Genomic DNA, 922,746 nt, shown 5'->3' with positions numbered 1-922,746 from the left:
CGCATCTACGGCTTTCCGGAACACCCATCGGTGGCAATGACCTTTTCATCGCGGCCCATGCTTTGGCACTCGACCTCACGCTCGTTACTGCCAATGTCGGGGAGTTTTCTCGCGTGCCTAATCTGCGGATCGAGAACTGGCTCGATTGACCTGATCGCCCCGCGTGCCTAGAAAGCCACAACCACGGGGCAGCGCCATGTCGTTCAATACTTTCGGACATCTCTTCCGTTTTACCACCTGGGGCGAGAGCCATGGGCCGGCTTTGGGCGTGGTGGTGGATGGGTGCCCGCCGGGCATTGTGCTGACGCCGGAAATGATCCAGCGCGATCTTGATCGGCGGAAACCTGGTCAGTCCAAATTCACCACGCAGCGGCGCGAGGCCGATGAGGTCAAAATTCTCTCGGGCGTGTTCGAGGACGAGCGCACCGATGGATCGCGCACCACCGGCACGCCGATTTCGTTGATGATCGAGAATACCGATCAGCGCTCCAAGGATTATGCTGAGATCCGGGACAAATACCGTCCCGGCCATGCCGACTATACCTATGACCAGAAATACGGCATTCGCGACTATCGCGGCGGCGGCCGCACCTCGGCGCGCGAGACTGCGGCGCGGGTGGCGGCGGGTGCCGTCGCCCGGCAAGTGCTGGCGGGGATTTCCATTCGTGCGAGCCTGGTGCAGATCGGGCCACATAAGATCGACTACAACAATTTCGATTGGGGCCAGGTCGACCAGAACCCGTTCTTCTGCGCCGATGCCAAGGCGGCGGAAATGTGGGCCGACTATCTCGATGGTATCCGCAAGGAAGGCAATTCGGTGGGTGCCGTGATCGAGGTGGTGGCGGAAAATGTGCCGGCCGGCTGGGGGGCGCCCATCTATGGCAAGCTCAGCGCCGATCTGGCCTCGGCCATGATGAGCATCAATGCGGTCAAGGCGGTGGAAATCGGCGCTGGCTTCGAAGCGGCGAGCCTCACCGGTATCGAGAATGCCGACCAGATGCGGAGCGGGGAGAACAGGCCCTATTTCCTCTCCAACAATGCCGGTGGGATTTTGGGTGGGATTTCCAATGGGGACCCGATCGTCTGCCGCTTTGCGGTGAAGCCGACATCCTCGATCATCACGCCGCGCCAGACGGTAACGACCGCCAATGAGGACACCGATATCGTGACCAAGGGCCGGCACGACCCGTGTGTGGGGATACGCGCGGTGCCGGTGGGGGAGGCGATGATGGCGCTGGTGCTGGCCGATCACTACCTGCGGCACAGAGGGCAGACGGGGCGCGAGGGCGCGGTGGGGTTCCAGCGGAACTAAGAGTGCAGCTTGGTTTTGTTTGCACCGTCGCCGCTCACCCACGATCGCTTCCCTCGGACTTGATCCGAGGGCCACTCGCCGCTTGTGCCGGGTTGGGAAAGGCCCTCGGGTAAAGCCCGAGGGAAGCACCAGTGGGTGGGTGGTATTGAGGTCGTGCCCCTTAGCGGCCGCGCCCGAACACCAGCACCGTTTCCACATTCCCATCGCCGCCTGAAATGGGTGACGTCACCGAGTGCCGGTGTTGGAAGCCCTGGGCTTGCATAAAGGCAATGACCTCGGTTAGCGCCTCGGCAATGGCCGGCTCGCTGGTGACGATGCCGCCCTTGCCGACATTGACGCGGCCGACTTCGAATTGCGGTTTGAACAGGATCACGGCATCGGCGTTTGGGGTGCAGAGGGCGAGCGGGGCTTGGAGCACTTTGATCACCGAGACGAAGCTGACATCGGAGACCAGCAGGTCGATGGGCTCGGGGATCATTTCCACTGTCAGGTCGCGGGCATTGACACCCTCCATGCTGACCACGCGGTCGCTGCCCTTGAGGCGCTCATGCAATTGGGCATGGCCGACATCGACGGCGTAGATGCGGCGAGCGCCGCGCTCCATCAGGACCTGGGTAAAGCCGCCCGTGGATGAACCCACATCGAGGCAGGTCTTGCCGGTGACCGCAATGCCGCCGGCGTCGAGCCCGGCGACCAGCTTGAGGGCGGCGCGTGACACATAATTGGCGGCCGGATCGCTGAGGGCGAGCTTGTCGTCGCGACCAACCATCTGGTTCTGCTTGACGGCGGTGATGCCATTAATGGTCACCGTGCCGCGCAAAATGGCGTCGCGCGCCCGGGCACGGCTCGGCACCAGCCCGCGCTGTTCGAGGGCCAGGTCGAGCCGGATGCGCTCGCTCATCCCTCGACCAGCCGCTTGACCTTGGCCAGGGCCGTATCGCCCGCCTCTTCATAGGCGACCGTGCCGTCGAACTTGCCATCGGCATCGATCAGAAAGGTGAGGGCGGTGTGATTGACCAGATAGTAATCGTCCGTTGCTTCGGCCTTTTCCGAAAAGACGCCGAAGGCGGCCTTGACCGCTTCGGTCTGCGCCTGATCGCCGACAAGGCCAATGATGGAGGGATCGAACCCTTCGACATAGCCTTTAACGGCATCAAGCGTATCGCGCTCGGGATCGACCGTGACGAAGATGATGCGCAGCTGCTCGGGCGTGAGGCCGAGCTGGGCGCGCCAGGCAGTGGTTTCGGCCAGCGTCGTGGGGCAGACATCCGGGCAGAAAGTATAGCCGAAGAAGATGAGGCTCGGCGTGCCCTTGAGATCGTTCTGCGTGAACGTGCCGCCCGCCGTGGAGGCCAGGGCAAATTGCTGGCCGGTGAAATCGAGCGGCAGCGGCCGCGCTGGTGGCCGGAAGACGTAAAGCGCGGTGGCGCCCAGCGCCACGATGGCGACCAGGCCCCATAGCACGATGCGGAAATTGCGAAGGGACTTGCCGGTCATGGCGCGACGCCTCAGGCGTCCAGCGGCTCGGTGCCGGTGGGGCGGCCGTCGCGGGAGAGAGTGATCTTTTCGATACGGGCTTCTGCCGTCCGCAACAGGGTTTCGCAATGGGCCTTGAGGGCCTCGCCACGCTCGTAGATGGCGATGGATTCGGCCAGCGGCGCCCGGCCCGATTCCAGCTTGCCGACGATTTCCTCGAGCTGGGCCAAAGCGGCCTCAAAGCTCAGTGTCTTCACATCGTCATTGGTGGTTTCGGCCATATCGGGCTCCTTCAGTCTTCCAGGCGGCCAACGGCGCCGTCCATCAGCATGGCGACATGGTGCGACGCACCGCCCGCCAGCCCCTTGAGGTCATAGCCACCTTCGAGCAGCGATACAATGCGGTTGCCGCAGCAGCGCTCGGCCACATCCATCAATTTTCCGGTGAGCCAGCTGAAGTCCGAGGATTCCCAATTGAGCTGGGCCAGCGGATCGAGGCGATGAGCGTCAAAGCCCGCCGAAAGCAGCAGCAGGTCAGGCGAAAAATCGATCAAGGCGGGGATGATGCGGGTGAGATAGGCGTCGCGCATGGCCGCGCCATCCGAATTGGCGTCGAGCGGCACATTGACGATATTGCCGACGCCGGTTTCGCGCGGATGGCCGGTGCCGGGATAGAGCGGCATCTGGTGACTGGAGGCGTAGAAGACCGTGGGGTCGGCTTTGAAAATGTCCTGCGTGCCATTGCCGTGATGCACGTCGAAATCAACGATGGCGATGCGCTCGGCGCCATATTTGCGCTGGGCTTCGCGGGCGGTAATGGCGACGGTGTTGACCAGGCAAAAGCCCATGGGTCGGTCGATTTCGGCATGGTGGCCGGGTGGGCGGATGGCGCAAAAGGCATTGTCGGCTTCGCCCAATAGCACCGCATCCAGCGCCAGCAATGCGCCGCCAATGCCGGTGGCGACAGCGTCGAGCGAACGGGCGGAAATGAAGGTGTCAGGGTCGAGCTGGCCGATGCCCTCGGCGGGGCGGGCGGCACGCAATTGCGGCAGGTAGCGGCTGTCATGGACCAGCTCGGCCAGCATCAGATCGCCGGTTGGGGCATTGCGGCGGACCAGGGCGTCAAAGCGCGAGCGGGCCAGGGCTTCCTCGACCGCGATGATGCGGTCGGCCCGCTCGGCATGGCCTTGCGGGGTGACATGATCGGCAAAATCTGGCTGGCTGACGAGAAGCGTGGTCACGCGGGGCTCCGGTTTCCCTCCACTTCGTCTTGACGTGGTGGGGCGTCATTGTCAAACAACGGCCATGACGATGAATGGTGAATTAGCATTTCCTGAACCGAAAACGGTAGATGAGGCCGCTTCCATCCTGCGGGCGGGCGGGCTTTGCGCTTTTCCCACCGAAACGGTCTATGGGCTGGGCGCCGACGCGACCAATGCCGATGCGGTGCTGTCGATCTACGAGACCAAGGGAAGACCACGCTTCAATCCGCTGATCATCCATTGCGCCGATCTGGCCATGGCCGAGACGCTGGCGGTGTTTTCACCGGCGGCGCGCAAGGTCGCGGCTTTGTGGCCGGGGCCGCTGACGCTGGTCTTGCCGGCGCGGCCGGGCAATGGGCTGGCCGATGTGGCGACAGCCGGGCTCGATACGGTGGCAATTCGCATTCCCGATCATCCGGTGGCGCTGGAATTGCTGCGCGCGGTGGGGCGGCCGCTGGCGGCGCCTTCGGCCAATCCATCTGGACGGTTGTCGCCGACCACGGCCTATCAGGTGCGGCTCGGCTTTGCCGGGCGCGTGCCAGTGCTCGATGGCGGGCCATGCCGGGCGGGGGTGGAATCGACCATTATCCGGGTCGAGGGCGACCGGCTGATCCAGCTGCGATCCGGCGCCATGGCGCGTGCGGATATCGAGCTTGCATTGGGAGCGGTGGTGGAGCTGGCGGAAAAGGATGCGGCGATTGCAGCGCCCGGCATGCTGCTCAGCCACTATGCGCCCGAGGCGCTGATGCGGCTCGATACAGAACCGCGGGACGGAGAGGCCTATCTGGCCTTTGGTGCGGCGGCGGCGTTTGAGGGGCCGGTGCGAAACCTGTCGCCGTCGGGGGATTTGAAGGAAGCGGCGCGGAACCTCTTCGCCATGCTGCATGAGCTGGATGCCGAGGGGCGCAAGGTGATCGCGGTGGCGCCGATCCCTGATGAGGGGCTGGGCGAGGCGATCAATGATCGGCTGCAAAGGGCGGCGGCGCCACGGGGGTAGGCGCCGCGCTTCTCTTCCTTTCCCTCTCTCCCCAAGGGGCGAGGGAAAGGCTCCGTGGGTGGGGCGGAGCTAGTTGTCCCGCACCTTATAGGGCTTCTGATCGCGCATGAACCGGGCCAGGGCTTCGAGGTCGGCGTCCCCGCCTGGGGGCAAGACCACCTTGAGGTTCACATAGAGGTCGCCGCCGCCATAAAGGCCCTTGCCCTTGAGGCGCAAGGATTTGCCGGTGTCGACGCCGGGGGGCAGGGTGAGTTCCACCGAGCCGTCGAGCGTGGGCACGCGCACCTTGGTGCCCAGCACGGCTTCGTAGAGTGTGATCGGGACATCGGTGCGCAGGTCGGCCCCGTCGCGGCGGAACTGCTTGGATTTTTCAAAGCGCACGGTGACCAGGGCATCGCCCGGCTCGCCGAAGGGGGAGGGACTGCCCTGGCCCTTGAGGCGGATCTGCTGGCCTTCCTCCACCTTTTCGGGAAGCTTGACCGACAGCACCTTGCCCGAAGGCATGCGCACGGGGATCGAAGCGGCCTTGTGGGCATCCTCGAGCGACACGGCAGCGGTGACGACAATATCCTCGCCCTTGGCCTGTCCGCGCCCGCCGCCCGCGGCAGCGCCGGCAAACGGATCCCATTGCGCGCCACCGGCCGGGCCGCGGCCCGCACTGCCGCGCGGCTGGCCGCCAAAGCCGCTCATGAATTCCTTGAGAATGTCCTCGGCCGAAAACCCGCCCTGACCGGGGCGGCCACCGCGCGCGGCGCCGGAATTGAAGCCGGCAAATTTCGGATTGCCATCGGCATCGATCTCGCCGCGGTCGAACTGGCCGCGCTTTTCCGCGTCGGTCAACAGGTCATAGGCATTGGTCGCCTCGGCAAATTTGCCGTGCGTCGAGGTATCATCGGGATTTTGGTCGGGGTGATACTTCTTGGCGAGCTTGCGATAGGCGGACTTGATGTCCTTCTCGCTCGCCGAACGTGGCACCCCAAGCACGGTATAGGGATCGCGCATCTGGTCCATTCAATGAGTCTGGCGTTGCTTCGCCAAGGTTTCCCGTCCTATATGGCCACGGCCCCGCGCCTTGTCCAGTTTTTGGGTGTGTTCACATGTTGCAAACCCTCACCGAACGCCTGTTCGATGACGGCGACCGCGCCGATCTCGACCCCTATGCCGTGTTCGAGGAATGGTACGCCCTGGCCCAGGAGGCCGAGCCGAACGATCCCCATGCCATGGCGCTGGCGACGGTGGACGAGGAGGGCATGCCCGATGCCCGCATGGTGCTGCTCAATGCCCGTGATTCGCGCGGCTTCTGCTTTTTCACCAATTTCGAGAGCGACAAGGGCCGCCAATTGCTGGCCCATCGCAAGGCCGCCTTGCTGATGCACTGGAAGTCACTGCGCCGGCAGGTGCGGATTCGCGGGCTTGTGGAATTGGTGGCGCCCGAAGAGGCCGATGCCTACCATGCTTCGCGTGCCAGAGGCAGCCAGATCGCCTCTGCGGCCTCCGAACAATCGCGGCCGCTGGCCAGCCGGGCCGAGCTGATTGCTCGGGTGGATGCGCTGACGGCCCAAGTGGGCGAGGGGCCGGTGATGCGGCCAGCCCATTGGTCGGGCTTCCGGGTCCTGCCGCAGGTCTTCGAATTCTGGAAAGACGGGCAATTCCGGCTGCATGACCGGGTCAGATTCACCCGCGAAGGCGCACGCTGGGTGAGCACACGGCTTTATCCTTAGGGTTTTGATTTGCATTGATCTCGCCGCGGGGCCTCCCTCCCCTTGAGGGGAGGGCCGGGGTGGGGGTCGTCTTGGCTCCTGCGCGAAATCGCGCCGACCCCCTCCCTCGATCCCTCCCCTCAAGGGGGAGGGAAGGAATAGAGCCGGTGGATTCGCTCAATGTCCCGACCACCACGATGTCATCCCCGCGAAAGCGGGGAGAAAAATCTTCAAACTCCTGCAAGACCTTGCCGTTACCATGCGCGGCGAACTGAACTGACGGCGGCACGTTGCGCATACTGATCCGGACATCGAGATGGGCCATCTGGGCGCGCCGGCTGGGCACGCTGGCCCTGCCGCTGGTGGTCATCCCCGTGCTGCTGCATCGCGAGCGCTTCATCACCAGCGATGTGTTCCTGGTAGCGGTGGTGCTAGCAGGGCTGGTGGCGGCCATTGCCTTTTTCGCCTCGCTGATCGCGCTGGGCCGGCTCTGGCACACCGGCGATCATGGCTGGGGCAAGGCGCTGGCCGGCCTGGCGCTGAGCCTTTTGTGCCTCGCCCCCTTTGGCTGGTATGGCAGCCTCATGCTGCGCTATCCCCCCGCCACCGACATGGCGACCACCACCCGCGGTGCGCTGCCGCTGGTGTTTGAGCCGGGAACGGCGGCCATGCCCGCTCCCAAACTGCTCACATCGGCGCAAATGGCCGCGATTTTCCCCAATGTGCAGACGCGAACCTATCCCCTGGTTCCCGAACAGACTTTCGCCCTTGTCGAACGCATGGTCGCCGAGCGCGGCTGGGATGTGCGCCTGCGGCGCGAACCGGTGGGCGATGCCCCAGGCCGCATCAATGCCCAGGCGATGACATTGCCGGGCTGGCGTGAGGAAGCTGTGCTGCGGGTGACGGCGACGGAGGAGGGCTCCGCCGTCGATATGCGTTCGGCCTCGCTCAATGCGCTGCATGATTTCGGATCGAATGGGCAGAGGATCGAGGAATTTCTCATCGCGCTGGACGATGCGGTGACGGTGCTGCTGCGGGATAATCCGACGCTCGAGCCGGAGGGCGAGGCGGAGGCGGTGACGCCTGTGCCGGTGCCGGCGAATTAGGGCGCGCTTTCGCGGGAACGACACCGTGGGCAATGGGCGCTTGTGGCAGAGCGCTGGATTTTGTGCCGCTTCCCTCGGGCTTGACCGTGGGTCTTTCTCGGCCCGGCACAAGCGGCGAGCGGCCCTCGGGTCAAGCCCGAGGGAGGCGATTTTGGTGGGTGGGGGATTGGGGCTTCTTCCATATCTGGTGGTGTTCCGGGCGCACTGTGAGATCTGCTGGCCTAGCGGAGGGTTGCCAACTGCGTCCCGGACCATCCTCGCCGCACCTGCAACAACCCCTGCGCCTCGAGATATTCCACATGCGCCGTGATGGTCATGGCCGCAGCGCGGCGGACGGCGAGGGGCTGGGTGGGATAGATGGCCTTGACCACTGCGCCAATGCTGCGGGCCCCGGCCTTGACGGCGGCAACGACCTGTTCGTTCCGCCATTGCCGGTGTGCCAGGAGGCTCTTGGCATAGGCGGGGCCGTCGGCAATGGGGCCGCCATGGGCAGGGATATAGTGCCGGTAGGGTAGGGCAATGACCTTTTCCAGCGACGCAAGGTAATCGGCCATGGAGCCGTCGGGCACGCTGACCAGGGTGGAATTCCAGCCCATGATGTGATCGCCGGTGAGCAGGGTGTCGCCCGCCAGCCCGAACGCCAGGTGATTGGCGCAATGGCCGGGCGTGGCATGGACCGTGAGCGCGAGGTCGCCGGCGGGAACGGTTTCGCCATCCATGAGAGTACGATCGGGCACCAGATCCCAATCGCCCGATTTCCGAATCGGATTGCGCTCGAAGCGGCGCAGCGGGCGCGACAGCCGGTGGGGGCCGCCGAACCAGAGGGGCGCCTGCAGGAGCGACGCCATACGCCGGGCCAGGGCGCTATGGTCGCGATGGGTATGGGTAAGGATGATGGCATCCACCGGCCGCCCGGCAAGGGCTGCTGTGAGCGCGGCGACATGGGCTTCGTCTTCCGGCCCCGGATCGATCAGCGCCAGCCGGTGATGGCCGGCGAGAAAACTATTGGTGCCGGTAAAGGTATAGGGGCTGGCATTGGGCGCAGTGACCCGCACCAGCCCCGGCGCCACGCCGACCGGTGTGCCGATCTGGGGGGCAAAGCTTGTGTCATAGGCCGGGGCGGGGGCAGGTGTGGTCATTGCGCTGGCTTTGCCGAGAGATTAAGAAGTCAGGACTGATGCGCGTCCCGGGGATGGGATGGCGCCCGATTAGAAGCATGGAAGGTATGAAATGGCCGTGACTTTGACCACGCCCAACACGCTGCTCGGCGTGTTCCAGCCCAAGGGCGACGCTGCCAAACTGGTGTCCACTATGGCGACCGTCGTGCTCGGCACGCTGCTGCTGACCATTTGCGCCAAGATCAACGTGCCGGTCTGGCCCGTGCCGGTAACGCTGCAGAGCTTTGCCGTTGCCGCCTTGGCCGCCGCTTTCGGCGCCCGGATCGGTGTTGCCACCGTGGCGCTTTACCTGGTTGAAGGCGCGCTCGGCCTGCCGGTCTTCGCGCTTGGCGGGGGCCTGGCCTATCTCGTCGGCCCTACCAGCGGGTTCCTGTTCGGTTTCCTCGCCATGGCCGCCATTATCGGCTTTGCCGCCGATCGCGGCGCTTCGGGCAAGCCCCTGACCCTGTTTGCCGCCATGCTGGCCGGCGGCGCGGTGATGTTCGCGCTGGGCTTTGCCTGGCTGCTCGCCATGTCCGGCCAGGCCGGCTGGATCGACCAGGCCAATGTGGTGAGCTCGGCCTTTGCCAAGGCCGTGCAGCCCTTCATCATCTGGGATGTGCTCAAGATGGCGCTCGCCGCCCTCACCGTCACCGGCATCTGGGGCCTGTTCGCCGCCAAGCGCTGAGCGGCGCCACATCATTATGCCCAAGGCCGGTCCCCAGGGGCCGGCCTTTTTGTTTGCGCCGAAGCGATTGCGGCGCAACGCGGCAGGGCCCAGGCGCGTTGATCGGGCCGGGAGGGGATCATGTCCAATCATTATGTCGTCGCCGAACAGGACCGCGCCTGGCACTATAGCTTCAAGGGGGCGCTGGTGGGACCATACACATCCAAGGAACTTGCCATCGCGGCCGCCGTCAAACAGGCCCAGGCCTCGGGCAGCGCCGATATCGAGGTGGTCGTGCGCGACGCCGATATGCGTTCGGAAACGGTCTGGCGCTCGGAATGACGCGGGAAAGAAAAAGCCCAGCCTCCTGAGAGGCCGGGCTTGATTGGTCGGAGTAGAGTGATTCGAACACTCGACCCCCTGCTCCCGAAGCAGGTGCGCTACCAGGCTGCGCTATACTCCGTCAGAAATCACGACGATCGGGTCTGCGGTGCGGGTTTCCCCCGGCGCCATGTCGCGATTGGGCGCTTTATAGCGATGCTTCCCGCCGCATACAAGCGCCTCGACACGCGTTTTTCACCACCCTTCCAGCCATGTTGCGAAGCGCAACCAAACCGTGTACGAACCGCGCCAAGTTGGGGTGTCGCCAAGTGGTAAGGCACCGGTTTTTGGTACCGGCATTCCTAGGTTCGAATCCTAGCACCCCAGCCAGATTGCTCCTCATTGTCCGCACCGCGAATACCTGCGACGCTTGCGCGTTAAGACTGCGACGCTGATCTCGTAGCCAACACGTTTCGCACCCAAACGCTTGTGCGTTTAGACCTCGACGAATTGTCCGGTGGGTCTTACGGCATCCCTGGCCAATGGTCAGCGATCCAGCTCGCTATGGCCCCGATATCGGTTGGTTCGGTCGTATCCACCGCAAATGCCGGTCCTCGTCCGAGCGGCTCGGCGCGGGCGGCCAGTTCCGCCAATTCTGGCAAATAAGCCGCCCCCGGATGTCCCGGCAGGCGGTCCCCGAGCCGGCTGGCATAGCGCTCCACGATCACGTTCGCCGGCGCCTGGCACCAGATCTCCAGCGTCTCGCCAATGCCTGCCATGGTGAGGTGGCTCTCCAGCAATTCAGGCGGCTGGAAGCCGAACCAGGCATCCACGATCACCGTCGTTCCCGCCGGCGCATCGGCTACCAGTGACCAGATCGCCTTGTAGCTTGCCTTGCCCAGCGTGCGGTTGAAACCTCGGTCTACTCCCTCGATGACCTCAAGAAACGGGTTCTTGATCGTATCAAGCGTCAGTAGCGGCCAGCCTGTCTGCGCCGACAAGGCTCGTGCCACCCGGCTTTTGCCGCTGGCCGGCACGCCATTGACCAGCACGGCACGTTTGCGGCCCCGCGCGGCAAAGCGGTCCATGGCGCAGCGCGCGGCTCCAATCACACCGGCATCGTCGCCCAATTGGGCGGCGACGACCGGGCTCTGATACCAGCAATTCTCGGCGGGAATCCCCGCCAGTGCCGCAACGGCCTTGCCGCCCATGCCGCCGCCCAATAGCACCAGGTCGGGATCAAGCGTTGCCACCAGCCCATCAATGGCCCGGCGCAATGGCCCCGCCCATGCTGTCAGCACCGCCGCTGCCTGCATATCGCCCTGCTCGCGGCGTTCGAGCAAGGCGTCGGCATCGGTGCCCGCCGGCAGACCAGCCTCGCGGACATGCCGGCCAAAGGCGGTACCCGAACTCAGTGTTTCGACGCAGCCTCGTCGTCCGCAGGCGCATACCAGCCCATCGGGTGTGACCACGACATGGCCGAATTGCCCGGCCGTGCTGCGGCCACGCAGCAAATGCCCATGGTCCAGTGCTGCCCCGCCAATCCCGGTGCCGATGGTCAGCATGACCAGGTTCTGCTTGCCCTGTCCGGCGCCAAAGGCTGCTTCACCGAGCAGGGCCATGCTGCAATCATTTTCCAGCACCACGAATTGTCCGGTCGCCTCGCGCAGCAATTGGGCGAAGGGCAGCCCGGCGAGATCGACATAGCCGCCCGAGAACACCGTTCCCGTGCTGCCATCGACTCGCCCGGGCACGCCGACACCGATGCCGGCAATGCCTTGGGCCATCACCTGGCCAATGAGGTCGATCGTGGTCGCCAGCACCTGTTCGGGATTGGCCGAACTCGCTGCCCGGGCGCTGACCAATATCTGTCCGCTGTCGCTGACCCGGGCGGCACGTATATGCGTGCCCCCGATATCCACGCCAATTGCCGTCTGCCCCATGGCACGCTCCAAACGCTCAGGCGACCCGCGTTTCGTGGGCGCTGTAACGCGCAATCACCGCCTGGATTTCGCGCAGGCGCGGCACGGCAATGGTTTCGAGCCGCTGCTTGGTCACGGTCCGATCAAGTGAGATACAATCCTTCCACAGGGAGCGGCCCGCAATCACCCCCGAGGCGCCATTGTGCATGGCGATTTCGACCTGTTGCAAGAAGGTTGCGTGATCCACGCCCGCCGACAGGATTGCCCATGGCACTTCCCCGCAGAGCCGGGTTACCTCGGCGCAGGATTCCGGCGTGCCTGGATAGGGAAGCTTGAGCACCTTGGAGCCCGCGTCCAGGCAAAGCTGCGTGCCGCCCTGGATCAACCCGGGAATCTTGGCCGCATAGGCCTCCTTGCTTTCGCCTTCCAGCGCGTAGGTCAGAAATTCCACCACCAGCAGCAGGTCTTCGCTGGCAAAGTCCGCAATCACCTGCTGCAGCGTCGCCATGTTCTGCGTGTTGGCGGCGGGCGTATCCGAACGCAGATAGATCATGATCTTCCCGCCCGTACCGCCCAATTCGCGCACCCGGCGCGCCGTGATGCCATCGACCATCTTTGAAATCCGGTAGCCTTCGGGCGAGACATCCCATCCTGAAGCATCAAGCCCGATCAGTAGCGCCGTATCGCGCTGCAATACACCCTCATCCACCACTTGCGGCACCGCGCAGATCGGGTCCACCAGTACGCAGGAGGCCTGGCTGGCGAGATAGCGCGTGATATCGGCCTTGGTATCGCCCAGTACCTCATTGCTGATCCCTGCCTGTTCTTCCGGCGTGGCTGCCAGCAGCGTGCGCATGCCCCCGCGCTGATCGCAGGCGATCACCATCATTGCACCGTCTTGTCCACAAATCTGGTGGTAGCCGCGTCTTTCGGCGGTGGTCATGCGTGCCATGTCGAATATGCTCCTCGTGAATTGCGACAAAGAGGCTCCGGTCACGCAAAACGGTGTTTTGCGCGGCAATTGCCTAACAGCGGGGTTTGGGCGATAAGGATTATCGTTGCCGACGATGTAACACATTGCTGAAAGGAATTTCAAGCTGTCTTCGCAGTCCGGGGATGCAGGCGTTTCCCGCTCCATGATGCATGCGGTCGCCAAGCTGCATTACGAGAGCGACATGAGCCAGGTGGACATCGCCAAGCGCATGGGCGTGTCGACGGCCACAATTTCACGCCTGCTGCAGCGCGCCCGCGCCGAAGGCATTGTGCGCATCGAAATCCGCGACATCGTCGCCCCCGAAGCCCTGCGTGACCGGCTGATTGCCGGGTTGGGCCTCAAGCGCGCCGCCGTTATCGACGCCCCCGCCGCCGGCGTGCTCGAAGCCCTGGCCACCCCTCTGGGTGATCTCCTCAAGGAGACGGGCCTGGGCGCCGGCTCGGTGCTGGCCATCGGCTGGGGCAGGGCGGTCAGCGCCGTCATGCAGGCCGGGCTCCCCCCCTTGCCGGGCATCATCACTGTGCCCGCGACGGGCGGCATGCAGCAGCACGCCCCCCATTTCCAGGTCAACGAATTCGTCCGCCTCGCCGCCGGGCACATGGGCGGCACGCCCCATTTCATCCACGCGCCCTATCTGCCCTCGGCCGAAACCCGCGCCGCCTTCCTCGCCGATCCCGCCATCGCCGACAGCGTTGCCCTGTGGGACCGCATCGATGCCGCCATTGTCGGCGTCGGCCTGCCGCACGCCGTCAACGCCCCCGAAGCCAGTGCCGCCACCCCCAGCGAACAATCGCTGAGCAATGCGGTGGGCGACGTGATCCGCCATTATTTCGACCGCGACGGCAAACTGATCCAGTGGGAAGGCGAAACCCGCATGATCGCCGCCTCCCCCGCCCAGCTCCGCGCCGCTCCCCTGGTCATCGGCGTCGCCGCCGGCGAAAACAAAGTCGGTGCCATTATCGGCGCCGCCAAAGCCGGCTTCATCAGCGCCCTGGTCACCGACGCCAGAACCGCCGAAGCCATCCTGGACACGCTGGGCTAAGCCCAAGCTCGCTTCGGGCAGCACTCCCAGCCCGCCCCACCCACAATGTCATCCCGGCGCAGGGCCGGGATCCATGCTGAAGGGCCCTCCCCACCATCCAGCGTGCGGATCATGCACAGCATGGATTCCGGCCTTTGCCGGAATGACACCGTGAACGTGGCGGCACTCAGCCACTCATCTCCAAATCTTTCTCCGCGTAAAAATTGATATTTGCGCGCACAAAACCTGTTGACATCGCGGCCCCGTCATGGAGTTCTACCCAAGCGGATATCCCCAACAATCGGAACCGCACGAGGAGAAACGCGGGCTCACCCCGCCGGAGGTTTACCGATCGCCCAGTCCGCATGACCGGCGTCGCATTGCGACGGGTCTTGACGGCTGCAATATGTGAAGTAAATTGCAGAAGAAAATTTCACTTGACGATTTCAGGACGTCGGGATGAGATATGTTAACTGGGCAAACAAATCCGTTTGGCCAGTCGAATGACTGTCAACGAACAGCTCAATGAGGGAGGAAAACCATGGAGCGTCGTTCTATTCTCAAGGCCGTGGCTGCAGCCGCACTGGCCACCACGATCGGCCTTGCCGCCAGCCCGTCCTTTGCCCAGGACAAGAAATTCACGATTGCCTTGATCCCGGGCCTGACCACTGACGGCTTCTACATCACCATGCGCAAGGGGGCCCAGGCCGCCGCTGATGCGCTCGGCGTGGAACTGGTGTTCCAGGGCGCGCCCGAGTTCAATCCGGTTGTGCAGGTGCCTGTGCTCGACGCCATCATTGCCCGTGCGCCGGATGCCATCCTGATCGCCCCCACCGATACCACTCAGCTTGTCGAACCGCTGCGCAAGGCCAACGAAGCCGGTATCCCCGTGATCACCGTCGATACGTTCATCGGCTCGGGTGTCTACCAGACCGGGGCGGGCGACGCGGATTTCCCGCTCTCCTACATCGCTTCCGACAATATTCTGGGCGGCCGCATCGCTGCCCGCGCCTTGGCCAATGCCATCGGCGGAGAGGGCAAGGTCTTCGTTTCCAACGTTAATCCGGGCATTTCCACCACGGACCAGCGCGAAGAAGGCTTCAAGCTGGAAATGAGCGAGAACTTCCCCAATATCGAAGTGCTCGAAACCCAGTTCAACAAGAACGATGCCAATAACGCGGCCAGCCAATTGCAGGCCGTTTTCGCCCGTAATGCCGATCTCAAGGGCGTGTTCGGGGCCAATCTGTTCTCCGCCCTCGGCTCTGCCAATGGCGTCCAGCAGGCCGGCCAGAGCGGCACCATCAAGGTTGTGGCGTTCGATGCTCCCGTCAGCATCGTTGACAATATCAATTCTGGTCTCGTCGACGTGGCCATCGCCCAACACCCCGCCGAAATCGGTTATTACGGCGTGGTCTCGGCCTTTGCCCACCTGACGGGCCAGTCGATCCCGGTTTCGATCGGCACCGGCTTTACCATCATGGACAAGGCCAATATCGCCGATCCTGAAATCGCCAAGTACCTCTACAACGAGTAAGCGCCGCCTGGGTGGCCCTGTGGCATTTGCCGCGGGGCCACCTGCCTCTACGCCCAGTCCGCGAGGGTTCCGCCCCGCGTCGACGCCGGATCAGGTGACACCATGACCGCTTCAGCTCCGCAGGCCCAGCCTGCTTCCACCCATATAGCCCCGCAAGCCGATCATGCCGGAAGCGCGCTCAATTGGATGCAGCGCATCGCCAATCTGCGCGCCTGGCTCTTCCTCGCCGCGCTGATCGTCGGCTTTGAAATTTGGGCCCGCATCGGTTTTGGCGGCACCTTCATCCTCAATCCGTTCAACGTGCAGTCCATCGCCATCTTCGCGGTCGCCCCGCTCCTGCTCGCCACCGGGCAGACCTTCGTCATCATCTCGGGCGGCATCGATCTGTCGCTGGGCTTTATCATGGGGCTGGCCGCGGTCGTCGCCGCCCATGCCATCAATTGGGCCACGCCCGGCATGGGCTTCCCGCTGGCCGTTCTGTTCGGCAGTCTTGTCGCCATTCTGGTCGCGGGCCTTCCAGGCGTCGTCAATGGATTACTGGTTTCCCGCCTGCGCGTGCCGCCTTTCATCGGCACATTGGGCATGTTCGGCGTGGCGCGCGGCGTCGCTTTCCTGCTGGCCGGCGGCACGACGGTTCCCGTGCGCAACGAATTCTTCGCCGCGATCGGCAATGGCCGCTTCTTTAACGTGCCCTATATCGTCATCATCGCTGCCGTCTTCGTCATTGCCATGCATTACGTGTTGAGCCAGACCCGTTTCGGCCAGCACAATTATGCCATCGGCGCCAATCCCCAGGCCGCCCGTCGCGCCGGCATCGACATCAAGTGGCACTTGCTGCGGCTCTACATCCTGTCCGCCATGTGCGCGGGCCTAGCCGGCGTGGTCTATTCCGCCCGCTTCAGCGCCGGCGCTGCGCAGGCCGGCGAACCCCTGCTGCTCGATTGCGTGGCCGCCGTGGTCATTGGTGGCGCCAGCCTGTTCGGCGGCTCGGGCACCATCTTTGGCACCGTGGCCGGCGCGCTGGTCATCGCAGTCATTCAATACGGTCTGGTTTTCGTCAATGTCGAACCGTTCTGGCAATTCATCAGCGTCGGCGTCGTCATCATCATCTCGGTCCTGATCGACCAGGCGCAACGCCGCTTCACCGGAGGGCGCATCGATGAATAATGCAGCCGAACCCCTGCTCGACGTTCGCAACCTCTCGAAAAACTTCGCCGCCGTGCAGGCCCTCAAGGACTTTTCCATGGTAGTCCGTCCCGGCGAAGTCGTGGCCCTGGCCGGCGACAATGGCGCGGGTAAAACCACGCTGATCAAGGCCATCTCCGGCGTCTACAAGCCATCCTCGGGCGAAATCCGCCTGCGCGGCGAGCCCGTCAGCTTCGCCACCCCGCAAGAGGCGCGCGACAAGGGCATCGAGACCATCTACCAGGACCTGGCTTTGGCCGATAATCTCTCCATCGGCGCCAATATCTTCCTGGGCCGCGAACCCATGCGCAAAGCCTTCGGCTTCCTGCCCGTGCTCGACCGCAAGAAAATGGCCGAGGCCGCCAAATCCACCATGGCCCTGCTCGATTTCCATGTGAACCGCATGGAAGCCCCGGTCAGCAACTTCTCCGGCGGCCAGCGCCAGGCCGTCGCCATCGGCCGCGCCGTCTATTGGGACGCCCAGATCCTCATCATGGACGAACCCACCGCCGCCCTCGGCGTGCCCGAACAGCGCAAGGTCATCTCCCTTATCCACCAGCTCAAGGCCCAGGGCCGGGGCGTGATCTTCATCTCCCACAACCTGCAAGACATTTTTGCGGTGTCCGACCGCATCGTCGTGCTTCGGCGTGGCGTCCAGGCGGGCGAACGCAGAATCTCGGAAACCACCCATGACGAAGTGGTCAAACTCATGGTCGGCGGCTAGTTACGATAGCTCCCTTCTCCCCTTGTGGGAGAGGGTGGATCGGCCGCTGAGCCGAGACGGGTGAGGGGTTGTTTTCGCACATGCGAAAGCCGCCTAAGCCGACCCCCGCAACACCAATTCCGCATTCAACAAAATATGCTGCCCCTGCATGCGCGGATCATCAAACACCCGCGAACTATCCAGCTTCGACAACAGCAGAGTAATCGCCAGCCGCCCCATTTCCGTGGTGTTCTGCGACACCGTGGTCAGCGGCGGCCAGATATATTCGCTCAGCGGCTGGTCATCATGCCCCGCCACCCGCAAATCGCTATCCGGCCCGATCCCGACCTTGAGCCCCGCCTGGTTTGCCGCCGCCAGCACGCCAAATGCCACCCGGTCATTGCCGCACAACACCGTCTTGCTGGGAAACCCGCCCGCTGCCAGCACCTTATTGGTCTGCTCGAACGCATAGCGCTCAAATTCCCAGCTTTCGGAATGCTCCACGGGGATCAGCAGGGGCTCCAGCCCCCGCCGCTCCATCGTGGCGATATAGGCCGCCCGGCGCTCCACTGTATTGCTGTTCACCGCCGGCATATCGAAATAGCCCGGCCTATCGCCCGAGCGCGTCAGATAATCGGTAATCAGCGCCATGCTCTGCGCATTATTGGTGCCGACAAACGCCTCCTCGGCGTCAAATGGTGCGTCGATAAATACGATGGGAATATTGCGCGCCAGCGCCCGCACCTTGTCGTGATGCGCGCTATGCCCGCCCACCGGCGCCATGATTACCCCCGCCACATTGAGCGAGGTCAGCGTCTCGATCGCCTCGGCCTCCAGCTCCGCCCGCCCGTCCGAGCTGAACACAAACGGCAAATACCCCGCCGCCGTCGCCTCCGCCTCAATGCGCCGCCGCAGCCCCATGTAAAACGGATCAAGCGAGCTCGGAAACACCAGCCCGATAATCTTGGACCGCCGCCGGTTCAGATTGACCGCAAAAAGATTGGGCCGGAACCCGGTCTCGGCCAGCCCCGCATCAATCTTCTCGCGCACCTTGACGCGCACCGAACTGGGGTCCTGAAAATACTTGGAAACCGTCGGCCGCGACAGCCCCACCGCCTTGGCAAACTCTTCCATCGTCCGGATTCGCTTGCGCGTCATAGCCAATCGTTCCTCTGCCTTGTCCCCTCCTTGCTGCCACCGGCAACCCGCCATGTCAAATCTTGTTTGACGCGCGGAAAACCACAATTTTTACAGGAAAAATTTGAAGGCAGGGCGCAATGCCTCCCACCCACGAAGCCCAACCCTCGCCCCTTGAGGGAGAGGGACAGTAATTTCTTCGTCTAGAAGAAATTACAGGGTGAGGGGTTGCGATCTCCTCGCCACCACAAAGCCCAGTTCCATCGCCTCCCTCCCCCTTGAGGGGAGGGCCGGGGTGGGGGTCGTTGGGGCTCATGCGCGAAACTAGCCGACCCCCTCCCTCATTCCCTCCCCTCAAGGGGGAGGGAGACAAAAGAGCCTCGGCCTCAGTGCTTGCGCCCCCTAAGTCCTTAAATCCAAATTCGACAGATCAAACTCCTCATGATGCGCCAGAGCCGCCGCCCCAATGGCACATTCAAACGCCCCAATCCGCGACACCGTCAGCAGCGGCAGGCTCATCCCCGGCACCATGCGCCGCCCCAGTGGCCCCGCCACCCGCTCCACCACCGCATCCAGCACCGGTAGCATGGCCCCGCCCAGCACCACCTCATCGGGGTCGAAAATATTGGTGATATCGACCAGCCCCTCAGTCAAATGCCCCGCCAGCGTCGTCACCGCCCGCTCGGCATCCGGGTCACCCACGGCCAGCCCCGCCGCCACCTGCGCCGGCAAGTGCGGATCGGTCGCCGCCTCATCGACATCCCTGTTGGTCGCATAGCGTTGCAGCGCCCGCAGGTTCACAAACGTCTCCATGCACCCGCGCTGCCCGCAACTGCACAGCGGCCCATCCGCCGCAATTCGCAAATGGCCAAACTCCGTCCCCAGCCCATTGCCCCCGCGCAGCAGCTTGTCGTCAATGATCACCGCGCCGCCGCAACCCGTCCCGATCTTGAGGTAAACCACCACACCCCGATGCGGCCGCGGGTCCAAATAAATATGCCCGAACGCGGCCGCATTGGCATTGTTCTCGACATGGCAGGGCAGATCGATGTCAGCCGCAATCAGCGCCCCCAGATTGACATCCTTCCACCCCAAAATCGGCAGATTGATCACATGCCCATCCCGCCGCACCAGCCCCGGCACGGTCACCCCCATCGCCCGGATAGAGTCGCGATAGAGCGTCAGGCTCGCCAGCTTGTCCGCCACCAGCCCCACCACCTGGTCCGGCGCCAGCCCCCGGTCAAACGACATTTCGTCCGTCTCGGCCACGCCCGCCGCCAGGTCGAGCAGAGCAAAACGCAGCACGCCCACCCCGATCTCTACGCCAAAGAAGTAAGCCCCCTTGGGCTCCAGCGCGATATCGATCCCCGGCCGCCCCACATCGCGCCGCTCGGGACTGTCCTCGCGCGCCCTCTCGCTGACCATGCCGCGCGCCAGCAGGTCATCGATCATCCCGGTGATCGAGGCCCGCGTTAGCGATAGCCGCCGCGCCAGCTCCGCCCGCGACACCGGCCCGCTGACCCGCAAAATCCCCAGCAGCCGCCGCTCATTAATGTGCCGCACCAGCGACTGATTGGCCATATTTCCCGGTTTCCGTGACGGCGTAAAAACTCATCAAGCTCTAGCGGCGCCATGTTGACAGCACAACTCCGCCGCTATTATGTTTGCTAAGTTAACAAATTATCGAACCGCCCGGCAATGGCGTATTCGACCAGCGGCGGGAGCGAATTGAATGCCCAAAAAGCAGGAGCGGACGCTGCGTGTTGGCGTGCTGGGCTGCGGCGCCATCGCCCAGGCCGCCCATTTCGAAAGCTGCACCAAGGCCGCAAACGCCGATCTCTACGCCATCTGCGACGTGGCCGATGATCTGCGCAATCGCATGGCCGCCACCCACGCCCCGCAAAAAAGCTTTGCTGATTACGATGCCATGCTGGCCGATCCCGACCTTGAAGCCGTGATCATCGCCACCTCCGACGCCTTCCACGTCCCCGCCGCCCTGCGCGCGCTTGAGGCCGGCAAGCACGTGCTCTGCGAAAAGCCCCTCGCCACCTCCATCGAGGAGGCCGAAAGCCTGCGCGCCGCCGTCGCCATCTCCGGCAAACGCCTCCAGGTCGGCCACATGAAACGGTTCGACGCGGGCCTGGAGGCCGCCAAATCCTTCATCGACACCGGCATGGGCCAGCTCGTCGCCCTCAAGGCCTGGTATTGCGACAGCACCCACCGCTATCCCATGACCGACGCCGTCCAGCCCCTGATCATCGCCAGCGCCGCCGCCCGCAAACCGGCCGAAAACCCCAAAGCCGATCTCGACCGCTATTACATGCTCGCCCATGGCAGCCATCTGGTCGATACCGCCCGCTATTTCGCCGGCGAAATTACCGCGGTCCAGGCGCGCCTCGCCAACCGCGCCGGCATGCGCTGCTGGTTCATGGATGTTGAATTCGCCAATGGCACGCTGGGCCATCTCGATCTCACCGTCGCCGTCCGCATGGACTGGCACGAGGGCTTCCAGATCTATGGCGAAAATGGCTCCATTCTCGGCAAGACCTATAATCCCTGGTATTACAAAACCAGCGAGGTCGACATTTTCGACGAAGCCAAAGGCGCCAGCTCGCGCGTGCTCGGCGCCGATGGCCATTTCTACCGCCGCCAGCTCGAAGCCTTTGCCGATACCATCCTGACCGGGGCCCCCCAGACCGGCGCCGATATCGAAGATGGCATCGCCTCGGTCCGCGCCATGGTGGCCATCGCCCACTCGGTCAAGTCGGGCCAGCCCGTCCGCCTCGCCGACGTCGCGGGAGCCCTCTGATGCGCCTGGGCATCTTCGCCAAAACCTTCCCCGGCGCCGATCCCATGACGGTTCTGGCCCAGGCCAAAGCCGCCGGCTTTGCCTCCGTGCAATACAACATGGCCTGCTCAGGCCTCCCATCGATGCCCGACGCCATCACTCCGGCGCAGGCCCAAGCCGTCCACCACGCCGCCGGGCAAACCGGCCTCGCCATAGCCGCCGTCTCGGGCACCTACAATATGATCCATCCCGATCCCGCCATCCGCGCCACCGGCCTAGCCCGCCTCGAAACCCTCGCCGCCGCCAGCGCCGCCATGGGCACCAGCCTCATCACCCTCTGTACCGGCACCCGAGACCCCCACGACCAATGGCGCCGCCATCCCGATAACGCCACCCCCGAAGCCTGGCGCGACCTCCTCACCGAAGTGGCCAAAGCCGCCACCATTGCCGAGCGCCACAATATCCGCCTCGGCATCGAGCCCGAACTCGCCAATGTCGTGGACTCAGCCGTCCGCGCCCGCCAAGTGCTCGACGCCATCGCCAGCCCCTCCCTCGCCATCGTGCTCGACCCGGCCAACCTGTTCGAACACGCAACCCTGCCCGAACAGCGCGACATCGTCGCCCACGCCGTCGATCTCCTGGCCGACCGCATCGTCATGGGCCACGCCAAAGACCGTACTGTCGACGGTGCCTTCACCACAGCCGGCACCGGCGTCCTCGACTACCGCCACTATATTGCCCGCCTCCGCGCCATCGGCTTTTCCGGCGACCTGATTACCCACGGCCTTGAGGCCCGTGAGGCTCCCGCCGTCGCCGCCTTCCTGCGACAAGCCCTGTCATGAGGCGCCAGACTCTCGTCCGCGACGGCGTCTCCCTCGGCTGGTACGACAGCGGCGGCTCCGGCACGCCCATCCTCTTCCAACACGGCCTCTGCGGCGACATCAACCAGACCCGCGAAGCCGTCCCCGCCAGCCTCCGCCTCATCACCCTCGAATGCCGCGCCCACGGCGCCTCCGAAACCGGCCTGCTAAACAACCTCTCCATCGCCACTTTCGCCGCTGACATCGCCGCCCTCATCACCGAACTCGGCCTCGGCCCCATCATTCTGGGCGGCATTTCCATGGGCGCCGCCCTCGCCACACGCCTCGCCGTCTACCGCCCCGATCTGGTGCATGCCCTGGCTCTGGTCCGCCCCGCCTGGCTCGCCGCCGCTGCCCCACCCAATATGCAGCCCAATGCCGAGGTCGGTGCGCTGCTCGCTCAAATGCCTGTAGACGCCGCCCGCGCCGCCTTCCGCGCCAGCCCCACCTACGGTCATCTCGCCAAAACCGCGCCCGACAATCTCGCCTCGCTCATGGGCTTCTTCCAGCGTACCCCCATCACCACCACTGCCGCTTTGCTGCAAGCCATCGCCGCCGACGGCCCCGGCATCACCGAACCCGATCTGGCGGCCCTCACCATCCCAACCCTGGTCATCGGCACCCAACACGACGCCATCCACCCCTGGTCCATGGCAAAGCGCCTCGCCGCCCTCATTCCCGGCGCCAAGCTGCTCGAAGCCACACCCAAATCCATCGACAAACCCGGCTACCTGGCCGACCTTCACACCGCGCTTGCCGCCTTCTCCGAGGAAATCTGAAATGCCCAGCCCCACCTGGCTTGCCGATCTGCCGCGCCACCGGCTCCTCGCCGAATATTCCATGTGGTCGGCCGATCTCATCCGCCTGGCCGATGATCTCAGTCGCATCGAGCCCCATGCCGATCTGCTCCATATCGACGTGGCCGACGGCCATTTCGCCCCCGCGCTGCTGTTCTTCCCCGATCTCGTCGCCCGCATGCGCAGCGCCACCACACGGCCCATCCATGTCCACCTCATGGTGGCCGACGCCATCCTGCTCGAGCAGATCACCCAATTCGCCGATGCCAGCGCCGACCTCATCAGCATCCATGTCGAAAATGCCGCCATTGCCGACGCGGCCCTCTCCCTCCTCGCCAGCCGCAATGTGGCCAGTGGCATGGTCGCCCGCATCGAAACCCCGGTCGCCAAACTGGCGCCCTATCTCGACCGCCTCGATTTCCTCACCCTGCTCGGCACCGCCATCGGCGTAAAAGGACAGGGGCTCGACCCCACAGCGGGCGACCGTCTGCAGGAGGCAAAAGCCCTGATCGCCAACTCAGGCCGCAACATCATCCTCGCCGCCGATGGCGGCATCCGCGACACCACCGTCCCCCTGTTGCGTGCCGCCGGCGCACAAACTGTCGTCATGGGCTCCCTGGCCTTCGGCGCCCCAGACCTTGCCGCCCGCATGGCCTGGCTGCACGCGCTCTAGCCATGAGCAAAGCCCGCGCCATCGGCATCGATATCGGCGGCACCAGCCTGCGCGCGGCCCTGGTCGACAGCTCCGGCCACATCCTCGCCCGCGAAGAAACCGCCACCCTGGCGCAAGCCGGCCCCCAGGCCGTCGTCCAGCAGATCGCTGACCTCGTCGCCAAAATCGCCCCCGACCGCACTGGAATTACCGGTGCCGGCATCTCCTCACCCGGCCCCATCGACACCGAACGCGGCCTCGCCCTCGGCGTGCCAACCCTGGCCGGTTGGTCCGATATCCCCATCGCCAGCATGATCCAGACCGCGCTGAACCTGCCTGTCCGCCTCGAAAACGACGCCATAGCCGCCGCCATCGGCGAATGGAAATTCGGCGCCGGGCAGGGCCTCTCCCACCTGGTCTATGTCACCATCAGCACCGGCATTGGCGGCGGCGTCATTGCCGATGGCAAAGTGCTGCGCGGCCGCATGGGCATGGCCGGCCATATCGGCCACATGACCATCGAGCGCGATGGCGCCCCCTGCGCCTGCGGCAATCGCGGCTGCTGGGAAGCCTACGCCTCCGGCACCGCCTTCGCCCGCCGCATCTCCCCCCATTTCCCCAACCCAAAATCCGCTTTCGCCGCCGCCCCCTCGGGCGATCCTCGCGCCCTCCAGCTGGTCACCGAACAAGCCGATTGGCTCGGCATCGGCATCGCCAACCTGCTCCACCTCTTCAGCCCCCAAACCGTGATCCTCGGCGGCGGCATCGCCAACGGCTTTCCGCTGCTGCTCCCGGGTATCACCCACCGCGTCCAGGCCAACGCCATGCCGGCATTTCGTGATGTCCCGATAGTTCCCGCGGCGCTGGGCGAGAACGCAGGTCTGATCGGCGCTGCGGCAATGGTGATGTGAGGGCGGGCACCATCCCGCCCCAACCACCAGCCCGGCACCTCCCCCTCGACGGGGGAGGTTGGGAGGGGGTGTTGCGAGCCCCGATCCATCCCCACCTCACAAAATCTTTACGCAAGCAAACATATATATTGACGGGCCGAAGCAATCTCCCCTACCGTCACTGCACCCAGAAGCGCAGCAACGCGCCGGGCAGGGAGAACCACATGAGCCAAAATCTCGCCGGCAAAATCGTGCTGGTGACCGGCGCCAGCTCCGGCATCGGCCGGGCCCTGGCGCTTTCCGTCGCCGAAGCCGGCGCCAGCGTCGCCCTGGTCGGCCGCTCGGCCGATCGCCTGCAACTGGTCGCCAACCTTATCGGCCCCACCGCCCTCGTGCTCCCCGCCGACCTTGCCGACCCCGCCGCTGTCGAAACCGTCGCCGCCAAAACCCTCGCCCATTTTGGCCGCGTCGATATCCTGCTCGCCAATGCCGGCCTCTACATTCCCGGCGATGTGGCCGATGGCGATGCCGACGCCTGGGATGAGCTCGTGCAGGTCAATGTCAGCAGCGTCTTCCGCCTGATCCGCGCCGTGCTGCCCGGCATGATCGCCCGCCGCTCTGGCGATATTGTCGTCACCAGCTCGATTTCCGGCCATCAGGCCATCCAGTGGGAGCCGGTTTATTCCGCTTCCAAACACGCCATTCAGTCCTTTGTCCATGGCCTGCGCCGCCAGGTCGCGCCTGACAATGTGCGGGTCGGCGCCGTCGCTCCCGGCGTCGTGCTCAACGAACTCTGGGGCTATGACGATCCCACTGAGATCGACGCCAAGGTCGCTGCCCATGAAGGCCTGCGCTCGCAGGATGTCGCCGACGCCGTCCTCTTCATGCTGACCCGCCCGCCCCATGTCACCATCCGCGATCTGGTCATCCTGCCGCAAAATCAGGATATCTGATGCCGGCCTATGACTACCTCATCGTCGGAGCCGGTGCCGCCGGTTGCGTGCTCGCCAACCGGCTCTCCGCCGACCCCAATGTCCGCGTCGCCCTGGTCGAGGCCGGCCCCGACCGCAATTCCCGCAAAGCCATCATCCGCATGCCGCTGGCCATGGTCACCTTCATGGCCCCCGCTTTGGCCTTTCTCGGCGGCCCCAAATTCATGTCCTGGTTCACCACCGATCCCGAACCGGGCCTGCAGGGCCGCCAGATCGCCCTGCCGCGCGGCAAGGGCAGCGGCGGCAGCACCAATGTCAACGGTCAGATCTATATCCGCGGCCAGCGCGAGGATTTCGACCACTGGCGCGACCTGGGCAATCCCGGCTGGTCCTATGACGATCTATTGCCCTATTTCCGCAGGCTCGAACGCTTCGAACCAGATCCCGCCAGCCCGGTCGATCCCGCCTTCCACGGCAGTGACGGCCCCCTCACCATCGCCCCGCTCCGCAGCGTCAACCCAATGGCCCGCGTCTATCTCGCCGCCGCCGCGCAAGCCGGCATCCCCCTCAATCCCGATTTCAACGGCGCCACCCAGGCCGGCGCCGGCCTCTACACTTTCACCCAGCGCCATGGCGAGCGCGTCACCGCCGAAGGCGCCTATCTCGACCCCGTCCGCCACCGCCCCAATCTGCACATCCTGAGCGAGCGAACCGTCACCAAAGTCCTGTTCGACGGCAAACGCGCCACCGGCATCGCCTATGACAGCGCCACGGGGCAGGGCACCATTGCCGCCCACGAAGTCATCCTCTCCGCCGGCTCCTTCGTCTCGCCCCACCTGCTCCTGCTCTCGGGCATTGGCGACACCGCCCAGCTGCAACGCTACGGCATCACGCCGGTCCAACACCTCCCCGGCGTCGGCGAAAACCTGCAGGACCATCTCGACGTCACCCTGGAATACCGCGCCAAATCCACCGCGCCCTACGGCATCTCCTGGCGCGCCCTCCCGCGCAATGTCCTCCACGTCCTCGATTGGCTCTTCCGCCGCCGCGGCCTCTTCGCCTCCACCACGGGGGAGGGCGGCGCTTTCCTCTCGACCACGCCCGGCCAGGCCCGCCCCGATATCCAGCTCTTTTTCTGCACCGCCGTCGGCAACACGCAAAACGCCGGCGGCTTCACCGGCCATGGCTTTCTCATGCATGTCTGCCAGCTCCGTCCCGGCAGCATCGGCCGCGTCGGCCTCACCAGCGCCGATCCCCACGCCAAGCCCTCAATCCTCTACAATTTCCTGCGCCATGACGGCGCCATGGACACGCTCCGCGCCGGCATCCGCCTCGCCCGCAACATCATTGCCCAGTCCCCTTTCGCCCCGCATCTGGACCGCGAAGTCGATCCCGGCCCCAACGCGCAAAGCGACGGCGCCCTCGACGCCTTCATCCGCCGCAGCGTCGGCACGCTGTTCCACCCCGTGGGCACCTGCGCCATGGGCACCGGCCCCGACGCCGTAGTCGACCCAACGACCCTCCGCGTCCACGGCGTCGCCGGCCTGCGCGTCGTCGACGCCTCCATCATGCCCACAATCGTCTCCGGCAACACGGTCGCCGCCACCTATTGCATCGCCGAAAAGGCCGCCGACCTCATCATAAAGGACCCAAGCAATGGCTGATTTCACCGGCAAGGCCGCCCTGGTCACCGGCACAACCGGCATTGGCCGCGCCATCGCCCTCAAACTCGCCGCCGAGGGCGCACAAGTCATGGCTCTGGGCATCGACACAGCCGGCAATGCCGAACTCGCCACCCACCCGCAAATCGCCACGCGCCTGACCGATGTCTCCGTCCCCGAACAGGTCGAAGCCGCCATCGCCGAAACCGTCGCCCGCTTCGGCCATATCGACGTCATCATCAATTCAGCAGCCGTTCATCCATACGGCGATTGTGTGGCAACGAGCCCCCAAACCTTCGCCCAATGCCTCGCCGTCAATGTCGGCTCCATCCACCTCACCGCCCATTTCGGCGTGCCCCATCTGCGCCGCCAAGGGGGCGGGAGTATCGTGAATATCTCCAGCGTTCAGGGCCATGCCAGCCAGAATAACGTTGCCGCCTATGCCGCCTCCAAAGGCGCCATCCACGCCCTGACCCGCGCCATGGCGCTCGATTTCGCCGCCGACAATATTCGCGTCAATTCGGTCAGCCCCGGCTCGGTCCGCACGCCCATTCTCGAGCGCGCCGCGCGTCACAGTGATGGTCAGGATGTTGATATTGCAGCAGCTTTCGCCCGCTTCGGCGCCGCCCATCCGCTCGGTCGCATTGGCGAGCCCGAGGAAGTGGCCGAGCTGGTCGCCTTCCTCGCCTCCCCCCGCGCCGCCTTCATCACCGGCGCCGACCACCGCATCGACGGCGGCCTCACCGCGGGGATTGCCGTGCGCTGATCACAATATCCCGGTGGCGCGCGAATAAAGATCCGTTTGCTGCCGGACCGCCAGCAGCAACAGCGAACGGGCGTCGGTTTTCTGGCCGTTCGCCGCGGCGGCCGCATGCAATGTGCCCAGAAACTGGCTGATCAGCGGCATGGGAATGTCCCGATCACCCAGCGCCGCCATCAGCCGCTCCACCGCCGCAACGGCATCGGGATGCGGCCAATAATAGCGGATGCGGTCCGAATAGCTGAAATGGCGCTGCATATGCAGGGCAGCGGCATCGCCATGGTAATATTTCTGCCAATGCTGCGGCTCGCGCAGCATCAGCGCTTCCATCGCCAGCGCGACAGTCTCGCTCGGCTCCAACAGACCCAGCGCAACAGCAACCTGATCCAGCCCATAAATCGCCTCGCGCAGAACAAAAGTCAGCGCCGGACCCACTTTGAGAATGTTGAACCCATCGGCCACCAGACCCGCCAGCGCAGCCTCCGGCTGGTAATCCGTCGAATGCGCCTCGAAAACGAATTGCGGCACCTGACCCAGCACCGCGCTCAATGCCTGCGCTTTGGCTGGTTCATAGACGATCACATCTTCATTGCCGAACTCGACGCCCGGCTGTACCACGACCCCGACAACGCGGGCAAAGGCATCATCCAGCCCACGCGCCGCGAAGGCCCGCCGATGCACTTCGATCGTAGCCAGCGCCGCTGCCGGCATCGTGACCTGCAAATGGTCCAGCGCTTCGAGCGCCCCACCCGGAACCGGCACTTCCGTGCCAATAATATAGACCGGCTTGTCGCCTCCAGCGGGCAGGGCGCCTTCTGCCGCCTGCGCCAGAAATGCCGCGCGTTCGGCTGTTGTCGCATCCGGCAGCGCGACAGGCTCGCCCTGGCAGCCCATGCTGGTATCGAGATGCAGCTTCGTAAAGCCAGCGGCCACAAAAGCGGTGATCATCACCCGCGACTTTTCCATGGCCTCATCGGCTGGCAAATGCTTCCAGGGATTGGGGCCAAGATGGTCCCCGCCCAGGATCAGCTTGGCGGTGTCGAACCCCACCTTGGCGGCAATGGCTTCCACGAACTTGCGGAAATCCAGCGGGGTCATCCCGGTATAGCCGCCATCCTGATTGACCTGATTGCAGGTGGCCTCGATCAGCACAACATGCCGGTTCTCCCGGCCCGCAATCAGCGCGCTCTCGATCACCAGGGGATGCGCCGAACAGATCGAGACAATGCCCACCCGTTTGCCGGCGCGGTGTTGTTTTGGCAGGTCCAGCAGCAGGGCGGTGCTCATGCCGACACCTGCTGGGCCAGAAATGCATCAAGCTCGGCCCGCGTGGACGTTCCCTCCATCGGCCCCTTGCGGCCCACCGCCAAAGCACCGGCACCATTGGCCCGGCGCAGGTTGGTTTCGGCATCCAATCCTGCCAACCAGCCGGCCAGGAATGTCGCGCCAAAAGCGTCTCCCGCCCCGGTCGGATCGATCTCCTCGACCACAAAGGCCGGCACGAACAAATCCTGCTCGCCATCCAGATAGCGCGCTCCCGCCGCGCCCTGCTTGAGCACGATGGCCCGAACGCCACGCGCCAGAATATCCTTGGCGGCCGCGTCTTCGCTGGTCTCCTGGGAAAACAGCAACACCTCAGCCCCGCTCGGCATGAACAGATCGGTCTGCGCCAGCACCGTGTCCAGCGCCGCGCGCAGCCCCGCAAAATCCAGCATTTCCTTGCGGATATTGGGGTCGAACGACACGCTGCCGCCCCGCGCCTTGACCTGCTCAAGCGCGAACAACACCGCCTCGATAATCCCCGGCGACACCAGCGACGAGCCCATGACGTGCAAATGCCCGGCCGATGCGATCACGGCTCGCGCCTCGTCGGTCAGCCCGATATGCCCATTGGCGCTATGCTTGATGTTGAACACGAAATCGCGCTGCCCATCCGTGCGATAGCGCACGAAAGCGCTGCCGGTCACCGCATCCTCATGCACCCGGATCGCCGAGACATCCACGCCGTCCTGCCGTAGCCGCTCGATATTGAGCCAACCGAAATCATCATTGCCCACGCAACTGACCATGGCGCAGGGTTGGCCCTGCTTGGCGATCTGGTCGATGAAAATGGCCGGCGCGCCCGAGGGATAAGGCCCCACCAGTTCAATGGCCTCACGAAAACCGTTGCCCGGCGCGACGGCCATGATCTCGACGACGATCTCGCCAATGGTAACAACTTTGGTCACAGCGTCTGCTGCCTTTCAGGAAAGAGGGGCTCAGGTGCCGGTCGCGCCGGCGACGCCCTGTTCGCCGGGGTGAAGGACTTTTTCGTCAACCGAAAGCATGCGCTGATGCATCAACAGGGCGCTGCCCAGCGCCGGGCCTTCCAGCCCCAGCGCGGAAACCTGCACCTGCGGCAGCGGGAAGCCCTCGATGAATTCGCGCTGCATGGCATCGGTAACATCGGCTGCCGCCCATTTGAAAATCGGTGCCACACTGCCACCCAGCACGATAGAGGTTGGGTTAAGCACGCTGGTCACCTGCGTCAGGCCCAAAGCCAGCTTCTGCCCCCAATCCTCGACGGTCTTGAGGGCGAGCGGATCGCCCGCCTGCAATGCCGCCAGCAAATGGTCGATATCGGCCGCAGGATCGGCGCCATGCCATTGATAGCGCGCCAATACCGCTTCCTTGCCCACAAAGCTTTCGAGATGCCCCGGCCGCGTCCGGCCCCGGTAAAAGCCTTCCCCGCCCAGCACGATCTGGCCAAATTCGCCGGCCAGCCCGCTACTGCCGCGAAACAGCTTGCCGCCAATGACAATGCCGCCGCCGACACCGCTTTCGATCAGCAAAAAGGCGATGGTCTCGGTTTTCACCGAGGCATTCACATAGGTCTCGGCTATGCCAAAGGCATTGGCGTCATTCTCCACCGCCACCGGAAAGTCGTCGCCCAGCCGCTCAATCAGCAGCTTGCGCAAAGGCAGGTTGCGCCAGCCCAGCAACAGCGCGTTGATGACCAGCCCATCGCGATCGAGCAGGGCCGGCAGCGATACGCACAGCCCCCGGATCGACTGTCGATCGGCGACGCCCAGAATCACCTTCTGGATCAGCCCAACCGCAGCATCGATCCCCTCCAGCGGCTCGCGCTCGGCGGTGGGGAAGGCAATGCTTTCGCGCTGCAGCAGATTGGCCGCCAGATCGATCGCCACCACGGTAATGCGGTCCACCCCGATTTCGGCGCCGATGAACGTGCCGCCTGCCGGGTTGAGTTCGATATTGATGCCCGGCCGCCCGGTACGCACTTCCGGGCCGCGTTCCATTTCCGGCCGCTCCACCACCAGCGCGTCGGCCCGCAGATTGGCGATGATATTGCCCGTCGTCGAGCGGTTGAGGCCAAGGGCGCGCGCCAGATCGGCCCGGCTCATGCCGCCGCCGCGGAACAGCACATTGAGGGCCCGCAATTCATTGAGATATCGGATGGATTGAGGGGTCGCCATGACTTACCGCCGCTGCCGGACATTAAACTCTATTACTAGCCGGACTTCTCATCCTGCACAGACCTGTCCATGGGGACTGAACAGCTAATTGCGAAGTGCGGGGGCAGCCGAGGCCGTCCCCGCTCCCGGGAGGGAAAGCGATTACTTGGCTTCGCGCAGGGCGAGCAGGGCTTCCACATTCTCAGCAGTCACCGGCACCCATGGCACCGAATACTGCGTGCCCTTGCCATTGTCCCAGGCCAGCGTGCCGCCATTGACGTCCCACACCGCAGCCTTTGGCGCATAGCCTTCGCCTTCGGCCGCGGCCAGCGCCAGATCGATTGCACCCTGTGCCTGCGCATCGGCATCCTGCAGGGTCGACATCATCTCCCCGCGCTGCACGGCGAGCAGGGCATCGGTCACCCCATCAACGCCGGCAACCGGCACATTGGCGGGGTCGAGGCCATAGGCCTTAACCGCTTCGAGCGAGCCGATGGCCATTTCGTCATTCTCGGCGATGATGCCCTGAATGTCCCCGCCATGCGAAGTCAGCCAGTTCTCCACCAGCGTCAGCGATTCAGCACGCGACCAATTGGCGGTGCGTGTCTCGATGACCTTGACGTCGGGATAGGCGGCGAGCGCCTTCTGGATGCCTTCGAGGCGCTGCACCTGGGCCGATTGCCCGATCATGCCTTCCACGATCACCACATTGCCCTTGCCGCCCATGCGGTCGACGACCGACTTGGCCAGGATTTCGCCCGCTGCCACGTCGTTGGAGCTGATATAGGCGGTGTAAAGGCTGGTATCGCTGATCAGCGTGTTCGAACCGATCACCGGCACCCCGGCATCCCTCGCGCGCTGCACTGGATCATTGCCGGCATTGATATCGACCGGCACGAAGATGATCGCGTCATATTTCTCATTGATCGCGGTATCGAACTGGTTGGACTGGTTAAGCGGGTCCATCCGGCCATCCAGAATGGTCAGCTCGACACTACCGTCCTTGACCAGCGGATGCGCATTGGCCGCATTGGCCCACAGCACGTTGAATTCGGTATCCAGGCTCTGCACCACCGCAGCAATGCGGTAGTCGGCGGCATAGGCCGTGCCCATGCTCAGGGCCAGGGCGCTGGCGCCGGTCAATGCGGCCAGCATGAGACGGCGATTAAGAGTGACTGCCATGGGTTCCTCCCGTTAATGGCGTGACTATTCGCTCGGCCCGTTCGGGCCGGGAATTCTTAGGATTGGGAATTGCGGGATCGGTCGATCAGCACGGCAGCGACAATGATCGCGCCCTTGACGATCTGCTGGTAATACGAAGACACCCCCATCAGATCGAGACCATTGCCGATCACCCCGATGATGAGCACGCCAATCAGCGTGAACACGACCGAGCCGACCCCACCGACCAGGCTCGTGCCCCCGATAACCACCGCCGCGATGGCATCGAGTTCATAGCCGAGGCCCGCCTGGGGCAGGGCGGAGGTGGTGCGGGCGGTCAGGATCGCCCCGGCAAAACCGGCCAATGCACCCATGATCAGATAGGCCGAGAACACCACCGTTCGGGTGGGAATGCCGCTGGTGCGGGCGCTGCGCACATTGCCGCCCACGGCATAGATCCAGCGGCCATAAACGGTGAAGCGCAGCACGATCCAGGCAAGCAGGAACACGATGGCAAAGGCGATCACCGGCACCGGGATCGGGCCGACAAAGCCCTGACCCAGCCAACGGAATTCCGCGCTCAGGTTCGGCACCGGCCGCCCATCGCTGATCAGCAGCGTCGCGCCGCGCGCCATCGAGAGCATGCCCAGCGACGCCACAAAGGCTGTGACCTTGAACCGCGCAATCAGCACGCCATTGACCGCGCCGAACGCTGCCCCGACACCCACGGCGGCCAACAGGGCCAGCGCCGGATTGGACGGATCGGCCCCCGTCACCAGCATGCCCGCCACAATGCCGGCAAAAGCCAGCACCGATCCAATCGACAGATCGATGCCGCCGGTCAGGATGACGAAGGTCATGCCCACCGCCAGGATGCCGTTGATCGACACCTGCCGCAGCACATTGGTGATATTGCCGGTCGACAGGAAATTTTGATGCGCGAAAGACAGCACCACAAACAGGATGATGAAGGCCAGCAGAATGCCGTAGCGCGACAGCAGCCGTCCGGCCATGGCGCGTCGGCTATCGGTGGAAGTGGGGGACAATTCAACAGTCATGGCTGGGTCCTGCGATCAGCTGGCGAGATGGACAAGGGCTTCCTGGGTCGCGTCGGCAGCGAACATTTCGCCGGCGATGCGACCGCGACGGAAGACGATGATCCGGTCTGCATTGGCTAGGATTTCTGGGATTTCCGAGGAGATCATCAGCACCGCGTTGCCGCGGGCCGCAAATTCGGAAAGGAAGCTATAGATCTCGCGCTTGGCGCCTTCGTCGATGCCGCGCGTCGGTTCATCGCAGATCAGGATAACCGGGTCGGTTTCCACACACCGCGCGAACACCACTTTCTGCTGATTGCCGCCGCTCAAATTCTGCACCGCCAGGTCCTTGGAAGCGGTGCGAATGCGGAAGCGGGCGATCTGGTCGGTGACGGTCTTGAACTCGCGGCTGCGGCTCATGAAACCGAAGCGCGAAAACCGATGCAGCGCCGCCATCACGATATTTTCGCTGACCGAGGCCGAGAGCACCAGGCCCGTGCCCTTGCGATCCTCGGTGATCATGGCAATGCCGCCACGCAGCGCATCGGATGGTGCCTTGATCGTCAGCGCGCTGCCGCGCACCTTGACCGAACCGCTATCCTTGGGCGCATTGCCATAAAGCGCATTGGCAAATTCGCTGCGCCCGGCCCCCATCAGCCCATAAAGCCCCAGGATTTCGCCCTTGGCGACGCTGAGGGAAATGTCCTCGAACTGGCCCTTGCGCGAATAATCGCTGGCCTCGAGCAGGAGTTCACTGCGCTCGCGGGCCGGGCGGGGCTCCTGGTCGCGCAGGTCACGACCCACGATCAGCCCGATCAGCCGCTGGCGGTCGATATTGGCGAGCGGCCCGGACTCGATATAGCGGCCATCGCGGAACACGGTATATTCGTCGGCAATGGCAAAAATGTCGGTCAGCCGGTGCGACACATAGATAATGCCCACGCCCTGCGCCTGCAGCGAGCGGATCGCCTCAAACAGCGTGCCGGCTTCCTTCTCACCAATGGCCGAAGTCGGCTCATCCATGATCAGAATCTGGCTTTCCCGGCTGATCGCCTTGGCGATTTCAACCAATTGCATCTTGGCAACCGACAGGTCACGCATAATGGCATTGGCGTCGATATTGAAATTGAGCCGCGCAAACAATGCCGTGGCATCGGCCACCATCTTGGCCGTGTCGGTGAACCAGCCACCCCGGCGCGGTTCGCGGCCGAGATAGATATTCTCGGCCACGGTCATGTCGAGCACGGGGCTGAGTTCCTGGGTGATGATGGCAATGCCATCCTCAAGCGCCTCGGCGGCCGAAGCGTAATGCACCACGCGCCCTTCGCGCATGACGGTGCCGCTGTCAGGCCGCAACAGGCCCATCAGGATATTGAGAAAGGTCGATTTGCCCGCGCCATTGCCGCCGCATAGCGCATGCACACTGCCGCGCTTGAGCTTGATGCGGCCATCGAGCAGGGCCGGCACGCCAGAAAACGCCTTGGCAATATCGGTGGCGGCCAGCAGCACATCGGCTTCCACGGCATAGCCATGGGCGCTCAAATCCTGTGCCGGCACGGTGCCGGTGGTTATAGGTGTAGCCAATTGCTCCTCCGAACCGGCCAGTCGCGCTGGCTCTAATATGTTCGTTGTGACACCAAACATATTTGCTGCCGGGCAGTGAGTCAACACGTGCCCGGCAGCAAATAACACTCAGGCGGTGCGGCCGATCTCGGCCTTGCGCAGCGCTTCGTCATAACGGGATTCGATAAAGACCTTGGCGAGGCGGGCGACTTCCACATTGTCGACCCAGGTGTCTCGCCAGATGCCGCAGGTGATCGACAGGTCCTCATCCACCACCTTGGTGGAGAAGGATTCAAAGGTCACGTAGTCGTCGTAACCGATGGCGACGAGGGCGTCGAAAATTGCCGGGAAGTCGATCGTGCCGGTGCCGAGATAGCCGCGATAATTCTCGCCAACATGGAAATAGCCCAGCTTCTTGCCAGCCAGCTTGATAGCGGCGGCCGGGTTGTTTTCCTCGATATTCATGTGGAACGTATCGAGATGCAGGAACACATTGTCCGAGCCGGTGGCCTCGATATAGGCCAGGCCCTGCGCTGTCGTGTTGAGCAGATTGCTCTCGAACCGGTTGACGATCTCCAGATTCATCGAAACGCCGGAAGCCTTGGCCTTTTCGGCCACGCGCGCCATGGCGGCGACACTATTGTCCCAGCCCTTCTTGGTCGGCATCGAGCGGTATTTGTTGTGCGCTGAGAAGATGATGCCGCCCAGCTTTTCGCCGCCCAGGTCGCGCGTCACGGCGACGGCATCATTGAGTGCCGCTTCGCCGCGCTTGACGCTGTCCAGGTCTTCGCTGGAAATGTCGCTATCGGCCGGCAGGCCCATGGTGACCACGACTTTCAGATTATAGTCGCGCAGGCGCTGAGCGAGCCAGGCCACGTCAAACTTGGAGGGGTCGAGGCGGGGGAATTCGATCAGCCCATAGCCCAGGCGATGGGACTTTTCCATCGCGCCTTCAAGCTCTTGCTGGGTGGTGCCGCCCGTCCAGACGAACGAGTGAATGCCAAGCGTTTTCATGTCGTGATCCTGTGGTCTGACAATTCGAGTATTCTTGTTGAGAGTGTTCTGGGGCCTTGCCGGCCAGGATCGTGTCTCTCCTCCCACGATCTTTTGTTTGCATTAGCAGCAAACAAACTTGCCGGCAAGTCCAACCCCATATAGCTTCCGCATCAATCAACGGGCCGGAGTCCTGCTCACGGCCGCTCAGACGCGGGAGGAATAGCGTGAGCCAGTTCAATTTTTCCGATGCCTTTGACCTCACCGGCAAGGTCGTGGTGATCACCGGCGCCGCCGGCGGCATTGGCCAGGCCATGGTGGAAGCCTTCGCCGAACGTGGCGCGCTCTTGGCCCTGGTGGATCGTGCCGACCAGCATGTAGTAACCGCCGAAAAGCTGGGCGCGCCACACCGCGCCTGGACTTTTGATATTGCCGACGCCGCTGCCATCGAGCGCTTCGCCGCCGAATGCACCGCCCATTTCGGCCGTATCGATATCCTGATCAACAATGCCGGCATCGGCATTCTAGCGCCGGCCGAAGACTTGCCCATTGAAGCATGGGACCTGACCATGGCGATCAACCTGCGTGCGCCATTCCTTTTCGCCAAAGCCTGCGCCCCCACCATGCTCAAAGCCGGCTGGGGCCGCGTCATCACCATCGCCTCCCAGGCCGGAATAGTGGGCATTGCCGAACACGTCGCCTATAGCGCCAGCAAGGCCGGCCTCATCGGCATGACCAATTGCCTGGCGCTGGAATGGGGCCCACGCGGCATCACCGCCAATTGCATCTCGCCCACAGTGGTCGAAACCGAATTGGCCAAGGTCGGTTGGTCCGGTGAAAAGGGCGAAAAGGCCCGCGCCGAAATCCCCACCCGTCGTTTTGCTCAACCTGCCGAAGTGGCGCTCGCCGCGCTCTATCTCGCCAGCGACGCCGCCGAAATGGTCAACGGCGCCAATCTGATGATCGATGGCGGCTACACCATCCGCTGATCCAACATGCCAGGGAGGACAATCATGGCACAATCAATCAATGGCAAAGTCGCCATTGTCACCGGCGCCAGCTCGGGCATTGGCCGCGCCGCCGCCCGCATGCTGGCCGGGCAGGGGGCGCGCCTCGCCCTCGTTGCCCGCTCGGCCGATAAGCTGCAGGCGCTCAAGGATGAATTGGGTGGCGAGACCATCGTCGTCCCCGCCGATCTGACCCAGCCGGCCCATGTCGACGCCATGGTCCAGACCGCCTTGGACCGCTTCGGTCAGGTCGATATTCTGTTCGCCAATGCCGGCAGCTATGTCACCGGCGACGTCGCTCAGGGCGATCCCGATGTGTGGGACAATGTGTTGAGCGTCAACGTCAATTCCATCTTCCGCGCCGTCCGGGCCGTGCTGCCCGGCATGATCGAGCGGCGGAGCGGCGATATCGTGGTCACCAGCTCCATTTCGGGGCATCAGGCCATTCATTGGGAGCCGGTCTATAGCGCCAGCAAACACGCTGTGCAGTCCTTCGTTCACGGCGTGCGCCGCCAGATTGCCCCCCATAATGTGCGCATCGGCGCGCTGGCGCCCGGCATCGTGCTCAACGAACTCTGGGGCCTGACTGACGAGGCGGAGATCGAACGCCGCGTTGCCGCCCATGCCGGGTTGCAGTGCGAGGACGTCGCCGACGCGCTGCTGTTCATGCTGACGCGCCCGGCCAATGCCACCGTGCGAGATCTGGTACTCCTGCCGCAAAACCAGGACATCTGATCGACGTAGGCACTTTCGACTGCGCATTTACTGGCGTGTCCGCGGCTACGGGCGGACCCGTCGAACATATGAAGCGGCGCCGGCGGCTCGTCCGCTTCCCGCGCTGGAGCGCGTCGCCCCGCCGGACCGGTCACGAGGACGCGGATGTGCTCGCTGTCGGCCCGGCTGACGCTGAGCGTCCGGTCGGGCGTCAGCTGGACAAAATCGCAGCGAACGGACCCAGAAAGGTGACAGCCCCAATGCTGTCGGGCTGGTAGCGGGCGAGAGCCAGCCGGACAAAGAGAGAACTGGTCGGGCTGATCTATGGCGACATCGACATGCCAGAGTTGCCGCTCCTCATTGTACTGCGGTTTGTAGTCAACTTTCCTTACTATCAATCTTAACTTGACAATTTTAGGAAGGTTTTGTTTTAACCGCAGAACGTGAAGTTTATGCCGCCGCGGTGGGCCACCGGGTTCGGAATGGCGCTTTGCCTGAGCGAGGTTGATTGCAGTGCCATGGCGGTAGGTGTTTCCAGTACGCGCGACGATCTGATCGGGGTCTATCTGGCGCATTGGCGGAGTCTTTGCGATCGCCTCAGCTACCACACAAAATCGCCTGATATTGCCGAGGAGGCGCTGCAGGAGACCTGGATACGCCTGGATGCCCTGCCCGATGACAAGCAGCGTCTTCCCATCCGCGACCGGCAGGCGTTCATCCTTCGGGTGGCCAGCAATATAGCGGTCGATCTCTTTCGCCGCGAACGCCGCCATGGCGCCCGAGCCATAAGCGATGAGGCGGTGCTTGCTGCTATCGCCGATGCCACCCCTGGACCCGAGACCATTGCCATTGATCGCGATCATCTTCGGCAACTGGTCATAGCGCTCGCTACACTTCCTCCCAAGGCCAGGTATGCGTTGCTGCTGAACCGTTGCGAGGGTCTCTCGCATGGTGAGATCGCCAAACGCCTTGGAGTCTCCCAAAGCATGGTCGCCAAATATCTGGCACAGGCACTACGACATTGCCGCGATCACTTCCGGCACATCGGGAGTGAAAATTGATGTGCGGATGCGGTGCAAGATCGCCGTCCTCGGTTCGTCTTCTATAGATGAGGCTGTCTCATCCGCCTCGTTCGGATGCAGAGACCATCGTCGGCAGATGAGGAGCGCAGGAAGCCATGCGACGACAAAGCGAAGGCAGCGCGAATTCCGAGCGGGCACTCAGCGACGAGGCCATCGATTGGATCGTCAAGCTGCAATCCGGCCACGCTACGGCGGACGATGCCCGGGCCTTTCGCGACTGGCGGGGTCGCAGCCTTGCCCATGAGGCGGCCGCCCAGAAGGCGGAAGCGATCTGGTATGGAGTGGGCGTTGCCGGCGAACCGGCGCAGCAGGCCGAGCGCCGCAAGCGAGTCACCCGGCGCGCTGTTCTGGGCGGCGGCGCGGCGCTCGTGGCCGGCGCGGCTGTTATGTCTTCGGGAGTGTTCCGCTCGTTTCTCGCCGACTATGCTACTGGCAGCGGCGAGCAGCGCACCATCACACTGGCCGACGGCTCGACCGTGCAACTCAATGCTTCTTCTGCCTTTTCGGTTGAACTCAAGCCGGAGAGGCGAACCATCACATTGCATGAGGGACAGGCCACATTTGCCGTGGCCGCCGACGCCGAGAGGCCCTTTATTGTCCGGGCCGCGGGTGGCGAAGCGCGCGTTCTGGGCACTCAATTCGATGTCGATATTCGAGACGGCAAGGTCTTTGTGACTGTGATCGAGGGACGCGTCGCGGTGGCCGATACGCGGCAGGGCCAGGCCGAACTCGGCGCCAACGAGCAGGCCATCTATGGGGCGGCCGCGCCGCTCTCCACCCTCGCCGTCAATGCCGAACAGGTCACGGCCTGGCGGCGGGGCAGGCTGGTGTTCGAGAACCGCCGGCTGGACAGCGTTATTGCGGAGATCGCCCGGCAGGGGAGCGGCACCGTGCTTATCCTCAATCCTGAAATTGCCGCACTCGAAACGCCATCGCCCGAACCTTGCCGGTGAAGATCACCGCATGCCGTTCGTGACCATCATCCGCTGATGAAGCGCTTGGTGCATATTCCACGCATTTCAACAAGCGGACAAAAAATATCAACTTTTTTCGCAAAGCCGCTGCAAGAATCGTCCGCGTGTTTCGTCCTCGGAATATGGGGTGTTGAACGGCGCAGTATGAACGCGCTGCAACGCCCAGGTATTGCACGGGGCATAGTTGGATGGCGGACATATTGGGCAGAGCACGGCGGGGCGTCGGTGCTCGAGGCATAATCAGAGCTCTGCTCATGACGACAGCAGTCGGCATGGCGGTGAGCGTGCTGGGGCCGGTTGGGCCCGCTTGGGCTCAGGCCCAGGCTGATGCGGCGACCTATTCCGTTCCGGCAGGCAGCCTCGCGCGGGCCCTGAACTTCTTTGCCGACCAGGCGGGCCTCACCTTGCTCTACCCTTCGGCCGTCACCGCCGGGCGTTCGACAGCGGGCCTGTCGGGTTCATTCGGGCAGCAGGAAGCGCTCCGGCGCCTTCTCTCCGGCACCGGGCTTTCATATCGTTTTACCGGTCCCGGCACCGTGACCATCGAGGACGCGTCAGCGGCCGATGCCGAATTCGTCTTTGATGACGGCACCATTCTCCTCGAAACCGTCAAGGTCGCTGCCTGGGGGCGGGCTGCAGCCAACGGTTCAGGCTTCCGGGGTACGCCCGATTGGGTCTACGAGGCGCCATCCAGCATCAGCGTGATCAGCCGCGATGCCATCGCTTCGGCCAATGTCCGCGACACGCGCGACCTGCTGAGCAATGTTGCCGGCGCCTATGCCAATTCATCCAATGCAACCTACCCCTCGATTTCCCCAAACCTGCGCGGTCTGCAGGATATGGGGCGCGTGGTGGTTTCCATTGATGGGGCCAGGCAAAATGCTTCTCAGACCGTCGCGGCGGGCAGTGAAACCTATCAGGGCGGATCAAGCCACGCTTACGTGGACAGCGCCTTCATACGGTCGGTGGAAGTCAGCAAGAATACCGCCGCCGACGGCGCAAGCGGCGGGGCGCTGGGCGGTGCGGTCACCTTCCGTACGGTGGGCGCCGACGACCTGATCGAGGACGGCGGGACATGGGGTCTCGAGCTCAATGTCACCACCGGCAGCAATAGCCATGATTTCCAGGGCTCCATACTGGGAGCGGCCAGGCTGACCGATACGCCTTTCTCCATAACTGCCGGCCTGAGCGGGCTCAACCTGGGCGAATATCGTTTGGGTCAGAACGGCACTGTCGTCTGGAACGGGGCAGACACTGATCAGACCAATCTTATGGGCCGGGAAAACTGGTCAAGCCTGCTCAAGGTCGAGGGCGATTTCGAGGATGTCGAGGTGGCGTTGACCTGGACGCACCAGGAGAAGAATTTTGCCTATGCCGTTGGTGGCCCGGGCGCCCAGCAGACAATGCAGGCAACCACCGACACGCTGACGGCGAGCCTGGGATGGGACCCGGCCGACAATGAGCTCATCGATCTCAACACGCGTCTCTGGCTCAACAATACGCTTACCAACCAATTGCGCCACCAACGGACCAATGAACTCGGCACCATTCTGGCGCCCGACACCTTTGTCGATGGAAACCTTTTGAGTTTCGGCGCGAGCATCGACAATACCAGCCGTTTCGAAACGCCGCTGGGTCCCTTGAGCGTCAATTACGGTGCAGAGGTCTTCCGGGACAATGGAACGGTGGAGGCCAACAGCACCTCGATCACAGCCAACCCCAGTTGGGCCAGCAACTATACCGCCTTCAGCCCTGCCGGTATCCGCGACATGGCGAGCGTTTATGCCAATGCCACGATAGAGCCTGCGGACTGGGTCAAACTCACGGGCGGCCTGCGCTACGACTGGCACCGGTTGCAAGGGACGCCGACCTATTATTCGCAGACGACCGAAACGGTTGGCACGCCTTCGCGCCAGGCGGGCGCAGTGACGACATATCGCGCCTGGGCCCTGGCTCACAATCAGGCCGTATATAACCAATGGAACAATCGCTGCCTGGGCATCACAATCACCAATCCGGTTCAGATTGCGGCGGCTTGCGCGCGGCTCAACCTGACGGGTGAAATCATCAATGGCGTTTGGTACGCAACGGGCGCCTGGATACAGGGCAACCAAACGACCCGGGTAATCTATCCCGCCACGACCCTCGATATCGATCGCTCTGCCGGCGCCCTTTTGCCATCGGCGACCATCGAGCTCACGCCGCTGGACTGGTTCCGCCCCTATATCAGCTATGGCCATAGCATGCGTCCGCCCACCATCTCGGAAGCCTTCTTCGCCGGCGGTTCGCCGGGAGACGGCGCCCCGGGCATTGGCTATGCACCCTATGAGGGCCTGCTGCCGGAAACGGCGCGAACCTGGGAGATCGGGGCGAATCTCGCCTTTGATGGCCTGTTGCTGGAGGACGATACGCTCCGGTTCAAACTGGCGGCGTTCGATCGAACCATCGACAATTATATCGTGGTCGGACAGCACTATCCGGCAAATGCCTCCAAGCAATATATCGGCTTCATGAACCTGCTGGATCAAACGCGCATGCAGGGCGTCGAGATCGAAGGAAATTACGATGCGCGCCAGTTCTGGATCGGCGGTTCGGCCACCTGGCTGCAGACCGAATGGGGCCAGCAGGTCGCCGTGACCGGCGCTGGTGCCGACGTCACCGATGGCAAGGTATTCATGTGGGCCGGCGATGTGCCGCCGAAATTCAAAGTGACGCTCGATGGCGGCGTACGCCTGCTGGACGAAACGCTGACATTGGGCGCGACGGTGACCCATGTCACGCCGACCCTCACCCATGAACAGAGCTTCAGCGAAGACGGCGCCTACCTGACGGACGCCTATACCTCGGTTGATCTCTACGGTGCCTACGCGCTCAACGAGAATGCCACGATACGGCTTGGCATCGCCAATGCCTTCGACGTCAACTACGTCCCCGCCGGCAGCCGCTATCCCGCTCCCGGCCGCACCGTCACCCTTTCGCTCAATGCCAAATTCTAAGGAAGAAAACATGAACGAGGTCGCTGATCCCCAACGCCCTGTGGTTGAGGAACCGCGGGGTCTGTGGTCCCGCCTGAAGAGCGAAACGCGAGCTACGCATGAAAAGCTGGATGGCCGCATCATGGCGGGCCGACCGTTCGAGAGCCGGATTCACTATGGTCTGTTCCTGCTGGTCCAGCATGATTTCCATTCCATTGTCAGTCCACTCTATGGCCATGCCGATCTGGCCGGGATGCTGCCCGACCTCAGGAGCCGCGACCGCCTGCCTACGATCGAGCAGGATCTTCGCGATCTCGGCTTGGCCGTGCCGAACCGCCTCCGCTCGCCACGCGATTATCTGCTGGATATTCCCGGTTCTCTGGGTTGGCTCTATGTGGCGGAAGGCTCAAACCTTGGTGCCGCATTTCTCCTCAAGGCGGCCCGGCAGCTCGACCTGTCGGAGACATTTGGTGCACGGCATCTGGCCGCGGCGCCGGAGGGACGAGGGCTGTATTGGAAGACCTTTACCAGTGCCCTCGATGCCATCGAGCTGTCCGCAGTGGATGAAAGGCGAGTGATTGGCGGCGCCAATGACGCATTTATGCGAGTTCTCGGTTTCGTGGAGCGGCGGTTCTTCGACGCGACAGCGGACTGAGGGGCAGGGGCCGGCAAGCCAGCCATGGGTCCTCCACGGTCAGCCAGCCGGTCCCGCTATTGGCGATCCTCAGACCCTTACAAAGGAACTGCTTTCCGTAAAAAGGGAATAGCGATCGACCACCTGCCGCTTGGCTGCGGATCCCGGGGCAAGATGAGTTCGACGTCATCGCACTTTGATCTGGTCTGCCAGGTATGGATGGCAGATGTCGCAGGATGTCGATTGCCACCAATATAAGTGCCCATAATTACCGGCAGAAAAGCGGGTCGCACTCTTAGGCTGAGAATGTGCCGCTGCGTTCCATTCTTACACTGAAATTCGCCGCGGTCTTAAAAGGGAAACGGTCGGAATAGCGCCATCAGGCGTCGTAGTCTTACGTGGTGCGGACATCATGTCTGCAGTCCGCACCGCGAATAACTGCGACTGGAAATGGCTCATACACGTAACAATGCCGATCGCCTCTCTGCGACGCCGAACTGGTCGTTTGTAAGGCTCAAACCGGACGTCGGCTTTCGGGCGATCGATGAGGCACCCCGAAATGACCGAAAAGGGGCGCTCTGCCGGCAGATGTTAGTGGGCACCAAATGTCACAACACTGATGCCCACGAAACCATGCCCGACTAATCCGGCGCGTCCAGTATGGGGCCGGCGGGGGCGTAGTTGAACACTTCGAGGCGCATGACGCTTTCGCCGGGTTTGCTGGCGAGGATGGTGAGGCTTGCTGGGCCAACGGGGATAATGCGGCGCGGCGAAAGATCGAGCAGGGTCTGCAGCAGGGCGCGGATGACGCCGCCATGGCAGATCACCAGCAGGCGGTCGGCAGACTGGGCCGCCTCTTGCGTGGCGCGGGCGGTGCGAATGCAAAAATCAGCCCAGTTCTCGCCGCCGGGCGGGGCAAAGGTGCCGGCACGCCAGCCGAGATAGGCTTCGGGCTGATCGGCGGCGATGCGGGCGATCTCCAAGCCGGTCCAGTCGCCCACATCGACCTCGCGCAGGTCCGGTTCGCGCCTGGCGTCGGGAAAGCCGAGAAGTTCTGCCGTCTGGCGAGCGCGGCGCAGATCGGAGGTGATCGCCAGGTCGGGCGCCAGCTGTTCGATAATGGGCGCCAGCATACGAGCCTGCGCGTCGCCTTTTTCAGAGAGTCCGATATCGGCCTGGCCCTGCAGTCGGCGGACGGCATTCCATTCCGATTCACCATGGCGAACCAGCAGCAAGCGCTTCATGACAACCGCTCCCCGTTCGCGCCAAACAGCGCGGCGGGCGCGGCCGGCAGGATGAAATGAACGGTGTCACCGACGCCAAAACGCGGCGCGGCGTCGACGACGGCAGTGATGCGCAGGTTGTCGCGCGTGCCGGTCAACATGGTGCGGCCAGCTACCAGACTGGCTTCGGCAAAATCGAAGGCCAGGCCGCCATCGACCGGCGTGGCGCTGACCAACAGATCCTCGGGCCGATACATGGCCGAGGCTTCGATGGGCAGGTTCGCCGCCTGCGGCGGCGATAGCGCAGACACCGGAACGAGGTTGGCCGGCGGCGTGCCGACGAAGGTGGCGACGAAAGCGGTGTTAGGGGTCTGCACCAGTTCCTCAGGTGTGCCGAATTGCTCCACCTTGCCATGGTTGAGCACAGCGACATGGCTGGCCATGGTCATGGCCTCCACCTGGTCATGCGTCACATAGACAGATGTGGCACCGGTGGCGCGATGGACGCGGAGCAGCTCGGTGCGCATTTCTACGCGCAGCTTGGCATCGAGATTGGAGAGCGGCTCATCGAAGAGCAGGATGGATGGACGCGGCGCGATCATGCGCGCAATGGCGACACGCTGCTGCTGCCCGCCGGAAATCTCGTTGGGATAGCGCCCGGCCAAGTGCTCGATGCCAAGCATGCGCAGCACGTCGGCCACCCGCGCCTGGCGGTCGGGCTTGGCCATGCCGGCGACCTTGAGCGGCCAGTCGACATTGCCGGTCACTGTCATGTGCGGCCACAGCGCATAGGACTGGAAGACCAATCCGGTGTCGCGCTGCGCCGGGTCGATCGTCCAGCCGCGATTGCCGTCCGAAACGATTCTGTCGCCGAACGAGACGGTGCCGCCATTGGGTTGCTCGAGCCCGGCCAGCATGCGCAGCATGGTGGACTTGCCGCAGCCGGATGGGCCCACCAGGACCAGGAAGGCGCCCTGCGGCACGCTGAAGGATATGTCGTCGACAGCGTTGAAGGCGCCGAAGGATTTCACGAGGTTTTCGATGCGGATCATGGGGGTGACTTACGATTTGAGCCAGGGCTGCGACTTGGCCTGCAAGTGATTGGCCAGCAGGGTCGCGGCAATCGAGATCACCAGGATCACGACGGTTATGGCATTGGCGAACTGGGTGAAGCCTTCGGAGGCATAGCGATAGGCAAGGACCGACAGCACCGGCATGGTCGGGGTGAACAGCAGGACCACGAGCGAGAGGTCGCGCATGATCTTGACGAAGACAATCAGCCCTCCGGCGGCCAGGCCCCGGCTGGTCAGTGGCACGGTGATGGCGGTGAGGCGGCGGAGAAATCCCGCCCCGGTCATGCGGGCGCTTTCGTCGAGATCGCCGGAGACCTGCTGGATGACGGCGCGGCCGGTCTGAACGGAAAAGGGCAGGAGATAGGCCGTGCCGGCGATCAGCAGCAGGGCGAACGTGCCGTAGAGCGCCGGGAAGGGGCCGATCGGCGCGCCGAAGAGAGCAATATAGGCCGCGCCGAAGGCGATGCCGGGCACCAGCAGGGGCAGGAAGCTGACCTGGTTGATGATGCCGGCCAGCGGCCCCTTGCCGTCGCGGGCGAGAACGAAGGCGACGATCAGGCCGATCAGCGTCGTGGTGATGGCTACGGCGACACCCAGGCTCATGGTCAGGCCGGTGGCCGAGACGATGAAGGGATTGGAGAAAATTCCGGCCTGTCCCTGGGCGATGGCGGGATTGGATGCGCCGGCCCAATAGTGCAGCGTCCAGCTGGAAAAGAGTGCGGACGAAGACGGGGCGAGCGAGGAGGCGACGAGGATGACAACCGGCACGATGGTCGTGACCAGGCAGATGAGGGTCGCGAGGGCGAAGAGCGGCAGGCGCGCATTGCCCAGGCCGAAGCGCTTGGCACGGCCGCCCTTGCCGGTAATGGTGGCATAGGAGCGGCGCCCCGAAATCACTTTGTTGCCCAACCAGAGGAAGAGAGCGGATACCGCGATCAGCAGGATGGCGATGACATAGCCACGTGCAGTCTGCCCGACTTCGATGAGACCATAGAGCCGGGTCGCCAAGGTCTGCATGCGTACGGGCAGGCCCAACAGGGCGGGCGCGGCAAAATTGGAAACGGCGCCGGCAAAGGTGAGGGACGCACCGGCGACGACGGCGGGGAGCGCCACGGGCAGAACGATGCCCATGAGAATACGGCCGCGCTTGGCGCCGGCCATCTGCGCGGGCTCCACCAGGTCCGAATTGACCGTGGCCAGCGCCGCGGCAATCACCGTGAAGGCCAGCGAATAATAGTGAGCGATCAGCACGATCAGCGTCGGCACCATGCCCCAGGCCAGCCAGTCGGGAATGGTCAGACCGAGGCCTTCAAGAAAGCCGGTTTGCCCGCCGACGCGCGAATTGCGGAACAGCGAACCCCAGGCCAGCGAGGTGGCGAAGCTGGGGATCATGAATGGCAGGGTGGCCATCAGCCCGATGGTGCGGCGGAAGGGCACGTCGGTCATCACCACCAGCCAGGCGAGGAAGCCACCCAGCAGCACGCAGCCACAGGCGACACCCACGCCCAGGATCAGCGTATTGCCGAGGGGGACCCAGAGCAGGTTGCGCGCCAGCCTGCCGGACGTGACGTCGCTCCATGCTACGATGGCACCGGGCGACAGCGTTTCGAACAGGATGCGCAAGAGGGGCGCGGCGACGAGCACGCCCAATATGGCCAGGACGACCAGCTTGAGCACCAGCTTTCCCTCGATGCGGAGGGGCCGCGCGGAACTGCGTGTGGAAACGAGAGACATGGATGTAAACCGCCGGATTGGCTCCCGGCGGCAATGCCGGGAGCCGTTGCAGGGACTATTGCAGGGAAAGCACGAGGTCGCCCACTTCCTGGCGCAGGTTGGACGTCGCGACCGGATCGATCGACCAGGCGTTGAACTGATCGAGCGGCACCGCATCGGGGTGGCTGACGATATCGCTGCGGGTGGCGTAGTCGCCCGCGACATAGAAGGGCTTGAAACCTTCACCGCCCGTTTCGCTGTCGTCACCCATCAGGAAGTCGATGGCCAGACGCGCAGCGGCCGGGTGGGTCGCGGTGGCCGATACGGCCAGAACGGCTGGGAAGATGATGCCATTGGACGGCACGACATCGTTGGCGACCTGCAGGGCCCAACCCTCGTCTTCATTGTCGCGGCGGTCGGAATAGGAGGTGAAGCCCACCGGCGGATTGGCCTGGCCCAGGGCGCCGACGGCGGCGTTCACGTCGTCGGTCGAGGAGACGAGGATGAGGTCGTTTTCGAAGAGGTCGACAATGAATTGCTGACCGGCATTTTCCACCCCGTCATCGAGGGTGATGGCTTGGCCGAACTGGGCTTCATAGGCACTGGCCATTTCATCGGAGCGCAGCACGATCTCCGTCATCAGGTCGAGATAGTCGCCGCGCTGCAGCGGATCGACCATGATCACGCGACCAGTCCAGTCTTCGCTGGTCAGCTCCCAGAGATTGCTGACCGGCGCGCCATCGGGATTGGCTTCCTCGTTATACATCAGCACCTTGGTGGAGAGGCGCTGGGCCAGAAGCGGCTCGCGTTCATTGGCGTCGAGCAGGGGGACGACGCGAGGCGGAACATAGGGCGTGACCAGACCCGGACCCAGAAGTTCGGCGAAGACGACGGGCGCGTCCGAGATATAGACGACGTCGGCGCTGGCAATGCCGGCCGCCGCTTCGGCCTTGAGCCGGGTGATCTGCTCGGTTGAGCTCATGTCGTGGCTGACCATGTCGATGCCGGGATAGGCCGCTTCGAAGGCGGCTTCCACTGCCGCGATGCGGCTGGTGAAGGCGTAAACCGTGACGGTGCCCTCTTCCTGGGCGAGCGGCAGTAGTTCCTCGGCTGTCATGGCATCGAGCGCTGGATCGTATTGCGCGTAGGCTGGCGCGGCCAAGGCCAGCAAGGTGGTCGAAAGCAGCAAAGTCTTTTTGTCCATCATTTCCTCCTCAGGAATGGCGCTGCATGCGCCCTATGGATGCACATGTGCTTGCATTATATTTGCAACATGCATGTGAACTTGCAGAGATTGGGCGTGCAAAATTCCTCCCTTGCATGCCCTTTAGTCGAAGGCGTCGATGAGCTGGCCCAGGGTTTCGAGATATTGCAGCGAAGCCTTGGGGTCTTCCTTGGCCATGGTCAGCACCAGCGCATTGCAGATCGCCATAGGAATAGTGAGGGTCTGGAACGCATCCTGCGAGCCCGTGCGGGGGGCAAACAACAGATGATCCCCCGCAGGCACCAGCGACGGGCCGACGCTGCCGGAGATGACCACCGACGTCGCGTTCACGGCGCGGGCGTGATTGAGCAGGGCAGCGTAATGGGTGGGCTGGCGGCGAAAGGCGAAGGCGACGATGGCATCATCGCCGTTCATGCCCAGCACTTGTTCGGCGAGGTCGCGGCCCTCGCCGGCAAGCATGATGGTGTCGCGACCCATGCGCCGCAGGCGGCGGTCGATCAGTACGGCCAATGCCTCGGCATTGCCGCGGGCGAAGACGTAGATACGACGCGCCCTGAGCAGGGGTTGGGCGGCCGACAACAGCTTTGCATCATCGACATAGCGCTGCAGTCCGGCTAACGCCTCGATCTCGCGACTGACCAGATCGGTGATCAGTCCGGCTTCGCTGGTTTGCTGAAGTGTATTGCGCACGCGGGTGGCCGGATCGGTGCGGACGATAAATTCTTCCTGGATCGCGGCGCGGAATCCGGCATAGTTAGGGTAACCAAGCTTTTTGGCGAGGCGTGAGGCCGTTGCTTCATGTACGCCGATGCGTTGAGCCAGCCCGCTCGCCGTGCCCAGCGCTATGTCGCGCGGGCTGGCGATCACCTGCTTGATCAGCAATTGCTCGGCCGGTGTAAGCGTCTCGGCCGCTTCCTTGACGCGCTCCAGAACTGACATGCGCCCCTCCACTATCAGCACCATAAGGTGATGCATGAAAACTTGCAAGAAATAAAATTTGTGCAAGTTATCATGCAAAAAGATGTCAAAGGTGAGCAAGACGGACCGGCAGCCTCGGAAGGTGCAAAGCTCACCGCACCTTCAGCTCAATATGCCGAAAGTCTCTGCCGACCCAAACAGCCGACACAATCGCCAACCTGGTCGTTCCCTTAATAGACCTAGGTGACGTCGTAAACTTCGGTCGCCGGCATTGCCAATAGCCGTTCGGCCATCTCCTGCTTGAGGTAGGTCAGCCGGACATCTTCCTCCGCCGTGCGGTCAGTTTTGCGGCCAAGCGCGATGAACTCGTCACGCACGAGGCCGGGCCGGATCTGCAGGCGGACGGTGGTGCCTCGGTAACTCAACACAAACACATAGCGAGCGAGCGTTTCGCCGCGTTCCGGGCGCTCCAGCGCAGCATCCACCACATATCGGCTCTCCGTCAGCGAGCGGGTGACCATCTCGAAGGCGTCGCGCGCGCCCGGGCCGCGGAAGGCGGTGCGTATCTCGATTTCCCGGCGCTCGGGCGGTTCACCATCGGCCAATAGCGGCAGCGCGCGCTCCAGCACCTTGAAGCCGTGGGCGACGCCGCCGGGAAAGCCGAAGCCGTGATAGGCGAGCAGATCGGCGAAACTGTAGAGGAGGTCCTGCCCAGCTTCGCGGACATGCAGTCTGGTGGCCATGGTCAATCCTTGCGGTCCAGGGCTTCCCGCATCCAAGGCAGGAAGCCATCGAGAAATCGTGTGGTGGCCGGCATGAAATGGCTGCCGTGATGAAAGAAGGGGTCGAGGCTCGTGATCACCATACGGCCGGCGGTGGTCACCTCGTCGACATAGAGAATGGGCTTGCCGCTCTCGTTGACCGCCAGCACTTCGGCGCCCGCCGGCACATCGAACCAGCCATGCAGGTGCCAGGTGAGGTCGCGCTGCGCGAGCCGTTCGAACAGAGCATGGCCGGGTGCGGCGATGCGCACGCCGAGATCGGCGCCTGGCGTGAGCCACCACCAGAAATTGGTCGGCTGCGGCGTGAAGCTGATACCGGGAAGGAAGAGTTGCGACTCGCTCTCGCCGGTGGTGACGATAGTGCCGCCCTGATCAAGATAGGCGCGCAACCGGGCCTGATGCTGAACCATCCGGTCGGCCGGCGTGCGGCAGGGGATGAGGACCACGGCATGGTCTTCCAGCCGCACCGAGGCGAGGTCCTCGGGACGAACCAGTTGGTCGAAATGCTGCGCGTAACGGGGGCTCTCGAAGCTCTCGATGTGGTAATAGGCGCCGGGATGGATGGCCAGAATGCTCATGGCAGCTCGCCCCGGCACCAGGCAATGATCCGCCGGGTCAACAGAGCGCCATCGCCGCTCTCGCCACCCATGCCACCGAGATCGTTGCCGGCATGGGAGAACATTCGCCCGCCGGCTGGCAGAGCCCAGTCCCAATCGATGGGCACCAAGTTTGGGCCAATGCCGTTGACCGCTTGCGCGCCGTCGGGCAGTGGGTTATGGCCGCGGCCATAAAAGCCCGCGACCCCCTTGTTTTCCTCAAGCGAGCGCTGCTCGATGCCGACAAAGATCGGATGCTCGAAGAGACGCGTCATCGCGAGGTCGGCGCGCCGGGGCTGGTGCAGGGGCACATAGCGACCGAGCCCTTCGACGAATTCGCGCAGGATATGACCGTTGAAGAACCAGCGGCCGCCACGATCCAGCAAGGCCTGCAGGGCGGGCTGGTGCTGCAGCAGGCCGATCTGATCGAGATGGGTCGTGGTGAGGAGGCCCGTCGCGGCGGCGAAATGCCCGGCGGTCAGCTCGCGTTCGCGGACAACCAGCACACCGGGATCGGCGGCGTAGCCCTGTGGCGCCGCGCCATAGTGCGAGTGGATCAGCAGGACGGTCATGCGGCACGCATTCCGGCAAAGGCAGGCAGCACGGCCCGGTGCGCCGACCCGTCAGCACCAAGCAGCTGCACCAGCCGCATCGGCACGCCATAGAGCCTTTCGAGATGGTCCGGGACCACAGTCTCGCTTACCGGTCCGAACAACGCCGGTCCATCGGGCATCATCAGGAGGGCGTCGTCCGCCGCCGCGAGCGCGTGATTGGGATCATGCGTGGTGAAGATGATGGCGCGGTCGCGCGGCCTGCGGAGCTCGTCCAGCAATGCCAGCAGCCGCTGCTGGTTGTGCAGATCGAGCGCCGAGCCCGGCTCGTCCAGCACCAGCACATCCGATCCGGTCGCCAGCGCTCGGGCCAGCAGCACGAGTTGGCGCTCACCTCCGGACAGGCGGTCGAAGCGCTCCCCGGCGAAGCGCGCGGCACCGACCCGATCGAGCGCGGCGCGGGCTTTCGCCATGTCGGTTGGCCTTGGTTGGCCGAATAGGCCGAGACCAGCGGCGCGGCCCATGACCACGACGTCGAGCACGCCATAGCTTTGGTTACTTGAGGCATATTGCGGCACGTATCCAACGATAGCTGGTGCTGTGCGAGTGCCGCCATGCAATGGCTGGAAGCCCAGCATGGCGCGTAGCGCCGTGGTCTTGCCACGACCATTGGGCCCGAGAATGGCAATGCTGCGGCCCTTGGGCGCGGCAAAGCTGAGCCCGTCGAGGACGGTCCGCGCACCGAAGCGCACCGTGGCGTTGGTGAGACCGATCATTTTGCTTCCCTTTCGCGGTAGTGCCGGCGCAGCAGAGCCGCGAAGACCGGGGCGCCGACGATGGCCGTCAGCACGCCGAGCGGAATTTCGGCGGCGGTGACAGTGCGGGCGAGCGTATCAATGGTGACCATGAAGGCAGCGCCGAGCACAGCCGTCGCCGGCAGCAGCCGGCGGTGGTCGTAGCCTACAATGAGACGCGCGGCATGAGGGATGACGAGCCCGACCCACCCCACAATACCGGAGACTGCTACTTGGCAGCCCACGATCAGCGCCACCAGCGCGAAGACCAGCCAGCGTTCCAGATCGGGATGCGCGCCGAGGCTCCTGGCTTCGCTGTCATCGAGCGACAGCACGTTAAGCCGGAAGCGTAGCGCCCAGAGCAGGCCCATGCCGGCCAATAGGCCTGGCGCCGACACCAGCACGCGGTCCCAGGTGGCGGTGGCGAACGAGCCCATCAGCCAATAGACGATGGCGGGCAGCGAACTGTTGGGATCGGCGATAAACTGCAGCAGAGAAACGAAGGCGGAAAATAGCGAGCCGATGACCATGCCGGAGAGGATGACGGTGATGATCTCGGTACGGCCATCAATACGGGCCAAGAGGCCCACCAGGATCAGGGCCAAGAAGCCGGCGACGAATACCGCCAGCAGCAGCGGCACTCCCCAAATGCCCATGGTGATCGCCAACGCCCCGCCAAAGGCGGCGCCCTGCGAAATGCCCAGCACTTCGGGCGATACCAGCGGATTGCGGAACACGCCCTGCAGCGCGACACCGGCCGTCGCGAGCGCGGCCCCCGACATGGCGGCGATGATGACCCGCGGGGCCCGGACCAGCAGCACTATGCGCTCGTCCATGGTCTCGACCACGCGGCCGGGCTGCATGATGGCCGTGCCGAGGATTTCGAGGGCGCGCAGCGCCGATACCGAATAGCGACCGACGCAAAGGCTGACCACGATGCTGATAGCAAGGGCCGCCAGAAACAGGGTGAAGGCCAGCGCCGTCCGGGTCCAGCGGCGGGAGGCCACGCCCCCCGCTTCCTCAGCAAGCGCTGTCACGATCAGTTGACCGCGAACTGGTCGTAGCCGAGGCCGGTACCCTGCTGGGCCGTCCAGATGATGCCGTCGATGTCCTCGTCGGTCAGCTCGTAATTGTAGAGCGTCTTGTAGGCCGCGGTCATTTCGGCGCGCAGGTCGTAGTTGAACAGGTCCGGATGCAGCAGCTCGGCCAGCCACATCCAGGTCAGCGGCGATTCCTGGCTCGGCGGATCCCAGCGATAGCCACCCAGCGGCATCTTGTAGACGCGGCGATTCTGCGCCGCTTTGGTGAGCGAGAGGATCGGATCATCGTAGACCCAGCTCACGTCCAGTTCCGGCTCGAAGCTGTTGAGCAGGATGACTTCGGGGTCCCACTGGGCAATCTGCTCGCGGTTGATCGAGACGCTGCCATCCAGCTCGGCTGCGGCGTTCTTGCCGCCGGCCAGCTCGATATACCAGGAACTGTACTGGCCCTTGTTGCCGGCCGCCGTGATGTCGGAGAGCGAACGGCCGAGATAGAGCACGCTGGGGCGATCGGCTTCGGCGATGCCGGCCGTCTTGGCGGCGATCTCCTGCTGCACGCGGTCGCGCCAGGCGACCAGTGCGTCGATGCGCTCGGGCTTGCCGATCGCCGTGGCCACCATGGTCATGTATTCGCGGGTCAGCTCTTCGGTGCCATACTTGATCAGCAGCGTGGTGAGACCGGCATTGACCAGCGGATCGACGATCTCGGGACCGCGGCCGCCCCACTGGATGACGAGGTCCGGATTGACCTCGGCCAGCGCCTCGACATTGGGCACGAAGTCGGTACCGGTGACGGCATCGGAAATATTGAGGGCGTCGGGGAAGATCTTGCCCAGAATGCCCTCGCGGATGGCCGTCAGCGACAGCGGATTGAGCCCGACCAGCGTGTCGGCACCACCGCTGAGCGCGATGACACCGGATGCCATCGGCATCGGGATGGTAACCACTCGTTCGGCAGGCGCGGTTAGCACGACCTGGCGGTTTTCATGATCGGTAACGACGATGTCCTCGGCGAACACCGGAATTACCGCCGGGCTCATGGCCAGGACACAGGCTATGGCGGCGGGAATGAGGGGGACGCGGGGCCGTTGCGACTTCATCTGAATGCTCTCCAATTGTCCGCCGGTGGTGACAGCGACCAAAAATATGATTAGCGTTGTCACCTTATGTGGCCGGAGATGTCAATGAAATTCAATGCAGTTTAGAAATAGTCTAAACTATTGATCGCCTTGTTCGTTGGCCAAACGTCGAACTCTGCGACACGGCAACTCAATGCGCTTTGCGATCTGCTTCCTCCTTTTCGGCCGCCGCCCCGGTCTCGAAGGGAATGGCAGCTTTCAGGAGTTCGACCGATCCATGCCAGATCAAAAGCGGGGTCAGGCCGACGATCCTGCATTCGATGGCGAACCATCGCGGTGCGCCCTAGAAGGCCGAGGACAGGACCTGGGCCGTGGCCATGCTCAATGGTCCCGGGCGGCAGATGTCCTGGGCGGCCTTGAAACGGCAGTAAGCGTTGATCGCGCGGATCGTCTGCCGGTTGAGCCGGCCATTGACCCGGGTGTTCAGGTATCCAAGGTCTCTGAGGCGCACCTGGACCAGGGCGACGAAGGCATTGGGGTTCACGGCAAGCAGCCGGACGACCAGCGACCGGCGGTCCCGCAGTGACAGTTCGGCGAGCTGGCCGATGGCTTTTTCCGAATCGGCGAACCCGGACGGGGCGGCGTCGAGCAGCAGCGTCTGGTAGAGATAGGAGCCGCGATCCAGCCGGTCCTTTGCCGATTGCAGCACTTGGAGAGCCATCTGCTCGCGGCGGCGCAGCAAGGACTTTCCGTTCCTCTGCAATCCGTCGCGATAGATGGCGACCAGATCCAGCGCGGCGGCCGGATTGCCTGCAGCGGCAGCTGCTGTAAGGATTGCCAAGCCCCGTTCGATGTCGGCGTCGACCCCTTGGCCGAAGAGATAGCTCCCGGCAATCGCCGTCACGGCATATTGGTTGCCCTGCGCGCCGGCCCGCTGCACCAGCTCCATGCCTTCGGCGCTGGAACCCAAGGCGTCGAAATCGCGATCGAGATAGCCCAGGCCCAAAGCGTATAGGCCGAAGCTCTCCCCGGCATTGGCCGCCATGCGGTAATAGCCGACGGCGCGTTCGGCGTCGCGCCTGATGTAATAGCCGTCGCGGAACAGCTCGCCCAGCCGCAGATAAGCATCGGTTCGCCCTCCCGCGGCAGCTGTTTCATAGGCCTCTACGGCCCCGGCCACGTCGATCTGGCCAACGTCTCCGGCAAGCAGGAGATCGCCCAGCGCCATGGCGGCATCGCCATTGCCATTGGCAGCTCCGATGCGCAGCGTGGCCAGGCCGGACGCCACGTCCTGGGTAACGCCCTGTCCGCCAGCCAGCATTTCCGCGACGGCCAGTTTGGCCGAGGCACTGTCCTTGGCGGCAGCGGCCGCGTAGTAATCGAAGGATTTTGGCAAATCGACCGGGACAATGTCGCCGGAGCGGAAGACGTCGCCCAGGCTGACCATAGCGGCAACGCTGCCGCCATGGGCGGCCTGCTGATAGGCGGCAATAGCACCATCGGCATCGACATAGCCCAGGGTGCCGCCGGAAAGCAGGTCGCCGAGCAAGGTCTGAGCATTGATATTGCCCGCGCCGGCAAGGACGCGGATCAGCCGCAATCCTTGGGAGGTGTCCCGGGGGCCACCTAGCCCGGCGACCAGCATCTGTCCAAGCCGGAGCTTGGCCGTGTCGCTGCCAGCATGAGCCGACTGCTCGTAATGCAGCCGCGCGCGCACTAGGTCGACGGCAACGCCCTCGCCCTGCTCGAACACTTCCGCCAGTCGCAATTGGGCATCGGCGCGCCGGAGCAAGTCTTCGTCCGTATTGCCGCTGACGGCCGGGTTCGGCTGCGCCACAATCGGCGCCGCCAGCAGCAGGCCGAACGCCAACAGGCCGATCGCCAGCAGAGCTTTCACCGGCCGGCCTCCGGCAACGAAGGCGTCGGCCCCGCCGCCGCGGCCTCCAGATAATAGGCGACGGCCCGCTGTCCGTCCCGCGCCACGATCTTTCCGTCCCGGTAGAGATCGCCCAGACGCAGCAGCGCATCCTTCCGCCCCAGGGTTGCGGCCTGTTCATAGGCAGCCACGGCAGTGGCTCCGTCAGGCTCCACCGCGCCAGCCAGCAGATCGCCCAGGAGCAGATAGCCCGAAGCGTTACCGCCCATGGCGATCTGGCGCACCAGTGCGGTGCCGCCGGCAAAATCCTTCGGCGCCCCCTCGCCCCGGGCCAACATTTCCCCCACTCGAAGCTGAGCGGTCTGACTGCCTGCGGCCATGGCACCGCGATAGAATTCGAGAGCCTTTGCAGGTTCGGCGGCGACGAGCTGTCCATTGCTCATCAGGTCGCCCAGGCGCAGCAAGGCGACCGGATCGCCCAGATCGCCGGCATGCTCGAGGGCAGCGATCGCCGCGGGCACGTCGATTGGCCCGGCGGCCGCGTCGAGCTGGATATCGGCTAGCGTGAGATAGGCGCGCACATTTCCCGCCGCGGCAACCTCTCCAAGCAGGTGCAGGCCACGCGCCCGGTCCTGAGCAACGCCCTGGCCGCGCGCCATCATTTCTCCGAGCCGCAGCTTGGCACTGTCGCTGCCGGCATCCATGGCGCGCTGGTAGTGCTGAAAGGCCAGCGCGAAATCCACCGGCAAGGCAGTACCCGCCTGGCCGCTATAGATGTCGCCAAGTAGGGTGAAGGCGTCGACATTATTGTCTTGGGCGGCGGCGTTGATGAGCTGCAGACCGCGCGGGATATCGGTGGAGATGCCCTCGCCCCGGATCAGCAGTTCGCCAAAGCGCAACGTGCCGGCAAGATTGCCCGCATCCATGGCGCGCCGATAGTAACCGAGCGCCCGCGCCGGATCTTTGGCTATGCCGTTGCCGTTGCGAAACAGATCGCCCAGCCGCACCCACGCATCCGAACGCCCCAGATCCCCAGCCTGTTCATAATTGGCAATGGCGGCAGCTGCATCCGTCGCCCCCAGCCGGCCATCAACCAGCAGGTCGCCGAGCACGATCAATCCATTGGGATTGCCCGCATGCGCCACTTCCTGCACCAGCGCCAGACCGGTCACGACATCCCGGTCCGCCCCCGACCCGGTGATGAGCATTTCCCCGATCCGCAACTTGCCCGTGTCGCTGCCCGAGCTTGCCGCCTGCCAGTAATAGTCGAATGCTGCGGGCAGGTTCTGCGGCACCACATCGCCGTCACTATAGAGGTCGCCCAGCCGCAGCAGCGCATCGGCCTGCCCAACCGAGAGTGCCTCGGTATAAATTTCGGCCGCCGCTTGGCCATTGGCCTCGGCCCTGCCATTTTCACGAATGAAGCCATTGGCCGGCAGCACGGCCGTGATCGCCGAGGGATCGGCGGAACCAGCCATGCGCATATAATAGCCCAATGCGCGCTGCCCGTCGGCGGCGGTGATTTCGCCATCCCGATAAAGATCGCCCAATTGCAGCAGGGCAGTGCCGATTGAACCGGACAATTGCAGGCGTTCGACCATTTCAACGTCTTGCGGAGATAGCGGGGGAAGTTCGGCGGCCGATGCGGTGGCGTGGGCGGCCATCAAGGCGAAATAGGTGAGGGCGGCGCGGATCAGGGAGAGCCGCTGTGCGTTCAGGCCGGGGCTCATGACACCCCCCGCCGCCATGCGGGCCCGACGGCGGGCCGGATTGCACGATCGACGCGCCGGATCCAGCGCCAGCCGGAGGATACCAGCCGATCCACGGGTGGCGCCACCGGCAGGCCATGCCCCTCCAGCAGGGTGGCTAGGCCAGCATCACTGACATCCTCGGTCATGATGATGCGGGACAGCGCGAAACGATTCTCGCTGGTGGCGCTCAGCGCATGCCGCACGCGGCAGGCAGTATTGAACCCAGCCGCCGCCACCAGGCCGCGGATGGCCGGGCTGGCATAGCCATGCGGATAGGCGAAGGCTCTGATCGGATGCGCTAGTGCCCCCTCCAGCACGGCTTTGCTCTCGAAAATTTCCTGCCTGGCCAGCGCAGGGGGCAGGATATCGAGCTGAGGATGGCTCATGGTATGGGCGCCGATCTCAATGCCGCGCGCCGCCAGGTCGCGCAACGTGGCCCAATCCAGCATGGGGCGCTGGCCCTCGCCCAATGGTTCGAGCCAGTCGGCGGTTTTCCCGACCCGGCCAGCGACCACGAAAAGGGTTGCCTTGTAGCCAAAATGCTCAAGGACGGGCAGCGCATTGCAGGCGAAATCGCCGAGACCGTCGTCGAAGGTAATGGCGATGCTGCGCGGGGGCAGCGGGCGATGACGCGCCAGGCACTCAGCCAGCTCTTGCATCGTCAATGGCCAATAACGACCGGCGGCAAGCACCGCCATCTGGCGTCTAAACCGCTCTGGCGACACGACCCAGCGCCGATAGGGCGCGGCGCCCAGATTGTCGATGCTGTGATACATCAGGATCGGCACCGGGCTCATGGCTGGCCGCCAATGATGTGGGAGGGACCGGCAGTGGGCGCGGGAGGCGATGCAATTTCCCTGTTGTAGCGGCGCAAGGAAGAGCGGCTGCGGAAATAGGCCCTTACCCCCGCCAGCATGCCCAGCCGTTCCCGCCACTGCAGATCGCGGGGATAGTCCGGTGGAAGTCGGCTGTTCTTGCCGGAATGGGGGCTGAGCAGATGGGTGGCGGCCTGGGGCAGGGCGCGCGCGAAATGCAGCACAGCCGGGGGATCGTCCACCAGGGTCTTGGTGAGATAGGCACCCAGCCCCACCCCATAGCCATAGGCCTGGTTGCGCATGCCCTGATCGTCGCGCCGGTGATGATGCCAGACAATGGCGCCCGGCTCGTAGACCAGCCGGAAGCCGGCTTTCACCACGGAGGAGAAGGCCGCCAGATCGTCGCCGCCCTTAGCGAGCGTTCCCGCGCCCAGGGCCGAGTCGAAGCCACCAATGCGCTCGAGCGCCGTGCGGCTGAACGCCATATTGGCGCCAGAGCCGAACGACCCGGCCGCATAGGGGAAGAGAATATCCCGCGGCCGGTTTTCCGCCAGGTCGAAACAGCGGCGTGCGAAGCCCTTGCCAAAACCGCCATGCCGCTCGGTCCAATACTGGGCCCTTGTGTCGAGTTCGGCGGGCAGGATCAGTCCGGTGACACAACCGACCTGCGTGTCCCGGGCGAAATTGGCGGCAATGGCACCAAGCCACTGCGGGTCCACGATTACATCGTCATCGGTGAAGGCGACGATCGGGGCGGTGAGATCGGCCAGGCCGCGATTATGGGCATGGCCAAGGCCGGGGCGGCTTTCCAGCAGGTAATTGACCCGACCGCCCGGTCCGTAGCGCCGGGCGATCAGGTCTCTTGTGGTGCTGGTCGAGGGCGCGTTGTCCACCACCACAATTTCATAACCGGGGTAATTCTGAACCAGCAGGGAATCCAGACATCGCGACAATGCGTCGGTTCGATTGCGAGTGGCGATAATGACCCTGGCGAAGGGCAAGGTTTCGATCGCGCCGGTCGAAGCCGGCGCCGCAGCATGAGTGCCGGTAGCAAACAGCGTTCCGGCGCGCTCGGCTGTGATCGTCTCGCCATAAAGCGGGAATTCCACGACATCGACCGGACGGCCCTGGTCTCGAACCAGTGCGAAGACGCCGCCCAATGGCGTCCCATCAGCGTCAACGGCATCAATGGCCGGCACCGGTCGGGACAGTTCCACATCCATGATCCGGATTGGCAGAAAGTCAGCCGGCGTCGGCGGGCTGCCGGTGCGGCGTCGGTGCGCGGCCATATAGCTGCCTGAGACCAGGGCAAGGCCGGTCAGGATCGTCCAGGCTCGCCTCGGTCCCGAGGGGTCACGACGCAGAACCAGGTCGGCCAGGCCGCGCAGCACACCCCTGGGCAGGACTTGAGTCACATAGGCTCGTTCGCTGGAGAGCCCGTCCTCTGTTCCGGCCTTGTCCACGACCAGGGCCTTGGAACGCCCCTCGGCGCGGCAGCGGGTATGAAAATAGGCCCGACTGGTTCGTGCTTCCGCCAGGATATGCGATACCCGCGCTTCCGGATCATGGAGAATACGCGAGCGTGGAAAGGCTTGGCGCGCGCGAATGCACAATTCGGTTTCCTCGCAGCCCGCCGCATCATTGCCGGCCCTGCCCAGATCGACCGAGAACCCCCCGATCCGCGCGAAGATCGCTCGCCGAAACGACATGTTGCAGCCAATCAGATTGCGGATATCGCCGAGCACGGCGGGCTGACCGCGATAGCTGCAGCCGACCACCCAGTCGAACTCCTCAGCAAACCAGGTCGGCCGCCCCCGGGGCCAAATCGGCACGATATGCCCACCGACGGCCATGACATGAGGGTCGGCATAATGGCGGCAGAGCCGCTTCAGCCAGTCGGGATCGGCCAGGGCATCGTCGTCGATAAAGGCTACGACCTCGCCTTGCGCCGCTGCTATGCCGGTATTGCGCGCATCGGAAAGTCCCTGCTGCCCGCTATTGGCCAGGACGCGGATATCGGGGAACTGGGCGGCTATCGTCGCCAGCAGACTGTCATTGTGATCGATGACGGCAATAATCTCGCAGGGCTGTGCCGATTGGGCTCGCAGCGAGTCCAGCGCGGCCCGCAACATGCCGGCGCGCCCACTGGAGTGGGAACAGACAATGGCGGAAACGGCGACAGGCTCGGACATGAGAGCACCGCCTATTCGGACGCTCCGAAGCGTCGCCGCGCCAGCCCGACATCACCCATGCCATGGCTCGATCGCGCCGCTGCTTGCGGCGCAGGCTCGGACACGCCAAGGCTCATGATCTTGGAGAGCACCCGCCAGCCATCGGGAATGCTGCGCAAATTGCTTTTGCCGTGCACGCGGCGATGTTCCCGGCTGGCAACCTCGATAACTTTCAATTTGGCGCGCAGCGCCTGCACATTCATGCTGGTTTCGATTTCGAAACCGTCATCCTTCTCGATGGACATGTTTTGCAGCACATCGCGCCAGAAGGCATTGTAACCGTAGCACAGGTCGGTGAACTGCCCGCCGAAGCGCATGGTTACGAGCTTGACGAAGCCCCAATTGCCGAAGCGGCGATACCATTCCATATCATCGGTACCGCCGCCCTGCAGAAACCGGGACCCCTTGACGAAGTCCGCGCCCGATAGCAACGCCCCCACAAAGGCCGGGATTTCGGCCGGATCGGTGGACCCATCGGCATCGAGCATAACGATAATGTCGCCCTTGGCGGCGGCAAACCCGCAGCGCAACGCTGCGCCCTTGCCGGGCCTGTCCTGATTGACCACGATGATGTCGGGTACAAGGCGACGGGCGACATCGACCGTCGCATCACGCGAATTACCATCGACCAGGACGATTTCACCCACCCAGGATGGGATGCGCGGCAAGACATAAGGCAGGTTCTGCTCTTCATTCATGGCCGGGATTACGACGCTGACACTGGGTGTTCCACCGGGTGATAAGAAATTTCTTCCCGTTCGGCTGGCTTCCTCCCTGCCCATCCCGATGGCAGATGCACCAAATGGTATTGCGCTCATGCGTAACCAACCCCCTCCAGCGGCGACGATTACCCGAATAAATGAAAAAATTATCCGCGTGAAAATCTCGCAGAAACTTGCTTCATACCCAGAATGATCATCGATAATTCAAAGATTAATATTTGTCTTGCCGCCAACTATCGTGTCAGTATTTCTGACAATCTCTTTTTCTATTTGAATTGATTATCTTATTAACTAAGTCTTAATCTTTGGCACTGGCCTTGTAAAGTCACTCTAAAATGAGGGTGGTAATTGCATAAAATTTCTAAATCAATGCAAAGGCATAACGATATTTTAACTGCCATCATAATGTCATCAATTCCTGCTCTACTTTCCAATCGCGAGTAATATTCCGACCTAGCAGGCAGCGCTCTGGCCGACTGCAATGCTCCAGTTCTCGTAAGACGATTGCCGGTTCCATTTGGGATCACATCGGATTGAGACTGCCGGGCTAGCAATGAGTTGTCAGGAAGTTCAGCATATCGTCGATATCACCTGAACCTTTGCTGTCCGGCCGAGGTCCTGGTTGTGGCTCGGCTGCATGGAGAACTCGATGAGGGCACGTCTGGACGATACGGCACTTGCCGAGTGGCAAAGGCTGATGGCGGAGTGGGATGAGGTCAGCCGCGAACTGGACGGGGCCCGCAAAGCATCGGCCGGCTCTGGCCCAAACGATGCGGAGTTGAGCAGGCTGACAGCCAGATTGCAGGTCTTGCAGGGCAGTATCGACGCCCTGATCAAGCAGACCCAGTCCGTTCGCGATCCACAGCGCCGGGATTTGCTGGTCGCCACCATTCAGCGTGGGCTGGCAGCCGAGGATCAGGCCGGCGACGACAAGCCGACGGCCCCCAGCCGGATTACCGCACGTTCGAAATAGCTGCGCCGCGGCAATTCTATCATAGCGCCCATTCAGGCAAAGGCGGCGAAGGTGAGCGCACGCTGGATGACCAGGACCAGGGCGCCGATCAGCACCATCGCGATGGCGGCATCAAGCAGTCGCATGCTCCTTGACTGAGGGGAACTACCCATCGCGCCGACTACCTGGCGGTAGCCAAGGGCCAGCAATGCGGCCGACAGCAGCACCACGCCCAAGAGCTTGCTATGCTCCAGCGTTGCCGGGTTGGCGCGGGCCCTGATACTGACCGCGAGGGGGACGCGGCCATCAATGGCCGGTAGGACCTCGATCCGGCTCTGGCGAATAAATGGCAGTCCGGCCAGGGCCGTGTCCAGCGCTTCGAGCGCTGCCGGACTATAGGGCTCACCAGGCGAAAACGGCACCAGGGCGTTCAGCATTGCCGGATCGAGCGCGCCACCGCTATCGAAGGTCACCGTGCCCAATTCGGCGGGCGCACCCAGCGTCAAGCGGATCGTCAGGGCGACCGTTTCGCTGGGATCGGTGACAAGATCGGCAATCTCGGCCTCGGCCGTGGCGAAGGCAGCGGAGCGGGCCCGCCAGACCATGTCGGTTGTCAGCTGGGAAACGATATTCTCGCGCGCGGGCGCCCCGACAGTGCCAGCGATCAGGTCATGGATACCTGCCTGCAAGGTGGCGGGCGCGGCACCATCCAGGCCAGTAACCTGGATCGAACCGATGCGGTAAAGAGGCCCGGCGTGAATGTCGAGATCGAGCACGTCGCTGCCCTGCTCGTCCGAGCGGCGCACGATGTCAACGCTACCGTCGAGGTAGCCAAGGGCACGAACCAGCTCGGTCAACCGCCTCGTCTCGCGATCCATGGCAGCCTCATCGGCCGTCAATGCCGGCAGGTTCAACGACATAAGCAGCGCGGCCCGCAATCCGAGCGTGACCGCGGCCGGCATATCGATACGCGGCTCCGCCCAGGCCTGCGGCGCCAGCAGGCCAAACCAGATCAGGACAAGAGCGAGACGGGCCAGCATCCCTAATTGTCCCTGAAGCCGATGACCCGCTTCACCATGGCGCGCAGCCCGGCATCCAGGCGAGTTATCGGCAGTTTCTCGATGATGTATTCCGCATAGGCATAGGGGGCGGCGCCGAACCGGGCCTTGAACAGGGCCAGCGATGAGGACGTGCCGCTTTCCCCCATATGGTAGTAGCGGCAGCCGGCATTGGCAGCGTGCTCGATGGCGAGTTTCTGAATCAGGTCATTGGCGCCCGTGGAGCCGACGAGAGCGCGATCCATGGCGCCGCGTGCGTCGTTGACGTTGTGCTGTTGCAGTACGAAAATCGCAGCAGCCGGTCTGCCATCGACCCAGGCGGCCCAGATGCGGCAGTCCTCGCCAAGCTTGTCGATAATGGTCTGGAACTTCTCGATCGGATCACGCATGCCCCCGCGCAGCCGCGTCAGAAGGCGCGGCTCATTCTGCTTGGCCGCCCAGCGATCGAAGGAGCGTTGCAGCAATTCATAAAAGACCGGCAGCAAGGCTCCGGCACTGTCGCTTTGCGTGACGACACCGAGCTTTTCGGCCTTGCGCACCGCATTGCGTGTATTGCCGCTGAACCGCTTGGTCCATACATGCTCAAAGCCTCCCTCCAGATCGAGCACATGGGCCAGGCGGGGAACGGCGAGAACCGTATTGGGCTTTGCCGCCGCCCAGAGTTCGCCATCACGCGGATTGGGCCGGATCTTGATCCGCTGATAGGGCAGATCCCGCAGATCGGCAAAGATGGCGCTGAGCTCCTCGACATGAGGCGCGGCCGAGCCGATCAGACCGCCAATGCCCCAGGCGGGCGGCAACGAAGACGCCGTGTTGAGAACGGACGCCAGGCCGCTGCGCGCCACCAGCGGCATCACATAGTGACGGCCGTCCCCAAAATCATAGAAGCGGCTGACATCCCGATACCCTCCCATTGCGCAGATGCTGTCGAGCCAGGCGGGAGACTGATAGGGCATGGCTTCGGGGTCGGCATGCATGAGACGCAACCACATTTCGCGTGGCGCCGGACTCAGAACGCTTGCTCGCTGGTCACCCAAAGGACGCTCCCCCAACTCGCCTGAATGCCATTGGCCCATGATGGGCGTCGCTGACATCTCGTTACGCAAGTCTTCGCCCGTGCTGCAGCCGCGATCAAATACTACATCCAGGCCAGGGCATCATCAACGTAGTATGGTCGAAAAGCCATCGACAATACTTGATCTAAATCAGAATAAGCAGCACTTGAAACGCCACAAAGAGCAGAGCATGCTTGTTCGGCGGCCTAAATTCATAATGACGGCGCAAATTTTGCTTTGATTTATAAGTCAATCCTGCGCTGAATAACGATGACTTCTACATCCGCTGCGCGTGGGGCTGCGGCACATCTGGGAAAGTTAGCCGTGCGGATTGCTTCAGGTTTTTCCATCAAGTCGCACCGACCGGCCAGCAGGGGCCTCGGATGCCTGGGTCGATCTCTGCTGGCCACCGTGATGCTGCCCTTGATCGACGCGGGCGCCGGAGCAGCAGAGGGTCCCATCGGGGCGGCCGGCGACTGGATCCCCATCTTCAGTGAAAACTTCAACGAGCCGACCCTGTCCGATACACGCTGGACCACATGCTATTGGTGGGACGACGATGGCTGCACCAATCTGGGCAATAACGAGCTGCAGTGGTATGTTCCGCAAAATGTGACGGTCGAGAACGGGCATCTGGTGCTGACGGCGCGGCCGGGCGAAGTCACCGGCTTCAAGGGCCGCAGGTTTCCCTACACATCCGGCATGGTGACCTCGGGGCGCATGTATGAGGAACGCGCGCTCCGCGACCGCTTCAGCTTCACCTATGGCTTTGTCGAGGTACGAGCCAGGCCACCTGTCGGTCAGGGGCTTTGGGCCGCTATCTGGATGCTTCCCTCCGATCATACCTCCCGGCCCGAAATCGACATCATGGAGGTTCTCGGCCATCGGCCCGACGTGCTGGAAATGCACTACCATTTCGGCGACGAGGACAGTGCCGGCAGTGAGGCCGAGATAGAGGGCCTTTCCGGGCAATGGCAGACCTATGGGGTGGATTGGGGCCCGGAAGCGATCATCTGGTATCTCAACGGCATCGAGCAGTGGCGTTACGAGGACGCCGCGAGCATTTCCGATGTGCCGATGTATCTGCTGCTCAACCTTGCCGTGGGGGGAGACTGGCCAGGCGCGCCCGACTCCACCACCAAGTTTCCCGCGCGCTTCCTGATCGACTCCGTCAGCGTCTGGCAGCGCGGCCGGCAATGACCGCCAATTCCTCCGACCTGCCGTTTCGACCCTCCCGGATGCGGCGCCGGAGCGGTCTGACCATGCTGTCATTTCCCTCGCCGCTGGTGCGCAATGGCTATGCGCTGATCGCCAGCGCGGCGGTCACTTCCGCGCTCGGCATCGTTTTCTGGGTCATTGCCGCGCGGGTCTATAGCGAAGAACAGGTCGGCATAGGCGGCGTGCTGATCTCGGTGCTGCTGACGCTGAGCAGCATAGCCCAGCTCAATTTCGCCAATTCACTGAACCGGTTCGTTCCGGCCGCCGGCACGCGAGCCGGCAATCTCATCCTGTTCGCCTATGGCGCCGCCGCCGCGGCCTCGATCGTCGTGGCGCTCGGATTCCTGGTGGCGATCGACCTGCTGGTGCCGGAACTGCATTTCCTCACCAATAGTCCGCTGCTTGCGGCGTGCTTTATCGTTGCTGTGGCGGTCTGGACCATCTTTGCGCTGCAGGACAGCGCGTTGGCCGGATTGCGGCGCTCGATCTGGGTGACCATCGAGAATTCGCTCTATGCCGTGGTCAAGATCATCCTGCTGATAGTATTTGCCGGCATCTCGGTGGCCGGCCTCAGCATTTTTGCGGCCTGGACCGTACCGCTGCTGTTGTTTGTTGGTCTGGTCAATTACCTGATCTTCTGGAAATTCCTACCCGAGCACGGGCAGGCAGCTGGCAATATCGACCTCAGCATGCGGACCATGGTCCGGTTTTTCGGTTGGGATTACCTGGGCGGGTTGATGACGACCGTGGCCATGGGGGTGGCCCCGGTCCTGGTGCTCTCCCATCTCGGGCCCGAGGCCAATGCCAGCTATCACCTATGCTGGCTGATCATCTATTCGCTCTACCTGATCGGGCGATCGATGGGCATTTCACTCCTGGCGGAGAGCACGGTCGATCTCCGGCGCCTGCCGACGCTGGCCGCCGACGCCTTCATCCATACCATGCTGCCGCTGGGTGGCTCGGCCATCGCCATCGCCATTGCCGCGCCGCTGCTGCTGCAGGCTTTCGGTCCCAGCTATGCCAGGGATGGGGCGGGATTGCTGCAGGTGCTGGCCCTTTCCACCATACCTTGGGGCCTGGTGACCATTTTTCTGGCCATTGCCCGCGCCTATGGCTGGATGCGGACCATCGCCGTCGTGCAATTGGCGACGATGATCCTGGTATTGGGATTGGGGAGCCTGTTGTTGCAGCCCCTGGGCGTGCTGGGCATGGGCCTGGCCTGGTTGGCCGCGCATAGCTTGGTATTGACAGCGATTGCCGCCGTTCTGATCAAGCGAAACGGGCTCGAGGGCGTGCTGGGATGGTCCCTGGCAGCAGCTTCTTCTCTGGCGCGTATCCTGACCGGTTTTGCCGGATCGAGAACGGCGGCGCCACTGGACCCGGCGCTGGCGCCAGATCTTGCCATTGCGTTGCGGGCAACCGGTCAGTCGGATGCTGCCCATTGGCGGGTGGCCGGGCGCATTCCTTCGCAAAGCGGGATGACGGTGCTGGCGCTGCTCGATACGACCGCGAGCGATAAACCCAATCCGGTGGCCATCCTCAAGGTGGCCAAGGGGCCTGAGCAAACCGCCTCGCTGAAGCGAAGCCTGGTTCGATCGACGGCAATCGCGGACGATCCGGGATTGGCCATGCTGCCTTTCGTCATTCCCAAGGTATTGGCGACGCACCGGACCGAAGCGGCCCTGCTGGTCATCGAACAGGCCATTGCCGGAATTGACGGGCGCCAGGTGCTGCGCAACGACAAGCAGCGCCCGATGGCGCTGGCCGCCGCGGCGGGCGCCATTGCTGCGCTGCACAACGCCACGGCAACGCCCCGGCAGATCGACACGGCCTGGCTCGATCGCTGGATCGCCCGTCCGCTTGGGCGGCTGCGGGCCAGTCCGACACTATTGCTGGCCCGACCGGCACGGGACCGGGCCCTGCACGTCCTGGCGCAGGAGCAGCAGGCATTCTGGCTTGGCACGCGACAGCAGGTGGGCATGTGCCATGGCGATTACAGCCCTGGCAACCTGCTGTTCTCCCCGCCGCAGCCGAACAAGGCCACGACGGTCGCGGGTCTGGTGGATTGGGATCGTGCTTGCAATGACGCTCCGGCGGGGTTGGATCAATGTCATCTGGCGCTGACCTGCCGGATGCTGGTCCATGACGCAGAACTGGGCGCGGTGGTGCGCGAGCTGCTGGCCAATCCACGCCTGGACGAGGACGAGCAGAGCTGGATTGGGGCCGGGCAGGATTGTGGCTGGAGCATGGATGCCGCCGCTATCCGCGCGATGGTCGTCCTGGCTTGGCTGAACCACGTGGCGGCCAACCTGGACAAGTCCGGCCATTATGCCGGCAGCCGGCTCTGGCTGGCCTATAATATCGACTGGGTGCTGCGGGCCTTCGCGGAGGAGTAGGTGACGGCAAACACAGGCGTTGAAATCAGCAGCGCGAGCATGGGCGTGCAAGCGCGCCTGCTCGATTTCGCCTGCCTCATTGGAGCCTTCGTACTCTGGATTTATGGTCTTAACGACATCGACGTCGCGGCGATGACCGATCTCGGCTTGGCCTCGATATTGCCCGCGACGCTGTGGGCCGCCGGCAGCCTCGCCATACTGGGCTTTGCCCTCAGCCTGAGACCCGCCACGCTGGGCGGGCCCTTGCCATTCATGCATCTGGCCATGCTGATCCTGGTGCTGCATGCAACGCCCGCCATAGCCTATGAGACGTTGCGCTATTCCTGGGCATGGAAGCATCTGGGCATTGTCGATTTCATCCAGCGCCATGGCGCGGTCGATCCCGATGCAGCGTTTCTCTCGGCCTACCACAATTGGCCGGGCTTCTTCGCCCTCAGCGCCATGGCTGCAAACCTGTTCAAGCTCAATTCGGTGGCCCTGGCCGAAATCGTCCGTTTCTTTCCGGTTGTGCTCAACCTGGTCCTTATCGCGCTGCTGCCGCTGGTCTATCGCCGGCTGACTATGGACCGCCGCCTGATCTGGACCGCAACCGCCATCTTCGTCGTCGGCAATTGGGTCGGCCAGGATTACTTCTCCCCACAGGGCACGGTCTACGCTTGCTATCTCGGCATGCTGGCCCTGTGCCTGGGGCCCTTGTCCATGCCGTTTCATCCAGCCGGCACCGGCCTGCTTGGCCGGTTCCGGACCTGGGTGCCGCGCGGCGAGCCGGCGTCAATGCCAACAGGCAAATGGACCCGCCTGCTTGCATCGTTAGGCGTCCTGCTGCTCATTCTGGCTATCGTCGTCACCCACCAATTGATGCCATTGCTGGTTATCCTGGCACTCGCCGCGCTGGCCGTGCTGGGTCGGCTCAGCTTCGGCTTTCTGCTCTTTGCGATAGCGGCCGAAACCCTGTGGCTCTTCTATTTTGCCGACGTCTATGTCTCGGCCGTCTTTCGTGATCTGGTCGCCGATTTCGGCCAGCTCAATTCCGAGATCGTCGGCAAGATGGTCGATTTTTCCGTTGCCAGTCCGGGCCAGCGCCTGGTCTCGCTGGCGTCACGCGGCCTGACCGGCGCCATCGGGGTTCTGGCCATATCCGGCGGCCTGAGGCGCCTATGGCATGGTCATCGGGACGCAACGGCTATCGCGCTGACACTGGTGCCGTTCCTGCTGCTGATCGCGACCAGCTATGGCGGGGAGATCGTGTTCCGCCTCTATTACTATTCCCTGCCGTTTCTGGCCTTCTTTGCCGGCGCGCTGTTCTTCCCGATTGCCAGCAGCCGGACCGGCCTGCCAGCCCTGTTGTTGGCCGGCCTGCTCATGCTGCTGGCTACCGGCTTTATCCTCGCCAACAACGGCAAGGACCGGCAGTATCATTTCACGCCTCAGGAAGTCGCGGCAGCGAGCTGGCTGTATGAGGCCGCGCCCGATGGTGCCCTGATTATCGAAGGCGCGCGCAATTACCCGTCCCAGTTCATGAATTACGAACGCTTTACCTTTGTGCCACTGGCAGAGGAGGAGCCGGAGGACGTTGCGGCATTGCTCGCGGACCCAGCCGCCGTGCTCGGCCGCTGGCTGCAGCAATGGCCCACAAGCGGCTTCATCATCCTGACCCACAGCCAGAAGGCCTATCTCGACGATGTGGGCGTCATGCCGGTCGGTACTCTCGATACCATCAAGGTTTCGCTATTGTCATCGGCCAGGTTCAGGCTGGTCTACGCCAATGACGACTCCAGCATTTTCACGCTCAATCCGGCATTGACGGAGCCCGGCAATCGTTAGCCTGGCCAATCGTTCCTGAAGCCATTCGATCCGCTTCGAGGGATACGCGATGCGTTGTTATGCCGATCGAGTCGGTGAGGCGGCACCCTGCCTGTTCCTAGGCATTAACACCGGAAACAGCCGGCGCTGGACGGCGACTTCTGAATGGCAGAAATGGGGAGCGTTGCTGACTGACGCTTAGGGGCGTAGAGCGGAGTGGCCAGCATTAACGGGCGGAGATGAAAGGCGGGCCAGTTGCCGTCGCCCGGGGCGGGGTGGAAGCTTGCACCACGACCAGCGCATCCGGGTGTCACTCTTGCGACGAAGCCGCCGCCGTCGCCATTAGCTGGTCCAGCCTAGGACAATCTTGCCGTCAAAGGCAGCTTTTGGGATTTCGAAGGTTGGATGCCGATGACAGAAATCGGGTGGGTAGCAGGCAGACCGCTTTCGAGCAGGATTGGAAGATTGCGGGCGTTTTCGCCTGATAACGCTAGGGCCGGATCTACCGGCGTATACATTTGCCTTTGAAGCGCCTGCGGCCACAACGGCCGCAGGCGAGAATTTATCACATGCAATCAGCGATGTATTCGTACTGATCGGCCAGTTCCGGCTGGTCCGCGGTGATCGCCACGATCTCGGTCATCGTGACCGCCTCGACGGTCTCGCCGGCAATCAGCTTGGCGGCCACTTCCATCGCCACTTCGCCTTCGAGCTTGGGGTTCTGGGCGATCAGCGCCTGGATTTCTCCATTCTTGAGGGCAGCGACTTCGGCGCTGGCGGCATCATAGGCAACCATCTTGACCTGACCAACGGCACCGGCCTGACGGAGGCCGGTAATCGCGCCGATCGCGCCCTGGTCATTGGTGCTGAATATCCCCGCCAAATCCGGGTGGGCGGAAAGCGACGAGGTGACGATTTCAGCGGCCCGTTGCGGGTCGTTGGACTGATATTGCGCACCCAGATAGGTGATGTTGGGGTATTTCTCGGCTAGGGCCTTTTCGAAACCGGCGGCACGCGCGTCCTGGGCGAGCGACCCCGGAGGCTGGGTGATGACCAGGACTTTCCCGGTCTCGCCGATCAGTGCCGCCAACTGATCGGCGGCCAGCGCACCGCCTGCTTCATTGTCGGTCAGGATCTGGGTTTGCAGGAAGCTCGTATCGGCCAGTGTCTGGTCGACCGTGATGACCTTGGCGCCGCGATCGGAGAGCTCGCGCATGGGCGGCAACAGGGCCTGCATGTCCGTCGGCACGATGGCGGCGACTTGCGGTCCCGCCGCCGTAACGGCATTGACCACCGGAATCTGCGCATCTGCGGCGAATTGATCCGCCGCCGAGACCGTCAGGGACAAGCCCAGTTCTTCGGCCTTGGCCTGCGCGCCGCATTGCATGGCCTGATAGAAGGGGCTGCCGCTGGAGCCCAGCACCAGTGCTACCGTGCCTTTGTCTTGCGCCGTCACGCCGAGCGCGGAACTAGCCAGCAAGGCGGAGGCCAGAGCGGCGGTTTTGATGATCGTGTTCATGATGGTTCCCTTTATTCCCCTGTTCGTTCCCTTCGGCAGTGCCAGGCACTAGCCGCGTTTGCGGAGCCGTCGCTTGAGTTGGTCGATCCAGACGGCAAGGATCAGCACGGCACCCATGGCGACAGTCTGCCAGAATGGCGGAATGCCCAGGATGACGAACCCGTTGAGAAGGATGATCGGAATGAAGACTCCGACCACGGTGCCAAAGACCGTGCCCGCACCACCAAATAGGCTCGTGCCGCCCAACACGACTGCGGATATGGTGGCGAGATTGTCCATGGCGTGGCCGTTGATCGTGGTGGTGGAAAAGCGCGCATTGGCCATGACCGCGGCAATGCCGGCCATCAGGCCGGAAATCGCATAGACCTGGATCAGCCGTGCTGTGGTGGGAATGCCCGAGCGCCGGCTGGCTTCGGCGTTCGAGCCGACCGCAAAGACATGAAGTCCGAAGCGCGTCAGATGCAGCACTATGCCGGCAACGATCACCGTGACGACGGCAATGACGACCAGCATTGGGATGCCCAGGACCCGCCCCGAACCGATCTGCGTCACCAGTAGTTCCGGCATGGCGCGAACATCGACGCCGCCCGACAGAATCTGCGCGCCACCCAGAGCCATGCCCATGGTGCCGAGCGTGACGATCAGCGGCTGGATGCGGGTGACCGCGATGAGAAAGCCGTTGAGCACGCCCCAGGCGGCGCCGGTCAGCAGGGCCGCCGCGGTCCCTATGGCGATGACATCCCAGCCGGCGGCAGTCGTGCCATAGGTGGTCCCATCGGCGCCGGAAAGCACCAGCATCAGCTTGGCCGAGACGACGGAAGCGAAGACCAGTACCGAACCGACGGAAAGATCGATGCCGGATGTGATGATCGCATAGGTCTGCCCGGTTGCCAGAACGAGCAGGATGGCGGCATTGATCGCCAGTTGCTGGACATTGTAAGCCGAGCCGAACTGCTGTGGTCGCAGGATCAGGAAGACGGCGATGAGCGCGATGAGAAGAAAGAATATCCAGCCGCCCGTGACCAGCCGCAGCATGCGCTCTTCTGTCGTTTCAACCGGCACTATGGCCGTTTCGTTGCTCATGGGCTGGACTCCCTGGCCTGTCCGCTGGTCATGGCGCGAACGAGGTCATCGACACTGGATTGACTGGATTTGAGGTCGGCTACGGTCTGGCCGAGCCGCAGCACCTGGATGCGATCGGCCACCTCAAGTACCTGCGGCATGTTGTGGCTGATGAGCACGACCGAAGTACCGGCATCGCGTACGCGCTGGCAGAGTTCGAGCACCCGCTGCGTCTGGACGACACCGAGCGCGGCCGTCGGCTCGTCGAGAATGACGAGCTTGCGCGCCCACATGGCGGCCCGCGCGATGGCGACGGACTGGCGCTGCCCTCCGGAAAGCGAAGCGATTGACACCCGCTGCGACTTCAATTGCACGCCGAGCCGGGCGAATTGCTGCACCGCCTGCGCCTGCATCGCCTTGCGATCGACAAAGCCCAATCGTCCGAGCAGGCCTGGCCGGATGAGTTCTCGGCCGAGAAAGAGGTTTTCGGCCGGCGTCAGGTCCGGCGCCAGCGCCAGATCCTGGTAGACCGTGGCGATGCCATGCATCTGCGCATCGAGCGGCGACATCAGTCGCACCTCTTCGCCCTCGACCTTGATCGTTCCGCCATCGGGCCGGTCGGCGCCGGACAAGATCTTGACCAGGGTGGACTTGCCCGCCCCATTGTCACCGATCAACGCCACGATCTCGCCGGGATAGACCTTGAAGTCCGCTCCCCTCAGCGCCTGCACGTGGCCGAAGGTGCGACTTATGCCGGCAGCTTCGAGCAGGGGCTGGCTCATGCCTCCAGACCCAGGCCGATATTGTTGGAGAAGGCAAAGAACTCGTTATAGCGGGCCGCGACCAGGTTGGACCAATGGTTGAAGGCATCCATGGTCTGCGGGAAGGTCCAGATTTCGACTTCCTGGAAATCGTGCTGGCCACGAATGTGGAACCGCCCCTGGGTGGCGCCACCCGCGGCCTCGGCCTGTTCGCGAATGGCGCTCCAGTTTTGCTGCAGGGCAGTCTGTTCGGGCTCGCTCAGCAGATACCAATGCGGACGCGGACGGGAATAATGGATCCAGATGGAATTGCTCATGTCAGTGCCTCGGCGCGATGAGTTCGGCGAGCGGCGTCAGCCGGCCCACGATGTGTCGGGAAGTGGTGAACTTGAAATCGGCGACGTCTTCATGGCCGCGAATGGCGGAGTCGGCGACGTCGGGATGGCCAATTTCCCAGGCACCGAGATGGTGCCAGTGATGCGACCAGTCCATGCGATGGCGGCCGGCAATATTGACCTTGTGCGCGAGGTCTCCCTTGAAGGCGATGTCGCATTCAAAGTCGTATTCGGTACGCTCGGCCGGCGTGGCCTCACACCACTGATCGTTCCATTCCCAGAGCGCGAGGAACACCCAACCATGATTGGTGATGGCGCCTTCGCCCATGACGGGGGCGAATTCCTTGACGCCCATCAGCCATTCGGTGCGGAAAAGACGTGCCCAGCCGGCGCGTTCGAGCCGCACGGTGCCCGTGATGGCCGCCTCGAGGTTCGGCGCCTCGAAGACACCGGCAATGTCATGCTCATGGGTAAAGCCGGTATCGAGGCCAACGGGGCTATTGCCGGCTGTAGGATCGAAAACCTTGCGCAGGGCCAGCGTCCAGCCTTCGGCGGCGAGTTCGGCCAAGACGGCAAGGATCGCCTGACGATGGGTTTCGGTATAGATGCCGGGCAGTTCGTCCTGGCGATAGCCGACGAACATGACCGAGGCCTCAGGACTGCCGTTGTCGGCAGCGGACGAAAAGACGTCCGTGTCTCCGGTAAGGCTCGTCATTACCGCACCTTTTCCATGGCGGTCATCAGCGCTTCGACGCGGGCCGGATCGACCGGGTTCCACCAGCGCGACTCGACCTTGAGCCACTGTCCAATAATGGCGCCGTCGGCGACCTCCATCAGTGCTGGCACCTGTTCGGGCGAGAGACCCGAGCCGACGATGACCGGAAGATTGGTGCCGGCGCGAACCTCGTTGACCTCGGCCGGCTGCGTCGGAGAACCCGTGCGCGTGCCCGTGGCGATCAACACGTCGGCGTCGAACCATTCGGCATCTGTGGCCTGTTCGGAAATGGAGCGGTCGGCGGTGATGGCATGAGCGCCAAACTTGACATGCACGTCGGCGAAGATGGAGACATCCTTAGCCCCGATCTGCGCCCGGTAGCGCATAGCTTCGGCCGCAGGGCCATTGAGCAGGCCTTCATTGGCGATATAAGCATTGACCCACTGGTTGACGCGGACCCATTTGGCGCCGACGGCCTTGGCAACCGCCAGGCCGGGAATCGCACCATTGGCGACGCAGGTGATGCCGATCGGTGCATTCACCGCCCCCCTGACCTCTTGGCAGACCGCCGTCAGCGCTGCCACGGTCTCGAAGCCGATATGCTCGGGCCGCGAGAAGGGCATGTCGCTAGCATTTTCGATCATGATGCCGTCGATGCCGCCATCTGCAAGCGTGCGTGCATCAGTGATGGCGGCCGCGATGATCGAGGACATCGCCTCGCCTTCATAACGCGGCGCACCCGGCAGAGCCCTTAGATGGACGACACCGATGATCGGCTTGGGCTTGTTGAAATGAGCCGCAAGCGCATTGGGCTTGGTGGGCATTACGATGGGGGCAGTCATGCGACCTCTTCTGTTCTGATAGAAAAATTCTGGATGTCTCGCGGCGTGGGGTAACCGGTCTGCGCGCCGATGTGGCCGCAGGAGAAGGTGGCGGCGTTGACAGCTCGACCCAGCGCCGTTTCGAGCGACAGGCCAGCGGCGCGACCCGCGAGGAACCAGCCGGCGAGGCAATCACCGGCTCCGGTCGTATCGACGATCTGCAGGCCTTCCGGTGGTCGAGCAGCGATCGCGGCGCCGGGCGAGTGATACTCGGCGCCAAGCGGCCCGCGGCTACGGATGATGGCCCTTACGCCCAGCGCCAAAAGCTGCGTCAGAGCATCAGCACCGATGGCGTCTGCGGCTCGGTCATTGACAAAAACTAGCTCCGCGCCGGCCAAGACATCGACCAATTCGCCGATGCCGTTGCGGAATGTCGCCGGCTCGAGATCGATCGACCAAGTCATGCCCTCCGCGCGGGCGTGCGCCACCAGGGCATGCGCCGCAGGGCCGAAACAAGCAGTATGGAGATGGTCGAGCCCGGCTAGGTTGAGCGCCTCGATCACCCGTTCGCCGGGAAAAATAGACACGCCGGGATACAGCAGCAGGCGCTTTTCGCCGTGCGGCTCGAGGATGGTCACAACTCGGCACAATCCACCGGCAATCCGATGGGGACGGAAATCCAGCCCCGCATAATCGAGTTGATCGCCGATCGCTTCGGAAGCCGGATCGTCACCCACCTGAACGGCAAGCACCGCCTGCCCACCCGCCTTGGCAAAGGCAACCGCAGTATTGGTCACGACCCCGCCGACACCTTCGGACGCAGCGGAGCAATGAACCTTCTCATCCGGCGCCGGAACGTGCGACGCTGACAGGCTTAGGTCGAGACTAATATCGCCGACAAACAGGCAGGCTTTCATGCGGACCCCTCCCATGAATGAACATTTGGTACAATGTCATTACATTTAACGTCAACACCTTCTTTCAAATGAGATGCAAGAAATTCTCTGTTGCACAAAATCTGCTCGCTGTGCCTACAAGATCTGTGCGAAACATGGGCACGGTGGTCATACGGCGCTTGTTTCCCGGCGACATTATGCGTAGAGAAACATTGTCATGACATTGTAGAGGGCCATGATGGCTTGGCACGAAGCGAGCTTGGTTGAGGACGGGACGCCAAAATGGCTTCAGGTTGTCGGTATTCTGCGCCGCGGCCTGGAAAGCGGTGAATTCTCGCCGGGCGAAACCATGCCCACCGAAGCCCAGCTCAACAGCGCCTTCGGCATCAGCCGCACCACCGCACGGGCTGCACTGAACAAGCTGGTGCAGGAAGGTGTGCTCCTCCGCCGATCAGGCGTCGGCTCGGTCGTTCTCGGCCCAAAGGTCGACCAGCCCGTCAGCCAGATTCGCGGCTTCACCGAAGACATGCTGCTCCGCGGCCTCCGACCTTCATTTGAGGTGGTGACCGCCGACTGGGGTCGCGCGTCGGGTGAAGCCACCCATGCCCTGGGCCTGCCGTCGTCTGACACGCCATTCATGGTCGAGCGCTTGCTCAAGGCCAATGACCGCCTGATTGGGCATTCCGTATCCTGGGTCCGCCCCGACATTTTTGGGGCGATAACGCCCCCCAGCGCCGAATACCTTGTCTCTGCCTCGCTTTATGCCTGGCTGCGCGAGAATTTGGCCGTCACCATTTCCGGCGGCGTCGAATATATCGAGGCCCAAGCCGCCTCGGTGGACGTCGCGCAGCAACTCGACGTCGCGCCCGGCTCCGCCGTCCTCGTCGTCACCCGTGTCGCCCGGACAAGCGAAAGCCTGCCGATCGAGTTCGCGGTCGTCACCTATCGTTCCGACCGGTACAGATTCCGCGTCGAGCTCTAGGCCAAACCGCGCAAAGCCCCCGAGATCGATATTCTGTTTCTTGCGCCCCCGACGCGATAGGGCAGACCCGCGTTAGTGTAGGCATTGAGCGCGTCCTCGATATTAGTGAGGTCGGGTATGAAGCCGCTTTGGGCATTAACCTCTGTGCAACCCTGATTACCGGCCAAGAGTTCGCCCGGCGGCACATCGCCGCCGGCGGAGGCGGCGCGATCGTTAACGTCACCTTCATAGTTGGGCATCGCGGCTTTCAGGGCCGTTGCTGTTGGCATCGCGCGTCCATTCGCTCCCGGGCTGCGTGAACTATACGCTGTCGGTACGACCTTGGCATCGGTATGCGAGCTTTCATCTTGGCTGGGCTGGCGTGCTAGACCGGCGATCTGCGACAACTCACTGGGGCCGCGGCAGACGAGTTCCATACACGTTTCCCCACTGTAAAACTCAAGCTCCTAGTGCATTTTAAGGGGGGTAGGGCACGGCTACAAACTACAGTTTTCGGTGCCCAGCGGGAAGGACGGTACTAATCGCTTCGAAGGGGATGCCGATCTCTTGGGCGATTGTCTTGACAGCCGTTCATTCGGCTGTGCCAAAACCATGCCTGTAACTGACATCAATGGCGAGGGCAGGGCGCTTCCACCATGACGGCGGACACGAGTCTATGCCGCCGAACACCGCCAACGACACGCAGCATCTAGGCCACGTCACCTGATCGTGGATAGTCAGCTATTGGCAAAGATAGAGAAGAAACGGACGAGATGTCCTAGAAACGGCCGCCCGATTTCTGCGACAAGTTTACCGCTATTCATGCAAGACAGGAGAGAGCCCGATAGATCTCCTGCTCGTCAAACAGAGTGAGTGGCGATGCCGGACCCGGCAACAGCGCCGAGCCCCCACCCGAGATGAGGGCAATGACCAGATCGTCTTCGGTCAATCCCTTCAGGTGCGCTAGGATGCGCCCGGCAGCGGCCAGACCGGCCTGATCCGGTATAGGATGGCTAGCCTCCGATATTTCGATTCGGTGGCAGGACACGGCATTGCCGTGGGAGGTCACAACATGGCCTGATAGAGGGCCGAGCCACTTCAACGCCTGCGCCATGCGAGCGGATGCCTTGCCGCTCGATCAGAACCGTTCGGCCCTTAGGCACGGGCGGCAGGTGGTCGGGCATCGCAACGATGGGCGGACACGCTGCAGCGTTGAAGGCTGGGGCCAGCATGGCAGCCGCTTTGTTTTGAGTCATCACGTATAGCGGATGCGCGGGTCGAGCCAGGCCAGCAACAGATCGGACAGCAGGGTTCCGATCACCGTCAACACGCTCAACATCAGGATGAAACTGCCCGCCAGATACATGTCCTGGCTGATTAACGCTTGCAGCAGCAATGGTCCGGTCATGGGCAGATTGAGCACGACCGCGGTAATTGTCGCGCCCGACACCAGCGTTGGCAGCACCCAGCCGACCGTCGAGATGAAGGGGTTAAGCGCGATGCGGACGGGGTATTTGAGCAGGAGCCGGTTTTCAGAAAGACCGTAGGCCCGGGCCGTCGTGACATAGGGTTTGGACAGTTCATCAAGCAGGTTGGCGCGCAGGATACGGATAAGGGCCGCCGTGCCGCTGGTGCCCAGTACGATGGTGGGGATGATAAGATGCTGGCCCAGATTTATCAGCTTGCCCCAGCTCCAGGCTGCATTCTCGTATTCGGGCGAGTAAAGGCCGCCAATGCCCGTACCGAAATAGCGGAAGGAGATGTACATGAGCACAAGGGCGAAAAGAAAATTGGGAATAGCCAGACCCAGCACGCCGATGAGCGTGGCGAGATAGTCGCCCACCGTATTCTTGCGCACCGCGGTATAGATGCCGATTGGCAAGGAAATGGCCCAGATGAACAGCAGGGTTACCAGTGCCAGAAGGAAGGTCAGTCCGAGCCGGTTCCACAGCAGATCGGCAACCGGGCGGCGCCATTCGAGCGAATAGCCGAAGTCACCGGCAAAGACGATGTTGGATATCCATTTCCAATATTGCACATGCAGCGGATCATCGAGTCCGTACCGGGCTCGCAGGGCCGCCATTTCCGCCGGATCAACCGTCGTGCCCTGAAGATTGAGCTGGGCCACCATAGCCGTGACATAATCGCCAGGCGGCAATTGGATGATGATGAATGTCATCACCGAAATCGCGGCGACGGTAACCAGCATGTAGAAGAAGCGCCGGGTGATGAAGGCGGCCATGATCCAAACTCCGATAGAAAGCCGCCCGGCCTTGGGCCGGGCGACAGCAGGGCGGATTATTCAGAGGCGTAGTAGAATTGTTCCGGATTGGCAGCGCCAGGATGGGCATATTCGGAACTGGCAAGTAGCACGCCGGGGAAGTTGGCCATCAGGCGGTTGACGATGCCGTAGTCCGAAATCGGTTGCATGACGCCAATCGTGTAGAATTCGTCCTTGGCGATCGCCATCAACTCCTGCATCAGCGATAGGCGCGTCGGCGCATCAATGGTGGCAAAGACCTGCTGGTAGAGTTCCATCTGGCGCTTGGCCGCATCGGAAGGCTCTTCCGGATTTTGGTCATTGGTGAACCATTGCCCCCAGGTGGTTGCGTAGAAGGCAGCCCAAGATGAGGGGAAATAATATTTGGGGTCGAACAGGGAGTCAGCGCCGCCCGAAGCGGACCACACTGCCGCATCGTGATCATTGGACTCGACACGCTGGTTGAGGGCGGTCGTGTCGGACGTATTAATCAGCAGGTCCACTCCGATCTGCCGCCAATAGCCCTTGATCAATTCGGCACTGTCGATCCAGGGTTGACGGATCACCGAAATATCGATGGTGAACTGCAGGGGCCGGCCGTCCGACATCAGGCGGATGCCATTGCCATCCTTTTCTGTCAGACCCATGCCATCGAGCAGTTCATTGGCCTTGACGATGTCGAAATCAGTGAATTGGGTAGCCATCTCCTCGTCGAAGAGTGGCGATTCCGGGCGCTCGACCGTCTGATAGGGTAGGCCCTGACCCAGCCAGACCAGCTCGATAACTTCCTCGCGATTCACCGCCACGGAGAGAGCTTCGCGGAAGGTCTTGTTGGTGAAAAGCTCGCGAATGACCGGGTCCTTATGGGTCATATTGAGCGAAATGATCATCAGATTGGCGCGGTTGGGCAGCACTTCGTAGAATTCGTAGCGGCCCTTTTCCTGATTGTCGAAAAAGGTGCCACGATTTTCCGGCGTGGCGACGAAGCCGACATAGGAGTCGAGCATGTCGAAATCGCCATTGGCCGCCTTGAGCGTGGTGACCTGCGGATCGGTGATGATGTCGACGGTTACCCGATCGAAATAGGGCAGCTGGTTACCCTCGGTATCGACCTTGAAGTAATAGGGATTGCGCTCTGCAATCACCTGCGCGCCGCTGCCCTGTCCGATGCCTTGAGTGATGATCCAGGGATGGAGCCGCGGCATTTCCGGATTGCGCCACATATCGGCCTTGGCGTGGAAATCCTGTACCCAGGTGCTGCCCGCCGCGTCTTTGTTGAAGTCTGGGTGGAACTGCGACAGATAGTGCTTGGGATAGGCGAAGGGCTGGTTTTGCTCGGCATCATTGGCCGGCGTCGCCATATATTGCAGCAGCAGGCCATTGGGGCCGCCGAAGATGAATTTGACCGTGGTGTCGTCGACCTTTTCGACCACGAGCGGGGTATCGTTACGCACCGACCACGTCGGCTTGGCCGGAAAGAGCGAAGTGTTCGAATAGACATTCTCGTACCAGAACATCACATCATCAGCTGTAAAGGGTTCGCCGTCGCTCCATTTATGGCCTTCGCGCAAGTGAAAGACATATTCCGAGCCGTCGTCGTTGATCTCGACGTCTTCGGCGACGTTCATGATGACATCGGGAACGATATCTTCCTGGTCGGTATCGGGCTGCCAGGTAATCGAACGCACGAGGTTTTCGTAGCCGATGGTGCGGGCCAGTGTGCCGATGTCGCTCGGTGCATTCATCACCATGCGCCAGGTGCCGCCATATTGGCCGACATTTTCAAACGGCGTTACAACCATGGGATTGGCCGGCAGGCGTTCTTCAACAGGCGGCAGGTCACCGCTGGCGACGCGCTCCGCCAACATGGGCGCCTCGCCATAGTCCTGGGCCAGAGCTGCTGCCGAAGACATGAGCAGGGCCGTCAGGGTCAGCACAGGCAGTACCGATCTCGTAAAGTGCATGATTTCCTCCTCCAAGGGTTGGCACCGGCTTTCCCTCTGGCCGGTGCGATCAAGGCCGGCGGCGAACCGCCGGCCTTCTCGCTATTTGCTGGTGATCTGAATGGCTTCGAAGGCGTCCACCGGCGGCAGGATGTACCAGAGATAGCCCTGGTCGTCGGCCGGCCCTTCCGGCTCGATGGTCTTTCCCGCAACAAGGGCTTGGGCGGCGCCCTCAACATCGCGAATGCCAAGCCGCAGGCCGTGCAACGCCGGCGCCTCTTCGTAGAGGTTGTTGCGCTGGCCGCCATAGTTGACGAGATGAACCAATGTCCTGCCGGTTTCCTTCTGGCTCTGGATCGTTACTTCCAGCGAGCCCCGGCCCTCGACCTTGACGGGCGCCGGCGCGATGTGACGCTGGATCAAATCGACCAGAAAGGTGCGCGTATGCTGCAGGCTGTCGCGATAATAGAGTGCCTCGGCATGCCAGGGCACATAGATCGCCTTGCCCTTGCCATGGCTGCCGATAATGGCGCCCGGCATGTCGCTCTCATAGTCGGGGAAGCAGAGTTCGGGCGGGCCAAAGCGCTGCGGCGGCAGGAGTTTCAGCACCGTCTCGACACCGCCCACCGGCTCGGCGACGTAATAGCTATGATCAAGCATCAGGAGCTTGACGTCATCGCCAATCGGGAGCTCGCCCGGCGCGACGCGGAAATAGGCGCCCTTCATGTTGTGTCGCACCATGGGACGGTCGGTGATGGGCAGGCTTTCCAGCGCCGGCTTTTCGCGCATGGCGCCCTTGTGGTCGTACAGACTGGTTTCAGCAGTCGCCAGCAGCACGCCGCCCGCCTTGACCCAGGCATCGATAACCTTGGCCTCGGCCTCGGACATGCAGGTGACATTGGGCAGGACCAGTGCCTCATACTGTGCCAGCACCTCGGCGCCACCCGGGCGGGCAATTACCTCATCGACGACGAGATCGAAGGGAATGCGTGCCTCCGACAGCGCGCGATAGGCACCACGGAACGAAGCTTCAGCCAGATGGCCGCTGGCCGGGCGCTTGGAATAGCCGCCGGCGCCGTGGCCCGGCACGACGGCATGGGAGTGATAAAGCGCAACCTTGGAGGCCGGTGTCAGGCCGACATAGTGCCGCTCGTTATCCTTGTGCCAGTGGAACAGTTTCGAGGTATCGGCAAAGGCCGACTTGTCGTCCTGGTCCATCACCCCGAGCAGATAGAAGTCCAGCGTGGCGCCGCTGGCCAATTGCTGAGCTGCGCGAACCAGTTGATAGGGCCCCGATTCCGAGACAAACCGCCAGGCAAAATCGATGAAATTGGCCGAGGTCGAAGAAACAGTCTTGCCCTGGCCATAGGCCTGGCCCCAACGCGCCTGTTCGCCCGCCTGATAGGGCCATTCCGGCTGCGGACGATCAACGCCGCGTTGCGTTTCCATGCGGATGAGATCGCTGTCGCCGCGATGGCCAGTCATCGCAACCTTGGGCGCTACTTGCTTGATGTGCTTGTAGACGCGCGACCGCAATTCGAGCGAGGTGCGATCCTTGAATTCGAGATAGTCGGCATAGGAGGGATCGGAGAAATCCTCCTTGAGCGGCAGTGGCTTGCCATACATGTCGTGGAAACGGCGGCGGCAATTATTGCAGGTGCAGGTGCCGAAGTAATGGCCCGAATAGGTGAAGTTGGTGTAGCCGAACATGTTGAAGAACACGCCGTCCACGTCATATTTGCTCAGTGACTCGCTGATAATGTCGAGTGAGTAATCCTGATACCAGCCGCCATTCACGCAGGCCTGGTAAGTGCCGTTATATTCGAGCGCCTCACCCTTGGCATTATGCACGAACCATTCCGGATGCGCCTCGTAGCCCAGCCGCGTAGCCTTGGACATGTCGTAACGGCCGACCAGCGCAATGCCCTCGGAATGGGCCGCCTCGATGGCGTCGCCCAGCGCATCGCCCTTCATATGCGGATTGATAGCCTGCAACGCCAGCTTGGTCGGATAGAAGGCATAAATGCCGCCGATATTGTAGAGCAGCACATCGGCGCCGAAATCCTTGACCTCTTTTGCCAGTGCCTTCTGGTCATAGAGCGCGTCGGTCTGGCGCAGATTGGTCTGCACCATTCGATACGGCCGCTTCCACCAGTTCTTGGTGTTCGTTGCAGCCGCCGAGCCCGGTTCTTGATCATGCAGCATCGGCAATAACTCCCTTGAGATCCAGTTTTTCGGCGTAATGGCAGGCGACCATGCTGGCACCGACAAAGCGCAATTGCGGATCGTCAGAGCGGCACAGGTCGGTGGCGTGGGGGCATCTGGGATGGAAGGCGCAGCCGGCCGGGCGATTGGCCGGATCGGCGACTTCACCCTTGAGCCGGGTGGCGCGGTGCGCCTTCGCCCGACGTGGATCGGGTCTCGGCACGGCGCCCAAAAGCGCGGCGGTATAGGGATGGCGCGGTTGGGAGAACAGCGGCTCGGTGTCACTCAGTTCAACGACGCGACCGGCATACATCACGGCGACGCGGTCCGAGATATATTCAACGACGCTGAGGTCATGGCTGATGAAGACATACGTCAGCGCGAATTCTTCCTGCAGGTCCTGCATCAGGTTGAGGGTCTGGGCCTGGATGGAGACGTCGAGCGCCGAGACGCATTCATCGGCAACCACGAGGCGCGGATGGACCGCCAGAGCGCGAGCGATGCCGATGCGCTGCCGTTCGCCACCCGAAAAGGCATAGGGAAAGCGATTCATATATTCAGGACGCAGGCCCACTTTGCGCAACATGGTGGCAACGCGGCTCTCAACCTCCCGCTCGTCGGTCACCCCGAAATTGCGCATCGATTCCCCGATAATATCGATGACGCGCCGCCGCGCATTGAGCGAGGCAAAGGGATCCTGAAAGATCATGCGGATATCGGAGCGATAAGGACGCAGCTCGGTTTCGCTCAGATGGGCGATATCGGCGCCCTGCTGGTTCTTGCCGAAATATTGGACACTGCCATGGGTTGGTTCGAGCACGCGGACCAGGGCCTGGCCGAATGTCGTCTTGCCGCAACCGCTCTCGCCCACAATGCTCAGGGTTTCCCCGGCGCGAATGTCGAGGCTGATCCCGTCCACGGCGCGCACATGGCCGACGGTACGCTTGAGAATGCCGCGCTTGATGGGAAAGTGGACCTTCACATTCTCGGCCCGCATCAACAGATCTGCGGGTCTGGTTTCAGCGCTGGCGATCTGGGCGTTCATGCGGTCACCTCAGCAAGGGTTCTGGTCACGGCAGGGTCGCGCATGTGGCAGGCCACGAAATGACTGGGCGTTAGTTCCAGCGTCGTCGGATCGACCCGGTCGCAGATACCGGCTCGTGCCTCGCCGCAGCGTGTATTGAAAGGACAGCCACTGGGGCGGTTGAGCGGATGAGGAACCATGCCTTCAATGGCATGGAGACGCTGCCCGCGGGCTCGCCGCGCGCCAAGCTTGGGAATGGAAGACAGCAAGGCCAGCGTATAGGGATGCTGTGGATTGTAGAAAATCTCGTCGACCGAGCCGCGCTCGACCACGCGGCCGAGATAGACCACTGCGACTTCATCGGCGATCTCCGCCACCACGCCCAGATCGTGGGTAATGAAGACCATGCCCATGCCGAGTTCCTTCTGCAGGTCGGCAATGAGCTCGAGAATATTGGCCTGGGTGGTGACATCCAAGGCTGTGGTCGGCTCGTCGGCGATCAGCAGCGCCGGCTCGCAAGCCAAAGCCATGGCGATCATGACGCGCTGCCGCATGCCGCCGCTCAATTCGAACGGATAATTGTTCAACCGCGCGCGGGGATTGGGGATGCCGACCTTGTCGAGGGCATTCACCGCCCGTTCGATCGCCGCCTTCTGGCCGATCCTGTGGTGCAACAGCACCTTTTCCACCAACTGGTCGCCGACGCTGTGAATGGGCGACAGCGAGTTCATCGGCTCCTGGAAGATCATCGCGATGTCGCGGCCACGAATCGCGCGGATCGGCTTGCCTTTGGGATCGAGCTTGGCGATGTCGACCGTTTCATTGCCCGGACGGGTGAACAGAATCTGCCCGTCGGTAACGCGGCCCGGCGGGGCCACGATCTGCAGGATGGAGCGTGCCAGCATGGACTTGCCGGAACCGCTTTCGCCCACGATGCACAGCGTCTTGCCGGAATGAGCCTCGATATCGACGCCGTCAACCGCGCGGATCAGACCCTCCCGCAGCTTGAACTGCACCTTGAGGTCACGAATGGTGAGCAAGGGGTGTTGGGTCATGAATAGGGATCCGCTGCATCGCGCAACCCGTCGCCGAGGAAGTTCAGGGCGAGGACGGTGATGATGACAAGGAGGCCGGGAGTGAGCAGCCAGGGCGCTTCGGCCAGCGAGCGAACGTTCTGCGCTTCCTGCAGCAATACGCCCCAGCTAACGGCCGGTGGCCGCAGTCCGATGCCGAGGAAGGACAGCGACGTTTCGGCAATAATCATGGCCGGGATAGCCAAGGTCACCGAAGCGATGATGTGCGAGATGAAGCCCGGGACGAGATGGCGGTTGATGATCGTCATCTGGCTCGTGCCATCGAGGCGTGCTGCCACCACGAATGGCTCGTTGCGCCAGGACATGAATCGGCCGCGAACCTCACGCGCCAGCGATGTCCAGCCGATCAGCGAAATGATCATGGTTATGATCAGATAGACCGTTATCGGCGACCAGGTGACGGGAATGGCCGCAGCGAGCCCCATCCAGAGCGGAATGGTGGGCACGGACATGATGAATTCGATGACGCGCTGGATGAAATTGTCGACCCATCCGCCGAAATAGCCCGATATGCCTCCGAGGATGACGCCAAGCACCAGGCTGATGGCCACGCCGATCAGTCCGATCGAGGTGGAGATGCGCGTGCCGTAGACCACACGGCTCAGCACGTCGCGCCCAAGGCGATCCGACCCCAGCAGATAGAAGGGCTGGGTCGGGTCCACCGGGCCGATCAGATGGATATTGGCGGGGATGATATTGAACAGCTTGTAGGCATCGCCCTGGACGAACAGGCCCACCGGGATACGGATATCTTCATCGAGTGCAAAAACGCGGCGGAACGTATTGGGGTCACGCTCCGACGAGAAACCGTTCACATGCATGCCGAATTGGATCTGGCCGGCGGCGTCCGTATGCCAGAACTTGAGCGGTTGGGGCGCCAACATCGTATAGGCCGAGTCGTAATAGTCGGGGCTGCGCGGGGCCACGAACTCGCAGAAAATGCCGACCAAATAGATCAACGCAATCACGACCAGGCTCGTTACGGCCAGCTTGTGCTCGGTGAATTTCATCCAGATGAGCTGACGCTGCGTGGCCATGCCGAGGGGTTCAACGACCTCGTCCTTGCCCATTACGGTGTCTTCGGCCGCGGTCGTCATGGCGTTGCTAGACGGCGCGAATTGCATACCAAAACGGGTAAAGCACGACGCTTCACTGGCACATCCTCCCTCGTTGCCGACGCTATCTTTACGTCTTTTGTTTGCAACAATTTAGCCAAACAATGGGCACGGTATCGCCAGAACGTCAAGCGCGTTTTTCGACCTTTAAGAGCAACGGGATCCCAAGGATTCGCAAGAATCCTTCATAACATGTTGATATTTCATACTCGATGCCGTGCAAACCAAGCATCCCGGTCGCAATAAAATCCATGAAAGTTTAGTATCGATCTGGAATTTACATTGACAGGTATTGCAAAAAACACATAACAAAACAAAAACAAGAACAAACACGCGGCAGAGAGGAGCGTGCGCCAGCACGGATCATGTCTCGCGTCACCATTCAGACCATCGCCGATCATCTCGGCATTTCTAAATTTGCCGTTTCTCGTGCACTCACCGGAAAGACCGGCGTCAGCGAATCGACGAGGTTACTGGTCCACAACGCGGCAGCAGAACTGGGCTATGACCAGAAGCGTCGCAGCCCGGAGACGGGCAAAACGATCGAAGTGATCTTTAAGGATCGCACCGTCGCCAGCCGCGAGCTCTGGATTGATGTCCAGCACGGTGTCGATAGCGAGGTCGTGCTCAACGGCCACACCATGGCCGTGCGTTGGACAGACGACCCAACCATTCTCAAGCGTCTCGAGCAGAATGCTGCTGGCTTCGTGCTGATTGGTCCGCAGCGCCCCGAAATGTTCGAAGCCATCGACAAGAGCCCCGTGCCCGCGGTGGTGGTCAATCACGTGGTCCCGCCTCTTTTGGGCATTGACCAGATCAGCGCCACCGACGTGGAAGCCGGCGTCTATGTGGCGCGCTACCTCGCCGATCTCGGCCATCGCCGCGTGGTCTATGCCCATGGCCGCATGGGGTATCCCGGCCGTTTCGCGCGGCTGCGCGGTTTTTCCGAAGCGATCAGCGCCATCGAAGGCATGGAATTGCGCGAAATCTCGTTTGCCGACGACCAGGCTGCCGATGACCTGCGCGACTGCCTGCTCAGCATGGTGCGCGCTGGTTTCGAACCCACGGCCTTTTTCTGCGGCAGTGACGGCGTGGCGGTGACCGTGGTTTCCGAATTGATGCGGCTCGGGCTTAGGGTGCCAGAGGACGTCTCAGTGATTGGCCACGCCGATTACAGCATTGCCACCCAGATCTCCCCGCAACTGACCACTGTCCATATGCCACACCGCCAGATGGGGGTTGCGGCAGTGCGCTTGTTGCTTGGGCGCGCCTCAAAGAGCCCGGATCTCGATGGATTGCCGCCGCAGCGGGTCAGTCTAGTTCCGCGTCTCGTCGAGCGCCAGTCGTCTGGCCCGGCGGCGACGCGCTCCTGGCGGGCAAGGCTGCGGAACCTCACCACAATTGCAGGGGAGTGATCATGACGAACCTTTCCATCGTCGTGACGAATGATGTCGATGCCGCGCGCCTGCCCGAAATTGCCGCGGCACTGCCGGGCGCGACTGTCTCGCGTGCATCCAACACGTCCGAATTCAGCGCGCTGCTAGCCGGGGCCGACATTGTAGGCGGCTCGATACCTGGCGATATGCTGGAGAGTGCAAAGCAGCTCAAATGGCTGCATTCCTGGGCTGCTGGTCCCGACAGCCAGCTTTATCCCGCCTTCATCAGCCACCCGGCCCTGCTCACCTCATCGGCGGGCAATGGCGCCATTCCGCTGGCCGAGCACGCCATGATGCTCATGCTGATGCTCAATCGTCAGGCCCTGAAATGGGTCGAAGCGCAACGCGAACGCCGGTGGGTCCGCCATACTCATGGCGAGCTCAACGGTTTGACGCTGGGGATCATCGGTGCCGGCCATTCCGGCACCGACCTGGCACTCAAGGCCAAGGCCTTCCATATGCGTGTGCTAGGTCTTCGTCGCCGCAGCCTGCCGGCGAGCAATTTCGACGTCTTCTTCGCGCCCGGCCAATTGCATAGCTTCCTCTCGCAATGCGATTTCGTTGTCATCACGGCTCCCCTCACCCCCGAAACGCAGGGGCTGATCGATGCGGCGGCGCTCCGCGTCATGAAACCCAGCGCCCATATCATCTGCTTTTCTCGTGGCGGCATCATTGACGACGCGGCCCTGATCACCGCGCTTGGGGAGGGCTGGATTGCCGGAGCCGGGCTCGATGCGCATGGCATCGAGCCACTGCCGCCACATTCTCCGTTCTGGACGCTGCCCAATACTATCATCACCCCGCATAACGGGGCCACGACCGAAGCCACGAAGGAACGCGGCTTCCAGATATTTCTCGATAACCTTCGGCGCTATGCCTCGGGCGCGCCCCTCATCAATCTCGTCGACAAGCACGCGGGTTACTGAACCACCAGGAGAGTATCCATGATCGGATTTATTGGGCTGGGCGTCATGGGACGTCCTATGGCGCAGCACCTGATCGGCACGGGCCATCAGGTGCACCTGCATCGGGTCAAGCCGGCCAGCCAGTTTCTTGTCGATCAGGGCGGCATTGCCGCCGATAGCGCGCGGGAGGTCGCCGAGAAGTCCGATATCGTCATCCTCATGTTGCCCGACACGCCCGATGTCGAGCAGGTGCTGTTCGGCAGCAACGGGGTGGCGGAGGGCCTCTCCGCTGGCAAGCTCGTGATCGACATGAGCTCGATTTCCCCCGTCGCCACCAAGCGCTTTGCCGAAAGGCTGCGCAACAAGGGCGTAAGCTATCTCGATGCGCCGGTTTCAGGCGGAGAATTGGGCGCCAGGAATGCTGCGCTCACCATCATGGTTGGTGGCAGCGAGGCCGATTTTGCCCGTGCGTTGCCGGTCCTTGAAAAGATGGGCAAAGCCATTACCCATGTCGGCGGCAATGGCGACGGACAGACGGCCAAGGTTGCCAATCAGATTATTGTGGGCCTCACCATCAACGCAGTGGCAGAAGCCCTGCTCTTTGCCCGCAAGGCAGGCGCTGACGTGGCCAAGGTTCGCGCAGCGTTGATGGGCGGCTTTGCCTCTTCGCGCATTCTGGAAGTGCATGGCCAGCGCATGATTGAGGAGACCTTCGATCCAGGCTTCCGGATTCGCCTCCATCGCAAGGACCTGTCGCTGGCGGCCGACGCTGCCAAGTCGATGGATCTGGCATTGCCGGCCACCGCCCTCACTCAGCAATTGATGAGCGCCGCGATCGGCATAGGGCTTGGGGATAAAGACCACTCCGCCTTAATCGAGGCCCTTGCCCACCTTTCCGGCGCGCAGGACTAGCGTATACATCTGCCTTGAGGTCAACCTTGGGGTATCAATGGCGCGTGTCACGATACAGTCGATCGCAGACCAGTTGGGATTGTCCAAGTTCGCGGTTTCACGTGCTTTAAGCGGTCATTCGGGCGTCAGCGACGCGACACGCGCTGCAGTCGTCGAGATGGCGGCAAGGCTTGGCTATATCGCGCGCAACAAGGCATCCACCCAGACCAAGATCGAAATCATCTATCACGCCCCCGAGATCATGCATCGCGAGCTCTGGATCGAGGTGCAAGCAGGCGCGCAAGCCCGCGCCCCGACCGATAACGTTTCGACCACCGTGCGCCTGACCAACGACCCTGCGGCGGTGGAGCAACTGGCCTCGTCCGCCGACGGCTTCCTGCTCATCGGCCCCCACGAGGACAGTATGCTGGACGCTATCCGGGAATCCGGGCTCCCCTGTGTCCGCATCGGCGGGCCCCTGCCTCCGCTGGATGTCATGGATCATGTCGGCGGCGTCGATGAGGAGGGCGCTGCCGCCGTTGCGCGCCACCTGCTCGATCTGGGTCACCGCCACTTCGTCTATGTGCACGGGCAGGCCGGCTACCCTGGCCGCGTCCTGCGCTTCGAGAGCTTTCGGAGCCAGCTGGCCGAAGTCAGTGGCACCAAAATTCACGAATTGGTCTTACCCCAGGACAACGCGCCGACCGACTTTTCAGGCGCCCTAAGCCGACTGCATCAAGAGGGCTTCCGGCCCACCGGCTACTTCTGTGGCAATGACTATGTCGCGGTGACGGTATTGACCGAACTGATGCGCCTGGGCATTCGCGTGCCCGAGGAGGCCTCTGTTGTCGGCTATGGCGGCTACGCCATTGCCAGCCACACCTCGCCCATGCTGACCACGGTCGAGGTCCCCTATCGCCAAATCGGCAGAATGGCGATGTCGCTGCTTTTATCACGCATCGGCACGGACGGTGCTGTCAATAACCTACCGCCGCAACGGGTCGGCCTCGTTCCTCAGCTCGTCGTAAACGGGACAACAGCGCCCAAACGCGCCTAGCGCTCATGCAAAATTCGAGTGCCAAGAGCCCATGGCCTGGTTCTCTGAAGGACGGTTTTGTCAGCGACCACTCGCATCCGCTTTGGTCAGTGCATGCAGATTGCACAATGACCGGGATGGGGTATCAGCAGTCGTACGGTGTGACCCGCTGGCCGAGCGATAGCTACCCTGTTCTTGATCCCCGGAGACGGCCAGTCCAGAGCCGTCCTCCGGCAACGCATGGCTAGAAACGGCTGTAATGGAGTTTTCTCCCGAGCGAGGATCGCTTGCTGACACCTTAGTCCTACGCATCTCGCTGCAGATTTTGAACTCAGACTTGTGCCTCCGCGAGTAACCAGGCGACGAATTGGCCGACCGCCGGACGATCAGCGCCCCCTGGAAGAGTCACTACGTAATACGCAAACTCGGCAGGCCACGGTCGTTCAATCGCTATAGCGAGGCGCCCCGCAGCGACCTCTTCTCGTGCATAAATATCTCGGATAAGCGCGATGCCTTGCCCCGTCTCCGCCGCTCGAACGAGAAGGAAGTCGCTATCAAACGACGGTCCGCGTTCAACCCTATCATCGCCGTCCACCCCCTGCGCTTGCAACCACAGCCGCCAGTCGGAGCGATTGGCGTCCTGCAATAACGGAAACGCCAGGCAATCGGCGGGCTCCCTGATTTCCGGGCCATTTGCCAACAAAGCGGGGCTGGCTACCGGAATGAGCTCCGGCGCCATCAGCTGAACCGCTTCCAGCCCGGGATAGTCTCCAAGCCCGTGTCGGACGGCTACATCGACGCGCTCTCGACGCAGATCTGCAAGCGTGGACGACGCCTCTACGCGGACCTCAATATGAGCGTGCGAGCTGGTGAAACGACCTAGCCGCGGCACCAGCCAGGAGGCTGCGAACGACGGCTCGGTGCAGACAGTGATCGCCTGTGTCGCATTATTGGCTTCCAGAATGTCCAGGCCGGCTTCAATTTGATCGAAAGCTCGCAAGATACCTGCATGTACCTTGGCTCCCGCATTCGTCAGTTCAACGCCATAGCGGTTTCGCAAAAACAACGATGTGCCTGCACGCTGTTCCAGTAAGCGCAACTGCTGGCTCACTGCACCTGAGGTGACACCCATAGTCGCCGCCGCACGCTTGATGCTGCCATGGCGCCCGATCTCCGCGAATGCCCGTAATGCCAGAAGCGGAAGAACGCGACCCATGGGCCCTCAATCAAGAACGTAGAATTTCTGAATATCACATACGCCCAAAACTAGGCGTAATTGGTCAGATTTTCAATCTGTTCTTGCTATTATGGTGCGCTCGTCGCGATCAAACAAGGTTAGATGCGTCGATAAGAATTTAGCTGAACTAACGACTGGCGGAGTTTTTATCGTTTCACTCGCCGCGGTCAGGGCTGCATGTTGCGGCCGCCGCCGACGCCGATCCTTGTATGGGCGCCTGGCCTAACGGCTTCGGGATCGCATTCCGCGGAACGGGCCACATAAGGAAATTTTCATGACTGGTGCGACTTCCTGCCTCCAGGACACGACGCCACTTTCGGGGCGGTCGTCCGATGCCTTTTCGAGCCATCCGGGATATGGACGGATGTTTGGGCAAGGCCGACTGACCATAGGCATATTCTTGCCGCTGCGCTTCTATGAGGGCGACATGACGGTCCTGCAAGGACAGGCCGATCTGGTTTCCGACATCGATCGGCGAGGGTTTGCGGCAGTTTGGGTCCGTGATGTGCCTCTGTTTGATCCCAATTTTGGCGACGCTGGGCAAATCTTTGACCCGTTCAGCTACCTGTCCTACCTCGCTGCCCGTACGGAGAAAGTAGCGCTGGCCACGGGAAGCGCGATATTCTCGCTGCGGCATCCGATCGACCTCGCCAAGGCAGCTACAACGATCGACCATCTGTCTGGTGGACGCCTCGTCCTCGGCATTGCTTCCGGCGATCGGCCCGTCGAATTCCCGGCCTATGGTCTGGACATGGACGAACGAGGAGAGCGGTTTGCCGAGACGGTGGCATATTTTCGGCAGCTCACCGCACCAGGGCATTCCGTCATCAATTCTCGCCTCGGCACCATTTCGGGTGCCCACTTCCTGCCCAAACCCGCAGCGGGGCCCATCCCGCTTATCGTGACGGGTTCCAGCCGACAGTCTTCAGATTGGATCGCAAAGCATGCCGACGGCTGGCTGACCTATCCGCAACAGGCTCACACGCCCGAAGGACCAAAGCGGCTTGCCCAGATCATCCGCGCCTGGCGCAACCAGATACCCGACAACGGGTTTCGTCCGCACATGACCAATGAATGGCTTGATCTCGTCGATGATTCAAGCTTTCCCAGAACGCCGCTTCGCGGGGGCTTTGTCCTTCAGACCGGCCGAAAGGGACTGATCGATCTTCTTAGCGAGTGGCGTGATGCCGGTGTAAATCATGCGGCACTTGGAATTCAGTTTTCAGCCAGACCTGCGGCCGAGATCATCCAGGAACTTGCCGAGGAGGTGTTGCCGCATTTTCCGTCGCTGGAGGGCCCCAGGCCACTTGAGGTGGTATGGTGACATCAGACGAAGTGGCAACCCCGGCCAATAAAACGATCAAGTCGCTGTTCGCCCTTGTCCCGACGGCGGTAGCGGTCGTTACCGTTGGCAGCGGGACCCAAAGATATGGCGCTACTATAGGCACGCTCGGCGCTCTTTCGCTAAACCCTCCATTGCTGATGTTTGCCTTGAAACAAGATGCTGGGCTTGTCGGGCGGCTGAAAGTCGGAGCCCAAATCGGAATCAACGTGCTTGGCGTCGAACAGGAGGACGTGGCTCTCCGGTTCGCGACGCCCGGTATCGATCGTTTCGCCACGACTCGCTGGTGTGAAGAGCGCGCGCTGCCTCGTCTCGATAGTGCAATGGCCTGGGCCACAGGCAGTGTGCGCGATCAATTGCCGCTGGGCGATCACGTGCTGATCACCGCCATTGTTGGCCACACCGAAACCGAAATCGGGTTGCCATTGATCTACTGGCAGCGCCACTTCACGTCGCTGGTGACGGAGGTATGTCGACATGAATGAGCATTTGCGCGCGGGCCATATCCACACGCCGCTTGGCCTAATGATCGCCATCGTTAATGCTGCCGGAGGCATGGTCAGGCTCGATTTCGAAGATGATTACAGGATCGATCGAGAAGAGATGAACGCTCGTACAGCACGCGATGACGATGCGGTTGCCGAGATAGCCATACAGATCGGGGAGTACTTCGCCGGCGAACGGCGTGTTTTCTCTCTACCCCTTGCGCCTCCGGGAAGCGCCTTCCTCCATAGGGCCTGGGCGGCACTTGTCCAGGTGCCGTTCGGAACAACAGTCACCTATGGCACGCTTGCGAAGCGACTAGACCGACCGACCTCCGCCCGCGCTATAGGGCGGGCCAATGCGATCAATCCACTTTCGATAATTGTTCCGTGCCACCGCGTCATCGGCGCAAACGGTGACCTGACCGGCTATGGCGGCGGCATTGCGCGCAAGGAAGCGCTGCTGCGTATCGAGGGCAGTTTTGTGCAAGGCCGGACATTCTCAGACGGCCCTAAATAGGCAATGGTCGCATGCCAGCCTCACAAGCCACTATCCACCCGCATGCCGGCGGCTATATCGAGTTCGCCGACGAGATTGCAAAGCTGGTGGAGGATATTCCCGCCGATGTCGCCGGACTTTGCCTCGATACCGGCCATACGGCCTATTCGGGAATGGACCCCGTCGAGACCCTGCGGCGTTATGCCGGCCGGCTGGATTATATCCATTTCAAGGATATCGATCCTGCTGTCTATGACCGGACCATGCAGCAGCGCATCCGCTTCTTCGATGCATGCGGGCAGGGGGTCATGTGCCCCATAGGGCGCGGCAATATCGACTATCCCGCGATCCGCGATCTGCTGATCGAAATCGGTTATGCCGGCTACATCACCATCGAGCAGGAGCGAGATCCGCGCAACGGAGCAAGCGTACTGACCGATCTCAGCGCCAGCCGACAATATCTGACCGGCCTAGAGTTTGCCGGACCAGGTTAAGCGTCAAGGCGGCTTGGCTGGCGCCTCGCTAGAACTGGACCCGGCCGCCAAGCGCCTCGGCGCGGCGGCGCATGTTGTTGAGTCCGTGGCCGGACCCGATTTCTTCGTCACCGGCGGCGTCATTACCGATGGTGATGCGGCACCATTGGCATCGGATTGTCCCTGAATGCGGATCGTTCTGGCCGTGCCATGCTTGATTGCGTTGGTTACCGCCTATCAACTATTGCCCGGGCGATCCCAGAATAAGATTTTTGCAAACCATCCCGGCTACGGGCTGCGCTCCACGTTGGCGAATTAGTTTGCCGTGGACGTTGACATTCCCATCAGGACAGACGTATCAATTCACTAACTAATATCTCAGTTGGCTAATTGATATGTCTCCTACGAGTGAATTTCCATCGCTGCCTCTGCCAGAACTGGTGCGTTCGGACGAGCTTCCTTCGGCTGGAAACATGGCCAATCGCATCTATGGCTTGCTCCGCAAGCTCATCGTCGAAGTGCGGCTTCTGCCAGGCAGAGCCTTGTCGGAAAAAGAGATCGCGGCGCTGCTCCAGGTCAGCAAGACGCCCGTGCGTGAAGCCATCATCCGGCTCTCGGAAGAAGGGTTCGTGACCGTAGTGCCGCAGGGCGGAACCTATGTGGCGACCATTGATGTGCAGCGGTACATGGAAGCTTGCTTCATCCGCTTCAAGCTCGAAGAGGGTGCGGTTGTCGAGGCCACCAAGCGTCATAGCTTTGAAGATATTGCCCGACTCAAAACCTGTCTTGCCGAACAGCGTATCGCCGCCGAGGACGAGGCCTTCACCGACTTCTTCCTGCTCGACGAGGAATTCCACCGCACCATTTTCGCCGCTGCGCGGCTGCCCGGCGCCTGGGGCGTGGTCAACCAGGCCAAGGGCGAAATGGACCGCATGCGCCATCTCAAGCGCGTCTTTGCCGTGCGCCGCACCGAACAGGTGATCGGTGAGCACGAGGCCATCGTTGCGGCGATCGAGTCAGGGGATGTGGAGGCGGCAAGGGAGGCCGTCGCCAAGCATCTGGGTTCGCTCGAATCCAAGATCGCCGAGCTCTCCAAGAACCCGAAAATCTGGGCCTATATCGAACAGATCAATACCCGCGTCCCCAAGAAACGCGCTCCGCGAGCGTCGAGGACAGTCGCCGAATAGCGGCTGTCCCTTTGTCTCCAAGGCCCTGAGGAGGAGCCTTTTCATGTCCGCAGTCGAGATCAGTGACGTCGTCAAGCGCTACGGCGCGCTGGAGGTGGTGCATGGCATCAACCTCTCCATCCAGCCTAAGGAATTCGTGGTGCTGGTCGGCCCATCCGGCTGCGGCAAGTCGACCACCTTGCGCATGGTGGCGGGCCTTGAGGATATATCCGGCGGCACGGTTTCCATCGGCGGACGCGAGGTCAACAAGGTCGCGCCCAAGGATCGCGACGTGGCCATGGTATTTCAGAACTATGCGCTCTATCCCCATCTCGACGTGGCCGAAAACATTGCCTTCGGCCTGCGCGTGCGGCGCGAAAAGAAAGAAGTGGTCAATCGAGCGGTAACCGAAGCAGCCCAGATTTTGGGGCTGACCGACTATCTCAAGCGCAAGCCGGCCGATCTTTCCGGCGGCCAACGCCAGCGCGTTGCTATGGGCCGCGCCATTGTGCGCAAGCCCAAGGTCTTCCTGTTCGACGAGCCGCTATCCAACCTTGATGCCAAGCTGCGCACCCATATGCGCGCCGAGATCAAGCGGCTGCACCGGCGCATGGAAGCCACCAGCATCTATGTGACGCATGATCAGGTCGAAGCCATGACGCTGGCCGATCGCATAGTCATCATGAATAACGGCCATATCGAGCAGGTCGGCTCGCCCATGGAAGTGTTTCTCGAACCGGCCAATACCTTCGTTGCCGGCTTTATCGGCTCCCCACCGATGAACCTGATCGATGCCACCATATCGGTGGCCGATGGCAAGACGCGTGGCGTGATCGCCGGTGGTGCCGGCCAGAGCCTTGCCATTCCCGAGGCCTTTGCCCGCCATGCCCGCGATGGTCAGTCCGTCAAGCTCGGCATCCGACCAGAGGCCATGCTGGTCGATGTCGCGGGGGCGGCCGAAGCCATCGATTGCGCCATCGATCTGGTTGAGCCGCTGGGTGCCGAAGCGCTGCTGCATGGCCGGGTCGATGACCATCCCTTCATCGCCAAGGCCGAGACGCTATCGGCCGTGCATGACCTGTCCGATGTCCGGCGGCTGGGGATCGATACGTCCCGCATGCATGTGTTTGACGCAGAAACCGGCCGTACCCTCAAGACCGTGGCGTGAGGGCAGGGCGATGGACAAAGGCTTCCGCCAATATCTGCGCACGCTGGGCGAAGACCTGAGGCGCGACTGGCAGCTTTATCTGCTGCTAGCGCCCATGGTCATCTGGTTCGCGCTGTTTTTGTACAAACCCATGCATGGGCTGCAGATCGCCTTCAAGGATTTCTCTATCTTCCGCGGCATTGATGCCAGCCCCTGGGTCGGCTTCGCCCATTTCCAGGAGCTGTTCAACAATGGCCTGTTCATTCGCTCCTTCTTCAACACCATCATCATCTCTTCGCTCGGCCTGATCTTTGCCTTTCCGGTGCCGATCATCCTGGCGCTGATGTTCAATGAAGTGCAAAGCGCGGTGGCGCGGCGCTGGGCGCAGACCGTGGTCTATCTGCCCCACTTCATCTCGGTGGTGATCGTTGCCGGTATCGTCATCAATTTCCTGTCGCCTTCGACCGGCGTCATCAACATCTTCCTAAAATGGATGGGGCTCGAACCCATCTATTTCCTGACCCAGCCCGAATGGTTTCGGCCCGTCTTCATCGGCTCGAGCATCTGGAAGGAAGCGGGCTTTGAATCCATCGTCTATCTGGCGGCCATCGCCGGCGTGAGCCCGACGCTTTACGAAAGCGCCCGGGTCGACGGCGCCTCGCGCTGGCAGATGATGTGGCGCATCACGCTGCCCTGCATCCTGCCCACCATCATCATCATGCTGATCATCCGCATCGGCAATCTGGTCGAGGTGGGCTTTGAATACATCATCCTGCTCTACCAGCCCTCGACCTACGAAACGGCCGACGTGGTCTCCACCTTCATCTACCGCACCGGCCTGCAGGGCACCCAATACGACCTTGCAACGGCTGCGGGCCTCTTCAACGCCGTCATCGCCTTCGTCCTCGTCTACTCGGCCAACCGGATCAGCCGGAAGGTCTCATCGACTTCGCTGTGGTGAGGAGAAGCTAAATGACAGCCTTCAATCTCTATTCGCGCGGCGACAAGATCTTTGGCTGGGCCAATGCGGTCCTGCTGACCCTGTTCGTGCTCTCAACGCTTTATCCCTTCATCTACATCCTGGCGGTGTCGGTATCCTCGGGCGCCGCGGTGACCTCGGGCAAGGTGACGCTCTTCCCGGTGCAGTTGACGCTGGCCGCCTATGAGCGGGTGCTGTCGGACAAGATGTTCTGGGTCGCCTATGGCAATACCTTCATCTACACCTTCGGCGGGACCTTGATGAGCCTCGCCATCATGATCCCGGGCGCTTACGCGCTCTCCCGCAAGCGCCTGCGCGGCCGCACCTTCTTCAATATCGCCATTGCTTTCACGCTCTGGTTCAACGCCGGCATGATCCCCTTCTTCCTCAATATGCGGGATCTGGGGCTGCTCGACAGCCGCTTTGGCATCATCATCGGCTTTGCCTGCAACGCCTTCAACGTCATCCTGCTGCGCAACTTCTTCGAAGCGGTGCCCAAGTCGTTCGAGGAAGCGGCCAAGATGGATGGCGCCAGCGAAATCCAGCTGCTGTGGAAGGTGTTCATTCCCCTCTCCAAGCCGGCCATCGTGACCGTGGCGCTGTTCTGCATCGTCTCGCGCTGGAACGGCTATTTCTGGGCCATGGTGCTGCTGCGCGGCGAAGAGAAAATCCCGCTGCAAGTCTATCTCAAGCGCGTCATCGTCGACCTCAATTCCAACGACGAATTCGCCTCGAGCCTGCTCAACGCACAGTACTCATTTGAGACGGTGACGGCCGCCATCATGGTCGCCTCGATCATCCCCGTTCTCATCATCTACCCATACGCCCAGCGCTATTTCACCAAAGGCATCCTGCTGGGCGGGGTCAAAGAATAATCGCTGCACCACAAGGGAGGAAACCTGTGAAAGCATTTCTGAAAGGCGTGTCGAGCATTGCGATCGCGACGGCCCTGACCATGCCAAATATGGCATGGGCCCAGGAGGCGCCCAAGATCACCGAGGAGCCGCTCGAGCTCACCATCCACTTCCACTTCCGCGACAAATACGTCTACACGCAAGACTGGCCGGTGGAGCAGAAGGCGGCCGAACTCACCAATATCCACGTGCGCAATGTGGCCTCGCTGGCGACGACCAGTAGCCGCGATGCGTTCAACCTGCTGATCGCTTCCGGCAATCTGCCTGACATTGTGGGCGGCGACGCCTCGGGCGGGCTCAAGGATGATTTCATCCGCTACGGACTCGAAGGCGCTTTCGTGCCGCTCAACGACCTGATCGAAGAGCACGCGCCAAACCTCAAGGCGTTCTTCGATAGCCATCCCGAAATCAAGGCATCGATCTCGGGGCCTGACGGCAATCTCTATTACATTCCCTATGTGCCCGACGGGAAATTCTCGCGCGGCTGGTTCATCCGCCAGGATTGGCTCGACAAGCTCGGTCTCGAACAGCCGGAAACGCCCGAGGAAGTCTATGAAGTCCTCAAGGCCTTCCGCGACCAGGACCCCAATGGCAATGGCCAGAAGGACGAAGTTCCATACTTTGCCCGCGACGTGGTGGATGCGGTCCGCCTGATCAACCTGTGGGATGCCCGTGTCTCGGGCTCCGAACGCTACGGCGATTTTGCCACCTATGATGGCAAGGTACGTCACCCTTGGGCCGAGGAAAACTACAAGACCGGCATTTCCAACATCGCCCAGTGGTACAAGGAAGGGCTGATCGACAAGGAAATCTTCACTCGGGGCTCCCGCTCGCGCGAATTCCTGCTCGGCAACAATCTGGGCGGCATGATGCATGACTGGTTCGCCAGCACTGCCACCTATAATGACGCTCTGCGCCCCACCATTGAGGGCTTCAACTTCGTTCCCATGCTGCCGCCCAAGACCGTATCGGGCGACCGCTTCGAGGATGCGCGCCGCCAGCAGGTGCAGCCCGCCGGCTGGGCCATTTCGGTCACCAATGAACATCCGGTCGAAACCATCAAATATTTCGACTTCTGGTTTTCCGAACAGGGCCGGATCATGTCCAACTTCGGCGTCGAAGGGCTGACCTACGACATAGTCGACGGCAAGCCGCAGTTCAAAGAAGAACTGCTGACCAATGGCGAGCCGGTCAATGCCCAGCTTTGGGCCGTGGGTGCGCAAGTCCCGCGCGGCTATTGGATGGACTATGAATATGAGCGGCAATGGACCAACGAGATCGCACTCGACGGCATCGCCATGTACGAGGAGTGCAACTGCCTCAAGGATGAATTCCTGGGCGTCGCGCTCAATGCCGAGGAAAAGGCGATCTATGATCGCTACTGGCCCAGCTTGCTCACCTACATGACCGAAATGCAGCAGACCTGGGTGCTGGGCGCCCAGGACATCAATACCGGCTGGGACGCCTACAGGCAGCGCCTGACCGATATGGGTTACGATCAGGTCATTGAGGTCATGCAGGCCGCCTATGACCGCCAATACGGCGCCGCGCAATAGCGGCTCCGTCCTCCCGGGTGGCGGTCTCCCTGCCGCCACCCTCCCTTTCCAGTTCTAGGAGTTCGGCAGGCGATGCGTCCTTCTGCCCCGGCCAATCTGCGCAAATCCGTTCTCGATGAACCCCGGCCGGGTTCGTTGACCATCACCTATATGCCCGATGCCGATCGGCCGCCGACGGAGAACCCGCCGCGCTTTTCCTGGCTGCCCGATATCGACGATGGCGCGCGCTATGTGCTGCGCGTGTCGGACGATGCGGATTTTCCCGATGGCCGCACCAGCCTCCATGCCGATCTGGCCTGGAACTTCTTCACTCCAGAGGCGCCTATGGCGCCGGGTCGCTATTTCTGGAGCTACGCCATCTGGGACGAAACGGCCGGCGCAGCGGGGTCGGACTGGAGCCGCACCCGCAGTTTCGATCTGGCCGAGGGCCTGCCGGAAACGCCGGTGCCTTCGCTGGCCGACCGCCGCGCCGCGAGCGATATGCGCCACCCTCGATTGTGGATGAACCCCGACCAATTGGAGATCTTCTCGGTTGCCGTCAAAGCCGATGCCACACATGCGGGCTGGGACCAGTTCTACGAAAAGTCAGTCGCGCCCTGGATCGATCGGCCGATCATTGCCGAACCAAAGCCCTATCCCAACAATATCCGCGTCGCGACGCTGTGGCGGCAGATGTATATCGACTGCCAGGAAATCATCTACGCCATCCGCCATCTTGCCGTCGCCGGCAAGGTGCTGGGCCGCACCGACCTGCTGGACCGCTCGCGCGACTGGCTGCTGGCTGTGGCGGACTGGGACCCGGCTGGGGCGACGGCGCGATCCTATAATGACGAGGCCGCGTTTCGCGTCGTGGTGGCCCTGGCCTGGGGCTACGACTGGCTCCACGATCACCTGACCGAGGACGAGCGGGCAAAGGTGCGTGCGGTGCTGCTGGCGCGCACCGGCGAAGTGGCCAACCACGTGATCTCCCATGCGCGCATCCAGGTCTTTCCTTATGACAGCCACGCCGTGCGTTCGCTTTCGGCGGTTTTGACACCGGCCTGTATTGCGCTGGACGGGGAGAGTGCGGAGGCGACCGGCTGGCTCGACTATACTGTCGATTTCCTGGCCACGCTCTATTCGCCCTGGGCGGGCACCGATGGTGGCTGGGCGGAAGGCCCGCATTACTGGATGACCGGGATCGCCTATTTCATCGAGGCGGCCAACCTGATCCGCTCCTATCTCGATTTCGATCTCTACGCCCGTCCGTTCTTCCAGAACACTGGCGCCTTCCCGCTTTACACCAAGGCGCCCGGCACCCGCCGTGCCTCCTTTGGCGATGACTCGACGCTGGGTGATCTGCCCGGCCTCAAGGTGGGCTACAATGTGCGCCAGTTCGCCGGGGTCACTGGCAATGGCCATTATCAATGGTATTTCGAACGCCTCAAATCCGATGCCGCCGGCACCGAAATGGCCTTCTACAATTACGGTTGGTGGGACCTCAATTTCGACGATCTCATGTACCGGCAGGCTTTCCCCGCGGTCGAGGCACAGGCGCCCGCCGATCTGCCGGCGGTCAAATGGTTCAAGGATATCGGCTGGGTCGCCATCCAGCAGCATATGGACGATCCCGCCCGCCAAATGCAATTCGTCTTCAAATCCAGCGCCTATGGCTCGCTGAGCCATAGTCACGGCGACCAGAATGCCTTCCTGCTCTATGCCTATGGCGAGGACCTGGCCATCCAGTCCGGCCACTATGTGGCGTTCAATTCCAGCATGCATCGCGACTGGCGCCGCCAGACCCGCTCCAAGAATGCCATCCTGATTAACGGCAAGGGGCAATATGCCGAAAAGGACAAGGCGCTGGCCCGTCGTGCGGCCGGACGCGTGGTCTCGGTCGAGGAACAGCCGGGGCATGTGACCATGCTGGGCGATGCGACGGCGGCCTATCAGGTGGCCAATCCGCTGGTCGAAAAGGCTGAGCGCGAGATACATTTCGTCAATGGCAGCTATTTCGTCATTGTTGATCGGGTCGATGCCGCCGAACCGGTGACGCTGGATTGGCTGTGCCACACCACCAACGCGCCCGATGCCGGCCGCACCAGCTTCCGCTATCACGGCCAGCGGGCCGGCTTTTATGGGCAATTCGTGTTCTCGTTGGGCGGTGCGCCCACCATCACGGCGGTGCATGGCTTCCCCGAAATCGACCCCGCCGATACCGAAGGGCTCGAGCAGCACCACCACATCCGGGCTAGCATTCCGGCCTCCCGTCACCACACGCTGGTCACTCTGCTGGTGCCCTATAGTCTGGACGCGCCCAAGCGCATCTTCAGCTTTATCGACGACCAGGGCTTTTCCACCGACATCTATTTCACCGATGTCGATGACCAGCGTTTCAAGCTTTCCCTTCCCAAGAAATTCTAGAGCGGAGTTTTCCATGCAGCGCTTTTCCAACAAGACCGTCCTGGTGGCCGGCGCCGGACGCGATATCGGCCGCGCCTGCGCCCTGCGCTTTGCCCAGGAAGGCGCCAATGTGGTACTGACCTATAATGGCGCCGAGGAAGGCGCTCGCTCGGCCGTGGCCGAGATCGAAAAGCTGGGCGGCAAGGCGCTCGCCATCAAGGCGGACCTGACGCAGAAAGCGGCGGTCGACGCTGCGGTGGCCGCAGCCAGTGACCGCTTCGGCGCCATCCATGGCCTCGTCCATGTTGCCGGCGGCCTTGTGGCGCGCAAGACCATGGCCGAGATGGACGAGAGCTTCTGGAACCAGGTGATGGACCTCAACATCACCTCGCTCTTTCTCATCGCCCAGGCGGTGCTGCCCAAAATGACCGAAGGGGGCGCCATCGTCACCTTCTCCTCGCAGGCAGGCCGCGACGGCGGCGGACCGGGCGCCATTGCTTACGCCACCTCCAAGGGCGCGGTGATGACCTTCACCCGTGGCCTTGCCAAGGAGGCCGGCCCCCGCATTCGTGTCAATGCTGTCTGCCCCGGCATGATCGCCACGGCCTTCCATGACACCTTCACCAAGCCCGAAGTGCGGGAAAAGGTGGCGGGTGCCGCTCTGCTCAAGCGCGAGGGCACTTCGGAGGATGTGGCAGGGCTGGTCGCGTTCCTCGCCTCTGACGACGCGGCCTATATCACGGGCGCCTGTTACGACATCAATGGCGGCGTGCTGTTTTCCTGAGGCAGTCATGGCCATCTCCATCCCCCGCGCCGGACGAATTGCCATTCTGGGCACTTCGCTCGTGCAGCAGAACCACAATGGCAGCGATACGCATATCGCCACCTCGGCGCGCGGCTGGATGAGCTGGGCCGAAGTGCTCTCGCATGGCCGCTTGGCCTGCCCGATCCATCACGATCCGGCGGTAGTGCCCGGCTGGGAACCCAGCAACAGGCCCGGCGTCAGCCGGTTTCTCTCCGGGCTCAATTTCGGCGTCTCCGGCCAGAAGGCCATTGAGATCGAACGGCGCGTGGCCCGATTGCTCAGAGAGGATTTCGACCTGATCGTCGTCGATGCCGGCACCAATGACATGATGGTCGAGACCAAGGAAACTATCGCCGAAATCCGCACCTGTATTGCGACGGCACTGCTTGAGGCAGGCAAGACGGTTATTCTCTTGCCCATTCTGGCGCGCGGCACGCAGAAATGGCCTTCAGGCGGGGCCGAGCGTGCCAAGGCGCACTGGATCAACCAGATGAGCCTCGATTTCGCTGCCCGCCATGCCAATTGCCATGTCTTCGACTGGAATTCGCCCTGGGTGAATACTGCCGACCCCGATGGCGCTCCCCATGTTGGGTTCTCCAATGACGGCACGCATTTCTCCGTCACTGGTGGCTTCGCAGTGGGCAAGGCGCTGGCGGCCTATCTCGAAGCCCTCGTGCCCAATGCCGTGTCCCGGCTCGTTTCCCCCGATGACCGGTTCGACGCCATCAACAATCCCCTTGGCAACCTCACGAGGGCAGGGGGACGTATAGTCGAGGCGGTGGGAACGTCCACACATGTTCTGGCGGACGACGTTGCCTATCCCGGCGCGGGTACCTGGGTCACGGCGAGCTGCACAATCGCCGTACCGGCCCATGAAGGCATTCTCGGCCTGTCCCTGGTGCTGACCGACCGAGAGGAGGGGGGATTGCAGTCGATCGCCCTGGCGCCGTTCACCTCCGACGATGGCCAGATGTGGCCCTATCCGGCTCAGGCGTGGAACGGCCTGTTGCGCACGCCGCCGATCCGCCTGCGGCCTGGAGGTAGTGGACCCGCGCTTGCCCTTGAAATTGTGCTTGCCGCAGGCGCAGCGCCCCTGCGGCTTGATATTGGCGGCGATATTCGCCCAGTTCTCAATCCGGTGCGTTCCTGATGGCCGCAAAACCCAAGCTCCTGGTGGCCATGCGTCACGAATTGCCAGCCGGTTTCTTTGGGTCGGAGGAGTGGGCGCGCCTTGCCGCGGTTACCGATATCGTGTCGCGCGAAGCCTTTACCGATTTCGATGGCGCAGCAGGCGCGGCCGCCCTGCGCGATGCCGACATCCTGCTGGCGGCCTGGGGCGTGCCACCCCTGAATCGGGAGAGGCTCGACCGCGCGCCCAATCTCAAGCTGGTTGCCTATGCCGCCGCCTCGGTGCGCATCGTTGCTCCACCGCCCTTTTGGCGCCGGGGTATCCTCATCACCTCGGCGGTGTCGGCTATGGCCGTCCCTGTAGCCGAGTTCACCTTTGCCGCCATCGTCATGTGCGGCAAGGATGTGTTCCGCATCCGTGATGTTCACCGCCAGCAGCGGGGCATGGGCGGCTTCGGTACCCGCATTAGCATGGACCTCTCCCATCTTGGCAATTTCCGTCGCCGCATCGGCATTGTAGGAGCATCCCGTATCGGGCGGCTGACTATCGATATGCTGGTGTGCGCCAATTTCGCCGTCGCCGTCTATGACCCATTTCTCAGCGCCGCCGAAGCCGCGGCTATGGGCGCGGCCAAGATGGAGCTACACGATCTGCTGGCCTGGTCCGATACCGTGTCGCTGCACGCGCCGGTCTTGCCCGAGACGCGGCATATGATCGGGGCGCGGGAATTGGCGCTGATGGCCGACAATGCCGTGCTGATCAATACCGCGCGCGGCTGGCTGATCGATCACGATGCGCTGCTCGCCGAGGTCCAGACCGGACGCCTGCGCGTGCTGATCGATACGCCCGATCCTGAACCGTTGCCGCCCGAAAGTCCATTCTATGACCTGCCCAATGTGGTGCTGACCCCTCACATTGCCGGCGCCCAGGGCAATGAATTGCGCCGGTTGGCCGACCTGGCGATCACCGAGATTGAGCGTTTCGTCGCAGGCGAGGCGCCACTGTTCCCCGTCACCGAAGCCGAACTGGATCGCATCGCATGAGCGCCTTGCTGCATTGTTTCTCGACCCTGGGATGCCCCGATCTCTCCGTCCGCCAGGCGGCTGAACTGGCGCGGAACCATGGCATCGGCGCCATCGAAGTGCGCGTTATCTCCGGTTCGCTCGAAGTGCCGCAGGCGCTGGAGAATGAATTTGGTTCTCCGGAAGGCCTGGCCGATTGGCTCGGGGAAGCTCCCGTGCATATCGCAGCCCTGGGAACGTCGGCGCGTTTGTTTGACGAAACGGGGCTCGATGAGCTGGAGGCCTTCCTGCCCTGGGCGGAGGCGGCGCGGGTTCCCTATCTGCGGGTCTTCGACGGCGGCGAAACCCTGTCGGACGCCGACTATGGGGCCGCCCGCGAGCGGCTTGCCAAATGGCAGGCCGAGCGGCAGCGGCGCGGGCTTGTGACCGATGTGATGATCGAGACGCATGATGCACTGGCGCATCCTGGCCAATTAGCCGAGTTCGTGAAGCGCCTGCCGTCTGCCTCCATTCTCTGGGATGCCCATCACACCTGGGCCAAGGGCGGAGCTGATCCCGTCGTGACCTGGCGGGAGATTGCCCCCCATGTCGCGCATGTCCACGTCAAGGACAGCGCGCTGCGCGGCGATGGCCGCCATTATGTGCTGCCGGGGCAGGGGGAGTTCCCCATGTCGCAATTGTTGCCGCTGCTGCGGGCGGCAGGGCCGATTCCGATCAGCCTCGAATGGGAACGCCATTGGCACAATGAACTGCCCCCGCTCGACGAGGCCCTGCGGGCCGCCGGGCCGTGGTGGTGATTAGGAACGCAAAACCCATGCACATCGCTGAAGTCCGTCTCACGCCCGTCGCCATCCCCGACAAGCCCTTGCTCAACTGCAAGGGGGTACATCAGCCCTATGCCTTGCGCACCATTATCGAACTGATCTGCAATGACGGCACGGTCGGGCTTGGCGAGAGCTATGGCAGTATCAAAGCCTTGGCCGGTCTGCGCCAGGCCGCGCCGGCGCTAGTGGGGCTCGATCCGTTTCACCTGCATGACCTGCATGCCCGCGTGCTGGCCGCCATTCCCGAGGGCGGAGGCATTAATGCCAAATCGGCCGTGGCGGATCACAAGGTAACCGATGTGGTTACCTCGGCCTTTGAAGTGCCCTGCATGGATATCCAGGGCAAGCTGCTCGGACGGCCGGTATCGGACCTGCTCGGCGGTGCCGTGCGGGATCGGGTATCATTCAGTGCCTACCTCTTTTTCAAGTTTGCTGGCCATATCGGACAGCCCGCCGATGAGTGGGGCGAGGTGCTGACCCCCGACCAGATGGTGGAAGAGGCGCGGCGTTTCGTTGCCCTGCATGGCTTCAAATCGCTCAAGCTCAAGGGGGGAGTGCTGCATCCCGATCTCGAAATCGAGACCATGCTAAAGCTACGCGAGGCATTCCCAGACCATCCCTTGCGCATTGATCCCAATGGTGGCTGGACCGTGGAAACGGCCAAATATATCGCGAGCCGGCTCGAAGGCGTGCTCGAATATCTCGAGGACCCGGTCATCGGCATGGATGCCATGGCCGAGGTCGCCGCCGCCACGTCGATCCCGCTGGCGACCAATATGATCGTGCTCGAATTCGACCAGATCGCCGAGGCCTATCGCAAGCGGGCGGTCAAGATCGTGCTGTCGGATCACCATTATTGGGGTGGCATGCGGGCAGCGACCCATTTGGGCAGGCTCTGCCAGGCTTTGGAGCTGGGCGTTTCGATGCATTCCAATTCCCATTTGGGGATTACATTGACCGCTATGGCTCATGTAGCAGCGGCGACGCCAAATCTCAGCTACGACTGCGATACACATTACCCTTGGACCGGTATCGATGTGCTTGAAGGCGATGTGTTTGCGTTCCGCGATGGCGCGCTGGCTGTGCCCAAAGGACCGGGGCTGGGTGTCGTCCTTGATCAGGCAAAAGTTGCAAAGCTGGCCGGGCTTTACGAGGCGGGCGCCGAGCGCGACGATACCGCTTACATGAAAAAATTCGACCCCCACTATGAGCGCCGTGTACCACGCTGGTAGCTGCAAGCAAGGAAACCCAATGACCGATTTCTCCGAAGCGACCCGCGAAAAACTGCGCGGCGTTAGCGCAGCGACCCTTTGCACCGCCCTGTTTAAGCGCGGCCTGCGCAACCAGTTCATCCAGGATGTGCGCCCGGTAGGCAGCGTTGGACGCACCATGGTTGGGCCCGCCTTCACCCTGCGTTACATTCCCGCGCGCGAAGACCTCAATGCGCTCGAAGTGTTTCGCGATCGCGCGCACCCACAACGACAGGCCATTGAGCAATGTCCGGCCGGCTCGGTCATGGTGATGGATAGTCGCAAGGATGCTCGTGCCGCTTCGGCCGGGTCGATTCTCGTTACGCGACTGATGCAGCGTGGTGTTGAGGGCGTGGTGACCGACGGTGGCTTTCGGGACAGCCCAGAGATCGGCACTCTGGATTTTCCAGCCTACCATCACCGTCCGTCGGCGCCCACGAATTTGACGCTGCATCAGGCGCTCGACATCGACGTGCCCATCGGGTGTGGCGATGTGGCCGTATGGCCGGGTGATATTTTGGTGGGCGATGGTGAGGGCGTCGTGGTCATTCCGCGCGCGATTGCTGACGAAATCGCCGACGAGGCGGTGGCCATGACCTCATACGAAGAATTTGTTCTGGAGCGGGTCCAGGGCGGTGCCTCAATCTTGGGACTCTATCCGATGACTGACGAGGATCATCAGAAGAGCTTCGAGATTTGGCGCGCGAACAAGGCCTCAGGCATAGTGTAACGGGCGCATTGCTGATCGGAGGCGATCGACCACATTCCAGACGTCAGTGTGCCTAACGCGGCCCCAAGGGCGGGGTAGCGGGGCGATCGTCTATAATCATGGCAAGAGCGCGCAGGCCGGTGCGAAGGGCGGACTCGGGCATGTTCGCATAGCTGAGGAGCAAGGTGCTCTGGTCGGGCACGGCACCGATATAGTGCTCGCGCATAAAGCTCACACCGATGTCACGCTTGTTGGCGCTTTCCATAATGGCGGCTTCGTCGAGGAGGCGAGGAAAGCGGGCGGTGACGTGCAGGCCGGCCGAGATGCCGCCGATTTCGACCTCGGGCAGTTCCGTGCTGAGGAGGGCAAGGAGCGCCTCGCGCCGATCCCGGTAGAGCGCCCGCATTTTGCGCAGGTGGCGATCATAGTCGCCAGTTCGGATGAAATGGGCGAGCGCAAACTGGTCGATGCGCCCGCGGCCATAGTCGATCTGCCGCACTTCGTCTTCAAGCATGAGCAGCAGATCGGGTGGCGCTACCATCCAGCCCAGACGCAGCGCCGGGGCCAGTGTCTTGCTCGCGGTGCCGGCATAGATGACGTGATCGGGTGCAAGGCCTTGCAGCGCGCCGACCGGAGAGCGGTCGTACCGGAACTCGGCATCGTAGTCGTCCTCGATCGCGACGGCGTCTTTATCCCGCAACCAGCCCGCGAGTGCCAGGCGGCGAGCACCACTCATCACCCCGCCAGTAGGATACTGATGCGCAGGCGTCAGTAGCACGGTCTGCGCCTTGCTCCTTGCGAGCGCAGCAATATCCATGCCGTTTTCGTCCACGGGAATGGGGACAAGTTTCAATCCGGCCGCAAGCCAAACAGCACGGTCGGTGTAACCGGGCTCCTCGACTGCCAGGTGCGTTACTCCACGCCGCCTCAACGCCCGGGCCAGAAAACTGCGGGCCTGTTCGAAGCCGCCGGTGATGAGTATCTGGCGGGGATCGGCGCTGACGCCGCGCACCCGTCCGAGATAGTCCGCCAAGACCTGACGCAGGGGCAGTACACCGAAGCGCTGCCCGTAGCCGAAGTCACCGGGCACCATCGCCTTGAGGGCCGCCTCGACCGCTTTGAGCCAGCGCGTGGCGGGGAAGGACGAGAGGTCGGGTTTACCTGGCCGGAAGTCGTAGCGGAAGGTGGCGGTTGAAATGGTCTCGGGCGGCAGCTCTCTAGCCGGGGCCTGCGCGGCGGATTCGGCTACGCGCGGCGCCGCGCCTTGCCGCAGAGCGATATAGCCTTCGGCCGCGAGTTGCGCATAGGCCTCCATCACCAATGGCCGGGAAATTTCGAGATCGCGCGCAAGATCACGGGTGGACGGTATTTCGCTGCCGGCGCGCAACATACCCCGTTGGATGGCTTCGCGCAGTTGCCGTTCGACCTGCATCTGCAGGGAGTCCGGACCGCTGCGATCCACGGTCAGGAGCAGTTCGGCTTTTCGACTGGACAAGTATTTTACCCGGAACTGGTCATTAAATTACTGACCAGTCTGCCATAGCTTTGTCCTTGTCGCTAGGACGTTCCTATCCGATCTGATCTCAGGAGAAGCAAATGACCATCACTGATTTCGCTGCCGGTCGTATCGTTCAAATCCCTTTTGCGGATGGCTTCCGCGTTGTCGCCCGGTGGATATCCGCTCGTCGAGCCGCGCGCGCTAAAAGGGCCGCGCTCTGCAGCTTGTTGTTTGCGCCAGACCATCGCCTGCGTGATCTGGGGATTAGTCGAGATGAGCTGATCGAAGCAATCGAAGGTCGTCGCAAATAGCCGGCGACGGCTACTGTAAAAGGTGATGGCCGGCGGACCATGGCGTCGTCGCGAGGTCGCCAGAAACGCATAAAATGCTGACGGAGATGAAAAAGATGAACGCTCCCGCCTCAATCACCATTACGCCAATTCTCGTTGCCAACCTGCATGTCGAGGGCGAGCTAATGCCGGTTTACGTGCACGTCATTGACCATCCCGATGCGCGCATATTGGTCGACACCGGCATGACGGAACTGCACCCGGCGGTGGTAGCGGCTTTCGATCCCCAACTTTATCCGCTGAACAAGCAGGGCTTGGATCTTACCGGCATCGACATCATCATCAACACGCACCTGCATGCCGACCATTGCGGCGGCAACCACCTGTTCCCTGACAAGCCAATCTATGTCCAGCGCCGGGAGCTCGACGACGCCCATAGCAACGAGGACGAGTATCCCATTCGCGAGTGGGTTGATGCGCCCGGCGTTCGGTATGTGCCGGTCGATGGCGAATTCGAGCTGCTTCCGGGGATCCGGCTCGTCCCCGCCCCGGGCCACACAGCCGGCATGCAGGTAGTCGTCATCGAGACTGCCGGTCGCCCGATCGTCGTTGGCGGCGACGTGGCGGTTTGGTTCGGCGAACTTGACGAGCCCCACACCGAAGGCCAATTGAGGGTGCGGGCGCTCGACCCCGAACTGGTCTGGCTCGCCCACGAGCACGAGCCGTGGCGACCCTGAGGGACGACAGGTAATCCAGCGGGGGCGTCTGCAGACGGACCGTCTGTCTGTCGCAGATCAGAGGCTGGCCAGAATAAATTCCGGTGTCACGATACTTTGCGTGTCCCGCGGAACGCCCGTTTCTATGAAAATCGATGTCACGCCGGCGCGCTGGCCGGCCAGGATGTCGGTATCGAGTTTGTCGCCGATCATGATGACGTCGGCCGCGCGGACATCCATTCGAGAGAGGGCGGCGCGGATGATGGCCGGGTTCGGCTTACCCATGAAAATGGGGTGGGCGCCCGAGGCGGCGGCGATGGATTGGGTCAGGGCGCCAGCACCCGGCTCGTAGCCATCCGCGACCGGGCGGATCAGGTCGGGATTGGTGCCGATCAGGTCGGCGCCGTCGAGAATATTGCGCAGGGCGGCCTTCATCATCGCATAGTCAAAACTGCGGTCCAGAGCGACGAGAACGGCGGCAGCGTCCTTTTCGACCAGGGTGAAGCCACATTCGCTTACCCGCATCTTGAATGCATCCGTCCCAATGACATAGAGGCCGCTGCCCGGCTCATACTTGTCTCGCGCGAAATCCAGCGTCACATCGCCCGATGTCACCACCTGATCATCGGCGCAGGCAATGCCCAACCGCCGGATCTTTTCGGCAAAGGCGGGCGCGCTCTTCTCGGCATTATTGGTGACAAAGCAATAGGGAATGCCCGAGGCCTGCCAGCGATTGAACCGGTCGACAGCGCCTGGCACCGCCTCCTCGCCGCGATAGACTACGCCATCGAGGTCGGAGAGCACTGCCGAAAAACCGATCTCGTCGATCGAAGCAAGGCGGTGTGTCGTGATAGTCATTCGCCCTTGGCTCCGAGATTGGGATCGAGCATGTCGCGCAGCCAATCGCCGACCAGGCTGATGGCAAGCGTGGTGAGGAAAATCACTACGCCTGCCGGAATGCCCATCCACCAGGCGATGGTCAAGTAGTTCCGGCCCTCGCCCAGCATCAGCCCAAGGCTGGTTCCAGGCGGCTGGACACCGAGCCCGAGGAAGGAGAGCGAGGTTTCGAGCAGGATGATTTCGGGGAAGTTGAGGGTAATCTGCACCATGATGACGCCCAGCATATTGGGCAGGACATGGCGGATATAGACCTTGGCCGGGTGCACGCCCAGCGTCGTTATGGCGAAGGCATAGCCCTGGCCATTGGTTGAGAGCACCAGTCCGCGGGCGATGCGGGCATAGCCATCCCAGCCGAAAAGGCCGATCAGAACGATCAGCAGTACGAAATTATTGCCGAAGAAGGCCAGCACGGCGAGGGCGACGATCAAAAAGGGCACCGAGGCCTGAAAGTCCACCATCATCATGATGATGTCATCGACCCAGCCGCGAAAATGGGCGGCAATAATGCCGAGCGCCGTCCCGATGGTCGCCCCGATCACCGTCGCCATGATGGCGATCAGAATACTGGTGCGCATGGCATAGATGACGCGGCTGAAGACATCGCGGCCCAGATCGTCTGTACCGAACAGGTTTTCGACCGGACCACCCGCCAAAGACGGTGGCTTGAGACGCTTGAGCAGGCTCTGCTCGGCGAAACCAAATGGGGCCAGATACTCGGCAAAAAGCGCCGCTATGACGACCACGGCAAGCCAAGTGAGGCAAAGGCCGATGACCAGGGGCGGACGCGATTTCCAGATGCGGGTCAGCCAGCTATGGCGGCGCAGCGCCGGTTCGTGCGCGGGAAGATCGACGCTGCTCATGCCGTGGCTTTCTTGTTGTGCACCTCGATGCGCGGGTCGAGCCAGCCATAGGTGAGATCGACGATCAGATTGACCACGACCATGGTGAGGGCAATCAGCAGCACCACAGCCTGGACAACAGCGAGATCGCGTTGATTGACCGAATTGACGAACAGCATGCCGACGCCCGGCCAGGCAAAGACTGTTTCGATGGTGACAGCGCCGCCGATCAGGCCGCCAATGCGCATGCCGACGACGGTGACAATCGGGATGGCGGCATTGGGCAGGGCGTGACGCAACACGCGTCGATCATGTGGAATACCCTTGGCCTTTGCCGTGCGCATGAACTGCTGGTGCAAGACGTCGAGCATCGAAGAGCGGGTGAAGCGGGCGACGGTTGCCGCTGTTGCGGTAGCCAGGGTCAGAGCCGGCATGATCAGGTGCCAGAAGCTGCCGGTGCCGGAGCTTGGCAGCCAGCGCAGCGTCATGGAGAAGACGAGAATAAGGATGATGCCGAGAAAGAAGTTCGGCACGCTCTGGCCGAAAATTGTGAAGGACATGGCGGCATGGTCGGCCCATTGGCCGCGATGGAGTGCGGCCATTATGCCGACGGGAATGCCGATCAGCAGGGTGATCAGGAGGGCGGCAATGCCAAGCTGCAGCGTCACTGGAACGCGCTCCATCACCACCTGCAGAGCAGGCCGCCCATCGCGAAAACTATCGCCGAAATCGCCCTGAATAATGGCCGAGAGATAGGTGACATATTGCTCGAGATAGGAACCATCGAGCCCCCAGCGTCTGCGGAAGGCGGCAAGGGCTTCGGGCGAGGCTTCATCCGAAAGCATCATTTGCGCCGGATCGCCAGAGGCCCTCAGAACGATGAAGACGAAGGTCACTGCCAGGAGCAGCGTCATCGCACCGCGAAAGAGCTTTGTGAGGACGAATTGCGGGTTCACTTGCCCCAGGCTCCGGTACCTTCGGTCCAGCCGTAATCGACGATGGTTTTGCCTTCGATGACCCATTGGCGCAGATACTGCTCATGCCCGTGCCGTTCGGCGCTGAGCGTGCGGGTTTCGACGGCCGGCATTCTGCCGAAGCGGGGATCGTCGCCGACAAGCGCCTCGACCAGGGGGCGGCCTTCACTGCCCTCGGTCGTGAGGCCCATCGTGGTCAGGACGGTTGGGATAATGTCGGGCAACCAGCAGGGCACGTCCGACTGGAATGCCCTACGATAGGCGGGGCCCTGCGCGGCAAGGACGGTTGAGAGCTCGCCACGATTGAGCCCGCCATGCATGCCGCCGCCAGGGGTGATCCAGGCTGCAAAGATGCAGCCATCGACATCGGGGCCCCAGGTGTCGTTGCAATTGGTGGCGCTCAGGGTGAAGCCGACATCGGCACCACGGGCATGGTCATTGCGCACCGATGACCAAGGTAAGGCGCCAGGAATGGCCTCGCCTTCAGCATCCGAGGCAAAGACAAGACCACAGAAATCCTGCTGCACCAGCCAGTCGACGACCTCGGCCTTGCGGGCGTTGGAGGCGTCATCGAGGTAGATGCCGCTGAATGAGCCGATCGAGGCACGGCCGAATTCGGCCGGAATGATGTCAAGCGTTTCAAGCTGGGCATGGCCGGTGATCTGGCCATGATCGGACATGACGACGATATTTTCCGGACCATTGCCAGCATGCCACCAGGCCATGATTCGGCCGAAATTCTCGTCCGCCATGCGCTGGGCCAACTCGGTTTCTACGCCGAGCACGCCGAACTTGTGCGAGCTGGTATCAGGCTCGTTCATCCAGAAAATGCAGAAATCCGGCTTGTGGCGGGGATAGATCACATCCATCAGTGCCGTTGTCGCATAGGTGACGCGAGCACTATTGGGCGCATCCGCCGGCGGAATCTCGCCAAGCTGCGCCACCACCGCCTCATGCACATCCGGCGTCGAGACCGGCATTCCATGAACGGAAAAGACCGGCTGACCAAGAACATGGGCGCTGGAATTCATCATGCGCGAGGCGCCTCTGGTGGCGGTGCTGACCACGGCCATGGTGCGGCCAGCCCTGGCCATGCGCTCGCCCATGGTCTGACAATCGAGCAATTGGCCGGCTTGGGCGGCCAGTTCCAGGTCTTCCCATTCCGAAGTGCGGAAGAGCTCGTTCGGGCGAACGGCATGGATGAACTGATTGGCGACGACGCCATGGGCGCCGGGTGGGGAACCGGTCATGGTGGAGGTCACGGCCACCCGCGTCTCGCTCGGAAAGATCGAGCGCGAATTGAGAAAATTGCAGCCCTCGGCCATGAAACGGAAGAGGTTGGGCATAAGCTCGGCGCTGACGCGGTCACGGCGCAGCCCGTCAAAGGTCAGAAGAAGGGTCGAGCCGGTGGTCATAGCAGGTTCTCCAGGGCGATCCTGGTCATGGCCACGTCATTGACGAGGACGCCATTCACGCCGGATTTCACAAATGCTTCAAGATTTTGCCGCGAGGTGTCGCCGCCTCCATAGGTCGTGCCGCGGCCGCCCGCGGTGACCCAGACCTCGGCGCCCAGAGCATGGAGCATGGCAACGCGGTCGGAGGTGACATCGCGTTCCCAGAGACGGATGATGCCGGAGCCGGCACCGAAAAATGCCTCGGCCTCGTCGGGCGCGGGAATGAAGCCCAATATGCCAACTTGCCCTTTTGCCGCGAAGAAGTGGACAGCATCGAGCGTATGGCAGCCGGCGATCACAAGAGGACGCTGGGAGGCCGGAACGGTCTCGACGATGGCTTCCCAGATGGCTTCCAGCGCGGGTGGCGTCTCATCCTTTATGTCGAGCAGCACATGCTGATTGGCTTCGGCATGCTGGAGCACTTTCGCCAGCATGACGATGCGATTGCCCGCTTCGTTCCGGAGGTCGAGCAGTTCGTTTAGCATCAGATCCTCGGGGCGCTCGGGACGACCGAACAGGCGCTTCAGATCGGGATCATGAGCGCAGATGCAGAAGCCGTCCCGCGACAGCCGCACATCGGCCTCGATGGCAAAGGCACCATTGGTGTAGGCGGCCGACCAGCCTTCGGGTGTGTTTTCGGGGAAGCTGGCGCTGTCGCCGCGATGAGCGATGATCTTCATGACTGGACCGGGTGTTCGGGTTGAGCTGCGGCGGCGCCGCGGCCGCCAAAGGCCTTCATGTCGCGCTGGCGACGCTGGCGCGGACTGTCGGCCGGAATGGCGGCGAGGAGACGGCGGGTATAGTCGTGCCGGGGATTGTCGAAAAGCGTTGTGCTGTCGCCAATTTCGAGCAGTTTCCCGGCATGCATTACGCCCACACGATGGCTGATATGCCGGACGACCGAGAGGTCGTGCGAGATGAACATCAGCGAGAGATTGAGCTTCTCGCGCAGTTCCAGCAGCATGTTGATGATCTGGGCCTGCACCGAGACATCGAGCGCGCTCACCGCTTCATCGCACACGACCAGACGCGGATTGAGCACGAGTGCGCGCGCGATGACGGCGCGTTGCAACTGACCGCCTGAAAGCTGGTGCGGCAAGCGTTTGCCCATCGTGCCTAACCCCACCATGGCCAGCATGGCCTGGGTGCGATCGTCGGCTTCTGAGGGCGCAAGCTGTTCGTGGGTGGTCAGGGCCTCGCGTACCTGAGCATGGATGGACCAACGCGGATCAACCACGGCCGCTGGGTTTTGGAACACGACTTGCACATGGCGGCGCTGGCGGCGCCACTGGGGTGTGCCGACCCCGGCATAGTGTTCATCCCAGAAGGTCACCGCGCCGCTTGTGGGCGTCTCGATGCCTGCGATCATGCGACCGAGCGTGGACTTGCCGCTGCCGCTTTCCCCGACAATGCCGAGTGTCTCGCCCGGGGCAATGGTCAGGCTGACGCCATCGACGGCACGGAATGCATCCGCCTTGCCGCAGAGGCGGCGGCCCGAGGAATAGGCCCGGACGAGATTGGTGGCGACGATGCCTTTAGGGGCCTCGCTCATGCCGGAACCGCATTGTGGAGGCCGGAGAAATGGCAGGCCACGGCGCGCTGGCCATAATGGACCAGTTGTGGGTCGGTGGCGCATTTGTCGCTCGCCATAGGGCAACGCGGCGCAAAATTGCAGCCGACCGGCCGTGCCGATGGCGCCGGCACGGTGCCGCCAATGGCGTCAAGCGGCGTGCCCGGCTGGCGACCAAAGCCGATGCGACTGGCCATCAGGGCGCGAGTGTAGGGATGACGTGGGTCCTCGAAGAGGTCATCGACCGGCGCTGCCTCGACAATCCGGCCGGCATACATGACCGCGACGGTATCGGCGATTTCGGCAACGACCCCGAGGTCATGCGTGACCAGCACAATGCCGAGACCCAGTTCGACCTGCAGGTCGCGCAACAGGCGCAGGATTTGCGCCTGAATGGTGACGTCAAGCGCAGTGGTCGGCTCGTCGGCGATGAGCAGGCGCGGCTTGCAGGCCAGGGCCATCGCGATCATGACGCGTTGGCACATGCCGCCGGAAAGCTGGTGCGGGTAATACTCCTTGTTGCGTGCGATATTGGGAATACCCACCTGGTCGAGCAGTTCGACCACGCGCCTGTCGACGGCGTTGCCGCGCATGTCGGTATGCTCGACAATGGCCTCCGCGATCTGGGCGCCAACGCGCTGCACCGGATTGAGCGAGACCATGGGATTTTGGAAAATCATCGCGACGTCGCGGCCGCGCAGGCCGTTGAGTACATTTTCAGGCGCGCCGGTTGTCTCGGTGCCGAACAGTCTGATCGAGCCGCGGATGGAGAGATTGTCCTCGAGCAGGCCCAGCATGGACATGCAGGTAAGGCTCTTGCCGCAGCCACTTTCCCCCACCAGGCACAGCGTCTCCCCCGGCTTTACCGACAGGCTGACATCTTCCACGAGCGCATGGCGCCCCGCATGAACGCTGACGTGCGAGACTTCGAGGATCGGCGCTGCTTTTGCAGCAGGAAGCGGCAAGGAGGCGGCAGTATTGCCGCCTCCCAAGGCGTTGGAGAGCGTCACCATCAGTTGTTGAAGCTGAGGTTATAGGGACGCAAATCCATGTAGTAGAAGGTGTAAGGCTGCCAATTGATGTCCTTGGATACGCCATAGGTTTCGAGCGGTTGGTAGAGAATGGTGCCCGGGGCGTCCTTCTCCCACAGTTCCAGCATTTCGAACGCTGCCGGCTGCCGGGTTTCGAGATCGACCGTACTTTCGATGATGCGGCCCAGTTCGTTGAAGCGTTCGAGGTTTTCCGTGCCGGCCCAGTTGCCGGCGCCACGCTGCGGGCCACCGAAGGGACCCCACAGATTCCACAGCCCGCCGACCGGGTCGGGATAGCGCGTGGAATTGGACCAGGTGCGGACCTGAAGGGTTGCCATGTCGAGGCCAGAAAGGCTTTCAACGACATTGAGCTCGACATTAAGGCCCACGGCCTTCCACATCTCGACAATGGCCTGCGCGGCCGGCAGCGCGTTGAGATAGTAGTTCGGCTGGGTCGTGTACTTGATCAGGCCGCCATCATAGCCGGCTTCGGCGAGCAGTTCCTTAGCCCGTTCGGGATTGTATTCGAGACCCTTGTGGTCCGGATTATACATGTCGCCGAATTCGGGGTATTGATGGCCATTGGGCACTACGGCCTGCCCGCCCCAGAGTGCTTCGTTGAGCAGCTGGCGATCGATCGCGAGGTTCATCGCCTGGCGGATGCGCGCATCCTTGATGACAGGGTCCTGAGTGCCATAGGCCAGCACGTGGGAATTGGCGAGGACGACCGAGCGGGTTTCGATGTCGTCATAGCCATTGATCTGCGGGATCTGGTCAGGCGCCACATTGGTGATGATGTCGAACTCGCCCGATACCAGGCCGGCGACGCGGGTCGAGGGCTCGGGAATTTCGCGGAAGGTGACGGTGGCGGCAGTTGGCGTGCCGCCGAAATAGTCGTCAAAGGCGACGAGACGAATGGATTCGTCTGCCTTGTACTCGTCCAGCATGAAGGGGCCGGTACCCACTGGGAACATGGGAATGCCACCATCGGTGGCCGCCTTGGCTTCCCAGTCGGCCTTGTTGACGATCCAGGAGGCCCAGGACGACAGGCGATGTTCGAGCAGCGGATCGGGCGCCTTGGTCACGAACTGAACGGTGTGCTCGTCGATCGCCTTGACCTCGGCGAGGACCGAGAAATAGGCCGGACCTTCGGTGAGGACGGCATTTTCACCGCTCAAGCGCTCGGGCGAGAATGTGAACACCACGTCTTCCGCGGTGAGGGGCGCGCCATTGTGGAAAGTGACGTCATCACGCAACTTGACCTCGAGGGTGAGTTCGTCGACGCGCTTCCATTCGGTAGCAAGGCCCGGCACCAGAACGGAGCCGCCGCCGCCTTCGGACGACAGGAAATCGCGACGGATCAGCGTGTCGAAGACGCTGTAGTTGACGCGTGTGCCAACATTGGAGAGTTCCTTGCCGGGTTCAAGCGTTGCCGGCAGATCGGCCACGCCAACCACAAGGTCGGGACGGTCCTGAGCCATGGCGAGCGGCGAAGTCGCTGCGAGCAAAACCGCAGTGGTCGCACCCAAAAGGGTCATGTTGAGGAAAGACGAAATAGTCATTGAACGGCCCCCGCTGAAACTGGAATGGCGGGCTAGCTAAGACACGCGTCTGACAGCTGGACGACAGCTACATGTCAGTTTGACTAAGAAAGGAGCCCTAGGTCGTCCCGCGACTAGGGACACAGATGGTTATCGTGGGCCTGCGCCGGCCGAGAGTGGCGCCTGTCCCATCAGGACCGATTGCACCAATCGGTGCAATCCAAAACCTGCCGTCACCGTGCAGTGAACGCACGGTGACGGTCGGCGGGCAGCGTCGTTGCTGATCGGCGAGGCTTCGTTTTAGTTTCCCAGTGCGCGCTGCAGGAAATCGCGAACCGTCTGCTGGAATTTGGGAGCTTCCTCGACCTGGGGGGCGTGGCCCGAATTTTCGAAGATGACGAGCTCGGAGCCCGGGATGAGGCGATGGATGGTTTCGGACGCGGCGACCGGGGTGATCCAGTCGTGGCGGCCTACCGTGATCAGGGTGGGAACCTTGATGCCCGGCAGATGCGGCTTGAGGTCGTAATTTTCCTGGTTCACCGCGAAGGCGAAATTGTGCGTCGCATAGTGATAGGGCGTGTTGGCGACGCGCGCATGCACCTTGTCCATGTCGAGGTCATGATCGTAGAGCGGCAGGATATGCGCCCAGGCAGCCTTGAGGTCTTCATTGTCGCGGGTGGTGCCGGCCATGATGCGGTTGAAGAGGTCGAGATCGACTTCGATACGCGGCGAAGCGAGGGCATTGGCACGCGAGAGTTCGCGATGCGCATTATCCGCCGAGGTATCGCGCAGCACCATGGCGAGCACGCGGTCGGGATAGCGGATGGCATATTCCATCGAGATGAAACCGCCATAGGACCCGCCGGCCATAATGATCTTTTCGGCGCCGATCCACTCGCGAATGGCGTCGACATCGGCTGCCCATTGTTCGTGGGTGAAGGGCGCCTTGTCCTCCGAGGCGCCGCTGCCGCGGGCGTCGAACACGACGACGCGATATTCGTCCGAGAAGGGACCGAATGAGCCCTTGGGTTCGGCATGGCTGCCCAGGCCCGGCGCGCCATGATGAACGATCATCACCGGCTTGCTCGTATCCTCGCCGCCCAGCACTTCAATGTTCAGGCGTGCGCCGTTGATGGTGACGTCCATTCCAGTCTCCTCTCTCTAGATTACCCGATGATGCATTCGTCGATGGTGCGCGGATGGCTGGTCAGCCGCTCCGGCCCCGCCTCGGTGATCAGCACCGTGTCCGAAATGCGATAGCCGCCATGGCCGGGAATATAGAGGCCCGGCTCGGACGAGACGATCATGCCCGACTGCAGGGGGCTGTCGTCGCCATCGGCGATCCAGGGCGGCTCATGCAGCCAGATGCCGATGCCATGGCCCTGGCGGTGGCGCAGATATTGCGCCATGCCGGCCTCGCGAATGACATCGAGACAGATGCGATTGGCTTCCGAACAGGGGCGGCCGGCGATCAGCGCATCGGTACCAATGGCCTGGGCGCGGGTGGCGACTTCGAAATAGCGGCGCTGCTCGTCCGTGGGCTGACCCATGACGAAGGTGCGTTCGCTTTCGGCAAAGCGGCCGCCGACGGCGCAGCCCAGCGAGAGGATGAAGGTTTCGCCGGGCTTGACGCGTTCGGCCGAGGGCAGGCCATGGGGCAGGGCGGCATTCTTGCCGGTATAGACCAGGCCCCCAGCCAGCATCTGGCCGACCACGACGTCCTCGTGTTCGGCATACATGGTGGAGACGCCAAAGCCTGTAACATGCCTTGCAAGCTCGGCCTCGCTCGGCAGCGGCGCGCCGGCATCCATGGCGTCGCGGATAAGCTTCAGACCCGCGCCAACCATGGCGTCGGAGATGCGGGCGGCTTCCCGGTGAAGGATGATCTCTTCAGGAAACTTGATGAGCCGCGCATCCTCGACAATTTCGGACATGACCCAGCTGGCATTGGGCGCGAATTGTTCGAACTTTTTGACGCGCCCGGCGGGGGTTGCCGGTGTATAGGCGATGCGGCCGGTGGGGTTGAGCTTCGACAGCAGGATCGAGAAGGCGTCCTCGATGCCGGGATATTCGGGATAGACGACGAAATCGGCGGCGGTGTTCTGCTTTTCGGCGTGGTCGGCTTCGAGCGCCGGAACGAGCAGGATGCAGTCCTTGGCCGTCAGCCAGATCGCGGCGGGCCGCTCATTGGGGAAGTGGAAAAAGCCGCTGAGATAGGCGACGTGGTGATGGTCGTCCACGAGCAGGCCGTCAAACCCCTGGGCCGCCATGCGGGCGCGCAGCCCATCCTGAATGCGCGCATAGGTGTCGCGCGAAAGGCGTTGCTTCACGGCTCAGTTCTCCCGGGTTTTTGGATTGCGGGCGTCGTTATAGGCGATCGACACGAGCGTCGAAGAGACGACCAGAAGAAGAATGGCCAGCGAAGGGAAGAGCGTGCACCACCAGGCTACGGTGAGCGCGCCGGAGCGCTGGGCATTGAACAAGATCTTGCCCCAGGACCAGCTTTCCGGATCGCCAAGGCCGAGGAAGGAAAGGCCGGCTTCGGACATCACCGCGCGCGAGGCGGTGAGCACCACCGAGACCACGATGATCGGCGCCACGGCGGGCAGCAGGTGCCGCCTCATAATCCAGAAATGCGAGCCGCCAATGGTGCGGGCCGCATCGACATAGGGCAGGCGGGTCACCGACAGCGCCTGCGAGCGGACGATGCGGGTCACTTCGGGCCAGGAAAAGAGCGCGATGACGACGACGAGTGTCGTGACCGAAGGGCCGACCAGCGCCGCAACGAGGATCATCAGCGGCAACACCGGCAGGGCGAGGGACACATCGACCAGCATCGAGATCGGCGCATCGAGCCTTTTGGCATAGGCGGCGAGAATGCCCAGCGCCACGCCGATAAGGATGGCGAGGAAGGACGAGGCAAAGCCGATGATCATGCTGATGCGCGTGCCCCAGATCACCTGCGCCAGCACGTCGCGGCCCAGATCATCGGTGCCGAAGGGATGGGCGCCCGAAGGCGGCATCAGGATTTCGATGCCGTAACCACTGGGAAATTCGGCCAGCAGCGGCGCCAGGATCGCGACGAGCACCATGAGCAGGATGACTGCGGCCGGGCCCATGCCCAGCGGATTGCGCCGGAAGGCGCGCCAGGTGCGCTGGGCGGGCTTGAGATCGGCGGGTGCGAGCGCCGGCGCGGTAGCCGGTGCAGTTTCGGTTGGGGAATGGATCATAGTCATCAGGCACGCACCCGCGGGTCGAGCAGCCCGTAGGCGACGTCGGTGACAAGATTGGCGATCACCACCGTGGCCGCCAGCAGCACGAAGGCGCCCTGCAGCACGGGGAAATCGAGCTGGCCGACGGCTTCATAAATTGCGCGGCCGACGCCGGGATAGGCATAGATGGTTTCGGTGAGCACGGCGCCGCCAACCAGGAACCCGATCTGCAGGCCAATGAGCGTGGTGGTGGGCAGGAGCGCATTTCGCAGGGCGTGCTTCCAGACCACCTTGTTTTCGCGCGTGCCCTTGGCGCGCGCGAGGTCGCAATATTCTTCGCCCAAGGCTTCAATGAGCGTGGCGCGCAGCGTCAGCACATAGGAGGCGAGCTGCGCCAGAACCAGCGTGAAGCAGGGCAGGATCAGGTGGTGCAGGACCGAGAGATAATAGGAAAAACCCGTCAGGCCGGATTTGACGGCCCCGCCTATGGGGAACCAGCCCAGCATCAGGCCCAGGGTATAAAGCAGCAAAATTCCGAGCGAGGGCACGAAGAGCGATTGCCCGACAACGCCGGCAATCTGGACCACCTGGTCGACCCAGCCGCGGGCACGGGTTGCCGCCAGCACGCCAAGCGGCACGCCGAGGATCACCGTGAGCAGCAGGGCCGACCCGGTCAGCAGGAGCGTCCATGGAAGACGCTCCATCAGAACTTGGCTCACCGGCTGGCTGCGCAGGAACGAGACGCCCAGATTGCCTTGAACTAGCTCGCGCAGATAGGCGAAGTACTGGACCAGCAGGGGCCGGTCCAGGCCGAACTGCTGCAACTGGGTCTGGCGGATTTCCTCCGTCATGCCCGGTGCGGCGACAGCCAGCACCGGGTCACCCGGCAGGAGCCGGACGAGGAAGAAGGTAACCGTCACGGCGAACCAGAAGGTCACCAATCCACGTGCCAGTCGTTGCAGAAAATAGCCGGTGAGATGCACGTTATCAGGTCTCTATGGTCAGTTCTTGGGCTTGACCGAAGCCAGCGACAGCGGATTGACCAGCGAGAGCAGGTCGGAGGGCTGCACCACGAAACCGTCCCACTTGTCGCTGTTATAGGCGAACTGGAAGGTCTGGTAGTAGAGCACGTTGTCGTAGACCTTGTCCTGGATCAGCTTGGCAGCGGCCTGCACCGGCACCTTCACAGCTTCAGGGGTGGTAGCGGCCTGGGCTTCGTCGATTAGCTTTTCGAGGTCCGGATCGGAGATCGAGGCATAGTTGATGAAGCCGCCGGTGCGGTAGGCCAGGCCCAGATACGCCGCTGGTTCTTCCATCACCGCCCAGTTGCCGGCATAGATGTCGAAATCCTTCTCGCGGCCGCGCGCCAGATAGGTGTTGCGCTCAAGCCCGGTCAGATTGATCTTGATGCCGGCCTTGGTAGCGCCGTCCTTCATGATCTGCGCCCAATTGGCGATATCGGCGGCGCTCTGCTCGTAGAGCAGGGAGAATTCGAGGCCGTCAAAGAACCCGTCCCCATTGGCGTCGCTATAGCCGGCATCGGTCAGGATCTGCCGGGAAAGCTCCGGATCGAAGCTATATTCCTTGGCTTCCGGATCGGCCCAATAGCTGAGAACCGGCGAGATGGCCGAGGAATTGGTCGAATTGGCCAGGCCCTGCATGGCGATGGCGCGGATGGCCTCGTAGTCCACGGCATGGGACAGCGCCTGGCGCACTTCGAGCTTGGACAGCTCTGCGTCGGTCATGTTGTAGAGCACATGCGACCAGCCCAGGGACGGCGCCTGGGCGATGGTAATGCCCGGCTGGCCCTGCAGCGTGCGGGCGATCGGCGCCGGCAGCGAATTGGCAATGAGATCAAGGTCGCCGGCACGCAGCGCCAGGGCCTGGGCATTCACATCGGGGAAGACGCGGAATTCGACTTCGTCGACGCTGGCCTTGCCCGCTTCAACCAGCGGGTAATTGTCCACGGCGGTCAGCAGATAATTCTGGCCGGCATTGACTTCGGTGAGAGCGAAGGGACCGGCGCTGACCCAATCCTTGTCATTGGCGAAGGCGGCGACCTGGCCGATTTCGGGGAAGGCGTGCTTGGGCACGATCGGCATCCAGAAGCCGATATTGGTTAGGAACGTGCCGTCCGGACGGCTCAGCGTGAATTCGACGCGGGTCGGCGAGACGGCCTTGGCGCTGACGAAGGAGGGAATGAGACCTGCCGTGACGCCGATCTTTTCGGTGGTGACCGCGGTGACCGTGAAGACGATGTCATCGGCCGTGAAGGGCGTGCCGTCGTTCCAGGTCATGTCGCCGCGAATATCCATCCAGGCGGTCAGGCCGTCCTCGGAATAGCCCCATGCAGTGGCGACATAGGGGTCCTTGGAGCCCTTGTCCGTCATCTGCATCAGGCGCGGATACATGAGGTTCGTGACCCAGGTATCGGAGCGGCTATTGCCGACCAGCGGGTTGAAATTGACGACGTCGGCGGTGGTGCCGATGACGATGCGGCTGGTGGCATCCTGCGCGCTGGCGGGGCTCAGGCTGGCCATCCCCATGGCCATAACGACGCCGCCCATCAGGACGGAACGACGGGTCAAAGCATTCCTAACATTGCGGATCATCATGGTCTCGCGGTTGAATTGGCACCCAAGTGTTGCGATGCGGCCGAAGCCGTGTCAAGGATTGTCGTACAATTCTTGAGCGAGGTAGTGTCACTGATGACGAAACAGGCAGACGAGCGCCCAGTGCTGTCGGTGTCAGGGCTTGATGTCAGCTTCCGCACCATGCGTGGCGACGTGAAAGCCGTTAGCGATGTTTCATTCGATCTCAAGCGCGGCGAAGTGCTGGCGCTGGTAGGGGAATCCGGCTCGGGAAAATCGGTTTCTACGCGCGCCGTCATGGGTATCGTCCGCGGCAATGCGACGATCAATGCCAAGCGCATGGAGCTGGCGGGGCATGACCTGCTGACCATCGACGAAGAGGCCAAGCGCAAGCTGCGCGGCCGCGTGATCAGCCTGGTTTTCCAGGACGCGCTCTCGGCGCTCAATCCCGTGCTCTCCATCGGCGACCAGCTCGGAGAGCTCTATCGCACCCATCTCAACGTGTCGCGCAGGGAGGCCCGCAAGCGCTCGATCGAGCTGCTGCGCTCGGTGCATATCGCCTCGGCCGATAAGCGAATCGATGACTATCCGCACCAGTTTTCCGGCGGCATGCGGCAGCGCATTCTCATCGCCTCGGCCATCGCTCTCAAGCCCGAAGTGCTGATCGCAGACGAGCCGACCACGGCGCTCGACGTGACCGTTCAGGCCCAGATTCTGGACCTTTTGGACGAGCTGCGGGATGAGCTGGGCATGGCCATCCTGCTCATCACCCATGACCTTGGCGTCGTGGCGCGCATGGCCGAGCGGGTCGCCGTGATGTATGCCGGGCGCCTCGTCGAAACCGGCAGCGTCGACGATATTTTCCGTGCGCCGGCCCATCCCTATACGGCCGCGCTGATGGCTTCGGCGCCGCGGATCGAGACGGTGGAAAAGCTTGAGCCGATCAAGGGTTCACCCCCCAATCTGATTGCGCCGCCACCCGGTTGCGCCTTCAATCCACGCTGCACCCATTTGGGCGAATTGTGCACAAAAGTCCGCCCGAAACTGATCGCCGATCTCCCGGGGCGTAGCCGCGCCTGTCACTATCCGCTCGTGGAGACCGCCCATGTCGCCTGAACCGATCCTTGAGGCTCGCGGGCTGTCCAAAACCTTTCGCGCCGGCGGCGCCGTGTTCGGCAAGCCGTTTCATGCGGTCAAGGACGTGAGCCTGGCCGTCACGCCGGGCGAGACGTTGGCAGTGGTGGGGGAATCTGGTTGCGGCAAGTCCACGCTGGCGCGCATGCTGGTGGGACTGGAAACGCCGGACGAGGGCGAAATCCTTTTCCGTGGCGCTCCGATCCGGCGTGATCGCACCCTGCGCCGGCAGGTGCAGATGGTGTTTCAGGATCCCTATCTGTCGCTCAATCCGCGCCGCACCGTGCTCGATATCGTGGCCGAGCCGCTCGACGTTCACGGCCTGGCCAAGGGCCCGGCGCGGACCGCACGTGTCGAAGAATTGCTGAGGGCGGTCGGTCTTGATCCGGCCTCGGCGAGCCGTTTTCCACATGAATTTTCAGGCGGCCAGCGGCAGCGCATCGGGATTGCCCGGGCCCTTGCGGCCGAACCCTCGGTTCTGGTCTGCGACGAGCCGGTTTCGGCGCTCGACGTATCGGTGCAGGCGCAGGTGGTTAACCTATTGATCGACCTGCAGAAACGGCTGGGCATTGCCATTATTTTCATCGCCCACGACCTTGCTGTGGTGCGGGCCATCTCGCATCGGGTCATGGTGATGTATCTCGGCCGGGCGGTCGAGGAGGGCGGCGCCGATCAGGTTCTGGTAACGCCCAACCATCCCTATACCGTTGCGCTGCGCGGCTCGGCCCTGGAGCCCGATCCGGCGCGGGCACGGCTGGCGCGGGGCAAGGCGACGCGGGGCGAGCCCCCCAACCCGGTCAATCCCCCGCCCGGCTGCCGTTTTAACCCGCGCTGCCCGCGGGTGACGGAGGAATGCCGCAAGGACGAACCGCAGATGAAGCGGCATGCGGACGCCGCCGGCATCAGCGGTGTGGCCTGTTATCATCCGGTGCTGGAGAGCGCCTGATCTGCTAACAGACTGTTAGCATCGAGCGCGTCAAACAGCGTTTTTCGTTACCCTTCCGCCAACGAGAAGGGTAACGGGAGCCGGGTCAGGACAATTATGCCCGCCCCAGCCGGTCCAGCAGTGCCGCGCCGGTGCGGATGCCCTTGAGGAACAGGTCGATTTCCATGTTCTCGTTGGGCGCGTGGTTGGCCTCGTCCGCATTGGCGTAGGGCATGACGAAAGCCGGCACGCCGAGCACCTTAGTGAAGACATAGTCGGGCAGGCTCCCGCCGGCCGATGGATAGACCAACGGCGTCTCATTGCGAGCCTCGACAATGGCTTCCTGAATGAGCTTGCCCCACGGGTCGTCGAGCGGCGTGCGCGAGGGCAGCATCGAGCCGTAGGTGATTACTTCCACCTCGGGCGCATGCTTGGCGACATGCGCCCTGACGCAGGCATAGACATGCTCGGCCGTCATCGCCTCAACCAGACGGATGTCGCATTTGGCGACGGCCTCGCAGGGCAGCACCGATTTGGTGCCCGGCCCGCCATAGCCGCCATGCAGCCCATTGATGGTCAGGGTCGGATGGAACATCAGCCGGTCCCAGAACGGACGGTCGGCCGGCTCATCGAGGCGCTTGAGGCCCATTTCGGTCATATAGGCCGGCAGATCGAGCGGCAGCGCCTTGGTGGCGGCAATGTCAGCTTCGGTGGGCGCAATGATCTGGTCGTGCAGCCCTTCGATGGTGATACGCCCGTCCGGCGTCTTCATGGTCGAAAGCAGGTGCACCAGTGTCCATATGGCATTGGGCATCACCCCGCCATAATTGCCCGAATGAGCATCGCGGGCGGCAGTGCGGACGCGTAGCTCGAACGAGGTCATGCCGCGCACACCATAGGTCAGCGTGGCGCGGCCTGACTCGTGCAGGGGCCCATCGGCGGTCACGACGACGTCGGCCTTCAGCCGATCCTTGTGATCCCTCACGAAATCGGCGATCTGCGGCGAGCCGATTTCCTCCTCGCCTTCGAGGAGGAAAATGACATTGCAGGGCAGGGTGCCATGCACTTTCAGATGCGCCTCGATGGCCATGATCTGCGCGAAATGCTGCCCCTTGTTGTCACCCACGCCACGGGCATAGATGCGCCCATTGCGGATGGTCGGCTCGAAGGGTGGGCTTTCCCACAAGTCCAGCGGATCGGGCGGCTGCACGTCATAATGACCGTAGAGCAACACGGTGGGTTTGTTGGGATCAACCATGTAGCGGGCGAGCACGAAGGGATGGCCCTTGGTCGGTATCGCCTCCACTTCCATGCCCAGCTCACCCAGCATCTTTACGAGAAGTTCTGACACTTCCCTGATGCCAATATTGTGGGCGCTGATCGAGGGATTGCGCACATAGTCGATGAGGCGGGCGATATAGTCCTTGTGCCGGGCCTCGATATGCTCGAAGACCGGCGCCAGCGTGGGAGACGTCATGCCTGCTCCTTGGTCAACAAGATGCCGCCCGAGGCGTGCACCCGGCCCTGCCAGCCGGCCGGCACGAAAGTGGTGGTATCGAGCTGGGTGAGAATGAGGGGGCCGGCAAAACCTGCGCCCGCGCCCAGCTTGGCGCGATCGATCACCGGAACCTGCTGGCTCTTGCCGTCGATGCTGACGGCGGTGTGTTCGTCCGGCGCCGGCGTTTCGCCGGGCGCGAGATCGACAGCCGGCGGCACGGCGGCAAGGCCGGTTGCATGGACACGCAGGGTGACGAGCTCGATCGGTGCGCCGAGATTGAACCCATAAAGCGCCTTGTGCGCAGCCTGGAAATTGGCTTCCGCTTGCGCCCTGTCATCCACATAGGCAACGGCGATTTCGCCGCCTTGCCCGGCATAGCGCATCAGCCCCACGCGTTCGATGACGCGCATGTCGGTGGCAACTCCTTCCTCATCGAGCCAGCCGGTCGCCTGCTCTTCGAGTTCGGCGATGATCGGCTCGGTCGTCGCGGGATCCATCGCACCCGGAATGGCCATGGCGCGCGAAAATTCCGATTTGAGATCGGCCGCGAGCAGGCCGTCGGCGCAAAGCACGCCCGGGGCAGGGGTGATCAGCACGCTGCGAATGCCGAGGAGATCGGCCAAAGCACAGCCATGCAGCGGGCCCGCGCCGCCAAAGGGCACGAGCGTGAAGTTGCGCGGGTCGTGGCCGCGTTCCACCGAAACCACGCGCATGGCGCCAACCATGTGATTGTCGACAATGGCGAGAATGCCGCGGGCGGCAGTTTCGATATCGAGGCCGAGCGGGGCCGCAATGCTCATGACCGCATTGCGGGCCGCTTCGATATCGAGAACCATGCGGCCCCCAAGCAGGCGCGCCGGCAATTGGCCGAGTGCGACATGGGCGTCGGTCACGGTCGGCTCAGTGCCGCCATTGCCATAGCAGGCCGGACCCGGACGGGCGCCGGCGCTTTCGGGGCCGACCGTCAAGCCGCCATCCTTGATGCGGGCGAGCGAACCGCCGCCGGCCCCAATGGTGATCATGTCGACCATGGGCAGGGCCAGCGGCCATTCGCCCACGGCGCCATGCTGGGTAAGGCCGATCTGGCCGCCCTTGATGAGACAGATATCGGCCGAGGTCCCGCCGATATCGACGGTGATAATGTCGTCAATGCCGCAAGCCGCCGCCGCAGCGCGCGCGCCGACAACGCCGGCAGCAGGGCCGGAGAGGGCGGTCAGCGCTGGGGCGACACGAATTTTGGGCGCACCGGCAACGCCGCCGTTCGACTGCATCAGCATCAGCGGCGGAGTAGCGCCTTCCTCGTCGAGGCGCTGTTCGAGCTTGGCGACATAGGAGGTGACGCCGGGCATGACGGTGGCGTTGAGCACGGTCGTCAGGCTGCGCTCATATTCGCGCACCACCGGCAGCACGTCGCTGGATACGGTGATGGCGAGATCGGGCAATTCTTCGCGCAGGATTTCGGCGACGCGCCGTTCATGCGCCGGATTGGCATAGGCGTGGATGAGACAGATGGCGACAGCCTCGACAGCCATGCCGCGAATCTGGGCGGCTGCGGCGCGAACGCTCGCTTCATCAAGCGTTTCGAGCACGCCGCCGCCGGCAGCAATACGCTCGTCCACTTCCACGATGCGGCTGGCCGGAACCGGCGGCACCGGCTTGACCCAGGTATAGAGATTGGCCTTGCGCGGAATGTCCTGGCGGCCGATGGCCAGCACATGGCGGAAGCCGCGCGTGGTGACGAGTGCAGTGCGCGCGCCCTTGCCTTCAAGGATCATATTGGTGGCAACGGTCGTGCCATGCAGCACCTGATCGAGATCGGTCGCCGAAGCGCCGGCCTGCTGCAGCGCCAGGCGAATGCCGTTGAGAAAAGCCTCCGACGGATCGGAGGGAATCGACGGCGTCTTGGCGCGCCAGGAGCGGCCGGTGCCATCGACCAGGGCGACGTCGGTAAAAGTGCCACCGATATCCACGGCAACGGCGAGATTGGTAGGGTTTTTGTCCAAGGCCATATCAGGCGAGCTCATCGAGATAGGTATTGCGGTGGAAGGGTTTGGTGGCCGGTCGGTCGGCGCGCAGCCCGGCCGTGGCTTCGATATCGAGCTGGTCGTTGGCGATCACCACGCCATAGAAGGTCTTGGCCGCTTCCGCCGAAACAAAGCCGCCGCGAACGTCTTCGAGCACGCTTTCGGCCGGACGGTCATAGGGATGCCCCATGCCACCACCGCCACCGGTGCGAATGCGCAGGATATCGCCCTTCTTGAGGGCCGTGCCATCCGAGAGCGGCGGAATCTGGCGCTCCTCAGGCGTGCCCGGATTGACGACAATGGAGCCGCCACCACCGGACATGCCGCCGGCATAGCCCCAGGGCGGGTTCTTGACGCCATCGATGCGGATAGCAAGCAGGGCCTCATCGGCGAGGATTTCATATTCGCGGATAATGCCGGTGCCGCCACGCCAGCGGCCGGGACCGCCGCTGTCCGGCACGACACCATATTGGCGCAGCCGGATCGGATAGCCGCCTTCGAGGAATTCGACGGGATAGTTCTCCTGCGCCACGAAATAGACCGCGTCGATGCCATCGGCAAAGTCGCGGGCGCCGTAGCCAACCCCGATACCATCGGCCAGCAGGAACGGCTTTGGCGTTCCGGTTTCCTTGCCGAAAGTGCCGCGCATAATGGTGACGACATAGGCCGAATGAGCCGCCGGAGCGCCGCCCTTGCCGCGATTGACCAGGCCATTGAGCACGGCGAGCATCCGCATCATGGTGAGGCCACGCATGCCGAGCGGCGCCGGGAAGCGCGGCTGCACGATCGAGCCTTCGCGCAGCCGCACTTCGTCAATGGCCAGTGGACCACCGGCATTGACCACCTGCGAGGGGTCGCCGCCGAGGAAATAGAGCCCCAGCGCCATGCCGGGCACGCCCTTGTTCATGATCAGGTTGACCGGGCCGGGCGCCTGATCGTCGCTTTCGGTCGCGTCGAAGATAAAGCGGTCTTCGCCGTTGGCCCCTTTTTCGCGGGTGATGGCAAAGCGCAGGCTGAACGGGCCATTGCCGTGCCCGTCGCTGTCGATCTGGTCGGAAAACTTGTAGGTGCCATAGTCGAAGGTCTCGGCGAGCCGACGGCGCACCAGGGTGCGGGTACGGTCGAGCAATTGGGCGAGCGCGTCCGAGACAGTATCGGCGCCGTGGCGGGCGACCACCTCGGCAACGCGGGTAACGCCGAGCTTGACCGAGGCCATCAGCGCCGACATGTCGCCTTCGCTCTGGGCCGGGAAGCGCGAATTGCGGTGGAAGATGGCCAGCGCCGTTTCGTTGACCACGCCGGCATCGACCAGCTTGGTCGGCGGGATGATGATGCCTTCCTGATAGATGGAGGTGGCATCGGGGCTGATCGAGCCGGGGTGCAGGCCACCGATATCGGCGAAGTGCGCCCAGCTCATCACGAAGGCGCAGAGCCGGTCGCCATGGAACACCGGCGCCAGCAGCACCTGATCGTTCGAATGCGTCACCGCGCCCTTGGAGCCATAGCAGTCATTATACCAGTAGAGATCGCCCGGCTTCATGGTCTCGCGCGGGAAATGCTCGAAGACCGGCGAGGTAAGGTCGCCAAAGATCGGCACCATCGACCCCACCGCCATCACGCCACGCTCATCAAACAGGGCGGTATAAAAATCCTTCTTTTCGCGGATGAAGGCCGAGATGGCGGTGCGCTCGATCAGGGCTTCCATTTCGCGCTGGGTCGCCATGATCGCCCCGCGGATGATTTCCAGCGTCACCGGATCGCAAATGGGGGCAGTGTCCGGCGCCAATGCCGGCATGGCGGATGAGAGCGGTGTCATCAAAAGCCTTCCAGAGAGAAAAGAAATGAAAATATCGGGAGGTCAGGCGCGCGCGGCGTTACTCATCCCGGTCCATATGGCGGAGCACGGCGTCGGCGGAGCGGCGCACATAGATCCGGGTTGCGCGCTCGGCGGCGGCGACATCGCGGGCGGTAATGCCGGCGATGATGGCGCGCACACCCTCCATGCCGGTTTCGAGCTGGCCAGGCTCGTCCATGGCATAGATGCGGAGCATGTTGACGCGCGAGCGGAGCTGATCGAGCATTTCGGCCGCGATCTGGTTGTCCGCCACATCGGTCATGAAGCGCAGGAATTTCGACATGGTCTCGGCCATGCCGACCTTGTCGCGCTTGGAGCCGGCCTCAAGCAGCCGGCGGCCGAAATCCTGGGCTGCGGCAATGTCCTCATCCGTGGCGCAGGCCAGAAAACTGCGCACGGTGATGGCTTCGAGCTCGGTGCGAATTTCGTAGATTTCGTGGACATGCTTGCGCGTCAGCCGCGCGACGCGAAGCCCGCTATGGGGAATCACATTGACCAGCTTTTCGGCTTCGAGCCGGCGCGCGACTTCGCGCACCACCGTGCGGCTGATGCCGAAGGCCTCGCATAGCTCGCGCTCGGTCAGGCGCGTATCCGGCGCAATGCGCCCCTCCATGATGGCGGTGCGAACGGCGTCAAAAACCCGGTCGCGCGCGAGTTGCCGGGTTTGCGTGCTTTCTTCCGTCAGCTCATCGGCCATGTGCGATGCATCAACCTGAAAGATCTTGCGCAAGTCGCTCATTCGTGTCGGTCGCCCCACGGGAAAATGGATGGGTCATCCAGCATTTGGCCGTCATGGTCAAATCGGTGCGACGGCGTGTTGCGGCGACTGTAACGAGGCTGTTTCGCAAAGCCTAGCGGAAAATTGTCGTACAATCTGGATTGTCGTACAATTTATCTTGGGGCATCGTGGGACTGTCACATCGCACAAAGAGGGTTCAGCATGCTCGACACGGCCATCAAAAACGCCATCGCCCAGGTCAATGCCGACGCGGCATGGCCGCTGGTGGAGGCCTTTTCCACCATGCCGCGCTGGAAGCCGGAAGACGTCGAAGCCTCGGCCCATGACATCGCCCGGCGTCTAGGAGAGTTGGGCGTGCCGGTCGAAATGCTCGAAGCCTCGCTCTATCTCTCCATTCCATATGAGGCATCGGTCGAGGCCAATGGCAAGACCTATGCCTCCAAGCCTCCGGCCTATTCTCTGAGCTGCCCCCAGGGCATGTCCGGCGTTCTGCATCACGTGCCGGGCGCGCTATCGGCAAGTGTTTCGAGCTTTTACGAGAAGAACCGGGACGAGGCTGCGGCAGCCGTGGAGCGCATTCGCGGCAAGATCGTGCTGACCGACGGGTTTGCCTCGCCCAATAAAGTGCTCGAATTCCAGGAAAAGGGCGCCATCGGCGTCATCGCGGTCAATCCGGGCGTCGACCGGCATTGGGGCATCTGCTCGTCGGTCTGGGGCACGCCCGATCTCGACGGCCTGCCGCGCAAGCCGGTGATCCCCGTTGCGGTCGTCAACAATCCCGACGGCCAGGAACTGATCGCGCTGGCCAAGGCTGGAGGCAGCGTCACCATCAAGACCCGCCTCGAAGAAGGTTGGTTCAAGTCCTTGGTGCCGGTGGTCAATGTGCCCGGCGCAGTCGAGCCGGAAAAGTTCGTTCTGCTCGCCGGTCACTATGACAGCTGGGACGTTGGCGTTGGCGACAACGCGACCGGCGACGCCGCCATGCTCGAGATTGCCCGCGTGCTTTGGCACAACCGCGCCGATCTCCGCCGCTCGGTGCGCATCGCCTGGTGGCCGGGCCATTCCACCGGCCGCTATGCCGGTTCGGCCTGGTATGCCGATGCCTTCGCGCTCGATCTGGACGAAAATTGCGTCGCGCAGGTCAATTGCGACAGCCCCGGCTGCCGCTGGGCCGATGTCTACGAGAATGTCGCCTGCATGAGCGAGGCGACGAGCCTTTGCACCGACGTCATTCGCCAGGTGGCCGATCTGCCCTTCGAAGGCGAGCGCCCGCTACGCGCCGGCGACTACTCCTTCAACAATATCGGGCTTTCGAGCTTCTTCATGCTGTCCTCGACCATGACGGTCGAGAAGCGCAAGGAGATGAACTATTACACTGTCGGCGGCTGCGGCGGAAACATCGCCTGGCACACCGAAAACGACCTCATGGACATTGCCGATCGCGATATCCTCATTCGCGACATCAAGGTGTACCTCGCCGGTGTCATGGCCGTCGCCAATGCACTTGTCCTGCCCTTCGACTGGCGCGCGACGGCTAAGGAGTTCACGGCCACGCTGCAGAAATATCAGAAGGCCGCGGGCGAAAATGCTGCACTGCTCAACCCGGTCGCTCTCGAACTGGCCGGTCTCAGCGCTTCGCTTGACGCCTTCTATGCTGCCATTGCGGCCGGCACGGTGACCGAAGCACGAGCCAACTCCGCTATCCAACAGCTCGCGCGCATCCTGGTGCCGCTCAACTACACGCGCGGCCCGCGCTTTACACATGACCCGGCTCTGCCGGTGCCAGCTCTTCCAGCCATTTCGGTGGCAAGCGAGCTTAATACCTATGGGCCGGACACGGTTGGCTTTGCCCGCACGCAACTGATACGTGGCACCAACCGTACCGCCGCGGCCCTGCGCCAAGCCGCTCGGCTTCTCACACCCTGACGAAGGCTTGTCTGGCGGCTTCCCGCTCAGTGAAGCCGCCGGCAGTTCGTTCATACGGAGGCCTTTAAGCCTCGATCCTTCACCGCCGTAGCCGCAGTGGCCGGACTAACTGGGCGCTTACTGCGCTGCCACCCTGGCGAGCATCGGCACCAGGTTTTTCAGGACAAACCGGATGGCAAGCGGCGATCCGGCCGAAAAGGCCTGCGTCAGCGTATCCGACGGATCAAGCAGGATCGCTCTTCCCGAACGCACGACATCGAGTCCTGCGATCAAGGGATCGGACTGCAGCTGGTCGAGCGAAGTGTGGATCGGAAACATGACTAGGATATCGGCCTCAAGCAGGTCGGTCCGTTCTGACGAAAGCGCAACATAAAAGCCTGAAGCGGGCAGGTCGGACAGCGCGGGCAAGGGCGCAAAGCCAAATGCTGCTAGCAAGTCCATGCGGGCATCACCCGGGACATAGGCACCATACCCATCACCAAACTTGGTGCCTACAACAAGTCGTTTGCCAGAAAATTCCGGATGGGCTTTGCGAACGCCTGCGATCTCACCCTCCAATTCCGCAACCAGGGCTTCGCCCTCGCTGGATTTGTTCAGCGCCCGGGCGACCTGACGCACTTGGTCTTGCCAGGAAATGTTGAAAGCCGCAGTTAGCGTTTCGGCAAACACCGTCGGCGCAATCTGTGACAGCAAGCTGTACTGATCCGCATCGCCCGCCGAGCGCACATTCAGGATCAAGTCAGGTGCCAGTGCGGCGATCTGCTCGATGCTCGGCGCCGCTCGATCGAGAAGCAACGGTTCCTTGCCCTCGAACAGCCCGACGGCCCATGCGCCAACGCCGGGCGTGCCAAAGTCCTGCCAGTCGATCACGGCAATGGGTTTTACCCCAAGCTGCAAAGCAATCTCTGCATCCGACCAGCCCAAGGCGACGACGCGTTGTGGATCGTCCGGTACGGCGACGGTACCGAACATGGTTTCGATATCCTCGGCCGCCTGTAGGGCCGTTGATCCACAGGCCATAAGAAACAAGACGACAGCAACAATGCTGGATAGTCGAGACATGAACCCACTCGCCAACGATAGCGCCATATGCTCTTTGTTCATGGTTGGCTGTGCTAGTCTACCAGCTCTTGTGGATGCTTAGTGTCGCCGTCCGGCCCGCGCCATAGCCACAGGAGGTGGGGGAGAGGCAGCTCGCCACATAGGAGGTGTCGAAAAGGTTCGAGACCTTGAGCGCCACCCCCCAGTCGTCCCTTTCGTAGCGGAGTGCCGCATCCACCACGGCCGCGGCGGGCACTTCGAGCGCATTGGCCTCGTCAGCCCAGGAAGCGCCCAGATAACGAATGCCCGCGCCAATGCTGACACCCTGTAGCATGCCTTCAGGAATGGTGTAGTCGACCCAGAGCGACGCGGTGAGTTTTGGAATCTGGACCGGCGTATTGCCCACCGGCACGGTGCCGGTTGCCGTGGTCACTTCGGCATCAAGATAGGTTAGGCCGCCCAGGATCTTGAAATCGCCGGCATTGATCTGTGCTTCCAGCTCGGCTCCCTTGATGTTGACCTCGCCAATGGCCGCCCGCACGGCTGGCGCGCTTCCCGGCACGGTACCCACCACATTGCCGCGAGTGATATTGAAGAACGAGGCCGTGACCAGACCATCGAAGAAGTCCGGTTCGTATTTAACGCCGACCTCCCATTGCCTACCGGTTTCGGCATCAAACAGGCCCCCATTGTCGTCAACCTCCAGGCTCGGATTGAATGAGGTGGCATAGCTGACATAGGGGGTGAAGCCGTTGTCAAATTCATAGCCGAGCCCGATACGACCTGTGAACGCCCCCTGGCTCGATGTCGACAGGCCGCCAGCCGGCATCTGGTTGTCGAGCTGGGTCTCAACCCAGTCGTAGCGTCCATTCAGCGTGGCGATCAGCGGGCCAAAGCTGATCTGATCCTGCGCATAAATGCCGGTCTGCTGCATTGCGATAGTATCGTCGCGATATGTGCTCAGGGCCGGAAGTGGCACGCCATAAACAGGGTTGAGAACGTCGATCGGCGAGGCGAATGAGAAACCAAGCTCCTGATCGATAAAGTAGTTCTTGTAGTCCAGACCGAGCAGCACGTCGTGGCTCAGCGGGCCGGTGTCGAAAGTCCCTTCGATCCGCGTGTCGGCATTGAAGCTGCGCACATCGGTGTCGTGGCCGAAGCCGAAACGGCTCAGTTCCGTCGGGCCGGCCCAGCCGCCGGCATAGAGATATTCCTCATTGAGCGACACCGTCGCGTAGCGCAGGTTCTGCTTGATGGTCCAATCGCCGTTGAGATCGTGCTCAAGCTCGTAACCGATGGTCGCCTGACGCCGATCATAGAGGTCCTGCCCCGGATCGCCATAATTGAAGTCCCGGGGAATGCGGCCCACGCCCGGACGATCGATGGCAGTGCCTTCATAGGGCAGAAAACCGGTGCTGGTATGGTCGAGATCCATCCGCATGTAACTGCCGTAAAGCGTGATGCTGGTAGCGTCCGTGGGTTCAAACATCACGCTGCCGGCAAGCACACCACGCAGGTTGTCGGCGTCCTTGGTCTCCCAGCCGCCGCCCGAGACCTTGCCGGTCAAGCGGTAGCTGGCATTACCCTGTTCATTGACATCGCCGATATCGAAGCCGGCATAGGCATTACCGAAATTGTTGATCCCGGTTTCGGTATAGCGCAGCCGCTCCCCGGTGGGCCGCTTGCTGACCATGTTGACGATGCCGCCGACATTGGCGCCGCCATAAAGCGCCGAAGCGGGCCCCTTTAATACCTCGACCCGGTCGAGCAGAAACGGGTCGTTGAGGAAAGTGCCGAAGCCGGTCTGGTAAAGTGGCAATCCATCGAGGAACATGCCGGTCTGTTCGGCCTGAAAACCCCGAATGAAGTACCAGTCAGTGTCTGCATCGGTGCCATAGGTGCCGGCGTTGACGCCGGCCGTGTACCGCAGCGTCTCATCCAGTTTGGCAGTGCCGGGGAGCGCATCGAGCTGTTCACGGTCGACAACCGAAACTGATTGGGGGATGCGCGCCACCGCTATGGCGAGCTTGGAGCCGGAAGAGGTGGTAAGTCCAGCGCCGCCGGCGCCGGCGGCCTCGACAGTTATGGTGTCCAGCAGAAGCAACTGATCCTGGCCAAGGGCAAGTCCACCAGTTGAAACCAAACTGGTCGTTGCCAGAAGCAGGGTGGTGATGGCGCGACGCGGCATCGTGGTCATGTACGGAGCCCCCAGAAGACGACCCGCGTCGCAATCCGGACACGAGCATAAACGTTTAGCAAATAGATGAGTGTTCTACTCACCTATTCGCGACCTGGTTTGTCTTTCCTTTGGGCGAATTGAATGTTTTTACGGCCTTCTTCACAGGGCTTGGGCGCGCAGCCAGGCTGCCGGCGTAACGCCAACGAACTGTTTGAAAACACGTGTCATATGCGCCTGGTCAGCAAAGCCTGTGGCATGCGCAACGTGAATTAGGCTGGCGTCTGGTTGCAGCAATCGGGCTTTCACGCGCTCGAGACGAACTTTCATCTGCCACTGATGGGGCGCTACACCGGTGGAAGCCTTGAAGGCCGAGCTGAAATAGGACTGCGACAGGCCTGCCAGTTCGGCCAGTTCCTGGAGCTTGATGACGCGCAGGCAATTGTCCTCGATATAGTCGAGCGCATGACGCAGCGATCGCGCCGCCAATTGTCCGTGTCGACGTTCGCTGCCCGGACGTACCTGGAACAGCTCGATGAAAAGCGCCAGCGCCAGGCTGTCACCATAAAGATCATGCAGGCTGGGATTGAGGCATTCGGCCGCGAGCAGCCGACACAGGGTCAATACACGCTCATCCTCGAACATCAGGCGCGGCAAGACGAGCCGTTCGGCATCGAGGTCGCCAGCGAACCGGCTAATCAGGGCCGGCATGTCGAAATGCAGGTCAAGGTGACGAAGGCTGATGTCGCGTTCCACATGCGACCACGTGCGCAGGCCCGCGGGAATGAAGCTGAGCCGGGCCGGCCCAGCCATGGTCGGCGAGCCATGGGGCCTGCTATTGATGGTGATCGCAGCTTCTTGAGTTTCTGCCAGGACCACGAAGAGACGAGGATGCTGCGATACATAGACACCAGCCGCCCCGGAACGGGCTTCGACGCTCCACACATCGGCCAGTATGCCGTCCCAGGACCGGTACTTCAGGTCACCAACAACGGAAAAACCGTCGGTTATGGCATTCATGTTTGGAAGGAACATTCAGCCCAGCCGAAAGCATGCATTTTAATATGACTTATTTACTCCTATTTTTTGATCAAATCAATCGGCCATCCCGCCAATGCAGTCGGTCCGGGAGCGATGCCAGTCAGTCCTCAGGACCGCTGGGCAAGTTCGATAATATTGCCATCGGGATCGAGGACGAACGCAACGCGGTTCAGGATCTCTTGGTTCAAGGCGTCGCGAGGCGGTTCGATCACCGGCACTCCAGCATCCACCAATTTCTGAAACGCGATATCGATATTCTCAAAGGCAAATGTCAGGTGCCGGACACCTGCCTCCGTGTTGGGAAGGCGTCTGACGGGCGTGGTGACGCTTGGGCTCGGGCATATCAGCTCGAGCTGGGCATTGCCGGCATCAAGGAACGCCAGTTCACCGCCGCCCCGCGGTGCCGCCTTACGGAGGATCAGGCGCAGGCCCAGCAGGTCGCAATAGAAGGCGATGCTCCTATCGAGATCGCTGGCGGCCATGCCGACATGTTCAAAGCCCTGCAGCATGTCCAATCCTCCAAACGATCGTCATTCCGTGACGATACGGCCGCGTTCATCGGCCTCGAGCAATTCATTGGTGACATTCCGGATATGCCTCGCCATCGCCTTGTAGGCGGCGTCGGGATGGCGCATGCGCAGCGCGGAGACGATGGCGTGGTGATCGCCGATCCATAGTGGGCGAACGCTCTCGGCATGGATGTGCTCATGCAGCTTCTTCCACATCAGGGACTCGTCGCGTTGTGCCCAAAGTGCCTCAATCATCGAAACGATGATGGCATTGTTGGTCATCCTAGCAATGGTCATGTGGAAGTCCCTATCGCCCTTCTCCTGCAGCAGAACCACTTCGGTCTCCTGCTCCATCTGGGCGATGCACTCTTCCAGCACCAAGATGTCGTAATTGGTGGCCCGCTCGGCAGCCAGGGCCGCCGCGCTCGATTCTATGGCCAGGCGCGCCTCCAGCAATTCGAACGGTCCCGGTCCGATATCGCGTTCGGCAACATCGAAGCTCACCTGCGACGGCCTGTTGGCCAGCACGATGATTCCGGCCCGGCCACGCACCTCGACGATGCCGCGCATTTCCAGAGCTATCACAGCTTCGCGGACAACCGGGCGGCTGACCGACAGCTCGTCGGCCAGTTCGCGCTCGGACGGCATGCGCCAGGACTTATCGGTTGCGTTCTGCTCGATCAGCTTGGCGATCTGGCGGGCTACGACCTGGTAAAGCCGTTGATTGCCCTGCAGCCGAGGATGGGTCTTGTCCTTTTGCATATGTGTCCTCTCAGCTCGGGCGCTGCCGGTCACGGCAACCAGGAGCCATAGAGCGGATGCGCTGGCGTGATTGGCAATGCCGAAGGCTGGCCCGTCCTTTGGGAATGATACGCGGCTGTCACCAAAGCAAGCGAATTGCGCGCATCCTCCAGCGTTACCGGTGGCTCGCCATTGGTCATGACCGCCGCGTGGAACAGCTGGAACTGCCGCGTATAGCCATCTTCCTCCACCTGGTATCCGGCCAGCGCAGTGTCGATCTTGGCTTGATGCTCGGGTGTGCCGGCAATGAATGTCCAGGGATCGCGGCCCATCGTATAAGGTTCCAAAATGCTCTCGGCCACCATCTCGCTGAAGCAGAAACGCAGGCGCGAGATTTCCTTGCGCGACCCCAGTGTCATCGACAGGGCGGCAAGCGAGCCATTGGCCATCTTGACCGACAGCGTCATCGTGTCCTCGACCTCGATCTTGTTAACCAGCGTGGCGCCATGGGCGAAGATCTCGGCGCAGGCGCCATGCACATAGTTGAGCATGTCATGGGCGTGGATGGCGTGGCCAAGCAGGCCGCCGCCCAGCTCGCTGGCCCATTTGCCGCGCCAAGGGACATCGTAATAGGCCGGCCCACGCCACCAATGGGTCTCGACCGTGGTGAGGAACGGCCGCCCGGTAAGCCCCAGTTCGATCAGTCGCTTGAGCTTTTGCAGCCCCGTGCCATAGCGATACTGGAAGATGGGCATGAACTTGCGATCAGTCTTGGCGACGAGATCGCTCATCGCATCGACATCGGCGATGGAGCCGAAGAGCGGCTTCTCGCAAATGACGTGCTTTCCCGCTTCTATGGCGCGCTTGGAGAGGGCGAAGTGGGAATCGGGGGGCGTGCAGACGTCAATGACATCCAGGTCGTCCCGCGCGAACAGCGTTTCGACATCCTTGGTGTATTCGCCAACGCCATATTCGGCCACCGCCTCGCGGCCGCGGTCCTCGTCGAGGGAGCAGAGTACGGGGACCTCGAACAGGTCCTTGTTCCAGTTGTAGCCGGCAAGATGGCGCTGGGCGATGCCTGCACCGATCAGGCCGACGCGCAGTTTCCGAGTCATGGGGTATTTCCTTGGTGCTGGGAGGAGATGTTCACGGCCTTGTCCTGAGCATCGAGGGACAATCGGCAGACTTCATAGACATGCTGTTGCGGCATCGCTGTCGCGGTGCGATCACGGACATCGGCTAAGAAGCTGGTGAAATAGTCGAGTTCCTCGTTCGAACAATCGATGTGCTGGACGCCCTGCTTGTTGACCAGGAAGAGGTGATCCTTGCCGTCGCGGCCAGCAATGTCGACATATTTGCGCAGCTCGATATAGCCCTCTGTGCCCAATATAGTGAGGCGGCCATCGCCCCAGGTCGGTAGGCCGTCGGGCGTGAACCAATCGACGCGGATATAGCCGGAGGCCTTGTCGCTGCGCAGCAGCAGATCGCCGAAATCCTCGAATTCCGGGGCCTGAGGATTGGCAAAATTGGCCACCTGCGCGGCGACGACATTGGCGCTGGCGGAGCCGGTATAGAACAGGAACTGATCGATCTGGTGTGAGGCGATGTCGACGATGATGCCGCCGAACGCGTCATGCTGCCAGAACCAGTCGGGCCGGGAATTGCCGAGCCGATGGGGCCCGGTGCCCAGAGTTTGGATGACCGTGCCGATCGCGCCTTCGGCCACCAGCTTGCCGGCCTTCACGGCCGAGCGGACGCAGTGTCGCTCGCTGAAGCATATCGAAAAGATGCGGCCGGTTTCTGCCACTGTCCGTTGCACCGCCGCTAATTGGGCGTTCGTGGTGACCCCGGGTTTGTCGACTATCACGTCCTTGCCGGCCCGCATGGCCGATATCGCCAGGTCGGCTCGATCCCGTGGAATGGCGGCGATGCAGATCACGTCGATGTCGGGATCGGCAAACAGCGTCTCGCGATCGATCTGGGGGACGTCCGGATAGGTCCGGGCAAAGTTCTCCACCAGGCCCGGAATCGAGGTCCTGGGGCAATAGCCGACAAATTCGGCACCGGCTCGTATCAGGCCCTTGGCATGATCGAAGATATGTCCGTGGTCGATGCCAACGACCGCAAATCTCACCATTTTGGCAATTCCTCCAGAGACGAAACAGGCGCTGGGACGCGCATGAATTGGTCAAACCAGACAGGCATTTGTTTTTGATGTCAAGGATGATGGCTGACCAAAAATTCCAAAAAATTGCTAAGGATAGATCAGCAAACATTGAGTTTTATGCGAAATGGCCATCGCTTCATATTTTTGGTAAGACCAGAAGGCTTGACAATCTGGTCTTACCAAAACAAGTTTGACGTCTGGCGGCTGTTTCAACGCAGCGCATTCCTGGAGGAGGAATTGGAATTGAAACGCACTATATTGAGGACCACGACCGCGTTGGCTTTAGTGCTTGCGGCTGCGCCGGTTACCACTGCCTACGCGCAACAGATCACCGTATGGGCCGGTGATACCGGAACCGGCGGCAAGATTTTTGCCGAGATGGGCAAGGCCTTCGAGGCCGAGAATCCCGGCGTTACCGTCGTTGTGGAGGAGGTGAGCTACCAGACATTGGTGGAGAGCCTGCCCGTACAGCTCGAGGCGGGTGAGGGGCCCGACATTGCCATTATCACCGATCTGGGCGGGTTGAGCCGCTTCTATCAGGACATCACGCCCTATGTCGACGCGGCCTATTTCGAACAGGAATGGGGACAGACCCTGCAATGGTTACGCGGCGGCGACGCTCAGAGCACGGCCATCTACGGCATGCCGACAACGCTCACGGTCAACGGCGCCTATGTGAACCTGACCCTGTTCGAACAGGCCGGCGTGCCGGTCCCGGCGGAAGGCGCTACCTGGCAGGAATGGGCCGAGGCAACCCGGCAGGTGGCCGCGGCCACCAACACCGAGTTTGCCATGGAAATGGATCGGTCGGGGCATCGCTTTGCCAGCCTTGCCATCAGCTATGGCGCGCAACTGGTCGACAGCGAGGGGCGTCCGGTGGTCGATGACGGCCTGCGTGCGGCCATCGAGCAATTCGTCGCCTGGCACCAGGACGGAACCATGCCGATGGACCTTTGGGGTGCAGTCGGCGGAGCGACCCATCGCGAGCTCTTTTCCGACTTCCTCAATGCCAATACCGTTCTCTATTTCGGCGGCTCCTGGACCCTGGCCCAAATGGATAGCGAAGTCGGCGATCTGTTCGATTGGGCCGTCGTTCCCGCCCCCTGCGGCCCGTCGTCCTGCACCGTCATGCCAGGCGGCGGTGCGATGACCGTTTTCTCCCATACGCAGAATGCGGAGATCGCCGGCAAGCTGATCAACTACTATGCCCAGCCCGCCAATCTCGACCACTATATCTCGACCGAAGTCGAAATTCCGTCCGCGGCATCGCAGATTGCCAATGGCGTGGAATATCCATCGGCCTCTGCCCGCACCTCCGAAGCGCTGGCTACCTTCATCAACCAGATTCCCAAGATGGATGCCGCAGCCTATCGGTTCCAGGGCTGGCGCTACCAGCGGGCGATGATGAACGCGCTGACCACCCGCATCAGCCAGGTGCTCAACAACGAGTTGACGGTCGATGCCGCGATGGAACGCATCGAAGAAGACGTCAACCTCGCCATTCAGGCGGCCGGCGGCCAGTCCTGACGCCAGTGGTCGCCCCGATCCATGCGGGGCGACCTTATCCAGCCAATGCAAGGAACAGTCTGATGAGCGCAAGGGTTCAACTCGCCTCAATTGCCGGCGTGATCCTGTCGCTGCCCGCGCGCCTGGTCGAACCGGCAATGTCCGGCATCCAGCGCGGGCTGGGTATCAAGCGGATGCCTTGGGTCTTTCTGCTGCCCAACCTGGTTGCCGTCGTCCTTTTTGCGCTGCTGCCCGTATTCATCAACGTCTTTTATTCGATGAGCGGCAGCGACCGGCTGTTCCCCTGGGATCGGCCCTTTGTCGGCGGAGCCAATTATCAGAGCTTGCTGGATTGCACTAACTATCTCGACCCCTCCACCTGCTCGCGCGACCTGTTCTGGCGCGCATTGGGCAATACGCTTGTCTTCGTACCGGTGCAGGTGATCTGCATGATCGCCATCGCCCTGCTGACGGCTATCTGTCTGAACCGCGACATTGTCGGTCGCGGCTTCTTCCGCGGCATTTTCTTTTTTCCCGTCATGCTGTCGCCGGTCGTGGTGGCGCTGACCTGGCAGTGGATTTTGCAGCGCAATGGAGCGCTGAACGGACTGATCTCGGCTGCCGGCCTGACGCCGGTCAACTGGCTAGTCTTTCCCAACACGGCCTTCTTCTGGTCGGTCTTCGTGACGGTCTGGGCCCATATGGGCTTTTACACGATCATCCTTCTGGCGGGACTGCAGGCTATCCCGCGTGACGTCTACGAAGCCGCAAAGATGGATAGCGCAACGCCATGGCGCGTGTTTACGCGGATTACCCTGCCTCTGCTCAAGCCCGTCATGTTGGTGGTCTTTATCCTGGCGGTCATCCGCTCGGTGCAGACCTTTGACGAACTCTACGTGCTAACCGGCGGCGGACCAGGCTCGGCAACCATGCTCATGGTTCAGTACATTTACGAAGTCGGCTTCGCCAGCCAGCCGCGAAACTTCGGTCTGGCCTCCGCCGCCTCGCTATTCCTCGGGCTCGCCCTGCTGATTTTCACCGGTATTCAGATGCGCATTTCGCGAGGGGGCAACAATGACTGATCTCAGCGCGCCGAAATCGGCCTTGTCGATCCGCGAATTCGCCACGCTCAGGCGCGGGCGCAAGAAATCGGACTGGACCGATTGGCTGACCTATCTCTACCTTTTCCTCGGGCTGGTAGTGATGTTCACCCCGGTTCTCTGGGTCGCCATATCCTCGTTCAAGACGCCGGCCAACCTGACCGAGTTTCCACCGACGATTCTGCCCTACGCGGCCCAGACCGTCACGGTGGAGGGCTATGATGAGCCTCTGCCCCTGTTCGAGGTAGTGGGCGAGGACGGCGAGACCCGTCAATTGGCGCAATTGCGTCGCGTCGGCATCCAGGCACAGATGATCGATCCCGCTAACCCCGAAGAGCGGATCGTCGTGCCGGTGGGGGATGCGACACCCGTCAGACAATTATACTTTGCCACGGAGAACTACACGAACCTGCTGACCAGTTCCGGCGGCCAGATCTGGCGCTATCTGTTCAACAGCCTCTTCATTACGGCCGTCGCCACCGCCATCACCCTGGTGATGAATTCCATGGCGGCCTTCGCCCTCTCCAAATACCGCTTTCGTGGATCGGGTATTGCCCTGGTGTCGATCCTGGCGACCCTGATGATCCCGGCAACGGTGGTTCTGGTTCCTACCTACATGATCGTCGCCCAGCTCGGCCTGGTCGGCAATCTCTGGGGTGTCATCCTGCCCACCGTCGCCACGCCGACCGGCGTCTTCCTGCTGCGGCAATATATGCTGACCATTCCCGACGAGTTGATTGAGGCTGCCCGTATGGACCATGCCAGCGAATGGCGCATCTTCTGGCGCATCATCCTGCCTTTGTCTTCGCCGGCCCTTGCTGTGGTGGCCATCTTCTCGATCCTGTCGCGGTGGAACGACTTCCTGTTGCCGCTGGTCGTGTTGACCCGGCGCGAATCCTACACCTTGCAACTGGCCCTGGCGTCGTTCCAGACCGAATACGGCGTGCGCTACGAAATCCTGCTGGCCATGACGACGCTGACGGCACTGCCGCTCGCCTTCGCCTTCATCTTCCTGCAGCGCTACATCACCAGCGGCATCGCTTCGACCGGCATCAAGTAAGGACCATATCGATGGCCAATCTCACGCTTCAAAATGTCAAGAAATCCTTCGGTGCGGTCGAAGTCATTCCCGGCGTTGATCTCGAGATAACGGATGGCGAGTTCGTCGTTTTCGTTGGCCCCTCGGGCTGCGGAAAATCGACCCTGCTGCGCCTGATCGCCGGCCTGGAAGATGTCTCGGACGGCGATATTCGCATCAACGATACCAGCGTCGTGAATGTGCCCGCCGCCGACAGGGGCGTGGCCATGGTGTTTCAGTCCTATGCGCTCTATCCGCATATGACGGTGCGGGAGAATCTCAGTTTCGGGCTCGAGAACATCCGCATGGAGAAGGCCGAGATCAACCGGCGCGTCTCCGACGCCGCGCGCCTACTGCAGATCGAACAATTGCTGGAGCGGCAGCCCAAGCAGCTTTCGGGTGGGCAGCGCCAGCGTGTCGCCATTGGCCGGGCCATTACCCGCGACCCCAAGATATTCCTGTTCGACGAACCGCTATCTAATCTCGATGCGGAACTGCGCGTCCTGATGCGCGTCGAGATCACCAAGCTGCATGAGCGCCTGGGCAATACAATGATCTATGTGACGCACGACCAAATCGAGGCCATGACAATGGCCGATAAGATTGTCGTGCTGCGCAAGGGCGTGATCGAGCAGGTCGGCGCGCCCCTCGACCTCTACAACCAGCCGCGCAATCTGTTCGTTGCCGGCTTCATTGGCTCGCCGCGCATGAATTTCGTGACGGGTCAGGTGTCCGAGACTGCGGCGGGACAACTCTTATTTGCGGCGCCAGGCCTGCCGCCGCTGCAGCTCCCCGGCGCACTGGCCCAGCCATTGGCCGCGGCGGAAACGACACTGGGCATCCGGCCCGAGGACTTCACTGTCTCGCGCAATGCTGATTCTGGTTGGCCTGTCACGGTCGGCGTCGCTGAACAATATGGCGCCAATAGCTACCTGCACTGTACCTTGCCGGGCGATGTGCCGATCCTGGTGCATGAGCCCGGCCAGAGCCTCGCCAAGCGAGGCGATGTGCTTTATCTCGCCCCGCGCGAGAACCATTGGCATCTGTTCGATGCCGGTGGAGCGGCGCTGGCGCGGCGGCAAGCATGATTGAAACCTGGCGCTGGTTCGGTCCTACCGACGTCACAACCATTTCAGACATCATGCAGACGGGCGCCGGTGCGATCGTCTCTGCCCTGCATCACGTTCCTGATGGCGCGGTATGGTCGCCCCATGAAATCACAAAACGCCAGGTCCAGATCGGTACGACGACCGATGGCCGCGCTTCGGGCCTTGCCTGGCTTGTCGTCGAAAGCCTGCCGGTCTCGGAGGATATCAAGCAACAGACTGGAAAATGGCGCGAGCATATCGCCAACTATAAGCTCAGCCTGGAGAACCTGGCGGCAGCCGGCATTTTCACGGTCTGCTACAACTTCATGCCGGTGATTGACTGGACCCGCACGGACCTGGCCTGGCGTCTGGGGCATGGCGGGACCTGCATGCGCTTCGATGCGATCGATTTTGCTGCTTTCGATATTCACCTGTTGCAACGTAAAGGTGCTGCCGAGAGCGTTACACCCTTTGTCGCTGATGCCGCGACAGCGCGGTTCGTCGGGATGAGCGGTACCGACAAGGGACAATTGGCGGCCAGCGTGCTGGCGGGACTGCCCGGCGCCGCCGACAGATTGTCCATCGACACTGTGCGCGAGCACCTGTCGCGCTATGGTAGTATATCGGGTGAGCGGTTGCGTCGGCATCTGTTCGATTTTCTGGAAGAGGTCGTCCCGGTCGCCGCCAGGCTCGGCATTCGCCTGTGCTGTCACCCGGACGATCCGCCCTTTCCCCTGATGGGCCTACCACGGATCATGTCGACCGAAGTCGATTATCGCGCCATGCTCGAACATCTGCCCGATGCCGCGAACGGCATGACCCTGTGTTCTGGTGCCCTGGGTGCGCGGCCCGACAACGACCTTCCCGGCATTATGCGGCGCCTGGGCGATCGCGTGCATTTCCTGCACCTGCGCAATGTCCGCCTGGAAGGGGAGGCTGTCGGGTGTTCATTCCATGAAAGCGAGCATCTGGACGGCAGTGTCGACATGGTCGAACTCATCAGGGCCATTGTCGCCGAAGAAGCGCGCCGCAAGGCGGTTGGGCGTTCCGACTGGGTGATCCCCATGCGGCCCGACCATGGCCAGGACATTCTCGACGATCTGCGTCGGGGTGGACAGCCAGGCTACCCACTGATCGGCCGACTAAAGGGGTTGGCGGAACTGAGAGGGGTAGCGCGCGCCTTTGCGCAAGTCGGGCAATAGGGACGTTGTCGCTGCTAAGGCGTGCCGATCTAAGGCTCTCGCTCCGGTGCTTTGATGCGCTGGGAAGCGAACCGGGGCGCAGTTAATCCTTAAGGACCCGATCAAGTTCGACTGATGAAGCGCGGATACCCGTCGCAGTATGACAAGCTGGCGAGGCGGGGGCTTCGGCAATTTCATGCCCAAAGGAAAAGCCTCAGTCGGTCCATCAAACGGGCGTGTTCCAAAACGGAATGCATCTTTAGAAATACCATCCGCAACCTGAGAGGAATGATAGCCTACTAATTTAATAGATATTATTGAGTTGTTCGTTGGTCGGCGTAGGCTTTTTCCAGTTCGGGGTTGCTGTTGCAACCCGCTGGAAAGGGACATCACGTGTCATTGGTTACGCAGGTCGGCATGAAATTTGGTCAATTCCTGGTGGCGGGGGCCTTGCTGGCCTCCGTCTCGACAATCGCCGTCATGGCGCAAGAAGCTCCGGTACAGGGCGGTACGCTGGTCTATCTGGAGCAGCAGCCCCATACCAATCTCTATCCGCCGGCCGGGGGCTTCTATCCCAATAGCGGCATTCTCAATCAGATCACCGACAAGCTGACCTGGCAGAACCCGGAAACGCTCGAGATCGAGCCCTGGATTGCCGAAAGTTGGGAAATTAATGCCGATGCTACGCAATATACATTCAAGCTGCGTCAGGGCGTGACGTTCTCCGACGGTACACCGCTCGATGCGGAGGCCGTCGCCAAGAATTTCGACGTCTTCGGCCTGGGGGATAAGGAACTTGGCTATCCGATAGCCGAAGCAATCAACAATTATGACCACAGCGAGGTCGTCGATCCGCAGACAGTCAAGTTCTTCTTCAAGGCGCCGGCGCCCGGTTTCCTGCAGGCGACCTCGGTGATCGGTTCCGGTCTCGTTGCGACAAGCGTGCTGGCGCAGCCCTATAACGAATTGGGCGATGCGACCAAGATCATCGGGTCGGGCGCCTTCGTCGTCGAAAGCGAAGTGCTCGGGCAAAGCCTCAATCTCAAGGCGCGTGAGGACTATGCCTGGGGTCCGGTCAATCTTGAACATCAGGGGCGCGCCTATCTCGACGCCATCCAGTATATCGTAACTCCCGAGGACAGCGTGCGCATCGGCGCGTTGCTGGCCGGGCAGGCCGATTTCATCCGCCAGATTCAGGCCTATGATGAACCGCAGGTCGAGGCCCAGGGCTATCTGATCCATTCGGCCTCGACGCGCGGCGTCAACAACAATGCTGTTTTCCGCCCGGAAAATCCGCTGGTCTCGGACCTGCGGGTGCGCCAGGCGCTGACGGCGGCGACCAATACGGATGAGATTGTGCAGACGATCTATTCTGCCCACTATCCCAAGGCCAGTTCGGTGATCGCCGCGACCGCCTTGGGTTACGTCGATCTGCATGACAAACTTGCTTTCGACCAGGATCGCGCCAAGGCGATGCTGGACGAGGCCGGCTGGGTCCAAGGCGCTGATGGCATTCGCGAAAAGGACGGACAGAAGCTCGAACTCAGCGTTTATGAATCGCTGCCGCAGCCGCAGAGTCGCGCCATGTTCCAGCTCCTGAGTCAGCAATGGGCGCAGGTCGGCGTCAAGCTCAACGTCTTGGCCGGCGATGCCGGTAGTGCAGCGGTCGACCGCCTCGATCCGCTCAAGACCCCGGTCGTGTCAGCGATGGTCGGTCGCGCGGACCCGGATGTGATCAAATCCAACTTCTACCCAACCAACCGCGATGCGCTGTTGCAGAAGGGTGGGCTTAATGCTGCGGCGACCTGGGAGGATCCGGCGCTCAACGAACTGCTGCTCGCAATCGCCTCTGAACCCGACAACGCCAAGCGGCTGGAACTGACGGGCGAGGCACAGGTCTATCTGCTCGACCAGGCCTATGTGATCCCGATCTTCGAGGAGCCACAGGTGTTTGCCGGTGCGCCCTATGTCAACGGCATCAGCTTCGACGCCGTGGCGCGGCCAAGTTTCTACAATACTTGGCTGGCCCCGCGCTGACCTGATCTGCGGCGTCCCGCTGTGGCGGGGCGCTGTTTCCCTTTGGTTGGAGGCATTTGATGACCAGGGCAGTTGCGAACCGGATCGGGCAGGCGCTCATCGTCCTGCTGCTTGCCTTCACCGCCTCTTTCCTGCTGCTGCAGGCGCTGCCGGGTGACGCGATCCTGATCAAATACCAGAATCCGGAAATGGGGCTCAGTCCCGAGCAGATTGCGGAAATCCGCATTCTCTACGGCGCCGATGCACCCCTCTGGGCGCAGTATGGCAATACGATCTGGAACTTCCTGCAAGGGAGCTTCGGCTATTCGGTGCAGGCCGGTGTTCCGGTCAATACTCTGCTTGCCACCAATCTGCCGCCAACGTTGCGCCTGGCAGCGCTCGGATTGCTTGTTGCAGTCGTGCTTGCCTTTTGCCTCGCCTTTGCTGCAACGCTGGCGCCATTCCGCTGGTTGCGCAATCTGCTGGCGACGCTTCCCGCGCTGATGATCTCCGTTCCGGTCTTCTGGCTGGGCATCATGCTGATCCAGATATTCTCCTTCCGGCTTCGGCTGGTGCCAATCATCAACCCCAACGAATTTCAGGCGCTAATCCTGCCGGTGCTGACCCTGGCGCTGCCGATCGCGGCGCCGCTGGCGCAGATCCTGATCCGCAGTCTCGACGAGGTCGAGGCACAGCCCTTCGTTTCGGTTGCCCGGGCCAAGGGCGCAACGCGCAGGGGCGTGTTGTGGCGCCATGTGCTGCGCAATGCCTTGCTGCCGGTGCTAACCATCGCCGGCCTGCTGTTTGGCGAGCTTTTGGCGGGCGCCGTGGTGACCGAGACCGTGTTCGGCATTAACGGACTGGGGCGCATCACCGAACAGGCGGTGAGCAATCAGGATACGGCCGTCTTGCAAGCCATCGTCATCCTCGCCGCGCTTGGCTTCGTCATCATCAATCTGGCGGTCGATCTGATTGCGCCGCTGATTGATCCACGGCTCAATCGCAAGCTGGGGGCAGACGCATGACCACGCTCGATCTTTTCACCACGCGTCCGCAGGCCGGCTGGCTCCGCCGTATCGACGTGACCCTGGTCCTGTCCTGGCTCGTGATCGTCATTGCGGTTGCTTGGGCCGTGGCGCCGGGTCTTTTCACCCAGCACAGCGGCACTATTGGCACCGCTGGAAACCAGTTGCGCGCGCCCGATGCCGCCAATTGGTTCGGTACCGACGAAATCGGCCGGGATGTGCTGGCGCGCATCATCTATGGCGCGGTCAATTCATTGTCCGGCGCCATCGTCGCCGTGACCGTCGGCCTTGTCGGCGGCACGGCTCTCGGGCTGATTGCCGGCTCGACCGGGGGCAGGATTGATGCCGTCATCATGCGGCTGGTCGATGTGCTGCTCTCTGTACCGGGCCTGCTGCTGCAGCTCTCGATCATCATCATTCTGGGCTTTGGCACCGTCAATGTCGCGGCAGCCGTGGGCGTGACGACGGTAGCAGGCTTTGCAAGACTGATGCGCTCCGAGGTTATCCGCGTGCGCCGGGCCGATTATGTCGAGGCCGCGTTCGGAAGTGGCGGGCGCTTCGCTGCCGTGCTGTGGCGGCATGTCTTGCCCAATTCGCTGGGCACGGTCATTGCCTTTGCCGCCCTGCAATTTGGCAGCGCCATCCTCGCCATCTCGACTCTGGGCTTTCTCGGCTATGGCGCGCCGCCACCGACGCCCGAATGGGGCCTGCTGATCTCCGAAGGCCGCAAATATCTCACGACCGCCTGGTGGCTCACCACTTTCCCCGGCCTGGCGGTGATCTTGATCGTGCTTGCCGCCAATCGCATCAGTCAATCACTACAGAGATCGTCATGAACATGCTCGCCTTTCCTCAGCCTGCGCCACACGTGCTCGAAGTACAGGGATTGACCATTTCCTATGGGTTGCCGGAAGGCTGGCGACAGGTGGTCAATGCAGTTTCCTTCTCTGTCGGTGCCGGCGAAGTCGTCGCCCTTGTCGGCGAGTCCGGTTCGGGCAAAACCACGACCGCGCAGGCCGTGATCGGCCTCCTACCGGACAATGGCCGGATCGACGGCGGCAGCATTCGCCTCAACGGGGCCGAGATCAGCACTTGGGCGCCGCGCCGCTTCGATGCTATTCGCGGCAAGGTGGTGAGCCTCATCCCGCAGGACCCCGGCACCTCGCTCAATCCGGTGCAGACCATCGGCCGCCAGGTTGAAGAAATCCTCGTCCTGCACGGTTGGCGCGACCGCAAGGTGCGCCGTCAGCGTGTGCTTGAGCTGCTGACCCGCGTCGGCCTCAGCGAGCCTGAGTTGCGCTATGATCAATATCCGCACGAACTGTCCGGTGGCATGAAACAGCGTGTGCTGATCGCCATTGCGGTTGCGCTCAAGCCGGGGTTGATCATCGCAGACGAGCCGACCAGCGCGCTGGACGTCACGGTTCAGCACCGCATTCTTGATCTCATCGACGAATTGCGCGCTGAATCCGGGACGTCGGTCCTGCTGGTGACCCATGACCTGGGCGTCGCCGCCGATCGGGCTGATCGCGTCGTGGTCTTGCGTCGCGGTGAAGTCCAGGAGCAGGGAGCCACTCGGGCCTTGCTCGCGGCGCCTTCAAGCGCCTATGCGAAACAATTGCTGGCCGATGCGCCGTCATTGGCTCCCGCCGCCTTTCGCTCTGCGCCGGGCGCAGGTGATCCAGTGGTGGTCGTTGACACCCTGCGCCAGGAGTTCCGCGTCGGCGCCCGGCAGCTCGTGGCCGTGAAGGACGTATCCTTTGCCATCGCGCCCGGCACGACCCATGCCCTGGTTGGAGAATCCGGCTCGGGCAAGACGACTACGGCGCGCGCCCTTGTCGGGCTGCAGCAGCCATCATCGGGATCGATCCGCATCGAGGGCAGGGAGGTGACCACTCTCTCCGGCGATGCGCGCCGCCAGTTCCGCCGCCATGTGCAACTGGTCTACCAGAACCCCTTTGCTTCCCTCGATCCGCGCCAGTCCATCGTCGATATTGTCGGCGAGCCCTTGCGCAATTTCGATATTGTGTCGCGCCAGGAGCGCAATCAGCGCGCCGCCGCCATGATCGATAAGGTTGGACTGCCGGGCGATGTGCTGTCACGCCCGCCTCGGGCCTTGTCCGGAGGACAGCGCCAGCGCGTTGCCATCGCCCGCGCGCTCATCCTTGAGCCCCGCTTTCTCGTCCTCGACGAAGCCGTGTCGGCACTCGACGTCACGGTCCAGGCGCAGATCCTCAAACTCCTGAATGACCTTCAGGAGCAACTTGGGCTGACATATCTTTTTGTCACCCACGACCTCTCCGTCGTCCGCCAGATCGCCCATACGGTGACCGTGATGCAGGCGGGCAGGGCGGTTGAGACAGGCCCGGTCTCGCAGGTTTTCACGCAACCGCAAACCGACTATACGCGCGCCCTGCTCGCGGCCATTCCCGGCCGTGAGCTGCGGCGTGCTCGACACCAGTCTCTCGACTTTGCCGGAGCCGCCGAATGACCAAACAAAAACGCCTGGGTTTCTTCACCCGTCTGCTCGATGACGTATCGCCGCCCGAGCGCTATCGTCTTGCCGCCGACCAGATCATTCATGCCGAAAAGCTCGGCTTCGATACGGCCTGGGTAGCGCAACACCACTTTCATCGCGATGAGGGTGGCCTGCCGTCGCCGCTGCTCTTTTTGAGCCATGTTGCCGTTCGGACCCGGTCCATTCGCCTGGGAACCGGCATCGTCACCCTGCCGCTCGAATTGCCGCTGCGCGTAGCCGAGGACGCCGTGGTTCTGGACCTTCTGAGCGAGGGGCGGCTGGAACTGGGTATCGGCAGCGGCGGCACGGCGGAAGCCTTCGTCGCCTTCGGCCTCGACAGCGCCCAACGCGGCCCGATCAATGCCGCCAACCTCTCCCAGCTCCGCAAGGCCCTGTCGGGTGAAGATGTTGGTGGCGGCAACCGGCTTTACCCGGACGGCAGGGCGCTGCTCAACCGCATCTGGCAAGCGACCTTTTCAGTGGAAGGCGGCATCCGTGCCGGCCAGGCGGGCGATGGCCTCATGCTCTCCCGCACGCAGCCGCGACCAAAGCACAATCCTGACGCCACGCTGGCCGACCTGCAAAATCCCATCATCGACGCCTATCTCGAAAATCTGCCAGCGGGTGTCGAGCCGCGTATTCTGGCATCGCGCACGCTTTTCGTCGCCGATGAGCAGTCCACGGCGCTCGAATGGACCGATCAGGGGCTTCGCCCTTTCGGCGCCCATCTCGCAGCGGCCGGCGCTATTCCCCCCGCGACCAGTCTGTCCGAACTCATCCGTCTCACCGACACCCATCTCGGTGCGCCGCAAGCCGTCATCGATAGCCTGTCGCAGGATGCCGTTCTTGATAGGGTGACCGACATTTCCTTCCAGGTGCATTCGGTTGATCCGCCGCACGACCTAATCCTGCGTTCGCTCGAACTTGCCGCGAACCATGTTGCGCCGGCTCTGGGCTGGCGCAGCAAACCCGCTATCGCCATTGCCAGCTGAACGAGGAGTTCTGTCATGTCTTCCGACCTTATCGACCAGGTCCTGTCAATCACGCCGGGTTCGCATCTCGACCAATTGCGTCGCCATCGCGAAGTGGCCCGCGACAATATCCAAAAGGCCTATGAGGCGCTGTTCACGCCGCACGATGCCAGCCAGGTCACTGCGCTCGAACGCTTTGCCATTGCCAGCTTCGTAACCGGCCTGCACGGACAGATCGTCCTTGCCGACCATTATGCCCAGGCGCTCTCCGACAGCGAGGGCGGAATTGCCATCGCGGCCCTCATCAATGACGAAATCGAGCGCGGCACAACCGAGGGACCCTATGGGGTTTATCTGGCCGGTCCCCTCTCGGCCGAGAACAAGGTGGGCCCGCTCTACAGCGTTGCGCCAGCCAATCGCAGCCACATTGGCAACAAGCTGAGCGCGGCGCTTGAACATGCTCATCTGCTGGTTTTCCGCCCGCGCGACGCCAGCAAGGCTGCGCTGCAAGCGCTGGTCGATGCCGGCTGGAGCACGCCTGCCGTAGTCACCATTTCACAGCTTGTGGCCTATCTGGCCTTCCAGGTCCGCATCGTCGAGGGACTGAGCACGCTTGCGGCGACGGTGGCCACTACGCCTGGCCTGCCCAAAGTCACTCCAGCATCCGCAATCGCCTGAGGATTTCACCATGACCTCCATACCCAATGTCTTCACGCAGGACGAACTCGGCTGGACGCCCTGGCTCGAGCCACTGGCGGAAAGCGAACTGACCGAGCGCCACTGGACCGGTCTCGTCGACGCCTCGCGTTCCAAATCACCCTATTTCATGCTGCTGGCGCATGATCCCGAAGTACTGGAGGCTCGCACCAAGGCCGACAAGGACATTTTCTACAACCCCAACGGCGGCTTGCCGCGGGCCGAACGCGAGCTCTCTGCCACGGCAACCTCGCGGCATAATGGCTGTATCTTCTGCGCCTCGGTGCATTCCCGTTTCGCCTCAACCCATTCCAAGCGTCGCGACGACGTTCAGCGCCTGCTAGACGAGGGGATTGGCGCTGATCTGGGTGAGCGCTGGAATGCGGTCAAGGATGCGGCCGTAGCGCTTACCGACACGCCGATCAGCTTTGGCCCCGATAATATAGCCAAGTTGCGCGCAGCCGGGCTCGATGACTTTGAAATCACCGACGTCATCTCAGCCTCGGCCTTCTTCAACTGGGCCAACCGGCTGATGCTTTCCCTTGGCGAGCCATTGCCGGCCAACGCGGCCTAGCCACAGATTTCGCGCGAGAGGCTCGCATTGCATGCGAGCCTCTCAGCTAGCTCAGAAGCCGATTCCGTACCACTCAAACCGCCGCATCTGCACGGTTCTCGCTGGCGGGACCGCTAGCCTGCCTAAAATTGCCCCGCCGTCGCAACGCCTAGCTCAACGAAGCCGCAAGAACTTGCTGGGCTTCCTGATAAATCCACGAGCTGTCTTCAGTGGGCGCGGCTTCGATGCCGATCAGTCCTTTGTATCCCGCTTTGTGAAGCCATCTGAGTTCTTTCACCCAGTCGACCTCGCCGGTGCCAAATTGATGCCGGCCGGGAACATCCGCTGCTTGGACATGGCCAACAAGGTCCATATTTCCCTCGATCGCCCAACCTAAGGGCTCACTATTGAGGATGGCGTGGTACCGGTCATAGAGGAAGCGGACATCGCGTCGCCCGAGACGGCGTAACAAATCGAGGGCCGTTCGGCTGTCCTGCACAAGCGCGTTTGGACCTTCGAACTGGCGGTTGACCACTTCGAGGAGGAGCTCAAGGCCCGATCCGCTGACCGCGTCTGTCGCCGCGCCCAGGGCCTCAAGCAAGGCATCGTGCTGGGCGGCTACATCAAGGCCAGCGACGCGGTCGCCTGCAAGCACCACGAGCTTGGGCGTTCCCAGGTCAACTGCGGCAGAGGCCGCGCGTTGTACGCGCTCTACGAAGGCAAGGCGGGACCCGGCATCGCCGAGCTGGCATTTGTCCTGCCAATGTTCGACGCATAATGTATGGAGCTCGGTGCCGGTTTCGCTCAATGCCTCGCGCATTTCGGCGAGAGGCTTGGTCCACCAATCCCATATTTCGACCGCAGTGAAGCCGCTGGCGGCCGCCGCACGCACGCGGTCGGGAAAACTCCGGCCGCCTTCGGCAAAGGCCATCTCGATGCAGATGCTGAAATCGATCATGGCCTGTATTTCGAAACAACCGCTACGCCCTCGCGCAAGGCGGCAAGCGGATCGGGTGCCATGTCGAGTTCGATCAGGGCGATGTCGCGGCCCGACGTGCGATCCATGGCAGCGGCCCAACCGGCCCAGTCGACAATCCCCTTGCCGAAATCGGTCATGTAGCGCTGCTGCTGGTCGAAAATCGTGGAGTCGATGACGAGGTGCCGATCAATGGGTCCAAGGGCATCTTTCCAATGCGCCAGGGCAATGCGCTGGTCGTAGCGCTGCGCCGTGCGCACGGGATCGCCGCCGCCCAGAGCGATGTGGCAGGAGTCGGGGCAAAGCCAGACGTAGCGGGGGTCGGTTATGGCCATGAAGAGGTCAATGTCGCGCTCGTACCAAAGCGTGCTGTTGGATTCGGTGTGCAGGGCCAGTTTGACGTCCTGGCGGCTGATCGCCTCGCCTACGGCATGGGCGATATCGGCCATGCGCTCCATGTAGCGGAGATCGACGAAGACTGGCGGGCGCTCCCCAAAGGTCTTGCGCATGGGAAGACCCGCGACCAGGAGGCTAGCCCCCAGTTCGCCGAGAAAATCTGCGCGACGTTCGGCATCGACGACGATCGCTTGGATGTCGGCCGGGCCGTCCCATTTTGGGCCGTCGGCGACGAAGGCGCTGACGACGGTAGCCCCCTCTGCATCCAGCGCCGCCTTGAACGCCTTGGCTGTACCGTAGGCGGCAAGCGCACTTTCGATGCTCCCCGGCCCGAAGGTCAGCTCCAGCCCGGTCACGCCGGTTTCGCCAAGAGTGTGCAGCACCTTTTCCCAGAATTGGCGGGGGTGGGCGCCTGCCCAGGCCTGTACTTCCTCGAACGTCCTAAGGTCCCAGAATGCCGGGTGATAGAAGGTGATGATGTCGGTCGCGACGGTGAATGCCATTGGAGAAAATCCTTGCTGAAAGTGCGGGCGCCTTTTTGAGCGCTTCTATTTGATGCCGGTACCGGCAATGCCTTGGACGAAGTATTTCTGAAGGAAGAGAAAGAGGATGAGGACCGGGAGCAGCACCACAATGGCGCCGGCGAGCAGGAGGCCGTAGTCAGTCGACTTAGCCCCTTGCGATGCAACGGCGAGGCCGACCGGCAGGGTGTAGGTGTCTTGGTTCTGCGCCACGATCAACGGCCAGAGGAAGTAGTTCCAGGAGTTGAGGAAGGTGATGATCGCGACCGTAGCGATCGCCGGGCCAACAAGGGGCAGGAAGATTTTGAAGAAGATGACGAATTCGCCGGCACCGTCGAGCCGTGCTGCCTCAAGCAATTCGTCGGGAACGGAATCGGCGAACTGGCGCATGATGAAGACGCCAATGGGCATGACCGCGATGGGCAGCACCACGGCGGTCAGCGAGTTGACCAGCCCCATCTGCACAATGATGAAAAACTGCGGCACGAAAAGCGCGATATAGGGCACCATCATCGCCGCCAGCACGCAGCCGAATACCAGCTTGTGGCCGGGAAATTCGAGCTTGGCCAGCGCATAGCCCGCCATGGTGGCAAAGAGCACATTGGTGACGACGGTGGCACCCGACACGATCAGTGAATTGACCATGTAGCGACCGAACATGCGCTCCGTGAACAGCGTGACGAAATTGCTGACATTGGCAAAGCTATGCGGCAGCCAGGCTCCAGGCGCGGACATGATCTCTGCCTGAGATTTGAAAGCGCCGAACAGGACCCAGACGAACGGTAGCAGGGCGATGACGGCGCCGGTGGTGAGCAGACCATAGAGGGTGGCAGTGACGACGGGATGTGACTTGCTCATCAGCGGGCCCTCAACAGGCGCAGTTGCAGGACGCCCAGAATGACGACGATAGCCAACATGACGTAGGAACCGGCCATAGCCGGGGCGATATTGCCTTGGCCGAACTGCTCGTAAACCCAGAGGGCAACGGACTTGGTGGAGCTGAGCGGTCCCCCCTTGGTCAAAAGATAGGGCTCATCGAAGATATTCATGAACGATACAGTCATCAGGACCGTCACGAGCAGCGTTGCCGGCTTGAGCAATGGCAGGGTCATGGCAGTGAACCGGCGCCAGGCGGAGGCACCATCGATCTTGGCGGCTTCATAGACATCGACGGGTATCGACTGCAGGCCAGCCAGAAACAACACCATGCAGGTGCCGACATTGCGCCACACGGCCAGCATGATGACAGTGGGCATCGCCATCTTCGGGTCACCCAGCCAATTCGGGCCGGCCGCGCCCACTGACGTGAGGAAAGAATTGACCGGGCCACTCAGGGTGAAGGCGTATTGCCAGATCACTGCCGCTGCCACGATGTTGGTAATGACGGGAAGGTAGAACGCGGCTCGGTAGGTGGCGCGCAGCTTGGTGATGCCGTTGTTCAGCCCAATAGCTAGCACCAGGCCGATCGCCATGGTGAGAGGCACGCCGATGACGACAAACAGCGCCGTGGTCCAAATCGACTTGAGAAAGCCCGCATTGGTCAGCACACGGGCAAAAGTCCGGAACGAGACGAAATCGACGTCGAGCGGACGCCTGATATCGGCAACGCCGATATCAGTGAAGCTGTAGATCAGTGCCAGGAGGGCAGGCACTGCGGTAAAAACGATGAAGATCGTCAGGAAGGGGGCGATGAACAACCAGGCCGTGGTTGCTCGCCAACGGCTGGGCTGTTGCATCCAGGAGGCGATGCGGGACACGGCAGTGCTCCAGGCTCGAGAGATGGCTGTCGATTGGCCCCGGAAGCAATGCACCGGGGCCGCGAGGAACATCAGTTGCCCAGGCCTGCGCCCTCTGCAAAGCTCTGCACATCGTTGAGTACGTCCTGAGCGCTGGCCTGGCCACGCGCGACCAGTTCCATCTGCTGGCCGAGATAGGTGCCGACCTGAGGCCAGGTGGAGACCTGCGGAATGTCCACGGCGGTCTGCAGCGCTTTCCGTTCCGCGTCGAGCAGCGGGTTGGAGGCTATTGCCGGATCGTCCCAAGCTGCCTTGACGGCAGGAAGGCTGCCAAAGGCCTTGTACCAGGCGATCTGCGTTTCGGGCTGGGTCAGGTAACGCACCAATTTCCAGGCGGCGTCGGCATTCTTGGCGTCCTTGAGCACGGCGAGGCTGCCAGAGCCGAGGGCCGAGAAGCTGCCTGCAGGGCCGGCAGGAACCTCGGCCGTAGCCAGGTGGGTTTTAACCCAGTCGGCACCATTGGCCTGGGCCAGCCACTGCTCCAGCCAGGGACCGTTGTCCTTGGCGGCAATCTGGCCCGATGTGAACCACGGCACTGTATCCAGGAACTTCGGGCCATCGGGCGAAGCATAGCCTTCCGAGATCAATGAGCCCCAATAGTCGAGCGCTGCGATATTCTCGGGGGTGTTGATCGTCCAGGCGGTGTTGTCGGCATTGACGAAACTGCCGCCATTCTGATGCACGAACTCATTGAGACCCTGGGCATTGTAGATGTCGTAGCCGACGTCAAGCGAGATCGGCCATTCGACTCCCTGCGCCTTCATCGCGGCGGCAAAGGTCTTCAGCTCTTCCCAGGTCTTGGGTGCTTCGACACCGGCCTTTTCGGCCAAGTCCTTGCGGTACTGAAAGATGGTCGCGTAGGCGTCCCACGGTACGCCATAGGCCACGCCATTCTTGACGTTGGTATTGTAAGTATTGGTGAAGAAATCGTCAGGGTCGACGAACCCATCGGGCACTTCTGCAAAAGCGCCTGAGGCCATCAGGGCGGACTGGCTTTGTGAATAGAGCCGGACGAGATCTGGCACTGTGCCCGCCGCAATGGCAGTGAGCAGTTTAGTGTCGAACTGGTCCGACGGGATCTGGGTGACCTGAACATCGAGTTCGGGGTTGGCAGCTTCGAAATCGGCGAGAAAGGCCGGCAGCTTCTCGCCTTCGGCCCCGCCGATCCAGACCTGCAGCGTTCCCATGGCGGGGGCATCATCGATCGCATTCTGGGCGACGGAAACCTGCGTCGTGAGTGTGGTTGCAGCCAGCAGGGCGGCCGCGTGAACGAAATGCTTCATGGCGATTGGTGCTCCGGAAATGACCCGTGAATGACGACATTCCTGGCCTGTCCGAACGCGGCTTCCCTCCAGCACCGGCTAGACCATTTCAGCTTGGCAATCGATTGCCAACACGGTATTCATGGCATATGCCGATTTGGTGCGCAAGAGTGGTTGTTGCCTCCATTTTAAGCTATGCCGCGGCGCGAGCGTATTGTGCGGTCTGGGAGGAAGCGCTTTGTCGAAAACCGAAGAACGTACGGCCGGTCCGTCCATTGCCGACGTTGCCCGGGAAGCCGGGGTTGCGACCTCAACCGTGAGTCGTGCACTGACCAAGCCTGGACGGATCGCCGAGCCCACAAGGCTCAAGGTGGAAGCTGCGGCGCGCAAGCTTGGCTACACAGTCAACCAGACGGCGAGAAACCTGCGGGTAGGGCAAACGCGCACCGTGATGATCGTGCTTCCCGAGGCGCTGTATATGGGTGCCTCCCAGACGGTTCTCGAGGGCCTGGACTCCGTTGCCCGAACTCTGACGGAACGGGGCTATCACCTGCTGATTGCCAACGTTTCGCGCGATGCCTCTACGGACGAGCACATCGTCACCACAGCCTTTGGCGGCACCATCTGCGGGATAATCCTGATGGCAACCCTGCCGCCCAAGAGCGCCGAGTTCGGCCTATCCGATGCCGGCCTGCCGATCGTTTCACTGCATTTCGACCAGAGTGCGCAAGGCATTCCAAGTGTGATCAGCAACGACCGGGCCGCAATTTCCGAGGCCGTTACTGTCCTGATCGACATGGGGCATCGGCGCTTCGTCTATATCGGCGGGCGCGCTGACAATTATCATGAAATTCAGCGCGTAAATGGTGTGTCCAGCACGCTTGCATCAGCGGGCTTGCAGGCGGAGGCTCTGCATGTATTGCGCGGCGATTTCAACTTTCGTGGCGGCGTTCGGGCGGCGCTGGATTACCTTCAGGTGCCCGTGGAGCAGCGCGCAACCGCTGTCGTCTGCGCCAACGATGACACCGCGATCGGCTTCATCAAGACAGTCCTGGATGCCGGGCTCGACGTGCCGGGAGACGTTTCCGTAATCGGCTTCGACGGCGCTCCTGTCGGTGCCTTCATGGTGCCAAGTCTGTCGACAATTCAGCAATCCACCACCGAACTCGGCCAGTATGCTGCTGATCTCCTCATCCGCATGGTGGAGGGTGAGAGCATTGCCCAAGATGAACGCATCGAGGTGCAGTGCCAATTGACCTTGCGCCAGAGCGTCAGAGAAATCTCCGCATGAGGCGGCCAGCACATCCAACCGACGCCAGGTCCCGCGGGCAACGGCGTCTGATACTGCCAACACGATAATCCATAGACGTCGCGCGGCGACGCTGTCTCAATTTCTTCCAACCAGTGGAGCAACCATGCCGGAAACACTTTATGACGCCCTGATCGTCGGATCAGGCGCATCCGGTATGTTCGCGGCCCAGGAACTCACCGCCCAGGGGTTGCAGGTGGTGCAACTCGAAGCGGGTCCGGAAATCGGTGTCGGCGATTTCAATCCTTCTTCGGTGCGCCGGCAGAGCGACATCAATCTCTGGCAACGCGCCAAGGCCTTTGTCGGTGGGCAGGGTATCCAGGCGCGGGCTGCTTTCTTCGATGCGCGCCAGCGCCATCTGTTCGTCAATGACCGCCAGCTCCCCTATACGACGCCGGCGGATGCGCCATTCGTCTGGATCCGCAGCCGCCAGGCAGGCGGACGCACCCATGTCTTCGGCCGTGTCTTGCTGCGTTGGACCGATGACGACTTCAAGAGTCACAGCCGCACCGGTCGTGGCGTCGATTGGCCGATCGGCTATGACGATCTCGTGCCGTACTACGAAGAGGTAGAGCGCGAACTGGCGCTCTATGGCGAAAAGGACGATGTTCCCACGCTGCCCGACAGCATTTATGGCCATCGCGCCGAGATGACGGCTGCCGAAAGGACATTCAAGAGCGACGTCGAGAATACATGGCCCGAACGCAGGGTGGTGACCTGGCGCTATATCGGGCCCGAACCCAGTCGCGTCCTGCGGCCGCTCCGCGAGGCCATCGCCAGCCGCCGCCTCGACATTCGCTACAACAGCATCGTCAGCAAGATACTGACCAACGAGCACGGGACCCGCGCGACGGGGGTAGAGGTCATCGATCGCATCACCCGGCAAAAGACCCGTGTCCATGCGCGCTCAGTCATCCTCTGTGCTTCGCCGATCGAGAGTATCCGCCTGATGCTCAACTCCGCATCGCCCCAGCATCCCGATGGATTGGGCAATAGTTCGGGTACGCTGGGACGCTATTTCGTCGACCAACTGCCCTGCGTGGTTGCCGGCAGGTATTCAAAGGCCAAGGGCTGGGGGTCGGCGGACAAAGCACCAGCGGACCCTTTCTATGGGCCCTCCGGTGGCATCTATATCCCCCGATACATCGCGCCGGACGGCAGTTCGGCCGGTAGCGACTTCGCCTTCCAGGGCAGTATCGGACGCTATGACACGCCGGCCGATGCCGACGCACGCTTCAGTTTCTTCGGCTACGGCGCCATGGATGCAGTACGCGATAACCGCATTACCCTCGATTCCGGCCGCCGCGATGCCTGGGGCATCCCGGTCCCGCATATCCGCTGCAAGATCGGACCACATGACCGACAGACGCTCAAGGACCAGATTCTGGCAATCGTCGAGACGATCGAGGGCGCGGGCGGGAAGATCGACTATGTCGGCTCGCCCCTGGGTCTCGAAGAAAAGGGGCGCGGCGCCTACCCGGACGCCGATCCGATTAGCCGCATGATTTTCCGCAGGATGTTCCCCCGTACCATGGTCATGGGCGCGGCCATCCACGAAGCCGGCGGCGCGCGAATGGGTAGTGAGGCCAAGACATCGGTCCTCAACGCCTGGAATCAAAGCTGGGATCTCCCCAACCTCCTCGTCACCGATGCCAGCGCTTTCGCAGGCAGCGGCGTTTCGGGGACGACGCTCACGATCATGGCGATGACAGTGCGGGCGTGTCGGCATTTGGCCGCAGAACTTCGCGGCAATGCCCTTTGATGTCGCCGCGGAAGAACGATAGCGTTCTGATCATAAAAACGAACTTGATGTTCGAATAATGAACATTTACATCGGACTTATCAGCCGAGTGCCGGCAGCCGTTGTGGAGTTCAGGTGATGAAAAAGCTGCTCAATTCGCCGAGCACGTATGTTGACGATGTCCTGGCCGGACTTGTGGCGGCAAATCCAGGCATGGTGCTGGATGGCGATAGTAAGCGTGTCATCCGCCGTGCTTCCGGCGCGGGGGCGGGCAAGGTCGGCATTGTCTCGGGCGGGGGCTCGGGGCATTTGCCGCTGTTCACCGGTTATGTCGGGGACGGGCTCCTGACCACCTGTTCCATCGGCAATGTCTTTGAGGGCCCCAACCTGGCGTCCTGCATGGAAGCCATCAAGCTGGCGGATGGCGGGGCGGGGGTATTGTTGCTGTTCGGCAATTACGGCGGCGACAAGATGAATTTCGCTATGGCCAGCGAGATGCTGGAGGATGAGGGTGTCGTAGCCCGCACCGTATTGGGAACGGACGATATTGCCAGCGCCGGACCAGATGAAGCCGCAAAGCGCCGGGGCGTTGCCGGCCTGATCTATGCCTACAAGATAGCCGGTGCAGCGGCCGAAGCAGGACGGAATCTCGATGAGGTGGCGCGGATTGCACAGAAGGCTGTCGACCATACGCGCACGATCGGGGTGGCCCTGAACTCCTGCCAGGTACCGGGCGCGGCGGCGCCCAATTTCCGGATCGCTGATGACGAGATCGAGATGGGCATGGGCATCCACGGCGAGCCCGGCATCTGGCGCGGCAAACTCAAGACGGCGGCCGAACTCGTCGAGGAAATGCTCAACCGCCTGCTGGCCGAGTTGCCCGAGACTGGTGGCAAACGTGTCTCCATCCTCGTTAACGGGCTGGGGGCCACTCCCCTGGACGAGCTGTTCATCCTCTATGCCGAGGCTGAGAAGCGGCTGAACGCTGCGGGCCTTACCATAGTGCAGCCGCTGGTGGGCAATTACGTCACATCGATGGAAATGGCGGGGACGTCGATCAGTCTCATCGCGCTTGACGACGAACTGCAATCCCTGCTGGCCGCGCCGGCATCCTGCCCCTTCTGGAAGGTTTGACCATGACTCTCACCAGCAGCATTCTGCGCAACACGGTCAGCCGCATCGTGGCTGTCCTACCGAGCCTGGAACAGGAACTCAACGAAGCCGACAGCAAATTGGGCGACGGCGATACCGGCGGCATGTTGGCACGTGTCGTTGCAGCCATTGATCAGGCGGGGCCGGACGATGGCGCTGATGTGGGGGTAACGCTGACCGGCTATGCGAAAGCGACGGTGGGTGCCACCGGCTCCAGCCTGGGCACGCTGATTGCGACAGCGCTGATGACGGCATCGCGCCAGACCAAGGGGCGCAGCGAAGTGCCATGGGTGGAGCTGGGCACTATCCTGGGCGATGCGCGCGATGCCATGTCGGCTCGTGGGGGTGCCAATCTGGGCGACAAGACCGTGTTGGACGCGCTCGATGCAGTCGCCAAATCCATTGCCGGATATGATCAGCCGACACTTATCCACGCCGCAGCGCTGACGGCAGCAAAGGCCACACTTGAGGAATATCGCGATCGCCCCAATAAGATGGGTCGGGCGCGCATGTTCGCCGATGCGTCCAAAGGGCTGGACGATCCGGGCATGCTGGCCATGGTACGGGTGATCGAAGCAATCGGGAGTTAAAGCGTGGCGCCGGAAACGAAAAGCATTGTGGAAACGGCGCGAACCGAAGCCACGGGGCAGATGCTGTCCTACTTCAAGATGATGGCCGTGCTGGAGTGCTTTTCGCGCAGCGACAAGGCGCTGACGGTGCTGCAGATTTCCAAACGCATCGACTTGCCGCGCACCACGGTTCACCGCCTCGTCAGCACGCTTCGGACATTGGGCCTGTTGGAACAGGACCGGGATCGCGAACGCTATCGCCTCGGGCTCAAGCTATTCGAGCTGGGCAATACCGTGCTGGCCAATATGGATGTGCAGCGCGAGGCGGCCGAAAGCATAGCTACGCTATCCAACAAGACTGGGCTATCGGTGCATCTGGGCGTGTTTGACGGCCATGGCATCATCATGGTCAGCCGGCACGATTCGCGCGGCCTCAACAATGTCATAACGCTCGAAAGCGCGGCCGCTCATTGCAGCGCTACCGGCAAGGCTGTGTTGGCGCATCAGAGCGAGACCGTGGTCGATCGTGTCGTCAGCCAGGGGCTCCCCGCCTTTACCTCTCACTCCATAACCGACCCCGAAGTCCTGCGGGACGAGCTGCGCAAGACCTTGGCCCGCGGCTATTCGATCGACGACATGGAATATGAAGAATGGCGCCGCTGCGTAGCCGCGCCGATCTGGAATGCCAGCGGCAAGATCTTCGCGGCCATCAGCGTCACTGGCGACAAAGCCCGTTTCGACGACAAGACTATCCCGGAATTCGCGGGCCTGGTGAAGCAGCAGGCCAAGCTGATCTCGACGCGATTGGGAGGCGATCCTGACCGTCTCGGGTGACGCATCGGCGTCGATGAATTGATCCTTAGCGGCTCTTGACCGTGAACATTATGTCCATTAATCAGACATTATGTCCGGTTATGAGGAAACTATGGCTTCCGAACAGTTCTTTGGCGTTATTCCGCCCACCACCACGCCCTTCAATGCGGATGGCGAAATCCAATATGATCAATTGCAGGCCCAGATTGACTGGATGGTCAAGTCTGGCGTGCATGGCGTCTGTGTCGGTGGTTCCTCCGCCGAGGGCCACACCCTGGATGCCGACGAGCTGCAAAAGCTGCTCGAGACTGCGCAGGAAGCCCTGGCCGGCCGCGTACCGCTAATCGCGGGCATCATCATCAATTCGACCCGCCAGGCCGTGCAGCGCTCCAAGCGTGCGCGGGAGGCCGGTTCGGTCGCACTGCAGGTGACCCCGCCGCATTATGTGTTCCGTCCCTCTGACGACGCCCTTGTCGACCACTTCCGCGCCATTGCGGAAGAAAGCGGCCTTCCGGTCCTGATCTACAATGTGGTGCCCTGGTGCTATCTGCCGCCGGCCCTGCTCAAGCGCATCATGAACGAAGTGCCCGGCGTCATCGGCGTCAAGCAATCCAATGGCGATCTCAAGCTGACGGCCGACCTGCTGCTCGACCTGCCCAAGGACAAGTTGGTCTTCACGGCGGTCGATGCACTGCTCTATCCCAGTTTCGCCCTGGGCGTGCATGGCACGATTGCCGCCAACCCGGCCGCGGCACCCAAGGCAGTGGTCAAGCTCTGGGACCTGGTCAAGGCCGGCAAGCATGACGAGGCCAAGCAATTGCATGCGGGGCTCCTGCGCTTCTGGAATGCGCTGCTGACCGACAACCTGCCGGCCAATATCAAATATGCCCAATCGCTGCAGGGCGTGCCGTTCGCCTATCCGCGCGCACCGATGCAAGCGCCCGACGATGCCCGCAAGGCGCTGATCGCCGAAGCGCTCAAGGCTATTCCGCACTGAGCCGAAATTACTGTCGTGCTCCCGCCCCCGGGCGGGGCACGACATATAACAAAGTCAAATAAGGGAGGATCCTTTGAACAAACTCTTCGCTACCACCTTTGCCGCAGCAGCTCTGCTTAGTTCTGTGACGCTGCCGGTTCTGGCCCAGGAATGGCCCGAACGCCCCACGCAGCTCATTGTCGTGGCCGGTGCCGGCGGCGGCTCGGACTATACGTTCCGGCTGCTGGCCGCAGAACTTGAGGCCGCTCTCGGCCAGCCCTTCCCGGTGGTCAACCTGGCCCAGGCTTCGGGTATTGTGGGCTACACCACCTATACGAGCTCGCCGCCGGACGGCTATACGCTGGGGCAGCTTTCGCCGATCGCGCAGTTCACCCTGCTTGGCCAGGCCAATTTCCAGCCGGAGAGCTTCACCGCGATTGCCCAGTTCAATGCCGACCCATCGGCAATTCATGTTTCGGCCGACTCCGAATACCAGGATCTTCGAGCGCTGATCGCAGCCATCAAGGCCGATCCCGGCAGCTTCAACATCTCCTGCGGCGGCACCTGCAATGCCAGTTGGGACATCCCCTTCGTCTCCATGCTCTTGGGTGAGGGCGTCGACGTAACCAAGCTCAACCTGATCCCGGCCCAGGGATCGGCCGCGGCGCTGCAGGAGCTGGCCTCCGGCGGCATCGACATTGTGCTCTGCTCCATCCCTGAAACCACCGCCCTCAAGGAAGCTGGCGTCGTCAAGACACTGGCGGTGATGAGCGCGGATCGCGTCAGCATCGATGAAGCCATTCCCACGGTCGAGGAAGCGATCGGCACCGCCTATGTGGGCGGCACCTGGCGCGGTATCGCCGGTCCGGCCGGCATGGATCCGGCCCTGGTGGCCAAGATCGAGGCCGCCGTCGCGGCGGCAGTGGAGCAGGAGCGCTTCGTGACCGGCATGCAGGATCGTGGTTTCGGCATTGCCTATCTCAATCACGCCGATTTCACAGCCTTCCTGGGCGAGCATTTCGCCGAGACGGAAAAGGTGCTGAACGCGCTGTCCGGCAAATAGGCGGCCAGCGGGATTGCGAAGCTGGCAGTCCCGCCGCCTTATGGATGCCGGCGACCTCCTCCCCGCCGGCATCCACCCTGCTTGGATGAGACCGAGAGACAGGCATGACTGACAGAATGATCGGGCTCGGCTTTGCCGCCCTGGGTTTGGCCATATTGGTGCTGGCCCTGCAACTCCCCCAACCGCTGGCCGCCACACGCATCGCCTATGGGCCGGGATTCTTTCCCGCTATCCTGGGCAGCGTTATCGCGCTGGCGGGCTGCGCCATGCTGTTTATCAAACCCGACGACGCGGGCGATGAGGACGACGCAGCCGAGGCCATCGGCGTTACCCAGTTAACGCGACCCGCTATCGTTGTGGCCGCAGCGCTTGCCTATATCTTCTTCTCCCAGCAACTGGGCTTCCTGATCCTGGCTCCCATCATCCTCACAGGCTTGTTGCTCATGGGCCGGGTCCCGTTGCTGCAATCGCTGCTGATCGGTGTTCCGGGAGCGATCATCATCTATGCGCTGTTTGCCAAGCTGCTGCTGGTGCCGCTGCCGCTGGGTCTGCTGACTCCCCTGGGAGCCTATCTATGATCGAAAATATCGCTGCGGGCCTGAGCCTGCTTCTCGACCCCTATGTATTGCTGGTCATGCTGCTGAGCGCGGCCTTCGGCCTGTTCATGGGTGCATTGCCGGGCCTTACCGCAACTATGGCCGTCGCCCTGCTGGTACCGGTGACTTTCTATATGGACCCCGTGCCGGCCGTCGCCGCCATGGTTACGGCCTCGGCCATGGCGATGTTTTCCGGCGACATACCCTCGGTTCTGCTGCGCATGCCCGGAACCCCCGCTTCGGCGGCCTATACCAATGATGCCTTTGCCCTGACCAAGAAAGGCCAGGCTCATGTCGCCATGGGCATATGCCTGCTCACATCGGCCATTGGTGGCCTTTTCGGTGCGCTGATCCTGGCAACGCTTGCTCCGCCGTTGGCCATGGTGGCGCTCAAATTCTCGTCTTACGAATATTTCTGGCTTTGCCTGCTCGGCCTGACCACGGCCGGCTTCATGATCCAGACCTCGCGGGTCAAGGGCGTCATCTCCCTGGCCCTGGGCCTCTTTGTCGCCACCATCGGCATCGATCCGGTGAGCGGAGTGCCACGCTTCACCTTCGGTAGCACCGCCCTGATCGGCGGCCTGTCGCTGGTGCCAGTGATGATCGGCCTCTTCGCTTTCGCCGAAATCTTCCGCTTCTATGCCAAGCGGGTTCAGCCGATGAAGCTCGAACAGGCCGAGATCAAGGGCGTCTTCGAAGGGCAGGGCAAAATTTTGTGGCAGGAGCGCAAGGCCATTGCCCAGGGCAATATCCTGGGCACCGTGCTGGGCATTCTGCCCGGAGCCGGCGCCGATATCGCTGCCTGGATTTCCTATTCGCTGGCCAAGAAATTCTCCCGCCATCCCGAGGAATTTGGTCGTGGCTCCAAGGAAGGCCTGGCGGCGGCGGGCGCCGCCAACAATGCCGCTGTCTCGGGCGGCTTCATCCCCTCGCTGGTCTTCGGGATTCCAGGCGATGCCATCGCCGCCATCATCATCGGCGTGCTGTTCATGAAGGGCGTCAATCCCGGCCCCACCATTTTCCTGAACAACCCGGCCGTAGTCTACGCCATTTTTGGCATCTTCTTCCTTGCCAACCTGCTGATGATCCCGCTGGGTTGGGTGGCGATCCGCCTCAGCCGACTAATGCTGTCGGTCCGGCTCAATATCCTGATGCCGATCATCTTCATCTTCTGCCTGATCGGCGCCTTTGCCATGGAAAACAGCATCAATGCCGTCGGCGTGGCGCTGGCCTTCGGCGTGATCGGGGTGGCCATGGAAGCCAAGCGGATTCCTCTGGCTCCCTTCGTTCTCGGCATCGTGCTCGGCCCCTTGCTGGAGCAGAACTTCCTGACCTCGATGATGAAATCGAACGGCAATCTATTGGCCTTTTTCGACCGCCCGATTGCCGGGGGCCTCGCCGCTTTGACCATTCTGATCTGGGTATGGCCAATATTGGCAATTGCCCTAAAGCGCCGCAAGCCTCAGGAGGGCGCTGCCCAGCCTTAATACTGGTCTCATCTCGCCGTCTCCGTCGGCCGGGCATTGTAGCGGCCGTCTGGTACGGCGCGCCAAGTGCTGCTCTCGGAGGACAGCGCGATGATCTCTGGCCCTGGTCATCTAGCAGCGGAAGGCGTAACTGGCGCTACAAGGCCGTTTAAGCCAGTGCGCGCAGTGCTTCCACGATCAATCGATGGTCGTCCGCATCGGGCAGGCCACTTACGGTGGCCGTGCCGATCAGCGTTCCGCCCCGCAGAATAAGCGGAACGCCGCCGCCGCTGGCGACGTAGGATTCCTTCGGCAGACGAAAACGGTCGTTGAAGTCGTATTTGCCGGCCTCCGCCTCCAGGCGGATTGCCAATGAACTTTTGTGGAAACGATGGGCAACAGCACGTTTCCGAGCCGTCCAGTCTAGGTTGTCGATCGTCGCGCCTGCCAGCAAGGTGGTGAATACCGGCGATAGCCCGTGGCTCACCTCTATCGCGACCGGCGCCCTTTCAGCGCTGGCCCGTTCTCGAATGGCCTGGCCGAGAGCCCAGACAAAGTCATAGTCGAACCTGTCGAGAAGCAGCTCTTCCTGCTCGGCGGCCAGGCGTTCCAACGTGTAGGTCATCAGGAAATCCAGTCAAGAAACGTCGTCGATGGGATAGGCAACAAACGCAAAGCGCGTGCTGTCAGGGGACCAACTATTGACGTTGATCGTGCCTTGTCCACCAAAGAGGCGGGCAACGCTTTTGGCTTCCAACCAACGCTCGCCCACGACCAACCTCAACTCCACCCACAGATCGGGCGGGTGGCCGCTTGTACCAGGTGGGTAGGCCAGGTAGACGGCTTTCAGGCCATCTGGTGAAAGGTGGGGGAACCAGTCGACGGTTTCGTTATCGGTCAGACGTCCGATCTCTGACCCATCGGGCCGCATGCGTGCGATTTGAGCGTGACCGGAGAAGGTTTCAGTGTTGAAGTACAGCCACTGACCGTCGGGACTGTACTCCGGGCCGTCCGCTGGCGCGCCGCCCGATGTGATCTGTCGAAACCCATGACCGTCCGTGCCGATGGTGCAGATTTCCGCTGATATGAACGTCATCTTGTCGCCGGAGATCTTCGCCTCGACGCCCACAAAGGCGAGTTGCCGGCCATCCGGCGAAACGCCGTGCAGGAAATGCAGTAGGTTGGCCGGGCCTTCCTTGCCGGAGACCTTTACCGCCGCGCCGCCGGCTAATGGGGCTCGATAGATCTGCCAGTCGTCATAAGTCGAAACGAATATGTGTTCGCCATCGGGGTCGAGCACGTGATCGTTGTTCATTCTGGGGAGACCTGTTAGCGGGATGGCCTCCAATTTGGGGGCGGCCAACGGCAGGCGCCATAAGTCACCGTTCCCATTGAGGATCAGGGCATCGCCCTGAAGACTCCAGTTTGGCGCCTCCAGGAGCAGGTCGCTGGTTTCGAACAATAACTGGTTTTCACCGGTTGCCGTATCATGGACCCAGACCTGACAGATTTGATTTTCGGCCAGCTTGCGCAACGGAACACTCATGGCAGGATACGCCCACGTGTCTGGATGAGGCTCTGATCGAGAAGCTTCATCACACTCAAAGTCAGCTCGTGCGGGACCAACGTGCTTGCCTTGCGACCATGACGAAGACAATTGGCTGCCTCTTCGATTTCCCACCGGTATCGCTGTTCGCTTGCGGGCTCAGCGAGCTCCTCAAGTTCGCCGCCACGCGAACTAAACAGGGCGCGACCAGGGTTAAAGAGGTTGTCCGTCACAGCAAGCCAACCTTCGTCGCCGACAAGGCGGAACGTTGAAATATCGGCGCCGTCGGCTCCAGGGACGAAGCCTCCTGACATCACCGCATGACCATCAATGTTGCTGAGATGGATTGCCGAAGCGCTATCGACACCTCGCTCGGTCAGTCGACCCGAGGCGGTCACCTTGGGGTCGGCGAGCAGGTTCGGAGCAAGCCCGGCCAGGATGTTCATGGGGTAGACCATACACTCCAGCGTGAAGCTGCCACCCAGTTCAGGGTCGGAGACGCGGGAGTTCTTCGGCCCGCCCATTGGGCCGATCGAGGCGGCGAAGGCGCGTGGCGTACCGATGTCTCCCGCCTGAACACGGCCAGCAAGCCTGCGAAAAAGCGGATTGCAGAGGGTCCACATGGCGTCCATGACGAAGAGGCCACGCTGGTTTGCTAGGGCGATGATGTCTGCTGCTTCTGCCGCATTCATCGCGAAGGGCTTCTCCACCATCAAAGGCTTGCCACCCTCGAGCATAAGACGAGCATGCTGGTGATGATGGCTATGAGGCGTGGCGATATAGACGATGTCCACCTCGGGATCGGCCGCCATGGCGGCATAATCGCCATGGGCCCTTGCTATGCCGTGTTTTTCGGCGAAGGACTGCGCGCGACCGAGATCGCGCGAAGCGACGGCAACACATTTTGAGCCAGGTGTACGGGCCAGATCCTCGGCGAACAGGCCGGCGATCCAGCCTGGCCCGATAATGCCCCAGCGGATGTCAGAAGACGGTGCCATCCTTAGAGTTCCTTGATGCGGATATTCCGCCAACGGCAGGCCGCCGTCCGGCCCCAGCGGCCCTCGCCGAGGTTCTTGTCATTGTCATGCACTTCGAAGGCGATATGCCCCTTTGGCCCGAGGAAGTCGGCCACGTCATCCGCGTTGTAATTGGGGTATTGCATTGCAGCGAAGTCGATCGAGGCGATGAGCAGGTCGTTGATCCAGACCGATGCCTTGGGCTTTGCGCCGACGAAAAGAATGCGGAAAGCGTTCCAGTCATTGAACTTCCAGGTGGCGAGGAATTCCTCGACGCTGCAATGCTCGGTCAGCAGGTCGCGCTTGGCCTGGGTGAACTTCTCGATGGAAGTCGCCGGATCGTCTTCCTGCAGGCCAATTGGCGTACCATTGGCATCGGTTTTGACGTCCAGCGCGAACGGAACCGCGTGAAAACCACTGATGCCATTGCCGTAAAAGCCGCCGATAGAGCCGGACTTGCGGTGATCCAGCAGAACCTGAAAGCCATGGAAGGTGTCCGGCTTCTTGCGCAGCATGATGCCGGTATCGGCCGGCCAGTCGGGATTGGCGTCGAAGCGCAGCTCGAAGTCGCCATACGTCTTTTCGGTCAGCAGATAGCCGCCCCAGCCGTTCCCGGGGCTGTCCTGGCGTCCGACAATGGCGTTGTCTTCAACGGTCCAGACGGCTTCATGCTTTGCCGCCTCTTCATTGTAGTTGTCGGCGATGACGCCCGGAAACGCTTCCTGGATCGTCGGACCGCCTGGCCAGATCTGACCATAGGTGCGGGGCGTGGAGAACCAGCCGTCCAGTGTCTTCCCGTCAAAAAGCGAAACGAAGCCAGGCTCATCAGCGTGAGTCATTTTCAATATCCTGTTGAGGTTGGTTGAAGTTAGAAAATCAGAGGCGTTTTCCAGAGCCCGCGTCGAACAGCGAGACCAGCGCAGCGTCGATCTCGAATTCGATGCTGGTGGCCTCGTCGAGGCCCTGTAAAGAATCCACCCGGATGGCTAGCGGGTCGTCGCCGAGGCGGCCCGACAGCAGCGTCTCTGCACCCATGGGCTCGACCGATGATATCTGGGTGGCGGCGCGGAAGGGGGCAGCGCCAGTCAGCCGCGTCCCAACATGCTCCGGGCGAATACCCAGCACTGCCTCGATCGGTTCGACAGGCTCGGTGGCAAACTCGTAACCGGTCAAGGGAAGATCAAAGCCATTGCCGGCGAAGTGCAGGGCCTTCCTGCTGGACCTCACTTCCCCATCGTAGAAATTCATCCCGGGCGAACCGATGAAGCCGGCAACGAAGCGGTTCTGCGGGTGGCGATAGATTTCCTTAGGCGTGCCGAACTGGCGGATTGCACCGCCTTCCATGACGGCAATACGGTCGGCCAGTGTCAGCGCTTCGATCTGGTCATGGGTGACGAAAATCATGGTCGCACCGAGCTGCTTGTGCAGCCTCTTCAGTTCGGCGCGGAGTTCGGTCCTCAGTTTGGCATCCAGGTTTGACAGCGGCTCGTCGAAGAGGAAGACGCTGGCTTGCCGAACAAGGGCGCGCCCAATGGCGACTCGCTGGCGCTGGCCACCTGAAAGCTGCCTCGGCTTGCGGTCGAGCAGGTGGGTGAGTTGGAGGACATCGGCCGCGTCGGCCACGCGCTTTTCAATGGTGGCCTTGTCGCCGCCGGTCATGCGCAGGCCGAACGACAGGTTCCCGCGCACCGTCATCTGCGGATAGAGCGCGTAGGACTGGAACACCATGCCGATGTCGCGATCCTTGGGCTCGTGCCAGGTGACATTCTCGTCGCCGATCCAGATCTGCCCGCCGCTGGCGTCCCTGAGGCCGGCAATCACGCTGAGCAAGGTCGACTTGCCGCATCCAGAGGCACCGAGCAGAACGATGAATTCGCCAGGCTCAATCTCGAGATTGAGGTCGCGAATGACATTTACCGCGCCATAGGAGACGTTGAGGTTGCGAACGGACACGCCTTTTGTGCGGCCACCATTGGTTACTTTCGACATGATCTAACCCTTTAATGCGCCGTCTGAGATTCCGCGGACGAACCAGCGTCCCGAGACGAAATAGACGAGGAGCGGGATGGCGGCGGACAACATGGTGGCCGCCATATTCACGTTGTATTCCTTCTCGCCGAACTGGCTGGTCACGATGGAACTGAGAAGAACGGTCATGGGCTGGTTCTCTCGTCCGGCGAATATCAAGCCGAACAGGTAGTCGTTCCAGGCGCCGGTGAACTGCAGGATCACCCCCACAATGATGATCGGGGTCGAAATGGGGACCAGCACGAAGAGGAAGATTGACCAGAAGCCTCCACCGTCGATCCGGGCGGCACTGAACATTTCTTCGGGCACCGCCGCAAAGAAGTTGCGGAACAGCAGGGTCATGATCGGCAAGGTAAAGCCGGTATGGATCAGGATGATGCCCGGCAGGGTTCCGAACAGGCCAGTTGCCGTCATCATGCGCACAAGCGGGAAGATGAAGACCTGGATCGGCACGAAGGTACTGACCAGCAGCAGGGTAAAGACCAGATTGGCACCCTTGAAGCGCCAGAAGGACAGCGCGTATCCATTGATGGCGCCCAGGATCAGCGGGAACAGCGTTCCCGGGATAGCAATCTTGAACGAGTTGATCAGGCCCGGCCGCATGCCCTCGCAGACGCGACCGGTGCAGGCGCCTGACCATGCCTTGACCCATGCCTCGAAGGTCAGGGTCTGTGGCAGGGCGAAAATGTTGCCGGTGCGTATCTCGGCCATCGGCTTGAGAGATGTAACAATCATCACATACACGGGCAGCAGGAAGAAAAGCGCGGTGAGGATCAGGAAAACGTAGAGGGCGATCCTCGACGGCGACACGCGACCTGGCTTGCGGCCCTCGGGAATTATGGTGGTGCTGGTCATCTGTGTGTTCCTCCAGCGATGCGCTTCCGGCTGAAGTGGACAACCACGAAGGGCAATCCGACGAGCAGGCAAATCGCCAGCAGCATCACGGTGGCAGCCGCGGTCGCCTGACCGAGATTGGAGCGCTGGAAAAGCATATCCATGACGTATTTCGCGGGGACTTCCGTAGCGGTGCCTGGACCGCCACCGGTCATGACAACCACCAGGTCGTAGATCTTTATGGCTGTGAGGGAGAGCAGGACGGCCGCAGTGGCGATCATCGGCCGGATCATGGCCGGGATCACGTGGACATAAACCTTCCACCTGGCGACGCCGTCGATACGCGTTGCGTTCCAGATGTCCTGGTCAATGCCGCGCAGCCCAGCGAGCATGATCACCATGCCCAGGCCCGTAGCCTGCCAGACGCCGGCGCCGACGAGGGCGTAAATGGCGGTGTCCTGGCGCGTCAGAAAGTCAAACCGAAAGCCGGCAATGCCCCAACTGCGTACCGCTGCCTGAACACCATAAGTGGGGTCGAGAACCCACTGCCAGACAATGCCAGTGACGACGAAGCTCAGAGATGCCGACATCAGGAAGATGGTCCGAAATCCATCTTCGAAACGGATGTTCTGATCCAGCAGCACCGCAAGCAGGTAGCCCAGCGTGAGACAGCCGCTGATAAAAAGCAGGCCGAACACGGCAACATTGACGACCGATGCCTGCCAAAGATTGGATGCAAACAGGCGAAAATACTGGTCCATGCCGACAAAATCATTTGAAGGCAGCAATTTTGAAGCGGTGAAGGACGTCCAGATCGTCCAGACGAGACCGAAGCAGAGGACGACGACAACAAAGAAGATTGTCGGCGTCATCGCCAAAACAGCAGGCAATCTGCGTAAACGTACGGGTAAGGCCATGACATGTTCCATCAAGGCGCGGCGTTTCCGCCATGCTGAGATCGAGGGTCGGCGGGCCGGGAGGAGCCCGCCGACGTGAACTAGGGGGAGGCGCTAGTTCGTTGACTGGAAAGTGCTCAGCACGTCCGCGATCAGACTGTCTGGCGATGCGGAATCGTCGCTCCAATACTGGCCGATTGCGTCCTGCAGACCGGTTCGGCGGTCAGGCGACATGACGTAGGACAGGCCGGGGAGCCGCTTGGCCGGGTCTTGCAATACGGCCATCGCCTTTTGGGTGCAGGCGTCCATGGTGCTTACGTCCGTATCCAAGGTGGACGGCATAGAACCCTTGGCGATATTGAACGCAACCTGGGTGTCCTGTTCCAGCATGGTCTGCGCCAGAAGCAGTTGGCCCGCGCGTTCTGCGTCGTCTTTGGGGAAAAGGAACATGTCGCCGGTCAGGATGATGGCATCGTTCTGCGGACCGAGCATGCAGCCATACTCGACATCGGCGGTCTGGCCGGCTGCGGTGAACTCACCCTTTGCCCAATCGCCCATGACCATCATCGCGGCTTGGCCAGTCGCCACCATGTTGACGGCCACATTCCACTGACGACCGGGGCTGCCGTCATCGTCATAGTCACGCAGGCGTCCAAAGATTTCTGCAGCCTGCTTGAACCCGTCTGAATTCAGGGCCGCCTCATAATCATCTGTCTGCATCTGCAGGTAGACATCCGGCGCGACGCCAGCGAGAACCTTGTAGAACAAGATTGCCAACTGCCAATCCTGACCGCCGACGGCCAGGGGGATGATGCCGGCCTCTTTGATCTTGTCCAGATCGGCGAACAGCTCATCATAAGACTGCGGTTCTTCGATACCCAGATCGGCGAACACCTGCTTATTGTACCAGAGCCAGACTTCCGACTGGGCGTTAATCGGCGCCCCATAGACATGGCCGTCGCGTGTAATCGAATCCCAGACGAAATCTGCCAGGCGCTCTTTCCAATTGTTATCGGCGGCAACCTGATCGATGTCAGCCATAAGGCCGGCGGCATAGAGCTCATCCAGGTCGGTCGACTGCATCTTTGCGGCCCCCATTGGGTCACCAGCCACGATGCGCGTGATGCCTGGGGCATTGGAGTCTCCAGGCACAGCAAAGTCGATCCATTTGCCGCCCTTTGCCTCGAAGGCCGTGGCGATGGCATTGAGCGCCGCCGATTCACCACCGGAAACCCAGTTTGTGTAAACCTCGACGCTCAGGTCCTGAGCATGGACGGATGTCGACAAAAGCAAGGCAGTCAGCCCACACAAAGTGGACTTGGCAAAAATACGCATTCCCTTTTCCTCCTCAAGGAATGGAAGTAGCGGCAAGCTCGCCGCGGCTGGCTGACTTTTCTTGTGATGCTCCAGTCCTCTTTGGTACATCACCAGCCACTTTTTGCGGTAAGGCTACGCCATATATATGTAGTAACGTTACTACATCTCCTTTGCAAGAGCATTCTTGTGGTCTATTGAGCCAAGGAGGGTCTGTTCAGGCGGGCAGGGAGCGAAAATGAGTCGGACCGGAAAAACGACGCTGGCGGATATCGCAACCAAAACGGGATACGGGACGAATACCGTTTCCCTGGCACTGCGAGGCAGCACGCGTATTTCCCAGGAAGCGCGCGACATCATCGCGAAGGCGGCGGCGGATCTCGACTACGTGCCCAATAATTCTGCCAAGTCTTTGGTGCTGAAAAAGAGCCACACCGTGGGGATGTTGGTGGAGTACCTGACCAATCCCCAACCCACGGCGGTGGCCACCGAGCTGCAGCGGGAGATGTCCGAGCGCGGCTACGGCGTTCTGTTCGCCACGAGCAGCACGCCCGAGCAGGAGACTGCAGCCATAGAGATGTTCCGCCGGCATGGCGTTGACGGCCTGCTCATCTATCCAGTCGATCACACAAGCATCGAGCATCTCCGCAAGCTCAGAGCCCGGAATTTTCCGGTGGTCATGCTGGTCGGCATGCGTGACACGGGTCTTGACGCCGTTGGGGTGGATGAATTTCAGGCCTCATACGATGCCACGACCCACCTGATTGCACTCGGTCACACCAAAATAGGGGCGCTGGGTCCGCTGGTGGACAAGCCGCTGAAAATCGATGGCTTCAGGCATGCGCACCGCGTGCATGGACTGCCGCTGGACGAGCGGCAGATTGTCGAACCTGTAGGTTTCAGCATGGGGGCGGGCTATGATGGAATGCGCGAACTGGTGGCCCGCGAATTCGGGCTGACGGCCCTGTTTGCCAGTTCGGACATGTACGGTCTGGGGGCTATGCGTTGGGCCAAGGACAATGGCGTTTCGGTTCCCGAACAACTCTCGATCGTCGGCTACGACAATATCGAGTTCGGCGAGTTTTCGCATACCTCGCTCACCAGCGTTCGCAACGACGGCGCCACTCTGGCGAAGGCAGCAGTTGAACGACTGATGCAGTTGATTGATTGCGATGCAAAGCTGCCGGCGCCGACCTTGAACCTGCTTCCTGGCGAGCTCATCATCAGAGAAAGCTCAGCCCGACCAGGCGCCCGTTCGTGGGTGAACACTGACCAGGCACAAGCCAACAGAGCGCAAATTTCAGCGAAGAAATAGAGACGTGGTTTTGGCAAATTGTCTGTTACGCGAAGCCTCTGACCGCCGGTGGAGCGCGTGGCAGCGCGCCTGATATCCGGCCGGCCAGCGCGGTTCTGGCCAGATCACGTCCTGTTTTTCAGCCATGCATGGTATCGTTCGACAGTTTCCGAATTGGGGGGATAGACCCCGAAAGTGGATTTTCCAGACTCGATTTCGAGCTTCAGGAATTCTTCCTGTTGGTCCATGGCAACCGCTTCGTCGGCAATTTCGTCGGCCCATTTGCGGGGGATGACGATGACGGCTTCGGCGTCGCCAAAGATAACGTCGTCGGGATAGACGGCGACGCCCCCGCAGGCGATAGGCTGGTTCATGTCCGACGCATGGTGTGCGACAAGATTGGCAGGCGCAGCGGCGCCGGTGCAGAAAGTGGGTAGGCCGAGCGCCGCTATGTCCATCGAGTCACGAACGCCGCCATCGAGAACAACCCCCTCCACCTTCCGGTAGATCAGGCGGCGCATCAGGACGGCACCGATGCCGGCAATGTCAGGCATGTTTCGGCAGTCCAGAACGAGCACATGGCCGGCCTCGATCGTGTCGATCGCCTTGCGCTGGAAATTGTCGGGGCTCGAGCTGTATTCCGAACCATCGATGTCCTCGCGTGCCGGAATATAACGCACCGTCAGGGCCGGGCCGACCATTGGCGGCTGGTCGTTGCGCAAAGGCCGGACGCCACGAACAGCAGTGTTGCGTAGGCCGCGCTTGAGCAGCAGCGTGCTCAAGGTCGCCGAATTGGTGGTTTTCAGCTTGGCGATGGTTTCGGCGCTCAGAGTCGTCATGCGCTCCTCCTGTGGTTGCCCGCGACATAACAGGGAAGCGCATTAAAGTTCAATAGTGGATTTATAGTTCCTTATTTGGAATTTGTGGTGCCGCCGATTAATCGCGTCAGCGTCGTGGCGGCCTCTGTCACTTCTTTGCGGATGGCGCGCTTCCGGTCGGGCGTGGCATCGCCGATGAAGGGCGAGCTCACGCAGGCGACCAGGCTGCCGGTTGCATCGAAAACGGGTGCGGCCAGCGCCCGTAGGCCGTGACTCGATTCTTGGTTGTCCTCGGCATAGCCTTCATCTCGGATGCGCCGCAATTCGTCGTTCAGGGCGTCCGGATCGGTGATTGTGTGCGGTGTGCGGGCCACCAGGCCTCTGCTGGCGTAATCGGCGACGGCCTCTGGCGGCGCATAGGCAAGGGCCAGCTTGCCTGCGGCGCCGACGTGTTTTGGTGAGCGGCTTCCGACGCGGATGGTCAAGGCATATTCGGCTGGACTAGTCGTGGCGAGGATGGTCAGCATTTCATCGCCTTCCGGCGCCGATAGCTTGAACGATTCGCGAACGCTATCGCTTGCCGATTGCAGGAGTGGCCGTGCTGCTTCCACCAGCGTCGCGCGATCGGCGCTGGGAGAGATGCGGCGGGCCAACTCAATGAAGCGCGGTCCAAGTTCGTAGGTTGCGCTGCCATTTGCCTTGGCGACAAGCCCATGTGCCGCCAGTGAATTGAGAATGCGATAGACCGTCGATCGGGCTGTCCCAAGTTGTTCCACGAGTTCCCCGAGCGATATGCCGTCCTTGGCTTCCGCAATTGCGCTGAGGAGGTGGGCGGTCTTCTCAACGACTGGCGATCCGTGACGAAGTTCATTCATGAAACTAAAATGCCCTATTTGGAACTAAGATTGACATTGTGTTTCCGATATGGTGTGTGTGCCGTAAACCGATGTCGCATTTGAAACTAATCCATCCGCGATCCTCGGTATAGGGAGGATATTCATGCTGCATTCCACGACGCTCCACCGGAGCGCGCTTGTTTTGCTGCTGGGCACGGCGCTGATCGCGCCAGCTTTTGCGCAATCAGACTCTATCACCATTGTTGTCACCGATGAGCCCAAGTCGCTCGACCCGTGTGATACCGACCTCTCCAACAATGCGCGTATTCTGCGCAACAATGTCACCGAGACACTGGTCAATCTCGACCCGGCCAATGGCGAAGTCGTACCAAGCCTGGCTACGGAATGGCGGCAGGTCGATGAATTGACCTGGGAATTCAAGCTGCGCGAAGGCGTAACCTTCCACGACGGCACCCCCTTTGATGCCGCGGCCGTCGCCGCTGCGCTGACCCGCGCCGGCAATGCCGATCTCGCCTGCGAAGTGGGCCTTGCAACGCTCAGCGGCAATGTCTTTACTCCCGAAGTCGTCGATGCCCAGACCATTCGCATCAAGACTGGGACCGTCGAGCCCATCCTGCCCAACAAGCTGTCGACACTCGATATTGGTGCGCCTTCGACGCCAGCCGATGCCAAGACACGCGAACCGATCGGCACCGGACCCTACAGCTTGGCTGCCTGGAATGCCGGGCAGAATGTGCAGCTGGTTTCCTATGACGGCTACTGGGGCGACAAGCCGGCAATTGCCAACGCGACAATCACCTGGCGCGCTGAATCAGCCGTACGCGCGGCCATGGTCGATACGGGCGAGGCCCAGATCGCCTATGAAATTGCGCCACAGGATGCGACCAGCGCAAACGATCACGCCTTCCCCAATGCCGAAACCTCGCTGCTGCGCATTGACCAGTCCATTGCCCCGCTCGACGACAAGCGGGTCCGCGAGGCCCTGAACCTGGCCATCGATCGCGACGGGCTGATCGGCACCATCTTCCATCAGGATGCGCAAAAGGCCATGCAGGTCGTGCTGCCGTCGGTGTTCGGCTACAATCCCGATATCGCGGTTTGGCCCTACGATCCGGACAAAGCCCGTTCGCTACTTGAGGAGGCGCGCGCCGCCGGTACAGCCGTCGATACCGAGATCGTGCTCTACGGCCGTATTGGCATCTATCCCAACTCGTCCGAAAGCATGGAAGCCATCCAGGCCATGTTGCTCGATGTGGGCTTCAATGTTCGCCTGGAGATGATGGAAACCACGCCCTGGCTGGAAAAACTGATCGGGCCCTTCCCGGCAGATCGTCCGCCTTCCGCGCTGCAAACCCAGATCGACAATACCGAGGGTGATGCCGTCTTCACCCTGCCCAACCGTTTCACCTCGGGCGGCAATACGTCCACCATTGCCGATCCGGCCCTCGACAAGCTGATCGCGGATGCCTCGGCCGCCACCGGTGACGAGCGCCAATCCCTGTTCCGGCAGGCCTTCAATTATATCGCGGTGGACGCCATCAATATCGTGCCGCTCTTCCATATGGTGACCATTGCCCGCGTCTCGCCCGACCTCAATTATGTGCCCGACGTGCAGGCCGGCAACGAGATCAAGCTGGCCACGATGAGCTACAAGTAATCGTCTCCCAATGGGTTCGCCGGCCGCAAGGGCGGCGGGCCCGTTATGAAACTGCAAGGCCATGGCCCCCATTTTCCTGCTCAGGCGCACCACGCTCGCCGCACTCGCCCTTCTAGCGCTCATGACGGCGACCTTCTTTCTGGTTCGCCTCACCGGTGATCCCGTCGATCTCTATCTGCCGGTCGACGCCTCCCGGGCCGCTCGCGACGCTATGCGCGCTCAGCTTGGTCTCGATCGCCCCGTTGTCGCGCAGTTCTTCGAGTTTTTCGTCAATCTGCTGCGGCTCGATTTCGGCGCTTCGCTCTGGCACAACCGCCCGGCAATGGCTGTCGTGCTCGAGGCGCTGCCCAAGACACTGGCGCTCGGCGCCATCGCCCTGGCTTTGGCCTTTGCACTCTCTGTCGTCGTCGGTGTCATCGCCGCTGCCCGGCCCGGTAGTGCCGTCGATCGCTTCATTAACGTGGTCAGTCAGGCTGCCGCCAGCGTGCCCGACTTCTGGCTGGGCCTGATGTGCGTGCTGGTCTTCGCCGTCAATCTGCGCCTGCTGCCGACATCGGGTTTCGGTGGGCCGGCCTATTGGGTCCTGCCGGTCGTCTGTCTCATGGCGCGTCCCTTCGGCATGCTGGTGCAAATCATCCGCGGCTCGATGATCGAGGCGCTCAATGCCAGCTATGTGCGCACGGCGCGGGCTAAGGGCGCCATGGAGGGCAGGGTGGGTTTCGTCCATGCCCTGCGCAACGCCCTCCTACCGGCTGTCACGGTAACCGGCGATCTTGCCGCCCAGTTTGCCGGTGGCGGTGGCGTCGTGGAAGTCGTGTTCGGCTTCCCCGGCGTTGGCAAGCTCCTGATCGACGGCATCCTGCGGCGCGATTTTGCCATCGTGCAAAGTTCGATCTTCGCCGTGGCCGTGGTCATCTTCCTCATCAATATCCTGGTTGACATGCTCTATGCCGCCATTGATCCGCGGGTGAAGGTGGAATGACCGACGTATCCACGACGATGCCGCGCAAAACCGCTCGTCTCGCCTGGCTGACCCGAGCGCTGATCGCCGATCCGATGGCGCTTTGCTCGGTCATCTGGTTGATCCTCGTGTTGCTGCTGATAATCGCCAATACCAGCGGCATTTTCGCCGGCGCGCGCATCGATCTCAAAGCGCGCAACCTGCCGCCTTTCGACCTGTCCTTTGACTGGCGCCTCTGGTTCGGCGCCGATGCCCTGGGCCGGCCGCTCATGGCGCGATTAGCCGAGGCGGCGCTGACTTCCATCGGCATTGCTCTGGTCACCGTGCTGCTCAGCGTCATCCTGGGCACCGTGCTGGGTCTCGTTGCGGGGTATTTTGGTGGCCTCATCGGTGCGGCCATCATGCGCGCTTCCGATATCATCATGGGGTTTCCGACCCTGCTCGTGGCTTTGGTAGGGCTCTACCTATTCGGCCCCAGCGTCACCAACCTGGTCATCGTCCTCGCCATCACCCGCATGCCCTCCTACATCCGCGTCGCCCGCGCCGAGACGCTCGAAGTGCGCGAGCGCCTGTTTGTCGACGCAGCGCGCGTCTTTGGTGGCGGCCCATTCTGGATTATCCGCAACCACATCCTGCCCATCGTCGCCCCTACCATGCTGACCTTGGCCTCGGTCAATGTGGCCATGGTCATGTTGTTTGAATCCGGCCTCTCCTATCTCGGCCTCGGCGTGCAGCCGCCCGCCGTCAGTTGGGGCCTGATGATCGCCCAGGGCCAGGGCTATCTGTCCTCGGCCTGGTGGCTGGGCTTCTTTCCGGGGCTTGCCGTCATGCTCACTACCATGAGCTTCAATCTCCTGGCCAACTGGTTCCGCATCGTCAACGATCCCAGCCAACATTGGCGCCTGGTGCGGAGGAAGCGCCAATGAGCCTCCTCGACATTCAAGACCTCGCCGTCAGCTTCGAGACTGCTTCCGGCCGTATTCAGGCGCTGAGCGGGGTGTCCTTTTCGCTCGAGCGCGGCGAAGTGCTGGCGCTGCTGGGCGAAAGCGGCTCGGGCAAATCGGTCACCGCCTCGGCGATCATGGATCTGGTGCCCAATCCACCTGGCTCGGTGGATGGCGGTTCGATCAGCTTTGATGGCACCGATCTGCTATCGCTGACGGCGCCCCGGCGCCGTGCGATCTGCGGCGAGCGTATTGCCCTGATCTTCCAGGATGCACTGGCCGCACTAAATCCGGTTTATACCGTTGGCTGGCAAATCGGCGAGATGTTCCGCATCCATCGCAAGACCGCTGGCGGCGACATCGAGGCGGCCGTGGTGGACCTCCTCAATGCGGTTGGCATTCCCGACGCCGTGCGGCGTGCCCGGCAGTATCCGCACGAATTCTCAGGTGGCATGCGCCAGCGCATCATGATCGCCATGGCCGTGGCGCTGGAGCCCGATATCATCATCGCCGACGAGCCGACTACTGCGCTAGATGTCACCATTCAGGCCCAGATCGTCGATCTGCTCGATACGATCCGCAAGCGCAGCGGAGCCGGGATGATCTTCATTACGCACGACCTGGGTGTCGTGGCAGAATTGGCTGACCGCGTTGCCGTCATGTATGCCGGACGCATCGTCGAGCAAGCCTCGGTCTTCGAACTCTTCGCCGATCCGCGCCACCCCTACAGCATCGGCTTGCTCGCCTCCCAACCGCGCGTCGACGTGGAAACGGCCGACCTCGTCCCCATCCCTGGCTCCGCACCCAATCCGGCCGCCTTGCCCTCAGGTTGTGCCTTCCGCACCCGTTGTCCGCGTGCGCAGCAAGTCTGCGCCGATATCGTGCCCACGCTTGAGGGCGCCGGACCCGGCCGGCTGGTCGCCTGCCATTTTCCCGGACCTGCCACATGACCGCTCCCCTGCTCGATGTCAGAGATCTCAGCAAGCATTTCGGCGCGGGCAATACGCCTGTTCGCGCCGTGGATGGCGTCAGTTTTTCCATTGCCCAGGGCGAGACGCTGGGTCTGGTCGGCGAGAGCGGCTGTGGCAAGACCAGCCTTGTGCGCACCCTGCTGCGCCTCAACGCGGCGACCTCCGGCCATGCCATGCTCGATGGGATCGACATCGCCACCGCCAGGGGCGCTGAGTTGCGCACCATGCGGCGCAAAATGCAGGTCGTATTCCAGGATCCCTATCAATCGCTCAATCCGCGCATGCGGGTCGATCGGTTGCTTTCCGAGCCCTGGGCGCTGCATCGCGACGTTCTGCCCAGGGCCGAATGGTCGTCCGAGATCGCGCGGCTGCTGGAAGCCGTGGGCCTGCGCCCTGAGCATGCTTTGCGTTATCCCGGAGAATTCTCGGGCGGGCAGCGCCAGCGGCTCGGAATTGCCCGGGCACTGGCCCTAAATCCCTCGCTGCTGATCTGCGACGAGCCGGTTTCGGCGCTCGACGTTTCGGTGCAGGCGCAGGTTATCAATCTGCTCGCCCGCCTGCGCCGCGAACGCAATCTGGCCATGCTCTTCGTGGCGCATGACCTGGCCGTGGTGCGGCACGTGTCCGACCGAGTCATGGTCATGTATCTAGGCCGCATCATCGAGACAGGTCCGACCAAAACCATCTTCTCGACGCCTCGCCATCCTTATACCCAGGCGCTGCTCTCGGCAGTGCCGACGCCCGATCCGACCCAGCGCGGCAAGCGCAACCGCATCGTGCTGCAAGGGGACCTGCCGAGCCCTTCCAATCCGCCGAGCGGCTGCCGCTTCCGCACACGCTGCTGGAAAGCCACAGAACACTGCGCAAGGGAGGCCCCCGCCTTGATGGCGCGGGGACCCGATCCGGCTCTCCTGACCGCCTGCCATCACGCGAGCGGGTAACACTGGCGGGGCGCCGCAATCCGGTTTCCCTTCTTTGAGGAGGTAGATTGGGCTCTCGCAGCTTGACCTCAATCTGAATGTCGATTGAGCCTAGGCCGGAAGGACGACCACTTTCGTGTTGACCGGCGTCTGATTATAGAGATGGACCATGTCCTGGGTGAGCAGGCCGATACAGCCGCTTGAAATGCCTTTCCCGATCGTCTCGGGCATGATCGTGCTGTAGATGGTATAGAGCGTATAGACGCCGTTCTGATAGAGATAGAGCGTCCGCGCGCCGAGCGGATTGTTCAGCCCCGGCGGCATGCCGCCGGCATAGGGGGCGGCTTCTGGCTGCCGCAGGATCATCTCCTTGGGCGGCGTCCAGACCGGCCATTCGGCCTTGCGCCCGATATAGGCATCGCCGCTCCACAGGAATCCGGCGCGGCCGACATTGGCGCCATAACGGGTGGCATATCCGCCACCTTCGATGCGGTAAACATAGTAGTGGCGGGGGTCGATGATGATCGTGCCGACTGCTTCATCGGAATCGTAGCGCACTGTGCGGCGAAGATATTTCGGATTGATCTTGCTGATATTGACCGCGGGGATCGGGAAACGCTCATTGGGGAGCGGCCCATAGACCCGCTCTGCCTCGGCAAGGCTCATGCCGCCGGAGGTTGCGCAACCGGCAAGTCCGACCGCGCCGAGTGCAGCCGCCGAACCGGCTAGGAACGATCGGCGGTTCATCAGTCTGGGCCGAGCTTCTGCACTCATCCTGCCGGCCCCGATAGCACCATCGTTTATGATCATGATTGAGAATCCCCCAGACCGGAACGCACTAACGTCCTGCCAAGCAGAGATTGGTCTTACCGGGCCCGATTGGCAAGCTCGGCGTGGATTGTGATGGCAGTCCGCCTGGAGGCCCCGGCGATAGCCTCAGCCGGCTGGGCCCAGGCGATGGCCTTCGGCATCGAAATAATGGGCCTGCTCGGCGGAGATCGACAAGGTCACCGCTTCGCCATTGGCGATCTTGGAATTGCCCGCGCCCTGCACGAGCACAACCTGTCCATTACCCAGCCGAACATAGATGAACACTTCGCTTCCCAGATATTCCACCAGGGTTACCGTCCCCTGCAGCGCAAGATCGCCCCCCGCGCCAAGGATGAACTGCTCGGGCCGTACCCCGATGCTGACCCGGCTGTTCGCGGTGATGCCGGCCGGCATCTGCAGATCACCCAGGCCCTCGAGCGAGGCGGTGCTCCCCTTGGCCACCGCTTCGAGCATGTTCATCTTGGGCGAGCCGATAAAGGTCGCGACGAACGTGTTGCGGGGGAAATTGTAGAGCTCGTAAGGCGTCCCGACCTGCTCGATATGCCCCTTGCTCAGCACGACGATGCGCGTTGCCATGGTCATGGCTTCAGTCTGGTCATGTGTAACATAGATCATCGTCGTGCCGAGGCGCTGATAGAGCCCGGCCAGTTCCACGCGCATCTGCACGCGCAATTCGGCATCGAGGTTGGAGAGCGGCTCATCGAAGAGGAAAAGCTGCGGCTCTCTCACGATGGCGCGGCCGATTGCAACGCGCTGCTTCTGTCCACCCGAAAGCTGGCGCGGCTTGCGCTCAAGCAGCGGCTCGATCTGCAGGATGCGCGCAGCCTCGGCGACACGGCGTTCGATCTCGGCCTTGTCCATCTTGAGGTTGGAGAGGCCGAAAGCAAGGTTCTTGCGCACGCTCATATGCGGATAGAGCGCATAGGACTGGAAGACCATCGAGAGATTGCGCTGTGACGCGCCGAGATCGTTGACCACGCGGTCGCCGATGGAAATGGTGCCGTCATCAATGTCTTCAAGCCCGGCAATCATGCGCAGCAATGTGGATTTGCCGCAGCCCGACGGGCCCACCAGGACCATGAATTCGCCGGACTTGATCTCGAGGTCGATGCCGTGAATGACCGGCACCTTGCCGTAGTTTTTCTTGACCTGGCTAAGCGTTACAGAGGCCATTTGTTTCTCCTAATGTGCCGGGCCAATCACTTCATGCCGCTCATGGCGATGCCACGAATGATGAAGCGCTGGAAAATGACGAAGAAAATGATGATGGGCAGGATGGAGAGCACCGACATAGCGAACATCTGGCCATATTCGGAAACACTGTCCTGACTGAGGAACATGCGCAGCGCCAAGGGCACTGTGTAATCCTTGATATCGTTGAGATAGACGAGCGGCCCCAGGAAATCCTCCCAGGTCCAGATGAAGGAGAAGATCGCGGCTGTCGTCATCGCGGGCAACGAGAGCGGGAGGATGATCGCCCAATAGATCTTGAAGGGCGAACAGCCATCGATCATCGCGGCCTCGTCCAGTTCGCGCGGCAATTGGCGGAAGAACTGGATCATCAGGAAGATGAAAAAGGCGTCCGATGCGAGGAAACGCGGCACGACCAGCGGCAGATAGGTGTTGACCCAGCCCAGTTGCAGGAAGGTCAGATACTGCGGGATGAGCACGACGTGATAGGGGATCATCAGCGTCATCATCATCAGCGCGAACCAGATAGTCTTGCCGGAAAATTCGAGCCGGGCGAAGGCATAGGCGGCAAAGGAGCACGAGAGCACATTGCCGATGACGCTCAGCACCGTGATGATGCTCGAATTCCAGAAGAAGTTGGTGAAGCTCACGGGCAGGGCGTTCCAGCCCCTCGTGTAATTGTTCCATTGCGGATCGCTCGGGATCAGCGAGAGTTGGCCGAAAATCTCGTTATTGGGCTTGAGCGAACTCGCGATCATCCAGAGCAGCGGGTAGATCATCACGAAACAGGCCGCGATGAGGAAAATGTGCTTGAGGATGGCGGCGCGCCGGTTGCGGCGCGTTTTTTCTGCACGCATCTGCGCGGCGAGAGCGACGGGCGCAGCCAGTTGAGCGGAAGTGGCGTCGGTCATGTCAGCCCCTCTCGTTTTCGTAGTGGACCCAATATTTTGAGGTCCAGAAGGCGATGGCCGTGAACACGGCGATGATGATCAGCAGCACCCAGCCCAGCGCCGAGGCATAGCCCATGCGGAAATAGGAGAAAGCTTCACTGAACAGATAGACCGTGAAGAACAGCAGGCTATCGAGTGGCGCTCCGGTGCCGCCAGAGATGATGAAGGCGCCGGAGAAGGACTTGAAGGCCTCGATCATCTGCAGCACCAGATTGAAGAAGATCACGGGCGCCAGCATGGGCACGGTAATGGCGAAGAATTTGCGCGCCGGGGTTGCAGCGTCGATTTCGGCGGCCTCGTAGAGATCCTGCGGAATGGCGCGGAGCCCTGCCAGGAAAATCAGCATGGGCGAGCCGAACTGCCAGACGGCCAGGACCACCAGCGTATAGAGCGAATAGCTCGGGTCGCTCAACCAATAGGGCCCCTGAATGCCGAAAACCCTGAGCGCCGAATTGATTACTCCGTCGGCATTGAACAATTGCCGCCAAAGGATGGCCACGGCGATCGAACCGCCCAGAATCGAGGGCAGGTAAAACAGCGCGCGATACCAGCCCACAGCGCGGATGCCCTTGTCGAGCACCATGGCAACGATCAGTGCGAAGATCAGCTTGGCCGGCACGGAGAGAAAAACGAAGAGGAATGTCACCTTGAGCGACTGCCAGAAGCGGTAGTCGAACTCGAACATGTATTGATAGTTTTCGAGGCCGATCCATTCAGGCGCGCGCACCGTGTCGTAGTCGGTAAATGAGAGGTAGAGCGATGCCAGGATCGGGAAAATCGAGAGCAGGAAGAAGCCGATCAGCCAGGGCGTGAGGAATACATAGCCCGGCATGCTGCGGCGAAGCCTGGATTGGAACGACATCGCGATCATCCTTTAAAACAAGCATCTGCCCGCCGGGACGCCCGGCGGGCCATGGTTTGGCCTTAGCGGCTACGGCGGCGAATGCCTTCGGCCTCGCGGGCGATCTGGCTGGCGACATCCTGCACGGAACCCTGATCGAGCAGGACGGCCACGGCTACGCGTTCGAACATGGCCTCGATTTCCTGCGCGCCATTGGGCGGCGGGGGCAGCAAGTCCATGGTCTTGCCCTGGATGCCGTCAAAGAAGGCGACCGAGGTGGCCTCGATTTCGGTCAGCTTGGGCTGCAAAGCGGCCCGGACGTCCGAATTGGCCGGAATGCCGCGCTCGAGGCCGAGCACTGCCGTCATATCGGGATCATTGACGAAGGCGCTCATATAGCCGACGGCCGCCTCGGCATCGACGGTGTCGCGGCTGAGGCAGATGAACTGGCTCGGCTGGATGATCGAGCCGGGGATCATCTCTGGTGTATTGGGGAACATGGCGGCGCCGAGCTTGTCCTGGATGAGGTTTTGCACGCCCACCAATTGATTGCTCCAGGCGTAGGACATCGCAGTTTGTCCAGTGACGATGCCCCAGTTGGAGATTTCGGCATTGACCAGGCCAGCCGAGACCTGACCTGGAGGCAGCGAGCCTTCCGTGCGCATATCAGTCCAGATCGCGAAATAATCGGCGATGATTTCCGGCGAAGCGCCGAAATTGCCTTCATCGGTGAAGAGACGTTCGCCGCGCTGGTGCACGTAGTCCGAAAACAGCTGGTAATCGGCCGTGCCGTCATCAGAACCGAAAACGCCGGTTGCGGCCTTTACTTCGGCGGCAATGCGCTTGAGATCATCATACGTCCAGCCGAATGGATCGAATTCAATGCCGGCTTCCTGGAAGAGCCGCGTATTGTAGATCGAGACATGCGAATTGGCGCCGATGGAGAGTGCGTAGAGCTTGCCATCGACGCGGCCAGCTGAAATGGCGCTTTCGTCCATTTTCGAAATGTCGAGGGCGCCGCCAATATAGTCGTCGAGCGGCAGGATAGCGCCGCGATCGATATACTCAAACATCACGCCATAACCCATCTGGATGGCATCGGCCATGTTGCGGCCGGCAATTTGGGTCGTGAGGCGCGTGAAATAATCCGCTGAGCCGAGCGTTTCGCCGGTAACCACAATGCCCGGATTCTTCTCGTTGAAGATGCGGATGACTTCGAATGTGCGCTTGTCCCGCTCGGGATTGCCCCACCAGAAATGGCGGATATTGCGATCCTGAGCAAAAGCGCTCTGACCCAGTGCCGGGAACAGGGCTGTGGACCCGGCAGCGGCAGCCGCTGCGCTGAGAAACCGACGTCTATTCAAGCTCATTCCAATCTCCCTTGAGCTACGTACCTCAGATCGGTGCATTTGGTGCACCCGCCAGTGCCGCTTGCGCTGCGGCAAACTTGCCATTCGCTAGAAGCTGGGTGGCACCAGCCCCGGAGCGCTCGAAACTCTAAAAACGCCGTTCTGCAAAGTCAGAACTTCGTTTGCAGCCGCCCGGAAGGGCAGGCCGCCGGATGATGTATTGACGACTCCGGTGACCGGCTCGACACTCATGCCGATCAAGGATGTGACCTGGCCATCTCGCGTCGTGATCAGCCGCACGCCCTTGGGTGCGTCATAAAGCTGTTCGCCGTTGCGATAGGCCGTCGACCGCTCGCTGGTATTGACCAGCTCGAAGAGATTTCCGTCGATGCGCCGGCTATAGGCCGTTTCGTGGGCGTCGTCGCGGTGATCGATCTGGTAGGGCACAAGGCCGGTAAACCACAGCGTGCCATCTGGACGGGGCAGGATGCCGCAAAGACGCTCGACGAAATCAAGCATGCAGAGGATCGAGGGCGAATAGGTCTCGGTAAATCCGTCTCGGCCCGTAGAGGGATGCACGGTCTGCGAAAATCGGGTGGAACGGCTCAGCGACGACAGGATGGGGTAAAAGACCCAGGTCAACTCAACGTGACGACCGTGATGCTCGAAGGCATGTGGAGCCCTGATCAGCGACAGGAAATTGCTCGGTCCGCACCAGCTGTTGTAATCGAAGGCTGGATCGAACCGCGGGTCATCCAGCGCCAGCGATGTGAACGGATACTTGGCGAAAAACTTGCGCGTGTTGAGCAGATAGCGCTGCAGCGCTTCGGCGAAAAAGGCGTCATCGCCCACTTCACAGGCGAGCACCCGCAACAGCACGTCCGACTGAACTTTGACCAGGCGCCCATTGCGGTCGCGATCGTAAAAGAAGCCATCCTCCGCGTCGTAGCATTGCTCAAAGAGAGCCTTGAGGCTGGTTTCGGCCTTTTCACGCCAGGGCGTGCCATCCTCGCCGAGCTCCTCGGCTATCCGCGCCAGGTAGAAGCGCTGGCAGATGATGTTCGCGGTCAGGTCGGGGGCGATCAGGGGCAGGATGGGATTGTCGGCACGATAGGCAGTTGGGTCATTGCCGGCCGGTGAATCCGGGACATGCCAGAAGCGGGCGGAAAGATCATGGCCGGTATCGAAGGCGCAGAAGGCCTCTACGGCGCCGCTGCCGCGCGTGTCCCGATATTGCGCGATCCAGGCGTCATAGGCCGACATGGCGCGATACATGCGCGTCAGGAAATCCCGATCCTCCCCATTGAGTGCATAGTGGTTCCAGACGCATCGCGCCAACGGGGTGACGAGCTGAATCTGCGAGAAAACCGGTCCGTCGGCCGTTACCTTATAGGGGAGCAGGCCATCTTCGCGCTGGAACTCCGCGAATGAAGCATAGGTCGATTGGCTGACCGACGGAATGAAGCGCGATAGTAGTTCGGCATTGATCGTGCCGGTGCTTTCCAGCCAGCAGCCAAAATAGATGCCGCCTTCCTGTAGGATGGGCGATAGACCTGCCATCGGCTTGATACAGGCAAAAAGCTCACTCGTCGCATCATAGTAGCGCTTCTGCAATGCCCTGTTCGACGTCACAAAAGCCACGCCAGAGGCCGCGAATTCCTGCGTGACGGTCGCGATCTCGGGACGTGCGGAAGCACCGGATAAAATGTCCGGCATTTTGATCCCGCGCAGCTCATCGAGAAGCGTTTCCGCCATCATCCCCACCGGCATTCTTGTATGGTAGATGCATTAAGGGACGTACCTCAGAACTGTCAACACACCGTTTGCTGCAGGATCGTCACACGGCTCCAGCGCGGTGCAGGCCGGCCTTATCTCTAGCCGCCTTCGTTAAGCACCGAAAAGGCCCGGCGGAGCCGGACCTTTGCTGCGCCGCCGACGATCTATTGTGCCGGTGCATCGAGGAAGGCGATGGCTGCTTCGCCAGGTCGTGTATCGGCGAAGATAGTGTAGTGGGTGGCGTTGGGGATGATGGCCAGGCGGTTGGCATTCATGCCCGAGCCGTCCCATAGCGCGTCCTGCAAACCGCCTCCGAGCAGTTCGAAAAAGCTGGCGACGTGGCTGGTGCGTACGGCGTCCCAATCGGCGAACATGAGAAGTGTCGGCGCTTTGATCTGCTTGACCTCGGCGGACCAATCGTAGTCGTTCATCATCATCGCCGTGACCTTCTCGATCAGGACCGGGAAATTGTTCACATCGGGCGCGACAGCCGCGTAAGATTCATAGAGCGGGGTCCCTTTCATGCCTTCGGCCATGTCCGGTGTCATCGAGCGCATGCCCTGCTGGTTATAGTCGTGCCAGCCCGCCCAGGCGTAGGGAGCGGAGACGACGATCAGCTTGTCCACCAGGCCCGGATGCTGGATCGCTACCCGCAGGGCAGTCCCCGCGCCGAGCGAATATCCCATAAGGTCCGCTTTCTCGAAGCCAAGATATTGGATAACGCCGGCGACGTCGTCAGCCATGGCTTCATAGCTCATCGGGCGGTCGAAGGGCAGGGTATGTCCATGCCCCTGCAGGTCGATGGCGATGACCTGATGGCCCTCGGCCAGCAGGGCGACATTGGGACCGAACATGTCGATATTGGCCAATCCGCCATGCAGCAGGACGAGGGGGTCACCCTCACCATAGATGGCGTAATAAACTTCGACGCCGTTGACGGGGGCGTAACCGGATTTCGAGGGGGCGGGCAACATGGTGGCTCCTTGTGCAGCTTGGTCGGATTGTTGGGCGAGCGCAGGCAGCGCCATGAGCGGGGCCAGCGCGGCGGTCAGCGATAGGAAGGTGCGTCTCAGCATTGGGATCTCCTCTTCTTTGCTTTGACGACGAGCGAGCGGGAGGGAAATCGACGCATCCGAAAAAAAATGCCGGTTCCCACTCCTGAATGATCGCTGCTAGTCCAGCGTGAGCGGGTGACAGATCGTGCGTGTTGAGCTAGCGTTCCGGCATGCCAAACCCCTCCTATGCCGCGCTGAAGGTCCGCTTTGCCTGATCCCCGCCTGACCCTGGCCCGCGACGGAATCGCCGCCCGGTCGCTCGAAGGGATCGTTCCGGCTGATCGCTATATCGATACGACCATGCGCCAGACGGTCTTGCCCACGGCCGCCCTGCGCCGTGCGCCATCGGCTGGTGCTGAACAGCTTGATCAATTGCTGTTCGGTGAACTTTTCGAAGTGCTGGACGAGGCGGATGGCTGGGCTTTCGGACAGGCAGTGCGTGACCGCTATGTCGGCTATGTCGAAGCCGGCGCCCTAGGTTCACCGTCCGCGCCGTCGACCCATCGCGTGCGGGCGCTCCGCACCTATGCCTTCAGTGCGCCCAGCATAAAGGCCCCGACAGCCGGGCTCTATTCGATGAACGCGGTGATTGCCGCCGGGGAGCAAGAGGGCCGTTTCGTGAAGACGGTGGCAGGCTGGTTTGTGCAGGAACATCTCGCGCCGATCGACCAAGCGGAGCCAGACTATGTGGCGGTCGCCGAGCAATTCGTCGGCACGCCCTATCAATGGGGTGGGCGCGAGAGCCTGGGGCTCGATTGTTCCGGGCTGGTGCAGCAGGCGCTTTACGCCAGCGGCCGGGCCTGTCCGCGTGATAGCGACCAGCAGGCGGCCATGGGCGCGCCGATCGAAGCGCTGCGCCGCGGCGACCTCGTCTTCTGGCGTGGCCATGTGGCGGTAATGATCAACGAGGCCGACATCATCCACGCCAATAGCTGGCACATGGCGGTGGCCATAGAGCCCTTGGCTGAAGCAGTCGCGCGCATCAAGCGTCTTGGCGGCGGCGAACCCACAGGTTTTCGACGGCTTTGATCCGAGGACGCGCCGTAGCGCGCCCCCTTTGCGTTAGCGCGGACTATTGCGCAACCGGTTCGAGCGCCAGCAGCTGGATCAGGCGGCCCGGATTGGCATTGGAAATCACCGGCGAAACGATGGGATTTTCTGCACTGGCCCAGCCGGTGAAGCGCTTGGTGCTGTACTGGTAGAAGGAAGGGCTATTGTAAACCGGGATAACCGGCATGGCCTCCGCCACCTTGAGCTGGATCGCATCCATGATCGACTTCTGCTCGGCGGGGTCTTTCACCTGGGTATATTTGTTGAGCATTTCGACCACTTTAGGATCGGTCCAACGTTGGGCCGAGGTACGGCTCTTGCCGAAGTCGGCGGGGTTGAACGAGCGAATATAGGGAAAGTATGGATTGGCCGCTGATCCTATCGCATTGAGCGACATCGAGTATTTCGCGCCGATCAGATCGGAGGCCCAGACCGATTCCTCGGGCGTGCTCATCTTCACGTCGAGGCCGGCCTCTTTCAACGTCTCGATGGCGATCTGAGTGGCGTCGATCCAGTCGGTCCAGCCATTGGGGATTTCGATATCGATGCTGATTGGTGTGCCGTCGGGATTGTCGCGGAAACCGTCGCCATTCTTATCGACATAGCCCGACGTTTCGAGCAGAGCCACGCCGGCGTCGAGGTCGAACTTGCCATATTGGCCGAACTGGGTGGCGACTTCAGGATTGCCGAAGGCCTTATAGAATTCGCCCAGCATGGAGGGATCTTCGTTGATCACCGGATAGCCATAGCCGGCAATGTCGATAATGGTCTGCCGGTCGATCAGCATGCTGACCGCGCGGCGGAAATTCACGTCGTTGAAGGCCTTTTTGTTGTTTTCGTCGGGGCTTTCGAGGTTGAGCGTAAAGGCGACCAGGCTCGAGGGCAGGAACCAGTATTTATTGTGTTCGGGGTCCTTGGCGACGAAAGTATTGTCGATGTCCGGAATAAAGCTGGTCGCCCAATCGAGCGTGCCGTCGGCCAATGCCGCCAGCACCTGCGGATTGTCGGCCAACTGGGGCAGCCGCATGCAATCGACCTTGAGGCTTTCCGCGTCCCAATAATTGGGATTGCGGCACTGCTCATAGACCTGGGGGGTGAAGCGGCTGATCTCGGTGAGGGGGCCCGAGCCGACCGGGGTCTCATTGGCGAAAGTGACCGGATCGGCGACATCCTTCCAGATGTGCTCGGGCACGATCGGCATGGCCACGATGGTTGTGGCGATCAGCGAGTTGGGCTGCACGAGGTTAAAGCGGACGGTGTGTTCGTCGACCTTTTCCACCGACTCCATTAGCGGCGCCACCGAGTTGAAATCGAGCGCCGGGAACTTCTTGAGATAGTCGTAGGTGAACACCACGTCGTCGACGGTGAGGGGTTCCCCATCGGACCATTTGAGCCCGTCACGCAGTATGAAGGTGATCGATTTGAGGTCATCCGCCAGCTCGAAGCTCTCCGCCAGGCGATATTCCCACTTGTTGCCCGCCAGCCGGTTGAAGACCGCCAGCGGCTCGTAAATGAAATCCTTGGTCGTTGCGCGGGCAGAGGTCTGATTGAACGGATTGAAATTGCGGACCCAGGTTGTGGTCTGCTCGGAGCTGGCTGTCAGCACCGTCTGCGCGCTGGCCGGCGCCGCCATCGCCAGAACCATAGCGGAGGCCGCCAGGATCATCTTATTCTTCAGCACTGCTTTTCTCCTCCATCTAAGCATCGCTGAGGCGATGCCACTCTCTCGAAGATTTGCGCGACTTGGACGTCTAGACAAGAGCGAGACGGTCTCAATCGGCACTCAAAACGGCCGCGCATGCCTTGGGCAGGTCGTCCAGCGTCAGGGGCGCCGCCGGTGGGCTGGTGCTTGGCTGATAGGGGGCGTCGGTGAACCAATAGTCCAATTCCGCGCCGCACCCGTCGCCAGCCGGTACCGGGTCCTGGTCGACGCAAGACGAGGCGCCTGCCGGACAGGCCAGCCTGACATGGATATGGTCGTCATGACCGTACCACGGGCGGATGTTTCGCAGAAAGCTACGGTCCCGCCACCTGATCTCGCAAAGCGCCCGCTTTATGCCCGGCGCGACGAAGATACGCGCAACACCCGGCAGTTGTGCGGCGCGATAGATCAGCAGCCGCTCGGCTTCGCCGAAACGTGCCGGGTCGACATCGCGCGTACCCTTCCTGAGCACCGAAACCGCGGACAGGTTTTCACGCTCGCCAGCGCTGAGCGTGTAGTTTGGCATCGGCTGCAGCCAGAGATCGACATCAAGGCCGATCTGATGGGAAGCATGTCCGCTTTTCGCTGGACCGCCGCGTGGCTGTCCCATATCGCCCACCAGCAGGCCCGGCCAACCATCCTGCGCCACTAAGCGGGCAAGCGCCTCTATATAGTGCACAAGCTCGGGCGTGCCCCAGCGGCGGTCGCGTGACAGCCGCATGGCCTGCCAACCCGGCCCATCCGTCGGCAATTGCACCGCCCCGGCAATACAGCCCCGGGCATAGCCGCCGATCGGCATCGAAGGCCCGGCGGTCGGGCGGTCCACTGCATCAAAAAGGTCACGCGCCGGCTGCTGCGCAAAGCCGGCCGGGGCCAGCAGGAGCAAGGTAATGAATGTGAAACCCAGCAAGCGAAGAAGCATTATTAGTACCTCGGGGACGGGAATCAGAATGTCATTATAGCCCCGAACTTGTCACAGCGCTGATCACGCTCGCCCTCGCGTTATCGCCGGGCCGGTGTTGCGAATGGGGCCGATTCTGCAATCGGCCATGTCGAAAAAATATGATCGGCCATACCCTTGATAAGCGCATCGCGTGTTCCTAGTTACTGACTACTTGGTCAATAACCCCCTCGCATAGCGCCATGGCACGTCCCAGAACAATCGATCTCGACAGGATCCTCGATGCCGGGGAGCGCGTTGTCATGCGCGATGGCGCATCAAATCTTACCCTCGATGCCGTAGCCGCTGAGGCTGGGATCAGCAAGGGCAGCGTGCTCTATGATTGCAAGAATAAGCATGCCCTGATCAAGGCGATCATCGAACGCAAGATTTCCAACGAAGACAAGAAAATCGACGAAGCCGTCGCTGCTCTGGACGGACAGAAAAACACCGAGATCCGCGGACGCATCGTCGTTGCCGCCGACTGGCTTAAGGAAGAAGCCGAGCCGGTGGCGCTGCAATTGTGTTCAGCGCTTGCCCAGGACGAGGATCTGCAGGGGCTGATCCGGACGAGCTGCGATCGCACGCTGTCTAGAGTTGCCGAAACTTCAGAAAATCCAGGTGCCGCGCTGGTTGCCATGCTCGCGCTTGAGGGGCTGCGCTCTCTCCATCTGATGGGCTTTCACAAGTGGTCGCCGGCGGAATTTGCGGACCTGCTTGCCGAAATCGAACGTGTTGCAACCACGCAGGGTGACGTCACCGCGCCAGACTAAACCCAATCTTTCAAATCTCTCGTTCCGGCTGTCCCACCGCTGCAAGGCGGTTCTGGGTAGGCCCTTCTTTGTCCGTAAAATCTGCTCTGCCCAAAGTTTGGATATCACCATGAATGCAATTAGCTCCCTGGCCAAGGTTGCGACTGTGATCGGCCTGCTCGCTTTCGTTGCGGCCTGCACCGAGTCAAATAGCGCCCCCCAGACCCCCGGCGCGCCGCCACCCATGCCGGTCAGTTTCGTCGAAGTCGCGCCCGAGCAATTGGCCATTACCAACCAATTGCCGGGCCGGATTGCGCCCACGCGCATTGCCCAGGTGCGTCCGCGCGTCTCCGGCATCGTGGTTGAACGCGTCTTTGAGCAGGGCAGTTTCGTCAACGAAGGCGACGTGCTCTATCGCATCGATCCCGTGCCGTTCCAGCTGAAGGTAGAGAGCGCCCAGGCCAGCTACGAGCGTGCCATGGCCGTGCAGTTGCAGGCCAGCCAGCAGGCTACGCGCGCCCTGGCTTCACAGGAGCGCAATATCGGCACCGCTCAGAATGCGGATGCGGCGGAAGCCGCGCTAGCCTCGGCCAATGCCGATGTCGCGCTGGCCGAAGTGGCGGTTGCCGAAGCCAAACTTAATCTCGAATATGCCGAGGTAAAGGCGCCGATTTCGGGCCGGATCGGCGGCGCGCTGATCACCGAAGGCGCGCTCGTCAGCGCCGGTAGCGGAGAGAACCTGGCGATCATCCAGCAGCTCGACCCGGTCTATGCCGACTTCACCCAGCCCTCCAATGAAATGCTGCGGCTGCGCAAGGCCCTGGAAGACGGCCGCCTGGCGAGTCTAGCGCCCGGCGAAGCCAGCGTGACGCTGCTGATGGACGATGACACTACCTATGCCCATGCCGGCCGGTTGCTGTTTTCGGGCGCGGCGGTCGATGCCGGCACCGGACAGGTGACGCTGCGCGCTGAGATTCCCAATCCCGATGATGATCTGCTGCCGGGCATGTATGTGCGCGTGCTGCTTGATCAAGGCGTGGAAAAGGGTGCCTTCGCCGTGCCTCAGCAAGCCATCCAGCGCGATGCGGGCGGCCAGTCCCAGCTCTATGTGATTGGCGCGGACAATGTCGTGGAATTGCGCACCGTCACCATCGGCCGTTCCATTGGGTCGCGTTCAGTGGTCGAAAGCGGCCTCAATAGCGGCGACCGCGTTGTGGTCGAAGGCGTGCAGAAAATCCGTCCGGGTTCGCCCGTTGCCCCTGAACCCTGGACCCCGCCGGCAACGACCGCTGCGGCCCCGGCCACTGAAACTCCTGCAAGCTAAGGTCCTTCTCGCATGGCACAATTCTTCATCGGGCGGCCCATTTTTGCATGGGTCGTCGCCATCTTCATCATGCTTGCGGGTCTTATCGCACTGCCGCAGCTGCCGATTGCCCAATACCCCAATGTGGCGCCGCCGCAGGTCACGATCAGCGCTCTCTATCCGGGCGCTTCGCCCGAGGACATGTATCAAAGCGTGACCCGGCCTATCGAGGAGGAAATGAATGGCGTGGAAGGTGCCATGTATTTCGAATCCACCTCGGATTCCTCGGGTTCGGTGACGGTGACGGTCACCTTCGAGCCAGGCACAGAATCGAGCCAGGCCGCCAATGATGTGCAGAATGCCGTCCGCCGGGTCGAAGCGCGTCTGCCTCAGATCGTCACGCAACAGGGCATCCAGGTGCAGGAGGCCGGCAGCGGCTTTCTGATGATGGTGGGCCTCGTCTCCACCGACGGCTCGCTCGACGTGGTGGGGCTGGGCGATTATCTCAGCCGCAACGTGCTGGGCGAAATCCGTCGCGTTGAAGGCGTCGGCCGGGCGCAACTGTTCGCCTCCCAGCGCGCCATGCGTGTCTGGGTTGATCCCGACAAGATGACCAGCCTCAATCTCAGCACGCAGGAAGTGACGGCCGCCATCCAGGCCCAGAACGCCCAGGTTACGGCAGGACGGATCGGCGCACAGCCAAATCCGATCGGCCAGCAGGTGTCCGCAACCGTTCTGGTCACCGGGCAATTGCGCACGCCCGAAGAATTTGGCGCGATTGTGCTGCGCGCCAATTCCGATGGCTCCTCGGTTCGCCTGCGCGATGTTGCGCGGATCGAAGTTGGGTCCGAGACCTATAATTTCGCGACCCGCATCGATGGCAAGCCAGCGGCGGCCTTGGCCGTGCAATTGTCCCCGTCGGGCAATGCCCTGGCGACTTCGGAAGGGGTTCGCCATCGCATGGAGGAATTGGCGGAGTTTTTCCCGCCAGGGGTTGAATATGTCGTCCCCTACGACACCTCGCCCTTTGTCGAGGTCTCGATCGAAAAGGTGCTGCACACCCTGATCGAGGCCATCGGCCTCGTTTTTGTCGTGATGTTCGTCTTCCTGCAGAATTTCCGCTACACGTTGATCCCGACCCTGGTGGTGCCGGTGGCCCTGTTGGGCACTGTCGGCGTCATGCTGGTGACTGGCTTTTCAATCAACGTGCTGACCATGTTCGCCATGGTGCTGGCGATCGGCATTCTGGTGGATGACGCGATCGTGGTCGTGGAGAATGTCGAGCGCATCATGGCCGAAGAGGGCCTGTCGCCCAAGGATGCGACGCGCAAGGCCATGAAGCAGATTACTGGCGCCATTATCGGCATTACGCTGGTGCTGGCCGCCGTGTTCGTTCCCATGGCTTTCTTTCCCGGCGCGGTCGGGGTGATCTATCAGCAATTCAGCATCACCATGGTGGTGTCGATCCTGATCTCGGGCTTCCTGGCCCTGTCGCTGACGCCGGCCCTGTGCGCCACCTTCCTCAAGCCCATAAAGCCGGGCCATCACGAGAAAAAGGGGCCATTCGGCTGGTTCAATCGCGGGCTGAAAAGCACGACCAATAGCTATTCCAAGGGTGTGGGCTGGCTGGTTAACCGGGCAGGCCGCTTCATGGTGGTCTATCTGGCTCTGCTGGTCGGGCTGGGCTGGGGGCTTATGCAGCTTCCCTCCGACTTCCTGCCCAATGAAGATCAGGGTTTTGTCATCGTCGACATGCAGGCGCCGACGGACGCCAGCAGCAATCGTGCCCGCGAAGTCTCCAATCAGGTGGAGGATATTTTCCGCCAGGAAGAGGCTGTCGAGAGCATGATCGTCGTCAATGGCTTCAGTTTCTCTGGCGCCGGTGACAATGCGGGCCTGGCCTTCATCACTTTCAAGGACTGGAAAGATCGCAACGCCAACAATTCCGCGCAGGCTATTGCCGGCCGGGCCAATGGCGCCCTGTTCCAGCTCAAGGACGCCATTTCCTTTGCGCTGTCGCCTCCGGCTATCCAGGGCCTGGGCACGTCGAACGGCTTCTCCTTCCGGCTGCAGGATCGCGGCGGACTAGGGCAGGCGGCGCTCATGGCGGGCAGCGATCAATTGATGGCCGCGGCGGCGCAAAGCCCCGTTCTGGCAGGTCTGCGCATCGAAGGCATGCCGGCGGCGGCCCAGGTCAATCTCGTGATCGACCGCGAAAAGGCCAATACGCTGGGGGTGAGCTTTGCGGCGATCAATGCGACGATCTCGTCTAATCTGGGCTCGTCCTATGCCAATGACTTCCCCAATGCCGGCCGCATGCAGCGGGTTACCGTGCAGGCCGATCAGGACCAGCGCATGCAAGTCGAAGATCTGCTCAAGCTCAATGTTGCCAATAGTTCGGGCAGCATGGTGCCGTTGTCGTCCTTTGCGACGGCGGAGTGGCAGCGCGGCTCCTCCCAGGTGGTTGGCTATAACGGCTATCCGGCCGTCCGCATCGGTGGCTCGGCAGCTCCTGGCTATTCCTCGGGCGATGCTATCGCCGAAATGGAACGCCTGGTGGGCGAGTTGCCCAATGGCTTTGGCTATGAATGGACCGGCCAGTCGCTGGAAGAAATCCAGTCGGGTTCGCAGGCACCGATGCTGGTTGGGCTGATCGTCATCTTCGTATTCCTGCTTTTGGCAGCGCTTTACGAAAGCTGGTCGATCCCGCTCTCGGTCATGCTCGTCGTGCCCTTGGGCGTCCTGGGATCGGTGATCGCGGTTTACATGCGCGACATGCCCAACGACGTCTATTTCAAGGTCGGGCTGATCACGATCATCGGCTTGTCGGCGAAAAACGCCATCCTGATCATCGAGTTCGCCAAGGATCTGCTGGCACAGGGCGTGCCCTTGCTGCAGGCGACGATCGAAGCCGCCAAGCTGCGGTTCCGGCCCATTCTGATGACGTCACTGGCCTTTACCCTGGGCGTGGTGCCGCTGGCCATCGCCACTGGCGCCAGCGCCGCCAGCCAGAACGCTATCGGTACTGCGGTGATGGGCGGCATGATCTCGGCAACCGTGCTCAGCGTCTTGTTCGTCCCGATCTTCTTCGTCTTCGTGATGCGGATTTTCGGCGGCGGCAAAAAGAAGGACGCTGCAAAGATAGATGAAACGGCAGCGCTGCCCGCTCCGGCGGAGTGAGGCTGGCATCGGCAAATGCGGGGGCGGTGGAAGCCGTTCCCGCATTACCCCTCCAACGCAACGGGGAAGGAGAGCGCTTTGACCGTTGAACAATTGTGCCTGTCGATCCTCTATGAGGGCGATGCGACCGGCTACGATATCCGCCGGCAATTCAGCCAGGGCGAAGCCGCATTATTTGCCGATGCCAGTATCGGGGCGATCTATCCGGCTCTGGCCAAGCTGAAGGCCAAGGGCCTCGTTGCCTTCGTGATCCAGGAACAGGTCGGCAAGCCCAGCCGCAAGATTTATCGCATCACCGAGGCCGGGCGGGAGAGCTTCGTCGCCGCCTTGCGTGAGCCTTTGGCCAGGGACAAATTCCAGAGCTCGTTTCTGCATTTCCTACGGTTTGCCCATTTGGCGCCGCGCGACATCGTCGCGGCCCATATCGAGGCGCGCCAGCAGCATCTTGATGACGAAGTTGGGCGGCTTGAGGCTATGTTGTCCGAGCGTGCCAGTAGCCCTCAAGGCCGCTGGCCGCTCGAATACGCGTTGGCTATGACCGAGGCCATGCGCGATGGCCTCGATACGGTCGTTCGCAAGATTTGCGCAGACCGAAGCTGCTAGACCAAGAGCGCCAAAGGCGCGGTTATAGGCTATCGCCCTACTGTGCCTTGCCTTCGGACAGGGCCTTTACGCGGTCAAAGAAGGCGCGCTTGTCGGCGGTATTGATACCCCAGTTGATCGGCAGCGTCTGATACCCGCTGAGGTCCTCGAACCGTGCCTCACGGTCTTGCAACTGCCAGTCCACCTTGCCGTGCCTCATGCCGCAGCCATAGCCTTGGTCGTAATAGCCCCATGACACGCCGAGCTCCGCCGACACGTCGAGGTTTTCGACGAAGGTGGAGTCTTCATTGCAAAGCACCGGCTTGCCCTGAACGCGAGGGTCGGCGAGGAAGATTTCGAGTTCCCGGCGCCAGGCATCGGGCTCGCTGTTATTGCCATGCGGCATCAGGAAATCGACGGCATCATAAAACTTGCCATCGGGTAGATGATTGATCTCGGGCATGGGGAAGGTGCTGGTGCCGATCAGGAGCCCGGAACCCGAGACGTCGCGGATATGGTTGATCATCCTGTGCACGCCACCGGTGGCCAGCAGCCCATCGCCGATCTGGATTTCGTTCTTCACGTCGAGCATGACGTTCTTGTAGCCCTTGGTCAGTAGCCACTCGGTCGCATTGGTGGCGGCGGCAAACATGGCCGCGTCGTCCTCGAAACGCTTTTCCTGGCCGAAGTAGAAATAATTGACGATGACCACCATGCCCGCGGCATCGGCCGTGTCGATCACCTTTTCGAGGCGCGCGAAATAGTCCGTGCGCAGCGTGCCGTCGGCATTGAAGGCTGTGTTGTCGACATTGGGGAAGCTTTCCTTGGTATAAACCGAGCCGCCGCCCTGCAGGCCCACCGTGACCGCAAGCAGGCCATGTCTGCGATAGATCGGCAACATGGCGCAGAACTCGGCCGTATTGCGATCGGCATCCCAGACCCCCGTATCGGGATAGGCCCATTTGGCGCGCGTTTCGGGATTACGGTCGTCGAAGATTGCCTGAATCATGCGGGAATTGAACATCAGCCCTTCCAGCGATTGCCCGCGGAAGGAGGCGCCCTGATAGGTCTTCTGCCCATTGATGGTGAAGGCCTTGTTGTCCAGCCCAAGCGTGGTGGTCATGATGCTTCCTTTCCTTGCGCCGTTTGGCAGCGTCATTTTATCATTTAGTGCATTCATTATTGAATGCGAATTATTGGTCAAGTTGGACTTTATTCCAAGGTTGTCGGGAATTGCATCTGCCGCTTTTATGGGCTTCGACGCGGGCGGCCTCTTCTAGGCATATGCCGGATGACAGGATAATTCTCGACGTTGCATCTATCAAACAAATGCATTAATGCATACATTAAATCCGTTCATGAGGAGGTGTTATGGATAGCGCTACGAAAACTGTCGTGTCGATCGAGGGCAGCAGGTTTCTCATCAACGGCACGCCGACCCATCAGGGCAAAAGCTGGAAGGGCCACTCAATTGAAGGCCAATTGTTCAATTCCCGCATGGTGCAGGCGCTGGCCGACGACGAGAACCCTGCTACGCGCGGCGTCTGGATGTATCCCGACATGGGTGAGTTCAGCGCCCAGCGCAACAATGACGAATTCCTCGCCGCCCTCAAGGACTACAAGGCGCATGGGCTCGACGCCGTCGGTATCAACCTGCAATGCGGCAGCCCGCAAGGCTATAGCTTCGTGCAGCCCTGGATTTTGACTGCCTTCGAAGCAGACGGTTCGCTGAAACAACCCTGGCTGGATCGCCTCGACAAGGTCATCACCGAGTGTGACCGGCTAGGCATGGTGGTGATCCTTGGTCTGTTCTACTGGAAGCAGACCCGCATTTTCCGCGATGAGCAGGCCGTCAAGGCCGCTGTGACCAATATTGTCGATTGGCTGGCCGGGCGTGGCGCGCGCAATGTGCTGCTCGAGATCGGCAATGAAGTCGATCTGCCCTATTACCAACCCATCATCCATGTCGACCGCTGTCACGAACTGGTGCAATTGGCGCAGCAGCATGCTGAAGGCCGGTTCGATACGCCCAATGGCCGCATCCTGGTCTCCACCAGTATCTGCAAGCCCGAGCCGGTGACCGACGCGCTGATGGGCTGCATCGATTACCTGCTGTTCCACGGTAATGTTGCTCATCACCCCGACAGCATCCGCCTGCTGTCGCGGCTCAACCGGTCGCGGGAGGCATTCCGCGACATGCCGGTGATGATCAACGAAGACGACCATTTCGACTTCGATCAGCCCGACAACAATTTTGCGGCGGCCATCGGCGAAAATGTCTCCTGGGGCTATTTCGACTACCGCATGAACCGGGAGGGCTATGAGGAAGGCTTCCAGTCCCTACCGGTCGATTGGTCGATCAGCACCGCCCGCAAGAAGGGCTTTTTCACTATGCTTAAGCAAGTGACCGGCGCATGACCACTCATTCTCAAGCTTCGGGCTATGTGATTGTCGTCGACCTTCTGGTCGACGACAATGCCTTGTCCCAATTCATGCCGCTAATGCTGGCCAATGCCGCAGCCTCGCTTGCTCAGGAACCGGGCTGCCGCCGGTTCGACATTTGCGTCGACCTGCACAACCCGGCGCAAGTTCTGCTCTACGAGATCTATGATGATGCCGCGGCCTTCGACATCCATTTGGCCTCCGCGCATTTCCTGTCTTTCGACGAGGCCACCCGCCCGATGGTCAAAAGCAAGACCGTGCGCCGGCTTGAGCTCATAGCTGGCTAAGGCCAAGCCGCTCCAGCAATTCGACCAGCATGGTGCCGGCGCGCCGCCGATGATCCTCGTGGATCTGGCGCGCCGCTGCCGGATCGCCGCTGGCAATTGCATCGACCAAAGCGGCATGCTCGGCCACCGAATTGGTCGGGGTCGGGCGCAGCTTGAGGGTCAGCATGCGGGCGCGATGGGCCTGGTCCCAGAGCTGGCCTACCATCTGGATCAGCCGGGTATTGCCGCTCATCTGCACCAGTTGGGAATGAAAGCGCTCGTCAGCCTCGGCCCAGGCGGCCAGGTCTCCGGCCTCTAGCGCCTTGCCCATATCGGTCACCGCGCCGCGCAGCGCATTGAGTGGGCGTGCCGACAGGCCGCGCCGGGCAACGGCCTCAGCCGCCGTGCCTTCCAGCGCGGTGAGCACTTCATAGATATCGGCCATGTCGCGTGCCGAAACCGGCAGCACCCGCATGCCGTGACGCGGGCGGATTTCCACCATGCCGTCCTGGCGCAGCCGGACCATGGCCTCGCGCACCGGTGTACGGCTCATGTCGAGACGTTCGGCCGCTTCCTGCTCAAGCATCTGCGCGCCGGCCGGTAGCGTGCCATCGAGAATGAGCTTCTTGAGGCGGCTATAGGCAATATCGGCCTGGTTCATGCGCTCGCTGACGCTCTCCGGCTCAACTGAGGACAATTCGTCTTCCTTGGTTGTGGGAGGCATAAATGGCTTCCTCGATGCGAAGATTGGTCAAGTAATCCCGCGCCGTATTGACGGGTGTGGTTCCCCCTTGGATGGCCGCCACGGCAGCAGCCTGGGTGCGATAGACGCAGTCGCCACCGAAATCGTTGTCGGTCCAGGCGTAGTCAATGCGGCTCGATGTTAACGCACCATGGTCACGTAGCCGGATTTCTCCATTGCCGTCGAGACTGATACTGCCGTTTTCCGCCTCGATCAGCATTTCGCCCATGGTCAGCCGCTTGTTGGTGGCGGCATGGTCTGACAGGCGGTTGGCGTCGAGGGTCGCCAATGTGCCATTGCTCATTTCCAGCGTTACCAAGGCCGCATCCTCTCCCCGGATGGCGGAATTGAGGCGCCGCAGGCGGGCGGAGACCGCCTCGACTTCGCCGAACAGCGATCTGAAGACGTCAACCAGATGAATGCCGGTTTCATGGATCAGCAGGCGCTCCATGTCGCGGAAATAGGGTTGCCGGTCGAGATAGGCATCCGGTCCTTGGCCATCACCGGGGCGCAGGCGGAATGTTGCGTTATAGATTTGCCCGAGCCGGCCGCTGGCAAGGACCTGCGCCAGCTGCTCGTACCAGGGCTGAAAGCGGAAGTTTTCATGCACGATCAAAGGCGTTTCATGGCGCTCGGCCAGCGCAGTGGCTGCCTCGGCCGCCCCCAGAGCCCCGCAGAACGGCTTCTGGCAGATCATCGCAATCCCGCGTTCGGCTGCGGCGCGAATGGCGTCGGGGTGACCGGCTGGCGGCACGATGATATCGAGCAGGTCTGGGCGCTCGACATCGAGCATGGTTGCGAGATCGCCATAGATACGGACTTGCGGAAACCCGGCCGCGACCTTTTGCGCCGCCGCTGCATTTCGATCGCAAATGCCCACCAGCTCAACCTCGGCAATCCGTGCCCAGGCGCGATAATGGAACTGGCTGAAATAGCCAGCGCCCAGGGTGCAAAGCCGCAATCGTGGCGTCATGCCGCCGCTGCCTCCGCCGTTTCGAGTGCCGCCAGAACTGCGGCGGTAATGGCCGCAGTGCCGTCCTTGCCGCCGACTTCATAGGGGCGGATGCCATTCTTGAAGGCGGCATCGACGGCGTTGCGGACCAGCTGGCCGGCCTTGATGGCGGCCTGGTTATTGTGTTTGTCGCCCAGCCATTCCAGCATCATGGCGCCGGAAAGGAAAGTGGCGGTGGGATTGGCCATGCCCTTGCCGGCAATATCAGGGGCCGAGCCGTGGCAGGGCTGGAACACGGCATGGTCCTTGCCGATATCGGCCGAGGGCGCAAAGCCCATGCCGCCCACCAGCGCGGCCGCCAGATCGGAGAGGATGTCCCCGAACATGTTCTCAGTGACCATGACGTCGAAATCCCAGGGGCGGCGCACCAGGTTCAGCGCGGTGGCATCGACATAGGCGTGGTTGACCTCGATGTCGCTGTTGAGTGCATGGCGCTCATCGAAGAGCTTGCGGAAGAAGGCCATGCTGGCGAACACATTGGCTTTGTCCACACAGGTCAGGATGCCCTTGCCCCCGCGCGCCTTGCGCTTGCGGGTATAGTCGAATGAGAAGTCGAATAGGGGTTCGCAGACTTCCCGGGTGATGACCATAGTGTCGCGGGCTTCTCGGTCATCCACCACCTTGCCTTCGTCCCGCAGCGCGAACAGGCCCTCGATGGACTCACGGATGATGACAAAGTCGAGCGCTTCGGCGCGCGGATCGGCCAGAACCGGGCTGATGCCGGGAATGAGGCGAGCCGGTCGGATACCGGCGAATAGGCCCAGCTCGGTGCGCAGGTCGAGTTGAGGAGCGATTTCGGTGCCGTCGGGATAGCGCACTTCCGGCCAGCCCATGGCGCCGAGCAGGATGGCATCGGCCGCGCGACAACCATCCAGCGTGGTGCCGGGCAGGGCATTGCCGCTGCGCAGATATTCATGTGCTCCAGCGGGGAGATCCTGGCATTCCAGCGCAAAGCCGCCGGTCTTGGCGCCCGCGGCGTTCAACACCTCGAGACACGGGGTCACGACTTCCGGGCCAATACCATCGCCCGGCAATACGGCGATCTTGAAGATTGATTGAGTCATGCGATGTCCAGTGTTTCGAGAAGAGGGGAAATATCCAGGTCATAGTGCAGGGGTTTGAGACCCGGCACAGACGTATCGAATTGGAAGAGGCCGTCGCCAAGCAGGCAGCCGAGATGGGCCCGGCGCAGGCCGGGGCCGCCAAAGGCCAGCGAGGAGATGTTCCGCAAAGTCTTGGCCGGTTGGCCATCGAGATGGGGGCGACCCATGGTATTGGTCCCATAGGCGGCCTCTGCCCAGTCGAGATGGGCCTGATCGCTATCCTCGACGATGACCTCGGCTCGCGAACCATCGGGCGCGACCCGGATCACGCGATTGGAGACGATGCTGGTAATCCATAAATGCCCTTCGGCGTCGAGCACGACGCCATCGGGATAGTCGCCTGGCCCGAAGCGCCAGATGACAGTCGGTTCCGATAGCGAGGCGTCGGCGGCAATCGCGTAGCGTGTCAGCCTGCGGGCGAAAGTTTCGTTGACATAGAGATGTTGGCCATCGGCGGAGAAGGCCAATTCATTGGCATAGCCCAGCCCATCGGCGACAATGCGGGCGCCGTTTTTGTCCTGTACGGCGATGAAGCCGCTGCTTGCTGTGGCGCGATAGTCTTCCGAACGCGGTGACTTGCGGGTGGAGACGGTCAGCCAAAGGCGGCCGGTCGCGTCGCGGATCGGGAAATTGCTCGGGGGCAGCGGCGTGCCGTCGATCGCCAATAGCGCCGGATCGACCGATCCGTCTGGATGCAGCCGGAACGCACCGCCGTCCTCGGCTCCCAGATGCGCGATGATGAACGAGCCACCGGCCTCAAGGGCAATGCCATTGGGGCGCAGGTTGAGCGAGGTGTCGGCAACCGCAATACGATGCACTACCCCAGTCGGCGTAACCACGGCTATGCCGCCGTTGCCGTGCCAATCCGAACAGAACAGCAGGCCGGAACTGTGGGTCAGCACGGATTCGGGGCGGACAAGTCCGCTGCCTATCGCACTCAGCTGCGTATCACGGGGAAGTCTCAATGGCATGATCACCTCAATAACGTATACATAAAACTACACTTTGATATGAGCAAGTCAGAAAATTGTGGCGAAATATCTCCCGAAGTTCAGGGCTTTGCGAGTCCTGATCTCTGACAAACCTCGGGTTTTCTGCGGAGTTTTCCAAGAATCGCCATCATATTGACGTGGACATTAATGCATGCATTATAAGCAGGCAGAGCGCCGAGGCGTCGATCTCCGTTGGGAGGCGATTGCACCTGACAGCCTATCATGGCCGGCGCCATGACCCTGGGAGGGAACATATGGAATTCGCATTAAACGCCACTGCGCGCCGAAAGGCATTGCGCGGCGCCATGGCTGGCCTTTCGGTCGCCGCTCTCATGTCCGCCAACGTGCTGGGCGCCAATGCCCAGGACATCACATTCTGGGCGCAGCCTCAGGGCGACCTGCTGGCCTATCAGGATCTGTTCGACAACCTGACGTCGCAGTTCCGCGATCAGACCGGCATCAATGTCTCGGTAGAAGTCATCAACTGGTCCGTTGCCTTCAACACCTGGCTGACGGTCGCCCAGGGTGGTGCCGCGCCCGATTGTGCAGACATGTATTGGCTGCACGCTTTCGTGGGTATTGGCGGCGGCAAATATGGACCGCGCCCGTTGACCGACTATCTCGATCAATGGCCCACGCTTGACCAGGATTTCTACGAAGGGGCGTTGACCGACGTCCGCTTCAACAATGAATTCTACGGCATTCCATGGCGCGTCGACATTCGCCCACTGATCTACCGCACCGACTTGCTGGCCGAAGCCGGCATCGATCATCCGCCTCAGACATGGGACGAAATCGTCGAGGACGGCCTCAAGCTGACCCAGCGCGATGCAAACGGCAATGTCTCGCGCTGGGGTTTTGCGCCGGGCACCAACAATGCCGCTCAGGTCATGTTGCCCTATTACTGGCAGGCCGGCGGGCAGATCATGTCCGATGATGGCAAGACCGCCACGATTGACAATGAGGCCATGCGGACTGCGCTGAAGTTCCTGCAGGATCTGGTGCATGTGCACAAGATCGCCTCCCCGGAAATGTTCGAATCCAGCAACGACGCGGTCGCCAATTTCACGGGTGGTCAGGTCGCCATGATCGGCAGCATGGGCTCAGGCATTGGCGAGCAGCTTGCGCGGGACTACCCGGAAATGGAAGGCAAGTGGGACTTCGCTATCAATCCTGAAGGTCCGGAGAACCGCGATTCCTATTCGGGTGGCGGCTATTGGGGTGTTTTGCAAGGCAGCCAGAATGTCGAGGCTTGCGTGGAATGGATCAAATTCCTCTCCACTCCCGAAAACATGCAGGTGATCAGCGAGACGACCGGCACAGCCAGCCCCCGCCGCGCGGTGATGGAATCGCCATACTGGACCGACGCGGACTGGAAGAAACAAGTCGCCGAAACGTTGAACTACGGTCACACCTCCCAGCACCCGACTTCGGTTTGGACGGCACTTGCCTCGCCCGAGCCCGGGGCGGTGCTCTATGACCTGGTCTACAACACGGTGATCATTGGCAACGACATCGACGCTGAGATTGTCCAGGCGCAGACGCGCTTGCAGGCCGAGCTCGATCGCGCCAACGCCAGGTAAGTCCTCCCGGACCGGCCGGGAGGTACGCCTCCCGGTCAATTTTCACACGACGAACGGTGCGCTGTGACCCGACAAAAATATCTGTTTTGCTATCTTATGGTCGCTCCGGCGATTTTGATCACGCTCGCCCTTGGCGTCTATCCGATGATCTATTCGCTGTGGATGAGCTTCGTCGAATATGACCTGCTGCGCATCCAGCAGTTCGGCACGCCATTTGTCGGCCTCGAAAACTACGCCGCCGTCTTTGCCGATCCGCGCTTCCTGCAGACCCTATCGAGCACCATCATTTTCACCGCGCTTTCGGTAACCGGTGTTCTGGCTTTCGGCCTGATCCTCTCGCAATTGCTCAATGCCAGCTATCGCGGTCGCACCGCGATGCGCATGCTGGTCTGCGTACCTTGGTTCGTGCCACCGGCTGTGGCCTCGGCAATTTGGATGTGGCTGCTGAACACTGAGCGTAGCCCAATCACTCAGATGCTGCAGGGCATGGGCCTTATCGACGGCAATATCCGCTATCTCACCGATCCGACCACCTGGGGACCGTTCAGCATTCCCATGCTCTCCATCGTTGCTGTTCGCGTCTGGAACGGGCTGCCCTTTGCCGTGATCTTTCTGCTCGCAGCCTTGCAATCGATTCCGCGCAGCCTCTACGAAGCCGCCGAGGTCGATGGCGCCTCGATGCTGCAGAAATTCTGGTACGTGACCCTGCCCATGTTGCGGCCGATGCTGGCGATCTTGGCGACCCTGTTGATCATCGGTGGCTTTGGCTCATTCGAAATCAACTACATCATGACCGGCGGCGGGCCGCAGAACCTCACCAATGTCATGGCCGTCTATTCCTACCAGCAAGCCTATTCTTTCTTCCGCTTTGATCTCGCCTCGACGGCCAGCGGTGTCATCCTCATCCTGACCGGGTTCATTTCGGTCTTCTACCTGCGCTCCCAATTCAAGAAGGTGGCATGATGACCATTGCCGCATCCGCCCCCGCGCCGCGCGCTCGCTTCGGCGCCATGCGCCGCTTGGCCAATATGAGCCCCACCGATTTGGTGACGCGCATCCTGATCCTGGCCGTCACCGCACTATTGCTGGCCTACATCCTGATGCCGGTTTTCTGGATGGTCAAAAGCTCCTTCCAGAGCAGCGCGGAAGTGCGCGCCATGCCACCGGTCTGGCTGCCATCGGAATGGACGCTCCAACCCTATTTCAACGCCAACCGGCTCATTCCGCTCTGGCGCTACGTTGCCAACTCGATGTTCGTGTCGGTCAGCGCAGCGGTGCTCTCCACCATCATCGCGTGTTCCGCCGCCTATGTGCTGGCGCGTTTCCGCTTCCCTGGCGCCAACATTATCCTCGCGCTGATCCTGCTGACAAACCTGATCCCCGCCATCACGCGGGTCTTTCCGATCTATTTTTTCGTGCAGGATCTCGGATTGCTCAACAGCTATGTCGGCCTGATCCTGGCCTATGTCGGCTTCTCTCTGCCCTTCGCGGTATTGATGTTGCGCGGCTATTTCGAAGGGGCCGCTCCGCCCGAACTCGAGGAAGCCGCATTGATCGATGGTTGCAGCCATTTCGGGGCCTTCTGGCGCGTCATCCTGCCAGTCTGTCTGCCGGGCATTGCAGCAGTCTCCATCTTTACCTTCATCAATGCCTGGAACGACTTCATGTGGGCGAGCCTCCTGCTCAATCAAGGTGACCTCAAGACGATCCAGGTGGGCATCGGCGACTTCGCCTCGGAAGGCGGCAGCCCCCAATATATCAACGCCTTCATGGCCGCCTGCGTCGTGGCGACGCTGCCTGCCTTGGGTGTTTTCATCATCGTGCAGCGCTGGCTGGTGGGTGGACTTACGGCTGGTTCGGTCAAGAGCTGACCTCATTTCAAAGGAGCAGGACGCCATGGCATCCATCCAGATCAATCAGGCCAGCAAGGCCTATGGCGCGGTCAACGTATTGCACGGCGTGTCGCTCGACATTACGGATGGCGAATTCGTCATCCTGGTCGGCCCCTCCGGCTGCGGCAAGTCTACCCTGCTGCGCATGATCGCCGGCCTAGAGAGCATTTCGGGCGGCGACATCGTCATTGGCGGCAAGGTGGTCAACGACCTGCCGCCCAAGGCACGCGACATCGCCATGGTGTTCCAGTCCTATGCGCTCTATCCGCATATGAGCGTGGCCGACAATATGGGTTTTTCGCTCAAGCTGGCGCGCACGCCCAAGGCCGAGATCGAGGCCAAGGTGAAAGCGGCGGCCGAAATCCTGGGCCTCATGCCGCTGCTCGATCGCAAGCCTGCGCAGCTCTCCGGCGGCCAGCGTCAGCGCGTGGCCATGGGCCGCGCCATTGTGCGCGATCCCTCCGTATTTCTCTTCGACGAGCCGCTCAGCAACCTTGATGCGCAACTTCGCGTGCAGATGCGGGCGGAGATCAAGGCGCTGCACCAGCGTCTCAAGACCACCACCGTCTATGTGACCCATGACCAGGTCGAAGCCATGACCATGGCGGACAGGATCGTGGTCATGAGTGCCGGCAATGTCGAACAGATGGGCTCACCGCTCGATTTGTTCGATCGCCCCGCCAACATTTTCGTCGCGCGCTTCATCGGCTCGCCCTCGATGAATATGGTCGACGGCCACCTCGAAACCATCGATGGCAAGCCGGTATTCGTCGCCGGCGATCTGCGGGTCGCTGTCAATTCCGGCATTGCGGCGGTCGGGCAGGCGGTCGTGCTGGGTATCCGTCCTGAACATGTCAATCTCGGCGCCCAGCCTGGGCAGAACCAGCTCGAGGTCGAAGTCATCGTCGTCGAGCCGACCGGAACGGAAACGCTCCTCAATGTCGCGCATGGCGCGCTTTCCATGCTCGCCGTGTTCAAACAGCGCCTCGATCTCGGGCCGGGCGACCGGATCACCTTGTCGATCGATCCGAATCTCGTTCATCTCTTCGACAAGACGACCGGAAAACGGCTCTAGGAGGCGTCGACGCATGAAGCTTGGTGCCATAGCCGACGACCTCACCGGGGCCACCGACCTTTCCCTCATTCTCTCCCGCGCGGGTTTCTCGGTCCTCCAGGTCGTCGGCGTTCCCGATGCTGCCGACTTCGGATCGGCCGATGCCGTTGTGGTGTCGCTGAAATCGCGAACCGCATCAGTCGAGGATGCCGTCAACCAATCCGTGGCTGCCGCCAGCGCCTTGCGGGCGGCCGGCGCACAGCAACTCTACTTCAAATACTGCTCCACTTTTGATTCCACCGATCAGGGCAATATCGGCCCGGTGACCGATGCTCTGCTCGATCTTCTTGGCGTAAGCGGCACCATTGCCTGCCCGGCCTTTCCGGCCAATGGCCGCACCGTCTATCAGGGGCATCTGTTCGTCGGCGACCGCCTGCTGTCGGAAAGCTCAATGCGCGACCATCCGCTGACTCCGATGCGCGACCCAGACCTTGTTCGTGTGCTCGGCCGCCAGTCCAATCGCCCGGTTTCGCTGATCCCGATTGCCAACGTTCGCGCCGACGGCCTGAGCGACCGGTTCAATGAATTCGACGGTATCGCCATTGTCGATGCCGTCGATGACGGCGATCTCCTGCGGATCGGCAAGGCCGCGGCCAATCTTAAATTGGTGACGGGTGGCTCGGGGGCCGCCATGGGGCTTCCTGCCAATTTTGGTGCCGTGGCGGGTAATACGCCCTCTCTCACCTGGCCCTCAGGCAAGGCCGTGGTGTTGGTGGGGTCATGTTCGAAAGCCACTTTGGGGCAGGTAGACCATTACAAAGCGCTTGGCGCGCCGGCGCTGGCCATCGATCCGTCCAGTATCAGCTCAGGCGCGGTCACGATCGAGGATGCCGAGGCCTTCGTGGTGCAGAGCCCAGTCGGCCTGCCGCCGCTCATCTATTCCAGCGCAACGCCTGAATCGGTGGCAGCGCAGCAGCGTCAGCTGGGCCAAATGGCGGCCGGCGAGATCGTCGAGCGCTTCCATGCCGCGTTGGCGGGTCGTCTGCTAGCGCATGGCTTCAATCGGTTTATCGTGGCGGGTGGTGAAACCTCCGGTGCCGTTGTCGGAGGGTTGGGTGTCAATGCCCTGCAAATAGGTCCGGAAATTGATCCGGGCGTGCCCTGGACGCGCGCGGTCACCAGTCAGGGGCCATTGGCATTGGCCCTCAAATCTGGGAATTTCGGTACGGTCGACTTCTTCTCCAAGGCATGGAAGCTGCTGGTATGACCGCCATTTTGACGCAACAGATGCACGTGCGGGATGAGATCTGCAACGTTGGCAAATCATTGTTCGATCGCGGCCTCGCTCCCGGTTCATCGGGCAATTTGAGCGTGAGGCTCGATGACGGCACGCTGCTGGTCACGCCGACCAATTCCTGTCTGGGGGAGCTCGATCCGGAACAATTGACCCATATCACCGCGGAGGGCGTTGTCCTGTCCGGTCCCGTTCCCACCAAGGAAGCGGGCCTGCATCAATGCATCTATTGCCAGCGTGAGTCTGCCGGCGCAATCGTGCATCTGCATTCCACCCATTCCGTGGCCGTCAGCATATTGCCGGACCTACCGCCCGAAGATCTCTTGCCGCCCCTGACCGCCTATTATGTCATGCGTGTCGGTAAGCTGCCGCTGGTGCCTTATTATCCGCCCGGCGATCCCGCCCTGTTCGCTGTGGTTGAAGCCAAGGCCAAGTCATACCACGCCATGCTGCTGTCCAATCACGGCCCGGTCGTTGCCGGCAAGTCCTTGAAGGACGCCCAATATGCCACCGAAGAGCTGGAGGAAACTGCCAAGCTCTATCTGCTGCTGAGCGACAGAAATCCCCGCGTGCTGACGCCCGGGCAAGTCGATCACCTCAGGAACCGCTAATCCTCGACTGACAACCGCGCGCGACCCTTGGGACCGAAGAGGGCGATGAGCAGGAGGCTGAGCAGCAACGTAATTGCTATGGTGGCAAAGGTCGTGAGCGGGCCGGCTGCTTGCAGGGTGGGCAGCAGGGCCAATGGCGCAATGGCCGAGCCGACGCGGTTCATCGACCAGGCAATTGCCGTGGCCGAGGCGCGAATGCCCGTCGGGAAGATTTCGGCGGCATAGATTGAGAGCACGGGACCATAGATGGCGGCAAGGAAGCTGAAAGCCGCGATGGCGCCCACCAGCAGCTCATACGAAGTGTTCAGGGCAATGACGAGGCCGGCAGCGATCAACCCGGCGCTGACCAAGGTCAACGCCATGCGGCGGTCGATCCGGTCGACGACGACGGCCGCCAACAGAGCCCCGGCCGCAGCGCCAAAACCACCGAAACCGATGGAGAGCAGCGACCGATCGAGCGCATAGCCCTTGGCGATCATCAGCGCTCCCACGATGAGCGGGAAGCCGACCGTAGCCCATGGCCGGAACAGATAGATCGTGGCGATGAGTACAAGCCGTGGCCAATAGCGGCCAAATTCCCGGCGTGGTGCCGGGCCGGTTGATGGGTTTGGGACCGCCGATAACGAGGGGGCAGGGGGTGGGGACTGCCCCGCCGACCGCGCAAAGCGCCCATAGGCGCGCTCGGCCGCCAAATGCTGTCCGCGTGCGGCAAGATTGCGCGGCGATTCAGGAACCAGCCAGAAAGCGGCGCAGATTCCCAGCGACATGACGCCGCCCACATGCAGGGCCCAGCGCCAGCCTTCGATGTCGAGTGGCCGCCAGGGCGTGAGCCACCACACCAGCAGAGCGACGAGCGGCCAGCCGAGCAGTCCCAGGGATACAGCAGCCATATCGAGCGGCGCGCGCCAGCGCGGCGGCAGGATATCGGCGAGATAGGCATGCATCAGGGGCGGATAGGCGCCTAAGGCCATGCCCGAGAGAAAGCGGAAAACGATGAGCCAGGTGCCCTCGCTGCTGAGCGCCGCCCCGAAAGACGGCAGCGCGACAAGGGCCATCGATATCTGCAGGGCAGTGCGGCGGCCATGCCGGTCGGAAAGCCAACCAAGCAATGGCGCTCCGATGGCGCCGCCAATGAAAACCGAAGCCAGCAGCCAGGCCAATTGGCCCGTATCGAGCGGACTGCCGGGAACCGAGAACACCGCCGAGAGCACACTGCCCAACGAAAGTTCGGCAGTATCGACAAAAAGGCCAATGCCGCAGAGGGCCGCCACCGCCAGATGCAGACGGCTCAGCGGCAGGCTATCGAGCCGGGCGGAAATATCCTGCGCATTGGTCACGGGCGGTCAACTCCGGGACGGTCGGCAGCGCCAAACAGGATCGAACCCAGAATGTTCCGGTATCGCGCCGGCAAGTCCTCAGCCTTGACCGGCGGCAGCGATTGATTGGAGCCGCGTGCGCCATCGGCCAGCGCCTGGGCGAGGTCTGCGGGGCGGGTTTCCGGCCGCAGGGTCAATAGACCCGCTTGTTCCATCTCGACCAGCAGATCGGCCAGCCGCGCCTGAAACGCGATAGCCGCCTCCACCATCATGCCACGCGCCCGGCGGAAGGCCTGGTCGTTGATTTCCACGGCATGGGGAGAAGCCGAGAGCTTCCGCCGGTTCATCGCATAGCGGGCATCCATGACACGGGTCAGAGTTTCGACGGGATCGTCCCGCCGCGCGAGCCCCTGCTGCGCCACTTCAAACGCGGCCGCCATGGCAATGCGCGTGTCGACCTCCAGCACGAAGCGGAACGCTTCCTCCTTGTCGGCGAAATGATGATAAAGCGCGCGCCGCGTCAGCCCGCAGGCTTTTGCAAGGCCGATCATCGTCATCTGCTCATAGCCGAAGTCGAGAAAGGCCTGGCGAAGCGGATCGGCCAATTTTTCGCGAGCAGCTGAGATTCGTGTTTGTTCCATATTGCACATATATGTGAAATGTGTGTAATACGCCTTAAATTTTCACCAGCCGGAAGTGATGGCCGGTGACAAGGCATAGCCGGGGGGCAAATGAATGAAAACGACTGATCGCTGCACCAGTTAAAAGAGCAGCTTCCCACCATTTCCTGCCCCCTCCAGCGGGCCACGATTTCGAGAGCGCGGGCACTGTCGCCTGCGTCCCTCGCACCGTCTAGACGGCGCGCCGACCGTCTGGCCAAGCCCCCGCCGCCGCACACGTTGCGTGAGGCGGGGGCAAGTGCCGCCCTGACGGCGAAAACATGCTCGATGACCGGGCTAGTGGCGGTCGGTCACGTAGTTTTCGGCGCGATCGCCGACGCCGCTGGCTCTATCGACATGCCAGCCTGGCCTCCCTCCCAGTCTGACTGCAGCGTAGATCAGGTTTCGCGATATCCAGCCGACCCCTCGGTTTTCCATGCCTTCGCGCATGATGGTATCGGCCTCGAGCCGCGTATAAGGCTCGGAGCGGGTGATGGAAGCGGGGTGTTTCTTCCATTTGCCGGTGCCGCCAGTGGCATAGAGAAAATCGTGGATGATGGCAGCTTTTACCCAAGGGCCATCCGGCGGAATCAATGTCCAGGCCCAGCGGGGCACTGAGGCCAGATCGGTCACAAAGCCGGCTGGTACGGTAATGGCATGTTGCCTGTCCCCCGGCCTGTAGGACAGCGGGCGCTGCAACCCCCACAGACTCCTGCCTTCCTTGATGGAGGGGGCAATCTTGTTGTCGAGCAGAACCAGCACCAGCTTGCCGCTGAACCGGTCGCGCCGGGTGTCATCGTTCATCGGTGCCGCTCCACTGCCCATCCTCTCGACCCCAATTCAAGCAGATTCCGGTGAAGCTTGTACCAGCCTGCGCGCAACACATTTGCTCCGAAATTGCGCCGGCACCGTCACTCGCATGTCATTCTTGGTCGGTAGAGCATGACTCATTCGAATGAGTGAGTGGCCATGCGCAATCAAGGTAAGTCCTGGGAAGAGGTGCGAGACCGGATCAGCCAGGAGATTACCTCCGAACTGTTGGCCGCCGATACGCGATTGCCGTCCGAGCCTGAAATGTGCGTGCTCTACAATACCCGCAGGCATTCTCTGCGCCGGGCGCTGGCTGCGTTGGTGGCCGAAGGCAAGCTGCGGGTAGAACAGGGGCGTGGCACCTTCGTCGAGCGCGCGCCGCTGCTCAACTATGTCATCGGCTCGCGCACGCGCTTTCGTGAAAATCTCATGGCCCAGGGCCTGACCGCTTCGGGCCAAGCCCTGACGGAAATGAAAATACCGGCCAGCGCACGTGTTGCAGCGGCCCTGCAGGTGCCTGTCAGCGCGCCGGTCTATGCCATTTCGCGCCGTGGCTTTGCCAATGATCTGCCCATCAGCGTTGGCTGGTCCTATCACGATGCCGAACGCTTCCCCGAAATGCTCGAGCGCCGCCGGGCCGGCATTTCGGTCACCGAGGTCTATCGCTTTTACGGCATTGCCGATTACCGGCGGCTGCGTACCACCGTCTTCACGCGCATCGCCACCGAAAGCGAGGCGGGTCTGCTCATGCTGCGGCCGGGACACTCGGTGATGATCGTGCAGAAAATCGACGTGGACCTTGAGGGCCGGCATATCGGCTTTTCCGAAGCCGTCTGGGCCGGCGACCGCGTGCAATTCACCTTCGAGAACGATCAGCCGGTGCCAGTGCCGGTCGAAAGGACAGACGATGTTTAACGAAGCCAGCAGCGGCGGGTCGGACCATGCCGCAATTCTCAATATCCTGGCGCGCGCTCGGCCGGAACGCCTCAAGGCCTTTGCCGAGACGTTGCTGGACGGCGCGGATGGGGGCATCAATGTCATCGCCAACCGCACGGGCCTCGTCATGGTGCCGATGCGCGACACCGTAGAAAATGTCGATTTCCATCTCGGCGAGGTGCTGGTCAGCGAGGCGCATATCGCCGATGGGGCAGGCCATGTCGGCTATGGCATGATCACCGGCCGCGACCTCGAACGCGCCATGGCCATGGCCGTCATCGACCTGTGCCTTGCCGCCGGCGGGCATGACCGGGCGATTGCCGATTTCCTCGCCGACGAAAAGCATCACCTGCAAGCGGAAGACGAATTGCGCATGCGGCAGGTGGAAGCCACGCGCGTCGAAATGGAGACCTTCTGATGTTGACCATTGCTTCGCCCGATGCCGCCGAACTGCGTTGCAACGCCACGTTTGAAGCGCTGATGTGGTCCATGGCCCGGCCAGGTGAGATCCGAACCCTGCCGGAGCCCGGTCTTGCTGGCCTTATCGAGACCTTGGTCGATATCGAATGCGCGGTCTTTGCCGATGACGCAATACTGACGGAGAGCGCAGCACGGACCGGCGCGCTGATCGTCCGGGATGCCGCAGATGCCGACCATGTCTTTCTCGATAACCTTGAAGGCTTCGAAACGCTGCTGCCGCGTCTGCGCCGGGGCAACGCACTCTATCCCGACGATGGCGCGACGCTCGCCGGCAATGTGGCCCATGGGCGTGGCCATCGCCTGCGTTTGACCGGGCCGGGCATCGATGGCTCGCGCGAGGTGGCATTGGGGATTGCCCCAGCATTCTGGGATTTGCGCACCCAGCTCTGCATGTATCCCGAAGGGTTCGACCTGCTGCTGGTGGATGGCCCCTCCGTTATCGGCATTCCGCGCTCGACCAAGGTGGAGGTTCTCTAATGGCTTATGTTGCAACGCGTGGTGGCGAAAAGGCCATCGAGCAGGCCGAGCGTCTGTTCCGCCAGGATCTGGGTACGATCGATGCTGCCCGCGTCGAGACCATCCGCAGGACCATGCCCTATCTGATAGACCGGGTCATGGGCGAGGCCTCGCTTTATGACGAGGAACTTGCCGCCCTTGCTTTGGCCCAGACGGGCGGAGAGCTTTCCGAAGCTGTGCTCGTATTGCGGGCCTGGCGCACGACCCAACCACGGATTGCCGTAGCCCGGCCTGTGCAGCAGGCCGAACTGCTGACGCAAAGGCGGATTTCGGCAGCTTTCAAGGACATTCCGGGTGGCCAGATCCTTGGGCCGACACTGGATTATTCGCATCGCGTGCTGGCGACCGACGTGCTCGAAGGCACCCCGTTCGCTCCACCGGCCGTGGACATGGCCGATCATGCGGCGCCGCAGCGGCAACCCCCGCTGGCCGATTGGCAGCGCCAGCAGGGGTTGGTGGCTCCGGCCAATGCTTCCGATGTTGCGGCCGAGGACATTCCCGACCTGACGCGCGAACCTCTGTTATTTCCCGCCTCGCGGGCACACCGGCTGCAAAGCCTGGCGCGTGCCGAAACGGGCGGTGTTCTGGCGCTCGGCTATGCCGCCATGCGCGGCTACGGCAATGCTCACCCCACGGTCAACGAGCTGCGTCTTGCCCAAGCCGAGGTTGTGGTGCGTCATCCGCGCGGAACCGAATTCTCCGCGGGGCGGGTCCGCGTCAGCCAGGCCGAAGTGACGTCCAGCATGAAGGGCGGTTACCTCGAATTAGGTTACGCAGCAACCTTCGGCTGGAACGAGGTCAAGGTGATCGCAGCGGCGACACTTGATCTCAATTCAGCGGCAGCGCCGGTCGGCTCGGCGATGCATGAAGAATTCTATCTCTATCACACCGAGAGCGTTGAGGCCTCCGGCTTCTGCATTCACTTCAAGTTGCCGCATTACGTCACATTCCAGTCCGTGCTCGATGCCATGCGCGACGCCAAGGCAAAAGCCGCCGCGGCGACCCCAGCCGCCCCCCAGATGGAGCCCGCAGAATGACCCTTGCCGCCCTCACCAAACCCTGGGCCGCCACCAGCTATGGCTTTCTCGATGCCTCGGCCAAGCGTGAACTGCGCCGCAAGATGCTCAAGGCCATCGCCGTGCCCGGCTGCCAGATGCCCTATGCCAGCCGCGAAGTGCCCATGGCCCGCGGCTGGGGCACGGGGGGCTTGCAGGTCACCCTGACCCTGGTCAACCCGGCATCCAACATCAAGGTCATCGACCAGGGTTCCGATGACGGGGTCAACGCGGCCTCCATCCGGCGCTTCATCAGCCGGGTTTCCGGCGCGTCGGAGACTACGGATACCCTTGCCGCCTCCATCGTGCAGTCGCGCCATCGCGTGCCCGAGGAGACACTGCGCGACGACCAGATACTGGTGCTGCAGGTGCCCAATCCCGAGCCGCTGCGTGGCGTTGAACCCAACATCTCGATTGCCCGCCAGATGCATGCCGACGCCGACTACGGCAAACTCTGGTTGACGCTCTACGAGCAGATCGTACGCAAGGGCCGGATCATGCAGGGCGCGGCCTATCCCAGCATGGTCAATGGCCGTCATGTCATGACACCATCACCAATTCCCCGCTGGGATGTGCCCAAGCTCAACATGGCTAGGCATCTGACATTCCTGTCGGCCGGCCGCGAAAAACGCCTCTTCGCCGTGCCCCCCTTTACTCGGGTCGAGCCGCTGGTGTTCTCCGACCGGCCCTATCGCGTCGAGGATCATGCGGAGCTGGTCTGCCAGCGATCGGGCGTTGCGGGCTATTTCATGAACGAGCTGCCGATAGAAGGCGGTGGATCGGCCTTCGAAGTGTCCGATAGCAGCCTGGGGATCAAAGCCATCCAGCAGGCCCAGGGCGAGCCGGCGATGATCGGTCCCACCTGGTACCGCAATGGGGAGTTCTCCGCATGAATCTCGAGGTTACGCCAATTGCGCTGGAGCGCACTGCCCCACGCCTGATGCAATCCGAACCGCTGCTCACCATGCGCGCCATTTCCAAGCGCTATGGCGACGTGCGCGCTCTGCATAATGTCGATGCCGCCGTCTATCCCGGCGAAGTCATGGGCATTGTGGGCGAAAGCGGCTCGGGAAAGTCCACCCTGCTGCGCATGATGAATTTGGAAGACACGCCTGAAAACGGCGATTACCACTTGCGCCTGCCGCAGCGTGCCGATGGCAATCTGTTCGACCTGAGCCGTTATGAAAGGCGCATGCTCTGCGCCCGGCACATCGGCATCGTCTACCAGAACCCTCATCTTGGCCTGCTGATGCGGCATAGTTCCAGCGGCAATGTCGCCGAGCGCCTGCTGATTGCCGGCGAGCGCAGCTTCGATGTGCTGCGCGGCAAGGCGCGCGAGGCTCTGGATGCCTCCGAATTCCCGCTGGCCCGCATGGATGCCCGGCCGATCGAATTGTCCGGCGGTATGCAACAGCGCGTGCAACTGGCCAAGGCCATCGCGCTCGAGCCGGCCCTGTTGCTGCTCGATGAGCCGACAACGGGCCTCGATGTCAGCGTGCAGGCGCTGGTACTCGATACGCTCAAGCGCCTGCAACGGGATCGCAAGATCACCATGGTCTTGGTCAGCCACGACCTGGGCGTCATCCGCACGATGGCGGACCGTGTCATGGTGATGCGGCATGGCGAGGTGGTGGAGCAGGGCCTGGCCGACCAGGTGTTCCAGGATCCCCAGCACCCCTATACCCAGCAACTCGTTCACGCCAAACTCTAGAGGGTCCCATGACGGCTTCATCCCCCCTGCTGCGTGTCGAGCGCCTGACCAAGACTTTCCGCATGTACCACCTCGATAGCATGCTGCATGCCTTCGAAGATGTGAGCTTCGACCTGCATGAAGGCGAGTTCCTGCTGCTGCGCGGCCATAACGGCGCGGGTAAATCGACGCTTCTGCGCACCATCTGGCGTTCTTACCTGCCGGTGGGCGGGCATGTCTGGTATCGCTCCAGCCATGGCGACATCGATCTGGCCACTGCCGCTGACGTCGATATCGCCCTGCTGCGACGGCAGGAAATCGGCTTCGTCACCCAGTTCCTTAATGCCCGGCCCCGCGTCGCAGCGCAGGATATCGTGGCCGAGCCGCTGCGCCTTGCCGGCCACGACCCGGCCGAAGCTCTGGACCAGGCGCGCCACTGGCTCGACCAGTTCGGCGTGCGTCCCGAGCTGTGGCGGGCCTATCCCAGCACGTTTTCGGGCGGCGAGCAGCAGAAGGTCAATCTAGCCCGCGCGCTCATCCTGCCGCAGCGGTTGCTCTTGCTCGACGAGCCGACAGCCTCGCTTGACGCCGGAGCCCGCGCCGCGCTTATCCGTCGGCTGAGCGATCTCAAGGCGCAAGGCGTCGCCATTATCGGTGTCTTCCACCATCCTGGCGACGTGGCCGAGCTGATCGACCGTGAAATCAACCTCAACACCAGTGTCGTTTCCGACCAAAGCGAGCAAGAAGATTATGTGGCTCTCTGATTTTCGTATTGTCCTCTCCGACCGGGTGATCGACCGCGGCGCGCTGCGTATCGAAGATGGCCTGATCGCCGAAATCAGCGAGACACCGGTCGATGGCGCTGCCGTAAATGGCCATGGTCTCATCCTGATGCCAGGCATGATCGACATGCATGGCGACATGATCGAGCGCGAGATCGAGCCGCGTCCCGGCGTCCGCATGCCCATGGAAATGGGCCTGCGCGATCTCGACATGAAGCTGGCAACCAGCGGCATCACCACCGCCTATGCCTCGCTCTCCTTCGCGCCCGGCTCTACCTATGGCCACATGCGCTCCTACGATTTCACCAGCGAAATGATCCGCGCCGTTGTCGCAGCCCGGCCGAACCTGCTGATCGACCACCGCGTGCATGCCCGCTTCGAAGTGACCTTCCCGGCAGCCCTGTCCGTGGTCAAGGAACTGGTCGGCGAAGGCTCTGTCGATCTGGTTTCCCTCTGCGACCACACCCCCGGGCAGGGGCAATATCGCGACCTCGAATTGCAGGCCGCCAACATTTCCAAGAATAAGGGCGTTTCGCTCGAAGTCGCGGCCGAACAATTGCAGCAGCGCATCCGCGACCGCCAGGCAACGGCCGGCGACATGACCGCAACCTTGCGTGCCATCACCCAATATTGCGCTTTGCACGGCGTGCCGGTGGCGAGTCACGACGACGACACCATCGAAAAGGTCGAGCTGATGGACCAGCTCGGCGCCAATATCAGCGAATTTCCGGTGACGCTCGAAGCAGCGCAGGAAGCGCATAGACGCGGCATGCTCAATGCCATGGGCGCCCCCAATGCGCTGCGCGGCCAGTCCTATTCGGGCAATCTGTCAGCTCGTGCGGCGCATGAGGCCGGCGTGCTCGACCTGCTCGCCGCCGATTACCACCCCTCGGCCATGCTGCCGGCCGTTCTGGTTTTGGCCAAGACCGATCCCGATGGCCTGGCGGGCGCCGCGCGCCTCACCTCGCTCAATCCGGCTCGCGCGCTCGGCCTTGAAGATCGCGGCGAAATTCGCGCCGGCCTTCGGGCCGATCTGCTGGTTGCCAGCGATACCGGCGTCGGCCGCGTTCACGCAACGCTGTCGCGCGGCCGTCCTGTCCATTCCGACGGCAGCCTAGCTTTTCCAGGCATTGCGACGCGTCACGAGCATGTCATTCGAATGAGTTAATGCTGTCACTGAGACGCGCTAGTTTCAGACCACGGCAAGAACGCAGGGTGGAGATATGCTCGAACTCAGAAAAGTCACCAAGCGCTTCGGCGATACGATCGCCGTCAACGCCGTGTCGCTCGATTTTCTCCCTGGCCAGATGGTGGGCGTGATCGGCCGGTCAGGTGCCGGCAAGTCGACCCTGCTCCGGCTGATCAACCGCCTCGCCAGTGTCGGCGAAGGCAGGATCGTCTATGGCGATACCGATGTCGGTGCGCTCGATGGCAAGGCACTGCGGGCCTGGCGGGCGCGATGCGCCATGATTTTCCAGCAGTTCAACCTGGTCAATCGGCTCGACGTCCTGACCAATGTCATGATCGGCCGCATCGGCACTGCCGCTACGCTGCCCGTCATGTTCAAGCGCTTTTCGTCTGCCGACCGGGCCAATGCCGCCCTGGCGCTCGACCGTCTCGACCTGCTCTCGCAGGCCCTGCAGCGGGCCGATACCCTGTCTGGCGGCCAGCAGCAGCGCGTGGCCATTGCCCGGGCCCTCATGCAAAAGCCGAGCCTGATCCTAGCCGACGAGCCGATCGCCTCACTCGACCCCCGCAATGCCCGCCTGGTGATGGACGCGCTGCGCACCATCAACAAGCAGGACAAGATAACCGTCATCTGCAATCTGCACACACTTGATGCCGCACGTGCCTATTGCGACCGCATTGTTGGCATGGCGCAAGGACGCGTCGTCTTCGACGGCACGCCCAATCAACTGACCAGCTCTGTTATCCAGCAAATCTACGGTGACGACACGGATATGGCCGTGGACGAGTCCCTGACCTCGACCATGGCCGCGACAAACCCGGCGCCTGCCGGTGAACGACAGATGGAGGTGGCGCACTAGGACCGACCGACATTCGGCTCAGCATCAGTTGAATGTCGGTTGGCCCTGGGCGTCGCCTCTCCAACCCCTCGGAGCTACATCAATGTTTACTTTCGTGCGCCGCAGTGCTGCGGCCGTACTGCTTTCGGCCGCCCTCGTTTCCCCCGTTCTGGCGCAGGATTGGCGCGAGCAATACCCCGAACTCACCATCGGTATTTCCTCAAGCGAGAATGAAACCGACGCCATCGCCCGCACCCAGCCCTATGCCGACTATCTCAGCCGTGAGCTGGGAGTCCCGGTCAATATCGTGCGCGGCACCGACTATGCGGCCGTGGTTGAGGCCATGCGGTCCGGCCATGTTCAGATCGCTTCGGTTGGTCCAGCTGCCTATGCGCTGGCTCGCAAGATCATGGGCGAGGGGATCGCACCAGTCGCCGTGACGCTCGATGGCGAAGGCAATCTGGGCTATTATTCGGTGATCGCCGTGCGCGCCGACAGCGAATACAAGACCATCGAGGATCTGAAAGGCAAATCCTTCGCCTTTGCCGATCCCAATTCGACCTCGGGCTATGCCGTTCCCTCCTATTATCTCGCCACTGCCATGGGCACCAGTGCCGACGAATATTTCAGCGAAGTGGCCTTTTCGGGCGGCCACGAGCAGAGTGTCATGGCGCTCGTCAACGGCACGTTCGAGGCCGTTGCCACCTCCTGGCGCAACGAAACATCCGGCACGATCCAGACCATGGAAACCAAGGGTCTGATCCCGAAGGGGGCCGTTCGCGTCGTCTGGACCTCGCCGGTTATCCCCAACACGCCGGTTATGATGCTGACCAGCCTGCCGCAGGAATTGCAGGACGAATTCAAGGCCGCCCTCATGGCTTTCCCCGAAAAGGACCCGGAAGGCTTCGATGCCTATCAGCGCGGCAGCTCGAGTGGCTATGTCGAAGCCAAGCACGAAGACTATCTCGATGTGATCGCCATCACTGAATTCAACGCCGAAGAGCGTCGCCGCAACGCCAACTGACTCGACCCTTTTGACCGGTACGCCCAAGCGTGCCGGTCTTGTCATTTTGGGAGGGCTCATGTCCGTACTCACCCCCGCAGGCGGCCTACGTGCCTCTACGACCCAGCAGGAAAGGCTGCTTTCATTTGAAGGCCGCTATCGCCGGGAGCAATCGACCCGTCTGTTCTGGACGCTGGGCTATGCACTCCTGTTTTTCGCTGCTCTCCTGGCCTCCATCAATGCCAGCGATTTCAGCCTGCCCGGCCTTGTCAAGGGCTTGCCCATGGCGTGGAACTATATCGCAGGGACCCTCCCCAAACTGTCTATTGCGACCTTCGGGGCCGATATGGCCGATTGGTATTGGGGGCTGAATTACTGGCTGCGGCTTTTGCTCGAAACCATCCTGATGGGCTTCGCCGGCACTGTCCTGGGCGGTCTCCTGGCCCTGGCGCTGTGCTTTCCCGCGTCACGCAATCTCGTTGCAAACGGTAGTGTCTATTTCATCGCGCGGCGCACGCTCGAATTCTGCCGCACTGTGCCCGAGCTGGTCTTTGCGCTGATCTTTGTCTTCGCCTTCGGGCTAGGCCCCTTTGCTGGTGTTTTGGCCATTGCCGTGCACACCGCCGGATCGCTCGGCAAGCTCTTTGCCGAGGTCAACGAAAACGTCGATCCGCGACCCATCGAGGGCGTCCGCGCTGCCGGTGGAAACTGGCCCATGGTCATGCGTCTCGCCGTCGTGCCGCAGGCCCTGCCGAATTATGCCAGCTATCTGCTGCTGCGCTTCGAGATCAATGTTCGTGGTGCTTCGGCACTGGGCATTGTGGGGGCCGGCGGCATCGGGCAGGACCTCTACGTCGCCATCCGCCAATTCGAATATACCGATATCTCCGCCATCATGCTGCTATTGATCGCCACCACCTCGGTCATCGACATCCTGTGTGAATTCATCCGTCATCGCCTGATCGGCCACGACCTGACCGGGAGCGCTTGACCATGACCGTCGCCCTTCACGCCGACATTGCCCGGCTCAAGCGTTCCAATCCGGAAATCTTCGCCCGCCCGCTGCTGGCCAGGCTGCGCGACTGGAGCCTGTGGCTGGTTTTTCTCGGGCTGGTCGCCTTCGCCCTATGGTGGATCGACGCTTCACCTATGCGCATTTTCAACGGCCTGTCCAAGCTCGGCATGCTGGTCGGCCTGATGATCCCGCCCTGGCCCGGTGACGGCTTTTGGGACTATTGTCGGGCGATGCTCGAAACCATCGCCATGGCATTCCTCGGCACCGTCATCGCCGCGGTGATTGCCGTGCCGCTCGGTTTTCTTGGTGCCAAGAACATCGTGCCGAACTGGCTGTTCCATTTTACCTTGCGCCGCTTCTTTGATGCCTTTCGTGGCATTGACGGACTGGTCTGGGCGCTGATTTTCGTTTCCGCAGTGGGCCTGGGCCCCTTCGCGGGCGTGCTCGCCATCGCCGTGGGCGACGTCATGGTTTTGGGCAAGCTCTTCGCCGAAGCCATCGAAAATGTCGACAAGAAGCCGGTCGATGGTGTGCGGGCGTCAGGCGGCGGCGGACTGCATGTCGTCCGTCTGGGCGTGCTGCCGCAGGTCTTTCCGGTGATGATGAGCCACGTGCTCTATTTCTTCGAATCCAATGTCCGCTCCGCCACTATTCTGGGCATTGTGGGCGCCGGCGGCATCGGCCTGCAATTGTCCGACCGTATCCGCATCAATAATTGGCAGCAGGCAGCTTTCATCATTCTGATGATCCTGGTGACAGTCGCCATAATCGACGCGATCTCGCGCCGCATCCGCGCCAGGTTGGTCTGACGATGCGGGCTGCCGGCCAGGCCCCGGCAGCCCCAAGCATCAACTGCTGCTGCGAGCCAGGATTGCCGCCGCGTCGGCCACGAATGCCTGTGCCGCCTCCTCGGGAGACCGCATGCCGAAGGCGATTTCCTGCGAGATATTGCCGAGCGCCTTGCTGACTTCACCAGCGGCTGGAGGCGGGGAGGGTGGCAGCGGGCCAACCAGCTCGCCAAGCGAGGCGACAAAATCAAGTGCGGCGCGGCTTTCAGGGGTCAGCTCATCGGCCACGGCGTCACGGGCTGTCTGGGTGCAGGGCACTCCGCGCTCGACCCCCAGCAGTTTTGCTGCAGCCGGGTCGTTGACGAAATAGGAAATGAAAGCTGCGGCTTGCTCCGCATTTTGCGACGTGCCGCTGACCGAGAAGAATTGCGAAGGCTTACGGTAATGTCCCCCGGCGCCACCGCCGATCAAGGGATAGCTGGCCAGGCCGAGTCTGTCGGGGCTGATGCCCTGATAGACCACCAATTCGTTGGAATGGATCGGCGTCGTAGCCGCCTTGTTGGTGATGATCATGCTCGCTTCTGCCGAAGCCGTGCTGAGCGCCTGGTCTTCGGCCGAAACGATCACGCCGGCATCCCGCAGATCGGCCCAGAGACGGAACCACTCGGCCAATGCGGTCTCATCGAAGCCGATCATGCCTTCTGCCGTAAAGAGGGCGCTGCCATTCTGACGAAGCCAGTTTTCCAGCATGACATCGCTGCCCGATGAATCGGAAAGCACCTTGATGCCATTGCGCAGATTGGCGCTGGCAAAGGCCTCGCCCATGACGCGGTAGTCGTCATAAGTGGTGGTGAGATCGGGTGGCGCTATGCCGACCTCTTCAAAAACCGTCGCATTGTAGATCATCGCGGCCGAATTGCTGCCCAGCGAAATGCCATAGAGCTTGCCATTGACGCGCCCGCCCGCGATCTGGTCGGCATCGAAATCGTCCAGCTGCAGTACATTGCCGATGAAATCGTCCAGCGGTGCGATGGCGCCGCGCGAGGCATATTCAACGATATAGCGGTAATCCATCTGCAAGATATCCGGCGCGGCGCCGCCTGAAACCTGCGTGGCCAGGCGCGTCCAATAATCGTCCCAGGCAATGAATTCGCCATCGATCTCCGCACCACTCTCTTCGGTGAACTTGTCGACGACGGCATAGGTCCGGTTGGCACGGTCCTGTCCGCCCCAAAAGGCCAGGCGCAGCGAAGCCTGTTGTGCGAAGGCGGACGACAGGCCGAGCCCGCTGGATGCGGCAAGCATAGAGCTGCCCAGCAGAAACTGGCGGCGGGGAATGCGAAACATGATGTGAACCTCCCTTGAATCGCGGGCGGCGCTCTCTGCGGCGCCTTCTTCAAGATCAGATTGACATGCAGCAGCGCACAAGAAAAATACGAAAACAGGTGCGTTAGATAGATGATATCTATCACTGGAGGAACCATGGACAAGCTGTTGCGACAGTTCATTGCGATTGCCGAAACCGGCAGCATTCGGGCGGCAACGGCGGTGCTCAACATCACCCAGCCGACATTGACCGTGAACATGCGCAAGCTCGAGGGAGACCTGAATGCGCGGCTATTCGTGCGTTCGGCGCGTGGTGTCAGGCTGACGCCCTATGGCGAAGTGATCTACGAAAACGCCCGGCTGATGCAGCGGCTGGACGACAATATGCGCAAGTCGGTGGACGAGATGCGCGTTCGCAGCGAGCGCGGCATCAGCATTGGCAGCGGCTATTCGTGGTGGACGATATTCGTGCGCGACATGCTGTTGCGCTATCAGCAGCAAAACCCCAAGGCGCCGGTACAGGTGAGCCTGGGAGATCAGCTCCGGTGCCTCGACCAGTTGCTGTCGGGCGACATCTCGCTGTTCGTCTCGCACGAAATCCGCGGATTGAGCGGCGGTATCGGGGCACAGTTCATCCGGCTCAGCCAAGTTTATAACGGCGTTTTCGTCCGTGCCGGGCATCCGCTGCTGGGAGCGGTGCGCACGCCGGCGGAAATCGAGGCCTACCCGGTGGTGACCAGTTCACTGGCCGAAAGCCGGCAGCAGCGGTTTTTCGACGAGAACTGGCGGCGGTTGCGCGGGGAGGCGCCGTTCGGGCGCGAAAGCTATATTTTCGGGTCGAATTCGATTTCGGCCTGCCTCGATTACCTGCGCAGCACCGATGCTTTCCTGCGCATCTCCAATGTCATCGCACCCTATTTTGCCGAGCAGGGCGTCATGGAAGTGCAGCAGGCTGGAACACCGGCCATGATTCCCATGGGCATCTATGTGCTGGCCGAGCGGCGCGGCGAAAAACGCCTCGAAAACGTGCTGGAATGGCTGATCGCAGCTTGCCGCGAGACCCTGCCTCCTCCCCGCGATTAGCGCTATCAGGCACATTGTCGATGGAGGATCGTCCGGCGCTGTGGTCTAGTGCCCGGCACAGCGTCGTGACAAATCATATCCAGGGAGCGCGGCAGTGAGCGACAAGGAACCCCGCTATCAGGCCTATAATCACCCTGCCGGTGGCTGGGGTGCAGCTGCCGCGACGGCCAAGGTGCTGATGGAGCAGAGCGTCATCACCAAGGGGTCGCGGGCGCTGTTGGCCATGAACCAGCCTGGTGGCTTCAAATGCCCGAGCTGCGCCTACCCCGATCCCGAATGCAAGAAGACGCTGGAATTCTGTGAAAACGGCGCCAAGGCCCTGGCCCATGAGGCGACCAAGTTCCGGGTGACCCGCGAATTCTTCCAACAGCACACTGTGTCCGAGCTTATGGCGCAGTCCGATTACTGGCTCGAAATGCAGGGTCGCCTCACCGAACCCATGCGCTATGACGCGGCGACCGACCGCTATGTGCCGTGCTCCTGGGACGACGCCTTTGCACTAATCGGTGACCATTTGCGGGCGCTGGATAGTCCCCACGAGGCCGAATTTTACACCTCTGGCCGCACGCCCAACGAGGCCGCCTTTCTCTATTCGATCTTTGTCCGCGAGTTCGGCACCAACAATTTCCCCGATTGCTCGAACATGTGCCACGAGCCCACTAGCCGCGGCCTGCCACCGTCGATCGGCGTCGGCAAGGGTACGGTGGTGATCGAGGATTTCGAACATGCCGAGGCGATCTTCATCATCGGCCAGAACACCGGCACCAATTCGCCCCGGATGATGACCAATCTGGTCGAAGCGCGGAAGCGGGGTGTGCCCATCGTTGCGGTCAATCCCATGCCCGAGCGGGCACTGATCCGCTTCACCGAGCCGCAGGATGTGGTGCAGATGGCCACGTTCGGCTCGACGCCGATTGCCAGCGAATTTGTCCATATCAGGATCGGCGGCGATCTGGCCCTGCTCAAGGGCATCATGAAGGTGATGTTCGAGCGCGAGGCGCTGGGCGAAAGCGTCATCGACCGCGATTTCATTGCCGAACACACCATCGGCATCGATGCATTGCGCGACGACGTGATGAGTCAGGATTGGGCGGATATCGTTGCGATCTCGGGTATTGCCGAAGATCAGATCCGGCGCTGCGCCGAGATCTATATCCGCTCCAGGGCGACAATGATCTGCTACGGCATGGGCGTCACCCAGCACCAATATGGCTCGCGGATGGTCCAGCAGATCGCCAACCTCTTGTTGCTGCGGGGCAATTTTGGCAAGCCGGGTGCGGGTATCGCTCCCATTCGCGGGCATTCGAACGTGCAGGGAGACCGCACCGTCGGCATCGATGAAAAGCCCAGCCAGCTTTATCTCGATCGCGTGCGCGACGTCTTCGGCTTCGAGCCACCGCGCGAGCACGGCCATCATACGGTCGAATCCGTCGAGGCGATGAAGAATGGAGCGGCCAAGGTTTTTATCGGCCTGGGCGGCAATTTCGTCCGCGCGGTTCCCGATACCGAACAGGCCTATGCGGCCATGCGCAAACTGGCGCTGACGGTGGGCATCGCTACCAAGCTCAATCGAGGCCATCTGGTGCATGGGCGTGATGCGCTCATTCTTCCCGTGGTCGCCCGGTCCGAGCAGATCCACACCAAGGCCGGCGAACAATTCGTCACCATCGAGGACGCCATGTCGAACGTTACCGCCTCGCGCGGCGTGCTCGAACCGGCCGCTCCCGACTTGTTGCCCGAGGTGGAGATCGTCTGCCGCATGGCCCTGGCAACCCTGCCGGCAAGCAAGGTCGATTGGGCCAGCTATATCGACGATTACGATGCCATTCGCGACAAGATCGCCGAGGTCTATCCGCAAATCTATGAGGGCTTTTCTGAGCGGATCAAGGATCGCAAGGGCTTCCATCTCGATATTCCACCGCGCCGGCGGGTGTGGCCCACATCCAATGGCAAGGCCAATTTCCTGGTTTTCGAGGGACTGCATGTCGATGCGCAGGTCGATGACACGGCAATGCTGCGTCTGGCCACGGTGCGGTCGCATGACCAGTTCAACACCACCATCTACAGCAATAATGATCGCTATCGCGGCGTCTACAATGACCGCATGGTGCTGTTCATGAATGTGGACGACCGCAAGGCGAGGGGCCTCGAGCCGGGACAGAAAATCACCCTTGAGACCATTGCCGGCGACGGCATCGAGCGACGTGTCCAAGACCTGACTGTGCTGGATTATCCCATGCCGCGCGGGGCCGTTGCCGGTTACTATCCCGAACTTAATCCGCTGCTGCCACTCGATTATTACGACCGGATCAGCGGAACGCCGGCGGCCAAGTCGGTGCCGGTTCGGGTGGTGCAGGGCGCGGCCTGATGCCTACGGTGATCTCAGCGCCGCCGGCGGTGGAGACCATGCTCGATCGGCTGGGCCTTGGTCTTGGCCGGCAGGCTGACGCGCAGATTGCGCGCAGCGTGCCGGTTGAGGCGCCGATCGCCATCGAGATCGGCGGCATCGGCTATGCGGTGATGATGGCGACGCCATCCGATCTTGTCGATTATGCCATGGGCTTTGCCCTGAGCGAGGGCCTGGCTGCCGGGCCCGGAGATATTCTCGATATCCAGACCCATCCCGTGGAGGGCGGCTGGGTCGTCCGTTTGCAATTGCCGCCTGGCGGGCGTGACAAGGCTATCGCACGGGCACGGGTCCGCGTGACCGAGAGCAGTTGCGGTCTCTGCGGCATTGACAATATCGCCCAGGTGCTGCGGCCCTTACCACCGGTTACGGCGCAGATAACGGTGGAGCGGGACGCCATATCCCAGGCCCTTGCCGATCTTCCGAACCACCAGCCCTTGAGCCAGCAAACCGGGGCGGTGCATGCGGCCGCCTTTTGCAGTCCGGCCGGCGAAATCGTCATGGTTCGCGAGGATGTCGGCCGCCACAATGCGCTGGATAAGCTCGTCGGCGCCATGGCGCGGACCGGGCTCGACCCCGCCACGGGTTTCTTCCTGCTCACGGCCCGCTGCAGTTATGAGCTGGTCGAAAAGACCGTCAGGGCCGGCTGCCCCATGCTGGTTACGATCTCGGCGCCCACCACGCTCGCCGCCGAGCGTGCAACAAAGGCCGGGCTGACGCTGGTTACGCTCGCCCGCGCCGACGCTGCGCTCGTTGTCAGTGGGCTGGAAAATATCGCGGCTGACGACTGAGAGCCGCCGGCCACGATTTGTCATGACCGCGCCGGACGGTCGACACCGCCCCGCCTGAAAATGCCCCGGACGCGGGTCGAAATTGCCGGAATGGACATGAGCACGATCACCACGATGATCGCGCAGATGACCGCACTGATCGGACGGGTGAAGAACGGGCTGGGATCACCATTGGTCAGCGCCAGCCCGCGCCGCAGATTAAGATCGAGCAGATCGCCTAGAACGATCCCGAGCACCAGTGGGGCCATGGGATATTTCATTTCGCGCAGCAGGAATCCAACGACGCCGAATACCAGCATGACATAGACGTCGAACATGCGCTGGGTGATGGCGAAGGACCCCACCACGCACAGGATATAGATCACCGCCATCAGCCGCTCGCGCGGCACCGCCAGCACTTTGATGAAGAGCTTGGTCAGCGACAGCCCGAAAATCAGGTTGGCCAGGGTCGCAAGCAGCAGCATGGCGACGACCTGGTAGAGGAACGGCGCGTTTTCCACCATCAGCATGGGGCCAGGCCGGATACCATGGATGAGCATGGCGGCAATAAGTACCGCTGCAGCCGCCGAGCCCGGCAAGGCCAGGGTGAGGGTCGGGATCATGGCCGCCGAAACCACGGCATTGTCACCTGTTTCTGCGGCGATGAGGCCTTCCTGGCTGCCCTTGCCGAATTCCTCCGGATGCTTGGATGCCCGCTTGGCCGCCGCATAGGACGACCAGGAGCCGACATCCTCGCCCACGCCCGGAATAATGCCGATAAACGTACCGATGATCCCCGAGCGGATAATGGTCCGCCAATATTGGAAAATTTCTCGCAGGGACGGCACCACCCTATCATTGACCGGTACCACCTGGGCGATGGCCCTGCGCTTCATGGCCGAGAGGATTTCCGCCAGGCCAAAAGCGCCAACCATTGCCGGAATGAGATCGATACCGCCCCCAAGTGCTGTGATGCCGAAGGTGAAGCGTTGATGGGCGTGCAGCGTTTCCATGCCAATCATGGCCACGAGCAGTCCCAGAATGCCGGCGATATAGCCCTTGAGCGGGGTGTCGCTGCCCGTCATTTGCCCCGAAATGACAACGCCGAACAGCGCCAGCCAGAAAAACTCGTAGGAGCCGAATTTGAGGGCCGCCTCGGACAGTACCGGCGCGATAATGGCCAGAAAGAAAATGCCGACCATGGTCCCCAGCGTCGAGGAGGTTGTCGCCAGTCCCATGGCCAGGCCTGCCTTGCCCTGCCGGGCCAGCGGATAGCCATCGAGCGACGCGGCCGCATTGGCGGGCGTGCCGGGAATATTGAGCAGGATCGCCGTGCGGCTGCCGCCATAGATGGCGCCGAGATAGACGCACATCAGCGTCAGGATCGCCTGGTCGGGCGCCATTTTGTAGGTGAGGGTCACCAGCAGCGCGACGCCCATGGTCGCGGTGAGTCCGGGCAGGATGCCGATGGTAACGCCCAATAGGGTCGCCCAGACAACGTTGAACAATGACCAGGGGGTGAGAAAATGCGCAATGCCTTGGCCCAGGAGCACCAGTCCTTCCATTTGGTTCTCCTAAGGTAGACGCACGAGGAAGATACGTTCGAAGACGAGATAAATCCCGCCGCCTCCGACGATTGCGATGGCGAGGGCCCAGAGCGCGCTCTTGAGCGGTTCGACCGGCCCGTTACTCAGCCAGGTCTCAAAGACCATGATGAAGGCGAAGATGAACAGCATGGCGGCCGCCCAGAAGGGGATGAGGCCGACCAGCACGAGCGTATGGATCAGCGCCAATGCCAGGATCACGCCGACACGCAAGGCCTCGCGCGTCCTGAACAGGCCGATTAGCCCCTGCCAGCCGCCGGGCGCATCGATCCGCCATGATCGCAGCGCCAGAAGCCCGCCACAAAAGGCCAGGCCGATGCCCAGGAAAAACGGAACCAGGCCGGGGATTGTCGACGGATGTATGCGGCGGGCTTCGAGCCGCGGCATGGTCCAGGAAAGATAGATAACAACCAACCCAAGCCCGACCAGAACCAGGGCGGTCAAAAGGTCAGCGCGCGCGCGCACGCCTTCGTCTCTAGCGTCAGAATTGTCCTGCATGCTTCGTCCTTGAAGACCGGGACGGATGAGCCGCCCGGCGATCACACGGATGACGGACCCCGCCTTGCGGCGGGGCCCAGATCCTTATGACTTGCCGACCTCGGTGCGGGTCTCGCAGTCGATGCCGATGGTGGAAGGATCCTGCACGGCCTCGCCACGCTCGACCGAGGAGCAGGCTTCCAGGATAACCACAGGCATGGCCTTTTCGCGCGCATCTGCACCATAGGACGGGGCAAACACCGCGCCAAAGGTCTCGGCATAGGTCTTGAGCGCTTCCGCGTTCATCACCTTCTCGGCCCAGACTTTGTCGACTGCGGCCACCACGTCATCCGGCACGCCGCGCGGGATGAAGATGCCAAAATAATCCGGCGCGAGCTCCATTTCCGGCAGCCATTGCGTGATCGGCGGGATTGGGTCTACGCCCTCAAGCACCAGCGGTTCGGCCGAGAGCACGGCAAGCGCGCGCAGGCGGCCACCACGGATCAGTTCAGTCTGTTCCACGGCAAGCTGGGTGGTCACCATGGCCTCGCCGGAAGCCGTGGCGATGGCCGCGGGGCCGCCGCCATCATAGGTGATCATGTTGTAGTCGAACGTGCCGGCATCCGAGAGCGCCGCGATCGCCGTGCCACCCGACGAGGTAATGCCGGCCGTGGCCACGGTGATTTCGTTGCCGCGCGTCTTCAGCGCTTCCAGCAATTGTCCGAAATCCTGGAATTCGCTGTCCGCCGGCACACTCACCACCGGCACATTGGCGACTGAAAGATAGATATGCCAGTCGTCGATATCAGTGCCTTCCAAAAGCCCCGTCACCGAATAGGTGGCATTGTTGGCAATGGCATTGGCTGTCCAGGTATAGCCGTCCTTGGCGGCATTGAGCACCTCCTGAGTGCCGATGGCGCCGGACGCCCCCGGCTGGTTGACCACTACCACATCGACGCCGAGTGCTTCGGCGAGAATGGGCGCGGTGACCCGTGTCACCTGGTCGGTCGAGCCGCCGGCGCCCCAAGGCACGATCAGATTGATCGGCCGGTCAGGCTGCCATTCCTGACCGATAGAGCCTGCCGTGCCGCCCAGCAGCACAACCATGCTGCCGGCCAGAATCCGCCACGATGCAAGATACATCCTTCCCTCCCAATATTGCTTTTTCGGGCCATATCCTCCCAGGCCCTTGCAACTAGACTGTGCCGCGACGGCAAAGCTGTCAACAGGTAAGTAACCATTTGGTGCAGAACAGATGGCACTGGCATGGGCAGGCAGGAGGCATCGATCTTGCCAGGCAGATACCAAGTCGACAAAGCAAAGAAACTGTTCGGTTAATCCGTTCGCCCCTATAGAGTGCAAGCGGCGCTTGGGAGATGCTTGGCGAATGGATATTTCGAACTATCTGGTGATGGGCCTGGCGCTGGCCGCTGGCGCCGTCGTCAAAGGGGCCACCGGCGCGGGCCTACCGCTGATTGCTCTGCCGGTGCTGACGACGTTTTTTGGACTCCAGCATGCCGTGGGGCTGATGGTCATTCCCTTGATCGTCACCAATGCCTGGCAGGTCTGGCGCTTTCGCGGTGAGGCGCGGTCGGAGCGCATGGCCTTCCTGCCGTGGTTTCTCGTGGCCGGAATTGTGGGCATCTGCCTGGGGGTCTGGCTATTGGCGACGCTGCCCGAACGCCTGCTTGTCCTGACCCTCGGCCTGATCCTCATCGCCTATGTGCTGCTGCGGCTGTTCAAGCCGCATTTTTCGCTGTCGGCGAGCGCCGCCAAGCGCTTCGGCCCGCTGGCCGGCGCAGGCGGCGGCATCCTGCAAGGGGCAACCGGCATTTCAGCGCCCATAGGGGTTACATTCATCCATTCCATGAGCATGGAGCGCGATGCGCATGTCTTTGCGGTTTCGACGATGTTCCTCGTCTACGCCGTAACGCAACTTCCCTCGATGTGGCTGGCCGGCCTGATGCGGGGAGAATGGTTGCTGCAAGGCGTGCTTGCGCTGGTGCCGATCCTCATTTTCATGCCCCTTGGCCAGGCGATTGCCGGCAAGCTCAGCCGGCGCGCCTTCGACCGGCTGATCCTGACCTTCCTCGGGCTCGTCGGGCTGAAAATGGTGGCCGGTCTCTAACCCCGGGGCCGGTTCGGCCTCCACTACCGCCAGCCCAGTTCCGGCGCGACCTGGGTCAGGATCGCCTCGATGACATGGGCATTATATTGCACACCCAGCTGGTTCGGCACGGTCAGCAGCAGCGTATCGGCTTCGGCAATGGCCTCGTCCGCTGCCAGTTCCTTGATCAGCACATCGGGTTCAGCTGCATAGCCGCGGCCGAAGACGGCGCGCTTTTCCGGCTCGATATAGCCGAACTGGTCTTCCTCCCGGCCGCCGCCGAAATAGGCCCGGTCCATGTCATTGACCAGCGCGAAGATGGAGCGGCTCACCGAAACGCGCGGCTCGAACGCATGACCGGCCTCTTTCCAGGCCGCGCGATAGGCGCGGATCTGTTCGGCCTGCTGGATGTGAAAGGGCTTGCCGCTCTCATCGAATTTGAGGGTCGAGCTTTGCAGGTTCATGCCCAGTTGCGCCGCCCAGACGGCGGTGGCGTCGGTCGCCGCACCCCACCAGATGCGCCGGCGCAGGCCTTCCGAATGGGGTTCGAGGCGCAGCAGGCCGGGCGGATTGGGGAACATGGGGCGCGGATTAGGCTCGGCAAAGCCCTCGCCTGCCAGCACGTCGAGAAAGACTTCGGCATGGCCCCGCGCCATATCGGCATCGGTCTGGCCCTCGGCGGGAATATAGCCGAAATGGCGCCAGCCATCGATCACCTGTTCGGGCGAGCCCCGGCTGATGCCCAATTGCAGGCGGCCGCCGGCGATCAGATCGGCCGCGCCGGCATCTTCGGCCATGTAGAGGGGATTTTCGTAGCGCATGTCGATGACGGCGGTGCCGATCTCGATGCGTTTCGTGCGGGCGCCGATAGCGGCCAGCAGCGGGAAGGGCGAGCCCAGTTGGCGGGCAAAGTGATGCACGCGGAAATAGGCGCCATCGGCTCCCAATTCCTCGGCAGCAACCGCCAAGTCGATCGATTGGAGCAATGCATCGCCCGCCGTGCGGGTGCCGGACTGCGGCGAGGGCGACCAATGGCCGAAGGAAAGAAAACCGATCTTTTTCATGGGGTACAACACGATGAGGTTGAGCGTCACCTCTTGTGTCACGCCACCCCTATCCGTGCAATCGGGGCAGCTGACGGGGCAGGGAACCTGGCCCCGCCCCGATACTGGAAAGATCAGTCCGGCATGGGTTCGAAACGGCGGCCCGAAATGTGGGTAATGACCGCATAGGTCAGCGCTCCCAGCCCATAATAGGACGCAGCCGAAGTCTCTTCGCGCGGCATGATGATCATCTGGTTGCTCCGGCAGGCATGCAGGAATTCGCAGAAGCCTGGCACGACCTCCTCGAGATGACCGATCGCATCGGCCGGCGTTTCCAGCGTGTCGGTGCGGTAGGTGACGAAGACGAAATCGGCATCAAGCTCGGCTAGCGCTTCGGCGCTCAACCGCTCGAAATCGCCCTCCGGAATAGCGTCCACACGCTCGGGGAAGACAAAGCCGGCATCGCGGAGCACCTTGCCCAGCGCGCTATAGGTGTGCCAGACCGCAATCTGCCCATCCACACCCTGGATCACATTGACCGAGATGTTCTGGGTATCGATCAGGCGCTTGATCTGGGCGATCTGGCCTTCATAGCGCGTCTTGAGAATCGCCAGCCGATCCTGCGTGCCGGTAATGTCGGCGATCGCGTCATACATGCCGAAATCGCCGCGGATCGTGTCATCGAGCACCACCGCGGGGGCGATGGTCGCCACCTGGTCGAGATTGCCATAGTTCCAGTTGGGATTGACCAGGATGAGATCGGGCTCCAGCGCCGCGATTGCTTCCACATCCACCGGCGAATTGCCGACAAAGACGATTTCGGAATTGTCGAAATCGACCCCGGTCAAGACCGCGCTGGAGCGGATGAATGGCTTGCCTTCCGCCGTTGTGCGGCCCTGGCTGCCGATGGGTTCTACGCCCAGCTCGATCAGCGGAATGGTCAGCGACAGATCGTGCAGCGACACGATGCGCTGCGGATGGGTGGGAATCTCCACTACGCGCCCGGCATCGTCGGTAAAGCTGCGGGTTTCCTGGGCAAGGGCGGCTTGGGTCAGCGTTGCGGCAAGGGCCAGCCCCGCCAATAACAGACGAATACTCATGGGAAAATCCTCTCTTATGGGGACATCTGCTTGAGCGGTGTTGAAGTCAGCGTAACCAGCACGGCCTCGGCCATCAGGCCCAGAGCGGTATAGGAGCGGGCCACCGCATCCTCCCGCGGCAGCAGCACGAGCTGGTCATTGCTGCAGGCGAAGAGAAATTCGCAGAAGCCGGGCGCGATCGTGTTCAATTCATCCATCACCACGTCCGGCCCGTCATCGCGCGCCAGGTCATAGGTCACGAACATCACGTCGGCGTCGAAGGCCTGCAATTGCTCGCCCGAGAACAGTTCGCGTTCGCTGCCCTCGATGGCTTCGATGATCTCGGGGAAGGTGACCCCGGCGTCGCGCAGCACCTTGCCGAGCACGCCATAGGTGTTCCAGGCCGCGATCTGTCCGTTCTGCGTCAGGATGATCGAGGCGGTGATGTCCTTGCCATCGATCAGCTTGCGGATCTGGGCGATCTGGCCTTCGTAGCGAGCCTTGAGCGTGGTGAGGCGGTCCTGGGTGCCGGTCAGCTCGGCAATGTCCTCGAAGGTCGCCAGCTCGCCGCGCATATTGTCCTCGACAACCACGGTGGGGGCGATCTTTTCCAATTGCTCGACCGGAACCTCCTGGAAGGTCGAGGTCAGGATGAGGTCGGGTTCGAGGGCAGCGATGGCCTCGAGATCGGCCGGCGAACCGCCGACATAGGCAATGTTGGAATTCTCGAAGGTTGCGCCCGTCAGCGTGGCCGCGCCGCGCATATAGGTCTGGCCATCGGCGCCGGGACGACCGAAGCTGCCGACCGGGATGACGCCCAGTTCGATCAGTGGCACGGTCAACGAGCTATCATGCAACGATACGATGCGGAGCGGGTGTACCGGCACCTCGACTATGCGGCCGGCATCGTCGGTAAAGCTCCGGGTCTCCTGTGCCAGGGCGGGGAGGGTGAGGCCAGCCAATAGGGCGGCCGCGATCAGCAGTTTGGCAGTCATTGCATACTCCAGATAGTCGTCAGCGCGCCGAAACGACCTCAAGGGCCCGCCAGCGCGGCGTCAATTCAGGTTCTTCTTCGCTCAGCGCCGTGCAGCGCCCGCTGACCGGGATGATCTCGGTGCGCATATGCACGTCATAGCGCTGGCCACCGATCCGCAGCGGCGCCACGAAATCGAGGCCATCGGCAGGCTCGGGCCATTCCACCGCTTCCATCTGCACAGCCGCGCCCGCGCTGTGGCTGGCGGACCAGACCATGGCCGCGTGCTGGGCCACCTGCGCGGCTTCGGGCAGGCCGGCCTGGCCGCGATAGGCGGGCAGGTAGATATCCCCGCGCCGGATGGTGGCGAGAAATTCCGGCACCTGTTCAGGCGTCAGCCGCGCATAGCGCCGCTGCACCGGCAGCAACACCAGCGATGCGGCAAAACGGCAACCGCCGACATGGGTGGCCTGCAAAATCTGGATTTCCGCCGGATCGGCCGCCGCCACCAGCGCCTTGTAGGTGGCAAAGCCAAAGCGCGCGCAGCAGGCGTCGCGCCGGCTATCGGTGCAGCAGAGCAGGATCGGGCGCGGATCGGGGCGGCCGGCCAGCGGCTCACCTGCCGTAACCCGTTCAATGGCGGCTGCCAGCTCGTCTTCGCCGTCGAAGTCGGCCACCATGCCATTTGCCTGCAGCATGGGCAGCGTGTCGGTTTCCCCGACCCGGTCCACCAGGGCAACGTGGATGCCCTGCTTCATCGCGCCTTGAATGGCGCGGGACAGAGCCGGGCCCATATCGGCCGATTCAAAGCGCGGCACCCGCCACTTTCCGCGCGGCCAGCGCACGAAAATGAAGCGCTCGGCCATATTGCCCGTGCCCGCCAGCGGTTCGCCGCGTTCGAGGCACACGTCGCGGCAGAAAAGATGCTTGCTCATTGCTGGCCTTCGTCGAACGGCGTGAAGGGGCGCCCGGCGACATGGCCCTCCACCAGCTCCAGTGCCAGATCCAGCCCGGCCATGGTGGTGCCGAATGTCGGGCCCGGCAACAGTACGAACTGGCCGTTTTGGCACGCCGTGAGCGCCAGGCACCAGCCGGGCGCGAATTTCTCATACGCTGCCAGCACAGTCGCCGGCGTGGCGTCGGGCTGCTGACGATAGAAGCCAAAAACAAAGTCGGCATCGAGGTCCTGTATCAGCTCGGGACTGAACGTGACCTCATTGGTGGGCAGCGCGGCAATGGGCGCGGTTTCCTTGAAGCCCAGATCGCGCACGACCTGGGTGATGGCGCCGAGATTGCCACCATGGCGGTAGACCCACAATTCCTCGGCAGCGGGGAACATGAAGGTCAGCGTGACCGAAACCTCTTCGGAATTGCCGATATAGCCGCGAGTGCGCGCGATATTGTCGCGATAGCGTTGCAGCCGGGCTTCGAAATTGCCCGTCTTGCCCGAAACATCGGCCAGCGCCCGGATGGTTTCGATCAGGCCCAGCTCGGCATTGTTGATGATCAGCGTGGGAGCCACGCTCTGCAACTGCTCGGCCACGGCCGGATCGGTGTAAGGGCCGCCAATGATCAGGTCAGGCTCGAGCGCGGCAATGGCCTCGACATCCAGCCCGTTGAACCCGCCGACATAGCCCATGCCGGTATTGGCATAATCGATTCCCAGCGTGTCCATGCCGCCCCGCAGGAAGTGATTGCCTTCTGCATCGGTGCGTCCGGCACTGCCCACGACCGGAGCGCCGAGTTCATAAAGCGGCAGGGCCACGATCTGGTCGTTGAGCGCCACAATGCGTTGTGGCGCCACCGGAATGTCGAATGTGCCGTTGGCGGCGGTGTAGGACCGCGTTTCCTGCGCGGAAACGGCGGTAAGAAGTCCGGCAAACAGGACCAGTGCAACAAAGGGCAGGCGAAAGGTCATTCCATGGCTCCAGATCTGTTAGTTCAGGTCACCTTCGACCTCTGTTGCCGGGTCGCCATCGGCGGCGGCCTCGAGCATGGGCACAAGGCTCTCGATAGTGACCGGGATCGAGAGCAACGTTGTGCGGGCGAAGGCAGCCACTTGCTCGTCGGTCAGGAAGATTTCGCCACCCGTCGCGTGCGCCTTGAGAAAGGGGCGAGTGGGGTAGTCGAGCGCATTCTGCAGGCCTGCCGTCATGCCGTACCAGACGATGACGTCGGCATCGATCGGTTCGATTATTTCGGGCGAAAAGCGGATCGAGAAGGTTTCCTGGGTGACCTCATCGAGCGCCTGAGGCGTGGCAAAGCCCAGGGCAGCCATGACCTTGGCGCGCACATCCAGTTTGTTGAAGGCGCTGAATTCACCGTCATAGACACCGCCAACAACAGCCGTTTTACCCACCCATTCGGGGTGGCTGGCGCGGACATCGGCCAGTTTTGCATTGATTGCCTCGATCTGGCGGATGGCTTCGGCTTCCTCGCCCACCGCGCGGGCCGCCAGTAGGGCACGTTGGTCCCAGGGCAAGGCGTAATTGCCCACGCCAGCCGGAACGGCCACCACCGGCGCAATAAGGCTGAGCTTGGCATACATGGCTTCATCGATGCCGGAAGCCAGGGCGATGATGACGTCCGGATTCTCTCTGGCGATCAGCTCGACGTCGAGGTCCCCACTCAGCACCACCGGCTCGCTTTTGAGATAGGGCCGCGCCCAGGGACCTGCGGTAAATGGGAAATTGTCGCGCCAGTCCCGCACGATGACCGGCTGGATGCCAACAGCCAACAGGTTGCCAATACCGCCATGATCGATGCTTGCGACACGCTGGGGCTTGGCAGGGATGACCGTCGTGCCGAATGTATGCTCGATGGTCAGGGGAAACTCCTGCGCCAGCGCCGGAGAAATTGCAGACAGCAAGGCCATGGCGATCACGCCAGAAGCGCGGGCCAGCAGGCCGGCAGAACGCAAATGACGCATCACAATCTCCGTGATCAATGTGTGGTTGTTGCGCGGCTGCGCAGCAGCAGCGCGATGAAGATCGGTACGCCGATCAATGCGGTGAGCAGGCCGGCAGGAATCTGGATGGGGGCAAAGGCTGCGCGCCCGACAAGATCGGCTCCCGACACGAGGAGAGCGCCAATCATCGCCGTCAGCACCAGGTGCAGGCCAATCCCCGCAGGAGCCAGGCGCTGGGCGGCATGGGGGGCAATCAACCCGACAAAGCCCAGCGGTCCCACCACCGAGGTGGCAACGGCCGCCAGCGCGACCGCTATGAGCAATTGCACATTGCGTACCAACCGCACTGGCGCGCCCAACCCAACGGCGGTTGCTTCGCCAAAGCGCAACGCGCTCATCGTGCGGCTGATGCCCAGCAATGCCGCCATCAGAACCGCAAGCGCGGCGGACAAGGTCCAGACATCGTTCCAGCTCGCCGCATTGATCGAGCCTGACAGCCAGGCCAGCGCCGCCATGGCCCGGTCGATCTGGCCATAGGTCATCATCGTCGAGGTGATCGAGGAGATGAAGGCCGACAAGCCAATGCCGACCAGGATGAAGCGGATCGTATTGCCGCCCTGGCGGGTGCGGGACAGCCCTTGCACGGCCAGGGCGACGAGGATCGCCCCGAAAAATGCCGCCCAGGGACGCAAGGCTCCCGACTGGTCGGGCATTAGGACGGTGAGGGTAACCACGGCCAGCGCCGCGCCCTGGCTAACACCCACCAGTGAGGGATCGGCCAGGCCGTTCCGCGTCGCATTCTGCAGTGCCGCGCCCGATAGCGCCATCATGGCCCCGACCAGCGCGGAGGTGAGGATGCGCGGGAAGCGGAACTCCCAAACCACATTGTCGATGGCCCGGCTGATAGTGATGCCGCGCAGCGTCTCCATCAATTCGCCCAGCGCCACGCCATAGCTGCCGGTGGCCAGGCTCAGCGCACTAACCACAAGCAGTGCGACCCCCAACAGCACCAGCGCAACCAATGCCCGCACCGGCAGCTTGAGCGCGACCCATTCTCGCGGATCGCGCAGCACCCAATGGCGGGGCGAAGCCAGTTCCGATCTCACCGCATCCTCCGCCGTACCAGATGCACGAAAAGCGGAGCGCCGATCATCGCGGTGATAATGCCGGTCGAAATCTCGCGCGGCGGAATGGCAATGCGCGCCGCGATATCGACCGAGAGCAGGTAGATCGCCCCGGCCAGCGCCGCATAGGGCACTACCCAGCGATAGTCCGAGCCCACATAGAGCCGCACCACATGAGGAATGACCAGGCCAATAAAGCCTAGCGGCCCGGCCAGCGCCACAGAACATGCCGTCAGCACCACCACCACCGCCAGCAATTGCAGCTTGAGCATGCCGGTGCGCACGCCCAGCCCCTGGGCAACCTCGTCGCCCATGGCCAATAGCGTTACCCGTGGCGCCAGCGCTATGCCTGCGGCCAGCGCTACGGCCAGCCAGGGCCCCACATACCAGAGCAGATTGATGTCGCGCCCAGCCAATCCGCCCGTCAGCCAGACGCGTAGATTGTCGAACGTATCCTGATCGAGCAGGTGCGCGATGGAGATGAGCGCCCCCAGAAACGCACTCACCGCAGCCCCGGATAGCGTGAGGCTCAGCGGCGTTGCACCGCCCGGCACATAGCGGGCAATGACATAGACCACCAGCGCCGCTCCCAGCGCGCCGACCATGGCGATCCAGGGGATCAGCGCCATGGCCGTAATCCCCAATAGGCTGCTGGCCATGACCACGGTAAAGGAAGCACCCGCAGTGAGGCCGAGCAGGGCCGGATCGGCCAGCGGATTGCGCGTCACCCCCTGCATCAGCGCACCCGCCAGCGCCAGACTCGCGCCAACCACCACGGCGATGACAGCTCGTGGCAGCCGCAGGTTGCGGACGATCACGTGGTCGAAGTTCTTGGCGTCAAAGACGGTGATTGCATCCACCACCGTACCGAGCGCCAGCGGCTTTGCCCCCACCGCGATATGCAGCAGGAACATCAAGACCAGCAGACCAAGCAGGATCGGCGCGCCCGACACTGCCCGTATGGGATGGCGCGCAGGTGCCGCGGCGGCGTCGCTCATTGTGCCGCCACTTTCGCCTGGCTCTGCCGCTTGGCGCCAAACGGCACGCAGACCAGCCTGCCGCTGGTCGGGTCGCGCAACACGCTTGCCTCCAGCCCAAACACGTCGCGTAGCCGTTCGGCCGTGAAGATATCGTCCGGCGCCCCGGCACAGACGATCCGGCCTTCTTTCATCATCACCAGATAGTCGGCATAGGCGGCCGCCAGGCTCAATTCATGCAGCACGATGACCAGCGTCCGGCCGCGCTCATGCGCCAATCCGGTCAGCAGGTCCATGAGATCGACCTGCACCTTGAGATCGAGAAAGGTAGTGGGCTCGTCGAGCAGGATCAGCTCGGTTTCCTGTGCTAGCACCATGGCGACCCAGCAGCGCTGCCGCTGTCCACCGGAAAGTGTATCGACGGCGCGCTCGGCAAAGTCGGTAATGCCGGCGGTCTTCATCGCGCCGTTCACCGCGTCCTCATCGGCCTGCGACCATTGCCGCAGCAGCGATTGATGGGGAAACCGCCCCTGCGCCACCAATTCGCGCACCGTCAGCCCCTCGGGCGCACTGGGGCCCTGCGGCAGCAGGCCCAGCTTGGCGGCGACCGCGCGCGTATTGAGCTGGTGAATGTCCTTGCCGTCGAGCAGGACCTGGCCCTTCGACGGCGAAAGGATGCGTGCCAGCGTCTTGAGCAGGGTGGATTTGCCGCAGCCATTGGGGCCGATCAGCACGGTCACTTCGCCGCTTGGCACTTCGAGCGCGATATCCTGCAGGATATCGGTCCCGGCATAGCCCGCCCGCAGATCCAGCCCTGTCAGCCGCGTTGCGCGCCCGCCGTCCTGATCCGGCACCGGCCGCTCCAATCCTGATCACCCAAGTCAGTATTTGGCCTTAACAAAGCTGATTTTTTAAATCAAGTAACATGGCGACAACCGGCCGACAGGCTCGACTTTGCCACGCCCCTCGTTCATCATCGCCGGACATTACTCTCCCTCGGCGATCCTCCCATGTCCCTCACCCGTTCTCGCTTCCGCGACCTTGTCGGTCTGGCTGAACCTGCCGTTGCGGCTAGGGCCGTGACTGTCGAAGCGCACCCCGATTACATCATCGAGCATCTGACGCTTGAATTGGATGGCGTGCTGGTGCGGGGCATCCTCACCCGGCCTGTCGAGACCGGCAAAGCCCGGCCAGCCATTCTCTATGGCCACTCCCATGGTGGACGCTACGATATCGGCGCCGAGGAGCTCCTGGTGGGGCGCGAATATCTGGTTGATCCGCTGGGTCCGGTCTTCGCCAGAGCGGGCTATGTGACGCTCGCCATCGACATGCCCGTCTTCGGCAAACGCGCCAATGTCAGTGAGAGCTTCGCTGCCAAGGCCTTGCTTTGGCAAGGAAAATCGCTGTTTGGTCAGATGGTGTCCGATCATTCGGCGGCGCTGACCTATCTGGCGAGCCGTCCCGATGTCGATGCGAACCGGATCGGCGCTTTCGGCATTTCCATGGGCTGCATGCTCAGCTACTGGCTGGCCGCTCTGGATGAGCGGATTGCGGCGGTGACCCATCTCTGCTGCTTCGCCGATTTCCGGACCATGATCGAGCTCGGCGCCCATGACGGGCATGGCATCTACCTCACCGTGCCGGGCCTGTTGGCGGAAACCGATGCCGGCGCGATCGCCGGGCTGATTGCGCCGCGCCCGCAACTGGTCTGCATCGGCGAGGCCGACAAGCTCACGCCGTCTCTCTCGGTGGAGCGGGCCTGGCGGGAGCTGCAGCCCCATTACGCCGCTGTCCCGGACCGCCTGCAACTGGTGAGCGAGCCAGGTATCGGCCACGCCGAGACCCCCCGCATGCGGGCCGCCGCGCTGGCATTTTTCGCTGAATATCTAGGCGCTTAGGCCGTTGGAGGTTGCGATAGCTCGCGCCCGGCCCGTTTCAATAGGACAAGTACCTGTTCCATATCGGGCGTGCCCTGCTTGTCGAGCCGCTGGGTATAGGGGCAGGTGAGGGCGGCGATGACTTTGCCGAGCGGGCCGAAAATTGGGATCGAGATATTGTGGACCCCGGAAACCTGGGCGCTCGGCATCATTTCATAACCTTGTCGCCGGACGGTATCGAGCCGCTGGGCAATGTCGGATGGCAGCTTCGCCGGATGGCCCGGGTCCTGTTCCTGGAGCATCAGCAATTGCTCCTGGGGTGTCGCAAAGGCCAGGAAAACATGGCCTGAGCCGGTATTGAGCAACCCGATCCGGCTGCCGACTCGAACCGAAACATTCCAATAGCCGGGGCTGTCGACCTGGGCCACCGCGACCAGGATATTGCGGTCGCGGATGACCAGATGGGCGGCCTGCTCGGCCCGGAGCGCGAAGCCGCGCAGTGCCGGATTTGCCTGGCTGATCAGGCGCTGCAGCGGCGGGCGGGCATGGGCGAGTTCGAAGAGCCTGAGCGTCAGTTCGTACCGGTCTTCCTGGGTGCGGCGCACGTAGTTGCGGCGGACCAGCCGGTCGAGCATGCGGTAGATTTCATTGGGCGAACGGGCCAGCGCCTTGGCGATCTCGGCCTGGCTGAGACCGTCGGCGGTGGCCGCCAGGAGCTCGATGATGTCGAGGCCCTTGTCGAGTGCGGGGGCCCGGTATCGCTCCTGTTCGTCGGCCTCTTGGTCCATCCCATTCTCACTTTTCCGGTTAGCACATGCCGTCGATTGGTTAGCAGACTGTGCACGTCTGCAGCAGCACGCGTGAACGAAGCGCCTTGCGTCAAATCTTCATTTGTGAATAGATTGTTCGTATATGACGATAAGTCAATCGCGAGGAGGACCTCCGGCACTTCTATTGCGCTCTGCGCAATCGGACAGCCGAGGACGCGAATGGGTGGACAATGGGTGCATTGATTGAGCTGATCGGCATCGGCAAGTCGTTCCCCGGCGTCCGGGCGCTGCACAATGTCAATTTCGATCTGCAGGCGGGGGAAGTGCATGCCCTGATGGGCGAGAATGGCGCGGGCAAATCGACGCTGATGAAAATCCTCTCGGGGGTCTATCGGCGCGATGCGGGAGAAATCCGGCTCGATGGCAAGCCGGTCGAGATTGCCAGCCCCCGCCAGGCGCAGGAAATGGGCATTGGCATCATCCATCAGGAACTGGCGCTGATGCGCGACCTGACGGCGGCGCAGAATATCTTCATCGGTCGCGAACCGCGCCGGCTGGGCGGATTGTTGCTCGATGAAGGCGCACTCAACCGGGCCGCCCAGGCGATTTTCGACTCCATGAATCTAAAGCTCGCGCCGACTGTACCGGTGGGCAGCCTGACAGTGGCCAAGCAGCAGATGGTCGAAATCGCCAAGGCGCTGAGCTACCGCTCGCGCGTGCTGATCATGGATGAGCCGACGGCGGCGCTCAACGACATTGAGATCGCCGAACTTTTCGTCATCATCAACCGGCTCAAAGCCGAAGGCGTGGGCATCGTTTATATCTCCCACAAGATGGACGAGATCAAACGCATCTCCGACCGGGTGACGGTGATGCGCGATGGCGAATATGTCGGCACCGTGCCGGCCGCGACCACCTCGATGGAAACCATCATCTCCATGATGGTGGGACGCACCCTGACCAGTGAAGCGCTCACCGTGCCCAATACCTCGACAGCCCCCGTGGCGCTGGAGGTGCGCAATCTCAATCGCGGTCGGGACATCCGCGATGTGAGCTTTTCGGTGCGCAAGGGCGAGATATTGGGACTGGCCGGACTGATGGGGGCAGGGCGGACCGAAGTGGCGCGCGCCATCTTCGGCGCCGATCCGCGCGACAGCGGGGAAATCTGGGTCAATGGCAAGCGGGCCGGGATATCGACGCCCGGCGATGCGGTGCATGCCGGCATTGGCTATCTCTCGGAAGACCGCAAGCATTTCGGCCTCGCGACGACAATGAATGTGCGTGACAATATCGCGCTGGCAAGCATCGCCCGGTTCACCCGGCCAGGCGGCCTGCTCGACGATGGCGCCATGCATCAGATGGCCCAGCGCTACATCGGGCAATTGGCGATCAAGACGCCATCCGACATGCAGGAGGCGCGGCTGCTGTCAGGCGGCAACCAGCAGAAGGTCGTGATCGCCAAATGGCTGCTGCGCGATTGCGATATCCTGATCTTCGACGAGCCGACGCGCGGCATCGATGTCGGCGCCAAGTCGGAAATCTATAAGCTGCTCAACGCCCTTGCCGCCGAAGGCAAGGCCATTATCGTGATTTCGTCCGAACTGCCCGAAGTCCTGCGGCTCAGCCACCGCATCGCGGTGATGTGCGAGGGGCGGTTGACCGGAACGCTCCCCGGTGGCGCATCCCAGGAAGACATCATGCGGCTGGCGACCCAGCGGCAGAGTACGGTGGCGGAGGTGGCTCATGCGGGGTGATGGTTTTCTTCACCTCTCCGCCTCGCGGAGCAAGTTTCGCTCAGGACTCACACCACCCACGGTGTCATTCCGGCGCAGGCCGGAATCCATGTCCGCATGTTCCTACGACCACTGGCGTTGGGGGATGCTTCTCAGCATGGATCCCGGCCTGCGCCGGGATGACACCGTGTTCTTGGATGCATCCCGAGTAGACACCGCCCCCTTGCATGACGCCGCCTGGGCACAAACCCTCGACTTCAGCCCTCCCTCCCCCTTGAGGGGAGGGCCGGGGAGGGGGTGGTTTTGTGGGCTACTGAACGACCCCCACCCTCAATCCCTCCCCTCAAGGGGGAGGGAGGCGAAGGCCGAGGGCTTTGTTGAATGGTTTTTGTGAGGAAAGACCGGCATGACTGACACAGCACTTCCGGCCAAGAGGGGCATCCGTATTTCCGGCGCCTTTCATCGGCTGCTGGCTTTTTCCGGGCTCATCGCGCTGGTCGTGGTGTTTTCCCTGGCCTCGCCCAATTTCATGCAGACCCAGAATGTGCTCGCCATATTGCAGGCGACCTCGGTCAATGGCGTGCTGGCGATTGCCGCGACGCTGGTGATTATCACCGGCGGCATCGATCTGTCGGTGGGAACGCTGATGACCTTCTGCGCTGTTATTGCCGGGGTCGTGCTCACCTATCTGGGGCTGCCCCTGCCGCTGGGCGTGCTCGGCGCCATTCTTGCGGGCACTTGCAGCGGGCTGGTTTCGGGCACCATCATCGCCAAGCTCAAGGTGCCGCCCTTCATCGCGACCCTGGGCATGATGCTGATCCTCAAGGGCCTGTCGCTCGTCATTTCGGGTACCAAGCCGATCTATTTCAACGATACGCCCGGCTTCACCCAGATTGCCCAGGGATCGCTTGTGGGAGCCGTCATTCCGGCCATTCCTGTGCCCAATGGCGTCCTGATCCTGTTCCTGGTTGCCGGTCTTGCCGCCTTCGTGCTCGGCAAGACTGCACTGGGCCGCTACACCTTCGCGCTTGGCTCCAATGAAGAGGCGGTGCGGCTCTCCGGCGTCAATATCGATCGCTGGAAGATTGCCGTCTATGCCACGGCCGGGGGCATTTGCGGGGTGGCGGGCCTGCTGATCGCGAGCCGCCTCAATTCGGCCCAGCCAGCCCTGGGCCAGGGCTATGAGCTTGATGCCATTGCAGCGGTGGTGATCGGCGGCACGTCGCTGTCAGGCGGACGTGGCACCGTTGTGGGGACGCTGATTGGCGCTTTGATCATCTCTGTGCTGGCCAATGGCCTGCGCATTCTTTCGGTCCCCCAGGAATGGCAGACGGTGGTCACCGGCTGCATCATCATCCTGGCCGTCTATGCCGATATACTGCGGCGCCGTACACTCTAGCGCCGACCGACTGCGCCGCTTTCAGGCGGCGCCAAGACCAAGCAGGCGACAAGCCTCGAATGACAAAAGTCAAACCTTCCGGGAGGAAACATGTTCAACCGCCGTACCTTTATCGGGGCCATCAGCGCCCTTGCTCTCCTCAGCGCCAGCGCACCCGCCTTCGCCCAGGAAAGCTATGATATCGCCCTGATCTCCAAGGGCTTCCAGCACCAGTTCTGGCAGGCCGTGAAGGCCGGTGCCGACAAGGCTGCCGCCGAATTCGGCGCCACCGTGACCTTTGAAGGCCCGGAAACCGAAAGCCAGGTCGACCGCCAGATGGACATGCTCGCCGCGGCCCTGTCGCGCAAGCCCGACGCCATTGGCTTTGCCGCGCTCGACAGCCAGGCCGCGACCCCGCTGCTGCAGCAGGCCAAGGATGCCGGCATTCCGGTCATCGCCTTCGACTCCGGCGTCGAGAGCGACATTCCGTTGACCACGGCAACCACTGACAACGTCGCCGCGGCCGCTTTGGCCGCCGACAAGATGGCCGAACTGATCGGCGGCGAAGGCAAGGTTGCCGTCGTGGCCCATGACCAGACCAGCCGTACCGGCATCGACCGCGTCGACGGCTTCGTCAACCGCATCAAGGAAGCCTATCCCAAGATCGAGGTCGTCTCGGTGCAATATGGCGGTGGCGACCAGTTGCAGTCGACTGAGATCACCAAGTCGATCCTGCTGGCCAATCCCGACCTCAAGGGCATTTTCGGCGCCAATGAAGGCTCGGCGATCGGCGTGGTGAACGGCAAGACGGAGCTGGGCAGCGCTATCGTCGTCATCGGCTTCGATAGCGGCGCGGCCCAGAAGGGCTTCATCGAGAGCGGCGCGATGGCCGGCGCCATCACCCAGAACCCGGTTGGCATTGGCTACGAAACCGTCAAGGCGGCCATCTCAGCGCTCAAGGGCGAAACCCTGCCGCCTGTTATCGACACCGGGTTCTATTATTACGACAAGGCGACCATGGCTAATCCCGAGATCGCCGCAGTGCTTTATGACTGAAGATAGACCACGGGTATGGCGGTGAACTCGCCATACCCACCGGCTTGCTGGTGATGGGTAGTGTTTACTCTGGACGTATTCAAGAATGCGGTGTCATCCCGGCGCAGGCCGGGATCCATGCTGTGAAGTATCCACCCACGCCGGTGGTCGTGGCCACATGCGGACATGGATTCCGGCCTGCGCCGGAATGACACCGTGGGTGGTTTGAATCCTGAGTGAACACCCCTCCCTTGGTGACGACTGATAGTTTTAGGATAGAAAATTCATGGCCGATCTGACCGGAAAAATCGTACTCATCACCGCCGCCGCGCAAGGCATTGGCCGCGCTTCGGTCGAAGCCTTTATCAAGGCCGGTGCCAAGGTGATCGCCACCGATATCAATGCCGGCAAGCTTGCCGAACTCGACGGGCTACCAGGCGTGACCACGCGGGTGCTCGACGTGCTTTCCAACGATGCGGTCAAGGCCGCAGTCGCCGAGATCGGCCATATCGACGTGCTGTTCAACTGCGCCGGCGTGGTCCATTCCGGCGCGGTGCTCGAAATGAGCGATGGGGATCTCGACTTCGCGCTCGATCTCAATGTGCGGGCGCAAATCCGCACCATAAGGGCGGTGCTGCCGCAAATGCTGGAGCGCCGGGATGGCGCCATCATCAACATGGCGACGGTTGCCTCCTCGGTAAAGGGCGTGCCCAACCGCGCCGCCTATTCCATTTCCAAGGCCGCTGTGGTGGGGCTCACCAAATCGGTCGCCGCAGATTATGTGACCAGCAATATCCGCATCAACGCCATCTGCCCCGGCACGGTGGACAGCCCATCCCTGCATGAGCGCTGGCAAGCCACCGGCGACTTCGAGGCGGCCAGAAAGGCCTTCATCGCCCGCCAGCCCATCGGCCGCATCGCCCGGCCCGAGGAAGTGGCAGACCTCGCCGTTTATCTCGCCGGGGCGACTTATACGACGGGGCAGGTGCATGTCATCGACGGTGGCTGGACGGGGTGAGGTTTTAGCGGGGTCTTTGCGCCTCCCTCGCCTGCCATGGGCGTTCTTTGCGTCGTTCCGCCGACCTTCGCATCGGCTTTGCTCGCTCTGCCCGATCCAGCTTGCTATCGTAAAACGACGATGAAGCAGCCGCTTCGGCACTATTGCAGAGAGCCCCATGACCAAACTCACGCTGATCAGCTTTCCGACCTGCCCTTATGTCCAGCGCGCGGTGATTGCGCTCAAGGAGAAGAAGGTCGATTTCGACGTCGTCTATATCGATCTGGCCAATAAGCCCGATTGGTTCCTGGCCATTTCCCCGCTCGGCAAGGTGCCGGTGCTCAAGGTCGAGCGTGACGGGCATGAGCCGGCTATCGTGTTCGAAAGCGCGGTTATCCTCGAATATCTGGAAGAGACCGCGCCCGGCACAAAGCTCCATCCCGAGGATGCGCTGGAGCGGGCGCAGCACCGTTCCTGGATCGAATTCGGCTCGCAGGTGCTGGGCGATCTCTGGCGCATCAGCACCGCCAAGGACAATGCCGAGCTCGATGCCGCCCGGCAGTCCCTGACGGCCAAGCTCACCCGGCTCGAGACTATCGTGGTTGGGCCCTTCTTTGCCGGGGAACGCTTCAGCGCCGTCGATGCGGTCTTTGCCCCGGCTTTCCGGCAGATCGACGCGCTGGAAACCGCCGTCGATGCCGGGCTGACCAGGGACCTGCCCAGGATTTCCGCCTGGCGGCAGGCCCTTGCCGCGCGGCCCAGCGTGCGCGAGGCCGCGCCCGCCGATTTTGCCGATCTCTACCTCAAGCGCCTGCGCAACAACGACGCCCATATCCTCAAGCTGGCTGCCTAGAAGAGATAGTGGATATGAAGCTTGCCGCTATGCGGTGAGGGTTCGATATGACAGCGAATGCCGAAGACCTCAGCCAAAAGGTCTTCGGTCAGCACCTCTTCCGGCGTGCCCATGGCAACGAGCTTGCCCTTGTTCATCACGGCCAGCCGGTCGCAGAACATGGCGGCGTGGTTGAGATCGTGCAGCGCCACGATGCTGGTGACCGGCAGGCTGGCGACGAGTTTCAGTATCTCGATCTGGTGCTGGATATCGAGGTGGTTGGTCGGCTCATCCAGGATGATCTCGCTGGGCGCCTGCGCCAGGGCGCGCGCGATATGCACGCGCTGGCGTTCGCCCCCCGATAGCGTCTGCCAGAATTGGCCGCGCCGCTCGGTAAGGCCCACGCGCCCCAGCGCCGTCTCGACCGCCACATCATCGGCCGCCGTCCAGGGCGACAGCGCCGAGCGATGCGGCGTGCGGCCCAGCCGCACCACATCGAGCACGGTGACATTGGCATCGGTATTGGCATGTTGCTCGACCAGCGCGACCCGGCGGGCGAGAGCGCGGCGGCCGATGCGGCTCAGCTCGGCGCCATCCAGGGTCACCTGCCCTTCATGGGCACGCCGCAGCCCGGCCAATAACCGCAACAGCGAGGATTTTCCCGAGCCATTGGGGCCTAGCAGGCCCAGCATCTTGCCCGGCTCGGCCGCGAGGGAAACGCCATCGACGATGACCGTCTTGCCGGCTTTCCAGGTGAGGTTTTCCGCCCTGATCGTCATGCCGTCCGCCGCGCCCGATAGAGAATGACCGAAAAGAACGGCACGCCGATCAGCGCCGTGACCACCCCGATGGGCAGCACCTGCTGGGGCAGGATGACCCGCGAAACGATATCGGCCAGTACCATGAAAATGGCGCCCACCGCGACACAGGCCGGCAGCAGCCGCATATGCAGTGGCCCCACGATGAACCGCGCTGCATGGGGCACCACCAGGCCCACAAAGCCGATGGAGCCGACCATGCTGACAATGGTGGCCGTCATCAGCGCGGTGGTAGCAAAAAGGATGATGCGCACCCGGCCCACCGAAATGCCCAGCGAAGAGGCCGCGTCATCGCCGAAGGCAAAGGCGTCGAGCGCGCGGGCATAGTAGAGGCAGATGCCGAAGCCCAGAATGACCATGACCAGCACGAGCTGGAATTCGGGCCAGCGCACGCCGCCAAAACTGCCCAATAGCCAGAACATCACATCGCGCGCCTGCTGCGCATTGGCCGAGGTGCTGACAATGTAGGAGGTGAGCGCGTTGAACAATTGCGAGGCCGCAACGCCGGCAAGGATGGTGCGGTCGGCCCCGCCGCGCGCGCCGCTGGCCAGCAGTACCACGAAGAGAAAGGCGGCGAGCGAACCGGCAAAGGCGCCCATCGATAGGGTAATGGTCCCAGCGCCCAGCCCCAGCACGATAATGGAAACGGCGCCGGTGGAGGCGCCGGCCGAAACGCCCAGCACATAGGGCTCGGCCAGCGGATTGCGCAGCAGCGATTGCAGGATCGCGCCGCATAAGGCGAGGCCTGCGCCGCAGCAGGCGGCCACCAGGGCGCGGCTCAGGCGATAGTCCCAGATGACGCTTTCGTGGATCCGGTCGAGCGGCACGGCCGTCCAGCCGAGGCGATTGGTGATGGCAAAATAGGTGGTGTCGAGCGGGATCGGCAATTCGCCAATGCCCACGCCGGCGCCGATGGCCAGGGCCAGCAGCACCAGTGAAAACACAGCGAGCAGGCCGAGACCGGCCTGCCCCCCAAATTTGCGGCTGATAAAGCTCACTTGATCAGACCGAATGCCTCAAGCTGGTCGGCCAATTGCTCGGCGCCATAAATGGTGCGGATGGTCGGGTTCATGGCCTGGCCGTCCATGACTGCGATATGGCCCTTCTGCACGGCTTCAAGCTGGCTGACCACCGGATCGGTGGTGAGGAAGGCGCGCTTGGCTTCCGGCTTGTCGAGTTCCCAGCGGTCGCGGTCGAGGCTGGCAATGACCAATACGGTCGGATTGGCCGCCATGATGCCTTCCCAGCTCACGGTGGGCCATTCGGCATCGGTGGTGATGGCATTGTGCCCGCCCAGGAGGTCGGCGATGAAGCCCGAAGCGCCATTCCTGCCGCCGAGATAGGCATCGTCGGCCGGGGAGGGGCTGGAGAACCAGAACACGAAGGACGGGTCGGTATCGGTGCCGGCCACGCGGGCGCGGAGCGCGGCTTCACGCGCCTTGAACTGGGCGATCACGTCCTGCCCGCGATCGGCCACGTCGAAGATCTGCGAAAGCTCATCGATCTCCTGATAGAGCAGGTCCATGTTCCACAAGGTATCGCGGCTGCCATGCACATCGGCCACGTCATTGCGCGTGGTGCAGACGCCGGGCGATACATAGGTGGGAATATCCAGCGCCTGGAAATCCTCGCGCGTGGCGATGGTGCTGTTGGGGCCCAGCAGGTTCAGCAATTGCGCCGCCACGAAATCGGGGCGCTCGGCCAGGATCGCCTCAAGGCTCGGGGTTTCCACGGTCAGGAGCTTGACCTTCTCATTGGCCTCTGCCAGCTCGGGCAGCACCTTTGAGGGCCAGAATGCCGTGCCGGCAACGCTGTCTTCCAGGCCCAGCAGCAACATGATCTCGGCGCTGTTCTGCCCCAGGGCCACCGCACGCTCGGGAGCTTTCTGGAAGGTCACCTCGACCCCGCAATTCTCGATGGTAAGCGGGTAGCTGGTCGGCGCGGCAAAAGCCGGTGTCGACAGCAGGCCGAGGGACACCAGGCCAAGCGCAACAAAATTCCGCGTCCGGCCGGAGAGCAGGGGAGCAAGCATGAAATATCCTATTGGCAGCAACCTGCGCGGAGGCAGCAGGCCGCGCCATGTATCAGGTGGTGCCGGGAGAAAACAAGAGTGTGGGGATCATATTTTTGGCAGTTTGGTTGCGGCCCTTGCCCAATTCTGTCCCGCTCACAGTGTCATTCCGGCGCAGGCCGGAATCCAGGTCCGTGGTCAGTCGCGCGCATCCAGTGCCGGGATGGTCTTCAGCATGGATTCCGGCCGGCGCCGGAATGACATCGCGTTTGGGATGGCTATCAGGCTCCCGCAAACTCCATGCGCTCCCTCGGCAGGAGTGTTTGCCTGCAACTCGATCCCCCGCGATGCCAGCAATTGCACTATCTCCACGCGCCACCGTTCTCCCTCGGGCTCGACCCGAGGGTCGCTCGTCGCTTGTGCCGAGTCGAGAAAGGCCCTCGGGTCAGGCCCGAGGGAGAACGGTGGGTGGGGTGGGCGGTGCGCGACGAACCAAGCTGTGCCCTTCTGAAGGAGCCGCGAGTTTGCAGTCTGCGCCTCCCTCCCCTCAAGGAGGAGGACTGGATCGTGGCTAGCTGTCCGAGCGCCTTAAGCCTTGCGCTCCAGCATCTGCCTGAACGCCCAATAGGTATCCTTCGGCAGCCGATCCCGCGTTACCGGGTCCATGCCGACAATCCCGAATTTGGGCGTAAACCCTTCGGCCCATTCGAAATTGTCGATCAATGTCCAGGCGATATACCCCCGCAGGTCGACACCCTGCTTCTGCGCCTCGACCATTGCTGCAAAGTGCCTGTCGAAAAACGCCGTGCGCTTGGCCTCGTCGGTTTCCGAAATGCCGTTCTCGGTCACATAGATCGGCAGGCCCGGATAGCGCTGGGACGTCCGCACGAGGAACTCGGTCAGCGCCTCGGGAATGATCTCCCAGCCGACATTGGACTTTTCCAGCGGCCCGCGCGCCTGGGTGAAGGGGAAGACCGGCACGCTCGGATCGGCCTTGTAGAGGAAGCGCGTGTAATAATTGATGCCGATCCAGTCGAGCGGCTGGTTCAGTGTCGCCATGTCGTCACGCCAATTGCTGGGCAGGTGTGGCTCGAGAATATCGGTGACCTTTTCCGGATAGCTGCCCTTGAGCACGCCATCGAGGAAGAACTGGTTGAAGATGGCGTCGCCCAGCGCTGCCGCCTCGATATCCTCGGGCGCGTCGCTGGCCGGGTCGCACTTTTCCATGTTCACGACAATGCCGAGCTGGTTGTTGGTGCCCACCTCGCGCATCGCCTTGATGCCCAGGCCATGTGCCAGCAGCACATGATGCATGGCGCGAGCCGTGGCGCGCACATCGCGATAGCCAGGAGCATGGGCGCCCAGGAAGTGGCTCAGAACGGTGATGCACCAGGGCTCGTTGAAGGTGGCTATGCTGGCCAGCCGGTCGCCGAACTTTTCCGCCGCAATGGCGGCGTAGTCGGCAAAGGCCTTGGTGGTGTCGCGGTTCATCCAGCCGCCACGATCCTGCAGGGCACTGGGCAGATCCCAGTGATAGAGCGTGGCGAGCGGCTTGATATTGCGCTCCAGCATGCCATCGATCAGCCGGTCGTAGAAATCAAAGCCCGCCGGATTGAGGGCGCCGGTGCCTTCGGGGATGAGGCGCGACCAGGAGAACGAGAAGCGATAGGCGTCAAAGCCCCCGTCGCGGATCAGGTCGAGGTCTTCCGCCCAGCGATTGTAATGGTCGCAAGCAATATTGCCATTGTCGGCATTGCGCGTATTGCCCGGTGTATTGGCGAATGTATCCCAGATGGAAGGGCCGCGGCCGTCGATCTGCCCACCCTCGATCTGGTGCGCGGCCATGGCGACGCCAAAGATAAAATCGGGCCCGAAATCGGCGCGCTTATGTGAAAACATGCTGGTTTTTCCTCGGCCGGTCGTCGGCGGTCAGGTGTGGGACGGCAATGCGCCGATAGGGCAGGCGCTCAATAGTATGACATACTATGAATTTGCTGTCTGTCCAGTCCCTAGCGCTTGAGGCGGCGATAGCGCCGCTGGCTGTTCAGCAAATGCTCGCGCATGGCGGCGCGGGCGACTTCCGGATCCTGGTCGGCAATGGCCTCAAGGATTCGCTCATGCTCGGCCAGCACGCCTTGCAGGTAGTTCTCGTCATTGGCGCCGGGCAGGGTGGGGAACTGTCCGCGCGGAATCGAGCGCTTGCCGAAGCGGGTGAGCGTGTCGATGAAATAGGGATTGTTGGTGGCCTCGGCTATGGCGACATGGAAGTCGAAATCGGCATCGATCGTCTCGGCGCCCACCGCGATCCTGTCGGTCATGTCCTGATTGGCGGCGCGAATGGCCTGCTCCTGCTGCGCCGAGCGGCGATAGGCGGCAATGGCTGCTGCCTCGGTCTCTACGGCAATGCGAAACTCAAGAATTTCAAGCGTTTGCGGTATGCTCTGGATTTCGTTGGGCGTCAGCACGATGGCCGGCGTGCTCGACGTATCGGCGACAAAAATGCCCTTGCCCTGGATTGGGGTGACCAGCCCCGCCGCCCGCAATTCGGTAATGGCCTCGCGCACCACGGTGCGGCTCACGGAGAATTGCGCCTCCATCTGCGGCTCGGTCGGCAATTGCGCGCCAATAGGCAGGGCACCGGATTCGATCTGCTGGCGCAGGCTATCCACCAGGGTCTGCGCCATGCGCGGCCGCCGCGGTGCAACTGGTCTGTCCATGCCAATTTCCCCCATTGCTGTTGAGGCCTTTTAGCACACCCTATTGCCATTTCGCGCAAAAGCCATAATCATAATACGAGATACAACCGACATATTATGTTGGCGTGGTATCCATGGAGGAATTCAATGAAGCATTTTTGTTCCCGCCTCGCGGCGGGCGTGGCGCTGGCCGTGATGGTCGCCACGGCCCCGGTGGCCTTTGCCGCGACGCCAAACGACCAATTGGTCATCGGCACCTCGCTGGCCCAGGTCCTCTCGCTCGACCCGCAGCAGGGCACCGAGGTCAAGACCCAGGAAATCCTGGCCAATACCTATGACCGGCTGGTCTTTTCCGACCAGGCCGATGGCAACACTATCAAATCGCAGCTGGCCGAAAGCTGGGATATCGACGACACCGGCATCACCTTCCACCTGCGCGACGCCAAATTCGCCTCGGGCAATCCGGTAACGGCCAATGACGTGGTGTTCTCCCTGGTGCGGCTGATGAAGCTCGACCAGTCCTCGGCCACCAATTTCAAGACCGCCGGCTATTCGGCCGACAATATCGAATCCATGGTCTCGGCCGTCGACGAGAAGACCTTCCGGATCACCTTCACCGACCAGGTAATCCCCGAAGCGCTGCTCTATCGCCTCGCCATGGGTGTCTCCAGCGTCGTCGACAGCGTCGAAGTGCAAAAGCACGTCAACAATGGCGACTACGGCAATGAATGGCTGCGCACCAATACGGCCGGTTCGGGTCCCTATGTGCTGCGCCGCTGGACGCCCAATGACATCGTCATGCTCGAAGTCAACGACCAGTTCTGGGGCGAGGCTCCGGCTATCCGCCGCGTGCTGATGCGCCATGTGCCCGAAAGCCAGGCGGCCCGCCTGATGCTCGAGCGTGGCGACATCGACATCGCCAATGCGCTGACCGCCTCGGACGTCCGTACCTTCGAAAACAAGGACGGCTTCGTCATCGACCAGGTCAAGACCGGCGGCTATTACGTGCTGGCGATGAATGCCGGTAAGGAACCGCTGTCCAATCCGCTGGTACGTGAAGCCATTGCCTATGGGATCGACTATAAGGGCATTGCCGATACGATCCTGGGTTCCTATGGCCGCGTGCGCAATGTGCCCGTGCCGGAAGACTGGGTCGGGGCCATCCCCAATCCCGATTGGTCGCTGCAGCCCGAAAGGGCCAAGGCATTGCTGGCTGAAGCCGGTTATCCCAATGGCTTCTCGCTGACGCTCAAGACCATTTCGCAGACCCCGCGCGTCGACATGGCCACCGCCATTCAGGCCAGCCTGGCCGAAATCGGCATCACCGTCAGCATCCAGCAGGGCAATGGCGCCGATATCGTCGCCGCTCACCGGGCGCGTGACTTTGATCTGCTGATCCCCCAAACCGGCTCCTTCATGCCGACCGCCTTGGGCTCGCTGGATAATTTCGCGTCCAATCCGGACAATTCGCTCGAAGCCAACAATGCCGGCAATTTCGTCTGGCGTTCGGCCTGGGACATTCCCGAGCTCAACGCTTTGCGCGTCGAGGCCAATAGCGAACGCGACGATGCCAAGCGCCTGCAGCTGATCACCCAGATCCAGGAATTGTTCATCGAGCAGAAGCCGGCCGTGCTGCCCATGTTCGAACGGTTCGAACCGATCGTGGTCAATGCCCGCGTGCAGGGCTATGTCGGCCATCCCTGGTCGCTGACCCGGGTGGAAGGCGTCAGCAAGACCGACGCGAAGTGATTTTTGGCTGATGAAGTGATGCGGGCCGCCCCGTGGGGCGGCCCGTTTGTTTTGGATTTCAGAACGAACTGAACAACGCCTTCTGCGCGATCTTCAGTGCACCGATGGCATCGTGCTTTTCCTGCGCGGCCTTGAGGGCGTCGATGTCGAGGATGTTGAGGCCCCGATCGGCGGCCTTGAGGAAGTCGATGGCATGATCGGCCGTCGCCACACTGTCCTCGCGGAACGGGAACTGGTCGAGCTGCCAGACGCCTTCCCACTTGTTCTTGCGCAGGGTGTAGAAGAATTCGAAGAGCTCGATCGGGTGCAGGCTCCCCGCCACCAGGTCGTCGTCCCAGGAGCGGTAATTGTCGTTCACATCCATGCCGAAGAGCCGTCCGTAATCGATGGCGAGCTGGGCGGAATCGGCCGGTGACTCGCCGCCGAACAGGGCGTGGCCGAAATCGAGCAGGATGCCGACATTGGGCAGGCCGATCTTTTCGATGCCGAGCAGCGTGCGGGACAGCGAGTCAAAGCTCATATGCACGCGCGGTTCGCGCGGCTTGTATTCGATGACGAATTTGAGATCCGGGTTTTCGCTGGCCAGCTGGCCGACGCCGTCGAGCGAATGCTTCCACAGCGCGCCATGATCGACCTGGAAGGGATAGTCCCAACCGTCCTGGCCGGGCCAGAGCTTGACATAGTCGGCGCCGAAATAGCGCACCTGTTCGGCCGCATCGGTGATCAGCTCATGGGCGCGGCGGCGCACGCCGGGATCGGGATTGGTGAAGGAGCCCTTGGAGAATTCGCGGGTATAGATTTCCGGGGTAATGCCGATGACCCCGAGCTTGTTGCGGTCAAGCGCCGCCTTGATCTGTTCCTTGGTGAAATCGCCGCCGAAATAGGGGTAGTTGATATCCACCACCGAGAGGTCCTTGACCTGCCCGGCCAGGTCGATGGCCTCGATCACGCTGCGCGGCGGGCCATAGCCGTCGGTGGCGTAGCGGTCGACATAGGTGGCGAAGTGCCAGATGCCGGCTCCGAAACGGAGTGTGCTCATGAATGTGCTCCCTTGCTTTATTGTGTCAGCGTTTGGCGGATGGCCGCGTGCCATTTGTTGAGCTGGCCGCGCCGCCTGGCCTCGTCCATCTGCGGCGTGAAGCGCTTGCCGGCATCGGTCATGCTGGCAGCAATGCCCAGGCCCTCGAAAGCCAGCGCCGCCGCGCCCAGGGCGCTCACTTCCGGGGCAGTGCTGGCGGTGACGGGGCGGGCGATTAGATCGGCCTGAAACTGCATCAAAAGGGCGTTCTGCGAAGCCCCGCCATCGGCGCGCAATTCGCTGAGATCGGTGCCCAAATCCTGCTGCATCGCGGCAAAGACATCGGCGACCTGAAAGGCGATGGCCTCGATGGCAGCACGGGCCAGATGGCGCGGCTCGGTGCCCAATGAGAGGCCGGTAATGGTGCCGCGGGCATCGGCGCGCCAATGCGGTGCGCCAAGCCCAACCAGCGCCGGCACGAAAGCGACACCATTGCTGTCTTCGGCGGCAAGGGCCGATAGGGCTGCGACGTCGCCCACACCAAGTAATTGCGCCATGAAGGCGGCAGCCTGTCCCGAGACGGAGATATTGCCCTCAAGCGCATGCGCAACGCCGGCGGCGGTGCTCCAGGCAATGGTGCCCGAAAGGCCGTGGGCGGAGCGCACCCGGCGGGGCGTCAGCGTCATCAGCGAGGTGCCGGTGCCATAGGTGGCCTTCACCGTGCCGGGCGTTCGCACGCCATGTCCGAACAGCGCCGCGTGGGAATCCCCGATCATGGCGCGGATCGGCACGCCCGGGGGCAGGGCGGTGACATCGGCCGCTACCCGCCCGAACTCGCTATCGGATGCCCGCACCTGCGGCAGCAGGGAGAGCGGTATGTCGAACAGTCCGGCCAATTCTTCATCCCAGCGCAGGGCGGCGGTGTCGAATAGCTGGGTGCGGGAGGCGTTCGAATGGTCGGAAGCGTGCACGGAGCCGCCGGTCAATTGCCAGAGCAGCCAGCTATCCACCGTGCCCGCGCGCAATTCGCCGCGCTCCGCCCGCCGGCGGGCGCCGGGCATGGCATCAAGCAGCCAGGCAATCTTGCCGGCGGGGAAAAGCGGATCGAGCGCCAGGCCGGTGCGCTCTTCGATCAGTTCGGCATGACCCTTTGAGCGCAGGGCCTCGCATTTGGCGGCCGAGCGGCGGCATTGCCAGATGATGCAGGGGCCGATGGGCTCGCCCGTCGCCGCATCCCACACCACGATGGATTCGCGCTGGTTGGAAATGGCGAGGCCGGCAATGCCATCCGCGCCGCCGTGCTTGGCGACGACATCGGCAATGACCTGTTGCACGCCCTCGATCAGGGTGGTGGCCGATTGCTCGGCCCAGCCCGGCTGGGGATAGGTCACCAGATTGGGCACCGAGGCCCGCTGCAATACGCGCCCCGTCGCATCGACCAGCAGCGCCTTGGTGTTGGTCGTGCCCTGGTCGATGGCCAGGATAAGGTCGGCACTCATCGCTTGCGCGCGACGGTCTGCCGGACGGCGTCGGCAATGCCGGCAGCGGTGAGCCCGAAATGCTCCATGAGCCACTCGGCCGAGCCGGTGGGCACAAAGCCGGGAAAGCCCATGATCCGCATCGGCACCGGCTCATGGGCGGTAACCACTTCGGCAACCGCCCCGCCAAGCCCGCCACGCACGGAATGCTCTTCCACCGTGACGATGGCTCCGGTATCGGCGGCGGCGAGAATGGCCGCCTCATCCAGCGGATTGACCGTCGCCATATTGATCACCCGCACCCCGATCCCCTCGCCGGCAAGCGCCTTGGCCGCCGCTATGGCACGATGAACCATGGTGCCATTGGCAATGATAGCGGCATCGTCGCCCTCGGCGAGAATTTCCGCCTTGCCGATCTCGAAAACCGGGTTGGATCGCTCCAGCGCCGGCACCGGCATGCGGCTGACGCGCACGAAGACCGGGCCATCCATGGCCGCGGCAGCGCGGACGGCCTGTTCGGTCTGCCAGGGATCGGCCGGAACGATCAGGGTGAGATTGTTGAAAAGGCGCAGCCAGGCCAGGTCTTCGATGGAATGGTGCGTCGGCCCCAACTCGCCATAGGCGACCCCGCTCGATTGCCCGATCAGCTTCACATTCACATTGGAATAGGCGATGTCGGCCTTGACCTGTTCCAGCGCCCGCCCGGTGATAAAGCACGAGGCCGCCGAAACAAACGGCACCTTGCCACCATTGGCCAGCCCTGCGCCCACGGCGACCAGCGTCTGCTCGGCAATGCCGACATTGACCATGCGGTCGGGGAATTTGGTGCGAAAGCCATTGAGCTTGGACGAGCCAACGCTGTCGCTGACTACGGTGACGATACGCGGATCGGCCTCGGCCAATGCCTCGATGGTGGCCGCAAAGCTGTCACGGCAATCAAAAAAACCGCTTTTGGCGGGGGCAGCTGCACTCATCAGACCAGTTCCGCCATGGCTTGCTCGAATTGCTCTTTATTGGGCACGCCATGGTGCCAGGCCACATTGTCATGCATGAAGCTGACGCCCTTGCCCTTGAACGTATTGGCAATCACGCAAAGCGGCTTGCCGCGTCCCTTGGGGCTGGCGCTGAGCAGACCCAGCAATTGCGCATAGTCATGCCCGTCCACCATCTCGACATGCCAGCCAAAGGCCCGCCATTTATCGTCCAGCGGATCGAGCGAAGCCGTGTCCTCGGTCCGCGCTCCTTGCTGCAGGCGATTGCGGTCGATGATCAGCGTCAGGTTCTCAAGTTTGCGATGACCGGCGGTCAGTGCCGCTTCCCAATTGCTGCCCTCCTGCAATTCGCCATCACCTGTCAAAACGAATGTGCGGCTGTCATTGCCGTCAATCTGTCCGGCAATGGCAATGCCGGTGGCAACCGGAAGGCCATGCCCGAGCGGGCCGGTATTGGTTTCGATTCCTGGCAGATAATTGCGATTGGGATGTCCGTTGAGCTTGCTCAGCGGCTCCATATAGCTCTTGAGATCGGCTTCGGGAAAATAGCCGGCAGCGGCCAGAACGGAATAGAAAGCCCCGGTGCAATGCCCCTTGCTCATGACGAAACGGTCGCGGGTGGGATCGTTGGGGCGCTTGGGATCATAGCGCAGCACGCCGAAATAGAGCGTTGCCAGGATATCGGCGGCGCTGAAATCACCGCCCGGATGTCCCTGCTGCGCCTCATACACCATCTGGAAGCTGCGGCGGCGGATCCACAGCGCCTTGCTGCGGATCAGTGAAAGAACGTCGTTCTGAAGCATATGCGCGGGCAATGACAATCTGGCCTCCCAGCCAATCGGCGCGGAACCGGCCGGCGCATTGCGCTCCGGCGGGAAGCGCCGTTCCGGCAGCGTGGTCTCCCCTTGCGGACGAGGCGTGCTGCCTGTGCCGTCTCCTTGTTTGTCAAATAGCTACAAGGCATTTTTCTTTCGTGCAATAGCGAAAATTTGCGAATTATGCGTTTTGCTATTGATGGTGGGCGGATAGCGCAATTCCTGAGGTGGTTTTACGCCGAATGCGCGTAACAATGCGCAAATGACCATTGACAGTCTGCGCCTTTCACTCATATTCGTTAGAAATCGCAAGCAAAACAAAATATCTGACGAAGATGCGATGCGCATCACGGGTATGCGCGTGGATGGAGGAGGGGTGCCCGTCACGGCTATCCCCGCGAAATCCGGGAACAACCCGGAACGCCGGCCAAGGCTGCCAAAGGCACGGGCCGTCATGAGGAGGAATGACAATGGTACGGCTTAGCCGATTTCTGCTGGCGCCCGTATTGGGCGCTTTGTTGACCACGACCGCCTTCGCACAGGGCGCCATGACCGATGTGGGCACGCCCCGCAGCGAGACCCTGATCGTGCAGACCTTTGATGGTCGCGCCGCCAATGCGTCGGCGCAGAATCCGATGAATTCCTATGCCATCTGGCGCGGTTTCCGCGAACTGGGCTGGAGCTGGCTGTGGGAAATGGATACGGCCACCGGCCAATCCTATCCCGAGCTGGCCGCCGGCCCCGTCGAAGTGCTCAATGACGACCACACCCAATTCCGCGTCAAGCTGCGCGAGGGCGTCTATTGGAGCGACGGCGTCGAGTTCACCGCTGCCGACGTGATCTATTCGCTCGATACCTATGTGAAATATCGCAGCCAGCTCGGCCGCGTGGCGGTGATCGCCAATTTCGTCAAGAGCTGGAAGCAGATCGACGATTATACGTTCGAAGTCGAAACCACCCGTCCGTCCTACGATTTCCAGACGGTGATGGGCGTTTATACCTGGGGCAGCCAGTTCGTCATCGTCCCCAAGCACGTCTATGAACCGCTGGGCGACCAGGTGGTGACTTTCCAGAACACCAATGCGGTGACCCTGGGACCCTACAAGATCAAGGAATTCGACCCCAACGGCTCCTGGCAGCTGTGGGAATTGCGTGAAGACTGGGAGCGCTCCGGCTGGGGCAATCTGGGCACGCCCAAGCCCAAATATGTGCTCTACAAAGACTTTGGCGCCGAAGAGACGCGCGCACTGGCTTTCGTCCAGAACCAGTATGACGTCGACACCTTCATGAGCCCGGATTCGATCCAGGCCGCCAAGGCGCGCAATCCCAGTGTGGAAAGCTTCTCGCCGACCTTCCCCTATCATGACATGAACGATGCCTGCTCCTATGGCGTCTATATCAACCTGCAGCGGGCGCCATACGACAAGCCGGAAGTGCGCTGGGCCCTTGCCCTGGCGCTCAATATGCAGCAGGTCGGCATTTCCTCGATGAGCGGCCAGTTCAAGGCCGGCGCATTGCCACTGGCCGATACGCCGATCACCAATCCGCTCTATTATGCGCCGCTCCAATCCTGGCTCGAAGAGCTGACGCTGGCCGACGGCTACAAGCCCTACAATACCAATTTCGCCGCCGAACTGAACGAAACGCTGGCCGCCCAGGGCGTGGATGCCTCGCAACTGCCGACGGGCGATGCCGTCGAACAGGGCTTCGGCATGGGCTGGTGGAAGCATGACCCCGCCGAAGCGGCCAAGCTGCTGGAATCGGTGGGCATGAAGAAAGGCGCCGACGGCTTCTTCGCCCTCGAGGACGGCTCGCCTTGGGTGATCGAATTCGTCATCCCCGGCGACTGGAACAAGGTTATTCAGCGCATCGGCTTCTCGATTGCCGATAGTTGGCGCCAGGCCGGATTCAACATCAATACCCGCCAGGTGGACAATGGCGAATGGACCACGGTCCAGAATACCAATGCCCGCAACGAGCTGATGATCAACTGGGGCCAGTCCTGCACCTATAACGTGAACTGGCAGAATTCCTGGCGCCAGTTTGACCCGAGCTATGTGCTGCCGGCGGACTCCACCGACTCGCTCAACGGCAACATCATGCGTGTCACCGACCAGCGGATTTTCGACCTCGTGGCCAATAGCGCCCAGCTGCCGATCGAGGATCCGAAATTCCTCGAGAATGGCCAGGGCATCGCAAAATTGCTGACCGAAGACATGCAGATGATCAATCTCATGAACATTCCGACCACGATCCCGACCAACAAGACCTATTGGACCAACTTCCCCAAGCAGGACAATTTCTACGCTGCGCCCTACACTTGGTGGAGTTCCTTCAAGAAGACGATCGTGTCTATCGAACCGACCGGCCAGCAATAGGCGGCTCGGTCCCTGCGCGAGGCGGTTCTCCCGGCCGCCTCGCCACCCTTCCTCTTGAGGTTTGACCTATGGGTGTCTTGAGCTTCGTGGCCAAACGCATCGGCCTCTATCTGGCTGTTCTGTTCATTGGCCTGACGATTACCTTCATGCTGCCGCGCCTGATGCCGATCAATCCGGTGGATGGCTATATCGGGCAGATCCAGAGCCGCGCCAATGGTACGCTCACGCCCGAGGCGATTGCCGAAATGCGGGTCAACCTCGAGCAGCTCTACGGCCTCAAGGGCGATATTTTCACCCAGTATCTGTCCTATCTGAAGCGTGTGGTGATCGACTTCGATTTCGGCCCCTCCTTCACCTATTACCCGACCGAAGTCTCGACCATGATCGTGGCGGCGCTGCCCTGGACGCTGGGACTGCTGCTCACCGCGACGGTTATCGCCTGGCTCATGGGCAATATGGTGGGACTGGTCGCCGGCTACTTCCACAAGCAGAAAGCCGCCTCGATCCTCGAATTTCTCGGCATCCTGCTTTACCCGATCCCCTATTATATCCTGGCCGTGTCGGTACTGCTGATCCTGGCCTATATCTTCCCAATTTTCCCGCTCTCGCCGACCTTCCCGGTGGGGCAGATGACCTGGCCCAAAGTGGGCATGATCATCTACAATTCCCTGCTACCGGCCATTACGCTGGTGCTGGCGGGCTTTGGCTGGAACATCCTCTCCATGAAGGCCCTGGCGGTGGCGACCACCGAAGAGCCCTATGTGGTCTATGCGCGGCTCAAGGGTGCTTCCAACTGGACGCGGATGACGCGCTATGTGTTCCGCAATGCGCTCTTGCCGCAGGTGACCGCCCTGGCCCTGTCGCTGGGCATGGTGTTCAACGGCGCGCTGCTGACCGAGATCATTTTCTCCTATCCCGGCATTGGCCTGATCATGCGCACGGCCGCGACCGGCGGCGATTATAACGTGCTCTACGGGGCGATCACGCTCTCGATCCTGGCCGTCGCCACGGCCGGTCTCGTCATCGACCTCATCTATCCCCTTCTCGACCCGCGGATCCGCACCAAATGAGTATCGATACCAACAATGCCGATCCGGTGGCGCTGGTTGTCGCGCCGCCCGTTGCAGGCAGGCCCGGCCGCCGGAAAGGGGGGCTGCTCTGGCTTCTCAATGGACGCCTGGCCGTGGGCCTTCTCATCCTCGTCGTCATGGGGCTCGGCAGCTTCATCCTGCCATTCTTCGCGCCGGCCGACCCTTCCGTTCAGGCCACCTATATGCGCAACCTGCCCATGTCATCAGTCCATTGGCTGGGCACCAACGCGCTGGGGCAGGATATTTTCTGGTTCCTGGTCTTTGCCGTGCGCAATTCACTGATGCTCGGCATTCTCGTCGCCGTCGGGGTGACCATCGTCGCCACCATTGTCGGCCTCAGCGCCGGCTATATCGGCGGCGCCTTCGAGCGCGTGGTGATGCTGTTCGTCGACACCTTCATCACCATTCCGCTGCTGCCCATCCTGATCATCCTGGGCGCGCTGATCCGAGGGAATACCTCGTTCTTCACGGTCGGGCTGATCATCATCATCTTCGGCTGGGCCTGGGACGCGCGCACGGTACGGGCCATGGCCCTGTCGCTGCGGGAACGCGAATTCATCAACATGGCACGGTTTTCGGGCGCCAATACCTTCGACATCCTGGCCAAGGAAATTTTCCCCTATGTGTCGGCCTATATCCTTGTCGGCTTCATCAATACCGTGCTCTTCGCGGTCAATACCGAAGCCACGCTGGCGGTGATCGGGCTCTCCAAGGTCGAGGTGCCGACACTGGGCTCCATCATCTTCTGGGCCCTGAGCTACAACGCGCTCTTTACCGGGCAATATCCCTGGATCGTGGCCCCCATCGTCGCGACGATCACTTTGTTCCTCGGCCTGTTCCTGACCTCGACCGGCTTCAACCAGGCATTTGCCAGCAAGCGGGGTGTTGCATGATCCGCCTCAACGATCTCAAGATCAGCTATCGCATCGGCAACCGGACCATCGATGCCGTCGATGGAGTGACGCTGACGATTCCCGACAATTGCGTTGTCGGCATTGCCGGGGAATCCGGGTCTGGCAAATCGACGCTGATGAAGGCCATCTATGGCGATATTCAATCGCCCATGTATCTGTCGCGCGGCAGTATCGACTATGGCCTCAAGGGCGCCGACGGCAAGCCGCTGACCACGGAGAATGTGCGCAAGGAATGGTTCAAATCCATTTCCTACGTGCCGCAGAGCTCGATGAACTCGCTCAACCCGGTGATCCGCATCCGCGACCAGTTCATCGACTTCCCCGGGACCGACAGCAACAAGAAGCGCGTGCTGGAGCGGGCGCGGGCCTATATCGGCAAACTCGGACTGCCGCCCGAGGCCATGGATTCCTACCCCCATCAGCTCTCGGGCGGCATGCGCCAGCGCGTCATGATCGCGCTCGCCACTTTTTTCCAGCCCGAGCTGATCATTGCCGACGAGCCGACCACCGCGCTCGATGTGGTGGTGCAGAAGGAAATCCTGATGCTGCTGATGGAATTGCAGGAGCAGATGGGCAACACCATCCTGGTGGTCTCCCACGACATGGGCGTGCACTACCAGGTCACCCACAAGATGATGATCATGTATGCAGGCCGGGTGGTGGAATATGGCGATACCGAAAGCGTCTTCGCCGATCCCCAGCACGCCTATACCAAGATGCTGATCGATAGCCTGCCCACCATTGGTGACGACAGCCTGCGCGGCGTGATGGCAAGTGCCGCCGGAGCCGGCGGGGACCGCGCCTATCGGGTGGAGCCGGTATTGGTGGAGGTCAAGCCCAACCATTTCGTCGCGCAGCCCCAGAACGCGGGAGCCGCCGCATGACACTCATCCTCAAGACCGAAGGGCTGAACAAGACCTATCGCCTGGGTGGCTTCGGCCGGGCACGGCAGGTTCAGGCGCTGAACGATGTCAATATCACGGTCGAGAGCGACCGCCCGGTTGTGATCGCCATTGTCGGTGAATCGGGCAGTGGCAAGACCACGCTCGCCAAGACCCTGCTGCGGCTCGAGACCCCCACATCGGGCCGGGCCATCGTCTATGACAGCGTGGTGGCCGGCGCGGGTGCGACCCCTTCCAAGAAGGAATTTCTGGGCCTGGTACAGCCTATTTTCCAGAATCCCTTCGAAGCCTTCAGCCGCTACCGTCCGGTCGATGCCTATCTCAACGAAACGGCGCGGCGCGTGGCGGGGCTGGACGAAAGCCAGGCCGAGACGGCGGTGGCCGATGCCCTGCATAATGTGGGGCTGGATTACGGGGAAATCCGCGGCAAATACACCAACCAGTTCTCAGGCGGGGAGCTGCAGCGCATCTCGGTGGCGCGGGCCCTCATTCCCCAGCCCAGGCTGATCGTGGCCGACGAGCCGGTGAGCATGATCGACGCCTCACGCCGGATGATCATCATCAACCTGTTCAAGCGCTTGCGCGACGAGCAGGGGCGCAGCTTCCTCTACATCACCCATGACCTGGCCACGGCCTATTACATCTCCGACTATGTGGCCGTGATGAACAAGGGGGAGGTGGTCGAATTCGGCAAGGCCCGCGAGGTCATGTCCAATCCCCAGCACGCCTATACCCGCCTGCTGCTCGATTCCATTCCCACCACCAAGAGCCGCTGGCGTCCACGCCCTGCGGCCGCCTGACCAGTTTCATCGCCGGCGCGGTGAGCGCCATTCATTTCGACGACGGGAACGACAAATGACCAATACTGCTACCGCCAACGGCGCCGCGTCGCTGTGGGCCACCTATGAACTCGCCCTTTCCGGCCCATCGGAGGGCAATCCATATAGGGATGTCGAGTTGCGGGCTGTTTTCCACCAGGGCGAAAGGCAGGTGCGGGTAACCGGCTTTTATGACGGCGAGGGCAGCTACAAGATCCGCTTCCTGCCCGACAGCACTGGCGCCTGGAGCTATCAAACCAGCAGCAACAGCCCTGCGCTCGATGGCGTCAGCGGCAATTTTGACGTTGCTCCGGCGGCACAGGGCCATCACGGCCCGGTTCGCGTCTCCAATCGCCACCATTTCCGCTATGCCGATGGCACCCGCTACACCAATATCGGCACCACCGCCTATGTGTGGAACCTGCAAGGCGACGCGCTGGAAGAAGAGACCCTGGCGACCCTCGCCGAAGCGCCCTTCACCAAGATCCGCATGTGCGTCTTCCCCAAGCATTATCGCTACAACGAGAACGAGCCCGAACGTTACCCCTTCCCGCTACGCAAGCAGGGAACCAGCCAATGGACCGGCAGCTTCCGTGGCGATTACGGCTGGGACTTCGATTTCGAGCGCTTCGAGCCGGACTATTTCCGGCACCTGGAGCAGCGCATCAACCAATTGGCCGAAATCGGCGTCGAGGCCGATCTCATCATCTTCCATCCCTATGACCGCTGGGGTTTTTCGCGCATGACCCCGGCGCAGGATGATTTCTATCTGAAATATCTCACCGCCCGGCTGTCGGCGCTGCCCAATGTGTGGTGGTCCATGGCCAATGAATATGACCTCATGCCCAGCAAAACCCTGGCCGATTGGGATCGCTTCATCCACATCGTCTCGGACAATGATCCCTATGGTCACCTGCTGAGCGTGCATAATTGCTTCGCCTTCTACGACCATCACCACCCCCGCATCACCCATTCGTCCATCCAGCGCTCTACCGCCGCCATGTCGGCGCTGTGGCGCGAGAAATATGGCAAGCCGGTCTCCATCGACGAGTGCTGCTATGAGGGTACGATTGCCGAGCTCTGGGGCAATATTTCTGGCCCCAAAATGGTGCGCCGCTTCTGGGAAGGCGTGGTCAATGGCGGCTATGTCACCCATGGCGAAACCTTCGGCAACGACACCGACACCATCTGGTGGGCCAAGGGCGGCAAGCTGACCGGGGAAAGCGTCGCCCGCATCGCCTTCCTCCGCCGCATCATGGAGGAGGGGCCCGATGAAGGGCTCGATCCGGTCAAATCGACCGGCGCCTACCGCCTCATGCTGGGCGGCGGGCAGGACAATGTCGTGATGCAGCAATTGTTCGCCCCGCCGCCGGGTGAGGAAGATTGGCCGCGCGTGCAGAACTGGTTTGCCACCGCCGGCCAGCTGCATCGCTATTATCTGAGCTATTTCGGGGAGAGCCAGCCCAGCGAAGTGACCGTCGCGGTGCCGCCCGGCGAGCGCTATAGCGCAGCACTTATCGACACCTGGGACATGACCGAAACCCCGCTCGCCGAAAGCGTCGGACGTGGCGACCTGCTGCATTTCGCGCCCAAGTCATACCAGGCCCTGCTGCTGCGGCGCATCGACGGCTGACCACGCCGGCACTGGCGCTATGACGGACGCCCCACCTTCACGGGTGGGGCGTCAGGATGTGCGCCCGGTGGGGAAGGTTACGCAGCAGCCTTGCCACCGGGGTAGGCCGAATCCCGCTAAGCACCGGCACGTTCAAAGGGAATTGCTGTGGCTCCGGCTTGGCGCCGGGCTGGAGCGCCGCCACGCGGATGCCACTTTCCCCTGCTGTCAAGGTGTATCAGCCATGCGTGGCAGGCGCCCCTCACCTGCCTCCGGCGCGGGTAGGAAGGTGTCTGGCCGCCTGCTAGCCTCCATCAAGTAAAACGTGCCCATGCCGTCCTCCCCACTGCGAAGCGTTCGAGGAACATGATGCCCACCCTGAGTAATGGTAGCGAACTGACTATCTTGGAGGGAGGCGAGCCGCATGTGGCCTACTCCTTCACCTTGACCGATACTGAAGGCAATGTATCGGACCCTATCGGAGCCTTGCCGGACTACTTCTTTGGCTGGGTAACGGTGGAATCTGTCGATGTATTCGATGGCTTCTTTGCCATCACCGGTTTTACCCATGACGGCAAGTACGGGATATTCTCCAATCTCGATACTTACATCTTCGACAATGACGGCAATTTCATTCGCACTGTACATGCCGAAGCGGCCAGTCAGTCGCTCGAAGTCGTTTCCGTCACGGCCGATTCTCCCGATGATTTCGTGGTGACCTACAAGGCCGCCACCATGTATTTCGGCGGCGAGAATACCCAATATGGCGAGCACCAGATCATCGTCGAAAATGGCGTGCAGCAGCCCGATACCTTCGTCAATTCAGCGCCGGTCCTCGCCGATCTCAACCTGGTGCTGACGCCGGGCCAGTCCCTGCTCGATATCGAGTTTCCGGCCAGCGATGTCGATTACGATCTCCTGACCTTCACCATTGTCGACGGGCCCGACCACGGCACGATCGAGCTCGATACGCGGTATGACGGCAATCACTATCCCTTCCCGGAAAGCGAATTCCTGGGCAGCGTTCACTACCACTCGTCTTTCCTCAACGGTAATCTCTTCGACTATTTCGTCGAGGACGGCTTTGTCGGCACCGATACATTCACCGTCATGGCAACCGACGGGCAGGGCAATAGCAACCTGGCAACGGTGACCATTTCGGTCGGCGCGCCCGCGGAAGGGCCGGAATATATCGCGCTGGGCGACGGCATCGACATCCTGCGCTACTTCAACAGCGATCATGCCGTGCTGGTGGCCTCCAAGGGCGGCAACGACGATCTGTCGGGCGGCCGCTTCGACGATAGCCTCAATGGCGGTGCGGGCAATGACCTGCTGCATGGCGAACTCGGCCGCGACAAGCTTACGGGCGGGCAGGGCGTTGACCGCATGCAGGGCGGCGCGGGCAATGACACGTTCATCTTCAATCCCGGCGATTTCGCCGATCCGGCCGACTATAATGGCCGCATGGACCACATCATCGATTTCCACGGCGCCGGCCACTCCGGTCCGGGCGAACAGGATTTCATCAGCCTTTTCGGTTTCGGGGAAAATGCGACGCTGACCTTCGATCACTATGCCAATGACGATCAGACCCTGCAGATCTACCAGGTGACCGACCCCGACAATCCAGACGGCGGCGGGCTCATCATGGTGCAGATGGCCGATGGCACCGCCCAGATCGGGCAGGGTGACTATCACTTCTTCTAGGCTTTGCCGGGAAGAGGCCAATGCCGCCATCGCCAGCACTAGCGCAGCAATCGTCCGGGCCCGCGGGCCCGGTCCCATCGCTCCCGGGGCCGATATTGGCACTGGGTGCGATCAGCCTCGTTTCCAACCTGCTGATGCTGACCGGCCCGCTTTTCATGCTGCAGGTCTATGACCGCGTGCTGGCCAGCCGCTCGGTGCCCACGCTATTGGTGCTGACCGGGCTGGTTTGCGGGCTGTTCGCTTTCTATGCCTTTCTCGATGCCTTGCGCAGCCGCATGGCGCACCGTTTGGCCAATGTTTTCGACGCGCATATTGCCGGCCGGCTTTTTGCGGCGGCGGTCCAGTTCCGCCTCATCGCCGATGCGCCCAGGACTGCCGATCCGCTGCGCGATGGCGATGTGCTGCGGCAATTCCTCGCCGGGACGGCGCCGCTGGCCTTGCTCGATCTGCCCTGGGTTCCGGTCTATCTCGCGGTGGTCTTCCTCTTTCACTATTGGCTGGGTTGGCTGGCCGTGGCCGGGTGCCTGATCATCACGGTCCTCATGATCATCAATGAGAGCCTGGCTCGCCGGCCGACCCAGCAGGCCAACGCCGCCCAATTGCTGCGCCAGCGGCAGGCCGAAAACATCCGCGTCAACGCCGAGACCGTCATTGCCATGGGCATGCTCGATGACCTGCGCAACCGCTGGACGGCGCAGACCGGACGGATGCTGTCGGCGCTGCGCACCGGCAGCGACCGCGCCGCTTTCTTTTCCGCTTCGACCAAGGGCCTGCGCTTTCTGCTCCAGTCCATCGTCCTGGCGCTGGGCGCCTATCTCGTCATTCGCGGGGAAATGACGGCGGGGTTGATGATCGCAGCCTCCGTCGTGACGGCACGGGCGCTGGCGCCGGTCGAGCAGATCGTCGGCCAGTGGCGCAGCTTTGTCGGTGCCCGGCAGGCCTGGTCGCGCATCAGCAAGGTGCTTGCGGTCAAGGGCGCGGCGCCGCGCGACGTTCGCCTGCCATTGCCCACGCGGCTTCTCGCGGTCAAAGGCCTGGCTGCCGCGCCGCAGGGGCAGAGGATGCCGGTCATTTCGGGGATTCAATTCGATCTCGCGGCCGGAGATGGCCTGGCCATTCTGGGGCAATCGGGATCGGGCAAATCCTCGCTGGCACGGGCTCTGGTCGGCGTCTGGCCAAGTCTGGCCGGGGATATCCGCTTCGATGGCGCCATACTTGCGCATCACACGCCCGACCAGATCGGCTCGATGATCGGCTATCTGCCGCAGCGGGTCGAGCTTTTCGATGGCACCGTCGCCGACAATATTTCCCGCTTCCGGCCAAACCCGCCCAGCGAGGCTATCATCGCGGCGGCAAAAGCGGCGGGCGTGCATGATCTGATCAGCGCCTTGCCCGATGGCTATAACAGCCAGGTGGGCGAGCAGGGCGACCTGCTTTCCGCCGGCCAGCGCCAGCGCATTGGCCTCGCCCGCGCTCTTTATGGCGAGCCCTTTCTCATCATCCTCGACGAGCCCAATTCCAATCTCGATGCCGAGGGCGATGCCGCCCTGACCGACGCCATCCACAAGGCGCGCGATCGCGGCTCGGTGGTTATCGTCATTGCCCACCGGCCTAGTGCCATCGCGGCGGTCGACAAGGTGCTCTATATGCGCAACGGCCGGCAGATGGCCTATGGCCCCAAGAACGAAACCCTGCAGCAGATCACCCAGACCGGCGCCAATGTCCGTCCCATCAAGGCGCCCAGCGCATGACGGCCGAACTGGCTGAGCAGCCCTCCGACCTTGCCAGCCTCAAACGGCATGGCTGGGTGGGCCTGGTGGCGGTGATCGGCCTGTTTGGCGGATTGATCGCCTGGTCCGCCGTGACCGAGATTTCCGGAGCCATCATCGCGCCGGGTACGCTGGTGGTTCAGGATAGCGCCAAGCGGGTGCAGCATGCCGAGGGCGGTATCGTCACCCAATTGCTGGTGCGTGACGAAGACCATGTGGTGCAGGGCCAGGTGCTGGCCACACTGGATCAGACGGCAATAGCTGCGGCGCTGGCCATTTCCGAAGCGCAATTGCGCGAGGCCTATGCCAAGGAAGCGCGGCTGATCGCCGAGATCGAGGGGCGCGATACGGTAACGCTCTCCGGCGCCGCGCTTGAACTGTTCGACATGGCGCAGTTGCAACCGCTCGTGGCGCTGGAGCAGCAGGTGCTGGTGGCGCGGCAGGCGACCAAGGCGGGCCGCATTGCCCAGTTGCGCGAACAGATCGTCCAACTCGAACGCCAGGGCGAAGGCTTCGATCTGCAGAAGCAGGCCATCGAGCGGCGGATCGCGGTGATCGAGCTCGAAATCGCCGATTTCGATGACCTTTATGACAAACGCCTGATCGCAGCGAGCCGGGGCACCAGTCTCGACAAGGAAATTGCGACCGCTCAGGGCGAATTGGGCCGGGTCGTGGCCTCCATCGCCGAAACCAATGCCGTGGCGGCCGAGCGCGCCCTCCAGATCGAGCAGATCGGGGACGAATACCTGACCACGGCCCTCGCCGAATTGCAGGAAGCGCGGCGCGTGATCGCCGAAGCCGGTCAGCGGCGTATCGCCGACCGGGACCGGCTGACCCGCACGGAAATCCGTGCGCCGCAAACCGGCGTGGTCCATGAATCGGTGCTGCACACGGTGGGGGGTGTCGCTGCCGCCGGCGAGACGCTCATGCTCATCGTGCCCTCGGATGAACCATTGATCGTCAATGTGCGCATCGAGCCGGTCGATATCGACAAGGTGGCGGTGGGGCAGGAGGCCGTGCTGCGGTTCTCGGGGCTCAACCCGCGCACGACGCCGGAACTGTTTGCCACCGTGGCGCGTGTTGCCCCTGACCTGACCAAGGACCCGGCGACCGGCCAGCAATATTACGATGCCCGGATCGCCATATCAGACGAGGAATTGGCGCGGCTGCCCGACGGCGTCGTGCTGATCCCCGGCATGCCGGTGGAGTCCTTCGTGCAGACGGGCGACCGGACCATGCTCTCCTACATTCTCCATCCCGTCGAAGAGCAATTGAACCGGGCGCTCAAGGAAGATTAAGGCAGCGTGTCGAAATCGCCATTGCTCGCGCGTCATAGTGGTATAGCCATCCGGAGAATGACGATGCCAAAGCTCGACAAATCCTTCGACGTGACGATTGAGAAAAGCCCGGCCAAGGGCGGCTGGAACTATGTGGTTTGGCCCGGTTCTGCAGAATTCTTTGGCACCAGAGGCCTGGTGAAAGTTCGGGCGACTGCCGATGGCGTGCCCTTTCAAAGTTCGTTCATGGCCCTCGGCGATGGCAGACACAAGCTGCCTCTCAAGACGGACCTGCTCAAGGCGACCGGGAAGCAGGCTGGCGACAGCATTACGATCACGCTTGCCGAACGGCTGAACTAAGCCCCGCCCGGTCGCGGTTCCCAGCCGGTCAGGGCTAGTTCCCAATCGGGGAACCAGGTCAGCAGGAGAATCTGGATCTGCCGGTCCCAGCCCAGGAAAATGGCGAGGCCCGTCAGCACCAGAATGACGCCCAGCACCTGCTGGATGCGCGCGGCATTGGCCTGGAACCAGCCCAGCCGATGCACCAGCTGCCGGCCACCCAGCATGATAGCGGCCATGGGCAGGGCCGTGCCCAGCGAGAAGGCGAGAGTAACCGCGACAGCGCCGGCATTGACTTGTTGGTTGAGCGCCAGCGTGATGACCGAGGCCATGATAGGCCCGACGCAGGGGCTCCAGGCCAGGCCAAGGCCCGCGCCCACTGCCAGCCCGCCACCGAAGCCGGACGACGGGCCGCCAGCCGGAGCCCTATTGGCGAGTGCCCCAGCCAGCCGCTCGAACCCCAGATGCAATTGTGGAATGGCCAGCACCAGCCCAAGCAGGATCAGCACGCTGCCCGCCAGCACCCGGTTGAGATCAGGCGGCACGCCCAGCGCGCGCACGAGAAAGCTCAATGCCAATGTGGCGGCGGTGAAGGTGCCGATAAAGCCGATGATCAGCCCGATCGGCCGCGCCTTGCCCTCCTGGGTCGCCGTGCCGAGAATGACCGGCAGCAGCGGCAGCACGCAGGGCGAGAGCACGGTGATGACACCGGCCAGAAAGGCAAAGCCGACGGTAACGAACATCTAGCTTTGGCTATTGGCGTTGAGGCCGTCGACCCCGCCGCTATTCCAGGATTTGACGCCATTGCCGGCATCATCGAGCAGAACGAACGTGTCCTGATAGGTCACCCCGAACTTGCCCTTGAGCGCGGTCTCCTTGTCGTAGTCGGCAATCACCAAAGTCAGGTCCGGATTGACCTCGGCCCAGCGCGCATTGAGCTCGGCCACGGTGGCCCGGCAATTGGGGCACCAAGTGGCGTAGAAGAACACCACCGTCTTGCCCTCGGCGGCCAGGGCATTGACCTGCGCCTCGCTCTGGAAATCGAGTACGGTGGCGCGGACTGCCGCCTGTTCGGTGGCAGGCGCATCCTGGCCAAGGCTGACCACTGGAGTCAGCGTCAGCAAGACAGCGATGACGAGGGAAACGAAACGGTACATGGCGGGCTCTAAACGTTTGGTGCTCCACACTATCGCCGCTCGGCCCTTGCTGCCCAGCGCGCTGGAAGAATAATCCTTCGATCTAAACCCGACCTGTTAGATAGATTTTTTATTTGGCCCCGTGGCTTTGGATCGGCGCGGGGCCGCATTGGCGGAAGAGACGTGGCACTATGAGTGCCAAATCCAAAAACGACCGTGCAAAGGAATGTCGTATGCGTATCAATCTTGCTGGCGCCGCCCTGGCCGCCGCGCTGCTGCTGACGGGCGCCGCCCATGCCGAGCGCCTCACCGACAAGCCGCTGGTGGACGCCGCCTGGCTGACCGAGCATCTGGGCAATGAAAGCCTGGTCATTCTCGATATCCGCGATGTCGCCGAAAATGTCGATCCCTATGCCGCCGGCCACGTGCCTGGCTCGGTTGCTGCCCGCTATTCGGATGGCGGCTGGCGCGTAACGGTCAACAATGTTCCCGGCATGCTGCCGCCCACCGAGCAGATCCAGGCCACCATTGCCGGGCTCGGCGTCAATGAGGACAGCCAGGTCGTGATCGTCCCCGCCGGCACCAATGCTTCCGAATTCGGCGGCGCTACCCGTGTCTACTGGACCTTCAAGGTGCTCGGCCATGATGCCGTGACAATTCTGGACGGTGGTTACGCCGCCTGGACCAAGGCCAATGGCGCTGTTTCCACCGATGCGGTTACCCCCGTTGCCGGCGACTTCAAGGCCGAGTTCCGTCCCGAATTGCTGGCCGGCGTTGCCGAAGTCACCGCCGCCATCGAAAGCGATGCCAATCTGATCGACGCGCGCAGCGTCGCCCAGTTCATCGGCCAGGAAAAGACCAATACCGTCCAGACGCTCGGCCATATCCCGACCGCCGTGAACATCAATTTCGACAAGTTCTACGACGCCCAGAACGCGTCTTTCGCCAGCCCCGAAACGATCAAGCAACTGGCTGAAGCGGCCGGCGTCGCCAACCAGTCCGACTTCATCGCCTTCTGCAATACCGGCCATCTGGCCTCCATTGCCTGGTTCGGCCTGTCGGAAGTTGAGGGGCTCAAGAACGTGCGGCTCTATGATGGCTCGATGGCCGAGTGGACTGCCGATCCGAGCCGCCCGGTCGTCACCAACTGACGAATTTTCCAATAGCTTTATAAGCTTGCCCGGGCCATGGTCCGGGCAAGTCATTTTATTTTGGGGCAATTATGACAGACGCAACGGCGGGATCGATCCGCCCTCCCGCAATTCCTTTTGATCGTGGCCCGGTCTGGTTCGCCAGCCTTGCTTTGGCCATTGGCACACTCGCCATCTGGCAGCTTGTCGATCTGCGCCAGGCCGCCCTGTTCCTGATTGGCAGCCTGCTCGGCCTCACGCTTTATCACGCCTCTTTCGGCTTTACCGGCGGCTGGCGACGGCTGGTGGTGGAAAAGCGCGGTCACGCCATGCGCGCGCAGATGCTGATGATCGGCGTTGCGGCATTGGCCTTCATTCCGCTGCTCACGCTGGGCAATCCCTTCGGCCAGCCGCTGGCCGGCGCTACGGCTCCGGTCGGGGTCTCGGTGCTGTTCGGCGCGGCCCTGTTCGGGCTGGGCATGCAGCTGGGCGGCGGTTGCGGTTCGGGCACGCTATTCACCGTTGGCGGCGGCAGTGCCCGCATGCTGGTGACTTTGGCCTTTTTCATCGTCGGCGCCCTGCTGGGCACGGCCCATCTGCCGTTCTGGCTTACCCAGCCCTCGCTGCCCGCCATCAGCCTTGGCGCCAGCCTCGGCGTGCCGCTGGCTCTGTTCGTCACCGTGCTTGGCCTCGGTGCCGTGGCTTTTGTCACCGTGCTCATCGAGCGCCGCGCCCATGGCAGCCTCGAGGTTATCAAGGCTCCGGCCAATCGCGGCTGGTCGCGCCTGCTGCGGGGGCCTTGGCCGCTGATCGGCGCGGGCCTGGCGCTGGCCGGGCTCAACGTGCTGACTCTGCTGGTCGCCGGCCACCCCTGGTCGATCACCTACGGCTTTGGTCTCTGGGGCGCCAAGATCGCCCAGGCGGTCGGTATCCCGGTCGCAAGCTGGGAGTTCTGGACCTGGCCCGCACAGGCCGAAGCGCTGCGCTCCAGCGTGCTTGAAGACAGCACTTCGGTAATGGATTTCGGGCTCATCCTGGGCGCTGCCCTTGCCGCGGGCCTTGCCGGCAAATTCGCCCCCAAGGCCGCTCTGCCCTTCCTGTCGCTGCTCGCAGCGGCCATTGGCGGCGTGCTGATGGGCTATGGCGCGCGTCTCTCCTTCGGCTGCAATATCGGCGCGCTGTTCAGCGGCATTGCCTCAGGCAGCGTGCATGGCTGGCTGTGGTTCGCCGCCGCTTTCGTCGGCAGCTTCGGCGGCATCGCCCTGCGCCCCCTCTTCGGTCTCGACGGATTCAAAGCCAAATGAGCGCACGCAATACCCTGCTGTTTGGCGCGGCCGCTCTCGTGGCCACCGCCGCTGTCGCCGCCGATCATGTCGCGTCGAGCAATCGCGCGCCTGCCCCGGTCCCGGCCGCCAGTGCCGCGGCCAATCCCTGCGCCGCGGGTAACCCCTGCGCGGCTGGAAATCCCTGTGCTGCGGGCAATCCTTGCGCCGCGGCCGCTCCGGTGGCCGCCAACCCGTGTGCAGCCGCAGCGCCCTGCGCCGCTGCTGCGCCTTGTGCGGCGGGTAATCCCTGCGCTGCGGGTGCTCCTGCCGCTGCGGGCAATCCTTGTGCGGCCGGCGCACCGGCGCCGGTTGCGGCCCCTTGTGCCGCCGCGGCGCCCTGTGCGGCTGCTAATCCCTGCGCCGCTGGGGCGCAGTAAGGAGGCGGGATGGACGAGCAACGCGAACGGGCCGCGCAGGAGGCCGCTTTCTGCGAGCGCCTGCTGGCCAAGTCCGGCGAAAACGTGTTGCGCGAGACCTTGCGCGACGCCGCCTCGGTGGAGGCCTGGGCGCATTACCCGCCCGGCGATGTGTTCGATCCCGAAAGCGGCGGGCAATGGTATTATCACTGCCATATCCCCGCTGCTGACGGCACAGAGCATGGCCATTATCATTGCTTTGTCCGTCCGGAGGGGCCCAACGGCCCGGTGCACCACCTGATCGCCATCGGCGTCGACGCCTTTGGCAAACTGCACCGCCTGTTCACCGTCAACCAATGGGTGGTCGGCGACACCTGGCTTCCAGCCGAACCCAGCATCGCCCTCCTGCCGCGCTTCGATATGCAGCTGGTCAAGCCGTCCTACCTGGTCAATCGCTGGCTCACCGCCATCGTGACGCAATACCAGCCCGAAATCGAAGCGCTCATCCGCGAGCGCGATAAGGTTTTGGCTGAGCGGGCAGGGGAGGGGGATGCGGAGGCCATCCGCCAGGACCGCACGCTGGAAGTGACCTCATCCTTGTTGATCGCCTAGCTTCGGCCGACCTGGCCAACCGAATTCCGTACGATCAGTTCGCTGCGCAGCAGCACCTGCTTGCGCTCGACGCTTTTGCCTTCGAGCAGCGCCAACAGCAGGTCCATGGCTTCCTCGCCAATCTTGAGGCGCGGCTGCTTCATCGTGGTCAGCGAGGGGGAGACGAAGCTGGCAAAGGTGATGTCGTCAAAACCCATCACCGAAAACTGGCGCGGCAATTCATAGCGGCGGGCCGTGAGCGCGATGATGACACCCAGGGCCGTGGCGTCATTGACGCACAAAAACGCCGTGGGGAGCACATCGCGGACGAACATATGCTCGGTAGCCGCACGGCCGCTTTCGGTCGTGCCGTCGCCATCGAGGATCAGCCGTGGGTCGATGGCTATGCCATGCCCCTCGAGCGCCGCGCGATAGCCCTGCTCGCGCAGCACATTGACTGCCTTGCTGGTCGAATGGCCGATAAAGGCGATGCGGCGGTGCCCCTGCGAGATCAGATGCTCGGCGGCGACACGCGAGCCCTCGAAATTATCCACTCCGACAAAGGGCACGTCGCTATTGGATACCGGCTCATTGACCGCCACCATGGGCGGCAGGCGGGACTCGCCGCCTTCGCTGCCAAAGCCATAGGGCAGGTGGCCGGTGAACAGGATCAAGCCATCGGCCTGGTTGGAGCTGATGAAGCGCAGATAATCGGTTTCGCGCGCCGGATCGTTCTGCGTATTGCCGATCAGCACGCCATAGCCGCGCTTGCTGGCCTCAGTCTCGAGCCCCACCAGGATATTGGAAAAGTTCGGGTCGCCCACATCGGGCGCCAGAATCAGGATCATGTTGGAGCGGCGCATGCGCAGCGAACGCGCCATGGCATTGGTGGTGTAGCCGGTTTGGGCAATGGCCTGGGTGACGCGGCGGCGGGTCTCGTCGGCGACCTTGGTAGGCTCGTTGATGGCCCGGCTGACCGTGGCGATGGACACGCCGGCAATCGCCGCAACGTCTTCTATCGTGGCCAGCTTCTGGTGCTGCAATTGGCGCTCCGCCCCGCGCGATCCGGCTCGGCGTCCCGCTTTTGCTGCCTTTAGCAGAAGGCGCGGGTTCCGCCATATCCATCCGGCAACGCTTATACACTTTTCCCTTTGTGTAAACCTTTACATCAAACATGAAAACCTTTACATCATTGCTCATGGACGAAGAGCGGGACTGAACCCGACGCGTTCCGCAGGGGGAGATGTCACGATGACCAGTGCCGCAGGCACGCCAGCCATCCTGTCAGCGCACAGGATCAGCAAGTCGTTCGGCGAAATCCCGGTGCTGTTCAGCGTCGATTTCGACATCAAGCCGGGCGAAGTGCACGCCATTATCGGTGAAAACGGCGCCGGCAAATCCACCCTTATCAAGATACTCTCGGGCATCGAACAGCCCACCTCCGGCACCATCAGCTATGACGGGCAGACCGTAACCCTGCCGCCCAATGGCGAGGCCGAGGCGATGGGTATCGTGCTCATCCACCAGGAACTCAACCTGGCCGAGCACCTCACCGTGGCGGATTCGATCTTCCTGGGCCGCGAGCTCAAGAAATTCGGTTTTCTCGACCTGGCCGAGATGCGCAGGCGCGCGTCCGACGTGATGGAGCGCCTGCATGTGCATGTCGATCCCGATGCGCGCATCAATACGCTCTCGGTGGCCGACAAGCAGATGGTGGAAATCGCCAAGGCCATCAGCCGCGATGCACGTGTGCTGATCATGGACGAGCCGACCGCCGTGCTCTCGGTGGGCGAGACGCAGACCCTGTTCGAGCAGATCCGCCGGCTGACCGCGCGGGGCGTGGCGGTGATTTTCATCTCCCACAAGCTCGACGAGATCATGGAACTGGCCCAGCGCGTCACCGTGCTGCGCGACGGGCAATTGATCGCCACCGTCAGCACCGAAGCGCTGACGCCCGATTCCATCGCCCAGATGATGGTGGGCCGCGAGCTTTCCAATCTTTACCCGCCCAAGCACGAGCCCGATGTCGATGCGCCGGTGGTGCTCTCGGTGCGCGGGCTCAAGGCGCCGGGCGTCAAGGATATCTCCTTCGATCTGCGCAAGGGCGAGATTTTGGGCTTTGCCGGACTGATCGGCTCGGGCCGCACCGCCGTGGCCGAAGCCATTGTCGGGCTCAATCACAAGACCGAGGGCGAGGTTACGGTCGAGGGCAGGGGCGCCAATTTCGCCCATGTGGGGCAGTCGGTCGATGCCGGCGTTGCCTATATGACCAAGGACCGCAAGGGCCGGGGCCTGCTGCTCAATGTGGGCCTGCAGCCCAACCTGACCCTGCTGACGCTCAAAAAACACCTCAAGGGCATTTTCCTCGACGGCAACAGCGAGGCCAAGGCGCTGGAGCGCGCGGTGCGCCGCTTCGATATTCGCGCGCGCGATGCTTCGGTGCGGGTCGGCCAGCTATCCGGCGGCAACCAGCAAAAGCTGATGCTGGGCAAGACCATGGAAAGCGAGCCCGACATCATCATCATGGATGAGCCGACGCGCGGCATCGATGTCGGCACCAAGCAACAAATCTATCACATCATCGCGGCGCTGGCCGCCGAGGGTAAATCCATCATCGTCATCTCCTCGGAGATGCAGGAGGTGATCGGGCTCAGCCATCGCGTGCTGGTGATGCGTGAAGGCCGCCTGGCGGGCAAGCTCGAAGGCGCCGAAATCGTGGAAGCAGAAATCATGCGGTACGCCGCAGGCATCAAGCAGGGTGGGGACGATGAGCGTATCAACGCATGAGGCAGCCAAGCCGAACAGAGGCTTCCGCATCGATCTCAAGACAGCCGGACCGCTGCTGGCGCTGATCCTGCTGGTGATCCTGGGCTATTCGCTGAACCCGGCCTTCCTCAACGAAGGCAATGTCACCAATATCCTGACCCGCTCGGCCTTTATCGGCATTATCGCTGTGGGCGCGACCTTCGTCATCACGGCAGGCGGCATCGACCTGTCCGTGGGCTCGATGGCAGCCTTTATCGCCGGCGTCATGATCATCGTCATGAACTGGACCGTGGGCTCGATGGGCGCCTCGATCTGGACCGTGCTGATCGGCATCGGCTGTTCGCTGATCCTGGGCATCGGGGCTGGTTTCATCAACGGCTTCCTCACCACCAAGGCCAAGATCGAAGCCTTCATCGTCACACTCGGCACCATGGGCATCTATCGCTCGCTGGTGACCTATTTCGCCGATGGCGGCACGCTGTCGCTGGCCTCGGGCGCCCGCGATATCTACCGCCCGGTCTATTACGATAGCCTGCTGCGCATTCCCTATCCGGTCTGGGTCTTCATTTTCGTTGCCATTATCGGCTGGGTGCTGATGAACCGCACCGCCTTCGGCCGCTATTGCATGGCCATTGGCAGCAACGAACATGTGGCGCGCTATTCCGCCATCAAGGTCGACCGCGTCCGCACCGCCACCTTTGTGTTGCAGGGGCTCTGCGTATCGCTGGCCACCATCATCTATGTGCCGCGCCTGGGCTCGGCCTCGGCGGCCACCGGCGTGCTCTGGGAACTGGAAGCCATCGCGGCCGTGATCATCGGCGGCACCATGCTCAAGGGCGGCTTCGGGCGGGTCGGCGGCACCGTCATCGGCGCGCTGATCCTCACCGCCATCGGCAATATTCTCAATCTCACCGAGATCATCTCCAACTACCTCAATGGGGCAGTGCAGGGCGTGATCATCGTGGCGGCGGTCTATCTGCAGCGCGGCTCGCTCCGCGCCGGGCGGAAGAAGGCGGACTGACCGCGCAACAAGCAATTCCACGCCTTTGCAAGGGGCGGGATCACCGGCGCCATTTTGCGGTGCCAAACATTGGTAGGGAGGACTTTTAGATATGTCTTTAAAGGCAATCGCACTGGGCCTATTGGCCACCAGCGCCCTGGCCGGATCGGCTGTGGCGCAGGACCAGATCAAGATCGGCGTTTCCATTCCGGCGGCTACCCACGGTTTCATGGGTGGGTTGAACTGGCATGCCGCCGAAGCGGAAAAGCGCCTGGAAGCCGCTAATCCCAATATCGACATCATCATCGTGACTGCCGACGGCCCGGCCGATCAGGCCAGCGACCTGGAAGACCTCGTTTCGGTTCACCAGATCCAGGCCCTGGTGGTGCTGCCCTTCGAATCCGAGCCGCTGACCGAGCCGGTCCGCGCCGTTGCCGATACCGGTGCCTTCATCACCGTGGTCGACCGCGGCCTGACCGACCCGTCCATCCAGGACGTCTATGTTTCGGGCAACAACACCGAAATGGGTGAAGTGTCGGCCGAATACATGATGACCCGCCTGGGTGAGGGCGACAACATCGTCATCCTGCGCGGTATTCCTACCGTGCTCGATACCGAACGCTTCGACGCCTTCATGGCCAAGATCGAAGGCTCGGGCATCAATGTGCTCGACAACAAGTTCGCCAACTGGAACCGCGATGACGGCTTTGAAGTGATGCAGGACTTCCTGTCCCGCTTCCCCGACATCGATGGTGTCTGGGCCCAGGACGACGACATCACCCTGGGCGTGGTCGAGGCCATCAAGCAGGCTGGCCGCGAAAGCGAAATGTTCGTGGTCGGCGGCGCCGGCATGAAGGAAATCGTCAAGGGCGTGATGGATGGTGATCCGCTCGTGCCGGTCGACGTGCTCTATCCGCCGGCCCAGATCGCCACGGCCATGGACGTGACGGTCAACCACTTCATCTCCAATGGCCCAGTGACCGGCAGCTACATCTTGGGCTCCCCGCTGATCACCCAGGAAAACGCCGAGCAGTTCTACTTCCCGGACAGCCCGTTCTAAGGGCGTTTGAATTGGCAAGGGGCGCTCAATGCGCCCCTTGTTTTTGTTGGATGGGCGAGGATCAGCCAACCCACCGCCGCCTCCCTCGGGCTTGACCCGAGGGCCTTCCTCAACCCGGCATGAGCGGCGAGCGACCCTCGGGTCAAGCCCGAGGGAGGCGATTGTGTTGGTGGAACGATTGTGGGTGGACAGCACCTTAAGCGCCGCACTTTTCACCACCACGATGTCATTCCGGCGCAGGCCGGAATCCATGCTGCGGGCTCTCCACGTATCCGATGCCGCTGATGGCCTTCAGCATGGATCCCGGCCTTCGCCGGGATGACACAGTGAAAAATTGCCGGTCCGAAGCGTGGCCATTCGCTTCACTTCTGCGGCAAATAATCATTGCTGTAATATGGCCCAAAATCCGGCCGTTCCGCGACCACCGCGCCATCGGCATCGCGCAAAATTCCCGCTGTGAACAGATAGTCCCCGATCGCATCCATCTTGGCCGGGTCGATCGTGCCGATCACCCCATCCGCCGTTTGCAGATAATGCCCGTCGATCAGGGCTTGCAGTGATGCGCGGATCAGCGTGCGGTCGAGCATGCCTTCATTGGCCTCCAACAGGATATCGGTCGCTTCATCGGGATGCTCGACGGCAAAGGCGTAACCGCGCTGGGTTGCTGCCATGAAGGCGGCGGCCGTCTCCGGGTTCGCATCGAGATAGGTCTGGCTTGAGCCGATAAAGGTCGTGTGTTCGTCCGGCACGCCGAAATCGGCATAGACGAAGGCGCGTTGTGCCACGTTTTCCAACTCGGCCTTGACCCCTTCCCAGGTGTAAACCTCCAGCGTGAAATCCACCGCGCCATTGGCCAGCGCCTCATAGGCAGAGGTGCCCAGCGTCACAGTCTCAAACTCGCCCTTGCCGCCATCATGGCGAATGATGGTGCCGATCAGCGCATTCTCCCAGGCACTCCCGAAGCCGCCATAGGTGAGGCCATCCAGATCCTTGGGGCTCTGGATATCGGTGCGGTCGGCATTGAACACCACCCGACCGGTCTCGGTCTGCACCACCGCATAGGTGGCAACCAAGTCGGCCCCGGCCGTGCGCTGCGTCATCAGCGAGATCGTGCCCAGAATGCCGAAATCGGCCACGTGATTGGCAACCAGCGCTCCGGCCGAGGTGTCGCTATAGGGCAGGATATCCACATCCAGGCCGGCCTCGGCATAAAAGCCCTTCGCCTCAGCGACATAGAGCCCGATGTGATTGGTATTGGGAGTCCAATCGAGCGCGATGCTGACTTTTTGTGCCTGCGCCATGGTGGGCATGGCGGCAAGGCCCGCCACAAAAGCGGCGGCGAAAAAACTGCGTCGGGAAAGCATGGTCACGTCCTTTGATCCAACTGAGGATTGAGCAGGGTTTCTAGAATGTCGGCCTCGATGGCGCTGGCTTGGGGCGAGGCCAGGTCGCGCCGGGGGCGGGGCAAGGGCACGATGATTTCGCGCAGTACCCGGGCTGGGCGCTCGGTCAGCACATAGATGCGGTCGGACAGGAACACGGCCTCGCGCACATCGTGGGTGATCAGCAGGGCGGTCCAGCTATGGTGTTCCCACATGCCTTCGAGCCAGCGCTGCATGCCGCTGCGGGTGAGGGCATCGAGGGCGCCAAATGGCTCGTCGAGCAGCAGCATGGCGCGGTTCTGTACCACCGTGCGCAGCAAGGCCGCCCGCTGCCGCATGCCGCCCGACAATTGCGCCGGGTAATGCTGCTCGAACCCATCGAGCCCGAATTCGGCAAAGAGCGGCGCCACGCGTTTCCGGGCGGCCTCGCGCGCCATGCCCTGCACTTCAAGGCCAAGCGTCGTATTGTCCACGATCCGCCGCCACGGCATCAGCGCATCGCGCTGCGGCATGAAGGCAAAGGGCCGCGTCTGGTCCGCCAGCGGCTTGCCGTCAAAGCGGATATCGCCGCCATCGGCCTGCAACCCGCCGGTCAGCAGCTTGAAAATCGTGGATTTCCCGGCTCCCGAAGGCCCCAGAATGGAGACGAACTCGCCCGCCCGCACCGATAGCGAAATATCGGCCAGCACATCGAGCTTGCCAAAGCTCCGGCGCACCTGGCTTAACTGCAGCCGGACGCCCCTCATGGCTTGCGCTCCGCGGCCAGCCGTTCCCAGGGCATGGCCAGCCGCTGGATCAACACGGTCGTGCCAAACAACACCAGCGTCAGCGTCGCACTGACCAACACGGCCGCCAGCACCAGATCGGGGCGGAAATTGTTCTTGGCATTGAGGATATAGATGCCCAAGCCTTTGGCCGCTCCGGCATATTCGGCAAAGATCGCACCCACCACCGCATAGGTGATGGAGATGCGCAGCCCGGCGAAGAAATAGGGCAGGGAGGAGGGCAGCCGCGCCAAGAGGAAGATGCGGAGCGGCGACGCCCCCATCGAGGCCAGCAGCGCCTCGATATCCTCGTCTGTCGCCGCGTAGCCCTGCACCAGCGCCACCAGCATCGGAAAAAAGGTGACCAGCGCTACCAGCATGATCTTGGGCGTGAGGCCAAACCCGAACCACAGCACGATCAGCGGCGCGATGGCCACGAGCGGCAGCGTCTGGCTGATGATGAACACTGGAAACAGCGCCCGCCGCAGCGGCTTGAAAAAGTCGATCAACACCGAGAAGAAGAATGCCGCCGCCAGCGAACAGGCAAAGCCCAATAGGGTTGCGCTGATGGTCGGCAGTGTATTCTCGAACAGTGCCGGCCAATTCTGCACCGCCTGCACGACAACCCGTGACGGCGCTGGCAAGGTCGTCGGCGAGATGCCGGAAAACCGGGCATAAACTTCCCAGGCGAGGATCAGCCCTCCGACGGATAGCAAGGCCGGCCCGATTTTGCCGAGGGTGGACGCGAAGACGCGTGATGACTGTGTGGACATGGAGGGATTCCGGGAGGTTTCTCGGCGCCCCAGTAGACCTCATCCTGAGCTTGTCGAAGGACGAGGTCGTGGCACCATCTCGGGCACGACCTCGTGGTTCGACAAGCTCACCATGAGGTCTACTGCGCGTGAGCTAGCGAACCGTCGGGCTATTCGCCGATACAGTCAGGTCGATGGTGACGTGCCCCTCGGGCGGGCCGAACCGGCAGAGCGCCGCCTGCACCGTGGCGAATACCGCTCCGGCGTCGCCGCCCAGCTTGGTGCAGAAATTCTTGGCGCGATCGAAGGTGCCGGACTGCCTGAGGAAGTCGATACAGCCGTAAATTTCGTCCATGTGATCGTTTGTATCCATCACATAGAGCGAGAATTGCGCCGCGCTAGCCATATCGGTCACCGGCGCCGACTGCACGGCCTGCAGCGCCATTTGCTTGCGCTGCTCCAGCGGCAGGACAGGCCCGCCATATTCGGTGGTGTAGCAGACGGCGTCATCGGGTTCGCCCGGGCAACCGCGCGAAATCGTGGCATGCAGCACGCAGTGCTTGCCGCTTTTCGCCGCCGCGACGAACAGGTCGCGCATGGCCGGAAACAGCACTTCGGGTGCACCGACCAAAAGGGTGGAGATATCGTCAGTCTCCACCTGCAGCCGGTCGCGATAGGGATCGAGCGCGCTCAACGCGCCAACAATGACACCGACGAAATCGTCGGTCATAGGATAAATGGAAATCTGTGCGCCAGAATACATGTGCCCGCCTCGCTCCGCTGGTATTACCCAGATCAGCTACTAGGGTTTGCAGGCTTGCCGCCCGCGTCTCAGCCCCGGCTATACGGAGCACCCCTGTGGATGGGCGCAATCAATCAGCTTGCGATGCCAATGGCAAGCGTCTTGTGCAGAACTTTTCCTCTACCCGATAAAGTGCCGCAATAGCCCCGCCGCGGCGACGCCGATGATCACTGTGGGCAGCATGGAGAGCCGCGTCGCGGCCACCAGCGTAATGGCGATGGCGATCAGGTCGGCCGGATTATTGGCGACAAAGCTGGGCGCAATCACCGAGATCAGCACGCAGCCCGGCGCCGCCTCCATGACGGCGGTGGCGCGTGGGCTCAGCGTGCGATTGCGCAACACCAGATAGCCACCGATTCTGGTGCAATAGGTCGCGGCCGCCATCAGCACGATGGTCAGGACGGTCAACGGATCGATCATGCCTCGTCTCCCGTCAGCACATAGGCCGCGATCAGCCCGGACAGGGCGCCGGCTGCCACATACCAGGCCCCCGGCACGAACAGATAGGTGAGGGCGGCGACCACCAGGCTCACTAGCCAGGGCCGTGCCGCGGCAAAGCCCTTCCACATGCCCCGCATCAACACCAGGAACACGGCGGGAAACGCCATGTCGAACCCATAGGCCTCGACATCGCCCATGATCGGTCCAAGGGCCGCGCCCAGCGTGGTGAAGGCCACCCAGGCCACATAGAACACCAGAGCCGTACCCAGATAATAGGGCAGGCTGAATGCCGGATGCAGGCCCCGCTTAGCACGGGCCTTGGCATCCGCAATGCCCAGCGCCCAGCTTTCATCGGTCATGGCGAACAGCGCGGGCAGCGCCTTGCGCTTGGGCAGATGCCGCAGATAGGGCGCGATGGCCGCTCCCATCAGCAGATGCCGGCTATTGACCAGGAAGGTGATGGCGACGATCAGCGCGATGTGGGGCGGGGAGGTCCAGAGCTGGATGGCGGCGAATTCCGATCCGCCGGCAAAGTTGAGCCCCGTCATCAGAGGCAGCTCGATAACACTGAGCCCCTTTTGCGATGCCTGCGCACCCAGCACCAGCGCATAGGGAATGATCCCCAGCAGCACGGGAACGCAGCTCTTCATCCCGCGCACCAGTTCCGAACCCAACGGCGATTGCTCGCCGCTCGCCTCGCCTTCCATGGCAGTCATGTCATTATCCATCACTTCGCAATCGCGTTCTTCTATTCCAGTTTTGGCGCAATCGGGTTGCGAAGAGAGCGCAGTTTTCTCAATTCATGGCGCATGGTACCGTAAAAATCCAATTTCGTGGAATCCAATGCCATGCAACTCGATGACATCGACCGCAAGATACTGCGCGCCCTGCAGCGCGATGGCCGTATGCAGAATATCGAACTGGCCAAGGAAGTAGGTCTATCACCCTCGCCCTGCCTGCGCCGTGTGCGGCTTCTGGAACAGGCCGGCATCATTGACCGATATGTGGCCGTGCTCAACCCCGCCAAGATCGGCAAGCGCCTGACGCTCTTCGCCCGCGTCTGGCTCAAGGCACAGGACGAGGAAACGATCGAGCATTTCGTCGAGGAGGTGCTAAAGCTCCCCCAGGTGCTCGAATGCTATCTGATGCTGGGCGATTGCGACGTGCTGGTGCGCATCGTCGCCGAAGACATTGACGACTATCGCCGCTTCCAGTCCGAACATCTGAGCCGCATCAGGGGCCTGCAAAACGTCAAGACCGATGTACCCAGCCAGGTGGTCAAGCAGACGTCGGAACTGCCGGTTTAGGTGAGGGGCAGGGCCTGCCGGTTCTTGCACGCAGCAAGTTTCCCCCACCCACGGCGTCATTCCCGCGCAGGCGGGAATCCACTCTTCAAACTGTGACGAAGAGAAAGAATGGATTCCCGCCTGCGCGGGAATGACGTTGTGGATGACCACAAAAACGAAAAAACCGAAGCCGAAGCCCCGGTTCTTCCATGTCGTGCCGATGGAGGTCAGTGCACGATGAGCGGCCGCGGTGCATCGCGGCCGTTTGGCTTAGAAGCGGTAGTTCACGCCGAGCGTAACGGCATGATTGGTCAGATCGTCGGTGCGGGCGATGCCGGCAACCGTGCTGTCCACGTCGAAATAGCGGGTCTGCAGATATTCGGCGCGCACGCTGAAATTATTGCCCAGGTTCTGTTCGACACCGGCGCCGAAGACCACGCCACCATAGGTGTCGGTGCCCGACGTGGTGGTGCCGCTCGGCTCCAGTTCGGCCAGCGAAGCACCGGCCGTGCCGTAGATCAGGGTATCGCCCAGCGCCACGCCGGCGCGGCCCTTGGCGGCCAGCGACCAGTTCTGCGTCAGCCCGGCATCGGGGGTGAGTTCGTAGCGCAGTTCATCACTGAGCGTACCCGAGACTTCGGCGCCCACCACGAACTGGCCGAACTGCTGCAGGTAGCCGGCCTGCACGCCGCCCGAGAACGACGTGTTGTCGAAGTCGTCGGCGCTCATCATGCCGCCATGCGCACCGGCATAAAAGCCGCTCCAGTTGTCGGTGGCTACGGCCAGCCCGGCATCGGAATAGGAAATCGCGGCGGGGGCGGGCGTATAGAGGTCGGCGGCCTGTGCGGCGGAAACCGAAGCGACGGCGACGGTGCCCGTCAGCAGGGCGGCGAGGGTGTAGCGAAGGGACACTTGGTCATACTCCTGAAAACAACGCATTGCGGCCATTCTTGGCGGCCTCGGCATGAGGCGGCTCGACCGCTTTGCCTGAAGCGAGAATGTGCCCCCAAGCTTGCGTGGGCCTTACAGGGCTGGAACCGGTTCCGATTTTTTTGCCGCCTGTCGTAAAACCGGCAGGGAGATGATGATGCAGGCCCCGCCCGAGGGCGCATCGGCAATGGTGATATGCCCGTGATGCCGCCGCACAATGGCCTCCACCAGATTGAGGCCGAGCCCCGCGCCATGTGCCGCTGGCTTGACGCGATAGAAGGGCTCGAACACCCGGTCGCGCTCGCTGATGGGAATGCCCGGACCATCGTCGCTGACCGAGATCGTGCCGTCGCGGCCCACATCGACGGTGATTTCACCCTTCTTGCCGCCATAGGCTATGGCGTTCTGGATGACATTGGTCAGCGCCCGGCTGAGGCTGCTGCTGTCGCCATCGACCATCACCGGGTCATCGGGCGCGTTCAGCGACAATTCGTAGCCCGCTGCGATGGCCAGCGGCGCGAGGTCTCCCACCACATTGCCTGCCATGTCGCCAAGCTCGAGCGGCTCGAAATGGCTGTCGCCCAGATCCATCCGCTGCAGGTCGAGCAATTGTCCGGCAAGACTCGCCAGACGCGCGGCGTCCACCAGCAATTGCGCCTGTTCGGGGAAGGGCTCGGCCATCTCGATCCGGGTTTGCAGAATGGCGATGGGTGTGCGCAACTCATGAGCAGAGTCGGCCAGGAAGCGTTCACGCTTAGCGTAGGAATCGTCGAGCCGCGCCAGCCCGTCATTGACCGCCTTGACCAGGGGCTGCACCTCGTCGGGCAGTCCATCGGTGGAAAGCCGCGTGCCGCGCGCATTGATGTCGATCAACTTGGCCTGGTCCGCCACGGCGCTGAGGCCGCGCATTTCCCGCCGCACGATCCTGGGAATGGTGATGGCGCTGGCCAGCCCCAGAACGAAGACAATAGCGAGCGCCAGGATGCCCGAAACGCGCTTGATAATGCCGGCCACGCCCACAGTGGGGCCGCCGCCGGTCATCACGCGGACTGTGCCGACCGGAGATTGCTCGGTACGCACCAGCAGCGAGCCATAGCTGGGGTCGGTGGTTCGCACTTCCACCGATTCCAGCAGCCAGAGTTCGTCTTCGATCTGCCGGTACATCGGGGGCACTTCGCCCAGGGTGGCCGAGGCACCCGACTGGTTGCGCACGTAAAGCCACATACTGGGATAGTCGCGGCGCACCGCCTCGAGTTCGGGCGTCGCGACAAAATTGATCTGCTTGTCCTCCACATCCACCAGGCTATGGGCAAAAACCATCGTCGCCCTCGGGTCGAGCGGCTGGGCGTCGCCCAGGAAATCGACGACCGGCGCCACGACCGTGGGGAAGACCCCCAGACCGAAAAACAGTGCGAGGGTGATCAGCTGCACGCGGATCATGCGGCGTGTCAGCTTGCGGGCGAGGGAAGTGCGGGTGGGTTTCACGTCAGTTTCAGCAGATAGCCGACCCCGCGCACGGGGTGGATGATGACCGAGGCACCCGCATCCGCAAGCTTGCGGCGCAGGCGCGAGATATGGGCTTCGAGCGAATTGGACTGGATTTCGTCATCCGAGCCATAGACTTCTTCTTCGAGCAGATTACGGCGTACCGTACGCCCGGCGCGGCGCATCAGGCTTTCGAGCACCAGATATTCACGCCGCGGCAGGTCCAGCCGCTCGCCATGCACAAAGACTTCGCCCTGGTTGAGGTCGAAAGCCAGATTGCCCAGGCTCAGCGGCTTTGATGCCACCTGGCTGGGCCGCCGCAAAATGGCGCGCAGCCGCGCCACCAATTCGCTGACCACGAAGGGCTTGGGCAGATAGTCGTCCGCCCCGAGGTTGAGGCCTTCCACCCGGTCGTCGGCCGAGCCGCGGGCGGAAAGCACGACGATGGGCACATTAGGGCGCTTCTTGCGCAGGAAGGCGATCAGCGAGGCGCCGTCGCCATCGCCCAATTGCCGGTCCAGGATCACCAGGTCATGCGCCACCATTTCAATGGCTTCGCGAGCAATTTCAATCGAAGGGGCATGATCGGTGACAAAATCATGCTTCTCGAGCGCGCTGCGCAGTAGAGCCGCCATATCGGGCTCATCTTCCACCAGCAATATTCGCATGCAGACTAGCCTCCTGGCTCCTGTGACAGTCGATTGTCCGCGATAACCCTTGCCGCAACCTTGCGGTCCCAGCCCTGCACTATTTGCAGGCCAATCCTGCATTTCATGCTTCCGCTATCAGCGCAATGTTGACGCAATCTTGTCGGGTGACAAGCGGCACGTTGCTGTGGCTTGCCGTCGGCGTCGTGCCGGAAAATGGTTCTGCGTGGGCGGGCCCAGCGACACCCAGTTTTCCCCTTAATCAGGCCGGAGCAGTGCCGTGAACGTCCATGTGGAACGCCCCGACAATAGTATCAAACCCGAATGGGCGCTGACCCGGCGCGAGCGCAAGCGTCAGGCGCTGATCGATGCCGGTCTTGCCCCCCGCAAGTTTCCCTGGTTCTGGGCGCTGGCCATTGTCATCGTCGGCGCTGGCGCGGCCTATATATTGGTGCCGCAGCTGACCGCGACGGAAGCCTCGACCCCGGCCCCGGTCGTTGCCGCGCCCGACCCGGTCAAGCTGGTCCTCAGCGCCGATGTCACGACGCTGGCCCCCCAGACCATTACCGAAACGCTCAAGGCCACCGGCTCGCTCGCGCCACGCCGCACCATTGCGCTGTCATCGCAGGTCAATGGCACGGTGGATGATGTGCGGTTCCGCGTCGGCGATAGCGTTAGAGCTGGTGATGTGCTGGTGCAGGTCGATATCGAAACGCTTAACATCCAGCTCCAGCAGCAAAAGAGCACTGCCGAGGCCACGCGCGCCCAGCTCGCCCAGGCCGAGGCCCAGGTCGAACGCACCGAGCGCCTCAATACCCGCGGGCTGGTTGCATCAGCCAATCTCGATAGCGAGCGCGCCAATGTGGACGCGCTCCGCTCCAATCTCAAGGCGCTCGAATCCCAGGTTGCCGCCGCCGAAATCGGCCTGCGCAACGCCACGGTCATCGCGCCCTTCGATGGCGTCGTGGCAGCCCGTTCGGTCGAGCCGGGGCAGGTGACCTCGCCAGGCGCCGCGCTCATGCAGATTGTCGATCTCTCGGTCATGGAAATGACCGCCTATGTTCCCGTCAGCGCCAGCCCCAATCTGCGCCCGGGCCAGGCCGTGACCCTGACGGTCGAAGGTCTGCCCGGCCGCCAGTTCAGCGGCAGCGTCGCCGGCATCAGCCCCGTCGCCACCGAGGGCACGCGCACCGTTCCCGTATTGGTCACAGTCGACAATCCCGGCGGCGAATTGCGCGGGGGCATGTTCGCCACCGGCCAGATCGTCACTGCCGAGGTCGAAAACACCCTTGCCGTGCCGCCGGCGGCCATCCGTGAGGATGCCGAAGGCCAGTTCGTGCTCAAGATCGTCGATGGCGATCTGGTCCGCCAGGCTGTCGAACCCTCGCGCAGCTGGCGCGCTGCCCGTGTCACCGAACTGGCCTCGGGCCTTGCCGTAGGCGACACCTTCGTCTCCGGCCGGCTCGACGACCTGCGTGCCGGCATGCAGGTTCGCGTGGTGGAGAACTAATCGATGTTCCTCACTCGCATCAGCGTCAATCATCCCGTCTTTGCCACCATGATCATGGTGGCAATCATGGTGTTCGGTATCTACTCCTATCAGCGCCTGCCCATCGAGCAATTGCCCGATGTGGACCTTCCCGTCGTCGCCGTGCTGGTCAGCTATCCTGGCGCCTCCGCTGAATCGGTCGAAAACGACATCATCAAGCCGATCGAAGATTCGGTGAACACCATCAGCGGCATCGACTCCCTGCAGTCGACGGCCCGGCAGAACCAGGCCCTCGTCGTCATCATGTTCGACATGGGCGTGAACTCGGTCGAAGCCTTGCAGGAAGTGCGCGACAAGATGGCCTCCGTCGAGGCCGATCTGCCGCAGAATTCCGACAAGCCGCAAATCCTGCGCTTCGACCCGGCCGCCATGCCGGTCGTGTCGCTGGCCGTGCGCTCCGACACCATGTCGCCCACCGATCTGACCAAGCTGGCCGATGACGTGGTGGTTGAACGCTTGCGCAATATCCAGGGCGTGGGCAGCGTGACGCTGGTCGGTGGCGTTCCCACCCAGATCGATGTGCAGGTCGACCCTGACCGCCTGGATGCCTTTGGCGTGTCCATGAGCGATGTGATGAATGCCATCGCCCAGAACAACCGCGATCTGCCCGCCGGCAGCATCACCGAGGGCTCGGTTGCCCGCTCGATCCAGATCGAGGGCAAGATCAGCAATATCGACGATTTCGACAATATCATTGTCGCCCGCACGGGCGGCCAGCCTGTGCGCCTGGGCGACGTGGCCACAATTCGCTCCGGCGCCGCCGAGGACGAAAGCCTGGCCTTCATCAATGGCGAGCGCGCGCTCTCCATCGATATTCTGAAGGTCCAAGGCGCCAACACGGTTGGCGTGGCCCACGATATTCACAAGACGCTCGAGCTGCTCGAACAGAACGAGCTGCCTCCTGGCGTTCACCTCGATGTGGTGCGCGACAATTCCGTCTCGGTGGAACAGTCCTTCCACACGGTCCAGTCGATGATCATGGAAGGCGCGCTGCTTGCCGTGCTGATCGTGTTCGTCTTCCTCAATTCCTGGCGCTCCACCGTCATCACCGCCCTGACGCTGCCCATCTCCATCATCGGTACCATGGTCGTGCTCTACATGCTGGGCTTCACGCTCAACATGATGACGCTGATGGCGCTGTCCCTGTCGGTGGGTATCCTCATCGACGACGCCATCGTGGTGCGTGAAAACATCATGCGGCACCTGCATATGGGCAAGGGCCACTTCCAGGCGGCGGTCGATGGCACCAACGAGATCGGCCTCGCCGTGCTCGCCTCCACCCTCTCCATCGTCGCTGTGTTCCTGCCGGTGGCCTTCATGGAAGGCATGATCGGCAAGTTCTTCCTGCAATTCGGCGTCACCGTCTCGGTCGCCGTGATGATCTCGCTGTTCGTTGCCTTCACGCTCGACCCCATGATGAGCAGCGTCTGGTATGACCCCGCTTCCGAGCCGGGCGCCAAGCGCGGTCCGATCGGCCGGGTGATCGCCAAGTTCGACGATTTCTTCTCCTGGCTCAGCGAGCGCTACCGCAGCCTGCTGCGCTGGGTGCTGCGCCACCGCATCACCACGCTTGCCACCGCAGTCGTGCTGTTCTTTTCGAGCTTCCTGCTATTGCCCATGGTCGGCATTGAATTCGTGCCGCCGGACGATACCAGCGAATTCACCGTCGAGGTGGAAACCCCGCAAGGCTCCTCGCTCGCCTATACCGGCGACAAGGTTCGCCAGATCGAGGCGCTGCTGCGGGAAATGCCCGAGGTCGAGCGAACCTATGCCACTATCAATGCGGGACAGAGCGCCACCGGCGAAAATTCGGCCAGTATCCTGGTTTCCATGGTGCCGCCCGGCCAACGCGACCGCATGCCTCACGAAATGACCGGGCCGGCCCGCGAAGTGCTGGCTCAGGTTCCAGGCATTACCAGCGTCGTTGGCGTCGCCAGCGGCATGGGCGGTGGCGTCTCCAAGCCCGTCCAGGTCACTCTTTATGGCGATAGCTTCGCCACTCTGGGCCGGCTGGCGGACGAGTTCAGCACCAAGCTCGCCGGTATTACGGGGCTGGCCGATATTGAAAGCTCCCTGCAGGACGCTCAGCCGGTAGTCGGTATCCGCGTCAATCAGGATCTTGCCAGCGAAGTGGGCGTATCCCTCCAGCAGATCGGCGCCGTTCTCCAGCCCATGCTGAGCGGGGAAGAAGTCAGCGAATGGACCTCTCCGGAAGAGGACACCTATAAGCTGATCGTCCGCCTGCCGCCGCAGGAGCGCGATCAGGTTGAAGCGCTCTATAACCTGCCCATTACCCGCAATGGGACCTCCGTCGTGCGGCTGGGCGACATTGCCGATGTGGCCATGTCGACCGGCCCGGGCGAGATCTCCCGCAAGGACCTGACCCGCCAGATCACCATCGATGCCAATATTTCGGGCGTCACCATCGGCGATGTCATGCCCGCCATCCAGCAGGCCATGAACGAGATGGAGCTGCCACCCGGCTACCGCATCTCCATGGGCGGCGATGCCGAGCAATTGGGCGATACCGCGGCTTCCGCCGGTGCGGCCTTGTTGCTGGCGGTGATCTTCATCTACCTGGTGCTGGCCAGCCAGTTCGGCAGCTTCCTGCAGCCGGTGGCCATCATGATGTCGCTGCCTCTCTCGCTGGTCGGCGTTATCCTGGGCCTGCTGGTCGGCGGCTCCACCCTCAATATGATGAGCATGATCGGCTTCATCATGTTGATGGGCCTGGTGGTGAAAAATGCCATCCTGCTGGTCGATAATGCCAACCAGCATGTCAAGCAGGGATGGAACCTCTACGACGCCCTGGTCGAGGCCGGCGGCACTCGCTTCCGCCCCATCATCATGACCACCCTGGCCATGGTGTTCGGCATGCTGCCGCTGGCGCTCAGCATCCATGAGGGCAGCGGGCAGAACGCCCCCATGGCCCATGCCGTGATCGGCGGCTTGATCAGTTCGACCCTGCTGACGCTGGTCGTGGTGCCGGTGATCCTGACCTATACCGATAGCCTGGCACGCTTCACCAAGCGCCTGATGCCCGGCAAGCCCGCCCATCATGGCGAAGGCCACGAGACCACTGATAGCTCGCCCGCCAAAGCCTGATGGCCACCCCGGCAGGCGTGCAGCCCAACCCTCCGGCTGCACGCCTGTTGCTTATCCGCAAAACGGCAAGGACTGCGCCATGACCGCCAGCCCGGCACTGCCCCTGTCCACCAGCGAGAGCTTGTGGACCGTGGGGCGCCTCGTTCATTCTCTCGAAACCGAACTCAACGCGCTCTTCCAGTCGTTCAATCTCTCCTTCAACCGCGCGCAGGTCCTCGTCCTGCTGCTCGATGCGCCGCATCTGCTCAGCCAGGCCAGGCTGACCGGTGCCCTGGGCGTCGAGCACGCCAGCGGAGTCAAAATTCTCAACGGCATGGAGGCCCGGGGCCTGATCTTCCGGGTAGTCGACCGCAACGACCGGCGCGCGCGCCTCATCGGCCTCACCGATGACGGCTTTGCTGTCGCCCAGGACGTCGCCCAACACGCCGAACGCCTCTGCGCCAGGCTGTTCAACGCTCCCTACCGCCAGAACATGCAGGCCAGCTATCAATTCGTCCGCCAGCTTTCCGCCACGCTAAGCCGCGCTGGCTGAGGTGCGGTGCCCTGATGGCCCACGGCCCGCACCGCGAAAATAGGCGCAAACGTCGCCTACCTCCTTGCTCTCCTCCCCGCAGCGCCTCCCTCGGGCTTGACCCGAGGGCCACTCTCAAAGCAGCAGAAGCGGCGAGCGATCCTCGGGTCAGGCCCGAGGAAAGCGATTGTGGTTGGGCAGCATCTGAGAAGTGCACCGATACCCTCCCGCCGAGTCATGCAAGCTGATTTGCCCACCGCTGCCCGATTGTGGCAGCAATGTGCAAACCCTTGCGCCAGGCAATCATTACAATGCGTCCATGTTCAAAAAACATAAGCAAAATCAATAAACTAAGTACGCATAGAAAAATTTCGTTTTCCCGCTTTCCGCAAGCTTGGGGCAAGCTTGCAGACCTAGCTTGGCGTCACCTTCAAGAAAGGAAGACCCCAAATGAAAACCATTACTTTTGCTATTCTCGCTACTGCTGCTGCTGCCTTTGCGCTGCCTGCCAACGCTGCCAGCCTGACCCAGGGCGACGACCTGTTCGGCCACTCCAAGTTCAACATCGAGCGCACGCTTGCCGAACGCGGCATCGACGCGACCGGTCTTGAGGCCTGGGGCCAGTCGATCCGCGCCACCGTCACCAACCCCGATGGCACGCAGACGACGCAGTTCTTCGACAAGGACACTTTCCAGCCGGTTCGTTCCAGCGGCCTGAGCACTTCGCAGAGCACTGGCACCGGCGATACCTATGCTCGCGGCGATTTCGGCTCCAGCAACAACACGATCATCAGCCAGTAAAACGTTACGCAACTGGGGGCGGCCAATCACTGCCCCCGAGTTGCTCTAGATCGAGCGGATCATCCCGCCATCGATCCTGACGCGTGAGCCGGTCACATAGCTGGCCCGCTCGCTCACCAGAAAAACCACCACATCGGCGAGTTCCTCCGGGCGTCCATAACGGCCCGTGGGAATGCTTGCTTTTGAGGCCTGGCGCACCGCGTCTATGTCTATCCCTTGCCGTTTTGCCGCCGCCGCGTCGAGTTCATCGACGCGGTCGGTATGGATACGGCCCTGCACCACAACATTGACAGTGATCCCGGACGCCGCGACTTCGCTCGCCAGCGTCTTGGACCACCCCACCAATGCCTGCCGCAGCGCGTTGGATATCGCCAGCCGCGCAATCGGCGCCTCCACCCCTGACGATGTCAGCGTCACAATGCGCCCCCAGCCGCGCCCGGTCATAGCGGGCAGCAACGCCTGATTGAGCGCAATGATATTGCCCACCATGGCCTCAAACGCCGCATTCCACGCCGATAGCGGCACCGTGCTGGCCTCGCCGGGCGCCGGCCCGCCCGAATTGTTGATGATGATATCGACGCCGCCCTCGGCAACCAGCGCCGCACTCAGCGCCGCCACCGAAGCCCCATCCGCCAGATCAAGCCGCCGACCCACAATCGAGCCATTCAGCGCCTTGTCGACCTGCCCATCGAGCGCCGTCACCAGCTTCACGCTGCGCGCCGCCCCGATCACCCGCACGCCTTCATTGGCCAGCCCCAGTGCAATCGCCGCGCCCAGCCCCTTGCTCGCACCCAGTACCAGCGCGCGCTTACCTTCCAGCCCCAGCTTCACGCCCCAATCTCCTTGAGGCGGATCGCTTGCCGCGCCAGCAAGCGTTCGACATCGGCAATATCGGCCGCCGACAATACCGGCCGCGGCTTGCGCAGCGCGCCCGATTTGATCGCCCCCCGCTTGGCCAGCACATATTTGCGCGCCGCCAGCCCGATCCCCTGCTGCTGCTCGTAACGCGCCAGCGGCAGGTAGGCGTCAAAAATGTCATGCGCCCGCTCGACCTTGCCGTCGGCAAAGGCATTGACCACGCCCACCATCATTTCGGGAAAGCAGAACCCGGTCATCGCCCCATCCGCGCCACGCGACATTTCCTCGGGCAGGAACAGCCCGCCATTGCCGCAGAGAATAGAAATCCGCCGCGTCTCGCCCTTGGCACTCCCGGCCCGCAGCGCCGAAATCTTGGACAGGCCCGGCCAATCCTCATGCTTGAGCATCACGCAATTGGGCACTTCGCGCACAATGCGTTCGATCACCTTGGGTGCGATGGTGACATTGGTGGTCAGCGGATAATCCTGCAGCACGAACGGGATTTCCCCCAGCGCCTCGCCCACCGATTGGTAAAACGCAAAGCTCTGATCATCCGTCTTGGTCGTCCAGGGCGGCGCGACCATCACGCCCGCCGCACCCTGATCCATCACCTTTTCGGCCAGCTCCGTCATCGGCGCCAGACCCGGCGCCGAAACCCCCACCACTACCGGCAGGCGACCATTCAGCCGCTTGAGCATCCGCTCTACCACAAGGCTCGATTCCGCTGAGGTCAGCTTGGGCGCTTCCCCCAATTGCCCCAGCACCGTAATCCCGCTGACCCCGGCCGCCTCGTAGAAATCGACCATGGAATCCACGCTGTCGAGGTCTAACGCCCCCTCATCGGTAAACGGGGTAACGGCAATGACGTAAACGCCCTTTGCCTCTTCGGTGAGCTTGGCCATGGGGACCTCCAGAAAGTGCCGCGGTCAGCGGCTGAAAAACAGGGAATTGGGCGTATCGACGAAAATCTGCTGCCGCAATTGCGGGTCGGGGAGCCAGTGTTCATAGGCTGACAGCAAATCGCCATCGTCCGGCATCCCATCCCACAATTCAGTATGCGGCCAATCACTGCCCCAGAGCAGCCGGTGCGGATGCGAGGCCGTAAGCGCCGTAATAGCAGCCCCCACATCGGCATAATCAGCCCGCGCTGTCAGCCGATAGGGCGCCGAAATCTTGGTACAGATATTGGGCCGGTCGAGCAGCCGCCGCAACGCATCCAGCCGTTCGCCCGTATCCGCCTCACCAAACCGGATAAACGCCAGATGGTCCAGCACCAGCGGAACCTCGCCATGCTCGAGCGCCGCCACATCAGCCAATTGCTCCGCCCGCACCTGAAATTGCACCGACCAACCCAGCGGCCCGACCTTGCCGAGTAATTCCGCTACGGCCTCCAGCGCCACTCCAGCCTTATTGCGCGTATTGATCCGAATGCCGCGCACCCCGCCCGCATCCAGCTCACGCAATGCCCCGGCAGAAATATCCGGCGCCACCACGGCGACCCCGCGCAAACGCCCGGGATCACGCGCAATCGCCCGCAGCATCACCCCATTATCGAGCCCATAAACGCTAGGCTGCACCAGCACCCCGCGCGCAATCCCCGCCGCCTCGGCATAAGGCTGCCAATCGGCAATAGTCAGTATCTGCGGCGTATAGCTGCGCGGCGACGCCAGCGGTGCTCCGGCCTCAAACACATGAAAATGGCTATCGCAAGCGCCCACCGGCAAGCGGGGCAGGGCGCCCAATGGCTTGGGCGGCAGACAAAGCGGCGCGTCACTCACGGCAACGGCCCAGCCTGCAGAAAATCAAAATCGGCCCCTTCATCGGCCTGCATCACATGCTCATGATAGAGCCGGTCATAGCCCCGCCGTGCCGTCTCTGCCGGCGGCGGCAGCGCCACCATGCGCCGCTCGAATTCGGCCGGCGCAATATCGAGATTCAGCACCCGCCCCGGCACATCCAGCGTAATGCGATCTCCATTCTGCACGATCGCCAGTGGCCCACCAGCAGCCGCCTCCGGCGAAATATGCAGGATCACCGTGCCAAAGGCCGTGCCGCTCATCCGCGCATCGGAAATCCGCACCATATCCTTCACGCCCTGCCGCGCGAGCTTGCGCGGAATGGGCAGATACCCCGCCTCCGGCATGCCCGGCGCCCCCTTGGGCCCGGCATTGCGCAACACCAGCACATCATCCGCCGCCACATCGAGGTCGTCGCTGTCAATGCGGTTGGCCAGGTCCTCGACCGAGTCAAACACCACCGCCCGCCCACTATGCTGCATCAGCGCCTTGGACGCCGCCGATTGTTTGATAACAGCCCCGCGCGGCGCCAGATTCCCCTTGAGCACGGCCAGCGTGCCAATCGGCTTCAGCGGCGCCGCCATGCTGCGGATAATGGTCTGCCCCGGCTCATCCACCACCGCATCGATCACCTCGCCAATACTGGCGCCATGGATCGTCGGCGCATTCAGATCAAGCTCGCCCCGAATTTCCTTGAGCAAGGCCGGCACGCCGCCAGCCTTATGAAACTGCTCCATATAATGTTGCCCCGACGGCTGCAGATCGACCAGCAGCGGCACCCGCCGCCCCAGCTCATCCAGCAGCGCCATATCCAACGGAATCCCCAGCCGCCCGCAAATCGCGGCCAGATGCACCACCGCATTGGTCGACCCGCCCATCGCCTGCAAAGCCACCAGCCCATTGCGGATCGCCGCTGGCGTCAACAGCTCCTTGACCGTCGGCCCGCCTTCTGAAGCCAGCTTCGCCGCCAGGCTCCCCGTCGCCTCTGACAGCCGCACCCGCTCCGCCTCGGTCGCCGGTGCCGAACCCGCCCGTGGCAAGCACAGCCCCATTACCTCGGTCAGATTGGCCATGGTGCTGGCCGTGCCCATCACCGTGCAGGTGCCCACCGAACTGACCAGCCGGTTGTTCACCTCGCCAATCTCGGCCTCGTCGATCTCCCCGGCCCGGAACCGCCCCCAAAACCGGCGGCAATCCGTACACGCCCCCAGCCGCTCACCCTTGTGGTGGCCCGTCGCCATCGGCCCGGTCGGCAAAAACACCGCCGGAATATCGCTGCTCGCCGCCGCCATGATCTGCGCCGGCAGCGTCTTGTCGCAGCCCCCGATCAGAATGACGCTGTCCATGGGCTGGGCGCGGATCATCTCCTCGGTTTCCATCGCCATCAGATTGCGCAGATACATCGAGGTCGGCGAGGCAAAGCTTTCGTGGATCGAGATGGTCGGAAACACCATGGGCAGTGCCCCGCCCAGCATCACCCCGCGCTTGGCCGCCTCGATCAGTTGCGGCACATTGCCGTGGCACGGATTGTAGTCCGAATAGGTATTGGCAATGCCCACGATGGGCCGGTCCAACGCGTCGTCGGAATAGCCCATGGCCTTGATGAATGCCTTGCGCAGGAACAGGGAAAAGCCCTGGTCGCCATAGCTGGTCAATTTCCGACGAAGGCCGTTCGACACGCGATACTCCCGTTCCGGCTGCTGTTTTGCCGTCTGCCTGCAAGCTAGTGGCTTCACAAGGATTGTCAATAAAGAAGCGCTGCGCTAAATCCACAATCGCGCCATATAGCCGAAATTTCTCACTTCCTTCGGGCGGTGCATTTCACTATTATTGATAAATCAGTTTAAGGGCCTGGGCATATGCAGAAGCGGCGAGTGGGCATGATTGGTGCCGGTTGGGTCAGTGCCTATCACTTGCCAGCCTGGCAAAAACGCAGCGCCCAGGCTGAAATCGTCGCCATAGCCGACCCCTCCACCTCCGCCGCCCAAGCGCGCGCCGAGGCCTTCGACATCCCCGCCATCTATGCTGATGCCGCTTCCATGCTGGCGCACGAAAATCTCGACATTGTCGATATCTGCGCCCCGCGCGAAGCCCATGCCGACCTGGTCCGCCTCGCCGCCCAAGCCGGGGTGGCAATAATCTGCCAAAAACCCCTGGCCACCGACTTTGCCGCCGCGTCGGCCCTCGTTGCCGGTGTCGCAAACACCACATTGATGGTGCACGAAAACTGGCGCTTCCGCGCCTGGTATCGCCGCCTGCGTGATTGGCTCGATGCCGGTGTGGCCGGCGATATCCGCCAGGTCAGTCTCGAATTCCTCTCCAGCGGCATGATCGCCGGCCCCGATGGCCAGCGCCCCGCTCTGGTCCGCCAGCCCTTCTTCCGCACCCAGCAGCGGCTCCTCGTCATGGAAGTGCTGATCCACCACCTCGACACGCTCCGCTTCCTCCTTGGCGAAATGGATGTCATCGCCGCCCGCCTCGAGCGCAGCAATGCCGACATAACGGCCGAAGACATTGCCGCCATCACCCTGCGCCGCCGCAGCGACGGCCTGCTGATCCACGTCACCGGCAACCTCGCCGTCCACGGCGCCCCACCCGCCCCACGCGACCACCTGCGCATGTTCGGCACAAGTGGCACGATCGAACTCGACGGCACCCAGCTTACCGCCCTTGGCGAGCACCCTCACACCGAGCAATTCGACGCCGACGCTGTCTATCAAGGCTCCTATGATGCCGCGATCGCCCATTTCCTCGATTGCCTCAACGCCAAAAAGCCCTTCGAAACCGCCCCCGCCGACAATATGGAAACCCTGCGCCTCGTCGAAGCCATTTACGCACTGGCACAGTTCGACCCGGCGCAAGAACCGCGATAGAATGTTCGGATCAGCCAGGAGCAGCCCTTGGATAGCTTGACCGAAACCGGTGCCGAAGAGCACGACGATCTCTCCATCGCCCGCGCGCTGGAAGAAGACATCATTTTCGGCCGCCTCGCGCCCGGCACGCGGCTCACCGAGGACATGCTGCTGGCGCGCTTTGCCGTCACCCGCCATTTCGCCCGCCAGGCGCTGGTGCAGCTTGAATCCATGGGCATCGTGGTGCGCGAGCGCAATCGCGGCGCCACTGTCCGCTCGCTCACCGCCAGCCAAGTCAAGGAAATCTACGCCGTCCGCGAATTGCTGCAGCGTCAGGCCGCGCTCTGGATTCCCCTACCGGCCCCCGATAGCCTCATTGCCGAACTCAACGCCATCCACGAAGAACACGGCCGTCACATCGAAGCCGGCTTCCTGCGCGGCGTGCACGAAACCAATGACCGTTTCCACCTCACCCTGTTCGGCGCCTGCGGCAATGCGCATCTGGTGCAATCCATCGAACTCTACATGCGCCTCAGCCTCCCCGTCCGGGCCAATTCCATGGCCAACACGGCGTCCCTGCGGGTGTCTCACGAACACCACCGCCTGATGATCGACATGCTCAAGGGCACGGATAATTGGGTGCTGGCGCAGCTCTGTGTGGATCACCTGCAGCCGAGCAAGGCGCGGTATCTGGATCGCGTAGGGTAGGGGATACCCCCTCCTAACCTCCCCCTGATAGGGGGAGGGACCGCCTTGTGGCCCAAACTCGATCCAGTTCAAAGAGTGGAGATATCCCTCCCCCTATCAGGGGGAGGCTAGGAGGGGGTACTCCGATCCCTCAGTCATCACCCCAAAACAAAAACGAGCGCGCCCGGGAGGAAGGGCGCGCTCTTTGCCGCATTACCAGTCGAGACGAAGCAGGGAGACACCTTGCCGCGGCAGAGTAGTACGGAGTTCAATTTTCCCATCAGTCACAGCAACACTTGCCTTATCCTCGATCTGCGCCAGCTTCCCAGCCGCCTCAAGCTTGGCATAGTCAGCCCCCTGCGGGTTCTCGGGCTTGCCCATCGCCTTCCAAACGCCAAATGCATTGGAATGGCTCTCATCCATCCGGAAATGTTTCAGGCTCGCCGGCTTGCTGCCCCAGCCCTCAATGGCAATGGAAACCTCGGCATCCGGCCCCGCGATATCATCATCATGATAATGCCAGACCAGCACGCTCACGCCCTTGTCGTCGCGCGTCGCCACGATATTGACGTCCGGCGCCTCGCGCACGCCATGCTGCATGATCTCGCCAATGTCGCGGCGATGCGTGCTGGCGGTTTCCAGCCATTCCCCGCCCAATTTGCCCAGCATGCGGAACCCGTTGAGCACCGCCTTGTCGACGCCATTGGTGGCCAAGTCCCGGAACCCGTCAAACCACGGCTGCTGGTCGAACATGAAGGCCCAGGTCACGGCGCCCTCGATCTCGATATTGGCGCGCTGGCTCAATTCATAGGTCCGTATCATGCTCTCCACCACATAGACGCCATAGAGCGGTCCATTGCGATAGCCGTTCTGCGGATGCACGCGCGCCGAACAGGCCGCGCACCCTTCGGGATCGGATTCCCCGATGATCACCGGCAAATGCGTCAGTGACGGAAATTCATTGATGATCGCCAGATTGGCCTCGATATCGCGCAGATGCTTATGCAACCCCATCCGCACATGATCCTGCCAGATCACGGGATTGCCCTTGGCGTGAAAGGCGATGAAGTCGATCGGCGAATTATTGTCCACCACATGCTTGAGGAAGGCCCGCAGAAAGGTCTGCGCCTTGGGGTTGGAAAAGGCCCCGCATGTATGTGGTCCGCCCACCCGTGCATCGGGCAGCACCTTCTTCACCGCCCGCGCACTCACATCATACATGGCGCAGAATTCGGGGATTGTGCCCTTCCAATAGATGCCGTCCGGCTCGTTCCACACTTCCCAGGGCCAGGCGCTCACCGTCTCCTTGCCATAGCGATCGGCCAGATGCTGCGCCCAGGCCTCGATCAGCGCGCCCCATTTCTTGAGGTCATTGGGCGGCATCGCCCAACCCGTCAGGATGGTGGCGTATTTGTCGGCGGGCTGCCAGCTATGCTGATAGGGCCCCGTATCGTCCGACAGCGCCTCGGGCGTAAACCCGATCTGCACCAGCGGTGTATTGCCCGCCTCGGCATAGGCGTCGAAAATCTGGTCCATAATGGTCCAGTCATAGACGGGATTGCCGTTCGCATCTTCGGTATAGGCATTGGTCGAGCCCCATTTGAGTGCCGCCACCCCATCGCCCGAAGTCAGCAGGTTATGCGTGCGGATATGCGGCGATACCGGGCTCAGTTCCGTCAGTTCCGCCAGCAGCTTCTTGCCATGCTCGGTATAGGTGTAGTTCGGCTCGTCATAGCCGAACCAGGCCCATAGCGGCTTATATGCCCCCGTCGGGCGGTCGGCGCGAACACTCGTCTTCACATCGATAGGCTGGCTCATCTGTCTTCCTCAGGAGGCGGGCGCGCAGGGTTGCGCTGGGGCGGGTGGTGACGTCAGTCAACCTAAGTCAGTCAGCCGCTTTGTCAATAATAAGATACATGGATTATCGCCAATCCACCCGCGGTCACGCAAAAATCCGCGCAAAATATCGAATTATTGAAACTAGCGGTTGTGGTCCGCGCAAAAATTGTCGATAAAGACGCCGCAACGACGAAATCCGCGAGGAGAGGTTCAGCGTCTTTCAAGACGCGGCGCGGACAGACGGAGCGATGGGGCTGAGCCCTAACGATCACGGGAATTCATCGCGTCAGACGCGCTTAGGGAGGAGACCTATGAGCTTGTTCAAGAAAATCGCCATTGCCGCAGTGGCGTCCATGCTGGCGCTGCCGGCACTGGCGCAGGATTTCATCGCCGGCATTCCCCGCAATGAGGCGCTGATTGTGCAGGGCCCCACCGCGCAGAACGCCGATTGGTTCAATATCTGGGCCCCCGGCGGCGGCTCCAACGTCAACGGATTGCAACAGCTGACCACCGATACCTTGTGGTTCATCAATCCCGAGGGCGGCGTCGATGCCTGGCAAAACGCACTTGCCGCCGAGCCACCCATCTATAATGACGACTTCACCGAAATGACGGTGAAGCTGCGCGAGGGCATTTTCTGGAGCGACGGCGTCGAATTCACTGCCGATGACCTGGTCTATACCGTCCAGACCCAGATCGATCACCCCGGCATGGGCTGGAGCGCGCCCTTCTCCATCAATGTGGAGAGCATGGAGCAGCCCGACCGCAACACGGTCATCTTCAAGCTCAAGGCGCCCAATTCGCGCTTCCACACGCTCTTTACCGTGCGCTGGAATGCCGCCTGGATCATGCCCAAGCACGTCTTCGAAAAGGTCGAGGACCCGCTGGCCTTCAACAACAATCCGCCGATCTCGCTCAGCGCCTATGTGCTGCACAATTACGACAAGGCGGGCAATTGGGCGATCTGGAAGCTGCGCGACGATTGGCAGCGCACCTCCATCGGCATGGATTGGGGCCAGCCCGAGGTCAAATATGTGGTCTATGCCGCTTCGGGCAATCCCGAAGCTCGTGTGATAGCCCAGCGCAATCACAATCTCGATGTGATCAATGACATCGCGCCCGAAGGCATGTTCTCCATCATGCGCGATGCGCCGGGCACGGCCGCCTGGCTGCCCGGCTTCCCTTATGCCCATCCCGATCCGACGCTGCCTTCGGTGCTGTTCAATCTGCAGAAGGAGCCCTTCAACAACAAGGATGTGCGCTGGGCCCTGGCTTTGCTCATCGACATTCGCGCCGTGGCGCTCGGCGCCTATCGCGGCGCGGCCAATCTGTCGGCACTTGCCGTGCCGCCCACCGGCTCGGCTCCCGACGATTATTTCGTGCCCATGCAGGATTGGCTGACCAATTTCGAGCTCAACACCGGCTCGCGCACCATCAAGCCCTATGATTCGAGCCTGGCCGGCCAGCTGGCCAATATGGTGCGTGGCCAATGGCCCGATATTCCCACCGACGAGGCCCCGCTGGAACGCATGTTCGGCTTTGGCTGGTGGAAGCAGGATGTTCAGGCCGCCACCGAATTGCTGCAAAAGGCCGGCTTCACCAAAAATGGCAACCAATGGCTCAAGCCCGACGGCACCCCGTTCGAAATCCGCGTCCAGGTCGAAGGCGATGCCATCCCGACCCTGGCCCGCGCCGGCACGGTGATTGCCCAGCAATGGAGCCAGGCCGGCATCAAGGCCACGGTCGATGTCGCCGGCCCCACGCATGGCCAGCGCATGGGCACCGGCGATTTCGAAACTGCCATCTTCTGGACCGTCGAAACCTGGGGCGGCCATCCCGATCTCAGCTTCTTCCTCGATAGCTACCGGTCCGACTTCATCAAGCCGCTGGGCGAAATCCAGCCCCCGCGCAATCTGCAGCGCTGGCAGGATCCGCGCCTCGACGAGATCATCGACAAGAACCGTTCGCTGGCCTTCGACTCGCCGGAAGTAAAGGCCCTCGGCATCGATTTCCTCAAGCTCGCCGTCGAGGAAATGCCGATGATCCCGCTGATGGCCTACAACAAGTTCGCTCCCTTCGACACGACCTATTGGACCAATTATCCCTCCGCCGCCAACCCCTACGCGGCCTCGGGCCCCAACTGGTCCAACCTGCGCTACATGGTGGTGAGCCTCAAGGCCAACCCGAACGCACCGAAGCCGTAAGGGCAGGGGACCGGCTGGTCATCCCGCCGGTCCCCCAACGTCCACAACGTCATTCCCGCGCAGGCGGGAATCCACTCCGGCGATAGCGCGCCGGAGCACAGGAAAGCTGGATTCCCGCCTGCGCGGGAATGACGCCGGGAAAGAGCGCGGTAGATCGTGAACCACCAGCCCCATCCCCTCGCCCCTCCGGGGAGAGGGTCAGGGTGAGGGGACCACACCAGGGAAGGGCACCAATATGGGTTTCATAGTCACTGCCATGGGACGCAAACGGATATGAACGGCTACCTCACCTATGTCGCCAAGCGCTTCGGACAATTCCTGTTCGTGGTCTTCACCGGCGTCACCCTGGCCTTCCTCATCGCCCATTTCTCCCCGGTCGATCCGATCGAACAGACCGTGTCGCTGCTGACCAATTTCGGCTCCACCGATCCGCGCACCGTCGAAATCCTGCGCCAATCCCTGCGCGAGCTCTATGGCACCGATGGTTCCCTGCTCGATCAATACCTGACCTTCTGGGGCCGCGTGATCCGGGGCGATTTCGGCCCCTCGCTCTCGGCCTTCCCCACCCCGGTCATGACCATTATCAGCCGCGCTCTACCCTGGACGGTGGGTCTGCTCACCCTCGCCACCATCATCTCATGGATCATCGGCAACACGCTTGGTGCCATTGCCGGCTATTTCCGCAACAATCGCACCATGAAAGTGGTCGGCGTGCTGGTCATGGCCATGCAGCCCATCCCCACCTACATAACCGGCCTCACCCTGGTCATCGTCTTCGGCTTCCTCTGGCCCATCCTGCCCATCAGCGGCGGCGCCCAGCTCAATCTCGACCCGGCCATGACCTGGACCTATATCCAGTCCGTCATCACCCACGGCACCCTGCCGGCGCTGACCCTGGTGCTGGTCGGCATGGGCGGCTGGTTCATCGCCATGCGTTCGCTGGTCTCCAACATCGTCACCGATGATTATGTGGTCTATGCCGAACTGGGTGGCGTGCCCTCGCGCACCATCTTTTCCCAATATGTCGCCCGCAACGCCATGCTGCCCCAGGTCACGGGCCTGGCACTGAGCCTCGGCAATGTGTTCGGCGGCGCCGTCATCGTCGAATTCATCTTCAACTATCCCGGCATCGGCAAGCTGATGGTCGCGGGCATTTATGCCGGCGATTACAGCCTCGTGCTGGGGGTGACCACCATTTCCATCATCGCCGTGGCCGCCGCCGTATTCCTGATCGACATTCTCTACCCCCTGATCGACCCCCGCGTGAAATTGGGATAGCGCCGATGTTCAAAGTCCTCTTCGATCTGCTGCGCTACAATCGCGAGTTCCTCTTGGGAACCCTGCTGATCCTGATCATCCTCGCGCTGATCGCCTGCTCCTTCTTCGCCCCCTATGGCGAAAACGACATCTATGTGGTGATCCCCGACATGCCCCCCTCGGCCGAATACTGGCTGGGCACCAATTCCCGCGGCCAGGAAATTTTCTGGCAACTCGCCATCTCCATGCGCAACACCCTGATGTTCGGCATAGTCGTCGCCGCCATCAGTCGCGTCATCGCCATCGTCGTCGGCCTCGTCTCGGGCTATATCGGCGGCCGCACCGACCAGATCATCATGGCCATCAACGACACGCTGGGCGCGCTCCCCAACATCCCAATCCTGCTGTTGCTGGTCTTCGTGCTGCGCGACCAGATGACCTGGCCAGTCCTGGCGCTCACCGCGGCTCTGCTCGGCTGGACCCATGATAGCCGCCTGATCCGCTCGGTCGCCCTGTCCCTGCGCACCCGCGAATTCACCCGCCACGCCGCCTTTTCCGGCATGCGCACCGGCCAGATCCTGTTCCGCGAACATCTGCCCTATGTCATGCCCATCGTCTTCTTCACCACCATGAACAACCTCATCTGGGCCATTGGCCTCGAGGTCACGCTCTCCATCCTGGGCTTTTCCGACATCAACCGCCCCACCATTGGCGGCATGATCTATTGGGCCAATGCCCACTCCGCCATGGTCGCCGGCATCTGGTGGTGGATCGCCGTGCCGATGATCTTCGTGGTCATCCTGTTCCTCGGCCTGTTCCTGCTCGCCATGTCCGTCAACGAATATATCGACCCCCGCAGCCGCCTCGCGCGCATGGGAGCCTGAGCCATGACTGAAACTCTCCTCGCTGAACGACCCGCTGTGACCAATCGAGACGTCCTCACCATCAAGGACCTCAAGGCCTATTACATCAACGAGCATTTCGGCGTCCGCCGCGAAGTCCGCGCCGTAGATGGCATCGATCTCACCGTCCGCCGCAACGAGGTCTATGGCATTGCCGGGGAATCCTCCTCGGGCAAGACCTCGCTGATCAAGACCCTGGCCGGCGCCATTCGTCCGCCCATGCGCGTGGTCGAGGGGACAGTCAAATTCGATTTCGGCGGCAAGCATATCGATGTCTATGCCGAGCCCGCCAAGATGCAGGCCGCCCGCTGGCAACATCTGAGCTACATCATGCAGGGCTCGATGAGCGTGCTGAACCCGGTCCGCCGCATCAAGCGTGCCTTCAACAATTTCGCCTATCGCCACATGGGCCTCGACTCCGCCGCCTTCCGCCACCGCGTCGAAAGCCACCTCCAGCGCCTCGGCCTTGATCCCAGCGTCCTCGAAGCCTTCCCCCACCAGCTGTCCGGCGGCATGCGCCAACGCGTCACCATCGCCCTGGCCACCGTCTGCGAACCCGAATTCATCATCGCCGACGAACCCACCACTGCCCTCGACGTGCTGGTGCAGCAAGACGTGCTCGGCCTGATCAAGGAAGTGCAGGGGCGCCTGGGCTCATCAGTAGTCTTTGTCACCCACGACATGTCCGTCCACGCCGCCATCACCGACCGCCTCGCCATCATGTATGCGGGCCGCCTGGCGGAGGAGGGGCCCACCCAGGCCCTGTTCGACAATCCGCAACACCCCTACACCGCCCACCTCATCGCCAGCCTCCCCCGCATTGGCGATATTTCCACCCGCAAGAGCCTGGCCGGCAAGCCGCCCAGCCTCGCCAATCCACCATCTGGCTGCCGCTTCCATCCGCGCTGCCCCATCGCCATCGATCGCTGTTCCAAGGAGGTGCCGCAAATGCTGCCCAGCACCACTGGCGGCCGCGTCGCCTGTTTCCGGGCCGGGGAGATATCGGTGCAATGAGCCACAACCTGCTCGAACTCGACCACGTCACCAAGCGCTATGGCGTAGGCGGCCTCTTCTCCCGCCAGTCCATCACCGCCGTCAACGATGTCAGCTTCTCGCTGGCCAGTGACACGCCGGAAATCTTCGCCATTGTCGGCGAATCCGGCAGCGGCAAATCCACCATGGCCAAGATGATCCTGGGCAATGAAGTGCCCGATGGCGGGCGCCTGGTCTTCGACGGCACCGATATCGGCACCATCCGCACCCGCGCCCAGCGCGAGGCCTTCATGACGCGGGTGCAGCCGGTGTTCCAGAACCCCTTCGAGGCGTTCAACCCGCTCACCCATGTCGATACCTATCTCTACGCCACCGCCCGCCGCTTCACCGGCGCCGACACCAGGGCGCAACAGGAGATCAAAGCCGACGAAGCCCTGCAACGCGTCGGCCTGTCCCTTGCCGAACTCAAGGGCCGCTTCTCCCACGAACTCTCCGGCGGCCAACTCCAACGCGTCGCCGTCGCCCGCGCCCTGATCCCATCCCCCAAACTGATCGTCGCCGACGAACCCGTCTCCATGGTCGACGCCAGCCTGCGCATGTCCATCGTCAACCTCTTCCGCGCCCTCCGCGACGATCTGAAGGTGTCGATCATCTACATCACCCATGACCTGGCGACGGCCTATTACATCTCCGACCGCGTCATCATCATGCAAAAAGGCGAAGTCATCGAAGCCGGCAACGCCCGGGCCGTGCTGGATAACCCGACACATCCCTATTCCATCGCGCTGAAAAACGCCGTGCTGCCGCCAGACCCAAAAACGGCCGCTGCAGCGATCCGGCAGAGACGAGCGTTGGTCGAGGGCGTGTAGTCTTCGGCCACATCCTCCTCAGATCAAGAGCCCCGATCTGCTTCCCTCCCCCTTGAGGGGAGGGATTGAGGGTGGGGGTGTCGAGCCATCCACCAGCATAGAGTTTCATGGAGGCCGCGACACCCCCACCCTAGCCCTCCCCTCAAGGGGGAGGGAACCGGATCGCGGCCCTCACGCCCCCTGCAGCTGATCCACCGCCGTAATAATCCCGCGCAGTTCCGCCAGCCCCTTGAGCCGACCGATCAGCGAATAGCCCGGATTGGTCTTCTTGTGGATGTCGTCGGCCAGCAGATGCCCATGGTCGGGCCGCATCGGAATAACCGTATCGGCCCGTCCGCTCGCCTCCCGCCGCCGCTCCTCGGCCCGCAAAATGCTGATCATATCGACCATGTTGACATCGCCGCCCAGATGCTCGGCCTCGTTGAACGAGCGGTCCGGCTCGACGCTGACATTGCGCAAATGCACGAAATTGATCCGGCTGGCGAATTCGCGCGCCATGCCCACCACGTCATTATCGGCCCGCGATCCCAGCGATCCCGCACAGAACGATAGCCCATTGGCAGTGCTATCCACCGCCCCCAGCACCGAGCGCATATCCGCTGCCGTCGAAACCACGCGCGGCAGCCCGAACAGCGAAAACGGCGGATCATCGGGGTGAATGCCCAGCCGCACGCCTTCCTCCTCCGCCACCGGCACGACTTCCTTGAGGAATTCCACGAGGTTGGACCGCATGTCATCGGCGCTGACATCGTCGAATTCAGCAATCCTCCGGCGGATGCCCTCGCGGTCATAGCTGTCCTCGCCGCCCGGCAGGCCGGCAATGATATTGGTCTCGAGCGTCGCAATGGCGCTCTCGCTCATTCCGGCCAGCTTGGCCTGCGCCGCCGCCAGCAGCTCGGGCGCATAATCGCCCTCGGCCCCGGCGCGCTTCAGCACGAAGGCGTCATAGGCGACGAACTCGGCCATGTCGAAACGCAGCGCCAGCCCCGTGGTGGGCATGACATAGCGCAGGTCAGTGCGCGTCCAGTCCACCACCGGCATGAAATTGTAGCAGACCACCGGCACTCCGGCGCGCCCGAGATTGGCCAGGCTCACCTTCCAATTGTCGATATAGTCGCGATACGGCCCCCGGCGCAGCTTGATCGAGGTGTGGATCGGAATCGATTCGCAGACCGACCAGACCAGCCCTGCTGCTTCCACCACGGCCTTGCGTTCGGCAATATCGGCAGGCGTCCAGGCCCGGCCATCGTAAATGTGATGCAGAGCCGTGACGATGCCGCTCGCCCCCGCCTGCCGCACCTGATCGAGCGTCACCGGGTCATTAGGTCCAAACCACCGCCAAGACTGAAGCACGCATTCCTCCTAGATAAGCAATACTAACATGTTAGCCGTCCTAGCCCGCGCCGCCAAGAATAATCGGGCTTTTGCCCGCCTATGCACTCGATGTCGCTGACTTTTTGGACTGTCGCGGATACCGCACTTGCCGTGCGCACAGCCAGAACAGGCATCGGCCGGACCGGGGCATTTGTCGCAATCTTGGCGCAAGCCAGACGTGGCACTTCTGCGTCAGTCGCGGCAAAACTCGATAACCGCCCGGCCGGCAAGACTAGCGAAATGGCAATTTTGCGACATATTATTGGCAGCGCAGCCATTTCTGGTGCGTCGGTAAGGGCAGAATGGCACGGCAGACCACTATCGAAACCAGCGCGACCGGCGGATCACTGATCCGTTGTTCCGGCGATTGGACGTCGGCCACCGCCCGGTCCCTGGAACGTGAGCTGGCCGATCTGGCGCTGCCCGGAGCAGAAACCGCTCCTGTTCAGCTTGATCTCGATGGCATTGGCCGGCTCGATACAGTGGGCGCGTGGCTGCTGGGCAATTTCCGTCATCGGCTGGGTGACGGCCGTGTCGAATTTGTCGGGGGCACCGAACAGCATAAACACCTGCTCGACCGCATAGGTGATAACCCGCTCGAACAGGTCGCACCCCCCAGCCATCCCAATTTCCTGGTCTATCCGTTCGACCAGCTTGGCCGCGCGCTCATCGGCGCGGGACAGGATATTTTCGACGCCAATGTCGTGCAGGGCCGCATCATCACGGCCTTTGCGCGCACCCTTTCTTTCCAGGCGCCGCTGCGTTTCCCCAGCTTTGTCAATCAGTTCGAGCAGATCGTTCTGCGCGCCATCCCGATTGTGGCGCTGATTTCGCTGGTCGTCGGAGCCATCATCACCCAGCAGACCATTCTGCAGCTGCGCAATTTCGGCGCCGTGATTCTGGTTGTCGATCTGGCCGCCATCCTGATGTTCCGCGAAATCGGCGTCCTGCTCGCCGCCATCATGGTGGCCGGCCGGTCCGGCTCCGCCATCACCGCCGAAATCGGCTCCATGCGCATGCGCGAGGAATTCGATGCCCTTCAGGTCATGGGTGTCGATCCCTATCAGGCGCTCCTGCTGCCCCGCGTCGTGGCGCTCGTTGTCGGGCTGCCCCTGCTGGCCTTTATCGGCGCCATGTCCGGCCTGGTTGGCGCGGCCATCGTCTCGCTGGTCTATGGCGACATTCCCTTCGATATTTTCATCGGTCGCCTGCAGGATGCGATGAGCATCAAAAGCGTGATCGTGGGCATGGTCAAGGCGCCGTTCATGGCGTTTCTCGTGGGGCTTATTGCCTCGATCGAGGGGCTCAAGGTCGAAGGCTCGTCCGAATCGCTGGGCCGCCGCACCACCTCATCGGTGGTGAAGTCGATCTTCATCGTCATCGTCGCGGACGGCCTCTTTGCGGTGTTCTTCGCCGCGGTGGGGATTTAGCCCATGGCGGAAACCACCTCCCCACCCGTATTGAGCGTGCACGATCTCAAGGTCGAGATTGGCGGCCGCAAGATCATCAACGGCATGAGCTTTGAGGCCCATCGCGGGGAAATCCTGGGGCTGATCGGCCCCTCGGGTTCGGGCAAGTCCGTCACCATGCGCGCCATTGTCCGCCTCCTGCCCAGCACCGGCGAGATCCGCATTCTGGGTCGCAACTATGCTGAACTCGACCGCGAGGAACGCGTCGCCACCCAGCGCAACTGGGGCATTCTGTTCCAGCAGGGGGCGCTCTTCTCCTCGTTGAGTGTTCTGGAAAACATCGAATTTCCTATGCGAGAGCACCTGCATCTGTCCTCCACGCTGCGCCGCGACATCGCCCGCATCAAGCTCGACCTGGTTGGCCTGCCGGCCAAGGCCGCCCAGCTTTATCCCTCCGAGCTTTCCGGCGGCATGATCAAGCGGGCTGCCCTGGCGCGCGCCCTGGCGCTCGATCCGCAGATTCTGTTCCTCGACGAGCCCACTGCCGGGCTCGACCCTATCGGGGCCGGCAAGTTCGATGAACTCATCGTTACTCTGCGCGACACGCTGGATTTGACGGTGCTTATGGTAACACACGATCTCGACAGCCTGGCGACCGCCTGCGACCGTATCGTGGCGCTGGCGGATGGCAAATTGCTGCTGGCGGGCACGATGGCAGAAATGCGGGCGAGCACGCATCCTTGGCTTCGCGACTATTTCCACGGGCCTCGTGCCCACGGCCTTGAAGGTTAGCCTATGGAAAACAATGCCAATTACGCAGTCGTTGGAGTGCTGGCTACCGCGGTGGTCGCGGCGCTCTTTGCCTTCGTTTACTGGTTTGCGGCGCCCACGGCCAATATCGCCCAAAAGCCCTATGACATCGTCTTCACTGGCACTGTCAGCGGTATAGCCCGCGGCACCGACGTTCTCTTCAACGGCATCCGCATCGGCCAGGTCTCGACCGTCCAGCTCGATCCCGAGGATTCCAACCGCGTCGTGGCCCGCGTCGAAGTCGACGCCACCGCCCCCGTCCGCGCCGATACCAAGGTCATGACTGGCTTTCAGGGGCTGACCGGCGGCGGTTCGGTGCAATTGACCGGCGGCACTCCGGGCGCCGGCGAGCCGCCCATCGGCCCCGGCCGCTCGGCGCCCACCCTTTATGCCCAAGTGTCGGATTTCCAGTCGATCATTGATGGCCTCTCCTCCTCGGTCAATGGCGCCTCAACCGCCGTTGCTCGCATCAATACCCTGCTCGATGACAATGACGACAAGATCAACACCACCCTCGCCAATATCGAGAGCTTCAGCACTGCCCTGGCCGCCAATTCCGATGGTGTGCAGGCGGCCCTTGCCAGCATTGCCGATGCCGGCAAGCAGATCGGCCCCATGGCCGACGAGATCGGCTCGCTCTCGGTCAAGGTGAGCGCCCTGGTCGACGCCGTCCCGCCTGAGGACGTGACTAAGGTGGTGGCCAATATCACCACCTTCTCCGATAGCCTGGCGCGCAATTCCGATCAGATCGACAAGTTCTTCGCCAGCACTTCGGTGCTCTCGGACAATCTTACCCAGCTGACCGAAGGCCTGCACAGCGCCGTCACCGTCATCGATCAGGTTGCGGCCGAGGTCGATCCAGCCATTGTCGGCCGCGTCATCGCCAATATCGATCAGTTCGCCACCTCGCTTGGCAACAATTCGGAAAATGTCGATACCATCGTCGCCAATGTGACCGCGGTTTCCGACTCGCTGACCCGTTCGGTTGAAAAGGTCGATTCCATCCTGGCCCAGGTCGATGCGTCCGTATCGAGCGTGGAAGGGCAGGGGCTGTTCAACGATCTGGCGGAGGCCGCCCAATCGGTGCGCGACCTGGCCGATCAGCTCAACGCCAATACGGCGCGCATCGCTGCGGGATTGAACGATTTCACCTCCCGCGGGTTGTCCGAATATACTGCGCTTGCCGTCGATGCCCGTGGCACGCTCGCGCGGCTTGACCGGGTGGTGCGCAACCTGGAAAACAATCCGCAAGGACTCATCTTTGGGGGAGAGACCGTTCGTGAATACACCAAGCAATAAGGGCCGCAGATGAGCCTCGCACGACGTTCGTTCATGGTTGGTGGGGCTTCGGTCCTGGCCCTGGGTCTGGCTGGCTGTTTTGGCGTTCGCGCCCCGGTCACCTACGATCTGGGCAGTGTGGATGGCCTCAACACCCGCCGCCGCTCGTCCCGCGTGGTGGTCATTACCGTGCCCAAGACAGTGCAGACCTATGATTCCCAGCGCGTCGTCGTCCGCGATGCCGGCAATGTGCTGAGCTATCTGCCCGAAGCACAATTGTCCGATACCTTGCCGCGCCTGGTGCAGACCCGGCTGCTGCAAACCTTCGAAGCCAGCAATTTCCCCAATGTCGGCCGCCCTGACGATCAGCTGCGTGTCGATGTGACGCTGGCGACAGAATTGCGCGCTTTCGAGATCGATGTGGGCAAGGGTGGCCAAGCCACTGTCACCATCAATGCCAAATTGGTCGATGAGCAGCGCGGCGCCATTTTCGCCAGCCAGGTCTTCTCTGCCTCCCGTCCCGGTGTGGTCGAGCCCGCAGTCGCCGCCATCGCTGCCCTTGATGGCGCCCTGGCCGATGTCATGGGCCAGATTCTGGTCTGGACCGCCCGCAACGCGTAAACCCTTGGCATAGACCGGTCAGAGCACGCGTCTCTGCCGGTCCCCTGGAACTCCGCCACACCGGCCACGTTGTTATTGCGTGAACAGCGCAAGCAAAGGATGGCCGGGTCAGGTTGCTGAAACACCGGTCCCATCCAGTCGGATGGCACCCATGACCGAATCAGCGACCGATCTCAGCCCGGTCCACCTCTTCCCGCCCGCCACAGCCCTGTGGACGCTGGAGCGCGGCATTTCGCCCATTATCGGCACGGCCATCCACAATGGTCATCATGTCCGCCCCGAGGCGCTCGATCGCATGGCGCTCGACGAGGCCGGTCGCCTGCGCGAGGAAGACCCGTTCACGGCCTACGCCATTCTCGATGTGCCCAACCAGATCGTCTTCCACCGCTCCCGCTTTGAAATCGATCTCAACCGGGCCCGCGATGGCTCGGTTTACCTGCGGCCCGAGCAATCCTGGGGGCTGCAGGTCTGGCAGGAGCCGCCATCGCCGGCCATCATCGCGCGCTCCCTGCGCATTCATGACGCCTATTATGCCATGCTGCGCCAGACCCTGGCCGGCATCGAGGCCGACCATGGCCAGTTCGTCTTGCTCGACGTCCACAGCTACAATCATCGCCGCGCCGGCCCGGACGACCCCCCCACCGATCCCGACCAAGCCCCCGACATCAATATCGGCACCTTTTCCATGGATCGCGAGCGCTGGGGACACATTCTCGATCCCCTCATGGAAATTCTGGGCAGCCTGCGCTTCCGCGGTCGCTTCATGGACGTCCGCGAGAATGTGGCTTTCGAGGGGAAGGGCGAACAGACCCGTTTCGTCCACCAGAATTTCCCGCTGACCGGCTGCGCCATTGCCATCGAATTCAAGAAATTCTTCATGGACGAATGGACCGGGGAACCCGACCTTGAAGCGCTCGACGCCATACGTGCCACCATCGCCGCCGCCATCCCCATGCTCGAAACCGCGCTGGAGGCGGGGCGATGAGTGCCAAGCCGGCCGGCCTGCGGGAAAAGGTCAGTGCCGCGCTGGACGCCGGCACGCCTATTCGCCTCGATCTCGGCAATGGTAGCCGGCTCCATATCGATCGGCCCATGCCTTTTCTCTGCGTCCACCTCGCGCGCCGCAGCCAGCCGGCCGCCCGTGACATCGCCATGGCCAATGCCGCCTATCTCATCGTGCGCAATCTCGGCGAAGCGGTCACGGTCATCCGTCTTGTGGGCGAACAGATGCAGGCCCGCTTTGGCGCCTTCCTGCTGCTCGATGTCGGCGAATTGGCGCGCGATCAGCTCGCCAAGGACTCCCCCTATCTACCGCCATTCGAGCTGGGGCTGTCGGCACCCGATGACGCGGTGGCGCAGGCGGCGCTTTCGGCTTTTGTCGGCTCGGTCGAGGCCGTGACCAATAAATTCCGCGTGCCGCGCATCGCCAAGCATGCTTTGGCCGGCGATCCCCATGCCAGTCTCGCCCGCCGGGTGCCCATGTTCCCCACGCTCACCGTGCGCTTCGCGCCCATCTACCGCGTCTCCGGCTCCAAGACCTTCTATCCCGCTCTCCGCGAACGGGTCGTCGCCAATATCTTCGATGCAGGCCTGCAGGCCGCGGCCAGCTTTGCCGCCGCCACCACCAAATTGGCCTTGCCCAGCCACCGCGCCCTTGGCCGGCAGGTTTTCATCGATGCCGTTGGCCGGGCAGATAAAGCAATGGACGAGGTGGCCCAATCCTTCGATTTCCTGCTCGCCGTGACGCCCATCAATGCCGAGGCCGCCTGGGCGCAGTTCAAGGAAGGCGGCTATCACCGGGCACCCAATTTCCTCTATCGCCCCCTGGCCATAGCGCCCGACAGGCAGAAAAAGGCGCTGTTTTCGATAGCGCTCGACCATTTTGAAGACCCGGTCCTGACCCAGCTCTATCGCGAAAAGCAGCAGGAGCTCGATCTGCAACTCTCCCTGCTCGCTGCCCGCGAAACACGGCGCTTCGTCGAGCTTGGCCGTGCGCTTTACGGCTCGGTCGAACCGCCACTCCTGGCCATGGCGCAATCCATTCTCGATACCACCGCCAAGCGGGCGGGCCGCAAAGACACCGAGCCCGATACCGCCGACCATGCCTTTGTCGAACGCAAGGCGCAGGCGATGATCGCCACCTATGCCAGCCAATACGACGCCTTCGCCGCCACCATCGAGTTGCGCGACGACCTGCCGGCTGGCCTCATGGTCACCAATGGGCGCCTGCTGATTTCGCGCAGCACCACCATGGCGCGCCAACGCGTCGAGGCCCTGCTCAGCCATGAAGTGGGCGTCCATCTGCTCACCTATTACAACGGCTCCGCCCAGGGCCTGCGCCTGTTCCGCTCGGGCCTTGCCGGCTACGAAGGCGCCCAGGAAGGGCTGGCCGTACTGGCCGAATATTTGGCCGGCGGCATGACCGTCGCCCGGCTGCGCCTGATCGCCGCGCGCGTCCTGGCCTGTGCCGCCATGCTCGATGGCGCGACTTTCCAGGACAATTTCCGCCTCCTGACCAAGGATCTCGGCTTTCCCCTCCAGGCCGCCTTCAATCTGGCCCTGCGCGTCCATCGCGGCGGGGGCCTCGCCAAGGACGCCATCTATCTGCGCGGCCTGCTCGAAATCCTCAAGCACCTCGAAGGCGGCGGCGCGCTCGAGCCGTTCTGGATGGGCAAGATCGCCGCCACCCATTTTGCCGTCATGCAGGAACTCAATACCCGTGGCCTGCTCAAGGGGCCGCGGCTCATTCCCGAATTCCTGTCCATCAAGGGCGCCGAAGAACGTCTGGCCAAAGCCCGTTCCGGCCTCGCCCCCATCGATCTCATCGCGCGCTAGGAGAACTCATGCGTATCGCTTTTTTCGTCAATTCCATTGCCGGCGAAACCGCCAATTACACCACCACCGTTCTGGCATTGACCGCCCTCAATCGAGGCCACGATATCTGCTATGTCACCCCCGGCGATTTCGTGCTGCGGCCTGACGATAGCCTGATGGTCCGCGCGCTCACCCTGCCATCGGCCAGCTACAAGAAAGCCGAAACCCTGCACAAGGACCTGCAGGGCGACAAGACCAGCGTCCAAACCATCGATGTCAGCGAGATCGATATCCTGATGCTGCGCAACGATCCCTCCCAGGATGCCGCCGAGCGACCCTGGGCTGCCAATACCGGCACCATTTTCGGCCGCCTGGCCGCTGCGAGGGGTGTTATCGTTCTCAACGATCCCGATGGCCTCGCCATGGCGCAGAACAAGCTCTACTTCCAGGATTTCCCCGCCTCGGTCCGGCCCGCTACCCTCATCTCCAAAAGCATCGAGGAGATCAGGACCTTTATCGACGGCCAGAAAAAGGGCGCCATCGTCAAGCCGCTACAGGGTTCGGGCGGCAAGAACGTCTTCAAGATCGGCTCCCCCAAGGATGCCAATCTCAATCAGATTTTCGAGGCTGTGAGCGGGGAGGGCTATCTGATCGCCCAGGACTTCATCCCCGAGGCCTCCGAAGGCGATGTCCGCTTTTTCCTGATGAACGGCCGGCCCCTGCTGCGCGATGGCAAATATGCCGCCTTCCGCCGCGTCCCCGCCAAGGGCGAAATCCGCTCCAACGTTCATGTCGGCGGCGGACCCGAGCCCGTCGACATGACCGATGCAATGCTCGCCATAGCCGAAACCGTCCGCCCCAAGCTGGTCGCGGACGGCATGTTCCTGGTCGGCCTCGATATCGTCGGCGACAAGATTCTGGAGATCAACGTCTTCACCCCGGGCGGCCTCAACAACCTCTCCGAAATGTACGACACCAATTTCTGCGACAGCGTCATCGCCGCACTCGAGGCCAAGCTTGCCATCCGCCAGGCCTATGGCCACGCCATCATCAATCGCGCATTGGCAACGCTTTAGAGCATCGTGCGGAAAAGTGGGCTAGAGCGACGCTTTGCGTTCGTCAGAACGCCCGTTGCTCTGGTTATTTCCAATGCGCGGCCAGCGTCGTGGGCGTGTGCATATTGCCATAGAGATAAGCCCAGAATTCCGCACGGCGCTCCACCGGCACGGTCTTCCACACCGCATGCACCGCCACATCGCCGCACCAATAGGCGTAGACGAATGGCGCCCGCAGATTATGCCCGAGAAAGGCCAGCCGCGACCGCGCCGTCACCTTCTCCTGGAAACCGCCCGCGGCAATCACCGGCACGATCTCGTCCAGGCTCTTGCCCTGGCTATGCATCATCCAGGCCGCATTGCAGCGCAGCGCCCCCCGCAACCGCTGCAGCGCCACGCCCAGCTCATCCTCCGGTCCCTCGATCCAGTCGAGGAAGAACATGCCATTGTCGGCAATGCCCTCGAACAGCGCGCTGCTGGCCGAGCTGGTCACCACCTGGGCGCCATCGAGCGGCATCTTGCCTTCGGCCACATAGCGCTCCCGCAGCGCCAGATGCACCAGGTGCCCCGGGAAAACTTCATGCGTCGCCAGGTGCTTGAGGGCGAACCGTGTATAGGGAAAGTCGAGGTTCATCAGCACCTTGCGGGCCGGATAGTCGCAATAGGCCGAGAATGGCGCCGCCGTCACGCCCTCCGGCTCCATCCATTCGTCGGTCATCGGATACATGGTCGTGCTGACCTTGTGCCGCGCTTCCAGCGTCAGCGCCCGCATTGTATCGAGTACGTCATCGGCCGGAACCCGCACCTGGGCTTCCCACCGCGCCAGATCGTCCGCCAAGGCGCCGCCGGCAAAGCCCATCTCATCGAGCTTTTCGCGGATGATCGCGCGATAGCCGTCCAGCACATCGTCGCCAACCAATTGCGTATCCACGCGAATCTGTCGCCGCACGCGGTCGGCGAATGATATCTCCTTTTCAGCGAAGGTCGTCACCAGCGCGAGCAGCGAATCCACCATCTCACCCAGATAATCCCGGCGCAGCGCGCTTTCCGCTTCCCCGGCAAGCCGCCCGCGCAGGGCGAGCAGAGCTTCGGTCGCCTCGTCATAATCCCGCAACTGGCGCGGCTCCACAGCGGCGACTGCCACCGGGATCAGTCCTTCGCGATCCAGAAAGCCGTCGCTGCGGGGCGTGCTGCGATAAAGCTGGTCGATACCGGCGGTGAGCTCGGCCAGTTCCTTGCCAAGGTTCATGGTTGTGTCCTCACTGATGTCCGGCAACGGGCTTGGGATGATAGGGCGCTTCCATCAGCGCCACGTCTTCCGCGCTGAGTTCGATGGCCAGCGCCGCCACCGCATCGTCGAATTGATGCAGCTTGGAAATGCCCACGATCGGCGCCGAAATGCCGGGCCGGCTGGCCACCCAGGCATAGGCGATCTGTGCCGGCGGCCGGCCATGGCGCTCGGCCACCTGCCGCACTGCGGCCACCACCGCGTCATCCTGCTCCCGCGACCGGTCGTAGAGCGCCGCCGCGGTCTTGTCGGTCTGCGCCCGTGTCGTCGCATCCCCGGCACGCCCCGCCAGACGGCCGCGCGCCAGGGGGCTCCAGGGGATCACGCCGATCCCCTCGGCGCGGCAGAGCGGCAGCATTTCGCGCTCTTCCTCCCGGTAGATCAGGTTGTAATGCGGCTGCATCGATACGAAAGGCGCCCAGCCATTGGCGCGCTGCAGCCCCAGCGCCTTCATAAATTGCCAGGCATGCATCGAGGAGGCGCCGAGATAGCGCACCTTGCCGGCGCGGACCACGTCGTTGAGCGCATCCAGCGTTTCTTCCAGCGGCGTTTCATAGTCGAAGCGGTGCAATTGGTAGAGGTCGATATAGTCGGTCCCGAGCCGCTTGAGGCTCCCGTCCACTGCCTCGAAAATATGCTTGCGCGACAGGCCCCGGTCATTGGGGTCTCCGCTCATCGGATTATAGAGCTTGGTCGCCAGCACCAGCTTGTGGCGCGGCACCGGCGCCAGGATGCGCCCCACCACTTCTTCGCTCGCCCCCAGCGAATACATATCCGCCAGGTCGAAGAAGTTGATGCCCAGCTCGAGCGCCCGCTCCACGATCGGACGCGAGGCAGCTTCGTCAAGCACCCACGGCGCCCAGTTTGGCGACCCGAAAGTCATGCATCCCAGAGCCAGCCGCGAAATTTTGAGGCCGGTTCGACCAAGGTTGATATAGTCCATTAGCACACCTTCTCTGGGCCGTTTGGCGGCCGCTGCTCCCGTTTTGCCCTTGGGTTTGTCTGTTTTAGTCAGATATTCCCAGAACTTTCGGGGCTTCCACGTATATTTCTGCACACATTTTTGGCGAATGCAAACTGTGTACAAAAAATTCTCATTCCCTATTGCACTCAGAAAATCCGGTGTTACGGTTGGCGTGTACTGAACTGGTAGCACACATGTTCCCCATTGACGCATCCAGCATTGATAAGTCGCTGCCCGTTCCGGTCGGCACGCAGTTGCATGGCTTGCTGAGCTACACGCTGGCCTTTGGTGACATGGTCTATGGCACCAAGCTCCCTTCGGTGCGCCAGTTGGCCGCCGAGCTGGGTATTGCGCCCATGACCGTCAGCCAGGTCTACCAACAGTTGCGCGACGCCGGCCTTATCGAGATGCGTCAGGGCCTTGGCGCCTTTACCGCGCGCGATCCGCGCCTGGCGGTTGATGATCGGCAGCCGATCAATGCCCTGCGCGGCGATATCGAAGCCATTGTCAGCCGCGCCGAGGCACTGGGCGTCTCCACCATGGAACTGGTGTCGATGATCAATGCGCAGGCCCAGTTGCGCCGCCCTTCGGTCGGGCTGTCCATGGTGTTTGTCTGCATTTTCGAAGGCCCCGGCCGCGACTATGTCGAGCAGATCAGGCCGGTTCTGGCCGCCAATGACAGTGTGCAGCTGGTGACGCTCGAAAGCCTGCGCCAGCCCGGCGCCGAGGTGGATGCCTGCCGCGCCGCCGACCTCGTCATCACTTTTGTCCATCGCGAGGCCGAAGTGCGCACGCTGATCGAGACCGATAATGTGCTGGGCCTGCGCCTCATCCCTTCGCAGCGTACGCGGCAGAACCTGGCCGGGCTCGATCCCCGCAGCCGCGTCGCCGCCGTGACCCACTTTCAGGAATACATCGCCATCATGCGCCCCAGTGTGCGCGAATTTGCCCCGCACGTCTCCGATATCCGGGTCACCTGGTCGTCCTCGCCCGATCTCCAGGAGATCATCGCCGGCTGTGACGCGGTGATCTACGCCTCCGGCGCCGACCATGTCGCCGATCTCGTGCGCCCCAATGTGCGCTGTTTCGAATATCGCCACGCACCCGATCCGGGGGCGCTGGAAAATACGCTCGCGCCGCATCTCGCTTTGTTGCGACAGCGGCGGATCGCCCGGGAACCGGAACCCGAGGCTGCTGCCATCGAGGGAATGGCGCCAGCCTGACTGCCGGCCTCCGACACTTCATGCAAAGGGAACACCAGGGAATGAAAAGCTTTCTTTTGACCACCAGCGCCATCGTGGCGCTGAGCTTCATGCCGGCTCACATGGTCATGGCGCAGGACGCCCAGACCGTCGTCGTCGGCACCGATGTCGACGCCGGCACGCTCGATCCGCGCCTCACCCGCGACACCACGGCTTCGCGCACCGCCGACCTGATCTATGCCGGTCTCGTCCACATCACCCCGGCGCTGGAACCCGTACCAGACCTGGCCGAAAGCTGGGAAAATCCCGATCCGCAGACCTTCATCTTCAAGCTGCGTCCGGACCTCAAATTCTCCGACGGCAGCCCGCTGACTGCTGACGACGTGGTGTTCACCTACACCACCCTGATCGATCCCGATTTCAACGCCCCCGCACGCGCACTCTATACCCCGATCACGGCCGTCGAAGCCGTCGATCCGCTCACCGTCAAGTTCACGCTCAGCGCGCCCTATGCGCCGCTCCTGAGCTATCTCGACGTCGGCATCGTGCCCAAGGCCCTGGTCGAAGGCGGCACCGATATCGCGCTCAATCCTATTGGCGCTGGTCCGATGAAGCTGGTGTCATGGAACCGCGGCAGCGAAATCGCGCTCGAAGCCAATGCCAATTACTGGCGCGGCGCTCCCGAGATCGAAAACGTCACCATCAAGATCATCGGCGACAATTCGGCCCGCGCCCAGGCTTTCGAAGCCGGTGACCTCGACGTCATCCAGTCCCCGCTCTCCCCGCAGGATATCGAGCGCCTCAAGGGAGATGACCGCTTCGGCAATGTCATCACCGCTGGTCTCGGCGTGAACTATCTCAACTTCAACACCAAGGACCCGCTGCTGTCCGACCCCAAGATGCGCCAGGCATTTGCCATGCTGGTGGATCAGGACACGATCGTGAACGACATCTACCAGGGCGTCGATCAGGTCGCGCACTCGATCATCCTGCCCTCGTCCTGGGCCTATTCCGACACCATTTCCCAGCCGACCTTCAATATCGAAGGCGCCATTGCCCTGTTCAACGAACTGGGCTGGACCGACAGCAATGGCGATGGCGTGCTCGACAAGGACGGCAAGGACCTCGCCGTGACCCTGGCGACCCACAGCGAAGACCCCAATCGCGTGCAGACCGTGGAATATATGCAGGCCATTTTTGAATCGGCCGGCGTCAAGGCGACGGCGCAGATTTCCGATTGGCCATCCTTCTCGACCAATTACGTGCAGAAGAGCATGCACCAGATCGCGCTGCTCGGCTGGCTCAATATCGTCGATCCCGATCGCCTGATGTTCGCCCAGCTCACCACGGGTGGCTCGACCAATTGGGGCGGCTATTCCAACCCCGAGGTCGATACCCTCCTGCAGAACGGCCGCTCGACCCTCGACCAGGCCCAGCGCGCCAAGGATTACCAGGCCGCAGCCACCATCCTGGCCCAGGATCTGCCCTATTACATCGTCTCGGCTCAGGGCTACCAGATGTTCTATTCCAAGGACATTCCGGTGACCGTGCAGGCCACCCCGCGCGGCAATCTGCGTGGTCTCATCGGCTTCACCGATTGATTTCCTGACAACTGCGGCCGGTATCTGCCCGATACCGGCCGGCTTTTTTCCAAATTCATGAGACGATAGATGGCGTTCCACCAGGTCCTCGGACACGACTATTATGCCAAGGTTCATGCCGATATCCGCACGCGGATGGCTGCGGCCGGCATCGATCTGCTGCTGCTCGATTCCAACGATGACGTAATCTACACGACCGGCTTTTCGCATTACACCACCGAGCGCCCGGTGGTCTTCGCGATCAGCCATGACGGCGCCTGGCTGCTGCTGCCCAAGCTCGAAGAGAGCCACGCGGCGCACCAGAACATCGCGGCCGAACCCATCATCTATTTCGAATTCCCCGGCATTGACCGCCCCTTCGACGTGCTCGGTCGCGCCTTCCCTGACATGACTGGCGTCGTTGCCTATAGCCACGCCATTTCGCTCGCTCGCGTCAGCCAGATCGAGGCTGCTTTCCCCAATGCCGCCCGGGTCGTGCCCTGCAATATCGTCCAGCAGATGCGGCTGATCAAATATCCCGAGGAGATCGTGCTGCACCGCGAGGCTGCGCGGATTTCCGACGAGATGGTCGTCGCCGGCGTCGGCCTCATCGCCGAGGCCATGGCATCGGGTGGCACGCTGCCCAGCGAAATCGAGATCGAATCCTTCGTCTCCCGCCACGCCATGAAGATCATGCATGAGGAACATGCCGATCTCATGCTGGTGCAGGGGCTCGCCAGTGGCCTCGTCTATTCCGGCGCCCGCTCGGCCTTCCCCCATGGCATGCCCACCGGCAATCCGGTCAAGCGAGGCGAAAGCATCATCCTCTCGCTCGGCTGCCGCGTCGGTGGTCGTGCCGCCGAGAGCGAACGCACCCTGTTCATCGGCGAACCCAGCAAGATCCAGCTCGAACATTACGCCGTGGCCTACGAAGCCCAGCGCATGGCCACCGCCGCGCTGATCGCCGGGCACACCTGCGCCTCCGCTGATAATCTGGCCCTCGCCTTCATTCGCGATAGCGGCATGACCGACTATCTGCTGCACCGCGTCGGCCATGGCATGGGCGTCATGTTCCATGAATCGCCATGGGTCGAAGCAGGAGACGAGACGATCCTTGAACCCGGCATGATCACCTCGAGCGAACCGGCAATCTTCGTGCCCGGCTTTGCCGGCTACCGCATTGCCGACACCGTGCTGATCGCCGCCGAGGGGCCCGACAGCATGACCCACTATCCCCGCAAGATCGACGACGTCGTCATCGGCTGATCCGCCTTGCTTTTCTCGAACATAAAGGAGCCGACGCAATGATCGCCTATATAGTCCGCCGGCTACTGCTGCTCATCCCCATGGCCATCGGCATGGTCGTGGTGACCTTCGGCCTGCTTTTGCTCATCCCCGGCGACCCCGCAGCGGTCCTGCTTGGGCAGGACGCGACGCCCGAAGCCATCGCCAATCTGCGCAATTCGCTCGGCCTCAACGATCCCTGGTATATCCGCCTCTGGGACTATTTCGCCGCGCTCCTGCACGGCGATATGGGCCGCTCGATTTTCCAGAACCAGCCCGTGGCCGAAATCATCGCAGGCCGTCTCGGCGCCACCATTGAGCTGGCCGTCGTATCGCTGATCCTCGCCACGCTGATCGGGCTGACACTCGGCGTGCTGGCCGCAATCCGCCAAGGCTCGTTCATCGATACGGCAACGATGCTCTTCGCCCAGCTCGGCGTCTCCATGCCGGTCTATTGGCTGGGCCTGTTGCTCATGTTGCTGTTCGCCGTGCAACTGGGCTGGCTCCCCGCCATCGGCCGCGGCGTGCCGCTGCATGAAGCCCTGTTCGCCGCCGTCACCGGCCGCCCCCAGGTGCTGTGGGATTCGATCAGCCATATCGCCCTGCCGGCACTGGCTTTGGCCGCCAATTCTGCCGCCATCATCTCCCGGCTGGTGCGCGCCTCCATGCTCGAAGTGCTGCGCGAGGATTTCGTGCGCACCGCCTATGCCAAGGGCCTGCGCCGGGGCAGGGTGGTCATCCGCCACGCCCTGCGCAATGCCTTGCTGCCCGTGCTCAGCGTCATCGGCCTGCGCTTCGGCGCTCTGCTCGGCGGCGCGGTGCTGACCGAATCCATCTTTGCCTGGCCGGGCCTGGGCCAGCTCACCATCGCGGCCATTTCGCAACGCGACCTGCCGCTCATTCAGGGCATCGTTCTGACCTTCGCCATCGTCTTCGCGCTGGTCAATCTGGTGGTCGACCTCCTCTATGCCGCGGTCGATCCGCGCATCCGCCTCGGGTGACCTCCATGCGATTGCCAAAAGCCTTTCAGAATACCTCGCTCATGGTGGGCGCGGTGATTTCCCTCGCCATCATCCTCTGCGCCATTTTCGCGCCCTATGTCGCCACCCATGGCGTCGAGCAGATGGACATGCGCAACCGCTTTGCCCTGCCCACTGCCGGGCACTTGCTGGGCACCGACAATTTCGGCCGCGACCTCTGGTCCCGCCTGGTCTTCGGCGCCCGCATCTCGCTGACCATCGCCATTGTCTCGGTGGTCTGCTCAGCCTTTATCGGCACGGTTGTCGGCCTCGTCGCCGGCTATTTCGGCGGCTGGGTCGATCAGCTCCTGATGCGCATCACCGATATTTTCCTTGGCTTCCCCGCCATCGTCCTGGCGCTGGCCATCGTCGCCGTACTCGGGCCCGGCGTGCTCAACGTGTCCTTCGCCATCATCGTCGTCGCCTGGACCGAATATGCCCGCGTCGTCCGCTCGACGACCCTCGTCCTGCGCGAACAAAACTACGTGCAAGCCGCCCGTGCGCTGGGCGCCAGCCCCATCCGCATCATCTTCAAGGAAGTGCTGCCCAATGCGCTGGGCCCGATCATCGTGCTCGCGTCCCTGGGCCTGGGCACCGCCATCATCTCGGAATCCGCCCTGAGCTTTCTCGGCTTCGGCCTGCCGCCGCCCACCCCAACCTGGGGCTGGACGCTCTCCTACGGCACCAAATTCATGCGTGACGCGCCGTGGCTCTCCATCGTTTCGGGCGCGACCATCATGGTCACCGTGCTCGGTTTCAATCTCCTGGGCGATGGGCTCAGGGACGTTCTCGATCCTCGCCAGCTCTCGCGCGGCGGGGCCAAGACCAAGTAACTAAAGGAATAATCGAATGGTAAAGTCCATCAACCAGCTTCGTCCCAAGTTCACCACCAATGCCGATGGCAGCGATGCCGTATTGTTCGTGCATGAATTGGTGGGCGAAGAAGATGGCCCCACCATCGGCATCTCGGCCTCGATCCATGGCAATGAGAATACCGGCTCGCAGGCCATCCTCGAACTCTTCCACATCCTCAAGACCATGCCGCTCAGGGGCCGTATCCTGCTGCTGCCGGTCGCCAATCCCTCGGCCTTCGCGGTCAATGAGCGCTTTGCCACCATCGACAAGGTCGATCTCAATCGCCAATTCCCCGGCAGCCCCAAGGGCACCTATAGCCAGCAGCTCGCCTATGCGCTGACCGAGCATTATTTCAACGTCATTGACGTCCATATCGACCTGCATAGCGGCACCGACCGCCCCACCGTCGACTATGTCTATATCTGGAACGACGAACAGCTCTCGCGCGCCTTCGGCTCCAAGCTCCTCTACCGCCCGGTCGAGAACAAGCAGGGCACCGTCTTCGGCGGCACCACCAAATCGGTCACCCTCGACAAGCGCAACATTCCGGTCTCGGTCATCGAGCTGGGCGGCGGCATTCTCGACCAGACCCCCTATATCAAGCGCACCGTCGATGGCGTGCTCAACATGCTGCGCACCAAGGGCGTCATTCCCGGCACGCCGTGGGAAAATCCCAAGCAGATCGTGGTCAACGAACTGGCCGGCATCCGTCCCAGCCAGGGCGGCTGGCTCGAGCCGCTCTGCCCCGCCAATGGCGAGGTCATCAAATCAGGCCAGCTGCTCGGCCGCGTCGTCAGCCCCTATAATTTCGAAGTGCTCGAAGAGATCCCCACCCCGTTCGCCAACGGCGTGATGATCATGCAGCACCTCACCCGCAACCTCGTCCAATCAGGCGATTACGGCTTCATGGTCGGCAATCTCGAAGGCGCCACCGACTGATATTGGCATTGCGGCGCGCCGCACTGTCTTAGGCAAGGAAACGACAACGATGAGTGTCCTCCCACACGCTTCCCCGGCGCCAGTGCTCCAAGTCACCGATCTCGACATCGAGATTCGTGGCGCCAATGGATCATTCGCTGTCGTTTCCGACATGAACCTTTCGGTGCGGGCAGGGGAAACCCTGTGCATCGTGGGGGAAAGCGGCTGCGGCAAATCGATGACTGCCCTCGCCTTGCTGCGCCTATTGCCGGAGGCGGCCCAGGTCGCCTCCGGCAAGATTTTGATCGATGGCGTCGACTTCCTCGCCATGAACCAGCGCCAGGTCGAAGATTTTCGTGGCGAGCAGATCGCCATGATCTTCCAGGAGCCGCTGACCGCGCTCAATCCCGTGCTCAAGATCGGCGAACAGATTGCCGAAGCCGTGCGCCAGCACCGCAAATGCAGCCACAAGCAGGCTCGTGCCCGCGCCATCGAAGCCCTGCAACTGGTGCAAATGCCCGATCCCGAACGCCGGGCGGGCCAATACCCGCATGAGCTGTCCGGCGGCATGCGCCAGCGCGCCATGATCGCTTTGGCGCTCTCCTGCGACCCCAAGATCATCATTGCCGACGAGCCGACCACCGCGCTCGACGTGACCATCCAGGCCCAGATTCTGGGCCTGATCTCCGATCTGCAAAAGCGCCTCGGCACTGCGCAAATCCTCATCACCCACGATCTGGGCGTGGTGTCGGAAGTCGCCGACCGGGTCATCGTCATGTATGCCGGCCGCAAGGTCGAAGAAGCCAGCATCTACGATCTCTTCGACCGTCCCTTCCACCCCTATACAATCGGGCTAATGGGCGCCGTGCCGCGCGCCGGCGCGTCGAGCGAAGCCGGTGATCGCTTGGCCGATATCTCAGGCACGGTGCCGCCCCTTTGGGACCTGCCCAAGGGCTGCGCCTTTGCCCCGCGCTGCCCCAATGCCTCGGCGCGCTGCCTCACCGAGCGCCCGCCATTCGAAGAAAAACGCCCCGGTCACTGGGCCGCCTGCTGGGAGCACGACGATGCAGCCTGATCAGACCCCCTTGCTCAGCGTCGACAATCTGCAAGTCCATTTCCCCATACGGGCAGGCGTCTTGCAGCGCCAGGTCGGCGCGGTCAAAGCCGTCGATGGCGTCAGCTTCACCCTGGCGCGCGGTGAGACGCTCAGCCTTGTGGGCGAAAGCGGCTGCGGCAAATCCACCACTGGCCTCGCGCTCATGGGTCTCGTCAAACCAACCGGCGGGCAGGTCAATTTCGACGGCCAGGAAATCCGCAGCTTCAATCGCGCCGCGCTCAAATCCTATCGCCGCCGCATGCAGATCGTGTTTCAGGACCCGTTCTCCTCGCTCAATCCGCGCCAGCGCGTCCGCGATATCATCCGCGCCCCCCTCGACATCCACAATATCGGCACCAAGGCCGAACGCACGGACCGCGTTGCCGAACTCATGCAGCGCGTCGGCCTGCGCCCCGACCAGGCCGACAATTTCGCCCATCAATTCTCCGGCGGCCAGCGCCAGCGCATCGGCATCGCCCGGGCTCTGGCGCTCAATCCCGACGTCATCGTCTGCGATGAGCCGGTTTCGGCGCTCGACGTATCGGTGCAGGCGCAAATCCTCAACCTGTTGAGCGATTTGCAGCGCGATCTGGGCGTCTCCTATCTGGCCGTCTCGCATGATCTGGGCGTGGTGGAATACATCTCCCACCGTGTCGCCGTGATGTATCTGGGCCGCATTGTCGAGATCGCCCCCAAGACCACAATCTTCGTCAATCCGACTCATCCCTATACCGAGCTGTTGATGCGCTCGGCGCCCTCGCACGATCCGCGCAAGCGCCACCAATTCAGCGCCACCAATGACGATATCCCCAGCGCCACCCGCAAACCCTCCGGCTGCGCCTTCCACACCCGCTGCCCGCTGGCAACCGAAGTGTGCAAGACCGTCGATCCCGAGTTGACGGCCCGCGACGAAGGCCGTTTCGTCGCCTGCCACCACAAATAATTGTCCAAGGACCGGTCATGACCAATAGCTATCTTTTCACCGGCGGCCGCGTCCTCGATGCGGAGCAGGGCGTGTTGCGCGACGGCCTCGACGTGCTGGTGACAGGCAACCGCATCGCCGCCGTCGGCACCAGCCTCACGGCTCCGTCCAACACCACCGAAATCGCGCTGGGCGGCCGCACCATCATGCCAGGCCTGATCGATTGCCACGTCCATGTCGTGGCCGAAACGCTCGACCTTTGGGCCAATATGACAGCCCCATCCTCGCTCGCGGCCCTCCGCGCGGCCCGCGTGATGAACGAGGCCTTGCAGCGCGGTTTCACCACCCTGCGCGATCTCGGCGGCGCCGATTATGGGCTGGTCCGCGCGGTCAATGAAGGCCTGATCCCCGGCCCCCGTCTCGTCATCTGCGGCAAGGGCCTGACCACCACTGGCGGCCACGCCGATCTGCGCGCGCGCACCGACGACCGGCCCGGCATTTTCTCGGACCGGCTGGGCTCGATGGGTCTCATCGTTGACGGCGTCGACAATGTCCGCGCCGCCTGCCGCACCATGATCAAAGAGGGCGCCAATTTCATCAAGGTCATGGCCAATGGCGGCGTGTCCTCCCCCAATGACCCGATCCATTCCATCCAATATTCCCGCGAGGAAATCCTCGCCATGGTGGAAGAGGCCGACAATGCCGGCCTCTATGTCTCGGCCCATGTCTACACCGACAAGGCCATCCTCCGCTGCGTCGAGTTGGGCGTCCATTCGCTCGAACATTGCAACCTGATCGAACCCGAAACCGCCAAGCTCGCCGCCGAAAAAGGCTGCATCGCCGTGCCCACTTTGGTCGCCTACGATGCCCTTGCGCTGGAAGGCGAAGCCCTCGGTCTCGGCGCCACCGAATTCGCCAAGATCGAGGTGGTCCGCAGCGGCGGCCTGCGCTCCCTAGAAGTCATGCGCGACGCCGGCCTCCCCATGGCCTTCGGCTCCGACCTTCTCGGTCAGCTCCGCAAATATCACTGCATGGAATTCGAAATCCTCGCCAAGGTGCTCACCCCAGCCGAAATCATCCGCTCCGCCACCATCATCGGCGCAAAACTCTGCCGCCTCGAAGGCGAAGCCGGCATCATCGCCCCCGGCGCCTCCGCCGACCTGCTGGTCATCAACGGCAACCCCCTCAGCGACATCGGGCTCCTCCAAGGCGACGGCGCCCACATGTCCGCCATCATGTCCCGCGGCACCTTCGCCAAGAACCACCTGAACTAGCCCCTTCACCTCTCCCTCTGGGGGAGAGGTCGGCCCAAAGGGCCGGGTGAGGGGGCCTTCCCACCCACCGGGTCCACCCTACCCACAATGTCATTCCGGCGCAGGCCGGAATCCATGCAGAAGGCCATCCCCACGTTGGATGTGCGCGGACGCATGAATTCCACCCTCCACAGAAACCACATCTGCTAGTTTTGAGACTTCCCTAGGAGTCGCCCATGCTCTTCGGACTATTCATCCTGCTGGCCTGCCAACTCGCTGGCGAAATCATCGCGCGAGGCCTGGGTCTACCCATTCCCGGCCCGGTCATCGGCATAGTCCTGCTCTTCGCCCTGCTCGCCCTCCAGGGCTGGCGCAAGGGCGCCGCATCCGCCGAAACCGGCCCGGTCGCAAAATCCGCCGACGGCCTCCTCGCCAATCTCGGCCTGGTCTTCATCCCTGCCGGCGTCGGCATCTCCCAGCATTACCAGCTGATCTTCGACAATGGCCTGGCCCTGGTCGCGGCTCTCGTCGTCTCGACCGTGCTGACGCTGATGGTCGCCGTCGGTGTCTTCCGCCTCGTCAGCCGCCTCCTGCCCGGCGAGGAACCCCAGCCATGACCGCGACGCCCCCCTTCGATCTCTGGGTCTACCTCGCCACCAGCCCCTTGCTCTGGCTGACCCTCACCATAGGCACTTTCCTCGCCGCCCAATGGGTCGCCAAGCGCAGCGGCTTCCACCCCGTGGTCAATCCGGTGCTGATCACCATTGTCGTCATGGTGCTGATCCTGCGCCTGACCGGCACCAGCTACGACACCTATTTCGACGGCGCCCAGTTTATCCATTTCCTGCTCGGACCCGCCACGGTGGCGCTGGCCGTCCCGCTCTATCGCAGCCGCCATCTGGTCAAGGCCAAGGCCCTGCCGATCCTGGCCTCCCTCGCCATCGGCGCGCCCTTTGCCATGCTCTCGGCCACCGGCATCGCCGTCCTGCTCGGCGCCGCTCCCGCCATTGTCCTGGCCCTGGCCCCCAAATCGGTCACCGCCGGCATTGCCGTGGGCATAGCCAACCAGATTGGCGGCGAACCCGCGCTCACCGCCGTATTGGTCATCGCCACCGGCATATTGGGCGCGGTGATCGTCACCCCGCTGATGAACGCCCTGAAAATCAAGGACTACGCCGCCCGCGGCTTCGCTGCCGGCCTCACCTCCCACGGCATCGGCACGGCCCGGGCCTTCCAGGTCAATTCGGTCGCCGGCGCTTTCGCCGGCCTCGCCATGGCCCTCAATGGCCTGGCCACGGCCTTCCTCGCGCCCCTGATTTTCGGGCTCTTCACCTAATCGGCGAGTGAACTCACCAATGTCCGCTCGCGCCGGAAGTCCGAGGCCGATTGCCCCGTGACCTTGCGGAACGACTGGCTGAAGGCGCTGAGCGAGCCGAAGCCGCTCTCCATCGCTACGTCCAGAATGGTCAGGTCATCTTCCATCAGCAGCGATTGCGCATAGCTCAGCCGCAGCAGGGTGATATATTCGTTGAGCGTCATCCCCGTCGATTTCTTGAACACGCTCATCGCATATTTGGGATGGATTTCGACAAACGAGGCCACGTCGGCCGAGCCGATATCGTCGCGGAAATTCTCGGTGATATAGGCACAGATATCGATGACATTGCGGAAGGAATGAGGGTCCAGCGGCTCGCCCGCCGTGGCGCCGCCCCCCTCCGCATCGACAAGCCGATAAGGCTCGAAATTGATGCGGTTGATCCGCAGCAGCAATTCGTCGATCGCATGCTCCCGCCGCAGCGGATCGTCTCCGCGCATATAGGCCGTCAGCCGCCGGAAGGTCTCGGCATCGGCATGCCCCTCCTGATGGGTCACCACCGTCGCGCCCCGCGTCAGCCGGTGCATCAGGTCGGCCGAAAGCCGCAGGCGGAAGAAGTGCACCAGCGGCAGATGGATGGCGACGAACTCGGTGCCTGGCTCCACACGGATGGCCTGGTGCGGCTGTCCGCCCCAGAAAATGCAGAGATCGCCTTCCACCAGGTCCACCGTGTGGCCGGCCATGCGATAGGTCATGTCACCCGAATAGAGATAGTTGACCTCCACCTGCGCGTGCCAATGCGGAAAGGGCATGTCGCAGGATGTATTAAGGCCCGCCACCAGGCTTGTCGGCACGCGCTCAAGCTCGTGTGACATCTGCGTCCAGGGCCTTTTCTGCTGCGTCTTACCATTCCACAATTGTTCATTCCCATCCAAAGAGACGGCGCCGCTTCGACCTTCTAGGTTATGGACAGCCTGAAACGAGCGCAAACAAAAAGCTGAGGCGGCAAGGGATTGTGACCCCCTTCCGCCAGCCGCCCTGCGCCGCTCCGGCCCGCACCGAACAAGACATGGGGACCGCCCGCCGGCGGCCGCCACGGAGGAGAGATTCATGAGCATTCCAACCGGCGCTCGCGCCGCGCGCAATCTGCTGGCCGCCAGCTTTGCCACCCTGCTGCTGGTGGCCCCGGCCATCTCGCAGGACAAGGTCGAACTGACCTATTGGAACTGGGCGCCCCATATCGACGAAGTCGTCGCCATCTGGAACGAGCAGAACCCCGATATCCACGTCACCGTCAGCCGCGCCGCGGCCGCCGGCGAGATCGTGCAAAAGCTTTCCGCTGCCCACACGGCCGGCAATCCGCCCGATGTGACCAATGTCACCTATCAGGATCTGCCGGCCCTGGTCGTCAATGGCCTCGTCGCCGACATGACCGCTGAAATGGCTCCCAATAAGGGCCAGATCGCACCGGTCGCCTGGAACCTGGTGACCTTTGGCGACACCACCTGGGCCACACCCCAGGGCACCTCGCCCATGATGCTGTTCTACCGCAAGGACCTGCTGGCCGAGCTGGGCATTGAGCCGCCCAAGACCTGGGAAGCTTTTGCCGAGGCCGCCAAGGCCGTGCGTGCTGCCGACTCCACCAAATATCTCACCCATTTTGCATCCAGCGATCCCGGCACTTTTGCCGCCCTGACCCATCAGGTCGGCGCGCAATGGTGGGCGCTGAATGGCGATCAATGGACGGTCGATATCAATAGCGAGCCGGCCAAGCAGGTCGCCCAATATTGGCAGGATCTGGTGGCCGAAGATGCCGTTGCATCCATGCAGACCTTCTCGCCCGAATGGGGTGCGGCAATCGCCAATGGCACTTTGCTCGGCTTTATCAGCGCCGTCTGGGCGCCTCCGCTGATCGAAAACCTGGCGCCCGATACCAAGGGCCAATGGGGCGTCGTGCCGCTGCCGCGCTGGAGCGAAGGCACCGGGGCCGAATTGGCCGGCGGCGTCACCGGTGGCAGCGCCACGGCTGTTTCCGCGCTCAGCAAGCATCCCGAAGAGGCCAAGAAATTCGCCATCTGGATCACCAATAACGAAGAAGCGCTCTCAGCCTATGTGCGGCTCATGAATATCTGGCCGGCCCGGCTGGAAGCGCGCAAGCTGCCCCAATTGCAGGAAGCGCCGACCTTCATTCCCGATGCCGCCAATTTCTACCAGATGGCCGCCGAAATCGACGCCGACACCCCCTCCATTTCCTGGGGCCCCAATGTCAGCATGGCCTTCGACGTCTACCGCAATGCCATGGGCGACGCGGTGCAGAACAAATCCGGCTTCGCCGAAGTCCTCGATGCCGTACAGAAAGCCGCCTTCGACGACATGACCAACCAGGGCTACACCGTGGCTGAAGGGCAATAGCTCCAGAGAGCCCCAATCCTGTCCCCTCCCCATCAAGGGAGGGAGACGAAAGAACCGCGAGCCCGTCGCCTGCGCCTCCCTCCCCTTGATGGGGAGGGATTGAGGGTGGGGTGACGGGAGCCACAAAGGCCCTGATGTTCGCGGCTCTCAACCTACTTGAACCCATTGATCCACAGCGCAGCAGACCTGATGACGGCAACAAACACATCCACCAAGAAGCGGTTTCGCGCCGTTCATCCTTTCGTCCCCTGGCTCTTCGTCGGGCCCGCTGTCCTGCTGTCCATCGCAACCATCGTCGCCCCCTTCATCTACGCCGTCATCATGAGTCTGCGTGGGGTCAAGGTTGCCGGTGGCGGCTTGGGGCGGCGCGAAGAGGTCTTTGTCGGCTTCGCCAATTACATCAACGCCGCCTTCAATGCCGAGCTCTGGACCGGCTTTGGCCGCATGCTCATTGTGGGCGTCATCACCATTCCCATCACGCTTGGTCTGGCTTTGCTCTTCGCATTGCTGCTCGATACGCCGCGCGTGCGTCTCGCCCGGTTCTCCCGCATCGCGATTTTCCTGCCCTATGCCGTGCCCGGCGTTATCGCCTCGCTGATGTGGGGCTTCATCTATCTGCCCGGCGTCAGCCCCATTCGCGAGCTTGCCGCCAGCCTGGGCCTGGCCCAGCCCGATTTCTTCACCCGCGACAGCATTTTCTGGTCCATCGCCAATATCAACATCTGGGGCGGTGTCGGCTTCAACATGGTCATCCTCTATACCGCCCTGCGCGGCATCAGCAGCGAGCTTTATGACGCCGCCCGTGTCGACGGCTGCACCGAACTGCAGATCGCCTGGAACATCAAATTGCCCCTGCTGCTCCCCGCCATCGTGCTGACTGCCCTGTTCTCGCTGATCGGCACCATCCAGCTCTTTTCCGAACCGACGACGCTTTCCCCGCTCACCGACGCGCTGTCGAGCACATGGGTACCCATGATGCTGGTCTATCGCGACACCTTCGTTGCCCAGAACCTCTATGGCGGCGCAGCCACCTCCATGCTGGTCGCGGTACTGACCATCGCCGCTTCGGTGCTTCTGTTCTGGATCACCCGGCGCCGCAGCGCGGGAGGCTTGGCATGACCGTTTCGACGCTTTCCATGCCCGCTTCGCAAACGCGGGCCCGCCATCGCCGCAGGATTGCCTGGGTCCCCACCATCATCCTGTTCATCGGGGCGCTGTATTGCCTGCTGCCGCTCTATTGGCTGGTGGCGGCGTCGAGCAAGTTGCCGGGCGAACTCTTCACCCTGCCATCCTTCGTGCCGGGCTTCAGCGGCGGCATCGTCGACAATGTCGTGGCGCTCTCCAACTATCGCAGCGGCCGCTATTGGCTCTGGACCTTCAATTCCTTCCTCTATGCGGGGGGAGGGGCCGCGCTCTCGACCATCGTTTCAGCGGCGGCCGGCTATGGCCTGGCCAAATACAATTTCGCCGGCAAAAACATCGTCTTCGCCTTCCTGCTGGGCGCCGTACTGATCCCCGGCGTGGTGCTCGCCGTGCCGCAATATCTGCTCATGAGCAAGGTCGGCCTGGCCGGCACCTATTGGGCCGTGCTCATCCCCTCCATCGTCTCCCCGCTCGGCATCTATCTCTGCCGTATCTATGCCGCTGCGGTCATTCACGACGAGCTATTGGAGGCTGGCCGGGTCGATGGCGCCAGCGAAGTGCGCATTTTCTTCTCCATTGGTCTCGCCCCCATGATCCCGGGCCTGATCACGGTGTTCCTGCTGCAATTCGTCGGCATCTGGAACAATTTCCTGCTGCCCTTCCTGATGCTGTCCGACGAACGCCTCTTCCCGCTGACCGTGGGGCTCTACACCATGCTCAATGCGGGCACCGAACAGCCGGGCATGTACACCTTCATCATCACCGGCGCCTTCCTCTCCATTCTTCCGCTCGTGGCTCTCTTCCTGCTGTTGCAGCGCTATTGGCGGCTCGATCTCATCTCCGGCTCCGTCAAGGGCTGACGCATAAGGACTTCTAAGATGACGACTAAAGACCTCATTCCCAACGGCGCCTGGCCGGTCATGCTGACCCCGTTCAACACCGATCGCTCCATCGATTGGGCCGGTGTGGACGCCCTCGTCGACTATTACGCAACCGCCAAAGTCGCGGGCATTTTCACCGTCTGCCTCTCGAGCGAAATCTACCAGATGAGCCCGGAAGAACGGGTGGAGCTGGCGACCCGCGTCGTCAAACGTGCCGATGGCCGCGTGCCGGTGATCGCCTCCGCCGTCGCCGGCTCGGCCCCCACCGAACAGGCCGATGCCGTCAAGGCCATTGCCGATACCGGTGTCACCGCCGTTGTGCTGCTGCCCTGCCTCATCGCCGATGAAGGCGAGAGCAATGCGGTCTGGCGTGGCCGCGTCGAGCAGGTTCTGGCCCAGACCGGCAATATCCCGCTGGGCTTCTACGAATGCCCGCGCCCCTATAAGCGCGGCGTTTCGCCCGACGATCTGGGCTGGGCCGCCAGCACCGGCCGCGTGCTCTTCCACAAGGATACCTGCCACAATCTCGATCTGATGCAGCAGAAGCTCGCCGCCATAGCCGGCACGGGCCTCAAATTCTTCAACACCCAGATGGGCACGCTGATCGATACGCTCGAAGCGGGCGGGCACGGCTTTTCCAGCTATGCCGCCAATCTCTATCCCGAGCTGGTGCAATGGGTGTCGGTCAATTTCGATAAAGACCGCGCCACCGCCCTCAAGGTCCAGCAATTGCTGGCCATTGCCGAGCACTCGATCAATTCGAAATACCCCGCTTCGGCCAAATATTTCGTCAGCCAGAATGCCGGCGTCGATATCGCCACCACTTGCCGCTCCATCTATGACAGCATGAGCCGGCACGACCAGCTCCCGCTTCTCGCGCTCATTGATTACGTCAAGAGCCTGGACCTGCCGGTCGATATCGTCTCGATGAGGGCGTCCTGATGGCCTCCGTTACGCTCAGCGGCCTCAAGAAAAGCTTTGGCGGCGTCACCGTCATCCATGGGCTCGATCTGGCCATTGCCGACGGCGCCTTCGTCGCCCTGGTGGGGCCCTCCGGCTGCGGCAAGTCCACCCTGCTGCGTATGATTGCCGGGCTTGAGGAAGTCAGCGAAGGCGAAATCGCCTTCGATGGCGCGGCCGTCGATCACCTCAGCCCCCGCGACCGCAATATCGCGATGGTCTTCCAGTCCTACGCGCTCTACCCGCACATGACTGTGGCGCAGAACATGGCCTTCAACCTCAAAATCGCCGGCGTCCCTGCCGCCGAACGCGAAAAGCGGGTAGCCGAAGCCGCGCGGCTGCTCGAAATCACCGAACTGCTGCAACGCCGCCCGGCCCAGCTTTCCGGCGGCCAGCGCCAGCGCGTCGCCATGGGCCGCGCCGTGGTCCGCGATCCTGCGGTGTTCCTCTTCGATGAACCGCTCTCCAACCTCGATGCCAAGCTACGCGTGCAGATGCGCACCGAGATCAAGGGCCTCCACGCCAAGATCAAGCGCACCTCCATCTATGTGACCCACGACCAGGTCGAGGCCATGACGCTGGCCGATACCGTCGTCGTGCTCAACAAGGGCCGCATCGAGCAGGCCGGCGCGCCCATGGACCTTTATCGCACCCCCGCCAATCTCTTCGTTGCCGGCTTCATCGGCTCGCCGGCCATGAATTTCATCACCGCCGAAATCGTTGCGGGGGCAGGGGGCCCCGAAGCCCGCTTGCCCAATGGCGACACGCTCAAGCTCGATCCTGCCGCTGCTGTATCCCCCGGCGATCAGGTCACCCTGGGCCTGCGCCCGGAAAACTTCATCCCCGGCAATGGCGACAACCCGCTGCACGGCACCGTCCGCCTCGTCGAACGCACCGGCGCGCAGACGCATCTGGTTGTGGACATGGCCGGCGGGGACCTGACGGCCATCATCGATGGCGGTATCGATATCGAGCCGGGCATGGCCTTCACTGCCTCGGTCGCGCCTGCCCTGATCCACGTTTTCGACCCGGCCACCGGCGCCCGCCGCTGAACTGAACCCTATTCCAGACTGGATATTCCATGACTTACAGCGCCGCTTCCGGCCGTTACGAAACCATGCATTATCGCCATGCCGGCCGCTTGGGGCTCAAGCTTCCCGCCATCAGCCTGGGCCTCTGGCAGAATTTCGGCGGCACGCGCGACTATCCCTCCGCCTTCGAAATTCTGGGCGCCGCCTTCGATGCCGGCATCACCCACTTCGATCTCGCCAACAATTACGGTCCCCCTCCCGGTTCGGCCGAGGAACTGTTCGGCCAGGTCATGGCTCGCGACTTCCGCCCCTATCGCGATGAAATCCTGGTCTCCACCAAGGCCGGCTATCACATGTGGGAAGGCCCCTATGGCGAATGGGGGAGCCGGAAGAACCTCATCGCCAGTTGCGATCAGAGCCTCAAACGCCTCGGCCTCGACTATGTCGATATCTTCTATTCCCACCGCTTCGATCCCAATACCCCGCTCGAGGAAACCATGGGCGCGCTCGCCCATCTCGTCGCCCAGGGCAAGGCGCTCTATGTCGGCATTTCCAATTATCCGGTCGAGGAAACCCGCCAGGCCCACGCCATCCTCAAGGCGCTCGGCGTCCCCTGCGTGCTGCATCAGCCCAGCTATTCCATGCTCAACCGCTGGATCGAGAACGACAGCACCATCGATGCCTGCGGCGAGCTGGGCATCGGCATGATCGCCTTTTCGCCCCTCGCCCAGGGCATCCTTTCCGGCAAATACAATACCGGCGACACCGAAGGCGCTCGCGGCACCTCCAACAATCCCTTCCTCAAGGCCGCCAATATCCGCCCCGAAACCCTCGAGGCAGTCGGCAAGCTCGCCACCATCGCCAAGGCTCGCGGCCAGACCCTGCCGCAACTGGCGCTGGCCTGGGTGCTGCGCCGCAAGGAAATGACCTCGGCGCTGATCGGCGTGCGTACTCTGGCCCAGCTGCACGACAATCTCGGCGCCCTCCACAACCTCGATTTCTCCCCCGAGGAACTGGCCGCTATCGATGCGGCGACGGCTCCCGGCATGATGGATGGCAAGCCGCGCTGGAAGTGATTGCCCCAGGCGCCCTGTTGTGGGGCGCCATTTTCACTTCCAGGAGTGGACGCGACCGATCTGGAATGGCAGAAAGCTATTCCCACCTGGCGCGATGGCTTGCGCCGTCTCGTCACATCAAGAGCAATCGGGTCGCAAAGCTGCCCACTGGGAGAAATGTCTATGACCGGGAACGGTTTTCTTGTCCTTGTCGTCCTGGTCATATTGGCCGCTGGTGCCTTTTGGTTCCTGCGCCGGCGCGGCAGCGGCATCAACCTGCCCGCCGCCATGGGCACCAATCCGACCATTCCTGCTGCCGTGTCGCAGGGCAGTTTTCCCACGCTGAAAACCCCGCTCGCCATGGGCTGGCAGCCTGGCCAGCAGCCAGGCGTGGCCAAAGGCCTCAAGGTCACCGCCTTTGCCACCAAGCTGGTCCACCCCCGCTGGATTTACGTGCTGCCCAATGGCGACGTGCTGATCGCCGAATCCGCCTCCCTGCCGCAAAAGATCAAGGGCGTGGTCGACTGGTTCCGCAATCGCGTCATGCGCCGGGTCGGTGCGCTTGAAATCAACGCCAACCGCATCACGCTGCTGCGCGATGCCGATGGCGATGGCGTGCCCGAAACCCGCGAGATCTTTCTTGAGGGGCTGAGCCAGCCTTTCGGCATGGCCCTGGTCGGCGACACCTTCTATGTCGGCAACACCGATGGCGTCGTCGCCTTTCCCTATGTGGCCGGCGAAACCCGCATCACCGCGCCGGGCCGCAAGCTGCTTGATCTCAAGCCCGGCGGCCACTGGACGCGGAGCCTCCTCGCCAGCCCCGATGGTACCAAGCTGTTCATCGGTGTCGGCTCGATGAGCAACATTGCCGAGAACGGCATGGCGGAAGAACAGGACCGGGCCGCGATCCACGAGCTGGACCTCGTCACCGGCAAAAGCCGCATCTTCGCCTCGGGTCTGCGCAATCCGGTGGGTCTGGCCTTCGAGCCCACCACTGGCGCATTGCATACCGTGGTCAATGAACGCGATGGCATTGGTGATGAAACCCCGCCCGATTACCTGACCTCGGTCAAGGATGGCGGCTTTTATGGCTGGCCCTATTGCTATTGGGGCCAGACCATCGATGACCGCGTGCCACAGGATGCGGCCCTGGTCGCCACCGCGCTCCAGCCCGATTATGCCCTGGGCGGCCACACCGCCTCCCTGGGCCTCTGCTGGGTTCCCGCCGGCACCTTGCCGGGCATTCCCGAAGGCATGGCCGTGGGCCAGCATGGCTCTTGGAACCGTAGCATCCTGAGCGGCTACAAGGTCATCCTCGTGCCCTTCGTCGATGGCCGCCCCACCGGCGCTCCGGTTGAGCTGCTCAGCGGCTTCCTCGCCCCCGACGAAAAGACCTCCTACGGTCGCCCCGTCGGCGTCACCCTGGCCGCCGATGGCAGCCTGCTGGTCGCAGATGACGTCGGCGACGTCATCTGGCGCGTGACCGGCGCCTGAAGGGCAGGGGGAAACCCCTGCAGCGACCACTCACAATCGCCTCCCTCGGACTCGCCCCGAGGGGTGGCACGCGCAGGCGGTGAATGATCCTCGGGTCAAGCCCGGGGAAAGCGATGGTGGTGACCAGCCAGTGCCCACCATCCACGCCTGAACCCCCATTCCACCCGCGGTGTCATTCCCGCGCAGGCGGGAATCCATTCTTCCTCACCAGGCCCTCCCCATTCCCGATGTCATCCCGGCGCAGGCCGGGATCCATGCTGAAGGCCATCCCCGCAATCCAGTACCAGGATTCCGGCCTGCACCAGACATTGTGGTTGATTGCGCGTTCCGCGGCACCATCCGATCCAGCCATCGAAACACTGCCCCTCGCCCACCCACCGTCGCCTCCCTCGGGCTCGACCCGAGGGCCTCTCTCAACCCGGCACAGGCGGTGAATGATCCTCGGGTCAAGCCCGGGGGAAGCGATGGTGCTGACCAGCCAATGTGCCCACCATCCACACCTGAACCCCATTCCACTCACGGTGTCATTCCCGCGCAGGCGGGAATCCATTCTTCCCCACCAAGCTCTCCTCACCACGATCGCCTCCCTCGGGCTCGACCCGAGGGCCTTTCTCAACCCGGCGCAATCGCCCGTCGTGCAGCGGTTCCGCACCCCCTCCGGCCCACCGCGCCGAACCCGGCAGGTTTCGGACATTTTTGTGACGCAAATTATTTTTTGCTTGCGAAGCCAAATTAACATGCCTGCGCCGCACGTCGGAAAAACATGAGTGATCAAAACTCGAATATCAAATGTGATATCGTTAGTTGATAGAGCAAGAAACGGTCTGCTGTTTTTGCTTTATACTGCGAAGTATTGGCAAATTTGACACAGGGAGACTGTCTCCCTATGGTCCGGCCATCACATAAATCCAGGAGACGACCTGATGATATTGAAATCCGGTGGCATTGCCGCCGCGATCGTGCTTGCCTTTTTGTCTGCGGCCAGCATCCCCGCCATCGCCCAGGATAGCTCAGAATCCGCCTGCGGCACCGGCCGCACCATCGATATAGCCGAGATGACCTGGCCCTCCGCGGCCGCCTTGGCCCACATTCACGCCAAAATTCTCGAAGCCGGTTTTGATTGCGATGTCGCCATCGTCACTGGCGATACGGTCCCCACCACCAGCTCCATGGTGACGCGCGGCTCGCCCGCCATCGCGCCCGAGCTATGGACCAGCACCGTGCAGGACCAGTGGGATGGCGCTCTGGCCGATGGCTCGGTGGTCAAACTCGGCGAAGCCATCACCGATGGCACGATCGAGGGTTGGTTCATCCCGCGCTACACGCAGGAAGCCCATCCCGAGATCGTCAGCGCCGAGACCGCGATTGCCAATCCCTCCGTCTTCCCCGACCCCGAGGAGTCCAGCCAGGGCCGTCTCTATTCCTGCCCGCCGGGCTGGGGCTGTGAGCTGGCGACGACTGCCCTGTTCGACGCCTATGACATGGATGGCGCCTGGAACCTGTTCTCGCCCGGTTCGGGCGGCGCACTGGATGCCTCCATCGCCCGTGCTTTCACGCGCGAAGAGCCGATCCTGTTTTACTACTGGGGTCCCACGGCAATTCTCGGCAAGTTCGACGCCGTCGCGCTCGACATGGGCGAGAGCAAGCCAGAGGTCTATGCCTGCAACACCGATCCCAATTGCAACGAGCCGGCCGGCATCACCGCCTATCCGTCTTCGCCGGCAATCGTGGGCGCGGCTGCCTGGATTGGTGAAGAAGCGCCCAATGTGGCCGAGTACTTCTCCAAGGTTGGCCTGACCAACGCCGAAATCAGCGAATTGCTGGTCTATGGCGACGAGAACCAGGCCGATGCAGCGGCTACCGCAGAGAATTTCCTCAAGACCAAGGAAGATCTCTGGAGCAGCTGGGTCCCGCCCGAAGTGGCCGAAAAGGTCAAGGCGAGCCTCTAATCCTATCGTTGCCTCACAGCGATGAACCGAGCGGCCGGATTGCGATCCGGCCGTTTTCCGCGTGATCCCCAAGCGTGCCTCTCCGGCGCCCTTCGGGATCGTGCTGAACAAATTTGCCCCTTTCGGGCCAGAAGAAAGTGACAAACCTTGTTTCCGCAACTGATTGATACCCGGCCCTTGCGCCGCGCCATCGATGATGGCCTCAACTGGGTCGTGCGCAATTGGGGCGATGGCTTCGAAACCGCCGCCTATCCCTTGCTCATGCTGCTCAAGGCCATCGAAGACCTGCTGATTGCCACGCCCTGGTGGCTGATTGTCGGTCTGCTGACTGCCATTGCCTGGCTCGCCTCGCGCCGCTGGCAATTGCCGCTTATCGTCCTGGTTTCTCTGCTGTTTATCGGCGTCATGGAGCTTTGGAACGATGCCATGACCACCATGGCCCTCATGCTCGCCGCCACCATCACCGCTATCGTAATCTCCATTCCGGTGGGCGTATCCATGTCGCGTTCCCCGCGCGTGCGGCAGGTCATCACCCCGGTATTGGATCTGATGCAGACGCTGCCCAGCTTCGTCTATCTCATCCCCACCGTGATGATTTTCGGCCCCGGCAAGATTCCGGCGCTGATCGCCACCATCGTCTATGCCGCCCCGCCCCTGGTGCGGCTGACCGATCTGGGCCTGCGCTCGGTCGATCCGGCGGTGATGGAAGCCAGCCGCGCTTTCGGTACCAATCCGAGGCAGCGTCTGTTCGGCGTGCAGATTCCGCTGGCACTCCCCACGATCCTGGCCGGCATCAACCAGACCACCATGATGGCGCTATCCATGGTTGTCATCGCTTCGATGATCGGGGCAGGGGGGCTTGGCTATCAGGTGCTGCAGGGCATTGGCCGGCTTGAGGTCAGCCGCGGTCTCTTTGCCGGCCTGGGCATTGTCGCCCTCGCCATCGTCTTCGATCGCATCACCCAATCTTTCGGCAAACAGCTTCAGGGCCGCATCGGCCTGGCGGAGGCCCGGTAAATGAACGCCATGACATCTATTTCGCAAAGCGACACCGCGACCGATCTCGCCATTGCCATGCGCGGGGTCACCAAGATCTTCGGCAGCGACCCCCAGGCTGCTTTGGCCCTGCTGAAAGCCGGCAAGTCCAAAGCCGAGGTGCAGGCCGAGACCAATCATGTCGTCGGACTGGACAATGTCTCGCTCGATATCGAGCGTGGCCAGATTTTTGTGGTCATGGGCCTGTCCGGTTCGGGCAAGTCCACGCTCATTCGCCATGTGAACCGCCTGATTGAACCAACTGCTGGCGAAATCGTCGTGGAGGGTAACAGTGTGCTAACATTGAGCCACGATGCGCTACGCAATTACCGCCGTACCAAAGTGGCCATGGTGTTCCAGAAATTCGGCCTGCTGCCGCATCGCTCGGTTATCGACAACGTCGCCTATGGCCTGGAAGTCCGGGGCGTTGGCCGCAAGGAGCGGCTGGCCGAGGCCACCAAATGGATCGAGATTGTCGGGCTCTCCGGCTACGAAAACAGCCGTCCCCGCCAGCTCTCCGGCGGCCAGCAACAACGCGTCGGCCTGGCCCGCGCACTGGCCATGGATACCGATATCATATTGATGGATGAGGCTTTTTCCGCGCTCGACCCGCTGATCCGCTCGGGCATGCAGGACCAGTTGATCGAGCTGCAAAAGAGCCTCAACAAGACGATCCTGTTCATCACCCACGACTTCGACGAGGCCCTCAAGATCGGCAATCGCATTGCCGTTCTCAAAGACGGCGCCGTGCAACAGGTTGGAAAACCTGAAGAAATCGTGCTCAAGCCCGCCAACACCCATATCGAGGAATTCGTGCGCGAGGTGAACAAGGCCCGCGCCATCCATGTCCGCTCGATCATGACCAAAGGCCCCGGCGAACCCTGCTCCATCCTGGTCTCGGAAGATGCGCGGTGCGAAGAGGTCCTGCCGCTGTTTGCCGAACATGAATGGGTCGGGGTCAAGGACGAAAACGGGGCTCAGATCGGCAGTGTCACCGCCAAGCAGGTCATCAAGGCGCTGGCCCGGCATAGCCCTTCCTGACACGAGGCCGCAATGATGGCCGGGTTCTGAGCGCATTAAGAATGCCCTGCGGCGGGTCGTTTGATCCGTCGCAGGCATAAAGATGACAAATGCACTCGACTTTGTTGCCGAAAACGGGCAATGGGTGACCAAGCGGCAGCGCAGGATGCTGCCGCCGAAGTCGAGAGGGTCCCATGCCGCACAATTCCGAAAAGCAAGATCCCGCCTTTGCCGCCATCCGCGCGGCGCTGATGGCATCCTATTCCGGCACGCTGGCATCGACTCGTCTGTCTCCGCTCGATGCGCTGGAATATCTGGCGGCCGCGATCGGTTCGATCTACCGCGAAGTGGCCGACGCCCATCTCGATCCCGATGGGTGCCCCTGCGGGTGGGAACCTTGCGATGTGCTCGATATAGTTGCGCTACAGCAGGCAATCGCGGCAAATGCCTCTATTGCCGATGAGGCGGACCCGTTCGACTTGCGCACATTGGCGCCGGCCGGCCACGGCTGAACCGCCGGACTGAATTGAACTGATCTATGCTGGCTCGCTTTTTCTCCTACTATGCCCCCTATAAGGGGTTGTTCGCACTGGATTTCGGCTGCGCCATCGTCGCCGGCCTGCTCGAACTGGCCTTCCCCATGGCGGTGGCCTATTTCATCGACCAATTGCTGCCCCGCTCCGAATTCGGCTTCATCCTGATTGCCGGGGCCGCGCTGCTGGCCATCTATGTTTTCAATGCCGTGCTCATGGGCGTGGTCAATTATTTCGGCCATATGCTTGGAATCAGCATCGAAACCGATATGCGCCGCCAGGTGTTCGACCACCTGCAAAAGCTCAGCTTCCGCTTCTTCGACAACAACAAGACCGGCCACCTGATCACGCATGTGACCAAGGACCTCGAAGATGTGGGCGAGGTGGCCCATCACGGCCCGGAAGACGTATTTATCGCCGTCATGACCTTCATTGGCGCCTTCGCCCTGATGTTCACGGTCAACTGGAAGCTGGCGCTGATCACGACGCTGATCGTGCCGGTCATGACCTGGCTGGTAAGCCGTTATGGCGCCAAGATGACCCAGAACTGGCGGACGTTGTTCCGGCAGGTCGGCGAATTCAATACCCGCATCGAGGACTCGATTGGCGGTATTCGCGTGGTCAAGGCCTTCGCCAATGAACCGCACGAGGCCAATCTCTTCGCTGGCAACAACAACAACTACCGCAAGACCAAATTGCAGGCCTATGCCTACATGACGGCCAGCATCACCATCACCTATCTCAGCACGCGGCTGGTGCAGCTTGTCGTCATGCTGGTCGGCGCCTGGCTCGTGGTGCAAGGTGATTTGAGCAATGGCGGCTTTGTCAGCTTCCTGCTGCTGGTCAATGTGTTCATGCGCCCGGTCGACAAGATCACCGGCGTGTTGGAAAGCTATCCCAAGGGCATTGCCGGCTTCCGCCGCTTCACGACGCTCATCGACACCGAACCCGATATTGCCGACCGGCCCAATGCCAAGACCGTGCGTCATTTGAAGGGCGATATTGTCTTTGCCGATGCCGGATTTTCCTATGAGGAAGGCCGCATGGTGCTCAGCGGGCTCAACCTCACGATCAAGGCGGGCGAAACCGTCGCCGTGGTCGGCCCTTCCGGCGCGGGAAAGACGACGCTTTGTTCGCTCCTGCCACGCTTCTATGAGCTGGACAGCGGCTCGATCAGCATCGATGGCACCGATATCCGCGATATGACGCAGGCATCGCTGCGCAGCCAGATCGGCATCGTGCAGCAGGACGTGTTCCTCTTTGGCGGCACGATCCGCGAGAACATCGCCTATGGGCAATTGGGGGCCTCGGACGAGGCGATCATGGCGGCGGCCCGCAATGCCCGCTTCGACAAGGTGATCGAAAAGCTCTCCGATGGGCTCGATACGGTGGTCGGTGAGCGCGGCGTCAAGCTTTCGGGCGGCCAGAAGCAGCGTGTCGCCATCGCACGGATTTTCCTCAAGAACCCGCCGATTCTGATTCTGGATGAGGCGACCTCCGCCCTAGATACGGCAACGGAAGTGGCGATCCAGCAATCCCTGGCCGAATTGTCCAAGGGACGCACAACGCTGGTGATCGCGCACCGCCTGGCAACGATCCAGCATGCCGATCGGATCGTGGTGATGGACGAGACCGGCATTGTCGAGCAGGGCGGGCATAAGGAACTTCTCGAGCGGCAGGGCGCCTATGCGCGGCTGCACAATGCGCAGTTCGGGTTTCTGCCGACGGAATAAGAGGCCGGGCCGTGATGCCGTCCCGGAGGATTGTGGGACGGCGGGATTGGAGTACCCCCTCCTAGCCTCCCCTGATAGGGGGAGGGATCTCTCCACTCTTGGGGCTGGATCGAGTTTTACCACCAGACTATCCCTCCCCTATCAGGGGGAGGCTAGGAGGGGGTACTCCGATGTCGTTTGCATCGACGTAGTTAGGTCAGTTCAAGCCTTGCTGGGAATGCGGGCAATGACCTTGATTTCAAAGTCAAACCCGGCCAGCCAGTTGACGCCAAGCGCAGTCCAGTTCGGGTAGGGCGTCTGCGCAAATATCTCGTTTTTGATCGCCGTGATGGTCTCGAACTGGGTTTCCGGATCGGTGTGAAAGGTGGTTACGTCCACGATATCGTCGAAGGTGCAGCCCGCCGCGGCCAACGTGGCCTCGAGGTTGGCGAAGGCAAGCCGGACCTGGGCGGCGAAATCGGGTTCCGGGGTACCGTCTTCACGGCTGCCCACCTGGCCCGAAACAAACAGAAGATCGCCTGAACGGATCGCTGCGGAATAGCCGTGAGCCTCGTAAAGCGCGTGGCGCTTTGCCGGGAAGATGGCGGTGCGCTGGGTCATGTCTAGGACCTTTCTATTTTTTCTTGCCCGCCGGACAGCCGACGGAGCCTCGCAACGGCGTAAGCTCAGATACGCCGCGTATGCGTAGGTAGTGCATACGCGGCGTATGTCAAATAAAATACGCTGCGTATGTGAGGCTGCCTGATCTGCTCACCCATCGAAACAGAGGTCCCGGCATATGTTGGAGCGGTGGCGTGGCAGGGAAATTGGCCGCCGAATTGGGCTGCCAAAGCCAAATATTAAAGAAATATCAATGGCCAAAACGCCCATGACTCCGGGCGATAGCGCACCTATGCACCTGGCGGCTGGCGGCTACGCGGCGGCACTGCCCTAAACCTGCCCCAAACATTACTGATATCACGAGAACGCGAGCGGCAATGGCCGTCAACGGATCGTTAACGGTTCACGCGTGCAGCCGGGAGCCATGCTCTCATTGCATGGCGCCTATGCGTCAACTTTTCCGTCTATCCGGCGTTCGAAATTAGCCGGAAACCATGCGAATACAACACCGAACGGGTAGTCTTTTTTGAAGCGTCACACCAATAGCTTGCCGAATCGCCGCGACGTCCTCTTCGGGATCGGCGCGCTCGCCCTGTTGTCGACCACGGCACTCAGCACGAAATCCTTCGCGCAGGCTGAATTGCCGGACGAATTCGCTTTCGATTTCGACTCCTTCAGCGCCCGCATGAAGGATCAGGCGGCAACGCCCTATAAGGCAGTGACCTACGAATTGCCCGAAGGGCTGAAGGGGCTCGACTATGACGCCCATATGCGCATCCAGTTCCGGCCCGACCACGGCGTGTGGGCCGCAGATAAGCTGGGCTATCAGGTGCAGGCCTTCCATATGGGCTGGTTGTTCAAGGAGCCGGTAAAGCTCTACGAACTGGTTGACGGACAGGCCAAGCTCGTGACCTTCACGGCAGCCGATTTCGATTATCATGACGCCGAAACCGAAGCCCGCGTGGCCACCGTGGGCGAGTTCCCCGGTGTCGCAGGCATTCGGCTCAACTATCCGCTCAATATCGCCGACAAGTATGACGAGCTCGCGACATTCCTGGGCGCCAGCTATTTCCGCGCGCTCGGCCGCAACAATGTCTATGGGCAGAGCGCCCGTGGCATCGTGCTCAATTCCTGGCTCGATGTGCCCGAAGAGTTCCCGCGCTTTTCAGAATTTTACGTCGAGAAACCCGCCTCGGCCGACGTGCCGATGACGCTTTACGCCGCCATGGAAGGCCCCAGCGTGACGGGCGCCTATCGTTTCGTGATCTCGCCGCCCCATGGCGAGCAGCAGGAAACCATCATGGAAGTCACGGCGCGCCTCAATTTCCGCAGCGACATCAAGGAATTGGGCGTGGCCCCGCTGACCTCGATGTTCCTGTTCGGCGATGCCAATCGCGGCAGCTTCGACGATTACCGGCCCCAGGTGCATGACACCAATGGCCTGCTGATCGAGCGGGAGACCGGGGAAATCATGTGGCGTGCGCTCAACAACGCGACGACGCTGGGCAATTCCTATCTCTGGGAGAGCAATCCCAAGGCCTATGGCCTCTATCAGCGCGGCCGGGACTTTGAAACCTATCAGGATGCCGGCGCCCATTACGAGCGCCGCCCTTCGCTGCGCGTGGAGCCCACCAATAATTGGGGGCAGGGCCATGTGCGGTTGATCGAAATTCCCGCCCGCTTCGAAGCGGATGACAATATCGGCGCCTTTTGGGTGCCCGAAGCCCCTGTAAAAGCAGGGGATGAACGGGAATTTGGTTATCGTCTTGTCTGGGGTGACCTTAATCCCGACAAGAATTCCAGTTTGGCTTATGTGGCCGAGACGCGTGCAGGGCAGGGTGGTGTATCCGGGGTGGAGAACGCCGCCAACCTGCGCAAATTCGTCGTCGACTTTGTCGGCGGTGAATTGTCGGGCCTTTCAGCTGAAACGCCGCCAGATGTGGTGGCAACGGTCGCGGGTGGCGTAGCGCAACATACTGCGCTCTCGCGCATTGATGCCAATGGTGCCTGGCGTCTGGTCTTCGATGTGGAGACCGACGGCACGCCATTGGAACTGAGGGCCTATCTGGTGGGGCTAGGCCGTCAACTTACTGAAACCTGGCTCTATCAGTGGAGACCCACGGCATGAAGCACTCTAGCGACTTCCCCTATGCCATCGCCCTACCCGATGCACCCCTCGCAATGCCCAAGCAGCGGCTTGAGCGGCAGAAGTCCATCATGGACGTCCTGCGTGACGCCTTTCTGGTCTTGTCCTGGCGCTGACGCGCCAGCCCGTTTGTCTGCAATTCTTACTGATTGAGACCAATGACCCGGCCGAACTTGATACGGTCCCTGACGCTGCTTGTAGCCGTCGCGCTCAGCGCAGCCGGGGGATACCTCTTTCTCCGCTTTACCGGAGAAGGGGGCCTGACGACGCTCGACGTCGTGCGCGCCATCCTCGTCACCTTCACCAGCTTCTGGCTGGTGTGGGGCGCGGCGGCCGCCGTGCTGGGCGTGTGTGTTCCGGCGCGCCTGCCGGCATTTGATCCCAAGGCCAAGCCCGAGGGGCTGACCGCCATTCTCGTGCCGATCTATAACGAGGACCCCGTCGCGACATTTTCGCGCATCGCCGCGATGAACCGGAGCCTGGTGGCGCTGGACATCGCCGACCGGTTCCATATCGCGGTGCTTTCGGACACGACCGTACTCGAAACGGCGGCCCAGGAAGTGGTGTGGTTCGAGCAGCTGCTGCGTGAGCCGATGAGCACAGGCCGCATCTTTTACCGCCGCCGCGAAAAGAATACCGGCCGCAAGGCCGGCAATATCGAAGATTTCATCGCCCGCTCGGGCGGCGCCTATGATTATGCGCTGATCCTGGATGCGGACAGCCTGATGGAAGGCGACACCATTGGCGAAATGGCACGCCGCATGGACGAGGACGCCAATCTCGGCTTGTTGCAGACCGTGCCGCAGGTGATCAATGCGGCGACGGTATTCGGCCGCTCCATGCAGTTTTCCGCCTGCTATCTGTCGCCCACCTTTGCTCGCGGCGCTTCGCTGATGCAGGGCAATGAAGGCCCCTATTGGGGGCACAATGCCATTGTGCGCGTCTCGGCTTTCGCAGCGTCCTGCGGGCTGCCCGTGCTGTCGGGCAAGCCCCCTTATGGCGGCCATATCCTGAGCCACGACTATGTCGAGGCCGCGCTGCTGTCGCGCGCCGGCTGGACCGTCAAGGTCGATCCAGAACTGGGTGGGTCCTTTGAAGAAGGGCCGGAAAACCTGATCGAATATGCCAAGCGCGACCGTCGCTGGTGCCAGGGCAATTTGCAGCATCGTCGGCTGATCGCGGCGCCGGGCCTCAAATTCTGGAGCCGGTTCACCTTCGTTCAGGGCATCATGGCCTATATGGCTTCGCCCCTGTGGCTGCTGCTGCTGTTTACCAGCGTCATGGCGGCGCTGTTCCCCGACCAGAGCGCGGCCTTTGCCGGGTTCGATGCCGAGCATCCCGTGCCGATCTGGGCGCTGGGGCTGGCCGTGGCGGCGGTGCTCGTCGCGCCCAAGCTGATGATCCTGGTGCGGGGCGCCATCGATGGCCGCAATGCCCGCTTTGGCGGCACCCATGTCGTGCTGCTTTCGATCATCACCGAGATCGCGTTTTCAACCGTGCTGGCACCGGTCATGCTGATGCTGCAGAGCCGGGCGGTGATGCAGGTGCTGCTGGGGCTCGATGGCGGCTGGCCGCCGACGCGCCGCGGGCAGAACTGGATCAGCATTCAGGACGCCTTCCAGGCCAGCTGGTGGATCGTGCTGACCGGCGCTGTGGCGCTGGGCTCCACGGCGATCTTTGCGCCATCGGTGGCTTTGTGGCTGGCTCCCGCCGCCCTGCCGGCCATCTTTGCGCCGGTGCTGATCTCGATGAGCTCGCACCCATCGCACGCCAAGCGGCCGCTCTATTTCCGCACCGATAGCGAAATAGCGCCGACGCCGGTCATGGCTGAACACCAGGCCATCATGGCGAGCTGGACCATCCAGGGTAATCCGAGCGACATCGTGGTCGCCAGGTCGGCCGAACATGTCGCTGCCTGAAGCCGTTCCCTTCCGCGCCGCCGGGCTCCTTGGGCCCAATTGGGTGCGGGCGATCTGGGCGCCCATTGCGGGCGACCAGGCCACGGCGCCGCAGACCGGGCGCGACGAGCGGCTGGACATGTTCCGCGGCATCGCCCTGCTGATGATCTTCATCAACCACGTGCCGGGCACGTTCTATGAAGGGCTGACCAGCCGCAATTTCGGCTTTTCCGATGCGGCCGAAGCCTTCGTCTTCATGTCCGGCATGGCCTCGGGCCTGGCCTATTCCAACCGCTTCCGCACAGGCTCGCTCTGGGCCGGGATCGCCAAGGTCTGGGCGCGGGCGCGCCAGCTTTATTTCGTGCACATCACCATCACCGTGCTGAGTCTGGCCATTTTCGCGGCGGCCGCCAAATGGCTGGGCCTGGGCGAATTGCTGGCCAAGAACAATATCGGCCCGCTGTTCCGCGAACCGCTGGGCACCATGGTCGGCATTCCGCTGCTGACCCATCAGCTGGGATATCTCAATATCCTGCCGCTCTATATGACGTTGCTGCTGGTGACGCCCCTGCTGATCTTTGCGGGTCTCCGTCAGCCTATTCTGGTGGCGGTGGCCTCGCTGACGCTCTGGGTTCTGGCCGGGCACTACCGACTCAACTTCCCCAATTTCCCCAATGAAGGCGGCTGGTTCTTCAACCCCTTCTCCTGGCAGTTGCTCTTTGTCATCGGGCTGCTGTCGGGCGTGGCGATGAAAGTGGGCAAAAGGTTCATTCCCTACCATCCGGCTTTGTTCGGTCTGGGTGCGGCAGTCCTGGTCTTCACCCTGATCTGGATGAAAGTGCCCCCGATCGGCAAGGCGATGAACGGCACCATGGGCTGGCTGGGCAGCATGGGCGCGCCCTTCTACCTGATCTGGTTCGACAAGACCTTCCTCAGCCTGCCGCGGCTGCTGCATGCGCTGGCACTGTTCTATGTGCTGGGGCATCTGCCGGTGATGCGCACGATTGCCCAATCCCGGTTCGCGGCGCCGTTCCGCCTGATGGGTCGGCAGGGATTGGCCGTATTCGCTGCGGGTACGGTGCTCAGCATGGTCTTGCAGGTGGTCAAGGCGCCATTGGCTGCCCATCCGCTCTGGGACGGGCTGCTGCTTGGCGGCGGCCTGCTGTTCCTGGTGGGTCTGGCCTGGGTGCTGACCAAGACAGCGGAAGTGTCGCGGGCGAAGGCGGCTTGAGAGAGTCTTTGTTGGGGGATACCCCCTCCTAACCTCCCCCTGATAGGGGGAGGGACCGTCTTGTGGTTAGAACTCGATCCAGTTCCCAAGAGTGGAGAGATCCCGCCCCCTATCAGGGGGAGGTTAGGAGGGGGTACGGAGAGCCCCAATCCCCCGCTTACAACCCATCCCGCCCGCGAAACCGGCGCTGATAATCGGCATCATAGAGCGCGCTTTCACGGAAGCCCTCCACACCCAATGTCCGCCCGACAAAGATGATGGCCGTGCGCTCGACCGGATCGGCGGCGAACGCAGCCTCGATTGTGCCCAGCGTGCCGGTAATGATCTTTTCATTGGGCCAGCTTGCATGCGCGACAATGGCGACAGGGCAATCCTTGCCGTAAAGCGGGGTCAGCTCGGCCACGACACGATCCAGCGCATGGATAGCCAGGTGGATGGCGAGCGTGGCGCCGCTGGCGCCGAAGGCTGCCAGAGTTTCGTCGGCCGGCATGGGTGAGGCGCGGCCGGATATGCGGGTGAGGACCAGGCTTTGCGCCTCGGCAGGGATGGTGAGCTCCCGGCCGAGCGCGGCGGCAGCGGCGGCGAATGCCGGAACGCCAGGGGTCAGCGTATAGGGAATGTTGAGGCGGTCGAGGCGGCGCATCTGTTCGACGACGGCGCTCCACATGGACAGGTCGCCGGAATGCAGGCGCGCGACGTCATGGCCATTAGTGTGGGCGGTTTTGTATTCGGCTTCGATTTCATCAAGCGAGAGCGGGGCGGTGTCGACGAGACGCGTGCCGGGGGCGCACCAGGCCAGCATTTCGGGCGGCACGATGGAGCCGGCATAGAGGCAGACCGGGCAGCGCGCGAGCAAGTCGCGGCCGCGCACGGTGATGAGATCAGCCGCGCCGGGACCGGCGCCGATGAAGTGGATGGTCATGGGGACACCTGGTTCAGCGCAAGCGGAGAGAACCCCTCACCCTGATTTTCTGCTGAACGCAGAAAATCTGTCCCTCTCCCACAAGGGGCGAGGGAGAGCTCAGTGTTTGGGGCGATCCCCCTGCCTTCCTTCTCCCCTCGTGGGAGAAGGTGCCCCGAAGGGGCGGATGAGGGGGCCTTCATCCCTTCACCCACGCCCATTGCGTGATCGGCATGGCGGGGCGCCAGGCTGTCATGCTGCCAACTGGACTGGGGCGGGCGATGTCGATGCGGGTGAGGCTGCCGCCGAGGTCGGCGTGGCGGGCGAGGAGCACGGCTTCCATTTCGAGCGTTACGGCATTGGCGACGAGGCGCCCGCCGGGGCGGAGGGCTGTTATGGCCGCGTCGAGCACACCGGGGTCGGAGCCGCCGCCGCCGATGAAGATGGCGTGGGGGGATTCGAGGCCGGCGAGGGCCTGGGGGGCGGTGCCTTCTGCCAATTGCAGATCGGGGACGCCGAAATTGGCGGCATTGCTCCTGATGCGTCCGGCCCGCTCCGTATCGGCCTCGATGGCGATGGCTTTCATCGACGGGTCGGCCAGCAGCCATTCCACGGCGATCGAGCCCGAACCGGCGCCGATGTCCCAGAGCAATTCTCCACGCCGGGGGGCGAGAGCCGAAAGGGTGAGGGCGCGGACCTCCCGCTTGGTGATCTGCCCGTCATGCTCGAACAGGGCGTCGTCCAATCCCGGCGTGAGCGGCAGGATGCGGGCGCCGGGCAGAGGGACGACTGTGACCGCGCAGACATTGAGCGGGTCGATGTCATCGAGGCCAAAATTCATCGCGACCTGGGACCGAATGCGCTCACGCGGCCCGCCCAATGCCTCGAGCACGGTGACAATGGAAATGCCGAAGCCGGCCTCGGTCAGCAGTTTTGCCAGCGCCGCGGGGCCATGCTCATCCGAGGTCAGGGCGAGGATGCGGGCGGCGGGATGGAGATGGGGACGGATGAGATCGAGCGGGCGTCCGTGGAGGGACAGGCTCGTCACCTCGGGGATGGACCAGCCCAGCCGCGCCGCCGCAAGGCTGAAAGAGGAGGGGTGCGGATAGACAACCATTTGGTCGGCATTGATATGCCGGGAGAGGGTTGAGCCCACGCCGTAGTGAAACGGATCGCCCGAGGCCAGCACGCAGACTGCACGTCCCCGTTCGGCCAACACCGCCTCGATGGCCGCCGAAAAGGGGCTGGGCCAGGGGCGAGCCTCGCCGGCGATCGCGGCAGATGCCAGCTCGAGATGGCGGGCACCGCCGAAGACGATCTCGGCCCGGGCTATGGCATCGCGGGCCGGTTGGCCGAGGCCGCCAAGCCCGTCCTCGCCAATGCCGACAACCGACAGCCAGCTCATTGCGGGCCTCCGGTGGCGCGCGGCGAATAGACGATCGGAGCCCGGCCCGGCCGCTCGATGATGCGGGTTTCGGGGGAGCCGATAATGACGCAGGTGGCCATATCGGCCTGTTCCGCCTTGGCCTCGGCCAGCGTGACGACGGCAATGGCCTCGTCATTGCGCCCGGCGGCGCGGCCGAAAATCACCGGCGTCGACCAGGGCAATACTTCGCGCAGAATGGCAAAGGCCGTACCCAGCTGCCAGGGGCGCGCCTTGCTGATGGGATTGTAGAGCGCGATGACGAGACCCGCGCCCGCCACTGCCCGCAAGCGCTGCTCGATGACGGTCCAGGGCTTGAGATTGTCCGACAGCGAAATGGCGCAGAAATCGTGGCCCAGCGGCGCGCCAGCCTTGGCGGCCACGGCCAGCATGGCGGTAACGCCGGGAACGATGTCGAGATCGAGATTGCGCCAGGAGGGCGGGCCTTCCTCGATGGCTTCGCAGACCGCGGCCGCCATGGCGAAAACACCGGGATCGCCACCAGAGACGACGCAGACCACATTGCCGGCGGCCGCCGCCTTGAGCGCGGCCTTGGCGCGGCTCAGTTCTTCCCGGTTGTCCGAAGCGATGCGGTGCTGATCGGAGCGCAGCTCAAGCCGGTCGAGATAGGGGCCATAGCCGAAGAACTGCGTGGCGGCGGCAATAGCGGCGTGAGCCTCGGGCGTGGTCTGGGCGGGATTGCCGGGGCCGGTACCGACAATGGTGATGCGGCCGCTCATGGGCGGCTGCTCCAGCCGGGCACCAGCACCAGGGCGAAATAGGGGGCGGCATTGTCGGCCTTGTCGATCAGCTTGACGCTATGGCCATTGGCCATGGTGCCGCGCTCGACATAGACGGCGTCGTCCAGCTTGCCGGCGGTTTCGATGGCGCGGCGGATTTTGGGCAGGTTGCGGCCCACCTTCATGATGACGGCGGCATCGGCTTCGACCAGGCGCCGGCTCAACTCGACCTCGTCCAGTGTGCCGGGCAGCACCGAAAGCACGTCATCGCCCTGCACCAAAGGCAGGCCGGCGCTGGACCAGCAGCCCGACATGGCGGTGATGCCGGGAATGACCTCGGTATCGTAGCGGTGGGCGAGGCGGACATGCAGATGCATATAGGAGCCATAGAACAGCGGATCGCCCTCGCTGAGCACGGCGACATTGCGGCCGGCATCGAGATGGGCGGCGATGCGCTCGGCCGCTTCCGCATAAAAGCCATTGGTCGCCGCCTTATAGTCGGCGTGGCGGCGATCGATCTCGGTGGTCACCGGATAGGCGAGCATTTCCTCGGCCTGGCCAGGGCGGATATGCTCGGCGACGATGGCGCGGGCATTGCTGGCATTGCCGGCCTTGGCGAAATAGGCAACCACATCGGCCGCCGCGATGGCCCGCGCGGCCTTGATCGTGAGCAATTCCGGATCGCCTGGGCCGGTGCCGACGCCAATCAGTTTGCCGCTCATATGCCGGACCTCGCCAAAGCGTTGAGCGCCGCCGATGTCATGGCCGAACCGCCCAGCCGTCCGCGCACGATGGCATAGGGCACGCCATAGGAATTCTCGGCCAGGGCCGCCTTGGATTCAGCGGCACCGACAAAGCCGACGGGCATGCCCAGAATGGCGGCAGGCCTGGGGGCGCCGTCGCGCAGCAATTCGAGCAGGTGGAACAGGGCGGTGGGGGCATTGCCGATGGCAACGACCGACCCGGCAAGGCGGGGGAGCCAGAGCTGGAGCGCAGCGGCCGAACGCGTGGTGCCGAGCTGGGCAGCGAGATCAGGCGTTTGCGGGTCGCGCAGGGTGCAGATGACGTCGTTCTGCGCGGGAAGGCGGGCAGCGGTGACGCCGCGGGCGACCATTTCGGCGTCGCAGAAGATCGGCGCACCCCGGGCCAGGGCAGCACGGGCGGCAACGGCAAAGCCCGGGCCGAATTCGAAATGCTGCGCCGCCTCGACCATGCCCGCGGCATGGATCATGCGGATGGCGATATCGGCCTCGTCGGGCGCGAAAGCCGACAGGTCCGCCTCGGCCCGGATGATGGCGAAGGACTGGGCGTAAATGGCCTCGCCATCCCTGATATAGTCGTAGTCGGTCATGCTCATTCCTGCCGGAACAGTCCGGCGATTGTCGAGGCGCCCAGGCGGGTGAGGCACGCGGCGGTGGTTTCGCCGGGCAGGCGCTGCCGCGTGAGGCGGGTCAAAGCCGATTCCATCCGGGCCGAGGCAATCTCGGCCAGCGGCATATCGCCCGCCAGCCCGTTCAGCACAAGGGCGCAATTATCCTCCGCGCCCACCAGCGTCAGTGCTGCGGCACGCGGATGGGCGCAGCCCTTGGCACAGCCCGAGACGTGCAACGTGATCGAGCCATCGAGGAGATCCCGGTGATGTTCGGACAGCCCAGCGGCAAGACTGCGGGCGGCGAGGTGGCCGGACGCGCAGCCTTCGCTGCCGATGCAGGCGCTGACGGCCCCGCGCGGGTCGGTCGGGGCCGTGATGAAGCCGAGATTGGCAGCAGCCTCGATCCAGGCAGCCAGCATGGCCGGATCGGCAGCCAGCGCAAGGAGGGCGTGATGGGGGGCAAGGCGCAGATCGGTGATGCCAAGGACCAGGGCAGACCGGGCCAGCGCGATGAGGCTATCGCTGTCGATGGACCCGAAGGGCAGGGCGATACCGGCGGCAAAGCCTTGGTCGAGGGTGAATTCGCCGATGGCGCTGGTGGCCGGGCGTGGCGAGGGAGAGGCAGTGCCCGTGAGGTGGGCGGCCACGGCCTGGCGAAGCACTTCGGGCGGCAGATCGCGGCCACGTGCCGCTTCGCCATGCGCGGCGATCAAGGTCAGGATTGCCTCGGCGGCCGCGGCAGCGCTGGCCGTGGCGACGCTGCCGACAGGTGTGTTGGCGACGGACAGCTGCCAATGATCCGGGCTGATGGCGGAGAAGCGAATATCGGCGCCCAGTGCAACCAGATCGATCTGGCCGCCACCATCGACTATGACGGTCACCTTGGGGCCGAGGCCGGCAACAGAGCGGGCGCGGATGGCGCTGGCGAGCGGGCGCGGGTCGGCCCGCTCGAGCGGGTCGATGCCGGCAAGGGGGGGCGTTTCCACGACCAGGCCGCGCTCGATGGGTACGATGGTTTCGATCGCCTCGGCAAAACGCGGCGCGGTCTGATGGGTAAGGCCCCGCGCCTGGAGATTGCCGCGGGCGGTGATCTCAAGCTGGCCATTGCCATATCGGGCGGCGGTCTCGGCGATGGCCTGCAAGCGGCGGGGCGTCAGGTGATCGCCCGGGATGCGGAGACGGGCGAGCAGGCCATCGCCGGTCTGCATCGGCTCGTCCAGGCTCGGACACGCACCGCGCCGCAGCGCCGGGGGCGCTGTGGTCAGGGCGGCAGTGGAATGGGCCTGGGGCACGTCGGGCTCGCGCATGGTGGAAGGGTGATCATTATACGATCCGGGGCGGCGGGACAAAGGGTCGTGGGTTTTATGGGGATACCCCTCCTAGCCTCCCCCTGATAGGGGGAGGGACCGCCTTGTGGTTGGAACTGGATCTCACTCCAAGAGTGGAGACCTCCCTCCCCCTGTCAGGGGGAGGCTAGGAGGGGGAACTCCGATGCCCCAACCATCACCCCTCCCGCTTGCGCAGGAGATACGTGTCCATGATCCAGCCATGCCGGGCACGGGCGGCCTTGCGGGTCTCGACAATCCTGTCCCGCATCTCCGGCAGAGGACCCTCGATCAGGATTTCATCAGGCGTGCCGAGATAGGCGCCCCAGAAGATATCGAGGTCGGGATCATCGAGCGTGGCAAAGGCGGTCTGGCCGTCCAGCATGACGATGGTATCGCTGCGCACCCCATCTTCGCCCAGGCGCCGCCCCGTGGTGACATGAACGGGCTCGCCAATGCGGTTGAGCGCAATGCCATGGGCCGCGGTAAGGGCCTGGATTGCAGTGATGCCGGGGATGATCTCGACCTTATGGGCAGGGCCGTGGAGCCGGCCGATGATGCGGATCGTGCTGTCGTAAAGGCTGGGATCGCCCCAGACGAGGAAGGCGCAGACACCGTTTTCCGGGACTTCTGCATCGATCAGCCGGGCGAATATGGCGGCGAGGGCATCATGCCAGTCATGCACGCCCGCGCCATAATCAGGATTGGCCGCATCGCGGCGGGGCACGCCATATTCGACGCGCCGGCTGGCCGGATTGTTGACATAGCGATCACAGATGTCGCGGCGCAGACCGGCAAGGTCGGCCTTGCCCGCGCCCTTGTCGGGAATGAACAGCACGTCGGCACGGTTAAGCGCATTTATGGCCTGAACCGTCAGGTGCTCCGGATTGCCCGCGCCAATGCCCACGATCAGGATTGTTTTCATGACCCGCTCCTTTGCCCGCAGATGACGCATCCGGCCGGGCGTTGACAAGTCCTATCGCAAGGTATATTCAACTAATTAGTATTATACAAAATGGTTGAATATAGCCATGGATAGCCTGAGTATCACCCTATCGGCGCTTGCCGACCCGACCCGGCGGGCCATCCTTGCCCGGCTGATGCTAGGCGAAGCCAGCGTCAACGAACTGGCCGAGCCGTTCGACATGACGCTGGCCGCCGTCTCCAAGCACATCAAGGTGCTGGAAGGGGCCGGACTGATCAGCCGGAGCAAGCAGGCGCAATGGCGGCCCTGCAGGCTGGAAGCCGGCCCGATGCGGGATGTGGCGGGATTGGTCGAGAGCTACCGCCGCTTCTGGGAGCAAAATCTCGACCAGCTCGACGCCTATCTCACCAAGCTGCAGACGCCGGAAAGCGGCACCAGAAACTGAACCAAGAGGAGACAGCCATGAATGCCCCCGTAACGCCCAACCCGTTCAAGACGGAACTGCCCGAAGACCAGCCGGTCATCATCATGACCCGCACCTTCAACGCCCCACTCGATCTGCTTTGGACGGTGTGGACGCAGCCCGAGCATGTTGCCTATTGGTTCGGGCCCCGCGAAGACAATGAAATCATCGAATATGATGTCCGCAAGGGCGGTAAATGGCGGCTCATCTCGTCCATGAGCGATGGCACGAAGATCGTGTTCTTCGGCACCTATCTCGATGTCGTGCCCAAGACGCTGATCAAGAACACCTTCGTCGTGGAGGGGCAATACGAGGAAGACGAACGCTTCTATGAGGAGCATCGCTTCGAGGAGCGGGACGGCAAGGTCTTTTACCGCTCGATCGCCTATCTCGACAGCTTCGAGACCCGCCAGGGCGTCATCGACAGCGGCATGGAATGGGGCGCCAATGCCTCGATGGTGAAGGTGGACGAGATTCTGGAGCGGCTGAAGCGGGGGTGAGGGGTGACCGAATCTGCACCCTCCCATTCGTGGGGCACAAACTAAAGACCCTCGGTTCTTTCCCTCCCTCCCCCTTGAGGGGAGGGCCGGGGTGGGGGTCGCTGTAGCACTTGCGCTAAAGCTCGCCGACCCCCACCCTCATTCCCTCCCCTCAAGGGGGAGGGAGGCGAAGGAGCCGAGGGAATGGCTTGGTGATGGCGAGAGTGTCGCCTATGTAGCGATGACACGAAGTCCGGCTGCACCCTACGTCCGTGTCTCCGGCTCCTCGGCCGCCAGTAAATCCCCTAATCGATCAAGCCGCCGGACCCAGCTGGTCCGGCGGTCGTTGATCCATTTCTCGGCTAGGCTCAGTGCTTCCGGCTCGATCTGGCAGGTGCGGACGCGGCCGATCTTTTGCGAGCTGACCAGGCCACTGGCCTCCAGCGCCTGCAGATGCTGCACGACGGCCGGCAGGGACATGTCGAACGGCTTGGCCAGTTCGCTGACCGATGCGGGGCCGCGGCTGAGACGGTCGACCATGGCGCGCCGGGTCGGGTCCGCCAGGGCCTGGAACATCAGATCAAGATTCGGCTGTTGGTTAAGCATGAAGTTAAGTAACAAATTTGCGGGCGGTCTGTCAATGCGAACGCATGGGCTTGACCTTCCCATTGGGTAAAGCCGCAGAACCATGCCATCCAATATGAGGAGACTTCCGATGAAATCCCTGCTGCTTGTTTCCGCCCTGCTGCTGGGCGTTGCCACGCCTGCCCTGGCGCAGGACCATTCCGGCCATGGCGCCATGGCCGCCGGCGACAGCCCGGCAACCGAGGCCTATAAGGCCGCCAATATGGAAATGCACGGCCAGATGGAGATCGACTATTCCGGCGACGCCGACGTGGATTTTATCCGCGGCATGATCCCGCACCATCAGGGAGCCGTGGCCATGGCCAAGATCGTGCTGGAATACGGGACTGATCCCGAAGTCAAGAAACTGGCCGAGGATGTCATCGCCGCGCAGGAGAGCGAGATCGCCTGGATGGAGGAGTGGCTGAAGAAGCGCGGGGAATAGGCGCGCGCCGGCCCCGGATATCGGGGCTCTCAACACCCCCTCCCAACCTCCCCATGATGGGGGAGGTGCTGGGCTGGTGGGTCTGGAAGCACGGTGCTCACCTCAACCACAGTGTCATTCCCGCGAAAGCGGGAACCTCTGTTTTTGGATGGTTCGGTAAGGAAACGAAGGTACCCGCTTTCGCGGGGATGACATTGCGTTTTAGGTGGGATTTCGCCACGTCCACTGAGCGGCACCTCCCCCTTGATGGGGGAGGTTGGGAGGGGGTGGAGCCAAGAGCTCGGTACGTGGGCCCCCCAACGAGGGGAGACCGTCGTTCTTAAACCGCTTCGGGCGTATATCCGGCCTCGCGGATGGCTTCTTCCCCCGCGCTCCGGTCGCCGGTGAATTCGACCCTATGGGTGACCAGATCGACCGAGATGGTGGCGCCGGGCAGGGCATCTTCCAGCGCCTTGCGCACGGTGCCGACGCAATGGCCGCAGGTCATGTCGTTGACGGCAAAGATGGTCTTTTCGCTCATGGTCAGTGTCCTTTACTTGCAGGTGTTCCAGCCAGATCGTCCAGGATCGGGCAATTGGGGCGGTTGTCGCCGGAGCAGCAATGGGCCAGGTGCTTGAGGGTTTTGACCATGGATTGCAGCTCGGTGATCTTGGTCTCCAGCGCCCCGATATGGGCGGTGGCGATATCTTTGACCTCGGCGCTGGCGCGGGTTTTGTCCTGCCAGAGCCCGAGGAGCGTGGCCGTCTCTTCCACCGAAAAGCCCAGCGTGCGGGCGCGTTTGACGAAGCGCAGCGTGTGCACTTCGTCAGCGCCATAGACGCGGTAATTGCTTTCGGTCCGCAGCGGCGGGCTGATCAGGCCGATGGATTCGTAATAGCGGATCATCTTGGCCGAAACGCCCGAGGCGCTGCTGGCTTGCCCGATATTCATGCGATTTCTCCTAGTTTGGCGGGCGGCACGCCGCGCAGGCGCTGGGCATTGCCGACCACGAAGACGCTGGACAGCGCCATGGCGCCAGCCCCGATCATCGGGGACAGCAGGATGCCGAAGCTCGGATAGAGCACGCCGGCAGCCACCGGGATCAGCAGCACATTGTAGCCAAAGGCCCAGAACAGGTTTTCCCAGATGTTCTTCATCGTCGCGCGGCTGACCGTGAGGGCATTGAGCACGCCCTTGAGGTCGCCCCCGAGCAGGACCACGTCGGCGCTCTCGATGGCGGCATCCGTGCCGGTGCCGACTGCAATGCCGACATCGGCTTCGGCCAAGGCCGGAGCGTCGTTGATGCCGTCGCCGACATAGGCGATTTTGCCGAGCTGGCGCAGCGACTTGATGGCGGCGACCTTGTCGGCGGGCAGCACTTCGGCGCGGACTTCGTCTATGCCCAGCTGGCGGGCAATGGCTTCGGCCGTGCGCTTGTTGTCGCCCGAGATCATTGCGGTCTTGACGCCCATGGCGTGCAGCGCGGCGATGACGGCCTTGCTGGTCGGCTTGATGGTGTCGGCAACCACGATGGCGGCTGCCAGCTTGTCATCCACGGCGGCAAAGACGGGCGTCTTGCCTTCATCGGCGAGCTTGTCGATGGCCTCGGTGAAGTCCGAGAAGTCGAGATGGCTGAGGTGCCGCTGCGACCCGATGGTGACGAGCCGCCCATCGACGCGGGCGCGGACGCCATTGCCGGCAATCGCCTCGAACTCGGTGACCGCGCCCAGGGCGAGGCCCTGCTTTTCGGCGGCCGCGACGATAGCTTCGGCAATTGGGTGCTCCGACTTGGCCTCGACCGCCGCAACCAAAGCCAGCACGTCGTCATGCTCGAAGTCGTCATCGAGAATGAGATCGGTCAGCTGGGGCTTGCCCTGGGTCAGGGTGCCGGTCTTGTCGAAGGCCACCACAGCGACGTCGCGCAGCTGCTGCAGGGCTTCACTCTTGCGGAACAGCACACCCAGCTCGGCAGCGCGGCCGGTGCCCACCATGATCGAGGTGGGCGTGGCCAGGCCCATGGCACAGGGGCAGGCGATGATCATGACGGCAACGGCATTGACCAGGCCGAACACATAGGTCGGGGTGGGGCCCCAGATGGTCCAGACCACAAAAGTCAGCACGGCCAGCGCGATGACGGCGGGGACGAACCACATGGTGATCTGATCGACCACCTGCTGGATCGGCAGCTTGCCGCCCTGGGCTTCCTCGACCATGCGGATGATCTGGGCGAGCATGGTATCGCCGCCGACCTTGGTGGCGCGGAAGCTGAAACTGCCATTGGTATTGAGCGTGCCGCCGATGACGCTGGCGCCCACGGTCTTGGACACGGGCAGGGGTTCGCCCGAGATCATGGATTCGTCGATATTGCTCTGGCCCTCGACGATCTCGCCATCCACGGCGATCTTCTCGCCGGGGCGGACGACGATAATGTCGCCGGCTTTGACTTGCTCGATGGGCAGCTCGATCAGCGTGCCGTCGCGCTGCACGCGGGCGGTCTTGGCCTGTTCGCGCACCAGACGCTGAATGGCCTCACCGGTGCGGCCCTTGGCGAGGGCTTCGAGCCACCGGCCGACCAGGATCAGCGTGACGATGACGGCGGCGGCTTCGTAATAGACATATTGCGTCTGCGCGGGCAGCACATGCGGGGCAAAGGTGACGACGACCGAATAGAGATAGGCCGCGCCGGCGCCCAGGGCGACCAGCGAATTCATCTCGGGCGCCCCGCGCAGCAAGGCCGGAATGCCGATCTTGAAGAAGCGCCAGCCGGGCACGAACAGCACGATGGACGTGACGACGAAATAGGCGATGTAGAGCGCCTGCTGCGGCACGATGCTGAGTAGCCACATATGCATGGGCATATAGAGATGGCTGCCCATTTCGAGCACGAAGAGCGGCAGGGTGAGCACACCGGCAATGGCCACGTCGCGGCGCAGCACGGCGGCGTCCTCGTCATGATGCTGGTGGCCGGCGTGATTGTGGTGATCGTGATGCTCGGGCGTCGGGCTGCCCTTGTAGCCGGCCTTGGCGATAGCCGCGACCAGGGCCTCGGTGTGACCCGGCCCGTTGAGCTGCACCGTGGCGCGCTCGGTGGCCAGGTTGACCGAAGCTGAGGCCACGGAAGGGACCTTGAGCAGCGCCTTCTCGACGCGGGCGACGCAGGACGCGCAGGTCATGCCTTCGATATCGATGGAAATGGGCTTGGTGTGGACGTGTTCGTTCATGGCTTTGTACCTCGTCCCACAGCATATAAGGGTTCCCATCATGGGAAGGTCAAGGGGACAATTTTCGGCTTTTTGGCTTTGGCTATTTTTGCGCAAGTGCGGCAGGATGGCGCTGTGACCTTTGCGCAGCTTATCCCTTTACTTTCAGCATACTATATCGGGGCCAACAGGAGGCGTTGCCATGCAGACCGCCCAGACGAATAGTGTCGAACCCGCCGCAATCCCCATCCTTTGCCGCAATTGCCAGTCGCGGCGCCTGGGCATGTGCGCCGCCTTGAACGCCGAACAATTGGCGCGGCTGTCGCGCCATTCCCGGCATGTCCACCACCATGCCGGCGATCAATTGATGGCCGATGCCATGCCGATCAGCAGCTATGGCAATCTGCTGCGTGGCGTGGTCAAGCTCTCCAAAGTGCTTGAAGACGGCCGCCAGCAGGTGGTGGGGCTGCAATTTGCGCCGGACCTGATGGGGCGGCTCTTCGCCAATGAAAGCCGGGTGACGGCGGAGGCCGCGTCTGATGTCGATCTCTGCGTCGTCTCGAAATCGGCGATGGAATCGGTGCTGCGCGATAGCCCCGAGCTCGAACACCGCATCATGCTGCAGACCCTGCGCGAGCTGGACGAGGCGCGCGACTGGATGGTGACCCTGGGCAGGAAGACTGCCGCCGAGAAGGTCGCCAGCTTCCTCTATCTGATCGCGAGCCACGCCGATCCTGATCAGGACGAGCCTGTGACCAGCTTCGACCTGCCCTTGAGCCGGGCCGATATCGGGGATTTCCTTGGCCTCACCATCGAGACGGTGAGCCGGCAGATGAGCAAGCTCAAGGTTGACGGCGTGATCGGGATCGAGAATTACCGGCATGTAATGGTGCCGGACCTGGCGCGGCTGCGGGTAAGGTGTGGGTAGGGGACACGCCGAGGGATCGGAGTACCCCCTCCTAACCTCCCCCTGACAGGGGGAGGGATAGCCTGGTGGCTAAAACTCGATCCAGCTTCAAGAGTGGAGAGATTCCTCCCCCTATCAGGGGGAGGTTAGGAGGGGGTACTCCGGCCTCCCCGCTACGCTCCCAACACCCCATTCCTGATCGTCACCACACGATCCACTGTCCCCTCGGGGAGAGCCGCATGGGTGACCAGAATAGTCGTGCGGCCCGCCAGGGCGGTTTTGAGCGTGCCGAAGAAGGCGAGCTCCGCGTCACGATCGAGGCCTGTTGTGGGCTCGTCCAGCAGGACAATCGGGGCTTTGCTGAGCAGGGTGCGGGCGAGGCAGAGGCGGCGGCCCTGGCCGGCGGAGACGGTCTTGCCGGTTTCGCCCAATAGCGTATCGAGGCCGCGGGGCAGGCTGCGCACGAAATCGGCAATGCCGGCGGCGGTGAGGGCTGCCCACAGATCTGGCTCGCCGGCATCGGCGCGGCCAATCAGCAGATTGGCGCGGATCGTGTCGTGGAAAACCGGGCTATCCTGGCCCAACAGGGCGATATGGGCATGCAAATCGGCCTGGCGCAGGTCAGCCAGAGGAACGCCGCCCAGGGTGATGCGGCCCGATTGCGGATCGGCGAGGCGCAGCAGCAGTTTGAGGAGGCTCGATTTGCCGCCACCGCTGGGGCCGACAATGGCGATATGCTCACCGGGCGCAACGGTCAGTGTGACATTGCTGAGGGCAGGGGCTCCGGTGCCATAGCAGAAAGTGACATCGTCGATGGCAATGGCTGCATCGGGCGGGACCGGCTGCGGCTGGGCCGGATCGGCGACGGTGACCGGTGTTTCGGCCAGGGCCATCAGCCGTTCGGCGGCGGCCATGGCGGTGCTGAGCTTGCCCACGCTGCGCACGATGGCGTTGGAGGCCTCAAAGCTCCCCAATACGGCGAGCAACAAGCCGACCAGTACCGGCGCATCGATGCTCCCGCCGCCAAAATGATCGAGGCCGATCCACAGCACGCCGACCAGCGCCAGGGCGGCGAGTCCCTGCACGCTCGCCGCGGCTATGGCGGTAAGGGTCGCCAATTGACCACGCGCGGTCGCGAGGGCCTCGGCCTTGGCGGAAAAATTGGCCTGGCTGCTGCCGAGCAGGCCCAGGGCGAGGGCATCGGCATGCCCGGCAATACCGTCCAGCGCCACGAGACGCGCATCGGCGGCGCGGGCGACGACTTGGCCGCCGGCGCTGCGGCTGCGCAGGACCAATAGAGCGGGCACGACGAGCACGGCGAGGGCAAAACAGGCGCCATAGACCCAGGCGGCGGCTGGGAGCAGGAAGGCCAGGATGGCGGTCACTGTCGTGCCGATGACCAGGGCCGCCGTGACCGGACCGATGGCGACGAGGAAGGCGGTATCGAGCGCATCGACATCCGCCGTCAGTCGGCTGACCAGGTCGCCATGGCGCAGGTTGCGATCGGCCAGCGGCAGGCGGGGAAAGAGCCGGGCAAAGAGCCAGCCGCGAATATCGGCCAGCAGGCGCAAGGTGGCATCATGCCCGGTGAGACGCTCGCCATAGCGCGCCAGAATACGAATGAAGGAAAAGCCGCGCACCAGCGCCGAGGGGGCGAAAAGGTTGAAGGCCAGGCCCGCGCTGGTCAGCGCCGCAGCGGTGATGAACCAGCCGGAAGTGCCCAGCAGAGCAACACCGGCGGCCAGCGTCACCAGCGACAGGACGAGGGCTAGCAGCAGGCCGCGGGCCTGCCGGGCAAAGAGACCGCGAAAGGCGAGAAGCGCTCTCATGCCACGCTCCGCTTGCCGGCGGCAGGAAGCGGGGTCGCCAGCAGGGCGCCCCCGGCAATGCGATAGGCCTTGCCCATGCGGGCGGCGACATCAAGCGAATGGGTGGCCACGATCAGGGTGCGACCCTCTGCATATCGCAACAGGTTGTCGAGCACTGCCTGTTCGAGTTCGCCATCGAGATGGGCTGTGGGTTCGTCGAGCAGGATCAGACCGGCATCGCGCAGGAAGATGCGCGCCAGCGCCACACGCTGAGCCTGGCCGCCCGACAGCCCGACGCCATCTTCGCCCAGCAAGGTGTCGAGCCCATCGGGCAGGGCGTCGGCAAAGGGCAGGACATGCGCCAGCTCTGCCGCGCGGGTGATTTCCGCTGGCGTGGCGCCGGGGCGGGCCAGGGCGATATTTTCGGCCATGCTGGCATGGATGATGCGCGGCTTCTGGCCAAGCAGGGTGACGCGGCCGCGCAGGTCGCCTTCGGCCCAATCGGCCAGTTCGATATGATCGAGACTTGCCGAGCCTTCATGCGGTCGCAGACGAGCCATTGCCTCGATCAGCGTGGATTTGCCGATGCCGCTCGGCCCCAGAATGGCGACATGCTCGCCCGGCGCGACATGCAGCGCCGTATTGGCGAGAATGGCGCGGCTGCGGTCGGGCGTGCGAATGGTGAAATCGGTAAGCGCCACGGCAATAGCCGCCACGCCCGGCATGGGCGGCGCATCGCTGAGTGGGGCAATGGCGGCGGGAAGGGCGCCGAGCTGCGCCTCGATTTCCCCGATCGCCGCCTTGGCGCTGGCGCGATCATGATAGTGCGCGGCCAGCAGGCGCAGGGGATTATAGACCTCCGGCGCCATCAGCAGCAGGAAGAGGCCGAGCTGCAGGCTGAGCGGCTCGAGGCGCAATTGCAGATAGCCGATATAGGTGAGGCCCACATAAAGCGCGATGCCGGCAACGCCGAGCGCCGCGAAAAATTCCAGCACGGCCGAGGAGAGGAAGGCGATGCGCAGCACGCGCAGGGTACGCCGCCGCAATTCGTCGCTGGCGGCGACAATGCCCGAGGTTTCCGCTTCGGCGCGGCCGAAAAGCTTGAGCGTGAGCAGGCCGCGCAGCCGGTCGGCAAAGCGGCCATTGAGCTGGCTGAGCGCGCGGGCTTGCCGGGTCGTCGCGACCTGGGCGCCCCAGCCGACCAGCGCCATGAACAGCGGGATCAGCGGCGCGGTGACGAGAAACAATAGCCCCGCCAGCCAGTCGAGCGGCAGGATGATGGCGCCAAAGGCCAGCGGCAATAGCGTTGCCTGGATCATGGCCGGTATATAGCGGGCAAAATAACCATCCAGCGCCTCGGTCTGATCGATGATCGCCGAGGCGGCTGCGCCCGATGCGGGCTGGTCTGGTGCGCGGGGCGGCCGGGCGAGCAACTGGGCGAACAGCGCCTGGCGCAGTTGCAGCTTGATGGCCTCGGCCGCGCTGACGCCGGCCCGTTCGCCCAGCGCCCCAAGAATGGCGCGGGCGATCAAGAGTGCCAGGACAAGACCAATGGCCGGAGTTACGGCGGCGAGGGGTTGGCCCTGCTGGATGGTCTGGCCGAGAATGTCGGCCAGTAGCCAGGTCTGCCAGACCAGCAGGGCGCCGGCCACGAGCGGCGCCGCGATCGCCAGGCCAATCCAGGGGCCGCCATGACGGGTGAGGGCGGAGAGTGCCTTTCCGTTCAGGCGATCCTTGGTGGTCATATAGTCCTCGGCATATTCCAAGTGCGTTCCACCCGACTCGGTCTGTTGCGGCAGGTGAAAAAGCTCCTGTCCGAACAACACTAGCGCGGCGGCGTCCGCAACCCTTGATCTGAATCAAGGCGGCTTGCCCAAAGGATCGGCAAAAGAGTGTCAGGACGGCCGCGAATCGGCGGCTGGGCTTAGTAAACAGGGGCATTCGCGCCATGATCGACATGACGGTTGTCGAACTCTCGCGGTGGCAATTTGCCGCCACCGCCATGTACCATTTTCTCTTCGTACCGCTGACACTGGGGCTCTCTTTCATGATGGCCATCATGGAGAGCGTCTATGTGATGACCGGGCGCGATATCTGGCGCAAGGCGACCCTGTTCTGGGGCACGCTGTTCGGCGTCAACTTCGCCATGGGCGTGGCCACCGGCATCGTCATGGAATTCCAGTTCGGCATGAACTGGAGCTATTACAGCCATTATGTCGGCGACGTCTTCGGTGCGCCCCTGGCCATCGAAGGGCTGATGGCCTTCTTCCTCGAAGCCACCTTTATCGGCCTTTTCTTCTTCGGCTGGGACCGGCTGAGCAAGGTGGGGCACCTGGCCGTGACCTGGCTGACGGCCCTCGGCGCCAATTTCTCGGCTCTGTGGATCCTCATCGCCAATGGCTGGATGCAGAACCCGGTCGGCGCCAAGTTCAACCCGGACACCATGCGCATGGAAGTCACCGACTTCATGGCGGTGATCTTCAATCCCGTGGCGCAGGCCAAATTCGTGCATACGGTCAGCGCCGGCTACCTGCTCGGCGCCGTCTTCATCTTCGCCATTTCCTGCCTTTTCCTGCTCAAGGGCAAGCATGTGGAGCTGGCCCGGCGCTCCATGGTGGTCGCGGCCAGCTTCGGTCTCGCCTCGGCCCTGTCCGTGGTGGTGCTGGGCGACGAGAGCGGCTATGTCGCGACCGAACAGCAGAAGATGAAGATCGCCGCCATGGAGGCGATGTATCACACCGAGCCCGCCCCCGCAGCGCTGACGCTGTTCGCCATCCCCAGCGATGTCCCCGGCGAACCAGCCTTTGAAGTGCGCCTGCCCTGGGTGCTGGGCATCATCACCACGCGCTCCCTCGATATGGAATTGCCCGGCATCACCGAGCTGGTCGAACACGCCGCCACCCGCATTCAATCCGGCATGATCGCCTATGGCGCCCTGCAGGACATCAGGGCCGATGGCAGCAATGCCCAGGCCCGCGCCCTCTTCGAGCAACACTGGGCCGATCTCGGCTATGGCCTGCTGCTCAAGAAATACCGGACCGACATCGAGAACGCGACCGGCGAGGAAATCGCGCTGGCCTCCTTCGATACCGTGCCCGACGTCTGGCCGCTATTCTGGAGCTTCCGCCTCATGGTGGGCGTGGGCTTCTTCTTCATCGCCTTCTTCGCGGTCTGGTTCTACCGCGCCTCGCGCGGCTGGCTCGATACCAATCGGCCCATGCTGTGGATTGGCCTCGCCACGCTGCCGCTGCCCTGGCTCGCCATCGAGGCCGGCTGGTTCATCGCCGAATATGGCCGCCAGCCCTGGGTGGTCGAAGGCGTGCTGCCCACCTTCTACGCGGCATCGGGCCTCGGCTTCTGGGATCTGGTGATCTCGCTCAGCTTCTTCGTCGCGCTCTATACAGTGCTGCTGATCATCATGGTCATCCTGATGGTCAAGATCATCAAGGCCGGCCCGCAGGACAAGCTCTTCGCCACCGGACCCACTGACGACGAGGATTTCGTCATCGCCGCGCTCCCGGCCACTCCCGCCAATAAGGAACTTGGATCATGAGCACCATTCCGCTCGATTATGAAACCCTGCGCCTCGTCTGGTGGCTGCTGCTGGGCGTCTTGCTGATCGGCTTTGCCGTGATGGGCGGGCGCGATCTTGGCGTGGGGGCGCTGCTGCCCTTTGCCGCCCGCACCGATGAAGAGCGCCGCGTGCTGCTCAATCTGGTCGGCCCGACATGGGAGGGCAATCAGGTGTGGCTGGTACTGGGCGGCGGGGCCATCTTTGCCGCCTTCCCGCCGCTCTATGCGGTGAGTTTTTCCGGCTTCTACCTCGCCATGATCGTGATCCTGCTGGCCCTGATCCTGCGGCCGGTGGGCTTCAAGTTTCGCGGCAAGATTAAGGACAGGCGCTGGCGCGCGGCCTGGGATTGGGCGCTGTTCATCGGCGGCTTCGTGCCCTCGCTGATTTTCGGCGTGGCGGTGGGCAATGTGCTGCTCGGTGCGCCCTTCCACCTCGATGACACGATGCGCGCCTTCTATACCGGCAATTTCTTCCTGCTGCTCATGCCCTTTGCCCTGCTCTGCGGGCTGGTGAGCCTGGGCATGATCGTGACCCAAGGCGCCACGGTGATTGCCGGACGAACCGCCGGACCCTTGGCCGAACGGGCGCGGATCTATGGCACGATTGCCGCTGTGGCGACGATTGCCCTCTTCGCGCTGGGCGGCGTGTGGATCGCATTGGGCATTGATGGCTATGCCATAACCAGCGTGGTCGACCCCAACGCCGCCATCAACCCTTTGGCCAAGAGCGTCGCCCTGACACGAGGCGGGTGGCTGGCCAATTACGGCCTCTATCCCTGGATGATCGCGGCGCCGGTGCTGGGCTTTGCCGGCATGATCGGCGCCGTGCTGGCGCTACAGGCGCGCTGGCGGCTGCCGGCATTGCTGGCATCGAGCCTGGGCATTTTCGGCATCATCTCGACAGCGGGCCTGTCGCTGTTCCCGTTCCTCTTGCCATCCTCGACATTGCCCGAGGCGAGCCTGACGCTCTGGGATGCCTCGTCCAGCCATCTGACCCTCTTCATCATGCTGCTGGTGACCTGCTTCTTCCTGCCCATCATCGTCCTCTACACCGGCTGGGTGTTCCGGGTGATGCGCGGCACGGTGAGCACGGAAAGCCTCGAAAAGAACCCCAACGCCTATTAGGAGACGAGCATGTGGTATTTTTCCTGGATACTGGGCGTGGGTCTCGCCTGTTCTTTCGCCATTCTCAATGCCATGTGGTTTGAAATGCGCGAGGACCGGCGCATTGCCCATGAGGCTGGTGAGAGTACTGCCCGGCACTGACTGCATGGCTTGTTTTGGCGTGGTTACCGAAAGGTCAATATGGGCGTCTTCTTGGAGGCGCCCATATTACATTGTAATATCAATGGATTGCGCTGGCATGGCTGTGGATTGCTCGGCATTTGCCTAAAATTCAACCTGACGTCAATATGAATGATCTGCCCATTTTGTTTGCACTGAGTGCATAACGGATGTGCACAGAGTCCATCTTCTAATCACGACCTGCTGGGCATAGATAAGGGTCATCAAAACGAAGGGGAACCGAAATGAACATCCGCCAGAAAATCGCACAGTTTGCTCAGTACCAGCGCACCCTGCGCGAGCTGAACGCTCTCGACAACCGCCAGCTCAATGACCTGGGCATCACCAAGGGCGACATCAAGAACATCGCTCGCGGCACCTACGGCAACTAAGCCGAACCTGCCGAAACAGACTTGAGATGAAGGCGTCCAACCGGGCGCCTTTTGTCTTTTCTGGGGTAGGTTTACTCGGCCCGCCTGGGACCAATCGACATTCAGGTTTTGCGATCGATTTCGGGAGCCCCAATCTGCCAGCCTCCCCCTTGAAGGGGTCTCGGACGCATTCAAGAATGCGGTGTCATCCCGGGGGCCGGAATAGCATTGTGGTTGGTTGACTGCTCCGCGCTCAAAATACCCCAATCCCTCCTCCCCACCGCATCTCCCTCGGGCTCGACCCGAGGGCCACTCTCAATACGGCACAAGCGGCGAATGGTCCTCGGGTCAAGCCCGAGGAAGGCGGCGGTGGTTGGAGAGATTTTGTGGCCTGAAGGGGCGCACCATAGGGGGCAAGTACGGGGCACGACCTCGTTCACCATGAGGTCTCAGAAAATCAGCGGATTAAGTCCGCCGCTTTCCCGCCCAGCGCCGCAACCAGATCATCCGGCTTCATGCGGATTTGCAGGCCCCTTTGCCCGCCATTGAGGAAGATCTCGTCTTCCAGCGTCGCCAATTCCTCGACTGCTGTAGGCACCGGCTTTTTCTGACCGAACGGGCTGATGCCGCCCACCTTATAGCCCGTCAGGCGTTCCGCGTCGGCGGGCTTCATCATATGGGCCGATTTGCCGCCAAAGGCCGCGGCAAGCTTTTTCATGTTCACTTCTTCGTCCGAGGGCACAACCACGCAGACGGGCTTGCCATCGACTTCGGCCATCAGGGTCTTGAGGACGATGGAAGGGGCAACGCCCATGGCCTCGGCCGCCTGCAAACCGACGCGGTCGGCGTCGGGATTGTAGTCATAGGTGGCGGTGGTGAAGGCGATGCCGGCCTTGGTAAGGGCGAGCGTTGCAGGCGTGGTCTTGGACATGGGTGGAAACTAGTGAAATTCCATCGCGACGCGCAAGCCGAAAGAACTTATCCCCGCCCCCAAAACCCCATGCCATCATGCCCCTATTCCCGCCAGTTACGCGGTCCCGACGCAGGGCCGGGTGGGGAGACCGTGGGAGAGGGGCGCTTCTCCATTGGGGTTGGAAACTCGGCAGCCGGACCTGCAAGAATGGTACCGCCTGAACCGGACCTCATGCAAAAGCGGATCGTAACGGGCGGCCATTGGTCCACTCTTTAGTCTTCGGAAGGCCCAATGGCCGCCCGTTACCGTATAACCGCGACGCCACATCAGGCCGGGCGGCGTTTCGGCGCGCCCTGTCGCAACACGGGTTGGCCGTCACCGCTTCCGCTCGGCGAGGTGAAGGCGATGCCTTGGACATAGGAGATTTTAGGCGATGGCGACGGGGTGGCAAAGGGGCTGTGGTTGTTGGGGGATTGGAGTACCCCCTCCCAGCCTCCCCCTGATAGGGGGAGGGACCGCCCCTGTGGTTGGGACTCTATCGCGTTCCGAGCGCTGAGAGATTCCTCCCCCTATCAGGGGGAGGCTGGGAGGGGGTATCCCCTGGAAAAACTACCGCCCCCGGCACGAGATATTCTCCTCCACCAGACCAATATCCCGCCGCAGATGGGCGGAGGAATTGATCAGGTCGATCGTGGCCTGGCGGCGGCGCCTGGTGAGGCGCGGCAGGGACCAATGGGGCAGACGGAAAACATTTATTACGGGCTTTGTCAGGGCGATCATGGCTATAACCATCCTTATGGGGATGGCTCCGGTCTTGGTTTCCATGGCTTTAATTTGGCTAGTAACACAGGCGATTTCCAACTAAAGCTCGATCTGGGTGCATAAGGAGATTTGATCCATGAGCACATTGCCACCGCTCACCGCGATCCGCGCTTTCGAGGCCGTTGCCCGCCATTTGAGCTTCACCCGCGCCGCGGGCGAGCTGGGCATGACACAAGCGGCGGTGAGCTATCAGATCAAGATTTTGGAGGAGCGCGTCGGCACGCCGCTCTTCCTGCGCAAGCCCCGGCAGATCATGCTGACCGAGGCCGGGGCGCGGCTGGCGCCAGAGGTGAGCGCGGCGTTTGATATGCTGCGCAATGCCTTTGTCAGCACGCATAACCGGGTCGAAGGCACGCTCAGCATTTCCTCGGTGCCCACTTTTGCCAGCCATTTCCTGGTGCAGAATCTGGGCTCGTTTCAGGTGGAGCATCCCGAACTGGCGGTACGGCTGGAAAGCGCGCCGCGCGTGATTGATTTTGCCTCTGAAGAGTTCGATGTGGCCATCCGGGGCGGCAAGACTGTCGCGCCGGGATTGATCGGGCATAAGCTGCTGATGGCCGATTTTGCGCCCATGCTGAGCCCCAAACTGGCCGAGAGCATTGGCGGCATAAAGCAGCCTGCGGACCTGCTGAAACTGCCTATGGTGGATGCCGATGATCCATGGTTCAGCATCTGGTTCGAACAGGCGGGTGTGCCCGATTACTCGTTCGAGAAACGGCCGATCAGCCGGCTGGGGGCGCAGAATCTGGAGGCGGCGGCAGCGATTGCCGGACGGGGCGTGGCCATGTTGACCCCGGCTTTCTATACCGACGACATTGCGGCCGGGCGGTTGATGCAGCCGTTTGATCTATTGGCCAGCGATGGGCATGCCTATCATCTGGTTTATCCAGAAGCGCGGCGAAACTCTCCTAAAATAAAGGCTTTTCGGGATTGGCTGCTGCCCTTGACGGCGTTTATGCGGGAGTGAAAAAGGCCCGGCATTGCTGCCGGGCCTCTGCTGCTTTCAGTGCGTGATGCCTTAGACGATGCCGCCCGAGCCGCCTTCAACCGCCGGGCGGATTTCGGCAACTTTGGCGCGGTAGCCGGCGGCGCGGTAGGTGCCGAGCAGATCGATGGCGCCGCCTTTTTCGAGCCGGGCCATGGCCAGGATGGGCTCCACATCAGTGCGGTAGGCGAGGCGCAGGGCCTGAGTGGCGGCGAGGGCGTCGTTGGATTGCTGGGCATCCTTGAGGCCCTTGCGGTCCACCAGCAGGGCCTGCGCATAGGCGCGCTGCACGTCCGAAGCCGACAGCATCAGCGACTCTATCGGATCGGTCACATTGTGCGATTGATCGAGCATGTGCGCGGGATGGAAATCCTTGTAGCGCGCTTCGGCATCGACCAGCTCGTTGAAGACGAGGAACAGGCGGTAGGGATCGATGGCGCCGGCGTCGAGGTCGTCGTCGCCATATTTGCTGTCATTGAAATGGAAGCCACCGAGCTTGCCGAACTGGGCCAGGCGGGAGACGATCATCTCGATATTCACGTTTGGCGCGTGGTGGCCGAGGTCGACCAGGCAGAACGCCTTCTCGCCCAGCTCCTTGGCGATGATGTAATTGGTGCCCCAATCCTGCACGACCGTCGAATAGAAGGCCGGCTCATACATCTTGTGTTCGGTATAAATGCGCCAGTCATCGGGCAGTTCGGCATAGACCGCCTTCATCGAGTCCAGGTAATGCTCGAACTGGGTGGCGAAATTGGTCTGGCCGGGGAAGTTCGAGCCATCGCCGATCCACACCGTCAGGGCCTTGGAGCCGATGGTCTTGCCGATTTCGATGCATTCAAGATTGTGCTCGATGGCCTGGTTACGAGTGCCGGCATCGGTGGATGAGAGCGAGCCGAACTTGTAGGACTGCAGCTGGCCCCTTGCGTCCGAGAAGGTGTTCGAATTCATCGCGTCAAAGCCCAGGCTGAAACGCGACGCGGCTTGCTTGAGACGATTGGGATCAGCCTTGTCCCACGGGATATGCAGCGAAACCGTGCTGGTGGCCTGGGTCAGCTGGGCGATAACAGCGCAATCCTCGATCTTGTCGAAAATGTCGCGCGGCTCGCCCAGTCCGGGGAAGCGGGCAAAGCGGGTGCCACCGGTGCCGACACCCCAGGAGGGAACGGCCACGTTGAATTCGGCAACCTTGGCCTTGATGGAGTCGATATCAATGCCGCGCCGGTCGAGCCGCTCGCCCAGGCTTTCGTAGTCGGCATGCAGATCATCCACGCGATCGGCGTTTTCTGCCTCGATGATGGATGGGTCGATGATGTGATCGGTCATATGTGTGCCTCCCTACGCGACCCCCACCCTCGGTCCCTCCCCTCAAGGGGGAGGGATGCAATGGGGCCGCTAACTCAGTGTGCTGTGTTGGCGCTCCCTCCCCCTTGAGGGGAGGGCCGGGGTGGGGGTCTTAGGCCCCACCCGCTGAACTTACCGCGTGAACGACTGGGCGTTGCCCGCGTCGACATTGATGATGTTGCCGGTGGACTTGGCCGAGGCGTCCGAGGCGAAGAAGTAGATGGCTTCGGCAATGTCCTCGGGGAACACGGAGCGCTTGAGCAAGGAGCGCTCGCGATACATGTCCTCAAGGCCCTCCTTGTCGGTCTTGTAGGTCGAAGCGCGCTGCTCGAGCCATTCGCCGGCCCAGATTTTGGAGCCGCGCAGCACGGCGTCTGGATTGACGGTGTTGACGCGGATCTGCTCGGCCGCGCCTTCAAGGGCCAGGCACCGGGCGAGGTGGATTTCAGCAGCCTTGGCGGTGCAATAGGCCGAAGCGTTGGGGGAAGCGGCCAGACCGTTCTTGGAGGCGACGAACACCACATTGCCGCCGATCTTCTGCTTGCGGAACAGGCGGAAGGCTTCGCGGCTCACCAGGAAATAGCCCGTGGACAGGATGTCCATGTTCTTGTTCCAGAGTTCGAGCGTGGTCTCTTCGATGGGGGCCGAGGAGGCCAGACCGGCATTGGAGACCAGAATGTCGAGGCCACCGAATTCGACTACGGCATGGGCAAAGCCTGAAATGACGGCTTCTTCCTTGGTGACGTTGACGATGACGGGGCGAACGAAATCAGCGCCGAATGCCTTGCCCAGCTCTTCGGTGGCATTGGCCAGCGCAGTCTCGTCGATATCGGCGAGAACGACGCAGGCGCCTTCGCGCAGCAGGCGGATGGCCGTGGCCTTGCCAATGCCGCCGGCGCCGCCGGTGACCAAAGCGATCTGGCCGGCTAGGGACTTCGGCTTGGGCATGCGGGCCAGCTTGGCCTCCTCAAGCAGCCAATATTCGATGTCGAAGGCTTCCTGCTCGGGCAGGCCGACATAGGTGGACACGGTCGAGGCGCCGCGCATCACATTGATGGCGTTGACATAGAACTCGCCGGAAATGCGGGCGGTGGCCTTGTCCTTGGCGAAGGTGAACATGCCCACGCCCGGCATCAGGTAAACCACGGCATTCGGGTCGCGCACGGCGGGCGAATTGTCGTGTTTGCAGCGGTCGTAATAGGCCTGGTAATCGACGCGATAGGCGGCGATGTCCTCAGGAATCTTGGCGATCACGGCATCCACATCGGGATTGGCCGGATCGAATTCGATCACCAGCGGACGGATTTTGGTGCGCAGGAAATGGTCGGGGCAGGAGGTGCCCAGAGCGGCAAGTGGGCGCAGGTTGTTGGAATTGACGAATTCCAGCACGGCATCGCTGTCGTCGAAATGGCCCAGCTTGTGGCTGTCTTCCGAGATGAGGCCGCGAATTTTCGGCATCAGCTTGGCGGCGATGGCGCGGCGGTCAGCGGCGGGCAGAGATTTGACGGCTTCGCCACCAAAAATGGTCTTGCCTTCGGTCTGCTGCTCGAACCATTCGATGGCTTGGTTGATGATGCCGATCGTGGTTTCGTAGCATTCCTTGGGCGTATCGCCCCAGGTGAACAGGCCATGCGATTCAAGGATCAGGCCCTTGGCATTGGGGTTTTCTTCGCAGAATTTTCCGAGCCACAGACCCAGCTCGAAGCCGGGCTTTTTCCAAGGCAGCCAGCCGATGGTGTCGCCGAAAATTTGGCTTGTCAGTTCCTTGGAATTCTTGGATGCCGCAATGGCAATGATCGCGTCCGGGTGCATGTGATCGACAAAGGGGCGGTTCACATAGGCGTGCAACGGGGTGTCGATCGAAGCAGCGCGCGGGTTCAAATTGAACGTGGCGTGGGGGAGATAGCCCACCATTTCGTCTTCATGTTCGAGGCCGCGATAGAGGCCCTTCAGGGCCCGCAGTTTGTCCATATAGAGGGTCGAAAAGCCATCGAGCTTGATCGAGGCGCTATCGCCGCCCGAACCTTTGACCCACAGAACTTCAACGTCCTGACCGGTCAGCGGGTCCTTCTGGAAAATCTTGGAGGAGGTATTGCCGCCGCCGTAATTGGTGACGCGCTTGTCCGATCCGAGCAGATTGGAGCGGTAAACAAGGCGCTCGGGCTCGCTCATCGAGGCGGCCTTGGCGTCATCCCAAAGGTTCGCAAGGCGCTTGGGCGCGGTGGTGGACATGATACTCCTCCCAGAGAGTTGGATAGTGGAAAGTTGGCCGGACATGGCCATAGTTCTCGTCAAGCTGTCAATCAGAAACAATCATCAGCGATCAGATTTCGTTGATACTGATCGGTGATGGCAAAATCATGATTGACACTGATTGGTTTTGATGAAACTCAAAGACCCAGGGAGAAGTCATTTGCACGAAACCGAACGCCACAGGGTCATTCTGGCCGCCGTTCAGGCCCGGCCGGTCGCGACCGTCACCGAACTGGTGGATATGACCGGCACCTCGGAAGCGACAATCCGCCGGGACATTGCGGCGCTGCATGTGCAAGGCCAGCTGCGCCGGGTGCGCGGCGGGGCCGAAGCGGTCAATCCGCCTGAACAGGGCGGGCTGATGGGCCGGCCCTTCTCGGTGAACGAAACGATCAACATGACCGCCAAGCGCGCCATAGCCCGCGCTGCGACCGAGCTGTGCAAGGATGGCGAGCCGATCATCATCAATGGCGGCACCACGACCTACCAGATGGTGCATCACCTGACGGCGCGGCGGCTGAGCGTGTTCACCAATAGCTTCGTCATTGCCGAATTCCTGATCCAGAATTCCCGCAATTCCGTGGTTATTCCCGGTGGCACCATCTATCGCGAGCAGAATGTCATCCTGTCGCCCTTTGGCGGCGTGGTGGCCTCGCATTTTTACGCCAAGCGCATGTTTATCGGCTGCCAGGGCATCGGCCAGCATGGCCTGATGGAAGCCGATCCGATGATCGTTCAATCCGAACTGGGCCTGATCGGCCAGGCGGATGAGCTGATCGTGCTGGCTGATTCATCCAAGTTTTCGGGCAGATCGAGCCTCATTCTGTGTGGGCTCGACCGAATAGCCACTGTCATCACCGACAGCGGCATCCGCGACGCAGATCGCCAAATGCTGGAAACGGCAGGCGTGCGGCTCATCGTCGTGGAAACCAGTGCTGAGGCTGGCCGTCAATCGACGGTGGCCTGAGCCAGATCGTAAGACCAAACGTCCCAGGGAGGGAATAAAATGAAACTGCTAAAAGTACTGGCTGCGACGACTGCTGTTGCTGTGCTGCTCGCCAGCCCCGCTTTCGCCCAGACCCGCATCGCGCTGGTCGTCAAATCGCTGGGCAACGGCTTCTTCGACGCCGCCAATAAGGGCGCACAGGAAGCGGCCACCGAACTGGGCGATATCGAGGTCATCTATACCGGCCCGACCGCTGCAACCGCCGAAGCCCAGATCGAAGTCGTCAACTCGCTGATCGCCCAGCAGGTCGACGCCATCGCCATCTCGGCCAATGACCCGGACGCTCTGGTGCCGGCTCTGCAGCGCGCCATGCAGCGCGGCATCAAGGTGATCTCGTTTGACTCTGGCGTTGCCGAAGCCGGCCGCCAGATCCACCTCAACCCGTCCGACACCAATCTGATCGGCGAAACCATCATCAAGCTAGCGGCGGACTATCTGCCTGAAGGTGGCGACGTGGCGATCCTGTCGGCCGCCTCGACCGCGACCAACCAGAATGCCTGGATCGAAGCCGCCAAGGCCGTGCTGCCCGAGAAGTTCCCCAATATCAATCTGGTGGCAACCGTCTATGGCGACGATGACTCGGTGAAATCGACCGACGAAGCCAAGGGCCTGATCGCATCCTACCCCAACCTCAAGGCCATCATTGCCCCGACCACGGTCGGCGTTGTGGCTGCCGCCCAGGTGGTGACCGACCAGAACCTGATCGGCAAGATCAATGTAACCGGCCTGGCTCTGCCAAGCGAGTTCAAGCAGTTCATCGACAATGGCGCGAGCCAGGCTGTGGCTTTGTGGAACCCGATCGATCTGGGTTACTCGGCCATTTATCTCGCCAATGACCTGATCAAGGGCGAAGAAGCCAAGCCAGGCGCCGTGTTCTCGATCGGTCGTGTTGGCGAAGTGACCCTGGACGACACCAACTCGGCCGCCATGGCCGCGCCGTTCGAGTTCAACAAGGCCAATATCGAAGAGTTTTCGAAGATCTATTGATCTGACTTCACCTCTCCCCCGTGGGGGAGAGGTCGACGTGAAACGTCGGGTGAGGGGGCCTTTCCGCTCAAGCAGGAAGGCCCCCTCACCCCAACCCTCTCCCCCAAAGGGAGAGGGAGCCAGATCAGAGCGCGTGGCTAGCTCAAGCGCTACGCGAAGGAATAGCAATGACCGACCCCATCCTCACTCTCGCCGGTATCACCAAGACGTTTCCCGGCGTGCGGGCGCTGCATAATGTATCGCTGGAGCTGTATCCCGGCCAGGTGACCGCGCTGATCGGCGAAAACGGGGCGGGCAAGTCGACGCTGGTCAAGATCATGACCGGGATTTATCAGCCCGACGAAGGCCAGATCACGGTATCCGGCAAGGCGCTGAGCCTGCCCACCGCGCATTCGGCTTTCGAAGCGGGCGTCACGGCGATCCATCAGGAAACCGTGCTGTTTGACGAGCTGACGGTGGCTGAAAACATCTATCTCGGCCATGCCCCGCGCAACCGCTTCGGCATGATCGACTGGAAGACCATGCGCGCTGAATCGCGCAAGACCCTGGACTCCATGGCCGCCGGGATCGACCCCGATATCAAGCTCAAGGAATTGGGTATCGCCAAAAAACATCTGGTCGCGGTGGCGCGGGCGCTGTCCATTGATGCGCAGGTCGTGATCATGGATGAGCCGACTGCGGCGCTGAGCCAGAAGGAGATCGAAGAGCTTTACGTGCTGATCGATCTGCTCAAGCAGGATGGCAAGGCGATCCTGTTCATCTCGCACAAATTCGATGAAATCTACCGCATTGCCGACCGCTTCACCGTGTTCCGCGATGGCGAGCAGGTGGGCAAGGGGCTGATCAAGGACACCAAGCAGAGCGATATCGTCAAGCTGATGGTGGGCCGCTCGGTCGATCACATTTTCCCCGAGCGCAAGGCCGAGATTGGTCCTGTGGTACTTGAGGCCAAGGGGCTGAGCCACCCGACCGAATTTGCCGATATTTCCTTTGCCGTGCGCAAGGGCGAAATTCTGGGCTTTTACGGGCTGGTGGGCGCGGGGCGCAGCGAAGTGATGCAGGCGGTGTTCGGCATGACGCGGCCTTCGCATGGCGCGCTGGTGCTGGATGGGGCGGTGATCAATCCGAAATCGCCGGCCGATGCGGTGGAGGCGGGTATTGTCTATGTGCCCGAGGAACGCGGCAAGCAGGGTGTGATTACGGGCGAACCGATTTTCATGAATGTCTCGCTGCCCTCGCTGCAAAAGACCTCGAAATCGGGCTTTTTGCGCATGGCCGAGGAATTCAAGCTGGCGCGGACCTATACCGAGCGGCTCGACCTGCGGGCGTCCTCGCTGAGCCAGAACGTATCGACCCTGTCGGGCGGCAATCAGCAGAAAGTGGTGATCGCCAAATGGCTGGCGACGCTCCCCAAGGTGATCATTCTGGATGAGCCCACCAAGGGTATCGATATCGGCTCCAAGGCCGCGGTGCATGGCTTTATGGCTGAGCTGGTGGCGCAGGGGCTGAGCGTGATCATGGTGTCGTCCGAACTGCCCGAAGTGATGGGCATGAGCGACCGGATCGTGGTGATGCGCGAAGGGCGGATCGTGGACACATTGGACAATAAGGGGCTGGCCCCCGAAACGCTGGTGCGCCTGGCCGCCGGTATCGCCGAGGAAGCCGCAGCATGAAGTCGCTCGCCAAACATCGTGAAATCTGGCTGGGCCTGGCCATTATCGCCGTCATCATCCTGGTGACGCTGCGCTTCCCGCGCTTTTCCCAGCCGGGGAACCTGCTGACCATTTTCAACGACACATCGATCCTGATGATGCTGGCGCTCGGCCAGATGGCGGTGATCCTGACGCGGTCGATTGATCTGTCCATGGCGGCCAATCTGGCGCTGACCGGGATGATCGCGGCCATGCTGAACGCGGCCTATCCGGCCATTCCCATTCCGCTGATCATGGCGCTCTGCGTGGTGATCGGGGGCCTGCTGGGTGCGTTCAATGGCGTGCTGGTGTGGAAGCTCAATATTCCGCCCATCGTGGTGACGCTGGGCACGCTGACCATTTTCCGTGGGCTGGTGTTCGTGATTTCGGGCGGCGCCTGGGTCAATGCGGCACAGATGAGCCCGGACTTTATCGGGCTGCAGCGGGCCGTGGTGCTGGGGCTGCCGGTGTTGAGTTGGATCGCCATTGTGGTCGCTATCCTGTTTTTCCTGCTGATGACGCGCACGCCGCTGGGGCGCTCGCTCTATGCCATCGGGGTTAATCCGACGGCCTCGGTCTATACCGGCATCAATGTCGGGCTGACCAAATTCATGGCTTTCGTGCTGGCGGGGGCGGTGTCGGGCCTGTGCGGTTATCTCTGGATTTCGCGCTATGTGATCGCTTCGGTGCAGGTGGCGAGCGGGTATGAGCTGACCATTGTGGCGGCCTGCGTGATCGGGGGCATTTCGATTGCCGGCGGTATCGGCACGGTGGCCGGGGCGCTGCTCGGGGCCTTATTCCTGGGCGTGATCAACAATGCGCTGCCGGTGATCAATATTTCCCCGTTCTGGCAGATGGCCATTTCCGGCACAGCGATCCTGCTGGCGGTGATCCTCAATGCGCGGGGCGAACGGCGCAAGGGCCGCGTGATTTTGAAGACGGCGGAGGTCGCCCATGTCTGACGTAAAAGCCGGGCGTCAACTGCCCAATCGGCTGGATAATCCGCTGAAGTCGACGCTGTTGAGCTGGGAGAGCCTGCTGGTTCTCGTGGCGGTGGCAATCTTCATCTTCAATTCTTACTCCTCGCCCTATTTCCTCAACGAGTGGAGCCTGAGCGACCTGACGTTCAACTTCACCGAGAAGGCGCTGATTGCGCTGGCCATGGCGCTGTTGATCATTTCGGGGGAGATCGATCTGTCGGTGGCGGCGATCATCGCGCTGGCCTCCACCATGATGGGGCTGGCGCTGCAATATGGTGCCGATACGTCGGTGCTGGTGGCGGTTGGCGTGGGCGTGGGGCTGCTCTGCGGGGCGTTTAACGGCTTTCTGGTGACGGGGCTGAAACTGCCCTCCATCGTGGTCACGATCGGCACGATGAGCCTGTTCCGCGGCATTTCCTACATCATCCTGGGCGACAAGAGCTTCGGCAATTATCCGGCCAGCTTTGGCTGGTTCGGGCAGGGCTATGTGTGGTGGGTGATCTCGTTTGAACTGGTGCTGTTCCTGGTGTTTGCGGTGATCTATTTCGTGCTGTTGCACCGCACCAATTTCGGTCGGCGGGTGTTCGCCATCGGCAATAATGATGTCGCGGCGCAATTCTCCGGCGTGCGGGTCGATCGTATCAAGTTCATCCTGTTTTGCCTGACGGGGCTGATGAGCGGTATTGCTGCTGTGCTGCTGACGGCGCGACTGGGCTCGACGCGGCCCTCGATTGCGCAGGGGTTCGAGCTTGAGGCGATTACCATGGTGGTGCTGGGCGGGGTGTCGATCCTGGGCGGGGCGGGCTCGATTGTCGGCGTCGTGTTGGCGGCGCTGATCATGGGGCTGGTGACCTTTGGGCTCGGGCTGCTCAATGTGCCGGGGATCGTCATGTCGATCTTTATCGGCGGGCTGCTGATCACGGTGATCGCGCTGCCCATCCTGTTCAGAATGTGGAGGCAGCGCGCATGATTGCGGATGGCGGCTACGAAAAGCATGCGTTCAAGATGCAGCTCAATCCCGGCATGGCGGCGGAGTACAAGAAGCGCCATGACGAGATTTTTCCCGAACTGGTCGAACTGCTGCACGCGGCGGGGGTGAAGGACTATTCGATCCATCTGGACGAAGAGACCAATATCCTGTTCGGCGTGCTGTGGCGGCGGGTGGACCATACGATGGGTGATCTGCCGGGCACCGAGGTGATGAAGCGGTGGTGGGCTCATATGGCCGATGTGATGGCGACCAATGAGAAGAATGAGCCGCTGTCGGTGGATCTCGTGCCGATGTTTTGGATGAAGTAGGGGCTCCTATTCCCCACCCACCGCGTCCGCGGAAAACACCTGGCAACGCTGCGTGAGCCCTACTGGGAACTCTTCGCCAGATAGGCAGCCAGGCGCTCGAGCCGCACTACCCAGAGGCGTTTGCGGGCTTCCAGGATCTGCATCAAGAGACGGGCCATGGTGATCACTCCGGTTAAGTGATCACTTTAGTATTGGCTCTGCCCTGTCACAATGCTTAATTGATCACTTAACAGTGTGCGCCTTTCGCACGCTGCGGGCCATGAGCCAGACCACCAGCACCACGAAGGGCGCGGCGATGGAGAGGGTCATGACTTTGTTGAAGTGGAACTCCTCCAGGGGGCCGGCCAGCATGTAGCTGAGGATGCCCAGCAGGTAATAGCTGATGGCGATGGTGGAGAGGCCCTCCACCGTCCGTTGCAAGTAGAACTGGCTGCGGGCGGTTTGGGCGATATTGTCGAGCACGGCATTGTTCTGCTGCTGCATGTCGACGCCGATGCGGACATTGAGCAGGCTGATGGCGCGCTCGATCTTGCTCGACATCACCGCCAGCCGCTTTTCCATAGCGGCAAGGGTGGAGAGGCCCGGATCGACGCGATTGCCAATATAATGGGTGAGGCTGGAGCCAAAAGCGGTCGAGCTTTCGCGCAGGCCGGCCAGGCGCGTGCGCAGGATATCGCCATAGGCGTGGCAAGCGGCAAAGCGATAGCCCAGCCGTTCGGAAAGCTGGCCGGAACGAACCGAAAGGGCGTCGAGCGCGATCAGCGCGGTCTGGACGGTTTCCGAGGTGGTGGCTTCGGACAGGCTTTCCATCAATTCGGTCAGCTCGATCTCGGTGGCGCGCAAAGCGGGGGAGACTTCGCGGGCCAACGGCAGGCCGAGCAGGGCCATGGTGCGGTAGGTTTCGACCTCGAGCAGGCGGCGGATGATGATCGAGCGGCGCAGGACCGACAAGCCCCCGGCGGCAAACTCGAAGCGGGTGAACTTGTCGGCATCGGGCACGAAATCGGTCGCCACCTGGGCCTTGCCGCTTTCGACATCCGCGACGCACAGGCTGGGCAGCGAGAAGGCGGGGAGCAGGGCTTCGGGCACGGTCTTGCCGGCGATGACGTCGATGCGGGTGGCCCCGATCAAAAGACCATCCTCCATGGCGGAAAGGCCGAGGTCATCAGGATAATTCTGCTTGTCCTTGAGGGCGCTGCGCCAGGTGATGGTGACGAATTCGGTATGAAATTCCCAGGTGACGTGGCGCTCAGCGGTATCGAAACTGTGCTGGCGGCTGCTGGGGCCGGGCACGGCGACGCCGGCATCGCGGCAGAATTGCTCGAAGCGATGAAACACGCGCATCATGGCGCCGGCTTCGGAGGGCATGACGAAGACCAGCCGCCGAATGCGGCACTCCGCTTCGATGATCTCGACGGGGCGGGCATGCACCTCGTCCATGATGGCAGTGCGGTAGGGGTGGTCGGTCAATTGAGTCTGCACGGTAATAGGCTCCAATCTAGCGATGAGTATCGCGTTGAGCGCTATTGGCAATGAGACTTTCGGGCGCGGCTCGCGCGATGGTGGAGAGGATCGCCTGGGCAATTGTGGCATTGCCGCGCGGCCAGCACAGCTGGAAGGCCATGTCGTAACGGGCGGGCAGGGGCACTTGCGTCAGATCGCCGCGAATGCGGGCGACGGAGGCCTGCGGCAGCACGGAGACGAAGCCGTGATGGAGCACCAGATTGAGAATGACCGGGATCGAGTCGATTTCGATCAGGCGCATGGCGTTGCGCTCGGTATCGCTCAGATGGTCGTCGAGCACGCGATTGATGCGGTGGCGCAACCCGCTGCGGGCGCTGGGCACGGCCAGTGGGCTCGATAGGAGCGCGTCGGCAATTGTGCCGGCGGGCTGGGAGCTGACCACGGCCAGGGGCGTAGTGCTGACAATGCGCCCGTCGAGATCGGCCGGGAGGTGGTCGATATCGAGAAAGGCGGCATCGAACAGGCCCTTCTTGAGGCCGGCCAACAGGTCCTCGGCCGTGGTGGAGCTGACAAAGAGCGGCGCGCGGGGATGCTCATCGAGCCAGCGGGCGGCCAGATTGGCAAGGATGCGGGCGATCTCGCTTTCATAGCCGAGAGGGATGATCGAACCCAACCGGGCGGTGGCGGCGGTTTTGCGGAAGCGTTCTTCGGCGGCGCGGGAGATGTTGCGCCAGGTGGCCAGTAAATGCTCGGCGGTGGCGGCCAGGGTCGCGCCTTGCTCGGTGACGGAGGAGCCGGCGCTGCTGCGCGCCAGGAGCGATACGCCGAGCAAGGCTTCGAGATGGGTGACCTGGCGCGTCAATTGCGGCTGGCCCATGCCCAAAGCGCGGGCGGCGCGGCGGATGCTGCCCTGTGCCACGACTTGTCCGAACCGCTCCAGCGCTTCGAATTTGATGGCGCGATCGGGGGTGATCTGCCGGGCCAGTTGCGCGGCATCGGCGATTTGGGGCTCCAGCCGAATGGCTTCGAGACTGGCGACGAGGCCCGAGCCGGCCTTTTCCACCAGTCGCACCGAGATTTCGGCCTCGACCCGGGCGATGGCTGCGGCAATGGTGGAGGTGGGGCGGTTCAACAGGCGTGCGGCCCCGCGCAGGCTGCGCGTGCGCAGAACCAGGTCCATGGCGATCAGGCTTGCCGTATCCATATGCTCACCATCTAAGCAGGCCCGGTCCATGCTTAGAAAAACCGCATAGCCTGTTCAGCATTTGGGATATCCCATCCCTGGGCGCGATCCAATAGCGTGTTGATTATGAACGATCTGGCAATGACCATGCAGGCCCATCCCATCACCCTCAGCGGCAAGCCGCTGAGCTTTGCCGATATTGCCCGGATCGGGACGCGCAAGGCGCGGCTCGTGGCCGATCCCGAGGCGCTGGTGCGGGTGGCGCAGGCGCGCGAAGTGGTCGAGGAGGCCATTGCTGCGGGGCAGCCGGTTTATGGCTCGACCACCGGCGTTGGGGCCATGAAGGATGTCGAGTGGACGCCTGACCAGCTCGACACATTCAATATGGGGCTGGTGCGGGCGCATCACTTCGGCACGGGCGATGCCTTTTCCAGCGAGATTGTGCGCACGGCCATGGCCATTCGCGTCAATATGGCGCTGACCGGACGGGTGGGCTGCACCACCGATCTGGTGGAGGCCTATCTGGCTCTGCTCTCGGCCGATGTGGTGCCAGTGGTGCGGCGGACGGGATCGATCGGCTGCGCCGATATCGGGCTGATGGGGCAGATCGGGGCGGTTCTGACCGGGGCGGGCGAGGCCATGTTCGATGGTCGCCGCCAGCCGGCGGAAACCGCACTGACGGCAGCGGGGCTCAAGCCGTTTCGCCTCGCGCCAAGGGATAGCTTGGCCTCGATTTCGACCAATGCGGTGGGTTATGCGGCGGCTGCCGCGGCGATCCGCGATGCGGCGGCAGCGGTGCGGGTGATGCTGGCGACGGGGCTGACCACGGCGGGGGCGCTGGGCGCCTCGCGAGACCCTTGGAAGGCAGTGGCCCATGTCGGCACCGAACGCGAGGCGGGGATTGGCGCCTGGCTCTATTTCAACGCCAAGGGCTGGGACTGGCCCAATGCCACCCATATTCAGGACCCGCTCAGCCTGCGCATGATGAGCCAAGTATTTGCCACGGGCTACGAAACGCTGGTGGCGGCGGGCAAGATATTGTTGGCGGCGACCGGGCGCACGGATGACAATCCGGTGGTGGCGGGCGGGCAGGTGTTGACTTCGGGCGGCTCGCTGCCGCTCGATGTCACGGTGTTTTTGCAGACCGCGCAGCTGGGCCTGGCCCATATTGCGCGCAACTCGTTCAACCGCTGCGTGCTGCTGGGCAATGGCCAGCGGCGTGATCTGCCGGTGAACCTGGTGCAACCGGGCGCCATTGCCACCGGGTTCGGACCGATCATCAAGCTGGCGGGCGAGCTGTTTGCACGCGTGCTGACCATGACCAATCCGATCTCAGCCAATTCCATGGTGGTGGCCGGCGGAATTGAAGACGAAGCGACATTCCTGCCGCTCGTCGTCGAGCGGCTGGAGCGGCAGGTGCTGGCTTTGCGGCGGCTGGCGGCGCTTGAGGCCATGCTGGCGGCGCAGGCCATGGACATTTCGGGCGACACTCCCGGCAATGTTCCGGGCATCATCTACTCACTGGTGCGCCGGCATGCTGACACATATTGGCAGGATCGCCCGCTATCGGCCGAGGTCGAGGCCATCGAAGACGCTTTGGCCTCTGACGAGTTGATGAACGAACTAATTTCTCACTCGGCGATTATGGAGTTGGACGAGTTTTTCGCACTGGGGCCCATCGCCTAGCAATTGCGGCCTCGCTCAATTCGAACAAGACGTTAGGTTAGGGACAGCCGGGCCAGTGGCCCGGAGAAAACGGAGAAACCAATGCGCCTCAAATCCACGCTTCTCAGCGCCGTCGCTGCGCTGGCCATTTCGGTGACCGCAGCCAATGCCCAGGTCGTCGTTTCCTCCAAGATCGACACCGAGGGCGGGGTGCTCGGCAACATCATCAAGCAGGTGCTTGAAGCCAACGACATTCCGGTCACCGACCGCATCCAGCTCGGCGGCACGCCCATCGTGCGCGAGGCGATCATTGCCGGGGAAATCGACATCTATCCCGAATATACCGGCAATGCGGCCTTCTTCTTCGACAAGGCCGATGACCCGCTCTGGAACAATGCCGAAAGCGCCTACGCCGAGGCAGCCAAGCTTGATTACGACGCCAACAAGATCGTCTGGCTGACGCCTTCGCCGGCCAACAATACCTGGGCCGTGGCCCTGCGGGCCGACGTGGCCGACGCCAATAAGCTGGTGACATTCAGCGAATTTGGCGCCTGGGTTGCGGGCGGTGGCGAGGTGAAACTGGCGGCATCGGCCGAGTTCGTGAACTCGCCGGCAGCTTTGCCGAAGTTCCAGGAAGTCTATGGCTTTACGCTGAAGCCCGATCAGTTGGTGACGCTGTCGGGTGGTGATACGGCCGCGACCATTGCTGCTGCCGCGCAACAGACCAATGGCGTCAATGCCGCCATGGTCTATGGCACCGATGGCGGCATTGCACCTTCGGGCCTGAAAGTGCTTGAGGACGACAAGGGCGTGCAGCCGGTTTACCAGCCCGCTCCGATCATCCGTGAGGTCGTGCTGCAGGAGCATCCCGAAATCGAAGAGCTGCTGAAGCCGGTCTTCGCTGGCCTGACGCTCGAAGTGCTGCAGGAACTCAATGGCCGCGTGCAGGTGGGCGGCGAGGCGGCAGCTGCCGTCGCGACCGACTACCTGACCAAGGGTGGCTTTCTGGATTGATGACTGATGGGGTGGGGCTCTCGTTGCTCCCACCCCTAACCCCTCCCCACAAGGGGCGGGAGACTGATCGTGTCTCGCTATCATCCAGCCTATCGCCATGCTCGGTGGCGTTCCCTCCCCCTTGTGGGGAGGGCTAGGGTGGGGTCTCTCCACATCGCGCAGAGTTGGAGCCAGCATGAGCATCGCCGAAACATCTTCGATAGCGACGCGCCCCGCCTGGTTGGCGCTCGACAAGCTGGGCGTACTGATTGCCTTGATTGCAGCGGCGGGGGCGGCTTTGCCTTTTGCCTTGTTCCGGGCCAATCGCATTGTGCTGGGCGAACCGCGCTCGCTGCTGGATGCGCTGCCGGCACTGCCATCGGGCGTGCTGATTGGTGTGCTGCTGGCCGGTTTCATTGTTGCGCTGCTGCGCTTTCCGACGCTGGTCAAATTGATCGCCGGATTTGTCGTGCTCGGCGTGCTCGCCATTCTGATCGGCTGGTCGGGAAGCTATCTGACGCCGCCGGATAATACCTTTGCGCGCGTGTCGCCGGGGGCCGGGTTCTGGCTGCTGGTGTTTGCCTTTGCGCTGATGGTGGCCGATGCGCTGACGCGGTTGCGGTTCAAGCCATGGGTGCGGCTGGCGATCCTGTTCGTGGTCGCTGTCGCCATTGGCGCGCTGCTGTGGAGCGGGGCGTGGAACGACCTCTCCATGCTCAAGGAATATGCCACCCGGGCGCCCGCCTTCTGGGCCGAGGCGCGCACGCATCTGGGGCTGGCCTTTGGTTCGGTGGCGATTGCCACCATCGTGGGCGTGCCGCTCGGCGTGCTTTGCTACAAGGTCAAGCCGCTGCGGGCGGCGGTACTCAATGTGCTCAATATTGTGCAGACCATTCCATCCATCGCCCTGTTCGGGCTGCTGATTGCGCCGCTGGCCTGGGTGGCGGCCAATATTCCGGGCGCTTCGGCTATCGGGATTTCGGGCATTGGCGTGGCGCCGGCCATGGTGGCGCTGTTTGCCTATTCGCTGCTGCCTATCGTCTCCAACACGGTGGTGGGGCTGCAAAGCGTGTCGCCCGCAGCGGTCGATGCGGCCAAGGGCATGGGGATGACCGGGTCGCAACGCATGTTTTCGGTGGAATTGCCGCTGGCCTTTCCGGTGATCCTGACCGGCATCCGCATCGTGCTGGTGCAGAATATTGGGCTGGCCACCATTGCCGCGCTGATCGGGGGCGGGGGCTTTGGCGTCTTCGTGTTCCAGGGCATCGGGCAGACAGCGATGGACCTGGTGCTGCTGGGGGCCGTGCCGACGGTGGCTTTGGCTTTTGCTGCGGCGGTGGTGCTCGACGCCTTGGTGGAAATGACGAGCCGTGGGAGACGCAGCGCATGATCGAAATCGACGATATCACCAAGGTCTATGGCGAAACGGCGGTGGTCGATCGGGTCACCATGACGATTGATCCCAGAAGTATCTGCGTCATTGTGGGCACGTCCGGCTCGGGCAAGACCACGCTGATGCGGATGATCAACAAGCTGGTGACGCAGACCTCGGGGTCCATTCGCATCGATGGCGAGGATATCAGCACGGTGCCGGCCTATGAGCTGCGGCGGCGGATTGGCTATGCCATTCAGGGGCATGGGCTGTTTCCGCACCGCAGTGTGGGGCAGAATGTGGCGACCGTGCCCAAGCTCTTGGGCTGGGACAAGCAGAAGATCGCCGCGCGGGTCGATGAATTGCTGAGCCTGTTTCAGCTCGATCCGGCCCAGTTTCGCGACCGGCTGCCCAATGAGCTTTCGGGCGGACAGCAGCAGCGCGTCGGCGTGGCGCGAGCGCTGGCGGCCGAGCCCAATATCCTGCTGATGGACGAGCCCTATGGCGCGCTCGATCCGGTGATCCGCGCGAAGGCGCAGGAGGATTTGCTGGCCATTCAGCGCAAGTTTGGCACCACCATCGTGCTGGTGACCCATGACATGGAAGAGGCGATCCATCTGGGCGACAAGATTGCCGTGATGGACAAGGGCAAGCTGCTGCAATTTGCCAAGCCCGCCGAAATCATCGCCAATCCCGCAACGCCCTTCGTGGCGGAACTGATCGGCACCAGCGAGCGGCCATTCCGGCTGCTGTCGCTGGCCAAGGTGGCCGATCATATCGAGGCGGGGGAAGCCGCTGGCGAGCCGGTGGATGCCGGGGCCTCGCTGCGCGACGCCTATGCCGAATTGCTATGGTCGGGTCGGCCCTCTCTGCCAGTGCGGCGCGATGGGCAGATTGTGGGGCAGGTAACGCTGGCGCAATTGGCCAAGCTGGCGGCGCGACCGCAATGAAAATCGGGCTGATCATCAGGTTCATCGCGCTGCTGGTGCTGGTCGTGTTCCTCGTCCGGCCGGAGACTTTTACCGGGTTTTTCGGGCTGTTCACCAAGAACAACCAGCCTTCCATCTACAATCAGGGCAGCCTGCTTGATCTGACCTTGAACCACCTCGCGATTGTGGCGGCGGCGACGCTGGCTTCGACCATCGTGGCGGTGGGGCTGGCCATTGTGGTGACGCGGCCGTTTGGCGCGGAGTTTTTGCCGCTGTCGCGCTCGCTGGCCAATATCGGGCAGACCTTTCCGCCCGTGGCCGTGCTGGCGCTGGCCGTGCCCATGCTGGGCTTTGGCACGGCGCCGACACTGGTGGCACTGTTTCTTTATGGGCTGCTGCCGATTTTCGAGAATACGCTGACCGGGCTGACCAATTTGCCGCCCGCGGTGACCGACGCGGCCAAAGGCGTGGGCATGACGGGGTGGCAGCGGCTGATCAAGGTCGAGCTGCCGCTGGCGCTGCCGGTGATCCTGGCGGGGATACGGCTTTCGACGGTGATTTCGCTGGCGACGGCGACGATTGGCTCGACCGTGGCGGCGCGCACGCTGGGCGAGGTGATCATTGCGGGGCTGCTGTCGAACAATACCGCGTTCGTGCTGCAGGGCGGGCTGATTGTGGGCGTGCTGGCGGTGCTGATTTACGACGCGCTCTCGGCGCTGGAGCGGGTGTTGATGGCGCGCACTGGGCAATTGGGGAGGGCGGCGGCGTGAAGACTGTGCACTGCCTTCCTTCTCCCCTTGAGGGAGAAGGTGCCCCGAAGGGGCGGATGAGGGGTCCGCGATCCCTCAATGCGCCCAGTTTGTGGAGGCAACCCCTCACCCGTCTGGCGCTGCGCGCCATCCACCCTCTCCCTCAAGGGGAGAGGGGAGGCCCGGTGAGCTTGGAACAATAGAGGCAAAAAATGTCCGATTTCGATCTCGTTTTGTCCGGCACAGTGGTGCTGCCATCCACCATTATCGAGAATGGCTATGTGGCCGTGCGCGATGGCAAAATCGTGCATGTGGGAGAGGGCGTGGCGCCGTCGGCGCATGAGCGGCATGAGCTGGGCAAGGCGCTTATACTGCCCGGGGCGATCGATGCGCAGACCCATTCGCTGAGCCAGAAGGACCAGGAAGATTTCATCTGGTCGACGCGCTCGGCGGCGGCCGGTGGGGTGACCACGATTGTCGACATGCCCTATGACGAGGGCAATCTGGTCAGCTCGGCCGAGGCAGTGCGCAAAAAGGTGGCGCATGCCAGCCCGCAGGCGCGGGTGGATTTTGCGCTTTATGGCACGATCAAGCCGGAAGAGGGCGCGAGCCGGATTTTGGAACAGGTCGAGGCGGGTGTCGCCGCATTCAAGTTTTCGACTTTTGGCACTGATCCCGTGCGGTTTCCGCGTATTCCTCCGGCACTGCTGGAGGAATGCTTTGCCGCCATCGCGCCGACTGGGCTGACGGCGGGCGTGCATAACGAGGATGACGAGGCGGTGCGCGCGGCCATGGCCAAGGTCAAGGCGCTGGGGATCACTGATTATCGCGCCCATGCGCTGAGCCGGCCGCCGCTGACCGAATTGCTGGCCTCGTTGCAGATTTATGAGACGGGGGCGCAGACCGGATGTCCGGCGCATGTGGTGCATTGCTCGCTGGGGCGGGGCTATGAGATTGCGCGCAGCTATCGCGACCAGGGGTTCGACGCGACCATCGAATGCTGCATTCATTATCTGACGCTGGATGAAGAGCATGACGTCGCCCGGCTGGGCGGCAAGGCCAAGATCAATCCGCCGATCCGGCCGCGGGTCGAGGTCGAAAAGCTCTGGGAGCATGTGCGGGCGGGCAATGTCACGCTGGTCTCGACCGATCATGTGAGCTGGTCGGAAAACCGCAAGACCAATCCCGATATGCTGGCCAATGCCTCGGGCGTGCCGGGGCTGGAAGTGATGGTGCCGCTGTTTATCAAGGGCGCGCTGGAGCGCGATATTTCCCTGACCTGGGCGGCCAAGCTGATGGCGGAGAACCCGGCACGGCATTTCCGGCTGGGGAGCAAGGGGGCGCTGACGGCTGGCAAGGATGCCGATATTGCGGTGCTGTTTGACCGGCCCAAGGTCTATGACGCGGCCGAGAGTGGGCACAATGTGGTGGGCTGGTCGCCGTATAACGGGATTGAGCTGCCTTGGACGGTGGGGCTGACCTATCTGCGGGGGCGGCAGGTGTTTGATGGGGTGACGGTGGGTGAGCCTGGGGTTGGGCGGTTTGTTCGGCCAGAGGGGCTTTCGCTGTGATCCCCAATTCCCCCATCCGCGCTGATCGCATTGCGGCCGATATCGATGCCCTCGCCGCCATCACCGAGCCGGATCGCCCTTGGACGCGGCGGGCGTTTACGCCGATGTTTCTGGAGGGACGGGCCTGGCTTGAACACGCCATGCAGGCCGCTGGCGCCGTCAGCCAGATCGACCATGCGGGCAATCTCGTGGGGGTCGTGCCGGGCAGAAACCCGGCACTCGGCAGCATCATGATTGGCAGCCATTCCGATACCGTGCCTGATGGCGGACGGTTTGATGGCATTGCCGGGGTGGTGGTGGCGCTCGAAGTGGCGCGGGCGCTGCGGGATCAGGGTGTGGTGCTCGATCATACGCTTGAAGTGGTGGATTTTCTGGCTGAAGAAGTCTCGATTTTTGGCGTGTCCTGCATTGGCAGCCGGGGCATGAGCGGCACGCGGCCGGCGGAATGGCTGGCGCGGACGCATGATGGGGTGACGCTGGAGCGGGCCATCGCGCAGGTGGGCGGGGTGCCCCATGCGCTGGCGCAGCGCGACGATATCAAGGCGTTTCTGGAACTGCATATCGAGCAGGGGCCGGTGTTGCAGAACGAGCAGCTGGATGTGGGCGTGGTAACAGCCATCGCTGGGATTACGCGGATCGAGATTATCGTCGAGGGGCGGGCGGACCATGCCGGGACGACGCCGATGGCTGCTCGCAAGGATGCGCTGACCACGGCGGCCTGGATTGCGCTGGGTGTTGAGGAATTGGGCAAGGCACTGGCCTCGGGCGAGACGCATTTTGCCGCCACGGTGGGCGAATTCGAAATGACGCCCAATGCGGCCAATGTGGTGCCGGCGCGGGTGCGGATGCTGATCGATGCGCGGGCCGAATTGCGCGACGATATGGAGCGGTTCATTGATGAGCTGGCCAGGGGCGTGGCGGCGATTGCCGACAAGACCGGTGTGAGCGTGCAGGCGCCGCGCATTGTTTCGGACAATCAGCCGACGCCTTGCGATCCTGATTTGCTGATCGTGCTGGATGCTGCCTGCGAAAGCGCGGGCGCGCGGCATCGGCGGATGGCGTCGGGGGCGGGGCATGACACGGCATGGATGGCGCGGATCACCAAGGCGGCGATGATCTTTGTGCCATGCGTGGATGGCCGCAGCCATGCGCCGGATGAATTTGCGACGACGGAAGATATCGCGCTGGGCGCCCAGGTTTTGCTGGATGCCGTGATCGCGCTCGACAAGCAATTGCAGGAGACAGAATAATGGGCCGGATTCTGACCGAAAAAGACGTCGAGGCGGCTGTTAAAGGCGGCTCCGTCTATGCCGCTGGCGGGGGCGGCTGGGCTGATCATGGGCGCATGCTGGGCTATGCGGCGGTGAGCGTCGGCAAGCCCGAACTGGTGAGCATTCACGAACTGGACGCCAATGACTGGGTGGCGACGGCGGCCGCCATTGGCGCGCCGGCTTCCACCACGCCATGGGAAATGCAGGGGGTGGATTACATCAAGGCGGTGTCCATGCTGCAGGATGCGTTGGGGGAAAAGCTCAGCGGGTTGATGATCGGGCAGAATGGCAAATCGTCAACGCTCAATGGCTGGCTGCCTTCGGCAGTACTGGGCACCAAAGTGGTCGATGCGGTGGGCGATGTGCGCGCGCATCCGACCGGGGATATGGGCAGTATCGGGCTGGCCGGATCGCCCGAGCCGATGATCCAGACAGCGGTGGGCGGCAATCGCAGCGAGAACCGCTATATCGAATTGGTGGTGAAGGGCGCGACGGCCAAGGTGTCGCCGATATTGCGCACGGCTTCGGACATGTCGGGCGGGTTTATCGCCTCGTGCCGCAATCCGGTGCGGGCCAGCTATGTCAAGAAACACGCGGCCCTGGGCGGGATTTCGCTGGCGCTGAAACTGGGCGAGGCGATCATTGCGGCCGAGGGCAAGGGCGGGACGGCGGTGATCGACACCATCGCCAAGACCACGGGCGGCACTATTCTGGTCGAGGGCAAGATCATCAAGAAGGCGGTGCTCTACACCAAGGAGGCCTTCGATATCGGCGCGGTGACGCTGTCGTGTGGCTCGGTGCTGCATGTGATGAACGAATATATGGCGGTGGATGGGCGCGACGGCGCGCGCATTGCCACTTTCCCCGATGTGATCACCACGCTCTCCCCCGAGGGCGAACCGCTGAGCGTGGGGCAATTGCAGGAGGGGATGCAGATTTTCGTGCTGCATGTGCCCAAAAAGGTCATTCCGCTGAGTTCGTCCGTGCTCGACCCGACGGTCTATCCCTCGGTTGAGAAGGCGATGGGGATCGAGCTGGCGCGCTATGCGCTTGATGGGGCCAAGGGCTGAGCCATGGCACGCGATTCCGGGCTTGAGGAACTGGTGCGCGAGGATCTGGGCGACCGGCCGGGGCTGAGCGAAAAGCCGATGTTTGGTGGGCTGGTCTGGCTGCTCGATGGCCACATGCTGTGCGGCGCCCGCGATGTGGGGCTGATGGTGCGGCTGGGCAAGGACAATGATGAATGGGCGCTGAAACTGGACGATGTCGCGCCGATGATCATGTCCGGCCGGCAGATGGGCGGCTGGGTGCGGGCGGGGCTCGATACCTGCGCCGATGATGAACTGCGGCGACGGCTGCTTGATGCGGCAGTGGTGTTTGTGCGGACGCTGCCGGCGAAATTGTAATGCCGCCCATGGTGTCATTCCCGCGCAGGCGGGAATCACTGTTGGCGATGCAAAGAAAGTAAACGGAGGTTCCCGCCTGCGCGGGAATGACCCGGTTAAAAACGAGAGTTTTATCCATGCCCACACCCAATCCCCGCCACCCCAATTTCCCCATTCCCGGCGGCCCCGAATTGCGCGCCAAGGGGTGGCGGCAAGAGGCGCTGCTGCGGCTATTGGAGAATGTGCTGAGCGTGGGGGAGAACCCCGATGAGCTGATTGTTTATGCGGCGCTGGGCAAGGCGGCGCGCAATTGGGCGAGCCACAAGGCGATTGTCGAAACATTGCTCAGGATGGATGAGGATCAGACGCTGATCATCCAATCGGGCAAGCCGATTGGGCTGCTCAAAACCCATGCCAAGGCGCCGCTGGTGATCATGGCCAATTGCAACATTGTGGGGCAATGGGCCAAGGCCGAGGTGTTTTACGAGCTGGAAAAGAAGGGGCTGATCTGCTGGGGCGGGCTGACGGCTGGGGCCTGGCAATATATTGGCAGCCAGGGCGTCATCCAGGGCACATATGAGATTTTCATGCGTATTGCCGAGAACCGTTTCGGCGGCGATCTGGCCGGACGGTTCATCCTTACGGCGGGGCTGGGCGGCATGGGCGGGGCGCAGCCGCTAGCCGGGCGCATGGCGGGGGCGGCGATCCTGTGCCTCGATATCGATGCTGAACGGGCCCGCAAGCGCAAGGAGATCGGGTATCTCGAAGAGATTGCGCCGGATTTGGATACGGCGCTGGCGATGATCGACAAGGCGGTGGCGGAGAAGCGGGCGACCTCGATCGGGCTGGTCGGCAATGCGGCCGAGATTTATCCCGAAATCGCACGGCGCGGCATCGTGCCCGATATCGTGACGGACCAGACTTCGGCGCATGATCTGGTCTATGGCTATGTGCCCAAGGGCATGTCGCTCGATGAGGTCAAGCGTCTGCGGGTCGAGGGGCCGGGGCAGCTGATGGCGGCGAGCCGGGCTTCGATTGTCGACCATGTGCGGGCCATGCTGGCGTTTCAGCAGGCGGGGTCCGAAGTGTTCGACAATGGCAATCTGATCCGCACCCATGCCAAGGCTGGTGGGGTGGAGAATGCCTTCGATATCAAGATTTTCACCGAGGCTTATCTGCGACCGCTGTTTGCGCGGGCTATCGGGCCGTTCCGCTGGATGGCGCTGTCGGGTGATCCCGAGGATATCGCCAAGATCGACGACAAGCTGCTGCAGATGTTCCCCGACAATAAGATCGTGACCAATTGGATCGCGCTGGCGCGGAAGCACGTGCCGTTCGAGGGGCTGCCGGCGCGGATCGCCTGGCTGGGGCATGGCGAGCGCACGGCTTTGGCGCGGGCGGTGAACGCCATGGTGACTGATGGCACGCTGGCCGGGCCGGTGGCGTTTAGCCGGGATCATCTCGACGCCGGGGCGATGGCGCATCCCAATATCATGACCGAGCGGATGAAGGATGGTTCGGACGCTATCGCCGATTGGCCACTGCTGGATGCGATGCTGTTGTGCTCGTCCATGGCCGATCTGGTCGTGGTGCATTCGGGCGGGGGCGGGTATGCGGGCTACATGACCTCGGCGGGGGTGACCGTGGTGGCCGATGGTACGCCGGGCGGCGATGAGCGGCTGGAGCATGCGCTGACCAATGACACGGCGCTGGGCGTGATGCGCTATGCCGATGCGGGGTATGAGGAGAGCTTTGCCGAGATTGCGGCCAAGGGGATTGGGCATATTGAGGTGGGGTAGATGCGGGCCAGCTTGAGAGCCAAAGCAATCGCGGTTTGCGATGACAAGATTGCAAAGAAGGGGCCGGGCGTAGGCCTGTCATTCTATGCATTTTTTGCCAATCGGAACGATGATCCGCAACTATTGATGGAGGCGGCCGAGTGGTGGATCAAAACCCACGCTCTGGATCATTTCGGGAAGGCGGTGAAGGTTCGGGAGATGGTCAAGGCGGGGCTTTGATGCTCCGGGGCGTGTGGGGGGTGGGAGGGGCCAGATGCTTGTCCCATCATCGCGCCTTCCTCGGGCTTGACCCGAGGATCACTCGCCGTTCGTGCAGTGCTTGGAATGGCCCTCGGGTCAGGCCCGAGGGAGATGCGGTGGGTGGGGGAGAGCGTGCCCTCCTCAGACCTCGTTCCGCCAGCTGAATTGCGGGGAATAGCCCAACAGCCGCTTGGCTTTTTCGATGCTGAGCAAGGTGCTGTTGGTGGCGATATTGCCCTTCTGCTCCACATTGGGGAAGACTTCGGCCAGCAGTGATATGTTGGAGCGGCTCATCACCGTATCGGCATTGGCGATGATGAAGGCTTCAAAACCAGTGAAGTCGGCCTGGATGGCGCGGCGGACGGCCTGGGCGCCGTCGCGGGCGTCGATATAGCCCCACAGATTCCATTTGCGGCTGCGCGGATCGGCGTCGAATTTGGGGAAGGCCTTGTAGTCCTCCGGGTACATGACATTGGAGAAACGCAGGCCAACCATGCGTAGGGACGGGTCCCAGCGGCAATATTGGGCGGCCATGGTTTCGTCGAGCAGCTTGCCCAGTGAATAGGCGCTTTCCGGGCGCGGGAAGTATTCCTCATCGACCGGGGCATAGGGCGGCGGATTGTCGAAGGGCAGGCCCAGCACGGTTTCGCTTGATGCGAAGACCACATTCTTGATGCCGGCGAGACGACAGGCCTCGAACACATTGTAGCTGGTGGTGACATTGTTGGCGAAGGTGCGAGCATTGGCGGCAAGGCCCGGCGCGGGAATGGCGGCCAGATGCACCACGGCGTCGAACGGGCCCTTGCGCTCGTCGATGCCGCCGAGAATGGCGGCGGCGACTTCGCCGAAATTGGTGAGATCGATGCGAACCGTGGGGCAGATCGGCTCGGAGAGCGCCTGCTGGTCGATATTGAGCACTTCGTAGCCATGCGCCACCAGATCGCGCAGCACGGCGCGGCCTAGTTTGCCGCTGCCGCCGGTTACCAGCACCTTAGTCATTGATCGCTCTCCTCTTGTTGCCGCCAAGTCTGGCATGCCGGACCGGCGCCGCCAAGATGAACACTTTCTGAACGGCTGACTCAGGGAGAGTTCAAGCCGCTGGCGGCATAGTCCCCGACAACAACGCAATTCTGTCGAGGGACGACGAGAAATGAACAGGAATCAGGAGAAGGTTTTGGTCGCCGCGCTCTGCGGCCTGGTGATCACCGCAGCCGGCGCCTTTGCCGTGCAGCCCGCCATGGCCGCCGGCTATCAGGTCGACCAGCTCGCCAAGGTGACCGGCGTTGCTCATTGGGACCAGCTCAATGTGCGCAAGTGGCCCGCCTCCTATTCCCAGAAAGTCGGCGCGTTTGAACCGGGCAGCCATGTCTGGGTCGAGCGCTGCATCGAGGCCAAGGCCGGCGCCGATTGGTGCCTGGTCGACTCGCAATACACAAGCGGCTGGGTGAATTCGAAGTTCCTCACGCCCGTCCATGATTGGGACATCTGATCCCCAACAGTTTCGTGCCTGCCTCCTTCCCATGCTGTGTTGACTTTTCCGGTCCTGCGCTGTTCGTGAAGACAGCCTGGACCGGAGTTTTTTGTGATGGACGCCAATCCTATTCTTGCCGAAACCGTGCGCGGCAACTGGGTCGAGAACCGTTTCCGCGGGGCCTATGCCGTGGTCGATGCCAGCGGCAGAATTATCGCTTCGGCCGGTGATATCGAGCGGGCGATCTTTCCGCGCTCGGCCATCAAGTCCATGCAGGCGCTGCCGATTTTCGCGCGCCATGCCGAAGAAAAATTTCACCATACCGGCGAGGAGCTGGCGCTGGCCTGCGCCTCTCACCATGGCGAGGCCGACCATGTGGCAACGGCCAGCGGGCTGCTGGGCCGAATGGGGCTTTCCGTCGCCGATCTCGAATGCGGGGCCCATGCCCCGACCAATCCGGCGGCGCGCGATGCCTTGCGGGCGGCGGGGGCGGAGCCCAGCGCTTTGCACAATAATTGCTCGGGCAAGCATTCGGGCATGCTGAGCGTGGCTTTGGCCATGGGCGTGCCGACGGCGGGCTATGTCGGGCGCGAGCATGAAGTGCAAAAGGCGGTGCGGGCGGCGGTCGAGGCGGTGATCGGGGAAGAGCTGACCGAGGACAAATGCGGCACGGATGGGTGTTCCATCCCGACGTTTGCCGCGCCGCTGCGGGCCTTTGCATTCGGTTTCGCGCGCATGGCCACGGGGGAAGGGCTGTCGCCTGAACTCGTCCAGGCGGCGCAGCGCCTGTTCGATGCGGCGACGTCCCACCCGCATCTCGTGGCGGGAACCGGGCATGCCGATACGCTGATCATGGCGGCGTTCAGGGGCCGGGTGATGCAGAAAATTGGCGCTGAAGGCGTGCAATGCGGCGCTATTCGCGACAAGGGCTGGGGCTATGCCATCAAATGCGACGATGGCAATGCGGCGGCGTCGCAGGCCATGCTGGCGGGGCTGTTGTTGAAGTTTGCCGAGCCGGATACGGAGCAGCGGGCGGTGTTGGAAAAGTTTGCCCGCCAGACGATCAAGAGTGTGCGTGGCGCCGATGTGGGGGTGTTGCGGACGCTGGTTGACTAGCTCCGCGGCGAACGCCCCACCGTTACGCTATCCACGGTTACATTGGCAAACCGGCCGGCATTGGTGACGAGGTCGGGTTCTACGATGTCGCTCCAGGCCATGCCGACCACGGCGTGGTCGCGGACGTCGGAGATGATGTTGTTGGCGATGTGCACCGCGCCGGCGCCGTCGGCGACGCTGACGGCTATGCCGATATTGCTGGCCTGGATCACGTTGGACGCGATCAGCACATTGCGCAGGAAGGGGCCATTGCCGGCGGCGATGGCAATCCCTGGCACGTTTTGGACCGTATTGCCGGTGATCGCGGCTTCGGCTTCCGCCGCGATGCCATAGGGGCGCGTATCGGGATTGACGACCGATAACGGGGTGATGTTGCGCACGATATTGCCGGTGCAGACTGCGATCTGCCCGCCACTATCGAGATTGGTCATGGAAATGCCGGCGGCGGCGGTATCGACGATATTGTTGGCGATGACCGAGCCGGAAAAGTCGAACTCGGAAAAGATCGCCACCTCGCCCGAGCGCAGGCAGAGATTGCCCGAGACCTGGATATTGTTGGTGGTGTTGAGGCGGATGGCGGAAAAGGCGCAATCGGCAATGTGATTGTCGGACAGGATGACCTCGTCGGCCCGGAACACATTGATGCCATTGCCATTCTGGCCATTGCCGCCGCCGCGCCAGTCGATCTTGGCGATGCGGTTGCCGGTGACGATGGAGCCGTCGGCGCCGGGCTCGCTGCGCCAGACGCGGATGCCGGCATTGCCGCAATCGCTGATGCGATTGCCGGTGACGAGCAGGTTGTGATTGTCAGTGGCGTGGATGGCGGCATCGCCGTGCCGGGCGAAATCGCAATCGGAAACGGTGACACCCGATTCGGCGATGCGCAGGCCTGTGGCGGGACTATTGGTGAAGCTGCAGCGCTCGATGGTGACGGCGAGGGCGCCGGTGATTTCGAGCAGGGCATCGCCCTCAAGCGCGGTGGCATTGCGCGCGTCGAACACGATATTGCGCAGCACCAGATTCGAGATATTGCCAGCCTGGGCGATGCGGCCGCCATTCCAGGAGGCGAGCTGGGTGGCGCCGGGCACGCCTTCGATAGTCAATTGTCCCGGCAATTGCAGATCGCGCACGAAAATACTGCCGGATGGCAGGATCAGTGCAGCGCCCTGTGCGGCGGCGGCATCAAGGGCGGCCTGCATGGCGCGGGTCTGGTCGTCGGGGAAGGCGGGGATGACGCCGAAGTCCTCGGCATGGACGGGAGCTGCCGCATGGGCGGAGGAGGCCATGAACCCTGCGGCGCCGAAGCCGGCCAGTGCCTGGCGGCGATTGAGCAGTGAAAGCTTCGTCATGCGCAGATCCCCCATTCGCCCGGCAAACTACACGAGGGGCTCCAACGGCGCGAAGCGTTTCGGAAGTTATGATTATCAGCCGTTTGGCTTGTCCGCCTGCGGCGCGGGCGGCTATAAGGCTCGGAGAACAAGAAGGGGATGCAGCCATGCTCGTCGACGACAAGATCTATCTCGGACAAAGCACGCATCCCGAATATCTGGCGCTGAAATACGGCAATAGGCACGGGCTGGTGACCGGCGCGACCGGCACCGGCAAGACGGTGACGCTGCAGGTGATGGCCGAGGGCTTTTCGGCGGCGGGCGTTCCGGTGTTTGCCGCCGACATCAAGGGGGACCTGTCGGGCGTGGCCAAGATGGGCAAGGCCCAGGGCTGGCAAACCGAGCGGGCCCAGGTCATCGGCTTTGACGACTATAAGGACGATGTATTCCCGGTGATCTTCTGGGACCTGTTCGGCCGCCAGGGGCACCCGATCCGCGCGACCATATCGGAAATGGGCGCATTGCTGCTCAGCCGCATGCTGGAGCTGAACGATACCCAGGAAGGCGTGCTCAACATCGCCTTCAAGGTAGCCGATGATGAAGGGCTGCTGCTGCTCGACCTCAAGGATTTGCGCGCTTTACTGGTCGACCTGCAGGAGCGGGCCAAGGAAATCTCGACCCGCTATGGCAATGTCTCGACCGCCTCGATCGGCTCGATCCAGCGCGCTCTGCTGGTGCTGGAGCAACAGGGGGCCGAGAACTTCTTTGGCGAACGCGCCCTCGATATCGCCGACCTGATGCGGACCGATCGCGACGGCAAGGGCTTCATTTCGATTCTGGCGGCGGACGAATTGATGCGGGCACCGCGCCTCTACGCGACCTTCCTGCTCTGGATGCTGTCGGAACTGTTCGAGGCGCTGCCCGAAGTGGGCGACCCGAGCAAGCCCAAGCTGGTCTTCTTCTTCGATGAGGCGCATCTGCTGTTTGACGACGCGCCCAAAGTGCTGATCGACAAGGTCGAGCAGGTGGTGCGGCTGGTGCGCTCCAAGGGCGTAGGCGTCTATTTCGTGACGCAGAACCCGGTCGACATTCCCGAGACCGTGCTGGCCCAGCTCTCCAATCGCGTGCAACACGCGCTGCGCGCCTATACCCCGCGCGAGCAGAAGGCGGTGAAAGTGGCGGCCGATACGTTCCGGCCCAACCCCGATTTTTCCACCGCCGAAGTCATCACCCAATTGGGCATTGGCGAGGCACTGGTTTCGGTGCTCGAAGACAAGGGGGTGCCCTCCATGGTCGGGCGCACGCTGATCCGTCCGCCCTCGGCGCAGGTCGGCCCGCTTTTGCCGGAAGAGCGCCGGGCGATCATCGCCAATTCGCCGGTGGCTGGGCTCTACGACACGGTCATCGACCGCGAGTCGGCCTTCGAAGTGCTGGCGGGCAAGGCGCGGGACAAGCAATTGGCCGAAGAGCGCCAGCAGGTGGAGGACGAACGGGCCAAGGTCGAGCGGACCTATCAGGAGCCCAAGGCGCGCCGCGCCTCGACGCGCCAGACACCGGCGGAAGCCGCGATGAACTCGCTGGCGCGCACCGTGGCCAACCGGCTGGGGAACGCGCTGGTGCGCGGCATTCTCGGTGGCCTGAAGCGCGGCCGTTGATGATGAGTGATCTTGCCGCCACTGCGCCGGTTCTGGCGGTTTTTGCCTCTGACAAGGGCCCGGGTGACGCTGAGCGCGCCAGCCTGATGAGCCAGACCGGCACCTATTTTGCCCGGCGCGGTGCACGTATCGTCTGCCTAGTCGAACAGGGGGTGATCCCGGTGCCGCTCATCACCGCGGCGCGGGCGGCCGGAGGCGCGGTGCAATTGATCGCCGATGCCAGTATCGTGCTGCCATCGGCCCTGGCCGGAGTGGCCATGGAGGTGATTGCCGATCGCGCGGAGCGGCTGGCCCGGGTTGCGGGACTGGCCGATGCGCTGGTGGCGCTGCCCGGATCGCTGGCTTCGGTATCGAGCCTCTTCGGGGTGTGGACCGTGGCGCGCGGCAGCGGGCGCAATTGCCCGGTGGTCATGCTCAACCGGCACAAGGCCTATGAGGTGATGCGGGGCTATGCGGCTGATGTGCTGTCGCATGGACTCTCGGGGCACGACAAGGCCGTGCAATTTGCCGATTCCGTTGAGGATTTGTGGAGCCGGGTCAGCCGGCTGGTGGAGCGGTAGTTAGCCGTTCACTTGCCGGATCCCGTGTTCGACGGGCTCACCACGAGGTTGCAACGAGGCGTGATTCAGCCCTCAAGTCCCGGATGCTGTGGTTTGCGGCGGTCAGGGAAGAGGGGGATGACGTTGTCGGTGGAGCGGCGGGTCGGCATGGGGCGGGGGACGACCGTGGCGATGCGGTTGCGCCGGTCGGGGCCGCGATAGCCGCCGAGTACACCGACGACGCTGCGGCTGCGCAGGCGCGCCTGCACCCGCTGCAACAGGTGGCGCGGCGACATCGGCTTGATGATGACCTCGTCGATACCCGCGCTGATGGCCTGGTGGCGCATGGGTGGGGTGATGGTGCGGGTGAGCGCGATAACGGGCACGTCACGCGACACCAGGGTCGTGTTGAGGCGGATGGCCTCGACCATTTCATAGGCCGGGCGGCCCTCGCGATCGAAATCGCAGACCAGCATGTCGACGGGGGCGAGGCGCATATAGGCCAGCAGAGCCGCTTCGCTATCGAACTGGCGGACCTTGAGGCGCGAGTCACCTGCCACCACCATCGTCAACAGCGACGACAGGGCGGTATTGGCGGCGATGATGGCAACAATTTTTGCCGGTTCGGACACGCACTAAACCCCAAAGTTAACAATCCGTTAACACGCAGGAACGCCTTGTGGTAGGGGCCGGTTCCAAAATGGGATAATTCGTAGGGGAAAATGCGACGTGTTCGAGGTGTCCTAATAGCCGTCTGGCGGCAGGCGATATATCTCGGAGTGTGGTCCGCCAGCGGCGCGACACCGCCGCCATTTCGCCATGTTGATTTCGAGGCTGAAGGCATCATCGGAGAGCAACACAATGTACCGCCGAATTGCAGGCTTGCTGTGTGCAGGCATCGCCCTGGTCAGCACCCCGTCCACCGCACAGGACGTCCGCCATCGCGCGATGGAACCTCAAGAAGCAACTATCCAGGCCAAGGCTTTCGAAGAAAGCCTTGTTGCGCTCGGTATACCGACTCGCCTCGACTGCTCATCTGTCATTGAGGTTTTTGCGGACAGCAACGCCGAACAGCGCAGTTTCGGAGCGCTCTGTTCTGTACAGATTGGCGATAAGGCAGCGGCAGACATGATGATTTGCGACGATGCGATGATCGGCACGCTGACGCTCAAAGCATATGGCTTTTCACAGACTGTAGATGAATTGGCGAGCTTCACCGCCGCCAATTGCCAGGGCTGAAAGGCAAGATCTCATGGTTCGACAAGCGAGCCATGAGATCTGTTTGACAGAAGCTTACTTGGCTTCTTCGTAGAGCAGCTCGACATGTTCCCAGTTCACGAGGTTGTCGAACCAGGCTTCGAGGTATTTCGGGCGGGCATTGCGGTAGTCGATGTAATAGGAGTGCTCCCACACGTCGACGCCCAGCAGCGGGTGGCCGCCATGGACCAGCGGGCTTTCGCCATTCGGGGTCTTGGTGACTTCGAGCTTGCCATTCTTAAGCGAGAGCCAGGCCCAGCCCGAGCCAAACTGGGTGGTGCCGGCAGCGATGAAGTCGGAACGGAACTTGTCGAAACCGCCCAGATCTTCGTCGATCTTCTTGGCCAGCGCGCCCGGCAGCTTGTTGCCGCCGCCATTGGGCTTCATCCAGTTCCAGAAATGCACGTGGTTGTAATGCTGGCCGGCATTGTTGAAAAGGCCGGCATTCTTGCCATAGGCCTCCTTGACGATGTCTTCGAGCGCCAGGATCTCGAGGCCCGAACCTTCAAGCAGCTTTTCGCCATTGGTCACATAGGCCTGGTGGTGCTTGTCGTGGTGGAACTCAAGCGTTTCTGCCGACATGTAGGGGCCCAGCGCATCATAGGCATAAGGCAGGGGCGGCAGAGTGAACTTGGTGGACATGAAGGCCTCCGTTTTCTTTTGGGGATTAGACGCTGAGGTAGGTTCGAGAAATTGTATAAGCCGATTATGACGCCACAACAATCAGTTGGCAGGGAAACTGCCTTCCAATCCAACCGCATTCAGCGCAAAAGCATAGCACTCAGCGGTTTCCTTGAGACGATCGAAACGACCAGAAGCGCCGCCATGGCCGGCGCCCATATTGGTCTTGAGGTATAATGGCGCGTCGCCCGTCTTGGTTGCGCGCAGCCTGGCAACCCATTTTGCGGGCTCCCAATAGGTGACGCGCGGATCGGTCAGGCCCGCCAGCGCGAAGATCGGCGGATAATCGTGGGCCGCGACCTGTTCATAGGGCGCATAGGCGGCTATGCGGGCATAATCGGCGGCCGAGGCCAGGGGATTGCCCCATTCGGGCCATTCGGGCGGGGTGAGGGGCAGGGTTTCGTCGAGCATCGTATTGAGCACGTCGACAAACGGCACCTGGGCGAGAATGCCGCCCCAAAGGTCTGGCCGCAGGTTGGCGATGGCACCCATCAGCATGCCGCCGGCCGAGCCGCCCTGGGCAACGATGCGGCCCTTGGACGTATAGCCCTTTTCGATCAGCATTTCGGCCGAGGCGATGAAATCGGTGAAAGTATTGCTCTTGTTCTCGCGGCGGCCGCCGACATACCAGCGATAGCCCTTTTCCATGCCGCCGCGAATATGGGCGGTGGCGTGGATGAAGCCGCGATCGACCAGCGAGAGCGCCGAAATCGAGAAGGATGACGGCATGGACATGCCATAGGCGCCATAGCCATAGAGCAATGCCGGAGCGGAGCCATCGAGCTTGGTGCCCTTGCGATAGAGCACGGTGACGGGCACCTGCTCGCCATCGGGTGCCGTGGCGAAGAGGCGGCGGGTTTCGTAATCGTCGGGATTGTGGCCGGAGGGCACTTCCTGCTCCTTGAGCAGGGTGCGGGTGCCGGTTTCGAGATCCACGTCGAAGGTGCGCGAGGGCGTGGTGGGCGAGGCATAGGTGAGGCGGAACACCGACGTATCGAACTCGTAGCCGACCGACATGCCCAGCGAATAGGCTTCCTCGTCGAATTTGACGGTCTCTTCCTTGCCCGTGCGCAGGTCGCGCACGACGATGCGCGGCAGGCCCTCATGGCGCTCGAGGCGCAGCAAATGATTCTTGATCACGATGGTGTCGAGGATCAGCACGCCCTGTTCGTGGGAGATGAGATCGGTCCAATTTTCGGCGCCGGGATTGTCGACCGGCGCGGTGACGACCTTGAAGTCTTCCGCGCCATCGGCATTGGTGCGGATGTAAAGCAGGCCATCCCGCTCTTCGAGATCATATTCCCGATCCGTGAGGCGCGGGGCAACGAGGCGCGGTTCGCCGCCCAGTTCGGCGTCGATCAGCCAGCATTCGCTGGTCTGGTGATCATGGGCGTCGATGACGATGAATTTGTCGGACTGGGTGCGGCCGACGCCGACGAAAAAGCCGGGATCTTTTTCTTCGAAGATGATGGGGTCGCTGGCCTGTTCGGTGCCGATCGTGTGCAGGCGCACCCGGTAGGGGCGGTGATTGTCGTCATATTCGGTGTAGTAGAGCGCGCTCGAATCATTGGTCCAGACATAAGAGCCGGCGGTCTCAGCGATGGTCTCGGCGCTGTCCACGCCGGTGTCGAGATCGCGGATGACGATGTCATAATATTCCGAACCGGCGCGGTCGGCGGCCCAGGCGAGGTAGCGATGCGAGCGATCATGCTCGGCGCCGGCAAAGCCGAAATAGCCCTCGCCTGCTTCCACATTGCAATCGAGCAGAATGGTTTCTTCGCCGCCATCGCGCGGAGTGCGCACGATCAAGGGATATTGCTTGCCCTCGAGCATGCGCGAATTGTAGGCGAAGGGGCCATCGGGGGAGGCAATGCCGCTGTCATCTTCTTTGATGCGGCCGCGAATTTCCTTGTAGATCACCTCTTGCAGGGCTGCGGTCGGCTTGCCGAATTCGGCTTCGTAATAGCTGTTTTCGGCGTCGAGATAGGCCCGAATCTCGGGGTCCAGAGTCTCGGGCTTCTGCATCACTTCCTGCCAGTTGAGCGCCCGCAGCCAGTGATAGGGGTCATCGCGGCGATCATTGTGGTGGGTCGCGAAGTGAGGCTTCTGGGCGGCGACGGGCGGCGTGATCTTGGTCATTGGCAGGTCCGATTGGAAGGCGGGGCAACGTAGTGCGTTGTGACGTCGGCGGGTAGGGGGGAGATGTAGGGGTGATTGCGGCGAATGCGAGGGGTACCCCCGATCCCGCCTTTCCCCAGAAGTCGGAGCCCGGTGAACCGGTTTAACTTGTGACGTCCCGTCCATTCGCTAAGGTCTGGCTGAACGCGGGCGAACATAGAATCGATAAATGGGGCGGGACTTGGAATTGAACGCGGGCATAGCGCTGGTGGCGATCGCGCCATTTATTGCCGCTCTGCTGGCGCCATTGGTGCATCGCTTTGCGGCTCCCGCCACCGGCTGGTTGCTTGCTTTGGTGCCCGCCGCCATTTTCTTGTTTTTGCTGCAGTTTCTCGGGCCGGTCAGCAATGGCGAGGTCATCGCCACGGCAATCGACTGGGTGCCTGCCTATGGGCTCAAGCTGTCCTTTCTAGTCGATGGGCTGAGCCTGACCTTTGCGCTGACCATTTCGGGCATTGGCGCGCTGATCGTGCTTTATGCGCCGGCCTATCTCAAAGGCCATCACCATCTCGGCCGGTTCATGGGGTTCATGCTGGCCTTCATGGGGGCCATGCTGGGGCTGGTGCTGGCCGATAGTCTTTTGGCGCTGTTTGGTTTCTGGGAGCTGACTTCGGTCACCTCCTTCCTGTTGATCGGGTTTGATCACAGCCGCCAGGCGGCGCGGCGGGCGGCGATCCAGGCGCTGGTGATCACCAATATTGGTGGCATGGCGTTACTGGTCGGGGCCATTCTGGTGCGGCAATTGTCGGGCAGCTGGGAAATCTCGGCGCTGGGGAACCTGACGGGCGAGCCGCTTTATGGCCTGGTGCTGGCCTGTTTCCTCGTCGCTGCCTTTACCAAATCGGCACAGGTGCCGTTCCATTTCTGGCTGCCCAATGCAATGGAGGCGCCGACGCCGGTCTCGGCGTTTTTGCATTCGGCGACCATGGTGCAGGCCGGTGTCTATCTGCTGGCGCGGCTGTCGCCCGCGCTGGGTGGAACGGCGGCCTGGAGCACGATCCTGCTGGTGTTTGGCGGAGCGACGCTGATCTGGGGAGCGCTGGGAGCGCTCAAGCAGACCGATCTCAAGCAGATGCTGGCGCAGACGACCATTGCCTCGCTGGGGCTATTGGTGATGTTGATCGGGCTGGGCAGTGAGACCGCGACAGCGGCGGTGATCGTCTATTTCGTGGCGCATGCCTTTTATAAGGCGGCATTGTTCATGGTGGTGGGGGCCATCGACCATGAGGCGGGCACGCGCGATATCACGGCGCTTGGCGGGTTGGCCGATCGCATGCCGCTGACTTTTATCGGTGCGGCGATGGCGGCCCTGTCCATGTTTGGGCTGCCGTTTACGCTGGGCTTTTTTGCCAAGGAAGAAATCTACGCGGGGCTGAGCGACGGGCCTTGGCAGGATATTTTTGCGCTCGCCGTGCTGGTGGCGGGCAACGCACTGCTTGGCGCTGTAGGCCTGCTGGTAGCGATCAAGCCGTTCCTCGGGGCGGAAGTGACGACGCCCAAAGCGGCGCATGAAGCCCCGATTGCCATGCTGGCCGGACCATTGGTGCTGGGCGCTGCAGGCATCGTGGCGGCGGTGATGACCGATTGGTTTGGCGCTTCCGTGCTGGAGCCGGGGGCGACGGCAATCATGGGCGAGCCGGTAAAAAGCCATCTGACGCTGTTCATTGATCTCAGCAGTATTGCATTCTGGCTTTCGGTTTTGACCTGGGGCCTGGCCGTGCTGGTCTATCAGCAGGCGGCCATGATCCGCACGCTGCTGCGACGCGCAGGGGCCTTGTTATGGACCGCCGATCAGGTGTTCGACGCGGTGATGTTCGGGCTGATCCGCTTTGCCGGGGCGGTGACGCGGGCGCTGCATCACGGGCGGCTGGAGCTTTATCTGGTGACGGTTTTTGCCATGCTGGCGCTGGCTTTGTTCGTGCCGTTGCTGGCTTTGGGCGGGATCGATGCACTATTGCCGCTCTCCGATCTGGGGGATTGGTCAGCGCGACTGGTCTGGCCCGATTTGCAGCCCTATGAATGGGCAGTGGCGCTGCTGGCTGTGATCGGGCTCGGGGCAGTGCTGGTGGCACGCAATCGGCTGGTGGCCATCGTGTCGCTGGGCATTCAGGGAACGGCGGTGGCGCTGATTTTCCTGCTGTTCGGCGCACCCGATCTGGCCTTTACCCAATTCATGGTCGAAGTGCTCTCCGTGGTGATCCTGGCGCTGGTGATGACGCGGCTGCGGCTCGACGAGCACGATCATCGGCCATTCGAGGATCTGGCGCGCGATGGCACTCTGGCTATTGTCTGCGGGGCCGGGGTGAGTCTCGCGCTGATGGTGGTGCTGTCGGGCACGCTCGACACAACGCTCAGCGATTTCTTCACCGCCACCAGCGTGCCCATCGCGCATGGCGCCAATATCGTCAATGTCATCCTGGTCGATTATCGCGGCTTTGATACGCTGGGCGAAATCTCGGTGGTGATGGGCGCTGGTATTGCCATTCTGGCGCTGTTGCGGCGCAGGAAAACCGCGCCGGCCAAGCGGGCAAGGAAAGCGGCATCATGAACACAGTGATTTTCCGCACTATCGCGCCGCTTATCGTCGCCATCATGCTGGTCTTTTCGGTCTATGTCTGCCTGCGCGGCCATAACGAGCCGGGCGGCGGCTTTATCGGCGGGCTGATCGCGGCTTCCGCGCTCGCCATCTGGAGCGTGGCGGCTGGCGTAGAGGCGGCGCGCAAGGCCTTGCGGGTCGATCCGCTGGCATTGGCCGGAGCGGGCGTTTTCGCGGCGGCTTTGTCAGGGCTGGCATCGATCTTCACCAATTCGCCCTTCATGACCAGCATCTGGCTCTATCTCGATCTGGGGGAGGAAACGGTGCCGTTCTCGACGCCCATGGTCTTCGATATCGGGGTCTATTTCGTTGTTTTCGGCACCATTTCCTCGATCGCGCTGGCCCTGCAAAGCGGGGAGGAAAGCTGATGGATCATGCGCTTGCCGTACTCGTTGGCCTGTTCATCGCGCTGGGCGTCTACCTGCTGCTGTCGCGCTCGATTATCCGCATGCTGCTGGGCGTGACCATTTTCGGCAATGGTGTGAACCTGCTGATCTTCACCGCCGGACGGCTGACGCGGGAGGTGGCGCCGATTGTGCCGGAGGGGCTCGATCATCCAGCCGGGCCGATTGCTAATCCGCTGCCGCAGGCGCTGATCCTTACGGCCATCGTCATCGGCTTTGCCATGTTCAGCTTTTTGCTGGTGCTGGCCTATCGCGCCTATCAGGGGCTCGATGCCGACAATACCGACACCATGCGCGTGGCCGAGCCGGAAGACGCGCCACGCCCGCCGCTGAGTTATTGAGATGGACCATTCGCTCTTGCCTCCAGCGATGATCGCGACCCAGACGGCGCTGGCCGATTGGGTGATCGTGCTGCCGCTGGTGCTGGCGCTGCTGGGCGCGGCGCTGCTGCTGATGCTGCGCCATGTGCTGCATCTGCCCGCGCTGGTCGCCGGATTGGTCGTTATCGGCATCATCGCCTGCGAGGCCTCGCTGCTGCTGCGGGTTATGGCCGAGGGGCCACTGAGCATGACCATGGGCAAGTGGCTACCGCCCTTCGGCATCAGCTTCACTGCCGATATTCTGGGGGCCGCCTTTGCGCTGGCGGCGGCTGTGGTGACGCTGATCGTCATCATCTATGCCGAGGGCGAGCGGGGCGAGGAGCAGCGCGGAGACGGTTTTCACGCGCTGGTTCTGCTGTTGCTAGCCGGGGTGACCGGAGCCTTTCTCACCGGGGACCTCTTCAACCTCTATGTCTGGTTCGAGGTGATGCTGATTGCGTCCTTCGGGCTGATCGTCACGGGCGGACGGCCGCTGCAGCTCGATGGTGCGGTGAAATACGGATTCCTCAATTTCCTTGCCACCACGCTGTTCCTGCTATCGCTGGGCTTGACCTATGGCCTGCTCGGCACGCTCAACATGGCCGACATTATCGGCAAGGCGACGACGGCCAATCCTGCTGCGCTGACTGGCATTGCCGCGCTGCTGCTGCTGGCCTTTGGCATGAAGGCGGCGGCGTTTCCGCTCAATGCCTGGCTGCCGGCCTCCTATCACACGCCGCCCGCGGTGATTTCGGCGCTGTTTGCCGGGCTTTTGACCAAGGTGGGCATCTATGCGCTGTTGCGGGCGCTGGTGCAGCTCATGCCCGCCAGCCGGGATATTCTTGAGCCGGCGCTGCTGCTGGTTGCCATTGCGACCCTGCTGATCGCCCCGCTGGGGGCCATTGCCGAAACCAACCTGCGCCGTGCCATTGGCTTTCTGGTGATCGGGGGCATTGGGGGGGTGCTGGCCGGTATCGCGCTGGCGCAGCAGGGCGGGGTCGAGGGCGCGGCGTTCTATGTGTTCCACGCCATCCTGACCATGACCGCACTTTACCTTGTCGCGGGACTGATCGAGCGGCGTACGGGCCAGCGTGACACAAGGCATATGGGCGGATTTTATGCCGCCAGCACGCCACTCTCGATGCTGTTTCTGGTGCTGGTGCTGGCAACGGCCGGCGTGCCGCCCTTTCTCGGCTTCTGGCCCAAGCTATTGCTGCTCGATGCGGGGCTGCAGCAGGCTTTGGCCGGCGACTGGGCGGATGGCGTGCTGGTCCTGGCGCTGCTCGCCAATGCCGTGCTGACGCTGATCGCCGGCTCGCGGCTCTGGGCGCATGTGTTTTGGCGGCAGGGCGCCGAAGGGACCGCAAATGAGCACGAGGCCATAAGCCTGCGCAGCCCCGGCCCGCGCGAGCAGTGGCTGGGCCTGGGCGCCAGCATCGTGCTGACCGCGTTGATCCTGGTGGCTGGGCTATGGCCCAACCTGCTGTTTGAGGGGGCCCGCACCGGCGCGGCCGACCTGGTCGATCCCACGCGCTATATCGCGGCGGTCGGCCTGGCGGAGGCTGCGCCATGAGCCCGGCAGTGATCGTCATCGTCCTGGCGCTCGGCTGGGCCACCATTACCGGCAATTTCTCGGGACTGAACCTGCTATTCGGCGCGGCGATCGGCGCCTTGGCGGTACTGCTGCTGCGCAGCGCTTTCGCGCCGCCCCGCGCCCTGCTCAAATTGCGGCGAATCATCTCGCTGGCGTTGCTGTTCCTCTACGAATTGATGGTCAGCGCCATCCGCGTGGCCATTATCGTGCTGACGCCCGATCTCAAATCTGCGTTACGACCGGCCATTGTCGCGGTGCCGCTGACGGTCAAGTCGGATGCCGAAATCACCCTTCTGGCCAATCTCATCACGCTGACGCCGGGCACGCTCAGCGTCGACGTTTCCGACGACCGCAGCCTGCTCTATGTGCATGTGCTGACGCTATCGACGCGCGAGGCGCTGATCGCCGACATCGCATCGGGCTTCGAGACGAAGGTGAAGGAGGTGTTCGCATGAGTGCGACCGTGCTTTCCATCGCGACCATGATCGCGCTGGTGATCCTGGCCCTGGCGCTGCTGCTGTCGGTGGTCCGGGTGATCATCGGGCCGAGTTTGTCGGACCGGGTGCTGGCGCTGGACCTCTTGACCGTCTCGGCCATGGGTTTCGTTGGCGCCATCGCCATCCGCACCGGACTGACGCTCTATCTCGATATCGCTATCGCCCTGGCATTATTGGGATTTTTGGCAACGGTGGGCTTCGCGCGCTATATCCTGTCGCGCCAATTGCCCCGCGATGCCGGCGCGGAGAACCAGCCATGATCGCCGACCTGATGATCTATCTGGGATGCGCGGCGCTGCTGCTGGGCGCCCTGTTCACGCTATTGGCGGCCATCGGCGTATTGCGCCTGCCCGATCTTTACATGCGCATGCATGCCGCATCCAAGGCCGGAGCCGTGGGTGGGGGGCTGGTCCTGCTCGCGGTGGCGCTGGTCTGCTTCGACGCCGCCGTGGCATTGCGTGCAATAATCGGCATCGGCTTTCTGCTGTTGACCACGCCGGTTTCAGCCCATCTGCTGGCCCGCGCAAGTTATCGCACGGGTTATCATGCGCACAAATTGATGGAAGTGGATGAGCTCAAGTCTAAAAGTGGCCAAACTTTGATGTGACCATTTTACAGCATTGTTACATGCCAATGTTGTGGACGTTGGGTTGCGTACAGCACTAAACGGCACTAGAAATGAACGATGGCAGTGACATAGCTTGTTGCTGTCCAATAAGAACAATGAAAGGTTGAATTATGAGTGACAATACCGGTTCGGCGGCCGGTTTTGAGAGCGATCTGATCGAACTCAGCACCGAGATCGTCTCTGCCTATGTAAGTCATAACGCTGTGAGCCCGACCGATCTGCCCAAGCTGATCGCCGAAGTCCATGGCGCCTTGCGTGCTTTGCAGAACAACGAAGTTCCCGTTGCAGTTGAGGAACTAAAGCCTGCTGTACCCGTCCGCAAGTCTGTTGCGGCCGATTACATTATCTGCCTCGAAGATGGCAAGAAGTTCAAGTCTCTGAAGCGTCATCTTCGTACCCACTACAATCTCTCGCCGGAAGAATACCGCGAGAAGTGGGGTCTGCCGGCCGACTATCCGATGGTTGCCCCGAACTATTCGGCAACCCGCTCGAAGTTGGCCAAGGACAATGGTCTCGGCCGCAAGGCTGCCTAAATAGGTCTTGCCGCACTACACATCAGACGGTTGCCTCGGCAGCATGTGGCCGGCTGAATGGTTTTGGCGGTACTGGTCGGAGTCTTGGAGGTCTCCGACCTCAGACGGCATTTTATTGGCCTCAGGGCGGTAAATGCCGGGACGACCAACAAAGTAAAAAGGGCCGCGCAGCTGATGCGCGGCCCTTTTTGTTGTTTGGGGTTCGGGCGTTTGAGGCTCTCGGTATCCCTCCCGGCGGCGAACGGCCCGACGCAGACCGGGATCATGCTGCCGGACCCGCCAGCCTCAGTCGTCGAAATAGCGTCCGTTCTCCATATCCTCGAGCAACTCCGGGCCGCTGGGTTCCCAGCCGAGGCGCTCTCGGGTCAATTGGCTGGAGGCCCGCGCATCGAGCGAGGCGAAATTGGCCATCCAGCCGAAGTGGGCCGCGGCTTCCTCGCGCGGGATTGAGGTGACCGGCAGACTGAGCCTGCGGCCGATCATGTGGGCAATGTCACGGAACGGGACGCCCTGTTCGGCTACGGCATGGTGGCGCGCACCGGCTTCGCCATGCTCCAGCGCCAGCAAATAGGCCCGGGCAGCGTCGGTGACGTGGACGGCCGGCCAGCAATTGGCGCCATCATCCACATAGCCGGCGACGCCTTTCTGGCGGGCAGTGGCGATCAGCATCGGCACGAAGCCATGATCGCCATCGCCATGAACTGAATTGGGCAGCCGCATGATGCCGACGCGCACATTCTGCTCGACCAGCATCAGCGCGATGCCCTCGGTGGCGCCGCGCAGGGCGCCGTGCCCCGTGGTAGTGGCGGGAGTGTCTTCATTCGACACCTGGCCGGACGGCATGAGGCCGGTGCCCGATGTCACGATAAAGGGGCGGCCGGAGCCGGCCAGCGCGGCGCCCATGGCTTCCACCGCGCGCCGGTCGATGGCGATCGACGCAGCAAAGTTCGAAAAATCGTGGATGAAGCCGGTATGGATGACGGCATCGGCGGACCTGGCGGCCGATGCGAGGGTGTCGAGATCGGTGAGATCGCCCCTGACGACGGCTATGCCCGCCGCTTCGAGAATTGCAGCGGAAGTATCCGAACGGGCCAAGCCCTCTATCTGGTGACCATTGGCGGTCAATTGCCTGACGACTTGCGTGCCGACAAAGCCGGTGGCGCCTGTAACGAAAACGCGCATGGTTTTATTTCTCCTTGCTTGGTGGCAGGAGAGATAGAGTGATGCGGCGCCCGGAAAAGCCGGGACCTTATACTGGTATGGCGACTAACAGGCTGGCGCGATGGACCCGGATAGCAAACTGCTCGGCAGCTTTTTGAAGGAACGGCGGGCGCGGCTCGATCCGGCAGCTTTCGGCTTGCCACTGGCGCGGCGGCGGACACCGGGATTGCGGCGGGAAGAGGTGGCTCAGATCGCCCATGTCAGCGCCACCTGGTACACTTGGCTGGAGCAGGGCAGGGGCGGGGCACCCTCGGCCGATGTGCTGGACCGGCTGGCGCGCGCCTTTGCGCTGACCGAGGACGAGCGCGAGCACATGTTCCTTTTGGCGCAGGAGCGGCCGCCCAAGGTTCGCCCGGCAGGCCGCTCAAGCGTGACCCCGCAATTGCAGCGGGTGCTGGACGCCTTTGGCGACAGTCCGGCCATCATCAAGACGCCCGAATGGACGATTCTTGCCTGGAACCGCGCGGCCACGGCGGTTCTCGCCAATTACGAGGAAATGCCCGAAGGCAGCCGGAACCTGCTCCGCATGATATTTGGCCCGGGCGGCGGTGCGCATTGGCCGGACCGGGAGGATGTGGCGCGCCTCCTGGTGGGTACCGTGCGGCGCGATGTGCTGCGTGCCGGGATGCGGGCGCAGACACAGGCGCTGGTCGATGAGCTGATGGACGAGAGCGCCGAATTCCGCCGGATGTGGTCCGAACAGGATGTCCACACCCATGGCGAGGGACTAAAGCGCATCCTGCACCCCGTCGCCGGGCTGCTCCAGCTCGAATATTCCACTTTTGCCGTCGATGGGCATGCCGACCTGGCGCTGGTGGTTTTCAACCCGGCAACACCGGAGGATCGCGCCAAGGTGCGCAAACTGGTCTCTGGATAGCGCAGGACGCTCGCTTGCCAGGTGGCATAAATTGGTATTAGCATGTCTAGATTGGTATTGTCCGGAGGTGGGGGCATGCCGCCAAACCATCTGACAGCGAGCACGCATGACCGATCTGCTTGTGAACCTCTATTCCAAACGCCTCGGCCAGCTTGCCGAACGCGTGAAGGATGTCGAGGCCACGATAAGGGTCGCGCTGCCGCCTGAGCAGCATATCGTCACCGATTGGGTGAAGACCAATTTCAGCGCCTATTGGGCCAGTGAAGTGGCCGTTGCCATGGCGCATCAGCCGCCCGGTTGCCTGATTGCGACGATTGACGGCGCGCTGGCGGGCTTTGCCTGCTACGACGCAACGGCACGCGGCTTTTTCGGCCCGACCGGCGTGCATGAGACGGCGCGGGGCAAAAAGCTTGGGCTTGCGCTGCTCTATCACAGCCTCATCGCCATGAAGGCGCAGGGCTATGCCTATGCGATCATCGGCTCGGCCGGGCCTATCGATTTTTACGCCAATGCCGTGGGCGCCGTGCCGATCGCGGCGGACAAGGAAGACATTTATCAGGGCCTGTTGCGGATCAAACCCGCGGACGGGGCCTGACATCTTTATGGGAAGACAATAATGGCCAGCACGACACCGCTCGCTCTCTTCGTCGGCATGCCGGGGCTGGAATTGTCCCCCGACGAAATCGCGTTTTTCCGCGAGACCAACCCCTATGGACTGTTCCTGTTCCGGCGCAATCTGGAGAATCCCGAGCAGATCCTGCGGCTGGCGGCGCAATTCCGCGAGGCAGTGGGCCGGGAGGATGCCGCGGTCTTCATCGATCAGGAAGGCGGGCGCGTGCAGCGGCTCAATAACGGCAACTGGCCGCTATTCCGCAGCTTCGGCGCCTTTGGGGCGCTGGCGCAAAAGGACATCGAACTCGGTAGGAAAGCCTTGCGGCTGTCGACCCAGGCCATGGGCGCGATGATGGCCGAACTGACCATCGATAGCGGCTGTACGCCGGTTGTCGATATGGCGCTCAAGGGCACGCATGACGTGATCGGGCAGCGCTCCTTCGGCGCCGATACGGATACTATCGTCACGCTGGGGCGCGAAGTGATCGCGGGCATGCTCGAAACCGGGGAAATCCCGGTGATGAAGCATATTCCCGGCTATGGCCGTGTCACGGTCGATCCGCATTTCACCTGTCCCGTGGTCGATGCCTCGCGCGAAGACCTGATGGGCACCGATTTCGTGCCCTTCATGCAGCTGAGCGATACGCCCTGGGCCATGGTGGCGCATCTGATTTTCACCGCCTTCGACGCCGAGCGTCCGGCTTCGGTTTCCCCCGTAATCTGCGATCTCATCCGCGATGACCTCAATTACGATGGCGTGCTGATCACCGATTGCCTGACCATGGAAGCGCTGAGCGGCACCTGGGCGGAGCGGGTGACCCGCGCGCTCGACGCCGGATATGACATTGCCCTGCATAGCCAGGGCGATCTGGCCGCGAGCCAGGCAGCAGTGCGCGCCGCACGGCCGCTGAGCGAGGCAAGCCTGAAACGCATTGCCGCCGCCAATGCCAAGCGGGGGAATTTGCGTGTCGACGTGAGGGCGTTGCACGCAGAGGTCGAAGACATTTTCGCTGCCAACGGCATCGCCTAGCCGCGCCGCCGTCCAAAATATAACGAAGAGGGATACTCCATGACATTCAAGAGCCAGGCGCTCACGGCGATTGCCGCCGCCATGCTGCTATCGGTGGCGCCGGCTTCGGCGCAGGTGGTGCTGACCGCCAATGCCGAGGCGACCACGACCTGGGTGCGCAATTTCAACCCCTTCGGGCAGACTTCGGCGCGCTATTCCACGCTCGATTTCATCTATGAGCCGTTGGTGATTTTCAACCGGGCCAAGGGCAACGAGCCCGCCTTCCGGCTGGCGGAAAGCTTCGAGCTGGCCGATGATCTGAAGTCGATTACGTTCACGCTGCGCGACGGCCTCAAATGGTCCGATGGCGAGCCGCTGACCTCCGCTGATGTAGCTTTCACCTACGATTATCTCAAGAAATTCCCGGCGCTCGATTTCATCAGCGTCTCGCCGCTGTTCGAGAGCGTCGAAGCGGTGGATGAGCGCACGGTCAAGTTTACCCTGGTGCAGCCCAATTCGCTGATCGCCTACCAGATCGTGCAAATGCCCATCGTGCCCCAGCATATCTGGGCCGATATCGCCGATCCGGTGACCTTCGCTAATGAAAACCCGGTGGGCAGCGGTCCGCTGACCGAAATCGTGCGGTTTACCCCGCAGGTCTATGACCAGTGCCGCAACCCCAATTACTGGGACAATGGCTCGCTCAAGGTCGATTGCATGCGCTGGCCGCAACTGGCAGACAACACGCAGGTGCTGGCGGCCTTGGCGGCGGGTACGCTCGATTGGGCGACCAGTTTCGTGCCTGATATCGACAATACTTTTGTCGCCAAGGACCCTGAGCACAACCATTACTGGTATACGCCTTCGAGCCTGGTCTCGTTCTCAGTCAATCTCGAAACACCCGACGAGAACAATCGCAAGGCTTTTACCGACGTCAATTTCCGGCGCGCACTGAGCATGCTCATCGATCGCGAAGCGATCGTTGACATTGCCGGCTATGGCTATCCGATCGTCAACGACGATCCGGCGATTTTGGGCGAGCTCTACAAGGACTGGGCCAACCCGGCCGTTGCCGAGCAATTCGGCCAGTTCACCAAATTCGACCCCGAGGCGGCCGAGGTACTGCTCGACGAGCATGGCTATCTCGATGCCGATGGCGACGGCCTCCGCGACAATCCGGACGGCACCAAGATCTCCTTCACGCTCGAAGTGCCCAATGGCTGGACCGACTGGATCGATGCGGTACAGATTTCGCTCGAAAGCCTGCAGGGCGCCGGGATCGATGTACGGATGGCCACACCCGAAGCGGCGGTCTGGACCAGCGACCTGATCGACGGCAAATACGGGATGACGATGAACGCCCTGGCGGCCGCCGCATCGCCCTATTTCCCCTATGTCCGCGCCTTCAACCCCGCCGACAAGGGCAAGAGCCGCTTTGTAGCGCAGCGCTGGTTCGACCCCGAATTGATGCCGCTGCTCGACCAGTTCACCCAGACCAAGTCGGCTGATGAGCAGCGCGCGCTGATGGACAAGGCGCAGTTGATCGTTGGGGAAAACCTGCCGATGATCCCGGTCTACAACAGCCCTTCCTTCTACCAGTACAGCACCAAGCGCTTTACCGGCTGGGCCAATGCCGAAAATCCCTTCGTCATCCCGACCGTGACCAACGTCAATCCAGGCCGCCTGTTGCACCTGCTGGCGTTGACGCCGGTTCAATAATCCTCGCAACTGGGCGTGGCCGGTCGGGCCACGCCCATCGTCCTGTGGCCTGAGCCGCATCATCCAGGGATAGATAAATGATCTTCTTGCTGCGGCGCCTCGCTTTCTACCTCGCCGCTTTCATCGTAGCGGCGACCATCAATTTCTTCCTGCCGCGCGTCATGCCCGGCGACCCCATCCAGATGATGTTCGCCAGCGCCGGCTCGGAACTGTCGCTGGAAAATCTCAATGCGCTCAAGCTGACCTTCGGCTTCATCGAAGCTCCGCTCTGGCAGCAATATCTGACCTATCTGCAAAGCGTGTTCACCGGCGATCTGGGGCTCTCGATCAAGTATTTCCCGCTGCCGGTCACCGAATTGCTGGCGCGGGCGCTGGTCTGGACTGTGGGCCTGATGGGGATGGCGACCATTCTGAGCTTTACCTGCGGCACGCTCTTGGGTGCGCTGGCGGCCTGGAAGCGCGGCAGCTGGTTCGACACCATCGTTTCGATGACGGCGATCTTTTCGAGCTCGGTGCCGGCTGTGGTCATCTCGCTCGTCATGCTCTTCGTGTTCGGCTACCAGCTGGGCTGGTTCCCCTTCGGCTATGCCGCCGATCCCATGCTCGATCCGGCTTTCTCGGCGCAATATATCGGCAGCGTCATCCGCCACGGCACGTTGCCCATGCTGACCCTGTTCATCGTGCTGGTGGGCGGCTTTGCCGTGACGATGCGCAACAATATGATCAACCTTTTGGGCGAGGACTATATCGTCATGGGCCGCGCTAAGGGGCTGGCCGATAGCCGGGTCATGCTGTGGTACGCGGCGCGCAATGCCCTGTTGCCAACCTTTTCTAGCCTCGCCATCGCCATCGGCACCGTGCTGGGCGGCTCGCTGGTGACCGAGGTGGTGTTCAACTATCCGGGCCTGGGCAATGTGCTCTATCAGGCCATCCTGGCGCGGGATTACCCCGTGATCCAGGGGCAATTGCTGATCATGACCGGCGCTATGCTGGTTTCCAATTTCATCGTCGATCTGAGCTATGTGCTGCTCGATCCGCGCCTCAAGAAGGCCTGAGCCATGAAACAGCTTTTCTCGGGCCTGCTCGGTAATCGCAAGGCGGTGATCGGCGCGATCATCCTGCTGCTCATCATCGTTGCGGCGCTGGCAGCGCCTCTGCTGACCGAATATGCCCCGTCCGCCCGGGTGGGGCGGCCGCATCAGCCGCCATCGCCCGACCACTGGCTGGGCACGACCCGCGTCGGCCGGGATGTGTTCACCCAGCTTGTCTATGGCGCGCGCACTTCGCTGGCGGTCGGCTTTGGCGCGGGGCTGATGATTACGGTCATCGGCACGATGCTGGGCATCATCGCCGGCTATAAGGGTGGGGTGATCGACGAGATCATCAACTTCTTCACCAATATGGTGCTGGTGGTGCCCAACCTGCCGCTGCTGCTGGTGCTGGCCGCCTTTATCGGCCAGGCGAGCCCCCTGGTGATCGCCATCATCCTGGGGCTGACTTCATGGGCCTGGGGCGTGCGGGTGACGCGGGCGGAAACGCTATCGATCCGGCAGAAGGACTTCGTCAAATCGGCCGAAATGCTGGGTGAACCGTCCTGGCGCATCATGGCGTTTGAAATCTTCCCAAATCTGATTTCCATCGTCGGCATCAATTTCATCGGCAGCGTCATCTTTGCGGTGATTACCGAGGCGACGCTGGAATTTCTCGGGCTGGGCGACCCCAATACGGTGTCCTGGGGCATCATGCTCTACAATGCGCAGAACGCTTCGGCCCTGTCCGTCGGCGCCTGGTGGGACCTGCTCTCCCCCTGTATCGCGCTGGCGCTGCTGGGCCTGGGGCTGGCCTTGATCAACTTTGCCATCGACGAGATCGCCAATCCGCGCCTGCGCACCAGCGGACGGCTGGGGCGCTGGACGGGCCTGGTCCGGGCCGGGGAGGGGCGGCTATGAGCATGCCCGTTCTGTCGGTCAAGAACCTCTCCATCGACTATATCGGGGAGAGCAGCGATTTCCGCGCCGTGGACGATGTGAGCTTCGATATCGCCCCTGGCGAATTCTTCGGCCTGGCCGGGGAATCGGGCTGCGGCAAGAGCACCATCGCCTTTGCCATCAGCCGGTTGCATCGTCCGCCGGCGCTGATCCGCTCGGGGCAGATTTTGCTCGAAGGCCGTGATGTGCTCGATCTCGACAAGGAGCAATTGCGCAAGTTCCGCTGGAGCGAAGTGGCCATGGTGTTCCAGAGCGCCATGAACTCGCTCAATCCGGTGCTGACCATCGAGACACAGTTCTACGATGTGCTCCATACCCATCTCGGCATGAACCGCAAGCAGGCGCGCGAGCGGGCGGCGCAATTACTGAAGCTTGTCGATATCTCGCCCGACCGGCTTAAGTCCTATCCGCATCAATGCTCGGGCGGCATGCGGCAGCGCATCGTCATTGCCATCTGCCTGGCGCTCAATCCCAAGCTGCTGATCATGGATGAGCCCACCACCGCGCTCGACGTGGTGGTGCAGCGCGAAATCCTGCAGCGCATCGACAAGCTGCGGGTGGAGTTCGGGTTCTCCGTGCTGTTCATCACCCACGATCTGGGGCTGATGGTGCAGGTCTGCGACCGGATCGGGGTGATGCTCGAAGGCAAGCTGGTGGAGGTCAATGCGGCGCAGGAGATCTATGCCGCGCCAAAGCACGATTATACTCGCAAGCTCTGGGCCTCGATGCCCCGGCTGCATGGCGAACAGATCAGGCAGGAGACCGCGCCATGACCGAGACCCCTATCCTAGCGCTCGACAATGTCTCCAAGGTCTTCGGCAAGACCGGCAACCCCGTCTATGCCGCCCGCTCAGTGTCCTTTGCCCTCAACGCCGGCCGCACACTGGCCCTGGTGGGCGAATCGGGCAGCGGCAAGACCACCTGCGCCCGCCTGATCATGCGCGAATACCAGCCCGACCAGGGGCAATTGCTGTTCCGCGGCCAGCCCGTGGGCGGTAGCGCCGTTGGGTCGCTTTCCGCCTATCGACGGGCGGTGCAGATGATCTTTCAGGACCCGTTCTCGGCGCTCAATCCGGCCCACACGGTTCAATACCATCTGGAGCGGCCATTGCGGCTGCATCAGAAGGAACTGGATGCGGCGCGGCGCAGGGTCGCCATTGCTGAATTGCTGGAACGGGTCAAGCTCGATCCGGCCATTGTCGCGGCCAAGTTTCCGCATGAATTGTCCGGCGGCCAGCGCCAGCGCATCAGCATTGCCCGGGCTCTGGCCGTGGGGCCGGAAGTCATCGTGGCCGATGAGCCAACGTCCATGCTGGACGTATCGGTGCGGCTTGGCATTTTGAACCTGCTCAACGAGATGAAGCGCTCGCTGGGGCTGGCGCTGCTCTACATCACCCACGATATCGCCACCGCCCGCTATGTGGCCGAGGACATTATCGTGATGTATGCCGGCCAGATCGTGGAATGGGGGCCGACCGAAAGCGTGCTCACCGATCCCCAGCACCCCTATACGCGGCTGCTGCTGTCGGCCGTGCCTGACCCGGATGTGCGGTTCGCGCAGTCCAGCTACAATGCCGAATTGGCCGATGTTGAGAATATCCGGCGGCTGTCCGCCGTGCCGCAGGCCAATGTGCATGAGGTTGGGCCGGGGCATTTTATTCGGCCGATTGCGGGGTAGGGACCTCGATCTGACCTCCCCTTGTGGGGGAGGTGCTGGGCTGGTGGGTGGGCAAAATCGTGCCCTGAACGCGCCAAGCCTCATTCCGCATAAACTTATCCGACTTATCCCCGGCTGGATTTCTTCGTCGCAATGTGTAGGAATAAATTCCTTGATTGCGACGGAGGCCAAAAGTGCAATCCAGTTATTACCCAATCGCGCAGGCAGTGCAAGGCGCACCGGCCGCAGCGCGGCCCTGGGCTTGCGATGATGTTGCGGCGCTGGTGGCGCGCGAAAAGAATGTGCCGATACGGCTGCTTATGCATAGTTCCCGCTGCCGGGCCGCTGCCGCTCGAGCCCGGCAATTGGCCATGTATCTTGCCCATGTCATGCTGGGGCGCAGCCTGAGCGAGGTGGGCCAGGCCTTCGGGCGGGATAGGACAACAGTCTCATATGCCTGCGCCTTGATCGAGGATCTCCGCGAAGACCCTGAATTCGACGCCTTCGTTACCCGGCTTGAGCAAAAGATCGACGATCAGCATGCTCTGCCCCATTGGGAGCCGCGCCATGCCGGCCATTGAACAGCTGGACGATGCGGTATTGTCCCGACTGGCGGCCAGCCGCGAGGCCGACGGCCCTGCATTTCTCGCGCCGCACCATGTCGCCGCAGCAAACCGGCTGGCAAAACTGGTCGAGCGCTCGCGCCTCGGCCCGCGCATCACCATGAGCTACGATGCCACTCGCATCGGCCGCAATGGCGGCAATGGGGTGGGCGAGACCTCCGATTCGGCAGCCGATGCCCGCCAGCGGCTCAACCGGATCGCAGCGGCATTGCCGGCCGATTGTTGGGGTGTGGTGTTCGACGTGTGTGGGTTGGGCAAGGGATTGCAATTGATCGAGACGGAACGGCGTTGGCCCCGTCGTAGCGCCAAGCTGGTGCTACGGATTGGGCTGGAGCAATTGGCGGGGGTTTTGGGGCTGTCGGCCGGTGCTGAAGGGCCGGAGGTGGTGCGGCAGACGGGGTGGCTGGAGGAGCGGTTGCCGTTGATTGCGGAGCAAGAACACTAATCGAACAACGAAGGCCCCGCTGGGGGAGCGGGCATCGAAGAATGGGCGATCGTAGAACCCCTCACCCTGAACATTCTGCTGAACGCAGAATGTTCTGCCCCTCTCCCTCGAGGGGCGAGGGGAAGAAGGAGGCTCAGCGCAGCGCCTTGGCCTCGCCGCGGATGCGATTGACCATGGCGACCAGGCCATTGGAACGCTGGGTGGTGAGGTGCTCGCGCAGGCCCAGCTTGTCGAACAGCGCAATGGCGTCGGTTTCGGCGATTTCTCCGGCGGGGCGGCCCGAATAGAGCGCCAGGAGTACCGCGACCAGACCCTGCACGATCATCGCATCGCTTTCGCCGCGATAGGAGAGGATGGTCTGGCCATCGCGTTCCGCGGTCTGCGCCGCCAGCCATACCTGCGAGACGCAGCCATGCACCTTGTTCTCGGGCGACCGTTCCGCCTCGGTGAGCTTGGGCAGGGCTTGACCCAGCTCGATGATATAGCGGTAGCGATCTTCCCAATCGTCGAGGAACGACAGGTTTTCGGCAATGTCCTGGAAGGCTTGGGGCTCGGTCATGGCCTGTATCTAGTTCATGCCTGCCCGCATTTCCACACCTGCAGACGCAAGAAAAAGCCGCAAGCACGGGCAACGCGCCTGCGATTTGGTCCCAGGAGATGCGAGGCGGCCTTGGAAGAGGGTAAGAGCGCCCTTCTGGACGGCTCTTAACCTGCCCGGTCCGGCCTTGGCCTTGGAAAGGGGACCGGGCTGGCGATCGGCGTCTCATGCATGGGGGTGCCGATCGCGGAACCAGATTGCATGGCGGCAGAGAGCACGGCCTTGCCGCCAAGGCATTGGAGAGTGTCGCACTCGATATTCTGCACCTGCTCGGCGACGACGCGCGTGCCGGTGGCGACAGCCTGATTGGAAAGCGCAGTGGCAGTGTCGGCCAGATCGACGCCGGGCTTGATCACGATATAGGCCAGGGTCAGCCAGAAGATGGATCGCACCAGTAACATTGCCAAAGTCCATATTTGCCGGGGCAATCGCAGCCCTCAGCGGCAAATCTAGGCGGCATTATTTAAACTGTGCTGGGACATTTCGATAAAATTTGAATCAAATCGCGCTCTGCCGGTAAAACCGGGCAACACCTTGTTTACGCTAATCCTCAAAACCCGCCTTCCATTGGCTCCGGCGCCTCGCTCGAGGCGGCGCGCTTAAGGCTGTCTTAGCTCTTGAGCGCGCAGGTTGAGCACAACAAGACCTGAACCCATTCAGGCAGATAAGACGCGTTTCCTGTCTTGTCCCCGTATGCCCCGGCGGCGTCAGAGTGTGAGTAAAAACTGTATGCGTAGCCTGTTCTCTTTCGGCGAAAGCAAAGAGATGAGACTGGCCGTTGCCGGCTCCGGGCATCGGCCCGAAGTGCTGCGCCGCAAGACGCTGGCCAATAATGCACGCTTGGCGATTTTCGCTTCCGCGCTGTTGATGCCCTTCGCAATCTACTGCCTGGTGACCGGCACGCTGCTGCCCTTCATGCTGGCAGCCATGGGCCTTGCCGGCGGCATGGCGACGCTGGCGTTGCACCAGCGCCAATTGTTCGACGAAGCGGCCGCCGGGCAGGTGATCGCCATCATGGCTATGGGGCTGCTGCTGACGCTTGCCGATGCGCGTTTTGCCGATGTCGGCATGGCTGTCGCCTCGATGGGACCGATTCTCGCCTCCCTGATCGCCCGCCGCCCGCTGCGGCGCCAGGCCTGGTGGCTGCTGGCGGCCATTATCGGGCTCGCCGCGCTTGCGACTACGTTCGGCATGCCGGCGATTGCGGTACCCAATGACGTGCTGACGACCACCTCGATCCTGACATTTCTGGGCTGTGTCGGGATTGTCGGGCACACGTCCAACCGCATTAACGCGGCTTATGAAGTGTACGACAAGGCGCAGGTCACCGCTTACCGACACCTGATTGAACATGTGCAGGACGCCGTGATTCGCTTCTCCAGCACCGGTGAAGTGCTGCTCGCCTCGCGCTCGTCCGAGCATCTCTTCGGCTGCCGCCGCTATGAGCTGACCGGCTCCGGGCTGGGCGAGCGCGTCCATGTGCTGGACCGGCCGGCCTATCTCAGCGCCTTTGCCGATGCCAATCTCGCCGGGCGGACCCGCACCATCGAGGTACGCATGCGCCAGGAGGATCCGGCCGGAGCAACGCGGGTGCCGCGCTTCATCTGGGTCGAGATCAGTTTTTCGCCCGTGCTCGAATCGCGGGGCGACGGCGCGCGGTTTGAAGTGGTGGCGCTCTATCGCGATGTGACCGGCCGCAAGGACGACGAGACCGCCATGGCCGAAGCGCGCCGCGCCGCCGAGGAATCCTCGGATGCCAAATCGCGGTTCCTCGCCACGATCGGCCATGAGCTGCGCACGCCGCTCAATGCCGTGGTGGGCTTTTCCGAAATGATGACCTCGGGCATTGGCGGGGAACTGTCCCCGACCCATCGCGAATATGCCGGGCTGATCCACCAGAGCGGCAAGCACTTGCTCGAAGTGGTGCGGATGCTGCTCGACATGTCAAAGATCGAAGCGGGCAAGTTCGAGCTGCAGGCCGAGCCGTTCCAGGTCGAAGGGCTGATCGAGCCATGCTTCAGCATGGTCGAGCAATTGGCCAAGGAACGTGGCGTGACGCTGATCGCCGAAGTGGGCAAGGGCCTGCCAATGCTGGTAGCCGATGAGCGTGCCTGCCGGCAGATCGTGCTCAACCTGTTGTCCAACGCCATCAAGTTCAGCAATCGCGGCGGCACCGTTACGGTGACGCTCAAGCGGCAGGGGCAGAGCCTCAACCTGTCGGTAAGCGACAAGGGCATCGGCATGGCGCCCGAATCGCTGCAGCGGATCGGGGAACCTTTCTTCCAGGCGCAGGACGGGCTCTCACGTCAGTATGAGGGCACGGGGCTGGGACTTTCCATCGTCAAGGGCCTGGTGGACTTGCATGATGGCACGTTGCGGGCCATGTCTGAGATTGGCGCGGGGACAACCGTCACTGTTTTGCTGCCCATAAACGGTCCAGCAATAAAGACGGAGGAAACTGCCATCGTAACGCCCCTCCATAAAGAGCCTGCCGCCGCTCCAATCAATTCATGGCCCGACGAAAAAAGAAAAGCGCAATGACGGCAACGACCCTTTCCCGCCTGCCCCTGCTGGCGGGCAGCGCCGCTGCGGCCTCTCTCGGTCGCGCTGGTAGCTGGGCAATCTCGCGCTATATGCGCGCACCCCTGGCATCCACCGGCCTGCTGGCCATGGTGACGATGACGGCGCTTGCCGCGAGCAACGCGCTCTATTTCCAGACCAGCCGCCACCCGGCGCCGCTTTTTACGCCCACGGCCGTTGTTGCCGATATCGTTCCTACGCCTGTGGAAGCGCCCGCGGCGGCTCCCGCAATTGCACCGACCCCGGTGCGGCAGACGGTTGTTGCAACGCCAGTGACCAATGAGACGACCGGTAGCGTGGCGCCGCTGGCCCAGCCGATTCCGGACGCGCCGGTGGGCAACAAAGATGCCTTCGAAGTACAGAAAAAGCTGACCGAGCTGGGTCTTTTCGACGGTGCGGTAGATGGCTATTACGGGCCCCGGACGGCTCGGGCGATCAGGGCCTTCGAGGAGCGTAATGGCATGGTGCCGACGGGCGCCATGAGCCGGGCAGTGGTCGACGCCATTTTGCGCGCCGATGCAGCTGGCATGGTTCCGGCCGCGCAGCGCCAGGCGGCGGCTCCCGCACCCCAGCCGGTAACGCCACCGGCGCCCGTGCCGCAGGTCGCGGTGCAGGCTGCCCCGGTTCAGCCAGCGGCCCAGCCTGACCGTGTGGTTGCACAATTGCCGCCTCTCTCGCCGATCGACGATGCGGTGGATACGGTGGGCAATGCGGCCGCCCAGACCATCGATTCCATCGTTGCGGCGGTCGATGGCCGCCCTGCACAAACGCAGCCCATTCCGGCCCTGCCGATGATGCCGACCAATCAGCCTATGCCGGCCCCGGTGCAAGTGGCTTCGCTCGAGCCCATGGCGGCGCCCCGGCCCGTCACGGCTGTTCAGCCCCAAGCCGCGCCAGTGCAGGCCGTTGCTCCCGTGCAGCCCGCCAACGACAGCCAGCTGATCAGCCAAATCCAGCGCGGTCTGGCGAGCCTGGGCTTTTATCACGCTCCGATCGACGGCAAGCCGGGCGATGCTACCGCCAAGGCGATCCGTGAATTCGAGAACTTTCACAGCTATCGCGTGACCGGGCAGGTGAACCCCGACCTCGTCGGGCTGCTGCGGGACGCCGGCGCGACCATCTAGTGGCCTCGCTTCGCAGCGATCTGTGGTGCAGCGCCTTCGTGCGCCGCCACAATGATCTGGGCAATATGTGCGTGGTGTCCCGACGGGGCGATCCCATAGCCGGGCAGGTGTTCATCGAGGTTGATCATCTCGATGGCACGGTCAGCCTGTTTACGCCCGCACCCATGGCGGGGCGGGAAGGCAATGACGCGGCGCTGGTGTTTCAGCGGCGGTTCAGGCGTGTGGAGCCGGGCAAGGTGCGGGACCGCATTGCACAGGAAATCGAGTTCGACCCGGACCTCTGGGTGCTCAGCCTTGATCTGCGAGGAGAAGACCCCGGGATCGAGCTGGATGCGGGGTCGCGGATTTAAGGATCAATCACACCGCACGTATTACCCCGCCCGGCGCAGGCCGATGCGGGCGAGGGCTTCGATGGCCTGGTCGACCACCGGATTGTGTGCCGGCGCCAGCGGCGTGCGGCGGCTGGTTTCGGTGAAGGGCTTGTATTCGGGCTTGTTGAGCTCGAGCAGGTTTACTTCGCCGCGCCAGGCACTCATCAGATAGGCCATGGATTGAGGCGCCACATTGCCAAAAAGCGTGGCGAAATCGGCCAGCGCCTGGGAGCGGTCGCTGTCGTGGCTGGTGGCGTGGATCAGGACCTTGAGCCCATCATAGGCCGAGCAGCCAAAGGCGCGCAGGATGACGAAGAGCGAGGCGCCGGTGACGTCATGGGCGATCTGCCCACACCGGACTTCGTCGAGCCCGGTAATCTGGCTGAGCAGGCGAGTGACCTCGGGGCGGCGGTTCTCGGAAAAAAGCTTCATCAGCGCCTTGGTGAGGTCGGCACTGGCTACGGTGAGCTGTTCCAGGGTCTTGCTGATCGGGGCGACCGGGGTGTCGCGGTCGGCAAAGGCCCTGATGACCTTGACCCGGTCATTATCGGAAAGATCGAAGAATGCCGGTGCCAGAAGGGCCGCATCGAAATCGTCGCGCTGGGCCAGCGATTCGGCGACCATGTGATCCATCTGGGCGGAACGGGCGAGGGCGCTGAGATAGGCACCGCGCGGCTGGATGGCGGTATTGGCGGCGAGAGCGCGGTAGACCTTGCGTGAATTGAGCTGGAACAGCTTGGCCAGCACCACATTGGAGAGGTCGGCGCGAGTGGCCACGATTGCGGCGGCAGGGACATCATCGCGAGCGATGATCTCAAGCGCCGTCTGATCGGACAGCGTCGCCGCCGATTGCAGGAAGCTGTTGAGGTCGTCGCCGATATTGTCGACGACAAGGCGTTCGAGCACCGGCGAGAGTACTTCGGCGCGGCCCAGAATGGCGGCGCCCTTGGCCCGGGCATTGGGCGCGGCGGTGGGGAACAGGCGGCTGGCGAGGGCCTCGAACTGTTCCATTTCGGGAGGCGTGGGCTTGCCACGGCGGGTATAGGCGTCACAGGCCGCGATCAGCAGCGTATTGGTCCGGTCGACACCGCCTGTCTCGATAAGCAGCTGAAACGTCTCGTAGGGCTGAAAACCAAGCATATCCGGGGACCATCGACTCGCATTCGCATCACATTCGATGCGCCTTCACTCTTGCCGTCGATTCGTTAGCAGACTGTTAACCTTGACGATCTCTTAATGCGTAGGCGTGAAAAGATTCACGTACGAATGACAGCGCGAGCGGCGTCGCGTGACTGATTGGTCCTATGAGTGCTGCCTTCGGTAGGAACGAAGGGGCAAACCGCTGGAGGCAAGCTTGGGAAAGCTCGTCAAATTCAATCTGCGTGAGAAGGCGCCCGGTACCGCGAAGAGGCAAAGCGGCGGTGCGCAGATATTCATTTTTACCGGGGTGCGTTATGAGCGCGGGACACCGTCTGTGCCTGACAAGCGGCTCGCCCCGTCACGGCCGAAGCGCAAGCGTGGCTGACAGGTTCGGCGCGGTGCTGCGGGCCGCTGGTTTTGTGCTGCTCGCAGGCCCGGTAGCCGGATGCACCGGTGGCGCACGGCCGGTCGGTGATTTCGGCCGGGCCGCGCCCAGCTTTACCCATGATACGGCCATGCCTGCCGTTGGCGGCTGGCTCGCGCGCCAGCGCAAGGAACCCTATTCCGATTTCAACCAGACCGACCAGGAAGACGAGATGCATAACCGCGTCTGGCGCTTCCTCATCGCGGCCCATGCCAAGGACTGGTTCTACGATACGGCGGTGGAGTGGCAGCGCACGCGCATCCTGCCGGAGGTGGACCGCAATTTCACGGTGGACCGTTACTACAACTGGCTCAGGACGACACAATATCAGTCCTCGCGCGTCCGCTATGCGACGGTGGGGCGCCATATCGCGGCCGATATGGATACCGTGCCCGGCACGTTCAAATCGATCTGCGAAGTGGTGGAGGTGGACCGGCAGCGCGGTATTGCCCTGGCCAATCTCAGCGGGCTGGGGCCGGATGAGGCGCGCAACGTGGCCAATCGCAAGGCCGAAAACGATATTCACATCGCCTGGTTCGTGCGGGCGCTGAATTATCGCTACCAGTCCTATAATTATGCGCTCGACCATCTGCTGGTGGAAACGCCCCATGAGCAATCGCTGGCCGTGGACGAGGCGCTGCGGCGCATGTCGGGCTATGTGGACCGGGCCAATCGCCATGATTTCTGTGGCGATGGTGGCAGCGCTGGGCGGCGTAACGATGTTGTCATACCGTCACGTTACGAGACGCAGGTGATCGACCGGGAGGTCGTGCTGCCCAAATAATCCGACCAGGTGGGATCTTCCTTGACTGAAGCAACCAGCGCCCCCAAAGGCACGCCCGGCGAGGTCTTCCTGGCCTTTCTCAAACTTGGCCTGACCTCCTTCGGCGGCCCGATTGCCCATCTTGGCTATTTCCGCGACGAATTGGTGAGCCGCCGGCGCTGGATCGACGAACAGGGCTATGCCGATCTCGTGGCGCTCTGCCAGTTCCTGCCGGGACCAGCCTCCAGCCAGGTCGGTTTCGCACTGGGCCTGTGGCGCGGCGGACCGCTGGGCGCGCTGGCGGCCTGGGCCGCCTTTACATTGCCATCGGCCATATTGCTGGTGGCGCTGGCCCTGGGGGCAGGGGCGCTGGAAGGGCCGGTGGCGCAGGGCGTGCTGCATGGGCTCAAGATCGTGGCAGTTGCCGTGGTGGCGCAGGCCGTATGGGGCATGGCGCGGAGCCTGGCCCCGGACCGGCAGCGTTCGGCAATTGCCGTATTGGGCCTGGCCGTGACGATGTTGCTGGCTGGGGCGCTGGGGCAGGTGGTGGCCATCGCGCTCGGGGTTCTGGCGGGGCTGGTATGGTGTCGCGGCGACCTGGCGGCGACGCATGCCGTATTGTCATTCGGCATCAGCAAGCGATTGGGTGCGGCGCTGCTGGTGGTTTTCGGTGTGCTGCTGTTCGGCCTGCCGCTGCTGGCAAGCGTCGTCGGCGCGCAGGGGCTCAATCTGTTCGACGCATTTTATCGGGCCGGATCGCTGGTTTTTGGCGGCGGGCATGTGGTGTTGCCGTTGCTCGACGCCGAAGTGGTCGGCAATGGCTGGGTGGCCAAGGACCAGTTTCTGATCGGCTATGGCGCGGCGCAGGCCGTGCCGGGGCCATTATTCACCTTTGCCGCGTTTCTGGGGGCAGTGAGCGCACCGGCGCCCAATGGGGTGCTGGGAGCGGCCATTGCGCTGGTGGCGATCTTTCTGCCGGGCTTCCTGCTGCTGGTGGGCACGCTGCCCTTCTGGGATGCGGTGCGGGCCCGGCCTTTGGCACAAGCGGGAATGCGCGGAGCCAATGCCGCCGTGGTGGGGATTTTGGGCGCGGCGCTCTATGACCCGGTATGGGTGAGCGCGATTGTGCGGCCGGTCGATCTGGTGCTGGCGGTGGCGGGCTTCGTGCTGCTGATGGTGTGGAAAGCGCCGCCATGGTCGGTGGTGGTGGCGTTGGCCGTGGCCGGCGGGGTGCTGGGGGCGGTGGGGTATTAGCCGCGCGGTGCGTTCAGCCCAACCCACCATGTCATCCCCGCGAAAGCGGGGACCTCTGTTTCGGGATGTTGGAGAAAGAAAACGGAGGTTCCCGCTTTCGCGGGAATGACATTGAGGGGTGCGTGCCTTGTTCCCTTCACACCCACCGCGCTTCCCTCGGGCTTGACCCGAGGGTCTTTCGCAGCACGGCATGGGTGGCGAGAGGTCCTCGGGTCAAGCCCGAGGAAGGCGACGGTGGGGTGGCGGATGAGAGGATAGTGCCCCGCACTCACGGAGTAATTGGTTCGCCCCGCGTGCCGCAATCCACATTGGCCAGGGCCTCCTCGAACCGGGCGCGCATGGCCTGGTGGGGTGGGGCGAGGCGGACGAGGACGAAGAGTTTGTCGCTGGCTGCCTCGACCACCAGCAGGCCCTCGGCGATGTCGAGCTGCTGCTGGGCCAGGAGCCGCGTCTGGGCCGCGTTGAAAATGCCCAATTCCAGGGTTTGGCCGATGCCGTCGCGATTGGTGGTGGAATAGGTGACGATGCCGGCCTGATTGAAAATGGCGACCGACCAGAAGGCGTCGGGCATGATGCCGCTCATATAGGCCGGACCCTGGCTGAGATCGACCTGGCACACCGCATAGGCAAGGTCCGGATCAAGCCGCAGCGGATTGGGCTGGCCCGGCTCGATCCGGGGCAGCACGACCATGCGATTGTCCGCTTCGAGCGCTTCGATACGGGTCCAGACGGTCTCCTTGGCGAGCATGGGCAGGGTGAGGATCACCAGGATGTGGATGATGCCGCCCAGCACGGCGCCGGCCATGAGCCAGATCAGAGTGCGGATCATGGGCAGCCCTCCCGCTCGATAGCGGGCATGGCATTGGTGCTGCCGTTGAGGCCGGAGAAAACAGTGGTGTCGTAGAGCGTCAAAACCAGGTTGAACGCGCCGGTGCCGGTGAGTTCCAGCCAGTTGCCGGGCATGAGGCTGGTGCCGATATTGAGCTGGATCGAGCCGTCATTGGCCCGCGCCAGACTGTCGGAGCGGATGGCGGCCTGGCCGTCGGAGGCCGCGACATTGACCCCGGCGCTATCGAGGGCGACGAGCGTCCAGAAGGTGGCGAGCGGGGTCGCGCCCGTTATGCGATAGGTGCAGTCGCGGGTCAGCGCCTGGCCGGAATCATCGGCGGTGGCGGTGAATTGGATGCCCTCGCTGAGACCAAGCTGCAAAGCGGCCTCGCGGGCAAGATGGCCGCGGGTATAGGGATTGGGCTGGGCCGAGCCGACATCGGGCCAGGCGCTCCAGGCCCCGATCTGCGCGCCGCCGAACAGGCGTCCATCGGTCAGCGCATACCAGGACAGGCCGAAGCCGATAGCCAGGGCAACGCAAACCATCAGCAGAAGGTGGATGACGAAACGCAATAAGAGCGGGCCTCGATGGCGGGCGGGGGACCTAGGCTATATCAACCACGCCATGGTGGAGAAAGGGTGAATTGCCCCATCCGGCCGCTGCCCCACGCTCTGGACAAACTGCATGTGGCCCTCTAGTTTTTTGATACGGCCAGAGGCGGCCGGCAGCTCGCGTCCGCAAGGACATGGCGAACGCCTCCCACCAGGCTTCCTGGACGTTTCACCGTCAGGCGAAGACGTCGGCAATGCGGGCACTGACCAGAGTTTCGCCGGGACGAAGGAACGATCATGCGCGACTATCGCGATGCCAAAGCCATGGCCAAGGCCATGCGGGACGAACTCGCCAACAATAACGTTACCATCAGCCATAGCCAGGCACTGGAGATCGTGGCGCGCCAGCTTGGGCTGGCCAGCTGGAATATCCTGTCGGCAAAAATCGAGAATGCCGAAAAGCCCGATGCCATCGCCTTCGAGCAGGCCGTGCCCATCGTGCGCATCTTCGATGTGCCCAAGGCGCACGAATTCTATCTCGGCTTTCTTGGCTTCTCGGTGGATTGGGAACATCGCTATGGCGAGCAATTCCCGCTCTATACGCAGATTTCGCGCGGCGGGCTGCGGCTGCATCTGTCCGAACATTCGGGCGACGCCACGCCGGGCGGCAATATGGTGGTCTATATGACGGGGATACGGGCCTTTCACGCCGAGCTCAGCGGCAAGAACTATCGCTATATGAAGCCGGGGCTTGAGGATGAGGGCACGCGGCTCGAAGTGACCGTGATCGATCCGTTCAATAACCGCATCCGGTTTATGGAGCTGAAGGGGTAGGGGTCGACTGCCCCTGCTGAAGACTCACCTCCCTACCGCCGCCTCCCTCGGGCTTGACCCGAGGGTCACTCTCAACACGGCGCAAGTGGCGGATGATCCTCGGGTCAAGCCCGAGGAAGGCGACTGTGTGAGGCGACGTTCGTCCAGCCACAATGTCATTTCCGCGCAGGGCCGCCCTAAAGCCCCGCGCTTGACCCTGGCAGGGCGGCACGGGCTTGGTCGGTGATGGGCGTGGTGGCGCGCAATTCGCCCTGGAACAGGCCGGCCAGGTCGAGCAGTTTGCGGGCGGCGCCGGGCGTCAGGCTGGGTGGGCGTTCGGCGACCGGCTCTTCCGCCTCGGCGGGATCGGCTTCGGCCACGACGGTCTGGGTGGGCACGAAATCGACGCCGAAGACCGGCTTGATATCGATATTGGTATGGGCATAGGCCATGAATTTCTGCCAGGCCATGGCGGGCAGGGTGCCCCCCGTCAGGGTCTTGGTGGGATGGTAGTCGTCATTGCCGAACCAAACGGCGGCCACGTAATTGCCGGTGAAGCCGCAGAACCAGGCATCGCGATAGGACGAGGTCGTGCCCGATTTGCCGACGACGGGAACGCCGGGCACATCGGCGCGGCGGCCGGTGCCGCCGGTGACCACGCCGCGCAGCATGGCATTCATGCCGGCCACCGTGGTTTCGCTGAGCAGGCGCTCGCGGGGCGCATCGATATCGGCCTCGTAGACCAGTTCGCCATTGAGCGTCGACATGCGGGTAATGCCATAGGCCGGGGTCTTGAGCCCGTCATTGGCGAGCACCGCATAGGACGAGGCCATATCGAGCACGGAGACCGAGGCGACGCCCAGCGCCAGCGAGCGGGTAACAGGGTAGTCGGCGCGCAGGCCCATGCGATGGCTGAGCGCGGCGATGGGATCGCGGCCGGTCTTGATCGAGAGGGTCACCGCCACAGTATTGAGCGATTGGGCCAGGGCGCTTTGCAGCGTCACCGTGCCCTTGTAATTGCGGCCGTAATTCTGCGGACACCAGTCGCCGATGCAGACCGGGCGGTCGGTAATGGTATCGGTTGGCTTGAGGCCGAGCTGCTCCATGGCTTCGGCATAGACGAAGACCTTGAAGGCCGAGCCGGGCTGGCGGGTGGAGACGATGGCGCGGTTGAACTGGCTCTTGCCATAATCGGTGCCACCCACCATGGCGCGCACGGCCCCGCCGGTATCGGTGACCACCATGGCGGCCTGCGACACATCATATTGCTCGCCATTTTCGCGCACGGTGGAGGTGACGGCCTCCTCGGCATATTTCTGCAGCGTGGTGTCGATCGTGGTGCGGACGACGAAATTGTTGGAGGCGTGGCGGGTGGTTTCGATGATCTTCTTGGATTCCTCGAACGCCCAATCGAGGAAGTAATTCGGCGAATTGGCATCGGCCGTGCGATCGACCGGGGTGGCTGGATGGCGGCGGGCGGCGGTGACCTGGCCTTCGGTGAGGAAGCCGGCGGCGACCATATTGGAGAGCACGAGATTGGCCCGGCCGCGGGCGGCGGCGAGGTCGACATGGGGGGCATAGCGGGTGGGGGCCTTGAACAGGCCCGAGAGCATGGCCGCTTCGGCCAGGTTAATGTCCTGCACCTTCTTGCCGAAATAGTAGTCGGCCGCGGCCACCACGCCGAAATTGCCGCCGCCCATATAGGCGCGGTCGAAATAGAGCTTGAGGATTTCGTCCTTGGAATAATGCCATTCGAGCCAGACCGCGAGGAAGGCCTCGATGATCTTACGCTCGATGGTGCGTTCCGAGGAAAGGAAGAGGTTCTTGGCCAGCTGCTGGGTGATCGAGGAGCCGCCCTGGGTGGAGGCGTCGCCTGAAGCGTTGCTCATCAGCGCGCGCAGCGTGCCCACCACGTCGATGCCGAAATGATCGTAGAAGCGCCGGTCCTCGGTGGCGAGCGTGGCCTTGACCAGGTAATCGGGCATGTCCTTGAGGGCGACGGAATCGTCCGAACGGATGCCGCGGCGGCCGATCTCGGTGCCGAAACGATCGAGGAAGACGACCGAGTAGTTTTCCGCCTTGTTATACTCGCCCGAAGCGGTGGCGTCGAAGGCGGGCAGGGCCAGCGCCGTCATCAGCACCGCGCCGATGGCGCCGAAGGTAAAGGCATCGGACAAAATTTCGACGAAGAAACGCTTGATACCGCTGACGCGGAACACCGACATGATGTCCTGGTACTTGGTCCAACCGCGGCCCAGCGCCTGCCAGAAGTCGTAAAGCGAGGAATCCAGCCACGCATCGGCCGCCAGGAAGGACGACTTCCTGCGCCGCTTGTCTTTCGTGTAGAACGGATCCTGCACCGCTGAGCGTCCCCTTCTGCCCTGTGGCGGACAATTGTCTGGCCGGCGGGCGGAATGCAACTTAATCGCTGGAATATGATTGCCAATAATGGCGCATAGGAGCGAACCGGCAACAGCGTGCCACAAGTCAGGTTAAGATGGCCTTTTGGGAAGAAAAAACGCTTGAGCAGATGACCGAGGCGGAGTGGGAAGCCCTCTGCGACGGCTGCGGCCGTTGTTGCCTGATCAAGCTTGAGGACGAGGATACCGGCATCCTCATCACCTCCGATGTGCGCTGCCGGCTGCTCGACGGGGATAGCTGCACCTGCACGGACTATCCCGGCCGGCAGGCCAAGGTGCCCGACTGCATCAAGCTGACGCCGCAGAATGTGACCGAGATCAAGTGGATCCCCACCACCTGCGCCTATCGCCGCATCGCTGAGGGCAAGGGCCTGGCCTGGTGGCACCCGCTGGTCTCGGGCGATCCGCAAACGGTGATCGATGTCGGCGTCTCGGTCGCGGGCCGAACCTTCCTCGAAACCGAAGTCGAACCTGACACCTGGGAAGAACACGCGGTGGATTGGCCCGAATGGGAACCGCCGGAGCGGCTTTAAAGTTTTGGCAATACTCGGTTAACCATAAGTATTAACCCCTGGTTAACCATGTTGTGGCCTGATCGCTCCGCTGTTGCAGGGGACAGGGCCGCCATGACCGATGCCGCGATTGCCAAGGATAATTCCGATCATTTCTGGACCCGGGTGCGCCTGGCGCTGGGGGCTTTGCGGCCGGTGCGGCAGGAGCGGGGGCCGGCTTATGGGCAGGCTGCCATAGCGCGCCAGATCGGTGTGCGGCCCAAGCTGGGCGCGCGGATCGAGGAAGAGCTGATCACGGCGTGGGATCGATCGGCGGAGGGGCGGGTCTCGATGAGCCTGCTTGTCATCGAGATCGACCGCTATCGCGAATATTTCAATGCCTATGGCAAGGGCGCGACCGATGATTGCGTGATGACCGTCATGCAGACCATTGCCGATGCGCTGCCCCATGACGACGACACCTGCCTGCGGCTGGGGCGGGCGACCTTCGTGGTGGCCTTGCCGGACGCTCCCGTGCTGATGGCCAAGGCGCTGGCGCAGACGATATTCAAGGCGGTTCGCAGCCAGGGACTGGCGCATAAGGAAAGCCATGCCGGGACGGTGACGGTGAGTATCGGGCTTGCCGTGGTCAATCCGGATGGCGGCTATGACCGCAAGTTCTTCGAGGCGGGCGCCGAGGCGCTGAAAAGGGCGCAGCGCAAGGGCATGGGGCGGCTGGAAATCACCGATCTGCGTCCGGCGCAGGAGCGTAAGCGCGCGGCTTGAGGGCGGGTACCTCTCCAGGCGGATTTTACTCTGGACGCATTCATAAACGCGGTGTCATCCCGGCGCAGGCCGGGATCCATGTTGAAGGCCATCAGCGCCATCCAGTGTGGGGAGAGGGCACAGCATGGATTCCGGCCTGCGCCGGAATGACATCGCGGTGGTGCAGTGTTTAACCGTCCCACTCACCGCGTTTCCCTCGGGCTTGACCCGAGGGCCACTCGCAACATGGCACGAGTGGTGGGAGGTCCTCGGGTCAAGCCCGAGGAAAGCGGCGGTGGGTGGACGCGATCCGCACACATGTCATTGCGGTGAAGAATGGATTCCCGCCTGCGCGGGAATGACGTGGTGGGTGGTCGGGGGACCGCAGCATTCCCGGGGTGGAACGCTGCCCGCGCTTGCGTGGGTGGCCATGACCCTTTAAGAGGGCCGTCCCCTCGCGCTGCCGCTGGCGCACCCCCTCATGACGGACAGCTCCAATGACCATTTCCTGTGGCCTTGATTTCGGCACGTCCAATTCGACCATGGGTTTTGTTGGCGCCGATGGCGTGCCGCGCCTGTTGCCGCTGGAAGATGGCCGGCCCACCATGCCCAGCGTGCTGTTTTTCAGCTTCGAGGATCGTGTCATCTATTTTGGGCGGGCGGCTTTGGCTGAATATGTGGCCGGGGCCGATGGCCGGCTGCTGCGGTCGCTCAAAAGCGTGCTTGGTACGGCCCTGTTCGATGACGGCATAAGGGTTGGCGCGCGGGCCTACCGCTTCGACGACATTCTGGGGATTTTTGTCGCCGGGCTCAAGGCGCGGGGCGAGGCCGAGGCCGGCATGCCGCTGGATGCCGTGGTGGTCGGGCGGCCAGTGCATTTCGTCGATGACGATCCGGAGGCCGATGCCGAGGCGCAGCGACAGCTCGAACTGGCGGTGCGGCGGCAAAACTTTGCCCATGTCGAATTTCAATATGAGCCGATTGCCGCAGCGCTTGATTATGAGCGGCAGGTGACCGATGAACGGCTGGCGCTGATCGTCGACCTGGGGGGCGGCACGTCTGACTTTTCGGTGGTGCGGGTTTCCCCGCTCAGGGCGAAATCGGCGGATCGGGCCGGCGATATTCTCTCTACGGCGGGCGTGCATGTGGGCGGCACCGATTTCGACCGGTTGCTGTCCATGGCCAAGGTCATGCCCGAACTCGGGCTGGGGAGCCAGACCCGAGACGGCAAGCGCTACCTGCCGGTGGCGCCCTATTACGATCTCTCCACCTGGCATCGCATCAACCGGCTCTACACTGCGCAGACACTGCGCGACCTGCGGGGCACGCGCCGGGAAGCGCGGGAGGCCGATAAGGTCGGGATCATGATCGAGCTGATCGAGGACCGGCTGGGCCACCGCCTGGTGGGGGCGGTCGAGGCGGCCAAGATCGAATTGTCCGATGCGGAGGAAACGGCGTTCGGTTTTCCGGTGCGCGAGAGCCAATTGCAAACCACCATGACAATCAAGGATTTGACGGCGGCATTGGAGAATTCGGTGGCGCGTATTGAATCAACGGTTGAAGAGGCATTGCGGCGGGCAGGGGTCGGTGCGGGGGATATCGATAGCCTGATCCTGACGGGTGGTTCGACCCAGGTGCCGGCCATTGCCAGCCGCCTGAGCGCGTTGTTTCCGGCCTCGGACGTGGTGCGGACCGACGTGCTGGGCAGTGTCGGGCTGGGGCTGGCGCTGGATGCGACACGAAAGTTTGGGATGGCTTGAGGGAGGCTCTGGCCGCCTTCAAAACCGCGGTGTCATCCCGGCCTGCGCCGGAATGACATTGTGGGTGGTGTGAGTCTTGGGTGAACGCCCTGGTCAGCCCGCCTCCGCCAAAGAGGCAGGCTGCTTGAGCTGTAGCCCGAGAACCAGCACCGCGCCGATGGCGTAGACCGCGACGACCGAGAGCCAGATGGCGCCGGGCCATTGCGCTCTGACCACGAAATAGAAGCTGGAAAAGCCGAGCGGGGCGGCAATCGAGGCAAGGCTTACGGCCGAGGCCAATACGCCCTGGAACTGGCCCTGCTGGCTTTCATCGACTTGCCTGGTGGCCAGCGATTGCAGCGCCGGCACGCCAATGCCGCCCAGGGCGAAGATGGGCATGATGGCAAAGACCATCCAGGCCTGGTTGGCAAAGGCCATGATTGTGAGGGCGACGCAGACACTGGCAATGCCGGTGAGAATGGCGGCCCGTTCGCCCAAGAGCTTTACGGCCGGACCGGGCAGGAAGGCCTGGGCCAGCGTCTGGCAGAGGCCATAGGCGCCCAGCGAGAGGCCGACCCACAGCCCGTTCCAGCCAAAGGTGTCGCTGCCCCAGAGGGCCCAGCTGGTGCCATAGGCTTCCCCGGACGCGCTGAAGACGAAAAAGATGAAGACGATGGGCAGAAGGCTCTTCATCGACCAAACCCAGCGCAGCGGGCGCAGGGGATTGAGGGCGGCCAGATCGATCTTCTCGTAGGAGGGCGTACGCGACTCGGGCAGCACGAAGAAGGCCAGCAGGAGATTGCAGGTATTGAGCGCCGCCGCGGCGATGAAGGGCAGGCGTAGCCAATAATCGCCCAGGGCACCGCCCAGCACGGGGCCGATGATGAAGCCGATGCCGAACATGGCGTTGAAGAGACCGAAGCGGCGGGCGCGCTTCGCTTCGGGGGTAATGTCGGTGATATAGGCCATGGCCACCGAAATATTGGCGCTGGTGAGGCCAGCAATGGCACGGCCGAGCAGCAGCAGCCAGAGATTGGGCGCAAAGGCGAGGAAGAGGTAGTTGATGGCCGCGCCGGCCAGGGAAATCAGCAGCACGGGACGGCGCCCCAGCCGGTCGCTCAGCGAACCGAGCACCGGCGCGAAGATGAACTGCATGATCGCATAAAGCGCGGTCATGATGCCGATAAAGGGCGCCACGTTTTCGGTGTGGGTCACCTCTGCCAGCAGCGAGGGCAGGATGGGGAAGATGAGGCCGATGCCAACGGCGTCCAGAATGATGGCGGTGAAGATAACAGTGAGTGGTTTGTTCATAGCACGCTCCGGCGCAAGCCTGCGGCGTGAGGCGCCGACAGCTCGCGGTTGTGCCTGACGGGTCAGGCGGGATTGGTTCTGTTTGGAGACGCTGGCCGCCATGCCGGATGGGCATGGTGGCGTGTGCTTGACCGCCTGGACGACAATTCGTCCACCTGTTTACTCACGCCGTTGGCGGATCATGGGAAAGCGGTCGCTTTTCGCGACGGCGGTTTCTTACGCCCCGAATGCGGCGGCAGCAAGCGCTTTTTGACCGGTCAGGTTTGCGCTGACCTATCCAACTTATCCCGCGTCACGCTGGCCCGCTATAGTTCAGGCATGGTCGGAAAAGTGGGGCAACCAAGCCTCAGCCCGGCAGGGCGCCGGCCATGCTGCCTCACGCCATGGCCGAGGCCAGTATCCCGAGCCAGAGCGCGGTCGACAGCAGGTAGATCCGTTCAAACAAGCCAAAAACCCGGCGCAGGGCCGGGATCAGACAGATCACGACGCCACCCAGCGACAATGTGACGGCCCAGCGCAATCCGCTCAGCACCCAGCGCGCCCAATCGGCGACAAGGGGCAGGGCGATGGGGTGCAGGACGTCGATGGCCATATAGGTCAGCGCGAAGCTCGCAATGGCAAAGCCATAGTGCAGCTTTCCGTTGCGCGTCAGCCGCTCGCCCTCGATATCGGTCGGGAAGGCAAGCACGCCGAGCCTGAACGCGGCCATGGCCAACAGGTATAGGCCGCCGCGGACCGGGAATTGCCCGCCTGCCAATATGGCAGCCCCAAGAAGGAGCGCGGCGACAATACCCGCCGACGCATAGGCCGCGAATAGCGACCGGGTCGGCCCGACGCCATAGTCGCTGACGGCGTGCCGGATCGGGCTGTAGCCGCCCCGGACGTGCAGGAGCCCGAAGAGAACCAGCACCGCCAAGTAAAGCAGCGCGGCCAGCAAATACAATATTGCCATGACAAAATCCGCCTCAACGGCCGAACCACAACCGGGTTGACCGCAAGCGACAATACCGGCCAATCGGCGCGCGACAAACGACTATCAGCGGCCATTCGGACCGACTTATCCAACTTATCCTCGCGTCACGGTGGTCAGCTATAGTTCAGGCATGGTCGGAAAAGTGGGTGACGGCGGTGACGCCGGCCCAGCGGGGGCACGGGCGCCATGGCTGACGATGAAGGCGCGGCGCCGAACTGGGCCGCCATCCGTGAGGAATATGAAGCGCGCCGGTTTGTGCCGGCCACGATCTGCAAGCGCTACGGCATCACGCCGGCGCAATTGCGCTATCGGCGGCAGGTCGAGGGTTGGCTCAGTGCCAGCGCCCGGGTAGCGCGGCAGGACGGGCTGGTGGCGCGGATGCTGAAGGTTTTGGACAAGCAGATACGGCGACTGGAGATGGCGGTGAACGAACCGATCGAAAAACAGGCCAATGTGCTCAGCACATCGGTCAAGACACTCGACAAGCTGATCGAGCTGGGCGCGGCGCAGCGCAATGTCGAGCCGGCGACCAAGAAGGACATGACCGACCTGCGCGACAAATTGGCCAAGCGCATTGACCAGTTCAAGAACCGCTGAGACGCTGGCCGAAGTCGCCGCCAAGTCGGACGATGAGGTGGCCGAACACTATTACGATTGGGACCGTTGGGCGCTGGACAAGCAGCGCCCGCCGCAGGGCGACTGGACCACCTGGCTGCTGCTGGGCGGGCGCGGCTCGGGCAAGACGAGGGCCGGGGCCGAATGGGTGCGCGGGCTGGCCGCAAGGCGGATCGGGCCGATTGCCCTGGTGGGCGAAACCATGACCGAGGCCATCTCCATCATGGTGCGGGGCGAGAGCGGCATCCTCAATGTGCATCCCGACGAAGACCGGCCGGTGCTCAAGGGGCAGCGGCTGATCTGGCCGAACGGCATTGAGGCAACCATTCTCTCTGCGTCCGACCCGGACCGGTTCCGGGGGCCGCAATTCGCCGCGGCATGGTGTGACGAGGTAGGCAAATGGCCACGGGCGGAAGAGGCCTGGGACATGCTGCAATTCGGTCTGCGTCTGGGCGAGCGGCCGCAGCAATTGGCAACGACCACGCCCAGGCCGACGCGATTGCTGAAACGCCTGCTCGATGACGCCCATACGGTGGTGACGCGCATGGCGACGGCGGAAAACAAGGCGCATCTGGCGCCGCAGTTTCTCGACGCCATTGTCGGGCGCTATCGCGGCTCGGTGCTGGGGCGGCAGGAGCTGGAGGGCGAGTTGATCGAGGATCGGCCCGACGCGCTGTGGCAACGCGCCATGTTTGCGCCGGTGAGCGGGGTGGTACCCGGGCGGGTGGTGGTGGCGGTCGATCCGCCGGTGACGGGCACGGCGAAATCGGATGCCTGCGGGATTATCGTGGCCGGCCGGGTGGGCGAGGGTGCGGTGGTGCTGGAGGATTGCACGGTCAAGCCGGCGGCGCCCCTGGCCTGGGCGCGGCGGGCGGTGGCGGCGTTTCATGCCCATGGGGCCGATACCATCGTGGTCGAGGTCAATCAGGGCGGGGACCTAGTCCAGTCGGTGATCGAGCAGATCGATGGCAAAGTGCCGGTGCGCGCGGTGCGGGCCAATCGGGGCAAGTGGCTGCGGGCCGAGCCGGTGGCGGCGCTTTATGGCCGCGGGCTGGTGCGGCATGTGGCGGGGCTGACGGCGCTGGAAGACGAAATGTGCAGCTTCGGCCCGGATGGCAAAAGTGATGGCCATTCGCCGGACCGGGTGGATGCGCTTGTGTGGGCGGTGACCGAATTGCTGCTGGAAGAAACGCGGCCGCGGGTGCGGGGGATTTAAGCCCCGACCAGCCCGGAACAAGGACCAAAAACATGCCGAACTGGATCAGCCGCCTGATGGGTGGCGGAGCGAATGCGCCTGCCGAAGCCAAGAATTTTGCCGGGCATACTTTGCTCAGCCTCAGCGCGCTGGGGCCTGCCAATTGGAGCCAGCGGGGCTTTGCGAGCCTGGTCAACCAGGGTTTTGCGAAAAACCCGGTGGTCTATCGCTGTGTGCGGCTGATTGCCGAGGCGGCCAATCGGGTGCCTCTGGTGGTGAGCGAGGATGGCAAGAAACTCGATGAGCATCCGCTGGCCGAATTGCTCAAGCGCCCCAATGGGCGCCAATCGGGCGGGGAAATGCTCGAGGCGGTCTATGCCTATCTGCAGACGGCGGGCAATGCCTATCTGCAGGCGGGGATCGTCGATGGGCAGGTGCGGGGGCTCTTCTGCCTGCGGCCGGACCGGATGAAAGTGGTGGCGGGGGGCGATGGCTGGCCCGTGGCCTACGATTATACGGCCGGCGGGCGAAGCATGCGGCTGCACCAGGACACTGCGCCCGTGCCCTCCGTGCTGCATATGGCGCTGTTTCACCCCATGGATGACCATTATGGCATGGCGCCGCTGGAGGCCGCCCAGACCAGCCTCGATATTCATAATGCCGCTGGCCAATGGAACAAGGCGCTGCTCGACAATGCGGCGAGGCCATCCGGTGCGCTGGTCTATTCGGCGGGCGGCGGGAATTTGACGGAAGATCAGTTCGAACGGCTCAAGAGCGAGCTGGAACAGGGCTTTGCCGGGGCGGCCAATGCCGGGCGGCCCATGGTGCTCGAAGGCGGGCTCGACTGGAAAACCATAGCCCTGACGCCGCGCGACATGGATTTCATCGAGGCCAAGCATGCCGCGGCGCGCGATATCGCACTGGCCTTCGGCGTGCCGCCTATGCTGCTGGGCATTCCGGGCGACAATACCTATGCCAACCTGGCCGAGGCCAACCGCGCGCTGTGGCGGCAAACCCTGGTGCCGCTGGTGGTGCGGGTGGCGGAGGAGCTGAGCAATTGGCTCTCGCCGGCCTTTGGCGGGGCGATTGTCATGCCCGATTTCGACGGGGTGGAAGCCCTGGCGGAGGATCGCGCGGCACTGTGGGAACGCGTGGGTAATGCGGCGTTCCTGAGCGACGCGGAGAAGCGGGCGATGGTGGGGCTTTAGGCGGCACGGGGTTGGCGATGGCCAGCCAGGAGGCCGCGGACGGAGATATCTTCGTCGAGGGTCGGCCAATGGATGCCTTCGCCACGGCCTATAAGGCGCCATTTGGCGCGGTCAGCGTCTGAAGCGTCACGCAGGCGGGGGAACCACTCGAGCGGCACCAACAGCTCGCGACCGTCATCAAGAATGACGCGCAGGACCGTGGCGGTGACAATGACGTCAACGGCCAGCGGTTCTGTCTCAAGCGTCAAAGTGCTCATGCCATGCTTTCAGAAATTCGGTTCGGTGCTCGACCACCAGTCGCCGGACAGAGCCCAGCTCATGGGAGCGCACCCGTTGGGATGATGCCAGTTCTACCGGCTCAAGCCAATACTTGGCGAGTTTGTCGCCGAATTCAACGTGGATATGCGGCGGCTCGTCATTCTCGTTGCTGAAGAAAAAGAACCGGTAGCCGTCGAGGCGAAGGATCGTGGGCATCTGCAACCTCTGCAATCACAGCACTGAAACAGAAAGCCATTCTGAAGTGTCAGAAAAGTTGGACGAAGGATCAGAAAATGGACGAGCTGACCAAAACCGTCGTTGAGCGGGGCGATCTGGCGCATCTGGCGCTGTTTTTGTGGGCGAGCAGTTCGACGGCGATGCTGGTGTGGTGTCTGCGCGAATTGGCCAAGGCCAATCAGCACTTCAACGACTTCGTGCACGAGATCGCCAACCTGAATCGATTGTTCAAGAAGGGAGACTAGCGCCATGGCCAATAAGCAGGATCGCGCGCAGGCGCAGCAGACGTTCCGGCAATTTGCCTGGAACCTGGCGGGCACGCTGACCAGCGCCAAGGCGGGACAGAAACCGGCGTCGCGGCCGGGTAAGCGCTGATGGGGCCGATAGCCATCGATGCCGATGGCCGGTTTTCTGGCTATGCCAGCGTGTTCAACCGGGTCGATGCCGGAGGCGACATCGTCATGCCGGGGGCCTTCGCGGCCTCGCTGCGCAAGCGGGGCGAGCGCATCAGGCTGTTGTTCCAGCATGACCCCAAGGAACCCGTCGGCATCTGGGAGGCCATTGGCGAGAATAGCCACGGGCTGCTCGTGGCCGGGCGGCTGGTGCCCGGCGTCGAACGCGCCGACGCATTGAAGCGCCTGATCGAGAACCGGGCGCTGGATGGGCTCTCCATCGGCTTTCGCACCGTCAAGGCGACGCGCGAACCGGGAACGGGACACCGGCGCCTGCATGAGATCGACCTGTTCGAGATCTCCATCGTGACCTTTCCGATGATGGAGGACGCCCGCATTGCCGGCGCCTCCGGACTTTCGGCTACCGCCGCGATCGTCGCGGCGACGCAAACCATCCGCAACCGATAAGGACATTTCCATGACCAATATGACCGACGGCCTTGAAACCAAGGCCGGCGCGGGGAGCGATATCAGCGCTCTTTTCGCCGAATTCTCTCATGCCTTCGAGGAATTCAAGGCGACCAACAACCAGCGCCTGGGAGAGCTCGAAAAACGCGGCTCGGCCGATGGCTTGCTGGAAGGCAAGCTCGACCGGCTCAACGCTGTGCTCGATGGCCAGAAGGCGGCGATGGATCGCGCGCTGATCGACCGCGCCCGCCCGCTGCTCGATGGCAAGGCGGCTGTGGCCGAGGGCGAATATAAGGACGCCTTCGCCTCCTATGTGAAACGCGGCGAGGAAAAGGCGCTGTCGATCGGCGTCAATGCCGATGGCGGCTATGTGGTGCCCGCCGAGACGGAAACCGAAATTGCGCGGCTGATGACGGCGGTGTCGCCGATCCGCGCCATTGCCGGTATCCGGCAGGTGTCGAGCGCTGTTTATAAACGGCCGATTTCGGTGACCGGCCCGGCCGTGGGCTGGGTGGGTGAAACGGCGGCGCGGCCGGTGACGAACTCGCAGACACTTGCGGAACTGAGCTATCCGACCATGGAACTCTACGCCATGCCGGCGGCGACTTCGGCCTTTCTCGACGATGCGGCGGTGGATGTCGGCCAATGGATTGCCGAGGAGGTGAATGCAGCCTTTGCGGCGCAGGAGACCACGGCTTTCGTGAATGGCGATGGCGTCAACAAGCCCAAGGGGTTTTTGACGGCGACCACTGTGGCGGAAAGCAGCTGGAGCTGGGGCAATCTCGGCTATGTGGCGACGGGGGCGGCCGGCGCTCTGCCAGCCAACAATGCTAGCGACGTTCTGATCGACCTGGTCTATGCGCTCAAGGCCGGCTACCGCCAGAATGCCAGCTGGGTGATGAACCGCAAGGTCCAGGGCGCGCTGCGCAAGCTCAAGGATGCCGACGGCAATTATCTCTGGCAGCCGGCGGCCAGTGCCGATGGCAAAGCGCGGTTCATGGGGTTCGATCTGGTCGAGGCCGAGGACATGCCGAACATGGCGGCCAACTCGCTGTCGGTGGCGTTTGGCGACTTCCGGCGCGGATATCTGATCGTGGATCGCCAGGGGGTGAGCGTGCTGCGCGATCCGTTCAGCAGCAAGCCCTATGTGCTGTTTTATACGACGAAGCGTGTGGGTGGCGGGATTGCGGATTTTGATGCGATCAAGCTGCTCAAATTTGCGGCGAGCTAGGGCCGGACATCGCAGTACCCCCTCCTAACCTCCCCCTGACAGGGGGAGGAACTGCCTGGTGGCTGAAGCGGGAGCGTGCCTCAAACGCGATCTGTCCCTCCCCCTGTCAGGGGGAGGCTAGGAGGGGGGACCCTCACTCCAAACAAAAAGGCAAAAAACATGATTTCCTATCTTCTCGCGGGGCCCGCGCAGGAGCCGATTTCGCTTGGTGAGGCCAAGGCGTTTCTCAAGGTGGATGACACTGCCGAAGATGGCCTGATCGCGACGCTGATCGGGGCGGCGCGGTTGCATGTGGAGGGGGTGACGGGCCGGGCGCTGCTGGCGCAGAGCTGGCGCGTGGTGCTCGATGCCTGGCCGGAGAGCCGGGTGATCAAGCTGCCGGTGAGCCCGTTTATCTCGGTGACTGAAATCAATGCGGTGGATGAGGCGGGGGCGCTGCATGCCATTCCGTTGGCGCAGTTTTTGGGCGAGCCGGACCGGCTGCTTCTGCCGCGCTCGGTGGCGGGCATGCCGCTGCTGCGCGAGCGGCAAGGGATTGAGATCGATTATGTCGCCGGATTCGGGACGGAGCCGGAGGATGTACCGGCCGATATCCGCCAGGCGCTGTTGGTGCTGGTCGGATACTGGTTCGAGCATCGCGACGCGGTGATCGTGGCGGGGTCGGGGGCCGTGGTGCCGTCCGGGTTTGACCGGCTGGTGGCCGGGCACAAGCGGGTGCGGTTATGAATGAGCGCATTCCCCCGATTGGTACGCTGACCGACCGGGTGCAGCTGCGCCGGCGCGAGATGGTGGTCGAGGACGAGGCGGGGCATGGCGTGCTCTATGTGCCGCTGGCCTCAGCCTGGGCGCGGGTGCGGAGCCTGTCGGGACGGCAGGATTCCAGCGCCGACGGGCGTGGCGTGGCGATTTCCCATGTCGTGGTACTGCGGTTTCGCAGTGACATCGGGCCGGGTGACCGGATCGTTTATCGCGGGCGCAATCTCGATGTGGTGGGGGCAGCCGATCTCAATGGGCGGCGGGCCTATCTGAGCTGCACCTGCAGCGAAACCAGTTTTACGGGGTAGGCCATGCATCCGATTGTGGCGCTGCAGGGCGCATTGGTGAGTGCGCTGGGGAGTGATGCTGAACTGGTGGCGATTATCGGGGCCAATGGGGTGTTCGATGCGCCGCCGCGGGGGCGCGCGGCGCCCTATGTGGTGATTGCGCGGCATGATGTGATCCAGCGCGATGGGGACGTTGCGCCGGGGCAGGAGCACCGGATTTTGGTGCATTGCTGGGGCGATCAGCCCAGCCGCAGACGGGCGCTGGCGATTGCCGAGCGGGTGGTGGCGGTGGGGCTCGCCGTTGTTGTTGCGGGGCTGGTGGTGAGCCATGCCGAGCATGTGCGGACCGATACTGTGATTGATCGCGATACCGGGCTGGCGCGGGCGGCGGTGACGCTGCGGTTTTTGAGTGAAGCTGCTGCCTAGCCCCATCAATTCTTGAAAGGACCGAAACATGGCCGCTCAGAGCGGGAAGAATATGTTGCTCAAGCTCGACCAGACGGGGGCGGGGAGCTTTTTGACCGTGGCGGGGCTGCGCACGCGGGCGCTGTCGTTCAATGCCTCGACGGTGGATACGACCGACCAGGAAAGCGCCGGGCGCTGGCGGGAATTGCTGGCGGGGGGCGGGATCAAGCGGGCTTCGGTGTCCGGGGCGGGAGTGTTCAAGGACGCCGCTTCCGATGCGCAGATCAGGGCGCTGTTTTTTGCCGGGACGATCCGGAATTGGCAGTTGATCATTCCCGATTTTGGGACGGTGGCGGGGCCGTTTCAGATCGTGGCGCTGGAGTTCTCGGCCGATCATGCGGGGGAAGTGACGTTCGACCTGGCGCTGGAGAGCGCGGGGGAAGTGACGTTTGTGGTGGTGTGACCGCACATCAAAACCAAAAGGGCAAAAAGACATGGCGATTGCGCAGCGTGGGGAGATTGAGGCGGTTATTGGCGGGGAGCGGCTGACGCTGTGCCTGACGCTGGGGGCGCTGGCCGAATTGGAGGCGCTTTTGCAGGCGGGTGACCTGGTGGGGTTGGCGGAGCGCTTTGCCAATGGCCGGGTTTCGGCGCGGGATCTGACGGCGATCCTGGGGGCGGGGCTGCGGGGCGGAGGCAAAGCAATGAGCGATGACGAGCTGGCGCGGCTGGCTATCGAAGGCGGGGTCAAGGGCGCGGCGGAGATCGCGGTGCGGCTGCTGAAGGCGACGTTTGGAGAGGCGGCGTGACGCCGTTTCCCTGGGAAGCGGCGATGCGGTTCGGGCTGGGTGTGCTGCGGCTGGCGCCGCGCGACTTCTGGGCGATGACGCCGCGCGAACTGGCCTCGGCCTGGGGCGCGGTGATGGGCGACCGCGCCGGGCCGCTGGGGCGGCAGGAACTGGGTGCGATGATGGAGAAATTCCCCGATGGCCGATGAATTATTCCCCGACGGTTTTCGCGATGAACTGACCGATGTGCAGCGGGAGCTGGACCGTATCGAAGACCTCGCCGATGGCGTGGCGCGATCGATCAGCAGTGCTTTTCGCGGCGCGCTGCTGGAGGGCAAGTCGTTCCAATCGATGTTGAGCGATATTGCGCGCAGCTTTGCCGATATCGCGCTCAAGGCGGCGATCAAGCCGCTGGGGGAGCTGGCGGGGGGGCTGATCGAGAACCTGTTCAAGGCAACCAATCCGGTGCTGACGGGCGTGACGCCCTTTGCCAAGGGCGGGGTGATCGCGGCGCCGAGCTATTTTCCGATGAGCACGGGGCTCGGACTGATGGGCGAGGCGGGGCCGGAGGCCATCATGCCTTTGGCGCGCGGACCCGACGGGCGGCTGGGCGTGGCCGGCGGCGGCGGCGCGGTGCATGTGACATTCAATGTGACGGCGAGCGATGCGCGCAGTTTTGCAGCGAGCGAGGCGGAACTGAGCGCGATGCTGCTGCGGGCGGTAAAGCGGGGGACGCGGGGTTCGTGACGCTTGGGCTTCGTGCTGCCGTCCCTCTCCCCTTGAGGGAGAGGGTGCCGAGAGGCGGGTGAGGGGTTGCCGCCGCAAGCATCCAAGCATGGGAGAGCGCAGAACCCCTCACCCTGACCTTCCGCTGAACGCGTCAGGTCTGTCCCTCTCCCTCAAGGGGCGAGGGGAGGCTCGCACTGACATTTGCAATCTAGGAGGCAAAAAGAATGGCCTTTCATCCAATTCGCTTTCCGCTGGATGTGGCGCTCGGTTCACGCGGTGGGCCGGAGCGGCGAACCGATGTGGTGACGCTGGCGGGCGGGGGCGAGCAGCGCAATGGGCGCTGGCAGCATTCGCGGCGGCGTTACAATGCGGGATACGGCGTCAAATCGCGGGCGGATATGCAGGCGGTGCTGGCGTTTTTCGAGGAGCGGCGCGGTCGGCTGCATGGGTTTTTGTGGCGTGATGGGCTCGATCACTCCTCTGGTGGGGCGGTCCCGGGGGTAAGTGATCAGGCCATTGGCGTGGGCGATGGCGTGCGGAAAACCTTTCAGCTGAGCAAGCGCTATGGGGCGAGTTTTGACCCCTATATGCGGCCGATCACGCGGCCGGTGGCGGGAAGTGTGCGCGTGGCAGTGGCCGGCGTCGAGGCGATGAGCGGCTGGAGCGTGGATGTCGGCAATGGCGTGGTGACGTTTGCGGCGGCGCCGGGCGCTGGGGCGGCGGTGACGGCGGGTTTCTTGTTCGATGTGCCGGTGCGGTTCGATACCGATAGGCTCGATATCGAGCTGGCCAGTTTCGATGGGGCCGAGGCGCCGTCCATTCCATTGGTGGAGATCTTGCCATGAGGATTTTGGACGCCGGACTGGCCTCGCATGTGGCGCAGGGGGAGACGACGCTGGCCCATTGCTGGCGGATCCGGCGCAAGGATGGACTGGTGCTGGGATTTACCGACCATGACCGGACGCTGGTATTCGATGGCACGGAGTTTTTGCCCAGCCATGGGCTGGATGGCGGCGAGGTGCCGGCCAGGCTGGGCGGGCAGGTGGAAACCAGCGAAATGCTGGGGGTGATCCATGCCGAGGCGGTCAGCGAGGACGATATTCTGCTTGGCCATTATGACGGGGCGGTGGTGGAAAGCTGGCGGGTTAATTGGACCGATGTGAGCCAAAGGCTGCTGCTGCGGACCGACGCCATTGGCGAGATTGTGCGTGAGGATGGGGTGTTTCGCGCGGAACTGCGGTCGGCGCAGCAGGGGCTCAATGCGACGCGGGGGCGGGTCTATCATGGGCTGTGCGATGCGGAACTGGGGGATGTGCGGTGTGGCGTTGACCTGACGGCGTGGTGGGGCAATGCGACGGTGATTGCTGTGGAGGATGCCTATCGCGTGCGGGTCTCGGGGCTGGGTGGCTTTGCCGATGGCTGGTTTGGCTTTGGCAAGGCGGCGTGGAGCGCGGGGCGGCGCAGCGGGCTGACCGATGGGGTGATGAGCCATGGGCGGGTGGCGGGTGTCGATGTGCTGGGCTTTGCGGTGAAGCTGGGGGATTGGGTGGTGCCGGGCGATACGCTGGTGGTGACGGCGGGGTGTGATCGGCGGTTTGCCACCTGCAAGGCCAAGTTCGCCAATGCAGTCAATTTCCGCGGCTTTCCGCATATTCCGGGCAGCGATTATGTGCTGCGCCATCCGCGCAATGGCGATGCGATGGATGGGCGGGCGGTGGTGAAATGAATTCCGATGCCGTGGTGAGCGCGGCGCGGGACTGGCTGGGCACGCCCTATCGGCATCAGGCGGCGACGCTGGGGGCGGGGTGCGACTGCCTGGGGCTGCTGCGTGGGGTTTGGCGGACGCTGTATGGAGCGGAGCCTGTGGCAGTGCCGCCGTATCGGGCGGATATGCGGGACCCGGCTCATGCTGGGGCGCTGGGGGCGGCGGCGGAGCTGTTGCTGGTGCCGGCCGAAGGGGCGCTTGCGGCGGGGCAGGTGGTGCTGTTTCGGCTGAGCGGGATGGCTGAGGCCAAGCATTGCGGGATTTTGCTGGGGCCGCAGCGGTTTATCCATGCGCAGGAGCGGCTAGGCGTGGTCGAGGCGAATTTGACCGAGGCCTGGGCCCGGCGGGTGAGTGGGCGGTTTTTGTTTCCCGACTAGGGCCCGGCCCACACATCGCGGCCCCCTCACCGTCTCGCCCTGCGGGCGATCCACCGTCTCCCACAAGGGGCGAGGGGGAGCTCTGTGGCTTTCATATACGCTGCCTCCCTTCTCCCCTCGTGCGAGAAGGTGCCCCAAAGGGGCGGATGAGGGGGCCTTCAAACAGGACAGGAACTGAAATGGCAACGCTTGCGCTTTCGCTGGCTGGGCAGTTTGCGGGCGGGCTGGTGGGTGGGCCGTTTGGCGCCACCTTGGGGCGGGCGCTGGGGGCGATGGCGGGGAGTGCCATCGACGGCATGCTGTTTGGCGAGAAGGCCAGTGCGACAGCCAATGATTTGCGGCTGCAGGGTTCGTCCGAGGGCGGGGTGGTGCCGCGGCTTTATGGCTGGAGCCGGCTTTCGGGCAATATCATCTGGGCGCGTGAGCTGGAGCTATTGGGCGATGGCGGCGGGGCCAAGGGGATGGGCCAGCAGCGCGAGGACGAGGTGGGCGCCAGCTTTGCCGTGGCGTTTTGCGAGGGCGAAGTGCAGCGGCTGGGGCGCATCTGGGCCGATGGGCAATTGCTGGATACCGAGGGGCTGACGCTGCGGTTTTATCGCGGCACCGAGGACCAATTGCCCGATGGGTTGATCGAGGCGACGCAGGGCGAGGCGCCGGCCTATCGCGGCATTTGTTATCTCGTGATCGAGCAATTGCCGCTGAGCAAGTTCGGCAATCGCATTCCGCAATTGTCGGTGGAATTGTGCCGGGTCGTAGGAGAGCTGGAGCCCAATATCCGGGCGGTGACGGTGATCCCCGGCGCGACCGAATTTGGCTATGACCCAAGCCCGCGTGTGCAGGTGGTGGGGCCGGGCAAGACCTTGGGAGAGAATACTCATGTCGCCCGGGGTATCAGCAACTGGACTTGCTCGATCGACGAGCTGGTGGCGCTGTGCCCGAACCTGGAACATGTGGCGCTGGTGGTGGCCTGGTTTGGCAGCGATCTGCGGGCGGGCAATTGCGTGGTGGGGCCACGGGTTGAAAGCGCGGCGCGTGATGTGAAGGGGGCGGCGTGGAGCGTGGCAGGGCTGGGGCGGAGCCAGGTGCCGGTGGTGTCGAGGCATGGTGACGGGCCGGCTTATGGCGGCACGCCTTCGGATAGCTCGGTGCTGGCGGCGATTGCCGACCTTAGGGCGCGCGGGCTCAAGGTGACGCTTTATCCGATCATCATGATGGATGTGCCTTCGGGCAATAGCCTGCCTGATCCCTATTCGGGGGTGGCGGGACAGGGGGCCTATCCCTGGCGGGGGCGGATCACTTGTCATCCGGCGCCGGGGCGGGCGGGTTCGCCCGACAAGAGTGCTGTGGCGGCGGCGCAGGTGGCGGCGTTTGTGGCCAATGGCCATCGGCAGATGGTGCTGCACTATGCCGGGATTGCAAAGGCGAGCGGGGCCGATGCACTGCTGATCGGTTCGGAAATGCGTGGGCTGACCACAGTGCGCGCGGCGGGCAATAGCTTTCCGTTTGTCGAGGCGCTGGTGGGGCTGGCGGCGGAGGCGCGGGCCATTGTGGGTTCTGCGACCAAGCTCAGCTATGCGGCCGATTGGAGCGAGTATTCGGGCTATCAGCCGGATGGGGAGAAGTATTTTCATCTCGATCCGCTCTGGGCGAGCCCGCATATCGATGCGGTTGGGATCGACAATTACATGCCGCTGGCCGATTGGCGCGATGGGGCGGGGCATGCGGATGCGGCGTTCTCGGCCAATGGCTATGACCTCGATTATCTCAGGGGCAATATTGCCGGTGGCGAGGGGTTTGACTGGTACTATGCCAGCGATGCCGACCGGGCGGCGGGCGTACGTTCGCCAATCAGTGACGGGACATACGGCGAACCTTGGGTGTGGCGCTTCAAGGATATCCGCAATTGGTGGAGCCAATGGCATCATGATCGGCCGGGTGGCGTACGAAAGGCGACGCCGACGGGTTGGGTGCCGGGTACGAAGCCAATATGGCTCACGGAACTGGGGTGTGGCGCGGTCGATAAGGGGGCCAATCAGCCCAATATTTTTGGAGACGACAAGAGTGCCGAGGGTGGGCGCCCGTATTTTTCGAGTGGGTTGCCCGACCCGTTGATGCAGCGGCAATTTTTGCGGGCGCATCAGGAGCATTGGCGCGATCCGGCCAATAATCCGGCGGGGATGGTTGACGTGTCGCGGGTCTATCTCTGGACCTGGGATGCGCGGCCCTATCCGGCATTTCCGGCACAGGTGGATGTGTGGGCCGATGGCCCCAATCATCGCACCGGGCATTGGCTGACCGGGCGGCTGGGCGGGCTGGCGAGCGATGAATTGGCATCAGCGATTGCGGCTGAGCATGGCGTGGCGCTGACGGCGGAACCGGCGGCGCCCTTTGTGTCGGGCTATGCGCTTGGTACGGCCACGACCGGGCGGGAGGCGCTGGAACCACTGCTTGAGGTGAGCGGGCTGAGCCTGCGCGGCACCGTGGAGGGGCTGCATGCGGGTGTGGCGCGGCGGGTTGAGACCGTGACGCTTGATCCGCTGGAACTGGCGGCCGGGGAGGGGGCGGTGCTCTCGCGCCGGCGCGGCGATGCGGGGGAGGCGCCGGGGCGGCTGGCGCTGAGCTATGTGGATCGGGAGCGCGATTATCTCACCGGCACGGTGACGGCGCTGACCAAGGCCGATGGTCCGCTGGTGGGCGAGGCGGTGGCGCTGGTGCTGGATGGGGCGGCGGCGCGGCTGGCGGCGGAGCGGGTGCTCGATAGCCGGGCGGCGGCGCGGGAGACGCTGGATTTTGCCCTGCCGCCTTCGCTGCTGGCGCTGGAGCCGGGCGATCTGGTGGCCATTGACGGATTGGCCGAGGGGCCGTTTGAGATCGCTGAAATCCGGGATGGGCTGAGCCGGCAAATCAAGGCGCGGACGCTGCCGAACAATACTGCGGTCGCAACGGCTATCGACCGGCAGCTGGCGCCGGGCGGTGGCGAATTTGCCGAAGTGTTGCCGCTGGTCGTGGTGGCGCATCTGCCGCCACTGCCGGACGATCCTGCGCGGTCACGGCTGGTGGTTGGCGGCTATGCGCAGCCATGGCCGGGGCATTTGCGGGTAACCGACGAGGCGACCGGCGCTGTCATTGCCGACCTGACGCGCCGGGCCATGATCGGGGAGACCGTGGCGGCATTCGCGGCGGGGGCGCCCGGCATCTGGGACAATGGCAATGCGGTCGAGCTGAGCCTGGTGACCGGGCATCTGGCCTCCGTGGATGCGCTGGCCGTGCTGGCCGGAAGCAACCGGCTGGCGGTGGAAACCCCGGGTGGTTGGGAAGTCATTGGCTTTGCCGATGTCGAACTGGTCGCGCCCGGCCGGTTCCGGCTCACCCGTCTCCTGCGGGGCCTGGAAGGGACGATCCCGGCGGCGGCTCCGGCCGGGCGGCGGGTGATCGTGCTGGATGGGCGGGCGGCGACGCTGCCGGTCGAGGCGCATCTGCTGGGGGAAGAGCGGACGTTCCGTGTCTATGCCGGCAGCAGCGATGTGAGCGGTACGGCTTGGCCTTTTGCCGCGGCGCCAGCTTCGGCCTTGCCCCTGCCGCCGGTGCATTTGCGGGCCCGGCGGGCGGATGATGGCGGCGTGGTGCTGTCGTGGATCCGGCGCAGCCGGGCCGATGGGGATGGCTGGGGCGCGGTGGAAGCGCCGCTCGAGCATCAGCCCGAAGCCTATCGCATCAGGATTTTGAATGGGTCGGCACTGGTGCGGACATTGGTGAGCACCGCGCCGGCGATGAGCTATGGCGCGGCCGAACAGACTGCCGATTTCGGCGCTCTGCCATCCGGTTTTGGATTCACCGTGGCCCAGATCAGCCCGGTGCTGGGCACAGGACATGCCGCGACAGGAGAGTTCCATGGCTAGGACACGATTCGACATCTGTCTCGACGAGGTGCTGCGGCACGAGGGCGGCTATGTTGACCACCCCAGCGACCCGGGCGGGGCGACCAATATGGGCATCACCCACAAGACGCTGGCGCGGTGGCGCAATATCTCGCCGTGGTGGAAGCTGCCCAAGGCCCAGGTCAAGGCGCTGGGCCGGGCCGAGGCGGCGCGCATCTATCGGGCGAGCTATTGGGATCGCAGCAAGGCAGGAAATATGCCCGCCGGGCTCGATCTGGTGCTGTTCGATTTTGCCGTCAATTCGGGGCCGGACCGGGCCATCCGCACGCTGCAGGCCGAATTGGGCGTGGTGGCGGATGGCCAGGTTGGGCCGCTGACGCTGGCGGCGATTCAGCGGCGAGTCGCGGGCACGAGCGCAGCCGGATTGATTGCTGCCCTTTGTGACCGGCGGCTGGCCTTTCTCAACCGTCTTTCGAGCTTTCCCACCTTCGGCAAAGGCTGGACCAACCGTGTCGCGGCAGTCCGCAAGGCTGCGCTGGCCACGATTGGGGCGGCGACCGCGCCCATTCCTCCTTCTTCAACCTGGAGCACCACAATGGATTTCCTCAACGGCTACAAAACCTATATCGTTGGTTTCATCATGCTGCTGGCAGCTGGTGCGCAATTGCTGGGCGTGGAATTGCCCGCGCTGGATGGCGCTTCGGCCGGTCAGCTGATCATGGAGGCGCTGGCCGTTATCTTCCTGCGCAGGGGATTGAAGGGGGATATCGGCAAGGCGTAATGCCGCAAACTGGACATGATCACCATATTCATGTCCCATTCAGCAACGCCCCCATAGATTGCTCTCATGAAAACCTTGATCATGAAATTGCTGCCTGCCGCCGCGCTCGCCCTGGCCATCGGCTTTGCCGCTACTGGCACGGCCAGTGCCCAGGCCTGCCTGGATAAACGGCAGATTCAGGAGGCGGTCTCGTCTGGCCAGATCATGTCGCTCGACGCCGTTCTGGCCTCTGCGGGGGTGGATTCGAGCGTCGAGGTCCTCAATGTGCAGGTATGTGACCAGGGCGGCAGATTAGTTTATATTATCGGCGTGCTGAGCCGGGACGGACAGGCGCAGAACCTGGTTCTGAGCGCCCAGTAACGGCGCATGCAGGGGGCAATCGATGCGTATTCTCGTTGTCGAAGACGACACCAATCTCAATCGGCAGATCAAGGATGCCTTGACCGAGTCCGGCTATGCGGTCGATGTCGCCTTTGACGGCGAGGAAGGCCATTTCCTCGGCGATACCGAACCTTATGACGCCATCGTCCTCGATATCGGCCTGCCGCGCATGGATGGCCTCAGCGTGCTCGAGGAATGGCGCCGGGCCGGCAAGACCACCCCGGTATTGCTGCTGACCGCGCGTGACCGCTGGAGCGACAAGGTGCAGGGGATCGACGCCGGCGCCGACGATTATGTCGCCAAGCCCTTTCACATGGAAGAAGTGCTGGCCCGCATCCGTGCGCTGGTGCGCCGCGCCGCCGGACTCGCCTCCAACGAAATCGTCGCCGGTTCGGTGCGGCTGGATTCGCGCTCGGGCAAGGTGACGGTCGGTGGCCAGTCGGTGAAACTCACCAGCCATGAACTGCGCCTCCTGAGCTATCTGATGCATCACAAGGGCAAGGTGATCTCGCGGACCGAATTGACCGAGCATCTCTACGATCAGGATTTCGACCGCGACAGCAATACTATCGAGGTGTTTGTCGGCCGCCTGCGCAAGAAGCTGCCGGAAGACTGCATCCAGACGGTAAGGGGCCTGGGCTATCAGATCGCCGAGGATTAATCAGTGCTCGCTGGCCTGATGCGCAAGGGCTCCATTGCGGCATCCCTGTTCTGGTTGTCGGCGGGCTGGCTGGTTCTGGCGCTGGTGGCGACCGGCTTCCTCTTGACGGACCTTTATTCGCGCGCGCTCGATACCTCGCTGTCCCAGACGCTGGAATTCCACGTCGAAAGCCTCACGGGCGCACTGCTCGAGGCGGGCGACCCGGTCAGCCCGGAAATTGCGCTGACCGATCCGCGTTTCGACCGGCCGCGTTCAGGCTGGTACTGGGCCATCCGCGATGCCAATGGCACGCTCTATAATCTCTCGACATCGGTGGTGGGGATCGACCTGCCGGTGGTGACGGGTCCCCCCGATGTGCTGGGCCGCCGGACCGCGGTGATGGACGATGTGTTCGGTACGCGCATGCGCGTGGTGGAACGGGCGGTGACAGTGGCGCCGACCACCTATCAGATCGTGGTCACCGGCAATCTCAGCGAAATTCTCGAACTGGTGGATGATTTCCGCGGTCAGGCCTTCATCGTGCTCGGTGCCGTGGGCGTGATGCTGGCCGTGATGAGCTTTATCGTCGCGCGCTTTGCCATGCGGCCCATTTCGCGGCTGAGCAAGGCCATCGAAAATGTCCGCGAGGGCGAGGCCGGCGAGGTGGCGGGCACCTATCCGCGCGAAATCGCGCCGCTGGCCGAAGAGGTCAACGAATTGCTGCGCTCAAATGCCCAGATCATCGAGCGGGCACGTAACCAGGTAGGCAATCTGGCCCATGGTCTCAAAACGCCCATTGCCGTGCTGCGCAACGAGGCGGGGGCAAAAAAGGGCGTCCTGGCCGATGTGGTGCTGGCCGAAAGCGACAAGATGAGCACCATGGTCGCGACCTATCTGGAGCGCGCCCGGCTGGCGGCGCGTACCTCGGTAGTTGGCAAGCGCGCCGACGCCACCATGATCATGCTGCGGCTGACCCGCGTGATGCATAAGATCCACCCCGACGTGACCGTGGCCTTTCAGCGGCCCGATGCCTCACTGCCCTGGTTCCGCGGCGACGAGGCCGACCTTGAGGAAATGGCGGGCAACCTGCTGGACAATGCCTGCAAATGGTCCAAAGGGCAGGTGGGGGTGCGGCTGGATGCCGAACGCGGCAATACCGGCACTTTGCTGCTGATCCGCATTGACGACAATGGCCCCGGCCTGACCGAGGAAGACGCCCAGAAAGTGTTGCGCCGCGGTGTCAGGCTGGACGAGAAAACGCCCGGCAGCGGGCTGGGACTCGATATCGTCAAGGAACTGGTCGATGTCTATGGCGGCAGTTTGGAGCTGAAACGCTCGGCCTTGGGCGGTCTTCTGGTGGAATTGCGCCTGCCAACGGCCCGGTTGGGCTCAATGGCTAAACCGGTTGCAAGCTGACGCATTTTTGCCGCAATACATTAACATGAGCCACTCACCGACAACGAGAACCAAGATATGAACCGCATCGCTCTTCTCGCTACGCCATTGCTTGCCCTGTCCCTGGCCGCCTGTGCCAGCACGGCACCGTCTGCGCCCATCCAGCAGGCTCCGATCGTGGCGGCCCCGGCGGTTGTCACCCCCAATGTGCCCACCCCGGCCCAGACCACCCAACTGGCCCTGGCGACCACCAGTGTTGCCAATGGGTTCGTCGATGCGGGGGCGCTCTCTGCCATGACCGCCAAGGATTCCGCTGAGGCCAACAGCGCCCAGTTCTATGCGCTGCAGTTCGGCCGCCCGGGCGCACCGCGCCAATGGGCCGGCGACAAGGGCACCACCGGCTCGGTTGCCGTTGGTCCCTATGTTCGCGTCAACAATCTCGATTGCCGCGACTTCACCCACACGGTGAAGGTCAATGGCCAGGACTTCGTCAAGAAGGGCACGGCCTGCCGCGAGCAGAACGGCAACTGGGCCGTGGTGCCTGGCAGCGCCGCCTAATTTTTGGCGCTTCCGGCGGCCGCTGCGAGCGGGTTTTCGTGCCCTCCACAGTGTGAGGCAGGCCCGTCTGACCAACCACGACGTCATTCCCGCGCAGGCGGGAATCCACTCTTTTCCAGCCACTTGGCGAAGGAAGAATGGATTCCCGCCTGCGCGGGAATGACGTCGTGGAGTTGGTGAGTTCTGTTCGAAGGCAAAGCCTGAATTGCCGGGTTGCCCTAACTCGCCCGGGTAAGGATTGTTTACGAAGCCGCGATAGGGTTTGGGGAGATTTGCTTCCCAGACCGACCGCGCGATGTCCCAGACCACCAACCGCCCAGCCGATACTGTCGAGCAGCGCCAATCCATGCGCGCTGGCGCTTCGTCGTCCCAGCCATTTGCCGGGCTGATCGATGCGGTGATCGTGGACGATCCGGTGCCCTTTGCCTTTCCCGGATCGGTTGCCCGCAGTCTGGCGCAGGCCGTCTGGATCTGGGTCAATCGCGATCTCTGCCAGGATATCGATATCAGCGACCTCGAGCAGGTCATGCCCGACGTGCTGGCCCGCATGCGCGAGGCCGTGGACGGCGCCGATGCCGACTACGACAATGGCCGCCGCCTGCGCGCGGCGCTCGGCAATGACGAGGCCCGCGCGGCCCTGCCGGTGATCATGGCGGCGCTGCGCAATCGGGCAGTGCTCGACAAGGCGCAGGCATTCGGCCGCGCCGTCAATACCATTGCCGACGAGGCGGCTTTGGGGACGGCAATCCACTCCATGCCTCTACAGGACCCGCCGCTGGCTGCATTGCTGTTTCATGCCGCTATGGGGCAGGTCGCCAATCCCTCGCGGGTGGTGGGCGCCGTCATCAAGCTATCCGGCAATTCCAATGAAGGCACGGTGGCGCGGGCCGGGTTCGGCCCGGTGATCGACGCCATTCTGGCGCATGCGCAGAACCAGTTGCACTTGCTGCAGCCGAGCGGTCCATTCTCCGATATCGACCTCATGTGCCGTGCGCTGGACCGGTTTCACCGTCTGGTCCGCGCCTTGACCGGCTATGTCGAATTTGCCCGCGGCAGCCGCTGGTCGATGGTGCTGTCGGCCATAACCAAGCAGATTTCCGACCGTATCGAACCGCGCCTCAAGGATGTTGTGCCCGACATCAACCAGGCACTGCGCAAGCCGCGCGAGGGCGCCGACCGGCTGGACAATGACCGGCTGCTGGCCGCGCTCAATGGCGTCTATCTGCTCTCCGCCATCCGGGATAGCCGGGACAGTCTGGCGCTTAATGCCCTGTTTGATCAGGCCTGGAACCAGTCGGGCCAGACGCTGGAAATGCATCTGCAGCGCAATCTCGAATTGCTGCGGCAAAATCCCGACGACAAGATCGTGGGGACGCGGATGGAGGCCGGCATCAAGATGGCCGAAATCCGGTTCAATCCGGAATATGCCGAAACGCTGCGCCGCGCCCGCGCTGCCGCCGAGCGCCGCGGCTAGGCTCATCCCTCAGCCGTATAGGGCGAAACCAGCCGGATTTCGATGGCGCGACCGTGGTCGCGCAGCGAGAGGGTCTGGGGCGGATCGCGGGCAATAAGCGCAATGGCGCCTTGCGCCGTATCGCGCAGGACGACGCCGATTGCCTCGCTTGGGTGGCTTTGTTGCGAAGAGCGGTGGATGAGGCTGCCCGGCTCGAGCCGCCGCGCTTCGGTTGCGGCCACCAGCCACAACCCGGCGTCATCGCCAAAACGGCCCGCCAGAAAAGCCGGCACCAGAGGCAGCTCGCCGGTGTTTTGGATTGGCGCGGGACCGGTGCTGGGCACGGCCATGCCCACCCGTTCTGCCGCGACGATGCCGGCGCTGGCCGCCGGAATGGCGCCCAGTTGCACGCCGGCGGCAATTGCCGCGATATCCAATGGCTGCGGCGTGTCGGCCAGTGACCAGAGCTGCGGCCGTGGCCGCCATAGCGGGCGGCGGGGCCGGGCGGCGATTGCTGGCCGCTCGAGGAGGCGAATGCCGCCATCGAGCATGGCGGGCGCCGCATCGTCGGGCCCGTCCGGGCCGATGGGGCAGGGGGCATCCGCTGTTTCGTGGATCGGGTCGATGACGACCTCATGCACGGGCTTGCGGTCCCGGCCGAGCAACCTGTCCACCGCGTCATCGCCACTGGCGATAGCGGCATGGCGGCTGAGATATCCCGATGCCGCGCCTGCTAGAATGATGCCGCCCGGGCCGTCCAGCGCCTCCAGCCGGCTCGTTGCCGCATTCCATTGGCTGTGTCCTCCTGCCATGTGCCAGAGCGTGAGATCGGGTTGCCAGCCGCCGCAGACGACCAATCGGTCAGCGGCCAGCGGGGTCTCAGGCGTGGTTTGCCGCCCGATGGCAAGATGCGGGGTCAGGGCCATGCCCTGGCCTTTGCGGGCAGTGGCCGAGGCGGGAACCAGGCCGGGCGCCATGGTGATCCCATAGGCCTTGGCAAATTCGATGAAGCGCGATTGCGGCTGGGGGCGGGCATCGAGAATGCGCGTCACCGTCACACCCGCATCGCTGGCCAGCATGGCGAGGCGATAGGCGGCGCTGCTGGCCGTGGCGATCAGCGCCGTCTGACCCGGCCAGATGCCATATCGGTCTGCCAGCTCGAAAGCCTCAAGTGCGCCGGCAACGCCAGGCAGGCGATTGCCGGAGAAAACCGGGAGGCGTTCGACAGCGCCGGTCGCAAGGACGATGCGTGGGGTATGCACGAGCACCACGCGGCCCTCCGGCCCGGTGGCATCGACAATATGAATGCGCACCAGACCAGGCCGCAGCGTGGTCACTTCGGCCCCGAGCCAGATCACGACACCGGCAGCGGCGACGGCCGCCGAGAGGCGCGCAATGCTCTCGTCCGGCGTTTCTTCCCCATCCTGCGTGCCAAAGAGGCGGGAATGGCCGCCCAGGGCCGAGGCGGATTCCGATAGCACGACGGACAGCCCAGCCTTGGCTCCGGCCAGGGCGGCGGCCATTCCCGTCACGCCGCCACCAATGACGAGAAGGTCGCAATGCTGTTCCGCATTCACCGGACTGTCGAGCCAGGGCTGGGCCAGGGCGCCGCCATCGAGCCGCACGCCGAGAGAATGCGCGGGACGCAGCAATCGACCGATGAGGTTGTGGCGCTGGGCCATATCGACAGATGTCAGATAATCCGCACCGTCTGTCGCCGGAACCCTGTGCATGGGCAGTGCGCGCGAGGCGTCTCCGGCCGATCGCGCCGGAAGGATGGGCGGCGCAAAGCGGGTGCCCAGCGCCATCGGCGATTTGGCCCGCAGGCCAATTGTGTCAATGCCGGCCGCAAGAGCGGCGCTCAAGATGCTGTCGCCGGCAAAACCCGAAATGATCCTGCCATCGAGCCGGAATTGCAGCGGCTTGCCGCGGTCGATCAGGCGGCCAGCCAATTGGTGGGGTCCATTGGCCAGGCGATGGGGCTGCGCGGTCATGACAACGCCTCCATGGCCGGGAAATATTCCGCCACGGCCGAGGAGGAGGCTGGGCGATTGACCAGGCGGGCCGAGAGCCATCGATCCTCTTGCGGAGCCGCAATGCCGGCCAGCCAGCGGGCGATTGCGGGCGCAAGGAAGATCCCAACCGCACCGAAGCCCGCCAGGATATCGCAGCCGCTGCCATCGATCCGGCCCACGGCCGGGGCGCCATCGCGCGTGGTGACGATGCCATATTGCGACTGTCCGGCGCGGTGAACCGTCCGCTCACCTCCCAGCAAAGCGCTTACGGCCTCAAGCACACGGTCCATTCGGCCGGGGCCGAAGGCGACAACGCCGCCCTCGGGGCGTTGCCACAAGGTCAGTCCGCTGTCGATTTCCTGCATGACCGGGGCGGCGATCCGTCCGGTCGGTTCGGTGAGAATGGTCGTGCCATATCCCTGGACCAGCAGGTTGGGCCAGCGTTCGGCGGGCAGATGCGACAGTATGGCTGCGTCGTCTGCCAGCACGCATTGCCTGGCCGATATGGCTGCCTGATCCGTGCGGATCACGCCGCTGCCATCATCGCGAATGATGACGTCGCTCTGCGGGCCGCCCAATTGCACCCCCTGCAGCGCCATCCATCGGTCCAACGCCGGTTCGGCTGTGGCCCGGTCGATCAGGATGGCGTCACGGAACAAGACGCCCTCGCGACCCCTCGCCATGGCATCTGGCCGCGGACGTTCGGCGGCGAGGCCGAAACCGCTGGCCATATGCCGGATATGGGCGAGCGCCTGTTGACCTTCACCGCTATCGGCAAACAGCATAGGGTCGAGCCGGGTCCAGCTTTTGCGGCCGGCAATGCGGGTGATGAGCTTTTGCACCTCCGCCCGGCCGGACTGGAGCAGGGCCCAGCTTTCCGGCCTGGTCAGCGGGGCAATCGATAGATCGAGCGCGCGGGGCAGGCGGAAGCCCGATTGGCTTTCGCCCACGAACACCACCGATTTGCCCTGCATGCCGGCCAATAGCCCGGCAATCAGCCGTGCCTGCGGGGTCGCGCCCAATATGGCAAAATCGACGCGGGTTTCGGTCATGCCGGCGAAGGGGCGGGCGTTGTGCGTGCCTGTGGCAATGCGTCCGCCTCAATGATGTGTGTGAGGGTAGCTTTTCGCCGCATTCGGCATATAGATGGCGCGTTCTTGCCGCTGGGCGGCGTCAAGCATTTGGGATCCATGCTTTTCTGGTTTATCGCCATTGCCGTTACCGCCATAGCCTGCGCTGCACTTTTTTACGCGGCGGGTGGACGGACGGTCAATGTGAGCGAGCCGGAATCGGCCGATAGCAACAGCCATTTTCGCCAGGTGCTGGCCGGAATCGATGCTGATCTGGCCGCCGGTAAGCTGGGCGAGGTCGAGGCCAAGGCCGCCAAGAGCGAGCTGGCGCGCGAGATCATCCGGCTCAAGGCGGAAAGCGGCAAGGCCGCTGTTGCGGGCGATCTGGGGCGGACGCCCCTGCTGGTGGGCTTGGCCGGTGTCGCGGTTCTGGCTTTCGCCATTTATGCCGCCTTGGGCCATCCGGACCTGCCGAGCCAGCCGCTGGCTGGCCGCACCGATATTGCGGCCCAATCGCTCAACCTCGATACCGCGGTGTCGCGAATCGAGCAGCAGCTCGCGGCCAATCCCGGCGATGTGCGCGGCTGGGCAGTCATTGCCCCCGCCTACACGGAAATGGGTCGTTTCGCCGATGCGGCCCAGGCCTATCGGCGGGTTATCGAGCTGAGTGGGGTGACACCCAAATTGCAGACCAGCTTGGCCGAAGCGCTGTTGCTGGAGGCCAATGGGGCCGGTTCGGAGGAAGCCATGAGCTTGCTGCGTGCCGCTGCGGATGGCAATCCCGCCGATCCGCTGCCCCGGCTCTATCTTGCGGCCGAGCTGACCCGGACCGGCGACTATGCCGAGGCCGCTCAAGCCTGGCAGAATGCGCTGGCGCTGTCCAAGGGGGGCGAGCCCTGGCTGGCCGCCGCCCAACAGGGACTGGCGGTGGCCCAGAATGACGGTTCCACCGGACCCACTTCCGGCGAATCCGAGATGATTGCCCAAATGGTCGGCGGCCTGGCCGATCGGCTCGCCAGCCAGGGCGGTTCGGTCGAGGAATGGATGCAATTGGTGCGCGCCTATCTCGTTCTCGGCGATAAGGCCAAGGCCCAGGCCGCCTATGACGATGCCGTCGTGGCCTATCCAAAGGCATTCGATCGTGGTGAACTGGATACTATCGCGCTCGACGCCGGACTAACTCTGAAGGGAGCGACCCCATGACCATGCCTGCCGCCATCCGCAAGAAGGGCTGGTCGCGCAAGCAGAAGCGGCTCGCGCTGATCGCCGGGCTTGCCGTGGTCCTCGCCCTGGCGACGACGCTGGTGTTGGTGGCCTTGCGCGACCGGATCGTCTTTTTCTATTCGCCGACCGATGTCGTGGCGCGGGAAGTCGCTGCCGGCCATCCGATCCGCCTGGGTGGGCTGGTCAAGGACGGCTCCTGGACGCGCAGCGGTCAGGACAACACTTTCACCATTACCGATGGTTCAACCGATATCGTCGCGCGCTATGCCGGCATCCTGCCGGACCTGTTCCGCGAGGGGCAGGGCGTGGTCGCCGAAGGCAGCATGACGCCCGAGGGCGGCTTTACCGCGACCAATGTGCTGGCCAAGCACGACGAAAACTACATTCCCAAGGAAGTCGTCGAAGCGCTGAAAGCCCAGGGCGAATGGCGGCCGGAGGGTGGGCAATGATGACGCTCGATACCGAGGCTATGTCCCCATGAGCATCGAACTCGGCCACTTCGCCCTTATCCTCGCCTTTGCCGTCGCCACGGTCTCCACCATTGGCGGCTATATGTTCTGGCGGCGCGGACAGCGGGTTGCGCTGGTGCTGGGCCAGGGCGCAGTGCTGCAATTCGTGCTGGTGGCAGCGGCCTTCGCCGCGCTGATCCAGGCCTTCGTCACCTCCGATTTCAGCCTGGCGCTGGCCGTCAATAATTCGCATTCGCTCAAGCCGTTGATCTTCAAGATCTCCGGCGTCTGGGGTAATCATGAAGGCTCCATGGTGCTCTGGATCCTGATCCTGGTGGCATTTGGCGCCATGGTCGCGACCTTCGGCCGCCGTCTGCCATCCGATCTCATGGCGCTGGTTTTGGCGACGCAGAGCCTGCTTGTTGCGGCCTTTGGCGGGTTCACGCTGTTCACCTCCAATCCCTTTGCCCGCGTCTCGCCGCCTCCGCTTGAGGGGAACGACCTCAATCCGATCCTGCAGGATATCGGCCTCGCCATTCATCCCCCGCTGCTTTACGTCGGCTATGTCGGGTTCTCGATCTGCTTTTCCTTTGCCGTCGCGGCGCTGGTCTCGGGCCGGATCGATCAGGCCTGGGCGCGCTGGGTGCGGCCCTGGACCATGCTGGCCTGGACCTTTCTGACCCTGGGCATCGCCATGGGCTCCTACTGGGCCTATTACGAGCTGGGCTGGGGTGGCTGGTGGTTCTGGGACCCGGTGGAAAATGCCAGCTTCATGCCATGGCTTGCCGGCACCGCGCTGCTGCATTCGGCGCTGGTGATGGAAAAGCGCAATGCGCTCAAGATCTGGACGATCTTTCTGTCCATCATCACCTTTTCCCTGTCGCTGCTCGGCACCTTCCTGGTGCGCTCGGGCATCCTGACCTCGGTTCACACCTTTGCCAGCGACCCGACGCGCGGTCTGGTCATCCTGACGCTGCTGGCGCTGGTTATTGGCGGCGCCTTCTTCCTCTTTGCGCTGCGGGCGTCCTCGCTGCGGCAGGGCGGGCTCTTTGCCCCGGTGAGCCGCGAGGGGGCATTGATCCTCAACAACCTGTTCCTGGCGACTGCGGTCGGCGCCGTGCTGGTCGGCACGCTCTATCCGCTGCTGCTCGATGCCCTGGTGGGAACGACCATTTCGGTGGGCGCACCATTCTTCGACCTGACCTTTGGCGCGCTCATGGCGCCCTTGCTGATCGTCCTGCCCTTTGGCCCTTTCCTCGCCTGGAAGCGGGCCGATGTGATGGCGGCGGCGCAACGGCTGATGGGCGCGGCGGCATTGGCCATCTTCCTCACCATCCTGATTTCGGCGCTGGGCGGCATTTCCATTTCGCTGGCGCCGCTCGGGCTGCTGCTGGGCTTCTGGGTGGCTTTTGGCGCGATCGCCGAACTGGTCGATCGCAGCAAGCTGGGCCGCATTCCGCTCAAGGAAAGCTGGCGGCGTCTCGCCGGGCTGCCGCGCTCGGCATTTTCCACCGCCATCGCCCATTTCGGCATTGGCGTTACCGTGCTCGGCATTGTCGCGACGACTGCCTGGGAAACCGAACTGGTCACCACCCTCAATCCGGGCGAGACGGCGAGCCTCTCCGGCTACACCATCGCATTCGACAGCTTCGGCCAGGTCGCCGGCCAGAACTACGTAGCCGATGAGGGGCATTTCACCATTACCGGGCCCGATGGCGACACGCGCCCCATGGTGGCCGAACGCCGCACCTATGTCGCGACCGGCACGCCCACGACCGAGGCTGCGATTGAAACCTACGGTTTCTCGCAACTCTATCTGCAACTGGGTGAGCCCCTGGACGATACGCATGTGCTGCGCGTCTGGCACAAGCCCTATATCACCCTGATCTGGATCGGGGCGCTGCTGATGGCAGGAGCCGGATTCCTGTCGCTGACCGATCGGCGGATGCGTGTGGGCGTGCCCAAGCGCGCTGCGCAGCCGGCGGCGGAGCCGGCCGAATGATCTGGCTCCGTGCTTTCCTGTTGGGGCTTGCCCTGAGCCTCGCAGCCCCCGCGTTGGCGCTTAGCCCGGCGGAAATCCTGCCCGATCCCGTGCTCGAACAAAGGGCCCGCGATATTTCGGCCGGCCTGCGGTGCCTGGTCTGTCAGAACCAGTCCATCGACGACAGTGATGCCGATCTGGCACGCGATCTGCGTGTTCTCGTGCGTGAACGGCTGGTGGCCGGCGACAGCGATGACCAGGTCCGCCAATACCTGGTCGACCGCTACGGCGAATATGTGCTGCTCAACCCGCGCCTCAACGAGCACACCATCCTGCTCTGGGTCGCCGCACCGCTGCTGCTGGTTGTCGGCCTGACGACGCTGGTGATCGCCGCCCGGCGGCGCAGGAGCACCGGCAGCCTGGATATGGATCAAGACGAGGAGGCCGTGCTGGCCGATCTTCGTGCCGGTGACAAGTCAGCGGACTGAGCATCTTTCGTCGCCGCCGGACTGTGACGAAACCTTGGTAATTCGCCGCCGCATTCCCGCCAGCAACATTGCGAAACCTTAATGTTGGCGCAACATGTTAGAAAGATCGCCTGGCCCATAACCGTCCTCACAAGCTGCTGAGGGCTTGCCGAAGGAGATTGATTTCCATGCGCTCGACTGTTCTCTCACATACCCGCCGTTGGCTTGGGGCTTCGGCTCTGGCGCTGCTGGTGGGCATTGGCGGCGTCAGCACCGCATATGTCCTGACCGGCCAGGCGGCCACCGCCCAGGTTCAGCCGGCAGCGCAGATTGTCGTGCCGCCGACCGCCGTTCCCCAGGCCGGCTTTGCCGACCTTGTCGAAGCGGTAAAGCCCGCCGTGGTCTCCATTCTGGTGGAAGCCGAGGATTCCTCCCGCACCGTGCAGCGCGGTGGTGGCCAGTTCCAGTTCCAATTTCCCGATCTGCCTCCCGATCACCCGTTCCACGATTTCTTCAATCAGTTCGGCAACGGCCAGGGCGGTGGCGGCCAGCAGGGCGCTCCCGAACCCCGCCGTTATATGGCGGCCGGTTCCGGCTTCGTGATTTCCGGTGACGGCTACATCGTCACCAACAATCACGTCGTTGCCGACGCGACCAAGGTAACGGTCGTGTTCGATGACGGTACCGAAAAGGAAGCCCAGATCGTCGGCACCGACGAACGCACCGACATTGCCGTGGTGAAGATCGAGGGCACCGATCTGCCCTTCGTCAAGTTCGATGAGGCCCCGCCGCGCGTTGGCGACTGGGTGGTGGCTATCGGCAACCCGTTCGGTCTTGGCGGCACGGTCACTGCCGGCGTGATCTCGGCGTCCGGCCGCAATATCGGCGGCTCGAACTATGGCGATTTCCTGCAGATCGACGCTGCGGTCAATACCGGTAATTCGGGTGGTCCGGCCTTCAACTCCAAGGGTGAAGTGGTCGGCGTCAATACCGCCATCTATTCGCCCAATGGCGGCAATGTCGGTATCGCCTTTGCCATTCCCGCCGCCACCGTCAAGTCCATCGCCGGCCAGCTGATCGAAAATGGTTCGGTGACACGCGGCTATCTCGGCGTGTCCATCCAGGACGTGACCCGTGACATAGCCGACGGCGTGGGCCTGGCCAATGCCAAGGGCGCCATTGTGCGCGAACCGGCTGCCGATGGCCCGGCCGCTCCGGCTGGCGTCAAGTCCGGTGACATCATCACCGCGGTCGACGGCACCCCGATCGACGATGCGCTCGGCCTCAGCCGCACCATCGCCAACAAGGCTCCCGATTCCACGGTCGAACTGACCATCTGGCGCGAAGGCAAGGAGATCAAGCTTTCGGTGAAGCTCGGCAAGCTCAACGAAGAGGTCGCCGATAACGGCCAGAATGCTCCGACGCCTCCGGCTCCGGTTGCCCCCACGCCATCCAGCGTCGGCATTACCCTGGTGCCGAATTCTGACGGTTCGGGTGGCTTGCTGATCCAGGACATCGATGCGAGCAGCCAGGCTGCTTCCAAGGGCCTCGCCGTTGGTGACTCGATCCTGGAAGTCGACAACAAGCCGGTGTCTTCGGTTCAGGATTTTGAATCGGCACTGGATGCGGTCAAGGCCCGTGGTCTCAATACCGCCCTGGTCAAGGCCAGCCGCGACGGTGAAGCCCGCTTCATCGGCCTGCCGCTCGGCAACTAACCCGGCCGGCCCCGGCATATCGCCGGGGCCGCCTTTCCCCTGCAGGGATGGAGTTCGCGGTGAAAATACTGCTCATCGAGGATGATCGCGAGGCGGCCAGCTATCTTATCCAGGCGCTTGACGAGGCTGGGCACATCACCCACCACGCCGCCGATGGCGAGACCGGCTACGCCATGGCCTCGGGCATGGATTACGACGTGCTGATCGTCGATCGCATGCTGCCCCGCCGTGATGGCCTGTCCATCGTGGAATCCCTCCGCGCGGAGGACGACAAGACCCCTGTCCTCATTCTCTCCGCCCTCGGCGAGGTCGATGACCGTGTTACGGGCCTGCGCGCCGGCGGCGACGACTATCTCACCAAGCCCTATGCCTTTACCGAATTGCTCGCCCGCATCGAGGTGCTGGCGCGCCGCTCCAGCCCGGCGGAAGCCGCCACCAGCTATGAGGTCTCAGGCCTGACACTGGACCGGCTTTCTCGCAAGGTTGAGCGCGACGGCGAGACCATCCTGCTGCAGCCGCGCGAATTCCGCCTGCTCGAATATCTGATGAAGAATGCCGGCAAGGTGGTGACCCGCACCATGCTGCTCGAAAATGTCTGGGATTATCATTTTGACCCCCAGACCAATGTCATCGATGTGCATATGTCGCGCCTGCGCTCCAAGATCGACAAGGGGCATGCCTCCCCGCTGCTGCATACCGTGCGCGGCGCCGGCTACATGATCCGCGAGTAGAGCTTGAACCGCTTTCTCCAACTCTGGCGCACATCGACGGTCAGGCTGACGGCAACGTTCATCCTGATCTTCGTTATCTTTGCCATCCTGCTGCTGGCCTTTACCGGCTGGCAGTCCAGCGTGCAGATCCAGCGCCAGCAGAGCGATGACATCGACCGCGAGGTGCGCCTGTTCCAGCGCATGGATGCCAATCAGAGCATCCGGTCGCTGGCCTTTGCCGTCGAACGGATTTCCCGCCAGCCGGGCCCCGGCGTCTATTATCTGGGCGATGCCTCGGGGCAATACCTGCTCGGCAACATTACCGATGTCCCGGCCGAAGTGCTGATCAATCCGGGCGTTTACAGCTTCCCCTATGAGCGGGCCAATCCGCTTGCCGGCTCCGGTCTGCCCGATATCCGCCCGCCGCGCTCGGGCTATGCGCTGGTGCGCTCGGTGGAGCTGAGCAACGGCCTGCGCCTGGTGGTAGGGCGCGACGTCGTCGAGCGGCGCGGCTATTCCGCCATTATCGTCCAGAGCTTCCTTGTCGGTGTGCTGGGGATCATTCTGTTTTCGCTGATCGCTGGTGGCATCACGGCCCGCCGCGTCCTGCGGCGCATCGATACCATTCGCGATACCTCCACCAAGATCATGTCAGGCAACCTCTCCGAGCGCATCCCGATCACCAAGCGCCAGGACGAGTTCGATGGCCTGGCTACCAATCTCAACGCCATGCTCGACCGCATCGAGCAATTGCTGCAGGGGCTGAAGGAGGTGACCGACAATGTCGCCCACGATCTCAAGACGCCGCTGACGCGCCTGCGCAACCAGGCCGAGTCGGCCCTGCGCGATGGGGCCAGCGATGCCACCCGCCAGGCCGCGCTCGAAACCACCATTGCTGAGAGTGATCGTCTGATCCAGACCTTCAACGCCTTGCTGATGATCGCCCGGGCCGAAGCCGGCGCGCCCTCCGGCGCCTTCAGCGATGTCGATGTCAGCGCCGTCGTGGCCGATGTGGCCGAGCTTTATGGCCCGGTGGCCGAAGACGAGGGCATCGTCATCGAAACCACGATTGCCGAAGCCGTCCATCTGCGCGCCAATCGCGAACTGATCGGGCAGGCCATGGTCAACCTGCTCGAAAACGCGGTGAAATATGCCAAGCCGGAAAGCGGGGAGGGCACCGGCCGCATCACCATCGGCCTGCGCACCGATGCCGGCCGGGTGCTGATCGAGGTCGCCGACAATGGCCCCGGCATTCCCGAGGAAGACCGCAAACGGGTGCTGGAACGCTTCGTACGGCTGGAAAAGAGCCGCTCGGAAGCCGGGTCCGGCCTGGGCCTGTCACTGGTCGATGCAGTCACCCGCCTGCATGGCGGCACTTTCCGGATTGAAGACAACGCACCAGGCGTCCGCGCCGTGATTGATTTGCCGGGCGCTTAGTCCACCACAAATATCTCCCCAAACTCGGTGTCACCCCGGCGCAGGCCGGGGCCCATCTCGAGATCATGCAACAACCGCAAGGTGCATGTATGAATGGAGCGACCAAATCTGGTGGCGTGCGGCCCTATCTCAGGATGGGCCCCGGCCTGCGCCGGGGTGACATCGTGGGTGGGAATGGCATAGCGCATTACTGCCCTTCTTGCTCTGTCCCACCCGCCAAGCTATCCCTCTTGCATGGTCATGTCGCTCCGCTCCCTGCCGCCGATAGCTCATCCTCGTTTTGATGCCTGGCTCGCCGCGCTTCCGGCCGGTCAGCGCGGCATAATCGGCAATGCCGCCAAGACGCTAGGCCCGTTACTTGAATCAGCGCCCTATCTGCTCGATCTGGCGCAGACCAATGCCGATTGGCTGGCGACTGCCCTTTCCGACACCGCCGACGGGGCCTTTGCCGATATCGTGGCCGAGGTGGAAACCGCCGGGCGCGAAGCGCCTTCAGAGGATGCCCTTTCGCCCGTCCTGCGCATCGCCAAGGGTCGCACGGCTCTCCTCGCCGCCGTCGCCGAAACCGGCGGCACCTGGACCACGGCGCAGGCCACCGCCGCCCTGTCCGACCTGGCCGACGTCGCCCTCGACGCCGCGCTCGATTTCCTGATGCGCCAGGCCGCCGACAAGGGCCTTCTGGCCATCCCACGCGAACAGGCGACAGCAGCGCAATCGGGCCTCGCCATCTTCGCCCTGGGCAAGCATGGCGGGCAGGAGCTGAACTATTCCTCCGATATCGACATCGTTGCCTTCTATGACCCGCAAAAGGGCGTGCTGGCCAATCCGGGCGAGGCGACCAAGGTCTATTCGCGCATGATCCAGAAGCTGGTCGGGCTGATGGAGGAGCGGCGCGAGCATGGCTATGTGTTCCGCACCGATCTGCGCCTGCGGCCCGATCCCGGCTCGACGCCCGTCGCCATCTCGTTCGATGCGGCTTTGGCCTATTACGAAAGCCGCGGCCAGAATTGGGAGCGCGCCGCCTGGATCAAGGCCCGGGCCTGCTCCGGCGACAAGCAGGTGGGCGAAGCGTTTCTGAAGGAACTGGCGCCCTATGTCTGGCGCAAGCACCTCGATTTCGCGACCATTGCCGATATCCAGGCCATGAAACGCCAGATCAACATCGCCAAGAATGTCGGCGATATCCGCGTTGAGGGCCACAATGTCAAACTCGGCCGCGGCGGCATCCGCGAGATCGAATTCTTCACCCAGACCCAGCAGCTGATCGCCGGCGGCCGTGACAAGTCGTTGCGCGTCAAGCCCACGGCCCATGCTCTTGCCGCATTGGCCGACGCCAATTGGATTACCCCCAAGGCTTCGACTGAGTTGACCCAGACCTACTGGTATCTGCGCGCGGTGGAAAATCGCCTGCAGATGCTGCGTGATGAGCAGACCCATGTCATGCCCGCCACTGCCGATGAAGTCGCAATCATCGGCCGGCTGATGGGCGAACCGGACCTGATCGCCTTCGAGAACGGCTATCGGGCCGCGCTGGAGCGGGTGGTCGGCTATTATTCCGAACTCTTCACCGAGGGCGAAACGCTGGGCAGTGGTGAAGGCAATCTCGTCTTCACTGGCAGCGATGACGATCCCAGCACGCTCGAAACCCTCACCGCCATGGGCTTTGCCAATCCGCATAAGGCCATAGAGACCGTGCGCAAATGGCATTATGGCAGCTATCCGGCCACCAGGGCCTCTGCCGCCCGCGCGCATCTGACCGAACTGCTGCCGGCCCTGCTGGCCACCTTGGGCAATGCCGGCAATGCGGATGAAGCCCTGGTCCGGTTCGACAATTTCCTGTCGCGCCTGCCCACCGGCGTTCAGCTCTTTGCCCTGCTGCGCAGCCACCCGCATCTGCGAACACTGCTGGTGCAGCTCATGGCGTCGGCGCCCCGCATGGCCGAGGCCGTGATCCACCGTGCTCATGTGATGGACGGGTTGATCGATCCCGCTTTCGCCAATGACGTGACCCATCGTGACGTGCTGGTGGCCAAGGTCGATGCTTTCCTGGCCGAAGCGCGATCCTATGAAGAGATCATCGACCGCGCCCGCATCATCGGGCAGGAGCAGAAATTCCTCATCGCCGCCGGCCTGCTCTCGGGCACGGTCAGCGCCAGCAGGGCAGGTGAGCAGTTCACGGCCCTTGCCGAAACACTGCTCAATCGCCTGTTCGGCAGCGTGAGGACGGAGTTCGAGCGCCGTCACGGCGCCATGCCCGGCGGGCGCGTGGCGCTGCTCGCCTTTGGCAAGATGGCCAGCCGCGAGATGACGGTAACCTCCGATCTCGACTTCATCCTGCTCTACGAGGCTCCAGATGGTGAATCCACCGGCGAAAAGCCGCTGAGCACCAACCATTACTATACCCGCCTGACGCAGCGGCTCGTGGCCGCCATCACCGCGCCCACCGCCGAGGGCGTGCTTTACGAAGCCGATATGCGGCTGCGGCCGTCGGGTAATGCTGGTCCACTGGCCACTGGGCTTGCCGGCTTTCGCGCCTATCACCGCGACAATGCCTGGACCTGGGAACATCTGGCCCTCAGCCGCGCCCGTGTGATCGCGGCCGATGGCGATTTCGGTCATCAGGTCGATGCCGCAGTGGCCGAGGTCATGGCCCAGCCGCGCAACGCCGCCGCCACCATCGCCGATGTCGTGGCCATGCGGGCGCTCATGGCCAAGGAGCGTCCGGCCCGCCATCCCTTCGATCTCAAGCTCGCCAAGGGCGGGCTGGTGGACCTCGAGTTCATCGCCCAGTCTGCTCAATTGGTCGCCGGCTCAACTGTCGCTTTGCCGCAGGCGCTAACGGCGCAGGTGCTGGCGCGGCTGGGACAGGCCGGGCTCGTGCCGCAGGGCATGCGGCTGGCCGAAATCCATGAAGTCTATTCCACCGTATTGCAGGTGATGAGTTCGGCTCTGGTCAGCCCGTTCAAGGAAGAAGCCTGGACGGCCGCTTTCAAGGAATTGCTGGCCGGCCTCACGCACTATCCCGATTTCGGGCGTCTGGAGCTGGACCTGGCGGCGATGCGAGCCGAAGTGCAGGCCGCGGCGGACGCCTGGTACGAGAAGGCAAAAGCTCTCTAGCAAACCCCAGTGACCTCATGGCTAGCTTGTCGAGCCACGATGCCCCGGCGCAGGCTGGGGTGACATTGTGAGTGGGCCTTATGCAGCCACTTCCAGCATCTGGTTCGCTAATTGTGCGGGCAGCGAAATGGCAACCGTCGTGCCAAGAGACGGGCTGGAATCGATAGCCAAACGCCCCCCACTCAGCTCTGCAATGGCGCGAGCAATCGAAATCCCCAGACCCGGACCGACGCCATCGCGGGTAAAGGTCGCGTCGCCCAGCGCGAAGGGCTGCGACAACGAGGCCAGCCGCTCCTCGTCCATTCCGATGCCGGTATCGGTGATTTCGATGACCACGCCATCGGTGGCTGCAAATGCAGCCAGCGTTATCCGCCCGCGCGCCGGGGTGAAGCGGATAGCGTTTTCGACGATATTGCCCACCATGCGCTGCAATCCAAGCCGATCGCCACTGACGATCGCGCCGCAGCCTTGGCGTAGTGCAAAGGTCAGCCCGGCGCGCTGCGCCTGGCCGCGGAAGCGCTGCACCACGCTATCGAGCAGGGCATCGACGGCTACCGGCTCGCTGCGCAATTCCTTGCGGCCGCCTTCGAGCTCGGCCAGATCGAGAATGGTCGCAAACGAGGCCAGCAGGTGTTCACCCGAGCTTTTGATGGAATTGACGTAGTCGGCATAGCGCGCATCGCCCAGCGGCCCATAGGTCTGGTGCCGCATCAGCTCGGCAAAGCCGATAATATGGTTGAGCGGCGTGCGGATATCGTGGCTGAGATGAGCCAGGAAATTGGTCTTGGCATGGCTGGCGGCTTCCGCGCGCAGCTTTTCTTCATGATAGCGGCGGGCCAGGTGGCGTTGTTCCTCGCGGATGGCGGCAAGCAGCGTATCGGTGCGTTTGCGCTCGGTAATGTCGCTGACCAGCGTCATGAAGGCACCATCGTCCAGCGGTCGTTCATCGATCAACAGGCACGAGCCGTCCTCGCCATGCAGTTCGAGCACCCGGCTGTGCTCGTCCTCGCCGATCAGTTTCATATTGCCCCGCGCGATGAGGCGCTTGACGGCATCGTGGTAGCGCACCTGGGCGCCGGTCAGTTGCAGGCGGTCGCGATAGCGGTCATTGCAGACGATCAATTCGCCCAGCCGGGTCCAGCAGGCGACCCCCATGGGTATAGCACCCGCCAGCGTCTGGTAGTTCTGGCGCTGCAGCAGGTCCGGCATGCCGGCGGGCCGCCGCCTGAACGCCACGAGCAGGGTGAGCAGGCCTGCGAGCGCGAAGGCAATGGAACCACGCGTGGCCATGCCGGTCAGGGCCGGCGTTTGCGCCACTTCAAGGGCCAACGTGCCATGCGTGCCTGCGGGCAGCGTCTCGCGGAACAATGCGGGGGTGATCGCGCCGGCCTCGCCCACAAGGCTCGCCTTGGTGACGGTGGCATAGCGCTGCACGGATGTTTCGAGCGCGAGCTGCGCCGTGTCTGGCGCGGCCTCGGCGATATCGGCCACGACCGCCGCGCCGATGATTTTCAGCTCACGCTGCACGTCATCAAGCGTGCGGGCGCAGTCATAGACAAAAAATAGGCTGGCGGCGACCAGTGAGGTTAGAGCGACCGCGGCAGTAATTGGCGAGAGCTTGAAGCGCGTGGCGAGAGAGAAAGGGGCAGCGGCGCGACCCGCGCGACGGTCATTATCGGACTGTACTTGGCCAATGCCGAATCCTTCGGCACCGGCGCCGGATTGCTCCGCCGACCGCATGGAATTCTCCTTTGTTTAGAAGGGGTTCTGCCCAGAACCTGATTTGCCCTTAACAAATCATGAATCAAGCCGGGGTGCCTTGTCCAGACCCCTTAATCGGGGTCTGGACGCGGTTTGGCAAATTCGAGAGTCGTTTGAATCACTTAGCCCTAGAAGAAAAATTCTTCTATTTTTTGTGGGCCTTACTCGGCCAGCATGCGGGCCAGGACATCGGCCGTATTGCGGCTGAGTTTGCCGCCTTCTTGTAGTGCCGAAAGGGCCACACGAGCTGCTTCGCGCCGCTTGGGCTCCAGCATCTGCCAGATGCGGAAACCGGTCAGCACCCGCGCCGCCACCTGTGGGTTGCGCGTATCCACATCGGCGACGAAATCGGTGACGAAACGGAACGCCGCACCATCGGGTCGGGTGAACTGGGCCGGATTGCTCATAACGAAGGAGCCGAGCAGGGCCCGCAGCCGGTTGGGATTGGACTTGGGGAAGTCGGGCGCGGCCAGGATCGCCTTGATGCGGTCCAGCACGCCTTCGTCCTGGGCCAGCGCCGACACCATCAGCCATTTGTCGAAGACCAGCGGATTGGCGGTGAAGCGGGTACGGAAATCGGCCAGCATGGTCGGCGCCTCCACCGTCCAGGCACTGCCCGAAATACTGAGTGCCGCATAGCGGTCGGTCATATTGCTCGCTTCGGCATATTGCTTTGCGGCCAAGGCCGAGGCGCCTGCCGCCTCGCTGCCAACCAGCAGGGCGAGGATGCGATTGCGCAGTGCCCGGCGTCCGGCGCTCGCGGCATCGGGCGCATAGGGCAGGGTGCTCGAAAGGTTCGTATAGGCCACCAGCAAGTCGCGGCCCAACGGACCAAACACCGCCTTGGTCAATGCGTCGCGCACCGCGTGGATACGCGCGGGGTCGACATTCTTGCCGATGGCGCGGCCGATCAACGCCTCGCCGGGAAGGTTCAATGCCAGGGCTTTGAAGGCGTCGTCGAGGTTCTTGTTGGCCAGTGTGTCGGCCATGGCCCGGCTCAGCCCTTCCACGGTCGCATCCGGCCAGGGCGTGCCGGTGGCCGCGCCCACAGCCAGCTCGGTTGCCACGTCCTGCAGCGCCTGCCAGCGGCCATAGGGATCGCTGTCGTGCTGAGCCAGGAACAAGCGATCGGACTGCGTCAGGTTTGTATCGAGATTGACCGGCGCGGAAAACTCGCGCAACAGCGACGGCACCGGCTTGTTGGCAATGCCCTTGAAAGTGATCTCGGCGCTGGCATCGCGCAGTACGATCAGGTCGTCCCGCACCTCCCCGCCGCTTACCTCGCTCCAGCCCATTGGGCTGCCATTGGGGCCGATCAATCCGAACTTGATGGGCAATACCAGTGCCTGCTTGACCGGCTGGCCCGGTGTCGGCAGCGTTTCCTGGCTGAGCTTGAGCGTATAGGTCTGGCTGGCCGCATCATAGCTGTCGGTCACGCTCAGGCGCGGCGTGCCCGCCTGCAGATACCAGGTCTTGAACTGTTCGAGATCAACGTCATTGGCTTCTGCGAAGACCGCCAGGAACGCCTCAATGGTCGTCGCTTCGCCGTCATGGCGCTCGAAGTAAAGGTCCATACCTCGACGGAATCCGGCCTCGCCCAGTAGCGTCGCCAGCATGCGAACGATCTCGGCGCCCTTCTCGTAGACGGTCGGCGTATAGAAGTTATTGATCTCGCGATACTGATCCGGCCGCGCCGGGTGGGCGAGTGGGCCGCCATCCTCGGGGAATTGCGCCGAGCGGAGCGTCACCACATCGGAGATGCGCTTGACGGCGCGGCTGCGCTCGTCGCTGGTGAATTCCTGGTCGCGATAGACCGTCAGCCCTTCCTTGAGGCAGAGCTGGAACCAGTCCCGGCAAGTGATTCTGTTGCCAGTCCAATTGTGGAAATACTCATGCGCGATGACGCGCTCGATATTCTCGTAATCGGCGTCGGTTGCCGTCGCGGGCTGCGCGAAGACCAGCTTGTCGTTGAAGATGTTGAGCCCCTTGTTCTCCATCGCGCCGAAATTGAAATCGGACACGGCAACGATGTTGAAAATGTCGAGGTCATATTCGCGCCCGAAGCGCTTCTCGTCCCAGGCCATGGAGCGTTTGAGGCTGTCCATGGCCCAATGGCACTGGTCTTCCTTGCCATGTTCACAATAGATGGCGAGGTCCACCTTGCGGCCTGACGCCGTGGTGAAACTGTTGGTGATCGAGCCCAGATCGCCTGCTACCAGCGCAAAGAGATAGGCCGGCTTGGGGTAGGGGTCTTCCCAGACCGCGAAGTGCATGCCTTCCCCGGCGTCGCCCTGACCCACCAGATTGCCATTGGCCAACAGCACCGGCGCCAGATCGTGCGGCGCCGTCATGGTGACCTTGAAGGTCGCGAGATTATCCGGCCGGTCGAGATAATAGGTAATACGGCGGAACCCTTCAGGCTCGCATTGCGTGCACCAGGTGCCGCTGGAGCGATAGAGCCCCATCAGCTTGAGATTGCCCTCAGGCTTGAGCGTGACCTCGGTTTCCAGCACAAACCGGCGCAGCGGCGGCTCCACAATGGTGAGGCCATTATCGTCTGCCACATAAGCGGCCAGCGCCAGCGGCGCGCCGTCGATCGCCACCGAGCCGAGCTTGAGCTCGTCGCCATCCAGCACCAGCGGCGTACCCGGAGCGGTCTCGGCGCGCGGCTCGACCGTCAGCTGCGCGCGCACGCGCGTATGGTCGGCCAGGATGCGGAAATCGAGATCCACCGCGGTAATTTTATAGGGGCTCGGCGCATAGTCTTTGAGGTAAATCGTGTGCTCGGTTTCCGTACGCATGCTTGCATCCAGTCAATGACAGTCTGAGAACGATTGTGTCTGCGCCGCTATAGCAGACTCGGCTCATTCGTGTATCCTAACGGGCTCGCGACTGCATCGGTTCTTTCTTTCTCGCCAAGTGGACGGCATGGGGAAGCAGGCGCCACAAGTCGCGGCACGCAGCTCCTCTGGCCAATTGCGGGCGTATCGAGCGCGGTATTCCAAATTTCCCGGTCGGCTTGTGTGCCATCGGCCAGCTATGCCTTGACCTCAACCATGCTTGCGGTCCTAGAGGCGCCGGCCATGAGCGCTCCGCCTGCGGGCCAAAACTGTGGTGGACGAGAATGTTACGTTGGTTTGAGCGGCGTCTGGACGCCTACCCTTCGGCTGAACCGGTGGAGCCTCCCAAGGGGCTCCTCGCGTTCTGCCTGCATTATAGCGACGGGGCCAAGAAGTGGCTGGCCCTGATGGCCCTCGCCGCCGCGGCGGTGGCTATCGGCGAAATCGTCATTTTCGGCTTTATCGGCGACGTGGTGAACTGGCTCGCGGGTGCTAACCCCGAGACCTTCCTTGAGACTGACGGCTGGAAGCTCGCCTTCATGGGCGCGATGATCGTTATCATCCTGCCGATCTTCGCGCTGATCTCAACCCTGACCATGCACCAGACGCTGCTCGGCAATTTCCCGCAGCGCATCCGCTGGATGAGCCATCGCTACCTCATCCGTCAGTCGATGAGCTACTTCCAGGATGAATTTGCCGGCCGCATCGGCGCCAAGCTGATGCAGACCTCGCTCGCCGTGCGCGAAGTGGTCATGAAGCTGCTCGACATGCTGGTCTATGTCGTCGTCTATTTCACCGGCGCGGTGATCCTTGCCGCCTCGGCCGATTGGCGCCTGGCCATCCCCTTCCTGGTCTGGCTGGCCGCCTATGTGTCGATGATGTTCTACTTCATCCCGCGCATGGGCAAGATTTCCCAGGCGCAGGCCGATGCTCGCTCGATGATGACCGGCCGCATCGTCGATAGCTACACCAACATCGCCACGGTCAAGCTGTTCAGCCATTCCAATCGCGAGGAGCGCTACGCCAAGGAGGCGATGGACGAGTTCCTTGACACCGTCTACCGGCAGATGCGGCTCTTCACCGTGCTCAACATGCTGGTGCTCTGGTCCAATGCCTTGCTGCTCTTTGCGGTGGGTGCGACCGGCATCTGGCTCTGGATGCAAGGCGTGATGAGCCCGGGCGCCTTGGCCGTCTCGCTTGGCCTGGTCATGCGTTTCCAGGGCATGAGCCAATGGGTGATGTGGGAAATGTCGGCCCTGTTCGAAAATATCGGCACGGTCAAGGACGGCATCTCGTCCTTCTCGCTTCCACGCGTCGTGGCCGATGCGAAGGGCGCCGAAGCGATCGGCACCGTCAACGGCGATATCAAGTTTGAGGATGTCTCGTTCCACTACGGCAAGAAGTCGGGCGTGATCGACCACCTCAATCTGCATATCCGCCCCGGCGAGAAGATCGGCCTGGTCGGCCGCTCCGGCGCCGGCAAGTCGACCATCGTCAACCTGCTGCTCCGCTTCTACGATCGCGCCGACGGGCATATCTTTGTCGATGGGCATGACATCGCCAAGGTCACCCAGGATAGCCTGCGGGCCAATATCGGCGTGGTGACGCAGGATACCTCTCTGCTGCACCGCTCGGTGCGCGACAACATCGTCTATGGCCGTCCTGATGCGACCGAGGAGATGATGCGTGAGGCCGCCGATCTTGCCGAGGCGACCGGTTTCATTGAGGGGCTGAGCGACCTGCAGGGCCGCAAGGGCTTCGATGCCCATGTCGGCGAGCGCGGCGTCAAGCTCTCAGGCGGCCAGCGGCAGCGTATCGCCATCGCTCGGGTTCTGCTCAAGAATGCGCCGATCCTGGTTCTCGACGAAGCGACGTCTGCCCTCGACAGCGAAGTGGAAGCGGCAATCCAGGGGCAGTTGCAGCTGCTGATGAAGGGCAAGACGGTGATCGCCATCGCTCACCGGCTCTCCACCATCGCCATGATGGACCGGCTGGTGGTTCTCGATAAGGGCGTGGTGGTCGAGCAGGGCACCCATGCCCAGCTGCTGGAGACCGGCGGTATCTATTCGAGCCTCTGGAACCGCCAGTCCGGCGGCTTCATCGATGCCGACCAGCCCGAAGAGGCTGCGCAATAATCCGGCTCGGCCCCGCCACCTGGTGGTGGGGCCGACCTATGCTCCTGCGCCGAACATCCTGTTGCGGCTGGCCTGCCAACCCGGTTGCGGGCTCGATTGCCGTTCGAGCATCATCTCCTGGCTCATCGGCCTGCCAAACAGATAACCCTGCATAACCGAACCGCCCAGGCCCAGCAGGGCTTCAAGCTGTTCCTCCGTTTCGATGCCCTCGAACACGCAGGACACGCCGAGATTGCGGCAGAGGTCGATCGTCGTCTTGATGATCGCCCGGCTGGTCGCGTCGCTGGTCACGACGGCTACGAAGCTGCGGTCGATCTTGATGCGGTCCAGCGGCAGTTTCTGCACATGGGTCAAGCTCGAATGGCCGGTGCCGAAGTCATCCAGCGCGATCCGCGAGCCCAGCGCCAATAGAGCGAGCAACGCGGCATTGGCCTGCTGCATGTCGCCCATCACCGCCGTCTCGGTGATTTCGAAGTCGATCCGGCACGGCGTTCCCGATTGCCCGATCAAGGCGACGATGCCCTCGATGGCCGTCATCGAGCCGATATCGTGAGCGGAAAGATTGACGGAAAGCCGCATTGGCGGGGGCAATTGATCGATCACCGCCAGCGCCTTGCGCACCACTGCCTGCGTGATTTTAGGAACGATGCCGGTTCGCTCGGCCATGGGGATGAAATCGGCCGGCGACACTTCGCCCAGCACAGGGCTGCGCCAGCGGGCGAGTACCTCATAGCCCGTAACCCGGTCGAGCGAGATATCGAATTGCGGCTGGAACAGCACATAGATTTCTGCATCGAGATCGGCGGTATGCAGGGCGTGTTCCATCGCCCGTACCTTGCTGATTTCCTTTTCATGGCGGTCCGAAAAGACCACGGCCGAGCCCCGCGCCTCACGCTTGGCAACGGAGGTCACATAATCGGCGCGATCAAACAGGGTTTCCGCCCGATCATCGGGCTGCGACATGGCCAGGCCGGCTGATGCCGTGACATGCAAACTCACCTCGGCAAAGACAAAAGGGCGGCGGATGGCCTCGCACAGCATCTCGCCCCAGGCGGCGAGATAGGTCTCGGAGCGCGCTTCATCGCCGATCAGGCCAAACTGGTCATTGTCCAGCCTGGCGATGAACCCGCCAAAGGCCCTGGCCCGGCTGGCGACCTCCTGCAGCACCCGGTCGCCCGCAGCATGCCCGAAAATGTCGTTGACCGATTTGAAGCTGTCGAGATCGAGCCGGGCCACGCTCAGCCGTTTGCCCGCCGCCGCGGCCGCTTCGAGCCTTGTCTGCAATTCGCGATGGAAAGAATGCCGGTTGGGTAACCCGGTCAGGCCGTCGAGGCGCGCCAGTCGCTCGTTTGCCTCATGCAGGTTCTGCGCCTCGTCCTGCCGTCGGGCCGTCTCCGAGCGTGAGGCGACAAGGGCGGCGAAATCGCGCGAATTGCCGGCAACCACCACCAACAGGGCGAGCGTGATGAGCAACAGGTTCAGCGCCAGCACGATGAGGACGCCATTGCCACTGAGGATGAAGTATCCAAAGAACGGGACCAGCACGCATAACCCGGACAATGTCGCTGCTGCGCGCAGGTAACTCAGGCAGAACACGCAGCAGATGCTGGTAATGGCCATGTAGAACACGACATGCGCCTGCTCGAAGCCATTGCCGTGCGGAAACAGCGCCAACGCCCATGCGGAGAATCCAGTCGGCAGTAAAATGGCGACATAGGTGGTGCTGTCCAACAGGCTTTGGGCCTGCTCGCTGGTCAGGTCGCGGTGCCGCTTGCTCCACCACATGGCCAGCCGCGCAATGCATCCGACGATCAGCAGGCAGGGTATGCCATAGCGCAACGGGGCGGGGGCGGACGCTTGCGTTACCGCCAGCAGTACACTGTTGATCACGAGGATCGCATAGAGCACAGGGGCTTGGCGAATGAAGGAGCGCGCCTGGGCTAGCACAAGCTCCGGGTTCTTCGGCCGCGGGGCATGGCGCCCGGCCAATCTCTCAAATATCGGCATGGTCTACGAGCCCCCTCGTCAGGGTAGACTACGCAGCCAACCCCTAACATATCGGTAACCCCTGCTGTCCTAGTTGGCGCCTCTGGCAACGTTGCAAAAAACCGCTTTGGCCCATTGGCGATTCGGTGCGAACAGGCTAAAAACCGTTTCCGAAATCGATTGCATAAGCATTTTCGGAAGACGGGTGCTCCACGCGGCGCCCTGGAGGAGACCTCAATGTCAGTATCGGCCTATTCCGCCCTCGCCCTGGGTGGCGCGTTCAATTTGTCTTCGCCAACCAGCGACATTGCCGTTCCAATCACGCTGCCGGGCGATGTGCACACTGCACTGCTGGAAGCCGATATCCTGCCTGACCCCTATTACGGCGAAAACGAAAAAACCGTCATGTGGGTCGGAGAAACAGCCTGGTCCGTAGAGCGCAATTTTACCGCGGCGGCTTCCGATATCGACGGCCATCTGACCCTCACCCTGGCCGAGGTCGATTGCATTGCCACCATCCTGCTCAATGGCGAGGTGGTCGCTAAAACCCAGAATGCCTTCATCCGCAACGACATCGATGTGACCGGCAAGGTCCGCGAGGGTGAAAACATTCTGCGGATCGAATTCGACATCACGCCCGACGTCGCCAAGGCCCGGGCGGACGCCCATCCTTTCCCGATCCCGTTCACCAAGAACTACCAGACCAATGGGCTCAAGGGCATTCACATGAACTTTGTCCGCAAGGCGGCGTGCCATGCGGGCTGGGACTGGGGCATTTGCCTCATGCCCATCGGCGTCTATGGCACGATGAGCCTGCGTAAGTCGCGGCTCGCCCGCCAGGACAGCGTGCAGGTCGACCAGGCCCATGGCAACAAGACTGTCGAACTGTCGATAAAGACTCGCCTTTTTGCCTTCGCTCACGGTGAAGTGGAACTTGAGCATACCATCGATGGTCAGGTGATCACCGACAAGGTGGTGGTCAACAAGGGCGAGAACGTCTTCACGCACAATCTCACCATCCACGATCCCAAACTGTGGTGGCCAGCCGGGCAGGGCGCCCAGCCGCTCTACGAGCTGGTGACCAATCTCGAAGGCGAAAAGACCACCCGCAAGATCGGTTTGCGCAAGCTCGAATGGGTCATCGAGAAGGACGAGATCGACCACACTTTCAAATGCCGCATCAATGGCCGCGACATCACCATGATGGGCGCCAACTGGATTCCGGCCGACGCCATCCCCAGCCGCATCACCCCCGCCGTCATCCGCGACCTGCTCGACAGCGCCAAGGCCGCCAATATGAACATGCTGCGCATCTGGGGCGGCGGCCAATATGAGCCCGACTATTTCTACGAACTCTGCGACGAACTGGGCATTCTGCTCTGGCACGATTTCATGTTCGCCTGCATGAGTTACCCCTCCGATCGCCCATTCCTCGACAATGTCCGCACCGAAATCACCCAGCAAATCCGCCGCCTCTCCCACCACGCCTCTATCGCGCTGTGGTGCGGCGACAATGAAGTGATCGGCTCGCTCGGCTGGTACGAGGAAACCAAGGCCGCGCCCGAACGCTATGTGGCCAATTATGATCGCCTCAATTCCATGCTCGGCAATATTGTCGAGGACGAAGACCCGGCCCGCCGCTTCTGGCCGTCCTCGCCCTCCATGGGTTATCTCGATTTCTCCGATGGCTGGCACGCCGATACCCGCGGCGACACCCATTATTGGGACGTCTGGCACTCGGCCAAGCCTTTCGAGGCCTACCGCACGGTCAATCCGCGCTTCGCTTCCGAATTCGGCTTCCAGTCCTTCACCTCGATGAATGTCATCGCGACCTTCGCCGAGCCCAAGGACCGCAATCCGTCCTCCCCGGTGATGGAAAATCACCAGCGCAACGCTGGCGGCAATGCGCGCATCCTCGAAACCATGACGCGCTATTTCCGCTTTCCGCGGGATTTCGACCAGATGGTGTTCCTCAGCCAGATCCAGCAGGGCCTGGCCATCAAGACCGCCATCGAATATTGGCGCTCCACCAAGCCGCGCTGCATGGGCACGCTCTATTGGCAGATCAACGACATCTGGCCGGTCGCCAGCTGGTCGAGCCTTGATTACGGCGGGCAGTGGAAGCTGCTGCAATATATGGCCAAGCGCTTCTTCCTGCCGGTCAATGTCGTGGCTGTGCCGGTCCATGACGTGGAGCTCAAGAATTCGCGCGGCACGCCCGTCGAGGGTGCGGCGCCCGATCGTATCGTCTTCAAGGGCATCAATGACACGGCGCGCCCGGTCAGCATTTCCCTCGAAATTCGTGCGGTTAGGATCGGTGGCGGCGACCGCGTCGTGTCATCAACCAATTCGGCCATAGGGCCCGATGCGGCAATCGCACTGGCCCAGATCGACTTTGCCGATCTGAAACCCGACGAGTTCCTCTTCTTCTCCTGGCGCGACGCTTCCGGCAATCTATTGGGCGAAAACGACTATTTCCCCAAGCCCTACAAAGCCTACGAGCTTGTCACGCCGACCGTCACCGCAGAATGGTCGGAGCGCGATGGTGCTCCGCTATTGACGTTGCAAACCGACAATCCCGCGCTGTTCGTCACCGCCACTGTCGATCTGCCGGGCTATTTCTCCGACAATGCGCTGACCCTGCTGCCCGGCCGCAAGACCGAGCTCACGTTCACCCCGCGCCATGGCGCTACCGCTTCGCTCGAGGCGCTGTCCGCCAGCCTCAAGCTGCGAACGCTCGCCGACACGTTCTGAAATCCTGCAGCGCCCGGCCGGAACCATCCGGCCGGGCGAATAATCTTTTGTTCTCATTGACATCGCCCGGCCGATCTTCCAACGCTTGAGAGCTGCCGCGCGCTCCCTGCGCCGCCATCTGGACCTGCCATGTCGACGACCATTGCGCCCATCGAGGAGCGCCGCCTGCTGGGTATTGGGCTCGTGCTCTGTGCCTATTTTCTGTTTACCTGCCTCGACAGCTCGGCCAAATGGCTTGGCCTGGTAGGGTTGCCGGCACTGCAGATCATGTTTGCGCGCTATGTGATCCACCTCGGCATCGTTAGCGCCATCAACCTGCCGCGCCAGGGCGCCGATCTCTGGCGCACGCGCAACCTCAAGATCGAAATCCTTCGCTCCGGCGCGCTGATCGGCTCGACGCTGTGCAATTTTACAGCCGTGCGCTATCTGCCACTGACCGTCACGGGCGCGATAACCTTCACCACGCCTCTCATCATCTGCGTGCTGTCGGTGTTTCTCCTGCGCGAGCAGGTCGGCTGGCGCCGCTGGACCGCCATTGTCGTGGGCTTTGTGGGTGTGCTGATCATCGTTCGCCCCGGCAGCGATACCTTCCACCCCGCCACGCTGCTTTCGCTCGCAGGTGCCGTCTCGTATGGGCTCTATGCCCTGCTGACCCGCAAACTGGCGGGCGTCGATTCCGTGGCCACCCAGCAATTCTATGGCGCGGTTCTCCCCACCATTGCCCTGCTGCCCTTCGCCTTTGTGGTCTGGCAATGGCCGGACGGGCTGTTGCAATGGCTGGTTCTCATCGGTACGGGCGTCATCGGCTTCACCAGCCACCAGTTCATCACCATGGCCCACCGCTTTGCTCCGGCCTCTACCCTGGCGCCGTTTGCCTATGTGCAGATCGTCTTCATCGCCATCATCAGCTGGCTGATCTTCCAGCAGCCACCCGATCTCTGGTTCTATCTGGGCGCCCCGGTGGTCATCCTCAGCGGCTTCTACCTCTGGCTGCGCGAACGCCAACTCGCCAAGCCCCTGACCCCGGTGGCCGAGGAGGGCTAAAAGCCATAAAATGCCATATCGAGCGCGGCACTGATCTCGTCGGCATGTCCGACCAGCGAGCCGATTGACGGCCCAAGCTCAGACGTGCGCACCGCAGAGAGATACTGCGTGACCATTACCATCCGCTCGCCATCGACAACGAATGTGGGATTGAGCCGGCGCGCTGGACTTGGTGCCCGATCAGGCGGCATTAGCGGTACCAGCAGCCGCGTATTGAGACCGGACAGCACGCTTGCCTGTACATCAAGATAGGTCTGCCCATCGGTGTCCCGGCAGATATCGAACCGTGCCATCAAAAGACGCGGTACTTGGCGAGCGGAAGCGCATATTTTTCGACATAGTTGTTGGAGCTTTGAATCGCCTCGGCATTCTCAACCTGCCAAAGCCGTTCCTTCTCCGCGCGTACGGCCGTCTCAATGCCCGCCTCCGCCGCCCGCGATATATTGAGCCCCAGCCCCTTGGCCTCGTCCAGCAGCGCCTGGTCGATCGTCACATTGGTTGCCCGCCGAACTGCATGTGCCATGTCTGCCTCCATCGTACGGCATAAAATATGCGCATGTTCATGCGCATACAATGGCTATTCGCCCTTCGGCACCTGCTTTGCCGCGTCGCCTTGCGTGATCAGCCGGGCGCTGCGTTGCCCGCTAAGATAAATCCACAACCAGCTCATCGCCACGAATAGCCGGTTCTTGGTGTCGATCAGAAAATAGATATGGGCCAGCCCCCATGCCCACCAGGCGATCCAGCCCTTGAGCCGGATCCAGCCGAAATCGATCACCGCTGCCCGCTTGCCGATCGTGGCGATATCGCCCGCATGCTTGTAGCGGAACGGTTTGGCGCTGGTGTCGCCAGCCAGCCTTGCCTTGATGACATTGGCCGCATGCCGGCCGCTCTGCTTGGCCGCGTCGCCCACGCCGGGCACCGGCTTGCCATCCGGCATGGTGATGCTGGCCGTATCCCCCACCACGAAAACATCCGGCAGGCCCGGCACGCTCATATCCGGCTCGACGCGCACCCGGCCCGCGCGATCCGGCTCTACACCCAGCCATTTCGCCGCCGGCGAGGCCTGCACACCTGCTGCCCAAATGACGGTTTTGGCCTCGATCCGCTTATCGCCATAGACGACGCCATCGGCGTCGATGCTGGTGACCGCTGCGCCCAGTTCCACCTCGACGCCCAGCCGACGCAGCGCGCCCAGCGTATACTCCGACAGCTCCGGCTTGAAATTGGCCAGCACCTTCTGCCCGCCCTCGATCAGCACCACGCGGGCCTCTTCCGGAGCGATGGCCCGGAAATTGTCCCTGAGGCTGATCTTGGCCAATTCGATAATGGCGCCAGCCAGTTCCACACCCGTCGGACCCGCCCCGATAATGACGAATGTCATCAGCGCCTGCCGGCGAGCCGGATCGCTCTCGCGCTCTGCCGCTTCGAATGCCAGCAAGAGCTTGCGCCGGATGGTCGTGGCGTCTTCCAGCGTCTTGAGGCCCGGCGCGAATTTCTCCCATTCGTCATGGCCGAAATAAGCGTGCCGAGCCCCGGTGGCGAGGATCAGGCTGTCATAGGGAACGGGCGGGCCGCCCTCGATCTGTACTGTCTTTGCCACCGTATCGACGCCAGTGACAGATGCCAGAAGCGTCCGGACATCGCCGCGCTTGCGCAGAATGCTGCGGATTGGCCAGGCGATTTCAGAAGTGCTGAGCGAGGCCGTGGCCACCTGGTACAACAGGGGCTGGAACAGGTGGTGATTGCGCTGGTCGATCAGCGTTACTTCGGCATCGGCTCCTGCCAGCGTCTGGGCCGCCGACAGGCCGCCAAATCCGCCGCCCACGATGACAACCCTGTGCTTGACCCCGCTCATATCGGTTCTCCTGTGCTGCCCTTGGGCCAATCGACATTCGCTCAGGCTGAGCCGAAAATGGTGGTTTTCGAGAACCGGAGCGCAGCGTACGTTTTGGTACGTGAGCACCGGAAGCGCAGAAAACTGCCATTTGCAGGCCAGCATCAGCTGAATGTCGATTGGCCCTTGAGCTAAGCACGTCGGATCCGATCTACAACAGCGCCGATTGCAGGGCTCATGTGCCTAAAGCTTGGACAACCAGCTTTTCGCATAGGCATCAAAGCCGGTGGCAGCGAGCGGCGCCAGCGGCGCGCTTGCCTTGGCAGTGCCCGTCTGCCCCCCGAACAGCATCGCTGCTCCCAGGCTCGTGCCGGTTGCGTCTCCCGATGCGGTCACCGGCACGCCGGCCAATGTCGCCAGCGCGCGCCCAAACAGCCGATTGCGGGCGAGGGGGCCTTCGATAACGATCTCGCGGCCCAGTCCGGATAGCTCGAGGCATTGCCGCGTTACCAGCGCCAGATAGAGCGCTACGACCGCGCTGCGCTCGCCAATGCTCAACCCTGCCGGATCATGCGTCCAGCGCCCCTCATTATGCGGATAGGGGCCGACGCCCGGTGTGAAACTTGGCAGCGCCTGGATGTCTTCGGCGATCACCTTGGCAATATCGGCCTCGGTCGGCTCGACAGCCCCGGGCGCCAGCATGTCGAATTCGCGCCCCCCCATAAAGCGGGCGGTCGGCACCGGCCGACCATGAGCATCCACATTGGCCAGGCTGTCGCGCTCGGAATCCAGCTTGCTCGTATCTCCACCCACCGTCATGGCAATCGCCCAGGTGCCGGTGGAGAGAATCGTGAAAGGCGCCTGCCGCGTGCCCAGATGGGGCACCAGAGACGCATTGGAATCGTGGATGCCGCAGGTAACCGGCGTCGTCGCCGGAAGCCCCGTCGCCTGCACCAGGTCCGGCAGCAGCGTACCGAGAACCGACGCCGCCGGCCGTACTGCGGGGAACAGTTCGCGCCAGCCTTCATTGTTCACCAGTGACGAAAAATCGGCGCGATCCGGCGCCCAAAGATCGGTGTGACACCCCAGCGACGTCACTTCGCTCGCCGCGATGCCGGTCAGCCGCCAGGCATAATATTGCGGGTAGGTCAGAATCCGGGTGACACGTGCGAACTGCTCGGGAAAGGCCCGGCTCTGCCAGAATATCTGCGCCCCCAGATTGAGCCCGTTTGGCAAGCGTGGGGACAAGGTCTCGCTGAAATCGGGGCGTGCCTCGGCATAGCCGGCCACTTCGCCCGGCGCGCCATGCTCATAATCGAGTACGGGCAGGGCGAGTTCCTCGCCCGCCAGCAGCGCCGCAGTTGCCCCATGCGTCGTTATCGAGATGCCGTCAATGCCATGCTCGGCATGGAGCTCGCTCAGGCTCTGCAGGATGAACGCCCAGAGCCGCTCGACGTCGGCGTGCGGATAGAGCCCGTCACGCTTGACCGTGTTCGGCGTGCTGCGCAAGCCGATCTGGCGCGCATCATCGCGGTCGATCAACACCACTTTGGCATTGGTCTTGCCGATATCGATGACGGCGATGGAACGGGGCGTGGTCATGGGCTGGCGCTCGCTGAAATTTGCAGGGGCAATACTGCAATTCCGCAGCGGGCGCCAGCGCTAACATGTTAGTGCAGCCTTGAGTTATTTGACGACTAGAACCGGAATGGTCGAATGTGCCAGGACCTCGGCGGCCTGGCTGCCTAGCAGCAGCCGTCCCAGCCCGCGCCGGCCATGCGACCCCATGACGATAAGGTTGGCCCCCTGGGTTTTGGCGGTCTCCAATATGCCGTCCGCCGTTTGGCTGTCGGGCAGATGCAGCGTTTCAATGGGCTGTCCGGCCGCTGCGGCAGCCTCTTTCGCCGCGCCCAGAATTCGTACCGCGCTTTCTTCCTTGGCGCGGTTCAATTCGTTGATCACCGTCGTCGTGTTGACCTGCATCATTTCTGCGCCGGATGTGATGATCAGCGAAGGATCGGTCACGGTAAGGGCGATAAGCTTGGCTTTGAGCTGCCCTGCCAGCGCCAGCGCGTGGCGAAAGGCCTTGTCGGAAAGTTCCGAGCCATCGATGGCAACGACGATCCGCTGATACATGTCATGCACTCCTGTTGCTTGCTGACTGTCAGCATAACGCTTATCTGCCACAAATCGTTGATCTAGATCAGCCGGGCCGCGACATTGCCCCGCAGGCCAATTGGCTGTATTTGCACGCTGAAGCACCCGATGCAGGTTCTTATGCAACAGACAGACACCGGCGCGCCCGTTCCGCTCGAACTGGCCCGCCGCTTTTCCGTGGCCCCTATGATGGACTGGACGGATCGGCATTGCCGGTTCCTCCATCGCCAACTGTCGCGCCACGCCCTGTTGTTCACCGAAATGGTCACCAGCGCCGCCATCGTGCATGGCGATGCGCCGCGTCATCTGCGCTTCGACCCCGTCGAGCAGCCCGTGGCCCTGCAGCTGGGCGGCTCCGATCCGGCCGAGCTCGCCGCCGCCACGCGCCTTGCCCATGATGCCGGCTATGCCGAGATCAACCTCAATGTCGGCTGCCCGTCCGATCGCGTGCAGTCCGGCCGCTTTGGCGCCTGCCTCATGGCCGAGCCCGACCTGGTGGCCGAATGCGTCCGCGCCATGCGTGACGTCACCGATCGCCCGGTCACGGTCAAGTGCCGCATCGGCATTGATGATCAGGATACCGAGGAAAGTCTCGATCGCTTTGCCGATATCATGGTCGCGGCGGGGGTGGATGCGCTCTATGTCCATGCCCGCAAGGCCTGGCTCAAGGGCCTCAGCCCCAAGGAAAACCGCACCATTCCGCCGCTCGATTATGAGCGCGTGCATCGCCTGCGCACGCGGCTCGCGCCGCTGCCGGTGATGATCAATGGCGGTATCGAGACGCTGGAGACTGCCGAGGCAGAATTGGTCCATATGGATGGGGTCATGCTGGGCCGCGCCGCCTATCACAACCCTATGCTGCTGGCCGAGGTCGATAACCGCTTTTTCGGAGCGCCCACTGCGCCGGTTACGCTTGAGGCCGTGATGCAGGCCATGGCCGATTATGCCCGGCGCGAAGCCGCCAATGGCACCCGCGTCAACAACGTCACCCGCCATATGCTCGGCCTCGCCAATGGCCTGCCCGGCGCCCGCCAGTTCCGTCAAATCCTGAGCGTCGATGCCTGTAAGCCTGGGGCCGATGCCTCGGTCATTCTGCGCGCCTTTGCGGCGGTGGATCGGCCCGTCCTTGCAGTCGCGAGTTAATCCACCAGCTCCAGCGAGTTCTGCGTCACGCTATAGCGGCTGAGCGTTTCCAGGAACGTCATGCCCAATAGGCTGGTTTCCAACGCTGTCGCTTCGGTGACAAAGGCAACGACGTTTCTGCGGACGATACCGCCGACTTCCAGTTGGTCGAGCTTCACCCGCGCTGCCTGGCCCGTGCCATTGGCCGTGGAAACCGGAACGGTAAAGCGCAGGTCGGCCGTGTCGATGCCGGCCTCCCGCGCATCGGCCAACGTCAGCACCACGGCGCTCGCGCCGGTGTCGAAAATCATCGGCGTGGTATGTCCGTTTATGGTTGCGGCGATTTCGAAATGCCCGCCAATCCCGCGTCGGAAGGTTGCCGTGCCGCGTTCGGTGTCCACCAGGGCTACGCCCGGTTGCAATTCGCCCATGACCCGCCCGGCCATGCCGGTCAATTCGTCGCGATAGGCGTAGCTCAGCATGGCGATGCCGAAAATGCCCGCCCACAGCAGGATGCCGTTGAACAGTTCGGAGAACTTGCGCCGCCGCGTGAAGGCGCCCGCCGCAAAGACGATGAGGATGACCACCAGCGGCACCAGCCGCCCGGTCTGCTCCTGGCTAAGGCCGATCAGGGTGCCGGCATCGGCATTGATCATCACGGTGATGGCAGCCACGATCAGGATGGCGATGCCGATAAAGATCATGCCTGCGCCCCATCCTTGGTCATGCGTTCAGTAACCGATAAAGTCATTGCGTGCGGTAATTTCAAGGCCGTCAGCCCCGCGCGAAGACTAAAAGTCCCGTGAGCGCTGCTATTTCGATCAGCGCGGCCAGGGCTCCGATCAGGTCCCCGGTCTGCCCTCCAACGAGCCGATTGCACAGCGCCGTCCAGCCCCAGGCCACGCCCACGGTCAGCACCATTGCCAGCGCAATCCCCGCTATGCTCGACGCCGGTCCGCCCAGCACGAACAGCAGCAAGCCGGCAAAGACAATGCCCACGGTGAAACTGCGCCAGGACAATTGCCCGGCTGTCGCCGAAGCCCCATCGCGCCGGGCGGGAGCCAGGGCAACGGCCACCCATAGCCCAGCCGATCGTCCGACGATCGTTGCGGCCAGCCAGGCGGCGCCCGCAGCCAGCGGGCTGGTCTCGGCCATCGACCCAATGGCCATTACCCGCATGACGAGAAACAGGCAGAGCGCCGCCACCCCATAGGTGCCGTGCCGGCTGTCCTTCATGATTTCCAGCCGCCGCTCAGGGGTATGCCCGCCAAACAGCCCATCGGCCGCGTCGGCCAGCGCATCTTCGGCCATTGCCCCGCTCGCCAGCACCATGGCGCCAACCGCCAAAGCGGCCGCGAAATAGCCCGGCAACCCGACCAGTACGCCGCCGATCAGCAACGCCACCGGGCCGATGCCGATCGCCACGCTGGCCAATGGCAGCGCCATGGCGATCCGGCCGAGATCGGGCCTCTGATGCGGCGAAGCGCCCGTTGGCAACCGCGAGAAGAATCGCAGCGCCATGATGAAATCGTCCTTCAGCCCGATCCCGGCCGACGGTTCTGGCGGCCGGCTGGCGTCGCGCGCCGCGTCATCAATCCTGTCGGAAGGCTCCAGGCTTGGCTCGTCGCCGTTCAATTGCTTTTCATCCCGTTCTGCGCAACAAGTCCGCACTTCCTAGCACCCTCCCGCCGGACCTGCCATGCCCACCCTCAGCCCCGCCTATGCCGATGTCCTCGAACTCCTGACCATCGTTCCCGATGGCGATGAAGCGGCCGTCGCCGCGGTGCGCGCGCGTGATTCCCAGCTCACCAAGCCAGCCGGCTCGCTCGGCCAGCTCGAAACCCTGGTCGAGTTCCTCGCCCGTTGGCAGGGGCGTGCCAAGCCCCGTCTCGACAACCCGATGGTCACCATTTTCGCCGGCAATCACGGCGTCACCGATCAAGGCGTCTCCGCCTTTCCGCGTGAAGTCACCGCCCAGATGGTCGCCAATTTCACCAATGGCGGAGCGGCCATCTCCCAGATTTGCGCCCTGCACGAAATCAACCTGCGTGTCTTCGAACTGGCGCTCGAATTACCCACGGGCGACATCACACAGGAGCCGGCGCTGGACGATCGCATGTGCGCCGCCACCATCGCCTATGGCATGGAAGCCATTGCCGGTAAGCCCGACCTGATCTGCATCGGTGAAATGGGCATCGGCAATACCACCGTCGCCGCCGCCATCTTTGCCGCCCTTTATGGCGGTACCGGCGCCGATTGGGTCGGCCGCGGCACTGGCGTCGACGACGCCGGCCTGACCCGTAAGGCCGACGCTGTGGACCGCGCTTTGGCCCGCCACAAGGACGAACTCGATCATCCCCTGGCCATTCTCGCCCGCCTCGGCGGCCGCGAAATCGCCGCCATGCTCGGCGCCTTGCTCGCCGCCCGGCATCAGAAGGTTCCGGTGATCGTCGACGGCTTCGTTGCTACCTCCGCGGCCGCCATCGCCCATGCGGTCAATCCGGCCGCTATCGATCACTGCCTCTTCGCCCATGTTTCCGCCGAGTCCGGCCATGCCCGCGCCCTCGCAGCCATGGGCCAAAAAGGCCTGCTCGACCTTGGCATGCGCCTGGGGGAGGGGAGCGGCGCGGCTCTCGCCGCCGTCCTCGCCAAAACGGCGCTGCACCTGCACAACAACATGGCGACATTCGAAAGCGCAGCCGTCAGCGGCAGGGAAGGCTGACTGGCACACCTTCAACGGCATCAGATTGCTTTTTGTCCCATGGGGTGGTACATAGCCTCATGAGGCGCGCGCAATGATCGTCAGTTTTCGCGACAGCTGGTTGAGGGCGTTCTTTGTGGACGACGCTCGTTCCGCCAGCATTCCACCGGATCTTGAAAGCCGGTTGTTTCGAAAGCTGCAGATGATTGACGACGCCACAACGGATTTGGACCTGCGCATTCCGCCTAGCAACCATTTCGAGAAGCTGCGTGGCAAGCTCGAAGGTTTGCACTCCATTCGAGTCAACAAGCAATGGCGCCTGGTTTTTGAATGGGATTCAGGGCGCGGGGAAGCAACGGGCATCTATCTGGACGACCATAGCTATAAGTGAGCAAGCGATGCTGACGACCAAACGCAAGCCGGCGACCATTGGCGAAATATTGACCGAGGAATTTCTGGCGCCGATGGGGCTTACCCAGGCGGCCCTGGCCGACGCAATGGGTGTGCCGCGCAAACATGTCAACGAGCTCTGCAACGACCGGCGCACGGTTACTGCGCCGACGGCACTCATTCTCGCCCGGGTTTTCGGCAATAGCCCCGATTTCTGGCTGAACGTCCAGCGTCGCTCCGATTTGTGGAACGCGATGCACGATCCCCACGAGCGCCAGCGCGTCGAACGCGCCCATCCACTCGTCAACGCCGCCTAACCAGCCTCGGAGTAAATCTCCAGCCGGCTGCGTTTCTCCACGACCGGTGCCAGCGCATCCATCACCCGGGCGCGCGGGAAGGTGGCGATCACCTCGGTGCCGAAGCGGAGCTTGGAGAACAGATCGAACCGGCCCTGGTGCAGTTCCATGATCTTCTGCACGATCGGCAGGCCCAGGCCCGCGCCCTGTTCGGCAGTCTTCTGGGCCAGCGAGCCCTGGCCGAACGAGGACAGCACGGTGGCGATTTCGTCCTCGGGAATTCCCGGTCCGTTGTCCTTGACCGACACGAGCTGGCCGCCATCGCCACTGCGCGTCACTACCAGTGTCACCTTGCCATTCGGCGGGGTGAACTTGATGGCGTTGGACAGCAGGTTGAGCACGACCTGCCGGATGGCGCGTTCGTCGCCCCAGAGCTTGGGGAGATTATTGCCCACATTATAGGCCAGCTCGATGCCTTTGGATTTGGCACGCAGCTCCATCATCCGCCGGCAATCTTCAGCGATATCGACCAGCGATACGGCTTCCTCGTTGAGGTCGTACTTGCCCGCTTCGATGCGGCTGAGATCGAGCAATTCGTTGATGAGATTGAGCAGGTGCTGGCCGCTGGCGTGGATGTCGCCCGCATATTCCTTGTACTGTGGCACCTGGTGCGTTCCCAGGAGTTCCGATTTCAACACCTCGGAAAAGCCGATAATGGCGTTGAGCGGCGTGCGCAGCTCGTGGCTCATCGTGGCGAGGAATTGCGACTTGGCGATATTGGCCTGTTCGGCATGGCGGCGCGCTTCGTCCGACATCTGCCGGGCTTCCTCGAGCTCGTTGATGAGCGAGTCTTTCTCAGCCTGATGGGTGATGGTTTCGAGCTCGGAGGCATGCAGCTGCCGCGCCAGGTATACGAAGAAGATTTCGCCGCAAACCGCCACGGCGGCCAGCGTATAGTTGAGCGTGCCACCCACGGCGACAAGGTTCGCCGAAACCGTCAGCGTCACCGGCAGCGTGCTCATCAGCGTTGCGGGCGGCAGGGTATTGGTGGTGACGGCATTGGCTGCCACGCTCACCAGCACCATGGCAAACATGACCGGCGTCAGCGTTTCGGCCGGCGCGACCAGCGTGAACAGCGCCAGCAGTGACCAGGACAGGCCATAGATCATCTCGCCGGCGATGAACGTGGTCGTCCAATTGGTGGCGTTGAATTTTGCCGGATCGCTCCGCCGGAAGCGGCTCGCCACCATCACGACAATCAACAGGCCCAACAAGACAGCAGCCGCCCACAGCGTGGTGAAGACGACGGGGACCCAGAGGCTGGCGACAGTGGAAAGGATGACCACGATGGCGGCCATCGGCAGGGCCGCCGAAATACGCGATTGCGCATAGTCGTGCAGCAGCTCGAAATCATAGGACGCCCGCGTCCCCGAGCTCGACATCAAGCGTTGCCGCGCGTCGAGAACGGTTTTCTGCGCCGTGCGCTTGCCGTCGCGCCCCATTTGCGAGCGGACGTCAGCATCGATGACAGCCGACTGCAGCGGCATGAAACTTTTACTCGTTACTAAATGATGCGAACCAGAAACGCATTCGCTACGCTCACGGCCAAACACTAGCGGTGGCGTAGTTAACGGGTGGTGAAATCCTGAGGTCATATAAACGTTGGATGCGACCCTTTCGCGGGCGCTTTGGAGCCGTGCTGGTGGTTGTTCTGCTCGGCTGCGCAGCGGTGATCGCGGCCTGGCTCGATCCTGCGCCGCCACCAATTGCCGGCAATGCCCGCGCCAGCGATGGCGATAGTTTCCGCCTTGGCGATCAGCGCGTCCGTTTGCTCGGCATCGATGCCCCCGAATATGCTCAGACCTGCGACGACGCCCGGGGCAGGCCATGGTCTTGCGGTCGCTCGGCGCGTGATCGAATGGCCCAATTGCTGGGAGCCGGCAAGGTCGATTGCCGCCCCGAGGATCACGATCAATATGGGCGCCTGCTCGCCGTATGCACGGTCGGGGGCAGGGATATCGCCCAGGTCATGGTCGCCGAGGGGCTGGCCATTTCGTCAGGCCGCTACTGGTCCGACGAACAGGCGGCCCGCCGCGACAGCAAGGGCATATGGGCCGGCGGCTTCGAAACGCCGCGCAGCTGGCGCGACGATCATCCGCGTCCGAGCAGTTTCCTGGGTTGGCTCGGCAGCCTGTTGCCCTGGTAATAAAACATGATCATTACGATCAACTTTAAAAGAGCAAGATTATTGCGTTTGACCGCTGGATGTGGCAGTTAATCTGCCAAATTCAGGGCGGAATAGCGTTGTCCTGGAAATCTCATTTCGCGGGGGCGTTTATGGCATTGGATAAGATCGACCGGAAGATTCTCACGCTTCTGCAAAAGGATGCGACCATGCCGGTGGCTGAAATCGGCCGTAAGGTCGGCCTTTCGACCACGCCTTGCTGGCGCCGCATCCAGAAGATGGAAGAAGATGGCGTCATCCAGCGTCGCGTCGCCGTGCTCGATCCAGCCAAGGTCAATGTCGGCGTTACCGTGTTCGTTTCGGTCAAGACCAACGAGCATAATGAAGGCTGGATGCGCAAATTCGCCGGGGTCATCGACGAATTCCCCGAAGTGGTGGAATTCTACCGCATGAGCGGCGATGTCGATTACCTGATGCGCGTCGTCGTGCCCGATATCGGCGCCTACGACACCTTCTATAAGCGCCTGATTTCCAAGATCAATCTCACCGACGTCAGCTCCGCTTTCGCCATGGGGCAGATCAAGTACACCACCGCTCTGCCGCTCGATTTCGCCATCGTCGTCGACGACGACAAGTAATCCCATGCTCGTTGGCTTTGAACATATCGGCGTCACCTCGTCCGATCTGGATCGCACCATTGCCTTCTATTGCGATCAGCTGGGCCTCAAGCTTTTGCTGCGAAAGCAGCAGGCGCGGGGCGAGATGGCGTTTCTCGACGCGGGCGGCGGCATGCTCGAAGTCTTTGCCCCCAACGCGCACATCACCCGGTCCCGCGATGTGCCGCCTCTCGAAGCCGGCATGCGCCACCTGACGCTGGCCGTTACCGACGTCGATGCCTTGATCGCTCAGCTCGAGGCCGGCGGCACCGAAATCGTCGAATATCCTCGTCCCGCCCACAATACCGAAATGTTCAAGCGCGTCGCCTTCTGCCGCGACCCCGATGGCATTGTCATCGAACTGGCGGAAAGGGCGGAGGGGCGCTGACTGTCTCCTAAGGCAAATTTTTCCGCGGTCTGCCGCCCCTAGCGCCATTGGTCCGGCTGGCGGCAACCTTGGCAGCCGACCGTGACTGCCCGCCTCTGCGCTGCCCATCCATGAATTTCGCCGTGCCGAATATTCCTTGCATCAGCCCCGCAATGGTAAAATCGACATCGCGGCTCTCCCAGTGCAAGCCGGTCTCGCCCGCCAGTTCGACCTCGGCGAGTTCTTCGTCACTTGCCTGCTCTAGGCCCTCAAGCGCGCGTGCCGGCACCATCAAGGCCGCGCCATTGTTGAATTCCACCAGGATGCGACCCGATTTCCTGTCGAAGCGTACGGAGGAGGGGACCGGTGCATGCGCGCGTTCATAGGCGCCGCGTTGCGTCGCCGCTTCATATTGACCGTCGTCGAGTTCAAACTCGGCCATGGATTTCACCCCATTTTTCTAAAAACATCTGCTGGTGATCTCGGACAGCTTGCAATGCACGAGCTAGATCACGCTTGCTCATGCCGCGGTTTGATAAAGCCGTCAGCGTCACGATGTCGATGCGGGCTTCGCCGTCTCCATGGACATGTACATGCGCCGGTTCGTGATCGTCGGTGTAAATGACGAACCGCATGCCAGATAAACGGAGCACCGTAACCATGCTCCAAAATAACCTAAGAACTTGGGTTATTCAAGGGCTGAAAGGTTGGCGGCGGCGGGACCTACCCCCCCGTCACGCTCATATGCCGCGCCACCGCCGGCTCGGGATGGCTGCGGTCCAGCACGAAATCGTGCCCCTCGGGCTTGATCAGCATGGCCTGGTCGAGCGCCGCATCCAGCGCTTCGGCGCCGCCCTCGCGCAGGGCATCGCGCAGGTTCACCTGGTCTTCCTGTCCCAGGCACAGGAACAATTGCCCGGTCGCGGTCAGCCGCACGCGATTGCAGCTTTCGCAAAAATTGTGGCTCATCGGCGTGATGAAACCCAGCATGCCGCCGGTCTCGGCCACGCGCGCATAGCGGGCAGGGCCGCCGGTGCGGTGATCGAGCTTTTCCAGCGTGTAGCGCTGGGCCAGCCGGTCGCGCAGTTCGCGCAACGGCAGATAGCTGTCGACCCGGTCAATGCCCACTTCGCCGAGCGGCATGCCTTCGATCAGTGTCAGACCCATGCCGCGCCCATGCGCCCAGGCCATCATCGGCTCGATCTCGTCATCATTGACGCCGCGCATCGCCACCATGTTGATCTTGATCTTGAGCCCTGCCGCCTGCGCCGCGTCGATCCCGCCCAGCACATCCTCGATCCGCCCGCGCCGGGTGATGGCGGTGAAACGCTCCTTGTCGAGCGTATCGAGCGACACATTGATCCGCTTCATACCAGCATCCACCAGCGCTTCGGCATGCTTGGCCAATTGGCTGCCATTGGTGGTCATGGTCAGCTCGTCCAGCCCATGACCGATATGCCGGCCGAGGCTCCGTACCAATTCGATAATATCACGCCGCACCAGCGGCTCCCCACCGGTCAACCGCAACCGGGTTACGCCACGCGTCACGAAAGCGGTGGCGATGGTCTCGATTTCGGCAAAGCTCAAAATCTCCTTTTTGGGGAGAAACGACATATCCTCGGCCATGCAATAGACGCAGCGGAAATCACACCGATCCGTCACCGAAATCCGGAGGTAGGAAATATTCCGCCCGAAGCGGTCGACGAGGGGGCGGGCCGGTGCTGGAACAGTCGTCATGGCGCAAATCTAGTCGTTTCTTGACGGCTTTCAAAGCCACAAGACAAACAAAAAAGCCGCCTCCACAGAGACGGCTTTTCAAGAATGTCTTGGCTGTTAGTGCTTTACGACGATCAGCGAACCAACTCTGACGCGTTCATAGAGGTCGGTGACGTCCTCGTTGGTCAGCCGGATACAGCCCGAAGAAACGGCCTGGCCGATCGACCAGGGTTCGGACGTGCCATGCACGCGATAAAGCGTTGAACCGATATAGAGCGCGCGGGCGCCCAGCGGATTGTCCGGGCCGCCGGGCATATAGGCCGGCAGATCAGGCACGCGCTTGCGCATCGCCGGCGGCGGCGTCCAGCCCGGCCATTCGGCCTTGCGGGTGATGCGGTGGCTGCCCGACCAGGTGAAGCCGTCGCGCCCCACGCCCACGCCATAGCGGATGGCCTTGCCGCCTTCGAGCACGAAATAGAGGCGGCGCTCGCCGGTCTCGATCACGATCGTACCGGGCTTGTAATTGGTCGCATACTCGATCGTTTCACGCTTGATCGGGCTGCCGCCACGGTTGCGCGTCTTGGCGACGCTCGGCTCTTCCCAGGTATTGGTATCCGCGTTGTACACGCGGGCGGCCATGCTGGGCATGACACTAGTCACCGACAAAAGTATCGACAGCCCGATTGCCGCGGCTGCTCTGAATTTGGACATCTGACGACTGGCCTCTGAAAATAGACGGACGCTCGACTCGCCCATCGGATCAATGACAATTTGCTTACGCGGTTTGCAAAACAGCAGAAAGGGCGCTTGCCCCCTTTCCGCCACACTCCGAACATGTTCACCAAATTGTGTTGCCAGCTGGTTACAGAAACTGCTCACCGTTCCGTGAAGCTGCTTCCATCGGCGCATTGACTTAGCCGCTGACGCCCGGCATTTGGGCGGCAATTGACGAGGAGGAAGGCCTTCATGAGCGACGATCTCAAGCGCCAGGCAGCGGCTATGGCGCTGTCCGGGATAAAGCCCGGCCTGCGCCTGGGCCTGGGCACCGGTTCCACCGCCTGGCATTTCGTGGATCTGCTGGGCGCCAAGGTCGCTGAAGGCTTCGACTGCGTCTGCGTGCCAACTTCCGAGGCAACGGCCAGGCAGGCCGAAGCTCTGGGCATCCCGCTCTCAAATCTGGAAACGCTCAATCGGCTCGATATCACCGTCGATGGCGCCGATGAGATCGATCCGGCGCTCAACCTCATCAAGGGGGGCGGGGGGGCGTTGCTGCGCGAAAAGATCGTCGCCGCCGCTTCCGATGTCATGATCGTGATTGCCGATGGCTCAAAGCTCGTCGACACGCTCGGCAGGTTTCCCCTGCCCATCGAGGTCAATCGCTTCGGCCTTGGTGCCACCCAACGCACAGTCGCCGAGGTCATCGCGGCTCATGGCGCCCAAGGCGGGCTCAAACTGCGGGAAACCAAGGATGGAGCCCCCTTTGTCACCGACGGCGGTCACCTGATCCTCGATGCATTTTTTGGCCGTATTTCCCAGCCAGAAGCGCTGTCGCGGGACCTGCTGGATATTGCCGGGGTCGTGCAGCACGGGCTGTTCATCCAGATGTGCGAGAAGGCTTATGTCGCGATGCCGGATGGCGTAAGAACCATTCAGAGATAAATGGGGTGGAATCGAACAGGATGGATATTTCGATGATGACCGGTATGTTGAAGCGCTCGCGGGCGCTGGTGGCAGTTGCTTTGAGCGCAGGCGTGCTCGCGCTGTCGGTGCCTGCCTTTGCGCAGGAAGTGGCGCCCGAGCAATTGGCGCTGGCCCGCAAATATATCGATCTGACCGATCGTGCTGCTGTTTACGAGATCACGCTGGTACAGACGGCCATGGATACCATGCGCCAGATCGTACAGCAGAATCCGGAGCTGACGGAACAGACCGACGCGGCCATCACCAAGACCCTGGAAGAATACAAGGGCCGCAAGGGCGAGCTGCTCGATCAGTTCGCTCGCGTCTATGCGGTCCGCTTCACCGCCGAAGAATTGCAGCAGATCGTTGCCTTCTATGAATCGCCCACCGGCCAGAAGCTGTCGCAGGTCAACGCCGAGGTGAACACCGATATTCAGCGCGTGCTGACCGTGTTCACCAATACGCTGCAGCAGGAATTCTACGCCAAGGTCCGCGCCGACCTGCGCGCCCAGGGCGTCCAGCTCTAATTGCCGCCCTTTGGCGGCCGAATGGGACCCCGCCTTGTGCGGGGTCTTTTTTTATGCGATGCGCCATCCGATATTCATCGGTATCAGACGATATAGCCAACGGAGCCAGCATGTCCGACACTTACGATCTCGTTGTCATTGGTGCCGGCTCCGGGGGCGTGCGCGCCGCCCGCATGGCCGCCACCTATGGCGCCAAAGTCGCGATCGTCGAGGAGTTCCGCGTTGGCGGCACCTGTGTCATTCGCGGTTGCGTGCCCAAAAAGCTCTATGTCTATGCCAGCCGCTTCAGCGACCTGTTCGATGTGGCGTCCAGCTTCGGCTGGCAGGTCGACGCCTCCTTTGATTGGCCGACCCTTGTCGCCGCCAAGGAAAAGGAAATCACCCGCCTTGAGCACGCCTATACCTCGAACCTGGAAAAACCCGGCGTCGAGATCATCAAGGACCGTGCCTTGGTCAAAGGCCCCAACACGGTCCATCTGGTGCAGGGCAATCGCGACCTGACCGCCAAATACATCCTCGTCGCCACCGGCGCCGCCCCCTTCGTGCCGCCCATTCCCGGCGCCGAACTGGCCATCACGTCCAACGAGGCCTTCGACCTGCCGGCCCTGCCGCACTCCATCCTCATCGAGGGCGGCGGCTATATCGCGGTTGAATTCGCCACCATCTTTGCCGGCCTGGGCGTCGATACCACCATCATCTATCGCGGCGACTGCATCCTGCGCGGCTTCGACGACGACATGCGCCGTGGCCTCGAGGCCGGACTGATCGATCGCGGCATCAAGCTGATCTACCAGACCACCATCAAGTCCCTGTTCAAGCATGGCGACGACATCTCCGCCACTTTCAGCGACGGCGTCACCGCCCCCTATGGCGCGGTGATGTTCGCCACCGGCCGCAATCCCAATGTGCACGGCCTTGGCCTCGAAACCGCCGATGTCAAACTGACCCCGGCCGGCGCCATCGCCGTCGACGCCTATTCGCAGACCTCGTGCCCCTCCATCTACGCGGTGGGCGACGTCACCGGCCGCGCCGCGCTGACACCGGTCGCCATCCGCGAAGGCTGGTATTTCGCCGAGACAGTGTTCAACAACAACAGGCTCGCCGTCGATCACTCTCAGGTCCCGACCGCGGTCTTTGCCGAGCCTGAAATCGGCGTCATCGGCCTCACCGAGGGCGAAGCCGCCACCCATGGCGATATCGACGTTTACGTCGCCCGCTTTCGCCCCATGATCAATACGCTTTCCACGCGCACCGAGCGCATGGTGCTCAAGCTGATCACCGAAAAGGACGGCGGCAAGGTCCTGGGCTGCCACATCCTGGGCCCCGGCGCCGCCGAAATGATCCAGCTCATCGCCATCCCCATGGGCATGACCGCCACCAAAGCCGATTTCGACCGCGCCATCGCGCTTCATCCCTCCGCCGCCGAGGAATTGGTGACCTTCAAGGCGCCCAGCTACACCTATCGCAACGGGCAGAAGGTCGGCGGCTGAACTAACGCCCGGCTTCAGACGCTCGGCCCCGCACCACCTTGATCCCTCCCCATGATGGGGGAGTGTTTACTCGGGGCGCATTCAAGAATGCGGTGTCATTCCGGCGAAGGCCGGAATCCATGTCCGCATGCTCCCGCAACCACGGTGTTACGGATGTTTCACAGCATGGATTCCGGCCTTCGCCGTGGGTGGGACTGGTCCAAAGTAAACACGAGGCAATGAGCGTGGGGTGGGGGCCCCGCCCAACCCCCCAACTTATCCCCCTTATCCCCCTGCCAAACCCCCATGGCATACTCCCCCCATCTTCCGGAATACGGGCGGCGCTGCAGCGACCGGCGTCCGGATGCCAGCCGGGGGAGCGGGGGTCGCGCCTTGCTCCGGGATGCGCAGACGGATCAGCGGGCGGGAGGGCTACGGCCACCTGTTGGGATCGCGATGCTGCCTTCCGACCAAGGCCCGGCACCCCGAGGCAAGTTGCGCCTCATACTTATTTACTCACGAGGCGAATCTGGTCTCGGGGTCCGTCCGTCTATCCGACAACCGCGGCACAGGCGGCGCTTGCGCACGTCCTCATACCAAAGCCCACCCCGAATATCCTTGTCCCGCCCCGCCAGCCTTGGTATTCCGCCCGCAACGATGCATAACCCCGCGTGAGCGAGACCCGACATGACCAATTGGACCCCCAATAGCTGGCGCGACAAGCCCATTTCCCAGGTGCCGGCCTATCCCGACGCCGCCGCATTGGCCGAAGCCGAGCGCCAATTGGGCACTTTCCCGCCGCTGGTCTTTGCTGGCGAGGCGCGCGATCTCAAGTCCAAGCTGGCCTCCGTGGCCCGTGGCGACGCCTTCCTGCTGCAGGGGGGCGATTGCGCCGAGAGCTTTGCCGAGCATGGCGCCGATCACATCCGCGACTTCTTCCGCGTCTTCCTGCAAATGGCCGTCGTGCTGACCCATGGCGCCAGTAAGCCCGTGGTCAAGGTCGGCCGCGTCGCCGGCCAATTCGCCAAGCCGCGTTCCGCCGATACCGAAACCATCGATGGCATCGAACTGCCCAGCTATCGCGGCGATATCATCAATTCCATCGAGTTCACCGAAGGCGCCCGTGTCCCTGATCCCGACCGCATGCTGCAGGCCTATCGCCAGTCGGCCGCCACGCTCAATCTGCTGCGCGCCTTCTCCATGGGCGGCTATGCCGAACTGACCCGCATTCATGAATGGACCGTCGGGTTCATGAAGGGCTCCAATTGGTATCCGCGCTACGAGGAAGTCGCGCGCAAGATCGACGACGCCATTACCTTCATGGCCGCCCTCGGCCTCAACCCGGACAACACACCGGCCCTGCGCCAGACCAGTTTCTTCACCAGCCACGAAGCCCTGCTGCTCGGCTATGAAGAAGCCCTGACCCGCCGCGACTCCATCACCAATGACTGGTACGCCACCTCCGGCCACATGCTGTGGATCGGCGACCGCACTCGCCAGCCCGATGCCGCCCATGTCGAATATTTCGCCGGCATCAAGAACCCCATCGGCATCAAATGCGGCCCTACCCTGAGCAGCGACGATCTATTGCGCCTGCTCGACCGCCTCAACCCCACCGATGAGGCCGGCCGCATTACCCTGATCGCCCGCTTCGGCTCCGACAAGGTCCACGATCATCTGCCGCGCCTGATCGAAACCGTGCAGCGCGCTGGCCGCACTGTCGTCTGGTGCTCCGATCCGATGCATGGCAACACCATCAAGGCTTCGACCGGCTATAAGACCCGCCCCTTCGAGCGCGTCCTGTCAGAAGTAAAGAGCTTCTTCGAAATCCACCGTGACATGGGCACCTATGCCGGCGGCGTGCATATCGAAATGACCGGCGATGATGTCACCGAATGCGTCGGCGGCGTCTCGGCCGTCACCGAAGCCTCCCTCTCGGACCGCTACCACACTTATTGCGACCCCCGCCTCAACGCCAGCCAGGCCCTGGAACTGGCCTTCCTCGTCGCCGAAGAAGTCCACGCCCAAAAGCCTCCCCGCGAAACCCGCATCGCCGGCGAATAGGGCAAGGAAGAACCGTGAGCCCTCAGTCTGCGCCTCCCTCCCCTTGATGGGGAGGGATCGAGGGTGGGGTGATGGGAGCCGCGATATTCCTGTGCCCAATCCCCAATCCGCCATTTAGCGGAACATTAACCCTAATGACCCATAAATTTCCTGAACGGCCCAGAATGGGCCTGCGTTCTGGAGATTGTCATGAAGCGCTCCCTTTCCGGCGCCATCGCGATGCTGGCGCTTGCCGCTGCGGCGCCAACCCTGGCCGCCGACTACCCGATGTTCGGAGCGATGCGCCCCTCCTATGACAATGGCTGGGAGCAGAGCACCGAAAACCCTCTCCGGATGGAAGCGGGCCTGCGCTACTGGTATTCGCTCGGTGAGCAGAGCGCCGAAATCGGCGGCAATTCCTACGATACCAATGATCGCAGCCACATCCTGGAAGGCCATCTCCGGATCGACGACGATTATACCTCGACCTTCCTCAAGGGGCAGGCCGGCTACGCCGTCTACACAACTGGCGATCACAACACCAATGTCGGCGTCCCGTCGCCCTTCGAAGGCGGGCAGATCGGCTATGCCGGTGCCGATTTCGGCTATACCCCGTTCGGCAACGAGACGTTCCGCTTCGGCGCCCTGGTCGGCTACCAGTACAACCGGGAATCTCCTGATCGAAATCGCTATGACGTCCAGAATGTCGACGGTCTCAACCTTCATTCGCTGCGTCTGGGTGTCACCGCTCACGCCGATATCAATGAAATGTTCGATATCGACGCTGAAATCGCCGCCATTCCCTACGCCTACGGCTATGGCGCCAGTGCCGAAATCCCCATGGCGGACACTGTCATTCAGGGTGTTACGGTCAACAGAACCCGCACCGAAACAAGCGGTGCCCTTTATGGCGCGAGCGGCCAGATCATGATCGGCTTTCACCCTACCGAGAACCTGACCATACGGGTCGGGGGCCGCGCCTGGCTGCTCGAGGGGCCGAGCAGTTCACGCCAGAAATGGTGGGAAGCATCCACGCCCGATAGCTATATCTACAGCGACCAGTCGCTGAACGGCTTTTCGCTGTTGCGCTATGGCGCCCTGGCCGAACTGACCGGCCGCTTCTAGAACCTCTCAGACTATCCGCCTATCTCGATCCGCTTGCCCTTGCCGGGGCGAGCGGATAAGTCTTGCCCGCGCCGGTTTGCGCCGCTGCGCCGCACCCATTTCTCCAGCATACGGGCAGCATTATCGTGACAGACCGCCTCAGAATTGCGCTTGCCCAGCTCAATCCCAAGGTTGGCGACATCGCCGGCAATCTGGCGCTCGCCCGCCAGGCCCTGAACGATGCCGTCGCCGCCAAGGCCGACATATTGCTGCTGTCCGAACTCTTCCTCACCAGCTATTTCCCTGACGATCTGCTGTTCAAGCCCAAATTCGTCGACGACGCGATCCGCGCCGCGCGCGAACTGGCCGCCGATACGGCCGGCACCGATACCGTGCTGATCCTGCCCACGGTTTGGCGCGACCAGACCGGCCTGCATAATGCGGTTGTGGTGGCCGAACACGGCCAGATCATCGCCGCGCGCCTCAAGCGCGAATTGCCCAATGACGATGTGTTCTATGAGAAGCGCTATTTCGTGCCCGGCGTCCTGCAGGAGCCGGTAACGATCAAGGGCGTCTCGGTCGGCATCCCCATCTGCGAGGATATCTGGCATCCCTGGGTCTGCGGCCATCTCGTCCAGCGTGGCGCCGAAATCCTGCTTTGCCCCAATGGTTCGCCCTATTGGACCAACAAGCAGCACATCCGCAAGGAACTGGTCCGCGCCCGCGTCGCCGAGGATCGCGTGCCGCTGCTCTATCTCAACCAGGTCGGCGGCCAGGACGAGCTGGTGTTCGACGGCGCTTCCTTTGCCATCGAGCCAGGCGACAAACTGGTCTTCCAGGGCAAGTCCTTCGCCAGCGATTTCATCGTGTCCGACTGGGTTGACGGTGAAGACGGCTGGAGCTGCACCAATGGCCATGTCACCGAACTCACCACCACCGACGAAGCGCCCTGGCTCGCCTGCGTGCTCGGCCTGCGCGACTATGTGCACAAGAACGGCTTCAAGCAGGTCGTGCTCGGCCTTTCGGGCGGCATAGATAGCGCCGTGGTCGCCGCCATGGCGGTCGATGCCTTCGGCGCCGAAAACGTTCACTGCCTCATGCTGCCCTATCGCTACACGTCCGAAGACAGCCTCAAGGACGCCAAGGATTGCGCCACCCGCCTCGGCGTGCGCTATGACATCGTCTCCATCGGCAATCCGGTAGATGACGCGCTGATCGAGCTGGCCCCCATCTTCGACAATCGCCCCGCCGATTTGGCCGAGGAGAACATCCAGTCCCGCATGCGCGGCGTGGTGTTGATGGCCGTTTCCAACAAGCTGGGCTCCATGCTGCTCACCACCGGCAACAAGTCGGAAATGGGCGTGGGCTATGCCACCATCTATGGCGACATGAATGGCGGCTATAACCCGCTCAAGGACATGTTCAAGATGGAGGTTTATCGGCTGGCCGCCTGGCGCAATAGTCACGTCCCCGGCGACTGCCTCGGCCCCTCGGGCGAAGTCATTCCCCAGAACATCATCGCCAAGGCCCCCAGCGCCGAACTGCGTCCCAACCAGACCGATCAGGATAGCCTGCCGCCCTATCCCGTGCTCGACGCCATTCTCACCGCCATGGTCGAAGACGAAAAGTCGATTCCCGAGATCGTTCGCATGGGCTATGACGAGGCGCTGGTGCAGCGCATCGAGCGACTGCTCAACATCGCCGAATACAAGCGCCGCCAGTCTGCTCCCGGTCCCAAGCTCACGCCCAAGGCATTCGGGCTGGGCCGCAAATATCCCATTACCAACGGCTACAAGGACCGGACCATCGGATGACCATAGTGCGCTGGGCGCCATCGCCCACTGGCCGCATTCACCTGGGCAATGCCCGCCCGGCCATGCTCAACTGGTTCTTCGCCAAGCGTCATGGCGGCCGCTACGTGCTGCGCATGGACGATACCGACACGGCCCGCTCCACCCGCGAATTTGCTGATGGCGTCGAGGCGGACTTGGCCTGGCTCGGCATCACGCCAGACCTTTTGGTCCGTCAGTCCGACCGCACCACGCTTTATGACGCCGCCCGCGACCGCCTCATCGCCGCCGGCCGGCTCTATCCCTGCTACGAAACCGAAGACGAACTCGACCGCCGCCGCAAGCGCGCCCGCGCCATGGGCAAGCCGCCGATCTACGATCGCGCCGCGCTGAAGCTGACCGATGCAGACCGCGCCAAGCTCGAAGCCGAGGGCCGCAAGCCCCATTGGCGCTTCAAGCTCGATGGCCGCCCCGTCCAGTTCGAAGACCTCATCAAGGGTCCCCAGACCGTCAACACCGCCTCCATGTCCGATCCGGTCCTGGTGCGCGAAGACGGCTCCTATCTCTACACGCTCCCCTCGGTCGTCGACGACATCGACCTTGCCATCACCCATGTCATCCGCGGCGAAGACCACGTTTCCAATACCGGCACCCAGATCGAAATCTTCGAGGCCCTGGGCGGCCCCGTGCCGATCTTCGGTCATCATAACCTTTTGACCGACGCCGAAGGGCAGGGCTTCTCCAAGCGCCTCGGCTCCCAGTCCCTGTCCGATTTCCGCGCCGAGGGCTACGAGCCCCTGGCCATTGCGATCATGGCCAGCATTACCGGCACCAGCCTGCCCATCGAGCCCTATGCCTCGCTGGACGACATCGCCGCCAGGCTCGATTTCTCCATGATCTCCCATGGCGCCGCCCGTTTCGATCCGGTCGAACTGGACAATCTCAACGCTCGCCTGCTGCACACCATGTCCTACGAGGAAGCGCTACCGCGCCTTTCCAGCCTTGGTCTGGAAGGGGAAGCCATCTGGCTGCTGCTGCGCGATAACCTCGCCAAATTCAGCGACATTATCGAATGGTCCAAGCTGGTTCTTGGCCCGGTCGAACCCGTCATTGCCGATGAAGATCGCGATTTCCTGGCGCTGGCCAAGGCGCTGCTGCCGCCCGAGCCATGGTCGCTCGAAACCTGGGGCGAGTGGACCAACGCGCTCAAGGCGGCCACCGGCCGTAAGGGCAAGCCGCTCTTTCTGCCGCTCCGTCTGGCCCTAACCGGCCGTCACGATGGCCCCGAGCTTAAGAGCCTGCTCCCGCTGGTTGGGCGTAAGGCGTGTCTGGACCGACTACCCTGACGACCTTGTCACCGAACTGCACCAATCGCAGCTGACTGTCGCCTGGCGGCGGTGCCACCACACGGGCCACCGTTTCCCCCGGTCCCGCCGGGCGCGGCCGGGGCAGGGGCACGTCGACCAGGCTGGCCGTCTGTACTGCGGCCGCTGCCAGTACAGGCACCTGGCCCCGCGGGTCGCGTAGCGGCAGGGGGAAGGCCACGCCCTGCACATCGATCATTGCCCGCGACTGGCCATCGGCAGTGGTCGCCGTCGTCAGCGTGCCGTCCGACTGCGGTGCCACCTTGCAGCTGGCGCTCATATCGATGGCATTGCGATATTTGAACGCCGTCGGCAGGTCCGTATAGGCCTGGTTGAACATGTTGCGCATCTGCTCGGGCTCTTGGCCCGGATTGTCGTAATAATAGATTTCGACCTGCTCATTCGGACACATGGCTTTGCATTGCCCCATGTCATTGCCGACATAGTCCGGCAGCGTCGAATAGCTGATCGGCCAGAAATAGCCGTCGCTCAGCCGCACACAGACCGTGCGCACCGTCCGATAGCCCTGATAGCCAAAATCGCCGCCATTCACCACCTGGCCATTGGAAAAGTCGCCTTCCGTGGTGGTGCCGAAAATGCGGTCGAACACGTTCTGGCGTTCATTCGAGAACGTCGCGTTCGAGCCGCCATTGGCGTTGCAGCCAAAGCGCGCCAGTTCCTGCAGGATCGCCTCGCGCTGCTGCGCAACCGCGCCGGCGGAATTGACCGATTGCGACACCGCCGCATAGTCCCGGCGCAGCCGCAACACTTCCCGTGCCACCTGCTGGCATTGCGGGCTAAGCGTTTGCCCGGCCTTGGCCGCGTCATTGCACCCGTCGCGGATGTAGCGGCTTTCCGCGTTCTGCACATCGCGCGCCAATTGGCGTGCGGCCTGCGAATTGCCGTCCCGCTGCTGGAAGTCCCCGTTCCGGTCGAACTGGCGCAACTGCCGCTCCAGTCGTGAACAGGCCGACGATTGAGCGTAGGCGGTGTTCACATCGAGCGCGAATAGCACCGTCGCCAGAATCAGGAGCAACAGCGCCCGAATGCTCATTCCGCCCAAATTCACCATGCCGCCCTACTCGTCCGCGCCGCAACGCACGCATATTATCGGCCTTAAGACATCGCTAGGGCCGGTTGCAACAGTATAGTATCGCGACATCAGCCGAGATAGCGCACCCCGGCCACACAAGCGCGAGAATGCACCGATGAATCTAGCCACGCTGAACAATGGCCGTCCGGATGGTCAGCTCGTGGTCCTTTCGCGTGACCGTCTGCGTTACGTCTCCGCCGGCCGGGTCGCGCCCACCTTGCAAGCTGCGCTTGATGATTGGAGCGTGGCCGCTCCCGGTCTATCGGCTCTCGCCACTCAGCTTGACGCCGGCCAGATCTCCGGCCAGGCCTTCGATGCCACCCGCGCCTTGGCTCCCTTGCCCCGCGCCTATCAGTGGATCGACGGCGCCGCCTATCTCAACCACGCCGAGCGCGCCCGCGCCCTCAAGGGCACGCGCGATGCCGAACTGGCCAACCGTCCGGTTCTCTATCAGGGAGGCTCGGATAGCCTTTCTGCGCCCACGGCCCCCATCGTTACGCCCGAAGCCGATCTGGCGCTCGATTTCGAGGCAGAGGTGGCCGTCATCATCGGCTCCGTGCCCATGCGCGCCACAAGCGAACAGGCTGCCGCCGCCATTCGCCTCGTTACCATCTGCAACGACGTTTCCCTGCGCCGCCTCGTTGCCAATGACCTGCAAAACGGCTTCGGCTTCTTCCACGCCAAGCCATCGACCGCCTTCGCACCCATAGTCACGACGCCGGCGGCGTTGGGCTCGGCATGGCGCGACAATCGCCTGCATCTGCCCGTCCGCTGCGAGGTGAATGGCACGCTCTACGGCCAGCCCAATGCCGGTGCCGGCATGTATTTCGATTTCCCCGCCCTCATCGTCGAGGCGGCACGAACGCGCGCCCTTGCTGCCGGCACCATTATTGGCGGCGGTACCATTTCCGTGCCGCACGAGGAAAGCCTACCCATCAAGCCTAACGGCATCGGTTTCGCCTGCATCGTCGAGGCCCGCAATGTCGAAAAGCTCAAATATGGTCGCGCCCGCACACCCTATCTACAACCAGGCGACACCATCCGCATCGGCGCCATTGGCAGCGATGGCCAATCGGTCTTCGGCGACATCGTGCAAACCGTAGAGCTGCTCTGATCCAAGGAGACCTCACGGTAAGCCCCTACGTTGGAAGCGACCATTCTTTCCCCCTTGACCGCCGCCATCACTACAGCCAATGTCTCCGGCATGACGATCGCTGCGATCCAGATTAACGTCTGCATTATTACCTGCTAACCACTCGTTGGCGGCGCGGTCTTCTTCATCCTGATTTTCTGATACCCGAAGAGCCGTCTGCCAGCGCAACTCCGCATGGCCAGGAAGCCTTTTGATGACCTCGGGAACTCCGCTTTCGCTCTACAATACGCTGACCCGCACCAAGGAACCCTTCGTTCCCCTGGATGCGGAAAATGTGCGCATGTATGTCTGCGGCCCCACGGTCTATGACTTCGCCCATATCGGCAACGCGCGGCCGGTCATCGTTTTTGACCTGCTGTTCCGCCTGCTGCGCCACACCTATGGCGCCGGCAAGGTCACCTATGTCCGCAACATCACGGACGTCGACGACAAGATCAACGCCCGCGCCGCCCGCGATTTCCCCACGCTCCCGCTTAACGAAGCGATCCGCCGCGTCACCGAAAAAACCGGCGATCAATTTGCCGCCGACGTCAAGGCGCTGGGCACGCTCGAGCCCACCTATCAGCCCCGCGCCACCGATTTCGTGCTGCCCCGGCCCGATGGCAAGCCCGACATGGTCTCCCTGATCGAGCGTCTCATCGCCAATGGCCACGCCTATGAGGCCAATGGCGAAGTGCTGTTCGACGTCAAATCCATGCCTGATTACGGCCAGCTCTCCGGCCGCAACCTGGAAGACAATCTCGCCGGTGCCCGCATTGCCGTCGACGCCCACAAGAAGAACCCCGCCGATTTCGTGCTCTGGAAACAATCCAGCGCCGAAGAGCCCGGCTGGGAGAGCCCATGGGGCAGGGGGCGTCCCGGCTGGCATATCGAATGCTCGGCCATGAGCGCGGCCTATCTCGGTGAGGTTTTCGACATTCATGGCGGCGGGCTCGATCTGATCTTCCCGCACCACGAAAACGAAATCGCCCAGTCCCGCTGCGCCCATGGTACGCACGAAATGGCCCGCGTCTGGATGCACAACGGCTTCCTCCAGGTCGAAGGACAAAAAATGTCCAAGAGCCTGGGCAATTTCGTCACCATCAATGACCTGCTCGAAACCGGCACCATGGGCGGCCACGCTTGGCATGGCGATGTGCTGCGCCTGGCCATGCTGATGACCCATTATCGCGAGCCCATCGATTTCTCGGTCAAGCGCCTCGAAGAAGCCGAAACCAAACTCCGCGACTGGCAACGCGCCGCCCGCGGCGCCGAATTGGCCAAAGACGACGCCCCCGACGCCTCGGTCGTCGCCGAACTTGCCGACGACCTCAATTTCCACCGCGCCAGCGTCGTGCTCGACGCCATCGCCAAAAAAGCCAATCGCGACGACGCCCGCGCCAGCCATTGCTTGGCCGCCACTCTCAGCTTCCTCGGCTTCAGCCTCGATAGCCTGCTCACCTCCGACGACGGCTGGGAAGAACCACCCCACATCCTCGCCGCCATCGAAAACCGCCTCGCCGCCCTCAATGCCAAAGACTTCGCCAAAGCCGACACCATCCGCAACGAATTGTCCGAACAAGGCATTTCTCTGATGGACTACAAGGACCCCGAAACGGGCGAGCGGAAGACGAAGTGGGAGAGCAAGAGGTGAAGGCCCCGCCTTCAGCATATGCGGAGGCAACCCCTCACCCGGCCGCTGCGCGGCCACCCTCTCCCTCAAGGGGCGAGGGTGACATCGTGCAGCCGGCAGTCGCTGAGCCCGTCCCAACCACCGGCCAACCCTCTCCCCTTGAGGGAGAGGGTGCCCGAAGGGCGGGTGAGGGGTCTGCGCCCCGTCATGCCAGAGCCGAATGGCGTGGCACAAAGCTGCCCAGGCTGCGTGGCTTTGCCAAAGCCATGCGTCACCAACCGACCGAAGCGGAAGCCAAGTGCTGGGTACTCCTCCGCAACAGGCGGCTCGCGGATTTCAAATTCCGCCGCCAATTGCCCATCGGTGATTTCATTGCGGACTTCGTCTGTCTTGAAAGCCATCTCATCATCGAACTCGACGGCAGCCAACACGCCGAATCCACTTACGACGCCCGTCGCGATGCCTATCTGAAAGCCCAAGGCTTCCGCCTTCTCCGCATCTGGAACAACGATATCCTCGCCCGCCCCGATGCGGTACTTGAGGCTGTCTGGGCTGCCCTTCATCAGGAGCAATTGTCATGACCGCCATCATCGACCATGCCGGCTTTGCTGTATCCGATTTCGCGGCAGCCAAGGCCTTCTACACCGCCGTTTTCGCCCCTCTGGGCATAGTCGTCCTCGCCGATTTCACTCATGAAGGCGAACACCATGCCGGCTTCGGCAAGGATAAACCCGATTTCTGGATCGGCACCGGCAAGCCCGCCCTGTCCGGCATGCACCTGGCCTTCACCGCACAATCCCGCGCCGAGGTAGACGCCTTCCATGCCGCCGCGCTCGCCGCCGGTGGCAAGGACAACGGCGCCCCCGGCCTGCGCGCGCATTACCACCCCAATTACTACGGCGCCTTCGTGTTCGATCTCGATGGCAACAATATCGAAGCGGTCTGTCATGCCCCCAAATAGTCCTCATACCGGCGGCTGCCAGTGCGGCGCCGTCCGCTTCAGCGTCACCCGGTTGGGCCGCCCCTCCATCTGCCATTGCCGTATGTGCCAGAAGGCCTTTGGCAGCTTTTTCGGCCCGCTGGTCACCGCTCATAACGCCGCCTGGACCCGGGGCGAGCCCAAATGGTTCCAAAGCTCCAACGCCGCCCGCCGCGCCTTTTGCGGCGATTGCGGCACGCCCCTGGGCTACGAAACCCGCTTCGGCCTCGAACTCGCCATCGGCGCTTTCGATGACCCCAGCGTCGCTGCCCCGCAAATCCAGGTGAACCTGGCCGACAAGCTCCCCTTCTTCGACGGCCTCACCAGCCTGCCCATCGCCACCCATCAAAGCGATGAATGGCGCGATTTCCTCGCCGGCATCCATTCCAACCAGCATCCCGACCACGACACCGATGATTGGCCACCGAAGAGGGAAGAGCCATGAGTGAAGCCTATCGCCACCAGGTCCGCAGCGGCGGCTGTCAATGCGGCGCCATCCGCTTCCACGCCACCGAACTGCGCGACAATCCCCATGTCTGCTATTGCCGCATGTGCCAGAAAGCCATGGGCAATCTCTTTGCCGCCCTGGTCGGCGTGCGCCACCATCACCTCACCTGGACGCGCGGCAAACCCGCAGAATTCATGAGCTCGGACCCGGCTGCGCGCGGTTTCTGCCGCGATTGCGGCACGCCGCTCTACTATCGCACCATCGGTGGCGAACATCTTTCCATGTCCATCGGCGCCTTCGATGAGCCCCACACAATTCCGGTGCTCTACCAATTCGGCATCGAAGGCCGGCACCCCTCCCTGCTGCATCTCGCTGACATCGAAGAGGTGGGCACCACCGAGGCCAACATGCCCGACGAAGTCGGCCCCATCCGCGATACCAATCACCAGCACCCCGACCACGATACTGAGCGCTGGCCATGAGCACGCCCGTCCTCACCGGCGGCTGCCAATGCGGCGCTGTGCGCTACGCCCTCGATCAGCAGCCGCAGAATGTCCATGTCTGCCACTGCCGCATGTGCCAGAAGGCCGTTGGTGGTCCTTTCGCCATCATCTGTCCTGTCTTCAAAACAGCATTCCGCGTTACGCGCGGCACCATCAGCTACTTCCATAGTTCCGACATTGCCCGGCGCGGTTTCTGCAGCGCCTGCGGCACGCCGTTGATTTTCGAATATCCCGATGCCGAGGATCTCGGTGTTCTGGTGGGAACCCTGGACGAGCCAGACCGCGCCCCGCCGGAAAACCAGTATGGCAATGAAAGCCGCGTCGCCTGGTATGGCGGGCTGACGCAGGTTCCCGGTGATCGGCCGACCTATGCCGACAATCCCGACATGCTCCACCGCATCAGCAGCAGCAATCACCAACACCCCGATCACGACACGCTGGTCTGGCCGGACCCCAGTTGAGTACTAAAATGCCCAAAGAACGCCTCTATATCTTCGACACCACTCTGCGCGACGGCGCCCAGACGGCCGGAATCGAGTTCTCGCTCGAGGACAAGATTTCCATTGCCGGCCTGCTGGAACAATTGGGTGTCGACTATATTGAAGGCGGCTATCCCGGCGCCAACCCGGTCGATACCGAGTTCTTCGAAACCCGTCGCACTAAGAAGGCCAAATTCACCGCCTTCGGCATGACCAAGCGGGCAGGGCGCTCCGCCGCCAATGATCCGGGCATTCAGGCTCTCCTCAATTCGCGCGCCGACGCCACCTGCTTTGTTGCCAAAACCTGGGACCACCAGGTCAAGGTCGCGCTCGAAATCAGCCTCGAAGATAATCTCGAAAACCTGCGCGACACCGTCGCCGCCGCCGTCGTCGCCGGCAAGGAAGCGTTGATCGACTGCGAGCACTTCTTCGACGGCTTCAAGGCCAATCCCGATTACGCGCTCTCCTGCGTCAAGACCGCGCTCGATGCCGGCGCGCGCTGGGTCGTGCTCTGCGACACCAATGGCGGCACCATGCCGTCCGAAATCCGCGACATCGTCGGCAAGGTCCTAGCCGTCGCCCCTGGCGACCACCTGGGCATCCATGCCCATGACGATACCGGCCAGGCCGTCGCCAACACGCTCGCCGCCATCGAGGCCGGCGTGCGCCAAATCCAGGGTACGCTGAACGGCATCGGCGAGCGCTGCGGCAATGCCAACCTCATCACCATCATCCCCACGCTGGTGCTGAAACCCCTCTTTGCCGACCGTTTCGAAACCAATATCGATGCGGCCCGCCTCGAACGGCTGACCCAGATTTCCCGCGCTTTCGACGACCGGCTCAACCGTGCTCCGCAGCGCCAATCCCCCTATGTCGGCGCCTCGGCCTTCGCGACCAAAGCGGGCATCCATGCCTCGGCCCTGCTCAAGGATTTTTCCACCTATGAGCATGTCCCGCCTGAAAGCGTGGGCAATGAGCGCTCCATCATGGTCAGCCAGCAGGCCGGCAAATCCAATCTGCTGACCGCCCTGGCCCGGCACGACATCATCCTAGCCAAGGATGATCCGCGCCTCGAAAAGCTCCTCGCCACCGTCAAGGAGCGCGAAGCCCGCGGCTATTCCTATGATGGCGCCGATGCCTCTTTCGCCGTCCTCGCCCATGAAGTGCTGGGAACGCTGCCCAGCTATTTCACCGTCGAAAACTATCGCGCCAGCGTCGAACGCCGCCACAATGCCCAGGGCGAAGAAATCACTGTCACCGAAGCCGTGGTCAAAATCCGCGTCGCTGGCGAATTGCTGATGTCGGTGGCCGAAGGCAATGGCCCGGTCAACGCGCTCGATCTGGCCATGCGCAAAGACCTCGGCAAATATTCGGCCCGCATCGAGGATCTGGAACTGGTCGACTTCAAGGTCCGTATCCTGGACGGCGGCACGGGCGCGGTCACCCGTGTACTGGTAGAAAGCCGCGATGGCACCGGCGAGCGCTGGTATACGATCGGGGTATCCCCCAACATCATTGATGCAAGCTTTGAAGCTCTATATGAATCCATCACATATAAGCTGTTGAAGACTGAAGCGGCGCAGGGGACAACAGAAAAGGTGGCATAGCTTTGGCGGCCCGGTGGCCCCGTATTGGAGGAAAAACTGGCCGATTCCGCACCGAACCAACCTCTTGCTCTCACCCTTGGTGCAGCGGCGGTTACCCTTGTGGTTGTCATCGGCGTCCTGGCGGGTCCATCTTTAGTCGATTGCTTCAACAGCGAAGGCAATATGGGCCAGTGCCTGCGCGGCAAGATGGCCGATGCCGGCATCCTGTCGCGTCCGGCGACTGCCGTAGCCACCCCGGAACAGACCGCCCTGGCCGAGCCACCTGCCATCACGCCAGCGCCGGAACCCGCCGCCACCGAACCTCAGCCTGAAGCTGCCCCGCCCGCGGCGGAAACTCCCGCTGTTCCGGACGATCTGGTCGGCGCCACGTTCGGCCTTTTGCGGGCCGAGCCTGACGGGTCTGTCGTCATCGCCGGCAGCGGCACACCTGGCAGCGAGGTCGAAGTCTTTGCCGATGGCGAATTGCTGGGCAAGACCATTGTTGAGCCCAGCGGCGATTGGGTTCTGGTCCCCGATGCGCCAATCCCGCCAGGCGGCACCGAGATCACCCTAGGCGAATCCGGCAAGGACGGTCAGGCCGCCGAAGCCTTTGTCGTCGTCATCAATCCTGACAAATCCAGCGAACCCCTGGTGGTTGCCAGCACGCCCGGCGCCGCCAGCCAGGTTCTGCAGGGCCTGACGCCGCCGGCGGGTCAGACGACCGCCGTGGCAGCCGCCGAGCCCGCTCCCGCAGCGGCACCTCCGGCCGCACCTGCTCCCGAAGCGGTTCCTGCATCTGAACCTGCGCCCACGTCCGAGCCTGCACCTGAATCGGCTCCCGAGGCTCCCGCAACCGAGGTTCAGCCTGCCTCGGAGCCGGCAAGCGTGCCCGAACCGGCGCCGGCAGCTCCCGCAGCCGGGGCGCCTGCATCGCCGCCCCCTGCGCCCGAAACCAGCGTCGCTGCCGCCGACCCCGCTCCCACAACACCGCCGCCCGTTGCCGCACCTGCCGACAGCGCACCGCCAACCATTGACGCTATCGAGATCGAGGGTAGCCGCACGTTCTTCGCCGGCGGCGGGCCAGAGGGCGCCACCATGCGCCTCTATGTTGACGATGCCTTTATTGCCGATGCCATCGTCTCCGATGGCCGGTGGCTGGTTGAGGCCGGCAATGTCCTGACCAAGCCGAGCCAGCGCATCCGCATCGATATGCTGCAGCCCGGCAGCGCCGAGGTTGCCGCGCGTGCTGAAGTCGATTTCGTGGTCGATCTCCCCGAAGCCGAGCCGCCCGTTGCAGTCGCCCAGGCCGAGCCAGCAGCAGCGCCGGAGCCACCCGCCGAGCCGGCGCCGGCTCCTCCTGCCGAAGCCGCGCAGCCCGCTCCGGCATCGAGCCAACCCGCTCCAGCGGCTGGTCGTGAACCGGCGCCAAACGCACCTGCCGAACCCGCACCGGTCCCCGCCGAACCAGCGGCGTTACCTGCTGCGACTACTACTGTCCCGTCCGCCGAACCGCAGCCAGCCACCAGCGACGAAGCCGAAATTCCCACCATGGTCGCCACCGCAGTCGGCGACCCGGAAGCCGCCCGCTTCGCCTCCGGCAAGGCCATCATCCGCACCGGCGACAATCTGTGGACCATTGCCCGCCGGGTCTATGGCGCGGGCATCAAATACACCACCATCTACGAAGCCAATAACGGCCAGATCCGCGACCCCGACCGTATCTATCCGGGCCAGGTTTTCGATCTGCCAAGTGCGGCCGACTAGTCAAGTGTGATGGCCCGCGGAAAAGCGGGCCATTGAACTTGCGCCCGCGAACCCCATCTTCTATCGTAAATCGACGATCAAAAAAGCCGAGCCAATGCGCGACGACGATATTGCCACTCTCCTGCGGGCACTGGGCCATCCGGTGCGCCTCAATATCCTGCGCATCCTGGCGACGCAGCAGCAGGGGCAGTGCTGCTGCGCCGATGTGACCGAATCCCTGCCGCTGGCCCAATCCACCGTGTCCCAGCACATCAAGGTGCTGCTCGATGCGGGTCTGATCACCCGCCAGCCGCGGGGCACCCGCAATTGCTACATCGTCCAGCATGACCGCCTGGCCGAGCTGGGCGCCGCTTATTCCGGCATGCTCGCCGGCCTCACCCCCGCCAGCCCCAAACTGGAAGCAGAGCCGGCTTGATGACGACTGACAGCGCAAACAAGAAGCCGTCCGTTAGCGCGGACGAAGGCTCGGTATTTTCCACGGTCAAGAATCTGTGGGGCTATATGTGGCCCGCCGATCGCCCCGACCTGCGCTGGCGCGTGGTCTGGGCCATTGGCGCGCTGCTGCTCAGCAAGGTCGCCACCACCCTTATCCCCTTCGCCTATAAGGGCATTGTCGACAGTCTCGATGGCACCGCGCCCGATAGCGCGCTGGTCATGGGCCTCGCCATCCCCGTTGTGCTGGTGATCGCCTATGTGCTGGGCAATGTGCTCGATGCCGGCTTCCAGCAATTGCGCGACGTGCTGTTCGCCAGCGTCGGCCAGAATGCCGTGCGCAAGCTTGCGCTCCGCACCTTCCATCACCTGCATCGCATGTCGCTGCGCTTTCACCTGGCGCGGCGCACCGGCGGCCTGAGCCGCGTCATCGAGCGTGGCACCAAGGGCATTGAAACCATTGTGCGTTTCACCATGCTCAACATCGCCCCCACCTTGGTCGAATTTATCATCACCGCCGTCATCTTCGTCTGGATGTTCGGGGTCAGCTATCTCGGCGTCCTGGTGGTGATGATCTGGGGCTATCTCTATTTCACCATCAAGGCCTCCAACTGGCGCATCGCGATCCGTCGCGACATGAACGATTCCGATACCGACGCCAACGGCAAGGCCATCGATTCTCTGCTCAATTTCGAGACGGTGAAATACTTCGCCAACGAGAAGATGGAGGCCGAGCGCTACGACGCGTCCATGGCCGGCTATGAGCGCTCCGCCATCCGCATCTGGACCTCGTTGGGTTTCCTCAATTTCGGTCAGGCCGTCATTTTCTATGCCGGCTTCCTCATCATCTCGGTCATGGCCATTACCGGCGTCATGAACCGGACTCTGACCCTGGGCGATTTCGTCCTGCTCAACACCTTCCTCATGCAGGTCTATCGCCCGCTCAATTTCATCGGCTTCGTCTATCGCGAGCTGCGCCAGGGCCTCACCGATATCGAGGAAATGTTCAAGCTGCTCGACCAGAACCCCGAGATCGAGGACAAGCCCGACGCCAAGCCGCTGGTCATTTCCGGCCCCGTCATCCGCTTCGACAACGTTACCTTCCACTACGATCCCGAGCGCCCCATCCTCAAAGGCGTGAGCTTCGAAGTGCCTGCCGGCAAGACCGTCGCCATTGTCGGCCCCACCGGCGCAGGCAAATCCACCATTTCTCGGCTGCTCTACCGCTTCTATGACGTCACCGGCGGCGCCATCACCATCGACGGCCAGGATCTGCGCGACATCACCCAGGAAAGCCTGCGCTCGGCCATCGGCATGGTTCCGCAGGATACCGTGCTGTTCAACGACACCATTGGCTACAATATCCGCTACGGCCGCCCCGACGCCACCGAGGAAGAAGTCCGCGCCGCCGCGGCCATGGCCCAGGTCGGCCCCTTCATCGAGGCGCTGCCCAAGGGTTATGACACCCCGGTCGGCGAACGCGGTCTCAAGCTCTCCGGCGGCGAGAAACAGCGCGTCGCCATTGCCCGCACCATCCTCAAGTCGCCCTCGCTCCTCATCCTCGATGAAGCGACCTCGGCCCTGGACACCAAGACCGAACGCGACATCCAGTCCGCCCTCGACGTGGTCTCCAAGAACCGCACCTCGGTCGTCATCGCCCACCGGCTCTCCACTGTCGTCAATGCCGACGAAATTCTGGTCCTGCGCGACGGCGTCGTGGCCGAGCGCGGTAACCACATCGCCCTGCTGCAAAAGGCTGGCCTCTACGCCCAGATGTGGAACCGCCAGCGCGAAGCCACCGAGGCCGAAGAACAACTCCTGCGCACCGCCAACGACCCCGACGGCTTCGTCAAACGCGGCCTGCCCGCGGCGGAGTAGGGGGCAGGCCTACCAAGCTCTGGGCACACACCCGGAGAGCCCCAATCCGGTACCTCCCCCTTGATGGGGGAGGCTGGGAGGGGGTGTTGAGAGCCCAAATGCAGCAGTCTGCCTCGGCAAGAAGCGCTCGATCTTGCCGCCTCGTCAGGCCTCGCCCATAGTCCGCCCATGCAGGACACGCCCCCAATCTCCATCGTTCCCGCCACACCGGACCAAAAGCCGGTGGTCGCCAACCTGATCCAGCTCTACCTCCACGACATGACCGAGTTCATGCCATTCCCGGTCGAGCCCGATGGCCGCTTCACCTATGATTTTCTCGACCGCTTCTGGCGCTTCCCCTATCTGATCATGACAGGCAACGAGATCGCCGGCTTCGCCCTGGTCATCGACGAATGCCCACTCACCGGCCGCAGCCCCTGCTTCTTCATGGCCGAGTTCTTCGTCCTCAAAGCCTACCGGGGCAGGGGCACCGGCCGCGCCGCGCTCGCCGCGATCCTTGCCCACCACCCCGGCAACTGGCACATCGCCAGCCCCCTCGCCAACACCGCCGCCCTCGCATTCTGGCAAAAAGCCACAGCGCCCCTGAACGCGACCACAAGTGATATCCAGTTCGAAGGCGACACCTGGCGGCTGAATGCATTCACCACGGTAGCCACCAACCCAACCTGACCTCGCCCCTGAGGGAAGAGGTCGGCGCGCAGCGCCGGGTGAGGGGTGTGATGCCGCCGTGTCCGCCATGGCGTAGCGGGTCATCAAGCCTCCGGCGGCTCGTTCTCCGCTTCCCATTTCGCGAGGGCGCGATAGATAGAGCCGTGCCGCTCCATGCTCGTGGCCATGAGCCGTTCCAACTCCGCTCGGGGGACACGCGCAACAGGGCCGGCAAGCGCCGCATACTGCTCCGGCGACAGCAGAACAGCCACGTCCTTGCCATCGCTCTCGATCTGCACCGGGCCATTGGCCGTCGCTTCTATGGCCTTGTCCAAATCGGCCATAGCCTGTTCTGCAGTCAGGCGCATCGTACCGCTCTCGTCAGATAGGTGTCGCCCACACTATAGCTCAAAACAAAAAGGCCCGCATCACTGCGGGCCTTTCCACTCAATCCCTGGCGCCAGATTACTCCGCCGCCTCGGGCCGGCTGACAATGGTCACGCCGTTCTTGTCCTTTTCGACCAGCCCTTCTTCCTTGCTGACGATGTAGCGCTTGGCGCCATCGGCATCGGCGGGGATTTCGACGGCCATACCATCGAACCCGGCCGGCACCGCGGCCTGCCTGCCACCGCCACGCAGTGCATTGATGCCGCGGCCGATCTGGTGGATGACCCAGCCGATCTGGCCTTTCATCACATGCGGGGCTACCACCATCACTGGCACCATCACCAGGGTGAGAGCGGTCGAGACGAAGAGGCCCGACACCAGGGCCGCCGACAGGTGGATGAACCACGAACCGGCAAGACCTCCCACCACGATTTCGCGGCGGATGAAGTCGAACTCGACGTTGAGCGCCATGGGGATAACGCCCAGCGCCGTCACGGTCGCGGTCAGCAACACCGGGCGGACACGCTGGCTGATGGTCAGCAGCATGGCCTTGATCGGCTCCACATGTTCGTCGCGGTTATAGTGGTTATAGGTGTCGATCAGCACGATGCCGTTCTTCACCACGATACCCGCCAGGGCCACGATGCCCAGGCCCGTCATGATGGCCGAGAAGCTCATCCCGGTCACCAGCATGCCGAGCAGCACCCCGCCCAGTGACATGATCACCGTGGTCAGCGTCACCAGCACCTGCCAGAAGCTGTTATATTCCAGCAGCAGGATGAAGAAGATCAGGAACATGGCGGCGCCGAACGCGGTCACGATGAACGCATTGGTGTCGTCAACCTGCTCTGCCGCACCGCCATAGACGATCTTGACGCCAGCCGGGAACTCCTGGGTCTTTTCCCATTCCTGCACCTGCGTAACCTTGGCCGCGGTATCCAGCCCCGGTTCCAGATTGGCCGCCACATTCATCGAATAAAGGCCATTGCGGCGCGAAATATTCGCCACTTTCGGCACCGCCGTGCGGGTGATGAAATTGGAGACCGGAACCAGGCCCTGCGTCGTCACGATGCGCAACGAATCCAGGGCATCGAAGGTGCGTTCGCTTTCCGGCAACCGGACCTTGATGTCGAGTTCGTCGCTGGTCGTGCCATCGTCCGGGCGATAGGTGCCCAGCGTCACGCCGGAGGTCACGAGCTGCACATAGGGGCTGAGCTCGCGCACGCCGATGCCATATTTGGCCGCTTCGACGCGGTCGATGGTCACCTGCCAGTCGATACCGGGGGCAGGGCGGCCGTCTTCCACGTCAATGGCGCCGCCCAGGTCGTTCTCGATATAGTCGCGCAGCTTGGCCACGGTCGGGGCGATGTCGGCATAGACATTGCCTTCGACACGCAGATTGATCGCCTTGCCGGCCGGAGGGCCGTTTTCCTGTGCGGCGATCTGCACTTCAAGACCGGAAATATCGGCCACGCGGTCGCGGATATTCTGGAAGATTTCTTCCGCCTTGACGCGCTCATTGTAGTTGATCAGCTGCAGGTCGAACGCACCAACCGTGTCGGGCGGTGCCGACGCACTCATGCCATCGCCGCCACCGCCAGTATTGGTGAAGCGCATCACCACGTCCTGGATGCCTTGCACCTGCAGGATTTCGGTCTCCACCTCCATCAGCAGGTCGCGGATTTCGGCCGGCGAGTAATTGCCGCGGGTGATCACGTTGACCGTGCCGAATTCGGGCTCGGAAGCCGGGAAGGCCTCGGTGCCGGTCGGGTTCATCATGTAGGCGACGAACATCGCCGCCACCAGCGAGAAGCCGATGCCCAGCGTCAGGATCGGTTGATGCAGCAGATGCTCCATCGCCCGCACATAATAGCCGGTAATGCCGCCCACCTTCTTGGGGTCGAACTTGTCGGCATACATGACGACGTCGGCGGCTTCCTTGTGCTTCTCGTCGATATGGCTCGAAGCGATGAAGGCGCCGATGATCGGCATGAAGATCAGCGCGGACACGAGCGAAGCCACCATCACCACGATCACGATGATCGGCAGGTAGCTCATGAACTTGCCGATAATGCCCGGCCAGAACAGCAGGGGCACGAAGGCGCCCAGCGTGGTGAAAGTGGCCGAAACCACAGGCACGAACATCTTCTTGGCCGCCAGGATGAAGGCTTCCCGCTTGGAAACACCTTCCTGCAGCTTTCGCTCGGCATATTCCACCACCACGATGGGGTCGTCCACCAGCACGCCCACCGCGAGCACCAGCCCGAACATGATCATCATGTTGATGGTCATGCCCAGCATTTGCACCACCAGGAACGCCATCATGAACGAGATCGGGATCGACATGCCGATCATGATGGCTGCGCGCCAGCCCAGGGTCGCCACGCAGGTGATCAGCACCAGCGCCACGGCGGTTAGCACGGCGGCCTCAAGTGAGCGGAACAGATTCTTGGTGGAGTCTGCCTGGTCGATCAGGAACGAGGTCTGCACGCCCTGCGGCCAGTTGCTGGTGAACTCGGCGGTCACTCGGCGCACTTCATCGGAAACGCTGATGACGTTGGTGCCCAGCTTCTTGGAGACGCCCAGGGTAATGGCCGTCTGCCCGTTCACATGGGCATATTGGGTCGCGTCCTCGAAGGTGCGGGTAATGGTCGCCACGTCGCCGAAGGTCACGACGGTATCGCCCGACGCCTTGAGCGGCAGGGTATAGACGTCTTCGACATTCTTGATCAGGCCCGGCACTTCCACGTTGAACGAGCCGCGCCCGGTGTCGAGCGTGCCGCCGGGAACCACCATGTTGTTCTTGGCCAGGGCGTCCAGCAATTGGCTGGCCGTCAGGTCATAGGCTTCGAGACGATTCTGGTCGATGGTGACTTCCATCATCTCGTCGCGCTGGCCCGAGATCGTTACGGTCTGGGCGTCGGCAATGCCTTCCAGCTCGTCCTGCAGGTCCTTGGCCCGCTGCACCAGTTCGCGTTCGGGCACATTGCCATAAACCGCAACATAGATGACCGGGGTATCGGTGAACGAGATTTCGGTAACGACAGGTTCCTTGGCCTCGGTCGGCAGATCGGCGGACACACCCTCAAGCGCCGCGCGGATATCGTTCAGCGCGGTGTCCTTGTCGGCATTGACGTTGAATTCCAGGAACACCGAGGCATGCCCGGTGGTCGCGGTCGAGGTATAGTTCTCGAGATCGTCGATATCCTTGATCCGGTCCTCGATCGGCTTGACGAGCAATTGCTCGGCGTCGCGGGGCGACACGCCGGTCTGGGTTACCGAAACGTAGAAGTAGGGGATGTCGATGGCCGGGAAGCTCTCCTTTGGCAGGGTGAGATAGGCCGACAGACCCGCGCCAAGGAGCAGCACCATGACGGTGAGCACCACGCGCGGCATCCGCAGGATGCGTTCGAGGAAGTTGATCATGAAGCGGCCCCTCCGGCAGCAACGTTGGTAGCGGCCACGGTCTGGCCCTCAGTCACATATTCCTGGCCGACGGTGATCACGTCGACCGACGCGGGCAGTCCCATCACCCAGATACCGTCGCGCGTGTCGCTGACGATCTGCACGGGATAGAACTTGACCTTCTCGTTCTCCACCGTCCGCACGCCCAGAACGCCATCATCGTTGAGCGTCAGGACAGATTGTGGCAGCAGCTGCGCCGGAGCCGAGCCCATGTTGATGGTGGCCTGGGCAGTGATGCCGTCGCGGATGGCGCCTTCGGGATTGGGGAATTCGATTTCCACCGGGAACGAACGGGTCGCGCTATCGGCGGTCGAGGCGATATAGGTCACCTTGCCGTCGGCCGTCTGGCCGGTCACCGTGTTGATCGAGGCGGTAAGATCCGTCTTGGCCAGCGCGATGCGGGCTTCGGGAACCTGGCCCAGGAACCGCATCGGGTCGAGCTGGACAATAGTGGCGCATGCCGCGCCGGTGGCCAGCATCGCGCCTTCCGACACGATCGGGTCCTGCACCACGCCATTCACCTTGGCGACGATCCGCGTGCGGTCGAGTTCGGCATTGGCGTTATCGAGTGCCGCCTGGGCCGAGCTGACATTGGCCTTGGCCGAAGAGAGCGCCACTTCCACTGTCCGCGCCGTATTGGCGGCCGCAAGGCCGCGATTGCGCAGGCTTTCATTGGTGTCATAGTCGAGCTGGGCCTGGTTCAGCCCGGCATTGGCCTGTGCCAGCCCGGCTTCGGCCTGTGCGACGGCGGCGGCGCGGGTGCCCCGGTCAAGCGTGCAGAGCAGGTCGCCGACCTTGACGGTCTGGCCCTTGACGACATTGACCTCGTCGACGATGCCAGCCGTCTCGGCAACGGCCGAAACACTTGCCTTGGCGGCCGTGCGACCGCGCAGCGGCACTTCGATCGACATTGGCTTGGCCACATAAGTGGTCGTGCGAACCGACTGCAGCTGCGTTGCCGCGCCCATTTCGGCTTCATTGCGCTGGGCAATGGTCAGTTCCGGATCAACTGTAGTGGACGGCTCATGGTGCGCCAGTACTCCGGCATCGGCCAATGTCGTCCCAATCGGGCCGTGTTCCTGACCCTCGACGACCGAAACGATGGACCGTTCGCCCTTGCCTGGGCCGTTCCCGCCCATAACCAGTGTACCGGTTGCCAGCCACAGCCCGACCCCAACCAGGATCAGCGCGGCAAGACCGTAGGACATCAATGCACGCATGAGAATTCGCCCCTTCTACTCAGCCGCTTCTTTTTTCGGCTCGGCTCGCGCCATTGTGATCAGTTCGTGCATATGGGAGCGCAGGTGGTTCTCTGCAACCTCCATCATTGCACGTCCATAATTGATTACCCATGTGTCCGCGGCATTGTTGCCATGTTCTCCAAGAAACCCTTCCAGCGTCTCGCGCTTGGTGGTGAATTCTTTGAGAAAACCGGTAACTCGTTCTTCCACCAATTCTTTCGGCAGAAGATGCGCGTAACACGCGAACAGCAGAAACGGGCTGCGGAACATGCTTGGCCCGAGTGGTTCGGACAATTGATGCACAAAAGCGGCCCGTCCCGCTTCGGTAATAGAGTATATTTTTTTCGCTGGTTTGCCGTCCTGAGTCTCAGTACGGCTGGTCACCAGCCCGTCATTTTCGAGCCGGGCGAGTGCCGGATAGATCGAGCCGAAGCTGGCTTCCACGAAATAGGCGCATTCGCCTTCCGTGCATTGCCGTCGAATCTCGTAACCGGTCGCGTCCTCTCGGTAGAGGATGGAAAGGCATAGGGTTCTGACGTTCATGTCGCTGAGAGCTCCGCCGGCGCATATGCCGGATCGATATATGCCGGGGCTATATATGGCTGATGGCAACAGCGCAAGCGTTTGCAGCGCAGAAGTCGCGCCGAACAGTTAAAGCCCTGCCAATGACAGGGCAATCCGGCCGCCCCAATACTTGCCGCTATGCTTGCCGGAACAATAACTTAGTTCGCGCCGGGTAAAGACATGGCCGCCGGACCTTGCGACAATACGTCCAAGCCAGAAACAGCAGCCGACAGCCCCAATTCACCCCTCCCCCTATTAGGGGGAGGCTGGGAGGGGGTACTCCGATGCCCGCGTCTACCCCAAAATCTCACTCATCTCCGCCGCTGCCCGCCGCGCCAGTTCCAGGCTCGACGCCGCCACGAAATACGGATTGAGAAACCCGATATCGTGCTTGCCATAGCGCATGCGCTCGCCATCCAGCGTCACCACTGCGCCGCCCGCCGCCTCAAGCACAGCCTGCCCAGCCGCCGTGTCCCACTCGCAAGTCGGCGTAAACCGCGGATAAAGCTGCGCATCGCCCCGCGCCAGCAGGCAAAATTTCAGCGACGAGCCAACCGACACATCGCTCTCCACCGCAAAGGTCTCGCACAGGCTCGCCAGCGCCGCATGCCCATGCGAGCGGCTTGCCACCACCCGCATCGGCGCTGCCGTCGCCACCGAAATCACCCGCTTGCCCGTGGCAACCCCGCTCGACGTATCACAGGCAAAGGCCCCGCTCGCGTCGCCGACAAAAGTCTCCCCAGTCACCGGCGCCAGCACCACGCCCATGGTCGGCACGCCATGCTCCACCAGCGCGATATTGACCGTGAACTCGCCATTGCGCTTGATGAATTCCTTGGTCCCGTCCAGCGGATCGACCACGAAATAGCGCTCGCCCAGCACGGGGATAATCCCCGCCGCCACGCTTTCCTCGCCCAGCACAGGAATGCCGGTCGGCCGCAGATAGTCCAAAATCACGGCTTCCGCCGCCGCATCCGCCTCGGTCACCGGCGAGCCATCTGATTTGGTCACTGCCGCAATCGGCCGGCTATAGACGTCCAAAATCACCCGCGCCGCCGCAATGGCTGCATTCAGCGACAATTCCGTCAGCGATTGGTCCACCACAGCCGCCATGCTCATCGGCCAATCTCGACATCAAGCCCCAGATCAAGCGGCACCGCCGCCATGGTGATCTGGCTGGTCGAAATGAAATCGACACCCGTCTCGGCAATCGAGCGCACCCGATCCAGCTTCACCCCGCCCGAAGCTTCCAGCTTCGCCCGGCCTTTGTTCAGCGCCACCGCCTGCCGCAGCAGGTCATTGTCCATATTGTCGAGCAACACGATCCGCGCCCCCGCCGCTAGCGCCTCTTCAAGCTCAGCCAGCGTCTGCACTTCGATTTCGATCGCCACCAGATGCCCGGCAAACGCCTCGGCCGCCTTATAGGCCGCCGTCACACTGCCCGCGACTGCGATATGGTTGTCCTTGATCAGGATCGCATCATCCAGGCTATAGCGATGATTGGCCCCGCCACCGCAGCGCACCGCATATTTCTCGAAGGCCCGCAGCCCCGGCGTCGTCTTGCGCGTATCGCAAATCTGCGCATCCGTGCCCGCCACCGCATCGGCATAAATCCGCGTCAGGCTCGCCACCCCACTCAGATGATTGAGGAAATTGAGCGCCACGCGCTCCGCTGACATCACCAGCCGCGCCGGCCCTGTGACACTTGCCACCAGCCCGCCAGCAGTTACCCGATCGCCATCGGAGAGGGCAGGGGTAAATGTCACCCCATCCCCCACCAGCCGAAACGCCGCCGCCGCCAGATCGAGCCCGGCAATCACCCCCGCCTCACGCGCCGACAGGCTCGCAGTCGCCACCGCATCGGGCGCCAGCGTCGCCTGGCTGGTCAAATCCCCCGCCAGCCCCAAATCCTCTTCCAGCGCAGCGGCAACAGCGCGCTCCACCAACAGACGCGGCAAATGGGCAGGCAGTCGAGAGGTCAGGGACATCACAGCGGTCTCATTTCAATGCGCCTGATGTATGCGCAGCGCACAATCCACGCAACACCATACACCCGCCAGCCTTAAGGTGTTGGGATGCGTGAGCCCCAAGCCTCAGTGGAAAACCTTAGCCGTATGATCAGCCTCGATAATCCCCTTGGTCAGGCTCCCATTGGGCGGATAAAGCGGGATCAAACACGCCTGTAGCGCATGATAAATATCCGGCTTGCCCACAAACAGCCGCGAGGTCGGCGTCAAATCTTCCTTGAGCTCGCTCAGCCACCCGCCGCGCGCATGGTCGATCATGTGATTGTCGGCAAAGTCCCAGAGCTTGCGATACCAGATCTGGAAATAATCATCCCGGTCGTAGGAGGTGAGGAACGACGCCGCCCCGATCCCCTCGGCCAGGGGCCACCACAGCTTCTCGCGCATCACTGGCTTATTGTCCCAGTCCAGCGTGTAGAAGAACCCGCCATGGACCTTGTCCCAGCCCAGATCGATCGCCGAACGGAACAGATGCCGCGCCGCATCGGTCAGCCAATGCAGCCGCTTTTCGCCCAGCACCCAGAGCTGGATCAATAGCCGTGCCCATTCCAGCCAATGGCCCGGCGTCGTGCCGGCCGGGCGGAACATCTCATTGCCCAGATAATTCTTGTCGAGCACCCAATTCTCGTCGAAATGCTCGGCCACCCGATAGCCCAGGGAAGCGGCATGCTCGGCAATGATCAGCTTGGCAATCGCCTCGGCCTTGGCCAGATAATCCTTATTGCCCGTCGCCTCGAACGCCGCCATCAGCGCCTCGGTCATATGCATATTGGCGTTCTGCCCGCGATAGGGCAGCAGCTTGGACCAATCCGAAATATATTCGTCCTTCACCGCGCCCCGGCTCGCATCCCAAAAGCGCGTATTGATCACTTCGGTCACGTCAGCCAGCATCTGGTCGGCCAGCGGATGCCCCACGAGCTTTGCGCTTGAGGCCGCCAGCAGCACGAAAGCATGCCCATAAGCTTGCTTGGACCCGTCCTTAACCCCGTCATTATCCAGCGACCACACATAGCCCCCGCGCCGGGAGTCACGATGCTGGTTCCAGATGTACTGCATGCCATGGTCCAGGATTTCCCCCGAGCCCGGCCGCCCGATCAGGCTGCCAATCGCCGCGCAATGCACCATGCGCGTCGTGCTGTGAATCTGGCGCGTCGAATTGGCAGCATCCAGCGGCTTGCCCGTATCATCCAGCTCGAAAAACCCACCCTTGGGATTGAGCGACGCGGCTTCAAAAAAATCGAACAGATTATTGGCCTGCCGCATCAGCCATTGCCGATGAAACGGACGCGTGCTCCACGGGCCCGAATTGCTCTTGGGAAGGGTATATTGCGCGTCGCTCATGCTGGCTCCCGTCCGGCCACATATCGCCGGTTGCTCTTTCGGCGAAGTGTATACGGGCGGAATAAGAACGTTGCAATTTCGATTGCGCCCATCCCGTTGGCATTGCCCAGGATTGTGACGCTGAGCACCGTCGCAACCACCGGCCCTTCACCTCCCCCTTGATGGGGAGGCCGGGGGCACACGCGCCAGATTGCCCATCAGTTCGCCGCGTAATGCCCCTCGACCCGGCTCACTTCCTCCGCCGAGCCCAAAATCACCGGCACCCGCTGATGAATACCGGTCGGCTGCACATCCAAAATTCGTTCCCGCCCGGTCGTCGATTTGCCGCCCGCGGCTTCCACCAACAACGCCATCGGATTGGCTTCATACAACAGCCGCAGCCGCCCGCCCTTGCTCGTGGTCTCGCTATCGAGCGGATAAAGGAAAATCCCGCCCCGCATCAGAATGCGATGGATATCTGCCACCATCGACCCCACCCAGCGCATATTGTAGCGCTTGCCGGCGGCCCCGGTTTCCCCGGCCACGTTCTCGGTGACATAGGCCAGCGTCGCCTTGTCCCAGAACCGCTCCCGCGCCGTATTGATCGCATATTCCCCCGACGCCACCGGCACTTTGACACTCTCCAGCGTCAGCACGAACTGCCCGCTGCCATCCAGCGTAAACACGCTCGTTCCCGTCCCGAAGGTCAGCACCAGGCTCGTCGCCGGCCCATAGGCCGCATAGCCCGCCGCCAGCTGCGCCGAGCCCTTCTGCAACAGATCGGGCTTGGCCGGATCAACGCCCAGCACCGAAAATATCGTGCCCACGGTGACGTTTACATCCAGGTTCGAAGACCCATCCAGTGGATCGGTCGCCACCATGTAACGACCCTGATTCTCCATGTGAACGGCTTCGTCCAGCTCTTCCGATACCAGAATCGAAACATTGGCATTGGCCTGCAAGTGCCTGAGAACAATGTCATTGCTGACGACATCGAGTTCTTTCTGCGCCTCTCCCTGCACATTGGTATGCCCCGCCAGCCCCGTCTGCCCGGCAATCGGCGCCAGCCGCAGCACCGCCCCAATCTCCGCGCTCGCCGCCGCCATCGACGCGACAACGCTGGCCAGTTCCGGCGCCACCTGCTGCGCAGCAAGCCATTGGGCAAGATCAGTGGTCATGGTGTTCTCGTTGCTGGATTTGGTTGGCGTCAGTGTGGTGATGGCAGGGCCAGAGGCAAGGCCGACTTTCGGCTAGGCACGGCCTCTTCCTTCTCCCCTCGTGGGAGAAGATGCCCGAAGGGTCACCGAATTCGCGTTTGCGAATTCGGTTGGGATGAGGGGGCCTTTCTTAGGCATTGCAGCGTGGGATGGCTCAGTACCCCTCACCCTGATCATTCTGCTGAACGCAGAATGATCTGTCCCTCTCCCACAAGGGGAGAGGGTGGGCATTGAGTATCTTTCACCCTTCCCGAGCCAAATCCGCCAGCAACCCCGCAGCCACGCTCAACCGCGACACCGTCAGCGTCCCCTGCGTCAGCTCTGCCACGGCCCCCGCCGTCCGCGCGATGCCGGCCCGTTCCTCGGTCTTCCACCGCGCCAGCCTATCCGTCACCGCGCCACCGGCCACCTTGAGCACGTCGGCCGTGATGTCGCGCTGCGCCCGCATCACATTGGCTAGCGCCCGGTCCAGCGCCATGCGGTCGAACCGGTCGGCCAGCACGATGGCGCGCCCCTGTTCGATCACCGGCCACAGATTGAACGCCCCGAACACCCCAAAGAATGCCGCTGCCCCATCGGCCACCGACACCCCACAGCGCTCGCTCACCAGCACGATATCGCTGGCATAAGAGAGGATCGGCAGCTCGGCCAGGCCCCGCGCGACGCCCTCAGGCACACCCTGGCCCACCAGGCTCGTCACCCGGGCCGCCACGGCCTCGCCCAGCGTTGGGGGCAGGGTGCTGGCCAGCATCGTCCTCAGCACGGCGACACCGGCCTTGTGCCGCGCCACCAGCGCCTCAAGCCCCTCGGTGACATTGGCATTGCGCAGAAACCACAAGGTCTCCTGCCGCAACAGCTCCGCCACCTCGGCATAGAGGCCCAGCTGCACCGCGCCCGGCACTACGCCATCGAGCCCCTCGATCATGGTATTGAGTTCGGTCAACCCATAGACGTCGCGCGTTGCCGCATAAGCCAGCGCCACTTCGCCCGGATTGGCGCTGGTCGAGCCCATCATTTCGCTGACAAAGGCCGGCCCGCCGCGATTGATCATCGCATTGGCCAAGACCGTGGCGATCACTTCACGCTTGAGCCGATGTTGCGCCACCGCATCGGGATAGCTCGTGTGCAGCGTCTCGGGGAAATAGCGATAAAGTTCCCCCGCCAGATAGGCGTCGTCGATATCCCGCCCTTCGAGCAGATCGGCATAGAGCGTCAGCTTGGCATAGGCCAGGATCACCGCCAGTTCCGGCCGGCTCAGCGCCGCCCCTCGTGCATCCAGCGCCGCGTCACTGGGCAAAAATTCCACCGCCCGGTCCAAAAGGCCCCGCGCCTCCAGCTGCTCGATCAACACCCGATGATCCGGCAATTCCGACAGGCCCGCCCGCTCGGCCAGCGAAATCGCTAGCGTCTGCAGATAATTATTGCGCAGGCACAGCCCCGCCACTTCATCGGTCATGCTGGCGAGGAAACTATTGCGCGCTTCCATATCCAGCGTTCCACCTGCCACCAGCGGAGCCACCGCAATCTTGATATTGACCTCAAGATCGCTCGAATTCACCCCTGCCGAATTGTCGATGGCGTCGGTGTTGATCCGCCCGCCCGCCAGCGCATAATCCACGCGCCCGCGCTGCGTCACACCCAGATTGGCGCCTTCCCCGATCACCTTGGCGCGCACTTCGCCCGCCACCACGCGGATCGCGTCATTGGCCCGGTCGCCCACATCGGCATCCGTTTCCTGCGCCCCGCGCACATAGGTGCCAATGCCGCCAAACCACAGCAGATCCACCTGCGCCCTAAGGATCGCCGACATCACCTCCGCCGGCGTCGCATGCGCCGCCTCGATGCCCAACACAGCCCGCGCCTCCGCACTCAGCGGAATGGATTTGAGGCTGCGCGAAAACACCCCGCCGCCCTTGGAAATCAGGCTCTGGTCATAGTCCTGCCAGCTCGAACGGGGCAGGGCGAATAGCCGCTGCCGCTCCGCCAGACTCTTGGCTGCGTCCGGATGCGGATCGATGAAGATATCGCGGTGGTCAAACGCCGCCACCAGCTCGATTGCCGGGCTCAGCAACATGCCATTGCCGAACACGTCCCCGCTCATATCGCCCACGCCGACCACGGTGAAGGGCTCGCGCTGGATATCGCGGTCCATCTCGCGGAAATGCCGCTTCACGGCCTCCCAGCCGCCCCGCGCCGTAATGCCCATTTTCTTGTGGTCATAGCCGGCCGAGCCGCCCGAGGCGAAGGCATCGCCCAGCCAGAAGCCACGGCTGGTCGCAATCGCATTGGCCGTGTCGGAAAAGCTCGCCGTGCCCTTGTCGGCCGCCACCACGAGATAGGGATCGTCCCCATCCCGCCGCACCACATCGCGCGGCGGCACCACGGCACCCTCGACCAGATTGTCCGTCACATCCAGCAGCGCACCGATGAAAATTCTATACGCCGCCACGCCCTCGGCCAGAAACGCCTCGCGCGCCATGCCCGGCGTCAAAAGCTTGGGCACGAAGCCGCCCTTGGCCCCCACCGGCACGATCACCGCGTTCTTGACCTGCTGCGCCTTGACCAGCCCCAGCACTTCGGTGCGGAAATCCTCCGGCCGATCCGACCAGCGCAAGCCCCCGCGCGCAATCGCGCCAAACCGCAGATGCACGCCCTCTACCCGCGGCGAATAGACCGAAATCTCGCGGAACGGCCGCGGCGCGACCATCCCCTCCACCCGCGCGCTGTTGAACTTGATCGCCAGCGCCGGCATGCGATTGCCATCCGCATCACGCTGGAACGCATTGGTTCGCACCGAGGCTTCCATCAGGTTGAGGAAGCGGCGGACGATAGTGTCCTCGTCCAGCGAAGCCATGGCATCGAGCGCCGCGGCGATATCCTCGCGCGCCTGTTCGGCAGCCACTTCGCGTTCATTAGCCCTGGGGTCGTGCAGCGCATTGAACAATGCGATCAGCGCCGTCGCCGCCCCGGCCTGCTTGACCAGCACGTTCGCAATATAGCGCTGCGAATAGGAGATACCGATCTGCCGCACATAGCGCGATAGCGCGCGCAACAGCGCCACGTCATGCCAGGCCAGACTCGTGCGGCTCACCAGCGCATTGAGCTGGTCGCTCTCTGCCTCGCCATGCCACACCGCCAATAGCCCGTCTTCGACCGCCGCGCCCCGCGTCGCCACGTCGAACCCGGCTTCGGTCGGCTCCAGCACCATATCGTGCAGATACCGCTCCACCCCGTCGCGCGGCACGATCGTATAGGTCCGCTCGTCGATTACCCGGAACCCGAAGGCCTCCAGCATCGGCACTCGGTCGCTCAGCGGAATAGCCGTGCCGCGATGATAGAACCGCAACCCGAGCGAGCCATCCGCGCCCGTCCGGCTGCGCAGCTTGATGGCGACGCCGTCGCCCAGCCCCTGCAGCACGGCAATGTCGGTATGAGCATCTTCTGCCGTGTTGCGCGATTGATAGGCCGCCGAAAACGCCCCGCGATAATCACTGATCGAGGCAGGGTTCTCAGCCGTCGCCGCCAGCGTGTCGCCGAAATTGGAGGTCAGCGCATCCACCCGCGCTTCCAATTCGCCACGGCTCGGCTGCGGCGTCGGCCCGGCAATCCGCCCGATAATCACATGCAGCCGGACCAGCTCACCTTCGGGGAAATTCGGATAGAATGCCGAAACCCGCCCGTCATAAACCTGCGCCAGATAGCGCGTGATCCGCGCCCGTGCTTCCCCGTCATAGCGGTCGCGCGGCACGTAAACCAAGATCGAGACGAAATTGTCGAACCGGTCGATACGCGGCAAAACCCGCACCCGCGGCCGGTCGTAGAGAGCCGAAATCGCGCTGGAAAATTCATAAAGCTGGTCCACCCCGATCTGGAACAGCTCATCGCGGGGATAGGAGTCCAGCGCGCTCAGCAGCGCCCGGCCGTCATGCCCCAGCGGATCGAGCCCCGATTTCCGCATCACCTCGGCAATCTTCCGCCTGATGATCGGCACATCGGTATGCGGCATGGCCAGCGCCTGGGCGGTAAACAGCCCCACAACGCGCAATTCGCCCACCGGCTCGCCATTAGCGCCGAACAGCTTCACGCCCACATAATCCAGATGCACCCGCCGATGCACCCGCGAGCGCACATTGGCCTTGGTCACCAGCAGCGGATCGCCCTCGGCCATGAAGGCGGTGTGCTGCGGCGTCGTTTCCACATAGTCCGCGCCGCTGCGCAGCACCCGAACATCGGGGTCGCGCAAAATGCCCAGCCCGCTGCCGGGGACGGGGGCCAGGGCCTCGCCCTCCACGCCATATTGGCGCAGTCCCAGGAAGGTGAAATTGTGCTCGATCAGCCAGTCGATAAAGGCCAGCGCCTCATCGCGCTGCTGTCCCTTGATGCGCTCCAGGTCCTTGGCCGCACGGCGCAGGCGCTCCAGCATGGGCTGCCAGTCGCGCACCGCATGAGCCACATCGGCCATGGTATTCTGGATTTCCGTCACCAGCCCGTCGACATCGGCCACCGGGTCGCTGTGAATATGCAACAGGCTCAGCGAACGCCCATTAGCCTCGGTCACCTCGCCATTGCCCACATGCACCACCGGGTGGGTGAACAGCCGCACGGAACCGCCCGCCGCCCGCACGGCCGCCAGCGCGCTGTCGACGATGAACGGCATGTCCGGGGAAATGATGTCGAGCACGAGCGCTTCGCCCGCCGCTGCCGGCCGCGCCGCCACGATCCGGCTGTTTTCGCCCTCATAGGCCAGCAGGTGCCCATAGGCCTGCCGCAAGACTGATTCGAACGCGTCGGCCGCCTGGGTGCCGAGGTCTTCGCCGTCGGTCGCCAGGATGGCGGCCTTGAAGAAGCGCCCAAATCCCGGCTCGGCGGCCAATAGAAGTGCTGCCCGCTCCAGCATGATCTGCCGGTTGGACCTGTCTTCGTGCGTCACGTTCAATACTCCCAGTCTCGCGCCGTCATTCTAGGCACCCGGGCGCGCGCTGTCTGCCATCCCTTCGCACAATAGCGCGAGCGCGCGATGTGTGGATGACAGCCAATGACGGTACGCATTTTGCCGCCGGCGCCTATCCCGCCACCCACCAGGGGCAGAGGCCCAATGTTGGCAAAAGGTTGCGATGCCTCCACGATCTGGCTAGCCTCCCGCAACGACCCACGCGGGAGCTGAAGCAATGAAACGCCTGACCAGGATTCTCGCCCTCACGGGCCTAGCCGCATCCCTGGTGCTCGGTTTTGCCGTCACCAGCCACGGCCAGGACCGCACCTTGATCAATGTGAGCTACGATCCGACGCGGGAGCTCTACCAGCAGTTCAACCAGGCCTTTATCGCCCATTGGCAGGAAACCAAGGGCGAGACCGTGGCCGTCCAGACCACCCATGGCGGCTCCGGCGCCCAGGCTCGCACCGTCATCGATGGCCTCGAGGCCGATGTGGTCACCCTGGCGCTGGAAAGCGACATCAACGCCATTGCCGATGCCAATCCGGCCCTGATCCCGGAAAACTGGCGCGGCACCTTCGAGAACAACAACGCCCCCTATACCTCGACCATCGTCTTCCTGGTCCGCAAGGGCAATCCCAAGGGCCTCAACGACTGGGGCGACCTGATCAAGGATGGCGTCGAAGTCATCACCCCCAATCCCAAGACCTCGGGCGGCGCCCGCTGGAACCTGCTGGCGGGCTGGGCCTGGGCCAAGGCGCAGCCGGGCGGGAGCGACGAGACCGCCAAGACCTATATCACCGAGCTCTATAAGCATGTCCCGGTGCTCGATACCGGTGCCCGCGGTTCCACCACCACCTTCGTGCAGCGCGGCATTGGCGACGTGCTGCTGGCCTGGGAAAACGAAGCCTATCTCGCCCTTGAAGAACTGGGTCCGGACGCCTTCGACATCGTGACGCCTTCGGTCTCGATCCTGGCCGAACCGCCGGTGGCTCTGGTGGTGGGCAATGCGGAAAAGAAGGGCAATACCGACCTGGCCACGGCCTACCTCGAATATCTCTATTCCGACGAGGGCCAGGCCATTGCTGCGGCCAATTACTACCGCCCGTTCAAGCCCGAGGCTGCCGCTCCCGAGGACATTGCCCGCTTTGGCGAGGTGAACCTGGTCACCATCGAAGACTTCGGCGGCTGGCGCAAAGCCCAACCCGAATTCTTCGGCGATGGCGGCGTCTTCGACCAGATCTATGCACAATAGGCACCGGCGACCGGCGCTCTACCAATAGACCTAACGGCGATCCCGTCGACATCCCACGACGTCATTCCCGCGCAGGCGGGAATCCACTCTTGTTACGAGGTCTGGAAAGAATGGATTCCCGCCTGCGCGGGAATGACACGGTGGATCGAAGCCGTTCCGCAGGGCAAATCGCTCCACTGGAGCGATTTGAGGTGAGAAGGCCATGAGAGCTGCGCTCGAATGGCGCGCCCTCCCAGCCCTAATGCATCGTCACCGGCTCCACCGGCGACCCCGGGCCATCCCCCACCTTCGGCCCCGCCCAGAACACCACATAGAGCAGCTCCACGCCCGCCGCATCGGTGATCTCGATCGACCGCGGCACCCGCGCATCCCCACCGGTGCTCATCGCGCGATCGATGATCGCCCGGCCCAGCTCGGCAGCATTGTGTTCGGCAGCATCGAGATCGCTGAATTCGCTCCCCGAGGTGTCGCGGATCAGTTCGTCATCGGTGCGGTAATGGAAAAAATAGCGGGGCATGACATCTCCCTCGCTGACAAAACGACCAGCAGCGCCCGAGGGTTGCGCCTGCTGGCCAGCAAATCACCTCACCCAGCTTGGCAGTTTCGGCGCCCTCAGTCGAGGGGGCCGATCCCATGATAGCCATGGCGCTGCCACACCAGCGGATTGCAGCTGGTTGTGGTCTCCGCTTCGATAATGGCCCCGGCAAACAGCACATGCGTGCCCGTTTCCATGGCGCCGATGACCTCGCAATCAAACGCCGTCACCGCGCCCAGCAGCATCGGATTGCCTGATGGCCACCGCGACCAGTCGCCCACCCCGAACCGGTCCGCCGGGTCGAGCCTGCCGGCAAAAGCGTCCGCTATCACCGCCTGGTCGTCGGCCAGCAGGGCCAGCGAAAAACCGCCCGTCTTGGCGATGATATCGGCCATGCGGCTGACGATATCGATTGAGATCAGCAGCGCCGGCGGCGTTGCCGAGAGCGAAAATACCGATGTCGCCGTTCGCCCGATCACTTCATCGCCGCGCCGTGCCGTCACCACGCTCACTGTCGAAGCCATTGCCGCCATGGCCGAGCGGAACTCGGCATTGCCGATTGTCGGCCGGCGCGGCGTCCGCAGCACCATGGTATCGGGCAATTCGAAATCGGCCATTGTTGTCGTCACGATCCTTCTCCCGCACGCTCGGAAAAGAGGTCGCGGAGTTTGTTGGGCACCCCTTCCATCGCCTTGGCATTGGCGGGCGGCGTGCCTTTCTCGATTATGTTCGGCCAGAGCCGGGAATATTTGCGGTTGAGCTCGATCCATTCATCCAGTCCGCTTTCGCTGTCGGACTTGATCGCATCGATCGGGCATTCCGGCTCACACACGCCGCAATCTATGCACTCGTCGGAGTTGATGACCAGCATGTTCTCGCCCTCATAGAAGCAATCCACGGGGCAAACCTCCACGCAATCCATATGCTTGCAGGCAATGCAATCTTCGAGAACGACATAGGTCATGGAATAACTCGGAACAGCCCATCGAACCACGAGGTCGTGGCACAATTTCTCCCACGCACCGCGCCTCCCTCGGGCTCGACCCGAGGGCCACTCTCAACACGGCACCAGCGGCGAAAGGCCCTCGGGTCAAGCCCGAGGGAGCATCAGTGGGTAGCAAGCATTGGGAACTCAGCCCAAATTCGCTTCCGCAAACTCATAGTTCGCCAGCTTATCGAGGAAGTTCGTCACGTAGTCCGGACGGCGATTGCGGAAATCGACATAATAGCTGTGCTCCCACACATCGAGCCCCAGCAGCGGCTTGCCTTCCCCGGTCGCCAGCGGATTGGAGCCGTTCGGCGTCTTGGTCACCTTGAGCTTGCCATCGGTGCCGAGCACCAGCCAGGCCCAGCCCGAACCGAATTGGGTGGTCGCCGCGGTCTTGAACGCATCCTTGAAGGCCTCGACCGACCCCAGATCGCTCACGATCTTGGCTTCAAGCTTGCCACCGAGCGTGCCGCCCTTGGGCGACAGGGCATTCCAGAAATGGATATGGTTCCAATGCTGCCCGGCATTGTTGAACACCGGCGCCAAATCCGCCTTGCCATTGGCAAAAGCAATGATCTCTTCCAGCGATTTCCCGGCGAGATCGGCATTCTTCTCAACGAACCCGTTGAGCGCCGTCACATAGGCCTGGTGGTGCTTGTCATGGTGCAGTTCGAGCGTTTCCTGGCTCATGCCGCGTTCGGCAAGGGCGCTATGGGCATAGGGCAGGGCGGGGAGTTCAAAGGCCATTTTCTGGTTCCTCTTTGGTCATGATACCGGCCCCGCTTGCATTTCGGCGCCGGCCCGTTTAATTTCCAAGCAATGACTTTGAAAACCCATTCGCCCGATATGTCAAGCCAGAGCTTGGAAAATACAGCGTGGTCGCCCCGCAGCCCTTCCGAGCGGGTGCTGATGGCGCTGAAAATGCATGGCGCGCTGTCCTCTTCCGCCCTTGGTGGCCTGCTCGGCACATCAGGCGAAGCCGCGCGCCAGCAATTGGTGCGCCTTGCCGAAGAAGGTCTCGTCGTCGCCACCAGCCAGGCCAGCGGGGTAGGGCGCCCCACCCAAAGCTGGTCGCTGACGCCGGCTGCGCAGTCCCGCTTTCCCGATACCCACGCCGCGCTGACCGTCCAACTGCTCGATATCGTCCGCTCCTCGCTGGGCCCCGACGCGCTCGACACCATCATCGCCGCCCGCGAAGCCGAAACCCGCGCCGCCTACGAAACCGTCATCGCCGACCGTCTCACCCTGCGCGACAAGGTCGCCGCCCTGACGGACCTGCGCTCTGCCGAAGGCTATATGGCCGATTGGCGCGAACAGCCCGATGGTTCGCTCTTGCTGGTCGAAAACCACTGCCCCATCTGCGCCGCCGCCACCGCCTGCCAGGGCTTTTGCCGCGCCGAAATCGACGTCTTCCGGGCGGTGTTGGGGCCGGACATCGAGGTCACGCGCGAGGAGCACATCGTCGCCGGCGGCCGCCGCTGCAGCTATTCCATTCGGGACGCCCAATGACATCAGACAATCCCCGTCCGCCCGCCGGCACGCGCCACCAGCGCGTCGGCTGGGAAACGCCCGCCCAGCTCGATGAAGCCATGATTGCCGCCGTGGTCGCCGCTTTCTATGCCGAAGCCCGCCGCGATCCGGTCATCGGCCCGGTATTCAACCGCGTCATTCCGCCGGACCACTGGCCTGCCCACATCGCCACCATTACCGATTTCTGGAGCTCCATGCTGCTCGGCACCGGCCGCTATGCCGGCCGCCCGATGCCCAAGCACCTGGCTATTCCAGAGCTCTCCGACGCCCATTTCATGCGCTGGTTGCGCCTGTTCCGGCAAACCGCCGAAAAGCTGTGCCCGCCCGACATCGCCGCCCTCTTCACCGAGCGCTCCGAACGCATCGGCAACAGCTTCCGCATGAACATCGCCATGCGCCGCGGCGACGACATCACCCGCATGGGCCCGCTTGAGCGCGAAAAACCGAACTGGACCCCGCCGGAGTAGCAGCACCGCGCTCCCAGTCATCAACCCTCGCCCCTTGTGGGAGAGGGACAGTAATTTCTTCGTCCAGAAGAAATTGCAGGGTGAGGGGTACTGCGCCCTCCCATGCTTCAATGCTTGGTGGACCAACCCCTCATCCGCCCTACGGGCACCTTCTCCCGCAAGGGGAGAAGGGAAGTCCCCACAACACCAATATTCCCCTCATCCCGTCATTCCGCCCCTCAAACCAAACCCAAAATCTCCTACACCCCCCGGTCCGCAGAATTATTTTCCCGAGCGCTGCAACCAAAAGCCAACCCTCCACCTTGAGAAACTCGACTGAAACGGTAGTTTCTCCCCCGCCGAACCGCGTTGAGAGGTCGACATGAACCGTGCCACCAAAACCATTGCTGTCCGGATAGCCGCTTGAGCGCCGCTATGTCCTCCTTGCGCCTTCGCAAGCGCAGCGTGATCCCTGGCTTCGGCCTGACGCTCGGCTTCACGCTGAGTTATTTCTCCCTCATCATCCTCATTCCGCTCGTGGCTTTGGGGCTCCGCTCCGCCGGCCTGGGCTTTGATGGGTTCTGGAAAGCGGCCTCCGATCCGCGCGTGCTCGGCTCGCTCCGCGTCAGCTTCGTCACCGCGCTCATCGCCGCAGCCGTCAATGTCGTCTTCGGTACCCTGATCGCCTGGGTCCTGGTACGCTACCGCTTCCCCGGCCGCCGCATATTCGACGCCATCATCGATCTGCCCTTCGCCTTGCCCACCGCCGTCGCCGGCATCGCGCTCACCGCCATCTACGCGCCCAACGGCACCATTGGCGCGCTTTTCGCCCCCCTGGGCATCCGCATCGCCTACACGCCCATCGGCATCGTCATCGCCATGATCTTTATCGGCCTGCCCTTCGTCGTGCGCACTATCCAGCCCATTCTCGAAGAAGTCAGCCACGAGGTCGAGGAAGCCAGCGCCACCCTGGGCGCCAGCCGCTTCCAGACCGTCACCCGCGTCATCCTGCCCAGCCTCGTCCCCGCCATTCTCACCGGCTTTGCGCTCGCCTTCGCCCGCGCCGTTGGCGAATATGGCTCCATCATCTTCATCGCCGGCAACATTCCTTTCGTCTCGGAAATCGCCCCGTTGCTGATCTATATCCGCCTGCAGGAATTCAATTATGTCGGCGCCACCGTCATCGCCTCGGTCATGCTGCTGCTGTCCTTTGCCATGCTGTTCGCCATCAATCTGATCCAGGCTTGGAGCCGCAGGAGGTATGGCTATGGCGACTAAGCTGCGCGCCCGCCGTCACCGCCGCGTCTCGCCCACCAGCGAAAGCCGCCCCGTCCAGTGGACCCTGATCGGCATTTCGCTCCTGTTCATGGGCGTCATTCTGGTGCTGCCGCTTTACGCGGTCTTCCACGAAGCCTTCGCCAAGGGCATCGGCGCCTTTTTCGCCGCCCTCACTGAGCCCGATGCCCAGGCCTCGATCCGCCTGACCCTGCTGGTCGCGGCCATTGCCGTGCCGCTCAATGTCATCTTCGGCCTGGCCGCCTCCTGGGCCATCGCCAAGTTCGAGTTCAAGGGCAAGGCCTTCCTCATCACCCTGATCGACCTGCCATTCTCGGTCTCCCCGGTCATTTCCGGCCTGGTCTATGTGCTGCTTTTCGGGGCAGGGAGCTTCCTCGGCCCCTTCCTCAAGTCCTATGGCATCGAGGTGCTGTTCGCGCTTCCCGGCATCGTGCTGGCCACTATTTTCGTCACCTTCCCCTTCGTCGCCCGCGAACTGATCCCGCTCATGCAGGATCAGGGCACAGGTGACGAAGAAGCCGCGCTCTCGCTGGGCGCCAATGGCTGGCAAACCTTCTGGCGCGTCACCCTGCCCAATATCAAATGGGGCCTGCTCTACGGCGTGTTGCTGTGTAATGCCCGCGCCATGGGCGAATTCGGCGCCGTCGCCGTGGTCTCGGGCAAAATCCGCGGCCAGACCACCACCATGCCGCTGCAGGTGGAAATGCTTTATAACGAATATAACGCCACCGCCGCCTTCGCGCTGGCTTCGCTTTTGGCCCTCCTGGCCCTGGTGACGCTGGTGCTGAAATCGGTCCTGGAATGGCGCTTTGGCGATGAAATCGCCGCCGCCGAACGGTAATTTGGAGAATCTGGGTTTATGGAAGTTCGCGTAGCCAATGTGCGCAAGGAATTCGACCGGTTCCCCGCGCTCAATGACGTGTCGCTCGATATTCGCTCGGGCGAGCTGATCGCGCTGCTCGGTCCTTCCGGCTCCGGCAAGACCACGCTGTTGCGGCTCATCGCGGGCCTCGAAATGCCCACCGCCGGCAAGATTTTCTTCGGCGATACCGACGCTTCGGAAAAGAGCGTGCAGGAGCGCAATATCGGCTTCGTGTTCCAGCACTATGCCCTGTTCCGACACATGACGATCCTGGAAAACATCTCCTTCGGCCTCAAGGTTCGTCCGCGTTCCACCCGCCCGCCGGCCGGTGAAATCCGCCGCCGCGCCCTCGAATTGCTCGATCTGGTCCAGCTCTCCGGTCTCGAAAAGCGCTATCCCAACCAGCTTTCCGGCGGCCAGCGCCAGCGCGTTGCCCTCGCCCGCGCCCTCGCCATCGAACCCGGCGTGCTGCTGCTCGACGAGCCCTTCGGCGCCCTCGACGCCCAGGTCCGCCGCGAATTGCGCAAATGGCTGCGCGAAATCCATGACCGCACCGGCCACACAACCGTTTTCGTCACCCACGATCAGGAAGAAGCCCTCGAGCTGTCCGACCGTCTCTGCGTCATGAGCCAGGGCAAGATCGAACAGGTCGGTTCCCCCGATCAGGTCTATGACCACCCCACTTCGCCCTTCGTTTTCGGCTTTATCGGCGATTCCAGCGAATTGCCCGTCACCATCGAAAATGGCGAAGTCTGGGTCGGTGGCCGCGCCATCGGCATTCCCGCCCATGACACCCCCGCCGGTGCCGCCCGCCTCTATTTCCGCCCCCACGATGTCGATCTGATCGAGGCCGACGCCTCCATGGCCGGCGTCGTCACCACCAGCCGCCGCGTCGGCGGCACCCGCCGCGTCGAACTCGAAGTGGGTGGCGACGGTCACAAGGTCGAAATCGACCTCCCCTTCGACCACCCCGCCGGCGAAAAAACCCGCCTCTCCTTCCGCCCCAAGCGCTGGAAACTGTTTCCAGCGGCGTGAGGAGAGGCACCTTGCTTCCCCTCGCCCCTTGAGGGAGAGGGACAGATCATTCTTCGTCCAGAAGAATGATCAGGGTGAGGGGTTCTGCGCCCTCCCATGCTTTAATATTCGTGGTCGGATCTGATGAGATACCGAGCATCGTGGGGGGAGAAAATCCGCCCAAAACAATCCCATCGCATAAGTAGTTTATGCAGCCTTTCCCGCCTATACTCCTCCCAGAGTGAACTTGCGGGCGATCAGTGCCGGAATCAGTCACCATAACCGACGCCTTTAACCAGGCGACCCGGCTGCTGCGCTCTGGCGATTGTGCCGGAGCCCTCGCTGCTTTCCGCGATATCTACACCGGCGCTGAAGCCAATAATGACACCCCCGTCATGGCCGCCTGCCTCTGCGAAATGGCCTGGAGCTGCTTCAAGCTGGGGCAGGGCGAGGAGGGGCTGGAATGCGCTACCGGCGCCCATTGGCTGTGGGAACGCCTCGATAATCGGCTCGAGCACGCCCGCGCCATGGCCATCGAGGCCCTGCTCTTGCTCGATGTCGGCCTCAGCGACGCCGCCTTCGAATTGGCCATGGAGGCCTTTGCCCTGGCCGAGGCTGTAGCCGACCCCGCCGTCCTCGCCTTCACCCTCAACGCCAAGGGCATTATTCTCTCCCTCTGTCGCGAGGCCGAACTGGGCGCGGCCCTGCTCGAACGGGCGGTCCAGCTCGCCCAGAACGACGACAACCTCACCGCCGAGGCCTATTACCTGCTCAATCTGGGCTTCTGCCACCTCAAGCGGGCCGAAGAATTCCAGGATATGGGCGATTACGCCGATGCCGACCAGCGCCGCGATCTCGCCCTCGTCATCACCGACCGCGCCATCGGCGCCGCCGAGCATGCCGGCGACGACTGGACCCTGCGCTGCGCCCTCGGCAATGCCGCCGAAACCCTCGCCTTGCGCGGCCAGGTCAACCGCGCCATCGCCTATCTCGAACGCTCCGCCACCATCCCCACCGATCCCGGCCCCAGCCTGCGCATTCATTATCTCTACAGCCTGGGCGATGTGCTCTTTCGTGCCGGCAAGCTCCCCGAGGCCCGTGCCGCCTGCACCCAGGCTTACGACTTGGCCGAGGCCTCCAGCCAGATCGACCACCAGGTCAACACCGCCCAAAAGCTCGCCGAAATCCTCGAAGCCATGGGCGACACCAGCGCCGCGCTCGATCTGCAAAAGCGCTTCCACGCCCTCTATGTCCGCCAATCGGGGGAGGGCGCCCGCCGCCTCGCTCGTGTCGAGGAAATCCGCTCCGAAACCGATCGCCTGCGCACCCGCGCTGCCGCCCTTGCCGATCAGGCCCTGTCCGACCCGCTCACCGGCATCGCCAATCGCCGCAGCTTCGATCAGATTCTCAACCGCCTTGCCGGCACGCCCTTTGCGTTGGCCATTGTCGACCTCGATCACTTCAAATCGATCAATGACCGCCATTCCCATCTCGTCGGCGATGCCGTGCTGCAGCGCGTCGCCCGCGAACTCGTCGCCCAGCTTGGCCGCCACGGCCACGCCGCCCGTCTCGGCGGCGAAGAATTCGCCCTGATCTTCCCCGATGCGTCCGATCTCACGGCCGCCGCCTTCTGCGAGGGCGCCCGCACCGCCATCGCCTCCACCGATTGGTCCGATTTGGGCGCCGATCTGGTGGTGACGGTCAGCATTGGCTTGGCTGCCGGCACTGGTATTGAGCCCGCCGCCGAACTCATGCAGCTCGCCGATACTCGTCTCTATGCCGCAAAATCCGCCGGCCGCGATCGTGTTGTCTCCGCCAGTCCGGCTCTGCTATCCAGCGAAACCGCTGGCGATATCCGCCGCCGTGCCTGACTGGACAGACCCATGACCAATGCCCAAGCCTTCCGCGTTTTCGAAGAGCGCCTCGCCCGCTATACCGACCCCGCCGATACCGGCGCCGCCCTTTACGAGCTGGCCCAGGCCATTATCGGGGTCAAACTCTTCACCCTCACCGCCATCAACATGGCCGCCGGCCACGTCCGCCGGGTCTATTCCTCCAACACCGAGGCCTATCCCCTGCTGGGCACCAAGCCCATCGTCCTCGACCCGTGGTTTGAAGCCATGCGCACCGAGCGCCGCATCACGGTCATCAACACCGCCGCCGGCATGGAAGGCCAATTCCCCGACCTCGCCCTCATCCGCTCCCTGGGCCTCAACGCCTCCATCAGCGTCCCCATCATGGCCGGCAACCAACTCCTCGGCACCATCAACGCGCTGGATGCCGAAGGCCATTACACCGACGACAAGGTCACCGCCGCCGCCGACCTGATCGTCCCCGCCACCGCGGTTTTCCGCATCCTGCGCAACCATTTCGAGCTGTAGGCCGGATACCCCCTACCTAACCTCCCCCTGATAGGGGGAGGAATCTCTCCACTCTTGAAGCTGGATCGCGTCCCAACCACCGACCGGTCCCTCCCCCTATCAGGGGGAGGCTAGGAGGGGGTATCCGCTAAAAAGCTCCCTTCACGGCGAAAGTGGCACCATCCCTCCCACCCAGCGGCCTCACCCTCCCCTCGACGGGGAGGGAAGAGAGGGGGTGACGAGAGCCTCCATCCATCCGCTCCATCGTCTCCCTCCCCCTTGTGGGGAGGGGACAGGGGTGGGGGGCTGCGCCAATCATCTGCCCAGAACCCTCCCCACCCACGGCGTCATCCCGGCGAAGGCCGGGATCCATGTCCGTGGTGTCTCGCACCCATCCAGCGCCAGGATAAGCTTCAGCATGGATTCCGGCCTTCGCCGGAATGACACCATCCCCCAAAACCCCACCACCCCACTTGCGGCAAAATTTTTTTGATGCTGGAATACAAATTATCTCAGGGGCTTACACCACCCCCTCCGCACCAAGAGGTCCATACGGGTGCCCAGCTATATCCTCCAGCGCCTGGCCATGATGCTGGTGACCCTCTTCGCCATCGTCACGCTGACCTTTTTCCTGATGCATGCCGTCCCGGGCGGCCCCTTCGTCTCCGAGCGCATGCTGGCCCCCGAAATCCAGGCCGCGCTGGACGCTAAATATGGCCTCGACCAACCCATCTGGGTGCAATACCTCTCCTATCTCAAGGGCATAGCCACTTTCGACCTCGGCCCCTCGTTCAAATATCCCGGCGTCTCGGTCAATACCATGATTGCCGATGGCCTCCCCGTCACCCTGCGCACGGGCCTGCTCGCCGTCATCTGCGTCATTGCCCTGGGCGTCCCCCTCGGCATCATCGCCGCCCTCAATCGCAACAAGTGGCCCGACACCACGGTGATGCTGATCGCCACCATCGGCGTCGCCATCCCCAGCTATGTCATCGCCACCGTCCTGCTCTATGTCTTCGCGCTGCGTCTGGGCTGGGTGCCCACATTCGGGCTCGATGATTGGCGCGGCTATATCCTGCCGGTCTTTGCCCTGTCCGGCTTCTGGATCAGCTTCGTCGCCCGCCTCACCCGCTCGTCCCTGCTCGAAACCTTCGAGCAGGATTATATGACCACCGCCCGCGCCAAGGGCCTCCGCCCCGGCCAGGTCCTGTTCAAACACGGCTTGCGCAATTCCCTGGTTCCGGTCGTCACCGTGCTCGGCCCGGTCGTCGCCAATCTCATCACCGGCAGCTTCGTCATCGAGCAGATTTTCGCGCTCCCCGGCATTGGCCGCCAGTTCGTGCTCTCCATCACCAATCGCGATTACACCGCCATTATGGGCATCACCATTTTCTACGCCGCCGCCCTCATGGTGATGATCCTCATCGTCGATCTGCTCTATGCCGTGCTCGATCCGCGCATCAAGCTGACGGAGGCCTCCGCATGAGCGACATCGCCCCCGCCATGTGGGAAAAGCTCCCCGCCGGCGAAACCGCCGCAATCGCGTCGGCCCCCAGCCTCACCTATTGGCAGGATGCCCGCCGGCGCCTGTGGGCCAATAAGCCCGCCATGGCCGGCATCACCTTCATCATCCTGCTGATCCTCGCCGCCCTGTTCGGCCCGTTTTTCAGCCCCTTCACCTATTACGATCAGAACCTGAAACTGGCGAACATCCCGCCCGCCTTCGACACCTATACCGTCACAGACGGGCAGGGCGCCTCCACCCGCTTCTTCCTCAACGCCAGTAACTTCAACCTCTACGAAGTCGATAGCGGCGGCCATGTCCTGGGCATCCTGCGCGGCGAGCGCAAGGACATGATCAAGAAGGCCCAACCTTTCAAATTCGGCGACCAGACCGTCACCCTCGACTATTCAAAACTCCCCGCCAAACTGGTCCTCCCCGACGGCGCCGAACTGCGTCCCTCCGGCTGGTCGTGGAACATGACCTACCTGTTCGGCACCGACCAACTCGGCCGCGACGTGCTCGTCCGCCAACTATATGGCGCCCGCATTTCCCTCGCCGTCGCCTTCGTCGCCACGCTGGTCAACTTCTTCATCGGCATCTTCTATGGCGGCATTGCCGGCTATATGGGCGGCAAGACCGACGCGGTCATGATGCGCTTCGTCGAAATCATCTCCACCATCCCGCTGACCCTTTACGTCATCCTGCTCATGGTGGTGCTGAATTCCGGCCTCATCTCCATCGTCATCGCCATTGGCTCAGTCTTCTGGGTCGATATGGCCCGCATCGTGCGCGGCCAGATCCTCAGCCTCAAGCAACAGGATTACGTCGCCGCCGCCCGCACCATGGGCGCCAGCACCTCGCGCATCCTCACGCGCCACCTGCTGCCCAACGCCATCGGCCCCATCATCGTCACCCTCACCATGCTGATCCCCTCGGCCATTTTCATCGAGAGCTTCATGAGCTTCATCGGCCTGGGCGTCACCCCGCCGCTCGCCTCCTGGGGCACGCTCACCTCCGAGGCAGTCGAAACCCTGCGCGCTTATCCGCACCAGCTCTTCTTCCCCGCCGCCGCCATTTCCCTCACCATGTTTGCCTTCAATTTCCTGGGCGATGGCCTGCGCGACGCGCTCGACCCACGGTTTCGCAAATGAGCGCCCCCATCCTCTCCGTCCGCGACCTACGCACCAGCTTCTTCGGCCAGCGCGGCGAAGTCCAAGCCGTGCGCGGCGTCAGCTTCGACGTTCACCCCGGCGAAATCCTCGGCATTGTCGGGGAATCCGGCTCCGGCAAATCCATCACCTGCATGTCCATCCTGCGCCTGCTCAAAGCCTCCGGCCGCATCATGGGCGGCGAGGCCCATTTCGACGGCCAGGACCTGATGGCGCTCGATCAAGACGATCTCCGTGACATTCGCGGCAACAAGATCGGCATGATCTTCCAGGACCCGATGACTTCGCTGAACCCCACCCTCACCGTGGGCGAACAGGTCATCGAAACCATCCTGCGCCACCGCAAGGTCACCCGCGCCCAGGCGAGAGCCCGCGCCATCGAACTGTTCGAATTGGTCCGCATCCCCTCCGCCGCCGAACGCCTCAAATCCTACCCGCACGAATTTTCCGGCGGCATGCGCCAACGCGTCATGATCGCCATCGCTTTGAGTTGCGATCCAAAACTGCTCATCGCCGACGAACCCACCACCGCCCTCGACGTCACCATCCAGCGCCAGATTCTGCTGCTGCTCAAAGACCTGCAAAAGCGCCTCGGCATGGCCGTCATCCTCATCACCCACGATCTGGGCGTCATCGCCGAAGTCACCGACCGCATCGTGGTCATGTATGGCGGCCTCGTCATGGAAACCGGCCCCGTCCGCGACCTCTTCGCGACCCCCAAACACCCCTACACGCGTGGCCTCCTCGCCTCCGTCCCCGACCTGCGCGACGACACCCACCGCCGCCTCACCCCCATTCCCGGCTCTCCCCCCGACATGGCCCATCCCCCCGCCGGCTGCCCCTTCACCCCAAGATGCCCCCACGCCATGCACCAATGCGCCGCAGCGCTGCCTCCCCTCTTCGGTGAAGGGCAGGGCGCAAGATGCTGGCTCCACCACCCGGAGGCGCCAAAGGTCACCGGCCTCAACGAGGTGGCGGCATGACCGTTCTTTCGCAGCAGACGAGGCTCTTGCCCTCCCTCCCCCTTGAGGGGAGGGCCGGGGTGGGGGTCCTTGCGGCCCCAGCGCAAAACCCCGCCGACCCCCACCCTAACCCTCCCCTCAAGGGGGAGGGGACGCATGCTGCGGCGGCGGTGATCCACCCATGACCCAACCCCTCGTCTCCATCCGCGCCCTCCACAAACACTTCACCGTGGGCCGCAATCTCTTCGGCCCCAAGCCAATCCTGCGTGCCGTCGACGGCGTTGATCTCGACATCTACCCCGGCGAAACCCTGGGCCTGGTGGGTGAATCCGGCTGCGGAAAATCAACCCTCGCCCGTACCCTGATCCGCCTCTATCAGCCCACTTCCGGCCAGATGCTGTTCGACGGCCAGGACATCGCCACAGCCTCCGAACGCGACCTCACCCCCTTCCGCCGCCGCGTCCAGATGATCTTTCAGGACCCCTATGCCTCCCTCAACGGCCGCATGACCGTCCGCGACCTCATCGCCGAGCCCCTCGAAATCGCTGGCATCGGCACCCCCGAATCCCGCACCGCAAAAGTCCACGACCTGCTCGCCCGCGTGGGCCTGCATGCCGATCACGCCAATCGCTTTGCCCACGAATTCTCCGGCGGCCAGCGCCAGCGCATCGGCATTGCCCGCGCCATCGCGCTCGAGCCCGATCTGGTCATCTGCGACGAACCCATCTCCGCCCTCGACGTCTCCGTGCAGGCGCAGGTGGTCAACATGCTCGAAGACCTGCAGGACCAGCTCGGCCTGACCTATCTCTTCATCACCCATGACCTGTCCATGGTCCGCCACATCTCGGACCGCATCGGCGTCATGTATCTCGGCAAGATCGTCGAGCTGGCCTCCAACACCGATCTCTATCGCCGCCCCAGCCACCCCTACACGCAAGCGCTGCTCGCCTCGATCCCGGTCCCCGATCCAACCGCCACCCGCCCGGCCGATCCCATGCGCGGCGAAATCCCCAGCGCCATGCACCTGCCCAGCGGCTGCCGCTTCCGCACCCGCTGCCCGATAGCGACGGATTTGTGCGCGAGCCAGGAACCGGCCCTCAAAGACCTCGGCGGCGGCCACCTCGCCGCCTGCCACTATGCCGGTGATATCGCGGCGTGATGCATGATCCCGCCATATCCCGCATCTCCCTCGGACTTGATCCGAGGGCCACTATCCGCCTCTACTGCGCTGCGAGGGGCAGCACATTGGCTGGATCGATCACTGAGCTAAAATGGGGCAAAAGCCCCAAAAACAGGAGAGAACGCGAATGACCAAGCATTTCCTGCCGCTGCTGACGGCGGCCTTCCTAGCCTCGACGGCTGGCGCCTTTGCCGCCGGCGAATTGACCTATGTGGTCAACAATGAGAGCGCCAAATACGATCCCGGCACCACCGCCGAAACCTTCGCCGCCCCCATTATCGGCAACACCTTCGAAGGCCTCGTCCGCTTTGATGCCGAGGGCGAAATCGTCCCCGCCCTCGCCGCCAGTTGGGATGTCTCCGAGGATGGCCTGAACTACACCTTCCACCTGCGCGACGCCAAGTGGAGCGACGGCAAGCCCGTCACCGCCGGCGATTTCGAATATGCCTGGAAACGCGTGCTCGATCCCAAGACCGGCGCGATGAACTCCACCATGCTGTTCTCCATCGTTGGTGCCGAGGAAGCCTTCAACGCCCCCACCGAAGTTGCCGGCATCGCCATCTCCGCCACCGACGACAAGACGCTGACCTTCACGCTCAAGGCCCGCGTCCCCTATATGCTGCAACTGCTCACCTATTCGACCTTCTTCCCGGTCCGCGAAGATGTCGTCACCGCCGATCCCGAAGGCTGGACGCGCAAGCCCGATACCTTCATCGGCACCGGCCCCTTCCGCGTCACCGAGTTCAACACCGGCGAATCCGTGGTGTTCGAAAAGAACCCCAATTATTACGACGCCGACGCCGTTTCCCTCGATAAGCTGACCTTCCGCCTGATCCCCGATCCCGCAACGGCCCTCGCCGCCATGGAAGCCGGCCAGGTCGACGGCATCGAAGCCGTTCCCGCCCCCGAAATCCCGCGCCTCTCGGTCGAATCCGACGCCTTCATGGTCGTCCCGGCTTTGGGCACCACCTACGCCTTCTTCAATCCCCACCAGGCCCCGCTCGACAATCTAAAGGTCCGCGAAGCCCTCTCCATGGCCATCGACCGTGAAGATCTGGTCGAATTCGTCCTGCAATCGGCCGATCTGCCCGCCACCGGCCTCGTGCCCCCCGGCATGACCTTTGGCGGCAAGGACTTCACCGAAGGCCGCGATACGTTCGGCCTGGCCCCCACTGCCGAAGTCGATCAGGCCAAGGCGCTGCTGGCCGAAGCCGGCTACCCCAACGGCGAAGGCTTCCCCAAGACGCTGTTCGTCACCTATTCCTCCCCGCCGATCGAAAAGCTCCTCGAAGCCATCCAGCAGATGTGGAAGCAGAACCTCAATATCGACGTAGAAATCCAGGCCACCGAATGGCAGGTTTTCTATCCTGAAGTGCAAAAGGTTCAGTACCAGATCGCCCAGATGGGCTGGGGCGCCGATTATCCGCACCCCATGACCTTCCTCGACAATTTCGTCACGGGCAGCCCGAACAATCTCAACAATTGGTCCAATTCCGACTACGACGCCGCCATCGCCGCGGCCAAGGCCACCGGCGACGAAGCCGAGTCCGTCGCCGACATGCAGAAGGCCGAGGCCATCCTGATGAACGACCACGTCATCCTGCCCCAATACCACCGCTACAATTACATGATGATGAGCCCCAAAGTGACCGGCTTCTGGCGCTCGACGCTCAACGTCCCGTACTTCCGGGATGCGAAGATCGGGGAGTAAGAAGCAAGAATACCCCCACCTAACCTCCCCCTGATAGGGGGAGGAACCGCCCTGGGGCTAAAACTCCATCCCGCCCCAAACGCGGAAAGATCCCTCCCCCTATCAGGGGGAGGCTAGGAGGGGGTACTCCAATCCATCAGTCTGCAAAAACCTCGGGGGAAGGTATATGAGCAGCACAACACCAGCCCGCCGTCTCCGCCTGGACCAAACCCCAGCCGAGCGCCGCTTCTGGGCCATGCTGCACACCTTCCGCCAATCCGGCTGGCATTTCCGCCGCCAAGCCCCCATCGGCCCCTATATCGTCGACTTCGCCTGCAAACGCGCCCGCCTGATCTTCGAGATCGATGGCGACAGCCATTTCTCCGACGCCGGCATCGCCGCCGATCGCATCCGCACCCAATATCTGGAAAGCCGCGGCTATCGCGTGGTCCGCTTCACCAATCATGAGGTGATGACGAGCGGGGATGGGGTGTACATCCTGGTCAGCCAGATTTTGGACAAGGCAGGGGATACCCCCTCCTAGCCTCCCCCTGACAGGGGGAGGGACCGCCTTGTGGTTAGAACTCGATCTAGCCCCAAGAGTGGAGAGATCCCTGCCCCTATCAGGGGGAGGCTAGGAGGGGGTACCCCAACAAAAACTCCCCATCCGCACCTACTCCTCATCCCCCTTAACCGCCTCCATCGACACATGCGTACTCGTATGCGCCACATGGGGCAGCGCCGAAATCTTCTCCCCCAGCACCTCGCGATAATCGGCAATATCCTTGGTCCGCACCTTGAGCAGATAGTCAAAGCTCGACGCGATCATGTGGCATTGCTCCACCTCCTTGATCGCCCGCACCGCCTTGTTGAACGCCGCCAGCGCAGCCGCCCGCGTATCGCTCAGCTTCACCTCGACAAAGGCCACATGCGGCAGCCCCAGCCGCTTGGGGTCGATCACCGCCCGATATCCCAGAATATACCCGGCCTTCTCCAGCCGCCCGATCCGCGCCTGGCACGGCGTCTTGGACAAGTTCACCCGCCGGCTCAGCTCCGCCACGCTGATCCGCCCATCCCGCGCCAACTCGTCCAGTATTTTCCGGTCCGTCTGGTCCAAAGTCTCGTATGTAACGGTTTTCATGGGCGTTTATCCTGTCTTGCGGCCAATCAATAACCTTCCTACGCCGCCAGCGCTACAAAATCAGGCGAAACGTCTATAAAACTCGTGTCATAGAGATGGTCTATCAGTAGACCTCATGGTGCGCCTGTCGAACCACGAGGTCGTGCCCAAGAGCGCCCAAATGACCGACATCGCCGCCGCCCGCCAGTCCCTCCGCGACCGCAACCTCGCCCCCGAGGCCCCCCTGGTCCGCCAGCTCATTGCCGATACCGGCCTCGATGCTGCAGCGCGGCACACCATCTCCGCCCATGCCGAGGCCCTGGTAACCACCGTCCGCACCGGCAATCGCCTCGGCCTGATGGAGAGCTTCCTCGCTGAATATGGCCTCGCCACCGACGAAGGCGTCGCCCTCATGTCGCTGGCCGAAGCCCTGCTGCGCGTGCCCGATGCCGAAACCATCGATGCCCTCATTCACGACAAGGTCGGCGGCTCCAATTGGTCGTCCCATTTCGGCGCCTCCGCCAATCAGCTGGTCAACTTCTCCTCTTGGGCCCTCAGCCTCACCGCCGACGTGCTGGGCGATCCAGAAGTCGGCCCGAAAAACGCCCTGCATCGCGCCATTGCCCGTTTGGGTGAACCCGTCATCCGCACCGCCGTCGGCCAGGCCATGCGCTTGCTCGGCAGCCAATTCGTCTTTGGCCGCACCATTGACGAAGCCATCGTCAACGCCAAAAAGCCCGAATCCATCGGCTACCGCTATTCCTATGACATGCTGGGCGAAGCCGCCCGCACCGGTGCCGACGCCGTTCGTTATTTCGACGCCTATATGTCCGCCATCAAATCCCTGGCGCCCCATTGCACCGCCGCCTCCGTGCGCGACAATCCCGGCATTTCGGTCAAACTCTCCGCGCTCCACCCCCGCTACGAGTTCGCGCAACGCTCCCGCGTCATGACCGAACTTGTTGAAGCGACTCGCCAATTGGCCCTCGCCGCCAAGGCCGCAAACATGGGCTTCAATATCGATGCCGAAGAGGCCGACCGCCTCGATCTCTCCCTCGACATCATCGCCGAAGTCCTCGCCACCCCCGAGCTGGCCGGCTGGGACGGCTTCGGCGTGGTCGTGCAGGCCTATGGCAAGCGCGTCCTGCCGCTGATCGATTGGCTCGACGCCACCGCCACGGCGCTGAACCGCCGCATCATGGTGCGCCTGGTCAAGGGCGCCTATTGGGATGCCGAAATCAAGCGCGCCCAGATCATGGGCCTGCCCGATTACCCGGTCTATACCCGCAAGGCCGCAACCGATATCAGCTACATCGCCGCCGCCAAAAAGCTCTTCACCAAGGCCTCGATCTATCCCCAATTCGCCAGCCACAATGCCCACACGGCCGCCGCCGTGCTGCATCTGGCCGCCGAGGCGGGCAGGGGCCCCGATAGCTACGAATTCCAGCGCCTGCACGGCATGGGCGAACGCCTGCACGAAGTCCTGCGCACCTCCGCCGGCACCCGCACCCGCATCTACGCCCCCGTCGGCGCCCACAAAGACCTGCTCGCCTACCTCGTTCGCCGCCTCCTCGAAAACGGCGCCAACGGCTCCTTCGTCTACCAAATCGCCGACGAAGACATCCCCGCCTCCACCGTGGCCGAAGACCCCATTGGCAAAGCCCTGGCCCTGGGCGACACCATCCCCAACCCCGCCATCCCGGCCCCCCTCGCCATCTTCGCCCCCCGCCGCAACTCCGCCGGCCTAGACCTGACCGACCCCGCCACCTTCCCCGCGATGCAAGCCGCCCGCGAAGCCTTCTTGACGCACCAGTGGCACACCACGCCCCTCATCGCCCCGCAACCACCAGCTAGTCCCTCCCCCTCTCAGGGGGAGGCTAGGAGGGGGTACTCCGATGCAGTAACCCTCACCAACCCCGCCACCCCCACCGACACAATCGGCACCGTCGCCAACGCCACCCCCACCGACGTAACCACCGCCATCACCGCCGCCACCACCTCGCCCTGGCCCCAAACCCCGGCAACCACCCGCGCCAATCTCCTGCGCGCCACCGCCGATCTCTACGAGGCCAACGCCGCCGAATTCTTCGCCCTCCTCGCCCGCGAAGCCGGCAAGTCCTGGGCTGATTCCATCGCCGAACTCCGCGAAGCCGTCGATTTCCTGCGCTATTACGCCGAACAGGCCGAGGCCCAGCCCCTGGCCGCCCCGCGCGGCCCCTTCGCCGCCATCTCGCCGTGGAATTTCCCGCTGGCCATCTTCACCGGCCAGATTGCGGCGGCTCTCGTCGCAGGCAATCCTGTCCTCGCCAAGCCCGCCCCGCAGACCCCGCTCATCGCCCACCGCGCCATCTGTCTGATGCACGAGGCCGGCATTCCGCGTGACGCCATCCAACTCCTCCCCGGCGCTGGCGAAGTGGGCACCGCGCTCACCTCCGACGCCCGCATTGCCGGCGTCGCCTTCACCGGCTCCCTCCCCACCGCCCGCCGTATCGATCGCGCCATGGCGGCAAACCTTGCCCCCGACGCCCCGCTGATCGCCGAAACCGGCGGCCTCAACGCCATGATCGTGGATTCCACCGCGCTGCCCGAACAGGCCGTGCGCGATGTCCTCGCCTCCGCCTTCCAGTCCGCCGGCCAGCGCTGCTCGGCCCTGCGCATCCTCTATGTTCAGGAAGACGTTGCCGACCGCACCATTGAAATGCTCACCGGCGCCATGGACGAACTCACCCTGGGCAATCCCTGGGACCTCGCCAACGATATCGGCCCCGTCATCGACGAAGCCGCCCGCACAAAAATCGAAAACCATGTCGCTGCCTTCACCAAGGCCGGCAAGTTGATTCATCGCTTGAATGCGCCGGGGCAGGGCACTTTCGTTCCCCCCACCGTCCTGCGCGTCACCGGCATCGCGGACATTCCCGAAGAAATCTTCGGCCCGATCCTCCATGTCGCGACCTTCAAGGCCGACGATATCGATGCCGTCATCGCCGCCATCAATGGCTCCGGCTATGGCCTCACCTTCGGCATGCACACCCGCATTTCCTCGCGCGTCCGCGCCGTCTCGGCCCAGGTTCACGCCGGCAATATCTATATCAACCGCAACCAAATCGGCGCCGTCGTCGGCTCCCAGCCCTTTGGCGGCGAGGGCCTGTCCGGCACCGGCCCCAAAGCCGGCGGCCCCCACTATCTGCCGCGCTTCACGAAAGGGTACGCGGATTTGCAATCCGCTGCGCTCCCGCTCCCCGGCCCAACCGGCGAAAGCAACACGCTCACCGTAGCCCCCCGCGGCACACTTCTCTGCCTCGGCCCCAGTGAAGCCGACTACGCCGCCCAGCGCCAGATGGCCGAAGCCACCGGCTGCATCGCCCTTTCCTCCGAACTAGACCTCGACGCCCTGGCCCACGCCACAACCTTCCATTCTATCGCCTATTTCGGCTCCGACCCCAACCTGCACGCGATCCGCATCGCCCTCAGCGCCCGCGACGGCGCCCTCCTGCCGCTGCTCACCTCGGCCGACGACTCCGCCCGCCTGCAACTCGAACGCCACATCTGCATCGACACCACCGCCGCCGGCGGCAATGCCAGCCTGATGGCATCGGCGGGGTAAGGCATACTCGGAGCCAACCCTCTCCCCTTGAGGGAGAGGGACAGACCATTCTGCGTTCAGCAGAATGGTCAGGGTGAGGGGTTCTGCGCCCTCCCATGCTTCGATCCCGCTCCCCCACAATGTCATTCCCGCGAAAGCGGGAACCTCCGTTTTCTTCTCTTCCATCCCGAAACAGAGGTCCCCGCTTTCGCGGGGATGACACCGTGGGTTTGACGGGCACACAGCACAAAAAACGCCCCCGGAGTTCCCTCCCAGGGTGCGAACTTACATCGCGACCAGAAACCTACCCCTTAGCCGCCACCATAGCCGCCAGCTTCGCCGGCACCGCCACATACCGCCGGATCAGCTCCACCCGCTCAGCCGTATAATACCCCGCCACATCCAGCATATTGAGCGTGCCCACCAGCTCCCCGCCCAAAATCACTGGCATGTTGACCACGGATTCACACCCCAGCGACTGGATCAGCGGATAATCCGGAAACACCTCGGCAATCGCCTCGATCGAGTTGGCGATGAAATATTGCCGCGCCTTATGCACCGTGTCGAACCAGTGGTCGTAATGCAGGGGCTTGGTCCCCGAGGTCGGGTAATTCGCCGCGTCGCTGGTATAGACCCGGCGCGACAGCTCGTTTGTCATGTCCACAGTCATGTAGGTGAACAGCTTTGCCCCCACAATCTCCTGCGTCAGCGTCTGCAGCGCCTTGAACGCCTGCTCAGCGCCCTTCGTCTCGGCAATCTCGGCATCAAACCGCGCCACAGCTGCAAAATAGTCAGTCATTCTTTTGGTCCTTGGATCGAAAATTCAACAGGCGAATTACATGCCGCCCCGTCCACCGGGCAGTCCCTCCCCCTATCAGGGGGAGGCTAGGAGGGGGTAACGAGAGCCCCGCTATCCGGCGCCCATCCCCTCATAAACCCTCCCACAAGGGGAGGGCGCAGATCACTCAGCAGCCCGGTTCGCCCCCTCCGTCGCCGCCAGCAATTCCCTGGAATAGGCCTCCACCAGCTGCCCATGCTTGAGCTGCTCCACATCGGCCACTTCCACGATTCCCCCATGCCGCATCACGGCCAGCCGGTCGCACAGAAAGCTCACCACCGGCAGATTGTGCGTCACCAGCAGATAAGTCAGCCCCTGTTCCCGCCGCAGGCGCTTGAGCAGATTCAAAATCTCCGCCTGCACGCTCACATCCAGCGCCGAAGTCGGCTCATCCAGCAGCAACACCTTGGGCTCCAGCATCAGCGCCCGGGCAATCGCCACGCGCTGCCGCTGCCCGCCCGAAAGCTGGTGCGGAAAGCGGAACCGGAAGCGCTGATCCAGCCCCACCGCCTTCAGCATCGCCTCCACGCGTTCGCCCCGATTGCCCAGGCCATGAATGGCCAGCGGCTCGCTTAGCGCCGAGTCGATGGTCTTGCGCGGATGCAGCGATCCATAGGGGTCCTGAAACACCATCTGGCATTGCCGCGCCACCGCGCGATCCACCCCATGGCTGCGCGCCCGCCCCAGCACGGAGATGTCCCCCGTCCAGTCCGGCGCCAGCCCCGCAATGGCCCGCAAAATGGTCGATTTGCCCGACCCGCTCTCGCCCACCAGCGCAAAGCTCTCGCCTTCCGCAATGGTCAGGTTCACCCCATGCACCACCTTGGTGTCGCCATAGGAAATATCGAGATTTTTGAGGTCTATCGCGTTCATGTGCCCGCCCATTGTGTCCGGTCGAGCACCGGCAATTCGTCCCGGCTTTCATTGATGGTCGGCATCGCCGCCAGCAGCCCTCGCGTATAGGGATGCTTGGCATTGGCCAGCTCCCCCGCCGCGCATTCTTCCACCACCACGCCCGAATTCATCACCAGAATCCGGTCGCAATAGCGGCTGACCAGGTTGAGATCATGGCTGATCAGGATCAGCCCCATCCCCTTGCGCGTCACGAGGTCATCGATGATATCGAGCACCTGCGCCTGCACGCTCACATCCAGCGCCGAAGTCGGCTCGTCCGCAATCAGCAGTTCCGGCTCGGGGATCAGCATCATGGCGATCATGATGCGCTGCCCCATGCCGCCCGAAACCTCATGCGGATAAAGCTTGGCCACCCGCTGCGGGTCATTGATCCGCACCGCCTCAAGCATGGAAATGATCCGCGCCTCGATTTCGCGCCGCGGCAGCTTCTGATGCGTCACCAGCGCCTCGGCGATCTGCTCGCCCACCGTCATCACCGGGTTCAGCGAATATTTGGGGTCCTGCATCACCATGGAAATGCGCGCCCCACGCACCGACCGCATCTGCTTTTCGCTCTGCGCGGTCAGGTCGATCCCTTCGAATTCGAGCTTGTCGGCCGTCACCAGCCCCGGCTTGCGGATCAGCTTGAGGATCGCCCGGCCCGTCATCGACTTGCCCGATCCACTCTCCCCCACAATCCCCAGCCGCTCGCGCCCCAGCGCAAACGAAATACCCTTGACCACCTCCACCCGCCCGCGATGGGTGGGGAAGCTGACCCGCAGATTTTCAACCTTCAGGAGCGTGCTCATAAGCCCAACTCCCCAGCGCTTCCGACAACCACCGCATCTCCCTCGGGCTTGACCCGAGGGCCATTCTCAGCCCGGCACGCGCGACGAGCGATCCTCGGGTCAAGCCCGAGGAAGGCGCCGGTGGTTGTGGTGAAGTCATGCGAAAAAACCATCACTTGCCCTCGCTTTTCGGGTCAAGCACATCGCGCAGGCCATCGCCCAGGAAACAGAACCCCAGGCTCACAATGATGATGGCAAAGCCCGGCATGGTCGCCACCCACCATTGATCCAGAATAAACGTACGCCCGCGCGAAATCATCGCGCCCCATTCCGGCAATGGCGGCTGCGCCCCCAGCCCGATAAAGCCCAGGCCCGCCGCAGTCAGGATCACCCCGGCCATATCCAGCGTCACCCGAATGATCATCGAAGAGGTACAGAGCGGCAGAATATGCTGCACGATCACTCGCAGCGGCGACGCGCCCTGCAATTGCACCGCAGCAATGAATTCTGAATGCCTTATCGTCAGCGTCTCCGCCCGCGCAATACGCGCATAGGCCGGCCACGAGGTAATCGCGATGGCGATAATGGCATTATTGATGCCCGGCCCCAGCGCCGCCACGAATGCCAGCGCCAGGATCAGCTTGGGCATGGACAAAAAGATATCCGTGAACCCCATCAGAATGCGATCCACCCAACCCCCGAAATAGCCCGATACCGCCCCTACCAATAGCCCCAGCGGCGCCGAAATCAGCGCCACCAGCCCCACAATAACAAGCGTAATCTGGCTGCCCCAGATCACCCGCGAAAAGATATCGCGGCCCAATTCATCCGTGCCCATCCAGTGCGCTGATGACGGTGCCGCCAGCCGGTTCGCCAAATCCTGCCCGGTGGCAGAGTAGGGGGCCAGCCAAGGCGCAAATATCGCCGTCAGCACCAGCACCAGGATAATCACCCCGCCCACCACCGACAGCGGATTGCGCAGCAACGCCGTAAACACCCTATACGCCCGCCCGGCATTTGCCTGCCAGCGCGAGGAGGGAGAATCTTCAAGCAGCCAGTCACGTGTCGTCATCACCGTGCCCTCGGATCCAGCACCCGGTACAAAACGTCCGAGACCTTGTTGATGAAAATGAACACCGCCCCGATCACCAGCGTTGCGCCGAGCACCGCGTTCATGTCCGCATTGAGCAGCGCCGTGGTTAGGTAATTGCCGATGCCCGGCCAGGAGAACACCGTCTCGATCATCACCGAGCCCTCCAGCAGCGCCGCATAGCTCAGTGCAATCACCGTGATCAGCGGCACCCTGATCGGGTTGAACGCATGCCGCCAGATCACCACCCGCTCCGGCACGCCCTTGACGCGCGCCGTGGTGACGAATTCCTGGCTCAACTGGTCCAGCATGAAGCTGCGCGTCATCCGCGCAATATAGGCCAGGCTAAAGAACCCCAGCACCGAAGCAGGCAGGATCAAGTGATTGACCGCATTCCAGAAAATGTCGATGTCACCTGCGATTAGGCTATCGATCAGTAACAGTCCGGTTGCCGGTGGCACCAGGCCATCGTAGAAAATATCCAGTCGCCCCGGCCCGCCAACCCAGCGCAGCCGCGCGTAAAACAGCGCCAGCCCCACCAGCCCCAGCCAGAAGGCCGGCACCGAATAGCCCAGCAGCCCCACCACGCGGATAATCTGGTCCAACCAACTGCCCTGCCGGCTCGCCGCGATGACGCCGAGCGGCACGCCCATGGCCACCCCGATCAGAATGCCGATCGTCGCCATTTCCAGCGTGGCCGGGAAAAACCGGCTGATATCGGCAATCACCGGCCGCCCGGTCGATACCGACATGCCGAAATTGCCGCTCAGCACATTGCCCACATATTGCACGAACTGCACATAAAGCGGCTGGTCCAGCCCCATGGACACCCGCGCCGCGTCATAAACCGCCTTGCTCGCCCGGTCGCCCACCACAGCCAGCACCGGATCGATCGGGATCACCCGTCCGATGAAGAAGGTGATCGCCAGCAGCCCCAAAAAAGTGAGGAAAATCGTGACGACAAAGCTGGCCACCGCCTGTGCCCGCCGCCCCCAGCGCTTGCCCGCACCAATATCGGGGCTAGGGGAGGGTGGTGCTGTCCCGATCTGCGGCTCCATGCTCAAGCGTCAAATTCCTCCAAGAAAAACAATACAATAGGTCCGCAAGCGGATTCTCTTGCAGACTGTGAAGGGCTTCACATTTCGCTTTCACCATACAGAAAACTTTGCTTATATCAAAAAAATTATGGTGGAGACGGATGGCAGGAACCGCGCTGGCCAAGACTGAAATGGACGGGCACCCCAAGGTGGGCTCGCTCATTCGCGCCCGTCGCCGCCAGCAGCAGCTGACCCTGCAAGAGCTTGGCGCCGCCGCCGAAGTCTCGGTCGGCTATCTGAGCCAAGTCGAGCGCGATCACTCGACGCCTTCCCTGGGCACCCTGGCACAAATCGCCCGTGCCTTGGGCGTCGGCATCGATTATTTCGTCTCCGCCCCCAGCGCCGATAATGCCCTCACCCGCGCCGCCGAGCGCAACCGCTTTTCGGTCGATGGCTCCTCCATCGTCTATGAGCGCTTGGGCGCCGATTTCCCCGGCAATATGCTCTCCAGCTTCATCATGACGGTGCCGCCCGGCTACCGTTCCGAAACCGTGGCGCATGAGGGCGAGGAAATCCTCTATGTGCTCGAAGGCTCCATCACCCAGCGCCTCGAAGGCGAGGAAATGCTGATGAGCGCCGGCGATAGCCTGCATTTTCGCGGCAACCGCCCCCATTCCTGGTCCAACCACACCGACCAGCCCGCGCGCCTGCTCTGGACCGGCACGCTCACCCTCTTCCGCTCGACGGCAAAGCCTTCCCGCCAGCCACCGGCGAAGCCGAAAACCGGCAAATCCAAGCCGGTGAAACAAAAGAAATTGGTCAAATAATAACAGGAGAAACGCTGATGAAACTGCTGACAGCAGCCTTACTTGCTACTGCGCTGACGCTGCCGCTGGCCGGCACCGCTGCCTTCGCTGCCACCCCGGCCGACGCTCTCGTCGTCGCCCAGAATATCGACGATATCGTCGCTATCGATCCGGCCCAGGCCTATGAATTCACCTCGGGCGAACTCAATACCAATCTCTATGATCGCCTCGTGCAATACGACGCCGAGGACACCACCGTTCTGGCGCCGGGCCTGGCCACCGAATGGGTTGCTGACGACGCTGCCAAGACCATCACCTTCACCCTGCGCGATGGCGTCACCTTCTCTTCGGGCAATCCCGTTCGCCCTGAAGACGTGGTGTTCTCCTTCTCCCGCGTTATCAAGCTGAACAAGACCCCGGCCTTCATCCTGGCCCAGCTCGGCTGGACCCCGGAAAACGTGGCCGACATGGTCACCGTGGCCGATGGCAAGCTCGTCGTGAAGTATGACGGCAATTTCTCCTCCGCCTTCGTGCTCAACGTGCTGGCCGCCCGTCCGGCGTCGGTCGTTGATGAAGTCACCGTCATGGCCAATGAGGTCGATGGCGATTTCGGCAATGCCTGGCTCAACACCAATTCGGCCGGTTCCGGCCCCTTCGTGCTGGCCGATTATCGCCCCGCCGAAATCATCCGCCTCACCGCCAATGCCAATTACTTCAAGGGCGCCCCGGCCATGAAGACGGTGATCATCCGTCACGTTGCCGAAGCCGCCACCCAGCAGCTGCTGCTGACCTCGGGTGACGTCGATATCGCCAAGAACCTCACCCCCGACCAGATCGGCAGCCTGCCTGCCGATAGCGTCAAGGTCGAGACCTTCCCCCAGGCGGCCGTCCACTTCCTCTCCTTCAACCAGAAGGACGAAGCTCTGACCCCGCCAGCCGTGTGGGAAGCCGCCCGTTATCTTGTCGATTACGACGGCATGACCCAGTCCTTCCTCAAGGGCCAGATGGAAAAGCACCAGGCCTTCTGGCCCAAGGGCTTCCCCGGCTCCTATGACGAAACGCCCTATGGCCTGGACGTTGAAAAGGCCAAGCAGATCCTGGCCGATGCGGGTGTCGCCACCCCCATCACCGTGACGCTGGACGTGATCAACTCGACTCCGTTCACCGACATTGCCCAATCCCTGCAGGCCAGCTTCGCCGAAGCCGGCATCAATTTCGAAATCCTGCCCGGCACCGGCGCCCAGGTCATCACCAAATACCGTGAACGTACCCACCAGGCCATGCTGCTCTATTGGGGCCCCGATTTCATGGACCCCCATTCCAACGCCAAGGCCTTCGCCTACAACTCGAACAATGCCGACGACGCCTATGCCGCCACCACCACCTGGCGCAACGCCTGGGCGGTCCCCCAGGCCATGAATGACGAAGTCAACGCCGCTCTCGCCGAACCGGACCAGACCAAGCGCAACGAGCTCTATGTCGACCTGCAGAAGCAGGTGCAGGAGACCTCGCCTATCGTCATCATGTTCCAAGCCACCTACCAGGTCGCCATGGGTGCCAATGTCAACGGCTACGTGAACGGCGCCACCTCCGACTTCGTCTACTACCGCCTCGTAACGAAGTAAAAATCCGCAACGGCGCTGCCATGCCGCTTGCCCGGGAGCCGAGCCCCCAAGCCCGGCTCCCAAGTATCCAACCATGATGTCATTCCCGCGAAAGCGGGAACCCTCCGTTTCCTTCTTGAAAATTCAAACAGAGGTCCCCGCTTTCGCTGGGATGACACCGAGGGAGGTACGAGTTCTACACAGTGCCATCAGTCGTCCACCCTCCCCCTTGTGGGCTTCGAACCGTCCCGCAGGGCAAATCGCTCCAGTGGAGCGATTTGAGGAGAGAAGGCCATGAGAGCTATGCTCGAATGGCAAGGAAGCGAGATAGGACTTAGCTTCAGCTAAGTCCGTTGAATCGAGCAGGGTGGGGGTATGCTTCCGCATACTCAACACCCCGGATACCCCCTCCTAGCCTCCCCCTGATAGGGGAGGGATCTCTCCACTCTTGGGACCAAATCGCGTCACAAGCACAGGGCGGTCCCTCCCCCTATCAGGGGGAGGCTAGGAGGGGGTACCCCCACAAAAAACCCAACCAACCGAGCCCAGCATGACCCCCATCCTAACCACCCGCATGGCCAATCTCCGCGCCCGCATGGCCGCCACCAATACCGACCTCGTCGCCATCGGCCCCTCCAGCCACATGCTCTACCTGGCCGATCTCTCCCCCCACGGCGACGAGCGCCCCGTCCTCCTGCTGATCTCGGCCACCTTCGCCGGCTTCCTCATGCCCGCGCTCAATGTCGACAGCGCCCGCCAGCACACCGATCTGCCCTTCTTCCCCTGGACCGACGCCGACGGCCCCAGCGCCGCGCTTGAAGACCTGCTCACCGCCACCGGCATCACCCGCACTGCGCCCTCGATCGTCCTCGACGAAACCATGCGCACCGATTTCGCCCTGCTGCTGCTCGACGCGCTCCCCGGCGCCACCAGACGCTTCACCCAGGACACAGTCGGCTACCTCCGCTCCCGCAAGGACGAGGCCGAATATGTCGCCCTCAAGAAGTCAGCCGTCCTCAACGACGCCGCCATGGCCGCCGGCTTCGCCGCCCTCAAGCCCGGCATCACCGAGCGCGAAATCGCCAGCACTATCCGCGATTTCTACAAGGCCAATGGCGCCATCCCCGAATTCACCAGCGTCTGCTTTGGTCCCAACGGCGCCTTCCCCCATCACCACACCGGGGAAACCCAGCTCAAGGACGGTGACGCTGTCCTCATCGACATTGGCGGCCGCATCTATGGCTACCCCTCCGACATGACCCGCGTCGGCTTCTACGGTTCCGCCCCTGAAGGCTTCGGCCAGATCCACTCCATTCTCGATCACGCCGTCACCGCCGCCATTGCCGCCGCCAAGCCCGGCGTCAAAGCCAGCGAAATCGACAAAGCCGCCCGCGACGTCATCACATCAGCCGGCTACGGCCCTAATTTCCTCCACCGCACCGGCCATGGCCTGGGCATCGATATCCACGAAACGCCCTACATCACCGCCACCAGCGAGACGGTGCTGGAAGAAGGCATGGTCTTTTCCATCGAGCCCGGCATTTACCTGCAAGGCCAATTCGGCCTGCGCCTCGAGGAAATCGTCATCATCCGCAACGGCGCCGCCGAAATCCTCTCCGACATGCCCCGTTCAGCTGTGGCGGCGGGCTAGAAAGAATACCCCCACCTAACCTCCCCCTGAAAAGGGGAGGGAGAGTCTGGTGGGTGAAACGCGATCTAGCTACACACGCCGGCAGATCCCTCCCCCTATCAGGGGGAGGCTAGGAGGGGGTATCCCCACAAAAGAGTCATCTTCGATGCCCCCAATCCTCACCACCGAACGCCTCATCCTGCGCGCCCACACCGCCGCTGACTTCCCCGGTTGCTACACGCTCTGGTCCGATCCAGACGTCACCCGCTTCATCGGCGGCCGCCCCAGCACGCCCGAAGAAGTCTGGTCCCGCATCCTGCGCTATATCGGCCATTGGCAAGTGCTCGATTACGGCTATTTCGTCATCACCGACCGCGAGTCTGGCACCATCATTGGCGAGGTCGGCCTGGCCGACTTCCACCGCGACTGCGACCCGCCGATCGACGCCCCCGAAGCCGGCTGGGTCCTATTGCCCCAGTACCAAGGCCGCGGCCTCGCGCGCGAAGCCCTCACCGCTCTACTCACCTGGGCCGACCAGACCATGCCCCGCACAGTCTGCATGATCGACCCAGACAACGCCCCGTCGCTGAAACTAGCCACCGCGCTCGGCTACACCGAATATGCCCGCCCAACCTATAAGGGCGAACCGACGACTTTGCTGGAGCGGATGGTGCGGAATACCCCCGCCTAACCTCCCGCTGATAGGGGGAGGAATCTCTCCACTCTTGGAACGCGATCGAGTCCCAGCCACAAGGCGGTCCCTCCCCCTATCAGGGGGAGGCTAGGAGGGGGTACTCCGATGCCAAAACCTACGCCAACACCTCCGCACCCACAGGCACATCCCGCTCAAACCCCAACACCCCATCCACCACGCGCAACACCCCCTGATGCACCGCCGTCCGCCGCGCCGCCACATCCGGCGGCCCTGCCGTCTGGCTGGCCTCGTCCCATTCGGGATGGGTGAAATAATACATCACGGCCCGGTCCCCCACGATCACCACATCGGCATGCCGCGCAAACCGCCGGTCCATCGCATCGACACCGGGTTCCCCCGCAACAATGCCCTGCCGCGCCCAGCTCCTGGTGTCATCCGAGCGATACACTGCCTGCCCACGCCACTCGTCCACGATCAGCCAATAATATCCGCCCAGCGCGAACACATTGGGCCCCTCATGCGGCGGCGCATCCGGCGAGCCGGCCAGCACCTGCCCCTCCAGCGTCCAATCGAACATATCCGTGCTCGTCGCGCTCCAGGTGCTCGATCCCTGGCCCTCGTCCTTATACCAAAGCCGCCACAGCCCATCGGGGCTCTTGAATACACAGGCATCGATCACATTGGCGCTCGACAGCGCCAGCGGCCCCACCCGCGTCCAGCTTTCCAGGTCCGGGCTGGTGAAATGAGTAATGGTCCGCGGCACACCCCAATGGTCGGGAATCCCGCTGATATAGCTGAGAAACATGTGATACTGCCCCTCGGCAAAGATCACCTCCGGCGCCCAATGCGTATTGCCGCCCGGCACGTCACCGGGCGCATCCAGCCCCTGAACCGTCCCCCGATACTCCCAGCTCGCCCCATCATCCCGGCTCACCGCCACCCCGATAGGCGAGCCATGGATCCAGGTAAATTTCGGCCCCTCCACCCCCGGCCGCCGATTGGTGTAAAACATCCACCACTCATTCGTGCCCTCCTTGCGGATCACCGTCGGATCAGCCGCGCCATCCTCAATCGGATCGCGGAACACAGGTGCAGACATGTTTTGAACTCCTCAGAAAATATCACGGTGATCCCAGACCGCGCCCCACCCCCGGAGCCCTCCCTCGCCCCTTGAGGGAGAGGGACAGTAATTTCTTCGTTCAGAAGAAATTACAGGGTGAGGGGTTCTGCGCCCGCCCATGCTTCAATGCCTGCTGCGGTAGACCCTTCATCCCAACCGAATTCGCAAACGCGAATTCGGTGACCCTTCGGGCACCTTCTCCCTCAAGGAGAGAAGGGAAAAAGCACCGCCGCCTTTGGCCCACCCACAATGTCATTCCCGCGAAAGCGGGAACCTCCGTTTGCAAGATCGTGGCTCCCACCACCCCCTCCCAGCCTCCCCCATCAAAGGGGGAGGTGCCGCCCTGTGAATGTGGCAACATGTTGCCCAGAACTCGATGTCACCCTCCCCTTGATGGGGAGGGCCAGGGAGGGGTGGCGAGAGCCACGATTTCCGACCCTCACCCACCAACCAGCTGCGCCCTTAGCAGGGGCGTGCCCTACACCCCCTCATAAACCCTTACCGACCGCCCATCCGGCCGATCAACCAATCTACCCGCAACCCCCACCAAGCCATTGGCACGATTCAGCATCTCGCGATCCGTCGCGAGCTTCCCATCCCCAGCATCCTCCGTGCTCAACACACTGGCTTTGAGCAGGCGCGAATAGGGATGCTCCGGGTTATCTAAAACCGTGCGCGCATCGCCCATTTCCACGATCCGCCCGCGCTGCATGATGATGATGCGGTTGGAAATGTAATAGGCCGTCGCCAGGTCGTGGGTGATGTAGATCACCGAGACCTTGAGGTCATCCCGCAGGCTCTTGAGCAGATTGACGATGCTCATGCGCAAGCTCGCATCCACCATCGATACCGGCTCGTCCGCAATCAGCAGCGGCGGATTGGGGATCAGCGCCCGCGCAATAGCCGCGCGCTGCAGCTGCCCGCCGCTCATTTCATGCGGATAGCGCCCCTTCACCTCGGCCAGGCTCAGCCCCACCTTCTGCAGCGCCCCGTCCATCGCCCGGTCCAGCTCCGCGCGATCCCGCAGCTTCAAAAACCGCCTTGCCGTGGATTCCAGATACCGATCGATCCGCTTGAGCGGATTGAACGCCTCGAACGGGTTCTGGAACACCGGCTGCACATTGGCCATGAAATCCAGCCGCTCGGCCTTGCTCACTCTGGAGCTCACCGTCTTGCCACGGAAGCTGATCGTGCCGGTACTCGGCAATTCCAGCCCCAGGATCATCCGTGCCAGCGTCGTCTTGCCCGACCCGCTCTCCCCGATAATGGTGAAAATCTCGGGCTTTTCCACGCTCAGCGCAAAGCTCGCGCTCTCCACGGCATTGACCACCTTGCGCGACAACAGCCCGCCCATGGTGAATTGCTTGGAGACTCCATTGATATCCAGCAGCGTACTCATGCCGTCACCTTATGGTTGGCATGGGGCGCCACCAGCGGCTCCACATCCTTCCACCGCCAGCAGGCCGTGCGATGATCCTTGCCCACCGTTTCCATCGGCGGCACCTCACTCTTGCATTTGTCTATCGCCAAGGGACACCGCGGATGAAACCGGCAGCCGCTCGGCGGCGCGGCCAGGCTCGGCGGCCGCCCTTCCAGTGCCGGCCGCTGCGCCGTATCGCCAATGCGCGGCAGGCTCGCCACCAGATGGGCCGTATAGGGATGCTTGGGCGCGAAGAACATTTCGCGCGTCGGCCCTTCCTCCACCAGCCGCCCGGCATAGATAATGCCCACCCGATCGGCCACATTGGCATGCACGCTCATATCGTGAGTCACGAACACCACCGAGGCGCCCATTTCCTTTTGAATGTCGCGGATCAGGCTGAGCACTTCCTTCTGCACCACCACGTCCAGCGCCGTAGTCGGCTCGTCCGCAATGATGAATTCGGGGTGGCACACCGTCGCCAGCCCAATGGTCACGCGCTGCCGCATGCCGCCACTCAGCTCATGCGGATAGGCCCTGAGCACATCCGGCGACAGCTTCAGCCGGTCCAGATGCCCGATCACCCGCTGCTTGAACGCGTCGCCCGATAGCCCCAGCGGCCGCGCGGCAAAATCCTCGAATGTCTTGCCGATCCGGCGCACTGGGTTCAGCACGCTCATCGAGCCCTGCATGATGTAGCTCAGATGCTTCCAGCGCACCGCCTCGATCTGCTTGTCGCTGGCCGAAGCAACATCGATCTGATGCCCCTTGAAGTCATATTTCACCGTTCCGGCCACCACCTCGAAGGGCGGCCGCATCGCGGCGGCGAGCACCTTGATAAAGCTGGTCTTGCCCGACGAGCTTTCGCCCGCAATGCCATAGACCTCGTTTTTCTTGATGCTCATCGTAATGTCATCGACGGCCCGCACTTCGCGCTGCACGCCGAAATAATTCATCCGGTAATAGGCCTTGAGGCCCTCGACAGTCAGGATGTCTTGGGTCATGCGCTGAACTCTCCACGGGCGCCGGACTTTTCCCTCCCCTTGATGGGGAGGTCAGCTTTTTCGCTGCAAGCGAAAAAGCAGGGGGTGGGGTGGGGCCGGGAGCGCAGTGCACCCCCACCCTCGATCCCTCCCCGCAGGGGGGCGGGAGACGACTGCAACACCCCCCTCATGCCCCCATCCTCCGCAACCGGCTGCGCGGGTCGATATATTCGTTCATGCTCACCGCCAGCAGGAACAGCCCGAGGAAGGTCATCACGATCAGGATGACCGGGATCACGATCCACCACCACACGCCCACCACCATGGCCGAGTGATTATTGGCCCAGTACAGCACCGTGCCCACGGTGGGGTTGTTGATATTGGTGAAGCCGAGCACCGCCAGCGTCACTTCCAGCCCGATCGACCACAGCATATTGGCCATGAAGGTCGAGAACACGATCGGCATCACATAGGGCAGGTGCTCTTCCAGCAGCACCTTGCGCGTGCTCATCCCCGCGAAAATCGCATGCCGGGTGAATTCGCGGTGCTTGAGCCCCAGCGCCACCGAGCGGATCAGCCGCGCATCATAGGGCCAGCCGAAACACGCCATGATCAGCGCCAGGGTGAAGCTGTCCATATTGTTGCGCAGCACGAAATAGAACAGCACCAGCACCGGAAAGATCGGCACCGCCACGAAGATGTCGTTGATGAACATCAGTACCCGGTCGACCCAGCCTCCGACATAGCCCGAGGCCAGCCCCACCGTGATGGAGATGATGCGGCTCAGCACCGCCACGGTAATGCCGAACATGATGCTGTTGCGGAAGGCCGCGCTCAATTGCCAGAACAGGTCCTGCCCGCGCGAATTGGTGCCAAACCAATATTGTGCCGAAGGCGGCTGGTCCGGCATGGTCACATAGATGAGCGAGGTGTCCACCGGTGAGACCAGGCTCAACAGGGCGAAGATCACCACCACGCCCACCAGGATCACCCCGATGGCGAATTCGATATTGTAGCGGATCAGGTCTCGAAAGATTGCGAGCATGGCTGTTACTCCGCCCGCACGCGCGGATCGAGAAGGGGATAGAGCAGATCGACGATGAAGATGGCGATGGCCACGGCCGTCACCGATACGGTCGAAACCGCCAGCACCAGCGAATAGTCGCCGGCATTGACCGCATCGATCAGCAGCGACCCCAGGCCCGGATAGTTGAACACCTGCTCGGTGATCACCGTGCCCGAAAACACCCCGCCCAGGGTCATGGCCAGCGCCGTCAGCTGTGGCACCAGCGCATTGCGCATCACATAGCCGCTGACAATGGTCGAGCGCTTCACGCCTGCCAGCTCGGCATAGGTCACGTAATCCTCGGTGACCACATTGGACACCAGCGCCCGCATGCTCAGGAACCAGCCACCGAACCCGACCAGCACCAGCGACAGCGCGGGCAGGGTGGCATGGTGCAGCACCGAGCCGATAAAGGGCCAGTTCCAGCCCTGCGTCACATTCATCGCAAAGCCGCCCGAAATGGGCAGTACCGGCCAGAGAAAGCCGAAAATGATCAGCATGACGAAGGCGACCACATAATAGGGAATGGGCTGGATACCCACCGCCACGATGCCGAAGGCCTTGAGGAATTTGCTGTTCTGGTAATAGCCCGCCAGGCCCCCCAGAATATTGCCGATTGTGAAGGTGATGAGCGTCGCCAGTGCCAGCAGCGCCACGGTCCAGGGCATGGCCCGCATCACCAGGTCCATGGCCGGGGTTGGAAAGGCCAGCATGGAAGGACCCAGATCTCCCCGGAACAGCCGCAGCCAGAAATTGATATATTGGCTGAGCAGGGGCTCGTTGGCGCCGTAGAGTTCGGTCAGCGCCTCGCGCATTGCCACAATGGCTTCGGGCGCGAAATTGGCCCGCGACGTCATGCGCATCAGCGCAGAGTCGACCGGGCTGATCGGCGACAGATGGGTAACGAAAAACGTCGCAGAAACGCCGAAAAACACCACCGCCAGCAATTGCAGCGCGCGTTTTCCGACAAACCAGAGATAACCGTGCATATAAACTCCTTCACCGACCTCTGGAGCGGCCCGTCTCTTGCCCGTTCGCCGGGTCACCCTCGCCCTTGTGGGGAGGGAAGCGAGATAGGACTTAGCCCTTCGCTAAGTCCGTGATCGAGCAGGGTGGGGGTGTGCTGCCGCAAAGCGGTGCATGTTGCTCCGCCCCCACCCAGCCTCCCCCATCAAGGAGGAGGTGCCGTTCGGTGTTCGTGAAAAGCATCGCAGCTTCCACATTATTCCCCATGCGGCCCGGCCCGTGGGCCGAGCCACTGGGGAGGCTCTTACGCGCCCGCAGGCGTGATCTGGGTGAAGATGTATTTCCCGTTCGACCAATTGGTCACCGGGTTGGCATAGTTCTTCTCGGCATTCGGCCAGCCGGTCCAATGGCGGTTCGATTGGATCGAGAACACGTTGTAGGACATGATCGGGATATTCGGCATCTCTTCGAGATGCAGCTTCACGAAGTCATGGCCATATTCGATGCCCTTGGGATCGTTGAAGTCGATGCCGCGGATTTTCTCGATGATTTCGTCGAGCCGCGGATCTTTCCAGCGCATCCAGTTGCGGGCCGGCTGAACCGCGCCGGGGGCCGCCACATATTCGGAATGGTAGCTATCGAGGAAGAAGCTGAGATCGGGGTGACCGCCCCAGGTTTCCACGGCCCAGCCGATATTGACGTCGAAGTCGCCGATATTGTTGCGGTCGTTGCGGTCCATGGCCATGTCGACGCTGGCCTGCACGCCGAATTGCGACCAGGTCTGGGCGATGATCACGGCGAGCCGGTTGATCACGCCTTCCTGCGGGGCCAGCACGCTGAACGCGAATGGCTGCCCGTTCGGCTGCATCCACTGGTTGCCATTTTTCACAAAACCGGCCGCGGTCAGCAATTCTTCGGCTGCCGCAGCGTCCTGCTTCCACCAGCCATAGCCAAAGGCATTGTTGATGGCTGCGTCGTCGGTCGGCACGGCTTCCCCGAATTGCGGGCGCACCATGTCGGCGATCTGCTTGCCGATGGTTGGGTCATAGGGCTTGATCTTGCGCGTGCCGGTGTCCACCTCGAAATTGACGAGATAGTCCTGCAGCGGCGCATGATAGTCGCGCGGATGGGTGCCGGTCGGCGGGATCGAGATGGCCGAAAGCGTGGCCGCGCCACGATAGCTGGCCATCGACATGGCCCGCGCATCGAGCATCAGCGCCAGGGCCCAGCGCACCCGCTTGTCCTGGAACATTTCCTTTTGCAGGTTGAACATGGCCATGGGCAGCGTCGGATCGGGATGGGCATAGGGGAAGCCCGGGAACCAGCCCTGCGTGGTATTGTCCTGCTGCACGATCGAGAACGTGCCTTCCGGCGACAGATCGTGGATCATGTCGAGATTGCCGTTGCGCATCTCGATCAGGCGATTGTCCGTCGAAATATTGTTCCGGTAGATCACATATTTCGGCTTGGGCTCGCCCACCAGCGCGATCGTGGTCTTGTCCCAGTCGGCGCGCTTTTCCCAGATATACCAGGTGCCGTTCGGATCGAACGAATGCAGCTTGTAGGCGCCCAGGCTGACTGGCGGGTTGTAATCGTGGGTCAGGATGTCTTCGACATTTTCCAGGATATGCTTGGGCATGATCCAGGCGGCGTTCCAGCGCACCGAGAAGACGGCGTGGAACCGCGAATTGGGCGCCTTGAGCTTGAAGACGACGGTATATTTGTCGGGCGCCGAAACCTCGGCAACCTGCGTCGAGAACGAGCCGTTCCATTGGGTGCCGGGCGTTGCCGCCTGTTTCTCTACCGTGAAGATCACGTCATCGGCGGTGAATTCGACGCCGTCGCTCCACAGGATGCCCTGGCGCAGCTTGACCGTCATTTCCGTAAAGTCGGCATTATACTGCCAGGGGCCGTCCGCCAGCGAATTGTAGATGGCGTTTTCGCTCACCTCGGGCACGCCCGCATCCGGGTCGATATACCAGAACGTGTCCATGGCCAGCTGCTGCAGCCCGTTCGACCAGCCGCCGCCGCCGCTGACCCACAGGTTGAACCAGCCGGGGTTACGGATCACCCCTTCCGGATTGTGTACGATCACCGTTTCATTGCGCGGAAAATTATTGAGGTCCGGGGCAGTGCCCTCGGCAGCCTCCTGCCCGAAGGCCAGGCCTTTGCTCGCCAGCAGCAATGCGCCGACGGCCGTGCCCATCATAAAGTGACGTCTATCCATTTCTTTCCTCCCTAGTGGCGCGCCCTCCAGCGCGTCGGCCAAAATGCCTCCAGCATTTCAAACCAGCGCCCTCCAGCGCTTGATGGGCATGCTATCCAACGCCCGGACGTTGTCAACGCACTATCTGATGTAAATCCAAAACCATGATACAAAATACAAAGGGGCGCATCGTTGCCGATGCACCCCTTGATGCTGTCAAAAAGCGCTGTTTCCCGCTGAAGATGCTAACAGTCTGTTAGCCGATCGAGCGGGGGTGGTGAACGCGTTTCCAATCAACCAGGTAACGTGCTGGAAGGAACCGCCTTTTCCACAACGTCATTCCCGCGCAGGCGGGAATCCATTCTTCTCCCCACATGCGAATGATGCCGCGAGGGCAAAAGAAGCGAGCGACCCGGCAGAGTTATCCCCACCGGGTCATTCCGCGAAGCGGTCGCCTCCGTCGGGGAGCCCTCAGATCTTCACCCGCACCATCTGGTACGAATAGGGCGGCAGCTTCACGCTCAGCGTGCCATTGGCAATCTTGGCGCCTTCGCCCTTTTTCGGCGCCACTTCATCCTGCTTCTTGGCCGTGTTGACGGCCTTGAGGTTCGGATGCGTCATCACCTGGTGGTCGATGATCGTGCCATTGCCAAAGCCCTGCAGGCTCACTTCGGTCTCGATGCTTTCGCTCGTGTGCCGGTTGACCAGGAAGAAGCTTAGCGTGCCCTCTTCCTCGTTATGCACGCCCGAAATGTCGACAAACGGGGTGTCCTTGGCATGGGTCGTTTCGTAGCCCGGCGAGTTGGTCACCAGCTGCAACGCCGTGCCACGGCCGAATACCGAGGCAAAGAAGTAGGGGTAATAGATCGTCTGCGCCCAGGCCGGGCCGCCCTTTTCCGTCATGATCGGGGCGATGACGTTCACCAGCTGGGCGATGCAGGCGATCTTCACCACATCCGAGCGGCGGATGAAGGTGTTGAGGATCAGCCCGACCATCAGCACGTCTTCGAAATTGTAGATGTCTTCCAGCAAACCCGGTGCATGCGGCCAGCCGCCATTGCCGTCCAGGATTTCCCGGTCCTTCTTGTTGGAATGGTACCAGACATTCCATTCATCGAAGGAGATATAGACGTCCTTCTTGGACTTCTTCTTGGCCTTTACCTGCTTGATGGTCGAGGCGACCGTGTCGATATAGGTCTCCAGCTTGTGGCTGAGGCCGAGATAGTTCGGGGTGTTGTCCTCGCGATTGGCGAAGTACATGTGCAGGCTGATATGATCGACGTGATCATAGGTGTGCTCGAGCACGATGCGCTCCCAATCGGGATAGCTCTTCATGTCCGAATTGGACGAGCCGCACACGATCAGTTCCAGCGATTTGTCGAACATGCGCATGGCCCGTGCCGTATTGGCGGCCAGCTTGCCATATTCCTCGGCATCCTTGTGGCCGACCTGCCAGGGGCCGTCCATCTCGTTGCCGAGACACCACATTTTGACGTTCCACGGCTCCTTGCGGCCGTTCTTGATGCGCAGGTCGCTCCAATAGGAGCCGCCGGGATGGTTCACATATTCCAGGAAATTGCGCGCATCATCGACGCCGCGCGAACCCAGGTTCACCGCCAGCATCATCTCGGTGCCGACAGTGGCGCACCAGTCGGCAAATTCATGCACGCCAACGGCATTGCTTTCCGAAGTGTGCCAGGCCAGATCCAGCCGCGTAGGGCGATCCTTGCGCGGCCCGATGCCGTCTTCCCAATTATAGGCGGAAACAAAGTTGCCCCCGGGGTAGCGAACCACCGGTACATTGAGGTCTTTGACCAGCTTGGCCACATCCCCGCGCATGCCGTCCTTGTCGGCCGTCGGGTGGTCGGGCTCATAAATGCCCTCATAGATCGCCCGGCCGAGATGTTCCAGAAATGCCCCATAGACACGATCATCAATCTTCGAGACCGTAAAATCCTTATGCGCGATAACGGACGCCTTCACGCTATCCTCCCTTCAATACCGATTTTCTGATTTATATCAGTTGTCTCGTTGTAAACGAGGACAGTCGGATCGCGCAAGGGGCCGGGGAAACAAATTCGGCGGGATAAAATCAGCGCTCGGTCTGCAGCCTCAGGATGATGTCCTGATCGTAATTGCCGAAGCCGCGGCCAAAAATATTGATGCCCCCCGGATGTTTAGCATCGGGCTTCACGGCAATGCGCAGCCGGATTGAGTGGTGGTTGGCCAGGTCCAGGTCCACCAGCGATACCGGGGATATCTTGACGCCGTCGACATAGGTGCCGTCCGGCATGACGCGCCAGCTTTTGAGCTTGCCATATTGGCTGCCCTTCAATTTCCACCAATCGGGCGTATAGACCCCGCGCTTATCCCCGAAGTCTCCCGGCGAGGTCCAGGTGCCGATCTCAGTGCCATTGACCGATAGCGTGATGTCGCTGGGCCAGTCCGCCGAAGTGCCGGGCACTTCCGAGCTCAGCTCCAGCGAGAACTCCATCGCCTCGATGCGATTCTGGCTCAGCTTGGCATTGTTGGGGAATTGATATTCGAGATATCCCCGCGTGAACCAGATCAGTCCGGTCTTCATCCGGTCCGGGTCGAGGAACGTATCGGGCACGTCGAGCAGTCCGATAATGCCTTCGGTCGAGCACAGGCCGCAGGGCGCCGAAACTTCGCAACTGGTATAAAGCCCAAGCGGCATGGCCACTTCAATGCTGTTGGACTTGAGCGGCGTGATGTCTTCCTTGAACATCACCAGGACCTCGTCGAACATTGAATGGCAGATCTTCTGATTGCCCTTCCGCGCCTTCTGCGTCTCGGTTCGGATCAGCCCTGCCGCCTCCAGAACCTGGATATTGGTCGAGATTGTCGACTGTGGCAGACCCAGTTTCTCGGCAATGTCATTGCCGTTCATCGACCCTTCGACATGCAAGAGCTTGAGAATGCGGATGCGGATAGTCGACGCCAGCCCCTTGAGCACCTCGATGCCTTCCTCGGGGTCGACGACCAGAAAATTGCGGCTCATGACGGACTTTCGGCGGAGATAAAGTGAATACCCATAACTATCAGGATCGTTGATACAATCAACTACGATACGCCGAGATGGTATTCTTGCCTTCCGGTCTTCTGAGCAGCCCGAAAACGGCTGCTGTCTGCTGTGGGATAAGATTGATACTTATCCGACCGGTTTCCGCTTCGTCCGTGCGGGCGCATCCGGCTCGGCCAAAAAGAGGTTCGTCAGCGGCACATCGCTTTGCCCATGCTGCTCCAGCAGGCGCGTGGACAGTGCCTGCACCGCCGAAGCATCCCGCTCTTCCAGGGCGCGGATCAATGCGCGGAACTGCTCCGGGTCTGCCGCCTCACCCGCTGCATCGTCCGGCGCGAGTTCCCGCAGCAATCGCTGCAAAAACCGGCAACTGAATGCCAGCAGCGGATTGTCCGAATAGCTTGCCAGGACCGCGTGGAAATCGAGTTCGGCCAGGCGCGGGTCGTCGCCGAAATGGTCGACGATCTCACCGAGCCGGCCATAGCCATCCGCATCGATATGGGGCAGAGCAGTCACCGCCGCCATGGGCTCAAGCGCGGCCCGCATCGCCTGGACATGGGCGGTAGTAAGATTTTTGGCGAACAGGAAATTGGAAAGCAGGCTCATCGCCCGCTCCTCCGACATCCGCTCGATTGCCGCGCCGCCCCCCGGTCCCGTGCGAACGCTGACAAGTCCCTGTACTTCCAACGATTTCAGGGCTTCCCGCACCGTGCTTTTGCCGGCGGAGAATTGCGTCATCAGGTCTTTTTCCTGCGGCAGGCGGTCTCCCGGCCCCAGGCCCTGTTCGACGATCATCTGCTTGATCGCATCGACGATCAGGTCCGTGCGTTTGCGCCGTGCAACCGGCACGGATCGACGTTCGCTGGCAGGTTTCTTGGCTGTTGGCATGGGTCATCGTGCTCGGCTCGGCCCTCATGCGACCGGGGCCGTTTTCCACTGCCACCCAGATATATCACCGCCATCAGCTTCGATACGGATTAGGCCCCGGCACCCGTGCGGCTGCTGAACGAATTGCAAAAATCCACAGCAGCTTTTGATCTTTCTCAGATGTGGTCGATCGGGCTTTTTGGCGTTCCGGTCACCTCAAACCAATTGGTCGGCCGCTCCACAAACCGTTGTACGGCGGGCGGTTCGGGTCCTTCATGGAGGGCTCTCACCTTCTCGCCGATCTCGGCATCGGCCTTGGTCATGCGCAGATTGTGCCGCACATATTCCGTCCATGTCGGCGTCTGGTAGCTTTCGGTCCAGAGATTGGGCTGGCCCAGGTCGCGCAGCAGCGTCCAGTGCCGCGCGCCGTCGCGCCGCCGGATTCGCTTGCGCGCATCCATCACCGCCATGAACGCCGTCAGATTTTCCGGCCGGATTTTGTACGATATCTGGATGAGAATCGGCCCGCTGCGCGGCTGCAATTCCGTCTCGAGATGCGGCTCCTGCCAGCGATTGAGCGGATCGAGGTCGATCATGGTCCTCGGCGGCAGTGGAATCCGCAACCCCAGCAGGGCGCCCGCGAGCATCAAGAGGCTTGCCGCGCCGAAGGCAATCGCCAACCCATAACTCTCGGCCATAAGACCCCAGATCCAGCTGCCCAGCGCCATGCCGCCAAATGTCGCCGTTTGGTAGAGCGACAGCGCTCTTCCCACCACCCAGCGCGGTGAGGATAACTGCACCGACACATTGAACAGCGACAGCGCCAGCACCCAGCTTGCGCCACCCAGCATCAGAGCCGGCGAGGTGATCCATACCGAAGGACTGACGCCGGTAATAAAGGCCGCGATGGCGAAGCTGACAAAGGCGATGCGCACCACCGCCTCGCTGCTGAACCGCATGTGCAGCCGGCCACTGAGCAGGGCGCCACCCACCGCGCCCAGCCCGAAACTGCCCAGCATCAAGCCATAGGTCAGTGGACCGCCCGTTAGCTGCGAAGCCGAAACCACCGGCAACAGAGCCATGACCGAGATTGCGGTAAAGCCGAAGATCGAGCCGCGCAGCAGAATACGCAGCAAATTGGGCGACATGGCCACATAGCGCACGCCAGAGAGCATGGCTGGACCGATACCCTCTCGGGGCAGCCTGCTGGTTTCGGCAGGCGGCTTCCAGCGGATCAATACATAAAGCAGACCCAGATAGCTCAGGGCATTGAGCGCGAAGGCGCCCGCGGCGCCGGCCACCGCGACGATGATGCCGCCAATGGCCGGCCCCACGCTGCGCGAAATGTTGAAGCCGATGGAGTTGAGCGTCACCGCCGCAGGCAATTGTTCACGCGGCACCATGTCTCCCACCGAAGCCTGCCAGGATGGGTTGTTGAGCGCAGTGCCGCAGCCGAGCAGGAAGGTGAAGGCCAGCAGCAGCCAGGGTGAGATCAATCCCAGCAGCGCCCCGGCCATCAAAAGGATCGACACCGCCAGCATGAAACACTGCGCCGCCAGCATGACCTGCCGGCGATTGAAACTGTCGGCGATCGCCCCGCCCAATAGCGAGAACATCATGATTGGCAGTGAGGTGGAGGCTTGCACCAGGGCAACCATGTCCACGCTGTCGGCAATCGAGGTCATCAGCCAGGCTGCGCCGACGCCCTGGATCAGCGCGCCGAAACTCGACGCCAGATTGGCGATCCAGATATTACGAAAGGTTCCATTTTCGAGGGGAACCAGCGGGGAAAGGCGCTCAGCCATGGGCAGGTGGATCAATCATATACATGCTGTCTGATTTAGACCCGCTTCCAGGTCCGCGATCAACCATCAAACAAGGCTGGGCGACAGGAATGATGTCGAGCGTGATGCGGGATAAATTACCAATCATGAATTACAAAATAGAACAACATACTTTCATATGGCAATTAAAGGGTATACAATGCTTCAAAGCTGGCGACAGACGAAAGGTGTGATGTGATGGAAGGGTCCCGTGGGTTTGCTTCTGCGGCAGGCGTGGATCGGGCCTGGGCCTGTCGGGCCATTTCCTTGCTGGAGGCCGAGGGACGCCGCTCAGCCGACACACATCTGATTTCTCTGCCCTTTTCCGGCCTGCCGGAGCAATCCTTCTACTTCAAGGATGAATCCGCTCACCCCACCGGTAGCCTCAAGCACCGGCTGGCGCGCTCGCTGTTCCTCTATGGAATCTGCAACGGCAAGATCACCGAGGGTGTCACGCTGACCGAAGCGTCCTCCGGCTCCACCGCTGTAAGCGAGGCCTATTATGCCCGCCTGCTGGGCCTGAGATTTGTCGCCGTGCTGCCGGCCACGACCAGTCACCGCAAGATCGAGGCGATCACCCAGCAGGGCGGCGAGTGCCATTTGGTGGCCGACCCGGCCACCATTTATGATGAGGCTGCCCGCCTCGCCAGGGAAAGCGGTGGGCATTATCTCGATCAGTTCACCTATGCGGAGCGCGCCACCGATTGGCGGGGCAATAACAATATTGCCGAGTCGATCTTTCGGCAGATGGAATCGGAGCCCCATTGCATTCCCAGTTGGATCGTCATGGGCGCCGGTACCGGCGGGACGTCGGCCACGATCGGCCGCTATATCCGCTATCGCAGTTATCCCACCCAGCTTTGCGTTGCCGATGTGGAGCATTCCGCCTTTTATGAAGGCTGGGTTACGGGTAATCCGGACGCCACCTGCGATTGCCCGACCCGTATCGAGGGGGTAGGGCGCCCGCGCGTGGAAAAGTCCTTCGTCCCCGAAGTTGTCGACGAAATGATCAAGGTGCCCGACGCCGCCTCGCTTGCCGCCATGCGCGTTCTGTCACGGCGCCTGTCGCGTCGGGTCGGCGGCTCCACCGGCACCAATTTCTTTGGCATGTGCTGGGCGGCCGCACGAATGAAAACCGCCGCGGAAGCAGGGTCTCTGGTCACGCTGATCTGCGATAGCGGCGAACGGTATGCCGACACCTATTACAGCGACGATTGGCTGGCCGCCAAGGGCATCGATATTGCTCCCTATGTCGCCATGCTCGAAGACTTTCTCGATGGCGGCGCCTTCGTTTCCAGGCCCGTCTAGCACTGTGTCGCCACGATCTCGCCGCATCGTGGCCACAGAGGCTAACCAATTGTGAGCGCTGGAAAACAAGTTGCCGTGAAGTTCATGAACAGCATGAACAAAACGACATCTTGTTGCCGGAGTTTAACTGGAAAGCGGCAGCGGGAAGGCGCACCCTCTGCGCACTAAACAGAGGAGTTGGAAATGAAGAAATTCGCTGCCGCGTTCATTGCTTTGATGGCCATTGCCGGTGTCGCGGCGCCCACATTTGCGGCCACCACCCAGCAGCATCGTTGCGTGTATCTGGACAAGTCCATGTGCCATAGCTCTGATGGGGATGAGAGCATCAGCTCGACCAAGAATAACTGATCGCACATTCCGGTCTATCCCAGAGCGCCGCCCCACCGGGCGGCGCTCTTGTTTTGCGGTGTCGTGCACACCCAAACCCTCTCCGTTTTTATGGCTCGCTTGACTCTCCGGTGCTCCTAAAGCATGTATGACACCGATGTCATGACATCGGTGTCATAGCCGGGACGACATTGTCGAGGAGCAAGCGGCCCAGAGCCGGGCAGGGAGGATCGCCATGGCGACGATCTACGATGTAGCAAAGGCGGCGGGGGTTTCACCCAAGACGGTCAGCCGCGTTCTGAACGGCGATGCGCCCGTCAACGCCAAAACCGCCGACGCAGTCCGTGCCGCCATCGACCAGCTCGCCTATGTGCCCTCAAATGCCGCGCGCTCCATGCGATCGCAGCGCACGGGCCTCATCGGCATGATCACCGGCGCCATCAGCCTCTCGCCTGGTTTCGAGGCGGCCGGCTTGCCGGACATCTATATCGTGCAGGGCGCCCAGCGCGTTTTCGCCGAGCACGGCCTCACCTTGCTCATCGCCGATACCGGCAACCAGGCCTCGCGCATTCCCGAGCTGACCCAGACCTTTCTCGAACATCGCGTCGAGGGGCTGATCCACGTCGCCGAATTCCACCAGCAGATCCAGTTGCCGCCCAATCCCCGCCAGACTCATGTCGTGCTGGCCAATTGCTTTGACGATCAAGGCACGCCCTCGGTGGTGCCCGATGACGAAGGTGGTCAGTTCGAACTGGTCAAGGGTCTGATCGCCCGCGGCCATCGCCGCATTGCCTATCTGATGCTGCCCGAGCGCATGATCGCCCGTGGCTTGCGCCTTTCCGGATATAGCGCCGCCCACAAGGCCGCGGGCCTCCCCATCGATCCCGCGCTCACCATCACTGGCGCCCTCAGCGACCGCGCCCATGAATTCGATCTGCTCTGGGACGCACTGGATCGCCTGCTTTCCCTGCCAGACCGGCCCACCGCCATTTGCTGCGCCAACGACAAAATGGCCATGCGCGTCTATTCCATTCTGCGGGAACGCGGCCTGTCGGTACCCGGCGACATCTCCATCGTCGGTTACGATGATTATCGCATCATCACCGAACATCTCCATCCCACGCTGACGAGCATCGAGCTCGCCTATGCCGCCATGGGAGCGCGCGCCGCCGGCCGGCTGCTGCGCCTCATTGCCGGTACCACCCAATCCGACGAACCCGTGATTGAACGGGTCGCAGGACCCATCACCTGGCGCAACTCGGTTGCCGATTTGAGCCAGGTAGTTACCCCGTTTCAAATGAGGAGGAACGACCAGTGAAGAAACTCGCAGTTCTGGCCGGCATTCTGGCTATGAGCACCGCCCCCGCCTGGGCGCAGACTGAGCTGAGCCTGTGGTATCACGGCGCCGGCAACCCCACCGAGGGCGAAATCCTGAACACCGTCATCAGCGACTTCAATGCGTCGCAGAGTGATTGGGCCGTCAAGCTCGAGCAATTCCCGCAGGGCGCCTACAACGACACCATCGTTGCTGCTGCCGTTGCCGGCAATCTGCCCGACATCATCGACGTCGATGGCCCCAACATGCCCAATTGGGCCTGGGCCGGCTACATGGCGCCGCTCGAGCTGTCGGAAGGCACGCTGGACGGCTTCCTGCCCGGCACCATCGGCACCTGGCAGGACAAGGTCTATTCGGTCGGCCTTTGGGATGCGGCCGTCGCCATGTTCGCGCGCAAATCCGTGCTCGAGGAAAACGGCATCCGTATCCCCACGCTGGAACAGCCCTGGACCGGCGAAGAATTCAACGCCGCCCTCGAAACCCTCAAGGCCAGCGGCAAATTCGAATATGCGCTCGACCTGGGCATGAATGACCGCGGCGAATGGTATCCCTACGCCTATAGCCCGTTCCTGCAGAGCTTCGGCGGCGACATCATTGACCGCACGACTTACACCACCGCCGAAGGCGCCCTGAACGGCGACGCCGCAATCGCGTTCGGCGAATGGTGGCAGAGCCTCTTCACCAATGGCTATGCTCCCGGCACCTCGCAGGACCCGGCAGATCGTGAAACCGGCTTCATTGACGGCAAATATGCCCTGCAATGGAATGGCAATTGGAATGCCCTCAAGGCTCTCGAAGCCTTTGGTGATGATCTGCTGTTCCTGCCGGCACCCGATTTCGGCAATGGCCCCAAGATCGGTGCTGCCTCCTGGCAGTTTGGTGTCTCGGCCACCAGCGAGCACAAGGATGGCGCCAGCGCCTTCATCGAATTCGCGACCCAGGACAAGTATGTCGCCGCCTTCTCCAATGGTCTGGGCCTGATCCCGGCCACGGCTTCGGCTGCCGAACTCACCGAGAACTACAAGCCGGGCGGTCCGCTTGCCGTGTTCTATGATCTCAGCAAGCAGCAGGGCACTTTGCGCCCCGTGACCCCGGGCTATGTCGTGGAAGCGCTCGAATTCATCAAGCTTGCCGCCGATATCGCCAATGGCGCTGATGTTGCCGATACCCTTGATGCCGCTGTCGATGCCATCGACGCCGACATCCAGCGCAACAACAATTACGGCTTCTAAATCCCTCCCGGCCCATGGACCCGTCATGCGGGCCCATGGGCAAATTCTTTCAAGGTGCCGTCCATGAAGCTCACGCCCAACCGATCCCTGCAGAACCACCCTTTGGCGGGTTGGTCCCTTGCCGGTCCGGCGATCTTTCTGATCACCCTGTTCCTGATCGTACCCTTCATCCTGGCCTTCACGCTGTCCTTCACCAATCAGCGCCTGGTCTCGCCCAACCCGACCGAATGGGTCGGCACGCGCAATTTCGAGCAATTGCTGGGCGTCGGCACGTTGGTTCTGGAGCCGGAAAAGGATGAGACAGGCGCTCTGATCCGCGATGACAAGGGCGAATTGAGCTATCCGCGGGTCCGCGAATTTACCCGCAACAATGCCGAATACCCCCAGCTCAGCGGCAAGCGCGAATGGCTGTCCTGGAATTGGGGCGACTCCAGGGTCTATGTGCTGGCCAGCGACGTCGTCTTCATGAAGGCGCTGGGCAATACCTTCCTTTTCGTGCTGTTCGTTGCGCCCATCCAGGCTGGCATTGCCCTGCTCCTGGCCGTGCTGATCAACCAAAAGCTCAAGGGCATCAATATCTTCCGTGCCATCTACTTCATGCCGGTGGTCGTCTCCATCGTCGTCGTGTCGCTGCTCTGGCGCTTCATCTATTCCGGCCAAAGCGGCCTGCTCAACAATATGCTGGGCTTTCTCAGCTTCGGTGCCTTCAAGCCCGTCGATTGGCTCGGCAATCCCGCCACTGCGCTCTGGTCGATCCTGGCCATGTCGGTCTGGCAAGGCGTCGGCTTTCACATGGTCATCTGGCTGTCGGGCCTACAAACCATCCCCGTTTCGCTCTACGAGGCCGCCGATATCGAAGGCGCCACCCCCTGGCAGAAATTCCGCTATGTCACCTGGCCCGGCCTGCGCAACACGGCTGTGCTGATCCTCATCGTCATCACCATGCAGGCCTTCTCCCTGTTTTCCCAGATCGACGTGATGACTGGCGGTGGCCCGGTGGATTCCACCCAGACCATGGTGTTCCAGGCCGTCGAACGCGGCTATGGCCAGCAGAACATCGCGGGTGGCTCGGCCATCTCGGTCATCTTGTTCCTGATCGTTCTCACCATCTCCATGGCCCAACGCTATCTGACCCGGGAGCGCAATCGATGAGCGCCGTCGTTTCACCCAATAATGGCTTCAAGACTGCGCTGCGCTACCTGCTGCTCATCGTCGTGGCGCTGATCTTCGTGTTCCCCATCGTCTTCATGGTGGTGTCCTCGTTCAAGCCCGCCCAGCAATTGCTGCGCGACACCGCCTCCATTGCCGCCTTCCTGCCGGTGGGCGATCTGTCCTTCGACAATTACGCGGCCGCCTTCCGCCGCGCCCCGGTGGCTCTGTTCATCTTCAATTCGGTCTTCGTCACCGTGGTTACCGTCGCCGGCGCGCTGTTCCTCTGCTCCATGGCGGCCTTTTCCTTTGCCTTCCTCGAGTTCAAGGGCAAAGAAGTGGTGCTGGCCATCCTGATCGCCACCCTGATCGTGCCGTTCGAAACCATCGCCATCCCCATGCTGATGCTGGTCAACAATCTCCCCTGGATCGGCGCCAGCGGGGTGCAATTTGGCTGGCTCAATACCTACCACGTGCAGATCGTGCCATTCCTCGCCGATGCGCTCACCATCTTCCTCTTCGTGCAATATTTCCGCGATCTGCCGCGCGAATTGATCGAGGCGGCCCGTCTCGATGGCGCCACCTGGTTCCAGGTCTATACCCGCGTCATCGTGCCGATTTCCGGCCCGGTCTTTGCCACCGCGGCGATCCTCAAATTCCTCGCCATGTACAATCAATATCTCTGGCCGCTGCTGGTCACCCAGTCCGAGCAGTTCCGCCCCGTCATGGTGGGCCTGCAATACTTCTTCCAGCTCAATATCGCCTGGGGCGAAGTGATGGCCTACCTCTCCATCATCACCCTGCCGGTACTCATCTTTTACCTGGTTCTGCAGCGGGCGTTCATCTCGTCCATCGCCTCGACCGGTATCAAAGGCTAACCCCAACTTCGAAAGACGAAAAATTGGTTCTCGCACTTAAAGACAAATGGATTTGGGACTTCTGGATTTACCGCGACGGGGATGATTACCACGCCTATTTCCTGCAGGCCGACAACACCCTGGCCCATCCCGATCTGCGCCACCGCAATGTGAGCCAGGGTCACGCCGTCTCCAAGGACCTGTCCAACTGGACGCATCTGGGCACCACCTTCAAGCCCGCCGACGCTCCCGCCTGGGATGACTGGACCACCTGGACCGGCTCGACCCTGCGCGACGACAATGGCCTCTGGCACCTGTTCTATACCGGCACCGAGCACCCTGAAGAGGGCATGAAGCAGCGCATCGGCCACGCCACCTCCACCGATGGCCACAACTGGCAGCGCGTCGGCAGCGGCCTTGCGCTCGACATTTCCGGCCCCGATTACGAGGAATATACCCCCGGCCATTGGCATGACCGCGCCTTCCGCGATCCATGGGTCATGAAGAACCCCAATGGCGATGGCTGGATCATGTATATGGTCGCCCGCGTGCCCGGCATTGCCGAACCCAATGCCGGTGGCTCCGTTGGCTTTGCAACCTCGCCCGATCTCAACACCTGGACGCTCCAGCCCCCCGTCTATCGTGGTGGTCTGTTCGGCCAGATGGAAGTGCCCCAGGTCTTCAAGGTCGGCGCCAAGTGGTACATGCTGTTCTGCACCGATGGCACGCACTGGTCCGAGGCCTACAAGAAGCTCAACCCGGAAAAGCCGACCCGCGGCACCCACTACCTTATCGCCGACGATCCGCTCGGCCCCTGGGAAGTGGCGCCCGGCGCCTTCTTTGACGGTCACAATGGCCGCCGCTATGCCGGCAAGATCGTTGAGACCGACAATGGCCTGGTCTTCATGGGCTTCATCCACGACGCCGCCGATGGCACGTTTGTGGGCGAAGTTTCCGACCCGATCCCCGTCCGCGTCGATGCCGATGGCCTGCTGCACACCGAACTCGACAAGGTCGCCCCCGGCGCCAAGGTCTAACCAAACCAATGCCTTGCTTCCTCGCCACAGGGTGGGGAAGCACACTCCCAGGAGATTTCCGATGGCCGGATTGAGCCTCACCAATATCCACAAGAGCTACGGCAAGGTCGACGTGATCAAGGGCGTCGATCTGACGATCGAGCACGGCGAATTCGTCGTCTTTGTCGGCCCCTCCGGCTGTGGCAAATCCACCCTGCTGCGCATGATTGCCGGCCTTGAGGACATCACCGCGGGCGAACTCAAGATCGGCGACCGCGTCGTCAATCAGGTCCAGCCGCGCGACCGCGGCGTCGCCATGGTGTTCCAGTCGTATGCGCTCTATCCGCATATGTCAGTCTACGACAATGTCGGTTTCGGCCTGCTGCTCGCCAAGACGCCCAAGGCCGAGCGCGACGCCAAGATCATGGAAGCCGCCCGCATCCTGCAGATGGAGCACCTGCTCGATCGCAAACCGGCCCAGCTCTCCGGCGGCCAGCGCCAGCGCGTCGCCATCGGCCGCGCCATCGTGCGCAAGCCCGACGTTTTCCTGTTCGACGAACCCCTGAGCAATCTCGACGCCTCGCTGCGCCTCGACATGCGCTCGGAAATCTCCAAGCTCCACAACAGCCTTGGCGCCACCATGATCTACGTGACCCACGATCAGGTCGAGGCCATGACCCTGGCCGACAAGATCGTCGTGCTCAATGGCGGCGTGGTGCAGCAGGTCGGCTCCCCGCTCGAGCTTTACCACAAGCCCGCCAATCTCTTCGTCGCCGGCTTTATCGGCTCCCCCAAGATGAACCTGCTGCCCGTCAAGGTTACCGCGCTCTCCGCCGACACCATGACCCTGGCGTCGGACGCGCTCGAACCCATCACCCTGCCGCGCCGTGACGGCATAGGGCAGGGCGACAGCCTCACCCTCGGCGTCCGCCCCCATCAGCTCCTCAAGGACGGCACCAAACGCATCGCCGGCAAGGTCGATCTGGTCGAACGCCTCGGCAACGAAACCATCATCAGCGCCATCCTGCCCACCGGCGAAACCGTCATCGCAGCCCTGGGCGGCGACATCGCCATCGCGCTGAATGACGATATCGCGCTGAACTTCGACCCCAACGAAATCTGCCTTTTCAACGCGGCAGGCAACGCGGTCTAGCTACAAGGCGTATTTGTCTCCAGTCCCGCCCACCCACGGTGTCATTCCGGCGCAGGCCGGAATCCATGTCCGTGGTGCGCCGCTCACATCCAGCGTGGGGATGGCCTTCAGCATGGATTCCGGCCTGCGCCGGAATGACACCATGCGTACAATAACACAGTGGCCATGCGGCTCCATCGCTTCCCCCGCCTGTGGAGGGACCGAGGGTGGGGTGCCACGTCATCACCACGCCGAATGCCTCAGCCCCCACGCAACCCCATTCCACCAACCTCGTTCACTTTAGAACAATTATAGCCTTGTCTAGTGGATCACTAGATTTTATGAACGGACCGATGGCGGCCATGGGGCTGCCCGACCGAATGGCAGAAGCCGATGCTGACCAAAAAGGGCAAATACGGCCTGAAAGCTCTTTCCGCCCTGGCGGAATTGCCGCCGGGTCAGCTCGCCTTCGTGGGCGAGATTGCCACCGCCAACAATATTCCCAAGAAATTCCTCGACGCGATCCTGGCCGAATTGCGCAATGCCGGCTTCGTCTACAGCCGCAAGGGCAAGACCGGCGGCTATAGCCTTGCCCGCCCGCCCGAGGAGATCAAGATCGGGCACGTCGTGCGCGTGCTCGACGGCCCCCTCGCACCCATCCCCTGCGCCAGCAAAACCCGCTTCCAGCCCTGCGACGACTGCGACATGGCCACCTGCCAGGTCCGCCACCTCATGCTCGAAGTTCGCAATGCCATCGCCGAAGTGCTTGATAATACCAGCCTGACCGAGCTGGGCAATTTGGGCCCCATCGAGACGCTTGCCTCCGAGACCACGGCCTCCGAAACGCGCAGCGCCTGATCAGCGCAACTTATCCTCTGCACGCCCGATTGGATGCATCCTGATGGTGCATCTCAAAAAAACACGTCATTTCTTTCGATTAACATACTTGAGTTACGTTAATAGCCCTCCCATAGTCCTGTCATCGAGCTGTCATGCGGGGCCTGCTTGGACCTCGCCGCTGCTCGACTTGGAGAGGAAAGAGAGGAATTGCTATGACGCGAATGAGCCGGCGAACCTTCGTCGCATCCGTGCCCCCATTGTTGATGGCCACGCAAATACCGGCCTGGGCCGCACCCGCTTCGGATTTGGCTTTGATCGCCAGCCAGAAGGGCGAACCGGCAATCGTCAAGCTCTACCGCCAGCTTGAGCGTCTGACCTCGACCGTTACCTTCATGACCACGGGCGCTCATCCCGATGATGAGCCAAGCGGTCTCCTGGCCGCTTTGCGCCACGTCTATGGCATCCGCCCGGTGCTCTATTGCATTACGCGCGGGGAGGGCGGTCAGAACAGCATCGGCCCCGAACGCGGCTCGGTGCTGGGCGTGCTGCGGACGCGGGAAATGCAGGAAGCATCCCGTTCGCTCGACGCTTCGCTTGCCTTCGGTGGCCGTGGTCACAATGACAGCGTGCATGATTTCGGTTTTTCCAAAGATCCCGATGCCACCATCACGCGCTGGGGCCGCGACCGGGTCATCGAGCGCATGACCTGGGCCTTCCGCCACTACAAGCCCGACGTGGTGATGAACTGCTTCCTCGATGTGCCCGGCCAGCATGGCCAGCATCGCGCGGCAACCGTCGCAACCTTCATCACGGCCGACATTTCCGGCAACGAGACCGAATTCCCCGAGCAGATCGCGGCCGGCCTCAAGCCCTGGAACGTGCCCAAAATCTACCTGCCCGCCTATGGCGGCGGCGGTGGCGTCTATGACGATGAAATTCCGCCTCCGCCAACGACGCTTGTGGTCAAGGCCCCGGCGCGCGACCCGATTTCCGGTGCCACCTTCCCGCAAATGGGCGAATGGTCTCGCTCCTGCCACCTGACACAGGGCATGGGCACCTGGCGTCCTGATCCGCAGACCGAATGGCAGCTCAACCTGTCGCGCGTTGCCGAGGGTGAGGCGCCGAGCCAGGAAAATGATATCCGCGACGGTCTCATCGCCACGGTCGGCCATATTGCCGAACTCGATGGCATGCCCGCCTCGGCTGCCGATGCCCTGCGAAACGCCCAGGGCCTGATCGAGGAAGCGATTGCCGATTACGGCGACCCCAAGACCGTGGTTGCCAAGGTTATCGAAATCGGCGCGGCCATTGATGCGGCGCGTGCTCAGCTTCCCGCCGAGCTGGTCGACACGGTTGCCCATCGCCTCGACCGCAAGGTCAAGGAGATCGACCTGGTTCTGGCCACCGCCGCCGGCATGCATGTCCGCGCCTATACCGACGGGGCCGATCTGCGTCCGGGCCAGGAAGTTCTGGTCAAGACCGATGTCGACGCCCCGGAAGATGTCGTGGTCCAGTCCGTTGCGATTATCGGCCGCGATGGTTTGAGCAGCACGGCTGGGGAAGAGGGCGAATTGGTGACTGCCGCGGGCGATGCGGCGCTGACCAATCCCTTGACCGAGCAATTCGATCCGCTTGGCGGCAATGGCGATGCTTTCGTGCGGCTCACCGCCGAAATTGCCGGACGAACCACCGTGCTCGATATCGATCTGGAAGACGCTTTGCGCGTCATCCCCGCCGCCTCGCTCGAGCTCAAGCCCGACGCCGTGGTGTTCAATACCGAGCGGGACATCGCTCCGGTGGAGATGACCGCGGTCGTCGCCAATGCCACCACGGACGACCTGGCCTTCGATCTGCCGGACGGCTGGTCCATGCAGCCGACCGGCGAAACCGGCCGTGAGGCTGGGACGTTCGAGCTGGCTCCGCCGGCCGATCTGGGGACGACGCGTATTGCCATCGAGCCGGTGCTGCTGGGTGAACCGGCCTATGCCATCAACACCTTCTCCTATCCCCATATCGGTAAATCGGTGGTGCCGACGCTGGTATCGGTGCCGGTGCAGTCGGTTGGCGCGGCGCTGCCGGGCAATACCAAGGTGGGCTATGTCAGCGGTGGCAATGACAATGTGCATATCTGGCTGCGTCGCCTCGGCGTCGAGCTGGTCGAGTTGACCCCTGGCGATATCGAGGCCGGGGCCTATCGCGATCTCGATACGCTGGTTGTCGGCATCTTCGCCTTCGGTAAGCGGCCCGATCTGGTCGCGGCTTTGCCCGGTATCCATGAATGGGTGAACAATGGCGGCCATCTGGTGACGCTCTATCATCGTCCCTCCGATGGCTGGAATCCGGAGACGGTTCCGCCTGCCTTCCTCAAGATCGGTTCGCCCTCGATCCGCTATCGGGTGACCGATGCGAATGCGGAAGTGACCGTGCTGGAAGGGGATCATCCCCTGCTCAACTATCCCAATACCTTGACCGAGGAAGACTGGTCGAACTGGGATAAGGAGCGCGGGCTCTACTTCGCCTCGGAATGGGACGAAGTCTATAAGCCATTGCTTTCCATGAGTGATTCCGGCGAGGAGCCGCTGACTGGTTCTCTGCTTTCGGCCGAGATCGGGCAGGGGCGGCATACCCATACCAGCCTTGTGCTGCATCATCAGCTCGACAAACTGGTGCCCGGCGCCTTCCGCCTGTTGGCCAACCTGATCCAGCCGGCACGCCACTAAATGTCATAGCCGGCCTGCGAGACCTCCCTGCAGGCTGGCCCTCCCGGCAAGGCTCCCGATCTCCGGATCGGGAGCCTTGTCAGTTTAGAACTGGCCGAACCGGGCGAGGCTGAAAGCGGAAAGGTCGATGGCCGGGGCGCCGTCCAGAGCCCATTGCGCCAGGCTTTCGCCGATTGCGGCGGAGTGCTTGAAGCCGTGGCCCGAGCAGGGCGAGGCGACGATAATATTGGCCGATGCCGGATGCCTGTCGATGAGGAAAGCGCTGTCCGGCGTTGCGGTATAGATGCAAGTAGCTGTTTTTATTGGTTTATTTGTTAGGCTCGCCAACCGTCCGGCCAGATGGGTCGCATGCATGCGATGCGAGTCTGACTGCGGCACTATGCGGTCTATGGCATTGGGATCGCTGGCGGCGCCATAAAACTCATCCGCCGTTTTGACGCTGATGCCATCAAGGCTGGGGAAGCCGTAGAAGAAGCCATCTTCCTGCTCGCCATGCGGCCACATGAAAACGGGCGAGCTGCGCCATTCCGCCGGTGCGTCCGGCGCGAGGGCAAACCAGTGCATCACCTGGCGCGTCGGCTTCAGCAGCCTCTCGAACGGCGCGCCCAGCAGCTTGCCGGCCCAGGCGCCGGCGGTGACGATGGCCTGACCGGCGTGGATGGTTTCCCCGCCGACCGAAAGGGTGACACCGGAGCCATCTGGAACAATGGCCTCGACGATCTGTCCCAGCTGCAATTCCGCGCCGTGCCGCTTGGCCATCGCCAGATTGGCCGCCACGCATCGCTCAGGCATCAGATAACCGCCACCGGGCTCATAATAGCCAATCTCGTTCTCCCCGGGGATAAGATTGGGAAAGCGGTGGCCGATCTCGGCGGCGTCGAGAATTTCGTGGGGAATATCATAGCGCTGCGCGGCCGCGATGGAGCGGCGGATAAAGCCCGTGCGGCCGGGCCTTTCGACATTGTCATCGGCCTCGGAGATCACAATGCTCCCGACCTCGAACAGCATGGATTGGCCCGTCTCGGCCTCCAGTTCGCGCCAGATTTCATGCGAGCGCATGGCGAGGGGAACATAGGTTTCGCCTTCGCCTATGCCGCGCCTGGTGATGCGGGTTTCGCCATGGGTGGAACCTTCGGCATGGGGCGGGGCGAAACGATCTATGCCGACGGCTCTTATGCCGCGCTTGGCGAGCTGGTAGAGCGCGGCGCTGCCCATGGCGCCAAGGCCGATAACGGCGACATCAAAGCTTTGATTCATCAGGTTTTTTCGGCCAGGTTGGCGAGGATGCGGAAAGCGCCGGGAACCAGTTTGTCGAGCTGGTGATGGAGAACCAGGCTGGTATGGGTATGCCGGCCCTTGCCGATTTCGGCACTGAGCAGGGCGCCAAGCAAGGGCTTTTCGTCCGAATCATGCATGGAGAACAAGGGCTTATAGGCATCGTCCCACTGGGACGCGAAATAGAGCCCGCGTTCCTTGTCCCAGCCTTCGAAATCCCGCTCGGAGAGGCGGTTCGGCATTAGCATCAGGGGGTGATTTGCTAGCAGACTGTTAACCTCTGCGCGCGGATCGGTGACTCGCCAACGCAGCGAGGGCGAGCCGATAGTCAGAGGCCGGGGCGGCGTTACAGCGGGGTCCCAGCCGTCTGAAGGGCGGTGGTAAAGTGTGAGCAGGTTTCCGCCGTTTTCGACCCAGCGATGCAGGCGCTGCGTGGCGCGCGCCAGGTCCGGCCGGGTGCCGAAGGCGAAAATACCGACGACAATGGTGTCGTAGCCGGAAAGATCGCCTTCAAGGGCGGTGGCGTCCAGCTCGGTGACGTCGGCGCCCATGCGCGACAACCAGAGACCGACCCGGTCGCTGCCGCCGCCAATATAGCCGATGCGGGCGCGGGGGAGGACAAGGTCGAGCGCGAGAACGTCGAGCGCCTGCGGCCGGACGAAATGCGTGCGGCCGATATGGGGGTAGGCAATGGGCGTGAGGCTATAGGCCGGAGCACCATCGACCGTGACGGGCATGGTGACGCGGCCCGAGGCGAGGCCGCTATCGGTGCGAAGGGTGAAACCCTTGCCGCTTCTGGCGATATCGAGATGCGGCGCCGAGGTGATGGTCACTGCCGCTTCAGGTGCATCGGAGTGAATGGCGATGGCATATTCGGCAGGTGCGGCGGGCAGGGGGATGATGACGGCATCCGGCGTGAGGCCTATGGCATGGCCCGGGACGATCTGCACCGGCTCCTCGGTGTCGATCAGGATTCTCGCGCTGCCAGGCGTCAGTTCGAGCTGCACAGCGCCATTGCCGCCCAGGCTCGAATAACCCGGTAGATAGGCATTGGCGATGGGCGCGTCTTTTGCCACCGAGAGCGGGAAGGTCGTGACCGGTCCGTCGCGACGGGGCGAATCGGCGGTGAGGTAGGGGGCCAATATCGGCCGAATGCCGGCCTCGCCATTGCCCTGCCAGACCTTGAGCTGCCCCGTGCCACCGGGGACGAGGTTGGCGGGCTCAACCCAGGCGAGGACATCGAGCCCGCTGGCGGCGATCAGGGCCGCATCGATCTCTGCCAGCTTGCGGGCAAGGCGATGGCCGAACAGGGCGGCTTCCGGGACTGTGAGGGCCGCCTGGGCTGCCAATAGCTCGGTCTTGGCAATGTTCAGCGCCTTGGTGACCAGGGACCCGTTCGGGAAGGCGGAGATGGCGTCGGCTATAGCCGCCTCGGCCGCCCGGAGTGGGGCGGATGCCGAGCTGGCGACGAGCGCGGCAATCTCGGTGAGATTGGCCGGCAGGTTGGCGCGGATATCGGTTTCGCTGCCGCCGCCCAGCTTGAGATGGAGCGGCCATTCCGTCTTTGGCTGGGCATGCCAATGACCCATATTCTGGCTGGCGTGATACCAGCGGGAGAATTCGCCCAGCGTATCGTAGCTCGCGCCCGTCGCCGCATCGGCGCCCTGGGCTGTGACGGTCACTGTCGCCGGGGGCGGCGGAACCTCGTCGTCATAAGTGTCGCCGCCACCCGACCAGGCCGGGAGGTAATATTTGGCGATGCTCCAGGGCGTGAGCCCCTGGGCGAAATGCTCGGGATAGGCCGTGGGGTCCTCTGCCAGGGCGATTGCCGTCTCGGCGGCTTCGGTCATGGCGCGGTGATGGCCATGCTGGCCGGGCACGTCGAGAAAGGTCGGGATGACGATATCGGGCCGTTCCTGCCGATAGGCCCGGACCAGGCGCTCGATAATGCGCTCCTTGCCCCAGCGCGAGAGCGTGTCCGGGCCGCTTTTGGAAAAGCCGAAATCGTGTACGGCATCATTGGGGCCGTGGCCGAGCCAGACTATGTCGGCATCCAGCTCGCGAGCCGCTTCTTCCATTTCGCGCGAGCGCAACACGCCCAGCGCGCCGGTGCGCTCGGGACCCAGCGTGTTCTGGCCGCCTTCGCCGCGCGTCGAGCAGGCAATGATGGCGCGCATGCCCATGCCGAACCGCATCAGCGCCAGCATGCCGCTTTGCTCGTCATCGGGATGGGCGCCGGTATTCATCACCGTCAGCGTCGAGGTCAGCCGGCTGAGGGCACGGTGAAGGCCGACAAGGGCGGGACGGGATTTGCGGCGGGCGAGACGGTCGCGGGCGGTCAGCATGGGAGGCCTGGCTGGGTTTGGACGGGATGCGGCACCTCCCCCTTTAGGGAGGAAGTATTTGCTCTGGACGCTTTCAAAAATGCGGTGTCATCCCGGCGAAGGCCGGGATCCAAGCTGAAGACCATCAGCGCCATCCCGTGTGGGGATAGGGCACAGCATGGATTCCGGCCTTCGCCGGAATGACACCGTGGGTGATTTGAGGACCGAGCGAACATTTCACCACAAGCGGGAGGGGGCGCGGTTGGTGGGAAGAAATGCCACCTCACACCGCCGCAGCCGGGCCGGTGGCGGTGCTGAGATGGGGGGAAACGGTGTCGAGCAGGGGCAGGGCGGCCGCGCCAAGGGCGGCGGTCAATTGGCCGGTCTGGCCGCGCAGGACGCGGGGCGTTGTACGCTTCTGCCGCGTGGCGACGGAAACGGGCAGGGGATCGAGCGCCGAGATCACCGCATCGAGCACGGAATCGGGCAGGCCGCCGCCAAAGATGATGGTTTCGGGATCGAAGATGTTTTCGAGCATGCCCACGGTGGGCGCGAGATAATCGGCCGCGCTGGCAATCCAGCCCATCAGATGGGGATTGTTGTCGTCATGCAGGGCCTGGATGTCGTCGACATTGGCGGCATAGATGCCCGCTAGCGCCAATTGCTCACGCAGGGCATAGACGGAGACGAAGCGTTCCAGCGCGCCGGCCGCGCCATAGCTGGTCTTGCCCTTGCGGGGTACCAGCCCGACATGGCCGATTTCGCCCGCATTGCCGAAAGCGCCGCGCAGCGGCCGCCCATCCTGGATCACGCCCAGGCCGAGGCCGACGCCGAAATAGAGATAGCAGAAATTCCCGCTCTGCCGGCCGGCGCCATAAAGACGCTCGCCCACGGCGGCGGCAGTAGCGTCGTTTTCGAGCACCACGCTTTCGCCGGTGGCCTTGGCGATGAGCTTGACGGGATCGGCGCCGGTCCAGCCGGGCAGGGTGGCCGGCCCCACCGAACTCATGCCCTCGATATCGAAGGGACCGGGCATAACCACGCCGACACCGAGCAACCTGGTTTCCTGCGCCGAGGCGCGCAGCTTACCGATCTCTTCGGCCACCTTGCCGGGAATATAATCGGGATCGGTCCGCTCCAATGGGCTGATCGACTGGGCGCGCAAGCCGCCCGACAGGTCGAGCAGCACGGTGACCATGTGATCGGCGGCGATTTCGACGCCTACGGTGACCGGGCCATTGGGATTGACGGCAAACTGGATCGGCGGCTGGCCGCGGCCCGAGCGCATGCGGCCCAGCTCGACCAGCAGGCCTTCGTCCAGCAGTTCTTCGACGATATTGGCGACGGCCTGCGCGGTCAGCTGCGCGCGGCGGGCGATTTCGGTGCGGCCCAGATGGCCATGCAGGCGGATGACCTCCAGGACCACGCGGCGATTATGCGCGCGATTGCGCTCGGGATTGCTGCCGATCGCTACACGCTGGCGCAAATTGCGCTTGTCCTGACTGCTCAAGAACCGCCCTCCTTGATCACGGGTCACCTACCACATCCCCCGGAACGCAGACTAGCCGTGCAGAACAATAACTCAAGTAGATTATTTTATTGACAAGCGCCTGTCACATGGCTGACGCTCAGCCTGGGAATGGCGGGGTTCGCCCTTCTGCAAGGAAAAACGGCCGGCTGAGGAAGAGCGGGCCACTTGGAGGTTATCAATGCGCAATAAGGCAAAACTGGCCGGGCTCGCGGCCGGCATCAGCTTCCTGGCGCTGGGCTCGGCCCAGGCCGTGGAAATCGAATACTGGCAATATGTGTTCGACACCCGCGTTCAGGCCATGGACCAGCTGATTGAGAAATTCGAGGCGGCCAATCCCGACATCACCGTCAAGCAGGTCACCTTCCCCTATGCCGACTACCAGACGCGCGTCGTCGCCGCCAAGGTTGCCGGGCAGGGCCCTGACGTGGTGCAGCTGTTCTATGGCTGGCTCGACAATTTCGTGAATGGCGAGCTGATCCAGCCGCTCGATCCGGCCGTGTTCCCCAGCGCTGAAATCGAAGCCGATTTCTTCCCCATCGTCTCGGCGATGAAGCGTGGCGACAGCTATTATGGCCTGCCGACCGCCGTGCGCTCGCTGGCCCTGTTCTACAACAAGGCGCTGTTCACCGAAGCCGGGCTCGATCCGGCCAATCCGCCGCAGAACCTGGTCGATTTCCTGGCGGCTGCCGAAGCCACCACCAAGCGCGATGGCGGCGGCAACATCACCAGCGCCGGCATCACGCTCGACATGGCCGGCCAGGACCATCACTGGTGGCGCGAAGTGCTGATCCGCCAGAATGGTGGCGTGCCCTACGACGAAGCCGGCAATGTCGCCTATAACGACGCTGCGGGCGCTGCCGCGCTCAAATATTATACCGATCTGCAGACCGCTTCGAAGGTCGGGCAGGTGGGCTTCATGGATGAAGGCCAGGCCGCGTTCCGCGCGGGTCTTGCCGCCATGACCATCGATGGCACCTTCCGCCTCGGCGCCTTTGCCGACAATCCGTTCGAATGGGGTGTCACCGAACTGCCGGCCGATGCCAATGGCCTGCGCTCGAACTATTCGAGCTATTTCGCCAATGCCATCGGCTCCGGCGCCCAAGGCGAAGAGCTAGCGGCTTCCCAGAAGTTCCTGGCCTATATCTCTTCGCCCGAGGCTATGGAAATCTGGCTCGACGTGGTGGGCGAACTGCCGGCCCGCCGCGATGTCGCCCTGACCGAGGCCAACCTGGCCGACCCCATTCTGGGGCCGTTCCTCAAGGGTCTCGAATACGCGCATACCACCAAGTTCTATGACGAAGCCGGGCAGCGCCAGGTCGCCATCGACATGGTCAACCGCGTCCTGCTCGAAGGCCAGTCCATCGAGGATTCGCTTGCCGCGGCCGCCACGGCCGAGCAGGCTATCATCGACGCGGCCACCAAGTAGGATCAGCGCATATGGCGTCGGATACCATCACGGGGGAGGCGGCCCGCGGCCGCCTCTGGGACCGTTTCAGCATCAAGACAAAACGGGTCATCTGGGCCTGGACGTTTCTCGCCCTGCCGATCCTGTTCTATGCAGGCATAAGGTTCTATCCGACGCTGCAGGCATTCTGGCTGTCCCTGACGGATTGGGACTTGCTGCGCCCGGCCAATTTCATCGGCCTGGCCAATTACCAGAAAATGTTTGCCGATCCGGTATTCTGGAAAGTGTTCCAGAATACCTTTCTCTACCTGCTGATCGGCACGCCGCTCAGCCTAGTGCTCTCCTTCACGATCGCCTTCTATCTCGACCGTGTGCGGTTCATGCACGGCTTCATCCGGGCGCTCTATTTCCTGCCCTTCCTCACCACCGCAGCCGCTATGGGCTGGGTGTGGCGCTGGTTCTACCAGCCCGTGCCGATCGGGGTGATCAATGGCCTATTGGGTTCGCTCGGCATCGAGCAGCAGCCCTTCCTGCGCTCGACAGTGCAGGCGCTGCCCACCGTGCTCGTGCCCGCCATCTGGGCCGGGCTGGGCTTCCAGATCATCATCTTCATGGCCGGCCTGCGCGCCATTCCCAGCACTTTCTATGAGGCGGCGCGGATCGACGGGTTGGGCGAATGGGCCATCCTGCGTAAGATTACCATTCCGCTGCTGAAGCCTACCACCGTATTCCTGGTGGTGTTCTCCTCCATCGGGTTCCTCCGCATTTTCGACCAGGTCTACAACATGACCACCAATGATCCCGGCGGGCCGCTCAACGCGACCAAGCCGCTGGTGCTTATGATCTACCAGACCGCGTTTTCGTCCTACCAGATGGGCTATGCCGCCGCCCAAACGGTGGTGCTGTTCTCCATCCTGCTCGTTGTCTCGCTGCTCCAGCTCTGGATCATGAGGGAAAAGAAATGACCGCCATGCCCTCGACCGAGCTGCGCGCCAACCGGCTTGATATCCGCCCCGGTCGGATCATCGCCTGGACCATCCTGCTGATCGGCGGGCTGATCATGATCACCCCGCTGCTGTTCATGTTCTCGACCTCGCTCAAGACGGCCGGGCAGGTCTATGATCTGAGGCTGATCCCGGCGGCGCCGACCTTCGACAATTATCTCAAGGTGCTGGGTGATGGCCGCTTCATGCGGTGGTTCTTCAACTCCACCTTCATCGCGCTCACTGTCACCATCTCCAACGTGTTCTTCGACTCGCTGGTCGGCTACACGCTGGCCAAGTTCGAGTTCCGCGGCCGCTATTTCATTTTCCTGGCCATTCTCTCGACGCTGATGATCCCCACCGAAATGCTGGTGATCCCCTGGTATCTGATGAGCAGCCAGCTCGGTTGGCTCGACAGCTATTGGGGCATCATGTTCCCGGGCATGATGACGGCCTTCGGCACCTTCCTCATGAAGCAGTTCTTCGAAACCGTGCCCAACGATTTCCTCGAAGCCGCACGGGTGGATGGGCTCAACGAATTCACCATCTGGTGGAAGATCGCCATGCCCATGGTCGTCCCCGCCATTTCGGCGCTCGCCATCTTCACATTCCTCGGCAATTGGACGGCCTTTTTCTGGCCGCTGATCGTGACCACGTCCAAGGAGCTTTACACCCTGCCGGTGGGCCTTTCGAGCTTTGCCGTCGAGCAATCCATCAAGTGGGAAATGATCATGACCGGCGCGGCTTTGGCCACGATCCCCACGCTCCTGGTGTTCCTCGTGCTGCAGCGCTTCATCGTGCGCGGCGTCATGCTGGCCGGGCTCAAGGGGTAGACCATGACCGATCCAAGACTTTCCGATAGCTCGGTCTTTCCCGATCCCGTCTATAAGGAAACCGTGCTGTGCCCGCTCTTCGATGGCGCCAAGAACCACCATGTCGCGGCCTTCCGCGCCATCGACCGGGCGCATCTGGTGATGCTGGCCGAAACCGGCATTCTCGATGCCGGCCAGGCGGGCAAGATCGCCGGCGCGCTGGAGGCCATCGACGCCGAGGTGGACCCCTCCACGCTGGTCTATACCGGCGAGGTCGAGGACTTCTTCTTCCTCATCGAAAAGGAATTGAAGAAGCGCCTTGGCCCCGATCTGGCGGGGAGGCTGCATACGGCGCGCTCGCGCAACGATATCGACCACACCCTGTTCAAGCTGGGCCTCAAGGCGCGGCTCGACGTGCTGATCGGCAAAGCCATTGCCCTGCATGGCGCCTTGGTGGCAGCCGCCGAACGGGAAAAGGCCACGCTGATCGTTGCCTATACCCATGGCCAGCCGGCCCAGCCCACCACGTTCGGGCATTACCTTGCGGCCGTGATCGAAGTGCTGGCCCGCGATATCGAACGGCTGTTCGAAGCCTATGCCATTGTCGATCTCTCGCCCATGGGCGCGGCGGCGATCACCACGTCGGGCTTTGCCACCGACCGGGCACGGGTTGCCGAATTGCTGGGCTTTGCCGCCCCGCTGCAGAATTCCTATAGCTGCATCGCAGCGGTGGACTACATCACCTCCACCTATGGCGCGCTTGAGCTGCTGTTCCTCCATCTGGGCCGGCCGATCCAGGATTTGCAATTCTGGACCAGCTTCGAGGTGGGGCAGATCTATGTGCCCAATTCGCTGGTGCAGATCTCCTCGATCATGCCGCAAAAGCGCAATCCGGTGCCGATCGAACACCTGCGCCATCTGGCGAGCCAGACCTTCGGCCGGGCGCGGGCCATGCTCGACATCATGCACAACACGCCCTTCACCGACATGAATGACAGCGAGGGCGAAACCCAGTCCATGGGCTACCAGGCCTTTGACAGTGCCGAGCGCGTGCTTGACCTCCTGGCGGTTTTGGTCGCCCAGATCAAGGTCGATCCGGCGCGGGTGGCGAGCAATATCCGCCGCTCCTGCATCACCATTACCGAACTGGCCGATAGTCTGGTGCGCCGCGAGGGCTTGTCGTTCCGTGAAGGGCACGAAATCGCCGCTGCCGTGGCGCGGGCCGTGGTGGCCAGCGGTGGCGATCTTGTCGCCGATGGCTATGCCCCCTTCCTCGATGCCTTTGAAAAATCCACCGGCCGCAAGACCGCAATCGATGCCGCGACCTTCGCCGAACTGGTCTCGCCGGAATATTTCGTTGCCGTGCGCACCCGCTTCGGCGGACCCGCGCCGGCTCCGCTCGAAGCCGCTCTTGCCGGTTACCAGACGCAGGGCAGGGAATTTGCCGCCCGTCTCCAGACACTCGTGCAGCGCGAAGCCGCAGCTGCGCATCAGCTCAAACAGCGCTTCGACGCATTGAAGGGAAATGCCTGATGGCCAAAATCGAACTTCAGGGCCTGGTCAAGGAATATGGCCGGACCCGCGCCGTCCATGGCATCGACCTCACCATTGAAGATGGCGAATTCGTCGTTTTCGTCGGCCCTTCGGGCTGCGGAAAATCCACCACTTTACGGATGATTGCCGGGCTCGAAGACATTTCCGGCGGCAATCTGCTGATCGGCGACCAGGTGGTAAACCAGCGCGAGCCCAAGCAGCGCAACATCGCCATGGTGTTCCAGAACTACGCCATCTATCCGCATATGACGGTGGGCCAGAATATCGGCTTCGGGCTCTATACGTCCAAGCTCCCCAAGGCCGAAAAGCAGCGGCTGATCGAGGAAGCGGCCAAGGTGCTGGGCCTCGAAAAGCTGCTCGACCGGCGTCCGGCAGCCCTGTCGGGCGGCCAGCGCCAGCGCGTCGCCATCGGCCGGGCCATGGTGCGCGAACCGGCGGCCTTCCTGTTCGATGAGCCGCTCTCCAATCTCGACGCGCAATTGCGCGCCCAGATGCGGCTCGAGATCAAGCGGCTGCATCACCGGCTGGGCACCACCATCGTCTATGTGACCCATGATCAGATCGAAGCCATGACCATGGCCGATAAGATCGTCGTGATGCGCGATGGCCATATCCTGCAGGTCGGCACCCCGACCGATCTCTATGAACACCCGGTCGACATTTTTACCGCCCGCTTCATCGGCAGCCCGTCGATGAACCTGGTTTCCGGCACGCTGAACGGTGGCGGTCTCGCCATCGACGGCGCCAAATGGGATGGCGGCAAGATCGACTTTGCCGATGCCGCCATCAAGGTGGGCGTGCGCCCGCATGACCTCGTGGTGGGCACGGAGGGGCCGGGCCTGACGCTTTCCGGCGAGGTGGTCGCCGTCGAGCCGCTGGGGTCGGAAACACTGGTGCATCTGGCTATAGGCAGCGAAACCGTCATCGCCACCGCACCGGGCCGCGTCGTGCCGGCCGTCGGCAGCACCTTGGCGGCGCGGGCCGAGCCCGGTTCGCTCTACCTGTTCGATGCGGCAACAGAACGGGCGCTGGGCCGGGCATGACCTCCACACAAGTGCGCGGCCGGGCCATGCTGAGCCTGGGCCGCATCTATTGCGACATGGTGTTCAACGGGTTGGACGCCATGCCTGAACTCGGACGTGAGCTGTTTGCGCGCGATTTCACCATCACGCCGGGCGGCGGCGCCTTGATTACCGCGGCCCATGCCGTGGCTTTGGGGCGCCCGACCGCGCTGCTGGCGCGGTTTGGCACCGATGCGGTGTCCAATGCGCTGGAAGGCCAGATTGACGCGCTGGGGATCGACCTGCGCTTTCTTGACCGGCATCCCTCTGCCGGGCCGCAGGTCACGGTCGTCATGGTGCAGCAGGAAGAGCGGGCGTTCCTCTCGCGCCGCGCCGGTCATGCCCAGCCGGCGACGTTCGACGAGGCCATCGGCTGGAGCGAAGCGGGGCATTTGCATATTGCCGAATATGCCACGCTGCACGAAATCCCCAACGCCGTTGCGGCGGCGAAAAAGCGCGGGCTGACCGTTTCGCTCGATCCCAGCTGGGATGCGGAGCTGATCAAGGACCCGATGTTCTTCGAGCGTGCGGCTGGGGTCGATGTCTTCCTGCCCAATCTGGAGGAAGCCCGGGAGCTGACCCATTGCGAGGAGCCCGGAGAAGCGCTGGCGCGCCTGGCGCGGCATTTTCCGGTCGTGGCGCTGAAATGCGGTGGCGATGGCGCCATGCTGAGCATGGATGGACAGGTCATCCGCCGCTCCACGCCGGTCGTGGAGGTAGTCGATACCACCGGCGCTGGCGATGCGTTCAATGCGGGGTTCCTGCATGCATGGCTGGATGGGGCTGCCATGGATGCGTGCCTCGCGGCGGCCATCGAGGCTGGGTCACGTTCGGTGCAGGCGACGGGTGGTACGGGTAGTTTGGGGACTGCGCATCACGTGGCTTGAGGCGAGTCCCCGATAAACTCGGAGTCATTCCCGCGAAAGCGGGAACCTCCGTTTCAGACTGTTTGGAAAGTAAACAGAGGTTCCCGCTTTCGCGGGAATGACCCGGTGGTATGGCGAGGTTTCGGACCTAATCCGGCAGCCGATACCGTGACCCAGCACACCCATTCTCTTTCCAATACTTTGCCACCGGCACATAGCTGCCCGTGGCGAGCATCTGTATCTGGGCGGTATAGGCCATGGCCTGGCATTCGTCGGTGCCGGCGACCACATGCACCATTTCGTGCAGGATGGTGGTTTCGCGCAGCAGATCGGCGCCGGGCGTGAAGAATTGCGGGCAGATGAAGAGATGCGCCGCCTCGCTATTGCTGACCCCAGCGACATAGGCCGCGAATTTGGCGCAGGAGCCTTTCTCGCTATCCTCGATGACAAAGATCACGTCGCGCACATTGCCCGTCCGTGCCGAATGAAAGCGCCGGGCCTTGAGCGCATCGGCATAGGCGGCGTTGTCGACGCCCATCGTGCTGGCGCCCATCTGGGGTAAAGCCCGCTCGAAAGTGCGGGTGGCGGCCGCTATGGCTTTGTCGAGGAGAGCGTTTTGCTGCGCCTGGACGGGCAGGGCGAGCATGGCGAGGAAAAGAGCGCAGAGGAGGCGGATCAAGATAGCGGGACTCTCGTGGAGGGGGGTCTAGCGTGGATTTTGGGGACGGTCACGGTTCGGACATCGTGGCTCTCATCACCCCTCCCTAGCCCTCCCCATCGAGGGGAGGGAGGCGCAGACTGAGGGCCAGCGGTTCCATCGTCTCCCTCCCCCTTGTGGGGAGGGATCAAGGGTGGGGGTGAGTCAAGCGCACAGTAGATCGGGTCTGCCGGTGCTCGGGCGTCTACTCGGCTCCCGGCGTATAGACTTCCACCACGCCCGACTTGCCGCCGCCGACCACCGGGCTGCCGGTCATCGTATAGATTTTGCCCTCAAACGTACCGGCCCCAAATCCATGCCGTGCCGTTGGCAGCGGGGCATGCTCCGTCCAGCTATTGGCGCTGAGGCCATAGGCCTCGACTTCGTTGAAAACCTTCGTATTGCTTTCCCCGCCCATGACATAGACCTCCCCATCGAGCGCGGCAGCCGCGGCGCCGCTGCGGGGCGTGGGCAGGGGCGCGCCTTCCGACCAGCTATCGGTGACCGGGTCGTAGATCTGGTTGACGTCCAGGTTCCGGCCCGGATCGCCATCGACGCGGCCGCCGACCACCACGAGCTTGCCGTCCACCGCCACCACCGAGAGGTGATCGCGCGCGGTGGGCACGGGGGCTGCGGCGGTCCAGCTGTCATCGAGCGGATCATAGACTTCGTGTGCCCTGGTATTGCCGCGCCCTGTCGAGCTGCCGCTGATCACATGGATCTTGCCATCGACAACGGCCGCCGCTGCTGCGCCGCGGGGCGTGGGGATCGAGGCGCGGGGCTCCCAGATGTCCTTATCGGGAATATAGGCCCAGACATTGCTGGAGGCTTCCCAGCCGTTGATGTAGCCGCCGAACACATAGACGATGCCCTTATAGGCCGCCGCTGCCGTATGATGGACGGGATAGGGGAAGGGCGCGCCGACGCTCCAGTGGTCGGAGGCCATGTCGTAGATCAGCAGGTCGGTGGCCCCGTTATAGTCGCCGATCACATAGGCCTTGCCCTCGAATTCGGCCACGGCCACTTCCGAGCGCTCGGCAGGCGCCGCGCTGGCGCCGGCCCAGGCGCCGACCTCATGGCCCAGGGCCGGTGCGACCAGCATGGCCATGGTACCGGCCATGGCCAGCTGCGCTATCGTCTTGTGCATGCCGCTCTCCTAATAGGGACCGGCACTCTAGCCCAAGCGGAAGCCAGGATAAAACCGATCAGGGATGTTTGATCGGGTTGAGCTTGCGCCAGGCTTCGTATTCCTCGCGCGCATCGGCATGGAGCGGATAATAGCGCTGCAGCGGCGCACCCTCCATCAGCTTCATGCGGGAGAAATCCTCCCATTCATGGTGCTCTGCAGACTTGGCAATGACCTCGGGCGCCAGCGCCACCGGCAGCACCACCGCGCCATCGTCATCGGCCACGATGATATCGCCGGGGATCACAGTGACCCCGCCACAGGCAATGGGGATATTGACGGCAAAGGGCATGAGCCCGGTCTGGGTGTGGAAATTGGGTGTCCAGCCGCGCACCCAGAGCGGCAGATCGAGCTTTTTGAGGTTGGGATAGTCGCGCAGGCACCCGTCGATGATCATCCCGGCCCCGCCGCGGCCCTTGAAATAGGTTGACATCATGTCCCCGAATACCCCGGCGGTCATGTCGCCGCGCGCGTCGACGACGACGATATCGCCCTCCTGCACATGGTAGAGCACGTGGCGGTGGAGCTGCTTTTCGGGATCGGCATATTCGCCCTCCCCATAGAGATCCTCACGCTTGGGCATGAATTGCAGGGTGAGCGCGGGGCCGACGATGGACTTGCCCTTGTTCCAGCTCACGGGTCCCTGAATGTGGGGGTTGCGGATGCCCATATGGCCCAGCGTCCCGGCCACGGTGGCCGAGCCGATATGCTGCAATGCGGCGATAATGTCCTTGGATGGCCGCTCAATGCCGGGTGTGTGCGTCACGAAAATCTCCTTTGGCCCGTTGGCCCTACCAATTGGTGACTGAACCGTCATTGCGCCGCAGATGCGGGGCTTCCCAGAATTTGAAAGTCTGTTTTTTCACCGCCTCTTCGTCGACCTCGACGCCAAGGCCGGGCGCGTCGCCGACTTCGTAGACGGCGCCGGTGAGGCGGGGCTGGCCGACGAAAATGCCGGCATCATCGAAGCCGTGATAAAGCTCGCCCGGCGAGGCGCGGGTTTCGAGCCAGGCGAAATTGGGCACTGCGGCGGCAAAGTGGATGGTCGCCGCCGTGCAGATCGGGCCCAAGGGATTGTGCGGCATCATGTCGACGTAATGCGCCTCGCTCCAGCCGGCCACCTTCATGGCCTCGGTCAAGCCGCCGACATTGCAGACGTCGATCCGGTTGAACTGGTGGATGTCGCGCTCGATATAGGGCAGGAACTGCCACTTGCTGGAAAATTCCTCGCCGATGGCGAAGGGCACATCAGTCATTTTCCGCAGCGCTTCATAGGCCTCGGGCGTCTCGTCGCGGATCGGCTCTTCGAGGAAGTCGAGCGTGCCGGAGGGCATTTTCTGGCAATAGCTGGCCGCTTCCGCCACCGAGAGGCGGTGGTGGTAGTCGACGCCGAGCACCACGGCTTCGCCCAGCGCCTCGCGCGTCTTGATGCACCATTTGGCGGTTTCGGCGATGCTCTCGCGCGGCTCGTAGATATTCTTGTTGCCATGTTCGGCCGGGAACAGGCGGATGGCATTCCAGCCCAGCGCCATCAGCTCCTTGGCCTGCTCGATCATTTCGGGCCCGCACGGCCCCTTGGTGGTGGCGAAGGTGGGGATATGGTTGCGCTGCTTGCCGCCCAGCAATTGATAGACCGGCACGCCCAGCGCCTTGCCCTTGATGTCATGCAGGGCGATGTCGATGGCCGAGATCGCGGCGGTGAGCACGCGGCCGCCCTCGAAATACTGGCTGCGATACATTTCCTGCCACAAAGCGCCGATGGCCATGGGATCGCGGCCGATCAGGAATTCGCGATAATGCTCGATGGCGCCGGCCACGGCCTTTTCGCGGCCGGAAAGCCCGCTTTCGCCCCAGCCATAAATGCCCTCGTCGGTCTCCACCTTGACGATGAGCTGGTTCCGCGTGCCGACCCAGGTGGGGTAGGGGGTGATAGAAGTGATTTTCATCGATGATACTCAGGCGGCCTGAAGGGCCATGGTGGTTGCCCCATCGAACAGGTGCAGGCGCTCCTGATCGAATTCGATCCATACCGGTTCGTCCGGCGAGATCGCGACGGATGGGTCGAGGCTGATATTGACCACCGCGCCGCTGATGAAGACCTGGGCGAAGGTGACGTCGCCGGTGGGCTCGACCGTATAGACCTTGCCGGGCACCGCGCCGGGCGCGGCCTCTTTATGCAGCTTGAGCGTCGAATGCCGCGCACCCAGCACCACCTTGCCATTGCTGGAGGCATTAGCCTTTCGGGCATTGAATGCCGAAAGCGGCAGCTCCCAGCCTTCGTCGGGGCTGCGCAGGGATGCCTCGGTGCCCTTGGTGACGACATCGAGCGGGATCAGGCTCATGGCCGGGCTGCCCACAAAGCTGGCGACGAAGGTGTTGACCGGATTGGCGAAGACATTGGCCGGCGAGTCATATTGCTGCAGCAACCCGCCGTTCATCACCGCCATCTTGTCGGCCATGGTGACGGCCTCGAGCTGGTCATGGGTCACATAGACCACGGTGGCATTGAGGTTGTGGTGGAAGCGCTTGATCTCGCTGCGCATCTGCACGCGTAGCTTCGCATCGAGATTGGAGAGCGGTTCATCCATCAGGAACACCGCCGGATCGCGCACCAGGGCGCGGCCCAGCGCGACGCGCTGCTGCTGGCCGCCTGACAGCTCGCGCGGCTTGCGGTCGAGCAGGTGGCTGATGTCGAGCAGCTTGGCCGCGGCGTTCACCTTCTGCTCGATCTCCGCCTTGGGAAGCTTGCGCATCTGCAGGGGGAAGGCCAGGTTCTTGAACACGGTCTTATTGGGGTAAAGCGCGTAATTCTGGAACACCATGGCGATGTCCCGATCCTTGGGATCGAGCTCGTTGACGATGCGGTCGCCAATCGAAATATCGCCGCCCGACATGGGGATCAGCCCCGCGATCAGGTTCAGCGTCGTCGTCTTGCCGCAGCCCGAAGGGCCCACCAGCGCGACGAATTCGCCATGCTCGACGGTGAAGGACACATTGTTGACGGCGTAGACATTGCCGTAGTTTTTCATGACGTCTTTAAGGACCACCTCGGCCATCAGTCTCTCCTAATGTTTGACGGCGCCTTCGGTGAGGGCACGCACGAAATACTTCTGCAGGACCAGGAACAGCACGACGACCGGCACGCTCATCATGAACGTCGCCGCCATCAGCCCCGGCCAGTCGGTGGCAAATTCGGTGAAGAAGCGCTGGATGCCCACCGGCAGCGTCATCTGGCTGTCGCGGGACAGGAAGGTGTAGGCATAGACATATTCGTTCCAGGCGCCGATGAACGAGAAGATGGATGTGGCGATGATGCCCGGCGTCGAGAGCGGCATGACGATCAGCAGGAACGCCTGGAAGCGCGTGGCGCCATCGATGCGCGCCGCCTGTTCGAGCTGGATCGGGATATTGTCGTAGAACCCCTTGAGCAGCCAGATCGAGAGCGGCAGGCCGAAGGTGAGATAGGTCAGGATCAGCGAGCCATGGGTATTGATCAGGCCCATCCAGCGCATCAGCAGGAAGAGCGGCATAAGGAACACCACGGCCGGGAACATGTTGCGCACCAGCACGGCGAAGAACATGAAGTTGCGGCCCGGAAAGCGGAAGCGTGAAAAGGCATAGGCCGCCGGCACCGCTACGACGACGCCCAGGATGGTGGTCAGTAGCGAGACATAAAAGCTGTTCCAGAAGTAGCGCAGGAATTCCGAGCCAACGCGGCTATTGGGGTCGAGCAGCTTGAAATAATTGTTCAGGGTCGGCTCGGTCGGCCACCATTGCGGCGGATATTGCATGGCCGCGAATTGCGACTTGACCGATGTCAGCACCATCCAGGCCATGGGCAGGACGGTGAACAGCAGCAGGAAGGTCAGGAACGCCCGCCCGGCCCAGCGCCACCAATCGATGGGCTTCTTGACCACGGGGCGGATGACATTTTCGGAAATCACAGCCATGGCTCAGCCTCCCGCCCGGTCTTCGTCGCCGCGTGTCAGTGCCTTCACGTAGAAGTAGCCGAACGCCATCATCACGATGAACAGGATCACCGCATAGGCCGAGGCCACGCCCCATTGCTGCCGCCCGAAGGCGAGCTGGTAGATATGGGTGATCCAGATATGGGAGGCATCGGCTGGGCCGCCGCCGGTCATCACGAAGGGGATGATGAACGAATTGAAATTGGCCACCATCAGCAAGAGGATCGTGACCATGGACACGCCCTTGAGATGGGGGAAGGTGACGTGCCAGAACCGATCCCAGGTATTGGCGCCATCGACCTGCGCGGCGCGATGGAGCTGATCGGGCACGGTTTGCAGCCCGGCCATCAGCATCACCATGGCGAAGGAAAATTCCTTCCAGATATTGACCACGATCAGCGAGGCGAGGACCGTCTGGCGGTTATCGAGGAAATTGATCGGTTCGCTGGTAATGCCCAGCTGCACGGCCAATGCGCCGATGACGCCGAAATCGGAATGGTAGAGCCATTTCCACACATAGGATGCTGCCACCGCGCTGATCACATAGGGGATCAGCAGCAGGGCCCGCAGCAGCCCACGGCCGACAAATTCGCGATGCAGCGCCAGCGCTGCGCCCAGGCCGAGCAGGAAGGCGAAGAAGGTGGAGGCCAAGGTCCAGATGATGGTCTGGATGGTGACCTCGTGGAAAACCGAGGAATTGAGAACCGTCGAATAATTGCTGAACCCGGTCCAGATCTTGTCCCGCATCTGCAGGTTGGGCGGCGTGCGGAAGAAGCTCAATTCGATCGTGTAGTAGATGGGGAAGGCGATCACCACCAGCATCACGATCAGCGCCGGCAGCACATAGAGATAGTCGGTTCGATGCGCGATGATGCGGCTTAGTATTCCGCGGCGCTTGCGCGTGATTCCGGCCATGACCGTGGCCTGTCCCGTCGCGATGCTCACAGGGCTCGTCCTTTCATATCAAGGCTAGGAACCGGCGGCAGCTGATGCCGCCGGTTTGAGCTTGGAAGCTAGAGGCCACCGCCGAGCAGGGAATCCACCTTGGCCGCGGCATCGGCCGCCGCTTCCTCGACTGTCATGCGTTCCGTCAGGGCGTTTTGCAGCATGTCGGGAACGATGATGTTCATGATCTCGGTCGCTTCGGGAATGACCGGGAAGGGGATGCCGCTGGGCAGCATGGATGTGGTGACGTCGAGGAACTTGATAGTGTCCAGACGTTCCTTCATCCATTCGGTCTTGAAACCGGCCAGGTTCCCCGGATTGGAGCCCGTCCAGGCCAGCTTGGTCGACCATTCGGGGCTGTTCCAGAAGCAGGCAAAGGCCTTGGCTGCCATCTCATCGAACCCGCCCTCGACATATTCGGGGTTGACGAAATGCATGTTGGAGCCACCGAACACCACCGCGCGGCGGGCCGGGCCTTCGGGGATCAGGCCATAGCGCATATTGGCGACCACCGTATCGGCGATCTCCTTGTCAGCGCCGGTCGCCAGCCCCGCCAGGTCCACCATTTTGGCATATTCGGAGGGGTGCGCGATCATCATGGCCAATTGGCCGGCGATGAACGGCGCCTGGTTCTCGTTCTGCGTATTGGTCAGGGCCGAAGTGGGCACCGACTTGTCGCGGACATACATGTCATAAGCCGCCTGCAGGGCCGCCACCGCGCCTTCATTGTCGAGTTCGGACTCGGCATAGGTCGGCGTCGCCTCGGCTTCGTCGAGCGCGCCGCCGCCAAAGGCCCAGAGCTGGGGCATGAAGCGGAACGGCGTATTGCCGGCATTCTGGCGGGCGACGAGGCCATAGCCGGAAATGCCCAATTCGTCGTGGATCTTCTTGGAATAGGTGACGACATCGTCCCAGGTTGCCGGCGGATTTTCGGGGTCGAGCCCGGCCCGCTTGAAGATGTCGGCATTCCAGATCAGGGCCATGGTTTCGTTATTGGTGGGCACGCCATAGGTCGCCCCGTCCCAGGTCACCGATTTCATGGCGCCCGGCCAGAAATCCGCGGTGGGGTAGCCGATATCCTCGGGCTTGAGCTGCTGGAAATAGCCCTTGGAGGCAAATTCCACCCCGCCCAGGATTTGCAGGCGGATCACCATCGGCCCGGCATTGCCGAGCAGGGTGGTGCGCAGCCGGTCGAGCAGCTGGTTGTAGTCGATGTTCTGCGCATCGGTTTCGATATTGGGATAGGTCTTGGACCAGGCTTCCCAGAAGGCGTTGTTGATGTCGTGCTCGATCTTGGGCGAGGCCTCGGTGGGGCCGGTCCACCAATAGGTGAGGCGCCCGGTATAATCGAGCGGCACCACCTCGGCGCAATGGCCGGCCGTGTCGAACGTCTCGGTGCCCGCGATCGAGCGGATATATTCGGGCGACCACTGGCTGAGGTCCACGCTTTGGGCATAGACCGTGCTCGACATCAGCGATGCGCTGGTCAGCGCCGCCATGGCATAGCCAAGCGCCCGCCGACGATAAAGCGAGCCCTGCGAATTCGTCATTGATAGTCCTCCTCACATGCGGAAGACCGTCCGGCCCCCTCGGCCGAACCTGGGCTTCCCTCGCAGCATCAGCTGCGCCTCCTCATAGTCAGAGCTGGTGCGGGGAACCTGCTTGCTCCGGTGTCTCCGCGCCGTGGGGCCGGTTTCTCCGTGTCTCCCATACAAGACAGTTCCAGACTGAAACTTGTCTGTCAATAATGATTGGATCGTACATTATTTTTAGATTTTGATGTGCAAGACCCCTTGGCTTGTGTAGCGACTGCACATAAACAAGGCAGCCATGGATACTCAGCCTGCCGCCACGATCGATGTCGAACCCGTGCCAGCTTCTATCTACGAGCTGATCCGGGAAGACATCATTTCGGGCAAGCTCGGGCCCAATGAACGCCTCAAGATTGCCGACCTGGCCGAGCGCTACGGCACCTCCACCAATCCCATCCGCGAAGCGCTGCAGCAGCTGCGGGGCGAGGATTTCGTGGTGATGGAGCCCCATCGCGGCGCCCGGGTGCGGCCGATCGACGAGAATTTCGTACGCGACATCATCGAGATCGCCGCATTGATCGAGCCGGCGCTGACGCGCTGGTTCGTCGGCATCGTCACCGAGGCCGATATCGCCCAGCTCGAAGCGGTGCAACGCGAAATCGAGGAGCTGAATTTCGCCGACCCCAGCCGCCACGGCCAGCTCGATACGGTCTTCCACCAGGTCATTTATGACCGGCACTACAATCGCCACGCCGCCGACCTGTGGTGGCGCCACCGCGAGGTGCTGCGCGCCATCAGCCGGCGCTTTCCCACTTCGCTCGGCCGCCGTGCCGCCGTGCTGCGGGAGCACCGCGAGCTGATCGAGGCGATCCGCGCGCAGGACGCCGATCGTGCCGCCGCTGTCATTGCCGCTCATGTCGAGGGGTCGGGCCGCCACATTATCGAGCATATGCGCCTGGCCCGCGCCACGGGAGCACGCAAGCCTTTGACGTAACATCACATTTTCAGAGGAGGGGAATTGATGACGACCACTTTGGAGGCCGCCGAGACTATTGAGAATAATGTTCGCACCAGTTCGCGACCAAGCGAATTGCGGATCACCGATCTGCGCGTCGCCGAGATTGTCGGCGCGCCGTTCACCTCGGCCCTGATCAAGATCTACACCAACCAGGGCATTGTCGGCCTGGGCGAGGTGCGCGATGGCGCCAGCGCGACCTATGCGCTGATGCTCAAGAGCCGGCTGCTGGGGGAAAATCCCTGCGATGTCGACCGGCTATTCCGCCGCATCAAGCAGTTTGGCGGCCATGGCCGGCAGGGCGGGGGCGTATCGGCAGTCGAGATCGCGCTCTGGGACCTGGTGGGCAAGGCCTATGGCGTGCCGATCTACCAGATGCTCGGTGGCAAGTTCCGCGACAGGGTGCGCTGCTATTGCGATACCGATGCCGACAAGCCGAGCGGCACCGAAACCGGTAAGCGGCTGAAGGAACGCATGAATCTTGGATTCACTTTCCTCAAGATGGATCTCGGCCTGATGCAGATCGCCGATGTGCCCGGCGCCGTCGTCGCCCCGGCCGGCTCGCTCGAAGGCTACCGCATCCATCCCGGCCGCGGCCCGGTCAAGACCATGGAAGACCGCCGCGCCCGCAACGCTGTCTATGACACGCATAATGTGCGTCATCCCTTCAGCGGCCTGCATTTCACCGAAAAAGGCATCGATCTGCTCGAGCAGTATATTCACGAGGTGCGCGAGGTCATCGGCTACGAAATTCCGCTGGCCATCGACCATGTCGGCCACATCTCGCTGCAGAACGGCATCCGCCTGGCGCGGCGCATCGAGAAATACGTGCCGGCCTGGCTGGAAGACGTGATCCCCTGGCAATATGCCGACCAGTATCGGCAATTGCAGGAGGCAACCACCGTGCCGATCTGCACGGGTGAGGACATCTACCTCAAGGAAGGCTTCGAGCCGCTGCTGAAATCAGGCATTTCGGTCATCCACCCTGATCTGCTGACCTCGGGCGGCATCCTCGAAACCAAGAAGATCGGCGACGCGGCGCAGGAACATGGCATCGCCATGGCCATCCATATGGCCGAAAGCCCGATCGCCGCCATGGCCGCAGCCCATGTCGCCATCGCCACGGAAAACTTCATGGCGCTCGAATATCACAGCGTCGAAGTGCCCTGGTGGGATGACATCGTCACCGGCCTGCCCAAACCGCTGGTCAAGGATGGTTTCATCACCGTGCCGGACAAGCCGGGCCTGGGCATCGACGACGTCGTCGACGAGGTCATCGCCGGACACCTGCAGGAGGGTGTCACCGGCATCTGGCAGCCCACCGACCGCTGGGATCAGGAATATTCCTGGGACCGCACCTGGAGCTGAGGCTTCACCTCTCCCTATGAGGGAAAGGTGAACAAGGAAGAACCATGATCTACGAACTGAGACTCTACGAGTGCCTCCCCGGCCGCATGCCGGCGCTGCTCAAGCGCTTTAACGACCACACGCTGGGGCTGTGGGACAAGCACGGCATTCGCCAGGCCGGCTTCTTCACCACTGCGGTCGGTGAAAGCAACAATCGGCTGACCTATTTCATCGCCTGGGAAACGCTGGCCGAGCGTGAAGCGAAGTGGACGGCCTTCGTCACCGATCCGGCGTGGCTCAAGGTTCGGGACGATTCCGAGCGCGACGGGCCGATCCTCGCCAATATCTCCAACCAGCTACTAACTCCGACCGCCTTCTCGTCAGTGAAATAGGCAATCCCATGAAAATCACCGATCTGCGCTGTGCCGTCATTGGCAAACATCCAATCGTCCGCATCGTCACCGATGAAGGTCTCTACGGCCTGGGCGAAGTCGAATACACCAAGCCCTACCTAAAACCCTGGGTGCTGCATTTCCGCGAGGCGCTGATTGGGGAGGACCCCACAGACGTCGAGCGCGTCATGCTGAAAATCCGTCAGCGCGGCAGCTTCAAGCCCTATGGCGCGGCCGTCAGCGCCATCGAGCATGCGCTTTGGGACATTGCCGGCAAGGCGGCAAACGTTCCGGCCTATAAGCTGCTCGGCGGCAAGGTTCGCGACAAGGTGCGCGTCTATAACGGCTCGATCCGTCAGAAGCGCACCGGCGACAAGCCGGAAGACTATGCCGCCGACGTCAAATGGATGAAGGAGCGGCCCGAGAATTTCTTCATGGTCAAGCAGGGCATCAGCTTCCACTCCAATATGAAGCGCACCGTGGACGACTTCCACTATGGCGTGACCCAGCCGCCGGCCTATCACGGCGCCATGGACCAGGGGCAGATCAGCGAGCACGCGTTCAACCACATGCTCGAATGCGTCATCGCCATGAAGGAAGTGCTGGGCGACAAGGTGAGCCTGGCGCTCGATTGCGGCCCAGGCTGGTTCCTGCCCGACGCCATCCGCTTTGCCCAGGCGGTGGAGAAATACAACCTGATGTGGCTGGAGGACATGCTGACCGGCGATTATGTGCCGTGGGTCAATTCACAGGCCTATCGCGAACTGACAACGTCTACCTCGACGCCCATCCATACCGGCGAGCAGATCTATCTGCGCCACAATTTCAAGGAACTGATCGAAACCCAGGCGGTGCGCGTCGTTGGCCCCGATCCGGCCGATATCGGGGGCATTGCCGAGCTGAAATGGGTGGCCGAGCACGCCTATATGCATTCCATCATGATGGCCCCGCACGGCACGGCCAATGGACTGCTGGGGCTGGGTGCGCTCATCAATGTCTGCGCTACGCTACCGGCCAATTACATCGCCTTCGAATATCCCAGCGCGTCCGACCCGTGGTGGGAGGATATCGTGACGGGCCTGCCCAGTGGCCGCATCGTCAACAATTCCATGGTCGATCTGCTACCGGGGCCAGGGCTGGGGCTTGATATCGACGCCAAGGCAGCAAAGCCGTATCTGAAGGAAGAGGATGCGGGGTTCTTTGACTGAGGGCAGTAGGACCGATCGGCCCCACTAGACCTCATCCTGAGCCTGCCGAAGGGCCTGCCCGCGCGAAGGCGGGGGACGAGGTCGTGGCACGCCTGCCTCCACTCGCTCGACCTCGTGGTTCGACAAGCTCACCATGAGGTCTCAGCCATCCACAGCGTCATTCCCGCGCAGGCGGGAATCTATTCTTTCCTGCCTCGATGACACGAGAAGAATGGATTCCCGCCTGCGCGGGAATGACGTTGGGGCAGGGACTGGCTGCCGTGGTTACCCCCTCCTAGCCTCCCCTGGGGGAGGGATTTCTCCACTTTTGAAACTGGATCGAGTTTTAGCCGCTGGGCGGTCCCTCCCCCTAATAGGGGGAGGCTAGGAGGGGGTATCCCGAGGAAACTTCCCTCATCCGTCGCACAGCTGTGCAATGTCACCGTACCGTCACCGCAACGCAGTCATTCCGTCAACCACCGAGTCTAGGAGTCGCGCCGCTTTCACGAGCGCAACCCATTCCCGGAGACTCCCAAATGACAAGCAAATGGCTGTTCGGTGCAGCTCTGGCCGCAAGCGCGCTTACCGCCGCAGCGCCAGCTTCTGCCGCGACCAAATTCGAATTCTGGTATGGCCTGAGCGGTGACCTTGGCGAACGCGTGCAAGACGTCTGCAAGGCCTTCAATGCGTCGCAGGCCGATTATGAAATCGTCTGCGTGAGCCAGGAAAACTACGAAAACAACCTGCAGAACACCATTGCGGCCTTCCGCGCCAACAAGCAGCCGACCATCACCCAGATTTCCGATGGCGGCGTTGTCGACCTGATGCTCTCCGGCGCTTTCCTGCCGGTTCGCGAGCTGATGGAGCAGAACGGCTACGAGATCCAGTGGGATAACTATTTCTCGGGTATCGCTTCGTACTTCGCCAATTCCAAGGGCGAAATGCTGGCCATGCCGTTCAACTCCTCGACGGCAATGATCTATTACAACACCGACGCCCTCAAGGCCGTTGGCTTCGAAGGTCTGCCGACCACCTGGGAACAGGTCGAAGACGTTGCCCGCAAGATGAAGGAAGCCGGTTACGATTGCCCCGTAGGCATGGACCCGGCCGGCACCTGGCAGTGGTGGGAACAGTTCATGGTCATCCACAACCAGCCCGTCGCCACGCTTGGCAACGGCTATGGTGGCCTCAATGCCGAAGTCACCTTCAACCAGGGCAAGTTTGTCGATCAGCTGACCTTCTACAAGCGCATGTTCGATGAAGGCCTGTTCGTCAACAAGTCCAAGGCCACCGGCCAGACCGCCAACGAAGCCTTCACCGCCGGCGATTGCCAGGTCACCTCGACCTCGATCGCCGACCACGGCAGCTTCGCCAAGCAGGCCGCTGAAGGCGTGCATTGGGAAGTCGCCATGCTCCCCATCTGGGAAGGTACCGAGCGTCAGAATTCCGTCGTTGGTGGCGCAGCTCTGTGGACCCTCAAGGGCAAGTCGGAAGAAGAATACAAGGGCGCCGCTGCGTTCTACAACTTCATCGCGACCCCGGAACAGGCCCTGTGGTGGTCGACCAATACCGGCTACATCCCGGTTACCAATTCGGGCTTTGACTCGATGAAGTCTTCGGGCTTCTACGACGCTGCTCCCTACAAGGGCCGCGAACTGGCCATTGAATCGCTGACCTATACCCCGCCGGGCGAAAACAGCCGCGGCATCCGCCTGGGCAATTTCGGCGCCGTGCGTCTGGAAGTCGCCAAGGCCATGCAGTCGGTGATCTTTGACGGTGTCGATCCGCAGACCGCGCTCGACGAAGCCGCTGCCCGTTCGAACGAAATCCTGCGCAAGTTCGAGCAGACCTACAAGGGTCAGCAGCTCCCCTGATCGTCCTGATCGAAACGACGCCCGGGCGGCTTACCGCCCGGGCGTATCCGGCTTAGCAAACAAGGAATACGCTCCCCATGGAACGACGCGCGGTATACCGCAACAAGGTGTTGCCCTGGCTGCTGATCGGCCCGCAACTCATCCTGGTGCTGGTGTTCTTCTACTGGCCGACCTCACAGGCGCTCTATTGGGCCTTCACGCTCGAACAGCCCTGGGGCGGCGGCAATGCCTGGGCGGGCTTTGACAATTTCCTCTATATTTTCCGCGACAACCGCTATTGGGCCACCGTGCTGCGCTCGGCGTTCTACGCCCTTGCCGCCACTGGCTTGTCCATGCTCGTCGCGCTGACCCTGGCCAGTTTCGTCGATCGTGCGCTCAAGGGCACCAAGCTCTTCCAGTCAGTCTTCATCTGGCCCTATGCCATTGCGGCTCCGGCGGCAGGCGTCGCCTTCCGCTTCATCTTTTCGCCCGAGGCGGGGCTGATCGGCGGCATCAACACGATATGGCCCGGCATCTGGGACCCTGCGACCAACGCCGCCCATGCCCTGGCCATGGTCATCATCTGCCACGCCTGGCTCGGCATCGGCTATAATTTCGTCTTCTTCCTGGCTGCCCTGCAGATGATCCCCAAATCGCTGAGCGAAGCCGGCGCCATGGATGGTGCCCGTCCGTTCCAGCGCATGATGGATTTGCAGCTGCCGCTGATCGCGCCAACGGCCTTCTTCCTGCTCATCATGAACATCATTTCGAGCTTCACGGACAGCTTCGGCCTCATCGACACCATGACCGAAGGCGGCCCGATCGGGCAGACCGAAGTGATGGTCTACAAGATCTATATCGATGGCTTCAAAGGGCTCGATTACTCGGGCGCCGCGGCGCAGTCGATCATCCTCATGCTCCTCGTCATCTCCCTGACGTTCGTCCAGTTCAAATGGGTCGAACGCCGCGTTCACTACAATTGAGGACCGGCTCATGATCGAACGCTCCCCATTCTTCGACGCGCTCACCTATTTCGCGATGCTTGTCGGCCTCGTCATCGTCGTCCTGCCGTTCTGGATCGTCATCGTGGCCGCCAGCCAGTCCCTGCAGGAAGTCAGCCGCGTGCCGATCAGCTTGCTGCCGAGCGACCAGCTCTGGATCAATCTCCAGGAAGCCTGGGCCCGTGCCGATCTCGGCCCCAAAATGGTCAACAGCTTCATCGTCGCCATCGGGGTGACCGTGGGCAAGATCACGCTGGCGGCCATGTCGGCTTTTGCCATCGTGTTCTTCAACTTCAAGGCGCGCATGATCTGCTTCTGGCTGATCTTCATCACGCTGATGCTGCCGCTCGAAGTGCGTATCGTGCCGACCTATTCCATCGCCGCCAATGCCCTGCTGCCGTTCCAGGTCATCCTCGACACTTTCGGCATCACCTGGCTGGTGCAGCAGCTCTCGGGCATCCAGATCGCGCTCAACTGGAACCTGCTCAATTCCCATGCCGGCCTCATCCTGCCGCTTGTGGCTACTGCGACCGGCACCTTCCTCTACCGCCAGTTCTTCATGACCATTCCGGACGAGCTGGCAGAAGCCAGCAAGATGGATGGCGCCAGCGCCATGGAGTTTTTCTGGGACGTGCTGATCCCGCTGTCGCGCACCAATATGCTGGCGCTCGCCACCATCATGTTCGTGGGCAGCTGGAACTCCTATCTCTGGCCGCTGCTCATCACTACCGACCGCGCCAATTTCGGCACCGTGGTCATGCAGCTCAAGGCCCTCATCCCCAACATGAACGGTACGCCGGACTGGAACGTCACCATGGCCGGCGCCCTCATCATCATGCTGCCCCCGCTCCTGGTCGTTGCCTTCATGCAGCGCTGGTTCGTGCGTGGCCTCATTTCCCGCGACAAGTGATCGGAGACAAGCCTATGTCCCAAATTTCCATCAGGGCCGTAAAGAAGGTCTACCAGAAGAACGAAGTGATCCATGGCGTCGATGCCGAGATCGAAGCGGGTGAGTTCGTCGTCATCCTCGGGCCATCGGGCTGCGGCAAGTCGACATTGCTGCGCATGATTGCCGGGCTCGAAGAGATTTCCGGCGGCGAGATCGCCATCGGCGACCGCGTTGTGAACAAGCTCGAACCGCGTGAGCGCGGCTGCGCCATGGTGTTCCAGAATTATGCGCTCTACCCGCATATGACGGTGCGCCAGAATATCGGCTATTCGCTCAAGGTCGCCAAAATGCCCAAGGCCGCGCGGGAAGAGCGGGTCATGAAGGTCGCCAAATCGGTGAGCCTGGAGCCCTATCTGGACCGCCGTCCTGGCGAGCTCTCCGGTGGCCAGCGCCAGCGCGTCGCCATGGCCCGTGCCATGGTGCGCGAGCCCAAGGTGTTCCTGTTCGACGAACCCTTCTCCAACCTCGATGCCAAGCTGCGCGTGGCCATGCGCGCCGAAGTGCGCAACCTGCATCGCAGCCTCGGCGTCACCTCGGTTTTCGTGACGCATGACCAGACCGAGGCCATGACCCTGGCCGACCGGCTGATCATCATGAATTCGGGCGTGGTCGAGCAGATCGGCAAGCCCTCGGAGGTCTATCACCATCCCGCCAGCCGCTTCGTCGCCGATTTCATCGGCTCGCCGGCCATGAACCTCATCAATGGCTGGTTCGGCGAAGACGGCAATTTCCGCCACGGCAAGGGCGGCATGATCCACCTGCCTGCCATTGCCGGCCACGTAACCAGCCGCGATGTCGCATTGGGCGTGCGTCCTGAATCGGTCCGCCGCGTCGCCGCCGGCACCAAGGGAGCTCTCCCCGCCGTCGTCGACTATATCGAAGAGCTGGGCGCCGCCCGCCTCATCTATGCCGATACCGAAGGCAGCCGTATCGTTGCGGTCGACAATGGCACTGACGCGCTTGGCACTGGCATGCCGGTGCATTTCGCGCTTGCCGAAGCCGACCTGCATCTCTTCGACAATACCACTGGCCGCCGCATCGAGACGCGCCCCGGCCAGCACGCCGCCAATGACCAATTCGCGACCGCCTGAACCAACGGAGACTGACATGAGCAACATTACCGCGACCGGGTTCAATTCCGGCTCCACCGACGGCGAACTCGATAGCCTCGAAGCCGATCTGCGCCGCCTCGCCGATATGGGCGTCGACACTGTCGAGCTGGCCCTGACCGCCATCGATCTGATCAGCGGCGGCCGCATCATCGAGGAACGGGCCGAGCGGCTCGTTTCCCTCACCAAGCAGTTCGACTTCCGCTACACCGTGCACGGCCTGGTCTCGTCCAATTTCATGGACCCGGCCACCCAGCGTTATCAGCTCGACGCCGCCAAGGCGCTGGTGCAGCTCTGTGACCGTGTCGGCTCGGGCATTCTGGTGCAGCATGGCGGCGCCCTGCGCGCCGACCAGCTTGCCGAGCGTGCCGGCGCCGACCAGCGCGAGCGCGAAGCCCTGACCGAACTGGCCGACTTCGCCCGTCCCTACAATGTGCGTATCGCGCTCGAAAACATCTTCACCACCGAGCCCGGCCAATATCGCCAGACGCCGGCCGAGGTCGCCGAGACCGTCAAGGCGGTGAACCACCCCAATGTGGTGGCGCTGATCGACTTCAGCCATGCCTATATCGAAAGCACCTATAAGGGCCTCAATTTCCGCGAGCAGATCGCGGCCATGGCCCCGGTCACCGGGCATCTGCATGTCCATGACAGCTTCGGCCGCCCCCAGGGCTTCTACAAGGCCTTCTTCCCGCAGGAAAATACGGCCATGGGCATTGGCGACCTGCACATGCCGCTGGGCTGGGGCGATATCGACTGGGACAGCATCTTCGCTGAACTCGATTTCCTGCCCGACACGGTGCTGATGATGGAAATCGGCCACCGCTACCGCAATGAGCAGGCTGCCTGCCTTGAACGGGCGCGGAAATTGGCGGGGTTGTCGGGGGCTGAGGCCATCGCTGCGCAGTAAACCGAGGGTAGGGGCTCTCAACACCCCCTCCCAGCCTCCCCCCATCAAGGGGGAGGTGCTGATGCGGCGGGTGTAGCGAGATGCAGGCTCGATCTGTCCCTCTCGACGCTGGCGAGTGTTTCGATTGCTCCCACCCCACAATCGCCTCCCTCGGGCTTGACCGGAGGGCCTTTCTCAGCCCGGCACAAGTGGCGAGTGGCCCTCGGGTCGAGCCCGAGGGAGAGGCAATGGGTGAACGGACTTTTGGGCACAATACCGTTTTACCCACAACGTCATCCCGGCGAAGGCCGGGATCCATGCTGAAGGCTATCCAAACATTGGATGTGGCTGATGGTCTTCAGCATGGATTCCGGCCTACGCCGGAATGACCCGGTGATTATGATAGGGCCCAAGCCCCCTCATACTTCTCCAAGAACCCTTCCGCACCCAGCTTGCGGAAATCCGGTAGCGCCTGGTGCAGCCGTTCGTGGTCCCAGTCCCACCACGCCAGCCGGTCCAGCCGCCCAGCCACATCATCGCTGAACCGCTGCCTGATCGTCCGCGCCGGCACGCCGACGGCAATGGCGAAGTCGGCCACGTCCTTGGTCACCACGGCATTGGAGCCGATGATCGCGCCATTGCCGATTTTGACGCCTGGCATGATCACGGCACCATGCCCGATCCAGGTGTCGTGGCCGATGGTGATGCGGCTGCCCGCCCGCCAGTCGAAGAAATCCTGGTCGTCCTCTTCGCCCTCGAAATACCAGGCCGAGCGATAGGTGAAGTGGTGCAGGGACGCCCGCTCCATCGGGTGCATGCTGGCATAGATGCGCACATGGGCCGCGATATTGGCGAATTTGCCGATATCGCTATAGGCGATCTGGGTATTGCTGACGCAGTAGGAATAATCGCCCAGCGTGGAATGGGACAAGGTGCAGCCCGCGCCCACCTCGGTATAGCGGCCCAGCGTGGATTCCCGCACATGGGCCGTGGCGTGGATATGGGGTTCGATACCCAGCTTGGTCATGCTGCAATCCTCGGAGCAAAAGCGGTGACGTCGACGATGCGGTCCGCTACCTGGTTGCGCACATCCTCATCGTGGAAAATACCCAACAGGGCCGTGCCGGCGGCCTTTTTCCGGGCGATCATCTCAACGACCACGGCCCTGTTAGTCGCGTCCAGCGATGCGGTCGGCTCGTCCAGCAACAGCACCTTGTGGTCGGTTATGAAGCCGCGGGCGATGTTGACGCGCTGCTGCTCGCCGCCCGAAAAGGTCGCCGGGGGCAGGGACCACAGCCGCTCGGGCAGGTTGAGCTGCGCCAGCAAGGCCTTGGCCCGCTCCACCGCCTCGGCCTTGTCCGTGCCCCGGATCACCAGGGGCTCGGCCACGACATCGAGCGCCGATACGCGCGGCACCGTGCGCAGGAACTGGCTGACATAGGCGATGGTGTCACGCCGCAGCGTCAGCACCAGCCGCGGATCGGCTTTTGCCAGGTCGATTTCGGCGCCATCATGGGCCAGCAGGATCGAGCCGCTATCGACGCCGTAATTGCCGTAGACCATCTTGAGAACGGAGCTCTTGCCCGCCCCGGACGGGCCGCCCAGCACCACGCATTCGCCGGCATGGACGTCGAATTCGACATTTTCCACTACCGGCAGGACGACCCCGTCGCGCAGATGCATGGTGAAGGTCTTGGAGAGGTTGCGGATAGAAAGGGCACTCATGATCACACCTGCAAAATCGACGACACGAGCAATTGCGTATAAGGCTCGCGCGGATCGTCGAGCACACGGTCGGTCAACCCCGCTTCGATCACGCGGCCATCCTTCATCACCATCATGCGGTGGCTCAGCAGCCGGGCCACGGCGAGGTCATGGGTGACGATGATGGCGGCCAGGCCCAGTTCCCCCACCAGCCCGCGCAGCAGATCGAGCAGGCGCGCCTGCACCGATACGTCGAGCCCACCGGTCGGTTCGTCCATGAAGACCAGGCGCGGCGACGTGACGAGGTTCCGGGCGATCTGCAGGCGCTGGCGCATGCCGCCGGAGAAGGAGCGCGGCTGATCATCGATCCGGTCGGCGGCGATTTCCACCCGGCCCAGCCAATCGACTGCCGTCTCGCGAATGTGGCCATAATGCCGGTCGCCCACGGCCATCAGGCGTTCGCCCACATTGGCGCCGGCCGATACCGTCATGCGCAGCCCATCGGCGGGGTTCTGGTGGACAAAACCCCAATCGGTCCGCATCAGGAAACGCCGCTCGGCCTCGCTCAACTCATAGAGATTGCGCCATTGCTCGTCGCGCATGCGATATTCGGCAATGCCGGAGCTGGGCTCCAGATGGGTCGAAAGGCAATTGAGCAAGGTCGTCTTGCCCGAACCGCTTTCGCCCACAATGGCCAGCACTTCGCCGGGCCACAGCTCGAACGACACATCGGTACAACCCAGCCTTGTGCCGTAATATTTGGTGAGGTCCTTGACCCGCAGCAGAGCTTGTTCGCTCATTCCGCTGCCTCCATCGCTTCGCCGCTCAAATGCCCGCGGTGTCCTGCCGCGCGGCGCTCTTCGCAATTGTCGGTGTCCGAGCAGACGAACATGTGCCCGCCATGGTCATCCAGGATCACCTCGTCGAGGTAGACGCCGGTAGCAGCGCATAGCGCGCAGGGCTCGGTAAAGTGCTGGATTTCGAAGGGGTGATCTTCAAAATCGAGGCTCACCACTTCGGTAAATGGCGGGACGGCGTAAATGCGCATTTCGCGCCCGGCGCCGAACAATTGCAGTGCCGGCGACATGTTCATCTTGGGATTGTCGAATTTGGGCGTGGGGGAGGGGTCCATCACATAGCGCCCCTCGACCTTGACCGGATAGGCGAAGGTGGTGGCGATGCGGCCGTGCCGGGAAATGTCCTCGTAGAGCTTCACATGCATCAGCCCATATTCCTCGAGCGCATGCATCTTGCGCGTCTCGGTTTCGCGCGGCTCGAGGAAGCGCAATGGCTCGGGGATCGGAACCTGATAGACCAGAACCTGGCCGGCCTTGAGCGGCCGTTCGGGAATGCGGTGGCGCGTCTGGATGATGGTGGCGTCGGCCGTATGCGTCGTGGTGGCCACATTGGCCACCTTGGCGAAGAAGGCCCGGATCGAGACGGCATTGGTCGTGTCGTCGGCGCCTTGGTCGATCACCTTGAGCACATCGTCGGGACCGATCACCGAAGCCGTGACCTGGACGCCACCGGTGCCCCAGCCATAGGGCATGGGCATTTCGCGGCTGGCGAAAGGCACCTGGTAGCCCGGAATGGCGATGGCCTTGAGGATGGACCGCCGGATCATCCGCTTGGTCTGTTCGTCCAGATAGGCAAAATTGTAGCTCGGGATCAGGCTCATTCCGCCGCCTCCTTCTGTGCATCATGTTCGGCCCGCATGCCTCGCAGCAGGCCCAGCTCCGCCTGGAAATCCACGTAATGGGGGAGCTTGAGATGTTCGACGAAACCGGTCGCCTGCACATTGTCGGAATGGGCGATGACGAATTCCTCGTCCTGGGCGGGAGCCACCACATCCTGGCCGAATTCACGGGCGCGCAGGGCCCGGTCGCAGAGCGACATCGACATGGCCTTACGTTCGGACTGGCCGAAGACCAGGCCATAGCCGCGGGTGAACTGCGGCGGCACCTTGGCCGAGCCCTTGAACTGGTTGACCATCTGGCATTCGGTCACCCGGATGCGTCCCAGGCTGACGGCGAAGCCGAGTTCGGGAATGTCGAACTCCACCTCGACCTCGCCGAGGCGGATTTCCCCGACAAAGGGGTGGGTGCCCGCGTAACCGCGCTGCGTCGAATAGGCCAGCGAAAGCAGGAACCCTTCATCGCCGCGCGCCAGGGCCTGCAGCCGCAGGTCGCGATTGAGCGGATATTGCAGCGGCTCGCGCGTCAGGTCGCCAACCTCGCCGGCTTCGGTTTCGCCATCGGCGCCGAAATCGGGCTCGATCAGCCCTTCATGGGCCAGCAGGTCGGTAACGCGCGGCGCTTTTTCCGGCTCGGCAGGCCGCCGCATAGGCGCAGCGACATCGCTGCCTTCGGCCACGGCCGGATCGAGCAGGCGATGGGTATAGTCAAAGGTCGGGCCCAGCATCTGCCCGCCCGGCAAATCTTTGAACGTCGCGGAAATGCGGCGTTCGATGAGCATATTGCCGGTATCGATCGGCACCGAATAACCGAAGCGGGGCAGGGTGGTGCGATAGGCGCGCACCAGGAAGATCGCTTCGATCAGGTCGCCCCGCGACTGGACGATGGCCAGCGCCGCCAATTCGCGGTCATAGAGCGAGCCCTCAGCCATACAGCGGTCGACGGCGAGACCAAGCTGCTGGATGATCTGTTCGAGACCCAGCGCCGGAACCTGCCGGTCGCCCCGGCGGCGGTCGGCCAGCAAGGCTTGGGCATTGGCAATGGCGGCTTCACCGCCCTTTACGGCCACATACATTCTAGGCGTCCTTTCTCGAAATCCGGGTTGTCCGCGGCAGGCCGATCACGGCGCCACCTGCCACCAGCAGCAGGTCCACGCCGCGCGGAAACAGCGCGCCGTTTTCGGCCCATTGCTGCAGGAAGTCTTCGGGCAGGCCGACGGGCGAAATCTCGATGCTATGCTCGATCCCCGGGCCCTTCAGCACCAGCGTTTCTCCCCCGCTCAGGGCTTCCAGCGCCACGGCCAGCGTCGTCGAGCGATCGGGGTAAAGGTCGGTGCCCAGCGAAAAGGCGTTCAACTGCAGCGCAGCGCCTTGGCCCAGCGCGGCAAAGGCGGCCTCGCCGGGCGCTGTGGTGAGGGGCGAACCGATATGGAAGCGTAGCCAGTTCGTTACCGCTTCGCTCGCCAATGCACCGTCGAGCCACACGGCAGTATCGTGATCGCACAAGGTCAGCAGCACGGCCGCCAGCTCGGGAGAGAGCGGGGCCGGCGGGGTGAGGCCCAGCGCCAGGTCCTGCACTGTTCCCGGATTGGCCAGGGCATTCATCATGGCGCGAAAGCCCTGCTGGGCCTGCATCACCGGATCGGCAAAGCCGCCATCGAGCACCAGATTGTCCATCAGACGTCCCCTCGTACCATGGTGAAGAAGTCGACCTTGGTTGCAGCCGACTCCTCGCGGCGCTGCTGGTCGTTCTGGCTGGCATTGGTCCGCAGGGGAGCCAGCACATCGGCTTCCACGCGCTCGGGTTCCCGCTGGAACAGCGCATCGAACACCGCAATCAGCCGGGCCTTTTCGAGATCGCGACCCAAGCAATAGCCGTGCCCCACTTCCCCGCTTTCGAGGCGGATAGTCGCGCGGCTCACGGTCGCCTCGCCCAGATTGAACGGAGCGCCACCGCCGCCGGCGCGGCCGCGCACCATGACAAGCCCGGTCTCGGGCCCGCGCACGGCCCGGAAATCGGGCTTGCCGGTCCAGTCCGTCCAGCGCTGTGCCAGGGCCGCACCCTCTGCCGCGGCCAGGGCATTCAATGCCAACCGCCTTGCTTCTGTCGTCATCATGCTTGCCTCAACTTGTCTAATAAACTAGACAACATAGAACCTGATTCCGGTCTTAGGCGCCCCGTGTGAATTTGCAATGACAAAAATCATGTCCGCTTCCGATTCCCATCTCAGCGGTGTTGCGCTCTGGCGGCGCATTGCCGACGCCATCCGGCTCGACATCGTTGGCGGCAAGCGCCTGCCGGGGGAAAGGCTTCCCGGGGAGACCGAACTGGCCGAGCGCTTTTCGGCCAATAGGCACACCGTCCGCCGGGCGCTCGCGGCTCTGCAGGCCGAAGGCGTCATCCGCACCGAACAGGGCAGGGGCAGCTTTGTCGACCGGGCCCGGCGCGTCAGCTATCGCATCGGCAAGCGCACCCGCTTTTCGGAGAACCTTGCCGGGCAGGCCAATACGATCTCCCGCATCATGCTGTCGTCGCGGCTCGAAAACGCGGCCGCCAATGTCGCATCGGCATTGGGCCTGCGGGCCGGCAGCAAGGTGACGCGCATCGAGACGGTGGCATTGGCGGACGACCGGCCAATGTCCCGCGCCACCCTCTGGCTGGGCTATGCGGCCTTTCCCGATTTCGCCACGCGCTTTGCCGAAACGCCCTCGGTCACCAAGGTTCTGGCCAGCTACGGCATAGCCGACTATGCCCGCGCCAGCACGCGCATATCGGCCCGCCACGCCGATGCCGACGAAACCGCGGCGCTGAAACTGGCTCCCGGCGCCATCCTGCTGGTGTCGGAAGCCGTCGATACCGACCTCGCCGGAAAGCCGCTGCTTTACGCGCTGACCCGCTTCCCGGCGGATTTGATGGAGCTGGTGGTTTAGGTCTAGGCAAACCCGTCCATATCCACGACGTCATTCCCGCGCAGGCGGGAATCCACTCTTCAAACTGTGACGGAAGAGAAAGAATGGATTCCCGCCTGCGCGGGAATGACGTTGTGGTTTAGACCCGCTCCACCAGGGCTTGCCGAAGCAGGCCGACAAATCGCTCGCCGGCGTCCTGCAGGGGGCCGGAATTGTCGATCTGCCAGCTTTCGACATCGGGATGGGCGGCATCGACCTGGCGGGCCAGGCGCTGGCGGATGGCCTGCCCGTCCTCGCGGCCGCGCGCGGCCAGGCGCCGGGCGATGATATCGGGCGTGGCCGAGATGGTCGCTACCATCACCCGCCGATAGCGGGCCACTGCCTCCCCGATCACCTGGCGGGACACATTGGCAATGACGACGCGTCCGGCCGCAATATCCTCATCAATGGCGCGGGGCAGGCCATAGCGCAGGCCATGGGCATGCCAATGCAGGGCCAGTCCGCCGGCCTGAGCGAGCGCTTCGAATTGCTGCTCGCTCAGGCTGTCATGATCCTCTGCCGCGCGGTCGGCCGGGCGGGTGACGACGCGGCGGACAAAGGTGAACTCGCCGCTTTCGGCAAGCCGCTGGCGCGCAAATTCGATCAGCGAATCCTTGCCCGACCCGCTGGGGCCGACGACGGCGACGAAGGCGCCGCTACCAGAAGCGTCCGAGGTCATATGACGCGGTTTCCTTCGCGCCACACCGTGCGCACGATGGGAACGCCATCCTGCACGCGCACGCGCACCAGATCGGCCCGCTTGCCCTGGGCAATCTCGCCCCGGTCATGCAGGCTTGCCGCTTCCGCCGGATGCTTGGACACCAGCCGCACGGCATGGGGCAGGGTGATGGCGTCGACGCTGTCGCCCAGCGAGAAGGCGGCCTGCAACAGGCTGAACGGAATGTAGTCGGACGACAAAATGTCGAGCAGGCCCGCTTCGGCCAGCTCGCGCGCCGAAACATTGCCCGAATGCGAGGAACCACGCACCACATTGGGCGCGCCCATCAGCACCGCCATGCCCGCCTGGTGCGAGGCGCGGGCGGCTTCGACCGTAGTGGGAAATTCGGCGACATCGATGCCCTGCGCAATGGCTTCGTCGACATGGCCGAGCGTGGCGTCGTCATGGCTGGCCAGCACAATACCATTGGCCTGGCAGAACTGCGAGATAGCCGCACGATGCGGCCCGGCATGCATTTCGGAATCGCGAATGCGGCGTGCCGAAAAGTCGGCCAGCGCCTGATCGCTCATCTTGAGCTTGCCTTGGTAGTAAACCCGATAGGCATCGAGATTGGCGAATTGCCGTTGCCCCGGTGCGTGATCCATCAGCGAGGCCAGCCGCACCAGCGGATGGCTCTGCAGCCGCTGGAAGCCATCGAGGCAATCGGGCGCCGAAACCTCGCAGCGCAGGTGAATGAAGTGGTCGGCACGCAGCCGGTCCGATGCCTTGCCGGCGGCGATGGCCTCGGCCAGCACCAGCATTTCGGTGTCACCCATATCGGCCTGCTCGTCGGTGCCGACGCGCAGGGCATCAAAGACCGTGGTGATGCCGGAGGCGGCAACCTGCGCGTCATGCGCCTGCACGGCGGCAATGGCGTTCCACCGCACCTTGGGGCGCGGCGCATAATGGTTCTCGAGATGATCGGTATGGAGTTCCACAAGGCCGGGGATGATGTGGTCCCCATCCATATCCTCGCCATGCGCCGAAGCCGGGCTGATATCGGCAATGACGCCGTCGCGCAGCAGGATCGCGCCCTGGATGACCTCGTCGGCCAGGACGATCCTGGCATTGGTGAGAACGGTTTCGGCAGTGGAATTCATAGTCATTGATCAAGCAATCTTGCGTCGGCGTTGCGGGGTGAACTGGTGGCAGGAATGGACGAAGAACGGAGCATTGGGCTCCGGCTCCACGAAGAGGGCGACTTGCCCGATATGCAGCGGCGCATTGGCAAGGTCGCCGAAATGGCGGCGCAATACCAGCGCGACGTGATCACGTTCCATCTCATCGATGGGGCCGGTGAGCGTCATATGGAAGCGGAACTGGTCGAACACATTGGGATGGCCCCAATTGCGCAGATTGTCGAATTGCTGCCCGTTGAAGCGCCCGATATCGCCCCGCGCCAGATCGAGATCGGTCATCGGGCTGCGATAGATATCGAAGGCGGTGACGAAATCGGCGGCGAGATCATTGAGTTCGGGCAGCGGCACTTCGGGCACCAGCGCGAAGGCATTCTGGATCGGCACGATCCGCATGGCCGGAATGGTGACCGAGGGAATGCGCCGGCAGAACCGGTCGAGCGCGGACTGCAACTCGCCGATTTCATAATCGGGCGAGAGGCGGAACGGGGCTTTCAGCGTGCCGTGAAAACCAAAGCGGCGCGGCACAGCAGTCAGGAAGGCATGGTCGGTTTCCACCAATCCTTCCACCGGCCAGCTGACGCGCGCACCCGTATAGGGGTCGCGCCGAAGCCATTGCGCCGCGGCAATCTGCAGCGGATCATCGGCCGGAGGGATAAAATAGATCGCACAACGCATGGTGGGCCCATAGTGACACCGATGGGTTACCTGAACTCTGTGACAGTTCAGCAAATGTCTAGTTTAGTGCACAAGTTCTTTTGGGGAGAAATCGCCGGAAAACCGGCATTGACCATGATTGGTACCCGTTGATCACGCAGGAATGATACGCATCCGCCGCCGCGGCCCTGCCACGCAAAGACAAGGTGCGCTATCGCGCGCTTTGTGCCATCACACCGCAAGGATGCGTGCCCAATGCTGAAGTTCTGACGATGAGCGATTCCCCGGCCCAAATTGCAAAGGACATGGCGCCAGCCAATGGCCGGCGGCCGGACGATATTGCCCTGCTGTTCGAGGGCGTCTCCATGGTCTTTCCCGATGGAACCCAGGCGCTGGACCGGGTCGATCTGGCGATCAGGCCGGGCGAATTCGTCTCGCTTGTCGGCCCCTCCGGCTGCGGTAAATCGACCTTGCTGAGGCTCGCCGCGGGCCTTGAAACCCAGACCGCGGGCGATATCTGGGTCGACCGCGACAGCCTCGGCTACACCTTCCAGGATGCAACGCTCCTGCCATGGCGCAAGGTTCTGCCCAATGTCGAACTGCTGATGGAATTGCGCGGGTTCGATCCCGCCGAGCGCCGCCGTATTGCGCAGGAACAGATCGAACTGGTGGGCCTCACCGGCTTTGAAAACCACTATCCGCGCCGCCTGTCCGGCGGCATGAAGATGCGCGCTTCGCTGGCCCGCTCGCTCGCGCTCAACCCCGCGGTCTTCCTGTTCGACGAACCCTTCGGCGCGCTCGACGAAATCACCCGCGAGCGGCTCAATGACGAATTGATCGCGCTCTATATCAGGCAGCAATTCACCGGCCTCTTCGTCACCCATTCCATTCCGGAGGCGGTCTATCTCTCCAGCCGGGTCGTGGTCATGTCCCGGCGTCCCGGCCATATCGTCGCCAGCTTCGACATTGCCTTCCCCGAGCCGCGCGGGCCCGAGCTGCGTTACACCAGCCGGTTTGCCGAAATCTGCGGGGAAATCTCGCTGGCGCTGCGCAAGGCGATGGAGGGCTAGGCCATGTCCCGGAACAAACCCGCCATCGAACGCCATGGCGCCAGACCCCGGACGGCCCCGCCGGGGACGCTATCGCGCCTTGCCGCATCCCTGCTGCCGCCATTCGCCATGGGCGTGCTCGTCATCCTCGCCTATATCTGGACGCGCTCCGGCCTCGAACCCCACCGGCAATTCCTGATGCCCACATTGGAGGGCCTCTGGACCCAGGCATTCAGCCGGCCCGAAGTGCTGGGCCAATTGTTCAATGCGGCTGTTACTACCCTGTCGATTGCCCTGGCGGGCCTTGCCGTCTCCATTCCCATCGGGCTCTTGCTGGGCGTGGTCATGTTCCGCTTCCACATCATGGAAAAGGCCATTTTCCCCTATCTGGTAGCGCTGCAATCCATCCCGATCCTGGCGATCATTCCGCTGCTGCAATCGGCCCTGGGCTTCGGTTTTCTGCCCAAGGTGCTGATCGTGGCGCTCTTCACCTTCTTTTCCGTGCCCACCACGCTCCTGCTCGGCCTCAGAAGCGTCGATCGCAGTATTATCGATCTGTTCCGCCTGCAAAAAGCCGGCTGGCCGACAATGCTCATCAAGGCCGGCTTCCCCTCGGCGGCACCCACGCTGTTTGCCGGCCTGCGCATTTCCGCCGGGCTGGCTGTGGTCGGCGCCATCGTTTCGGAACTGTTTTTCCTCTCCGGCCCCGGTGGGCTGGGGCAGATGCTGATCAACGCCAAGGTCGATTTCAAATACGAACAGATGTATGCCGCATTGCTGGTGTCGTCAGTGCTCTCGATATCAGTCTACCTGCTCTTCGCCTGGCTCGGAAATCGGCTGTTTTCGGGATGGCACGAGTCGGCAGGGCAATAGGCCGCGAAAGGGCCGCCGCGCCGGAATTTCAGATGGAACAGAAATCGATGCATCTCAGGACAATCTTGCTCGCCGTGACCGCGCTGGCCAGCACCGGCCACACGGCCTATGCCGCCGAGCCGGGCACCTTCGCCAAGGCGCACTACACCACGCCCTTGGTCAATGTGTGCCCCAATCCCTTCATCATCCAGAAGGATTGGCTGGCCCAGGCCGAGCATGGCGGGCTCTATCAGATGATCGGGGCAGGGGGCAAAATGTCCCAGGGCAAATATCAGGGCCCGCTGGGCACGACCGGGATCGACCTGGTGATCCTTGAAGGCGGTGGCGGCGTCGGGCTGGGCGATGGCGAGACCGCCTATTCGGCGCTTTATATGGGCAATTCCAAGGCCGGCATGGTCCCCCATCTCGGCTTCCAGGAACTGGATAACGCCTTTATTTTCTCCAAGCAGTTTCCAGTAGTCGGCGTCGTCACCCCGCTCGACAAATCCCCTACGGCCCTGTTCTGGGACCGGGCAACCTATCCCGATGGCTTCAAGACCATCGACGATCTCAAGGCCTTCGCCGCTTCGGGCAAGGGCAAGATCTATGTCTCGACCATCAAGCGCACCTTCGGCAAATATCTCGTCGATCAGGGCGTGCCCGCCGATGTCTTCATCGAAGGCTATCGCGGCGATGGCGAGAATTTCGTCGTCAATAACGGCACCTGGCTCAACCAGGGCTTCGTCACCGGCGAAGTCTACAAATTCACCCACGGCAATAATTGGGCCAAGCCCATCGATTACCTGCTGATGTCAGATGTGGGCTATGTGAACTATACCGGCATGCTCTCGGTGGCCACCAATCGCCTGGAAGAACTGGCGCCATGCCTCGAAAAGCTGGTGCCCATCATCCAGCAGGCCGAGGTCGATTACGTGACCGATCCGGCCGAGGTGAACGGGCTGATCACCGCCTTCAACGAGGCCGGCAATAGCGCTGGCTATTGGAAGACCGATGCTGGTCTGATGGCCTATGCCACCAAGGCGCTGGTCGACTCCGGCGTCATCTCCAATGGCAGCAATGACACGCTGGGTGATTTCGACATGGCGCGGGTCGCAACGCTGTTCGACCTGGTCAAGGGCGGGCTCGATGAGCGCGCCGACCCGGCCGTAACGCCGGAAAGCGTCGTCACCAACCGCTTCATTGATCCCTCGATCGGCCTCAAATAATGGCCCAGGCCATCCTGCTCGATGGCGACGCACTCGCCGCGCGCCTGCGGAGCGAGATGAAGACCGATGCCGCGCAACTCATCGCGCGCGGCATCCAGCCGAAAATGGCCACTGTGCTGGTCGGGGACGACCCGGCCAGTGCCAGCTATATCGCGCGCAAACACGCCGATTGCGCCGAAATCGGCATCGTCGTCGAGGACATACGGCTGCCCGCCACGATCGGCCCGGCCGATCTCCTGGCGCAGATCGCCGCCCTCAATGCCGACCCGTCCGTCCACGGCTTCATGGTCCAGCTGCCCCTGCCATCAGGGCTCGACGAAGCCACCATGCTCGAAGCCATCCACCCCGACAAGGATATCGACGGCCTCCACCCCCTCAATCTCGGCCGTCTCCTGGCCGGCCGCCCCGGCCTTCTCCCCTGCACCCCCGCCGCCATCCTGACCCTGCTGCAGGCCCATGACATCAACCTGGCCGGAGCGGACGTAACGATCATCGGCCGCGGCCCCCTCGTCGGCCGGCCCCTGGCCACGCTGCTCTCCCAACGCGGCATCGACGCCAACATAACCCTCCTCCACAGCCGCTCCGGCGACCTAAGCGCCGCCACCCGCCACGCCGATGTGATTATCGCCGCAGCAGGCGTGCCAAATCTGATCACGCCGGAAATGGTCAGGCCGGGGGCAGCGGTTGTTGGGGTAGGGATCAGCTATGTGGACGGGGCAATGGTTTCGGACATAGCCCCGGGCGTCGCGGACGTGGCGGGGTGGGTCACGCCAACCGATGGTTCAGTTGGAGCACTGACGCGGGCGATGTTGCTGGGGAATGTGCTGAGGATAGTCAGTAGCGCCAACGGTTAGGCGGCGTCCTGCCAGATGGGCTGATTCAGGGCCGTGGAGCCATGAAGACCCATCATGTGGTTCGACGTGTTTCGAACCATCGCCAATCACTGACTTTTTGAGAAAATTTGGCTGGGGAACCTGGATCTCCCGGTAGAACGATACCTATAGCAATTTCAAATGGTTATCAAGATTTTTGGCTAAGAAAGTGGACCAAAGTGGATCACCTAAATGGGCTCTCGCTGGTTCAGGTAATCCGGTTGATCCAGTGTTGTGGGTCTGAACTGTGACCATACTTGCGATACACCCTGAACAAGAACGACCACCTGATGAATTGCTGGTTCTTTCTCATGTCGAATTTCTTGATGGTGAATATGACCAGCATGAGTGGCGCAATCATACACAGTATAGATATCAGGTTCACAAGTTGACCCATGAAGGCGAAGTTTGGCCTCGTGTAGAATGCGATAATGTGCGTGAATTGCGAGACGTATATCGCTAAGTATACGAGACCGATAGGGAGGGCGATGAACGCTCCGGCGAGACCGATCCCGAAGTTATAGGACGCAACTGGTTTCAGTGCGTCGAAGCGGGTGTTAAACACTGATCCCCAAGCGCTCGACGAGGCTTGCGGTGTCATCCAGACTGTAATTGGCGGGAAGCGCCCCGCGAAGCGTTGTGCAGCGACGTTCTGATATCCTTGCAGGAGACCAGCAGATATCATTTCGAGAATGCTCATGCCCGTGAGCAGGCTTGTCAGGAAGACCAGATAAACCTTCGGAATCGATATCTCAAGAAGTGGAGTTTTGACCTGAATAGAAAGGTCTAGGCCGGATATCGATAGCACGACAAAAAGAAGCACAGACCATCCAAAGTAGGAGCCAAACTGCTTCTCGCGCGCAACTCTTTGTTCAGTAAGGGCTTTGAAGAATTCATAGTCCGTCATGCCGGGCGGAGCCTTTCGGAAGGTCTTACGAAACTCATGAATTGCTAGGCGAAAAGGCGATGTTCTGTAGCGAACGCGTCCGGCCATTTTCTGTGTCCCTTCTTTGTTTCACTTGGCCCAATGTGAATAATATTCGCAATCCCCTCTGAACGCGGATTCACATTTTGTTCCCGCTCAGGCATATGCGGTAGCATGATACCGCATGAGTGGGACGTTTGCCCTTTACCGACTTCTTTCTCGGCCTCTTCCGAAAAGCCGATCCTGAGCCTACCGGTGATGCACAAACAGCCGGAAAGTGGATCACTAAAGTGGATCAGTTGGCGACGAAAAAAGCCCTGCAAAAGCAGTAACTTATAACGAAACCAAAGACTTAAGGAGGATTGGCTGGGGAACCTGGATTCGCAGCAAGACTAGCGGTAGCCCGCAGAGCACCGGAAACGTTAGAGTCCCCAGTGACCAGCTTTCTACCTTGGACCATCGTGGTGGCCAAGCGTCAAGCCCACCGGCTCTCGAGTTGGCATTGAGTTGCGGTGGGAAAGTTGGTTAACCAATCCTGAATTGTCTGCGTGTCACATGGGTGCGAATCCAAGAGTGGTCGCGTCATGAATGTTCAACTTCACAATCAGCTGAAAACCGACATCTGGGAGATCGCTAACCGCCTGCGCGGCCCATACCGTCCGCCGCAATACCGGTTGGTCATGCTGCCGATGGTCGTGCTGCGCCGACTGGATTGCGTTCTCGAGTCGACCAAGGACGCAGTGCTCAGGGAACACGCCAAACTCACGGCACAGAACATGCCGGAAAACGCGATGGAGAAGCTTCTCAGTAAGGCGGCCGACCCCAAGCGCAAGAAAACGCGGCTCTATAATACCAGCCCGTTTACGTTCAAGCGGCTGCTCGGCGATGCCGAGAACATCGCCCCCAATCTCGTCGCCTACATCAACGGCTTCTCTCCCACCGCCCGCGCCATCTTCGAGAAGTTCAAGTTTACCGACCAGATCGAAAAGCTCGACGCCAGCAACCGGTTGTTCACCATCGTCAAGGCGATGGCAGAGGTGCCGCTGCACCCTGACCACGTTGATAACCTGCAGATGGGCTATCTGTTCGAGCATCTTGTGATGCGCTTCAACGAGCAGGCCAACGAAGAGGCCGGCGACCACTTCACCCCGCGCGAGGTTATCCGCCTGATGGCGAACCTAGTCTACACGGGCGAGAAGGACGTCTACACCCCCGGCATTTTCCGCACGATCTATGATCCCGCCTGCGGCACCGGCGGGATGCTGTCGGAATCGGAGAAGTTCATCCTCGGCCAGAATGACCGCGCCGAGCTTGCCCTTTTCGGGCAGGAATACAATGACGAGTCCTGGGCTATCTGTTGTTCGGATATGCTCATCAAGGACGAGGACACCAGTAGCATCGTGCTTGGAGACACGCTCGGCGACGGCAAGACCCGCGATGGCTTCGAGGGGAGGCAGTTCCATTATCTGCTCGCCAACCCGCCCTTCGGCGTGGAGTGGAAGGACCAGCAGAAGGTCGTCGAGAAGGAGCACAAGGAATTGGGCTTCTCCGGCCGCTTCGGCGCTGGCCTGCCCGCGATCAATGATGGATCGCTGCTGTTCCTCCAGCACATGATTTCCAAGAAACACCCCTACAAGGAAGGGGACGAAAACGCCGTCGGCTCCAAGATCGCCATTGTCTTCAACGGCTCGCCACTGTTCTCAGGCGATGCCGGTTCCGGCCCGTCGAACATCCGCCGCTGGATCATCGAAAATGATTGGCTCGACGCCATCGTGGCGCTGCCCGATCAGCTCTTCTACAATACCGGCATCTTCACCTATGTCTGGCTCGTCACCAATCGCAAGGCTCCCGAGCGGCGCGGCAAGGTGCAATTGATCGATGGCACCCGCTTTTCGGAGCGGATGACTAAGAGCCTGAACAACAAGCGCAACGAGATCAGCGAACATCAGATAAACGACCTCACCCGCATCTATGGCAATTTCCAGGATGGCGAGACGGCCGAAGTCGTCATGGATCACAAGACGGGCGAGAAAGAGGTTCGCACCGTCTCCCGCATCTTCGAGAACCGTGAATTCGGCTTCCTCAAGGTGACGGTGGAGCGCCCGCTGCGCATGAGCTTCGAGGCGACCCCGGAGCGCATGGCTAAGCTGGACGGCCAGAGCGCCTTCATCAATCTCGCCACCTCGAAAAAGCGAAAAGACGACAAGGCTGCCGCGCGCGAGATCGAGGAAGGGCGCGAGCAACAGGCAGCCATCCGCGCCGCGCTGAAAATGCTCGAAGGCAAGGGCCGCTATATGGATCGTGAGTTGTTCGAGGCCGACATCGATAACGCCGCCAAGCGCGCGGGGATCAAAGTTCCTGCGCCGGTCAAGAAGGCCATCTTCACAGCACTTGGCGAACGCGACCCGGATGCAGAGATTTGCCGCGACGGCAAGGGTCGGCCGGAGCCTGACAGCGAATTGCGCGACACCGAAAACATCCCGCTACCCGAGGCATTCGAGATGCCAAAAGCATTTCTGGACGCAGTGAACAGGGACGAGAACGCTGCCCACAAGGGCGCGAAGCTGCCCATGTTCTTTGGACCGGATAAGCCAAGCGAACATCTTGTCACGGCGATGACGCCGGCGATCGATGCCTATATGGCGCGCGAAGTTCTGCCGCATGTCCGCGATGCCTGGGTGGACTACGACAAGACCAAGATCGGCTACGAAATCCCCATCAACCGGCATTTCTACGTCTACAAGCCACCGCGCCCGCTGGACGACATTGAAGCCGACATCACGTCGCTGGAAAGCGAAATTGCTGGACAGCTGAAAGGGCTGGTCGCATGAGCGAACATGCCCTTCCAGACGGCTGGTCCTCCAAGCGCTTGAAGTATGTCGCGACCTATAACGATGAGGTGCTTCCAGAAGGCACCGACGAAGATCAGGAAATTGATTACGTCGAAATCTCGGGAGTATCGCTGGCTCGTGGCATTGAGGAAGTCCAGCGCGTGACGTTCGGCCAAGCCCCATCGCGGGCGAGGAGAAAAGTGCGGACCGGCGATATTCTGGTCTCCACAGTACGGACCTATCTTCGAGCGATAGCCAAGGTCGATGAAGCATCGCCCGACCTAATTGCCTCTACCGGGTTTTGTGTTGTCCGTCCCGGCGATGATGTTGACAATGGCTTCATCGGCTGGGCCGCAAAGTCAGAGCCATTCGTGACCCAGGTCGTCGCGCGCTCCGTTGGTGTCAGCTATCCGGCCATCAACGCGAGTGAACTCGTCAACATTCAGGTCCCGCTCCCACCCCTCGAAACCCAACAACGCATTGCGCGATTTCTGGATGAAAAGACGGCGCGGATCGACGGGCTGGTTGAAAAGAAGCGGGCGCTTCTGGAGCGGCTGGCTGAAAAGCGTCAGGCCCTCATCACCCGCGCCGTCACCAAGGGTTTGAAACCCAACGCTGCCATGAAACCCTCTGGCATCGACTGGCTCGGCGACATCCCGGCGCATTGGGAGGTGTTGCCCCTCAAGCGAGTGTTGCGCAGTTCTACTTATGGCGTCTCGGCTTCTCTCGAACCCACTGGAGTAGTCGCAGTGCTCCGTATGGGCAATCTCGTTGATGGGGAAGTCGACCTTGGTGATTTGCGGTTTCTCGATGAGGTAGATGAAAATCTGCTTCTAGAGGCCGGCGACGTTGTCTTCAACCGGACCAACAGCCTTGATCTGGTCGGAAAGGCCTCAATTTTTCGAGGGGGAGTAGATTTCCCCGTGTCGCTCGCGTCCTATCTGGTGCGCTTTCGTTTCTCCGATAGATACCTCCCCGAGTACGCCAATTTTGTCATGGGTACGGAGGTGCTGCTAGCTTTGGCTCGCACCCTCGCTCTGCCTAGCATCGGTCAGGCAAATCTCAATCCATCGAGGTACGCGCAGATAGAATTTCCGATTCCACCCATCGCCGAGCAAGCTGCGATAGTGGACTATCTCATAGAACAGGCAAGCAGGATTGAGACCGTTTGGGATCGCATCGACAGATCGCGGCAGCAACTGGCCGATTATCGGGCAGCCCTTGTCACCGCTGCCGTCACTGGTCAGATCGTAGAATTAGCATGACACTCGACGCCTCCAGTTACTTCGACCATATCAAGGCTTACATTAGCGACGAATATATTGTTCATCGCGGCGACGGAGGCGAGATCGTCCTTCGCGAAAAGTACTTTCGCGAGGGCGAAACCAAAAAGACCACGCGCGTGGTCCGGCTGCCCTACAAGGGCAAGGCCTTTGCCATCAAGCTAGACGGCCGTAATGACCCACTCTTCCACTTCCTTGATAATAACGGCAAGGAGTGGTCGAAGCGGTGCGATTTTGTCGTTTTTCAATGCGTTAACCGCAAGGTCGTCGCCTACCTCTTCGAGTTCAAAACGAAGAGCCTCGATGCAGGATCGATCATCGATCAACTTAAGTCTGGAGCACATTGGTGTGCATGCCTCCGCAAGGTGGTCGAACAGTATACTGGCGACAACAGACCGCTTAGAACCAAGAAATTCGTTCTTACAGAGAACAACAATCCGGACGCCTATCTGGATGAGGCCAAGAAATATCTCGCGCGCGATCCTTCCGTTCGTCACTATCACTATGATGAGATTGAAACGCTTGCGCTTGATGATCTTGAGAATGACTCTGTGAATACGGTTTGAGGATAATATGCCGGGGCACACCGAACTCGACTTTGAGATAGCGATAGAGGCCGGTCTGATCGGTGCGGGCGGTTATGCCAAGCGCCCGCCGACCGCCTATGACGAGGCCCTGGCGCTTTTTCCCGACGACGTGACCGGCTTCCTGAAAGACAGCCAAGCGACAAAATGGGGGCAGCTTTTCGCTCTGCTCGGGGCCAAGACAGAAGAGACCGTTCTCGACAGTCTCGCCAAGGAACTCGACATAAAGGGCACGCTGCACGTCCTGCGCCACGGCTTCAAATGCTACGGCAAGACTTTCCGGCTGGCCTATTTTCGCCCTAACTCCAGCATGAACCCCGGCGCCGCCGCGTGCTATGCCGCCAACCGGCTGACCATCACGCGACAGGTGGCCTTCACCTCAGCAATGAAAAAGGCGGATGGCAAGAACCGGCGCTGCATCATTGACGTGACCTTGGCCGTCAACGGCCTGCCGGTGGCGACGGCGGAACTGAAGAACCCGTTGACCAATCAGCGCGCGGCCGATGCCGTTCGCCAGTATTGCGAAGCGCGCGACGAGCGCGATTTGCTGTTCGCCTTCAAGAAACGCGCGCTTGTGCATTTCGCGGTGGACCCTGACGAGGTGTGGATGTCCACGCGCCTCAAGGGCAAGGAAACGGTGTTCCTGCCCTTCAACCGGGGCAACAATCACGGCGCTGGCAACCCGCCCGTCGAAGGCAACTGGAAGACCCATTACCTCTGGGATGAGGTTCTGCAACCCGATAGTCTCTTGGACATTCTACAGCGCTTCATGCACCTGGAAGTGAAGGAGCGTCAGGTCAAGACCGACAAGGGCGCACGTACCATCACCAAGGAAACGATGGTCTTCCCGCGCTATCATCAGCTAGACGCGGTGCGCAAGCTTGTCTCTCATGCTCACGCCAACGGCTCGGGGCGCAACTACCTTGTCCAGCATTCGGCGGGTTCGGGCAAATCCAACTCCATCGCATGGCTGGCGCACCGGCTATCGAGCCTTCATGACGCCAATGACGAGAAGGTGTTTCATTCGGTGATCGTCGTCACCGACCGGCGCGTTCTCGACCAGCAATTGCAGAACACGATCTATCAGTTCGAGCACAAGACCGGCGTGGTCGAAAAGATCGACGAGGATACCCAGCAGCTTGCTCGCGCGCTGTCGAGCGGCACACCCATCGTCATCACCACGATCCAGAAATTCCCCTTCATCGCGCAGGCGCTGTCCACGCTTGAAAAGAAGGGCAGCGGCGTGAAGATCGACACGGCAGGCAAGCGCTTCGCGGTGATCGTCGACGAGGCGCATTCCTCGCAAAGCGGCGAGACGGCGACCGCGCTGCGCGGGATGCTCAACAGGGACGGCATCGAGGCGGCGATTGCCGCGCAGATGTCGCACGAAGAGGATGACGACCTGTCCGAGGTGGCCAAGGCGACCATCCTGCGCGATTCTCTGAAGCGGGCGCGTCAGCCGAACCTTTCCTTCTTCGCCTTTACCGCCACGCCAAAGTTCAAGACCAAGGTGCTGTTCGACGAGCCGGGACCGTCGGGCACATCGCCGTTCCACGAGTACACCATGCGGCAAGCCATCGAAGAAGGCTTCATCATGGACGTGCTCTTGAACTACACGACCTACAAGCGCTTCTTCGGCCTCATCAAGCAGGTGGAGAATGACCCCGAGGTGCCGCGCAAACAGGCGGCGAAGGCGCTGACCCGGTATCTCGAACTGCATCCGGTCAATATAGAACAGGTTGTTTCGGTAATCGTGGAGCACTTCCGGCTCTACGTCATGCACGAGCTTGGCGGGCGGGCCAAGGCGATGGTTGTCACGGGCTCGCGCCTTGCCGCCGTCAAATACAAGCTGGCGTTCGACCGCTACATCAAGGCCAACGGCTATTCCGGCATCCGCTCGCTGGTCGCCTTCTCCGGCAGTGTGGAAGACCCGGAAGACCCCGGCTCGTCCTATACCGAAGTTTCGATGAACGACGGCTTAGCGGAAAGCGAACTGCCGGAAGCCTTCGAGCGCGACGACTATCGGGTGCTGCTGGTCGCCGAGAAGTACCAGACGGGCTTCGACCAGCCGCTTTTGCAGACGATGTATGTGGTCAAGCGCCTCGCCGGCGTGCAAGCGGTACAGACGCTGTCTCGCCTCAACCGCATGGCTCCGGGAAAGGCACGTACCTTCGTGCTCGATTTCGCCAACGAGGAAGACGACATCTACAAGGCGTTTAAGCCCTATTACGAGGCGACGCCCATCGGCGAGAATGCCGATCCGCACCGTCTATCGGAATTGCAGCATAAACTCCTGGAGTGGGCGATCTTCTCACCCAACGACGTCAACGCCTTCGCCGAGGTTTGGTATCGGGGCAAGCGCGATCATTCCGCCACCGACCATCGGTTGATGAACGCGGCACTCGACATCGTGGTGCAACGGTTCGGCGATAGGGACGAGGGCGAGCAGGACGAATTTCGCGGCCAGCTCACCGCCTACCGCAACCTTTACGCCTTTCTCTCACAGGTCATCCCGTATCAGGACAGCGAGCTTGAAAAGCTCTATGCCTTCGTTCGCAACCTGATTGCCAAGCTGCCACCGCCCGGCGATGGGCAGGCGTTCGCGCTGGACGACGAAGTTGCGCTACGCTTCTTCCGGCTCCAGCAGATGACCGAGGGCTCGATCGATCTGGATTATGGCGAGGCCGATCCCCTGAAAGGCCCGACCGACGTGGGGACAGGGGGGCTCTCGGAAGATGGAATGACGCTCTCCTCCTTGGTTTCGAAGTTGAACGAACGCTTCGGGACCGATTTCACCGGAGCCGATCAGCTGTTCTTCGACCAGATACGGGCCAGCGCGGAAGAGGACGAAAAGATCGTAGAGGCGGCTAAGGCCAACAACCTGGCCAATTTTTCATCTTATCTGGAGCGGATGCTTGATGAGCTTTTCATCGACCGCATGGAAGGAAACGAGGAGATCTTTTCGCGGGTTATGACTGACAAAGACTTCCGGTCGGCCGCACACGAGCAGCTCGCGTTAGAAATCTTTAGACGGGTCCGAGATAGTAAATCGGCCGAGTGATAAGGTTTCCGCAAGCCCAAAACCAAAATCGCCGGAGGCACCATGAGCGACATTAAGCTTTTTCGCACTGACGTCGCGTCGGTCACAGAGCTTCGCGGCAGCGCGGTTGCGCTGGAAAAGTCGCTGCAGACCCTCATTGAAAGCAACATGGAAGCGTTTCTCGGCGTGCGGTTCTTGGCCTCCGAGTTTCCGACGACCAACGGCGGGCGCATGGACTCGCTCGGCATTGACGAAAATGGTTCACCGGTCATCGTCGAGTATAAGCGTGCCAGCAACGAGAACGTCATCAATCAGGGCCTGTTCTATCTCGACTGGCTCATGGACCACCGCCGCGATTTCGAATGGCTTGTGCTGGAGCGCTTCGGGGCCGAACAGGCAAAGGCGGTTGATTGGGGAACGCCTCGCCTGGTGTGCATTGCCGGGGACTTCACAAAATACGATGCTCATGCGGTCAACCAAATGAATCGGAACATCGCGCTGGTTCGCTATCGCCGGTTTGGCGAGGAACTGTTGCTTTTCGAACTGTTGACATCGGCATCGGAGCGCCCCATTCGCGAAATTCCCGTCGGCGTCGACGCTCTAGGCGAGCCTGTGGCGGCGCGACCACGCTCCCGCCAGAAGACGGTTACGCAATATCTCGCGGACGCGGACCAGGACCTTGTGGACCTCTATGAGGCGACGAAGGCGTACCTGTTAGCGCTGGGCGATGATGTCGAATTGAAGACCCTGGACAACTACGTCGCGTTCCGCCGCCTAAAGAACTTCGCGTGCGTCGAGGTTAAACCGCAGATCAGGCACCTCAAGGTTTTCCTGAAGGTCGATCCAGACACCATCGAACTTGAGCCCGGTTTTACCCGCGACGTGCGCAACATCGGCCATTTCGGCACTGGCGACCTTGAAGTCATCATCACTGATGTCGCCAAGCTGGACAAAGCCAAGCCACTGATGGACCGCAGCTATGACGGTGCATGAGTTGTTTCGGTATGGCCCCCGCCACATCGAAGACAAGGTATCGGCGGACGAGCGCGAATCAGATTAATGTTCGTAGCGGTACGGAGATTTGAATTGCAACAGAAAATGCGCGCTTATACATTACATCCGTAATGTGCGCGTCCTCATCTGGGCAATGCCCCGGCCGGACGGCTTCCCCGTTCGACTTTTGCAAGTCGAAGCGAGAGAGCTACGCACTCCCTCGCGCTCCTGGCGCCAGCATTGTGCATGCTGGACAGCTAGGGGAGATCAGGCAGGTGTTGTGGCGATATATCGTTTGTCTGCCCAGATTATGTCACGGGGATCGGGCCGCTCTGTTACAGCCGCTGCGGCATATCGCGCTGGCGGCCGCATTGCCGATGAGCACACCAACCAAATCTTCGACTATGCTCGTCGCAAGGGCGTTGTGCACACTGAAATCATGGCCCCGCAGGGGTCGCCGCTTTGGATGCTGGATAGAGAGAAGCTGTGGAACGCAGTTGAGCGCGCAGAGCGGCGAAAGGATGCACAACTCTGCAGAGAGGTTCAGCTTGCGCTGCCGCATGAGCTTGACCGCGATTCACAACTGACCTTGGTTCGGACTTTCGTTAGTGAGGAATTCGTCAGCGTAGGCATGATTGCCGATATCGCCGTGCATGTTAGCCATAAGAAAGGCGATCCGCGTAACGATCATGCGCACGTCATGCTCACACTCAGGGAACTAACCGGTGAAGGGTTCGGCAACAAGTGCCGAGATTGGAATGAGCGTACTCTGCTGGTGCATTGGCGAGAGGCATGGGCCGACCAGGTTAACCGCGCGCTTGAGACAGCGGGCCAATTAGATCGAGTTGATCACCGGACTTTAGAAGCTCAGCGTATCGACCTGTCTAACCAAGCGGCCATGGCGCGTGCGGCCAATGACAACGAACTGGCTCAAGCGTTAGACATCGAAGTCGTTATTCTGGATCGTGAGCCCGAACCAAAAATCGGTCACAAGGCAAGTGCATTGGAGCGTCGCGGTGTTCGCACGGAGCGTGGAAATCGCTGGAGGGAAGTGGTCGCAAGAAACCTCAAGCGCATGCAATCCTGGCTACTTCATCAGCGGCTCAGGCTTGGGGAGTGCTGGGAGAGGCTACTCGTTGCCGTGGACGGCAAGTCGACGAGTGATCCTGAAAATAGGTCGAGGTTGCCTAATGCTGGATTGCCTTTGCGCGAAAATGCCAATTCTGAGGCAGCCAGGCCCCGCCAATCCTTGAAATTAGCTAAGCGAGCCCTCAAAAAACCACCTCAAGGCCGTCAAACGCCAAAAAGTCGACGACCCTAGGGAAAATCTTTCTAGTACTTTGGAAGGATAGTTGCGTCGTTTTTCAAGGATTGGTTCCGCTACCGCTTACACCGAGTAAGGATAGGAGGCATTGGGCAAGGATTAGGGGAACTATCCCATGCTAGCTCCAGGGATTACTAAAGCGATTTCAACGACTTAAGTTGGGTCCTGGCAATAGCGCCACTATAGGAGAACCCAATGCTTAGGGTCAAGCACCACCGCCAGATCGTCACCAAGAACTCCGGCACGCGTCAGGAGTTCGATTTGGCGGCCACGGCCAGCGCAGACAATATGGAGGTCATCCATCTTGTCGCCGAGGCCATCGAATCCGTTCGCCCGTGCCGTGAGGACCTCAAGCACAATGGGGACTACACGAAGGAGAATGTTCCTGGCTACTTTAAGCTGCATTTAACCAGCGGTGAGGAACTGAACGTCAACGCTGAGACTGCCAAAGCCATCGTTGCCAACCTGGGCGTCAGCCTCTAACTGGCACGCTTTGCCATCAACACTCGTGACGGGGCGCTCCGCTACTCGCGGCTTCGCGCCCCGTCCAAGGAGATCACGGTACCGACACCACCTATCCAGGTTGATCGAGGATAGTTACGGCAAGGCGTTCTGCCGGGTTCTAATAGAGTCCGCCCACCCTGCAAGCGTTTGGATGTCCGCGTAAACTTCATTGGGTGGCGGAACCGCGCCGTCCCGTGCGCGGGATGGGTCGTGGGCATCCACGAGGTCGCTGCACTTCTTGAAGTTCTTCCGAAATGTCTCGACATCCGAGTCTACGATAACCGTCACCCGTTTCAGGTTTTTGGTGTCGATGTAGTCCCGGTGACGATGGATGACGCCGGCAAAGGCGATATCCTCCAGACCGCGCTCCCACGTGGCTCGCAGCCGGTCATAGATTTTCACGGCCGCGTCCCGGTATCTTTCTTCGTCGTTCGCATCGTAAAGCTTGCGCGCGTCCCGCGCCGCCTTTTCCAGCTTGTCGATCCGGTCGCGGACACCGGCGTGCTGCCAGGGCAAGCCGTCCGTGACCATGCCCGTGCCGGCAGGCCCGCGCGACAGGCTGACCTGCTTCATCGGAACGCCCTCCCGGATTGCCTTGTCATGAAGGTCGTTTACGAACACCATGTCATGGGTGAAGACGATGATCTGGCGCGTGGCGGATTCCTCCACCAGCCGCTCCGCCACCCTTTCCCGCCAGCGATGATCGAGCGATGTCACCGGGTCGTCGAAAACCAGCGCGGATTTATGATGGGCCGTCGCCAGTTCCGTGAGGAACGCGGCGAGCGCCACACAGGTTTGCTCCCCCTCGCTCAGAACCATATGGACCTTGGCTTTTGGGTTGGCGAAGAGGCGCACCTGGTAGATGGGGGAGCCGTACCGCCCGCCCGCGCGCACGATTTCCACGCGCACTTTCTCCGCTGCGAGATGGACGATCTCCGACTGAAACTGGTCGCGCATTTTCGGGGTGATAACATTGTCGGCGATATCGTTCCCGAGCTTGGTGATGGCATTGGTCGTCGTGTCCGCGATGCAGGCGTGGACCATGCGCAGCTCATCGAGGCGATTGACCTCCTTCTTTGCTGTTTCCAGTAGGTCGGAAACCGCGGCCCGGCCTCTCAAGGAATCGCGTTCGAAGATCAGCCGGTCTCGGCCCTCAGCGTCGGCCGCCTCGTCGAGTTCTACGGCATAGGATTCCAGCGCACTCGCCAGCGCCTCCAGTTCTGGTTTTGGCGACGGCGAGAACGGTGGCAGCACCAGCGCATCGGCCGTCGAAAGGGCGTGATGGCATTTCAGGCGCCGCAAATCCGCGCTGGCAAACAGCCGCAGTGCCTTTCGGGCGAGGCTGGGATTCTGGAGCGCAATGCGCTTCCGCGCCTGCGCGATCACGCGCACGTCCGGTTTCCGGACCTTGAAGGCAGCAAGCGCCTCGGAATAGTCTTGCTCCGCTCGCGCCGCCTGTGATTCCGCATCCGCGCGGACGAAGGTCTCGAAGCTCCCCAGTCGGTCCTGGGCATCCGCGCCCAGCGCCTGATGGCATAGGACGCAGGACTTGTCTCCTGAGGGCGGGAAGGGTGCACTCGGATACGCCGTTTGCTCGGAATAGCGGCGAGCGGCTTCCCACAGCGCCCGCCACGTTTCCCCGCCGACACCGGGAACGGCAAGGCCATCGAATGTCTCGCGCGCAGCAAGATCGGCAGCCGCCCGCTTGTGCCGCGCCGCGTCCGCCAGCGCTTTCAACCATGTTAGCTTCTCGTCGTCATAGGACGTGGTAATCCGGTCCAGGGTGGCGATCAGTTGCCTCACATTTCCGGCAAACAACCTCTGCTCGGCGGCCGCATCAGCCGGATTCTTGAGCAGGTCCTCTTCAAGGCGCGCCAGCCGTGCCCGTTCATCGGCGGTCATGTCGCCGTGCTTCTCGAAAGCGACCAGGTCGGTATCGTGACTAAGCGCCGACATGATCGCGCCTACCGGCGTGGCGGCATTCCATGTCGGCTTCTCGAACACCGGGTCCCGGAGGGCAGTGAGCTGCGACTCTTCTGCATCCAGCTTCTGCTTGAGCGCCTGGCAGACGCCCGCGAGGTCGTCGGGAATATCCAGTCCGAAGGGCCTGAACGCCACCTCGTTTTTTTCCTGCACATGCACTGATCCGCAATCTCGGTCAAAGACGCTGACGGCCGACAGCACCGGGTCCGGTTTGCCGTCGTCGGTCCAGTTGATGGGCGGCGCCGCAACACCGTCCTTGAGAATCGCGAAGATACCCGTCGCTTTGCCGGCAGGCGGCGGGTTGTACGCGTCGGGCATGATCTCGCCCGCCTTGCGCGCGCGGCAGGCGCGCTTGAGCACCCGACCGTAGCCGGATTTGCCGGACCCGTTAGGTCCGTAAACAATGGTGAGCCCGGCCGCTTCAAACGGCAGCGTCTGGCCGGGAGCAAGCTGGTTCACGCCGGCAATGTCCCCGACGCTGGCCAGCGCTATGGACTCGCCATCGGCGGGAGCGGCCGGCAAGTGCGCCGCTTCGAGGGCTACCGGCTTTGACGCGATGCCTTCGGCTCCGTGCTCCTTTTTGCAAAGAGCCAAAATCTCGCTCACAGCCGCTTCATTGGGCGTTCCACCGGTCACGATCCGGCGTAGCGTATCCCTCTGCCAAAGAGGGCGGTCAGTCGACCAGTCGAGTATGGTTTCAAGGACAGTCTTGTTTGCGTTTCTGGTCACTCTGCGCCCACCCATTGGCAATCTATCTCAGCACCGGCTAAGTTATATGGCACCACGCAGGCAAATACTGGCGGTATTTTCTATTCGTCGAATGCTACTTCATTCCATTTGCGATTTAGGTCGTCTACATCAACTGGTATGTCCAGCATGTTGATCGTATCGCGCAGTACCTTGAGATAAATCTCGTCGGTGTATCTTCGTCTCTCGCTCTTGCGGTCCTTTGAAGAGTGGCCAGAAAGGGCGTCGATGATCCCGCCTTTGACGTCATGGGCGTTTTCGAGCTGCGTAATGCCATGATGGCGGAATGGATGAAGCGCGCCATCCGCCTCTGAAGCGTCGACGCGGACCAGCTTGATGCCCAGGGAGTCCACCATTCGGCCGACGCGTTTGCCGACAGCATCGCTGAACGAGCCCTTGGCACTGGGTGACAGCTCCGGAAACAATAGTTCATCCGGATCGCGACCCAAGACGACTTCTTTTAGAAACCCCAGCTGGATGATCGCATCGTGCAGCGGCACCCGACGCCTGGAGGAGCCACGCTTAACCTTGACCTCGCGGTGCATCAGGTCGAAGAACCAGATGCCTTGCTCCTCGCGAACATGCTTGACCTTAAGCTGGCAGATTTCTTCGCGCCGCATCAGCTCATAGGCCGCCAAAAGGGGAAGCCAATAGAGGGCATCTCTGACGATGACCTGCCCAGGATCATTGTAAAAGTAGACGCGCTTCCGGCCCGTATAGACCGGATGGCTGAAAAAGAGCTCGACTTGGTCGCGGGTATATCCGGGTCTCTCCTCGTGCTCCTCCAGACCGCTGACTTCACTGCCGGTTTCCAGATAGAGGCCTTCGGCATAGCTTGGCAAAGACCGGTCAATCACCCCGATAGTCTTTGCCGCCTCGAAGACGCTGTTCATGTTGGAGATGTGCTTATTCACCGTTTTCGGCGACACTCGCACATAGTCCTGCCCCTCGGCGGCCGCCTCGACGATTACCTGCAAAATGGTCTTTTCCTGCTCAGCCTTAGACCGCCAATAGACCTTGGGAATGTCGATCAGCATGCTGCGATATTCTGACATGTGCTGAGGTGAATAGGCACGGATGTCCACGTCGCCACAGATTTGCAGCCATAGCCGCAAGGAGGGGCCGAGGTTGGTCACGGCATCTGGCCCGACCTGTTTCGCCTTTACGCGCTCACCCACAACGTAAGGGGCTTGCGTCGAAAAGGTCGCGCCTGCCTCTCGGTCGAACTTGGTCGAGACGGTGCTGGGGGGAGCCGAGGATTGAACGACCGGCATTGCCGCAGGCGCATGCACGGCCGGTGCCGGGCGGGCAGGCGGACGCTCATCTGACTTGGCCGGATCATCCGCATCGCGGTAGGGCGCTAGAAGCCGCTCCGCGCGGTCTTCCCATTGTTGGGCGGGCAGCTTGCGGAAGCCACGGTCGTCGCCATTCTGTCGGGCCAGTGCTACTGCCGTGTCGAGGAAGTGTGCTGCCATGCCGGCCGTCAGCACGTTACCAGCGAGCCGCAACGTGACCGGGTCTTGCGGTGCCGCGATGCCGGCGGCGGCGAGCTTCTGGGCAATGAAGTCGTCATCAACAACCGGAAAGCCGTCACCTTGCTGGCGCAACAGACCATCGGCGAGAGAAGCCATGGTTTTGGCCTGTTCGCGGGTCGACACCAGCGGCACGGGAATTGGCTGCACAGTGGCGCGCCAGTCCGCCAGTGCGGCTCCCAGCAGTGCAGTCAGGTCAGGTGATGACAACATCTTGTCCCTACGCGCAGATACATAAAACGCATCGACCGCAACGGCCAGGCGCCGCCCGAGCTGCACTGCCGAATCCCTGTCGATAACACCCAGTCTGAAGCAGATTTCGGTTGACGCAAGTCGACTCATCAACTCGCTAGGAATCTTGCGTCGGAAGTAGGTGGTGCGCCCCTTGAGGCGCAGGAAGCTATCCGTAGCCATGACTGTCTCCGTCATGACCGGTTCGCTGCGTAGCGGGTGCGAAGCGGTAGCGTCCAGATTCGGACGCGTTTCGCAGCCGTGCAGACGAGTCCGGTGGCCAATCTGGTGGCCAAAACGGTGGGAAAACCCACGATTTGGCCGGCTAGAGCTGGCTGAAACCTGCGGAAAACCTGGAGTTTTGCTGAGAGTGTGGCTGGGGAACCTGGATTCGAACCAAGATTGACGGAGTCAGAGTCCGCTGTTCTACCGTTGAACTATTCCCCAGCATGAGCCGGAAGGCCGGTAAGCGCGGGCGGTGGGCGGGCCATCTCGTCGGCGCGGGGTCTGCATAGACAATGGTGAGGGAGATTGCAAGCGCCTGTAATGGGTCTTTGCCCTGCTATCGTTTGGATTGCGCTTGTGCCCCCCTTGCTCTACCGTCATCGGTGACACGCAATGACAGTGCGTTCGGGCGCGATCGGCCAGTCCGGTTCCGCGACCGCGCACGCTAGGAGACCATAGTGACCGATGCTGATCGGTCCGTTGCCACGGTTTCGTCGCTGGACGAACAGGTGGCAGTCCGAGCCCCGTCCGGCCCTGCGCCGACGGGAAGGGCAGGGGGGGCGGCGCCCCCAGGGCCCGGAGCGGACCAGCGGACAAAGCCCGCCCCAAATCCGTCCCGCAAGCACCGCGGCCCCATCTATGCCGCGCTCGATCTCGGCACTAATAATTGCCGCCTGCTGATTGCCCGCCCGCATGATCATGGCTTTCGCGTGCTCGATGGCTTTACCCGCATCGTGCGGCTGGGCGAGGGCGTTTCGGTCACCGGGCGCCTGTCCGATGCGGCCATGGAACGCACCATGGAAGCGCTGCGCCAATGCCGCAACAAGCTGCGCGAGCACCAGCCCGCTCGCATGCGGCTGATCGCCACCGAAGCCTGCCGCGCCGCCGAAAATGGCCCCGCTTTCCTCGCGCGGGTGAAGGACGAATTGGGGCTCGACCTCGAAATCGTCGACCGCCGTACCGAGGCCGAACTGGCGGTGACCGGCTGCGCCGACCTCATCGAAGGCACGGCGCAGGGCGCGCTGATGTTCGATATCGGCGGTGGTTCCTCCGAACTGGCCTGGCTCGATTTTCGCGGCGGCAGGCCGAAATCGCAGGGCCGCATGTCGGCCTCGATTCGCTCCTGGCAATCGCTGCCTGTCGGGGTGGTCTCCATTGCCGAAAAATTCGGCGGCGTCGATGTAACGGCCGAGATCTTCGAGGCCATGGTCAACCACGTGTCCGAGCATTTGCGCCAGTTTCGCGGTCGCGAAAAGCTGCGCCAGATGATCGGCACCCATCCTGTGCATCTGATCGGCACTTCGGGCACGGTGACGACGCTGGCCGGGCTCCATCTGGGCCTTGAACGCTATGAGCGGCAGAAGGTCGATGGCCTGTGGATGAAGCGCGGCGAGGTCGATGACACGATGAAGGTGCTGCTCGGCATGCCCTTCGAGCGCCGCGTCGCCCATCCCTGCATCGGCAAGGACAGGGCCGACCTGGTGCTGCCCGGCTGCGCCATTTTCGAGGCCATCCGGCGCGAATGGCCCACCGAACGCGTGCGCGTGGCCGACCGCGGCCTGCGCGAGGGCATTCTGATCTCGCTCATGGATGCCGATCGCAGCCGCAATCGCGCATCGTCGCGGAGGAATGGCAATGGTTGACAAGGCTCTCGGCACGGGCGGCCGCAAATCCGACAAGGATCTCAAGATCCGGGTGAAATCGGCCAAGGGCCGCAAGGTATCGTCCACCAAATGGCTCGAACGCCAGTTGAACGACCCCTATGTGGCGCGCGCCCGCGCCGAGGGGTATCGCTCGCGCGCCGCCTTCAAGATCAAGGAAATGGACGAAAAGCATAAGCTTTTCCGCAAGGGCATGCGCGTCGTCGACCTCGGCGCGGCGCCCGGCGGCTGGAGCCAGGTGGCGGCCAAGGCCACCGGCTCCACCGATGCCAATCCGCTGATCGTGGGTATCGATTATCTCGAAATGGACCCCATTCCCGGCGTCATCCTGCTCAAGAAGGATTTCACCGAGGATGATGCGCCCGCCATGCTGATCGAGGCCATGGGCGGCAAGAAAGCCGATATCGTCATGTCCGACATGGCCTGGCCGACCACGGGCCACCGCGGCACCGACCATATCCGCATCATCCATCTCATTGAGATCGCTGCCGATTTCGCGCTGGATGTGCTGGCGCCGGGCGGCGTGTTCATTGCCAAGGTGTTCCAGGGCGGCACCGAGCATGAGCTGCTGCACATGCTCAAGCGCCATTTCAAAACCACCATGCACGCCAAGCCGCCCGCCAGCCGTTCGGATTCGGCCGAGGCCTATCTGATCGCCAAGGGCTTCAAGGGGCGGGATGAGGATGGGGACGACGCCGAGGTCTAGGGGACGATTTGTCCCCGCGGCCATAGGCTGCTAGGCTTTGTCTCATGGCCGCCTCGGGAGAACCTGCCTTGCTCAAGCCCTTTGGTTCCGGCATCTGGGTTCATGACGGCGCGGAAATCATGGGGGCCATGGGCTTCCACTATCCGACGCGCATGGTCGCCATTCGCCTGTCCCATGGCGGCGTATGGGTTTGCTCACCCACCCAGCTGACCGCCGAGCTCAAGGCGGCAATCGACAATCTGGGCCCGGTCGTAGCGCTGATCGCGCCCAATACGCTGCACCACACATTCATCGCCGAATGGCAGTCCGCCTATCCCGCTGCCGCCTTGTTCGCGCTGCCCCAATTGCAGGCGAAGCGCCCAGACCTGAACCCGGATGGCGAAATCGGCAACGAGCCTGCCGGGCTTTGGGCAGGAGAGATCGATCAGGTCGTCGTCACCGGTAACGCCATGCTCACCGAAGCGGTGTTCTTCCACCGCGCCAGCGGCGTGGTGCTGTTCACCGATCTGCTGCAAAATCTGCCAAAAGACTGGTATTCCGGCTGGCGCCGGATCATCGCCCGGCTCGATCTGATGCTGGCGCCCGAGCCGACTGTCCCACGAAAATTCCGCATGGCCTTCCGGGACCGTCAGGCAGCAAGAGCCGCGATCGCGCGTATTCTGGACTGGCCGGTGGAGCAGGTGCTCATGGCACATGGAAGGCCGGTGACCAGCAATGGGCAGGCATTCCTGCGGCGGGCCTTTGCCTGGCTTCTGCTTTAGCCGGGGTTCAATGCAGATGCGCGCTGCCCAGCAATTGGTGGCCCGCATTCTTGGGCAGGCGCAGGAACAGCAGGGTGGAGACGCCGCATACGGCCGCCACCACATAGAAGGCGACGTGGAAATCCGATAGCGCCAGCTCGCCCCCACCGCGCAGCTTATGCGCCAGCTCCAGCATGCCGCCGCCCAGAGCCACGCCCATCGCAAACATGAGCTGGCCCCAGACCTGGCTGATCACATTGGCCTGGCCGGCATCCTTGTCTTCGATATCGGCGAAGACGAAGGCATTGGAGCCGGTCCAGAATGTCGATTGCCAGAAGCCCACAAAGACCAGGATCGCCAGGATCAGCGGAATCCAGGTATCGGGCTGGTAGAAACCCATGGCCAGGATCCCCAGCGTCGAAATCGCCGTGGAGGCGACGAGCGGATATTTGAAGCCGAAGCGGGCGAAAATCCAGTTGGCGACGAATTTGGCGGCCAGCGCGCCGATCGCCCCGGCAAAGGTCACCATGCCGGATTCGAACGGCGTCATGCCGAAATTGAGCTGCAGCATCAGCGGGAAAAGAAACGGGGTTGCGCCCTGGCCGAGCCGGAAGAAGGTTCCGGCCACTACGGCGACCCGGAAATTGGGAAAGGCCAATAGGCGCAGGTCAAGCAGCGGGAACTCCGTCTTCAGCGCATGCCGGGCATAGACCAGGCCCAGCCCGATCCCGGCGGCCGCGGCGATTGCGCCATAGATGGGCGGCAGGGCAGGCAGGCTCACCACCGAACAGCCAAAGGCGAAAAGGGCGAAGGCCGAGCCCGCCAGCACGAAGCCTTTCCCATCGATCCGGCGTGGCGCATTGCGCTGCTCATTGGGCAGCACCAGCCCCACCAGGATCATGCCCATAATGCCGATCGGCACATTGATGATGAAAATCCAGTGCCAGGAGAAATAGGTGGTGAGAAAACCGCCAAAGGGCGGCCCGACAATGGGGCCGATCAGCGCCGGAATGGTCAGCCAGGCCATGGCGTCGACCAATTGATGCCGCGGAGTTGCCCGCACCAGCACCAGCCGGGCCACCGGTCCCATCATGGCGCCGCCCATGCCCTGCACGAACCGCGCCCCGACAAAGGCGGTGAGGGAACTCGAAAAGGCGCAGGCCACCGAGCCGACCATGAAAACCAGCATGGCAATGCGGAACACATTGCGTGCCCCGAAGCGGTCGGCCATCCAGCTCGAAATCGGAATGAAAATGGCCAGCGCCACCAGATAGGCCGTCAGCGCCAGCTTGAGCGAAATCGGATCAGTGCCGATATCGGCGGCAATCGCCGCCAGGGATGTGGCAATGACAGTCGAATCCATGTTCTCCATGAACAGCGCGGTGGCGAGGATGAGCGGTGTAATGCGCGACAATTGTTGACCGCCGGGCCAAACGCCCGGCTACTCCTTGCTGGCGGCGATAGCCCCATGGCCTGAAACATTGCTGCCTGCATCGGGCGGCAGCCTGAAATAAACAATGCTGGCAAGCGCGCTGGCTATGCCCACCACGAAAAACGCGATCTGGAAATCGACCAGCGACAGCGTGTGGCCGTGCAGCCTTGTGCTCAGCTCAAGCAACCCGCCGGCCACCGCCACGCCGAAGGCCACGCTCAATTGCTGCGCCACCGCGACAATGGCCGTGGCCTGGCTGGCTTCGTCATCGCTGATATCGGCATAGCCCAGCGCATTGCTGCCGGTGAAAAACACCGAGCGCAGCACGCCGCCCAGCAGCAAGACGCCCATCACCACCGGCACCCAGGTATCGGGGGTGAATAGCCCCTGGGCGGCGATCAACAGCCCGCCCAATAGCGAGGCCCAGCCCAGGGCACGGGGGAAACCGAAACGCTTATAGACGCGCTCGGCAATGAACTTGCTGGCAATGGCGCCGATGGCCGAGACGAAGGTGATGGCCCCCGACTGGAAAGGGTTCAGCCCAAAACCGAGCTGCAACATCAGCGGCAGGAGGAAAGGCACCGCGCCCACGCCGATGCGGAACATCGAACCCGCGGTGATCGAGCTGCGAAACAGCTTGTGCCGCAGCAAGGCCGGGTCGAGCAGCGGAAACTCGGTGCGCTTGGCATGCAGCAGATAGAGAATGCCCGAAGTCACGCCAACGGCCAGGGTCAGATAGCCATAGATCAGCGGCAGGGCCGGCAGGCTGACGACCGAGAGCCCGAAGACGGTGCCGGCAAAGGCAATGCTGGCCAGCACGAAGCCCACGAAATCGATGGGCCGCGGATTGCGCCCATTGGGCACCTTGAGAAAAATCCCGGCCAGGATAATGCCGGCAATGCCGATGGGAATATTGACCCAGAAAATCCAGTGCCAGCTGAGATAGGTGGTGAGGAACCCGCCGATCAGCGGCCCCGTCACCGGCCCCAGCAGGGCAGGCACGGTGAGCCAGGCCATGGCATTGACCAGCTCGTTGCGCGGCGTCGAGCGCACCAGCAGCAGGCGCCCCACCGGCGTCATCATCGACGAGCCTATGCCCTGGAAGAACCGCGACACCACGAAGGTCTCGAGCGAGAACGAGAAGGAGCAGGCGAGCGACCCCAGCATGAAGACGAAAATGGCCAGCCGGAAAATATTCTTGGCGCCGAATCGGTCCGCCATCCACCCGCTGATCGGGATGAAGATGGCCAGCGCCACGAAATAGGAGGTGAGTGCCAGCTTGAGCGAAATCGGTTCGGTACCGATATCGGCGGCAATCGCAGGCAGCGACGTTGCGATGACGGTCGAGTCCATCTGTTCCATGAACAGGGCGACCGCCAGGATGAGCGGGGTAACGCGAAGGACGGGCATTGCACCGGGGGAATCTTGTATGGCTGAGATCCAGCCACGAATGACTATGAACGGCTAGGCGTCCGCTGCAAAGCCCGGATGCGTGTTTTTTGTTGTCGCCAGAGGGATATGATTGCCCCAGCGGCATTCGAGCCATGCGTCAGCCCGCTGCTGCACCCCCTATGCAAGCCCGGCAGCGGGTGCTATTGACCCTCGCCAACCTGAACCCGGCGCCAGTCTCTCGCCCGGTTCGCACTCCTTCATCTCTGTGCTCCACAGAAGTCCGGAAAGGTCTGGCCTTGGCGAAGATTATTACCACCATCACCGGCGATGCTGCGCTGACCTTCGACGACGTGCTGCTGCAGCCTGCGCGTTCCGATGTCCTTCCCACCGAGACGGACATTTCCACCTATGTCACCAAGGACATAGCGCTCAATCTTCCCATCCTGTCCTCGGCCATGGACACGGTCACCGAAAGCGCCATGGCCATCGCCATGGCCCAGGCGGGCGGCCTCGGGGTCATTCACAAGAACCTCACCGCCGAGCAGCAGGCCGAGCAGGTCCGCCAGGTCAAGAGCTTCGAATCCGGCATGGTGGTCAATCCCATCACCATTGGCCCCGAAGCCACCCTGGCCGATGCGCTGGCGCTGATGCAGGTCAACCGCATTTCAGGCATTCCCGTGGTCGAAAACGGCGGCAAGGGCGGCCGCATGATCGGCAAGCTGGTCGGTATCCTCACCAATCGCGACGTGCGCTTCGCCTCCAGCCCCGCCCAGCCCATCGCCGAGCTGATGACCAAGGACAATCTGGTCACCGTTCGCGAAGGCGTCTCCAAGGACGAGGCCAAGGTGCTGCTGCACCGCCACCGCATCGAAAAGCTGCTCGTGGTCGACAACGACGGCCGCTGCATCGGCCTCATCACCGTCAAGGATATCGAAAAGGCCCAGCTCAATCCCAATGCGGTCAAGGATGCCCAAGGCCGCCTGCGCGTCGCCGCCGCCTCCACCGTAGGCGATCAGGGTTTTGAGCGCTCGCTTCAGCTGATCGATGCCGGCGTCGACCTGCTCGTCATCGACACCGCCCATGGCCATTCGGTTCGGGTGGCCGAGGCGGTCGAGCGCGTCAAGCGCGAGAGCAATTCCACCCGCATCGTGGCCGGCAATGTCGCCACCGCCGAGGCCACCAAGGCGCTGATCGATGCCGGTGCGGATTCGGTCAAGGTCGGCATCGGCCCAGGCTCGATCTGCACCACCCGCATTGTCGCTGGCGTCGGCGTGCCGCAGCTGGCCGCCGTCATGGCCTGCGCCGAGGAAGGCGCCAAGCAGGGCGTTCCGGTCATCGCCGATGGCGGAATCAAATTCTCAGGCGATATGGCTAAGGCCTTGGCGGCAGGGGCTTCCTGCGTCATGGTCGGCTCGCTCCTGGCCGGCACCGACGAGGCTCCCGGCGAGGTCTATCTCTACCAGGGCCGCTCCTACAAATCCTACCGCGGCATGGGCTCTGTCGGGGCGATGGGCTCCGGCTCTGCCGACCGCTATTTCCAGCAGGATGTGCGCGACCAGATGAAGCTGGTGCCCGAAGGCATTGAAGGCCAGGTGCCCTATAAGGGTGCCGCCGGCGCCGTGCTCCACCAGCTCGCGGGGGGCCTGCGCGCCTCCATGGGCTATACCGGGGCGCATAATCTCAAGGACTTCCGCGAAAACTCGGTCTTCGTCAAAATCTCCGGCGCGGCTCTCAGCGAGAGCCACGTCCACGACGTGACCATCACGCGCGAAGCACCGAACTACCGCAGCGGGCGGTAAGGCATTGGGGGGAGGGCCGCGGTCCTCCCGCTTCGTGCAGCTCACCGCCGCCACCCCACTCACAGTGTCATTCCCGCGAAAGCGGGAATCCACTCTTTCTTTCGGCACCCCGGCAGGCAGAATGGATTCCCGCCTGCGCGGGAATGACGTTGTGGGTTGGATGGGCAACGGATGCCATCCCATCCACAATCGCCTTCCTCGGGCTCGACCCGAGGACCGCTCGCCGCTTGTGCCGAATTGAGAGCGGCCCTCGGGTCAAGCCCGAGGGAAGCGGCTATGTGATGGAAGGAATGGGTGCGGGAGAGCCGTGGTCGTGGGGCAATATCGAGTCCCACCCGCCAGACAGTCCCTCCCCCTATCAGGGGGAGGCTAGGAGGGGGTAACCTTACTTTCTCTCCATCTTATCCCCGCCCCAAAACCCCATGCCATCATACCTCCATTCCCACCAGTTACGCGGTCCCGACGCAGGGCCGGGTGGGGAGGCCGTGGGACGGGGGCGCCTGTCCAGTGGGGTTGGAAACTCGGCAGCCGGACCTGCAATAATGGTACCGCCTGAACCGGACCTTGCGCAAAAGCGGATCGTAACGGGCGGCCATTGGTCCACTCTTTAGTCTTCGGAAGGCCCAATGGCCGCCCGTTACCGTATAACCGCGACGCCACACCGGCCGGGCGGCGCTTTTGCATGCCGCCGAAAACTGATTCCGCTACAAGTCGTTACTGCGGGACGCGGACTCTGAATCGGAACTTCAACATGCCCCTCACCGAAAAACTGCTGATCTTGGCGATGGCCGCGCAGGTCCTGCTCACCCTGCTTGTGCTCATCCTCATGGGGCGCGAGCGCGTGCCCCGCGTCATGTCGGGCGAAATCGCCATGGCCGATATTGCCGTGGACCGTGCCGCTTACCCGCTCAAGGCGCGCCTGCTGTCGAACAATTTCGACAACCAGTTCCAGCTTCCGGTGCTGTTCTATGCCGCAGTGCTGCTCGCGCTTTGGGCGGGCAGCGTCGGCTGGCTCGAACTGCTCCTCGCCTGGGCCTTCGTCATCCTGCGTTATGCCCATGCCGCAATCCACATCACCACCAACCGGGTCGAGCAGCGCTTTGTCGCCTACACGGCCGGACTTGCGGTTCTCGGCGCGCTATGGCTATGGCTGATCCTACGTCTTGTTGTTCTCGTCCCAGGTATCTAGAGACCGCTTGAGAATTCGCTCTGGTGAGGTAGATGGAGTGGGTTTTCGAGAACCGGAGCGGAACGTACTAAAGTACGTGAGCACCGGACGCGCAGAAAATACGCTCCAGATGCCCACCAGAGTAGAATTCTCAGAGGTCTCTTCATGCGCCTGCCAGGCCGTCTCTCCGCCGCTATCGATGTGCTGACCGATGTGGAGACCCGCAAGCGTCCGGTTTCCGAAGCGCTCAAGGCCTGGGGACTCAATAATCGCTTTGCCGGTGCCGGCGACCGTGCCGCCATCGGCAATCTGGTCTATGACGCCCTGCGCCGCCGTGCCTCCCACGCCGCGCTGATGGGCGACGATAGTCCGCGTGCCCTCGTGCTCGCTGTGGCTGTCCGCGATTGGAACGAAGATCCGGCCGCCCTGAGCGACAGCTTTGCCGCCGATAGCCACGCCCCCGATCCGCTCACCGAAGACGAGCGTGCTCGCGCCGTCGGCCAATTGCCCGACGATACGGCGCCGCATGTCCTGGCTGACGTCCCGGAATGGCTCGCGCCCTCTATCGAACGGGCCTTTGGCGACAACTGGATTGCCGAAGGGCAGGACATGGCCGGGCGCCCCTCGCTCGACCTGCGCGTCAACACGCTCAAATCCAGCCGCGATCGTGTGATGAAGTCGCTTGAGCGTTTCCATCCGCGCCTGACAGCCATCTCGCCCATCGGCGTCACCATGCCGGCCGGTCCGCGCGACGCCCGCACGCCCAATGTCACCACCGACGAAGGCTATCTCAAGGGCTGGTTCGAGGTGCAGGACCAGGGCAGCCAGATCGTCGCCGCGCTGGCCAATGCCCAGCCCGGCGAACAGGTGCTCGATCTCTGCGCCGGGGCAGGGGGCAAGACGCTCGCCCTCGCCGCGGCCATGGGCAACAAGGGCCAGGTCTTCGCCTATGACAGCGACCGCAACCGCCTCGCGCCAATCTATGATCGCCTCAAGCGCAACGGCGCCCGCAATGTGCAGGTGCGTGCGCCCCATCCCGGCGCGCTGGACGATCTCGCGGGCAAGATGGACCGCGTCGTCATCGACGCGCCCTGCACCGGCACGGGCACATGGCGGCGCCGTCCCGACACCAAGTGGAAACTGACCCCGGAACTGCTGGCGCAGCGCACCGGCGAACAGGCCGCAATTCTGCTGGAGGGCGCCCGCTACCTCAAGCCCGGCGGCACGCTGGTCTACATCACCTGCTCGATCCTGCCCGAGGAAAATGACGATCAGGTCGCCACCTTCCGCAAGGCGCATCCCGATTTTGTCTCGCTGCCACCGGCCGAACTCTGGCAATCCGTCTTTGGCGCCGAAATCCACCCCGATGTGGAAACGGCCCAATCGGGCATAGCGCTGACCCCGCGCCTCACCGGCACAGACGGATTCTATTTCAACGCCTTGCGCCGGGTTTCCTGATTCAAAGCATCAGCGCGGATTTTCCGCCAGTTCCCGCTGTGGCACCCGGCGCGGCCGCCCTTCCAGGCCACGCGCCCAATTCACCACGGGGCGTTCCAGCAGCCGGAAGCTGAGCGTTGCAACACCGAAACTGATGACAATGGTGGCGGCACTGGAGGCCAGCCAGATATTCCAGCCATTCTCCCCGCTGGTCTCGAAAGCCGGCGGCACCAGCCGTCCCAGCAGCCCGATCACCAGGAAATGCCAGATATAGACGCCGAAGGAGATCTCGGCGACATAGCGGGCAAAGCGATTATCCAGCAGCCGCCCCGCCAGCACCGACGAGGGCAGGGTGGCCAGGGCCACCGCGATGGCCAGCGGCATAAAGGGGAAGCCATAGGGCACGCCCAGCCAGCCAAAACCCTCATTGAGCTCGCCGATATGGGTCGCCATCACCCAGCCCGCCGCGATTACGCCGGCAAGCCCGACCAGGTCGAACAGATACGAACGCATCGCCGCCAGCTTGACCTGAATGCCCGCCGCCAGCGCGCCAACTGCAAAAATGGCGAAGAACCCGATCGGGTTGAAGCGCGGCATCCAGGCTTTGGCCCCGCCGATCAGCCCATATCTCCAGCCGCGCTCGACCTCGTCGATCGGCGCCCATTGCACCACCATCCAATGCAGCGCCAGCACGGCGCCGATCACCGCGACCCAGCCGACACGAGCCGGCCAGCCCCTGAGCCGCAACGCAAAAAGCACGGCCAGGAAAAACGGCAACAGTACATAGGAGGTGATTTCAAAGCCGATCGACCACAATGGCCCATTATTGTTGACCGGAAACAGCGTCACCCAGTGCCAGTCGCTGACCAGGAAAAACCCTGCCAGAAACCGGACGATCTCCTCCCGCCCAAACTCATAGCCATAGAGGGTGACGCCCAGCACAAGGCTCACCACCAGCGCCAGCCAGAAGCCTGGCAGGATGCGGGCCGCCCGCCGCAGCGCATAAATCCCCAGCGACGGCATGGCCTCGCCGCGATCCAGCGCCACCCAGAATGGCCGCGCCAGCAGGAAACCGCTCAGCACGAAGAAGACCGCGACGCCGAAACTGCCCATCACGGCAAAGTCGACCAGCCCCTTGACCGGCGCCGGCACATTATCGCCATCCATGCGAAAGGCCAGGTGATGCAGCAGCACCATCAGACACGCGGCAGCGCGCAGGAAATCGGCGCCGAGCAGTCGCTGTTGGGTCAAGGCTCATCCTCCATGGGGTCCCGGCCCAACGCGTGCCTCATCAATTCGTTGCGATTGTGGCCATGACGGCAAAGCTGGCCTGCAACTTACGCCCTTGCGGAATCTGCGGCGTGGCGATATGGCCTCGCCATGAAAACCCCAGACACTGCCGCCCCCGACGCAATCCTCATCGTGGACTTCGGTTCGCAGGTCACCCAGTTGATCGCGCGCCGCATTCGCGAAACCGGGGTTTATTGCGAAATCCACCCTTTCCAGAGCGCCAAAGCCGCCATGGCCGCGCTCAAGCCCAAGGGTGTCGTGCTGTCGGGCGGCCCGGCCTCCACGCTAGATGAAAATGCGCCGACCATCGATCCGGCCATTCTCGACGCCGGGGTGCCGATCCTGGGCATTTGCTATGGCCAGCAGGCGCTCTGCATGGCCCTGGGCGGCAAGGTCGAGGCCGGCCATCACCGCGAATTCGGCCGCGCCGAGGTCAAGGTGCAAAAGCTCTCGGCGCTCTATGACGGCGTCTGGGACCTCGGCACCGAACACCAGGTCTGGATGAGCCACGGCGATCGCGTTGTCGCTCTCCCCGAGGGTTTTGAAGTAGTCGGCACCTCGGCCAATGCGCCCTTCGCCATGATTGCCAACGAAAACAGACGCATCTGGGCCGTGCAGTTCCATCCCGAAGTGGTGCACACTCCCGATGGCGCCAAGCTCTATGCCAATTTCGTGCACAAGATCTGCGGCATCGCCTCGACCTGGACCATGGCCGCCTATCGCCAGAAGATGATCGAGAAAATCCGCGAACAGGTCGGCACCGGCAAGGTGATCTGCGGCCTCTCCGGCGGCGTCGATTCCTCGGTGGCTGCCGTGCTGATCCACGAGGCCATCGGCGACCAGCTCACCTGTATCTATGTCGATCACGGCCTGATGCGGCTCAATGAGAGCGAACAGGTCGTCACCATGTTCCGCGACCAGTACAATATCCCGCTGGTGCATGTGGATGCCTCCAAGGTCTTCCTCAAGGAACTGGACGGCCAGTCCGATCCCGAGACCAAGCGCAAGATCATCGGGCGTCTCTTCATCGAAACCTTCGAGGCCGAGGCCAAAAAGCTCGGTGGCGCGCAATTCCTGGCGCAGGGCACGCTTTACCCCGACGTCATCGAATCCGTCTCCTTCACCGGAGGCCCCTCGGTCACGATCAAGTCGCACCACAATGTCGGCGGCCTGCCCGAGCGCATGAATATGCAGCTCGTCGAGCCGCTGCGCGAATTGTTCAAGGACGAAGTGCGCGTTCTCGGTCGCGAACTGGGCCTGCCCGAAAGCTTCATCGGCCGCCACCCATTCCCCGGCCCAGGCCTTGCCATCCGTTGCCCCGGCGGCATCACGCCGGAAAAGCTCGATATCCTGCGCCAGGCCGATGCCATCTATCTCGATGAAATCCGCAAGTCCGGCCAATACGACAAGATTTGGCAAGCCTTCGCCGTGCTGCTCCCCGTCCAGACCGTCGGCGTCATGGGCGATGGCCGCACCTATGAATTCGTCTGCGCCCTGCGCGCCGTGACGTCCGTCGATGGCATGACCGCCGATTTCTACCAGTTCGACATGAACTTCCTCGGCAAAACCGCCACCCGCATCATCAACGAAGTCCGCGGCATCAACCGCGTCGTCTACGACGTCACCAGCAAGCCGCCCGGCACGATCGAGTGGGAATGATTCAGGCCCGGAGCCGGCATCGCTGCTGCCCGCCGTGCAATAGCCTGGGACTGGCCGTCCGCTGCTGCCGAGGCGTGAAAACCGGGCGTTGCGGGTTTGGCTGAAAACCGCTTGCAAAACGCAACCGGATTGCACTAGCCTGCAGGGTGAGCGGATTTTCCGCGATACGTCACGTTAGCAGGAGCTGCTAAGCATGAAGTATCTTCTCACCTCCGGCGGCATCAGCAATCCGAGCATTGCCGATACACTCGTTGACCTGCTGGGAAAGCCGATAGCCGAATCCAGCGCTCTTTTTATCCCCACCGCTCTCTACCCCTTTTCCGTTGGCCCGGTGATGGCGTGGCGGGCCATCTCGGGCAGGGGGCCGAACCCGCTATGCGAATTGGGGTGGAAGTCCCTGGGCGTGCTGGAACTCACCGCGCTGCCGACGATCCGGAAGGAAAATTGGGCCCCGGCCGTCCGGGAGGTCGATGCCTTGCTCGTCGGGGGCGGTAATGTGCTCTATCTCACCTATTGGATGCGCCAATCAGGCCTCGCGGATATTCTGCCCTCGCTGGCTGACATGCTCTATGTCGGCGTGAGCGCCGGCAGCATCGCCGTCACTCCCCACAATTGCGACGCCGAATTCGATTTGCAGTTTTTACCCGATGGCCGCAGCGACATGGCGGAGGGGGCCGACAAGGCGCTCGGACTGGTGGATTTCACCTTGTATCCCCATCTCGATCACCCCGAGATGCCGGATACGACGCTGGCCAACATTGAGAAATGGGCGTCGGGGATACCTGCCCCGACCTACGCCATAGATGACGGCACGGCCATCAAAGTGGTCGACGGCCGCGCGAGCGTCATTTCCGAAGGCAATTGGCGGCTGTTCAACGGCTGAAACCCGCGCGGGCAGCATGTCCGGCCGGAAGGGAGACTGGTACTATGGCGAAGCTCATCTATGGAATGAACCAATCGTTGGACGGCTATGTCGACCACGACAAATTTGACCCCGATCCCACCCTGTTTCGCCACTTCATCGAACAGGCGCGGGGCCTGAGCGGCAGTCTCTATGGCCGTCGTCTCTATGAGATCATGGCCTATTGGGACGAGGAGCAACCGGATTGGACTCCGGACCTGCACGAGTTCGCTGCAGCATGGCGGAGCAAGCCGAAATGGGTCGTGTCGCGCAGCCTCAAGTCGGTCGGCCCCAATGCTACCCTGATCGAAGGAGACCTTGAGGCCGCTATCCGCAAGCTCAAGGATGAAGTGTCGGGCGACATCGAAGTTGGTGGGACGGTGCTCGCGCAGGGCCTGGGTGATCTTGGTCTGATCGATGAATATCAAATCTATCTCCACCCCGTCGTACTTGGCGGAGGCAAGCCATTTTTCGCCGCTCCCCGCCCGCCGCTGCGCCTTGTGTCGACCGAGCGGATTGGCGGGGACGTGATCAAGCTGACTTACGCTCCGGCCTAGTCGGTTGTGTTTTATCCGCTGGCGGCATTGACCGGCCCGTTCTGTCGTTCTAAAAAAGAACAAATAGAGAACGAATGGCGGGTCAAAATGGATATGCAGCTTGATCTGTTTGGTGGCGGCGCGCCCATGCTGGCGCAGCCCGGACGGTCGTTTCCGACGCATCGCTGGTATTTCACGCTCCTGCCGCCGCCGGCACTGGCGCAGGATATGGAATACTTCGCTTTGCGCATGTCGCGTCGCCATGGCGCAAGACGGCCCGTCCGGGCAGGGCGAATACATGCCTCGCTCAATGGACTGGGGGAGGGCGAGGAGGGGTCGTTCGACGATCTCGATACCGCGCTCGAAATTGGCGATGCCATCCGTCACCCGCGATTTGATGTGTCTTTCGATAGGCTCATCACATGGGGTCGGCAGACGGGACGTGGTGACCGGCGCCAGCGGCCGACGGTTCTGACCTGCACGACGGGGCAGCGCGAGGTCGTGGCGCTCCATGCCAGCCTCCGCCGCGAAATCTTGCGGCACGGCCTCAAGGCCGGCGCCTCGAGCACTGTGCCGCATGTCACCTTGTGGTATGGCACCGGCAGCGTTTCCGAGCTCCTGTTAACCCGGCCTTTCCGTTGGAGCGTGCGGCAATTCTGGCTGGTCCGGACCACTTTGGGCGAGCCCAGGCCGGAATGTCTTGGGGAATGGCAGCTCGGCCGCTAGTAGCCAAGACAACCGCGCATTTGCATTCCCCCGGCACCGTGCTAAACGTGCGCCCCAATTCATATGTGACGTCAGGCCATCCATGTCTCAGGACAACATTTTCCGCGAAGTCGACGAGGAGCTCCGCTCCGATCGCATGCGCGCCTTCTGGCGCCGCTTCGCGCCCTATGTCATCGGCGCCGCTGTGGCTGTTGTTGTCCTGGTCGCCGTGAACGAAGGCTGGAGCTGGTATCATTCCAACAATGCCGCGCAGTCCTCGGATGAGCTTTATGCGGCATTCGATCTGATCGAGGGCGGCGACCTGCCTGCAGCGCAGACTGCGCTCGACAAAGTCATCGCCGATGGTTCGGGCCGCTATCCGATGCTGGCCGAGTTCCGCAAGGCCGGCGTGCTCGCCAAGGAAGGCAAGACGGCCGAGGCCGTGGCTGCCTATGATGCGCTTTCGAGCTCGCTGGACAATGTCCGGCTGCGCGAGCTGGCGCTGGTTCTTGCCGGCAATCTGCTGATCGACAGCGGTTCGCTGGCCGACGTGCAGTCGCGCATCGAAACCATTGCCACCGAAGGAAACCCGCTGCGCAACGCCGCCCGTGAGGCCTTGGGACTGGCGCAATATAAGGCCGGCGACTTTGCCGCCGCGCAGGCAAGCTTCGAGGCGGTCGTCAACGATCCTCTGTCGCAGAGCACCACGCGCAATCGCATGGGCTATTATCTGGCCCAATTGCTGTCGGAAGGCGCCATCACCGCACCTGGCGCGGCCGAGAACGCCGCCACCGCCATCGACCAAATCGTCAGCGAGGATGCTCCGGCCACCGCGGCCGAGCCCGCCGCTGCACCGGCAGCAACGCCTGCGCCCGCGGCGCCGGCCGAGCCCGCCGCCACCAACGAGACCGAACCTGCCCTTGAATAGGGCCGGCCGGATTCTGCCTGATCGGAACACGCTGTCATGACGGTTACCGTTGCCATTGTCGGTCGCCCAAATGTCGGCAAATCGACCCTTTTCAACCGCCTGGTCGGTCGCAAGATCGCGCTGGTCGATGACACGCCCGGCGTGACCCGCGACCGTCGCGAGGCCGAGGGGCGCATTGCCGATCTCACCTTCCGTATCCTCGATACGGCCGGTTACGAGGACGTCACCGATGGCAGCCTCGAAGACCGCATGCGCCAGCAGACCGAGCTGGCGATCAAGGAAGCCGACGTCATTCTGTTCATGATCGACGCCCGCGCCGGCGTGGTGCCGCTGGACCAGCGTTTCGCGCAGGTGCTGCGCAAGGCCGGCAAGGATGTGCATCTGGTGGGCAACAAGGCGGAAAGCAGCGCCGCCGAGGCAGGGCTGGTCGAGGCCTTCAAGCTCGGCTTCGGCGAGCCGATCCCGCTATCGGCCGAACATGGCCTGGGCCTGTCCGAACTCTATTCCATCGTCTCCAAGGCGATCGACGTGGCCGAGGCCAACAAGGAAGCCGAGGCGATCGCCGATCTCGACGAGATGCCCGAGGTCGATGTCGACATCACCGAGGACATGCTTGAGGGCGAAGGCGAGGAAGCGACGCTCCGCTGGAATCCCAGGCGCTACCTCAACGTCGCCATTGTCGGCCGCCCCAATGCCGGCAAATCCACCCTGATCAACCGCATGGTGGGCGAAGAGCGCGTGCTTGTCGGCCCCGAGGCCGGCATCACCCGCGACAGCATTCTGGTGCCCTGGGAATGGGAAGGCCGGACGATCAACCTCGTGGACACGGCTGGCATCCGCCGCCGTTCTCGGGTTACCGAGAAGCTGGAAAAGCTGGCGGTGGGCGATAGTCTGCGCTCCATCCAATATGCCGAAGTCGTCGTGCTGATGCTCGACGCTACCATTCCCTTCGAAAAGCAGGACCTGGCCCTGGCCGATCTCGTCGAGCGCGAGGGCCGCGCCTTGGTCATTGCGGTCAATAAATGGGATCTGGTCGAGGACAAGAACACCGCGCTGGCCTCGCTCAAGGAGGCCTGTGAGCGCCTGCTGCCGCAATTGCGCGGCGTGCCGCTGGTCACCCTGTCCGGACTGACTGGCCGCAATATCGACAAGCTGATGGACGCCATCTTCAAGATCGAGCGCAGCTGGAACTCCCATGTCTCCACTGCCCGCCTCAATCGCTGGCTGACCGGCATGGTCGAAAGCCATCCGCCTCCGGCCGTGTCGGGCCGCCGCCTCAAGCTGCGCTACATGACGCAGGCCAAGACAAGGCCACCGAGCTTCATCCTCTTTGCCTCGCGCCCCGAGGCACTGCCGATGGCCTATCAGCGTTATCTGGTCAACGGCCTGCGCGAAGCCTTCGACATTCAAGGCACCCCGATTCGTCTCTGGGTGCGCTCGGGCGGCGACAATCCCTATAACGACAAGACCAAGCGCAAGATCGGATAGGCCCGGTGCGGGCGGCGTTTTGGCCGCCTAGCGACATTTTGTCCGGCGCCATGGCGCATCGCACGCGATTGCCGCTATATTGCCGATCCTTAAGCGACCCGATGCTGAGTGCGGGGCCGCATCCATTGTTGAGATCTTGTTCGCAGAAATATTGATCGTCGTCGTTCTCACTATCGTCAACGGCGTGTTGGCGATGTCCGAACTGGCAGTCGTTTCGTCCCGGCCCGCGCGCCTGCGCGCCATGGCCGATCAGGGTAACAAGGGGGCCGCCACGGCCATCCGCCTCGCCGAAGACCCCGGCAAATTCCTGTCCTCGGTCCAGATCGGCATTACGCTGGTCGGCATTCTCTCCGGCGCCTTCTCCGGCGCCACGCTTGGCCTGCGCCTCACCGAATGGCTGCGCGATATCGGCGTCGCCGGCAGCGTGGCCGATGTGCTGGGCGTTGGCGTCGTGGTCGTCGTCATCACCTATATCTCGCTGATCCTGGGCGAACTGGTGCCCAAGCAGATCGCCCTGCGCGATCCGGAAGGCGTCGCGTCGCGCGTGGCGCCTGGCATGAAGCTGCTGGCCGCCATCGGTTCGCCCATCGTCTTCATCCTCGATGTGTCGGGCAAGGCCGTGCTGGCTCTGCTGGGTCAGGGCCAGGAATCCGAAGAGAAGGTGACCGAGGAAGAGGTCAAGACCATCATCGCCGAGGCGGCTACGACCGGTATTATCGAAAGCGACGAGCACTCGATGATTTCGGGCGTCATGCGCCTGGCCGACCGTTCGGCCCGGGGTCTGATGACGCCGCGTCTCGATGTCGACGTGATCGACCTGGCCGATGACAGCGATGAAATCCGCAAGACCATCCTGAGCACCCACCGCTCGCGCCTATTGGTGCAGGATGGCGATGCCGACTCCATTATCGGCGTCGTGGCGATCAAGGATATCATCAGCGTCTTTGCCAATGGACAGCCGCTGGACGTGCGCAAATTCGTCCAGCCCGTGCCTGTTGTGATGGACCATGCCGATGCGCTCGATGTGGTCCGGGCCATCCGCAATGCCACCGTGCATATGGCCCTGGTGGTCGATGAATACGGGCACTTTGAGGGTATCGTGACCTCGGCCGACATTCTCGAGGTCATTACCGGCGTCTTCCAGGAAGAAACCGGCGACGATCCGGCCCTGGTCCGGCGCGAGGACGGTTCCTGGCTGGTGGCCGGCTGGATGCCGGTCGACGAGTTCAGCGAAAAGCTCAAAGTCAGCATCCCCAAGGATGCCAAGTTCGAAACGGTCGCGGGTTATGTACTCTCGATCATCAACCGCCTGCCGGCGGTGGGTGAGACCTTCGAGCACAATGGCTGGAAATTCGAGGTGCTCGACCTCGATGGCCGCCGCATCGACAAGATATTGATGACGCAGCTGGACTAGCAACGGCCGGCATAAAAACCAAGGGCGCCTCGCGGCGCCCTTTTTGTTTGGCTCTGTGCCGGCCCTCAAATCTCCTCGAAGGCGCCGGTGCTCATATCGAACAGCTTGCCATTCTGCTTGAGAGCCGGGCTCAGCAGATCAACCAGCTTGGGCGCGATATCGGCGGGTGCGGGCAGCGTTGCCGGATCTTCGCCCGGCATGGCCTTGGCTCGCATCGCCGTGCGCACGGCGCCGGGATAGAACACATTGACCCGAACCTTGGTCTGCTCGACCTCGCCGGCATAGGATTTGACCATGGCGTCCACGGCCGCCTTGCTGGCTGCATAAAGGCCCCAATAGGGCCGCGCGGAACGGGCCGACGAAGACGAAACGAAAACCGCGCGCCCGGCATCGGCCTGCCGCAGCAACAGATCGCAGGAGCGCAACAGACGGTAATTGGCCGTCACATTGACCGCCATCACCTTCTCGAAATCTTCCGGCGACACATGGGGCAGGGGACTCAGTACGCCGAGTTGGCCAGCATTGGCGACGAGCCCGTCCAGCGCGCCCCAACGCTCGAAAATGGCAGCGCCGAGCCGGTCGATGGCGTCGCCATCGCGCAGGTCGAGCGGAACCAGGGTGGTCGATGAGCCCAGGTCCTGGATTTCGTCGTCCAGCTCTTCCAGGCCCCCCACGGTGCGGGCGACCGCAACCACATGGGCGCCGCGCCGGGCCGCTTCGATGGCGCTTGCATAGCCGATGCCACGCGAGGCACCGGTGACGAGGATGACCTTGCCGGCAAGGTCATTGGATACAGCCATTAACCGGCCTCTTTAAGCAGGGAGATATGTTTCGGCTCGTTCTTGGCGCGGCCATTGAGATCGGTCAACTGTGTCGGATAGTCGCCGGTAAAATAATGATCGGTGAATTGCGGCGCCTGGGGATTGCGCGGCTCGCCGCCCACGGCGTCGTAGAGGCCGTCAATGGACAGGAACGCCAGCGAATCCGCGCCGATGAATTTGCACATCGATTCCAGATTGTCGTGCTGGTTGGCGAGGAGCTTTTCCGGGTCGGGTGTGTCGATGCCGTAATAGTCCGAAAAGAAGATCATCGGGCTGGCAACCCGTAGATGCACCTCGGTCGCCCCGGCATCGCGGATCATCTGCACGATCTTGAGCGAAGTCGTGCCGCGCACGATCGAATCGTCGACCAGGATGACGCGCTTGCCCTCGATTTCGGCGCGATTGGCCGAATGCTTGAGCTTGACGCCGAAGGCGCGGATCGACTGGGTCGGCTCGATAAAGGTGCGGCCCACATAATGGTTGCGGATGATGCCAAGCTCGAACGGGATACCGCTCTGCTGGGCATAGCCGATAGCCGCCGGCGTGCCGCCATCGGGCACCGGCACCACGACATCGGCCTCGACCGGCGCCTCCTTGGCGAGGTTGATGCCCATGCGCTTGCGCGCCGAATAGACGTTGCGCCCCGCCACGACCGAATCCGGACGGGCGAAATAGACATATTCGAACAGGCACGGCCGCTCGGGGGCCGGGCGGGCCTGCTTGCGTGCATCCACGCTGATCGAGCCATCCGGCTGGATTTCGCAGATGATGACTTCGCCATTTTCCACGTCGCGGATATATTTGGCACCGATCATGTCCAGCGCGCAGGTTTCCGAGCAGAAAATCGGCTTGCCATCGAGTTCGCCCATCACCAGCGGACGAATGCCCACCGGATCGCGCGCGGCGATCAGCTTGGTGCGGGTCATGGCCAGCATGGCATAGCCGCCTTCCATCTGCCGGATGGCGTCGATGAAGCGGTCCGTCGTCGAGGAATGGCGCGAGCGAGCCACCAGATGCAGCACCACTTCGGTATCCGAGGTGGATTGGCAGATGGCGCCGGTAGCGATGATCTGCCGGCGCAGCGTCAGCCCATTGGTGAAATTGCCGTTATGGGCAATGGCGATCCCGCCCGCCTCGAGCTCGGCAAACAGCGGCTGCACATTGCGCAGGGCGACTTCCCCGGTGGTCGAATAGCGCGTATGGCCGATGGCGATGGCGCCGGGCAGCCGGGCCAAGAGTGCCGGGTCGGTATAATGGTCACCCACCAGGCCCATGCGTTTTTCGGTATAGAACTGCTTGCCGTCGAAGCTGACTATACCAGCCGCTTCCTGGCCGCGATGCTGCAAGGCATGCAGGCCCAGCGCGGTCAGCGTCGAGGCATCATTGTGCCCCAAAATGCCAAACACGCCGCACTCTTCATGCAGCGTGTCGCCATTGAGATCGAAAGAATCGTCGCTCGGATGGTTCACCGGGCTCTCCATGCCAATGCTGCCTCAACCGCAGAACTGTCGTCGCCAATGGCGACAGGGCCGTGCATAGCGCGATATCGGCCTACGCCTTAGCCCAAATTGGTGTTCCCGACCATTGTCGTTACAAAGGGTCAGGGTTGTGGCGAGCGCCATGCGCTCACCGGAAAATGATCAATCCGTCACGCGCCGGGCGCAACAGGAGCAGGCGGAACGGCCGGCTCAGTCGACGGAATGCTGCCATCTTCGGTCGCATCCGTGCCCTCATCCACCGGCGCAGGCGCCGACTCGGGATCCTCGGTCAGCCCCGTGCCGCCCTTGAGAATCTCGGTGACCTGCTGCTCAAGCCCTTCGGGCAGCATGGAAATCAGCGTGTTGCCCATATTTTGCAGATGCGGCAGCGATTGCGACTGTGCGGCCCAGGGCGGCAGATTGTTGGGCAGCAGCCAGGTGCCGAAAATGGTGATGACAATGGCGATCAGGATGCCGCGCAGCACGCCGAAGGCAAAACCCAAAGTACGGTCGATCGGGCCAACGCGGCTGTCGACCACGAAATCGGCGATACGCATGGTCAGAAGATGCAGCACGATCAGCGCGACGATGAAAGTGACGACTACCGTGGCGATATCGGCAACGATCTGCTCGGCAATATATTGCCGGGCGATTTCGGGATGGTACTGCCACATATAGATGGCGATGGCGGCCGAACCGGCCCAGGTCGCCAGCGACAGGACTTCGCGGGTCAGGCCCCGCGCGGTGGCCAGAATTGCCGAAATCAGCACCAGCACACCAACACCAACGTCGAACGCTGTCAGCATATGTCTTCGCTTAGCTCCAGTTGCCGCCCCGGCTTCTTGGGCTTCGTTTAGCCGCTTTGTGTTGCAAAGCCAAGGCTTACGGCACTCGGCATGTGCGATCTTCCCAGAAAGCCGTGAACTGTCGCGCCCCTACCACTGCTCCGGCTCGTCCGTGCGCGGCTTGCCATTGGCCGCAATACGGCCCACCAGGTCCGCCAATGCGGTAAATTCGGAAACCTCGAGCCCACTATTGCGGTCCGCATTGCCAAGTCGGCCGGTCGAGACTGCCTTGAAGCCCAGCTTGCCCGCTTCGCGCAACCTGAGCGAGCCATGGGCAACCGGGCGTACTCCGCCGGCCAATGAAATTTCGCCGAAATAAACCGAATCCTTGGGCAGCGGAGAACCGGTCAGCGATGAGATAAGCGCCGCGGCCACCGCCAAGTCGGCCGCGGGCTCGTTGATCTTCAGCCCACCCGCCACATTGAGATAGATATCGTTGGCGCCGATGCGGACCCCGCACCGCGTCTCGAGCACCGCCAGCACCATGGAGAGGCGCGAGCTGTCCCAGCCCACTACAGCCCGGCGCGGCGTGCCGAGCGGGGAGGGCGCCACCAGCGCCTGGATTTCGATCAGCAGGGGGCGCGTGCCCTCCATGCCGGCAAAAACGGCCGAACCCGCCGCGCCTTCGTCGCGCTGATCGAGAAAGAGCGCCGAGGGGTTGGCGACCTGCTCCAGCCCCAGTTCGGTCATGGCGAAGACGCCGATTTCGTCGGTGGCGCCGTAGCGATTCTTGACGCCGCGCAGAATGCGGAATGTGTGGCTGGTGTCACCCTCGAAATAGAGCACGGCATCGACCATGTGCTCGACGACACGCGGGCCGGCAATCTGCCCATCCTTGGTGACATGGCCGACCAGCACCACCGCCGCGCCGCTTTTCTTGGCAAAGCGGGTGAGCGCCTGCGCCGAGGTCCGCACCTGGGTTACGGTGCCCGGTGCGCTATCGACGCGGTCGGTCCACAGCGTCTGGATCGAATCGATGATGACAAGATCGGGGGCGGGGCCATTTTCTAGCGTCGCCAGGATGATTTCGACATTGGTTTCGGCCGCCAGCAGCACTTCGGCCTCGCCCAGGCCCAGCCGCTGCGCCCGCAGCCGCACCTGCGCCACCGCTTCTTCACCCGAGACATAGACGACACGCTTGCCCCTATTGGCCAGTGCCGCCGCCGATTGCAGCAGGAGCGTCGATTTGCCGATGCCGGGATCGCCACCCACCAGCAGCGCCGAGCCCATGACGAAACCGCCACCGGTCACCCGGTCCAGTTCGGCAATGCCGGTGACGACGCGCGCGGCGCTTTCGGTTTCCCCCGATAGCGGCACCAGATTGGTCGGCTTGCCATTGGCCTTGGCCGATTTGGGACCGGCGCCGACGCCGCTATCGGTCAGCTCCTCGACAATGCTGTTCCATTCGCCGCAGGAATCGCAGCGCCCCTGCCACCGGGTCGAAACGGCACCACAGGCCTGGCAGATGAACGAGGAACGGGACTTGGCCAATGGGAACTCACGATTGCGCAATAAGCCGGAAGGCTAGCTGCAAACTGCATCGCTCGCAAGAACAAATAGCGAACGACCTAGCCCGGCAGGTTTCCGTCCCCGACATAGCTTCGATTGTAGCGGCCCTGCCGGAGCGAGGTGAGGATTTCGTAGCCGATAGTGCCAGCGGCATCAGCCTGGTCGTCTGCCCCGATCAGATTGCCCAGCACTTCGGCACCTTCCCCGGGAGAGGGCAGGTCCGAGCCGAGCTCGGTAATATCCACGATGGAGATATCCATCGAAATCCGTCCGATCACCGGGCATACCTTGCCGCGAATGGCCACCTTGCCGCCGGGCCGCGAATTGGTGCCCGATAGCGAGCGCAGGAAGCCATCGGCATAGCCATGCGCGATAATGGCCAGCTTGCTGTTGCGCGACAGCGAATAGGTTGCGCCATAGCCCACGCTCTCGCCGGTGCGGGCCTCAACCACTTGCAGGATCGGCACATGCAGGGTCGCAACGGCCGCCATCGGGTTCTTGCGGCCATTGACGGCGCGGCCGCCATAAAGCGCAATGCCGGGCCGCACCATCTGGAAATGATAATCGCGCCCCGTCATCAGCCCGGCCGAATTGGCGAGCGAAGCGGGAATGCCGGGGAATTGGTTGAGCAGCGAGCTGAACAGCGCCAGTTGCGTACGATTCTTTTCGTGGTTGGGCACATCGGCGCAGGCGAGATGGCTCATCACCATTTGCGGCGCATAGCCGAGCGTCTCGATCTGCTGGCGCACCACGCTTGCTTCATTGAGCCGGAAGCCCAGCCGGTTCATGCCGGTATCGAAATGGAAGGCGGAGGGATAGGCCTCGTTGCGCTCGACGCATTTGGCCAGCCATTCCTCGAGCATGGCCATCGAGGAAATGACCGGCATCAGGTTCTGCCGCACATAGAGATTGGCAGCGCCCGGATAGAGCCCGTTGAGCACGAAGATATGGGCGTCGGGTACAGCCGCGCGCACGGCCATGCCCTCATCGGGCGTTGCCGTGAAGAAGAATCGCGCCCCGGCGGCATGCAGGGCCTTGCTGGCCATGGTGATGCCGGTGCCATAGGCATCGGCCTTCACCACCGCGGCCGTCAGCGCGCCGGCGCTCACGCGGTCCAGCGCACGCCAGTTGCGGGCCAATGCGCCCAGATCAATGCTCAGTTGGCCCCCAAGGCCCGAAGTCAGCGCCATGCCTATTCCATGCGCTCGGGAAGATAATCGGCCCGAGCCAGATTGCCGAAGCGGGTATATTGCGCCTCAAAGCTTAATTGCACTGTACCAGTAGGACCATGACGTTGCTTGGCGATGATGACTTCGGCCTTGCCGTGCACTTTTTCCATTTCGCTCTGCCAGGTCATGTGTTCCGGCGTGCCTTCTTTGGGCTCTTTGTTCTTGAGGTAGTATTCTTCGCGATACACGAACAACACCACGTCAGCGTCCTGCTCGATAGAGCCCGATTCGCGCAAATCCGCCAGCTGTGGATGCTTGTCATCGCGCGCTTCCACCTGTCGCGATAGCTGCGAGAGGGCGATGATCGGCACTTCCAGCTCCTTGGCCAGCGCCTTGAGCGTGGTGGTGATCTCGGTCAGTTCCTGCACGCGATTCTGGCTGGAGGCCTTGGAGGAGCCGGACAGGAGCTGCAGATAGTCCACGATCATGAAATCGAGACCCTTCTGCCGCTTGAGCCGCCGCGCCCGGGCCGCCAGCTGCGCCACCGAGATGCCGCCGGTGTCGTCGATATAAAGTGGCATCTGCGCCATCATATTGGAGACATCAACCAGCTTGGTGAATTGGCTGTCGTGGATCTTGCCGCGCCTGATGTCGGAGGAGGAAATTTCGGCCTGCTCGGCCAGGATACGCGTCGCGAGCTGTTCCGAGCTCATTTCGAGACTGAAAAAGCCAACCACGCCGCCATTGACCGTCTTTGCATGGCCATCGGGTTGCACCTCGCTCTTCCACGCCTTGGCGACGTTGAAGGCGATATTGGTCACCAGCGATGTCTTGCCCATGGCGGGGCGTCCGGCCAGGATGATCAAGTCGCTGCGTTGCAGCCCGCCCATCTGCCGGTCGAGATCGTCCAGGGCCGTTGCAATGCCCGACAGGCCCCCATCGCGCTGATAGGCTTCGCCGGCCATGCGGATAGAGGCCTGCAGGGCCGTGCCGAATGATTGGAAGCCGCCGTCATAGCGACCCTTCTCGGCCAATTGGAAGAGGGCGCCTTCCACCTTTTCGATCTGCTTGACCGGTGTCATTTCGACATCCGATTCATAGGCTTCCGACACCATTTCCTCACCGACGAGGATAAGGCTGCGGCGAATGGCGAGATCGTAGATGGCCTGCCCGTAGTCGGCCGCGTTGATGACGGTGGTGGCCTCAGCCGCCATGCGCGCCAGATATTGCGCCATGGTCATCTCAGGCAGCAACTGGTCGGGCAGGTGGGTCTTGATGGTGGTGGGGTCGGCCGATTTGCCGGCGCGGATGATCTTGCCTACCAGCTCATAGATGTCGCGGTGGATAGGCTCGTAGAAATGCTCGGGCTCGAGAAAGTCCGACACACGATAGAAGGCGTCATTGTTGAGCAGAATGGCGCCCAGCAGGGCCTGCTCAGCCTCCACATTGTGCGGAGCGAGACGGAAGGATTTCTCCTCTGGCGTATGCAGCCGCGCTATCTCTGCCAATATAGCCTCCCCAAAAGACGTTAACCTTTCTTAACCACGCGACTCAGGCGGGAGTCTCGACCTACCGGACGAGAGGTTAACGCGTCCTGACCCCGTCCTGTGAACACTGGGGACAACGGGGAAGCCGGACACTAGTCCTTGCATGAGAACAAGGCGGGAACAAGACGAGTCGCGGTACGGGGCTCTCGTCCTCTCCCGGCCTCTGCCGGAATGACGCCGTGGTTGATGGGAGATATCAGTGGTCCTCCACCTTTTATTTCCCTTCCACCGTCGCTTCCCTCGGGCTTGACCCGAGGGCCACTCTCAACACGGCACAAACGACGAGAGGCCCTCGGGTCAAGCCCGAGGGAAGCGACGGTGATGTACGGGGATGGTGCAAAACTGCTTCCGCTAGCCCCAAGAACAAAAAAAGCCGGGCACAAGGCCCGGCTTTCAGTTCATCGCAGAAGCGAACCCTTAGACTTCGTCGTCGAAACGGTCGTCCTGGGCAGCGTCCTTCTGGCCGGCGGCGAAGTCGCCTTCTTCGTCGGCATCGTACTGGGTGACGGTCACGTCTTCACCAGCGCTCTGGCGGGCCGCTTCGTCTTCCGAACGGGCGACGTTGACCGAGATCGACACGGCAACTTCGGCATGCAGGTTCAGCGGCACGGTATGCACGCCAACCGACTTGATCGGGTCGGCCAGGTCGACCTGCGAACGCTGCACGGTGAAGCCGTCATTGGCCAGGGCCTCGACGATGTCGCGCGAAGCGACCGAACCGTAGAGCTGGCCGGTTTCGCCGGCCTGGCGGATGATCACGACGACCTTGCCGTCAAGACCTTCGGCAATGCCGGCAGCCGACTTGCGGCGGTCTTCATTGCGCTGTTCGATATGGGCGCGCTCGGCCTCGAACTTCTGGCGATTGGCGGCAGTGGCGCGCAGCGCCTTGCCCTGCGGCAGCAGGAAGTTACGGGCAAAGCCGTCCTTCACGCTGACTTCGTCGCCGATGGTGCCGGTGCGGCCAATGCGCTCGAGCAGAATAACTTTCATGGGAATATTCCTTTGGGCTGTCCCGTCTCTCGGACGGTTAGGAGCCACGGACCATCCGCAACCCCAACGATGTGCTCCGTAAGGGGCACAGGTAGTCTGGCACTTACGCGGACAAGAAGCCGTTGGGACGGCGATCTGGTAGCGATCGCCGTCCCAGTGAGCTTATTGGACAGCGTAAGGCATGATGCCGATGAAGCGGGCACGCTTGATGGCCTGGGCCAGTTCGCGCTGCTTCTTGGCCGAAACGGCGGTGATGCGGCTCGGCACGATCTTGCCGCGCTCGGAAACATAGCGGCTCAGCAGGCGCACGTCCTTGTAGTCGATCTTGGGCGCGCCCTCGCCCGAAAACGGGCAGGTCTTGCGGCGGCGCTGGAACGGACGGCGGGCCTGGGCAGTGGTCAGGTCTTTGATAGCCATAGCTTTTCGGTCCTTATCTTAGAAACGGCGGGGACGGCGTTCGCCGCCGGCAAAGCCACCGCGCTCACCACCACGATCCGGACGGGTGCCGTCACGGTCGTCGCGATCGCGCTTCTGCATCATGGCGGACGGGCCTTCTTCCAGCTCGTCGACGCGCACGGTCATGAAGCGCAGGATGTCTTCATTGATGCGCATCTGGCGTTCCATTTCGGCAACGGCGGGAGCCGGAGCGTCGATGTTCATCAGCGTATAGTGAGCCTTGCGGTTCTTGCGGATGCGGTAGGAGAGACCCTTGAGGCCCCAATATTCGTTCTTGGTGACCTTGCCGCCGCCAGAAGCGAGGATTTCGGTCAGAGCAGTGGTCAGTTCTTCGACCTGCTGCTGCGATACGTCCTGGCGCGCCAGGAAGATATGCTCGTAAAGGGCCATGAATGCGCCTTCCTTCGTGGTTTAACACACATGCAATGTCTGGCGCGGAGCCTCCTTGAAGCCGGAAAGGCGTCAAAGCAGTCTTGCAAAGAGCGGGAACACGGGAGGCCGGGCATCAGCCCTATTCGTCATTCTTTCAAACGACAAACCCTCCGTTCAGCCCCCGGCCAAACGAATTGCTGGCGTCCCAATAGGGGGAAACCGGGCTGAGATCAAGCAGAAACAGGCTTTGCCACGAACCGGGCAGGTCGAACGCATGCCCGGCTCACTTGCTGGGGCCTAGTTGGGTTCGTCGCCGACAGCCAGGATATTGCCTTCCGAATCCTTGAACCAGGCGGCGTGGAATTTGCCCATCGTCGCAATGCCATCGACCGTCTTGAGGCCGGGCATGTCGTAATCTTCGAACATGACGCCATGCTGGCGCAGGTCGCGCACTTCGGCTTCCACGTCGTCGGTGGTGAAGGACAGCAGGGTATTGGGCGCCTTGCCGGCATTGGGCGTGGGGTAAAGCAGGAAGCTGGTGCCGCCGCCGACCTTGTACATGCACCCCATGTCATCTTCCATTGCCGGGGTGAGGCCGAGTTTGTCGCGATACCAGGTCTTTGCGCGCGCCATGTCTGCAGCTGGGATGGTTGCGTAGGCACGATGATCTGTGAGCATAACTTCCTCCCTTTCTGAGAGCCTGTCACAACCGATAAAATACGCCTGTGGCGCCTGGGTGTAAACGCGATCACGCAGGCATTCGCGCGCCTTGCGAAGTGCTTTCGCCGCCCTTGCCGCCTTGACTCTGCCACACACTCCCGGCAAACGCCGCCTGACTGGACATACCGCATGCGGTTTGTCTAACTGCATCGCCATAGGGGACATCATGACCAAGCGCGCTTTCACATTTCCCGGCCAGGGCAGCCAGGTCGTCGGCATGGGCAAGGATCTTGCAGCCGCCTATCCCGAAGCCCGTGCCGTATTTCAGGAAGTCGACGAGGCACTCAATCAGCGTCTTTCGGCCATCATGTTCGAAGGCCCTGACGATATCTTGCGTCTCACTGAGAACGCCCAGCCGGCTTTGATGGCGGTCAGCCTCGCCGTTGTTCGCGTTCTCGAATCCAAAGGCATCAAGCTCGCCGACCACGCGGCCTATGTCGCCGGTCACTCGCTTGGCGAATATTCCGCGCTTTGCGCCGCCGGCACATTCTCGCTGTCCGACACCGCCCGCCTGCTCAAGACGCGCGGCCAGGCCATGCAGAAGGCCGTCCCCGTCGGGCACGGCGCCATGGCCGCGCTGCTGGGCCTCGATTTCGAAACCGCCCGCGCCGTTGCCGAAGAAGCTGCGCAGGGCGAGGTCTGCGATCTCGCCAATGACAATGCTCCCGGTCAGGTCGTCGTCTCCGGCAATATCGCCGCGGTGGAACGCGCCGTGGAAATCGCCAAGGCAAAGGGCGCCAAGCGCGCTCTGCTGTTGCCCGTCAGCGCGCCCTTCCATTGCTCGCTGATGCAGCCCGCCGCCGAGGCCATGGAAAGCGCCCTGGCCGAGGTCGAAATGCGCGCGCCCGTCGTGCCCGTGGTCGCCAATGTGCTGGCCGCCCCGATTTCTGATCCCGCCGAAATCCGCCGCCGCCTGGTCGAGCAGGTCACCGGCGACGTCAAATGGTCCGAAAGCGTCACCTGGCTCACCACCGAGGCTGGCGTGACCCATCTGCATGAACTGGGCACTGGCAAGGTTCTGACCGGCCTTGCCAAGCGCATCAATGCCGAAGCCATCGCCAACGCGGTCGGTACTCCGGCCGATATCGACGCTTTCGTCGCTGAACTCACTGCCTGACACCTTGAATCAAGCCATGAAGCGCTTGAATCACTTTCTCCGTGGAGGAGGACTAAATGTTTGATTTGACTGGTAAGCGCGCCCTCGTGACCGGCGCCAGCGGCGGCATCGGCCGCGAGATCGCCAAGGCCCTGGCCGAGGCCGGCGCCACTGTCGCCCTCAGCGGCACCCGGGTCGGTGCGCTCGAAGACGTGGCCAAGGAGATCGGCAAGGACAGCCCGGTTCTGCCCTGCAATCTCTCCCAGCTCGACGATGTCGATAAGCTGGTGCCTGCGGCGGAAGCGGCCATGGGTGGCATCGATATCCTGGTCAACAATGCCGGCATGACGCGCGACAATCTCTTCATGCGCATGAAGAATGAAGAATGGGACGAGGTGCTGGCGGTCAATCTCACCGCTGCCTTCCACCTGACCCGCGCCGTGCTGCGCGGAATGATGAAGCAGCGCTTCGGCCGCATCATCGGCATTTCCTCGGTCGTCGGTGTCACCGGCAATCCGGGGCAGGGCAATTATGCCGCCTCCAAGGCTGGCCTGATCGGCATGAACAAGGCGCTGGCCCATGAAGTGGCCTCGCGCGGGATCACGGTCAACTCCATCGCCCCCGGTTTCATCGCTTCGGCCATGACCGATGAGCTCAACGACAAGCAGCGCGAGGCCATTCTGGGGACGATTCCGGCGGCCCGTTTGGGTACTGCACAGGAAATCGCAGGCTGCGCCGTCTTCCTTGCGAGCGACGCTGCCGCCTATATCACCGGCCATACGTTGAACGTAAATGGCGGCATGGCGATGATCTGATCTGCGGAAAAGCCCGGTTTTTGGGGGGTGCGCCTTATGGCTAACCTCGAAAAAACGTGCTAACCCGCCCCGCGGTAACCTCTGCCGGTCCGTCTTGCGAGCGCCGGAAAGGCCGCTTACATTGCCTCTGTGCAGGCCAAAACCATGCTTGAAGATTTGGCATTGCGCCAATAAGAAGCGAAACGAAACGTCGATTTCTAAAAGGGAAGTCAAATATGAGCGATGTCGCTGATCGGGTCCGCAAGATCGTTGTGGAACACCTCAATGTGGATGCCGAGAAAGTGGTCGAAAAGGCCAGCTTCATCGACGATCTGGGCGCTGACTCGCTCGATCAGGTCGAACTGGTGATGGCTTTCGAAGAAGAATTCTCGGTCGAAATTCCTGATGATGCCGCCGAGTCGATCCAGACTTTCGGTGATGCTGTTTCCTTCCTCACCAAGGCCGTCGGCTAAGCCCCTTCGGGCCAGCTGGGATAGGCAGGTAGAGTATGGAATTGCGCCGCGTCGTCGTCACCGGGATGGGCCTTGTTACGCCCCTCGGCTGCGGAGTTGAAGCCACCTGGGCCAATATCTTGGCCGGCAAAAGCGGCGCCAAGCGCATCGACGACTTCCAGGTCGATGATATCGCTTGCCAGATTGCCCATCGCTTGCCGCTCGGCGACTATGCCGACGGCAAGTACAATCCCGACGACTGGATGGAGGTCAAAGAGCAGCGCAAGGTAGACGCCTTCATTGTCTACGCCATGGCTGCCGCGACCCAGGCCATCCAGGATGCCGGTGTCGAACCCAAGACCAAGGAAGATCAGGAGCGCACTGGCGTCCTGATCGGCTCTGGCATTGGCGGGGTAGGGGGCATCTATGAAGCCTCCATCACCCTGCACGAAAAGGGTCCGCGCCGCATCAGCCCCTTCTTCATTCCGGGCCGCCTTATCAATCTGGCCTCCGGCCAGGTTTCCATCCGTTTCGGTCTCAAGGGCCCCAACCACTCCGTGGTCACGGCCTGCTCGACCGGCGCTCACGCCATTGGCGATGCGGCCCGGCTGATCGCCCTGGGCGATGCTGACGTCATGGTCGCCGGCGGCACCGAAAGCTGCGTCAATCGCCTCGCCATGGCTGGCTTTGCCGCCTGCCGTGCGCTTTCCACCGGTTTCAACGACAATCCGACCGCCGCTTCCCGTCCCTATGACAAGGACCGCGATGGTTTCGTCATGGGCGAAGGCGCCGGGATTGTCGTGCTCGAGGATTATGAGCGGGCCAAGGCCCGCGGCGCCAAGATCTATGGCGAAATCATCGGCTACGGCCTTTCGGGCGATGCCTATCACATCACCGCTCCCTCCGAGGACGGCGACGGCGGTTTCCGCTGCATGTCCGCCGCCATCAAGCGGGCCGGTATCGCGCCGTCCGAAATCGACTATATCAACGCGCATGGCACCTCGACGCCGCTTGGCGACGAGATCGAGCTTGGCTCGGTTACCCGTGTGCTGGGCGATGCGGCTTCCACCGTCGCCATGAGCTCGACCAAGTCCGCCGTCGGCCACCTGCTGGGTGCTGCCGGTTCGGTCGAAGCCATCTTCTCGCTGTTGGCCATGCGCGACAATATCGCCCCGCCAACGCTCAATCTCGACAATCCCTCGGTCGATACGGTCATCAATCTTGTGCCCAAAAAGGCGTTCAAGAAGGAGATCAATGTGGCGCTGTCCAACTCGTTCGGGTTCGGCGGCACCAATGCGACCCTGGTGATGCGCAAGGTCCACTGACCGCATCAACGGTACAAAGACGTTCACATCGCGGGCCATCCGCGGTGTGGCCTCTTGCCTTTGCACGGGGGCATGCGAACAATGCGCCCGGCCATGCCAGCCAAGCGCTTTGGCGCCAAATCGTTGACAAGACCCGGCGCAGTCGTGCGAACGGGCCCCGAGGGTGACGCATCACGATGAATGAACGCAAGGCCAGACGGCCAAGACGCCGCTCCAGCAACGGTTTCATCGATATTCTCAACGGCTTCCTGACCCTGCTTGTGCTCGGCCTTCTGGTGGCCGGCGGCGTGCTGCTGTACGGCGCCTCCCAGTTCTATGGCGACGGGCCGGCACACGAAGACACCACTTTCCGCGTCGAATCGGGCAGCGGGCTGGCCTCGACGGCACAGCGCCTCGAAGAGCAGGGGCTGATTTCCAACCGCTTCATCTTCCAGGCGGGCGGTCGTGCGCTCGAGCGCCAGGCCGCGATCAAGGCCGGCGATTTCCGCATTCCGGCTGGCGCCAGCATGGCCGATATCCTCAAGGAAATTACCGAGGGCAACCCGATCCGCTATGCGGTGACCATTCCCGAAGGCTGGACCTCATGGGATGCCATCCAGCGGCTTAATGCCGATAGCAATCTGGTTGGCGAGGTCACGAGCCTGCCGGCTGAAGGCTCGATCCTGCCGGGCAGCTATGATTATGTGCCCGGCGATACGCGCCAGTCCGTGCTCGACAAGATGCAGACGGCCATGACCACCCAATTGGCCGAGATCTGGGCCGGCCGCCAGGACGATCTGCCGCTCGAAACCCCCGAGCAGATGCTGGTTCTGGCCTCGATCGTCGAAAAGGAAACCGGCGTCGCCAGTGAGCGGCCGCAGGTTGCGGCAGTCTTCGTCAATCGCCTGCGTGAAAGTATGCGGCTGCAATCCGATCCCACCATCATCTATGGCATCACCAAGGGGCAGTCCAACCTTGGCCGTGGCCTGCGGCGGTCGGAAATCGAGGCGCAGACGCCCTATAATACCTATCAGATTGACGGGCTCCCCCCCACGCCGATTGCCAATCCGGGCGTCGAAGCGCTCAAGGCCGTGGCCCATCCCGATAGTCACGACTATCTCTACTTCGTCGCCAAGGGCGCCACCCCCTCCGAGGGGCACGTCTTCGCCGAGACCTATGCCGAGCATCAGCAGAACGTGGCGCGCTATCGCGAGATTGCCCGCGCCGCTGCGGAGCAGGCCGAGGCCGACGCGGAAGCTGCCCGGCAGGCACTGGAAGCCGAGGAGGCCGAGGGCGCCGGTGGCGAAGCGGCTCCGGCCAATCCGTGAGCCGATCGCTCGCCAGCATGACGGGCTATGCCCGCGCCGCCGGCGCGGTGCCTGGCGCGTCCTTCACCTGCGAGATCAAGTCCGTCAATGGGCGCGGCCTCGACATGCGGATGCGCCTCGCCCCTGGTTTCGATGCGCTTGAAGGCGATATCCGCCAGCTTATCGGCAAGACGCTGTCGCGCGGTTCGATCACCTTCACCCTGACCGTCGAGCGCGATGGGGCAGGGGGCGACCTGCTGGTCAATCCGCAGGCGCTCGCCACCGTTCTGGCGGCGCTATCCGACCTGTCGGGCAGGGTCGATGCCGACCGCCCCCGGCTCGATGGCATTCTGGGTCTCAAGGGCGTGCTCGAACAGCGCGACCGGCCCATGGATCCCGCAGCCGAAGAGGCCCTTGCCACGGCCATCCTCGAAGGCGTGGCGCAGGTTCTCGTCGATCTGGTGCTGGCCCGCCGGCAGGAGGGCTCTCATATCGCCGCCGTGCTGCTCGAACGCCTGGACGAGATCGAGACGCTTGTCGCCCGCGCCGAGACCCATCCGGCACGCAGCCGCGAGGCCATTCTGGCGCGTCTGCGCCAGCAGCTGGCCGATATCACGGCCGACATCGCCGTGCCGGACGACCGGCTTGCCCAGGAGGCGCTGCTGCTGGCGACCAAGGCCGATATCCGCGAGGAACTCGACCGCCTGGCCGCTCACATTGTCAGTGCCCGGCAGCTTATTGCTGGCGGCGAACCAGCAGGGCGCCGCCTTGATTTCCTGGCCCAGGAATTCAATCGCGAGGCCAATACGCTATGCGCCAAAGCCAATGCCGTGGAGCTCACCGGCATCGGTCTTGACCTCAAGGCGGCGATCGATCAACTACGCGAGCAAGTGCAGAACATCGAATAGGATCTGGCGATGGAATTTCAGCGCCGCGGCGTCATGTTGGTCATCGCCTCGCCTTCGGGGGCCGGGAAATCGTCGATTTCGCGCGCGCTGTTCGGGGCCGATCCCAATATCCGGCTATCCGTATCGGTAACGACCCGCGCTCGCCGCACCGATGAGGTCGATGGCAAGCACTATCACTTCATCGACGTGCCTACCTTCAAGCGCATGCAGGCCGATGGCGAATTGCTGGAATCGGCCGAGGTCCACGGCAATTTCTACGGCACGCCGCGGGCCCATGTCGAAGAGCAACTGGCCGCAGGCAACGATATCCTCTTTGACATCGACTATCAGGGTACGCTCCAGCTCTATCGCAATAGCCGCAAGGACATGGTGACAGTGTTCATCCTGCCGCCCTCCATCAAGGAGCTGCGCGCCCGGCTTGAGCGCCGCGCCCAGGACAGCGTGGGCACCATCGAAAAGCGACTCCAGAACGCCCGCGACGAGATGGATCACTTCCATGAATATGACTATGTGATCGTCAACGAAGACCTGGAAGCCTCGACCCAGCGCGTCCGCTCCATTCTTGTTTCGGCTCGCCTGGAGCGCAACCGCCAGCTCAATTTATCCAGCTTCGTCAAGGATTTGCAGAGCCAGATCGATTCTCTTTGAGAGGTTGATCTGCGGGAGTACGCGAAGGGTTATGCTTGTCCACCGCAAGAGTAAATGGCAGCGGACATGAGTAGCGGGTTACCGACCACCATCAAACGCGGCACCCCGGCCTTTCGGCGGGCCAACATCGCCTTCTTCCTCTCCGCCTTCGCCATCTTTGCTTCGCTTTATTCGGTTCAGCCCCTGCTTCCGATCTTTGCCGAGGAGTTCGGACTGGATGCGGGCGCCAGTTCACTCGCGCTCTCGGCAACCACCGCCACGCTCGCCATCGCCCTTTTGCTGGCCAGTTGGGTTTCCGACCGTCTCGGCCGTCGCACGCTCATGGTCTGGGCCATCGTGCTGACGGCGGGCCTGGGCCTGCTGCTGCCGCTGGCGCCCAATTGGACCACGCTCCTCGCCATCCGCACCCTGATCGGCCTGACGCTGTCGGGGCTTCCCGCCGTCGCCATGGTCTATCTGGCCGAGGAGATGGACCCCGATGCCCTGGGCTTTTCCATGGGCCTTTATATTGGCGGAACCGCCATTGGCGGCATGGCGGGCCGGCTGGTTTCGGGCATCCTTGCCGATTGGCTGGGCTGGCGGCCCGCGCTCGCCATTCTGGGCGCGGCTATCGCGGTGGCGGCATTGGTCGTCATCGTGCTGCTGCCACGACCGCACAACTCGGCCCGCAACAGGCTGTCGGCAGGCGATCTGGTCAGGCTCATAGTCCTGCAGTTCCGCGACAAGGGCCTGCCCTGGCTCTTCCTTTCAGCCTTTCTGCTGATGGGCTCATTCGTCACGCTCTACAATTATGCCGGGTTCCGGCTGGCTCTGCCGCCATTCTCCCTCAGCCACACGGCCATCTCGGCCATTTTCGTGGTCTATCTGCTGGGTAGCTTCAGCTCGGCCTGGGCTGGCGGGCTGGCCCAGCGCCTCGGCCGCCGCAAGGTCTTCTGGGCCATGGTGCTCACCATGGGCATTGGCGTCTTCCTCACCATCGTGCCATCGACGCCGGTCATCATTGCCGGGCTGGCCATCGCCACCATGGGCTATTTCGCCGCCCATGGCATTGCCAGCGCCTGGGTTGCTCGGCGGGCCCTGGTTGGCCGCGCACAAGCCTCGGCCATCTATCTCTTTGCTTATTACCTGGGTTCGTCCGTGCTGGGCACCTTGGGTGGCTATGCCTGGGTCGCCTGGGGCTGGACCGGCGTCATGCTGGTCAGTGGCGGCGCAATCGTCGCTGCCATGCTCGTCGCCATCCGCCTCATGGCCCTGCCGCCTTTGCCCATAGCCGAGAAACCCGCGGCACCACCCGCCGGCGTCTGATCAGCGCTTGAGCCCAGGCAGGGCGCGGGCCATGGCGAGAAAGGTGTCGACCGGCAATTCCTCGGCTCGCTCGTCGCCTTTGAGACCCCCCGCCGCCAGCAGCGCTTCCACCGGAACGCCAGTCGCCTTAAGGCTCTGCCGCACCATCTTGCGGCGCTGCCCGAAAGCGGCCCGCGTCACCTGCTCCAGATCCTTCACCGCCACGTCGCCGCTAATGGGTTTGGGTACCAGATGCACCACGGCCGAAGTGACATTGGGCGGTGGTACAAAGGCCTGGCGTCCCACATTGAAGGCAATCCGCGCATCGGTCCGCCAGCCTGCCAGCACACCCAACCGGCCATAGGCATCGTCACCGGCTCCGGCGCAAATGCGCTCGGCCACCTCGCGCTGGAACATCAGCGTCAGGCTCTCGAAATAGGGTGGCCACGGATCGCTCGTCAGCCAACCGGTCAGCAGTGGCGTTGCGATATTATAGGGCAGGTTGGCAATGATCCGCGTCGGTCCATCGGCCAGCACGCGATAGTCCATCTCCATCGCGTCGCCACTGATCACGGTCAGCCGGCCCGGATAGGCCTCGGCGATCTGCGCCAGCGCGGGCAGGGCGCGTGCATCGCGTTCAATGGCGATGACTTCCTTGGCGCCTTCCGCCAGCAGGGCTCGCGTCAATCCACCGGGGCCCGGGCCCACCTCGATGACGCGCACCCCTTCGAGCGAGCCGCCGACCCGCGCAATGCGCGCAGTGAGGTTGAGATCGAGCAGGAAGTTCTGTCCGAGTTCCTTCTTGGCGCGCAGGCCATGCTCGGCGATGACTTCGCGCAGCGGCGGCAGGTCGTCGATCTGGCTCATGATGCCTGCGCCGTCATCGCGTCGGCCATCCTGATCGCGGCCAGCATGCTCTTGTCCGACCCTCGCCCGGTTCCCGCCAGGTCGAATGCCGTGCCGTGATCGGGCGACGTCCGCACGATTGGCAGGCCAAGCGTCAGGTTGACCGCATCCTCAAAGGCAACGGTCTTGATCGGGATCAGCGCCTGATCGTGATACATGGCGAGAACGGCATCATATTGCGCCCAATGCGCGGGGTAAAACAGCGTATCCGCGGGAAGGGGGCCGATAGCCTCGATCCCCTCGAACTGCAGTTCGGCCACGGCCGGCGCCACGATTTCGAGGTCTTCCCGGCCGATCGCCCCGCCTTCGCCAGCATGGGGATTGAGACCCGCTATGGCGATCCGGGGATTGGCGATGCCGAAGCGCTGCTTGAAATCATGCGCAACGATCCGGCCGGTATCCACGATCAATTCCTTGGTCAGCAAGCCGGGCACATCCTTGATAGGCACGTGGATGGTCACCGGCACGGCCCTGAGCTTGCCATGCGCCAGCATCATCACGGGCAGCTTGGCCACCCCGCCGCGAGCGCAGAGTTCGGCAAGAAACTCCGTATGGCCCGGATGCTTGAAACCGGCGTGATAAAGGCTCGCCTTGCTGATCGGTGCTGTCACCAGCCCCCGGCAGCCGCCCGATAGTACGGCTTCCACCGCCCCGGCGATCGACTGGATGACGGCGTGCGCAGCCAGCGGACTGGCCTTGCCGGGATGGTCCGCCACGAGCCCTTCAACCGGCACGACCGGTAGCGCGGATGGAAACACGATCGCGGCCTCTGCTGGCGTGGCCGCCGCGATATCGAGGCTGAGGCCGAGCCGCTGGGCCCTTGCCTTCAGGAATTCGACATGTCCGAAAACGCAGAACGGCGGCAGGTCCAGCTCGGCGCGGCGTGCATAGAGCGAGAGGATGAGATCGGGGCCAATGCCCGCTGGCTCACCCATGCTGATGGCCAGCGGCTTGCTCATTTTGCCCTCGTCGATCACTCCCTGCCCGCTGCCGGGCAGCGAGCCTTAGTTATAGATGATCTTGGCGCGGCTGCGCAGGTCGGCCAGGTAGTTGGCCGTCTGCTGCTGCAAGGCGCCCATGCCGGCCTCGGCCTCCAGATTGCCCTTGATGAAGGTCAGATCTTCGGCCTGGGTCTTCTGGCAGATCGCCAGCATCGAGACGCCGGTATCGACCACGCGCGGCTTGGTGATGCCGCCGACATTGAGCCCGGCCAGTTCCTTGGCAATGGCCTCGGGAAGCTGTGTGGCATGGCGGCGGCCGACATCGATCACCGCGGCATCGGTATAGCTCAGCGACAATTGCACTGCATTGTCGCAACCGGCAAAGCTCGAACGGTAGCGATTGGCCTGGGCCGTACGGCCGCCTGCACCCTGGCCGCCAGGCGCCACGAAGATGACTTCCTTGAGGATGTAGTCATAATTCTGCCAGGCCGCGACCTGGCCGGCTGCTTTCTGGTCGAGTTCCAGATCGGAAATCTGCACCTGCGGCATGATGGCCTGCTCGGTCACAGCGTTCCAGGCAATGGCGGCGCGCAGCCGGTCGCGCAGCGTCTCGACGCCAACGCCGTTCTGCTGCAACAGCTGGATCAGCTTGTCCTGGCTGATCTTGATGTTGCGCGATACCTGCTGCAGGCCCTCATCGATCTGCGCATTGGAGACGGTGATGCCGAGCCGCTTGGCCTCGTCCATCTGCAATGCTTCCTCAATGAGCTGATCGGTCGCGCCCTTGCGGCCGGTCTTGTTGCCTTCCATGCTGAAAAGGCGCAGGCGCTGATCCACCTGCACGTCGGTAATCGGCGTGCCATTGACGGTCACAACGGTCGCCGCCAGGCTTGGCGCGGCCATAGCCACGGTCATGACCAGGCCAACCATCGCTGCGCTCGCCGCGCGTCCCCAGTGTCCGAATGCCATCATCGTCGTTCGCCTGTCCAAGAATATGTGCCCGCTCTCAATGCGGCGGGAAAACTGCGCTGTCAATTGCCCGATGATTGCGGCCAAAATCCGCAAGGCACACTCTTACTGGGTGGTCCTGCCCATAAGTCCGAAGTCGAGACCTGCCGGGGTCTTGAGCCGGAAGTTGGCGGTAAACCTGGTATCGTCGGGGCTGGTATGGGTCGGGCCGGTGCGCAGGGCGGTCGCGCCGATCACCACATAGCCGTCATCATAGGTTAGACCCGCGCCCACCTGTAGCCAGCTGCTATTGGTGATATCCCAATAGGTATTGCCGGTCATCCGCCAGTAATCCATCAGCGGCACGCCCAGTTCCACGCCCACTTCCTGCTGCGGATCGAGAACGCCGGCATCCGCATTGGCTGCGATGTAATTGTAGTCCAGCTTCGCCGAATACCCTGAATTGGCATAGCTGACGCCCAGGCCGGTGCGCGTCAGTAGCCAATCGTCAGTGTTTATCTGCACTTTGCCGCCGACCTTGAAGCCGGGTGCGAACATGCCGTAAGCGCCCAGAACCGCGTAAGAAGTCTCGTCCTCCAGCCCGCCGCCGACACCCGTTTGCGCCTGGTCCGGCGAGGCAAAGGCATTGGTCCCTGCCAGGTGGAACGACTGCCCGCCGAGTAGTTCGAGATACGAGCCATCGACGAAATTGGCCTGGTAGCGACCACCGATATTGGCGCGCAGCCCTGTCTCCTGCCGATCACTGCCAGTGAAGCGGTTATAGCTGAACAAATTTGTGTCATCGAAGACGAAGCTCTGCGCATCGTCATTGGTGATGCCCACAGCTGTCGTATCGGAGCCCCGATAGACCAATTGGCCGATCGGCTCGATCAGATGCACCGTCGAGCCATCGCTGGCTGCCATCGGGAAGCGGACATCCATCGCCGCAATCGGCGTAGCGCTCCACAGCGTCGTTTCACCCGGCGCGCTCACTGCCGTGCTAGTTCCATCGTAATAGGCCACGTCAGCCCGGCCACCCAGATAGGGCGTCGCGACAAACCCGCCCGCACCAATCCACTGGTTCTGCCATCCGGCCTGGAACACCGCATGGGTCTTCTCGCCTGAATAGCCAAAATTGTAGGGCACGCCGTTCCGGGGTGAAATAGTCGCATCCTCGTCCCGCCGCACGCCCAGCAGTCGTCCGCTGATCTCCAGCCGCCCCATGCCCGGCGCCAATTCCATGAAATGCTCGAACCGTGCATTGGGCAGGGCCTTGCCCTGGCGGTTCTGGCTGGCCTCGGTCACATTGCCCAGCAGGTTAAACTGCTGCATCCGGATGTCGATATAGGTGTCTCGAGTCAGATTGGTGGCATAGACCTCGTTCACCGACGATTTGGCCTCGGTCATTCGATAGTCTCGAAGATAGCCTGCATCGGTGAACTTGGTATAGGACCAGCCCACTTTCCAATCGGCGATCGGCCGGAATTCGCCCGAGGTCTGCAGCGCCCCGCGCCATTCCTTCTGCGCCTCCGAAAAGCTGAAAGCGCCCGGATTGAACTGATAAAGCCCCGAGCCCTTGATGCTGAACGAGCCATTGTTGAAGCGCTGGATCCATTCCGCGCCCATCAGGAACCCCTGGCCGGTCAGCAGGGTAGGGGTCAGGATGACGTCGGTCCAACGGCTCGAATAGACCGCCACGGGCACTTCGACCTTGAGCCCGATCTCTTCGCTATAATCGAACGACGGCGTGCGCAGGCCGGCAACCGCGCCCTGGCTCGTGTCGGGCAGCCACAGATAGGGCAGCCAGGCCACCGGCACGCCCAATACCGCAAGGCTTGGTTGTTCAAGCGCGAGGGAGCCGTCTTCCCGGTTCTGCGTGACCCGGTTGGCATGCATCGACCAGCCGATGCGCCGGCCCTTGCTGTCGATGCATTCCCCGCATGGCGAATAGGTCGCGTTATTCAAAATTGTCCGCAGCGCTTCATCATAGTCAGCGCTGTCGGCCGTGATCCGTGCGCCATCATAGCTGGTGATGGTCAGCGCATCGAGCAGCGCCTGTTTCATCCCGCCGGTCAGCTGCAGGTCCTCGGTTTCCGTCACATTGTTGGACGGATCGCGGATCGTCACCGCGCCGACGAAATGTGCATCGCTGGTCAACCGGTTATAAACCAGACGCTGGCCGGTCACAGTGTAGCCGCCGCGCGTCACCACGACATTGCCGGTGGCGGTGATGATATTGGTATTGCCGTCAACCGACAGGTTATCGGCCTCGACGCCAGTGGGCGCGCCGGGGGCGACTCGGGCGGTGAAAAAATCTGTGGGAACCAGTCCCTGCGCCATGGCGCCGCCTGCCAGAGCAATACCCATCGCCGCGCCGGCAATGGCCAGGCGCAATGACGATCGAATCTGTGCGCCCCAGCCCTTACTCACGTACGCCCGTCTTCCTTATGCAGCAGCACCGTTACACCGATGACGATAGCAACGAACGCCGGTCCGACTGCGGCAAACGCGGGGTCGAGAACGCCGGTCGACCCGGCCCGGTCGGCCATCTCGGTAATCACAAACACAACTAACCCAAGCACGATCCCATAGAGAACCGCGGGACCAAAATTAGACGACCTTCGATAACCTGCGGTAAACGCAAAAGCAATGAACAGCGAACCCGTTAGCAGCAGCGGCAGAGCCAGAAGTTTGATCAGCCGCATGGTCGCGGCGCTGCGTATCGCGCTATCGGTAACACCCGATTGCAACAACTGCGCTAACTCGAAAAAAGTCATGTCCTCGGTGGAGGCAAGCCGCAGATTGATTTCGGCCGGGGTGGATGTCGTGGGCAGCCTGTAGTTGAAAACCTCGTGCGGCTGCGTATCGGGATTGCGCACAATGGCGCTGGGCAGCACCCAGTGGCCGTCCTGCAGAAATGCCTCTGGCGCCTCGATTCGATGGTCGGAAGCATTGGCGAGATTGAAGATGGTGACATTGCCCAAAACCGAACCGCCCGGCCGCATATCGGTCGCTAGCATCACATAGCGCGTATCGCCCGAGCGCTGCTCGAGCCAGATTTCCCCTGGCGGCGTCAACAGGGACGCCTCGCCCGGCGGGGTGGGGTTCAGCTCGCGATTGATCTGTGTGCTGATGGTTTCTGCCCCCAGCGCAATCACAAAACTGATCAGCATGAGCGCAATCGTGGGGGCCCGTACAATGCGCCAGATCGATAGGCCGCTGCTCTTGATCACGGTCAATTCGTGCCGCGCCTTGAGATCGATAAAGCCGATAATGGCCCCCATCAGCACTGTCACCGGCAGGGTCTTGATGGTCCAGCGCACCCCGCTCATCGCCACCATGACAAGGGCCATGCCGATGCCGCGGTTCTCGGCGACGAAGTTGAAACGTCCCGTATCGAGCGATTCCACCAGGGTGATCAGCCCGTAGAAGACGAATACGGTCGCGCCGATGCGGCTGCCCAGGCGCGACAAAACCAGCCAATCGATCCGTGTCATACCGGCACCACGGCGCCGGGAGTGCGCGGTCGCGCCCGGATCAACAAGGTTATCCCACCGACAACCATCATCAGCAGGGCCCCGGTCGCCGGTCCGATCGGGCTATAGGCGCTGACGCCCAGTTCGACAAAGGCCAGCAGCATGACCACCACTTCCATGGGCAGAGCAAGCCGGGTGCGCCTTCCGCTGGGAAAGCCGCACATCGCCAGAACCAGCATGCAGATGCCGACCACCTTGAGGCCCTCGAACATGCGTTTGGCGAGCTCGGAGACCACTTCCGGCGGCCAGGTGCCGCTGGCCAGCGAAGCGCTCACCAGCGAAAAGCTGTCCGTCTCGTTGAGCCAGTTGACCGCGCCCGTGGCCTGGGAGAGCCGTTCGACATTGAGATCGTAGCGGCTGAACGAAATCTCCGAAAACTGACCGGTTTTCGACGTATATTGCAGCGAGCCGTTGTAAAGCTCGATGACATAGCCCTGGCCGTCCGAAGAGACGCGGGCCGTATCGGCCATATAGGTGTGCCGCATTTCCGGATCTCTGCGGTCGTCGGCAAAAAATTCGGTGATTTCACCATTGCCCGCGCGGCCCCCGATCAGCAGCAGCGCCCCTGGCGTTACCTGCGTAAAGCGCTTCGGCTTGAGTGTGGTGCTGATCAGGTCGGCGGCAACGCTGGCCGAAAGGATATTGAGGCGCTTATTGGCCATGGGCGAAAGCACATTGGAGAGCAGCAGCACGGCAAGAACACCGGCTACCGCCACCACACCGGTTGCCCGCCACAGCGAGGGCAGGCCATAGCTGGTGTGGATGATATGCAGTTCACGGCTGTTCTGCAGGGCCTGCAGGGCTCGCGCCAGGCCGATGCCCACGCAGACATAGAAGAATGTCAGCGCCAGCGGCGGCATGGTCAGCAGGGCCTGCTGCGCCAGCGTCACCAGCCCTTGCCCTTTCACCGACACCACATCGAACGAGCGCAGGCAATTGACCAGCCACAGCAAGATGCACACCACGCCGAACAGGATCAGCGCGTCGATAACGAACAGGCGTGCGAGATAGGCGGTCAGTCGCTTCATTCATTACCCATGGCGTCCACAAGCGCCGCTTTTATGTCCTGTTCGGAGCGGCGTCGACAGTGGGATAGATGCGATTTACACACAAGCTGGGGACAGTCCGCAGGCCGATTTGCCCGGTCAGTGTTGCGGGATTGACGCGGCAGGCAATCCCCTCAATGCTCGGGGCAAATCTTTCTTGCATGGCGCCCGCCATGCTTTTCAAGGCCGACCAATGCCCCAGAAACTCTCCATCCAAACGGCAGCTTTCGCTGCTGCTTCCGCTCCTCTGACCATCATCTATGCGGCCGAAGGCGAAGCGCCCGCTGGCGCAGGCGCCGCCATCTGGTCCGCAACGGGTCTCGATTGGCAAGCCGCCAGTGCATCGGCGGCTTTCAAGGGCAAGCAAGGCCAGGCGCTTGATATCATCGGGCAGGGCGCTGGCCGTTTGATCGTTCTGGGCAAGGGCAAGTCCGAAGGAGACGTGCCCCTCAATGCCTGGACCGATCGCGGTGGTTCGCTCCTAGCCAAGATCGCGGCCGCGCGGGCCGAGTCGGTCGCCGTCGTCATCGACGAAGCCGGAGCCACGCCCGCGGCCATTGCCGAACTCGCCGCTGGCCTGCGCCTGCGGCACTATAAGTTCGACAAATACAAGACCGCCCGGCCCGACGACCCCGCTGCCGATATCGCCATCACCCTCCATGTCGCCGATCCCGCCGCCACCGATACGGCAATTGCCGATCGTGACGCGGTGGTCGAGGGCACGCTGCTGGCCCGCAATCTGATCAACGAACCGGCCAATGTTCTCGGCCCGGTCGAGTTCGCCGCCAAGGCGGCCGAATTGTCCGATCTCGGTGTCGATGTCGAAATTCTCGAACCCGCCCAGCTCGAAAAGCTCGGCATGGGTTCGCTCCTCTGTGTGGCTCAGGGGTCGGAGCGGCCCGCCCGCCTCGTCGTCATGCAATGGCGCGGCGGCGACGTCGGCGATGCCCCGCTGGCCTTTGTCGGCAAGGGCGTGGTCTTCGACACCGGTGGCATTTCCATCAAGCCCGCCGCCAATATGGAGGAAATGAAGGGCGATATGGGCGGCGCTGCTGCCGTTACCGGCCTCATGCGCGCCCTGGCCGGACGCAAGGCGCCGGTCAATGCCGTGGGCGTCATTGGCCTCGTCGAAAACATGCCCTCGGGCAACGCGGTGCGTCCTGGCGATATCGTCAAGGCCATGAGCGGCACGACGATCGAGGTGATCAATACCGATGCCGAAGGCCGTCTCGTGCTGGCCGACGCGCTCTGGTACACGCAGGATCGCTTCAAGCCCCGCTTCATGATCAACCTGGCCACGTTGACCGGCGCGATCATCGTGGCGTTGGGCCATGAACATGCCGGCCTTTTCTCCAACAATGACGAGCTGGCCATCCGGCTGCTCAATGCCGGCATAACGGCCAATGAGAAGCTCTGGCGCATGCCGCTGAGCCCCGCTTACGACAAGCTGATCGAATCCAAGTTTGCCGATATCCGCAACTCGGTCGGCCGCCCGGCCGGCTCGATCACGGCGGCCCAGTTCCTGCAGCGCTTCGTCAACAATGTGCCCTGGGCGCATCTGGATATTGCCGGCACGGCATTCGGCGCCGCCGCCACCGAAACCAACGCCTCCTGGTCCGCCGGCTTCGGTGTCGCGCTGCTCGACCGGCTGGTCAGGGATTATTACGAGGGATAGGCTGTCTTCTTCCCCTCTCCCCTTGTGGGAGAGGGATAGGAAATCCGCGTTCAGCGGATTTTCGAGGGTGAGGGGTTCTGCGCCATCCCATGCTTCGGGCCTCGCAGACGCCACAGAACCCCCTCATCCGCCCTCCGGGCACCTTCTCCCACAAGGGGAGAAGGCCACCACTTCGGCTCGTCGCGCACCGATTCAGTCTTCCACCCACCAGCCTCTCGCGCTTAAGTAGGCCATGCCCGACATCCTCTTCTACCATCTGGAAGGCCGCCCGCTTGAAGCGGTCATTCCGCTGCTGCTGGAAAAGACCATCGAGCGGGGCTGGCGCGCCGTGGTCGAAGTCGGCTCCACCGAGCGTGCCGAAGCGCTCGATGCCCACCTCTGGACCTATCGTGAGGATAGCTTCCTTGCCCATGGGCTGGCGGGGGAAGAAACCGATGCGCTCCAGCCCGTCCTCATCACCACCGGGCCGGACAATCCCAATGGTGCGGCGTGCCGCTTCTTTGTCGATCGCGCCGTGCCGCAATCGGCCGAAGGCTATGAGCGCATCGTCTACATGTTTTCCGGCCACGATCCCGATGCGGTAGCCGAAGCCCGGCTCGCCTGGAAAGCCCTGCGCGACGGCAATACGGTGACCTATTGGCAGCAGGAAGCCAATGGCCGCTGGGTCAAGAAGGCATGACGCCCGATCTCTCCACGCCAAGCCGCCACCAGCTACACGAAGACATTTTCGCCATCCTGATCGGCACCACGCTGGTTTCGCTCGGCATTGTCTTTTACGCGCAAGTCACCCTGATCACCGGCAGCACGGCCGGCGTCGCCCTGCTGCTGCAATATGCCACCGGCATACCCTTCGGCTGGCTATTCTTCGGCATCAATCTGCCATTCTATGTGCTGGCCGTGCTGCGCATGGGCTGGCCCTTCGCCATCAAGACTTTCGTCAGCGTTGGCCTGGTCTCGTGGCTCTCGGTTCACGTCCCCGACTGGCTCGGCATCTCCAGCATTCATCCGCTCTTTGCCGCCCTTGTTGGCGGCGGACTGATCGGGCTGGGCATTCTTTCGCTGTTCCGCCACAAGGCCAGCGTGGGCGGCATCAATATCCTCGCCCTGTTCCTGCAGGACAATTTCGGCATCCGCGCCGGCTATTTCCAGCTCGGCGTCGATGCGGTCATCCTGTTGATCGCCTTTTTCGTGCTGCCCTTCGACCGGGTGCTCTATTCGGTCCTCGGCGCGCTGGTGCTCAACCTGATCGTCGCCCTCAATCACAAGCCGGGCCGTTACGTCGGATTCAGCTAAGACGGCTTGTCCTTGTCCTTCTGCCGGCTTGTCTGCGATGCCTCGGCCTGGCTGGTCAGGTCGTCCTGATAGAGGTCCATATAGTCCTGCATCAGCTCGTAGCAGAAGATGATCTCGACCGTCTCGGGATCATAAAAGGCATTGGCCTCGCCGCAGCGCTTGGCATTGAACTGCACCGTCTGGCGCACATTGTAGCGGCTGCGCAATTCGTCGGCGACCTGGTCGAACACGCCGCTCGATTTGAATGCTGCGGCGGCATCCTTCAGCCGGCCCCCGGCATCGTGATAGGTCACATTGACCTTGGTGCCGCTGCCATTCTTGTTGGCGCGGGTGCCCAATAGGCCCTCAAAGCTCCGCTTGACCAATTCGTAGTCGAAATAGCAGGTGTCCTGCCGGTCGCGATCCAGCGCGTAATCGTTGGCAATGGGCTGGAACGCCTTGTCATCGCTCCCCACCATCAGGCAGACGATCTGATAGGCGCGTTGCTTGTCCAGCGTATGGGCGGCCGCGTAATCGCTTTCTGTCCCGCCGCTGTCATAGGCGACGCCCGACAGAATCCAGCCCTTGGCGGCATCGGCCAGCGCCTGCTCGGCATCGCGCGTATGCTTGCTGAGCAGCGTCCAGGTGGCCATGTTGTCGGCGGCGTCTTCCTCACGCCCCAGCACCGGCAGGTTGAGCTGGTCGACCAGGAGATGGGCGACCTCATGATAGAGCACGAAGAGGCTATTATTGGCCGCAAAGCGCCGCATTTCCGCGCGCTGCGCCTTGGTGAGATCCGCTGCGGCCGTCCCCTGTAACGCCATCGCGCACAAACCGATCAAAAGGACGATGCCACGATAGAATGTGCGCATGACTGACTCTCGCAGTTTTCGTGCTGCCAGCAAATTGCACGGGCGGTTTGGTGTCAACTCACAGAGCCGAACGGACTTAACCGTTTCCGGGCGCCCAGTTCTTGTCCGCCAGCTCGAATCCGGAAAACTGGAATCCGGGTGCCACCGTGCAGCCTACCAGGGTCCATTCTCCCGTGCTTTCCGCGGCCTGCCAGGCCTCGCGCGGTACCACGATCTGCGGTCGCTCACCGCCATTGAGATCGGCCCCCAGCGCATATTCATCCACCGAGCGGCCGTCCGATATGCGCAGCTTTAGCGGCGCACCGGCGTAGAAATGCCACACTTCCACCGCGTCCACGCGATGCCAATGGGATTGGTCACCCGCTTCGAGCAGGTAATAGATGGCGGTGGATTTCGCCCGCCCGTCGCTGCTGACACTGTCCTCGAAGGTGCGCGCATACCAGCCGCCCTCGGGATGGCGTTCCATCCCAAGCGTGAAAATCACGTCCTTGGCGGCCAGCTTTCTCATGCGCGCTCGGCACTCTCAAGTTCGGCGCTCAGCGCCAGCCAGGTTTCTTCGGTGGTCTCGAGATCGGCAGCTAGACGCGCCTTGTCCTTGCCCAGCGCAATCAGGCGTTCGGGAGCCCCGTTATAGATTTTAGGGTCTTCCAGTTGGGTAGCGATTTTGTCGATTTCCACCTTCAAACGGGCAATCTTGGTTTCCGCATCCTTAATTGATGCCTTGATCGGCGCGATCTCGGCCCGCTTGGCTGCGGCTTCCTGCTTGGAGAGCTTGCCGCTACCGCCGCCCTTGCCACCGGCGCCCTTGCTCTCCTTGTTGGACGTGATCGAGCGCTGGTAGCTGTCGAGGTCCTCATCCAGCTCGCGGATGGTGCCGCCCTCGGCAATCCACAGCGTGTCGCAGGTCGCTTCGATCAGGTGGCGGTCGTGGCTGATGATCAGCACGGCGCCCTCATAATCGTTGAGCGCATGCACCAGCGCATCGCGGCTATCGATATCAAGATGGTTGGTTGGTTCGTCGAGGATCATCATCCCCGGGCCGCCAAAGGTGATCAGGCCCATCAACAGCCGCGCCCGCTCGCCACCCGACAGGTTCTTGGCCAGCGTGTCCATGCGCGATTTGGTCAGGCCCATCTGGCTCAGCCGCGAGCGGCGCTTGGCTTCGCTCTCGGTAGGCATCAGCTCCACGACATGCTCGAACGGCGTCCAGTCGGGCTTGAGCTTGTCCATCTGGTGCTGCGCGAAATGCGCGATTTCCAGCTTCTTGCCCTTGCCGAAACTGCCGCCCATCGGCTTGATATCGCCGGCCAGCAGCTTCGCAAAGGTCGACTTGCCGTTACCATTGACGCCGATCAGCGCGATACGATCACCCGGATCGATGCGCATATTGATGTGCCGCAGAATGGTCTTGTCGCCATAGCCGGCAGACACGCCATCCAGCGTGATCATCGGCGTCGCCTGCTCGGCCTTGGGCTGCTGGAAGGTGAACGGTGCCGCATACTCGTCGAACATCGCTGCCGGCGGCCTCAGCTTCTCGATCATCTTCATGCGCGATTGGGCCTGCTTGGCCTTGGTCGCCTTGGCCTTGAAGCGATCGACGAATTTCTGCAGGTGGGCGATCTGGTCCAGCGACTTCTCGCGGCCCTTGTTGTTCAGCTCCATCTGCATTCGGCGCGTCGTCTCGAACGTGTCGTAATTGCCTTTGTAGAAGGTCAGCTTTTTGTGTTCGAGATGGATGATCGAATTGACCGACTTGTTAAGCAGGTCGCGATCATGGCTGATCATGAAGACCGTATAGGGATAGGTGGCCAGATATTTTTCTAGCCACAGCGTGCCTTCGAGATCGAGATAGTTGGTTGGCTCGTCCAGCAGCAGCAGATCAGGCTGGGAAAACAGCACGCCCGCCAGCGCCACGCGCATGCGCCAGCCGCCCGACAATTCATGCGTCGGGGCGTTCTGCCGGTCCTGCTCGAAGCCTAGGCCCTTGAGGATGGACGAGGCGCGGGCATCGGCCGAATAGGCGTCGATATCGGCCAGCCGCGTGTAAATCTCGCTGATCCGGTCGGGGTCCGTGGCAGTGTCTGCCTCCGCCATCAGTGCGGTGCGTTCCTTGTCGGCGGCCAGCACCACGTCGAGCACGCTTTCATTGCCCGCCGGGGCTTCCTGCGCCACCGCGCCGATCCGCGCCTTCTTGTTCAGCTCGACATTGCCCGCATCGGCCGCGATATGGCCCTGCAGCAAATGGAACAGGGTGGTCTTGCCCGTGCCGTTCTTGCCGACGAACCCGGTCTTGGAGCCGGTGGGCAACACCACCGAGGCGTCCTCGAACAATTCGCGGCCCTGGATGCGGTAGGTGAGGTTATTGATGGTAAGCATGGCAACGGCAATCTGGTGAGGAGGGCAAGGTCCGAGCGGCATGCGGCGCCAATGCGGCAACGGCCCTGCGAAAAAGTGTTGGCTGCTGGATAAAGTTAAGAACCCCTTATGGCAACCGCCATTGCGGCATAGTTGACACGCCCGCGCCAAACTCGCCATCTAGCCTTCTCGAAAAAGGAGGCCCGCATGCGCCAATTCGCCCTCGCCACGATCCTTGCTCTCGGCACCACTGCCGCCTTTGCCGATGCCCCGTTCGCGCCCATGCCCGAACCTTCGCCAAACGAAGGCCCCGCCTTCTCGGAATATTCGGCCACCCGCCTCAGCGGCGATCAGGTCCAGCTCACGCTGACCTTCGAGGGCGGCGCCTGCCAGGCGGTCGACGAGCCAGTTCTGGGCGAAGTCTCCGGCGATACGCTGGCAGTCTCCATCCCCACCCACGACACCTCCGAAATGTGCACCATGCAGATCGTGCAGATCCCGGTGGACGTCACGATCTCCGCCGACTCCGCGGTTTCCGTGCTCGACGTCACGGTGCTGGCGCCCAATGGCGAGCCGCAGGTGAGCGGCCCGATCAGCATCTCCCAATAGTCAAAGTGTCGCAGCCTATTGATAACGCTGCGCTAATAAGTTGACTTTTTGAGTCATAAATAATACTCGCGGAGTAATCGGGGCAGGGCAAGGGCCCGCTCCGGATTATCTTCGAGCGAGAATTTCAATGCACCGCATCTCCTGGCTTGCCCTCTTGGCGGCCATGGGCGCCTTTGCGCCTGTTTCTGCCTATGCCCAATCCGCCTTGCCCCGCGTCGAGCTGGAGCTCCGCGCCGGCGACGGGTCCGCTGTCTCGGGCGGCGTCTTCGTGCCCTTTGTCCTCGGCGATGGCACGGTATTGTTCGGCGACGGCTGGGTCAGTTACCAGGATGGCGGCCCGGTCTATGGCTCGGTCGGCGGCGGCGTGCGCCATCAGTTTGGCGATTGGGTCCTGGGCGCCAATGCCACGCTCGACTTTGCCAATTCGCCCTACGACTTTTCCTACCAGCAGCTCTCGGCCGGACTTGAGGCGCTGGGCAGCCAGTTCGAGTTCCGTATCAATGCCTTTGCGCCGCTGGGCGACACGGCAAATGCCGTGGACGGGCTCTCGACCATTGCAGTGCGCAACGGCAGCTTTGTCGCCAATCAGGGCTATGAAGTCGCGCTTTATGGTGTCGATGCCGAGGCCGGCATTCGCCTGCCCGTTTTCGACCAGGATAGCGCTAACGCCCTCAAGCTTTTTGCAGGTGCATTCGCGCAAAGATCGGACCTCACCGGCACGATTTCGGGCCTGACGGCCCGCACCGAGCTAACACTCGGGCTCGATCAATACCTGCCCGGGGCCAATATGGCGCTGGGCGCCGGTCTGCGCTACGACAGCCAGGACCAGCTTTCGGCAAGCGTCAGCATCCGCCTTTCCGCGCCCATTGGCGGCTCCCCGGCCCAGGCCGCGGCTACGTCGCCGCTCTACCAGCGCATCGAGCGCAACCGCGCCATCAGCACCTTGGCCGGCAATTTCGGGGCCGATGAGGCCGCCTTTGCCAGCAATGGCTCCAGCCAGGTGTTGCAGCTTTCATCAGCCAATGGCCCGGCATCCGATCTGAACGCGCTGATTGCTGCGGCCGGCGAGGGGACCATCATCCTGGCATCAGGCGATATCGTGGTCGATGAAACGCTGGCCCTGGTGGCCAACCAGATGTTCATCGGCGGCGGCGGCGTCATCGACCTGCATACCGCCGATGGACAAATGTTCAGCTATGCCAATCCCGGTGACCGCACGACGCTGGTCGCCGCCGCAGGCGCATCACGTCTGGCAGCTCCGGTGGCTGTCGATGGCATCACCCTGGCCGATGGCACGACGCTCTCGACCCTCTCCATCACCGGTGCCGAAAACGCCATCGTCGCCCGGGACGCTGCCAATATCACCATCGACAACGTCACTATCGACGGCGTTACCGGCAATGGCATCGTCCTCAACCGCGTGGACAATGCCGTCATCCGCAACAGCCGGATTTCCAACACCACGATCTGTCTCAGCAATTCCGATTGCGAATTCTCCATCTTCGATCCCACATTCGTGCCGAATGCGGCAGTCAACGCTGTCGGCGTGCAGAACCTGACCATTGCCGGCCTCGATATTGCCGATGTCACCTATGGCATCTTCATCGCGCCCGATATCGACGACAGCGGCTGGCCTTCCGTGGTGACCTCGGAGGCAGAAAATATCGACATCTCCAATGTCCGCATCACCAATAGCCGCCGTGAAGCCCTGATGACCGTGGGTGCCCATGACATCACCATCGATAACCTCCATGTCGATAACTCCGCCCTGGAGCGCGACATGGATTTGGTGGTCTTCCAGACCAGCAACGACATCACCCTCACCAATTCCACCCTCAATGGTGGCGTCAATGGACTGATGTTCGCCTATTATTCGGGGATCCCGGGCGTCAATCCGGCCAATATCTCGGTCTCCAATGTGGCCATTTCCAATACCTCGCGAGCCGGCATTTTCATCAATCCTTCCAATAATCTGAGCTTCACCGACGTCACCATCACCAATGCCGGAAGCTACGGCATCTACATGTATGGCGATAACTGGGGCTTCATGGGCGGACCGGTGCGCGATATCGCCTTCAGCAATGTCGCCATCAATGGCGCTGCCGACGCCGCGGTCTATCTCACCGGGCCCATCGCCAATGTGCAGGGCGCTGTTTCGACCGATGCCGCTACCCCGGCATGCGAAGCCACCAGTGGTCCCTGGAGCGGCACGACCCTGACACAGGATGCGGGCTATGCCTTCACCATAGCGGGCATGGAATTGACCGGCGCCAATCTGGGCATGGTCTGCGGGCAATAGACGAAGCGGGGCAGTCCTGCGCTGCCCCGTCTTGTCTCCGTCGCAGTCTGCGGCTACAAGGCCGCACCTTTCTCAGCCCTTTCACAATAAGGACCAGTTCAATGGCGATCGAACGCACTTTCTCCATCATCAAGCCCGATGCCGTCCGTCGTAACCTCATCGGCAAGATCCTGACCAAGTTCGAAGACGCCGGCCTGCGTCCGATCGCGCTCAAGAAGATCCACATGACCCGCGCCCAGGCCGAAGGCTTCTACGCGGTCCATAAGGAACGCCCCTTCTTCGGCGAGCTGGTCGAGCAGATGATCGCCTCTCCAGTCGTCGTGCAGGTTCTGGAAGGCGAAGGCGCCATCCTCAAGAACCGTGACGTCATGGGCGCGACCAACCCGGCAAATGCCGCCGAGGGCACCATCCGCAAGGACTTCGCCCTCTCGATCGGCGAAAACTCCGTGCACGGCTCGGACGCTCCCGAGACCGCTGCCGAAGAAATCAAGTTCTTCTTCAACGACGACGAACTGGTCGGCTAATGCCCTTCATCAGCGTTCGCATTCTCGAAGGTGCCACCCCGGAACAGAAATCCGAGGTCATCGCCGGCATTACGGACGTGATGGTCAAGGTGCTTGGCAAGAGCCCGGAAACCACCCACATCGTCATTGAGGATGTGCCGTTGGAAAACTGGGGCCACAAGGGCAAATCGGTCGCCGAACTGCGCAAGCAGCCCAAGGCCTGACCCCTCGACGCCTCCGAAAATACGAGGCCGCCCGCCGGGCGGCCTTTTTTGCTTGTTTGTGCTATGATGCACCAAAATCTGAACTCCTTCGCTTCCTCCCGACCATTAAGGGGAGGGCCGGGTGGGGGTTCTCACCCATCCGAAAGTCTCCCATTGTCCCTGCCTGAAACCATTCTTGCTCCGCTCGCCCGTGCCCTTGCCGCCAAGGGGTACGAGACGCTGACGCCCGTGCAAGCCGCCATCATCGAAGATGAAACCGCTGGCCGCGATCTGCTCGTCTCCGCTCAAACCGGCTCCGGCAAGACCGTCGCCTTCGGCATGGCCATTGCCCCAACCCTGCTGGGTGATGCCGAGCGCTTCACCGAAGTCGGCGCCCCTCTGGCGCTGGTCATCGCCCCCACCCGCGAACTCGCCCTCCAGGTGCAGCGCGAACTCGATTGGCTCTATGCCGAAGCCGGCGCCCGCACCGCCTCCTGCGTTGGCGGCATGGATGCCCGCACCGAGCGTCGCGCGCTTGAACGTGGCGCCCATATCGTCGTCGGCACCCCCGGCCGCCTGCGTGACCACATCACCCGTGGCGCCCTCGACATGTCCGCGCTCCGCGCCGTCGTGCTCGACGAAGCCGACGAAATGCTCGACCTGGGCTTCCGCGAAGACCTCGAATTCATCCTCGACGCCGCCCCCGAAGACCGCCGCACGCTGCTCTTCTCCGCAACCGTACCGCGGCCCATCGCCCAGCTCGCCAAGACCTTCCAGCGCGATGCCCTGCGCGTCGCCGCCACCAGCGCCAATGAGCAGCACGCCGATATCGACTACAAGCTGATGCTGGTCCCCGCCGCCGAGCGCGAAAACGCCATCATCAACACGCTGCTCTATTTCGAAGCGGTCAACACCATCGTCTTCGCCTCCACCCGCGAAGGCGTCAAACACCTCTCCGCGCGCCTGCATAATCGCGGCTTTGACGTCGTGACCCTGTCCGGCGAACTCTCCCAGTCCGAGCGCACCAATGCGCTGCAGGCCATGCGCGATGGCCGCGCCCATATCTGCGTTGCCACCGACGTCGCCGCCCGCGGCATCGATTTGCCCGGACTCGACCTGGTGATCCACGCCGACCTACCGACCAACCCGGATACGCTGCTGCACCGTTCGGGCCGCACTGGCCGGGCAGGGCGCAAGGGCACCTGCGTCATCATCGCGCCCATGCATCGCCGCAACGTCGCCCAGCGCATTCTCAAATTTGCCAAGCTCGACGTCTCCATGATGCGGCCGCCCACCGCGGCCGAAATCGACGCCCGCTACCGCGAAGGCATCCTCTCCAATGCCGCGCTTAGCGCGCCGGTCGCCGAGGAAGAGGCCGAGTTCGTTGGCCAGCTCCTCGCCCGTTACACACCCGAAGCCATCGCCGCCGCCTATCTGCGCAAGCAGCTCGCTGCCCGTCCTGCCCCCGAGGACGTCACCGAAAACGCCATGCCCGATAAGCCCGGCGACAAGGACCCGCGCACCCGCGAAAAATTCGAGGGTGGCACCTGGTTCAAGGTCAATCTGGGCCGCAAGCACAAGGCCGAGCCGCGTTGGGTCCTGCCCATGCTGTGCAAGGCTGGCAATGTGACCAAGGCAGCCATCGGCTCGATCCGCATTTTCGACACCGAAACCCATTTCGAAGTGGCCGCCGGCAAGGCCGATGCCTTTGCCGCCACCATCGAGCGCAATGGCTCAGGCGAACGCGGCGTCACCATTTCGCCCATCGATGGCCCCGGTGAACGCCCCTCCGGTCCGCGTCCGTCGGCCAAAAGGCCGCCCGGCCCGGTCGAACGCTATGATCCGGCCGCCCCCCGCCCCGAGCGCGCCGACCGCAAGCAGCGTTATGGCTCGTCTGGTCTGGGCGCCGATGATTTCCGCGCCGAACCGGCCGAGGCTCCCCGTCCGCCCCGCAAGGAATTCGACAAGCCCCGCGCCCCCAAGGCACCGGCCAAGGACAAGGGCAAACCGAAATGGGCCGGAAAATCCGATGCGGCCGCGCATCCCAAAAAGGATAAGCCCGCCGGCAAGGATCACAAACCCAAGCGCAAGCCGCAGATCTAGTCGGGTTGACGAAAGGGGCCTTCGCCCCTTTCACCGCGGCCCCGGCGATTGCCTCACAACTGCGGCGGCAACCGCCTCGGGCGGCAATAGCCGCGTATTGATCGCCATGCGATCCCGCTTCGGATCGGCCGCCGTCCAATGCGTCGTGCAGCCGCACACTGTGCAGAAATGGAACCGTGTCCTTTTCACGCCCCAGCTATAGGTGGAAAAGGACCCGGTCACGCTAACGTCCCGGGGACTGTAATAAGCCCAGAGCACGCCCCGCTTCTGGCAATGGCTGCATTGGCAATCGTTGATATCTGTCGGCGCGTAAGCGGCCTCGAACTGCACCGCGCCACAATGGCAACTGCCTGAGACCGTCATTACTTCCTCGTCTTCGTCTCGATCTCCGGCTTTGCCACGGCCGTCCCGCTTGTCACCGAGTTCGCCAGACCATCGAGCGTGCCGCCTGACAGGCCCAGCTCGCTCATCAACGCATCGATCAACGGAGCCTGGCTGCGATAGCGCAAGGCAGCAGCCACAGCCTGGTCAGCCAAGCCACCACCATTTGCCGCCGCGCCTTCGCCTGCCGCTGCCTGGCTGGGGCCATTGAGCCCGTCCACATGCAGAATCTTGATGCCATCGATATTCTGCATCGGCTTGACGCTTTCCGCGATGATCTGGGGCAGGGCCTCGATCAGCTTGATGCGCACCTGCATGGCGATCTGCTCGGGCGAGAGCGTATTGCTGGCCTCGTTCACCGAGCGCTTGCCTTCCGCCTCCACCTTGTAGGTCGCAGCGGCAGCCTCTGCCTTGAGCTTTTCGGCATCGGCCGAACCCTTGGCATTGAGGCGCGCCATTTCCGCGTCGGCTTCCGCGGCAATCCGTAGCGCCTCGGCGCGGTCCTGTGCGGCCGCCTTCTCCGCTTCGGCGGCGACGGTGATCGAAATGGCCTGCTGCTCAGCCGCCTTGCGCGCCTCGATCAGCTGAATGGCCTTTTCGCGTTCGGCAATGGCGGTCTGGCGCGAGGTCGTCACTTCTTCGGCAGCCTTGGCGGCCACGGCCCGCGCCTCGTCGGCCGCCGCATCAGCCTGCGATTTTTCCTTGCTCTTGATCGACACGGCGATATCGCGTGCCTGCTCGGCCAGGGCGATCTGCTTGGCCTTGTCCACTGCCGCCGCCTCGACCGCCAGGGCCGTGGCGATTTCACGCTCCTGGACGATCTGCCCCGATGCGATATCGGCCTGCCGCACCTGCTGCGCCGCCAGAATCCGGGCCTCCTCGGCCTCCCGCTCGCGCTCGGACTGCTGCTGCTTGATCAGCGCCGACTGCTCGGCCATCCGCACCTGGATTTCGCGCTCCTGCTCGAGCCGGGCGAATTCCTTGTCACGCGCGATCTGGAATTTCTGTGCTTCCGCTTCCAGGTTCTTGCGCTCGATCAGCACCTGGGTTTCCTGCTCGATGTCATTGCGCGTCTTGCGCCGCTCTTCGATCGCCTGCGTCAGCTTGGTCAGGCCTTCCGCGTCGAAGGCATTGTCCGGGTTGAAGAATTCGCGATTGGTCTGGTCCAGCCCGGTGAGCGACACCGATTCCAGCTCCAGCCCGTTCTTGAGAATGTCCTCCGACACCGCCGCCTGCACTTTCTGCACGAAGCTGACACGCTGCTCATGCAGTTCCTCCATCGCCATTTCGGCGGCCACGGCACGCAGGGCGTCGACGAACTTGCCTTCCACCAATTCCTTGAGCGCCGATGGCTCCATGGTCCGGCGGCCCAGTGTCTGGGCAGCATTGGCGATGGATTCCACCACCGGCTGCACCCGCACATAGAACTCGGCCTGCACATCGACCCGCATGCGATCCTTGGTGATCAGCGCCTGGTCGGCCGCGCGGCGCACTTCGAGCCGCAGCGTGTTCATATTGACCGGGATCTGCTCATGCAGCACCGGAAACACCAGCGCGCCACCATTCATGATCACCTTCTGCCCGCCAAAGCCGGTGCGCACGAAGCTCACCTCCTTGGACGAGCGGCGGTAGAGCCGGGAAAACACCAGGCCGATCGCAAACAGCGCGACCAGGATGACGGCAAGGATGGTCAGGATATCGAAAAGCGATTGGGGCACGGGGCTGGTCTCCTGCGGGGCCAACGGCGTTGGCGGGTTTTCTGTCAATGTGCCCATGGGTGTGGGCGAAGGCTGGTTAGGCTGTGGAACTGCCGGCGATCCGGCGGCGTCCGGCATATCTTTGACGTTTGCCGGCGTCTTGACCTTTGGTGGCATTATTCGATTGGTTTGAGCCGGGTAATCGCGCGATAGACCGGCCCCTCCTGCCGGATGATCACCACTTCCGAACCTTCCGGCATATCCACTTCGCCCGCATCGGGCTCGATCAGCAGGTAATGCGTCTTGCCGTGAATATCGACGAGCTTTGCTTCAGCCGGATGTCCGACGCGGGCAATGCCGCGAAACACCGTCGCCACCCGGCCCACAAAGGCCTTGGTGCTGACAGCCTCGGTCTCCTCCTTGGGCATGATCCGGGCGAGACCCAGCCCCAGATGGCGCGTGGCAAAAGCCGCCGCTATGGCCGCTGGGATACTCGCCACCCATGGGTCGAGCGCAAAGCCCAGCGTGCGCCGCAGCACTTCCTGCCCGGCAAAGCCGATCAGCCCGAAACTCGCGGTAAAAAGAATGATGACCACCAGCGCCGGCAGCTTGCCGAAGCTGAGCCAGCTCAGCGTCTGGCTCAGCGGCCCCAGTTCGATCTCGCCGACATCGGCATCGAAGTCAGGCAGGGCGCTGTCCACCGCCGCCGACGGCTGGGCGCCCAGCAGCAGGCCGGCAAGCTCGATAATCGCAATGGCGCAGGTCAGGCCCAGTGCAACGGCAAATGGCGCGGTTTCGTTTGCGAAAATGTCTATCGGCTAGCCCCCCGCTGGTCGATTGGGCCCATGCGCCCGGCGCCTTCCGGCCTTTTATGGACTGTATATTGAGGCCGCCTGCCACCGGGTCAAGCTCTGCATTGCCGGACCATCCGATGGTCCGGGAGAGCACTTCACCTTTCGATCCCGTTCCCCTATATGTCTCAAACGCGTGGACGACCTCGCATTTCCAAATTTTCCGGCCGGGACGACCCGCCATAGCTAGGAGTAAATCCCATGGCTTGGGTCTATCTTGCCATTGCCGGCGTCTTTGAAATGGGTTGGGCCATCGGCCTCAAATATACCGAGGGCTTCACCCGCCCCATGCCGACCATTCTGACTGTCGGCGCCATGATCATCAGTATCGCCCTGTTGGGCATTGCCCTGCGCGACCTGCCGGTCGGCACCGGCTACGCCGTCTGGACCGGTATCGGCACGGTCGGCACCGCCATCCTGGGCATGTATCTGTTCGGCGACCCGGCCACCGTGGCCCGCCTCGCCTCGATCGGCCTGATCATCGCGGGCATTGCCGGCCTCAAACTATTGTCCTGATTTTTCAGATGCTTGCGGCGCTGGCATGACTCAATCTGCCAGCGCCTTGAATCGCTGCATGAGCTTTTCCGCTGCCTGACTTGTGGCAAAAAAGCCGAAGCCATGCCGCCGCAGGGCCGCTTCCCGAAAATGTTAATGGTCAAATCCGCGATCCTTGCTAGATTCGCGGTGGAATTGCCGATCTCGCGTCGCCGGCCCCCAGTTTTGGAGAGCAATAGTGCCCTTGCGTTGGCAGGAAGTGGCAATGCCACTTGTCGTGATCGTCGTCCTTCTTTTCCTCAAACATGTTCCCGCCGCCGCCAACCTGCCGCTCGCCCGCGCCGCCGGAGTTGTCGCTTTCGGCTACGCCGCCTTCCTGGCGCTCCGCCTGGTGCAGGGCGAAGAGGCCGCCAGCATCGATGGCTGGTCCGAATTGCGCCCCTCGATGGTTGAATATTTCGCCTGTTACGGCGCCGCTGCACTGGCCGTGGTGCTCATGTCCGCCGTCATCTTCGTCGGCAGCATTCGCATCGTCGATCCCACGCAGATGATCGCGGCCTTCGCCGCCGCCGTGCTGCTGGGGGCAGGGGCCTTCGGCATTGGCGTGGGGGGCCTCTTCACCAAGGTCCGCTGGAACAATACCCTGCTCGAGCACCAGACCGCGTTCGGCAGGCAGACCAGCCTTGCCTGGTCCGATGTCCGTTCGGTGCGCCCCAATTGGCGCGGCATCACCATTGCCACTCATGACGCCCGCAAGGTCACATTCTCCCAGTTCCATTCCGGCGCCGCCCAATTGGCCAAACACGCCACCAACCGCGCCCGCCGCAACGCCGAAACCGCCACCAAGGCCTTCGCGACGCTGTGACGGGGTTACCCCCACCTAACCTCCCCCTGATAGGGGGAGGGACCGCCTGGTGATAAAAACTCGATCCAGTCCCAAGAGTGGAGAGGTCCCGCCCCCTATCAGGGGGAGGCTAGGAGGGGGTAACGAGAGCCCCAATCTATCCCTCTTATCGCCCACCCCCGCCACCGCCCCCATACTCCCCCCATCTTCCGGAATACGGGCGGCGCTGCAGCGACGAGCGTCCGGGAGCCAGCCGGGGGAGTGGAGGTCGCGCTCTGCTCCGGGTCGAGCGGACGAAACATTTCGGGCGAGGCGCTACGGCAATCCGCTGGGGTTTGCGATCTCGCCGTCCGATAAAGTCCCGGCACCCCGAGGCGGCATCCGTCTCTTTTTTACTCATCACGAGGCGAATGCCGTCTCGGGGTCCGTCCGTCTTTTCGAAAACCGCAGCCAGGCGGCGCTTCCGCACGCCCATCACGCCCCTTGATCCCCCATCAAAACAATCGCTTTGATGCCGCTTCGCCCCTGCGCTATTTTGCCCCTATGAACAAGCCCGTCGCCCTTCGCACCGCCCGTTCGGTCTGCCCGCATGATTGCCCGTCCGCCTGCGCGCTGGACGTAGACATCATCGATATCAGCACCATCGGCCGCGTCCGTGGCGCCAAGGACGATCCCTACACCGCTGGCGTCATCTGCGAAAAAGTCGCCCGCTACGCCGAGCGCATCCACCACCCCGACCGCTTGACCCACCCCCTGCGCCGCATCGGCCCCAAGGGCAGCGGCCAGTGGCAACAGATCAGCTGGGACGAAGCCCTCGACGAGATCGCCGCCCGCTTCGCCCAAATCGAAGCCGAACACGGCGCCGAGGCCATTTGGCCTTATTACTATGCCGGCACGATGGGCCATGTGCAGCGCGACGGCATCGACCGTCTTCGCGCCGCCAAAGGCTATTCCCGCCAATACGACACCATCTGCACCGGCACCGCCTGGCCTGGCTATATCGCCGGAACCGGCATGCTGGGCGGCGTCAATCCCGAACAGATGGCCGAAAGCGATTGCGTCGTCATCTGGGGCACCAATGCCGTGCACACCCAGGTCAATGTCATGACCCACGCCATGCGTGCCAAAAAGGAGCGCGGCGCCAAGGTCGTTGTCATCGACATCTACGAAACCGCCACCATGGCCCAGGCCGATCTAGGCCTCGTCCTGCGCCCCGGCACCGATGGCGCCCTGGCCGTGGCCGTCATGCACGTCCTGCTGCGCGACAATCTAGCCGACCGCGCCTATATGGCTGATTACACCGATTTCGGCCCGGATTTTGAAGCCCATCTGGCGACAAAAACCCCAGAATGGGCCGCCGAAATCACCGGCCTGACGGTCGAGCAAATCACCGCCTTCGCCCATCTCGTCGGCACCACCCCGCGCTCCTATTTCCGCCTCGGCTATGGCTTCACCCGCCAGCGCAATGGCGCCACGGCCATGCACGCCGCCCTCTGCATTCCCGCCATGACCGGCGCCTGGCAGCATCGCGGTGGCGGCGCTTTCCACTCCAATTCGGGCACCTGGCAGCTCGACAAATCCCGCATCACCGGCCCCCATCTGCAAAAGGGCGATCCGCGCTGGCTCGACATGTCCGAGATCGGTCCGATCCTCACCGGCGACGCCAAGGCGCTCAAAAACGGCGGTCCGGTCATGGCCATGATCGTACAGAACACCAATCCTGCTTCGGTCGCCCCCGACCAGACCCTGGCCCGCAAGGGGCTTTCCCGCGAAGACCTGTTCCTCGTCGTCCACGAGCAGTTCATGACCGAAACGGCCGAATTGGCCGATATCGTCCTGCCCGCCACCATGTTCCTCGAGCACAACGATTATTACACCCGCGGCGGTCATACCCGCGTGCTCTATGGTCCGGCTGTCATCGAGCGCCCCGGCGAAACCCGCTCCAACCACGAAGTCATCAACGCCCTGGCGCTGCGCCTCGGCCTCGACGACGTGACATTCAAAACCGGCGACCGCGACCTCGTCGCCGAAACCTTCCGCCGCTCCAATTACGGCGATCTCGACGAGATCGAAAAGACCGGCTTCGTCGATCGCGAACGCCCCGACGCCGTCGCGCGCTACGCCGATGGTTTCGCCTGGCCCGACAAGCGCTTCCGCTTCGCCCCCAATTGGCAAGGCACTGCCGACAAAAAGGGCTACCTCTGGACCTGCGACCCCGCTGACATGCCGCGCTTTGCCGACCATTGGGACGTCACCGAAAAGACCGACGCCGAACACCCGTTCCGCCTCGCCACCAGCCCCGCCCGCGCGTTCCTCAATTCATCCTTCAACGAAACCCCCGGCAGCCAGAAGCGCGAAGGCGTCCCCTCGGTCTTCATCCATCCCGATGACGCAACCCGTCTCAACATCGAAGAAGGCCAATTCGTCACCCTGGGCAATCGCCGCGGCAGCGTCCACCTCACCGCCCGCATCCGCACCGGCCTGCCCACCGGCGTGCTCATCGCCGAAGGCCTGCACCAAAACAAATCCCATCGCGGGGGCAGGGGCATCAACACGCTCACCAACGCCACCCCAGCCCCACCCTTCGGCGGCGCCACATTCCACGACGCAGCCGTCTGGATCAGACCACTTCCCCTCTCCCCTTGAGGGAGAGGGATAGAAAATCTGCGTCCAGCAGATTTTCGAGGGTGAGGGGTTCTGCGCTCCCCCATCGCTTCAATGCTTGCTGAGGCAACCCCTCATCCCAACCGAATTCGCAAACGCGAATTCGGTGACCCTTCGGGCACCTTCTCCCACAAGGGGAGAAGGAAGAGCTCAGGTATAAGCCCCCCAAAAGAAATACCCGGTCATAAACACCCCATATACAATCACTGCTGCCCGGATCACCCCGGTCGGCACGTGATGGGCATTGCGCGCCGCCAGATATCCGCCCACCGTCACCCCAACCAGCGCAATGGAGCCGTGATACCAGTCGATCGATCCATTCAGCGCAAACCGGGCCACGGCCACAATGGCCACCACCGACGAGATCCAGAGCTTGAGCCCGTTCATCGCATGGATATCGCTTAGCCCCGCCGTGGCGAGGAAAGCCAGCAGCAATATGCCCAGCCCGGCATTGAAAAACCCGCCATAGACGCAGACGCCGGCCAGGAAAACCGTCAGCAAAACCGTGCCGACCAACTTCATCCCCCGCCGTCCCCCGCTATGGGCGGCCACGAAGGCATTGAGCTGGTTGCCGAACGCAAACAACAGCACGGCAAACAGCATCAGCCAGGGGACGACCTTGGAAAACTGCTCGTCCGACACCACCAGCAGCAATTCGGCGCCGATCCAGCCGAACACCAAAGCGATGATGGTGTAGAGCACGAGCCGGTTCTTGTGCTGGGCCATGGCATGCCAATAGCCGACCGCGCCGCTGACATAGCCGGGCATGGCCGCATAAGTATTGGAGGCATTGGCAATCACCGGCGGCACGCCCACCGCGAGCAGGGCAGGAAACACGATGAACGATCCGCCCCCAGCCAGCGAGTTCAAAGCCCCGCCCACCAGCCCGGCAATCAGCAGCAATATTTCAAACACAAACTTATCCCCCGACACTCCAGATAGCCCTAGACTGATCAAACGCCATTGCCCAATGCATTTGTCTGATCCGCCTATCACCTCGATTGATGCCGCATCCCTGCCATGCAGTTGACAAATCGGCCCTCTGGCCTCATTTAGCCGCAAGGTTACTGGCACCCGCCGCTCGCCGGAAAGCGTTTTCCGATGGTGAAGCCAGCTCGTTGAGCAAGACATCCGGGCAACTGGTTCATCTTTGCGAGGCGCTTCATGGCAAGGCGAGCACCCATGATTTGAGCAGCCTCATGCAAATGAGAGGACCTTTCATGTCTTTTTCGCTCGATACCCCAAGCATTCAGACGCTGAAATCCGAGGCCAAGGCCTATCGCGAGGAACGTGCTCGCGTTGGCGAAACCATCACCCATGGTGCCGCTCTCGAAACCGTGGCGCGCGCCCATGGCTATCGCGATTGGAACACCGCCCGCGCCATGTTGCCCGAGCGCGTTGCCACCCCTGTTCAGGTCGGCAACCGCGTCAAGGGTACCTATCTGGGCCAGAATTTCCGTGGCCTGGTCATCGGCGTGCAATTGCTGAGCAATATGCGGCACTACCAGGTGACGATTAACTTCGACGAACCCGTCGACGTGGTCACCTCCGAGCTGTTCTCGGCCTATCGCCAGCGCGTCACCACCACCGTGGATATCAACGGCATATCGCCGGCCCATACCGGCAATGGCCAACCCCAGATGCGGTTGATGCGGGAATAGCAATGTCGGCGCTTGTGGATGGCAGGGCTGCTCGCCGCGGCCTTGCCATCCATCGTCTCCCGCCGATATATCTGACCATCCTCCACCAACGGGACGAGCCATGACCACCCAGACCAAGCCCATCGAAGCCTATTCGCTGCCCACCCCGAACGGGCAAAAACTCCACATCATGCTTGAGGAACTGGGCGTCCCCTATACCTATCACCGCATCGATATCGGCAAGGGCGAGCAATTCGCGCCCGACTTCTTGGCCATCTCGCCAAACAACAAAATCCCCGCCATCATCGATCCCGAAGGGCCCGGCGGCGAGCCGATCTCCATCTTTGAATCCGGCGCCATCCTCAAATATCTCGCCCTCAAATTCGGCAAGTTCTACCCCACCGATCCGCGGGCCCAGGTCAAGGTCGATGAGTGGCTGTTCTGGCAGGTCGGCGGCTTCGGGCCCATGCTGGGCCAAAACCATCATTTCAATCTCTATGCGCCCGAAAAGCTGCCCTATGCCCAAAAGCGCTATATCGATGAGACCCGTCGCCTCTATGGCGTGCTGAACAAGCAGCTTGAAGGCCGCGACTACATTGCCGGCGACTATTCCATCGCCGATATCGCCTCCATTGGCTGGGCCCAGGGTTGGAAAGGCCAGAGCCAGGACATCGAGGAATTCCCCAATGTAAAGGCCTGGATGGAGCGCATGGCTGCCCGTCCCGCCGTTGCCAAGGGCCTGCTCGTCGGCAAGTAAGCCGCATGGCGCCGTCCTCCTGGGCGGCGCCATTTCGTCATGCCTGCCGGGCCATTGGCGTGCCCGCCACGATCTTCCACACCCTTCGGCAGAAACCGCTTGCCATAGAGGAACGCGCCCGCTATCCACCCCTTGCCGGAGAGGTGGCCGAGTGGTCGAAGGCACACCCCTGCTAAGGGTGCAGATGGGCAACTGTCTCGAGGGTTCGAATCCCTTCCTCTCCGCCATCGCCTCTCATGTGCGATTTTGTGCGCTCCCATTGCGCAGTCACCCCCCTCAAGGATTGATCTCATGGCGTCGCTGCATATCCGTCGCGCATCGCCGGAATCGAATATGTCGACAGCGGCCGCATCCGCATAGATATCGGTGCAACCGGCCACCACCGCGAAAACGGCACCTTCAAAGCCGGCGGCCGGCTTGTCCCGATGGACTATTGGGAAGGCGAAGACATCGACAAAAGCTGACCGCGTGCTTGTGTCTTTATGCGCCGACTCCACTTGCCGGAATATAGATTCCCTGATTAGTTTTCGGACGTTAATTGGGGGACTTCAAATGATTAGGACTACTTTGGGCGCCATTGTCATGGCGCTGTTTTTGTTCGGCTGTACATCAACCACCTTGACGACATCATTCGACCCGAAGCAGGCCGCCTTTATCAATACGCAGGGCAGCGCGTCGATAACCGGCCAGGCGTTTCTTCGCCGCAATGACGGAATTGTTGTCTATGCTGCTGGCAGCGAAGTGACGCTGATACCCAAGACGCCATACAGCGATGAGCGCATCGCAGCGATATATGGCGGCGGGAAAATCAGCTATTTTGGCGCGAATTTCAAAAACGATGCTCAAGAATACTATCAGTACACGAGGAAGACCGTGGCCGATGGTGAAGGGCGCTTCACCTTCAACGACGTCGCCGCCGGATCGTATTATGTGACGACCTCGGTCATATGGATGGTTCAATACGTTCAGCAGGGCGGCGCCCTGATGGAGCGCGTGACTGTTTCGAACGGCCAAAAGGCCAGCATTATCATGAGCGGTCGGTAGTGTTCGGACGGCGGCCGCACCGGCAGTGACATCGGCGCCTCGCCACAGTTGGGCGAGGCGCCTGGCCGTAGTGCTAGCTTCGATGGAGCATCTTCAGCGCATCGAACAGGATGCGGGGATCATGCTGGCCTTTGTAGAAGGGAGAAACTTCGCGGGCGAGGCCGAGCAACCCAAAAACGGCGATCTGTGCGGACCGCACTGAATATTCGACGGTGAACACAACATCGTCGGGGACTTCGGCATATTGGCCAATGAAGGCAAGGTTTCGTGATCCTGCCGGAATGACCTGTGGGCGGTCCGTTCCGGTACGCGGCATGAACTGGCTGGTAATGTATGGCATCATCGCCGGGATGACGATCGACGTGTCGCGAATGTGCTCCAACTTTTCGGCGAAGCGCAGGTGGAGCAGGATTTCTTCGAGGATTTCCCGGCCCGTGCAGTCCGACATTTTCTTTTGCACAAAATTGCCCACCTTGTCGGGAAACAGGCCGTAGCCCCACCAGACCCAGGTGTCCTTCGGCTGCTCGTAATAGTGTGGCTGGTGGTTGAGCACGACGGTCAGCAGCCAGTTGGAATCCTTGATGGTGACAAGCCCGCCTTTGCCCGCTTCGCTGCCGGAAAAAGCTTCGAGCAGATCGAAGAAAGTCGAGTCATGGGCTGTGACAGTAATGGACTCCCACTTCGATTTCTCGATATCCGAGCAGAATGCCGCTGGGTGGCCGAAGTCCGGTGATTTCGCTGCCAACCGCTGCCACAGTTTCCAGGCGCCGCCGTGTTTTTCCGTTTCCAGAACCGGGGCAGTCGTGGACGAACCATATGTGGTGTCGGACGTCATGCTGCCATTGGTGACGAAGATAAGGTCGTCTGCCCCCAGGCCGATATCGCCCTCCTTGCCTTCCGCGACGTAACGGATCCGGGTGGCCCGCTTTTCGGCGCCGTCGAAGGCCACATCGATATCCGTCACCTCGGTCCGCGGCCGGAAGATGACGCCTCGTTCCTTAAGCCAACCGACAATGGGGCGCACCATGGCGTCATATTGGTTGAACTGGGTTCGGTAGATACCGGCCATCGTATCGATGGTGGAGAACAGGTGGGTAAAGCGCAGGCAATAGCGTTTGAATTCCACCGCGCTGTGCCACGGCTCGAAGGCGAATGTCGTACACCAGATGAACCAGAAATTGCTGCGGAAGAAATCGGGTTGGAACCAATCCTGGATCGTCCTGGTGCCAAGCGCCGCCTCGGGCGTGGCGCAGAGGTTGACGAGATCGAGCCGGTCGCGTTCGCTGAATCCCAGATTGGCCACGTCGACGATGCGGCCCTCCGCCACGAGCCTCGCCCTGTCGTTCCAGAAAAACTCCTGATGAAACTCCATCAGTTCATCTTTGGCCGACTTCTTGGGATCGCTGATGGCCGGGATGAACGATAGCAGGTCGTAAGTGCAGTTGAACTTTTCTTCGAACATGCGCCCGCCGCGCATAGAATAGCCATCCTGCGCATTGCCCCGCGCGTCGAGGCTGCCTCCATAGCCCTCGTCCTGCTCGAATATGGTGATGTTCGGGCCGGGAAGTCCGCCTTCCTTGACGAGATAGGCCGCGGCGGCAAGCGAGGCTATGCCGCTGCCGACCAGGTATGCTTTCCTATCGATATTGCCAGCTGATCTTTGGGCTGTTGTGCTGTCGCTCATCAGTCGATCCTTCCTGTTGCCGTTCCCCGACAGGCTCGCAAGCCTTTGGGAGTTACGGAAAAATTGGCGTGATCAACTTATCGCTTCCAGGCAGCGGATAAACCGCAAGTCGGCCGCAAAGCGCAGGCTTCCTTAATCCCACCTTTCGGCAGAACCTGGCATCTACGCTCTTTTTTCGATCAAATCGAAGCCCGGACAAGCTGACCCCGGGCAGATTGCTCGGGGTCCAGTGTGAGGGATCGGTCAGCGCGCAACAGCGCGGCCGATTGCGATGATGATGCAAGCGCCGATGAAGCCGGCGATCAGGTAGCCGATCCATCCGCCGAACGAGATGCCCAATAGACCGAGCACCAGGCTTGCGACAATGGCGCCGACAATACCCAGGATGATGTTCATCAGCAGGCCGGTATTGGTCTGCATGAACTGCTTGGCAAGCCATCCGGCAACACCGCCGATAATGATGGCCGCAAGCCAGCCTACACCGTCAAAACCCATTGCTTTTCCTCCTCAAGAAAAGGGACTCGACAATCGGAAGCCTGACAGAATGCGCGCAGAAGGCAAGCGATCGTCCGCCAGGCCCGCACGGACCGATCAGATTCGCTTGACCAGCTCTTCGAGCTGATCGGTGCACTGACCCCATCCTTCGTGAAAACCCATTTCCTCATGGGTCTTGCGATCTTCTGCCGTCCAGTGGTGGACAATGGCCGTGTAGCGCGTCTTGCCCGCTTCCGGCGTGAAGGTCAGCACCACCGTCATGAACGGCTTGGCCGAAGGCGCCCAGTCGCCGATATAGGCATCGGTAAAGACCAGCTTCTCATTGGGCACGACTTCCAGATATTGCCCGGGATTGGGATATTCCGTGCCGTTTTCGTCGGCCATGGTCACCACGCTTGCCCCACCGACGCGCACGTCGAGCACGGCCTTGGGCGTCGACCAGGGCTTGGGAGCGAACCATTGCGTCAGCAGCTCCGGCTGGGTCCATGCCGCATAAAGCTTTTCGCGCGGCGCATCGATCAAACGAGTCAGCACCAGGTCACGGTCGGTGTTCTGGGCGGCATTGTCTTGGGTCGTCATCTGGAAATCCTCCATGTTGCGGTTTCATCCAGTCAACGAACCGCATCAGGCATTTTCGACAAGCCTTGCTCATTTTCTTGGTTTTTTCGTGCGGCTGTTTTGTGCATCGCCGCGTAATGCCAAAAAAATACCACTTACCATCTTCACTGCTCTGGCGTGCCAATACCGGCAGCGTTTCCTGGAATTGGTAGGGATTTATCCCGTTATGCCCGGCCAATCCACACCGGGACTCATTTTTGGCTTGGTGAATGGTATTTTATTGGTATCTTACGTCGGGCGAAGCGATAGCGTCTTATGCGGGGGAGCCGTGGCTGACCTGACCAATAGTCTGTTTTTCGAGGGCCCGGTGGTTTTGCCCACTGGTGGTCCGCTCTATCTCCAACTCAAGCGCTGGATCGAGGATGCCATCAACAAGGGCGTCATCAGCCCAGGCGATGCGCTGCCCTCCGAGCGTGACCTGGCGCTCAAGGTCGATGTGTCGCGTGTCACCGTGCGCAAGGCCGTCCTCCAGCTGGTCCAGGATGGAATTCTGGTGCAGCGCCATGGCTCGGGCACGTTCGTTGCTCCCCAGCCGCAGCGGGTCGAGCAATCGCTGTCCCAGCTCACCTCCTTCACCGAGGATATGGCCCGGCGCGGCATGGCGGTGCGCTCCGAATGGCTCGATCGCGGCCTTTACCTTCCCTCGCCGGAGGAAACCGTGATTCTCGGCCTGTCACCCGGCGAGCACGTGTCGCGCATTTCCCGCCTTCGCCTCACCGGCGATACGCCCCTTGCCATCGAGCGGGCCAGCCTTTCCGCCCGCGTACTGCCCGATCCGCAGGTGGTCACGGATTCGCTCTACAGGCTGCTGGAGCGGTCCGGTAACCGGCCCATCCGCGCCATCCAGCGCATCCGGGCGGCCAATCTGGGCATTGAGGATGCTGATCTGCTGCAGGTGCCGGTTGGCTCCGCAAGCCTCAATATCGAGCGCACATCCTATCTGGCGTCCGGCCGGGTTATCGAGTTCACCCGCTCCATCTATCGGGGCGATACCTATGACTTCGTCGCCGAATTGCGTATCGGGGACACGCCGTCGAGTGGAGGCCCCAAGCCATGACGTCCAGCAACCAGACCCATATGCGCCGTGAGATCGACGAGATTCCGGGCGCGGTGGCAAACTTCCTCGACAAGAGCGCGCCGGTGATAGCCGAAGCCGCGCTTGCCTTGCGGAGCAGCGATCCCTCCCTGGTCGCCACAGTGGCCCGTGGTTCCTCCGACCACGCCTCCACTTATTTGAAATACGCCATCGAGCTGACCCTTGGACTGCCCGTGGCATCCATCGGGCCCTCGATCGCTTCAATCTATAATAAGCAGCTGCGGCTCGACCGCGCCGTGACCATCGCGATTTCCCAATCCGGCAAGAGCCCCGACATTGTCGGCATGGCTCAATCCGCCAAGCGCGGTGGCGCCACCACCATCGCCATCACCAATACGGCCGGTTCGCCCTTGGCCGAAAGCGCCGATTTCACCATTGATCTGCATGCCGGCCTCGAAAAGTCGGTTGCCGCCACCAAGACGTTCGCCACCTCGATCGTGGCGGGGCTGGCCCTGCTAGCCGAGTGGAGCGACGACGCGGACCTGTCTCGCGCCGTCCACGCCTTGCCGGAGTCCCTGGCGGCCGCGGTCGCCTGCGATTGGTCTGAACTGATCGGTGCGCTCGATGGCCACAATGCGCTCTATGTTCTGGGACGTGGACCCGGTTGGGCCATCGCCAATGAAGCAGCTCTCAAGTTCAAGGAAACCTGCGGCGTGCAGGCCGAGTCCTATAGCTCCGCCGAAGTCATGCATGGCCCGGTCTCCATCGTAACGCCCGGCTATCCCGTGCTGGCGCTGGCCGCCCGCGACGCGGCAGAGCCCTCGGTTGCCGAAATGGCCCATAAGTTGGCGGGGCAGGGTGCCCTGGCTTTCCTCACCAGCGACCGCCCGGGTCCCGCCACGCGCCTGCCCTTCGCGCCCACCGGCCATCCCATCACCGATCCTCTCGCCCTCATCGTCTCCTTCTATGGTTTCGTCGAGGCCCTGGCGCGCCATCGCGGCCTCAACCCCGATGAGCCACGCCTGCTCAAAAAGGTCACCGAAACGGTATGAGCGACCTCCTCGCGGTAACCGGCGCCCGCATCTTCGACGGCTACGACTGGCAGGATGATGCCGCCTTGCTGATTGAATTCGGCCAGGTCAGCGGTATCGTCCAGGCGGGCGCGGTGCCCGCCAATGCGGAAAGAGTGCAGCTTGCCGGCGGCATGCTCGTGCCCGGCTTCATCGACCTGCAGGTCAATGGCGGCGGCGGCATATTGTTCAACAATGCGCCCACGGTCGAAAGCATCCGCACTATCTGCGCCGTCCACGCCCAGTTTGGCACGACGGCGCTGCTGCCGACGCTGATCACCGATACCGTCGAGGTCAATATTCAGGCCATCGCCGCAGGCGAGGCTGCGGCCAAGCAAGGCGTTCCGGGTTTTCTCGGACTGCATCTCGAAGGTCCCCACCTCTCGGTGGCGCGCAAGGGGACGCATGATCCGGCCCTGATCCGCCCGATGGACGAGGACGATTTGGCCCGCCTGCTGGCCGCCCGCCAGCATCTGCCCAATCTGCTGTGCACCGTCGCGGCGGAAACGGTTACTCCGGCGCAGATTGCGGCGCTGTCCGATGCCGGCATCATTGTCAGTATCGGGCATTCCGACGCGTCTGCCGATGACGCCGCTGCCGCTTTCGCTTCCGGCGCCAGCATGGCCACCCATCTCTTCAACGCCATGAGCCAGTTGGGCAATCGCGAGCCTGGCGTCGTGGGTGCCGTGCTCGGTCACGATACGGTCTTTGCGGGCCTGATTGCCGATGGCATCCACGTCCATCCCGGCTCCATCGACATTGCCCTGCGCGCCAAATCCGGTCCCGGCCGCATTTTTCTCGTCACCGACGCCATGTCGCAGACCGGTACTGACATCAAGACACTGACGCTCAACGGCCGCACCATTACCCGCGCCGATGGCGCCCTGCGCCTCGCCGATGGCACCCTGGCCGGCGCCGATCTCGACATGATCGACGCGGTGGAATTCATGCATAGCCGTATCGGCCTGGCGCTTGAGGAGGCGCTGCGCATGGCCTCGCTCTATCCGGCACAAGCAATGAATCTCGCTGCTGATCACGGCCATCTGCGACCCGGCGCGATAGCCAGTTTCGTCCATCTCGATACCGGCCGTAGGGTACTCTCCACCTGGATTGCCGGCCGCGAGGTTTACCAGGCAGGGCGGGGCTAGCCGCGTCCGATATAGGGCATGGTCGTCGCCATCACGGTCATGAACTGCACGTTGGCGCCGAGCGGCAGGCCGCTCATGTAAAGCAATGCGTCCACCACATGGGCCACATCGAATGTCGGCTCGGGCATGATTGTGCCATTGGCCTGCAGCGATCCCGAGTTCATCTGGCTGGTCATGTCGGTCGCCGCATTGCCAATATCAATCTGCCCGCAAGCGATGTTGAAAGCTCGCCCATCCAGCGAGATCGCCTTGGTCAGCCCGGTAATGGCGTGCTTGGACGTGGTATAGCTCGCCGCGCCCGGCCGGGGGGCATGGGCTGAGATGGAGCCGTTATTGATAATCCGGCCGCCCTGCGGGTCCTGATCCCGCATCGCGCGAAACGCCTCGCGCGCGACATAAAAAGCGCCGTTGAGATTGGTATCGATCATTTCGCGCCAGGTCGGAACATCGATATCGCCGAAGGGAAGGGCAGGAGCAAACCGTCCCGCATTGTTGAAGACGACATCGATGCGCGGATGCTGTGTCCTCAGCCCCGTAAAGAAATGTGCCACTTGCGCTGGGTCCGTCACATCGCAGGCCGCCCAATAGGCATCGGTCTCCGCCGCAACCGCCTGGAGCGCCTCGGCGCGCCGCCCGCAAATGGCCACCTGGTAGCCCGCTCTGGCAAAGCCGATAGCCGCCGCTCGCCCGATTCCTGAGCCGCCTCCGGTAATTACTGCCACTTTGCCTTGCTGTGTCATGCTTTGTCCCTCGTATCCCGGCGGTGTGCCCGCTGCCCTAATGCTTTCGGATTCCCGGCACATTTCCGCCACTTCATTGCGGCGGCCTTATGGGCGCTTTCCAGTGCCGGCAGAAAGTGTCGCGCTGCCCGAAAGCCGCGTTACCTCCCGTTAACCCCTTAGAAACATAGAAAATTTAACCCCGGATTCACCCGGATTAATGAGTGATTACCGTCTGTGTGCTGAATCTGCAACATCAGGGGTGCAACCATATTGTGGCGGGCCCAAAACCGGCTTTGTTCGATTGCGTCGGAAATTTGCATGCGTAGAGTGGGTCTTGCGAATCCATGCATGGGATCGTTTGTCGGTCGCAACGCGACGGCAACACACTGCACCACGATAGTGTGGTCGCGTTTCGGCAAACGCTGGGTAACCGGCACCAAGAATGACTGACTTTGGAGGTCAAATAATGAAACTCAAGAGCCTTATCCTCGGTTCTATTGCCGCTGCTGGTCTCTCGACCGCTGGCTATGCAGCCGATCTGGGCGTGCTGACGTCGCTGGACGTCTGCGACTCGCTCGGCATCTCGGGCCTGACGATCTCGTCGGACACCAACTGCCTGCAGATCTCGGGCGGCGTGAAGTATGAATTCTACTGGGGCGACTACAAGGATGAGCCGACCCTCGGCGTTGTTGGTCTGACCGACAGCATCCTCGGCAACGGTGGCCCGATCAACATCATCGGCGCTGGCACCGATCCCGTCACCGGCGGTGAGCTGGATTGGCGTTCGAAGACTTCCGCTTGGCTGAAGTTTGTTGGTTCGGCCGACAGTGATTTCGGTACCGCCAAGGCTGTGTTGAAGTTGCAGCTCAATGATCGCTATGACGTTCGGAACGAAGGTGCTGTCGTTGCGCACGGCGACAACCTGAACGAAGACGCTAGCAAGCTGATCGACGAAGCCTACGTTTCGGTTGGCGACACGACCGTCCTGATGGCCGGTAAGAAGAGCACCATTGGTAACTTTGGCGACTCGCAGCCCTTCAACTTCCTGCGTACCTTTGGCTACAACGAAGTTGACAACGGCATCCTGCTTGAAGGCGACGAAGACGGCTTTGGCGGTCACGTCATCCAGGTCGTTTCCGATCTCGGCAACGGCGTGTCGGTTGGTGTTGGCCTTGAAAATCTCGACGGCAGCTGGGGCGTGTCTTATGATCTCGACGGTGACGGTGTTACCGACGCGGTCACCACTCCGACGCAGCTCGCCGGCACTCTCGTTGGCGTTGTTAGCTATGCTGGCGAAAACCTCACAGCGCACCTGACCGGTTTCACCGGTGGTATCCTTGATGGCGAAGCCGATTTCTACGGCATCCATGCTGGCGCAACCGGCACCTTCGAGCAGTTCAAGGTCCGTGCGGCCCTTGGTTATCTCCAGAACGAGTTCCTTGACGACTCCAAGCTCCACGCGCTGGTCTCGGCAGAAGCCGGCTTCGATATGTTCACCGTCGCCCTGTCGGGTGAATATGTTGATGCTTATGGCCGTGAAGGCTACGGTCTGGGTGGCTCGGTTGGCTTTGCTGTCACCGAAGGCATCAAGATCAACCTCGGCAGCCGCTGGTTCCACTCCGACGCCTTCGGTGCTGCCGGCGAGCGTGATGTTGTTCAGGTTGCGGCTCAGCTCGTTGCTGCCGTCACCGAAACCATCGAAGTCACCGGTGAAGTTGGTGGCTACTTCGGTTCTGGTGTCGAAAACTCCGACGACTACGCTTGGGGTCTGGGCGCTGGTACCGACAGCGTTGGCTACGGTGCTCTGGGTCTGAAGTGGGCTCCTGGCGGCGGCTTCACTTCGAGCCTGAAGGGCGAAGTGACCACCGAAAGCGCCTACAAGGTGTCGTTCACTGCCGAGAAGACCTTCGACTAATCGTCGATCCTTCTTATGGATTGGGAAAGGCCCGGCTCCGCCGGGCCTTTCTTTTTTCAACAGCGACGTAGCAATCCTCCCGCAAAGTCAGTCCGCGAAATCTGGAACCTCCGTTTCGTCCGGCCCCTCCCAACAGCGATTCGGTGTATGACCGGCATCAACGATCCAGGCGCTGCTGTCGCTCACGCTTCCGCCTTTGAAACCAATGGCTTAGCGCGTGCATTTTCATTCCAAATGCCGATGGAAATATTCTAGTTTGGACAGCAATTGCGGACGTCTTCTTGGAATTGGCATGACCAAAAATTTCTTCAAATGGCATGCGTCAGGGCTGACCATGGCTCTGGCGGCGACGGCCATTTGTTTCGCCGGCCCAAACGCCATCGCCAAAGATGCGCTCGCAGGGCAGGGGAGCCCTCGAAATGCGCCCGCCTCGACAATGCTGTTGGCCCAAGCCCAGCCCGGCGGCAGCATCATCACCCTCGATGCGCCCCGGATTACTGATTATTGGATGAGCGCCACGCTACAGCCGGGCGGCGTCATCGTTTTTGACGGTTATGTGCCAGACGATGCCACACGTCAGGCCCTGCGGCAGTTTCAGGGCGCGGATATTTCCTGGCTCAAACTGGGAAGCGGCGCGCCCCAGCACTACCGCCCGGCGGTGGATTTTGGCCTTTCGGTTCTCGCTCGCCTCGACGAAGGGCGCTTCGCGCTGCGCCAAAATGTCATGACCATCAGTGGCATAGCGCGCAGCAGCGCCGAATATCAGGCACTGCGCAACGATCTTTCCACCCGGGTGCCGCAAGGCCTCGTTCTCGCCCAGAGCGAGATTGCTCCGCCATATGCCGCCGACTTTGCCTGGATGGCGACCAAGTCCGCCGATGGCACGATTCTGCTGTCAGGCGCGGTACCCAGCCCCGATGACGAGGCCGCCTTGCTGGCCAAGGCGGGATCAGCGGCACGCACCGGCATGACCTATGCTTCCGGCGCCCCAAATGGCTTTGGTGGCTCGGCCCAAACAGGCTTGGCCCTGTTGCAGCACATGACGGAAGGCAAAGTCAGTCTCTCCGGCGCCGCCTGGACCCTCACGGGCACCGCAAGTTCCGCTGCCGACAAGGCCGCCATCGAAACGGAATTTGCCACGCGGCAATTGGCGGCGGCCGGCTGGTCCATGGCCATTGGCGAGCCCCTGGCTGCGCCGCCACCGGCGCCTTATCTCTGGTCCGCCCAGAAAGCCGCCGACGGAACCATCACCCTGACTGGATTGGTGCCCACTGATGCCCTCAAGCGGTTCCTCGCTGTGCGGGCAGGGGACAACGCCGTGGACCGTACGGAACTCGACCCCGCCGCGCCCGCCGGCTTTGTCGAAGACGCCGTCGCGGCCGTCGACGCGCTGGCGGCCTTGAGTGAAGGTAGCGCCATGTTCGACGGAACGGCATGGCGCATCGAGGGGCGGGCGCGTGACAGCAATGGCGGCGATATCGTTGCTCAGGCTCTGGCCACGGCCACGACGCCCGCTGATCGATGGGCCCTTGCCCTTGCGGAGCCGGCACCTAACGTTGTCGAAGCCGAAACTACCACCAATCCTGAACCTCAGCCCGCAACTATCGATCCGGCCTATACTTTTTCTGCCACCCGTGCCGAGGGCCGAACCGTTCTGGGCGGGCAGGTTCCCACCGATGCGGATCTACAGACGCTCGCGAACCAGGCGGATAGCTCCATCGATGCGCTTTCCGTGGCGCCGGGCGCTCCCGCCGATTTTGTCGCCAATGCTAAGCTTGGCCTGCAGCAATTGGCGCGGTTGAGTGATGGAAGCTTGAAATATGCGGCTGGCGTCTGGGTCCTGTCCGGCACAGCGCCCGACAGCGTCACCGGCGATGCCATCAAAGCGGCCGTCGCTGCAGCGGGCATTCCCGCCGAATGGACGGTCACGGTAGCGGTCCCCGAACCCGTTGCGCCTCCGGCTGTCGCTGCGGCTCCCTCCACGCCACCACCCGGCTTCGCCAACTGCGCCACCACCCTGGCTGATTTCTCCGCCCGCAATGCCATTCTCTACCAATCGGGCGCGGCCGTTATCACTGCCGAGTCCGAACCCGCGCTCGATGAATTGGCCGTTGATCTGGCGGCCTGCCCCGATGCCGTCGTTCACATCGAAGGCCATACCGATGCCGATGGTGACGAGGCGTCCAATCTCGCCCTGTCCGTGGCCCGGGCCGAGGCCGTTATCGATGCCCTGGTCACCCGCGGCGTCAATCCGGCCCGGCTCTATGCCCTGGGCTACGGCGAATCCAGCCCCATCGCCGATAACGAAACCCCCGCCGGCAAACGTCTCAATCGGCGCATCGTGGTGACAGTGCTCGACGAGCACTTCTAGGCTGAGCGATAGGCGAAAAAGCAGACTTCCCTCCCCTCTGGGGGAGGGCAAGGGGCGAGGCCCTCGGCCGGGTCAGGAAACTGAATGCCGATTGCGCCTAGGCGGCTCGTCCCAACGCTGCCTTGCTGGTGCGTATGACGAATTCCGCCACCGCCTCAATCTCCTCGCGCTGATCGAAAAGAGCCGGGGAGCCTTGCCCGGCAATGGTGAGCGCAACGGCGTCCGGGCGGCGGCGGCGCATCTCGTCAAAGGTCTCGCGGCGCAATTGATCGGTCAGCTGGGTGCGCAGCAGCATGAGCGGCGCACAGCTCAGCGCGTCGAAAAGTGGCCACTGCGCAATGAGCACGTCGTCGAAATTGATGTTGCCCAGCGCATCGATGAGCCGCGGATCATAAAGCGGCCGTGCCCTGCCGCGCCGGTCGATCATATGGCTGCGCCCCATCAGCGCATCGAGCCTCGCCTCGGGCAACCCCGGATAATCCCCGCCCAGCATCCGGCGGAATCCGGCGGTAACGAACTTGCTGCCGCGCAGGCTTTCCACGTGCTGAATATTGTTTCGCAGTCGCACAATGCCGCGCGAATCCGCCACCGGCCCGGAGTCCAGCAATACTGTACCGGCGACCAGCAGCGGATGGTCCATGGCCAGGGCCATCGCCACCTGTCCGCCATGGCCTTGCCCCAGGATCACCGCCTGTTCGATGCCTAGTGCCGGCAGCAGGGCGGCGACATCCCGCGCATCGGCCAGCGATCCATAATGTTCCGCCTTCGCGCGGTCGTCCGAGCGCCCGCGACCCGGCAGGTCCAGCAGTACGACGGGCCAATTGCCCCCGCCCATGCGTTGAAAATAGGCGGCGAATTCAGTGAAGTCGCTCATATTGCGCTGGTAACCGGGGATGCACACCACCGGCAGCCGCCGGCCCGAGAGCCGACCGGAAACGTGAACGGCCGCTCGCAAATGTCCCGCCGGCAGGCTGATCCGGGTTACCGGCAGCGGCGCGAAAGCGGGATGGTCGTCGGGAATTGTGCGTCTGGGGGCCATGGCCATCATTTAGGGAAGGGTGGGCAGTGGTCTCAAGCGAAATCGGCGCCTGTCACCGGATTGTCCGCAGCGCCTGCTGCAGCGTTAGCCCGCCATCCCCCAGCCGCTCGCGATAGACCAGATAATTGCCCAGCACCCGCTGAACATATTTCCGCGTCTCCTGGAACGGGATCAGTTCAACCCAGATCACCGGATCGACATTGTCGGCCCGTGGATCGCCATAGGCGGCAATCCACTTATTGGCATTGCCCGGCCCCGCATTATAGGCCGCTGCCGCCAGTACCAGCGAGCCATCATAGCGCTCGAGCTGCGTGCCCAGATAAGTCGAGCCCAGCAAAGCATTATAGGCGGCGTCGCTCACCAGCCGGCTGGGCGAATAATCGACCCCCACCTTGCCGGCCACTTCCTTGGCCGTTCCCGGCATGAGCTGCATCAGCCCGCGTGCTCCCGCCGACGAGATCGCGTCGATTTGGAACCGCGATTCCTGCCGGGCAATGGCATAGACGGCCGCCCGGTCCGCGGCCAGCTGCGCGTCACCGGGCAGTCCATCCTTGGGAAAGCTGAACAGGTCGAGCGGAATACCCAGTTTGTCTGCCGTCTCGGCGATCGAGATGGCCACATTATGAGCCCCGATCTCCTGCGCCAGCCGCGCCGCCAGCAGCAGCTCGCCGCCGCTCTTGAGGCCCTCGCCATAGTGCTGCAACAGCGGAACGGCCAAGCTCTGCTTGCCATTTGCCGCCAAAAGACGAATGGCGCGCACGATTTGGTTGCTGTTGAACAGGCTTTCGCTGTCCTGCCAGCCGGGCAGGGGGCGCATGTCGACCCCCTTATGCCCCAGCTCCGCCCGCGCCAATTGCCCATAGTAAACCGTGCCATAGCGCGCCGCGGTTTCGTACGCAGCCTTTGCCGCCGCCTCGTCACCCAGCTTTTGATTGGCCCGCGCCAGCCAGTAATTGGCCTGCGTAATCGTGTCTGGCAGCGTTGCCAGGGCCTTCTGCGCGGTGAAATGCGCCTTGGCCGCCGAAGGGTCGTTAAGGAACGACAAGGCAATCCAGCCGGCATGAAACTGCGCCTCGACCACGCGGCCATCCGGGCCTTTGGTGTAGCCAGCGGCCGCTTGATAGGCGAGTTTGGGCTGCCCCATATTGAGCAATTGGCGGACCAGCGTGCGCCGCTCATACCACCACTCGGCCGCATCGGGCAGCTCGGCCGGCGCCTTGTTGAGCCAGTCGACGGCGCTCTGCCACAGCTCGAACTGCCGCGCCCGCTGCGCCCGCGAAAATATGAAGACCGGGTTGGACTGCATTGATGGGTCGACACTGTCGAGCTGCTTTTTGGCATCCGCATCGTTGCGTGACACTGCTGCCCGCGCCACCACCAGCGATTTTTGCGCATCGCTCAGAAAGCCCAGCAAGCGCTCGCTGCCCCGCGCGCGATCGTGCATCATCAGATGCATCGCCCGCGCCCAATGCGCATCGCGATCAAGCAGGGTCCCGAGCTTGTCCAGCACCACCTTTTCCTGCTCTTCGGTCAGGAAATTGTCGACCCAGATGCTCCGGGCGATGTGGGCCGCCCGCTCTTTCTGCCCCTCCGCCAGATAGGCGGATGCAAGCATCACCTGGGCGTCGATCGTATTGGGTGTGGCTCCGCCCAGTGCCGCTATGACGTCGCTATCGCCTGGTTCCGCCTTGATCAGCGCCTGTTCAATCCGCGTACGATAAATGGCGCTGGAGGCAAAGTCGGGCGCGTCGGCCGCAAAGCGCTGGACTGTGTGATAGTCGATCTTGCCGGGATTGAAATAGATCGCCGCCCATTGCACTACCCGCCGCTCCACGGCATCGGGCAAGGCCCGCGCCGCCTGGTATGCGCCAGCCGGATCATCTTCGCCCAACAGATCGAGCGCTGCGCGAAAGGCTGCCGACCCCCTGGTGTCGGCTGCAGGCGCGACGGCTCCATCACCGATCGAGCCGGTTACCACCGGGTCGACGATGTCATTAGCCACGATTACATCGGTCACGGGGGCTGTACTCAGAACACCCAGCGCCGCTGCAATGAGGCCCGCTCGAAAGCCGTGTCTCATCTGCCGTCCTGCTGCAACACTCAATCGTCCGGCAGGAACCCCCATCCCTGCGGTTAACCCGAGGTTACCCTTGCTTGGGTAAACATGAAGTTGCCGCGCCGATGCAGGTCATGTCGCTGCCGCCTTGTGATGACATCCAATAAAAACTATGGTGCGCCACTCAAATCAGCCGTCACCATGCGGCTATGACACCCCGCCACGGCCGAACTGTGGCATCCATCAAACCGAGGAATACCAGGCAAATGCTCAGAGGATCGATTACGGCACTCATCACCCCCTTCGTCAATGGGGCCGTGGATGAGAAAGCCTTCTCGAGCTTTGTGGATTGGCAGATTGCCGAGGGCACGCACGGCCTGGTTCCTGTCGGCACCACGGGCGAAAGCCCCACTGTCAGCCACGAGGAACACCGTCGGGTGGTGGAGATCTGTGTCGAGGTCGCCAATAAGCGCGTCCCGGTGATTGCGGGCGCCGGCTCCAATTCCACGGCTGAAGCTGTTTCGCTGGCCCGTTTTGCCGAAGAAACCGGCGCCGACGCGGTACTCTCCGTTGTGCCCTATTACAACCGACCCAACCAGGAAGGCTTGTTTCAGCATTTCTCGGCCGTGGCCAGCGCCGTGGGCATTCCGGTCATTCTCTATAGCGTGCCGGGCCGCACCGTGGTTGATCTTACCGTCGACACCATCGCGCGCCTTGCAGAGGCGCATGATAATATCATCGGCGTGAAGGACGCGACCGCCGATATGGGCCGCGCCAGCCTGCAGCGGGTCAAACTCGGTCCCGATTTCATCCTGCTTTCGGGCGAAGACATGACCGCCCTCGGCTTCAATGCCCATGGCGGCCATGGTTGCATCTCGGTCACCTCCAATGTGGCGCCGCGCCTCTGTGCCCAGATGCAGGAACTGTCGCTGGCCGGTGACTTCAAGGGGGCACTCGCCATTCAGGACAAGCTGGCTCTCCTGCACAAGAATCTCTTCCTCGAGCCCAATCCCACCGCAGTCAAATATGCCGCCAACCGGCTCAACCTTTGCGCCAATGAGCTGCGCTTGCCTCTTGTCCCCGTTTCCAAGGCAACCGAAGAGGCGGTGGACTTTGCATTGGCGCATGCAGGTCTTATCTAAGCTTTTATGGCCAGCAAGAACGACAAATCCAAGAACGGTGTGATCAGCCACGGCCTCGTGGCTGAAAACCGTCGCGCGCGTTACGACTACGAAATCATCGACACCCTCGAGGCGGGCATCGTGCTCAGCGGCACCGAGGTCAAATCGTTGCGCCTGGGCAAGGCGCAGATCACCGAATCCTACGCTTCCCCCGAAAAGGGCGAGCTTTGGCTGATCAATGCCCACATCCCCGAATATCTGCAGGCCAACCGCTTCAATCACGAAGAAAAGCGTCCGCGGAAGCTCCTGGTGTCGCGCAAGCAATTGGCCCGCCTCGACAGCGAAGTCTCCCGCGCCGGCAATACCATCGTGCCGCTCAAGCTCTTCTTCAACGACCAGGGCCGCGCCAAGCTGCTGATCGGCCTAGGCAAGGGCAAGAAGAACTATGACAAGCGCGAAACCGAGCGCAATCGCGACTGGAATCGCGACAAATCCCGTATCATGAAGGAAGGCGGGCGGGGCTGAACGCTCGCGGTCCTACGGAGACGTCAGCGCCTCCGCTGCCGCATGGCTTGCCCGTAAGATTTCGGCGACGTCGCTTGGCGTATCGTCCTTCAACAGGAAATCCACCTGGTAGAAAATGCCATTGGCCAGTGAGGCGCTGTGGCGGCAGTCCAGCGCCCAGCCCGGCTCGCTGGTCGGCGAGCAACTGGCAGCCAGGCGGCTCCCGGCATGGAGCGTTTCGACATAGGTCCAGCCCGGTTGATCATAAGTCTGGATCTCTCCCTCCGTATCGGCAGCGGAAAGACCGGCAGGGCGCAGCATCTGCGTTCCCACCCCGGCAACACTGCCCGATCGAAGCACCATCTGCACAATCTGTGCTGGGTCACTGCCCCGGCGGCTCTCGCAGGCCCGGATCAGAAACGTATCGCCGCTGCACTCTTCCGCGGCCAGGTAGAACAGGTACCGGAGTTGAACCACCGGCAAGACGCCCGGATTCTTCTCAAAAAAGCTCTCGCGGCGTTTGCTTATTTCGGGATCGGCGTTGAATCCCATCGGCACGATTTGCCCGCCGACGTCAAAATCCAACACCAGATAGTCAACGATCGGCACCGATATGGGGAGCTGGTTTATCGTCACCGCCAGCTCTGCGGCAATCGTTCCGGCGCCTGATGCTGGCACCAGCAAAAGTGCCCCGAGCAGGGCGGCTATGCTGCGGCGAAAATGGAGCAGTCTTTGCAATGTCGGCGGCTCTCGCTAAAATCAACCAACCCCGAAAATCTATCTAGGGCAGAACTGTTGCGTTTTCATGCCCTTTCATCGGGTCTCGCCTTGGCGGCACTGCTGGTCACGACAAGTTGGGCCCGGGCGCATCCGCATATCTTTGTGGACGCTGAAGTCGCTGTTACATTCGATAATGCCGGCAATGTGGCAGCCATCGAACACCACTGGTCCTTCGACAGGGCGTTTTCCGCCTGGCAGATTCAGGGCCTCGACACAAATGGCGACGGCGCTTTCAGTAGTGACGAACTGTCGTCGCTGACGCGTGCCAGCATGCAGGATCTGACCCAGCACGAGTTCTACACCTTTGCCGGGGAGGGGGCTCACGATCTCTCCTTCGCGCCTGGGCCGGACAGCCGGATGTCCTATACCGGAGGGCGGGTGGTTCTGAACTTCAGCGTCAACCCCACGCGGCCCTACCGCATCGGCAACGAACTCGAAATCGCCATCTACGATCCGGAATACTATATCGCGCTCGGGCTCGACGACATCGCGGCGGTGACCCTGATAAATGCTCCTACCGGCTGCAGTGCCAGTCTGCGGCCGCCCAAGGAGCTGCCATCCGAGCTCGTCGATCAGCTCAATGCGCTTCCCGCGCAGGTAACCAAGCTGCCGCCCGAACTCGCTGCTGTCTTGCGCGGCATGCAGGGCGCCATAGTCGTTCGATGCGATGAGAACGCACCGCCAAATACCGATTTTGACCGGGTTCCGGTGGGCCTGCCATTTGGCCGGCCGGCGCACTAGTCCACGCAGCGCGCTACTCTTCTTCGGCCGGTGCCTCTACTACCGGCGTCACCGCAGGTCGCGTGCTAGGCGGGCGCCCAACGGTCTTGGCCAGCTCGGCAACGTCGAGGAAGAAGTCGGCCTGACGCCGCAAGTCATCCGAGATCATCGGGGTAGAGGTAGTCAGGGTCGAAACCACCGTCACCCGCTTGCCCTTGCGTTGCAGCGCCGCCACCAGCGCGGTGAAGTCGCCATCGCCTGAGAACAGAACCATGTGGTCGTAATAGGGGGCCAGCTCCAGCGCGTCGACGCAGAGCTCGATGTCCATATTACCCTTGATCTTGCGGCGGCCGGCGGCATCGGTGAATTCCTTGGCCGGCTTGGTCACCACCGTAAAGCCGTTATAGTCCAGCCAATCTATCAACGGGCGGATTGAGGAATATTCCTGATCCTCGACCAGCGCGGTATAGTAATTGGCGCGCAGTAAATAGGCCTTGGAGCTGAATTCGGCTAGGAGCCGCCGATAGTCTATATCCACGCCGACGGCTTTGGATGTTGCATAGAGATTTGCGCCGTCGATGAACAATACGATCTTCTCGCGCGGATCAATGGGCATGATGAACTCCTGTACCCGGCAGCAAGCTGCGAAAATCAGTAGCGCCCGTCTTGGGGGCAAAAAGATGTTAATTAAATTCCGCGGCCAAACTTATCTTTGAACTGCTTTCGCATGTTTCACCACGCCCATGCAAGCATTCTGCGGTCACGCTTGCGCCACTGGCATCGGCACTCTGCCCACGCACAAGCGCGTGCAAACCTTGTATCCTGATAACCTCTCGTGTATGGGAGGCGTTCATTCCATAAGTTTTGGAGACGTTCGTGGCCCGCGTCACCGTTGAAGACTGCATTGAAAAGATCGAGAACCGCTTCGATCTCGTCCTCATGGCTGCGCATCGTGCGCGCATGATTTCCTCCGGCGCTCAGATCACCGTAGCCCGCGATAACGACAAGAATCCGGTCGTTGCCCTGCGTGAAATCGGCGACGGCGCCATTTCGCCGGAAGACCTGCGTGAAGACCTGATCCATTCGCTGCAGAAATATGTCGAGGTCGACGAGCCCGAGCAGCATGCTGCCCCGCTTATCGAGAGCAATGGCGACGACGACTCGATCAATTTCGACACCATCAGTGAAGAAGAATTGCTGCGCGGCATCGAAAGCCTGGCGCCGCCGGAACGTCGCGACGATTGATCTGGCTTCAAGCTATCGTATAGGAGAGGGCGTTCGGATCACCGGGCGCCCTTTTCATTTTCATTACAACCGCTAAGCTCCCCATGCGGGTGAGGCGACTACAGTCATGATGCGTCAGTATGAGCTCGTCGAGCGCGTTCAGGCCTACAACCCGAACGCCGATGAGCAGCTTTTGAACAAGGCCTATGTCTATGCCATGCAGAAGCATGGCTCGCAAAAACGCGCGTCCGGCGATCCCTATTTCAATCACCCGCTTGAAGTCGCCGCTATCCTGACCGAGCTCAAGCTCGACGATGCCTCCATCGCCGTGGGCCTGCTGCACGACACGATCGAGGATACCGACGCCACCCGCGCCGAGATCGACCAGCTCTTCGGCTCGGAAATCGGCGCCATTGTCGATGGCCTCACCAAGATCGAGCGGCTCAATCTCGTGTCACGCGAGGAAGCCCAGGCCGAAAACCTGCGCAAGCTCCTGCTCGCCATCAGCCAGGATGTTCGCGTCCTCCTGGTGAAGCTCGCCGATCGCCTGCACAATATGCGCACCCTGCAATACATGCCGCCCGAAAAGCGCACCCGTATTGCCCAGGAGACCATGGATATCTATGCCCCGCTCGCCGGCCGCATGGGTATGCAGGATATGCGCAATGAGCTGGAAGACATCTCCTTCAAGATTCTCCAGCCCGAGCACTACAACGCCATTACCGAGCGTCTCAACGAGATGCAGGCCGAATATCGCGAGACGATTTCGACCATTTCCACTGAGCTGAGCGAGCGCCTGGCCGCCGAAGGCATTGCCGCCCGCGTCAAGGCGCGCGTCAAATCGCCTTATTCGATTTTCTCCAAGATCGAGCGCAAGTCGATTGCGCTGGAACAGCTCTCCGACATGATCGGCTTCCGCGTCATCGTGAACTCCATCGAGGAGTGCTACCACACGGTGGGCGTTGTCCATACCAAGTGGAAGGTCGTGCCCGGACGCTTCAAGGACTATATTTCGGTCCCCAAGCACAACGACTACCAATCCATTCACACCACCATTGTCGGCCCCGGCCGCCAGCGTGCGGAGCTGCAAATCCGCACCGAGGAAATGGACCGCATCGCCGAATTCGGCATCGCGGCCCACGCCCTCTACAAGGATGGCGCCTCGGCCGATATGGGCCGTATCGAGATCGAGTCCCAGGCCTATGGCTCGCTCCGACAGACCATCGGCCACCTGACCCAGGGCCTCTCGACCGAAGATTTCGTCGAATATACCAAGCTGGAGCTGTTCCAGGATCAGGTGTTCTGCTTCACTCCGCGCGGGCGCCTCATCGCCCTGCCGCGCGGCGCGACGCCCATCGATTTCGCCTATGCCCTGCATACCGATATCGGCGATACCTGCGTCGGCGCCAAGATCAACGGCGCCATCCTGCCGCTGGTCACCCAGCTGCGCAGCGGCGACGAAGTCGAGATCATCCGCGACCAGAACCACCTCCCGCCCGCCAACTGGATCGGTATTGCCGCAACCGGCAAGGCCCGCGCCGCCATTCGCCGCGCCGTGCGCCACGCCGCCTCTCAGCGCGCCTTTGCCCTGGGCGAGCACGTCCTCAAGATGATGCTCGAGCGCGAAGGCGTCATGCTCGATGACAGCGAAGCAAAGGCGCTGGCCGAAGCGCTCGGCTCCCCATCCAAGCGCGATCTGCTGATCGCCGTGGGCGAGGGCAAGATCGGCTCCGAGCCCCTGGCCGCCGAACTCGCCCGCATCAAGGGCCTCCGCAAGCGCCGCCGCAAGCTCGATCTGCCCGTGGCCGACACGGCAGATGGCTGGTTCGCCCTGCGCGCCACCGATCTGTTCCGCTTCCGCGTGCCGGGCGGCCAGCGTTCCGGCCACCGCGCCAAGGCGGCTTTGGCCCAGCTCGATTTCCATATGCCCGTCACCATTTCGGGGGAGGGGGTCGTGCCCGGCGATCGGCTCGTGGGTATTCTCCAGCCCGATGCGCCCATGCTGGTCTATCCCATCCATTCCGATGCGCTGATGAACCTGCATGACAGTGACGTCGCCTGGGTCGATGTGCGCTGGAATCTATCTGGCAAGGAAGACCTCTATCCCACGGTCATTTCGATGGAATCGGTCAATCGCCCCGGCTCTCTGGCGCAGATTTCCTCGGCCATCGCGGCCTGCGATGCCAATATCAACAATCTGGTCATGCGGATGATTTCGCCCGATTTTCACCAGATGATCTTCGAAATCGAAGTGCGCGACCTTGCGCAACTGACCGATGTTCTGGCAACGCTCAAGCGCAGCCCGGGCCTTTCCTCCGTCCAGCGCGCGGGCATGCGGGAAGCCAGCATGATTTCGACGCTGGAATGGGACGGTAGTGTCGACCGGAGAAATGACGATGACTAAGGATGAAGTGCTGGCGATCTTCCGCGAATGTGGCGCCATGCTCGAGGGCCATTTCATCCTGTCCTCGGGCTTGCGTTCACCCATCTTCCTGCAAAAGGCTCGCGTCTTCCAATATCCGCACCAGACCGAAAAGCTCTGCAAGGCACTGGCCGCCAAGATCCATGCCGAAGGCTTCGGCTCTGCCACCAAGATCGTTTCGCCCGCCATTGGCGGCATCATCCCCGGCTACGAAACGGCCCGCCACATGAACCTGCCCGCCCTCTATACCGAGCGCGTCGAAGGCAAGTTCGAGCTGCGCCGCGGCTTCGAAATCGCCCCGGATGACAAGGTCATCGTGGTCGAAGACATCGTCTCCACGGGCCTCTCCATCCGCGAATGCGTCGAGGCCCTGCGCAATATCGGCGCCAATGTCATTGCCGCTGCCTGCCTCATCGACCGCTCCGGCGGGGAAGCCGATGTCGGCGTGCCGCTGGTCAAGCTCATCGATTTCAAAGTCCCCGCTTACCCCGCCGACCAACTCCCCCCCGAGCTCGCCGCGCTCCCCGCCGTAAAACCCGGCAGCCGCGGCATTCAGGGGGTGAAGTGAGTAGGCCAAAAAAATGATCATCGGCCTGGGCTCGGACCTTATTCAAATCCACCGCGTTGCGCAGACTCTGGAAAAATACGGCGAGCGCTTCACCCATCGCTGCTTCACCGAGATCGAGCGCCGTAAGTCTGATCGCCGCGCCATGCGCGCCGCGTCCTACGCCAAGCGTTTCGCCGCCAAGGAGGCCTGCTCCAAGGCCCTGGGTACTGGCCTTAGTTTCGGCGTTTATTGGCGCGACATGGGCGTGGTGAACCTGCCATCGGGCAAACCGACCATGCATTTGACCAATGGGGCGGCCAAGGCATTGGCCCGTCTTGTCCCGCCCGGACATGTTCCCCACATCCACCTCACCATCACCGATGACGCCGGGCTTGCTCAAGCCTTCGTCATTATCGAGGCGCTGCCGGCCAACTCCGTTGACCCGGTGGAAACAAACGCCTAACGCTTCGGCACCGCATTTCCGGGGAAGTCCATGAGCCAGCCCGCCGACAAAACCACCAAGAAATCCGCCGCCAGCGAATGGTGGGAAACCATTGTGGTCGTCGTCGAGGCGCTGCTGATCGCCATTGTGCTGCGCTCTTTTCTCTATCAGCCCTTTTCCATCCCCACGGCCTCAATGCAGCAGACGCTGATGATCGGCGACTATTTCGTCGCCAACAAATTCGTCTGGGGCTATGGCAAGCATTCCTTCTCGCTGGGCCGCTACGGCGATTTCAGCCTGCTCGATTTCGAGCTGCCGATCTCCAACCGCATCTTTGGCCGCGAGCCCAATCGTGGTGACGTCGCCGTGTTCCGTCCGGTGCCGCAGAATATCGAATATATCAAGCGCGTCGTCGGCCTGCCGGGCGATCGCATCCAGATGAAGGAAGGCCGGCTCTACATTAACGGCACCATGGTCGAACGCGAAAAGCTCGGCACGGCCCAAGACACCGATAGCGAAGGCGATACCCGCGAGGTCACTGTCTATCGCGAGACTTTCCCCGAGGGCACTACCCACATCATCCAGGAAATTTCCGACAACGCCTCGCTCGACAATACCCAGGAATATGTCGTTCCCGCCGGCCATTATTTCATGATGGGCGACAATCGCGACCGCTCCGCCGATAGCCGCGTGCTGAGCCAGGTCGGCTATGTTCCTGCCGTCAACCTGATCGCCAAGGCCGAAGCCCGCTTCTTCTCCATCAAGGACAATCTGCCACCCTGGCAGATCTGGCAGTGGCCAGCCAATGTGCGGTGGGATCGGATGTTCCAGTCCGTCTCCAGCGATCAGCCGTACGACACCACGGCTGCACCGTGAGTCGAGGCGCGCGTAGTCATGAAAAGCTCCAGTTCCGGCTAGGCTACCGCTTTGCCGATCCGGATTTGCTCGACCGCGCGCTGACCCATTCCAGCGCCATTTCGCCTGCCAAACGCATTGAGCGCTCCTATCAGCGCCTCGAATTCCTCGGTGATCGTGTCCTGGGCCTTGCCGTGGCCGACATGCTTTATCGCCGCTATCCCAAGGCCAATGAGGGCGAGCTGAGCCGCACCCTCAATACCCTGGTGCGCAAGGAAACCTGCGCCATCATCGCCCGCCAGCTCGATCTGGGCCGCGAAATGAACCTGGGCGACAGTGAAGCGCGTACCGGCGGCGCCGAGAAGGATGCCATTCTGGGCGACGTCACCGAAGCGGTCATCGGCGCCATCTATTGCGATGGCGGCCTCGAAAAGGCCTACGAATTCGTCGAGCGCATGTTCGAGGAATTTTTGGTCGATGGTTCCGCCAACAAGGCCGATGCCAAGACTACGCTCCAGGAATGGGCGCAGGCCCGTGGCCTCGAGCCGCCCACCTATATCCAGACCGAACGCACCGGTCCCGACCACGCCCCCCAATTCACCATCTCCGTCTCTCTGGGTGATTATGAAACGCTGAGCGCCACCGGCCCTTCCAAGAAGATTGCCGAACACAAGGCTGCCGAGCTGTTCCTCATCCACCAGAAAGTCTGGAAGGAGCCTGTATGACCACACTCCCCGAACTCACCGACACATCCTGTGGCTTCATCGCCCTTGTCGGCGCCCCCAATGCGGGCAAATCGACCCTGCTCAATTCTCTGGTTGGCACCAAGGTCTCCATCGTCACCCACAAGGCTCAGACCACGCGCAGCCAGGTCCGTGGCGTGGTGACGCTCGATAAGGCCCAGCTCGTTTTCATCGACACGCCCGGCATTTTCGCGCCCAAGCGTCGGCTCGACCGCGCCATGGTCGAAAGCGCCTGGGGCGGGGCAGGGGATGCCGATCTGGTCGCCTTTATCGTTGATGCCGAAAGGGGGATAACCCCCGATCTTGAATCGCTGATTGAAGGGCTGGCCAATATCAACCACCCCAAAATCCTGATCCTGAACAAGATCGACACCATCAAGAACGAGGCCCTGCTGGCCCTGTCGCAGACCCTCAACGAAAAGCTGCGCTTTGAGGCCACTTTCATGATCTCGGCCCTCAAGGGCTATGGCGTGCAGGACTTCATGGATTGGTGCGTCAAGCACATCCCGCCTGGTCCCTGGCACTTCCCCGAAGATCACCTGACCGATCTCACCATGGCCATCACCGCCGCCGAGATCACGCGCGAAAAGCTGTTCCTGCGCGTCCATGACGAGATTCCCTATAACTGCACGGTCGAAACCGAGAGCTTCAAGATCCAGAAGGACGGCTCCTACAAGATCGACCAGGTCGTCTACGTCACCCGCGACAGCCACAAGAAAATCGTCCTCGGCGCCGGCGGCCAGACCATCAAGGCCATCGGCGCCGAATCCCGCAAGGAACTGATGGAGATGTACGAGGTGCCAATCCACCTCTTCCTCTTCGTCAAAGTCCGCGAAAAATGGGGTGACGACCCCGAACGCTACCGCGAAATGGGGCTCGAATACCCCCACGGCAAGGGCTAGCCGCCCTTCTTCCCCTCTCCCCTTGAGGGAGAGGGACGGCATTTCTGCGTTCAGCAGAAATGACAGGGTGAGGGGTTCTGCGCCATCCCATGCTTCCATGCCGCTGATGGCACAGAACCCCTCATCCCGACCGAATTCGCAAACGCGAATTCGGGGACCTTCGGGCACCTTCTCCCTCAAGGGGAGAAGGAAGGGAAGAAAGATGGAATGGACCGGCGAAGCCCTGCTGATCGGTGTGCGCCGCCACGGCGAGAGCAGCGTCATTGCCGAAGCCATGGTGGCCGGTCGTGGCCGGCATCTGGGCCTGGTGCGCGGCGGCCGCAGCCGGCGCCTCGCCGCAGTCCTGCAACCCGGCAACACCATCCAGCTCACCTGGCGCGCCCGCCTCGAAGACCAGCTCGGCCAGTTCACCGTCGAATTGCTCCAGGCTCGCGCCGCCCAGCTCATAGATGACCGCGCCCGCCTCTACATGAGCCAGTTGATCTGCGATCATCTGCGCCTGCTGCCCGAGCGCGACCCGCATGATCGCCTGCTCGGCATGGCCCTCAACCTGCTCGATCACGCCCCCGACGGGGCCGCGCTCGCTCGCTTCGAGCTCGCCATCCTCGACGACCTCGGCTACGGCCTCGATCTCACCACCTGCGCCGTCACCGGCACAAGTGCCGACCTCACCCACGTCTCCCCCAAATCCGGCCGCGCTGTCTCCCGTGCCGCCGCCCAGCCCTATCTCGATCGCCTGCTGCCGCTGCCCAGCTTCCTCGCCAATCGCGGCAACGCCGCCCCCTCCGACGTCGCCGCCGCCTTCCGCCTCACCGGCCATTTCCTGCAAGACCACGTCTGGGGCCCCCGCGACCTCGCCCCATCTCCGACCCGCGACATCCTCATCGGCCTGCTCTCGCGCGACCACGACGACTAAGCCAAAGTGGTAGGCTGAATCGACATGCACAAAATACTGCTCGTCAGCGTCTCCGCTCATCCATGCCGCCTAATCCCCAATATCTCAGTCGTCACCCTCCCCCTCGCGGGGAGGGATCGAGGGTGGGGGTTCTGTATTCTCCACCAGCATTGAGTTTGTTGAGGCCACAGAACCCCCTCCTAACCTCCCCCTGATAGGGGGAGGACCGTCTTGTGATTGTCACTCGATCTCATTCCAAGAGTGGCGCCATCCCTCCCCCTATCAGGGGGAGGCTAGGAGGGGGTAACGAGAGCCCCAATCTATCCCCCTTATCCCCCTCTTAAAATCCCGTGGCATCATCCCCCCATCATCTGGAACACGGACGGCGCTGCAGCGACCGGCGTCCTGGTGACAGCCGGGGGAGTGGGGGTCGCGCCTCGCTCCGGGATGAGCGGACGGATCAGCGGGCAGGATGACTACGGTCACCTGCTGGGGTCGCGATGCCGCCTTCCGATCAAGGCCCGGCGCCCCGAGGCGGTTCTCGTCTCACTTTTTACCACTACGAGGCGAAAGCCGTCTCGGGGTCCGTCCGTCTATCCGGCAACCGCTGCACAAGCGGCGCACCCGCTCGCCCATAACCCGTGCAAAAACCCCAGCAAATCTGCGACTTTGCTCGCCCGCCAGCTATAATCGTTTCCTGATTCGTTCTCCCGGAAACTGTGCCTATGTCCGACGCTGATACCCTCCCGCCCGCCGATGACCAGCGCGTCGTCGATTTGCGGCAGGCGCTCGAAGAGCGGTATCTGTCCTACGCGCTCTCGACCATTACCCAGCGTGCGCTGCCCGATGCGCGGGACGGCCTCAAGCCCGTCCATCGCCGCATCATCCATGCCATGCGCCTGCTCAAGCTCGATCCCAATCAGGGCTACAAGAAATCCGCCCGTATCGTCGGCGACGTGATCGGTAAGTTCCACCCCCATGGCGATCAGTCGATCTATGACGCCCTGGTGCGCCTGGCGCAGGATTTTGCCATGCGCTACCCGCTGGTCGATGGCCAGGGCAATTTCGGCAATATCGACGGCGATAGCGCCGCTGCCATGCGATATACCGAATCCCGCATGACGGACGTGGCCACGCGCCTGCTCGAAGGCATCACCGAAAATGCCATCGATTTCAAACCCACCTATGACGGGGAAGACGAAGAGCCGGCCGTCCTGCCGTCCAATTTCCCGAACCTGTTGGCCAATGGCTCGATGGGCATTGCCGTGGGCATGGCGACCTCCGTGCCCCCGCACAACGTGCTCGAGCTGTGCAATGCCGCCCTCAAGCTCATCTACAATCCAACTGCGACCACCGAAGAACTGATTCATCAGGATTTGGGCGCGCCGCCCTCCAGCGATGATCTGGTGCGCGGCCCCGATTTCCCCACTGGCGGACACCTGGTCGATGCTCGCGCCAGCATCGTCAACGCTTACGAAACCGGCCGCGGTGCTTTCCGCGTTCGCGCTGTCTGGGAAAAGGAGGAAAAGGGCAGGGGCGTCTATCAGATCGTCGTCACCCAGATTCCCTATGGCGTGCAAAAGTCCCGGCTAGTCGAAAAGATCGCCGAATTGTTGCTCGCCAAGCGCCTGCCTTTGCTTAAGGACGTGCGCGACGAAAGCGCCGACGATATCCGCCTCGTGCTCGAACCGCGCGCCGGCACGGTCGATCCGGTCATCCTGATGGAGCAGCTCTACAAACTCTCCGATCTCGAACAGCGTTTCCCGCTCAATCTCAACGTGCTCGACAAGGGCACGCTGCCCCGCGTCATGAGCCTGGCCGATGCGCTCAAGGCCTGGCTCGACCACCGCAAGATCGTGCTGGTCCGCCGCAGCGAACATCGCCTCGAGCAGATCGCCAACCGCCTCGAAGTGCTCGAAGGCTATATCGTCGCCTATCTCAATCTCGACGAGGTGATCCGCATCATCCGCGAGGAAGACGACGCCAAGGCCTCCCTGATCGCTACGTTCTCGCTCACCGACAATCAGGCCGAAGCCATTCTCAACATGCGCTTGCGGTCCTTGCGCAAGCTCGAGGAAATGGAGCTGCGCGAGGAGCATACCAAGCTCACCGAAGAAAAAGGCCGGCTCGAAAGCCTGCTCTCCTCCGACAAGCGGCAATGGGGCGAGATCGCCAAGCAGGTCGAAGCGCTCAAAAAGGCCTATCCGCTCTTCGAGGCCGATGGCACCACGCCCCATGCGCTGGGCGCTCGCCGGTCCCTTTTCAGCGACGCGCCCGATGCCGACCACGCCGAAGTCACCACCGCGCTGATCGAGCGCGAGCCGATCACCGTCATCCTCTCCGAGAAAGGCTGGATTCGTGCGCTCAGGGGCCATACCGACGAGATCGACGAAAAGGGTTTCAAAACCGGTGACCGGCTGAAGCTCTCCATCAAGGCCGAAACCACCGACAAGCTGCTCATGCTGACCACGGGCGGCAAGGTCTATACCCTGGGGGGCGACAAGCTCCCCGGCGGCCGCGGCCAGGGCGAGCCCGTGCGCATCATGGTCGATATGGAAGAGGGGCAGGACATCGTCAGCCTCTTCGTCCACCGGCCCGGTCAGAAACGCGTCATCGCGTCATCTGCCGGTTACGGATTTATCGTTGCCGAAGACGACATGATCGCCAATACTCGCAAGGGCAAGCAGATCCTCAACGTCACCACACCCGACGAAGCCCGCCTGCTCGTACCCATGGTGGGCGATCGCGTCGCCGTCATCGGACAAAACCGCAAACTCCTGGTTTTCCCCGTGGCGCAATTGGCCGAAATGGGCCGCGGCAAGGGCGTGCGCCTGCAGCGCTACAAGGATGGCGGCATTTCCGACCTCAAGACCTTCTATGCCGCCGATGGCCTCACCTGGATGGACAGTTCCGGCCGCACCTTCACCAAGCCCATGGAAGAGCTCACCGACTGGCTCGGCGACCGCGCCGCCGCCGGCCGCCAGCCCCCAAATGGCTTCCCGCGCAACAACAGGTTCGTGGGGTGATCACAATGCTCCCCTCTCCCCTTGAGGGAGAGGGACGGCATTTCTGCGTTCAGCAGAAATGACAGGGTGAGGGGTTCTGCGTCATCCTATGCCAGAGCCATAGAAAGGAGCCCATCATTCCACCGAAAAGCTGAACACCACCGGCAGGTGATCGCTCGCCGTGGGCCGCCCGGCATGCAGGTCATGCACCACGATCCCGCCTCGCGTCATCACATGGTCGAGTGGCAAAAAGGGCAGGGTGTCCCGCCAGGCTCCGAGATAAAACCAGCTCAGCGGATAGGTCAGCAGGTTCACCGTTTCCCGCACCAGCCCGTTCCGGCTGACGAAATTGCGCAGCGCATAAGACCATGGCGTCGAATTGAAATCCCCCGCCAGGATCATCGGCCCCTCGATCGTGTCCAGCACGGCCGATAGCCTGCCGAGCTGGTCCTGTTGCCGCTGCATCGGAATGGGCCAGTCCATATGCGTCGTAACAACCGAAAAACTCTTGCCGTCCGGCGTATGGAATTTGGCCAGGATATGCGCCGTCCGCTCGGTCACATAGGCGTTGTCCGGGCAGGCGCCATCCTCCACCTGCTCGAACGGAATACGCGAATAGAGCCCCAGATTGGCCCGCTTCCCGCCCCGGCACCGCGCATAATAGGGATAGCGTGCGGCCAGCAGTGGATGCAGTTCGCTCGCTTGTTCGCCGAAATACTCCTGGAGCACGATGATATCGAGGTCCTCGGCGAAAATTGCCGCGGTGACCTTTTCCATCTCATAATTCATGCCGAAAAGATTATGCGTCATCATCCGCACCACGCCCGTTGCGGGCGCTGCCGGCCGCGCCTGGGTCGAGGCGATGAATTCGGGCACCATGACATTGGCCGAGGCCGCCACGCCTACAAAGACATAAATCATCGCCGCGCTGCGCCAGTTTCCGCGTAACAGCACGGTCACCAGAAACAGCCCGATCAGCGTCGCCGGCAGCAGCAGGATTTGCGCATGGTTGAGCAGGTCGAATACGGGCACGGCAAAACCGAACAGCGCCAATATTGACCATGTGGCGGCGCCCAGGGCGCCCAGCAGCAGCCCCAGCCGGACCAGGAAAAACAGCAATGACATAAGCGATCCGGAAGCAAGCGACAGCAATTCCGCCGTCTCGCCCAGCCTTATGGCTCAAACAAGGCGCAGGTCAAACCCAGCGCAGCCCTTTTGGCGCAGACCGTGGCTCTCAAATCTACTTGATGAATGGCGGGAGGGCGAAACCTACTCCAGCGGGCACCAGCCCAGCGTGCCGCGCTGCACTTCCAGCGGCCGGTATTGCGCCTTATAGGCCATTTTCGGGGAATCTTTCACCCAATAGCCCAGATACACATAGCTCAGCCCCGCCGAGCGGACCTGCGCGATATGATCGAGAATGAGGAAAGTCCCCAAGCTCCGATGCGCCAGGTCCGGGTCATAAAAACTATAGACCATGGATAGCCCGTCCGGCATCACATCTGTCAGCGCTACCGCGACCAGGGGGTGGGCCGGATGGTCGCGCAGTCTATATTCCACCAGCACGGACTGCACCGGCGTATCCTCGACCATATACTCATAGTCGACAAAGCTCATCTGGTTCATGCCGCCACCGGCATGGCGCGACTCCAGATAGCGCTTGAACAGGTCATATTGTTCGCTGGTCGCCGTTGTCGGTCGCACATCGACCGACAGGTCGGCATTGTTGCGCAGCACCCGGCGGAAGCGCGAAGAGGCCTCGAACGCCCCGGCAACGATCCGCACCGATTGGCAGGCATTGCAGCCCTCGCAGGCCGGCCGATAAATTAGGTTCTGGCTGCGCCGGAAGCCGTTTTCGCTCAACAGATGATGCAGGCTCGAAGCCCGCCGCCCGGTCAGGTGCGTGAACAGCTTGCGCTCCTGCTTGCCCGGCAAATAGGGGCACGGCATCGCGGCTGTCAAAAACAACTGAGTGGTTTCAGGCGTGTGGTCGGTCATCCATGACCCTTGGGTGCAATCAGAGGAGTGTAAACCTCTGCTCTACCCCAGGCAACGCCTCAATAAGCCCCTTGGCTCCGGCTGTCATAGGCCTGCCAATGCCGGATCATCGGCGAGCGGCGCACCATCAGCGTGCCGGTAATCAAGTCATGGATCATTTGCCGCCGCGGCGTGAACAGCGCGAACAGCAGCGAAACCGGCCAGCAAATCCCCACCGTGATCCAGAACACGGCGGCATGGATGATCGCCATCCAGCCATCGAGCGGCTGCCCGCGCGTCGGCGTCAGCACCAGATCCATCATCCGCATGCCCAGCGTCGCCCGGCTATGCGAGCCCAGCGTGGCGCCATAATAGACCAGCACCGTCGCCGGCACGAGAAACAGCAGCGCCAGCCAAGCCAGCCCAAATGTCAGAAATCCGGCGATGAAACCGACCACGCCAAAGACCATCATAAGCATGCCCATGATCGTCAGGTCGATGAGAAAGGCCCAGACGCGGCGCGTCAGCACGCCATCGAACAGCTCGGGCGCGGTTTCCGGGTCGGGCAACAGGGGGCGGGCAGTTTGTGTCTGGCTCATGCACGAAACATTGTCATGCATCGGGCAGGGTACAAGAGGCAGGGCACTAAAATGTGCCTTGGGCGATGCTGTGGATCGTCGCTGACCTATCGTACCACAATCGCCTCCCTCGGGCTTGACCCGAGGGCCACTATCCTCGCCACCACTTCAGTGCCGAGCCCCGGGGCAAAATCGGTGGTTATTTGCCGGCGCGAGCCTTCTCGGAGTTACCGCCCCAATTCCCGCGCCACTTCCAGCGCAAAATAGGTCAGCACCCCATTGGCCCCGGCGCGCTTAAACGCATAAAGGCTCTCAAGGATCGCCCGCTTGCGATCCAGCGCTCCCGCAGCGGCCGCGAACTCGATCATCGCGTATTCCCCGCTCACCTGGTAGGCGTAGATCGGAATATTGAAATTGTCCTTGGCCCGCCGCACGATATCGAGATATGGCAGGCCGGGCTTGACCATGATGCTGTCTGCGCCTTCCTCGATGTCCTGCGCAATTTCCCGCAACGCCTCGTCGGAATTGGCGAAATCCATCTGATAGGTCCGCTTGTCGCCCCGCAGCCGGCTGCCCGTGCCCACCGCCTCGCGGAACGGCCCATAATAGCATGAGGCATATTTGGCCGCGTAGGACATGATCTGGACCTGGTCGAACCCCTCGCCGTCCAGCACCCCGCGGATCGCTGCCACGCGCCCGTCCATCATGTCGGATGGCGCGATAATGTCGGCGCCGGCCTTGGACTGCACCAGCGCCGAGCGCGCCATGACGGTGATGGTCTCGTCATTGAGGATTTCCCCGTCGCGCACCAGCCCGTCCTGGCCGTCGCTTGAATATTCGTCCAATGCAACATCCGCGATCAGCCCGATTTCCGGCACCGCGCTCTTGATGGCGCTCAGCGCCCGGCACATCAGATTGTCCGGGTTATAGGCCTCGGCCGCATTTTCGCTGCGCAGATGATCGGGCGTATTGGGAAACAGCGCCAGCGCCGGAATCCCCGCATCGCGCGCCGCTCGCGCCGCCTCGACGCACAGATCGACGCTCAGCCGCTCCACCCCTGGCATGGTCTTGATCCCGGTCTTTTCGTTCTGCCCTTCGATGACGAAAAGCGGCCAGATCAGGTCGTCCGGCGTCAGCACCGTCTCGCGCACCATGGCCCGGCTCCACTCGGTCCGGCGGCTGCGTCGCAAGCGGCGGCCGCCGAGGAATTCCATATCGTGCTTGGTCCAGTACTCGGCCATCGTCTGCTCCTATTTGCCTCTCGTCTATCAAAGGCGGGGGAGGGCTCCAAGCTCCGGCTTGTCGCATCTATCGGCAGGGGCTAGAAACCCGGCATGGATTTCAACGCGCCCGCCCTTGGCATCTTCGTCCGCATTATCGCCATTGTCAGCCTTTTGCTCGGGCTCAACGATGCCGCGCGCCTGCTTGGCGTCAATGCGGGCGCCGTTAGTCCCTTGGCGACGCTGGGCACAGCCGGCTTTGTCTATCTCACCGTTTTTTGCCTCGCCCGCCTTTTTGCTGCCGTCGGCCTGTGGATTAGGGCCAGTTGGGGCGGTGTTCTGCTCGCCGGCGCCACGGCGATCGAACTGGCGCTCTATCTCTCGGGCAATCCCGATGTGCAGATGACCGCTTTCGGCTTCGGCCTGCGGCTGGCGCTGGTAGCGGCGATCCTCGCCGTCTTCGTCCTCCGGGTCCGTCAGCGCCGCGCCCGCGCCAGCGACTGAGACCGTTCAGGCCGGGTGAAACTGCTCGATCATGATCTCTTCGGCCAGCGCATCCTGCGGTGCGCCGAAAGTCGTGACCGTGGTGAACCAGCGCGTCGTAACACCATTTATCGTGACGACCACCGGCAGTAGGACGGTGCCCGCGCCGCCATGAACCTGCGCCAATTGCTCCACGCCGGGCTGCTGCCGCGCGCGTCTTAAGACCTGCGCTATCTCCGATTGTGGTCCCCGCATCCGCACCCCCTCGCGCATCCGGTGCATGAGATAATTTGCCACCTCCGGCCAGTTGACGATGCTTTCGCGCAACGGCCCAGGGACGAATACCAGGTCAACCAGGTTGATCTTGCCGCCGCCAAGACCACCCAGCAGCGCCGCCCCCGCCTCATTGGCGTCAAGCACCGTGAACGCGGCATCCAGCACCAGCGCAGGATGAGGAGCATGCGCAGCAAGGATCAGCCCCGCCGCGCGCCGTATCTCCACCATCTGTTCGCTATGCCAATCGCTTTCGCCATATTGCGGCGCAAAGCCGGCGGCGATCAGCATCGCATTGCGCTCCCGCAACGGCATGGCAAGTGCCTCGGCCAGTCGCAGCACCATGTCCGCGCTGGGCCTCGCCCTCCCGGATTCCATGAACGAGACGTGCCGCGACGACACATCCGCCGTCAGCGCCAGCTCCATCTGGCTCATCCCCCGCAGGCCGCGCCAATCGCGCAATATCTGGCCGATCATCCCATTCTCCTGTGCCGCTGCATAAAACCGCCAAGCGAGCTGCAATTCCATTACCTACAAGGTAATTGAGGTCATTACCTCCCCGGGCCAGTCTCATGTCCATCGAAAACACCGACACGGAGATCCCCGATGACTGCTCTTGCCAACGCCCTCAAGCTGCACCCCCGCATGATCTATTTCGCCGATGCCGCAGCCTGCCTCATTCTCGGCGCGGTTCTTGCTGCCGCGGCCGCGCCGCTTACCGCACTCCTGGCCTGGCCCCTGCCAAATGCCTTGCTGATTGCCTCCGGCCTCATCCTACTGCCCTGGGCCGCGTTCAACTTATTGACAGCGCGGGCCCGGCAGCTGACCCCGGCCATGCTCGCCATCCACGTGGCCGGCGACGCGCTCTGGGGCATTGGCAGCGTTGCGCTGGCCGCTATTCATGCCGGCCAGATGAGCGAACTGGGACTATTTTTACTGTTGGCGCAGGCCCTTGCGGTGGCCGGCATGCTGGCGCTCAAGCTCGCCTTCGCCAGGCCATTCCTCACTATCGCCTAGCTTGGCCGGGCGTGAGCGTCTAATCTCGCTCATGCCCGTCACACCTCGGTAAGGTTACAATTTTATCACCAGGTGATACGAAGAATTAAGCCAAATTCTCATTGTATTCCAGTAAGATAGTTTTAAGCGTGTGGCTTAGGGCGATCTTAGTCGGGGCGCCGTAGTTTGGCCTCATGAGATGCGAAAAATCGCACGGACTGATAAACAGTGAGGCACAAATGGCAATCAAATCCAACGCCGCCGAGGCAATGGTTCCGGGCCGGACCGAAAGCCTGAAGCCGCTCTATCTCGAAGCCGTTTCGCGCGTCGAGCGTCTTCACCGCCGCCTGCTCGATCTCATCAAGGATGAGTTCGACCGCATGGGTTGGGACGACATCAACCCTGTCCAGGCGCTGCTGATGTTCAATATCGGCGATGCCGAACTGACAGCCGGCGAGCTGCGGTCTCGGGGCTATTATCTGGGCTCCAACGTCTCGTACAATCTCAAGAAGCTTGTCGAAACCGGCTATATCTTCCAGGAACGCTCCCGTTCCGACCGCCGCTCGGTTCGCATCAAGCTGACCCCCAAGGGCGAGGAAGTGGCCGAAGTCATCGACGAGCTCTATGATCGCCACCTCAAGTCGATCGATAAGGTCGGCGGCCTGGGCGATGATGAATTCGACGGCCTCAACAAGGCGCTGGCCCGTCTCGAGCGCTTCTGGGTCGATCAGATCCTCTATAAACTCTAAATAGAAGACAGGCCGGGCAGGGGATTTGTTGCCTGCCAGCCACACCATCAAGCAAACGCCAGCCTCAGCGCTGGCGTTTCTTATTTCAGCCGCAAATGGCCAGCATTTGCCTCGTTACGTGGTTTGAAACCATTTCCCGTCTATTCTTGGTTTATGAAGTCCAAAGTTCACACTCGCTTGACCGCGTTGTGACGGGCGGGACGCGATGGTAAAGCCGGTTTCATCCGGCGGGCTGGATATTTCGGGTGACTTGATGCGATTGAATCGTCGTTCTCTTCTGCAATCCATGGCTGTGAGTGGCGCTGCCTTGGCCATGCCTTCCGTGGTGCGGGCCCAGGACTCCTTCTGGGACATGTTCGACCGCAACCGCGTGCTGCGTAATGTCGACCAAAACGGCAATACCGCTGCCGCCCAGGCACTGATCGCTACGAATGAGCCGATCCTGTCCTATGACACGGCTTACAATCTGCAATTGGCCATTTCTCAATACGAGCCCTTCGTGGCCGCCGGCGGCTGGGAAGAGACACCCCAGGAAGCCTATGGCCTCAAGCTCGGCGAGTCGCGCAAAGCCGTCGTCGCCCTCAAGCGCCGCCTAATCTCCTCGGGCGATATGGCAATGGTCGAAAATGTCAGCGACATGATCGACGCTCCCGCCGATGCTGGCATTCGTGCCTTTCAGGCCCGTCATGGCCTTGTCGTCACCGGTCAGGTCGATGAAGCCACCTGGTATGCGCTCTCGGTTCCGGCCCAGACGCGGCTCAACCAGCTCTATCTCAACGCCCAGCGCGTTCAGACCATGGCGTCAAACCTCAGCGAACGCTATGTCGTGGTCAATATCCCCGCTGCGACCATCGAGGCGGTGAATGGTGGCATGGTCGAACAGCGCCATACCGCAGTGGTTGGTCGCGTCGATCGCGCCACCCCGATCATGGCCAGCAAGGTCAGCCAGATCAATTTCAATCCCTATTGGCATGTGCCCAAGTCGCTGGTCGAGCGCGACTTGACCAAGTACATGCTGGAAAATCCCAACTACCTGGCCGAACAGAACATCCATATCTACGATGGCAGCGGCACCGAAATTTCGCCCGCGTCGATCGATTGGAACAATCTCGGCAACGCGATCAATTACATGTATCGCCAGGAGCCGGGTGCGGCCAATTCCATGGGCCATTGTAAGATCAACTTCTACAATCCCTACGATTGCTACCTGCACGATACCCCGACCAAGGCGCTGTTCGGCGAAAACGCCCGCTTCCACTCCTCGGGCTGCGTGCGCGTCGAGGGCGTCAACCAGCTGGTCAACTGGCTGCTGCGCGACAATGGCGATTGGGATCAGAACAAGGTCGATATGACCTTCGAATCCCTGCAGCGCCTCGATGTCGAGTGCAAGGCCCGCGTGCCGCTGCACACCACCTACATCACGGCCTGGGCCAATAAGCAGGGCACTGTCAGCTTCCGCGACGACGTCTACAATTTCGACGCCCAGGGCAAGGTCACCTTCGAGGCCTAATGCCGGCGTTGGCGCCTCACGGCCCGCAGGCTGGGTGAGGGGGCTTTCTCCAAAGCCATGACAACGCAAAACGCCCTCCATCCGGAGGGCGTTTTTGTTTTGTCATGGAATCGGGCACCATGCGCCCAAACCAGAGGAACGCAGCCATGGCCCAAGGTGAAGTTCTGTTTGAGTTCGTCCAGCTCGGCCAACAGATGCGTGTCGCCGCCATAGACAGCGCCAGCGGTACCGAGGTCGTGGTCATCACACCCGTTTCCGCCACTCGCAACCAGATGCAGCAACTCGCCCTGGCAAAGCTACGCCGGAAACTCCAGACGGAGCCACCGGCGCAGGAAAAACGCTTATTCTAGCGGCCTTATCTACAGCATGCAGCGGCGGCGGATGCCGTCATAGCCCATGAAGGTATCGGTCTCTTCGTCATAAGAGCGGTAGCGCGCATAGCAGGCGTTCACATGCGCCCGGTAAGAGCCGCCGCCATAGACCGGCTGCCCGCCATAATTATTGTTGTTCTGGCCGGCAAGCGCGCCGCCCAACAGGGCGCCGAAGCCGAAGCCGAAGAGGCCCGCGGCAATGCCGTCTAGCGAGTTGCGGCGGCTACGGTAGAAGGTGTCGTAATCCCGGTCACGCCAGCCGCCGCCATAATAGCCGCGGCAATCGCGGTCCCGCGGGTTGCGGTCGCAATAGCTCATGATCACCCGGTCGCGTTGCGACCAGTTGCCATTGCCGCCGCCCTGCGGATTCATCATCACGCCGCCCTGCGCAAATGCCGGTACCACGCCGGTCAGCGCCACGGTTCCCGCAATTACCGCCGCGGCAAGTTTTCCAAATTTCGTCTTCATGTCGAATTCTCCAAAACCACCCCGCCGGCCGGGGGTCACCGGCCCTATGCAAACAGAAATGCGCAAGCGCGCTCGACGGTTGCCTGCCAATTGAGAAATTACTGTGGCAACGCATGGATTGAAGGCGCGGATCGTGCTAGAGGCTGCGCCCGTACCATCCTTCCGACACCACATGTTGGGATCGCCCTGGAGTTGAGCCCATGAGCGCTGCGACCTCTCTTTCGCCTTTTCCGAAGTTCTTTTCCGCAAATCTTGCCGAGACCGATCCTGAGATCGCCGGCGCGATCAGTGATGAACTCGGTCGCCAGCAGCACGAAATCGAGCTGATTGCGTCCGAAAACATCGTGTCCCGCGCGGTGCTTGAAGCGCAGGGCTCGATCATGACCAACAAATATGCGGAAGGTTATCCGGGTAAGCGCTATTATGGTGGTTGCCAGTTCGTCGACGTGGCTGAAACCCTCGCCATCGAACGCGCCAAGCAGCTCTTCGACGCCAAATTCGCCAATGTGCAACCCAATTCGGGCAGCCAGATGAATCAGGCCGTCTTCCTGGCGCTGCTGCAGCCGGGCGATACCTTTATGGGGCTCGATCTGAATTCCGGTGGCCATCTCACCCATGGTTCGCCGGTCAACATGTCCGGCAAGTGGTTCAACGTCGTTTCCTATGGTGTGCGCCGCGACGATCACCTGCTCGATATGGACGAAGTCGAACGCCTCGCCCATGAGCACAAGCCCAAGCTGATCCTGGCCGGCGGCACCGCCTATTCCCGCATCTGGGATTGGAAGCGTTTTCGCGAGATCGCTGATTCCGTCGGCGCCTATCTCATGGTCGATATGGCCCATATCGCTGGGCTGGTTGCCGGCGGCGTGCATCCTTCGCCGGTCCCGCATGCCCATGTCACCACTACCACCACGCATAAATCCTTGCGCGGCCCGCGTGGTGGCATGATCCTCTCCAACGACGAGGATATCGCCAAGAAGATCAATTCGGCCGTCTTCCCGGGCCTGCAGGGCGGGCCGCTGATGCATGTCATCGCCGCCAAGGCCGTCGCCTTCAAGGAAGCGCTGCAGCCCGAATTCAAGGTCTATGCCCGCCAGGTGGTGGACAATGCCCGTGCCTTGGCCGAAACGCTCAAGTCGCACGGCCTCGACGTCGTCTCCGGCGGCACCGACAACCATCTGATGCTGGTCGACCTGCGTCCCAAGAACGCCACCGGCAAGCGCGCCGAGCAGGGCCTGGGCCGTGCCTTCATCACCTGCAACAAGAACGGCATTCCCTACGATCCGGAAAAGCCCTTCGTCACCTCCGGTATTCGTCTGGGCACTCCTGCCGGCACCACCCGCGGCTTCGGCGTTGCCGAATTCCAGGAAATCGGCAGCCTGATCGTCGAAGTGCTCGATGGTCTGCGCGAGGCCAATTCCGACGAGGGTAATGCCGCTGTCGAAGCTGCCGTGCGTGACAAGGTCAAGGCGCTCACCGCGCGCTTCCCGATCTACGCCAGCTAAAAGAGCCAAGCATGCGCTGTCCCTATTGCGGCAACGACGATACGCAGGTCAAGGACAGCCGTCCCACCGAGGATTCCGGTGCCATCCGGCGCCGCCGCGTCTGCAATGGCTGCGGCGGCCGCTTTACCACTTTCGAGCGGGTGCAGCTGCGCGATCTGATCGTGGTCAAGAAGTCCGGCCGCAAGGTCCCGTTCGATCGCGAAAAGCTCTCGCGTTCGGTCTATACCGCGCTACGCAAGCGCTCGGTCGATCCCGATCGCACCGAGCGCATGATATCAGGCATTGTCCGCCAGCTCGAAAGCCTGGGCGAAGTCGAAGTCACCTCCGATCAGATCGGTGAATATGTCATGGAAGGCCTCAAGGGCCTCGATGACGTCGCCTTCGTCCGCTTCGCCTCGGTCTACAAGAATTTCTCCGCCGCCGACGATTTCCGGTCTTTCCTCAGCGAACTCGCCAGCGGCAAGGATATCGTTCAGGATCAGGACGATTGAGCGGGCCGGGCCCCGAGGATATCCGCTGGCTCGATGCGGCCGTGCGCTATGCCTCCGCCTATCTCGGCACCACCGCCGATAATCCCACTGTCGCCGCGCTCGTCGTCGACCCCGTCACTCAAACGCTGATTTCCCGTGCCGTCACCGCCAAGGGCGGCCGCCCGCATGCCGAGTCGCAGGCGCTCGAAGCGGCCGGCTTCGAAGCATCGGGGCGCACGCTCTATGTCACGCTCGAGCCCTGCCATCATTGGGGCCGCACGCCGCCTTGCGTCGATGCCGTCGTCCGCTCCGGCGTGCTGCGCGTTGTCATCGGCACGGGCGATCCTGATCCGCGCACATCAGGCGAGAGCATCCGGCGCCTCGAATCGGCGGGCATCGAGGTCATCCTGGCCGACCACGCCCCCTCCCGCGCCCTCCATGCCGGTCATGCCCTGCGTCACGGGGCAGGGCGCCCCTTCGTCACGGCTAAGCTCGCGGTCTCCGCCGATGGCATGATCGGCCGCAAGGGCCAGGGCAATGTCGCCATTACCGGCGATGGCGCCCGCGACTGGACCCATATGCAGCGCGCCCGCTCCGAAGCCATACTGATCGGCGCCTCCACCGCCCGGCTCGATGATCCCCAGCTCACCGTCCGCCTGCCGGGCCTCGAGAACCGCACGCCGCTCCGCGTCGTGCTCGCCGGCGCCAAGGGCATCGACCGCAAGGTGAATCTGATTGATCGCTTCTCCGCCCATCGCCTTGCAATCATTGCGGAAACCGACGCCCCGGTCGAAGCGCCGCCATCTGTGGAAATCCTCCGCGTCGAGGGCAAAAAGGGACGTCCCGACTTGGCCCTGGCCTTTGGCGCGCTGGCCCGCAAGGGCATCCAGCATCTGCTCGTCGAACCCGGCGCCCGCCTCACCGCTGCCTTGCTCGATGCCGGCCTTGTCGATCGCTTTGCCCTACTGACCAGCCCGGTGACGATAGGCAAGGGCGGTCTACCCGCCCGCGCCGGCCAATCCCTGGCTGATCGGCTCGCCGCCGCGGGCCTGGTGGAGGCCGATAGTCAACCGCTTGGCGATGATCTGGTCACCATCTTCGAACGGCATGCCAGCATTTCTCAGTAGCCGCCGGCGCTCGCGCCTCGCTATATCAATAGTCTCACGACACTTCAGGAATAGTCCATGTTCACCGGTATCGTCACCGACGTCGGCAAATTGCTCAGGGTTGAAGACCGCAATGACGGGCGCCTGCTGCGCATCGGCACGGCCTATGATGCCGCCGGCATCGACATGGGCGCCTCCATCACCAATGATGGCATCTGCCTCACGGTGACCGACAAGGGCATCGATAACGGTCAGAACTGGTTCGAAGTCTTCGCGGCCCTCGAAACCCTTGCCGTCACTCAAGTCGGCAAATGGCAGCTCGGCCGACGGGTCAATCTGGAGCGCTCCCTCAAGATCGGCGACGAGCTGGGCGGACACATCGTCTCCGGCCATATCGATGGCATGGCTGAAATCGTCGACAAAAAGCAGACTGGCGACCAGATCACCTATACGTTCGCCGTGTCCGACGCCGTCGCCCCCTTCATCGCCAAAAAGGGCAGCGTGGCCCTCAATGGCACTTCGCTCACCGTCAACGATGTCGAAGCCAACCGCTTCTCGGTCCATTTGATCCCCTATACGGTTGAAGTTACCTCCTGGGGCGATTATGGGGTTGGCGACAGCGTCAATATCGAGGTCGACCCTATGGCGCGCTACGCGGCGCGCCTGTTTGAAACCCTTGGCGACTTCCGCAAATAAGGACTGCCCCATGGCCTCTCACGGCGCCAATTTCCCCATCGAGCCCGGCTCCGCCGATGGCCAGCACTTCCTCATCGTCGAGGCCCGTTACTATACCGAGCTGGCCGACGAGCTCCTGGCCGGCGCTTCCGCTGCCATCACGGCCGCCGGCGCAACCTTTGATGTAGTGACCGTTCCCGGCGCCCTCGAAATCCCCGCCGCCATTGCCATGGCGCTGGAGGCCGGCGATTATGATGGCTTCGTTGCCCTGGGCACCGTCATCCGCGGCGAAACCACCCATTACGAGATCGTCTCCAATGAAAGCGCCCGCGCGCTGATGGAAATCTCCGTCGTTGACGCCCTGCCGCTGGGCAATGGCATCCTCACCGTCGAGAACGAGGATCAGGCCTGGGCCCGCGCCCGCGTGTCCGAACAGGACAAGGGCGGCGGCGCCGCCCGCGCCGCTCTGGCCATGGCCGCCCTCAAGACCCGGCTGAACGCATAAAATGGCCGACGCTCCCAAACGCGACCCGCAATCCACCCGCACCGCCAATCAGCGCGGTGCTGCTCGCCTCGCCGCCGTTCAGGCGCTCTACCAGATGGATGTGGGCCGCGCGACGCTTGAAGATACCCTTGCCCAGTTCGGCAGCTTCCATCTTGGCCGCGAGATCGAGGGCGAACAATATCTGCCGGCCGATGCCGATTTCTTCCGCCAGATCGTCTCGGGAGTCGCCAAGCATCAGCTCGCCATCGATCCAGCCGTCGATCGCGCCCTGGCCAATGGCTGGCCGGTCGAACGGATCGACGCCACCCTTCGCGCCATTCTGCGCGCCGCCGCTTTCGAACTGCTCCGCCGCAAGGACATTCCGCCGCGCGTCGTGATCACCGAATATATCGATGTCGCCCGCGCCTTCTACGAAGATGACGCCACCGGCATGGTCAACGCTGCCCTCGACGCCATCGCCCGCGAAGCCGGCGCTGACATGAGCGGCACGAAGTAGCCACCACAATGTCATCCCCGCGAAAGCGGGGACCTCCGTTTGAAAAACAAAAAGCCCCGGAAACCCGGGGCTTTTTTCATATCGCGTCCGCCCAGCCTTACCCGCCGAACGACTGCAAAATCTGCTGGATAAACGTCCGGTCCTCGCCAAACGACGGCGTGCGGCGGCTTTCCACGGTTACGGTCTTGCCATCGGCCGCCGTATAGACCGCCTTGTCGATGACCTTCTTGTTCTTGTCGAAATAGATCGCGAGCACCGTGCGCGACTTGATCGACGTCACGCCGAACGCGGTTTGCTGCACCTTGGTCTCGACATAATAATAAGCCGATTGGTCGCCAAATGTATTGGTGGATTGCGGCGAGCCCAGCACGATGGTCACCAGTTCCTGGCTCTGGCCGGGGCGAATCTGGGCCATCGCCCCTTCGGAGATTTCATAGCCCTGGGTGCGCTCGCTCACCAACTGGACACCGCTGCTGCTGCAGCCCGCCAAAACGACGGCGATCGCTGCGATTGCGGCAATGGAACCTGAAACACGACGCAGAGGCATGAATTTGACTTCCTCGATGGCTCTCTATTATAGGCACGACGACAAGGCTGCAGCCTGTTCCGGCCGCCGGAATGTGTAGCCGCCAACGTGTCCGTCTGGCAAGCTGACATTGCCCGGCTGAGTGTCTTGTTAGAACGATCGAGCCATTGAGCGCAATCCCATGATCTTGTCACTATTTCGCAAGAACACTGCCACCGAGCCGGTTTACGCCATCTATAGCGCCATTGTGGCGCAATCCCGGCAGCCGGTCTTCTATGCCGATTGGAATGTGCCCGATACCGTTACCGGCCGTTTTGACATGATCAGCCTCCACATGGCGCTGCTGTTCCGGCGTCTGCGGGCAGAGCAGGGCGGCCAGAAAGCCTTCAGCCAGGCGGTGTTCGATCTGTTTTTCAAGGATATGGATCGCTCCTTGCGCGAAATGGGCGTCACCGATCTCGGTGTTCCCAAGAAGATCCAGAAAATGGGCAATATCTTTTTCGGCCTGCTCGCCGCCATCAATGAAGCCATGGATCGCCGCGATTCCGCCGCGCTTGGCGCTGTTCTCGTTCGCAACATCTTTGACGATGCGAATGGCGATCACGTCGTCGCGCTTGCAGCCTATCTGCTGGCCCAGGACGATGCCCTTGCAGCCCAGTCCGCCGAAGCCATCATGGCCGGCAGCATCACGTTCGAGGCCACTGCATGACCCACAAGGACACCCCCTTGCTGGATGCCATTGTCCGCATCGACCGGCTCCCTGCCACCGGTCGCGCCATTGCCGTTGCGCCCGATGAGGCGGCCCGCCAGAAACTGGCCGATGCGCTCAAGCTCAGCGCCGTCGAAGCCTTCAGCGCCGATCTCGTCGTCGTGCCCCTGCGCGGCGGCATTCGCGCTCAGGGCCGGCTCACCGCGCGAATCGTGCAGCCCTCCGTCGTCACCTTCGAGCCGGTCTCCCAGGATATTGACGAACCCATCGATCGGGTTTTCCTGCCCGAAGGGCATAGCCACAAGCCGGCCCCCGGCGCCGAAATTTTCGTCGATCTGGAAGATGACGACTTTCCCGACCACATCGATGGGCCCGAAGTCGATCTCAGTGCCTTGCTGATCGAAACTCTGGCTTTGGCGATAGACCCTTACCCCCGCCAGCCGGGGGAAAGCCTCGATAGTCTTGGCCTGGCTCCAGACGACGCCGATGCGGGGCCTTTTGCCAGCCTCAAAAAGCTCAAGCCGGGCCCTGAAAAGGCCTGATCTGGCCACAGGGAAGCCCCTTTCTCACGTCATCAAGCCGCATTACTGTGCGGGCTTGCACCCTCCCTGTGATGGGATATGTTGCGGCACCGCCCCCTGTGGGGTCGATTTACGGGCAAATATGACCGACACGATTACAATCTCAGTGGACGCCATGGGCGGGGATAACGCGCCACGGGCGGTGATCCACGGAGCCTATCTGGCGCTGCGTGAGCGCAAGAATACGAGATTCATCTTCCATGGCCGTCAGGAGCAGATTGCTCCACTGCTCGAAGAATTCCCGGCGCTCAAGCCGGCCTCCACCGTGCGCCATTGCGATGTCGTCATCGCCATGGATGAAAAGCCCAGCCAAGCCCTGCGCAAGGGCCGTGGCACATCCTCGATGTGGATGGCCATCCAGGCCGTCAAGGATGGCGAGGCCGATGTCGCCGTATCGGGCGGCAATACCGGCGCGCTGATGGCCATGGCCACCTTCTGCCTGCGCCCCATGGAAGGCATCTCCCGCCCCGGCATCGCGGCCATCTGGCCCACCTTGCGCAGCGATATCATCGTGCTCGACATGGGCGCCACGATTGGCGCCGATGCCCAGCAATTGGTGGATTACGCCATTCTTGGCTCGGCGCTCGCGCGCTGCCTGTTCGACGATGACATGCCCAGCGTGGGCCTGCTCAATGTCGGCACCGAAGAGGTCAAGGGCCTCGATTCGATCAAGGATGCGGGCAAGATTCTCGCCCAGGCCAGCGGCGCCGGCTTCACCTATCATGGCTTTGTCGAAGGCGACGATATCGGCAAGGGCACTGTCGATGTCGTGGTCACCGAGGGCTTTGTCGGCAATATCGCCCTCAAGACCGCCGAAGGCACCGCCCGCCAGGTGGGGCGCTACCTGTCCTCCGCCCTCAAATCCAATCTGATGAGCCGCATCGGCGCCTTCTTTGCCATGTCGGCGCTCAATGCCCTGCGCCGCAAGATGGACCCGCGCACCGTCAATGGCGGGGTATTCATGGGGCTCAATGGTATTGTGATCAAATCGCACGGCGGCACTGACGAAATTGGCTATAAAAGTGCCCTGGGCCTGTCCTATGAAATGGCGCGCAGCCACCTGATCGACAAGATCGGGGAGACAATGAAGCGCTTTCCCGTCCAAGCGGTCCAGGCCGCTCCCGTGACCGAATCTGAGGCGAAACCGGCGTGACCAAGACGCGTTCCATCATCCGCGGTGTCGGCGGCTATCTTCCTGAGCGAATCCTCACCAACGCCGAACTGGCGACCATGGTCGATACATCCGACGAATGGATCCAGCAGCGTGTCGGCATCAAGGAGCGCCACATAGCGGCCGAAGGGCAGTTCACCTCTGACCTTGCCGTCGAGGCGGCCCGCCAGGCCATGGCCAATGCCGGCGTCACGCCGGACGATATCGATCTCATCATCGTCGCCACCACCACACCCGACTATACCTTCCCGGCCGCTGCTACCCTCGTGCAAATGAAGCTGGGCATGCATCATGGCATGGCCTTCGATATCCAGGCGGTCTGTTCCGGTTTCGTCTATGCCGTGGCCACCGCCGACAGTTATCTCAAGAATGGCCTCGCCAATCGTGCCCTGGTTATCGGCGCCGAGACGTTCTCGCGCCTGCTCGATTGGACCGATCGCTCGACCTGCGTTCTTTTCGGCGATGGCGCCGGCGCTGCCATCATGGAGCGAATTGAACTGGCCGACGATGCCCCCGAACGCGGCGTGCTGGCCTCGGCCTTGCGGTCCGATGGCCACTATTGGGACAAGCTCTACGTCGATGGCGGCCCGTCCTCCACCGGCACCACCGGCCATGTCCATATGCAGGGCCCCGAAGTCTTCCGCCACGCCGTGGGCAAGATCACCGACGTCGTCTACGCCGCGCTGGAGAAATCGGGCTACACCGTGGCCGATCTCGACTGGTTCGTGCCCCACCAGGCCAATCGGCGCATTATCGATGGGGCAGGGGCCAAGCTTGGCCTGCCACCCGAAAAGGTTATCGTCACTGTCGACCGTCACGCCAATACGTCCGCCGCCTCCGTGCCGTTGGCGCTGAGCGCCGCGGTGGCCGATGGCCGGATCAAGCCGGGCGATCTGGTCATGCTTGAGGCCATGGGGGGCGGTTTCACCTGGGGCGCCTCGCTTATTCGCTGGTAACAGGCCAAAGGCCGCATTGACCTCAGCCGTTTCAAGGCGTTAGTGTCCATGCCGTCGGAGGAACCCCGCGCAGAAATCTGCCCGTTTTTTGGGCTGGCAGGAAGCGCCGGGGCGTAGGGAAGGATCCCGCTGTGTGGCGCTGCCCGTAACAGGCCGTGCCGGAACAAGTGTATCAGGGACGCCATTGCTGCTGTCCCAGCCTGGGGATTTTGCCCTGTTGGCAACACGGGGGTGCGAATGACGCAGAAGACGGTAACGCGGGCAGATCTTGCCGAAGCAGTTTACGGCACCGTTGGACTTTCTAGAACCGAGTCGGCCGAATTGGTGGAACGTGTGCTTGAGTTGATCGGCGATGCCCTGATCACCGGCGCCAACGTCAAATTGTCATCTTTCGGCTCGTTTCAGGTGCGTTCCAAGAACGAGCGCATCGGCCGGAATCCCAAGACCGGCGAGGAGGTTCCTATCCTTCCGCGGCAGGTTCTTGTGTTCAAACCCAGCAACGTGTTGAAGTCCAAGATCAACAAGTCTATGGTCGGCGCTGGAAAATAAGGCATTTCAGCGAGTCTATGGCCAACCGTGGATAAGTCACCCGACGCATTCCGGACCATCTCTGAAGCAGCCGAAGAGCTCGACCTGCCACAGCATGTCCTGCGCTTCTGGGAAACTCGCTTTGCCACCATCAAGCCGCTGAAGCGCGGCGGCGGCCGCCGTTACTACCGCCCAGAAGACGTGCTTCTGCTCCGCGGCATCCGCCATCTGCTCTATGATCAGGGTTTCACCATCAAGGGCGTCCAGCGCATCCTCAAGGATCAGGGCAGCCGCTACGTCATCGCCGTGGGTGAAGGCCGCCCCGTCGAAGAGCTGCTCCCCCTGATCGAAATGGCCGAGGAAGCCGGCGACGAGGCGGAAGTCGAAGAAGCCGTCATGCACGCCAGCCCCGCCCTCGACCGCGAATCCCGCGACAAACTCTCCGACGTCCTGCGCGAACTCCTCGAATGCAAACGCATCCTGGAACGCGCACGAGAGACCTGATCGGGCACAATGCCAACCCCACCCCACCGGGCTCACCCTCCCCTTGATGGGGAAGAGGGGTGGAGGAGGGCGCCCCGAGAGTAAGCCCTACTCCGCCACCGCCACCTGCGGTCCCGGCTCAGTCGCATGCTGCTCCAGCTTCTTGTTCTCGATGAACGCCGCGCAGATCAGCCCCACGGCAAACAACCCCGCGCCAAAATAAAACACCGACCCAAACGCAGTCGCAAACACCTCCACCACCTCCTGCGCCGCCGCAGCGGGCAGAGTAGCAATCGCTGCCGGCGTCATCTCGCTCATCGTGCCCGGCATCAAAGCCAACGTCTCCGCCGATATCCCGGCCTGTCCCCGCGCCAGCCCCGCAGTCAAAATCCCGCCATTGGCCGCCAGCCCCAGCGAAGCCCCGATCATCCGCGCCAGTGTCAGTGTCCCCGTGGCCGCGCCCACATCCCGCCGTGGCGCCGAGGATTGCACGGCCACCATCAGCGTCTGCATCTGCAGTCCGATCGAAAACGAGAAGAAGAACATCAAAATTCCGATCACCCAGATCGGCGTCGTCGCATGCACCGTGGCAAAGGCCAGCATCACCAGCACACCCAGCGCCATCGCTGCCACTGGAAACGGCTTGTACCGCCCCGTCCGCGCGACGATAAACCCTGTCCCGATCGAGGCCACCAGCGACCCCACCGACGAGGGCAGGAACAATAGCCCCGCATAGGCAGGCGGCAGCCCGGTTACCGTCTGCAGGAACAGCGCGAAATAATTGAGCATGCCCAGCGTCGCCACGCCCGAAATCACCGAAATCGCCAGCGACAGCGCAATGGTCCGGTTCCCCAGCACATGCAGCGGCACAATGGGCTCCACCGCCCGCCTTTCCACCAGCACGAAGCCGATGATAGCGGCAATGGCGATCACCGGCAGCAGGTAAACCATCACCCCGCCATAGCCGCCGCCCAGCGCTTCCTCGGCCCAGAACACCGTCGCCGTCACCGCGCCCGCCAACAGCAAGCCACCCGGATAATCAATGCTCGGCTGCCGCCCCGTCTCGAAGCTGGGCATCACGAAAGCCAGCACCGCAATCACCGCAATGCCGATCGGCAGATTGATCAGGAAGATATATTCCCACCCAATCGCCTGGCTGATAATCCCGCCCGCCACCGGCCCGATTAGTCCCGACAGCGTAAACACCGCCGAGCTATAGCCTTGGTACTTCGCCCGCTCGCGCGGCTCGAACAGGTCCGCAATGATGCCGAAAGCCGAGGTCATCAGCCCACCGCCGCCCAGCCCCTGCAGCACGCGCGCCGCAATCAGGCTTTCCATCGACCAGGCAAAACCGCACGCCACCGAGCCGATGACGAACAGCCCGATCGCTACCATGAACACCTTCTTGCGCCCGAACAGATCGCCCAGCTTGCCGTAGAATGGCGTCACCGCCGCTGTCGCGAGCAGATAGGCCGCGCCCACCCAGCCGAACAATTCCAGCTTCCCCAGATCAGCCGCGATAGTGGGCAGCGCCGTCGCCACGATCTGCATATCGAGCGAGGCCATGAACATACCCACCAGCACCGAGACATAAATCGCTATTTTTCGGCGTTGCGTGAGGGCGGGAGCGGTTTCTGTCATGGCGGCACCTGTTGAATTTGCGCCAAAATGTGCTAGAGTCAATTATATGTCAATAGCACATATATGACAAACGCAACGGAATAATATGGCCAAGTCTGAGAGCGACGCCCGCGCAAGCCACCTTGCACACCTCATCGAGCTGGGTCTGACGCCCGCCGCCGCGCAGGCGACGATGGATATCGACCATGTCATGATCCATATCCGCCGCTCCATGCAGCGCCGCGAAATGGGACGCATGGCGCTGCGCGACCTCAAGCTCGATATCGATGTCGCTGATCTCGAAATCCTGAGCGCCCTGGAACTCTGCGCCATCGAGGGCGGCGAGGCCACCGTCGGCCTCATCGCCGAGCGCCTCAATGTCGACCCTTCGCGCGCCAGCCGGGTCGTGGCCGACGCCGTGGAAAAAGGCATCGTGCGCCGGGTCGCCTCGCAATCCGATGCCCGCCGCATCGGTCTCGAACTTACCGAGCGCGGCCAGCAATACGCCACCGCCATCCGCACCTATAAATGGCGCATCTTCGCCGAAGCCCTGGGCGGCTGGCCCGAAGAAGACCTCGTCACCTTCGCCCGCCTCTTCCAACGCTTCAGTGGCTGGATGGCCGAAGCCAAGGCAAAAGCGGGGAAGGGGTAGCGTCGGCCTCAGCACCGGGCTGTCAGTCGGCTCACCCTCCCCCTTGTGGGGAGGGAAGCGAGATAGGACTTAGCCTTAGCTAAGTCCGTTGAAGCGAGCAGGGTGGGGGTATGCTTCCGCATATTCGATATCAGAGGATACCCCACCTAACCTCCCCCTGATAGGAGGAGGGACCGCCTTGTGGTTGGAACTCGATCTCACTCCAAGAGTGGAGAGATCCCTCCCCTGTCAGGGGGAGGCTAGGAGGGGGTATCCCCTAAAAACCTCACGCCGCCGCCAACAACCCCTTCAACTTCACCCCTGCATCCCCCAGCGCCGCCACATCCGGCCGCGCGCCCTTCCCAATCAGCATCTCCGCCAGCCGAATATCCCGCGCCACCGCATTCCCCACACCCAGCCCGCTCGCCGCCACCAGCCGCCCATCGGCGCTGAGATGAAACAAAATGCTCGCCCCATCCCCCAATTCCCGCCGGACTATCGTCGCTCCCTCGTCACTCAGCCCCGCAATCTGCAAGGTCAGCTCATACTGATCCGACCAAAACCACGGCACGCTGGAAACCGCTTCACCGGCCCCCAGCATATTCCGCGCCGCCAAATTGCCCTGGTCCTGCGCATTGCGCCAACTTTCCAGCCGCACCCGCCGCCCGCCATAAATCTCCAGCGGAAACGAGCAGCAATCCCCCGCCGCAAAGATATCGGCATCCCCCGTTGCCAAATGCCGGTCCACCGCAATCCCATTTTCGACGGCCAGCCCAGCCCCCTCCGCCAGCGCCACATTGGGCACAGCCCCGATCCCCACCAGCACCAGATCGGCCTCAATCCGCCGCCCGCTCGCCAACGTCACCACCGCGCTCTCCGCCCCGCTGGCAATTCCGGCAATGCCATCGCCAAACACCAGCGCCACGCCACCCGCTAGATGCCGCGCCTCAATCTGCCGCGCCATCGCCTCGGGCACCCCGCGCGACAACAACCGGGGCAGGGCCTCGATCAGCGTCACCTCCGCGCCGCGCTGCCGCGCACTCGCTGCCAGCTCCAGCCCAATGAACCCGCCGCCAATGACAGCCAAATGCCTGCCCACGCCCAGCGCCCCACGCAGTCGCAGCGCATCCTCAATCGTTCTTAGATAAACGATCCGCTCGCCCTCAACCCCCGGCAAACGCCGCGGCGCCGCCCCGGTCGCCAACAGCAATTTGTCATAGCCAATGGCGCGCCCATCCACGCCCTCGAGCCGCTTGCCCGCCCGGTCGATGCCGGCAACAGAAAAGCCACCACGAAACGCAATGCCCGCCTCAGCCAGGTTCTCCGCCGTCGCAATCGTCTTGGCGGCAAACAGCTCGGCCAGCATGCCCTCCTTGCTCAGCGGCGGTCGCTCATAGGGCAGGTGGCTCTCCCCACCCACCAGCGTCACATCGCCATCAAAACCCTGCTCCCGCAGGGCAACAGCCGCCCGCGCCCCGGCCTCTCCGGCGCCAACGATTACGAAATGCTGGCTCATAGTCTCATCCCCAATAACCCGAGAGCCCGATTCAATTCCCTGCCCGCAAGGGGGAAGGAGGGCAGATCGCGCCTAAACCTCGATAAACACCGCCCCGCCTTCAACCTTCACCGGGTAGGTCCGCAGATTCACACACACCGGCGCGCCCTTGGCCTCGCCCGTCTTGTAATTGAACCGTCCATTGTGCTTGGGGCATTCGATGATGTCGTCCATCACCAGCCCATCGGCCAGGCTGATCTGCTCATGCGTACACAGCCCGTCCGTGGCGAAATAGATGTCCTCGAGGCTGCGATAAATCGCATAAACCCGCCCCCCATGGTCAAAGCGGATCACATCCTCCTCGTCCACATCGTCGATTCCACAAGCCTCAATCCACTCGGTCATTCCGTGTCCTCAAACGCTCGATCCGTTTCGACGCCCGCCCACCCACCGCGGCATTCCCGCGAAAGCGAGAATGACGCTGCGACAGGCGTCACTAGTGTGAGGGGCTCCCCTCACGCCGCCGCCACCCCATTATGCAACTCCTCCCGATACGGCTTGGCCGTCGCCGGTAGCTCACGCTTCAGGAAGTAGTCCTCATTCCGCAATTGCCGCAGGAAGGCCGGCACCATCTCGCGATAGCCATCCAAAATTGAAGCATTGGGCGCCGGCAGGTCATGCTTGATCAGCTCGTGCAGCTGCGGCAGGGCGTGATAGGGGATCATGGGAAACATGTGGTGCTCCACATGGTAGTTCATGTTCCAATAGATGAACCGGCTCACCGGATTCATCAGCACCGAGCGGGAATTGAGCCGGTGATCGGTCACGTTGTCGGCTAGCCCGCCATGCTGGAGCAGGCCGGTTAACACATGGTGCCAGGCGCCATAAAGCCGGGGCAGGCCGATCAGCATCAGCGGCAGGATGGACCCCATCCAGACTGAAAGCGCTATTGTTGCCAGATAGATAGCCAACCAGATGCGCGCCACGCGGATCACTTTGGAATGCTCCATTTCGGGGATGAAGCTCTTTTCCTCCGGCGTCACCACGCCTGCCGCGTTGCGCACCATGTCGAGCATGGCGTAGCCGGCATCGAGAATGCCGAAGAAATTGAGGATCACCCGGAACAGATCAGGCGGCCGCATCACCGCGATTTCCGGGTCGCGGCCAACAATCACGGTGTCGGTATGGTGCCGGGCATGGCTCCAGCGCCAGGTCACCGGATTGCGCATGATCATGAAGCAGGCCATCTGGTAGACCGCATTGTTCATCCAGCGCGTCTTGAATGCCGTGCCATGCCCGCATTCATGCCAGCGCGAGTCCGAGGCTGAGCCGTAAAGTACTCCATAACCAAGGAAAAATGGCACGGCCCACCAGCTGCCCCAGAAATAAATGCCGCCCGCCGCCAGCACCAGCATGGCTCCCAGCCAGATGACGGTATCGCGGATTGCCGGCCCGTCCGAGCGCTGCATCAGCGCCTTCATCTGCTTGCGGTCGACATCGGTGTGATACCACTCGGCGGCCGCCAAACCGTTGGCCACGGCGGCTTCCGAGCTGGGGCCGAGCAGGCTGTAGTCGCGTTTTGCGCTCATTGGCGTCCTCCCTGGCTCTGCGGCGTCTCACCTTCATGGCAAACTTGCGATTTTTCGGCAATCGGCGCATGATGGTTTCTATCATTTGCATCATCATCATGTGTGCCATGATGATGGGAACTTGCAGGAGCCCGCCTTGGCCCGCCGCCCGACTGTTGCCGATATTGCCCGCATTGCCGATCTGAGCGTCGCCACGGTCGATCGGGTGCTCAATGGCCGCTTGCCGGTGCGCCAGGAAACCGCGCAGCGGGTCTTCGATGCCGCCGAGCAGATCGGCTATCACGGCTCCGGACTTATCCGCCGGCGGCTCGAGCAGAACCTGCCGCATTACCGGTTGGGCTTTCTGCTGCAACGGCCGGATCAATTATTCTATCAGGATGTCGCCACGGCCCTGCAACAGGCCTGCGCCGCGCCGACGCAGTTCCGCGCCACGCCCCATATCGCCTTCCTCGCCAACCAGACCCCGCCCGAAATCGCTGCCCGCCTGGCGGAAATGGCGCCGCGCGTCGATGCCATTGCCATGGTGGCCGTGGATCATCCCGCCGTCACCGCCGCGGTGCAGGAGATTGAGGCCATGGGAAAACCGGTCTTTTCCCTGCTGTCCGATTTCGCCAGCGGTGTGCGCCGGGGCTATATCGGCACCAATAATCGTAAGGTCGGCCGCACCGCCGGCTGGCTGATCGCCCGCTCGTCGAAAGCGCCGGGCAAGGTTGTGGTCTTTGTCGGCAGTCACCGCTTTCACGGCCACGAAATGCGCGAAATCGGCTTCCGCTCCTATCTGCGCGAGACCGCGCCGGATCTCTCCATCGTCGACACCCAGGTCAGCCTGGAAGATGGTGCGCTTGCCCATGAAGCAACGCTCGATCTGCTGCGCCGCCACCCTGATCTGACGGCAATCTATGTGGCGGGCGGCGGCACCGAAGGCGTCATCAGCGCCCTGCGCGAAGAGGGCATGGCCGGCCGCATCGCCCTGGTCTGCAACGAACTCAATCCCGTGACCCACGCCGCCCTGGCCGACAATATCGCTACGGCTGTCATCGGTACTCCCCTGGCCGCACTGGGCCCCAGCACTGTGAGCCTCATGGCATCAGCGCTGGCTCACCCCGCCGCCGATTCCCCCGGCCAGACCTTCTTGCCGTTCGATATTTTTGTGTCGGAGAACATTTAGAGGCGTGGGTACCCCCTCCTAGCCTCCCCCTGATAGGGGGAGGGACCGCCTTGTGGTTGGGACTTGATCGCGTTCCAAGAGTGGAGAGATCCCTCCCCCTATCAGGGGGAGGTTAGGAGGGGGTACCCCAATCTCTCCATCTAGCGCCACCGCCTGAAACGTTTGCAGTCGTACGAATATTCCGTTTGATCGCGGTTTAGGCCGTCCATTCTGTCATATTTTGGAATGAACATTCCGCATTGACAATAGAACAGAACCAGTATTTCATTTGTGACAATGAAGATCGGGTCGAATGCCCGGCGATCCAGGGAGTATCGGCGTGCCGACCAGCCAGGCGATGGATTTTGCCATCAACCACATGACCGCGCCGCAGCTCCGGCTGTCCGAATTCTTCGCGCTGGCCCGTCAATTGGGCGCGCCCCGAGTCGAAATCCGCAACGATATTGCCGGCAACGCCATCCTCGACGGCACAACGGCAGCCGAGGTGCGGGCACTTGCGGAAGGCAATGATGTGACCATCATTTCCATCAACGCCCTGCAAAAATTCAATCAATGGTCCGACACCCGCCTGGCCGAAGCCGAAGCCCTGGCCGACTATGCCGCAGCCGCCGGCGCACAGGCCCTGGTGCTGGTCGCGGCCAATGACGGCGCCATCGCAGAGGCCAGCCAGCGGATAGAAAATGCTAGCAGACTGTTAGCATCTATCGCGCCAATCTTGCGCGAACGGGGACTTATCGGCCTGGTCGAGTGCCTGGGCTTTGAATCCTGCTCGCTGCGCTCCAAACGCGAGGCTGTCACCGCCATCGAAAATGCCAATGGCCGCGACGTCTTCCGGCTGACCCACGACACCTTCCACCACCATCTGGCCGGCGAGCCTGACCTGTTCCCGGACCGGACCGGGCTCATCCATATTTCCGGCGTCGACGACCCAGCCATCGCTATTGCTGACATGCGCGATAGCCACCGCTTGCTGGTCGGTCCCAGGGACCGGCTCGGCAATCTCGAACAGATCGCCGCGCTGCGGGCAGGGGGCTACAGTGGCCCGCTCTCGTTCGAACCCTTTGCCGAGGAGCTGCGCCATCTGCCCGATCCGGCCGCTGCATTGCGTCAGAGCATGAATTTCATCGTCTCGGGGCTCAAGGAGAGGGCCGCCTGACCAAACAATTCCCGAAAAGGGAACATCCGGAACATCGGGGGCGAAACCGGACGCCCGGCTCTCTTGGAGGAGAAAGAGCAATGAAGAAAATCGTAATGGCCGCCTTGGCGACCACCATGCTGACCGGCTTTACCGGCGCTGCCATGGCCGAAACCGTCGGGGTCACCATGGCCGCCTTCGACGACAATTTCCTGACCGTGCTGCGCAATGGCATGAGCGACTATGCCGGCACGCTGGAAGGCGTCGAGCTGCAAGTCGAGGACGCGCAGAATGACGTGTCCAAGCAGATGAGCCAGATCCAGAATTTCATCGCTTCGGGCGTCGATGCCATCATCGTCAATGCCGTGGATACCGACGCGACGGCGCCGATGTCCCAGCTGGCCGCCGATGCGGGCATTCCGCTGGTCTATGTCAATCGCCAGCCTGTCAATCTCGATACCCTGCCCGAAAAGCAGGCTTTCGTGGCGTCCAACGAAGTCGATTCCGGCACGCTCGAGACCAAGGAAGTCTGCCGCCTCCTGACCGAAGCGGGCAAGACCGAAGCCAATATCGTAGTGATGATGGGCGAACTGTCCAACCAGGCCGCCCGCCAGCGCACCCAGGACGTGCATGACGTGATCGCCACGCCCGAATGCTCCTTCATGAAGATCGCTGAAGAGCAGACGGCAAACTGGTCCCGCCAGCAGGGCGCCGACCTGATGGCCAACTGGCTCTCTGCCGGCATCCAGTTCGATGCCGTGGTGGCCAATAATGACGAAATGGCCATCGGCGCCATCCAGGCGCTCAAGGCCGCCGGTGTCGATATGGGCACCATGATCGTGGGCGGCGTCGACGCCACCCAGGACGCCCTGGCCGCCATGGAAGCGGGCGATCTCGATGTGACCGTGTTCCAGAATGCTGCGGGGCAGGGGCAGGGCGCGCTGGACGCGGCTCTCGCTTTGTCGCGCGGCGAAGCCGTGGAGCGCGAAGTCTGGGTGCCGTTCGAGCTGGTGACCCCGGCCAATCTGGCGGATTATCAGAGCAAGAACTGAGGGCTCGATGCGGCGGTTCTATCCTTCCCTCCCCCTTGAGGGGAGGGCTGGGGGTGGGGGTGGCTTAGTGTTCACCGGTGGACCCCCACCCCCGGCCCCTCCCCTCAAGGGGGAGGGGAGCACCAGAGCCGCTTCATGAGCACCCACCGGGTCATTCCCGCGAAAGCGGGAACCTCCGTTGGCGATGCGGGGTCAGTAAACAGAGGTTCCCGCTTTCGCGGGAATGACATTGTGGAAATTGCTCTCTTCGGAGCAAATAGGGGAGGCAGCAATGGTCAGTCCGCAGACAATGCGTGCGGTGCGCGAGAGCGGGGCGGTGCCCAATGCGCCGCTGCTGCTGGAAATCTCCAATGCGCGCAAGGAATTCCCCGGCGTCGTGGCGCTCGACGATGTGTCGCTGAAACTCCGCCCCGGTACGGTTCATGCCCTGATGGGCGAGAACGGCGCCGGCAAATCCACGCTGATGAAGATCATCGCCGGCATCTACACCCCCGATAGCGGTGAGGTGAAGCTGCGCGGCATGGACATAAGGCTCAAATCGCCGCTCGATGCGCTCGAAAACGGCATTGCCATGATCCATCAGGAACTCAACCTGATGCCCTATATGAGCGTGGCGGAAAACATCTGGATCAGGCGCGAGCCACTGACCCGCTTCGGCTTTGTCGATCACGGCCAGCTCAATCGCCAGACGGCCGAGCTGTTCAAGCGGCTCAATATCGATATCGATCCCGAAGTGCAGGTTTCCACGCTCTCCGTTGCCAATAGGCAGATGGTCGAAATCGCCAAGGCCGTGTCCTATGAGAGCGATGTGCTCATCATGGACGAGCCCACGTCGGCCCTGACCGAAACCGAGGTGGCGCACCTCTTCGCGATCATTCGCGACCTGCGCGGTCAGGGCAAGGGCATCATCTACATCACCCATAAGATGAACGAGCTGTTCGAGATCGCCGACGAGTTCTCGGTGTTTCGCGACGGCCGCTATATCGGCACCCATGCCTCGACCGATGTGACGCGCGACGACATCATCCGCATGATGGTGGGGCGCGAAATTACCCAGATGTTCCCCAAGGAAGAGGTGCCGATTGGCGATGTGGTGCTGTCGGTCAAGGATTTGAGCCTCAAGGGCGTCTTCTCCGACATTACATTCGACGTGCGGGCCGGGGAAATTCTGGGCATTGCCGGGCTGGTCGGTTCGGGCCGCTCCAATGTGGCCGAGACCCTGTTCGGCGTGACGCCGGCCAGCAGCGGCTCCATCGCCATCAATGGCCGGCCGGTCTCCATCGATACGCCCACCGTGGCCATTCAGCATGGCATGGCCTTCATCACCGAAGACCGCAAGGAAACCGGGTGCCTCTTGGCGCTCGATATCCAGGAAAACATGCAGCTCGCAGTGCTGCAGGATGGCTATACGCGGTTCGGCTTCGTCACCCAAAGCGAGCTGTCGCGCACCTGCGAGGAGATGAGCCAGAAGCTGCGCGTCAAGACGCCAAGCCTCGATGAACGGGTGGAAAACCTCTCCGGCGGCAACCAGCAAAAGGTGCTGATCGGCCGCTGGCTGCTGACCAATCCGAAAATCCTCATCCTCGACGAACCGACCCGCGGCATCGACGTCGGCGCCAAGGCGGAAATTCACAAGCTCGTCACCCAGCTCGCCCGCCAGGGCGTGGCGGTGATCATGATTTCCTCGGAAATGCCTGAAGTGCTGGGCATGAGCGATCGCATCATGGTGATGCACCATGGCCGCGCGACGGGTTTTTTGGATCGTGCCGAGGCCGACCAGGTCAAGATCATGGATTTGGCGGCACGATGATGACGCTGGTTTCGGAAGCATCGGCATACTTCACCTCTCCCTTTGGGGGAGAGGTCGGCCAAAGGCCGGGTGAGGGGGCCTTCCCCTCGCACCGCCTCAAGAAAAGGCCCCCTCACCCGCCCCTAAGAAGGGTCGACCTCTCCCCCGGAGGGAGAGGTGAAGGCGCGCCAATACAAGACACATCGACTGCCGGGAGGACCCAGCCATGACCATGACATCAGATACTCTCGCAGCCCCGCGGCCGCGCCGGCGCAAATTGCCCACCGAGCTGTCCATCCTGCTCGTGCTGGCCGGCATTGCGCTGACTTTCGAGCTGCTCGGCTGGATTTTCATCGGCCAGTCCTTCCTGCTCAATCAGCAGCGGCTGACCATCATGATCCTGCAGGTCTCGGTGGTCGGCATTATCGCGGTGGGCGTCACTCAGGTGATCATCACCGGCGGCATCGACCTCAGCTCCGGCTCCGTCGTAGGCATGACGGCCATGATTGCCGCCAGCTTTGCGCAGTCAGCCGATTGGGCCCGCCCAGTCTATCCGGCGCTGGTCGGCCTGCCGGTCGTCATCCCGCTGGTCATCGGTCTCGCTATCGGCACATTGGCCGGCATTATCAATGGTTCGCTGATTTCCTACACCAAAATCCCGCCCTTCATTGCCACTTTGGGCATGATGGTGTCGGCCCGCGGCGTCGCCAAATGGTACACCAAGGGGCAGCCGGTTTCCGGTCTCACGCCCGAATTCACCTTCATTGGCATGGGAATCTGGCCGGTGGTGATCTTCCTTGTGGTGGCGCTGATCTTTCACATCGCCCTGCGCTACACCCGCTATGGCAAATTCACCTATGCCATCGGCGCCAATCCGCAGGCGGCTCGCGTTTCGGGCATCAATATCGAAAAGCACCTGATCAAGGTCTATGCCATTGCCGGCATGCTGGCCGGCCTTGCGGGGCTCGTGACCGCCGCCCGCGCCCAGACGGCACAGGCCGGCATGGGCGTGATGTATGAGCTCGACGCCATCGCTGCCGCCGTCATCGGGGGCACCTCGCTGGCGGGCGGGCAGGGGCGCATCACCGGCACGGTCATCGGCACCATTATTCTGGGGACCATGACCTCCGGCTTCACCTTCCTGCGTGTCGACGCCTACTATCAGGAGATCATCAAGGGCATGATCATCGTCGCCGCCGTGGTCGCCGACCAATACCGGCAAAGGAAGCGGAAGAAGGTTTGATTTGCCGTTCCTCCATGCCAAAACCACCACCGCGCCTCCCTCGGGCCTGACCCGAGGGCCGCTTCCAGCATGGCATAAGCGGCGAGTGATCCTCGGGTCAGGCCCGAGGAAGGCGCGGTGGATGGGAAGCCTCGGATAACCGCCCAGGCATTTTGTTAACGCATCGCGCCACCTCCCGGCGCCACTACCCGGAGACTATCAAATGACTGTTCGTTTCGGCCTGCTCGGCGCCGGCCGCATCGGCAAGGTGCATGCCAAGGCCATCTCGTCCAATCCAACCGCCCAGCTGGTGGCCGTGGCCGACGCTTTCGAAAAGGCCGCCACCGATATCGCCGGCCAATATGGCTGCGAAGTCCGCACCATCGAGCAAATCCTGTCCTCAGCCGACATCGACGCCGTGGTCATTTGCACCCCCACCGACACCCATGCCGATCTGATCGAGCAGTTCTCGCGCGCCGGCAAGGCCATCTTCTGCGAGAAGCCGATCGACCTCAATGTCGAGCGCGTCAAAGCCTGCCTTAAGGTGGTCGATGCCGAAGGCGCCACTCTCATGGTCGGCTTCAACCGCCGCTTTGACCCCCATTTCATGGCCGTGCATGATGTGATCGCCAAGGGCGAGATCGGTGACGTCGAAATGGTCACCATCGTCTCGCGCGACCCCGGCGCCCCGCCGGTCGACTACATCAAGCGCTCGGGCGGCATTTTCCGCGACATGACCATCCACGATTTCGACATGGCCCGCTTCCTGCTCGGCGAAGAGATCGACACCGTCACCGCCCAGGCCTCCGTGCTGGTCGATCCGGCCATTGGCGCGGCCGGCGATTATGACAGCGTCTCGGTGATGCTCTCGACCGCCTCGGGCAAGCACGCCACCATCTCCAATTCGCGCCGCGCCACCTATGGCTATGACCAGCGCATCGAAGTGCACGGCTCCAAAGGCGCCGTCTCGGCCGAAAACCAGCGCCCGGTCTCCATCGAAGTCGCCAACGCCACCGGCTATACCCGCCCGCCACTGCACGACTTCTTCATGACCCGCTATACCGACGCTTATGCGCGTGAAATCAGCACCTTCGTGGATGCCGTTGAATCAAAATCTCCGGCTTCGCCGAGTGGTTTGGATGGTTTGATTGCACTGGCGCTGGCGGATGCTGCGCTGAAGTCGGTCAAGGAAGGCCGGGCTGTGAAGGTCAGCGAAGTGCTTGGGGTGTTGGCGGATACGTCGACGTTCCAGGGGCGCTAGGGGATCGGAGTACCCCCACCTAACCTCCCCCTGATAGGGGGAGGGATCTCTCCACACTTGGAGCTGGATCGCGTTCTAACCACAAGGCGGTCCCTCCCCCTATCAGGGGGAGGCTAGGAGGGGGTATCCCCTTACTTCAACAGCCACTCATGTTCCGGCGCATTGTGGAACTTCCACACCCGCTTGGGCCCAGCCATCACATTGAGATAATAGAGGTCATAACCCGCCGTGGTCGCCACCGGGTGATAGCCCTTGGGCACTAGCGTCACGTCGCCATCCTCGATCACCAGCGCCTCATCAAGGCTGCGGTCATCGGTATAAACCCGCTGCATGGCAAAGCCCTGCGGTGGATTGAGCCGGTGGAAATAGGTCTCTTCCAGCAGGCTCTCATGGGGCAAATTGTCCTGATCATGCTTATGCGGCGGATAGGACGAGGTATTGCCCTGCGGGGTGATTACTTCCACCACCAGCAGAGAATGGGCCGCGCCGTCATCCTCGGGCATGATATTGTAGACATGCCTGATATTGGCGCCCTTGCCGCGGTGCAGCTGCGGATGGGTGCCCGGCGCAATCACGCGCGTCTTGAAGTCCCCGCCACCCGGCGCGGCGCATACCGCCAGTTCCAGCGCCGTGGTCGCGTCCGCTACCCACTCGCTGCCCATGGGCACATAAACCGCCCAGGGCGCGCCCTCGAACGGGGTCATGCGCTCGCCCAATTCCCCCAGATCGACGCCATCGACCGAAATCCGCGCCTTGCCGCTGACCAGCACCAGGCACAATTCCTGTGTTCCGGCCTCGCCGCCGGCAACTTCGCCTTCGGCCAGCTTGTGCAGGGCAAAGCCCACATAGGTCCAGCCGGCCGAAGCCGGATTTACATCATGAACCAGGCCCGTCTTCGCTTTCGGGCGGACGCGCAGATTGGGTTTGCTCATCGAGGGGCTCCTCCTTGGGGAAGGCGTAAAAGAAATTGTAGAGCGAATAGAGCAAAGCCGCGCCCACCAGCACGCCCCAGAATGGCTCCTGATTGAAGATCCATTCCCAGGCGCACCACACCGCCAGAAACCCGGTGATGGCAACGCGCCGCCACAGGGGCTTGAACCATTTAAGGTCGTCTGCTTTCAAAACCGATCCGCCTTGTTTTTAAGAAATCTGACCAGCCTTTAGCATATCGCGGCGCGAAAACTCACCCCTTGGGAAAGCCCTCGGTTTCGACGGTGTAGCCGGCGGCTGTCATCACGCGCATCAGCTCCTTATGGCCCACCTGCGCCATGCGCAGCGGCGGATTGGCCTTGGGGTCCTGCTCGGCCTCGACGACAAACCAGCCTTCATAGCCATAATCGGCAAATTTCTGCACGATGGCGGCGAAATCCAGCGAGCCATCGCCCGGCACGGTGAAGGCGCCCAGCGCCACCGCATCGAGAAAACTCTGCTTGGTGCGATCCAGCCCATCCACCACTGAACGGCGAATGTCCTTCACATGCACATGGCTGATCCGGGCATGATGATTGTCTATGGCCCGCAATACATCGCCGCCGGCAAAAGCCAGATGCCCCGCATCGAGTAGCAGCGGAATGCCCGCGCCCGACGCCTTCATAAAGGCATCCAGCTCGGGCTCGGTCTCGACCACGGCGGCCATATGGTGGTGATAGGCCAGCGGCATGCCCTGATCGGCACACCATTCGCCAAACTCGGTGACCTTTTTGGCATAGGCCACCATCTCGGCGTCGCCCAGCTTGGCCTTCTGCGCCAGCGGGATTTCGCGCTTGCCCTGAATGGAGCGGCCCACTTCGCCATAAACGATGCAGGGGGCATTGACCGCCTTGAACAGCTCGATCATCGGCTGAATGCGCGCCTTATTGGCGGCCAGTTCCTCATCGACCAGCGTGCCGGAAAACCAGCCACCACAGAGGGTTACGTCAGCTGCCCGCAGGATGGGCAGCATCACATCGGGATCGTCGGGAAAGCGGCGGCCCTTTTCCATGCCGGTAAACCCGGCCGAGCGCGACTGGCGCAGGCATTCTTCCAGCGACACGTCATCGCTGAGTTCCACCAGATCGTCGTTCCACCACGCGATGGGCGACATGCCGAGTTTGGCTTTCAATTCGTCTCTCCTGCGCATTCGCGCCTAGTACCCCCTCCTAGCCTCCCCCTGATAGGGGGAGGGACAGATTGGGGCCTTCGTAAATCTTTCAACACCCACCATGCGGTTCCTCCCCCTATCAGGGGGAGGCTAGGAGGGGGTACTCCGATCTCGGGATTACCCCGCCCGCTGCGCCTTAAGCGCCTTCACATAACCCTCGCGAGCAGCATTGACCTGCGGCCGGTCGGATACTTCCGGCACCGCCACATCCCACCAATAGCCACCTTCATCGGTGGTAATCAGCGCATCGGTATCGATCACGATCACCGTGGTCCGCTCGACGCTTTCGGTCTCCTGCAGCGCTGTTTCCAGCTCGGCAATCGAACTCACCTTGCGCGACACGGCGCCCATCGCGGCGGCATGGGCGGCAAAATCGATTCCTGGCAGAGTGACATGGTGGGTGTCCTTCAACAGATTGTTGAAGTTGGCGCCGCCCGTGGCCATTTGCAGCCGGTTGATGCAGCCATAGCCGGCATTGTCGAGCAGCACGATGGTGAGCTTGGCGCCCAGCATGATCGAAGAAGCGATCTCGGAATTGAGCATCATATAGCTGCCATCGCCCACCATGACGATCACATCGTCCTGGGGCCGCGCCAGCTTCACGCCCAGCCCGCCGGCAATCTCATAGCCCATGGTCGAAAAACCATATTCGAGATGATAGCTGCCCGGCCGATTGGCCTTCCAGAGCTTGTGCAATTCGCCCGGCAGGCCGCCGGCGGCGCAGACCACGATGGCGTTTTCCCGCGCCCGCTGCACCGCGCCGATCACCTGCGCGTCCGAAGGCAATTCGGCATTGGTCGTCGCGGTCGCCTTGTCGGCGGCAACAAGCCATTCCTCCTTGCCGGCCTCGGCCTTTTCGGTCCAGTCGGCATCGACAATCCAGCCGGGCAGGGCGGCATGAAGCGCATCGAGCCCCACCTTGGCATCGGCTACCAGCGGCAGGCCATTATGCTTGTGTGCGTCAAAGGGCTGCACATTGAGCCCGATAACCTTGAGGTCCGGGTTCTGGAATAGCGCCCAGGAACCGGTGGTGAAATCCTGCAGCCGCGTACCCACCGCCAGCACCACATCGGCTTCGCCGGCCAAGATGTTGGACGCCGATGAACCGGTAACGCCAACCGAACCCATATTGAGGCGATGGTCATGGGGCAGGGCGCTTTTTCCGCCCTGTGTCTCCATCACCGGAATGCCATGCCCCTCGGCAAAAACGCGCAGCGCTTCGGTCGCCTGCGAGTAGAGTACGCCGCCGCCAGCGATAATGACCGGCTTCTTGGCCATGCGTAGCGCCGCAGCGGCCGCAGCGAATTCCTCGGCATCGGGCATCACCCGACGGGGCACCCACACCTTTTCGGCAAAAAAGCTCTCGGGATAATCATAGGCTTCCGCCTGCACATCCTGGCACAGCGAGAGCGTCACCGGGCCGCATTCGGCCGGATCGGTCAGCACCTGCATGGCGCGGCGCAAAGCGGGAATGATCTGCTCGGGCCGCGTGATGCGGTCGAAATAGCGGCTGACGGGCTTGAAGCAATCATTGGCCGAAATCGAACCATCGCCCCAATCTTCCACCTGCTGCAACACCGGGTCGGGCAGGCGATTGGCAAACACATCGCCGGGCAGCAGCAGCACCGGCAGGCGGTTCACATGTGCCAGCGCGGCCGCCGTCACCATGTTCAGCGCGCCCGGCCCGATCGAAGAGGTACACGCCATGAAGCGCTGGCGGAAACTGGCCTTGGCAAAGGCAATCGCCGCATTGGCCATGCCCTGTTCATTCTGCGCCCGATAGGTCGGCAACGTGTCCTTGATGCCATGCAGCGCCTCACCCACCCCGGCCACATTGCCATGCCCGAAAATGGCGAACACCCCGCCAAAAATCGGCACTGTCTCGCCATCAATCACGGTCTTCTGCATCGTCAGAAACCGCGCAACGGCCTGCGCCATGGTTAGTCGGATCGTGTTCTGGCTCATGGGCCCTGTTCCTCAAAAGTCCACCGGTTTCGCCCGGCTAGTGTATATCGCGGCGTCGCTCAGGGCGAAGGCTATGCCGCCTTCGTCTCTCCCAGCCGCTCCCAAATTTCCACCAGAGCGCCGAACCGCCGCGCCATATCGGCCACGGCTTCCTCGTCACCGATCTCGCCCAGCAGCCATTTCCTCGCCGCCTCGGCAAAAATCGTGCGACCTACGGCAAATCCCTTGACCGTGCGCGATGACCGCGCCGCCGCAAATCCGGCCTCCAGCGCCGCCTGCGGAGCCTCAAGGCCCAGTAGCACCACGCCCCGGCAGAACGGGTCGCGCGCTTCGATCACCGCATCCACTGCGGCCCATGCCGTCCGGTCAGCCTGCGGCTCGAGCTTCCACCAATCGGGCTTCAAACCCGCATCATAAAGCTCGGTTAGCGCCCGCGCCGTTGTATCGGCTTTGAGCTCGCCATGCTTGCTGGCGATGATTTCGATCAGGATATCGCGGCCGATCTTGCGAGCGGCGTCCTGAGCAGCCTGCAGCTTGTCGATCTGCTCGGCCTTGAGCGCGGCGGGATCGTCGGGATGGAAAAAGCACAGCACCTTGAGGCAATGCTCCACCGGCCAGTCGAGCAGGCGCGAACCCAGGTCTTGCGAAAATTCAAAGCGCAGCGGGCGCGATCCGGGCAATTCGACCGGCCGGGCGAGCCAAAAGCCCTTGGCTTCGGCGGCGAACAGCGCCTTGCGGCCATGCTTGTCATCCAGCAGCATGCCGAAACCTGGCCGCCCATTGGCAACGCGCGCGGCGGCCTCCACGGCCAGCACCTTGAAGGCGGCTATGGACTCTTCCTTCGCGCCCGGCATGTCTTCGAGCTGGCTGCGATGGTCGATCGCCAGTGCCATCAGCTTGGGCCAGTCGCGGCGGCGATTGGTGGCCCAATGGATGTGGTTGAGATTGTCGTCATTGCGCAAAGCGCGCTTGGGGCTGCCCTTGCTGAGGAAGCTCTCAAGCTCGGTCCAGCTCGGATATTCCGGCGAACACATCAGGCGCGACACCGCAAAAGCGCCGCAGGCATTGGCCCAGGTCGCCGCTGTCTTGAGGTCTTCGCCCTTGAGCCAGCCGCGCAGGAAGCCCGACATGAAAGCGTCGCCGGCCCCCAACACATTATAGACCTCGATGGGGAAGCCCGCGCCGACAATGCCGTCTTCCAGATCATCGGGAATGGCGCCGTCATAGACGATGCAGCCCATGGCGCCGCGCTTGAGCACGATGGTCGCTGCGGTCAGCGAGCGGATGGTTTTCAGTGCCGCTGGCAGATCGGCCTCGCCCGAGGCGATCAGCACTTCTTCTTCGGTGCCCACCACCAGATCGCAATCAGGCAGCACGGACTTGTATTTCTGCGACACATGATCGGAGGCGACATAGCGCTCAAACCCGGCCTCATGCCCTGCCAGGCCCCATAGATTGGGGCGGTAATCGATATCGAACACCACCTTGCCGCCATGCGCCTTGGCAAAGCGGATCGCTTTTTTCTGCGCCGCCTCGCTATTAGGCCTCGAAAAATGCGTGCCGGTGACCACGATGGCGCGGGAAGAGGCGATATGGTCTTCCGCAATATCGTCTTCCGACAGCGCCATATCAGCGCAATCGGTGCGGTAGAAAATCATCGGGGAGACGCCCTCGGCCTCGACTGAGAGCAGTACCAGCGCGGTCAGGCGCTCCTTGTCGGTAGCGATACCGGCCGTGTCGACGCCTTCGCGCACCAGCTGTTCGCGGATGAAGCGCCCCATCTGCTCATTGCCGACGCGGGTGATCAGCGCGGATTTCAGCCCCAGCCGGGCCGTGCCGATGGCGATATTGGCCGGGCATCCGCCAACCGACTTGGCAAAGCTGCCAATATCTTCAAGCTTGGTGCCGATCTGCTGGCCATACAGGTCCACCGAGGCCCGGCCGATGGTGATGACGTCGAGCGGCTGCTGCCCTTGGCCTGGCTGCGCATTCGTCAATCCGGTCCTCCCCTCGGCTTGCGCCGGTCTCTGATATTTCACGCCTATTGTTGGTGAATATGAAACATGGGTTCCGGCAATTCGTCAATGTGGAATGTTCATTCCAAACGCGGTTTCCGGCATTCCAGTTCAGAATGCGTTCATTAGCGTGGCAAAATCGCGGCATCAGCGCCGTCGCCGCTTCTCCGCGATAGAAACAGTGAGGGCCATGGCAAAGGCCATGCTGGCCGAAAGCGAGCGGAACCCGGCATGGTCGGCCTCGACCACCTCAAACCATTCGCGCGAGCACTCGGCCAGCGGTGAAAATGCCGAATCGGTCAGCGACACGACGGGAATCCCCCGTGCTGCCATCGCCCGGGCCTGGGTGGCGCTTTCAGAGGCATAGGGCGAAAAGCTGATGGCAAAGGCGGCATCACGCGGGGTCGCCATGGCCAGCATGTCATCGTCGATCCCGGCCGCCGTGCCGACCAGCTGATAGCGCACCTTCAGCTTGCCAAAGGCATAGGCCATATAGCTGCTGATCGGGTAGGAGCGGCGCTTGGCGATCAGATAAATCGTCTCGGCATTGGCCAGCAAAGTCACGCTGCGCTCGAAGGCATCGGGGTCCACCGCCGCCGTCAGTGCATCCACCGAACGATGCGCCGCCGCCGCGAAACCGTTGAAAATCGTGGTGCTCTCGGCCAAGGCCGCACCATTCTGCTCCAGCGTCCTTAAGCGGTCTTCATAAGACGACGTGCGTTCGCGCAGGCGCGCCCGAAACAGCAATTGCAGCCCCGAGAATCCCTCAAAGCCAAAATGCTGCGCGAACCGCACCAGTGTCGAAGGCTGCACATCGGCGGATTCGGCAATGCTCGCCGCGGTGCCAAAGGCGATCTCGTCAGGATGGTCCAGCGCATAAGCCGCCACCTGCGTCAGCCGCTTGGGCAACTCGCCTTTGCGTTCCAGAATCGCTCCCCGCAGCGCATCAAAATCCCCCGGCGGCTGCATCTTCTCAACCATCCTATCCCCCTTTTCGCCCCCCATAATCCCCAATCCACCCCACCAATCAAGTGTTATTAGAAAGTCTATTCCGAAAATGGAACAAATGGCATATCCATTTCGACAGGAGTGGAGGACGGAATGAAATCATCGATTGGCGTGGGATTGATCGGCACCGGCTATATGGGCAAGTGCCATGCATTGGCCTGGAACAGCGTCAAACCGGTGTTTGGCAGCGGAGCACAGCCGCGCCTCGTGCATCTGGCGGAAGTGAATGCCGAGATCGCGCGGACCAAGGCCGACGAGTTCGGCTCTGCCAAGGCGACGGGCGATTGGCGCGAATTGATCGCGGACCCGGAGGTTGATGTCGTTTCAGTCACCACGCCCAATGCCTTCCACGCCGAAATGGCCATTGCCGCGCTCGAGGCGGGCAAGCATGTGTGGTGCGAAAAACCCATGGCGGTGGCGCTGGCCGATGCCGAGCGCATGGCGATGGTAGCCAAGGCATCGGGCAAGGTCGCGGTGCTGGGCTATAATTACATCCAGAATCCGCTGGTGCGTCATATCGGAGCGCTGCTGGAGCAGGGGGCCATCGGCGCGGTCAATCACGTCCGGTTGGAAATGGACGAGGACTTCATGGCCGACCCCGAGGCGCTGTTCTATTGGAAAAGCGAGGCCAGCTCCGGTTATGGCGCGCTGGACGATTTCGGCGTGCATCCGCTCAGCCTGCTGCAGGTGCTGTTTGGCTCGGTTATCCGGGTCTTCGCGCATCTGGCCAAGCCTTATGCGACCCGGCCCACCAAGGAAGGCACGGCACGGGCGGTGGAGACGTTCGACATTGCCAGCGTGTTGTTTGAACTGGGCGGGGGCATCAGTGGCGTCATGGCGCTCAACCGTTCGGCCTGGGGGCGCAAGGGGCGCATTGCGCTGCAGATTTTCGGTTCCAAAGGCTCGATCGTCTACGACCAGGAGCGGATGAACGAATTGCAGCTCTATACAGCCGAGGGACCGGGCACCGAGCGGGGCTATCGGACTATTCTCACCGCACCGCAGCACGCGCCTTATGATCGCTTCATCCCGGCGCCGGGGCATGGATTGGGTTTCAACGATCTCAAGATCATCGAATGCCACGAATTGCTCAAGGCCATTGCCGGGGAGCCGGCGCGGGTGATCGATTTTGCGACCGGGCTGGGTATCGAGCGGGCCGTGCATGCCATGGCGCGGAGCCATAGCGAGCAGCGGTGGGTGGAGGTCTAATTCCCACCCCACGTGCGAACGATATTGCGGATGTCGCGAGATCGCCCCGCCCCACAATCGCCTCCCTCGGGCTTGACCCGAGGGCCACTCTTAGCTCGGCACGCGTTGTGAATGGTCCTCGGGTCAAGCCCGAGGAAAGTGGCGGTGGGGTGGGGGATGACACTGTGAGTGGGGAACCCGCAGCGCGATCTGCGGGCTCAATCACCTAAGCCACGCTCAACGTCTGGCGTTTCTCCGTCTCGCTCCACAGGATGAACGTCGACGCTCCCAGGATCAGCAGCGCGCCGGGCCAGAACCAGAGGGCGGGCACTTGCGACAGAACGATCCAGCCGAGCAGGGTATTGAGCGGCAGTTTCAGATCGTCGAAGGGCTGCAGATAGGTGGCATCGGCCACGCGATAGGCCAGGCTGAAAAAGTATTGCGCGCCGGCCGTAACGGCGCCGAGCAGCACGATCAGCCACAAGGCATCCCCGCCCGGCAGGACGAAATCGAAGCCCGTCGCGAGACTGGCCGGCAGCATCCCGGCGGGGAGCACGGCCACCGCGATACCCAGCAGCAGGCCGATCAGGAAGTGGTTCGGCGTGATCAGCACCAGCATGTAAAGGGTGAGGGATTCCGGGGTCTCGTCGCGGCTGAGATATTTAGTGATGACCGAAACCGTGCCCCAGCATGCGGCCGCCAGGATGGGCAGCAGCGAGGCAAGGGTGAACTGTTCGGAGCCGATCTGGGTCACCATCAGGGCGCCGAGAAAGCCGACACTGGTGGCGCCCAGGCGCCGCATTGTGAGCTTTTCGCCCAGGAACAGCGTGGCCCCGGTGATGATGAAGAACGGGCCGGTCATCGACAGGGCCACCATCTGCCAGACGGGGACACCGCTGGCAAAACCGAAGGCGAAGAATTGCACACCCAGCGCCGAAAGAAAGGCGCGAGCCTCATGCCAGCCCGGATGGCGGGTCTTGAGCGCGCCGAGCCCGATACGGAAGATCAGGGGCAGGGCGATCACGGTGGCAATGACATATTGCCAGAACACGACGGCCGTGGACGGCACGCCCATCTGCCAGGTGATGATCGGGGTGAGGATATTGGTGATGGCGAAGGTAATACCCGCGCCGAGCATGAACAGCGCCCCGAGCACCGGGGCATTGTGCGAAGAGGAAACCTGGCTCATCTAAAGTCCTTTCCGTAACCAGTTTCCTCAGGGTTACGGGAGGCGACGCAGCAGCAAGCGTCTGGCCAAAGAAGCGCAGACGCCGGCAAGCCAGCGTTTGTCCCGTTCTCTTTCATCCGGACTATGACCGTCGGCTCCGGAATCACACCGGATCTGCTGACCCTTGCATGTGGCAAGGCGCTCGCGGGCTTGAGGTTTCCCCCTTACCGCCGGTGGGGAATTACACCCCGCCCTGAGAACGAATGCGAGAACCATCGTCTCGCAACGATGAAGATAGGGCAGTGCATTGATGCGGGCAAGAAGACACACGCATGATACTGGATGGCTTTTGCGAACAGTGCGGAAAAGTTTTGCGCGGAGAAGGGCTTGGGTGGGATGGTCCACGATTGGGCCGCCACCCGTTTATCCCCGCGTCATTCCCGCATAGAATGGCAGATGACCGACCCCAGGAGGAGAGCCATGTCGGAAGCGGTCGACGATGTCATGCGGGAACTCGCCGCGCTCGAAAACCCCGCAATGCGGGCGGCCAATGAATTGCGCGGCGACGATCACGGGGTGAACCTGTCGCAGCTGCGGGCGCTCGCCAAGCGGCTCAAGATACAGCACGAACTGGCGCTGGAGCTATGGAGCACGGGCGACACCGCGGCGCGGTTGCTGGCGACGCTGGTCTGCCGCCCCAAGCTGTTTTCGGCCGATGAACTGGACCGCATGGTCCGGGAAATCGGCTCGCCCAAATTGCTCGATTGGTTCATCGTCAATGTGGTCAAGCCCGGCCGTCATGCCGAAGAATTGCGGCTGCGCTGGAAAGACGATGACGATCTTGTCGGCCGGGCAGGGTGGAGCCTGACCACTGACCGCGTTGTCAAGAATGCCGATGGGCTGGACCTGAAGGGGCTGCTCGACCAGATCGAGCGGGAGCTGCGGCAGACGCCGGAACTCAAGCAATGGCCGATGAACCATTGCCTGGCCGAAATCGGCATCCACCACCCGCAATGGCGCAAGCGCGCTATCGCGATTGGCGAAGAACTCAAAGTGCTGATCGATTATCCGGCTTCACCCGGCTGCACGCCGCCCTATGTCCCGCTCTGGATCGCCGAGATGGTGCGGCGTCGGGAGGAGGCGTGATCTAGGCAGCGAAGGGCCCCATTTGGGGCCCTCCATTTTTTGCGATAGGCTGTGCCTAGCCGTTTTCCAGCCACTTCACCTGGTCAGGCGTCAGCTTGATGTCGAAGGCCTTGAGGCTGTCTTCGAGCTCGACCAGCCGGCGTGGGCCGATCAGCGGGACGCTGGGGAAGGACTGGGCCAGCACATAGGCCAGCGCCACATGGATCGGGGAGTGGCCGAGCTGCTTGCCCAGCTCGATCGCCCGGTCGCGGCGGCCGAAGTTCTGCTCATTGTACCAGACGCGGACCAGTTCCTCATTGTCGCGTTTGTCCCGGCCGGCCAGATCGGTGAAGAAGCCGCGGGCCTGGCTGGACCAGGAGAAGTTGGTGACCTGCCGGTCAATCAGCCATTGCTTGAAATCGGGCGTGGATGCGGTGACGCAACCGGCCCAGATCGGGTCGAGCATTTCGGCCAGGGCAAAGTTGTTGGAAAGCGCCTTGGGCGGCGTCTTGCCATTGGCCTTGGCATAGTCGATGGCCTGGTCCATGCGCTCCTTGGTCCAGTTCGACCCGCCATAGGGGCCACGAATACGGCCGGCCTTGACCTCGGCATCCATGGCGTCGACGAATTCGCCCACCGGGACGTCGGTATTGTCGCGGTGCATGAAATAGACGTCGACATAGTCGGTCTGCAGCCGGTCGAGCGACTGGGTGAGCTGCTTGGCAATGACATCGGGATAGACGAGCGGGGAATGCGCGCCCTTGCCGATCAGCACGGCCTGTTCGCGCACGCCGCTGCGCTTCTGCCATTCGCCGAACAGTTTTTCGGTATAGCCCGCGCCATAGACATAGGCGGTGTCGAACAGATTGCCGCCCTTTTCCCAGAAGGCGTCGAGCAGGATGGCGCCCGAAGCAAAGCTCTTGAAATCTTCAAAGCCCAGAGCCACGGCCGAAGCCTGCTTGTCGAGACCGGGGATCGAGCGCTTGGGAATGACGCCGCTATTGGCGCCCAGCGGACGATTGGCCAGGGTGTTGACGCGCTTGGCCGGCTTTTCGACCGAATATTCGATCCCGGCATCCTTGCGCCAGGCGTCGAGCACGCGGGCATTGCCCAGGCTATCGGCCCAGGTCATGCCCGGCGCGGCCAATTCCTGGCGCTTGGCGAAGATCGCCTCGGCTGCGGCATCGGCTTCGAAGGAATAGACATGGCGTTCTTCGCCCACGCTGATGGTTTCGCGGCTGCCATCCTTGCGGACGATGTCGATCTTGCCCTCGCCCTTGTCGCGATTGCCGCCAGCGAACCAGAAATCTGGCACTTCGATACGGCCTTCGGAGCCGTGGATGCGCAGCACATTGTCCAGATTGACCATCACCGCGCAGGAGACCTGGGCGACAATACCATTCTCGAAGGTGAGGACGGCGGCTGCCCAATCATCGGTGCCTTCGGCATTGAGCTTGGCCGTGCCCGAAACCTTGATCGGATCGGCAAAGGGCTTGCCCAGGGCCGCGCCGGCAATGAAGCGCGACATGGAGACGGGATAGCCGCCCACATCGAGAATGCCGCCGCCGGCCAGGTCCGAGGCGAACAGGCGGTGCTGCGGCTGGAACTTGCCCATGGAGAAGCCGAAGCTCGACTGGATCATGCGGACTTCGCCGATGACGCCGGAGCGGATGAGTTCACCCAGCTTGGCCGTCTGCGGATGCAGGCGATACATGAAGGCTTCGCCCGCAAACGTGCCGGCCTTGCGGTGGGCATGAAATACCGCGTCGATCTCGAAGGCCGAGAGCGCCAGGGGCTTTTCGATCAGCACATGCTTGCCGGCCTCGGCCGCCTTGATGGCCCATTCGGCGTGGCCCGTGTGGGGCACGGCGATATAGACGGCATCGATGTCCGGATCGGCCAGCAGGGCATCATAGCCGTGCACGATCTTGGCGCCGGGGAAGTCGGTGCTGAGGTTTGGCTTATTGGGATCACGCGTCGCGATGGCCGCCAGAACCCCGTGTTTGGAGCCGGCAACACCGCCCTGAAATGCCTTGGCAATGCTGCCTGGCCCGATAATGCCCCAGCGGATCTTTTGGTCGGTCATTTGAAATATCGTCCTTGGTTTTAAATCTCGGCGTCATCCCCGCGAAGGCGGGGATCCATTCTTGCTGCGATGAAGAGTGGATTCCCGCCTTCGCGGGAATGACGCAGTGGGTAATGGCGGGGTCAGCGCAGGCGCTGGCCCCCGCTGTCGAAGAGGTAGACCCGGTCGCGGGGGATCGCGATCGAGAGCGAGCCATGGGTCTCGTGGCGCGATTCCTCGCGCTCGACGATCAGCGGCTCGCCGGTTCGGGTATTGGCGTAGACATAGCTGGTCGAGCCCAGATGCTCGGCCACGTCGATATCGACGGTAATGTCGGCAATGCCGCTTCCCGCCGGTTCGAAATGCTCGGGACGAATGCCCAAAGTGACCTTGTCGCCAATAGCGGGCAGGGGGCCGGTCAGCGGCAGGGTGACGCTGGCCTTGCCCTGATGGGGCAATTCAAGCGTAACCGAGCCGTTGCCGGATGCGGTGACCGTACCGGCCAGCAGATTCATCTTGGGCGAGCCGATGAACCCGGCGACGAACTGGTTGGCCGGATCGTCATAGAGGTCGAGCGGGCGCCCGACCTGTTCGATGACGCCATCGCGCAGCACCACGATCACGTCGGCCAGCGTCATGGCCTCAACCTGATCATGCGTCACATAGATGATCGTGGTCTGCAATTCCTTGTGCAGCCGCGCGATTTCGATGCGCATATGCACGCGCAATTCGGCATCGAGATTGCTCAGCGGCTCGTCGAACAGGAAGACTTCCGGCTGGCGCACAATGGCCCGGCCGATGGCAACGCGCTGGCGCTGGCCGCCCGAAAGCTGCTTGGGATAGCGATCCAGCAGCGGCTCAAGCGCGAGGATGCGGGCGGCCGCATCCACCTGTTTGGCGATCTGATCCTTGGGCACGCGGGCAAAGCGCAGCGCAAAGCCCATATTTTCGCGCACGGTCATATGCGGATAAAGCGCATAGGACTGGAACACCATGGCGATGCCGCGCCGGGACGGATCGACATCGTTCATGCGCTGGCCGCCGATTTCGAGGTCGCCAGCCGTGATCGCCTCGAGGCCCGCGATCATCCGCAGCAATGTCGATTTTCCGCAGCCGGAAGGGCCGACAAAGACCACGAACTGCTTGCTCTCGATATCGAGGTCGACGCCCTTGATGACTTCGTGGGACCCGAACGACTTACGCACGCCCCTAAGTTGCAGGTTGCTCATTGTTGCACCTATTTGACCGCGCCCAGCATGCCTTCGACGAAGCGGCGCTGGAGCAGGAAGAAAATGATGAGGGTGGGCAGGGTGGCTGCGATTGCGCCGACCATGATGACGCCGAAATCGGGCGTGTAGCCGGCAGCCAGCGTCGCCACCGCGAGGGTGAGCGTTTTCATCTCGTTGGTCTGCAGCACGATCAGCGGCCAGAGGTAGCTGTTCCAGTTGTTCATGAACACGATGATCGTTGCCGCCGCATAGGTTGAGCGCATCACCGGCATGTAGACATAGAGAAAGATCTGCCACTCCTTGAGGCCATCGATCTTTGCCGCATCGCGCAGCTCGCTCGGAAAGGCCTTACTGGCCTGCCGGAAGTAGAAAATGATGAAGATCGAGGCGATGCCGGGCAGGATGACGGCCTGGTAGGTGTTGATGATCTTGAAGTTCGCCATCAGCATGAAGAGCGGGATCATCAGCGCGGCAAAGGGGATGGAGAGCATCAGCAGCAGCCCGCCAAAGATCTTCTCCCGGAACCGCGAGCGGAACATTTCAAAGCCATAGCCCGCCATGGAGGCGATCAGCAGCGTCAGCGCCGTGCCCAGCCCCGCGATCAGGAACGAGTTGAACAACACTCGCACCATGTCGAAGGAATTGACGAATTTGGCGATGTTGTCGAACAGCGCCCCGCCGGGCGAGGACTTGCCGCGAATGATGTCGGCGGAGGTATTGCTGGCCCCCACGATCATCCAGAAGAAGGGGAAGATCGAAATGAAGGCCGCTACCGATAGCAGCAGATAGGTCGCGAAGCGGCCGATCAAGGCAAGGGGTGTCATGCGCGGCGATCCCTTGCTGCTACGAACTGGATGAAGCTCAGAATGCCGACCAGCACCACGATGACATAGCTGACCGTGGCCGCGTAGCCGAAGCTGGGCATGAACTTGAAGCTCAGATTGTAGATGTAGAGCGACAGGGTCAGCGTGGCATCGGATGGGCCGCCCATGGTCAGCAGGTTGACCTCATCGAAGAGCTGGAGCGTGCCAATCGTGGAAATGACGGAGGTGAACAGGATCACCGGTTTCAACATGGGTACGGTGATGTACCAGAACCGGGCCCAGGCGGGCACGCCGTCGATCTTGGCCGCTTCATAGATCGAGCGGTCGATATTCTGCATCGCCGCCAGATAGAAAATCATGTTGTAGCCGGTCCAGCGCCAGGTAATGGCCAGGATCACCACGACACGGGCGTAGAAGGGATCGGACAGCCAATTGATCGGATCGGCGATCAGGTGCAGCGCCAAAAGGGTCTGGTTGGCGATGCCGTCGATCGCGAAGATCGACTTGAAAATCACCGAATAGGCGACCAGCGAGGTAACGCAGGGCAGGAAGATCGCCGTGCGGAAGAAGCCTCGTCCCCATAATTTGCTGTCGTTGAGCGCATTGGCGAACAGCAGCGCCAGCACCAGCATGACAGGCACCTGCACCGCCAGGAACAGCAGCGTATTGGTTAGCGCCCGGATGAAGACGGTATCCTGCGTCAGCCGGATGATATTGGCCAAGCCGCCGAAACTGAAATTCATCCCCCGGCCGACCTGGAAACTCATCCAGAGGGACCAAAGGATTGGATAGACCATAAAGATACCGAGCAGGACCAGCGCGGGCATGACGAATGCCCAACCGTTGATCTGCTCGTTGCGTACCAAACTTGAACGCGCCACTAGCCGCCTCTGCTTACCGTTTTCACCAAGTCGGGGCCAACGACCCTGCGCCCATGGGGCGCAGGGCCGCGGGAGGCCGGGGATCGGACTGCGCCGCCCCCGGTTTCTCGGGACTTACTGGGTCTGCTGACGGACCTGGGCATCAATGGCGGCGATGATCTCGTCGACATTGCCGCCGCTGGTGATGGCCGGAATCTGTGCCACCGTGGCGCTATCGGCCTCCTCGGTGAAGATGCCGTAATTGACCGCCGGAATTTCGGCCAGCCAGGTGGAGAAGTTCTGCCAGACCGGTTCGCCACCGAAGAAGTCGTCGCTGGCCTTGAACGCTTCGCCTTCGCGCGCCGGCAGATAGGTGCCCAGGGCGCCCTGGTTGACCAGGATCTTCTGGTAGAAATCGACGTCCTTGGCCCAGACACTGGTCAGGAAGTCGATGGCCTTTTCCTTTTCGGGGGCCGACGAGAGGACATACCAGCTCGAGCCACCCAGGTTGGAGGCATTGCCGGCGCCTTCAACGCCATCGAGACGCGGCGAGGGGGCAACGCCCCATTTGCCGGACTGGTCGGCATTGGCCTTGATGGTCGCGGTCATCCACACGCCCGAGAAGGTCGAGACGGACTTACCGGAGGTGAACGAGCCGGTATATTCCGTCCAGCCGGAAACCGGGGTGGTGATGCCAGCGGCCAGCAGGCGCTGGTAGGTCTCGATCGCGGCCTTGAACACCGGATTGTCCTTGATGGTCACATTGCCATCGGCATCGAAATACCAGCTGCCGGCCGATTGCAGCATGATGCGCATCCAGTCCGAACCGGTGGGGTCGATCGGCAGCAGAGGCAGCCCGGTCTTTTCCTTGACGGCCTTGCCGATCTCGATCAGCTGATCCCAGGTGATGTCGTTGAGCTGGTCCGGGGTGATGCCGGCTTCAGCCAGCAAGTCCGAGCGATAGAAATAGCCGGTGACGCCGGAATCGAAGGGGATCGAATAGGTCTGGCCGTTCAGGGTCGCCAGTTCGACCTTGTAGGGCGCGAAGGTCGAATAATCGACATGGCTGGTGAGCGGCTCGAAGGCGCTGGTAAAGGACTGCAGGTATTTCTGCGCGCGATAGTCCTCGATCAGCACGATATCTGGCAGGCCGTCGGTGGCACCCGATGCAAGCTGGGCCTGCAGCTTCTGCTCCATAGCGGCCTTGTCGAAGATCACCACATTGATGGTGTCGTCCGGGTTATTGGCCTTGTAGCGCGAAAATGCCTCCTCCATCGTCGCGCCATTGAAGTTGGGGTCCCAGCACCACACGGTGATTTCGGCGGCCTGGGCGGCTGCGACGCTAAACATGCTGATGCCGGTCAGAGCGACGGCAAGCGTATTGCGCCACCGCGAGGTAATGCGATTCATAGAAGTCCTCCCTTTTCATTTGCTCTTATGCAGAGCGCTTCCTAAGCTAGTTGGAAAAAAGGGAACGTCCCTCTCATCGGGAATGTGGAGTCGGCGGAAAGTAAGATGGAGCAAAGGGTCTATTATGTGCCTGGCCCCGGCGGAGTCGAAGGTCTGCCGACCGCGCTCAGCATGTTCTACAACACGCCATTGGTGATGCTCGCGCCCCATTGGCACGCCCAGGTCGAAGTCAATTATATCGTGCGCGGCTGGGCGCATTACCGCATGAGCGGCCATCAGGTGCGGTTCGAGGCCGGTGACCTGGTCCTGTTCTGGGGCGGGTTGCCCCACATGCTCGATGATTGCTCGGATGATCTCATCTATGCGGGCGGTCATTTGCCACTGGTGCATTTTTTCCGGCTGCGCCTGTCGCAATCGGTGCAGACCGCGCTGATGCGCGGTGCGGCGCTGGTCAGCAAGGCGAGCGACGCCTCGGACGCCCTCAATTTCGAGCGCTGGAGCCGCTATGTCCGGTCGGGCGATCCGATGAAGGCGGGCATGGCCATCGACGAATTGCTGCTGCGGATCGAGCGCATCCGTTTCGACCCCTATGTCCTGCTGCCGCAGAATGAGGATGCGCTGCCGGTTTCGGGCGGCATAGATCACCACACCTCCCCGATCGTGGTGCGCATCTGCGATTTCATCGCCGACAATTTCCGCGAGGACATCGATTCGACCGACATTGCCGCCGCCGCCGATGTGCATCCGAAATATGCGATGAACGTCTTCAAGAAATCGACCGGCATGACGCTCAACGACTATGTGAGCCTGATGCGCCTGAGCTATGCCCAGGCCCTGCTGATGCAGGATGAGGTCAATGTTCTGCAGGTGGCCATGGATAGCGGTTTCGGTTCGCTCAGCGCATTCAACAAATGCTTCCGCAAGACGACCGGCATGTCGCCCACCGATTTCCGCCGCGACACCAGAACGCGGCCGGAGCCGGCGGGCCTCAAGCAATTGCATATGCAAGCCCGCTACAACTAGGCCTGCATCATGTGGAAGCGGCGTCTGTCGGCACTGGTCTTCGGCGCCGTCATCGTCGCCTTGCTGGTGGCGCTGCGCATCAGCGATCCCTATCCGGTGCAGGTGGCGCGCGAGACCGCATTCGATACATTCCAGCAATTGCGGCCTCGTCCGGCGCCGGCCGACCTGCCGGTCCGCATCATCGATATCGATGAGGATTCCCTGGCCCGGATCGGCCAATGGCCATGGTCGCGCCGGACCATGGCTGATATTGCCACCCGCCTCACCGAGCTGGGCGCCGCCGCCATTGCCTTCGATGTGCTGTTTCCCGAGCCTGACCGGCTGTCGCCATCGTCGATCGTGCCCGGCGGCGCGGATTATGATGCCGAATTCGCCGCAGCCCTGGCGGCGGGGCCGAGCATTCTGAGCCTGACGCGCAGCGAGAAGAGCCGGGCCGCGCTGCCATCACCCAAATCGGGATTTGCCGTGACCGGCACCGACCCGCTGGCCAGTCTTCCGCCATTGGCCGGGGCGGCCTCGCCGCTCCCCGTGCTGGAGCAGGCAGCCAAGGGACTGGGCGTTGCCAGCCTCGACAGGGGCGGGGCAGGAATTGCCCGCCGCCTGCCATTGCTGTGGTCCAATGGCACCGCGCCCTTGCCGACGCTGGCGGTAGATGCGCTGCGCGTGGCACAGGGCGTTTCCACCCTTGTCGTGCTGGGCGACAGTGCCGGCACCGTCGAAAGCCTGCGCATCGGCGATTTTGTCGTGCCCACAGGTCCCACTGGCGAAATGTGGCTCTATTACCGGCATCTCGATCCCGCCATCGACATTCCGGCGGCGGACCTGCTGGCCGATGATTACGCCACCCTCGCGCCGCTGATCGCCGGGCACATCGTCTTTGTGGGCGCCTCGGCCAGCGGCCTGCTCGATATCCGCGCCAATGCGCTGGGCGAGGCCGTGGCGGGCGTCTCCATCCATGCGCAGGCGCTGGAGCAGATTTTGACCGGCACGTTTCTCAATCGCGCCGATTGGGTCGCGGGCCTCGAAATCCTCGCCTTGGCGATCAGCGGGCTGGCCATCGTCATTGTGCTGCTGCTGAGCGGGCCGATGGTCGGACTGCTGTTTTCGGTGATGGTCGCGGCCCTGATGCTGGCCGGAAGCTGGTTCGCCTTCAGCCAATATGGGCTGCTGATCGATCCCAGCTTTGCCTTGTTCGGTACGGTGCTGACTTATGCCGCCATGGCCTTCTTCCAGTTCGCGGTGACCGATGCCGACAAGCGCCGCATCCGCCGGGCCTTCGCCCATTATGTCGAGCCGACCCTGCTGGATCGGCTCGACAGGGATGCGAGCCTCTTGAAGCTCGGCGGCGACCTGCGGGAATTGACCGTGATGTTCTCCGACGTGCGCAATTTCTCCGCGCTCAGCGAACGCACCGCGCCGGCCGAAGTGGTCGCCATCCTCAACCGGGTCTTTGCCGCCCTGGGCTCCGCGATTATCGGGCAGCATGGCACGATCGACAAATTCATGGGCGATGCGGTCATGGCATTCTGGAACGCTCCCGCCGCGCTCGATCGCCACCCGCTCCATGCCTGCCGCGCCGCCCTTGCCATGCGGGCGGCATTGCAGCGGCTCAACGAGGCGCAGGCAGAATCGATCGCCATTGGCATCGGGATCGCCACGGGCCCCGCTCTCGTCGGCAATATGGGGTTTGAGACGCGATTCGATTATTCCTGCGTCGGTGACACGGTCAATGTGGCCAGCCGCCTGGAAGGAGCCTGCAAGAGCGTGGGCTACGATATCCTGGTGACGGCGGAGACCCGTGCCGCGGCGCCCGAACTGGCTTTTCTGCCCGCGGGCGCAGTGGCCCTGCGCGGCATGAGCCAGCGCGAGCAGGTCTATCTGCTGCTGGGCGACGAGACGTTCGCGGCCAATCCCTCATTCGCGACACTGGCCTCGGCTCATGCCGAGCTCGTCCATGCACTGGGCCTGCAGGGTACGGCGGAGCGGGAAATGGCGCGGTGCACGGCGCTTGGCAGCACAATCGACCCGCGGCTCGTCGCCTTCTACGCGGCATGCCTCAGCCGCCGCGACGACTTCACGCTGGCAATTCCCGCCGCCGGATAAGGAAAGACCCCGGTCCTGTGCATGGGCCGGGGTCCCGACATGACGTCATTGGAGGTCACAGGGGCAAACCTGCGCAAAGATAACGCCCGCCACGCCACTCGGTTGCATGGGTAATTATCTGGCATTCATATAAAATATCGCGGTACGCCAGACGCCTGGCGCGCTATGATGGCTGTGACCAAATCGGGTTTATGCCATTTTCTCCAAAATCACCTCTTGCATCAAAACCACCCTTTCCGTATGTCTCCGCGCAGTCGGGGCGTAGCGCAGCCTGGTAGCGCATTTGTCTGGGGGACAAAGGGTCGTCGGTTCAAATCCGGCCGCTCCGACCATCTTCCCTCCTCATTGCTGTCCGTTCTGGTGCCTTTCGGGGCGCATTCCAATCTGGAGACAGACTGATGCCGCTTAGCCCGCGCGACATTGAGCCCGCATTGTCGCTGTGGCCCGAACTGGCCGGGGGCAGGGCCAGACTGATCAATCATTCCGAAAACCAGACTTTCTTGGTCGAAACCGAGCGGCGCGGCCGTTTCACCTTGCGCATCCACCGGCCGGGTTATCAGTCGCGCCCGGCGATCGAGAGCGAACTGGCCTGGATGGCGGCACTGCGCCGCGATACCGATGTGCCCATTCCCGAGCCGCTGCCCGGGGCCGATGGCCGGCTGCTGCAATCCTTCGAGACCGATGAGGAGGAGGCGCGCCATGCCGTGCTCTTCCGCTTTGTCCAAGGCTCCGAGCCAAGTCCCGACAGCAATATGGGCGAGCTTTTCCTGACGCTTGGCCGCTATGCGGCGCAATTGCATCTGCATGCCATGCAATGGCAGCGGCCCGCCGGCTTTGAACGCCAGGTGTGGCAGGCGGCAACGATTCTCGATGCCGATGGCCTCTGGGGCGATTGGCGCGTCGCGCCCGGTGTCGACAAGGCGATCCGCAGCATTCTCGACCGGGCCGATGCCGCGCTCTGGCGGCGACTGGGCGAATATGGCCTGGCCGAGGACCGGTTCGGGCTGATTCACGCCGATATGCGGCTGGGTAATCTGCTGGTCGATGGCCCCGGCATCACGCTGATCGATTTCGACGATTCAGGCTTCTGCTGGTTCGTCTACGACTTTGCGGCGGCGATCTCGTTCCACGAGACCAATGCGGTCGTTCCAGGATTGCGCACGGCATGGATCGAGGGCTACCGCTCGGTGCGGCCGCTGGGCGAGGAGCATGTCCAGGCCATCGATTCCATGGTGATGCTGCGCCGCATGGCGCTTCTGGCCTGGATCGGCTCGCATGCCGAAACGCGCCTGGCGCAGACCCATACAAGCGGCTTTGCCGCTGGAACGGCGCAATTGGCCGAGCGCTATCTGCGCGGCCCGATGTTTCCCTAGATCACCATCTGCTCGCGTGGCGCCTTGGTGCGTGGGCTGTTGCGGATGGCGGTCGATATTCCCCAGATCATGCCGGCAATCAGGAAATAATGCCGCCAATGGTCGGAATCGATGATGGCTGACTCGCCGGCCAGCATGGTGAAGGTACTGATCAGCGGAATCATGATCAGCCTGTAGGGGGAAGGCCGCGCCAGCGCGGAAAAACCGCGCCACAGCGTCAGGATCACCAGCATGTAGTAGAAAAAGCCGCCGCCCCAGCCATAGACGTGGAGGACCGCGGCATAGACATTGTGCGGGTCCTCGGCGATCTTGAGATTGCGGAATTCCTTGGGGCCGATGCCCCAGGGGTGTTCCAGCGCCAGATCGAAAGCATAGCCCTGCCGGCCGAACCGGCCCGTTTCACCCTGGTCGTAGGCCTGCCCGGCAGCGCGTTGCTCGAACAGCGAGGAAACGGCCGGGATGCTGAGCAATCCGCCAAGCGCCACGCCGAGCATGACCAACCCGACCAGCGACATGATCATGATACGGACCTTGTCGCGCGCGGCCCCCTCCAGCCAGAAAACCAGCACCAGGACCATCAGCGAGGACAGGGCGAAATGCCCCCAGGCCGCGCGCGAGAAGCTGGCGAACACGCCGACAAACAGCACCGTGTAGATCGCGCCGGCAATCAGCGCCGCCCGCCCCTTGAGCAGCAGCACGCGCTGTAGCGCGAACATGGCCGGCAGGACGAGGAATGGCCCGAAAACATTGGGGTCCTTGAAGGTGCCCTTGGCGCGGCCATAGAGCACGAAGAGATCGGCGCCCGGAATGACGCCGAGATAGGCCAGCGCGCCGACAAGGGCGACGAGAACCGCTGCGGCCGTATAGGCCGTCATCACGAGGCGGGTGCGCCTTGTCGTGTCTTCAGCCAGATAATTGGCGATGAAATAGCTGGTGAGCAGCAGGAAGATGGTGACGATTGTAAAGATCAGCGCTTCATCGAGCGGCGTGAAGCGCACCTGGAAAACGGCGATCAGCGCAAAGGGCGTAAAGCCGACCAGAATAGCGAAGAGCCCGAAGGTGGACCGGTAAAGGCCCATGCCGGCAAAAATCGCTACCGGCAGCACGGCCAGGAAGGTCAGCTCATAGGGCGAAGGCTCGAACAGCACGAAGCCGCCGGAAAAGATCCAGAAGCCGACAAGAATGTCGAGCAGTCGCCCCGCCTTGGACCGCAAGACGGCCAGGGCGAAGCCCCTGGATTGCGCCCTGAGATCGGCGTTATCGGCCCCGATGCTGCTCAATATGCGTTCTCGTTCTTGGACACGAGCGACACCGGGGTCAGCAAGACGATGTAGAGATCGAACAGCAGCGACCAGTGCTCGATATAATAGAGGTCGTGGTTCACCCGCTGCATGATCTTGTCGACCGTGTCGGTTTCCCCGCGCCAGCCATTGACCTGCGCCCATCCCGTCATGCCCGGCTTGACTCGGTGGCGGGCGAAATAGCCCTCGACGGCCTCGTAATAGAGCTTGTTATCGGCCTTGGCCTGCAGGGCATGCGGGCGCGGCCCGACAATGGAAAGCTCGCCCTTGAGCACGTTGAACAGCTGCGGCAGCTCGTCGATCGAGGTCTTGCGGATGATCTTGCCGACTTTGGTGACGCGCGGATCGTCCTTGGTCACCAGCTTGCTGGCCGACACGTCGAGCATGTCGGTGCGCATGGAGCGGAATTTATAGACCTTGATCAGCTCGTTATTGAAGCCATGCCGGTTCTGCATGAAGAAGACCGGCCCCTTGCTCTCAAGCTTGATGGCAATGGCGGTGATGAGCATGACCGGCGACAGCAGGATCAAGGCGAGCAGCGCGACAGCCTTGTCGAACAGCCACTTGAACACCAGGTTCCAGTCCGAAATCGGCCGGTCGGCCATGTCGAAAACGGCGATGTCCCCGACATAGGAATAGGCCCGGTCGGTGAATTTGAGCTTGCTCATATGCGCCGACAGGCGAATGTCGACCGGCAGCACCCAGAGCTGGGTCAGCATTTCCAGCACGCGCTTTTCCGCCGAAAGCGGCATGGAGACGATAACCAGGTCGATGGGCGTGCGACGGGCGAATTCGATCAGGTCGGCAACCTTGCCCAGCTTGGGCGAACCGGCCACCTGGTCGGGCGAACGCGCATCCACCCGGTCATCGAACAGGCCCAGCAGGCGAATATCATTATTGGCGCTGGCATGGATCTGATCGATCAACACTTCGGCATCCTTGCCGCCGCCCACGATGACGGTGCGGCGGCGCAGCCGCCCGGCGGCCGTCCAGCGCATCACCAGGGCGCGCAGCAAAAGGCGATAGGCGATCAGCAGCACCGCGCCACCGGCAAACCAGCTGATGAGCCAGAGGCGCGAAAACAGATCGGCCGCCTTGAAGAAGAAAATGCCCACCGCAACGACGGTGACAACCAGCGTCCAGCCCACCAGCACGCGGCTGATCTGGCTGAAAATGGTGCGATAGGCTGCGATACGGTGCGTGCGCCCTGCATTGAACAGCACATTTGCCAAAAGGGACGACGCCAGAATCACCGGCACGTAAAAGCCTGCCTGGCCGATCTCCACCACGGTTTCAAAGATGAAATAGCCGAGCACCGCAAGCAGCACGGCCTCAACCACCTGGGCGATGCCGACGACTACGGCGCCCGAAAGTGTCCGCTCCACCGGCGCGGCGATGATCGCCTCCGCCTGGGGCGAAAGCTGACGCTCCCCCGCCGCACCTTGCTTGGACACATGGTCCAGCACGGCCTGTTTTGCATCGACACGATACATTCTGACGCCACCGATATTCTAAATCCGGTCGTCATCTTCCGTTCAAGGAATGAAAACTCGGTGAAACCGGCCGGCTAAGTCTTTAGCAACAGCGATTGATAGAGCTCTTCTATTTGCCCGGCCATGCTGGCGAGGGAGAACGAGCTTTCAATTCTGGTGAGGCGGACCGCCATTTCGGCCTGCGCGCTTTGCGGGTCGTCCAATATTCGCTGCATGGCCTGTTGCAGCGCCGGGGCGTCGCCTGGCAGAATGAGGCTCCCGGCGGTTCCACTGAAGATTTCGGGGATGCCGCCGACATTGGTCGCGATGACCGGCAGCTGCGCCGCTGCCGCTTCCAGCACGATATAGGGCAGGGATTCGGCCAGCGAGGGCACGACGATGCAGCGGCCGCGCGCAAACATGGCCCGCGCCGGCTGCGCGCCGGGCAGGGTGATCCGGTCGGTCAGGCCCAGCTTGCCGATTTGCTCGACCAGCGTTGCCCGATGAGGGCCATCGCCCGCCAGGGTTAGCGTCGCGCGCTGCCCATCGGGCCGGGTGACGCCGGCCAGGGCCTCGACAAGCACATAAATGCCCTTGAGATCACGCAATTCGCCGACAAAGACGAAATCGCTGGCATCCGCATCGGGTGGCACGGGCACGAATTCATCGGGCGTGAGCCCATTGTGGATGATCCGCGTGGGGCAGGTGGGTTCACCGATCAGCGCTGAATAGGTCTTTTGTGCATAGGCGCTTTCGAAGACGATGGCGCCGGTCTGGCCCATCAGCATACGCTCAAGCCGGTGGAAGATACGGCCCGATCGGGAGGCACGCGAAAAATGCAGCACCCCGCCATGCGGCGTATAGACGGCGGCGGCCCTGCCGCCACCGATCTTGGCGAGCCGGGCATAGAAACCGCCCTTGGCGCCGTGCCCATGCAGCACATCGACATTGAGCGACCTGGCGAGTTTGCGCACGCCCAGCGGCGTCACGAGGTCCCCGCGCCCCAGCACACGCGGCATGGCGAAACGGTGTATGCCCAGGCTTGCATAAGGCAGCAAGGCTGCCAGCTTGCCTTCGGTCTGGGCGTCATTGGCAAGGCTGTCGACCACGAGGCCAACATCATGCCCCATATCGGAGAGTGCGCGTGTGAGATCGGCAACATGCCGGAACAGGCCACCCACGGGAGCGCGCATCACTTGCAGGATGCGCAGCTTGGGTTCGGCCATCTATCGCTCCGTCAGAACCATCTTTCCTGGATGACGATGGTATCGCCCGGGAAGATCGGGAAGTCGAGCCCGACAACGCCCTTGGCCATCTCATTCCCTTGCCTACGGTAAACGACGGCCTCGTCGCGGTTCGCCGTGTCAGAGAAACCGCCGGCCGTGCTGATCGCCGCCCGCACCGTCATGCCGTAGACATAGGGGAACTGCCCGGCATTGGTGATTTCGCCCTGAATGAAGAAGGGGCGATATTCCGCCACCTCGACCGCGACGTCGGGATTGCGCATATAGCCATTGGCCAGCGCGGCGGCGAGCCGTGCGGCTGCGCCTGTCGTCGTCGTGCCGCGGACCTGCACCGGGCCGACCAGCGGGAAGGCGATGGCTCCGCTATCGCCCACGCGATAGGTCGAGCTCAGTTCGGTATCGCCGTAAACCGTGACGCGAACCGCGTCGCCCGTGTCGAGCTGATAGGGTCCCTTGGTCTCCACCAGATAGGTGGCCGGGCTCGTGGTGGCGCAACCCGCCAGAGGCGATGCAAGAGCGACGATGAGAATTGGCAACCAGCGCATCAGAATCTCGCGCATTTCAAGATAGCGCCAATGTCATCCGGCTATGGTTAAGAATTCCCTTAAAGCGGCATCGTACTATTGCGATCTGCAAGAAGTTTAACGGATTGCTTACTACGTTGCGGCGATAAAACCTGGCAACAAGCGAGGGAATGCGATGGCCTATGAGTCGCCGGCTGTGCGCGATGCGCGAATAGATGTGGGAGCGGTGTTCGGCGCCGTCTTCAAACGTCTGCCGCGGATCATTGTCGTTACGCTGCTGTTGTTGGCGGCCGCTTTCGCATTCCTGATGTTCCAGCCGCGCCTTTATGAATCCACGGCTTCGATCCTCGTCGAACAGCGCGACAATGTTTATACCCGCGCCTCCAACGAGGCTCCGTCCTCCAATCCGACCGATGCCAGCGTGGTCTCCAGTCAGATCGAGCTGTTGAAGTCGCGCGATACGCTGCTGGCAGTCGTCGATCAGCTCGATCTGCGCTCGGTGCCGGAATTCAATGGTTCTGCCGGCGGCGGTTTCTCGCCCATGGCGCTTGTCTCGCAGATGCTGGGGCGCAAATCGGCGCCCGTCAGCGTCGATGAAACGGTGCTCAACACGCTTTATGACCGCATGACAGTGGTGCAGGAGCGCGACTCGCGCATCATTTCGGTGCAGGTCCGCTCGACCAATCCGCAACTGGCCGCCGATATCGCCAATGCCGTCGCCAATGCCCATGTCACGCGCCGCGCCCAGCTCTCGCTTTCCGACACGGCCGAGGCCTCGACCTGGCTGCGCGACGAAATCGACAAGCTGCGGGTCCGGGTGACTGATGCCGAGCGCGCCGTCGCCGACTTCAAGGTGAACAACGATCTGTTCACCGGCGGCAATAATACGAGCCTGGTCGATCAGCAGCTCTCCACCATTGCCACCCAGATCAGCGCCGCCCAGGAACGCAAGAACACGGCCCTGTCGCGTGCCGCCGTCATTCGCGGCCTGCTTGATCGCGGCCAGCCCATCGACAGCCTCAACGATGTGCGCCAGACCCCCGTCATCCAGCAGCTCAGCGAGGAAAAGGCTCGGTTGCAGGGCGAAAAGGCCCAGCGCTCGGCGACCCTGCTGGCCAATCACCCTACGATTCAGGCGTTGAACGCCCAGATCGCCGAGCTGAACAACCAGATCTCGCTGGAAGGTCGCCGTGTGGCCGACGCCCTTGAGGCCGAGGCCCAGGTCGAAGCCGATGTCGAAGCCTCGCTCCAGGCCGATCTCACCCGCGTCAAATCTTCCGCTTCTACCGCCACCCAGGATACGGTGACGCTCGATAGCCTGCAGCGCGAGGCCAAGGCTCAGCGCGACCTGCTCGAAGGCTATCTGCAGCGCTACAATGAAGCGGTTTCGCGCACCGACTCCAATTCGGCCCTGCCGGACGTGCGTGTGATCAGCGTGGCGGCGCCCTCCGTAACGCCGGCCTCGCCGCGCACCCAGATGGTGCTCTTGGCCGTCGGCATAGTCTCGGTGGCGCTGCAGACCGGCCTCGTCATCTTTTCTGAACTGATCTCGGGCCGAGCCATTGTTCCCGGCGCCCGCCCGCAGGATGAGCTTGAGGAAGTCCCCTTCTCGGAAGACGAACTCGAGCCCGACCAGCGCTGGGAAGAACCGGCCGCGGCCGAAGCCGTTGCCGAGCCCGCGCCTGAATCAAAGCCTGATCCGGAGCGGGTCGAACCCGTTATGGCAGCAAAGGAAGAGCCTCCGGTTCTGGCGCCAAAGCAGACGCCGGTTGAGCCTGTCCAGCCGCTCATGGCCGAGCCTCTCGCCGTTGCCGAGGCGAAAGCGGAAATCGCCGCCGAGCCCATGGCCGAACCTGCCACCGAGCCGGCAAAGGCCTCTGCCTTGCCGCACGCCATCAGCTACAGCCAGCTTGCATCCGATCTTGTGCTGGGGCGCACCCATCTGGTCATCCTGGCCGGACACAATGCCAATGACGAATGCGAGGATCTTGCCGAGGAATTGGTGGGCGACGCGCTGGCCAAGGGGCTGAGCGTTGCCCTGGTCGACGCCGGCAGTGGCCGCCTGTCCGAAGAACCGGGTCTGACCGATCTCAGCGTAGAGGCCGTGAGCTTCGGCGATGTCGTGCACAAGTCCGCCGATAACAGCTTCGCCGAAATCCCATGGGGGCAGGGGGCTGCCATCGACCGGCGCTCCACCAAGCCGATCACCCTGATCGAGGCCCTGGGCGATATCTACGAGGTGGTCGTGATCATGACCGGCCCGGTGGGCATTGCCTCGACGCTCTCCATGTTCGGCGGGCTGGATGGCCGCATTCTGCTGGTTGCTGGCAAGGAAGATGGCTTCGAAGCCATCGAACAAACCCGCAATCAATTGACCTCGGCCGGATTTGGCCCGGTCGAGATCGCCGCCGCCCCCGAGCGCGTTGCCGCCTGACCGGAGACGACAATGTCCCTGAAATATACCGCCATCAGGGCCATGTTCGAGGCGCTGTGGCTGTCGCGTTTGCCTGGCCTCTTGCGGACGCTCTCGGCATCGCGCGGCGTCATCTTCACCCTGCACCGGGTTTTGCCCGGCGAACCAGCGGCCTTTTCGCCCAATGCGATTCTGCAGGTACGCCCGGATTTCCTCGACTATGTCATCGAGCGGATTCGCGAACTCGATATCGATATCGTGAGCCTCGACGAGGCCATTGAGCGCCTCAAGGCCACCGAAAAGGGCCGATCTTTCGTCGTCCTCACCTTTGACGATGGCTATAAGGACAATCTGCAATACGGCCTGCCGATTCTCCGCCGCCACGAGGCGCCATTCACCCTCTATGTGCCGACCGCCCTGGTCGATGGCACCGGCGAAATCTGGTGGCAGGCCATCGAGGATATCATTACCCGCCAGGAGGCAATCGCCCTCAGCGATGGCGGGGAAACCGACTATATCGACACCCGCACCACGGCCGAAAAGCAGCAGGCCTATGACACGCTGTATTGGCGCATGCGCAAAATGCCCGAGGCCGAGCGCGTCGAGCTGATGCGCAGCTTTGCCCGCAATTACGGCTACGACCTGGCCCAGCAATGCCGCGACCTGATCATGGACTGGCAGGAACTGCACCAATTGGCCGATGATCCGCTCTGCACCATCGGCGCCCATACCGTCCATCACTACGAACTGGCCAAGCTCGATGCCGATCAGGCTCGCTCCGAAATGCAGCAATCGGCCGAAGTGCTGCTCGCCCAATTCGGCAAGCGCCCGGCCCATATTTCCTATCCCATCGGCGGCCCGGCCTCGGCCGGCCAGCGCGAATTCGACCTGGCGCGCGAACTCGGCTTCGTCAGCGGCGTAACGACACGCCCCGGCGGCCTCTACGCCCACCACGCGCAAACCTTGCATGCCCTGCCGCGCATATCGCTAAACGGTTACTTCCAAAACCGCCGCTATGTCGATGTATTCGCAACCGGAGTGGTGTTTTCGACCATGGGTCGGATCACGGGTTAGCGGATTTGAGAGTGGCGGTCGCAGGACCTGATCTCTCCTCCCCACAATCGCTTTCCTCGGGCTTGACCCGAGGACCTTTCGCCGCTTGTGCCGCGTTGTGACTGACCCTCGGGTCAAGCCCGAGGGAGGCGATTGTGGGTGGGGTAATGCTTGCGCCGGTTCCTAACCCCGCGCATCCGGCCGCGCCATCCACCTGATGATCGCCATGGAGGGCAACAGCCACCCCATTCCCGCGATGATGAAATAGATGATCAGCACCCAGCCGGGCAGTCCGGGCGGTAGCAGCAGATAGATCGCGGTGCCCAGCGCCGCCCAGAGCACGATGGAAACCAGCGTCAGGACGGCGCCGATCAACTTGCGGTGGCTCTGGGTCATGTGCGGCATCGATGCTCTTGCGGGATAGGTGTGGGGGGCATACCACTCCCTTGCCCCAACCGATACCGGGAAACCGCCGTGACTTCGACCCTTGCGCCCGCCCTCAGCCAGACCAGCTATCCCGCCGACCGTCTGCGTCCGGTGCGCATCTGGCTCTATGTCATGGCCGCTTTCGTGCTGCTGATGGTCATCGTCGGCGGCATTACCCGCCTCACCGAATCCGGGCTTTCCATCACCAGCTGGAAGCCGATCTCAGGCATTATTCCCCCGCTCAACGACGCTCAGTGGCAGGCCGAATTCGACGCCTACAAACAGATCCCGCAATACCAGGTCAACAATACCTGGATGAGCGTGGAAGACTTCAAGATGATCTTCTTCTGGGAATGGTTCCATCGCCTGTTGGGCCGGTTCCTCGGCGTGCTGTTCATCGTGCCCTTCCTGGTCTTCCTGGCGCAGAAGCGCTTCACCCCGCAGCTGGCCTGGCCGCTGTTCGGCCTCTTCCTGCTCGGCGGTTTCCAGGGCGTGCTGGGCTGGTGGATGGTGTCTTCGGGCCTGACCGAACTCACATCGGTCTCGCAATATCGCCTTGCCGCGCATCTGACCGCGGCGGCAATCCTCTTCATCGCCCTGGTCTATGTGCCGCGGAGCCTCCATCCCGCCCGTATCGAGGGCGGGGCGCGGCCGGTGCATTTCTGGACCGCCGGACTGTTCGTAGCCCTCGTCATCTTGCAGATCGCGGCAGGCGCCTTCGTCGCCGGCATCGATGCAGGCATGGGCTACAATACCTGGCCGCTGATGGATGGGGCGCTGATTCCGCAGGGCCTGGGCCGCATGGAGCCGCTCTGGCGCAATTTCTTCGAAAACGGCCTCACCGTGCAGTTCATCCACCGCTGTATTGCCTATGCCATCGTCATCTATCTCGGCCTGCTGATCTGGCGTCAGGCCCGCAATGGCGGCTTTTCGGGCGCCAATGTCTGGCTGCCGCGGCTGGCTGTCATGGTGCTGATCCAGGTGGGCCTGGGCATTGCGACCCTGCTGAGCATGGTGCAGATCGATCTGGCCGTCGCCCACCAGGGCATGGCCTTCCTCCTGGCCGGGGCAGGCATGCTCTATCTGGCCGACCTGATCCGGGCAAAGCGCGCGGTATCATAATACCGCAAAGATAAGTGATTGAAATCGCTTGTCTTTATTAAGGCCCTTGACGGCCTTCTGTTTCCCCCATACACGGGCGGCCGAACATGCCGCTTTCCTCCTTGGATGAACGCCGGCAAGCCCGAACTCTAAGGAATTCAACGATGAGCACTTACTCGGCAAAACCGAGCGAGATCGAAAAGAAGTGGGTCCTGATCGACGCCGAAGGGCTGGTCGTGGGCCGTGTCGCTTCGATCATCGCTTCGCGCCTGCGCGGCAAGCACAAGCCGACCTTCACCCCCCACATGGACATGGGCGACAATATCATTGTCATCAATGCCGACAAGGTGAAGCTGACCGGCCGCAAGCTCGACCAGCACCGCTTCTACTGGCACACCGGCTATCCCGGTGGCATCAAGGACCGTACCGCTCGTGAACTGCTGGAAGGCCGTTTCCCCGAGCGCGTTCTGGAAAACGCCGTTCGCCGCATGATGCCTGGCGGTCCGCTGACCCGCGCCCAGCTCAAGAACCTGCGCGTCTATTCCGGCGCCGAGCATCCCCATGAAGCGCAGAACCCGGCCAAGCTGGATGTTGCTGCGATGAACTCCAAGAATGTGCGGGTGAAGTAATATGGCCGACACCATCAACTCCCTCGAAGACCTCGGCACCACTTCGGTCGCTCCGGTCGTCAACACCGCCCCCATCCATGAGCAGAAGCTGGATTCGCTCGGCCGCGCCTATGCCACCGGCAAGCGCAAGAACGCCGTTGCTCGCGTCTGGATCAAGCCGGGCAAGGGTACCGTGACCGTCAATGGCCGCGAATTCGCGACCTATTTCGCTCGCCCCGTTCTGCAGCTGATCGTCAAGCAGCCGATCGTCGCCACCGAACGCAATGACCAGTACGACGTCGTCGTCACCGTTGCCGGTGGTGGTCTCAGCGGTCAGGCCGGTGCCGTTCGTCACGGCATTTCCAAGGCTCTGAACTATTTCGAGCCGGCCCTGCGCCCCATCCTCAAGAAGGGTGGCTTCCTGACCCGCGACAGCCGCGTCGTCGAACGCAAGAAGTACGGCAAGGCCAAGGCCCGTCGTTCGTTCCAGTTCTCCAAGCGCTAAGCCTGGATTTATCGATTTTGCGAAAGGGCCGGGAAACCGGCCCTTTTGTTTTGGGGAGGATGCCATGTTCAGCCACGTCACAGTCGGCGCCAGCGATCTCGAGCGGGCAGGGCGCTTTTATGATGCCGTGCTGCTGCCGCTGGGCCTCAAGCGCCGTCTGGTCGAGCCCGATGGTGGCCCCCCAGCGCTGTGCTGGGTCGGCGAAACCAGCTTTCCGCGTTTTTACGTCTATAGCCCTTTCAATGGCGAAGCGGCCAGCGCCGGCAATGGCGCCATGACGGCCTTCAACGCCCCCTCCAGCGCGGCAATCGAGATCGCTCATGCGGCAGGCCTTGCCGCCGGCGGCTCCAACGAAGGCGCGCCAGGACCTCGCCCGCATTATTCGCCCGGCTATTACGGCGCCTATCTGCGCGACCCCGATGGCAATAAATTGCATCTGGTTTTCCGCAGCGACCTCCCCATCTAAGGCGCTATGACCAGCCTCGTTACCCGCTTCCACCTGCTGCTGCTCACCGTCACCGTCGCCATTACCGGCGTTGGTTTCTTCCGCATTCCCGCCGATTTCGCCTATGCGGCCCATTGGTCGGGGAGCTTGGCCGACTGGGTCTGGCCGCGCGATGTCGCCCTGCCGGTCGCGCCGCTGTTCGAAGTGCTGATCATCGCTGCCTTCTTCCTGCTTGGGCGGCAACTGACCAGGAACCACCTGGCCAAGGTCCAGCATATTCTCGACCCGGCACTGACCCTGCTGCTCGCTGTGGTGACGGCGATCCAGCTCGGGCTGCTGGTCATCGGTATTGGTTCGGATATCGACCTCGTGCGCCTGACCGGGGCAGGGCTGGGCATCGTCCTGCTGATCCTGGGCATCGTGTTCTTCGAGGCCGAGCGGAACACCTATGCCGGCCTGCGCATGCCCTGGCCGATTGTCTCGGACCGCGCCTGGAAACTGGTGCATCGGGTAACTGGCATTGCCAGCGGCCTGGCCGGGGTGACCCTGCTGGCGCTGGCCTGGTTCGATCCGGGGCTGGGCGTGCTGGTACTGGCCTATCTGGCCGTTCTCGTGGCGCTGCCGCTCATTGCGGGCGCTACGACGCTACTGTCCCGCCGCCTCTGATTACGCATCAGGATTGCCGCTTTAGCCCTTTGCCCAAGAAGAATTTTCTTTCCCTTGGCAGCAAACGGAAAACGATGCGCAGAAAAAAGCCTGTCACCGGCCTATCTTGTGATTAATTTCGAGGCGCTTCGCTCAATTGGTGTGCGATTCCTCGGTGCTTCACAGGTTTGACATGTCCCCAACCACTGTTTCTGCCGCGCGCCCGGCGCGCGCACCCAAGCCGTTCTATCGTTCGTTCGGCTTCCAGGTGCTCGCCGCCATGGTCATCGGCCTTATCCTGGGCTTCATCGCCCGCAATATGGGCCCCGATGCGGCCGGCAATGCCAATTGGCTGACCCAGACGCTGTCGACCGTCGGCTCGTCCTTCGTCTCGCTGCTGCGCGCTTTGGTACCGGTGCTGGTCTTCACCGCCATCGTGGCGTCCATCGCCAATCTGCGCGAACTCAACAATGCCGCCAAGCTGGTCTGGCAGACCCTGCTCTGGTTCGCCATCACCGCGCTGATCGCCGTGGCCATCGGCATTGCGCTCGGCCTGATCATCCAGCCCGGCCTCAACACCGCCGTTGCAGCCGAAGCCGCCAAGGCGCCGTCGTCCACCGGTTCGTGGCTCGATTTCCTCAAGGGTCTCATCCCTTCGAACATTCTGGGCCTCACCGCCTCGACCCGCGTGACCGATGGTTCGGCCTCCACCAGCCTCAGCTTCAACGTGCTGCAGATCCTGGTCGTGTCGATTGCCGTCGGCGTCGCCGCGCTGCGTGTCGGCCCCGCCGCCGATCCGTTCCTGGCTTTCAACCGATCCTTCCTCAAGGTCGTGCACAAGATCCTGTGGTGGGTCATCCGCCTCACCCCCATCGGCACGATCGGCCTGCTCGGCAATGCCGTGGCCGTCTATGGCTGGGACGCGCTGGCCCAGCTCGGCTGGTACTCGGCCGCCATCTATATCGGCCTCGCCCTGGTGCTGTTCGTAGTTTACCCGGTGCTGTTGCAGGCCCATGGCCTCAACCCCATCCGCTATTTCCAGAGCGCCTGGCCGGCCATTCAGCTCGCCTTCGTGTCGCGTTCCTCCATCGGCACCCTGCCGGTTACCGAACGCATCACCGAGCAGAACCTGGGCGTACCGCGTGAATATGCCGCCTTCGCCGTGCCGCTCGGCGCCACCACCAAGATGGACGGTTGCGCGGCGATCTATCCGGCGATCTCGGCTATCTTCGTGGCCCAGTTCTTCGGCGTGCCGCTGGGCATCGAGCATTATCTGCTGATCGTCTTCGTCTCGGTGATCGGCTCGGCCGCCACCGCCGGCCTCACCGGCGCCACCGTCATGCTGACGCTGACCCTCTCCACCCTGGGCCTGCCGCTCGAAGGCGTGGGCCTCCTGCTCGCAGTCGACCCGATCCTCGACATGGGCCGCACCGCGGTCAACGTCGCGGGGCAGGCTCTGGTGCCCACCATCGTCGCCAAGCGCGAGGGCCTGCTCGACCAGGCGGTCTATGATCGCGGCGAAAGCATCGAAGCGCTCGATGAAGCGGCCGTACCGGCCCAATAGGGCAGGGAATATCGTGAGGAATACGAGGGGGAGGCGAAAGCCTCCCCTTTTTGTTATCTGCTATTTCGTCTTGACGCTAATTAGTTGATATACTAATTAGTCTGTAGACGAAATAAGGACACCCTGTGGGGATCAACACCGTATTCGAAGCGCTTTCGCACCCGGTGCGCCGCAAGGTGCTCGCCTTGCTCAAGGCAGGGCCGATGAGCGCTGGTGATCTGGCGCTTCACTTCGAGATCAGCCGGCCGACGCTTTCGGTTCACCTGGCCAAGCTGAAGGAGGCCGAGCTGGTGGTCGTCGAGCGGCGGGGCACCAGCCTGATCTACCACCTCAATGCCAGTATTCTGGAGGCGGCCCTGGCCGGTCTCCTCTCGCTCAAGGATGACGACCAATGACAGGCCTCCGCGTCTTCACGCCCCTCAATCATTTGCTCCTGTCGCTGATCGCCGTGACCACCATCGCGGGATTTGTCAGCATCCCGGCCGATGCGATGCTGCCGGTGCATTTCGATATCCATGGCCAGCCCGATCGTTTCGCCGGGCGCGACAATGCGCTGCTCCTGATGCCGGCCTTCGGTGTGTCGCTGCTCGCGCTCTTTTGGGTCATCGGAAAATTTGCCAGCTCGGAACGGCTGGCCGGTGGCCGGCACGTCGTCGAGGCAATCCTGCCGGTCATGCTCGCCATGTTCCTGGCATTTCAGACCGTGTTGGTATTCCAGTTCGATTTTGCCGTGGCGCGCGTGGCCGCCTGGAGCGTCGCGGCACTGCTGGTCGTGCTCGGCAATGTCCTGCCAAAGTCCCAGCCCAATCGATATGGCGGCATCCGGCTCCGGAGCACGCTGGCCGATCCGGCCAATTGGGCGGCAACGCACCGCTTCACCGGCCTTGCCATGATGGCCGCCGGTGGCCTGCTGGTGATCCTGACGCTGCTGACCGGCGAAGGCCTCATCCTCATCCTGGGGGCGATCACGGCGATTGTCTTGCCCGTCGTGCTAGGCGTGGCCTACAGCCTCCGGCTGGCGCAGCGCAACGCCTAGCCAACCAGCTTCAGCGCCGGCTTCCTGGCCTTCTTCACCTTGGGCGTGTGCGGCAGGACATAATTGTCCATCACCCGCTCGATGATCTTGATGGCCTTGTCCGTACCGTTCTCGGCATGCAGCTTTTCGGCGATATCAGCAGCGTTGCGGCGATAGTCTTCGTTGGTCGAGAGATCAGCCAGTGCACCAGCGAGGATTTCCGAGGTCAGCTTGCGCAGGCGGACCGGCTTGGGACCGCAGCCCAGCTCATAGACTCGGCGGCCCCAATAGGGCTGGTCCACCGTCTGCGGCACGACGAAGGTCGGCCGGCCCAGATGCAGGCCTGCCGATGTCGTGCCGGCGCCCCCATGATGGACGACCGCCGAGACATATTTGAACAGCTTGTCGTGCGGCGCCTTTTCGATGGCGAAAATGCTGTCCGGCAGATCCTGCGGATTGATGCCGCCCCAGCCGCGCGCCACGACGGCGCGGCCGCCCCACATGCCCACGGCTTCCTTCAAAATCTTGGTATTGCGCTCAGCGCCAAAGGGCATCGAGCCAAAGCCGATATAGACCGGCGCTTCGCCTTCCGAGAGGAATTTCTGGAACGCTTCGGACGGCTGCCAGTCGGTGCGGTCTTTGAGCTGCCAATAGCCGGTGACGATAGCGCTTTTCGGCCAATCGCGCGGGCGCGGCGAAATCACCGGCGAATAGGGGTAGAGCGTGGTGAGCGGTGTTCCGTCCGTATTGCGGAAGAAGCCACCCTTCTTGCGCGAATCCAGCCCCATCAGCTCCCGGCGCAGCTTGTTGCGCGGCAGATTGTAGTAAATCTGCTGCACGGTCATGGCCGTATAGGTCAGCTTGTTGAAGGCCGGGCCGAAATCGGCGCCGTAATAGATGCAGAGCGGGAATTCGCTGGTCGAATTCAGCGGTTGCAGGGCCACCATGACCGCCGGAATATGCAGCGCCTCGGCAATATCGATGCCAAAGCTGGTATTCATGTTGAGGATCAGCATGTCGGCGCCCTGGCACATGTTCCAGGCATGGCGCGCCGCCGTGTCCACGATCTGCTGGCCTTGCCGCAGCAAGGACGGCCCATTGATGAGCATGGACTGGCTCATCGCATTCTCGAATCGCTGTTGCAGCAGGAAAGCCTGGATGGAGGGGCCCAGCGTATGGAACTCCACGCCATAGCCTTCCACCATGTCCTGGAATTCTTCCGAGGCACCCAACACGACCGAATAGCCGCGCTCCTTGAGCGCTATGGCCAAGGCTAGATAGGGTTGAACGTCGCCTTGTGTACCGATCGTGACAAGGGCAATCCGCTTCAAGATATTACCTCACATACGCCGTTCTGGTCTCGAAGGTTGGCGTCCTCCGGACCATTTACAATACCCTGACGAGGATTTATGAACGGCCTTATCGATAGCTGGTTTCATTACAAAAAACGCTTCTGAAGGGCAAGAGATATGCCGTCCCTGTACACATTTGCATTGGTTGGAGCTTCGCTCGCCGGCAATTTCGTGTCGGCGGCCGCCCTCGCTGCGGCGGGCGCGAACGCCCGCTAGCTCTTCCCGCGTGGCCCGATGGGGCCGGGAAGAGCCGAATATTGCGAAAAGCGCCGCACCCGGCGCTGTTTAACCCGTTCACAACCATAATTCCGCGATAATCACGGCCTTCAAGAGAGGCGTGGCGCCCGGTGCGCGTCGCGAGCCACAGGCCCCAGCCGGGCCGCCGAGGACAATATGAGCGAAGATTTCCATCGCATCCGCCGCCTGCCGCCCTATGTGTTTGCCCATATCGACCCGATCAAGGCCAAGGCGCGCGCCGAAGGCGTCGACATCATCGATCTGGGCATGGGCAATCCCGATATGCCCACCCCCCAGCATATCGTTGAAAAGCTGCAGGAAACCGTCAAGGATCCGCGCACCCACCGCTATTCCACCTCGCGCGGCATTCCCGGCCTGCGCAAGGCCCAGGCCAGCTATTATGGCCGCCGCTTCGGCGTGAAGCTCAATCCCGATACGCAGATCGTGGCGACGCTGGGCTCCAAGGAAGGCTTTGCCAATATGGCCTCGGCCATCACCGCCCCGGGCGATGTGGTGCTGGTGCCCAACCCGACCTATCCCATCCACTCCTTCGGCTTCATCATGTCCGGCGGCGTCGTGCGCTCCATGCCGGCCGATCCGAACGAGGATTTCCTCCGCTCGCTGGATCGCGCCGTGCGGCACTCGATCCCCAAGCCGATCGCGCTGGTGCTCAACTATCCGGCCAACCCGACCGCCTATACGGCTGATCTCGATTTTTACACCGAGGTCGTCAAATATTGTAAGGCCAACGACATCTTCATCCTGTCCGATCTCGCCTATTCCGAGATCTATTTCGACGAAGATGCGCCCCCGCCATCGGTCTTGCAGGTGCCCGGCGCCATCGACATTTCGGTCGAATTCACCTCCATGTCCAAGACCTATTCCATGCCCGGCTGGCGCGTGGGCTTTGCCGTGGGCAATGAACGGCTGATCGCGGCTTTGGCGCGCGTGAAGTCCTATCTCGATTACGGCGCCTTCACCCCCATCCAGGTGGCCGCGACCGCCGCGCTCAACGGCTCGGACGACGTGATCGAAGAGGTTCGCAAGATCTACAAATACCGCCGCGACGTGCTGGTCGAAAGCTTCGGCCGCTCCGGCTGGGACATTCCGGTGCCCAAGGCCACCATGTTCGCCTGGGCGCCCATCCCGGCGCAATTCGCCCATCTGGGCTCGCTCGAATTCGCCAAGCTGCTGATCAAGGAAACCGGCGTGGGCGTCGCCCCCGGCGTGGGTTTCGGCGAATATGGCGACCAATATATCCGCCTGGCCTTCGTCGAAAACGAACAGCGCATCCGCCAGGCCGCCCGCAACATCAAGAAGCTGCTCGGCTCCAAGGCCAGCGGCGGCAATGTCGTGCCGCTGGTAGGGTAGGGGTCTCCCCTCTCTCAACGTACGATGTCATCCCGGCGCAGGCCGGGATCCATGCTGAAGGCCATCAGCACTGTCCAGCGCGGGGATAGGGCATAGCTTGGATTCCGGCCGGAGCCTGTCCTCGGGCGCGGAGCGTCCCGGGGGCCGGAATGACACCGTGATTTGCGGGAACATCTCGCCTCCATCCCCCCCCCGCCGCCTCCCTCGGGCTTGACCCGAGGGCCTTTCTCAACCCGGCACAAGTGGCGAGTGGCCCTCGGGTCAAGCCCGAGGGAAGCGATTGTGGTGTGTGGAGATGCTGCAAATTTCTGAGCCCACGATGTCATTCCGGAGCGGGATGAGAGCCCCTATCCCTGAGCCTCCCACCAAATAATACATGACAACATAAATCACCTTTCGTATGGAGAACCACCTCCACGAAAATGGTGCGTCATGTCCGCTCGCTCTGTCGTCCTCGCATTTCCTTTTGCACTGGTCATGGTCGCGGGAGCCGCTGCCCAGCATTTTCCCGTCACGCTCGAGCATGTCTACGGTTCCACCACGATCGAGGCAGCGCCCAAGCGCATCGTCACCTGGGGCTGGGGCAATGAAGATGCGGTGCTTGCCCTTGGCGTGGTTCCGGTGGGCATTCCCTTCCAGTCCTATGGTGGCGGGGAAGACGGCATTCAGCCCTGGCTGGAAGAAGTCCTGGCCGCCGCGGGCGGCGAGCCGCCAACGGTTCTGCCCAACACCGGCGAGCCGCCCTTCGAGCAGATTGCGGCGCTTGAGCCCGATCTGATCATCGCGGCCTTTTCCGGCATCACGCAGGATCAATATGCGCTGCTTTCCGGCATTGCTCCCACCATCGCCTATTCCGGCGACGCCTATTCGGCCACCTGGCAGGAGGTGACCACCACTGTCGGCGCCGCCCTTGGCAAACCGGACGAGGCCGCTGCACTCATCGCCGAAACCGGGCAATTCCTCGCCGATGAGGTCGCCAAATATCCGGACGTTCCCGGCACGACCTTTGCCGGTTTCAATGATTTTGATGGCGCCATCGCGGTCTACGACGCGCTCGATGCGCGCATGAAGTTCCTCACCGGGCTTGGCCTCGTGCTGGCACCCAGCGTTGAAGAGCTCTCCCCGCATGATGGCAAGTTCATCTTTTCGCTGAGCTACGAGGTTTTCGACACGCTCACCAGCGATATCCTACTCACCTATTACGAAGACCAGGCGCCACTCGACGAGTTCCTGACTCGCCCTTACGTCAAGGCCATGCCGCAGATCGAAAAGGGCGCTCTGGCCGCCCTGGTCGGCACGGAAAATGTCGCCGCCGTTTCCCCGCCCAGCGCCTTGTCGCTGCGCTGGGGCTTTCCGCAATATATCGATGTCATCGCCAAGGCCGCCAGCGCGGCCAAGGCCCAGTAATCCGGGGACAACCATGACCATCAAATTCTCGGCCATTGCGCTCGCCGCCATGGCCTTTGCCGGCGGCGTCCATGCCGAGGACAGCTTTCCGGTGACGATCACCACCGCCCTGGGCGATGCGGTCATTCCCGCCAAGCCGCAGCGCGTAGTCACCTGGGGCTGGTCGGCGCAGGATGTGGTGCTCGATCTGGGCATTGTGCCAGTCGGCATGCCCTTTTTCCGCTACGGCGGGGGCGATGATGGCGTGCTGCCCTGGACCGCGGAGGCCGTCGCCAAGCTCGGCGCTGAAATGCCGGTCATCCTGCCCGATTCCGCCGAGCCACCCATCGAAGCCATCGCGGCGCTGCAGCCCGACGTGATCATCGCGCCCTATTCGGGCCTGACCCCGGATGAATTCGCGCTGCTGAGTAACATCGCCCCGGTCGTAGCCTATCCCGAAACGCCCTGGTTTGCCTCCTGGCAGCAGGTGGTCGATCTGACGGGCAAGGCTCTCGGCCTCAGCGCCGAAGCCAAGGCGCTCAAGCAGCAGACCCAGGCCTTCATGCAGGCTGAAGCCGACAAATACCCTGCCATCCAGGGCACCGTCTTTGCCAATGTCATCAACCGCCCGGACGGTTCGGTCGCTGTGCGCATGGAAGAGGACCCGCGCGTCCGCCTGCTGGTCGATCTGGGCATGAAAGCCGCGCCCATGACCCCCGGCGGCCTCATGGTCTCCACCGGCATTTCCTATACGCTGAGCTACGAGACCTTCGACCAGATCGCTGCTGAAATGCTGGTGACCTTCTTCGACAACCAGCAGAGCGCCGACGACTTCCTCAACCTCTCCTATATCAAGCTGGCCCCGCTGGTACAGAAGCACGCCATGGCCATGATCGTGGGCGAGGAAACCATCATGGCCGTCGGCGGCGCCATCACCCCGGCATCCCTGCGCTGGGCCTTTGCCGATTTCATCAAGACCGTCGGTGAAACCGCCGCGGTGGCCAAGGGGCAGTAGCTGAAACCAGGGAGCCGCAATGCAATCCCCTCCCCCTTGAGGGGAGGGCTAGGGTGGGGGTGTCGTGGCCTCCGCGAACTCCATGCTTGTGGATAGCTCGACACCCCCACCCTCAATCCCTCCCCTCAAGGGGGAGGGAGGCCGATCGTGCCGCGCTGGACGCCAGATTCACCCTCCTCACACACTCCTATTGACGGCTAGGCAATTTCCTATGCACATGGCGCCACCATGAGTGATATCGCTTCGTTCCGCCAAACCGTTGAATCCTTTATCGCCGCACGCGGTTGGACGCCGACCCGCTTCGGCCGCACCGTCGCGGGCGATCCGCTCTTCGTGTTCGACCTGCGCGAAGGGCGCGAGCCGCGCTCCGATACGCGGGCGCGTATCCTCAAGGCCATGCAGGACTTTGGCGATGGCGAAACGCTGCCACCGCTGCGCGTGGGCGTTGCGGGCCTTGGCAATGTCGGCGCGACTTTGGTGCGTATCCTGCAGAAAGACGCGGCCGAGCTGACGCGAAAACTGGGCCGCCAATTGGTGGTGACTGCCGTTGCCGCGCGTTCGCGTTCCCGCGACCGCGGCATTGATATTTCCGGGCTCGACTGGTTCGACGATCCGGTGGCCCTGGCCAAATCCGAAGGCATCGATCTCTTCGTCGAACTGATCGGCGGGGAAGACGGTCCGGCCTTCGCGGCGGTCAAAGCCGCCCTCGAAATCGGCCGCCCCGTGGTGACGGCCAACAAGGCCTTGCTCGCCAAACATGGCGTGGGCCTAGCCAAGCTCGCCGAGGAATCCGGCGCTCAGCTCGGCTTCGAGGCCGCAGTGGCCGGTGGCATCCCCGTCATCAAGACCCTGCGCGAAGGCCTCGGCTCGGCCCGCATCGCCAAGGTGTTCGGCATCATGAACGGCACCTGCAATTACATCCTGACGCGCATGGGCAATGAGGACATCTCCTTTGCCGACTGCCTCAAGGATGCTCAGGCGCTCGGCTATGCCGAAGCCGATCCGACCTTCGACGTCGAGGGGTTCGATACCGCCCACAAGCTCTCGATCCTGGCCACGCTCTGCTTCGGTTATGAAATCGCCCCCGATAAGATCCGCGTCGAAGGCATTTCCAAGATCAGCCAGCACGACATCAAGGTCGCGGCCGAGCTCGGCTACAAGATCAAGCTGCTCGGCATCGCCCAGCGCACTGACGATGGCATTGAGCAGCGCGTCCACCCCACTTTCGTGCCCAAGGGCTCGGCCATTGCCGGCGTCGATGGCGTGATGAATGCCGTGGCGCTCGAAACCGACCATGTGCACGAGCTTCTGCTGGCCGGCCCCGGCGCGGGTGGTCCGCCCACCGCATCCTCGGTGCTGTCCGACATTCTCGATATTGCCCGGGGTACCCGCGTGCCGCCGCTCGGCGTGCCCAGCGAAGAGCTGATGCCCTATCGCGAAGCGCCCATGCGCGCCCATCAGGGCGGCTATTATATCCGCCTCAACGCCAAGGACGTGCCCGGCGCCTTGGCTGCTATCGCCACCCGCATGGGTGAGCGCGGCATTTCCATCGATTCCGTCATCCAGCGGTCGGACTTGAGCGCTAAAGCAGTCGCGCCGGACGGCTCGCCGACCCGCACCGTGGTCATGATCACGCAGCAGACTTTGGAATCAGACGTGCGGGACTCGCTTGCGCAGATCGCCGCCGACGGGTTCATAGTGGGCGAACCGCAATTGATCCGGATCGAAACGCTCTGATACCCCTTCGCGGGCAAGTCGGAGCCCGGGGGAGACAGAATGAGACTTTCGAAAGTCGAGGGTGACAGAAATCCCGCCCATCTGCATCGCAGCCTGACGCTGGAATTGGTGCGCGTCACCGAGCGCGCCGCCATCGCCGCCGCCGAATGGCGCGGCAAGGGCGATGAAAAGGCTGCCGACGACGCCGCCGTGCACGCCATGAAGGCCGAGCTGGACCGCGTCGCTATTTCCGGCCGCGTCGTCATCGGCGAGGGCGAAGAGCATGAATGCGATGAATTGTTCATCGGCCAGCCGGTGGGCGCGGGGCAGGGACCCGAGGTCGATATCGCCGTCGATCCGCTCGAAGGGGTAACCCTCTGCGCCAAGAACCAGCCCGATTCCATCGTGGTCCTGGCCATGGCCGAGCGCGGCGGCCTGCTCAATGTCGCCCGCAACGTCTATATGCACAAGATCGCCATCGGCGCCGAATATCCGGCAGGCACGGTCAATATCGAATGGTCGGCCACCGAGAACGTCAAGGCGCTGGCCGGCGTCAAGGGCGTGCCGCTGAGCGAGATCACCGCCATCGTGCTGGATCGCCCCCGCCATGCCGGGCTGATCGAAGAACTGCGCACCGCCGGCGTTGCCGTCAAGCTCATCAGCGATGGCGACATTGCTGGGGTCATCCACGCCGTCAACACCGAGGATACCGGCGTCGATATCTATCTGGGTTCCGGCGGCGCGCCCGAGGGGGTCCTGGCCGCTGCCGCCCTGCGCTGCATTGGCGGCCAGATGCAGGGCAAGCTGATCCTTGATAGCCCGGCCAAGCGCGATCGCGCCCATGCCATGGGCATCACCGACCCCAACCGCATCTACGACGTCACCGACCTGGCCTCCGGCGACGTGCTCTTCGCCGCCACTGGCGTCACCGACGGCACCCTGCTCGAAGGCATCCGCCTGCGCCGCGATTCGGTTGAGACCAACACCATCGTCATGCGCTCCTGGAGCCAGACAGTGCGTTGGATCAGGGCACAGCACGCGCGGTGAACTGCTGATCGGAAAACCACAGCACCACCCCACCCACAATCGTCTCCCTCGGGCTCGACCCGAGGGCCACCCGCAATCCGGCACAATCGGCGAGCGATCCTCGGGTCAAGCCCGAGGAAAGCGGCGGTGAAGGTTGCACTTCAGGCGCTCCTATCACTTCCCCCTCGACCGCCCCCCTCAAATCGCCTACCTCTCGCCCATGCTCGAAGCGCCACGCCCCTTTCTCGACGTCAGCCGTTCGGTCACCGGCCGCGCCTGGATGGATCGTCTGGATGCCAACGCGACCCGCATGGCCGGGGCAATTGCCCAGCGCAGCGGCATCTCGGAAATCCTGGCCCGCATCATCGCAGCGCGCGAGATCACGCTGGAGGATGCCGAAAAGCATCTCGATCCCACCATTCGCGGCCTGATGCCCGATCCCTCGACGCTCACCGCCATGGATGCCCTGGCCGATCGGCTTGCCAAGGCCATCACCGACAATGAAACCATCGCCCTGTTCGGCGACTACGACGTCGACGGCGCCTGTTCCTGCGCTCTCATGGCACGCTATCTGCGCCATTTCGGCATCGACCCACAGGTGCATATCCCCGACCGCATCTTTGAAGGCTATGGCCCCAATAGCGCGGCCATGGACAAGCTGATCGACGGTGGCGCCAGCCTCATCATCACGCTCGATTGCGGCACCACCAGCGATGGCCCCATCGCCCATGCCCGTTCGCGCGGCGCCGATGTCCTGGTCATCGACCACCACCTCTCCGACCACGACCTGCCCAATGCCAATGCGCTGGTCAATCCCAACCGGCCCGACGACATTTCCGGCCTCGGCTATCTCTGCGCCGCCGGCGTCACCTTCATGGTGCTGGTCGCCGTAAACCGCGCCCTGCGCCAGCGCGGCGATACCGGTCTGCCCGATCTGCTGAAACTGCTCGATCTGGTCGCGCTTGCCACCGTCTGCGACGTTGTCCCGCTGGTCGGCCTCAACCGCGCCTTCGTCGTTCGCGGCCTCGAGGTTGCCCGCCGCGGCGATAACAAGGGCATTGCCGCCTTGGCGCTGGCCGCCCGCATCAGCGGCCCGATCAACCCATATCACCTGGGCTTTCTCATCGGCCCGCGCATCAATGCCGGCGGCCGCATCGGCAATGCCGCCATGGGCACCGAATTGCTGACGGTCGATGACGAGCACCATGCGCTCGCCATCGCCGCCCGGCTCGACGAACTCAATTCCGAGCGGCAGCGCATCGAAGTCGAAGCGGTGGAGGAGGCGGCCGCCGTCGCCGAAATGGAGATCGGCAGCGGGGAGGGGCCCCCGGTCCTGGTGCTGGCTTCGGCCAATTGGCATCCCGGCGTCGTCGGTCTCATCGCCGCGCGCCTGCGCGAGCGCTTCGAGCGTCCCACCTTTGCCATCGCTCTCCAGCCCGATGGCACCGGCACCGGCTCGGGCCGTTCCATGCCGGGCGTCGATCTGGGCCGGGCGGTCATCGAGGCGGTAGAATCGGGTCTCATCGCCAAGGGCGGTGGCCACGCCATGGCGGCCGGCGTCACCATCAAGTCGGGCCAACTCGGTCCCTTCCGCTCGTTCCTGGCCGAATCGCTTTCGGTCGATGTCTCCGCCGCCCGCGCCATGACCGCGCTCAAGATCGACGCGGCCCTGACCGCGCGGGGCGCCACGGTCGACCTGATTCACGATATCGAACGCGCCGGGCCCTATGGCTCGGGCAACCCCAATCCGGTCTTCGCCTTCCCCGCCCACAAGGCCAAATTCGCCCAGATCGTGGGCAAGGGCGGCCATGTCAGCTTCACCCTGACTTCGGGCGATGGCGCGCGCCTCAAGGCCATTGCTTTCCGAGCCGCCAACACCGCCATTGGCGATGCCCTGCTGCGCGAAACCGACACCGCCTTCCACTTTGCCGGCGGCCTTTCCATCGATCATTACCAGGGCCGCGAGCAGGTTCAGTTCCGCCTGACAGACCTCGCCCGGCCCAAGGGCTGACCGCTGGATTTCCAGCATTCTCAGCCCTTTGGCGAGCACTGCGGCACCCATAAGCGATTGAAACTGCTGCTTGCATATCCATTTATGACAGCTAAACTAGTCATGGGCATGCATCTGGTCAGCACTGGTTTTGTCGCTCACCTGCATGCCGTCGACGCTTGAATTCAGGCGACAGCTCAGAAGCCGCCGCCATTGCTTTGCGATATTTGGACCCGGCGGCTCGATGACCAAAACAGCAGTTGAGAAAAGCGGTCCCGGCACCACGCCGTGGACGAATTTTGCATCCTGGGTTGTGGAGCGCATCGGCGTAGCGCTGATCGGGCATCCCCGCCACGGCGCCGTCACCGTCATTTTCCCCAATGGCCGGACCCGCACGGTCGGCAACCCGGCAACGGGCGAGCATGCCGTGCTGCGGCTCAACAATTTCAAAGTCCTGTCCGAGGCCATGCAGCGCGGCACGGTCGGCTTTGCCGCAGCCTATATGCGCGGCGATATCGAGGTCGATGACCTGACGGCCCTGTTCCGCTTCTTCCTGCAGAATCGCGACATGTTCGAAAGCGCCAATCCCGGCTTCTTCCGCCGCGCCGCGGGCGATCTGCACTATCATCTCTCGCGCCGCAATACGCTGGAAGGCTCCAAGAAGAACATTGCCGAGCATTATGACCTGGGCAACGACTTCTACGGCATGTGGCTGGACCCCTCGATGACCTATTCGTCGGCGGTCTTCACCTCCGGCGACCAGAGTCTTGAGGAAGCCCAACTCGCCAAATATCAGCGCGTCGCCGACATGGCCGGCATCACCGAGGGCTCCTCGGTGCTCGAGATCGGCTGTGGTTGGGGCGGTTTCGCCGAAACCGTCGCCCGCGATTACCGGGCCAACCTCCGCGGCATCACCCTTTCCGCCGAACAGCTCAAATATGGTCAGGAGCGTCTTGCCCGCCAGGGGCTGGACAAGCTCGCCACCCTTGTCTTCGAGGATTATCGCCATACCGAGGGCCAGTTCGACCATATCGGTTCCATCGAGATGATCGAGGCCGTGGGCGAGGACAATTGGCCCAGCTATTTCCAGACCGTGCATGACCGGCTCAAGCCGGGTGGCACCGCCGCCATCCAGGCCATCACTATCAATGAGGCCGATTTCGACGGCTATCGGTCTGGTCCCGATTTCATTCAGCGCTACATCTTCCCCGGCGGCATGCTGCTGACCAAGACGGTGATGCGTGAATTCGGGGACAAGGTCGGGCTGGTGCTCGAAAATGTCGAGAATTTCCGCCTGTCCTATGCCAAGACGCTAAAACTCTGGCGCGAGCGGTTCCTCGAGCGCTGGCCCATGATCGCGCCCCTCGGCTATGACGAGGAATTCAAGCGCAAATGGGTCTATTACCTCAGCTATTGCGAGGCCGGCTTCACCGAAGGCTCCATCGACGTCGGCATCTATCAATACCGCAAGCCAGCCTGATCGGCCCGGCTCCTGGCGCCGCCTCACCTCTCCCTTGTGGGGGCGGCGCCGAGGGTGCGGGTGATGCGCGGATGTAAGCTCTGCCCCCGTGTTGGGGGGCAGAACCCACCCACCCACCGTGTCATCCCGGCGCAGGCCGGGATCCATGCTGAAGGCTATCAGCGCCATCCAGTGTGAAGACAGAGCATGGATGACATCGTGGGCGGATTCGAGCTCGCGGAGGAGGGGGGGAGGCGTCGAGGTCTCCGATCCCCGGTAGACCACAGGGTCAAGGGCCGCAACGGGCCAAATGCCAATCCCCTCCAAACATGACTTGACCTCTCAGGTTTGCCCCCGTTAGGTAGCCCCGTTTCGCTTCAAGCGACGGAGCTGCCGACCATGATCAGAACCTTCTCGCGGCTTGTGCTGTCGGCGCTGTTCGTTTCCCTGTCCGCTGCCGCCTTTGCCGCTGGCTGGACCTATACGGACGGCTCCGGCCAGACCGTGACGCTCGATGCGCCACCCGCGCGCATCATTGCCAGCCAGGATGCGGCCGCCGGCCTCATTCCACTCGGCATCCGCCCCGTCGGCATCTATGCCGATAGCCCCGTTGCCGACGCCAAGGCCTTGCAGGGCCTCGATCTCACTGGCATCACCATTATCGGCGAGGCCTGGGGCGAGATCGATATCGAAAAGGCCGCCGCGCTCGAGCCCGACCTGATCATTGCCGAGTATTGGCCCGTCTCCCAGGAATGGAGCGGGGGCAACAAGCTCACCGGCCCCGATAGCCCCTTCAGCACCCTGGCGCCGATCACCGGCGTCACCGTGGGCGATTCCATCATCGCCGTGGTCGAGGAATATGAAGAGCTGGCGCAAAGCCTTGGCGCCGATCTCGCCAAGCCGGAAATCGCCGCCGAAAAGGCCCGTTTCGAGACTTCCCGCGAAGCCTTCAGCGCTGCCGTCGCCGACAAGCCTGATCTCACCGCCATGGCGGTCTTTGCCGGCAATGACGCCCTCTATGTCGCAACGCCCGTGGGCAGTTCCGAGCTGTCTGATTTCCGCGCCTGGGGCCTCGATATCATCGTGCCCGACGCCGTCGATCAGCACGGCTATTTCGAGAATATCAGCTGGGAAAATGCCGACAAATACCAGCCCGATCTGCTCATGCTCGACAATCGCACCAGCACGCAATTGCAGATCGCCCAGGCCCAGCCCACCTGGACACTGATGAAGGCGGCCGCGGCCGGCGCCGTCACCGAATGGCCTGCCTATTGGCTGCGCAATTACGGCGCCTATGCTGGGGCGCTCGACAAGCTGACCGCCGCCATTCAGGCCACCGACGCAGATCTTTCGGAGTAAGCGATGCACGCCGCGCTCAAGACCACGCTCCTCGCCGCCTTTGCCATTCTGCCGGCATTCGCCCAGGCCGAGCCCTGGACCTATACCGATGGCGCGGGCGAGACGATCACGCTCGAACAGGTGCCCACCCGCATCATCGCTACCGAGGACGCGGCCGCCGCGCTGATCCCGCTGGGCATCCGGCCCGTCGGCATTATCGGCAATAGCCTGCCCGAAGACTCCAAGGCCCTACAGGGCCTCGATCTCGCGGGGATTGAAATGGTGGGCGTGACCCACAACGAGATCGATCTCGAAAAGGCCGCCATCCTGCAGCCCGATCTGGTCATTGCCGAATATTGGCCGCTGGACAAGGAATGGGGCGGTGGCGCCGCCGTTACCGGTCCGGGCAGCCCGCTGCGCGAACTGGCGCCTGTAACTGGCCCGGCCCAGCTCGATAGTGTCGTCGGCCTGATCGAGGAATATGAGGCGCTTGCCGCCAGCCTCGGCGCCGATCTGTCCGCTCCCGCCATTGCCGAGGCCAAGGCCGAATTCGAACGCGCCCGCGACGCCTTCTCCGCCGCCGCACAGGCCAAGCCGAACCTGACGGCTCTTGCCGTCTGGGCCGGCAATGATGGCCTCTGGGTCGCCGCGCCCGAAGGCGCCGCCGAATTGATGGATTTGCAGCGCTGGGGCCTCGATTTCCTCAAGACCGACCTCAACCCCGATAGCGGTTATTGGGAAACGGTGAGCTGGGAACGCTCCGACAAATATCAGCCCGATATCATCCTCATAGACAATCGCGTCGCCACCAATCGCGCCAATGCCGAGGCCAAGCCCACCTGGACCGCCATCAAGGCCGCGGCCGACGGTTCCGTCGGTGAATGGCCCGCCTATTGGCTGCGCAATTATCGCGCCTATGCCGGGGAGCTGGACAAGCTCACTGCCGTCGTCGAGGCGGCCGACGAGAATCTGACCAGCGAACAATGACTTTTGCCGAGCCCATAGCCGGCGTTCGCCGGCAGGTGCCATTGCTGGCCGGCCTTATCGGTCTGGCGGTGATCGTGCTGGCCATCGCCTTCCTGTCGATCACCGTCGGCGCGCGCCCGGTGACGCTTGACACCGTCTGGGCGGCGCTCACCGCCTATGATCCCAATTCCACCGATCACCGCATCATCTGGGAGCTGCGGCTGCCGCGTACGGTCGTCGGACTGCTGGTTGGCGCTGCACTCGGACTGGCTGGGGCTGTGCTGCAAGGCGCCACGCGCAATCCGCTGGCCGACCCATCCATTCTGGGCATCCATGCCGGCGCCGCGCTTTTCGTCGTGCTGGGCGTGGCCGTCCTGGGCATCAGCCAGCTCAGCCTCTATGTCTGGCTGGCCTTTGCCGGGGCAGGGGCCGCCATGCTGGCCGTCTACGCCATCGCCTCGGTTGGCCGCGAAGGCGCCACGCCCATCAAGCTGGCGCTGGCCGGTTCGGCCATGACAGCGGCGCTGCAATCGATCGTCAGCGCGATCCTGCTCACCAGCCCGCGCACGCTCGACGAAGTCCGCTTCTGGCAGGTCGGCTCCCTGGCCGGCCGCAGCATGGATGTCGTCGTGCAGGTCGCGCCGTTCCTCGCTATCGGCATTGTGCTGGCCCTGGCCTCGGGCCGCATGCTCGATGGGCTTTCCATGGGCGAAGACGTGGCGCGTGCCCTGGGCCAGAATGTCAGGCGCTCGCGAGCCATTGCCGGACTTGCCGCCGTCATTCTCGCCGGCGCCTCCACCGCCGCCGCCGGCCCCATCGCCTTTGTCGGCCTCACCGTGCCCCATGTGGCGCGCGCCATAACCGGCCCGAACTATCGCTGGATTCTGCCCTATTCCATGCTGCTGGCGCCCATCCTGCTGCTCGGCGCCGACATATTGGGCCGCATCATCGCGCCTCCCGGCGAAGTGCAGGTGGGCATCGTCACCGCTTTCCTCGGCGCGCCCTTCTTCATCGCGCTGGTGCGCCGCCGCAAGCTGGCTACGCTATGACCCTGGCTCTTGATCAATCAGCCATTGTCCGGTCCATTCGCGGCCGCCTCGCTCTGCGCCGGCGGGGCGTCACGCTCGGTCTGGCCCTGGCATTGGCACTGGCCTTCGCGCTGTCGCTCTATCTCGGCGATTATCCCGTTGCGCCGGCCGATGTGCTGCGCTCGCTCTTTTCCCCGCTGACGGGCGAGATCAACAAGGGCGTCGATTTCATCGTGCTCAATGTGCGCGTGCCGCGTGCCGTCCTTGCTGTCCTCACGGGCATGTCCTTCGCCCTGTCCGGAATCACTTTCCAAACATTGTTGCGTAACCCCTTGGCCAGCCCCGATATTATCGGCATTTCCCATGGCGCCAGCGCCTCTGCCGTGTTCTGCATCATCGTCTTCGGCATGTCTGGCCTCTGGGTCTCCTTCGGCGCCTTTGCCGGCGCCATCCTCACGGCCCTGGCCATTTATGGCCTGGCCTGGCGCAATGGCGTCACCGCCTATCGCGTCGTGCTGATCGGCATCGGCATGGCGGCGATCATGAGCGCGGTCATGTCCTATCTCTTCACTCGCGCCCGGCTTTTCGAAGTGCAACAGGCCCTGGCCTGGTTGATCGGCAGCCTTAATGCCGCCAATGCCGCGGATATCTATCCGCTCGCTTTGGCCCTCGTCGTGCTGATCCCGCTGACCATCGCCCTGGTCCGCACGCTCGATGCCATGCAATTGGGCGACGATACGGCCACCGCACTGGGCGCCCGCGTCGAATTCTCCCGCCTGGGGCTGATCCTTGCTGCGGTCGGCTACGCCGCCTTTGCCACAGCCGCCGTTGGCCCTGTCGGCTTTGTCGCTTTCGTCGCCGGCCCGATCGCCCGCCGCCTCCTCAATGGCGCCGGCAATGGCTTTCTGCAGGCCGCGCTGGTTGGCGCTCTGGTCATGCTCGGTTCCGATATGGTGGCGCAGCATGCGCTGCCATCCATTCAATTGCCCGTGGGCGTCGTTACCGGCGTCTTCGGTGCGCTCTTCCTGCTCTGGTTGCTGATGGCATCCAATCGGGCAGGGCGGGTCAACTAGGGGAGGGCAGCCATGTCCGCCAATCACCAGCTTATCGCCGCCGGCATGGATCTGGGCTATGGCGACCGCCAGGTCGTCGCCGATTTCAACCTGACCGTGCCGCCAGGCAAGCTCACCGTCATTGTCGGCGCCAATGCCTGCGGCAAGTCAACCGTACTGCGTGGCATGGCGCGGCTGCTGGCGCCCACGCGCGGCGCGGTCTATCTCGATGGCAAGCCCATCCACACCATGCCGACGCGCGAAGTCGCGACCGTTCTCGGCGTCCTGCCGCAATCCCCCATTGCGCCCGACGCCATCGTCGTTGCCGACCTGGTCGGCCGCGGCCGCTATCCGCATCAAGGCTGGTTCCGCCGCTGGACCCCGGAAGACGATGAAGCCGTGGCCGAGGCCCTGCGCGCCACCGACACGCTCGAGCTGGCCGACCGGCCCGTCGACGAGCTCTCGGGCGGCCAGCGCCAACGCGTTTGGATCGCCATGGCCCTGGCCCAGCAGACCGATCTGCTGCTGCTCGACGAGCCGACCACTTTCCTCGATATCAATCATCAGGTCGAAGTCCTCGACCTGTTGACCGACCTGGTCCGCAACAATGGCCGCACGGTCGTCGTCGTACTGCACGATCTCAACCTGGCCTGTCGGTATGCCGACCACATCGTCGCCATGAAAGCCGGACGTCTCGTTGCCGAGGGCAAGCCGTCGGAGGTGATGACCGAAGCCATCGTCGCCGACGTCTTCGGCATGGCCTCGCGCGTCGTGATCGACCCCATCTCGGACACCCCCATGATCGTCCCCATCGGCCGCCACCATGTCGGCGCGGCAGCGCTGGCTTAGCCCCTAAAGAACGCCGGTCTGCCTGGCTATGGCCACGCCCGTCACCAGCAGCACGGCGAACAGGGCGAGAAAGCCAAGCGCAATGGTCAATGCCGCGGTGAGATGCGCGCGGCCGGCGGCCATTCCACCATCCTGCATCAGCCAGGCCGCTTCCGTGCGGACATACCAGGCAAGGCCCAGCACGAGGATGGCGATCCCAGCCAGAATTGCCGCCGGATTGCCATGCTGACCGACGATCAGCGCCAGATTGATGGTGAGAATGAACGGCGCCGCCGCATAGCACTGGCTGTAGAACACCGGCTGCAGCGTTTTGCGCGTCAGCCGCGCCCCCCGCCGCCGCACATCGCGCAGCGCCAGCAACAGCGGAAAGAGGCTGAAGGCTATGGCCCTGAAAAACAGCAGATTGCGCTCATCGGCAAACACATCGGGTAGGACAACCGTGGATTGCACGCCAAATTGCAGCCCGACGAGATGGGCGATGAACAGCGTCAGCAGCAGAAAAATCGGCGGGCTCAACGCATCGTCATACCGTTCCGCATCGCTGTCGCTGAGTTCGGTCCCGGCATAGGTCATCATCTGAAGAGGCCGCCGGATGCAGCGCCACAGGGTCAGCGGATAGAACAAGATCCAGGTGACGAGTTCGTAGAGCAATTCCTCCACGGACTTGAGAAGGCGCATGAAGTCCAAGCCGATCCCTCCGTCGCTGCAGCCGCTTAGCTATGCGATGGCCGGGGGTCTCAGGCAATGGGAAATAGCCCATCCGCAAGCCGGCGTCATTTGATTCAAATCGGCGCACGGACCTTAAAGACTCGGAAACCAGATACCGGCACCCTATCCGTGCGGCTACCTATGAAAGAGGCCGCCATGATCAAGAATTCCCTTCCCGATCCCCGCTATGAATGCGTCCGCGACCATCTTGAGCAGGCGCTGGCTATTGCCCCCAAGGTCCTCGATGCTGCGCCGCTGCGCGCCCATATCGAAATCGCCGTGGAAGCCGCCATCGAGCTGGCCTATCGGGCTGGCGCCGAAGACGGCACGTTGCCGCTTTTCGAGGCTGACCGGGCAATTCGCGACTGATGTCGCCCGCCCTGCGTGCCGAAAAGCCTGTCGGCGCAACATTTTACTTGATCGAGAAGTCTAAGTATTTGCAGTATGGACTATTACTGCGATTATCGTTCGTCCGTTCTTGATGGAGGATCAGAAACAGGCGTCGATATATTGGCGCAATTGCTGCCTATACGATGCTTCTCCCGGCATCTCATGGACGCCGGAAATCTCGTGCATGATGCCGCGCCGCGTGCCGATGAGCTGGCGCTGAGAATACCAGTGTTCTTACGGGCGCCTTGCTGTCCGTTCGGCGTTTTATTCAGCGAGGTTCAAATGTCCCTGAGAGCTGGACGTCTGGAATATGTCGAAACGATCCGTGGTCTTGCCTGCCTGCTGCTGGTTTCTTTCCACGTTACGGGCGCCGACGTCACCGATGGACTGGGGCTGGATCAGTGGCATCCGCTACGCATCGTCAATGACGCGCTCGACAATTCGCGCATGCCGATTTTCTCCTTCATCTCGGGTTTTGTGCTGAGTGCTGTCATTGTCAGCCTCAGCCAGTGGCAAGGGGCCATAACCAGCAAGGTCAAGCGCCTGCTGCTGCCCATGGTGACGGCAAGCATCATCTTTTACGTCTTGCGCGCCGCCGCGGGTTATGACCAGCAGCCATTCCTCTCCATTTTCTTCGTGCAATACGCCCATTTCTGGTTCCTGCAGGCCACCTTCGTGCTCACGGCGCTGCTGCTCACCCTGAGTTTCCTGCTCAAGGGGCGCAGCGACCTGGCCGCCATTATCCTGATCGTGTTCTTTGTGCCGGTATTCATCTTTGCCGAGCGCTGGGACCCCAACATCATGTCCATGTACCAGGGGTGCTACCTGGCGCCATTTTTCTATGCCGGCCATCTCTTCGCCTATTATCTGCGCCGCCGGGCGCAGGAGGGGGAGGGCGATATCACGCCCTGGATGACCATGGCGCTTGGCGTTGTGCTGGCCTTGCTGCTGGCCATCAATATCGCGCTGATCCTAAGCCTTATTCAGGTGCCCCGCCCGATCGAGCATATCCACCAGATCATCCTCGGGCTCGGCAGCGCGCTATTCCTGTTCCTGCTCAAGCCGCGTTCCAGGATATTGCTGTTTTTTGGCCCCTACACCTACGCCATCTTCCTCTACCACGTGACCTTTACGGGAACGACGCGGGAGGTAATCCAGAAAATCTGGCCCAGCATCGCCCCCGAACTGATCTTCCTGCCCGCATTTCTCATGGGCGTCTTCGCCCCCATCCTGGTTGAAAAGCTGGCGCTCAAAAACGATCTGACGGCGCTCTTCCTGCTGGGAATCGATCTCAAGGCGCAACGCCGCAAGGCCGCCCGCCGCGCCAATGAGGAAACCCAGGCCGCAAAAGGCACTTGGCTCCCACCCTCCGCCCCCGGAGAAAAGATCAGCGGCCTCAGCGGCCCATAGGGTAGGCGCGGGGCTGTTCGCCCCTACCTCGGCGCCAGCCTTTGCGAGCGCATGAAGGCAAGCCTGGCCGCGATGACGATGATTGTCGGCAGCAAAAGCGTCACCGCCGTATCCAGGATCGTCCCGCGGACCTCAATTCCGTTGCGGCGCGGCAGGTCTCCGATAGCGTCGGATATCTCATTGGCCGATTGCAGGGCCAGCACGGCAAGCCAGGGCCACCAGCTGCGTAGCGGGGCCCGGAATATCAGGATACAGAGGAAATAGACCAGCAGGCCCAACAGAACGTGCAATGCCACATCGGGAATACCCGTCGCGGTGCGAATAACGTCTTTGGCGGCCTCGATCATCGACAAGTCGCTCCGGACTTAAGAAGATTACCTTTGCTGGCGGGCGCCGTTGCCCGCTGCGAATCCATGCCTGCATAGCAAGCATATTTGCCTGGAAGGGAACGAGGCCTGACCCGCTTGTACTGGTACGCCCAAGGGGAATCGAACCCCTGTTCCCGCCGTGAGAGGGCGGTGTCCTGACCGCTAGACGATGGGCGCGGAGCAAGGATCTCAGTGTTAGCTACTTGGCCAAACTTCAGCAAGAAGAATGGTACGCCCTAGGGGAATCGAACCCCTCTCTCCACCGTGAAAGGGTGGCGTCCTGACCGATAGACGAAGGGCGCCTAAGCGCTGGGTTCGTATAGTTGGGCATCTCGTGATGCGCAACCCATTTGACGACATGAAAGTGACTTTTTTCAACAGCCTGAAAAAGTCACCGGGCGATTGTAGCCGCGCGGCCGGTCGCGCACATCGACATGGATGAACTGGCGTCCCGGATAGCAGCCCAGCCCGCCCACGCCATCGACCTGCATGGCAAAGGCGATCAGTTCCTGCTTGGGCACGCCCGGGATATAGAAATCGGCCGCCATGCACTTGGTGTGGTACGAACTATCCGCGCCGCCGGCCGCAGCATTATGCTGTCCGTCCCGATAGCCGGAATTCATGATGACCTTGCGCCCGAACCGCCCTTCGAATTCCCAGATGACGAATCTGAGCTTGGGCGTGATGCAGAGGGCATTGACTTCGCGGCTCGCGACGATCGTGCCCCAGTCATTGCGCTTGCCGGCATAGGCCGAGCCGCTCGAGCTGGCGAACATGGCCATGGGCATGCAGGCGCCCAGGGCGAGCGAGCAGACAATGGCAGCGGCGATGGGGCGGATGAGGGGATGCATGGCGACTTCCTCGGACTGGTCTGTTGCAAATCGGCAACAGGCAATGCTCGGTCCTGTGAAGTCTTTAAAATACGATCGGTTTCGCTAACCTCGGGCTAACCGAAATGGTTAGCGAAACCTTAGCTTTGGCGCCGTCAATGCTAACAGTCTGTTACCACTTTCCGGTATTGGGCATCGAAAGCCAGGGCTCCTGCGGGGGCAGGGTGCTCTCCTGGATTAGCTCCACCGAAATCCCGTCCGGCGAGCGCACAAAGGCCATATGGCCGTCGCGCGGCGGGCGGTTGATGATGACGCCCATATCGCTAAGATGCTGGCAGAGCTGGTAAATATCCTTCACGCGGTACGCCAGGTGCCCGAAATTGCGGCCCCCGGTATAGTCTTCCGGGTCCCAGTTATAAGTCAGCTCCACTTCACCGCCCGCATCGCCCGGCGCGCGCAGGAAAATCAGCGTATAGCGGCCCTTTTCATTCTCCGTCCGCCGCACTTCCTCCAGGCCAAGTCCTTGACAATAAAAGCGAAGGCTCTCCTCGACATTGGTCACGCGAACCATGGTGTGCAGATATTGCATTGCATTCTCCTTGGCAAAAACCGTCGGCCATGGCCTAGCAAGCCATGCCCGCCGCCGCAACCAATGCCATGTCGCACAGCCGCTAAACAAAATCGCAACATCTTCTTAACTTTTGCCGTTGAATCGGCCAGAGTAGTCCAGTCTTGTGGGAGTACCTCGCAGAAGCGGGGCGAGTATTAAAGGGCTTTGGGACTATGGGGGCCAAGTTCAGTGGTGACGGCGATCAGCCGGCGACCCAACCAGGTGAAATGGGCGCGGTGAGCCGTACCGATGCGTCCGCCCAGCCTGGCGATGCCGGGCTCGATACCATTGAAATCGCTGGCGCAATCAAGTGGTTCGATGCCGGTAAGGGCTTCGGTTTCATCATTCCCGACAATGGCATGGCCGATGTGCTGCTGCACGTGACCTGCCTGCGCCGCGACGGCTACCAGACCGCCCATGAAGGCGCGCGGATCGTGGTGGAAGCGCTCAACCGCCCCGGTGGCCTACAGGCTTTCCGCATCATTTCCATGGATGACTCCACCGCTCGCCATCCCGCGCAAATGCCCGCGCCGCGGACCCATGTCGTGGTCGAGCCGACCTCTGGCATGGTGCGGCTCGAAGTAAAGTGGTTCAACCGCATTCGCGGCTTTGGCTTTCTGTCGGCCGGCGAGGGCACGCCCGATATTTTCGTGCATATGGAAACGCTGCGCCGCTTCGGCATTACCGAATTGCGACCCGGCCAATTCGTACTGGTCCGCTACGGTAATGGTCCCAAGGGCCTTATGGTCGCCGAAATCCGGCCCGATGGTTGGGGCGACGCACCGTCTTCGCATTAGGAATTCCAGTATGACCCTGTCTGTCCAGCGGATCGGCTCCACCCTGCGCCGGGCAGGAATAGCCATGGCCGTGCTCCTCGCGGCCGCGCCCTTGGCGGCCTGCAGTGACGAGGGCAAGCTGGTGCTGCATTCGGCGACCGGGGACTACAATTTCAATGTCGAGGTGGTCGACACGCCCGAAAGCCGCGCGCAAGGCCTGATGTATCGCCAGGAACTCGCCGACGATACGGGCATGCTGTTCGACTTCAAGGGCGAACAGCCGGTTTCGTTCTGGATGCGCAACACCTTCATTCCTCTCGACATGATTTTCGTTGATGCCAAGGGCGTGGTGAAGAATATCCATGTCAACGCGCGGCCGCACGATCCCACCGGCATCCCCTCCGATGGACCGGTGCAGTTCGTGCTGGAAATTCCGGGTGGCCGCTCGGTCGAGATCGGGCTCAAGCCCGGCGACACCATGGAGCATGACAGGGTTGGGGCGCCAGCCGCCAATTAGAGCCGTTGGATCACCATGCAGTCGAGCACGGCCCATAGATGCAGGCTTGCGCCGGTGACGACGAAGACATGCCAGAGCACATTCTGAAATTTCAGTCGTTCCCAAAGGTGGAAGATAATCCCCGCCGAATAGACCACGCCACCCGCCAGCAGCAGCCACATTGTGCTCATGGGCAGGGTCTGCGCCAGCGACTGGAAAACCAGAACGCCGCTCCAGCCGATCGCGAGATAGAGCAGGATGGCCAGCCGGCCGAAGCGTCGCGGCACGATCAGCTTGAGCGCCACGCCAACGAGGGACGCACCCCACACAAAGCTGGTCATCACCAAGCCTGTTGCCGTGCCGCCGATAACAGCAAGGAATGGTGTATAAGTTCCTGCGATAAAAAGAAAAATCGCTGCCTGGTCAAAGCGCGCCAGCACCGCTTTGACCGGTGAAACCGGCCACATATTGTAGGCGAGGGATACACCCAATACGGCGATCAGCGTACCGATATAGAGCGATAGAGCCGGGACCGCCTCCGGCGCGGTATCGATCGTTGCCAGGGTTAAAAGGATCGAGCCCAGGGCGATGGCAACCACCAGTCCCAGGATGTGGACGGCACAATCTGCCACCAGCTCCGCAACCGAGTACGGCCGCTGCCGGCGGCTCCACCATGTGCGGGAAACCGGTTCTGGATGTTGCTGCACGCGCGAAATTCCTTTGGCTTCCAGCCGCCCCCGGCCGACCCTCGAATAGCCCCTATACGGGGCCACTTCGTGGCATTGCCAGCAAAGCGGCGATTGTTCCGGTGAACAAGCTTTTTTATCAGGCACTTCCGGCTTGACGGGTAACGCATGGGTTACTTAGAGGGGCTCCGGTATCGAGAGTGTCATGGCCCCTGTTTCCATCTTCATCGCATTGGCGGACCCGACCCGCTGCCGGATCGTCGAATTGCTGCAGGCGGGACCGTCACCGGTCCACCGGCTGGCTGCCAAATTCGACATCAGCCGCCCAGCCATTTCCCGCCATCTGCGTGTACTGCGCGAGGCGGGGTTGATCCGCGAGGAAAAGTCCGGCCGCGAAAACCATTACGCGCTGCAGGCCAAGCGCCTAGTCCCGATCCGCAAATGGCTGGACAAAATCGCTCCGTCACCAGTGCCGAAATCCGCACCCGCTCCGGTCATTGTCCCCGAGCCCGTTCCGCTCCCTGAACCGGTGGCTGAGATGGCTGCGCCCGTCCAGCCCAAGCAGCGTAAGGCCGCGCCGGTGTCGCAGATGGGCTTCGACTTCTAGGCCGCTGCGCCAAAAAGGCTCGATCCGGCCGGTATTTGATGATTTGTTCGGAGGCGAAGCGCCGCCTGAGGAGGGGCGCCCGTGAGTCGCGATGCGCCGGGTTTCGGCATGACCATCGCCGGCCCGCGTCATGCTGCAACTTTTGAACAAGGCCTTTTCCGACATGAACCAGATCGATTTGCATGGCCAGGTCGCCGTGATCACCGGCGGCGCCCAGGGCTTGGGTTTTGCCATGGCCCACCGCATCCTGGCCTCGGGTGCCAAAGTCAGCCTTTGGGATCGCGATCCCACCGTTTTGGCCACGGCCGTTGCGGCTTTGGGCGAGGGCGCTTCCAGCCAGATCGTTGATATTACCGATCTCGATGGCCTTATTGCCGCGCATGCCGATGTGGAGGCGGAAATCGGCCCGGTGTCGATATTGGTGAATTCGGCCGGCATAGCCGGCTCCAATGCCAGCCTCGAAGATTATGATCCCGAAGAGTGGCGGCGCGTCGTCGAGATCAATCTCAACGGCACGTTCTACGTCAACAAGGTGGTTATCCCCTCGATGAAGGCGCGCAATTACGGCCGCATCGTCAATATCTCCTCGGTGGCCGGCAAGGAGGGAAATCCCAATCTCTCCGCCTATTCCGCCGCCAAGGCAGGGGTGATCGGTCTCACCAAATCCCTGGGCAAGGAGCTGGCCAAGTTCGACATTGCCGTCAACGCCATCACCCCCGCTACCGCCAAGACCCGCATCCTGGATACGCTGACCCAGGAATTCATCGACTATATGCTGGTTCGCATCCCCCGTGGCCGCTTCCTCGAGGTCGAAGAAGCGGCCGCCATGGTGGCCTGGCTGGTCAGCAAGGACAATTCCTTCACCACCGCTAGTGTTTTCGACCTGTCCGGCGGCCGGACCACATATTAGGTCGGCGTGAGGCCGCAATGGGCCATCTATGTCGCGAGGTGCGTATCGAGGGCTCGTCTGACAGCACCCGCGATCGGCCGGCGGTCTCTCCTGGAAAGCTAGCGAGAATTGCCGTCTTCTCGCACGTTGTCAAAACAGCGACTTGAGGTAGCGGGTCGAGGTGGGGAAGTCGTCGAGATGGTGCGGCTTGCAGGCCGCTTCGAGCACAAGGGTGCCGGCATAGCCGTCATCCTTGAGCGCCTGAATCTGGCCTCTTACGTCTGTGACGCCTTCGCCGTAGCGCTTCCAGACCATTTGGCCATGGACGAAAGCGCCGTCCTTGAGGTGAACGTTGCGGATATAGGGCTTGAGCTTTTCGTAGCCGGTGCGGAAATGGGTTTGCTCCGCCTCAAAGAGATTGCCGGTATCCCATACATAGCCGAATTCGGGGCGATTGACGGCCTGGAGCAGAGCGAGGCAGGCATCGCTGGTGTCGGCCCAACTGCCGGGCAGGTTTTCGAGCTGCATGGTGAAACCCTCGGCCGCGGCCTTGTCGACCGCCGCGCCGAGCAGATCGACGACCCGATTGAACTCACCGGCTTGCTTGCTTGCGCTGCGGTTTGGGGCGAAGACGATCATCGTATTGACGTCGACCGATGCCGCCAGCTTAAGGCTCATGGGAAGGAGGTGGTCAAGGTGGAGAGGCAGGAATTCACTGTCGAGACCGGCCTTGAACAGACCGGGTGACGCGGCGGTGAAACGCACGCCATAGTCGTTCGCAAGCCTTTTTAGCCGAACCCATGAATCGGCGTCATAGGCAGGGAAACGGCGGCTTTCCACGATGCGCAGTTCGAAATGCCTGATCCCGGCATCGGCGGCGCGGGCGAATATCCTGGGAAGCGAATCCGCGGAGGCATCGGGATAGACTTCATTGGTAACGGCTGTGACGATCATGATTGTTCCTGTGCGTGTTTGAGGCAAAGAAAAACCTGCGGCGCGAGCGGGCTCGCAACCGTTCTCAGGCTCGGGACGAATTGGGCTATCGGCTCAGAGAAGAGACCGCAGGTAGCGCAGTGAGTTCGGGAAATCCTCGTCCATCTGCGGTTCGCATTTGGCCTCGACGGTCAGGGTTCCCGCATAGCCATCGGCCTTGAGCGTTTCGATCTGCCCGCGGATATCGGTGAGGCCCTGGCCGAATTGCTGCCAGATCATGCGGCCGTTTTCGATCCGGCCGTCCTTGAGATGCACGTTGCGGATATAGGGCTTGAGCTTCTGGTAGCCGGGGCGGAAATCGCCAGGCTCGGCCTCATAAAGATTGCCCACGTCCCAGATATAGCCGAAGGCCGGATGGTCGACCGCCTTGAGGAGCGCCAGGCAATTGTCGGCAGTGTCGGCCCAGGTATGGGGCAGGTTTTCGAGTTGCACCGTGAAGCCGCGAACCGCCGCGGCTTCAGCGGTCTTGCGCAGCAGATCGACGACACGGCCGAAGGCATCGGCGCCATCACGCGGATCGCGCAGCACGCCAAACGTCACCAGTGTCTTGACGCCGATCCGTTCGGCCAGATCCATGCTCATGGCAGCCAGATGATTGCTGTGCGGTAGCATCAGGTCGCTATGCAAGCTGGTCTTGAAGAGGCCCGGCGACACGCTGGTATAGGTAATGCCGAACTCCCTGGAATAGTGCAGCAGCCGGTCCCAGGCCTCGGATTCAACGATAGGAAAACGCTTGGCCTCGACCATGCGGATTTCGAAAGTGCTGACGCCCTGCTCGGCGGCGGTGCGGAATATCCGCGGAAAGGCGCCGTGGGAGCGGTCGGGCAGCACTTCGTCGGTAACGGTGGACAAAATCATATCGGTCACAATCCTGTTGGGTTGCGGAGCGGCAAGTTGAAGGGGGAGGGCGCTATCCCTTGATCGCGCCCGAAGTGATGCCGCGAACCAGCGAGTTCTGCAGCAGGAGGTAAACGATCAGGCTGGGGATCAGGGCGAGGAACGCGCCCGCGAGCAATACGCCGGTGCCCACTTGCACATCCGCCCGCAGGCTCGCCAGCGCAACGGTGATCATATAATCCGAGGTGCGGTTGGCGGCGATGATCGGCAGTAGATACTGATCCCAGATGCCGATGAAGCCGAAGATGGCAACGACGCCGAGCGCCGGCTTGCACATGGGCAGGATGATCTCGATGAGGATACGCATTTCGCTGGCGCCGTCGATGGTGGCGGCCTCCACGATCTCGTCGGGAATGTCGCGCATGAAGGCGGCCATGACCAGGATCGAGAAGGCGGAGGCGGCCACCGGCAGGATCACGGCGAAAATCGTGCCGCGCAGGCTGATGCCGACCAGCGGAAGGTCCCCAAGGACGACCGCGAGTGGCACGGCAACTACCTCTTCTGGCAGCATCATCGTGGCGAGGAATATGCCCAGCACGATGGCCTGTCCGCGAAATTTCCGGCGCGCCAGGGCATAGCCGGCGGTGACAGCGACGATGATCTGCAGCAGCAGGCCAAAACCGGCGATCAGCAGCGAATTCCAGAAGAAGCCCCAGATGCCGCGCTGCGTGGCGACCGCGAAGTTTTCGAGGCTTGGATTGCGCGGGATCAAGGTGAGGCGCGTCGGGTCGGGATTGAGATCGAAGGCACCGGCAATGATGGTGAGGATCGGGCCGGCAAAGACGAAGAGGATGATGGCGCAGACCGCGGCGCGCAACAGGGTCGTAGCGGTCCTGCCCGGTTGCCATCCCAGGGCGGTGTCGAAGCTGCTGCTATTGACCTGGGGGCGCTTGGGGCGTGGCCGGCTCGAAGCTTTAGCGATGCTCATGATCATTTCTCCGCGCGCTTGCGGGTGATCAGCAGGGCGAGTGCCGTCAGGGCAATGCTGGCGATCAGCAACAGAATGGAGGCAGCGGAGGCAATGCCCATCTGGTTGCGTTCAAAGCCAAGCGAGTAGATGCGTGTCATCCACACATCGGTTGCTCCCGCCGGACCGCCGCCAGTCAGCACCCAGACGTCGGTGAAGACGCGCAGGCTGCGAACCGCGGCAAGGACGAGCACGATGGTCATTGCAGGGCGCAACGCCGGCAGCGTCACGTACCAGAGGCGGTGGCGCAGCTTGGCGCCGTCTATGGCCGAGGCCTCGTAGAGCGAGCGGTCGACGCCGGCCAGGCCCGCAAGGAAGATCACCATATTGTAGGGCGCGCCCTGCCAGATGCCGACGGCCATGACCGAATAGAGCGCAACGGCGGGATCTTCGAGCCAGCGCACCGGATCCAGCCCCAGCGAGCCGATAGCGGAATTGAGAAAGCCATTGGGCGCCGGAAAATAGATGATGCGCCAGACTTCGCCGATAACGGCTGTGGCTGTAACCACAGGCAGGAACGCGGCCGTCCGAACGAACCAGAGGGTCTTGCTGGCGCCTTCGAGCAGCAAGGCCAGCACGAGGCCTCCTATGACGGCGCCGATGGATTGTCCGAAACCCAGGATCAGGGTGTGGACGATGGCGTCATGGAAGCGGGAATCGTTGAGGACCGCAGCATAGTTCGACCAGCCAACCCATTCATTGCCAAGGAAGGGGCGTACTTTTTGGAAGCTCATCTGGATGCCGGCAAACATCGGGATGAACTTGAAATAGAGGAACAGCAACAGCGCCGGCAAAAGGAACAGCCAGACCGTCCACCAACGGGATTGAGGCCTGACCCGCCGTCGCAAGCTGGCGGCAGGCGGGCGAGATGCCGCATTTTTTACCAAAGGCGTCATTGCCTCGCCCGCCTGGTCGGTCATTGCAGGGCGTTCTGTTGCGATAGCTCGTCGGAAATGCGTCCGGCGAGGCCATCGAGCTGCCCTTGAATGTCGCTCGTGCATTGCGAGAACATCGACTGGAAGGTCTCGGCAATGTCCAGGCGAGCGGTGGTGAAATCGACATCGGATGGCATCAATTGCGAATCCGTCAGTTGATCGGCAACCACGGCCCAGCGGTCGTCACCATAGATTTCGGCCGCGTTGAGAGTGGTATTGACGGGGAGGCGGACAACGGGCTGGCCGGGCGCTGTCATGCCCAGTGATTGGGCCTCCGGGCTGATCAGGAATTCGGCCAGGGCCTTCTGCTGATCGGGTTTGCTCGAGGTGGCGCCGAAATAGATGCTGGTGCGCTCGGTCAGGGTCGTCTTGCCACCCGGACCGGCCGGGGCAATGATGATTTCGTACTTGTCCTTGCCCGGCGCCTTGTCGAAATTGGCGATGGCATAGGGCCCGGTCTGGTAGATGCCGGCATGGTTTTCGGCAAAGAATGGGGTGGCGCTGGCATTGGTCAGCGCGCCGGGCTGGACCAGGCTGGGCGTGCCGCAGAACAGGTTCTGAATCCATTCCACAGCAGCGACGCTGTCCGGCGTGTTCACGGTCACCGTGTACTTGCCTTCGCCACCAGTGACGAAAGAGCCGCCACGCTGCATCATGTAGGAGGACAGCCACCAGGTGAAGAAACCGCGATCGGTCGTGCCTGGCACGGCCATGCCATAGGTGTCGCCATCCACGCCATTGCCGTCGGGGTCTTGCGTGGCGAAGGCTGTGGCGAGTGCCGACAGGTCGTCATGTGTCTGCGGGACGTCAAAGCCAAGCTTCTCGCGCCAGTCGCTGCGAATGAAGGTCACCTGCGCGTGCTGGCTGAACGGGACGCCGTAATAGCCGCCATCGGCCATGCGAACGGAGTCCCACGACGCTTCGCTGAGTTGGTCGTGGCCAGCTAGGTCCTCGGGGACGACAGGAAGGATCATGCCGGCATTGGCGTAGGAGGCCATGCTGGCCTGATCATAGATCAGAACGTCAGGCAGATCCCGGGCGGCGGCGCGGGCCTGAAGCTGGGTTTCGAACTCGACGGTGGCCAGATACTCCACCGGAATGCCGGTCTTCTCGGTAAAGGCAGCAAAGACAGCCTTGTAAGTTTCGGCGGCCTGCGGGCCACTGCGTGACCACACTTCCAGGGCGTCCTGGGCCATCGCCGTCGAGCTGCACAGCGCGGCCGCCAGAAAGGCGAGGCCCCGGATGGCATTGCCCGCCTTGTTTGGGTTCTCGAACAAATGTTCCTCCATTGTCGCGTACGTGCTGCCGATCTCGGCCGCTACGTATTCCCTCGCATGCCCGAGATTGGCACCGGCATCAGTGCCTCACAAAGACTTTGTCGGTCTGTAGTGATAACGGCACATTATGGATAGGCCCGGTTTTCAGACCAAACGGCTATGAGCGGCGCAAGGGCCGCTCAGATGCATGTTGCCATATGGAAGGCCGGCGCTAGGGGAGTAATGCGCTGCCTTCACCGTCGAAAAGCACCGCCTTGGAGCCATCAAAGGCAAACTTCACCGAACTACCGATATCGAGAGGCCGGTCGCCTTCGAGAACCGCCAGGATCGCCTTGCCATCGGCGAGATCCGCATTGACGATAGTCTCGCTGCCAAGCCGTTCCAGCACAGTTACATTGCCGGTAATCGGGCCGTCGGGCTCCAGTTTCAGCTCTTGCGGCCTGATCCCCAGGGTCAATCGGTCGCCGGCCTTGACGTTGCCGGTCGCAGCCGGCACTTCGCATTCGGATATATCGGGCGATTTGACCTTTAGGCCTCCTTGGCCGACATCTGAGACTTCGACGGAAATGAAGTTCATCTTCGGGCTGCCGATGAAGCCTGCCACGAAAAGATTTGCCGGCCGCTGATAAAGCTCGATCGGCGTGCCTACCTGTTGGACGACCCCGCCATTGAGCACGACGATCTTGTCCGCCAAGGTCATGGCTTCCACCTGATCGTGGGTGACGTAGATCATCGTTGCGCCCAGGTCCCGATGCAGCTTTGCCAATTCCATGCGGGTATCGACCCGCAAGGCCGCATCGAGGTTGGACAGGGGCTCGTCGAACAAGAATACCCTAGGTTCGCGCACGATGGCCCGGCCGATCGCCACGCGCTGACGCTGGCCGCCGGAAAGCTGCGAAGGCTTGCGCTCGAGCAGGTGTTCCATCTGAAGGATGCGAGCGGCATTCTTGATCTTGCTGTCGCGAACCTCGCGTGGCGTGCCGGTCACCCTCATGTTGAAGCCGATATTGTCGTAGACGCTCATATGCGGATAGAGCGCGTAGGATTGGAACACCATGGCAATGCCGCGGTCGCCCGGATGGACGTCATTGCACAATTCGTCGCCGATCCAGAGTTCGCCGCTCGAAATGGTCTCGAGGCCAGCGATCATGCGCAGGAGGGTGGACTTACCGCAGCCTGATGGACCGACGAAGACGACAAATTCTCCGTGCTCGATGTCGAGGTCGATGCCGGTGATGACGTCCGTCTGGTTGAAGGATTTGTAGACGTCCTTGAGTTGAAGCCGTGCCATGTGATCCCTCCTGCAGAAACGCGCCGAACTAGCCCCGGGTGGACGGGAATTCCGTTCTTGTGCCGGTGCGCAGTCCTCCGGGAACCTGCAATGTCGGCATGATCTCGATCATCCCTACGTTGACATAGTGTGGCGCAGCAATCGCGAAGGCCACGGCGTCAGCAATGTCCTCCGGCTTGGGGCATTCGAAATCGGCGAAGAAGCGCTTGTGAGCCTCTGCCGGATCGAGTTTCTGCACCTTGGCGAAGATGTCGGTTTCGATGCGGCCGGGACAGATCTCGGTCACCCGGACATCCTTGCCATAGGCGTCGACACGCAATTGCCGCGACACGGTATGCAGGGCGGCCTTGGTCGCGTGATAGACGGTGTGCCCGCCGAATTCGTAATGACCGGCGATCGAGGTGATATTGACGATGTGGCCGCGATTGCGCGCCATCATGCCGGGCAGGGTGAGGCGCGCCAGCTGCAGTGCCGCGCGCAAGTTGACGTCGATCTGTTCGTCGATGTCGAATTCGTTCGAGCTGAGGATATTGCCGGCGCGGGAAACGCCCGCATTGTTGACGAGAATATCGACTTCAAGACCCGATACCAGCTCGGTCAACGCTGCGGTGTCGCTGACATCGACCACGTGGGGAATGGCGCCGCAGGCATCCGCCAGCTTCTGAAGACCTTCGACATTGCGCCCAACGCCATGGACGGTGACACCCTCCCGTGCCAGCCGTTCCGCGATCGCATAGCCCATGCCGGTGGATGCGCCAGTTACCAGGGCGGTCTTGTAGTCTGAGAATGGCATTCTGGGTCCTTTCGAAATATGGCTGGACGGTAGCCGTGCGCTCTTTGCGGCGCCAAGGCGGTCTCGGTCTGATGAGATAACCGTTCGCTATGATTGCTGGAGCAGCTCCGATAGCGGCGTTATGACCCCGCCGGCGCCGGTAATGGCCGAGCGGATCGCCCGCGCCATTTCGATGGCGCCCGGAGTGTCTGAGTGGACAAGGATAGATTGGACTTCGATGCGGAGAATCTGGCCGTCAATGGTGACGAGCGTGCCATCGTCGAGAAGCCGCATGATCCGCTCCGTCGAGGTCTTGCTGTCCTTGATCACGGCTCCAGGCAGGTTTCTGGGCGCGAGCTGGCCGTTCGCCAGATAGGCGCGGTCGGCAAGGAACAGATTGATCGTTTGCCGGCCTGCCGAGCGCGCCGCCGTTTCGAGCTCCGTACCGGTCAACACCAGATAGGCAATCTCGGGATCGAAGGCGCTGATGGCACGGACAAGGGCATCGGCCACTGCACGGTCGGCACAGGCCAGATTGCCCAGGGCACCGTGAGGATTCATATGGCTGATCTTGCGCCCATAGGGCCTGGCCAGGCCCTCAAGGGCACCCAATTGGTAGATGACGTGCTTTTCGAGTTCCGCCAAATCCATCGACATCGGGCGGCGGCCAAAACCCATCCTGTCGGGGTAACCGACATGGGCGCCAATATCGACGCCTGCGGCTTTGGCGAGCCCGATAGTGCGGTCCATGATCACCGGATCGCCGGCATGATAGCCGCAGGCCAGGTTTGCCGAGGTGATGATGTCCATGATCCCGGCATCATCGGCAATGATATAGGGGCCAAAACCCTCGCCGAGGTCTGAATTGAGATCGATCCGCATCTAGGCGCTCTCTTCCACGGTAAAAACATGCGAGCCGAAGCCGAGCAGGTCTCCATCGGCAGCGATCACTTCGGACAGGGTGCCGGAGACCGGCGAGACGATCGCCGTCAATGTGGCGCCGGCCTCGAGGTAGCCGAGGGCCATGCCCTTGGACACATCGTCGCCGGGTTTGATCGCACCTGCCGGGCGGCGGGGGTGAGCGGCCCGAAAGGTGCCGATGCTCTCGGTGCGCACCGGCACGGGCTTGCTCGCGGAGCCTGCCGGAATCACTGCGCCCAACCGCATGACAACGCGGACCCCGCCCTGTTGCACTGCAAGCTCGCTGAGCCCTGCAGTCAGCATGCGGTCGAGGAGATCGTCGAGAACAGCAATGTCGATCATGACCGCCATCCCAATGCGGCGCGACGCTGGCGCTGGGCTGAGCCGCGAACGTCCGCGATATAGCGGTCAAGCTCCGCCTGGGCGGACAAAGCTGCTTGCAGATCAACCTCGACGAAGCGGATGGAAGTGCCCGGCCTTGCCTGGGCCAACCGCCACTGATCGGGTTCGATGACAGTGCCCAGCTTGGGATAGCCGCCCATGGTGGCAGCATCGGCTAACTGGATGATCGGTTGCCCACCCATGGGCACCTGGATGACACCCGGAACCACGCCATGGGACCGCAATTCACTATTGTCCTTCATGGCGAGGACGGGCCCGGATAGCCGATAGCCCGTGCGGTTGCTTTGCGCTGTAATCTGCCATTCCGCGCGCCAGAAACTGTGCTGGGATTCTGCTGTGAAGCGATCATACTCGGCTGCGGGCAGGACGCGCACGACCAGCCCGTCTGCGCTGAACCGGCCTAATGGCGACGCGCCGAGCCCGCCATGCGGCAAGCCGACCGATGTGCCAAGCGCCTTGAGCCGGTCGCCCTTTGTAAGCATCCGGCCAAGATACCCACCGAAGGCCTCGCGCAATTGCGTGCTGCGGGAGCCCAGAACCTCGGGCACCTCCACGCCTCCTGCAACGCAGACATAGGCCCTGCAGCCTTCGCGGATGGCCGACAGGGTCAGCACCTGGCCGCTTCTTACCGAAAAGGCCCAATCGGGGGGGAGCGGGGTCTCGTCGAGCCAGGCTTCGCAGTCCGCGCCGGTAACCGCGACGTCCAGGTCTTCCTCAAAGCGCAGCTTGAAGGGCAGGAGGGGGATTTCGATTGCCGCTGCATTGGCGTCATTGCCCAAGAGGGCATTGCCGATGGCCAGCGCAATGCCATCCATAGCCCCGGAACGGCCAACGCCGTCGCGATAATGGCCGAAGCGCCCCAAATCCTGGATCGTGGCAAGCGGCGTCGTGCTCAGCACTTCCATCACACTATTACCTTTTCAGGATGGAAACGAATGGTATCGCCAGGGGCAAGCAGGGCAGGCGGTGTGCGATGCGGGTCAAAAAACACCGTTGTCGCTGAACCGATCGTGTGCCAGCCGCTGGGGCCGGTTGATGCGGAGACGCCTGTCTGGCGTCCGGCAATCGATAGGGAGCCCTCAGGAATCGAGAGGAGCGGCACGGCGCGACGCGGTAGGAAAAGCCGCTCGTCGAGACCACCCAGATAGCAATAGCCGGCATGGCTACCCACGGCATAAACCGAATAGAGCGGGGCGCTATGGATGGCCACGACCTCGTCCGCGCTCATGCCGGTCATCTCTGCGACCTCAACAAGATGCGGACCGCCCGCGCCGCCATAGACGATCGGAATATCGAGGGTTCGCCCATCGACGTCCTTGCTGACGCCACTATTCCAAAGCGCAACCAATTCACCGCCAAAGTCATAGGGGTCCGCCGGAGGCCGGTGAAACAGCACTGAAAGATTGGTCATGCCGGCCACGGCTTCGCGTACATCCGGCCAGGTCGCGACGATATCCGCCATGGCCCAGATGCGCCGTTGATGATCGAGGTCAAAGGCGCCCGGCGCTTCGAAGATGATCGCGGACATGCCCAGCAGACTGAAGCGCGGGAGATCGGCAATGGCTGCGATGACCTGCAGGTTCATGCGACGCGCCTTTCCTTCAACCAGTGTTCAAGGTGATGGATATTGACGCCGCCCTGGGTGAACCCCACCTCGGCCAGGAGTTCAACCTGGAGCGGAATATTGGTGGCAATGCCGCCGATATCGAAATTGGCAAGCGCCTCGCGCATACGCGCCAGTGCTTGCTCGCGGGTCGCGCCGTGGACGATCAGCTTGGCAATCAGGGAATCGTAGGTGGAGGGTACGGTGTAGCCGGCCCTGAGATGGGTATCGACGCGGACGCCCTCGCCTCCGGGGAGATCGAGCGCTGCGACAAGGCCGGGAGAAGGAAGGAACGTGAAGGGGTCTTCAGCATTGATGCGGCATTCGATGGCGTGACCACTGGTCACAACGTCCTCCTGGCCGATGGAGAAGCGCTCGCCCCTGGCGGCGCGCATTTGCATGGCCACGATATCGATGCCGGTGACCATCTCGGTAACGGGATGCTCTACCTGGACGCGCGTATTCATCTCGATGAAGTAGAATTCCCCGTCTTCGTAGAGGAATTCGAACGTGCCGGCGCCGGCATAGCCAATCTGGCGGCAGGCATTGGCACAGCGTTCGCCGATCGCGGCAATGATGGCGCGATCTATTCCGGGTGCCGGGGCTTCTTCGATAACCTTCTGGTGACGCCGTTGCATGGAGCAATCGCGGTCGCCGAGCCAGAGCGCATTGCCATGGCTGTCGCAGAGCACCTGAATTTCGATGTGGCGGGGGCGTTCGAGAAATTTCTCAACATAAATGTCGGCATTGCCGAAGAAGCGGAGCGCCTCTTCACGGGTCAGATCGACCGCCTCCCTGAGATCCCGCTCGGAGCGGACGACCCGCATGCCGCGCCCGCCGCCGCCGCCCGCTGCCTTGATGATGACGGGATAGCCGATGCCGGTGACAATATCGGCAACCAGGCCGAAATCGGCGGGCAGGGCGCTGTCCGGGCCGGGAACACAGGGAACGCCGGCTGCGATCATGGCCCGCTTGGCGGCGACCTTGTCCCCCATGGTGCGGATCGCCTCCGCCGATGGTCCAACAAACACCAGGCCGGCTGCGGTCACGGCTTCAGCGAAGGCCGCGTTTTCCGAGAGAAAGCCGTAGCCCGGATGGATAGCGCCGGCACCGGTGGCAAGCGCGGCCAAAATGATGGCCTCGCCATTGAGGTAGCTGCGGCGGGAGGCCGAGGGGCCGATGCAAATGGCCTGGTCGGCCGTTTCGATATAGGGCGCGTCCGCGTCGCCCTCGGAATAGACGGCAACTGTCTTGATCCCGAGATCGCGGCAGGCGCGTTGGATGCGAACGGCGATTTCCCCGCGATTGGCAATGAGCAGCTTGTCGAACATCGCTTAGTCCAGCCGGAAAATAGGTTGGTTGGCGGAGACTTCCGCGCCGCCGGCGACCAGGATGGCGGTGATCGTACCGGCACGATCGCTTTCGACGGGCGAGAAGACTTTCATCGCCTCGATGATGCAGAGTGTCTGTCCGGCCTCGACGCGGGATCCTGTTGTAACGAAAGGCTCGGTATCGGGGGTGGGCGAGAGGTGAACGATGCCGAAGCTAGGTGCCGTAATTTCGACGCCTGGAAGGGTCTGCTCAGCGGCCGTGATGGGCTCGATACCTGCCCCGCCGCGGATAAGATGCGCCTTGAAATCACCGTCCGCTATTTCAAGTTCCTGCAGCGGCGAGTGCCGCATCCAGTCGATGATTTTCTGCAGTCTTTCCACGTCCATCGGGACTCATCCGCTCGGCGGTTCAAAGAACAGTCGCGCTACCGCCTTTCGTAGCTGGAAAACGGCTAACATAGCCGTGCGGTGATGAGGTCAGACCATTGCGTGATGACCGCGCCATCATCGCGGTTCCTTATTGCGTAAGACCGAACCCGTTCTGGATGCGGGCGGTGGCGCTCGCCTAGATTGGTCATGAGGAGCACTCCGCCATATGGGCGGGATGTGCAGTGTGACCAGGATATCCAATGACAAGCTTCACCCCCGCCGCGCGGGTTGCGCGCATCAAGCCGTCACCCAGCGTCGCCGCGGCGGCTCGCGCCAAGGAATTGCGTGCTGCCGGGGCCGATCTGGTTGATATGACCGTCGGTGAACCCGATTTCGATACGCCCGACGCGGTTAAGGAGGTCGGTATCGCTGCCATTCGTGATGGCGATACCAAATATACGCCGGTCAACGGCACGCCGGCGCTGCGCAAGGCCATTCGCGCGCGCATGCTGGACCGCGCGGGCGTCAGTTACGGTGACGATCAGATCTCGGTCGGCGGCGGCGCCAAGCAGGTCATCTTCCTGGCACTGATGGCGTCTGTCGATGACGAGGCCGAGGTGATCATCCCCGCGCCCTATTGGGTGTCCTATCCCGATATGGTGCTGGCCAATGAGGGGCTGCCCGTCATCGTGGAATGCCCCGAAAGTGCCGGGTTCAAGCTGACACCCGAAGCTCTCGAGAGCGCGATAACCACGAAGACGCGCTGGTTGATCCTCAACGCGCCGTCCAACCCGACCGGGGCCGCCTATTCCGAGGCGGAGCTGGCTGCGCTCGCCGCCGTGCTGGACCGGCATCCCCATGTCTGGATACTCACCGACGAAATCTACGATGAGATCTGGTTCGAAGCGGGCAGGGTGCCCAGCATCGTCAAGGTCGCGCCGCACCTGGCGGACCGGACCTTTGTCGTCAATGGCGTGTCCAAAAGTTACGCGATGACCGGCTGGCGGATCGGCTACGGCGTCGGACCGGCGCCGCTAGTTGGCGCCATCAACAAGCTCCAGTCGCAGATGTCTTCCTGCCCCGCCTCGATGAGCCAGGCTGCGGCGGCCGCGGCGATGGCGGGCGATCAGTCCTTCATCGCCGAAACGGTGGCCGTCTATAAGCAGCGGCGCGACATTGCGGTAGCGGCCATCAACAAAATCGATGGTCTATCCTGTGCGACCCCATCCGGCGCCTTCTACCTTTATCCCAATTGTGCCGGCGTGATCGGCAAGACCACGCCCGAAGGCACGCGGATCGAAAACGACCTCGATTTCGTCCTCTACCTGCTCGATCGAGGGGTCGCAGCCATTCATGGCGCTGCCTACGGCCTTTCCCCGCATTTCCGCATTTCGACCGCCACATCGACCGATCTGGTCGAGGAAGCGTGTCGCCGTATCGCAGCCGCCGTTGCGGCACTGCACTGATTTAGGAGGAGACAGAATTGGTCCACGTCAAAACGAAAATAGAACGTCCCGATTCCGCATTGGTCGCGGAACTGGCGAAATATGGTTCGGCAACGATCCACGAAGCGCAGGGCCGGCTTGGCGCCTTGAGTTCACGCCTCAAGCCTGTCGAGCGCTCGATGTCGCTTTGCGGCCCGGCCTTTACGGTCAAATGCGCCCCGCGCGACAATATCATGCTGCAGGTCGCGATCTCCTATGCCAAGCCGGGTGACGTGATCGTGGTGTCGGCCGGCGAATATGAAGAGGCGGGCTCGTTTGGCGACGTTCTGGCAAATGCCTGCCTTGCAAAGGGCATTGCCGGCCTTGTGACCGATACCGGTGTTCGCGATACCGCGGAGTTGATCAAGCTCGGCTTTCCCGTGTTTTCGCTCAGCCACTGCATCAAGGGAACCGTCAAGGAAACGCTCGGTCAGGTCAATGACCCGGTCATCATTGGAGGCGAGGTCATCAATCCGGGCGATATCATTCGGGGCGATGCCGATGGCCTGGTCGTCGTGCGTCGCCAGGACGCTGCCTTCGCCGCGGAAAAATCCAGGGCGCGCGAAGAAGCGGAGGCCGGCTACATCGCCGCCTACAAGGCCGGCAAGAGCGTGATCGAGGTGTCCAATCTTGCAGGCATACTGGCCGCCAAGGGCCTGACCACCGACGAGTGAAACCGACCTGGCATTCCAAGGAAGGGCGCTGCTTGTGCGGCGCCCTTTTTGTATCCAGGGGTTAAAAGAAAAGGCCCGGTGGAACCGGGCCTTTTCATAACCGCACAGCAGCTCTGGGAGTCAGGAGCCAAGGAGCAGGCGCGGGCCGATCAGGACAATGTCGGGAAACAGCGCCAGCAGGATGGTGAAGCCCATCATGATGAGCAGATAGGGCATTGTTACCTTGGCGATGTAGCCGGTGCTGCGCTTGGTGATGTTCTGGATAACAGCGAAGTTGAAGGCGACCGGCGGGGTGATCTGCGCCATTTCGACGACCAGCACGATGAAGATACCGAACCAGACCTTGTCAAAGCCGGCGGCCTCGACGATGGGCAGCACCACGGGCAGGGTGGTCGCGATCATCGAGAAGCCCTCAAGTGCGGTGCCCAGGATCAGGTACAGCACCATGAGCGCCACGATCAGCATGATCGGCGAGAGATTCCAGCCATCCACCACACCGGCAACAGCCTCCGGCACGCCCAGGATGGCGGTAACATTGCCGAGCACTGATGCACCCAGAATGATAATGCCCATGACCGAGCAGGTCTGCACGGCACCCAGGGCGATATCCCGCAGTGACGACCAGGTCAGCGCGCGTTGGCTGAGCGCCACGATAAGGGCTCCGACAACACCCAGCGCCGCTGCTTCCGATGGCGTAGCCAGCCCGCCATACATTGAGCCGAGCACGCAAAGGATGAGAAACATCGCCGGCCAGAGGTCCTTGAGGGCCGCCAGGCGCTGACGAAACGGCATGTGCCGCAATTCGCGCTCGCTTTCGGGAACCATATCCTTGTTCAGGGAGGTATGGATCATGATCCAGCCGCTGAACACGGCTGCCAGCAGCACGCCGGGCAGGAAACCCGCAGTGAAAAGGCGCAGCACGGATTCTTCGGCCAGCACGCCATACATGATCATCACCGTCGAAGGCGGGATCAGGAAACCGAGCGTGCCCGCGCCCGCCAGGCTGCCAATGGCAACGTCGGGGGAATAGCCGCGGCGGAGCAATTCCTTGAGCGTCATGCGGCCCACGACCTGGGTTGTGGCGGCCGACGAGCCCGAGATGGCGGCAAAGATCGAGCAGCCGATAACGTTGACATGCAACAGGCGGCCCGGCAGCAGGCCGGCCCAGGGCGCCAGGCCCGAGAACAATGCGGCTGAGAGCTTGGTGCGGAACAGAAACTCTCCCATCAGCACGAAAAGCGGGAGCGCCACCAGGTCCGGCGTCGTCATGATGTTGAAGACATATTGGGGCAGCAGACGATCCATGGGGATGGTCGTGAACAGCCAGCCGAGGCTGATGGCGGTTGCCAGAAGGGCGATGCCAATCCACATGCCGACCGACAGAAACCCGAACAGGAGGCCGAAAAGGCCGGTAAGTACAGCGGTCATGATCAGCCCTCGATTTGTGTGGCTGCGCCCAATTCGGGTCGGTCGAGTTGGCCACTGGTCAGGCTGATAATCGTGCGGACGATCATCTGCAGCGCCAGCACAGTGGCGCCGATGCTAAGGCCGACCTGCGGAATCCAGAGCGGAGTGAAGCTGTCCTGGGATACTTCGCCGCTCAGGAAGGTGCGGTAGGTAAACTGGACAAGAGTTATGGCCAGGAACACCGTGATGACCGAGCCAAGCAAGGCCGAAGCTATTTCTAGATAGCGCGCATATCGGCCATTCCTGGCGCGGAGCAGGAGTTCCACGCGAATCTGCTGGCCGGCGCGAAGCGTCATGCCGGACCCCAGCAGGAAAGCGCCACCCATCAGATAGGCGCTATACTCCCAACCGATGCCGATACCGGACGGCACTGCGGGTATGAAGCGGGCGAGAAGCGCGACGACGATTTCCGCAAGAATGAGGCCGGTGAGTGCCACGATGCAGGCGGCGGCGAGAAAGGCTGCGATCAGGGAGAGCCAGTCCGCGACGCTTTCCAGCGTCGCGGTGATGCCCTTCGACACGCTCAGGGTCGAAGCGGCGCCCATTATTGTGTCGCCTTGTACTGGTCGACGATCGGGCCGGCATCGGGGACGCGCGCAACGAAGTCGGCCTGCAATTGCTGGGCCCTCTCCACCATCTGCGTGCGCAGTTCGTCGGAAATGGTCGCAAGCTCCATGCCGTTTTCCTGCATGATCTTGATGCTGTCGATATCCCCCTGGCGCGACACTTCCCAGAATTCAGGCTCCAGCCGGCTGGCTACTTCCTCGATTGCTGCCTGCTGATCGGCAGACAAGCGGTTCCAGGAATCGAGGTTGATCGTCACCATGTTCGACCCCCAAGTGTGGTTGGTCGGGTAAATGTACTTCATGAATTCCCAGAACTTGCCGTCGACGCCGGATGTGGCGGAGGTCGCCACGCCTTCGACGCGGCCCGACGCGAGGGCAGGGATCAGCTCGCCCCATGGCATTGCCACACCGGCCATGCCGATCGCGCTGACCACGTCGACGGTGTTCTTGTCGGCGCCACGGACGGGGATGCCGCTGAAGTCATCGATACTGTCTACGGGTACCTTCAGATAGACGTATTGGGCCGGCGAGGGCACCATGTAGAGCAGCTTCTGATTGTTCTCCTCCGCGATCTTCACAAAAGCCGGGCGGACGAATTCATGATATTTCTTGAGCTCGTCCATGGAGGACACCAGAAACGGCACGCCCTCGACGCCAAACAGCGGATTTACGCCGACCTGCTGGCTGATATTGATGTCGGCCATGTCGACCAGTCCATCACGCACGGCGGTCAACTGGTCGGGCCCCTTGAAGCCCAGAGAGCCGCCGGCCTTGATCGAAATGGTAACCTGACCATCGGTTGCCGCACTGACTTCCTGTGCGAAATGTGCGGCGTTCTGCACCATGAAGTTGGTTTCGGGCAGAACGTCCGAAAGGTTGAGTGTGGTTTGCGCCAATGCCGGCAATGCCGAGAACAATGCGCCGGCAAGGCCGAGCATAGCAACGACCCTTCCTGCTCGTGCGTGGGTGAGCATGAGTGATTTCCTTTCCCTCTGATCCGCCGGAAGGAACTCCCTCAGCTCGGTTCCGCGGACGGGCATTGCCCTGCCGTCATGCAGGATGTTTTTTCGCATCCGGCCAAGTGTGACGATCTGGTTACGCTACTGCGCAGCCGCTGACGGAAGGAAATTGCAGCTAGCTCTGATGTGATCGGGAATTGTTATATGTCGTGTTTCTGTCATTTTTGGCAGGCCCGGCATCTTTACAGGCGCGAACTATAAAATAACCTGATCACATCCGCCTCAAGCAGAGCCGATCATTATGGATACTCGCCGCCTGCATGCCTTCGTTAAGATCGTCGACATTGGCAGCCTGACGCGTGCTGCCGCGATCCTGCATATCGCGCAGCCTGCCTTGAGCCAGCAGATCGTCGCTCTCGAGACCCATTTCGGCCGGCAATTACTCGTCCGCTCCAAACGCGGGGTTATTCCAACCGAGGCGGGCAAGGCCCTCTACCGGCATGCCCAGGTGATGCTGCGTCAATTGGACCAGGCGCAGATAGATATCGAAAATACCGGGACGATGATTGCCGGGCAGGTCAATGTCGGCCTGGCGCCCTTGAGTACGGCCACGACGCTGGCGCTGCCGCTGCTCAAGGCCGTCCGTGAGCGCTATCCCGGCATCGTATTGCAGATTAACGAGAATATCGGCGGGGTGATCAGCGAGATGATCATGACCGGCAAGATGGACCTGGCCTTCATCTACGATCCGGGCACAATTCGCGGCGTCAAGTTCGAGCCGATCCTGACCGAGGATCTGTTCCTTGTCGCGCCCAAGCCTCTCTTGGAATCTGGCAATGTCGAGCGTGGCGAGATCGCGGCCGAGGACGTCGCCCGGCTCGATCTGGTCCTGCCGACCAAGATTCACACCGTGCGCCAATTGGTCGATCTGACCTTCCGCAGGGTTGGTGTCGACGCGCGGGTGATTGCAGAGATCGAATCCGTGCCCACCATAGCCCGCGCTGTCTGGGCGGGGCTCGGCGCGACCATTCTGCCATGGTCATCCGCCAATGCGATCGCTTCGGGCAATGACGATGTCGCCGTGCAGCGGATCACCTCGCCATCGATGCAGATGAAGGTCTCGCTATGCACGTCGGATCAGTGGCCCCTGTCCGAACCGGCGCAGGTAGTGAACGATCTGCTTGCCGATATCGCCCATGCCTATGCCGCCGAGCATCAGGCCGATGGCCTCAAGCCCATGGGCCGCAAGGAGCGCAAGCGGAAGGCGGCATAGCCCCGCGATCATAGGGTTTTCTCTATCACCGCATAGGGACTTTCTGCAGGGGTTTCGGCGCCGCCGGGCCGTGCTGTCTCAACTCAATGAGAGCTTGCCTTGATGCCATGACCGAGTGCCGCTCGCCTGGAGCTAGAAGCGCGGACATCCCGTGCTGACACCGATTACCCAAATTATTGCCGGAGATGACGATTGCCAAAGCTTCGCACCTAACTTATGACATATGACTTATGTCATAAGTGGAGGCTGGGTAGCTTTGTCGGACCTGTTTAGCGTCGAAGGAAAGATTGCGGTTGTAACCGGCGGGTTGGGGCAGTTGGGGCGCGAGTTTGCGAGCTCGCTGGCCAAGGCTGGCGCCAAGGTGGCAATTTATAGCCGCCGGCCGGTGGGGCAGGACAAGCTTGCCGAGCTGTTTCCGGGGCTGCAGGATTCCATTCGCGTCTATGAGGCCAGCGTCTCGGACAAGGCGGCGCTGGAGGCGGCGACCGACCAGCTGATCGCCGATTGGGGTGTGCCACATATTCTGGTCAACAATGCCGGCATCGATTCCAAGCCTGATGGGCAGGCCGACCAGAATGGGCCTTTCGAGACCTATCCGCAGAAATATTGGGACGACATTATCGATGTGAACCTGACCGGCGTGATGCTGTGTAGCCAGGTGATCGGTGCCAAGATGGCCGAGGCCGGGCGTGGCAGCATCATCAATGTGGGCTCGATCTATGGCATCGTCTCGCCCAATCAGGCGCTCTATGCCTATCGCGAAAAGCGCGACGGCGTGCCGTTCTTCAAGGCGGTGTCCTATGCCGCGTCCAAATCGGGCCTGGTTAATCTGACCCGCTATGTCGCCACCTATTGGGCCGAGCAGAATGTGCGCTGCAATTTGATCTCGTTCGGCGGGGTCAAGACCGGCAGCTTCGACAAGGAATTCGTCGACAATTTCCTCGAGCGCGTGCCGATGCGCCGCCAGGCCGAGAAGGACGAATATAACGGGGTCATCCAGTTCCTGGCTTCCGATGCGTCCTCTTACATGACCGGCTCCAATGTGGTGGTCGATGGGGGCTTTACCGCGTGGTGAACCCCCAAGCACCCGATCGCGACCGGCTCTATGTCTCGGTGGTTTCGGCCATCGAGGCGCAGATCCTGTCGGGCGAACTCAAGGTCGGCGAACGGCTTCCCTCGGAGGCCGAGATCGGCCGACAATTTTCGATCAGCACGCGCTCGGTGCGCGAGGGACTGCAAATCCTTGAGACCAAAGGGCTGGTGCGCCGCCGCCATGGCGAGCGGGCCGAGGTGGTGCGCGACGATGTCGAGCAGTTCCTGGGATCGCTGGCAACGACGGTGCGCGGGCTTTTTGCCAAAGACCCCAGCTATCTGGTGCAGCTGATGGATGTGCGCCGCATGTTCGAGCTGGAAGTGGTCGGGCGGCTGGCAGCGGGCGAGGGGAGCCTGTCCGGCGAGGTCGACACGGCTCTGGCCGATCTCGCGGCAGCCAAGGATTTTGCCCAATATGCCCAGTCCGATGCGGATTTTCATAAGGCTTTGGTGCAGTCGTTGGGCAATGAAATCCTCTCCAGCGTCTATGGCAATCTCTATGGTCTGATCACCGATGTCATCCGGCTGACCAGCCGGGCTGCGAGCAAGACCCAGGCCGATGGCGTGGCCGAACACCAGGCTATCTATGCCGCCATCCGCGCCGGCGATGTCGAGGGCAGCCGGGCGCTGATGCGCGAGCATATCGACAATTCCACCACCTATCTCCAACAGGCGATCACAGCCGCAAAACAGCAGGGACGGACGAGCTAATGGCCGTATACGACTACAACCAGACCGATTGGGCAGCGATCAAGCGCCTGTCGCAATGGTATTCGGACGATATTCACGACGTGCTCGATGGCCGCGGGCCCTATGGCTATCTCAAGGGCATCAGCCAGTTCGGCGTGTTGCATCCCGGCCAGGTGATCTGTGGTCCGGTATCGACTGTGCGCTATGAACCCAGCACCCGTATTGGCCAGCCCCAGGATGTCTATCACGGTGCCATCGATGCGGTGGTCAAGGGCGGGATTCTACTGGTCGATTCCTCCTGTGCCGAGGGCTCGGGCACGGGCGAATTGATGTCGAGCGGCGCCAAGACCAAGGGCGCGGCGGCCACGGTGGTCAATGGCACGGTGCGGGACCTGGCTGAAGTGCGCAAGCTCGATTACCCGCTCTTTGCCAAGGGCATGAGCCCGGTGGGCGTGTCGGGCCGCATGGAAGCGACCCATTATCAGGTCGAACTGGATATCGACGGCGTCAAAGTGCGGCCGGGCGATGTGATTTTCGCCGATGTCACCGGCGTGGTCGTCATTCCGGCCAATCTGGTGAGCGTGATTGCCGACGCGGCCGATGCCAATGGCGAGGCGGAAATCCGCTGCCGCAAGCGCATCCTGGCCGGCGAGAACCTGCGCGACATCTGGCCGGTCGGCTCCAGCGGTCCCGTCTGACAACACAGCCGGCCCTGCGGGGCCGGCTCTCACCATTCAGCCACTCGGGGAGGAGGGGCCGATGCACCGATCAGCGTATATAGCCCAGCCGCTGCGAGATGAGGTTGGCGTGGTAGATCACCACCTTGTTGAGCTCATCCACCTCGGCCATGGGCAATTGCCAGGACGGGGCGCTGACACTGATGCCGGCGAAAATGGCGCCGGACTGGTTGCGGATCGGCGCCCCGACGCAGCGCAGGCCCGGCTGGTGCTCGCCATTGTCGATGGCAAAGCCGCGCTGCCGGGTGAGCTCGAGCTCGGCCTGCAATGCGGTGGGATCGGTGATCGTGGTTTCGGTGAAGCGCTCAAGCCCCGCATCGATGACGCGCTGCACGATTTCGGCGGGCTGATAGGCCAGGATGGCCTTGCCGACGCTGGTGCAATAGGCCGGCGAGTTCTCGACCATGGTATTGGACAGCATGGGCTCGGCCTCGGTGCGCTGGATGACCACTGCGCGCAGACCGTCGAACACGGCCAGATGCACGGGCCGGCTGGTCAGGCGATGCAAGGCGTCGACAATGGCGCGGCCCTCGCGATGCAGCTCCAGATTGGCCAGCACGACATTGCCCAATTCGAACAGCCGCAGCCCCAGGCGATAGAAGTCGCGTTCGCGGTCCTGCTCGACAAAGCCCACTTCGCGCATGGCCGCCAGCAGGCGATGGGTGGTGGAGCGCGGATAGCCGGTGCGGGCGCAGATATCGGCCAGGCTCAGCGAACGCTGGCTGGTGGTGAAGCAATCGAGCACCCGCGACACCTTGGTCAGCGACTTGAGGCTTTCATCGCCCCGCGCCGGTTTGGCGGCGGCAGTTGCGTCAACAGGATCGGTCATCGCCTTGGCCTCAATACTTCAATCGATCCGGTGACGCGTTTTGCAGTTTCGGTTCAAACCCATAATTCACTTGCCGGTTCACCTCAAGCAAGCGTGGTGCCGGCATGATGCTGACCCGCGATCGCCCAGACCAGTTCTGCCAGGGCCAGCATGCCCGGATCGTCGAGGCCAATGCTTTTCTCGGCGAATATGCGGGCGCGGCCCATGGTGCAGGGGCGCGGGCGGAATTGGTCGAGCACGGCACGCATGGCGTCGCCAGCGGCGATGGCGATGGCTCGAGGATCGTCCTTGCCTTCGGTGGCGCTGGCCAGGGCGTCGAGCCCGTCAATAATGGTCTTGGCGCCGAGCTCGGCCTTGCCTCGCGCCATGGCGGCAAAGCGGATGGAGGCGAGCAGGGCGCCCAGCCGGTCCCAGCCGATCGATCGCTGGCCGGCACTGGCCTTGCCCGCCGTCATCATTGCGGTGATCACAAGCGTGCCCAGGCTCGATCCGGTGGAGGCCGCGCCGGCTTTGGCAAGGGCCATGAAGGCCGCGCCAAGGTCGGGCGCAGAACGGACATCCACCGCGGCAAAGGTGGCTATGAGGCGCGCCAGCATGGTGCCGGTATCGCCATCGCCAAGTTTGGCATCGGCGGCATTGAGCGTGTCGGTCAGGCTCGCCATGCGGGCGTGAGCGCGGTCGAGGGCCGTCGCCAGGGTTTCCTGCGTGATCGCCATGGTTCAATCCACTCGCCAGAAGGGACAATCGGCCGGAGCGGCCAGCAGGGCTTCGATCTCCTCGTCGAGGAAACAGAGGCTGATCGATGCGCCACCCATTTCCATGGAAGTGACATAGGGGCCGACAAGGGGGCGAACCACGGCGAGACCGGCGGCATGCAGCTGCCGGGCGGCGCGGCGGTAGAGGATGAACAATTCCTCGAACGGGGTCGAGCCGAGGCTGTTGACCAGCACCGATACGCGGCGCGTGCCCTGGGGGCGTTCGGCCAGCAGCATGGCGATCATCTCGTCGACCAGTTCATCGGCCGGGCGGATCTTCTTGCGCCAGATACCGGGCTCGCCATGAATGCCCATGCCCATTTCGATCTCGTCGTGGGCAATGGTGAAATTGGGGCCCGCTGCGCCCGGAATCTGGCAGGAGGACAGGGCGACGCCAATGGTGCGGGTGCGATCGACGGTCTTCTGCGCGATGGCGGCTACGGCGTCGAGATCGCCACCCTGCGCGGCGAGGGCGCCGGCGGTTTTGTAGGCGTAGATCAGGCCGGCCACGCCGCGGCGTTTATGGGCCTCCTGGGGGCTGGCGCTGGCAATGTCATCGGTGCCGAGCACGGTGCGGGTTTCGACATTGTCCATGGCGGCAAATTCGCTCGCCATTTCAAAATTCATCTTGTCGCCGCCGTAATTGCCAAAGAGGCACAGCACGCCCGCCCCGCCATTGGCGGCAGCGATCGCGTCCTGGCAGGCATTGATGGTGGGGCCCTCAAAGACATTGCCGATGGCACAGGCATCGAGCAGGCCCTCGCCGACATAGCCGGTGAACAGGGGCAGGTGGCCCGAGCCACCACCCGAGACCAGGCCAACCTTGCCCTGGGCCATGGGCGTGGCCCGCGCAATGGCGCGGCGATCCTCGCCGATACGGACCAGGCCCGGATGGGCCAGGCACAGGCCATCGAGCATTTCCTCGACATAATCGGCGGGGTCGTTGATCAGCTTTTTCAGTTCGTCCTCCCTGGGCGTTTCATGGGGCCGGACCGGCCGCGGTTGGCTCCGCGGCCGGTGGATGCAGGCTTAGGCGGCCGAGCGGGCGCGCACGTCGACAAGTTCGAGCACCGGGCCGAGCGCGGCGTCGATTTGCTGCTTCTGGGCCTCGCTGACGCGCTCCATCGGGGCGCGGGGGTGGAACAGCGGCAGGCCCTGGCGATGCTGCACATATTTGACACAGGCCGGCAGGTTGTCATGGCGCATGGCATTCCACAACGCATTGAGGCGGAAGTGGATGTCCCTGGCGGTCTCGTAGTCCTTGGCCTGCACGGCATTGTAGAGTTTGACCGTCACGCCGGGCACGGCGCAGGTCAGCGCGCTGATGGCGCCATGGGCACCCAGGGCAAAGCTGGGATAGAGCAGGGCATCAATGCCGGTCAGGATGACGTTTTCCGGCTTGGCGCGCAGCACCAGGTCAGACACCGATTTCACGTCGCCCGAGGACTGCTTCATGCCCACAACGCCGGGCACCGCTTCCATGATGGCCAGCATGTCATCGACGCTGAGATAGTTCCAGGGAATGACGTTATAGATCAGGACCGGAACCTTGGTCTCTTCATAGATGGCGCGGAAGTGCTCGATCGTGGCTTCGAGGCCTGGCTTGAACAGGTAATGGACCGGGGTGACCTGAAGCGCGGCGATCTTCATATCGCCCAGCGCCTTGACGCGGTCGATGGCTTCGCGCGTCGATTGCACGATCAGCCCGGCCACGAACGGCACGCGGCCGGCAGTGGCCTCATAGGCTTCGGTCATGGCTTCGACGAATTCGCTGGTCGAGAGCGTGTGGCCCTCGCCGGTCGAGCCACCGACAACCACGGCGCGCACGCCCGACTCGATCATGAAATCGACCTGCGCCTTGAGCGCGCCCTTCACCAGATTGCCCTTTTCGTCGAACGGCATCGACAGCGGGGGCAGGATGCCGGTGAGCGTCTGGCGCACCGACTGGGCAATTGGGTTCGACATGTTTTTCCTCCAGGGGGCGGGCATGCCCATGCATGGGGGCGCTGCCTGCGGATTCGTTCAACTGACCACCGGGACGGGTTTGCAACAGCAGGCCCGGCATTTTCAGAATTCCATATTGTGGAATGAAATCCCGTTTATGTTGTACGGGCAATTTTTGGTATGTGTCAACGCCGTAGCCGATAATCTCTGCTTATGCTGGCACAATGAGGGCGATATGGTGCGCTACAATGACCTGTTGCCTCGCCAATCGGCTCGTGGTAATTCCGAAATGTGGTACAAACTTTCGCGATACGGTGTAATCGCTCAATTTGCCGGCAAGCCAGCCGGCCTCAAGGGAGGACTTTGATGAAAGTCGTTAAGACGCTCGCGCTCGCTTTCGCCGCGACGATCATGGTGGCCGGTTCGGCCATGGCGCAATATCCGGATCGGCCGATCGAGCTGATCATTCCGTGGTCCGCCGGCGGCGGCACCGATGCGACCGGGCGCATCATCGCCACCATGCTGGAAGCCAAGCTGGGCCAGCCCATCACCATCAATAACCGTACTGGCGGCGGCGGCATTGTCGGGCATGAGGCCATCAAGGCGGCCAATCCCGATGGCTATACGCTGGGGATCATCACCACCGAATTGTCCATGTATAAAGCGGTCGGCTCGGCCGATATGACCTACGAGGATTTCACCCTGATCGGCCTGTTCAATGCGGACCCTTCGGCGGTATTCGTGCGCGCTGACTCGCCCTATCAGACCATGCAGGATCTGGCCGCAGCCGTGAAAGCCGATCCGCAGGCGGTCAAGGCCAGCGGCGCCAATTTCGGCGGACTCAATCACCTGTCATGGGTGAGCTTGGTGCAATTGCTCGGCGCTCCGGCCGACAAGGCCTTCTGGGTGCCCACCGATGGGGCGACCCCGTCGCTGCAATTGCTGGCGGCGGGCGCCATCGACGTTGCCGTCTCCCAATTCCCCGAAGCCCAGTCGCTGGTCGATGCCGGCGAAATCCGGCCGCTCGGGTTCCTGGGCAATGACGTCAATCCCAAGCAGCCCGACGTGCCCCCGATCACCAAAGCGCTCGGCCTCGAATTCTCGATTGCCGGCTGGCGCGGCCTGGGCGGACCCAAGGGCATGCCCGAGGATGTCGTCGCCAAGCTTGCCGTTGCGCTGGACGAGATCGTCAACAGCGCCGAATTCGCCGCCTTCATGGATGGCCGCAATTACGGCGTGGTCTGGGAAGGCGGCCCCCATTTCGAAGCCTATCTCAAACGGCGTGGCGAGGCCTTTGCCGCCGCTATCTCGACGGCCGGCATCACCGCTCAATAATGAATTGCTCCCGGCCGTTCGCGGCCGGGACGACCTCGTGGAGGAGGGTCAGTTGAAAACAAGAAACTATCAGGACATAGCCCTGGGCGGGATTTTCGCCGCAGGCGGTCTGCTCATCCTGAGCCAGGCCCTGACCATTCACTCCATGCCGGGACTGCCCGTCGGGCCAGGCCTGTTCCCGACCCTGACCGGCGCCGCCATGGCATTTTTCGGCGCCGTCCTGGCGGTGCAGGGCTGGTTGACGGCGCCGGATGAGGACGTTCCCCTGCTGCCGGAGGAAGGCTCGGGGGAAACGGCAATTCTCTATGCGCCGCCCAAATTCTTCAGCCCCTTTGTTCTGGGTATTCTGGGCTCGACGCTGGCCAGCATTGTGCTGATGCCGGTGCTCGGCTTTCTCGTTACGGGCCTGCTGTTCACCTTCGCGGTGGTGCTGCTGAGCGGGGGCAAGTTGCGGGCTGCCCTGATTTTCAGCCCCATCGCCACCGGCGTGATCTATGCCGTTTTCGCCTATGGCTTTCGGGTGCCGCTGCCCCGTGGATTGGTGGGTTAGGTCATGGACGCGTTTCTTCTGGCGCTTGGCCTCGTCTTCAATGTCGAGACCCTGCTTGTCATCACCGCCTCGGCCATTTTCGGCCTGTTTGTCGGCGCCTTGCCGGGCCTGACGGCCACTATGGCGACCGCATTGCTGGTGCCGGTCACCTTCTATATGGCGCCGATCCCCGCCATTGCGGCGATTATTTCCTGCACGGCCATGGCCATTACCGCGGGCGATCTGCCGGGCACGCTGCTGCGCATTCCGGGCACGCCCGCTTCGGCCGCCTATGTCGAGGATTCCTATCGCATGGCCCAGAAAGGGCAGGCGGGACTGGCCATTGGCATCGGCGTGATCGGCTCGGTACTGGGCGGGCTGTTCGGCTTTGTCTTTCTGATGCTGACGGCGCCGGCATTGGCGAAATTCGCGCTGGGCTTTTCCAGCTTTGAATATTTCTGGCTGGCCGTGCTCGGCCTCAGCTGTGCCGCGCTGATCTCCTCGGGCGGCATGGCCAAGGGCGCATTGTCGCTGCTGCTCGGCCTGTTCATCGCCCAGGTGGGCCTTGATCCGCTGATGGGCTCGCAGCGCTTCACCTTCGGGCTGACCGAATTGTCCGGCGGCATCAGCTTCATTCCGGCCATGATCGGCATGTTTGCTTTGGCCGAGATCATGCGGGCAGGCCGCACCGGCGCGCCGGCCGTGGTGCAGGACAATGGGCGCAACCCGTTCAAGGGGACGCTCAAGGTTCTGTGGAAATACCGCAAGAACCAGATCCGCGGCTCGGTTGTCGGCAGCCTGCTCGGTGCCTTGCCGGGCGTTGGTGGCGACTTGGCCGCCTGGGTCACCTATTCCCTGGCCAAGCGCACCTCCAAAACCCCCGAACTCTTTGGCAAGGGACATCCCGAGGGCCTGGTCGAGGCCGGCGCCACCAACAATGCTGCGCTGAGTGCATCGTGGATTCCGGCCATGGTGTTCGGCATTCCCGGCGACGCCGTCACCGCGATTGCCGTCGGCGTGCTGGTGATGAAGGGGCTCGACCCCGGTCCGCAATTGCTGACCGTGCATCCCGAAAACTTCTATGCCGTGATGCTGGTCTTCGTCATCGCCAACATCCTCATGCTACCGCTCGGCTATGTCGCTGCCCGCACCGCACGCTGGATATTCGAGGTGCCGCGTGCCCTGCTCAACGCGGCAATCCTGCTGTTCTGCATCGTTGGCTCGTTCTCGATCAACAATACCATGTTCGGCGTCGGCATCATGCTGGTGCTCGGTATTGTGGCCTATGTGCTGGAGTCCCGCCGCTTTGCCATCGCCCCGATCATCCTGGGCATCGTGCTGGGGCCATTGGTGGAAACCAACTTCACCACCTCGATGATCATCACCAGCGGCAATTTCGTCGGCTTCTTCGGCCGCCCGATCGCGGCGGTGCTGGGCGCAGCCACCGTCCTCATCTGGGGATTTGCCATTTTCGGCACCGTAAGACGCATGATGATCGACCGAGCGGAACGCAAAACATTAACGCTGCATGTGGCCGATCATGCATAATTCAAACTGCTCGACCGCCGCATCCATCCGGTGGTCGAGCAAAACGGCATAGCGCGCCAGCGCCCTTCAACGACTGCCTCGATCCCCCATGGCATGGTAACGCGCATTTCTTCGCTGGCGAACCGCTTGAACAAAATGTCTTGCCGCCCCAGCGCTTTTAGCTGTGCCTTGCGAGGAATTGTAACAAACAGAAAAACCTTGCTGAACATCAGCGCGTGGGCTTCGTAGGGTATTAATCTACAGAATTAATAGACTTATAGTTCCCGTCGCAAAGTCCGCATCCGGCAGGGAATTTTATGAGCTACGCATTGAGCGTGCTGGACAAGAGTCCGGTGCTTCGTGAGGAAACACCGAGCCAGGCCCTCCAGCGCACTGTGTCGCTGGCCCGGCGGGGCCGAGGCGCTGGGCTATCACCGTTTCTGGGTCGCCGAACACCACAATACGCCCGAGCTTGCCAGCTCTTCTCCCGAGGTGCTGCTGGCGCACCTGGCGGCGCGGACTGACAGCATTCGCATCGGCTCGGGCGGGGTCATGCTGCAGCATTACAGCCCCTATAAGGTCGCGGAGAATTTCAACCTGCTGCAGGCGCTGGCGCCGGGCCGCATCGATATCGGCATCGGTAAGGCGCCTGGCGGGCTGCCGCTATCGACGCGCGCGCTGCAGGCCGGCCGCGACCCTGCGCGTAAGCCAGACTTCCGGGCCCAGTTGACCGAGCTAGACAGTTTTCTCACCACAGACGCCGGCCGCCGCCCGGAAGGGCTCGATGCTACACCGCGCCCGACAGGGGCTGGCGAACGTCATCTGCTCGGCGCCAGCGTCGAGAGCGCCGCCCTGGCGGCCGAACTGGGCTGGAATTTCGTCTTCGCGCGCCACCTCAATGGCGATGATGCGACGCTGTCGGCAGCCATTTCGACCTATCGTGATGCCAGCGGCCGGACGCCAATCGTGGCGCTGGCCGCGGTGGTGGCGCGGTCGGCCGCTGAGGCAAAGGCGACAGCCGATCTCTTTACGCCCTACCGCGTGCATATTGCCGGCGCGCAGAGCGTGACCGTGGGCAGCGAGGCCCAGGCGGCCGAGTATGCGCGCCAGGCCGGGGTGACCGACTATACGGTCGAGCGCCGCGTTTCGACCGTGTTGGCCGGCAATGGCGAGGACATTGTCGCAGCGCTCGACGCATTGGCCGGCCAGCACGGCATCGCCGAATTCATCATCGATTTCGCCAATGCCGGCGACAGTCGCATAGAAGCGATCGAACTGCTGGCGGCGGCACGCCAACCGGCGCGCCCCACCGCCCTTTCAGCATAGAGACGAGGTCTCCAAATGAGCCAGAAACGCATTCCCTTCGGCATCATGCTGCACGGCCCTGGCGGCCATATGAACGCCTGGAAGCATCCCAGCGTGCCGGCCGATGCCAGCGTTAATTTCGATTTCATCCTAGAAACGGCGCGCCGTGCCGAGGCCGCCGGCATCGCCTTCGCCTTCGTTGCTGATGGCCTTTACATCAATGAACAGTCGATCCCGCACTTCCTCAACCGTTTCGAGCCCATCGCGCTGCTGTCGGCGCTGACCGCGGTAACCAGCAAGATCGGCCTGGTAGGGACACTATCCACCTCCTATAGCGATCCGTTTACCGTGGCGCGGCAGTTTGCGTCCATCGACCTGCTCAGCAAGGGCAGGGCCGGCTGGAATGCGGTGACGTCGCCGCTCGAAGGCTCGGCCAAGAATTACGGTCGCGCCAGCCACCCCGATCATGCCTTGCGCTACGAAATTGCCGCCGAGCATATCGAGATCGTCAAGGGATTGTGGGACAGCTGGGACGACGACGCCTTCCTGCGAGATCGCAGCACGGGCCAGTTTGCCGACTTCAGCAAGCTGCACCGGCTCAACTTCAAGGGCAAGTTTCATTCCGCCGAGGGGCCACTCAACATCCAGCGCTCGCCGCAGGGTCAGACAGTGCTGTTCCAGGCCGGTGGTTCCGATGCCGGGATCGAATTGGCGGGGCGCCATGCTGATGCGGTATTTGCCAATTCGGCCTCGATTGCCGAAAATCGCGAGCTCACCAGCAAGCTCAAGCAGAGCGCGGTGGCGCATGGCCGGGGCGCCGATGCCATCAAGGTCTTGCCGGGCATCGGGCCCATTATCGGCTCGACCGAGGCGGAGGCCGAGCGCAAATATGGGGAAATCCGCGACCTGGTGAATATCGGGGAAGCCCTGGCCTATCTCGGCCGCTTCTTCGACCACCACGATTTCAGCCAGTATGACGTGGATGCGCCATTCCCCGAACTGGGTGATCTGGGGCAGAACAATTTCCGCTCTGGAACCGACCGCATCAAGCGTATCGCCAGGGAGAAGGGGCTGACCCTGCGTGAAGTGGCGCTGGACTCGGCCACCCCGCGCAGCGAGTTTATTGGTACGCCCGAGCAGGTCGCCGACCGCATCGAGGAATGGGTCGATAGTGGCGCCTCCGATGGCTTCGTGCTGGGCTTTCCGGTGCAGGGCCAGGGGCTTGAAGATTTCGACACTCTGGTCCTGCCGATCCTTGAGCAGCGTGGGCGCCATTCGCGCGAGCAGGTGGGTTCGACCTTGCGCGATCATCTCGGGCTGCCGTTCCGCGAAAGTCGCTATGCGCTGGCCGATACGAAGGCTGCCGGCTGATGAGCGCCTGGACGCCGGCTACGGGCGAAGACTTCGTCGCGCTCCGCCGTCGGCTGCATGCCGCGCCGGAACTGGCCTATGAGGAGCACGAAACCAGTGCTCTCGTGGCGGGCTATTTGCGCGAATGGGGTTACGTGGTGGAGACGGGCATAGGCCAGACCGGCGTGGTGGGCACGCTGCGCCGAGGCGCTGGCGAACGGTCGATCGGCATCCGCGCCGATATGGATGCCCTGCCGATCGAGGAGACGACAGGCCTCGACTATGCCAGCCGCAATCCGGGCAAGATGCATGCCTGCGGCCATGACGGGCACACGACAATCCTGCTTTGGGCGGCGCGGCAATTGGCGGAGTCGCAGGAGCTTTCCGGCACGCTACAGGTCATTTTCCAGCCGGCGGAAGAGAATAATAGCGGCGCACGCGCCATGATCGAGGATGGGCTGTTCGAGCGATTTCCGGTCGACGCCGTCTTCGGGCTGCATAATTGGCCAGGGGTGCCGACCGGGCAATTCGCCTTTATCGAAGGACCGGCCATGGCCTCGGTCGACCTCGTTATCATCAAGATTCAAGGCAAGGGCGGGCACGGCGCCAAGCCGCAGCAGACGGTCGATCCGGTCGTGGTCAGCGCCAGCCTGGTCATGGCCTTGCAGACCCTGGTGTCGCGCAATGTCGATCCGCTGGAAATGGCGGTGGTGACGGTGGGCTCGATCCATGGCGGCAATGCCCCCAATGTCATTCCCGACAGTGTCGAATTGCAGCTCACCGTGCGAACCTTCAATGCCCAGCTGCGCGAGCAGATTCGCCACCGGCTGACGGCACTTGCGGAAGCGCAGGCGGCAAGCTTCGGCGCCCAGGCGCAGGTCCATTATCCACGCGGCTATCCCGTGCTGGTCAACCATGCGGGAGAAACCGGCTTCGCCCGTGACGTGGCGCGACGGCATTTCGGCGAAGCGCGCATCCACACCGCGCTGAAGCCAATCACTGCCAGCGAGGACTTTGCCTTCATGCTGGAACAGCGCCCCGGCAGCTATTTGTTCCTGGGCAATGGCGATAGCGCGGATCTGCACAATCCCAATTACGATTTCAACGACGCCATCCTGCCTGATGCCGCCCGATATTGGGTGCGGCTGGTCGAGGACTATCTCTCGACCAATGCGGCAGCCTGAGCTTTTCCGGAGTGTCCGAGATGACCGATAGTTTTCTTTACACCTCGCCTTCCGCCGACATCTCCCGCCCGCTGGTCGAGCAGCTGACGGCCGAGTATCACGATCGATATGGCGAATATTTCGGCGAGCCGGCCTCGGCGGAAATGAACCGTTACCCGGCGGAACGCTTTGCCGCTCCAGACGGCGCCTTTGTGCTGCTGCTGCGGGGTGGCACGCCGATCGCCGGTGGCGCCTTCATGCGCTACGACGACACGACCGCCGAAATGAAGCGGATCTGGACCGACGTCAATCACCGCCGGCAGGGCCTGGCGCGCCGTATTCTGGTGGAGCTGGAGGAGCAGGCGGGGCGGCAGGGTTATAGCCGTATCTATCTTACGACAGGTTTCCGCCAGCCCGAGGCACGCGATCTCTATCTCTCCAGTGGCTATGCCGCGCTGTTCGATGTTTCCGCCGACCCGGAAATCTACGGCGCTCTTCCGTTCGAAAAGTTCCTTGCCGGTCCGCCTCCGGGATATGTGCCGGCTTTGGTGACGCCGCCCGAGGGCGGTTGGAAAGCCGCACGGCAGGCGCAGCTCGCCAAGCACGCTTAGCGCGAACCGGCCGGGAGGGAGACAAATCAACTCTCGGGCGGTCAATCTACGGAATGTCGCTGCATTGACTTAGCGCGTCGTAATAAATCTACTATTTCTGTAGACAAAATATGGAGTCCCATTGTGGCCAGCACCGATATCGACACCAGGTATACTGGTGTGCCGGACGAAAGCATCGGGGACGGTTACAAGATCGTGCCGGCGCGACATCCCTGGCGGTTGGTCGGGAGTATTGTGGCAGCGGCACTGATCGCCATCACCCTCAACTCCATATTGACCAACCCTCGCTGGGGATGGGGTGTCTTTGTAGAGTTCTTCTTCTAGTGGGGCTGGGACGCACACTCTGGCTGACGGGCCTGGCCAGTGTCGTGGGTTTCCTGATCGGCGGGTTGCTTGCCTTTGCGCGGGTTTCCAAATCCAGGCTGCTGTCGAGCCTGGCCTGGGCCTATATCTGGCTGCTGCGCTCGATCCCCCTGATCGTGCTGCTGCTGGTGCTGAACAATCTGGGCTACCTTTACCCGACGCTGAATATCGGCGTGCCGTTCACCGATATCCTGTTCCTGCAATATTCGATGACCTCGGTACTCAGCGTCTTCGCCGTTGCCGTCATCGGGCTCAGCCTTAACCAGGCGGCTTTTTCCGCCGAGATCATCCGGGGCGGCATTCTCTCCATCGACCAGGGCCAGCAGGAAGCTGCCGCGGCCCTGGGACTGTCCTGGCGGCGCCAGTCTCTCCACATCATCCTGCCGCAGGCGATGCGCGCCATTATCCCATCGGGCTTCAACGAGATCATCGGCTTGGCCAAGGCGACCTCGATCGTCTACGTGCTCGCGCTTCCCGAACTGTTTTACACAGTTCAGGTGATCTACAAGCGGAACCTGGAAGTCATTCCGCTGCTGATGGTGGCGACGGTCTGGTATCTCATCATCATGAGCGTGCTGTCGCTCTTCCAGGTCGGTATCGAGCGTTATTTCGGCCGTGGCGCGACCCGCGATGGCAAGGTTTCGGCGCTGGACCGGGCGATTAAGTTCATCACCGGCGACGCCACGTCCAGGGCCATTCTTACCGCCCGGAAAAGTCCGGCAATCGCCAATACGGACGGTGCGGTGCGTCAGGGCGGCCGCGTCGAAATCCGCCATGTGTCCAAGCACTTCGATACATTCCACGCGCTCGGTAATGTGAGCCTGACGATAGAGCCGGGCGAAGTCACCGCCATTATCGGCCCATCCGGCGCCGGCAAGTCGACATTGCTGCGTACCATCAATCATCTGGAGCGCGCCGACGAGGGATATGTCGCCATCGATGGCGAGCTGATCGGCTATGAGCGCCGCGGCAACCTGCTCTATGAGCTGAAGGATCGCGCCATTCGTCAGCGCAGGGCCAGCGTCGGCATGGTGTTCCAGAATTTCAACCTGTTTCCACACCTGACCGTCGTCGAGAATATCATCGAGGCCCCCATGGCCGTGCAGGGGCTGGGACGCCTAGAAGCGGTGTCGCTGGCGCTGGATTTGCTCGCCCGCGTTGGTCTTTCGGATAAGGCCGGTGCCTATCCCCGCCATCTGTCGGGTGGCCAGCAGCAGCGCGTGGCCATTGCCAGGGCATTGGCCCTCAAGCCCAAGGTCCTGCTGTTTGATGAGCCCACATCGGCGCTTGATCCGGAGCTGGTCGGCGAAGTGCTCGACGTGATCAAGGAACTGGCGACGTCGGGCACGACCCTTGTCATCGTGACGCATGAAATCGGCTTTGCGCGCGAAGTGGCCGACAAGGTTGTGTTCATGGAAGGCGGCAAGGTCGTCGAGGTCGGGCCACCGGCCCGCCTCTTCACCGAGGCGACGCATGCCCGCACGCGGGAGTTCCTCGCCAAGGTCCTCTAGTTCCCGAAGTTTCCCAAGAATTCCGGCGAGGCTGCGAAGCGCCGGCCTTCTGTCGTCCGTCGGGACGACGGCAGAACGTCTTCGCTCAAATTTTTGATGAAGGTTTCTCGATGCGACTGCTCAAACCCACCCTTGCCGCCGGGCTTCTGGCCGCGACCCTGTTCACATCCGCCTCCGTTTTTGCCCAGAGCACTTTCGACCTTTCCCCCGAGCAGGCCAACCGGGTCCGCGCCGAAAAGAATGATGCGGCGGCCGCCCTGGTTTCTCCGGATTTCAAGTTCGTCAAGGACGGCACCTTTACCGTTGCCCTGACGGTTGGCGATCCTCCGCTCAGCACCTATGCCGACGATTCCAAGACCCCGGTCGGCGCCGAAGAGGACACGGCGCAGATTATTGCCGACGCCCTGGGGCTCGAGCTCGAACTGGTACCCGTCGCCTGGCCCGATTGGCCGTTAGGGCTGGAATCCGGACGGTTCGATGCCGTTATCAGCAATGTGACCGTGACCGAGGAACGCAAGGAAAAGTTCGATTTTTCGACCTATCGCCTCGACGTTCTCGGCTTCTACGTGACGACCGAAAACCCGATCACAGAGATCAGCGAGCCCGCTGACCTTGCCGGGCTCAAGGTTATCGTTGGCGCTGGTACGAACCAGGAAAAGATCCTGCTCGATTGGGATGCACAAAACGTCGCTGCCGGGCTCGCGCCGATCGAGTTCCAATATTACGATGACACGGCCGCCAGCCAGCTGGCGCTGCAATCGGGCCGCGCCGATGTGGAATTCAACCCCAATGCCCAGCTCGCCTATCGCGCCGCCATCAATGGCAATACAAAGCTGGTCGGTATCGTCAATGGCGGCTGGCCGCTGACGGCGGAAATCGCCGTGACAACGCGCAAGGATAGCGGCCTGGCCGAGGCTGTCACCGCGGCGATCAACGGATTGATTGCCGATGGCAAATATCTCGACACGCTCACGCGTTGGGGCCTCGAGGCCGAAGCGCTGACGGAATCGCGCACCAATCCTCCGGGCCTGCCCAAGAGCTGATGGCGCTTGCCGCCGCCGTCTCTCTACCGGCGTCGCGCCCAAGGGGCGCGGCGGCCTACGCGATGTAGAAGTCGGCGCTCCTCAGGGAGCTGACTTCCAGCGGAGCCTTGCGTCGAGCGCGAGGGACAGGGTTTCCATTGTTCCGCTGTGTCCGTTTGCCAAGGCGCAGATCAATCGTCACCCAGAGTGGCAGGACGTTCTGGGGCGCCTTAGCTATTCAAACGCCAACCTCATGCAGTTTGGAATTTTCCTGGAAGCGAGGCAGCGCACAGCGAAAAGTATCTGTTCTGAACGCCGCCTACTAACCCTTGAGGTGCAAGCTCACCAATACGCGGGTGCTAACGCTCTTCTTCATGGACACAGCAAGCCGTAGCCAGCCGCCAAAATGGGCGACGCGGGCACAGACGACATCGCCGGGCGATGACGGCAGATCAAAGCGCGTGCCCTCGTCACACCAGTGAATTCCGTCGGGGGAGAGTTGTACGCGCACTTGCGCGGGATACTGGTGCTCCGCCGGTGCGAGGACCTGCACGAACAAAATTGCCTCTTTTGCCCAGCCGACCTCGTAGGGCTCGCTTGCGGCTTCGCCTTCCCAGGTTGTGTTTCGTTCGACAACGATATGTGCGCTTTCTCTCATCATTTAAAACTCGGCAGAAATACAAACGGAATCGACATAGAGAAAGGCGCGCTTGTCGCTGTCGGTCTCGACCAGGAAGCCGAAATTCAGCATGCCCCAAAGGTTCTTCATCGCGGGCATGCGAATGCTTCCGATGGCATCTGGAGCGAAGACCTTCTCATTGCATTGGAAATGGAGCGGCGTCATGCTTTCGAGATCGAAATCGAGCCGCAGATAGGTCCAGTTCAACTTGGTGGGGAGCTCGTTGTAGCACAGGCTATCCTCGCCACCGGGCAGGTCCTCCCACCCTTCAGGCGACAGGTGATAATGGCTTACCGTGTCGCCGGTATCGCCAATCGCGACGAAAGCGGTCTCGTTGCGCTTGGTCTGCCAGGTCTGGTGCAGTTTGCCGTCGCTGGCATTGAGATAGCGCAGATGCGGCATCACCCGCTCCGCGGCCGGTCCAGTCGAGGCCATGCTCTGCAAATCCAGAAATATGCCGAATGAGCGCACATCCGTTGCGGACAACAGCAGTTCGTTGGCTTCCGGTTTGGCCGCGACATAGGCTTCGACGCGGATCGGTCCTGCCTTGCGGAACGTCATGCGCTTGATGGCGCAATTTTGGGCACCCTTGCTGGGACGTGTCGCGATCTTGAGGGCGTAGGTCCCATCTATCCCGCCATGACTGCCAGCATCCCAATGCGGGATGCTGGACAGCATCGGCTGGCTATGCTGGGCATAGCCGGGAAGCATGGCGTCGAGCGTGTGCTCGTAATTTCCGACCAATTGCCCCCAGCCACAGAAGCCGCGATCGAAATCGTCGAAGGACAGGATACGGGACATGGGGTCGAAGCGGCTGAGCTTCGGATCAGCATCGAGCATGGCGCGTCGAAACGCTGATGGATCAATTCGTTCCATCGCAGTCATCCTTTGGTAGCGCCAGCGGTCAGGCCGGCGACGAGATATTTCTGGGTCATGATGATGAAGAGCAGGATCGGCACGAGCTGAACCGAGGCCGCGGCAAAGACCACGCCCCACTGCACGCCATCGAAAGAGTCGTTGAGTTCGGCCAGTGCCAGCGGCGCCGTCTTGGCAAAGGAGCTGGTGAAGATGAAGGCGAACAGAAACTCGTTCCACGCGTAGACGATGATAAAGACGGCAACGGCGACAATGCCCTGGGCGGAAAGCGGCAGGATCACCTTGCTGATCACCTGCAGGCGCGAGGCGCCATCGATGATCGCCGCCTCGTCAAGCTCGCGCGGGATCTGGTCGATGAAGGTGCGCATGACGAAGGTGCCCAGCGACACGAAAAACGCTGTGTAGAGAATGATCAGGATGAAATGGGTGTCGTTGAGGCCCAATGCATTCACCGCCGGGAACAGCGGAATGGTGATGACGATGGGCGGAATCAACCTGATCGCGATCAGGAAGAAGGCGCTGACCGAAAGCCACCGGCTGCGATACCTGGAATAGGCATAGGCCGCCAGAAGGCTCACCAGCACGGCTAGCGACATCGTGCCGATGGTCACGATCAGGCTGTTGAACAGGCCCTGAAAGATATTGCCAGCTTCCGCCCAGAGGCGGGCGTAGTTGTCGAAGGTGGGGGTGAAGAACAGCGATGGCGGCGAGGCGAAGATGTCCCGCGGCAGCTTGAGCGACGAGATGAAAATCAGCGCGATGGGCAGACCAGACCAGACGCAGACGGCCAGCATGGCCAAGGCCTTGAAGAGGCTGGATATGCGAAGTGACTTACGCTTGGCCACGGAACATCTCCTTGTAGATGCTGCGCAGGTAGACATAGGCCAGGCCGAAAGATGCCAGCACGAGCAGCCAGCCGGTGGCCGATGCCGTTCCGAACGAGTGATAGCGGAACGCTTCGAGATAGAGGTAAACCGCCGACACTTCGGTCGTTCGCGCCGGGCCGCCGCCTGTCAGCAGCCAGACCTCGGAGAACAGGCGGAAGGCAAAGATGTAGCGGAACAGCATGGCGATCAGCATTGCCGGCAAAAGCAGGGGCAGGGTGAGCCGCCGGAACTGTTGCCAGGGTGTCGCGCCATCGATAGCGCCGGCCTCGTAAAGGTCGGTGGGAATGGCTAGCCGGGCCGCGTAGAGAATGATGAAGGTGAATGGCAGATGCAGCCACACCGAAAGCAGGGCAACCATGATGAGCCCATGCATGGGCTCGACCGCCCATTCCAGCGTCGGCAGGCCCAGCGCTGTAAGAGCCTGGCCTACGGCACCCATCTGCGGCTCGAACAGGAAACGCCAGATCACCACGGCCGATGCTTCGGTGACGGCGTAGGGCGCCAGGATAATCGCCAGAAGCGCCGGCCGCCAGCGGGTCCAGCTTGCCAGCAGCAGAGCCATGCCGAGCCCGATCACGATTTCTAGGTGAACCACGATCAAGATGATGATGACCGTATTGGTCAGCGCCCGCCAGAAATAGCCGTCGCTGAGAATGGCGACGTAATTTTGCAGCCCGACAAAGATCGGCGCCTGGCCGAATGACGATGTGTGAAACGACAGAAACAGCACATAGAGCGCCGGAACGAAGATAAGCGCGATCACCAACAGCTGTGCTGGTGCGATCAGAACATAGGGCGCAATGGCGATGCGATTGCCTTTCACTGCGGGCTCCTCAGATAAGAACGACACACACTTGACAGCTTATATGCTAAGTTGCAAGCTAGCAAACATAGCAAGCGGGAAGGTTTTACCGTGATGGTCGACGACGAGTTCGAATTACCCAGCGCCGAGGCGGCTTCCGTGCGCCTCGGAGGGGTGGTGCTTGAGTGGCTGAGTCAGGCAATTCTCGATGGCCGGCTGAAAGTCGGTGACCCATTGCCGGCCGAGTCGCGCCTGGCCGCCGCCTTTGGCGTCAGCAAGCCCGTGGTGCGAGAGGCCGTGCGTGAACTGGTCGCGCTCGGCGTCGTCCATATCCAGCAAGGGAAGGTGGCGCGGGTACGAGCCGTGGATGCCGCCCCCCTGGTGCAGTTTTTCCGCTTTGCCGTCAGCGAAAATGATCACGGGCTCGCCGACGCCAATGAATTGCGAAAGCTGATCGAGCCCCAGGCGGCCGTGCTGGCGGCCCGGCGCGGCACGGCAGCCGATCAGGCCCGGCTGACCCAGACGATCGCCGCCATTGAAAATAGCGTGGGCCGTCCGGAAGCCTTTACCGACGCCGATATCGCTTTCCACGAAGCCATCGCGGCAATGACCGGCAACCGGCTGCTGTCGCTTCAGATGCAGGGTTTGCGGTCGGTCATTCGCGGCGTGAGCCAGATACTCACCATGCGGCCCGCTCGCACTACCCAGGAATGGGATGCGACCGTGCAACGCCACCGCGCCATCTATGAAGCGATCATCGCCCGGGACGAGGCGCGTGCCTCAAGCGCGATGCTGGAGCACTTCGGTGCAGCCGATGCTGCAATCGATCAATTGGCGGCTTCGTGGCGCAGTCAACGCGGCGAGACATCCGCGGCCTGACGCCAACAAATTCCAGGGAGGAAACCATGACGAAACCAACTATGGCGCTCACCAGGCGCCACGCAATGGCGCTACTCGGCGCGACAACAGCGGGAACGCTGCTTGGCGGCCGCGCCTTTGGCCAGCAGACCACGCTGGATATTTTCGGCCACCGCGTGCACCAGAATGCCGCCACTACGGGCAATGGCGGCGATCTGATCGGTCCATTCACAACCCAAACCGGTATCGGGGTGAACTGGACGGTGCTGGGCGACAACAATGCGATCCACGAGCGCCTGCTGCGCGAGGTTTCGCTGTCCTCGGGCGGTATCGATGTGGGCTATATGCTCAACCGCTATGCGACCCCGCAGAACCTGTCGCTGTTCGAGCCACTCGACGAATTCATGGCCGAAAAGCCCGTCGAGGCTTTCGATGATTTCAGCCCAGGCCTCTTGGCCCCGGTGCAGCACGAAGGCAAGCTCTACGGCTTGCCGGTGCGTCACGCGACGAACACTGTGGTCTACAACGAGAAAATTCTCGAAGAACGCGGCATTGCCGTGCCCACGACCTTCGAGGAATTCCTGGCAGCGGCGCGGCAGGGCACCTTCAAGCGCGACAATGGGCAGGACGTGTTCGGTCTTGCCTTCAGCGGCATGCAATTGTCCTTCTTCGTGAGCATGGCTCGCGCCTATGGCGGCGACTACATGACGGCCGATGGCAAGATCACGGCCAATGAGGAACCTATCATCCGCGCTCTGACTGCCCTGGCCGAACTCTATGCCGAAGGCGTCATCCCAAGGGGGTTCACCGCCGACAGCGGCGATGACTCGACCGTTCTGAGCAACCAGGGCCGCGCCCTCTTTACCCTGTCAAACTATGCGGGCCTGGTGCGACGCAATTCGCCCGAGGAAAGCGGCGAATATGCCGGCTCGTTCAAACCGCTGCACCTGCCTATGGCCGCAGACTTTCAAGCAGCAGGGCCCTATGCTGGGACGATCGAATTCTGGTCGATCATGATCCCACGCAATGGCACCAAGAAGCAGGCCGCCTACGATCTGATTCATACGCTGACAACGCCGGACGCTCAGGTCGCCATGGCGCTCAATGGCAATGGCCCAACGCGCTGGTCTGTCTATGCCCGGCCCGAGATTCAGCAATTGCTGCCCTTTGCCGACCACGAGGCAGCAGCGCTCGCTTCTGCCCGTCCGCACCTGCCGGCCTTCAACGAAGTGGCCCGCGTCCAGGATATCTTCCTCGAGGAAAGCCAGGCCGCTGTCCTTGGGCACAAGGCGCCTGAACAGGCCATGGCCGATGCCGTACGCCGCGCCGAACCGCTGGTCGGCGCCGGCTGATCACCACCCCCGGGCTGCCCGCGAGAGCAGCCCGACTCTTCGTTTCAGTTCGAGGTATTCGATGCTTCCGCCCAGCGTAACAGCTGCCGACGTCAAGATCACCGACGTCATCGCCCATCCCATGCTGCATGAGGCTCCCAGCTCGGGCGGCACCTCATGGAAAAATACCGATCGCATGTCGATCGTGATCATCGAAATTCGCACCGATGCCGGCATTGTCGGCATTGGCGAATGCCTGGGCCGCTTTGGCTCGACGGCCTATGCCGAAGCGGTGCGCCAGCTTTTCCTGCCCAAGCTGTTGGGCAAGTCGCCATTTGCGGCGGTGGATCTGCAGCTCGACATGCGCCGGGCGCATTCGGGCCGTGCCGGGGGCATGACGGGCGAATGCATGTCCGGCATCGACATCGCGCTTTGGGATATTATGGGCAAGGTCGCAGGCCTGCCCATCTCCGCCCTGCTCGGCGGCGGCATCGGCAAGAAGGTGCCCTGTTATGGCTGCTCTGTGCCGTGGACGGAGGATGAGAGCAAGATCAAGGACATCGTCGACCGGGCCAAGGCCAGAGGCTTTTCCATGATCAAGGTCAAGTTTGGCGGTCCGTTGAAGGAAGGCGTGCGTCACCTTGAACTGGTGCGCAAACTGGCCGGCGAGGACATGCAGCTCTCGGCCGACGCCAACTGGGACTTTTCGCTCGCCGACGCTGTGCCGCTGGGCAATGCCATGGCAGCACTTGGCTATGTCTGGCTGGAAGAACCGCTGCCGCCCGAGGACATTGACGGCTATCGCAAGCTGGCCGAGCGAGTGTCAGTTCCATTGGCTGCGGGAGAAAGCGACTATAATGGCTGGCACGCCGCGCAACTGATCGGATCGCGCGCCATCGGCTTTATCCAACCCAACGTCACCCGATCGGGCGGCATTACCGAAACCCGGCGCATCTACGATCTCGCCCATCTCCACCACGTCGCCTATGCCCCCCATAATGGTGGCAGCGGCATTGTCTGCGACGTCGCGACCCTGCATCTGGCCGCAGCTGCACCCAACCTCTACATGGTCGAGTCGGTTTGGAGCGATGATCCGTTCAAGTCCGATCTCGGCTCGATCAAGCGTTCCAGTGACCGCCTCAGCAATGGCATGGTTTCGGTGCCGGACGGACCGGGCCTCGGTCTGGAGCTGGATTGGGACCTGGTTCGTCGCAGCGCTCCCAAGGACTAGGCGCGGTGTTCAAAGCTTTTGACCTCACCGGCCGGCGTGCCTTGATCACCGGTGCCGATAGCGGCATCGGTCAGGCCATCGCGCTTGGCTTGGCCGCGCACGGTGCCGATCTTGTGCTGCACTATCTCAACAATAGTACAGGCGCCGAGCAGCTTGCCGGTGAAATCCGGGCGCTGGGCCGGCGAGCTGAGTGCATCGCTCAGGATCTGACCTCGCCAGGTGGTATTGATACTCTGGCCGCGTCTGCCGGCGTGGTCGACATATTGGTGCTGAATGCGGGCGTCGAGCGGCGCAAGCCCTGGACCGAGGTCACCCCGGCCGATTTCGAGCAGGGAACGGAGGTCAACCTGCTCGCCAATGTACGATTGCTGCAGCTTTTTGTTCCCCCGATGCAGGAGCGCGGTTGGGGACGGGTGCTGAGCATTGGCAGTATCCAGCAGCAGCGGCCGCATCTGGAATCTCTCGTCTACGCCAGCACGAAAACGGCAATGCTGCATATCATGCGCAACCTGGCCCGGCATGCGGCGCCCCATGGCGTAACGCTCAACAATCTGGCGCCGGGTGCCACCCGCACCCCCAAAAGCGATGCCCGTTACGAGGACGCGGCGTTCCGGGACAGGGTTATTCAGAAAATTCCGGCGGCGCGCGAAGGTCGTCCGGAAGACCTTGTGGGCGCGGCAATCCTGCTCTGCTCTGACGCTGGCGCCTACATTACCGGGGCGGACCTGTTCGTCGATGGCGGCCGGAGCCTCTTCGATGGAAGCTAGCAATCCCGGCTCAGCTTTTTCAGCCGTACCGCTCGATGGCCCGCGATCATTGTTTGGCGAGAGCCCATTTTTCGATCCGCGCGATGGCTCGATTATCCATGTCGATACTTTGGGACAGATTATTCAACATCGGCCAGACGGCAGCTGGATAATCTGGGAGACCCAAGAGGACATTTCCTTTGCCATCCCCTCGGTGCTCGGCGGCTTCCTCGTGGGGCTGGCCGAACGCGGGATTTGCCGTTTCAAGCCAGACGACAATTCCTTCGAGCCGCTAGACACCGCGCTACCTGCAGGCCACCAAAGCAACGACGCCACGCTAGATGCCATAGGCCGGGTCATATTCGGCACGCGCTCCCAGGATAAGCGCGCTTTTGATGGCACATTGATCGTCCACGATGCGCAAGGCAGCCGGATCGTTGCCGATGGTTTCGGTCTGATCAATGGCCTTGCTGTTGACGCGGCAGCAGGCCGCCTCTGGGTTGCCGACACACATCCCGACATACAGAAGGTTTGGACCTACGAATACGATCTCGCTACCGGCGCGCTTGGCGCGCGGCATTTGATATTTGACTTCCACGAGCGCCGCGGCCGCCCGGACGGCGCAGCCCTTGATGCTGACGGCAACCTCTGGCTGGCCGAGATCGGCGGCAGCGCCCTGGTCTGCCTGTCGCCAGAGGGCCCTGTCCTGCAGGACATAACCCTGCCGGTCAGCATGCCAACCAAACCTTGTTTCGACGGACGCGGACGCCTCGTGGTGACGACCGCGTCACGGGGCATCGACCTCGCCCAGGAACAAGCCGCCGGCCATCTGCTCTCGCTCGACATAGCAGGCACACCAATAACCGCCATTGCGGCAGTCTAGACATCAAGGAGAAGCATCATGGCCAAGGTTCTGATCGACAAGGTCACCAAGTCATTTGGGGCGGTGAACGTTATTCGGGGTGTCTCGGTCGACATCGAGGACGGCCAGTTCGTCGCTCTCGTGGGACCATCAGGTTGCGGGAAATCCACCTTGCTGCGGATGGTCGCCGGCCTCGAGGACATAACCGGCGGCGAGATCAGGATCGGGGATCGGGTGGTCAACGATCTGCCGCCCAAAAAGCGCGACATCGCCATGGTGTTCCAAAGCTATGCGCTCTACCCGCACATGACCGTTGCGTCCAATATGGCTTTTTCGCTCGACCTGGCAAAAGTCGACAAGGCCGAGCGCGACCGCAAGGTGAACGCCGCTGCCGACATGCTCGGCCTGACGCCGCTGCTCGACCGATACCCCCGCCAGCTCTCCGGCGGCCAGCGTCAACGTGTCGCCATGGGCCGCGCCCTGGTCCGGGCGCCAGCGGTCTTTCTGTTCGACGAGCCCCTGTCCAATCTCGATGCCAAGCTGCGCGTCCAGATGCGCGCCGAACTCAAGGAGCTGCATCAACGCGTCCGCACCACCACCGTCTATGTCACCCATGATCAGGTGGAGGCCATGACCATGGCGGACAAGATCGTGGTCATGCGGGACGGAGTGATCGAACAGATCGGCTCCCCACTCGAACTCTATGACCAGCCGGCTAACCTGTTTGTCGCCGGGTTCATTGGCTCCCCGTCCATGAACTTCATAACGGGACGGATGGACGATAATGGATTTACCTCGGACGGCGGCGTCCCGCTCACCGGTCTCACGGGCCCGAGCCATGCAACGACCTTCGGCATTCGACCCGAGCATATCCAGCTCGGCGGCGACATCGAGCTGCGCGTCTCCGTGGTCGAACCGATGGGTTCGGAAACGGTGATCATCGGCAAGCTGGCTGGCCACCAGATGATGGCAGTCTTCCGCGAGCGCGTCGCCATAGCGCCAGGCGACACGATCGGCGTGACGCTCTCCTATGCCCAAGGTCACTTCTTCGACAGCGATGGCCGCCGCATACTGCCGCCGGCAACCAACTGACTTCCGCTTCCGATGGGATCGCTGCTGCTCAGTGGCGTCTGCGGGTCATCGAACGCATCCGGTGGAGGGGAAAGCCACCGATCCTGCCGATAGTGGGCGGATGAAATATTTGGCGATCCCGGGAGGACTCGAACCTCCGACCAACAGCTTAGAAGGCTGCTGCTCTATCCAGCTGAGCTACGGGACCAGCGCGACACACCCTTTAGCCTATCATTGGGCCGCGGAAAACCGCTTTGCGCGCATTGCCCAAAGCTAGATCAAGCCGGTGGCGCGGACGTGCTGGTGCGAATGACGAGCTCGGATTTGAGCACGTGCCGTATCGGCGGCCGCTCGCCCGCCGGGCCCTCAAGAATGTCGAGCAACAGCGCGGTCGCAACCTTGCCCATCTGGTGGCGCGGCTGCCGCATGGTGGTGAGGGCAGGGGAGAGATGCTCGGCCACCGCGATATCGTCAAAGCCGATGACCGACACATCGCGCGGGCACTCGACCCCCGCCCGGCGCAGTCGCGAAATAAAGCCGATCGCCGTCTCGTCATTGCCGCAAAACAGCGCGGTGGGGCGCTCGTCCAGCGCCAGCCACGATTCGGCCGCCGCTATGCCGCCGGCAATGGCGTGATCGCCCTGCCAGACCCATTCCTGCCGGATCGGCAGGCCCGCGCGCTGCATGGCCAGCTCGAAACCGGCATGGCGCTCGCTGGGCACATTGGGTGTGGTGCGGCTGCGCACCGTGCCGATTTTCGTATGGCCCAGCCCGATCAGATGCTGCACGGCCGTTTCCACGGCTTCCCTGTTATCGGTCATCACCATGTCCAGCGGCGCATCGGGAATGTCGTCGCAGGAGAGCACGAGTGGCCTGTTGCCCCGCACCAGCGGCAGATCCTGCAGCGCCTCAAGGTCCAATGAGGCATCGAACAGCAAGAGGCCGTCCGCGCGGTTGGAATAGAAATAGTCCTTGAGCCCGCGCGTCGGATCGCCGCCGAGCCTGTTGGCCACCAGCACGCCATAGCCGCGCTCGGCCGCATCCTGCACCACGGCATCGAGAATCGTCGAATAGAACGGATTGCCGATATTGGGGATGGCGATAAGGATGGTTTTGGCCGCGCGCAGCCGCAGCGAGCGCGCCATCTGGTTCACCGTATAGCCGGTCGCGAGCACAGCCTCGGTTATGCGCTCCCGCGTCGCCTCCGAAACACGCTCAGGTGAGGTCAGTGCGCGGCTCACCGTTGCCGACGAAACCTGGGCTACGCGCGCAACATCTTGAATTGTCGGCGTTTTTTTAAATTCGTTCATCGCCGTTCGCACCCCTCCCGTGCTGTATCAGACTTTGGTCTAATTCGATCTTGACAGGGACGCAACAAGTAGCCGAAGGTTATTATATCGATTGCACCCCGTCTGAGGATATGACGATGCAATCGATTACATGCGGCCGGTCCGCACATCTTGAGGAAGATGCACCGCGGTCGGCGGCTTCGCGGGGGCGCCATGCTCCATGAGGACGTTGGGAGGATTATTTATGAAGAAATTTGCCGTGGCTGCCACTCTGGCGGCCGCCTTGATGTGTTCGGCTGCGCCGCAGGCTGCTGAGCTCGAAGTTACGCATTGGTGGACGTCAGGCGGTGAATCCGCTGCCGTTGCCGAATTTGCCCGCCTGTTCGATGCCACCGGCAACAAGTGGGTCGATAGCGCGCTGGCCGGCTCCGGCACTGGCGCCAATCCGGTCATCATCAGCCGCATTCTGGGCGGCAATCCGATGGGCGCCACCCAGATGAATACCGGCCGTGACGCCGAAGAACTCATCAAGGCCGGTCTGATCAGGGACCTGACCCCGATTGCCCAGGAAGAGGGCTGGGCCGACTTCTTCGCCGACCAGAAACTGCTCGATGCCTGCACCTATGACGGCAAGATTTACTGCGTGCCGATCAACATCCACTCCTGGCACTGGCTCTGGCTGAGCGACACCGCCTACAAGAATGCGGGTCTCGAAACGCCCAAGGACTGGAACGAATATGTCGCTTCCTTCCCCGCTTTGCGCGAAAAGGGCATCATTCCCTTCGGTCTGGCCGCCGGCTGGCCGCTGAACGGCATTCCGGGCGTGTTGCTGGCTGACGTTGGCGGCGCCGATCTCTACCTCAAGGTCAACCAGGATCACGATGCCGAGGCTGTCCGCAGCCCCGAATTCCGCAAGGTTGCCGAAGCCTGGGCCGCTGTCCGTGACGTGGTCGATCCCGCCGAAGTGGTGCCGCAATTCGCCGACGTGGCCAACCAGCTGATCGCTGGCGAAGCCGCCGGCAATATCCATGGCGACTGGATCCAGGGCGAATTCGCGCTGGCCGGCGCCGTCCCCGGCACCGATTATGAATGCCTGCCGGGCCTGGGCCTTTCCAACCGCATCGAAGGCGGTGGCGACGCATTCTACTTCCCGCAACTGCCAGAAGGCACGGCGCAGGACGTTCTGGACGCACAGGTGACGCTGGCCAAGCTGCTGGTCTCGCCGGAAGCCCAGGTTGCCTTCAACCTCAAGAAGGGCTCCATGCCGATCCGTACCGACATCGACATGTCGTCGGCCAACGATTGCATGAAGAAGGCCATCGACATCCTCAAGGGACCGGACGGCCTGCTGCCCGGTGGCGAAACCCTGAATTCGAGCGATACCCAGGCGCAGCTGGACGACCTCAACCAGGAATTCTTCGCCGACAAGTCCTACCCGATCGATGACTATATCGAGGCTTACGCCCAGATCATCGAGTCCGCCGACTAAGCGCGACGCCGGGGCGGCCCCAAGCGGGCTGCCCCACTTTCGCCCAACGCTTTTTAGCCGGAGTAGACAAGACCCATGACCGAAGCCCAGTCCCTGCGCGGGGCGACTGTACTGGAGCGGACCCGTCCGCCCGGTCTGTTGTACAATTTGTTCGTGCGCAATATCAGCGCCAAGATCGCTGCCAGCCCGATGGTTGCCATCGTGCTCATCGTCTTTATCGGCTGCACGCTGTGGACCATCTGGTTTTCCTTTACCGATTCCCGTGCATTGCCCAATGGCGCCTTTATCGGCTTCGATCAGTATGAGCGCCTGTTCAACACGCGCCGCTGGCGCATTTCGGCGACCAACCTGCTGACCTACGGCATGTTCTCGCTCGTCTTCACCATGGTGGTGGGCTTTGTGCTCGCCGTGCTCATGGATCAGCGCATCCGCTTCGAAGACGGTTTCCGCACCATTTTTCTTTATCCATTCGCCCTGTCCGGCATCGTGACCGGTCTGGTCTGGCAGTGGATCATGAACCCCACTTTGGGCCTGCAATCGACCATGCGCGGCCTGGGCTGGACCAATTTTACCTTCGACTGGATCACCAATACCGACATGGTGCTTTACGCACTGCTCATCGCCGGCCTCTGGCACGGCACGGGCTTTGTCATGGTGCTCATGCTAGCCGGCCTGCGCAGCGTCGATGGTGAAATCTGGAAAGCCGCCCGCGTTGACGGCATTCCCACCTGGCGCACCTATCTGCAGATCGTGCTGCCCATGATGCGCGGCGTCGTCGTGACCACCCTGGTGATCGTCTGTTCGGGCATTGTCCGCACTTATGACCTGGTGGTGGCGCTCACCAATGGCGGCCCCGGTCTCTCCTCCGAAGTGCCCGCCAAATATGTCATCAACTACATGTTTGCCGCCGGCAATCTCGGCCAGGCGCTCGCCGCATCCACCGTGATGCTGCTGACCGTCTTCGTCCTTCTCATCCCGTGGTTCATCGTCGAATTCGGCCCCAAGAAGAACGCGTAGGAAGGACCCGGCAATGACCATAAATGCAGAAGCCAGCGGACCCCGCCCGCGCTCATTCTTTACCCCCACGCGGATCATCACCTACGGCATCATTATCGTGGCAGCGCTCTACTATCTGCTGCCGCTCTACGTGATGATCACTACCTCGCTCAAGGGCCTGCCTGAAATCCGTTGGGGCAACATCTTCGCCCCGCCCCTCGAAGTCACATTCGAGCCCTGGGTCAAGGCCTGGACCAGCGCCTGTACGGGCCTGACCTGTAACGGTCTGGCGCCCGGGTTCTGGAACTCGGTCAAGATCACGCTGCCCTCCACCGTCGTCTCGGTGTTCGTTGCCGCCGTCAGCGGCTATGCGCTGGTCAATTGGCGGTTCAAGGGCTCCGAATTTTTCTTCACCGTGCTGCTGCTCGGCTCGTTCATTCCCTACCAGGTAATGCTCTATCCTCTGGTGATGATCACCGCGCAGATGAAGATTTTCGGCACGCTCTGGGCCGTCATCCTGATCCACACCATTTTCGGCATGCCGATCCTGACCCTGCTGTTCCGCAATTATTTTGCGTCCCTGCCGCAGGAATTGTTCAAGGCGGCACGTGTCGATGGGGCAGGGTTCTGGCGGATTTTCTTCCAGATCATGGTCCCCATGTCGCTGCCGATCTTTGCGGTGGCCATCATCCTGCAGGTCACTGGCATCTGGAACGACTTCCTGTTCGGCGTCGTCTTCGCCGGCACGCAGAACTATCCGATGACCGTCCAGCTCAACAATATCGTCAACTCCGTCCAGGGCGTACGCGAATACAACGTCAACATGGCCGCCACCATTCTCACGGCCGCCGTTCCGCTGATCGTCTACTTCGTTTCTGGCAAATGGTTCGTGCGCGGCATCGCCGCTGGCGCGGTGAAGGGATAAGCCCATGCAATCCAGCGTTTCCGTCAAAGATCTGTCGCTTAATTTCGGCTCGGTCCAGGTTCTCAAAAGCCTCAATCTCGACGTCAAGCAGGGCGAGTTCATCGTGCTGCTTGGCCCCTCGGGCTGCGGCAAGTCCACTTTGCTGAACTGCATCGCCGGCCTGCTCGATGTGTCCGAGGGGCAGATTTTCATCGGTGGTAAGAACGTCACCTGGTCCGAGCCCAAGGATCGCGGCATCGGCATGGTGTTCCAGTCCTATGCGCTCTATCCGCAGATGACGGTCGAAAAGAACCTCTCCTTCGGCCTGCGCGTTGCCGGTATGAAGCGCGACGAGATCGATCGTCGCGTTGGACGCGCCGCCGAAATCCTGCAGATTGAACCTCTCCTCCAGCGCAAGCCTGCCAACCTTTCCGGCGGTCAGCGCCAGCGCGTGGCCATTGGCCGTGCCCTGGTGCGTGACGTGGATGTGTTCCTCTTCGATGAGCCTCTGTCCAACCTCGATGCCAAGCTGCGTAGCGACCTGCGCGTCGAGATCAAGCGGCTGCACCAGCGGCTCAAGAACACCATGATCTACGTCACCCATGACCAGATCGAGGCTCTGACCCTGGCCGATCGCATCGCCATCATGAAGAATGGCGAAATCCAGCAGCTGTCCGATCCGCACACGATCTATAACAAGCCCGTCAATCTCTACGTGGCCGGCTTTATCGGTTCGCCCTCGATGAACTTCTTCAACGGCACGTTGGCCGGCGGGGCAGAGCCTGCCTTTACCACCGAGGATGGCGTCGTCGTCCCCGTGGGCCGCTATGTCTTCGATACGGTCCCTGCCGGTTCGAGCCAGGCCGTGCTCGGCGTTCGCCCGGAACATATCGAGCTTGGCGACGCGGCCCGGAATATGCCGTTCTCCACCGAGGTCGAGATCGAAATCGTCGAGCCTATGGGGTCCGATACCCTGGCCTGGACCAAGATCGGCAAGCAGGCCGTTACCTTCCGGGCCGACAGCGATGTGCATCTCGAGGTCGGCCAGAAAGTTTTGATCGGCTTCGATCCCGCTCGCGGCTCGCTGTTCGATTCTGCTTCGACCAACCGGCTCTAAGACCAAATCATCGAGTGTCGCGCTACCGGCGCGGCACTTTTTCACCGCCGTCATCGCGGCACATTACTTTTGGGGCGGATTGCCTGCCGTTGCGGCAGGACAGCGCGCCATAAACTGACTACCTCCTTCGCCCGTATTCCGGGCAACAGCCCAAATTATTGAAGAGGCCCCCATGACTGAACTGTCATTCCAGCTTTACAGCGCCCGCAATTACCCCTCGCTCGAGGAATTTCTGGGTAAGCTCGCCGCGCTCGGCTACACCCAGGTTGAAGGCTTTGGTGGCCTTTATGGCAATGTCGCCGATGCCACGACCCTGGCCGGCAATCTCAAGAAGCATGGCCTGACCATTCCGACCGGCCATTTCGGTCCCGCCCAGGTTCAGGATACCGATACCACGGTCAAGACCGCCGAAATCCTTGGCATCAAGCGCATTTATTGCCCCCATATCGGCGCCGAAGGCCGCAGCGAAGACGAGTCCAAATGGCTCGAGCTGGCCGAATTCCTGGCCAAGGCCGCCGAGACGTACACCAAGGAAGGTTACGGCTTCGGCTGGCACAACCACGATTTCGAATTCAAGCCGACCACTTCGGGCCGTACGCCCATGGAAATCATCCTGGAAACTGCTCCCAAGATCGAATGGGAAGCCGACGTGGCCTGGATCGTGCGCGGCAAGGCCGACCCCATCGCCTGGTTCGAAAAATATGGCGACCGCATCAGCGCTGTCCACGTCAAGGACATCGCTCCGGCCGGCGAGAACACCGATGAAGATGGCTGGGCCGATGTCGGCTACGGCACTCTGGGTTGGGACAACCTCATCAACCAGGTGAAGAGCAAGACCAAGGCGCAGTATTTCGTCGCCGAACACGACAAGCCCTCCGATCCCGAGCGTTTCGCAACCCGCTCGATCGCGACCGCCAAGAAGTGGAAGTAAGCTAAAATGGCAAAGACTTACGGCGTCGGCATCATGGGTGCCGGCAATATTTCCTCGGCCTATCTGCGCCTCGCGCCCCTGTTCAAGGGGCTCGAGGTTCGCGCCGTGGCAGACATTCTGCCCGCTGCCGCTCAGAAGCGTGCCGAAGAGTTCGGCGTTGCCGCCCAGACCCCCGACGAGCTGCTGAAAAACAGCGAACTCGACGTCATCGTGAACCTGACCATCCCGGCCACCCATTATTCGGTGTCCATGGATATCGTCTCGTCCGGCAAGCACGCCTATTCCGAAAAGCCTTTCGTGCTGACCCTCGAAGAGGGCATGGCCCTCAAGAAGGCCGCCGATGACCGCAACCTCAAGGTCGGCTCGGCTCCCGATACCTTCCTGGGCGGCGCCCATCAGCAGGCCCGCGATATCATCGACTCGGGCAAGCTCGGTAAGATCATGAGCGGCACCACGCACGTCATGAGCCGCGGTATGGAGCACTGGCACCCCAATCCGGATTTCTTCTTCCAGGTTGGCGCCGGCCCAATCCTCGATATCGGGCCCTATTACGTCACCGATCTCATCCACCTGCTCGGCGCGGTAAAGCGCGTTTCCGCCTTCACCAACATGGCGCGCGCAGAGCGTGAAGTGACCGCCGAAGGCCCCTTCAAGGGCACCTTCGTCAAGGTCGGCACGCCCACCACGATCCATGGCGTGATGGAATTCCATTCCGGCGCCATCATCACCATCGGCGCCAGCTGGGATGTGGCGAGCCACGGCCACCACAATATCGAGCTCTACGGCACCGAGGGCTCGCTCTATGTGCCCGATCCGAACTTCTTCGGCGGCGACCTCGTCACCACCGATATCGCAGGCACCAAGACGCCGGTCACCCCGTGGGATCACCCCTTCGGCAAGGCCAACCAGGATCTCGACAAGCCCAATGCGCGCGCCAATTACCGCACGGCGGGCCTAGCTGACATGATCGCCTCGATCGATGGCGGCTATAATGCCCGCTGCGGCCTCGATGTGGCCCTCCATGCCGTCGATGTCATGACCAGCCTGCTCAAGGCCGGTGAGAGCGGCCAGGTGCTCACGCTATCGACTACTTGCGAGCGTCCGCTGGCCCTCAGCCCCGCTGATGCACAGGCCCTTTTGAAGGCTTGAGGTTCGTACCTCATTGACAGGCCCACGGGCCTGTCGAACAATGACCGGAAAGTGGACCTCGCCCTGCGATAAGCTCGGGGTGAGGTCTACTGTTGAATAGCAAAAGACCACGGCGCCCGAGCGCCTCACGAGGAGAGATTTCATGCGCACCATCAAGGGTCCCGCAGTCTTCCTGGCGCAATTCGCCGGAGATAAGCCGCCATTCAATTCCTTCGACGCCATTTGCGGCTGGGCCGCCAATTACGGCTATAAGGGCGTCCAGATCCCCACCTGGGTCTCCAGCCTGATCGATCTGGAAAAGGCCGCCACCTCCAAGACCTATGCCGACGAGCTGACCGGCACCGCCGCCAAGCATGGCCTCGCCATCACCGAGCTATCAACCCACCTCCAGGGCCAACTCGTTGCCGCGCATCCGGTCTACGACACCATGCTCGATGGCTTCGCCCCGGCATCGGTGCATAACAATCCCAAGGCCCGCCAGGAATGGGCCGTCCAGCAACTGCATTGGGCTGCCAAGGCATCCAAGAATCTGGGCCTCACCGAGCACGCGACCTTCTCGGGCGCGCTGGCCTGGCCCTTCCTCTACCCGTTCCCCCAGCGTCCCGCCGGCCTTGTCGAAGAAGCCTTTGACGAACTGGCCCGCCGCTGGACGCCCATTCTCAATGCCTTCGACGAAAACGGCGTCGATGTCGGCTATGAACTCCATCCCGGCGAAGACCTGTTCGACGGCGTCACCTTCGAGATGTTCCTCGACCGCGTGAAAAATCATCCGCGCGCCAACATCCTCTACGATCCCAGCCATATGGTGCTGCAGCAGCTCGATTATCTCGAATTCATCGATATCTATCACGAGCGCATCAAGCTGTTCCACGTCAAGGACGCCGAGTTCAACCCCACCGGCCGCCAGGGCGTTTACTCGGGCTATCAGAGCTGGATCAACCGGGCAGGGCGCTTCCGCTCGCTGGGCGACGGCCAGGTCGATTTCGCCTCGATCTTCTCCAAGATGGCGCAATACGACTTTGCCGGCTGGGCCGTGCTCGAATGGGAATGCGCCATCAAGCACCCCGAAGATGGCGCGCGTGAAGGCGCCGAGTTCATCAAGAACCACATCATCCACGTCACCGAACACGCCTTCGACGATTTCGCCTCGGCCGGTACGGACGCTGCGGCGAATAGGAAGATTTTGGGGCTCTCGTAGTCGAGCAAGATATCTAGTACGCCGTCATTGCCCGGCTTGTCCGGGCAATCCATGGACCACCTGGACAAGCCGGGTGGTGACGATGGATCGGGCGGCGGTTCAATAGGGAGACAAAAATGGCTGAAAACGGCGCAAAGCGCATTCGCCTGGGCATGGTTGGCGGCGGCACGGGAGCCTTTATCGGCTATGTGCACCGCGTGGCCGCCCGCATCGACGGAGACTACGATCTGGTGGCCGGCGCCCTGTCGTCGCGCCCCGAAGTGGCCAAGGAATCCGGCCGCAATCTCGGCTTTGCCGAAGACCGCATCTATACCAGCTACGAGGACATGGCCCGCGCCGAAGCCGCGCGCCCCGATGGCATCGAGGCTGTAGCCATCGTCACGCCCAATCACATGCATTATGGCCCCGCCAAGGCCTTCCTTGAGGCCGGTATCCACGTCATCTGCGACAAGCCGATCACCTCGACCATTGAAGACGCCCGCAAGCTGGCCGAGATCAAGCCAAAGAACGGCGCCAAATTCCTGCTGACGCATAATTACACCGGCTATCCGCTGATCCGGCAGGCCCGCGAAATGGTCGAATCCGGCCGTCTCGGCAAAATCCGCGTCATCCAGGCCGAATATCCGCAGGATTGGCTGGCCGAAGCCACCGATGACGACAACAAGCAGGCCGCCTGGCGCACCGATCCGGCCCGCTCCGGCGCCGGCGGCGCCATCGGTGATATCGGCACCCACGCCTACAACCTGCTGCGCTTTGTCACCGGCCTCAAGACGGACTCCGTCTCGGCCGATCTGACCAGCTTCGTCCCCGGCCGCAAGCTGGACGACAATGTCCACATCATGCTGCGCTTCGAAGGCGGGGCCAAGGGCATGCTCTGGGCCAGCCAGGTGGCCGTCGGCTGCGAAAATGGCCTCCAGCTCCGCATCTATGGCGAAAAGGGAGGCCTCGAATGGCGCCAGGACAATCCCAATTACATGTGGTTCACCGAATTCGGTAAGCCCAAGCAATTGCTGACCCGTGGCGGCGCCATCTCCGGCAATGCCGCCTCGACCATGAATGTCCGCATCCCCTCCGGCCACCCCGAAGGGTATCTGGAAGCCTTCGCCACGCTCTACAGCCAGTTCGCCGCCGTCATCCGCGGCGAAGGCGCCGCTTACGAAGGCCTGCTGCCCACTCTGGCCGATGGCGTCGAGGGCATGCAGTTCATCATGGCATCGGTGGCCTCGAGCCAGGCCGATGGCAAGTGGACCAAGCTCAGCGCGGTCTGAGTTTTACTGAAGACGCCGGACCTCAAGCCCGGCGTCTTCAAGCAATGCCTGAACACCGCGGTCGCCGACCATATGGCCGGCACCCACCACGATCAGCGCCTCCTTGTTCTCCGCCAACAGGCCTTCGATCGTAACGGCCCATCGCTCGTTGCGCTGATAGATGATGCGATCCAGCATCGAGGTCTGCGGGCCGCTCATTTCAGCCAGGAAATAGGGCGCGAATTTTTCGGGCGTGCCTTCCCGCCAGGCCGAAATCATCTTGCTCAGCATCTTGCTCGTGCTGCCAACCTGTTCCAGCGTCGAAATCAGCATGGCGGTTTGATCCTCGTCCGAGGCATTGGCCAGAAAACCGAGCTGCTCTTCCCCAGTTTCGAAATAGGCCTGCCGCTCCGCTGGTATCTCCCGCTGCAGCAGAATGTCGACGCCGCTATTGGGGTCGAGCCCGGCCTGCTGGGCTATGCTCGCCGTCAGCGTCAATTCCGCCAGCCAGGGCTTGAGCGTATTGAGCAGCGGCATGGGCACGGCATATTGCGCCGAAACCGAGCGCAGCAGATCGGCATCTTCCGGGTCGAGCACCTGGGCCAGGAACTTGCCATCGTCGCGCAGGCCCAATTCGAAACTGCGTGCGCCCAGTGTCGCCTGCGCGGCAGGGCCGACATCGGTTTCGAAGTAGACCACATCGGCCTTTTCCAAAGTCTCGTCGAACAGCTCGGTCCGCCACTCCAGGCTCGGCGGCAGCAGATGGAACGAACCGAACAGCCAGACCGTGCTGTCCTCATCGCTGATGGACCATAGCGCGGGCGCAGCCTGGACAGGTGCGACAGTCAGCGCCAGCAGAAGGGCAGGGAGAGCAAAACAGGATTTGGTCATGCAAATATTCCTTTGTGCGCACACTGCCAGAATATCGCCCGCGCCTGAACCCGCAAAACATCACATCCAGGTGGCGGCGCTACCCCAGATCAGCGATACGCCCGAAACCAGCAGCAGGCTGAGAATCAACCGGCGGAACGCGATCGCGTTAAGCCGGCGGAACAGCAGCACGCCCATAATCGCCGGCAGGGCGAGAGCGGGGCCGATCCAGGCAAACATGGTCAGTGTCTGCGCCGTTATCACGCCCGAAAACCCATAAACCGTGAGTGTCGACACATGCATGGCGATGTTGAACGCCTGCATCACGCCCCGTTGCGTGTCCTTGTCCCAGCCGCGGACGGTCGTCCACAAGGCCGGCACGGCGCCGGACATGCCGCCAATGCCGCCCAGCACCCCGCCGATCAGCCCCGAGGCGCCATCGGCAAGACGCCCGCCATGCGGCCAGGTATATCCCGCGGGCAACAGGAGCAGCAGCGGACAATAGACCAGCAAGAACAGCCCAAGACCGAACTTGAACAAGGTGGGGTCGAGCCATTGCAGCAGCAAAACCCCCACCGGCACCCCGATCAAGCCGCCGATCAGCAGCGGCCAGAGCCGTTTCGGATCGAACCCGCGCCACACCCAGGGCAGGGTTACCAATTGCCCCGCCAGCGCGCCGAACACCGCCATCGGCGCTGCCAGTTGCGGCTCCACGGTCCAGGCCCAGAACGACAAGGCAACAAGCGAGAAGGCAAAGCCGGAAACGCCTTGCGCGAAACCGGCCGCGGCCGCGCCGCACAACACGATCAGCAGACCGGTATCCAGTTCAATGCCTCCAAAAACAAAAGCGCCACAATGGCTTGCGGCGCTTTATCGATTCAGGATGTCACGCCTCGCTAATGCGTCCAGGGCGTCTTGCGATCGGCCCGGAAATTGTCGGGATAGCTCACCCGCTTGGGCGTCGCGTCATGCGCGGGCTGCACCGAATAGGCAATGCCGTTCTTCTGCGCATAGGCTTCGGCCAGTTCCAGCGTATCGAAGCTGAGCTTGATCTGCTGGCGCGTATCGGTGGAGGTCGTATAGCCCATCAGCGGGTCGATCTCGCGCGGCGCGGCCGGTTCATGCACCAGAACCCAGCTCTTGGATTTGCCTTTTCCCGACTGCATGGCGTTGCGGGCAGGGCGGTAGATGCGGGCGGTCATGCAAAGTCCTCAACACGATGCGCATAACAAGGCCAATAGGCGCCTTGCGATAATAACCTCGCCGGAACGGCTGATGTGATGGTCGGAGTACAAAGATTCGAACTTTGGACCCCCGGTTCCCAAAACCGGTGCTCTACCAGGCTGAGCTACACTCCGAGATCACCGCTTTCCGTTAGCCTGTTCGGTTGCAAAGGGCAAGCGTAACCAAGCCGATATCACACCGTTGACGGATTGCTCGCTCTTGGTCAAAAACGCCTCATGCCAAATTTGAACGCACGCTGGCCCCTGGGCCTCAATCGCAAGAACTGGCCGAATTTCGCAACGGCGCTGGTCGCCGTGCTGTTCGTGCTGATGTTTTTCGATGCCTATGTCTCGCAGAGCTTGATGGCTTGGCCCGACGTGTGGCGTGCGCCCTATTATTTCATCACCGATTTCGGCCTCAGCGACTGGGTGCTGATCCCATCGCTGGCGGTTATGATTCTCGCGCTGATTGGCCGTTTCGTGCTGCCGGCGGGCTATTATCGCCGCGCCAGCTATGAATTGGCCATGGTCGCCAGCTTCATTTTCGTCGGCGTCGGCGCTCCGGGGCTTTTGGCCAATGGGCTCAAGCGCCTGTTCGGTCGGGGCCGACCGGCAGAATTTCTCGAACACGGCGCTTTCGCCTTTCGGCGGGTCCTCAATGATTCGACCTTTCAGAGCTTCCCTTCGGGCCATTCCACCACAGCCATGGCAACGGCTCTGGTCATTGGCTTCATCGCACCGAAATTCTTCCGGCTCTTCCTGCTGATTGCGGTGATGACGGGCTTTTCGCGCATCGTCATCGGCATGCATTATCCCACCGACGTCGTCGCCGGATTCGCCCTGGGCACCATTGGCGCCTATGCCGTGCGCAATTTCTTCGCCGCCCGGCGCTGGCTCTTCGCCAAATTGCCGGACGGGACGATCAGGTTCCGGGGCGTGCCCAATCTGCGCCGCGTCTGGCGCCTGCTGTTTCAGCGCTCCCGCGCATAGCGCTCCATTGCCGCCGCGAGGTCCGCTTTGAGGTCCTCGACGCCCTCCAGCCCGATATGCAGCCGGAAGAGATTGCCCTCATCCGTCCACGGCTTGGCCGTGCGGTTCTTGCCCAGCTTCACCGGTAGCAACAGGCTTTCATAGCCGCCCCAGGAATAGCCCATGGTGAAAAGCTCGAGCCCGTCGACAAAAGCAGCCACCGCAGCACGCTGCGCCGGCTTCAGCACCAGCCCGAACAGGCTCCCCGAGCCGGTAAAGTCGCGCTTGAACAGGGCATGGTCCGGATGGCTGGGCAGGGCAGGGTGCAGCACCGAGGCAACCGCCGGCTGCGCCTCCAGCCAGCGCGCAATTTCCAGCGCCCGCTCCTGATGCTCCTTCATGCGGATGGCCAGCGTCTTGAGCCCGCGCGCCACGAGGAAGGCCTCGTCCCCCGAGGTAAAGAATCCCAGCAGCGTCCGCGTGGTCTCCACATCCTTCCAGGCCGCCTCGGTGGTCGAGATCGTGCCACCAAAGGCGTCGGAGTGGCCGATAAACATCTTGGTGGCCGAATGCACTACCAGGTCGGCGCCCAGCGCCAGCGGCTTGTGATAGAGCGGGCTCGCCCAGCTATTGTCGACGATCAGCCTTGCGCCACCCGCCTTGGCGACCCGCGCCAACGCCGGAATATCCTGTAGCTCGAATGTCAGCGAACCCGGGCTTTCCGCCAGGATGGCTTTAGTATTGGGCTGCATCAATTCGGCCAGCCCTTCGCCAAGCCGCGGATCGAAATAGCGCGCGGTCACCCCCATCCGCTCGAGAAATCCATCGGCGAATTTGCGACCCGGTTCATAGGCGCTGTCGCTGATCAGCACATCGTCGCCTGCCTTGACGCAGCTCAATACCGCAATCGTGATCGCCGCCAGTCCCGAGGGCACCAGCTTGGTGCGATAGGCGCCCTCCAGTTCGGTCACCACCGCCTCGACGCTTTCGGTCGTCGGATTGCCCGCGCGGCCGTAGAGAAAGCGCTGTTCCTGCGCCTCCAGATCCGCCAGGGTTTTGAAGAGAACAGTCGAGCCGCGATAGACCGGCGTATTGACGAATCCGAATTGATCCTCGGGCTGTCGTCCATGATGAGTCAGGATTGTCTCGACGGACGGCCGTGCGGCATTGCCGCTTTTCTTCTCATTCATACTAGGCTCGATGCTCAAAATCGCGTCAAATCTGGAAAGCTGTCTAATAAAGCGACAGGATGGCTGTCCCAACCGGCCAACGACCCTTGACGCAACGGTCAATTGACGCTTGCATGCTTAGCAGCATCATAACCGTCATTGAAAGGGCGGTGGTGCCACCGAAGCCACGGCGTTCGCGCCAAAAGAGCTTTCGGGACACAGGTCAGGAAACCAAAGGCAAAATCAATGCAAAAAACGCTCGTAACGATCGCTCTTGCGGCCTCTCTGGGCCTCGGCGCGACGGCTGCGCACGCTGATACGCTCAGCGACGTAAAGGCAAAAGGTTATATTCAATGCGGCGTCACCGGCGGCGTCGCCGGCTTCTCCGCTCCCGATGCCAACAATGTGTGGGCCGGCCTCGAAGTCGACTTCTGCCGTGCAGTGGCTGCCGCCGTCTTCAACAATGCCGATTCCGTCCGCTACACGCCGCTGACGTCCCAGGAACGTTTCGCCGCGCTCTCCGCTGGTGAAATCGACATTCTCTCGCGCACTACCACCTGGACCATGAGCCGAGATACCGATCTGGGCATCAGCTTCGTCGGCACCATGTATTATGACGGCCAGGGCTTCATGGTCCGCAAGGCCGATGGCATCGAATCCGCCCTCGATCTCAGCGGCGCCGCTATCTGCATCGAGTCGGGCACCACGACCGAGCTGAACGCCGCCGACTATTTCGCCGCCAACAATCTCGAATTCAACACCGTCGTCTTCGTGGACCAGGACGAAGTGGTGAAGGCCTATGAAGATGGCCGCTGCGACGTCTACACCACCGACGCCTCGGCCCTGGCTGCCGAACGCTCCAAGTTCGCCGTGCCGGATGATCACGAAATCCTGCCCGAAATCATCTCCAAGGAGCCCCTGGGCCCCGTGGTCCGTCAGGGCGACGATCTGTGGTTCAAGATCAATCGCTGGGCCTATTATGCTCTGCTCGAAGCTGAAGAGCTGGGCGTAACCTCCGCCAATGTCGATGAAATGCTTGGTTCCGACAATCCGGCCGTCAAGCGCCTGCTCGGCGTTGAAGGCGATTTCGGCGCCCCGATTGGGCTGACCAAGGACTGGGCTTACCAGATCATCAAGCTGGTCGGTAACTATGGCGAAGCCTTCGAGCGCAATGTCGGTCCCTCGACCGATATCGGGCTGGAACGCGGCCTGAACGCGCTGTGGACCAATGGCGGTCTGCAATACGCTCCGCCGATCCGCTAGTCGCAACCGCAAGCCCGGCGCTCCTCCAAAGGGAGCGCCGGTTTTGGTTTTGAACCGGCGACCTCGAACATCGAACATCACCAGCCGGGCTGGTGGCGGCGGGATTTGTTGATCCCAGCGATGGCGAAGCCATGTCCGATCGATGCTCCGTTCGCAGCGGCGCCACGGTTCACAGCAAAGGAATGCATGCCCCATGGCCGTGCAAGATAATATCGGTAGCAGCGCCCCGCGCACCTCGCTGCTGAATGACCCGGTGGTCCGTGGTATTCTCTACCAGATCATCGTCGGCGGGCTGGTCGTCGCCTTCTTTTACTGGATCATCGTCAACACCGCCCAGAATCTGGCGGCGCAAAACAAGACGACCGGTTTCGATTTCCTGTTCCGCACCGCGGGCTTCGACATCAGCTTCACGCTTTTCCCCTGGAGCCGGACGTCATTCTACTGGCAGGCATTTCTCGCCGGTCTGCTCAATACGCTGCTGGTCGCGGTCATAGGCATTTTCTTCGCGACGCTGCTCGGCTTTGCCCTGGGTATAGCGCGCCTGTCCTCCAATTGGCTGATCGCCCGCGTCGCCACCGTCTATATCGAGACCATCCGCAATATCCCGCTGCTATTGCAGCTCTTCTTCTGGTACTTCGCCGTGCTCAAGGCCATGCCGGCCGTCCGCGCATCGTTCGAGTTGCCGCTGGAGATTTTCATCAACCAGCGCGGCCTCATGGTGCCCCGGCCCATGCCCGATGCCGAATTCACCTGGGTGCTCGTGGCCATCGTGCTCAGTCTCATCGCGGCCATTGCCGTCGGCATCTGGGCAACCCGCGTGCGCACCGCGACCGGCCGTTACCCGCCCCGCGTGGTCCAGGCCGCAAAAATCGCCGATGCCGTCGTATCCTTTCTGGTTGCGGCCCTGGCCTTTTCCCTCCTGGCCCAATACGTGCCCGCTCTGGCCAATGCTTCCCCGCTCATCTGGGCCGCTGCGGTCATCGTCGCCGCCGCTTCGCTCTCCCGTTTCGCGCCTTACGCCCGAGCGATCGTGGCTTTCGCACTCACCTTCGTCATTCTCGCCACCCTGCTGCGGGCCATGTTCCCCGTCTGGCACACCGCCGCCATCGATATCGGCGCAGCCATTGCCGGCGTTGTCATGGGCTGGATTCTGCTCGAAGGCACGCGCAATCGCCCGCCCAGCGAAGGCCGCTTCCCCATTGCCCTGCTGATCCTGATTGCCGCCGGCATTCCGGCACTGGTCTATATCGTCACCGGCGCGCAGCTGGCCTTTGAAGTGCCGGTGCTCGAACGCTTCAACTTCAAGGGTGGCGTGCAATTGCCGCCCGAACTGGTGGCCCTGGTCTTCGGCCTCACCGTCTATACCGCCGCTTTCATCGCCGAAAATGTCCGCGGCGGCATCCGCTCGGTCAACAAGGGCCAGACCGAAGCGGCCCAGTCCCTGGGCCTCAAGGAAGGCGACCGGCTGCGGCTGGTCATCGTGCCCCAGGCCATGCGCGTCATCGTGCCACCGCTCACTAGCCAATATCTCAACCTCACCAAGAATTCGTCCCTTGGCGCGGCTATCGGCTATCCCGAGCTGGTCAACGTGTTTACCGGCACCACGCTCAATCAGACCGGCAAGGCCATCGAGGTTATCGCCCTCACCATGGCGGTCTACCTCACCTTCTCGCTGCTGACCTCAGCCTTCATGAATTGGTACAATGGCCGCGTGGCCATGGTGGAGCGCTAGAACATGGCCATGGATCACGTCTTCATCCGCCAGGAAATGGTCGAAGCCCGTCAGCCGCCGCGCGGCACCGACGGCCCCATCGCCTGGCTTCGCCGCAGCCTTTTCGCATCGCCTTCCGATGCGCTGCTGACCATTCTGGGCCTGCTCTTCCTGCTCTGGGCCATCCCGCCGATCTATAATTTCCTGATCGGCCATGCGGTCATGCCCGGCGGCACCGTCGAGGAATGCCGCGCCGAAGGGGCAGGGGCCTGCTGGGCCTATATCTATGCCCGCTTCAATTTCTTCATCTATGGCTTCTACCCCATCGATCAGTATTGGCGGCCCAATATCGTCTTCATCATGGGGGCGGCGCTCATCATCCCGCTGCTCATCCCCTCGGCGCCGTTCAAGCGCATCAATGCCTTGCTGTTCTTCGTCGTCTTCCCGGTGGTGACCTTCTACCTGCTCAATGGCGGCGTCTTCGGCATGCGCCATGTGCCCACCGAGCAATGGGGAGGGCTCCTGGTCACCCTGATCATCTCGCTGGTCGGCATCATCTGCTCGATTCCCATCGGCATCCTCCTGGCCCTCGGCCGCCAGTCCAAACTGCCGATCATCAAGACGCTCAGCGTCATGTTCATCGAGCTGTGGCGCGCCGTGCCGCTGATCACCGTGCTGTTCATGGCCTCGATCATGCTACCGCTCTTCATGCCCACGGGCACCACGGTCGATAAGCTCTTGCGGGCCTTGGTCGGCGTCACCCTGTTCTCGTCCGCCTATCTCGCCGAAACCGTGCGCGGGGGCCTGCAAGCCTTGCCACGCGGCCAGTATGAGGCGGGGGCATCCCTTGGCCTGGGCTATTGGAAGCGCACCTATTTCATCATCCTGCCCCAGGCGCTGAAGCATGTGATCCCGGGCATCGTCAACAACTTCATCGCCCTGTTCAAGGACACCTCGCTCGTGTCCATTGTCGGCATTTTCGACCTGCTCAATACCGTGCAATCGGCCAGCTCCGACATCAATTGGTCATCCCCCACCCAGGCGGTGACCGGCTATGTCTTTGCAGCAGCCGTCTTCTGGATTTTCTGTTTCGCCATGTCCCGCTATTCGCTCTGGATGGAGCGGCGGCTGGATACCGGGCACAAGAGGTAAGATCATGAGCCAAGTTTCCGAAACCACCGTCGAGCGCACCATTGACACTTCGCAGATGACCGTGTCATCCACCGATGTGGCCATCGACGTGATCGGCATGCACAAATGGTATGGCGACTTCCACGTGCTGCGCGACATCAATCTGCGCGTCATGCGCGGCGAACGCATCGTCATTGCCGGCCCCTCGGGCTCCGGCAAATCCACGCTCATCCGTTGCATCAACCGCCTCGAAGAGCACCAGGAAGGCCAGATCATCGTCAATGGCACCGAACTGACCGCCGATCTCAAGCGCATCGATGAAGTGCGCCGCGAAGTGGGCATGGTGTTCCAGCATTTCAATCTCTTCCCCCACCTCACCATCCTGCAAAATCTCACACTGGCCCCCATCTGGGTGCGCGGCATTCCCAAGGCCGAGGCCGAGGCGACCGCCATGCACTATCTGGAGCGGGTCAAGATCCCCGAGCAGGCCAACAAGTTCCCCGGCCAGCTTTCGGGCGGTCAGCAGCAGCGTGTGGCCATTGCCCGCTCGCTCTGCATGCAGCCCAAGATCATGCTGTTCGATGAGCCGACTTCCGCGCTCGATCCCGAAATGGTCAAGGAAGTGCTCGAAGTCATGATCAACCTGGCCGAAGACGGCATGACCATGATCTGCGTGACCCACGAAATGGGCTTCGCCCGCCAGGTGGCCAATCGCGTCATCTTCATGGATCAGGGCCAGATCATCGAGCAGAACGATCCGGAGACCTTCTTCTCCAATCCGCAGCACGAGCGCACCAAACTGTTCCTCAGCCAGATTCTGCACTAACGGCGGGACCCCACCGGCCAGCACGGACAGCACCACCAACCACGACGTCATTCCCGCGCAGGCGGGAATGGCGCCATGAATGCCATCATCCCCACGCAAAGCCCTGTCGAAAAGCGGCAGGGCACACCTTTCCGTGGCTTGACCACCGGGGGGCGCCTGCCAATATGGGCGTCGAAAGGCGGCCGGATTTGACCCGTTTTATTGCGCAATTGCTGTCTGCCGCTATGGGCCTTGCCTGCGCCTTGACGCTTGCCGTCGCGCCGGTCATGGCTCAGTCGACTTTGCAAACCGTTCGCGATCGTGGCTTCCTCATTTGCGGCGCTACCAGCCAGCTTCCCGGCTTCGCCCAGCAGGATGCCGAAGGCCGCTGGTCGGGCTTCGATGTCGATCTCTGCCGCGGCATCGCCGCCGCTGTCTTCGGCGATCCCAACCTGATCGAATTCCGTCCCCTGCGTGGGGACAGCCGCTTCGCCCCGCTACAAACCGGCGCCGTCGACGTGCTGACCCGCAACGGCCCCTGGACTGAGCGGCGCGACACCCTCTATGGCGCCAGCTATGTCGGTACCGCCTTTTTCGACGGCCAGGCCTTCATGGTCCCGCAATCGCTGGGCGTGGTCTCGGCCTTCGAGCTGGATGATATCAGCGTCTGCGTCATCGATGGTGGCGAGGATCTGGCCCGCCTGCAGGAATTCTTCTTCGCCAATCAGGCCAGCTATACCGAAGTTCCCTATGAGGATGTGGCCGATCTCTCGCAGGCCTACCAGGCCGGCCTCTGCCAGGCCATTTCCGCTTCCGGCCGCCAATTGCAGGCCATCCGCCGCGGCCTGCCCGATCCGGCCAGCCACCGCATCCTGCCCGAACGCATCTCCAAGGAATTGCTCGGCCCGGTCGTGCGCGAGGGCGACAATCAATGGTTCAACATCGTCCGTTGGACCCTGTTCACCTTGATCGATGCCGAAGAGGTTGGCATCACTGCCCTCAATATAGAATCCCTCTCCGCCGCCCGAACCCCCGCCGTGCGTCGCATCCTGGGTGTCGAGGGTGATTTCGGCGCGCCGCTCGGCCTCAAAAGGACCTTCATGGCCGATGTCATCCGCGCCGTCGGCAATTACGCCGAACTTTATGACCGCCATTTCGGCCCCCAAACCGGCGCCGCCCTCCTGCGCGGGCAGAACTCCCTCTGGACCAATGGCGGCCGCCTCTACGCCCCGCCCATTCGCTAGCCTAAAGCACCGGCGACAATAGCCGCGCCGCCTGGGTCAGGAACCGCATATACCAGGAGCGGGACTTGGCTTCCTCCAGCCCCACCTGCCGGCAGCTCTTGAAATCCTCCACCAGCATGGCTTCCACCCCGTCGATCGCCTTGCGGTCGGTGAACCACAGCGTGATTTCGAAATTGATGGCAAAGGAGCGGTTGTCGAAATTGACGCTGCCGACCGTCGCGATCTGGTCATCCATCAACACCACCTTCTGGTGCAGGAAGCCGTCAGTATAGCGATAGACCGATATGCCGTGCTCGATCATCGCATCGGCATGGGCAATGCTGGCCAGCCAGACCAGCTTGTGGTCCGGTTCGTCCGGCAGCATCACCCGCACATCCACCCCGCGCAATTGCGCGGCGAACAGCGCCGTGCGGATATCGGTATCCGGCACGAAATAGGGGCTGACGATCCACAGCCGCTCCCGCGCACGCCCGATCAGGTCGGTATAGGCAATGGCGCATTCTTCCAGCTTGTCGGCCGGCCCGCTGCCCATCACCAGCACCGATTGATCGCCCGGCGTTGCCACCGTTTCCGGCGGGGCCGAGGGCAGCACCTCGCCCGTCGCCCATTGCCAGTCCTCGCGGAACAATAGCGCGCAGCCCAGCGCTGCCGGCCCCGACACCCGCACATGGGTATCGCGCCAGCGGCCGAATTTGGGGTCCAGCCCCAGATATTCGACCCCTACATTGTGCCCGCCGACCCAGGCATGCTCGCCGTCCACCACCACGATCTTGCGATGGTTGCGATAATTGATCCGCGTCGGCCCGTAAAAGCGCAGGAATTTATGGCGCTGGTTGAACCCGGCCACCTTGATCCCCGCCTCGCGCAATTGCGTGCGATAGCGCTTGGGCATGCCCGTGCTGCCTACATCGTCATAGAGCAGATAGACTTTCACCCCGGCCCGCGCCCGCTCGACCAGCCGCTCCGCCAGTTCCTGACCCAACGCGTCGTCGCGCACGATATAGAACTGCACCAGCAGATAGTCCTTGGCCTTGGCAATGCCCTCGAAGATGGAATCGAACGTCGCCCGCCCGTCCACCAGCAATTCCACATCATTGCCGGTGAGAAACGGCACCTCCGACACCTTGGTCTGCACCGGCCAGAGATGGCTGGTTTCCTGGTCGATCAGCGCCAAATCCTTGGCCCGCAACGGGCGCGCGGCACGGCCATTGCGGATGCGGTCGGTGGCATAGTCGTCAAACGCCTTCCACCCGAAGATCAGATACAAAAATGCCGTCGGAAAGGGCAGGGCGGCCAGCGACAGCAGCCAGGCAATCGAGCCCTGCGACGTCCGCGAATTCATGATTTCCCGAATGGCACAGACCAGCGCCAGCAGATAGATCGCCGCCGTTATGGCCGCAAAAATATGCAGATCGGCGATGATGATGCGCAGAATATATTCAATGCCGACCAATGGACCCGCCCGGACTCGTGGCCGGGCAGTGTATCAGCCGGGCAGCATTGGACAATGGCGCGGTTGACAAGGTCCAGCAGGTGCCTATTCTCGGTCCTTGGCCAGTGTAGCCTGCCGCTCGCACCCACAAGGGACGGTGAATGCACGAATGACAAGACTGGTTTGACCCCTTGTTTGGGCAAGCCGTCAGCAATGCGAGCACTGACCTAAGATTTGCCCAACGAGAAGGATCGAACCATGCACACGTTCATGGACGCCAAACTCATGGCCAAACTGCTGCGCAAGGCTCTAGCCGAACGCAGTATCGAACTCTCCCACAGCGATTGTCTGGAACTGGTC

General features: G+C 62.4%; 856 protein-coding genes, 9 tRNA genes, 6 pseudogenes and 2 riboswitches (2 of these 873 only partly in view). Of the genes and pseudogenes, 508 read left to right on the top strand and 363 right to left on the bottom strand.

The window, feature by feature from the left end; translation table 11 throughout:
* Positions 1-149, top strand: the final stretch of a protein-coding gene (locus QQL79_RS13245) for a type II toxin-antitoxin system VapC family toxin (protein WP_284391567.1). It extends 256 nt beyond the left edge of the window; the window shows 149 of its 405 coding nt (coding positions 257-405); its start codon lies beyond the left edge, outside the window; the stop codon is at positions 147-149.
* A 47-nt stretch (positions 150-196) separates the two neighbouring features.
* Positions 197-1,312, top strand: coding sequence for a chorismate synthase (aroC, locus tag QQL79_RS13240; RefSeq protein WP_284391565.1), 1,116 nt, complete (start codon positions 197-199; stop codon positions 1,310-1,312).
* 160 nt (positions 1,313-1,472) lie between these two features.
* Here aroC and QQL79_RS13235 read toward each other — a convergent pair whose 3' ends face one another.
* The 4 genes from QQL79_RS13235 to QQL79_RS13220 are packed head-to-tail and all read right to left on the bottom strand — an operon-like array spanning position 1,473 to position 4,028.
* Complete coding sequence (locus tag QQL79_RS13235) at positions 1,473-2,213, bottom strand: TlyA family RNA methyltransferase (RefSeq protein ID WP_284391563.1); 741 nt, start codon at positions 2,211-2,213, stop codon at positions 1,473-1,475.
* Positions 2,210-2,809, bottom strand: coding sequence for an SCO family protein (locus QQL79_RS13230; RefSeq protein WP_284391561.1), 600 nt, complete (start codon positions 2,807-2,809; stop codon positions 2,210-2,212). The genes QQL79_RS13235 and QQL79_RS13230 overlap by 4 nt, the downstream gene beginning before the upstream one ends.
* 11 nt (positions 2,810-2,820) lie before the next feature.
* The gene (locus tag QQL79_RS13225) at positions 2,821-3,069 is read right to left on the bottom strand and encodes an exodeoxyribonuclease VII small subunit (RefSeq protein ID WP_113121285.1); all 249 of its coding nucleotides are present in this window, start codon (positions 3,067-3,069) and stop codon (positions 2,821-2,823) included.
* Between the two features lie 11 nt (positions 3,070-3,080).
* The gene (locus tag QQL79_RS13220; protein WP_284391556.1) at positions 3,081-4,028 is read right to left on the bottom strand and encodes a histone deacetylase family protein; all 948 of its coding nucleotides are present in this window, start codon (positions 4,026-4,028) and stop codon (positions 3,081-3,083) included.
* A gap of 64 nt (positions 4,029-4,092) precedes the next feature.
* Between QQL79_RS13220 and QQL79_RS13215 the strand changes: the two genes are divergently transcribed.
* The gene (locus tag QQL79_RS13215) at positions 4,093-5,046 is read left to right on the top strand and encodes an L-threonylcarbamoyladenylate synthase (protein ID WP_284391554.1); all 954 of its coding nucleotides are present in this window, start codon (positions 4,093-4,095) and stop codon (positions 5,044-5,046) included.
* 69 nt (positions 5,047-5,115) lie between these two features.
* Here the strand turns inward: QQL79_RS13215 and QQL79_RS13210 are convergent, their stop codons facing one another.
* The gene (locus tag QQL79_RS13210) at positions 5,116-6,048 is read right to left on the bottom strand and encodes a DnaJ C-terminal domain-containing protein (protein WP_284392884.1); all 933 of its coding nucleotides are present in this window, start codon (positions 6,046-6,048) and stop codon (positions 5,116-5,118) included.
* A 95-nt stretch (positions 6,049-6,143) separates the two neighbouring features.
* Here QQL79_RS13210 and pdxH point away from each other — a divergent pair, with 95 nt between their 5' ends.
* Both pdxH and QQL79_RS13200 read left to right on the top strand, forming a co-directional pair.
* The gene (gene pdxH, locus QQL79_RS13205; protein ID WP_284391552.1) at positions 6,144-6,767 is read left to right on the top strand and encodes a pyridoxamine 5'-phosphate oxidase; all 624 of its coding nucleotides are present in this window, start codon (positions 6,144-6,146) and stop codon (positions 6,765-6,767) included.
* A gap of 269 nt (positions 6,768-7,036) precedes the next feature.
* Positions 7,037-7,852, top strand: a complete 816-nt coding sequence (locus tag QQL79_RS13200; RefSeq protein WP_284391551.1) for a DUF1499 domain-containing protein — start codon at positions 7,037-7,039, stop codon at positions 7,850-7,852.
* Positions 7,853-8,073: 221 nt separating this feature from the next.
* On the opposite strand, the gene QQL79_RS13195 is transcribed toward QQL79_RS13200, so the two are convergent.
* Positions 8,074-8,991, bottom strand: a complete 918-nt coding sequence (locus tag QQL79_RS13195; protein WP_284391550.1) for an MBL fold metallo-hydrolase — start codon at positions 8,989-8,991, stop codon at positions 8,074-8,076.
* A 91-nt stretch (positions 8,992-9,082) separates the two neighbouring features.
* Here QQL79_RS13195 and QQL79_RS13190 point away from each other — a divergent pair, with 91 nt between their 5' ends.
* Positions 9,083-9,697, top strand: coding sequence for a biotin transporter BioY (locus QQL79_RS13190; RefSeq protein WP_284391548.1), 615 nt, complete (start codon positions 9,083-9,085; stop codon positions 9,695-9,697).
* A gap of 120 nt (positions 9,698-9,817) precedes the next feature.
* A complete protein-coding gene (locus tag QQL79_RS13185) occupies positions 9,818-10,018 on the top strand; it encodes a hypothetical protein (RefSeq protein WP_284391546.1) in 201 nt (66 codons plus the stop codon).
* 44 nt (positions 10,019-10,062) lie between these two features.
* Here the strand turns inward: QQL79_RS13185 and QQL79_RS13180 are convergent.
* Positions 10,063-10,139 (bottom strand) — tRNA-Pro (locus QQL79_RS13180).
* A 173-nt stretch (positions 10,140-10,312) separates the two neighbouring features.
* Between QQL79_RS13180 and QQL79_RS13175 the strand changes: the two genes are divergently transcribed.
* Positions 10,313-10,387 (top strand) — tRNA-Gln (locus QQL79_RS13175).
* A 134-nt stretch (positions 10,388-10,521) separates the two neighbouring features.
* Here the strand turns inward: QQL79_RS13175 and QQL79_RS13170 are convergent.
* Positions 10,522-11,940 carry an ROK family protein gene (locus QQL79_RS13170; protein WP_284391544.1) on the bottom strand — a complete coding sequence of 473 codons (1,419 nt, stop codon included), beginning with the start codon at positions 11,938-11,940 and terminating at the stop codon, positions 10,522-10,524.
* Positions 11,941-11,956: 16 nt separating this feature from the next.
* A complete protein-coding gene (locus QQL79_RS13165) occupies positions 11,957-12,871 on the bottom strand; it encodes a tagatose-bisphosphate aldolase (RefSeq protein ID WP_284391542.1) in 915 nt (304 codons plus the stop codon).
* 184 nt (positions 12,872-13,055) lie between these two features.
* Between QQL79_RS13165 and QQL79_RS13160 the strand changes: the two genes are divergently transcribed.
* The 4 genes from QQL79_RS13160 to QQL79_RS13145 all read left to right on the top strand — a co-directional run bounded on the left by QQL79_RS13160 (position 13,056) and on the right by QQL79_RS13145 (position 17,377).
* Positions 13,056-13,955 carry a sugar-binding transcriptional regulator gene (locus tag QQL79_RS13160; protein ID WP_284391540.1) on the top strand — a complete coding sequence of 300 codons (900 nt, stop codon included), beginning with the start codon at positions 13,056-13,058 and terminating at the stop codon, positions 13,953-13,955.
* Between the two features lie 520 nt (positions 13,956-14,475).
* Positions 14,476-15,468, top strand: coding sequence for an ABC transporter substrate-binding protein (locus tag QQL79_RS13155; protein ID WP_284391538.1), 993 nt, complete (start codon positions 14,476-14,478; stop codon positions 15,466-15,468).
* A 102-nt stretch (positions 15,469-15,570) separates the two neighbouring features.
* A complete protein-coding gene (locus QQL79_RS13150; RefSeq protein WP_284391536.1) occupies positions 15,571-16,635 on the top strand; it encodes an ABC transporter permease subunit in 1,065 nt (354 codons plus the stop codon).
* Positions 16,628-17,377 (top strand): ATP-binding cassette domain-containing protein, encoded by a 750-nt coding sequence (locus QQL79_RS13145; RefSeq protein WP_284391535.1) that lies wholly within the window; start codon positions 16,628-16,630, stop codon positions 17,375-17,377. Before QQL79_RS13150 ends, QQL79_RS13145 begins: the two co-directional genes overlap by 8 nt.
* Positions 17,378-17,470: 93 nt before the next feature.
* Here the strand turns inward: QQL79_RS13145 and QQL79_RS13140 are convergent, their stop codons facing one another.
* Both QQL79_RS13140 and QQL79_RS13135 read right to left on the bottom strand, forming a co-directional pair.
* A complete protein-coding gene (locus QQL79_RS13140; RefSeq protein ID WP_284392883.1) occupies positions 17,471-18,490 on the bottom strand; it encodes a LacI family DNA-binding transcriptional regulator in 1,020 nt (339 codons plus the stop codon).
* 405 nt (positions 18,491-18,895) lie between these two features.
* Positions 18,896-20,074 (bottom strand): ROK family transcriptional regulator, encoded by a 1,179-nt coding sequence (locus tag QQL79_RS13135; RefSeq protein WP_284391533.1) that lies wholly within the window; start codon positions 20,072-20,074, stop codon positions 18,896-18,898.
* A gap of 151 nt (positions 20,075-20,225) precedes the next feature.
* Here QQL79_RS13135 and QQL79_RS13130 point away from each other — a divergent pair, with 151 nt between their 5' ends.
* The 8 genes from QQL79_RS13130 to QQL79_RS13095 all read left to right on the top strand — a co-directional run bounded on the left by QQL79_RS13130 (position 20,226) and on the right by QQL79_RS13095 (position 27,839).
* Complete coding sequence (locus QQL79_RS13130) at positions 20,226-21,302, top strand: Gfo/Idh/MocA family protein (RefSeq protein ID WP_284391530.1); 1,077 nt, start codon at positions 20,226-20,228, stop codon at positions 21,300-21,302.
* Positions 21,302-22,123 carry a sugar phosphate isomerase/epimerase family protein gene (locus QQL79_RS13125; protein WP_284391528.1) on the top strand — a complete coding sequence of 274 codons (822 nt, stop codon included), beginning with the start codon at positions 21,302-21,304 and terminating at the stop codon, positions 22,121-22,123. The genes QQL79_RS13130 and QQL79_RS13125 overlap by 1 nt, the downstream gene beginning before the upstream one ends.
* Positions 22,120-22,920 carry an alpha/beta fold hydrolase gene (locus QQL79_RS13120; RefSeq protein ID WP_284391526.1) on the top strand — a complete coding sequence of 267 codons (801 nt, stop codon included), beginning with the start codon at positions 22,120-22,122 and terminating at the stop codon, positions 22,918-22,920. Before QQL79_RS13125 ends, QQL79_RS13120 begins: the two co-directional genes overlap by 4 nt.
* Position 22,921: 1 nt before the next feature.
* Positions 22,922-23,611 (top strand): ribulose-phosphate 3-epimerase, encoded by a 690-nt coding sequence (locus tag QQL79_RS13115; RefSeq protein WP_284391524.1) that lies wholly within the window; start codon positions 22,922-22,924, stop codon positions 23,609-23,611.
* Between the two features lie 2 nt (positions 23,612-23,613).
* Positions 23,614-24,501, top strand: a complete 888-nt coding sequence (locus tag QQL79_RS13110) for an ROK family protein (RefSeq protein ID WP_284391522.1) — start codon at positions 23,614-23,616, stop codon at positions 24,499-24,501.
* A gap of 203 nt (positions 24,502-24,704) precedes the next feature.
* Complete coding sequence (locus QQL79_RS13105) at positions 24,705-25,433, top strand: SDR family oxidoreductase (RefSeq protein ID WP_284391520.1); 729 nt, start codon at positions 24,705-24,707, stop codon at positions 25,431-25,433.
* Entirely contained in the window at positions 25,433-27,076 is a 1,644-nt protein-coding gene (locus QQL79_RS13100; protein ID WP_284391518.1) for a GMC family oxidoreductase, read from the top strand. The genes QQL79_RS13105 and QQL79_RS13100 overlap by 1 nt, the downstream gene beginning before the upstream one ends.
* Positions 27,069-27,839 (top strand): SDR family NAD(P)-dependent oxidoreductase, encoded by a 771-nt coding sequence (locus QQL79_RS13095; RefSeq protein ID WP_284391516.1) that lies wholly within the window; start codon positions 27,069-27,071, stop codon positions 27,837-27,839. The genes QQL79_RS13100 and QQL79_RS13095 overlap by 8 nt, the downstream gene beginning before the upstream one ends.
* Here QQL79_RS13095 and QQL79_RS13090 read toward each other — a convergent pair whose 3' ends face one another.
* The 7 genes from QQL79_RS13090 to QQL79_RS13060 all read right to left on the bottom strand — a co-directional run bounded on the left by QQL79_RS13090 (position 27,840) and on the right by QQL79_RS13060 (position 36,063).
* Positions 27,840-29,120, bottom strand: a complete 1,281-nt coding sequence (locus QQL79_RS13090; protein WP_284391514.1) for a D-tagatose-bisphosphate aldolase, class II, non-catalytic subunit — start codon at positions 29,118-29,120, stop codon at positions 27,840-27,842.
* Positions 29,117-30,061, bottom strand: a complete 945-nt coding sequence (locus tag QQL79_RS13085; protein ID WP_284391512.1) for a tagatose kinase — start codon at positions 30,059-30,061, stop codon at positions 29,117-29,119. Before QQL79_RS13085 ends, QQL79_RS13090 begins: the two co-directional genes overlap by 4 nt.
* A 30-nt stretch (positions 30,062-30,091) precedes the next feature.
* Complete coding sequence (locus QQL79_RS13080; RefSeq protein ID WP_284391510.1) at positions 30,092-31,309, bottom strand: ROK family transcriptional regulator; 1,218 nt, start codon at positions 31,307-31,309, stop codon at positions 30,092-30,094.
* A gap of 141 nt (positions 31,310-31,450) precedes the next feature.
* Positions 31,451-32,470, bottom strand: a complete 1,020-nt coding sequence (locus tag QQL79_RS13075) for a substrate-binding domain-containing protein (RefSeq protein ID WP_284391508.1) — start codon at positions 32,468-32,470, stop codon at positions 31,451-31,453.
* A 56-nt stretch (positions 32,471-32,526) separates the two neighbouring features.
* Complete coding sequence (locus QQL79_RS13070) at positions 32,527-33,507, bottom strand: ABC transporter permease (RefSeq protein WP_284391506.1); 981 nt, start codon at positions 33,505-33,507, stop codon at positions 32,527-32,529.
* Between the two features lie 15 nt (positions 33,508-33,522).
* Positions 33,523-35,043: a sugar ABC transporter ATP-binding protein gene (locus QQL79_RS13065; protein ID WP_284392882.1), complete on the bottom strand. Its 1,521-nt coding sequence runs from the start codon at positions 35,041-35,043 to the stop codon at positions 33,523-33,525.
* A 135-nt stretch (positions 35,044-35,178) separates the two neighbouring features.
* On the bottom strand, positions 35,179-36,063 hold the full coding sequence (locus QQL79_RS13060; RefSeq protein WP_284391504.1) for a sugar phosphate isomerase/epimerase family protein: 885 nt from the start codon (positions 36,061-36,063) through the stop codon (positions 35,179-35,181).
* Positions 36,064-36,269: 206 nt separating this feature from the next.
* On the opposite strand from QQL79_RS13060, the gene QQL79_RS13055 reads away from it, so the two are divergent.
* The 6 genes from QQL79_RS13055 to QQL79_RS13030 all read left to right on the top strand — a co-directional run bounded on the left by QQL79_RS13055 (position 36,270) and on the right by QQL79_RS13030 (position 43,449).
* A complete protein-coding gene (locus QQL79_RS13055) occupies positions 36,270-37,031 on the top strand; it encodes a GolD/DthD family dehydrogenase (protein ID WP_284391502.1) in 762 nt (253 codons plus the stop codon).
* 24 nt (positions 37,032-37,055) lie between these two features.
* Complete coding sequence (locus tag QQL79_RS13050; RefSeq protein ID WP_284391500.1) at positions 37,056-37,784, top strand: SDR family oxidoreductase; 729 nt, start codon at positions 37,056-37,058, stop codon at positions 37,782-37,784.
* Positions 37,785-38,281: 497 nt separating this feature from the next.
* Positions 38,282-38,824, top strand: coding sequence for an RNA polymerase sigma factor (locus QQL79_RS13045; RefSeq protein ID WP_284391495.1), 543 nt, complete (start codon positions 38,282-38,284; stop codon positions 38,822-38,824).
* Positions 38,825-38,940: 116 nt separating this feature from the next.
* Entirely contained in the window at positions 38,941-39,798 is an 858-nt protein-coding gene (locus QQL79_RS13040; RefSeq protein WP_284391492.1) for a FecR family protein, read from the top strand.
* A gap of 275 nt (positions 39,799-40,073) precedes the next feature.
* Positions 40,074-42,815: a TonB-dependent receptor gene (locus tag QQL79_RS13035; RefSeq protein WP_284391490.1), complete on the top strand. Its 2,742-nt coding sequence runs from the start codon at positions 40,074-40,076 to the stop codon at positions 42,813-42,815.
* A 10-nt stretch (positions 42,816-42,825) separates the two neighbouring features.
* Positions 42,826-43,449, top strand: coding sequence for a biliverdin-producing heme oxygenase (locus QQL79_RS13030; protein ID WP_284391489.1), 624 nt, complete (start codon positions 42,826-42,828; stop codon positions 43,447-43,449).
* Between the two features lie 620 nt (positions 43,450-44,069).
* Here the strand turns inward: QQL79_RS13030 and QQL79_RS13025 are convergent.
* The 16 genes from QQL79_RS13025 to QQL79_RS12950 all read right to left on the bottom strand — a co-directional run bounded on the left by QQL79_RS13025 (position 44,070) and on the right by QQL79_RS12950 (position 61,793).
* On the bottom strand, positions 44,070-44,672 hold the full coding sequence (locus tag QQL79_RS13025) for a histidine phosphatase family protein (RefSeq protein ID WP_284391487.1): 603 nt from the start codon (positions 44,670-44,672) through the stop codon (positions 44,070-44,072).
* On the bottom strand, positions 44,669-45,703 hold the full coding sequence (locus QQL79_RS13020) for an ABC transporter ATP-binding protein (protein WP_284391486.1): 1,035 nt from the start codon (positions 45,701-45,703) through the stop codon (positions 44,669-44,671). Before QQL79_RS13020 ends, QQL79_RS13025 begins: the two co-directional genes overlap by 4 nt.
* Before the next feature lie 9 nt (positions 45,704-45,712).
* Entirely contained in the window at positions 45,713-47,458 is a 1,746-nt protein-coding gene (locus QQL79_RS13015; protein WP_284391485.1) for an ABC transporter permease, read from the bottom strand.
* A gap of 55 nt (positions 47,459-47,513) precedes the next feature.
* Positions 47,514-48,641 (bottom strand): ABC transporter substrate-binding protein, encoded by a 1,128-nt coding sequence (locus tag QQL79_RS13010; protein ID WP_284391481.1) that lies wholly within the window; start codon positions 48,639-48,641, stop codon positions 47,514-47,516.
* Positions 48,642-48,764: 123 nt separating this feature from the next.
* Positions 48,765-49,601, bottom strand: coding sequence for a MurR/RpiR family transcriptional regulator (locus QQL79_RS13005; protein ID WP_284391479.1), 837 nt, complete (start codon positions 49,599-49,601; stop codon positions 48,765-48,767).
* A gap of 218 nt (positions 49,602-49,819) precedes the next feature.
* Positions 49,820-50,323 carry a hypothetical protein gene (locus QQL79_RS13000; RefSeq protein WP_284391477.1) on the bottom strand — a complete coding sequence of 168 codons (504 nt, stop codon included), beginning with the start codon at positions 50,321-50,323 and terminating at the stop codon, positions 49,820-49,822.
* 2 nt (positions 50,324-50,325) lie between these two features.
* The gene (locus QQL79_RS12995) at positions 50,326-50,940 is read right to left on the bottom strand and encodes a hypothetical protein (protein WP_284391474.1); all 615 of its coding nucleotides are present in this window, start codon (positions 50,938-50,940) and stop codon (positions 50,326-50,328) included.
* Positions 50,937-51,530, bottom strand: a complete 594-nt coding sequence (locus tag QQL79_RS12990) for a hypothetical protein (protein WP_284391470.1) — start codon at positions 51,528-51,530, stop codon at positions 50,937-50,939. The genes QQL79_RS12995 and QQL79_RS12990 overlap by 4 nt, the downstream gene beginning before the upstream one ends.
* Positions 51,527-52,285, bottom strand: a complete 759-nt coding sequence (locus tag QQL79_RS12985) for an ABC transporter ATP-binding protein (RefSeq protein WP_284391467.1) — start codon at positions 52,283-52,285, stop codon at positions 51,527-51,529. Before QQL79_RS12985 ends, QQL79_RS12990 begins: the two co-directional genes overlap by 4 nt.
* Positions 52,282-53,310 carry a FecCD family ABC transporter permease gene (locus tag QQL79_RS12980; protein WP_284391464.1) on the bottom strand — a complete coding sequence of 343 codons (1,029 nt, stop codon included), beginning with the start codon at positions 53,308-53,310 and terminating at the stop codon, positions 52,282-52,284. The genes QQL79_RS12985 and QQL79_RS12980 overlap by 4 nt, the downstream gene beginning before the upstream one ends.
* 32 nt (positions 53,311-53,342) lie before the next feature.
* Complete coding sequence (locus QQL79_RS12975) at positions 53,343-54,443, bottom strand: ABC transporter substrate-binding protein (RefSeq protein WP_284391462.1); 1,101 nt, start codon at positions 54,441-54,443, stop codon at positions 53,343-53,345.
* Positions 54,444-54,765: 322 nt separating this feature from the next.
* Positions 54,766-56,319: a tetratricopeptide repeat protein gene (locus QQL79_RS12970; RefSeq protein ID WP_284391459.1), complete on the bottom strand. Its 1,554-nt coding sequence runs from the start codon at positions 56,317-56,319 to the stop codon at positions 54,766-54,768.
* A complete protein-coding gene (locus QQL79_RS12965; protein ID WP_284391456.1) occupies positions 56,316-58,028 on the bottom strand; it encodes an SEL1-like repeat protein in 1,713 nt (570 codons plus the stop codon). The genes QQL79_RS12970 and QQL79_RS12965 overlap by 4 nt, the downstream gene beginning before the upstream one ends.
* On the bottom strand, positions 58,025-58,846 hold the full coding sequence (locus QQL79_RS12960; RefSeq protein ID WP_284391453.1) for a polysaccharide deacetylase family protein: 822 nt from the start codon (positions 58,844-58,846) through the stop codon (positions 58,025-58,027). Before QQL79_RS12960 ends, QQL79_RS12965 begins: the two co-directional genes overlap by 4 nt.
* On the bottom strand, positions 58,843-61,056 hold the full coding sequence (locus tag QQL79_RS12955) for a glycosyltransferase family 2 protein (RefSeq protein ID WP_284391450.1): 2,214 nt from the start codon (positions 61,054-61,056) through the stop codon (positions 58,843-58,845). Before QQL79_RS12955 ends, QQL79_RS12960 begins: the two co-directional genes overlap by 4 nt.
* An 11-nt stretch (positions 61,057-61,067) precedes the next feature.
* A complete protein-coding gene (locus QQL79_RS12950) occupies positions 61,068-61,793 on the bottom strand; it encodes a glycosyltransferase family 2 protein (protein ID WP_284391448.1) in 726 nt (241 codons plus the stop codon).
* Here QQL79_RS12950 and QQL79_RS12945 point away from each other — a divergent pair.
* Positions 61,792-62,010 (top strand): hypothetical protein, encoded by a 219-nt coding sequence (locus QQL79_RS12945; protein ID WP_284391446.1) that lies wholly within the window; start codon positions 61,792-61,794, stop codon positions 62,008-62,010. The two genes, QQL79_RS12950 and QQL79_RS12945, sit on opposite strands and share 2 nt — an antisense overlap.
* Before the next feature lie 456 nt (positions 62,011-62,466).
* Positions 62,467-62,790, top strand: coding sequence for a hypothetical protein (locus tag QQL79_RS12940; protein ID WP_284391439.1), 324 nt, complete (start codon positions 62,467-62,469; stop codon positions 62,788-62,790).
* 32 nt (positions 62,791-62,822) lie between these two features.
* Here QQL79_RS12940 and QQL79_RS12935 read toward each other — a convergent pair whose 3' ends face one another.
* Together QQL79_RS12935 and QQL79_RS12930 are read right to left on the bottom strand one after the other, a co-directional pair.
* Positions 62,823-63,809, bottom strand: coding sequence for a BamA/TamA family outer membrane protein (locus QQL79_RS12935; RefSeq protein WP_284391436.1), 987 nt, complete (start codon positions 63,807-63,809; stop codon positions 62,823-62,825).
* Between the two features lie 2 nt (positions 63,810-63,811).
* Positions 63,812-64,819, bottom strand: a complete 1,008-nt coding sequence (locus QQL79_RS12930; protein WP_284391433.1) for a GNAT family N-acetyltransferase — start codon at positions 64,817-64,819, stop codon at positions 63,812-63,814.
* Positions 64,820-65,206: 387 nt separating this feature from the next.
* Between QQL79_RS12930 and QQL79_RS12925 the strand changes: the two genes are divergently transcribed.
* The 3 genes from QQL79_RS12925 (at position 65,207) to QQL79_RS12915 (ending at position 70,320) form a co-directional block, all read left to right on the top strand.
* Entirely contained in the window at positions 65,207-66,082 is an 876-nt protein-coding gene (locus QQL79_RS12925) for a glycoside hydrolase family 16 protein (protein WP_284391430.1), read from the top strand.
* A 62-nt stretch (positions 66,083-66,144) separates the two neighbouring features.
* Positions 66,145-68,496 (top strand): phosphotransferase, encoded by a 2,352-nt coding sequence (locus tag QQL79_RS12920; protein WP_284391426.1) that lies wholly within the window; start codon positions 66,145-66,147, stop codon positions 68,494-68,496.
* On the top strand, positions 68,497-70,320 hold the full coding sequence (locus tag QQL79_RS12915) for a hypothetical protein (protein WP_284391425.1): 1,824 nt from the start codon (positions 68,497-68,499) through the stop codon (positions 70,318-70,320).
* Between the two features lie 544 nt (positions 70,321-70,864).
* Here the strand turns inward: QQL79_RS12915 and QQL79_RS12910 are convergent.
* Genes QQL79_RS12910 through QQL79_RS12880 form a run of 7 tightly spaced genes read right to left on the bottom strand, consistent with a single transcriptional unit; the run spans position 70,865 to position 76,429 of the window.
* Positions 70,865-71,818 carry an ABC transporter substrate-binding protein gene (locus tag QQL79_RS12910; protein WP_284391423.1) on the bottom strand — a complete coding sequence of 318 codons (954 nt, stop codon included), beginning with the start codon at positions 71,816-71,818 and terminating at the stop codon, positions 70,865-70,867.
* 48 nt (positions 71,819-71,866) lie between these two features.
* The gene (locus QQL79_RS12905; protein ID WP_284391420.1) at positions 71,867-72,901 is read right to left on the bottom strand and encodes an ABC transporter permease; all 1,035 of its coding nucleotides are present in this window, start codon (positions 72,899-72,901) and stop codon (positions 71,867-71,869) included.
* On the bottom strand, positions 72,898-73,662 hold the full coding sequence (locus tag QQL79_RS12900) for an ATP-binding cassette domain-containing protein (RefSeq protein ID WP_284391417.1): 765 nt from the start codon (positions 73,660-73,662) through the stop codon (positions 72,898-72,900). Before QQL79_RS12900 ends, QQL79_RS12905 begins: the two co-directional genes overlap by 4 nt.
* On the bottom strand, positions 73,659-73,958 hold the full coding sequence (locus QQL79_RS12895; RefSeq protein WP_284391414.1) for a hypothetical protein: 300 nt from the start codon (positions 73,956-73,958) through the stop codon (positions 73,659-73,661). Before QQL79_RS12895 ends, QQL79_RS12900 begins: the two co-directional genes overlap by 4 nt.
* Before the next feature lies 1 nt (position 73,959).
* Positions 73,960-74,691 (bottom strand): hypothetical protein, encoded by a 732-nt coding sequence (locus QQL79_RS12890; protein WP_284391412.1) that lies wholly within the window; start codon positions 74,689-74,691, stop codon positions 73,960-73,962.
* On the bottom strand, positions 74,691-75,533 hold the full coding sequence (locus QQL79_RS12885; RefSeq protein ID WP_284391409.1) for a BtpA/SgcQ family protein: 843 nt from the start codon (positions 75,531-75,533) through the stop codon (positions 74,691-74,693). Before QQL79_RS12885 ends, QQL79_RS12890 begins: the two co-directional genes overlap by 1 nt.
* Complete coding sequence (locus QQL79_RS12880; protein ID WP_284391407.1) at positions 75,530-76,429, bottom strand: carbohydrate kinase family protein; 900 nt, start codon at positions 76,427-76,429, stop codon at positions 75,530-75,532. Before QQL79_RS12880 ends, QQL79_RS12885 begins: the two co-directional genes overlap by 4 nt.
* Positions 76,430-76,646: 217 nt before the next feature.
* Between QQL79_RS12880 and QQL79_RS12875 the strand changes: the two genes are divergently transcribed.
* Together QQL79_RS12875 and QQL79_RS22535 are read left to right on the top strand one after the other, a co-directional pair.
* Positions 76,647-77,390: a GntR family transcriptional regulator gene (locus tag QQL79_RS12875; RefSeq protein ID WP_284391404.1), complete on the top strand. Its 744-nt coding sequence runs from the start codon at positions 76,647-76,649 to the stop codon at positions 77,388-77,390.
* A gap of 83 nt (positions 77,391-77,473) precedes the next feature.
* A pseudogene (locus tag QQL79_RS22535) lies at positions 77,474-77,656 on the top strand (short-chain dehydrogenase); the annotation flags it as partial.
* 533 nt (positions 77,657-78,189) lie between these two features.
* Here QQL79_RS22535 and QQL79_RS12865 read toward each other — a convergent pair.
* The 7 genes and pseudogenes from QQL79_RS12865 to QQL79_RS12835 all read right to left on the bottom strand — a co-directional run.
* Positions 78,190-78,492 (bottom strand): annotated as a pseudogene (locus QQL79_RS12865) (DUF4147 domain-containing protein); the annotation flags it as partial.
* A gap of 132 nt (positions 78,493-78,624) precedes the next feature.
* Positions 78,625-79,611: an ABC transporter permease gene (locus QQL79_RS12860; RefSeq protein ID WP_284391399.1), complete on the bottom strand. Its 987-nt coding sequence runs from the start codon at positions 79,609-79,611 to the stop codon at positions 78,625-78,627.
* Positions 79,612-79,667: 56 nt separating this feature from the next.
* Positions 79,668-81,593 (bottom strand): ABC transporter substrate-binding protein, encoded by a 1,926-nt coding sequence (locus QQL79_RS12855; RefSeq protein WP_284391396.1) that lies wholly within the window; start codon positions 81,591-81,593, stop codon positions 79,668-79,670.
* 81 nt (positions 81,594-81,674) lie between these two features.
* Positions 81,675-83,777, bottom strand: coding sequence for an alpha-amylase family protein (locus tag QQL79_RS12850; protein ID WP_284391393.1), 2,103 nt, complete (start codon positions 83,775-83,777; stop codon positions 81,675-81,677).
* The gene (locus tag QQL79_RS12845) at positions 83,767-84,822 is read right to left on the bottom strand and encodes an ABC transporter ATP-binding protein (RefSeq protein WP_284391391.1); all 1,056 of its coding nucleotides are present in this window, start codon (positions 84,820-84,822) and stop codon (positions 83,767-83,769) included. Before QQL79_RS12845 ends, QQL79_RS12850 begins: the two co-directional genes overlap by 11 nt.
* A complete protein-coding gene (locus tag QQL79_RS12840) occupies positions 84,819-85,856 on the bottom strand; it encodes an ABC transporter ATP-binding protein (RefSeq protein WP_284391388.1) in 1,038 nt (345 codons plus the stop codon). The genes QQL79_RS12845 and QQL79_RS12840 overlap by 4 nt, the downstream gene beginning before the upstream one ends.
* Positions 85,853-86,992, bottom strand: coding sequence for an ABC transporter permease (locus QQL79_RS12835; protein ID WP_370461214.1), 1,140 nt, complete (start codon positions 86,990-86,992; stop codon positions 85,853-85,855). The genes QQL79_RS12840 and QQL79_RS12835 overlap by 4 nt, the downstream gene beginning before the upstream one ends.
* A 383-nt stretch (positions 86,993-87,375) precedes the next feature.
* On the opposite strand from QQL79_RS12835, the gene QQL79_RS12830 reads away from it, so the two are divergent.
* The 4 genes from QQL79_RS12830 to QQL79_RS12815 are packed head-to-tail and all read left to right on the top strand — an operon-like array spanning position 87,376 to position 91,299.
* Positions 87,376-88,425, top strand: a complete 1,050-nt coding sequence (locus tag QQL79_RS12830) for a LacI family DNA-binding transcriptional regulator (protein ID WP_284391385.1) — start codon at positions 87,376-87,378, stop codon at positions 88,423-88,425.
* A gap of 2 nt (positions 88,426-88,427) precedes the next feature.
* Positions 88,428-89,372: a D-2-hydroxyacid dehydrogenase gene (locus tag QQL79_RS12825; RefSeq protein ID WP_284391383.1), complete on the top strand. Its 945-nt coding sequence runs from the start codon at positions 88,428-88,430 to the stop codon at positions 89,370-89,372.
* 18 nt (positions 89,373-89,390) lie between these two features.
* Positions 89,391-90,263: a 2-hydroxy-3-oxopropionate reductase gene (locus QQL79_RS12820; RefSeq protein ID WP_284391380.1), complete on the top strand. Its 873-nt coding sequence runs from the start codon at positions 89,391-89,393 to the stop codon at positions 90,261-90,263.
* Positions 90,264-90,300: 37 nt separating this feature from the next.
* On the top strand, positions 90,301-91,299 hold the full coding sequence (locus QQL79_RS12815; RefSeq protein ID WP_284391378.1) for a LacI family DNA-binding transcriptional regulator: 999 nt from the start codon (positions 90,301-90,303) through the stop codon (positions 91,297-91,299).
* A 310-nt stretch (positions 91,300-91,609) separates the two neighbouring features.
* Here the strand turns inward: QQL79_RS12815 and QQL79_RS12810 are convergent, their stop codons facing one another.
* Complete coding sequence (locus QQL79_RS12810; RefSeq protein ID WP_284391375.1) at positions 91,610-92,494, bottom strand: LysR substrate-binding domain-containing protein; 885 nt, start codon at positions 92,492-92,494, stop codon at positions 91,610-91,612.
* Between the two features lie 295 nt (positions 92,495-92,789).
* Between QQL79_RS12810 and QQL79_RS12805 the strand changes: the two genes are divergently transcribed.
* The 16 genes and pseudogenes from QQL79_RS12805 to QQL79_RS12730 all read left to right on the top strand — a co-directional run bounded on the left by QQL79_RS12805 (position 92,790) and on the right by QQL79_RS12730 (position 109,215).
* Positions 92,790-93,839, top strand: coding sequence for an LLM class oxidoreductase (locus QQL79_RS12805; RefSeq protein ID WP_284391373.1), 1,050 nt, complete (start codon positions 92,790-92,792; stop codon positions 93,837-93,839).
* Positions 93,833-94,342, top strand: coding sequence for a flavin reductase family protein (locus tag QQL79_RS12800; RefSeq protein ID WP_284391371.1), 510 nt, complete (start codon positions 93,833-93,835; stop codon positions 94,340-94,342). The genes QQL79_RS12805 and QQL79_RS12800 overlap by 7 nt, the downstream gene beginning before the upstream one ends.
* Complete coding sequence (locus QQL79_RS12795; RefSeq protein ID WP_284391370.1) at positions 94,335-94,859, top strand: methylated-DNA--[protein]-cysteine S-methyltransferase; 525 nt, start codon at positions 94,335-94,337, stop codon at positions 94,857-94,859. The genes QQL79_RS12800 and QQL79_RS12795 overlap by 8 nt, the downstream gene beginning before the upstream one ends.
* A gap of 23 nt (positions 94,860-94,882) precedes the next feature.
* Positions 94,883-95,332: pseudogene (locus QQL79_RS12790) on the top strand (TIM barrel protein); the annotation flags it as partial.
* Positions 95,333-95,784: 452 nt separating this feature from the next.
* Positions 95,785-96,498 (top strand): GntR family transcriptional regulator, encoded by a 714-nt coding sequence (locus QQL79_RS12785; RefSeq protein ID WP_284391368.1) that lies wholly within the window; start codon positions 95,785-95,787, stop codon positions 96,496-96,498.
* A 43-nt stretch (positions 96,499-96,541) separates the two neighbouring features.
* Complete coding sequence (locus tag QQL79_RS12780; protein ID WP_284391366.1) at positions 96,542-97,645, top strand: ABC transporter ATP-binding protein; 1,104 nt, start codon at positions 96,542-96,544, stop codon at positions 97,643-97,645.
* Positions 97,646-97,655: 10 nt separating this feature from the next.
* The gene (locus tag QQL79_RS12775; RefSeq protein WP_284391364.1) at positions 97,656-98,585 is read left to right on the top strand and encodes an ABC transporter permease; all 930 of its coding nucleotides are present in this window, start codon (positions 97,656-97,658) and stop codon (positions 98,583-98,585) included.
* Positions 98,586-98,596: 11 nt separating this feature from the next.
* Positions 98,597-99,478, top strand: coding sequence for a carbohydrate ABC transporter permease (locus QQL79_RS12770; protein ID WP_284391363.1), 882 nt, complete (start codon positions 98,597-98,599; stop codon positions 99,476-99,478).
* Between the two features lie 80 nt (positions 99,479-99,558).
* Positions 99,559-101,073 (top strand): extracellular solute-binding protein, encoded by a 1,515-nt coding sequence (locus QQL79_RS12765; protein WP_284392880.1) that lies wholly within the window; start codon positions 99,559-99,561, stop codon positions 101,071-101,073.
* Positions 101,074-101,145: 72 nt separating this feature from the next.
* Positions 101,146-103,476, top strand: a complete 2,331-nt coding sequence (locus QQL79_RS12760) for a heparinase II/III domain-containing protein (protein WP_284391362.1) — start codon at positions 101,146-101,148, stop codon at positions 103,474-103,476.
* A 13-nt stretch (positions 103,477-103,489) separates the two neighbouring features.
* Positions 103,490-104,239 (top strand): SDR family NAD(P)-dependent oxidoreductase, encoded by a 750-nt coding sequence (locus QQL79_RS12755; RefSeq protein ID WP_284391360.1) that lies wholly within the window; start codon positions 103,490-103,492, stop codon positions 104,237-104,239.
* Positions 104,240-104,246: 7 nt separating this feature from the next.
* Complete coding sequence (locus QQL79_RS12750) at positions 104,247-105,410, top strand: SGNH/GDSL hydrolase family protein (protein WP_284391358.1); 1,164 nt, start codon at positions 104,247-104,249, stop codon at positions 105,408-105,410.
* Positions 105,410-106,432 (top strand): hydroxyacid dehydrogenase, encoded by a 1,023-nt coding sequence (locus QQL79_RS12745; RefSeq protein ID WP_284391355.1) that lies wholly within the window; start codon positions 105,410-105,412, stop codon positions 106,430-106,432. Before QQL79_RS12750 ends, QQL79_RS12745 begins: the two co-directional genes overlap by 1 nt.
* Complete coding sequence (locus tag QQL79_RS12740) at positions 106,429-107,208, top strand: sugar phosphate isomerase/epimerase family protein (RefSeq protein ID WP_284391353.1); 780 nt, start codon at positions 106,429-106,431, stop codon at positions 107,206-107,208. The genes QQL79_RS12745 and QQL79_RS12740 overlap by 4 nt, the downstream gene beginning before the upstream one ends.
* A gap of 17 nt (positions 107,209-107,225) precedes the next feature.
* Entirely contained in the window at positions 107,226-108,467 is a 1,242-nt protein-coding gene (locus tag QQL79_RS12735; RefSeq protein ID WP_284391351.1) for a glucarate dehydratase family protein, read from the top strand.
* A gap of 19 nt (positions 108,468-108,486) precedes the next feature.
* Positions 108,487-109,215: a ribonuclease activity regulator RraA gene (locus QQL79_RS12730; protein WP_284391349.1), complete on the top strand. Its 729-nt coding sequence runs from the start codon at positions 108,487-108,489 to the stop codon at positions 109,213-109,215.
* A gap of 52 nt (positions 109,216-109,267) precedes the next feature.
* Here QQL79_RS12730 and pdxR read toward each other — a convergent pair whose 3' ends face one another.
* A complete protein-coding gene (pdxR, locus tag QQL79_RS12725) occupies positions 109,268-110,689 on the bottom strand; it encodes a MocR-like pyridoxine biosynthesis transcription factor PdxR (RefSeq protein WP_284391346.1) in 1,422 nt (473 codons plus the stop codon).
* 101 nt (positions 110,690-110,790) lie between these two features.
* On the opposite strand from pdxR, the gene QQL79_RS12720 reads away from it, so the two are divergent.
* Together QQL79_RS12720 and QQL79_RS12715 are read left to right on the top strand one after the other, a co-directional pair.
* Positions 110,791-111,003, top strand: a complete 213-nt coding sequence (locus QQL79_RS12720; RefSeq protein ID WP_284391345.1) for a hypothetical protein — start codon at positions 110,791-110,793, stop codon at positions 111,001-111,003.
* 74 nt (positions 111,004-111,077) lie between these two features.
* Positions 111,078-111,719: an MBL fold metallo-hydrolase gene (locus tag QQL79_RS12715; protein WP_284391344.1), complete on the top strand. Its 642-nt coding sequence runs from the start codon at positions 111,078-111,080 to the stop codon at positions 111,717-111,719.
* A gap of 57 nt (positions 111,720-111,776) precedes the next feature.
* On the opposite strand, the gene QQL79_RS12710 is transcribed toward QQL79_RS12715, so the two are convergent.
* The 13 genes from QQL79_RS12710 to QQL79_RS12650 form a co-directional block, all read right to left on the bottom strand.
* Positions 111,777-112,556, bottom strand: a complete 780-nt coding sequence (locus QQL79_RS12710; RefSeq protein ID WP_284391342.1) for a TIGR01459 family HAD-type hydrolase — start codon at positions 112,554-112,556, stop codon at positions 111,777-111,779.
* Positions 112,553-113,458, bottom strand: coding sequence for an ABC transporter permease (locus tag QQL79_RS12705; protein WP_284391340.1), 906 nt, complete (start codon positions 113,456-113,458; stop codon positions 112,553-112,555). The genes QQL79_RS12710 and QQL79_RS12705 overlap by 4 nt, the downstream gene beginning before the upstream one ends.
* Positions 113,455-114,393, bottom strand: a complete 939-nt coding sequence (locus tag QQL79_RS12700) for an ABC transporter permease (protein WP_370461213.1) — start codon at positions 114,391-114,393, stop codon at positions 113,455-113,457. Before QQL79_RS12700 ends, QQL79_RS12705 begins: the two co-directional genes overlap by 4 nt.
* Positions 114,390-115,826, bottom strand: coding sequence for an alkaline phosphatase family protein (locus QQL79_RS12695; protein ID WP_284391336.1), 1,437 nt, complete (start codon positions 115,824-115,826; stop codon positions 114,390-114,392). The genes QQL79_RS12700 and QQL79_RS12695 overlap by 4 nt, the downstream gene beginning before the upstream one ends.
* The gene (locus tag QQL79_RS12690; RefSeq protein ID WP_284391334.1) at positions 115,823-116,545 is read right to left on the bottom strand and encodes a glycerophosphodiester phosphodiesterase; all 723 of its coding nucleotides are present in this window, start codon (positions 116,543-116,545) and stop codon (positions 115,823-115,825) included. The genes QQL79_RS12695 and QQL79_RS12690 overlap by 4 nt, the downstream gene beginning before the upstream one ends.
* A complete protein-coding gene (locus QQL79_RS12685) occupies positions 116,542-117,417 on the bottom strand; it encodes an ATP-binding cassette domain-containing protein (protein WP_284391332.1) in 876 nt (291 codons plus the stop codon). The genes QQL79_RS12690 and QQL79_RS12685 overlap by 4 nt, the downstream gene beginning before the upstream one ends.
* On the bottom strand, positions 117,414-118,448 hold the full coding sequence (locus tag QQL79_RS12680; protein WP_284391331.1) for an ABC transporter ATP-binding protein: 1,035 nt from the start codon (positions 118,446-118,448) through the stop codon (positions 117,414-117,416). Before QQL79_RS12680 ends, QQL79_RS12685 begins: the two co-directional genes overlap by 4 nt.
* Complete coding sequence (locus tag QQL79_RS12675) at positions 118,448-120,028, bottom strand: ABC transporter substrate-binding protein (protein ID WP_284391330.1); 1,581 nt, start codon at positions 120,026-120,028, stop codon at positions 118,448-118,450. The genes QQL79_RS12680 and QQL79_RS12675 overlap by 1 nt, the downstream gene beginning before the upstream one ends.
* A gap of 279 nt (positions 120,029-120,307) precedes the next feature.
* The gene (locus QQL79_RS12670) at positions 120,308-121,153 is read right to left on the bottom strand and encodes an alpha/beta fold hydrolase (protein WP_284391328.1); all 846 of its coding nucleotides are present in this window, start codon (positions 121,151-121,153) and stop codon (positions 120,308-120,310) included.
* A 20-nt stretch (positions 121,154-121,173) separates the two neighbouring features.
* Positions 121,174-122,337, bottom strand: coding sequence for a M24 family metallopeptidase (locus QQL79_RS12665; protein ID WP_284391326.1), 1,164 nt, complete (start codon positions 122,335-122,337; stop codon positions 121,174-121,176).
* Positions 122,338-122,340: 3 nt separating this feature from the next.
* Positions 122,341-123,243 (bottom strand): ABC transporter permease, encoded by a 903-nt coding sequence (locus QQL79_RS12660; protein WP_284391324.1) that lies wholly within the window; start codon positions 123,241-123,243, stop codon positions 122,341-122,343.
* Positions 123,243-124,202: an ABC transporter permease gene (locus tag QQL79_RS12655; RefSeq protein ID WP_284391322.1), complete on the bottom strand. Its 960-nt coding sequence runs from the start codon at positions 124,200-124,202 to the stop codon at positions 123,243-123,245. The genes QQL79_RS12660 and QQL79_RS12655 overlap by 1 nt, the downstream gene beginning before the upstream one ends.
* A gap of 18 nt (positions 124,203-124,220) precedes the next feature.
* Entirely contained in the window at positions 124,221-125,807 is a 1,587-nt protein-coding gene (locus QQL79_RS12650) for an ABC transporter substrate-binding protein (RefSeq protein ID WP_284391319.1), read from the bottom strand.
* Between the two features lie 120 nt (positions 125,808-125,927).
* On the opposite strand from QQL79_RS12650, the gene QQL79_RS12645 reads away from it, so the two are divergent.
* Together QQL79_RS12645 and QQL79_RS12640 are read left to right on the top strand one after the other, a co-directional pair.
* Positions 125,928-126,926, top strand: a complete 999-nt coding sequence (locus QQL79_RS12645; protein WP_284391317.1) for an ABC transporter ATP-binding protein — start codon at positions 125,928-125,930, stop codon at positions 126,924-126,926.
* Positions 126,916-127,890, top strand: coding sequence for an ABC transporter ATP-binding protein (locus tag QQL79_RS12640; protein WP_284391315.1), 975 nt, complete (start codon positions 126,916-126,918; stop codon positions 127,888-127,890). Before QQL79_RS12645 ends, QQL79_RS12640 begins: the two co-directional genes overlap by 11 nt.
* Positions 127,891-127,984: 94 nt before the next feature.
* Here the strand turns inward: QQL79_RS12640 and QQL79_RS12635 are convergent, their stop codons facing one another.
* From QQL79_RS12635 to QQL79_RS12620, 4 genes are read right to left on the bottom strand one after another with little or no spacing between them, the layout of a single operon-like run.
* Entirely contained in the window at positions 127,985-129,346 is a 1,362-nt protein-coding gene (locus tag QQL79_RS12635; protein ID WP_284391313.1) for a M20/M25/M40 family metallo-hydrolase, read from the bottom strand.
* Positions 129,343-131,376: a hydantoinase/oxoprolinase family protein gene (locus QQL79_RS12630; RefSeq protein WP_284391309.1), complete on the bottom strand. Its 2,034-nt coding sequence runs from the start codon at positions 131,374-131,376 to the stop codon at positions 129,343-129,345. The genes QQL79_RS12635 and QQL79_RS12630 overlap by 4 nt, the downstream gene beginning before the upstream one ends.
* Before the next feature lies 1 nt (position 131,377).
* Positions 131,378-133,207 (bottom strand): hydantoinase B/oxoprolinase family protein, encoded by a 1,830-nt coding sequence (locus tag QQL79_RS12625; RefSeq protein ID WP_284391308.1) that lies wholly within the window; start codon positions 133,205-133,207, stop codon positions 131,378-131,380.
* Positions 133,208-133,265: 58 nt separating this feature from the next.
* Entirely contained in the window at positions 133,266-133,985 is a 720-nt protein-coding gene (locus tag QQL79_RS12620) for a GntR family transcriptional regulator (protein WP_284391306.1), read from the bottom strand.
* A 201-nt stretch (positions 133,986-134,186) separates the two neighbouring features.
* Here QQL79_RS12620 and QQL79_RS12615 point away from each other — a divergent pair, with 201 nt between their 5' ends.
* Complete coding sequence (locus QQL79_RS12615; RefSeq protein WP_284391304.1) at positions 134,187-135,911, top strand: M28 family peptidase; 1,725 nt, start codon at positions 134,187-134,189, stop codon at positions 135,909-135,911.
* A gap of 117 nt (positions 135,912-136,028) precedes the next feature.
* Here QQL79_RS12615 and QQL79_RS12610 read toward each other — a convergent pair whose 3' ends face one another.
* The 7 genes from QQL79_RS12610 to QQL79_RS12580 form a co-directional block, all read right to left on the bottom strand.
* Entirely contained in the window at positions 136,029-136,883 is an 855-nt protein-coding gene (locus QQL79_RS12610; protein ID WP_284391302.1) for an iron-siderophore ABC transporter substrate-binding protein, read from the bottom strand.
* Positions 136,884-137,031: 148 nt separating this feature from the next.
* Positions 137,032-139,149, bottom strand: coding sequence for a TonB-dependent siderophore receptor (locus QQL79_RS12605; RefSeq protein WP_284391300.1), 2,118 nt, complete (start codon positions 139,147-139,149; stop codon positions 137,032-137,034).
* 141 nt (positions 139,150-139,290) lie between these two features.
* Positions 139,291-140,163, bottom strand: coding sequence for a helix-turn-helix transcriptional regulator (locus QQL79_RS12600; RefSeq protein ID WP_284391298.1), 873 nt, complete (start codon positions 140,161-140,163; stop codon positions 139,291-139,293).
* Between the two features lie 113 nt (positions 140,164-140,276).
* Positions 140,277-140,678, bottom strand: a complete 402-nt coding sequence (locus QQL79_RS12595; protein WP_284391296.1) for a VOC family protein — start codon at positions 140,676-140,678, stop codon at positions 140,277-140,279.
* Positions 140,679-140,699: 21 nt separating this feature from the next.
* Positions 140,700-141,440, bottom strand: a complete 741-nt coding sequence (locus tag QQL79_RS12590; RefSeq protein WP_284391294.1) for a FadR/GntR family transcriptional regulator — start codon at positions 141,438-141,440, stop codon at positions 140,700-140,702.
* Positions 141,441-141,469: 29 nt separating this feature from the next.
* Entirely contained in the window at positions 141,470-142,534 is a 1,065-nt protein-coding gene (locus QQL79_RS12585; RefSeq protein ID WP_284391270.1) for a Gfo/Idh/MocA family protein, read from the bottom strand.
* Entirely contained in the window at positions 142,531-143,556 is a 1,026-nt protein-coding gene (locus QQL79_RS12580; protein WP_284391268.1) for a Gfo/Idh/MocA family protein, read from the bottom strand. Before QQL79_RS12580 ends, QQL79_RS12585 begins: the two co-directional genes overlap by 4 nt.
* Positions 143,557-143,871: 315 nt before the next feature.
* Between QQL79_RS12580 and QQL79_RS12575 the strand changes: the two genes are divergently transcribed.
* From QQL79_RS12575 to QQL79_RS12520, 12 genes are all read left to right on the top strand, one after another.
* Positions 143,872-145,113, top strand: a complete 1,242-nt coding sequence (locus QQL79_RS12575; RefSeq protein WP_284392879.1) for an ABC transporter substrate-binding protein — start codon at positions 143,872-143,874, stop codon at positions 145,111-145,113.
* A gap of 62 nt (positions 145,114-145,175) precedes the next feature.
* Positions 145,176-146,174 (top strand): carbohydrate ABC transporter permease, encoded by a 999-nt coding sequence (locus QQL79_RS12570; protein ID WP_284391267.1) that lies wholly within the window; start codon positions 145,176-145,178, stop codon positions 146,172-146,174.
* A complete protein-coding gene (locus QQL79_RS12565) occupies positions 146,167-147,252 on the top strand; it encodes a carbohydrate ABC transporter permease (protein WP_284391266.1) in 1,086 nt (361 codons plus the stop codon). Before QQL79_RS12570 ends, QQL79_RS12565 begins: the two co-directional genes overlap by 8 nt.
* A gap of 11 nt (positions 147,253-147,263) precedes the next feature.
* Positions 147,264-148,358, top strand: a complete 1,095-nt coding sequence (locus tag QQL79_RS12560; RefSeq protein ID WP_284391265.1) for an ABC transporter ATP-binding protein — start codon at positions 147,264-147,266, stop codon at positions 148,356-148,358.
* Positions 148,355-149,560 carry a mannonate dehydratase gene (gene uxuA / locus QQL79_RS12555; RefSeq protein ID WP_284391264.1) on the top strand — a complete coding sequence of 402 codons (1,206 nt, stop codon included), beginning with the start codon at positions 148,355-148,357 and terminating at the stop codon, positions 149,558-149,560. The genes QQL79_RS12560 and uxuA (QQL79_RS12555) overlap by 4 nt, the downstream gene beginning before the upstream one ends.
* A gap of 459 nt (positions 149,561-150,019) precedes the next feature.
* Positions 150,020-151,576, top strand: a complete 1,557-nt coding sequence (locus QQL79_RS12550; protein ID WP_284392878.1) for a TIGR04028 family ABC transporter substrate-binding protein — start codon at positions 150,020-150,022, stop codon at positions 151,574-151,576.
* Positions 151,577-151,635: 59 nt separating this feature from the next.
* On the top strand, positions 151,636-152,580 hold the full coding sequence (locus tag QQL79_RS12545; protein ID WP_284391263.1) for an ABC transporter permease: 945 nt from the start codon (positions 151,636-151,638) through the stop codon (positions 152,578-152,580).
* The gene (locus QQL79_RS12540) at positions 152,577-153,416 is read left to right on the top strand and encodes an ABC transporter permease (protein ID WP_284391262.1); all 840 of its coding nucleotides are present in this window, start codon (positions 152,577-152,579) and stop codon (positions 153,414-153,416) included. The genes QQL79_RS12545 and QQL79_RS12540 overlap by 4 nt, the downstream gene beginning before the upstream one ends.
* A 2-nt stretch (positions 153,417-153,418) precedes the next feature.
* The gene (locus QQL79_RS12535; RefSeq protein ID WP_284392877.1) at positions 153,419-155,071 is read left to right on the top strand and encodes a dipeptide ABC transporter ATP-binding protein; all 1,653 of its coding nucleotides are present in this window, start codon (positions 153,419-153,421) and stop codon (positions 155,069-155,071) included.
* Positions 155,068-156,090 carry a putative FMN-dependent luciferase-like monooxygenase gene (locus QQL79_RS12530; protein WP_284391261.1) on the top strand — a complete coding sequence of 341 codons (1,023 nt, stop codon included), beginning with the start codon at positions 155,068-155,070 and terminating at the stop codon, positions 156,088-156,090. Before QQL79_RS12535 ends, QQL79_RS12530 begins: the two co-directional genes overlap by 4 nt.
* A gap of 15 nt (positions 156,091-156,105) precedes the next feature.
* Complete coding sequence (locus QQL79_RS12525) at positions 156,106-156,747, top strand: CMD domain protein (RefSeq protein ID WP_284391260.1); 642 nt, start codon at positions 156,106-156,108, stop codon at positions 156,745-156,747.
* 10 nt (positions 156,748-156,757) lie between these two features.
* Positions 156,758-157,339, top strand: a complete 582-nt coding sequence (locus QQL79_RS12520; RefSeq protein WP_284391259.1) for an alkylhydroperoxidase domain protein — start codon at positions 156,758-156,760, stop codon at positions 157,337-157,339.
* Positions 157,340-157,487: 148 nt separating this feature from the next.
* Here the strand turns inward: QQL79_RS12520 and QQL79_RS12515 are convergent, their stop codons facing one another.
* The 5 genes from QQL79_RS12515 to QQL79_RS12495 all read right to left on the bottom strand — a co-directional run bounded on the left by QQL79_RS12515 (position 157,488) and on the right by QQL79_RS12495 (position 162,290).
* Positions 157,488-158,276 (bottom strand): TIM barrel protein, encoded by a 789-nt coding sequence (locus QQL79_RS12515; protein ID WP_284391258.1) that lies wholly within the window; start codon positions 158,274-158,276, stop codon positions 157,488-157,490.
* The gene (locus tag QQL79_RS12510; RefSeq protein ID WP_284391257.1) at positions 158,273-159,193 is read right to left on the bottom strand and encodes a sugar phosphate isomerase/epimerase family protein; all 921 of its coding nucleotides are present in this window, start codon (positions 159,191-159,193) and stop codon (positions 158,273-158,275) included. The genes QQL79_RS12515 and QQL79_RS12510 overlap by 4 nt, the downstream gene beginning before the upstream one ends.
* Before the next feature lie 45 nt (positions 159,194-159,238).
* Complete coding sequence (locus QQL79_RS12505) at positions 159,239-160,069, bottom strand: carbohydrate ABC transporter permease (protein WP_284391256.1); 831 nt, start codon at positions 160,067-160,069, stop codon at positions 159,239-159,241.
* The gene (locus tag QQL79_RS12500) at positions 160,069-160,968 is read right to left on the bottom strand and encodes a carbohydrate ABC transporter permease (protein ID WP_284391255.1); all 900 of its coding nucleotides are present in this window, start codon (positions 160,966-160,968) and stop codon (positions 160,069-160,071) included. Before QQL79_RS12500 ends, QQL79_RS12505 begins: the two co-directional genes overlap by 1 nt.
* A 71-nt stretch (positions 160,969-161,039) precedes the next feature.
* Positions 161,040-162,290 (bottom strand): extracellular solute-binding protein, encoded by a 1,251-nt coding sequence (locus tag QQL79_RS12495; RefSeq protein WP_284391254.1) that lies wholly within the window; start codon positions 162,288-162,290, stop codon positions 161,040-161,042.
* A 217-nt stretch (positions 162,291-162,507) separates the two neighbouring features.
* Here QQL79_RS12495 and QQL79_RS12490 point away from each other — a divergent pair, with 217 nt between their 5' ends.
* From QQL79_RS12490 to QQL79_RS12450, 9 genes are all read left to right on the top strand, one after another.
* A complete protein-coding gene (locus tag QQL79_RS12490) occupies positions 162,508-163,560 on the top strand; it encodes a LacI family DNA-binding transcriptional regulator (protein WP_284391253.1) in 1,053 nt (350 codons plus the stop codon).
* A 124-nt stretch (positions 163,561-163,684) separates the two neighbouring features.
* Positions 163,685-165,340, top strand: coding sequence for a GMC oxidoreductase (locus tag QQL79_RS12485; protein ID WP_284391252.1), 1,656 nt, complete (start codon positions 163,685-163,687; stop codon positions 165,338-165,340).
* 117 nt (positions 165,341-165,457) lie between these two features.
* A complete protein-coding gene (locus QQL79_RS12480; RefSeq protein ID WP_284391251.1) occupies positions 165,458-166,453 on the top strand; it encodes a dihydroxyacetone kinase subunit DhaK in 996 nt (331 codons plus the stop codon).
* 2 nt (positions 166,454-166,455) lie between these two features.
* Entirely contained in the window at positions 166,456-167,061 is a 606-nt protein-coding gene (locus tag QQL79_RS12475; protein ID WP_284391250.1) for a dihydroxyacetone kinase subunit L, read from the top strand.
* 3 nt (positions 167,062-167,064) lie between these two features.
* On the top strand, positions 167,065-167,874 hold the full coding sequence (locus QQL79_RS12470; protein ID WP_284391249.1) for an IclR family transcriptional regulator: 810 nt from the start codon (positions 167,065-167,067) through the stop codon (positions 167,872-167,874).
* Between the two features lie 91 nt (positions 167,875-167,965).
* Positions 167,966-168,850: a dihydrodipicolinate synthase family protein gene (locus tag QQL79_RS12465; protein WP_284391248.1), complete on the top strand. Its 885-nt coding sequence runs from the start codon at positions 167,966-167,968 to the stop codon at positions 168,848-168,850.
* Positions 168,851-168,923: 73 nt separating this feature from the next.
* On the top strand, positions 168,924-169,892 hold the full coding sequence (locus QQL79_RS12460) for a tripartite tricarboxylate transporter substrate binding protein (protein WP_284391247.1): 969 nt from the start codon (positions 168,924-168,926) through the stop codon (positions 169,890-169,892).
* A 104-nt stretch (positions 169,893-169,996) separates the two neighbouring features.
* The gene (locus QQL79_RS12455) at positions 169,997-170,470 is read left to right on the top strand and encodes a tripartite tricarboxylate transporter TctB family protein (protein ID WP_284391246.1); all 474 of its coding nucleotides are present in this window, start codon (positions 169,997-169,999) and stop codon (positions 170,468-170,470) included.
* Positions 170,467-171,975 carry a tripartite tricarboxylate transporter permease gene (locus tag QQL79_RS12450; protein ID WP_284391245.1) on the top strand — a complete coding sequence of 503 codons (1,509 nt, stop codon included), beginning with the start codon at positions 170,467-170,469 and terminating at the stop codon, positions 171,973-171,975. The genes QQL79_RS12455 and QQL79_RS12450 overlap by 4 nt, the downstream gene beginning before the upstream one ends.
* Positions 171,976-172,123: 148 nt before the next feature.
* Here the strand turns inward: QQL79_RS12450 and QQL79_RS12445 are convergent, their stop codons facing one another.
* From QQL79_RS12445 to QQL79_RS12410, 8 genes are all read right to left on the bottom strand, one after another.
* Entirely contained in the window at positions 172,124-172,579 is a 456-nt protein-coding gene (locus QQL79_RS12445) for a heme-degrading domain-containing protein (protein WP_284391244.1), read from the bottom strand.
* Positions 172,580-172,591: 12 nt separating this feature from the next.
* On the bottom strand, positions 172,592-173,488 hold the full coding sequence (locus tag QQL79_RS12440) for a TolB family protein (RefSeq protein ID WP_284391243.1): 897 nt from the start codon (positions 173,486-173,488) through the stop codon (positions 172,592-172,594).
* A gap of 8 nt (positions 173,489-173,496) precedes the next feature.
* Positions 173,497-174,498 (bottom strand): Gfo/Idh/MocA family protein, encoded by a 1,002-nt coding sequence (locus tag QQL79_RS12435; protein WP_284391242.1) that lies wholly within the window; start codon positions 174,496-174,498, stop codon positions 173,497-173,499.
* 2 nt (positions 174,499-174,500) lie between these two features.
* Complete coding sequence (locus tag QQL79_RS12430) at positions 174,501-175,355, bottom strand: 3-keto-disaccharide hydrolase (protein ID WP_284391241.1); 855 nt, start codon at positions 175,353-175,355, stop codon at positions 174,501-174,503.
* A 37-nt stretch (positions 175,356-175,392) separates the two neighbouring features.
* Positions 175,393-176,505, bottom strand: a complete 1,113-nt coding sequence (locus tag QQL79_RS12425; RefSeq protein WP_284391240.1) for an ABC transporter ATP-binding protein — start codon at positions 176,503-176,505, stop codon at positions 175,393-175,395.
* 3 nt (positions 176,506-176,508) lie between these two features.
* Positions 176,509-177,399, bottom strand: coding sequence for a carbohydrate ABC transporter permease (locus QQL79_RS12420; protein ID WP_284391239.1), 891 nt, complete (start codon positions 177,397-177,399; stop codon positions 176,509-176,511).
* Positions 177,396-178,295, bottom strand: a complete 900-nt coding sequence (locus QQL79_RS12415) for a carbohydrate ABC transporter permease (RefSeq protein ID WP_284391238.1) — start codon at positions 178,293-178,295, stop codon at positions 177,396-177,398. Before QQL79_RS12415 ends, QQL79_RS12420 begins: the two co-directional genes overlap by 4 nt.
* Before the next feature lie 93 nt (positions 178,296-178,388).
* Positions 178,389-179,609, bottom strand: a complete 1,221-nt coding sequence (locus tag QQL79_RS12410) for an ABC transporter substrate-binding protein (RefSeq protein WP_284391237.1) — start codon at positions 179,607-179,609, stop codon at positions 178,389-178,391.
* A 217-nt stretch (positions 179,610-179,826) separates the two neighbouring features.
* On the opposite strand from QQL79_RS12410, the gene QQL79_RS12405 reads away from it, so the two are divergent.
* On the top strand, positions 179,827-180,903 hold the full coding sequence (locus QQL79_RS12405) for a LacI family DNA-binding transcriptional regulator (RefSeq protein WP_284391236.1): 1,077 nt from the start codon (positions 179,827-179,829) through the stop codon (positions 180,901-180,903).
* A 104-nt stretch (positions 180,904-181,007) separates the two neighbouring features.
* Here QQL79_RS12405 and QQL79_RS12400 read toward each other — a convergent pair whose 3' ends face one another.
* Both QQL79_RS12400 and QQL79_RS12395 read right to left on the bottom strand, forming a co-directional pair.
* Positions 181,008-181,721 (bottom strand): ribonuclease activity regulator RraA, encoded by a 714-nt coding sequence (locus tag QQL79_RS12400; RefSeq protein WP_284391235.1) that lies wholly within the window; start codon positions 181,719-181,721, stop codon positions 181,008-181,010.
* 71 nt (positions 181,722-181,792) lie between these two features.
* Positions 181,793-182,575: an IclR family transcriptional regulator gene (locus QQL79_RS12395; RefSeq protein ID WP_284391232.1), complete on the bottom strand. Its 783-nt coding sequence runs from the start codon at positions 182,573-182,575 to the stop codon at positions 181,793-181,795.
* A gap of 124 nt (positions 182,576-182,699) precedes the next feature.
* Here QQL79_RS12395 and QQL79_RS12390 point away from each other — a divergent pair, with 124 nt between their 5' ends.
* From QQL79_RS12390 to QQL79_RS12370, 5 genes are all read left to right on the top strand, one after another.
* Complete coding sequence (locus QQL79_RS12390) at positions 182,700-184,214, top strand: ABC transporter substrate-binding protein (RefSeq protein ID WP_284391230.1); 1,515 nt, start codon at positions 182,700-182,702, stop codon at positions 184,212-184,214.
* 61 nt (positions 184,215-184,275) lie between these two features.
* Complete coding sequence (locus QQL79_RS12385; RefSeq protein WP_284391228.1) at positions 184,276-185,196, top strand: ABC transporter permease; 921 nt, start codon at positions 184,276-184,278, stop codon at positions 185,194-185,196.
* A complete protein-coding gene (locus tag QQL79_RS12380; protein WP_284391226.1) occupies positions 185,193-186,101 on the top strand; it encodes an ABC transporter permease in 909 nt (302 codons plus the stop codon). Before QQL79_RS12385 ends, QQL79_RS12380 begins: the two co-directional genes overlap by 4 nt.
* A complete protein-coding gene (locus tag QQL79_RS12375) occupies positions 186,098-187,069 on the top strand; it encodes an ABC transporter ATP-binding protein (protein WP_284391225.1) in 972 nt (323 codons plus the stop codon). Before QQL79_RS12380 ends, QQL79_RS12375 begins: the two co-directional genes overlap by 4 nt.
* Entirely contained in the window at positions 187,066-188,031 is a 966-nt protein-coding gene (locus QQL79_RS12370) for an ABC transporter ATP-binding protein (RefSeq protein WP_284391223.1), read from the top strand. Before QQL79_RS12375 ends, QQL79_RS12370 begins: the two co-directional genes overlap by 4 nt.
* Positions 188,032-188,121: 90 nt before the next feature.
* On the opposite strand, the gene QQL79_RS12365 is transcribed toward QQL79_RS12370, so the two are convergent.
* The 7 genes from QQL79_RS12365 to QQL79_RS12335 all read right to left on the bottom strand — a co-directional run bounded on the left by QQL79_RS12365 (position 188,122) and on the right by QQL79_RS12335 (position 196,024).
* The gene (locus tag QQL79_RS12365) at positions 188,122-188,820 is read right to left on the bottom strand and encodes a L,D-transpeptidase (RefSeq protein ID WP_284391221.1); all 699 of its coding nucleotides are present in this window, start codon (positions 188,818-188,820) and stop codon (positions 188,122-188,124) included.
* 126 nt (positions 188,821-188,946) lie between these two features.
* The gene (locus QQL79_RS12360; protein ID WP_284391220.1) at positions 188,947-190,014 is read right to left on the bottom strand and encodes an ABC transporter ATP-binding protein; all 1,068 of its coding nucleotides are present in this window, start codon (positions 190,012-190,014) and stop codon (positions 188,947-188,949) included.
* Positions 190,015-190,040: 26 nt separating this feature from the next.
* Positions 190,041-190,943 carry a carbohydrate ABC transporter permease gene (locus tag QQL79_RS12355; protein ID WP_284391218.1) on the bottom strand — a complete coding sequence of 301 codons (903 nt, stop codon included), beginning with the start codon at positions 190,941-190,943 and terminating at the stop codon, positions 190,041-190,043.
* 1 nt (position 190,944) lies between these two features.
* Positions 190,945-191,844: a carbohydrate ABC transporter permease gene (locus tag QQL79_RS12350; RefSeq protein ID WP_284391216.1), complete on the bottom strand. Its 900-nt coding sequence runs from the start codon at positions 191,842-191,844 to the stop codon at positions 190,945-190,947.
* Positions 191,845-191,906: 62 nt separating this feature from the next.
* The gene (locus tag QQL79_RS12345; RefSeq protein ID WP_284391214.1) at positions 191,907-193,193 is read right to left on the bottom strand and encodes an ABC transporter substrate-binding protein; all 1,287 of its coding nucleotides are present in this window, start codon (positions 193,191-193,193) and stop codon (positions 191,907-191,909) included.
* Between the two features lie 87 nt (positions 193,194-193,280).
* A complete protein-coding gene (locus tag QQL79_RS12340) occupies positions 193,281-194,888 on the bottom strand; it encodes an MGH1-like glycoside hydrolase domain-containing protein (RefSeq protein ID WP_284391212.1) in 1,608 nt (535 codons plus the stop codon).
* A 224-nt stretch (positions 194,889-195,112) separates the two neighbouring features.
* Positions 195,113-196,024 (bottom strand): alpha/beta fold hydrolase, encoded by a 912-nt coding sequence (locus QQL79_RS12335; protein ID WP_284391210.1) that lies wholly within the window; start codon positions 196,022-196,024, stop codon positions 195,113-195,115.
* A gap of 186 nt (positions 196,025-196,210) precedes the next feature.
* Here QQL79_RS12335 and QQL79_RS12330 point away from each other — a divergent pair, with 186 nt between their 5' ends.
* A complete protein-coding gene (locus tag QQL79_RS12330) occupies positions 196,211-197,032 on the top strand; it encodes a C40 family peptidase (protein WP_284391207.1) in 822 nt (273 codons plus the stop codon).
* A gap of 43 nt (positions 197,033-197,075) precedes the next feature.
* Here QQL79_RS12330 and QQL79_RS12325 read toward each other — a convergent pair whose 3' ends face one another.
* Together QQL79_RS12325 and mepA are read right to left on the bottom strand one after the other, a co-directional pair.
* On the bottom strand, positions 197,076-198,758 hold the full coding sequence (locus QQL79_RS12325; protein ID WP_440588466.1) for an ABC transporter substrate-binding protein: 1,683 nt from the start codon (positions 198,756-198,758) through the stop codon (positions 197,076-197,078).
* A 67-nt stretch (positions 198,759-198,825) separates the two neighbouring features.
* Positions 198,826-199,677 (bottom strand): penicillin-insensitive murein endopeptidase, encoded by an 852-nt coding sequence (gene mepA / locus QQL79_RS12320; RefSeq protein ID WP_284391206.1) that lies wholly within the window; start codon positions 199,675-199,677, stop codon positions 198,826-198,828.
* A 221-nt stretch (positions 199,678-199,898) separates the two neighbouring features.
* On the opposite strand from mepA, the gene QQL79_RS12315 reads away from it, so the two are divergent.
* From QQL79_RS12315 to QQL79_RS12300, 4 genes are all read left to right on the top strand, one after another.
* Positions 199,899-200,468: a TetR/AcrR family transcriptional regulator gene (locus tag QQL79_RS12315; protein ID WP_284391204.1), complete on the top strand. Its 570-nt coding sequence runs from the start codon at positions 199,899-199,901 to the stop codon at positions 200,466-200,468.
* Positions 200,469-200,577: 109 nt separating this feature from the next.
* On the top strand, positions 200,578-201,771 hold the full coding sequence (locus QQL79_RS12310; RefSeq protein ID WP_284391202.1) for an efflux RND transporter periplasmic adaptor subunit: 1,194 nt from the start codon (positions 200,578-200,580) through the stop codon (positions 201,769-201,771).
* 12 nt (positions 201,772-201,783) lie between these two features.
* Complete coding sequence (locus tag QQL79_RS12305; RefSeq protein WP_284391199.1) at positions 201,784-204,930, top strand: multidrug efflux RND transporter permease subunit; 3,147 nt, start codon at positions 201,784-201,786, stop codon at positions 204,928-204,930.
* 78 nt (positions 204,931-205,008) lie between these two features.
* Entirely contained in the window at positions 205,009-205,533 is a 525-nt protein-coding gene (locus QQL79_RS12300) for a PadR family transcriptional regulator (RefSeq protein ID WP_284391197.1), read from the top strand.
* A 37-nt stretch (positions 205,534-205,570) separates the two neighbouring features.
* Here the strand turns inward: QQL79_RS12300 and QQL79_RS12295 are convergent, their stop codons facing one another.
* Positions 205,571-206,635 carry a glycoside hydrolase family protein gene (locus QQL79_RS12295; RefSeq protein WP_284391195.1) on the bottom strand — a complete coding sequence of 355 codons (1,065 nt, stop codon included), beginning with the start codon at positions 206,633-206,635 and terminating at the stop codon, positions 205,571-205,573.
* 248 nt (positions 206,636-206,883) lie between these two features.
* Here QQL79_RS12295 and QQL79_RS12290 point away from each other — a divergent pair, with 248 nt between their 5' ends.
* Both QQL79_RS12290 and QQL79_RS12285 read left to right on the top strand, forming a co-directional pair.
* Positions 206,884-207,930 (top strand): hypothetical protein, encoded by a 1,047-nt coding sequence (locus QQL79_RS12290; RefSeq protein ID WP_284391193.1) that lies wholly within the window; start codon positions 206,884-206,886, stop codon positions 207,928-207,930.
* Positions 207,927-208,241, top strand: a complete 315-nt coding sequence (locus QQL79_RS12285) for a putative quinol monooxygenase (RefSeq protein ID WP_284391191.1) — start codon at positions 207,927-207,929, stop codon at positions 208,239-208,241. The genes QQL79_RS12290 and QQL79_RS12285 overlap by 4 nt, the downstream gene beginning before the upstream one ends.
* On the opposite strand, the gene QQL79_RS12280 is transcribed toward QQL79_RS12285, so the two are convergent.
* The 4 genes from QQL79_RS12280 to QQL79_RS12265 are packed head-to-tail and all read right to left on the bottom strand — an operon-like array spanning position 208,228 to position 212,048.
* A complete protein-coding gene (locus QQL79_RS12280; protein WP_284391189.1) occupies positions 208,228-208,944 on the bottom strand; it encodes a GntR family transcriptional regulator in 717 nt (238 codons plus the stop codon). The genes QQL79_RS12285 and QQL79_RS12280 overlap by 14 nt on opposite strands.
* A complete protein-coding gene (locus QQL79_RS12275) occupies positions 208,904-209,935 on the bottom strand; it encodes a Gfo/Idh/MocA family protein (RefSeq protein ID WP_284391187.1) in 1,032 nt (343 codons plus the stop codon). The genes QQL79_RS12280 and QQL79_RS12275 overlap by 41 nt, the downstream gene beginning before the upstream one ends.
* Entirely contained in the window at positions 209,932-211,038 is a 1,107-nt protein-coding gene (locus tag QQL79_RS12270; RefSeq protein ID WP_284391185.1) for an isocitrate/isopropylmalate dehydrogenase family protein, read from the bottom strand. Before QQL79_RS12270 ends, QQL79_RS12275 begins: the two co-directional genes overlap by 4 nt.
* The gene (locus QQL79_RS12265) at positions 211,035-212,048 is read right to left on the bottom strand and encodes an SMP-30/gluconolactonase/LRE family protein (RefSeq protein WP_284391181.1); all 1,014 of its coding nucleotides are present in this window, start codon (positions 212,046-212,048) and stop codon (positions 211,035-211,037) included. The genes QQL79_RS12270 and QQL79_RS12265 overlap by 4 nt, the downstream gene beginning before the upstream one ends.
* 275 nt (positions 212,049-212,323) lie before the next feature.
* Here QQL79_RS12265 and QQL79_RS12260 point away from each other — a divergent pair, with 275 nt between their 5' ends.
* From QQL79_RS12260 to otnC, 6 genes are all read left to right on the top strand, one after another.
* Positions 212,324-213,652 carry an extracellular solute-binding protein gene (locus QQL79_RS12260; RefSeq protein WP_284391178.1) on the top strand — a complete coding sequence of 443 codons (1,329 nt, stop codon included), beginning with the start codon at positions 212,324-212,326 and terminating at the stop codon, positions 213,650-213,652.
* A 63-nt stretch (positions 213,653-213,715) separates the two neighbouring features.
* Positions 213,716-214,615 (top strand): carbohydrate ABC transporter permease, encoded by a 900-nt coding sequence (locus QQL79_RS12255; RefSeq protein ID WP_284391175.1) that lies wholly within the window; start codon positions 213,716-213,718, stop codon positions 214,613-214,615.
* Positions 214,612-215,523: a carbohydrate ABC transporter permease gene (locus QQL79_RS12250; RefSeq protein ID WP_284391173.1), complete on the top strand. Its 912-nt coding sequence runs from the start codon at positions 214,612-214,614 to the stop codon at positions 215,521-215,523. Before QQL79_RS12255 ends, QQL79_RS12250 begins: the two co-directional genes overlap by 4 nt.
* A 25-nt stretch (positions 215,524-215,548) precedes the next feature.
* A complete protein-coding gene (locus QQL79_RS12245; protein ID WP_284391171.1) occupies positions 215,549-216,619 on the top strand; it encodes an ABC transporter ATP-binding protein in 1,071 nt (356 codons plus the stop codon).
* A 13-nt stretch (positions 216,620-216,632) separates the two neighbouring features.
* Positions 216,633-217,865 carry a 3-oxo-tetronate kinase gene (otnK, locus tag QQL79_RS12240; RefSeq protein WP_284391169.1) on the top strand — a complete coding sequence of 411 codons (1,233 nt, stop codon included), beginning with the start codon at positions 216,633-216,635 and terminating at the stop codon, positions 217,863-217,865.
* Complete coding sequence (gene otnC / locus QQL79_RS12235) at positions 217,862-218,503, top strand: 3-oxo-tetronate 4-phosphate decarboxylase (RefSeq protein ID WP_284391167.1); 642 nt, start codon at positions 217,862-217,864, stop codon at positions 218,501-218,503. The genes otnK and otnC overlap by 4 nt, the downstream gene beginning before the upstream one ends.
* Here otnC and QQL79_RS12230 read toward each other — a convergent pair.
* The 3 genes from QQL79_RS12230 to QQL79_RS12220 form a co-directional block, all read right to left on the bottom strand.
* Positions 218,500-219,840, bottom strand: coding sequence for an MFS transporter (locus QQL79_RS12230; RefSeq protein WP_284391165.1), 1,341 nt, complete (start codon positions 219,838-219,840; stop codon positions 218,500-218,502). The genes otnC and QQL79_RS12230 overlap by 4 nt on opposite strands.
* Complete coding sequence (locus QQL79_RS12225) at positions 219,837-220,424, bottom strand: TetR/AcrR family transcriptional regulator (RefSeq protein WP_284391163.1); 588 nt, start codon at positions 220,422-220,424, stop codon at positions 219,837-219,839. The genes QQL79_RS12230 and QQL79_RS12225 overlap by 4 nt, the downstream gene beginning before the upstream one ends.
* A gap of 351 nt (positions 220,425-220,775) precedes the next feature.
* Positions 220,776-221,282: a DUF1353 domain-containing protein gene (locus tag QQL79_RS12220; protein WP_284391160.1), complete on the bottom strand. Its 507-nt coding sequence runs from the start codon at positions 221,280-221,282 to the stop codon at positions 220,776-220,778.
* A gap of 165 nt (positions 221,283-221,447) precedes the next feature.
* Here QQL79_RS12220 and phnF (QQL79_RS12215) point away from each other — a divergent pair, with 165 nt between their 5' ends.
* From phnF (QQL79_RS12215) to phnE (QQL79_RS12160), 12 genes are all read left to right on the top strand, one after another.
* Positions 221,448-222,203, top strand: a complete 756-nt coding sequence (gene phnF, locus QQL79_RS12215; protein ID WP_284391159.1) for a phosphonate metabolism transcriptional regulator PhnF — start codon at positions 221,448-221,450, stop codon at positions 222,201-222,203.
* Positions 222,196-222,642, top strand: a complete 447-nt coding sequence (gene phnG, locus QQL79_RS12210; protein ID WP_284391157.1) for a phosphonate C-P lyase system protein PhnG — start codon at positions 222,196-222,198, stop codon at positions 222,640-222,642. The genes phnF (QQL79_RS12215) and phnG (QQL79_RS12210) overlap by 8 nt, the downstream gene beginning before the upstream one ends.
* A complete protein-coding gene (gene phnH, locus QQL79_RS12205) occupies positions 222,642-223,181 on the top strand; it encodes a phosphonate C-P lyase system protein PhnH (protein ID WP_284391155.1) in 540 nt (179 codons plus the stop codon). Before phnG (QQL79_RS12210) ends, phnH (QQL79_RS12205) begins: the two co-directional genes overlap by 1 nt.
* Positions 223,181-224,257 (top strand): carbon-phosphorus lyase complex subunit PhnI, encoded by a 1,077-nt coding sequence (locus QQL79_RS12200; protein WP_284391154.1) that lies wholly within the window; start codon positions 223,181-223,183, stop codon positions 224,255-224,257. The genes phnH (QQL79_RS12205) and QQL79_RS12200 overlap by 1 nt, the downstream gene beginning before the upstream one ends.
* Entirely contained in the window at positions 224,254-225,168 is a 915-nt protein-coding gene (locus tag QQL79_RS12195) for an alpha-D-ribose 1-methylphosphonate 5-phosphate C-P-lyase PhnJ (RefSeq protein ID WP_284391152.1), read from the top strand. The genes QQL79_RS12200 and QQL79_RS12195 overlap by 4 nt, the downstream gene beginning before the upstream one ends.
* Positions 225,165-225,986: an ATP-binding cassette domain-containing protein gene (locus QQL79_RS12190; RefSeq protein WP_284391151.1), complete on the top strand. Its 822-nt coding sequence runs from the start codon at positions 225,165-225,167 to the stop codon at positions 225,984-225,986. Before QQL79_RS12195 ends, QQL79_RS12190 begins: the two co-directional genes overlap by 4 nt.
* An 8-nt stretch (positions 225,987-225,994) precedes the next feature.
* Complete coding sequence (locus tag QQL79_RS12185; RefSeq protein ID WP_284391149.1) at positions 225,995-226,729, top strand: phosphonate C-P lyase system protein PhnL; 735 nt, start codon at positions 225,995-225,997, stop codon at positions 226,727-226,729.
* Positions 226,716-227,915 carry an alpha-D-ribose 1-methylphosphonate 5-triphosphate diphosphatase gene (locus QQL79_RS12180; protein WP_284391148.1) on the top strand — a complete coding sequence of 400 codons (1,200 nt, stop codon included), beginning with the start codon at positions 226,716-226,718 and terminating at the stop codon, positions 227,913-227,915. The genes QQL79_RS12185 and QQL79_RS12180 overlap by 14 nt, the downstream gene beginning before the upstream one ends.
* 55 nt (positions 227,916-227,970) lie before the next feature.
* Positions 227,971-228,795 (top strand): phosphonate ABC transporter ATP-binding protein, encoded by an 825-nt coding sequence (gene phnC / locus QQL79_RS12175; protein ID WP_284391147.1) that lies wholly within the window; start codon positions 227,971-227,973, stop codon positions 228,793-228,795.
* A gap of 82 nt (positions 228,796-228,877) precedes the next feature.
* The gene (gene phnD, locus QQL79_RS12170) at positions 228,878-229,798 is read left to right on the top strand and encodes a phosphonate ABC transporter substrate-binding protein (protein ID WP_284391146.1); all 921 of its coding nucleotides are present in this window, start codon (positions 228,878-228,880) and stop codon (positions 229,796-229,798) included.
* Positions 229,799-229,856: 58 nt separating this feature from the next.
* On the top strand, positions 229,857-230,768 hold the full coding sequence (phnE, locus tag QQL79_RS12165; protein ID WP_284391144.1) for a phosphonate ABC transporter, permease protein PhnE: 912 nt from the start codon (positions 229,857-229,859) through the stop codon (positions 230,766-230,768).
* 2 nt (positions 230,769-230,770) lie between these two features.
* Positions 230,771-231,601: a phosphonate ABC transporter, permease protein PhnE gene (gene phnE, locus QQL79_RS12160; RefSeq protein ID WP_284391142.1), complete on the top strand. Its 831-nt coding sequence runs from the start codon at positions 230,771-230,773 to the stop codon at positions 231,599-231,601.
* Between the two features lie 39 nt (positions 231,602-231,640).
* On the opposite strand, the gene QQL79_RS12155 is transcribed toward phnE (QQL79_RS12160), so the two are convergent.
* On the bottom strand, positions 231,641-232,927 hold the full coding sequence (locus tag QQL79_RS12155; protein ID WP_284391140.1) for an ABC transporter substrate-binding protein: 1,287 nt from the start codon (positions 232,925-232,927) through the stop codon (positions 231,641-231,643).
* 135 nt (positions 232,928-233,062) lie between these two features.
* Here QQL79_RS12155 and QQL79_RS12150 point away from each other — a divergent pair, with 135 nt between their 5' ends.
* From QQL79_RS12150 to fdhD, 3 genes are all read left to right on the top strand, one after another.
* Entirely contained in the window at positions 233,063-233,989 is a 927-nt protein-coding gene (locus QQL79_RS12150) for a LysR family transcriptional regulator (protein WP_284391137.1), read from the top strand.
* A gap of 94 nt (positions 233,990-234,083) precedes the next feature.
* Positions 234,084-236,357: an FdhF/YdeP family oxidoreductase gene (locus tag QQL79_RS12145; RefSeq protein WP_284391135.1), complete on the top strand. Its 2,274-nt coding sequence runs from the start codon at positions 234,084-234,086 to the stop codon at positions 236,355-236,357.
* Positions 236,357-237,187 carry a formate dehydrogenase accessory sulfurtransferase FdhD gene (gene fdhD / locus QQL79_RS12140; RefSeq protein ID WP_284391134.1) on the top strand — a complete coding sequence of 277 codons (831 nt, stop codon included), beginning with the start codon at positions 236,357-236,359 and terminating at the stop codon, positions 237,185-237,187. Before QQL79_RS12145 ends, fdhD begins: the two co-directional genes overlap by 1 nt.
* A gap of 20 nt (positions 237,188-237,207) precedes the next feature.
* Here the strand turns inward: fdhD and QQL79_RS12135 are convergent, their stop codons facing one another.
* The 3 genes from QQL79_RS12135 to QQL79_RS12125 all read right to left on the bottom strand — a co-directional run bounded on the left by QQL79_RS12135 (position 237,208) and on the right by QQL79_RS12125 (position 240,390).
* Entirely contained in the window at positions 237,208-238,731 is a 1,524-nt protein-coding gene (locus QQL79_RS12135) for a tripartite tricarboxylate transporter permease (RefSeq protein WP_284391132.1), read from the bottom strand.
* 9 nt (positions 238,732-238,740) lie between these two features.
* On the bottom strand, positions 238,741-239,268 hold the full coding sequence (locus QQL79_RS12130; protein WP_284391130.1) for a tripartite tricarboxylate transporter TctB family protein: 528 nt from the start codon (positions 239,266-239,268) through the stop codon (positions 238,741-238,743).
* An 84-nt stretch (positions 239,269-239,352) separates the two neighbouring features.
* Positions 239,353-240,390, bottom strand: coding sequence for a Bug family tripartite tricarboxylate transporter substrate binding protein (locus QQL79_RS12125; RefSeq protein ID WP_284391128.1), 1,038 nt, complete (start codon positions 240,388-240,390; stop codon positions 239,353-239,355).
* A gap of 244 nt (positions 240,391-240,634) precedes the next feature.
* On the opposite strand from QQL79_RS12125, the gene QQL79_RS12120 reads away from it, so the two are divergent.
* Positions 240,635-241,375, top strand: a complete 741-nt coding sequence (locus QQL79_RS12120; protein ID WP_284391127.1) for a sulfite exporter TauE/SafE family protein — start codon at positions 240,635-240,637, stop codon at positions 241,373-241,375.
* A gap of 23 nt (positions 241,376-241,398) precedes the next feature.
* Here QQL79_RS12120 and QQL79_RS12115 read toward each other — a convergent pair whose 3' ends face one another.
* From QQL79_RS12115 to QQL79_RS12075, 9 genes are all read right to left on the bottom strand, one after another.
* Complete coding sequence (locus tag QQL79_RS12115) at positions 241,399-242,418, bottom strand: LLM class flavin-dependent oxidoreductase (protein ID WP_284392875.1); 1,020 nt, start codon at positions 242,416-242,418, stop codon at positions 241,399-241,401.
* A gap of 113 nt (positions 242,419-242,531) precedes the next feature.
* Complete coding sequence (locus QQL79_RS12110; RefSeq protein WP_284391125.1) at positions 242,532-243,497, bottom strand: ABC transporter substrate-binding protein; 966 nt, start codon at positions 243,495-243,497, stop codon at positions 242,532-242,534.
* A gap of 14 nt (positions 243,498-243,511) precedes the next feature.
* Positions 243,512-244,471, bottom strand: coding sequence for an ABC transporter substrate-binding protein (locus QQL79_RS12105; RefSeq protein WP_284391122.1), 960 nt, complete (start codon positions 244,469-244,471; stop codon positions 243,512-243,514).
* Positions 244,472-244,490: 19 nt separating this feature from the next.
* Entirely contained in the window at positions 244,491-245,384 is an 894-nt protein-coding gene (locus QQL79_RS12100; protein ID WP_284391120.1) for a sucrase ferredoxin, read from the bottom strand.
* Positions 245,381-246,367: an ABC transporter substrate-binding protein gene (locus QQL79_RS12095; RefSeq protein WP_284391118.1), complete on the bottom strand. Its 987-nt coding sequence runs from the start codon at positions 246,365-246,367 to the stop codon at positions 245,381-245,383. The genes QQL79_RS12100 and QQL79_RS12095 overlap by 4 nt, the downstream gene beginning before the upstream one ends.
* Positions 246,368-246,385: 18 nt before the next feature.
* Positions 246,386-247,378, bottom strand: a complete 993-nt coding sequence (locus tag QQL79_RS12090; RefSeq protein WP_284391117.1) for an ABC transporter substrate-binding protein — start codon at positions 247,376-247,378, stop codon at positions 246,386-246,388.
* 14 nt (positions 247,379-247,392) lie between these two features.
* Positions 247,393-248,463 (bottom strand): FecCD family ABC transporter permease, encoded by a 1,071-nt coding sequence (locus QQL79_RS12085; protein WP_284391115.1) that lies wholly within the window; start codon positions 248,461-248,463, stop codon positions 247,393-247,395.
* Positions 248,460-249,479 carry a FecCD family ABC transporter permease gene (locus tag QQL79_RS12080; protein ID WP_284391112.1) on the bottom strand — a complete coding sequence of 340 codons (1,020 nt, stop codon included), beginning with the start codon at positions 249,477-249,479 and terminating at the stop codon, positions 248,460-248,462. Before QQL79_RS12080 ends, QQL79_RS12085 begins: the two co-directional genes overlap by 4 nt.
* On the bottom strand, positions 249,476-250,312 hold the full coding sequence (locus QQL79_RS12075) for an ABC transporter ATP-binding protein (RefSeq protein ID WP_284391111.1): 837 nt from the start codon (positions 250,310-250,312) through the stop codon (positions 249,476-249,478). The genes QQL79_RS12080 and QQL79_RS12075 overlap by 4 nt, the downstream gene beginning before the upstream one ends.
* Before the next feature lie 156 nt (positions 250,313-250,468).
* Between QQL79_RS12075 and QQL79_RS12070 the strand changes: the two genes are divergently transcribed.
* On the top strand, positions 250,469-251,356 hold the full coding sequence (locus QQL79_RS12070; RefSeq protein ID WP_284391109.1) for an alpha/beta hydrolase family protein: 888 nt from the start codon (positions 250,469-250,471) through the stop codon (positions 251,354-251,356).
* Here QQL79_RS12070 and QQL79_RS12065 read toward each other — a convergent pair.
* Entirely contained in the window at positions 251,353-252,123 is a 771-nt protein-coding gene (locus tag QQL79_RS12065; protein WP_284391107.1) for an IclR family transcriptional regulator, read from the bottom strand. The two genes, QQL79_RS12070 and QQL79_RS12065, sit on opposite strands and share 4 nt — an antisense overlap.
* A 212-nt stretch (positions 252,124-252,335) precedes the next feature.
* On the opposite strand from QQL79_RS12065, the gene QQL79_RS12060 reads away from it, so the two are divergent.
* From QQL79_RS12060 to QQL79_RS12040, 5 genes are all read left to right on the top strand, one after another.
* Entirely contained in the window at positions 252,336-253,859 is a 1,524-nt protein-coding gene (locus QQL79_RS12060) for a sugar ABC transporter ATP-binding protein (protein ID WP_284391105.1), read from the top strand.
* A gap of 385 nt (positions 253,860-254,244) precedes the next feature.
* A complete protein-coding gene (locus tag QQL79_RS12055; RefSeq protein WP_284391104.1) occupies positions 254,245-255,237 on the top strand; it encodes an ABC transporter permease in 993 nt (330 codons plus the stop codon).
* A gap of 90 nt (positions 255,238-255,327) precedes the next feature.
* Entirely contained in the window at positions 255,328-256,272 is a 945-nt protein-coding gene (locus QQL79_RS12050; protein ID WP_284391102.1) for an ABC transporter substrate-binding protein, read from the top strand.
* Positions 256,273-256,537: 265 nt separating this feature from the next.
* A complete protein-coding gene (locus QQL79_RS12045; RefSeq protein ID WP_284391100.1) occupies positions 256,538-257,269 on the top strand; it encodes an SDR family oxidoreductase in 732 nt (243 codons plus the stop codon).
* 157 nt (positions 257,270-257,426) lie between these two features.
* Positions 257,427-258,101, top strand: coding sequence for a glutathione S-transferase family protein (locus tag QQL79_RS12040; protein ID WP_284391098.1), 675 nt, complete (start codon positions 257,427-257,429; stop codon positions 258,099-258,101).
* Here the strand turns inward: QQL79_RS12040 and QQL79_RS12035 are convergent.
* The 5 genes from QQL79_RS12035 to QQL79_RS12015 all read right to left on the bottom strand — a co-directional run bounded on the left by QQL79_RS12035 (position 258,098) and on the right by QQL79_RS12015 (position 263,626).
* The gene (locus QQL79_RS12035; protein ID WP_284391095.1) at positions 258,098-258,859 is read right to left on the bottom strand and encodes an ABC transporter ATP-binding protein; all 762 of its coding nucleotides are present in this window, start codon (positions 258,857-258,859) and stop codon (positions 258,098-258,100) included. The genes QQL79_RS12040 and QQL79_RS12035 overlap by 4 nt on opposite strands.
* Positions 258,856-259,896: a FecCD family ABC transporter permease gene (locus QQL79_RS12030; protein WP_284391093.1), complete on the bottom strand. Its 1,041-nt coding sequence runs from the start codon at positions 259,894-259,896 to the stop codon at positions 258,856-258,858. The genes QQL79_RS12035 and QQL79_RS12030 overlap by 4 nt, the downstream gene beginning before the upstream one ends.
* On the bottom strand, positions 259,893-260,930 hold the full coding sequence (locus QQL79_RS12025; RefSeq protein ID WP_284391091.1) for an ABC transporter substrate-binding protein: 1,038 nt from the start codon (positions 260,928-260,930) through the stop codon (positions 259,893-259,895). Before QQL79_RS12025 ends, QQL79_RS12030 begins: the two co-directional genes overlap by 4 nt.
* A 567-nt stretch (positions 260,931-261,497) precedes the next feature.
* Positions 261,498-262,808, bottom strand: coding sequence for a GH1 family beta-glucosidase (locus QQL79_RS12020; protein WP_284391089.1), 1,311 nt, complete (start codon positions 262,806-262,808; stop codon positions 261,498-261,500).
* A gap of 110 nt (positions 262,809-262,918) precedes the next feature.
* Entirely contained in the window at positions 262,919-263,626 is a 708-nt protein-coding gene (locus QQL79_RS12015) for a FadR/GntR family transcriptional regulator (protein WP_284391088.1), read from the bottom strand.
* Between the two features lie 126 nt (positions 263,627-263,752).
* On the opposite strand from QQL79_RS12015, the gene QQL79_RS12010 reads away from it, so the two are divergent.
* A complete protein-coding gene (locus tag QQL79_RS12010) occupies positions 263,753-265,354 on the top strand; it encodes an ABC transporter substrate-binding protein (protein ID WP_370461212.1) in 1,602 nt (533 codons plus the stop codon).
* Between the two features lie 58 nt (positions 265,355-265,412).
* Here the strand turns inward: QQL79_RS12010 and QQL79_RS12005 are convergent, their stop codons facing one another.
* From QQL79_RS12005 to QQL79_RS11990, 4 genes are read right to left on the bottom strand one after another with little or no spacing between them, the layout of a single operon-like run.
* On the bottom strand, positions 265,413-266,393 hold the full coding sequence (locus QQL79_RS12005; protein ID WP_284391086.1) for a sugar phosphate isomerase/epimerase family protein: 981 nt from the start codon (positions 266,391-266,393) through the stop codon (positions 265,413-265,415).
* 17 nt (positions 266,394-266,410) lie between these two features.
* A complete protein-coding gene (locus tag QQL79_RS12000; RefSeq protein WP_284391084.1) occupies positions 266,411-267,871 on the bottom strand; it encodes an FGGY family carbohydrate kinase in 1,461 nt (486 codons plus the stop codon).
* Complete coding sequence (locus tag QQL79_RS11995) at positions 267,868-268,824, bottom strand: transketolase family protein (protein ID WP_284391082.1); 957 nt, start codon at positions 268,822-268,824, stop codon at positions 267,868-267,870. The genes QQL79_RS12000 and QQL79_RS11995 overlap by 4 nt, the downstream gene beginning before the upstream one ends.
* Positions 268,824-269,645, bottom strand: coding sequence for a transketolase (locus QQL79_RS11990; RefSeq protein ID WP_284392873.1), 822 nt, complete (start codon positions 269,643-269,645; stop codon positions 268,824-268,826). Before QQL79_RS11990 ends, QQL79_RS11995 begins: the two co-directional genes overlap by 1 nt.
* A 482-nt stretch (positions 269,646-270,127) precedes the next feature.
* On the opposite strand from QQL79_RS11990, the gene QQL79_RS11985 reads away from it, so the two are divergent.
* From QQL79_RS11985 to QQL79_RS11940, 10 genes are all read left to right on the top strand, one after another.
* A complete protein-coding gene (locus QQL79_RS11985; RefSeq protein ID WP_284391080.1) occupies positions 270,128-272,035 on the top strand; it encodes an ABC transporter substrate-binding protein in 1,908 nt (635 codons plus the stop codon).
* 68 nt (positions 272,036-272,103) lie between these two features.
* Positions 272,104-273,105: an ABC transporter permease gene (locus QQL79_RS11980; RefSeq protein ID WP_284391079.1), complete on the top strand. Its 1,002-nt coding sequence runs from the start codon at positions 272,104-272,106 to the stop codon at positions 273,103-273,105.
* On the top strand, positions 273,102-274,019 hold the full coding sequence (locus QQL79_RS11975; protein ID WP_284391078.1) for an ABC transporter permease: 918 nt from the start codon (positions 273,102-273,104) through the stop codon (positions 274,017-274,019). Before QQL79_RS11980 ends, QQL79_RS11975 begins: the two co-directional genes overlap by 4 nt.
* Positions 274,016-274,924, top strand: a complete 909-nt coding sequence (locus tag QQL79_RS11970; protein WP_284391077.1) for an ABC transporter ATP-binding protein — start codon at positions 274,016-274,018, stop codon at positions 274,922-274,924. The genes QQL79_RS11975 and QQL79_RS11970 overlap by 4 nt, the downstream gene beginning before the upstream one ends.
* Complete coding sequence (locus tag QQL79_RS11965) at positions 274,921-275,742, top strand: ABC transporter ATP-binding protein (protein WP_284391076.1); 822 nt, start codon at positions 274,921-274,923, stop codon at positions 275,740-275,742. Before QQL79_RS11970 ends, QQL79_RS11965 begins: the two co-directional genes overlap by 4 nt.
* 55 nt (positions 275,743-275,797) lie before the next feature.
* Positions 275,798-277,393, top strand: a complete 1,596-nt coding sequence (locus QQL79_RS11960) for a DUF5060 domain-containing protein (RefSeq protein WP_284391075.1) — start codon at positions 275,798-275,800, stop codon at positions 277,391-277,393.
* A gap of 405 nt (positions 277,394-277,798) precedes the next feature.
* Positions 277,799-279,079, top strand: a complete 1,281-nt coding sequence (locus QQL79_RS11955; protein ID WP_284391074.1) for an Ig-like domain-containing protein — start codon at positions 277,799-277,801, stop codon at positions 279,077-279,079.
* Positions 279,080-279,174: 95 nt separating this feature from the next.
* Positions 279,175-280,830 carry a type I secretion system permease/ATPase gene (locus tag QQL79_RS11950; RefSeq protein ID WP_284391073.1) on the top strand — a complete coding sequence of 552 codons (1,656 nt, stop codon included), beginning with the start codon at positions 279,175-279,177 and terminating at the stop codon, positions 280,828-280,830.
* Positions 280,827-282,146 carry an HlyD family type I secretion periplasmic adaptor subunit gene (locus tag QQL79_RS11945; RefSeq protein ID WP_284391072.1) on the top strand — a complete coding sequence of 440 codons (1,320 nt, stop codon included), beginning with the start codon at positions 280,827-280,829 and terminating at the stop codon, positions 282,144-282,146. Before QQL79_RS11950 ends, QQL79_RS11945 begins: the two co-directional genes overlap by 4 nt.
* A 63-nt stretch (positions 282,147-282,209) precedes the next feature.
* Positions 282,210-282,485, top strand: a complete 276-nt coding sequence (locus QQL79_RS11940) for a DUF1905 domain-containing protein (protein WP_284391071.1) — start codon at positions 282,210-282,212, stop codon at positions 282,483-282,485.
* Here the strand turns inward: QQL79_RS11940 and QQL79_RS11935 are convergent.
* Both QQL79_RS11935 and QQL79_RS11930 read right to left on the bottom strand, forming a co-directional pair.
* Positions 282,482-283,207: a cytochrome c biogenesis CcdA family protein gene (locus QQL79_RS11935; RefSeq protein ID WP_284391070.1), complete on the bottom strand. Its 726-nt coding sequence runs from the start codon at positions 283,205-283,207 to the stop codon at positions 282,482-282,484. The genes QQL79_RS11940 and QQL79_RS11935 overlap by 4 nt on opposite strands.
* Entirely contained in the window at positions 283,208-283,621 is a 414-nt protein-coding gene (locus tag QQL79_RS11930) for a TlpA family protein disulfide reductase (protein WP_284391069.1), read from the bottom strand.
* Positions 283,622-283,833: 212 nt separating this feature from the next.
* Between QQL79_RS11930 and QQL79_RS11925 the strand changes: the two genes are divergently transcribed.
* From QQL79_RS11925 to QQL79_RS11915, 3 genes are all read left to right on the top strand, one after another.
* The gene (locus QQL79_RS11925; RefSeq protein ID WP_284391068.1) at positions 283,834-284,751 is read left to right on the top strand and encodes a sulfurtransferase; all 918 of its coding nucleotides are present in this window, start codon (positions 283,834-283,836) and stop codon (positions 284,749-284,751) included.
* Between the two features lie 71 nt (positions 284,752-284,822).
* Positions 284,823-286,034, top strand: coding sequence for a YeeE/YedE family protein (locus QQL79_RS11920; RefSeq protein WP_284391067.1), 1,212 nt, complete (start codon positions 284,823-284,825; stop codon positions 286,032-286,034).
* A 407-nt stretch (positions 286,035-286,441) separates the two neighbouring features.
* Complete coding sequence (locus tag QQL79_RS11915; protein WP_284391066.1) at positions 286,442-287,023, top strand: DUF6969 family protein; 582 nt, start codon at positions 286,442-286,444, stop codon at positions 287,021-287,023.
* Here the strand turns inward: QQL79_RS11915 and QQL79_RS11910 are convergent.
* The gene (locus tag QQL79_RS11910) at positions 287,020-288,045 is read right to left on the bottom strand and encodes a LacI family DNA-binding transcriptional regulator (protein WP_284391065.1); all 1,026 of its coding nucleotides are present in this window, start codon (positions 288,043-288,045) and stop codon (positions 287,020-287,022) included. The two genes, QQL79_RS11915 and QQL79_RS11910, sit on opposite strands and share 4 nt — an antisense overlap.
* A gap of 208 nt (positions 288,046-288,253) precedes the next feature.
* On the opposite strand from QQL79_RS11910, the gene QQL79_RS11905 reads away from it, so the two are divergent.
* From QQL79_RS11905 to QQL79_RS11895, 3 genes are all read left to right on the top strand, one after another.
* Positions 288,254-289,789, top strand: a complete 1,536-nt coding sequence (locus tag QQL79_RS11905) for a sugar ABC transporter ATP-binding protein (RefSeq protein ID WP_284391064.1) — start codon at positions 288,254-288,256, stop codon at positions 289,787-289,789.
* Positions 289,770-290,789: an ABC transporter permease gene (locus QQL79_RS11900; protein WP_284391063.1), complete on the top strand. Its 1,020-nt coding sequence runs from the start codon at positions 289,770-289,772 to the stop codon at positions 290,787-290,789. The genes QQL79_RS11905 and QQL79_RS11900 overlap by 20 nt, the downstream gene beginning before the upstream one ends.
* Positions 290,790-290,880: 91 nt before the next feature.
* On the top strand, positions 290,881-291,828 hold the full coding sequence (locus QQL79_RS11895) for a substrate-binding domain-containing protein (protein WP_284391062.1): 948 nt from the start codon (positions 290,881-290,883) through the stop codon (positions 291,826-291,828).
* A gap of 362 nt (positions 291,829-292,190) precedes the next feature.
* Here the strand turns inward: QQL79_RS11895 and QQL79_RS11890 are convergent, their stop codons facing one another.
* From QQL79_RS11890 to QQL79_RS11865, 6 genes are all read right to left on the bottom strand, one after another.
* A complete protein-coding gene (locus QQL79_RS11890) occupies positions 292,191-293,198 on the bottom strand; it encodes an ABC transporter substrate-binding protein (protein ID WP_370461211.1) in 1,008 nt (335 codons plus the stop codon).
* Entirely contained in the window at positions 293,195-293,956 is a 762-nt protein-coding gene (locus tag QQL79_RS11885; RefSeq protein WP_284391061.1) for an ABC transporter ATP-binding protein, read from the bottom strand. The genes QQL79_RS11890 and QQL79_RS11885 overlap by 4 nt, the downstream gene beginning before the upstream one ends.
* Positions 293,953-294,747 (bottom strand): ABC transporter permease, encoded by a 795-nt coding sequence (locus tag QQL79_RS11880; protein ID WP_284391060.1) that lies wholly within the window; start codon positions 294,745-294,747, stop codon positions 293,953-293,955. Before QQL79_RS11880 ends, QQL79_RS11885 begins: the two co-directional genes overlap by 4 nt.
* 133 nt (positions 294,748-294,880) lie before the next feature.
* On the bottom strand, positions 294,881-295,489 hold the full coding sequence (locus tag QQL79_RS11875; protein WP_284391059.1) for a YkoF family thiamine/hydroxymethylpyrimidine-binding protein: 609 nt from the start codon (positions 295,487-295,489) through the stop codon (positions 294,881-294,883).
* A riboswitch (TPP riboswitch) is annotated at positions 295,481-295,594 on the bottom strand. Its footprint overlaps the gene before it by 9 nt.
* Positions 295,595-295,648: 54 nt before the next feature.
* Positions 295,649-295,948 carry an AzlD family protein gene (locus tag QQL79_RS11870; protein ID WP_284391058.1) on the bottom strand — a complete coding sequence of 100 codons (300 nt, stop codon included), beginning with the start codon at positions 295,946-295,948 and terminating at the stop codon, positions 295,649-295,651.
* Complete coding sequence (locus QQL79_RS11865) at positions 295,945-296,685, bottom strand: AzlC family ABC transporter permease (protein WP_284391057.1); 741 nt, start codon at positions 296,683-296,685, stop codon at positions 295,945-295,947. The genes QQL79_RS11870 and QQL79_RS11865 overlap by 4 nt, the downstream gene beginning before the upstream one ends.
* A 132-nt stretch (positions 296,686-296,817) precedes the next feature.
* On the opposite strand from QQL79_RS11865, the gene QQL79_RS11860 reads away from it, so the two are divergent.
* Positions 296,818-297,276, top strand: coding sequence for an Lrp/AsnC family transcriptional regulator (locus QQL79_RS11860; RefSeq protein WP_284391056.1), 459 nt, complete (start codon positions 296,818-296,820; stop codon positions 297,274-297,276).
* Between the two features lie 249 nt (positions 297,277-297,525).
* Here the strand turns inward: QQL79_RS11860 and QQL79_RS11855 are convergent, their stop codons facing one another.
* From QQL79_RS11855 to QQL79_RS11845, 3 genes are all read right to left on the bottom strand, one after another.
* Complete coding sequence (locus QQL79_RS11855; protein ID WP_284391055.1) at positions 297,526-298,167, bottom strand: outer membrane protein; 642 nt, start codon at positions 298,165-298,167, stop codon at positions 297,526-297,528.
* 111 nt (positions 298,168-298,278) lie between these two features.
* Complete coding sequence (locus QQL79_RS11850; protein WP_284391054.1) at positions 298,279-299,670, bottom strand: sensor histidine kinase; 1,392 nt, start codon at positions 299,668-299,670, stop codon at positions 298,279-298,281.
* On the bottom strand, positions 299,667-300,338 hold the full coding sequence (locus tag QQL79_RS11845) for a response regulator transcription factor (RefSeq protein ID WP_284391053.1): 672 nt from the start codon (positions 300,336-300,338) through the stop codon (positions 299,667-299,669). The genes QQL79_RS11850 and QQL79_RS11845 overlap by 4 nt, the downstream gene beginning before the upstream one ends.
* Positions 300,339-300,597: 259 nt before the next feature.
* Here QQL79_RS11845 and QQL79_RS11840 point away from each other — a divergent pair, with 259 nt between their 5' ends.
* The 4 genes from QQL79_RS11840 to QQL79_RS11825 all read left to right on the top strand — a co-directional run bounded on the left by QQL79_RS11840 (position 300,598) and on the right by QQL79_RS11825 (position 306,283).
* Complete coding sequence (locus QQL79_RS11840; RefSeq protein ID WP_284391052.1) at positions 300,598-301,827, top strand: efflux RND transporter periplasmic adaptor subunit; 1,230 nt, start codon at positions 300,598-300,600, stop codon at positions 301,825-301,827.
* A 3-nt stretch (positions 301,828-301,830) separates the two neighbouring features.
* Positions 301,831-304,971: an efflux RND transporter permease subunit gene (locus QQL79_RS11835; protein ID WP_284391051.1), complete on the top strand. Its 3,141-nt coding sequence runs from the start codon at positions 301,831-301,833 to the stop codon at positions 304,969-304,971.
* Between the two features lie 79 nt (positions 304,972-305,050).
* The gene (locus QQL79_RS11830; protein ID WP_284391050.1) at positions 305,051-305,503 is read left to right on the top strand and encodes a MarR family winged helix-turn-helix transcriptional regulator; all 453 of its coding nucleotides are present in this window, start codon (positions 305,051-305,053) and stop codon (positions 305,501-305,503) included.
* Between the two features lie 429 nt (positions 305,504-305,932).
* Positions 305,933-306,283 (top strand): hypothetical protein, encoded by a 351-nt coding sequence (locus QQL79_RS11825; RefSeq protein WP_284391049.1) that lies wholly within the window; start codon positions 305,933-305,935, stop codon positions 306,281-306,283.
* A 45-nt stretch (positions 306,284-306,328) separates the two neighbouring features.
* Here the strand turns inward: QQL79_RS11825 and QQL79_RS11820 are convergent, their stop codons facing one another.
* Genes QQL79_RS11820 through QQL79_RS11805 form a run of 4 tightly spaced genes read right to left on the bottom strand, consistent with a single transcriptional unit; the run spans position 306,329 to position 310,616 of the window.
* Complete coding sequence (locus tag QQL79_RS11820) at positions 306,329-307,114, bottom strand: SDR family oxidoreductase (protein WP_284391048.1); 786 nt, start codon at positions 307,112-307,114, stop codon at positions 306,329-306,331.
* Positions 307,111-308,043 carry a dihydrodipicolinate synthase family protein gene (locus QQL79_RS11815; protein ID WP_284391047.1) on the bottom strand — a complete coding sequence of 311 codons (933 nt, stop codon included), beginning with the start codon at positions 308,041-308,043 and terminating at the stop codon, positions 307,111-307,113. The genes QQL79_RS11820 and QQL79_RS11815 overlap by 4 nt, the downstream gene beginning before the upstream one ends.
* Positions 308,044-308,067: 24 nt before the next feature.
* Positions 308,068-308,919: an amidohydrolase family protein gene (locus QQL79_RS11810; RefSeq protein ID WP_284391046.1), complete on the bottom strand. Its 852-nt coding sequence runs from the start codon at positions 308,917-308,919 to the stop codon at positions 308,068-308,070.
* The gene (locus tag QQL79_RS11805; protein WP_284391045.1) at positions 308,916-310,616 is read right to left on the bottom strand and encodes an IlvD/Edd family dehydratase; all 1,701 of its coding nucleotides are present in this window, start codon (positions 310,614-310,616) and stop codon (positions 308,916-308,918) included. The genes QQL79_RS11810 and QQL79_RS11805 overlap by 4 nt, the downstream gene beginning before the upstream one ends.
* A 180-nt stretch (positions 310,617-310,796) precedes the next feature.
* Here QQL79_RS11805 and QQL79_RS11800 point away from each other — a divergent pair, with 180 nt between their 5' ends.
* Positions 310,797-311,810 carry a Gfo/Idh/MocA family protein gene (locus tag QQL79_RS11800; RefSeq protein WP_284391043.1) on the top strand — a complete coding sequence of 338 codons (1,014 nt, stop codon included), beginning with the start codon at positions 310,797-310,799 and terminating at the stop codon, positions 311,808-311,810.
* Between the two features lie 27 nt (positions 311,811-311,837).
* Entirely contained in the window at positions 311,838-312,497 is a 660-nt protein-coding gene (locus QQL79_RS11795; RefSeq protein WP_284391041.1) for a GntR family transcriptional regulator, read from the top strand.
* 192 nt (positions 312,498-312,689) lie between these two features.
* On the opposite strand, the gene QQL79_RS11790 is transcribed toward QQL79_RS11795, so the two are convergent.
* Positions 312,690-314,294 (bottom strand): GH39 family glycosyl hydrolase, encoded by a 1,605-nt coding sequence (locus tag QQL79_RS11790; RefSeq protein ID WP_284391039.1) that lies wholly within the window; start codon positions 314,292-314,294, stop codon positions 312,690-312,692.
* 332 nt (positions 314,295-314,626) lie between these two features.
* On the opposite strand from QQL79_RS11790, the gene QQL79_RS11785 reads away from it, so the two are divergent.
* From QQL79_RS11785 to QQL79_RS11765, 5 genes are all read left to right on the top strand, one after another.
* On the top strand, positions 314,627-316,519 hold the full coding sequence (locus QQL79_RS11785) for an ABC transporter substrate-binding protein (protein ID WP_284391036.1): 1,893 nt from the start codon (positions 314,627-314,629) through the stop codon (positions 316,517-316,519).
* Between the two features lie 273 nt (positions 316,520-316,792).
* Positions 316,793-317,797, top strand: a complete 1,005-nt coding sequence (locus QQL79_RS11780) for an ABC transporter permease (RefSeq protein ID WP_284391034.1) — start codon at positions 316,793-316,795, stop codon at positions 317,795-317,797.
* Positions 317,798-317,802: 5 nt separating this feature from the next.
* Positions 317,803-318,660: an ABC transporter permease gene (locus QQL79_RS11775; RefSeq protein WP_284391032.1), complete on the top strand. Its 858-nt coding sequence runs from the start codon at positions 317,803-317,805 to the stop codon at positions 318,658-318,660.
* Between the two features lie 3 nt (positions 318,661-318,663).
* Complete coding sequence (locus tag QQL79_RS11770; protein WP_284391031.1) at positions 318,664-319,692, top strand: ABC transporter ATP-binding protein; 1,029 nt, start codon at positions 318,664-318,666, stop codon at positions 319,690-319,692.
* Entirely contained in the window at positions 319,689-320,540 is an 852-nt protein-coding gene (locus QQL79_RS11765) for an ABC transporter ATP-binding protein (protein ID WP_284391029.1), read from the top strand. The genes QQL79_RS11770 and QQL79_RS11765 overlap by 4 nt, the downstream gene beginning before the upstream one ends.
* 171 nt (positions 320,541-320,711) lie before the next feature.
* On the opposite strand, the gene uxuA (QQL79_RS11760) is transcribed toward QQL79_RS11765, so the two are convergent.
* Positions 320,712-321,893: a mannonate dehydratase gene (gene uxuA, locus QQL79_RS11760; protein ID WP_284391027.1), complete on the bottom strand. Its 1,182-nt coding sequence runs from the start codon at positions 321,891-321,893 to the stop codon at positions 320,712-320,714.
* Between the two features lie 323 nt (positions 321,894-322,216).
* Here uxuA (QQL79_RS11760) and QQL79_RS11755 point away from each other — a divergent pair, with 323 nt between their 5' ends.
* The 7 genes from QQL79_RS11755 (at position 322,217) to QQL79_RS11725 (ending at position 329,922) form a co-directional block, all read left to right on the top strand.
* A complete protein-coding gene (locus tag QQL79_RS11755) occupies positions 322,217-323,344 on the top strand; it encodes an ABC transporter permease (protein ID WP_284391025.1) in 1,128 nt (375 codons plus the stop codon).
* Positions 323,345-323,347: 3 nt separating this feature from the next.
* Positions 323,348-324,115, top strand: a complete 768-nt coding sequence (locus QQL79_RS11750) for an ABC transporter ATP-binding protein (protein ID WP_284391023.1) — start codon at positions 323,348-323,350, stop codon at positions 324,113-324,115.
* Positions 324,116-324,118: 3 nt separating this feature from the next.
* Positions 324,119-325,432 (top strand): MlaD family protein, encoded by a 1,314-nt coding sequence (locus tag QQL79_RS11745; protein ID WP_284391022.1) that lies wholly within the window; start codon positions 324,119-324,121, stop codon positions 325,430-325,432.
* A 9-nt stretch (positions 325,433-325,441) separates the two neighbouring features.
* The gene (locus QQL79_RS11740) at positions 325,442-326,032 is read left to right on the top strand and encodes an ABC-type transport auxiliary lipoprotein family protein (protein ID WP_284391020.1); all 591 of its coding nucleotides are present in this window, start codon (positions 325,442-325,444) and stop codon (positions 326,030-326,032) included.
* A gap of 151 nt (positions 326,033-326,183) precedes the next feature.
* Positions 326,184-327,017, top strand: coding sequence for an N-formylglutamate amidohydrolase (locus tag QQL79_RS11735; RefSeq protein WP_284391018.1), 834 nt, complete (start codon positions 326,184-326,186; stop codon positions 327,015-327,017).
* Positions 327,014-328,867 carry a flavohemoglobin expression-modulating QEGLA motif protein gene (locus QQL79_RS11730; RefSeq protein WP_284391016.1) on the top strand — a complete coding sequence of 618 codons (1,854 nt, stop codon included), beginning with the start codon at positions 327,014-327,016 and terminating at the stop codon, positions 328,865-328,867. Before QQL79_RS11735 ends, QQL79_RS11730 begins: the two co-directional genes overlap by 4 nt.
* A gap of 8 nt (positions 328,868-328,875) precedes the next feature.
* The gene (locus tag QQL79_RS11725) at positions 328,876-329,922 is read left to right on the top strand and encodes a glutathione synthetase (protein ID WP_284391014.1); all 1,047 of its coding nucleotides are present in this window, start codon (positions 328,876-328,878) and stop codon (positions 329,920-329,922) included.
* Between the two features lie 64 nt (positions 329,923-329,986).
* On the opposite strand, the gene QQL79_RS11720 is transcribed toward QQL79_RS11725, so the two are convergent.
* Both QQL79_RS11720 and QQL79_RS11715 read right to left on the bottom strand, forming a co-directional pair.
* Positions 329,987-331,150, bottom strand: coding sequence for a hypothetical protein (locus tag QQL79_RS11720; protein WP_284391012.1), 1,164 nt, complete (start codon positions 331,148-331,150; stop codon positions 329,987-329,989).
* 10 nt (positions 331,151-331,160) lie between these two features.
* Positions 331,161-332,132, bottom strand: coding sequence for an aldo/keto reductase (locus tag QQL79_RS11715; protein ID WP_284391010.1), 972 nt, complete (start codon positions 332,130-332,132; stop codon positions 331,161-331,163).
* A 215-nt stretch (positions 332,133-332,347) separates the two neighbouring features.
* Between QQL79_RS11715 and QQL79_RS11710 the strand changes: the two genes are divergently transcribed.
* The 11 genes from QQL79_RS11710 (at position 332,348) to QQL79_RS11660 (ending at position 343,618) form a co-directional block, all read left to right on the top strand.
* On the top strand, positions 332,348-333,376 hold the full coding sequence (locus QQL79_RS11710; RefSeq protein ID WP_284391008.1) for a GntR family transcriptional regulator: 1,029 nt from the start codon (positions 332,348-332,350) through the stop codon (positions 333,374-333,376).
* A gap of 41 nt (positions 333,377-333,417) precedes the next feature.
* The gene (locus QQL79_RS11705) at positions 333,418-334,956 is read left to right on the top strand and encodes an ABC transporter substrate-binding protein (protein WP_284391006.1); all 1,539 of its coding nucleotides are present in this window, start codon (positions 333,418-333,420) and stop codon (positions 334,954-334,956) included.
* A gap of 69 nt (positions 334,957-335,025) precedes the next feature.
* Complete coding sequence (locus QQL79_RS11700; RefSeq protein ID WP_284391005.1) at positions 335,026-336,201, top strand: M24 family metallopeptidase; 1,176 nt, start codon at positions 335,026-335,028, stop codon at positions 336,199-336,201.
* Positions 336,202-336,239: 38 nt separating this feature from the next.
* Complete coding sequence (locus QQL79_RS11695; RefSeq protein ID WP_284391003.1) at positions 336,240-337,220, top strand: ABC transporter permease; 981 nt, start codon at positions 336,240-336,242, stop codon at positions 337,218-337,220.
* A 5-nt stretch (positions 337,221-337,225) separates the two neighbouring features.
* Positions 337,226-338,071 (top strand): ABC transporter permease, encoded by an 846-nt coding sequence (locus QQL79_RS11690; protein WP_284391001.1) that lies wholly within the window; start codon positions 337,226-337,228, stop codon positions 338,069-338,071.
* 16 nt (positions 338,072-338,087) lie between these two features.
* Positions 338,088-339,032, top strand: a complete 945-nt coding sequence (locus QQL79_RS11685) for a succinylglutamate desuccinylase/aspartoacylase family protein (RefSeq protein ID WP_284390998.1) — start codon at positions 338,088-338,090, stop codon at positions 339,030-339,032.
* Positions 339,033-339,081: 49 nt separating this feature from the next.
* A complete protein-coding gene (locus tag QQL79_RS11680; protein WP_284390996.1) occupies positions 339,082-340,086 on the top strand; it encodes an ABC transporter ATP-binding protein in 1,005 nt (334 codons plus the stop codon).
* Positions 340,076-341,050 carry an ABC transporter ATP-binding protein gene (locus QQL79_RS11675; protein ID WP_284390994.1) on the top strand — a complete coding sequence of 325 codons (975 nt, stop codon included), beginning with the start codon at positions 340,076-340,078 and terminating at the stop codon, positions 341,048-341,050. The genes QQL79_RS11680 and QQL79_RS11675 overlap by 11 nt, the downstream gene beginning before the upstream one ends.
* Before the next feature lie 17 nt (positions 341,051-341,067).
* Positions 341,068-342,303: a metal-dependent hydrolase family protein gene (locus tag QQL79_RS11670; protein WP_284390992.1), complete on the top strand. Its 1,236-nt coding sequence runs from the start codon at positions 341,068-341,070 to the stop codon at positions 342,301-342,303.
* A 215-nt stretch (positions 342,304-342,518) separates the two neighbouring features.
* On the top strand, positions 342,519-342,899 hold the full coding sequence (locus tag QQL79_RS11665) for a CidA/LrgA family protein (RefSeq protein ID WP_284390990.1): 381 nt from the start codon (positions 342,519-342,521) through the stop codon (positions 342,897-342,899).
* Positions 342,896-343,618 carry an LrgB family protein gene (locus QQL79_RS11660; RefSeq protein WP_284390989.1) on the top strand — a complete coding sequence of 241 codons (723 nt, stop codon included), beginning with the start codon at positions 342,896-342,898 and terminating at the stop codon, positions 343,616-343,618. The genes QQL79_RS11665 and QQL79_RS11660 overlap by 4 nt, the downstream gene beginning before the upstream one ends.
* Here the strand turns inward: QQL79_RS11660 and QQL79_RS11655 are convergent.
* Positions 343,615-344,472, bottom strand: a complete 858-nt coding sequence (locus QQL79_RS11655) for a helix-turn-helix domain-containing protein (RefSeq protein WP_284390987.1) — start codon at positions 344,470-344,472, stop codon at positions 343,615-343,617. The genes QQL79_RS11660 and QQL79_RS11655 overlap by 4 nt on opposite strands.
* 235 nt (positions 344,473-344,707) lie before the next feature.
* On the opposite strand from QQL79_RS11655, the gene QQL79_RS11650 reads away from it, so the two are divergent.
* From QQL79_RS11650 to QQL79_RS11595, 12 genes are all read left to right on the top strand, one after another.
* Positions 344,708-346,009, top strand: coding sequence for an ABC transporter substrate-binding protein (locus QQL79_RS11650; RefSeq protein ID WP_284390985.1), 1,302 nt, complete (start codon positions 344,708-344,710; stop codon positions 346,007-346,009).
* 189 nt (positions 346,010-346,198) lie between these two features.
* The gene (locus QQL79_RS11645) at positions 346,199-347,128 is read left to right on the top strand and encodes a carbohydrate ABC transporter permease (protein WP_284390983.1); all 930 of its coding nucleotides are present in this window, start codon (positions 346,199-346,201) and stop codon (positions 347,126-347,128) included.
* Positions 347,125-348,012: a carbohydrate ABC transporter permease gene (locus QQL79_RS11640; RefSeq protein WP_284390981.1), complete on the top strand. Its 888-nt coding sequence runs from the start codon at positions 347,125-347,127 to the stop codon at positions 348,010-348,012. Before QQL79_RS11645 ends, QQL79_RS11640 begins: the two co-directional genes overlap by 4 nt.
* Before the next feature lie 18 nt (positions 348,013-348,030).
* Positions 348,031-348,975, top strand: coding sequence for a dihydrodipicolinate synthase family protein (locus QQL79_RS11635; protein ID WP_284390979.1), 945 nt, complete (start codon positions 348,031-348,033; stop codon positions 348,973-348,975).
* Positions 348,975-350,045, top strand: a complete 1,071-nt coding sequence (locus QQL79_RS11630; RefSeq protein ID WP_284390977.1) for an ABC transporter ATP-binding protein — start codon at positions 348,975-348,977, stop codon at positions 350,043-350,045. Before QQL79_RS11635 ends, QQL79_RS11630 begins: the two co-directional genes overlap by 1 nt.
* A 29-nt stretch (positions 350,046-350,074) precedes the next feature.
* Positions 350,075-351,100, top strand: coding sequence for an aldo/keto reductase (locus tag QQL79_RS11625; RefSeq protein ID WP_284390975.1), 1,026 nt, complete (start codon positions 350,075-350,077; stop codon positions 351,098-351,100).
* A gap of 156 nt (positions 351,101-351,256) precedes the next feature.
* The gene (locus QQL79_RS11620; protein ID WP_370461210.1) at positions 351,257-352,573 is read left to right on the top strand and encodes a PQQ-dependent sugar dehydrogenase; all 1,317 of its coding nucleotides are present in this window, start codon (positions 351,257-351,259) and stop codon (positions 352,571-352,573) included.
* A gap of 923 nt (positions 352,574-353,496) precedes the next feature.
* Positions 353,497-354,522, top strand: a complete 1,026-nt coding sequence (locus QQL79_RS11615; protein WP_284390971.1) for a glycine betaine ABC transporter substrate-binding protein — start codon at positions 353,497-353,499, stop codon at positions 354,520-354,522.
* A 147-nt stretch (positions 354,523-354,669) separates the two neighbouring features.
* On the top strand, positions 354,670-355,539 hold the full coding sequence (locus tag QQL79_RS11610; protein ID WP_284390969.1) for an ABC transporter permease: 870 nt from the start codon (positions 354,670-354,672) through the stop codon (positions 355,537-355,539).
* The gene (locus QQL79_RS11605; RefSeq protein ID WP_284390967.1) at positions 355,540-356,598 is read left to right on the top strand and encodes a quaternary amine ABC transporter ATP-binding protein; all 1,059 of its coding nucleotides are present in this window, start codon (positions 355,540-355,542) and stop codon (positions 356,596-356,598) included.
* Positions 356,599-356,771: 173 nt separating this feature from the next.
* Positions 356,772-357,089: a hypothetical protein gene (locus QQL79_RS11600; RefSeq protein ID WP_284390965.1), complete on the top strand. Its 318-nt coding sequence runs from the start codon at positions 356,772-356,774 to the stop codon at positions 357,087-357,089.
* A gap of 26 nt (positions 357,090-357,115) precedes the next feature.
* Positions 357,116-358,843 carry an ABC transporter ATP-binding protein gene (locus tag QQL79_RS11595; protein ID WP_284390963.1) on the top strand — a complete coding sequence of 576 codons (1,728 nt, stop codon included), beginning with the start codon at positions 357,116-357,118 and terminating at the stop codon, positions 358,841-358,843.
* A 201-nt stretch (positions 358,844-359,044) separates the two neighbouring features.
* On the opposite strand, the gene QQL79_RS11590 is transcribed toward QQL79_RS11595, so the two are convergent.
* Positions 359,045-359,443: a RidA family protein gene (locus tag QQL79_RS11590; RefSeq protein WP_284390961.1), complete on the bottom strand. Its 399-nt coding sequence runs from the start codon at positions 359,441-359,443 to the stop codon at positions 359,045-359,047.
* A 547-nt stretch (positions 359,444-359,990) separates the two neighbouring features.
* On the opposite strand from QQL79_RS11590, the gene QQL79_RS11585 reads away from it, so the two are divergent.
* From QQL79_RS11585 to QQL79_RS11570, 4 genes are read left to right on the top strand one after another with little or no spacing between them, the layout of a single operon-like run.
* Entirely contained in the window at positions 359,991-361,571 is a 1,581-nt protein-coding gene (locus tag QQL79_RS11585; RefSeq protein WP_284390959.1) for an OpgD/OpgG family glucan biosynthesis protein, read from the top strand.
* On the top strand, positions 361,568-361,705 hold the full coding sequence (locus QQL79_RS11580) for a hypothetical protein (protein WP_284390956.1): 138 nt from the start codon (positions 361,568-361,570) through the stop codon (positions 361,703-361,705). Before QQL79_RS11585 ends, QQL79_RS11580 begins: the two co-directional genes overlap by 4 nt.
* Before the next feature lie 42 nt (positions 361,706-361,747).
* Positions 361,748-363,508, top strand: a complete 1,761-nt coding sequence (gene mdoH, locus QQL79_RS11575) for a glucans biosynthesis glucosyltransferase MdoH (protein WP_284390954.1) — start codon at positions 361,748-361,750, stop codon at positions 363,506-363,508.
* A complete protein-coding gene (locus tag QQL79_RS11570; protein ID WP_284390952.1) occupies positions 363,495-364,718 on the top strand; it encodes an OpgC family protein in 1,224 nt (407 codons plus the stop codon). Before mdoH ends, QQL79_RS11570 begins: the two co-directional genes overlap by 14 nt.
* Before the next feature lie 157 nt (positions 364,719-364,875).
* Here QQL79_RS11570 and cobM read toward each other — a convergent pair whose 3' ends face one another.
* The 7 genes from cobM to cobF form a co-directional block, all read right to left on the bottom strand.
* Complete coding sequence (cobM, locus tag QQL79_RS11565) at positions 364,876-365,640, bottom strand: precorrin-4 C(11)-methyltransferase (protein ID WP_284390950.1); 765 nt, start codon at positions 365,638-365,640, stop codon at positions 364,876-364,878.
* 178 nt (positions 365,641-365,818) lie between these two features.
* On the bottom strand, positions 365,819-367,024 hold the full coding sequence (cbiE, locus tag QQL79_RS11560; protein WP_284390948.1) for a precorrin-6y C5,15-methyltransferase (decarboxylating) subunit CbiE: 1,206 nt from the start codon (positions 367,022-367,024) through the stop codon (positions 365,819-365,821).
* Positions 367,021-367,782, bottom strand: coding sequence for a precorrin-3B C(17)-methyltransferase (locus QQL79_RS11555; protein ID WP_284390946.1), 762 nt, complete (start codon positions 367,780-367,782; stop codon positions 367,021-367,023). Before QQL79_RS11555 ends, cbiE begins: the two co-directional genes overlap by 4 nt.
* Positions 367,779-368,504, bottom strand: coding sequence for a precorrin-2 C(20)-methyltransferase (locus QQL79_RS11550; RefSeq protein WP_284390944.1), 726 nt, complete (start codon positions 368,502-368,504; stop codon positions 367,779-367,781). The genes QQL79_RS11555 and QQL79_RS11550 overlap by 4 nt, the downstream gene beginning before the upstream one ends.
* Complete coding sequence (locus tag QQL79_RS11545) at positions 368,501-369,133, bottom strand: precorrin-8X methylmutase (RefSeq protein ID WP_284390942.1); 633 nt, start codon at positions 369,131-369,133, stop codon at positions 368,501-368,503. The genes QQL79_RS11550 and QQL79_RS11545 overlap by 4 nt, the downstream gene beginning before the upstream one ends.
* A gap of 2 nt (positions 369,134-369,135) precedes the next feature.
* A complete protein-coding gene (gene cobG, locus QQL79_RS11540) occupies positions 369,136-370,461 on the bottom strand; it encodes a precorrin-3B synthase (RefSeq protein WP_284390941.1) in 1,326 nt (441 codons plus the stop codon).
* Positions 370,462-370,657: 196 nt separating this feature from the next.
* Positions 370,658-371,404: a precorrin-6A synthase (deacetylating) gene (cobF, locus tag QQL79_RS11535; RefSeq protein WP_284390939.1), complete on the bottom strand. Its 747-nt coding sequence runs from the start codon at positions 371,402-371,404 to the stop codon at positions 370,658-370,660.
* 106 nt (positions 371,405-371,510) lie between these two features.
* Here cobF and QQL79_RS11530 point away from each other — a divergent pair, with 106 nt between their 5' ends.
* Together QQL79_RS11530 and QQL79_RS11525 are read left to right on the top strand one after the other, a co-directional pair.
* Positions 371,511-371,849 carry an ArsR/SmtB family transcription factor gene (locus tag QQL79_RS11530; RefSeq protein WP_284390937.1) on the top strand — a complete coding sequence of 113 codons (339 nt, stop codon included), beginning with the start codon at positions 371,511-371,513 and terminating at the stop codon, positions 371,847-371,849.
* A gap of 17 nt (positions 371,850-371,866) precedes the next feature.
* The gene (locus QQL79_RS11525) at positions 371,867-372,367 is read left to right on the top strand and encodes an SRPBCC domain-containing protein (protein WP_284390936.1); all 501 of its coding nucleotides are present in this window, start codon (positions 371,867-371,869) and stop codon (positions 372,365-372,367) included.
* 243 nt (positions 372,368-372,610) lie between these two features.
* Here the strand turns inward: QQL79_RS11525 and QQL79_RS11520 are convergent, their stop codons facing one another.
* Positions 372,611-372,952 (bottom strand): ArsR/SmtB family transcription factor, encoded by a 342-nt coding sequence (locus tag QQL79_RS11520; protein WP_284390934.1) that lies wholly within the window; start codon positions 372,950-372,952, stop codon positions 372,611-372,613.
* 109 nt (positions 372,953-373,061) lie between these two features.
* Between QQL79_RS11520 and copM the strand changes: the two genes are divergently transcribed.
* A complete protein-coding gene (copM, locus tag QQL79_RS11515) occupies positions 373,062-373,415 on the top strand; it encodes a CopM family metallochaperone (RefSeq protein WP_284390931.1) in 354 nt (117 codons plus the stop codon).
* Between the two features lie 319 nt (positions 373,416-373,734).
* On the opposite strand, the gene QQL79_RS11510 is transcribed toward copM, so the two are convergent.
* From QQL79_RS11510 to QQL79_RS11500, 3 genes are read right to left on the bottom strand one after another with little or no spacing between them, the layout of a single operon-like run.
* Complete coding sequence (locus QQL79_RS11510; protein WP_284390928.1) at positions 373,735-373,935, bottom strand: heavy-metal-associated domain-containing protein; 201 nt, start codon at positions 373,933-373,935, stop codon at positions 373,735-373,737.
* Between the two features lie 2 nt (positions 373,936-373,937).
* Positions 373,938-374,345, bottom strand: a complete 408-nt coding sequence (gene cueR, locus QQL79_RS11505) for a Cu(I)-responsive transcriptional regulator (protein ID WP_284390926.1) — start codon at positions 374,343-374,345, stop codon at positions 373,938-373,940.
* Positions 374,342-376,615, bottom strand: a complete 2,274-nt coding sequence (locus tag QQL79_RS11500) for a heavy metal translocating P-type ATPase (RefSeq protein ID WP_284390924.1) — start codon at positions 376,613-376,615, stop codon at positions 374,342-374,344. The genes cueR and QQL79_RS11500 overlap by 4 nt, the downstream gene beginning before the upstream one ends.
* A 181-nt stretch (positions 376,616-376,796) precedes the next feature.
* Here QQL79_RS11500 and QQL79_RS11495 point away from each other — a divergent pair, with 181 nt between their 5' ends.
* Positions 376,797-377,522: a Crp/Fnr family transcriptional regulator gene (locus QQL79_RS11495; protein WP_284390922.1), complete on the top strand. Its 726-nt coding sequence runs from the start codon at positions 376,797-376,799 to the stop codon at positions 377,520-377,522.
* 152 nt (positions 377,523-377,674) lie between these two features.
* Here the strand turns inward: QQL79_RS11495 and cydC are convergent, their stop codons facing one another.
* Positions 377,675-379,330 carry a thiol reductant ABC exporter subunit CydC gene (gene cydC / locus QQL79_RS11490; protein WP_284390919.1) on the bottom strand — a complete coding sequence of 552 codons (1,656 nt, stop codon included), beginning with the start codon at positions 379,328-379,330 and terminating at the stop codon, positions 377,675-377,677.
* The gene (cydD, locus tag QQL79_RS11485) at positions 379,327-381,054 is read right to left on the bottom strand and encodes a thiol reductant ABC exporter subunit CydD (RefSeq protein ID WP_284390917.1); all 1,728 of its coding nucleotides are present in this window, start codon (positions 381,052-381,054) and stop codon (positions 379,327-379,329) included. Before cydD ends, cydC begins: the two co-directional genes overlap by 4 nt.
* Positions 381,055-381,260: 206 nt before the next feature.
* Here cydD and QQL79_RS11480 point away from each other — a divergent pair, with 206 nt between their 5' ends.
* The 4 genes from QQL79_RS11480 to QQL79_RS11465 all read left to right on the top strand — a co-directional run bounded on the left by QQL79_RS11480 (position 381,261) and on the right by QQL79_RS11465 (position 384,558).
* Positions 381,261-382,862, top strand: a complete 1,602-nt coding sequence (locus QQL79_RS11480; RefSeq protein WP_284392871.1) for a cytochrome ubiquinol oxidase subunit I — start codon at positions 381,261-381,263, stop codon at positions 382,860-382,862.
* Positions 382,859-384,007, top strand: coding sequence for a cytochrome d ubiquinol oxidase subunit II (gene cydB, locus QQL79_RS11475; RefSeq protein ID WP_284390915.1), 1,149 nt, complete (start codon positions 382,859-382,861; stop codon positions 384,005-384,007). The genes QQL79_RS11480 and cydB overlap by 4 nt, the downstream gene beginning before the upstream one ends.
* Before the next feature lie 9 nt (positions 384,008-384,016).
* Complete coding sequence (gene cydX, locus QQL79_RS11470) at positions 384,017-384,148, top strand: cytochrome bd-I oxidase subunit CydX (protein WP_284390914.1); 132 nt, start codon at positions 384,017-384,019, stop codon at positions 384,146-384,148.
* A 263-nt stretch (positions 384,149-384,411) separates the two neighbouring features.
* On the top strand, positions 384,412-384,558 hold the full coding sequence (locus tag QQL79_RS11465) for a DUF1127 domain-containing protein (protein ID WP_284390909.1): 147 nt from the start codon (positions 384,412-384,414) through the stop codon (positions 384,556-384,558).
* Between the two features lie 436 nt (positions 384,559-384,994).
* Here QQL79_RS11465 and ybaK read toward each other — a convergent pair whose 3' ends face one another.
* Complete coding sequence (ybaK, locus tag QQL79_RS11460; protein ID WP_284390907.1) at positions 384,995-385,468, bottom strand: Cys-tRNA(Pro) deacylase; 474 nt, start codon at positions 385,466-385,468, stop codon at positions 384,995-384,997.
* A gap of 591 nt (positions 385,469-386,059) precedes the next feature.
* The gene (locus QQL79_RS11455; RefSeq protein WP_284390905.1) at positions 386,060-386,230 is read right to left on the bottom strand and encodes a hypothetical protein; all 171 of its coding nucleotides are present in this window, start codon (positions 386,228-386,230) and stop codon (positions 386,060-386,062) included.
* 118 nt (positions 386,231-386,348) lie between these two features.
* Here QQL79_RS11455 and QQL79_RS11450 point away from each other — a divergent pair, with 118 nt between their 5' ends.
* Positions 386,349-387,239 (top strand): LysR substrate-binding domain-containing protein, encoded by an 891-nt coding sequence (locus tag QQL79_RS11450; RefSeq protein WP_284390903.1) that lies wholly within the window; start codon positions 386,349-386,351, stop codon positions 387,237-387,239.
* Between the two features lie 51 nt (positions 387,240-387,290).
* On the opposite strand, the gene rhaI is transcribed toward QQL79_RS11450, so the two are convergent.
* The gene (gene rhaI / locus QQL79_RS11445) at positions 387,291-388,580 is read right to left on the bottom strand and encodes an L-rhamnose catabolism isomerase (protein WP_284390901.1); all 1,290 of its coding nucleotides are present in this window, start codon (positions 388,578-388,580) and stop codon (positions 387,291-387,293) included.
* Positions 388,581-388,730: 150 nt separating this feature from the next.
* On the bottom strand, positions 388,731-390,830 hold the full coding sequence (locus QQL79_RS11440; RefSeq protein WP_284390899.1) for a bifunctional rhamnulose-1-phosphate aldolase/short-chain dehydrogenase: 2,100 nt from the start codon (positions 390,828-390,830) through the stop codon (positions 388,731-388,733).
* A gap of 181 nt (positions 390,831-391,011) precedes the next feature.
* On the opposite strand from QQL79_RS11440, the gene QQL79_RS11435 reads away from it, so the two are divergent.
* From QQL79_RS11435 to rhaM, 6 genes are all read left to right on the top strand, one after another.
* Positions 391,012-391,818: a DeoR/GlpR family DNA-binding transcription regulator gene (locus tag QQL79_RS11435; RefSeq protein ID WP_284390898.1), complete on the top strand. Its 807-nt coding sequence runs from the start codon at positions 391,012-391,014 to the stop codon at positions 391,816-391,818.
* A gap of 39 nt (positions 391,819-391,857) precedes the next feature.
* Positions 391,858-392,844 carry a rhamnose ABC transporter substrate-binding protein gene (rhaS, locus tag QQL79_RS11430; protein WP_284390897.1) on the top strand — a complete coding sequence of 329 codons (987 nt, stop codon included), beginning with the start codon at positions 391,858-391,860 and terminating at the stop codon, positions 392,842-392,844.
* Between the two features lie 167 nt (positions 392,845-393,011).
* Positions 393,012-394,517 (top strand): sugar ABC transporter ATP-binding protein, encoded by a 1,506-nt coding sequence (locus QQL79_RS11425; RefSeq protein WP_284390895.1) that lies wholly within the window; start codon positions 393,012-393,014, stop codon positions 394,515-394,517.
* Positions 394,514-395,497, top strand: a complete 984-nt coding sequence (locus QQL79_RS11420; RefSeq protein ID WP_284390893.1) for an ABC transporter permease — start codon at positions 394,514-394,516, stop codon at positions 395,495-395,497. The genes QQL79_RS11425 and QQL79_RS11420 overlap by 4 nt, the downstream gene beginning before the upstream one ends.
* Positions 395,490-396,485 (top strand): ABC transporter permease, encoded by a 996-nt coding sequence (locus QQL79_RS11415; RefSeq protein WP_284390891.1) that lies wholly within the window; start codon positions 395,490-395,492, stop codon positions 396,483-396,485. The genes QQL79_RS11420 and QQL79_RS11415 overlap by 8 nt, the downstream gene beginning before the upstream one ends.
* Entirely contained in the window at positions 396,482-396,814 is a 333-nt protein-coding gene (rhaM, locus tag QQL79_RS11410) for an L-rhamnose mutarotase (RefSeq protein WP_284390889.1), read from the top strand. Before QQL79_RS11415 ends, rhaM begins: the two co-directional genes overlap by 4 nt.
* 222 nt (positions 396,815-397,036) lie before the next feature.
* Here the strand turns inward: rhaM and QQL79_RS11405 are convergent, their stop codons facing one another.
* Complete coding sequence (locus tag QQL79_RS11405; RefSeq protein ID WP_284390888.1) at positions 397,037-398,296, bottom strand: DUF3422 domain-containing protein; 1,260 nt, start codon at positions 398,294-398,296, stop codon at positions 397,037-397,039.
* Positions 398,297-398,312: 16 nt separating this feature from the next.
* Positions 398,313-399,482, bottom strand: coding sequence for a LysR family transcriptional regulator (locus QQL79_RS11400; protein ID WP_284390886.1), 1,170 nt, complete (start codon positions 399,480-399,482; stop codon positions 398,313-398,315).
* A gap of 105 nt (positions 399,483-399,587) precedes the next feature.
* On the opposite strand from QQL79_RS11400, the gene QQL79_RS11395 reads away from it, so the two are divergent.
* The 11 genes from QQL79_RS11395 to QQL79_RS11345 all read left to right on the top strand — a co-directional run bounded on the left by QQL79_RS11395 (position 399,588) and on the right by QQL79_RS11345 (position 411,414).
* Positions 399,588-401,147 carry an aromatic amino acid lyase gene (locus QQL79_RS11395; protein WP_284390884.1) on the top strand — a complete coding sequence of 520 codons (1,560 nt, stop codon included), beginning with the start codon at positions 399,588-399,590 and terminating at the stop codon, positions 401,145-401,147.
* A gap of 81 nt (positions 401,148-401,228) precedes the next feature.
* Positions 401,229-402,140 (top strand): glycine betaine ABC transporter substrate-binding protein OsmF, encoded by a 912-nt coding sequence (osmF, locus tag QQL79_RS11390; protein ID WP_284390882.1) that lies wholly within the window; start codon positions 401,229-401,231, stop codon positions 402,138-402,140.
* A gap of 175 nt (positions 402,141-402,315) precedes the next feature.
* Positions 402,316-403,509, top strand: a complete 1,194-nt coding sequence (locus QQL79_RS11385) for an ABC transporter permease (protein WP_284390880.1) — start codon at positions 402,316-402,318, stop codon at positions 403,507-403,509.
* The gene (locus QQL79_RS11380) at positions 403,506-404,441 is read left to right on the top strand and encodes an ABC transporter ATP-binding protein (RefSeq protein ID WP_284390878.1); all 936 of its coding nucleotides are present in this window, start codon (positions 403,506-403,508) and stop codon (positions 404,439-404,441) included. Before QQL79_RS11385 ends, QQL79_RS11380 begins: the two co-directional genes overlap by 4 nt.
* On the top strand, positions 404,438-405,190 hold the full coding sequence (locus QQL79_RS11375; RefSeq protein ID WP_284390876.1) for an ABC transporter permease: 753 nt from the start codon (positions 404,438-404,440) through the stop codon (positions 405,188-405,190). The genes QQL79_RS11380 and QQL79_RS11375 overlap by 4 nt, the downstream gene beginning before the upstream one ends.
* Positions 405,191-405,381: 191 nt before the next feature.
* Positions 405,382-406,740: a hydantoin-5-propionate amidohydrolase gene (gene ertD / locus QQL79_RS11370; protein ID WP_284390874.1), complete on the top strand. Its 1,359-nt coding sequence runs from the start codon at positions 405,382-405,384 to the stop codon at positions 406,738-406,740.
* On the top strand, positions 406,737-407,990 hold the full coding sequence (locus tag QQL79_RS11365; RefSeq protein WP_284390872.1) for a Zn-dependent hydrolase: 1,254 nt from the start codon (positions 406,737-406,739) through the stop codon (positions 407,988-407,990). The genes ertD and QQL79_RS11365 overlap by 4 nt, the downstream gene beginning before the upstream one ends.
* A complete protein-coding gene (gene ertC, locus QQL79_RS11360) occupies positions 407,990-409,081 on the top strand; it encodes a thiohydantoin desulfurase (RefSeq protein ID WP_284390871.1) in 1,092 nt (363 codons plus the stop codon). Before QQL79_RS11365 ends, ertC begins: the two co-directional genes overlap by 1 nt.
* A 3-nt stretch (positions 409,082-409,084) precedes the next feature.
* Positions 409,085-409,417 (top strand): TfoX/Sxy family protein, encoded by a 333-nt coding sequence (locus QQL79_RS11355; protein ID WP_284390869.1) that lies wholly within the window; start codon positions 409,085-409,087, stop codon positions 409,415-409,417.
* 116 nt (positions 409,418-409,533) lie between these two features.
* The gene (gene ertB / locus QQL79_RS11350; RefSeq protein WP_284390868.1) at positions 409,534-411,195 is read left to right on the top strand and encodes a thiourocanate hydratase; all 1,662 of its coding nucleotides are present in this window, start codon (positions 409,534-409,536) and stop codon (positions 411,193-411,195) included.
* The gene (locus QQL79_RS11345; RefSeq protein WP_284390866.1) at positions 411,196-411,414 is read left to right on the top strand and encodes a DUF6500 family protein; all 219 of its coding nucleotides are present in this window, start codon (positions 411,196-411,198) and stop codon (positions 411,412-411,414) included.
* Between the two features lie 162 nt (positions 411,415-411,576).
* On the opposite strand, the gene QQL79_RS11340 is transcribed toward QQL79_RS11345, so the two are convergent.
* Positions 411,577-412,434, bottom strand: coding sequence for an NAD-dependent epimerase/dehydratase family protein (locus tag QQL79_RS11340; RefSeq protein ID WP_284390864.1), 858 nt, complete (start codon positions 412,432-412,434; stop codon positions 411,577-411,579).
* 151 nt (positions 412,435-412,585) lie between these two features.
* On the opposite strand from QQL79_RS11340, the gene QQL79_RS11335 reads away from it, so the two are divergent.
* Together QQL79_RS11335 and QQL79_RS11330 are read left to right on the top strand one after the other, a co-directional pair.
* Positions 412,586-412,924 carry an SH3 domain-containing protein gene (locus QQL79_RS11335; RefSeq protein ID WP_284390862.1) on the top strand — a complete coding sequence of 113 codons (339 nt, stop codon included), beginning with the start codon at positions 412,586-412,588 and terminating at the stop codon, positions 412,922-412,924.
* 96 nt (positions 412,925-413,020) lie between these two features.
* Positions 413,021-414,022: an asparaginase gene (locus QQL79_RS11330; RefSeq protein ID WP_284390860.1), complete on the top strand. Its 1,002-nt coding sequence runs from the start codon at positions 413,021-413,023 to the stop codon at positions 414,020-414,022.
* Here the strand turns inward: QQL79_RS11330 and QQL79_RS11325 are convergent.
* Entirely contained in the window at positions 414,019-415,371 is a 1,353-nt protein-coding gene (locus QQL79_RS11325; protein ID WP_284390858.1) for a TIGR03808 family TAT-translocated repetitive protein, read from the bottom strand. The genes QQL79_RS11330 and QQL79_RS11325 overlap by 4 nt on opposite strands.
* A 146-nt stretch (positions 415,372-415,517) precedes the next feature.
* Here QQL79_RS11325 and QQL79_RS11320 point away from each other — a divergent pair, with 146 nt between their 5' ends.
* Both QQL79_RS11320 and QQL79_RS11315 read left to right on the top strand, forming a co-directional pair.
* A complete protein-coding gene (locus QQL79_RS11320) occupies positions 415,518-417,005 on the top strand; it encodes a helicase HerA-like domain-containing protein (protein WP_284390856.1) in 1,488 nt (495 codons plus the stop codon).
* Positions 417,005-417,565 carry an LOG family protein gene (locus tag QQL79_RS11315; protein WP_284390854.1) on the top strand — a complete coding sequence of 187 codons (561 nt, stop codon included), beginning with the start codon at positions 417,005-417,007 and terminating at the stop codon, positions 417,563-417,565. Before QQL79_RS11320 ends, QQL79_RS11315 begins: the two co-directional genes overlap by 1 nt.
* Positions 417,566-417,630: 65 nt before the next feature.
* Here QQL79_RS11315 and QQL79_RS11310 read toward each other — a convergent pair whose 3' ends face one another.
* Positions 417,631-418,176, bottom strand: coding sequence for a response regulator (locus QQL79_RS11310; RefSeq protein WP_284390852.1), 546 nt, complete (start codon positions 418,174-418,176; stop codon positions 417,631-417,633).
* A 229-nt stretch (positions 418,177-418,405) separates the two neighbouring features.
* On the opposite strand from QQL79_RS11310, the gene QQL79_RS11305 reads away from it, so the two are divergent.
* A complete protein-coding gene (locus QQL79_RS11305) occupies positions 418,406-418,783 on the top strand; it encodes a hypothetical protein (RefSeq protein WP_284390849.1) in 378 nt (125 codons plus the stop codon).
* 54 nt (positions 418,784-418,837) lie between these two features.
* On the opposite strand, the gene QQL79_RS11300 is transcribed toward QQL79_RS11305, so the two are convergent.
* Together QQL79_RS11300 and QQL79_RS11295 are read right to left on the bottom strand one after the other, a co-directional pair.
* Positions 418,838-419,443, bottom strand: coding sequence for a superoxide dismutase (locus QQL79_RS11300; RefSeq protein ID WP_284390847.1), 606 nt, complete (start codon positions 419,441-419,443; stop codon positions 418,838-418,840).
* Positions 419,444-419,524: 81 nt separating this feature from the next.
* Entirely contained in the window at positions 419,525-421,621 is a 2,097-nt protein-coding gene (locus QQL79_RS11295; protein ID WP_284390846.1) for a S9 family peptidase, read from the bottom strand.
* Positions 421,622-421,829: 208 nt separating this feature from the next.
* Between QQL79_RS11295 and mbhE the strand changes: the two genes are divergently transcribed.
* The 8 genes from mbhE (at position 421,830) to QQL79_RS11255 (ending at position 428,271) form a co-directional block, all read left to right on the top strand.
* The gene (mbhE, locus tag QQL79_RS11290; RefSeq protein ID WP_440588465.1) at positions 421,830-424,208 is read left to right on the top strand and encodes a hydrogen gas-evolving membrane-bound hydrogenase subunit E; all 2,379 of its coding nucleotides are present in this window, start codon (positions 421,830-421,832) and stop codon (positions 424,206-424,208) included.
* Positions 424,205-424,624 carry a Na(+)/H(+) antiporter subunit B gene (locus tag QQL79_RS11285; RefSeq protein ID WP_284390842.1) on the top strand — a complete coding sequence of 140 codons (420 nt, stop codon included), beginning with the start codon at positions 424,205-424,207 and terminating at the stop codon, positions 424,622-424,624. The genes mbhE and QQL79_RS11285 overlap by 4 nt, the downstream gene beginning before the upstream one ends.
* Positions 424,624-425,001, top strand: a complete 378-nt coding sequence (locus tag QQL79_RS11280) for a Na+/H+ antiporter subunit C (RefSeq protein WP_284390840.1) — start codon at positions 424,624-424,626, stop codon at positions 424,999-425,001. The genes QQL79_RS11285 and QQL79_RS11280 overlap by 1 nt, the downstream gene beginning before the upstream one ends.
* Position 425,002: 1 nt before the next feature.
* Complete coding sequence (locus tag QQL79_RS11275) at positions 425,003-426,592, top strand: proton-conducting transporter transmembrane domain-containing protein (protein ID WP_284390839.1); 1,590 nt, start codon at positions 425,003-425,005, stop codon at positions 426,590-426,592.
* The gene (locus QQL79_RS11270; protein WP_284390837.1) at positions 426,589-427,068 is read left to right on the top strand and encodes a Na+/H+ antiporter subunit E; all 480 of its coding nucleotides are present in this window, start codon (positions 426,589-426,591) and stop codon (positions 427,066-427,068) included. The genes QQL79_RS11275 and QQL79_RS11270 overlap by 4 nt, the downstream gene beginning before the upstream one ends.
* On the top strand, positions 427,065-427,370 hold the full coding sequence (locus tag QQL79_RS11265; protein WP_284390835.1) for a cation:proton antiporter: 306 nt from the start codon (positions 427,065-427,067) through the stop codon (positions 427,368-427,370). The genes QQL79_RS11270 and QQL79_RS11265 overlap by 4 nt, the downstream gene beginning before the upstream one ends.
* Positions 427,367-427,717 (top strand): monovalent cation/H(+) antiporter subunit G, encoded by a 351-nt coding sequence (mnhG, locus tag QQL79_RS11260; RefSeq protein WP_284390833.1) that lies wholly within the window; start codon positions 427,367-427,369, stop codon positions 427,715-427,717. Before QQL79_RS11265 ends, mnhG begins: the two co-directional genes overlap by 4 nt.
* A 131-nt stretch (positions 427,718-427,848) precedes the next feature.
* Entirely contained in the window at positions 427,849-428,271 is a 423-nt protein-coding gene (locus QQL79_RS11255) for a Ros/MucR family transcriptional regulator (protein ID WP_284390831.1), read from the top strand.
* 285 nt (positions 428,272-428,556) lie between these two features.
* Here QQL79_RS11255 and QQL79_RS11250 read toward each other — a convergent pair whose 3' ends face one another.
* Complete coding sequence (locus QQL79_RS11250) at positions 428,557-429,453, bottom strand: SDR family oxidoreductase (protein ID WP_284390829.1); 897 nt, start codon at positions 429,451-429,453, stop codon at positions 428,557-428,559.
* Positions 429,454-429,553: 100 nt separating this feature from the next.
* On the opposite strand from QQL79_RS11250, the gene QQL79_RS11245 reads away from it, so the two are divergent.
* From QQL79_RS11245 to QQL79_RS11200, 10 genes are all read left to right on the top strand, one after another.
* Positions 429,554-430,369 (top strand): helix-turn-helix transcriptional regulator, encoded by an 816-nt coding sequence (locus tag QQL79_RS11245; RefSeq protein WP_284390828.1) that lies wholly within the window; start codon positions 429,554-429,556, stop codon positions 430,367-430,369.
* 106 nt (positions 430,370-430,475) lie between these two features.
* Positions 430,476-430,964: a GNAT family N-acetyltransferase gene (locus QQL79_RS11240; RefSeq protein ID WP_284390826.1), complete on the top strand. Its 489-nt coding sequence runs from the start codon at positions 430,476-430,478 to the stop codon at positions 430,962-430,964.
* A 21-nt stretch (positions 430,965-430,985) separates the two neighbouring features.
* Positions 430,986-432,011: a glycoside hydrolase family 3 N-terminal domain-containing protein gene (locus tag QQL79_RS11235; protein WP_284390824.1), complete on the top strand. Its 1,026-nt coding sequence runs from the start codon at positions 430,986-430,988 to the stop codon at positions 432,009-432,011.
* Between the two features lie 39 nt (positions 432,012-432,050).
* Complete coding sequence (locus QQL79_RS11230) at positions 432,051-433,709, top strand: ABC transporter substrate-binding protein (protein ID WP_284390822.1); 1,659 nt, start codon at positions 432,051-432,053, stop codon at positions 433,707-433,709.
* A 77-nt stretch (positions 433,710-433,786) separates the two neighbouring features.
* Complete coding sequence (locus tag QQL79_RS11225; protein WP_284390821.1) at positions 433,787-434,764, top strand: ABC transporter permease; 978 nt, start codon at positions 433,787-433,789, stop codon at positions 434,762-434,764.
* A gap of 3 nt (positions 434,765-434,767) precedes the next feature.
* Positions 434,768-435,658: an ABC transporter permease gene (locus QQL79_RS11220; RefSeq protein WP_284390818.1), complete on the top strand. Its 891-nt coding sequence runs from the start codon at positions 434,768-434,770 to the stop codon at positions 435,656-435,658.
* The gene (locus tag QQL79_RS11215) at positions 435,655-436,470 is read left to right on the top strand and encodes an ABC transporter ATP-binding protein (RefSeq protein ID WP_284390817.1); all 816 of its coding nucleotides are present in this window, start codon (positions 435,655-435,657) and stop codon (positions 436,468-436,470) included. Before QQL79_RS11220 ends, QQL79_RS11215 begins: the two co-directional genes overlap by 4 nt.
* On the top strand, positions 436,467-437,375 hold the full coding sequence (locus QQL79_RS11210; protein ID WP_284390813.1) for an ABC transporter ATP-binding protein: 909 nt from the start codon (positions 436,467-436,469) through the stop codon (positions 437,373-437,375). The genes QQL79_RS11215 and QQL79_RS11210 overlap by 4 nt, the downstream gene beginning before the upstream one ends.
* Positions 437,376-437,548: 173 nt before the next feature.
* Positions 437,549-437,935 (top strand): helix-turn-helix domain-containing protein, encoded by a 387-nt coding sequence (locus QQL79_RS11205; protein ID WP_284390811.1) that lies wholly within the window; start codon positions 437,549-437,551, stop codon positions 437,933-437,935.
* Positions 437,922-438,422, top strand: coding sequence for a DUF6456 domain-containing protein (locus QQL79_RS11200; RefSeq protein ID WP_284390809.1), 501 nt, complete (start codon positions 437,922-437,924; stop codon positions 438,420-438,422). The genes QQL79_RS11205 and QQL79_RS11200 overlap by 14 nt, the downstream gene beginning before the upstream one ends.
* 133 nt (positions 438,423-438,555) lie before the next feature.
* On the opposite strand, the gene QQL79_RS11195 is transcribed toward QQL79_RS11200, so the two are convergent.
* Together QQL79_RS11195 and QQL79_RS11190 are read right to left on the bottom strand one after the other, a co-directional pair.
* Positions 438,556-438,981, bottom strand: a complete 426-nt coding sequence (locus QQL79_RS11195) for a SufE family protein (RefSeq protein ID WP_284390808.1) — start codon at positions 438,979-438,981, stop codon at positions 438,556-438,558.
* Positions 438,982-439,127: 146 nt separating this feature from the next.
* Positions 439,128-439,421 (bottom strand): hypothetical protein, encoded by a 294-nt coding sequence (locus QQL79_RS11190; protein WP_284390805.1) that lies wholly within the window; start codon positions 439,419-439,421, stop codon positions 439,128-439,130.
* A 364-nt stretch (positions 439,422-439,785) separates the two neighbouring features.
* Between QQL79_RS11190 and QQL79_RS11185 the strand changes: the two genes are divergently transcribed.
* From QQL79_RS11185 to QQL79_RS11175, 3 genes are read left to right on the top strand one after another with little or no spacing between them, the layout of a single operon-like run.
* A complete protein-coding gene (locus QQL79_RS11185; protein WP_284390803.1) occupies positions 439,786-441,561 on the top strand; it encodes a PAS domain-containing sensor histidine kinase in 1,776 nt (591 codons plus the stop codon).
* Positions 441,558-442,724: a peptidoglycan-binding domain-containing protein gene (locus QQL79_RS11180; RefSeq protein WP_284390801.1), complete on the top strand. Its 1,167-nt coding sequence runs from the start codon at positions 441,558-441,560 to the stop codon at positions 442,722-442,724. The genes QQL79_RS11185 and QQL79_RS11180 overlap by 4 nt, the downstream gene beginning before the upstream one ends.
* Positions 442,724-443,074, top strand: coding sequence for a DUF1491 family protein (locus QQL79_RS11175; protein ID WP_284390798.1), 351 nt, complete (start codon positions 442,724-442,726; stop codon positions 443,072-443,074). The genes QQL79_RS11180 and QQL79_RS11175 overlap by 1 nt, the downstream gene beginning before the upstream one ends.
* 21 nt (positions 443,075-443,095) lie before the next feature.
* Here the strand turns inward: QQL79_RS11175 and QQL79_RS11170 are convergent, their stop codons facing one another.
* Positions 443,096-444,235: a DUF2336 domain-containing protein gene (locus QQL79_RS11170; protein WP_284390796.1), complete on the bottom strand. Its 1,140-nt coding sequence runs from the start codon at positions 444,233-444,235 to the stop codon at positions 443,096-443,098.
* A gap of 377 nt (positions 444,236-444,612) precedes the next feature.
* On the opposite strand from QQL79_RS11170, the gene QQL79_RS11165 reads away from it, so the two are divergent.
* Both QQL79_RS11165 and chrA read left to right on the top strand, forming a co-directional pair.
* Entirely contained in the window at positions 444,613-445,443 is an 831-nt protein-coding gene (locus QQL79_RS11165) for a hypothetical protein (RefSeq protein ID WP_284390794.1), read from the top strand.
* Between the two features lie 9 nt (positions 445,444-445,452).
* Complete coding sequence (gene chrA, locus QQL79_RS11160; protein ID WP_370461209.1) at positions 445,453-446,676, top strand: chromate efflux transporter; 1,224 nt, start codon at positions 445,453-445,455, stop codon at positions 446,674-446,676.
* Between the two features lie 268 nt (positions 446,677-446,944).
* Here the strand turns inward: chrA and QQL79_RS11155 are convergent, their stop codons facing one another.
* Entirely contained in the window at positions 446,945-447,505 is a 561-nt protein-coding gene (locus QQL79_RS11155) for a DUF1254 domain-containing protein (RefSeq protein ID WP_284390791.1), read from the bottom strand.
* The gene (locus QQL79_RS11150) at positions 447,502-448,077 is read right to left on the bottom strand and encodes a DUF1214 domain-containing protein (RefSeq protein WP_284390789.1); all 576 of its coding nucleotides are present in this window, start codon (positions 448,075-448,077) and stop codon (positions 447,502-447,504) included. The genes QQL79_RS11155 and QQL79_RS11150 overlap by 4 nt, the downstream gene beginning before the upstream one ends.
* A 276-nt stretch (positions 448,078-448,353) precedes the next feature.
* On the opposite strand from QQL79_RS11150, the gene QQL79_RS11145 reads away from it, so the two are divergent.
* Positions 448,354-448,890, top strand: coding sequence for a glyoxalase superfamily protein (locus QQL79_RS11145; RefSeq protein WP_284390787.1), 537 nt, complete (start codon positions 448,354-448,356; stop codon positions 448,888-448,890).
* A gap of 176 nt (positions 448,891-449,066) precedes the next feature.
* On the opposite strand, the gene QQL79_RS11140 is transcribed toward QQL79_RS11145, so the two are convergent.
* On the bottom strand, positions 449,067-451,229 hold the full coding sequence (locus QQL79_RS11140) for a transglycosylase domain-containing protein (RefSeq protein ID WP_284390785.1): 2,163 nt from the start codon (positions 451,227-451,229) through the stop codon (positions 449,067-449,069).
* Between the two features lie 137 nt (positions 451,230-451,366).
* Here QQL79_RS11140 and QQL79_RS11135 point away from each other — a divergent pair, with 137 nt between their 5' ends.
* The 3 genes from QQL79_RS11135 (at position 451,367) to QQL79_RS11125 (ending at position 454,305) form a co-directional block, all read left to right on the top strand.
* Positions 451,367-451,822 carry a YcgN family cysteine cluster protein gene (locus QQL79_RS11135; protein WP_284390784.1) on the top strand — a complete coding sequence of 152 codons (456 nt, stop codon included), beginning with the start codon at positions 451,367-451,369 and terminating at the stop codon, positions 451,820-451,822.
* A gap of 93 nt (positions 451,823-451,915) precedes the next feature.
* Positions 451,916-452,566 (top strand): diguanylate cyclase domain-containing protein, encoded by a 651-nt coding sequence (locus tag QQL79_RS11130; RefSeq protein ID WP_284390782.1) that lies wholly within the window; start codon positions 451,916-451,918, stop codon positions 452,564-452,566.
* Between the two features lie 476 nt (positions 452,567-453,042).
* Complete coding sequence (locus tag QQL79_RS11125; protein ID WP_284390781.1) at positions 453,043-454,305, top strand: Hsp70 family protein; 1,263 nt, start codon at positions 453,043-453,045, stop codon at positions 454,303-454,305.
* A gap of 93 nt (positions 454,306-454,398) precedes the next feature.
* On the opposite strand, the gene QQL79_RS11120 is transcribed toward QQL79_RS11125, so the two are convergent.
* The gene (locus QQL79_RS11120) at positions 454,399-455,697 is read right to left on the bottom strand and encodes a TCR/Tet family MFS transporter (protein WP_348523180.1); all 1,299 of its coding nucleotides are present in this window, start codon (positions 455,695-455,697) and stop codon (positions 454,399-454,401) included.
* A 274-nt stretch (positions 455,698-455,971) separates the two neighbouring features.
* Positions 455,972-456,547: a DUF998 domain-containing protein gene (locus tag QQL79_RS11115; RefSeq protein ID WP_284390777.1), complete on the bottom strand. Its 576-nt coding sequence runs from the start codon at positions 456,545-456,547 to the stop codon at positions 455,972-455,974.
* Between the two features lie 207 nt (positions 456,548-456,754).
* Here QQL79_RS11115 and QQL79_RS11110 point away from each other — a divergent pair, with 207 nt between their 5' ends.
* The 3 genes from QQL79_RS11110 to QQL79_RS11100 are packed head-to-tail and all read left to right on the top strand — an operon-like array spanning position 456,755 to position 459,586.
* A complete protein-coding gene (locus QQL79_RS11110) occupies positions 456,755-457,165 on the top strand; it encodes a hypothetical protein (protein ID WP_284390775.1) in 411 nt (136 codons plus the stop codon).
* Positions 457,143-458,399, top strand: coding sequence for a DNA-packaging protein (locus tag QQL79_RS11105; RefSeq protein ID WP_284390773.1), 1,257 nt, complete (start codon positions 457,143-457,145; stop codon positions 458,397-458,399). Before QQL79_RS11110 ends, QQL79_RS11105 begins: the two co-directional genes overlap by 23 nt.
* Positions 458,400-458,431: 32 nt before the next feature.
* Positions 458,432-459,586, top strand: coding sequence for a phage portal protein (locus QQL79_RS11100; RefSeq protein ID WP_284390769.1), 1,155 nt, complete (start codon positions 458,432-458,434; stop codon positions 459,584-459,586).
* On the opposite strand, the gene QQL79_RS11095 is transcribed toward QQL79_RS11100, so the two are convergent.
* Together QQL79_RS11095 and QQL79_RS11090 are read right to left on the bottom strand one after the other, a co-directional pair.
* Complete coding sequence (locus QQL79_RS11095) at positions 459,583-459,843, bottom strand: DUF2442 domain-containing protein (RefSeq protein WP_284390766.1); 261 nt, start codon at positions 459,841-459,843, stop codon at positions 459,583-459,585. The genes QQL79_RS11100 and QQL79_RS11095 overlap by 4 nt on opposite strands.
* A complete protein-coding gene (locus QQL79_RS11090; protein ID WP_284390764.1) occupies positions 459,824-460,060 on the bottom strand; it encodes a DUF4160 domain-containing protein in 237 nt (78 codons plus the stop codon). The genes QQL79_RS11095 and QQL79_RS11090 overlap by 20 nt, the downstream gene beginning before the upstream one ends.
* A gap of 77 nt (positions 460,061-460,137) precedes the next feature.
* Here QQL79_RS11090 and QQL79_RS11085 point away from each other — a divergent pair, with 77 nt between their 5' ends.
* The 21 genes from QQL79_RS11085 to QQL79_RS10985 all read left to right on the top strand — a co-directional run bounded on the left by QQL79_RS11085 (position 460,138) and on the right by QQL79_RS10985 (position 476,386).
* Positions 460,138-460,326 carry a hypothetical protein gene (locus QQL79_RS11085; RefSeq protein WP_284390763.1) on the top strand — a complete coding sequence of 63 codons (189 nt, stop codon included), beginning with the start codon at positions 460,138-460,140 and terminating at the stop codon, positions 460,324-460,326.
* Between the two features lie 4 nt (positions 460,327-460,330).
* Positions 460,331-460,456: a hypothetical protein gene (locus tag QQL79_RS11080; RefSeq protein WP_284390762.1), complete on the top strand. Its 126-nt coding sequence runs from the start codon at positions 460,331-460,333 to the stop codon at positions 460,454-460,456.
* Positions 460,456-460,941 (top strand): HK97 family phage prohead protease, encoded by a 486-nt coding sequence (locus QQL79_RS11075; RefSeq protein WP_284390761.1) that lies wholly within the window; start codon positions 460,456-460,458, stop codon positions 460,939-460,941. The genes QQL79_RS11080 and QQL79_RS11075 overlap by 1 nt, the downstream gene beginning before the upstream one ends.
* Before the next feature lie 19 nt (positions 460,942-460,960).
* Positions 460,961-462,172, top strand: a complete 1,212-nt coding sequence (locus QQL79_RS11070; RefSeq protein ID WP_370461250.1) for a phage major capsid protein — start codon at positions 460,961-460,963, stop codon at positions 462,170-462,172.
* Positions 462,173-462,331: 159 nt separating this feature from the next.
* Positions 462,332-462,898 carry a head-tail connector protein gene (locus QQL79_RS11065; RefSeq protein WP_284390758.1) on the top strand — a complete coding sequence of 189 codons (567 nt, stop codon included), beginning with the start codon at positions 462,332-462,334 and terminating at the stop codon, positions 462,896-462,898.
* A complete protein-coding gene (locus QQL79_RS11060) occupies positions 462,895-463,236 on the top strand; it encodes a phage head closure protein (RefSeq protein WP_284390756.1) in 342 nt (113 codons plus the stop codon). Before QQL79_RS11065 ends, QQL79_RS11060 begins: the two co-directional genes overlap by 4 nt.
* Before the next feature lie 3 nt (positions 463,237-463,239).
* On the top strand, positions 463,240-463,641 hold the full coding sequence (locus QQL79_RS11055; RefSeq protein ID WP_284390754.1) for a DUF3168 domain-containing protein: 402 nt from the start codon (positions 463,240-463,242) through the stop codon (positions 463,639-463,641).
* 28 nt (positions 463,642-463,669) lie between these two features.
* Complete coding sequence (locus QQL79_RS11050) at positions 463,670-464,083, top strand: phage major tail protein, TP901-1 family (protein ID WP_284390753.1); 414 nt, start codon at positions 463,670-463,672, stop codon at positions 464,081-464,083.
* A gap of 31 nt (positions 464,084-464,114) precedes the next feature.
* A complete protein-coding gene (locus tag QQL79_RS11045) occupies positions 464,115-464,429 on the top strand; it encodes a gene transfer agent family protein (protein ID WP_284390751.1) in 315 nt (104 codons plus the stop codon).
* Positions 464,426-464,617, top strand: coding sequence for a rcc01693 family protein (locus QQL79_RS11040; RefSeq protein ID WP_284390750.1), 192 nt, complete (start codon positions 464,426-464,428; stop codon positions 464,615-464,617). The genes QQL79_RS11045 and QQL79_RS11040 overlap by 4 nt, the downstream gene beginning before the upstream one ends.
* Positions 464,607-465,155 carry a phage tail tape measure protein gene (locus QQL79_RS11035; RefSeq protein WP_284390749.1) on the top strand — a complete coding sequence of 183 codons (549 nt, stop codon included), beginning with the start codon at positions 464,607-464,609 and terminating at the stop codon, positions 465,153-465,155. The genes QQL79_RS11040 and QQL79_RS11035 overlap by 11 nt, the downstream gene beginning before the upstream one ends.
* Before the next feature lie 206 nt (positions 465,156-465,361).
* Positions 465,362-465,982 carry a DUF2460 domain-containing protein gene (locus QQL79_RS11030; protein ID WP_284390747.1) on the top strand — a complete coding sequence of 207 codons (621 nt, stop codon included), beginning with the start codon at positions 465,362-465,364 and terminating at the stop codon, positions 465,980-465,982.
* A complete protein-coding gene (locus QQL79_RS11025; RefSeq protein ID WP_284390745.1) occupies positions 465,979-466,863 on the top strand; it encodes a phage/gene transfer agent baseplate hub protein in 885 nt (294 codons plus the stop codon). Before QQL79_RS11030 ends, QQL79_RS11025 begins: the two co-directional genes overlap by 4 nt.
* Positions 466,860-467,279, top strand: a complete 420-nt coding sequence (locus QQL79_RS11020) for an NlpC/P60 family protein (protein WP_284390743.1) — start codon at positions 466,860-466,862, stop codon at positions 467,277-467,279. The genes QQL79_RS11025 and QQL79_RS11020 overlap by 4 nt, the downstream gene beginning before the upstream one ends.
* Positions 467,280-467,458: 179 nt before the next feature.
* On the top strand, positions 467,459-471,178 hold the full coding sequence (locus tag QQL79_RS11015) for a baseplate multidomain protein megatron (protein ID WP_284390742.1): 3,720 nt from the start codon (positions 467,459-467,461) through the stop codon (positions 471,176-471,178).
* On the top strand, positions 471,171-471,938 hold the full coding sequence (locus tag QQL79_RS11010) for a glycoside hydrolase family 108 protein (RefSeq protein WP_284390740.1): 768 nt from the start codon (positions 471,171-471,173) through the stop codon (positions 471,936-471,938). The genes QQL79_RS11015 and QQL79_RS11010 overlap by 8 nt, the downstream gene beginning before the upstream one ends.
* 66 nt (positions 471,939-472,004) lie before the next feature.
* Positions 472,005-472,298: a hypothetical protein gene (locus tag QQL79_RS11005; protein ID WP_284390738.1), complete on the top strand. Its 294-nt coding sequence runs from the start codon at positions 472,005-472,007 to the stop codon at positions 472,296-472,298.
* A 22-nt stretch (positions 472,299-472,320) separates the two neighbouring features.
* Positions 472,321-472,980, top strand: coding sequence for a response regulator transcription factor (locus QQL79_RS11000; protein WP_284390736.1), 660 nt, complete (start codon positions 472,321-472,323; stop codon positions 472,978-472,980).
* A 3-nt stretch (positions 472,981-472,983) separates the two neighbouring features.
* Positions 472,984-474,375, top strand: a complete 1,392-nt coding sequence (locus QQL79_RS10995; RefSeq protein ID WP_284390733.1) for an ATP-binding protein — start codon at positions 472,984-472,986, stop codon at positions 474,373-474,375.
* Between the two features lie 57 nt (positions 474,376-474,432).
* Positions 474,433-474,912 (top strand): hypothetical protein, encoded by a 480-nt coding sequence (locus QQL79_RS10990; RefSeq protein WP_284390731.1) that lies wholly within the window; start codon positions 474,433-474,435, stop codon positions 474,910-474,912.
* Between the two features lie 295 nt (positions 474,913-475,207).
* Positions 475,208-476,386 carry a hypothetical protein gene (locus tag QQL79_RS10985; RefSeq protein WP_284390729.1) on the top strand — a complete coding sequence of 393 codons (1,179 nt, stop codon included), beginning with the start codon at positions 475,208-475,210 and terminating at the stop codon, positions 476,384-476,386.
* A gap of 2 nt (positions 476,387-476,388) precedes the next feature.
* Here QQL79_RS10985 and QQL79_RS10980 read toward each other — a convergent pair whose 3' ends face one another.
* Both QQL79_RS10980 and QQL79_RS10975 read right to left on the bottom strand, forming a co-directional pair.
* Positions 476,389-478,359: an FAD-dependent oxidoreductase gene (locus QQL79_RS10980; protein ID WP_284390728.1), complete on the bottom strand. Its 1,971-nt coding sequence runs from the start codon at positions 478,357-478,359 to the stop codon at positions 476,389-476,391.
* Complete coding sequence (locus QQL79_RS10975; RefSeq protein WP_284390726.1) at positions 478,356-479,432, bottom strand: FAD-dependent oxidoreductase; 1,077 nt, start codon at positions 479,430-479,432, stop codon at positions 478,356-478,358. The genes QQL79_RS10980 and QQL79_RS10975 overlap by 4 nt, the downstream gene beginning before the upstream one ends.
* A gap of 138 nt (positions 479,433-479,570) precedes the next feature.
* Here QQL79_RS10975 and ccmI point away from each other — a divergent pair, with 138 nt between their 5' ends.
* The 8 genes from ccmI to QQL79_RS10935 all read left to right on the top strand — a co-directional run bounded on the left by ccmI (position 479,571) and on the right by QQL79_RS10935 (position 490,550).
* Positions 479,571-480,653, top strand: coding sequence for a c-type cytochrome biogenesis protein CcmI (gene ccmI / locus QQL79_RS10970; protein WP_284390724.1), 1,083 nt, complete (start codon positions 479,571-479,573; stop codon positions 480,651-480,653).
* A complete protein-coding gene (gene ccmE / locus QQL79_RS10965; protein WP_284390722.1) occupies positions 480,650-481,123 on the top strand; it encodes a cytochrome c maturation protein CcmE in 474 nt (157 codons plus the stop codon). Before ccmI ends, ccmE begins: the two co-directional genes overlap by 4 nt.
* Positions 481,124-481,151: 28 nt before the next feature.
* On the top strand, positions 481,152-483,125 hold the full coding sequence (locus QQL79_RS10960; protein ID WP_284390721.1) for a heme lyase CcmF/NrfE family subunit: 1,974 nt from the start codon (positions 481,152-481,154) through the stop codon (positions 483,123-483,125).
* Positions 483,122-483,592, top strand: coding sequence for a cytochrome c-type biogenesis protein (locus tag QQL79_RS10955; protein WP_284390717.1), 471 nt, complete (start codon positions 483,122-483,124; stop codon positions 483,590-483,592). The genes QQL79_RS10960 and QQL79_RS10955 overlap by 4 nt, the downstream gene beginning before the upstream one ends.
* Before the next feature lie 167 nt (positions 483,593-483,759).
* Positions 483,760-485,286 (top strand): Do family serine endopeptidase, encoded by a 1,527-nt coding sequence (locus tag QQL79_RS10950; RefSeq protein ID WP_284390715.1) that lies wholly within the window; start codon positions 483,760-483,762, stop codon positions 485,284-485,286.
* Between the two features lie 59 nt (positions 485,287-485,345).
* Entirely contained in the window at positions 485,346-486,017 is a 672-nt protein-coding gene (locus QQL79_RS10945) for a response regulator transcription factor (RefSeq protein ID WP_284390713.1), read from the top strand.
* Between the two features lie 3 nt (positions 486,018-486,020).
* Positions 486,021-487,433: a sensor histidine kinase gene (locus QQL79_RS10940; protein WP_284390710.1), complete on the top strand. Its 1,413-nt coding sequence runs from the start codon at positions 486,021-486,023 to the stop codon at positions 487,431-487,433.
* A gap of 240 nt (positions 487,434-487,673) precedes the next feature.
* Positions 487,674-490,550, top strand: a complete 2,877-nt coding sequence (locus QQL79_RS10935; RefSeq protein ID WP_284390707.1) for a bifunctional [glutamine synthetase] adenylyltransferase/[glutamine synthetase]-adenylyl-L-tyrosine phosphorylase — start codon at positions 487,674-487,676, stop codon at positions 490,548-490,550.
* Positions 490,551-490,628: 78 nt separating this feature from the next.
* On the opposite strand, the gene QQL79_RS10930 is transcribed toward QQL79_RS10935, so the two are convergent.
* Positions 490,629-492,290 (bottom strand): sensor histidine kinase, encoded by a 1,662-nt coding sequence (locus tag QQL79_RS10930; protein WP_284390705.1) that lies wholly within the window; start codon positions 492,288-492,290, stop codon positions 490,629-490,631.
* A gap of 182 nt (positions 492,291-492,472) precedes the next feature.
* The gene (gene pepN / locus QQL79_RS10925) at positions 492,473-495,112 is read right to left on the bottom strand and encodes an aminopeptidase N (RefSeq protein WP_284390703.1); all 2,640 of its coding nucleotides are present in this window, start codon (positions 495,110-495,112) and stop codon (positions 492,473-492,475) included.
* A gap of 323 nt (positions 495,113-495,435) precedes the next feature.
* On the opposite strand from pepN, the gene QQL79_RS10920 reads away from it, so the two are divergent.
* Positions 495,436-497,286, top strand: coding sequence for an ABC transporter ATP-binding protein (locus QQL79_RS10920; RefSeq protein WP_284390701.1), 1,851 nt, complete (start codon positions 495,436-495,438; stop codon positions 497,284-497,286).
* 36 nt (positions 497,287-497,322) lie between these two features.
* On the opposite strand, the gene QQL79_RS10915 is transcribed toward QQL79_RS10920, so the two are convergent.
* The gene (locus QQL79_RS10915) at positions 497,323-499,176 is read right to left on the bottom strand and encodes a putative bifunctional diguanylate cyclase/phosphodiesterase (protein ID WP_284390699.1); all 1,854 of its coding nucleotides are present in this window, start codon (positions 499,174-499,176) and stop codon (positions 497,323-497,325) included.
* Positions 499,177-499,509: 333 nt separating this feature from the next.
* Here QQL79_RS10915 and QQL79_RS10910 point away from each other — a divergent pair, with 333 nt between their 5' ends.
* Entirely contained in the window at positions 499,510-502,026 is a 2,517-nt protein-coding gene (locus QQL79_RS10910) for a beta-mannosidase (RefSeq protein ID WP_284390698.1), read from the top strand.
* 129 nt (positions 502,027-502,155) lie between these two features.
* Positions 502,156-503,070: a DMT family transporter gene (locus QQL79_RS10905; RefSeq protein ID WP_284390696.1), complete on the top strand. Its 915-nt coding sequence runs from the start codon at positions 502,156-502,158 to the stop codon at positions 503,068-503,070.
* Here the strand turns inward: QQL79_RS10905 and QQL79_RS10900 are convergent.
* The 5 genes from QQL79_RS10900 to QQL79_RS10880 all read right to left on the bottom strand — a co-directional run bounded on the left by QQL79_RS10900 (position 503,067) and on the right by QQL79_RS10880 (position 507,043).
* Positions 503,067-503,363, bottom strand: coding sequence for a CcdB family protein (locus QQL79_RS10900; RefSeq protein ID WP_284390694.1), 297 nt, complete (start codon positions 503,361-503,363; stop codon positions 503,067-503,069). The genes QQL79_RS10905 and QQL79_RS10900 overlap by 4 nt on opposite strands.
* Complete coding sequence (locus QQL79_RS10895) at positions 503,363-503,593, bottom strand: type II toxin-antitoxin system CcdA family antitoxin (protein ID WP_284390692.1); 231 nt, start codon at positions 503,591-503,593, stop codon at positions 503,363-503,365. Before QQL79_RS10895 ends, QQL79_RS10900 begins: the two co-directional genes overlap by 1 nt.
* Before the next feature lie 54 nt (positions 503,594-503,647).
* Positions 503,648-504,928: an NAD(P)/FAD-dependent oxidoreductase gene (locus tag QQL79_RS10890; protein ID WP_284390690.1), complete on the bottom strand. Its 1,281-nt coding sequence runs from the start codon at positions 504,926-504,928 to the stop codon at positions 503,648-503,650.
* A 222-nt stretch (positions 504,929-505,150) separates the two neighbouring features.
* Positions 505,151-506,509 (bottom strand): FGGY-family carbohydrate kinase, encoded by a 1,359-nt coding sequence (locus tag QQL79_RS10885; RefSeq protein WP_284390688.1) that lies wholly within the window; start codon positions 506,507-506,509, stop codon positions 505,151-505,153.
* Between the two features lie 84 nt (positions 506,510-506,593).
* Positions 506,594-507,043 (bottom strand): universal stress protein, encoded by a 450-nt coding sequence (locus QQL79_RS10880; RefSeq protein ID WP_284390686.1) that lies wholly within the window; start codon positions 507,041-507,043, stop codon positions 506,594-506,596.
* 141 nt (positions 507,044-507,184) lie between these two features.
* Between QQL79_RS10880 and dusA the strand changes: the two genes are divergently transcribed.
* Positions 507,185-508,207 (top strand): tRNA dihydrouridine(20/20a) synthase DusA, encoded by a 1,023-nt coding sequence (gene dusA, locus QQL79_RS10875; protein ID WP_284390684.1) that lies wholly within the window; start codon positions 507,185-507,187, stop codon positions 508,205-508,207.
* On the opposite strand, the gene QQL79_RS10870 is transcribed toward dusA, so the two are convergent.
* Together QQL79_RS10870 and QQL79_RS10865 are read right to left on the bottom strand one after the other, a co-directional pair.
* Positions 508,204-508,890 carry a retropepsin-like aspartic protease family protein gene (locus QQL79_RS10870; RefSeq protein WP_284390682.1) on the bottom strand — a complete coding sequence of 229 codons (687 nt, stop codon included), beginning with the start codon at positions 508,888-508,890 and terminating at the stop codon, positions 508,204-508,206. The genes dusA and QQL79_RS10870 overlap by 4 nt on opposite strands.
* 70 nt (positions 508,891-508,960) lie before the next feature.
* The gene (locus QQL79_RS10865) at positions 508,961-509,821 is read right to left on the bottom strand and encodes an adenosylcobinamide-GDP ribazoletransferase (protein WP_284390680.1); all 861 of its coding nucleotides are present in this window, start codon (positions 509,819-509,821) and stop codon (positions 508,961-508,963) included.
* 64 nt (positions 509,822-509,885) lie between these two features.
* On the opposite strand from QQL79_RS10865, the gene cobT reads away from it, so the two are divergent.
* The 3 genes from cobT to QQL79_RS10850 all read left to right on the top strand — a co-directional run bounded on the left by cobT (position 509,886) and on the right by QQL79_RS10850 (position 511,594).
* Positions 509,886-510,908 carry a nicotinate-nucleotide--dimethylbenzimidazole phosphoribosyltransferase gene (cobT, locus tag QQL79_RS10860; RefSeq protein ID WP_284390678.1) on the top strand — a complete coding sequence of 341 codons (1,023 nt, stop codon included), beginning with the start codon at positions 509,886-509,888 and terminating at the stop codon, positions 510,906-510,908.
* A gap of 73 nt (positions 510,909-510,981) precedes the next feature.
* A complete protein-coding gene (locus QQL79_RS10855; RefSeq protein ID WP_284390676.1) occupies positions 510,982-511,278 on the top strand; it encodes a type II toxin-antitoxin system RelE/ParE family toxin in 297 nt (98 codons plus the stop codon).
* Positions 511,279-511,285: 7 nt separating this feature from the next.
* The gene (locus QQL79_RS10850) at positions 511,286-511,594 is read left to right on the top strand and encodes a HigA family addiction module antitoxin (protein ID WP_284390674.1); all 309 of its coding nucleotides are present in this window, start codon (positions 511,286-511,288) and stop codon (positions 511,592-511,594) included.
* Here the strand turns inward: QQL79_RS10850 and QQL79_RS10845 are convergent.
* On the bottom strand, positions 511,591-513,120 hold the full coding sequence (locus QQL79_RS10845) for a sensor histidine kinase (protein WP_284390671.1): 1,530 nt from the start codon (positions 513,118-513,120) through the stop codon (positions 511,591-511,593). The two genes, QQL79_RS10850 and QQL79_RS10845, sit on opposite strands and share 4 nt — an antisense overlap.
* A gap of 155 nt (positions 513,121-513,275) precedes the next feature.
* Between QQL79_RS10845 and QQL79_RS10840 the strand changes: the two genes are divergently transcribed.
* The 3 genes from QQL79_RS10840 to QQL79_RS10830 all read left to right on the top strand — a co-directional run bounded on the left by QQL79_RS10840 (position 513,276) and on the right by QQL79_RS10830 (position 514,802).
* Entirely contained in the window at positions 513,276-513,779 is a 504-nt protein-coding gene (locus QQL79_RS10840; RefSeq protein ID WP_284390669.1) for a thermonuclease family protein, read from the top strand.
* 137 nt (positions 513,780-513,916) lie between these two features.
* Positions 513,917-514,396 (top strand): Lrp/AsnC family transcriptional regulator, encoded by a 480-nt coding sequence (locus QQL79_RS10835; RefSeq protein WP_035097566.1) that lies wholly within the window; start codon positions 513,917-513,919, stop codon positions 514,394-514,396.
* A gap of 4 nt (positions 514,397-514,400) precedes the next feature.
* Positions 514,401-514,802, top strand: coding sequence for a VOC family protein (locus tag QQL79_RS10830; protein ID WP_284390668.1), 402 nt, complete (start codon positions 514,401-514,403; stop codon positions 514,800-514,802).
* Between the two features lie 7 nt (positions 514,803-514,809).
* Here the strand turns inward: QQL79_RS10830 and QQL79_RS10825 are convergent, their stop codons facing one another.
* The 4 genes from QQL79_RS10825 to QQL79_RS10810 all read right to left on the bottom strand — a co-directional run bounded on the left by QQL79_RS10825 (position 514,810) and on the right by QQL79_RS10810 (position 517,208).
* On the bottom strand, positions 514,810-515,223 hold the full coding sequence (locus tag QQL79_RS10825) for a DUF2442 domain-containing protein (protein ID WP_284392870.1): 414 nt from the start codon (positions 515,221-515,223) through the stop codon (positions 514,810-514,812).
* Entirely contained in the window at positions 515,210-515,443 is a 234-nt protein-coding gene (locus QQL79_RS10820) for a DUF4160 domain-containing protein (RefSeq protein ID WP_284390666.1), read from the bottom strand. Before QQL79_RS10820 ends, QQL79_RS10825 begins: the two co-directional genes overlap by 14 nt.
* 61 nt (positions 515,444-515,504) lie before the next feature.
* Entirely contained in the window at positions 515,505-516,518 is a 1,014-nt protein-coding gene (gene moaA, locus QQL79_RS10815; protein ID WP_284390664.1) for a GTP 3',8-cyclase MoaA, read from the bottom strand.
* Between the two features lie 96 nt (positions 516,519-516,614).
* Positions 516,615-517,208, bottom strand: a complete 594-nt coding sequence (locus tag QQL79_RS10810; protein WP_284390662.1) for a L,D-transpeptidase — start codon at positions 517,206-517,208, stop codon at positions 516,615-516,617.
* A 255-nt stretch (positions 517,209-517,463) separates the two neighbouring features.
* Here QQL79_RS10810 and rpiA point away from each other — a divergent pair, with 255 nt between their 5' ends.
* The 7 genes from rpiA (at position 517,464) to gltX (ending at position 526,456) form a co-directional block, all read left to right on the top strand.
* On the top strand, positions 517,464-518,156 hold the full coding sequence (gene rpiA, locus QQL79_RS10805) for a ribose-5-phosphate isomerase RpiA (RefSeq protein ID WP_284390660.1): 693 nt from the start codon (positions 517,464-517,466) through the stop codon (positions 518,154-518,156).
* Between the two features lie 32 nt (positions 518,157-518,188).
* Positions 518,189-518,704: a DUF2059 domain-containing protein gene (locus tag QQL79_RS10800; protein WP_284390658.1), complete on the top strand. Its 516-nt coding sequence runs from the start codon at positions 518,189-518,191 to the stop codon at positions 518,702-518,704.
* Positions 518,705-518,814: 110 nt separating this feature from the next.
* Positions 518,815-520,194, top strand: a complete 1,380-nt coding sequence (gene gorA, locus QQL79_RS10795; protein WP_284390656.1) for a glutathione-disulfide reductase — start codon at positions 518,815-518,817, stop codon at positions 520,192-520,194.
* 666 nt (positions 520,195-520,860) lie between these two features.
* Positions 520,861-522,237 (top strand): class II 3-deoxy-7-phosphoheptulonate synthase, encoded by a 1,377-nt coding sequence (locus tag QQL79_RS10790; protein WP_284390654.1) that lies wholly within the window; start codon positions 520,861-520,863, stop codon positions 522,235-522,237.
* 189 nt (positions 522,238-522,426) lie between these two features.
* The gene (locus QQL79_RS10785) at positions 522,427-523,341 is read left to right on the top strand and encodes a hypothetical protein (protein WP_284390652.1); all 915 of its coding nucleotides are present in this window, start codon (positions 522,427-522,429) and stop codon (positions 523,339-523,341) included.
* Between the two features lie 125 nt (positions 523,342-523,466).
* A complete protein-coding gene (locus tag QQL79_RS10780; RefSeq protein ID WP_284390650.1) occupies positions 523,467-525,134 on the top strand; it encodes an NAD+ synthase in 1,668 nt (555 codons plus the stop codon).
* On the top strand, positions 525,131-526,456 hold the full coding sequence (gene gltX, locus QQL79_RS10775) for a glutamate--tRNA ligase (protein WP_284390648.1): 1,326 nt from the start codon (positions 525,131-525,133) through the stop codon (positions 526,454-526,456). The genes QQL79_RS10780 and gltX overlap by 4 nt, the downstream gene beginning before the upstream one ends.
* On the opposite strand, the gene QQL79_RS10770 is transcribed toward gltX, so the two are convergent.
* Positions 526,401-527,528, bottom strand: coding sequence for a DUF2865 domain-containing protein (locus QQL79_RS10770; protein WP_284390643.1), 1,128 nt, complete (start codon positions 527,526-527,528; stop codon positions 526,401-526,403). The two genes, gltX and QQL79_RS10770, sit on opposite strands and share 56 nt — an antisense overlap.
* 154 nt (positions 527,529-527,682) lie before the next feature.
* Here QQL79_RS10770 and QQL79_RS10765 point away from each other — a divergent pair, with 154 nt between their 5' ends.
* From QQL79_RS10765 to QQL79_RS10710, 12 genes are all read left to right on the top strand, one after another.
* Positions 527,683-528,681: a fumarylacetoacetate hydrolase family protein gene (locus QQL79_RS10765; protein WP_284390641.1), complete on the top strand. Its 999-nt coding sequence runs from the start codon at positions 527,683-527,685 to the stop codon at positions 528,679-528,681.
* 229 nt (positions 528,682-528,910) lie between these two features.
* Positions 528,911-530,353 carry a cysteine--tRNA ligase gene (cysS, locus tag QQL79_RS10760; protein ID WP_370461208.1) on the top strand — a complete coding sequence of 481 codons (1,443 nt, stop codon included), beginning with the start codon at positions 528,911-528,913 and terminating at the stop codon, positions 530,351-530,353.
* 245 nt (positions 530,354-530,598) lie between these two features.
* On the top strand, positions 530,599-530,913 hold the full coding sequence (locus tag QQL79_RS10755) for an endonuclease domain-containing protein (RefSeq protein ID WP_284390637.1): 315 nt from the start codon (positions 530,599-530,601) through the stop codon (positions 530,911-530,913).
* A gap of 5 nt (positions 530,914-530,918) precedes the next feature.
* Positions 530,919-531,293: a VOC family protein gene (locus QQL79_RS10750; RefSeq protein WP_284392869.1), complete on the top strand. Its 375-nt coding sequence runs from the start codon at positions 530,919-530,921 to the stop codon at positions 531,291-531,293.
* Complete coding sequence (locus QQL79_RS10745) at positions 531,280-531,756, top strand: GFA family protein (RefSeq protein ID WP_284390636.1); 477 nt, start codon at positions 531,280-531,282, stop codon at positions 531,754-531,756. The genes QQL79_RS10750 and QQL79_RS10745 overlap by 14 nt, the downstream gene beginning before the upstream one ends.
* Complete coding sequence (locus tag QQL79_RS10740; RefSeq protein WP_284390634.1) at positions 531,753-532,241, top strand: GFA family protein; 489 nt, start codon at positions 531,753-531,755, stop codon at positions 532,239-532,241. Before QQL79_RS10745 ends, QQL79_RS10740 begins: the two co-directional genes overlap by 4 nt.
* Positions 532,238-532,723 (top strand): GFA family protein, encoded by a 486-nt coding sequence (locus QQL79_RS10735; RefSeq protein WP_284390632.1) that lies wholly within the window; start codon positions 532,238-532,240, stop codon positions 532,721-532,723. The genes QQL79_RS10740 and QQL79_RS10735 overlap by 4 nt, the downstream gene beginning before the upstream one ends.
* An 8-nt stretch (positions 532,724-532,731) precedes the next feature.
* The gene (cimA, locus tag QQL79_RS10730) at positions 532,732-534,348 is read left to right on the top strand and encodes a citramalate synthase (protein WP_284390630.1); all 1,617 of its coding nucleotides are present in this window, start codon (positions 532,732-532,734) and stop codon (positions 534,346-534,348) included.
* Between the two features lie 99 nt (positions 534,349-534,447).
* The gene (locus QQL79_RS10725; RefSeq protein WP_284390628.1) at positions 534,448-536,091 is read left to right on the top strand and encodes a LysM peptidoglycan-binding domain-containing protein; all 1,644 of its coding nucleotides are present in this window, start codon (positions 534,448-534,450) and stop codon (positions 536,089-536,091) included.
* 94 nt (positions 536,092-536,185) lie between these two features.
* Positions 536,186-536,506, top strand: a complete 321-nt coding sequence (locus QQL79_RS10720) for an ArsR/SmtB family transcription factor (protein ID WP_113123875.1) — start codon at positions 536,186-536,188, stop codon at positions 536,504-536,506.
* Complete coding sequence (locus QQL79_RS10715; protein WP_284390619.1) at positions 536,506-538,401, top strand: ABCB family ABC transporter ATP-binding protein/permease; 1,896 nt, start codon at positions 536,506-536,508, stop codon at positions 538,399-538,401. The genes QQL79_RS10720 and QQL79_RS10715 overlap by 1 nt, the downstream gene beginning before the upstream one ends.
* Before the next feature lie 168 nt (positions 538,402-538,569).
* Positions 538,570-539,070, top strand: coding sequence for a GNAT family N-acetyltransferase (locus tag QQL79_RS10710; RefSeq protein WP_284390617.1), 501 nt, complete (start codon positions 538,570-538,572; stop codon positions 539,068-539,070).
* An 83-nt stretch (positions 539,071-539,153) separates the two neighbouring features.
* On the opposite strand, the gene QQL79_RS10705 is transcribed toward QQL79_RS10710, so the two are convergent.
* From QQL79_RS10705 to QQL79_RS10665, 9 genes are all read right to left on the bottom strand, one after another.
* Positions 539,154-539,417, bottom strand: a complete 264-nt coding sequence (locus QQL79_RS10705; RefSeq protein WP_284390615.1) for a hypothetical protein — start codon at positions 539,415-539,417, stop codon at positions 539,154-539,156.
* Between the two features lie 97 nt (positions 539,418-539,514).
* A complete protein-coding gene (locus QQL79_RS10700; protein WP_284390613.1) occupies positions 539,515-542,862 on the bottom strand; it encodes an efflux RND transporter permease subunit in 3,348 nt (1,115 codons plus the stop codon).
* Positions 542,859-544,121: an efflux RND transporter periplasmic adaptor subunit gene (locus QQL79_RS10695; protein WP_284390611.1), complete on the bottom strand. Its 1,263-nt coding sequence runs from the start codon at positions 544,119-544,121 to the stop codon at positions 542,859-542,861. Before QQL79_RS10695 ends, QQL79_RS10700 begins: the two co-directional genes overlap by 4 nt.
* Before the next feature lie 15 nt (positions 544,122-544,136).
* Positions 544,137-544,685 carry a PadR family transcriptional regulator gene (locus QQL79_RS10690; protein ID WP_284390609.1) on the bottom strand — a complete coding sequence of 183 codons (549 nt, stop codon included), beginning with the start codon at positions 544,683-544,685 and terminating at the stop codon, positions 544,137-544,139.
* A 315-nt stretch (positions 544,686-545,000) separates the two neighbouring features.
* On the bottom strand, positions 545,001-545,825 hold the full coding sequence (cysQ, locus tag QQL79_RS10685) for a 3'(2'),5'-bisphosphate nucleotidase CysQ (RefSeq protein ID WP_284390607.1): 825 nt from the start codon (positions 545,823-545,825) through the stop codon (positions 545,001-545,003).
* Positions 545,822-546,694, bottom strand: a complete 873-nt coding sequence (gene nadC / locus QQL79_RS10680; protein ID WP_284390605.1) for a carboxylating nicotinate-nucleotide diphosphorylase — start codon at positions 546,692-546,694, stop codon at positions 545,822-545,824. Before nadC ends, cysQ begins: the two co-directional genes overlap by 4 nt.
* A 105-nt stretch (positions 546,695-546,799) precedes the next feature.
* A complete protein-coding gene (locus tag QQL79_RS10675) occupies positions 546,800-548,071 on the bottom strand; it encodes an AGE family epimerase/isomerase (RefSeq protein ID WP_284390603.1) in 1,272 nt (423 codons plus the stop codon).
* Positions 548,072-548,268: 197 nt separating this feature from the next.
* Complete coding sequence (locus QQL79_RS10670; protein ID WP_284390601.1) at positions 548,269-549,228, bottom strand: class 1 fructose-bisphosphatase; 960 nt, start codon at positions 549,226-549,228, stop codon at positions 548,269-548,271.
* Between the two features lie 280 nt (positions 549,229-549,508).
* The gene (locus QQL79_RS10665) at positions 549,509-554,197 is read right to left on the bottom strand and encodes an NAD-glutamate dehydrogenase (RefSeq protein WP_284390599.1); all 4,689 of its coding nucleotides are present in this window, start codon (positions 554,195-554,197) and stop codon (positions 549,509-549,511) included.
* A 238-nt stretch (positions 554,198-554,435) separates the two neighbouring features.
* On the opposite strand from QQL79_RS10665, the gene QQL79_RS10660 reads away from it, so the two are divergent.
* The gene (locus tag QQL79_RS10660; RefSeq protein WP_284390597.1) at positions 554,436-555,455 is read left to right on the top strand and encodes a sulfate ABC transporter substrate-binding protein; all 1,020 of its coding nucleotides are present in this window, start codon (positions 554,436-554,438) and stop codon (positions 555,453-555,455) included.
* Positions 555,456-555,693: 238 nt separating this feature from the next.
* Here the strand turns inward: QQL79_RS10660 and QQL79_RS10655 are convergent, their stop codons facing one another.
* From QQL79_RS10655 to QQL79_RS10640, 4 genes are all read right to left on the bottom strand, one after another.
* Positions 555,694-555,972, bottom strand: a complete 279-nt coding sequence (locus tag QQL79_RS10655; protein ID WP_284390595.1) for a DUF6894 family protein — start codon at positions 555,970-555,972, stop codon at positions 555,694-555,696.
* A gap of 95 nt (positions 555,973-556,067) precedes the next feature.
* Positions 556,068-556,619 carry a flavin reductase family protein gene (locus tag QQL79_RS10650; protein ID WP_284390594.1) on the bottom strand — a complete coding sequence of 184 codons (552 nt, stop codon included), beginning with the start codon at positions 556,617-556,619 and terminating at the stop codon, positions 556,068-556,070.
* Positions 556,616-556,954 (bottom strand): ferredoxin FdxA, encoded by a 339-nt coding sequence (gene fdxA / locus QQL79_RS10645; RefSeq protein ID WP_284390592.1) that lies wholly within the window; start codon positions 556,952-556,954, stop codon positions 556,616-556,618. The genes QQL79_RS10650 and fdxA overlap by 4 nt, the downstream gene beginning before the upstream one ends.
* 168 nt (positions 556,955-557,122) lie before the next feature.
* Entirely contained in the window at positions 557,123-557,725 is a 603-nt protein-coding gene (locus QQL79_RS10640; RefSeq protein WP_284390590.1) for a superoxide dismutase, read from the bottom strand.
* 99 nt (positions 557,726-557,824) lie between these two features.
* Between QQL79_RS10640 and QQL79_RS10635 the strand changes: the two genes are divergently transcribed.
* The 13 genes from QQL79_RS10635 (at position 557,825) to QQL79_RS10575 (ending at position 571,535) form a co-directional block, all read left to right on the top strand.
* Positions 557,825-558,487: a helix-turn-helix transcriptional regulator gene (locus QQL79_RS10635; protein WP_284392868.1), complete on the top strand. Its 663-nt coding sequence runs from the start codon at positions 557,825-557,827 to the stop codon at positions 558,485-558,487.
* Complete coding sequence (locus QQL79_RS10630; protein WP_348523179.1) at positions 558,484-558,975, top strand: group III truncated hemoglobin; 492 nt, start codon at positions 558,484-558,486, stop codon at positions 558,973-558,975. Before QQL79_RS10635 ends, QQL79_RS10630 begins: the two co-directional genes overlap by 4 nt.
* A gap of 414 nt (positions 558,976-559,389) precedes the next feature.
* Positions 559,390-560,232, top strand: coding sequence for a sulfate ABC transporter permease subunit CysT (gene cysT / locus QQL79_RS10625; RefSeq protein WP_284390588.1), 843 nt, complete (start codon positions 559,390-559,392; stop codon positions 560,230-560,232).
* The gene (gene cysW / locus QQL79_RS10620) at positions 560,222-561,091 is read left to right on the top strand and encodes a sulfate ABC transporter permease subunit CysW (RefSeq protein WP_370461207.1); all 870 of its coding nucleotides are present in this window, start codon (positions 560,222-560,224) and stop codon (positions 561,089-561,091) included. Before cysT ends, cysW begins: the two co-directional genes overlap by 11 nt.
* 18 nt (positions 561,092-561,109) lie before the next feature.
* A complete protein-coding gene (locus QQL79_RS10615; protein WP_284390583.1) occupies positions 561,110-562,147 on the top strand; it encodes a sulfate/molybdate ABC transporter ATP-binding protein in 1,038 nt (345 codons plus the stop codon).
* Positions 562,148-562,386: 239 nt separating this feature from the next.
* Positions 562,387-563,997, top strand: coding sequence for a GGDEF domain-containing protein (locus tag QQL79_RS10610; protein WP_284390581.1), 1,611 nt, complete (start codon positions 562,387-562,389; stop codon positions 563,995-563,997).
* A 12-nt stretch (positions 563,998-564,009) separates the two neighbouring features.
* The gene (locus QQL79_RS10605) at positions 564,010-564,507 is read left to right on the top strand and encodes a GAF domain-containing protein (RefSeq protein ID WP_284390579.1); all 498 of its coding nucleotides are present in this window, start codon (positions 564,010-564,012) and stop codon (positions 564,505-564,507) included.
* Between the two features lie 535 nt (positions 564,508-565,042).
* Positions 565,043-565,972 carry an ABC transporter permease gene (locus QQL79_RS10600; RefSeq protein ID WP_284390577.1) on the top strand — a complete coding sequence of 310 codons (930 nt, stop codon included), beginning with the start codon at positions 565,043-565,045 and terminating at the stop codon, positions 565,970-565,972.
* Positions 565,969-567,141: an ABC transporter permease gene (locus QQL79_RS10595; protein ID WP_284390575.1), complete on the top strand. Its 1,173-nt coding sequence runs from the start codon at positions 565,969-565,971 to the stop codon at positions 567,139-567,141. Before QQL79_RS10600 ends, QQL79_RS10595 begins: the two co-directional genes overlap by 4 nt.
* On the top strand, positions 567,138-568,142 hold the full coding sequence (locus tag QQL79_RS10590) for an ABC transporter ATP-binding protein (protein ID WP_284390574.1): 1,005 nt from the start codon (positions 567,138-567,140) through the stop codon (positions 568,140-568,142). The genes QQL79_RS10595 and QQL79_RS10590 overlap by 4 nt, the downstream gene beginning before the upstream one ends.
* A gap of 160 nt (positions 568,143-568,302) precedes the next feature.
* A complete protein-coding gene (locus QQL79_RS10585; RefSeq protein ID WP_284390573.1) occupies positions 568,303-569,280 on the top strand; it encodes an ABC transporter ATP-binding protein in 978 nt (325 codons plus the stop codon).
* 148 nt (positions 569,281-569,428) lie between these two features.
* Positions 569,429-571,012, top strand: a complete 1,584-nt coding sequence (locus tag QQL79_RS10580) for a peptide ABC transporter substrate-binding protein (RefSeq protein ID WP_284390571.1) — start codon at positions 569,429-569,431, stop codon at positions 571,010-571,012.
* Between the two features lie 166 nt (positions 571,013-571,178).
* Positions 571,179-571,535: an endonuclease domain-containing protein gene (locus QQL79_RS10575; RefSeq protein WP_284390569.1), complete on the top strand. Its 357-nt coding sequence runs from the start codon at positions 571,179-571,181 to the stop codon at positions 571,533-571,535.
* A 129-nt stretch (positions 571,536-571,664) separates the two neighbouring features.
* Here the strand turns inward: QQL79_RS10575 and QQL79_RS10570 are convergent, their stop codons facing one another.
* The gene (locus tag QQL79_RS10570) at positions 571,665-572,132 is read right to left on the bottom strand and encodes an Lrp/AsnC family transcriptional regulator (RefSeq protein ID WP_113123142.1); all 468 of its coding nucleotides are present in this window, start codon (positions 572,130-572,132) and stop codon (positions 571,665-571,667) included.
* Between the two features lie 160 nt (positions 572,133-572,292).
* Between QQL79_RS10570 and putA the strand changes: the two genes are divergently transcribed.
* Positions 572,293-575,715, top strand: coding sequence for a bifunctional proline dehydrogenase/L-glutamate gamma-semialdehyde dehydrogenase PutA (gene putA / locus QQL79_RS10565; RefSeq protein WP_284390563.1), 3,423 nt, complete (start codon positions 572,293-572,295; stop codon positions 575,713-575,715).
* Positions 575,716-575,998: 283 nt separating this feature from the next.
* On the opposite strand, the gene QQL79_RS10560 is transcribed toward putA, so the two are convergent.
* The 5 genes from QQL79_RS10560 to QQL79_RS10540 all read right to left on the bottom strand — a co-directional run bounded on the left by QQL79_RS10560 (position 575,999) and on the right by QQL79_RS10540 (position 580,362).
* Positions 575,999-576,493: a GAF domain-containing protein gene (locus tag QQL79_RS10560; RefSeq protein ID WP_284390561.1), complete on the bottom strand. Its 495-nt coding sequence runs from the start codon at positions 576,491-576,493 to the stop codon at positions 575,999-576,001.
* 162 nt (positions 576,494-576,655) lie between these two features.
* Positions 576,656-577,405 (bottom strand): ABC transporter ATP-binding protein, encoded by a 750-nt coding sequence (locus tag QQL79_RS10555; protein ID WP_284390559.1) that lies wholly within the window; start codon positions 577,403-577,405, stop codon positions 576,656-576,658.
* A complete protein-coding gene (locus QQL79_RS10550) occupies positions 577,402-578,235 on the bottom strand; it encodes an ABC transporter ATP-binding protein (RefSeq protein ID WP_284390557.1) in 834 nt (277 codons plus the stop codon). Before QQL79_RS10550 ends, QQL79_RS10555 begins: the two co-directional genes overlap by 4 nt.
* A gap of 151 nt (positions 578,236-578,386) precedes the next feature.
* Positions 578,387-579,286, bottom strand: a complete 900-nt coding sequence (locus QQL79_RS10545) for an ABC transporter permease (RefSeq protein ID WP_284390555.1) — start codon at positions 579,284-579,286, stop codon at positions 578,387-578,389.
* Entirely contained in the window at positions 579,286-580,362 is a 1,077-nt protein-coding gene (locus QQL79_RS10540; RefSeq protein WP_284392866.1) for an ABC transporter permease, read from the bottom strand. The genes QQL79_RS10545 and QQL79_RS10540 overlap by 1 nt, the downstream gene beginning before the upstream one ends.
* A gap of 140 nt (positions 580,363-580,502) precedes the next feature.
* Between QQL79_RS10540 and QQL79_RS10535 the strand changes: the two genes are divergently transcribed.
* From QQL79_RS10535 to QQL79_RS10520, 4 genes are all read left to right on the top strand, one after another.
* On the top strand, positions 580,503-581,168 hold the full coding sequence (locus QQL79_RS10535; RefSeq protein WP_284390554.1) for a helix-turn-helix domain-containing protein: 666 nt from the start codon (positions 580,503-580,505) through the stop codon (positions 581,166-581,168).
* A gap of 17 nt (positions 581,169-581,185) precedes the next feature.
* Positions 581,186-582,772: an ABC transporter substrate-binding protein gene (locus QQL79_RS10530; protein ID WP_284390553.1), complete on the top strand. Its 1,587-nt coding sequence runs from the start codon at positions 581,186-581,188 to the stop codon at positions 582,770-582,772.
* A gap of 529 nt (positions 582,773-583,301) precedes the next feature.
* Complete coding sequence (locus tag QQL79_RS10525) at positions 583,302-584,402, top strand: M24 family metallopeptidase (RefSeq protein WP_284390552.1); 1,101 nt, start codon at positions 583,302-583,304, stop codon at positions 584,400-584,402.
* A gap of 145 nt (positions 584,403-584,547) precedes the next feature.
* A complete protein-coding gene (locus tag QQL79_RS10520; protein ID WP_284390550.1) occupies positions 584,548-585,072 on the top strand; it encodes a GNAT family N-acetyltransferase in 525 nt (174 codons plus the stop codon).
* A 118-nt stretch (positions 585,073-585,190) separates the two neighbouring features.
* Here the strand turns inward: QQL79_RS10520 and QQL79_RS10515 are convergent, their stop codons facing one another.
* The 10 genes from QQL79_RS10515 to QQL79_RS10470 form a co-directional block, all read right to left on the bottom strand.
* The gene (locus tag QQL79_RS10515; protein WP_284390548.1) at positions 585,191-586,135 is read right to left on the bottom strand and encodes a family 43 glycosylhydrolase; all 945 of its coding nucleotides are present in this window, start codon (positions 586,133-586,135) and stop codon (positions 585,191-585,193) included.
* 499 nt (positions 586,136-586,634) lie between these two features.
* Positions 586,635-587,555, bottom strand: a complete 921-nt coding sequence (locus QQL79_RS10510; protein WP_284390547.1) for an ABC transporter ATP-binding protein — start codon at positions 587,553-587,555, stop codon at positions 586,635-586,637.
* Positions 587,552-588,580, bottom strand: a complete 1,029-nt coding sequence (locus tag QQL79_RS10505) for an ABC transporter ATP-binding protein (RefSeq protein ID WP_284390546.1) — start codon at positions 588,578-588,580, stop codon at positions 587,552-587,554. The genes QQL79_RS10510 and QQL79_RS10505 overlap by 4 nt, the downstream gene beginning before the upstream one ends.
* Before the next feature lie 166 nt (positions 588,581-588,746).
* A complete protein-coding gene (locus tag QQL79_RS10500; RefSeq protein ID WP_284390543.1) occupies positions 588,747-589,604 on the bottom strand; it encodes an ABC transporter permease in 858 nt (285 codons plus the stop codon).
* Positions 589,605-589,609: 5 nt separating this feature from the next.
* The gene (locus tag QQL79_RS10495; RefSeq protein ID WP_284390542.1) at positions 589,610-590,614 is read right to left on the bottom strand and encodes an ABC transporter permease; all 1,005 of its coding nucleotides are present in this window, start codon (positions 590,612-590,614) and stop codon (positions 589,610-589,612) included.
* A gap of 281 nt (positions 590,615-590,895) precedes the next feature.
* On the bottom strand, positions 590,896-592,818 hold the full coding sequence (locus QQL79_RS10490; RefSeq protein WP_284390540.1) for an ABC transporter substrate-binding protein: 1,923 nt from the start codon (positions 592,816-592,818) through the stop codon (positions 590,896-590,898).
* A gap of 450 nt (positions 592,819-593,268) precedes the next feature.
* A complete protein-coding gene (gene arfA / locus QQL79_RS10485; protein WP_284390538.1) occupies positions 593,269-594,780 on the bottom strand; it encodes an arabinosylfuranosidase ArfA in 1,512 nt (503 codons plus the stop codon).
* Between the two features lie 109 nt (positions 594,781-594,889).
* Entirely contained in the window at positions 594,890-595,819 is a 930-nt protein-coding gene (locus tag QQL79_RS10480) for an ArsR/SmtB family transcription factor (protein WP_284390536.1), read from the bottom strand.
* A gap of 150 nt (positions 595,820-595,969) precedes the next feature.
* Entirely contained in the window at positions 595,970-596,728 is a 759-nt protein-coding gene (locus QQL79_RS10475) for a FadR/GntR family transcriptional regulator (protein WP_284390534.1), read from the bottom strand.
* Positions 596,729-596,883: 155 nt separating this feature from the next.
* Positions 596,884-598,512, bottom strand: coding sequence for an MFS transporter (locus tag QQL79_RS10470; RefSeq protein WP_284390532.1), 1,629 nt, complete (start codon positions 598,510-598,512; stop codon positions 596,884-596,886).
* 216 nt (positions 598,513-598,728) lie between these two features.
* Between QQL79_RS10470 and QQL79_RS10465 the strand changes: the two genes are divergently transcribed.
* The 10 genes from QQL79_RS10465 to QQL79_RS10420 all read left to right on the top strand — a co-directional run bounded on the left by QQL79_RS10465 (position 598,729) and on the right by QQL79_RS10420 (position 610,447).
* Entirely contained in the window at positions 598,729-599,838 is a 1,110-nt protein-coding gene (locus tag QQL79_RS10465) for a PLP-dependent cysteine synthase family protein (RefSeq protein WP_284390531.1), read from the top strand.
* Positions 599,839-600,021: 183 nt separating this feature from the next.
* Positions 600,022-600,186 carry a hypothetical protein gene (locus QQL79_RS10460; protein ID WP_284390529.1) on the top strand — a complete coding sequence of 55 codons (165 nt, stop codon included), beginning with the start codon at positions 600,022-600,024 and terminating at the stop codon, positions 600,184-600,186.
* Positions 600,187-600,400: 214 nt separating this feature from the next.
* Positions 600,401-601,483: a LacI family DNA-binding transcriptional regulator gene (locus QQL79_RS10455; RefSeq protein ID WP_284390527.1), complete on the top strand. Its 1,083-nt coding sequence runs from the start codon at positions 600,401-600,403 to the stop codon at positions 601,481-601,483.
* The gene (locus tag QQL79_RS10450; protein WP_284390524.1) at positions 601,480-602,733 is read left to right on the top strand and encodes an ABC transporter substrate-binding protein; all 1,254 of its coding nucleotides are present in this window, start codon (positions 601,480-601,482) and stop codon (positions 602,731-602,733) included. Before QQL79_RS10455 ends, QQL79_RS10450 begins: the two co-directional genes overlap by 4 nt.
* A 63-nt stretch (positions 602,734-602,796) precedes the next feature.
* A complete protein-coding gene (locus QQL79_RS10445) occupies positions 602,797-603,885 on the top strand; it encodes a carbohydrate ABC transporter permease (RefSeq protein ID WP_284390522.1) in 1,089 nt (362 codons plus the stop codon).
* Entirely contained in the window at positions 603,882-604,760 is an 879-nt protein-coding gene (locus tag QQL79_RS10440) for a carbohydrate ABC transporter permease (RefSeq protein ID WP_284390521.1), read from the top strand. The genes QQL79_RS10445 and QQL79_RS10440 overlap by 4 nt, the downstream gene beginning before the upstream one ends.
* Before the next feature lie 23 nt (positions 604,761-604,783).
* Positions 604,784-605,776 carry a glycoside hydrolase family protein gene (locus QQL79_RS10435; RefSeq protein WP_284390519.1) on the top strand — a complete coding sequence of 331 codons (993 nt, stop codon included), beginning with the start codon at positions 604,784-604,786 and terminating at the stop codon, positions 605,774-605,776.
* Between the two features lie 61 nt (positions 605,777-605,837).
* Complete coding sequence (locus QQL79_RS10430; protein ID WP_284390517.1) at positions 605,838-606,908, top strand: ABC transporter ATP-binding protein; 1,071 nt, start codon at positions 605,838-605,840, stop codon at positions 606,906-606,908.
* Between the two features lie 372 nt (positions 606,909-607,280).
* The gene (locus QQL79_RS10425) at positions 607,281-607,745 is read left to right on the top strand and encodes an RrF2 family transcriptional regulator (protein WP_284390515.1); all 465 of its coding nucleotides are present in this window, start codon (positions 607,281-607,283) and stop codon (positions 607,743-607,745) included.
* A 194-nt stretch (positions 607,746-607,939) separates the two neighbouring features.
* Positions 607,940-610,447: a PIG-L family deacetylase gene (locus tag QQL79_RS10420; protein WP_284390512.1), complete on the top strand. Its 2,508-nt coding sequence runs from the start codon at positions 607,940-607,942 to the stop codon at positions 610,445-610,447.
* A gap of 84 nt (positions 610,448-610,531) precedes the next feature.
* Here QQL79_RS10420 and solA read toward each other — a convergent pair whose 3' ends face one another.
* The 3 genes from solA to QQL79_RS10405 all read right to left on the bottom strand — a co-directional run bounded on the left by solA (position 610,532) and on the right by QQL79_RS10405 (position 615,556).
* Positions 610,532-611,704 carry an N-methyl-L-tryptophan oxidase gene (solA, locus tag QQL79_RS10415; protein ID WP_284390510.1) on the bottom strand — a complete coding sequence of 391 codons (1,173 nt, stop codon included), beginning with the start codon at positions 611,702-611,704 and terminating at the stop codon, positions 610,532-610,534.
* On the bottom strand, positions 611,704-614,067 hold the full coding sequence (locus QQL79_RS10410) for a PIG-L family deacetylase (RefSeq protein ID WP_284390508.1): 2,364 nt from the start codon (positions 614,065-614,067) through the stop codon (positions 611,704-611,706). Before QQL79_RS10410 ends, solA begins: the two co-directional genes overlap by 1 nt.
* A 262-nt stretch (positions 614,068-614,329) precedes the next feature.
* A complete protein-coding gene (locus QQL79_RS10405) occupies positions 614,330-615,556 on the bottom strand; it encodes an ROK family transcriptional regulator (protein WP_284390506.1) in 1,227 nt (408 codons plus the stop codon).
* Between the two features lie 199 nt (positions 615,557-615,755).
* On the opposite strand from QQL79_RS10405, the gene QQL79_RS10400 reads away from it, so the two are divergent.
* From QQL79_RS10400 to QQL79_RS10375, 6 genes are read left to right on the top strand one after another with little or no spacing between them, the layout of a single operon-like run.
* On the top strand, positions 615,756-617,003 hold the full coding sequence (locus QQL79_RS10400; protein WP_284390504.1) for an extracellular solute-binding protein: 1,248 nt from the start codon (positions 615,756-615,758) through the stop codon (positions 617,001-617,003).
* Positions 617,004-617,014: 11 nt separating this feature from the next.
* Positions 617,015-617,947 carry a carbohydrate ABC transporter permease gene (locus QQL79_RS10395; protein WP_284390502.1) on the top strand — a complete coding sequence of 311 codons (933 nt, stop codon included), beginning with the start codon at positions 617,015-617,017 and terminating at the stop codon, positions 617,945-617,947.
* 5 nt (positions 617,948-617,952) lie between these two features.
* Positions 617,953-618,798 (top strand): carbohydrate ABC transporter permease, encoded by an 846-nt coding sequence (locus QQL79_RS10390; protein ID WP_284392865.1) that lies wholly within the window; start codon positions 617,953-617,955, stop codon positions 618,796-618,798.
* A 3-nt stretch (positions 618,799-618,801) separates the two neighbouring features.
* Positions 618,802-620,310 carry an argininosuccinate lyase gene (argH, locus tag QQL79_RS10385; protein WP_284390500.1) on the top strand — a complete coding sequence of 503 codons (1,509 nt, stop codon included), beginning with the start codon at positions 618,802-618,804 and terminating at the stop codon, positions 620,308-620,310.
* Positions 620,310-621,374 carry an ABC transporter ATP-binding protein gene (locus QQL79_RS10380; RefSeq protein WP_284390496.1) on the top strand — a complete coding sequence of 355 codons (1,065 nt, stop codon included), beginning with the start codon at positions 620,310-620,312 and terminating at the stop codon, positions 621,372-621,374. Before argH ends, QQL79_RS10380 begins: the two co-directional genes overlap by 1 nt.
* Positions 621,371-622,279, top strand: a complete 909-nt coding sequence (locus QQL79_RS10375) for a carbohydrate kinase family protein (RefSeq protein ID WP_284390495.1) — start codon at positions 621,371-621,373, stop codon at positions 622,277-622,279. Before QQL79_RS10380 ends, QQL79_RS10375 begins: the two co-directional genes overlap by 4 nt.
* A 127-nt stretch (positions 622,280-622,406) precedes the next feature.
* Here the strand turns inward: QQL79_RS10375 and QQL79_RS10370 are convergent, their stop codons facing one another.
* The 8 genes from QQL79_RS10370 to QQL79_RS10335 form a co-directional block, all read right to left on the bottom strand.
* The gene (locus QQL79_RS10370) at positions 622,407-622,937 is read right to left on the bottom strand and encodes a M35 family metalloendopeptidase (protein ID WP_284390493.1); all 531 of its coding nucleotides are present in this window, start codon (positions 622,935-622,937) and stop codon (positions 622,407-622,409) included.
* A 223-nt stretch (positions 622,938-623,160) separates the two neighbouring features.
* The gene (locus QQL79_RS10365) at positions 623,161-624,102 is read right to left on the bottom strand and encodes a Kelch repeat-containing protein (protein WP_284390491.1); all 942 of its coding nucleotides are present in this window, start codon (positions 624,100-624,102) and stop codon (positions 623,161-623,163) included.
* Positions 624,103-624,160: 58 nt separating this feature from the next.
* Positions 624,161-624,907 carry a ribonuclease activity regulator RraA gene (locus tag QQL79_RS10360; RefSeq protein WP_284390489.1) on the bottom strand — a complete coding sequence of 249 codons (747 nt, stop codon included), beginning with the start codon at positions 624,905-624,907 and terminating at the stop codon, positions 624,161-624,163.
* Between the two features lie 25 nt (positions 624,908-624,932).
* Positions 624,933-626,087 carry a mandelate racemase/muconate lactonizing enzyme family protein gene (locus QQL79_RS10355; protein WP_284390487.1) on the bottom strand — a complete coding sequence of 385 codons (1,155 nt, stop codon included), beginning with the start codon at positions 626,085-626,087 and terminating at the stop codon, positions 624,933-624,935.
* A gap of 9 nt (positions 626,088-626,096) precedes the next feature.
* Positions 626,097-627,197, bottom strand: a complete 1,101-nt coding sequence (locus tag QQL79_RS10350; RefSeq protein WP_284390485.1) for an ABC transporter ATP-binding protein — start codon at positions 627,195-627,197, stop codon at positions 626,097-626,099.
* Between the two features lie 9 nt (positions 627,198-627,206).
* Entirely contained in the window at positions 627,207-628,091 is an 885-nt protein-coding gene (locus tag QQL79_RS10345) for a carbohydrate ABC transporter permease (RefSeq protein ID WP_284390483.1), read from the bottom strand.
* A gap of 3 nt (positions 628,092-628,094) precedes the next feature.
* Entirely contained in the window at positions 628,095-629,054 is a 960-nt protein-coding gene (locus tag QQL79_RS10340) for a carbohydrate ABC transporter permease (RefSeq protein ID WP_370461206.1), read from the bottom strand.
* 68 nt (positions 629,055-629,122) lie between these two features.
* Positions 629,123-630,553, bottom strand: a complete 1,431-nt coding sequence (locus QQL79_RS10335; protein WP_284392863.1) for an extracellular solute-binding protein — start codon at positions 630,551-630,553, stop codon at positions 629,123-629,125.
* 331 nt (positions 630,554-630,884) lie between these two features.
* Here QQL79_RS10335 and QQL79_RS10330 point away from each other — a divergent pair, with 331 nt between their 5' ends.
* The 9 genes from QQL79_RS10330 to QQL79_RS10290 all read left to right on the top strand — a co-directional run bounded on the left by QQL79_RS10330 (position 630,885) and on the right by QQL79_RS10290 (position 640,349).
* A complete protein-coding gene (locus QQL79_RS10330; protein WP_284390481.1) occupies positions 630,885-631,580 on the top strand; it encodes a GntR family transcriptional regulator in 696 nt (231 codons plus the stop codon).
* A gap of 27 nt (positions 631,581-631,607) precedes the next feature.
* Positions 631,608-632,969 (top strand): mandelate racemase/muconate lactonizing enzyme family protein, encoded by a 1,362-nt coding sequence (locus QQL79_RS10325; protein WP_284390479.1) that lies wholly within the window; start codon positions 631,608-631,610, stop codon positions 632,967-632,969.
* Between the two features lie 44 nt (positions 632,970-633,013).
* Positions 633,014-633,340: an NIPSNAP family protein gene (locus QQL79_RS10320; protein WP_284390477.1), complete on the top strand. Its 327-nt coding sequence runs from the start codon at positions 633,014-633,016 to the stop codon at positions 633,338-633,340.
* Positions 633,341-633,348: 8 nt separating this feature from the next.
* Positions 633,349-634,548, top strand: coding sequence for a mandelate racemase/muconate lactonizing enzyme family protein (locus QQL79_RS10315; protein ID WP_284390475.1), 1,200 nt, complete (start codon positions 633,349-633,351; stop codon positions 634,546-634,548).
* 515 nt (positions 634,549-635,063) lie between these two features.
* Positions 635,064-636,401 (top strand): extracellular solute-binding protein, encoded by a 1,338-nt coding sequence (locus QQL79_RS10310; RefSeq protein WP_284390473.1) that lies wholly within the window; start codon positions 635,064-635,066, stop codon positions 636,399-636,401.
* A 77-nt stretch (positions 636,402-636,478) separates the two neighbouring features.
* Positions 636,479-637,363 (top strand): ABC transporter permease subunit, encoded by an 885-nt coding sequence (locus QQL79_RS10305; protein WP_284390470.1) that lies wholly within the window; start codon positions 636,479-636,481, stop codon positions 637,361-637,363.
* A gap of 10 nt (positions 637,364-637,373) precedes the next feature.
* A complete protein-coding gene (locus QQL79_RS10300) occupies positions 637,374-638,291 on the top strand; it encodes an ABC transporter permease subunit (RefSeq protein ID WP_284390468.1) in 918 nt (305 codons plus the stop codon).
* 14 nt (positions 638,292-638,305) lie between these two features.
* Positions 638,306-639,421, top strand: coding sequence for an ABC transporter ATP-binding protein (locus tag QQL79_RS10295; RefSeq protein ID WP_284390466.1), 1,116 nt, complete (start codon positions 638,306-638,308; stop codon positions 639,419-639,421).
* 16 nt (positions 639,422-639,437) lie between these two features.
* Positions 639,438-640,349: a TIM barrel protein gene (locus QQL79_RS10290; RefSeq protein WP_284390464.1), complete on the top strand. Its 912-nt coding sequence runs from the start codon at positions 639,438-639,440 to the stop codon at positions 640,347-640,349.
* 376 nt (positions 640,350-640,725) lie between these two features.
* Here the strand turns inward: QQL79_RS10290 and QQL79_RS10285 are convergent, their stop codons facing one another.
* The 7 genes from QQL79_RS10285 to phnG (QQL79_RS10255) are packed head-to-tail and all read right to left on the bottom strand — an operon-like array spanning position 640,726 to position 645,842.
* Entirely contained in the window at positions 640,726-641,355 is a 630-nt protein-coding gene (locus QQL79_RS10285) for a DapH/DapD/GlmU-related protein (protein ID WP_284390462.1), read from the bottom strand.
* Positions 641,352-642,053, bottom strand: coding sequence for a phosphonate C-P lyase system protein PhnL (gene phnL, locus QQL79_RS10280; protein WP_284390461.1), 702 nt, complete (start codon positions 642,051-642,053; stop codon positions 641,352-641,354). Before phnL ends, QQL79_RS10285 begins: the two co-directional genes overlap by 4 nt.
* 2 nt (positions 642,054-642,055) lie before the next feature.
* Positions 642,056-642,832 carry a phosphonate C-P lyase system protein PhnK gene (gene phnK / locus QQL79_RS10275; protein WP_284390460.1) on the bottom strand — a complete coding sequence of 259 codons (777 nt, stop codon included), beginning with the start codon at positions 642,830-642,832 and terminating at the stop codon, positions 642,056-642,058.
* On the bottom strand, positions 642,829-643,710 hold the full coding sequence (locus QQL79_RS10270) for an alpha-D-ribose 1-methylphosphonate 5-phosphate C-P-lyase PhnJ (RefSeq protein ID WP_284390458.1): 882 nt from the start codon (positions 643,708-643,710) through the stop codon (positions 642,829-642,831). Before QQL79_RS10270 ends, phnK begins: the two co-directional genes overlap by 4 nt.
* Complete coding sequence (locus QQL79_RS10265) at positions 643,707-644,801, bottom strand: carbon-phosphorus lyase complex subunit (RefSeq protein ID WP_284390456.1); 1,095 nt, start codon at positions 644,799-644,801, stop codon at positions 643,707-643,709. Before QQL79_RS10265 ends, QQL79_RS10270 begins: the two co-directional genes overlap by 4 nt.
* Before the next feature lies 1 nt (position 644,802).
* A complete protein-coding gene (gene phnH, locus QQL79_RS10260; RefSeq protein WP_284390454.1) occupies positions 644,803-645,402 on the bottom strand; it encodes a phosphonate C-P lyase system protein PhnH in 600 nt (199 codons plus the stop codon).
* On the bottom strand, positions 645,402-645,842 hold the full coding sequence (gene phnG / locus QQL79_RS10255; RefSeq protein WP_370461205.1) for a phosphonate C-P lyase system protein PhnG: 441 nt from the start codon (positions 645,840-645,842) through the stop codon (positions 645,402-645,404). The genes phnH (QQL79_RS10260) and phnG (QQL79_RS10255) overlap by 1 nt, the downstream gene beginning before the upstream one ends.
* Before the next feature lie 88 nt (positions 645,843-645,930).
* Here phnG (QQL79_RS10255) and phnF (QQL79_RS10250) point away from each other — a divergent pair, with 88 nt between their 5' ends.
* The gene (gene phnF, locus QQL79_RS10250) at positions 645,931-646,656 is read left to right on the top strand and encodes a phosphonate metabolism transcriptional regulator PhnF (protein ID WP_284390453.1); all 726 of its coding nucleotides are present in this window, start codon (positions 645,931-645,933) and stop codon (positions 646,654-646,656) included.
* 118 nt (positions 646,657-646,774) lie between these two features.
* Here phnF (QQL79_RS10250) and phnN read toward each other — a convergent pair whose 3' ends face one another.
* From phnN to QQL79_RS10235, 3 genes are read right to left on the bottom strand one after another with little or no spacing between them, the layout of a single operon-like run.
* Positions 646,775-647,353 (bottom strand): phosphonate metabolism protein/1,5-bisphosphokinase (PRPP-forming) PhnN, encoded by a 579-nt coding sequence (phnN, locus tag QQL79_RS10245; protein ID WP_284390451.1) that lies wholly within the window; start codon positions 647,351-647,353, stop codon positions 646,775-646,777.
* Complete coding sequence (locus tag QQL79_RS10240) at positions 647,350-648,498, bottom strand: alpha-D-ribose 1-methylphosphonate 5-triphosphate diphosphatase (protein WP_284390449.1); 1,149 nt, start codon at positions 648,496-648,498, stop codon at positions 647,350-647,352. Before QQL79_RS10240 ends, phnN begins: the two co-directional genes overlap by 4 nt.
* A 3-nt stretch (positions 648,499-648,501) precedes the next feature.
* Positions 648,502-649,206 (bottom strand): DUF1045 domain-containing protein, encoded by a 705-nt coding sequence (locus QQL79_RS10235; protein WP_284390447.1) that lies wholly within the window; start codon positions 649,204-649,206, stop codon positions 648,502-648,504.
* Between the two features lie 251 nt (positions 649,207-649,457).
* Between QQL79_RS10235 and QQL79_RS10230 the strand changes: the two genes are divergently transcribed.
* The 4 genes from QQL79_RS10230 to QQL79_RS10215 are packed head-to-tail and all read left to right on the top strand — an operon-like array spanning position 649,458 to position 653,166.
* A complete protein-coding gene (locus QQL79_RS10230; RefSeq protein WP_284390444.1) occupies positions 649,458-650,255 on the top strand; it encodes an ABC transporter ATP-binding protein in 798 nt (265 codons plus the stop codon).
* Positions 650,256-650,258: 3 nt separating this feature from the next.
* Positions 650,259-651,107 carry an ABC transporter permease gene (locus QQL79_RS10225; protein ID WP_284390442.1) on the top strand — a complete coding sequence of 283 codons (849 nt, stop codon included), beginning with the start codon at positions 650,259-650,261 and terminating at the stop codon, positions 651,105-651,107.
* 32 nt (positions 651,108-651,139) lie between these two features.
* A complete protein-coding gene (locus tag QQL79_RS10220; protein WP_284390440.1) occupies positions 651,140-652,312 on the top strand; it encodes a hypothetical protein in 1,173 nt (390 codons plus the stop codon).
* Positions 652,312-653,166 carry a bifunctional 5,10-methylenetetrahydrofolate dehydrogenase/5,10-methenyltetrahydrofolate cyclohydrolase gene (locus QQL79_RS10215; protein WP_284390438.1) on the top strand — a complete coding sequence of 285 codons (855 nt, stop codon included), beginning with the start codon at positions 652,312-652,314 and terminating at the stop codon, positions 653,164-653,166. The genes QQL79_RS10220 and QQL79_RS10215 overlap by 1 nt, the downstream gene beginning before the upstream one ends.
* Positions 653,167-653,392: 226 nt before the next feature.
* Here QQL79_RS10215 and QQL79_RS10210 read toward each other — a convergent pair whose 3' ends face one another.
* Positions 653,393-654,178, bottom strand: a complete 786-nt coding sequence (locus QQL79_RS10210) for a hypothetical protein (protein WP_284390436.1) — start codon at positions 654,176-654,178, stop codon at positions 653,393-653,395.
* Positions 654,179-654,306: 128 nt separating this feature from the next.
* Between QQL79_RS10210 and QQL79_RS10205 the strand changes: the two genes are divergently transcribed.
* The 8 genes from QQL79_RS10205 (at position 654,307) to QQL79_RS10170 (ending at position 664,647) form a co-directional block, all read left to right on the top strand.
* Entirely contained in the window at positions 654,307-654,441 is a 135-nt protein-coding gene (locus QQL79_RS10205; RefSeq protein ID WP_284390435.1) for a hypothetical protein, read from the top strand.
* A 252-nt stretch (positions 654,442-654,693) separates the two neighbouring features.
* The gene (locus QQL79_RS10200; protein ID WP_284390433.1) at positions 654,694-656,940 is read left to right on the top strand and encodes a type I restriction-modification system subunit M; all 2,247 of its coding nucleotides are present in this window, start codon (positions 654,694-654,696) and stop codon (positions 656,938-656,940) included.
* The gene (locus QQL79_RS10195) at positions 656,937-658,205 is read left to right on the top strand and encodes a restriction endonuclease subunit S (RefSeq protein WP_284390431.1); all 1,269 of its coding nucleotides are present in this window, start codon (positions 656,937-656,939) and stop codon (positions 658,203-658,205) included. Before QQL79_RS10200 ends, QQL79_RS10195 begins: the two co-directional genes overlap by 4 nt.
* On the top strand, positions 658,202-658,789 hold the full coding sequence (locus QQL79_RS10190; RefSeq protein WP_284390429.1) for a hypothetical protein: 588 nt from the start codon (positions 658,202-658,204) through the stop codon (positions 658,787-658,789). The genes QQL79_RS10195 and QQL79_RS10190 overlap by 4 nt, the downstream gene beginning before the upstream one ends.
* 7 nt (positions 658,790-658,796) lie before the next feature.
* Positions 658,797-661,868 (top strand): type I restriction endonuclease subunit R, encoded by a 3,072-nt coding sequence (locus QQL79_RS10185; RefSeq protein ID WP_284390427.1) that lies wholly within the window; start codon positions 658,797-658,799, stop codon positions 661,866-661,868.
* Between the two features lie 42 nt (positions 661,869-661,910).
* Positions 661,911-662,840 carry a DUF5655 domain-containing protein gene (locus QQL79_RS10180; RefSeq protein ID WP_284390425.1) on the top strand — a complete coding sequence of 310 codons (930 nt, stop codon included), beginning with the start codon at positions 661,911-661,913 and terminating at the stop codon, positions 662,838-662,840.
* 295 nt (positions 662,841-663,135) lie between these two features.
* Positions 663,136-664,161: a MobQ family relaxase gene (gene mobQ / locus QQL79_RS10175; RefSeq protein WP_284390423.1), complete on the top strand. Its 1,026-nt coding sequence runs from the start codon at positions 663,136-663,138 to the stop codon at positions 664,159-664,161.
* Positions 664,162-664,359: 198 nt separating this feature from the next.
* Positions 664,360-664,647 carry a hypothetical protein gene (locus QQL79_RS10170; protein WP_284390421.1) on the top strand — a complete coding sequence of 96 codons (288 nt, stop codon included), beginning with the start codon at positions 664,360-664,362 and terminating at the stop codon, positions 664,645-664,647.
* 114 nt (positions 664,648-664,761) lie between these two features.
* Here QQL79_RS10170 and QQL79_RS10165 read toward each other — a convergent pair whose 3' ends face one another.
* The 3 genes from QQL79_RS10165 to QQL79_RS10155 all read right to left on the bottom strand — a co-directional run bounded on the left by QQL79_RS10165 (position 664,762) and on the right by QQL79_RS10155 (position 669,608).
* On the bottom strand, positions 664,762-667,257 hold the full coding sequence (locus tag QQL79_RS10165; protein WP_284390419.1) for an AAA family ATPase: 2,496 nt from the start codon (positions 667,255-667,257) through the stop codon (positions 664,762-664,764).
* 203 nt (positions 667,258-667,460) lie between these two features.
* Positions 667,461-669,344 carry a site-specific integrase gene (locus tag QQL79_RS10160; RefSeq protein ID WP_284390417.1) on the bottom strand — a complete coding sequence of 628 codons (1,884 nt, stop codon included), beginning with the start codon at positions 669,342-669,344 and terminating at the stop codon, positions 667,461-667,463.
* Between the two features lie 190 nt (positions 669,345-669,534).
* Positions 669,535-669,608: transfer RNA gene (locus QQL79_RS10155), tRNA-Gln, on the bottom strand.
* Positions 669,609-669,844: 236 nt separating this feature from the next.
* Here QQL79_RS10155 and QQL79_RS10150 point away from each other — a divergent pair.
* From QQL79_RS10150 to QQL79_RS10140, 3 genes are all read left to right on the top strand, one after another.
* A complete protein-coding gene (locus tag QQL79_RS10150) occupies positions 669,845-671,029 on the top strand; it encodes a Ppx/GppA phosphatase family protein (RefSeq protein WP_284390416.1) in 1,185 nt (394 codons plus the stop codon).
* Positions 671,022-671,753: an RlmE family RNA methyltransferase gene (locus tag QQL79_RS10145; protein ID WP_284390412.1), complete on the top strand. Its 732-nt coding sequence runs from the start codon at positions 671,022-671,024 to the stop codon at positions 671,751-671,753. The genes QQL79_RS10150 and QQL79_RS10145 overlap by 8 nt, the downstream gene beginning before the upstream one ends.
* Before the next feature lie 68 nt (positions 671,754-671,821).
* Complete coding sequence (locus QQL79_RS10140; protein ID WP_284390410.1) at positions 671,822-672,514, top strand: DUF4336 domain-containing protein; 693 nt, start codon at positions 671,822-671,824, stop codon at positions 672,512-672,514.
* A gap of 7 nt (positions 672,515-672,521) precedes the next feature.
* Here the strand turns inward: QQL79_RS10140 and QQL79_RS10135 are convergent, their stop codons facing one another.
* Both QQL79_RS10135 and QQL79_RS10130 read right to left on the bottom strand, forming a co-directional pair.
* Entirely contained in the window at positions 672,522-673,907 is a 1,386-nt protein-coding gene (locus QQL79_RS10135; RefSeq protein ID WP_284390407.1) for an MDR family MFS transporter, read from the bottom strand.
* A gap of 27 nt (positions 673,908-673,934) precedes the next feature.
* Positions 673,935-675,335, bottom strand: coding sequence for an MFS transporter (locus QQL79_RS10130; RefSeq protein ID WP_284390405.1), 1,401 nt, complete (start codon positions 675,333-675,335; stop codon positions 673,935-673,937).
* A gap of 278 nt (positions 675,336-675,613) precedes the next feature.
* Between QQL79_RS10130 and guaB the strand changes: the two genes are divergently transcribed.
* From guaB to QQL79_RS10115, 3 genes are all read left to right on the top strand, one after another.
* On the top strand, positions 675,614-677,116 hold the full coding sequence (gene guaB / locus QQL79_RS10125; RefSeq protein ID WP_284390402.1) for an IMP dehydrogenase: 1,503 nt from the start codon (positions 675,614-675,616) through the stop codon (positions 677,114-677,116).
* 751 nt (positions 677,117-677,867) lie between these two features.
* Positions 677,868-678,305: an MAPEG family protein gene (locus tag QQL79_RS10120; RefSeq protein ID WP_284390400.1), complete on the top strand. Its 438-nt coding sequence runs from the start codon at positions 677,868-677,870 to the stop codon at positions 678,303-678,305.
* A gap of 144 nt (positions 678,306-678,449) precedes the next feature.
* Entirely contained in the window at positions 678,450-679,742 is a 1,293-nt protein-coding gene (locus QQL79_RS10115; RefSeq protein WP_284390398.1) for an RsmB/NOP family class I SAM-dependent RNA methyltransferase, read from the top strand.
* Positions 679,743-679,751: 9 nt separating this feature from the next.
* Here QQL79_RS10115 and QQL79_RS10110 read toward each other — a convergent pair whose 3' ends face one another.
* A complete protein-coding gene (locus tag QQL79_RS10110; RefSeq protein ID WP_284390396.1) occupies positions 679,752-680,972 on the bottom strand; it encodes an acyltransferase family protein in 1,221 nt (406 codons plus the stop codon).
* Positions 680,973-681,101: 129 nt separating this feature from the next.
* On the opposite strand from QQL79_RS10110, the gene guaA reads away from it, so the two are divergent.
* The 7 genes from guaA (at position 681,102) to QQL79_RS10075 (ending at position 688,642) form a co-directional block, all read left to right on the top strand.
* Positions 681,102-682,670, top strand: coding sequence for a glutamine-hydrolyzing GMP synthase (gene guaA / locus QQL79_RS10105; RefSeq protein ID WP_284390394.1), 1,569 nt, complete (start codon positions 681,102-681,104; stop codon positions 682,668-682,670).
* A 193-nt stretch (positions 682,671-682,863) separates the two neighbouring features.
* Entirely contained in the window at positions 682,864-683,553 is a 690-nt protein-coding gene (locus QQL79_RS10100; protein WP_284390392.1) for a Type 1 glutamine amidotransferase-like domain-containing protein, read from the top strand.
* 44 nt (positions 683,554-683,597) lie between these two features.
* Positions 683,598-684,128, top strand: coding sequence for a dihydrofolate reductase family protein (locus QQL79_RS10095; RefSeq protein WP_284390390.1), 531 nt, complete (start codon positions 683,598-683,600; stop codon positions 684,126-684,128).
* Positions 684,129-684,215: 87 nt separating this feature from the next.
* A complete protein-coding gene (locus QQL79_RS10090; protein ID WP_284390388.1) occupies positions 684,216-684,833 on the top strand; it encodes a 2'-5' RNA ligase family protein in 618 nt (205 codons plus the stop codon).
* Between the two features lie 82 nt (positions 684,834-684,915).
* The gene (locus QQL79_RS10085) at positions 684,916-685,740 is read left to right on the top strand and encodes a tetratricopeptide repeat protein (RefSeq protein ID WP_284390386.1); all 825 of its coding nucleotides are present in this window, start codon (positions 684,916-684,918) and stop codon (positions 685,738-685,740) included.
* A gap of 36 nt (positions 685,741-685,776) precedes the next feature.
* Complete coding sequence (gene der, locus QQL79_RS10080; protein ID WP_284390384.1) at positions 685,777-687,228, top strand: ribosome biogenesis GTPase Der; 1,452 nt, start codon at positions 685,777-685,779, stop codon at positions 687,226-687,228.
* A 151-nt stretch (positions 687,229-687,379) separates the two neighbouring features.
* Positions 687,380-688,642: a hemolysin family protein gene (locus QQL79_RS10075; protein ID WP_284390381.1), complete on the top strand. Its 1,263-nt coding sequence runs from the start codon at positions 687,380-687,382 to the stop codon at positions 688,640-688,642.
* A 65-nt stretch (positions 688,643-688,707) separates the two neighbouring features.
* Here the strand turns inward: QQL79_RS10075 and QQL79_RS10070 are convergent, their stop codons facing one another.
* The 10 genes from QQL79_RS10070 to QQL79_RS10025 form a co-directional block, all read right to left on the bottom strand.
* The gene (locus QQL79_RS10070) at positions 688,708-689,442 is read right to left on the bottom strand and encodes an SDR family NAD(P)-dependent oxidoreductase (RefSeq protein ID WP_284390379.1); all 735 of its coding nucleotides are present in this window, start codon (positions 689,440-689,442) and stop codon (positions 688,708-688,710) included.
* Positions 689,442-690,932, bottom strand: coding sequence for an amidophosphoribosyltransferase (gene purF, locus QQL79_RS10065; protein WP_370461203.1), 1,491 nt, complete (start codon positions 690,930-690,932; stop codon positions 689,442-689,444). The genes QQL79_RS10070 and purF overlap by 1 nt, the downstream gene beginning before the upstream one ends.
* 179 nt (positions 690,933-691,111) lie before the next feature.
* The gene (locus QQL79_RS10060; RefSeq protein WP_284390375.1) at positions 691,112-691,747 is read right to left on the bottom strand and encodes a CvpA family protein; all 636 of its coding nucleotides are present in this window, start codon (positions 691,745-691,747) and stop codon (positions 691,112-691,114) included.
* A 129-nt stretch (positions 691,748-691,876) separates the two neighbouring features.
* Positions 691,877-693,277, bottom strand: a complete 1,401-nt coding sequence (gene radA / locus QQL79_RS10055; protein WP_284390373.1) for a DNA repair protein RadA — start codon at positions 693,275-693,277, stop codon at positions 691,877-691,879.
* A gap of 77 nt (positions 693,278-693,354) precedes the next feature.
* Positions 693,355-694,485, bottom strand: a complete 1,131-nt coding sequence (gene alr, locus QQL79_RS10050) for an alanine racemase (protein ID WP_284390371.1) — start codon at positions 694,483-694,485, stop codon at positions 693,355-693,357.
* Between the two features lie 2 nt (positions 694,486-694,487).
* On the bottom strand, positions 694,488-695,972 hold the full coding sequence (locus QQL79_RS10045) for a replicative DNA helicase (protein ID WP_284390370.1): 1,485 nt from the start codon (positions 695,970-695,972) through the stop codon (positions 694,488-694,490).
* A gap of 456 nt (positions 695,973-696,428) precedes the next feature.
* Positions 696,429-697,001 (bottom strand): 50S ribosomal protein L9, encoded by a 573-nt coding sequence (gene rplI, locus QQL79_RS10040; protein WP_284390368.1) that lies wholly within the window; start codon positions 696,999-697,001, stop codon positions 696,429-696,431.
* A 162-nt stretch (positions 697,002-697,163) separates the two neighbouring features.
* Entirely contained in the window at positions 697,164-697,418 is a 255-nt protein-coding gene (rpsR, locus tag QQL79_RS10035) for a 30S ribosomal protein S18 (protein ID WP_046169334.1), read from the bottom strand.
* 18 nt (positions 697,419-697,436) lie between these two features.
* The gene (gene rpsF / locus QQL79_RS10030) at positions 697,437-697,847 is read right to left on the bottom strand and encodes a 30S ribosomal protein S6 (protein ID WP_284390366.1); all 411 of its coding nucleotides are present in this window, start codon (positions 697,845-697,847) and stop codon (positions 697,437-697,439) included.
* 279 nt (positions 697,848-698,126) lie between these two features.
* The gene (locus QQL79_RS10025) at positions 698,127-698,507 is read right to left on the bottom strand and encodes a VOC family protein (protein WP_284390365.1); all 381 of its coding nucleotides are present in this window, start codon (positions 698,505-698,507) and stop codon (positions 698,127-698,129) included.
* A 208-nt stretch (positions 698,508-698,715) separates the two neighbouring features.
* Between QQL79_RS10025 and fabD the strand changes: the two genes are divergently transcribed.
* The 8 genes from fabD to QQL79_RS09985 all read left to right on the top strand — a co-directional run bounded on the left by fabD (position 698,716) and on the right by QQL79_RS09985 (position 706,363).
* Positions 698,716-699,666: an ACP S-malonyltransferase gene (gene fabD, locus QQL79_RS10020; protein ID WP_284390363.1), complete on the top strand. Its 951-nt coding sequence runs from the start codon at positions 698,716-698,718 to the stop codon at positions 699,664-699,666.
* Positions 699,667-699,722: 56 nt separating this feature from the next.
* Entirely contained in the window at positions 699,723-700,460 is a 738-nt protein-coding gene (fabG, locus tag QQL79_RS10015; protein WP_284390360.1) for a 3-oxoacyl-[acyl-carrier-protein] reductase, read from the top strand.
* Between the two features lie 215 nt (positions 700,461-700,675).
* Positions 700,676-700,912, top strand: a complete 237-nt coding sequence (locus QQL79_RS10010; protein WP_035100440.1) for an acyl carrier protein — start codon at positions 700,676-700,678, stop codon at positions 700,910-700,912.
* 41 nt (positions 700,913-700,953) lie between these two features.
* Entirely contained in the window at positions 700,954-702,216 is a 1,263-nt protein-coding gene (gene fabF, locus QQL79_RS10005; protein WP_284392861.1) for a beta-ketoacyl-ACP synthase II, read from the top strand.
* Positions 702,217-702,392: 176 nt separating this feature from the next.
* A complete protein-coding gene (gene mltG / locus QQL79_RS10000) occupies positions 702,393-703,523 on the top strand; it encodes an endolytic transglycosylase MltG (protein ID WP_284390341.1) in 1,131 nt (376 codons plus the stop codon).
* Positions 703,520-704,410: a YicC/YloC family endoribonuclease gene (locus QQL79_RS09995; RefSeq protein WP_284390340.1), complete on the top strand. Its 891-nt coding sequence runs from the start codon at positions 703,520-703,522 to the stop codon at positions 704,408-704,410. The genes mltG and QQL79_RS09995 overlap by 4 nt, the downstream gene beginning before the upstream one ends.
* Positions 704,411-704,419: 9 nt before the next feature.
* Positions 704,420-705,058: a guanylate kinase gene (gene gmk / locus QQL79_RS09990; protein WP_284390339.1), complete on the top strand. Its 639-nt coding sequence runs from the start codon at positions 704,420-704,422 to the stop codon at positions 705,056-705,058.
* A 66-nt stretch (positions 705,059-705,124) separates the two neighbouring features.
* A complete protein-coding gene (locus tag QQL79_RS09985; RefSeq protein ID WP_284390337.1) occupies positions 705,125-706,363 on the top strand; it encodes an MFS transporter in 1,239 nt (412 codons plus the stop codon).
* Here QQL79_RS09985 and rsmA read toward each other — a convergent pair whose 3' ends face one another.
* From rsmA to QQL79_RS09955, 6 genes are all read right to left on the bottom strand, one after another.
* Positions 706,364-707,209, bottom strand: a complete 846-nt coding sequence (rsmA, locus tag QQL79_RS09980) for a 16S rRNA (adenine(1518)-N(6)/adenine(1519)-N(6))-dimethyltransferase RsmA (protein ID WP_284390335.1) — start codon at positions 707,207-707,209, stop codon at positions 706,364-706,366.
* On the bottom strand, positions 707,206-708,207 hold the full coding sequence (gene pdxA / locus QQL79_RS09975) for a 4-hydroxythreonine-4-phosphate dehydrogenase PdxA (RefSeq protein ID WP_284390333.1): 1,002 nt from the start codon (positions 708,205-708,207) through the stop codon (positions 707,206-707,208). The genes rsmA and pdxA overlap by 4 nt, the downstream gene beginning before the upstream one ends.
* A gap of 45 nt (positions 708,208-708,252) precedes the next feature.
* Positions 708,253-709,161: a peptidylprolyl isomerase gene (locus QQL79_RS09970; protein ID WP_284390332.1), complete on the bottom strand. Its 909-nt coding sequence runs from the start codon at positions 709,159-709,161 to the stop codon at positions 708,253-708,255.
* A 102-nt stretch (positions 709,162-709,263) separates the two neighbouring features.
* On the bottom strand, positions 709,264-711,567 hold the full coding sequence (locus tag QQL79_RS09965) for an LPS-assembly protein LptD (RefSeq protein ID WP_284390331.1): 2,304 nt from the start codon (positions 711,565-711,567) through the stop codon (positions 709,264-709,266).
* Positions 711,564-712,634: an LptF/LptG family permease gene (locus QQL79_RS09960; protein ID WP_284390330.1), complete on the bottom strand. Its 1,071-nt coding sequence runs from the start codon at positions 712,632-712,634 to the stop codon at positions 711,564-711,566. Before QQL79_RS09960 ends, QQL79_RS09965 begins: the two co-directional genes overlap by 4 nt.
* On the bottom strand, positions 712,631-713,701 hold the full coding sequence (locus QQL79_RS09955) for an LptF/LptG family permease (RefSeq protein ID WP_284390328.1): 1,071 nt from the start codon (positions 713,699-713,701) through the stop codon (positions 712,631-712,633). Before QQL79_RS09955 ends, QQL79_RS09960 begins: the two co-directional genes overlap by 4 nt.
* A gap of 211 nt (positions 713,702-713,912) precedes the next feature.
* Between QQL79_RS09955 and QQL79_RS09950 the strand changes: the two genes are divergently transcribed.
* The 3 genes from QQL79_RS09950 (at position 713,913) to QQL79_RS09940 (ending at position 716,687) form a co-directional block, all read left to right on the top strand.
* Entirely contained in the window at positions 713,913-715,394 is a 1,482-nt protein-coding gene (locus QQL79_RS09950; RefSeq protein WP_284390326.1) for a leucyl aminopeptidase, read from the top strand.
* A gap of 232 nt (positions 715,395-715,626) precedes the next feature.
* Positions 715,627-716,073 (top strand): DNA polymerase III subunit chi, encoded by a 447-nt coding sequence (locus QQL79_RS09945; protein ID WP_284390324.1) that lies wholly within the window; start codon positions 715,627-715,629, stop codon positions 716,071-716,073.
* Entirely contained in the window at positions 716,070-716,687 is a 618-nt protein-coding gene (locus tag QQL79_RS09940) for a YitT family protein (RefSeq protein ID WP_284390322.1), read from the top strand. Before QQL79_RS09945 ends, QQL79_RS09940 begins: the two co-directional genes overlap by 4 nt.
* Here the strand turns inward: QQL79_RS09940 and QQL79_RS09935 are convergent.
* The 3 genes from QQL79_RS09935 to QQL79_RS09925 all read right to left on the bottom strand — a co-directional run bounded on the left by QQL79_RS09935 (position 716,684) and on the right by QQL79_RS09925 (position 719,914).
* Positions 716,684-717,538 carry a DUF4344 domain-containing metallopeptidase gene (locus QQL79_RS09935; RefSeq protein ID WP_284390320.1) on the bottom strand — a complete coding sequence of 285 codons (855 nt, stop codon included), beginning with the start codon at positions 717,536-717,538 and terminating at the stop codon, positions 716,684-716,686. The genes QQL79_RS09940 and QQL79_RS09935 overlap by 4 nt on opposite strands.
* Positions 717,539-717,614: 76 nt before the next feature.
* Positions 717,615-718,046 (bottom strand): cupin domain-containing protein, encoded by a 432-nt coding sequence (locus tag QQL79_RS09930; protein ID WP_284390319.1) that lies wholly within the window; start codon positions 718,044-718,046, stop codon positions 717,615-717,617.
* Complete coding sequence (locus QQL79_RS09925) at positions 718,043-719,914, bottom strand: ABC-F family ATP-binding cassette domain-containing protein (RefSeq protein ID WP_284390318.1); 1,872 nt, start codon at positions 719,912-719,914, stop codon at positions 718,043-718,045. The genes QQL79_RS09930 and QQL79_RS09925 overlap by 4 nt, the downstream gene beginning before the upstream one ends.
* Positions 719,915-720,100: 186 nt before the next feature.
* Here QQL79_RS09925 and QQL79_RS09920 point away from each other — a divergent pair, with 186 nt between their 5' ends.
* The 5 genes from QQL79_RS09920 (at position 720,101) to QQL79_RS09900 (ending at position 725,610) form a co-directional block, all read left to right on the top strand.
* On the top strand, positions 720,101-720,502 hold the full coding sequence (locus tag QQL79_RS09920; protein ID WP_284390317.1) for a hypothetical protein: 402 nt from the start codon (positions 720,101-720,103) through the stop codon (positions 720,500-720,502).
* Positions 720,503-720,629: 127 nt separating this feature from the next.
* Positions 720,630-722,801, top strand: coding sequence for a right-handed parallel beta-helix repeat-containing protein (locus QQL79_RS09915; RefSeq protein WP_284390315.1), 2,172 nt, complete (start codon positions 720,630-720,632; stop codon positions 722,799-722,801).
* A 101-nt stretch (positions 722,802-722,902) separates the two neighbouring features.
* Positions 722,903-723,325: a nucleoside-diphosphate kinase gene (gene ndk / locus QQL79_RS09910; protein ID WP_284390313.1), complete on the top strand. Its 423-nt coding sequence runs from the start codon at positions 722,903-722,905 to the stop codon at positions 723,323-723,325.
* On the top strand, positions 723,325-723,528 hold the full coding sequence (locus QQL79_RS09905; protein ID WP_284390311.1) for a tautomerase family protein: 204 nt from the start codon (positions 723,325-723,327) through the stop codon (positions 723,526-723,528). The genes ndk and QQL79_RS09905 overlap by 1 nt, the downstream gene beginning before the upstream one ends.
* Before the next feature lie 153 nt (positions 723,529-723,681).
* Positions 723,682-725,610, top strand: a complete 1,929-nt coding sequence (locus tag QQL79_RS09900; RefSeq protein WP_284390309.1) for a DEAD/DEAH box helicase — start codon at positions 723,682-723,684, stop codon at positions 725,608-725,610.
* Between the two features lie 30 nt (positions 725,611-725,640).
* Here QQL79_RS09900 and QQL79_RS22595 read toward each other — a convergent pair whose 3' ends face one another.
* The 3 genes from QQL79_RS22595 to QQL79_RS09890 all read right to left on the bottom strand — a co-directional run bounded on the left by QQL79_RS22595 (position 725,641) and on the right by QQL79_RS09890 (position 728,497).
* Entirely contained in the window at positions 725,641-725,973 is a 333-nt protein-coding gene (locus QQL79_RS22595) for a GFA family protein (RefSeq protein ID WP_440588464.1), read from the bottom strand.
* The gene (locus QQL79_RS09895) at positions 725,973-727,709 is read right to left on the bottom strand and encodes a flotillin family protein (protein WP_284390307.1); all 1,737 of its coding nucleotides are present in this window, start codon (positions 727,707-727,709) and stop codon (positions 725,973-725,975) included. The genes QQL79_RS22595 and QQL79_RS09895 overlap by 1 nt, the downstream gene beginning before the upstream one ends.
* A gap of 155 nt (positions 727,710-727,864) precedes the next feature.
* Positions 727,865-728,497, bottom strand: a complete 633-nt coding sequence (locus tag QQL79_RS09890) for a YqiJ family protein (RefSeq protein WP_284392860.1) — start codon at positions 728,495-728,497, stop codon at positions 727,865-727,867.
* 243 nt (positions 728,498-728,740) lie between these two features.
* On the opposite strand from QQL79_RS09890, the gene sugE reads away from it, so the two are divergent.
* From sugE to QQL79_RS09875, 3 genes are all read left to right on the top strand, one after another.
* Positions 728,741-729,055 carry a quaternary ammonium compound efflux SMR transporter SugE gene (gene sugE / locus QQL79_RS09885; protein WP_284390305.1) on the top strand — a complete coding sequence of 105 codons (315 nt, stop codon included), beginning with the start codon at positions 728,741-728,743 and terminating at the stop codon, positions 729,053-729,055.
* A 244-nt stretch (positions 729,056-729,299) separates the two neighbouring features.
* Positions 729,300-729,899, top strand: a complete 600-nt coding sequence (locus tag QQL79_RS09880) for a hypothetical protein (RefSeq protein WP_284390303.1) — start codon at positions 729,300-729,302, stop codon at positions 729,897-729,899.
* A 522-nt stretch (positions 729,900-730,421) separates the two neighbouring features.
* Positions 730,422-732,524, top strand: coding sequence for a molybdopterin-containing oxidoreductase family protein (locus QQL79_RS09875; protein WP_284390301.1), 2,103 nt, complete (start codon positions 730,422-730,424; stop codon positions 732,522-732,524).
* A 168-nt stretch (positions 732,525-732,692) separates the two neighbouring features.
* Here QQL79_RS09875 and QQL79_RS09870 read toward each other — a convergent pair whose 3' ends face one another.
* Positions 732,693-733,457 (bottom strand): sulfite exporter TauE/SafE family protein, encoded by a 765-nt coding sequence (locus tag QQL79_RS09870; RefSeq protein WP_284390299.1) that lies wholly within the window; start codon positions 733,455-733,457, stop codon positions 732,693-732,695.
* Between the two features lie 305 nt (positions 733,458-733,762).
* Here QQL79_RS09870 and QQL79_RS09865 point away from each other — a divergent pair, with 305 nt between their 5' ends.
* From QQL79_RS09865 to QQL79_RS09850, 5 genes and pseudogenes are all read left to right on the top strand, one after another.
* Positions 733,763-734,203 carry a glyoxalase superfamily protein gene (locus tag QQL79_RS09865; protein ID WP_284390297.1) on the top strand — a complete coding sequence of 147 codons (441 nt, stop codon included), beginning with the start codon at positions 733,763-733,765 and terminating at the stop codon, positions 734,201-734,203.
* A gap of 100 nt (positions 734,204-734,303) precedes the next feature.
* Positions 734,304-734,555 (top strand): annotated as a pseudogene (locus tag QQL79_RS22565) (glutathione S-transferase N-terminal domain-containing protein); the annotation flags it as partial.
* Positions 734,556-734,744: 189 nt separating this feature from the next.
* On the top strand, positions 734,745-734,939 hold the full coding sequence (locus QQL79_RS22560; RefSeq protein WP_370461249.1) for a glutathione binding-like protein: 195 nt from the start codon (positions 734,745-734,747) through the stop codon (positions 734,937-734,939).
* 137 nt (positions 734,940-735,076) lie between these two features.
* Positions 735,077-735,166 (top strand) — tRNA-Ser (locus tag QQL79_RS09855).
* Positions 735,167-735,521: 355 nt separating this feature from the next.
* Complete coding sequence (locus QQL79_RS09850; RefSeq protein WP_284390293.1) at positions 735,522-735,983, top strand: peptidase associated/transthyretin-like domain-containing protein; 462 nt, start codon at positions 735,522-735,524, stop codon at positions 735,981-735,983.
* A 73-nt stretch (positions 735,984-736,056) separates the two neighbouring features.
* On the opposite strand, the gene QQL79_RS09845 is transcribed toward QQL79_RS09850, so the two are convergent.
* From QQL79_RS09845 to QQL79_RS09835, 3 genes are all read right to left on the bottom strand, one after another.
* Positions 736,057-737,667 (bottom strand): oleate hydratase, encoded by a 1,611-nt coding sequence (locus tag QQL79_RS09845; protein WP_284390291.1) that lies wholly within the window; start codon positions 737,665-737,667, stop codon positions 736,057-736,059.
* A gap of 243 nt (positions 737,668-737,910) precedes the next feature.
* Complete coding sequence (locus tag QQL79_RS09840) at positions 737,911-738,162, bottom strand: GlsB/YeaQ/YmgE family stress response membrane protein (RefSeq protein ID WP_284390289.1); 252 nt, start codon at positions 738,160-738,162, stop codon at positions 737,911-737,913.
* Positions 738,163-738,258: 96 nt separating this feature from the next.
* On the bottom strand, positions 738,259-738,741 hold the full coding sequence (locus tag QQL79_RS09835; RefSeq protein WP_284390287.1) for an SRPBCC family protein: 483 nt from the start codon (positions 738,739-738,741) through the stop codon (positions 738,259-738,261).
* 307 nt (positions 738,742-739,048) lie between these two features.
* Here QQL79_RS09835 and QQL79_RS09830 point away from each other — a divergent pair, with 307 nt between their 5' ends.
* From QQL79_RS09830 to nagA, 3 genes are read left to right on the top strand one after another with little or no spacing between them, the layout of a single operon-like run.
* On the top strand, positions 739,049-739,837 hold the full coding sequence (locus QQL79_RS09830) for a GntR family transcriptional regulator (protein WP_284390285.1): 789 nt from the start codon (positions 739,049-739,051) through the stop codon (positions 739,835-739,837).
* On the top strand, positions 739,834-740,868 hold the full coding sequence (locus tag QQL79_RS09825) for an SIS domain-containing protein (RefSeq protein ID WP_284390282.1): 1,035 nt from the start codon (positions 739,834-739,836) through the stop codon (positions 740,866-740,868). Before QQL79_RS09830 ends, QQL79_RS09825 begins: the two co-directional genes overlap by 4 nt.
* Positions 740,865-742,034: an N-acetylglucosamine-6-phosphate deacetylase gene (gene nagA / locus QQL79_RS09820; protein ID WP_284390280.1), complete on the top strand. Its 1,170-nt coding sequence runs from the start codon at positions 740,865-740,867 to the stop codon at positions 742,032-742,034. Before QQL79_RS09825 ends, nagA begins: the two co-directional genes overlap by 4 nt.
* Here nagA and QQL79_RS09815 read toward each other — a convergent pair.
* The gene (locus QQL79_RS09815) at positions 742,031-742,774 is read right to left on the bottom strand and encodes an SDR family oxidoreductase (RefSeq protein ID WP_284390278.1); all 744 of its coding nucleotides are present in this window, start codon (positions 742,772-742,774) and stop codon (positions 742,031-742,033) included. The two genes, nagA and QQL79_RS09815, sit on opposite strands and share 4 nt — an antisense overlap.
* A 448-nt stretch (positions 742,775-743,222) precedes the next feature.
* Here QQL79_RS09815 and QQL79_RS09810 point away from each other — a divergent pair, with 448 nt between their 5' ends.
* Together QQL79_RS09810 and QQL79_RS09805 are read left to right on the top strand one after the other, a co-directional pair.
* Complete coding sequence (locus QQL79_RS09810; RefSeq protein ID WP_284390276.1) at positions 743,223-744,671, top strand: hypothetical protein; 1,449 nt, start codon at positions 743,223-743,225, stop codon at positions 744,669-744,671.
* Positions 744,672-744,963: 292 nt separating this feature from the next.
* Positions 744,964-747,042, top strand: coding sequence for an OmpA family protein (locus QQL79_RS09805; RefSeq protein WP_284390274.1), 2,079 nt, complete (start codon positions 744,964-744,966; stop codon positions 747,040-747,042).
* 97 nt (positions 747,043-747,139) lie between these two features.
* On the opposite strand, the gene QQL79_RS09800 is transcribed toward QQL79_RS09805, so the two are convergent.
* Together QQL79_RS09800 and QQL79_RS09795 are read right to left on the bottom strand one after the other, a co-directional pair.
* Complete coding sequence (locus QQL79_RS09800) at positions 747,140-748,081, bottom strand: alpha/beta fold hydrolase (protein WP_284390272.1); 942 nt, start codon at positions 748,079-748,081, stop codon at positions 747,140-747,142.
* A 52-nt stretch (positions 748,082-748,133) separates the two neighbouring features.
* Positions 748,134-750,098: a lytic transglycosylase domain-containing protein gene (locus QQL79_RS09795; RefSeq protein WP_284390269.1), complete on the bottom strand. Its 1,965-nt coding sequence runs from the start codon at positions 750,096-750,098 to the stop codon at positions 748,134-748,136.
* Positions 750,099-750,403: 305 nt separating this feature from the next.
* Between QQL79_RS09795 and dapA the strand changes: the two genes are divergently transcribed.
* A complete protein-coding gene (dapA, locus tag QQL79_RS09790; protein ID WP_284390267.1) occupies positions 750,404-751,279 on the top strand; it encodes a 4-hydroxy-tetrahydrodipicolinate synthase in 876 nt (291 codons plus the stop codon).
* A 6-nt stretch (positions 751,280-751,285) separates the two neighbouring features.
* On the top strand, positions 751,286-751,783 hold the full coding sequence (smpB, locus tag QQL79_RS09785) for an SsrA-binding protein SmpB (protein WP_284390265.1): 498 nt from the start codon (positions 751,286-751,288) through the stop codon (positions 751,781-751,783).
* Between the two features lie 12 nt (positions 751,784-751,795).
* Here smpB and QQL79_RS09780 read toward each other — a convergent pair whose 3' ends face one another.
* Positions 751,796-752,500 (bottom strand): hypothetical protein, encoded by a 705-nt coding sequence (locus QQL79_RS09780; RefSeq protein ID WP_284390263.1) that lies wholly within the window; start codon positions 752,498-752,500, stop codon positions 751,796-751,798.
* A gap of 57 nt (positions 752,501-752,557) precedes the next feature.
* Here QQL79_RS09780 and QQL79_RS09775 point away from each other — a divergent pair, with 57 nt between their 5' ends.
* Positions 752,558-753,283, top strand: a complete 726-nt coding sequence (locus QQL79_RS09775; protein WP_284390261.1) for a DUF1007 family protein — start codon at positions 752,558-752,560, stop codon at positions 753,281-753,283.
* A 13-nt stretch (positions 753,284-753,296) separates the two neighbouring features.
* Here the strand turns inward: QQL79_RS09775 and QQL79_RS09770 are convergent, their stop codons facing one another.
* Positions 753,297-753,878: a LabA-like NYN domain-containing protein gene (locus QQL79_RS09770; RefSeq protein ID WP_284390259.1), complete on the bottom strand. Its 582-nt coding sequence runs from the start codon at positions 753,876-753,878 to the stop codon at positions 753,297-753,299.
* A 260-nt stretch (positions 753,879-754,138) separates the two neighbouring features.
* Here QQL79_RS09770 and rpoZ point away from each other — a divergent pair, with 260 nt between their 5' ends.
* The 9 genes from rpoZ (at position 754,139) to parC (ending at position 764,318) form a co-directional block, all read left to right on the top strand.
* Complete coding sequence (gene rpoZ / locus QQL79_RS09765; RefSeq protein ID WP_284390257.1) at positions 754,139-754,507, top strand: DNA-directed RNA polymerase subunit omega; 369 nt, start codon at positions 754,139-754,141, stop codon at positions 754,505-754,507.
* A 106-nt stretch (positions 754,508-754,613) separates the two neighbouring features.
* The gene (locus tag QQL79_RS09760; protein ID WP_284390255.1) at positions 754,614-756,890 is read left to right on the top strand and encodes a RelA/SpoT family protein; all 2,277 of its coding nucleotides are present in this window, start codon (positions 754,614-754,616) and stop codon (positions 756,888-756,890) included.
* A complete protein-coding gene (pyrE, locus tag QQL79_RS09755) occupies positions 756,883-757,476 on the top strand; it encodes an orotate phosphoribosyltransferase (RefSeq protein ID WP_284390253.1) in 594 nt (197 codons plus the stop codon). The genes QQL79_RS09760 and pyrE overlap by 8 nt, the downstream gene beginning before the upstream one ends.
* A gap of 13 nt (positions 757,477-757,489) precedes the next feature.
* On the top strand, positions 757,490-757,918 hold the full coding sequence (gene acpS / locus QQL79_RS09750) for a holo-ACP synthase (RefSeq protein WP_284390251.1): 429 nt from the start codon (positions 757,490-757,492) through the stop codon (positions 757,916-757,918).
* A gap of 30 nt (positions 757,919-757,948) precedes the next feature.
* Positions 757,949-758,773: a signal peptidase I gene (gene lepB, locus QQL79_RS09745; RefSeq protein ID WP_284390249.1), complete on the top strand. Its 825-nt coding sequence runs from the start codon at positions 757,949-757,951 to the stop codon at positions 758,771-758,773.
* On the top strand, positions 758,770-759,477 hold the full coding sequence (gene rnc / locus QQL79_RS09740) for a ribonuclease III (RefSeq protein ID WP_284390247.1): 708 nt from the start codon (positions 758,770-758,772) through the stop codon (positions 759,475-759,477). The genes lepB and rnc overlap by 4 nt, the downstream gene beginning before the upstream one ends.
* A complete protein-coding gene (era, locus tag QQL79_RS09735; protein WP_284390245.1) occupies positions 759,474-760,397 on the top strand; it encodes a GTPase Era in 924 nt (307 codons plus the stop codon). The genes rnc and era overlap by 4 nt, the downstream gene beginning before the upstream one ends.
* A 202-nt stretch (positions 760,398-760,599) precedes the next feature.
* On the top strand, positions 760,600-761,313 hold the full coding sequence (gene recO / locus QQL79_RS09730) for a DNA repair protein RecO (RefSeq protein ID WP_284390243.1): 714 nt from the start codon (positions 760,600-760,602) through the stop codon (positions 761,311-761,313).
* 704 nt (positions 761,314-762,017) lie between these two features.
* On the top strand, positions 762,018-764,318 hold the full coding sequence (parC, locus tag QQL79_RS09725; protein WP_284390241.1) for a DNA topoisomerase IV subunit A: 2,301 nt from the start codon (positions 762,018-762,020) through the stop codon (positions 764,316-764,318).
* 114 nt (positions 764,319-764,432) lie between these two features.
* Here parC and QQL79_RS09720 read toward each other — a convergent pair whose 3' ends face one another.
* From QQL79_RS09720 to hemB, 4 genes are all read right to left on the bottom strand, one after another.
* Positions 764,433-765,422, bottom strand: coding sequence for an endonuclease/exonuclease/phosphatase family protein (locus QQL79_RS09720; protein WP_284390240.1), 990 nt, complete (start codon positions 765,420-765,422; stop codon positions 764,433-764,435).
* A gap of 144 nt (positions 765,423-765,566) precedes the next feature.
* On the bottom strand, positions 765,567-766,295 hold the full coding sequence (locus tag QQL79_RS09715; protein WP_284390238.1) for an arginyltransferase: 729 nt from the start codon (positions 766,293-766,295) through the stop codon (positions 765,567-765,569).
* A gap of 59 nt (positions 766,296-766,354) precedes the next feature.
* On the bottom strand, positions 766,355-766,873 hold the full coding sequence (locus QQL79_RS09710; protein ID WP_284390236.1) for an RDD family protein: 519 nt from the start codon (positions 766,871-766,873) through the stop codon (positions 766,355-766,357).
* A 206-nt stretch (positions 766,874-767,079) separates the two neighbouring features.
* Positions 767,080-768,093: a porphobilinogen synthase gene (hemB, locus tag QQL79_RS09705; RefSeq protein ID WP_284390234.1), complete on the bottom strand. Its 1,014-nt coding sequence runs from the start codon at positions 768,091-768,093 to the stop codon at positions 767,080-767,082.
* Positions 768,094-768,186: 93 nt separating this feature from the next.
* On the opposite strand from hemB, the gene QQL79_RS09700 reads away from it, so the two are divergent.
* On the top strand, positions 768,187-768,576 hold the full coding sequence (locus tag QQL79_RS09700; protein ID WP_284390232.1) for a DUF6163 family protein: 390 nt from the start codon (positions 768,187-768,189) through the stop codon (positions 768,574-768,576).
* A 6-nt stretch (positions 768,577-768,582) separates the two neighbouring features.
* On the opposite strand, the gene QQL79_RS09695 is transcribed toward QQL79_RS09700, so the two are convergent.
* A complete protein-coding gene (locus QQL79_RS09695; protein WP_284390230.1) occupies positions 768,583-769,305 on the bottom strand; it encodes a helix-turn-helix domain-containing protein in 723 nt (240 codons plus the stop codon).
* A gap of 129 nt (positions 769,306-769,434) precedes the next feature.
* On the opposite strand from QQL79_RS09695, the gene QQL79_RS09690 reads away from it, so the two are divergent.
* The 4 genes from QQL79_RS09690 (at position 769,435) to QQL79_RS09675 (ending at position 772,433) form a co-directional block, all read left to right on the top strand.
* Positions 769,435-769,845 (top strand): hypothetical protein, encoded by a 411-nt coding sequence (locus tag QQL79_RS09690; RefSeq protein WP_284390228.1) that lies wholly within the window; start codon positions 769,435-769,437, stop codon positions 769,843-769,845.
* Between the two features lie 218 nt (positions 769,846-770,063).
* The gene (gene ldtR, locus QQL79_RS09685) at positions 770,064-770,573 is read left to right on the top strand and encodes a transcriptional regulator LdtR (protein WP_284390226.1); all 510 of its coding nucleotides are present in this window, start codon (positions 770,064-770,066) and stop codon (positions 770,571-770,573) included.
* Between the two features lie 313 nt (positions 770,574-770,886).
* On the top strand, positions 770,887-772,083 hold the full coding sequence (locus QQL79_RS09680) for a L,D-transpeptidase family protein (protein WP_284392859.1): 1,197 nt from the start codon (positions 770,887-770,889) through the stop codon (positions 772,081-772,083).
* A 146-nt stretch (positions 772,084-772,229) separates the two neighbouring features.
* On the top strand, positions 772,230-772,433 hold the full coding sequence (locus QQL79_RS09675) for a DUF6898 family protein (RefSeq protein WP_284390224.1): 204 nt from the start codon (positions 772,230-772,232) through the stop codon (positions 772,431-772,433).
* Between the two features lie 9 nt (positions 772,434-772,442).
* On the opposite strand, the gene QQL79_RS09670 is transcribed toward QQL79_RS09675, so the two are convergent.
* Positions 772,443-772,922: a BA14K family protein gene (locus QQL79_RS09670; RefSeq protein WP_284390222.1), complete on the bottom strand. Its 480-nt coding sequence runs from the start codon at positions 772,920-772,922 to the stop codon at positions 772,443-772,445.
* Between the two features lie 200 nt (positions 772,923-773,122).
* Here QQL79_RS09670 and glyA point away from each other — a divergent pair, with 200 nt between their 5' ends.
* Genes glyA through nusB form a run of 6 tightly spaced genes read left to right on the top strand, consistent with a single transcriptional unit; the run spans position 773,123 to position 777,679 of the window.
* Positions 773,123-774,427 carry a serine hydroxymethyltransferase gene (gene glyA / locus QQL79_RS09665; protein ID WP_284390220.1) on the top strand — a complete coding sequence of 435 codons (1,305 nt, stop codon included), beginning with the start codon at positions 773,123-773,125 and terminating at the stop codon, positions 774,425-774,427.
* An 11-nt stretch (positions 774,428-774,438) separates the two neighbouring features.
* Entirely contained in the window at positions 774,439-774,918 is a 480-nt protein-coding gene (nrdR, locus tag QQL79_RS09660; protein ID WP_284390218.1) for a transcriptional regulator NrdR, read from the top strand.
* Entirely contained in the window at positions 774,915-776,024 is a 1,110-nt protein-coding gene (gene ribD, locus QQL79_RS09655) for a bifunctional diaminohydroxyphosphoribosylaminopyrimidine deaminase/5-amino-6-(5-phosphoribosylamino)uracil reductase RibD (RefSeq protein WP_284390216.1), read from the top strand. Before nrdR ends, ribD begins: the two co-directional genes overlap by 4 nt.
* A gap of 57 nt (positions 776,025-776,081) precedes the next feature.
* On the top strand, positions 776,082-776,699 hold the full coding sequence (locus QQL79_RS09650; RefSeq protein ID WP_284390214.1) for a riboflavin synthase: 618 nt from the start codon (positions 776,082-776,084) through the stop codon (positions 776,697-776,699).
* A 10-nt stretch (positions 776,700-776,709) separates the two neighbouring features.
* On the top strand, positions 776,710-777,183 hold the full coding sequence (locus QQL79_RS09645; RefSeq protein ID WP_284390212.1) for a 6,7-dimethyl-8-ribityllumazine synthase: 474 nt from the start codon (positions 776,710-776,712) through the stop codon (positions 777,181-777,183).
* Position 777,184: 1 nt separating this feature from the next.
* A complete protein-coding gene (gene nusB, locus QQL79_RS09640) occupies positions 777,185-777,679 on the top strand; it encodes a transcription antitermination factor NusB (protein WP_284390211.1) in 495 nt (164 codons plus the stop codon).
* Positions 777,680-777,776: 97 nt separating this feature from the next.
* Here the strand turns inward: nusB and QQL79_RS09635 are convergent, their stop codons facing one another.
* Positions 777,777-778,226 carry an outer membrane protein assembly factor BamE gene (locus tag QQL79_RS09635; RefSeq protein ID WP_284390209.1) on the bottom strand — a complete coding sequence of 150 codons (450 nt, stop codon included), beginning with the start codon at positions 778,224-778,226 and terminating at the stop codon, positions 777,777-777,779.
* Between the two features lie 160 nt (positions 778,227-778,386).
* Between QQL79_RS09635 and QQL79_RS09630 the strand changes: the two genes are divergently transcribed.
* The 6 genes from QQL79_RS09630 to QQL79_RS09605 all read left to right on the top strand — a co-directional run bounded on the left by QQL79_RS09630 (position 778,387) and on the right by QQL79_RS09605 (position 782,654).
* A complete protein-coding gene (locus QQL79_RS09630) occupies positions 778,387-778,914 on the top strand; it encodes a ubiquinol-cytochrome C chaperone family protein (protein WP_284390207.1) in 528 nt (175 codons plus the stop codon).
* Positions 778,911-779,456 (top strand): YceD family protein, encoded by a 546-nt coding sequence (locus QQL79_RS09625; protein ID WP_284390205.1) that lies wholly within the window; start codon positions 778,911-778,913, stop codon positions 779,454-779,456. Before QQL79_RS09630 ends, QQL79_RS09625 begins: the two co-directional genes overlap by 4 nt.
* 121 nt (positions 779,457-779,577) lie before the next feature.
* Positions 779,578-780,648 carry a phosphate acyltransferase PlsX gene (plsX, locus tag QQL79_RS09620; protein ID WP_284390203.1) on the top strand — a complete coding sequence of 357 codons (1,071 nt, stop codon included), beginning with the start codon at positions 779,578-779,580 and terminating at the stop codon, positions 780,646-780,648.
* Positions 780,645-781,622 carry a beta-ketoacyl-ACP synthase III gene (locus QQL79_RS09615; protein ID WP_284390201.1) on the top strand — a complete coding sequence of 326 codons (978 nt, stop codon included), beginning with the start codon at positions 780,645-780,647 and terminating at the stop codon, positions 781,620-781,622. Before plsX ends, QQL79_RS09615 begins: the two co-directional genes overlap by 4 nt.
* 237 nt (positions 781,623-781,859) lie before the next feature.
* Positions 781,860-782,171: an integration host factor subunit alpha gene (locus QQL79_RS09610; RefSeq protein ID WP_284390199.1), complete on the top strand. Its 312-nt coding sequence runs from the start codon at positions 781,860-781,862 to the stop codon at positions 782,169-782,171.
* A gap of 27 nt (positions 782,172-782,198) precedes the next feature.
* Positions 782,199-782,654 carry a MerR family transcriptional regulator gene (locus QQL79_RS09605; RefSeq protein WP_284390198.1) on the top strand — a complete coding sequence of 152 codons (456 nt, stop codon included), beginning with the start codon at positions 782,199-782,201 and terminating at the stop codon, positions 782,652-782,654.
* An 87-nt stretch (positions 782,655-782,741) separates the two neighbouring features.
* Here the strand turns inward: QQL79_RS09605 and QQL79_RS09600 are convergent, their stop codons facing one another.
* Positions 782,742-784,274: an MDR family MFS transporter gene (locus QQL79_RS09600; protein ID WP_284390196.1), complete on the bottom strand. Its 1,533-nt coding sequence runs from the start codon at positions 784,272-784,274 to the stop codon at positions 782,742-782,744.
* Positions 784,275-784,359: 85 nt separating this feature from the next.
* On the opposite strand from QQL79_RS09600, the gene QQL79_RS09595 reads away from it, so the two are divergent.
* Entirely contained in the window at positions 784,360-784,905 is a 546-nt protein-coding gene (locus QQL79_RS09595; RefSeq protein WP_284390194.1) for a MarR family winged helix-turn-helix transcriptional regulator, read from the top strand.
* Between the two features lie 265 nt (positions 784,906-785,170).
* Here the strand turns inward: QQL79_RS09595 and QQL79_RS09590 are convergent, their stop codons facing one another.
* The 3 genes from QQL79_RS09590 to QQL79_RS09580 form a co-directional block, all read right to left on the bottom strand.
* A complete protein-coding gene (locus tag QQL79_RS09590) occupies positions 785,171-786,400 on the bottom strand; it encodes an NAD(P)/FAD-dependent oxidoreductase (protein WP_284390193.1) in 1,230 nt (409 codons plus the stop codon).
* A 72-nt stretch (positions 786,401-786,472) separates the two neighbouring features.
* Complete coding sequence (locus QQL79_RS09585) at positions 786,473-786,784, bottom strand: MocE family 2Fe-2S type ferredoxin (protein ID WP_284390192.1); 312 nt, start codon at positions 786,782-786,784, stop codon at positions 786,473-786,475.
* Positions 786,785-786,894: 110 nt separating this feature from the next.
* Complete coding sequence (locus tag QQL79_RS09580) at positions 786,895-787,968, bottom strand: fatty acid desaturase family protein (RefSeq protein ID WP_284390191.1); 1,074 nt, start codon at positions 787,966-787,968, stop codon at positions 786,895-786,897.
* Between the two features lie 136 nt (positions 787,969-788,104).
* Between QQL79_RS09580 and QQL79_RS09575 the strand changes: the two genes are divergently transcribed.
* The 6 genes from QQL79_RS09575 to iolG all read left to right on the top strand — a co-directional run bounded on the left by QQL79_RS09575 (position 788,105) and on the right by iolG (position 795,595).
* Positions 788,105-789,136 carry a LacI family DNA-binding transcriptional regulator gene (locus QQL79_RS09575; RefSeq protein ID WP_284390189.1) on the top strand — a complete coding sequence of 344 codons (1,032 nt, stop codon included), beginning with the start codon at positions 788,105-788,107 and terminating at the stop codon, positions 789,134-789,136.
* A gap of 292 nt (positions 789,137-789,428) precedes the next feature.
* The gene (locus tag QQL79_RS09570; RefSeq protein ID WP_284390187.1) at positions 789,429-790,292 is read left to right on the top strand and encodes a TIM barrel protein; all 864 of its coding nucleotides are present in this window, start codon (positions 789,429-789,431) and stop codon (positions 790,290-790,292) included.
* Positions 790,293-790,372: 80 nt separating this feature from the next.
* Positions 790,373-791,323 (top strand): sugar ABC transporter substrate-binding protein, encoded by a 951-nt coding sequence (locus tag QQL79_RS09565; RefSeq protein ID WP_284390184.1) that lies wholly within the window; start codon positions 790,373-790,375, stop codon positions 791,321-791,323.
* Between the two features lie 271 nt (positions 791,324-791,594).
* Positions 791,595-793,133 (top strand): sugar ABC transporter ATP-binding protein, encoded by a 1,539-nt coding sequence (locus tag QQL79_RS09560; protein WP_284390182.1) that lies wholly within the window; start codon positions 791,595-791,597, stop codon positions 793,131-793,133.
* A 205-nt stretch (positions 793,134-793,338) separates the two neighbouring features.
* Positions 793,339-794,355 (top strand): ABC transporter permease, encoded by a 1,017-nt coding sequence (locus QQL79_RS09555; protein ID WP_370461202.1) that lies wholly within the window; start codon positions 793,339-793,341, stop codon positions 794,353-794,355.
* Between the two features lie 202 nt (positions 794,356-794,557).
* Positions 794,558-795,595, top strand: a complete 1,038-nt coding sequence (iolG, locus tag QQL79_RS09550; RefSeq protein ID WP_284390181.1) for an inositol 2-dehydrogenase — start codon at positions 794,558-794,560, stop codon at positions 795,593-795,595.
* 131 nt (positions 795,596-795,726) lie between these two features.
* Here the strand turns inward: iolG and iolB are convergent, their stop codons facing one another.
* The 6 genes from iolB to QQL79_RS09520 form a co-directional block, all read right to left on the bottom strand.
* On the bottom strand, positions 795,727-796,527 hold the full coding sequence (gene iolB / locus QQL79_RS09545) for a 5-deoxy-glucuronate isomerase (protein ID WP_284390179.1): 801 nt from the start codon (positions 796,525-796,527) through the stop codon (positions 795,727-795,729).
* On the bottom strand, positions 796,472-796,717 hold the full coding sequence (locus QQL79_RS09540) for a DUF3329 domain-containing protein (RefSeq protein ID WP_284390177.1): 246 nt from the start codon (positions 796,715-796,717) through the stop codon (positions 796,472-796,474). Before QQL79_RS09540 ends, iolB begins: the two co-directional genes overlap by 56 nt.
* 61 nt (positions 796,718-796,778) lie before the next feature.
* Positions 796,779-797,696, bottom strand: a complete 918-nt coding sequence (gene iolE, locus QQL79_RS09535; protein ID WP_284390175.1) for a myo-inosose-2 dehydratase — start codon at positions 797,694-797,696, stop codon at positions 796,779-796,781.
* 156 nt (positions 797,697-797,852) lie between these two features.
* Complete coding sequence (gene iolD / locus QQL79_RS09530; protein WP_284390173.1) at positions 797,853-799,700, bottom strand: 3D-(3,5/4)-trihydroxycyclohexane-1,2-dione acylhydrolase (decyclizing); 1,848 nt, start codon at positions 799,698-799,700, stop codon at positions 797,853-797,855.
* A 71-nt stretch (positions 799,701-799,771) separates the two neighbouring features.
* A complete protein-coding gene (locus QQL79_RS09525; RefSeq protein WP_284390171.1) occupies positions 799,772-801,697 on the bottom strand; it encodes a bifunctional 5-dehydro-2-deoxygluconokinase/5-dehydro-2-deoxyphosphogluconate aldolase in 1,926 nt (641 codons plus the stop codon).
* Positions 801,698-801,862: 165 nt separating this feature from the next.
* Positions 801,863-802,696: a MurR/RpiR family transcriptional regulator gene (locus QQL79_RS09520; RefSeq protein WP_284390169.1), complete on the bottom strand. Its 834-nt coding sequence runs from the start codon at positions 802,694-802,696 to the stop codon at positions 801,863-801,865.
* Between the two features lie 120 nt (positions 802,697-802,816).
* Here QQL79_RS09520 and QQL79_RS09515 point away from each other — a divergent pair, with 120 nt between their 5' ends.
* Positions 802,817-803,932: a Gfo/Idh/MocA family protein gene (locus tag QQL79_RS09515; protein WP_284390166.1), complete on the top strand. Its 1,116-nt coding sequence runs from the start codon at positions 802,817-802,819 to the stop codon at positions 803,930-803,932.
* A 205-nt stretch (positions 803,933-804,137) separates the two neighbouring features.
* Here QQL79_RS09515 and QQL79_RS09510 read toward each other — a convergent pair whose 3' ends face one another.
* On the bottom strand, positions 804,138-805,100 hold the full coding sequence (locus tag QQL79_RS09510) for a DMT family transporter (protein WP_284390164.1): 963 nt from the start codon (positions 805,098-805,100) through the stop codon (positions 804,138-804,140).
* Positions 805,101-805,200: 100 nt separating this feature from the next.
* Positions 805,201-805,344: riboswitch (FMN riboswitch) on the bottom strand.
* Between the two features lie 215 nt (positions 805,345-805,559).
* On the opposite strand from QQL79_RS09510, the gene QQL79_RS09505 reads away from it, so the two are divergent.
* Positions 805,560-806,225 (top strand): DNA alkylation repair protein, encoded by a 666-nt coding sequence (locus QQL79_RS09505; RefSeq protein ID WP_284390162.1) that lies wholly within the window; start codon positions 805,560-805,562, stop codon positions 806,223-806,225.
* Between the two features lie 55 nt (positions 806,226-806,280).
* Here the strand turns inward: QQL79_RS09505 and QQL79_RS09500 are convergent, their stop codons facing one another.
* From QQL79_RS09500 to QQL79_RS09480, 5 genes are all read right to left on the bottom strand, one after another.
* On the bottom strand, positions 806,281-808,290 hold the full coding sequence (locus tag QQL79_RS09500; RefSeq protein ID WP_284390160.1) for an aldo/keto reductase: 2,010 nt from the start codon (positions 808,288-808,290) through the stop codon (positions 806,281-806,283).
* Positions 808,291-808,412: 122 nt separating this feature from the next.
* Positions 808,413-809,498 carry an ABC transporter ATP-binding protein gene (locus tag QQL79_RS09495; protein WP_284390158.1) on the bottom strand — a complete coding sequence of 362 codons (1,086 nt, stop codon included), beginning with the start codon at positions 809,496-809,498 and terminating at the stop codon, positions 808,413-808,415.
* 8 nt (positions 809,499-809,506) lie between these two features.
* Positions 809,507-810,322: a carbohydrate ABC transporter permease gene (locus QQL79_RS09490; RefSeq protein WP_284390156.1), complete on the bottom strand. Its 816-nt coding sequence runs from the start codon at positions 810,320-810,322 to the stop codon at positions 809,507-809,509.
* Complete coding sequence (locus QQL79_RS09485; RefSeq protein ID WP_284392857.1) at positions 810,319-811,149, bottom strand: carbohydrate ABC transporter permease; 831 nt, start codon at positions 811,147-811,149, stop codon at positions 810,319-810,321. The genes QQL79_RS09490 and QQL79_RS09485 overlap by 4 nt, the downstream gene beginning before the upstream one ends.
* A 168-nt stretch (positions 811,150-811,317) precedes the next feature.
* Positions 811,318-812,592 (bottom strand): ABC transporter substrate-binding protein, encoded by a 1,275-nt coding sequence (locus QQL79_RS09480; RefSeq protein ID WP_284390153.1) that lies wholly within the window; start codon positions 812,590-812,592, stop codon positions 811,318-811,320.
* 105 nt (positions 812,593-812,697) lie between these two features.
* On the opposite strand from QQL79_RS09480, the gene QQL79_RS09475 reads away from it, so the two are divergent.
* The 4 genes from QQL79_RS09475 (at position 812,698) to QQL79_RS09460 (ending at position 817,091) form a co-directional block, all read left to right on the top strand.
* Positions 812,698-813,615, top strand: a complete 918-nt coding sequence (locus QQL79_RS09475) for a helix-turn-helix domain-containing protein (protein WP_284390151.1) — start codon at positions 812,698-812,700, stop codon at positions 813,613-813,615.
* A gap of 9 nt (positions 813,616-813,624) precedes the next feature.
* Positions 813,625-815,718 (top strand): CHASE2 domain-containing protein, encoded by a 2,094-nt coding sequence (locus tag QQL79_RS09470; protein WP_284390149.1) that lies wholly within the window; start codon positions 813,625-813,627, stop codon positions 815,716-815,718.
* Positions 815,719-815,973: 255 nt separating this feature from the next.
* Positions 815,974-816,050, top strand: a tRNA-Pro gene (locus QQL79_RS09465).
* Between the two features lie 66 nt (positions 816,051-816,116).
* Positions 816,117-817,091, top strand: a complete 975-nt coding sequence (locus tag QQL79_RS09460; RefSeq protein WP_284390147.1) for a phosphotransferase enzyme family protein — start codon at positions 816,117-816,119, stop codon at positions 817,089-817,091.
* Here QQL79_RS09460 and QQL79_RS09455 read toward each other — a convergent pair.
* The 4 genes from QQL79_RS09455 to QQL79_RS09440 all read right to left on the bottom strand — a co-directional run bounded on the left by QQL79_RS09455 (position 817,088) and on the right by QQL79_RS09440 (position 821,653).
* Positions 817,088-818,371, bottom strand: coding sequence for an O-antigen ligase family protein (locus QQL79_RS09455; RefSeq protein WP_284390145.1), 1,284 nt, complete (start codon positions 818,369-818,371; stop codon positions 817,088-817,090). The genes QQL79_RS09460 and QQL79_RS09455 overlap by 4 nt on opposite strands.
* On the bottom strand, positions 818,368-819,885 hold the full coding sequence (locus tag QQL79_RS09450; RefSeq protein ID WP_284390143.1) for an undecaprenyl-phosphate glucose phosphotransferase: 1,518 nt from the start codon (positions 819,883-819,885) through the stop codon (positions 818,368-818,370). Before QQL79_RS09450 ends, QQL79_RS09455 begins: the two co-directional genes overlap by 4 nt.
* A gap of 74 nt (positions 819,886-819,959) precedes the next feature.
* Positions 819,960-821,090, bottom strand: coding sequence for a glycosyltransferase family 4 protein (locus tag QQL79_RS09445; protein WP_284390141.1), 1,131 nt, complete (start codon positions 821,088-821,090; stop codon positions 819,960-819,962).
* An 11-nt stretch (positions 821,091-821,101) separates the two neighbouring features.
* Entirely contained in the window at positions 821,102-821,653 is a 552-nt protein-coding gene (locus tag QQL79_RS09440) for a polysaccharide biosynthesis/export family protein (protein ID WP_284390139.1), read from the bottom strand.
* A 154-nt stretch (positions 821,654-821,807) separates the two neighbouring features.
* Between QQL79_RS09440 and QQL79_RS09435 the strand changes: the two genes are divergently transcribed.
* Together QQL79_RS09435 and QQL79_RS09430 are read left to right on the top strand one after the other, a co-directional pair.
* The gene (locus tag QQL79_RS09435; RefSeq protein WP_284390137.1) at positions 821,808-824,066 is read left to right on the top strand and encodes a GumC family protein; all 2,259 of its coding nucleotides are present in this window, start codon (positions 821,808-821,810) and stop codon (positions 824,064-824,066) included.
* Positions 824,067-824,078: 12 nt separating this feature from the next.
* Positions 824,079-825,119 (top strand): polysaccharide deacetylase family protein, encoded by a 1,041-nt coding sequence (locus QQL79_RS09430; protein ID WP_284390135.1) that lies wholly within the window; start codon positions 824,079-824,081, stop codon positions 825,117-825,119.
* Between the two features lie 162 nt (positions 825,120-825,281).
* Here the strand turns inward: QQL79_RS09430 and QQL79_RS09425 are convergent, their stop codons facing one another.
* Complete coding sequence (locus QQL79_RS09425; protein ID WP_284390134.1) at positions 825,282-825,503, bottom strand: DUF2842 domain-containing protein; 222 nt, start codon at positions 825,501-825,503, stop codon at positions 825,282-825,284.
* 69 nt (positions 825,504-825,572) lie between these two features.
* Here QQL79_RS09425 and QQL79_RS09420 point away from each other — a divergent pair, with 69 nt between their 5' ends.
* The 8 genes from QQL79_RS09420 (at position 825,573) to QQL79_RS09385 (ending at position 831,428) form a co-directional block, all read left to right on the top strand.
* On the top strand, positions 825,573-826,646 hold the full coding sequence (locus QQL79_RS09420) for a COX15/CtaA family protein (protein WP_284390133.1): 1,074 nt from the start codon (positions 825,573-825,575) through the stop codon (positions 826,644-826,646).
* A gap of 143 nt (positions 826,647-826,789) precedes the next feature.
* Positions 826,790-827,254: a 50S ribosomal protein L13 gene (gene rplM / locus QQL79_RS09415; protein WP_284390131.1), complete on the top strand. Its 465-nt coding sequence runs from the start codon at positions 826,790-826,792 to the stop codon at positions 827,252-827,254.
* Position 827,255: 1 nt separating this feature from the next.
* Positions 827,256-827,738: a 30S ribosomal protein S9 gene (rpsI, locus tag QQL79_RS09410; RefSeq protein WP_284390129.1), complete on the top strand. Its 483-nt coding sequence runs from the start codon at positions 827,256-827,258 to the stop codon at positions 827,736-827,738.
* A 64-nt stretch (positions 827,739-827,802) separates the two neighbouring features.
* Complete coding sequence (locus QQL79_RS09405; protein ID WP_284390128.1) at positions 827,803-828,204, top strand: VOC family protein; 402 nt, start codon at positions 827,803-827,805, stop codon at positions 828,202-828,204.
* 6 nt (positions 828,205-828,210) lie between these two features.
* Positions 828,211-828,849, top strand: coding sequence for an SdpI family protein (locus tag QQL79_RS09400; RefSeq protein ID WP_284390126.1), 639 nt, complete (start codon positions 828,211-828,213; stop codon positions 828,847-828,849).
* Between the two features lie 172 nt (positions 828,850-829,021).
* Positions 829,022-830,392, top strand: a complete 1,371-nt coding sequence (locus tag QQL79_RS09395) for a dicarboxylate/amino acid:cation symporter (RefSeq protein WP_284390124.1) — start codon at positions 829,022-829,024, stop codon at positions 830,390-830,392.
* Positions 830,393-830,517: 125 nt separating this feature from the next.
* Positions 830,518-830,787 carry a metalloregulator ArsR/SmtB family transcription factor gene (locus QQL79_RS09390; protein ID WP_284390123.1) on the top strand — a complete coding sequence of 90 codons (270 nt, stop codon included), beginning with the start codon at positions 830,518-830,520 and terminating at the stop codon, positions 830,785-830,787.
* Positions 830,784-831,428 (top strand): SdpI family protein, encoded by a 645-nt coding sequence (locus QQL79_RS09385; RefSeq protein ID WP_284390121.1) that lies wholly within the window; start codon positions 830,784-830,786, stop codon positions 831,426-831,428. The genes QQL79_RS09390 and QQL79_RS09385 overlap by 4 nt, the downstream gene beginning before the upstream one ends.
* Here the strand turns inward: QQL79_RS09385 and QQL79_RS09380 are convergent.
* On the bottom strand, positions 831,425-832,738 hold the full coding sequence (locus QQL79_RS09380; RefSeq protein WP_284390119.1) for a glycosyltransferase: 1,314 nt from the start codon (positions 832,736-832,738) through the stop codon (positions 831,425-831,427). The genes QQL79_RS09385 and QQL79_RS09380 overlap by 4 nt on opposite strands.
* Before the next feature lie 414 nt (positions 832,739-833,152).
* On the opposite strand from QQL79_RS09380, the gene QQL79_RS09375 reads away from it, so the two are divergent.
* The 12 genes from QQL79_RS09375 (at position 833,153) to QQL79_RS09320 (ending at position 848,192) form a co-directional block, all read left to right on the top strand.
* Entirely contained in the window at positions 833,153-834,367 is a 1,215-nt protein-coding gene (locus QQL79_RS09375; RefSeq protein WP_284390118.1) for an LL-diaminopimelate aminotransferase, read from the top strand.
* A gap of 432 nt (positions 834,368-834,799) precedes the next feature.
* Positions 834,800-835,774, top strand: a complete 975-nt coding sequence (locus QQL79_RS09370) for an ABC transporter substrate-binding protein (RefSeq protein ID WP_284390116.1) — start codon at positions 834,800-834,802, stop codon at positions 835,772-835,774.
* A gap of 13 nt (positions 835,775-835,787) precedes the next feature.
* Positions 835,788-836,768: an ABC transporter substrate-binding protein gene (locus QQL79_RS09365; protein ID WP_284390114.1), complete on the top strand. Its 981-nt coding sequence runs from the start codon at positions 835,788-835,790 to the stop codon at positions 836,766-836,768.
* A gap of 396 nt (positions 836,769-837,164) precedes the next feature.
* A complete protein-coding gene (locus QQL79_RS09360) occupies positions 837,165-838,505 on the top strand; it encodes a homoserine dehydrogenase (protein ID WP_284392856.1) in 1,341 nt (446 codons plus the stop codon).
* Between the two features lie 39 nt (positions 838,506-838,544).
* The gene (gene glpX, locus QQL79_RS09355) at positions 838,545-839,531 is read left to right on the top strand and encodes a class II fructose-bisphosphatase (protein ID WP_284390112.1); all 987 of its coding nucleotides are present in this window, start codon (positions 838,545-838,547) and stop codon (positions 839,529-839,531) included.
* Positions 839,532-839,730: 199 nt separating this feature from the next.
* Positions 839,731-841,521: a single-stranded-DNA-specific exonuclease RecJ gene (gene recJ, locus QQL79_RS09350; RefSeq protein ID WP_284390110.1), complete on the top strand. Its 1,791-nt coding sequence runs from the start codon at positions 839,731-839,733 to the stop codon at positions 841,519-841,521.
* 223 nt (positions 841,522-841,744) lie between these two features.
* Positions 841,745-842,980, top strand: a complete 1,236-nt coding sequence (locus tag QQL79_RS09345) for an SAM-dependent methyltransferase (protein ID WP_284390108.1) — start codon at positions 841,745-841,747, stop codon at positions 842,978-842,980.
* A gap of 378 nt (positions 842,981-843,358) precedes the next feature.
* Positions 843,359-844,318, top strand: a complete 960-nt coding sequence (locus QQL79_RS09340; RefSeq protein WP_284390106.1) for an ABC transporter substrate-binding protein — start codon at positions 843,359-843,361, stop codon at positions 844,316-844,318.
* A 3-nt stretch (positions 844,319-844,321) separates the two neighbouring features.
* Positions 844,322-845,284, top strand: a complete 963-nt coding sequence (locus QQL79_RS09335; protein WP_284390104.1) for an ABC transporter substrate-binding protein — start codon at positions 844,322-844,324, stop codon at positions 845,282-845,284.
* Entirely contained in the window at positions 845,281-846,312 is a 1,032-nt protein-coding gene (locus QQL79_RS09330) for a FecCD family ABC transporter permease (RefSeq protein ID WP_284390102.1), read from the top strand. Before QQL79_RS09335 ends, QQL79_RS09330 begins: the two co-directional genes overlap by 4 nt.
* Positions 846,309-847,364: a FecCD family ABC transporter permease gene (locus QQL79_RS09325; protein ID WP_284390100.1), complete on the top strand. Its 1,056-nt coding sequence runs from the start codon at positions 846,309-846,311 to the stop codon at positions 847,362-847,364. The genes QQL79_RS09330 and QQL79_RS09325 overlap by 4 nt, the downstream gene beginning before the upstream one ends.
* Before the next feature lie 12 nt (positions 847,365-847,376).
* Positions 847,377-848,192 carry an ABC transporter ATP-binding protein gene (locus QQL79_RS09320; RefSeq protein WP_284390098.1) on the top strand — a complete coding sequence of 272 codons (816 nt, stop codon included), beginning with the start codon at positions 847,377-847,379 and terminating at the stop codon, positions 848,190-848,192.
* Positions 848,193-848,195: 3 nt separating this feature from the next.
* On the opposite strand, the gene QQL79_RS09315 is transcribed toward QQL79_RS09320, so the two are convergent.
* Positions 848,196-848,879, bottom strand: coding sequence for a permease (locus QQL79_RS09315; protein ID WP_284390097.1), 684 nt, complete (start codon positions 848,877-848,879; stop codon positions 848,196-848,198).
* A 177-nt stretch (positions 848,880-849,056) separates the two neighbouring features.
* Between QQL79_RS09315 and QQL79_RS09310 the strand changes: the two genes are divergently transcribed.
* Together QQL79_RS09310 and QQL79_RS09305 are read left to right on the top strand one after the other, a co-directional pair.
* Positions 849,057-849,269, top strand: a complete 213-nt coding sequence (locus QQL79_RS09310) for a hypothetical protein (protein ID WP_284390096.1) — start codon at positions 849,057-849,059, stop codon at positions 849,267-849,269.
* Between the two features lie 303 nt (positions 849,270-849,572).
* On the top strand, positions 849,573-850,700 hold the full coding sequence (locus QQL79_RS09305; protein ID WP_284390094.1) for an acyltransferase family protein: 1,128 nt from the start codon (positions 849,573-849,575) through the stop codon (positions 850,698-850,700).
* Between the two features lie 23 nt (positions 850,701-850,723).
* Here QQL79_RS09305 and QQL79_RS09300 read toward each other — a convergent pair whose 3' ends face one another.
* The 5 genes from QQL79_RS09300 to QQL79_RS09280 form a co-directional block, all read right to left on the bottom strand.
* Positions 850,724-851,047, bottom strand: coding sequence for a hypothetical protein (locus tag QQL79_RS09300; RefSeq protein ID WP_284390092.1), 324 nt, complete (start codon positions 851,045-851,047; stop codon positions 850,724-850,726).
* Positions 851,048-851,170: 123 nt separating this feature from the next.
* A tRNA-Glu gene (locus QQL79_RS09295) sits at positions 851,171-851,245 on the bottom strand.
* A 50-nt stretch (positions 851,246-851,295) separates the two neighbouring features.
* A tRNA-Glu gene (locus QQL79_RS09290) sits at positions 851,296-851,370 on the bottom strand.
* A 72-nt stretch (positions 851,371-851,442) separates the two neighbouring features.
* Positions 851,443-851,919 carry a YcbK family protein gene (locus QQL79_RS09285; protein ID WP_284390091.1) on the bottom strand — a complete coding sequence of 159 codons (477 nt, stop codon included), beginning with the start codon at positions 851,917-851,919 and terminating at the stop codon, positions 851,443-851,445.
* A 151-nt stretch (positions 851,920-852,070) separates the two neighbouring features.
* On the bottom strand, positions 852,071-852,487 hold the full coding sequence (locus QQL79_RS09280) for a VOC family protein (protein ID WP_284390089.1): 417 nt from the start codon (positions 852,485-852,487) through the stop codon (positions 852,071-852,073).
* A 194-nt stretch (positions 852,488-852,681) separates the two neighbouring features.
* Between QQL79_RS09280 and QQL79_RS09275 the strand changes: the two genes are divergently transcribed.
* Both QQL79_RS09275 and QQL79_RS09270 read left to right on the top strand, forming a co-directional pair.
* Positions 852,682-853,305 (top strand): cold-shock protein, encoded by a 624-nt coding sequence (locus QQL79_RS09275; RefSeq protein WP_370461199.1) that lies wholly within the window; start codon positions 852,682-852,684, stop codon positions 853,303-853,305.
* Between the two features lie 10 nt (positions 853,306-853,315).
* Entirely contained in the window at positions 853,316-853,801 is a 486-nt protein-coding gene (locus QQL79_RS09270; protein WP_284390086.1) for a DUF192 domain-containing protein, read from the top strand.
* Here the strand turns inward: QQL79_RS09270 and trhA are convergent.
* Entirely contained in the window at positions 853,798-854,487 is a 690-nt protein-coding gene (trhA, locus tag QQL79_RS09265; protein WP_284390084.1) for a PAQR family membrane homeostasis protein TrhA, read from the bottom strand. The two genes, QQL79_RS09270 and trhA, sit on opposite strands and share 4 nt — an antisense overlap.
* 184 nt (positions 854,488-854,671) lie before the next feature.
* On the opposite strand from trhA, the gene QQL79_RS09260 reads away from it, so the two are divergent.
* On the top strand, positions 854,672-855,073 hold the full coding sequence (locus tag QQL79_RS09260) for an ArsR/SmtB family transcription factor (protein ID WP_284390082.1): 402 nt from the start codon (positions 854,672-854,674) through the stop codon (positions 855,071-855,073).
* Between the two features lie 163 nt (positions 855,074-855,236).
* Positions 855,237-855,983, top strand: a complete 747-nt coding sequence (locus QQL79_RS09255) for an SDR family NAD(P)-dependent oxidoreductase (protein WP_284392854.1) — start codon at positions 855,237-855,239, stop codon at positions 855,981-855,983.
* Between the two features lie 129 nt (positions 855,984-856,112).
* Here the strand turns inward: QQL79_RS09255 and QQL79_RS09250 are convergent, their stop codons facing one another.
* From QQL79_RS09250 to QQL79_RS09190, 13 genes are all read right to left on the bottom strand, one after another.
* Positions 856,113-856,916, bottom strand: coding sequence for a sugar phosphate isomerase/epimerase family protein (locus QQL79_RS09250; protein ID WP_284390080.1), 804 nt, complete (start codon positions 856,914-856,916; stop codon positions 856,113-856,115).
* A 93-nt stretch (positions 856,917-857,009) separates the two neighbouring features.
* Positions 857,010-857,813 (bottom strand): sugar phosphate isomerase/epimerase family protein, encoded by an 804-nt coding sequence (locus QQL79_RS09245; RefSeq protein WP_284390079.1) that lies wholly within the window; start codon positions 857,811-857,813, stop codon positions 857,010-857,012.
* Between the two features lie 52 nt (positions 857,814-857,865).
* Positions 857,866-858,780, bottom strand: coding sequence for a carbohydrate ABC transporter permease (locus QQL79_RS09240; protein ID WP_284390077.1), 915 nt, complete (start codon positions 858,778-858,780; stop codon positions 857,866-857,868).
* Between the two features lie 2 nt (positions 858,781-858,782).
* Positions 858,783-859,739 (bottom strand): carbohydrate ABC transporter permease, encoded by a 957-nt coding sequence (locus tag QQL79_RS09235; RefSeq protein WP_284390075.1) that lies wholly within the window; start codon positions 859,737-859,739, stop codon positions 858,783-858,785.
* Positions 859,736-861,031: an ABC transporter substrate-binding protein gene (locus QQL79_RS09230; protein ID WP_284390073.1), complete on the bottom strand. Its 1,296-nt coding sequence runs from the start codon at positions 861,029-861,031 to the stop codon at positions 859,736-859,738. The genes QQL79_RS09235 and QQL79_RS09230 overlap by 4 nt, the downstream gene beginning before the upstream one ends.
* A gap of 211 nt (positions 861,032-861,242) precedes the next feature.
* Entirely contained in the window at positions 861,243-862,322 is a 1,080-nt protein-coding gene (locus QQL79_RS09225) for an ABC transporter ATP-binding protein (RefSeq protein ID WP_284390071.1), read from the bottom strand.
* Positions 862,323-862,350: 28 nt separating this feature from the next.
* A complete protein-coding gene (locus tag QQL79_RS09220; protein ID WP_284390068.1) occupies positions 862,351-863,115 on the bottom strand; it encodes an SDR family oxidoreductase in 765 nt (254 codons plus the stop codon).
* Positions 863,116-863,202: 87 nt separating this feature from the next.
* Positions 863,203-863,976: a LamB/YcsF family protein gene (locus tag QQL79_RS09215; protein WP_284390066.1), complete on the bottom strand. Its 774-nt coding sequence runs from the start codon at positions 863,974-863,976 to the stop codon at positions 863,203-863,205.
* Complete coding sequence (locus tag QQL79_RS09210; protein WP_284390064.1) at positions 863,977-864,357, bottom strand: biotin/lipoyl-containing protein; 381 nt, start codon at positions 864,355-864,357, stop codon at positions 863,977-863,979.
* Positions 864,354-865,322, bottom strand: coding sequence for a 5-oxoprolinase subunit C family protein (locus QQL79_RS09205; RefSeq protein WP_348523178.1), 969 nt, complete (start codon positions 865,320-865,322; stop codon positions 864,354-864,356). The genes QQL79_RS09210 and QQL79_RS09205 overlap by 4 nt, the downstream gene beginning before the upstream one ends.
* Positions 865,322-866,002, bottom strand: coding sequence for a 5-oxoprolinase subunit PxpB (gene pxpB, locus QQL79_RS09200; protein WP_284390061.1), 681 nt, complete (start codon positions 866,000-866,002; stop codon positions 865,322-865,324). Before pxpB ends, QQL79_RS09205 begins: the two co-directional genes overlap by 1 nt.
* Positions 865,999-867,351 carry an acetyl-CoA carboxylase biotin carboxylase subunit gene (gene accC, locus QQL79_RS09195; protein WP_284390059.1) on the bottom strand — a complete coding sequence of 451 codons (1,353 nt, stop codon included), beginning with the start codon at positions 867,349-867,351 and terminating at the stop codon, positions 865,999-866,001. Before accC ends, pxpB begins: the two co-directional genes overlap by 4 nt.
* A 3-nt stretch (positions 867,352-867,354) precedes the next feature.
* A complete protein-coding gene (locus QQL79_RS09190; RefSeq protein WP_284390057.1) occupies positions 867,355-867,738 on the bottom strand; it encodes an acetyl-CoA carboxylase biotin carboxyl carrier protein in 384 nt (127 codons plus the stop codon).
* 242 nt (positions 867,739-867,980) lie between these two features.
* Between QQL79_RS09190 and QQL79_RS09185 the strand changes: the two genes are divergently transcribed.
* Together QQL79_RS09185 and QQL79_RS09180 are read left to right on the top strand one after the other, a co-directional pair.
* Positions 867,981-869,186, top strand: coding sequence for an aspartate transaminase (locus QQL79_RS09185; protein ID WP_284390055.1), 1,206 nt, complete (start codon positions 867,981-867,983; stop codon positions 869,184-869,186).
* Between the two features lie 17 nt (positions 869,187-869,203).
* The gene (locus tag QQL79_RS09180) at positions 869,204-869,878 is read left to right on the top strand and encodes a 4-carboxy-4-hydroxy-2-oxoadipate aldolase/oxaloacetate decarboxylase (protein ID WP_284390053.1); all 675 of its coding nucleotides are present in this window, start codon (positions 869,204-869,206) and stop codon (positions 869,876-869,878) included.
* Positions 869,879-869,998: 120 nt separating this feature from the next.
* Here the strand turns inward: QQL79_RS09180 and QQL79_RS09175 are convergent, their stop codons facing one another.
* Genes QQL79_RS09175 through QQL79_RS09165 form a run of 3 tightly spaced genes read right to left on the bottom strand, consistent with a single transcriptional unit; the run spans position 869,999 to position 872,885 of the window.
* Positions 869,999-871,306 carry a TRAP transporter large permease gene (locus tag QQL79_RS09175; protein WP_284390051.1) on the bottom strand — a complete coding sequence of 436 codons (1,308 nt, stop codon included), beginning with the start codon at positions 871,304-871,306 and terminating at the stop codon, positions 869,999-870,001.
* Positions 871,307-871,308: 2 nt separating this feature from the next.
* Positions 871,309-871,890 carry a TRAP transporter small permease gene (locus tag QQL79_RS09170; RefSeq protein ID WP_284390049.1) on the bottom strand — a complete coding sequence of 194 codons (582 nt, stop codon included), beginning with the start codon at positions 871,888-871,890 and terminating at the stop codon, positions 871,309-871,311.
* A complete protein-coding gene (locus QQL79_RS09165) occupies positions 871,890-872,885 on the bottom strand; it encodes a TRAP transporter substrate-binding protein (RefSeq protein WP_284390044.1) in 996 nt (331 codons plus the stop codon). The genes QQL79_RS09170 and QQL79_RS09165 overlap by 1 nt, the downstream gene beginning before the upstream one ends.
* 286 nt (positions 872,886-873,171) lie before the next feature.
* Here QQL79_RS09165 and nac point away from each other — a divergent pair, with 286 nt between their 5' ends.
* From nac to QQL79_RS09145, 4 genes are all read left to right on the top strand, one after another.
* Positions 873,172-874,143: a nitrogen assimilation transcriptional regulator NAC gene (gene nac, locus QQL79_RS09160; RefSeq protein ID WP_284390042.1), complete on the top strand. Its 972-nt coding sequence runs from the start codon at positions 873,172-873,174 to the stop codon at positions 874,141-874,143.
* Positions 874,144-874,399: 256 nt separating this feature from the next.
* Entirely contained in the window at positions 874,400-875,218 is an 819-nt protein-coding gene (locus QQL79_RS09155) for an SDR family oxidoreductase (RefSeq protein ID WP_284390040.1), read from the top strand.
* A complete protein-coding gene (locus QQL79_RS09150) occupies positions 875,215-875,946 on the top strand; it encodes a FadR/GntR family transcriptional regulator (protein WP_284390038.1) in 732 nt (243 codons plus the stop codon). Before QQL79_RS09155 ends, QQL79_RS09150 begins: the two co-directional genes overlap by 4 nt.
* Positions 875,946-876,623, top strand: coding sequence for an RraA family protein (locus QQL79_RS09145; RefSeq protein WP_284390036.1), 678 nt, complete (start codon positions 875,946-875,948; stop codon positions 876,621-876,623). Before QQL79_RS09150 ends, QQL79_RS09145 begins: the two co-directional genes overlap by 1 nt.
* Positions 876,624-876,693: 70 nt before the next feature.
* On the opposite strand, the gene QQL79_RS09140 is transcribed toward QQL79_RS09145, so the two are convergent.
* The 4 genes from QQL79_RS09140 to QQL79_RS09125 form a co-directional block, all read right to left on the bottom strand.
* A complete protein-coding gene (locus QQL79_RS09140) occupies positions 876,694-877,491 on the bottom strand; it encodes an IclR family transcriptional regulator (RefSeq protein WP_284390034.1) in 798 nt (265 codons plus the stop codon).
* 83 nt (positions 877,492-877,574) lie between these two features.
* Positions 877,575-878,207, bottom strand: coding sequence for a DAK2 domain-containing protein (locus QQL79_RS09135; RefSeq protein ID WP_284390032.1), 633 nt, complete (start codon positions 878,205-878,207; stop codon positions 877,575-877,577).
* 3 nt (positions 878,208-878,210) lie between these two features.
* Positions 878,211-879,164 carry a dihydroxyacetone kinase subunit DhaK gene (locus QQL79_RS09130; protein ID WP_348523177.1) on the bottom strand — a complete coding sequence of 318 codons (954 nt, stop codon included), beginning with the start codon at positions 879,162-879,164 and terminating at the stop codon, positions 878,211-878,213.
* Between the two features lie 111 nt (positions 879,165-879,275).
* On the bottom strand, positions 879,276-880,211 hold the full coding sequence (locus tag QQL79_RS09125) for a dihydrodipicolinate synthase family protein (RefSeq protein WP_284390030.1): 936 nt from the start codon (positions 880,209-880,211) through the stop codon (positions 879,276-879,278).
* Here QQL79_RS09125 and QQL79_RS09120 point away from each other — a divergent pair.
* The 4 genes from QQL79_RS09120 to QQL79_RS09105 are packed head-to-tail and all read left to right on the top strand — an operon-like array spanning position 880,210 to position 883,602.
* Positions 880,210-880,557 carry a hypothetical protein gene (locus tag QQL79_RS09120; protein ID WP_284390028.1) on the top strand — a complete coding sequence of 116 codons (348 nt, stop codon included), beginning with the start codon at positions 880,210-880,212 and terminating at the stop codon, positions 880,555-880,557. The two genes, QQL79_RS09125 and QQL79_RS09120, sit on opposite strands and share 2 nt — an antisense overlap.
* Positions 880,557-881,525 (top strand): Bug family tripartite tricarboxylate transporter substrate binding protein, encoded by a 969-nt coding sequence (locus QQL79_RS09115; RefSeq protein WP_284390026.1) that lies wholly within the window; start codon positions 880,557-880,559, stop codon positions 881,523-881,525. The genes QQL79_RS09120 and QQL79_RS09115 overlap by 1 nt, the downstream gene beginning before the upstream one ends.
* A gap of 52 nt (positions 881,526-881,577) precedes the next feature.
* The gene (locus tag QQL79_RS09110; protein WP_284390024.1) at positions 881,578-882,075 is read left to right on the top strand and encodes a tripartite tricarboxylate transporter TctB family protein; all 498 of its coding nucleotides are present in this window, start codon (positions 881,578-881,580) and stop codon (positions 882,073-882,075) included.
* A 3-nt stretch (positions 882,076-882,078) separates the two neighbouring features.
* Positions 882,079-883,602 (top strand): tripartite tricarboxylate transporter permease, encoded by a 1,524-nt coding sequence (locus tag QQL79_RS09105; RefSeq protein ID WP_284390022.1) that lies wholly within the window; start codon positions 882,079-882,081, stop codon positions 883,600-883,602.
* Here the strand turns inward: QQL79_RS09105 and QQL79_RS09100 are convergent.
* Positions 883,593-883,811, bottom strand: a complete 219-nt coding sequence (locus QQL79_RS09100) for a hypothetical protein (protein WP_284390020.1) — start codon at positions 883,809-883,811, stop codon at positions 883,593-883,595. The two genes, QQL79_RS09105 and QQL79_RS09100, sit on opposite strands and share 10 nt — an antisense overlap.
* Positions 883,812-883,898: 87 nt before the next feature.
* On the opposite strand from QQL79_RS09100, the pseudogene QQL79_RS09095 reads away from it, so the two are divergent.
* From QQL79_RS09095 to QQL79_RS09070, 6 genes and pseudogenes are all read left to right on the top strand, one after another.
* A pseudogene (locus tag QQL79_RS09095) lies at positions 883,899-884,907 on the top strand (MsnO8 family LLM class oxidoreductase).
* 15 nt (positions 884,908-884,922) lie between these two features.
* Complete coding sequence (locus QQL79_RS09090; protein WP_284390018.1) at positions 884,923-886,257, top strand: LLM class flavin-dependent oxidoreductase; 1,335 nt, start codon at positions 884,923-884,925, stop codon at positions 886,255-886,257.
* Positions 886,257-887,420 (top strand): M20 aminoacylase family protein, encoded by a 1,164-nt coding sequence (locus QQL79_RS09085; protein WP_284390016.1) that lies wholly within the window; start codon positions 886,257-886,259, stop codon positions 887,418-887,420. Before QQL79_RS09090 ends, QQL79_RS09085 begins: the two co-directional genes overlap by 1 nt.
* Positions 887,421-887,440: 20 nt before the next feature.
* Positions 887,441-888,010 carry a GNAT family N-acetyltransferase gene (locus tag QQL79_RS09080; RefSeq protein WP_284390014.1) on the top strand — a complete coding sequence of 190 codons (570 nt, stop codon included), beginning with the start codon at positions 887,441-887,443 and terminating at the stop codon, positions 888,008-888,010.
* Positions 888,011-888,148: 138 nt separating this feature from the next.
* A pseudogene (locus QQL79_RS09075) lies at positions 888,149-889,884 on the top strand (amino acid ABC transporter permease/ATP-binding protein).
* Between the two features lie 110 nt (positions 889,885-889,994).
* On the top strand, positions 889,995-890,927 hold the full coding sequence (locus tag QQL79_RS09070) for an ABC transporter substrate-binding protein (protein ID WP_284390012.1): 933 nt from the start codon (positions 889,995-889,997) through the stop codon (positions 890,925-890,927).
* A gap of 301 nt (positions 890,928-891,228) precedes the next feature.
* Here QQL79_RS09070 and QQL79_RS09065 read toward each other — a convergent pair whose 3' ends face one another.
* Genes QQL79_RS09065 through QQL79_RS09050 form a run of 4 tightly spaced genes read right to left on the bottom strand, consistent with a single transcriptional unit; the run spans position 891,229 to position 894,171 of the window.
* Positions 891,229-891,567, bottom strand: a complete 339-nt coding sequence (locus QQL79_RS09065) for a hypothetical protein (protein WP_284390010.1) — start codon at positions 891,565-891,567, stop codon at positions 891,229-891,231.
* A complete protein-coding gene (locus tag QQL79_RS09060; protein ID WP_284390008.1) occupies positions 891,568-892,461 on the bottom strand; it encodes a DUF6772 family protein in 894 nt (297 codons plus the stop codon).
* Positions 892,462-892,466: 5 nt separating this feature from the next.
* Entirely contained in the window at positions 892,467-893,306 is an 840-nt protein-coding gene (locus tag QQL79_RS09055; RefSeq protein ID WP_284390006.1) for a carbohydrate ABC transporter permease, read from the bottom strand.
* The gene (locus QQL79_RS09050) at positions 893,293-894,171 is read right to left on the bottom strand and encodes a carbohydrate ABC transporter permease (RefSeq protein ID WP_284390004.1); all 879 of its coding nucleotides are present in this window, start codon (positions 894,169-894,171) and stop codon (positions 893,293-893,295) included. The genes QQL79_RS09055 and QQL79_RS09050 overlap by 14 nt, the downstream gene beginning before the upstream one ends.
* Before the next feature lie 93 nt (positions 894,172-894,264).
* Between QQL79_RS09050 and QQL79_RS09045 the strand changes: the two genes are divergently transcribed.
* The 6 genes from QQL79_RS09045 to QQL79_RS09020 all read left to right on the top strand — a co-directional run bounded on the left by QQL79_RS09045 (position 894,265) and on the right by QQL79_RS09020 (position 900,270).
* Positions 894,265-895,029, top strand: coding sequence for a FadR/GntR family transcriptional regulator (locus QQL79_RS09045; protein ID WP_284392852.1), 765 nt, complete (start codon positions 894,265-894,267; stop codon positions 895,027-895,029).
* A 26-nt stretch (positions 895,030-895,055) separates the two neighbouring features.
* On the top strand, positions 895,056-896,360 hold the full coding sequence (locus QQL79_RS09040) for an ABC transporter substrate-binding protein (RefSeq protein WP_284390002.1): 1,305 nt from the start codon (positions 895,056-895,058) through the stop codon (positions 896,358-896,360).
* Positions 896,361-896,421: 61 nt separating this feature from the next.
* Positions 896,422-897,570: a mandelate racemase/muconate lactonizing enzyme family protein gene (locus tag QQL79_RS09035; protein WP_284390000.1), complete on the top strand. Its 1,149-nt coding sequence runs from the start codon at positions 896,422-896,424 to the stop codon at positions 897,568-897,570.
* 5 nt (positions 897,571-897,575) lie between these two features.
* Complete coding sequence (locus QQL79_RS09030) at positions 897,576-898,337, top strand: SDR family NAD(P)-dependent oxidoreductase (protein WP_284389998.1); 762 nt, start codon at positions 897,576-897,578, stop codon at positions 898,335-898,337.
* A complete protein-coding gene (locus QQL79_RS09025; protein WP_284389995.1) occupies positions 898,327-899,199 on the top strand; it encodes an SMP-30/gluconolactonase/LRE family protein in 873 nt (290 codons plus the stop codon). Before QQL79_RS09030 ends, QQL79_RS09025 begins: the two co-directional genes overlap by 11 nt.
* An 18-nt stretch (positions 899,200-899,217) precedes the next feature.
* Positions 899,218-900,270, top strand: coding sequence for an ABC transporter ATP-binding protein (locus tag QQL79_RS09020; RefSeq protein ID WP_284389993.1), 1,053 nt, complete (start codon positions 899,218-899,220; stop codon positions 900,268-900,270).
* A 110-nt stretch (positions 900,271-900,380) separates the two neighbouring features.
* Here QQL79_RS09020 and QQL79_RS09015 read toward each other — a convergent pair.
* Together QQL79_RS09015 and QQL79_RS09010 are read right to left on the bottom strand one after the other, a co-directional pair.
* A tRNA-Arg gene (locus QQL79_RS09015) sits at positions 900,381-900,457 on the bottom strand.
* Between the two features lie 70 nt (positions 900,458-900,527).
* The gene (locus QQL79_RS09010; RefSeq protein WP_284389991.1) at positions 900,528-901,559 is read right to left on the bottom strand and encodes a LacI family DNA-binding transcriptional regulator; all 1,032 of its coding nucleotides are present in this window, start codon (positions 901,557-901,559) and stop codon (positions 900,528-900,530) included.
* 223 nt (positions 901,560-901,782) lie between these two features.
* Between QQL79_RS09010 and QQL79_RS09005 the strand changes: the two genes are divergently transcribed.
* The 8 genes from QQL79_RS09005 to QQL79_RS08970 all read left to right on the top strand — a co-directional run bounded on the left by QQL79_RS09005 (position 901,783) and on the right by QQL79_RS08970 (position 910,590).
* Positions 901,783-903,027 carry an ABC transporter substrate-binding protein gene (locus tag QQL79_RS09005; RefSeq protein ID WP_284389989.1) on the top strand — a complete coding sequence of 415 codons (1,245 nt, stop codon included), beginning with the start codon at positions 901,783-901,785 and terminating at the stop codon, positions 903,025-903,027.
* A gap of 189 nt (positions 903,028-903,216) precedes the next feature.
* A complete protein-coding gene (locus tag QQL79_RS09000) occupies positions 903,217-904,044 on the top strand; it encodes a carbohydrate ABC transporter permease (protein ID WP_284392851.1) in 828 nt (275 codons plus the stop codon).
* Between the two features lie 13 nt (positions 904,045-904,057).
* Complete coding sequence (locus QQL79_RS08995) at positions 904,058-904,948, top strand: carbohydrate ABC transporter permease (RefSeq protein WP_284389987.1); 891 nt, start codon at positions 904,058-904,060, stop codon at positions 904,946-904,948.
* A gap of 4 nt (positions 904,949-904,952) precedes the next feature.
* Complete coding sequence (locus QQL79_RS08990) at positions 904,953-906,044, top strand: ABC transporter ATP-binding protein (RefSeq protein ID WP_284389985.1); 1,092 nt, start codon at positions 904,953-904,955, stop codon at positions 906,042-906,044.
* A 172-nt stretch (positions 906,045-906,216) separates the two neighbouring features.
* Positions 906,217-906,975, top strand: a complete 759-nt coding sequence (locus QQL79_RS08985; RefSeq protein ID WP_284389983.1) for a sugar phosphate isomerase/epimerase family protein — start codon at positions 906,217-906,219, stop codon at positions 906,973-906,975.
* Between the two features lie 6 nt (positions 906,976-906,981).
* A complete protein-coding gene (locus QQL79_RS08980) occupies positions 906,982-908,124 on the top strand; it encodes a Gfo/Idh/MocA family protein (protein WP_284389980.1) in 1,143 nt (380 codons plus the stop codon).
* A 142-nt stretch (positions 908,125-908,266) separates the two neighbouring features.
* A complete protein-coding gene (locus QQL79_RS08975; protein WP_284389978.1) occupies positions 908,267-909,322 on the top strand; it encodes a sugar phosphate isomerase/epimerase family protein in 1,056 nt (351 codons plus the stop codon).
* A gap of 116 nt (positions 909,323-909,438) precedes the next feature.
* Positions 909,439-910,590: a Gfo/Idh/MocA family protein gene (locus QQL79_RS08970; RefSeq protein ID WP_284389976.1), complete on the top strand. Its 1,152-nt coding sequence runs from the start codon at positions 909,439-909,441 to the stop codon at positions 910,588-910,590.
* Between the two features lie 3 nt (positions 910,591-910,593).
* On the opposite strand, the gene QQL79_RS08965 is transcribed toward QQL79_RS08970, so the two are convergent.
* The 4 genes from QQL79_RS08965 to QQL79_RS08950 form a co-directional block, all read right to left on the bottom strand.
* Positions 910,594-911,460 carry a TraB/GumN family protein gene (locus QQL79_RS08965; RefSeq protein ID WP_284389974.1) on the bottom strand — a complete coding sequence of 289 codons (867 nt, stop codon included), beginning with the start codon at positions 911,458-911,460 and terminating at the stop codon, positions 910,594-910,596.
* A 60-nt stretch (positions 911,461-911,520) separates the two neighbouring features.
* On the bottom strand, positions 911,521-912,243 hold the full coding sequence (locus QQL79_RS08960) for a sulfite exporter TauE/SafE family protein (RefSeq protein WP_284389973.1): 723 nt from the start codon (positions 912,241-912,243) through the stop codon (positions 911,521-911,523).
* 92 nt (positions 912,244-912,335) lie between these two features.
* A complete protein-coding gene (locus tag QQL79_RS08955) occupies positions 912,336-912,641 on the bottom strand; it encodes an ETC complex I subunit (RefSeq protein ID WP_284389971.1) in 306 nt (101 codons plus the stop codon).
* Positions 912,642-912,720: 79 nt separating this feature from the next.
* Positions 912,721-912,797: transfer RNA gene (locus QQL79_RS08950), tRNA-Pro, on the bottom strand.
* 102 nt (positions 912,798-912,899) lie between these two features.
* Here QQL79_RS08950 and QQL79_RS08945 point away from each other — a divergent pair.
* Entirely contained in the window at positions 912,900-913,652 is a 753-nt protein-coding gene (locus QQL79_RS08945; RefSeq protein WP_284389969.1) for a phosphatase PAP2 family protein, read from the top strand.
* On the opposite strand, the gene metC is transcribed toward QQL79_RS08945, so the two are convergent.
* Positions 913,634-914,821 (bottom strand): cystathionine beta-lyase, encoded by a 1,188-nt coding sequence (metC, locus tag QQL79_RS08940; RefSeq protein WP_284389967.1) that lies wholly within the window; start codon positions 914,819-914,821, stop codon positions 913,634-913,636. The two genes, QQL79_RS08945 and metC, sit on opposite strands and share 19 nt — an antisense overlap.
* A gap of 225 nt (positions 914,822-915,046) precedes the next feature.
* Between metC and QQL79_RS08935 the strand changes: the two genes are divergently transcribed.
* The 5 genes from QQL79_RS08935 (at position 915,047) to QQL79_RS08915 (ending at position 920,954) form a co-directional block, all read left to right on the top strand.
* Positions 915,047-916,063: an amino acid ABC transporter substrate-binding protein gene (locus QQL79_RS08935; protein ID WP_284389965.1), complete on the top strand. Its 1,017-nt coding sequence runs from the start codon at positions 915,047-915,049 to the stop codon at positions 916,061-916,063.
* A gap of 193 nt (positions 916,064-916,256) precedes the next feature.
* Positions 916,257-917,795 (top strand): amino acid ABC transporter permease, encoded by a 1,539-nt coding sequence (locus QQL79_RS08930; RefSeq protein WP_284389963.1) that lies wholly within the window; start codon positions 916,257-916,259, stop codon positions 917,793-917,795.
* A 3-nt stretch (positions 917,796-917,798) separates the two neighbouring features.
* Positions 917,799-918,926 (top strand): amino acid ABC transporter permease, encoded by a 1,128-nt coding sequence (locus QQL79_RS08925; RefSeq protein WP_370461197.1) that lies wholly within the window; start codon positions 917,799-917,801, stop codon positions 918,924-918,926.
* Between the two features lie 4 nt (positions 918,927-918,930).
* Positions 918,931-919,731, top strand: coding sequence for an amino acid ABC transporter ATP-binding protein (locus QQL79_RS08920; RefSeq protein ID WP_284389961.1), 801 nt, complete (start codon positions 918,931-918,933; stop codon positions 919,729-919,731).
* A 188-nt stretch (positions 919,732-919,919) separates the two neighbouring features.
* Entirely contained in the window at positions 919,920-920,954 is a 1,035-nt protein-coding gene (locus tag QQL79_RS08915) for an amino acid ABC transporter substrate-binding protein (protein ID WP_284389959.1), read from the top strand.
* Position 920,955: 1 nt separating this feature from the next.
* Here the strand turns inward: QQL79_RS08915 and cls are convergent, their stop codons facing one another.
* The gene (gene cls, locus QQL79_RS08910; protein ID WP_284389956.1) at positions 920,956-922,407 is read right to left on the bottom strand and encodes a cardiolipin synthase; all 1,452 of its coding nucleotides are present in this window, start codon (positions 922,405-922,407) and stop codon (positions 920,956-920,958) included.
* A gap of 237 nt (positions 922,408-922,644) precedes the next feature.
* Between cls and QQL79_RS08905 the strand changes: the two genes are divergently transcribed.
* A protein-coding gene (locus QQL79_RS08905) for a glyoxalase superfamily protein (protein WP_284389954.1) crosses the window boundary here: on the top strand, positions 922,645-922,746 show its 5' end (the start). 600 nt of this gene lie beyond the right edge of the window; the window shows 102 of its 702 coding nt (coding positions 1-102); it begins with the start codon at positions 922,645-922,647; its stop codon lies beyond the right edge, outside the window.

The organism is Devosia yakushimensis, assembly GCF_030159855.1.
GTDB classification, from domain to species: Bacteria; Pseudomonadota; Alphaproteobacteria; order Rhizobiales; family Devosiaceae; genus Devosia; species Devosia yakushimensis.
This window is presented reverse-complemented; position numbering and strand designations above follow the sequence as displayed.

Coding starts and splice junctions, on each gene's coding strand:
- aroC (WP_284391565.1), top strand. CDS start 197: ATGTCGTTCAATACTTTCGGACATCTCTTCCGTTTTACCACCTGGGGC.
- QQL79_RS13235 (WP_284391563.1), bottom strand. CDS start 2,213: ATGAGCGAGCGCATCCGGCTCGACCTGGCCCTCGAACAGCGCGGGCTG.
- QQL79_RS13230 (WP_284391561.1), bottom strand. CDS start 2,809: ATGACCGGCAAGTCCCTTCGCAATTTCCGCATCGTGCTATGGGGCCTG.
- QQL79_RS13225 (WP_113121285.1), bottom strand. CDS start 3,069: ATGGCCGAAACCACCAATGACGATGTGAAGACACTGAGCTTTGAGGCC.
- QQL79_RS13215 (WP_284391554.1), top strand. CDS start 4,093: ATGACGATGAATGGTGAATTAGCATTTCCTGAACCGAAAACGGTAGAT.
- QQL79_RS13210 (WP_284392884.1), bottom strand. CDS start 6,048: ATGCGCGATCCCTATACCGTGCTTGGGGTGCCACGTTCGGCGAGCGAG.
- pdxH (WP_284391552.1), top strand. CDS start 6,144: ATGTTGCAAACCCTCACCGAACGCCTGTTCGATGACGGCGACCGCGCC.
- QQL79_RS13195 (WP_284391550.1), bottom strand. CDS start 8,991: ATGACCACACCTGCCCCCGCCCCGGCCTATGACACAAGCTTTGCCCCC.
- QQL79_RS13190 (WP_284391548.1), top strand. CDS start 9,083: ATGGCCGTGACTTTGACCACGCCCAACACGCTGCTCGGCGTGTTCCAG.
- QQL79_RS13185 (WP_284391546.1), top strand. CDS start 9,818: ATGTCCAATCATTATGTCGTCGCCGAACAGGACCGCGCCTGGCACTAT.
- QQL79_RS13170 (WP_284391544.1), bottom strand. CDS start 11,940: ATGGGGCAGACGGCAATTGGCGTGGATATCGGGGGCACGCATATACGT.
- QQL79_RS13165 (WP_284391542.1), bottom strand. CDS start 12,871: ATGGCACGCATGACCACCGCCGAAAGACGCGGCTACCACCAGATTTGT.
- QQL79_RS13160 (WP_284391540.1), top strand. CDS start 13,056: ATGATGCATGCGGTCGCCAAGCTGCATTACGAGAGCGACATGAGCCAG.
- QQL79_RS13155 (WP_284391538.1), top strand. CDS start 14,476: ATGGAGCGTCGTTCTATTCTCAAGGCCGTGGCTGCAGCCGCACTGGCC.
- QQL79_RS13150 (WP_284391536.1), top strand. CDS start 15,571: ATGACCGCTTCAGCTCCGCAGGCCCAGCCTGCTTCCACCCATATAGCC.
- QQL79_RS13145 (WP_284391535.1), top strand. CDS start 16,628: ATGAATAATGCAGCCGAACCCCTGCTCGACGTTCGCAACCTCTCGAAA.
- QQL79_RS13140 (WP_284392883.1), bottom strand. CDS start 18,490: ATGGAAGAGTTTGCCAAGGCGGTGGGGCTGTCGCGGCCGACGGTTTCC.
- QQL79_RS13135 (WP_284391533.1), bottom strand. CDS start 20,074: ATGGCCAATCAGTCGCTGGTGCGGCACATTAATGAGCGGCGGCTGCTG.
- QQL79_RS13130 (WP_284391530.1), top strand. CDS start 20,226: ATGCCCAAAAAGCAGGAGCGGACGCTGCGTGTTGGCGTGCTGGGCTGC.
- QQL79_RS13125 (WP_284391528.1), top strand. CDS start 21,302: ATGCGCCTGGGCATCTTCGCCAAAACCTTCCCCGGCGCCGATCCCATG.
- QQL79_RS13120 (WP_284391526.1), top strand. CDS start 22,120: ATGAGGCGCCAGACTCTCGTCCGCGACGGCGTCTCCCTCGGCTGGTAC.
- QQL79_RS13115 (WP_284391524.1), top strand. CDS start 22,922: ATGCCCAGCCCCACCTGGCTTGCCGATCTGCCGCGCCACCGGCTCCTC.
- QQL79_RS13110 (WP_284391522.1), top strand. CDS start 23,614: ATGAGCAAAGCCCGCGCCATCGGCATCGATATCGGCGGCACCAGCCTG.
- QQL79_RS13105 (WP_284391520.1), top strand. CDS start 24,705: ATGAGCCAAAATCTCGCCGGCAAAATCGTGCTGGTGACCGGCGCCAGC.
- QQL79_RS13100 (WP_284391518.1), top strand. CDS start 25,433: ATGCCGGCCTATGACTACCTCATCGTCGGAGCCGGTGCCGCCGGTTGC.
- QQL79_RS13095 (WP_284391516.1), top strand. CDS start 27,069: ATGGCTGATTTCACCGGCAAGGCCGCCCTGGTCACCGGCACAACCGGC.
- QQL79_RS13090 (WP_284391514.1), bottom strand. CDS start 29,120: ATGAGCACCGCCCTGCTGCTGGACCTGCCAAAACAACACCGCGCCGGC.
- QQL79_RS13080 (WP_284391510.1), bottom strand. CDS start 31,309: ATGGCGACCCCTCAATCCATCCGATATCTCAATGAATTGCGGGCCCTC.
- QQL79_RS13075 (WP_284391508.1), bottom strand. CDS start 32,470: ATGGCAGTCACTCTTAATCGCCGTCTCATGCTGGCCGCATTGACCGGC.
- QQL79_RS13070 (WP_284391506.1), bottom strand. CDS start 33,507: ATGACTGTTGAATTGTCCCCCACTTCCACCGATAGCCGACGCGCCATG.
- QQL79_RS13060 (WP_284391504.1), bottom strand. CDS start 36,063: ATGAAAACGCTTGGCATTCACTCGTTCGTCTGGACGGGCGGCACCACC.
- QQL79_RS13050 (WP_284391500.1), top strand. CDS start 37,056: ATGGCACAATCAATCAATGGCAAAGTCGCCATTGTCACCGGCGCCAGC.
- QQL79_RS13045 (WP_284391495.1), top strand. CDS start 38,282: ATGGCGGTAGGTGTTTCCAGTACGCGCGACGATCTGATCGGGGTCTAT.
- QQL79_RS13040 (WP_284391492.1), top strand. CDS start 38,941: ATGCGACGACAAAGCGAAGGCAGCGCGAATTCCGAGCGGGCACTCAGC.
- QQL79_RS13035 (WP_284391490.1), top strand. CDS start 40,074: ATGACGACAGCAGTCGGCATGGCGGTGAGCGTGCTGGGGCCGGTTGGG.
- QQL79_RS13030 (WP_284391489.1), top strand. CDS start 42,826: ATGAACGAGGTCGCTGATCCCCAACGCCCTGTGGTTGAGGAACCGCGG.
- QQL79_RS13025 (WP_284391487.1), bottom strand. CDS start 44,672: ATGAAGCGCTTGCTGCTGGTTCGCCATGGTGAATCGGAATGGAATGCC.
- QQL79_RS13020 (WP_284391486.1), bottom strand. CDS start 45,703: ATGATCCGCATCGAAAACCTCGTGAAATCCTTCGGCGCCTTCAACGCT.
- QQL79_RS13015 (WP_284391485.1), bottom strand. CDS start 47,458: ATGTCTCTCGTTTCCACACGCAGTTCCGCGCGGCCCCTCCGCATCGAG.
- QQL79_RS13010 (WP_284391481.1), bottom strand. CDS start 48,641: ATGGACAAAAAGACTTTGCTGCTTTCGACCACCTTGCTGGCCTTGGCC.
- QQL79_RS13005 (WP_284391479.1), bottom strand. CDS start 49,601: ATGTCAGTTCTGGAGCGCGTCAAGGAAGCGGCCGAGACGCTTACACCG.
- QQL79_RS13000 (WP_284391477.1), bottom strand. CDS start 50,323: ATGGCCACCAGACTGCATGTCCGCGAAGCTGGGCAGGACCTCCTCTAC.
- QQL79_RS12995 (WP_284391474.1), bottom strand. CDS start 50,940: ATGAGCATTCTGGCCATCCATCCCGGCGCCTATTACCACATCGAGAGC.
- QQL79_RS12990 (WP_284391470.1), bottom strand. CDS start 51,530: ATGACCGTCCTGCTGATCCACTCGCACTATGGCGCGGCGCCACAGGGC.
- QQL79_RS12985 (WP_284391467.1), bottom strand. CDS start 52,285: ATGATCGGTCTCACCAACGCCACGGTGCGCTTCGGTGCGCGGACCGTC.
- QQL79_RS12975 (WP_284391462.1), bottom strand. CDS start 54,443: ATGAAGTCGCAACGGCCCCGCGTCCCCCTCATTCCCGCCGCCATAGCC.
- QQL79_RS12965 (WP_284391456.1), bottom strand. CDS start 58,028: ATGAGCCCCGGCCTGAACGCACAGCGGCTCTCCCTGATCCGCGCCGCC.
- QQL79_RS12960 (WP_284391453.1), bottom strand. CDS start 58,846: ATGAGCCCGGTGCCGATCCTGATGTATCACAGCATCGACAATCTGGGC.
- QQL79_RS12955 (WP_284391450.1), bottom strand. CDS start 61,056: ATGTCCGAGCCTGTCGCCGTTTCCGCCATTGTCTGTTCCCACTCCAGT.
- QQL79_RS12945 (WP_284391446.1), top strand. CDS start 61,792: ATGGCCGGGATTACGACGCTGACACTGGGTGTTCCACCGGGTGATAAG.
- QQL79_RS12950 (WP_284391448.1), bottom strand. CDS start 61,793: ATGAATGAAGAGCAGAACCTGCCTTATGTCTTGCCGCGCATCCCATCC.
- QQL79_RS12940 (WP_284391439.1), top strand. CDS start 62,467: ATGAGGGCACGTCTGGACGATACGGCACTTGCCGAGTGGCAAAGGCTG.
- QQL79_RS12935 (WP_284391436.1), bottom strand. CDS start 63,809: ATGCTGGCCCGTCTCGCTCTTGTCCTGATCTGGTTTGGCCTGCTGGCG.
- QQL79_RS12930 (WP_284391433.1), bottom strand. CDS start 64,819: ATGTGGTTGCGTCTCATGCATGCCGACCCCGAAGCCATGCCCTATCAG.
- QQL79_RS12920 (WP_284391426.1), top strand. CDS start 66,145: ATGCTGTCATTTCCCTCGCCGCTGGTGCGCAATGGCTATGCGCTGATC.
- QQL79_RS12910 (WP_284391423.1), bottom strand. CDS start 71,818: ATGAACACGATCATCAAAACCGCCGCTCTGGCCTCCGCCTTGCTGGCT.
- QQL79_RS12905 (WP_284391420.1), bottom strand. CDS start 72,901: ATGAGCAACGAAACGGCCATAGTGCCGGTTGAAACGACAGAAGAGCGC.
- QQL79_RS12900 (WP_284391417.1), bottom strand. CDS start 73,662: ATGAGCCAGCCCCTGCTCGAAGCTGCCGGCATAAGTCGCACCTTCGGC.
- QQL79_RS12895 (WP_284391414.1), bottom strand. CDS start 73,958: ATGAGCAATTCCATCTGGATCCATTATTCCCGTCCGCGTCCGCATTGG.
- QQL79_RS12890 (WP_284391412.1), bottom strand. CDS start 74,691: ATGACGAGCCTTACCGGAGACACGGACGTCTTTTCGTCCGCTGCCGAC.
- QQL79_RS12885 (WP_284391409.1), bottom strand. CDS start 75,533: ATGACTGCCCCCATCGTAATGCCCACCAAGCCCAATGCGCTTGCGGCT.
- QQL79_RS12880 (WP_284391407.1), bottom strand. CDS start 76,429: ATGAAAGCCTGCCTGTTTGTCGGCGATATTAGTCTCGACCTAAGCCTG.
- QQL79_RS12875 (WP_284391404.1), top strand. CDS start 76,647: ATGGCTTGGCACGAAGCGAGCTTGGTTGAGGACGGGACGCCAAAATGG.
- QQL79_RS12860 (WP_284391399.1), bottom strand. CDS start 79,611: ATGGCCGCCTTCATCACCCGGCGCTTCTTCTACATGCTGGTTACCGTC.
- QQL79_RS12855 (WP_284391396.1), bottom strand. CDS start 81,593: ATGCACTTTACGAGATCGGTACTGCCTGTGCTGACCCTGACGGCCCTG.
- QQL79_RS12850 (WP_284391393.1), bottom strand. CDS start 83,777: ATGCTGCATGATCAAGAACCGGGCTCGGCGGCTGCAACGAACACCAAG.
- QQL79_RS12845 (WP_284391391.1), bottom strand. CDS start 84,822: ATGAACGCCCAGATCGCCAGCGCTGAAACCAGACCCGCAGATCTGTTG.
- QQL79_RS12840 (WP_284391388.1), bottom strand. CDS start 85,856: ATGACCCAACACCCCTTGCTCACCATTCGTGACCTCAAGGTGCAGTTC.
- QQL79_RS12835 (WP_370461214.1), bottom strand. CDS start 86,992: ATGACGACCGCGGCCGAAGACACCGTAATGGGCAAGGACGAGGTCGTT.
- QQL79_RS12830 (WP_284391385.1), top strand. CDS start 87,376: ATGTCTCGCGTCACCATTCAGACCATCGCCGATCATCTCGGCATTTCT.
- QQL79_RS12825 (WP_284391383.1), top strand. CDS start 88,428: ATGACGAACCTTTCCATCGTCGTGACGAATGATGTCGATGCCGCGCGC.
- QQL79_RS12820 (WP_284391380.1), top strand. CDS start 89,391: ATGATCGGATTTATTGGGCTGGGCGTCATGGGACGTCCTATGGCGCAG.
- QQL79_RS12815 (WP_284391378.1), top strand. CDS start 90,301: ATGGCGCGTGTCACGATACAGTCGATCGCAGACCAGTTGGGATTGTCC.
- QQL79_RS12810 (WP_284391375.1), bottom strand. CDS start 92,494: ATGGGTCGCGTTCTTCCGCTTCTGGCATTACGGGCATTCGCGGAGATC.
- QQL79_RS12805 (WP_284391373.1), top strand. CDS start 92,790: ATGACTGGTGCGACTTCCTGCCTCCAGGACACGACGCCACTTTCGGGG.
- QQL79_RS12800 (WP_284391371.1), top strand. CDS start 93,833: ATGGTGACATCAGACGAAGTGGCAACCCCGGCCAATAAAACGATCAAG.
- QQL79_RS12795 (WP_284391370.1), top strand. CDS start 94,335: ATGAATGAGCATTTGCGCGCGGGCCATATCCACACGCCGCTTGGCCTA.
- QQL79_RS12785 (WP_284391368.1), top strand. CDS start 95,785: ATGGCCAATCGCATCTATGGCTTGCTCCGCAAGCTCATCGTCGAAGTG.
- QQL79_RS12780 (WP_284391366.1), top strand. CDS start 96,542: ATGTCCGCAGTCGAGATCAGTGACGTCGTCAAGCGCTACGGCGCGCTG.
- QQL79_RS12775 (WP_284391364.1), top strand. CDS start 97,656: ATGGACAAAGGCTTCCGCCAATATCTGCGCACGCTGGGCGAAGACCTG.
- QQL79_RS12770 (WP_284391363.1), top strand. CDS start 98,597: ATGACAGCCTTCAATCTCTATTCGCGCGGCGACAAGATCTTTGGCTGG.
- QQL79_RS12765 (WP_284392880.1), top strand. CDS start 99,559: ATGCCAAATATGGCATGGGCCCAGGAGGCGCCCAAGATCACCGAGGAG.
- QQL79_RS12760 (WP_284391362.1), top strand. CDS start 101,146: ATGCGTCCTTCTGCCCCGGCCAATCTGCGCAAATCCGTTCTCGATGAA.
- QQL79_RS12755 (WP_284391360.1), top strand. CDS start 103,490: ATGCAGCGCTTTTCCAACAAGACCGTCCTGGTGGCCGGCGCCGGACGC.
- QQL79_RS12750 (WP_284391358.1), top strand. CDS start 104,247: ATGGCCATCTCCATCCCCCGCGCCGGACGAATTGCCATTCTGGGCACT.
- QQL79_RS12745 (WP_284391355.1), top strand. CDS start 105,410: ATGGCCGCAAAACCCAAGCTCCTGGTGGCCATGCGTCACGAATTGCCA.
- QQL79_RS12740 (WP_284391353.1), top strand. CDS start 106,429: ATGAGCGCCTTGCTGCATTGTTTCTCGACCCTGGGATGCCCCGATCTC.
- QQL79_RS12735 (WP_284391351.1), top strand. CDS start 107,226: ATGCACATCGCTGAAGTCCGTCTCACGCCCGTCGCCATCCCCGACAAG.
- QQL79_RS12730 (WP_284391349.1), top strand. CDS start 108,487: ATGACCGATTTCTCCGAAGCGACCCGCGAAAAACTGCGCGGCGTTAGC.
- QQL79_RS12720 (WP_284391345.1), top strand. CDS start 110,791: ATGACCATCACTGATTTCGCTGCCGGTCGTATCGTTCAAATCCCTTTT.
- QQL79_RS12715 (WP_284391344.1), top strand. CDS start 111,078: ATGCTGACGGAGATGAAAAAGATGAACGCTCCCGCCTCAATCACCATT.
- QQL79_RS12710 (WP_284391342.1), bottom strand. CDS start 112,556: ATGACTATCACGACACACCGCCTTGCTTCGATCGACGAGATCGGTTTT.
- QQL79_RS12705 (WP_284391340.1), bottom strand. CDS start 113,458: ATGAGCAGCGTCGATCTTCCCGCGCACGAACCGGCGCTGCGCCGCCAT.
- QQL79_RS12695 (WP_284391336.1), bottom strand. CDS start 115,826: ATGACCACCGGCTCGACCCTTCTTCTGACCTTTGACGGGCTGCGCCGT.
- QQL79_RS12690 (WP_284391334.1), bottom strand. CDS start 116,545: ATGAAGATCATCGCTCATCGCGGCGACAGCGCCAGCTTCCCCGAAAAC.
- QQL79_RS12685 (WP_284391332.1), bottom strand. CDS start 117,417: ATGAGCGAGGCCCCTAAAGGCATCGTCGCCACCAATCTCGTCCGGGCC.
- QQL79_RS12680 (WP_284391331.1), bottom strand. CDS start 118,448: ATGGTGACGCTCTCCAACGCCTTGGGAGGCGGCAATACTGCCGCCTCC.
- QQL79_RS12675 (WP_284391330.1), bottom strand. CDS start 120,028: ATGACTATTTCGTCTTTCCTCAACATGACCCTTTTGGGTGCGACCACT.
- QQL79_RS12670 (WP_284391328.1), bottom strand. CDS start 121,153: ATGGACGTCACCATCAACGGCGCACGCCTGAACATTGAAGTGCTGGGC.
- QQL79_RS12660 (WP_284391324.1), bottom strand. CDS start 123,243: ATGACTATGATCCATTCCCCAACCGAAACTGCACCGGCTACCGCGCCG.
- QQL79_RS12645 (WP_284391317.1), top strand. CDS start 125,928: ATGACGAAACAGGCAGACGAGCGCCCAGTGCTGTCGGTGTCAGGGCTT.
- QQL79_RS12640 (WP_284391315.1), top strand. CDS start 126,916: ATGTCGCCTGAACCGATCCTTGAGGCTCGCGGGCTGTCCAAAACCTTT.
- QQL79_RS12635 (WP_284391313.1), bottom strand. CDS start 129,346: ATGACGTCTCCCACGCTGGCGCCGGTCTTCGAGCATATCGAGGCCCGG.
- QQL79_RS12630 (WP_284391309.1), bottom strand. CDS start 131,376: ATGGCCTTGGACAAAAACCCTACCAATCTCGCCGTTGCCGTGGATATC.
- QQL79_RS12625 (WP_284391308.1), bottom strand. CDS start 133,207: ATGACACCGCTCTCATCCGCCATGCCGGCATTGGCGCCGGACACTGCC.
- QQL79_RS12620 (WP_284391306.1), bottom strand. CDS start 133,985: ATGAGCGACTTGCGCAAGATCTTTCAGGTTGATGCATCGCACATGGCC.
- QQL79_RS12615 (WP_284391304.1), top strand. CDS start 134,187: ATGCTCGACACGGCCATCAAAAACGCCATCGCCCAGGTCAATGCCGAC.
- QQL79_RS12610 (WP_284391302.1), bottom strand. CDS start 136,883: ATGTTCGGTACCGTCGCCGTACCGGACGATCCACAACGCGTCGTCGCC.
- QQL79_RS12605 (WP_284391300.1), bottom strand. CDS start 139,149: ATGACCACGATGCCGCGTCGCGCCATCACCACCCTGCTTCTGGCAACG.
- QQL79_RS12600 (WP_284391298.1), bottom strand. CDS start 140,163: ATGTTCCTTCCAAACATGAATGCCATAACCGACGGTTTTTCCGTTGTT.
- QQL79_RS12595 (WP_284391296.1), bottom strand. CDS start 140,678: ATGCTGCAGGGCTTTGAACATGTCGGCATGGCCGCCAGCGATCTCGAT.
- QQL79_RS12590 (WP_284391294.1), bottom strand. CDS start 141,440: ATGCAAAAGGACAAGACCCATCCTCGGCTGCAGGGCAATCAACGGCTT.
- QQL79_RS12585 (WP_284391270.1), bottom strand. CDS start 142,534: ATGACTCGGAAACTGCGCGTCGGCCTGATCGGTGCAGGCATCGCCCAG.
- QQL79_RS12580 (WP_284391268.1), bottom strand. CDS start 143,556: ATGGTGAGATTTGCGGTCGTTGGCATCGACCACGGACATATCTTCGAT.
- QQL79_RS12570 (WP_284391267.1), top strand. CDS start 145,176: ATGAGCGCAAGGGTTCAACTCGCCTCAATTGCCGGCGTGATCCTGTCG.
- QQL79_RS12565 (WP_284391266.1), top strand. CDS start 146,167: ATGACTGATCTCAGCGCGCCGAAATCGGCCTTGTCGATCCGCGAATTC.
- QQL79_RS12560 (WP_284391265.1), top strand. CDS start 147,264: ATGGCCAATCTCACGCTTCAAAATGTCAAGAAATCCTTCGGTGCGGTC.
- uxuA (WP_284391264.1), top strand. CDS start 148,355: ATGATTGAAACCTGGCGCTGGTTCGGTCCTACCGACGTCACAACCATT.
- QQL79_RS12550 (WP_284392878.1), top strand. CDS start 150,020: ATGGCGCAAGAAGCTCCGGTACAGGGCGGTACGCTGGTCTATCTGGAG.
- QQL79_RS12545 (WP_284391263.1), top strand. CDS start 151,636: ATGACCAGGGCAGTTGCGAACCGGATCGGGCAGGCGCTCATCGTCCTG.
- QQL79_RS12540 (WP_284391262.1), top strand. CDS start 152,577: ATGACCACGCTCGATCTTTTCACCACGCGTCCGCAGGCCGGCTGGCTC.
- QQL79_RS12535 (WP_284392877.1), top strand. CDS start 153,419: ATGCTCGCCTTTCCTCAGCCTGCGCCACACGTGCTCGAAGTACAGGGA.
- QQL79_RS12530 (WP_284391261.1), top strand. CDS start 155,068: ATGACCAAACAAAAACGCCTGGGTTTCTTCACCCGTCTGCTCGATGAC.
- QQL79_RS12525 (WP_284391260.1), top strand. CDS start 156,106: ATGTCTTCCGACCTTATCGACCAGGTCCTGTCAATCACGCCGGGTTCG.
- QQL79_RS12520 (WP_284391259.1), top strand. CDS start 156,758: ATGACCTCCATACCCAATGTCTTCACGCAGGACGAACTCGGCTGGACG.
- QQL79_RS12515 (WP_284391258.1), bottom strand. CDS start 158,276: ATGATCGATTTCAGCATCTGCATCGAGATGGCCTTTGCCGAAGGCGGC.
- QQL79_RS12510 (WP_284391257.1), bottom strand. CDS start 159,193: ATGGCATTCACCGTCGCGACCGACATCATCACCTTCTATCACCCGGCA.
- QQL79_RS12505 (WP_284391256.1), bottom strand. CDS start 160,069: ATGAGCAAGTCACATCCCGTCGTCACTGCCACCCTCTATGGTCTGCTC.
- QQL79_RS12495 (WP_284391254.1), bottom strand. CDS start 162,290: ATGAAGCATTTCGTTCACGCGGCCGCCCTGCTGGCTGCAACCACACTC.
- QQL79_RS12485 (WP_284391252.1), top strand. CDS start 163,685: ATGCCGGAAACACTTTATGACGCCCTGATCGTCGGATCAGGCGCATCC.
- QQL79_RS12480 (WP_284391251.1), top strand. CDS start 165,458: ATGAAAAAGCTGCTCAATTCGCCGAGCACGTATGTTGACGATGTCCTG.
- QQL79_RS12475 (WP_284391250.1), top strand. CDS start 166,456: ATGACTCTCACCAGCAGCATTCTGCGCAACACGGTCAGCCGCATCGTG.
- QQL79_RS12465 (WP_284391248.1), top strand. CDS start 167,966: ATGGCTTCCGAACAGTTCTTTGGCGTTATTCCGCCCACCACCACGCCC.
- QQL79_RS12455 (WP_284391246.1), top strand. CDS start 169,997: ATGACTGACAGAATGATCGGGCTCGGCTTTGCCGCCCTGGGTTTGGCC.
- QQL79_RS12450 (WP_284391245.1), top strand. CDS start 170,467: ATGATCGAAAATATCGCTGCGGGCCTGAGCCTGCTTCTCGACCCCTAT.
- QQL79_RS12445 (WP_284391244.1), bottom strand. CDS start 172,579: ATGACCTACACGTTGGAACGCCTGGCCGCCGAGCAGGAAGAGCTGCTT.
- QQL79_RS12435 (WP_284391242.1), bottom strand. CDS start 174,498: ATGGCACCGTCTTCTGACATCCGCTGGGGCATTATCGGGCCAGGCTGG.
- QQL79_RS12430 (WP_284391241.1), bottom strand. CDS start 175,355: ATGACTCACGCTGATGAGCCTGGCTTCGTTTCGCTTTTTGACGGGAAG.
- QQL79_RS12425 (WP_284391240.1), bottom strand. CDS start 176,505: ATGTCGAAAGTAACCAATGGTGGCCGCACAAAAGGCGTGTCCGTTCGC.
- QQL79_RS12420 (WP_284391239.1), bottom strand. CDS start 177,399: ATGACCAGCACCACCATAATTCCCGAGGGCCGCAAGCCAGGTCGCGTG.
- QQL79_RS12415 (WP_284391238.1), bottom strand. CDS start 178,295: ATGGCCTTACCCGTACGTTTACGCAGATTGCCTGCTGTTTTGGCGATG.
- QQL79_RS12410 (WP_284391237.1), bottom strand. CDS start 179,609: ATGCGTATTTTTGCCAAGTCCACTTTGTGTGGGCTGACTGCCTTGCTT.
- QQL79_RS12405 (WP_284391236.1), top strand. CDS start 179,827: ATGAGTCGGACCGGAAAAACGACGCTGGCGGATATCGCAACCAAAACG.
- QQL79_RS12400 (WP_284391235.1), bottom strand. CDS start 181,721: ATGACGACTCTGAGCGCCGAAACCATCGCCAAGCTGAAAACCACCAAT.
- QQL79_RS12395 (WP_284391232.1), bottom strand. CDS start 182,575: ATGAATGAACTTCGTCACGGATCGCCAGTCGTTGAGAAGACCGCCCAC.
- QQL79_RS12390 (WP_284391230.1), top strand. CDS start 182,700: ATGCTGCATTCCACGACGCTCCACCGGAGCGCGCTTGTTTTGCTGCTG.
- QQL79_RS12385 (WP_284391228.1), top strand. CDS start 184,276: ATGGCCCCCATTTTCCTGCTCAGGCGCACCACGCTCGCCGCACTCGCC.
- QQL79_RS12380 (WP_284391226.1), top strand. CDS start 185,193: ATGACCGACGTATCCACGACGATGCCGCGCAAAACCGCTCGTCTCGCC.
- QQL79_RS12375 (WP_284391225.1), top strand. CDS start 186,098: ATGAGCCTCCTCGACATTCAAGACCTCGCCGTCAGCTTCGAGACTGCT.
- QQL79_RS12370 (WP_284391223.1), top strand. CDS start 187,066: ATGACCGCTCCCCTGCTCGATGTCAGAGATCTCAGCAAGCATTTCGGC.
- QQL79_RS12365 (WP_284391221.1), bottom strand. CDS start 188,820: ATGATCATAAACGATGGTGCTATCGGGGCCGGCAGGATGAGTGCAGAA.
- QQL79_RS12360 (WP_284391220.1), bottom strand. CDS start 190,014: ATGGCCTCTGTAACGCTTAGCCAGGTCAAGAAAAACTACGGCAAGGTG.
- QQL79_RS12355 (WP_284391218.1), bottom strand. CDS start 190,943: ATGACCGACGCCACTTCCGCTCAACTGGCTGCGCCCGTCGCTCTCGCC.
- QQL79_RS12350 (WP_284391216.1), bottom strand. CDS start 191,844: ATGTCGTTCCAATCCAGGCTTCGCCGCAGCATGCCGGGCTATGTATTC.
- QQL79_RS12345 (WP_284391214.1), bottom strand. CDS start 193,193: ATGAGCTTGAATAGACGTCGGTTTCTCAGCGCAGCGGCTGCCGCTGCC.
- QQL79_RS12340 (WP_284391212.1), bottom strand. CDS start 194,888: ATGCCGGACATTTTATCCGGTGCTTCCGCACGTCCCGAGATCGCGACC.
- QQL79_RS12335 (WP_284391210.1), bottom strand. CDS start 196,024: ATGCTGAGACGCACCTTCCTATCGCTGACCGCCGCGCTGGCCCCGCTC.
- QQL79_RS12325 (WP_440588466.1), bottom strand. CDS start 198,758: ATGCTTAGATGGAGGAGAAAAGCAGTGCTGAAGAATAAGATGATCCTG.
- mepA (WP_284391206.1), bottom strand. CDS start 199,677: ATGCTTCTTCGCTTGCTGGGTTTCACATTCATTACCTTGCTCCTGCTG.
- QQL79_RS12315 (WP_284391204.1), top strand. CDS start 199,899: ATGGCACGTCCCAGAACAATCGATCTCGACAGGATCCTCGATGCCGGG.
- QQL79_RS12310 (WP_284391202.1), top strand. CDS start 200,578: ATGAATGCAATTAGCTCCCTGGCCAAGGTTGCGACTGTGATCGGCCTG.
- QQL79_RS12305 (WP_284391199.1), top strand. CDS start 201,784: ATGGCACAATTCTTCATCGGGCGGCCCATTTTTGCATGGGTCGTCGCC.
- QQL79_RS12295 (WP_284391195.1), bottom strand. CDS start 206,635: ATGACCACCACGCTTGGGCTGGACAACAAGGCCTTCACCATCAATGGG.
- QQL79_RS12290 (WP_284391193.1), top strand. CDS start 206,884: ATGGATAGCGCTACGAAAACTGTCGTGTCGATCGAGGGCAGCAGGTTT.
- QQL79_RS12285 (WP_284391191.1), top strand. CDS start 207,927: ATGACCACTCATTCTCAAGCTTCGGGCTATGTGATTGTCGTCGACCTT.
- QQL79_RS12280 (WP_284391189.1), bottom strand. CDS start 208,944: ATGCCTCCCACAACCAAGGAAGACGAATTGTCCTCAGTTGAGCCGGAG.
- QQL79_RS12275 (WP_284391187.1), bottom strand. CDS start 209,935: ATGACGCCACGATTGCGGCTTTGCACCCTGGGCGCTGGCTATTTCAGC.
- QQL79_RS12270 (WP_284391185.1), bottom strand. CDS start 211,038: ATGACTCAATCAATCTTCAAGATCGCCGTATTGCCGGGCGATGGTATT.
- QQL79_RS12265 (WP_284391181.1), bottom strand. CDS start 212,048: ATGCCATTGAGACTTCCCCGTGATACGCAGCTGAGTGCGATAGGCAGC.
- QQL79_RS12260 (WP_284391178.1), top strand. CDS start 212,324: ATGGAATTCGCATTAAACGCCACTGCGCGCCGAAAGGCATTGCGCGGC.
- QQL79_RS12250 (WP_284391173.1), top strand. CDS start 214,612: ATGATGACCATTGCCGCATCCGCCCCCGCGCCGCGCGCTCGCTTCGGC.
- QQL79_RS12245 (WP_284391171.1), top strand. CDS start 215,549: ATGGCATCCATCCAGATCAATCAGGCCAGCAAGGCCTATGGCGCGGTC.
- otnK (WP_284391169.1), top strand. CDS start 216,633: ATGAAGCTTGGTGCCATAGCCGACGACCTCACCGGGGCCACCGACCTT.
- otnC (WP_284391167.1), top strand. CDS start 217,862: ATGACCGCCATTTTGACGCAACAGATGCACGTGCGGGATGAGATCTGC.
- QQL79_RS12220 (WP_284391160.1), bottom strand. CDS start 221,282: ATGAACGATGACACCCGGCGCGACCGGTTCAGCGGCAAGCTGGTGCTG.
- phnF (WP_284391159.1), top strand. CDS start 221,448: ATGCGCAATCAAGGTAAGTCCTGGGAAGAGGTGCGAGACCGGATCAGC.
- phnG (WP_284391157.1), top strand. CDS start 222,196: ATGTTTAACGAAGCCAGCAGCGGCGGGTCGGACCATGCCGCAATTCTC.
- phnH (WP_284391155.1), top strand. CDS start 222,642: ATGTTGACCATTGCTTCGCCCGATGCCGCCGAACTGCGTTGCAACGCC.
- QQL79_RS12200 (WP_284391154.1), top strand. CDS start 223,181: ATGGCTTATGTTGCAACGCGTGGTGGCGAAAAGGCCATCGAGCAGGCC.
- QQL79_RS12195 (WP_284391152.1), top strand. CDS start 224,254: ATGACCCTTGCCGCCCTCACCAAACCCTGGGCCGCCACCAGCTATGGC.
- QQL79_RS12190 (WP_284391151.1), top strand. CDS start 225,165: ATGAATCTCGAGGTTACGCCAATTGCGCTGGAGCGCACTGCCCCACGC.
- QQL79_RS12185 (WP_284391149.1), top strand. CDS start 225,995: ATGACGGCTTCATCCCCCCTGCTGCGTGTCGAGCGCCTGACCAAGACT.
- QQL79_RS12180 (WP_284391148.1), top strand. CDS start 226,716: ATGTGGCTCTCTGATTTTCGTATTGTCCTCTCCGACCGGGTGATCGAC.
- phnC (WP_284391147.1), top strand. CDS start 227,971: ATGCTCGAACTCAGAAAAGTCACCAAGCGCTTCGGCGATACGATCGCC.
- phnD (WP_284391146.1), top strand. CDS start 228,878: ATGTTTACTTTCGTGCGCCGCAGTGCTGCGGCCGTACTGCTTTCGGCC.
- phnE (WP_284391144.1), top strand. CDS start 229,857: ATGTCCGTACTCACCCCCGCAGGCGGCCTACGTGCCTCTACGACCCAG.
- phnE (WP_284391142.1), top strand. CDS start 230,771: ATGACCGTCGCCCTTCACGCCGACATTGCCCGGCTCAAGCGTTCCAAT.
- QQL79_RS12155 (WP_284391140.1), bottom strand. CDS start 232,927: ATGTTTCGCATTCCCCGCCGCCAGTTTCTGCTGGGCAGCTCTATGCTT.
- QQL79_RS12150 (WP_284391137.1), top strand. CDS start 233,063: ATGGACAAGCTGTTGCGACAGTTCATTGCGATTGCCGAAACCGGCAGC.
- fdhD (WP_284391134.1), top strand. CDS start 236,357: ATGCCTACGGTGATCTCAGCGCCGCCGGCGGTGGAGACCATGCTCGAT.
- QQL79_RS12135 (WP_284391132.1), bottom strand. CDS start 238,731: ATGGAAGGACTGGTGCTCCTGGGCCAAGGCATTGCGCATTTTCTCACC.
- QQL79_RS12130 (WP_284391130.1), bottom strand. CDS start 239,268: ATGCAGGACAATTCTGACGCTAGAGACGAAGGCGTGCGCGCGCGCGCT.
- QQL79_RS12125 (WP_284391128.1), bottom strand. CDS start 240,390: ATGTATCTTGCATCGTGGCGGATTCTGGCCGGCAGCATGGTTGTGCTG.
- QQL79_RS12120 (WP_284391127.1), top strand. CDS start 240,635: ATGGATATTTCGAACTATCTGGTGATGGGCCTGGCGCTGGCCGCTGGC.
- QQL79_RS12115 (WP_284392875.1), bottom strand. CDS start 242,418: ATGAAAAAGATCGGTTTTCTTTCCTTCGGCCATTGGTCGCCCTCGCCG.
- QQL79_RS12110 (WP_284391125.1), bottom strand. CDS start 243,497: ATGAGTATTCGTCTGTTATTGGCGGGGCTGGCCCTTGCCGCAACGCTG.
- QQL79_RS12105 (WP_284391122.1), bottom strand. CDS start 244,471: ATGACTGCCAAACTGCTGATCGCGGCCGCCCTATTGGCTGGCCTCACC.
- QQL79_RS12100 (WP_284391120.1), bottom strand. CDS start 245,384: ATGAGCAAGCATCTTTTCTGCCGCGACGTGTGCCTCGAACGCGGCGAA.
- QQL79_RS12095 (WP_284391118.1), bottom strand. CDS start 246,367: ATGACCTTTCGCCTGCCCTTTGTTGCACTGGTCCTGTTTGCCGGACTT.
- QQL79_RS12090 (WP_284391117.1), bottom strand. CDS start 247,378: ATGCGTCATTTGCGTTCTGCCGGCCTGCTGGCCCGCGCTTCTGGCGTG.
- QQL79_RS12080 (WP_284391112.1), bottom strand. CDS start 249,479: ATGAGCGACGCCGCCGCGGCACCTGCGCGCCATCCCATACGGGCAGTG.
- QQL79_RS12070 (WP_284391109.1), top strand. CDS start 250,469: ATGTCCCTCACCCGTTCTCGCTTCCGCGACCTTGTCGGTCTGGCTGAA.
- QQL79_RS12065 (WP_284391107.1), bottom strand. CDS start 252,123: ATGGACCAAGAGGCCGACGAACAGGAGCGATACCGGGCCCCCGCACTC.
- QQL79_RS12060 (WP_284391105.1), top strand. CDS start 252,336: ATGGGTGCATTGATTGAGCTGATCGGCATCGGCAAGTCGTTCCCCGGC.
- QQL79_RS12055 (WP_284391104.1), top strand. CDS start 254,245: ATGACTGACACAGCACTTCCGGCCAAGAGGGGCATCCGTATTTCCGGC.
- QQL79_RS12050 (WP_284391102.1), top strand. CDS start 255,328: ATGTTCAACCGCCGTACCTTTATCGGGGCCATCAGCGCCCTTGCTCTC.
- QQL79_RS12045 (WP_284391100.1), top strand. CDS start 256,538: ATGGCCGATCTGACCGGAAAAATCGTACTCATCACCGCCGCCGCGCAA.
- QQL79_RS12040 (WP_284391098.1), top strand. CDS start 257,427: ATGACCAAACTCACGCTGATCAGCTTTCCGACCTGCCCTTATGTCCAG.
- QQL79_RS12035 (WP_284391095.1), bottom strand. CDS start 258,859: ATGACGATCAGGGCGGAAAACCTCACCTGGAAAGCCGGCAAGACGGTC.
- QQL79_RS12025 (WP_284391091.1), bottom strand. CDS start 260,930: ATGCTTGCTCCCCTGCTCTCCGGCCGGACGCGGAATTTTGTTGCGCTT.
- QQL79_RS12020 (WP_284391089.1), bottom strand. CDS start 262,808: ATGTTTTCACATAAGCGCGCCGATTTCGGGCCCGATTTTATCTTTGGC.
- QQL79_RS12015 (WP_284391088.1), bottom strand. CDS start 263,626: ATGGACAGACCAGTTGCACCGCGGCGGCCGCGCATGGCGCAGACCCTG.
- QQL79_RS12010 (WP_370461212.1), top strand. CDS start 263,753: ATGAAGCATTTTTGTTCCCGCCTCGCGGCGGGCGTGGCGCTGGCCGTG.
- QQL79_RS12005 (WP_284391086.1), bottom strand. CDS start 266,393: ATGAGCACACTCCGTTTCGGAGCCGGCATCTGGCACTTCGCCACCTAT.
- QQL79_RS12000 (WP_284391084.1), bottom strand. CDS start 267,871: ATGAGTGCCGACCTTATCCTGGCCATCGACCAGGGCACGACCAACACC.
- QQL79_RS11995 (WP_284391082.1), bottom strand. CDS start 268,824: ATGAGTGCAGCTGCCCCCGCCAAAAGCGGTTTTTTTGATTGCCGTGAC.
- QQL79_RS11990 (WP_284392873.1), bottom strand. CDS start 269,645: ATGCTTCAGAACGACGTTCTTTCACTGATCCGCAGCAAGGCGCTGTGG.
- QQL79_RS11985 (WP_284391080.1), top strand. CDS start 270,128: ATGGTACGGCTTAGCCGATTTCTGCTGGCGCCCGTATTGGGCGCTTTG.
- QQL79_RS11980 (WP_284391079.1), top strand. CDS start 272,104: ATGGGTGTCTTGAGCTTCGTGGCCAAACGCATCGGCCTCTATCTGGCT.
- QQL79_RS11975 (WP_284391078.1), top strand. CDS start 273,102: ATGAGTATCGATACCAACAATGCCGATCCGGTGGCGCTGGTTGTCGCG.
- QQL79_RS11970 (WP_284391077.1), top strand. CDS start 274,016: ATGATCCGCCTCAACGATCTCAAGATCAGCTATCGCATCGGCAACCGG.
- QQL79_RS11965 (WP_284391076.1), top strand. CDS start 274,921: ATGACACTCATCCTCAAGACCGAAGGGCTGAACAAGACCTATCGCCTG.
- QQL79_RS11960 (WP_284391075.1), top strand. CDS start 275,798: ATGACCAATACTGCTACCGCCAACGGCGCCGCGTCGCTGTGGGCCACC.
- QQL79_RS11945 (WP_284391072.1), top strand. CDS start 280,827: ATGACGGCCGAACTGGCTGAGCAGCCCTCCGACCTTGCCAGCCTCAAA.
- QQL79_RS11940 (WP_284391071.1), top strand. CDS start 282,210: ATGCCAAAGCTCGACAAATCCTTCGACGTGACGATTGAGAAAAGCCCG.
- QQL79_RS11935 (WP_284391070.1), bottom strand. CDS start 283,207: ATGTTCGTTACCGTCGGCTTTGCCTTTCTGGCCGGTGTCATCACCGTG.
- QQL79_RS11930 (WP_284391069.1), bottom strand. CDS start 283,621: ATGTACCGTTTCGTTTCCCTCGTCATCGCTGTCTTGCTGACGCTGACT.
- QQL79_RS11925 (WP_284391068.1), top strand. CDS start 283,834: ATGCGTATCAATCTTGCTGGCGCCGCCCTGGCCGCCGCGCTGCTGCTG.
- QQL79_RS11920 (WP_284391067.1), top strand. CDS start 284,823: ATGACAGACGCAACGGCGGGATCGATCCGCCCTCCCGCAATTCCTTTT.
- QQL79_RS11915 (WP_284391066.1), top strand. CDS start 286,442: ATGGACGAGCAACGCGAACGGGCCGCGCAGGAGGCCGCTTTCTGCGAG.
- QQL79_RS11905 (WP_284391064.1), top strand. CDS start 288,254: ATGACCAGTGCCGCAGGCACGCCAGCCATCCTGTCAGCGCACAGGATC.
- QQL79_RS11900 (WP_284391063.1), top strand. CDS start 289,770: ATGAGCGTATCAACGCATGAGGCAGCCAAGCCGAACAGAGGCTTCCGC.
- QQL79_RS11895 (WP_284391062.1), top strand. CDS start 290,881: ATGTCTTTAAAGGCAATCGCACTGGGCCTATTGGCCACCAGCGCCCTG.
- QQL79_RS11885 (WP_284391061.1), bottom strand. CDS start 293,956: ATGAGGGGCGTCCGGCTGCAGTTAAGCCAGGTGCGCCGGAGCTTTGGC.
- QQL79_RS11880 (WP_284391060.1), bottom strand. CDS start 294,747: ATGTCCACACAGTCATCACGCGTCTTCGCGTCCACCCTCGGCAAAATC.
- QQL79_RS11875 (WP_284391059.1), bottom strand. CDS start 295,489: ATGTATTCTGGCGCACAGATTTCCATTTATCCTATGACCGACGATTTC.
- QQL79_RS11870 (WP_284391058.1), bottom strand. CDS start 295,948: ATGATCGATCCGTTGACCGTCCTGACCATCGTGCTGATGGCGGCCGCG.
- QQL79_RS11865 (WP_284391057.1), bottom strand. CDS start 296,685: ATGACTGCCATGGAAGGCGAGGCGAGCGGCGAGCAATCGCCGTTGGGT.
- QQL79_RS11860 (WP_284391056.1), top strand. CDS start 296,818: ATGCAACTCGATGACATCGACCGCAAGATACTGCGCGCCCTGCAGCGC.
- QQL79_RS11845 (WP_284391053.1), bottom strand. CDS start 300,338: ATGCGAATATTGCTGGTGGAAGATGAGCCCGATATGGCGGCTCTACTG.
- QQL79_RS11835 (WP_284391051.1), top strand. CDS start 301,831: ATGTTCCTCACTCGCATCAGCGTCAATCATCCCGTCTTTGCCACCATG.
- QQL79_RS11830 (WP_284391050.1), top strand. CDS start 305,051: ATGACCGCCAGCCCGGCACTGCCCCTGTCCACCAGCGAGAGCTTGTGG.
- QQL79_RS11825 (WP_284391049.1), top strand. CDS start 305,933: ATGAAAACCATTACTTTTGCTATTCTCGCTACTGCTGCTGCTGCCTTT.
- QQL79_RS11815 (WP_284391047.1), bottom strand. CDS start 308,043: ATGGCCAAGCTCACCGAAGAGGCAAAGGGCGTTTACGTCATTGCCGTT.
- QQL79_RS11800 (WP_284391043.1), top strand. CDS start 310,797: ATGCAGAAGCGGCGAGTGGGCATGATTGGTGCCGGTTGGGTCAGTGCC.
- QQL79_RS11790 (WP_284391039.1), bottom strand. CDS start 314,294: ATGAGCCAGCCTATCGATGTGAAGACGAGTGTTCGCGCCGACCGCCCG.
- QQL79_RS11785 (WP_284391036.1), top strand. CDS start 314,627: ATGAGCTTGTTCAAGAAAATCGCCATTGCCGCAGTGGCGTCCATGCTG.
- QQL79_RS11780 (WP_284391034.1), top strand. CDS start 316,793: ATGAACGGCTACCTCACCTATGTCGCCAAGCGCTTCGGACAATTCCTG.
- QQL79_RS11775 (WP_284391032.1), top strand. CDS start 317,803: ATGTTCAAAGTCCTCTTCGATCTGCTGCGCTACAATCGCGAGTTCCTC.
- QQL79_RS11770 (WP_284391031.1), top strand. CDS start 318,664: ATGACTGAAACTCTCCTCGCTGAACGACCCGCTGTGACCAATCGAGAC.
- QQL79_RS11765 (WP_284391029.1), top strand. CDS start 319,689: ATGAGCCACAACCTGCTCGAACTCGACCACGTCACCAAGCGCTATGGC.
- QQL79_RS11755 (WP_284391025.1), top strand. CDS start 322,217: ATGGCACGGCAGACCACTATCGAAACCAGCGCGACCGGCGGATCACTG.
- QQL79_RS11750 (WP_284391023.1), top strand. CDS start 323,348: ATGGCGGAAACCACCTCCCCACCCGTATTGAGCGTGCACGATCTCAAG.
- QQL79_RS11745 (WP_284391022.1), top strand. CDS start 324,119: ATGGAAAACAATGCCAATTACGCAGTCGTTGGAGTGCTGGCTACCGCG.
- QQL79_RS11740 (WP_284391020.1), top strand. CDS start 325,442: ATGAGCCTCGCACGACGTTCGTTCATGGTTGGTGGGGCTTCGGTCCTG.
- QQL79_RS11735 (WP_284391018.1), top strand. CDS start 326,184: ATGACCGAATCAGCGACCGATCTCAGCCCGGTCCACCTCTTCCCGCCC.
- QQL79_RS11730 (WP_284391016.1), top strand. CDS start 327,014: ATGAGTGCCAAGCCGGCCGGCCTGCGGGAAAAGGTCAGTGCCGCGCTG.
- QQL79_RS11725 (WP_284391014.1), top strand. CDS start 328,876: ATGCGTATCGCTTTTTTCGTCAATTCCATTGCCGGCGAAACCGCCAAT.
- QQL79_RS11720 (WP_284391012.1), bottom strand. CDS start 331,150: ATGAACCTTGGCAAGGAACTGGCCGAGCTCACCGCCGGTATCGACCAG.
- QQL79_RS11715 (WP_284391010.1), bottom strand. CDS start 332,132: ATGGACTATATCAACCTTGGTCGAACCGGCCTCAAAATTTCGCGGCTG.
- QQL79_RS11710 (WP_284391008.1), top strand. CDS start 332,348: ATGTTCCCCATTGACGCATCCAGCATTGATAAGTCGCTGCCCGTTCCG.
- QQL79_RS11705 (WP_284391006.1), top strand. CDS start 333,418: ATGAAAAGCTTTCTTTTGACCACCAGCGCCATCGTGGCGCTGAGCTTC.
- QQL79_RS11700 (WP_284391005.1), top strand. CDS start 335,026: ATGGCGTTCCACCAGGTCCTCGGACACGACTATTATGCCAAGGTTCAT.
- QQL79_RS11695 (WP_284391003.1), top strand. CDS start 336,240: ATGATCGCCTATATAGTCCGCCGGCTACTGCTGCTCATCCCCATGGCC.
- QQL79_RS11690 (WP_284391001.1), top strand. CDS start 337,226: ATGCGATTGCCAAAAGCCTTTCAGAATACCTCGCTCATGGTGGGCGCG.
- QQL79_RS11685 (WP_284390998.1), top strand. CDS start 338,088: ATGGTAAAGTCCATCAACCAGCTTCGTCCCAAGTTCACCACCAATGCC.
- QQL79_RS11680 (WP_284390996.1), top strand. CDS start 339,082: ATGAGTGTCCTCCCACACGCTTCCCCGGCGCCAGTGCTCCAAGTCACC.
- QQL79_RS11675 (WP_284390994.1), top strand. CDS start 340,076: ATGCAGCCTGATCAGACCCCCTTGCTCAGCGTCGACAATCTGCAAGTC.
- QQL79_RS11670 (WP_284390992.1), top strand. CDS start 341,068: ATGACCAATAGCTATCTTTTCACCGGCGGCCGCGTCCTCGATGCGGAG.
- QQL79_RS11665 (WP_284390990.1), top strand. CDS start 342,519: ATGCTCTTCGGACTATTCATCCTGCTGGCCTGCCAACTCGCTGGCGAA.
- QQL79_RS11660 (WP_284390989.1), top strand. CDS start 342,896: ATGACCGCGACGCCCCCCTTCGATCTCTGGGTCTACCTCGCCACCAGC.
- QQL79_RS11655 (WP_284390987.1), bottom strand. CDS start 344,472: ATGTCACACGAGCTTGAGCGCGTGCCGACAAGCCTGGTGGCGGGCCTT.
- QQL79_RS11650 (WP_284390985.1), top strand. CDS start 344,708: ATGAGCATTCCAACCGGCGCTCGCGCCGCGCGCAATCTGCTGGCCGCC.
- QQL79_RS11645 (WP_284390983.1), top strand. CDS start 346,199: ATGACGGCAACAAACACATCCACCAAGAAGCGGTTTCGCGCCGTTCAT.
- QQL79_RS11640 (WP_284390981.1), top strand. CDS start 347,125: ATGACCGTTTCGACGCTTTCCATGCCCGCTTCGCAAACGCGGGCCCGC.
- QQL79_RS11635 (WP_284390979.1), top strand. CDS start 348,031: ATGACGACTAAAGACCTCATTCCCAACGGCGCCTGGCCGGTCATGCTG.
- QQL79_RS11630 (WP_284390977.1), top strand. CDS start 348,975: ATGGCCTCCGTTACGCTCAGCGGCCTCAAGAAAAGCTTTGGCGGCGTC.
- QQL79_RS11625 (WP_284390975.1), top strand. CDS start 350,075: ATGACTTACAGCGCCGCTTCCGGCCGTTACGAAACCATGCATTATCGC.
- QQL79_RS11620 (WP_370461210.1), top strand. CDS start 351,257: ATGTCTATGACCGGGAACGGTTTTCTTGTCCTTGTCGTCCTGGTCATA.
- QQL79_RS11615 (WP_284390971.1), top strand. CDS start 353,497: ATGATATTGAAATCCGGTGGCATTGCCGCCGCGATCGTGCTTGCCTTT.
- QQL79_RS11605 (WP_284390967.1), top strand. CDS start 355,540: ATGAACGCCATGACATCTATTTCGCAAAGCGACACCGCGACCGATCTC.
- QQL79_RS11600 (WP_284390965.1), top strand. CDS start 356,772: ATGCCGCACAATTCCGAAAAGCAAGATCCCGCCTTTGCCGCCATCCGC.
- QQL79_RS11595 (WP_284390963.1), top strand. CDS start 357,116: ATGCTGGCTCGCTTTTTCTCCTACTATGCCCCCTATAAGGGGTTGTTC.
- QQL79_RS11590 (WP_284390961.1), bottom strand. CDS start 359,443: ATGACCCAGCGCACCGCCATCTTCCCGGCAAAGCGCCACGCGCTTTAC.
- QQL79_RS11580 (WP_284390956.1), top strand. CDS start 361,568: ATGAAGCACTCTAGCGACTTCCCCTATGCCATCGCCCTACCCGATGCA.
- mdoH (WP_284390954.1), top strand. CDS start 361,748: ATGACCCGGCCGAACTTGATACGGTCCCTGACGCTGCTTGTAGCCGTC.
- QQL79_RS11570 (WP_284390952.1), top strand. CDS start 363,495: ATGTCGCTGCCTGAAGCCGTTCCCTTCCGCGCCGCCGGGCTCCTTGGG.
- cobM (WP_284390950.1), bottom strand. CDS start 365,640: ATGACCATCCACTTCATCGGCGCCGGTCCCGGCGCGGCTGATCTCATC.
- cbiE (WP_284390948.1), bottom strand. CDS start 367,024: ATGAGCTGGCTGTCGGTTGTCGGCATTGGCGAGGACGGGCTTGGCGGC.
- QQL79_RS11555 (WP_284390946.1), bottom strand. CDS start 367,782: ATGAGCGGCCGCATCACCATTGTCGGTACCGGCCCCGGCAATCCCGCC.
- QQL79_RS11550 (WP_284390944.1), bottom strand. CDS start 368,504: ATGAGCGGCAAACTGATTGGCGTCGGCACCGGCCCAGGCGATCCGGAA.
- QQL79_RS11545 (WP_284390942.1), bottom strand. CDS start 369,133: ATGACCGACTACGACTATATCAGGGATGGCGAGGCCATTTACGCCCAG.
- cobG (WP_284390941.1), bottom strand. CDS start 370,461: ATGCGCGAGCCCGACGTGCCCCAGGCCCATTCCACTGCCGCCCTGACC.
- cobF (WP_284390939.1), bottom strand. CDS start 371,404: ATGAAAACAATCCTGATCGTGGGCATTGGCGCGGGCAATCCGGAGCAC.
- QQL79_RS11530 (WP_284390937.1), top strand. CDS start 371,511: ATGGATAGCCTGAGTATCACCCTATCGGCGCTTGCCGACCCGACCCGG.
- QQL79_RS11525 (WP_284390936.1), top strand. CDS start 371,867: ATGAATGCCCCCGTAACGCCCAACCCGTTCAAGACGGAACTGCCCGAA.
- QQL79_RS11520 (WP_284390934.1), bottom strand. CDS start 372,952: ATGCTTAACCAACAGCCGAATCTTGATCTGATGTTCCAGGCCCTGGCG.
- copM (WP_284390931.1), top strand. CDS start 373,062: ATGAAATCCCTGCTGCTTGTTTCCGCCCTGCTGCTGGGCGTTGCCACG.
- QQL79_RS11510 (WP_284390928.1), bottom strand. CDS start 373,935: ATGAGCGAAAAGACCATCTTTGCCGTCAACGACATGACCTGCGGCCAT.
- cueR (WP_284390926.1), bottom strand. CDS start 374,345: ATGAATATCGGGCAAGCCAGCAGCGCCTCGGGCGTTTCGGCCAAGATG.
- QQL79_RS11500 (WP_284390924.1), bottom strand. CDS start 376,615: ATGAACGAACACGTCCACACCAAGCCCATTTCCATCGATATCGAAGGC.
- QQL79_RS11495 (WP_284390922.1), top strand. CDS start 376,797: ATGCAGACCGCCCAGACGAATAGTGTCGAACCCGCCGCAATCCCCATC.
- cydC (WP_284390919.1), bottom strand. CDS start 379,330: ATGAGAGCGCTTCTCGCCTTTCGCGGTCTCTTTGCCCGGCAGGCCCGC.
- cydD (WP_284390917.1), bottom strand. CDS start 381,054: ATGACCACCAAGGATCGCCTGAACGGAAAGGCACTCTCCGCCCTCACC.
- cydB (WP_284390915.1), top strand. CDS start 382,859: ATGAGCACCATTCCGCTCGATTATGAAACCCTGCGCCTCGTCTGGTGG.
- cydX (WP_284390914.1), top strand. CDS start 384,017: ATGTGGTATTTTTCCTGGATACTGGGCGTGGGTCTCGCCTGTTCTTTC.
- QQL79_RS11465 (WP_284390909.1), top strand. CDS start 384,412: ATGAACATCCGCCAGAAAATCGCACAGTTTGCTCAGTACCAGCGCACC.
- ybaK (WP_284390907.1), bottom strand. CDS start 385,468: ATGTCCAAGACCACGCCTGCAACGCTCGCCCTTACCAAGGCCGGCATC.
- QQL79_RS11455 (WP_284390905.1), bottom strand. CDS start 386,230: ATGATCGCCCTGACAAAGCCCGTAATAAATGTTTTCCGTCTGCCCCAT.
- QQL79_RS11450 (WP_284390903.1), top strand. CDS start 386,349: ATGAGCACATTGCCACCGCTCACCGCGATCCGCGCTTTCGAGGCCGTT.
- rhaI (WP_284390901.1), bottom strand. CDS start 388,580: ATGACCGATCACATCATCGACCCATCCATCATCGAGGCAGAAAACGCC.
- QQL79_RS11440 (WP_284390899.1), bottom strand. CDS start 390,830: ATGTCCACCACCGCGCCCAAGCGCCTTGCGAACCTTTGGGATGACGCC.
- rhaS (WP_284390897.1), top strand. CDS start 391,858: ATGAAACTGCTAAAAGTACTGGCTGCGACGACTGCTGTTGCTGTGCTG.
- QQL79_RS11425 (WP_284390895.1), top strand. CDS start 393,012: ATGACCGACCCCATCCTCACTCTCGCCGGTATCACCAAGACGTTTCCC.
- QQL79_RS11420 (WP_284390893.1), top strand. CDS start 394,514: ATGAAGTCGCTCGCCAAACATCGTGAAATCTGGCTGGGCCTGGCCATT.
- QQL79_RS11415 (WP_284390891.1), top strand. CDS start 395,490: ATGTCTGACGTAAAAGCCGGGCGTCAACTGCCCAATCGGCTGGATAAT.
- rhaM (WP_284390889.1), top strand. CDS start 396,482: ATGATTGCGGATGGCGGCTACGAAAAGCATGCGTTCAAGATGCAGCTC.
- QQL79_RS11400 (WP_284390886.1), bottom strand. CDS start 399,482: ATGGATACGGCAAGCCTGATCGCCATGGACCTGGTTCTGCGCACGCGC.
- QQL79_RS11395 (WP_284390884.1), top strand. CDS start 399,588: ATGAACGATCTGGCAATGACCATGCAGGCCCATCCCATCACCCTCAGC.
- osmF (WP_284390882.1), top strand. CDS start 401,229: ATGCGCCTCAAATCCACGCTTCTCAGCGCCGTCGCTGCGCTGGCCATT.
- QQL79_RS11385 (WP_284390880.1), top strand. CDS start 402,316: ATGAGCATCGCCGAAACATCTTCGATAGCGACGCGCCCCGCCTGGTTG.
- QQL79_RS11380 (WP_284390878.1), top strand. CDS start 403,506: ATGATCGAAATCGACGATATCACCAAGGTCTATGGCGAAACGGCGGTG.
- QQL79_RS11375 (WP_284390876.1), top strand. CDS start 404,438: ATGAAAATCGGGCTGATCATCAGGTTCATCGCGCTGCTGGTGCTGGTC.
- ertD (WP_284390874.1), top strand. CDS start 405,382: ATGTCCGATTTCGATCTCGTTTTGTCCGGCACAGTGGTGCTGCCATCC.
- ertC (WP_284390871.1), top strand. CDS start 407,990: ATGGGCCGGATTCTGACCGAAAAAGACGTCGAGGCGGCTGTTAAAGGC.
- QQL79_RS11355 (WP_284390869.1), top strand. CDS start 409,085: ATGGCACGCGATTCCGGGCTTGAGGAACTGGTGCGCGAGGATCTGGGC.
- ertB (WP_284390868.1), top strand. CDS start 409,534: ATGCCCACACCCAATCCCCGCCACCCCAATTTCCCCATTCCCGGCGGC.
- QQL79_RS11345 (WP_284390866.1), top strand. CDS start 411,196: ATGCGGGCCAGCTTGAGAGCCAAAGCAATCGCGGTTTGCGATGACAAG.
- QQL79_RS11340 (WP_284390864.1), bottom strand. CDS start 412,434: ATGACTAAGGTGCTGGTAACCGGCGGCAGCGGCAAACTAGGCCGCGCC.
- QQL79_RS11335 (WP_284390862.1), top strand. CDS start 412,586: ATGAACAGGAATCAGGAGAAGGTTTTGGTCGCCGCGCTCTGCGGCCTG.
- QQL79_RS11330 (WP_284390860.1), top strand. CDS start 413,021: ATGGACGCCAATCCTATTCTTGCCGAAACCGTGCGCGGCAACTGGGTC.
- QQL79_RS11325 (WP_284390858.1), bottom strand. CDS start 415,371: ATGACGAAGCTTTCACTGCTCAATCGCCGCCAGGCACTGGCCGGCTTC.
- QQL79_RS11320 (WP_284390856.1), top strand. CDS start 415,518: ATGCTCGTCGACGACAAGATCTATCTCGGACAAAGCACGCATCCCGAA.
- QQL79_RS11315 (WP_284390854.1), top strand. CDS start 417,005: ATGATGAGTGATCTTGCCGCCACTGCGCCGGTTCTGGCGGTTTTTGCC.
- QQL79_RS11305 (WP_284390849.1), top strand. CDS start 418,406: ATGTACCGCCGAATTGCAGGCTTGCTGTGTGCAGGCATCGCCCTGGTC.
- QQL79_RS11300 (WP_284390847.1), bottom strand. CDS start 419,443: ATGTCCACCAAGTTCACTCTGCCGCCCCTGCCTTATGCCTATGATGCG.
- QQL79_RS11295 (WP_284390846.1), bottom strand. CDS start 421,621: ATGACCAAGATCACGCCGCCCGTCGCCGCCCAGAAGCCTCACTTCGCG.
- mbhE (WP_440588465.1), top strand. CDS start 421,830: ATGGGGCGGGACTTGGAATTGAACGCGGGCATAGCGCTGGTGGCGATC.
- QQL79_RS11285 (WP_284390842.1), top strand. CDS start 424,205: ATGAACACAGTGATTTTCCGCACTATCGCGCCGCTTATCGTCGCCATC.
- QQL79_RS11280 (WP_284390840.1), top strand. CDS start 424,624: ATGGATCATGCGCTTGCCGTACTCGTTGGCCTGTTCATCGCGCTGGGC.
- QQL79_RS11275 (WP_284390839.1), top strand. CDS start 425,003: ATGGACCATTCGCTCTTGCCTCCAGCGATGATCGCGACCCAGACGGCG.
- QQL79_RS11270 (WP_284390837.1), top strand. CDS start 426,589: ATGAGCCCGGCAGTGATCGTCATCGTCCTGGCGCTCGGCTGGGCCACC.
- QQL79_RS11265 (WP_284390835.1), top strand. CDS start 427,065: ATGAGTGCGACCGTGCTTTCCATCGCGACCATGATCGCGCTGGTGATC.
- mnhG (WP_284390833.1), top strand. CDS start 427,367: ATGATCGCCGACCTGATGATCTATCTGGGATGCGCGGCGCTGCTGCTG.
- QQL79_RS11255 (WP_284390831.1), top strand. CDS start 427,849: ATGAGTGACAATACCGGTTCGGCGGCCGGTTTTGAGAGCGATCTGATC.
- QQL79_RS11250 (WP_284390829.1), bottom strand. CDS start 429,453: ATGCGCGTTTTCGTTACAGGCGCCACCGGCTTTGTCGGCACGCAAGTC.
- QQL79_RS11245 (WP_284390828.1), top strand. CDS start 429,554: ATGGACCCGGATAGCAAACTGCTCGGCAGCTTTTTGAAGGAACGGCGG.
- QQL79_RS11240 (WP_284390826.1), top strand. CDS start 430,476: ATGACCGATCTGCTTGTGAACCTCTATTCCAAACGCCTCGGCCAGCTT.
- QQL79_RS11235 (WP_284390824.1), top strand. CDS start 430,986: ATGGCCAGCACGACACCGCTCGCTCTCTTCGTCGGCATGCCGGGGCTG.
- QQL79_RS11230 (WP_284390822.1), top strand. CDS start 432,051: ATGACATTCAAGAGCCAGGCGCTCACGGCGATTGCCGCCGCCATGCTG.
- QQL79_RS11225 (WP_284390821.1), top strand. CDS start 433,787: ATGATCTTCTTGCTGCGGCGCCTCGCTTTCTACCTCGCCGCTTTCATC.
- QQL79_RS11220 (WP_284390818.1), top strand. CDS start 434,768: ATGAAACAGCTTTTCTCGGGCCTGCTCGGTAATCGCAAGGCGGTGATC.
- QQL79_RS11215 (WP_284390817.1), top strand. CDS start 435,655: ATGAGCATGCCCGTTCTGTCGGTCAAGAACCTCTCCATCGACTATATC.
- QQL79_RS11210 (WP_284390813.1), top strand. CDS start 436,467: ATGACCGAGACCCCTATCCTAGCGCTCGACAATGTCTCCAAGGTCTTC.
- QQL79_RS11200 (WP_284390809.1), top strand. CDS start 437,922: ATGCCGGCCATTGAACAGCTGGACGATGCGGTATTGTCCCGACTGGCG.
- QQL79_RS11195 (WP_284390808.1), bottom strand. CDS start 438,981: ATGACCGAGCCCCAAGCCTTCCAGGACATTGCCGAAAACCTGTCGTTC.
- QQL79_RS11190 (WP_284390805.1), bottom strand. CDS start 439,421: ATGTTACTGGTGCGATCCATCTTCTGGCTGACCCTGGCCTATATCGTG.
- QQL79_RS11185 (WP_284390803.1), top strand. CDS start 439,786: ATGAGACTGGCCGTTGCCGGCTCCGGGCATCGGCCCGAAGTGCTGCGC.
- QQL79_RS11180 (WP_284390801.1), top strand. CDS start 441,558: ATGACGGCAACGACCCTTTCCCGCCTGCCCCTGCTGGCGGGCAGCGCC.
- QQL79_RS11170 (WP_284390796.1), bottom strand. CDS start 444,235: ATGCTTGGTTTTCAGCCCTACGAGACGTTTCAGCTGCTTATCGAGACA.
- QQL79_RS11155 (WP_284390791.1), bottom strand. CDS start 447,505: ATGATCCGCACTCTGATCTGGCTCATGGCCGGCGCCGTGCTGGGCGGC.
- QQL79_RS11145 (WP_284390787.1), top strand. CDS start 448,354: ATGCGCGACTATCGCGATGCCAAAGCCATGGCCAAGGCCATGCGGGAC.
- QQL79_RS11135 (WP_284390784.1), top strand. CDS start 451,367: ATGGCCTTTTGGGAAGAAAAAACGCTTGAGCAGATGACCGAGGCGGAG.
- QQL79_RS11130 (WP_284390782.1), top strand. CDS start 451,916: ATGACCGATGCCGCGATTGCCAAGGATAATTCCGATCATTTCTGGACC.
- QQL79_RS11125 (WP_284390781.1), top strand. CDS start 453,043: ATGACCATTTCCTGTGGCCTTGATTTCGGCACGTCCAATTCGACCATG.
- QQL79_RS11120 (WP_348523180.1), bottom strand. CDS start 455,697: ATGGCGGCCAGCGTCTCCAAACAGAACCAATCCCGCCTGACCCGTCAG.
- QQL79_RS11115 (WP_284390777.1), bottom strand. CDS start 456,547: ATGGCAATATTGTATTTGCTGGCCGCGCTGCTTTACTTGGCGGTGCTG.
- QQL79_RS11110 (WP_284390775.1), top strand. CDS start 456,755: ATGGCTGACGATGAAGGCGCGGCGCCGAACTGGGCCGCCATCCGTGAG.
- QQL79_RS11100 (WP_284390769.1), top strand. CDS start 458,432: ATGCCGAACTGGATCAGCCGCCTGATGGGTGGCGGAGCGAATGCGCCT.
- QQL79_RS11095 (WP_284390766.1), bottom strand. CDS start 459,843: ATGAGCACTTTGACGCTTGAGACAGAACCGCTGGCCGTTGACGTCATT.
- QQL79_RS11090 (WP_284390764.1), bottom strand. CDS start 460,060: ATGCCCACGATCCTTCGCCTCGACGGCTACCGGTTCTTTTTCTTCAGC.
- QQL79_RS11085 (WP_284390763.1), top strand. CDS start 460,138: ATGGACGAGCTGACCAAAACCGTCGTTGAGCGGGGCGATCTGGCGCAT.
- QQL79_RS11080 (WP_284390762.1), top strand. CDS start 460,331: ATGGCCAATAAGCAGGATCGCGCGCAGGCGCAGCAGACGTTCCGGCAA.
- QQL79_RS11075 (WP_284390761.1), top strand. CDS start 460,456: ATGGGGCCGATAGCCATCGATGCCGATGGCCGGTTTTCTGGCTATGCC.
- QQL79_RS11070 (WP_370461250.1), top strand. CDS start 460,961: ATGACCGACGGCCTTGAAACCAAGGCCGGCGCGGGGAGCGATATCAGC.
- QQL79_RS11065 (WP_284390758.1), top strand. CDS start 462,332: ATGATTTCCTATCTTCTCGCGGGGCCCGCGCAGGAGCCGATTTCGCTT.
- QQL79_RS11060 (WP_284390756.1), top strand. CDS start 462,895: ATGAATGAGCGCATTCCCCCGATTGGTACGCTGACCGACCGGGTGCAG.
- QQL79_RS11055 (WP_284390754.1), top strand. CDS start 463,240: ATGCATCCGATTGTGGCGCTGCAGGGCGCATTGGTGAGTGCGCTGGGG.
- QQL79_RS11050 (WP_284390753.1), top strand. CDS start 463,670: ATGGCCGCTCAGAGCGGGAAGAATATGTTGCTCAAGCTCGACCAGACG.
- QQL79_RS11045 (WP_284390751.1), top strand. CDS start 464,115: ATGGCGATTGCGCAGCGTGGGGAGATTGAGGCGGTTATTGGCGGGGAG.
- QQL79_RS11035 (WP_284390749.1), top strand. CDS start 464,607: ATGGCCGATGAATTATTCCCCGACGGTTTTCGCGATGAACTGACCGAT.
- QQL79_RS11030 (WP_284390747.1), top strand. CDS start 465,362: ATGGCCTTTCATCCAATTCGCTTTCCGCTGGATGTGGCGCTCGGTTCA.
- QQL79_RS11025 (WP_284390745.1), top strand. CDS start 465,979: ATGAGGATTTTGGACGCCGGACTGGCCTCGCATGTGGCGCAGGGGGAG.
- QQL79_RS11020 (WP_284390743.1), top strand. CDS start 466,860: ATGAATTCCGATGCCGTGGTGAGCGCGGCGCGGGACTGGCTGGGCACG.
- QQL79_RS11015 (WP_284390742.1), top strand. CDS start 467,459: ATGGCAACGCTTGCGCTTTCGCTGGCTGGGCAGTTTGCGGGCGGGCTG.
- QQL79_RS11010 (WP_284390740.1), top strand. CDS start 471,171: ATGGCTAGGACACGATTCGACATCTGTCTCGACGAGGTGCTGCGGCAC.
- QQL79_RS11005 (WP_284390738.1), top strand. CDS start 472,005: ATGAAAACCTTGATCATGAAATTGCTGCCTGCCGCCGCGCTCGCCCTG.
- QQL79_RS11000 (WP_284390736.1), top strand. CDS start 472,321: ATGCGTATTCTCGTTGTCGAAGACGACACCAATCTCAATCGGCAGATC.
- QQL79_RS10990 (WP_284390731.1), top strand. CDS start 474,433: ATGAACCGCATCGCTCTTCTCGCTACGCCATTGCTTGCCCTGTCCCTG.
- QQL79_RS10985 (WP_284390729.1), top strand. CDS start 475,208: ATGTCCCAGACCACCAACCGCCCAGCCGATACTGTCGAGCAGCGCCAA.
- QQL79_RS10980 (WP_284390728.1), bottom strand. CDS start 478,359: ATGACCGCGCAGCCCCATCGCCTGGCCAATGGACCCCACCAATTGGCT.
- QQL79_RS10975 (WP_284390726.1), bottom strand. CDS start 479,432: ATGACCGAAACCCGCGTCGATTTTGCCATATTGGGCGCGACCCCGCAG.
- ccmI (WP_284390724.1), top strand. CDS start 479,571: ATGCTTTTCTGGTTTATCGCCATTGCCGTTACCGCCATAGCCTGCGCT.
- ccmE (WP_284390722.1), top strand. CDS start 480,650: ATGACCATGCCTGCCGCCATCCGCAAGAAGGGCTGGTCGCGCAAGCAG.
- QQL79_RS10960 (WP_284390721.1), top strand. CDS start 481,152: ATGAGCATCGAACTCGGCCACTTCGCCCTTATCCTCGCCTTTGCCGTC.
- QQL79_RS10955 (WP_284390717.1), top strand. CDS start 483,122: ATGATCTGGCTCCGTGCTTTCCTGTTGGGGCTTGCCCTGAGCCTCGCA.
- QQL79_RS10950 (WP_284390715.1), top strand. CDS start 483,760: ATGCGCTCGACTGTTCTCTCACATACCCGCCGTTGGCTTGGGGCTTCG.
- QQL79_RS10935 (WP_284390707.1), top strand. CDS start 487,674: ATGTCGCTCCGCTCCCTGCCGCCGATAGCTCATCCTCGTTTTGATGCC.
- QQL79_RS10930 (WP_284390705.1), bottom strand. CDS start 492,290: ATGCGGTCGGCGGAGCAATCCGGCGCCGGTGCCGAAGGATTCGGCATT.
- pepN (WP_284390703.1), bottom strand. CDS start 495,112: ATGCGTACGGAAACCGAGCACACGATTTACCTCAAAGACTATGCGCCG.
- QQL79_RS10920 (WP_284390701.1), top strand. CDS start 495,436: ATGTTACGTTGGTTTGAGCGGCGTCTGGACGCCTACCCTTCGGCTGAA.
- QQL79_RS10910 (WP_284390698.1), top strand. CDS start 499,510: ATGTCAGTATCGGCCTATTCCGCCCTCGCCCTGGGTGGCGCGTTCAAT.
- QQL79_RS10905 (WP_284390696.1), top strand. CDS start 502,156: ATGTCGACGACCATTGCGCCCATCGAGGAGCGCCGCCTGCTGGGTATT.
- QQL79_RS10900 (WP_284390694.1), bottom strand. CDS start 503,363: ATGGCACGGTTCGATATCTGCCGGGACACCGATGGGCAGACCTATCTT.
- QQL79_RS10895 (WP_284390692.1), bottom strand. CDS start 503,593: ATGGCACATGCAGTTCGGCGGGCAACCAATGTGACGATCGACCAGGCG.
- QQL79_RS10890 (WP_284390690.1), bottom strand. CDS start 504,928: ATGAGCGGGGTCAAGCACAGGGTTGTCATCGTGGGCGGCGGATTTGGC.
- QQL79_RS10885 (WP_284390688.1), bottom strand. CDS start 506,509: ATGACCACGCCCCGTTCCATCGCCGTCATCGATATCGGCAAGACCAAT.
- QQL79_RS10880 (WP_284390686.1), bottom strand. CDS start 507,043: ATGTATCAGCGGATCGTCGTTGCCATCGATGGCTCGGAACTTTCCGAC.
- dusA (WP_284390684.1), top strand. CDS start 507,185: ATGCAACAGACAGACACCGGCGCGCCCGTTCCGCTCGAACTGGCCCGC.
- QQL79_RS10870 (WP_284390682.1), bottom strand. CDS start 508,890: ATGATCTTTATCGGCATCGCCATCCTGATCGTGGCTGCCATCACCGTG.
- cobT (WP_284390678.1), top strand. CDS start 509,886: ATGCCCACCCTCAGCCCCGCCTATGCCGATGTCCTCGAACTCCTGACC.
- QQL79_RS10855 (WP_284390676.1), top strand. CDS start 510,982: ATGATCGTCAGTTTTCGCGACAGCTGGTTGAGGGCGTTCTTTGTGGAC.
- QQL79_RS10850 (WP_284390674.1), top strand. CDS start 511,286: ATGCTGACGACCAAACGCAAGCCGGCGACCATTGGCGAAATATTGACC.
- QQL79_RS10845 (WP_284390671.1), bottom strand. CDS start 513,120: ATGCCGCTGCAGTCGGCTGTCATCGATGCTGACGTCCGCTCGCAAATG.
- QQL79_RS10830 (WP_284390668.1), top strand. CDS start 514,401: ATGCTCGTTGGCTTTGAACATATCGGCGTCACCTCGTCCGATCTGGAT.
- QQL79_RS10825 (WP_284392870.1), bottom strand. CDS start 515,223: ATGGCCGAGTTTGAACTCGACGACGGTCAATATGAAGCGGCGACGCAA.
- QQL79_RS10820 (WP_284390666.1), bottom strand. CDS start 515,443: ATGGTTACGGTGCTCCGTTTATCTGGCATGCGGTTCGTCATTTACACC.
- moaA (WP_284390664.1), bottom strand. CDS start 516,518: ATGACGACTGTTCCAGCACCGGCCCGCCCCCTCGTCGACCGCTTCGGG.
- QQL79_RS10810 (WP_284390662.1), bottom strand. CDS start 517,208: ATGTCCAAATTCAGAGCAGCCGCGGCAATCGGGCTGTCGATACTTTTG.
- rpiA (WP_284390660.1), top strand. CDS start 517,464: ATGAGCGACGATCTCAAGCGCCAGGCAGCGGCTATGGCGCTGTCCGGG.
- QQL79_RS10800 (WP_284390658.1), top strand. CDS start 518,189: ATGATGACCGGTATGTTGAAGCGCTCGCGGGCGCTGGTGGCAGTTGCT.
- gorA (WP_284390656.1), top strand. CDS start 518,815: ATGTCCGACACTTACGATCTCGTTGTCATTGGTGCCGGCTCCGGGGGC.
- QQL79_RS10790 (WP_284390654.1), top strand. CDS start 520,861: ATGACCAATTGGACCCCCAATAGCTGGCGCGACAAGCCCATTTCCCAG.
- QQL79_RS10785 (WP_284390652.1), top strand. CDS start 522,427: ATGAAGCGCTCCCTTTCCGGCGCCATCGCGATGCTGGCGCTTGCCGCT.
- gltX (WP_284390648.1), top strand. CDS start 525,131: ATGACCATAGTGCGCTGGGCGCCATCGCCCACTGGCCGCATTCACCTG.
- QQL79_RS10770 (WP_284390643.1), bottom strand. CDS start 527,528: ATGAGCATTCGGGCGCTGTTGCTCCTGATTCTGGCGACGGTGCTATTC.
- QQL79_RS10765 (WP_284390641.1), top strand. CDS start 527,683: ATGAATCTAGCCACGCTGAACAATGGCCGTCCGGATGGTCAGCTCGTG.
- QQL79_RS10755 (WP_284390637.1), top strand. CDS start 530,599: ATGCGTCACCAACCGACCGAAGCGGAAGCCAAGTGCTGGGTACTCCTC.
- QQL79_RS10745 (WP_284390636.1), top strand. CDS start 531,280: ATGCCCCCAAATAGTCCTCATACCGGCGGCTGCCAGTGCGGCGCCGTC.
- QQL79_RS10740 (WP_284390634.1), top strand. CDS start 531,753: ATGAGTGAAGCCTATCGCCACCAGGTCCGCAGCGGCGGCTGTCAATGC.
- QQL79_RS10735 (WP_284390632.1), top strand. CDS start 532,238: ATGAGCACGCCCGTCCTCACCGGCGGCTGCCAATGCGGCGCTGTGCGC.
- cimA (WP_284390630.1), top strand. CDS start 532,732: ATGCCCAAAGAACGCCTCTATATCTTCGACACCACTCTGCGCGACGGC.
- QQL79_RS10720 (WP_113123875.1), top strand. CDS start 536,186: ATGCGCGACGACGATATTGCCACTCTCCTGCGGGCACTGGGCCATCCG.
- QQL79_RS10715 (WP_284390619.1), top strand. CDS start 536,506: ATGACGACTGACAGCGCAAACAAGAAGCCGTCCGTTAGCGCGGACGAA.
- QQL79_RS10710 (WP_284390617.1), top strand. CDS start 538,570: ATGCAGGACACGCCCCCAATCTCCATCGTTCCCGCCACACCGGACCAA.
- QQL79_RS10705 (WP_284390615.1), bottom strand. CDS start 539,417: ATGCGCCTGACTGCAGAACAGGCTATGGCCGATTTGGACAAGGCCATA.
- QQL79_RS10700 (WP_284390613.1), bottom strand. CDS start 542,862: ATGATCAACTTCCTCGAACGCATCCTGCGGATGCCGCGCGTGGTGCTC.
- QQL79_RS10695 (WP_284390611.1), bottom strand. CDS start 544,121: ATGCGTGCATTGATGTCCTACGGTCTTGCCGCGCTGATCCTGGTTGGG.
- QQL79_RS10690 (WP_284390609.1), bottom strand. CDS start 544,685: ATGAACGTCAGAACCCTATGCCTTTCCATCCTCTACCGAGAGGACGCG.
- cysQ (WP_284390607.1), bottom strand. CDS start 545,825: ATGAGCATGGCGGCTGTGGTGGACCAATCGCTGACGGAATTGTCGCTG.
- nadC (WP_284390605.1), bottom strand. CDS start 546,694: ATGTCCCTGACCTCTCGACTGCCTGCCCATTTGCCGCGTCTGTTGGTG.
- QQL79_RS10675 (WP_284390603.1), bottom strand. CDS start 548,071: ATGAGCGACGCGCAATATACCCTTCCCAAGAGCAATTCGGGCCCGTGG.
- QQL79_RS10670 (WP_284390601.1), bottom strand. CDS start 549,228: ATGACCACTGATCTTGCCCAATGGCTTGCTGCGCAGCAGGTGGCGCCG.
- QQL79_RS10660 (WP_284390597.1), top strand. CDS start 554,436: ATGAAACGCCTGACCAGGATTCTCGCCCTCACGGGCCTAGCCGCATCC.
- QQL79_RS10655 (WP_284390595.1), bottom strand. CDS start 555,972: ATGCCCCGCTATTTTTTCCATTACCGCACCGATGACGAACTGATCCGC.
- fdxA (WP_284390592.1), bottom strand. CDS start 556,954: ATGACCTATGTCGTTCTCGAAGATTGCATTGCCTGCAAGCATATGGAT.
- QQL79_RS10640 (WP_284390590.1), bottom strand. CDS start 557,725: ATGGCCTTTGAACTCCCCGCCCTGCCCTATGCCCATAGCGCCCTTGCC.
- QQL79_RS10635 (WP_284392868.1), top strand. CDS start 557,825: ATGTCAAGCCAGAGCTTGGAAAATACAGCGTGGTCGCCCCGCAGCCCT.
- QQL79_RS10630 (WP_348523179.1), top strand. CDS start 558,484: ATGACATCAGACAATCCCCGTCCGCCCGCCGGCACGCGCCACCAGCGC.
- cysT (WP_284390588.1), top strand. CDS start 559,390: ATGTCCTCCTTGCGCCTTCGCAAGCGCAGCGTGATCCCTGGCTTCGGC.
- cysW (WP_370461207.1), top strand. CDS start 560,222: ATGGCGACTAAGCTGCGCGCCCGCCGTCACCGCCGCGTCTCGCCCACC.
- QQL79_RS10615 (WP_284390583.1), top strand. CDS start 561,110: ATGGAAGTTCGCGTAGCCAATGTGCGCAAGGAATTCGACCGGTTCCCC.
- QQL79_RS10605 (WP_284390579.1), top strand. CDS start 564,010: ATGACCAATGCCCAAGCCTTCCGCGTTTTCGAAGAGCGCCTCGCCCGC.
- QQL79_RS10595 (WP_284390575.1), top strand. CDS start 565,969: ATGAGCGACATCGCCCCCGCCATGTGGGAAAAGCTCCCCGCCGGCGAA.
- QQL79_RS10590 (WP_284390574.1), top strand. CDS start 567,138: ATGAGCGCCCCCATCCTCTCCGTCCGCGACCTACGCACCAGCTTCTTC.
- QQL79_RS10585 (WP_284390573.1), top strand. CDS start 568,303: ATGACCCAACCCCTCGTCTCCATCCGCGCCCTCCACAAACACTTCACC.
- QQL79_RS10580 (WP_284390571.1), top strand. CDS start 569,429: ATGACCAAGCATTTCCTGCCGCTGCTGACGGCGGCCTTCCTAGCCTCG.
- QQL79_RS10575 (WP_284390569.1), top strand. CDS start 571,179: ATGAGCAGCACAACACCAGCCCGCCGTCTCCGCCTGGACCAAACCCCA.
- QQL79_RS10570 (WP_113123142.1), bottom strand. CDS start 572,132: ATGAAAACCGTTACATACGAGACTTTGGACCAGACGGACCGGAAAATA.
- putA (WP_284390563.1), top strand. CDS start 572,293: ATGACCGACATCGCCGCCGCCCGCCAGTCCCTCCGCGACCGCAACCTC.
- QQL79_RS10560 (WP_284390561.1), bottom strand. CDS start 576,493: ATGACTGACTATTTTGCAGCTGTGGCGCGGTTTGATGCCGAGATTGCC.
- QQL79_RS10555 (WP_284390559.1), bottom strand. CDS start 577,405: ATGAACGCGATAGACCTCAAAAATCTCGATATTTCCTATGGCGACACC.
- QQL79_RS10550 (WP_284390557.1), bottom strand. CDS start 578,235: ATGAGCACGCTCCTGAAGGTTGAAAATCTGCGGGTCAGCTTCCCCACC.
- QQL79_RS10545 (WP_284390555.1), bottom strand. CDS start 579,286: ATGACGACACGTGACTGGCTGCTTGAAGATTCTCCCTCCTCGCGCTGG.
- QQL79_RS10540 (WP_284392866.1), bottom strand. CDS start 580,362: ATGGAGCCGCAGATCGGGACAGCACCACCCTCCCCTAGCCCCGATATT.
- QQL79_RS10535 (WP_284390554.1), top strand. CDS start 580,503: ATGGCAGGAACCGCGCTGGCCAAGACTGAAATGGACGGGCACCCCAAG.
- QQL79_RS10530 (WP_284390553.1), top strand. CDS start 581,186: ATGAAACTGCTGACAGCAGCCTTACTTGCTACTGCGCTGACGCTGCCG.
- QQL79_RS10525 (WP_284390552.1), top strand. CDS start 583,302: ATGACCCCCATCCTAACCACCCGCATGGCCAATCTCCGCGCCCGCATG.
- QQL79_RS10520 (WP_284390550.1), top strand. CDS start 584,548: ATGCCCCCAATCCTCACCACCGAACGCCTCATCCTGCGCGCCCACACC.
- QQL79_RS10515 (WP_284390548.1), bottom strand. CDS start 586,135: ATGTCTGCACCTGTGTTCCGCGATCCGATTGAGGATGGCGCGGCTGAT.
- QQL79_RS10510 (WP_284390547.1), bottom strand. CDS start 587,555: ATGAGTACGCTGCTGGATATCAATGGAGTCTCCAAGCAATTCACCATG.
- QQL79_RS10505 (WP_284390546.1), bottom strand. CDS start 588,580: ATGACCCAAGACATCCTGACTGTCGAGGGCCTCAAGGCCTATTACCGG.
- QQL79_RS10500 (WP_284390543.1), bottom strand. CDS start 589,604: ATGCTCGCAATCTTTCGAGACCTGATCCGCTACAATATCGAATTCGCC.
- QQL79_RS10495 (WP_284390542.1), bottom strand. CDS start 590,614: ATGCACGGTTATCTCTGGTTTGTCGGAAAACGCGCGCTGCAATTGCTG.
- QQL79_RS10490 (WP_284390540.1), bottom strand. CDS start 592,818: ATGGATAGACGTCACTTTATGATGGGCACGGCCGTCGGCGCATTGCTG.
- QQL79_RS10480 (WP_284390536.1), bottom strand. CDS start 595,819: ATGAGCCGCAATTTTCTGGTCGTCGACCCCGAGGAAGGCATCGAGGTG.
- QQL79_RS10475 (WP_284390534.1), bottom strand. CDS start 596,728: ATGCCAACAGCCAAGAAACCTGCCAGCGAACGTCGATCCGTGCCGGTT.
- QQL79_RS10470 (WP_284390532.1), bottom strand. CDS start 598,512: ATGGCTGAGCGCCTTTCCCCGCTGGTTCCCCTCGAAAATGGAACCTTT.
- QQL79_RS10465 (WP_284390531.1), top strand. CDS start 598,729: ATGGAAGGGTCCCGTGGGTTTGCTTCTGCGGCAGGCGTGGATCGGGCC.
- QQL79_RS10460 (WP_284390529.1), top strand. CDS start 600,022: ATGAAGAAATTCGCTGCCGCGTTCATTGCTTTGATGGCCATTGCCGGT.
- QQL79_RS10455 (WP_284390527.1), top strand. CDS start 600,401: ATGGCGACGATCTACGATGTAGCAAAGGCGGCGGGGGTTTCACCCAAG.
- QQL79_RS10445 (WP_284390522.1), top strand. CDS start 602,797: ATGAAGCTCACGCCCAACCGATCCCTGCAGAACCACCCTTTGGCGGGT.
- QQL79_RS10440 (WP_284390521.1), top strand. CDS start 603,882: ATGAGCGCCGTCGTTTCACCCAATAATGGCTTCAAGACTGCGCTGCGC.
- QQL79_RS10430 (WP_284390517.1), top strand. CDS start 605,838: ATGGCCGGATTGAGCCTCACCAATATCCACAAGAGCTACGGCAAGGTC.
- QQL79_RS10425 (WP_284390515.1), top strand. CDS start 607,281: ATGCTGACCAAAAAGGGCAAATACGGCCTGAAAGCTCTTTCCGCCCTG.
- QQL79_RS10420 (WP_284390512.1), top strand. CDS start 607,940: ATGACGCGAATGAGCCGGCGAACCTTCGTCGCATCCGTGCCCCCATTG.
- solA (WP_284390510.1), bottom strand. CDS start 611,704: ATGAATCAAAGCTTTGATGTCGCCGTTATCGGCCTTGGCGCCATGGGC.
- QQL79_RS10410 (WP_284390508.1), bottom strand. CDS start 614,067: ATGCTGACCGCCCGCGACCGTCTCGCCCGCCGCAAATCCCGTCCCGCC.
- QQL79_RS10400 (WP_284390504.1), top strand. CDS start 615,756: ATGCGCAATAAGGCAAAACTGGCCGGGCTCGCGGCCGGCATCAGCTTC.
- QQL79_RS10395 (WP_284390502.1), top strand. CDS start 617,015: ATGGCGTCGGATACCATCACGGGGGAGGCGGCCCGCGGCCGCCTCTGG.
- QQL79_RS10390 (WP_284392865.1), top strand. CDS start 617,953: ATGCCCTCGACCGAGCTGCGCGCCAACCGGCTTGATATCCGCCCCGGT.
- argH (WP_284390500.1), top strand. CDS start 618,802: ATGACCGATCCAAGACTTTCCGATAGCTCGGTCTTTCCCGATCCCGTC.
- QQL79_RS10380 (WP_284390496.1), top strand. CDS start 620,310: ATGGCCAAAATCGAACTTCAGGGCCTGGTCAAGGAATATGGCCGGACC.
- QQL79_RS10375 (WP_284390495.1), top strand. CDS start 621,371: ATGACCTCCACACAAGTGCGCGGCCGGGCCATGCTGAGCCTGGGCCGC.
- QQL79_RS10365 (WP_284390491.1), bottom strand. CDS start 624,102: ATGCACAAGACGATAGCGCAGCTGGCCATGGCCGGTACCATGGCCATG.
- QQL79_RS10355 (WP_284390487.1), bottom strand. CDS start 626,087: ATGAAAATCACTTCTATCACCCCCTACCCCACCTGGGTCGGCACGCGG.
- QQL79_RS10350 (WP_284390485.1), bottom strand. CDS start 627,197: ATGGCCGAGGTGGTCCTTAAAGACGTCATGAAAAACTACGGCAATGTC.
- QQL79_RS10345 (WP_284390483.1), bottom strand. CDS start 628,091: ATGGCTGTGATTTCCGAAAATGTCATCCGCCCCGTGGTCAAGAAGCCC.
- QQL79_RS10335 (WP_284392863.1), bottom strand. CDS start 630,553: ATGGCGGCGCTGACCAGCGCATCGCTGATGTCGAGCACGGTCTATGCC.
- QQL79_RS10330 (WP_284390481.1), top strand. CDS start 630,885: ATGGATACTCAGCCTGCCGCCACGATCGATGTCGAACCCGTGCCAGCT.
- QQL79_RS10325 (WP_284390479.1), top strand. CDS start 631,608: ATGACGACCACTTTGGAGGCCGCCGAGACTATTGAGAATAATGTTCGC.
- QQL79_RS10320 (WP_284390477.1), top strand. CDS start 633,014: ATGATCTACGAACTGAGACTCTACGAGTGCCTCCCCGGCCGCATGCCG.
- QQL79_RS10315 (WP_284390475.1), top strand. CDS start 633,349: ATGAAAATCACCGATCTGCGCTGTGCCGTCATTGGCAAACATCCAATC.
- QQL79_RS10310 (WP_284390473.1), top strand. CDS start 635,064: ATGACAAGCAAATGGCTGTTCGGTGCAGCTCTGGCCGCAAGCGCGCTT.
- QQL79_RS10305 (WP_284390470.1), top strand. CDS start 636,479: ATGGAACGACGCGCGGTATACCGCAACAAGGTGTTGCCCTGGCTGCTG.
- QQL79_RS10300 (WP_284390468.1), top strand. CDS start 637,374: ATGATCGAACGCTCCCCATTCTTCGACGCGCTCACCTATTTCGCGATG.
- QQL79_RS10295 (WP_284390466.1), top strand. CDS start 638,306: ATGTCCCAAATTTCCATCAGGGCCGTAAAGAAGGTCTACCAGAAGAAC.
- QQL79_RS10290 (WP_284390464.1), top strand. CDS start 639,438: ATGAGCAACATTACCGCGACCGGGTTCAATTCCGGCTCCACCGACGGC.
- QQL79_RS10285 (WP_284390462.1), bottom strand. CDS start 641,355: ATGACCAAGCTGGGTATCGAACCCCATATCCACGCCACGGCCCATGTG.
- phnL (WP_284390461.1), bottom strand. CDS start 642,053: ATGAGTGCCCTTTCTATCCGCAACCTCTCCAAGACCTTCACCATGCAT.
- phnK (WP_284390460.1), bottom strand. CDS start 642,832: ATGAGCGAACAAGCTCTGCTGCGGGTCAAGGACCTCACCAAATATTAC.
- QQL79_RS10270 (WP_284390458.1), bottom strand. CDS start 643,710: ATGAGCCTGATCCCGAGCTACAATTTTGCCTATCTGGACGAACAGACC.
- QQL79_RS10265 (WP_284390456.1), bottom strand. CDS start 644,801: ATGTATGTGGCCGTAAAGGGCGGTGAAGCCGCCATTGCCAATGCCCAA.
- phnH (WP_284390454.1), bottom strand. CDS start 645,402: ATGGACAATCTGGTGCTCGATGGCGGCTTTGCCGATCCGGTGATGCAG.
- phnG (WP_370461205.1), bottom strand. CDS start 645,842: ATGATGACGACAGAAGCAAGGCGGTTGGCATTGAATGCCCTGGCCGCG.
- phnF (WP_284390453.1), top strand. CDS start 645,931: ATGTCCGCTTCCGATTCCCATCTCAGCGGTGTTGCGCTCTGGCGGCGC.
- phnN (WP_284390451.1), bottom strand. CDS start 647,353: ATGACCTCGGACGCTTCTGGTAGCGGCGCCTTCGTCGCCGTCGTCGGC.
- QQL79_RS10240 (WP_284390449.1), bottom strand. CDS start 648,498: ATGACTATGAATTCCACTGCCGAAACCGTTCTCACCAATGCCAGGATC.
- QQL79_RS10235 (WP_284390447.1), bottom strand. CDS start 649,206: ATGCGTTGTGCGATCTATTTTATCCCTCCGGCCGATGATCCGCTGCAG.
- QQL79_RS10230 (WP_284390444.1), top strand. CDS start 649,458: ATGAGCGATTCCCCGGCCCAAATTGCAAAGGACATGGCGCCAGCCAAT.
- QQL79_RS10225 (WP_284390442.1), top strand. CDS start 650,259: ATGTCCCGGAACAAACCCGCCATCGAACGCCATGGCGCCAGACCCCGG.
- QQL79_RS10220 (WP_284390440.1), top strand. CDS start 651,140: ATGGAACAGAAATCGATGCATCTCAGGACAATCTTGCTCGCCGTGACC.
- QQL79_RS10215 (WP_284390438.1), top strand. CDS start 652,312: ATGGCCCAGGCCATCCTGCTCGATGGCGACGCACTCGCCGCGCGCCTG.
- QQL79_RS10210 (WP_284390436.1), bottom strand. CDS start 654,178: ATGGCCGGACGCGTTCGCTACAGAACATCGCCTTTTCGCCTAGCAATT.
- QQL79_RS10200 (WP_284390433.1), top strand. CDS start 654,694: ATGAATGTTCAACTTCACAATCAGCTGAAAACCGACATCTGGGAGATC.
- QQL79_RS10195 (WP_284390431.1), top strand. CDS start 656,937: ATGAGCGAACATGCCCTTCCAGACGGCTGGTCCTCCAAGCGCTTGAAG.
- QQL79_RS10190 (WP_284390429.1), top strand. CDS start 658,202: ATGACACTCGACGCCTCCAGTTACTTCGACCATATCAAGGCTTACATT.
- QQL79_RS10185 (WP_284390427.1), top strand. CDS start 658,797: ATGCCGGGGCACACCGAACTCGACTTTGAGATAGCGATAGAGGCCGGT.
- QQL79_RS10180 (WP_284390425.1), top strand. CDS start 661,911: ATGAGCGACATTAAGCTTTTTCGCACTGACGTCGCGTCGGTCACAGAG.
- QQL79_RS10170 (WP_284390421.1), top strand. CDS start 664,360: ATGCTTAGGGTCAAGCACCACCGCCAGATCGTCACCAAGAACTCCGGC.
- QQL79_RS10160 (WP_284390417.1), bottom strand. CDS start 669,344: ATGGCTACGGATAGCTTCCTGCGCCTCAAGGGGCGCACCACCTACTTC.
- QQL79_RS10145 (WP_284390412.1), top strand. CDS start 671,022: ATGGTTGACAAGGCTCTCGGCACGGGCGGCCGCAAATCCGACAAGGAT.
- QQL79_RS10130 (WP_284390405.1), bottom strand. CDS start 675,335: ATGCCCGTCCTTCGCGTTACCCCGCTCATCCTGGCGGTCGCCCTGTTC.
- QQL79_RS10120 (WP_284390400.1), top strand. CDS start 677,868: ATGCCCCTCACCGAAAAACTGCTGATCTTGGCGATGGCCGCGCAGGTC.
- QQL79_RS10115 (WP_284390398.1), top strand. CDS start 678,450: ATGCGCCTGCCAGGCCGTCTCTCCGCCGCTATCGATGTGCTGACCGAT.
- guaA (WP_284390394.1), top strand. CDS start 681,102: ATGAAAACCCCAGACACTGCCGCCCCCGACGCAATCCTCATCGTGGAC.
- QQL79_RS10100 (WP_284390392.1), top strand. CDS start 682,864: ATGAAGTATCTTCTCACCTCCGGCGGCATCAGCAATCCGAGCATTGCC.
- QQL79_RS10095 (WP_284390390.1), top strand. CDS start 683,598: ATGGCGAAGCTCATCTATGGAATGAACCAATCGTTGGACGGCTATGTC.
- QQL79_RS10090 (WP_284390388.1), top strand. CDS start 684,216: ATGGATATGCAGCTTGATCTGTTTGGTGGCGGCGCGCCCATGCTGGCG.
- QQL79_RS10085 (WP_284390386.1), top strand. CDS start 684,916: ATGTCTCAGGACAACATTTTCCGCGAAGTCGACGAGGAGCTCCGCTCC.
- der (WP_284390384.1), top strand. CDS start 685,777: ATGACGGTTACCGTTGCCATTGTCGGTCGCCCAAATGTCGGCAAATCG.
- QQL79_RS10070 (WP_284390379.1), bottom strand. CDS start 689,442: ATGGCTGTATCCAATGACCTTGCCGGCAAGGTCATCCTCGTCACCGGT.
- QQL79_RS10060 (WP_284390375.1), bottom strand. CDS start 691,747: ATGCTGACAGCGTTCGACGTTGGTGTTGGTGTGCTGGTGCTGATTTCG.
- alr (WP_284390371.1), bottom strand. CDS start 694,485: ATGGCGCTGACTTCGGGCCTTGGGGGCCAACTGAGCATTGATCTGGGC.
- rplI (WP_284390368.1), bottom strand. CDS start 697,001: ATGAAAGTTATTCTGCTCGAGCGCATTGGCCGCACCGGCACCATCGGC.
- rpsR (WP_046169334.1), bottom strand. CDS start 697,418: ATGGCTATCAAAGACCTGACCACTGCCCAGGCCCGCCGTCCGTTCCAG.
- rpsF (WP_284390366.1), bottom strand. CDS start 697,847: ATGGCCCTTTACGAGCATATCTTCCTGGCGCGCCAGGACGTATCGCAG.
- QQL79_RS10025 (WP_284390365.1), bottom strand. CDS start 698,507: ATGCTCACAGATCATCGTGCCTACGCAACCATCCCAGCTGCAGACATG.
- fabD (WP_284390363.1), top strand. CDS start 698,716: ATGACCAAGCGCGCTTTCACATTTCCCGGCCAGGGCAGCCAGGTCGTC.
- fabG (WP_284390360.1), top strand. CDS start 699,723: ATGTTTGATTTGACTGGTAAGCGCGCCCTCGTGACCGGCGCCAGCGGC.
- QQL79_RS10010 (WP_035100440.1), top strand. CDS start 700,676: ATGAGCGATGTCGCTGATCGGGTCCGCAAGATCGTTGTGGAACACCTC.
- mltG (WP_284390341.1), top strand. CDS start 702,393: ATGAATGAACGCAAGGCCAGACGGCCAAGACGCCGCTCCAGCAACGGT.
- gmk (WP_284390339.1), top strand. CDS start 704,420: ATGGAATTTCAGCGCCGCGGCGTCATGTTGGTCATCGCCTCGCCTTCG.
- QQL79_RS09985 (WP_284390337.1), top strand. CDS start 705,125: ATGAGTAGCGGGTTACCGACCACCATCAAACGCGGCACCCCGGCCTTT.
- rsmA (WP_284390335.1), bottom strand. CDS start 707,209: ATGAGCCAGATCGACGACCTGCCGCCGCTGCGCGAAGTCATCGCCGAG.
- pdxA (WP_284390333.1), bottom strand. CDS start 708,207: ATGAGCAAGCCGCTGGCCATCAGCATGGGTGAGCCAGCGGGCATTGGC.
- QQL79_RS09970 (WP_284390332.1), bottom strand. CDS start 709,161: ATGATGGCATTCGGACACTGGGGACGCGCGGCGAGCGCAGCGATGGTT.
- QQL79_RS09960 (WP_284390330.1), bottom strand. CDS start 712,634: ATGACACGGATCGATTGGCTGGTTTTGTCGCGCCTGGGCAGCCGCATC.
- QQL79_RS09955 (WP_284390328.1), bottom strand. CDS start 713,701: ATGAAGCGACTGACCGCCTATCTCGCACGCCTGTTCGTTATCGACGCG.
- QQL79_RS09950 (WP_284390326.1), top strand. CDS start 713,913: ATGCCCCAGAAACTCTCCATCCAAACGGCAGCTTTCGCTGCTGCTTCC.
- QQL79_RS09945 (WP_284390324.1), top strand. CDS start 715,627: ATGCCCGACATCCTCTTCTACCATCTGGAAGGCCGCCCGCTTGAAGCG.
- QQL79_RS09940 (WP_284390322.1), top strand. CDS start 716,070: ATGACGCCCGATCTCTCCACGCCAAGCCGCCACCAGCTACACGAAGAC.
- QQL79_RS09935 (WP_284390320.1), bottom strand. CDS start 717,538: ATGCGCACATTCTATCGTGGCATCGTCCTTTTGATCGGTTTGTGCGCG.
- QQL79_RS09930 (WP_284390319.1), bottom strand. CDS start 718,046: ATGAGAAAGCTGGCCGCCAAGGACGTGATTTTCACGCTTGGGATGGAA.
- QQL79_RS09925 (WP_284390318.1), bottom strand. CDS start 719,914: ATGCTTACCATCAATAACCTCACCTACCGCATCCAGGGCCGCGAATTG.
- QQL79_RS09920 (WP_284390317.1), top strand. CDS start 720,101: ATGCGCCAATTCGCCCTCGCCACGATCCTTGCTCTCGGCACCACTGCC.
- QQL79_RS09915 (WP_284390315.1), top strand. CDS start 720,630: ATGCACCGCATCTCCTGGCTTGCCCTCTTGGCGGCCATGGGCGCCTTT.
- ndk (WP_284390313.1), top strand. CDS start 722,903: ATGGCGATCGAACGCACTTTCTCCATCATCAAGCCCGATGCCGTCCGT.
- QQL79_RS09905 (WP_284390311.1), top strand. CDS start 723,325: ATGCCCTTCATCAGCGTTCGCATTCTCGAAGGTGCCACCCCGGAACAG.
- QQL79_RS22595 (WP_440588464.1), bottom strand. CDS start 725,973: ATGACGGTCTCAGGCAGTTGCCATTGTGGCGCGGTGCAGTTCGAGGCC.
- sugE (WP_284390305.1), top strand. CDS start 728,741: ATGGCTTGGGTCTATCTTGCCATTGCCGGCGTCTTTGAAATGGGTTGG.
- QQL79_RS09880 (WP_284390303.1), top strand. CDS start 729,300: ATGCCACTTGTCGTGATCGTCGTCCTTCTTTTCCTCAAACATGTTCCC.
- QQL79_RS09875 (WP_284390301.1), top strand. CDS start 730,422: ATGAACAAGCCCGTCGCCCTTCGCACCGCCCGTTCGGTCTGCCCGCAT.
- QQL79_RS09865 (WP_284390297.1), top strand. CDS start 733,763: ATGTCTTTTTCGCTCGATACCCCAAGCATTCAGACGCTGAAATCCGAG.
- QQL79_RS09850 (WP_284390293.1), top strand. CDS start 735,522: ATGGCGCTGTTTTTGTTCGGCTGTACATCAACCACCTTGACGACATCA.
- QQL79_RS09845 (WP_284390291.1), bottom strand. CDS start 737,667: ATGAGCGACAGCACAACAGCCCAAAGATCAGCTGGCAATATCGATAGG.
- QQL79_RS09840 (WP_284390289.1), bottom strand. CDS start 738,162: ATGGGTTTTGACGGTGTAGGCTGGCTTGCGGCCATCATTATCGGCGGT.
- QQL79_RS09835 (WP_284390287.1), bottom strand. CDS start 738,741: ATGACGACCCAAGACAATGCCGCCCAGAACACCGACCGTGACCTGGTG.
- QQL79_RS09825 (WP_284390282.1), top strand. CDS start 739,834: ATGACGTCCAGCAACCAGACCCATATGCGCCGTGAGATCGACGAGATT.
- nagA (WP_284390280.1), top strand. CDS start 740,865: ATGAGCGACCTCCTCGCGGTAACCGGCGCCCGCATCTTCGACGGCTAC.
- QQL79_RS09815 (WP_284390278.1), bottom strand. CDS start 742,774: ATGACACAGCAAGGCAAAGTGGCAGTAATTACCGGAGGCGGCTCAGGA.
- QQL79_RS09810 (WP_284390276.1), top strand. CDS start 743,223: ATGAAACTCAAGAGCCTTATCCTCGGTTCTATTGCCGCTGCTGGTCTC.
- QQL79_RS09805 (WP_284390274.1), top strand. CDS start 744,964: ATGACCAAAAATTTCTTCAAATGGCATGCGTCAGGGCTGACCATGGCT.
- QQL79_RS09800 (WP_284390272.1), bottom strand. CDS start 748,081: ATGGCCCCCAGACGCACAATTCCCGACGACCATCCCGCTTTCGCGCCG.
- dapA (WP_284390267.1), top strand. CDS start 750,404: ATGCTCAGAGGATCGATTACGGCACTCATCACCCCCTTCGTCAATGGG.
- smpB (WP_284390265.1), top strand. CDS start 751,286: ATGGCCAGCAAGAACGACAAATCCAAGAACGGTGTGATCAGCCACGGC.
- QQL79_RS09770 (WP_284390259.1), bottom strand. CDS start 753,878: ATGCCCATTGATCCGCGCGAGAAGATCGTATTGTTCATCGACGGCGCA.
- QQL79_RS09760 (WP_284390255.1), top strand. CDS start 754,614: ATGATGCGTCAGTATGAGCTCGTCGAGCGCGTTCAGGCCTACAACCCG.
- pyrE (WP_284390253.1), top strand. CDS start 756,883: ATGACTAAGGATGAAGTGCTGGCGATCTTCCGCGAATGTGGCGCCATG.
- acpS (WP_284390251.1), top strand. CDS start 757,490: ATGATCATCGGCCTGGGCTCGGACCTTATTCAAATCCACCGCGTTGCG.
- lepB (WP_284390249.1), top strand. CDS start 757,949: ATGAGCCAGCCCGCCGACAAAACCACCAAGAAATCCGCCGCCAGCGAA.
- era (WP_284390245.1), top strand. CDS start 759,474: ATGACCACACTCCCCGAACTCACCGACACATCCTGTGGCTTCATCGCC.
- recO (WP_284390243.1), top strand. CDS start 760,600: ATGGAATGGACCGGCGAAGCCCTGCTGATCGGTGTGCGCCGCCACGGC.
- parC (WP_284390241.1), top strand. CDS start 762,018: ATGTCCGACGCTGATACCCTCCCGCCCGCCGATGACCAGCGCGTCGTC.
- QQL79_RS09720 (WP_284390240.1), bottom strand. CDS start 765,422: ATGTCATTGCTGTTTTTCCTGGTCCGGCTGGGGCTGCTGCTGGGCGCC.
- QQL79_RS09715 (WP_284390238.1), bottom strand. CDS start 766,295: ATGACCGACCACACGCCTGAAACCACTCAGTTGTTTTTGACAGCCGCG.
- QQL79_RS09710 (WP_284390236.1), bottom strand. CDS start 766,873: ATGAGCCAGACACAAACTGCCCGCCCCCTGTTGCCCGACCCGGAAACC.
- hemB (WP_284390234.1), bottom strand. CDS start 768,093: ATGGCCGAGTACTGGACCAAGCACGATATGGAATTCCTCGGCGGCCGC.
- QQL79_RS09700 (WP_284390232.1), top strand. CDS start 768,187: ATGGATTTCAACGCGCCCGCCCTTGGCATCTTCGTCCGCATTATCGCC.
- QQL79_RS09695 (WP_284390230.1), bottom strand. CDS start 769,305: ATGATCGGCCAGATATTGCGCGATTGGCGCGGCCTGCGGGGGATGAGC.
- QQL79_RS09690 (WP_284390228.1), top strand. CDS start 769,435: ATGACTGCTCTTGCCAACGCCCTCAAGCTGCACCCCCGCATGATCTAT.
- ldtR (WP_284390226.1), top strand. CDS start 770,064: ATGGCAATCAAATCCAACGCCGCCGAGGCAATGGTTCCGGGCCGGACC.
- QQL79_RS09680 (WP_284392859.1), top strand. CDS start 770,887: ATGCCTTCCGTGGTGCGGGCCCAGGACTCCTTCTGGGACATGTTCGAC.
- QQL79_RS09675 (WP_284390224.1), top strand. CDS start 772,230: ATGGCCCAAGGTGAAGTTCTGTTTGAGTTCGTCCAGCTCGGCCAACAG.
- QQL79_RS09670 (WP_284390222.1), bottom strand. CDS start 772,922: ATGAAGACGAAATTTGGAAAACTTGCCGCGGCGGTAATTGCGGGAACC.
- glyA (WP_284390220.1), top strand. CDS start 773,123: ATGAGCGCTGCGACCTCTCTTTCGCCTTTTCCGAAGTTCTTTTCCGCA.
- nrdR (WP_284390218.1), top strand. CDS start 774,439: ATGCGCTGTCCCTATTGCGGCAACGACGATACGCAGGTCAAGGACAGC.
- QQL79_RS09650 (WP_284390214.1), top strand. CDS start 776,082: ATGTTCACCGGTATCGTCACCGACGTCGGCAAATTGCTCAGGGTTGAA.
- QQL79_RS09645 (WP_284390212.1), top strand. CDS start 776,710: ATGGCCTCTCACGGCGCCAATTTCCCCATCGAGCCCGGCTCCGCCGAT.
- nusB (WP_284390211.1), top strand. CDS start 777,185: ATGGCCGACGCTCCCAAACGCGACCCGCAATCCACCCGCACCGCCAAT.
- QQL79_RS09635 (WP_284390209.1), bottom strand. CDS start 778,226: ATGCCTCTGCGTCGTGTTTCAGGTTCCATTGCCGCAATCGCAGCGATC.
- QQL79_RS09630 (WP_284390207.1), top strand. CDS start 778,387: ATGATCTTGTCACTATTTCGCAAGAACACTGCCACCGAGCCGGTTTAC.
- QQL79_RS09625 (WP_284390205.1), top strand. CDS start 778,911: ATGACCCACAAGGACACCCCCTTGCTGGATGCCATTGTCCGCATCGAC.
- plsX (WP_284390203.1), top strand. CDS start 779,578: ATGACCGACACGATTACAATCTCAGTGGACGCCATGGGCGGGGATAAC.
- QQL79_RS09610 (WP_284390199.1), top strand. CDS start 781,860: ATGACGCAGAAGACGGTAACGCGGGCAGATCTTGCCGAAGCAGTTTAC.
- QQL79_RS09600 (WP_284390196.1), bottom strand. CDS start 784,274: ATGACAGAAACCGCTCCCGCCCTCACGCAACGCCGAAAAATAGCGATT.
- QQL79_RS09595 (WP_284390194.1), top strand. CDS start 784,360: ATGGCCAAGTCTGAGAGCGACGCCCGCGCAAGCCACCTTGCACACCTC.
- QQL79_RS09590 (WP_284390193.1), bottom strand. CDS start 786,400: ATGAGCCAGCATTTCGTAATCGTTGGCGCCGGAGAGGCCGGGGCGCGG.
- QQL79_RS09585 (WP_284390192.1), bottom strand. CDS start 786,784: ATGACCGAGTGGATTGAGGCTTGTGGAATCGACGATGTGGACGAGGAG.
- QQL79_RS09580 (WP_284390191.1), bottom strand. CDS start 787,968: ATGAGCGCAAAACGCGACTACAGCCTGCTCGGCCCCAGCTCGGAAGCC.
- QQL79_RS09570 (WP_284390187.1), top strand. CDS start 789,429: ATGCCCGGCGATCCAGGGAGTATCGGCGTGCCGACCAGCCAGGCGATG.
- QQL79_RS09565 (WP_284390184.1), top strand. CDS start 790,373: ATGAAGAAAATCGTAATGGCCGCCTTGGCGACCACCATGCTGACCGGC.
- QQL79_RS09560 (WP_284390182.1), top strand. CDS start 791,595: ATGGTCAGTCCGCAGACAATGCGTGCGGTGCGCGAGAGCGGGGCGGTG.
- QQL79_RS09555 (WP_370461202.1), top strand. CDS start 793,339: ATGACCATGACATCAGATACTCTCGCAGCCCCGCGGCCGCGCCGGCGC.
- iolG (WP_284390181.1), top strand. CDS start 794,558: ATGACTGTTCGTTTCGGCCTGCTCGGCGCCGGCCGCATCGGCAAGGTG.
- iolB (WP_284390179.1), bottom strand. CDS start 796,527: ATGAGCAAACCCAATCTGCGCGTCCGCCCGAAAGCGAAGACGGGCCTG.
- iolD (WP_284390173.1), bottom strand. CDS start 799,700: ATGAGCCAGAACACGATCCGACTAACCATGGCGCAGGCCGTTGCGCGG.
- QQL79_RS09520 (WP_284390169.1), bottom strand. CDS start 802,696: ATGGTTGAGAAGATGCAGCCGCCGGGGGATTTTGATGCGCTGCGGGGA.
- QQL79_RS09515 (WP_284390166.1), top strand. CDS start 802,817: ATGAAATCATCGATTGGCGTGGGATTGATCGGCACCGGCTATATGGGC.
- QQL79_RS09510 (WP_284390164.1), bottom strand. CDS start 805,100: ATGAGCCAGGTTTCCTCTTCGCACAATGCCCCGGTGCTCGGGGCGCTG.
- QQL79_RS09505 (WP_284390162.1), top strand. CDS start 805,560: ATGTCGGAAGCGGTCGACGATGTCATGCGGGAACTCGCCGCGCTCGAA.
- QQL79_RS09500 (WP_284390160.1), bottom strand. CDS start 808,290: ATGACCGACCAAAAGATCCGCTGGGGCATTATCGGGCCAGGCAGCATT.
- QQL79_RS09495 (WP_284390158.1), bottom strand. CDS start 809,498: ATGAGCAACCTGCAACTTAGGGGCGTGCGTAAGTCGTTCGGGTCCCAC.
- QQL79_RS09490 (WP_284390156.1), bottom strand. CDS start 810,322: ATGACACCCCTTGCCTTGATCGGCCGCTTCGCGACCTATCTGCTGCTA.
- QQL79_RS09485 (WP_284392857.1), bottom strand. CDS start 811,149: ATGCCCGCGCTGGTCCTGCTCGGTATCTTTATGGTCTATCCAATCCTT.
- QQL79_RS09480 (WP_284390153.1), bottom strand. CDS start 812,592: ATGAATCGCATTACCTCGCGGTGGCGCAATACGCTTGCCGTCGCTCTG.
- QQL79_RS09475 (WP_284390151.1), top strand. CDS start 812,698: ATGGAGCAAAGGGTCTATTATGTGCCTGGCCCCGGCGGAGTCGAAGGT.
- QQL79_RS09470 (WP_284390149.1), top strand. CDS start 813,625: ATGTGGAAGCGGCGTCTGTCGGCACTGGTCTTCGGCGCCGTCATCGTC.
- QQL79_RS09460 (WP_284390147.1), top strand. CDS start 816,117: ATGCCGCTTAGCCCGCGCGACATTGAGCCCGCATTGTCGCTGTGGCCC.
- QQL79_RS09450 (WP_284390143.1), bottom strand. CDS start 819,885: ATGTATCGTGTCGATGCAAAACAGGCCGTGCTGGACCATGTGTCCAAG.
- QQL79_RS09445 (WP_284390141.1), bottom strand. CDS start 821,090: ATGGCCGAACCCAAGCTGCGCATCCTGCAAGTGATGCGCGCTCCCGTG.
- QQL79_RS09440 (WP_284390139.1), bottom strand. CDS start 821,653: ATGCGCTGGTTGCCAATTCTCATCGTCGCTCTTGCATCGCCTCTGGCG.
- QQL79_RS09435 (WP_284390137.1), top strand. CDS start 821,808: ATGGCCTATGAGTCGCCGGCTGTGCGCGATGCGCGAATAGATGTGGGA.
- QQL79_RS09430 (WP_284390135.1), top strand. CDS start 824,079: ATGTCCCTGAAATATACCGCCATCAGGGCCATGTTCGAGGCGCTGTGG.
- QQL79_RS09425 (WP_284390134.1), bottom strand. CDS start 825,503: ATGCCGCACATGACCCAGAGCCACCGCAAGTTGATCGGCGCCGTCCTG.
- rplM (WP_284390131.1), top strand. CDS start 826,790: ATGAGCACTTACTCGGCAAAACCGAGCGAGATCGAAAAGAAGTGGGTC.
- rpsI (WP_284390129.1), top strand. CDS start 827,256: ATGGCCGACACCATCAACTCCCTCGAAGACCTCGGCACCACTTCGGTC.
- QQL79_RS09405 (WP_284390128.1), top strand. CDS start 827,803: ATGTTCAGCCACGTCACAGTCGGCGCCAGCGATCTCGAGCGGGCAGGG.
- QQL79_RS09400 (WP_284390126.1), top strand. CDS start 828,211: ATGACCAGCCTCGTTACCCGCTTCCACCTGCTGCTGCTCACCGTCACC.
- QQL79_RS09395 (WP_284390124.1), top strand. CDS start 829,022: ATGTCCCCAACCACTGTTTCTGCCGCGCGCCCGGCGCGCGCACCCAAG.
- QQL79_RS09385 (WP_284390121.1), top strand. CDS start 830,784: ATGACAGGCCTCCGCGTCTTCACGCCCCTCAATCATTTGCTCCTGTCG.
- QQL79_RS09375 (WP_284390118.1), top strand. CDS start 833,153: ATGAGCGAAGATTTCCATCGCATCCGCCGCCTGCCGCCCTATGTGTTT.
- QQL79_RS09370 (WP_284390116.1), top strand. CDS start 834,800: ATGTCCGCTCGCTCTGTCGTCCTCGCATTTCCTTTTGCACTGGTCATG.
- QQL79_RS09365 (WP_284390114.1), top strand. CDS start 835,788: ATGACCATCAAATTCTCGGCCATTGCGCTCGCCGCCATGGCCTTTGCC.
- QQL79_RS09360 (WP_284392856.1), top strand. CDS start 837,165: ATGCAGGACTTTGGCGATGGCGAAACGCTGCCACCGCTGCGCGTGGGC.
- glpX (WP_284390112.1), top strand. CDS start 838,545: ATGAGACTTTCGAAAGTCGAGGGTGACAGAAATCCCGCCCATCTGCAT.
- recJ (WP_284390110.1), top strand. CDS start 839,731: ATGCTCGAAGCGCCACGCCCCTTTCTCGACGTCAGCCGTTCGGTCACC.
- QQL79_RS09345 (WP_284390108.1), top strand. CDS start 841,745: ATGACCAAAACAGCAGTTGAGAAAAGCGGTCCCGGCACCACGCCGTGG.
- QQL79_RS09340 (WP_284390106.1), top strand. CDS start 843,359: ATGATCAGAACCTTCTCGCGGCTTGTGCTGTCGGCGCTGTTCGTTTCC.
- QQL79_RS09335 (WP_284390104.1), top strand. CDS start 844,322: ATGCACGCCGCGCTCAAGACCACGCTCCTCGCCGCCTTTGCCATTCTG.
- QQL79_RS09330 (WP_284390102.1), top strand. CDS start 845,281: ATGACTTTTGCCGAGCCCATAGCCGGCGTTCGCCGGCAGGTGCCATTG.
- QQL79_RS09325 (WP_284390100.1), top strand. CDS start 846,309: ATGACCCTGGCTCTTGATCAATCAGCCATTGTCCGGTCCATTCGCGGC.
- QQL79_RS09320 (WP_284390098.1), top strand. CDS start 847,377: ATGTCCGCCAATCACCAGCTTATCGCCGCCGGCATGGATCTGGGCTAT.
- QQL79_RS09310 (WP_284390096.1), top strand. CDS start 849,057: ATGATCAAGAATTCCCTTCCCGATCCCCGCTATGAATGCGTCCGCGAC.
- QQL79_RS09305 (WP_284390094.1), top strand. CDS start 849,573: ATGTCCCTGAGAGCTGGACGTCTGGAATATGTCGAAACGATCCGTGGT.
- QQL79_RS09300 (WP_284390092.1), bottom strand. CDS start 851,047: ATGATCGAGGCCGCCAAAGACGTTATTCGCACCGCGACGGGTATTCCC.
- QQL79_RS09285 (WP_284390091.1), bottom strand. CDS start 851,919: ATGCATCCCCTCATCCGCCCCATCGCCGCTGCCATTGTCTGCTCGCTC.
- QQL79_RS09280 (WP_284390089.1), bottom strand. CDS start 852,487: ATGCAATATCTGCACACCATGGTTCGCGTGACCAATGTCGAGGAGAGC.
- QQL79_RS09275 (WP_370461199.1), top strand. CDS start 852,682: ATGGGGGCCAAGTTCAGTGGTGACGGCGATCAGCCGGCGACCCAACCA.
- QQL79_RS09270 (WP_284390086.1), top strand. CDS start 853,316: ATGACCCTGTCTGTCCAGCGGATCGGCTCCACCCTGCGCCGGGCAGGA.
- QQL79_RS09260 (WP_284390082.1), top strand. CDS start 854,672: ATGGCCCCTGTTTCCATCTTCATCGCATTGGCGGACCCGACCCGCTGC.
- QQL79_RS09255 (WP_284392854.1), top strand. CDS start 855,237: ATGAACCAGATCGATTTGCATGGCCAGGTCGCCGTGATCACCGGCGGC.
- QQL79_RS09250 (WP_284390080.1), bottom strand. CDS start 856,916: ATGATCGTCACAGCCGTTACCAATGAAGTCTATCCCGATGCCTCCGCG.
- QQL79_RS09245 (WP_284390079.1), bottom strand. CDS start 857,813: ATGATTTTGTCCACCGTTACCGACGAAGTGCTGCCCGACCGCTCCCAC.
- QQL79_RS09240 (WP_284390077.1), bottom strand. CDS start 858,780: ATGAGCATCGCTAAAGCTTCGAGCCGGCCACGCCCCAAGCGCCCCCAG.
- QQL79_RS09235 (WP_284390075.1), bottom strand. CDS start 859,739: ATGACCGACCAGGCGGGCGAGGCAATGACGCCTTTGGTAAAAAATGCG.
- QQL79_RS09225 (WP_284390071.1), bottom strand. CDS start 862,322: ATGGCACGGCTTCAACTCAAGGACGTCTACAAATCCTTCAACCAGACG.
- QQL79_RS09220 (WP_284390068.1), bottom strand. CDS start 863,115: ATGCCATTCTCAGACTACAAGACCGCCCTGGTAACTGGCGCATCCACC.
- QQL79_RS09215 (WP_284390066.1), bottom strand. CDS start 863,976: ATGCGGATCGATCTCAATTCAGACCTCGGCGAGGGTTTTGGCCCCTAT.
- QQL79_RS09210 (WP_284390064.1), bottom strand. CDS start 864,357: ATGATCGACATTGCTGTTCTCGACGATCTCCTCGACCGCATGCTGACT.
- QQL79_RS09205 (WP_348523178.1), bottom strand. CDS start 865,322: ATGGAAGTGCTGAGCACGACGCCGCTTGCCACGATCCAGGATTTGGGG.
- pxpB (WP_284390061.1), bottom strand. CDS start 866,002: ATGAACCTGCAGGTCATCGCAGCCATTGCCGATCTCCCGCGCTTCAGT.
- accC (WP_284390059.1), bottom strand. CDS start 867,351: ATGTTCGACAAGCTGCTCATTGCCAATCGCGGGGAAATCGCCGTTCGC.
- QQL79_RS09190 (WP_284390057.1), bottom strand. CDS start 867,738: ATGGACGTGGAAAGACTGCAGAAAATCATCGACTGGATGCGGCACTCG.
- QQL79_RS09185 (WP_284390055.1), top strand. CDS start 867,981: ATGACAAGCTTCACCCCCGCCGCGCGGGTTGCGCGCATCAAGCCGTCA.
- QQL79_RS09175 (WP_284390051.1), bottom strand. CDS start 871,306: ATGACCGCTGTACTTACCGGCCTTTTCGGCCTCCTGTTCGGGTTTCTG.
- QQL79_RS09170 (WP_284390049.1), bottom strand. CDS start 871,890: ATGGGCGCCGCTTCGACCCTGAGCGTGTCGAAGGGCATCACCGCGACG.
- QQL79_RS09165 (WP_284390044.1), bottom strand. CDS start 872,885: ATGCTCACCCACGCACGAGCAGGAAGGGTCGTTGCTATGCTCGGCCTT.
- nac (WP_284390042.1), top strand. CDS start 873,172: ATGGATACTCGCCGCCTGCATGCCTTCGTTAAGATCGTCGACATTGGC.
- QQL79_RS09145 (WP_284390036.1), top strand. CDS start 875,946: ATGGCCGTATACGACTACAACCAGACCGATTGGGCAGCGATCAAGCGC.
- QQL79_RS09140 (WP_284390034.1), bottom strand. CDS start 877,491: ATGACCGATCCTGTTGACGCAACTGCCGCCGCCAAACCGGCGCGGGGC.
- QQL79_RS09135 (WP_284390032.1), bottom strand. CDS start 878,207: ATGGCGATCACGCAGGAAACCCTGGCGACGGCCCTCGACCGCGCTCAC.
- QQL79_RS09130 (WP_348523177.1), bottom strand. CDS start 879,164: ATGCTCGATGGCCTGTGCCTGGCCCATCCGGGCCTGGTCCGTATCGGC.
- QQL79_RS09120 (WP_284390028.1), top strand. CDS start 880,210: ATGTTTTTCCTCCAGGGGGCGGGCATGCCCATGCATGGGGGCGCTGCC.
- QQL79_RS09125 (WP_284390030.1), bottom strand. CDS start 880,211: ATGTCGAACCCAATTGCCCAGTCGGTGCGCCAGACGCTCACCGGCATC.
- QQL79_RS09115 (WP_284390026.1), top strand. CDS start 880,557: ATGAAAGTCGTTAAGACGCTCGCGCTCGCTTTCGCCGCGACGATCATG.
- QQL79_RS09105 (WP_284390022.1), top strand. CDS start 882,079: ATGGACGCGTTTCTTCTGGCGCTTGGCCTCGTCTTCAATGTCGAGACC.
- QQL79_RS09100 (WP_284390020.1), bottom strand. CDS start 883,811: ATGTTCAGCAAGGTTTTTCTGTTTGTTACAATTCCTCGCAAGGCACAG.
- QQL79_RS09090 (WP_284390018.1), top strand. CDS start 884,923: ATGAGCCAGAAACGCATTCCCTTCGGCATCATGCTGCACGGCCCTGGC.
- QQL79_RS09085 (WP_284390016.1), top strand. CDS start 886,257: ATGAGCGCCTGGACGCCGGCTACGGGCGAAGACTTCGTCGCGCTCCGC.
- QQL79_RS09080 (WP_284390014.1), top strand. CDS start 887,441: ATGACCGATAGTTTTCTTTACACCTCGCCTTCCGCCGACATCTCCCGC.
- QQL79_RS09070 (WP_284390012.1), top strand. CDS start 889,995: ATGCGACTGCTCAAACCCACCCTTGCCGCCGGGCTTCTGGCCGCGACC.
- QQL79_RS09065 (WP_284390010.1), bottom strand. CDS start 891,567: ATGATGAGAGAAAGCGCACATATCGTTGTCGAACGAAACACAACCTGG.
- QQL79_RS09060 (WP_284390008.1), bottom strand. CDS start 892,461: ATGGAACGAATTGATCCATCAGCGTTTCGACGCGCCATGCTCGATGCT.
- QQL79_RS09045 (WP_284392852.1), top strand. CDS start 894,265: ATGGTCGACGACGAGTTCGAATTACCCAGCGCCGAGGCGGCTTCCGTG.
- QQL79_RS09040 (WP_284390002.1), top strand. CDS start 895,056: ATGACGAAACCAACTATGGCGCTCACCAGGCGCCACGCAATGGCGCTA.
- QQL79_RS09035 (WP_284390000.1), top strand. CDS start 896,422: ATGCTTCCGCCCAGCGTAACAGCTGCCGACGTCAAGATCACCGACGTC.
- QQL79_RS09025 (WP_284389995.1), top strand. CDS start 898,327: ATGGAAGCTAGCAATCCCGGCTCAGCTTTTTCAGCCGTACCGCTCGAT.
- QQL79_RS09020 (WP_284389993.1), top strand. CDS start 899,218: ATGGCCAAGGTTCTGATCGACAAGGTCACCAAGTCATTTGGGGCGGTG.
- QQL79_RS09010 (WP_284389991.1), bottom strand. CDS start 901,559: ATGAACGAATTTAAAAAAACGCCGACAATTCAAGATGTTGCGCGCGTA.
- QQL79_RS09005 (WP_284389989.1), top strand. CDS start 901,783: ATGAAGAAATTTGCCGTGGCTGCCACTCTGGCGGCCGCCTTGATGTGT.
- QQL79_RS09000 (WP_284392851.1), top strand. CDS start 903,217: ATGGTTGCCATCGTGCTCATCGTCTTTATCGGCTGCACGCTGTGGACC.
- QQL79_RS08995 (WP_284389987.1), top strand. CDS start 904,058: ATGACCATAAATGCAGAAGCCAGCGGACCCCGCCCGCGCTCATTCTTT.
- QQL79_RS08990 (WP_284389985.1), top strand. CDS start 904,953: ATGCAATCCAGCGTTTCCGTCAAAGATCTGTCGCTTAATTTCGGCTCG.
- QQL79_RS08985 (WP_284389983.1), top strand. CDS start 906,217: ATGACTGAACTGTCATTCCAGCTTTACAGCGCCCGCAATTACCCCTCG.
- QQL79_RS08980 (WP_284389980.1), top strand. CDS start 906,982: ATGGCAAAGACTTACGGCGTCGGCATCATGGGTGCCGGCAATATTTCC.
- QQL79_RS08975 (WP_284389978.1), top strand. CDS start 908,267: ATGCGCACCATCAAGGGTCCCGCAGTCTTCCTGGCGCAATTCGCCGGA.
- QQL79_RS08970 (WP_284389976.1), top strand. CDS start 909,439: ATGGCTGAAAACGGCGCAAAGCGCATTCGCCTGGGCATGGTTGGCGGC.
- QQL79_RS08965 (WP_284389974.1), bottom strand. CDS start 911,460: ATGACCAAATCCTGTTTTGCTCTCCCTGCCCTTCTGCTGGCGCTGACT.
- QQL79_RS08955 (WP_284389971.1), bottom strand. CDS start 912,641: ATGACCGCCCGCATCTACCGCCCTGCCCGCAACGCCATGCAGTCGGGA.
- QQL79_RS08945 (WP_284389969.1), top strand. CDS start 912,900: ATGCCAAATTTGAACGCACGCTGGCCCCTGGGCCTCAATCGCAAGAAC.
- metC (WP_284389967.1), bottom strand. CDS start 914,821: ATGAATGAGAAGAAAAGCGGCAATGCCGCACGGCCGTCCGTCGAGACA.
- QQL79_RS08935 (WP_284389965.1), top strand. CDS start 915,047: ATGCAAAAAACGCTCGTAACGATCGCTCTTGCGGCCTCTCTGGGCCTC.
- QQL79_RS08930 (WP_284389963.1), top strand. CDS start 916,257: ATGGCCGTGCAAGATAATATCGGTAGCAGCGCCCCGCGCACCTCGCTG.
- QQL79_RS08925 (WP_370461197.1), top strand. CDS start 917,799: ATGGCCATGGATCACGTCTTCATCCGCCAGGAAATGGTCGAAGCCCGT.
- QQL79_RS08920 (WP_284389961.1), top strand. CDS start 918,931: ATGAGCCAAGTTTCCGAAACCACCGTCGAGCGCACCATTGACACTTCG.